705 protein-coding genes, 14 tRNA genes, 7 pseudogenes and 2 riboswitches are annotated in these 819,739 nt (G+C 68.6%); of the genes and pseudogenes, 371 read left to right on the forward strand and 355 right to left on the reverse strand.

Going from position 1 to position 819,739, the window contains the following annotated elements; all coding sequences use genetic code 11:
* Positions 1 to 797 precede the first annotated feature (797 nt).
* Complete coding sequence (locus D187_RS56000) at positions 798 to 1,523, reverse strand: hypothetical protein (RefSeq protein ID WP_155893950.1); 726 nt, start codon at positions 1,521 to 1,523, stop codon at positions 798 to 800.
* A gap of 674 nt (positions 1,524 to 2,197) precedes the next feature.
* Here D187_RS56000 and D187_RS40545 point away from each other — a divergent pair.
* Positions 2,198 to 3,499, forward strand: a complete 1,302-nt coding sequence (locus D187_RS40545; RefSeq protein WP_002627582.1) for a transposase — start codon at positions 2,198 to 2,200, stop codon at positions 3,497 to 3,499.
* Positions 3,500 to 3,509: 10 nt separating this feature from the next.
* Here D187_RS40545 and D187_RS40550 read toward each other — a convergent pair whose 3' ends face one another.
* Entirely contained in the window at positions 3,510 to 3,950 is a 441-nt protein-coding gene (locus D187_RS40550; protein WP_155893951.1) for a hypothetical protein, read from the reverse strand.
* 206 nt (positions 3,951 to 4,156) lie between these two features.
* On the opposite strand from D187_RS40550, the gene D187_RS40555 reads away from it, so the two are divergent.
* Entirely contained in the window at positions 4,157 to 5,530 is a 1,374-nt protein-coding gene (locus D187_RS40555) for an IS4 family transposase (protein WP_043434159.1), read from the forward strand.
* On the opposite strand, the gene D187_RS59465 is transcribed toward D187_RS40555, so the two are convergent.
* Together D187_RS59465 and D187_RS40560 are read right to left on the reverse strand one after the other, a co-directional pair.
* Positions 5,458 to 6,162, reverse strand: a complete 705-nt coding sequence (locus D187_RS59465; protein ID WP_155893952.1) for an AbiTii domain-containing protein — start codon at positions 6,160 to 6,162, stop codon at positions 5,458 to 5,460. The genes D187_RS40555 and D187_RS59465 overlap by 73 nt on opposite strands.
* Before the next feature lie 133 nt (positions 6,163 to 6,295).
* Positions 6,296 to 6,565, reverse strand: a complete 270-nt coding sequence (locus D187_RS40560; protein ID WP_081714057.1) for a helix-turn-helix domain-containing protein — start codon at positions 6,563 to 6,565, stop codon at positions 6,296 to 6,298.
* A gap of 98 nt (positions 6,566 to 6,663) precedes the next feature.
* Between D187_RS40560 and D187_RS51135 the strand changes: the two genes are divergently transcribed.
* A complete protein-coding gene (locus D187_RS51135; RefSeq protein ID WP_076606326.1) occupies positions 6,664 to 7,209 on the forward strand; it encodes an OB-fold protein in 546 nt (181 codons plus the stop codon).
* 154 nt (positions 7,210 to 7,363) lie between these two features.
* On the opposite strand, the gene D187_RS40570 is transcribed toward D187_RS51135, so the two are convergent.
* The 6 genes from D187_RS40570 to D187_RS40595 form a co-directional block, all read right to left on the reverse strand.
* Complete coding sequence (locus D187_RS40570; RefSeq protein ID WP_002627586.1) at positions 7,364 to 7,594, reverse strand: hypothetical protein; 231 nt, start codon at positions 7,592 to 7,594, stop codon at positions 7,364 to 7,366.
* Positions 7,595 to 7,890: 296 nt separating this feature from the next.
* Complete coding sequence (locus tag D187_RS40575) at positions 7,891 to 9,774, reverse strand: serine/threonine protein kinase (protein ID WP_002627587.1); 1,884 nt, start codon at positions 9,772 to 9,774, stop codon at positions 7,891 to 7,893.
* Between the two features lie 12 nt (positions 9,775 to 9,786).
* A complete protein-coding gene (locus tag D187_RS40580; protein WP_002627588.1) occupies positions 9,787 to 10,689 on the reverse strand; it encodes a DUF2381 family protein in 903 nt (300 codons plus the stop codon).
* 1,417 nt (positions 10,690 to 12,106) lie between these two features.
* On the reverse strand, positions 12,107 to 12,988 hold the full coding sequence (locus tag D187_RS40585) for a hypothetical protein (protein ID WP_002627589.1): 882 nt from the start codon (positions 12,986 to 12,988) through the stop codon (positions 12,107 to 12,109).
* Positions 12,989 to 13,070: 82 nt separating this feature from the next.
* Positions 13,071 to 13,883, reverse strand: coding sequence for a hypothetical protein (locus D187_RS54425; RefSeq protein ID WP_002627590.1), 813 nt, complete (start codon positions 13,881 to 13,883; stop codon positions 13,071 to 13,073).
* Entirely contained in the window at positions 13,880 to 14,134 is a 255-nt protein-coding gene (locus D187_RS40595; RefSeq protein WP_245591952.1) for a hypothetical protein, read from the reverse strand. The genes D187_RS54425 and D187_RS40595 overlap by 4 nt, the downstream gene beginning before the upstream one ends.
* A 55-nt stretch (positions 14,135 to 14,189) precedes the next feature.
* Here D187_RS40595 and D187_RS59660 point away from each other — a divergent pair.
* Positions 14,190 to 14,306, forward strand: a pseudogene (locus D187_RS59660) (IS3 family transposase); the annotation flags it as partial.
* Between the two features lie 40 nt (positions 14,307 to 14,346).
* On the opposite strand, the gene D187_RS40600 reads toward D187_RS59660, so the two are convergent.
* From D187_RS40600 to D187_RS40620, 6 genes are all read right to left on the reverse strand, one after another.
* A complete protein-coding gene (locus D187_RS40600) occupies positions 14,347 to 16,167 on the reverse strand; it encodes a hypothetical protein (protein ID WP_002627591.1) in 1,821 nt (606 codons plus the stop codon).
* Positions 16,164 to 16,865, reverse strand: coding sequence for a YebC/PmpR family DNA-binding transcriptional regulator (locus D187_RS40605; RefSeq protein WP_002627592.1), 702 nt, complete (start codon positions 16,863 to 16,865; stop codon positions 16,164 to 16,166). Before D187_RS40605 ends, D187_RS40600 begins: the two co-directional genes overlap by 4 nt.
* Before the next feature lie 87 nt (positions 16,866 to 16,952).
* Positions 16,953 to 19,106, reverse strand: a complete 2,154-nt coding sequence (gene ppk1 / locus D187_RS40610) for a polyphosphate kinase 1 (protein ID WP_002627593.1) — start codon at positions 19,104 to 19,106, stop codon at positions 16,953 to 16,955.
* A gap of 76 nt (positions 19,107 to 19,182) precedes the next feature.
* On the reverse strand, positions 19,183 to 19,770 hold the full coding sequence (locus D187_RS40615; protein WP_002627594.1) for a hypothetical protein: 588 nt from the start codon (positions 19,768 to 19,770) through the stop codon (positions 19,183 to 19,185).
* 235 nt (positions 19,771 to 20,005) lie between these two features.
* A complete protein-coding gene (locus tag D187_RS56010) occupies positions 20,006 to 20,161 on the reverse strand; it encodes a hypothetical protein (protein ID WP_162159756.1) in 156 nt (51 codons plus the stop codon).
* On the reverse strand, positions 20,154 to 20,543 hold the full coding sequence (locus D187_RS40620) for a hypothetical protein (RefSeq protein ID WP_155893953.1): 390 nt from the start codon (positions 20,541 to 20,543) through the stop codon (positions 20,154 to 20,156). Before D187_RS40620 ends, D187_RS56010 begins: the two co-directional genes overlap by 8 nt.
* A gap of 151 nt (positions 20,544 to 20,694) precedes the next feature.
* Here D187_RS40620 and D187_RS40625 point away from each other — a divergent pair, with 151 nt between their 5' ends.
* Together D187_RS40625 and D187_RS40630 are read left to right on the forward strand one after the other, a co-directional pair.
* Positions 20,695 to 22,047 (forward strand): L-type lectin family protein, encoded by a 1,353-nt coding sequence (locus D187_RS40625; RefSeq protein WP_020918616.1) that lies wholly within the window; start codon positions 20,695 to 20,697, stop codon positions 22,045 to 22,047.
* A gap of 123 nt (positions 22,048 to 22,170) precedes the next feature.
* On the forward strand, positions 22,171 to 23,055 hold the full coding sequence (locus D187_RS40630) for an NAD(P)-dependent oxidoreductase (RefSeq protein WP_002627598.1): 885 nt from the start codon (positions 22,171 to 22,173) through the stop codon (positions 23,053 to 23,055).
* Here the strand turns inward: D187_RS40630 and D187_RS40635 are convergent.
* Together D187_RS40635 and hutH are read right to left on the reverse strand one after the other, a co-directional pair.
* The gene (locus tag D187_RS40635; RefSeq protein ID WP_002627599.1) at positions 23,045 to 24,721 is read right to left on the reverse strand and encodes a hypothetical protein; all 1,677 of its coding nucleotides are present in this window, start codon (positions 24,719 to 24,721) and stop codon (positions 23,045 to 23,047) included. The genes D187_RS40630 and D187_RS40635 overlap by 11 nt on opposite strands.
* 42 nt (positions 24,722 to 24,763) lie before the next feature.
* Entirely contained in the window at positions 24,764 to 26,290 is a 1,527-nt protein-coding gene (gene hutH / locus D187_RS40640) for a histidine ammonia-lyase (protein ID WP_002627600.1), read from the reverse strand.
* Between the two features lie 162 nt (positions 26,291 to 26,452).
* On the opposite strand from hutH, the gene D187_RS40645 reads away from it, so the two are divergent.
* The 4 genes from D187_RS40645 to D187_RS40660 all read left to right on the forward strand — a co-directional run bounded on the left by D187_RS40645 (position 26,453) and on the right by D187_RS40660 (position 31,636).
* Complete coding sequence (locus tag D187_RS40645) at positions 26,453 to 27,682, forward strand: aspartate kinase (RefSeq protein ID WP_002627601.1); 1,230 nt, start codon at positions 26,453 to 26,455, stop codon at positions 27,680 to 27,682.
* Between the two features lie 3 nt (positions 27,683 to 27,685).
* Positions 27,686 to 28,069 carry a ComEA family DNA-binding protein gene (locus D187_RS40650; RefSeq protein ID WP_002627602.1) on the forward strand — a complete coding sequence of 128 codons (384 nt, stop codon included), beginning with the start codon at positions 27,686 to 27,688 and terminating at the stop codon, positions 28,067 to 28,069.
* Positions 28,070 to 28,106: 37 nt separating this feature from the next.
* Positions 28,107 to 30,275 (forward strand): zinc-ribbon domain-containing protein, encoded by a 2,169-nt coding sequence (locus D187_RS40655; protein ID WP_002627603.1) that lies wholly within the window; start codon positions 28,107 to 28,109, stop codon positions 30,273 to 30,275.
* A 179-nt stretch (positions 30,276 to 30,454) separates the two neighbouring features.
* Positions 30,455 to 31,636 carry a glycosyltransferase family 2 protein gene (locus D187_RS40660; RefSeq protein WP_020918619.1) on the forward strand — a complete coding sequence of 394 codons (1,182 nt, stop codon included), beginning with the start codon at positions 30,455 to 30,457 and terminating at the stop codon, positions 31,634 to 31,636.
* Positions 31,637 to 31,678: 42 nt separating this feature from the next.
* On the opposite strand, the gene D187_RS40665 is transcribed toward D187_RS40660, so the two are convergent.
* Positions 31,679 to 32,470: a CHAP domain-containing protein gene (locus D187_RS40665; RefSeq protein ID WP_002627605.1), complete on the reverse strand. Its 792-nt coding sequence runs from the start codon at positions 32,468 to 32,470 to the stop codon at positions 31,679 to 31,681.
* A 134-nt stretch (positions 32,471 to 32,604) separates the two neighbouring features.
* On the opposite strand from D187_RS40665, the gene D187_RS40670 reads away from it, so the two are divergent.
* The 7 genes from D187_RS40670 to D187_RS51740 all read left to right on the forward strand — a co-directional run bounded on the left by D187_RS40670 (position 32,605) and on the right by D187_RS51740 (position 37,444).
* A complete protein-coding gene (locus D187_RS40670) occupies positions 32,605 to 34,284 on the forward strand; it encodes a hypothetical protein (protein WP_002627606.1) in 1,680 nt (559 codons plus the stop codon).
* A gap of 124 nt (positions 34,285 to 34,408) precedes the next feature.
* Positions 34,409 to 36,037: an Hsp70 family protein gene (locus tag D187_RS40675; protein WP_002627607.1), complete on the forward strand. Its 1,629-nt coding sequence runs from the start codon at positions 34,409 to 34,411 to the stop codon at positions 36,035 to 36,037.
* Between the two features lie 8 nt (positions 36,038 to 36,045).
* A complete protein-coding gene (locus tag D187_RS40680) occupies positions 36,046 to 36,471 on the forward strand; it encodes an SCP2 sterol-binding domain-containing protein (protein ID WP_002627608.1) in 426 nt (141 codons plus the stop codon).
* Positions 36,472 to 36,501: 30 nt separating this feature from the next.
* Positions 36,502 to 36,780: a hypothetical protein gene (locus D187_RS40685; RefSeq protein WP_002627609.1), complete on the forward strand. Its 279-nt coding sequence runs from the start codon at positions 36,502 to 36,504 to the stop codon at positions 36,778 to 36,780.
* A gap of 53 nt (positions 36,781 to 36,833) precedes the next feature.
* Positions 36,834 to 36,905 (forward strand) — tRNA-Val (locus D187_RS40690).
* Between the two features lie 25 nt (positions 36,906 to 36,930).
* A tRNA-Val gene (locus D187_RS40695) sits at positions 36,931 to 37,002 on the forward strand.
* A 61-nt stretch (positions 37,003 to 37,063) separates the two neighbouring features.
* Positions 37,064 to 37,444: a hypothetical protein gene (locus D187_RS51740; protein ID WP_002627610.1), complete on the forward strand. Its 381-nt coding sequence runs from the start codon at positions 37,064 to 37,066 to the stop codon at positions 37,442 to 37,444.
* Between the two features lie 164 nt (positions 37,445 to 37,608).
* Here D187_RS51740 and D187_RS40705 read toward each other — a convergent pair whose 3' ends face one another.
* A complete protein-coding gene (locus tag D187_RS40705; RefSeq protein WP_002627611.1) occupies positions 37,609 to 37,938 on the reverse strand; it encodes a hypothetical protein in 330 nt (109 codons plus the stop codon).
* Between the two features lie 26 nt (positions 37,939 to 37,964).
* Between D187_RS40705 and D187_RS40710 the strand changes: the two genes are divergently transcribed.
* From D187_RS40710 to D187_RS40725, 4 genes are all read left to right on the forward strand, one after another.
* A tRNA-Pro gene (locus tag D187_RS40710) sits at positions 37,965 to 38,038 on the forward strand.
* Between the two features lie 23 nt (positions 38,039 to 38,061).
* Positions 38,062 to 38,134: transfer RNA gene (locus D187_RS40715), tRNA-Phe, on the forward strand.
* Between the two features lie 90 nt (positions 38,135 to 38,224).
* Positions 38,225 to 38,299: transfer RNA gene (locus D187_RS40720), tRNA-Leu, on the forward strand.
* Between the two features lie 28 nt (positions 38,300 to 38,327).
* Positions 38,328 to 38,867: an HNH endonuclease gene (locus tag D187_RS40725; RefSeq protein WP_002627612.1), complete on the forward strand. Its 540-nt coding sequence runs from the start codon at positions 38,328 to 38,330 to the stop codon at positions 38,865 to 38,867.
* A 294-nt stretch (positions 38,868 to 39,161) separates the two neighbouring features.
* Here D187_RS40725 and D187_RS40730 read toward each other — a convergent pair whose 3' ends face one another.
* On the reverse strand, positions 39,162 to 40,124 hold the full coding sequence (locus D187_RS40730; RefSeq protein ID WP_002627613.1) for a TerC family protein: 963 nt from the start codon (positions 40,122 to 40,124) through the stop codon (positions 39,162 to 39,164).
* A 448-nt stretch (positions 40,125 to 40,572) separates the two neighbouring features.
* On the opposite strand from D187_RS40730, the gene D187_RS40735 reads away from it, so the two are divergent.
* Together D187_RS40735 and D187_RS40740 are read left to right on the forward strand one after the other, a co-directional pair.
* Positions 40,573 to 41,967, forward strand: a complete 1,395-nt coding sequence (locus D187_RS40735) for a hypothetical protein (protein ID WP_020918620.1) — start codon at positions 40,573 to 40,575, stop codon at positions 41,965 to 41,967.
* A 115-nt stretch (positions 41,968 to 42,082) separates the two neighbouring features.
* On the forward strand, positions 42,083 to 42,877 hold the full coding sequence (locus D187_RS40740) for a 4'-phosphopantetheinyl transferase family protein (RefSeq protein ID WP_002627616.1): 795 nt from the start codon (positions 42,083 to 42,085) through the stop codon (positions 42,875 to 42,877).
* Position 42,878: 1 nt separating this feature from the next.
* Here the strand turns inward: D187_RS40740 and D187_RS40745 are convergent, their stop codons facing one another.
* Positions 42,879 to 43,634 (reverse strand): thioesterase II family protein, encoded by a 756-nt coding sequence (locus D187_RS40745; protein WP_002627617.1) that lies wholly within the window; start codon positions 43,632 to 43,634, stop codon positions 42,879 to 42,881.
* Positions 43,635 to 43,702: 68 nt separating this feature from the next.
* On the opposite strand from D187_RS40745, the gene D187_RS40750 reads away from it, so the two are divergent.
* Positions 43,703 to 45,070 (forward strand): TAXI family TRAP transporter solute-binding subunit, encoded by a 1,368-nt coding sequence (locus D187_RS40750; protein ID WP_043434395.1) that lies wholly within the window; start codon positions 43,703 to 43,705, stop codon positions 45,068 to 45,070.
* Here D187_RS40750 and D187_RS40755 read toward each other — a convergent pair.
* From D187_RS40755 to D187_RS40780, 6 genes are all read right to left on the reverse strand, one after another.
* The gene (locus D187_RS40755; protein WP_002627619.1) at positions 45,063 to 46,052 is read right to left on the reverse strand and encodes a Ppx/GppA phosphatase family protein; all 990 of its coding nucleotides are present in this window, start codon (positions 46,050 to 46,052) and stop codon (positions 45,063 to 45,065) included. The two genes, D187_RS40750 and D187_RS40755, sit on opposite strands and share 8 nt — an antisense overlap.
* Positions 46,053 to 46,231: 179 nt before the next feature.
* On the reverse strand, positions 46,232 to 47,569 hold the full coding sequence (locus tag D187_RS40760) for an SET domain-containing histone-lysine N-methyltransferase (protein ID WP_043434171.1): 1,338 nt from the start codon (positions 47,567 to 47,569) through the stop codon (positions 46,232 to 46,234).
* Positions 47,570 to 47,605: 36 nt separating this feature from the next.
* Positions 47,606 to 49,654, reverse strand: a complete 2,049-nt coding sequence (gene mdoH / locus D187_RS40765; protein ID WP_002627621.1) for a glucans biosynthesis glucosyltransferase MdoH — start codon at positions 49,652 to 49,654, stop codon at positions 47,606 to 47,608.
* Between the two features lie 16 nt (positions 49,655 to 49,670).
* Positions 49,671 to 50,180: a hypothetical protein gene (locus D187_RS40770; RefSeq protein WP_002627622.1), complete on the reverse strand. Its 510-nt coding sequence runs from the start codon at positions 50,178 to 50,180 to the stop codon at positions 49,671 to 49,673.
* Entirely contained in the window at positions 50,168 to 51,688 is a 1,521-nt protein-coding gene (locus D187_RS40775; protein ID WP_043434174.1) for an OpgD/OpgG family glucan biosynthesis protein, read from the reverse strand. The genes D187_RS40770 and D187_RS40775 overlap by 13 nt, the downstream gene beginning before the upstream one ends.
* Before the next feature lie 309 nt (positions 51,689 to 51,997).
* The gene (locus tag D187_RS40780) at positions 51,998 to 54,217 is read right to left on the reverse strand and encodes an Ig-like domain-containing protein (RefSeq protein ID WP_002627624.1); all 2,220 of its coding nucleotides are present in this window, start codon (positions 54,215 to 54,217) and stop codon (positions 51,998 to 52,000) included.
* A 317-nt stretch (positions 54,218 to 54,534) separates the two neighbouring features.
* Between D187_RS40780 and D187_RS51145 the strand changes: the two genes are divergently transcribed.
* Positions 54,535 to 55,032, forward strand: coding sequence for a response regulator (locus D187_RS51145; protein WP_002627625.1), 498 nt, complete (start codon positions 54,535 to 54,537; stop codon positions 55,030 to 55,032).
* Here D187_RS51145 and gloA2 read toward each other — a convergent pair.
* From gloA2 to D187_RS40815, 6 genes are all read right to left on the reverse strand, one after another.
* Positions 55,022 to 55,426, reverse strand: a complete 405-nt coding sequence (gene gloA2, locus D187_RS40790; protein ID WP_002627626.1) for an SMU1112c/YaeR family gloxylase I-like metalloprotein — start codon at positions 55,424 to 55,426, stop codon at positions 55,022 to 55,024. The two genes, D187_RS51145 and gloA2, sit on opposite strands and share 11 nt — an antisense overlap.
* Entirely contained in the window at positions 55,423 to 56,073 is a 651-nt protein-coding gene (locus D187_RS40795; protein WP_002627627.1) for an HAD family hydrolase, read from the reverse strand. The genes gloA2 and D187_RS40795 overlap by 4 nt, the downstream gene beginning before the upstream one ends.
* Positions 56,070 to 57,188, reverse strand: a complete 1,119-nt coding sequence (locus D187_RS56580) for a class 1 isoprenoid biosynthesis enzyme (RefSeq protein WP_002627628.1) — start codon at positions 57,186 to 57,188, stop codon at positions 56,070 to 56,072. The genes D187_RS40795 and D187_RS56580 overlap by 4 nt, the downstream gene beginning before the upstream one ends.
* The gene (locus D187_RS40805) at positions 57,185 to 57,736 is read right to left on the reverse strand and encodes an LOG family protein (protein WP_043434177.1); all 552 of its coding nucleotides are present in this window, start codon (positions 57,734 to 57,736) and stop codon (positions 57,185 to 57,187) included. Before D187_RS40805 ends, D187_RS56580 begins: the two co-directional genes overlap by 4 nt.
* Before the next feature lie 125 nt (positions 57,737 to 57,861).
* The gene (locus D187_RS40810) at positions 57,862 to 58,083 is read right to left on the reverse strand and encodes a hypothetical protein (RefSeq protein WP_002627630.1); all 222 of its coding nucleotides are present in this window, start codon (positions 58,081 to 58,083) and stop codon (positions 57,862 to 57,864) included.
* 87 nt (positions 58,084 to 58,170) lie between these two features.
* Positions 58,171 to 59,139 (reverse strand): aldo/keto reductase, encoded by a 969-nt coding sequence (locus tag D187_RS40815; RefSeq protein ID WP_002627631.1) that lies wholly within the window; start codon positions 59,137 to 59,139, stop codon positions 58,171 to 58,173.
* 96 nt (positions 59,140 to 59,235) lie between these two features.
* Here D187_RS40815 and D187_RS40820 point away from each other — a divergent pair, with 96 nt between their 5' ends.
* Complete coding sequence (locus D187_RS40820; protein ID WP_002627632.1) at positions 59,236 to 59,760, forward strand: metal-dependent hydrolase; 525 nt, start codon at positions 59,236 to 59,238, stop codon at positions 59,758 to 59,760.
* An 84-nt stretch (positions 59,761 to 59,844) separates the two neighbouring features.
* Here the strand turns inward: D187_RS40820 and D187_RS56015 are convergent, their stop codons facing one another.
* Positions 59,845 to 60,003: a hypothetical protein gene (locus D187_RS56015; RefSeq protein ID WP_002627633.1), complete on the reverse strand. Its 159-nt coding sequence runs from the start codon at positions 60,001 to 60,003 to the stop codon at positions 59,845 to 59,847.
* 24 nt (positions 60,004 to 60,027) lie between these two features.
* Positions 60,028 to 60,888 carry an AraC family transcriptional regulator gene (locus tag D187_RS40825; protein ID WP_002627634.1) on the reverse strand — a complete coding sequence of 287 codons (861 nt, stop codon included), beginning with the start codon at positions 60,886 to 60,888 and terminating at the stop codon, positions 60,028 to 60,030.
* A gap of 340 nt (positions 60,889 to 61,228) precedes the next feature.
* Here D187_RS40825 and D187_RS40830 point away from each other — a divergent pair, with 340 nt between their 5' ends.
* Entirely contained in the window at positions 61,229 to 63,019 is a 1,791-nt protein-coding gene (locus D187_RS40830) for a CotH kinase family protein (protein ID WP_155893955.1), read from the forward strand.
* A gap of 47 nt (positions 63,020 to 63,066) precedes the next feature.
* The gene (locus D187_RS51150; protein WP_162159757.1) at positions 63,067 to 64,305 is read left to right on the forward strand and encodes a dipeptidase; all 1,239 of its coding nucleotides are present in this window, start codon (positions 63,067 to 63,069) and stop codon (positions 64,303 to 64,305) included.
* Here the strand turns inward: D187_RS51150 and D187_RS40840 are convergent.
* Both D187_RS40840 and D187_RS40845 read right to left on the reverse strand, forming a co-directional pair.
* The gene (locus D187_RS40840) at positions 64,302 to 65,636 is read right to left on the reverse strand and encodes a hypothetical protein (RefSeq protein WP_002627638.1); all 1,335 of its coding nucleotides are present in this window, start codon (positions 65,634 to 65,636) and stop codon (positions 64,302 to 64,304) included. The two genes, D187_RS51150 and D187_RS40840, sit on opposite strands and share 4 nt — an antisense overlap.
* Positions 65,633 to 67,708: a hypothetical protein gene (locus D187_RS40845; protein ID WP_245591953.1), complete on the reverse strand. Its 2,076-nt coding sequence runs from the start codon at positions 67,706 to 67,708 to the stop codon at positions 65,633 to 65,635. Before D187_RS40845 ends, D187_RS40840 begins: the two co-directional genes overlap by 4 nt.
* A 138-nt stretch (positions 67,709 to 67,846) precedes the next feature.
* On the opposite strand from D187_RS40845, the gene D187_RS40850 reads away from it, so the two are divergent.
* Positions 67,847 to 69,748, forward strand: a complete 1,902-nt coding sequence (locus tag D187_RS40850; protein WP_002627641.1) for a glycoside hydrolase family 15 protein — start codon at positions 67,847 to 67,849, stop codon at positions 69,746 to 69,748.
* Positions 69,749 to 69,854: 106 nt separating this feature from the next.
* Positions 69,855 to 71,423, forward strand: a complete 1,569-nt coding sequence (locus D187_RS40855; RefSeq protein ID WP_002627642.1) for a protein adenylyltransferase SelO — start codon at positions 69,855 to 69,857, stop codon at positions 71,421 to 71,423.
* Positions 71,424 to 71,442: 19 nt separating this feature from the next.
* On the opposite strand, the gene D187_RS40860 is transcribed toward D187_RS40855, so the two are convergent.
* Positions 71,443 to 72,111, reverse strand: coding sequence for an ester cyclase (locus tag D187_RS40860; protein WP_002627643.1), 669 nt, complete (start codon positions 72,109 to 72,111; stop codon positions 71,443 to 71,445).
* Positions 72,112 to 72,274: 163 nt separating this feature from the next.
* On the opposite strand from D187_RS40860, the gene D187_RS40865 reads away from it, so the two are divergent.
* The 7 genes from D187_RS40865 to D187_RS40890 all read left to right on the forward strand — a co-directional run bounded on the left by D187_RS40865 (position 72,275) and on the right by D187_RS40890 (position 78,172).
* Complete coding sequence (locus tag D187_RS40865; RefSeq protein WP_002627645.1) at positions 72,275 to 72,766, forward strand: SgcJ/EcaC family oxidoreductase; 492 nt, start codon at positions 72,275 to 72,277, stop codon at positions 72,764 to 72,766.
* An 81-nt stretch (positions 72,767 to 72,847) separates the two neighbouring features.
* Positions 72,848 to 74,725: an NAD(P)/FAD-dependent oxidoreductase gene (locus D187_RS40870; RefSeq protein WP_002627647.1), complete on the forward strand. Its 1,878-nt coding sequence runs from the start codon at positions 72,848 to 72,850 to the stop codon at positions 74,723 to 74,725.
* Between the two features lie 44 nt (positions 74,726 to 74,769).
* Positions 74,770 to 75,507 carry an ABC transporter permease gene (locus D187_RS40875; protein WP_002627649.1) on the forward strand — a complete coding sequence of 246 codons (738 nt, stop codon included), beginning with the start codon at positions 74,770 to 74,772 and terminating at the stop codon, positions 75,505 to 75,507.
* Positions 75,504 to 76,283 carry an ABC transporter ATP-binding protein gene (locus D187_RS40880; protein ID WP_002627651.1) on the forward strand — a complete coding sequence of 260 codons (780 nt, stop codon included), beginning with the start codon at positions 75,504 to 75,506 and terminating at the stop codon, positions 76,281 to 76,283. The genes D187_RS40875 and D187_RS40880 overlap by 4 nt, the downstream gene beginning before the upstream one ends.
* 15 nt (positions 76,284 to 76,298) lie before the next feature.
* A complete protein-coding gene (locus D187_RS40885; RefSeq protein WP_002627653.1) occupies positions 76,299 to 77,072 on the forward strand; it encodes an ABC transporter permease in 774 nt (257 codons plus the stop codon).
* Positions 77,073 to 77,098: 26 nt separating this feature from the next.
* A complete protein-coding gene (locus D187_RS56880) occupies positions 77,099 to 77,254 on the forward strand; it encodes a hypothetical protein (RefSeq protein ID WP_002627655.1) in 156 nt (51 codons plus the stop codon).
* 15 nt (positions 77,255 to 77,269) lie between these two features.
* Positions 77,270 to 78,172, forward strand: coding sequence for an ABC transporter substrate-binding protein (locus D187_RS40890; protein WP_002627657.1), 903 nt, complete (start codon positions 77,270 to 77,272; stop codon positions 78,170 to 78,172).
* A 3-nt stretch (positions 78,173 to 78,175) separates the two neighbouring features.
* On the opposite strand, the gene D187_RS40895 is transcribed toward D187_RS40890, so the two are convergent.
* From D187_RS40895 to D187_RS40910, 5 genes are all read right to left on the reverse strand, one after another.
* Positions 78,176 to 79,516 carry a hypothetical protein gene (locus tag D187_RS40895; RefSeq protein WP_020918623.1) on the reverse strand — a complete coding sequence of 447 codons (1,341 nt, stop codon included), beginning with the start codon at positions 79,514 to 79,516 and terminating at the stop codon, positions 78,176 to 78,178.
* Positions 79,513 to 79,875 carry a hypothetical protein gene (locus D187_RS58495; protein WP_002627661.1) on the reverse strand — a complete coding sequence of 121 codons (363 nt, stop codon included), beginning with the start codon at positions 79,873 to 79,875 and terminating at the stop codon, positions 79,513 to 79,515. The genes D187_RS40895 and D187_RS58495 overlap by 4 nt, the downstream gene beginning before the upstream one ends.
* A 37-nt stretch (positions 79,876 to 79,912) precedes the next feature.
* Complete coding sequence (locus D187_RS58500) at positions 79,913 to 81,610, reverse strand: HNH endonuclease (RefSeq protein ID WP_245591954.1); 1,698 nt, start codon at positions 81,608 to 81,610, stop codon at positions 79,913 to 79,915.
* Positions 81,611 to 81,645: 35 nt separating this feature from the next.
* A complete protein-coding gene (locus D187_RS40905) occupies positions 81,646 to 82,020 on the reverse strand; it encodes a hypothetical protein (RefSeq protein WP_002627664.1) in 375 nt (124 codons plus the stop codon).
* Positions 82,021 to 82,162: 142 nt separating this feature from the next.
* Positions 82,163 to 82,906 (reverse strand): hypothetical protein, encoded by a 744-nt coding sequence (locus tag D187_RS40910; RefSeq protein ID WP_002627666.1) that lies wholly within the window; start codon positions 82,904 to 82,906, stop codon positions 82,163 to 82,165.
* Positions 82,907 to 83,135: 229 nt separating this feature from the next.
* Here D187_RS40910 and D187_RS40915 point away from each other — a divergent pair, with 229 nt between their 5' ends.
* Positions 83,136 to 84,113, forward strand: a complete 978-nt coding sequence (locus tag D187_RS40915) for a fatty acid desaturase family protein (protein WP_002627667.1) — start codon at positions 83,136 to 83,138, stop codon at positions 84,111 to 84,113.
* Positions 84,114 to 84,174: 61 nt separating this feature from the next.
* Here D187_RS40915 and D187_RS40920 read toward each other — a convergent pair whose 3' ends face one another.
* The 6 genes from D187_RS40920 to D187_RS40940 all read right to left on the reverse strand — a co-directional run bounded on the left by D187_RS40920 (position 84,175) and on the right by D187_RS40940 (position 89,132).
* Positions 84,175 to 84,714: a metal-dependent hydrolase gene (locus tag D187_RS40920; RefSeq protein WP_002627669.1), complete on the reverse strand. Its 540-nt coding sequence runs from the start codon at positions 84,712 to 84,714 to the stop codon at positions 84,175 to 84,177.
* 100 nt (positions 84,715 to 84,814) lie between these two features.
* Positions 84,815 to 84,949, reverse strand: coding sequence for a hypothetical protein (locus D187_RS59005; protein ID WP_002627671.1), 135 nt, complete (start codon positions 84,947 to 84,949; stop codon positions 84,815 to 84,817).
* Positions 84,950 to 84,981: 32 nt separating this feature from the next.
* Positions 84,982 to 86,265, reverse strand: a complete 1,284-nt coding sequence (locus tag D187_RS40925) for a hypothetical protein (RefSeq protein WP_002627673.1) — start codon at positions 86,263 to 86,265, stop codon at positions 84,982 to 84,984.
* Between the two features lie 131 nt (positions 86,266 to 86,396).
* Positions 86,397 to 87,572 (reverse strand): chromate efflux transporter, encoded by a 1,176-nt coding sequence (gene chrA / locus D187_RS40930; RefSeq protein ID WP_002627675.1) that lies wholly within the window; start codon positions 87,570 to 87,572, stop codon positions 86,397 to 86,399.
* Positions 87,565 to 88,023 carry a DoxX family protein gene (locus tag D187_RS40935; RefSeq protein ID WP_002627676.1) on the reverse strand — a complete coding sequence of 153 codons (459 nt, stop codon included), beginning with the start codon at positions 88,021 to 88,023 and terminating at the stop codon, positions 87,565 to 87,567. The genes chrA and D187_RS40935 overlap by 8 nt, the downstream gene beginning before the upstream one ends.
* A 20-nt stretch (positions 88,024 to 88,043) precedes the next feature.
* Positions 88,044 to 89,132 carry a Gfo/Idh/MocA family protein gene (locus D187_RS40940; protein WP_043434188.1) on the reverse strand — a complete coding sequence of 363 codons (1,089 nt, stop codon included), beginning with the start codon at positions 89,130 to 89,132 and terminating at the stop codon, positions 88,044 to 88,046.
* A 212-nt stretch (positions 89,133 to 89,344) separates the two neighbouring features.
* Between D187_RS40940 and D187_RS40945 the strand changes: the two genes are divergently transcribed.
* Both D187_RS40945 and D187_RS51165 read left to right on the forward strand, forming a co-directional pair.
* Positions 89,345 to 89,418: transfer RNA gene (locus tag D187_RS40945), tRNA-Arg, on the forward strand.
* Positions 89,419 to 89,608: 190 nt separating this feature from the next.
* On the forward strand, positions 89,609 to 91,795 hold the full coding sequence (locus tag D187_RS51165) for a sensor histidine kinase (protein WP_002627681.1): 2,187 nt from the start codon (positions 89,609 to 89,611) through the stop codon (positions 91,793 to 91,795).
* Between the two features lie 149 nt (positions 91,796 to 91,944).
* Here D187_RS51165 and D187_RS40955 read toward each other — a convergent pair whose 3' ends face one another.
* Positions 91,945 to 93,423 carry a spinster family MFS transporter gene (locus tag D187_RS40955; protein WP_002627683.1) on the reverse strand — a complete coding sequence of 493 codons (1,479 nt, stop codon included), beginning with the start codon at positions 93,421 to 93,423 and terminating at the stop codon, positions 91,945 to 91,947.
* A 215-nt stretch (positions 93,424 to 93,638) separates the two neighbouring features.
* On the reverse strand, positions 93,639 to 96,518 hold the full coding sequence (locus D187_RS40960) for a YncE family protein (protein WP_002627685.1): 2,880 nt from the start codon (positions 96,516 to 96,518) through the stop codon (positions 93,639 to 93,641).
* 297 nt (positions 96,519 to 96,815) lie between these two features.
* Here D187_RS40960 and D187_RS40965 point away from each other — a divergent pair, with 297 nt between their 5' ends.
* Positions 96,816 to 99,596 carry a winged helix-turn-helix domain-containing protein gene (locus D187_RS40965; protein WP_002627689.1) on the forward strand — a complete coding sequence of 927 codons (2,781 nt, stop codon included), beginning with the start codon at positions 96,816 to 96,818 and terminating at the stop codon, positions 99,594 to 99,596.
* A 214-nt stretch (positions 99,597 to 99,810) separates the two neighbouring features.
* A complete protein-coding gene (locus D187_RS40970) occupies positions 99,811 to 100,740 on the forward strand; it encodes a hypothetical protein (protein ID WP_002627691.1) in 930 nt (309 codons plus the stop codon).
* 279 nt (positions 100,741 to 101,019) lie between these two features.
* Here the strand turns inward: D187_RS40970 and D187_RS40975 are convergent, their stop codons facing one another.
* Complete coding sequence (locus tag D187_RS40975) at positions 101,020 to 101,391, reverse strand: hypothetical protein (RefSeq protein WP_002627693.1); 372 nt, start codon at positions 101,389 to 101,391, stop codon at positions 101,020 to 101,022.
* A gap of 2 nt (positions 101,392 to 101,393) precedes the next feature.
* Positions 101,394 to 102,083, reverse strand: coding sequence for a hypothetical protein (locus tag D187_RS40980; protein WP_002627695.1), 690 nt, complete (start codon positions 102,081 to 102,083; stop codon positions 101,394 to 101,396).
* A 214-nt stretch (positions 102,084 to 102,297) separates the two neighbouring features.
* Here D187_RS40980 and D187_RS40985 point away from each other — a divergent pair, with 214 nt between their 5' ends.
* Positions 102,298 to 102,996 carry a DUF8692 domain-containing protein gene (locus D187_RS40985; RefSeq protein ID WP_002627698.1) on the forward strand — a complete coding sequence of 233 codons (699 nt, stop codon included), beginning with the start codon at positions 102,298 to 102,300 and terminating at the stop codon, positions 102,994 to 102,996.
* A complete protein-coding gene (locus tag D187_RS40990) occupies positions 102,993 to 104,030 on the forward strand; it encodes a hypothetical protein (protein ID WP_002627700.1) in 1,038 nt (345 codons plus the stop codon). Before D187_RS40985 ends, D187_RS40990 begins: the two co-directional genes overlap by 4 nt.
* A 35-nt stretch (positions 104,031 to 104,065) precedes the next feature.
* On the opposite strand, the gene D187_RS40995 is transcribed toward D187_RS40990, so the two are convergent.
* Positions 104,066 to 105,790 (reverse strand): serine/threonine-protein kinase, encoded by a 1,725-nt coding sequence (locus tag D187_RS40995; RefSeq protein WP_002627702.1) that lies wholly within the window; start codon positions 105,788 to 105,790, stop codon positions 104,066 to 104,068.
* A gap of 150 nt (positions 105,791 to 105,940) precedes the next feature.
* On the reverse strand, positions 105,941 to 107,737 hold the full coding sequence (locus D187_RS41000; RefSeq protein WP_245591955.1) for a M20/M25/M40 family metallo-hydrolase: 1,797 nt from the start codon (positions 107,735 to 107,737) through the stop codon (positions 105,941 to 105,943).
* 997 nt (positions 107,738 to 108,734) lie between these two features.
* Here D187_RS41000 and D187_RS41005 point away from each other — a divergent pair.
* The 6 genes from D187_RS41005 to D187_RS51170 all read left to right on the forward strand — a co-directional run bounded on the left by D187_RS41005 (position 108,735) and on the right by D187_RS51170 (position 116,811).
* Positions 108,735 to 110,351 carry a chemotaxis protein CheA gene (locus D187_RS41005; RefSeq protein ID WP_002627707.1) on the forward strand — a complete coding sequence of 539 codons (1,617 nt, stop codon included), beginning with the start codon at positions 108,735 to 108,737 and terminating at the stop codon, positions 110,349 to 110,351.
* 42 nt (positions 110,352 to 110,393) lie between these two features.
* Positions 110,394 to 112,100 (forward strand): methyl-accepting chemotaxis protein, encoded by a 1,707-nt coding sequence (locus D187_RS41010; RefSeq protein ID WP_020918625.1) that lies wholly within the window; start codon positions 110,394 to 110,396, stop codon positions 112,098 to 112,100.
* Positions 112,101 to 112,109: 9 nt separating this feature from the next.
* On the forward strand, positions 112,110 to 113,768 hold the full coding sequence (locus tag D187_RS41015; RefSeq protein WP_043434191.1) for a methyl-accepting chemotaxis protein: 1,659 nt from the start codon (positions 112,110 to 112,112) through the stop codon (positions 113,766 to 113,768).
* 18 nt (positions 113,769 to 113,786) lie between these two features.
* Positions 113,787 to 114,299 carry a chemotaxis protein CheW gene (locus D187_RS41020; protein WP_002622202.1) on the forward strand — a complete coding sequence of 171 codons (513 nt, stop codon included), beginning with the start codon at positions 113,787 to 113,789 and terminating at the stop codon, positions 114,297 to 114,299.
* Positions 114,300 to 114,325: 26 nt separating this feature from the next.
* Entirely contained in the window at positions 114,326 to 115,207 is an 882-nt protein-coding gene (locus D187_RS41025) for a CheR family methyltransferase (protein WP_002622203.1), read from the forward strand.
* A 152-nt stretch (positions 115,208 to 115,359) separates the two neighbouring features.
* Positions 115,360 to 116,811, forward strand: a complete 1,452-nt coding sequence (locus tag D187_RS51170) for a patatin-like phospholipase family protein (RefSeq protein WP_002622204.1) — start codon at positions 115,360 to 115,362, stop codon at positions 116,809 to 116,811.
* Between the two features lie 7 nt (positions 116,812 to 116,818).
* Here the strand turns inward: D187_RS51170 and D187_RS41035 are convergent, their stop codons facing one another.
* Both D187_RS41035 and D187_RS41040 read right to left on the reverse strand, forming a co-directional pair.
* Entirely contained in the window at positions 116,819 to 117,589 is a 771-nt protein-coding gene (locus D187_RS41035; protein WP_245591956.1) for a spermidine synthase, read from the reverse strand.
* Between the two features lie 159 nt (positions 117,590 to 117,748).
* The gene (locus tag D187_RS41040) at positions 117,749 to 119,011 is read right to left on the reverse strand and encodes a methyltransferase (protein WP_002622207.1); all 1,263 of its coding nucleotides are present in this window, start codon (positions 119,009 to 119,011) and stop codon (positions 117,749 to 117,751) included.
* A gap of 237 nt (positions 119,012 to 119,248) precedes the next feature.
* Here D187_RS41040 and D187_RS41045 point away from each other — a divergent pair, with 237 nt between their 5' ends.
* The 5 genes from D187_RS41045 (at position 119,249) to D187_RS41065 (ending at position 127,471) form a co-directional block, all read left to right on the forward strand.
* On the forward strand, positions 119,249 to 120,292 hold the full coding sequence (locus D187_RS41045) for a methionine ABC transporter ATP-binding protein (RefSeq protein WP_002622208.1): 1,044 nt from the start codon (positions 119,249 to 119,251) through the stop codon (positions 120,290 to 120,292).
* Positions 120,273 to 120,926: a methionine ABC transporter permease gene (locus tag D187_RS41050; protein ID WP_002622209.1), complete on the forward strand. Its 654-nt coding sequence runs from the start codon at positions 120,273 to 120,275 to the stop codon at positions 120,924 to 120,926. Before D187_RS41045 ends, D187_RS41050 begins: the two co-directional genes overlap by 20 nt.
* Before the next feature lie 6 nt (positions 120,927 to 120,932).
* On the forward strand, positions 120,933 to 121,709 hold the full coding sequence (locus D187_RS41055) for a MetQ/NlpA family ABC transporter substrate-binding protein (RefSeq protein ID WP_002622210.1): 777 nt from the start codon (positions 120,933 to 120,935) through the stop codon (positions 121,707 to 121,709).
* A 180-nt stretch (positions 121,710 to 121,889) separates the two neighbouring features.
* Positions 121,890 to 124,181 (forward strand): hypothetical protein, encoded by a 2,292-nt coding sequence (locus D187_RS41060; RefSeq protein WP_002622211.1) that lies wholly within the window; start codon positions 121,890 to 121,892, stop codon positions 124,179 to 124,181.
* A gap of 197 nt (positions 124,182 to 124,378) precedes the next feature.
* Positions 124,379 to 127,471: a sensor histidine kinase gene (locus D187_RS41065; protein WP_155893957.1), complete on the forward strand. Its 3,093-nt coding sequence runs from the start codon at positions 124,379 to 124,381 to the stop codon at positions 127,469 to 127,471.
* A 58-nt stretch (positions 127,472 to 127,529) separates the two neighbouring features.
* Here D187_RS41065 and D187_RS41070 read toward each other — a convergent pair whose 3' ends face one another.
* Complete coding sequence (locus D187_RS41070; protein WP_002622214.1) at positions 127,530 to 129,101, reverse strand: CocE/NonD family hydrolase; 1,572 nt, start codon at positions 129,099 to 129,101, stop codon at positions 127,530 to 127,532.
* Positions 129,102 to 129,587: 486 nt separating this feature from the next.
* Here D187_RS41070 and D187_RS41075 point away from each other — a divergent pair, with 486 nt between their 5' ends.
* Positions 129,588 to 130,211, forward strand: coding sequence for a TetR/AcrR family transcriptional regulator (locus D187_RS41075; protein WP_076606327.1), 624 nt, complete (start codon positions 129,588 to 129,590; stop codon positions 130,209 to 130,211).
* Positions 130,212 to 130,383: 172 nt separating this feature from the next.
* Entirely contained in the window at positions 130,384 to 131,325 is a 942-nt protein-coding gene (gene abnA / locus D187_RS41080) for an arabinan endo-1,5-alpha-L-arabinosidase AbnA (protein WP_002622218.1), read from the forward strand.
* An 86-nt stretch (positions 131,326 to 131,411) separates the two neighbouring features.
* Here the strand turns inward: abnA and D187_RS41085 are convergent, their stop codons facing one another.
* Positions 131,412 to 133,025: an FG-GAP-like repeat-containing protein gene (locus D187_RS41085; RefSeq protein WP_211241638.1), complete on the reverse strand. Its 1,614-nt coding sequence runs from the start codon at positions 133,023 to 133,025 to the stop codon at positions 131,412 to 131,414.
* A 357-nt stretch (positions 133,026 to 133,382) separates the two neighbouring features.
* Here D187_RS41085 and D187_RS41090 point away from each other — a divergent pair, with 357 nt between their 5' ends.
* Entirely contained in the window at positions 133,383 to 135,086 is a 1,704-nt protein-coding gene (locus D187_RS41090; RefSeq protein ID WP_002622220.1) for a CotH kinase family protein, read from the forward strand.
* Between the two features lie 103 nt (positions 135,087 to 135,189).
* Here D187_RS41090 and D187_RS41095 read toward each other — a convergent pair whose 3' ends face one another.
* Genes D187_RS41095 through D187_RS41105 form a run of 3 tightly spaced genes read right to left on the reverse strand, consistent with a single transcriptional unit; the run spans position 135,190 to position 136,603 of the window.
* Positions 135,190 to 135,741 (reverse strand): Uma2 family endonuclease, encoded by a 552-nt coding sequence (locus D187_RS41095; protein WP_002622221.1) that lies wholly within the window; start codon positions 135,739 to 135,741, stop codon positions 135,190 to 135,192.
* Positions 135,742 to 135,785: 44 nt separating this feature from the next.
* Positions 135,786 to 136,262 carry an SRPBCC family protein gene (locus tag D187_RS41100; RefSeq protein ID WP_002622222.1) on the reverse strand — a complete coding sequence of 159 codons (477 nt, stop codon included), beginning with the start codon at positions 136,260 to 136,262 and terminating at the stop codon, positions 135,786 to 135,788.
* On the reverse strand, positions 136,259 to 136,603 hold the full coding sequence (locus D187_RS41105) for an ArsR/SmtB family transcription factor (RefSeq protein WP_002622223.1): 345 nt from the start codon (positions 136,601 to 136,603) through the stop codon (positions 136,259 to 136,261). Before D187_RS41105 ends, D187_RS41100 begins: the two co-directional genes overlap by 4 nt.
* 235 nt (positions 136,604 to 136,838) lie before the next feature.
* Between D187_RS41105 and D187_RS41110 the strand changes: the two genes are divergently transcribed.
* Positions 136,839 to 137,114 (forward strand): hypothetical protein, encoded by a 276-nt coding sequence (locus D187_RS41110; protein ID WP_002622224.1) that lies wholly within the window; start codon positions 136,839 to 136,841, stop codon positions 137,112 to 137,114.
* Positions 137,115 to 137,394: 280 nt separating this feature from the next.
* Positions 137,395 to 137,682 (forward strand): putative quinol monooxygenase, encoded by a 288-nt coding sequence (locus tag D187_RS41115; RefSeq protein ID WP_043434198.1) that lies wholly within the window; start codon positions 137,395 to 137,397, stop codon positions 137,680 to 137,682.
* A 33-nt stretch (positions 137,683 to 137,715) separates the two neighbouring features.
* On the opposite strand, the gene D187_RS41120 is transcribed toward D187_RS41115, so the two are convergent.
* The 6 genes from D187_RS41120 to D187_RS41145 form a co-directional block, all read right to left on the reverse strand.
* The gene (locus tag D187_RS41120; RefSeq protein WP_002622226.1) at positions 137,716 to 138,441 is read right to left on the reverse strand and encodes an ABC transporter ATP-binding protein; all 726 of its coding nucleotides are present in this window, start codon (positions 138,439 to 138,441) and stop codon (positions 137,716 to 137,718) included.
* 2 nt (positions 138,442 to 138,443) lie between these two features.
* Positions 138,444 to 139,211, reverse strand: coding sequence for an ABC transporter ATP-binding protein (locus tag D187_RS41125; protein WP_002622227.1), 768 nt, complete (start codon positions 139,209 to 139,211; stop codon positions 138,444 to 138,446).
* Positions 139,208 to 140,167 carry a branched-chain amino acid ABC transporter permease gene (locus D187_RS41130; protein ID WP_002622228.1) on the reverse strand — a complete coding sequence of 320 codons (960 nt, stop codon included), beginning with the start codon at positions 140,165 to 140,167 and terminating at the stop codon, positions 139,208 to 139,210. The genes D187_RS41125 and D187_RS41130 overlap by 4 nt, the downstream gene beginning before the upstream one ends.
* On the reverse strand, positions 140,164 to 141,069 hold the full coding sequence (locus tag D187_RS41135; RefSeq protein ID WP_002622229.1) for a branched-chain amino acid ABC transporter permease: 906 nt from the start codon (positions 141,067 to 141,069) through the stop codon (positions 140,164 to 140,166). The genes D187_RS41130 and D187_RS41135 overlap by 4 nt, the downstream gene beginning before the upstream one ends.
* 24 nt (positions 141,070 to 141,093) lie before the next feature.
* Positions 141,094 to 142,215 carry a branched-chain amino acid ABC transporter substrate-binding protein gene (locus D187_RS41140; RefSeq protein ID WP_002622230.1) on the reverse strand — a complete coding sequence of 374 codons (1,122 nt, stop codon included), beginning with the start codon at positions 142,213 to 142,215 and terminating at the stop codon, positions 141,094 to 141,096.
* An 81-nt stretch (positions 142,216 to 142,296) separates the two neighbouring features.
* Positions 142,297 to 143,223, reverse strand: coding sequence for a LysR family transcriptional regulator (locus D187_RS41145; protein WP_002622231.1), 927 nt, complete (start codon positions 143,221 to 143,223; stop codon positions 142,297 to 142,299).
* 318 nt (positions 143,224 to 143,541) lie between these two features.
* Between D187_RS41145 and kdgD the strand changes: the two genes are divergently transcribed.
* The 5 genes from kdgD to garD are packed head-to-tail and all read left to right on the forward strand — an operon-like array spanning position 143,542 to position 150,478.
* Positions 143,542 to 144,456: a 5-dehydro-4-deoxyglucarate dehydratase gene (gene kdgD / locus D187_RS41150; protein ID WP_002622232.1), complete on the forward strand. Its 915-nt coding sequence runs from the start codon at positions 143,542 to 143,544 to the stop codon at positions 144,454 to 144,456.
* 15 nt (positions 144,457 to 144,471) lie between these two features.
* Positions 144,472 to 146,082 (forward strand): aldehyde dehydrogenase (NADP(+)), encoded by a 1,611-nt coding sequence (locus D187_RS41155; protein ID WP_002622233.1) that lies wholly within the window; start codon positions 144,472 to 144,474, stop codon positions 146,080 to 146,082.
* Between the two features lie 56 nt (positions 146,083 to 146,138).
* Positions 146,139 to 147,476, forward strand: coding sequence for an MFS transporter (locus tag D187_RS41160; protein ID WP_002622234.1), 1,338 nt, complete (start codon positions 146,139 to 146,141; stop codon positions 147,474 to 147,476).
* Between the two features lie 49 nt (positions 147,477 to 147,525).
* Complete coding sequence (gudD, locus tag D187_RS41165) at positions 147,526 to 148,878, forward strand: glucarate dehydratase (RefSeq protein ID WP_002622235.1); 1,353 nt, start codon at positions 147,526 to 147,528, stop codon at positions 148,876 to 148,878.
* Positions 148,879 to 148,906: 28 nt separating this feature from the next.
* A complete protein-coding gene (garD, locus tag D187_RS41170; RefSeq protein WP_002622236.1) occupies positions 148,907 to 150,478 on the forward strand; it encodes a galactarate dehydratase in 1,572 nt (523 codons plus the stop codon).
* Here the strand turns inward: garD and D187_RS41175 are convergent.
* Both D187_RS41175 and D187_RS41180 read right to left on the reverse strand, forming a co-directional pair.
* Entirely contained in the window at positions 150,456 to 153,233 is a 2,778-nt protein-coding gene (locus tag D187_RS41175; protein ID WP_155893958.1) for a phosphoenolpyruvate synthase, read from the reverse strand. The genes garD and D187_RS41175 overlap by 23 nt on opposite strands.
* Before the next feature lie 23 nt (positions 153,234 to 153,256).
* Positions 153,257 to 154,243, reverse strand: a complete 987-nt coding sequence (locus D187_RS41180; protein WP_002622238.1) for an aldo/keto reductase — start codon at positions 154,241 to 154,243, stop codon at positions 153,257 to 153,259.
* Between the two features lie 297 nt (positions 154,244 to 154,540).
* Between D187_RS41180 and D187_RS41185 the strand changes: the two genes are divergently transcribed.
* Positions 154,541 to 155,458, forward strand: coding sequence for a DODA-type extradiol aromatic ring-opening family dioxygenase (locus D187_RS41185; RefSeq protein ID WP_002622239.1), 918 nt, complete (start codon positions 154,541 to 154,543; stop codon positions 155,456 to 155,458).
* Position 155,459: 1 nt separating this feature from the next.
* On the opposite strand, the gene D187_RS41190 is transcribed toward D187_RS41185, so the two are convergent.
* Positions 155,460 to 156,353 (reverse strand): LysR family transcriptional regulator, encoded by an 894-nt coding sequence (locus D187_RS41190; RefSeq protein ID WP_002622240.1) that lies wholly within the window; start codon positions 156,351 to 156,353, stop codon positions 155,460 to 155,462.
* A gap of 492 nt (positions 156,354 to 156,845) precedes the next feature.
* Here D187_RS41190 and D187_RS41195 point away from each other — a divergent pair, with 492 nt between their 5' ends.
* From D187_RS41195 to D187_RS56025, 10 genes are all read left to right on the forward strand, one after another.
* The gene (locus D187_RS41195) at positions 156,846 to 157,112 is read left to right on the forward strand and encodes a hypothetical protein (RefSeq protein ID WP_245591957.1); all 267 of its coding nucleotides are present in this window, start codon (positions 156,846 to 156,848) and stop codon (positions 157,110 to 157,112) included.
* On the forward strand, positions 157,109 to 157,486 hold the full coding sequence (locus D187_RS41200; protein WP_002622243.1) for a hypothetical protein: 378 nt from the start codon (positions 157,109 to 157,111) through the stop codon (positions 157,484 to 157,486). The genes D187_RS41195 and D187_RS41200 overlap by 4 nt, the downstream gene beginning before the upstream one ends.
* On the forward strand, positions 157,479 to 160,088 hold the full coding sequence (locus tag D187_RS57290; protein WP_002622244.1) for a hypothetical protein: 2,610 nt from the start codon (positions 157,479 to 157,481) through the stop codon (positions 160,086 to 160,088). Before D187_RS41200 ends, D187_RS57290 begins: the two co-directional genes overlap by 8 nt.
* Positions 160,085 to 160,897: a hypothetical protein gene (locus D187_RS41210; RefSeq protein ID WP_002622245.1), complete on the forward strand. Its 813-nt coding sequence runs from the start codon at positions 160,085 to 160,087 to the stop codon at positions 160,895 to 160,897. Before D187_RS57290 ends, D187_RS41210 begins: the two co-directional genes overlap by 4 nt.
* Positions 160,894 to 162,033 carry a hypothetical protein gene (locus D187_RS41215; protein WP_002622246.1) on the forward strand — a complete coding sequence of 380 codons (1,140 nt, stop codon included), beginning with the start codon at positions 160,894 to 160,896 and terminating at the stop codon, positions 162,031 to 162,033. Before D187_RS41210 ends, D187_RS41215 begins: the two co-directional genes overlap by 4 nt.
* The gene (locus tag D187_RS56885; RefSeq protein ID WP_002622247.1) at positions 162,030 to 162,197 is read left to right on the forward strand and encodes a hypothetical protein; all 168 of its coding nucleotides are present in this window, start codon (positions 162,030 to 162,032) and stop codon (positions 162,195 to 162,197) included. The genes D187_RS41215 and D187_RS56885 overlap by 4 nt, the downstream gene beginning before the upstream one ends.
* Complete coding sequence (locus D187_RS41220) at positions 162,194 to 162,607, forward strand: hypothetical protein (protein ID WP_043434200.1); 414 nt, start codon at positions 162,194 to 162,196, stop codon at positions 162,605 to 162,607. Before D187_RS56885 ends, D187_RS41220 begins: the two co-directional genes overlap by 4 nt.
* Before the next feature lie 36 nt (positions 162,608 to 162,643).
* Positions 162,644 to 163,627 (forward strand): hypothetical protein, encoded by a 984-nt coding sequence (locus D187_RS41225; RefSeq protein ID WP_002622249.1) that lies wholly within the window; start codon positions 162,644 to 162,646, stop codon positions 163,625 to 163,627.
* Between the two features lies 1 nt (position 163,628).
* Positions 163,629 to 163,913, forward strand: coding sequence for a hypothetical protein (locus D187_RS41230; RefSeq protein ID WP_002622250.1), 285 nt, complete (start codon positions 163,629 to 163,631; stop codon positions 163,911 to 163,913).
* Positions 163,914 to 164,032: 119 nt separating this feature from the next.
* The gene (locus D187_RS56025) at positions 164,033 to 165,073 is read left to right on the forward strand and encodes a hypothetical protein (protein WP_155893959.1); all 1,041 of its coding nucleotides are present in this window, start codon (positions 164,033 to 164,035) and stop codon (positions 165,071 to 165,073) included.
* A 44-nt stretch (positions 165,074 to 165,117) separates the two neighbouring features.
* Here D187_RS56025 and D187_RS58510 read toward each other — a convergent pair whose 3' ends face one another.
* The 19 genes from D187_RS58510 to D187_RS41330 all read right to left on the reverse strand — a co-directional run bounded on the left by D187_RS58510 (position 165,118) and on the right by D187_RS41330 (position 183,507).
* Positions 165,118 to 167,562, reverse strand: coding sequence for a phage tail protein (locus tag D187_RS58510; protein ID WP_020918634.1), 2,445 nt, complete (start codon positions 167,560 to 167,562; stop codon positions 165,118 to 165,120).
* Positions 167,563 to 167,582: 20 nt separating this feature from the next.
* Positions 167,583 to 168,383 (reverse strand): hypothetical protein, encoded by an 801-nt coding sequence (locus D187_RS41240; RefSeq protein WP_002631217.1) that lies wholly within the window; start codon positions 168,381 to 168,383, stop codon positions 167,583 to 167,585.
* Positions 168,383 to 171,058, reverse strand: a complete 2,676-nt coding sequence (locus tag D187_RS41245; protein ID WP_002631218.1) for a hypothetical protein — start codon at positions 171,056 to 171,058, stop codon at positions 168,383 to 168,385. Before D187_RS41245 ends, D187_RS41240 begins: the two co-directional genes overlap by 1 nt.
* 24 nt (positions 171,059 to 171,082) lie before the next feature.
* Positions 171,083 to 171,436: a hypothetical protein gene (locus tag D187_RS41250; RefSeq protein WP_002631219.1), complete on the reverse strand. Its 354-nt coding sequence runs from the start codon at positions 171,434 to 171,436 to the stop codon at positions 171,083 to 171,085.
* 285 nt (positions 171,437 to 171,721) lie between these two features.
* Positions 171,722 to 172,096 carry a hypothetical protein gene (locus D187_RS41260; RefSeq protein ID WP_002631221.1) on the reverse strand — a complete coding sequence of 125 codons (375 nt, stop codon included), beginning with the start codon at positions 172,094 to 172,096 and terminating at the stop codon, positions 171,722 to 171,724.
* A 38-nt stretch (positions 172,097 to 172,134) separates the two neighbouring features.
* Positions 172,135 to 172,569 carry a hypothetical protein gene (locus tag D187_RS41265; RefSeq protein WP_002631222.1) on the reverse strand — a complete coding sequence of 145 codons (435 nt, stop codon included), beginning with the start codon at positions 172,567 to 172,569 and terminating at the stop codon, positions 172,135 to 172,137.
* A gap of 12 nt (positions 172,570 to 172,581) precedes the next feature.
* Complete coding sequence (locus D187_RS41270; RefSeq protein WP_002631223.1) at positions 172,582 to 173,007, reverse strand: hypothetical protein; 426 nt, start codon at positions 173,005 to 173,007, stop codon at positions 172,582 to 172,584.
* 309 nt (positions 173,008 to 173,316) lie between these two features.
* Positions 173,317 to 174,144 (reverse strand): hypothetical protein, encoded by an 828-nt coding sequence (locus D187_RS41275; protein ID WP_043434203.1) that lies wholly within the window; start codon positions 174,142 to 174,144, stop codon positions 173,317 to 173,319.
* Positions 174,145 to 174,251: 107 nt separating this feature from the next.
* Positions 174,252 to 174,674 carry a hypothetical protein gene (locus D187_RS41280; protein ID WP_002631224.1) on the reverse strand — a complete coding sequence of 141 codons (423 nt, stop codon included), beginning with the start codon at positions 174,672 to 174,674 and terminating at the stop codon, positions 174,252 to 174,254.
* Positions 174,671 to 175,000, reverse strand: coding sequence for a hypothetical protein (locus tag D187_RS41285; RefSeq protein ID WP_002631225.1), 330 nt, complete (start codon positions 174,998 to 175,000; stop codon positions 174,671 to 174,673). The genes D187_RS41280 and D187_RS41285 overlap by 4 nt, the downstream gene beginning before the upstream one ends.
* Positions 174,997 to 175,662 (reverse strand): hypothetical protein, encoded by a 666-nt coding sequence (locus D187_RS41290; RefSeq protein ID WP_002631226.1) that lies wholly within the window; start codon positions 175,660 to 175,662, stop codon positions 174,997 to 174,999. The genes D187_RS41285 and D187_RS41290 overlap by 4 nt, the downstream gene beginning before the upstream one ends.
* Before the next feature lie 80 nt (positions 175,663 to 175,742).
* A complete protein-coding gene (locus D187_RS41295) occupies positions 175,743 to 176,204 on the reverse strand; it encodes a hypothetical protein (RefSeq protein ID WP_002631227.1) in 462 nt (153 codons plus the stop codon).
* Between the two features lie 70 nt (positions 176,205 to 176,274).
* Positions 176,275 to 177,513 (reverse strand): phage major capsid protein, encoded by a 1,239-nt coding sequence (locus tag D187_RS41300; RefSeq protein ID WP_020918636.1) that lies wholly within the window; start codon positions 177,511 to 177,513, stop codon positions 176,275 to 176,277.
* Positions 177,514 to 177,555: 42 nt separating this feature from the next.
* Positions 177,556 to 178,320, reverse strand: coding sequence for an HK97 family phage prohead protease (locus D187_RS41305; protein ID WP_020918637.1), 765 nt, complete (start codon positions 178,318 to 178,320; stop codon positions 177,556 to 177,558).
* 19 nt (positions 178,321 to 178,339) lie between these two features.
* Entirely contained in the window at positions 178,340 to 179,704 is a 1,365-nt protein-coding gene (locus D187_RS41310) for a phage portal protein (RefSeq protein WP_020918638.1), read from the reverse strand.
* A 23-nt stretch (positions 179,705 to 179,727) separates the two neighbouring features.
* Positions 179,728 to 181,260, reverse strand: a complete 1,533-nt coding sequence (locus tag D187_RS41315) for a DNA-packaging protein (RefSeq protein ID WP_020918639.1) — start codon at positions 181,258 to 181,260, stop codon at positions 179,728 to 179,730.
* A gap of 103 nt (positions 181,261 to 181,363) precedes the next feature.
* Positions 181,364 to 181,999, reverse strand: a complete 636-nt coding sequence (locus tag D187_RS41320; RefSeq protein WP_020918640.1) for a hypothetical protein — start codon at positions 181,997 to 181,999, stop codon at positions 181,364 to 181,366.
* Between the two features lie 238 nt (positions 182,000 to 182,237).
* Positions 182,238 to 182,594, reverse strand: coding sequence for a hypothetical protein (locus tag D187_RS41325; protein ID WP_155893961.1), 357 nt, complete (start codon positions 182,592 to 182,594; stop codon positions 182,238 to 182,240).
* Positions 182,595 to 182,961: 367 nt separating this feature from the next.
* Positions 182,962 to 183,507: a hypothetical protein gene (locus tag D187_RS41330; protein ID WP_002629895.1), complete on the reverse strand. Its 546-nt coding sequence runs from the start codon at positions 183,505 to 183,507 to the stop codon at positions 182,962 to 182,964.
* A gap of 563 nt (positions 183,508 to 184,070) precedes the next feature.
* Here D187_RS41330 and D187_RS56030 point away from each other — a divergent pair.
* The 3 genes from D187_RS56030 (at position 184,071) to D187_RS51175 (ending at position 185,739) form a co-directional block, all read left to right on the forward strand.
* Positions 184,071 to 184,778: a hypothetical protein gene (locus D187_RS56030; RefSeq protein WP_155893962.1), complete on the forward strand. Its 708-nt coding sequence runs from the start codon at positions 184,071 to 184,073 to the stop codon at positions 184,776 to 184,778.
* A gap of 80 nt (positions 184,779 to 184,858) precedes the next feature.
* The gene (locus tag D187_RS41340) at positions 184,859 to 185,122 is read left to right on the forward strand and encodes a hypothetical protein (RefSeq protein WP_002629894.1); all 264 of its coding nucleotides are present in this window, start codon (positions 184,859 to 184,861) and stop codon (positions 185,120 to 185,122) included.
* A gap of 56 nt (positions 185,123 to 185,178) precedes the next feature.
* A complete protein-coding gene (locus tag D187_RS51175; RefSeq protein WP_002629893.1) occupies positions 185,179 to 185,739 on the forward strand; it encodes a hypothetical protein in 561 nt (186 codons plus the stop codon).
* Positions 185,740 to 185,819: 80 nt separating this feature from the next.
* Here D187_RS51175 and D187_RS41350 read toward each other — a convergent pair whose 3' ends face one another.
* The 3 genes from D187_RS41350 to D187_RS53310 form a co-directional block, all read right to left on the reverse strand.
* Entirely contained in the window at positions 185,820 to 186,383 is a 564-nt protein-coding gene (locus tag D187_RS41350) for a hypothetical protein (RefSeq protein ID WP_002629892.1), read from the reverse strand.
* 67 nt (positions 186,384 to 186,450) lie between these two features.
* On the reverse strand, positions 186,451 to 186,918 hold the full coding sequence (locus D187_RS41355) for a hypothetical protein (RefSeq protein ID WP_002629891.1): 468 nt from the start codon (positions 186,916 to 186,918) through the stop codon (positions 186,451 to 186,453).
* Between the two features lie 103 nt (positions 186,919 to 187,021).
* Positions 187,022 to 187,222: a hypothetical protein gene (locus D187_RS53310; RefSeq protein WP_002629890.1), complete on the reverse strand. Its 201-nt coding sequence runs from the start codon at positions 187,220 to 187,222 to the stop codon at positions 187,022 to 187,024.
* Between the two features lie 86 nt (positions 187,223 to 187,308).
* Between D187_RS53310 and D187_RS41360 the strand changes: the two genes are divergently transcribed.
* From D187_RS41360 to D187_RS41370, 3 genes are all read left to right on the forward strand, one after another.
* The gene (locus tag D187_RS41360; RefSeq protein WP_002629889.1) at positions 187,309 to 188,112 is read left to right on the forward strand and encodes a hypothetical protein; all 804 of its coding nucleotides are present in this window, start codon (positions 187,309 to 187,311) and stop codon (positions 188,110 to 188,112) included.
* Between the two features lie 538 nt (positions 188,113 to 188,650).
* The gene (locus tag D187_RS41365; RefSeq protein WP_245591958.1) at positions 188,651 to 188,896 is read left to right on the forward strand and encodes a helix-turn-helix transcriptional regulator; all 246 of its coding nucleotides are present in this window, start codon (positions 188,651 to 188,653) and stop codon (positions 188,894 to 188,896) included.
* Positions 188,897 to 188,900: 4 nt separating this feature from the next.
* Positions 188,901 to 190,127, forward strand: a complete 1,227-nt coding sequence (locus D187_RS41370) for a tyrosine-type recombinase/integrase (RefSeq protein ID WP_002629887.1) — start codon at positions 188,901 to 188,903, stop codon at positions 190,125 to 190,127.
* A gap of 164 nt (positions 190,128 to 190,291) precedes the next feature.
* On the opposite strand, the gene D187_RS51180 is transcribed toward D187_RS41370, so the two are convergent.
* The 9 genes from D187_RS51180 to D187_RS41415 all read right to left on the reverse strand — a co-directional run bounded on the left by D187_RS51180 (position 190,292) and on the right by D187_RS41415 (position 200,475).
* Positions 190,292 to 191,665 (reverse strand): FAD-binding oxidoreductase, encoded by a 1,374-nt coding sequence (locus D187_RS51180; protein WP_002629886.1) that lies wholly within the window; start codon positions 191,663 to 191,665, stop codon positions 190,292 to 190,294.
* 55 nt (positions 191,666 to 191,720) lie between these two features.
* Entirely contained in the window at positions 191,721 to 193,073 is a 1,353-nt protein-coding gene (locus D187_RS41380; RefSeq protein WP_002629885.1) for a sensor histidine kinase, read from the reverse strand.
* Entirely contained in the window at positions 193,070 to 194,464 is a 1,395-nt protein-coding gene (locus D187_RS41385) for a sigma-54-dependent transcriptional regulator (protein ID WP_002629884.1), read from the reverse strand. The genes D187_RS41380 and D187_RS41385 overlap by 4 nt, the downstream gene beginning before the upstream one ends.
* A gap of 23 nt (positions 194,465 to 194,487) precedes the next feature.
* The gene (locus D187_RS41390; RefSeq protein WP_002629883.1) at positions 194,488 to 195,219 is read right to left on the reverse strand and encodes an ABC transporter ATP-binding protein; all 732 of its coding nucleotides are present in this window, start codon (positions 195,217 to 195,219) and stop codon (positions 194,488 to 194,490) included.
* The gene (locus tag D187_RS41395; RefSeq protein WP_002629882.1) at positions 195,216 to 196,463 is read right to left on the reverse strand and encodes an efflux RND transporter periplasmic adaptor subunit; all 1,248 of its coding nucleotides are present in this window, start codon (positions 196,461 to 196,463) and stop codon (positions 195,216 to 195,218) included. Before D187_RS41395 ends, D187_RS41390 begins: the two co-directional genes overlap by 4 nt.
* A 173-nt stretch (positions 196,464 to 196,636) precedes the next feature.
* Positions 196,637 to 197,329, reverse strand: a complete 693-nt coding sequence (locus D187_RS41400; RefSeq protein ID WP_002629881.1) for a histidine phosphatase family protein — start codon at positions 197,327 to 197,329, stop codon at positions 196,637 to 196,639.
* Positions 197,329 to 198,402, reverse strand: a complete 1,074-nt coding sequence (locus D187_RS41405; RefSeq protein WP_002629880.1) for a phosphotransferase family protein — start codon at positions 198,400 to 198,402, stop codon at positions 197,329 to 197,331. The genes D187_RS41400 and D187_RS41405 overlap by 1 nt, the downstream gene beginning before the upstream one ends.
* Positions 198,403 to 198,409: 7 nt before the next feature.
* Positions 198,410 to 199,231 (reverse strand): SDR family oxidoreductase, encoded by an 822-nt coding sequence (locus tag D187_RS41410; RefSeq protein ID WP_002629879.1) that lies wholly within the window; start codon positions 199,229 to 199,231, stop codon positions 198,410 to 198,412.
* The gene (locus D187_RS41415) at positions 199,228 to 200,475 is read right to left on the reverse strand and encodes an acyl-CoA dehydrogenase family protein (RefSeq protein ID WP_002629878.1); all 1,248 of its coding nucleotides are present in this window, start codon (positions 200,473 to 200,475) and stop codon (positions 199,228 to 199,230) included. The genes D187_RS41410 and D187_RS41415 overlap by 4 nt, the downstream gene beginning before the upstream one ends.
* A gap of 81 nt (positions 200,476 to 200,556) precedes the next feature.
* On the opposite strand from D187_RS41415, the gene D187_RS41420 reads away from it, so the two are divergent.
* Complete coding sequence (locus tag D187_RS41420) at positions 200,557 to 201,495, forward strand: LysR family transcriptional regulator (RefSeq protein WP_002629877.1); 939 nt, start codon at positions 200,557 to 200,559, stop codon at positions 201,493 to 201,495.
* Here the strand turns inward: D187_RS41420 and thiD are convergent.
* Entirely contained in the window at positions 201,486 to 202,286 is an 801-nt protein-coding gene (thiD, locus tag D187_RS41425; protein WP_043434216.1) for a bifunctional hydroxymethylpyrimidine kinase/phosphomethylpyrimidine kinase, read from the reverse strand. The genes D187_RS41420 and thiD overlap by 10 nt on opposite strands.
* 125 nt (positions 202,287 to 202,411) lie before the next feature.
* Between thiD and D187_RS41430 the strand changes: the two genes are divergently transcribed.
* On the forward strand, positions 202,412 to 203,686 hold the full coding sequence (locus tag D187_RS41430; RefSeq protein ID WP_497463189.1) for a CCA tRNA nucleotidyltransferase: 1,275 nt from the start codon (positions 202,412 to 202,414) through the stop codon (positions 203,684 to 203,686).
* 41 nt (positions 203,687 to 203,727) lie between these two features.
* On the opposite strand, the gene D187_RS41435 is transcribed toward D187_RS41430, so the two are convergent.
* On the reverse strand, positions 203,728 to 205,638 hold the full coding sequence (locus D187_RS41435) for a Hint domain-containing protein (RefSeq protein ID WP_002629873.1): 1,911 nt from the start codon (positions 205,636 to 205,638) through the stop codon (positions 203,728 to 203,730).
* 399 nt (positions 205,639 to 206,037) lie between these two features.
* On the opposite strand from D187_RS41435, the gene mnmA reads away from it, so the two are divergent.
* From mnmA to D187_RS41500, 13 genes are all read left to right on the forward strand, one after another.
* Positions 206,038 to 207,084 carry a tRNA 2-thiouridine(34) synthase MnmA gene (gene mnmA / locus D187_RS41440; RefSeq protein WP_002629872.1) on the forward strand — a complete coding sequence of 349 codons (1,047 nt, stop codon included), beginning with the start codon at positions 206,038 to 206,040 and terminating at the stop codon, positions 207,082 to 207,084.
* A 121-nt stretch (positions 207,085 to 207,205) separates the two neighbouring features.
* On the forward strand, positions 207,206 to 208,132 hold the full coding sequence (locus D187_RS41445) for an SPOR domain-containing protein (RefSeq protein ID WP_002629871.1): 927 nt from the start codon (positions 207,206 to 207,208) through the stop codon (positions 208,130 to 208,132).
* A gap of 12 nt (positions 208,133 to 208,144) precedes the next feature.
* Positions 208,145 to 209,344, forward strand: a complete 1,200-nt coding sequence (gene manA / locus D187_RS41450; RefSeq protein ID WP_002629870.1) for a mannose-6-phosphate isomerase, class I — start codon at positions 208,145 to 208,147, stop codon at positions 209,342 to 209,344.
* Between the two features lie 147 nt (positions 209,345 to 209,491).
* Positions 209,492 to 209,683, forward strand: coding sequence for a ribbon-helix-helix domain-containing protein (locus D187_RS41455; RefSeq protein WP_002629869.1), 192 nt, complete (start codon positions 209,492 to 209,494; stop codon positions 209,681 to 209,683).
* 14 nt (positions 209,684 to 209,697) lie between these two features.
* Positions 209,698 to 210,657, forward strand: a complete 960-nt coding sequence (locus D187_RS41460) for a UDP-glucuronic acid decarboxylase family protein (RefSeq protein WP_002629868.1) — start codon at positions 209,698 to 209,700, stop codon at positions 210,655 to 210,657.
* A 61-nt stretch (positions 210,658 to 210,718) separates the two neighbouring features.
* The gene (locus tag D187_RS41465; RefSeq protein ID WP_002629867.1) at positions 210,719 to 211,645 is read left to right on the forward strand and encodes an SDR family oxidoreductase; all 927 of its coding nucleotides are present in this window, start codon (positions 210,719 to 210,721) and stop codon (positions 211,643 to 211,645) included.
* Between the two features lie 105 nt (positions 211,646 to 211,750).
* The gene (locus D187_RS41470) at positions 211,751 to 212,389 is read left to right on the forward strand and encodes an SRPBCC family protein (protein ID WP_002629866.1); all 639 of its coding nucleotides are present in this window, start codon (positions 211,751 to 211,753) and stop codon (positions 212,387 to 212,389) included.
* Positions 212,390 to 212,604: 215 nt separating this feature from the next.
* Complete coding sequence (lepA, locus tag D187_RS41475; RefSeq protein ID WP_002629865.1) at positions 212,605 to 214,416, forward strand: translation elongation factor 4; 1,812 nt, start codon at positions 212,605 to 212,607, stop codon at positions 214,414 to 214,416.
* 3 nt (positions 214,417 to 214,419) lie between these two features.
* Positions 214,420 to 215,658, forward strand: coding sequence for a signal peptidase I (gene lepB, locus D187_RS41480; protein WP_002629864.1), 1,239 nt, complete (start codon positions 214,420 to 214,422; stop codon positions 215,656 to 215,658).
* A 46-nt stretch (positions 215,659 to 215,704) separates the two neighbouring features.
* Positions 215,705 to 216,598, forward strand: a complete 894-nt coding sequence (locus tag D187_RS41485; protein WP_002629863.1) for an aspartate carbamoyltransferase catalytic subunit — start codon at positions 215,705 to 215,707, stop codon at positions 216,596 to 216,598.
* Positions 216,595 to 217,905, forward strand: coding sequence for a dihydroorotase (locus D187_RS41490; RefSeq protein WP_002629862.1), 1,311 nt, complete (start codon positions 216,595 to 216,597; stop codon positions 217,903 to 217,905). The genes D187_RS41485 and D187_RS41490 overlap by 4 nt, the downstream gene beginning before the upstream one ends.
* Positions 217,902 to 219,020, forward strand: a complete 1,119-nt coding sequence (carA, locus tag D187_RS41495) for a glutamine-hydrolyzing carbamoyl-phosphate synthase small subunit (protein ID WP_002629861.1) — start codon at positions 217,902 to 217,904, stop codon at positions 219,018 to 219,020. Before D187_RS41490 ends, carA begins: the two co-directional genes overlap by 4 nt.
* A 15-nt stretch (positions 219,021 to 219,035) precedes the next feature.
* Entirely contained in the window at positions 219,036 to 219,719 is a 684-nt protein-coding gene (locus D187_RS41500) for a DUF7986 domain-containing protein (RefSeq protein WP_002629860.1), read from the forward strand.
* A gap of 7 nt (positions 219,720 to 219,726) precedes the next feature.
* On the opposite strand, the gene D187_RS41505 is transcribed toward D187_RS41500, so the two are convergent.
* Both D187_RS41505 and D187_RS41510 read right to left on the reverse strand, forming a co-directional pair.
* The gene (locus D187_RS41505) at positions 219,727 to 220,305 is read right to left on the reverse strand and encodes an imm11 family protein (RefSeq protein WP_043434221.1); all 579 of its coding nucleotides are present in this window, start codon (positions 220,303 to 220,305) and stop codon (positions 219,727 to 219,729) included.
* Positions 220,302 to 221,681, reverse strand: coding sequence for an AHH domain-containing protein (locus tag D187_RS41510; RefSeq protein ID WP_081714060.1), 1,380 nt, complete (start codon positions 221,679 to 221,681; stop codon positions 220,302 to 220,304). The genes D187_RS41505 and D187_RS41510 overlap by 4 nt, the downstream gene beginning before the upstream one ends.
* A 312-nt stretch (positions 221,682 to 221,993) precedes the next feature.
* Between D187_RS41510 and D187_RS51185 the strand changes: the two genes are divergently transcribed.
* From D187_RS51185 to D187_RS41525, 3 genes are all read left to right on the forward strand, one after another.
* Entirely contained in the window at positions 221,994 to 223,640 is a 1,647-nt protein-coding gene (locus D187_RS51185) for a Kelch repeat-containing protein (RefSeq protein ID WP_002629856.1), read from the forward strand.
* A gap of 275 nt (positions 223,641 to 223,915) precedes the next feature.
* The gene (locus D187_RS41520; RefSeq protein ID WP_002629855.1) at positions 223,916 to 224,959 is read left to right on the forward strand and encodes an aldo/keto reductase; all 1,044 of its coding nucleotides are present in this window, start codon (positions 223,916 to 223,918) and stop codon (positions 224,957 to 224,959) included.
* Positions 224,960 to 225,017: 58 nt separating this feature from the next.
* Entirely contained in the window at positions 225,018 to 226,343 is a 1,326-nt protein-coding gene (locus tag D187_RS41525; RefSeq protein WP_002629854.1) for a hypothetical protein, read from the forward strand.
* A gap of 40 nt (positions 226,344 to 226,383) precedes the next feature.
* On the opposite strand, the gene D187_RS41530 is transcribed toward D187_RS41525, so the two are convergent.
* A complete protein-coding gene (locus D187_RS41530; protein ID WP_002629853.1) occupies positions 226,384 to 228,333 on the reverse strand; it encodes a sensor histidine kinase in 1,950 nt (649 codons plus the stop codon).
* Positions 228,334 to 228,720: 387 nt separating this feature from the next.
* Positions 228,721 to 234,033, reverse strand: a complete 5,313-nt coding sequence (locus D187_RS41535) for a trifunctional serine/threonine-protein kinase/ATP-binding protein/sensor histidine kinase (RefSeq protein ID WP_002629850.1) — start codon at positions 234,031 to 234,033, stop codon at positions 228,721 to 228,723.
* Between the two features lie 201 nt (positions 234,034 to 234,234).
* Between D187_RS41535 and D187_RS41540 the strand changes: the two genes are divergently transcribed.
* Positions 234,235 to 235,572 (forward strand): hypothetical protein, encoded by a 1,338-nt coding sequence (locus D187_RS41540; protein WP_002629848.1) that lies wholly within the window; start codon positions 234,235 to 234,237, stop codon positions 235,570 to 235,572.
* Here D187_RS41540 and D187_RS41545 read toward each other — a convergent pair.
* Positions 235,569 to 236,531 carry a DMT family transporter gene (locus D187_RS41545; protein ID WP_002629847.1) on the reverse strand — a complete coding sequence of 321 codons (963 nt, stop codon included), beginning with the start codon at positions 236,529 to 236,531 and terminating at the stop codon, positions 235,569 to 235,571. The two genes, D187_RS41540 and D187_RS41545, sit on opposite strands and share 4 nt — an antisense overlap.
* Positions 236,532 to 236,706: 175 nt before the next feature.
* Here D187_RS41545 and D187_RS41550 point away from each other — a divergent pair, with 175 nt between their 5' ends.
* Both D187_RS41550 and D187_RS41555 read left to right on the forward strand, forming a co-directional pair.
* A complete protein-coding gene (locus D187_RS41550; RefSeq protein ID WP_002629846.1) occupies positions 236,707 to 237,783 on the forward strand; it encodes a fatty acid desaturase family protein in 1,077 nt (358 codons plus the stop codon).
* Between the two features lie 8 nt (positions 237,784 to 237,791).
* Positions 237,792 to 238,874 carry an alanine racemase gene (locus tag D187_RS41555; protein WP_002629845.1) on the forward strand — a complete coding sequence of 361 codons (1,083 nt, stop codon included), beginning with the start codon at positions 237,792 to 237,794 and terminating at the stop codon, positions 238,872 to 238,874.
* Positions 238,875 to 238,877: 3 nt separating this feature from the next.
* Here D187_RS41555 and D187_RS41560 read toward each other — a convergent pair whose 3' ends face one another.
* On the reverse strand, positions 238,878 to 242,072 hold the full coding sequence (locus D187_RS41560) for a bifunctional cytochrome P450/NADPH--P450 reductase (protein ID WP_002629844.1): 3,195 nt from the start codon (positions 242,070 to 242,072) through the stop codon (positions 238,878 to 238,880).
* 153 nt (positions 242,073 to 242,225) lie between these two features.
* Here D187_RS41560 and D187_RS41565 point away from each other — a divergent pair, with 153 nt between their 5' ends.
* Complete coding sequence (locus D187_RS41565) at positions 242,226 to 242,873, forward strand: TetR/AcrR family transcriptional regulator (RefSeq protein ID WP_002629843.1); 648 nt, start codon at positions 242,226 to 242,228, stop codon at positions 242,871 to 242,873.
* 48 nt (positions 242,874 to 242,921) lie between these two features.
* Here the strand turns inward: D187_RS41565 and D187_RS57295 are convergent, their stop codons facing one another.
* The 4 genes from D187_RS57295 to D187_RS41585 all read right to left on the reverse strand — a co-directional run bounded on the left by D187_RS57295 (position 242,922) and on the right by D187_RS41585 (position 246,840).
* Complete coding sequence (locus D187_RS57295; protein WP_002629842.1) at positions 242,922 to 243,236, reverse strand: hypothetical protein; 315 nt, start codon at positions 243,234 to 243,236, stop codon at positions 242,922 to 242,924.
* Between the two features lie 128 nt (positions 243,237 to 243,364).
* Positions 243,365 to 245,086: a glycoside hydrolase family 99 protein gene (locus tag D187_RS41575; RefSeq protein ID WP_002629841.1), complete on the reverse strand. Its 1,722-nt coding sequence runs from the start codon at positions 245,084 to 245,086 to the stop codon at positions 243,365 to 243,367.
* 175 nt (positions 245,087 to 245,261) lie between these two features.
* Positions 245,262 to 246,161: a hypothetical protein gene (locus tag D187_RS41580; protein WP_043434225.1), complete on the reverse strand. Its 900-nt coding sequence runs from the start codon at positions 246,159 to 246,161 to the stop codon at positions 245,262 to 245,264.
* Positions 246,162 to 246,204: 43 nt separating this feature from the next.
* Positions 246,205 to 246,840 (reverse strand): LysE family translocator, encoded by a 636-nt coding sequence (locus D187_RS41585; protein ID WP_002629839.1) that lies wholly within the window; start codon positions 246,838 to 246,840, stop codon positions 246,205 to 246,207.
* Positions 246,841 to 246,984: 144 nt separating this feature from the next.
* On the opposite strand from D187_RS41585, the gene D187_RS41590 reads away from it, so the two are divergent.
* Both D187_RS41590 and D187_RS41595 read left to right on the forward strand, forming a co-directional pair.
* Positions 246,985 to 247,356 (forward strand): hypothetical protein, encoded by a 372-nt coding sequence (locus D187_RS41590; RefSeq protein WP_002629838.1) that lies wholly within the window; start codon positions 246,985 to 246,987, stop codon positions 247,354 to 247,356.
* Positions 247,357 to 247,449: 93 nt separating this feature from the next.
* Positions 247,450 to 249,273 (forward strand): glycoside hydrolase family 3 protein, encoded by a 1,824-nt coding sequence (locus D187_RS41595; protein ID WP_002629837.1) that lies wholly within the window; start codon positions 247,450 to 247,452, stop codon positions 249,271 to 249,273.
* A gap of 43 nt (positions 249,274 to 249,316) precedes the next feature.
* Here the strand turns inward: D187_RS41595 and D187_RS41600 are convergent, their stop codons facing one another.
* The 4 genes from D187_RS41600 to D187_RS41615 form a co-directional block, all read right to left on the reverse strand.
* Complete coding sequence (locus tag D187_RS41600; protein WP_245591960.1) at positions 249,317 to 250,360, reverse strand: prenyltransferase; 1,044 nt, start codon at positions 250,358 to 250,360, stop codon at positions 249,317 to 249,319.
* A gap of 151 nt (positions 250,361 to 250,511) precedes the next feature.
* Entirely contained in the window at positions 250,512 to 250,958 is a 447-nt protein-coding gene (locus D187_RS41605) for a DUF441 domain-containing protein (RefSeq protein WP_002629835.1), read from the reverse strand.
* An 84-nt stretch (positions 250,959 to 251,042) separates the two neighbouring features.
* Positions 251,043 to 252,476, reverse strand: coding sequence for an aldehyde dehydrogenase family protein (locus D187_RS41610; protein WP_002629834.1), 1,434 nt, complete (start codon positions 252,474 to 252,476; stop codon positions 251,043 to 251,045).
* Between the two features lie 33 nt (positions 252,477 to 252,509).
* Complete coding sequence (locus tag D187_RS41615) at positions 252,510 to 254,147, reverse strand: acetolactate synthase large subunit (RefSeq protein ID WP_002629833.1); 1,638 nt, start codon at positions 254,145 to 254,147, stop codon at positions 252,510 to 252,512.
* Positions 254,148 to 254,247: 100 nt separating this feature from the next.
* Here D187_RS41615 and D187_RS41620 point away from each other — a divergent pair, with 100 nt between their 5' ends.
* The 5 genes from D187_RS41620 (at position 254,248) to D187_RS41640 (ending at position 258,969) form a co-directional block, all read left to right on the forward strand.
* The gene (locus D187_RS41620) at positions 254,248 to 255,132 is read left to right on the forward strand and encodes a LysR substrate-binding domain-containing protein (RefSeq protein ID WP_043434227.1); all 885 of its coding nucleotides are present in this window, start codon (positions 254,248 to 254,250) and stop codon (positions 255,130 to 255,132) included.
* Positions 255,133 to 255,360: 228 nt separating this feature from the next.
* Positions 255,361 to 256,392: a hypothetical protein gene (locus D187_RS41625; RefSeq protein ID WP_002629831.1), complete on the forward strand. Its 1,032-nt coding sequence runs from the start codon at positions 255,361 to 255,363 to the stop codon at positions 256,390 to 256,392.
* 104 nt (positions 256,393 to 256,496) lie between these two features.
* The gene (locus D187_RS41630) at positions 256,497 to 257,423 is read left to right on the forward strand and encodes a YopT-type cysteine protease domain-containing protein (RefSeq protein WP_002629830.1); all 927 of its coding nucleotides are present in this window, start codon (positions 256,497 to 256,499) and stop codon (positions 257,421 to 257,423) included.
* Between the two features lie 80 nt (positions 257,424 to 257,503).
* Complete coding sequence (locus tag D187_RS41635; RefSeq protein ID WP_002629829.1) at positions 257,504 to 258,382, forward strand: GNAT family N-acetyltransferase; 879 nt, start codon at positions 257,504 to 257,506, stop codon at positions 258,380 to 258,382.
* On the forward strand, positions 258,376 to 258,969 hold the full coding sequence (locus D187_RS41640) for an SMI1/KNR4 family protein (protein ID WP_043434230.1): 594 nt from the start codon (positions 258,376 to 258,378) through the stop codon (positions 258,967 to 258,969). The genes D187_RS41635 and D187_RS41640 overlap by 7 nt, the downstream gene beginning before the upstream one ends.
* 10 nt (positions 258,970 to 258,979) lie before the next feature.
* On the opposite strand, the gene D187_RS41645 is transcribed toward D187_RS41640, so the two are convergent.
* The 7 genes from D187_RS41645 to D187_RS41675 form a co-directional block, all read right to left on the reverse strand.
* Entirely contained in the window at positions 258,980 to 259,888 is a 909-nt protein-coding gene (locus D187_RS41645) for a WG repeat-containing protein (protein ID WP_002629827.1), read from the reverse strand.
* A gap of 69 nt (positions 259,889 to 259,957) precedes the next feature.
* Positions 259,958 to 260,143: a hypothetical protein gene (locus D187_RS41650; protein WP_002629826.1), complete on the reverse strand. Its 186-nt coding sequence runs from the start codon at positions 260,141 to 260,143 to the stop codon at positions 259,958 to 259,960.
* 115 nt (positions 260,144 to 260,258) lie between these two features.
* Positions 260,259 to 261,293, reverse strand: a complete 1,035-nt coding sequence (locus D187_RS41655; RefSeq protein ID WP_002629825.1) for an SGNH/GDSL hydrolase family protein — start codon at positions 261,291 to 261,293, stop codon at positions 260,259 to 260,261.
* Between the two features lie 189 nt (positions 261,294 to 261,482).
* Positions 261,483 to 262,907 carry a DcaP family trimeric outer membrane transporter gene (locus D187_RS41660; protein WP_211241639.1) on the reverse strand — a complete coding sequence of 475 codons (1,425 nt, stop codon included), beginning with the start codon at positions 262,905 to 262,907 and terminating at the stop codon, positions 261,483 to 261,485.
* A 51-nt stretch (positions 262,908 to 262,958) separates the two neighbouring features.
* Positions 262,959 to 263,729 carry an amino acid ABC transporter ATP-binding protein gene (locus D187_RS41665; protein WP_002629823.1) on the reverse strand — a complete coding sequence of 257 codons (771 nt, stop codon included), beginning with the start codon at positions 263,727 to 263,729 and terminating at the stop codon, positions 262,959 to 262,961.
* 16 nt (positions 263,730 to 263,745) lie between these two features.
* On the reverse strand, positions 263,746 to 264,531 hold the full coding sequence (locus D187_RS41670) for an amino acid ABC transporter permease (RefSeq protein ID WP_002629822.1): 786 nt from the start codon (positions 264,529 to 264,531) through the stop codon (positions 263,746 to 263,748).
* Between the two features lie 40 nt (positions 264,532 to 264,571).
* Positions 264,572 to 265,333, reverse strand: coding sequence for an ABC transporter substrate-binding protein (locus D187_RS41675; protein WP_002629821.1), 762 nt, complete (start codon positions 265,331 to 265,333; stop codon positions 264,572 to 264,574).
* A gap of 519 nt (positions 265,334 to 265,852) precedes the next feature.
* On the opposite strand from D187_RS41675, the gene D187_RS41680 reads away from it, so the two are divergent.
* The 4 genes from D187_RS41680 (at position 265,853) to D187_RS51190 (ending at position 271,064) form a co-directional block, all read left to right on the forward strand.
* The gene (locus tag D187_RS41680; protein WP_002629820.1) at positions 265,853 to 266,446 is read left to right on the forward strand and encodes a PadR family transcriptional regulator; all 594 of its coding nucleotides are present in this window, start codon (positions 265,853 to 265,855) and stop codon (positions 266,444 to 266,446) included.
* Positions 266,436 to 267,995, forward strand: coding sequence for an apolipoprotein N-acyltransferase (locus D187_RS41685; protein ID WP_002629819.1), 1,560 nt, complete (start codon positions 266,436 to 266,438; stop codon positions 267,993 to 267,995). The genes D187_RS41680 and D187_RS41685 overlap by 11 nt, the downstream gene beginning before the upstream one ends.
* A gap of 183 nt (positions 267,996 to 268,178) precedes the next feature.
* Complete coding sequence (locus tag D187_RS41690; protein WP_043434498.1) at positions 268,179 to 270,002, forward strand: pectate lyase; 1,824 nt, start codon at positions 268,179 to 268,181, stop codon at positions 270,000 to 270,002.
* A 165-nt stretch (positions 270,003 to 270,167) separates the two neighbouring features.
* A complete protein-coding gene (locus tag D187_RS51190) occupies positions 270,168 to 271,064 on the forward strand; it encodes an NAD-dependent epimerase/dehydratase family protein (RefSeq protein ID WP_002629817.1) in 897 nt (298 codons plus the stop codon).
* An 11-nt stretch (positions 271,065 to 271,075) separates the two neighbouring features.
* Here the strand turns inward: D187_RS51190 and pyk are convergent, their stop codons facing one another.
* The 10 genes from pyk to ubiE form a co-directional block, all read right to left on the reverse strand.
* Positions 271,076 to 272,476 carry a pyruvate kinase gene (gene pyk, locus D187_RS41700; protein ID WP_002629816.1) on the reverse strand — a complete coding sequence of 467 codons (1,401 nt, stop codon included), beginning with the start codon at positions 272,474 to 272,476 and terminating at the stop codon, positions 271,076 to 271,078.
* 160 nt (positions 272,477 to 272,636) lie between these two features.
* Positions 272,637 to 273,386, reverse strand: coding sequence for a bifunctional nuclease family protein (locus tag D187_RS41705; RefSeq protein WP_002625332.1), 750 nt, complete (start codon positions 273,384 to 273,386; stop codon positions 272,637 to 272,639).
* Between the two features lie 120 nt (positions 273,387 to 273,506).
* Positions 273,507 to 273,860 carry a hypothetical protein gene (locus D187_RS41710; protein ID WP_002625331.1) on the reverse strand — a complete coding sequence of 118 codons (354 nt, stop codon included), beginning with the start codon at positions 273,858 to 273,860 and terminating at the stop codon, positions 273,507 to 273,509.
* A 163-nt stretch (positions 273,861 to 274,023) separates the two neighbouring features.
* Complete coding sequence (locus D187_RS41715; protein ID WP_002625330.1) at positions 274,024 to 275,325, reverse strand: citrate synthase; 1,302 nt, start codon at positions 275,323 to 275,325, stop codon at positions 274,024 to 274,026.
* An 88-nt stretch (positions 275,326 to 275,413) separates the two neighbouring features.
* A complete protein-coding gene (locus D187_RS41720; protein WP_002625329.1) occupies positions 275,414 to 276,688 on the reverse strand; it encodes a 3-phosphoshikimate 1-carboxyvinyltransferase in 1,275 nt (424 codons plus the stop codon).
* Positions 276,685 to 277,779, reverse strand: coding sequence for a 3-dehydroquinate synthase (locus D187_RS41725; RefSeq protein ID WP_002625328.1), 1,095 nt, complete (start codon positions 277,777 to 277,779; stop codon positions 276,685 to 276,687). Before D187_RS41725 ends, D187_RS41720 begins: the two co-directional genes overlap by 4 nt.
* Positions 277,776 to 278,795, reverse strand: coding sequence for a chorismate synthase (gene aroC / locus D187_RS41730; protein WP_002625327.1), 1,020 nt, complete (start codon positions 278,793 to 278,795; stop codon positions 277,776 to 277,778). Before aroC ends, D187_RS41725 begins: the two co-directional genes overlap by 4 nt.
* Complete coding sequence (locus D187_RS41735; RefSeq protein WP_002625326.1) at positions 278,792 to 280,039, reverse strand: hypothetical protein; 1,248 nt, start codon at positions 280,037 to 280,039, stop codon at positions 278,792 to 278,794. Before D187_RS41735 ends, aroC begins: the two co-directional genes overlap by 4 nt.
* Positions 280,036 to 280,581 (reverse strand): shikimate kinase, encoded by a 546-nt coding sequence (locus D187_RS41740; protein ID WP_020918645.1) that lies wholly within the window; start codon positions 280,579 to 280,581, stop codon positions 280,036 to 280,038. The genes D187_RS41735 and D187_RS41740 overlap by 4 nt, the downstream gene beginning before the upstream one ends.
* A 37-nt stretch (positions 280,582 to 280,618) precedes the next feature.
* Positions 280,619 to 281,308, reverse strand: coding sequence for a bifunctional demethylmenaquinone methyltransferase/2-methoxy-6-polyprenyl-1,4-benzoquinol methylase UbiE (gene ubiE, locus D187_RS41745; protein WP_043434235.1), 690 nt, complete (start codon positions 281,306 to 281,308; stop codon positions 280,619 to 280,621).
* A 170-nt stretch (positions 281,309 to 281,478) separates the two neighbouring features.
* Here ubiE and D187_RS41750 point away from each other — a divergent pair, with 170 nt between their 5' ends.
* Genes D187_RS41750 through menE form a run of 6 tightly spaced genes read left to right on the forward strand, consistent with a single transcriptional unit; the run spans position 281,479 to position 288,858 of the window.
* Positions 281,479 to 282,780, forward strand: coding sequence for an isochorismate synthase (locus tag D187_RS41750; protein ID WP_002625323.1), 1,302 nt, complete (start codon positions 281,479 to 281,481; stop codon positions 282,778 to 282,780).
* Entirely contained in the window at positions 282,773 to 284,542 is a 1,770-nt protein-coding gene (gene menD, locus D187_RS41755; protein ID WP_002625322.1) for a 2-succinyl-5-enolpyruvyl-6-hydroxy-3-cyclohexene-1-carboxylic-acid synthase, read from the forward strand. The genes D187_RS41750 and menD overlap by 8 nt, the downstream gene beginning before the upstream one ends.
* Positions 284,533 to 285,432, forward strand: a complete 900-nt coding sequence (gene menH, locus D187_RS41760; RefSeq protein WP_002625321.1) for a 2-succinyl-6-hydroxy-2,4-cyclohexadiene-1-carboxylate synthase — start codon at positions 284,533 to 284,535, stop codon at positions 285,430 to 285,432. Before menD ends, menH begins: the two co-directional genes overlap by 10 nt.
* On the forward strand, positions 285,429 to 286,340 hold the full coding sequence (locus D187_RS41765) for a 1,4-dihydroxy-2-naphthoate polyprenyltransferase (RefSeq protein ID WP_002625320.1): 912 nt from the start codon (positions 285,429 to 285,431) through the stop codon (positions 286,338 to 286,340). The genes menH and D187_RS41765 overlap by 4 nt, the downstream gene beginning before the upstream one ends.
* Positions 286,341 to 286,345: 5 nt before the next feature.
* Positions 286,346 to 287,419, forward strand: coding sequence for a mandelate racemase/muconate lactonizing enzyme family protein (locus D187_RS41770; protein WP_002625319.1), 1,074 nt, complete (start codon positions 286,346 to 286,348; stop codon positions 287,417 to 287,419).
* Positions 287,416 to 288,858, forward strand: coding sequence for an o-succinylbenzoate--CoA ligase (menE, locus tag D187_RS41775; RefSeq protein ID WP_002625318.1), 1,443 nt, complete (start codon positions 287,416 to 287,418; stop codon positions 288,856 to 288,858). The genes D187_RS41770 and menE overlap by 4 nt, the downstream gene beginning before the upstream one ends.
* A gap of 1 nt (position 288,859) precedes the next feature.
* Here menE and D187_RS41780 read toward each other — a convergent pair whose 3' ends face one another.
* Positions 288,860 to 289,255: an STAS/SEC14 domain-containing protein gene (locus tag D187_RS41780; protein WP_002625317.1), complete on the reverse strand. Its 396-nt coding sequence runs from the start codon at positions 289,253 to 289,255 to the stop codon at positions 288,860 to 288,862.
* Between the two features lie 186 nt (positions 289,256 to 289,441).
* On the opposite strand from D187_RS41780, the gene D187_RS41785 reads away from it, so the two are divergent.
* The gene (locus D187_RS41785) at positions 289,442 to 290,515 is read left to right on the forward strand and encodes a type IV pilus twitching motility protein PilT (RefSeq protein ID WP_002625316.1); all 1,074 of its coding nucleotides are present in this window, start codon (positions 289,442 to 289,444) and stop codon (positions 290,513 to 290,515) included.
* A gap of 10 nt (positions 290,516 to 290,525) precedes the next feature.
* Here the strand turns inward: D187_RS41785 and D187_RS41790 are convergent, their stop codons facing one another.
* Positions 290,526 to 291,125 carry a hypothetical protein gene (locus tag D187_RS41790; protein ID WP_002625315.1) on the reverse strand — a complete coding sequence of 200 codons (600 nt, stop codon included), beginning with the start codon at positions 291,123 to 291,125 and terminating at the stop codon, positions 290,526 to 290,528.
* A 227-nt stretch (positions 291,126 to 291,352) separates the two neighbouring features.
* Between D187_RS41790 and D187_RS41795 the strand changes: the two genes are divergently transcribed.
* The 8 genes from D187_RS41795 to ndk all read left to right on the forward strand — a co-directional run bounded on the left by D187_RS41795 (position 291,353) and on the right by ndk (position 300,210).
* Positions 291,353 to 292,102, forward strand: a complete 750-nt coding sequence (locus tag D187_RS41795; protein WP_081714061.1) for a class I SAM-dependent DNA methyltransferase — start codon at positions 291,353 to 291,355, stop codon at positions 292,100 to 292,102.
* Positions 292,103 to 292,177: 75 nt separating this feature from the next.
* Complete coding sequence (icd, locus tag D187_RS41800; RefSeq protein WP_002625313.1) at positions 292,178 to 293,473, forward strand: NADP-dependent isocitrate dehydrogenase; 1,296 nt, start codon at positions 292,178 to 292,180, stop codon at positions 293,471 to 293,473.
* Positions 293,474 to 293,495: 22 nt separating this feature from the next.
* Positions 293,496 to 294,437, forward strand: a complete 942-nt coding sequence (mdh, locus tag D187_RS41805) for a malate dehydrogenase (RefSeq protein ID WP_002625312.1) — start codon at positions 293,496 to 293,498, stop codon at positions 294,435 to 294,437.
* Between the two features lie 259 nt (positions 294,438 to 294,696).
* Positions 294,697 to 296,577 (forward strand): succinate dehydrogenase flavoprotein subunit, encoded by a 1,881-nt coding sequence (gene sdhA / locus D187_RS41810; protein ID WP_002625310.1) that lies wholly within the window; start codon positions 294,697 to 294,699, stop codon positions 296,575 to 296,577.
* Positions 296,578 to 296,593: 16 nt separating this feature from the next.
* On the forward strand, positions 296,594 to 297,427 hold the full coding sequence (gene sdhB, locus D187_RS41815) for a succinate dehydrogenase iron-sulfur subunit (protein WP_002625309.1): 834 nt from the start codon (positions 296,594 to 296,596) through the stop codon (positions 297,425 to 297,427).
* A gap of 212 nt (positions 297,428 to 297,639) precedes the next feature.
* Positions 297,640 to 298,800, forward strand: a complete 1,161-nt coding sequence (gene sucC / locus D187_RS41820) for an ADP-forming succinate--CoA ligase subunit beta (protein WP_002625308.1) — start codon at positions 297,640 to 297,642, stop codon at positions 298,798 to 298,800.
* Between the two features lie 24 nt (positions 298,801 to 298,824).
* A complete protein-coding gene (gene sucD / locus D187_RS41825) occupies positions 298,825 to 299,727 on the forward strand; it encodes a succinate--CoA ligase subunit alpha (protein ID WP_002625307.1) in 903 nt (300 codons plus the stop codon).
* Between the two features lie 39 nt (positions 299,728 to 299,766).
* Positions 299,767 to 300,210: a nucleoside-diphosphate kinase gene (ndk, locus tag D187_RS41830; protein ID WP_002625306.1), complete on the forward strand. Its 444-nt coding sequence runs from the start codon at positions 299,767 to 299,769 to the stop codon at positions 300,208 to 300,210.
* An 82-nt stretch (positions 300,211 to 300,292) separates the two neighbouring features.
* Here ndk and D187_RS41835 read toward each other — a convergent pair whose 3' ends face one another.
* The 3 genes from D187_RS41835 to D187_RS53315 are packed head-to-tail and all read right to left on the reverse strand — an operon-like array spanning position 300,293 to position 301,823.
* Positions 300,293 to 301,015 (reverse strand): dienelactone hydrolase family protein, encoded by a 723-nt coding sequence (locus D187_RS41835; RefSeq protein ID WP_002625305.1) that lies wholly within the window; start codon positions 301,013 to 301,015, stop codon positions 300,293 to 300,295.
* A complete protein-coding gene (locus D187_RS41840) occupies positions 301,012 to 301,485 on the reverse strand; it encodes a DUF4265 domain-containing protein (RefSeq protein ID WP_051256771.1) in 474 nt (157 codons plus the stop codon). The genes D187_RS41835 and D187_RS41840 overlap by 4 nt, the downstream gene beginning before the upstream one ends.
* Positions 301,482 to 301,823 carry an HNH endonuclease gene (locus D187_RS53315; RefSeq protein WP_076606328.1) on the reverse strand — a complete coding sequence of 114 codons (342 nt, stop codon included), beginning with the start codon at positions 301,821 to 301,823 and terminating at the stop codon, positions 301,482 to 301,484. Before D187_RS53315 ends, D187_RS41840 begins: the two co-directional genes overlap by 4 nt.
* A gap of 333 nt (positions 301,824 to 302,156) precedes the next feature.
* Here D187_RS53315 and rlmN point away from each other — a divergent pair, with 333 nt between their 5' ends.
* The 9 genes from rlmN to rsmI all read left to right on the forward strand — a co-directional run bounded on the left by rlmN (position 302,157) and on the right by rsmI (position 309,078).
* Entirely contained in the window at positions 302,157 to 303,320 is a 1,164-nt protein-coding gene (gene rlmN, locus D187_RS41850) for a dual-specificity RNA methyltransferase RlmN (protein ID WP_002625302.1), read from the forward strand.
* Positions 303,321 to 303,408: 88 nt separating this feature from the next.
* Entirely contained in the window at positions 303,409 to 303,672 is a 264-nt protein-coding gene (rpsP, locus tag D187_RS41855; RefSeq protein WP_002625301.1) for a 30S ribosomal protein S16, read from the forward strand.
* Positions 303,673 to 303,697: 25 nt separating this feature from the next.
* Positions 303,698 to 303,979 carry a KH domain-containing protein gene (locus tag D187_RS41860; RefSeq protein ID WP_002625300.1) on the forward strand — a complete coding sequence of 94 codons (282 nt, stop codon included), beginning with the start codon at positions 303,698 to 303,700 and terminating at the stop codon, positions 303,977 to 303,979.
* A gap of 20 nt (positions 303,980 to 303,999) precedes the next feature.
* Positions 304,000 to 304,521 carry a ribosome maturation factor RimM gene (gene rimM, locus D187_RS41865; protein ID WP_043434515.1) on the forward strand — a complete coding sequence of 174 codons (522 nt, stop codon included), beginning with the start codon at positions 304,000 to 304,002 and terminating at the stop codon, positions 304,519 to 304,521.
* Positions 304,521 to 305,255 carry a tRNA (guanosine(37)-N1)-methyltransferase TrmD gene (gene trmD / locus D187_RS41870; RefSeq protein WP_002625298.1) on the forward strand — a complete coding sequence of 245 codons (735 nt, stop codon included), beginning with the start codon at positions 304,521 to 304,523 and terminating at the stop codon, positions 305,253 to 305,255. The genes rimM and trmD overlap by 1 nt, the downstream gene beginning before the upstream one ends.
* Before the next feature lie 122 nt (positions 305,256 to 305,377).
* On the forward strand, positions 305,378 to 305,770 hold the full coding sequence (rplS, locus tag D187_RS41875; RefSeq protein ID WP_002625297.1) for a 50S ribosomal protein L19: 393 nt from the start codon (positions 305,378 to 305,380) through the stop codon (positions 305,768 to 305,770).
* 98 nt (positions 305,771 to 305,868) lie between these two features.
* Complete coding sequence (locus tag D187_RS41880) at positions 305,869 to 307,815, forward strand: ATP-binding protein (protein ID WP_002625296.1); 1,947 nt, start codon at positions 305,869 to 305,871, stop codon at positions 307,813 to 307,815.
* 40 nt (positions 307,816 to 307,855) lie between these two features.
* The gene (locus D187_RS41885) at positions 307,856 to 308,239 is read left to right on the forward strand and encodes a YraN family protein (RefSeq protein ID WP_002625295.1); all 384 of its coding nucleotides are present in this window, start codon (positions 307,856 to 307,858) and stop codon (positions 308,237 to 308,239) included.
* A gap of 8 nt (positions 308,240 to 308,247) precedes the next feature.
* Positions 308,248 to 309,078, forward strand: coding sequence for a 16S rRNA (cytidine(1402)-2'-O)-methyltransferase (rsmI, locus tag D187_RS41890; RefSeq protein ID WP_002625294.1), 831 nt, complete (start codon positions 308,248 to 308,250; stop codon positions 309,076 to 309,078).
* 12 nt (positions 309,079 to 309,090) lie between these two features.
* Here the strand turns inward: rsmI and D187_RS41895 are convergent, their stop codons facing one another.
* From D187_RS41895 to D187_RS41905, 3 genes are all read right to left on the reverse strand, one after another.
* Positions 309,091 to 310,260, reverse strand: coding sequence for a hypothetical protein (locus D187_RS41895; RefSeq protein ID WP_002625293.1), 1,170 nt, complete (start codon positions 310,258 to 310,260; stop codon positions 309,091 to 309,093).
* Positions 310,261 to 310,378: 118 nt separating this feature from the next.
* Complete coding sequence (locus D187_RS41900) at positions 310,379 to 311,404, reverse strand: M23 family metallopeptidase (protein ID WP_002625292.1); 1,026 nt, start codon at positions 311,402 to 311,404, stop codon at positions 310,379 to 310,381.
* 178 nt (positions 311,405 to 311,582) lie between these two features.
* Positions 311,583 to 312,995: a sigma-54-dependent transcriptional regulator gene (locus D187_RS41905; RefSeq protein ID WP_043434239.1), complete on the reverse strand. Its 1,413-nt coding sequence runs from the start codon at positions 312,993 to 312,995 to the stop codon at positions 311,583 to 311,585.
* A 144-nt stretch (positions 312,996 to 313,139) separates the two neighbouring features.
* Here D187_RS41905 and murJ point away from each other — a divergent pair, with 144 nt between their 5' ends.
* The 4 genes from murJ to D187_RS41925 all read left to right on the forward strand — a co-directional run bounded on the left by murJ (position 313,140) and on the right by D187_RS41925 (position 317,459).
* Positions 313,140 to 314,843, forward strand: a complete 1,704-nt coding sequence (gene murJ, locus D187_RS41910; protein ID WP_002625290.1) for a murein biosynthesis integral membrane protein MurJ — start codon at positions 313,140 to 313,142, stop codon at positions 314,841 to 314,843.
* Positions 314,844 to 315,093: 250 nt separating this feature from the next.
* Complete coding sequence (locus D187_RS41915; protein ID WP_002625289.1) at positions 315,094 to 317,112, forward strand: S1 RNA-binding domain-containing protein; 2,019 nt, start codon at positions 315,094 to 315,096, stop codon at positions 317,110 to 317,112.
* 111 nt (positions 317,113 to 317,223) lie between these two features.
* A tRNA-Met gene (locus D187_RS41920) sits at positions 317,224 to 317,297 on the forward strand.
* An 88-nt stretch (positions 317,298 to 317,385) separates the two neighbouring features.
* A tRNA-Met gene (locus tag D187_RS41925) sits at positions 317,386 to 317,459 on the forward strand.
* Positions 317,460 to 317,516: 57 nt separating this feature from the next.
* Here D187_RS41925 and D187_RS41930 read toward each other — a convergent pair.
* The 3 genes from D187_RS41930 to argC form a co-directional block, all read right to left on the reverse strand.
* Positions 317,517 to 318,218: a 2OG-Fe(II) oxygenase gene (locus D187_RS41930; RefSeq protein WP_002625288.1), complete on the reverse strand. Its 702-nt coding sequence runs from the start codon at positions 318,216 to 318,218 to the stop codon at positions 317,517 to 317,519.
* A 107-nt stretch (positions 318,219 to 318,325) separates the two neighbouring features.
* A complete protein-coding gene (locus tag D187_RS41935; protein ID WP_002625287.1) occupies positions 318,326 to 318,745 on the reverse strand; it encodes a thiol-disulfide oxidoreductase DCC family protein in 420 nt (139 codons plus the stop codon).
* Positions 318,746 to 318,836: 91 nt separating this feature from the next.
* Positions 318,837 to 319,925 carry an N-acetyl-gamma-glutamyl-phosphate reductase gene (argC, locus tag D187_RS41940; RefSeq protein WP_438356977.1) on the reverse strand — a complete coding sequence of 363 codons (1,089 nt, stop codon included), beginning with the start codon at positions 319,923 to 319,925 and terminating at the stop codon, positions 318,837 to 318,839.
* Between argC and D187_RS41945 the strand changes: the two genes are divergently transcribed.
* The 8 genes from D187_RS41945 to argJ all read left to right on the forward strand — a co-directional run bounded on the left by D187_RS41945 (position 319,879) and on the right by argJ (position 328,285).
* Complete coding sequence (locus tag D187_RS41945) at positions 319,879 to 321,126, forward strand: IS3 family transposase (RefSeq protein ID WP_002625285.1); 1,248 nt, start codon at positions 319,879 to 319,881, stop codon at positions 321,124 to 321,126. The two genes, argC and D187_RS41945, sit on opposite strands and share 47 nt — an antisense overlap.
* A 108-nt stretch (positions 321,127 to 321,234) precedes the next feature.
* On the forward strand, positions 321,235 to 322,134 hold the full coding sequence (locus D187_RS41950) for an iron-containing redox enzyme family protein (protein WP_002625284.1): 900 nt from the start codon (positions 321,235 to 321,237) through the stop codon (positions 322,132 to 322,134).
* Positions 322,135 to 322,139: 5 nt separating this feature from the next.
* On the forward strand, positions 322,140 to 322,664 hold the full coding sequence (locus D187_RS41955) for a GNAT family N-acetyltransferase (RefSeq protein WP_002625283.1): 525 nt from the start codon (positions 322,140 to 322,142) through the stop codon (positions 322,662 to 322,664).
* A 5-nt stretch (positions 322,665 to 322,669) separates the two neighbouring features.
* Positions 322,670 to 323,527, forward strand: coding sequence for a class I SAM-dependent methyltransferase (locus D187_RS51200; protein ID WP_155893966.1), 858 nt, complete (start codon positions 322,670 to 322,672; stop codon positions 323,525 to 323,527).
* 5 nt (positions 323,528 to 323,532) lie between these two features.
* Positions 323,533 to 323,745, forward strand: a complete 213-nt coding sequence (locus D187_RS41965; RefSeq protein ID WP_002625281.1) for a tautomerase family protein — start codon at positions 323,533 to 323,535, stop codon at positions 323,743 to 323,745.
* Between the two features lie 10 nt (positions 323,746 to 323,755).
* Complete coding sequence (locus tag D187_RS41970) at positions 323,756 to 324,655, forward strand: DMT family transporter (protein ID WP_002625280.1); 900 nt, start codon at positions 323,756 to 323,758, stop codon at positions 324,653 to 324,655.
* Between the two features lie 50 nt (positions 324,656 to 324,705).
* Positions 324,706 to 326,271 (forward strand): HTTM domain-containing protein, encoded by a 1,566-nt coding sequence (locus D187_RS41975; RefSeq protein ID WP_155893967.1) that lies wholly within the window; start codon positions 324,706 to 324,708, stop codon positions 326,269 to 326,271.
* Positions 326,272 to 326,317: 46 nt separating this feature from the next.
* Positions 326,318 to 328,285 (forward strand): bifunctional glutamate N-acetyltransferase/amino-acid acetyltransferase ArgJ, encoded by a 1,968-nt coding sequence (argJ, locus tag D187_RS41980; RefSeq protein ID WP_002625278.1) that lies wholly within the window; start codon positions 326,318 to 326,320, stop codon positions 328,283 to 328,285.
* A gap of 55 nt (positions 328,286 to 328,340) precedes the next feature.
* Here the strand turns inward: argJ and D187_RS41985 are convergent, their stop codons facing one another.
* Both D187_RS41985 and D187_RS41990 read right to left on the reverse strand, forming a co-directional pair.
* The gene (locus D187_RS41985) at positions 328,341 to 329,414 is read right to left on the reverse strand and encodes an SGNH/GDSL hydrolase family protein (RefSeq protein WP_043434245.1); all 1,074 of its coding nucleotides are present in this window, start codon (positions 329,412 to 329,414) and stop codon (positions 328,341 to 328,343) included.
* A 363-nt stretch (positions 329,415 to 329,777) separates the two neighbouring features.
* Positions 329,778 to 330,209: a hypothetical protein gene (locus tag D187_RS41990; protein ID WP_043434246.1), complete on the reverse strand. Its 432-nt coding sequence runs from the start codon at positions 330,207 to 330,209 to the stop codon at positions 329,778 to 329,780.
* Between the two features lie 909 nt (positions 330,210 to 331,118).
* Positions 331,119 to 331,240: riboswitch (SAM-I-IV-variant riboswitch) on the forward strand.
* A 326-nt stretch (positions 331,241 to 331,566) separates the two neighbouring features.
* Between D187_RS41990 and thrA the strand changes: the two genes are divergently transcribed.
* From thrA to D187_RS42005, 3 genes are read left to right on the forward strand one after another with little or no spacing between them, the layout of a single operon-like run.
* Positions 331,567 to 334,065: a bifunctional aspartate kinase/homoserine dehydrogenase I gene (gene thrA / locus D187_RS41995; RefSeq protein ID WP_002625275.1), complete on the forward strand. Its 2,499-nt coding sequence runs from the start codon at positions 331,567 to 331,569 to the stop codon at positions 334,063 to 334,065.
* A 39-nt stretch (positions 334,066 to 334,104) separates the two neighbouring features.
* Positions 334,105 to 335,232: a trans-sulfuration enzyme family protein gene (locus D187_RS42000; protein WP_002625274.1), complete on the forward strand. Its 1,128-nt coding sequence runs from the start codon at positions 334,105 to 334,107 to the stop codon at positions 335,230 to 335,232.
* The gene (locus D187_RS42005; protein ID WP_051256776.1) at positions 335,144 to 336,301 is read left to right on the forward strand and encodes a trans-sulfuration enzyme family protein; all 1,158 of its coding nucleotides are present in this window, start codon (positions 335,144 to 335,146) and stop codon (positions 336,299 to 336,301) included. The genes D187_RS42000 and D187_RS42005 overlap by 89 nt, the downstream gene beginning before the upstream one ends.
* A 164-nt stretch (positions 336,302 to 336,465) precedes the next feature.
* On the opposite strand, the gene D187_RS57300 is transcribed toward D187_RS42005, so the two are convergent.
* Positions 336,466 to 337,113 (reverse strand): hypothetical protein, encoded by a 648-nt coding sequence (locus D187_RS57300; RefSeq protein WP_002625272.1) that lies wholly within the window; start codon positions 337,111 to 337,113, stop codon positions 336,466 to 336,468.
* Complete coding sequence (locus D187_RS51750) at positions 337,110 to 339,767, reverse strand: AHH domain-containing protein (protein WP_002625271.1); 2,658 nt, start codon at positions 339,765 to 339,767, stop codon at positions 337,110 to 337,112. The genes D187_RS57300 and D187_RS51750 overlap by 4 nt, the downstream gene beginning before the upstream one ends.
* 176 nt (positions 339,768 to 339,943) lie before the next feature.
* On the opposite strand from D187_RS51750, the gene D187_RS42025 reads away from it, so the two are divergent.
* Positions 339,944 to 340,237 carry a PLP-dependent transferase gene (locus tag D187_RS42025; RefSeq protein WP_002625270.1) on the forward strand — a complete coding sequence of 98 codons (294 nt, stop codon included), beginning with the start codon at positions 339,944 to 339,946 and terminating at the stop codon, positions 340,235 to 340,237.
* A 127-nt stretch (positions 340,238 to 340,364) separates the two neighbouring features.
* Here the strand turns inward: D187_RS42025 and D187_RS56035 are convergent, their stop codons facing one another.
* Positions 340,365 to 341,789: a hypothetical protein gene (locus tag D187_RS56035; protein WP_155893968.1), complete on the reverse strand. Its 1,425-nt coding sequence runs from the start codon at positions 341,787 to 341,789 to the stop codon at positions 340,365 to 340,367.
* 744 nt (positions 341,790 to 342,533) lie between these two features.
* Between D187_RS56035 and D187_RS42030 the strand changes: the two genes are divergently transcribed.
* Entirely contained in the window at positions 342,534 to 344,144 is a 1,611-nt protein-coding gene (locus D187_RS42030) for an anti-phage phosphoesterase (RefSeq protein ID WP_002625268.1), read from the forward strand.
* Positions 344,145 to 344,150: 6 nt separating this feature from the next.
* Positions 344,151 to 344,999: an HAD family hydrolase gene (locus tag D187_RS42035; protein WP_002625267.1), complete on the forward strand. Its 849-nt coding sequence runs from the start codon at positions 344,151 to 344,153 to the stop codon at positions 344,997 to 344,999.
* Positions 345,000 to 345,468: 469 nt separating this feature from the next.
* On the opposite strand, the gene D187_RS42040 is transcribed toward D187_RS42035, so the two are convergent.
* The gene (locus D187_RS42040; RefSeq protein ID WP_162159759.1) at positions 345,469 to 346,740 is read right to left on the reverse strand and encodes a DUF3644 domain-containing protein; all 1,272 of its coding nucleotides are present in this window, start codon (positions 346,738 to 346,740) and stop codon (positions 345,469 to 345,471) included.
* 376 nt (positions 346,741 to 347,116) lie between these two features.
* Between D187_RS42040 and D187_RS56040 the strand changes: the two genes are divergently transcribed.
* The 5 genes from D187_RS56040 (at position 347,117) to D187_RS53325 (ending at position 352,464) form a co-directional block, all read left to right on the forward strand.
* Positions 347,117 to 347,284: a hypothetical protein gene (locus D187_RS56040; protein WP_002625265.1), complete on the forward strand. Its 168-nt coding sequence runs from the start codon at positions 347,117 to 347,119 to the stop codon at positions 347,282 to 347,284.
* Positions 347,285 to 347,349: 65 nt separating this feature from the next.
* Positions 347,350 to 348,192: a DUF2381 family protein gene (locus D187_RS42045; RefSeq protein ID WP_081714066.1), complete on the forward strand. Its 843-nt coding sequence runs from the start codon at positions 347,350 to 347,352 to the stop codon at positions 348,190 to 348,192.
* Positions 348,193 to 348,208: 16 nt separating this feature from the next.
* Positions 348,209 to 350,008 carry a serine/threonine protein kinase gene (locus D187_RS42050; protein WP_002625263.1) on the forward strand — a complete coding sequence of 600 codons (1,800 nt, stop codon included), beginning with the start codon at positions 348,209 to 348,211 and terminating at the stop codon, positions 350,006 to 350,008.
* 549 nt (positions 350,009 to 350,557) lie between these two features.
* Positions 350,558 to 351,991 (forward strand): SitA5 family polymorphic toxin, encoded by a 1,434-nt coding sequence (gene sitA5 / locus D187_RS42060; protein ID WP_438356978.1) that lies wholly within the window; start codon positions 350,558 to 350,560, stop codon positions 351,989 to 351,991.
* The gene (locus D187_RS53325) at positions 351,988 to 352,464 is read left to right on the forward strand and encodes a DUF2019 domain-containing protein (protein ID WP_081714067.1); all 477 of its coding nucleotides are present in this window, start codon (positions 351,988 to 351,990) and stop codon (positions 352,462 to 352,464) included. Before sitA5 ends, D187_RS53325 begins: the two co-directional genes overlap by 4 nt.
* 233 nt (positions 352,465 to 352,697) lie before the next feature.
* Here D187_RS53325 and D187_RS42065 read toward each other — a convergent pair whose 3' ends face one another.
* Complete coding sequence (locus D187_RS42065) at positions 352,698 to 352,970, reverse strand: hypothetical protein (RefSeq protein ID WP_020918651.1); 273 nt, start codon at positions 352,968 to 352,970, stop codon at positions 352,698 to 352,700.
* A 394-nt stretch (positions 352,971 to 353,364) separates the two neighbouring features.
* Between D187_RS42065 and D187_RS59010 the strand changes: the two genes are divergently transcribed.
* Together D187_RS59010 and D187_RS42070 are read left to right on the forward strand one after the other, a co-directional pair.
* A complete protein-coding gene (locus D187_RS59010) occupies positions 353,365 to 353,712 on the forward strand; it encodes an Imm52 family immunity protein (protein ID WP_281171834.1) in 348 nt (115 codons plus the stop codon).
* 4 nt (positions 353,713 to 353,716) lie between these two features.
* The gene (locus D187_RS42070) at positions 353,717 to 354,433 is read left to right on the forward strand and encodes a hypothetical protein (protein WP_043434250.1); all 717 of its coding nucleotides are present in this window, start codon (positions 353,717 to 353,719) and stop codon (positions 354,431 to 354,433) included.
* A 115-nt stretch (positions 354,434 to 354,548) separates the two neighbouring features.
* Here the strand turns inward: D187_RS42070 and D187_RS42075 are convergent, their stop codons facing one another.
* The gene (locus D187_RS42075) at positions 354,549 to 355,202 is read right to left on the reverse strand and encodes a TetR/AcrR family transcriptional regulator (protein ID WP_002625258.1); all 654 of its coding nucleotides are present in this window, start codon (positions 355,200 to 355,202) and stop codon (positions 354,549 to 354,551) included.
* Positions 355,203 to 355,259: 57 nt separating this feature from the next.
* On the opposite strand from D187_RS42075, the gene D187_RS42080 reads away from it, so the two are divergent.
* The 5 genes from D187_RS42080 to D187_RS42100 all read left to right on the forward strand — a co-directional run bounded on the left by D187_RS42080 (position 355,260) and on the right by D187_RS42100 (position 361,297).
* A complete protein-coding gene (locus D187_RS42080) occupies positions 355,260 to 355,979 on the forward strand; it encodes a nitroreductase family protein (RefSeq protein WP_002625257.1) in 720 nt (239 codons plus the stop codon).
* A gap of 168 nt (positions 355,980 to 356,147) precedes the next feature.
* Positions 356,148 to 356,849, forward strand: coding sequence for a phytanoyl-CoA dioxygenase family protein (locus tag D187_RS42085; RefSeq protein ID WP_002625256.1), 702 nt, complete (start codon positions 356,148 to 356,150; stop codon positions 356,847 to 356,849).
* A gap of 76 nt (positions 356,850 to 356,925) precedes the next feature.
* A complete protein-coding gene (locus D187_RS42090) occupies positions 356,926 to 358,782 on the forward strand; it encodes a chondroitinase-B domain-containing protein (protein ID WP_002625255.1) in 1,857 nt (618 codons plus the stop codon).
* A gap of 204 nt (positions 358,783 to 358,986) precedes the next feature.
* On the forward strand, positions 358,987 to 360,063 hold the full coding sequence (locus D187_RS42095; protein ID WP_020918653.1) for a TrbL/VirB6 family protein: 1,077 nt from the start codon (positions 358,987 to 358,989) through the stop codon (positions 360,061 to 360,063).
* A 157-nt stretch (positions 360,064 to 360,220) separates the two neighbouring features.
* Positions 360,221 to 361,297: a trigger factor gene (locus D187_RS42100; RefSeq protein WP_081714069.1), complete on the forward strand. Its 1,077-nt coding sequence runs from the start codon at positions 360,221 to 360,223 to the stop codon at positions 361,295 to 361,297.
* Positions 361,298 to 361,331: 34 nt separating this feature from the next.
* On the opposite strand, the gene D187_RS42105 is transcribed toward D187_RS42100, so the two are convergent.
* The gene (locus D187_RS42105) at positions 361,332 to 362,042 is read right to left on the reverse strand and encodes a glutathione S-transferase family protein (protein WP_002620617.1); all 711 of its coding nucleotides are present in this window, start codon (positions 362,040 to 362,042) and stop codon (positions 361,332 to 361,334) included.
* Between the two features lie 103 nt (positions 362,043 to 362,145).
* On the opposite strand from D187_RS42105, the gene D187_RS42110 reads away from it, so the two are divergent.
* A complete protein-coding gene (locus tag D187_RS42110; RefSeq protein WP_245591961.1) occupies positions 362,146 to 363,072 on the forward strand; it encodes a LysR substrate-binding domain-containing protein in 927 nt (308 codons plus the stop codon).
* Here D187_RS42110 and D187_RS54435 read toward each other — a convergent pair.
* Entirely contained in the window at positions 363,066 to 363,428 is a 363-nt protein-coding gene (locus D187_RS54435; protein WP_081714070.1) for a DUF3565 domain-containing protein, read from the reverse strand. The two genes, D187_RS42110 and D187_RS54435, sit on opposite strands and share 7 nt — an antisense overlap.
* Before the next feature lie 187 nt (positions 363,429 to 363,615).
* Between D187_RS54435 and D187_RS42120 the strand changes: the two genes are divergently transcribed.
* The 4 genes from D187_RS42120 (at position 363,616) to D187_RS42135 (ending at position 368,622) form a co-directional block, all read left to right on the forward strand.
* Positions 363,616 to 364,446, forward strand: a complete 831-nt coding sequence (locus D187_RS42120) for a GIN domain-containing protein (RefSeq protein ID WP_002620621.1) — start codon at positions 363,616 to 363,618, stop codon at positions 364,444 to 364,446.
* A 92-nt stretch (positions 364,447 to 364,538) separates the two neighbouring features.
* Entirely contained in the window at positions 364,539 to 366,716 is a 2,178-nt protein-coding gene (locus tag D187_RS42125) for a DUF4082 domain-containing protein (RefSeq protein WP_002620622.1), read from the forward strand.
* 221 nt (positions 366,717 to 366,937) lie between these two features.
* Complete coding sequence (locus D187_RS42130; RefSeq protein WP_002620623.1) at positions 366,938 to 368,017, forward strand: DUF3616 domain-containing protein; 1,080 nt, start codon at positions 366,938 to 366,940, stop codon at positions 368,015 to 368,017.
* Between the two features lie 182 nt (positions 368,018 to 368,199).
* Positions 368,200 to 368,622: a VOC family protein gene (locus D187_RS42135; protein WP_002620624.1), complete on the forward strand. Its 423-nt coding sequence runs from the start codon at positions 368,200 to 368,202 to the stop codon at positions 368,620 to 368,622.
* Between the two features lie 65 nt (positions 368,623 to 368,687).
* On the opposite strand, the gene D187_RS42140 is transcribed toward D187_RS42135, so the two are convergent.
* A complete protein-coding gene (locus D187_RS42140) occupies positions 368,688 to 369,431 on the reverse strand; it encodes a polysaccharide lyase family 20 protein (RefSeq protein WP_245591962.1) in 744 nt (247 codons plus the stop codon).
* A 257-nt stretch (positions 369,432 to 369,688) separates the two neighbouring features.
* Here D187_RS42140 and D187_RS42145 point away from each other — a divergent pair, with 257 nt between their 5' ends.
* The 4 genes from D187_RS42145 (at position 369,689) to D187_RS42160 (ending at position 373,212) form a co-directional block, all read left to right on the forward strand.
* Positions 369,689 to 370,327 carry a LuxR C-terminal-related transcriptional regulator gene (locus D187_RS42145; RefSeq protein ID WP_002620627.1) on the forward strand — a complete coding sequence of 213 codons (639 nt, stop codon included), beginning with the start codon at positions 369,689 to 369,691 and terminating at the stop codon, positions 370,325 to 370,327.
* A gap of 107 nt (positions 370,328 to 370,434) precedes the next feature.
* Positions 370,435 to 371,331 (forward strand): S1C family serine protease, encoded by an 897-nt coding sequence (locus D187_RS42150; RefSeq protein ID WP_002620628.1) that lies wholly within the window; start codon positions 370,435 to 370,437, stop codon positions 371,329 to 371,331.
* Positions 371,332 to 371,346: 15 nt separating this feature from the next.
* Positions 371,347 to 372,261, forward strand: a complete 915-nt coding sequence (locus D187_RS42155; protein WP_002620629.1) for a S1C family serine protease — start codon at positions 371,347 to 371,349, stop codon at positions 372,259 to 372,261.
* Between the two features lie 18 nt (positions 372,262 to 372,279).
* A complete protein-coding gene (locus D187_RS42160) occupies positions 372,280 to 373,212 on the forward strand; it encodes a ketopantoate reductase family protein (protein ID WP_002620630.1) in 933 nt (310 codons plus the stop codon).
* Positions 373,213 to 373,245: 33 nt separating this feature from the next.
* Here the strand turns inward: D187_RS42160 and D187_RS59015 are convergent, their stop codons facing one another.
* On the reverse strand, positions 373,246 to 376,758 hold the full coding sequence (locus tag D187_RS59015; protein ID WP_020918655.1) for a DUF2135 domain-containing protein: 3,513 nt from the start codon (positions 376,756 to 376,758) through the stop codon (positions 373,246 to 373,248).
* A 157-nt stretch (positions 376,759 to 376,915) separates the two neighbouring features.
* Here D187_RS59015 and D187_RS42170 point away from each other — a divergent pair, with 157 nt between their 5' ends.
* Positions 376,916 to 377,431 carry a DinB family protein gene (locus D187_RS42170; RefSeq protein WP_002620632.1) on the forward strand — a complete coding sequence of 172 codons (516 nt, stop codon included), beginning with the start codon at positions 376,916 to 376,918 and terminating at the stop codon, positions 377,429 to 377,431.
* Between the two features lie 144 nt (positions 377,432 to 377,575).
* Here the strand turns inward: D187_RS42170 and D187_RS42175 are convergent, their stop codons facing one another.
* Positions 377,576 to 377,992 carry a DoxX family protein gene (locus D187_RS42175; RefSeq protein WP_002620633.1) on the reverse strand — a complete coding sequence of 139 codons (417 nt, stop codon included), beginning with the start codon at positions 377,990 to 377,992 and terminating at the stop codon, positions 377,576 to 377,578.
* Positions 377,993 to 378,052: 60 nt separating this feature from the next.
* Complete coding sequence (locus D187_RS42180; RefSeq protein WP_002620634.1) at positions 378,053 to 381,148, reverse strand: sensor histidine kinase; 3,096 nt, start codon at positions 381,146 to 381,148, stop codon at positions 378,053 to 378,055.
* 223 nt (positions 381,149 to 381,371) lie between these two features.
* Here D187_RS42180 and D187_RS42185 point away from each other — a divergent pair, with 223 nt between their 5' ends.
* Complete coding sequence (locus D187_RS42185; RefSeq protein ID WP_081714071.1) at positions 381,372 to 382,631, forward strand: phosphatidylserine decarboxylase family protein; 1,260 nt, start codon at positions 381,372 to 381,374, stop codon at positions 382,629 to 382,631.
* Positions 382,632 to 382,650: 19 nt separating this feature from the next.
* Here the strand turns inward: D187_RS42185 and D187_RS42190 are convergent, their stop codons facing one another.
* Together D187_RS42190 and D187_RS42195 are read right to left on the reverse strand one after the other, a co-directional pair.
* Positions 382,651 to 383,433 carry a hypothetical protein gene (locus D187_RS42190; protein WP_002620636.1) on the reverse strand — a complete coding sequence of 261 codons (783 nt, stop codon included), beginning with the start codon at positions 383,431 to 383,433 and terminating at the stop codon, positions 382,651 to 382,653.
* A 116-nt stretch (positions 383,434 to 383,549) separates the two neighbouring features.
* Positions 383,550 to 384,983: an amidase gene (locus tag D187_RS42195; protein ID WP_002620637.1), complete on the reverse strand. Its 1,434-nt coding sequence runs from the start codon at positions 384,981 to 384,983 to the stop codon at positions 383,550 to 383,552.
* 310 nt (positions 384,984 to 385,293) lie between these two features.
* Here D187_RS42195 and D187_RS42200 point away from each other — a divergent pair, with 310 nt between their 5' ends.
* Entirely contained in the window at positions 385,294 to 385,815 is a 522-nt protein-coding gene (locus tag D187_RS42200; protein ID WP_002620639.1) for a GNAT family N-acetyltransferase, read from the forward strand.
* A gap of 139 nt (positions 385,816 to 385,954) precedes the next feature.
* On the opposite strand, the gene D187_RS42205 is transcribed toward D187_RS42200, so the two are convergent.
* The gene (locus D187_RS42205) at positions 385,955 to 386,446 is read right to left on the reverse strand and encodes a hemerythrin domain-containing protein (RefSeq protein ID WP_002620640.1); all 492 of its coding nucleotides are present in this window, start codon (positions 386,444 to 386,446) and stop codon (positions 385,955 to 385,957) included.
* 272 nt (positions 386,447 to 386,718) lie between these two features.
* On the opposite strand from D187_RS42205, the gene D187_RS42210 reads away from it, so the two are divergent.
* Complete coding sequence (locus D187_RS42210) at positions 386,719 to 387,096, forward strand: hypothetical protein (protein WP_002620641.1); 378 nt, start codon at positions 386,719 to 386,721, stop codon at positions 387,094 to 387,096.
* 23 nt (positions 387,097 to 387,119) lie between these two features.
* Entirely contained in the window at positions 387,120 to 387,626 is a 507-nt protein-coding gene (locus D187_RS42215; RefSeq protein ID WP_002620642.1) for a MarR family winged helix-turn-helix transcriptional regulator, read from the forward strand.
* A gap of 24 nt (positions 387,627 to 387,650) precedes the next feature.
* Here D187_RS42215 and D187_RS42220 read toward each other — a convergent pair whose 3' ends face one another.
* On the reverse strand, positions 387,651 to 388,304 hold the full coding sequence (locus tag D187_RS42220; RefSeq protein WP_002620643.1) for a glutathione S-transferase family protein: 654 nt from the start codon (positions 388,302 to 388,304) through the stop codon (positions 387,651 to 387,653).
* Positions 388,305 to 388,407: 103 nt separating this feature from the next.
* Here D187_RS42220 and D187_RS42225 point away from each other — a divergent pair, with 103 nt between their 5' ends.
* The 3 genes from D187_RS42225 to D187_RS56585 all read left to right on the forward strand — a co-directional run bounded on the left by D187_RS42225 (position 388,408) and on the right by D187_RS56585 (position 391,658).
* A complete protein-coding gene (locus D187_RS42225; protein WP_020918657.1) occupies positions 388,408 to 388,935 on the forward strand; it encodes a winged helix-turn-helix transcriptional regulator in 528 nt (175 codons plus the stop codon).
* Positions 388,936 to 389,313: 378 nt separating this feature from the next.
* The gene (gene zigA, locus D187_RS42230; RefSeq protein ID WP_043434258.1) at positions 389,314 to 390,549 is read left to right on the forward strand and encodes a zinc metallochaperone GTPase ZigA; all 1,236 of its coding nucleotides are present in this window, start codon (positions 389,314 to 389,316) and stop codon (positions 390,547 to 390,549) included.
* 566 nt (positions 390,550 to 391,115) lie between these two features.
* Positions 391,116 to 391,658 carry a poly(ADP-ribose) polymerase family protein gene (locus D187_RS56585; RefSeq protein ID WP_002620646.1) on the forward strand — a complete coding sequence of 181 codons (543 nt, stop codon included), beginning with the start codon at positions 391,116 to 391,118 and terminating at the stop codon, positions 391,656 to 391,658.
* 91 nt (positions 391,659 to 391,749) lie between these two features.
* On the opposite strand, the gene D187_RS42240 is transcribed toward D187_RS56585, so the two are convergent.
* Positions 391,750 to 392,115: an Hpt domain-containing protein gene (locus D187_RS42240; RefSeq protein WP_002620647.1), complete on the reverse strand. Its 366-nt coding sequence runs from the start codon at positions 392,113 to 392,115 to the stop codon at positions 391,750 to 391,752.
* Between the two features lie 9 nt (positions 392,116 to 392,124).
* The gene (locus D187_RS42245; protein WP_002620649.1) at positions 392,125 to 393,156 is read right to left on the reverse strand and encodes a DNA topoisomerase IB; all 1,032 of its coding nucleotides are present in this window, start codon (positions 393,154 to 393,156) and stop codon (positions 392,125 to 392,127) included.
* Positions 393,157 to 393,348: 192 nt separating this feature from the next.
* Here D187_RS42245 and D187_RS42250 point away from each other — a divergent pair, with 192 nt between their 5' ends.
* The 6 genes from D187_RS42250 to D187_RS42275 all read left to right on the forward strand — a co-directional run bounded on the left by D187_RS42250 (position 393,349) and on the right by D187_RS42275 (position 404,400).
* Positions 393,349 to 394,089 (forward strand): hypothetical protein, encoded by a 741-nt coding sequence (locus tag D187_RS42250; RefSeq protein WP_002620651.1) that lies wholly within the window; start codon positions 393,349 to 393,351, stop codon positions 394,087 to 394,089.
* 116 nt (positions 394,090 to 394,205) lie between these two features.
* Entirely contained in the window at positions 394,206 to 396,410 is a 2,205-nt protein-coding gene (locus tag D187_RS42255; RefSeq protein ID WP_002620653.1) for a flotillin family protein, read from the forward strand.
* A 112-nt stretch (positions 396,411 to 396,522) separates the two neighbouring features.
* Positions 396,523 to 401,982 carry a DNA repair ATPase gene (locus D187_RS42260; protein ID WP_002620655.1) on the forward strand — a complete coding sequence of 1,820 codons (5,460 nt, stop codon included), beginning with the start codon at positions 396,523 to 396,525 and terminating at the stop codon, positions 401,980 to 401,982.
* Positions 401,983 to 402,166: 184 nt separating this feature from the next.
* Complete coding sequence (locus D187_RS42265) at positions 402,167 to 402,928, forward strand: YoaK family protein (RefSeq protein ID WP_002620657.1); 762 nt, start codon at positions 402,167 to 402,169, stop codon at positions 402,926 to 402,928.
* A 72-nt stretch (positions 402,929 to 403,000) separates the two neighbouring features.
* Positions 403,001 to 404,146, forward strand: coding sequence for a fatty acid desaturase family protein (locus D187_RS42270; protein WP_002620659.1), 1,146 nt, complete (start codon positions 403,001 to 403,003; stop codon positions 404,144 to 404,146).
* A 14-nt stretch (positions 404,147 to 404,160) separates the two neighbouring features.
* Positions 404,161 to 404,400, forward strand: coding sequence for an Lrp/AsnC family transcriptional regulator (locus tag D187_RS42275; RefSeq protein WP_002620661.1), 240 nt, complete (start codon positions 404,161 to 404,163; stop codon positions 404,398 to 404,400).
* Positions 404,401 to 404,452: 52 nt separating this feature from the next.
* Here the strand turns inward: D187_RS42275 and D187_RS42280 are convergent, their stop codons facing one another.
* Complete coding sequence (locus D187_RS42280; RefSeq protein WP_051256780.1) at positions 404,453 to 406,813, reverse strand: SulP family inorganic anion transporter; 2,361 nt, start codon at positions 406,811 to 406,813, stop codon at positions 404,453 to 404,455.
* Between the two features lie 144 nt (positions 406,814 to 406,957).
* On the reverse strand, positions 406,958 to 407,320 hold the full coding sequence (locus D187_RS42285) for a hypothetical protein (RefSeq protein ID WP_043434262.1): 363 nt from the start codon (positions 407,318 to 407,320) through the stop codon (positions 406,958 to 406,960).
* A 251-nt stretch (positions 407,321 to 407,571) separates the two neighbouring features.
* Between D187_RS42285 and D187_RS42290 the strand changes: the two genes are divergently transcribed.
* Positions 407,572 to 409,788 (forward strand): sensor histidine kinase, encoded by a 2,217-nt coding sequence (locus tag D187_RS42290; RefSeq protein WP_155894000.1) that lies wholly within the window; start codon positions 407,572 to 407,574, stop codon positions 409,786 to 409,788.
* A 17-nt stretch (positions 409,789 to 409,805) separates the two neighbouring features.
* Here D187_RS42290 and D187_RS42295 read toward each other — a convergent pair whose 3' ends face one another.
* The 13 genes from D187_RS42295 to D187_RS42355 form a co-directional block, all read right to left on the reverse strand.
* On the reverse strand, positions 409,806 to 410,426 hold the full coding sequence (locus D187_RS42295) for a TIGR02265 family protein (RefSeq protein WP_002620664.1): 621 nt from the start codon (positions 410,424 to 410,426) through the stop codon (positions 409,806 to 409,808).
* Between the two features lie 120 nt (positions 410,427 to 410,546).
* Positions 410,547 to 411,683: a hypothetical protein gene (locus D187_RS42300; protein ID WP_002620665.1), complete on the reverse strand. Its 1,137-nt coding sequence runs from the start codon at positions 411,681 to 411,683 to the stop codon at positions 410,547 to 410,549.
* A gap of 472 nt (positions 411,684 to 412,155) precedes the next feature.
* On the reverse strand, positions 412,156 to 413,229 hold the full coding sequence (locus D187_RS42305; protein ID WP_002620667.1) for a prenyltransferase/squalene oxidase repeat-containing protein: 1,074 nt from the start codon (positions 413,227 to 413,229) through the stop codon (positions 412,156 to 412,158).
* A gap of 257 nt (positions 413,230 to 413,486) precedes the next feature.
* Positions 413,487 to 413,930: an EVE domain-containing protein gene (locus tag D187_RS42310; protein ID WP_002620668.1), complete on the reverse strand. Its 444-nt coding sequence runs from the start codon at positions 413,928 to 413,930 to the stop codon at positions 413,487 to 413,489.
* Positions 413,927 to 414,298 (reverse strand): VOC family protein, encoded by a 372-nt coding sequence (locus tag D187_RS42315; protein WP_002620669.1) that lies wholly within the window; start codon positions 414,296 to 414,298, stop codon positions 413,927 to 413,929. Before D187_RS42315 ends, D187_RS42310 begins: the two co-directional genes overlap by 4 nt.
* Positions 414,299 to 414,414: 116 nt before the next feature.
* Positions 414,415 to 415,104: a helix-turn-helix transcriptional regulator gene (locus tag D187_RS42320; RefSeq protein WP_002620670.1), complete on the reverse strand. Its 690-nt coding sequence runs from the start codon at positions 415,102 to 415,104 to the stop codon at positions 414,415 to 414,417.
* An 88-nt stretch (positions 415,105 to 415,192) separates the two neighbouring features.
* The gene (gene ahcY, locus D187_RS42325) at positions 415,193 to 416,611 is read right to left on the reverse strand and encodes an adenosylhomocysteinase (protein WP_002620671.1); all 1,419 of its coding nucleotides are present in this window, start codon (positions 416,609 to 416,611) and stop codon (positions 415,193 to 415,195) included.
* Between the two features lie 76 nt (positions 416,612 to 416,687).
* Positions 416,688 to 416,758: riboswitch (S-adenosyl-L-homocysteine riboswitch) on the reverse strand.
* A 119-nt stretch (positions 416,759 to 416,877) separates the two neighbouring features.
* Positions 416,878 to 419,631, reverse strand: a complete 2,754-nt coding sequence (locus tag D187_RS42330; RefSeq protein ID WP_002620672.1) for a glycoside hydrolase family 3 protein — start codon at positions 419,629 to 419,631, stop codon at positions 416,878 to 416,880.
* Positions 419,632 to 419,851: 220 nt separating this feature from the next.
* Entirely contained in the window at positions 419,852 to 422,359 is a 2,508-nt protein-coding gene (locus D187_RS42335; RefSeq protein WP_002620673.1) for a sensor histidine kinase, read from the reverse strand.
* Positions 422,360 to 422,482: 123 nt separating this feature from the next.
* Positions 422,483 to 423,082 carry a YbhB/YbcL family Raf kinase inhibitor-like protein gene (locus D187_RS42340; RefSeq protein WP_002620674.1) on the reverse strand — a complete coding sequence of 200 codons (600 nt, stop codon included), beginning with the start codon at positions 423,080 to 423,082 and terminating at the stop codon, positions 422,483 to 422,485.
* Positions 423,083 to 423,198: 116 nt separating this feature from the next.
* Complete coding sequence (locus tag D187_RS42345) at positions 423,199 to 425,034, reverse strand: vWA domain-containing protein (RefSeq protein WP_002620675.1); 1,836 nt, start codon at positions 425,032 to 425,034, stop codon at positions 423,199 to 423,201.
* Between the two features lie 33 nt (positions 425,035 to 425,067).
* Entirely contained in the window at positions 425,068 to 426,165 is a 1,098-nt protein-coding gene (locus D187_RS42350; protein ID WP_002620676.1) for a heparan-alpha-glucosaminide N-acetyltransferase domain-containing protein, read from the reverse strand.
* Complete coding sequence (locus D187_RS42355) at positions 426,162 to 426,698, reverse strand: DUF3105 domain-containing protein (RefSeq protein WP_043434269.1); 537 nt, start codon at positions 426,696 to 426,698, stop codon at positions 426,162 to 426,164. Before D187_RS42355 ends, D187_RS42350 begins: the two co-directional genes overlap by 4 nt.
* A gap of 169 nt (positions 426,699 to 426,867) precedes the next feature.
* Between D187_RS42355 and D187_RS42360 the strand changes: the two genes are divergently transcribed.
* From D187_RS42360 to D187_RS42370, 3 genes are all read left to right on the forward strand, one after another.
* Positions 426,868 to 428,739, forward strand: a complete 1,872-nt coding sequence (locus D187_RS42360) for a M2 family metallopeptidase (RefSeq protein ID WP_002620679.1) — start codon at positions 426,868 to 426,870, stop codon at positions 428,737 to 428,739.
* Positions 428,740 to 428,867: 128 nt separating this feature from the next.
* On the forward strand, positions 428,868 to 429,071 hold the full coding sequence (locus D187_RS42365) for a cold-shock protein (protein WP_002620680.1): 204 nt from the start codon (positions 428,868 to 428,870) through the stop codon (positions 429,069 to 429,071).
* 214 nt (positions 429,072 to 429,285) lie between these two features.
* Positions 429,286 to 431,265, forward strand: coding sequence for a hypothetical protein (locus D187_RS42370; RefSeq protein WP_051256782.1), 1,980 nt, complete (start codon positions 429,286 to 429,288; stop codon positions 431,263 to 431,265).
* Between the two features lie 4 nt (positions 431,266 to 431,269).
* Here D187_RS42370 and D187_RS42375 read toward each other — a convergent pair whose 3' ends face one another.
* Positions 431,270 to 431,893 carry a TetR/AcrR family transcriptional regulator gene (locus D187_RS42375; protein WP_051256803.1) on the reverse strand — a complete coding sequence of 208 codons (624 nt, stop codon included), beginning with the start codon at positions 431,891 to 431,893 and terminating at the stop codon, positions 431,270 to 431,272.
* 119 nt (positions 431,894 to 432,012) lie between these two features.
* Here D187_RS42375 and D187_RS42380 point away from each other — a divergent pair, with 119 nt between their 5' ends.
* On the forward strand, positions 432,013 to 432,462 hold the full coding sequence (locus D187_RS42380) for a nuclear transport factor 2 family protein (protein WP_002620683.1): 450 nt from the start codon (positions 432,013 to 432,015) through the stop codon (positions 432,460 to 432,462).
* 2 nt (positions 432,463 to 432,464) lie between these two features.
* Positions 432,465 to 433,319: an ergot alkaloid biosynthesis protein gene (locus D187_RS42385; RefSeq protein WP_002620684.1), complete on the forward strand. Its 855-nt coding sequence runs from the start codon at positions 432,465 to 432,467 to the stop codon at positions 433,317 to 433,319.
* A 7-nt stretch (positions 433,320 to 433,326) separates the two neighbouring features.
* Here the strand turns inward: D187_RS42385 and D187_RS42390 are convergent, their stop codons facing one another.
* A complete protein-coding gene (locus tag D187_RS42390) occupies positions 433,327 to 434,043 on the reverse strand; it encodes an FKBP-type peptidyl-prolyl cis-trans isomerase (protein ID WP_076606331.1) in 717 nt (238 codons plus the stop codon).
* A 175-nt stretch (positions 434,044 to 434,218) separates the two neighbouring features.
* On the opposite strand from D187_RS42390, the gene D187_RS42395 reads away from it, so the two are divergent.
* The 16 genes from D187_RS42395 (at position 434,219) to D187_RS42475 (ending at position 448,443) form a co-directional block, all read left to right on the forward strand.
* Positions 434,219 to 434,557: a PilZ domain-containing protein gene (locus tag D187_RS42395; RefSeq protein ID WP_002620686.1), complete on the forward strand. Its 339-nt coding sequence runs from the start codon at positions 434,219 to 434,221 to the stop codon at positions 434,555 to 434,557.
* A gap of 107 nt (positions 434,558 to 434,664) precedes the next feature.
* Positions 434,665 to 435,462, forward strand: a complete 798-nt coding sequence (locus D187_RS42400; RefSeq protein WP_245591963.1) for a TP0624 family protein — start codon at positions 434,665 to 434,667, stop codon at positions 435,460 to 435,462.
* Between the two features lie 57 nt (positions 435,463 to 435,519).
* Positions 435,520 to 435,873: a hypothetical protein gene (locus D187_RS42405; protein WP_002620688.1), complete on the forward strand. Its 354-nt coding sequence runs from the start codon at positions 435,520 to 435,522 to the stop codon at positions 435,871 to 435,873.
* A gap of 125 nt (positions 435,874 to 435,998) precedes the next feature.
* The gene (locus D187_RS42410) at positions 435,999 to 437,159 is read left to right on the forward strand and encodes an AI-2E family transporter (protein WP_438356979.1); all 1,161 of its coding nucleotides are present in this window, start codon (positions 435,999 to 436,001) and stop codon (positions 437,157 to 437,159) included.
* Positions 437,160 to 437,262: 103 nt separating this feature from the next.
* A complete protein-coding gene (locus D187_RS42415) occupies positions 437,263 to 437,979 on the forward strand; it encodes a uracil-DNA glycosylase (protein ID WP_043434584.1) in 717 nt (238 codons plus the stop codon).
* Between the two features lie 62 nt (positions 437,980 to 438,041).
* Positions 438,042 to 438,113 (forward strand) — tRNA-Val (locus D187_RS42420).
* Positions 438,114 to 438,188: 75 nt separating this feature from the next.
* Positions 438,189 to 440,117, forward strand: coding sequence for a threonine--tRNA ligase (thrS, locus tag D187_RS42425; protein ID WP_002620691.1), 1,929 nt, complete (start codon positions 438,189 to 438,191; stop codon positions 440,115 to 440,117).
* 122 nt (positions 440,118 to 440,239) lie between these two features.
* Complete coding sequence (gene infC / locus D187_RS59020; protein ID WP_281171835.1) at positions 440,240 to 440,953, forward strand: translation initiation factor IF-3; 714 nt, start codon at positions 440,240 to 440,242, stop codon at positions 440,951 to 440,953.
* Positions 440,954 to 441,027: 74 nt separating this feature from the next.
* The gene (rpmI, locus tag D187_RS42435; protein ID WP_002620693.1) at positions 441,028 to 441,237 is read left to right on the forward strand and encodes a 50S ribosomal protein L35; all 210 of its coding nucleotides are present in this window, start codon (positions 441,028 to 441,030) and stop codon (positions 441,235 to 441,237) included.
* A 97-nt stretch (positions 441,238 to 441,334) separates the two neighbouring features.
* The gene (gene rplT / locus D187_RS42440; protein WP_002620694.1) at positions 441,335 to 441,682 is read left to right on the forward strand and encodes a 50S ribosomal protein L20; all 348 of its coding nucleotides are present in this window, start codon (positions 441,335 to 441,337) and stop codon (positions 441,680 to 441,682) included.
* A 129-nt stretch (positions 441,683 to 441,811) separates the two neighbouring features.
* Positions 441,812 to 442,861 (forward strand): phenylalanine--tRNA ligase subunit alpha, encoded by a 1,050-nt coding sequence (gene pheS, locus D187_RS42445; RefSeq protein WP_002620695.1) that lies wholly within the window; start codon positions 441,812 to 441,814, stop codon positions 442,859 to 442,861.
* On the forward strand, positions 442,861 to 445,272 hold the full coding sequence (pheT, locus tag D187_RS42450; protein WP_002620696.1) for a phenylalanine--tRNA ligase subunit beta: 2,412 nt from the start codon (positions 442,861 to 442,863) through the stop codon (positions 445,270 to 445,272). The genes pheS and pheT overlap by 1 nt, the downstream gene beginning before the upstream one ends.
* Positions 445,273 to 445,374: 102 nt before the next feature.
* The gene (locus D187_RS42455) at positions 445,375 to 445,791 is read left to right on the forward strand and encodes an integration host factor subunit alpha (protein WP_002620697.1); all 417 of its coding nucleotides are present in this window, start codon (positions 445,375 to 445,377) and stop codon (positions 445,789 to 445,791) included.
* Positions 445,792 to 445,914: 123 nt separating this feature from the next.
* Positions 445,915 to 445,991 (forward strand) — tRNA-Pro (locus D187_RS42460).
* 74 nt (positions 445,992 to 446,065) lie between these two features.
* Positions 446,066 to 446,142: transfer RNA gene (locus tag D187_RS42465), tRNA-Asp, on the forward strand.
* Positions 446,143 to 446,979: 837 nt separating this feature from the next.
* Positions 446,980 to 448,443 (forward strand): hypothetical protein, encoded by a 1,464-nt coding sequence (locus D187_RS42475; RefSeq protein ID WP_002620699.1) that lies wholly within the window; start codon positions 446,980 to 446,982, stop codon positions 448,441 to 448,443.
* 70 nt (positions 448,444 to 448,513) lie between these two features.
* On the opposite strand, the gene D187_RS42480 is transcribed toward D187_RS42475, so the two are convergent.
* Positions 448,514 to 451,711: a response regulator gene (locus D187_RS42480; protein WP_002620700.1), complete on the reverse strand. Its 3,198-nt coding sequence runs from the start codon at positions 451,709 to 451,711 to the stop codon at positions 448,514 to 448,516.
* A gap of 197 nt (positions 451,712 to 451,908) precedes the next feature.
* Here D187_RS42480 and D187_RS42485 point away from each other — a divergent pair, with 197 nt between their 5' ends.
* Positions 451,909 to 452,538: a LysE family translocator gene (locus D187_RS42485; protein ID WP_051256783.1), complete on the forward strand. Its 630-nt coding sequence runs from the start codon at positions 451,909 to 451,911 to the stop codon at positions 452,536 to 452,538.
* Positions 452,539 to 452,569: 31 nt separating this feature from the next.
* Here D187_RS42485 and D187_RS42490 read toward each other — a convergent pair whose 3' ends face one another.
* The 5 genes from D187_RS42490 to D187_RS42510 all read right to left on the reverse strand — a co-directional run bounded on the left by D187_RS42490 (position 452,570) and on the right by D187_RS42510 (position 458,503).
* Positions 452,570 to 455,575 carry an amidohydrolase family protein gene (locus D187_RS42490; RefSeq protein WP_081714073.1) on the reverse strand — a complete coding sequence of 1,002 codons (3,006 nt, stop codon included), beginning with the start codon at positions 455,573 to 455,575 and terminating at the stop codon, positions 452,570 to 452,572.
* A 91-nt stretch (positions 455,576 to 455,666) separates the two neighbouring features.
* On the reverse strand, positions 455,667 to 456,308 hold the full coding sequence (locus D187_RS42495) for a ferric reductase-like transmembrane domain-containing protein (protein ID WP_002620704.1): 642 nt from the start codon (positions 456,306 to 456,308) through the stop codon (positions 455,667 to 455,669).
* Entirely contained in the window at positions 456,305 to 457,090 is a 786-nt protein-coding gene (locus D187_RS42500; protein WP_002620705.1) for an HvfC family RiPP maturation protein, read from the reverse strand. Before D187_RS42500 ends, D187_RS42495 begins: the two co-directional genes overlap by 4 nt.
* Positions 457,087 to 457,932 carry an HvfB family MNIO-type RiPP peptide maturase gene (locus D187_RS42505; RefSeq protein WP_002620706.1) on the reverse strand — a complete coding sequence of 282 codons (846 nt, stop codon included), beginning with the start codon at positions 457,930 to 457,932 and terminating at the stop codon, positions 457,087 to 457,089. The genes D187_RS42500 and D187_RS42505 overlap by 4 nt, the downstream gene beginning before the upstream one ends.
* Positions 457,933 to 457,984: 52 nt before the next feature.
* The gene (locus tag D187_RS42510; protein WP_002620707.1) at positions 457,985 to 458,503 is read right to left on the reverse strand and encodes an EF-hand domain-containing protein; all 519 of its coding nucleotides are present in this window, start codon (positions 458,501 to 458,503) and stop codon (positions 457,985 to 457,987) included.
* Between the two features lie 364 nt (positions 458,504 to 458,867).
* On the opposite strand from D187_RS42510, the gene D187_RS42515 reads away from it, so the two are divergent.
* From D187_RS42515 to D187_RS42535, 5 genes are all read left to right on the forward strand, one after another.
* Positions 458,868 to 459,665: an alpha/beta fold hydrolase gene (locus tag D187_RS42515; RefSeq protein ID WP_002620708.1), complete on the forward strand. Its 798-nt coding sequence runs from the start codon at positions 458,868 to 458,870 to the stop codon at positions 459,663 to 459,665.
* Position 459,666: 1 nt separating this feature from the next.
* On the forward strand, positions 459,667 to 460,359 hold the full coding sequence (locus tag D187_RS42520) for a cytochrome c biogenesis CcdA family protein (RefSeq protein ID WP_002620709.1): 693 nt from the start codon (positions 459,667 to 459,669) through the stop codon (positions 460,357 to 460,359).
* Positions 460,360 to 460,361: 2 nt separating this feature from the next.
* On the forward strand, positions 460,362 to 460,901 hold the full coding sequence (locus D187_RS42525; protein WP_043434281.1) for a thioredoxin family protein: 540 nt from the start codon (positions 460,362 to 460,364) through the stop codon (positions 460,899 to 460,901).
* A gap of 64 nt (positions 460,902 to 460,965) precedes the next feature.
* Entirely contained in the window at positions 460,966 to 461,706 is a 741-nt protein-coding gene (locus D187_RS42530) for a response regulator (RefSeq protein ID WP_002620711.1), read from the forward strand.
* Positions 461,703 to 463,055 carry an ATP-binding protein gene (locus tag D187_RS42535; protein WP_043434284.1) on the forward strand — a complete coding sequence of 451 codons (1,353 nt, stop codon included), beginning with the start codon at positions 461,703 to 461,705 and terminating at the stop codon, positions 463,053 to 463,055. The genes D187_RS42530 and D187_RS42535 overlap by 4 nt, the downstream gene beginning before the upstream one ends.
* On the opposite strand, the gene D187_RS42540 is transcribed toward D187_RS42535, so the two are convergent.
* From D187_RS42540 to D187_RS42555, 4 genes are all read right to left on the reverse strand, one after another.
* Positions 463,045 to 464,013 carry a quinone oxidoreductase family protein gene (locus tag D187_RS42540; protein WP_002620713.1) on the reverse strand — a complete coding sequence of 323 codons (969 nt, stop codon included), beginning with the start codon at positions 464,011 to 464,013 and terminating at the stop codon, positions 463,045 to 463,047. The two genes, D187_RS42535 and D187_RS42540, sit on opposite strands and share 11 nt — an antisense overlap.
* A gap of 54 nt (positions 464,014 to 464,067) precedes the next feature.
* On the reverse strand, positions 464,068 to 464,634 hold the full coding sequence (locus D187_RS42545) for a TetR/AcrR family transcriptional regulator (protein ID WP_002620714.1): 567 nt from the start codon (positions 464,632 to 464,634) through the stop codon (positions 464,068 to 464,070).
* A gap of 68 nt (positions 464,635 to 464,702) precedes the next feature.
* Positions 464,703 to 465,737, reverse strand: a complete 1,035-nt coding sequence (locus D187_RS42550; protein WP_002620715.1) for an alpha/beta fold hydrolase — start codon at positions 465,735 to 465,737, stop codon at positions 464,703 to 464,705.
* A 41-nt stretch (positions 465,738 to 465,778) separates the two neighbouring features.
* Positions 465,779 to 466,195 carry an organic hydroperoxide resistance protein gene (locus D187_RS42555; protein WP_002620716.1) on the reverse strand — a complete coding sequence of 139 codons (417 nt, stop codon included), beginning with the start codon at positions 466,193 to 466,195 and terminating at the stop codon, positions 465,779 to 465,781.
* Between the two features lie 132 nt (positions 466,196 to 466,327).
* Between D187_RS42555 and D187_RS42560 the strand changes: the two genes are divergently transcribed.
* The 3 genes from D187_RS42560 to D187_RS42570 all read left to right on the forward strand — a co-directional run bounded on the left by D187_RS42560 (position 466,328) and on the right by D187_RS42570 (position 469,840).
* Positions 466,328 to 466,780, forward strand: a complete 453-nt coding sequence (locus tag D187_RS42560) for a MarR family winged helix-turn-helix transcriptional regulator (protein ID WP_002620717.1) — start codon at positions 466,328 to 466,330, stop codon at positions 466,778 to 466,780.
* A 121-nt stretch (positions 466,781 to 466,901) separates the two neighbouring features.
* The gene (locus D187_RS42565; RefSeq protein ID WP_002620718.1) at positions 466,902 to 468,446 is read left to right on the forward strand and encodes a DEAD/DEAH box helicase; all 1,545 of its coding nucleotides are present in this window, start codon (positions 466,902 to 466,904) and stop codon (positions 468,444 to 468,446) included.
* Entirely contained in the window at positions 468,386 to 469,840 is a 1,455-nt protein-coding gene (locus D187_RS42570) for a DEAD/DEAH box helicase (RefSeq protein WP_245591964.1), read from the forward strand. The genes D187_RS42565 and D187_RS42570 overlap by 61 nt, the downstream gene beginning before the upstream one ends.
* Positions 469,841 to 469,888: 48 nt before the next feature.
* Here the strand turns inward: D187_RS42570 and D187_RS42575 are convergent, their stop codons facing one another.
* Positions 469,889 to 470,068, reverse strand: coding sequence for an SDR family oxidoreductase (locus D187_RS42575; RefSeq protein WP_002620720.1), 180 nt, complete (start codon positions 470,066 to 470,068; stop codon positions 469,889 to 469,891).
* 200 nt (positions 470,069 to 470,268) lie between these two features.
* Between D187_RS42575 and D187_RS42580 the strand changes: the two genes are divergently transcribed.
* The gene (locus tag D187_RS42580; protein WP_002620721.1) at positions 470,269 to 471,186 is read left to right on the forward strand and encodes a carboxylesterase family protein; all 918 of its coding nucleotides are present in this window, start codon (positions 470,269 to 470,271) and stop codon (positions 471,184 to 471,186) included.
* Positions 471,187 to 471,245: 59 nt separating this feature from the next.
* Here the strand turns inward: D187_RS42580 and D187_RS42585 are convergent, their stop codons facing one another.
* The 3 genes from D187_RS42585 to D187_RS42595 all read right to left on the reverse strand — a co-directional run bounded on the left by D187_RS42585 (position 471,246) and on the right by D187_RS42595 (position 476,957).
* Positions 471,246 to 472,955 carry a DUF4397 domain-containing protein gene (locus tag D187_RS42585; protein WP_043434288.1) on the reverse strand — a complete coding sequence of 570 codons (1,710 nt, stop codon included), beginning with the start codon at positions 472,953 to 472,955 and terminating at the stop codon, positions 471,246 to 471,248.
* Positions 472,956 to 473,002: 47 nt separating this feature from the next.
* Complete coding sequence (locus D187_RS42590) at positions 473,003 to 475,729, reverse strand: hypothetical protein (protein WP_002620724.1); 2,727 nt, start codon at positions 475,727 to 475,729, stop codon at positions 473,003 to 473,005.
* Positions 475,730 to 475,889: 160 nt separating this feature from the next.
* Positions 475,890 to 476,957: a type 2 periplasmic-binding domain-containing protein gene (locus D187_RS42595; protein ID WP_043434290.1), complete on the reverse strand. Its 1,068-nt coding sequence runs from the start codon at positions 476,955 to 476,957 to the stop codon at positions 475,890 to 475,892.
* 352 nt (positions 476,958 to 477,309) lie between these two features.
* On the opposite strand from D187_RS42595, the gene D187_RS42600 reads away from it, so the two are divergent.
* Entirely contained in the window at positions 477,310 to 478,413 is a 1,104-nt protein-coding gene (locus tag D187_RS42600) for a Na/Pi cotransporter family protein (protein ID WP_002620728.1), read from the forward strand.
* Between the two features lie 184 nt (positions 478,414 to 478,597).
* Positions 478,598 to 479,758: a trypsin-like serine protease gene (locus tag D187_RS42605; protein WP_002620730.1), complete on the forward strand. Its 1,161-nt coding sequence runs from the start codon at positions 478,598 to 478,600 to the stop codon at positions 479,756 to 479,758.
* A gap of 98 nt (positions 479,759 to 479,856) precedes the next feature.
* Here D187_RS42605 and D187_RS42610 read toward each other — a convergent pair whose 3' ends face one another.
* From D187_RS42610 to D187_RS42630, 5 genes are all read right to left on the reverse strand, one after another.
* A complete protein-coding gene (locus tag D187_RS42610) occupies positions 479,857 to 481,050 on the reverse strand; it encodes an MFS transporter (RefSeq protein WP_002620731.1) in 1,194 nt (397 codons plus the stop codon).
* Complete coding sequence (locus D187_RS42615; RefSeq protein ID WP_002620733.1) at positions 481,044 to 481,592, reverse strand: glycine-rich domain-containing protein; 549 nt, start codon at positions 481,590 to 481,592, stop codon at positions 481,044 to 481,046. The genes D187_RS42610 and D187_RS42615 overlap by 7 nt, the downstream gene beginning before the upstream one ends.
* Positions 481,589 to 482,860: a phenylacetate--CoA ligase family protein gene (locus tag D187_RS42620; RefSeq protein ID WP_043434291.1), complete on the reverse strand. Its 1,272-nt coding sequence runs from the start codon at positions 482,858 to 482,860 to the stop codon at positions 481,589 to 481,591. Before D187_RS42620 ends, D187_RS42615 begins: the two co-directional genes overlap by 4 nt.
* Before the next feature lie 135 nt (positions 482,861 to 482,995).
* Positions 482,996 to 483,199 (reverse strand): hypothetical protein, encoded by a 204-nt coding sequence (locus tag D187_RS42625; RefSeq protein WP_043434293.1) that lies wholly within the window; start codon positions 483,197 to 483,199, stop codon positions 482,996 to 482,998.
* A gap of 212 nt (positions 483,200 to 483,411) precedes the next feature.
* Positions 483,412 to 485,109, reverse strand: a complete 1,698-nt coding sequence (locus D187_RS42630; RefSeq protein ID WP_002620739.1) for a flavin-containing monooxygenase — start codon at positions 485,107 to 485,109, stop codon at positions 483,412 to 483,414.
* 315 nt (positions 485,110 to 485,424) lie between these two features.
* Here D187_RS42630 and D187_RS42635 point away from each other — a divergent pair, with 315 nt between their 5' ends.
* The 5 genes from D187_RS42635 to D187_RS42655 all read left to right on the forward strand — a co-directional run bounded on the left by D187_RS42635 (position 485,425) and on the right by D187_RS42655 (position 489,996).
* Positions 485,425 to 485,850, forward strand: a complete 426-nt coding sequence (locus D187_RS42635) for a VOC family protein (RefSeq protein ID WP_002620740.1) — start codon at positions 485,425 to 485,427, stop codon at positions 485,848 to 485,850.
* A 187-nt stretch (positions 485,851 to 486,037) separates the two neighbouring features.
* A complete protein-coding gene (locus tag D187_RS42640) occupies positions 486,038 to 486,322 on the forward strand; it encodes a hypothetical protein (RefSeq protein ID WP_002620742.1) in 285 nt (94 codons plus the stop codon).
* 244 nt (positions 486,323 to 486,566) lie between these two features.
* Positions 486,567 to 487,046, forward strand: a complete 480-nt coding sequence (locus D187_RS42645; protein WP_002620744.1) for an RNA polymerase sigma factor — start codon at positions 486,567 to 486,569, stop codon at positions 487,044 to 487,046.
* The gene (locus tag D187_RS42650; protein WP_002620746.1) at positions 487,043 to 487,837 is read left to right on the forward strand and encodes a hypothetical protein; all 795 of its coding nucleotides are present in this window, start codon (positions 487,043 to 487,045) and stop codon (positions 487,835 to 487,837) included. Before D187_RS42645 ends, D187_RS42650 begins: the two co-directional genes overlap by 4 nt.
* Positions 487,834 to 489,996, forward strand: coding sequence for a caspase family protein (locus tag D187_RS42655; RefSeq protein WP_002620747.1), 2,163 nt, complete (start codon positions 487,834 to 487,836; stop codon positions 489,994 to 489,996). Before D187_RS42650 ends, D187_RS42655 begins: the two co-directional genes overlap by 4 nt.
* A gap of 9 nt (positions 489,997 to 490,005) precedes the next feature.
* Here the strand turns inward: D187_RS42655 and D187_RS42660 are convergent, their stop codons facing one another.
* Entirely contained in the window at positions 490,006 to 491,229 is a 1,224-nt protein-coding gene (locus tag D187_RS42660) for an LLM class flavin-dependent oxidoreductase (RefSeq protein ID WP_002620748.1), read from the reverse strand.
* A 319-nt stretch (positions 491,230 to 491,548) separates the two neighbouring features.
* Between D187_RS42660 and D187_RS42665 the strand changes: the two genes are divergently transcribed.
* From D187_RS42665 to D187_RS42675, 3 genes are all read left to right on the forward strand, one after another.
* Positions 491,549 to 493,204, forward strand: coding sequence for a carboxylesterase/lipase family protein (locus D187_RS42665; protein WP_002620749.1), 1,656 nt, complete (start codon positions 491,549 to 491,551; stop codon positions 493,202 to 493,204).
* Between the two features lie 89 nt (positions 493,205 to 493,293).
* The gene (locus tag D187_RS42670; protein WP_002620750.1) at positions 493,294 to 494,604 is read left to right on the forward strand and encodes a hydroxyacid-oxoacid transhydrogenase; all 1,311 of its coding nucleotides are present in this window, start codon (positions 493,294 to 493,296) and stop codon (positions 494,602 to 494,604) included.
* Between the two features lie 19 nt (positions 494,605 to 494,623).
* Positions 494,624 to 495,055, forward strand: a complete 432-nt coding sequence (locus tag D187_RS42675; RefSeq protein ID WP_002620751.1) for an acyl-CoA thioesterase — start codon at positions 494,624 to 494,626, stop codon at positions 495,053 to 495,055.
* Positions 495,056 to 495,087: 32 nt separating this feature from the next.
* Here the strand turns inward: D187_RS42675 and D187_RS42680 are convergent, their stop codons facing one another.
* Positions 495,088 to 496,464: an amidohydrolase family protein gene (locus tag D187_RS42680; RefSeq protein WP_002620752.1), complete on the reverse strand. Its 1,377-nt coding sequence runs from the start codon at positions 496,462 to 496,464 to the stop codon at positions 495,088 to 495,090.
* Between the two features lie 73 nt (positions 496,465 to 496,537).
* On the opposite strand from D187_RS42680, the gene D187_RS51220 reads away from it, so the two are divergent.
* The 5 genes from D187_RS51220 to tesB all read left to right on the forward strand — a co-directional run bounded on the left by D187_RS51220 (position 496,538) and on the right by tesB (position 500,495).
* Positions 496,538 to 497,170, forward strand: a complete 633-nt coding sequence (locus tag D187_RS51220; RefSeq protein WP_002620753.1) for a glutathione S-transferase family protein — start codon at positions 496,538 to 496,540, stop codon at positions 497,168 to 497,170.
* Between the two features lie 90 nt (positions 497,171 to 497,260).
* Entirely contained in the window at positions 497,261 to 497,521 is a 261-nt protein-coding gene (locus tag D187_RS53335) for a M35 family metallo-endopeptidase (RefSeq protein WP_245591965.1), read from the forward strand.
* 144 nt (positions 497,522 to 497,665) lie between these two features.
* On the forward strand, positions 497,666 to 498,766 hold the full coding sequence (locus D187_RS42690) for a M35 family metalloendopeptidase (RefSeq protein ID WP_002620755.1): 1,101 nt from the start codon (positions 497,666 to 497,668) through the stop codon (positions 498,764 to 498,766).
* A gap of 113 nt (positions 498,767 to 498,879) precedes the next feature.
* Positions 498,880 to 499,518: a hypothetical protein gene (locus tag D187_RS42695; protein ID WP_002620756.1), complete on the forward strand. Its 639-nt coding sequence runs from the start codon at positions 498,880 to 498,882 to the stop codon at positions 499,516 to 499,518.
* 110 nt (positions 499,519 to 499,628) lie between these two features.
* On the forward strand, positions 499,629 to 500,495 hold the full coding sequence (tesB, locus tag D187_RS42700; protein ID WP_002620757.1) for an acyl-CoA thioesterase II: 867 nt from the start codon (positions 499,629 to 499,631) through the stop codon (positions 500,493 to 500,495).
* A gap of 18 nt (positions 500,496 to 500,513) precedes the next feature.
* Here tesB and D187_RS42705 read toward each other — a convergent pair whose 3' ends face one another.
* From D187_RS42705 to D187_RS42745, 9 genes are all read right to left on the reverse strand, one after another.
* Positions 500,514 to 501,650, reverse strand: a complete 1,137-nt coding sequence (locus D187_RS42705; protein ID WP_020918663.1) for an SGNH/GDSL hydrolase family protein — start codon at positions 501,648 to 501,650, stop codon at positions 500,514 to 500,516.
* Between the two features lie 246 nt (positions 501,651 to 501,896).
* On the reverse strand, positions 501,897 to 502,931 hold the full coding sequence (locus D187_RS42710) for an ABC transporter substrate-binding protein (protein WP_002620759.1): 1,035 nt from the start codon (positions 502,929 to 502,931) through the stop codon (positions 501,897 to 501,899).
* A gap of 30 nt (positions 502,932 to 502,961) precedes the next feature.
* Complete coding sequence (locus D187_RS42715; RefSeq protein ID WP_002620760.1) at positions 502,962 to 503,747, reverse strand: ABC transporter permease; 786 nt, start codon at positions 503,745 to 503,747, stop codon at positions 502,962 to 502,964.
* Entirely contained in the window at positions 503,744 to 504,562 is an 819-nt protein-coding gene (locus D187_RS42720) for an ABC transporter ATP-binding protein (protein ID WP_020918664.1), read from the reverse strand. Before D187_RS42720 ends, D187_RS42715 begins: the two co-directional genes overlap by 4 nt.
* Positions 504,563 to 504,715: 153 nt before the next feature.
* Positions 504,716 to 505,750, reverse strand: coding sequence for an LLM class flavin-dependent oxidoreductase (locus D187_RS42725; RefSeq protein WP_002620762.1), 1,035 nt, complete (start codon positions 505,748 to 505,750; stop codon positions 504,716 to 504,718).
* Positions 505,747 to 506,682, reverse strand: coding sequence for an ATP-grasp domain-containing protein (locus D187_RS42730; RefSeq protein ID WP_002620763.1), 936 nt, complete (start codon positions 506,680 to 506,682; stop codon positions 505,747 to 505,749). The genes D187_RS42725 and D187_RS42730 overlap by 4 nt, the downstream gene beginning before the upstream one ends.
* A gap of 168 nt (positions 506,683 to 506,850) precedes the next feature.
* Positions 506,851 to 507,573, reverse strand: a complete 723-nt coding sequence (locus D187_RS42735; protein ID WP_002620764.1) for a hypothetical protein — start codon at positions 507,571 to 507,573, stop codon at positions 506,851 to 506,853.
* Positions 507,570 to 508,463, reverse strand: coding sequence for a hypothetical protein (locus D187_RS42740; protein WP_002620765.1), 894 nt, complete (start codon positions 508,461 to 508,463; stop codon positions 507,570 to 507,572). Before D187_RS42740 ends, D187_RS42735 begins: the two co-directional genes overlap by 4 nt.
* A gap of 57 nt (positions 508,464 to 508,520) precedes the next feature.
* Complete coding sequence (locus D187_RS42745; RefSeq protein WP_043434299.1) at positions 508,521 to 509,333, reverse strand: siderophore-interacting protein; 813 nt, start codon at positions 509,331 to 509,333, stop codon at positions 508,521 to 508,523.
* A gap of 260 nt (positions 509,334 to 509,593) precedes the next feature.
* Here D187_RS42745 and D187_RS42750 point away from each other — a divergent pair, with 260 nt between their 5' ends.
* The 4 genes from D187_RS42750 (at position 509,594) to D187_RS42765 (ending at position 513,550) form a co-directional block, all read left to right on the forward strand.
* On the forward strand, positions 509,594 to 510,040 hold the full coding sequence (locus D187_RS42750; protein ID WP_002620767.1) for a hypothetical protein: 447 nt from the start codon (positions 509,594 to 509,596) through the stop codon (positions 510,038 to 510,040).
* Positions 510,041 to 510,046: 6 nt separating this feature from the next.
* Positions 510,047 to 511,699 (forward strand): type IV pilus twitching motility protein PilT, encoded by a 1,653-nt coding sequence (locus D187_RS59025; RefSeq protein ID WP_002620768.1) that lies wholly within the window; start codon positions 510,047 to 510,049, stop codon positions 511,697 to 511,699.
* 292 nt (positions 511,700 to 511,991) lie between these two features.
* Positions 511,992 to 512,711, forward strand: coding sequence for an Imm52 family immunity protein (locus tag D187_RS59470; RefSeq protein WP_043434302.1), 720 nt, complete (start codon positions 511,992 to 511,994; stop codon positions 512,709 to 512,711).
* A 74-nt stretch (positions 512,712 to 512,785) separates the two neighbouring features.
* A complete protein-coding gene (locus D187_RS42765; RefSeq protein ID WP_002620769.1) occupies positions 512,786 to 513,550 on the forward strand; it encodes a hypothetical protein in 765 nt (254 codons plus the stop codon).
* 9 nt (positions 513,551 to 513,559) lie between these two features.
* Here the strand turns inward: D187_RS42765 and D187_RS42770 are convergent, their stop codons facing one another.
* Positions 513,560 to 515,068 (reverse strand): MFS transporter, encoded by a 1,509-nt coding sequence (locus D187_RS42770; protein ID WP_002620770.1) that lies wholly within the window; start codon positions 515,066 to 515,068, stop codon positions 513,560 to 513,562.
* Positions 515,069 to 515,248: 180 nt separating this feature from the next.
* Here D187_RS42770 and D187_RS42775 point away from each other — a divergent pair, with 180 nt between their 5' ends.
* From D187_RS42775 to D187_RS59030, 4 genes are all read left to right on the forward strand, one after another.
* Positions 515,249 to 516,253: a polyprenyl synthetase family protein gene (locus tag D187_RS42775; protein WP_002620772.1), complete on the forward strand. Its 1,005-nt coding sequence runs from the start codon at positions 515,249 to 515,251 to the stop codon at positions 516,251 to 516,253.
* Positions 516,250 to 516,822 (forward strand): GbsR/MarR family transcriptional regulator, encoded by a 573-nt coding sequence (locus D187_RS42780; protein ID WP_002620773.1) that lies wholly within the window; start codon positions 516,250 to 516,252, stop codon positions 516,820 to 516,822. The genes D187_RS42775 and D187_RS42780 overlap by 4 nt, the downstream gene beginning before the upstream one ends.
* A 24-nt stretch (positions 516,823 to 516,846) precedes the next feature.
* Positions 516,847 to 517,368, forward strand: a complete 522-nt coding sequence (locus D187_RS42785) for a gamma-glutamylcyclotransferase (RefSeq protein WP_002620774.1) — start codon at positions 516,847 to 516,849, stop codon at positions 517,366 to 517,368.
* A gap of 130 nt (positions 517,369 to 517,498) precedes the next feature.
* On the forward strand, positions 517,499 to 517,630 hold the full coding sequence (locus D187_RS59030) for a hypothetical protein (protein WP_002620775.1): 132 nt from the start codon (positions 517,499 to 517,501) through the stop codon (positions 517,628 to 517,630).
* A gap of 3 nt (positions 517,631 to 517,633) precedes the next feature.
* Here the strand turns inward: D187_RS59030 and D187_RS56890 are convergent.
* The 3 genes and pseudogenes from D187_RS56890 to D187_RS42795 form a co-directional block, all read right to left on the reverse strand.
* Positions 517,634 to 518,402 (reverse strand): annotated as a pseudogene (locus D187_RS56890) (DUF5953 family protein).
* 1 nt (position 518,403) lies between these two features.
* Positions 518,404 to 518,463: a hypothetical protein gene (locus D187_RS59790; protein WP_497463190.1), complete on the reverse strand. Its 60-nt coding sequence runs from the start codon at positions 518,461 to 518,463 to the stop codon at positions 518,404 to 518,406.
* 37 nt (positions 518,464 to 518,500) lie between these two features.
* Positions 518,501 to 519,019, reverse strand: a complete 519-nt coding sequence (locus tag D187_RS42795) for a DUF6310 domain-containing protein (RefSeq protein ID WP_002620777.1) — start codon at positions 519,017 to 519,019, stop codon at positions 518,501 to 518,503.
* A 595-nt stretch (positions 519,020 to 519,614) separates the two neighbouring features.
* Between D187_RS42795 and D187_RS42800 the strand changes: the two genes are divergently transcribed.
* Both D187_RS42800 and D187_RS42805 read left to right on the forward strand, forming a co-directional pair.
* The gene (locus D187_RS42800) at positions 519,615 to 521,579 is read left to right on the forward strand and encodes a CheR family methyltransferase (RefSeq protein ID WP_002620778.1); all 1,965 of its coding nucleotides are present in this window, start codon (positions 519,615 to 519,617) and stop codon (positions 521,577 to 521,579) included.
* Positions 521,576 to 522,847, forward strand: coding sequence for a sensor histidine kinase (locus D187_RS42805; protein ID WP_043434304.1), 1,272 nt, complete (start codon positions 521,576 to 521,578; stop codon positions 522,845 to 522,847). The genes D187_RS42800 and D187_RS42805 overlap by 4 nt, the downstream gene beginning before the upstream one ends.
* A gap of 4 nt (positions 522,848 to 522,851) precedes the next feature.
* On the opposite strand, the gene D187_RS42810 is transcribed toward D187_RS42805, so the two are convergent.
* Positions 522,852 to 523,844 (reverse strand): chemotaxis protein CheB, encoded by a 993-nt coding sequence (locus tag D187_RS42810; RefSeq protein WP_245591966.1) that lies wholly within the window; start codon positions 523,842 to 523,844, stop codon positions 522,852 to 522,854.
* A gap of 308 nt (positions 523,845 to 524,152) precedes the next feature.
* Between D187_RS42810 and D187_RS42815 the strand changes: the two genes are divergently transcribed.
* Positions 524,153 to 526,765, forward strand: coding sequence for a Kelch repeat-containing protein (locus D187_RS42815; RefSeq protein ID WP_155893977.1), 2,613 nt, complete (start codon positions 524,153 to 524,155; stop codon positions 526,763 to 526,765).
* Between the two features lie 78 nt (positions 526,766 to 526,843).
* Here D187_RS42815 and D187_RS42820 read toward each other — a convergent pair whose 3' ends face one another.
* The 11 genes from D187_RS42820 to D187_RS42865 all read right to left on the reverse strand — a co-directional run bounded on the left by D187_RS42820 (position 526,844) and on the right by D187_RS42865 (position 541,276).
* Positions 526,844 to 528,121, reverse strand: a complete 1,278-nt coding sequence (locus D187_RS42820) for a glycosyltransferase (protein WP_002620783.1) — start codon at positions 528,119 to 528,121, stop codon at positions 526,844 to 526,846.
* 5 nt (positions 528,122 to 528,126) lie between these two features.
* Complete coding sequence (locus D187_RS42825; RefSeq protein ID WP_002620784.1) at positions 528,127 to 531,381, reverse strand: type 2 lanthipeptide synthetase LanM family protein; 3,255 nt, start codon at positions 531,379 to 531,381, stop codon at positions 528,127 to 528,129.
* A gap of 144 nt (positions 531,382 to 531,525) precedes the next feature.
* Positions 531,526 to 531,720, reverse strand: coding sequence for a mersacidin/lichenicidin family type 2 lantibiotic (locus tag D187_RS53340; protein WP_076606333.1), 195 nt, complete (start codon positions 531,718 to 531,720; stop codon positions 531,526 to 531,528).
* 466 nt (positions 531,721 to 532,186) lie between these two features.
* Positions 532,187 to 533,218, reverse strand: coding sequence for a BadF/BadG/BcrA/BcrD ATPase family protein (locus D187_RS42830; protein ID WP_002620785.1), 1,032 nt, complete (start codon positions 533,216 to 533,218; stop codon positions 532,187 to 532,189).
* Complete coding sequence (locus D187_RS42835; protein ID WP_002620786.1) at positions 533,215 to 534,408, reverse strand: MFS transporter; 1,194 nt, start codon at positions 534,406 to 534,408, stop codon at positions 533,215 to 533,217. The genes D187_RS42830 and D187_RS42835 overlap by 4 nt, the downstream gene beginning before the upstream one ends.
* On the reverse strand, positions 534,405 to 535,466 hold the full coding sequence (locus D187_RS42840; RefSeq protein ID WP_051256785.1) for an MDR/zinc-dependent alcohol dehydrogenase-like family protein: 1,062 nt from the start codon (positions 535,464 to 535,466) through the stop codon (positions 534,405 to 534,407). Before D187_RS42840 ends, D187_RS42835 begins: the two co-directional genes overlap by 4 nt.
* A complete protein-coding gene (locus D187_RS42845; RefSeq protein ID WP_002620788.1) occupies positions 535,453 to 536,709 on the reverse strand; it encodes an aspartate aminotransferase family protein in 1,257 nt (418 codons plus the stop codon). Before D187_RS42845 ends, D187_RS42840 begins: the two co-directional genes overlap by 14 nt.
* Positions 536,706 to 538,151, reverse strand: coding sequence for a trehalose-6-phosphate synthase (locus D187_RS42850; RefSeq protein ID WP_002620789.1), 1,446 nt, complete (start codon positions 538,149 to 538,151; stop codon positions 536,706 to 536,708). Before D187_RS42850 ends, D187_RS42845 begins: the two co-directional genes overlap by 4 nt.
* Positions 538,148 to 539,083, reverse strand: coding sequence for an SDR family oxidoreductase (locus tag D187_RS42855; RefSeq protein WP_002620790.1), 936 nt, complete (start codon positions 539,081 to 539,083; stop codon positions 538,148 to 538,150). The genes D187_RS42850 and D187_RS42855 overlap by 4 nt, the downstream gene beginning before the upstream one ends.
* 7 nt (positions 539,084 to 539,090) lie before the next feature.
* On the reverse strand, positions 539,091 to 540,053 hold the full coding sequence (locus D187_RS42860; protein WP_002620791.1) for a sugar phosphate isomerase/epimerase family protein: 963 nt from the start codon (positions 540,051 to 540,053) through the stop codon (positions 539,091 to 539,093).
* The gene (locus tag D187_RS42865; protein ID WP_002620792.1) at positions 540,044 to 541,276 is read right to left on the reverse strand and encodes a 3-dehydroquinate synthase family protein; all 1,233 of its coding nucleotides are present in this window, start codon (positions 541,274 to 541,276) and stop codon (positions 540,044 to 540,046) included. The genes D187_RS42860 and D187_RS42865 overlap by 10 nt, the downstream gene beginning before the upstream one ends.
* A 179-nt stretch (positions 541,277 to 541,455) precedes the next feature.
* On the opposite strand from D187_RS42865, the gene D187_RS42870 reads away from it, so the two are divergent.
* From D187_RS42870 to D187_RS42875, 3 genes and pseudogenes are all read left to right on the forward strand, one after another.
* The gene (locus D187_RS42870; RefSeq protein ID WP_002620793.1) at positions 541,456 to 542,547 is read left to right on the forward strand and encodes a sugar phosphate nucleotidyltransferase; all 1,092 of its coding nucleotides are present in this window, start codon (positions 541,456 to 541,458) and stop codon (positions 542,545 to 542,547) included.
* Positions 542,548 to 542,602: 55 nt separating this feature from the next.
* Positions 542,603 to 542,797, forward strand: a pseudogene (locus tag D187_RS59475) (transcriptional regulator domain-containing protein); the annotation flags it as partial.
* Between the two features lie 22 nt (positions 542,798 to 542,819).
* Positions 542,820 to 543,398, forward strand: coding sequence for a DUF2285 domain-containing protein (locus D187_RS42875; protein ID WP_002620794.1), 579 nt, complete (start codon positions 542,820 to 542,822; stop codon positions 543,396 to 543,398).
* A 29-nt stretch (positions 543,399 to 543,427) separates the two neighbouring features.
* On the opposite strand, the gene D187_RS51225 is transcribed toward D187_RS42875, so the two are convergent.
* Entirely contained in the window at positions 543,428 to 545,479 is a 2,052-nt protein-coding gene (locus D187_RS51225; RefSeq protein WP_020918669.1) for a glycoside hydrolase family 99 protein, read from the reverse strand.
* An 85-nt stretch (positions 545,480 to 545,564) separates the two neighbouring features.
* Between D187_RS51225 and D187_RS42885 the strand changes: the two genes are divergently transcribed.
* Positions 545,565 to 547,838: a M14 family zinc carboxypeptidase gene (locus D187_RS42885; RefSeq protein ID WP_002620796.1), complete on the forward strand. Its 2,274-nt coding sequence runs from the start codon at positions 545,565 to 545,567 to the stop codon at positions 547,836 to 547,838.
* Positions 547,839 to 547,979: 141 nt separating this feature from the next.
* On the opposite strand, the gene D187_RS42890 is transcribed toward D187_RS42885, so the two are convergent.
* Complete coding sequence (locus tag D187_RS42890; protein WP_002620797.1) at positions 547,980 to 549,077, reverse strand: GTP pyrophosphokinase; 1,098 nt, start codon at positions 549,075 to 549,077, stop codon at positions 547,980 to 547,982.
* A gap of 230 nt (positions 549,078 to 549,307) precedes the next feature.
* Positions 549,308 to 549,913 carry a malonic semialdehyde reductase gene (locus D187_RS42895; RefSeq protein ID WP_002620798.1) on the reverse strand — a complete coding sequence of 202 codons (606 nt, stop codon included), beginning with the start codon at positions 549,911 to 549,913 and terminating at the stop codon, positions 549,308 to 549,310.
* A 79-nt stretch (positions 549,914 to 549,992) separates the two neighbouring features.
* On the opposite strand from D187_RS42895, the gene D187_RS42900 reads away from it, so the two are divergent.
* Positions 549,993 to 550,901: a LysR family transcriptional regulator gene (locus D187_RS42900; RefSeq protein WP_002620799.1), complete on the forward strand. Its 909-nt coding sequence runs from the start codon at positions 549,993 to 549,995 to the stop codon at positions 550,899 to 550,901.
* Positions 550,902 to 550,943: 42 nt separating this feature from the next.
* On the opposite strand, the gene D187_RS42905 is transcribed toward D187_RS42900, so the two are convergent.
* From D187_RS42905 to D187_RS42920, 4 genes are all read right to left on the reverse strand, one after another.
* Complete coding sequence (locus tag D187_RS42905) at positions 550,944 to 551,639, reverse strand: DUF1349 domain-containing protein (RefSeq protein WP_002620800.1); 696 nt, start codon at positions 551,637 to 551,639, stop codon at positions 550,944 to 550,946.
* Between the two features lie 311 nt (positions 551,640 to 551,950).
* A complete protein-coding gene (locus D187_RS42910; protein ID WP_002620801.1) occupies positions 551,951 to 552,706 on the reverse strand; it encodes a DUF5953 family protein in 756 nt (251 codons plus the stop codon).
* A gap of 1 nt (position 552,707) precedes the next feature.
* A complete protein-coding gene (locus D187_RS51230; protein ID WP_438356981.1) occupies positions 552,708 to 553,097 on the reverse strand; it encodes a DUF6310 domain-containing protein in 390 nt (129 codons plus the stop codon).
* Between the two features lie 91 nt (positions 553,098 to 553,188).
* Entirely contained in the window at positions 553,189 to 554,169 is a 981-nt protein-coding gene (locus tag D187_RS42920; protein WP_245591968.1) for an AraC family transcriptional regulator, read from the reverse strand.
* A 55-nt stretch (positions 554,170 to 554,224) separates the two neighbouring features.
* Between D187_RS42920 and D187_RS42925 the strand changes: the two genes are divergently transcribed.
* The 3 genes from D187_RS42925 (at position 554,225) to D187_RS42935 (ending at position 557,113) form a co-directional block, all read left to right on the forward strand.
* Positions 554,225 to 555,313 (forward strand): alkene reductase, encoded by a 1,089-nt coding sequence (locus D187_RS42925; RefSeq protein WP_043434631.1) that lies wholly within the window; start codon positions 554,225 to 554,227, stop codon positions 555,311 to 555,313.
* 16 nt (positions 555,314 to 555,329) lie between these two features.
* Positions 555,330 to 556,196, forward strand: coding sequence for a pirin family protein (locus tag D187_RS42930; protein WP_002620809.1), 867 nt, complete (start codon positions 555,330 to 555,332; stop codon positions 556,194 to 556,196).
* A gap of 275 nt (positions 556,197 to 556,471) precedes the next feature.
* Positions 556,472 to 557,113 (forward strand): LysM peptidoglycan-binding domain-containing protein, encoded by a 642-nt coding sequence (locus D187_RS42935; RefSeq protein WP_002620811.1) that lies wholly within the window; start codon positions 556,472 to 556,474, stop codon positions 557,111 to 557,113.
* A 79-nt stretch (positions 557,114 to 557,192) separates the two neighbouring features.
* Here the strand turns inward: D187_RS42935 and D187_RS42940 are convergent, their stop codons facing one another.
* Both D187_RS42940 and D187_RS42945 read right to left on the reverse strand, forming a co-directional pair.
* Entirely contained in the window at positions 557,193 to 558,287 is a 1,095-nt protein-coding gene (locus tag D187_RS42940) for a glycoside hydrolase family 76 protein (protein ID WP_002620813.1), read from the reverse strand.
* Positions 558,288 to 558,447: 160 nt separating this feature from the next.
* A complete protein-coding gene (locus D187_RS42945) occupies positions 558,448 to 559,500 on the reverse strand; it encodes a DNA ligase (protein ID WP_002620816.1) in 1,053 nt (350 codons plus the stop codon).
* A gap of 235 nt (positions 559,501 to 559,735) precedes the next feature.
* On the opposite strand from D187_RS42945, the gene D187_RS42950 reads away from it, so the two are divergent.
* Together D187_RS42950 and D187_RS42955 are read left to right on the forward strand one after the other, a co-directional pair.
* Positions 559,736 to 560,314, forward strand: coding sequence for a TetR/AcrR family transcriptional regulator (locus tag D187_RS42950; RefSeq protein WP_002620817.1), 579 nt, complete (start codon positions 559,736 to 559,738; stop codon positions 560,312 to 560,314).
* 115 nt (positions 560,315 to 560,429) lie between these two features.
* On the forward strand, positions 560,430 to 560,921 hold the full coding sequence (locus tag D187_RS42955; RefSeq protein ID WP_245591969.1) for a hypothetical protein: 492 nt from the start codon (positions 560,430 to 560,432) through the stop codon (positions 560,919 to 560,921).
* Positions 560,922 to 561,039: 118 nt separating this feature from the next.
* On the opposite strand, the gene D187_RS42960 is transcribed toward D187_RS42955, so the two are convergent.
* From D187_RS42960 to D187_RS42970, 4 genes are all read right to left on the reverse strand, one after another.
* Positions 561,040 to 561,609, reverse strand: coding sequence for a hypothetical protein (locus tag D187_RS42960; protein WP_043434310.1), 570 nt, complete (start codon positions 561,607 to 561,609; stop codon positions 561,040 to 561,042).
* Between the two features lie 103 nt (positions 561,610 to 561,712).
* Complete coding sequence (locus D187_RS53345; RefSeq protein WP_076606334.1) at positions 561,713 to 562,171, reverse strand: Imm26 family immunity protein; 459 nt, start codon at positions 562,169 to 562,171, stop codon at positions 561,713 to 561,715.
* Positions 562,172 to 562,413: 242 nt separating this feature from the next.
* Positions 562,414 to 565,179, reverse strand: a complete 2,766-nt coding sequence (locus D187_RS42965) for an AbfB domain-containing protein (protein WP_002620822.1) — start codon at positions 565,177 to 565,179, stop codon at positions 562,414 to 562,416.
* A 244-nt stretch (positions 565,180 to 565,423) separates the two neighbouring features.
* The gene (locus tag D187_RS42970; protein ID WP_043434311.1) at positions 565,424 to 566,419 is read right to left on the reverse strand and encodes a hypothetical protein; all 996 of its coding nucleotides are present in this window, start codon (positions 566,417 to 566,419) and stop codon (positions 565,424 to 565,426) included.
* 150 nt (positions 566,420 to 566,569) lie between these two features.
* On the opposite strand from D187_RS42970, the gene D187_RS42975 reads away from it, so the two are divergent.
* Positions 566,570 to 567,721: a TolB family protein gene (locus D187_RS42975; RefSeq protein ID WP_002620825.1), complete on the forward strand. Its 1,152-nt coding sequence runs from the start codon at positions 566,570 to 566,572 to the stop codon at positions 567,719 to 567,721.
* 67 nt (positions 567,722 to 567,788) lie between these two features.
* Here D187_RS42975 and D187_RS42980 read toward each other — a convergent pair whose 3' ends face one another.
* A complete protein-coding gene (locus tag D187_RS42980; protein WP_002620826.1) occupies positions 567,789 to 569,048 on the reverse strand; it encodes a cytochrome P450 family protein in 1,260 nt (419 codons plus the stop codon).
* A 192-nt stretch (positions 569,049 to 569,240) separates the two neighbouring features.
* Positions 569,241 to 569,867, reverse strand: a complete 627-nt coding sequence (locus D187_RS42985) for a DUF1294 domain-containing protein (RefSeq protein WP_002620828.1) — start codon at positions 569,865 to 569,867, stop codon at positions 569,241 to 569,243.
* 321 nt (positions 569,868 to 570,188) lie between these two features.
* On the opposite strand from D187_RS42985, the gene D187_RS58540 reads away from it, so the two are divergent.
* Positions 570,189 to 572,333, forward strand: coding sequence for a DUF4082 domain-containing protein (locus D187_RS58540; protein ID WP_002620829.1), 2,145 nt, complete (start codon positions 570,189 to 570,191; stop codon positions 572,331 to 572,333).
* A gap of 81 nt (positions 572,334 to 572,414) precedes the next feature.
* On the opposite strand, the gene D187_RS42995 is transcribed toward D187_RS58540, so the two are convergent.
* Positions 572,415 to 573,671 carry a hypothetical protein gene (locus D187_RS42995; RefSeq protein WP_002620830.1) on the reverse strand — a complete coding sequence of 419 codons (1,257 nt, stop codon included), beginning with the start codon at positions 573,669 to 573,671 and terminating at the stop codon, positions 572,415 to 572,417.
* Positions 573,672 to 573,805: 134 nt separating this feature from the next.
* Positions 573,806 to 574,471, reverse strand: a complete 666-nt coding sequence (locus tag D187_RS43000; protein ID WP_002620831.1) for an O-methyltransferase — start codon at positions 574,469 to 574,471, stop codon at positions 573,806 to 573,808.
* Positions 574,472 to 574,563: 92 nt separating this feature from the next.
* Between D187_RS43000 and D187_RS43005 the strand changes: the two genes are divergently transcribed.
* From D187_RS43005 to D187_RS43035, 7 genes are all read left to right on the forward strand, one after another.
* Entirely contained in the window at positions 574,564 to 575,196 is a 633-nt protein-coding gene (locus tag D187_RS43005) for a TetR/AcrR family transcriptional regulator (RefSeq protein WP_043434317.1), read from the forward strand.
* Between the two features lie 108 nt (positions 575,197 to 575,304).
* Positions 575,305 to 575,622 carry a GyrI-like domain-containing protein gene (locus tag D187_RS43010; RefSeq protein WP_051256787.1) on the forward strand — a complete coding sequence of 106 codons (318 nt, stop codon included), beginning with the start codon at positions 575,305 to 575,307 and terminating at the stop codon, positions 575,620 to 575,622.
* A gap of 78 nt (positions 575,623 to 575,700) precedes the next feature.
* The gene (locus tag D187_RS51240; protein ID WP_076606335.1) at positions 575,701 to 576,483 is read left to right on the forward strand and encodes an aldo/keto reductase; all 783 of its coding nucleotides are present in this window, start codon (positions 575,701 to 575,703) and stop codon (positions 576,481 to 576,483) included.
* A gap of 242 nt (positions 576,484 to 576,725) precedes the next feature.
* Positions 576,726 to 577,976, forward strand: a complete 1,251-nt coding sequence (locus tag D187_RS43020; protein WP_002620835.1) for an efflux RND transporter periplasmic adaptor subunit — start codon at positions 576,726 to 576,728, stop codon at positions 577,974 to 577,976.
* A complete protein-coding gene (locus D187_RS43025; protein WP_002620836.1) occupies positions 577,973 to 578,668 on the forward strand; it encodes an ABC transporter ATP-binding protein in 696 nt (231 codons plus the stop codon). Before D187_RS43020 ends, D187_RS43025 begins: the two co-directional genes overlap by 4 nt.
* Positions 578,665 to 579,822 carry an ABC transporter permease gene (locus tag D187_RS43030; protein ID WP_002620837.1) on the forward strand — a complete coding sequence of 386 codons (1,158 nt, stop codon included), beginning with the start codon at positions 578,665 to 578,667 and terminating at the stop codon, positions 579,820 to 579,822. The genes D187_RS43025 and D187_RS43030 overlap by 4 nt, the downstream gene beginning before the upstream one ends.
* A 3-nt stretch (positions 579,823 to 579,825) precedes the next feature.
* On the forward strand, positions 579,826 to 580,983 hold the full coding sequence (locus D187_RS43035; RefSeq protein WP_002620838.1) for an ABC transporter permease: 1,158 nt from the start codon (positions 579,826 to 579,828) through the stop codon (positions 580,981 to 580,983).
* A gap of 293 nt (positions 580,984 to 581,276) precedes the next feature.
* Here the strand turns inward: D187_RS43035 and D187_RS43040 are convergent, their stop codons facing one another.
* A complete protein-coding gene (locus tag D187_RS43040) occupies positions 581,277 to 581,813 on the reverse strand; it encodes a hypothetical protein (protein WP_043434320.1) in 537 nt (178 codons plus the stop codon).
* A gap of 601 nt (positions 581,814 to 582,414) precedes the next feature.
* Between D187_RS43040 and D187_RS43045 the strand changes: the two genes are divergently transcribed.
* From D187_RS43045 to D187_RS43085, 10 genes are all read left to right on the forward strand, one after another.
* Entirely contained in the window at positions 582,415 to 583,515 is a 1,101-nt protein-coding gene (locus D187_RS43045) for a citrate synthase (protein WP_002620840.1), read from the forward strand.
* 81 nt (positions 583,516 to 583,596) lie between these two features.
* Entirely contained in the window at positions 583,597 to 585,030 is a 1,434-nt protein-coding gene (locus D187_RS43050) for a hypothetical protein (RefSeq protein ID WP_002620841.1), read from the forward strand.
* Between the two features lie 155 nt (positions 585,031 to 585,185).
* Positions 585,186 to 585,770 (forward strand): hypothetical protein, encoded by a 585-nt coding sequence (locus D187_RS43055; RefSeq protein ID WP_002620842.1) that lies wholly within the window; start codon positions 585,186 to 585,188, stop codon positions 585,768 to 585,770.
* Positions 585,771 to 585,856: 86 nt separating this feature from the next.
* Positions 585,857 to 586,258 (forward strand): LytR/AlgR family response regulator transcription factor, encoded by a 402-nt coding sequence (locus tag D187_RS43060; RefSeq protein ID WP_002620843.1) that lies wholly within the window; start codon positions 585,857 to 585,859, stop codon positions 586,256 to 586,258.
* Between the two features lie 172 nt (positions 586,259 to 586,430).
* Complete coding sequence (locus D187_RS43065) at positions 586,431 to 588,596, forward strand: malate synthase G (RefSeq protein WP_002620844.1); 2,166 nt, start codon at positions 586,431 to 586,433, stop codon at positions 588,594 to 588,596.
* Positions 588,597 to 588,626: 30 nt separating this feature from the next.
* Complete coding sequence (locus D187_RS59480; RefSeq protein ID WP_002620845.1) at positions 588,627 to 589,205, forward strand: SMI1/KNR4 family protein; 579 nt, start codon at positions 588,627 to 588,629, stop codon at positions 589,203 to 589,205.
* A 15-nt stretch (positions 589,206 to 589,220) separates the two neighbouring features.
* Entirely contained in the window at positions 589,221 to 589,367 is a 147-nt protein-coding gene (locus tag D187_RS56055; protein WP_002620846.1) for a hypothetical protein, read from the forward strand.
* 188 nt (positions 589,368 to 589,555) lie between these two features.
* Complete coding sequence (locus D187_RS43075; protein WP_002620847.1) at positions 589,556 to 590,362, forward strand: peptidoglycan recognition protein family protein; 807 nt, start codon at positions 589,556 to 589,558, stop codon at positions 590,360 to 590,362.
* 87 nt (positions 590,363 to 590,449) lie between these two features.
* Complete coding sequence (locus D187_RS43080) at positions 590,450 to 590,863, forward strand: hypothetical protein (protein ID WP_002620848.1); 414 nt, start codon at positions 590,450 to 590,452, stop codon at positions 590,861 to 590,863.
* A gap of 90 nt (positions 590,864 to 590,953) precedes the next feature.
* Positions 590,954 to 592,288, forward strand: coding sequence for an exo-beta-N-acetylmuramidase NamZ family protein (locus D187_RS43085; protein ID WP_002620849.1), 1,335 nt, complete (start codon positions 590,954 to 590,956; stop codon positions 592,286 to 592,288).
* A 42-nt stretch (positions 592,289 to 592,330) separates the two neighbouring features.
* On the opposite strand, the gene D187_RS43090 is transcribed toward D187_RS43085, so the two are convergent.
* The 4 genes from D187_RS43090 to D187_RS51245 form a co-directional block, all read right to left on the reverse strand.
* A complete protein-coding gene (locus D187_RS43090) occupies positions 592,331 to 592,669 on the reverse strand; it encodes a hypothetical protein (protein WP_002620850.1) in 339 nt (112 codons plus the stop codon).
* A 32-nt stretch (positions 592,670 to 592,701) separates the two neighbouring features.
* On the reverse strand, positions 592,702 to 594,312 hold the full coding sequence (locus D187_RS54445; protein WP_020918676.1) for a glycoside hydrolase family 5 protein: 1,611 nt from the start codon (positions 594,310 to 594,312) through the stop codon (positions 592,702 to 592,704).
* Positions 594,313 to 594,605: 293 nt separating this feature from the next.
* Positions 594,606 to 595,496 (reverse strand): type VI immunity family protein, encoded by an 891-nt coding sequence (locus D187_RS43100; protein WP_002620852.1) that lies wholly within the window; start codon positions 595,494 to 595,496, stop codon positions 594,606 to 594,608.
* Positions 595,497 to 595,576: 80 nt separating this feature from the next.
* A complete protein-coding gene (locus D187_RS51245) occupies positions 595,577 to 596,323 on the reverse strand; it encodes a hypothetical protein (protein WP_245591972.1) in 747 nt (248 codons plus the stop codon).
* Between the two features lie 325 nt (positions 596,324 to 596,648).
* On the opposite strand from D187_RS51245, the gene D187_RS43110 reads away from it, so the two are divergent.
* Entirely contained in the window at positions 596,649 to 597,410 is a 762-nt protein-coding gene (locus tag D187_RS43110; RefSeq protein ID WP_002620854.1) for a hypothetical protein, read from the forward strand.
* A gap of 46 nt (positions 597,411 to 597,456) precedes the next feature.
* Here the strand turns inward: D187_RS43110 and D187_RS43115 are convergent, their stop codons facing one another.
* From D187_RS43115 to D187_RS43140, 6 genes are all read right to left on the reverse strand, one after another.
* On the reverse strand, positions 597,457 to 597,789 hold the full coding sequence (locus D187_RS43115; RefSeq protein WP_002620855.1) for a carboxymuconolactone decarboxylase family protein: 333 nt from the start codon (positions 597,787 to 597,789) through the stop codon (positions 597,457 to 597,459).
* Between the two features lie 14 nt (positions 597,790 to 597,803).
* On the reverse strand, positions 597,804 to 598,334 hold the full coding sequence (locus D187_RS43120; RefSeq protein ID WP_002620856.1) for a (R)-mandelonitrile lyase: 531 nt from the start codon (positions 598,332 to 598,334) through the stop codon (positions 597,804 to 597,806).
* Positions 598,335 to 598,401: 67 nt separating this feature from the next.
* Positions 598,402 to 599,094 carry a RibD family protein gene (locus tag D187_RS43125; RefSeq protein ID WP_043434327.1) on the reverse strand — a complete coding sequence of 231 codons (693 nt, stop codon included), beginning with the start codon at positions 599,092 to 599,094 and terminating at the stop codon, positions 598,402 to 598,404.
* Positions 599,095 to 599,260: 166 nt separating this feature from the next.
* Positions 599,261 to 599,893: an NADPH-dependent F420 reductase gene (locus tag D187_RS43130; protein WP_002620858.1), complete on the reverse strand. Its 633-nt coding sequence runs from the start codon at positions 599,891 to 599,893 to the stop codon at positions 599,261 to 599,263.
* A 198-nt stretch (positions 599,894 to 600,091) separates the two neighbouring features.
* Positions 600,092 to 600,412 carry an MFS transporter gene (locus D187_RS43135; protein ID WP_155893980.1) on the reverse strand — a complete coding sequence of 107 codons (321 nt, stop codon included), beginning with the start codon at positions 600,410 to 600,412 and terminating at the stop codon, positions 600,092 to 600,094.
* 146 nt (positions 600,413 to 600,558) lie between these two features.
* Entirely contained in the window at positions 600,559 to 601,227 is a 669-nt protein-coding gene (locus D187_RS43140; protein WP_002620860.1) for an alcohol dehydrogenase catalytic domain-containing protein, read from the reverse strand.
* A gap of 156 nt (positions 601,228 to 601,383) precedes the next feature.
* Between D187_RS43140 and D187_RS43145 the strand changes: the two genes are divergently transcribed.
* Complete coding sequence (locus D187_RS43145; RefSeq protein ID WP_002620861.1) at positions 601,384 to 602,289, forward strand: LysR family transcriptional regulator; 906 nt, start codon at positions 601,384 to 601,386, stop codon at positions 602,287 to 602,289.
* A gap of 18 nt (positions 602,290 to 602,307) precedes the next feature.
* Here the strand turns inward: D187_RS43145 and D187_RS43150 are convergent, their stop codons facing one another.
* Positions 602,308 to 603,297, reverse strand: coding sequence for an aldo/keto reductase (locus tag D187_RS43150; protein WP_002620862.1), 990 nt, complete (start codon positions 603,295 to 603,297; stop codon positions 602,308 to 602,310).
* A 124-nt stretch (positions 603,298 to 603,421) separates the two neighbouring features.
* Positions 603,422 to 605,062, reverse strand: a complete 1,641-nt coding sequence (locus tag D187_RS43155) for a Na+/H+ antiporter (RefSeq protein WP_002620863.1) — start codon at positions 605,060 to 605,062, stop codon at positions 603,422 to 603,424.
* 118 nt (positions 605,063 to 605,180) lie between these two features.
* Between D187_RS43155 and D187_RS43160 the strand changes: the two genes are divergently transcribed.
* Positions 605,181 to 605,942: a hypothetical protein gene (locus D187_RS43160; RefSeq protein ID WP_076606343.1), complete on the forward strand. Its 762-nt coding sequence runs from the start codon at positions 605,181 to 605,183 to the stop codon at positions 605,940 to 605,942.
* A 7-nt stretch (positions 605,943 to 605,949) separates the two neighbouring features.
* Here D187_RS43160 and D187_RS58550 read toward each other — a convergent pair.
* From D187_RS58550 to D187_RS43170, 4 genes and pseudogenes are all read right to left on the reverse strand, one after another.
* Positions 605,950 to 606,090: pseudogene (locus tag D187_RS58550) on the reverse strand (NUDIX hydrolase); the annotation flags it as partial.
* Between the two features lie 23 nt (positions 606,091 to 606,113).
* On the reverse strand, positions 606,114 to 606,917 hold the full coding sequence (locus tag D187_RS43165) for a hypothetical protein (protein WP_002620865.1): 804 nt from the start codon (positions 606,915 to 606,917) through the stop codon (positions 606,114 to 606,116).
* Positions 606,918 to 606,939: 22 nt separating this feature from the next.
* Positions 606,940 to 607,725, reverse strand: coding sequence for a hypothetical protein (locus D187_RS56060; protein WP_155893981.1), 786 nt, complete (start codon positions 607,723 to 607,725; stop codon positions 606,940 to 606,942).
* Between the two features lie 269 nt (positions 607,726 to 607,994).
* On the reverse strand, positions 607,995 to 608,219 hold the full coding sequence (locus D187_RS43170) for a hypothetical protein (RefSeq protein WP_211241641.1): 225 nt from the start codon (positions 608,217 to 608,219) through the stop codon (positions 607,995 to 607,997).
* Positions 608,220 to 608,373: 154 nt separating this feature from the next.
* Here D187_RS43170 and D187_RS51250 point away from each other — a divergent pair, with 154 nt between their 5' ends.
* The 3 genes from D187_RS51250 to D187_RS43190 all read left to right on the forward strand — a co-directional run bounded on the left by D187_RS51250 (position 608,374) and on the right by D187_RS43190 (position 612,843).
* Positions 608,374 to 609,135, forward strand: a complete 762-nt coding sequence (locus D187_RS51250; protein WP_002620867.1) for a hypothetical protein — start codon at positions 608,374 to 608,376, stop codon at positions 609,133 to 609,135.
* 630 nt (positions 609,136 to 609,765) lie between these two features.
* Positions 609,766 to 612,060 carry an NADP-dependent malic enzyme gene (locus D187_RS43185; RefSeq protein ID WP_002620869.1) on the forward strand — a complete coding sequence of 765 codons (2,295 nt, stop codon included), beginning with the start codon at positions 609,766 to 609,768 and terminating at the stop codon, positions 612,058 to 612,060.
* Between the two features lie 87 nt (positions 612,061 to 612,147).
* Positions 612,148 to 612,843 (forward strand): fumarylacetoacetate hydrolase family protein, encoded by a 696-nt coding sequence (locus tag D187_RS43190; protein WP_002620870.1) that lies wholly within the window; start codon positions 612,148 to 612,150, stop codon positions 612,841 to 612,843.
* Between the two features lie 18 nt (positions 612,844 to 612,861).
* Here the strand turns inward: D187_RS43190 and D187_RS43195 are convergent, their stop codons facing one another.
* The 3 genes from D187_RS43195 to D187_RS43205 form a co-directional block, all read right to left on the reverse strand.
* Positions 612,862 to 614,145: a sugar ABC transporter substrate-binding protein gene (locus tag D187_RS43195; RefSeq protein ID WP_002620871.1), complete on the reverse strand. Its 1,284-nt coding sequence runs from the start codon at positions 614,143 to 614,145 to the stop codon at positions 612,862 to 612,864.
* Positions 614,146 to 614,212: 67 nt separating this feature from the next.
* Positions 614,213 to 615,916: a sensor histidine kinase gene (locus D187_RS51255; RefSeq protein ID WP_002620872.1), complete on the reverse strand. Its 1,704-nt coding sequence runs from the start codon at positions 615,914 to 615,916 to the stop codon at positions 614,213 to 614,215.
* 64 nt (positions 615,917 to 615,980) lie between these two features.
* Positions 615,981 to 617,786, reverse strand: a complete 1,806-nt coding sequence (locus D187_RS43205; protein ID WP_063725082.1) for a serine/threonine protein kinase — start codon at positions 617,784 to 617,786, stop codon at positions 615,981 to 615,983.
* Positions 617,787 to 618,099: 313 nt separating this feature from the next.
* On the opposite strand from D187_RS43205, the gene D187_RS43210 reads away from it, so the two are divergent.
* Positions 618,100 to 619,158 (forward strand): acyltransferase domain-containing protein, encoded by a 1,059-nt coding sequence (locus D187_RS43210; RefSeq protein WP_002620875.1) that lies wholly within the window; start codon positions 618,100 to 618,102, stop codon positions 619,156 to 619,158.
* A 21-nt stretch (positions 619,159 to 619,179) separates the two neighbouring features.
* On the opposite strand, the pseudogene D187_RS58555 reads toward D187_RS43210, so the two are convergent.
* The 9 genes and pseudogenes from D187_RS58555 to D187_RS43255 all read right to left on the reverse strand — a co-directional run.
* A pseudogene (locus tag D187_RS58555) lies at positions 619,180 to 619,368 on the reverse strand (hypothetical protein); the annotation flags it as partial.
* 43 nt (positions 619,369 to 619,411) lie between these two features.
* Positions 619,412 to 619,663 (reverse strand): hypothetical protein, encoded by a 252-nt coding sequence (locus D187_RS58560; protein ID WP_002620877.1) that lies wholly within the window; start codon positions 619,661 to 619,663, stop codon positions 619,412 to 619,414.
* Positions 619,660 to 620,061: a hypothetical protein gene (locus tag D187_RS43225; protein ID WP_002620880.1), complete on the reverse strand. Its 402-nt coding sequence runs from the start codon at positions 620,059 to 620,061 to the stop codon at positions 619,660 to 619,662. Before D187_RS43225 ends, D187_RS58560 begins: the two co-directional genes overlap by 4 nt.
* 92 nt (positions 620,062 to 620,153) lie before the next feature.
* Positions 620,154 to 620,660: a DoxX family protein gene (locus D187_RS43230; protein ID WP_002620882.1), complete on the reverse strand. Its 507-nt coding sequence runs from the start codon at positions 620,658 to 620,660 to the stop codon at positions 620,154 to 620,156.
* A 112-nt stretch (positions 620,661 to 620,772) separates the two neighbouring features.
* Positions 620,773 to 622,974 (reverse strand): 1,4-alpha-glucan branching protein GlgB, encoded by a 2,202-nt coding sequence (gene glgB / locus D187_RS43235; RefSeq protein ID WP_002620884.1) that lies wholly within the window; start codon positions 622,972 to 622,974, stop codon positions 620,773 to 620,775.
* Positions 622,971 to 624,308 carry a phosphotransferase gene (locus D187_RS43240; RefSeq protein ID WP_002620886.1) on the reverse strand — a complete coding sequence of 446 codons (1,338 nt, stop codon included), beginning with the start codon at positions 624,306 to 624,308 and terminating at the stop codon, positions 622,971 to 622,973. Before D187_RS43240 ends, glgB begins: the two co-directional genes overlap by 4 nt.
* Entirely contained in the window at positions 624,305 to 625,963 is a 1,659-nt protein-coding gene (treS, locus tag D187_RS43245; protein ID WP_002620889.1) for a maltose alpha-D-glucosyltransferase, read from the reverse strand. Before treS ends, D187_RS43240 begins: the two co-directional genes overlap by 4 nt.
* An 18-nt stretch (positions 625,964 to 625,981) precedes the next feature.
* Positions 625,982 to 627,982, reverse strand: coding sequence for an alpha-1,4-glucan--maltose-1-phosphate maltosyltransferase (locus D187_RS43250; RefSeq protein WP_002620891.1), 2,001 nt, complete (start codon positions 627,980 to 627,982; stop codon positions 625,982 to 625,984).
* Positions 627,983 to 628,473: 491 nt separating this feature from the next.
* On the reverse strand, positions 628,474 to 628,683 hold the full coding sequence (locus D187_RS43255; protein WP_002620893.1) for a hypothetical protein: 210 nt from the start codon (positions 628,681 to 628,683) through the stop codon (positions 628,474 to 628,476).
* Between the two features lie 222 nt (positions 628,684 to 628,905).
* Here D187_RS43255 and D187_RS43260 point away from each other — a divergent pair, with 222 nt between their 5' ends.
* The 3 genes from D187_RS43260 to D187_RS43270 all read left to right on the forward strand — a co-directional run bounded on the left by D187_RS43260 (position 628,906) and on the right by D187_RS43270 (position 631,337).
* Positions 628,906 to 629,181 carry a hypothetical protein gene (locus D187_RS43260; RefSeq protein ID WP_002620895.1) on the forward strand — a complete coding sequence of 92 codons (276 nt, stop codon included), beginning with the start codon at positions 628,906 to 628,908 and terminating at the stop codon, positions 629,179 to 629,181.
* A 66-nt stretch (positions 629,182 to 629,247) separates the two neighbouring features.
* Positions 629,248 to 629,988 carry a PHP-associated domain-containing protein gene (locus tag D187_RS43265; protein WP_002620896.1) on the forward strand — a complete coding sequence of 247 codons (741 nt, stop codon included), beginning with the start codon at positions 629,248 to 629,250 and terminating at the stop codon, positions 629,986 to 629,988.
* A gap of 41 nt (positions 629,989 to 630,029) precedes the next feature.
* Positions 630,030 to 631,337, forward strand: a complete 1,308-nt coding sequence (locus D187_RS43270; protein WP_002620898.1) for a PQQ-dependent sugar dehydrogenase — start codon at positions 630,030 to 630,032, stop codon at positions 631,335 to 631,337.
* Between the two features lie 56 nt (positions 631,338 to 631,393).
* Here the strand turns inward: D187_RS43270 and D187_RS43275 are convergent, their stop codons facing one another.
* Positions 631,394 to 632,122, reverse strand: a complete 729-nt coding sequence (locus tag D187_RS43275; protein ID WP_002620899.1) for a hypothetical protein — start codon at positions 632,120 to 632,122, stop codon at positions 631,394 to 631,396.
* Positions 632,123 to 632,137: 15 nt separating this feature from the next.
* Positions 632,138 to 632,725, reverse strand: coding sequence for a hypothetical protein (locus tag D187_RS43280; RefSeq protein ID WP_002620901.1), 588 nt, complete (start codon positions 632,723 to 632,725; stop codon positions 632,138 to 632,140).
* Positions 632,726 to 633,029: 304 nt separating this feature from the next.
* On the opposite strand from D187_RS43280, the gene D187_RS59665 reads away from it, so the two are divergent.
* A complete protein-coding gene (locus tag D187_RS59665) occupies positions 633,030 to 633,203 on the forward strand; it encodes a hypothetical protein (protein WP_002620903.1) in 174 nt (57 codons plus the stop codon).
* A 74-nt stretch (positions 633,204 to 633,277) separates the two neighbouring features.
* Here the strand turns inward: D187_RS59665 and D187_RS59670 are convergent.
* Together D187_RS59670 and D187_RS43290 are read right to left on the reverse strand one after the other, a co-directional pair.
* A pseudogene (locus tag D187_RS59670) lies at positions 633,278 to 633,376 on the reverse strand (FmdB family zinc ribbon protein); the annotation flags it as partial.
* A gap of 14 nt (positions 633,377 to 633,390) precedes the next feature.
* Positions 633,391 to 634,605 carry a hypothetical protein gene (locus tag D187_RS43290; protein ID WP_043434339.1) on the reverse strand — a complete coding sequence of 405 codons (1,215 nt, stop codon included), beginning with the start codon at positions 634,603 to 634,605 and terminating at the stop codon, positions 633,391 to 633,393.
* Between the two features lie 225 nt (positions 634,606 to 634,830).
* Here D187_RS43290 and D187_RS43295 point away from each other — a divergent pair, with 225 nt between their 5' ends.
* A complete protein-coding gene (locus D187_RS43295; RefSeq protein WP_245591973.1) occupies positions 634,831 to 635,274 on the forward strand; it encodes a Fur family transcriptional regulator in 444 nt (147 codons plus the stop codon).
* The gene (locus tag D187_RS43300; RefSeq protein WP_155893982.1) at positions 635,271 to 635,795 is read left to right on the forward strand and encodes a peroxiredoxin family protein; all 525 of its coding nucleotides are present in this window, start codon (positions 635,271 to 635,273) and stop codon (positions 635,793 to 635,795) included. The genes D187_RS43295 and D187_RS43300 overlap by 4 nt, the downstream gene beginning before the upstream one ends.
* A gap of 12 nt (positions 635,796 to 635,807) precedes the next feature.
* On the opposite strand, the gene D187_RS43305 is transcribed toward D187_RS43300, so the two are convergent.
* On the reverse strand, positions 635,808 to 637,634 hold the full coding sequence (locus tag D187_RS43305; RefSeq protein ID WP_051256793.1) for an AsmA family protein: 1,827 nt from the start codon (positions 637,632 to 637,634) through the stop codon (positions 635,808 to 635,810).
* A 159-nt stretch (positions 637,635 to 637,793) separates the two neighbouring features.
* Between D187_RS43305 and D187_RS43310 the strand changes: the two genes are divergently transcribed.
* The 3 genes from D187_RS43310 to D187_RS43320 are packed head-to-tail and all read left to right on the forward strand — an operon-like array spanning position 637,794 to position 641,426.
* Positions 637,794 to 638,069, forward strand: a complete 276-nt coding sequence (locus D187_RS43310) for an FtsB family cell division protein (protein WP_002620911.1) — start codon at positions 637,794 to 637,796, stop codon at positions 638,067 to 638,069.
* A gap of 4 nt (positions 638,070 to 638,073) precedes the next feature.
* Positions 638,074 to 640,239 carry a sensor domain-containing diguanylate cyclase gene (locus tag D187_RS43315; protein ID WP_002620912.1) on the forward strand — a complete coding sequence of 722 codons (2,166 nt, stop codon included), beginning with the start codon at positions 638,074 to 638,076 and terminating at the stop codon, positions 640,237 to 640,239.
* A gap of 50 nt (positions 640,240 to 640,289) precedes the next feature.
* On the forward strand, positions 640,290 to 641,426 hold the full coding sequence (locus D187_RS43320) for an AAA family ATPase (protein ID WP_002620913.1): 1,137 nt from the start codon (positions 640,290 to 640,292) through the stop codon (positions 641,424 to 641,426).
* Between the two features lie 99 nt (positions 641,427 to 641,525).
* On the opposite strand, the gene D187_RS43325 is transcribed toward D187_RS43320, so the two are convergent.
* The 3 genes from D187_RS43325 to D187_RS43335 are packed head-to-tail and all read right to left on the reverse strand — an operon-like array spanning position 641,526 to position 645,231.
* A complete protein-coding gene (locus D187_RS43325; protein ID WP_002620914.1) occupies positions 641,526 to 643,709 on the reverse strand; it encodes a xanthine dehydrogenase family protein molybdopterin-binding subunit in 2,184 nt (727 codons plus the stop codon).
* A complete protein-coding gene (locus D187_RS43330) occupies positions 643,706 to 644,692 on the reverse strand; it encodes an FAD binding domain-containing protein (RefSeq protein WP_002620915.1) in 987 nt (328 codons plus the stop codon). The genes D187_RS43325 and D187_RS43330 overlap by 4 nt, the downstream gene beginning before the upstream one ends.
* Positions 644,692 to 645,231 carry a (2Fe-2S)-binding protein gene (locus tag D187_RS43335; protein ID WP_081714080.1) on the reverse strand — a complete coding sequence of 180 codons (540 nt, stop codon included), beginning with the start codon at positions 645,229 to 645,231 and terminating at the stop codon, positions 644,692 to 644,694. The genes D187_RS43330 and D187_RS43335 overlap by 1 nt, the downstream gene beginning before the upstream one ends.
* A gap of 67 nt (positions 645,232 to 645,298) precedes the next feature.
* On the opposite strand from D187_RS43335, the gene D187_RS43340 reads away from it, so the two are divergent.
* A complete protein-coding gene (locus D187_RS43340; RefSeq protein WP_002620917.1) occupies positions 645,299 to 646,111 on the forward strand; it encodes a class I SAM-dependent methyltransferase in 813 nt (270 codons plus the stop codon).
* Between the two features lie 3 nt (positions 646,112 to 646,114).
* On the opposite strand, the gene D187_RS43345 is transcribed toward D187_RS43340, so the two are convergent.
* From D187_RS43345 to D187_RS43375, 7 genes are read right to left on the reverse strand one after another with little or no spacing between them, the layout of a single operon-like run.
* Positions 646,115 to 647,827, reverse strand: a complete 1,713-nt coding sequence (locus D187_RS43345; protein WP_002620918.1) for an HAD-IG family 5'-nucleotidase — start codon at positions 647,825 to 647,827, stop codon at positions 646,115 to 646,117.
* A 52-nt stretch (positions 647,828 to 647,879) separates the two neighbouring features.
* Entirely contained in the window at positions 647,880 to 648,500 is a 621-nt protein-coding gene (locus tag D187_RS43350; RefSeq protein WP_002620919.1) for a pilus assembly FimT family protein, read from the reverse strand.
* On the reverse strand, positions 648,497 to 649,783 hold the full coding sequence (locus tag D187_RS43355) for a PilW family protein (protein ID WP_002620921.1): 1,287 nt from the start codon (positions 649,781 to 649,783) through the stop codon (positions 648,497 to 648,499). Before D187_RS43355 ends, D187_RS43350 begins: the two co-directional genes overlap by 4 nt.
* A complete protein-coding gene (locus D187_RS43360; RefSeq protein WP_002620922.1) occupies positions 649,780 to 650,316 on the reverse strand; it encodes a type IV pilus modification PilV family protein in 537 nt (178 codons plus the stop codon). Before D187_RS43360 ends, D187_RS43355 begins: the two co-directional genes overlap by 4 nt.
* Before the next feature lie 14 nt (positions 650,317 to 650,330).
* Complete coding sequence (locus D187_RS43365) at positions 650,331 to 654,614, reverse strand: DUF4114 domain-containing protein (RefSeq protein ID WP_002620924.1); 4,284 nt, start codon at positions 654,612 to 654,614, stop codon at positions 650,331 to 650,333.
* 21 nt (positions 654,615 to 654,635) lie between these two features.
* Positions 654,636 to 654,974, reverse strand: coding sequence for a c-type cytochrome (locus D187_RS43370; RefSeq protein WP_002620925.1), 339 nt, complete (start codon positions 654,972 to 654,974; stop codon positions 654,636 to 654,638).
* A gap of 32 nt (positions 654,975 to 655,006) precedes the next feature.
* Positions 655,007 to 655,831, reverse strand: coding sequence for a pilus assembly PilX family protein (locus D187_RS43375; RefSeq protein ID WP_155893983.1), 825 nt, complete (start codon positions 655,829 to 655,831; stop codon positions 655,007 to 655,009).
* Between the two features lie 363 nt (positions 655,832 to 656,194).
* Here D187_RS43375 and D187_RS43380 point away from each other — a divergent pair, with 363 nt between their 5' ends.
* Together D187_RS43380 and D187_RS43385 are read left to right on the forward strand one after the other, a co-directional pair.
* Positions 656,195 to 658,300, forward strand: coding sequence for a serine/threonine protein kinase (locus D187_RS43380; protein ID WP_002620931.1), 2,106 nt, complete (start codon positions 656,195 to 656,197; stop codon positions 658,298 to 658,300).
* A 4-nt stretch (positions 658,301 to 658,304) separates the two neighbouring features.
* Complete coding sequence (locus tag D187_RS43385; protein WP_002620933.1) at positions 658,305 to 658,967, forward strand: response regulator; 663 nt, start codon at positions 658,305 to 658,307, stop codon at positions 658,965 to 658,967.
* Positions 658,968 to 658,973: 6 nt separating this feature from the next.
* Here the strand turns inward: D187_RS43385 and D187_RS43390 are convergent, their stop codons facing one another.
* The 3 genes from D187_RS43390 to D187_RS43400 all read right to left on the reverse strand — a co-directional run bounded on the left by D187_RS43390 (position 658,974) and on the right by D187_RS43400 (position 662,534).
* Entirely contained in the window at positions 658,974 to 660,215 is a 1,242-nt protein-coding gene (locus D187_RS43390; RefSeq protein WP_002620935.1) for a cytochrome P450, read from the reverse strand.
* 281 nt (positions 660,216 to 660,496) lie between these two features.
* Positions 660,497 to 661,138 carry a hypothetical protein gene (locus D187_RS43395; RefSeq protein ID WP_002620936.1) on the reverse strand — a complete coding sequence of 214 codons (642 nt, stop codon included), beginning with the start codon at positions 661,136 to 661,138 and terminating at the stop codon, positions 660,497 to 660,499.
* Between the two features lie 142 nt (positions 661,139 to 661,280).
* Positions 661,281 to 662,534, reverse strand: a complete 1,254-nt coding sequence (locus D187_RS43400; RefSeq protein ID WP_043434342.1) for a hypothetical protein — start codon at positions 662,532 to 662,534, stop codon at positions 661,281 to 661,283.
* A 329-nt stretch (positions 662,535 to 662,863) separates the two neighbouring features.
* Between D187_RS43400 and D187_RS43405 the strand changes: the two genes are divergently transcribed.
* The 3 genes from D187_RS43405 (at position 662,864) to D187_RS51275 (ending at position 667,132) form a co-directional block, all read left to right on the forward strand.
* Entirely contained in the window at positions 662,864 to 664,732 is a 1,869-nt protein-coding gene (locus D187_RS43405) for a trehalase family glycosidase (RefSeq protein ID WP_002620939.1), read from the forward strand.
* A gap of 166 nt (positions 664,733 to 664,898) precedes the next feature.
* On the forward strand, positions 664,899 to 666,587 hold the full coding sequence (locus D187_RS51270; protein ID WP_020918684.1) for an ATP-binding protein: 1,689 nt from the start codon (positions 664,899 to 664,901) through the stop codon (positions 666,585 to 666,587).
* Positions 666,588 to 666,661: 74 nt separating this feature from the next.
* Positions 666,662 to 667,132 carry a hypothetical protein gene (locus D187_RS51275; protein ID WP_002620947.1) on the forward strand — a complete coding sequence of 157 codons (471 nt, stop codon included), beginning with the start codon at positions 666,662 to 666,664 and terminating at the stop codon, positions 667,130 to 667,132.
* Positions 667,133 to 667,152: 20 nt separating this feature from the next.
* Here D187_RS51275 and tnpC read toward each other — a convergent pair whose 3' ends face one another.
* From tnpC to tnpA, 3 genes are read right to left on the reverse strand one after another with little or no spacing between them, the layout of a single operon-like run.
* Complete coding sequence (gene tnpC / locus D187_RS43420) at positions 667,153 to 668,823, reverse strand: IS66 family transposase (RefSeq protein ID WP_002620950.1); 1,671 nt, start codon at positions 668,821 to 668,823, stop codon at positions 667,153 to 667,155.
* Positions 668,824 to 668,871: 48 nt separating this feature from the next.
* Positions 668,872 to 669,216, reverse strand: coding sequence for an IS66 family insertion sequence element accessory protein TnpB (tnpB, locus tag D187_RS43425; RefSeq protein ID WP_002620952.1), 345 nt, complete (start codon positions 669,214 to 669,216; stop codon positions 668,872 to 668,874).
* A complete protein-coding gene (tnpA, locus tag D187_RS43430) occupies positions 669,210 to 669,599 on the reverse strand; it encodes an IS66 family insertion sequence element accessory protein TnpA (RefSeq protein ID WP_043434693.1) in 390 nt (129 codons plus the stop codon). The genes tnpB and tnpA overlap by 7 nt, the downstream gene beginning before the upstream one ends.
* Positions 669,600 to 669,749: 150 nt before the next feature.
* Here tnpA and D187_RS56590 point away from each other — a divergent pair, with 150 nt between their 5' ends.
* The 3 genes from D187_RS56590 (at position 669,750) to D187_RS43445 (ending at position 671,666) form a co-directional block, all read left to right on the forward strand.
* Positions 669,750 to 670,064, forward strand: coding sequence for a hypothetical protein (locus D187_RS56590; RefSeq protein WP_162159760.1), 315 nt, complete (start codon positions 669,750 to 669,752; stop codon positions 670,062 to 670,064).
* Positions 670,065 to 670,167: 103 nt separating this feature from the next.
* Entirely contained in the window at positions 670,168 to 670,794 is a 627-nt protein-coding gene (locus D187_RS56595) for a DUF4142 domain-containing protein (protein WP_002620958.1), read from the forward strand.
* A gap of 44 nt (positions 670,795 to 670,838) precedes the next feature.
* Positions 670,839 to 671,666 carry a hypothetical protein gene (locus D187_RS43445; RefSeq protein WP_002620960.1) on the forward strand — a complete coding sequence of 276 codons (828 nt, stop codon included), beginning with the start codon at positions 670,839 to 670,841 and terminating at the stop codon, positions 671,664 to 671,666.
* Positions 671,667 to 671,708: 42 nt separating this feature from the next.
* On the opposite strand, the gene D187_RS43450 is transcribed toward D187_RS43445, so the two are convergent.
* From D187_RS43450 to bla, 4 genes are all read right to left on the reverse strand, one after another.
* Positions 671,709 to 672,923: a cytochrome P450 family protein gene (locus D187_RS43450; protein ID WP_002620961.1), complete on the reverse strand. Its 1,215-nt coding sequence runs from the start codon at positions 672,921 to 672,923 to the stop codon at positions 671,709 to 671,711.
* Positions 672,924 to 672,947: 24 nt separating this feature from the next.
* Positions 672,948 to 673,910 (reverse strand): calcium/sodium antiporter, encoded by a 963-nt coding sequence (locus tag D187_RS43455; RefSeq protein WP_002620963.1) that lies wholly within the window; start codon positions 673,908 to 673,910, stop codon positions 672,948 to 672,950.
* 74 nt (positions 673,911 to 673,984) lie between these two features.
* Entirely contained in the window at positions 673,985 to 674,899 is a 915-nt protein-coding gene (locus D187_RS43460) for a peptidoglycan-binding protein (RefSeq protein ID WP_002620965.1), read from the reverse strand.
* Positions 674,900 to 675,023: 124 nt separating this feature from the next.
* Positions 675,024 to 675,821 (reverse strand): subclass B1 metallo-beta-lactamase, encoded by a 798-nt coding sequence (gene bla / locus D187_RS43465; RefSeq protein ID WP_002620967.1) that lies wholly within the window; start codon positions 675,819 to 675,821, stop codon positions 675,024 to 675,026.
* Positions 675,822 to 676,171: 350 nt separating this feature from the next.
* Between bla and D187_RS56065 the strand changes: the two genes are divergently transcribed.
* The gene (locus tag D187_RS56065; protein ID WP_155893984.1) at positions 676,172 to 676,597 is read left to right on the forward strand and encodes a beta/gamma crystallin family protein; all 426 of its coding nucleotides are present in this window, start codon (positions 676,172 to 676,174) and stop codon (positions 676,595 to 676,597) included.
* A gap of 114 nt (positions 676,598 to 676,711) precedes the next feature.
* On the opposite strand, the gene D187_RS53375 is transcribed toward D187_RS56065, so the two are convergent.
* The 5 genes and pseudogenes from D187_RS53375 to D187_RS43480 all read right to left on the reverse strand — a co-directional run bounded on the left by D187_RS53375 (position 676,712) and on the right by D187_RS43480 (position 681,047).
* Entirely contained in the window at positions 676,712 to 677,182 is a 471-nt protein-coding gene (locus tag D187_RS53375; protein ID WP_081714092.1) for an NUDIX hydrolase, read from the reverse strand.
* A 66-nt stretch (positions 677,183 to 677,248) separates the two neighbouring features.
* Positions 677,249 to 677,581: pseudogene (locus D187_RS43470) on the reverse strand (NUDIX hydrolase); the annotation flags it as partial.
* A gap of 22 nt (positions 677,582 to 677,603) precedes the next feature.
* Positions 677,604 to 678,074 carry an NUDIX hydrolase gene (locus tag D187_RS53380; protein ID WP_076606344.1) on the reverse strand — a complete coding sequence of 157 codons (471 nt, stop codon included), beginning with the start codon at positions 678,072 to 678,074 and terminating at the stop codon, positions 677,604 to 677,606.
* A complete protein-coding gene (locus tag D187_RS43475) occupies positions 678,071 to 679,297 on the reverse strand; it encodes a hypothetical protein (RefSeq protein WP_002620971.1) in 1,227 nt (408 codons plus the stop codon). The genes D187_RS53380 and D187_RS43475 overlap by 4 nt, the downstream gene beginning before the upstream one ends.
* 526 nt (positions 679,298 to 679,823) lie before the next feature.
* Complete coding sequence (locus tag D187_RS43480; RefSeq protein ID WP_002620975.1) at positions 679,824 to 681,047, reverse strand: cytochrome P450; 1,224 nt, start codon at positions 681,045 to 681,047, stop codon at positions 679,824 to 679,826.
* 129 nt (positions 681,048 to 681,176) lie between these two features.
* Between D187_RS43480 and xopAJ the strand changes: the two genes are divergently transcribed.
* The 5 genes from xopAJ to D187_RS43505 all read left to right on the forward strand — a co-directional run bounded on the left by xopAJ (position 681,177) and on the right by D187_RS43505 (position 686,518).
* On the forward strand, positions 681,177 to 682,649 hold the full coding sequence (gene xopAJ, locus D187_RS43485) for a XopAJ/AvrRxo1 family type III secretion system effector zeta toxin (protein ID WP_155893985.1): 1,473 nt from the start codon (positions 681,177 to 681,179) through the stop codon (positions 682,647 to 682,649).
* A 38-nt stretch (positions 682,650 to 682,687) separates the two neighbouring features.
* The gene (locus D187_RS43490; protein ID WP_002620979.1) at positions 682,688 to 682,933 is read left to right on the forward strand and encodes a hypothetical protein; all 246 of its coding nucleotides are present in this window, start codon (positions 682,688 to 682,690) and stop codon (positions 682,931 to 682,933) included.
* A gap of 161 nt (positions 682,934 to 683,094) precedes the next feature.
* Entirely contained in the window at positions 683,095 to 684,450 is a 1,356-nt protein-coding gene (locus D187_RS43495) for a M16 family metallopeptidase (RefSeq protein ID WP_002620980.1), read from the forward strand.
* Entirely contained in the window at positions 684,450 to 685,814 is a 1,365-nt protein-coding gene (locus D187_RS43500) for a M16 family metallopeptidase (RefSeq protein WP_002620981.1), read from the forward strand. Before D187_RS43495 ends, D187_RS43500 begins: the two co-directional genes overlap by 1 nt.
* The gene (locus D187_RS43505; protein WP_002620982.1) at positions 685,811 to 686,518 is read left to right on the forward strand and encodes an RluA family pseudouridine synthase; all 708 of its coding nucleotides are present in this window, start codon (positions 685,811 to 685,813) and stop codon (positions 686,516 to 686,518) included. The genes D187_RS43500 and D187_RS43505 overlap by 4 nt, the downstream gene beginning before the upstream one ends.
* Here D187_RS43505 and D187_RS51280 read toward each other — a convergent pair.
* Genes D187_RS51280 through D187_RS43525 form a run of 4 tightly spaced genes read right to left on the reverse strand, consistent with a single transcriptional unit; the run spans position 686,503 to position 690,612 of the window.
* Positions 686,503 to 687,870 carry a M50 family metallopeptidase gene (locus D187_RS51280; RefSeq protein ID WP_002620983.1) on the reverse strand — a complete coding sequence of 456 codons (1,368 nt, stop codon included), beginning with the start codon at positions 687,868 to 687,870 and terminating at the stop codon, positions 686,503 to 686,505. The two genes, D187_RS43505 and D187_RS51280, sit on opposite strands and share 16 nt — an antisense overlap.
* Before the next feature lie 12 nt (positions 687,871 to 687,882).
* On the reverse strand, positions 687,883 to 688,581 hold the full coding sequence (locus tag D187_RS43515; protein ID WP_002620984.1) for a hypothetical protein: 699 nt from the start codon (positions 688,579 to 688,581) through the stop codon (positions 687,883 to 687,885).
* The gene (locus D187_RS43520) at positions 688,578 to 689,993 is read right to left on the reverse strand and encodes a hypothetical protein (RefSeq protein WP_002620985.1); all 1,416 of its coding nucleotides are present in this window, start codon (positions 689,991 to 689,993) and stop codon (positions 688,578 to 688,580) included. Before D187_RS43520 ends, D187_RS43515 begins: the two co-directional genes overlap by 4 nt.
* 40 nt (positions 689,994 to 690,033) lie before the next feature.
* Positions 690,034 to 690,612 (reverse strand): hypothetical protein, encoded by a 579-nt coding sequence (locus tag D187_RS43525; protein ID WP_002620986.1) that lies wholly within the window; start codon positions 690,610 to 690,612, stop codon positions 690,034 to 690,036.
* Positions 690,613 to 690,822: 210 nt separating this feature from the next.
* Here D187_RS43525 and D187_RS43530 point away from each other — a divergent pair, with 210 nt between their 5' ends.
* From D187_RS43530 to sitI6, 8 genes are all read left to right on the forward strand, one after another.
* Entirely contained in the window at positions 690,823 to 691,647 is an 825-nt protein-coding gene (locus D187_RS43530; protein ID WP_002620987.1) for an MlaE family ABC transporter permease, read from the forward strand.
* A gap of 26 nt (positions 691,648 to 691,673) precedes the next feature.
* Entirely contained in the window at positions 691,674 to 692,414 is a 741-nt protein-coding gene (locus D187_RS43535) for an ABC transporter ATP-binding protein (RefSeq protein ID WP_043434348.1), read from the forward strand.
* Between the two features lie 12 nt (positions 692,415 to 692,426).
* Complete coding sequence (locus D187_RS43540) at positions 692,427 to 693,950, forward strand: MlaD family protein (protein WP_002620989.1); 1,524 nt, start codon at positions 692,427 to 692,429, stop codon at positions 693,948 to 693,950.
* Positions 693,951 to 694,041: 91 nt separating this feature from the next.
* The gene (locus tag D187_RS43545) at positions 694,042 to 694,968 is read left to right on the forward strand and encodes a PfkB family carbohydrate kinase (protein WP_002620990.1); all 927 of its coding nucleotides are present in this window, start codon (positions 694,042 to 694,044) and stop codon (positions 694,966 to 694,968) included.
* A 163-nt stretch (positions 694,969 to 695,131) separates the two neighbouring features.
* The gene (locus tag D187_RS43550) at positions 695,132 to 695,482 is read left to right on the forward strand and encodes a TIGR02266 family protein (protein WP_002620991.1); all 351 of its coding nucleotides are present in this window, start codon (positions 695,132 to 695,134) and stop codon (positions 695,480 to 695,482) included.
* A 12-nt stretch (positions 695,483 to 695,494) separates the two neighbouring features.
* Positions 695,495 to 696,226 carry a metallophosphoesterase family protein gene (locus D187_RS43555; RefSeq protein ID WP_002620992.1) on the forward strand — a complete coding sequence of 244 codons (732 nt, stop codon included), beginning with the start codon at positions 695,495 to 695,497 and terminating at the stop codon, positions 696,224 to 696,226.
* Positions 696,227 to 696,273: 47 nt separating this feature from the next.
* Positions 696,274 to 696,927 (forward strand): Uma2 family endonuclease, encoded by a 654-nt coding sequence (locus D187_RS43560; protein WP_002620993.1) that lies wholly within the window; start codon positions 696,274 to 696,276, stop codon positions 696,925 to 696,927.
* Between the two features lie 22 nt (positions 696,928 to 696,949).
* Complete coding sequence (sitI6, locus tag D187_RS43565; protein WP_043434354.1) at positions 696,950 to 697,675, forward strand: SitI6 family double-CXXCG motif immunity protein; 726 nt, start codon at positions 696,950 to 696,952, stop codon at positions 697,673 to 697,675.
* Between the two features lie 21 nt (positions 697,676 to 697,696).
* On the opposite strand, the gene D187_RS43570 is transcribed toward sitI6, so the two are convergent.
* Positions 697,697 to 698,089: a winged helix-turn-helix transcriptional regulator gene (locus tag D187_RS43570; protein WP_043434355.1), complete on the reverse strand. Its 393-nt coding sequence runs from the start codon at positions 698,087 to 698,089 to the stop codon at positions 697,697 to 697,699.
* A gap of 99 nt (positions 698,090 to 698,188) precedes the next feature.
* Here D187_RS43570 and D187_RS43575 point away from each other — a divergent pair, with 99 nt between their 5' ends.
* Positions 698,189 to 699,226 (forward strand): SDR family oxidoreductase, encoded by a 1,038-nt coding sequence (locus tag D187_RS43575; RefSeq protein ID WP_002620996.1) that lies wholly within the window; start codon positions 698,189 to 698,191, stop codon positions 699,224 to 699,226.
* Positions 699,227 to 699,419: 193 nt separating this feature from the next.
* Entirely contained in the window at positions 699,420 to 700,526 is a 1,107-nt protein-coding gene (locus tag D187_RS43580; RefSeq protein ID WP_002620997.1) for an NAD(P)/FAD-dependent oxidoreductase, read from the forward strand.
* A gap of 36 nt (positions 700,527 to 700,562) precedes the next feature.
* Here the strand turns inward: D187_RS43580 and D187_RS56070 are convergent, their stop codons facing one another.
* Both D187_RS56070 and D187_RS43590 read right to left on the reverse strand, forming a co-directional pair.
* A complete protein-coding gene (locus D187_RS56070; RefSeq protein WP_051256796.1) occupies positions 700,563 to 701,825 on the reverse strand; it encodes a tetratricopeptide repeat protein in 1,263 nt (420 codons plus the stop codon).
* Between the two features lie 96 nt (positions 701,826 to 701,921).
* Positions 701,922 to 702,536, reverse strand: a complete 615-nt coding sequence (locus tag D187_RS43590; protein ID WP_002620999.1) for a PH domain-containing protein — start codon at positions 702,534 to 702,536, stop codon at positions 701,922 to 701,924.
* A gap of 232 nt (positions 702,537 to 702,768) precedes the next feature.
* Between D187_RS43590 and D187_RS43595 the strand changes: the two genes are divergently transcribed.
* Positions 702,769 to 703,620, forward strand: a complete 852-nt coding sequence (locus tag D187_RS43595; RefSeq protein WP_002621000.1) for a Uma2 family endonuclease — start codon at positions 702,769 to 702,771, stop codon at positions 703,618 to 703,620.
* Positions 703,621 to 703,689: 69 nt separating this feature from the next.
* Positions 703,690 to 704,877, forward strand: a complete 1,188-nt coding sequence (locus D187_RS43600) for a hypothetical protein (RefSeq protein ID WP_002621001.1) — start codon at positions 703,690 to 703,692, stop codon at positions 704,875 to 704,877.
* 43 nt (positions 704,878 to 704,920) lie between these two features.
* On the opposite strand, the gene D187_RS43605 is transcribed toward D187_RS43600, so the two are convergent.
* From D187_RS43605 to D187_RS43620, 4 genes are all read right to left on the reverse strand, one after another.
* A complete protein-coding gene (locus D187_RS43605) occupies positions 704,921 to 705,421 on the reverse strand; it encodes a hypothetical protein (protein WP_002621002.1) in 501 nt (166 codons plus the stop codon).
* A 10-nt stretch (positions 705,422 to 705,431) separates the two neighbouring features.
* A complete protein-coding gene (locus D187_RS43610) occupies positions 705,432 to 706,355 on the reverse strand; it encodes a DUF2381 family protein (protein ID WP_043434357.1) in 924 nt (307 codons plus the stop codon).
* Between the two features lie 65 nt (positions 706,356 to 706,420).
* Complete coding sequence (locus tag D187_RS43615; RefSeq protein WP_155893986.1) at positions 706,421 to 707,800, reverse strand: SET domain-containing histone-lysine N-methyltransferase; 1,380 nt, start codon at positions 707,798 to 707,800, stop codon at positions 706,421 to 706,423.
* A gap of 58 nt (positions 707,801 to 707,858) precedes the next feature.
* Positions 707,859 to 709,781, reverse strand: a complete 1,923-nt coding sequence (locus tag D187_RS43620) for a RecQ family ATP-dependent DNA helicase (RefSeq protein ID WP_002621006.1) — start codon at positions 709,779 to 709,781, stop codon at positions 707,859 to 707,861.
* A gap of 104 nt (positions 709,782 to 709,885) precedes the next feature.
* Here D187_RS43620 and D187_RS43625 point away from each other — a divergent pair, with 104 nt between their 5' ends.
* The 4 genes from D187_RS43625 (at position 709,886) to miaA (ending at position 713,740) form a co-directional block, all read left to right on the forward strand.
* Positions 709,886 to 710,605, forward strand: a complete 720-nt coding sequence (locus D187_RS43625) for a hypothetical protein (protein WP_002621008.1) — start codon at positions 709,886 to 709,888, stop codon at positions 710,603 to 710,605.
* Positions 710,606 to 710,667: 62 nt separating this feature from the next.
* On the forward strand, positions 710,668 to 711,510 hold the full coding sequence (gene asd, locus D187_RS43630; RefSeq protein WP_002621009.1) for an archaetidylserine decarboxylase: 843 nt from the start codon (positions 710,668 to 710,670) through the stop codon (positions 711,508 to 711,510).
* Positions 711,511 to 711,533: 23 nt separating this feature from the next.
* Positions 711,534 to 712,781, forward strand: a complete 1,248-nt coding sequence (hisS, locus tag D187_RS43635) for a histidine--tRNA ligase (protein ID WP_043434717.1) — start codon at positions 711,534 to 711,536, stop codon at positions 712,779 to 712,781.
* A gap of 50 nt (positions 712,782 to 712,831) precedes the next feature.
* Positions 712,832 to 713,740, forward strand: a complete 909-nt coding sequence (gene miaA / locus D187_RS43640) for a tRNA (adenosine(37)-N6)-dimethylallyltransferase MiaA (protein WP_002621011.1) — start codon at positions 712,832 to 712,834, stop codon at positions 713,738 to 713,740.
* Here the strand turns inward: miaA and D187_RS43645 are convergent.
* From D187_RS43645 to D187_RS43655, 3 genes are all read right to left on the reverse strand, one after another.
* Positions 713,728 to 715,452, reverse strand: a complete 1,725-nt coding sequence (locus tag D187_RS43645) for a response regulator (protein WP_002621012.1) — start codon at positions 715,450 to 715,452, stop codon at positions 713,728 to 713,730. The genes miaA and D187_RS43645 overlap by 13 nt on opposite strands.
* 55 nt (positions 715,453 to 715,507) lie before the next feature.
* Entirely contained in the window at positions 715,508 to 716,473 is a 966-nt protein-coding gene (locus D187_RS43650; RefSeq protein WP_043434719.1) for a GGDEF domain-containing response regulator, read from the reverse strand.
* 328 nt (positions 716,474 to 716,801) lie between these two features.
* Positions 716,802 to 717,548, reverse strand: coding sequence for a tetratricopeptide repeat protein (locus tag D187_RS43655; RefSeq protein WP_002621014.1), 747 nt, complete (start codon positions 717,546 to 717,548; stop codon positions 716,802 to 716,804).
* Between the two features lie 93 nt (positions 717,549 to 717,641).
* On the opposite strand from D187_RS43655, the gene D187_RS43660 reads away from it, so the two are divergent.
* The 6 genes from D187_RS43660 (at position 717,642) to D187_RS43685 (ending at position 720,594) form a co-directional block, all read left to right on the forward strand.
* Positions 717,642 to 717,727 (forward strand) — tRNA-Leu (locus tag D187_RS43660).
* A gap of 83 nt (positions 717,728 to 717,810) precedes the next feature.
* Positions 717,811 to 718,467: a response regulator gene (locus D187_RS43665; RefSeq protein WP_002621015.1), complete on the forward strand. Its 657-nt coding sequence runs from the start codon at positions 717,811 to 717,813 to the stop codon at positions 718,465 to 718,467.
* The gene (locus D187_RS43670; RefSeq protein ID WP_002621016.1) at positions 718,464 to 719,864 is read left to right on the forward strand and encodes an RsmB/NOP family class I SAM-dependent RNA methyltransferase; all 1,401 of its coding nucleotides are present in this window, start codon (positions 718,464 to 718,466) and stop codon (positions 719,862 to 719,864) included. The genes D187_RS43665 and D187_RS43670 overlap by 4 nt, the downstream gene beginning before the upstream one ends.
* A 60-nt stretch (positions 719,865 to 719,924) precedes the next feature.
* A complete protein-coding gene (locus D187_RS43675; RefSeq protein WP_002621017.1) occupies positions 719,925 to 720,323 on the forward strand; it encodes a hypothetical protein in 399 nt (132 codons plus the stop codon).
* A 51-nt stretch (positions 720,324 to 720,374) separates the two neighbouring features.
* Positions 720,375 to 720,447: transfer RNA gene (locus D187_RS43680), tRNA-Ala, on the forward strand.
* 74 nt (positions 720,448 to 720,521) lie between these two features.
* Positions 720,522 to 720,594, forward strand: a tRNA-Ala gene (locus D187_RS43685).
* A 197-nt stretch (positions 720,595 to 720,791) separates the two neighbouring features.
* Here D187_RS43685 and D187_RS43690 read toward each other — a convergent pair.
* Both D187_RS43690 and D187_RS43695 read right to left on the reverse strand, forming a co-directional pair.
* A complete protein-coding gene (locus D187_RS43690) occupies positions 720,792 to 721,901 on the reverse strand; it encodes a polyprenyl synthetase family protein (protein ID WP_155893987.1) in 1,110 nt (369 codons plus the stop codon).
* A 367-nt stretch (positions 721,902 to 722,268) separates the two neighbouring features.
* Positions 722,269 to 723,192 (reverse strand): class I fructose-bisphosphate aldolase, encoded by a 924-nt coding sequence (locus tag D187_RS43695; protein ID WP_002621019.1) that lies wholly within the window; start codon positions 723,190 to 723,192, stop codon positions 722,269 to 722,271.
* A gap of 219 nt (positions 723,193 to 723,411) precedes the next feature.
* On the opposite strand from D187_RS43695, the gene D187_RS43700 reads away from it, so the two are divergent.
* Positions 723,412 to 724,941, forward strand: a complete 1,530-nt coding sequence (locus tag D187_RS43700; RefSeq protein WP_306413599.1) for a TolC family protein — start codon at positions 723,412 to 723,414, stop codon at positions 724,939 to 724,941.
* A gap of 76 nt (positions 724,942 to 725,017) precedes the next feature.
* Positions 725,018 to 725,584 carry an MlaC/ttg2D family ABC transporter substrate-binding protein gene (locus D187_RS43705; protein ID WP_002621021.1) on the forward strand — a complete coding sequence of 189 codons (567 nt, stop codon included), beginning with the start codon at positions 725,018 to 725,020 and terminating at the stop codon, positions 725,582 to 725,584.
* 53 nt (positions 725,585 to 725,637) lie between these two features.
* On the opposite strand, the gene D187_RS43710 is transcribed toward D187_RS43705, so the two are convergent.
* Together D187_RS43710 and D187_RS43715 are read right to left on the reverse strand one after the other, a co-directional pair.
* Positions 725,638 to 726,822 (reverse strand): GNAT family N-acetyltransferase, encoded by a 1,185-nt coding sequence (locus tag D187_RS43710; protein ID WP_002621022.1) that lies wholly within the window; start codon positions 726,820 to 726,822, stop codon positions 725,638 to 725,640.
* Between the two features lie 6 nt (positions 726,823 to 726,828).
* Complete coding sequence (locus tag D187_RS43715) at positions 726,829 to 728,370, reverse strand: aminotransferase class I/II-fold pyridoxal phosphate-dependent enzyme (RefSeq protein ID WP_002621023.1); 1,542 nt, start codon at positions 728,368 to 728,370, stop codon at positions 726,829 to 726,831.
* 384 nt (positions 728,371 to 728,754) lie between these two features.
* On the opposite strand from D187_RS43715, the gene D187_RS43720 reads away from it, so the two are divergent.
* From D187_RS43720 to D187_RS43740, 5 genes are all read left to right on the forward strand, one after another.
* Positions 728,755 to 731,256, forward strand: coding sequence for an efflux RND transporter permease subunit (locus D187_RS43720; protein WP_002621026.1), 2,502 nt, complete (start codon positions 728,755 to 728,757; stop codon positions 731,254 to 731,256).
* Positions 731,253 to 732,200 carry a phosphatase PAP2 family protein gene (locus D187_RS43725; protein ID WP_002621028.1) on the forward strand — a complete coding sequence of 316 codons (948 nt, stop codon included), beginning with the start codon at positions 731,253 to 731,255 and terminating at the stop codon, positions 732,198 to 732,200. The genes D187_RS43720 and D187_RS43725 overlap by 4 nt, the downstream gene beginning before the upstream one ends.
* Before the next feature lie 17 nt (positions 732,201 to 732,217).
* A complete protein-coding gene (locus D187_RS43730) occupies positions 732,218 to 733,411 on the forward strand; it encodes an aminotransferase class I/II-fold pyridoxal phosphate-dependent enzyme (protein ID WP_043434361.1) in 1,194 nt (397 codons plus the stop codon).
* A 53-nt stretch (positions 733,412 to 733,464) separates the two neighbouring features.
* Positions 733,465 to 734,193: a class I SAM-dependent methyltransferase gene (locus D187_RS43735; protein WP_043434730.1), complete on the forward strand. Its 729-nt coding sequence runs from the start codon at positions 733,465 to 733,467 to the stop codon at positions 734,191 to 734,193.
* 153 nt (positions 734,194 to 734,346) lie between these two features.
* On the forward strand, positions 734,347 to 735,330 hold the full coding sequence (locus D187_RS43740; RefSeq protein WP_043434362.1) for a hydroxymethylglutaryl-CoA lyase: 984 nt from the start codon (positions 734,347 to 734,349) through the stop codon (positions 735,328 to 735,330).
* 20 nt (positions 735,331 to 735,350) lie between these two features.
* On the opposite strand, the gene D187_RS43745 is transcribed toward D187_RS43740, so the two are convergent.
* Together D187_RS43745 and D187_RS43750 are read right to left on the reverse strand one after the other, a co-directional pair.
* Positions 735,351 to 736,877, reverse strand: coding sequence for a LysM peptidoglycan-binding domain-containing protein (locus tag D187_RS43745; RefSeq protein ID WP_155893989.1), 1,527 nt, complete (start codon positions 736,875 to 736,877; stop codon positions 735,351 to 735,353).
* Positions 736,878 to 737,092: 215 nt separating this feature from the next.
* The gene (locus D187_RS43750) at positions 737,093 to 737,959 is read right to left on the reverse strand and encodes a DUF1206 domain-containing protein (protein WP_002621036.1); all 867 of its coding nucleotides are present in this window, start codon (positions 737,957 to 737,959) and stop codon (positions 737,093 to 737,095) included.
* Positions 737,960 to 738,261: 302 nt separating this feature from the next.
* On the opposite strand from D187_RS43750, the gene D187_RS43755 reads away from it, so the two are divergent.
* Positions 738,262 to 738,861: a hypothetical protein gene (locus D187_RS43755; RefSeq protein ID WP_002621037.1), complete on the forward strand. Its 600-nt coding sequence runs from the start codon at positions 738,262 to 738,264 to the stop codon at positions 738,859 to 738,861.
* 12 nt (positions 738,862 to 738,873) lie between these two features.
* Here D187_RS43755 and D187_RS43760 read toward each other — a convergent pair whose 3' ends face one another.
* From D187_RS43760 to D187_RS43770, 3 genes are all read right to left on the reverse strand, one after another.
* Positions 738,874 to 739,632, reverse strand: coding sequence for a hypothetical protein (locus tag D187_RS43760; RefSeq protein WP_002621038.1), 759 nt, complete (start codon positions 739,630 to 739,632; stop codon positions 738,874 to 738,876).
* A gap of 350 nt (positions 739,633 to 739,982) precedes the next feature.
* A complete protein-coding gene (locus D187_RS43765; protein WP_002621039.1) occupies positions 739,983 to 740,297 on the reverse strand; it encodes a PilZ domain-containing protein in 315 nt (104 codons plus the stop codon).
* 58 nt (positions 740,298 to 740,355) lie between these two features.
* Positions 740,356 to 740,979, reverse strand: coding sequence for a DsbA family oxidoreductase (locus tag D187_RS43770; RefSeq protein ID WP_002621040.1), 624 nt, complete (start codon positions 740,977 to 740,979; stop codon positions 740,356 to 740,358).
* Between the two features lie 129 nt (positions 740,980 to 741,108).
* On the opposite strand from D187_RS43770, the gene D187_RS43775 reads away from it, so the two are divergent.
* The 5 genes from D187_RS43775 (at position 741,109) to D187_RS51290 (ending at position 751,462) form a co-directional block, all read left to right on the forward strand.
* Positions 741,109 to 742,986, forward strand: a complete 1,878-nt coding sequence (locus D187_RS43775) for a methylmalonyl-CoA mutase family protein (RefSeq protein ID WP_002621041.1) — start codon at positions 741,109 to 741,111, stop codon at positions 742,984 to 742,986.
* Positions 742,986 to 745,175: a methylmalonyl-CoA mutase gene (scpA, locus tag D187_RS43780; protein WP_002621042.1), complete on the forward strand. Its 2,190-nt coding sequence runs from the start codon at positions 742,986 to 742,988 to the stop codon at positions 745,173 to 745,175. The genes D187_RS43775 and scpA overlap by 1 nt, the downstream gene beginning before the upstream one ends.
* Positions 745,172 to 746,155, forward strand: a complete 984-nt coding sequence (gene meaB, locus D187_RS43785; protein WP_002621043.1) for a methylmalonyl Co-A mutase-associated GTPase MeaB — start codon at positions 745,172 to 745,174, stop codon at positions 746,153 to 746,155. Before scpA ends, meaB begins: the two co-directional genes overlap by 4 nt.
* Before the next feature lie 73 nt (positions 746,156 to 746,228).
* Positions 746,229 to 749,696, forward strand: coding sequence for a methylmalonyl-CoA mutase family protein (locus D187_RS43790; RefSeq protein WP_002621044.1), 3,468 nt, complete (start codon positions 746,229 to 746,231; stop codon positions 749,694 to 749,696).
* Positions 749,697 to 749,911: 215 nt separating this feature from the next.
* Complete coding sequence (locus D187_RS51290) at positions 749,912 to 751,462, forward strand: LysM peptidoglycan-binding domain-containing protein (protein WP_245591976.1); 1,551 nt, start codon at positions 749,912 to 749,914, stop codon at positions 751,460 to 751,462.
* Positions 751,463 to 751,490: 28 nt separating this feature from the next.
* Here D187_RS51290 and D187_RS59035 read toward each other — a convergent pair whose 3' ends face one another.
* The 5 genes from D187_RS59035 to D187_RS43820 all read right to left on the reverse strand — a co-directional run bounded on the left by D187_RS59035 (position 751,491) and on the right by D187_RS43820 (position 758,259).
* The gene (locus D187_RS59035) at positions 751,491 to 751,616 is read right to left on the reverse strand and encodes a hypothetical protein (RefSeq protein ID WP_002621046.1); all 126 of its coding nucleotides are present in this window, start codon (positions 751,614 to 751,616) and stop codon (positions 751,491 to 751,493) included.
* 237 nt (positions 751,617 to 751,853) lie between these two features.
* Positions 751,854 to 752,546 (reverse strand): hypothetical protein, encoded by a 693-nt coding sequence (locus tag D187_RS43805; protein ID WP_002621047.1) that lies wholly within the window; start codon positions 752,544 to 752,546, stop codon positions 751,854 to 751,856.
* Positions 752,543 to 753,619 (reverse strand): hypothetical protein, encoded by a 1,077-nt coding sequence (locus tag D187_RS43810; protein ID WP_002621048.1) that lies wholly within the window; start codon positions 753,617 to 753,619, stop codon positions 752,543 to 752,545. The genes D187_RS43805 and D187_RS43810 overlap by 4 nt, the downstream gene beginning before the upstream one ends.
* Positions 753,616 to 757,446: a CHAT domain-containing protein gene (locus D187_RS43815; protein WP_043434364.1), complete on the reverse strand. Its 3,831-nt coding sequence runs from the start codon at positions 757,444 to 757,446 to the stop codon at positions 753,616 to 753,618. The genes D187_RS43810 and D187_RS43815 overlap by 4 nt, the downstream gene beginning before the upstream one ends.
* A gap of 195 nt (positions 757,447 to 757,641) precedes the next feature.
* A complete protein-coding gene (locus D187_RS43820) occupies positions 757,642 to 758,259 on the reverse strand; it encodes a TetR/AcrR family transcriptional regulator (RefSeq protein WP_002621050.1) in 618 nt (205 codons plus the stop codon).
* 144 nt (positions 758,260 to 758,403) lie between these two features.
* Between D187_RS43820 and fabF the strand changes: the two genes are divergently transcribed.
* Positions 758,404 to 759,645 carry a beta-ketoacyl-ACP synthase II gene (gene fabF, locus D187_RS43825; RefSeq protein WP_002621051.1) on the forward strand — a complete coding sequence of 414 codons (1,242 nt, stop codon included), beginning with the start codon at positions 758,404 to 758,406 and terminating at the stop codon, positions 759,643 to 759,645.
* Positions 759,646 to 759,672: 27 nt separating this feature from the next.
* Here fabF and D187_RS51295 read toward each other — a convergent pair whose 3' ends face one another.
* Positions 759,673 to 760,944 carry a M91 family zinc metallopeptidase gene (locus D187_RS51295; RefSeq protein ID WP_051256797.1) on the reverse strand — a complete coding sequence of 424 codons (1,272 nt, stop codon included), beginning with the start codon at positions 760,942 to 760,944 and terminating at the stop codon, positions 759,673 to 759,675.
* A 221-nt stretch (positions 760,945 to 761,165) separates the two neighbouring features.
* On the opposite strand from D187_RS51295, the gene D187_RS43835 reads away from it, so the two are divergent.
* The 16 genes from D187_RS43835 (at position 761,166) to D187_RS43910 (ending at position 778,465) form a co-directional block, all read left to right on the forward strand.
* Positions 761,166 to 761,576 carry a BlaI/MecI/CopY family transcriptional regulator gene (locus tag D187_RS43835; protein WP_043434365.1) on the forward strand — a complete coding sequence of 137 codons (411 nt, stop codon included), beginning with the start codon at positions 761,166 to 761,168 and terminating at the stop codon, positions 761,574 to 761,576.
* On the forward strand, positions 761,573 to 762,568 hold the full coding sequence (locus tag D187_RS51755) for a M56 family metallopeptidase (RefSeq protein WP_051256798.1): 996 nt from the start codon (positions 761,573 to 761,575) through the stop codon (positions 762,566 to 762,568). Before D187_RS43835 ends, D187_RS51755 begins: the two co-directional genes overlap by 4 nt.
* Before the next feature lie 78 nt (positions 762,569 to 762,646).
* The gene (locus D187_RS43845) at positions 762,647 to 763,861 is read left to right on the forward strand and encodes a TolC family protein (protein ID WP_002621055.1); all 1,215 of its coding nucleotides are present in this window, start codon (positions 762,647 to 762,649) and stop codon (positions 763,859 to 763,861) included.
* The gene (locus D187_RS43850; RefSeq protein WP_002621056.1) at positions 763,858 to 765,417 is read left to right on the forward strand and encodes an efflux RND transporter periplasmic adaptor subunit; all 1,560 of its coding nucleotides are present in this window, start codon (positions 763,858 to 763,860) and stop codon (positions 765,415 to 765,417) included. Before D187_RS43845 ends, D187_RS43850 begins: the two co-directional genes overlap by 4 nt.
* Positions 765,418 to 765,787: 370 nt before the next feature.
* Positions 765,788 to 767,497: a 30S ribosomal protein S1 gene (locus D187_RS43855; protein WP_002621058.1), complete on the forward strand. Its 1,710-nt coding sequence runs from the start codon at positions 765,788 to 765,790 to the stop codon at positions 767,495 to 767,497.
* A 226-nt stretch (positions 767,498 to 767,723) separates the two neighbouring features.
* Complete coding sequence (locus D187_RS43860; protein WP_002621059.1) at positions 767,724 to 768,902, forward strand: thiolase family protein; 1,179 nt, start codon at positions 767,724 to 767,726, stop codon at positions 768,900 to 768,902.
* A gap of 94 nt (positions 768,903 to 768,996) precedes the next feature.
* On the forward strand, positions 768,997 to 769,695 hold the full coding sequence (locus D187_RS43865; RefSeq protein WP_002621060.1) for a CoA transferase subunit A: 699 nt from the start codon (positions 768,997 to 768,999) through the stop codon (positions 769,693 to 769,695).
* A 9-nt stretch (positions 769,696 to 769,704) separates the two neighbouring features.
* Complete coding sequence (locus tag D187_RS43870) at positions 769,705 to 770,361, forward strand: CoA transferase subunit B (protein ID WP_002621061.1); 657 nt, start codon at positions 769,705 to 769,707, stop codon at positions 770,359 to 770,361.
* A gap of 17 nt (positions 770,362 to 770,378) precedes the next feature.
* Positions 770,379 to 771,668 carry a class I SAM-dependent RNA methyltransferase gene (locus D187_RS43875; protein ID WP_002621062.1) on the forward strand — a complete coding sequence of 430 codons (1,290 nt, stop codon included), beginning with the start codon at positions 770,379 to 770,381 and terminating at the stop codon, positions 771,666 to 771,668.
* Between the two features lie 57 nt (positions 771,669 to 771,725).
* On the forward strand, positions 771,726 to 772,814 hold the full coding sequence (locus D187_RS43880) for a DUF2855 family protein (RefSeq protein WP_002621063.1): 1,089 nt from the start codon (positions 771,726 to 771,728) through the stop codon (positions 772,812 to 772,814).
* Between the two features lie 103 nt (positions 772,815 to 772,917).
* Positions 772,918 to 774,315: a VWA domain-containing protein gene (locus D187_RS43885; protein ID WP_002621064.1), complete on the forward strand. Its 1,398-nt coding sequence runs from the start codon at positions 772,918 to 772,920 to the stop codon at positions 774,313 to 774,315.
* A gap of 15 nt (positions 774,316 to 774,330) precedes the next feature.
* Entirely contained in the window at positions 774,331 to 774,834 is a 504-nt protein-coding gene (locus D187_RS43890; RefSeq protein ID WP_002621065.1) for a hypothetical protein, read from the forward strand.
* 83 nt (positions 774,835 to 774,917) lie between these two features.
* Positions 774,918 to 776,300 (forward strand): tRNA (N6-isopentenyl adenosine(37)-C2)-methylthiotransferase MiaB, encoded by a 1,383-nt coding sequence (gene miaB / locus D187_RS43895; RefSeq protein ID WP_002621066.1) that lies wholly within the window; start codon positions 774,918 to 774,920, stop codon positions 776,298 to 776,300.
* A gap of 33 nt (positions 776,301 to 776,333) precedes the next feature.
* Positions 776,334 to 776,846 (forward strand): gamma carbonic anhydrase family protein, encoded by a 513-nt coding sequence (locus D187_RS43900; protein ID WP_002621067.1) that lies wholly within the window; start codon positions 776,334 to 776,336, stop codon positions 776,844 to 776,846.
* 41 nt (positions 776,847 to 776,887) lie between these two features.
* Complete coding sequence (locus D187_RS43905) at positions 776,888 to 777,343, forward strand: Crp/Fnr family transcriptional regulator (protein WP_002621068.1); 456 nt, start codon at positions 776,888 to 776,890, stop codon at positions 777,341 to 777,343.
* Positions 777,344 to 777,712: 369 nt separating this feature from the next.
* Positions 777,713 to 778,465: a DedA family protein gene (locus tag D187_RS43910; RefSeq protein WP_020918692.1), complete on the forward strand. Its 753-nt coding sequence runs from the start codon at positions 777,713 to 777,715 to the stop codon at positions 778,463 to 778,465.
* Positions 778,466 to 778,592: 127 nt separating this feature from the next.
* Here the strand turns inward: D187_RS43910 and D187_RS43915 are convergent, their stop codons facing one another.
* A complete protein-coding gene (locus D187_RS43915) occupies positions 778,593 to 779,192 on the reverse strand; it encodes a hypothetical protein (protein ID WP_002621070.1) in 600 nt (199 codons plus the stop codon).
* A 96-nt stretch (positions 779,193 to 779,288) separates the two neighbouring features.
* On the opposite strand from D187_RS43915, the gene guaA reads away from it, so the two are divergent.
* Entirely contained in the window at positions 779,289 to 780,842 is a 1,554-nt protein-coding gene (gene guaA / locus D187_RS43920) for a glutamine-hydrolyzing GMP synthase (RefSeq protein WP_002621071.1), read from the forward strand.
* Positions 780,843 to 780,947: 105 nt separating this feature from the next.
* On the opposite strand, the gene D187_RS43925 is transcribed toward guaA, so the two are convergent.
* Positions 780,948 to 783,032, reverse strand: a complete 2,085-nt coding sequence (locus D187_RS43925; protein WP_002621072.1) for a S46 family peptidase — start codon at positions 783,030 to 783,032, stop codon at positions 780,948 to 780,950.
* Between the two features lie 363 nt (positions 783,033 to 783,395).
* On the opposite strand from D187_RS43925, the gene D187_RS43930 reads away from it, so the two are divergent.
* Positions 783,396 to 783,938: a hypothetical protein gene (locus tag D187_RS43930; RefSeq protein ID WP_002621074.1), complete on the forward strand. Its 543-nt coding sequence runs from the start codon at positions 783,396 to 783,398 to the stop codon at positions 783,936 to 783,938.
* Positions 783,939 to 783,947: 9 nt separating this feature from the next.
* Here the strand turns inward: D187_RS43930 and D187_RS43935 are convergent, their stop codons facing one another.
* The 10 genes from D187_RS43935 to D187_RS43980 form a co-directional block, all read right to left on the reverse strand.
* Entirely contained in the window at positions 783,948 to 785,078 is a 1,131-nt protein-coding gene (locus tag D187_RS43935) for a serine/threonine protein kinase (RefSeq protein ID WP_002621075.1), read from the reverse strand.
* A gap of 139 nt (positions 785,079 to 785,217) precedes the next feature.
* On the reverse strand, positions 785,218 to 786,102 hold the full coding sequence (locus D187_RS43940) for a ribonuclease H-like domain-containing protein (RefSeq protein WP_002621076.1): 885 nt from the start codon (positions 786,100 to 786,102) through the stop codon (positions 785,218 to 785,220).
* Positions 786,102 to 786,533: a (deoxy)nucleoside triphosphate pyrophosphohydrolase gene (locus D187_RS43945; RefSeq protein WP_245591978.1), complete on the reverse strand. Its 432-nt coding sequence runs from the start codon at positions 786,531 to 786,533 to the stop codon at positions 786,102 to 786,104. The genes D187_RS43940 and D187_RS43945 overlap by 1 nt, the downstream gene beginning before the upstream one ends.
* Positions 786,530 to 787,660 carry an outer membrane protein assembly factor BamB family protein gene (locus D187_RS43950; RefSeq protein ID WP_002621078.1) on the reverse strand — a complete coding sequence of 377 codons (1,131 nt, stop codon included), beginning with the start codon at positions 787,658 to 787,660 and terminating at the stop codon, positions 786,530 to 786,532. The genes D187_RS43945 and D187_RS43950 overlap by 4 nt, the downstream gene beginning before the upstream one ends.
* A 40-nt stretch (positions 787,661 to 787,700) precedes the next feature.
* Positions 787,701 to 788,504, reverse strand: coding sequence for a tetratricopeptide repeat protein (locus D187_RS43955; protein WP_245591979.1), 804 nt, complete (start codon positions 788,502 to 788,504; stop codon positions 787,701 to 787,703).
* A 78-nt stretch (positions 788,505 to 788,582) separates the two neighbouring features.
* A complete protein-coding gene (der, locus tag D187_RS43960) occupies positions 788,583 to 790,133 on the reverse strand; it encodes a ribosome biogenesis GTPase Der (RefSeq protein ID WP_002621080.1) in 1,551 nt (516 codons plus the stop codon).
* An 8-nt stretch (positions 790,134 to 790,141) separates the two neighbouring features.
* Positions 790,142 to 791,083, reverse strand: a complete 942-nt coding sequence (gene era / locus D187_RS43965; RefSeq protein ID WP_020918693.1) for a GTPase Era — start codon at positions 791,081 to 791,083, stop codon at positions 790,142 to 790,144.
* 181 nt (positions 791,084 to 791,264) lie between these two features.
* The gene (gene rnc / locus D187_RS43970) at positions 791,265 to 792,032 is read right to left on the reverse strand and encodes a ribonuclease III (RefSeq protein ID WP_002621082.1); all 768 of its coding nucleotides are present in this window, start codon (positions 792,030 to 792,032) and stop codon (positions 791,265 to 791,267) included.
* Positions 792,033 to 792,043: 11 nt separating this feature from the next.
* Complete coding sequence (locus tag D187_RS43975) at positions 792,044 to 793,189, reverse strand: acyl-CoA dehydrogenase family protein (RefSeq protein ID WP_002621083.1); 1,146 nt, start codon at positions 793,187 to 793,189, stop codon at positions 792,044 to 792,046.
* 36 nt (positions 793,190 to 793,225) lie between these two features.
* The gene (locus tag D187_RS43980) at positions 793,226 to 794,755 is read right to left on the reverse strand and encodes an acyl-CoA carboxylase subunit beta (RefSeq protein ID WP_043434758.1); all 1,530 of its coding nucleotides are present in this window, start codon (positions 794,753 to 794,755) and stop codon (positions 793,226 to 793,228) included.
* A gap of 198 nt (positions 794,756 to 794,953) precedes the next feature.
* Here D187_RS43980 and D187_RS43985 point away from each other — a divergent pair, with 198 nt between their 5' ends.
* Positions 794,954 to 795,298 carry a YtxH domain-containing protein gene (locus D187_RS43985; protein WP_002621086.1) on the forward strand — a complete coding sequence of 115 codons (345 nt, stop codon included), beginning with the start codon at positions 794,954 to 794,956 and terminating at the stop codon, positions 795,296 to 795,298.
* Positions 795,299 to 795,394: 96 nt separating this feature from the next.
* Here the strand turns inward: D187_RS43985 and D187_RS43990 are convergent, their stop codons facing one another.
* The 7 genes from D187_RS43990 to D187_RS44020 form a co-directional block, all read right to left on the reverse strand.
* Complete coding sequence (locus D187_RS43990; protein WP_002621087.1) at positions 795,395 to 796,609, reverse strand: energy transducer TonB; 1,215 nt, start codon at positions 796,607 to 796,609, stop codon at positions 795,395 to 795,397.
* Positions 796,610 to 796,668: 59 nt separating this feature from the next.
* Entirely contained in the window at positions 796,669 to 797,133 is a 465-nt protein-coding gene (locus tag D187_RS43995; RefSeq protein ID WP_002621090.1) for a peroxiredoxin, read from the reverse strand.
* 90 nt (positions 797,134 to 797,223) lie between these two features.
* Positions 797,224 to 797,724: a thrombospondin type 3 repeat-containing protein gene (locus tag D187_RS44000; RefSeq protein ID WP_002621092.1), complete on the reverse strand. Its 501-nt coding sequence runs from the start codon at positions 797,722 to 797,724 to the stop codon at positions 797,224 to 797,226.
* The gene (locus tag D187_RS44005; protein WP_002621095.1) at positions 797,721 to 798,890 is read right to left on the reverse strand and encodes a hypothetical protein; all 1,170 of its coding nucleotides are present in this window, start codon (positions 798,888 to 798,890) and stop codon (positions 797,721 to 797,723) included. Before D187_RS44005 ends, D187_RS44000 begins: the two co-directional genes overlap by 4 nt.
* Before the next feature lie 13 nt (positions 798,891 to 798,903).
* Entirely contained in the window at positions 798,904 to 799,440 is a 537-nt protein-coding gene (locus D187_RS44010; RefSeq protein ID WP_020918694.1) for a YceI family protein, read from the reverse strand.
* A gap of 162 nt (positions 799,441 to 799,602) precedes the next feature.
* A complete protein-coding gene (locus tag D187_RS44015) occupies positions 799,603 to 802,401 on the reverse strand; it encodes a M28 family peptidase (protein ID WP_043434376.1) in 2,799 nt (932 codons plus the stop codon).
* A 66-nt stretch (positions 802,402 to 802,467) separates the two neighbouring features.
* Positions 802,468 to 803,490, reverse strand: a complete 1,023-nt coding sequence (locus D187_RS44020; RefSeq protein ID WP_002621098.1) for a hypothetical protein — start codon at positions 803,488 to 803,490, stop codon at positions 802,468 to 802,470.
* Positions 803,491 to 803,665: 175 nt separating this feature from the next.
* On the opposite strand from D187_RS44020, the gene D187_RS44025 reads away from it, so the two are divergent.
* Together D187_RS44025 and D187_RS44030 are read left to right on the forward strand one after the other, a co-directional pair.
* On the forward strand, positions 803,666 to 805,309 hold the full coding sequence (locus tag D187_RS44025) for a VgrG-related protein (protein WP_002621099.1): 1,644 nt from the start codon (positions 803,666 to 803,668) through the stop codon (positions 805,307 to 805,309).
* A 137-nt stretch (positions 805,310 to 805,446) separates the two neighbouring features.
* On the forward strand, positions 805,447 to 806,178 hold the full coding sequence (locus D187_RS44030; RefSeq protein WP_002621100.1) for a class I SAM-dependent methyltransferase: 732 nt from the start codon (positions 805,447 to 805,449) through the stop codon (positions 806,176 to 806,178).
* 25 nt (positions 806,179 to 806,203) lie between these two features.
* Here D187_RS44030 and D187_RS44035 read toward each other — a convergent pair whose 3' ends face one another.
* Positions 806,204 to 806,980 carry an enoyl-CoA hydratase-related protein gene (locus D187_RS44035; RefSeq protein WP_002621101.1) on the reverse strand — a complete coding sequence of 259 codons (777 nt, stop codon included), beginning with the start codon at positions 806,978 to 806,980 and terminating at the stop codon, positions 806,204 to 806,206.
* A gap of 104 nt (positions 806,981 to 807,084) precedes the next feature.
* On the opposite strand from D187_RS44035, the gene D187_RS44040 reads away from it, so the two are divergent.
* The 4 genes from D187_RS44040 to D187_RS44055 form a co-directional block, all read left to right on the forward strand.
* Positions 807,085 to 809,052: a TIM44-like domain-containing protein gene (locus D187_RS44040; protein WP_043434378.1), complete on the forward strand. Its 1,968-nt coding sequence runs from the start codon at positions 807,085 to 807,087 to the stop codon at positions 809,050 to 809,052.
* A gap of 338 nt (positions 809,053 to 809,390) precedes the next feature.
* Positions 809,391 to 810,821 (forward strand): Ig-like domain-containing protein, encoded by a 1,431-nt coding sequence (locus D187_RS44045; protein WP_002621103.1) that lies wholly within the window; start codon positions 809,391 to 809,393, stop codon positions 810,819 to 810,821.
* A gap of 142 nt (positions 810,822 to 810,963) precedes the next feature.
* Positions 810,964 to 811,830: a hypothetical protein gene (locus D187_RS44050; RefSeq protein ID WP_002621104.1), complete on the forward strand. Its 867-nt coding sequence runs from the start codon at positions 810,964 to 810,966 to the stop codon at positions 811,828 to 811,830.
* 118 nt (positions 811,831 to 811,948) lie between these two features.
* On the forward strand, positions 811,949 to 819,739 hold a 7,791-nt coding region (locus D187_RS44055; RefSeq protein ID WP_043434380.1), incomplete at its 3' end, for an RHS repeat-associated core domain-containing protein.

The raw sequence follows: 819,739 nt of genomic DNA on the forward strand, positions 1-819,739 counted from the left end.
GCCGTTCGAGTAGCGGAAGGCAGCATCCCAGGGTCGCAACAGGCCAGGTCCTGGGGTCTCGCCGGGGTCTGAGAGCGGGGCACGCACACAAGAGGGTCCTCCAGGAACCTGGGAGGTCCTGACGACTCCACGTTGAGTGGCCGGTTGGGGAAGCCGGTGAACAACCCTGGTCCGCGGAGGATGGGCGCCCGACCTCCACGGGAGCGAAAGACGGGTGGCGGTGGTACTGCGCCGACGAAGGCAACGAAGCCGGGCGGGAAGGTCGTCAGGGAGTCGGAGTGCCTCGTAGTACCGATGAAGCGGGGGAACGCAGCGAGCGGACCCCGTGGAGGGAAGGGGGCACCGGAACATGGAACCGGGGGAGGGAAAGACGGAGGGGACACCGAGCCCTACAACCGTCTCAACACAACGTCCTCGGATAGTGCTCGCGGCGAAACCATGAGCCGAGGAGCCGGATGCGGGAATTCTGCACGTCCGGATCTGTGGGGGGCCGGGGTGGGCAACTGCCCCGGCCTACCCGACAGTTCGACCTTACCCATTTTTTCGGCTGCCGAGGGAGCCCATCCCGAGTGGTGGAGGAATGATCGAGCGCCGTCTACACAACACGGCATGCGCTCCAAGCACACGAAAACACGGTAGGGCGGCGACCCTACGGCCATCGCCCTCCTGCTGACGTTCCGTCAGTTGACGCTCACTGATTGAGCGCTCACGCCATTGAACCAACGCGCGCCAAGAGACGCACGGACAAGTTCATTGCTACCGCCCACTACCTTCCTGCTAGTGCTTTGCACGCGAAATCATCGACAATCGCGCCCACGAAACTTCAAGGTTCGGTACTCCGATTTGTCTTGCAATGCAAAACTAGCATCATCAAAGGATACCGTCGCGACGTCCACACGCTTTCCGGCGTAGTATTTCTTGCTTAATATGTCATTCAAGAAGCCTTTATATAGGGATTTAAATAAATTTTTGCATTCTTGATTTCGTATTGTTCTTTCAAACTTGATTCCTGCCTTCAGCATCAACGCAAGCTCGGTCATGATCACGAACTCCGCCTTCTCTGCGGCCTCAACTGCTATCGATTGCGCGTCGTGCACCAAGACGCCTCCGGCATTTTTATGCGTTACCCGAGGCATACCAACCTCGATAATGCCAATGTCTACTACGTAAAGCGGTCCGACGTTGGGTTTTTTTTGGTACTCAATACGGTAGTCTACGATTACCGCAGACTGCCAAGTTTTTTCTTCTTGTGATACAACAAAATTAAACGCCGATGGGCAAGGAATTGCACGTACGTCGCTATCGCCCATGAGACTTCCACTGGAGAGCTTGGCGATATCGAAAGCAGAGCCTGGGTCGCACGCAGTCCACCCTGTCCTGGCGATTGTCGCCATGGACTTGGTGCGGACTTGATTGCATTGCAAGCAATTCGAAAGCATGCCGTGCTTGCATGATTTCGAGGCAGTACAAACGATGCATTCGACGCTCGGCGCGCCATGCCTACAGTGTTTTTCCATGCCCATGACAACCTCTCGCGTTAGGTGAGGTTTCATACCATGTGGAGGCTTATGGAGCACACGCCGCCTGTTGGGCGAGTAACATCTGAGTACAGGGCGGATGGCAGACGACGACTTAGAGAGTGTTCCAGCAGACACTAGCCCTGGCGGGCCGCTCTTCGAGCCGTGAGTCCTTCTAGCTGTCGAAGTCCTGCCCGCAGCTCCGAATGAACTCCAGGGCCAAGTGACGCCGAGAGGTGCACGCATGCGGAGCCCGCGCCCAGCGTGCCGAGTCGGCCGCGTCCCAGAGCCCAAGCATGTAACGCCAGGGTTACAATCACATCCATTTCTCTCGGCTTGGGCGTGAAAAGTAACCCGAGAGTTACATGTTGGACGTTGAGCAGCCCGCACACGTTTCCGCACTTGCGCCATTGCGGTTGCGGGCTCCCACCCCATTTTCGAGGACAGCCACCGCGGCATGACCGCGCGCGTCCTCATGGGGAGGTGCAGCCGAAGAAGACCAAGGGAAAAGGGAAAGGGCCGGACCCGCCAAGGTCCAGCCCTCTAACAGGAAGGAGAGCTGCGCCAACAGCTCCGCCTTCCTTCACAGCTGGAACGCGGCTTGGGGCCACGCTCCCGTCCGGCCAAGGACACGGGAAACGTAGGCACCCTCGAGGCTCGCGTCCAGTGCCGGGAGGGGTGTGCCTCGCGAGAAGTCCATCGCTGAGCGTTTCGACGCGTACGTGGAGAGGGTGGGCGGGCGGCTCTACAAGCCGTGCCGCCGCTTCCTGCGTGAGGCCCTCTTCGGGCTGGTGGAGAACCGCAGTGTTCTCATCTCCCAAATCGGCCGGGCTCTGGAGGAGCCGCGGCGCCTCATCCACACCGAGAAGCGCCTCTCGCGCAACTTGGCCAACGAGCGCTACGAGGACGCGGCCGTGGAGGAGGACTATCTACGCCTCGTGGCGCCCATTCTCCGGGACGAGCGCTACCCTCGGCCGGTTGTCGCGGTGGACATCACCGACATCGCCAAGCCGCGCGCCCGGAAAATGCCGTACCTCTCCACCGTGCATGACGGCTCCAAGGACGAGCTCGCCACCGGCTACCAGGTTGTCTCCGTGGAGGCCGTGGGCGTGCGCGGTCGGCGCCTGCCGCTCCTCTCTCGGCTTTTCTCGAAGGTTTCTCCTGAGCACAAGAGCCAGAACGCCACCGCGCTCGAGGCCATCTCCACCGTGAGCCCGCACATCCCTCGCGACGCCTTCTGGGTGTTCGACTCCGGCTTCGACGGGCACATTTTCCTCCGGCGCCTGGACGAGCTCGGCCTCTCCTACGCAGTGCGCATCAAGCTCAGCAACGACAGGTTCCTCCACCTGCCCGACGGGAAGATGAAGGTGAGCGAGGCCGTGGAGTTGCTGCCGCAGCCCCATACCCACCGCACGAAGTACCACCGCCCCGAGCGCACAGGCAGGAAACAGGAACTCCAGCTCGGCTTCGTCCGTGACGTGCGCCTGCCGGCGTACACCTCTGGAGGCCGCCCCTCCAAGAAGAAGCTGGGCGAGACGCGCTACTCCCTCGTCGTCGCCCGCGGCCTGGGGCAGAAGCCGCTCGTCATTCTCACCACCCAGGACGTGCGGACGCGGGAGGATGCCGGCAGGGTGGTGGACATCTACCTGGAGCGGTGGGGCGTCGAGGAGAGCAACCGCTTCGTCAAACAGGGCTTTGACTTGGAGGACGTGCGCGCCCTCACGTGGACGGGGCTGAAGCGGATGGTGCAACTCACGCACTTGGCCTACGGTTTCCTCTCCCTGCTGGTGCACGGGCCACGCAAACAGGTGGAGCGCGTGGCAGCCGACTTCAAGGCCTTCGGTCCGGTTCCCGAGTACCTCTACTACCGGCTGCTTGAGGGCATTGGCCGGCTTCTACGATCCACCATGGACGGAGGGCCTCGAGCAACGCCGCTTGCATGCAGACAACGCCACTCGCGGGACCCACGCCCCCAGAGATGAGGCCCAGCCTCTAACCGGCGAGATATCCGGCGATCACTGGGCCAAAAGTCTCCCAGGCTTTCGACAGGTTCACGCTAAAGGTTGTGACCTGGGCGATGCCCGACAACACGGACTTGATCACAGCCAGCGGCTGCCGCTGCTGCTTGGACTTCGCGGCTTGTTCCGCCAAGAACGTCAGTTGCTGCTCAGCCTCGGCCCGCTTCGCTGGATCCAGCGCAGCATCAGTCTTCAGGGCCTCAAGGACGTTCTTGAATGCGTTCGCTAGCTCTTGGTTGCCCTGCTGAATGTTCCCAATGTGCTGATTGATGATCGCGTTGCCACTCGCAAACGCCGCGCCCGAATTCGGCGAGTGAGCGGTCGAGGCGACGTTCGCATTGTCTCCGTAGATGTTGTTGACGATGTTAGTGGTCACTGCTGCGGCCTTGGCCCTCTCTTCATCCGTGAAACTCAAGCCCTCACCTCGGATTCCCTTTGCATCGAGTTCAAGCGCAGCTTCCAGTACGCGGTTTCGGACTGCTTCTAACACGCACCACTTTCAAGGTCATGTGGAGGGTGCTACCATAGCGGTCAGGTGGGAAGGTGAAGGCCCACTTGGGCGGAGGTGGGTCCGAGGCATCGGACGGCCAAGGCGGAATCCTCGCGCCCCAACGCGGAGGAATGAACGTGGCCTTGAATGCGATTGTGGAGCGTTTCACGCAGCGCAGTCCCGTGACGGTGATGGTGCGCCGCACGCTTGAGCATGCCCTGAGTTCGCAGTGGATTGACGAGGTATTCGAAGCACAGCGGGACAAGCAGTACACGAGAGAGCTGCTCTTCTCCTCGGTGGTGGACTTGATGGGGCTGGTGGCGATGGGATTGAGACCGTCGCTGCACGCCGCAGCACAGTCGGACCCAGACTTGAGCGTCTCGCTGGCAGCGCTCTACGACAAAGTCAATCGCACCGAACCCCAGGTGGTGCGAGCGCTGGTGCAAGGGAGCGCGGAGAGATTGTTGCCCGTGGTGCGACCGATGAAGAAGCAAGGGCCGTGGGCGGCGGGCTACCAGGTGCGAGTCTTGGATGGCAATCACTTGCCGGCCAGCGAGAAGAGGCTCAAGCCACTGAGGAACTTCCGAGGAGCAGCACTGCCCGGGCAGTCCTTGGTGGTGTACGCGCCCGAGGTGGGGTTGGTGGTGGATGTGCTGCCCGCGGAGGATGCACATGCGCAGGAGCGGGCCTTGATGGGACCTGTGTTGGAGCGAGTGCGGGAGGGAGAGCTGTGGCTGGCCGACAGGAATTTCTCCACGAGTCGGATTCTACGTGCGGTGCACGAGAAGCGAGCGGGCTTCATCATCCGAGAGCATGGAGTGTCCCCCAATCCCACGGCGTTGGGAGAGAAGCGGCAGATGGGACGAGGACAAACAGGACTCGTCTACGAGCAGGCCGTGCGCATGGAGGGGGAAGAGCCGTTGGAGTTGAGACGAGTGGAAGTGCACCTGGATGAGCCAACGGAGGATAGGGAAACAGTCATTCGGCTACTCACGAATGTGCGCGAGGAGAGACTGAGCGCCCTGGAAGTAGCGGAGTTGTACAGGAAGCGCTGGAAGATTGAAGGGATGTTTGGAGAACTGGAGGCGGTGCTCGAAAGTGAGGTGAGGAGTCTGGGGAAGCCGAGAGCGGCGCTGCTGGCCTTTGGGGTGGCGGTGCTGGCCTACAACGCGTTGTCCGTAGTGAAGTCAGCGGTGGAGGCCAGCCATGACTTGGAGGAAAGCAACATGCAAGTGTCCACCTACTACATCGCCGCCGAGGTGAAATTCACCTACGGAGGGATGATGGTCATGGTGGAGCCAGAGGAGTGGGCGGAGCAGGAAGTGCAGTCCGCCGAGCAACTGAGTGCGGCCCTTTTGGAAATGGCGAAGAAGGTGAAGCCCACGACGTTGCGCAAACATCCTCGGGCAGCCAAGAAGAAAGTGAAGAAGGGCTATGCTCCAGGGGAGGTAGCGCGCAAACATGTAGCAACAGCGCGTGTGCTTAAAGGAGAGAAGCTCTCCTGAGCTGGGAAGGAACTGAGACACCCAAAAGACCGGGACGAGCCCAAGAGTGTCCAGTGATGGGCCCTCCGTGCAATGACTATATCCTGATAGAGCGCCAAGTTGCCTTGGCTCGCCATTTCTTCCCTGATTGTCCTTCTAAAAGAAGCACCCGCCATCGACCTTGAAAGGGGTGCTTCTAACACGCCCTTGAGACTCGCTTTCCCGAACAGACGGACGACTTGGGTACGCCCAAGCTGGGGGATGATCTGCGCAAGCATTGAGTGCTCTCCAGGCGCCACGTTCGACGTGAGGTTCCCGTTTTCAGATTCGAGCAAGGTCTCGATCTCAGCCACCGACTGGTGAATGGAGACCAATCCGAAGTGCTCCGCGAACTGGTCGTTGCCCTCCAGGACCACAGGAATCCAGCCACGGACGAGGTTGAGCGCCCGCAGTTCGCATGGAATCCGCCTGTAGTCGGGAAGATCGGTGGGTTGCCCAGTGTAGCCCGAGGTTTCTTTTTTCACCCAAGCTTCCAACTCGGGGATTTTGAGCTTCGCAGCGAGCACTCGCGTACGTCGAAGCAGTTCGGGCAACGGGGTGTCTTCGTCCTGGGCGAGCTGGATCAGTTCATCAACAAGCAAGGGCTTTGGCATGAGCAGGGCATTTTAGCCCATTGCACGGAGCGTAGTCGCCTTGTTGGCAAGCAGGCGGCCAGCGTTTCGCTGCTACCGCCCTCTACGTCCAGCAACAGGTGTGACACCGGCGGCAGAGCGCGAAGGTGCCGCCTCACGGCGAGGGGAAGAGCAACGCCACGTCCACCTCGAAGCCTTCGCACAGGCGGGCGAGGGAGGTGAAGGTGAGGTTGACGTCCGCTCCTTCCACACGCTGAAAGAGGCGCGTCGTCATGCCGCAGCGGTGGGCGGCCTCCTCCTGCGTCCAGCCTCGCTCCTCGCGCAGGCGCCGCACGGCGGTGGCCAGCCGGGCCTGCAACTCACGGTAGGCCGCGCTCTCGTACTGCTCCGCCCTCTCTGGGCGGCGTGTGCGGGGCCGCGGCATCTTGCAGCGGACCCTAGGAACGCCTACAACCGCGCACCACGACGCTAGCGACGTGTCTCTAGCAACGCGCACGGACTTTCCGTCCTGGGAGAGCGGACATGGCGCTGGTGAGGTGCAAGCAGTGCGGTACTGAGGTGGCCACCGACGCGGTGGCCTGTCCGAAATGCGGGACACCACGCCCGCGCGGCATGTCCACCGGGAAGGTGCTGGCCCTCATTTTCGGGGGACTGGGATTGGTGTGCTTCGGCACATGCTTCCTCGGCGGGCTGGTGTCGGCGCTCAAGGGCGGTGGCGCCACGGCGGCGGGTGCCGCTTCGTCGGGGCCGGCGCGGACGGTGGAGATCCGCACGCTCCTCGGGGAGTACCGCGACAACGAGCTCCGCGCGGACGGCGCCTTCAAGGGGCACGTCATCCAGACGACGGGCACCGTCACCGACATCAGGAAGGACATGCTCAACGACGCATACCTGGTGCTCAGCGATGGTGCGGCGTTCGAAGCCGTCCGGGTGCAGTGCGCCCTCGGGAAAGCCCAGGCGGCGAAGGCGGCCTCTCTCTCCAAAGGCGCGCGCGTCACCATCCGCGGCCGCGTCGCGGGGCTGATGATGGATGTGCTCGTACGAGACTGCGAGCTCGTCGGCCCGTAGGCCCTTCGAGCGAGTCCCAAAAAAGATGAGGACCGCCGCGTCGCTCAACCGAGGCGGTCCTCACCGACTATTCAGGACGCCTGAGCCCCAACCCCAGGCTCAAAGAGCAGAGAAGTCGCTGAGAAACGACCCACTCATGTCCACATGGGCACAGCTACAACTGGATTTTCTCGACGACGCCGCCATTGCGCGCGTCATCCGAAGCGGATTGGGACGTCACCTGGCGAATCATGTCTCTGTAGGCCGGAACGAATGGCTGGGGCGGCTTCACCTGGTCCAGAAAGGCCCTGGAGGGCGGAACGAATGGCTGGGGGGGCCGCATCTGGCGCATCAACTCCATGTGCTCTGCGAGGGGAGAGAAGCTGAACAGGGCTTTCTTCGGCATGGCTGCTTCCTTTCGGACGCCGCCCGCATTGACGTAAGAAGGCCCTTGATTTAAAGTTCAAGAACATTGCGGCTCCTCCGCCGATACGGGGGCGCTGTGACACGAGCTTGGATGTGATGATCCTCGCTCGTGGGGGCCGGCCCTGCTCCGGCCCTTTTTTTTTGCACGGCAGGGCTTCTTTCGAATGTGCGATTCGCAGCTTTCCCAGATCTCCAGTTGCTGTCAAACAAAACAAACGCCGCCCGATTTGTTCAGGCTGAACACGGGGGAAAACCCAGTACATTTGTGTTATGGCTTTAGGGCCAACGCCAGACGGCGCTCACCGGCACGTTCCGGCTGAGGAGGAAGGCTCCTGGCTTGGAGTCCTCCCATACGGCGATACGCCCGTCCCGGTCGCCCAGCACGATGCACACCGGGTACTTCCGGCCATCCGGTAGCACGGCCTGGGTGAAGCGGCCCATGACGGCCGGCCGCTTCCTCTCCCCCCAGTCCTCGTCGATGCCGGGGCCCGTCCAGAGCTGGCCGTGGAGCAATGTCCCCTCCGGAAGGTTGCCGTCTCCCCGGGTAATGCGGCTGGTGATGGGGCCGTCCTGGTAGACGCCTTCCTCACCGAATCGCCCGGGCTGGTTGATGTCGATGATCGCCTCCAGCGGACTGGCCGTCCGGAGCTCCAACGCCTCCATCGCCTCGGTGGCCTGCTGGGGGCAGTCAGCGGGCTCCGGGGGCTTCACCTGCACGGCGGGACACCCCAACCCCGCGGTGGCGCACAACCAGGCGGCGAGGAAACTCGAGGAGGAGGAACGGGGAGCGGTGGACATGGGCGGACTTCCTTTCGCGGAGCGGCCAGGCCCGGGCGGCAGCGCCGCGGGCGGGGGCGCGAGTGTGGAGGAGAGCACCACCCCCAAGGCAAGGCCGAGCACGCCCAGGCCCACCATTCCGAAGAGGAGCCGGGAGCTCCAGGCGCGGCGCGGAGGGATGGCTGCGGCGGGAGGCTCCTGCCGTGCCGACTCCTCGGGTGAAGGCGGGGGCGCGCCCTGAGCCGCGCTCGCGGCTTGCGGCTCTCGCTCCTCGGCAAGCGGCTGTACCTCTTGCGGTCCCTCGGGCTCCGGCTCCGGCCACCCCGGCGAAGGCTCCCTTTCTTCTTCCTCCTGGGGCGGTGGCTCATCCAGGCCCTCTTCCGCCTCATCCAGGCCCTCCTCGGCGGGGAAGAGCGGCACCTTCCAGGCGGGAGAGGTGCTCCCCTTCTCGGTGGCCGCCTCCAGCGCCTGGAGCAACGCCTCGGTGCTGGGGTAGCGATCCTCGGGCCGCTTCTCCAGCAGCTTCATGGCGATGTCGCTCAAGGAGCGCGGCGCCAGGGGGTTGAGGAGGTGGGGGGCCATGGGAGGGACGGTGGCGATGGCCGCCACCAGCTCCTTGTCCGGCAACTCCGGGTTGAAGGGGTGCAAGTCCGTGAGGGCCTGGTAGAGCAGCACCCCCAGGGCGTACAGGTCCGCACTCGCGCCTCCCCGGAAGGGCTTCCCCTTTTCCCATGCCTGGCTGCGGGCGTAGGCGAGCAGCTCCGGCGGCACCAGGTGCAGCACGCCCTCGGGCAGGCCCATGGTTTGAGTGAGAGCGCCGGGCAGGCGCGCGGTGCCGAAGTCGATGAGGAAGGGGCGGCCATCCGCGCGGCGGATGAGGATGTTCTCCGCCTTCAAGTCCCGGTGGTAGACGCCGCGCGCGTGCAGCGCACCCACGGTGCGCACCACTTCGCCGAAGGTGCGCGCCAGCCGGAGGGCGTGAGGAGGCGTGCGCCAGCGCCACTCATGCCAGGTGTCCCCGTCCACGTAGTCAGTGACGAGGAAGGCGTAGCCCGTGCTGGGGCTGGGCCAGAAGTCCACCCCGTACACGCGCAAGAGGTTGGGGTGGGAGGCGTAGGTAAAAAGGGCCGCAGCCTCACGCGCCAGCCGACGGTAGGCGTTCTTGTCCTCCACGTACGCCTCTTCCGGGTACTTGTCCTCGAAGAGCTGTGCCCGGGAGTCGGAGAGGGGGTGGAGCGCCACCTTCATGGAGTAGGACTGGCCGTCGCGCTCCACCTTGAAGACGCGCGAGGAGCCGCCGCGGCCCAGCACCTGGGTGATGAGCCAGGGCCCCACCATGTCGCCGGGCTTGAGCTGGTCCGGGTGCAGAGCATGCGTCGTCATGGGTCGCCGCTCCTACTGCTTCACGTTGGGAATGGAGAGGTGCCGGTGGCCGCTCTTGTCCACCAACTCGAGGCGGAGAACGTCCTTCGCTTTCCAGAGGTGAGCCTCCGTCTCCACCGCCACGAGGCCCTCCTCGCCAGGCGCGAGTTGCGCTTTGTCCATGGCCATGGAGAGCACCTTCACCGAGGTGCCGTCCTCTCGGGCGAGGCGCGCGGTGCCGGGCACCCACGGGGGTTGCCCCGGCAGGTTGCGCACGCGGACGACGGCGAGTGCCCAGCGGGCGGCGCGGTACGCCTCTCCTCCCATGTACTCCAAGCCATTCTGAGGGGTTGTACGCTCACCCTCGAGGCGCCGGGCCCGTACGCCGTCCACGTCGAGTTGCCCCGAGAAAACGAGCCCGGCGTGCCCACCCACCCCGCACTGGGCCTTCAGCGCCGCGAGCTCCGCCTCCTTCTCCACCAGCGCGGCCTCCAGCGCCTCCAGCGTGCGCGGGCGGCGCACCACCTCCACCTCCTTGTCCACCACCCCGGGGCGCGTCACCAGCGTGAGCGTGGCCCGGGCCGGGGAGGCACCGTCCCGGTAGCGCACGCGCACCACCAACTTCTCCTCGGCGCCCAAGTCTACCGAGGGCTCCAGGCCGATGAGGGTGTCTCCCATCTCCACCCACTTGAAGCGGACGGGGCGGCCCTCCATCTCCACTGCGGCCTTGTCCACGGGCATGTCGAAGCGCAGGTACGTGGCGATGCCGGCGGCCACGCGCACCTCCGGCCCGGGCTCCTCGGGGTTGCTGGGCAGGGTGACGCGCCGCTCCTGGCGCTCGCGGGCGGGGGGCTGGGGCTGAGCTGCCGCGGTGGCGCTCATCAGGAGCGCGAGCGGCAGCCACGGGAGAAGTCGGGCCAGGGTGGATACCTCCAAGGTCCACCGTAGCAGACGTACGACGCTAGCGACGCTCACTCTACGATGTGGGCCAAAGTAGTCTTACGGATTACCCACTACACCTGATTGAGGGGGGGGGGCGGTAGCACCCCCCTAGTAGAACACTCCTGCGGCGAGTCATCAGGCGCGGCACCCTGGCGCCGATTGCAAGCAAAAGCCGCGCCACCGCCCGGCCGTAGACCCGCACTAGTAGATGAGTGAGTCATCAGGCGCGGCGCCCGGCGTCGATTGCAAGCAAAAGCCGCGCCACCGCCCGGCCGTAGACCCGCACTAGGTGAGGAAGAAGGAGAAGCTCGACCTGGGCGACAGCTCTCCATTCCAACGCCTAGGTGGCGCTTACAGCCCCACAAAGATCACTACGGAATAACCCTATATCATGACTCATAACCGAGAAACATTCAATAAAAGATCCGATCCTGCTTCCACGCCTACAGATGGAACACGGATCGTTACCGTTCAGGCTCCGCGCACTGCAACGCCGACACCTAGCCCCGGCCTATGGGGAGTAGTAGTCACACTATTAGATCCCGGTGTTTCGCGCCGCGTTATCTACTGGCTGGCTGATGTCGCTGAAGCCTTCTACCAAACCCCCATTTGCCAATTCATCAGCGACGGCAGCGAGGTAGTGCCCGTCATCCGTGGAGCGCTTGCTTGTGCCGCCCGAACACTTCGCGAAACTCCTACCGGACAGCCCGCTAGAAACACATTTGCTGCGGTGCTGGGTAGCTCACTCGCTGGTGGTGCTGTCGGATGCGCCGTAGCGTACCTGTGCCGCTTTATGCCGAACGAGTCCGTCAGCAGCATGGCGAACCTTGCGGCAACAGCCTTGGCTTTCCATGGAGACAAGACTACGTGGATGCTGTTCAATCAAGCCGCGCAGTTCCGCAAATCCGCTGAAGCAGAGACCGGCCCAGACGGCAGATGGATTATGCGATCTGGGTACATTTGCCTCGAATGGCTTGTGCACTTCCTTGTGGGAGCCGTAGGGGGCATCCAGACAGGCTTAGCTCTAAACTGGTAAGCCGTATTACGACCATTACCGTCAACTACCGAGGATGGAGCGTCGTCCCGTTTGAGGTCGGCGCTCCATCCTCAGTTTTTGGGCCTCAGCACCGCATAGCCGAAAATGCGCGTCCTTCCGCCGTCTTGAAGTGTTGAGGATTCCTCTTGTCGTGAATGTTCGTCCTCTCGTGCACACCTAGTCCTTCGCCCTTGGGCCTCCAAAAAAATGGGTAAGGTCGAAACTCGAAGCGAGGGACTCGAGCGAGAACCGAGGACTTGGAGTGGGCCCACGGGGTGCATCCGGCCCGGCGGAGTGCACGCGGGGGCGGGGGATGGGCTGGCCGTTGAGGATGTTCCAGGAGGAGGGGCTCGACAAGCGACCCGCCCGGCCTCCTCAATCGAGCGTCCGCAGGAGCGCATCCCGCTCCTCGGCGAGCTTCTTCGAGTTGATGGCCTTGCGGATGATGCGCGTGGCTTCCGGACGCACCTCGGCGTCGGTCAACCGGGAGCGCCAGTGCGCACGAAGCTCCTCCAGTTGCTGCCGCTGGGTGAGCTGCGTGGTGGCCAGCCACCGTTCGAGCTCGAGGACGACTCCCAACCGCGGGGGCGGGAGCTTCCCGGCATCGATGTCGCCGGGCTTCGGCGTGTACTTGCGTGCGACCCAGTCCTCTGGGAGGGAGCCCCACCGCTCGGCCTGGTTGCGCAGGCCCATTTGGACGTCGACGAGGAAGTCCTCGTACCTCGGCGAGGAGAGCACGCCCTGGGCCGCCAGCCGCTCGCGCACGGCCTCGCGTCCGTGCGTCTCGTCGTGGACGAGGTCCCCCAGCTCGGCCTTTCCCCACACATCGAATGGGTGGTTGTGGTTGAAGATGGCGCTCTCGACGTAGGCATCGCCGAAGACGTAGGTGCCGAGCGGCTCGTCCTCGCCGAACAGCCGCCGGACACGGAGCTCCCCGAGCACGACGAGGTAGCCACTCGTGTAGAGCGTCTGCGCCATGAGGTTGCCGCGGACGAAGACGAGTCCACCGGGATTCTCCAGCCACCCATCGACGTACAGGTCACCTTCGATGAACGTGGAGCCCTTGGGGTTCACGAGGCTGAGCGAGGGGACGCGGCCGCCCGTGAACAGCCCGGCACCGCTGTTGTTGGAGCCGAAGGAGAGGACCTGGGGGTCGACATCCATGCCAATCCGGGCGCCGACACGTCGGAACGCCGTGTAGGGGCGCAGGTAGGCGGCGGCTTCGTCAGAGGACAACCAGCGCTGCAGGGGGAGCATGGTGTCGGGTACCTCCGGCGAAAGGGTGTCAGACGATTTGTAGGAGACGAGGTGCCGGAACGAGTCCTTTCGGTATGGACAATCACCTGCTCCGCGTCTTCTCTTGCTCTGCGATTCTCTCCTGCTCCCTCCGCCAGTCTTCCAGGATGGAGATGGGGTGTAGCGAGCGGTAATCGATCTTCTTGTGATACACCGCGAAGTGGTGTTCGCCCGCGATCCGCACGAAGACCGACAAGGGTGGAGCAGGGTGACTCTTCCACCAGGCCGCTGCCTCCGCATGGGTGTCGAACGAGGCCGCGGGGGCAGGCAACCCGCGTGACGTGACAGCCTCGATGAATCGTTCCAGTGCGTAATCGCGTCGGAGGGCACGCACACCCCTCTCGCGAGAGTAGAAGACCTCCAGATATTCATTCCCCACCAGGATATATGCGCTGCTGGGCGGCTCGGGGAGTTTCCTCAACCAGGTCTCCGCCTCGTCGCGCGTGTCGAATCGGGCGATGACTGGAGGAGGATGACGGTAGAAGGTCTTCAGGTAGTCGTGGAATTCCTCGCATTGTCCTGTTGAAGCAATGAATTCGAGCTGGGCTCTGGCGACCTGGATGAAATTCTTCTTCTCCGCGGATCGCAAGGTGTCTCGAATTCGAGCGAGCGTCTGCCAGGCCTCGCTGGCCTCGTCGCCATTCTCGCCACGCCAGGAGGTTCTCACATCGACAGCACGGTCCGCTGAGGGGCGTGCGAGATAGTCCTCGAAGCGATAAAGCTGGCCTGTTCGCCAGATGAAAAAGCCCGCCTCTTTCAGGAGACGGTATGCCTTGGGGTCGCCGGGCGGCTGGATCTTCTGCCACTGGTCGGCAACCAGTGCTTCCGATGCGGAGAGCAGCTTGGAGATCGTCACGGTGTCTCCGGCGCCAGCTCGAACCCCGAAGGGTTGTCCGAGGAAGCCACCAGCACGACCGGTACGAAGACGAGCGCAATCCCACCTGAAGCGCCGACCACGGCGATGAAGGCGACGCCGGCAATGATGATGACTGTACCGGCCAGGATCTTGGTTCGATGTCGCCTGACCCAATCAACCGCGGTGTCCATGGCTTCGAATCGCACAGGACTGGCCTCCGCCTGTGCAAGGCACAAGGCGAGTTGCTTCATGCATGCCTCCGGGCAGTACCGCTTTTTCCCGATCCTCCACTGACCATACTGACTTGTAACGGACTCGGTCCTGCGCAACTGGGTGAAGCAGGTGGAAGTGGACGAGGGTAAGGGCCCCGCGGGTGCGCTCACCACGGGTGATAGGGCAAGCAACGGCCAGGACCGCGCCGAGGGCCCCCGGCGCGGTTTCCACCCTCACGCCACGCGATGACTCAGCCCTCCTCGTGGATGAGCCAGATGTTGCGCGTGGCGACGTCGGGCCGCTTGGACAAATCCACGATGCGCTGGCCCGGGGGGAAGGGCCGGTTGAAGGGATAGCCCCACTCGCCCGAGGTCTCCGTCTCCTGGCCCTCGCCGGTGACGGTCACCTGGAAGCGGAAGAGCATGCCCTCGCGCCGGCCCCGGGGCAGCAGCAGGTGCGCGGGCCAGCCCCGCTCGTTCACCACGGACGCCAGACGGGACGGACGGAAGATGACCGCGCGCTCCGAGGGCCGCAGCGTATGGACGAAGCCATCCATCTCCATCCACATCCGCCGCTCGTCCACGAAGGGCTCGGCCACCAGGTGGATGCGCACCGTCACCCGCTGCTCGCGCGGCAGCAGGTTCTCCATCCGCAGGAAGTAGGAGAAGGGCTCGTGCTCCAGCCGCGGCTTGAGCACCTCCGAGCCATCCGGCAGTCGCACCGGGCGCTGCGCCAGATGGGTGTGCAGCACGTGCGTGGTCATCGGGAAGGAGGGAGGCCGCCCGTCCCAGTGCTCTCCTCCGAACTGCTCCTCGCCCCAGCGCTGCCCGTCGAAGTCCGGTGAGCCCAGCCCGGGCACGTCCTTGTCCAGACACAGCAGCAGGTCCGGGCTCTGGTGCATGGGCGCCGGGCCCTCGGTCATCCACGCACGCATCCGCACCGGGGTGTGCTCGGACAGATCGTGCGGAGCCTCGTGCGTGCTCCGCCAGCCATCGAGGATGTCGTCCACGTGGCGGTGCCAGCGGTAGAAGAGCGGATCCCTCGCCGCCGTGGCCGGAGCGGCCAGGACGCCCGGCAGGCCACTCTTGTCCCTCGGAGGGCGCAGACAGGCGAGGAGAAGCTCTCCCAGGTGGTGGTACGCGCCGTGGGGGCCGAGCGGGTCGCGCCAGGCCTCGCCATCGAGGGACGCGGGCGTGGACTCGACCGTGTGGGCGAGCTGCTCCACGCTGTCGATGTCGATGGGCGTGTCCCCGTGCCACAGCAGTCCCGAGGAGGCCGCGGCGCAGAGCCGATCCCTCCGGGTGGCATGGTCCTCGACGCCATAGCCGGGCACGCCCTGGATGCTCAGTCCAGGAGGGCGGGGCGCGAAGCCGGGCAGGCGGGAGTCATAGGCCTCGTTGAGCGGTGCCGTGAAGTCCTGCAGGGGCGCCGTGCGGGGCATGCCGAACGACAGGCGCTCCGTGTCGTAGCGGGCGAGCAATTGCTGGTGCGTGTGCCAGAATGCCTCCGCGTGCCGGGCGGGAAGCACGCGCCGGGAGGGTTGCGCGGGGTCCGGATGGCCAGCGGCCGGGTACAGCACTCGCCAGGTCTCCACGGCCTCGTTGAGTCCGGAGTCCTCGCGGAAGTAGTCCAACCACACCTCCGCGCCCGGCACGCCCGGGGAGCCCTTGCGCGGCGGCATCGTCCGGCGCGAGGGCAGCACGAGGTGGGGGGCGCGCTCGTGCAGCGGGGGCACGGTGAGCGCGCGGCCCTCGGGGTGGTGGGCGAGGAAGAGCCGCAGCGCGTACCGCACCCACTCGGGATCGCCCAGCAGCGCGCCCCACTTCGCCGCGTCCAACACCGCCGCCAGCCCCTCCTCGCCGGGCCGGGCATTGGCCAGCGTCATGAAGTGGGCGGCCGTGGACAGCGCCTGCTCGAGGTGCGCGGGCAGCGAGGGCAGGAAGCGATGCTCGGGGGAGGGCGGCTCGAAGAGCGACAGGCCTCCCTCGGGGGCCCGGGGGATCGCGTGGGACTCCGGCTCCGGGCGCGACAGCAGCTCCCCGAGCCGGGTGTTCAGCGCCTCGCGGCTCACTTGAGACCGACGTAGATGTTCTGCACGTCGTCGTCCTCGTCCATGGCCTCCAGGAACGACTCGACCTCGGCGCGCTGCTCGCCCTCCAGGTGCACCGGATTCTTGGCGACCCAGGCGAGGCTCTGCGCGCTCACCGACCAGCCCTGGCCCGTGAGGGCGCGGCTCACCGCGTCCAGATCCGTGGGCGCGGTGAGAAAGCGCGTCGTGCCCTCGTCTCCGGGCTCCAGCTCCTGCGCGCCCGCCTCGATGGCGGCGGCCTCGGCGTCGGCGCCCCCTTCCGGGGGCGAGGCCTCGATGACGCCCAGCCGGTTGAAGTCCCACGACACCGCGCCCGTGGTGGCGATCTGCCCCTTGCGGAAGAGCATCCGGATGTTGGTGGCGGTGCGGTTCTTGTTGTCGGTGAGGCACTCGACGATCACCGGCACCTGGTGGGGCGCGAAGCCCTCGTAGGTGACGAGCTCGTAGTTCACCGGCTCATCCAACAGGCCCGCGCCCTTCTTGATGGCGCGCTCCAGCGTGTCGCGCGGCATCGAGGCCTTCTTGGCCTGCTCGACGGCCAGCCGCAGCCGGGGATTGGTGCCCACCTCCGGCCCACCGGCCTTGGCGGCGATGATGAGTTCCTTGACCAGCTTGGTGAACAGCCGGCCCTTCGCGGCCGCGTGCTCCGTGCGGCCCTTGTGCTTCCACTGAGCGCCCATGACAGGCGCTCCTACCTCCCGGGGCGCGCCGGTTCAATATGGAACCGAGCGCTTTGTCCGGGAGTCACGAGGGGGCAAGGGCGCCGCTCAGGGGAGGGGCCGGCCGGTGGAGGCCTGGGCCATGCGCACCGCGCGCTCCATCAGCTCCTGCTGGGCCCATCGCTTCTCGCCTTCCGGGGGACGGCGCAGCCAGGCGCCGTCGGCCTGGAGCACCCAGGCATGGGTGTTCTCGGCGAGGCAGCGGTCGAGGATGTCGCGCACCTGGGCGACGAGGGTGGGGTCCTCCACGGGGGTGAGGGCCTCGACGCGGTGGTCGAGGTTGCGCGGCATGAGGTCCGCCGAGCCGATGTAGCAGCGCGTGTCGCCGCCGCGCTCGAAGAGGTAGACGCGCGAGTGCTCCAGGAAGCGGCCGAGCGTGGAGATGACGCGGATGTTCTCCGAGACGCCGGGCATCTGGGGGCGCAGGCAGCAGATGCCGCGGATGTTGAGTTCCACCTTCACGCCGGCGCGCGAGGCGTCGTAGAGCGCGCGGATCATCATCGGATCCACCAGCGCGTTCATCTTCAACACGATGCGCGAGGGCGTCTCGGGAGTGTGTTGGGCGATGGTGCGGCGGACTTCCTCGAGCAGGCCCTCGCGCATGTTGACGGGGGCCACGAGCAGCTTGCGGAAGGACTTGGGGCGGGCGAAGCCGGTGAGGAAGTTGAAGAGGTCGGCCACGTCGGCGCCGATGTCCGGGTCCGTGGTGAACAGGCCCAGGTCCGTGTAGAGCCGGGCCGTCTTGGAGTTGTAGTTGCCGGTGCCCACGTGCACGTAGTGGCGCACCTTCTCGCCCTCGCGGCGCACGATGAGGATGGCCTTGGCGTGTGTCTTGAGGCCGGGAATGCCGTAGACGACGTGCACCCCGGCCTCCTCCAGCGCGAGCGCCCAGCGGATGTTGGTGCGCTCGTCGAAGCGCGCCTTGAGCTCCACCATGCACACCGCCTGCTTGCCGCGCTCGGTGGCGCGGATGAGCGCGGGCACCAGCGGCGACTTGTCCGAGGTGCGGTACACCGTCTGTTTGATGGCGAGCACGTCCGGGTCCTCCACCGCCTCGGTGACGAAGCGCTCCACCGAGGTGGTGAAGGACTCATACGGGTGGTGGACGAGCAGGGCGCCGCGGCGCATGGCCGTCATCACCGGGGTGACCTCGCCGTCGTCCTCCGACTGCAGCCGGGGCTGGGTGACGGGCGTCCACGGCGGATCCCTCAGCTCGGCGAAGCCGGGCGTGGAGACGATCGCCATCAGATCCGACAGATCCAACAGGCCCCGCTCCTCGTAGAGATGCTGAGGCTCGAGCGACAGCGCCTCCATGAGGGGCTCGAGCAGCTTGGGGTTCATCCCCGTCTGCACCTCCAGGCGGATGACGTCGCCGAAGCGGCGCTGGCGCAGCTCGGTCTGCACCGCCACGAGCAGATCCTCGGCGTCCTCGGACACGGTGTAGTCCGCGTCCCGGGTGACGCGGAACAGCCCCTGGTCCAACACCTCCATGCCCGGGAACAGGGCGCCGAGGTGGTGGGCGATGACCTCCTCGAGTGGCACGAAGGACGTGCCGCCCTTGAGGGGCACGAAGCGCGAGAGCAGCTCCTTGGGCACCTTCACCCGCGCCACGTTCTCCGTGTCCGCCACCGGATCGCGCAGCAGCACCGCCAGGCTCAACGACAGGTTGGAGATGTAGGGGAAGTGCCGCCCCAGGCCGATGGCCAGCGGGGTGAGCACGGGGAAGATCTGCTCGCGGAAGCGCTGCTCCATCTGGGCGCGCCCCTCCGCGTCCAGCTCCTTCATGGAGTAGATGCGGATGCCCTTCTCCGCCAGCGCGGGGCGCAGTTTGCTCTCAAAGCAATCCGCGTGACGATGGCCCTGTTCGAGGATGCGCTCGTGCATCTTGCCGAGCGTGTCGCCCGGGGTGGAGCCATCGGGCACGAGCCGGGCGACGCGGTTGCTCATCTGCTCGTGCAGCCGCGCCACGCGAATCATGAAGAATTCATCGAGGTTGCGCGCGTAGATGGCGCAGAACTTCACGCGCTCCAGCAGGGGAACCGAGGGGTCCTCGGCGAGCTGGAGCACGCGGTTGTTGAAGGCGAGCCAGGACAGCTCGCGGTTGAAGAACAGGCTGCCGTCCGACACGTCCGTGCCGGGGGGAATGACGTCGCGCTCGGCGGTCTTGCTGGAGGTGTTCTTGCTGGGTGCGCGCTTGGGCATGTTGCGCTCTCTAGGTCAGACCGAGCGGTCTAGCAGAGCGTCACGGCGGGATTTGTGAACTTTGAAGCGGACCCTATTAGGAGCCGACGAGCCGCGAGGCGCGCCGCGGCTGGGGGTGCACGGCCACCTCGTACTGGTTGCCCTGGGCGTCCTGGCGGATGACGGCCCAGCCCTGGCGGGGCGGCGTGCCCCGGGGCTCGACCTGGAAGGAGCGCCGGGTGGCGCGCGTGCTCAAGAGCTTGCCCAGGCACTCGGCATGGGCCTGGAGCGGGAGGATGCACAGGTCGGAGCGGTTGCCGAACTCGTCCTGACGCACCAGTGCCCAGCCATCCAGGGGCAGGGGGTGCTGCATGTCCACGCGCCAGCGCACGTGCCGCGGGGCGAGGCCCAGGTGGGCGAGCGCGTGGTCCACCTCGACATGGTCCATCCACAGCGTCGCCTCGCCCTCTTCCCCGGCGGCGTGGATGGGCAGATCGATGAACAGCTCCAGCCCACACTCACAGGTGGACTCCCACCGGTAGCGGGGCCCCAGCCCATCGCCCTCGTCCTCATGCACGAGCGGGCGTCCCAACCGCTGCTCGAGTGTGACGCGCGTCACGCTCAGGGTGCAGGCGCGCTTCTGCGTCGTCAGGGCAACGGGGCGGCGGATCGGGAGCGGCTTCATGGATTTCTCCTCTTTCGGGGTAGAGAAATCTAGTGCTCATGCACGGAGCGGCCAGGGGGGCAGGCGTGCTTCGTTCATTCAGCCACGCCCTGACGAGGGATTGTGTCCGTTGCAGGAAAGGCGTCTCGGACCCGGGGGCCAGCGGCGTGCCCGGAGTGGGGCGGGCGAGGTTTGGGAGGAGGAGGGAGTGGGTGCCCGGCGCACGAGGTGGGGGCGTCGGGCACCTGGTGGAGGCTCAGCGGGTGAAGCGCTCGGAGATGGGCGCGTCGAAGGCGCCTCCCACCCTCAACACCTGACCGGTGTGGAGCAACACCCCGAAGGTGGAGGTGTAGGGCGGGGACTGGGTCGCGGACGCCGCGGGCAGCCACGCGTTCTGGGTGGGGTCATACACCGCCGCCTGTCCGGCGTCGTTGAAGGCCAGCACCTCGCCCGAGTAGAGCAGCGTGGTGGAGGAGGCCCGAGCTCAACTGCACCATCGAGTAGACGCGGCAGAATCCCGGCGAGCAGGCGGGAGTCGTGACCCGCCAGGTATCGGTGTATGGGTTATAGCGCTGCACGAAGCCCTGATAGGACTCGAGCACCTCGCCCGTGGCGCGCAGCCGCACGGCGCTGTTGGTGGGGTAGAGCAGGGCCTTGGTGGCGGTGGGCGTCCAGGTGCCGACGCCCGTGCTCAGGGCCTCGGTTCCGCTCGCCATCGTCGCGGACGGCTCGGAGATATCGGGTTGGCAGCCCAGGGTCATGGACAGACAACCCACCATGATCAATGAACCCACCCGGAGTCGGTAGGTCCCGAGCAGGGTACGACGGGGGAGAGACAGGGCGAAGGGCCGGCGAGTGTCCTGAATAAGGCGAAGCAGGTCGCGTCGGAGCACGCACGACATGGGCCGCCCACTCGCGGGCGGCGTCGGCACGAGGGATTACGCAATGCATCGCAAGGGAAGTCATGGAGGGCTGCGTCTGCTGGGCACGGCGGTCGTGCTGGTGGCCACGCTGGTCACCGGAGAAGGCCAGGCGCAGGAGCAGGAGTTGCGACCCCGGCAGGAGCAGGAGCGGGGGAGGGAGCAGGAGTGGCAACAGTCCCCCTGGGCCTACGCCCTGAGCGAGAGCCCCCCGCTGCGCTTCAATGAGTCCTCCCGCTTCAACGTGCTCGCCACGCGCAACCCGGGCTATCCGCGCGCCGAGGGTGAGCGGATGGTGCTCGTGCCCGAGAACCGCTCGGGCGCCGCGGGCGCCATCTTCCTGAACAACCAGCCGGTGCAGGCGCCTTTCGCGGTGCAATTCGATTTCAACACCTACAATCGCAAGGGGGGCGGCCCCTGGGACACGGGAGACGGGCTGGTGCTGATGTTTGGCCGCCGGCCGCTGTCGCGCCGGGACGTGCTGCCCACGGGCAGTGGCCGCGCTTTCGTGACGGATGGCTCGGGCTATGGCGTGCACGTGACGCTCTATGGCGAGGAGCGCGGGCTGCTCCTCACGGACGGCACGGGGCGCGCGCTGGCCTCCCGGCGCAATCCCGCCGTCTACACCCATGAGCGCTGGGCGACGCTGCGCGTCGAGGTGGAGCGCGACGGCATCCGCGTCTACCTGGATGGGGCCTTGCAGATCGATTGGCGCGGCCAGGTGAACTCGTCCTTCACGGGCCTGGGCATCGGGGCCGCGACAGGGGATGCCAACGCGTTGCATGCCATCCGCGACCTGCGCCTGGCGCTCCAGCCCCGCTCCCCGCCGCGTCCTCCCGGGCCTCCTCCGGGTCCTCCGCCGCCGGACTCCTCTCCGGACGGCAACCTGCTGTTCAACGGAGACTTCGAGCAGCCCTCGCTGCGGCGGGGCAGCTTCCAGAGCCTGGGGGAGCTGCCGGGGTGGAGGCGCGCGGCCGGACGCACCATCGAGCTGCAGAACAACGTGGCGGGCAGCGCCGCCCAGGGTGCCCAGTTGGTGGAGCTGGATGGCCAGGACAACACCACGCTCCAGCAGGATGTCTCCACGCGCCCGGGGGCCGAGTACGAGCTGCGCCTGGCGTTCTCCGCCCGTCCGGGGACGGATGCGCGGGACAATGGCCTGGAGGTGCTGTGGAACGGGGAGGTGCTCACGCGCCTGGAGGCCAGCGGACAGAAGCTGTCGGACACCTCTTGGACGTACGTGGTGCTGAGGGTCCGGGCGGACGGCCCCAGCTCGCGTGTGGAGCTGCGGGACGTGGGCCGCTCCACGGGCTCGGGTACGTACGTGGATGATGTGTCGTTGCGGCAGGTGTCGGGCGGCCGCGGCCCCCGGCGCTGAGCCCTCCGGTTTCCCGGCGGCGAAGGGGCGTTCACTAGTCGCCCCTTCGCGCGGGAAGGCTCCCGGTCTCCTCGGATTCTGGCGTGGACTGGATCGCCACGTCTCATTCCAAGAGGAGACTTCATGAAGATCGGGTTCATCGGACTGGGTGCAATGGGCAGTGCCATGGCGGGCCATTTGTTGAAGGCCGGCCATGCCCTCACGGTGTGGAACCGCTCGCCGGACAAGGCGGCGCCCCTCGTCGAGGCGGGGGCTCGCCGGGTCGCGTCACCGGCGGAGGCGGCGGCGGGGGCCGAGGTGGTGATCTCCTCGCTCGCGGACGACGCGGCGGTGGAGCAGGTGGTGCTCGGGGAGGACGGGCTCGCGCGGGGGTTGGGCGCCGGGGCGGTCCACGTGGGCACCAGCACCATCTCCCCCAAGCTCTCCGAGCGGCTGGCGGACGCGCACGCGAGGAAGGGGCAGGGCTACGTGGCGGCCCCGGTGTTGGGGCGGCCTCCCGCGGCGGCCCAGGGCAAGTTGTTCGTGATGGCGGCGGGGGAGGCCGGAGCGGTGGCCACCGCGCGCCCGGTGCTGGAGGGCTTGGGGCAGCGCCTCTTCGTGGTGGGGGAGACGCCCGCCCAGGCGCACCTGCTCAAGCTGTGCTGCAACTTCCTCATCTTCTCCACCATCGAGCAGCTCGGCGAGGTCTTCGCCCTGACGGAGAAGGGTGGCCTGGACAGGGCCCGGGTATTCGAGGTGCTCACCGAGAGCTTCTTCTCGGCGCCCGTCCACAAGAACTATGGCCGGTTGATCCTCGAGCGCGCCTACGGCCCCCAGGGGGTTCCGGTGACGCTGGCGGCGAAGGACACGCGGCTGATGCTCGAGGCGGGCGAGGCGCTGTCCGTTCCGCTGCCGTTGGCCTCGCTGGTGCGCGACCGGTGGATCTCGGCCCGCGCCCGGGGCGAGCAGGACCTGGACTTCGCCGTGCTCGCCCGGCAGATCGCCCAGGAGGCGGGACTCAAGGAGTGACGGGGGCCGCGCGGGTCGGATCGAAGCGGGCCTCGCACTCGCGGATGCGCTCGTCGGTGAGGGGCTCGCGGCGGGGGAGCACCGTGAACCGGCCTTCCTGGTAGCGCAGGTTGGGCTCGAAGCACTCGAAGTAGCCCGGAGGTGGCCGGCGGTCATGGGCCATGGTCCGGTTCTCCCGTTTGGTGGCGCTCAGGGGGGTGCGCGCCACCACCCGGTCGTTGAGTCCGAGGTAGTCGAGGATGACCACCTCGGGCAGCACCCAGGAGACCACGCCGACCGTCTGGCTGACCAGCACGAGCCGCGTCATCGGATCTCCGAACTTCTGCTCCTCGCCCACCTCCCGCGGGGGAAGGGTGCGCTGTTTCACCTCGAAGAAGACCTTGTGCTCCTGATGTCTCAGGCCCACCAGGTGGCGGATGAGCCACGCCTGCTGCGCGTCGAAGAGCGCGGCATAGGCGCGCACGCCGGGGGGAAACGCGTCCGCCACGGGCTGGAAGAGCATGTGGGTGCTCGCGCGGGTCGTCAGCTCGTGCGTGCGCGCGTAGTGGACCCAGGGCAGGGGCAGGCTCAGCAGGAGGAAGAGGCCACCCACCACCGCCGCGGCGCGCGCCGACAACTCCAGCCACGCGAGGAAGCCCACGAAGGACACCCACAAGGGCAGCACGAGGTGCGCGTAGACGCGGTACTCGAAGTGGTCCCCGCCGATGATGAGGGTGTAGTAGGCGAAGTGCGCCACGAGCACCGCCACGACCGCGACCGCGCCGGGCCGTGCGCTCACCGCGCTCACGACGCGCCGCCCGCCCAGGCTCCGGAGGACGGCCCCGGTGGCGGCGATGCCCACGGCGAGCCACACCCACAGCGCGTACTCCAGGACGAACGACAGGGCATAGCGCAGCCCACTCTCGGGCCAGGCCGCCACGTGCTTGGCGAAGTACGTGTTGGGGACCCACTCGCCATAGGTGGCATGGCGCCAGAGCAGGTGCGCGACATCGAGCAACAGGGGTAGTCCCGCCAGCACCCAGCGGCCCCGAGGGGGCGTCCTCAGGAAGAAACCCAGGGCGAGCAGCCCACTGGCCAGCACCATCAACTGCCCGTCCGGCCGGGTGAGCGCGGTGAGGGCCGCGGCGGTGCACGACACCGCGAGCGCGCGAGGCCCTCCGCCCCGGTCCAGCTCGAGCGTGGCCACGAGCCAGAGCGTGGTGCAGAAGATGAAGAGGGACGTCTCCAGTCCGGAACTCATCCACGCGAGGAAGGTCCGGTTGGAGAGCACGCCCACCAGGACCGCCACCGCGAGCGCGAAGCGATGACGCTCGAGAGAGGGCGGCAGGGCCATGCGCCACACCCAGCAAGAGCCCAGCGCGAGCGTGCCGTAGGAGAGCAGCAGGGACACGGGGTTGGCGGCGTCGGGAGGCTCCACGCCCGTCAGCCGCCAGATGCCTTCCAGCAGCACCATCCAGAGGAAGTTGGAGTAGCCCTCCACGGGGCGGAACGGGGGCGGATTCCACGTATAGCCCCAGCCCCGCATGTGATTGCTGATGTAGCGGAAGGTGATGAACGCGTCGTCCGTGAGGAACCAGAACGTGCTCCACCCCACGTAGGCCACCCCGGCGATGAGGACGAGCACCGCCAGGCGCGAAGGACTCAGGTCTCGAATGGAGCGCGTCATGCCGTGGAAGGCCCGGAGCTCGTCCCGGGCCGTGAGGGGTGGCTAGGCGGTGGCGTGTCGCACGGTTTGCAGGAGCAGGCCCGAGTCGATGAGCTCGCAGACGGCCTCGATGTCGCGGTGGATCTCGCGATCCTTCTCCATGGTGGGCACGCGGCTGCGCACCAGCTCATGCGCGGCGCGCGGGCCCCGGCCGGCCTTCACGGGCAGCCGGTAGTCGAGCGCCTGGCTGGCCACGAGCAGCTCGATGGCCAGGCACGTGCGGGTGAAGTCCGCCACCTGGCGGCCCTTGAGCGCCGCGGTCATGCCCATGGACACGTGGTCCTCGCGGCCGGCGGAGGAGGGGATGGAGTCCACCGAGGCGGGGTGGCAGAGCACGCGCGACTCGGCGACGAGCGCGGCGCTCGTCACCTGGGCGATCATGAAGCCCGAGTTGAGGCCCGGGTTCTTGGCGAGGAAGGGGGGCAGGTTGGACAGGGCCGGGTTGACGAGCTGCTCCACGCGCCGCTCGCTGATGGAGGACAGCTGGGTGAGCGCCATGGCCGTCACGTCCATGGCGAGCGAGATGGGCTGGCCGTGGAAGTTGCCGCCCGAGATGATGCGGCCCGTGTCGACGAAGACGAGCGGGTTGTCGGTGGCGCTGTTGACCTCGACCTCGAGGATGCGCCGGCCGAAGGCGAGCCCCTCGCGCGCCGCGCCGTGCACCTGGGGCATGCAGCGCAGGGAGTAGGGGTCCTGCACCTTGCTACAGTTCACGTGCGTCTCCACCAGATCGCTGCCCGCGAGCAGCCGCAACAGGTGGGCGGCGACGGCCTTCTGGCCCTCGTGGGGGCGCACGTCCTGGATCTCCGGCAGGAAGGGCTTGTGGCTGCCGAGCAGGCCCTCGAGCGTCATGGAGCCGGCGATGTCGGCCACCAGGGCGAGCGACTCGGCGCGCAGTTGCAAGAGCGTGCCCACCGCGCACATGGCCTGGGTGCCATTGACGAGCGCCAGGCCCTCCTTGGCCTCGAGCACCACCGGCCTGAGGCCCGCGCGCTCCAGCGCCTGGCGGGCCGGCATCCGCTGGCCCTGGAAGAAGGCCTCGCCCTCGCCGATGAAGACGAGCGCCAGGTGCGCCAGCGGCGCCAGGTCTCCCGAGGCGCCCACGCTGCCGCGCTCGGGCACCACCGGCACCACGTCCTGGTTGAGCATGTCCAGGGCGAGCTTCAGCGTCTCCAGGCGGATGCCGGAGAAGCCCTTGGCGAGCACGTTGCAGCGCAAGAGCAGCAGGGCGCGCGCCTCGGGCAGGGACATGGGAGTGCCCACACCGGCGGCGTGCGAGAGGATGAGATTGCGCTGCAACTCCGACAAGTCCTTCTTGTCGATGCGCACCTCGGCCAGGGTGCCAAAGCCGGTGTTGATGCCGTAGGCGGGCGCGTCTCCGGCGGCCACGCGCTCCACGAGATCACGCGAGGCCCGCACGCACGTTTCCGCCTCGGGAGAGAGTTCCACGGTCGCCTCGTTGCGGGCGACCTGGAGGATTTCCTCCAGGCGGAGGGTGTCTCCATCGATCAGAAGTCGGGGACGGTACATGTGAGCAGCTCCAAGGACTGTCGGCGGCGGTGCCGCGCGAGGGGCGTTCTCTCTTATCTCAACCCGGGCGCGTGTGCAGCCCGTCCCCCTCCGGGACCTTTTGACAGCCCCGGGCCACCTCACTACGGTGGCCGCTCCTTAGGTGAGGAGGAAGCAGCCCAGGTGGCCTTGATCGTCCAGAAGTACGGCGGCACGTCCGTCGGCGACACAGAGCGAATGAAGAACGTGGCCCGTCGCTGCATCGCGGCCCAGGCGGCCGGGCACGACGTGGTGGTGGTGGTATCCGCCATGTCGGGAGAGACGAACCGGTTGCTCAAGCTCGTCTCCCAGATCACCGACCGGCCCAACGAGCGCGAGCAGGACGTGGTCGTCGCCACCGGGGAGCAGGTCTCCATCGGGCTCGTGGCGCTGGCCATCCAGGCCCAGGGCGCCAAGGCGACCAGCTTCCTGGGCCATCAGGTGCAGATCGTCACCGACAGCACCTTCGCCAAGGCGCGCATCAAGCGCATCGAGGCGGAGCGCATCGTCGAGGCGCTCAAGCAGAAGCACATCGTCGTGGTGGCCGGCTTCCAGGGCCAGGACGAGCAGGGCAACGTCACCACCCTGGGACGCGGCGGCTCGGACACCACGGCGGTGGCGCTGGCCGCGGCGCTCAAGGCGGACGCGTGTGAGATCTACACGGACGTGGATGGTGTCTACACGACGGATCCCAACGTGTGCCCCGCGGCGCGCAAGCTCGATCGCATCTCCTACGAGGAGATGCTGGAGCTGGCGAGCCTGGGCGCCAAGGTGTTGCAGATCCGCTCGGTCGAGTTCGCGATGAAGTACAAGGTGCCGCTGTGGGTGAAGTCGTCCTTCTCGGACGATCCCGGCACGCTGGTGTGTGAGGAGGACAAGTCGATGGAGAACGTGGTTGTCAGCGGCATCGCCTACGAGAAGAACGAGGCGAAGCTCGCCATCAGTGGCGTGCCGGACATGCCGGGTGTGGCGGCGAAGATCTTCGGCATCCTGGACGCGCAGAACATCGTGGTGGACCTGATCGTCCAGACGGCCTCGCGCGATGGGAAGACGGACGTGTCCTTCACCGTGGGCAAGACGGACCTGACCAAGGCCCGCGAGGCCGTGGAGCAGGTGGCCCGGGAGATCAAGGCCGGCGGCGTGGAGACGGACAGCGACGTGGCCAAGATCTCCATCGTGGGCGTGGGCATGCGCAACCACTCGGGCGTGGCGGCGAAGATGTTCCAGGTGCTCTCGCAGGAGGGCATCAACATCCAGGTCATCTCCACGTCGGAGATCAAGGTCTCCTGCCTCGTGCAGTCGAAGTACACGGAGCTGGCCGTGCGCGCGTTGCACACCGCGTTCGGTCTGGACAAGCCCACCACGGTGGGCTGAGGGGTGAACCGCACCGGCGCGCTCGCGGTGGCCGCGCTCGGGCTGTGGGGCCTGGGCGTGGTGGCGCGCGTGCGCGGGCCCTCCACCGAGCCCGCGCTGGACTGTGAGCCGGGCCAGGTGCGGGTGGTGGAGGGAATCGCCCGGTGCGGCACGGGCGAGCCGCCTTCCGCCCCGCAGCGCCTGCTGCTGGGCCAGAAGCTGGATCTGAACCGGATCTCCGAGGAGGACCTCGCCCGGGTGCCTGGCGTGGGAGCATCCCTGGCCCGAGAGCTGGTGCGGACGCGGGCGCGGCGAGGGCCGTTCGCCTCGTGGGACGAGGTGGCCTCCGTTCCCGGCGTGGGATCGGCCAGGCTGGCGACGCTCCGGGCGGCGACCGAGTTGCGGTAGGCGCCAGGGCCCCGAGGCGTGTGATAAAGCACGGAGCGTGGAGATCGCCTGTCCTCAGTGCTCGATGAAGTACGCGCTCGACCCCCGGCTGTTGCCGCCCGGGGGCGTCCCGGTGCAGTGCACTCGCTGCGGCCATGTCTTCATCGCGGGCGCCTCCGCTCCGGCTCCCACCCCGGCTCCGAAGGTGCCCGGGGTTCCGGTGCGCGCGCCCAATCCCCTGAGCTCCACCTTGCTCTACGGCACGAATGCCGGGGGCTCGGACGCTCCGGCCCCCACGACCACGCAGACCTTTGGCGCCGTTCCCTCCGTTCCCCAGGTCCCGCAGGTGGCTCCCGTGACGCCCCGGGCCCCACCTGGTGCCCCGGCGGCGCCCTCGATCCAGAAGACGCAGACCTTTGGCGCCGTCCCCCAGGTGCCACCCGCCACCAGGCCCGCCGCCCCAGCCGCCAGGCCCGCCGCTCCCACGAGGCCCGCCCCGGCCGCCGCCAGACCGCCTGTCCCGTCGCCTTCCGCGCAAGCGGCCCCCGCTCCCCACACGACGCAGGTGTTTGGTTCGGTTCCTCCCCCCACCGGCAAGCCACCCGCCGCCGCGGCGACGCCCTCCGCTCCGCCCCCTGGCTCCGCGGCCCCCCGGCCCACGTCGGCCCGTCCCGTTACCGTGTCGCTGCCGGTGTCGCCCCAGGCCGCTCCTGCAACGCGGGAAGAGGATCCCTTCGCCGCCCTGGAGGCAGTGGGCCCCGCCGCGTTCTCTCCGTTCGATGATGCGCCCTCCGGGCCACCGATCTCCCAGCCGCCCGGCATGACGCCTCGCGCCGGAGCGCCCGAGCGCCCCTCTCCGGAGCCCGCGCCAACCCCCGCGCCCCCACCCCCCGCGGCATCCGATGCTCCCCCTCCCTACGGTCATGAGCCTCGGATCGGAGTCGCGGCGACGACGCCCATCGAGCTGCCCGACGAGATCCTCGTCCAGTTGGATCGGCCCCTGTCGGAGTTGATGGGGGAGGAAGCTCCCGCCGAGCAGGCACCCCCTGCCGCGGGGCCCGCGCCCGCCTTGAACAAGCCGCTCGAGCTGCCGCCCGAGTTGATGGATGCGCCCAACCTCTCCGCCCGCGATCAGGGCCGGGGCAAGCGCCCGGCGAAGGGGGGCAAGGGCCGGGGCCTGCTCATCGCGGCGGGCGTCCTCGTGCTCGCCCTGACGGCGTTCCTCACCTCGCGGGCCTGGCTGTCCAAGTCCGACGTCCTGCCGCACGCGGTGCAGGCCGCCAGGGACGAGGCGGTGGCGAAGTTTCGCCGGGACGACGCGGCCTCGAAGGAAGAAGCCCTCGCCGAGTTGAAGTCCCTGTCGGACAGGCATCCCCAGAGCGTCGAGCTGCTGGCGGAGGTGGGCATCGCGCTCGCCCTGCACCTGGATGACACCCAGGTGCGCCTCACCACGCTCCTGGCCAAGGAGAAGCAGTTGAGCGAGCTCATCGATCGGCTCGTCTCGACCCAGACCCCCATCGACTGGCAGAGCCGCGCCAACGCCCGCAAGGAGGAGCTGGCCACGCTCCAGCGGCAGCGCTTCTCCCTGGAGGGGCGGAGCAAGGCACTGGCGGAGGAGGCCGTGCAGGTCCTCAAGAACCTGGAGCTGGAGTCCGCGAAGGAGCCGCGCGAGGTGGCCCTGGTGCGCCTGCGGGCCCGGGCCCTGATGTCCGCCACGCTGGGGGTGGGCAACACGCCCGCGCTGGCCGTGAAGCTGGCCCAGACGGAACAGTTCGAGTGGAGTTCGCTGGTCATGGCCGAGTACGTCCTCCACCGAGCCTCGGCCTCGCCCGCCGAGCTCCGGGAGGCCGCCGCCGGGATGGAGAGCCTGCGGGTCCGTAACAGCACCTACCTGCGCGCCTACGTGCTCGGGGCGCGCATCGCCCTGCTGCGCCACGAGCCGGCCGCCGCGCGGACCCTGCTGAACACCGTCATCACCCTCAACCCCAAGCACGAGCTGGCCCAGCAACTCCACGCCTACATCGAGGACGTGGAGCGCCAGGAGTCCGAGCCTCCCCCCTCCGTGAAGCCCCCGCCCGCGCCCGCGCCGGCTCCCACGCCGGCGCCCGGGCCCACGAATGAAGCGGCGCCCACCGCCCCCTCGGACTCCCCCCCCACGCAGGGGACGGCGCCCACGGAGGGGTCGGCGCCCGGGGAGCCCTCGAACGCGACATCCATCACGCCCTGAAGGGCGCCTCGTGCGCGGGGAGGGTGAAAAAAGTTCCGTCTTCGGGCCGTGCGTTGGGGGTTTTCTCGCTCGGTCCCCAGGGCAGGTGACTGGGGGCGGACGGCGGTACGTCCCTTGCTAGCCTGGTGTTTCCGAGCGGGACGCGCATGGACGCGATTCCCAGGTCGGAGGCACGGGTGATGGCGGAGCTGGTCTTCTGGTGTGCCGCGGTGCTGCTGGTTCACACCTACTTTTTCTACCCGCTGGTGTTGTTCGCGATGGATGGCGTGGCGCAGGTGGCGCACAACCTGCGCTACATGCGCTCGGGAGCCAACCAGCGCCGCGCGCAGCCGGTGGGCGTGCCGCCCCGGGTGAGCCTGGTGGTGGCGGCCTACAACGAGGCGAGCTGCATCCAGCAGAAGCTGGGCAACAGCCTGGCGTTGAACTACCCGGCCGAGCGCTTCGAGGTGCTGATCGGCTCGGATGGCTCGTCGGACGGGACGGACGAGCTGGTGATGGCGTGCACCGACGAGCGGGTGCGGCTGTCGGCCGCGGCCCGGGGCGGCAAGACGTCGGTGTTGAACCGGTGCATTCCCCTGGCCGGGGGCGACATCGTGGTGCTCTCGGACGCGAACACGATGATCGAGCCGGAGGCGATTCAACGCCTGGTGCGGCACTTCGAGGACCCCGAGGTGGGGGCGGTGTGCGGGCAGCTGCGGCTCTACAACCCGACGAAGGCCGAGTACGAGGAGAGCACGTACTGGACGTACGAGTCGCTCATCAAGTTCTACGAGGGCAAGCGCGGGGCGGTGATGGGGGCCAACGGCGGGCTGTATGCCATCCGCCGCTCGCTGTTCCAGCCCCTGCCGGCGTCGACGATCGTGGACGACTTCGTGATTCCGCTGCGCATCCTGGAGCAGGGCTACAAGGTCGTCTACGAGCCCGAGGCGGTGGCGCACGAGGAGACGACGGAGGACTACGACAAGGAGTTCGGCCGCCGGGCGCGCATCGCGGCGGGCAACTTCCAGAGCCTGCGCATGGTGCCTCGGCTGCTCTCTCCGTTGGCCGGCTTCCCGGCGTTCGCCTTCTGGTCGCACAAGCTGCTGCGCTGGTGCGCTCCCGCGCTCATGGCCCTGGCATTCGTGGCGAACCTCCTCCTGGTGAACAGTATTTTCTACCGGTTCACGCTGATGGGGCAGGTGCTGTTCTACGGGCTGGCGCTGCTGGGGAAGACGGGGGCGCTCAAGGGCACGGCGCGCCGGGTGGCCTCGGTGGCCTACTACTTCGTGACGATGAACCTGGCGATCGCGGTGGGCTTCTGGCGCTTCCTGCGCAACTCGCAGCGCGCCGCCTGGGATCGCACGGCGCGCGTCTCGTCCTGAGTGCCTGGCCTCCCGAGGGACTCGCCCTCGAGGGGGTCGGCTTCAGCGCCGGGCCACCGCCTCGGGGCGGGGCTCGGGCAGCACGGAGCCATACGCGGCGAAGAGCTGGCCGGTGAGCACCGGCGTCTTGCCGGCCCCCGGCGCGCGCAGCATGTCATTGAGCACCGCTCCGGTACGGGGGTCCTTCTTGAGGTCGGGCCGGGCGAGGTTCATCCGGTAGCGCACCACGCCCCGCTTCACCCGGTGGATGACGACGACGGTGCCATTGGGCTCGACCTTGTCCACCAGGGCCACGTGGGTGAGCCCGTCGTTGCGCCGGCCATCCCGGTTGCGATCATAGGTCTCCCGGAAGAACACCAGATCTCCCGGCCGCGGCGTACCCCGGGTGTACACCCGGCCCTTGGCGCGCGCGTAGCGGTAGAAGGCGGTGACCCCGTTGTCTCCCTTGGCGGCGGCGCCGCGCAGCGACACCCCGGCCCGCGAGTGCACGGCCTCGACGAAGCCGGTGCAGTCCGCCGGCCAGGTGCGCCCGGACAGTTGGATCTTCGTGCGGCCCAGCATCCCCCGGGCGGCGGCGAGCACCTTCTCGCGCGCATCGGGCGCGGGGGAGCGCCGCGGCTCGGGAGAGGAGGCTGCCCCGCCGGTGCTGGAGTCGCTGGATGCGGGCGCGGAGTCGACCCCATCGTTCGGAAGGGGCGGAAGGGGACGGGGCGCCGCGGGGGGCGTCAGGGGGCTGTAGCGGTAGTTCGAGGCGAAGAGCCTTCCTCCGGGAGGGCTGCCCGTGGCGCACCCCGTGCACACCAGCAGTCCCGCGAGCAGTACACCCAGCTTCATGTCGCCACCTCCCTGCATCAGGCCTCGGGGCGATGCTCGGGTGGCGGCGGGGTGTGGTCAAAAAAACCACCCAGTCGAGCGGACAGGGGCCGGTGTGTTTTTCGGGCCGGGGGCGGGGTGGTAATGCTGGGGGGATGCGTGCGTTTCGAGCCCTGTGCCTGTTGTGGTTGCTGACCGGTTGTGGACTGCCCCGGGCCTACGAGCGGGCGCGCGCCTCGGACACGGTGGAGGCGTACCGCGAGTTCCTCCGACAGTACCCCGAGGGGGACGAGGCGGAAGCGGTGGAGGTGCGCATCGCGGAGCTGGAGTTCGAGGAGGCGAAGAGGCTGCACACGGTGGTGGCCTACAAGCGCTTCATCGAGGCGCACCCGGAGGACTCGCACGTCCGGGCGGCGCGGGCGCTGCTGGAGGGCCTGCGCTTCAACGCGGCGAAGGACGAGGGCACGGCGGCGGCGCTGCGCCAGTTCCTGAGAGACCATCCGGACGGGGCCCAGCGCGAGGAGGCGCAGCGGCTGTTGAAGGCGGCGGAGCTCCAGGAGGCGTCCTCGACGAGGGATCCGGCGCGCATGCGGGAGTACCTGCAGGAGGCGCCGGAGGATCCCCGGCGGCTGGAGGTGGAGTCGCGCCTGGACGACGAGAGCTTCGCCCGGGCGGCGGGGGCGACGGAGCTGTTCGCCTACCTGCGCGACTTCCCGGCGGGGCGCTACCGGGAGCAGGCCAAGGTGAAGTTGCTGGGCCTGGAGGTGGAGGGGCTGTTGTTCTCGGGGCTGTTGGAGGAGGCCCAGGCGCGAGTGGCGGCGCATCCGCTGGGCGCGAAGCTCGAGGACTTCCCGGCGCGCCTGGCGCGGGCCCGGGCCGAGCGCGCGGTCCTACTCCAACCGGACGCCCTGGTCCGCTCGGCCCAGGTGGAGCACTACCTGCGCTCCATCGAGGATCTGCGCCGGTCGCTGGGGGCCCCGGATCCGATGGACCGCTGGCAGGCGGCGCAGGAGCTGGGACAGCACGTGTCGGTGAAGGTGTTGGATCCGCTGTTGGAGGCGCTGCGCTCGGGACGCAACCCGATCATCCGGTGGCAGGCGCTGGACAGCCTGGAGACGGTGCTGCGCGCCCTGCCACGGCCGGTGGCGCAGTACGAGGTGGCGGTGCGGCTGGAGGCGCTGCGCGAGAAGGCGGGCAGCCCGGAGCTGTACCTGCGCACGGCGGTGTTGTTGGACCTGTCGGGGCGGGTGGGCGAGGCGGCGGCGGAGTACCAGCGGGCCTTCCTCCCGGAGGATCCGGATCCGGTGGTGTTGCGGCGGTGGGTGGGTCTGCGAGAGGCGCGGCACCAGGCGTTCTCGGCGGCGGTGGCGGCGCGGCAGCTCTCGCTGTGGGCCCTGCGCGTGGCGCGTGAGGAGACGCTGTCGGCCGAGGGCGGAGTGCCGCTGGCGGCGGCGCGGCAGTTGTGCGCGGCGGTTCGCTCCGCGCGGCTCGCGTCGGAGACGCTGGGCCGGGCGCGCGCGGCGAACACCGAGTTCCCCGAGGATCTGGAGGGCTTCGGGGTGACGGCGACGGAGGCGCTCAAGCTGAGCGAGGCGCGGCTGGCGGACGCGGAGTTGCTGTTGCGCCAGCAGTCACCCGGGGCACGCACCTGCGGAGACGACGCGGTGCGTGAGCGCCTGGAGAGCGCCGTCGCCGAGCGCCGCGCGGCGCTGCGTTCGGTGGGCGCGCGGCTGCCGCGGCTGGCGCCGGTGCTGCTCGAGGCGGCGAGGGCGCGGGATCCCTCCGGGGACATCCGGGCCGAGGCCGAGCGGCTCCTGGCGCGGCCAACCCCCTGAGTCGCCCGGACGTATCGCCGGGATGTGACCGGCCGGGGTGGGTGGCCCTCTGTCGTCCAGCGGGAGCGAGCGGCCGAGAAATAAGCATGAGCGCGCCTGTCGTGATACAGAGGAAAGCTCCACCATGGCGGACAGACCTCGCATCATCGGGATAGATCTGGGCACGACCAACACCCTGGTCGCGTCCGTGAAGAACCGTGTCCCGAAGATCGTCCCCACGGACCGTGGCAACCTGGTGTTGCCCTCCGTGGTGGCGCTGTCGGCCAAGGGCGAGATGCTGGTGGGCGGGGTGGCCAAGGATCAGATGGTCACCAACCCGAAGAACACGCTCTACGGGACCAAGCGCCTCATCGGCCGCAAGTACGAGTCCAAGGTGGTGGAGGAGCTCAAGAGCTACTTCAAGTACGACATCGTCCCGGGGCCGGAGGGAGACGCGGCGGTGTCGCTGGGCGGGAAGGTGTACACGCTGCCCGAGGTCTCCAGCTTCATCCTCAAGCAGCTCAAGACGATGGCCGAGCAGTTCCTCGGAGGCCACATCGACGAGGCGGTCATCTCCGTGCCGGCGTACTACACGGACAGCCAGCGCCAGGCGGTGAAGGAGGCGGGGCGGCTGGCGGGACTCAACGTCAAGCGCATCGTCAACGAGCCCACCGCGGCGGCGCTCGCCTACGGCTTCAACCGGGGGTTGGATCAGAAGATCCTCGTCTATGACCTGGGCGGAGGCACCTTCGACGTGTCGGTGCTGCACCTCACGGGCAACGTCTTCGAGGTGCTGGCCACCGGCGGAGACACCTTCCTGGGCGGTGTCGACTTCGACAACCGGGTGGTGGACTACGTGCTGGAGAAGGCGTGGGAGGAGAGCGGGATCGATCTCTCCACGAGCCCCATCGCCATGCAGCGCATCAAGAACGCGGCCGAGGCGGCGAAGATCGATCTGACGCTCATCCCCAACGTGGTCATCGACCTGCCCTTCCTCGAGGAGCGCAAGGGCAAGCCGGTGGACGTGCGCATCCCGCTCACGCGCGAGACGCTCAACGCGCTCACCATGGATCTGGTGGACCGTACCTTCGAGCTGTGCGACCGGGTGCTCAAGGAAAAGGGCATCGACCGCTCGCAGATCGACGAGGTCATCCTGGTGGGCGGACAGAGCCGGATGCCGCTGGTGCAACAGCGGATCCACGAGCACTTCGGCAAGCCGCCGCGCAAGGGCGTGCACCCGGACGAGTGCGTGGCACTGGGCGCGGCGCTGCTGGCCGAGTCGCTGGGCAGCCTCGACTCGGTGACGCTCCTGGACGCGGTGTCCATGCCCATCGGCTACGCGCTGCCCAACGGGCGCGTGCGCCGGGTCATCGACAAGAACACCATCATTCCGTTGGTGAAGAGCTTCCGGCTGCCGTCGCCGCGGGAGCCGGGAGCGCCCTTCATCGAGATGGACATCTTCCAGGGAGACAGTGATCTGGTGGTGGACAACGAGTACCTGGGCACCCTGAAGGTTCCCGCGGAAGCGGCGGGGCGGAAGATCGACTTCCGGCTCAACGAGGAGTGTCTGTTGCAGGTGGTGGTCGACGATCCGAGCGGTCCGCGGCGCATCGAACTGGCGACGCGGGACACGCCCGAGCTGCTCAAGAAGGAGTTGGCGCGCGTGGCACAGGAGAAGGCCGAGAAGGCCGAGAAGGCCGCGGCGACACCGTCCTCGCCTCAAGAAGGCAGTGGGCTGTTGTCCAGCATCAAGAGCATCTTCCGGAGAGGGTAGCGGTCGGCATGGCCACGTTCCCATCGAAGGAGTGGTGTGAGGAAGCGGTGCGTTTGTTGAACGCGGATCCCGAGCGCTCGCTCGCCGCCCGGGGGTGGCAGGGCGACATCGGGGTCATCGTCGACGCGGAGCCGGGCCGGCTGGCGCGCGCCTTCGTGGTGCACGTGGTGCCGCGCGGCACGCTCATTGAAACCCTGCGCGTGCTCGAGGATCCGGACGATCTGGACGAGCTGGAGCCGGCCTACCTGGCGCGCGCGCCCTACACCGTGTGGAAGCAACTCTTGCAGGGCAGCCTGGATCCGGTGGAGGCGGTGCTGCGGCGGCGCATCTCGGTGAAGGGGGACCTGCAGCAGCTCATCGAGCGCCTGCGGTTCAAGGGAATCGCCGACCGGGTGCTCAGCGGGTTGAAGACCGAGTACCTGGACGAGCCGTAGACGCGCGCTCGCGCGCCGGGAGGAGAGGCCATGGGGATTCGCCAGAAACTGACGAAGCAGGCCCTGGGGGCGTCGCACAAGGCGATGGAGACGCTGCTGGCGGACGAGCAGCGGGCGCGCACGTTCGCCGCGGCGCTCGGCTCGGTGCAGCGGGGCAAGCAGGCGCTGGACCGGGGGCAGGAGGAGTTGATGCACACGTTGCACTTCGCCACCCGGAGCGACTTCAAGGCCGTGGGCAAGGCGCTCTCGGGGCTCAAACGCCGGTTGCGCGAGCTGGACGAGAAGCTGAGCGGACTGGCGGGAGAATAGGCGTTGACAGGTGGGGGTAGGGGGTGGCATCTAGCCCCCCGTCGCTTCGTCGGGGGCGCATAGCTCAGCGGTAGAGCACTGCCTTCACACGGCAGGGGTCCCAGGTTCGAATCCTGGTGCGCCCACACCCACGAAGCCGGACATGCAGTCGGGCGCATAGCTCAGCGGTAGAGCACTGCCTTCACACGGCAGGGGTCCCAGGTTCGAATCCTGGTGCGCCCACACGACAGAGGCCGTGAGTCCCCAGGGGCTCACGGCCTCTTCGCTTTTGGGGGGGAGTTCCATGCGCGGTGTGACGCTGAAGGCGTGGCGAGCGGAGCACTACGTGGGCCTCGCCGAATTGCTGCGGCTGTTGGAGCCACGCGTCGCGGACTTCACCTGGGAGCCGCGCCTCGGCGAAGTGGCACCCGGCCCTGGGGCGGAACGGCTCGAGGCCCTGGGTCCGGAGCAGCGGCTGACGACGTTCGAAGCGCGCCACCTGCTCACGCTGGACATGCAGCTCATCGATGGAGTGCTTCTGGGTTACGCCCACTCCGATCAGACATCCCCGACGGTCGTACTTCGGGCCGTTGACAGCACGTCGTGGGACATCGAGTCGGATGACGAGGAGATACTCGCTCTTGTCCGGCGAGCCTGGCCGGACGCCAGCGACATCCCCGTGTGACGCCCAGGAGGGCGAATTCAAGCTGGCCCGCGCGCTTGGACGCACCTTCATACTGCTCGTCACTTCCGCCCTCGAATGGGGAAGAGACGCAAACATCCATGACATCCTCTGGGTTGTTGGCTGCCAGTGGGAGCACTGACCGTACGCCGCTTTGGGGCCAGGCGCTACGGGATGTGTACTCGCATGGCACTGGAGTGCAGGGCCTCGCGGTACTTCGCGGAAAAATCCCGCGTCAGGATCTGGCGGGGCTGGCGTCTTTCCTCGCTGAAAGGAGCGGTGAGGATGCGAACGCTGACGATGACGCCGAACCCGTTGAAGCTGAAGTCCTCCCATCGCTTCGTCGCGAGCTCCGTCCCGGAGAGCTTGTTCGTATCGCCGGGTGCCTCGTGGTCGCGCCCCTGGTGCTCCCGCCCGAGTCCCTTCTGAGGCTTCGTCTCGAGACTCGAGGCGGTGCACCGGAGGCCGGGTCCCCCACGGGGTCCGGCCTCCCGCATGTCCAGCCCATTTTTGATTGTCTTGTCTGGGTGTAGCTCAGCCTGGTGGAGCGCACGGTTCGGGTCCGTGAGGCCGCGGGTTCAAATCCTGTCACCCAGACTTTTTCCTGTCATGTGAAGCATGCCGCCCTGGCGTAGGTGGTCCGCGCGCCCGTCTGAAGAGCGGGAGGACTCGGTTCGATTCCGAGGGACGGCACTCGTCGTAGTCCCATTGTAGGCCGCGCTCTGGGAGCAGCCTGGACTCCAAACCCGGGCATGCGGGGTTCGACTCCCCGGCGGCCTGTTCGTCCGCGTGGCCCAATTGGCAGAGGCGGCTGGCTCAAACCCAGCTCACGTGCGAGTTCGACTCTCGCCGCGGACATCCCACCGAAGTGAAGGACACCCGAGTCATGGAGACGTTGGTTCTCAATCCCTCCTACGAACCCGTGGCACGGATTTCCTGGCAGCGAGCGGTCATGCTGTTGTGGCAGGGGAAGGTCGAGGTGGTCGAGGAGTATGACCAGCTCATCCGCTCCGTCACCCTGGAGATCCGGATGCCCTCCATCATCCGCTTCTTGCGCGGCTCGCGGCGCAAGGGGCGCGGCATCAAGTTCAGCCGTGACAACGTCTACATGCGTGACCACTGCCGGTGCCAGTACTGCAACCGCAAGGTGTCTCGCCCCGAGGCCACGTATGACCACGTCGTGCCCCGGGCCCAGGGCGGCCGCACCACCTGGGAGAACATCGTGATCGCGTGCGTGCCATGCAATCAGGCCAAGGGAGGCCGCACTCCAGAGCAGGCCGGGATGAAGCTGCTCAGCATCCCCGAGAAGCCCCGGAAGATGGCGGGCACGGTGCGACTGGCCTTCACCTACGAGAAGGGCATGCCCCTGCCGTGGAGGAAATTCCTCCGTGATGTCGCGTACTGGCACACGGAGCTGGAGGAGTGAGCGGCGGGCAAGGGTGCTCCCCAGAGGGGGGTTCCCCGGCCTCTCTCCTGGAAGGGAGTGGGGGCCACCTCGGACGAGGCCAGAGGTCTCTTCCTTCGCCCGTACGCCCCGCGCGCCAGCAGGCGGGCCCTGCTGCTGGCACTTCATGCCGAGCACCTGGTGGGTATCCACCTCGACCTGGCCCTCGCGGGACCCCGGGGGGCCACTTCGCCGCCGTCGATGCGCCGGACTTGTTCCTCGAGGACGTGCGCGCGTTCTTCCGCGAGTTCCGTCCGGCGTGGTGAGCGCGGGGGCTTAGTTGGCGACGATGTTCTTGCCCTGGACCGCGCGCTCCTGCTTCCTCGACTTGAGCAGCGAGGCCACGATGGACACGCCCAGCAGCAGGGCGATGACTCCCAGGGACACCGGCGAGGGAATCTTCACCACGTCCACCAGCGCCATCTTCGCGCCCACGAACACCAGCACTCCGGCCAGGCCCACCTTCAGGTAGGAGAACTTCTCCACCGCCCCCGCCAGCACGAAGAACAGCGAGCGCAGGCCCAGGATGGCGAAGATGTTCGAGGTGAAGACCAGGAAGGGATCCGTCGTCACCGCGAAGATGGCCGGAATCGAGTCCAGCGCGAACAGCACGTCCGTCAGTTCCACCAGGATCAACGTCATGAACAGCGGCGTGGCCAGCTTCCGGCCGTTCTGAACCGTGAAGAAGCGGTCCCCGTCCAGCTCCTTCGACGAGGGGATGATGCGCCGCGCCAGCTTCATGACCGCGCCGCTCTCCGGGTGCTCCTCGTGGTTGCGCTGCACGAAGAGCTTCACCCCCGTGAAGATGAGGAACGCGCCGAAGACGTAGATGAGCCAGTGGAAGCGCTCGAGCATCGCCACGCCCGCGAAGATCATCACCGCGCGCAGCACCAGCGCGCTCAGGATGCCCCAGAACAACACCCGGTGCTGGTACAGCACCGGAATCTTCAGCGCCGAGAAGATGACGACGAAGACGAAGATGTTGTCGATGGAGAGCGACTTCTCGATGAGGTAGCCGGACAGGAAGTTGAGCGCCGGCTCGGAGCCGAACTTCCACCAGATGCCCAGGTTGAACAGCAGCGCCAGGGAGATCCACACCCCGCTCCACGTCAGCGCTTCCTTGAACTTCACCTCGTGCGTCTTGCGGTGGAAGACCCCCAGGTCCAGCGCGAGCATCGCCAGCACGAACAGGATGAATCCGCCCCAGAGGACGGGGCTGCCTACGCTGTGCGCTTCCATGTGGTCGTATCCTTCGGATGGAAAAAGGGGGCGCGCCGGACCGCGGCGCTTCCCTCTGAATTAAGGGTCCTTCAAAGGTTCGGCAAATAGGAAATCAAGGCGGGATCCTTCGAAAAAATCGAAGGATGACGGAGTCCTTCGACTCGGCCTCGGGCGGGTTCCGAGCCGTGCGACGCCCGGCCTCAACGAGTGCACGCATGAGGCCTTGCCTGGGAATCTCCCTTCCCACTCGCGCCTCGCGCCCATCCACTAGTGGGCGTTGTGTCCGGTACGGCGCTTGCTCCTGCGTCTCCGGGCCGAGGAGTCGGCGTGGAGGTGGATGACGATGCGAGCATGGGTGGGGGCGTGGGGGGCCGTTCTCTGTTTCACGGCATTGGGGGTCGCATGCGGTGGCGGGCTGACAGAGCCCGTGCCCGGGGATTCGGCGCGTCAGCCACCCACGGAGCCCGTGGCTCCCTCGGAGCCACGGACGCCACCCGGGGACGCGGGCACGCCCCTTCCCGAGGACGGTGGCACCACCCCTCCGCCCGCTGACGCGGGAAGCCCGCCCCCTGGGGACGCGGGCACGCCCGGGAATGGCGGAAGCACGCCGCCCCCCGACGCGGGCACTCCTGGGGATGGGGGCACGGACGGAGGGGGTGGAACCGGCGACGGTCCTCCGGACGAGCCCGGGGGAGGGACGGTCGACGACTTCCCCGGCGTGGACATCTGGCCCCAGGAGCCGGTGGTCAACTACACGCAGCGCTTCGGGGTGGGCCAGCCCCAGGGCGTGGCGGTGGATGACGCCTTCAACATCTGGTTGCTCCAGGGCAACCGCATCGGCGTGCTCCGGCCCGGAGACACCCAGCCGCAATGGGCGAGCAACATCGGCCAGGCGGGCAGGGGCTTCACCTCCACGGTCATCTGCGGCGGCAGCGCCGGCCGCGCCTACGTGGGCTACTACGCACGGGAGCTCGACGAGCCCAAGCGTCAGTCCCATGAGGACTCCACCTACGGCGAGGGTGATCTGGACGCGGTCCACCTCACGGCCAACGGCATCCGGCTCGAGGAGCACCTGACTCACTCCTACCGGTGGAGCCAGGAAGGCAAGCTGACGTGGAACCCGCCCGGCAACACGGGCATCCACAACTCCAATGACTGGCATTACGACGAGGATCGCGCGGTGCTCGGCTGCGTGAAGGTGGCGCGCGGCCGGGACAAGGGCGACGTGTACGTCAGCACCAATCACGGCGTCACCCGCGTGCGCGGCCTCGTCTACAACAGCCATCGCCATCCGACCTGGTTCGACGAGCATGGCGGCCAGCACATCGGTTACAGCTACGCGGTGGGCATCGCCCAGGATGGAGACGTGCTCATCGGCAATGACTGGACGTTCGGCATCGTCACGCCCACCGCGGACATCGGCTACTGGGATTGGATGGACAAATCCGTCAACAGGATGAAGGTGGAGTCCTCCTTCCTTCCCGAGGTCAACTCGCTCGCCGACTTCGATTACTGGCGGGGCTTCCAGCAGACGCGCGATGGCCGCTACTACCTGGCCAGCGCCAGCTTCGGCCTCTGGGAGATGAGCATCCTCTCCGCCGGAAGCCGGCCCCAGAAGGGCACCGCGGTGGCGGGGCTGCCGACCCAGCGGCTCACGTCGCTCGCGGCCACGGATGACGGCTCGCTCTTCATCGGCACCGATGGCGGAGGCCTGTGGCGGATGGACGCCAACAAGCAGCTCGCTCGGGTGACGGAGGTGACGGGCAACAAGGTGAAGCAGTTGCTCTACGATCCCAACGCCTCTCCGGCGATGCTCTACGTCGTCACCGACCAGGGCCTCACCGTGCTCCGGGGCTACTGAGACAGGGGAGGGGACACGGGTACACCGCGTCCCCTCGGCTTCCGAGAAAGCAAGGCGCCCGGCCATCGCTGGCGCGGGCGTCCTCGACGCGATAGGGAGAAGGCCGAGCCCACACATGAGTCTCCCTCCTTCTCCTGCTCCCTCGCCGCTGCCGCGCCCCGACGAGGTCCACCTGTGGATCGTGGAGCCGGAGCGGGTGACGGAGCCCCGGCTGCTCGCGGCCTACCTGGCCCTGCTCGGCGCCGAGGAGCGGGAGCGGCATCAACGCTTCCGCTTCGAGAAACACCGGCAGCAGTTCCTCGTGTCCCATGCCCTGGTGCGCGTCTGCCTGTCGCGCTACGCGCCGGTGGCGCCCCGGGACTGGCGCTTCTCCACCAACGCCTACGGGCGTCCGGAGATCGCGGGAGAGGGCATGCCCCGGTTGCGTTTCAATCTCTCGCACACCGATGGCATGGCGGTGTGCGCGGTGGCCCATGACATGGAGGTGGGCGCGGACGTGGAGCACTCGGGGCGCATGGGCCAGACGGTGGAGCTGGCCGAGTCCTTCTTCGCGCCCTCGGAAGTCGCGGATCTGCATTCCCTGCCCGAGGCGCTCCAGCGCGAGCGCTTCTTCGACTACTGGACGCTCAAGGAGTCCTACATCAAGGCCCGGGGCGCCGGGTTGAGCCTGCCCCTGGATCAGTTCTCCTTCCACCTGGCGCCGGGGCAACCGCCGCGCATCTCCTTCGATGCGCGCATGGTGGACGAGCCCGAGTCGTGGCAGTTCGTGCAGCTGCGGCTGTCGGCGGAGCACCCGGCGGCGGTGGCGGTGCGCCGCCCCCGGGGGCTCCCGCTCTCCGTGCGCTGCCAGCGGTGTGTCCCCCTGGCCAGCGAGGAGTCCCCCTGGAGGGTGGATTCGGGGGACCGCTGAGCTACGGGCCCACGTCGGGCGCCCAGCGCACGAGCTCCTCGCGCAGGGCGTTCAGCAAGGGCTCGCGCGCGGTGCGCAGGAAGAAGTGCTTGCCGGGGAAGCTTCGCGTCCGGAACTCCCCCGTCGTCAGCTCGCTCCAGGGCTCGAGCATCGACAGCGTCACGTAGGGATCCTCCAGTCCGCCGTAGACGGAGATCGGACAGCGCACGGGGAGGGCGGGCATGACGGCGTCGGCGATGGCGAAGTCCGCGCGCAGGGTGGGCAACACCATGTCCAGCAGTTCCTTGTGGGCGAAGATCTCCGCGGGCGTGCCCTCATACTTGCGCAGCAGCTCGATGAACTCCGCGTCGCTCAGCGCGCCCCGGGACTCGCGGGACCGGTGGGGCGCTCCCGCGGCGGCCATCACCATGCCGAGCGGCAGCGGCGCGCCCCGGGCCTGCCAGCGCTGCGCGAGCCCCAGGGCGATGCGCGTGCCCATGCTGTAGCCGAAGAAGACGAAGGGCTTGTCCAGGAGCGGCGCGAGGGCCTCTTCCAGGGCATCGAGCAGCGGCGGGAGCTGCTGGAAGGGCTTCTCCAGGATGCGGCGCTCGCGGCCCGGAAGCTGCACGGAGACCCACTCGATGCCCGCGGGCAGGGCCGTGGTCCATCCGTTGTAGATGGAGGCGCCTCCGCCAGCGTAGGGAAGACCGAAGACGCGCAGGCGCGCGTGGGGGTTGGGCTGCCGGAGGGGAAACCAGGGATGTGGAACGGGAGGCACGGGGCACTGTCGCCCTTCATCCCGGGAGCGTCAAGACGCTCCGAGCCCCTATACTCGCGTCCACCATGCTGAAGACGGACACTCTCAAGGACCAGCTCCGGCTCACCCTTCGGCGCGATTTGTGGCTCGTCCTCGGGCCCTCGATCCTGCTGGCGATCGCCGCGTTCGCCGTGGCCTTCTACTTCATCAAGCCCGCGCCCCCGAAGACGCTCGTCGTCGCGGCTGCCCAGGATGAGGGGGGCTTCAATTACTTCGCGCGCCGCTATCGGGACATCCTCGCGCGCCATGGCGTCACCCTGGAGATCCGCCCGACCCAGGGCTCGCTCACCAGTCTGGGCATGCTCACCGGCGACACGGCGGAGGCCGACGTGGCCTTCGTCCAGAGCGGCTCGGCCTCGGGGCGGCCCCAGGCGCCCAACATCGTCTCGCTCGGAGGTCTGACCTATATCCCCCTGTGGGTCTTCTACCGGGGTGAGCCCATCGAGGACGTGCGCGAGCTGCGCGGCAAGCGCGTCGCCGTGGGCTCGCCCGAGAGTGGCACCCGCGCGCTGGCCCTCACGCTGCTCAAGGCCAATGCCGCGGAGCAGTCGCCCACGGAACTGCTCACGCTCGAGCGCGACGAGGCCCTCGCGCGCCTCAAGCAGGGCGAGCTCGACGCGGTGTTCCTCGTCGCCTCCGCCGAGGCACCCTTCGTGCGCAAGCTCATCGCGGAGCCCGGCATCCGCCTGCTCAGCTTCGCTCGAGGAGAGGCCTATGTCCGCCGCTTCCCCTATCTGTCCCGGCACGTGCTGCCCCGGGGGGTGTTGAACTTCGAGGCGGATCTCCCCGCGCGGGATGTGGTGCTGCTCGCGCCCACGGCGAGCCTCGTGGCGCGCGACTCGCTCCATCCGGCGCTCGCCTACCTCCTGCTGAGCGCCGCGAGCGAGGTGCATGGCGGCGCGGGTATCCTGGATCGCTCGGGGGAGTTCCCCGCGGCGCTCGAGGGGGATTACCCGCTGAGCGGGGAGGCGCGCCGCTACTACAAGTCGGGTCCCCCGTTGCTCCAGCGCTACCTGCCCTTCTGGGCGGCGAACCTCGTGGACCGGCTCTGGCTGATGCTGGTGCCCATCATCGCCGTGGTGGTTCCGCTGGGCCGTGCCGTGCCCGCGCTGGTCCAGTGGCGCATCCGCTCGCGCATCGTCCGCTGGTACGCGCGCCTGAAGGAAATCGAGCTGCAACTGGAGGAGAACCCGGGACGCAAGATGTTGGAGGACATGCTCTCGCGGCTCGACGAGGCCGAGCGCGCGGTGAACCGCATTCCCATGCCCCTGGCGTACGCGGAGAACCTCTACTTCTTCCGCGAGCACATCGACGTCGTCCGCCGGCGCGTCACCCGGCGGCTGTCGGGCGCCCCCGATGAGAGCGAGGCCCTGACCCAGCGGGTGGTGGTCAGTTGAAGCCCACGGCGCGCGCTTCGCGGGGGAAGCCGCGCCCGTGCCCCAGGCGGGAGGCCTCGTCGCCCGCCGTGCCGTCCTGACGGGACCACAGCTCCACGAGCAGGCCATCGCGCAGGCCGCGCTTCACGGCGGTGATGCCGTCCACGCCCAGGTGGTGCACCAGCCGCTCGAGCAGCACGGCGCCGGCGACGATGATGTCGGCCCGTCGCGCGTCGAAGTGCTCGCGCCGCTGCTCCGGTTTCATCCGCGCCAGCAGGTGCGCGGCGCTCGAGAGATCCTCCCGGCTCGCGACGCAGGAGCCATCGCGCGCCGCGAAGTCCACGAGGGCCCGGATGGTGCCGGAGGAGCCGATCGCCGTGAAGGGCGGAGAGGCGAGGGCGGCGGGGATCGTCTCGAGCAGGCGCGCCTCGGCGAAGTCGCGCAGCGAGCTCAGCCGGGAGGGAGAGACCTCGCCGGAGGTGTCGAACAGTTGTGTCAGCCGCACCGCGCCCAGCGGCAGGCTCCACATGGCATCGGGCCGCTCTCCGGTGGCGAGCACCACCTCGGTGGATCCTCCGCCCAGATCCACCAGCAGCGAGCGCGTGCGCGGGGGCGTGCGGTGCAGGACGCCCAGGCAGATGAGCCGCGCTTCCTCCTCGCCGCTCACCACCTCCAGTTCCAGCCCAGCCTCCTCGCGCACCCGCTGGAGGATTTCCTGTTGGTTGCGCGCCTCGCGCAGGGCGCTGGTGGCCACCGCCCGGACCCGGGCCTCGTGTTGCCGGCACACGACCGCGTAGCGGCGCAACGTGCTCACCAGTCGCTCCGCGGCCCCCGGTGACATCGTTCCCTGGGAGAAGACGCCCTCTCCCGGGCGGATGGCGTCCCGCTCCTTGAGCACGGTCTCCAGCACGCCCGTGGCGCCGGGCCGGGCCAACTCCAGGCGGGCGGCGTTGGTGCCCACGTCGATGGCGGCGAAGACGGGTCGCGAGATCGGATCGGCCATGGGTGACGAACCTTTCGGTGTGGAGGGACCACTCCTACTCGTACTCGACCGACAAGCTAGGCGGGCTTTGTGCCAACCCCGTGACGCCCCGGCGCTATTTGCTCGAAGTTTTCACGGGCGGGCGCCCCATCCTGGTAGCCGGGCAGGCCCACCGGGCCGGGGCATGGCCGCCCGCCTGGTCACTCGCCACCGATGAGTTGCAGCAGATCCGTGCGCACGTAGGCGTCGAACCAGCCCCAGGGCGAGTCGGACAGGGCGGCGAGCCGCTCGACTTCTTCCCGGGGCGTGCGCAGCAGCTTGAGGCAGACGCGGGTCATCTCGAGGTAGTCCTCGATGAGCTGTTTCTCCGCGCGCCGCACGAGCACGCAGTTGCGCGCGTTGGGCGAGAGGGACTCGCCGCGCAGCAGTTCTTCGTCCTGCGCGAGCGAGGTGGGAAAGATGGAGAGCCGGGCCTGGCAGGTGGCGGCGAGCAGCTCGAGGACATTCTCCTCGTTTTCCACACTCAGGGGTCCGAGGGCGCGCTCGCCGGACATCACCCGGCTGGAGATGTCCTCGATGTCATTCGGGACGGCGGCGGCGATCCGCAGGAAGGAGAACGCCATGCGGGTGGTCGTATGGACGTACGGGCGCGAGATCTTGAAGGGGCGCGCGGCGGTGGGGGAGGGGAGCATGAGCAGCATCTGCTTGGTGGCCGCGAGCGGATCCCCATCGAGGATGCGCAGGCCGAGGAAGGCCTCGTCGTGCTCGTTGTCGTCCGTCACGAAGCCGAAGTGCAGCAGCATCAGATCGTTGCTCTTGGCCCCATAGCTGTCGTGGACCTCGTCGCCGGCGGCCACGGCGTTGTTCGCCTTCATCACGAAGGACTCCCCATCCTCCGTGGTCTCCCAGAGCACATCGGGCGGGCGGCGGTGGTTGAGCATGTCCGCCATCGGCACGAGCGTCTGTCCGAGGAAGCCTCCCTTCTTCAGGCTGAACAGGCGCGAGGACACCGAGAGCCGGGCCCAGACGAACTCCCCGGGGGTGAAGCGCTCGTAGCCGGGGACGTTCTGGCACAGGCTCAGGTAGTCCTCCCGGAGCGACTGGGCCTGGTGCGTCAGCAGGGTCAGCGCGAAGCAGCCCTTGAGGAGGGCGTGCTCCTCGCTCCCATAGAAGAGGGGCATCTGGGAGTAGGACTCGGGAAGGCTGTCGATGTAGGGCTTCCAGAAGGAGCCCTCGCGGTGCTTTTCCTGGAGGAGGAAGGAGGCCAGGTACAGGTCCTCGTTGTCCGGATCGAGCCCCTCGGCGATGGCGCGCCCGATGTCCGACTCCCGCGCGAGCTCCAGGGTGAGCATGTGGGTGCGAGGCACCTGGAGCACCGTCTCCCCGGCGGAGATGGGCGCCTGGGCGAGCACGGCGCGCTCCCCGTCCTCACGCCGGACGAGTTGGAGCTTGGGAAAGCGGGCTCCTCCTTCTTCCAGCCAGCGCAGCAGGTTCGACAGCTTCTGATTCGAGGAGGACGCGGCGGTGTCGGCGCTCATGGTGCCCGGCACGCTACTCCAAGTCCGCCTCGTCGATCAGGCGCTTGTCGCGGGGGCGGGCTTGCGCGAGGCCACGTACTGGCCGCGCACCTCCGCGAGGGTGTTCGCGTCCAGCATGACGGCCGCCTTCTCCTGCGTGGAGAGCCGCTCGGGTTCTCCCTCCATCAGCTTGCGGCGGGCCGAGGCGAGCGTGAGCGACGTCCCCTCCGCACCGGGCGCGGACTCCAGCAGGGCCAGGTGCAGCGCGTGCGCGCGGTCGTCCTGGAGCACCCGCTCCAGTGCGTCCTCCACCGGCTCCACTTCGTCGCGCGCGAGCTCCGTGGCCCGCACCAGCACGGGGGGAGGCGCCGACTCCTCGGGGATGAGGAACAGGCCGAGCCGCGCCGTCCACTCGCCCCAGGAGGCCCGCGACGTCCACACCGTCAGGGGGATGGACAGCAGCAGTCCCGCCACCACCGGGGCCAGCCACGCCAGCAGGCCCGGATTCACCCCGAACGCCACCGCCGCCACGCCCACGCCCACGCCCATGTGCACCGCGTGGCGCCGCGCCGCTTCCGCCCACGGCAGGGCCTCGTCGCCGCGCTGCTGGCTCGACCAGGACACCCGGTAGCCGAGGATCGTCCCGAAGACGAAGTGCGACTGGAAGAGCATCATCACCGGAGCGAGCAGCGTGGACACGACGCTCTCCACCAGCACGCCGAGCACCAGCCGGAGCCGGCCGCCCATGCGCGCGGCTTCTTCCCGATCCGCCAGGGCCAGCAGCAGGCCGAAGACCTTGGGCAGCAGCAGCATGGCGAGCGACACGGACATCAGCCGCAGCGCGCCCGGCACGTCGAAGGAGGGCGCCTCGGCGAGCAGCGTCTGGGTGTCGAGCGGGGACTCGGCCGCCACGAAGCGATCCCACAGCGCCGCCCCCAGCCCCGCCGCGAGGAAGAGCAGCCACAGGGGCGAGGCCACATAGGACATGACGCCCATGAGGAAGTGCCCCCGGCTCGACGGGTGCAGGCCTCCGGCGAGCACCAGCCCCAGGTGTTGCAGGTTGCCCTGGCACCAGCGCCGGTCGCGCTGCGCGTACGCGAGCAGGTGGGGCGGGGACTGCTCGTAGCTGCCCCCCAGCTCCGGCACCAGCCATACCGTGTAGCCCGCGCGCCGCATCAGCGCCGCCTCCACGAAGTCATGGCTGAGGATGTGGCCCCCGAAGGGCTGCTGGCCCGGCAGCACCGGCAGCCCGCAGTGCTCGGTGAAGGCCGACACGCGCAGGATGGCGTTGTGGCCCCAGTAGTTGGACTCGCCGAGCTGCCAGGCCGCCGCGCCCGCGGCCACCACGGGCCCGTACACGCGGCCGGCGAACTGCTGCAGGCGGGCGAAGAGCGTGGTGCGCCCCACGCACAGCGGCGGGGCCTGGAGGATGCCCACGCGCGGGTTGAGCTCCATGAGCCGTGCCATGCGCACCAGCGTGTCACCCGCCATGAGGCTGTCGGCGTCCAGCACCACCATGAAGTCGTAGCGGCGGCCCCAGCGCTCGCAGAAGTCCGCGAGGTTGCCCGCCTTCTTGCCCGTGTTGTCCGAGCGCCTCCGGTAGAAGATGCGGCCCTGGCCTCCCACGCGCCGGCACAGGTCCGACCACGCCAGCTCCTCGGCCACCCACGCCTCCAGGCGCGTGGAGTCGCTCAGCACGTAGAAGTCGAAGGACTCCAGCCGCCCCGTGGCCGCCACCGACTCGTAGGTGGCCTGGAGGTTGGCGAAGACCGACGTCGGATCCTCGTTGTGGATGGGCATCACCACCGCGATGCGGCTCGTCAGCGGCGCCGCTTCCTCCCGCGTGTCCGGCCAGCGCAGACCCGGCGGCCGCTTGCCGCTCAGCGTCTGGACGAAGCCCGCCACCGCCGCCCAGAAGGAAAGCGAGATCCAGGCGAAGCACAGGACGAACAGGCCCGTCATCACCCCCTCGGGGAGGGTGAAGCCCCGGACGCTCAACAACCGGACCAGCTCCCCCGTGGCCACGAGCGTGGACAGCGCGGCCGGGCCGAGGACCAGGGCCCGCCGCAGCCCGGCCGACCCGGGCGAGAAGGAATGCGCGTGCATGAGGCCTCCAGGTGCTTCAGCGGGAGACGGACACGTCCGGCTCGCCCACCCGCCACCAGCGGCGCAGCAGCTCGCCCAGGGACCAGGTGGTCAGGGTCTGCTCCGGCATCGTCGTGGGCAGCGGCCGCGGGGCGGGCACGGGCACCGACGCCCGGAGCGCACGCGTGAACTCCACCGGCAGCGCGCCCGGCGCGGACAGCAGCACCGCCGCGCCCCAGCGCGCCCCCTCACACAGCACGAACGCCGCGCGGCCGCGCGCCAGCAGCGCGCCGTGGGCCACGTGGGCCTGCCCGAGCGCCTCGGCCAGCCAGTGCTCCATGCGCTCGCGCGCCAGCGCCAGGGCGGCCTCGCGGGAGTCCACCCGCCGCGCGCCCAGGGCCCACACGGCCAGACGGGACAGATCGCTCTCCTGGCTGAAGCCGAAGGAGCGGAAGAAGGCATCGAGCGCCTCGCGCGTCCCGGCGGGAAGCGGGAAGCTGGAGGAGAGCACGGAGGCGGAGGAGATCGACGTCGTCACGGTGTCCACGGGTAACTCCAGGTCTCGGTGAGGGTTTCGGTTCCGCGTCGCAGAAAACAGCGCAATTCGATGGGAGCGGAGGTGCCCGCCGCGGGCACCAGCTCGAAGGTGGCGCGCCAGCCGCCGGTGGCGGCGTTGGGCTGCGCGATGGGCCGGAGGACCTGGCCCGAGGACGCCGTGACGACGGCTTCCACCGGGCCCTCGCCCCCCTCGGGGCCCCCGCGCGAGAACTCGAGCACGAAGCGCCGCGCGCCCGGCGTGCTGCCCGCGGCGATGCGCGTGGCGGTGCTCAGCGCCACCTGGGCGCGCTCGGGGGCCTCGCTGCCCCAGTGCAGCTTCCAGGACAGGCTCAGCGGCGCCCCGGGCCCGAAGGGCTTCTCGGGCACCCAGTAGGCCACGATGTTGTCGTTCACTTCCTCTTGGGTGGGAATCTCCACGAGCTGCACCGTGCCCGGGCCCCACTCGCCCACCGGCTCCACCCACACACTGGGGCGCTTGTCGTAGCGCGCCTCGAGATCCTCGTAGCTCGGGAAGGCCTGATCGCGCTGCAGCAGACCGAAGGCCCGCAGGCCCTTCACCTGGAAGCTGGACACGCTCAACTGGGACGGGTTCTGCAGCGGACGCCACAGGTGCTCGCCGCCCTTCATCCACAGCAGCAGCCCATCCGAGTCATGCACCTCGGGCCGGAAGTCCTCGGCGCTTCCCCGATCGTTCTCGCCAAAGAGGTACATGCTGGTCAGCGGCGCCACGCCCAGCCGCTTCACCGGCTTGCGCGCGTGCAGCACCGCCTCCACCTCCATCACCGTGCGCTCGCCCGGGATGATGACGAAGCGGTAGGCACCGGTGACGCTCGGGCTGTCCATCAGCGCGTGCACCACGGCCCGGTCCGCGCCGGGCTTGGGCTTCTCCAGCCAGAACTCGCGGAACAGGGGGAACTCCTCGCCCTCGGGCAGCGCCGTGTCGATGGCCAGCCCGCGCGCGGACAGCCCGTACACGTTGCCGCGGCCCAGCGCCCGGAAGTAGCTGGCGCCGAGGAAGACCACGATCTCGTCGAAGTAGTCCGGCCGGTTGATGGGGCCGCTGAGCCGCACGCCCGCGAAGCCCTCCACGGACGAGGGCGGCGGCTCCTTCACGAGCGGGCCGTAGGTGAAGAGCTGCGGAGAGAAGCGCACCGTCGTCACCCGTCCGCCCTCCACCTCGTGCATGGGCAGGGGCGCGGGGTAGAAGAGGCCCGGGTGGAAGAACTGCGCCTGGAAGGGCTGGCCCGCCTCGCGCCACAAGGCCCGCTCCGGGCGGTAGCGGATGTCCCGGTACTGATCGTACGTGAGCCCCGCGAAGGCCCCCTGGGGCAGGGGCGCCGGAGCCCGATAGGGCTTCTGCGCCAGCTCGCGGGCGCGCGCGCGGACCGTCTCCGCGCTGAAGGTGGGAGGCGTGGCGCGCGGCGCGGCACTGGCCACCAGCGACCCCAGCACCCCGAGCGCACAGGCTCCGCGCACCCACCTCTTTGCCCACGTCATCGGCTCCACTTCGGGTGACCTCCTCGCAAGCCTGCGAAAGTGCGAACGAGGTCGGGCCCTAGCAGCCCTCGTGCCAGCCATGCCGGGCCGCTCGGATGCCCAGCGAATTCACGAGCTTCCCGCCTTCCTCCTCGTGGGAAAGATTTCTACCCAAACGATTTCGGGGGTTTGTCGGGCTGTCGGAGCCGCCGGGACGCACCCGGAGCGGGTGCGGTGGGGAGCAGAAGAACAGGGGGGGAGGTGATCCTGTCCATTTGCTCCACAACACTTGGGGAAGGCCGTTTCTGGGGCGGTGTGGGTGCCCTGGCGTCACCGGACGCGGAACAGGCAGTCTTCCCAGATGACGTGCCAGGCCCCGTCCAGCCACATGGGATGGCCGCGTACGACTCCCGCATCTCGCGGAGGGCCCTCCGCTCGGCTCACCCACAAGTGGAAATTGTTCTGGATGGCGAGCTGTCCCTCCGGGCCGAGCACGAGCGCCTCGATGTTGCTCGACGTGCCAAAGTCGCTGACCTGTCGTGTGTCGCCGCCCGGGTTGCGCAGCCAGACCTGGGCCTGCCCCGTGTTTCCCAGGTTGGTATAGGCCACCCAGCCCGCGTGGAGCGCGAAGTCGAACTCAGGACCTGACGTGGCGTACGGCTGCGTCAGGGAGAGTTCCTGATCTCCGGCATGAAGGGCGAGCCATTGTGTCTTGTTGGGGCGGTACTTGCGGTAGACGACGAGCGTTCCATCCGTGAGCGGGCTCGAGTTCAGTACCACCTCATTCGGCTCATTCGTCAGACGCCGCGTCACGCCGTCCTGGTACGTGTGGATGTCGTACCCTTCGTCCGCGAACGCGACGAAGCCCGTCTCCGTCAGGCTCATCCCGAAGCGACCCGCGGCTTGCGCCACCCGCACCGTGCTCTGTGTGGAGAGCTGGCGCAGCATCAGGTTCACCTCCGGATAGGGCGTGCTCCAGAGGACATGGTCTCCCCTGATCTTCCACTCATGCACCCTGTCCGCGAAGGAGACGAGGACGCCCTGCTGATACGCGTACAGCCGCGGGTACACCGACTCGGTCGCGGTAACGGTGCCAAACACCACGCCCGTGGGGATGAGTTGGGCGCCGGAGACGGAGGTCCCCTGGGGGACGGGGAGCTGACTGTCCAGCCCCGAGGCACGGTCGCGCAGCACCAGTCCGGTCGCGCGATCGGTGGGGGCCCGCGCCGTGGTGTAGAGGATTCGGGTGGCGTCCACCTGCGCGATGAGTCCAGGGACTCGCGCCACCAGTTCCAGCGAGGGGTTGTCCGACACGAACACGCTGAAGGAGCGCGAGCGCTGCTGCCCCAGGGAGTCCTTCGCCTGGAGGGTCAGCTGGATGTTCTTGCCCACGAACGGGGACAGGTCCACGGTCGTGTCGATCGTTTCGCCACCGGTCACGAGGATGGTACCCGGCATCTGCTCATGGCCGACCGACAGCGTGCACGCTCCCTCCTGATCACGGCACGTGGCGCGGATTCGCGGGAAGGCGGAGAGCACGGTGGACCAGCCCGTGGGCTCGAGTACCTCCAACTCGGGGGGATGATCGATCACGAAGGTCGATGGGGTGACGAGGGTGTTCCCACGGCTGTCGGTGACTTCCACCTCCAGCGGTGGGTGACCCTGGCTGAGCGAGCGCAGGTCCAGCGTGCCGGTGAAGACCCCCTTGTCAAAGTCAAACGTGAGCGGGGTCTGCCTGTCCGTTCCGGGGATGCGCGCGAGCACGCGGACCACCTCATGGGTCGAGGAGATCCTCGCTCTGACGGGGAGGCCGTACGCGGCGGGTTGCCCCTGGCACTGCGCGCGGCCCCTCTCGACGACGCATCGTGGCGTTTCGAGCACGGTGTGGATGAGGTCCGTGGCCGGTGGTGAGTTGGTCAGGGTCAAGGTGCCCGAATGGCTCGGGTCCGCTCTGGACGTGGCCTCCACGACGGCCACGCCCGTGGCCGTGGCCTCCACCAGGTAGGTGGCGCTTCCATCCAGACTTTGGGAGAGCCGACCCGGGCCTTCGAGGAGTCTCCAGGTGACCCGGCGTTCCTCCAACTCCTGGCCCGCGACGAACGCGACGAGCAGCATGGACTTTTCCGGGGCGAGCGTGGTGGGGGTGGCCGAGATCATCACCCGGGAGACGGTTCCCGCCGAGACGGTGAGCGCGACGGTGGCCGACTGGGTGGGATCAACCCGAGAGGTGGCTCGGATGACGACCTCCGGTTCGCCCACCGCCGGGGGCGCCTTGTAGGTCACCTCGGAGCCCTCCAGACTGGAGAGTTCTCCCAGTCCACGCTCGAGAGTCCAGGACACCCCTGGATCGAAGCTTCCCGTGCCATCGACCACGGCCACCAGACGGGCCGTGCCATCCGGAGCGATCCGTGTGGGTTCGGCTACCACGCGCACGCTCGTCACCGTGGGAGGCGTGCCGCCCCCGGGAAGGCAAGCCAGCCAGAGCACCGCGGCGAGCAGCAGGTAGAGCCCTGACGGCCGATGCAGCGAGGGGAGCGACTCGAGTCTCATGTTCCGCGCATCCCTGGTGGTGAACCACCAGCGTTGAGGAACTGCCCGGCCCCGCAGTTGGCGCACTCCCTACCATGAATCTTCATGGCCGGGCCCCAGGCCGGCGCCCTCCACCTCCTCCTTCCACTTCCATGAAGAAATTACAAATATCGTGGAATACCCCACTGTCGCGTTTTTCCCTGTCCCTTCCTGGGACAAGAGATGACACAATGGGGAGCGACATTCGTGGAGTTCTGGAGATTAATCCCACTGCACTGAAAAATTTCACTTCAGCGGAACGGTACGACTCCTGCTAAAGAGGTCTTCAGGAGGACGCGATGGTGGTCAAGCGCGCCTATTCGGTGGTTGCCCAGCAGAAAGACTCATCCCCGTCGGGAGCGCGGGGAACTCGGCCTTCTCCCCCGGAGCGCCCCAGGGCCACGCCCTGGCGGGTGGTGGTGATGGAGAACCTGCGCGAGCGCGGCCATGGCCTGCGCGATCTGCTCCTCCAGGATCGTTTCGAGGTGGATGTGGTGGAGGACGCGCGCGGCGCGCTCTCGCGCCTGGCCCAGGAGCTGATGCCCGAGGGCGTCACGCCGCCGGATCTCCTCATCTGCAACGCGCGGATGCTGGGCGAGCCGGGGCTGGCGCTGCTCGAGCGCTGGTGCCATGCGCACCCGTGGGTGCCCGTCATCCTCGTGAGCGCCTTCACCAACCCGAGGCTGCGCGCGCGCATGGAGTGCCTGCCGGTGCACCTGGTGTTGGATCAGTCCTTCGCGCTGGAGGACGTGCGCTCCGCGGCGCTGGCGATGACCGAGTCCGACGTCACCTCGTAGACGGCACCTCGTAGACTTCCAGGGGCAGGCCGTCCGGGTCGGCGAAGAAGGTGAAGCGCTTGCCCGTGTACTCATCCACGCGGATGGGCTCGGTGCTCACGCCGCGCCGGTTCAACTCGGCCACCACCGACTCCACGTCGGGCACGGCGAACGCCAGGTGGCGCAGGCCCTGGGCTTCCGGCCGCGTGGGCCGCGGCGGTGGGTTCGGAAAGGAGAACAGCTCCACCTGCACGCCCGGGCTGATCTCCAGGTCCAGCTTCCAGGAGCCGCGCGCCTCCCGGTACACCTCGTGGACGATGCGCAGGCCCAGCACCTCGCTGTAGAAGGCCTTGGAGCGCGCGTAGTCCGAGCAGATGATCGCCACGTGGTGGAGCGCGGGCAGCAGGGGCTTCATGGGCTCTCCCGCGACACGTCGAACAGCTCGCCGAGGCCGCGCAGCCGGTTCTTCTCCGTGGACTTGCCCTTCCGGTCCAGCAACCACGCGCGCATGCCCACCTGGCGCGCCCCCTCGACGCACTCCGGCCGGTCATCGACGAACAGACACGTCTCGGGCGCCACGCCGAGCGCGCGCGCCATGGCCAGGTAGGCCTCGGGCCGGGGCTTGGCGGCGCCAATCACCGCCGCCGACAGGGCCGCGTCCACCAGCTCTCCCAACCCCAGCGCCGCCAGGGAGCCGGGCAGGTCGAGCAGGGTGAAGTTGGACAACACGCCCACCCGGTAGCCGTGGCGACGCGCCTGCTCGAGCGCGGGGCGCGCATCCGCGAAGGCGCGCAGCGTGCGGCGGGGCTCGAAGCGGCACAGCTGGCCGCGCACCCCTTCATCCAGGCCGTGCGCCTGGCACAGGTGCGCCCAGAAGGAGTCCCAGAAGACGCGCTCGCTCGCGGCGTCGACGATGGCCTGGGCCCGGGGCGCCCACTCACGCAGGTGGGCTCCGAGCTGCTCGAGCCCGAAGGGCAACAGCCCGCTCAGCTCCCGGTGCGCGCCCGGCAGATCGAACTCGGCGAGCACCCCATCCCGGTCGAAGATGACGGCGTCCGTCACGCGGCCTCCTGGGGCTCGTCCTCGCCGAGCGAGTGGCGGATCTCCTCCTCGGTGATGAGCTCGTTGCCCCTGCAGCGCCGCAGTCGGTCCACCCAGGTGCGGGTCATCTCCTGGATGGCCGGGCGGAACTCGGGCGGCGAACTCATCACGCAGGTGCGGTAGTCGGCCAGCACGTGCCGCACGGTGCCGCGCACGCCCACGTCGAGGATGGCCTCGTGGATGGGGCGGTAGATCTTCGCGATGGTGGGGTTGAGGTGCGCCGGTGTCTTGTGCACCGCCGACGCCGAGGCCCCCGTCATCACGCGGCACACCCGCCACAGGTTCGCCACGTCGGTGCGCAGGCTCGGCTGGTTCTCGAGCGTCACCAGCAGCGGCCGCGTCACGGCGCCCATCAACACGTCGTCGTTCTCGCCCTCGGCGCGCCGGTCCTCGATGATGTTCACCAGGTCATCCACGTCCTGGAAGATGCGCCCGAAGGCCTCCACCACGCGCGGGGGCAGGGGGGGTCGCCCGTTGAGCCGCAGCGCCGTGTCGAGCCCGAAGGACACCCCCAGCGTGTTCTCGCGGTAGCGGTTGTCGAGCCAGCGCGCGAACAGCGACTCGTTGGGGTAGAGGTGCTGGCGCTCCCAGATCTGCAGGGCGTACAGCTCGGTGAACAGGTTCATCGTGGCCCCGAGCAGGTACGGCTCGACGCGCGCGGCCTCCTGGGCCGCCAGGGCGATCAACGAGCCCACGAAGGGCGTGGTGCTGGGCTCGCCGAAGCGCAGCGCGAAGGTGCGCCGGCCCGAGCGCATGGGGGTGCGGTCCACCGTGTCATCCACGATGGCGCAGATCTCCATGGTGAGCAGCAGCACGGGCAGGAAGCGGCGGTGCACGGCCTGGATGCCCCCCGACGCCTCCGCCGTGGCCAGGAACATGAGCGGCAGCAGCATGAACGACGGCTGGGGGTTGTCGCGCACCACCGTGTCGTAGAAGGGCCGCAGCGCCTCGGGCACGGGCAGGGTGTGCAGCGAGCGCCGGGCGTCCTCCACCAGGGGCACGAAGACCTCGCGCCGGCGGGCGAACACGCCCTGGAACATCTGCGGGTACTGCAGGGTGACCAGATCCTTGTTCATTCGCCGTCTCCCAACCCGAGCGCGGGGAGGACTTCCTCCAGCCGGGACGTCACCGTGAACAGCGTCTCGACGCGCGCGTGCGCGAAGCCCTCGCGCGCCACCGCCTCGGCCAGGGCCACCAGGGGCTGGAAGAAGCCCCGGATGTCCAGCAGCACGATGGGCTTGTCCATCATCCGCATCTGTTTCCAGCTGATGACCTCGAGCGCCTCCTCCAGGGTGCCAAAGCCCCCCGGCAGCACCACGAAGGCATCCGAGCGCTCCGCCATCTGGCGCTTGCGCTCGTGGAGATCCTCCGTCCAGACGAGCTCGCTCAAGCCCCGGTGGGCCACCTCGTAGCGCTCCAGTCCCCGGGGCATCACCCCGACGACCCGCCCCCCCCGGGCCAGCGCCGCGTCCGCGACCGCGCCCATCATTCCCACGCGGGCGCCTCCGTAGACCAATTGCAATTGCCGATCCGCCAGGAGGGCACCCAGGGCGGAGGCCGTGCTCAGGTGCACTTCATGCACACCTGGCGCGGAGCCACAGAAGACACAAACGGATTTCGTCATGACTCGGCGAGACGGCGAGGGTGGGTCAAAACGGGGGAGGGGGGTTCCGAGTACCCCATTGTCTACTTGAATGGGACCGGACCACAACGGGCATGTCGGTGAGCTGACGCCACAGGTCATTTCCGCTATCGACCAGCAGACGTGTAGCGGCAGGCCACCACCGAGGGCTGCTCCACCGGACGCCCCTCCTGGAGGGACCGGGCCAGACGCACCCACCGGGCAGGTGTCCAGGAGAGAGGCGTGGCCGAGAACGTCGCCTCGCCCGCGAGGTAGCCAGGCGGCCCCATAGGGGGTCGCGGCACCCACACCTGCCCGGGCAGCATCCGCCCCTCGTTGTCGGAGAACATGCGTACCTCTTTCGAGTTGGACTCCGGCAAGGGAGGCACGAACGAGGTGGAGCGCAAGCCGTCCCGCGCGCTCTCGCGGCCCGACTGTCAGCGGTAGCGCTGGGACAGCTCGTCGATGCGTCGCAGCTCGTCCGCGGACAGGGTGAAACCCATGGTGCCCACGTTCTCCTCGGCGTGCCGCCGCTTGGTGGCCCCCGGGATGGCGACCACCGTGTCGCCGTGGAAGGCGCACAACCAGTTGAGCGCCACCTGCGAGGGGGTGGCGCCGTGCGCGGTGGCGATCTTCTTGAGTTCCTCGATCAGCGGCCGGCTCTGCTCCATCCCCTTGAGGCGGAAGTTCGGCAGGAACTTGCGTGGGCCCACGCGGCTCTTGATGAGCGAGGGATCATCGTGGAACTTGCCCGACAAGAGCCCCTGGGCCAGTGGCGAGTAGGCGATGATCGTGATGCCCAGCTCCTTGGCGGCGGCGAGCACGCCGTTGGACTCGATCCTCCGGTCCAACAGGCTGTACTGCATCTGGTTGGAGACGAGCGGCACCCCCCGGCGGGCGAGCGCGGCGTGCGTCGCGCGCATCTTCTTCTCGGAGAAATTGCTCACGCCCACCGTGCGGATCTTCCCCTCCTGCACCAGCTTCGCCATCTGCTCGGCCTGGGCGTCGACCGTGGCGAACGCGTAGGGCTGGTGGATCTGATGCAGATCAATGCCGAAGGGGCTCAACGCGGAGAGCCGCTCGCCGATCGTCGCGCCGATGCTGGAGGCCAGCCGCGCGATGGGCAGCCACTTGGTCGCGACGACGACGTCGCCCGGCTTCTTGCCCAGACGCGTCAGGGCGGCGGCGAGTGCCTGCTCCGAGCGTCCATTGCCGTAGGCCTCGGCGGTGTCGAACCAGTTGATGCCTCCCTGGAGCGAGGCGTCGATGATCTCCTCGACGAGCGGAGGGGGCAGGGCTTCCCAGAACCCACCCACCAGACCCACACCCGCGGAGAACTGCCAGCAGCCCAGGCCAATGGGGGAGATCTCGATGTCCGAACGACCCAGTCTTCGCAGCTTCTCCATGTGTTCTGCTCCTCCCGCGTGCGGCGGCCAATCTCCCCCGCTTCGTGTCCGGAGGGGTAGAAAAGTGGAGGGGCCCACCCGGGATATGTTCTCCCCATGAATCCCATCGTCCACGCGGAGTTGTCCTGGTTGATGTCACAAGCGCTGCCCGAGCGCCGTGACCGGATCCTCGTCACCCTGGCCGGCCTGTCACCCGATCTGGATGGGCTGTCGCTGCTGGGGGGAGTGGACATGTATGGGCGCTACCACCACGTGCTCTCGCATGGCTACGTGGGGGCGCTCGCCGTGGCCGCGGTGTGCACGGCCCTCGCGCGGCGGCGCGGGGCGGTGGCGCTCTTGTCCCTCGCCGCCTTCCACCTGCATCTGCTCTGCGACCTGGTGGGGAGCGGTCCCGGCTGGCCCCTCTATTACTTCTGGCCCACGTCCATGCGGGAATGGTTCTGGGCGGGGCAGTGGGATCTGGCCTCGTGGCAGAACTCCCTCATCGGCATGGCGGCCACGGCGGCGTGCCTGGCGTGCGCCCTGCGCTGGCGCCGCACCATCGTGGAAGTGTTCTCCGTGCGCTGGGACGCCGAGGTGACGCGCGCCCTGCGGGCCCGTTTCCTCGGCGAGTCCACCTGAGCCGCGCGTCGCGCCCGGAACTCTCCGCGCGGCGCTCTTCTGCACAGCCCCGTGAACCGGACTGCACACCGCGCTCCAGGAGGCTCAGAAGCGGCCGCCCAGGCCCAGCAGCGCGCCGCGCGAGGAGAACGACACCAGCGGCTGGATGCCCGGGCGCGAGGACTCCTTGGGCGGGGAGCGCTGGGACAACTCGTAACCGAGATGGGAGCCCAGGACGAGCGGCACGGGCACGACGTACCACATGTTCTGGTCATAGACGGTCCAGCCCTACCCGGGCTCGGGAGGGGAGCCGTGGCGGTAGTGCGTGCGCCAGGCGGCGGGCGTCATCCCGTGGGCCCGCCGGAAGAGCCGGATGAAGTGGGTGGCGTCCGCGTAGCCCACCCGCTCGGCGATGACGGCGACGATCTCATCGGTGTGCAGCAACCGGCGCCGCGCCTCGCTCAGGCGCCCCGCGATGATCCACTCCTGCACCGAGCGCCCCGTCGCCTCGCGCACCGCCGTGGTGAGGTGGGCCGGCGAGCGGTGCACCGCCGCCGCCACGTCCCGGAGCGACAGCGGCTCCAGGCAGTGCCGCTCGATATAGCGCAGCGCCTCGGTGACGAGGCTGTCGGACGCCCCGGAGCGCTGTCCCCAGGACGCGGCCCGTGACACCTCGGCGAGGATCAACGTGAGCAGGCTGCGCTCGATGGCGAAGGTGCCTCCGCCCTCGCGCTCCACCTCGTGCCGCAACTCTCGCAGGAGGCTCTCCAGGAAGGGCCGGCGCCCCTCGGGAATCTTCACCACCGCCGCGGCCCCCGAGCGCACGTGCTCGAAGGGCGCGAGCAGCTCCTCGGAGGCGTCGTCGCCCAGGAAACACACCGGACAGAAGCCGACGCCCATGAGGTGCGATTGCCGCGAGGCCAGATGCCGGTGCGGCGCGCCCGCGGGGATGAGCAGCACATCTCCCTCCTCGAGCGTCCACTGCCCCCGCTGCTCCACGGTGCTGCTGCCTCCGGTATGGAAGGCGAGCACGGCGTAGTCGTGGGTCACGGGGGCATGGGTGGCCTGGGATTCGGTGGGGCCCCGATGGATGACGAAGAGGGGCCGGCCGTGGCCCTGGCCGTCCTCGGCGCGGACCTTCTCAGACATCGGTGTCCTGGAGCGCGGGCAAGGTCGATCTCCTCGTGGCAATCACCGTGCGCGACCATAGCAGGTGCCCCGTTGGGCCACGGCGGTGTTGTCCGGGCGTCACCTCGGGACTCCCTCACCCGGGCGGTGTTCCCGGATGGGGAAGGGAATTGGGCGGTGCGCGCCCTGTCTGGGTACTTTATTTCCCATCCTGTCGCGGCGAGCCCCACCGTTTGCTCCCGCGAACGGTGGGATTGTCCTGGCGCGCTGTTTGCTCCTGTTCGCGGCCATGAGAATCGCGCTCTTCGCTGGACTCCTCTTGCTGGTGAGCGCATGCGGTGGCCCGAGCGAGCCTGCCGTCATGCCCGAGACACCTCCCGCTCAAGCCGACGTGGGAGGCGGCGGGGTCTCGACGCCGCCGGGCCCCGACGTGCCACGGGATGAGCCGCCTCCCCAGCCGGTTCCACCGCCGAAGGATCCACCGGGGCAGCCACCCCCCGAGCCCCAGACGCCGTCGCGGCCCTCGCCCTCCGAGCCGCGCTGGCCGGCGCTGCAGACGTCCATTCCCGTCTACGAGCTGACGTTGAGCCAGGCGGACCACGACGCGCTCCACGCGCACATCCACGATCCGCCCTCCCGGGACTTCAGCGTCATGGGCCGGTTCTCGCTCGAGGGCCGCGCGTACACGGCGGAGCTGAGCTTCCGCGGGCGCTCCTCCAAGACGGACCCGCGCATCGTGAAGAAGTCCTGGGACGTGCGCTTCGACAAGAAGGATCGCTTCGAGGGCAAGAAGAACATCGAGCTGCTCGCGGCGTGGAAGGACAGCGGCTACCTCACCGAGAAGCTCTGGTACGACTTCGCGGCGAGCATCGGGCTGCGCGCGTCGAACGCCCGCTATGCGCACGTGAAGCTGCACCTGGTGCAGCCAGACGGCTCCGTCATCACCCGCTACGAGGGCGTCTTCACCGAGCTGGAGTCCGTCAACAAGGACTTCCTCGAGGCCCACGGCTTCGACGACGACAGCGACCTGTACCGCGCCGGCATGCACGATGGCGAGCTGCGCCCGCCGCCCCAGGAGTCCTACCAGGAGCCCTGGGACAAGAAGACGAACGAGAAGGCGCCCTGGGACGAGCTGTGGAGCTTCCTGGACGGCATCAACCGCACGCCGCCGCACGCCTTCCCGGCCTTCGTGGAAGAGAACCTGGAGCTGGAGGACTACCTCACCTGGCTGGCGATGGAGACGCTCATCTCCCATGATCTCCAGGGGGACACGCGCAGCTACCTCGTCTACGACCGCAAGACGGAGAAGTGGACGCACGTGCCGTGGGATCTCAACAACGCGCTGTCGCTCTACAACCGCACCAACGCCGTCATCCAGGGCGTGAAGAAGTCGCACCCGCTCTTCAGCTTCACTCCGTACGATCCGAAGGTGTACGAGCTGCGCGCGGAGCGCCGCGTCTTCGAGGGCATGGAGGACATGAAGCCCGGGTGGAGCACGCTCTCCACGCGCATCTACGATGACCCGGGCCTGCGCGCCCGCTACGCCGCCCGGCTGCGCCAGCTGCTCGACACGTGGTTCACCGAGGAGAACCTCGGGCCGCGCATCGATGCCATGCACGCGCTGCTGGCGCCCTACATCCTGCCGGGCCCGGACGGCAAGGCGCGGGATCCCTACGTCAGCACCGAGCACGCCGCGCGCAGCAGCGAGTACCTCCACCGGTTCGTGCGCGAGCGCCGCGCCTGGCTGCTCGAGCACCTCAAGGACATCGAGTCGCATGGCCAGGGCGCGCTCGTCATCGATCGGGTGGGCCGTGACGCCTCGGGAGCGTTCTGGGTGCAGCTCTACAACCGGGGCTCGGCGCCCGTGGCGCTCGGGGGGCTCATGCTCACGGGCCACACCCGGCTGCCCGAGCAGTGGACGCTGCCCGCGTCCACCCTGGAGCCCGGACAGGTCATCACCCTGCGCCAGGGCGCCGTGGGAGCCCAGGCCCTGGGCGCGACGCTGGACCTCCAGGCTCCCGAGCTCGCGCTGTACTCGGCGGACGGGCTGATGGCGCTGGACGTGCTGTGGCTGGCGCCGCTCGAGCCCGGGGAGGCCTACGGGCGCAAGTCCCGAGGGGCGGAGAGCTTCGGTCCCCAGACGGGCCCGTAGGGAACGCGCCTGGACTCCGGCATGCTCCCATGCCGGAGGTGGACGCGATGACCTGGCGTGCGAAGGCGGTGGGGCTGGTGTGGGGGCTGGCCTTGTTGGGATGTGGTGCCCTCCGGCCCGCGTTGGAAGCGCCCGCCAGGGGAGGAGTTCCTCCCGATGGACGGGCGGATCTGCATGTGCACGTGACGATGCGCGAGGCGCTGCACCCCTTCTTCCAGGGGGAACCGGGTGGGGCCGAGTTGGCGGACGCACCCGGACAGCGCCTCGTCAACCAGATGGAGCCCGAGGCGCTGCGGCGCGCGGGGGTACGCCTGGTGCTCGCGACGGTCTGGCCACCGAATGCGTTGCGTCCGGGTCGGGGCGCCCTGGGCGAGGCGCTCCACCAACTGGCACTGCTCGAGGACTTCGCCCGGAGGAGTCCGGACTTCGTCCTGGCGTATGGTGCCGGGGAGGCCCGTCAGCGGCTCGCGAGTGGACAGCTCGTGTTGGTGCCCACGGTCGAGGGGGGCGAGGGCATCCGGCGGGTGGAGGACGTGGACCTGCTGTACGCGGCGGGGGCCCGGTCGATCACCCTGGTGCACTTCTTCGACAACTCCGTGGCGGACGCGGCGGATGACCAGTTCGGACCGCTGATGGGACGGCTGACCAACGGAGGGGATGGGGGACTGACGCCGCTGGGCGTGGAGGTGGTGCGGCGGATGATGGAGCTGGGCATCGTCATCGACGTGGCCCACGCCAGCGACCGGACCATCACCGAGGTGCTCGCCCTGACCGAGCCCGCCGGGGTGCCGGTGGTCTACTCCCATACCGGGGCGGGGTGGGCGGACACGAGATGCCTGAGTGCTCCGCTCGCGCGCCGGGTGGGAGCGGGCGGAGGGTTGATTGGCATTGGGCTCTTCCGGTCGCCGTTTCAGCAGGTGCCGGTGGAGGAGCGCTGGGAGGGATTCGAGCCGGGAACGTGTGACGACGACGTGGCCCATTGGCTTCACTACACGCGGCAGGCGGGGGCCGAGGCCGTCATGTTGGGCAGTGACTTCAACAGCGTCATCGAGCGGGCCCGCCCTGGAGGAAGCTGTGCGCGGGGGATGCGCCACACGGGAGATCTGCCGGCGCTGTTCGCAGCGCTGGAGGCGCATGGGGTGACACGGGAGCAGCTCGACGGCTCGGCGGCCCGGGTGCTTCGCGTGTTGGAGGCGGTGGAGGCCCATGCACGGCCGGAGGCCCAGCGTGTGGCGCGTGGACGGAGGCCGCCACGTGAGGATCTCTTTCCCTCGAACGTTCCCTAGAACCGCTCTGCGGAGAGGAAGAGCTGGGAGAGGGAGAAGTCGAGGAGGGACTGACGCGAGCGCAGGTAGCGGCGGGCGCGGACCATGGGCCACCAGACGCGCTGGCCCACGCGCACCTGAGCTTCGCCGAGCTTCTGGCGAGGCAGCCATTGGCCGCCCAGGTGCTCGACGAGGACCTGGCCGAGGTAGGCCCCCACGGCCGGCACCACGTGCTCATCGAGGACGTGGCGCAGGCGGGTCTCGGGGAAGTCCTCGCGCCAGAAGAAGAAGTCGAGGTCCGTGAGCGACTCCGGCGTCTGTTTGAAGATGGAGGGCACGTCGGAGTGGACCATGGCCACGAGGTGCTCGGCGAGGAGGCGGTAGGAGGCGAGGACGCGCTCGGGGTCCTCCACGTCCGGGGGAAGGGCGTCGCGGAGGGGGAGCCACTCATCGGGCTCGGGGGGCCGCCAGGCGTTGAACTCGGCGATTTTCCGCTGGCGCTCGTGAATGGCGAAGCGGTCCACCACGCGGGAGAGGAGTGGGGCGAGGTCCGGGGGGAAGCGGGGCTCCACGGGGGCGAGCGTGGCGCTGCGCTCGCGCAGGGTGCGCAGCACGGTGGGCCAGTGCAGCTCCGGCCGGAGGTGGACATGGGCGCGGGCCTGGGCCTCGCGAGCCTCCTGGCTGGCGAAGTCCGCGGCGATGGGCCAGAGCACCAGGAGGACGGAGCCGTTGGGGAGTTCCTCCACCCGCCAGGCGGGGGTGGACAGCACGCGCTCGCGGCCGACGGATTCCACCAGCTTCGGACCGAAGACGTTGAGCCAGCTGACCTCGTAGACTTTGTCGAAACCGTCCCTGCGTCGTGTTTCCTTGTCGCGGCCAAAGTCGGGGGAGTCCGTCAACTCCGTGTCCGCCATGCTGTGAGCCATGGCGTGAGAGACCGGGTAGCGAGAGGCCCACGCGCGTACCATCTCCACGAATCGATGACAGCGCGTCTCGTCCGCGAAGAAGGAAAGTGGTTTCACGTTGATCGTGATGTCCAGTTTGGATGGCTGCGACTCAAGCCAGAGCCAGAGGGACATGTCCAAGGCGGGCCATTTCGTGCGATAGAGACCGAGGGGCGCGCCGTTATCGTCGCGGCTCTCTTGTAGGGCCTTCCAGAAGGACGCGCGAGAGTATTTGCGTCGTCGCTTGCCTTCGACGACATCGGGCATCCATCCGTGGGCGTATTCCTCGAGCGCCTGGAGAAAGGGCTCCAATTCACTTTCCAGCGAGCATGGGTCCCCGAGTGTGCCATCAAAAGTAACCCAGAGGCGATCCTCTGGTCTCAAGTCGTGCAAGCCCAGTACCTTCATTGGACCAGTATCTCCACTCCCTTGACGCGAAGTTCTGCTCTGTTCCTGGCTCTCTCCAACACGTTGATATCGCGGGGCTTGAGGTCTCCACCTTCGTAGATGAGCCGGACTCTTTGAATTGGCACCTGACTGCTTCCACCAGTAAGTGGCTTGAGGGAAGGACGGCGGATGTCCACTGTTTCGCCGTAATAGCCCCGAGCTTGATTGGCGTCCTCAATCATCTGTGCCGCCAGGGCGTTGTCTTTCAGCATCGACATATCACGGCTCTTGAAGCTGATGGTCTCCACGCGAGGGGAGCGCCCGGAGAACGGACCCTCTTCGATGATGAGGACATCCACGAAGCGCAGGCCGCTCGTGGGTTTCCATACGCCCACGTACCACTCGACGCGGGGCTTGTCGAAGTCCCCGAGGAAACGGCGCTGCGCCCTGGGCAGGGCCGCGTCGGCCCGCAACACCTCCGCCATGGTGCGCTCGAACTTCAGTCCCCGCGTCACCAGCCCCCGCATCCGCTGGTAGCCCTCCCACTGGAGGGGCGGCTCGACCGTTCTCCCCTGCTTGGCCTTCGCGCCCTGCTCGAGTTCCACCAGGCGCTCCTGGCCGTAGCGCACGTACTCGCTCCAGAGCGGATGACCCTGGGCGCCGGCAGGCGGGGCTTCCCGCAGGGCCGCCAGTTGCTTTCTGAGCACCGCCACGTCCCCGGACATCCGCGGCCCCGTGGACTCCAACTCCCCCTGGAGGAGCCTGGCGTCCAGCACCTCCCGAGGGAACTCCACTGCTTCATCCGCCAGGGAGGCCGCCTTCCCGGGCAGGGAGCCCTTCGCGATGCCGCCCTTGGGTGGGGAGGCGCCTGGAGGCGAGCCCCGAGCCTGGGACAGCCAGGCACGAGCCCCGGGCACGTTCCCCCGAGACTCCGCGAGGGCCAGGGCACCGGCTTCTCCTCCTTCCGCCACGAGGAGGGCGGCTTCCGGGTCCGCCTGGAGGTAGCGAGCCACGGCCTCCAGGCCGCCTGCTCCGAGTTGCTCCCGCAGGTGCCAGGCTGTCTCCCTCAACTCCTCCAGGCGTGGCTTGAGCGCGCGCGCGCTCTTGCCCCCGGCGTACAGGGCCACCATCAAGGCCGCGGGCGTCAGCTCGCGCGTGGCCTGCTCGTATTCGCCCCGCGAGAGGGAAGACACCCCCCGGCCTGTCCCCGTCGCCAGGTAGTAGAAGCCCAGCGGCACCCCGAAGGTCAGCTCGTCCAGGACGCCTGTCGTCACGTGGCTCGCGGAGAAGGCCTGCTCCACCAGCGCGCTCTCCACCTGCGTGAGGGCCCGCTGGTAGGGCAGGGGCAACTGCCACTTGCGCGTGTCGTAGTCCTGGGACGTTCCCCACTGAAGCAGGGGGGTGGTGGACACGGCCTCCGTGAGGGACTCGCGAGCACCCCGGGCCATGTCCTCGCGGGGGCGCTCGGGCCGGTCCGGAAAGTCCGACAGGGGCAGCCCTCGTCGCCGCAACTGCTCGCGCACGACGGTCATGTCCCCCAGCGTCGAGTCCAGACGCTTGTCCCACGCCAGCGCGCGCAACACCTGCTTCAAGTCCTGGTCGGAGGAGGAATGAAGGACGAAGAGGGCGAACACTTGGGCCAGCGCGGAGCCGTCCTCATGGACGCAGGTGGAGAGGAAGGAGGCGCGCTTGCGGTTGAGGAGGACCGCTACGGGGGAGGACACGGGTCCCAGGGCGCCAAGCCGGACGGCGCTCCAGTCATCCAGCCGCTCCACCAGCCAGGCCATGTCCACCTCGTGCTGCAACCGGACGAAGTCGGAGGGCGAGGTGCTCGCGAGGAAGCGGGCGAGGAGCGCCTCGGCCTCTCGGGAGGAGTCGGGACGTTCTGGACGCGGAGGCGCACCCCCACAACCGTCCTGGAAGGCGAGGGGTTGGGCGTGCGAGTCCAGGCGGCTCGTCAGACGTTCATGGGGGCGACCCGTGGCGCACCCCGTGAGGAGCACGAGTGCGGCCAGGGCAAGAAGCGCCGGGCCGATGCTGGGTGTCGTGACAGGGCTCCTCGCGGAAGCGAGCGGTGGGGTTTTCGTCAGCATGAGGGCTGTTCTCTTCGCATACCGTCGCCGTCCCGTCACTCGGGGTCCAGCTGGGGAAGCGCTTCCCGTGCCGCATGCCTCTCCCCGGGAGCCCAGCGCCCACCTTGATGAGAGCTGGACGGACAGGAGGCAGGCCCCATGCGGCAGCGCATCGCTGATTACGCCTTGCTGGGCGACTGCCACTCGGCGGCGCTCGTGGGCCGGGATGGCTCCATCGACTGGGCCTGCTTCCCCCGGTTCGACTCGGCCTCGGTGTTCTGCCGCATCCTGGATGCGCGCCGGGGCGGCTCCTTCCGGGTAGGGCCCGAGGGCGACTTCCCCTCCAGCCGCCGCTACCTCGACGACACCAACGTGCTCGTCACCACCTTCACCACGCCCACCGGCGTGTTGGAGGTGACGGACTGCATGCCCGTGCGCACCCGCGGCGCCCAGGGCCCCCGCTTGGGTTCCAGGCACTCGCTGCTCCGGCGGCTGCGTTGCACCACGGGCGAGGTGGACGCGCGGGTGGTGGTGGCACCTCGCTTCGAATACGGGGCCTTCGTGCCACGCATTCGCCTCACCTCGCCCCAGACGGCCGAGTTGGTGGGCGGCGCGGACGCGCTGTGGGTGACGGCCACCCGGCCGCTCATCGCGCACGAGGATTCCCTGCGCGCGCGCTGGCACCTGCGCGCCGGGGACGAGGCCTGGGTGGAAGCGGCCTGGACGCCCTCGCTCATCGAGCGCACGCCGCAGGAGATGCCGGACCTGGCGGCGCTGCGGGGGCGGCTGGAGGACACGGTGGCCTTCTGGCGCGAGTGGATCTCCCACTGCGCCTACGAGGGCGATTACGCCCACGCGGTGCGCCGCTCGGCCCTGGTGCTCAAGGCGCTCTCGTATGCCCCCTCGGGCGCCATCGTGGCCGCCCCCACCACGTCCCTGCCCGAGGAGCCGGGCGGCGTGCGCAACTGGGACTACCGCTACACCTGGCTGCGGGACACGACGCTCACGCTCATCTCGCTGATGCTGCTGGGCTACCAGACGGAGACGCTCGCCTTCCAGCGTTGGTTGGCGCGCACCAGCGCGGGCCGGCCGGAGGACGTTCAAATCATGTACAGCATCCGTGGCCACCGGTTGCTGCCCGAGGTGGAGCTGCCCCACCTGGATGGGCACCAGGGCTCGCGGCCGGTGCGCATCGGCAATGGAGCGGTGAAGCAGCTCCAGCTCGACGTCTTCGGGGAGCTGCTGGAAGGCTCGTGGCTCTTCGCGAAGATGGGCGGGAGCCTGTCCCCGGGGCACTGGGACTTCCTGCGCGGGCTGGTGGAGGAGGTGTGCCAGCGCTGGCGCCAGCCGGACCAGGGGCTCTGGGAGATTCGCGACGAGTCCCGGCACTTCCTCCATTCGAAGCTGCTGTGCTGGGTGGCGTTGGACCGGGCGCTGCGCATCGCGCGGGCGCGGCGGTTTCCCGCGCCGGTGGGGCGGTGGTCGCGCGAGCGCGCGCTGCTGCGCGAGTATCTGCTGCGTGAGGGCTCGCGCCTCGGGTGGTTCTCCCAGTCGGTGGGCTCGCAGCGGGCGGACGCCTCGGTGTTGCAGCTTCCCGCGCTGGGCTTCCTGCCCTCGGGCCACCCGCTGGTGGAGCGCACGGTGCAGGTGGTGCGCGAGCAGTTGGAGAGAGGCCGACTCCTCTTCCGCTACCACGCGCCGGATGGCCTGCGTGGAGGGGAGGGCACCTTCCTGCTGTGCTCCTTCTGGATGCACGACGTGCTGGTGCACTCGGGAAGGGCGGAGGAGGCGGAGGAGCTGCTGCGCTACCTGCTGAGCCTGGCCAACGACGTGGGCCTCTACGCGGAGGAGTCCGTCCCGGACACGGGAGAGGCGAGGGGCAACTTCCCGCAGGCCTTCACGCACATGGCGCTGGTGGCCTCGTGCGCGCAGCTCTCCGCGGGGCGGCGCTTCCAATTGCCCAGGCCTGGAGCGTATGACTACGCGGACTTCGCGCTCACCTACCACCTTGGCCGCCGCTCCATGTTCATGTCCCACTTCGCGTGGGAGGCGGCGCACTGAGAGGGGTCCCTCGCGGGCCATCCGAGCGTGGGCACGGCTTTCCGTCCGCCCCTCGTTTCCGAGGGCTTGTCTTGCAACGTTCGCGCCCGCCAGGCATCCAATCCCCATGCTTCAGTTCACCTCTCGTTTCATCGACTCGACTCCTGGAGATCCGCAGACCGACCGGCAGCCGCGTCAGGTGCATGGCGCCCTGTGGTCGAAGGTGCAGCCCACGCCGGTGTCGGCCCCGCGGCTCGTGGCCTGGTCCCCCGAGGTGGCGGCCCTGCTGGGCCTGGACGAGGCCACGCTGCGCTCCGAGGAGGCCGTGCGCGTGCTCTCGGGCAATGGGTTGTGGCCGGGCATGGTGCCCTACGCGGCCAACTATGGCGGGCATCAGTTCGGTCAATGGGCGGGGCAGTTGGGTGACGGGCGCGCCATCAGCCTGGGCGAGCTGCAGGGCCCCGAGGGCACGCGCTACGAACTCCAGCTCAAGGGCGCGGGGCCCACGCCGTACTCCCGCCGGGGAGACGGGCGGGCGGTGCTGCGCTCCTCCATCCGGGAATTCCTGTGCAGTGAGGCCATGCATCAACTGGGGGTGCCCACCACGCGTGCCCTGTCGCTGGTGGCCACGGGGGACGCGGTCATCCGGGACATGTTCTACGACGGCAATCCCGAGGCCGAGCCCGGGGCCATCGTGTGCCGGGTGTCACCCACCTTCCTGCGCTTCGGCAACTTCGAGCTGTGCGCGAGCCGGGGGGACGTGGGGCTGCTGAAGGCGCTGGCGGACTACACGCTGAAGAACTTCTATCCGGAGCTCGGGGCGCCGTCGAAGGACACGTATGCCGCCTTCTTCCTGGAGGTGGCGCGCCGCACCGCGCGGCTCATCGCGCATTGGCAGGCGGTGGGGTTCGTCCACGGCGTGATGAACACCGACAACATGTCCATCCTCGGGCTCACCATCGACTACGGCCCCTATGGCTGGGTCGACGACTTCAACCCCGGGTGGACGCCCAACACCACCGACGCCCAGCAGCGCCGCTACCGCTTCGGCAACCAGCCGGGCATCGGCCTGTGGAACGTCGAGCGACTGGGGATCGCGCTCTTGCCGCTCCTCGACGAGGAGGAGGCGCTGGTGGAGGCGGGACTGCTCGAGTACGAGCGCGTCTTCCAGAGCGAGCTGGAGCGGCGCTTCGCGGCGAAGCTCGGGCTGTCCTCGCTCGTCCAGGAGGGAGACCTCGAGCTGGTGCAGGGCTGCTTCTCGTGGCTCGCCGCGCAGGAGACGGACATGACGATCTTCTTCCGGGGGCTGTCGCGGGTGGTGACGGCGCCGGAGGCACCGAGCGAGTGGCCCGCGGTGCTGCGCGAGGCCTTCTACGGGAAGGTGCCCGACGAGCATGTGGCCCGGGGCCTGGAGTGGCTGGCGGCCTGGTGGCGGCGCACGCGGCGCGAGGACGTGGCTCCCGCCGAGCTGGCGCGGCGCATGGACGCGGTGAATCCGAAGTACGTGTTGCGCAACTGGCTGGCCCAGGAGGCCATCGATGCGGCCCACGCGGGTGATGACTCGAAGGTGCACACGCTGCTGGAGGTGATGCGGCGGCCCTTCGACGAGCAGCCGGGCCGCGAGGCGTACGCGGGCCGGCGGCCGGAGTGGGCGCGTTCGAAGCCCGGGTGCTCGGCGCTCTCGTGCAGTTCTTGAGCGTGCGTCCCGGGGCGGACTACTTCGCCCCGGCGGCGTGCATCGGGCAGCCGGTGGCGATCTGCCGGAGGAACTGGCTGTTGTCGTAGTAGTGCTCGACCTCGAGGATCCGCAGATCCTCGGCCACGCGCGCCACGCTCATGCCGAAGATCTCCACCCGCTGCCCGTTGGGAGCCTGTCCCTTGTAGGGGCCCGTGAAGTTGCCCCAGTGGCGCCACTTGAAGCTCACCGACGGCGGCGCCGAGTACACCTCGAGCACCTCCCAGAAGAAGCCCTCGGGGAAGGCGGTGTGGAAGACGTCGTGCGACGACTCGAACGTCTCCTCGCTGGCCTTGTAGTACTGCGTGTCACCGAGGAAGACGTTGTAGCTGCCGCGCGCGGCGATGTCGTCGGCGCTGGCCCACGTGCCTCCGTTGACGTTGGTGCGGAACCGGTCGCGCACGACCGACACCCACTGCGCGGGATCGGCCTTGTGCGAGACCTCCATCTCGAACACGCGCACGAGGTTCTCCACCACCATTTCCAGGGAGCCCGTGGGGAATTGGCGCGTACGCTCCTTGTGCACGGTGATGTTCGTCAGGTGGTAGTCCGGGCGCCCGTGGCGCCACTTCACGTCTTCATCGTTCTCGACGACGGCGTCTCGTCCCTGCAACCAGAGCGGTTCCGTGGTCGGCTTGGTGGTGCTCATGACGTCTCCTGGGGGGGTAGGGGCTCTTCGAGCCGGGGGCTCATTGTAGCAGCGGCCCACACTCGCCGTGTTGCCCCCGCCGCGATTCCCGCCGGGTCTGACGACTGATCGCGCATGCCCGGGTGTGCCATGCTCCGCCTCCTTTTTTGGATGGGGTGGACACATGACACGTATCGTTCCGGCCACGTCGTTGCTGGCCCTGCTGTTCCTCTTGCCCACGGCGTGCTCGGACGCGAGCCATGCCCAGGACGAAATGGAGCTGCGCCAGCTCGTGGCGGTCCAGGCCGAGGCGTGGAATCGCGGGGACGCGACGGCGTGGACCCAGGATTTCACTCAGGACTCGGACTTCATCAACATCGTGGGGAGCCTCTTTGAAGGACGGGCGGAGATCGAGCAGCGCCACGCCGCCATCTTCGCCACCATCTTCAAGGGCAGTCAGGTCAAGGTGACGGTGCGCCGGATCGTGTTCCCCGAAGCGGACATCGCCGTGGTGGACACGATCCACGAGTTGACGGGACACACCGGACTGCCTCCGGGAGTGCAGAACACCCAGCCCGGGCTGCTGCGCACCCAGATGAAGTACGTGATGAAGAAGATCTCCGGGCAGTGGCGGATCCTCGCCGGGCACAACACGGATGTGAAGCCCGCTCCCTAGCCTCGGCGATGCACGGCCCGGGAGCTTCCGGTAAGGTCGAGGCTCCATCGGGACCGACCGCCACGGGCGGGGAGACGCACAATGGAGCAGGCCACTCAGGGACAGGCGCAGGTGGTCGACGCGGACGTGGCCATCATGGGCGCGGGCATCGTCGGTCTCTTCAACGCACTGCAATACGCGAAGCGGGGCTTCCGGGTCCTCCTGCTCGACAACGCGCGGGGGCAGAAGCGCAGCTTCAAGGTGGGCGAGTCGTTCCTCATCTTCACCAACCCCTTCCTGCGCACGGTGGGGGGGTTGGATGCGTTCGCCGGGGAGTGCTTTCCCAAGCACGGCGTGTGGTTCACCTACGGGCTGGAACACTCCGAGCGCTTCGAGGCGACCTCCGAGTGGGGCGTCCACGCGGATCCTCCCCACTACCTGTATGAGCAGGCCCAGGACAAACGCTACTTCCGGGCCTCGCTCATGGACGTGCAGATCGTCCGGCCGGAAGCGGAGGACGTGATGCGTGAGTCGCTCGCGTCCTTTCCCAACGTGCGCTTCCTGGACACCGTGAAGGTGCGCGACGTGGTCATCCAGGAGGAGGAGGGCCGGCCCCACGAGCTGCGCTGGGAGTGTCAGGCCACGCGCGAGCAGGGCACGGTGCGCGCCCGGTGGGTGTTGGACTGCTCGGGGCGCAACCGCCTGCTGGCCAGGAAGCAGAAGCACGCCGTCGAGCTGAAGGATGGCTTCCAGACAACGGCCGTGTGGGGCCAGTTCGAGGGCATCACCGATGACCTCTTCGGCGAGCCGTGGGTGCACACGTACGCCGATGGCGACCAGACCTCGAGGGATCTGCACACCCTGCACCTGTGGGGCGAGGGTTATTGGATCTGGGTCATCCGGCTGTCCAAGCAGCGCATCAGCGTGGGGGCGACGTTCGATCAGCGCAAGCCGCCGCCGGGGGCGACGCCCGAGGCCCAGCTCTGGGAGCTCATCGGCCGCCATCCTCCGCTGCGCAAGGCCCTGGCCCAGGAGCGGATGCTCGAGTTCCGCATGTACCGCGACGTGCAGTACATGACCGACACCTTCGTGAGCGCCAAACGCTACGGGATGATGGGAGACGCGGCCTCCATCGTGGATGCCTATTACAGCCAGGGCATCTCGCTGGCGCTGGTGAGCTCCTGGCACGTCGCCAACCTCGTCGAGCAGGATCTGCGGGGTGGGGGGATGGACCCGGAGTACCTCGAGCGGGTGAACCGGGCGACCCGGCAGGACTGGCACATCATGCGCAACATGATCCGCGAGAAGTACACGCCGGCCATCGCGGACAGCCGCTTCTTCGTGCTCTCGCACATGCTCGACCTGAGCATCTTCTGGTCCGCGGGGGCCTCCCGCTCGCGCATCTCGCGCTGGCTGGTGGAGACGGGGGGAGACACGCGTCGCGAAACGCCCGAGCTGCGTGAGCTGCGCGAGTACCTCTCGCGGCACATGTTCTACTCCCAGACGAAGCCCTGGCACTGGCTGTCGCCGGAGCGCGTCCGGGAACTCCAGGGGCGCCTGCAGGCGGGAATCGGGGAGCGCGCGCGCTGGCGTCTCGAGCACGGTATCCGCGTGCCGACGCTCAAGGCCATCGTCCGGCTCGCGGCCCCCGTGCCCCAGTTGTGGAAGCTGCCGTTCCTGCGCGGCCAGGAGCGCGCGGACCTCTCCGCGGAGGACTTCATCCATCCGGAGAAGTTCCTCGAGCGCGTCCCCGCGTGGCTGCGCCGCTGGCTGCCCGAGTCCTCGTCGGAGCGGCTCTCCCGGGCCATCGCCGTGCGCGGGCAAACCCTGCTGGTGCTCTTCCTGCTGGGCTATGCCTATGACTGGGCCGACACCGAGGTCCAGAAGCTCCTGCTCCAGCTCGGGCTCCTCGAGCCCGACTCCAGGGCGGAGCCCCAGGAGACCGAGGCGCCATCCCCCGTTCGCAAGGTCGCCTCCTAGCCCGGATGTCGAGCCAACTCCGATGGCGCGTGGGCGCCTCCTGCGTGGGATTGGTCCTGTTCGTCCTGCTCTGGGATGTCGCGCTGTATGTCTCGGGTGCGCCGCTGCTGCCCCGGCCCTGGCAGGTGGGGCTCGGGCTGCTGGAGCTGCTGCGTCGGGGCGTGCTGTTCAAGCACCTCATCGCCTCCTTGTTCCGGGTGACGTGGGGCTTCCTGCTGGCGGTGGCGGTGGCGCTGCCCCTGGGGTTCGTCCTGGGCTGGAGCCTTCACGCGGGCCGCTCCCTGGGCCCCTTCGTCCAGCTCGTGCGCCCCATCAGCCCGCTGGCGTGGATTCCCCTGGCCATCCTCTGGTTCGGACTGGGTGATGCCTCGGCCGTCTTCATCATCTTCATCGCCTCGGCGCCGCCGCTGACGCTGGCCGCCATGAACGCGGTGCGCAACGTGCCCGCGGTCTACGTGCGGGCCGGCCAGAACTTCGGGTTGGACACCCGGCGGCTCTTCCTGCGCGTCCTCCTGCCCGCGGCCCTGCCCGAGCTGCTCTCCGGCATGCGCCTGACGCTGGGCATCTCGTGGCTCGTCGTCGTGGCGGCGGAGATGATCGCCGTGAACTCCGGACTGGGCTACCTGATCGTCGACTCCCGCAACGCGGGCAACCGGTACGATCTGGTGGTCGCGGGCATGGTATTGATTGGCCTCACCGGACTGGCGCTCGATCGGGCGATGGCGCGAGTGGCCCGCTCGCTCATGCATCGCCAGGACGTGGTCGGCGAGGAGCCAGGATGAGCGTCGAGAACCCCCTGAAGTCTGGCGCCATCAAGCTGCGAGCCCGTGGCGTCTCGGTGCACTTCCCGGGAGAGGGGCAGCCGCGCCAGGCGCTCGCTCCGGTGGACTTCGAGTGCCGGGAGGGCGAGTTCCTCTGCCTGCTCGGACCGTCCGGGTGTGGCAAGACCACGCTGCTCAACGTCATTGGCGGCTTCCTGAAGCCCACCACGGGGCAGGTGCTCATCGATGGAGAGCCCGTCACCCGGCCCGATCCGCGACGCATCTTCGTCTTCCAGGAGCGCGGCGTCTTCCCCTGGCTCACGGTGGAGGAGAACATCGGCTTTGGCCTGACCGACCTGCCCGCGCCCGAGCGGCGGCGGCGGCTCTCCCACTACCTGGAGCTGGTGGGGCTCACGGGCTTCGCGCGGGCCTGGCCCTCGGAGCTGTCCGGAGGGATGAAGCAGCGGCTCGAGGTCGCGCGGGCGCTCGCCGTCAAACCCGACATGCTCTTCCTGGACGAGCCCTTCAGCGCGCTCGATGCCATCACCCGTCACACCCTGCGCCAGGAGCTGCTGCGCATCCAGGCCGCCGAGCGGCAGACGATCCTCTTCGTCACCCACGACATCGACGAGTCCGTCCAGCTCGCGGATCGCGTGCTCGTCATGTCGTCCCGGCCGGGCCGCATCCAGCGGGTGGTGGACATCGAGCTGCCACACCCCCGGGATCTCAGCTCCCCGCGCTATCTCCAGTACCGCGACGAGCTGTTGGATGAGCTGGGTCTGGCCCATCAGGTGTGAGAGGGTGACGCGGCCATGAACAGCTCGCGCAAGCTTCCAGGCCTCCTGTGGCCCTGTGCCGTGGGAGCGGTGCTGCTGGTGCTCTGGCACGCCGCCGTGAAGCTCACGGGGACGAAGGTGCTGCCCACTCCGTTCGAGGTGCTCCTGGGCGTGCGGGAGCTCGCTCTTCGCGGCCACCTGGTGCCCTACGTCCGGGACTCGCTCGTGCGCGTGCTGTCGGGCTATGCGCTCGCGGTGTTCCTGGGCCTGCCGGCGGGGTTGGTGATGGGCCTGCACCCGCTCACCGCCCGTGTGGCCGGGCCGGTCCTCCAGGTGCTGCGCCCCATCAGCCCGCTGGCCTGGAGTCCCGTGGCCATCCTCCTCTTCGGCGTGGCGAACACCGCGACCGTCTTCCTCGTCTTCCTGTCGTCCTTGTTTCCCATCGTGACGTACACGATGGAGGCCGTGCAGCGCGTCCCCGGCATCTACCTCCGGGTGGGGGACAACTTCGGCCTGGGCCGCTGGGCCCTGCTCCGCCGCGTCATCCTCCCCGCGTGCCTTCCCTACGCGCTCACCGGGCTGCGCCTCGCGCTGGGCGTGGCCTGGCTGGTGGTCGTCGCCGCGGAGATGATGGGGGTCGACTCGGGCCTGGGCTACCTCATCATCGACGCGCGCAACGCCGGCAAGCGCTATGATCTCGTCGTCGCCGGGATGCTGCTCATCGGCGTCATCGGTCTCGGCCTCGACGGACTCATGCGCCGCATCGAACGGGCCGGCGCCGTGCGCTGGGCCTTTCATCGGGAGAGCTGAGGCGCTCCCTTCACCTGAAGAGAACCATGTCCCCTCGCAAACTCGCCGCGGCGCTCACCCTCTGGGTCCTCTCGCTCACCGTGCTCCATGTCTCGCTCAACGTGCGCTGGGACGACGTCGTCAACGAGTGGCGTCCCGAGAGCGAGCGCAAGCTCAACGTCGCCTACATCCCAGTCACCTGACACCTCGCGTGCCCGGTGACCGACTACATCGCCCGTCGCTCACTCGATCAGTATGTGTTCCTCCCCCGGCTGTTCCAGGGGTTCCCGGAGATCAAGGAGGCATTGATCTCCAATCGAGTGCAGGCGGGCTTCCTGGTCGCTCCCCTGGCCGTGGCCCTGCGGTCGCAGGGCGTTCCCATCAAGATCGTCTTCCTGGGTCACCGCTATGGCAGCGCGGCGGTGGTCAAGAAGGGGGGCCCCGTGAAGACGGTGGCCGACCTGAAGGGGAAGACCGTGGCCATTCCCAGCCGCTTCTCGGACGAGCGGCTGCTCTTGCTGCGCGCCCTCGAGCAGCACGGGGTGCGCGCGGCGGACGTGCGCATCGTGGAGATGCCGCCCGCCGACGTGGCGGCGGCCCTGGCGTCCAATGCCATCGACGGGTTCGTCATGGGCGAGCCCTTTCCGTCGCAGGCGGAGATGGGGGGCTACGGCCACGTGCTCTTTCACGCGCGCGAGTACTGGCCGGACTACCTGTCCTGTGTGCTGGTCGTGCGGGAGGACGTCATCCAGCGGCGCCCCGAGGCGGTCCAGGTGCTGGTGGATGGCATCGCCCGCTCGGGACTGTGGTTGGACTCGGGCCAGAGCGAGCGCGAGTACGCCGCCGAGTTCGTCGGGCGCTACTATTACAACCAGCCGCCCTCGCTCCTGAAGTGGGCGCTGACGAGGCCATTGGACCGCGTGCGGTTCAACCCGCTGATTCCCCGAAGGGATGACTTCGAGCTCGTCACCCGGCTGATGCTCGAGAACAAGTTGATCGACAAGCCCATCGCCTTCGAGGAGTACGTGGACTCGCGCTTCGCGGAAGGCGCCGCCTACGAGACGGCGTGGGACTATCCCGTGGGGGCCGGGCGGTTGGATCCGGAGAAGGCGGACGACTGATGCTCAGGAGCGGTGGCGCTCGGCCACGCGGTAGAGTTGGGTGAGGGAAGAGTCCAACAGCGACTGGCGCGAGCGCATGTAGCGCCAGGCCCGGACGAAGGGCAACCAGACGCGCTGGCCCACGAGCACCTGGGTCTCCTCGAGCTTCTGGCGTGGAATCCACTGACCCCCCAGGTGGCGCACCAGCACCTGACCCAGGTACGCGCCAATGGTGGGCACCGCCCGCGCGTCGATGTTCTCCCGCTCGAAGACACTCGGGAAGTCCTCGTGCCAGAACTGGAAGTCCACGTCCGTGAGGGACTCGGGGGTTGCCTGGAAGACGGAGGGCACCTTCGTGTGCATCAGCGCCACCAGGAGTTCGGCGAGGTAGCTGTAGTGCTCGCGGGCACGCTCGGGGTCCGCCACGTCCGAGGGCAGGGCGGCGGTGGCCGGGCGCCACTCCTCGGGCTCGGGCGGTGGGTTCGCGTTGAACCCGGCGATCTTCCGCTGGCGCTCGTGAATGGCGACGTCATCCACCACGCGGGAGAGGAGCGGTGCCACGTCTGGGGGGAAGCGGGGCTCCACGAGGGCGAGCGTGGCGCTGCGCTCGCGCAGGGTGCGCAGCACGGTGGAGAAGTCCAGGTCCGGGCGGAGGTGGGCATGGGCACGGGCCTGGGCCAGGCGTGCCTCCTCGCTGGCGAAGTCCGTGGCGGTGGGCCACGTCACCAGGAGCACGGAGCCGTTGGGGAGTTCCTCCACCCGCCAGGCCGGCGTGGACAGCATGCGCTCGCGTCCGACGCTCTCCACCAGCTTGGGGCCGAAGACGTTGAGCCAGAACACCTCATAGATTTTGTCGAATCCGTTTCGAATGGATGTCTGCATATCGCGGCCGAAACGGGGTGCGCCAGACAACTGGTCGTCTGCCAGACTATGGGCCAAGGCATGGGAGACAGGGTAGCGAGAGGCCCAGGTGCGCATCATCTCCACGACGCGAGGGCAGCGCTCCGCCTCCATGAAGAAGGAGAGCGGGTAGACCGTGAGCAGAAGATCCAATTTAGGAGGGCAGGTCGAAAAATAGAGTCTGAGCGTCATGTCCAACACGGGCCACTTCGTCCGGTGGAGCCCGATGGTGACTCCTCTCTCGCTGCGCTCCTCCTCCAACGACTTCCAGACGGCAGCGCGGTTGTATTTACGTCGCCGTTTGCCCTCGACGACATCTGGCATCCATTCGCCCGAAAACTCCTCGAGCGTTTGGAAGAAGGGCTCCAACTCGCGCTCCAGTGCCACTCGCGAGTCGAAGGCACCATCGAAGGTGATCCGGAGCCCATCGTCCGGATTCAAATCATACATGCTCAGCACCTTCATTGAAACAGCACCTCCACTCCTGGAACTTCACCTTGGACTTTGTTCAAGGCCAGATCCATTTCTGCTACATCCTTTATCATCAGGGCACCACCTTCATAGACAAGGCGAACCCTTGAAACTGGTACCTGGCTGCTCTCGCGCAGAAGGGGCCGCAGGGAGTCCCGGCGGATGTCCACCGTCTCACCGTATTTCCGCAGGGCCTCTCTCGCGTCCTCCATCATCTGTGCTTCCAGTGCCTTTCCTTTCAACCGTGACAGATCGCGGCTCTTGAAACTCAAGGTCTCGACGCGAGGCGGACCCTTGGTGAACAGTCCCTCCTCGATGATGAGCACGTCCGCGAAGCGCAGGCCGGTATCCACCTTTCTCACTCCGACGTACCGCTCGACGCGAGGCGTGTCAAAGTCCCCGAGGAAGCGACGCTCCGCCCGAGGCAGCTTCGCGTCGGCCCGCAGCAACGTCACCATGAGGCGCTCGAAGGCGAGCCCCCGGGCGAACCACCCCCGCATCTCCTCGTAGGGCGCCCAGCGCAAAGGCCCTTCGAGTGCCGTGCCTTGTTTGATTTCCCCGAGGCGCTTCTCGTAATAGGCGACGTACTCGGGCCAACGCGGGTGACTTTCGGCTCCAGGTGGTGGAGCCTCCACGGAGGGACGTTGCTTCTCCAGTTCCGCCACGGTCGTGGGCAGGCGTGGGCCCGTGGACTCGAGTTCCACCGCCGTGAGCTTGGCCTCCAGCACCTCCCGGGTTGATGCCCGCCTGCTCGTCCAACAGCGAGAGCAGGCTTCCCGGTCGTGGTGGGACCCCGGCCGTCTTCGTGGGAGGGAGGGCAGCCTCCGCTCCCCTCCTTGGGGACGAGGAGCCTGTAGCCCCCGGTCGGGCTCTGGCCATCATCGCCTGGGCCCTGGCCACGTTTCCCCCGGACTCGTGCAGTACCAGGGCGGCGTCCACTCCTCCCTCGGCCACGAAGCGGCCCGCTTCCCGGCTGGCCTGGATGTTCCGAGCCAGCTCTCGCAGGCCCTCCACGCCCAGCCGGGCCTCCAACTGTCGTGCCTTCTCCTTGAGCGCTGTCAGGCGCGGCTCCACCAGCCCCAGCCCTCGTGCTCCTCTGCCTCCGGCATACAGGGCTCCCAACAGCATCGCGGGCGCCAACTCGCGTGTGGCCTGCTCGTACTGTCCCTGGGACAGCGAGGCGAGGCCCGCACTTGTTCCGGCGACCAGGTAGTAGAAGCCCAGTGGCACGCCGAAGGTCATCGCGTCGAAGCTGCCCACCGCCACGCTGCCCGGGGCGAAGTGCCTCCAGGCCAGGGCATGCTCCCTCTCGTGCAGCGCCTCCCGGTAGGGCGGCGGCAACTGCTCCCGTCGCGCGGACATCTCCATGAACCGCAGGCCATCCATCGTCTGGCTGGTGGCGAGGGCATCCCGGGCGGCGCGGCCCAGGCCCCGCAGCACGTCACCGGCTTGCTCGGCCCGATCCGGATAGGCCGACAGCGGCAGTCCTCGCCGCTCCAGTTCCTCGCGTACCCGGGGCATGCGCCCCAGCGTCGGCCCCAATTGCTTGTCGCGGGCCAACAGGCGCAACACCGCGTCCACCTCGTCGTCATGGGCCGAGTGCAGGACGAACAGGGCGAAGACCTCGGCGTACACGAGGCCATGGCGCTCGGTGGTGTCGAGGAGGAAGGCGGCGCGCTTGCGGTTGAGGATTCCGACCGCGTCCTCGCGCACGGGCCCCAGGGCACCGAGGCGCACGGCGCGCCAGTCATCCAATGCCTCCACCAACCGGGGCATGTCCACCCGCTGCTGCAACGCGATGTACTCAGCGGGTGAGGAACACGTCAGGAAAGGGGCCAGCAGCGCCTCGGCATCCCCGGAGGACAGGTCGGGCCAACCCGCGGGTACGGCCACTCCCCCACAGGAGAGCGCCTCCCCCTGGGGGAAAAAACCGCCGGAGCCTCCCGTGGCGTCTCCGAGGTTGGGCGAACCGACGCCGCTCTTCGAACTCCCGAGCGGGGCACTCGTGGCGCAACCCGCGAGGAGCACGAGCGTGGTGGCCACGGCCAGGAACGCCGGACCAACTCTTCGCACAGTGACAGGGCTCATTCCCATGTCGTGGGTGTGCTCGGCGGACGAGCGACTCAGAAGGAGCAGACGGAGTCGGGGCCGCAGTAGCCGATCCGCCCGTTGCACTCGCAGTCCAGATCCTCGGAGCAGAACCGCGCGGGGCAGATTGGACCGCCGCCCCCGCCCCCACCACCCGTGCCGTAGGTGTAGTGGCAGGTGTTGTCGATACACGCCGCCGTGCGCGCGCTCGAGCACGAGAACGCGCACTCCTCATCGGTCTCGCACAGGCGCGCCAGACAGATGAACCCCTGCGCGTCCTGCTCCTGGCTCAGAGAGGCGTTGGCGGGGGCGCTGTTGTCACAGAGGGCGATGGGCTCGGCGAACGCGGCGGGGGACAGGGTCACGACGAGTGCGGCGAGGAAGGACAGGCAGCGACGGACGGACATCATGGGGGCGACCTCCAGGGGGAAGGCATGTCACGCCCGGTCATGGGCGCTGGGGGAGCATACGCACCCGGAGTGTTCTCGCACCAGGAGTCCGCCTGGTTCCGCGAGAAGGCTCACGCGAGGGCAAATTGGAGAGCCCATTCCATCAAGGCTTGGCGGATTGCGGCAGCCGCTGGGGCCTGGCGACGGGCAGGTAGCACTTGCCCTGGTACTCGGCCTGATCACTGAAGCAGGGAGGCTTCTGCTCCAATGCCACCCAGCACCCGCCCTTGATTTCCACCGCGCCCTTGTTGGTCTTGCAGGGGGGCACCGCCTGATTGCGGAAGGGTTTGGCGGGCAGGGGGTAGGTGAGGGCCACCGGGTCCGATGCATCGAGGTCGACGAGGGCCGAGGCGTCCTCTTGCGTGAAGGCTTCGGGTGTCTCCTCCGCGGGAGCGGAGAGACTCGTCAGGAGCCAGAAGCCCAGACCCAGCGAGAGGCCCATCCAGTTCGTGGCGGGGTGTCCCGTGCTCCGGCGTGAGGTGGGAGGAGTCAGCGACAAGCCCGAGGCGAGATGCGCCCGGAGCCGAGGATTGTCTTCCACGCGCGTGAAGGCGGCGGTGGTGAGCACGAGCATGTCCGCCAACTCCGATACGGGGACGGACGCGGGGGCCTCGTCCACTCTCAGCGTCACCGAGGCCGGATGCGGCTCGCACAAGAGGGACACCCGCCAGGACCCCTCGGGTTGCCATTCCACGCGAGCCGTGGGCAGCAGTTGCAGGGCTGGGCTGCCTGTCTCCACGTCCCATGCGTCATGGAGTCGGCCCAGGCCGGGCCCCACCTCTTCATAGGCCGCACCCCGCTCGAACGGCCCCCACCCGCTGCGCTTCCCACTCTTGTCGTTCGCCACGTGCGCCATCTCCGAATCAGCGCTCAGCGGAACGGATTTGACCCAACAAGTCAAGATGAATGGCAGGCCCTGTAGGGTGGTGCCTGGCTCTCTTCGGACGGAGATGCACCTCGAGGCGCCGCCAGGCCGATCTGGTCGCCTCCCACCTGGGTTGACAGTGATGCGCGTGCCCCGGGACGATACCGCCAGACCGCATGGCCCCCTCTGGCCAGTGCCGCTCTGGATGGGAATGAAGATCTGGAAGCATTCGCGCCTGGACGCGGCCCTGTTGGCGCTGAGCCTCGCCCAGGCGGCGACGATGTTCGCGCTGGCGGCGGCCTGGGATGGGTCCTCCTGGCCCTGGCGGCTGGGGGGGGCGTGCCTCCTGGTGCTGATGGTGACTTACAACTTCATCGTCATCTCGCACCTCTTCATGCACGTGCCCTGGTTCGAGTCGCGGTGGCTCAACGCGCTGGCGTCGGCGCTCAACTCGCTCATCATCGGCCAGTCGTTGCAGCGCCATCAGTTGTTCCACGTGCGCAACCACCACCGCTACAACAACGATCGGAAGGACGCGGACGGGAAGACGAAGGATCTGACCTCCACCTTCCAGAAGGGCGAGCACGGAGATCACGACGGCCTCTTCCATTATGTCCTCGGCGGAGCGCTCTCCATGTTGGGCACCACCGCACGGGGGTTGCTTTCGAGCACTCGGTTGTGGCGGGTGGGCGAGCACGAGCGGGAGCTGCTCGAACTGGTGACGAAGGAGCCGTCCCGGCGCGGGCAGGAGCTGCGCCAGGTGCGGCGGGATCGCCTGGCGCACTTCGCCGGGGTGTGCGTCTTCCTGGCTCTGTCGTGGCGCTGGACGCTCTGCTGCTACCTGCCGGCCCTCTTCCTGGCACTCGTGCTGGTGAACCTGCAGAACTACTTCGAGCACTTTGGCGCGGTCCCCGAGAGCCGTTATTCGGACTCGGTGAGCTACTACGGCCGAATCTACAACCTGCTCGCCTTCAACGACGGCTATCACCAGGAGCACCACCTGCGGCCACAGGCGCACTGGAGTCTCCTGCCCGAGGTGCGGCGTGAGCTCTCCGCCCAACTGGAGGGCGCCGAGCGCGTCATCTCGCCGGTGCCCGCCTTGCTGGGCTTCCTGCACCGCGACCGGCCCCTGCTGCACCGTCGCTCGGGCGGGCGCCCCATCCCAGATTTTAGCAGCCAGATGTCCTGACGGAGGAGTACGCCACCTCGGAGCATGCCCTCCTCCAGGCGCTGGTGAAGCAGGGGCGGGTTCAGCTCTTCTCCATCGAAGTGGAGACCGCCCGGCGGCGTGGCCAGAGGGCATAGCCCCAGAAGGGGAGGAAGAGCAGCAGCTCCACCATCACCACGTAGCCGCCTCGCGAGGAGAGCATGCCCGCCCCGATGGGGGCCACGGGGATGGGCCGCATGGGCAGGAAGTAGCGGGCGGTGGTGAAGGGCCACAGGAGCGCCGCGCCCAGGCCCCCGGTGGTCATCGCGTCCAGCAGGCCATGGCTGCCCACGGCCACGAAGGCGAGCAGCCCCGCCTCGACCGCGGGCCCTCGCGCCACCCGCGTCCCCACCGCCACCCCGAGCGACACCAGCACCGCGAGCACGAGCGAGTGCGAGGCGCCGCGATGTCCCCACTCGGCCGCGTAGGGAATGCCCAGCTTGAAGGCGACGACGTCCGCGTCCGGCAGCATGGCCAGCGCGGCCAGTGCCACCATGGCGGCCGCCCGCCTCCGGGGTGATGCCGTCCTTCCGCCCAGGCGCCCGAGCGCCAGTCCCACCGCGATGTGTCCGAAGCTCGCCATGTGCTTTCCGGCGAGAGTCTAGCTTCACCGCACCGGGAGACGCACGGTTCCTGTCCGGCGGGCACGCGAGGCCTTGGGGTGGGGGCAGCCCCGTCGCCGCTCAGACCCGGGCCTGCTTCAGGCGGCGCTCGATCTCGTCCGCGGCGAGCACCTCGGCCCCCTCCTTGCTCGCGCGCGTCCCCAGCACCCGGGCCCGCTCGAGCACGTCCGCCGGGAACGAGCCGCGCGCGTCCACGGTGTTGCGGTGCAGGATGCCCCGATTGCTGCTCAGTCCACGGCGGCCTGATCCACGAAGAACACCACACGTCCGCCCGTGGCCGGGTTCGTCACGCCGCTGACGCCCTCGGTGACCGTCCACAGGTTGGTGCCGCTGCCCGTGGCGTGCATGCCCTCGGGCATCCGCGCCCACTGGGAGCTGCCGGACAGGTACGCCTTGCGCGAGGCGCTCGTGGACACCTTGAAGAGCGCGCCGCCGTAGCGCGTGGAGCTCAGCCAGTACGAGGTGGTGGCCGTCGAAGTCATCAGGGGGGCCACGCCCTGCACGTTCGGCTCGTTCATGATCCAGGCACGCTCGGGCACCACCGCGCCGCTCACCGCCACGAGCCGGTTCGTGGAGGTGTTCAGGGGCCAGCGGTAGAGCCGCCCGCCAAGCCCCGGGGTGGAGCCGTCATACGGGCACTGCGCGTCGCCGCTGTTGCAGTACTCGCCCGAGAGCACCGCGCTCGTGCCACCGCGTGTGTCCTTGCCGAGGAAGGAGAACTTGGGCCGGCAGGGGCTCGCGATGGCCGAGGGCACGGTGTACGCGCTCACCTGCGGCAGCACGTACTTGTACCCGTACGCGCACCAGACCGAGCCCACCTTGCCCACCTGGGTCTCGCACGTGGTGCTGGTGTCCACCTGGCGGAGCTGCGTGAGGTCGAACACGCGCAGGCCGTCCGAGGTGTCGGCCATGTAGAGGTAGTTGCCGAACCAGGCGAGCCCGCCGCCATGCTCGTTGACGGTGGTGAACTGGCCCGCGCCTGTGGGCCGGACGAGCAGCACGTGCCGGTAGTTGACCGTGCTGCCCGACATGTTCGAGATGTCCGCCACGGACAGGCGCACGCCCTTGTCCGGGCTGCTCGGCGCGTAGTGCCAGGAGACGATGGCGACATTCGTGTCACCGGAGACGCCCGCCGTCAGGGCCTGGGGAATCCAGTCGGTGGTGGCCATGTCGCCGTCGTTCCAGCGGAAGCCGCCCTTGTAACCCGTGGCGGGGGGATGGGTGCTCGCGGTGAGCACGGGACCCGCGCGGTTGAGATCGCCCAGGAGGGCCGGCAGCCCCAGCGCGGGGCCCACGTCCGCCATGTTCGCGACGGAGCTCGTCCAGGTGTTCTGATCCACCAGCCGCAGACAGCTCGCGTCGTGGGCCGTGAGCGGCGCGCCCTCGGTGAGGGGTCGTGCCTGCGATTCCAGGGCGGTCTCGCTTCTGGCCTCCACGTCCGGAGCGGGGCCGCACCCGCCAAGACACGTCGCGATGAACAGACTCCACGCCACCGGGTCTCGTCCGAACACAGTCACCTCCTGAAAAACAATGAGGACTCGATTTTCCGGTTTGTGTCAAGGAAAGGCAACACGCGTCTCGCTCCGAGGATTCGCACCGGGCTCATCCATTGCCAGTCGGGCCTGGGTGCCTGCCCTCCTGATCACCAGGAGAGACGCAACAGCCCCACGGCCGCGCCACCGAGGATGAGCCAGACAGAGTTGATGCGATAGCGCAAGAGGAGCAGGGCGCTGACGAGCGCGAGCCCCACCGTCACCGCATCCACCAGGGCCGCCCGGCCCAGCTCCCAGGTGACGCGGGCCATCAGCGCGAGCGAGGCCACGTTGACGCCGTCGAGCACGGCACCGGCCACCCACGAGCGGCGCAGGCGCGGAACCAGCGGGCCGCTCACCGCGACGAAGAAGAAGGCCGGCAGGAAGATGCCCACGGTCGCGACCACCGCGCCCGGCACTCCCCCCAGCACGTAGCCGATGAACGTGGCCGTGGTGAAGACGGGGCCGGGCGTCACCTGTCCCACCGCCACCGCGTCCAGCAGCTGAGCCTCGCCCAGCCACCCCCAGCGCTCCACCAGATCCGTACGCAGGAAGGCCAGCAGCACGTAGCCGCTGCCGTAGAGCACGGAGCCCACCTTGACGAAGAAGAGGAACAGGCCTCCCAGGCTGAAGGGCACGGCGCTCGTGGCCCCGGCCGCGAGGCCCAGCGGCACCAGGGGTCCTCCCACCAACCGCCCGCCGAGCCCCTTCGGCGCTCCGTCCCGAGCCGCCCCGCGCTGGCCTCCCCGCCAGAGCACCATGAGTGCTCCGGCGCCCAACAGGACGAGCAGTTCGTGCAGGCCCAGGCCGTTGGCGAGCACGGCGGCCAGGGCGACCACGGCGAGCACGCGGGTCTTCACCGCGCTCCGGCCGAGGCCCCAGAGGGCCTGGAGCACCACCGCGATGATGACGGGCTTCACTCCGTACAGCACGCCTTCCATGGAGGGCAGGGCGCCCCAGCGGACATACGCCCAGGCGGCCCCCAGGGTGAGGAGCATCGCGGGGAGGATGAAGCAGACGCCCGCCACCAGCAGGCCCGCCCATCCGCCTCGCCGGTGGCCCAGGTGGATGGCCAGCTCCGTCGAGTTCGGCCCCGGGATGAGATTCGTCGCGCCCAGCAGATCGAGGAACTCGTCGCGGCTGAGCCAGCGGCGCCGGCGCACCACCTCGTCCTCCATCAAGGCGACATGGGCCGCCGGCCCACCGAAGGCGGTGAAGCCGAGCCGCAGGAAGAGCAGCGCCACTTCCTTCAACGCGTGCGCGCGGGCCTGCCCGAGGTCAGACACGCGGGGCTCCGTGCCGCTGCCATAGCCACGCGTCCAACGAGCTGGGGCCCGCGCCCACCCACAGCAGGAAGAGGGCGCCGAGGACCATGGACACGTCCGTGCGCGACTCGTGCGCCATCTTCCAGAAGCCGCTCGCCAGCAGGATGGGCACCTTGGTGGTGGTCAGCGCCACCCCCATGACGATGAGCAGTGGAATGCTGGCCAGGCGCGTCACCAGCCCCAGGAGTACCAGGGTGCCGCACACGATCTCCACTCCACCGACGAAGGGGCCCAGCAGTTCGGGGGCGGGGAGGCCGATCTTCGCGAACCTGCCGACCCCCACCTCGGCGGGGAAGAGGAACTTCTGGAGCCCCTCGGAGAGGAAGACACCGCCGACCATCAGGCGGATGAGGAGCGTGGCGGCGGGGGCCTCGGTGGCGAGGAGGCGTGACTTGAGGGCGGGAGGACTCATAGCCGGGGCATCACGCCATATCAGAGGCGCTGTGTCTGGCCCGTGCGAGCCGCTTCGAGGATCGCCTCGATCATCTTGTGGCGCACCACGGCGTCATCGAAGCTCGGGACCGAGCCGGGGTCTTGCGCGAACTGGGCGTAGGCTTGAGCCACGTTGAAGGCGCTTCCCTGGGGGGCGCCAGGGGCCGCGAAGTAACGCTCGGGGATGGAGAGGGGGCCGAACTTCTCCTTCCCGTTGCCTCCCGAGAGCGACAGGTCCGTCATCTGCAGATGGCCCGAACTCCCAGTGAACACGAGGTCTCCCTCGGTGCCGTTGATTTCCCAGAGCAGGTTCGTGCCGCGCGAGGTTCCACCCCGGTAATGGATGGAGGCGACCGCCCCCGTGGTGAGCACCCCGGAGACGGCGACCTGATCGGGCGAGGTCTGGGGGCGGGTCTCGTTCGTTCCCATCACCGGTACCGCCGGACGGCGGGTGGCCAGCGTCGCGCTCACCTCCCGGAACTCACCCAGACACCAGCAGAGCGCGTCGACCGTGTGCCCGAAGGGGATGGTGAGGAGGGTCGCTCCGTTGCGCGCGTCGAGCAGGTAGAGACTGGAGGGGTCGATGATGCCTCCCCAGGCGAGCCCCGACCCCACGAGGCTCGTGGACAGGACCTCGCCCACGAAGCCGCTGGAGACCAGGTCACGGACATACCGCACGGCCGGTGAGGCACGGGCCTGGAGGCCCACGATGGCCCGGACGCCGCGTGCGCGGGCGAGCGCCGCCAGGGCCTCGGCTTCGGCGAGCCCGTTGCCGAGCGGCCACTCGCAGTAGACGTCCTTGCCCGCCTCGAGCGCCGTCGTCACCAGTTCGCGGTGCTGGGGCACCTTGACGGAGACGACGACCAGGTCGACCTCCGGGCGCGCCACGAGCTCTTCGGCGTTGTCGAACGCCAGCGGCACGCCGAACTGGCGCGAGGCGGCCTGCGCGGACTCCCGCCGGCTGGTGCTCAACGCCCGGATTTCATAGGCGGGGAGGGCGCGCAAGGCGGGGATATGCGCGCTCGCCGCCCAGCCGCGCTCGGGGCTCGCGCCGATGATGCCCACGCCCATTCGTCTTGTCTTCGTCATGGTTTCCGTCTCTGGTCGGGTGAGGAAGTTCGAGTGAATCATCCGGGGGAGGGGCTCGCCGGGGTTGGCCCGGACGGACCGCGACCGTCGAGAATCGGTCAGAGCGCTTCCGGGCGAGCCGGGACTCCGCCCGAGAGCGCCCTGTCCTCGCGGGGGACGACGCGACGGCGTTGCATCCGAGGTGCGGCCTGCGATAAACCCCGTCCGCCCACGGTCCCGTAGCTCAGTTGGATAGAGCGGCGGTTTCCTAAACCGCAGGCCACTGGTTCGATTCCAGTCGGGGCCACTCGCCCTGCTTCCCAAGTCCCCGGAAGCAGGGCGTTTTTCTGTCCGGCGGCGTCCAGCGGCGGTCAGGAACGTTGGGTTGTTGGCTCCATCGTTCAGAAGAGCGGGAGTTCGCCTGGCTGGCCGGCCATGAGCCCCTGACACTCTCCTCGCGGCTGGCCCCAGCCCGCCAGGAGGCTTATCCACAAGGTATGGCGCAGGAGACTCCAAACGGAACGAGTCAGGAGGCATCCCGTCAAGAGCAGGGACGCGAGCAGTCCAGCCAGGAGGAGGAGCCCGAGTGTCGCGCCTCGCGGCTCGAAGCGGAACTCCAGCGAGCCCAGGCGCAGCTCGAGCGCCGCGACCGGCAACTCCAGGTCCTGACGCTCGCCGCGAGGGACCTCAACTCGAGCCTTCATGGCCTGGACATCATGCGGCGGCTCGTCTGGAGCGCCATGGATCTGGTGGACGCGGCCGAGGGCCTCTGGGGACGGCTGAGCGAAGGCCGCATGATCATCATGGAGTCCTTGTGGCGCGAGGGGAGGGCCGTCGAAACCCGCCACGTCGTCCTCGAGCCGAATGTGGGGGTTCCCGGCCACGTGCTGGTCACCCGGAAGCCCTACATCTCGAACGATGCGGCCAACGATGAGCATGTCCTGTCGCATCTGCAGAAGGCCCGGGGTTTCTACAACCTCATCGACCTGCCCCTCTTGGCCCGCACCGGGGAACTGTTGGGTTGCTTCGAGCTCCACGACAAGAAGGACCACCAGCCCTTCACCCAGGAGGACCTGGAACTCCTCCAGGCGCTGAGCGCCCTTGCCGGAGTGGCCCTGGAGAACTCGCGCCTCTTCGACACGGTCCAATCCGAGCGCAGGACCCTGGAGACGATCGTGCAACAGATGCCAGCGGGTTTCACCCTCGCGGCGGCTTCGTCGGGAAGGATCATCTACTCCAATCAGGAGTCAGAGCGCCTCCTGGGACATCCGGCGTTGCGGCTCGAGGGCCAGGAGCCGTGCGCCCCGTGGGGAGCCGTTCATCCGGATCTCACCCCCTACAAGCCCGAGGAGTATCCGCTGGCCCGGGCCCTCCACGAAGGCGAGACCATCAAGGACGAGCAGATGTTGTACCGCCGGGGCGACGGAACGCTCGCCTACCTCTCCGTCATGGCGGCGCCGATCCGCGATGCGGAGGGCCGGATCACCGAGGCCGTCAGTGTCTTCTCCGACATTTCGGGACGTAAGCGGGCCGAGCGGAAGCTCGAGGAGAGCGAGAACAAGTTCCGCCGGCTCTTCGAGTCCAACCTGATCGGTATCGTCTTCGGCGACATCCAGGGGGGCCTCTACGACGTGAACGACTACTACGCCCGGCTCATCGGTGTTCCCCGCGAGGAGATCCTCGCGGGCAAGGTTCGCTGGGATCTCCTCACGCCGCCGGAGGACCTGGAGAAGGACAAGGCCGCGGCGCGGGAGATGCTCGAATCACCCGAGGGAGTCTGCACTCCTTACGAGAAGCGCTACATCCTCCCGGACGGCCGGGTCGTGTGGATCTTCCTGGGGTGTGCCTTCATCGATGCGGGTCGCCTCAAGAACGTCGCGTTCGTCATCGACATCACGGGGAACAAGGAGTCCGAGGAACTGCTCGCGAGGAGCCTCTCCAGTGAGCAGGTGGCCCGAGAAGAGGCGGAGACCATCCTGGCGCAGCTCCGGGTCGAGCGGGAGCTGCGCGAGCGTTTCGTGTCGGCGCTCAGCCATGATCTCCGCACGCCCCTGACCGCGGCGAAGATGAGCGCCCAGCTCATTCCCCGCCAGCCGAACCTGCCCGACAAGGTCTACTCACTGGCCGCCCGGGTGAGGCACAACATCGACCGCGCGGACCAGATGATCACCGACCTCCTGGATGCCAACCGCATCCAGGCGGGCCAGGGGCTGCCCATCGAGCTGGCTCCATGCGATCTCTGGCAGGTGGTGTCCGACACGCTGGAGGAGCTCTCGACCATTCACGGGGAGCGGTTCCTCCTTCGGGGAGAGGAGCGGCTGCTGGGCGACTGGGATGCGCGGGCCTTGCGCAGGCTCGTCGAGAACCTCTGCGGCAATGCCATCAAGTACGGGGACCCGATGGAGCAGGTGACCGTGAGCCTGAAGCAGGACGGCGACCTGGCGGAGCTGGCCGTCCACAACTGGGGAAACCCCATCCCCGCCGACGAGCGGGAGCAACTCTTCCACTACCTCACCCGGGCGAAGAGCGCGGAGAGCAGTGGAAAGAAGGGCTGGGGAATCGGGCTGACGCTCGTGAGGGGAGTTGCCGAGGCGCATGATGGAAGCGTCCACGTGGAGAGCACCCAGGAGACGGGGACGACCTTCCGCGTGCGCCTCCCCAGGAGGGCGAAGCCTCCCGAGTGAGGCGCGCATCGTGGACGTCCCTTCCCGCGACGATCCTCACGAGATGTATGGGAGGGACCGACCCCGCTTCGCGGGAGCGCGACCACGACGGAGCTGTACTCCCTGCCGTGAGTCACGCAGGGCGGCCCGTCCCCCAAGGGCCGCCCATCCTATTTCCTCGCCAGTCCAAACGAGGCCAGCAGGTAGTGGAAGGCGGCCCAGAAATAGAAGCACAGCAGGAGGATGATTCCCTGCCGCGTGGCGAGCGCCAGACTGCCCGCGCAATGGCTCACCACGTCCGCCGTCGCTCCCACCGGAGCCGCGCCGCCCGGACAGGCCGCCTGGAACGTCTGGGGAGCGGCGCTGAAGAAGCCGCCGAGCGAGGCGAAGAGGCTGTCCACCCCCGGGTGGGCATGGTTGAACGCCGCGAAGTGATCGATCACCCAGCCCGCGAAGGGCGGCCCACCTCCGAGGGAGATCAGGTTCAGGAAGAACAACAGCAGCGCCGCGGCCGTCGCGCGCCGACGCGTCTCCACCGCGTTCTGCACCACCCCGAAGGTGGGGCCCATGTAGGTGTAGTGGAAGATGCCGGGCAGCAGGAGGATGAACGCCGCGGTCTTCCACGAGTCCTGCATGTAGGCGGTGATGTAGATGGGCGCGGCGATGGCGAGACCGATGGCCGGCGTCAGGGCATACCAGCGGGGACTGCGCTGGGAGAGCCGATCGGCGACGAAGCCGCCCAGGAGCGTGCCAATACCCGAGGAAAAGCCACTCACCAGGCCGGTGATGATGCCCACCTGGGTGAAGTTCAGCCCGAAGGTGCGGATGAAGTAGGGGGGCACGAAGGTGCCCGAGCCATAGGAGCCGATGCTCGCGAGGGTGATGCCCAGCGACATGTGCAGCACCGGCCCATTGCGGAGCATGGCCCGGGCGACCACGCCCAGTTCCTTGAGCTCGGCGGCCAGGGTCGGAGCGGTCCGGGCCGGAGCGTCGGCCACGACGTGCGGCGCCGGAGCGGGCCCGGCGCTGGACTCGGAATGGCCGCGTGGCGGCTCCTGGATGAGCAGCTTGATGGCCAGCGCGATGAGCACGCCCGGCAGACCCACCGCCATGAAGGCGACACGCCAGGAGTAGTTCTGCGCCAGCCAGCCACCCATCACCGCGCCGAACATGACCCCCAGGGGAAGGCCGAAGGAGTAGACCGACAGCGCCGAGGCCCGCTTCCTCGGCTCGAAGTAGTCGCTGATCAGGCTGTGGGCGGGGGGCGTCAGGCCCGCCTCGCCCACGCCCACCCCGAACCGGAACAGCGCCAGCTGCGCGAAGTTGGCCGCCATGCCGCACAGCGCGGTGAACCCCGACCAGATGACGATGGCCCAGGAGATGATGTTCACCCGGGACGAGCGCTCGGCGATGCGCGCGATGGGAATGCCCAACAGCGTGTAGAGCAGCGCGAAATAGAGTCCACCCAGCAGGCCCAACTGGGTGTCACTGATCTTCAGGTCGACTTTGATCGCCTGCCCGATGGTAGCGATGATCGTGCGGTCGACGAAGTTGAACGTGTAGGCCAGGACGAGCAGCGCCAGGACCAGGTTCTTGTAGCGTGAGGAGTAGAGCGGCTGGGGGATTGCACCCGTGGCGGTGTCGTTCATGAGCAGAGTCCCGGAAGGCGCGGGTGGCGGTGATGTGTGGCCGCGCAAGTTAATGGGGGAAGCGGCAACGCACCTAGCGTGAACTCTCTCGGCCTCCCGGGCTCGCTCGGGGCGAGGTGTCTGACTCGGGGGAGGCCACATCAAAAAAGAAACCCCGCCGCCGGTGGGACCGGGGCGGGGCGGGATGGGGTAGGGAGGCCTGGCTCACTCGCCGGCTACTGGCCGTCGAGCTTGCCGTCCAGGTTGCGATCGAGCGCGATGCGCACGCCCGAGCCCGGCGGAACCGCGGTGAAGGTCACCTCCTGGCCCGCCTTGATCGCCAGCGTGCGCAGGGCCGTGGTGGTGATGTTCGCGGTGCCGTCGTCGGGCTTCCACGTCCCCGCGCCGCGGTCGTAGAGGAAGCCCTTCGGCTTGCCGCCCACGACCGTCTTCGCCACCAGGTCGGCCTCGTAGGTGGCGCCGCCCAGGGCCTTCGACACGAACGGCGCCTTGGCGCGCGCGATGAGCAGGTCGATGCGCGAGCCCACGGCGGCGGCGTTCGTCGACGTGAGCGTCACCTGCTGGCCCACGATGGGCGCCAGATCGGAGTCCGCCGCCAGCATGAAGGCCTCCACGTTGCGGCGGTCGGTGTCACCCGGGAAGCCCACGAGCGGCCCACCGACGCTGGTGTTGGAGAACACGATGGCGCTGAAGAAGCGGAACAGGGTGTCCACCGCGCCGTCATGCGTGAAGCCGAAGCCGCGGATCTGGTCTCCCATCGGCCCCGTCTCCGGGTGCTGGAAGAAGCTGCTGTCCGGGAAGCCGAACATGCCGACCTTCGTGTACATGTTGCGCACGTGGGGAATCTTCATGATCTGGCTGATTCCCTCGAAGCTCGACTTGCCGTCGGTGCCGTAGAAGCCCTGCGAGGCGTCGATGGTGTGGCAGCCGTTGCAGTTGAAGCCGGTGTCCGAGCCGATCGCGAGGCCGTCCACCCGGCGGCTGCCGAAGTAGAAGTCGCGGCCGGCCTGCTGGGCGGTGGTGAGCGAATTGTCCAACTTGCGGATGGGGTTGGGCGGCAGCTGCACCTGGAGCTGGAAGGCGGTGAACTTGTTCATCTCCTCCTCGCTCGGCATCGAGACGCGGCCGAGCAGCCCCTCGTACGCCACGATGAAGTTCTTGAACGACACGTCCTCCGCGTCCGAGTTGACGCCGTAGAAGCCGTTCGAGCGGTCACCCCGCCAGTGCATGGCGCCCGAGTTCGCCATGCCGCGCAGGGTCTGCGTCGTCATGGGCCCCTTCATCGGGTGGAAGGCATGCTGGTCGCCGGTGCCGTTGATGGGCGAGCCCGGGTGCCCGGTGAGCGCATTGAACGCGCCGATCGCCAGATCGCTCGCGAGGCGCTTGTCGATGGGGTTGGTGGACACCTCGTCGTCCGGGTTGCCCAGATCCCAGGCGATCTCGTCCTTGTCGCCGAAGATGTGGCAGCTGGCGCAGGACGCCTCGCCGTTGGCGGAGGAGAAGTCCGCGTCGTACAGGAAGGGACGGCCCTCCACGACGGAGGCGGGCTCCGGATTGTAGAGGGCGGCCGAGGCCACCTGCTTCCTGGTGGCGAGGTCGATGACCTTCACCCCGTTGTCGTAGCGGGTCATCACGTAGAGGCGGTTGCGTGCCTCATCCAGCACGAGGCCGCTGGGGCCGCCGCTCACCGGGATGTAGTTGGCGCTCGCGGTCTTCGGGTTGAAGGTGTCGGCCTCCAGCGCCGCGGTGTCGAAGACACCGACCTTGTTCGAGCTGAACGCGGTCACGTACAGCTTCGTGCCGTCGCTCGAGATCGCCATCTCCGTCGGGGTGGAGAGGGTGTGATTCTTGGCCGAGGGATCGAACCCGGCGGAGTTGGCCAGCTTCGAGTAGTCGATGTGCTTGTTGAGGTGGCGGGGGTAGACCGTTCCCCCGGAGATGACGCTGATGCGCATCTTCGCGATGTTGCCCTGCACCGTGCTGCCGCCGAAGACGCCGGGGCCCTCGAAGCGCGTGAGGTTGTTGGCGTCGCTGTTGGTCGCGTACACCACGCCCGTCTTCGGATTGGTGGCCAGGTTGAAGATGCTCGTGCCCACGCCCGTGTAGAAGGCCTTCTGCTGCAGGTTGTCCGCGTCGAGGGCGAAGACATCCTTGTCGGGCAGGTTCAGGCGCACACCGTTGTTCCAGTTGCGGCCGAGCATGTCCTCCCACTGCTTGGTGGTGTTGTTCCACTTGACGATCAAGCCGGTCTCGGGCGCTTTCGCGCCCGCGGCGTTCGTCCGCGGACCGGGCAGACCGCCCGGAAGGATGTTGTTGCCCCACGGCAACGAGTCGGGGAAGACGAAACAGATGCCCGTGCTCTCGAACCCGTCACACACGCTGTCCATGCTGACGGACGTCGTCTGGTTGCCGGACTGGGCAATGGCCGCATAGACCGTCTTCTTGTCCGGGCTGACGGCGAGGCCTCGCGGCGTGTCACCGAAGAGCGTCACGATGCGCACGGGCGTGCCACCCAGCGTCGTTCCCAGGGAGGCCGGGTTGAAGACCCAGACGTCCGCGCGGCCCACGCTGGGCGTGGTGAGCTGCGGGTCGCCCGCGCCGGGGACGGAGGCGATGGACGGATCCGTGCGGTGCTGGCCGCGGTGCGCGGTGGTGATGAACGCATGGCCCTTGGTGCCAGCGAACACGATGTCGCGCGGCTCATCGCCCACGAGCAGCGTGCGCACCACGCGCGGAGTGCCTTCCAGGCTCACCACGCTGATGCTGTCCGAGAGGTGATTGACCACCCACACCTCGGTGTTGCTCCGCGCGGCGACGGAGACCGGCTCGAGGCCCACCGGCACCTCGGCGATGAGCGAGAGGCCGGTGGCGGAGACCGAGAAGACCTCCAGGCGATTGTCCGGCGTGTTGACGGCGAACAGCCGCGTCCCGTCTGGCGAGAGGGCCATCGGACGGACGTGCGCGCTATCGAACTCGACGAACGATGGCGTCTGGGCGGTGGCATTGACCGAAACCAACATCGATGCGGCGGCGCACAACGAAGCGGCTCGAGCGCGCCATCGGCTCTGGCTCGCGCCCACTTGCTGGGTACCCATGGGTTGGACCTCCTCGGGGGGTAAGCGTTGCAGTTCAGACCGCAACGCACGGGGAGTACCAAGCGACGCCCTGACATCGCCCCCACCGAAGGGAGGGGGAACCCCCCCATGGGCTCGCGAAAACGTGCGTTGACGCAATGCGTCCTGGGCGGGGAGACCCCTCTCACGACGCATCACACCACAAGGGCTGTAAAACTCTATTTCCACGAAATAAGGGCAAGAACCAGAAGTACGTGTTCTAATTGACCCGGAAATCAGTCGTCGGGGGATGGGTCAATGCCGAGCCTTGGAAGCGCAATGAGGAGTCGTCGTGCGTCATCGCCTTTCCTGTCGGACGTCGCGGAGCATGTGGCACCGTGCGGCGAACATCTCTCGCATCTGCTGCCGACGAAGCTCTCTCCGCCGCAGACGACGTCCGTGCTGGTGGCGCGTGACGCGCCGCTGCGGAAGATGGACCGGGGCGTCGGCGGAAAGCTGGTGCTGGTGACCGCGCCGCTCGGCTGGGGCAAGACGACGCTGCTGGCGCAGTGGTACCGCGAAGCGTGCGCGCGGCGGCTGTTCGCGTGGCTGTCGCTCGACGAGCTGGACAACGCGCCCGAGCGCTTCTTCTCGTATCTGGTGGGGGCCATCCGCCGGGCCGCGCCGGACTTCGACGCGTACATCGCGAGCCCGCTCGACGCGCAGGTGGAGCTTCCGCTCGATCACGCCATGTCCGTCGTGCTGCGCAGCCTGTGGAACCTGGGACGCGAGCTGGTGGTGGTGCTCGACGACTTCCACGTGCTGCGCGAGCCCGCGCTGGTGCGGGCCTTTTCGTACCTGCTCGAGCACTCGCCGCCGCACGTCCACTGGGTCGTCGCGTCGCGCAGCCTGCCCGAGCTGGGCCTGGCGAAGCTGAAGCTCACCGAGCAACTGGTGATGCTCGACAGCCGCGACCTGAGCCTGGATGGCGAGGCCATCCGCGAGCTGGGACAGCGCCTGTGTGACACCGAGCTCGCGCCCGATGACGTCGAGTACCTGCGCTCCCGCACCGAGGGGTGGGTCGCCGGCGTGAAGCTGGCGCTGCTGTCGGTGGGCGAGCACGCGAACGTGGGGGACGCGCTGCGCGAGGCCATCGGCTCCAACCAGGACGTGGCGCGCTACCTCGCGGACGCGGTGCTGCGCGAGCAGAGCGAGGAGGTGCACGAGTTCCTGGTGCTGAGCTCGGTGGTGGACCAGCTCAACGGGGAGCTGTGCAACGCGCTGCTGGGCATCACCCATGGCCCGGCGTTGCTGGCGAACCTCGAGCGGGCACAGCTCTTCATCCAGCCGCTCGACGCCCAGCGTCAGTGGTACCGCTACCACGCCCTGTTCCTCGACTTCCTGAGGACCCAGCTCGCGTGCGACTTCGGCGACCGCGTCCCCTGGCTGCATCGGGCGGCGAGCGCGTGGTTCGCCGAGCACCAGCGGCCGGACGAGGCGCTCAAGCACGCGTTCGCCTCCGGAGACCGGGGCTGGTGTCTCGAGATCACGGCGCGCTGCGCCGAGGCGTGGATGCGCGAGGGGGAGATCGCCTCCGTGCTCCACTGGACGGAGAAGCTGACGACGGAGGAGGTCATCCGCTCGCCGGCGCTCTGCGTGGCGCACATCGCGTGCCTCATCCTGTCCCGGCGCTACGCGCAGGCCTCTTGCGCGCTGCGGGACGCCAGGCACCACCTCGCGACCGCGCACGCCACGTCCGAACCGGGGCGCGAGCGGCTGTCGAGGCAGCTCGAGCGCCTCACGCTGTTGCACTCCATCCTGTCCGGCGCGGCCCCGGGCTCCGGCACGGAGCTGGACGCATGGCCGGGCCATGAGGACCCGGACGTCTTCATGGCGGGCGTGCTGCTGGCGGCGAAGGCCTACCAGGCGCTCCGGATGAACAGGTTCGATGCGATGCGCCGGCTCGCGCTGAGCGCGCGAGAGACACTACGGGGACTCAACAGCCCCTTCATCGATGGCTACACGGACGTCCTCATCGCGCTGGCGGACCGGGCGCAGGGGAACATGAAGGACGCGGCGGAGCGGTGCGAGGTGGCCTTCGCGCAGGCGAACCGTGGCCGGCGCAACCCGGTCTGGGTGAACGCGGCGACGGCACTGGCCAACGCCCGCTACGATCAAAACCGGCTCGACGAGGCCGAGGCGCTCTGCACCGAGGTGCTGCCACTGCTGCCGCAGGCGCCCGCGTTCGAGACCTGCGCGATGGCCTACCTCGTGCTGGTCCGAATCAAGTCCATCCGCGGCAAGCACACGGAGGCCTGGCAGCTCCTGGACTACCTCCACAGCGTCCTCGAGTGCGGTCACCAGACGCGCTTCCTCGCCCATGTCTGCGGCGAGAAGATCCGGCTCGGCCTGATGGAGCAGGCGCCGGAGCGCATGCGGGTGGTGGCGCGGGAGTTCGGCCTGGGCGAGCGCATGCGGCGCGGAGAGTGGAGCGAGCGGCGCTTCTACGACGAGACCTGGGAGCGGCTCGGGCTCGCGCAGGCGTGGGTGCTGATGGCGCGCGGGCGGTACGGCAAGGCGCACGCGCTGCTGGAGACGCTGCGAGCCAGCGCCCATGACGTGGGCTACGTGTCCCGGGAGAGCGCGTTGCTCGCGGCGATCGCGGTGTGTCACTGGCGAGCCGGAGATCCCACGGCGGCGTTCGCCGCGCTCAACCGCGGCTTCGCGCTGGTGCAGCGCTTCGGCTTCACCCGCGGCGTGCTCGACGAGACGCCGGGGCTGCAGGAGGTCATCGTCGCGGCCGCCACCCAGCGCAAGCTGAGCCACGTCCTGCCCTCCCGCTACACCGAGCGGTTCCAGGACGTGCTCTCGGCGGGGAGGAGTGAGCCGCATGAGTTCGCGGATCCGCCCAGCACGCCGCTCGAGCCGCTCACCGAGCGCGAGCTCCAGATGCTCAAGCTGCTCGCGCAGGGGCTGAGCAATCAGGAGATCAGCGAGCGCTCCAACGTGGCGCTCTCCACCACGAAGTGGCACCTGCGCAACGTGTTCGCCAAGCTCGACGTGACCACCCGCACCGCGGCCATCGTGAAGGCCCAGGAGAGGCTCCACCGGAACCTGTGAGGTGCCGCGCCAGGGAAACCATCGACGATGCTCTCCGTCTCGCTGGCTGGATCCTCCTGAGGGATGCCTCCCGACGAATGGACCCGGGCCTCTGGAACTCCCGCGACGCGGTGGATGGCGAGCGGCCGTTCGAGGGGGTGGCCCTGGATTTGCTCCCTGGCGGTGCGAAGCCGGAACCCTTAAGGAAGGGGTGTGGCGGCCGAGGAGGGCGTTCGTGAGTTCGCGGCATGAAATCAAGCTGAAGGGTCCGGTCATTCGTCCGGAGCGCATCCCCGCGCCTCTGTTCCACGATCTGCTGCACATCTTCGTCGAGGGAGCGCAGCGGGCCCTGCGCTTGCGCGTCGAGGGACGGAGCACCGCGCGGGGCACCCAGCCCGCGTGGATGCGCTCCGCCGCGCAGTTCGATCTGCTCATCGAGCCGCCGTCCGAGCCCGGGGTCTTTCGGGTCGAGTCGCGCCCTTTGCGGCAGGTCCTCCCCGCGAACCTCCGGCCGGGTGAGGCCCCGTACGGTCTCGATCTGGCCCAGACAGCCGTGGACTTGTTCGAGGAGGGGCTCGAGGACGCGCTCGCCGGAGCCACGGACAGTGACACGTTCGATGAAGGACTGGTCGAAACGTTCAGCGCGTTCGCCCGGCTCTTCGAACAAGGCGTGGAGGCCATCGAGATCGTCAATGGCCGCACCATCCCCATCGACACCGAGGGGGTGGAGCGGGTGATCCGGCTCCGTCGCCAGATTCCCGCTCCCCAGGCCGTCCGGATCGCGGGCACGCTCGACACCATTCGTCACAGTGATCGGGTCTTCACCCTGATGCTGGAGTCCGGTGCCGTGCTCAAGGGCGTCGCGGAACGCCTGGAGCCCACACGGATGGCGTCGCTCTTCGGCAAGCAGGTGGTGGTGTCGGGGATGGCGGTGTTCCGGCCTTCCGGTTCCGTCTCGCGGATCGACGTGGAGCAGATGCAGGAGGCCAGCGCGCAGGAGAGCGCGCTGTGGTCCCGCTTGCCCAGGCCGCTGCGGGTTTCGCTGGACACCCGCTCTCTGCGGGTGGTCCAGGATGACCGGTCGGGTCTCAACGCCATCTATGGCCAGTGGCCGGGCGATGAGTCAGAGGAGGAACTCGTGGCCGCGCTCGAGGAACTCTCGTGACTCCGGTCAGTGGTCTTGTGCTGCTCGACACCAGCCTCCTCATCCACCTGCTCAGGGCCACGGCCCTGGGCGCCAGGGCCGCCAGCGAGCACTCCTTGCGGAGCCGAAGCGAGCGTCCCCTGATTTCCATCGTCACCATGGGCGAGGCCCTGGCGTTCGCGAGGAAGCGCGGCTGGGGAGCGATCCCCTTCACCAGGAAGGACTCTTGCGCCGCACCTGGTACGACCCGGCGCCGAGCCCTCGAAACCCATGAGCACCAACTCCCAGTAGAATGCGTTCTTAGCGCGTCGTCTGCTGGAAGGTCCGGATGACGTCGTTGATGCGCCGTCCGCTCGGATCCTCCTTGCGGGAATCCGCGACCACCAGCAGCACCTTCCCGGAGACGACGGACGAGCCGACGGCGCTGCCCACCAGTTCCCAGCCCGCGTCCTCCGCCTTGCGCGCCTGCTCCGCCTCCGAGAAGTCGCACACCGTGGCGTCCAGGCCGGCCACCCGGCCCGCCACGCACTTGCCCCCGGGCAGCTTCTCCCCCACGTCCTTGAACTCGCCCGGCGTGTGGCCCGCCTTCTTCCAAGCGGCGATGACATCCTCGCTGCCGCTGCTGCATGCCGCCAGCAGCAGCAATCCCAAGCACGAGAGCCCGCGTCGCATGCTCAATCCCTGTCCTTGAACTTCTTGTGCTTGTGTTTGTGCTTGTGCTTCATGTGCCTGGGTCTGTCGTGCTCATGGTAGTGGACCGGTGCCGGGTTCACGTTCACCTCGATGCCCACGGCGGGCACGTTCACGTTCACCTGCACCACCGGGCCGTGGTACCCGCGCGGCGGTGGCCTCGTCACCACCGGGCGCGCGTAGTGCCATGGCCGGTAGATGATGTTCACCTGCACCAGCCGCGGCCGGTCGCGCGTGTACGCCTCCGGGTACTCGTCCGTGTAGTAGTACACGTCCTCCTGCTCCTCGAAGTCGTGGCGCGGGGGCGGCGGGTAGTAATGGGAGTGCGGCCCGTCGTGGTAGCAATAGGCCACGTCGTCCTCCCGGGAGTCCTCCCCGAGGACGACGTTGATGACCACCGGGTGGTGCCCATAGTACGAGTGGCGCGGCCCGTCGTACCCGAAGGGCGTCGGGTCGCCGATGAAGAAGTACACGTCGCCGTGCTGCCGGTAGAGCACCGGCGCATGCACCGGTGAAGCGGCATGCACGTGCACCGCCTGGATGTGGCACAGCCCGCCGTCCGGCTGGCCGGTACGCGGGTGCGGCCCCGCGTACTTCACTGGCTTCGCCTCGCTCACCGCCGCGCCGGCGAGCGCCAGCAGGAGCGCCCAGCCCATCAAGTTCATCCGTGCCATCTCACCCTCCGTGGGGCGCGCAGACTACGATGGATGGCGTGAAGGAGAAGAGACCCCCAGTGGCCCCCGCTGCCCGGGGTTGCAGCACCACTGCACGCGTGCCCGCCTGGTTGTACGGCTCGCATGGAAGCGGACATCTCGACGGTGTTCACACGGCGCCCCCCTCGTTCCAGGATGCGGCCCGCACCGCGCATCCGCACCCACGCGCGTCTCGATGGATCTCCTCGTCTCGCACACCGCGCTCCGCCGTCTTCTGCTCTGGCTCCTCGGGCTGCTCACCGGCCTGGGGCTGGCCGTCGAGCTCGCGTACGCCCGCTGGCGTTCGCCGGGACTCAGGCCGCTGCTCGGCTTCCTGTCGCTCAGCTACGAGCAGAATCTGCCCACCTGGTACGCCTCGGGGCTGCTGCTGTGTTGCGCGCTGGTGCTGGCGGCCATCGCGCGTGACGCGGCACTCCGTGGGGCCCCCCACCGCCGCCATTGGTGGGGGCTCACCGCGGCGTTCTTCTACCTGTCCATGGACGAGGCGGTCGGCCTGCACGAGCACCTCGGCGGGTGGTTGGAACTCGATGGCGTGCTGTACTTCAGCTGGGTGGTGCCAGCGGGGGGGGCCGTCCTGCTGTTCGGGCTGCTCTACCTGCCCTTTCTCGCTCGGCTGCCCGCGAGGCCTCGCTGGCGATTCCTCACCGCGGGAGTCCTCTACGTGAGCGGCGCCCTCGGCATGGAGCTGCCGCTCGGCTACTGGACGGAGCGGCATGGCAACGACAACCTCGTCTACGCGCTCATCGATCTCGTCGAGGAGGCCCTCGAACTGCTGGGGGTGAGCCTCTTCCTCGTGGCGTTGGTGGAGTACCTGGGAGCGCGGGTGCGCGTCACGCTCTCGGCCCCCGAGCGCCAGGTGTCGTCCGAGCCATGAGCGCTTCCTCGGACAGACCGTCGCCGTACATCGTGGGGCCGGCCTACGACTGGGCCTTCTTCCTGTTGCCGCCGCTCGGGGCACTCGCGCTGGGGGTGGCCATCTCGGGCACCGCCTTCAGCGGGGAGCCGTTCGTGTTGTGGGGCCGCGAGAAGACCCTGGCCGGGCTGCTCGTGGGCTCCCTCATCCACGCGCACCTGGTGGCCGTCTTCTTCCGGAGCCATGGCAACCCGGCCATCCTGCGACGCTTCCCCCTGCGCTTCCTCCTGGTGCCGGTGCTGGCGTGGGCGCTCATCCGTGGCTCGCCCGTGGTGGCGGCCCTGGCCACCGTGCTCGCCACCTTCTGGGACGTGTGGCACTCGGGGCTCCAGACGTTCGGCTTCGCGCGCATCTACGATCGCAATGGGGGCAACCCGCCCGCCCTGGCGCGGCGGCTCGACTTCTGGCTCAACCACCTGCTCTACGCCGGGCCCATCCTCGCCGGGGCCACCATGCTGGACCACTTCCGCGGCTTCGATGCGCTCGAGGACGTAGGCCTGCCGTTCTTCACCGCCGTTCCGGCCTTCATGTCCTCCACCCACCGTGCGTGGACGCTCGGGGTCGTCTCCCTCGGGGGCGCCTTCCTCGCCTTCTACGTGCTCGCCTACTGGCGCCTGTACCGGCGGGGCTACCAGCTGTCGTTCCCGAAGGTCTTCCTGCTCGTCACCACGGGGGCCTGCTCCATCTACTCCTGGGGCTTCGACAGCTGGGGCGAGGCCTTCTTCATCATGAATCTCCTCCACGCCGTGCAGTACCTCGCCCTGGTGTGGGCCTCCGAGCAGGAGCGCATCCGGGAGCGGTTGCGGCTCGGCCGGTGGCGGGCCAGCAGTGCCGTGGCGGCCGCCGTCTTCCTGGGCTCGGTGCTCGTCTACGGCGTGGGCGCGGAGCTGCTGGACCCGGACCTGGAGAGCCTGTGGGCGCTGACCCTCGTCGTGTCGCTCATGCACTTCTGGTACGACGGCTTCATCTGGTCCGTGCGCCGCGAGCAGGTGTGAGCGTCGAGGCAGGTGACAGCCTGGTGCCCGGCCTGTCACCGGCCGCTGGTGCTCACTTTCGCTTCGTTCCCCTCTGCCTCGGGGCTCTCTGGTGAACCGTTCGCGAGCAGGTCTCCACTCGACAGCACCGTCGTGGGAACCTCGCTGCTCACCGAGGCGGAGCGCTGCTCCACCCGGGTCTCCTGCTCCGTGCTCCGCCTGGGAACCCGGCCCGCCTTGCGCGCGAGGGCATCCTGCACCAGGAGGCCCAGCTCCCGCTGTCCGTGGGGGTAGGGCGCGAACGCTCCCGTCAGGGCACACAGTTGCTCGCGCAACTGCTGGCCCCGTTGCGTGCGGTCCGCCACCTGCCAGCGCAGCAGGTCCATGATGGCGGCATCCAGCGCCGGGGGCACTTCCGGGCGGTGCGCCGAGGGCGGCACGAGGAAGGACGGCGGGGCGCCGCGCACCATGTCCGAGGCATCCTCCCCTTGGAAGACGCGCTGTCCCGTGAGCGCCTCGTGCAGCGTGAGTCCGAGCGCGAAGAGATCCGCTCTCCCATCGAAAGCCTGGCCTCGCGCCTGCTCGGGTGACAGGTAGCCCAGCTTGCCGCGCACCCGGTCCGCCTGGGTGAGCCGGACGTGAATGGCCGCGCGCGCCACCCCGAAGTCTCCCAGCTTCACCTCGCCGATGCGCGACAGCAGGATGTTGGGCGGATTCACGTCCCGGTGCACGAGGTTGAGCGGCAGGCCCTCGCTCGAGGTGCGCCGGTGCACGTAGTCGAGCGCCTGGCCCAGCTCGGCCCCGAGGTACGCCACCACCGCCGGCGGCAGCGGCCCGTGGCTCTTGAGCAGCTCGCGCAGGGACAGGCCCTCGATGTGCTCCATGGCCATGAAGTAGGTGTCCCCGAAGCGGCCCACGTCGAGCACCTGGACGATGTTGGAGTGGTTGAGCAGCGAGCCCAGCTCCGCCTCCCGGCGGAACATCGTCACGAAGTCCTCGTCCTCGGCGTAGGCCGGGAGGATGCGCTTGATGGCCACCACCTTCTCGAAGCCGCCCTCGGGGCTGTAGGTGGCGCGGAACACCTCCGCCATGCCTCCCACCCCCAGCCGCTCGTGGAGGAAGTACTTGCCCACCAGCTCCTTCTCTCGCACGGCGTGCAGCGCCTGTTCGGCCCGGTGCGTGAGGTAGCTGGCCACGAGCGCCGCCAGCCATCCGATGATGAAGTAGTAGACGGCCCGCAGGATCACCATCGGCGGTGAGAAGATCAGGGGAATGGGCTCGGACAGCCGGGGCCAGGCCAGCAGGAAGTAGAGCAGCACCATCTGCGCCGCCACGAGCCCTCCCGCGAAGAGGGCCAGGCTGCGCTTGCCTCGCAGCGCCGTGAACACGATGGTCCCGGTCCAGAGCACGGCCATGGGGTTGCCCAGCGCCTGCTCGGCGGTTCCGAAGAGGGTGTCGCAGACGAAGAGGAAGGCCCCGGTGGTGGTCTCCAGGACGACGTTGACCCAGTAGATGGCGGGGTGGAACCAGCCTCGCCGCAGCATCCGGGACAGCACCCCGTAGTAGACGGCGAAGACGGCACACAGGCCCGCCACGGACAGGGCGCGGGGCCAGCCGATGAGTGCGCTCATCCCGAGCGTGGAGACGATGAAGAGGCAGGATACCCGGCTGATGAACCGGGTCACTGCGGCTTCGCGGGCGATGGCGTCCGCCCGGAAGTGCTCGGCGAGCAATTGTGTGCCGAGCGGCGCCGCGCTACCCGGAAGGTCGGAGGGAGGCATGGGGAGCCTCATTGTCTCGCAGCCAGCCGTGGCGGCAAGGCGAATCCCGGCGCTCCGCTCGACCAGCCGCTTGCTCGGGCTCGGGCGACCCCGTCCACGGAGGAGGGGACGGGGTCGCTTGGAACGTCGTGGGAGGCTCCTCGCCGCGGACTAGTGGAGGTCCGGCGTGATGCGCATGGGCGTGAAGAGGGGCCGGACGGTGGAGGAGGCCTTCGCGGCGCCTTCCACCTCATCCTTGAACAGGTTGTAGAGGATGTCGGCGCTCTTGCGGAGATCCTCGACCGGAGCGCCCTCGTTGATGCCGTGGTAGTTGATGGGCGGCCCCATCTTCTCGGTGAACAGCGCGCCAGCGGCGATCAGGTTCGTATTGCCCTTGGCATCCGTTCCGCCACCGATGGCCCACCGCGGGCACTGCTCGCCGAGGACCTTCTCGAACGCCGAGCTGACGCGCTGGAACGCATTGCCCTCCGGGAGCCGGACATCGGGCGGGTACGAGGTCCTCGTCTGGAACCCGAGGGTGTAGCCGGTCTCGGCGGGGAACTCCTGCAGCAGCTTCGCGAAGGTGTCCTGGAAGACGCTCTTGGACGCCTTGCCTCCCACCAGGCCCTCGGTCTTCTTGTCCCACGCCACGCTGTGGTGGCCGAGGGCATAGCGGATGTCGATCAGCACCCGCGCGGCGATGTCGGGAGCGTCCGCCGGGTCGGTGTAGAAGCGGGTCACGGCATAGGTCGTCCCGTTGCCCGCCGTGAAGATGTCATCGTTGCGCTGCAGCAGCTCCGGGTGGTGCTCGCCGAAGACCTGGGTGCCCCAGCTCCAGGTGATGAACCGGGCCAGCTCGCTGACTTCATTACGGGCCAGGTGCGTGCCCACCTGGGCGCTCAAGAAGTTGCTCAGGGAGATCAGCGGGTTGGTGCCCTCCTCCCGGTTCTCATCCGGTGCCGAGCCGTGCTGCGCGCCGCTCACCTTGGTGGTGAGGACGAGGCGGTTGTCGGCCAGTCCCGATCTGTCCACGGTCAGCGTGGCCCGGCGATAGGCGGGGTCGTCGAACCCGTGGCCCTGGTACAGGGCCTCCACCTGCTGGGCGAAGCGCTCGAGGGCCTGCGACGAGTTCGAGTCCGAGCGGATGACGGCGGTGGCCAGGTCGGGAATCTGGTTCGCGGGCCCCTGGGGGGTGTTGAGCGACTCGATCCACACGCCCGTGGGCGCCGCGGTGCCGCGCTTGATGGTGAAGACGGGGCGCTCAATTCCCTTCTCGGCGCGGATGCACCACATGGCGTCGAAGATGACCCCCAGGTCCGGGTTCTCCTCCGGTTTGTCTTCCAGGTAGTAGGGCATCGCCATGTCGGTCTCCTCCGAGGTGTCGAAGAGGACCTCCAGGGTGACGCCATTGAGCTTGGAGTCGCCGTCGTACTGCCGGGCCACGGCCTTCAGGACGTTGAAGGCGATGAGGGCGGGGCCCTTGTCGTCGATGGAGCCGCGGCCGACGTAGAACTCCTGCTCCCTGCCGAAGTAGGTCCGTTGCTCCTTCACGAGCTTGAAGGGCTCCCAGCCCGGCTGCGGCGTCCCCGGCGGCACCGTGTCCAGATGGCTGCTCAGCGCGACCCGGCGCGGCCCCGAGCCCACGCGCACGCCGAAGAGCCAGTACTCCTGGCCATTGATGGTCTTCTTCCACTCGAAGGGCACCAGCTTGTGCACCTTCTGCTCCGCGTTGAACTGCTCGACCTGGAGCCGCACCTCCTCCTGGATTTTCTGGAGGTTGGCCACGGTCTCGGCCTCGCTCTGGTCCGCCCCACGGTAGGTGCGGGCCGCGACGAACTTCGAGAGGTCATCGAACAACTGTTCGTCGATGTAGCGATGGAGCTGTTCGAGCCCACCCTCCGACGGCTCCGGCGGCTCTGGCGGCTCCTCCGTCGGGGTACACGTGCAGGCGAATCCCAATAACGCCAAGAAGGCAAGTCGATTTCCAAATCCAGACATGTCATTCCTTCTGTTCATACGAAGCACACACTCCTCCTACGCGGGGCGGGAGGTAGCCACACGGGCCATGTGGACTCATAGCAGGAACAGGGGCATTGTTGCGTGTGAGACGCATGGGCGGAACGAGGCACCGTCGCGTGGGCGGGCGTGGCATGGCGCGGCGGCGGAAGGGCTGGCCATGCCCCGGGCTCGTGCGCCGGATGTGCTGATGCCGCGGTGCGCCGTCGGCACCGCGACCGCGAGTCACTCGCCGGCCTGTCGTGGGACTCGGGCCTCCGGAAGGGAGGGGGCCTTGGCTGTCCGCTCCGGTGCGCTTGAGGGCAGCTAATTCCTCACATGACCCACATTTCCGGGTGTGGGCGTGTTGTCCGGGTGGATCATTCCCAATACACGACATGGAATGTTCTCATTCCTTGAACATATTTCCCGACGGTCGTGGACCGTGAGGCAACACGGCCGCTGGTGGGCTCGTGTCCCACCGTTCGTGAGGGCAGTACATCGTCATCTGGTGGACGATGTACTCGCCTGTTCTTCCGGAGGAAATGGCAGTCATTACCCTGTGTTGGCAGGCGACTGTTCGTTAACGTCCACTGGTGAGGCTTTGAATTTGGCCCCGGTATGCGGGCCAGCCCGGTTTCCCGTATTCCCTTTCATCTCAATTTCGCGCGGTGCTCCCTGAATCCTTGCACCCGTCAAGGGATTCAGGGGAGGCGGGGGGAGCGGAGTGGGGGTTGGGTCCAAACCGTCTCGAGCATCTGGGGGGAATCACACCATGCCACTCGCCACGCATGTGCTGGTGGGCCAGGCGTCGCGCATCGGGCGTGTTGGCTGGGGAGCAAGCCCGAGGACCGCGAGCTGCTGGAGCTGCTCGTGACGGAAGGGGCGAGGGCCTCGTCCCGCGTACGCGGCATCGCCGCTGGCGCGCCGTCCTGAGCGGGCGGCGATTTCTAGAAAAGGGGGGAGTGCTTTGGATCTGGATCGCGAGCAGCTGCTCGCCACCTTCGCGGAGGAGTCGGAAGAGCTCCTCACCGGAATGGAGGAGATTCTCGTCTCGCTGGAGGAGCACCCGGACCAGGAGCGGCTGCGGTCCATCTTCCGGGCCGCGCACTCGGTGAAGGGGGCGGCGGGCGCGCTGGGCTTCTCCGGAATGACGGACGTGGCGCACGTGCTGGAGGACGTGCTGGAGACGCTGCTGGAGCGGCGTCCTCCGGTGTCCGACGAGCACGTGACGCTGCTGCTGGCGACGGTGGACCGGCTGCGAGAGCTGTTGCAGGCGGTGCTGGCGGGTCAGGAGCGGCCGGCGCAGGAGGACGCGGGGCTGGTGGCGCGGCTGAGGAACTGCTGCGAGTCCTTGCGCCAGCAGGAGTCCCGCCGGGGGGTGTTCACCAGGCCGGCCGAGGAATCGGCGGTGGAGGTGGGTGGGCGGCGCGGGCGCACGCTGCGCGTGGACGTGGAGAAGCTGGACCGCATCGCCATCCTGACGGGAGAGCTGGCCATCGCGCGCACGCGGCTGGCGCAGGTGCTGAGCACGGGCACGGCCGAGGAGGCCCAGGAGGTGCACCACGAGGCGGACCGCCTCCACGAGGAGTTGCAGGAAGAGGTGATGCGGGTGCGGATGGTGCCGGTGGGCCCGCTCTTCCGGCAGCACCTGCGCACGGTGCGCGACCTGACGCGGGTGGAGCGCAAGTGGGCGCGGCTGGTGTTGGAGGGCGAGGACGTGGAGGTGGACACGGCGCTGGTGGAGGGCTTGCGCGAGCCCCTGCTGCACCTGGTGCGCAACGCGGTGGACCACGGGCTGGAGACGCCGGAGGAGCGGCGGGCGGCGGGGAAGGAGGCGTGCGGCACGCTGGTGCTGAGGGCCTTCCATGAGCCGGGCTCGCTGGTGGTGGAGCTGTCCGATGATGGCCGGGGTCTGCGCTACGCGCGGCTGAGGGAGAAGGCGCGCGAGCTGGGGATGGAGCCCGGGCGGATGACGGTGGAGGAGTTGGAGGAGCTCATCTTCCTGCCGGGGCTGTCCACGGCGGAGGCGGTGACGGAGGTCTCCGGGCGCGGGGTGGGCATGGACGTGGTGCGCCGGAGCGTGGAGGCGCTGCGGGGCCTGGTGTCGTTGCGCAGCGAGGAGGGCAAGGGCACCACGGTGACGCTGCGGGTGCCGCTGACGCTGGCCTCCATCCAGGGCTTCTCGGTGGGCGTGGGCGAGGAGACGTACGTGTTGCCGCTGGCGGCGGTGCGCGAGTGTCTGGAGTTGCCCGCGGAGCGCCAGGGGCAGTCCGGTGCCGGCTTGTTGAGTCTGCGAGGCCGTTCGCTGCCCTACCTGCGGCTGCGCGAGGTGCTGGGGGTGGACGGCCCCGTGTCGGCCCGGGAGAGCGTCGTCGTGCTGGGCCACGGTGGGAGCCGGGCGGGCCTGGTGGTGGACGCGCTGTATGGCGAGGGCCCGTGCGTCCTCAAGCCACTGGGCCGGCTCTTCCGCCACCTGCCTGGCGTGTCTGGCTCCACCATTCTCGGCAGCGGTCGCGTGGGGCTCGTCCTGGACGTGCCCACCCTGTTGCGCACCGCCATCCGCCAGCGGGCCGCCATGGGCTGACGCCCTGATGGCCTGAATCCTCCAACCGCTCGAAGGACGACCATGCTTCTCAAGAACTTCACCATCGCCCGCAAGCTGCAGCTCGGATTTGGACTCCTCGTCGTGTTGCTCGCCGCCGTCATCTGGAGCTCCTACGTCTTCTTCCAGATATTGGTGAGCAATGATGGGTACTACCGCTCGCATGATGTGCGGCTGGAGCTGCAGGCCCTCGGCATCAGCGTGATGGACATGGAGCACCGGGCGCTGGAGTACGCCTTCACGGGCAACGAAGACATCCTCGAGCCCTTGTCCCAGCGTCAGGCCGCGTTTCTCGAGTCCCATGCCCGGCTGAATGTGCTGACGGCCAAATACCCGCGTGAGCAGGATTTGCTGCAACAGCTCGTGGACCAGTACCAGAACAAGTTCCTCCCTCACCTCGAGCGTGAGGTGGCGCTGCGCCGGGATGTGGACGCGGGCCGTGTCCCCCTGGAGCAGCTCGTCGAGTACGTGAAGGAGGACAAGGGAGGAAAAAGCATGGAGCGCATGTCCAGCACCTCGGATCTCTTCCGGCAGGAAGTGCTGGAGCAGCGCCGCCGTCTCCTGGAGGAGACCGACGCGCAGACGCTGTCTGTCTCCCGGATGCTGGTGACGGGAGGCGCGGTGGGACCGGTGCTGGCGATGCTGCTGGCGTGGCTGTTGTCGCGCAGCATCGTCCGGCCGCTGCGAGAGGCGGTGGAGCTCACCGGCAAGCTGGCCTCGGGAGACCTCACCACGGCCATCGAGGTGCGAGGGCGGGACGAGGCGGCGCGGATGATGGAGGGGATGAGGGAGATGGTGCGGCGCTTCGGCAGCGTGCTGGGGGAAGTGCGCGGAGCGGTGGGCTCGCTGTCGGGAGCCTCGGGGCAGGTGGCGGCGGCGGCGCAGGCGCTGTCGCAGGGCACCAGCACGCAGGCGGCCTCGGTGGAGGAGACGACGACGAGCCTGGAGCAGCTGAGCGCCTCCATCAGCCAGAACGCGGAGACGAGCAGGCAGTTGGAGGCGATGGCGGTGAAGGGCGCGGCGGACGCGCAGGAGAGCGGGCGGGCGGTGAACGAGACGGTGGAGGCGATGGAGGCCATCGCGGAGCGGATCTCCATCGTGGAGGAGATTGCGTACCAGACGAACCTGCTGGCGTTGAACGCGGCGGTGGAGGCGGCGAGGGCGGGGGAGCACGGGAGGGGATTCGCGGTGGTGGCCGCGGAGGTGAGGAAGCTGGCGGAGAGGAGCCAGAAGGCAGCCAAGGAGATAGGGAGTCTGGCGGGCAGCAGCGTGAAGGTGGCGGAGCGCTCGGGGAGGTTGCTCAAGGAGCTGGTGCCATCGATTCGCAAGACGGCGGACCTGGTGCAGGAGGTGGCGGCGGTGTCCAGGGAGCAGGCCAGCGGGGTGGCGCAGATGAACCGGGCGATGGTGCAGGTGGACCAGGTGACGCAGCGCAACGCCTCGGCGGCGGAGGAGTTGTCGTCGACGGCGGAGGAGCTGGCGGCCCAGGCCGAGTCCCTGCAGCAGATGATGACGTTCTTCCGGGTGGTGGAGTCGGGGTGGGCGGTGCAGGGGATGGCACAGTCGGCGCGCTCGCCGAGGCCCGCACCGGCGCACTTCCCGATGCCCCCAGCCGTGCAGGGGCTGAAGGCGGTGGCGCAGCCGCTGCCGACGCAGCTGCCAACCCCGTCATTCCCGGCGGCACCCGAGCGCGCGTCGTTCACCTCGGACCACGACTTCAAGCGCTTCTAGGGGCCCTCCATGTTCGAAAACGTCAGCATTACTCGGAAGATGCAGCTCGGGTTCGGCACGTTCGTCTCGCTGCTCGCGATGGTCGCCTGGGGAACCTTCTTTCTCTTCCAGGCGCTGGTGGAGTCGGCCGTGAACGACTACCGCTCCTACGAGGGCCTGTTGGAAGTCCGGAGCATGGGCGTTGCCCTGATAGATCATGAAGCCCGGCTCCAGGGCTTCGCGCTCACCAGCGACGAGACCTTCCTCGAGTTCGTGCCTCAACGGCAGACCGAGTTCCTCGCCAGCCACGCGAAGGTGAAGTCGCTGACGATGGACAACCCTCGCCAGCAGGAACGGCTGCAACAACTGCTGGACCAATACCAACAGAAGTTCCTCCCCTACGCCGAGCGCGAGGTGGCGCTGCGCCGGGAGGTGGACGCGGGCCGTGTCCCCCTGGAGCGGCTCGTGGCGTACGTCAAGGATGCCCAGGGGCAGAAGATCGTGGCATCCATGCGGGAGCTGGCGAACGCCATCCGCCACGAGGAGCAGATCCAGCGCGACCAGCGGAGCGAGATGTCCAGGAAGGGGGTGGACCTGGTGAAGCTCATGTTGGTGGTGGGAGGCGTGGTGGGACCGGTGCTGGCGGTGCTGCTGGCGTGGCTGTTGTCGCGCAGCATCGTCCGGCCACTGCAAGAGGCGGTGGAGCTCACCGGCAAGCTGGCCTCGGGAGACCTCACCACGGCCATCGAGGTGCGAGGGCGGGACGAAACGGCGCGGATGATGGAGGGGATGAGGGAGATGGTGCGGCGCTTCGGCAGCGTGCTGGGGGAAGTGCGCGGAGCGGTGGGCTCGCTGTCGGGAGCCTCGGGGCAGGTGGCGGCGGCGGCGCAGGCGCTGTCGCAGGGCACCAGCACGCAGGCGGCCTCGGTGGAGGAGACGACGACGAGCCTGGAGCAGCTGAGCGCCTCCATCAGCCAGAACGCGGAGACGAGCAGGCAGTTGGAGGCGATGGCGGTGAAGGGCGCGGCGGACGCGCAGGAGAGCGGGCGGGCGGTGAACGAGACGGTGGAGGCGATGGAGGCCATCGCGGAGAGGATCTCCATCGTGGAGGAGATTGCGTACCAGACGAACCTGCTGGCGTTGAACGCGGCGGTGGAGGCGGCGAGGGCGGGGGAGCACGGGAGGGGATTCGCGGTGGTGGCCGCGGAGGTGAGGAAGCTGGCGGAGAGGAGCCAGAAGGCAGCCAAGGAGATAGGGAGTCTGGCGGGCAGCAGCGTGAAGGTGGCGGAGCGCTCGGGGAGGTTGCTCAAGGAGCTGGTGCCATCGATTCGCAAGACGGCGGACCTGGTGCAGGAGGTGGCGGCGGTGTCCAGGGAGCAGGCCAGCGGGGTGGCGCAGATGAACCGGGCGATGGTGCAGGTGGATCAGGTGACGCAGCGCAACGCCTCGGCGGCGGAGGAGTTGTCGTCGACGGCGGAGGAGCTGGCGGCCCAGGCCGAGTCCCTGCAGCAGATGATGACGTTCTTCCGGGTGGTGGAGTCGGGGAGGGGGCCGCCGCCGGAACACGTGCCGGGTCCCGCCCCGACGCCCCCGCCCGTGCATTGGCCAGCGAGGGGGCTGAAGGCGGTGGCGCGGGTGCTGCCGATGCAGCTGTCGCCCACGCCGGATCATGACTTCAAGCGTTTCTAGGATGAAGGACCTCCCCCCATGAACACGAACACGAATCCCCTCTCCGAGGTCACCCGTCCCGCGCAGTACCTGGGTTTCTCCCTGGCCGGCGAGACGTACGCCATCGAGCTGTTGCGCATCCGGGAGATCATCGAGCACGTGCCCATCACGCGGGTGCCGGGGATGCCTTCCTCGGTGCTGGGAGTCATCAACCTGCGGGGCCGGGTGGTGCCCGTGGTGGACCTGGCGGTGAAGATGGGACTGGGTCCTCGACCCATCACGCGCTGGACGTGCTTCGTCGTCGTCGAGGCCATGATGGACGGCGAGCGCACCACGCTGGGGCTGCTGGCCGACTCGGTCAGCGAGGTGCTCGACCTGGCGCCGGACGACGTCGAGCCGCCGCCCGCCTTCGGCACGCGCACGCCGGTGGACTACCTGCGAGGCATGGGCCGGCAGGAGCAGCGCTTCATCCTCCTGTTGGACCTGGACCGGATGTTGTCCGCGGAGGAGCTGCTGGGACTGGTGGGCGCCGCGGCCGGTGGGGGCGTATGAGGGCGGGAAGCTCCTCGGAGGCGGTCGTGTCCGGCGTGGGTCCGCTTCCGCTGTCGGAGCGGGAGTTCTCCCTCTTCCAGACGTTGGTGGAGCGGGAGGCGGGCATCCACCTGGGCCCCTCGAAGCAGGCGCTGCTGGTGGGGCGGTTGTCCCGGCGGGTGCGGGCGCTGGGGCTGACGTCCTTCGGGGCCTACTACCGGTTCGTCTGCATCCGCGGCAACGAGGAGGAACGGGTGCGGATGTTGGACTGCCTCTGCACCAACGAGACGCACTTCTTCCGCGAGCCGGGGCAATTCGAGTTCCTACGGCAGCGCGTCTTCCCGGAGTGGACGCGGCGGGCGGCGCAGGGCCTGATGCCCAGGCGCGTGCGGGTGTGGAGCGCGGGGTGCTCGACGGGAGAGGAGCCCTACTCGCTGGCGATGACGTTGCTCTCGCACTTCCCACCGGGCTCGGGGTGGGAATTGGAGGTGCTGGCGACGGACCTGTCTACCTGGGCGCTGGAGCGAGCGAGGCAGGGGTTCTGGCCGGTGGAGCGGGCGGCGGGCATCCCCCGGCCCCTGCTGCGGACCTTCATGCTCAAGGGGGTGCGCAGCCAGGAGGGGTGGATGAAGGCGGGTCCGGAGCTGCGGGCGGTGTTGCGCTTCGCGCGCATCAACCTGAATGACGAGCACGGCTGGCCGGAGGGGCCTTTCGAGCTTGTCTTCTGCCGCAACGTGCTCATCTACTTCGGGGCCCAGGCCCGGGGGCAGGTGTTGAGTTCGCTGATGCGCCGGCTGCCTCCGACGGGCTACCTCTTCCTGGGGCACGCCGAGAGCCTCACCGGAGGTGCCGAGCCCGCTCGCTGCGTGGCTCCCAACATCTATTGCGCGAAGTCCCCGCAGCCCGTGAGTGGCGGCGGCCCTGTTTGAATGATTGAGCGCCTGCCACTCCACACGCGCTTCCCGCTCGCTCTGTTTTGCGTTGGACGAGCTGTCTCCATTGCTTGATCCAGGGCGGACGCCGGAGTTAAACTTATCGAATGGTCCAAAATCTGGAAACAGAATCGAATACCAAATCCTCCATGGGTCCGGCTCCGAGCGGAGCGGAGAAGTGGCCCTGGGAAAACCTCGTCTTCGAGGGAGGTGGCGTCAAGGGCGTCGCGTACTCTGGAGCCCTCCAGGTCCTCGAGGAGGAAGGCATCTACCCCAATCGCATCAAGCGGGTCTCGGGCGCGAGCGTCGGGAGCCTGTGCGCGACCTGGACCGCGCTGGGGTTCCCAGCGCAGGAGATGGCTAGCATCTTGAAGTCGACCGACTTCACCTGGCTCATGCAGGACGCGCGCATGGGAATGCTCGGCGGACTCTTCAATATCTTTCGTTCTTACGGGATGAACCCTGGCGCGCGCCTGCTCGAGTTCGTCGGAGAGCATCTCGCTTCGCGGACAGGCTCCAAGGACGTGACCTTCGCGCAGCTCCTCGAGCGGACCGGCCGGGAGCTGTGCGTGCCGATCACCAATGTCTCCCGGATGAACATCGAGTACTGCCATCCCAAGACGACGCCGAACATGCCGGTGCGGGTCGCCGTCACCGTCAGCATGTCACTCCCGGTGCTCATGCGGCCCTACCGGGTCTTCCGGACGCTCGGTACGGGCAGTAATTCCTGGAACGAGGAAGACCTCTACACGGACGGCGGTGTTCTCAACAACTACCCCTTGCGCGCCTTCGATGGTTGGTGGCTCTCGATGCGTCCCGAGGACACCTTCCTGCGCCGGCTGCGGCCCTTCTCGCAGATCGAGCAGCTCGCCGATCCGGCGAAGACGTTCTTTCCGCCCAACCCGGCGACGCTGGGGTTCACCGCGTTCAATGCCGATGACCAGGATCTCACGTCCGCCTGGCTCGCCGACGGCGCCAGCCCGCCGCCCCGCCCGGATACCAAGCTCTCCCGGGCGCGCAAGGCGATCGATGTCGCCATCCAGAAGCGGGACGCGAGGATCGCGGACCTGGAGAGCGCCTTCGGCAGGCTCCTGGAGGCCCTGGCCAACGTCGAGCGCAGCGGAGACGGGCGGATCAGCCGGAAGGAGTGCGAGGAGCTCTTCACGAGCGGCAAGTTCACGAACGAGGACGCCGTCCTGCTCTTTGGCTCGACCCACGTGCAGGACATCTTCACGCAGCTCGACGAGAGCAAGGATGGCTTCGTGGACATGGGGGAGTTGCAGAAGTTCATGGACGCGCGCAACGTCGACCTCACCACCCGCCTGATGGGAGGCTTTCGGACGAGGAAGACCCTCTCCGTGGGCGACTTCATGTCGGGCCTGCTCAACACCATCCTCGCCTCCAGTCAGCGCAAGGACATGGCGCCAACGGACCGCAACCGCACGGTGCCGATCTATACCGACTACATCGGCACGTCGGACTTCCGCCTCATGCCGGCCGACTACGACTTCCTGGTGGAGTCGGGTGCGCGTTACACCCGGGCCTTCCTGAATGCCTACGCGCTGTCGAACCAGGCCGCCACGGCGGGCCGGAGCGGGTAGACACCGCTCAGCCCGAGACGCGCTTGAAGGACACCACGCTCTCCGCGAGCTCCGGGAAATCCAGCTCGCGCGCGAGCCGCCAGAGTCGCTGCCGGAACAGGGGCTCGGAGGGGAGGGGCTCCAGCGTGCCCACCAGGATGAGGTTGCCGTACTGCGAGGCGCCTCGCAGCATCGCGCAGTCCTCGAAGGCGCTGGCGAAGGTCTCGATGCGCTTCGCCACGTTGCGTGGATCCTCCAGCGCGATGTTGAGCACCGCCACGCCCCCGAACGAGAGTCTGTGCCGGACATCCTCGAAGAACGCGCGCGATTCCTTCAGGTGGTCCGGAGTGCCACGGTCCGAGAAGGCATCCAGGAAGATGAGATCGTAACGAGGGCCCTGCCGCGTCATGAAGCGGGAGCCCTCATCCACATGGATGAGGAGCCGGTGGTCCTCGCGGACGCCGAAGAAGCGCCGGGCCGTATCCACCACCACCGGGTTGAGCTCCACCACGTCGATCCGTGCCCTGCGGGGCAGGAGCCGGTGCAGAAGCATGGGAAACGAGCCTCCGCCGAGGCCCACCACCAGGAGTCGAGAGCGGCCTTGGGTGAGCGCGAGCCCGGCGGTGGCCACGCGCACGTAGCTGATGGGGACCGCCAGCGGATCGCTCTTGAGAATGGCGCTCTGGAGGGTGCCCTCCGGGCTGTCGAAACGCAGCGAGCGCTGGTCGCCCACGTCCACGACGTACACGGGCCCGAAGGGCGAGTCGGCCTCGTGGACCACTGTTGTTGATTCGCTCACGAGCAAATCGGTAGCACGGACCGGCGCTCCGGGCGAGGGCTCCGAGGGACGATATGGTGGTGAACCTGCTGCCGAATCCTCATTTCAATCTGGTGATAGGTAATGGAAGCCAACTCCACATGGTGTGCAAACTCGAGCCGGACATCCACATCATTCAAATCAAATCCTGAGAGGCTGTTGGGCAGGAGCGATCCGGATGTTCGCCGAAGGCTCCGCCCTCGACGCGATGAGGGCGATGTTGCGTGGGGACAGGCGCGGTTCGAAGACCTGCAGGAGTTCGACCTGGAAGCCCATCTCCTCGAGGAGGAGCGCGCGATCGAGCAGAATCACGATCTCCAGGGCTCTCGCGAAGCGATCCCTCAGCAGATGACAGAGGAAGATGCGTCGCGTCTCGGCGCGAGCGGACGATTCGAAGGAATTCAGCTCGGCGTCCGTCATGCCGACATCGAGTCGCAGGCGCTCCAGGCGATCACGCGCATAGGCCGCGAAACTCTCGGCATAGAGCTTCTTGGGTGCATCCCCCGCCCGCACGAAGCCGAGCGCGGGAAACTTCCGCCTCAGCAGGAGATCGAGCGCGAACCGTTGCTGGTTGACGCGCTTCATCAGCGCGAACTCCGCCTCGGTCTTGTGGTGTCGTCCACGCGTCGCCAGGAACAGGGCACGTCGGGTGATGGGAAGTCCATGCGCCTTGCCGAAGCGGGAGACAGGGTAGTCCCGTGCGGCATCCATCTGGTCGTAGCAGCAACCAAAGTTCAGGAGGAGTCCTGCCTGCTGGCTCTTGCGAATCTGCGTCAGCGCGAGCGACCCGCAGGTGTGTAGACCAATGGAGACCCGATCCTGACCGGAAAAGAGCGGATCAATCTCGCGCTGTGGCCCGTCTTCGACGGAGGAGTGGATGAAACACAGCTTTTCCCGCGGCAGGGTCCGGGCCCTTCGCAGCCAGTCCCGGCCTTTCTCCTGCAAAGCGGCATCACGATCGATGCTGTGGAAGGTCCAATCGAAAGTCCTGACACAGAGACGAGCGAGATGTCCCATGCCGCCACCGATGTCGACCGCCTGACGAATCGTTTGGGTTCTCGGTCCGAGCAGGGCGAGGACCCGTTCGATCTCATGGGCCTTCTTGGCATTGAGTCCCTGCGCGTCGGCGGTCGTCAGACGTCGAACGCCTTCATGCCAGGGCAGCGCTGTCAGTTCTCGAAGCGCGAGCACGAGCGAATGCAGCGACCGGGGCGGCTCACCTGGAAGCTCCCCATCATCCAGCCTTCGTTCGCCCTCTTCGTCGAGCGATTCAGCGTAGGGCAGCCAGGATTCGAGATAAGCGGCTCCGGACTCCGGCCAATTCTGGAGGATGGAACGAGACCAGAGCTCGGACCACGGCCTGAGCAGGTCGGTGAGCGCTTCGAGCCGATCTTGATGGTTCATCCTCTTCCACTTCACCCACCACGAACGAGCACTTGAAACAGGCTGCGTATCCCGCGAGACGGAAGAAGTCCATCCTGGTCAGAGGCCATTGGCGTTGACATTGGACGAGTGTCCGTTATAACGGATGCGACCGGGGAGACGGCGGGTTCGCGGCGTTCCAACCCACTCCACGTCTGGCAGCTTGCCGCCGTGCGGTAGCGGCCAGGGCCCCATGCGGCTCGAGCCCGGAGGGCTTCAGTGATTCGGCTGCGAAATCTGGTGAAGACCTTCTCCACCGCGAAGGGAGCGGAGAGGGCGCTCGACGGAGTCTCGCTGGAGATCTCCAAGGGCGAGAGGTTCGGGATCATCGGGCGCAGCGGCGCGGGCAAGACGACGCTCTTGAGGACCATCAACCTGCTCGAACGGCCGGAGCAGGGCTCCGTGGAGATTGATGGGAGTGACCTGACGCGGCTCGACGAACCGGCGCTGGCCCTTGCGAGACGCGACATCGGAATGGTGTTCCAGAACTTCGGGTTGCTCTCGCGGCGGACCGTGGCCGGGAACGTCGCCTTGCCGCTCGAGCTGGCTGGCCACTCGCGCGCGGACATTGTTCCGCGGGTGCGCTCGCTGCTGGCGCGGGTGGGACTGAAGGACAAGGAAGAGGCGTGGCCGTCGCAGCTCAGCGGAGGCCAGAAGCAACGCGTGGGGATCGCGCGGGCGCTCGCCACGTCTCCCAAGCTGCTCTTGTGCGACGAGGCCACCTCGGCGCTCGATCCGGAGACGACGACGCAGATCCTCGAGTTGCTGCGCGAGCTCAACGAGGAGCTGGGGCTGACCATCGTCTTCGTCACGCATGAGGGAGACGTCGTCAGGCGGCTCGCGGACCAGGTCGCGGTCATGGAGGGCGGTCGAATCGTCGAGCAGGGTCGCGTCTTCGACATCTTCACGCGGCCCCTCTCGAAGACCGCGCGGAGCTTCGCCGCGGAGCTGGGTGCCTCGCCCATTCCGGAGGCGCTTCGGTTCGAAGCGAAGAGTCGATCGGGCCTCGGAGCGGCCACGTTGATCACCCTGGCGGTGCCCGACGAGTCCGCGCACGAGGCGCTGGTCAGCGAGCTGGTGCGGCGGTTCGAACTCAACGTCGACGTGGTGGCCGGGCGCATCGAGCATATCCAGGGCCGCAGATGGGGAAGCCTGTCCCTGTTGGCCTCGGGCGAGCCCGAGCGGATGGGCGCGGCGATCCACTTCCTGCGCGAACGTCGCATTGGAGTCGAGGTACTCGGCCATGTCGCCGGCGATGCTTGAGTTGCTGGGGAATTCCCTCCTGGAGACGCTGGTGATGGTGGGCGTGTCCAGCGTGCTCGCGGTCGCCGCCGGGCTGCCACTTGGAGTCGGGCTGTTGCTGACCGCTCCCGGCCACCTCTACGAGCGGCCGTGGCTCCACCGGGTCCTCGCGCTCATCGTGAACGCCACCCGCTCCACGCCGTTCATCATCCTCATGGTCAGCATCATTCCGCTGACACGGCTCCTGGTGGGCACTGCCATTGGCACTCGCGCGGCGATCGTTCCGTTGGCCTTCGCCGCGGCCCCGTTCGTGGCGCGGCTCTTCGAGACGGCGCTCCAGGCAGTGGATCGCGAGCTGATTGACGCGGCCCGCTCCCTGGGGGCGACCCGCTGGCAGATCGTCTGGAAGGTGCTGCTCCACGAAGCGCTGCCTGGCCTGATCGCCGCGGTCACCGTCATGGTCATCAGCCTGATCGGCTCCTCGGCGATGGCCGGTGCGGTGGGCGGCGGCGGGCTGGGAGATCTCGGCATCCGCTATGGGTACCAGCGCTTCCAGCCGTGGGTGATGGCCGCCGTGGTGGTGGTGTTGATGGTGCTGGTCAATGCGGTTCAACTCGCCGGCGATGTCCTCGTGCGCCGGCTCTCGCGAAAGTAGGCTCCGATGCTTCGCGGCTTGTTTCTCCTCGTCCTTTGCGTTTCCGCGGTTGCTTCTGCTCAGCCGCGTGTCTTGAAGGTGGGCGTCACCGCCGGGCCCCATGCACAGATCCTCGAGGTGGTCGCTCGCGTCGCCGCCAAGGAAGGCTTGACGGTGAAGATCATCGAGTTCAGCGACTACGTGCAGCCCAACGAGGCGCTGGCGGCCGGTGAGCTCGACGCCAACAGCTTTCAGCACCAGCCCTACCTTGACCAGCAGAACAAGGACCGCGGCTACCGGATTGTCTCCATCGCGCGCACGGTCACCTTTCCCATCGGTGTCTACTCGCGCAAGCACACCTCGCTGCGGCAACTGCCCAAGGGGGCGCGGGTGGCGCTCCCGAATGATCCCACCAACGGTGGGCGCGTCCTCAAGTTGCTCGAGCGCGAGAAGCTCATCCAGTTGCGCAAGGGGGTGGGGATCGACGCCAGCGTCGTCGATGTCGAAGCCAACCCGAAACAGCTCAAGTTCATCGAACTCGATGCCGCGCAGCTCCCTCGCGCGCTCGACGATGTGGACGCGGCGGCGATCAACACCAACTACGCGCTCGAAGCGGGACTCAGTCCCCTGAAGGACGCGCTGGTGAGAGAGGCCGCTGCCTCTCCGTATGCCAACGTGCTCGCCGTGCGCGACAGCCAGCGCTCCCGTCCCGAGTTCCAGGTCCTGGTCCGGGCGTACCACTCGTCCGAGGTCAAGCGCTTCATCGACGAGACGTTTCGCGGCGCCGTCGTGACGGCCTGGTAGGCCGGGCTTTTCCAAGGGGCCAGGTGGCCCTCGGGCCGGACCGTGGCGAGCCGGCCGAGGGGCTTCAGGATGGTGCGGACCCGGATTCGTTCGTTCAGTCAGAGCCGGGTCCGGGTTAAATCAGGGGCCAGAATGGTTCCCGCCGCATTGATGCTCCTGAACCGGCACCTCCCCCGTGGAATGGCGGCCCTGACTCTTCTCCTCGCCTGGGCCGCCGCCGCCGCACCCATCAAACAGGTCCCCGAAGGAGGACGCGCCATCCCCGTCATTCAGCAGGGGGTCGTGTGCGGCCCGGTGGGAGGAGGGTGGTCGCTGTCGGCGGATGGGCGCTCCATCCGGCCGCCTCCTCCAGGTGCCGAGGGGAGCGCGCGGACGCTCGATCTCAAGGTCGCGGAGGACACGTCTCAGTGCGCGTCGAGCCAGGACCTCGTCACCGTCATCGCCACCGGGCCCTTTCCGATCATCGACGCGGCGGGGACGAGCTTCTTTCCGGACGATGGGCGCATCGAGCTGAAGGGACAGCGCCTCCAGGACGTCGCGGTGGGCTGGTTCGTCCCGGTGAAGAATGAGCAGGAGGGCCCCCGCGAAGGCACGGAGCTCTGCCTCAATCCGTCTTCCGGAGCCAGGCAGTCCGAGTGCACCGTGCCCTTGGCGTCCGGTCTCCCCTCGGATGCGGCACTCTTCTGGATTCCGCCCCATGGCAAGCGCGGTCCCGAGGTGACGACCTACGATGCCAACGGCACCCTCGTGGCGCCCGAGTCCTTCCAGCTCCGGCCCGGCCGCATCATCCTGACCCGGCCGCTCTTCCAGTCCAGTGGCGTGGACCTGTCCAAGGGGCCAGGGCGGGTGATGGTCTCCCATCCCGAGGCGGTCGCCTCCGCGGATTGTGCTCCCGCCCGGTGCGAGCCCGCCGAGGATTTCATCGCCATCCGTAACGTCACGGGGCTGGAGGCCCAGATCACCCTGCGCCTGCGGCTCGTCCCTCGCGTCCTGTTGGCTCGCGGGGACGCCTTCGACGCGACGGTTTCCGCCACGTTGCCCGTGCTGTCCTGCCCCCTGACCGCCGTGGAGGGCACCGTGTTGCGCGATGCCGCGGAACCGGCCCTGGTGGTGCGTCTGGATCCGTCCTGTGGACATGATCCCCAGGGCCTGCTCTGGACGGTCAATGGCGAGCGCGCCATGGTGGGGCGTGTGGTGAAGGTCTCCGAGGGCACCTACGTGCTCCTGCGCACGGGGGGCACTTCGTCCCAGCAGGTCACCATCTCGGCGGCCAGTTCTCCCCTCGAGCGGACCGTGGTCGCCTCGACGACCGCGAAGACCCAGGCGCTGCCCTACCCACGCGTCAGTCTCGAGCTGCCGAACCATGGAGCCCTCGACTTCATCCCCACCAATCGTCCCGCGCTCGTGCAGGTCACCGGCAGCGGAGAGCAGGGGCGCTTCGTGTTGCTCCCCATCGAAGGGGCCTATCGCGTCATCACCCAGGGCAACACCACGCTGGTTCACGGAGACACGACCGCGGGTGGATTCGTGTCGCTGCGCTTCGGCTACCGGGTCTCCTCGCTTCCCGGCGAGCTGTCGACCGCGGACCTCGCGCAGGTCGAGGAGCGCGTCCAGCGGGCGGTGCGAGAAGCCAGCGTCCCCACGAACGTCGACAACCTCATCGAGTTCGTCTGCGCGGACAAGGACGGCGTGGATCACCCCATTGAACCGAGCCGTCCCTACCGCATCAACTACGCCATGCGGCACACCTGCCGGGTCATCGTTCATCGCGAGCGGCTCAACCCCGAGGAGGGAATCCAGGAGATCATCCTCCGGATCGATGTCACGAAGCGTGACGGTTCCTCCCGGGGAGAGAGTCACGTCGAGCAGCGGATGCTGCTGCGGCCCGGAGGAGAGGAGCGCATCATCCCCGTCCAGGGCGGCCTCGGTCAGTTCGATCGGATCCTGGTGCAGGTCGCGCATGTCGCCGACGAGTCCCGTTACGCCTTGAGCGCGACGGACCGGACGGGGCTTCCCTCGGCGCAATGGTCGGCCATCGTCGAGGGAGGCTTCCTGCGGCTCTATGCGACGGGCGCCGTTCCCGCGGGCCTCTACCGTGTGACGCAACCCAGCGGTCAGCTCACGCTCAACTTCGGGGTGCTGTCCCGTCTGGTCCTGCTGAACGAAGAAGGTCAGGAGCGGTTGCTGGGAATCGAGATCGGCCTCATGGGGCTGGGGCTCATTCCCCAGTCGAGCGACATCCACTTCCCGCCCACGTTGGCGCTCGTGGGCGGCGTGGGCCTGCGCGTGCCGATCGGCACGGGAGCGGCGGTGGGTGTCCAGGCGTGGATTGCCCACGAGTTCCGGGGCGACGTCACGCGCAACCTGAAGCCCGGCGAGGACCCGAACACCGACCTGCGGGTCCCCTCCAGCAAGTGGTCCTTCATGTTCGGGCCCAGCATTTCGATCGGCGACATCGGGTTCAATCTGTAGCGCGCCGACGCCAGTGCCTCCAGGAGCGGCCGGGCCTTCACTCGGTGAGCGGGCGCGTGGAACCCACGGGCCTCGCGAGCGGAATCGAGCGGGGAGGGGGCCGCGAGGGAGCCTGGCTGGCGCTGGCGACGCTGCTTCCGGGGAGCATACAGTCCGCGCGCCCCGTCCGTTCACCTCCGAGCCCGAACCAGTCCCCGATGAGTCGAGCCGCTACGTTCCTGCTGCGCGTTGCCCTGATGACGGCGTGCCTGTTGCCCCCCGCATCGGTCCTCGCCGCCGAGGCGCCGCCGCCCGAAGCCCACTCCCTGGCGCACATGCACCACACGGCGTGGACCGAGCGTGACGGCGCGCCGGGCAATGCCTACGGTCTCGCGCAGACGCCGGACGGCATGCTGTGGATCGGCTCGCCGCTCGGCCTGTACCGCTTCGACGGCGTGCGCTTCGAGCTCTACACCGCGCCCGACACGGGCCGCCCACTCACCGACGAAGCCTACCGCCTCTACGTCGGCCGCTCGGGCGAGCTGTGGATCGGCCTGCAACTGGGCGGCATCTGCGTGCTGCGCGAGGGGGTGCTCACGCGCTACGGCCAGGAGGATGGCCTCTCCCCGAGCACCGTGACCGACTTCGCGCAGGACCTGGAGGGCAACGTGTGGGCCTCCACCGCGGGCGGCCTGTACCGCTTCGACGGCCGGCGCTGGCAGGCCGTCGAGGAAGGCGGGCTGAAACAGGACAGCAACGTGCAGACCGTGACGGTGGACTCGCGCGGCACGGTGTGGGCGGCCACCTCGTTCCAGATTTTCGCGCGGCCGCGCGGCGCGGCGCATTTCGCGCCGGTGTCGATGCCGCGCGACGCCGCCGGCGGCGAGCGCAACCTGCTCGGCGGCATCAACGTCTGCGTGGATGGCGCGGGTGAGCCCTGGTTCGCCATCGTGACCGGGGGCCTCATGCCATTGGCCGACCGCCAGCGGTGGTTCGACGGCAAGAGCTTCGGCAGCGCGAGCGCCGAGACGCAGGGCATGTGCCTGTTCGATCGCCAAGGCGGCGTATGGATCGCGCTGGAGGAAGGCCTGGCGCGGCTGCCGTCGGCGAGCGCGCTGGCCGGGGCGCCAGGGGCCGGGCCGTTCGCGGACGTGCAGCGCACCAGCTCCGCCGTGCGTCTGAGCGGGAGCACCGTGAACGTTCTGTTCGAAGACCGAGAAGGCAACGTCTGGGTGCTCACCAACGCTGGCATGGACCGCTTCCGCCGGAACAAGGCGGTGCCCGCGCTGCCCGAAGGTCCCCAGTGGCCCAACGTCGCGCTCGCCTCCGCCGCCGACGGCGGGCTGTGGATCGGTACGAGCCGCCACGGCCTCTTTCTGCGCGACGCCTCGGGACAGGTGCGGGGTCCGCTGGACGGCCCGGCGCCGCACAAGTCGATCCTCGTGCTGCACCGCGACCGCGCGGGCGACCTGTGGATCGGCAAGGTCGGCGAGCTGTGGCGCCTGGCCGGCGGCCAGCCGGAGGGCCGTCTGGAGCGCATCGAGCCGCCCGTCGACATCGGCAATCGCGGCAGCGCCGTGCAGGCCATCGCCGAGGACAGCGAGGGCGGCTTGTGGATGTCCTTCCGCGGCCTGGGCGTGCACCGCTGGAAGGACGGCCAATGGAGCGCCAAGGGCGGCGTGGCCGACCTGCCCAATGACACGGTGGTGAGCATCGAGACGGATCCGGCCGGGCGCGTCTGGCTCGGCTACTTCGGCAACCGGCTCGCCCGTGTGGAGCACGGCCGCGCGCGGATGCTGGGTCCGTCCGAGGGACTACAGGTCGGCAATGTCGCCGCGCTGCGGCCCTGGGGCGAGCGGCTGTGGGTGGGCGGCAACGCGGGCGTGGCACTCCATGCGCAAGGCCGCTTCCACGCCCTGGTGCCCTCCAGTGGCCCCGCCTTGCTCGGCGTGTCCGGCCTCGCGCGGACGGCCGAGGGCGAACTGTGGATCCACGGCGCGGGCGGCGCGGTGCGCGTGCCGCGCGAGGAGGTGGAGGCCTTCGCGCGTGACCCCGCCCATGCCGTGCAGGTGGAGCGCTTCACGGCGGACGACGGGCTGGAGGGCTCGCCCGAACCGCTCGGTCCCATTCCCACCCTCCTGCTGGGCGAGGACGGCCAGTTGTGGCTGCCCACCTCCACCCAGCTCTTTCGCATCGACCCGCGGCGCATCGCGCGCAATCCGTTCGCGCCCAGCGTGCGCATCGGTACGGTGACGGCGGCGGGCACGGACTACGCGGCCAGCGAGGGCCTGCGGCTGCCGGCGCTCACCACCTCCTTCGAGATCGACTACACCGCGTTCAGCCTCACCCTGCCCGAGCGCGTGCGCTTCCGCTACCAGCTCGAGGGCGTGGACCCGGGCTGGCGGGAGGCTGGCAACCGGCGGCGCGCATTCTACACCAACGTGGGGCCGGGCTCGTATCGCTTCCGCGTGACGGCCGCCAACAACGACGGCGTGTGGAACGACACCGGCGCCGTCTTCACCTTCACGGTGCGGCCCGCCTTCCACCAGACCCTGTGGTTCTACGCGCTGTGCGCGCTGGCCGCCGCGGCGCTGCTGTGGGGCATCTATCAGTTGCGGCTGCGCCAGGTGGCCGCGCAGTTGCGCGCGCGGTTGGAGGCGCGCTCGCAGGAGCGTGAGCGCATCGCGCGCGAGCTGCACGACACGCTGCTGCAGGGCACGCAGGGCCTCATCCTCAGCATCCAGGGACTGGCCGCCGAGCTGCCCGAGGCGAACCCCACGCGCGGCAGGATCGAGGCGGTGCTGGACCGCGCCGACCTGGTGGTGGAGGAAGCGCGCGACCGCGTGCGCGACCTGCGCGCCGAATACACCGCCGACCAGGACCTGCCGCGAGCCTTCGCCCTGCTGGGCGAAGAGCTCGCGCGCGAGCGTTCCACGCGCTTCGGCGTGCTCGTCAAAGGCACGCCGCGCGACATGCCGGATACCGTGCGCGACGAGGCCTACCGCATCGGCCGCGAGGCGATTCTCAATGCCTTCGCGCATGCACGGGCCCAGGCCATCGAGGTGGAGTTCGTCTACGAGACAGGCGCCTTCCTGCTGCGTGTGCGCGACGACGGCACGGGCATCGACGGGGAGGTGTTGGCGCAGGGCTCGCGGCCCGGGCACTGGGGCCTCGTGGGCATGCACGAGCGCGCGCAGCGCCTGGGCGGGCAGCTGGAGCTGTGGAGCCGCGCGGGCGCGGGCACCGAGGTGCAGCTGCGCCTGCCGGCGGTGATTGCCTACGCGGCGGTGGCGAGGCGCAAGCCTGGGTAGTGGCGCTTCCGCCGCCCGCCTCCAGCACGCTGAAGGGGTGGCGGATTCGGTGCTCGCCTTATCTCAGTGGCAGAGACACATAGGAGGGGCTGTTCGCGGTCGAGGAGAACCTCACCGTGGAGAAGTCCGGCGCCTTGTCCGCGTAGAGCGCATCGACGGTGTCGATGACGAGCGAGAGGCGATGGCCGCTGGGAATGTCATAGGCCGTCGCCGGGAAGTCCACGTCCACGGCATGGGGCTGGCCGGCAATGGCGCCTCGGAGCGTGACCGCGACGTGCGTGACGAGGCTCCCCGAGCCGCCCCAGTCCGAGTCGTAGAGGTAGGCGATGACCGTTGTCTGCCCGGAGTTGCCCGGAGTGACGGTCAGGCTCAGGTGCGGGGCCCCGCGCACGCGTCGCGGGCTCGTGAACCATTCCGACTGCCAGACGGCCGCCTTCGTCCGGTTCACCCCCGGAATCCACGCCGTGGGCGGTTCACCCGTGATGGCCTCCACCCCGTTGGTCAGCAGCGCCACGCCTCCGCTGGCGACGGTGTCATCACCCGCGAGAATCGTCTTGCTCCAGCCCGGCTGCGAGCCCGTCAGGAGGTCTCCCTCATTGCTCCACCCGTACACATCACTCAGGTTGTAGCGCGTGGTGCTCGTCGAGACGGCGCTCCACGACGGGTACGACTCATAGGTGCTCTGGCCCCGGAGCTGGAGCTGCACCGGGTTCTCCGAGGAGATGCCCGTGTCCACGCCGCGCAGGTACTGGTCGAACCAACGGCGCGTGCTCGTCCAGGCGTCATTGGGAATGCCGAAGATGCCGGTCAGCTCGGCGATGGCATGGTCACCCGGGCGGAGTTCGAGCCGCTTCGGCCCCGCCAGCCGGGTGAAGAAGCTGGTGAGCTGGTTCGGCCCGAAGAAGCTGTCGCCGTAGGCGTTGGCCATGAGGATGGCGGGACGGTTCGCGTTGATGCGCTCCAGGTACGTCGCGGCGCTGCGCACCTGGGCGTAGGCGATGACGCTGTCCAGGTTCTGGTTGGCGAGGAAGTCCGAGAGGGCCTGCCGCAGCTCCGCCGAGGGCTGCCCGGTCAATTCCGCCGAGAGCCACAGCAGCCCGGCGCTCTGCAGATGGCGCGTCTGGTTCGCGAACAACGAGTACGTCAGATCCGTCCAACCGCTCATCGCGGCCACGGCGCGGATACGCGAGTCGAAGGCCGAGCCGATCAACGCCATGCCCGCGCCATAAGAGACGCCCGCCGCGCCGATGTGGGCCGGATCCGTGGGAGTATGAGCAAGCGTCCAATTGATGACTTCGCTCAGGTCGCCAATGTCCTTGGGGCCAGCCGTGTCGATGCCACCCCCCGATGAGTAGAAGCCTCGCGGGGTGTACGAGACCACGACGTACCCGGCCTCGGCGAACTGCTGCGCCTGCACGTAGTACTCCAAGGTGGGCAGTGCCCAGCTGGTGATGAAGATGATGGCCGGGTACTGCCCCGGAGCATCGGGCGTGAAGACGTTGCCCTTCAAGGTCACTCCATCACGCACGGTGATGTCGATGACGCGGAAGGACGAAGATGCGGACGCGGGACCGGCGATAACGCACAGAGACAAAACCACGGACACGGCGATTGCTCGCAACCAGGACAAGGCACACCTCCGGTAGAGGGGGACTGGGCACTGCACTCACGAATGAGTTCGACGCTGCTGCCGACCCGGGTCTTGGCCCCGGCGGCCTGTGCCGAGGGGGTTCGACGCGGCCTGCTGGTGGATGCTGCCTCGCGGCAAAAGATTACCTGGCCGTCGCGTCCCCCCTGTCCCTCATCGCCGCCGGTGCGTCGGTCACGGTGGCTGCGCCCTGCGCTCGAGAGCCACCTGCTCGCCTGAAACCTACGAGCACGTAAGTTACGAAAGCGTAATTAGATTGTCAAACCGGATGCTCCAGACAGGCGCGGATGACCGCGAATCCGTTGCGGATGGGTGGCCCTTGAGCGCCCGCTGGCGGCACGCGTGGGGCCAAATCTACTTCTGCGTAGGTTGCCGAGAGTGCCCTCGAGCCATTCCTCATGGCCGAGCCACACGACGCACCGCGAAATGCGGCGCGGGGGTGGAGTCGGGTGTACTAGGGTGTTGTCCATGGCCAGCCGCGCTCAACGCCTTCCCGCCTCTGCCCGACGAGCCCAGCTCATCGATGTCGGACGCTCTGTCTTCGCCCGACGCGGATACGAGGGGGCTTCCGTCGAGGAAATCGCCGAGATGGCGAAGGTGTCCAAGCCCGTCATCTACGAGCATTTCGGCGGCAAGGAGGGCCTGTACGCCGTCATCGTGGACCGCGAGATGGAGTACGTGGTCCGGCGCATCTCCGAGGCCATCGCGCAGGGCAGTGCCCGCGAACGCGTCGAACAGGGAACCCTCGCGTTCCTGACGTATGTGAAGGATCACCCCGACGGCTTCGCCGTCCTCGCGCACGACACACCCATCACCTCTGCTCGCGGTGGGATGTCGTCACTGCTCAACGAGTTGGCCGAGCGCGTCGGCCATATCTTCCTCACCTCGTTCAAGGCTGCGGGCTACGAGCCCAAGGTGGCGCCGATCTACGCACACGCCCTGGTCGGCATGGTCACCTTCGTCGGCCAGTGGTGGAGGGGCGTGCGCAAGCCGCCCGTCGAGGAGGTGGCCGCGCACATCTCGACCCTCGTCTGGAAGGGTCTGCGCCACCTTCCCAAACGTCCGGAGATCGTCTCGAAGCAGCGGAAATGACGCCCGGTCCAATGACAAGCGGACATTGGGATTGGGCATCATGAGTCGCCAGCGGGCGCGGTGTCGAGGATGCGGGCATTTCCACCGGGCGTGAGGTTCCGCTGCGAATTTGCCATCAGCCATCAATCATGGCAATAATCGAGGACACCACTGAAAGCAGGAATATCGCTAAATGACGTTCTCTCGCCTTGGTGTGTCCCTGGCACTCGCCTCATCCCTGGCCGTTCTGACTCCCTTCTCCGCCCAGGCCGAGTTCTGGGAACTGACAGGGGAGCGCGGCTCGCACGATCCCTCCCTGATCAACGAGGGCAGCACCTGGTACGAGTTCCATACGGGACAGGGCATCCAGGTCAAGCGCTCGGACAACGGAACCCGGTGGTACACGGTTCCTCAAATCTTCCTGAATCCGCCCTCCTGGTGGAGCGGCTATGTCCCCAACCAGACGCGCAATGACGTCTGGGCACCCGACGTGCATCTCTACAATGGACGGGTGTGGCTGTACTATTCCATCTCCAGCTTTGGCTCCAACACCTCGGCCATTGGCCTCGTTTCCGCCACCAGCGTGGGCGCGGGGAGCTGGCGGGACGACGGGCTGGTCATCCGGACCACCAGCGCCAACAACTACAACGCCATCGATCCGAACCTGGTGGTTGACGCCTCGGGCAATCCCTGGCTCGCCTTTGGCTCCTTCTGGAGCGGCATCAAGTTGACGCGGCTCGACAAGAACACCATGAAGCCCACCGGCTCGCTCTATTCCATTGCCTCCCGCGCCAATGGAATCGAAGGCCCCAGCATCACCTACCGCAACGGCTACTACTACCTGTTCGCCTCCATCGACGCCTGCTGCCGGGGGGTCGACAGCACGTACAAGATCGTCTACGGGCGCTCCACCAGCATCACCGGTCCCTACCTGGACAAGAATGGAGTGAACATGATGAATGGGGGCGGAACGGTGCTCGATGCCGGCAACACGGTCTGGAAGGGGCCGGGCGGACAGGACATCTACAACAACAACGTCATCGCCCGGCACGCCTACGATGCCACCGACAACGGCGCACCCACGCTGCTCATCAATGATCTGCGCTGGGACTCCTCGGGCTGGCCTCAATACTGAGACCTGCCCGGAGACGGGGCGAGCCGTGGGCCAGCCCCGTTCCAAGGATGCCCTGGCGGGCCCTTTGACCCGCCAGGGAGAACGCATCAGAACAGGTACGTTTGCACGCCCGCGCTGGCGAAGCCGACGATGTCCGCACGGCCATCGCCGCTGACATCCGCGACGGTGCGCGGGTGCTGCTCCACGCGCCAACCTCCGGCGTTGTAGCCGAAGGCCCCCAGCACGAACTGGGCCGGGGCGAAGCCGGTGCCGGTGGACAGCGAGACATAGACGCCCCCCTGACCGAAGCCGATGATGTCCGCACGGCGGTCACCATTGACATCCGCCAGGGTGCGCGGGTGCTGCTCCACGCGCCAACCTCCGGCGTCGTAACCGAAGTCCGCCAGCACGAACTGGGGCGGGGCGAAGCCGGTGCCGGTGGACAGCGAGACAGAGACGCCTCCCTGACCGAAGCCGACGATGTCCGCACGGCCATCGCCATTGACGTCCGCGACGGCGCGCGGGTGCTGCTCTACGCGCCAACCTCCAGCGTCGTAGCCAAAGGCCGCCAGCACGAACTGGGCCGGGGCGAAGCCGGTGCCGGTGGACAGTGAGACATAGACGCCCCCCTGACCGAAGCCGACGATGTCCGCACGGCGATCACCATTGACGTCCGCCAGGATGCGCGGGTGCAGCTCCACGCGCCAACCTCCGGTGTCGTAGCCGAAGTCCGCCAGCCAGAATTGGGCCGGGGCGAAGCCGGTGCCGGTGGACAGCGAGACAGAGACGCCCCCCTGACCGAAGCCGACGATGTCCGCACGGCCATCGCCGCTGACATCCGCGACGGTGCGCGGGTGCTGCTCCACGCGCCAACCTCCGGCGTCGTAGCCGAAGGCCGCCAGTACGAACTGGGCCGGGGCGAAGCCGGTGCCGGTGGACAGAGCGGTGTACACGCCCCCCTGACCGAAGCCGACGATGTCCGCACGGCCATCGCCGTTGACGTCCGCGACGGCGCGCGGGTGCTGCTCCACGCGCCACCCTCCGGCGTTGTAGCCGAAGTCCCGGAGCCATAGGGCGCCACCATAGAACTGGACGACGCCCGCGATGTCGGTCGCACTCAGCTTCCCGCTCCCGTTCCAGTTCGGATTGCAATAGTTCATCACCGACTGGAGGTCCCAGGCGCCAATCATCAGGTTGCCGTTGGAGCCCTGCGCGGGCTCTGTGCAGTTGGACGGCCGGTCCGGACGGTTGTGCTCGTGGGCGAAGCCGAGCGCATGGCCGAACTCGTGCACCGCGATGGCCCGGATGCAGAACTCCCGTGTGGACTGGCAGCTCGTGCTCCAGTTCGCGAAGGTGAAGTTGAGTTCCATGCCGTTGACGAAGCCGTCCAGCCGGCTGCCGAGTTGCTTCACGTGGGGCCCCGTGTCCGCGATGCGGATGCGGATGCCGCGTGAGGCCGAGGTGCACTGGCCCCAGCCGACGAACTCGACCGACGAGGCACTTCCCCACGTGCCCCTGGCCGCATCCTGCACCCAGGCCCGCGCGGTGGCGTCCGCCGCCGTCGGGTTCTCCCAGCAAACGCTGATGCTTGGAGAGCCCCAGATCGAGGTGGTGTCTACATAGAGTTCACTCTCATCGGTCGCACGGGGCTGCTGCTGCTCGACTCGCGCCAGGGTTTCCTCGCTGGCACCACATGCCGCGGTGAGGAGGGATCCCGACAACGCAAGGAGGAATGGCAGGACTGTAGAAGAGGTTATTCTCTGCAAAAGATTCTCGCTGTTCAGGGGCGGGACGGTCCGGCCCCGGCGGCAATAAAACAGAAGTCCTCGCGAGCGGGGTGATCTCATTTCGCGGGCGCGCCACCTGCCTTGCCACCCTGGCATCTGGAATTCTCAGCATTCAAGAGCGGCTCGGATGGCCCCCGGCTCCAGCGCAAGGCGCGCGCCCGTCGGACCTGGGCTCGCTTCAATGGCTCGTCATTCTCAATCATATTCCACCGCGAGGAGAGGGCGCGCGGCTGCGCGGACCGGGATCCGAAAAGCTTTTGGTCATCGAAGGAAATCGGGTGAAATCCACGTGTGATCTCCTCGCGCTCATCCCTCCTGCTCCCGCTGTTGCTCCTCTGCTCCGTGCTGGCCTCCGCCTGCGGCGGCGATGGGTCCGAAGGGGCTCCACTGCCCGGTGTCGGTGACGCGGGCGTGGGCCCCACGGAGGACGCGGGAGACTCCGGCGACGCGGGAGATTCCGGCGACGCGGGCGGCCTGGGGGACGCGGGGATTCCGGATGCCGGCCCGGTGGTGCGTCCCTCCGAGGCCCTGTTCGCCGGCACGAGCATCCCCCTCTTCGAGCTGACCCTGTCGCAGGCGTCCATCGACGCCCTCAACGCGGCTCCGGACACCTACGTGAAGGGCGACCTGCGCTTCGAGCTCGACGGGCAGATCCTCGAGCTGCCGCGGATCGGCGTGCGCCTCAAGGGGCAGCTGGGCTCCGCGCGCAATCTCAATCAGAAGGCGGCCTTCCTGCTCAAGTTCGACAAGTTCCAGAACAAGCAGACGCTGCTCGGCCTGAAGAAGCTCGCCCTCAACAACATGGTGCAGGACCCGAGCATGATCCACGAGCGGCTCGGCTACACCCTGTTCCGCGAGATGAACGTCCCGGCTCCGCGCTCGGCCTACGCCGTGGTGTACCTCAACGGCTCGATGTATGGCCTCTACTCCACCGTCGAGTCGACGGACAACTCCGACTTCCTCGAGCACTGGTTCGGCAGCGATGACGGCAACCTGTACGAGGGCCAGTACGGCAGCGACCTCAACGTCGGCCAGGAGAACACCTTCGACCAGGACAAGGGGGAGGACGTCGGGTTCGCCGACCTGACCCAGCTCGCGCAGGCGCTCGATCAGATGACCAACCCGGCCACGTTCCTCGAGGATGTCTCCCGGGTCATCGACATCGACACCTACGTGCGCTTCGCCGCCACCGAGTTGTTCCTCGGCCACTGGGATGGCTACGCGGCCTACAAGAACAACTTCTATCTCTACCGCCGCCCGTCGGATCTGCGGTGGGTCTTCATCCCCTGGGGCATCGATCAGACCTTCGTCCAGTACACGGATCCCTGGTTGGCCAACGGCCGGGTGCAACAGAAGTGCGTCGCGTCCACGCCCTGCAAGGTGAAGCTGGCGCAGGCCTACACGCAGGTGCTCGAGAGCTCCCTCCGCCTGGATCTGCGGAGCCAGGCCCTGGATCTGGGCTCGCTCATCTGGCCCGCGGTGTACGCGGATCCGCGCAAGGAGGTGAGCGTGGGGACCGTCTACACCAAGATGTCCGAGACGCTCGACTTCCTGGACAAGCGCCCGGCCGACATCCAGTCGCGCGTCGGGTGCGTGGACCCGGCCGCGTGCCCGCGCTGCACCCTCCGGCCCGCGCCCAAGGGCGGCAAGCTGGCCTTCTGCACCCAGGCGCTGAGCGTCCCGGACGCCGAGGCGGACTGCGTCACCCAGGGCGGGCACCTGGTCTCCATCCACGATCAGGCCACCCAGGACGCCGTGTTCGCCGGGGCGCGCGCCCTCTCCACCGGCCCGTGGTGGCTGGGGCTGACGGACCGCACCGTGGAGGGGGACTTCACCTGGCTCGATGGGTCGCCCCGCGACTACACCGCCTGGGCCTCGAGCGAGCCGAACAACTACGGTGGGAGCGAGGACTGCACGCAGATGTACGGCGCGAACGGCGCCTGGAACGACATCTCCTGTGGCGACAAGTCCAACTTCATCTGCGCCCTGCCCTGAGCGGGTCAGGGCGGCAGGGGCGTCATCTGGGCTCCAGGAAGGATTGGCGTCCGGCCGCGGTCCTCGTGCTCGGACCCGAAACAAGAGGCCGAAGCGGAGCGACTCACTCCGCCCACAGCAGGCGCAACGGCAGCTCCAGTGAGCTGAAGGGTTCGGCACGAACGGTCTCCGAGCCCGAGTGCAGCGCACGCAACGAGTAGCGCCGGCCATCGAGCTCGAGCTCCTCCAGGGTGCGCACCTCGGGGTCCACCAGCCACACGTGGCGGATGCCCTCGCGGGCGTAGAGGGGCAGGAGCTGGGCGCGCTCCTCGGGGTGGGTGAGCACCTCGCAGACCCAGTCAGGGGCGAGCGCGATGCCGGAGGTGCCCCGGGGCAGGCGGGGCAGGTGCTCTCGCCGCCAGCCCATCAGGTCCGGGGCGAGGAGACTCTGGCCGAGGTGGATTTCCAACCCGGAGAGCAGGAGCCAGGAGCCGGGGATGCCGCGGCCGGCACCGTAGGTGGAGATGAGCTCCGCGCCGAGCTGGGTGGTGGCATAGGCGTGGAGCGCGGCGGCGCGGGGGTTCACGGGGCGCACGGCCCTCGGGAGGGCCCCCGGCCGGCGGGAGGGATAGGCCTCGAGATGGGCGGTGACAGGGCTTCCGAGCAGGGCGGTCATGGGGCGCCACCATGCCCGGGGGGTCTGACATGGCCCCCCCCAGGCTACGACCGTCGCTCCACGAGCCGGGCGAGCTGCTCCGTGACGGTGCCCCACCCATCGTGGAAGCCCATTTTCTCATGCATGTTTCGATCGGCGTTGCTCTTGTGCATCACGTGGGCGGTGTAGTCGGTGCCCAGCGGATGCTCCCTCAGGGTGATGATCGCGGTCATGAAGGGCTCCTCCGCGGGCCTCCATCCGCCCACCAGGGAGTTCGTGAAGACGAGCCGTTCGAGTTCGTCGATGGCGAGATAGCAACCCCGCAGGTGCGGCATGAAGTCACCACCGTTCTCGCTGAGCAGGGTGACGAGTGAACCGCCGGGACGCAGTTCCATCTCCTGGACCCTGCATCGGGCGGGCGCGGGGACCCACCACTGCTCGAAGCTCGCGCGGTCCGTCCAGGCGCGCCAGATGGCCGACCGGGGCGCCTTGATGACTCGCGAGACGGTCAGGTCGAGTTCTGGATTCAGAGAGGGGCTCATTCCGATTCTTCCTTTTCCTGGAGGGTGGTGACAAACAACTCGAGCCGGTCGGTACGGCCTTCCCAGAGGGCGCGCTGTTCGGCCAGCCAGGCCTCGACATCGGCGAATGGCTTCTTTTGAAGGGCGCATGTCCGCACGCGACCTTCCTTGCGCGTCTGGATCCATCCGCTCTCCTCGAGCAGATGGATGTGTTTCATGAAGGAGGGCAAAGCCATGTCGAAAGGCTTCGCCAGTTCGCTGATGCTCGCGGGGCCCTTGCCCAACCGCCCCAACACCGCGCGGCGAGTGGGATCCGCCAGCGCCTGAAAGATACCGTTCAGCTGCTCCGGATACTGTTCCATGAAGCTAAGTATCATGGTGGGAAAACTTAGCGCAAGGGCTAAGTAATCCTCAGCTGCCCCTCCTGCTCGCGGACCGGGTGGCGGCGGCCCGCACCACGGGTCCGAGGTGCTCACCGGCATCTTCATCCAGGGTACGCTGCTCGGGCACTTGGAGCGCGAAAAGGTCAGCGGACAGCGGGCCCATGGACTTCCGTCATGAGAGCCGCGATGACTGACCAGTGGAGGAGGGAGTTTTATGAGTGAAGCGAGTGTTGTTGCGGTGCCGGGTCTGACCAAGCGTGACTGGATCGCCGTGCAGGTGCTTTCCGCGGCCATCAGCCGCGGAGATCCGCTGGAGGACACCGAGAAGATGGTTCGGTGGGCGTACCGCGTGGCCGCCGCAATGATCAGGACTCAAGAGAAGATCGACAGGGCGGAGGCAGCGCCGCTGCATGCGAGTGCCGATACACCCGAGGGACAGGCGGAGTTGGACCAGGCCAAACGGACACGGGAGGACCTCCTGGGCGATTGATGGCTTTGGTCGTTGGCGAGCAGTGGTTGGGGCAAAAGGGGCCCTTCCGCCCCCCGGACGAGCGGTAGGTCTCGAGGGACGTGGCGGTTGACCCTTTTGCCCCACTCAGTCGCTTCGGCACCAGCGCGCGCCGGGCCTCGCGTGCAACGCGTCTCGGGCTCGTGCATCCACTGAAGAGGCGGGAGCGAGCCGCGAACAGGGGCCTGCTCCTGCACGGTGATCCCGCCGATATCGGGGCCCACCTCGAGGCTTCGAGATACCTCCGCGATAGGGAGCAAACATGAGCACTCTGGTCGTTGTCGCCACCATCACCGCCACGGCTGGGCAGCAGGACCTCGTGCGGTCCGCCTTGGAGAGAGTCGTGCCACCGAGCCGCGCGGAGGCTGGGTGCCTGCGCTATGAACTCCACCGCGACAATTCGGACACGGCACGCTTCGTGATGCTGGAGGAATGGCACGGCGCCGAGGCCTTGCGGCAGCACGAAGCGACACCGCACTTCCAGGCGCTCATCGCGGCGATTGGCGGGCAGGCTCAAGTGCACGTCGCGAAGCTGACGAAGCTCGCCTGAACCCACCCCTCCTCTACGTCCGCGTCCCCGCGCTCAGACCCGGGTGCCCAGATAGGCGTTCTGCACCTTCGGATTGGACAGGAGCGCTTCGGCCGAGTCCTCCATGACGAGCCGGCCCACCTCCATCACGTAGCCCCGGTGGGCCAGCTTCAGGGCCGCGCGGGCGTTCTGCTCGACCAGGACGATGGTGACGCCCGTCGTCTGGTTGATCTCCCGAAGGGTCTGGAAGATCGCCTTCACCAGCAGCGGCGCGAGCCCCAGCGAGGGCTCGTCCAGCAGGAGGATGCGCGGGTTGGCCATGAGCGCCCGCCCGATGGCGAGCATCTGCTGCTCGCCCCCCGAGAGCGTCCCCGCCAGTTGCGTGCCTCGCTTCTCCAGGACCGGGAAGAGCCGGTGGATCCACGCCAGCGTCTCGGCGATCCCCGGCTTGTCCGTCCGGGTGAAGGCACCGAGCATCAGGTTCTCGCGGACGGTGAGGGTGGCGAAGATGCGCCGCCCCTCCGGGGCCTGGGCGATGCCTCTCTTCACCAGCTCGTGCGCCGGGAGGGCGTGGATGGGCTTTCCCTCGAACAGGATCTCCCCCGCCGAGGGGCGGATCAGACCACTGATGGCCCGCAGGGTGGTGGTCTTCCCCGCGCCATTGGCGCCGAGCAGGGTGACGATCTCCCCCCGCCGCACCGTGAGCCCGATGCCGTGGAGCGCCTCCACGTTCCCGTACTTCACCCTCAAGTCCTTCAGCTCCAGGAGCGGTTCGGCCATCGCTAGACCTCCTCCGTTCCCAGGTAGGCTTCGATCACCTTCGGATCCTTCCGGACGGCCGCGGGAGGCCCCTCGGCGATCTTCTCGCCATACTCCAACACCACGAGGTGCTCGCAGGCTCGCATGACCAGGCTCATGTCGTGCTCGATGAGCAGGAGGGTGATTCCCCGCTGCTGGATCTTCCGGATCAGCTCGACGAGCTGGTCCGTCTCCTGCTCGTTCATGCCGCCCGCGGGCTCGTCGAGGATGAGCAGCTTGGGCTCGGTCGCCAGCGCCCGGGCGATCTCCAGGCGGCGCTGGTCCCCGTAGGACAGGTTCTTCGCCTGCTCCATCGCCCGGCCGTGCAGCCCCACGAAGGCGAGTTCCTCCATCGTCCGGGCCACCGCCTCGCGCTCCTCGCGGACCTGTCCGGGCAGACGCAACAAGGCCGACAGGAGCCCGGCGTGGGTGCGGCAATGGCGTCCGGCGAGCACGTTCTCCACGGCGGAGAGCTGCTGGAAGAGGCGGATGTTCTGGAAGGTCCGGGCCACTCCCAGCGACACGATCTGATGGGGCCTCAACCCCACCAGGGAGCGCTCCTTGAACCGGACCGTTCCGCGATCCACGCGGTAGTTGCCCGTGATGAGGTTGAAGGTCGTGGTCTTCCCCGCGCCGTTCGGGCCGATGAGCCCCACCACGGAGCCCTCGGCGACCTCGAAGGAGACGTCGCGCACGGCGGTCAGTCCACCGAAGGCCTTGGTGATCCCCCGGACCTCGAGAAGGGCGCTCATGGTGCGGCCTTGGCCCGTTGGAGGTCGGACTTCTTGAAGCGCACGGTCCGCAAGGGCAACAGCCCCTGCGTGCGGAACACCATCAACACCATCATCACCAGGCCAAAGACGAGCATTCGCGCCGAGGCGAAGCCGCGAAAGAGCTCCGGCAGTCCCACCACCAGGAAGGCACCGAGGAGCACCCCGGGAATGGAGCCGGAGCCGCCGAGGATGACGATCAGGAAGAGGAGGACGGACTCCCAGAAGCTGAACGACTCCGGGGAGATGATCGTCATCTTCGCGGCGTAGAGGTTGCCAGTCATTCCCGCCCAGGCCGCCCCCAGGGCGAAGGCCAGGAGCCTGTAGCGGCCCGTGTTCACGCCACTGCCCTCGGCGGCCACCGGATCCTCCCGGAGGTAGTTCAGTGCCCGCCCGAACCGCGACTGCTCCAGCCGGTGGAAGAGGAAGACCGTGAGCGCCACGAAGGCCCAGATGAGATAGAAGAACTCATGCGGGCGGCGGATCTTCAGGCCGAAGAGGGTAGGGCGCGCGATGCCGAAGAGCCCGTTCGACCCGCCCGTCAGGCCGAACACATCGTTCACCAGGGCGATGCGCACGATCTCTCCCAGCCCGATCGTCACGATGAGCAGGTAGTCCCCCCGCAGGTGGATGACGGGGCGGGCCACCAGCGCCGCGAAGAGCGCCGCCACCAGTCCGCTCACCGGCAGGGCCCACAGCGTGGGCAGGCCCAGCCGGGTGTTGAGGATCGCCGTGGTGTACGCGCCCACGGCGTAGAAGGCGGCATGGCCCATGTTGAAGAGCCCGGCGTCGCCCAGGATGATGTTCAGGCTCAAGGCCAGCAGGGCGTAGAGGCCCACGCTGTTGAGCACGTCCACCCAGTACGCGTCCAGGACGAGCGGGGCCCCGAAGAGCACCAGGGTGAGGACCGCGTAGGACACGAGCAGGCCGCGGCTCATACCTTGTCCGCCACCCGCTCGCCCAGCAGCCCCGTGGGACGAACGATCAGGATGAAGATGAGCACGAGGAAGGAGAGCGCGTCCTTCCACGCGAGGGAGAGGTAGGCCGCGCCCAGGGCCTCGATGACGCCCAGCAGCAGGCCACCCACCATCGCACCGGGGATGTTGCCAATCCCTCCGAGGATGGCCGCGGTGAACGCCTTCATCCCGTAGAGCCAGCCCATCGTGAAGCTGACCTGCCCGTAGTAGAGGCCAACGAGCAGCCCGGCGGCGCCGCCCAGGGCGGGACCGATCAGGAACACGAGGAGGATGACCCGGTTCACGTCGATGCCCATGAGGCGGGCGGCTCCCTGGTCGATCGCCGCCGCCCGGATCGCGGTGCCAATCTTCGTCTTCTGCACGAAGAGGTAGAGGACCGCCATCATGACGACCGAGGCCAGCACGACGACGATCCGCATGAGGGGCACCTCGAGCCCGAGCACGTTCACCGTCGCTTGCGGAAGCAGATCCTCCGGGTAGACGTGGACGCGGGCGCCGTAGAGGAGCATGAGCGCGTTCTGCAGGAAGATGGACGCGCCGAGCGCCGACACCACGGCCGACAGCCGGGGCGAGTCCCGGAGGGGCCGGTACACCGCGCGCTCGAGCACGGCGCCGATGAGCGCGACGAGCCCCATGACCATCACGGCCAGGAGGACCAGCCCCGCCACCAACCCCAGCCGGTCCTGGAGGAAGAAGGAGGTGAGGAGGGTCATCCCGAGGTAGGCGCCGTACGTGAAGAGGTCGCCGTGGGCGAAGTTGATGAGCTTCATCACCCCGTAGACCATGGTGTAGCCGAGGGCGATGAGCGCGTAGATGCCCCCGACGGCCAGTCCGTTGGTGAGCTGCTGGAAGAAGTGCTCCATGTGGGTTGGCGCCGGGTGGCGTGCCTACTTGCGCAGCACGAAGTCGCCCGTCTTCTCGACCTTGTACACGCGGTACAGCTCACCGAGCCGGTCCCCCTTCGCGTTGAAGGAGATCTTCCCCGTGAGGCCCGGGAAGTCCTTGAGGCGGGTGGTGAGGTACTCGCGCAGCTTGTCCGCGTCCGTCGACTTCGTCTCCGCGATGGCCTTCGTCACCACGCGGAAGCCGTCACCCGCCAGCACGCCGTAGATGGAGCCCGGCGTCTCGTTGTACTTCTTCGTGTAGCTCGTCAGGTAGGCCTTGGCCTCGGGCGTGTCGAGATCCTTGGGCACCGGGGGCGAGAGGAACTGGAAACCCTCCGCCGCGTCCTTGCCGGCGATCTTCACGAGGTCCGGGTTGTTGATGGCGTCCCCGCCGAGCAAGGGCACGTTCCACCCCATCCGCTTCTTCTGCTTCAGCAGCAGGCCCGCCTCCGGGTAGTAGCCGGTGAAGAAGACCACGTCCGGACCGGCCGCCTTGAGCTGGGTGAGAATGGTGGAGTAGTCCTGCTCCTTGGGCGTGAGGGCGTCGAAGAAGACGACGTTGATCTTCTTCGCCTTGAGGATCCCCCGGATCTCATCGGCCAGGCCCTTGGAATACGCCGAGTTGTCGTGCAGCAGCGCCACCTTGGCCGCCTTCATCGTCTCGAGCGTCGCCGCGGCCACCCGGCCCTGCTCGTCATCGCGCGGGCAGGTGCGGAAGAAGTACTTGAGGCCCTTCTCGGTGAGCCGGACGCTCGTGGAGCCGTTGGCCACCTGGATGATGCTCGCCTCGTCGAAGATGTTCTGGGTCGCCTCGGTCACCGCCGAGCCGTAGGTGCCGACCACCGCCACCACTCCCTGGGTGCTCAGGCGCTGCGCCGCGAGCGAAGCGGTGCGCGGATCTCCGCCGTCATCCCCGATGATGACCTCGACCTGCTTGCCCAGCAGCCCGCCCTTGGCGTTCAGCTCGGAGGCGAGCAGCTCGACGTTCTTCTTCATCTCCTGGCCTTCGCTCGCCCAGGAACCGGTCATGGGCGCCAGGAGGCCGATCTTGATCGTATCCGCCGCACGGGCTGAGCCGAAGCTCAGGAGGCACAGTGCCAGGGCGAGACCCATCGCTCTCTTCATGAGGTTCTCCTCGGGGGTTCAGGAAACGGTCATTTCCATATCAGCGCGCGGCGGTGGGCAAGAGCAGATTCTCGCCAGGACTCAGTCGGCACGCGGGGCGGGGCGGGCCTCCGGCCCCGTCGTACCCGATGCGGCGAACACCGTCTCCAGGAAGGCGCCGAGTACGGGGTTGTCGTTGGTGCGGTTCCACGCGAGGAAGAGCTCGACGGGCTTCGCCGACTCCATCTCCACGGCCTTGAAGACGACCCCTTCGAAGTTGAGGGCCGCCGCGGCCTCCGGCACGAGCGCCAGGCCCATTTCCGCGCGCACCAGCGCCAGGATGGAATGGATCTGACTCATGTTCTGCACGTACCGGGGTGCCACGCCCGCCCTGCCGAACACCGACAGCACGAGGTTGTGGAGGTACTGCGCCTCGTACGGCGAGTACATGATGAAGGGCTGGCGCTCGAAGTCCCCCAGGGTCACGAACGGCTGCTCGGCGAGCCGATGGGGGCGCGGGATCGCGGCGATGAGGGGCTCGCGCAGCACGCAGCGCGACGCGAAGTCCGGGTGCTCCACCGGCACGCGCACCAGGCCGACGTCGAGCTGCTTGGACATCAGGGCATCCACCTGCGCGCTCGTCACCAACTCCTTGAGGATCAGGTCCACGCCGGGCAGGCGCGAGCGCATGGCGGAGATGAGGCCCGGCAGGTAGTTGTAGCCCGAGGCCGCGGTGAAGCCCAGGGTGAGGGTGCCCGCGTCCCCACTCGCCACACGCCGCGCGCTGAACGCGGCGCTCTCGGCCAGGCTCAGCAGCCGGCGTGCTTCCGGAAGGAAGGCGCGGCCCGCGGGCGTCAGCTTGACGGTGCGGCTCGTGCGCTCGAAGAGCTGCGTCCGCAGGTTGTGCTCCAGCAACTGCACCTGCCGGCTCAGCGGCGGCTGGGTCATGCTCAGCCGTGTGGCCGCGCGCCCGAAGTGCAGCTCCTCGGCGACGGCCACGAAGCAACGGAGTTGGCTGAACTCGAACATTGATGCATCCCCAGCATGGATGGAGCCCGTGCGAAGTCTATCTGGCATTCATCCGGCCGCGCGCCGAGCCGCCGGGTGACGCGTGGGATTGAACGATGACGCACCGCGCCTTCACGACGCGTGTGCTCCTCGCGAGCGGGCAGGGGCGTGAAGCACCGCCAGTGCCTCGCTCGAGCGTCATGGCGCGGAGCGTCGCATCCATCCACTTCGTGCATGGGTACATGCCCTCTTTGGTCTGGAGCGGCATGGAGCCGACACGTACCTTGATTCGCGTGGGACGGACCGCGAACCGAGGCCGACCCGAGGAGATAAAGGCCCATGACGCAGATGACTCCGGTGGAGATGGCAAAGCAGCTGGGTAAGGGGCTGCTGTCCTTCCCCGTCACGCACTTCGACGCGACGCTCGCCTTCGACGAGCGTGCCTATCGCACCAACCTGGCCTCGTTGAGCGAGTACGCCGTGGCGGGCCTGTTCGCGGCCGGCGGGACGGGAGAGTTCTTCTCCCTCACGGCGGACGAGGTGAACCGGGTCGTCAAGGCGGCGGTGGAGGAGACACGTGGCCGGGTCCCGGTGATCGCTCCGACCGGCTATGGCACCGCGATGGCGAAGGACCTCGCCCGCGCCGCCGAGACCGCGGGCGCGGACGGCCTGCTGCTGCTGCCTCCCTACCTCACCGAGTGCGACCGGGACGGCATCGCCGCGCACGTCGAGGCGGTGTGCGCCTCCACGAAGCTGGGCGTCATCTTCTACAGCCGCGCCAACGCCGTGCTGGATGACGTCACGCTCGCGCGCCTGTGCGAGCGCTGCCCCAACCTGGTCGGCTTCAAGGACGGGGTGGGTGACATCGAGGTGATGACGCGCATCCACCAGCGCATCGGCGACCGCCTCATGTACATCGGCGGACTGCCGACGGCGGAGACCTTCGCCCTGCCGTACCTGGAGATGGGCGTCACCACCTACTCCTCGGCGATCTTCAACTTCCTGCCGCGGTTCGCGCTCAGCTTCTACGATGCCGTCCGCGCGAGGGATCTCGCGACCGTGTCGGCGGGCTTGCGTGACTTCGTGCTCCCGTACATCGGAATTCGCAACCGCAAGAAGGGTTACGCGGTCTCCATCGTGAAGGCGGGCATGCGCGCCATGGGCCGTCCCGCCGGACCCGTGCGTCCTCCGCTGATGGACCTCACCGAGAGCGAGTTCGGTGAGCTCAAGACCCTCCTGGCCGGGCGTTCCTGAAACGAGGCTTCATCCATGGCGACCCATTCCGAGGCTCTCACGGGAGAGATGTTCATTGGCGCGGCGCGAGTGCGCGGCACGGCGGGGACGTTCCGCGGACACGACCCGGCGCGTGGCGCATGGCTCGAGCCGGCCTACGGCGGCGGCACTCCGGCCGAGGTGGAGCGGGCCTGTCAGCTCGCGTGGGAGGCGTTCGACGCGTTCCGCGACACCGACCTCGAGACGCGCGCCCGCCTGCTCGAGACGGCGGCCCAGCGCATTCTCGACCTGGGCGACGCGCTGATCGAGCGAGCCTGCGCGGAGTCGGGACTGCCGCGCGGGCGCATCGAGGGTGAGCGGGGTCGCACGGTCGGCCAGCTGCGGCTCTTCGCGGGGGTCGTGCGCGGAGGCGAGTGGCTCGAGGCGCGGATCGATCCCGCCCTGCCGCAGCGCCAACCCGCGCCCCGTGCCGACCTGCGCCAGCGTCACATCGCCGTGGGGCCGGTGGCGGTGTTCGGCGCGAGCAACTTCCCGCTGGCCTTCTCGGTGGCGGGGGGTGACACCGCGTCCGCGCTCGCGGCGGGCTGTCCCGTCGTGGTGAAGGGGCACAACGCCCACCCGGGCACCTCGGAGCTCGTCGGGCGCGCGCTGCGCCAGGCGGTGGCCGACTGTGGCCTCCCCGAGGGCGTCTTCTCGCTCCTCTTCGGCACGGGCAACGAGGTGGGCACCGCGCTCGTGGCGGACCCGCGCATCAAATCGGTGGGCTTCACCGGCTCGCGACGCGGGGGCATGGCGCTGATGAAGGTCGCCGCCGCTCGCGCCGAGCCCATCCCCGTCTTCGCCGAGATGAGCAGCATCAACCCGGTGTACCTGTTGCCATCCGCCCTGGCGGCGCGCGGAGCGGACATCGGGCGGAAGTTCGTGGCCTCACTCACGTTGGGCGCGGGGCAGTTCTGCACCAACCCGGGTCTGGTGATCGCGGCCGAGGGCCCTGGCCTCGACGCCTTCCTCGAGGCCTCCGCCGCCGCGCTGAGTGACAGTCCATGTGCGACGATGCTCACGCCCGGCATCCACGCGGCGTACGACGAGGGCGTGGAGCGCCTGACGGCTCATCCCCGGGTGAAGGGGATCGCGCGCGGAGTGGCCACGAACGGACCGAACCAGGCCCGCGCCGCCCTCTTCACGACCGATGCGGGCAGCTTGCTGAACGATCCCGTGCTGCAGGAGGAGGTGTTCGGTTCCTCCTCGCTGGTGGTGCGCTGCGAGAGCGTGGAGGCGATGCGCGCCGCGACCGAGCGCCTGGAGGGGCAGCTCACCGCGACGCTCCAGATGGACGAGGCCGACATTCCCGTGGCGCGCCAGCTCCTGCCCGTCCTCGAGCGCAAGGCGGGGCGCATCCTCGTCAACGGCTTCCCCACGGGCGTCGAGGTGTGCCACGCCATGGTGCACGGGGGCCCCTTCCCGGCCACGTCCGACCCGCGTGCCACCTCGGTCGGCTCGCTCGCCATCCGGCGCTTCCTGCGTCCCGTCTGCTACCAGGACCTGCCGCAGGCCCTGCTGCCCGAGGCGCTGCGCGATGGCAACCCGCTCGAGCTGTGGCGGCGGGTGGACGGGCAGCTCGTTCCGCCCTCCGAGCCGCGCCGCTGACCCGTCTGTCCCGACGCCTGGGCGTCATCCGCACCCCGTAGCGAGGAGGGTTTCGCATGGAAGAGGTATCCGCCGTGGACACCGCGGGAGAACGGACGCGCACCCGTGTGCGCTACTTCGTTCTGTTCATGGTGTTCATCGTCACCACGCTGAACTTCGCGGATCGCGCGACCCTCTCCATCACCAGCTCGACGATGCAGAAGGAGCTGGGGTTGGATCCGGTGCAGATGGGCTACCTGTTCTCCGCGTTCGCCTGGGCGTACGTGGCGGGACAGCTCCCGGGCGGCTGGCTGCTCGATCGCTTCGGCACCAAGCGCGTCTACGCGTGGAGCATCGCCCTCTGGTCGTTCTTCACGCTGCTGGCGGGGCTGGTGGGCGCGCTGCCCGCCGCCGCCGTGGTGGGTGCGTTCTTCCTCTGCCGGCTGATGGTCGGCCTCGCCGAGTCACCGGCGTTCCCGGGCAACAGCCGTCTCGTGGCGGCCTGGTTCCCCACCGCCGAGCGCGGCACGGCGTCCGCTATCTTCAACTCGGCGCAGTACTTCGCGGCCGTGCTCTTCACGCCCCTCATGGCGTACCTCACCCATGCCCACGGCTGGCGGAGCGTCTATTTCGTGATGGGTGGTCTGGGCCTCGCGCTGGCGGTGCTGTGGCTGTACGCCATTCACGAGCCCAGGTCCCACCCGCGCATCAGCCGCGCGGAGCTCGAGTACATCGAGCGCGGCGGTGGGCTCGTGAGTCTCGAACAGCAGGCGGCGGCCAAGGCGCCACTCCAGCGGGGGGCCATCAAACAGTTGCTCGCCAACCGCATGATGATGGGCATCTACGTGGCCCAGTACTGCATCAACACGCTGACCTATTTCTTCCTCACCTGGTTCCCGGTGTACCTGGTGCAGGAGCGCGGGATGTCCATCCTCAAGGCGGGCTTCGTCTCGTCGCTGCCGGCGGTGGCGGGGTTCATCGGTGGCGTGTTGGGTGGCGTGATCTCCGACGGACTGATTCGCCGCGGCCACTCGCTCACCTTCGCGCGCAAGACGCCCATCGTGCTCGGGATGCTGATGTCCACGAGCATGGTGGTGTGCAACTACGTGGACTCGCAGTGGCTGGTCGTCGCGATCATGTCCCTCGCCTTCTTCGGCAAGGGCGTGGGCGCGCTGGGCTGGGCGGTGATGTCGGACACCTCGCCCAAGCAGATCGCCGGCCTGAGCGGCGGCGTCTTCAACACCTTTGGCAACATGGCGGGCATCACCACGCCCATCATCATCGGTTATATCTTGAAGCAAAGCGGCTCCTTCGCCGCCGCGCTCGTGTTCGTGGGCGCCAACGCCTTGCTCGCCATCGTCTGTTACCTGCTGATCGTCGGTGAGATCCGGCGCCTGGAGTTGAAGCAGGCGTAGCGGCTCCCTGGTCGGGGAGCGAGCACCCAGGAGAGAGAGGACACGGGCCATGACGATGCAACTGATGGGGGGACGCCACGAGGCGCCCACGGTGACGAAGGTTCGTGTCGTCCCGGTGGCGGGGCACGACGGCATGCTCCTGAACCTGAGCGGGGCCCATGCTCCCTTCTTCACCCGCAACGTGGTGGTCCTCGAGGACAGCGCGGGCCACACGGGCGTGGGGGAGGTGCCCGGCGGCGAGGCCATCCGCCAGACGCTCGAGGAGGCCATTCCGCTCGTGCGCGGGCAGCGCCTGGGCAATTATCGCAACGTCCTCCACGCGGTGCGCCAGCGCTTCGCCCATCGCGACGACGGTGGGCGCGGGCTGCAGACCTTCGACCTGCGGGTGACGATCCACGCCGTGGCGGCACTCGAGTGCGCGCTGCTCGACCTGCTGGGCCAGTTCCTCGAGGTGCCCGTGGCGGCGCTGCTCGGCGATGGGCAACAGCGCGAGCGCGTCGACGTGCTCGGCTATCTCTTCTTCGTGGGCGACCGGAAGCGGACGGATCTTCCCTACCGCTCCGAGCCAGACGCGAAGGATGACTGGTTGCGGTTGCGCCACGAGGAGGCGCTGACGCCCGAGGCCGTGGTGCGGCTCGCCGAGGCCGCGTACGCGCGCTACGGCTTCCGGGACTTCAAGCTCAAGGGCGGCGTGCTGCGGGGCGAGGAGGAGATGGCGGCGGTGACGGCGCTCGCCAGGCGCTTTCCGGACGCGCGCATCACCCTGGACCCCAACGGCTGTTGGTCGCTGGAGGAGGCGGTGCGGCTGTGCCGCGGCCGCGGAGACGTGCTCGCCTATGCCGAGGATCCCTGCGGCCCGGAGCGGGGCTACTCGGGTCGCGAGGTCATGGCGGAGTTCCGCCGACAGACGCGCCTGCCGACGGCGACGAACATGATCGCCACCGACTGGCGCGAGATGGGGCACGCCATCCAGCTGGGCTCGGTGGACATCCCGTTGGCCGACCCGCACTTCTGGACGATGCAGGGGTCGGTGCGCGTCGCGCAGATGTGTAACGAGTGGGGGTTGACCTGGGGCTCGCACTCCAACAACCACTTCGACATCTCGCTGGCGATGTTCACCCACGTGGCCGCGGCGGCGCCCGGGCGCATCACCGCCATCGACACGCACTGGATCTGGCAGGACGGTCAGCGCCTGACGCGCGAGCCGCTGCGCATCTCCGGCGGGCAGTTGACGGTCCCGGATCGCCCCGGGCTGGGCGTGGAGCTGGATCCGGACCAGCTCGAGCAGGCCCACGCCCTCTACCGCGCCCAGGCGTTGGGGGCGCGCAACGACGCGGCCGCCATGCAGTACCTGGTGCCGGGGTGGAAGTTCGACCCCAAGCGCCCCTGCCTCATGCGCTGAGGCTGGAGTTCCAGACAGGAGAAGGCAGATGTCCGATCGTGCGGAGCCCCTGCAGACGCAACCCCTCACCATCCGCATGCACGCTGATGACAACGTCGCCATCGTCGCCAACGATGGCGGGTTGCCGGCGGGAGCGGTGCTGCCCAATGGGCTCGTGCTCAAGGACCGCGTGCCGCAGGGGCACAAGGTCGCGCTGGTGGATCTGCCCCGAGGCCAGCCGGTCCTGCGCTACGGGGTGCCGATCGGCTACGCCCTGGAGGACATCGCGTCCGGACGCTGGGTGAACGAGCGCCTGCTCGACATGCCGGGGGCGCGGGGGCTGGAGGACCTCCCCATCGCCACCGCGAAGGCCGCGCCCCTCCCGCCGCTGGAGGGCCACACGTTCGAGGGCTACCGCAACCCGGATGGCTCCGTGGGCACGCGCAACATCCTGGCGATCACCCAGACGGTTCAATGCGTGGCGGGCGTCACGGAGTTCGCCGTCCAGCGCATCAAGGCCGAGCTGCTGCCCCGCTTCCCGAACGTGGACGATGTCGTGGCCCTGGAGCATGGCTATGGCTGTGGCGTGGCCATCGACGTGCCCGATGCGATCGTGCCCATCCGCACCTTGCGCAACATCAGCCTCAACCCGAACTTCGGCGGCGAGGTGATGATGGTGAGCCTGGGTTGCGAGAAGCTTCAGCCCGAGCGCCTGATGCCACCCGGCTCGCTCCCGGTCGTCGGACAGGAGGGCGGGAAGCCGAGCGTGGTCTGCCTGCAGGACGACAGCCACACCGGCTTCATGTCGATGGTGGAGTCCATCATGCGGCAGGCCGAGACCCATCTGAAGCGCCTGAACGCGCGAAGACGCGAGACCGTGCCGGCCAGCGAACTGGTGGTGGGTGTGCAGTGCGGCGGTAGTGATGCGTTCTCGGGGGTGACGGCCAACCCGGCGGTCGGCTTCTGCACCGACCTGCTGGTGCGCGCTGGCGCCAGCGTGATGTTCTCGGAAGTGACCGAGGTGCGTGATGGCATCGCCCAACTGACCGCACGCGCCACCACCCCGGAGGTGGCACAGGCCATGATCCGGGAAATGGCGTGGTACGACGCCTACCTCAAGCGCGGCGGTGCCGACCGGAGCGCCAACACCACGCCGGGCAACAAGAAGGGCGGCCTGTCCAACATCGTCGAGAAGGCGATGGGCTCCATCGTCAAGTCCGGCTCGGCGCCGATCTCCGGCGTGCTGTCGCCCGGAGAGAAGCTCAAGACGAGAGGCCTCACGTACGCGGCCACTCCCGCGAGCGATTTCATCTGCGGCACGCTGCAACTGGCCGCGGGCATGAACCTGCATGTCTTCACCACCGGTCGTGGCACGCCCTACGGCCTGGCCGCGGTCCCGGTGATCAAGGTCGCCACGCGCAGCGATCTGGCGCGGCGCTGGCATGACTTGATGGACGTGAACGCCGGGACCATCGCGGATGGCTCCGCCAGCATCGAGGAGGTGGGATGGGAACTCTTCCGCTTCATGCTGGACGTGGCCAGCGGCCGCAAGAAGACGTGGGCGGAGCAGTGGAAGCTGCACAACGCCCTGGTGCTGTTCAATCCCGCTCCCGTGACGTGAGGTCCGTGGCTGGGGTGTCCAGGAACTCCACGAGGCCCCGGGTGCCGTCCACGCGGATGCGCTGACCCGTGTGGATGCGCCGCGTGGCGCCCGCCACGCTGACGACCGCCGGAATGCCGTACTCGCGCGCCACCACCGAGCCGTGCGTCATGAGCCCGCCCACCTCGGTCACCAGTCCGGACGCGTGCACGAACAGCGGCGTCCAGCCCGGATCGGTATGCGGCGCCACGAGGATCTCTCCCGCGTGAAGCACCTCGCGCGCCGGGTCGAGCACCACGCGCGCACGCCCCTCCACCACGCCCGCCGACGCCGCCGTCCCGGACAGGGCTCCCGGTGGCAGATCCTCCCGGACCGCCAGCACGGGGATCTCTCCCTCACTCGACATCACGAAGGGAGGCGCGCGTTTCGCGTCGCGCCTGAGCGTGGCCCGCCGCTCCTCGGCGAGGGGCCGCAGATCCGGCGCCCGCTCGGCCTCGAGCGCCGCGATCAGTTCCTCGAAACGGAACAGGAACACCTCGTCCGCCGTCGCGAGTGTTCCGCGCTGGACCAGGAGGGTCCCGGCCTCGAGCACCGCGTCGCGCACGAGTTCCAGCACGCGGACGATCAGGAACTTGGGGTGTTCCCGCAGTCCCATGCCCGCGCGGGCCAGGCGCACCCACCGGCGAGCCAGCCGGGCACGCAGTCCTCCGGTCAGACCGCGTCGGGAAGCGGCGATGAGGCGCTCGCCCGCGGCTTCGGCCCTGGCGGCAAGCGCCGCGTGGTGGGCCCGGTGCTCGCCCGCGGATCGGTTCGCCCCCGCCGGCCCGGCTCCTCCCACGATGGTCGCGAGCAGGAGCGAGGGTTCATCCTCGTAACGAGGCCGCGACAGGTCCACCTCTCCGGGCCCCCGCATGCCATAGCGCTCGAGGAAGGCTCGCCATGCCGCGAGGAAGGCCGGCCCGCCCTCGAGTTCCCGCGCCGCGGCCAGGGCCTCGGGGGCGGGACGGTCGCGAAGCACCGCGGTCAGGGCCGGATGGGGGCGGACGAGATCCGTCAGATCTCCCACGGCCAGGTCCATCTCGGTGGTGACGTTGCCGGGCAGGCCCCGCTCCAGCGCGGAGAGATCCTCCTGGGTCCCGCCGAGCAGTCCCCGCTGGATTGCCTGGCCCAGCAGCCCCTTGGCCACCACGCCCGCGAGTATGTTCGGGGGCAGGGCGAGGACGCGGCTCATGAGCTCCGAGAGCACACGTCGCGCCTCGCGCAACCGTGCCCCGCCCGGGGCCGCCGCCGTGAGCCGGGCCCTCATCTCGGCGAGCAGCGACTCGCTGAACGTCTCCACCCGGGAGAGGAGTGAGGCGGGATCCGCGACGAGCAACCGGTGCAGCATCCGGGCGAGCAGGGGAAGGGCAATGCGGCCAACGCCCCTCATCGTGGCCCGGCCGCTGCTCGCGCCGCGCTGGAAGGCCGGCTGGCTGGCCAACGCTTCCATGCCCCGGCCCAGGTCCTCGTAGACGTGACGGGCGATTCCCAGAACCCGCCGTCGCAGGAAGGGATGGCGCAGCATGGGCGTCGCGTCCACGAAGATCCGGCTGCCCGCGAGGGCGAGGCTCCGTGTCTCGTGGGGCGCGTCCTCCGTGCCCGACGACGTCCTGCCGAACGGAACCGTCAACCGCCACACCTGGAGCGCGAGCGGTGGCATGGGGTCCGTCATCATCTGGAAGTGGCCGAAGCTGAGGTAGATGTGAAGGCCATCCTCCTGAGTGGGCGTGGGCAGTGGGTACAGACTCGTGATGGGGCGGGCCTGCACCACGTAGATGCGCCCGGACTCGATGCACCACTCGATGTCCTGTGGCTCGCCGTAGTGCGCTTCGATGCGCGCGCCCAGCGCGGCCAGCTCCCGCGCGGTCGCGTCATCCAGGGCCCGGGCGCGGCGGGTGGCTTCCGGCAGGGGTTCCTCCCAGGTTCCGCCCTCGGGCCTGGGGCGGATGGCCAGGGCCTTGTCTCCCACCTGGACGCTCAGGAACTCTCCCGTCGCCTTGTCCACCTTGTACAGGTCGGCGTTGATGAGCCCGCTGACCAGCGCCTCGCCCAGTCCGAAGCCCGCGTCGATGGACACGGTGCCCCGCCGCCCGGTGAGGGGATCCGCGGTGAAGAGGATGCCGGACACCTCGGGCATCACCATGCGTTGCACCACCACGCTCAGCTTCACCCCGCGATGGCCAAAGCCATTCCGAGCCCGGTAGAGCACCGCGCGATCCGTGAACAGCGACACCCAGCAGCGCCGGACCGCGTCGATCAGGGCCTCGGCCCCGCGGATATTGAGGAAGGTGTCCTGCTGGCCCGCGAAGCTGGCGTCCGGCAGATCCTCCGCCGTGGCGCTGGAGCGCACCGCCCACGCGGCCTCCGTCCCCAGGGTCCGCCAGGCGGCGAGCACGGCGTCGGCCACGGCCGGGGGAAGGGGTGCCTGGCCGAGCGCCGCGCGGGTGGCCTCGGCGACGCGACGCGCCGCTTCCACCTCCCGTCCATCCAATGACTCCAGCGCCGCGTACAGCGCCTGGGTCTCCCCGACGCCGGCGAGGAACGCATCGAAGGCGGCCGTGGTGACACAGAAGCCGGGAGGCACGGGGAACCCGGCGCGGGCCAGCTCGCCCAGGTTGGCCCCCTTGCCGCCCACGTGGGGCAGGTCCACCGCGGAGATGCGCTCGAACGGGAGGATGAAGGGGTCCGGCTCCATGGCGCGGACGATGGACGGAGTGGGGAAGGGGTCCACGCTCATGAGGTTCTCCGGTTCGTCGAGGGTCAGCCCATCCACTCCGGGTGCTTCGTGGTGCCGTCGAAGTGGGTGCTGACTTTGTACTTCTCGAAGGCGCCGGCCTGGGCGGCTTTCTCGGTACGCGCCAGCAGCGCCTGGATCTCCTTCTCCGTGTAGGGCTTGAAGCCCCGCGCCACCTTGAGCGCCTGCTCCACGCGCGCCATCGAGTCCATGCCCGTGATGACCACGCTCACCGGCAAGGACAGGCTGTAGCGCAGACACTCCGGCGCGCTCACCGTCTTGCTCTCCAGGATGAAGGTGCCACCCAGCGACTTCATCCCGAGCACGCCGATCTCCTCCTTCACGAGCACGGGCAGCACGCGCTTCTCGAAGCTGTCGAAGTGTGCGTCCATCACGTTGAGCGGCAGCTGCACGGCGTCGAAGCGGAAGCCGTGCTTGCTCGCCGCCTCGAGCATGCTCAGGTGCATGGCGGGTGACTTGTGCCCGGTGAAGCCCAGGAAGCGCGCCTTGCCCACCTTGCGGGCCTCCTCCATGGCCTCGAGGGCGCCTCCGGCCGCGAACGTGCGCTGGGGATCATCCTGGTGGATGACCTCGTGCAGTTGCAGCAGATCCAGGTGGTCCGTCCGCAGGCGCTTGAGCGACTCGTCGATCTGCGCCGCGGCCGTCTTCTTGTCCCGGCCGTCGATCTTCGTCATCAGGAAGGCCTTGTTCCGATAGCCATCCTGGAGCGCCTTGCCCATGCGCACTTCGCTCTGCCCGCCGTGGTAGTCCCAGCAGTTGTCCAGGAAGTTGATCCCCGCGTCGAGCGCGCTCCGGATGATGCGAATGCTCTCGGCTTCCTCCTTCTGCCCGCCGATGTGCGCGCCCCCGAGGCCAATGCACGACACCTGCTCGCCCGTGCGGCCGAGCTTGCGGCGGGGCACGTCGCGCGACGCCGGGGCCTTGTTCGCGGCCAGGGCCTCCGAGGACAACATCAGCGCGAGCGTGGCCTCCAGGAATTCTCTGCGGTTCATGGCGAAGTCCTCATCGGGTACGGGCGCGGGCGCGCGTGGGGATCCTCGACATTGCGCGCCGGGCGCGGCCCTCACAATCCGCAGGTGTCCACCCCTGGTGCCCGCACACGGGCCGCGTTGGCGGACATACTCGCCCCGCGGAAAAACCATTCGCTGGCGGACATTGGCTCGGGCGCGGGGCCGGCCCGGGAGCGTTCCAGATTCGCAACGCAGTGATGCGTCCTGGACACCTAGCGCGGGGGGCGCGACCCCTGCATTGGATCTCCCAGTCGGACACGACGCACCGGAGGCAGGCACATGAGTGACGAGAGCGAGGATGGAGTGACGCGGCGCACGGCGCTGGTGGGAGGGCTGGCCGGAGCGGCGGGGCTCGCCACGCTGGCGGGCTCGGCCGAACGGCGGGCGGGCTCCCCGGGCGAGCGCATGCCCGTCGTCTTCATTCCGCACGGCGGGGGTCCGTGGCCATTCGTCGAGCTGGGCTTCAACGACAAGCCGGGGTTCGCCGCCCTGGCGGACTACCTGCGGTCGCTGCGGAGCGTGCCAAAGACGGCGCCCCGGGCGCTGCTGGTCATCTCCGCGCACTGGGAGGAGGCGGTGCCCACGGTGATGACCAGCGCCCGTCCTCCCATGCTCTACGACTACTACGGCTTTCCGCCCGCCTCGTATGAGATCACCTGGCCCGCGCCCGGCCACCCCCAGCTCGCCGAGCGCGTGAGGGAGCTGCTCGGGGCGGCGGGCTTCCCGACGGCCACCGACTCCCAACGGGGCTATGACCACGGCACCTTCGTCCCGCTCAAGCTGACCTACCCGGACGCGGACATGCCCACGGTCCAGTTGTCGCTCAAGCACGGGCTGGATCCCGCGGAGCACCTGGCCATGGGGCGCGCGCTCGCACCGCTGCGCGACGAGGGCGTGTTCATCATCGGCAGCGGCATGTCGTACCACAACCTGCGCGCGGGCTTCGGTCCGCGCACCCAGCCCATCGCCGAGGCCTTCGACGCGTGGCTGCGCGAGACGGCCACCCTGGAGCCCAAGGAGCGGGATGCCCGGCTGGCTCGCTGGGAGCAGGCCCCCGCCAGCCGCCAGTCCCACCCCCGCGAGGAGCACCTGTTGCCCTTGATGGTCATCGCCGGGGCGGCGGGCGCGGATCACGGCACCGTCGCCTACAACGGGACCTTCATGGGCACGCGGCTGTCGGCGATCCACTTCGCCTGAGTCAGTCGCCGCTGGCGATCAGCGGATTGGCCTCGATGAAGGCGATGAGGAAGTCGCGGAAGGCGGCGACCTTGCGCGGCACGTGCTCGGTGGGGGGGTGGACGAAGAAGAGGCTCCCCGCCTTGAGGGCCCATGTGGGGAGCACCCGGACGAGCAATCCGGCCGTCACGTCCTGCCGCGCCAGGAAGGTGGGAATCAGTCCGAGCCCCAGGCCCTCGCGGATCGCCCGGTGCACGAACAGCAGATCATCGGTGACGACGCGTGGACTCGGGGGAGACACGAGCGGCGAGGGCAACCGCTTCCACTGGGTGAAGGCCACCCAGTCGTGCGAGGCCACGTCCGTGAAGGAGCGGGGGACGCCTCGCCGCGCGAGGTAGGTGGGCGCCGCGTAGATGGCGCTCTCCAGGCCACTGAGCCTCCGGGCCACGAGCGTCGAGTCGGTGAGCTTCATGGAGACGCGCAGGGCCGCGTCGAAGCCCTCGCCCACGAGGTCCACGGTGCGGTTGGTGGGCCGGATGTCGAGCTGGATGCCCGGGTAGCGCGCGGAGAACTCCGCGGCCAGTTGGGCGAGGAAGGTGAGCCCCATGTCCATGGGCGAGGTGATGCGCAGCTCTCCGGACGGCTCCGCTTCCTGCTCGGGCAGTCCCCCGGTGATGTCGCGCAGGGTGGCGACGACGGGGCGCACCTTCTCGTAGAACGCGGTGCCCGCCGTGGTCAGCGCCACCTTGCGCGTGCTGCGGTGGAAGAGCTGCACGCCGAGCGACGCCTCGAGCGCCGCGACCCCCCGGCTCACCGAGGACTTCGGAATCCCCAGCTTCCGGGCCGCCGCGGACATGCTCCACGTCTCGGCGACCGCCACGAACAGCGGCAGGAGGTTCAGGTCGGGCGTTCCCATGACGTCACGCGGTTATGACAGCTCCCCAGGGGCGTCAATGTTCCATGGGTGCCTGGGGTCGCCTGACGCAGCTCACCCTCGACATGCGTCACGAGGCGCTCATCGCGCGGAAGATCGCGTAGAGCACCGCGGACAGGGCAATCGAGACGAGGACGGATCCCACACAACCGAGCTTGTTGGAGAAGAAAAAAAACACCGGGGGCTCCATTCAGTTGGTTGCAGATTGTTTCCCTTGTTTTTACGAGAGGTTGCGGGCGGGGGCCACTTCACGCTGTTTGTTCGCCTGCCCCCTCGGCAGTTGCCGGTGAGCACACCGCGAGCACACGGGGCCGGGCGCTACAGGGTGCTCCCGCTGAGTCCCCGGACGGCCTAAGCGCCAGCTCGCCCAGCGTCGCCTACTGGCACGGCGGGGCGCCAGGCCGGGCCGTGGGCGAGTACCTCCTTCCGCCGCTCACCACTCTCACGCACCAGATACTCCACGCCTACGAAGGCGTGGAAGACAGCCGCCGAGGCTACCGCTTCGACCGCGTCTATGTGGCCACCGAGCGGCGGTCGGCCGAGATCCACGCCGCGATGTTCCGAGGCGGGGGGTGGCTGTATCGCGTCATCCCGGAAGGACCGCTGGAGGCGGACCCCGACTCCGTCGACCCAACTCTCTCCCAGGCCTGCCCGCGAGCTCGCGTCGTCGAAGTCCTCCCGCTCCACCCGGCCGACGTGGTGCGCATCCTCGAGTCCATGCAGAACGGAGGCATGACGTGAGCGCCGCCGACTGCCCGACTCCCACGAAGGACGAGGTGCGGCAGCTCGGCGCGGCGGTGGACGCCGCCCGTGCCGTCGTCGCCATCACCGACACGCCCACCACGTACGCGGGGCAGGACGAGCACCTCGCCCGCCTGCGCGTGGCGCTCGCCGAGGCCCACTCGGCGCTCGCCGCGGTGCACCCGGCCGCGCCCGAGTCCGTCCAGGGCTGGGCGGAGCTGCAAGCCGCCGTCGCGCCCTTCCTGCAACTCGCCTGCGACAGGCTGGCGCGGCGCTCGTGGGAGCCCGTCTCGGACGAGGCCTGCCGGCGCCTCCTGCGCGCCTTCAGCCACGAGCTGCCGGCGACGCCGGAAGGAAAGGTACGCCATGGGTGAGACCACCCGCCTCACCGACGAGCAGCGCGAGCAGCACTTCCTCCGAGGCCTCGCGCTTGAGCGCGCTCTGGCCGGGTTGCCCGCCATCAGGGAGCGATTCCTCGCGGCCCTGGCGCGTCAGGAGGAAGCCCTGCGCGCGCAGCACACCCGGCACTTCGCTGCGGCCACCACGGGCGAGGATCCGGACGCCACGGCCCACCAGCAGGCCTTGCCGCTGGACGCGCCCGCCTCGGCGCAGCCCACGGCCCAGAAGCGCTCGAAGCCCGCCCCCGAGCAGGAAGAGCAGCCCGACCCCGAGCCGCCCAGGGGCCCGGGACGCCCGCAGCGGCGCCCGGCCACCGAGGCCAAGGGGGAGAAGCGCGCCGGAAAGGCAGCGTCCGCGCGGACGGCGACGGTGGCGGAGGCCACGCCGGTGGAGGACGACGCCGTGCCGGCCCCGGCGGTGCCCTGTTGTACCTGTGGTGACTCGCTGGCGGACCACACGAGCCCGCAGGGGGCGATCGGCGCCTGCCGCGCGAAGAAGTGCCCGGCGAAGCCGCGGTGCCGAGCCTTCCAGCTCGGCCGGGTGCTGGGCTGGACGCTCACGTGGCAGGGCGGGTGGAAGGAGACGAACGACAAGCCCGTCTTCTTCCTCTCGCAGCGAGAAACGGACGTCGCCAAGCACGGCCCGCTTCTGCCCCAGGAGGGCGGCCTCGTCTACGCGGACCCGGTTCGTCTCGGACGACAGACGAACGTGCTCGAGGCGGCGCGCACCAAGGGGGAGTGGTCGTGCGTGAAGGGACTGCGCGGTGTGCCCCTGCGCGTGCTCGAGGTGGTGGCGCGTGTCCTTGCCGAGTCCTCGCCGGCGGCGCCCTTCGTGCCTGTCTCCGCTCAGGAGACGTGCGTGGTTGAGGCGCGCGAGCGCAAGGCGGCGAAGCGAGAGGAGGACGACACCCCGAGCGAGTGTGACGGGTGCACCAGCGAGTTCCCAGCCTCGCAACTTCAACCGGTGGGGCCCGAGGGGGCTCGTGGTTTCTACTGCGAGAAGTGCCGGGCGGAGATCGCCCACACCAGCCCCACGTCCGCGCCCGCGGCGCCCCAGGCGACGCCTTCGGCCAGCGCCCCGCCCTCGACGGCGCCCGCCGCGCCTGCTCCAGTGGACATGTTCGGCCGACCGTGGCCGGCCGTGGACGCGGCGCTCTTCCCCGGGTGGTACGTGGACGTGACGCCCGGCTTCAACGGGAAGTCGGACAGCCTTTCGGCGGGCCGACTTCATGAGTTGTTCCTCTGGGTGGACGTGGTCGGGCCCGAGGAACAGCGGGTTGAACATCTCCAGTGGTTTCCCTCGGCACAGGGAGGACCCGACGTGCGGCGGAGCGTCATCAGCTCCGGCGGCGCCCTCGCCACTCTCCTGCCCGCAGGATTCGAGGCGGCGCTCGTCGCCTACCTCTCCACGCACTGGCTCCTGCCCGAGGAAACGAAGCACGCCAACGCGGCTCCGGTGGCCACCGCCACTAAGAAGGCCCACGCGCGGAAGACGACACGCGGCCTGCAGGAGGACGAGTCCGGCACGCCGAGCACGCCTGCGGCTCCTCCTGCGCAGCTCGAGCTCGGCGGCACGCCGGAGTCCGAGCAGGGCGTGCCGATCGACGCTGTCTCCCTGGATGAGGTGGGAGACCTGAAGCAGGTGCTGCGCCTGCTCAGAGGCACGAAGGACAGCGGCCCCGGCGGTGCCCGCCTGCGGCGTGTTGTGTCCGTGCTGGCGACGGCTGCGCGAGAGGAGAGCTGGGCCTACCTCCAGGGGCACCATGGCTGGTGTGTCCTGCCTCACCCCCACGAGAAGCGAGGGGAGGTGTGGCTTGCCTACGGGACGCGGGCACTGTGCACTCTGGGGCCGTGGCTGTGGGATGGGCAGACGCTCACCCGCGCGGCGGACTGGGCCGCTCCTCACTCGTGGCCCACGAAGGGCATGAAGGCAGACGTGGTGCTGCCCGAATTCGAGGCGGCGCTGCGGAAGACGCTCGCCTCGCTGACGGAGGCGCCCGCACCTCAAACCCAGAGCACGGGCGGAACCTGGCGCGTGGAGCTGCCGGAGCGGCTCGAGGGCCGGGACTTCATCATCCCGCTGTGGCTCGTGAATGACGCCACGGGGGAGCGGCGCGCGGCGTCGTGGTGGGGCCGCAGCGGACTCAAACCCAGTCACCACCTGTCGGGCACGCTCCGGGACGCAGCGCTCGAGGAGCACGTCGCGCTCCAGGCGTGGTGGAAGGAGCACGCCGAGACGGTGGTAAAACCGCTGGAACAGGCCTGCCGCGACGGCGCCGTTCCCGGGTTGAGTGTGGCCGGTCCAGTCGAGCCGCACGCGGTCGGCCCGTTCTTCTACGCCCTCTCCGGAGGCTGGCGACTGGAGGTGTGGGAGCCTTGGACGGGTGAGCCGCACTCCTACTTCGCGAACGGTACGGAGCGGCATGGGCCCTTCGCGTGGGAGAAGGGCTGGCTCGTGGCCTCCGACGTCGGCGCCATTTCCTGGGCCCAGGGGGCTGCTCATGTGGTGCGTGAGGCTGAGGACTTCGTCACCCGGGGCTTCGTCCTCGAGCTTCGCCGGGCGGAGGGCCGGCGGTGAGCACCACGCCGATCATCACCGAGCAGCGGCTCTTCGCCGTGACGCTCCGCCGCCCGTGGGCCGCCCTCGTGGCCCTCGGGGTGTGCCCCGTCATCAGCCTGCCGTCGGCGGACGAGTACCTCTTCGGGGAGTACGTCGCCATTCACGCGAGCGCGGAGGAAGACAGCCGCGCAGCGGAGCGGCTCGCCCTCGCCCGGGCCGAAGTGCCCGAGCACGAACTCGCCCAGGTGACGGACGCCGTGGTGGCCGTGGCCCGTGCGCGGCGGCTGGAGAGCATTTCTCCGAGCCTCGCTCCGGCGCTGTCTCCCTGGGCGCACGGCTCCGTCCTGCTGTGGGTGGACACGCCCGTGCCCATTGCCCCGGTGCCCACGCGGGGCGGCCGCTCCATGTGGACGCCCCCGGAGGAGCTGCGCGTGCGGCTCGGCCGCGCCTACCGGGACGCGCGAGCAGAGCAGAAGGCGTTGGCCCGCGCCGCCCAGTGGAATGAGGAGCTGGAGGCCCAGCTGTCCCGGGTGCTCACCGGGGACGAGCCGGGCCGGGCCCGCGGCCCCGCGCCCTTCATTCACACCGCCCTGCACAGCGTCCTCCCCGCCCAGCGGGTGCAGCGCCTGGTGCCCTGTGCTCACTGCGGTCGGCTGTGGAGCGGCGGCGGCCCGGGGAGCTTCCACTCGTACCGGCTGCCGAGTGCGAAGTGCGAGGAGCCCGGCTGGCCTCGCTGCTCCCACGGGATTCCGCACTTCGCGGACTGCCGCTGGACGGTGCCTGTGCCCCCTCCCTGCTGCCGGACACCCACAGGAGCTGCGGTATGACGTGCCACGCGGACGTCGCCACCCTGCGCGCGGAGCTGGCCGCGGCGCTGGCCCGGGCCGAGCGGGCCGAGGCTACCGCCCACTTGCAGGCCCAGGCGCTCGTCACCCTCACCGCGCGCCTCGCGGCTCCGGCCGCCGTACCTCCACCGCCCGCGTCACGCTCGGACCGCGTGACGGAGGTGCGTGACGCATCGCGCGTCACGCGTCACGCCCCCAGCGTGACGGGCGTCACGGACACGAGCGTGACGGAGGCCCAGAAGGACGAGCGCCGCAAGACTCAGGCAGCAGCAAGATCAAGGGCTTACCGACTACGCCAACGCCTCGTGACGGACGAGCGTGACGGCGTGACGCGTGACGTGATGCAGGAGAAGGAGAAGAAGAAAGAAATAACTACACCTCCTCCTCCCTCCGTCACGCAGGCGCCCGTCACGCCCGTGACGCCGCCGAGAAGCGGGCGTCTCACCGTGACGCGCGCGGCGGCAGCCCGGGAGTACCGAGCGCCCATGCCCGCGGCCCGCTTGCCTGCCGAGGTGCAGGCGCTGCGCGAGGCCTGGCAGACGCTCGTGGTGGGCTCGGGGCGCGGCTTCGCTCCGTGGCCCGAGCGCACCTCGGTGGCTCTCCTCGCGAGCGCAGAGGCTGCGTTGCAGGAGCGCCCGCTCGAGGAGTGGCGCGAGGTGTTCGCCCGAGTGCCGCGCTCCCCGCTGTGTCGGGGGGAGCTGCGCACCCGCCGGACGGCCGACCTGCTGTGGATTCTCCGGGGCACCTGCCCCGATGGGCACACGCCTGCGGACAAGCTACTGCACGGGGGATGGACGCTGGACCCGGAGCCCACCGGATCCTCGCCCGGGGAGCCGAAACCGGAACCACCGGCCCAGGCCCCACCCGGGGACAGCCCCGCGGCCACGGCGTGGCGGCAGGTGCTCGCCTCCCTGGGCGAAAAGGGGCTCAAGTACGCCGTGAGCCAGCTCGAGCTGCTGCGCCCGCGGGAGGTGGCGGGCGGGGTGCTGGTGCTCTCCGCGGGGGACAGGTTCCGCCGGAGCTTCGTCGAGGAGCACTTCGGCCCCCTCGTGCGCGAGCACGCCGAGCGGTGCGGCCTTGCCGGGGTGCGCGTGGACGTGGGGGAGGGCGGGCCATGACGCACGGCCAGCAGCGCCTCATTCTCCTCGCGCACGTGCTGCTCGCCTGCGCCCTCCTCGGCACCCCGGGCGAGGCGCCCCGGTTGCTCTCCGCGGGGTGCCTCCTGGCCTCGCTGCTCGGCCTCACCCGCGCGCTGGGCGCGGCTCGCCGGAGGCGGCCATGAGTTGCTTCCAGCGCCCTCGGCACGTCACCTGCGCGTGTGGCGCGGAGGTGGCGGTGGGACCGAAGGGCCCCGTGCCCTGGCGCTGTGCGGAGTGCGTGTACAAGCACAAGCTCGCCCGGGCGCGCGGGGAGAAGCCGCCCTCTCGGCCCGCCCACCTGGTGGAAGCGGAGCGGAGCGACGAGCTCGGCCCCGCGCGCCCGCTGCTGGGTCTCACCGCGGCGGAGCTGAGCGCCTGGCGCCACCGGCGGATTGTCGAGCTGTACCAGCGCGAGCCGGAGCTCCCGGTAGACGCGCTCTGTGAGCGCTTCGCGGTGTCGAAACAGGAGGCGCTGGACGCACTCCGGCGGGCGGGCATTCGCGTCCAGGGCAACGGCCGCACCGGCCTGCCGGCGGGGCTTCCGGTCGGGTAATGGACGGAGCCTGGAGCGGCGAGGACAAGGGCCCGCATGGCCTGTTTCGCCCGCCCCGCCCCTTCGCGCCCCTCTGCCCGCGCGTCTCCGCGCCCGGCGCTCGCCGCGGTCCCCAACCCTCCCGCGCAGCAGCCCTTCGCCTTCCTCGCCGAGGTGCCCCAGCGCGAGGTGCGGCGCCGCGAGCGCGCGCACCGGCCTCACCTGCGCGGCCGCACACCGCCACCGGCGGAGCCAGGTGCCCAGTTGGTGCTGCCCTTCCAACGGCCCTCCCGGGGCAGGGGGCTGCTCTCGGCCGAGCTGGCCGAGGCCATGGAGGGGGCGCTGCGCGACGCACGGGGCCAGCCGGAGGGCAGCCGCCGGCAGCGCGCCGCGGAGGAGAAGTTGCTGGGCCTCCTCTCGCCTTTCCTCGAGTCCGAGGCGCGCCGGGCCTGGGCGAGCCATGAGCGCACGTACCTCTCGCGGGCCGACTTGCTGCAGGAGGCGGCCCTGCGCGCGCAGAAGCTCTGGCGCGGCTTCACCCCGGGCAAGGCCGGGCCGGGCCGCACCCTGTACCCCGCGTACGTGGCCCAGGCGGTGCGCCAGCACCTGGGCAACGTGCTCGCGGAGGGCCGGCTGGTGGGGCCCACCCACTGGGGGCGCAAGCTCGCTGCGCGCGCCCGGAAGCGCGTGGAGCGCGAGGAGGTGACGTACGAGGAGGCCCTGCACACCGAGGGCGCCGACGCGGCCACGGCCCTGGCGCTGGCCCAGGGCGCCACCCGGTGCGAGGAGCGCGAGGCCTCGGACGTGGCCGACGCTGGCGGCGAGCGCCTCGAGGAACTCGCCACCCAGGGCGCCGCGGTGGTCGCTCTCGAGCACCTCCCGCGTCGGCAGCGCCTGGCCGTGGGCGTTCCCCTGGGCCTCTGCACCCCGCGCCTCAACGACGCGCAGCTCGCGCGCCACCTGGGCTGCACGCTCGCCGAGTTGCACGAGGCGCGCGCCCAGGGGTTGGCGGCGCTGCGCGAGCACCTGGAGGCGGCCTGACGTGCCGATCATCACCACGAAGAAGGCCGGCACCTGCCGGGCCTGCGGGGGCCTCGTCCGCAAGGGCGAGGAGGCGGACTTCTCCGCGGAGATGGGCCTCTCGCACGTGGAGCCCCAGTGCTCGAGCGGCCCGGTGCGATTTCGTCCCAACGCGCGAGCGGCCCGGTGCGCGTGCGACACCTGGGTGAAGGCGGGCGAGGGGCGCCTGCGCCTCGTCTCGGACGCGGGCGCCCAGGGCGGGGGCAAGCGCTGGGCGGTGGACTGCCCCGCGTGTGTCGTCCGCTGACGTCCTAGCAGTGGACGTGGATCAGGATGCTCTCTGGGTCGCCCGCCGATCACTCCACAGGCGACTCATAGACGAGCCCTCTGGCCCTTAGCAGCAAGGTCAAGTAGCATCGTGCTTTGATGCCGAACAAAGAAGAGATCGACCAACTGTTCCAGGCGCTTGTTGTTAACGGCCTTGAGTTCATTGAGCGTTCAGCGGGAGAGCTTGAAGAGGATCCGAAATTCTCTATTGCGCACTTCGCGACGGGTCTCGAACTGCTACTCAAGGCCAGGCTCTTTGCTGAGCATTGGAGTCTCACGGCCAGCGATCCCCATGCTTGTACTTGGTCAGGACTCAAGGGCGGTAGTGTAAATACGGTCCAGGCGTCGGCGTTGTGCTCAGTCATCACGAGCAAGACGGGTACGTCGCTTCAGCACTCAAAGGATGCGTTTAAGGCCGTATTCGAGCACAGGAATAAAGCGCTTCATTGGATTCCGCCAGGCGACACCAGGCAGGTCGCGGCCGAGCAGTGTCGCGCTTGGTATCTCCTTCATCAATTGCTCACTGTGACGTGGTCGGGGCATTTTGCTCGATTCGGTGAACGGATCCATAACGTCGACAGGCGCCTGCTCGTATATGCCACATATCTTGGAGCGAAATACAAGGAGCTTGAGGATGAGTTGAGAGAGCCGAGGGCAAGAGGGGCCCTGATCAAATGTCCGGCGTGTGGCTTTGTGTCGGGGGTGATTGACAATCTGGAAGTGAGAATTTCTATGTTTGCGTGCCTAGTGTGCCACGCGGAGGCGGCGGCAGGGCGGTTTTTGTGCTCGCAGTGGCATGCATTGGACGGCCCACCAAAGGAGTGTTCTTGCTTCGAGATTCACAGTCGACAGCAGCTCCTAGATGAATTGGATCCCGCCAGCCTGATGAGCCCCGAGGAGCAAGCCGATGCTGGTCAGACACTTTATAGCTGCGGGGTGTGTCTCGCCCAGCAAACCGTTGTTCCCGTGGAGGACTTGGATGGTTCGGATATGCATGCTTGTGTCGGTTGCGGCGCCCAGTTCAAGGGTGCTGTCGGTGGGCATTGCGCGCGCTGCTATGAATTGTGGATGAGTTACGACACGGAGGGTTCGGAGCTTCATGGCTGCCCTCTCTGTAGTGGGCGCTATGGCGATGACTAAGCCTGCTGAAATACCATGTGAGGAGATGGAACGGCTTGCGCTGATCAGCTGACGGGCTGGAAGCGGAAGCCGTCCAGGGACACCTCCGAGTTGGCCGCGGCATTCTCCACCGCCACCTCGCCGCTGGGGTAGACGTTGACGCTGAGCAGCCGACTCCCATCGTGGGTGCGAAAGGTCAGCACCCTGTCCGACTTGTAGCCTGGGGGGAGGATGAAGACTGTCGAGTCCGAGGACGGCCCCGAGGAGGGGGCGACCATCGCCCCGGTGAGCTCCACCTCGCCCAGGGTGTCCAGCCGGTAGCGCGCCGGCCGGCCCACCCGAGGGGCCCAGCCGTTGTAGTAGTCGGTGAGGTTGCCGCCCAGCACGGGGTGGCGCACCGTCGCCCACGCGGCCTGCACGGTGAGAGCAGGCTCCACCGTCACCGAGTCCACCCAGAGGCTCCTGCCGCTGATGCTTGAGCCGGTGCCCACCTCCACGCGTGCGTAGCGGGCCTGGACGGGCACGGTGACGTAGCCGGAGAGCGTCCGCCACGTGCCGCCGGAGAGCGCCTCGGCCCCCACGTTGGTGGTGCCCACGGAGGAGAAGGCGGCGTTGAGCCAGGTGACGTAGAGGCCCGCGCTCACGCCGCTCTCCTGGGGGTAGAAGAGAGCCTTCACGGCGAGGCGCTCCCCGGCCCGGGCCACGAAGGGCTGCAGCCCCAGGCGCGTCCCTCCCGTCCGGGCCACCAGGCGCAGCGAGCGCGCGCCGGAGTAGGTGAGCGAGGTGTCCCCGAAGGCGTCCACGCCCCAGGTGCCCTGCAGCATGGCGCACCCGTCCGGCGGCGCGGCTGCGTCCAGGTGGGCTTCGAAGTCTCCGTTGAGGGGCAGGGCGCCGTAGGTGACGCTGGGCAGGAATGTCCCCGGGTAGAGGTAGCGGGGCGACAGCGTCACCTCCGCCGAGGCCGGGCCCACGTTGCCCTTCTTGTCCCGGCTGCGCACACGCGCGTAGTAGGTGACGCCCGGGGGCAGGGCGGTCAAATCAAAGCGCGTGGAGCTGCTCACGGCCTTGAGGCTGGCGCTGGAGAGGACGAAGCCCGGCGTGGCGCCCATGTGCAGCTCGAAGCTGTCCGCGGTGGGGCCGGTGGTGCCGTCCGGGGCGGTGAAGAGCAGCACGGCACCGGTGGAGGCGTTGGTGACGGCGAGCCCCGAGGGCGCGGCCGGGCCGGTGAAGGTGGGGGCAGGGGCCACGCCGGGCCGGGCCTCGAGTCCCAACCAGGCCCGCGGGCTGAGGCTCGGCTTGCCGAGCAGCTGCATGCGCGTGGTGCCACCGCTGGCGGAGAGGGAATGGGTTACCTGCCGCACCGCGAGCGTCTGGGCGTCGACGAAGTGCACCCCGTTGGGGGCGAGGCGCGCCAGGTCGGCCAGCTCGAGCCCGGGGTGCAGCGCCACCTCCACGCTCACCCCGAGCGAGGCCGAGGACAAGTCCGCGAGGGCCGCGTCGGCCAGGCGCCCGGCGGCCGCCTGGGAGCGGATGTTCGAGGTTGCCCCCTCGGCCACGCGCATGAAGCGCGGCACCATGGAGCCATCCGGCGCGCGGTACCCGTAGCGAGCGGTGGCGGCCGCGTCCTCGCGCACCACCGTCTTGCGCTTGGGCTGGCCCGTCACGTCCAAGTCGCTCGCGTCCGAGTACACCACCTCCACGAGCGTCCGCACGTCCGCGAGGGAGGTGGAGAGCCCGCCGATCTCCTTGTAGTCCTTCGGGCCCCACTCCCACACGGGCTCGCTGGCGCTCCTGTCGGGCACCCACAACCACAGGCCCCAGTCCCCGGTGTCCGGGCGCAGCTTCCAGCGGCACTCGGCGCCGCGAGCGGTGGCGAGCTTCGCGAGGGCGTCCGCCACGGGCTCCACGGCCTGGTTGTAGGGGCCCAAGTCCCAGGCCAAGTCGGTTGGCACGTAGAGGCCGAAGGCGGACAGGTGCGAGTCATTGAGAATGGACTGGCACACCGTCTGGAGGGGCGTGCCGGCGGTGCTGCCGTACTGGCGCTCCTGGCGCAACCACACGTCCTGCAGCACGCCGGCGAAGTCCCGGCCCTTGAAGGTGAGCACCGCGTCGCCCGCGTCCACGTCGTCCACCCTCCCGTAGAAGAGGGGCAGCCAGTCCCCGGGGCCGGGCTCGCAGCCCAGCGGGGCGAGGCCCACCTCCACCCGGAAGGTGCGTCCCGCGTCCAGCAGCGGGGAGTAGGCGCCGGCGAGGTTGTTGGCGCGCGAGTCCGTCACCAGGGGCGCGAGGGAGAGGCCGTTCACCTCGCGCAGCACGCGCACCGTCGCCTGCGCCACGGGGCTGTCCAGGGACTCGTCCACGTCCACTCCCTCGAGGAAGTCCCGCTCGAAGAGGGCGGAGAGGTTGTGCCAGGTGGTGCCGTCCGGGCCGAGCACGCGGACGCGGCCCCGGACGGAGTAGCCGGCGGGGCAGGAGAGCAGGCGAAGCTGGGAAGGGGAGAGTGGGCGCATGCCCGGGAGAAGGGCCGCTCTCAGGTGCCGTGCAGGGAGAAGTCGAAGGACTCCCCCACGGTGGTGAGGAGCGCCTCGGTGCGCCCGGTGCCGGCCTTGCCCAGCATGAGCTGCCCCTGGGCGGGGAAGCGGGGCCCCTGGGCCACCACGTACGGCAGGGCGGGCCAGCCGCGCGCACTGTGCCAGGCGTACAGGTGGGGCACCCACGCCGAGGGCACCGAGTAGGGCAGGGCCACCACGTCGTCGAAGTGGGTGGCCACGCCCTGCATGCCCATGTCCCCCAGCACGAGGTAGCCGTCTTGGGCCTGGGCGAAGGGGTAGCCCCCGCTCGCGTTCGCGCGCTGGCCGTCGACGTGGAGGGACGGCCCGCCGGCGGCGTAGAGGATGTGCCGCCAGGGCCCCGCGCCCTCGCGCACCCAGCCCATGAAGGTGCCCCCCTCGCCCTCGTACCCCTGGGTGCCCACGTTCCACCCCACCACGGAGCTGGGAGCGACGCTCAGGCAGGCGCTGCCGTGCCTCGCGCCCACGGTGGAGCGGGTGGCGCCCGTGGCGCTGAGCGGCGCGAGCTCGCGCGAGGTGTACAGGTACCCCGCGGTGTCCTCGAAGGTGAGCACGTGCCCCGCGCCCTCCACGAGGCCTCGCATCGCCACCGCCTCCGGCAGGGAGAGCAGCCCGCTGGTGAAGCGGAAGTCCATCTTCTTCACCCGGCCGGTGTCACGCGGCCAGCCGTTGAAGCTGCGCGCCACCTCGCCGAGCGTCACCGGCTCCCACTCCGAGGCGGTGCACTCCACTGGCACCCCGTTGACTCGCAGGAGGGCCATTACCCGCCCTCCACCGCGTACCGGCCCGGGCCCGCGCGGGTGCCCCGGTTGCGGAAGGAGAGGTTGTTCAAGTGCTGCTCGAGCTTGGCGAGCGCGCGGCCCGTGTCCTCCCCGGAGACGTTGACCGTGCCGATGGAGATGCCCGGGGCGGCCGTCTGCGCGGGCGCGGCCTGGGCGGAGCTCGGCGCTACGCCAGCCGGCAGCAGGGGCGAAGTGCGCGCGTCCTGGGAGTCGAAGCGCCGCTGGGCCACGCGCCACGCCGCCGGCACGTTGGTGAGGCTCTCCGTCGCCTCCTGCAGCGCCTTCGTGTTCTTGATGGTGGCCGCCGTCTCCGCCGCCTTCGCGCGGGCCTGCTCGTAGGTGAGGTTGAGCAACTCCTCCTGGGAGCGCTTCAGCGCGTCCCGATCCACCTTCACGGCCTCCAACTCGTCGGCCACCTTGTTGAGCCCGTCGAGGAAAGGCAGGTGCGCGAGCCCGCGGAGCACCCACTGCACGCCCTCCACGACGCCATTCCAGAGCCAGCTGATGCCCCGGGCCACGCCCAGCACGCCCACGCCGAGGTACTTGATGCCCTCGAAGAGCATGCGCAGCCCCGTGTCCACGATGAGCTTCATGGGCATGGCGACGAGCTGGAGCGCCCCAGCGAACATCTGCAACAGGGGTTCCAGCACCTGGAGCACCTCGCCAATGACATAGAAGACGGGCACCAACGGCTCGAGCAACTGCCCGATGAACGAGAAGACCGGGCCGAGTGCGTTTGCGATGATCGGCACCAGGCGCAGCACCGACGCGACCAGGGGCTGGAGTGGCACGAGGAAGGAACCCAACGCGTCCGCCACGAGCTGGATGGTGTTGTTCACCATCTCGATGATCTGGGAGAAGCCCTCGGACTGGGTGAGCAAGTCTAGCCCCACCGCCGCCACCGCGCCCATGGGGCCGCCCATCATGGCTCCCTGCTGGGCCGACTGCACGAGGCCTTGGAGGCTGCCGGTGCGCGAGGCGAGGTTGGACACCAGGGCCTCCCGGGCCTCTTCCATGGCCTCCGCGAGGCGCAGGGCCTCGTCCCGCGAGGCACGCCAGGCCTCCACGGCCTGCTCGGCCTCGGCCGCCTGGGCGCGCCGCGCTTCCTCTGCGGCCTCCAGACTGGCTTCTGCTTGCAGTTGGGCCGCCTCGCTCGCCTCCTGCGCCTCCTCCTCCACTTGGCGCAATGTCTCCTCGAGGGCGGCCGCCTCCGCCGCGAGCGCCTTGTTCGCCGCCGCCGCGTCCTCGTAGAGCGCCTGGCGCAGGCTGGCGTCCTGCTTCTTCAGCCAGTCCTCGTACCGCGCGGCCGCCGCCTCCTGGTCGACGGGTGAGCCGACGGAGGAGGCGTCCCCCACCTTGGGCATGAAGCCCTCGACCCAGCTCGAGAGCTGGTCCTTCAGTCCGGAGAGCCCCGTGTCCCGAAGGACGTCCTTCACTCCGCCGACGCTCTCGCGCAGCCCGTATCCGATGGCCTCCCCCGTCTCCTTGCCGATGCTCTTGAGCACAGCCCCCGCACTGGCGAGCTTCTGCCGGGCTGCGTCCACCACGGGGGAGACCTGACCGACAATGGCTTTCACCATGCCCGCGCCGGACAGCTTCTGGACCTGGGCGAGGTTGTCCGCCCACGTGTCCCGTTTCGCCTTCCGAGCAACCTCCTCGGCGAACGCAGCCACGGCGCGCACCTTGGCGGCGAGCACCTCAAGGAATGCGGAGGCCAGTCCCAGGGCGAACTCCATGAAGGCGTCGAAGATCCCGGTGAAGGTGTCCTTCACCTGCAGGGCCAGTCCCCTCACGGACTCACCCACCCCCGAGAGCACCTCCTTCAGGCCCGCGCCGCCCTGGTTCCAGGCCCGGTAGAGGGAGCCCGCAAGGAGCACCAGGCCCGCGACGGCGGCGGTGATCGCCAGCACGGGGGCGCCCACCGCGAGGATGTTGGGCAGCATGGCCCGGAACGCCGTCCCAAGCCCGCCCGCTTGCCCCGGCAGCGCCCGGAGGTTGGCGGCGAACGTGCGCAGCGACGCCGTCACGGACGCGAAGACGTCGCCCATGCTCGCCTGTTTCAAGTAGACGAGCTGCCAGCCCAGACGGGTGAGTAGCGGGCCGACGCCCTTGAGTCCCGTGGCTAGGACGCCCAATCCGCCATTGAGCGACCGCAGTCCCCGCGCGAGCACCACGGTGCCCTCGAAGAGGGACTTGGTGAAGAGCAGCGCCCGCGACGTGGCGAGACCGGCCGCTCCGACGATCGCGCTATACCGGACGAAGGAGACGAGTTGCTGCTTCTGCTCGGCGCCCAGCCCGCGCCAGGTTGCGGTCAGGGTACGCACGCCCTCGGTGAGCTCGCGCACGAGTGGCACGAAGACCGCGCCCACCTCGGACGAGAGCTGGAGCATGGACGCCTTGAGGTCGTCTGCTGCCTTCTTCGCCACTTCGTTGGACTCGGCCGCGCCGGCCACCGCCGCGCCGGCCACCGCCGCGACCGAGAGCAACCCCTCCGAGAAGTCGCCCAGGGCGGCGGCGGCCTTGGACATGGCGCCCTCGATGGCGTCGGCGGCCTCCTCCACGCTCTCGAGCAACTCGTCGATGCCCTTGGTGAACTCATTCAGTGAGGCGCTGACCGCCACGAAGACGTCGCCGACCTTCAGTGCTCCGCTCATGCACCCCTAGAAGGGGTGAACGGGCTACTTCAACGCGGCGATCAGCTTCTGCCGGTCGGCATCCGCACCACCCCAGATGCTGAAGACGACGTGCCCCTTGGGCACCAACGTCTCGCCTCCCGGCATCTCGTCCATGGCCTTGCGCCACGTCTCCGCGGCTTCGGGCGTGTTGAATTGCGTAATGCCAATTTTGATCTCTCCAGACTTGTAGTCGTAGGACCGAGGGGCGACGATCTGGTCCGTGTCCTCCTTCTTGTCCGTCAGGACCACTCCACGCGCCTGGGCGAAGGACTCAGCCTCTTCGATGGTGGCGAGCCCCGGCTTGGAGCAGGCGGAGACGGACAGAAGGACGGCGACGGCGGCGAGCGTTCGGATCATCCCCCCAGCCTCGCGCACCCGCCCGTCCCCGCCAAGTCACGAGGTTGGCGGGGCGGAAGGGCTACCCCTTCATGGTGTATCGGATGATGCGCTGGCGCCCGCTCCCTGATGCTGGCGTTGAGCTGGAGGCGGGGACACTGCTTTCCTGGCGAATGGACTCACCCTCCAACTGGGCGTCGGCGGCGAGCTCGTACACGAAGGAGAGGGGCTGGCTGCGCATTTCCTCGTACGTCCACCCCGCGAGGCGGGCGACCCGGACCACGAGCCCGTGGAGCGGGTCGCCCGTCAGTTTCCCCGGGCGTTCTCCAGGGCCTTGGCGGGGTTGATGGCGGCCATGCACGCGTTGGACACCTCCGCCACACCAGGCCAGTCGAGCACCTCGTCCTCGGTGAATAGCGGGGCGACGGCGTTGGGGAGGAAGACGCAGGTGGCCACGACGCGCGCGCGGAAGTGGAGGGCGCTCTCGGGATCCTTCTCCTCGCCTCCTGCCGCGTCGAGTCCCTTCTCCTTGAGGGACCGGAGGAGCTTCTCCAGGACGGAGTCCGGGGGGCGGCGTATGACGAGCTCCACGGGGCCGTCGAGACCCTCCACCTTGAGGCGGGTGTACTCCCGCCAGGGGGCGCGGAGGAGGCTGTGCTTGATGCTGGCGACGTCGGACATGGTGTTCTCCTGGGGTGGGTGAGCGGTTGGGTGAATCGTCAGATGGGCTCGAATTCGTTGATGCCGAACTCGATGGAGACGGAGACGAGGGTGCCCGCCTCCAACGTCATGGGGTAGCTGCCAATGACGCCCTCGTAGCGCACGCCCTGGGTGCCCGCAGCACCGTCGGGGTTCTCCACGCAGACCACCCAGATGGGCTTGCGCGCGGCGTAGGCCGTCTTGATGGTGGTGAGGATGGGGCTGTCCTTCACCACGTCCAGCTCGAGCGTGCCCTTCATGGTGCGAAAGCCGGGGCTGTACTGCACGAGGCCCTTGGTGTTGTTGAGGTACTTCAGCTCCCGCAGCTCCATGGAGTCCGGGATGTCGAACTTCTTGAGCGTCTTGGGCTTGTTGGCGTCCGACAGGGCCTCCGTCTTCGTCGCGAGGACGTGAATGGAGTACAGGTGGGCTTCGATGACTTCGGGCGTGGGCATGGCGTGTCACTCCTACTGGGTGAGGCGGGCGATCTCCCGCATGAGCACTTGGCCCACCGACTTCTTGAGCTGGCGGGAGATGCCCTTGGTGGCGCGGCGCAGGAAGTCAGGAGGCGGCTTGAGCGCGTCGCCCCAGTGGAAGCCCTGGTGGATGGCTCCGGCAGCGGGGTGCGCGTACCCACAGGTCCACGTGGAGGACTTGCGCTCGGGGTTGTAGAGGGGGCCGTCGAGGAAGGCGGTGTCCGCGAGGTTGAGCGGATCGCCCGGAGCTCCACCGCGGGGGACGAGGAAGAGGGAAACGTCGAGGATGCGCCGGGTGGCGTCGCGCAGGGGGTGGTCCAGGGCCCGGAGCACCTCCTGGGCGTTGTCGCGCAGCTGGCGCAGGGCGGTGGTGTCCACCGTCACCTTCACCCGGATGCGTCTGTTGCGGCGCGCCATGCCCCAGCAGAAGGGGCGGGCGGTTGGCCTGGGACGTGCTCAGAGGCCTTCCGGCGCACGGGCAAACTCCCGTGCACCGAGGGGCGCGATAGGGAGCGCCCGGTCCGAAAGGCGGGAAGGTGGTCTATGGGCGGAAACAGACGGCAGCAATTGGCGGCGAGGCTCCTGAGGGCAGAGCGGGCACTCCAGGAGGCGCAGAGCGGGCTTGATGGAACCGACGGCTCAAGACTGCGCTACTTGGTTGCTCGGGTGGAGCATGCCGAGGCTGACCGGGCAGTCACAGAGACTCTGCTCGTCGCAGATATGGCGCTACGTCTCCGGTAGATCAGTGGTTTTCGGCCCTGCCTGAGGGGGCCCTACGCCCACAGGCAGGAGATCGGCTCGCATAGCGTCCTGGAGCATCCGAAGATGCCCCGCCGCTTCATCGAGAGCCTTCGAGTGTTTGCTGTAGTAATCGCCGACACCATCCATGCCCTTGGTCATTTCGCTGACGTTTGCTGCGACATATGCATTCCCAAGGCTGTCGCAGGCCTTGAATGCCAGATCACGGACAGTGTCCGTTATGAAAATCCCCTCCAGAAGTAGATAATTTCTGGCCTTGGCAACATCTACTCGACCGTCTTGTATCTTTCTTCGTCTGAGGTAGGCTTCAAGTCGCCTAATGCCCTCGTGGCGATCGCGCTCCAGGAGATCCAGTGTTTCCTTCTTCTCCTGTCCAGGGGCTCTCGCTTCATCAAGCACCTTGGCAAAGTCTTCAAGACTGTATTTTTCGAACGTGGGCGCATAGCCGGCACCCATGAGGCTGCCCACAGAGCCTTCGGCCTTCAAAAGCAGCTTAATCAACTTGGAGTAGACGGTGTGGGTCTTTGTTGTTGAGAGCTGCGCACGGAGCATTTGTTTCTGCATCTCGTGGCGGATGATCTCGACCTGCTGGGTTGCCTTCATCTGTATTTCGGATTTGTGGCGCTCGAGCTGGCTCTGCGACTCGAGCTGGAGCTGGGTCTTGTATGACTCAAGACTCGTCTGCGTGCTTCGGTCCAGAAGTCGCTTGAAGGATTCGACGAAGAGCCAGCTAAACAGAGCGGCCGACGGGGCGCCTGTGAGCATCGCAAGCAACCAGTCTTTGACTGAGTCCATCTTCGTCTCCTCTGAGAAAGTGCTGGGGCACGGGCGACGATAGCCAATCGCGGAATGAGACTACCGTCCAGAAATCGGGCTGCGCCGAATGGTGCAGGTGATCGCGCCTATGAGCGGGAGGAGTACGCGATGCTCACATTGATCGACCAGCGGGGCCGCCCCGCCTCGTCCTCGCCGAGGTGCGTAGGCCCGCCGTCCTCGACGTCCACGCGCACGTAGCCCGGGGGGTGAGCGTCGTACAGCACCTCCCAGGCCGCGCGGGCCCGGGCGCTCCCCTCGGAGTAGCCGTCCGGGCCGCGCGCGGCGCGCACCAGCACCGTCACCGTGCAGCGGTGGAGCGCCGTCCCCGCGTTGGCCAGGTACTTCTCCGGCTTCTCCCCGCCGGAGAACCGGCACGCGATGAAGGCGTCCGGGGCTCCTGGGGGGTAGGGCCCCGCGTAGAGTGTGGGCAGGCCGTCCGCGAGGGTGCCCAGGCCCGCCGCCTCGAGCAGGCGCGCCACGTCGAGTTCCACGTCCTTGAGCCGGCTCACACCACCACCTCGCTGTGGTCGAAGGCGCCGGTCTCCAAGTCCTTGCGCTCGTAGGAGTTGAGGGCCCGGCGGCTCGCCGTGTAGTCGGCGGGGTTGGTGCCGGGCAGCCACAGCAAGTCCCGCGGGCCGAGCTGGGCGGTGGTGAAGAGCGTCCCCTCGCACACCACCTGCTTGCCCTCGGCCGACTTCACCAGCCGGGCGCCGGGCTCCCACCGGCAGGGGTGGGGCTCGGGCGGGCCGAAGTCCTCGCGTCGGCCGTTGTCCACCATGCGCACGAAGCGGCGCAGGTGGAGGGTTTCCTTCAGATCCTCGGCAATGAGACTCACGCATGCCTCCGTCCGGGCTTCTGGTGGGGTGCGGCGAGCTGCTGGGCCAGCAGGGGCACCGCGCTCGCGTCCGCGCGCCAGGTGACGGAGGCCGAGCCCGTGGCGCGGGAGACGACATTCAAGTCCCGCCCGGCCACCCGGTGGAGCGCGGTGAGTGTGAGCAGGGCCGCCTCCTCCAGCTCCGCCGGCAGCTCACTCGCGAGGGTGCTGTCCGGGTCCGCCTCGAGCGCCAGGGCCACCTGCCCGGGCGTCCGCCAGCCCGCGTCGAAGGTGACGACAATTTCCCCGGTGTCCCAGGCGCGCAGCGGGGTGGGGACGATGCCCCGCGTGGCGCTGCCGGTGAAGGGCCAGGTGCCGCGCCGGTGCACGAGGCGCCCCGCGCGGGGGCAGTCAATGGCCACGTCCCCCGCGGGCAGCTCGGCGCCGCGCACGTGCACCGAGCGCAACTGCCGCACCGCGCCCGCGCGCAACCAAACGTACACGCCGCCCTGGCCCACCACCGTCTCCTCCACCCCCTCACGAAGGGAGGCCGGGTAGCCGAGGAAGTTGGCCACGGCGCGGGAAGCGGCGAGCACCAGGCCGGGCAGCTCGGCGCCCGTGGGGGGCACCTTCAGGCGCTCTGCGGCTCGGGCCAGGGTGGTGAAGTCTTCAGCGAAAGGCATGGCGGCACCTCGAAATGGAAAGCCGGGGAGACTGCCCGGGGCGGGCGTCCTCCCCGGCTGGTGACTGACGGGCGCCGGGGTTACCGAGGGGCGGGCAGCGTCTCGTAGCCGCCGAGCACCACGTGGGCGGCCACCGTCTGTTTAGGGGAGGTGCCATCGGTGAATCCCACCACCACCTTGACGCGCGCCTGGGTGTGCCCGGCGGGCACGCGCCCCAGGGAGAAGTCGACGCGACCGCTCTTCTCGTTCCCGGTGAGGGAGACGGAGGCGCCCTCGTAGGCCGTCCAGGTGGGGTTGTCGCCGCCCGCGCTCGTCTCCATGGTGAAGACGTGGCTCTGGGCGGTGGGGTTGCCGGTGGCGGTGCCCGTCATGGCGGTGAGGACGGCGCTGCGCGCGCCCTCGAGGGAGAAGGCGTCTCCGTCCGTGTACGTGTTGGCGGCGAGCGTGGCCGGCGAGTAGCCCTTGGGGCCGCTCGCATCCGCGAGGGTGCCCACCGCGGAGAGGTACGCGCCGAAGTCGTTGAGGGAAGGGTGCAATGCCATACGAAGTCCTGGGGTGAGAGGTGAAGAGAGGACGCACCGGGTCCGTGCCGCACCCGGCGCGGCACGGGCGTCACTGGAAGGTGAGCTCCTCGATGACGGCGAAGGTGTTGTTGTAGCGCAGCTTCACGTCCACGTAGGTGATGCCCTTGAAGGTGGCCAGATCCTGGGAGAACTTCGGCTCGCTCATTTCGACGATGATGCCGTTCTCGGGCGCCTCGCCGCCGCCAAATGCCATGCCGAAGGTGGCGGTATCCCAGAGGCCGAAGATGATGAAGTCCTTCCCGCCCTTGCCCTTGCCACTGGTGCTGTCGGTGACATGGAAGGGGTAGCCGTTGAGCATCCCCTGATCCAACTGCTGCCGGAAGACCCAGCCGGCGTTGTCGCGCAGGCTCTTGAGCGCCATCAGCGTCTTGCTCGTCATCACCCAGCCCGGCTTGGCGCCCTGGAAGGTGTGCTTGCTCTCGCGCACCAGGCGCTCGGCCTTGTCCAGGGCGGTGATGATCGCGGCGAGGTTGGCGCTGGTGATGGGAACCGTGAGCGAGAACTTGTTGGCCGCCACGATTTGCCGCACCAGCCCGAGGGGGCGCGGGCCCGTGCCGTCACCCACGAGGCATTCGAGGTCCGCCTTGAGGCCGATGGCGGCGAGCAAGTCGTCGGTGAAGGTGGCCTCGCTGCCGAGGAAGCTGGGATCGCGCAGCATGTCCTTCGTCGGCTCGATGAGGCCCATGCACTTCTTCGGCGCGAGGATGACCATGCCCGTGTCGATGTTGCTCGGCGTGGGCGACTGGCCCGGTTCGACGAACTCGGCCGTGGCGCCCGAGTTGAGCTTGCCCAGGTTCTTCTTCGAGCCGTGCACCGCCTCGACGCGCACGCCCGCTGCCTGGAGCACCATGACGTCGCGGAGCATGCCGATGATGTCGGTGCTCCACTCCTCGGACATGAGCGCGCCGCCAGTGGTGACCACCGCCCCGTTGGGCCCCTCCGCCTTGGCGGCGAAGCGCGAGCCCAGCTCCGTCGCCGCCTTGGCGGCCGCGTCGGCGAGCGTCTGATTGACGTGCCCTCCGGCCGCGGCCGCCTGGAGGTAGCTGGCCTTCGCCGACAGCCCGAAGAACTGCTTGAGCGTCTTGCGCCGCTCGCCCGGGGTGGCTCCCGCCGATGGGGCGGGGGCCGGGGCGGGAGCCGCGGGCCGCGCGGCGAGCTCGTCCGCGACGCCCTTGGAGATCAGCGCGTTGAGTTCCTTCTGCTTGGCCTTGAGCTGCTTGGCCACCTGCTCGTCGATGTACTTCTGCTGCTCGGGGGTGAGCTTCATGGTGAGACCTCGGGAGAGAGGGGAGGGGTAATGGGTGCTGGCTCAGCCGCACACGAAGGGCGAGCGGAAGCGCTTCAGGGACTTCGCCTCGGTGGGCGCCTCGGCGGGAGGCGCGGGCGGCTCGTCATCTCCCTTGCCCGCCTCCTCCTCGGTGTCGGTGGGGTCCTCGGCCGGTTCCTCGGCCTTGGCGGCCAGGGCCTGGGTGAGCTTGCCGAGGGCCTCCACGAGAGGACCCAACTTCTCGTCCAGGAGCGCGCCCAGGTCCTGCCCTTCGGCGTCCTTGCCCGACTCCTCGGGAGGCGGGGTGGGGGCGTCGCCATTCTTCTTCTGTTGTCCTTGGTTCTTCACGCGGCAGGCCTCGGGGTTGGCGGGGATGTTTGTGATTGAGACTTCGAGCAACTCGCACTCCTCGTAGTCGAGCCCGCCCTCGGCGTTCGGCTCGTACTTGGAGAAGCGGAAGAAGATGGAGCAGGTGCTCAGGGTGCCCGCCTCCACCTTGGCGCCCACCTCTTTCGACAGGTTGCCGATGCCGTCGAAGGCGGGCTCCATGAACCACTCGTCCCCCTCCTGGAAGACGCGCGCGGTACCCAGCGCCGGAACTCCGTGCTGGTGGTCCCAGAGCAGGACGGGGTTCTTCTCGAAGGACTGCGTCTTCAGCGCGCCAGTCCGTACCCTGTCGTTGTGCCGGTCCAGCACGTCCGAGGTGATGCGGAACACCGGCTTGCCGCTGGCGCCTTCGGACTTGCGCACCAGGTGGCCGAGCGACTTGAGCACGCCATCGGTGGGCGGGGTGGGAGGCAGCTTCATGCCGGAGGAGAAGGGGCGCTCAGCCCTTGGCAGGCCCGCGCGGGGGCGGCTCGTTGTGTGGCTCGGGGGGCCCGTCCTGCACGGGCTGGGCGCCTGGCAGGGGCTGGAAGCGCACGCCGTTGAGCTTCGAGTCCGGGGCCAGGCCCGCGAGTTCGCGCGCCTCATTCATGAGGACATGGGGGCCGTAGGCGCTCGTCATCGCCTTGAGGCGCCGCTCCCAGGAGTGGGGGCGCGGGTCGTCGTACTCGAGCACGGCGTCCCGGTCGACGAGCGGCACGAGGCGCAGCTGGTACTCGGTGCGCAGGAACTCCAGCCGCGGGAGGGTGGCGTACTCCGCCAACGTGTACTTCGCCTCCTCGCTCGTGCTGCGGTTGGCGCTGGTGAGATCGCCCACCAGCTCCGGGGGCACGTTGTACACCTGGCGCACGTAGTCGCGCAGGGACTTCTCGGCCTCCACGAGCTGGAGCGCGCGGAAGTCCTGCTGCACCTGGGAGAGCGTCGTCTTGCCATTCACGAACCAGACGAGCCCGGCCGAGTCCGGGCCGCTGAAGCGCTCCTCGTACTTGGCGCGCAGGTCCTCGACTTCGTCCTCGCCGTCGCCCGCAGTGCCGCCATCCACGCCGACGATGGCTGCCGGCAGGCCGCCCCGCTCGAAGGTGGACTTGAGTGTCTGTTGAATGGCCTCGGACGCGTCGAGCTCGTCCCCCAGCGCGAGGCCCCGGCCGACGCCACGCGCGTGCAGGTTGTCCGGGTCCAGGTGGCGCAGCCACACCATCTCCGAGCGGGACACCATGCCGGAGAAGTTGTTGTAGACGACGAGGTAGCCCGCGCCCGTCTGGGTGGGCGTCTGGAGGACGCACGCGGGGGGCACCACCTCGTAGCCCACCACCGAGCCATACGTGGAGCGGCGCAGCCAGAGAAAGGACTCGCCGGGCAAGTCGAGGTGCAGCTGCTGCACCTTGCGCAGGGAGCGGCCAGTGAAATCGGGGTGGGGGTGCTCGAGCAGGGTGAGCAGCTCGTGGGTGTCGAGCTCCACCAAGTCTCCCCGGGCGAGTCCCTTGGCCTGCACATGGTGGCGCTCGAGCGCGCCCGTCCGGGTGCGCGCCTCCGTGCTGAGTCTCTTGCACGTGGCGAGCAGCGCCTTGCCCTTGGGTGTGGTGGCCTTGAGCACCCGCCACCGGGGCGTGGCCACGGACTCCGCCACCGTGTCCGCCACCGCGCGCAGCCAGCCGTTGGTGCGGTAGGCCGAGCACACCGCGCGAGAGCCGCGCCGCGGGGTGAAGGGGTTGATGGGGATGCCGTGGACGAGCGGACGTCCGCTGCCCGGCAGGAGAAAGCCCGCCAGGGCCGCCTTGAAACGGGTGCCGAAAGAGGGGCGCGCCATGCCCGCCGAGAAGGGGCGCGCGGCTACTCGTCGTCCTCGTCCTCCTGGGCCTCGGCGGGACGCCCCGCCACGCCGGCGTTCTGCCGCTTCGGGCACACGTACAGGTAAATGGGCCAGGCGAAGGCGTCCGCCCGGTCGTCGCGACCGTGGCCGCCGTCCTGACCGGTGAACTTGGCGAGCTGCTCCTCGAGGCGGTGGTGTTTGCCCACCATGTGCACCAGGCGCGCCTCGGCCATGGCGGACACCGGGGCCGCGCGCTCGGCCTTGGACTGCATGGCGCGCATGCCCTTCACCTTCACCTTGCCGTCCACAGAGCGGATGACGTTCTTCACCAGCGAGCCGCCGGTGTTCGTCTCCGCGAAGATGAAGGCCTTCCTCTTCGGCGCCAGGTGCTCCCAGCGGTGCAGCGCGTCCACGGCCGCCTGGGCCCAGGTAGTGGGCTCGGGGGAGCGAAGCGAGGCGTCCTGCAGCACGTACGTGTGCAAGAGGCCATCCGCCTCCTCGCGAATCCCCTCCACGACAATCCCGTGCAGGTCGCTGTCCTTCTTCTCCCCGGTGGCCGGGTCGACGCTCACCACCAGCTTGTCGAAGAGCGGCTTGCCCTCACGCGGGGCGATGGCCTCCACGCTCTCCACGCGCGAGGCATTCCAGTCCACCTTGCCGTAGAGGCACGCGTCCTCGAGGAAGAGCAGCTCGCCGTGGAACTCCCGGCGGCCGATGGTGGTGTTCTGAAGCCGCCGCGCGTAGGCGATGTACTTCCCGTCCAGGTTGGCTGCGTTGTCGAAGGTGGACGAGCACGCGAGCACCAGCCCGTCCCGGTCCGAGAGAATCTCTCGAAAGAGCGGGTTGGGATTGGGCGTGGTGGTGATGATGAGCCGCGCCGGCAGGCCCTGGGCGCGCATCCGCGACGTCTGGATTCGGGCGACGCGGCGGCACTCCCGATAGACCTCCTCGGGCGACTTCTTCCAGGCGACAATCTCATCCGCCCAGACGAGGCTGACGTTGTACCCGCGCAGCTTGTCGGGGTTCTGGGCGGGCACATAGAAGGCCTTCGCCCCGTTCGGGAAGTCCAGCGTGCGCTTGCTGCGCCGGTGCACCGGGCGGAACCACGGCGGGGCGAGCGAGAGGATGCCGCTCGGGCCCTCCAGCTGCGTCTTGCGGATCTCCGAGTCGGTGGGGCCGACGATGAGGATGCGGGCCTCGGGGTCCGCCTGGGCCTCCTCGATGACGGCGATGCTGCCGGCGTACGTCTTGCCCGCTCCGCGCCCGCCCAACAGGAACCAGGTGCGCCACACCCCCGAGGGCGGCGTCTGCACGGGACGTCGCCACAGGGTGGGGTCGTAGTGCCAGGCGAGCACCTCCGCGGGGCTCATGCGCAGGTGCCCGTCGAGGGCGAAGTCGGCGGTGAGCTTCGCGCCCAGCTCGCGCTGGCGGCGCAACTGGTCGCGGAACTTGAGCCCCGCGCGCTCGGAGAGCGAATGGCGCCCGTGCGTCTCGGGGCGGATGATGGGCAGGCCCGCGAGCGGGTTGTCCTGCACCGCGACCATGGCGACCATCAGCCAGCCTCCGCGGGCGCGGCCTCACCAGATTCGGGTGGTGCCTCCTCGGATATGGGCAGGCCCGCGAGCGGGTTGTCCTGCACCGCGACCATGGCGACCATCAGCCAGCCTCCGCGGGCGCGGCCTCACCAGATTCGGGTGGTGCCTCCTCGGATGGTGTCGCGTCTCGCTTGTCGTCCTCCTCGAGGAAGCGCAGCAGCTTCTCGCGCACGCTCTTGGCGGCGGCCTCGGGGGACACGAGCTCGAAGGCGGGCCCGAGCGCGCCGCCCTGGACCTGGGCGGCCGGCTCGCGCGGCACGGTGAATTGCTTCGGCGCCGTCACCTGCATCAGCCAGGTGATGAAGCGGGGGTTGGCGTGCCGATCCACCACCGTCCGCTCGCCCAACTCGATGAGGAAGCCGAAGCGGTGCGCCCAGGCCTGCTCGCACGCGAAGAGCAGCTCGGTGTAGAGACTGCTCTTGCGCCGCGCCACGGCGTCGCGGCCCTTGGTGAGCCACTTGCCCAGGCAGTCCTCGGTGGTGCCCGCCTTCGCCGCGGCGATGCGTTGGACGCCCGTACGGGCGAGCGACTCGGCGATGATGGGGATCATCGCCTTGGTGAGCGTGGTGCGCGGGCCGCGAGTCCCGGCGCGCAGCTGGAAGCCCGCGAGCGGGTCGGGCAGCTCGGACGCATCCTCCCCAGGCCCGTCCGAGGGCGCGCCCAGCAGCTCCGGCGGCATTCCCTTGGGCCTGGCCATGCCCTCCGAGAAGGGGCGGGGTCTCTTGGAGTCAGTTGTGGCGGAGTGCCCTAGCGCCTTCCCTCCCAGAGGCAGGGAAGGCAGACAAGAGATACCACCGCGCTAGGCACGCAATGGCATGCGCGGGCAAAGCCCAGGGAGTCCCGTAGTCAGGGATCTCATATTGCACCCTCCAGAGGGCGCAATAGGCTTGGACTGGCTTGGACTATCGTGCTCCAAGGTGTGACACGAATGCTCGCTACAGCCGCTTCCCATATCTGTAGAGCTGGTTGTTCTTGGTCGCGACGAACCAGTTCGACGTCAGAAAGTCGACCTCGAACGTATCGGTCAATCCGCTCGTGGTGACAATGGTGACCTTCAACTTGTTCTGGTCAGGGTATGAAACCCACGCACCAACCCAGTACCCCTGAGCGCGAACCGAGCCGTCTGCCTGAAAGACCCACGGAGTTGGATGTGGCGCGTCTTTCGTCATCGCTGCGTCGCCCAACGCACCGACACTCCATGAGGTATTGTTGATCAGGGTGTGATCGACCGCATATGCGTTGGATGCCATGCACACCAACGCCAGCGCCAATGCAAAAACGATGTTTCTCATTTTGATGCTCCGATTGGAGCGCCACAGGGCTGTGACCAAAGCTATGCGCTCCTCGTCCACATTAACAACTGCATTCGCGGGAACCTCCTCGTGATCATGGAACTGCTGGGTATTACTCGGCGGGTGACCGCCCGATGCCGGACGATCGACAGTAGGCGGTCGCTCAATGCTAGGCGATAGACAGTGCAGGCCAACTGAACGATGAGCCGCCGTGTCCGTGTGCCGCGAGTTGTTGGGTGGCTCGCCATAGGTGAATTCTGGGCGTCCATCCTTGGGCGTCAGGGCTGGGCGAGAAGCGAGCTCGTCTCGTACTCCTCCGCCGAAAAGAAGAGTTCGCCACTGAAGTCGCGTCCCCTGCTCCGGGGAATCAGGGCTGAGGCGGGGTGAGCTCGCGCACCTGCGCGCTCAGGCACTTCGCCATGTCCTGCACCAGCGCGGCCACGGCCCTGGACGCGTCCGAGTCGCTGGTGCTCAGGAGGGTCGACGCCTCGGCCAGGGCGCGCGCCCCGTGGCACAGGTCGGACATGGAGACGGGCGCCGTGGTGAGCTGGTTGACCAAGCCCTCCAGCCGCTCCAGCTCCGGCTTCAGATCGGACACATCCACCTTCAGCTCGGGCACATGCACGGTGATGGTCCCCTTGGAGGGCTCCTTCGGGGGTGGGCACAGCTCACGCACGACGGCGAGCCACCCGGCACGGACGAGCGGCCGGCACACGTCGAAGTCGGGCAGCTCGGCGCCGGTGATCGCCGAGTGCCCGCCGGTGGGCCGCCCGTGGGCGACATACCCGCGGGCCGCGTCGGCGAGTTCCCCGGGAGAAGCCCCCAGGAGCATGTCGTCCGCCGCCTGCAGCAACTCGAGCGGAGGGGTGTAGCCAGTGGAGGGAGGAGGGGTACTGCTGGGCAGGACGGACATAGTGCGCTCCGGGGTGGACTGCGAGGTGACACCCCCGAGAAGGGGCGTGGAGTGCGCCGTTTTGCTCCTTTCTGCACCCCCTCCCGCCAAGGCCCCGGGAGTGATTCCGGGCGGTTAGAGGCCGGGGTAGGGCCCTCCACCTCGATTTTTCGGGGGGTCGTCTGACAGTTTCCGTCCAAAGCTTCGGTGGGGGAGCGTGGGGTAGCCGCGAGCGCGAGATTGCACCGCGCCAAGCAATCGTCCGCCGGGCCGCGCTCGCGGTTTTTGGGGGTGGGGTGGTTCACTGACCTACATGCCAGATCGGTCCGCTGACTCAATCGGGGCCACGTACCGGTCGTCTGCGCCTTCCCTGTCTGTGCTGCTCGTCTCCTCGATGAGCGCCCCCGTTGCTCACTGTTCAACCCTGGGCGTTTGAACCGCCAGAATGAGGACATGTCCTAGGATGCGCGCAGCATCTGGTGTCCCCGCAGTTGGTCCACCCGACTGCCATGCATCTAGCAGGGAGAGAGGACCGGCAATTCCGCGACATGACTGCGAGGAAGACGAGACGAGCCAAGCTTTGTGTGTTCTGCCTCACCCGACTGGCCCATGAAGTCGAACACGTACTGCCGAAGAGCTGGTATCCCGCGACCACTCCTCAGACCGTGCAGCGCGTAACCGTGCCCGCCTGTGGCATCTGTAACGATGAGTTCGAAAAGGCGGAGCGGGCGTTCGCACATCCATTGCTGATGGCGCTCAATCCTGACGTCCCACATGCAAAGAGCCTCATCGAAAAACATCAAAGCTCCTGGCAATCACGTCACGCCCCCACAGAAGAGGAGGCGAGGCGCCGCGATGATCGCCTGAGACGGATTGCCAAGGATGTTCGTTATGTCCTTACTCCAGAAGACGGCCGCGCTTATCCGCGGCTCGCCGGGCGGACCCCTGGCGGACTGCATGTGACCGTCTCGCCTGCGTTTCAGATTGAAGCCCCCGTGCGGCAATTGATCGCTGCGAAATTTGTACGCGGCTTCCATTACAAGGAGCACAAGTCGACACTGCCATTAGATGCAAGGATTGCGTTCTTCTGGTTTGATCAGTTTGAAGAACAGGTGGCCGCTGACGTTCGTGATGTTCTCATGGCGGTCCCGTATAATGAGCGCCTTGCGCCGGCGTTGCGCTACCGAGCTTGGCGCGAAGAGGAATACGCCCTCTGGGAGTTCGTGTTGTGGGAGCATTTTCCCTTTGGCGCCCTGGTGCTGATGCCTGCTAGCGACGCAACGAAGGGCTAATACGGCGCCCCTTCTCGGCTGGCATGAGTACGCCCCCACTCCCCACCTCCGCCGAGTCGCGCCCATCGCCGTGGTTCACCATGACCGTGCCCATCGTGGTCTCCCTGCTCGGGCTCGCTGTGCAGTGGGGCACGCTGGGCGCGGACGTGCGTCACCTCGAGCGCCGCTGCACCACCGCTGAGGCTGAACTCACGCGCATCTCCTCCGCCCAGTCCAGCGCCGCCACCCAGGCCGCGCGGATTGAGGCCCGCTTCGACGGCATGGAGCGCGAGCTGTCCCGGCTTGCTCGCGCCGTCGAGCGTCTCACGGATGCACCGGCCGCCTCCGCCCGCTCGGTGCCCTGAGGCGCCCCTTCCTTCCTCCTGGGTTGGCATTTCGCCCGCCCTGCCCAGGAGTCCCCATGCGTCGTCCCTCCCTGTCGTCCCTCGCCGTCCTCTCGCTGCTGTCCCTCTCCTCGCCCGCGCTCGCCCAGGCCCCCGCAGCGGACTCCACCCACGCGGGCGAGCTCACCGCCCACATGTTCGGTCAGGCCGTGTCCCAGGCTCGGGCGAACCCGCCCGCCCCCGTGGCCGCGCCCGCCGTGCAGGCCCCGCCCGAGTCCCCGCCCCCCACCGAGGTGGGCCTGGGGGAGGTGGTGAAGCTGGTGGTGCAGGCCCTCACCTCGCGCAACTGGGGCCTGCTCGCGTGCGCCCTGGTGCTCGGCGCCGTCTACGTGGTGCGCCGCTTCCTCTCCCCCCGGGTGCCGTGGCTCTCCTCGGACGTGGCCGGCGTGCTGCTGAGCATGGCCACCGCCGTGTCCCTCGCGCTGGTGGCGGCGCTCCAGGCGGGCACGCCCATCTCCCTCTCGCTGGTGCTCGGCGCGCTGCTCACCGCCGCCGGCGCCTCGGGGCTCTTCAGTTGGGGGAAGAAGCTCACCGCCGCGGCGAAGGGGAGGGTGGCGGTGAAGGCCGCCATCCACTGACGCGGCTGCCGTTATGAAGCACGAAGGGCCCGGCCTCCACCTCGGAGACCGGGCCCTTCATTCACCTCGTGGCGTTGTCGCTACGGCAGCGCCCAAACGGGGGCCGAGAAGATGATGGCCGCGCCGATGGCGGCCACTTCGGCGGGCGTGAGCGGCCGTCCCATGGCGTCGCGGGCGGCGCTCACCCCTTCGTCGACGGCCTTTTCCAAGGCGCTCCGCTCGTCCCGAAGCTTGGAGTCCTCGTCCCGAGCCCACGCCTGGTACGCCACGAGGCCGGGGTTGCCCTTCGGGCAGCGCTCACCGCCCTGCTTGCTCAGACGGTGGAGGATTTCCCCCACGGCCTCCGGGCTGTGGATGCCGCCCTTCATCCAGGGCGCCATCGCCTTCACATGGAACTCGGTCAGCTTCTGGCGGAGGCACTCTTCGGACTCGGGCGTCATCGTGCCCTTGCCGTACTTCTTCCAGATGGCGTGGATGTGGTTGGTGATCCTGTCGTAGAGATTGTGCCACATCCGGCTCCCGTCCCCCTTGTTGATGAAGTCCCGCGTCAACTTCTCCGCGGGCAGGTCCGCCGCGTACATGACGGTGGGGCCGGAGAGGACGAGGAACGCCGCGGCGCTGAGCCACTTCATGGACTGCCTCATGAGACTGCCTCCTGAGTTGCCCGGCGCGCTTCATGCGGCCTGGGCAACGACTCAGAAGGGGCGTGCCTCACGTCCGGCGGACGCTCCCGCTGCCACCGCAGCCCGCGCACAGGGGCCGCTCCAGGCCGGAGCCCTCGGGAGGACGTGGCCCCCAGCCGGAACCTCGGCAGGCCTCACAGACGACGTAGGGCGAGGCGGCGAAGTGCCGCGCCAGAAAGAGGGAGAACTCCAGGGCCTCGCGCAGGACAGCCTCGTCTACGGCGAGCGCGCGCCAGGCGCGGCGGGAGCCCGAGGCCGCCGAGGAGCGGAGAATCCACTCCTCGTAGGGGAACCGGAGCCCACCAGGCGCCACCGCCGCCAAGGCCGCCTCGTCCTCCATGAGCCTCGCGTGCACCTGGGCGCACGTCTCCTCGATGGCGCCCACCCGCGCCCGGTACCGCTCGGCCTCGGAGGGGCTGACGGACTCAAGCGCCTGCAGCAGCTCGGCGAGCGTGGGCACGGGGAGAGGGGAGGAGGAGGGCAGGGGACAGGGCATGGGGCGGATCTCCACGTGGAGGTGGGTGGGCGAAAAGACACGGGCCCCGTACGGAGGGGGGAAGTCCGCCCGGGGCCCGCGGAGGCCGGAACCGCTCGGGGCCTCAGTCGTGGGTGAGTCCGGTGCAGGGGTTGAGGCGGCGCCCGTGCACGGGGCACTTCCACCCCCGTGCCTCGCAGGTGCAGCGCTCCTCCACGGCCTTCTCGCAGCAGCGCGGAGGCAGGCCGGTGGGCACCTTCGGCTCCTCCTCGGACTCGGGCAGCCCCATGAGGCGACGGTGACGGGCGGTGAAGAAGTGCTTCATGCCCGCGGAGAAGGGGCGCGTGAATATGCCGAGCTGGACAGCGTCGGTGCGGGCCGTGGTACACCCCGGCGCGGGAGGGCCGCGCCATGTCCAACAACACCCCTCGAGGGAACCGGCTTGGGCCGTTCCAACTCGAGCGGAGATACCGGAACACCGGAGACGACCTGGGTCGCATCTATCGGGCGCACAACGTCGAGACAGGCGCAGCGGCGCTGCTGTTGCAGCACACCGAGCGTCAGGCCTTCGACGTGCCGGTGGCCGAGTGGACGATCCGCCTGTGCTCCTCAGTGTCCCCCGCGTACCTCGCGCTCGAGGTGGAGTCTGCGCCCGAGGAGACCGACGCCGGGGATGCTGCGGAGGAGCTGGACTTCATGCTCTACGACTTGCACGAGGCCGTCACACGGACCCTCAAGACTCCGGAGACGCTCAGGCACCTGCGCTCCCGCCGCCCGTCGGCCCCCAGCGTCGTGACGCCAGCGATCCCGGCTTGGCACCGCCCAGCACTCGGGGCCGCGCTCGTCGCCTGCGTGGCGCTCCTGATGCTCCACGCGGGCAACGCTACCCCGGTGGAGGACTGGCTCTCACACCCCGAGTTGGCTACTGCCCGGAGCGACGCGAGCTGGGACGACGGCGGGGATCTGACGGGATTGCTGCTCACCGACACCGTCGACTTCGGCCCGCCCGTGCTCGCCCGGCCCATGCCGAAGAAGCCCTTCGACGTCCAGAAGAAGGCGCCGTGTGACAAGACGCTGGAGGAGGAACACTTCGGGGGCTGCTGGGTGCCGCACAAGACTCGCGCTCCCTGTCCCGACAAACTCTATGAACTGGACGGCACGTGCTACCTGCCGGCCGCTAAGCCGCAGCAGAAGCCAACGTCGATCTTTCGATAGGGACTTGCGCTTCACGGGCCGTGGTAGTATCGATTTGACGTTGCTGTAGTTACTCCGTGTGTCCTCGCTGTTAGGGCGGCGAGTCCACACCACATCTCAAGACATAGGGGTCGGTGCGCGCTCTCGCGCGTGCCCGGCCCTTCTCTAGACTGCCCCTATGGACTGCCCTGGGGGTGTGTCGGCAGCGCCCCGCACGTGCCCTAACACGTTCGGGGCGTCTGTTTTTGGGGTGTGCGGTGGAGCATCTCCAGCGTCCTCTCTCCCTGCTGAACCCGGCCGCTCGCGCCTCGCGCGTTGGAGCGCCAACCCCATCACCTTCCATGCCCGCCTGTCCGGCTCGCACTGAGCGCGCGGGGGCGGACGCACATCCACGTTCTCGGACGCATGGGCGGCGGTGTCTATCTTGGAGACGGTGGCACGAAGGTTGTTAGCAGCGCGGCGGAAGCGAGCGGGGGGAGGGGAGGGATGGGGGAGTTGTCAAACAGTCAGAGAGAGCGGCACGCGCACGGAGGCGTCTCCGCGCGCACCGGGAGCGAGCGTGAAAGTGGATGAGTGCAATCAGCAGGAGCGCCGGCCAGGACTGGTGGCGGTGCCCGAAGGTGGCCTGTGGGACTGCGAGCGGGTGGCTGCCTTCCTCGGGGTAAGCAAGTCGTGGGTGTGGAAGCAGGTGCGAGAGAATCTCGGACTGCCCTACGTGACGCTCGGGGCACGCAACTACCGCTTCGACCCCGCGAAGGTGCGCGCGTGGGTGCAGGCTCAGTCGAAGTCGGGACAGGCAGGGTGAGGGCGTGACGAGCGCGTACTTCCGGCCCAACGCGAAGGGGAAGGCGGTGCTCGCGGCGGGCAAGCGCCTGCAGCGCCGTGCGCCTGACTTCGGCACCTGGTGGATCCGTTATCGGGACGCCGCGGGCCGGACCGCGCGCGAGCGCACGGCGGCGAGGATGGAGGCGGAGGCCGAGCGCATCGCCCAGGAGAAGGCGATGCAGGCGGAGCGGGTGGCGGCTGGCCTTGCCGCACCGGCCCCAGTGCCCATGACGTGCGACGAACTCTTCACGAAGTACGTGGCCAGCACGCAGCACCAGCCCTCGCAGGAGCCCAAGCGCTCTGTCATCAGGAAGTGGTTCGCGCCCCACTTCAAGAAGAAGCCCGTGGCGGCCGTCACCCCGGCCGACTGTGACGGCCTGCTCCAGCAGGCGCGAGCACAGGGCATGGCGGACACCACCGTGCGCAATCTGCACTCGCTCGGGCGCATCGTGTTCAAGTACGCCATGCGGCTCGGGGCCCGGCGGGACAATCCCTGGGCGGAGGTGCCGCGTCCGAAGGTGGCGAAGAGGAAGCCTCGGTTCCTGTCGCGGGCGCAGGTGGCGGCGCTCCTGAGCGGCGCTGGACACCACCGGCTGTTGCTACTCGTCGCCGTGCTCTCGGGGTTGCGGCGCGGAGAGATCGCCGGGCTGCGGTGGGCGGACATTCACTGGGAGGAGGGCCCATACGGCATCATCCACGTGCGGCACAGCTGGGGGCGCGACACCACGAAGGGCGGCGAGGAGCGCCTGGTGCCCGTCCACCCAGCGCTCCACCCGGAGTTGCTCGCCGCCTTCAAGGCCGCGCCTCGCAGCAAGCGCGGCGACCTCGTCGAGGAGCTCGTCTTCGCGTCGCCGGAGGGCGGCATGCGCGGCCGGGGGTGGGACACCGCGAAGCTCTTGGGCCGCGTCGCCCGCTGGGCCGGGCAGGAACTGCCCGAGGGCTTCACCTTCCACGACTTGAGGAAGACGTTCCTGACCCACCTGATCATGGACTCGGGCGGCAACATCGGCGCCGGCCAACTCCTGGCCGGCCATTCCAGCCCGACCATCACCGCCAACTACTACTTCGGGAAGGATGTGGGCTTCCTGGTGGAGGCAGTTGGCGGGTTGAAGCTCGTGCCGTCCGTAGCTGGTGCCGACAAGCACACTGCGAGCACACGGCCTGTCAAAGCAGTCCCACCCGCCACCAAGAGGCATAAAAATGTTCTGTAATTCTGAAGGCTTGGGGAGCCCGGCGCGCTGCGCGTCTCCCCGGGGCTGTTCTAGAAGAAAAAGAACATGCCGTGAAGGTGTGGGGCCCGTGGGCGGGATGCAGGCTCCGCGAAAGCCTGGATCGCGTGAAGTGTACGGCGAGCGACAGGTGGGGGCGGGGAGTCCTACTCCAGCACGAGGCCCGCCGGCAGCCCGTGGGGATTGAGCAGACCGGAGGGATCCCGGGACGCGCGCCATGTCCGCAGGAGGGAGAGGTCTTCCGCGTAGAGCCCCCGGAGGGTGGCCACGTCGAGGACGCTCCCCCCGCGCAGGGAGGGACGACCACCGGCGCGCACGCACCACTCGAGGCAGGCCTGGTGGAGCGCCTCGGCCGCCTGGAGCCCGGGCCCGTCCCCCACGTCCACGCCGTGGTAGAGGCCCAGGGCATACAGGTGTTCCGCGCGTTGGGAGGGCGGCCTGATGTCGAAGGGCCCGCGCGTGCGGCCTGGAGGGTTGGCCAGCCCTAGCAGGCAAACGCTCTCCATCCCGGACATCCACCCGGGCCGCCCCTCGAGGAAGCGCGCGAAGCCACGCAGCCCCTCCAGATCCAGGCAGTAGTCGCACCACACCCGGCGGCGCCAGGGGTGGCGCTGGCGCGTGTCGTCCTCGTCGCTCCAGGTGAGGAGTTGAGGGGGGGCGTCGATCTCCGCCCGCTCCCGCGTCATGTGCGCCAGGGGCTCGGGCAGCGGGGCCCGCGTGGCGCTGGCCTCGTCGGAGAAGTCCCGTCCGAAGACGGACCAGAAACGGCCCTCCTTCCAGAGGCCGAGGAAGTGCTCGGGGGTGGACTCCCGCCACGTCTCGGTCCACGCCACGGCCTCCACCAGGTCGCTCAGGCCGCCGTGGGGGTTGAGCTGCAAGCGGGTCAGCGGCCGCGAGGGCAGGGTGTCGAGCACCACGCGCTCGATGACACCCACCTGGCCGAAGCCCGCCAGCGCGAGGCGGAAGAGGTCCGGGTCCTCCCCGGGGCCACACCAGAGGGCGGTGCCATCCGCGAGGACGAGCCGCAGCCGCTCGACGTGGTCCACCTGCGCGCCCTGGTGGAGCGAACGCGAGCCGAAGCCGCCCTCGGACAACGTTCCGCCCACGGTGGTGCCGGACGCGGACGTGAGCACGGGCAGCGTCCTGCCCGCGGCGTTGAGCGCCTCCTCCACCTGGGCCCATCGCGTGCGGGCGGAGACCTCCACGCGGCCCCCGTCGAGCAGGCGCACCTCGCCTCCCTCCGCGCGGTTGTCGAGGATGATGCCTCCCTCGTCCAGGGTCTGGCCGCGGGTGCTGTGGCCGGAGCCGCGCACGGTGACGCGAACCCCATGGGCGCGGGCCACCCGCAGGGTGTGCACCACGTCCGCCTCGCACCGTGCCCGTACCACCATCCGGGGCACCCGGCGCACGAGTCCCCCGAAGTCATGGGCATACAGCTCGAGTTCTTCCAGGGTGGTGCGCAGGGGGCCGCTGAGTCCACCGCGCAGATCATCCAACAGGGACAGGGCAGGGGGACTCATGGAGGTGGTGACAGTCTAACACGAGCCCCCTTGGGGGCCGGGCATGCCGAGCGGCTCAGGCGCTCGTGGAGGGGCGCAGGGGCAGCCGCAGCCGGGCACGGCACCCGCGCTCGTCGGTCCGGTTCTCCAGGGAGAGGCTGCCCCGGTGGGACTCGGCGATCTGCCGCCCCAGCACCAGTCCAATGCCCGAGCCCGCGGGCTTGGTGGTGAAGAAGGGCACGAAGAGGTTGGTGGTCGCCGACAGGCCCGGCCCCTGATCCTCCACCCACACCTCCACGTGCGAGGCCGTGAGGCTCCAGGACAGGACGACCCCGCCTCCCGTCTCCATCGCCGCGTCCACGGCGTTGCGCACCAGGTTGATGAGGAGCTGATCGAGCTGATCCCCGTCCCCCTGGAGACTGACGGCGGGCCCCTCGCGCACGCTCACGGGCAGCCGGGACTCCAGCTCCGCCACGCGACGCACCCAGGCGCCCACGTCCACGGTCACCATCCGGGGTGGGGGCAGCTTCGCCAGGCGCGCATAGGCGGACATGAACCGGCCCAGCGCCTCGGAGCGGCGGTGGATGATGGACAGGCCCCGCGCCACGTCTTCCTCCCAGTCCTCCGGCGGTGGCGTCTGCTGGACCAGCTCCTGGAGGCTGCTCGCGATGGACTGGATGGGCGTGAGCGAGTTGTTGATTTCATGCCCGAGCACGCGCACCAGTCGCTGCCACGCCAGACGCTCCTCCTCGTGGAGGGTGCGCTGCAGATCCGTCAGGACGACGAGCTGGTGGGAGATGCCTCCCTGACGGAACTCGCGGCGGCGCAGCTCCCAGGGGACGCTCCTGCCGCCGAACAGCCCCGTCAACGTGCGGGGCACCTCGCCCTCGAGACACCCGGCGAGGCCCAGCTCCGACGCCGTCTTGTCCACCAACCGCGCGGCGGGCTCCCCGAGCAACTGCCGGCCAGCGCGGTTGAGCCAGCGCAGGTGGCGCGTGGAGTCGAAGGCGAAGAGGGCCATGTCCATCTCGTCCATGACCTGGCGCAGCAGGGCATCGGCCTCGAGCACGCCCAGCCGCTGTTCGCGCAGGGTGTCCGACAGGAAGTTGAACTCCAGGAGCAGGCCCGCGAGTGGATCATTCGTGAGGGTGCCCGCCGAGGGCAGCCGGCCGCGCACCGAATAGTCCCCCTCGCGCAGCGCCGCCAGCAGGTTGGACAGCGTGCGCAGGGGGCGGGCGATCCCCTCGCGCAGGGCGTGCACGAGCGCGATCCAACTGCCGAGCACGACGAGGATGAAGGCCCCCTTGAGCGTCGTATCCAGCTGCGCCCTCCACAGGAGCGCGAGCGCCACGATGATGCCGGGCAGCCCGGAGGCGAGCGCGAGCAGGGTGACTCGCGTGGTGTACGAGAGTCTGGACCCTCCTCTCATCCCGAGCCCTTCAATCCGAAGTGCTGCAGGCGCCGGTAGAGCGCGCTGCGGCTCAACCCCAGGGCCTTCGCCGCCTCGGTGACATTGCCACCCGCCCGGGACAGGGCCCGGGTGATGAGGTAGTGCTCGGCCTGCTCCATGGTCATGTCCGGCAGCGGGGCCTGGGTCGCACGGAGCGCCGGCTTGAGGGTGAGATCCTCCACCTCCACCGTGTCGCCCTGGGCCAGGAGCATGGCGCGCTCCATGGTGTGCTCCAACTCGCGCACGTTGCCGGGCCAGGCATGCTCCAGCAGCGCCTGGAGCGCCCGGGCGGAGAGCCCCGGGGCCGGGCGGCCATAGCGTGCCGCCTGCTCCGCGAGGAAGCGCGTGGCCAGCGCGGCGATGTCCTCGCGCCGCTCGCGCAGGGGGGGCAGGTGGATCTCCACGGTGTTGAGCCGGTAGAGCAGATCCTCGCGGAAGCGCCCCGCCTGGGTCTCTTCCGGCAGCGACACGTTGGTGGCGGACAGGACGCGCACGTTGGCGTGCTTCACGTGCGAGGAGCCGACGGCGTGGAACTCCCCGGTCTGCAGGGCGCGCAACAGCTTCGCCTGCTGTCCCAGGGGCATGTTCCCCACCTCGTCGAGGAAGAGCGTGCCCTCGTGGGCCAGCTCGAAGCTGCCCACCCGCGCGCTCTTCGCGTCGGTGAAGGCGCCCTTCACATGGCCGAACAGCTCGCTCTCGAAGACCCCCTCCGCGAGCCCTCCCGCGTTGACCGACACCAGCGCGTGCGAGGCCCGCTTGGACAGGCCGTGCAGCCAGCGGGCGACGACCTCCTTGCCCGTTCCATGCTCCCCGGTGATGAGGACGTTGGCCTCGGAGGGGCCCACGCGCTCGACGAGCTGCACCACGCGCTGCATGGCGCGCGACTCGTGGGCGAGCGGCGGCAGCGGCCCCTGGAGCGCTCCCTCGGACGGAGCCGCCGAACGGCGGGTGCCGCGCAGCGCCCGGCCCAGCTCGAGCTGGGTCTTCACCGTGGCCAGCAGCCGGGCATTGTCCCACGGCTTCTGGATGTAGTCGCGCGCGCCGCGATGGAGCGCCTCCACGGCCGCTTCCACGTTGCCCCAGGCGGTCATCACCAGCACCGGCACGAACGGCTCGCGCTCACGCACCCGGGAGATCAGATCCAACCCCTCGTGGCCCGAGGTGGTGTCGCGCGCGTAGTTCATGTCCAGCAGCAGCGCGTCGAACTCCTGGGCCTCCAGCGCCGTCAGCACGCCCGCGGGGGAATGGGTGGTGACCACCTGGATGCCCGCGCGCTTGAAGAGCAGCGTCAGCGCATCGAGGATGTCGGGGTGATCATCCGCGGCGAGCAGCCGCAGCGGAGGGGATGGGGACTCGGGAGCCGATGCCACGTGGACGGTTCCGGGCGCGCGCGTCAGGCGCGGGGCTGGTCCTCGACGATGCGCCCGTCGAAGAGGCTGATGGTGCGCGAGGCCTGCCGGGCTTGAGAGGTGTCGTGGGTCACCATGCAGATGGTCGAGCCGCTCTCGTGCAGTTGTCGCAGCAACTCCATGACCAGCTGGCCATTCCTCGAATCGAGGTTGCCCGTGGGCTCGTCCGCCAGGAGCAGCAAGGGATCTCCGGCCACGGCGCGGGCCACGGCCACGCGCTGCTGCTGTCCGCCGGACAGCTGTCCGGGCATGTGCCGGGCGCGGTGCGAGATGCCCACGCGCTCCAGGGCCGCCTCCACCCGCTGCTTGCGCTCGGCCGCGGGCATGCCCCGGTAGACGAGCGGCAGCTCCACGTTCTCGTGGACCGTCAGATCCCCGAGGAGGTTGAAGCTCTGGAAGATGAAGCCGATGTGGCGGTTGCGCACATGGGCCTGCTGCGAGGGCGTCAGCCCGGACACCGCCTCGTCGTTGAGCAGGTAGGTGCCCGCCGAGGGGCTGTCGAGCAGGCCGAGGATGCCCAAGAGCGTGCTCTTGCCCGAGCCCGAGGGGCCGACGATGGCCACCCACTCGCCCGTCTTGATGCTCAAGTGGATGTTGGAGAGCGCGTGGGTTTCCAGCTCGTCGGTGACGAACATCTTCGTGACGCCCTCCATGCGCAGCAGATCCTTGGGGGCTCGCACCGCCTCGCTCACCACCTCTCTCACCACCTCGCTCATTGCACCCTTACCCGAGGCGCCTCGCTCCACGCCGACATGTCCGAGAGGATGACGCGATCACCCGCCGCCAGTCCATCGAGCACCTCGATGGTATTCACGGAACTGCGTCCGAGGTGGACTTTCACCCGTTCGGCGTGCGCGCCGTCCGCCGTGAGGCGGAACAGCTCCATGGAGGAGGAGGGCTGGGCTCCCGCGGGGCGGCCCACGTTGAGCACTCCGTCCAGGCGCTCCAACTCGATGGTGCCCTCCACGCTCAAGTCCGGCCGGGCCCCCGCGGGCAGCTCTCCCTCGAGCGACACCTCCACGAGCACCGTGCCCTGGACGGCCGCCGGGGCGATGCGCGCCACCTTGCCGGGGACGAGCCCGGTGCGCGTGTCCACCTTCACCGACTGGCCCGGCTGCACGTCCTTGGCCAGCGTCTCCGGCACGCGCAGCACGGCCTTGAGCACCCCCGGCTGGATGACCTTGGCCAGCACCATGCCCGGCGTCACCCACTGACCCAGCTCCACGCTCAGCTCCTGCAAGAGGCCGTCCGTCCGGGCGCGCACCTTCATCGACTCGACCTGGCCGCGGCGGAAGTCCACCACGGCCTTGAGGCGCTGCACCTGCGCGCGCTGCGCCGCCAGCCGGTCCGCCATGCTGCGGGCAATCACCTCCAGGCGCCGCTGCTGCAGTTGGAGCTGTTGCCCCAGCTCCTCGGACTTCTCGTTCACCTCCTGCATTTCCACGGACGCGATGTACTGCTTCTCGCCCAGGGCCGTGCTGCTCTCGGCGCGCCGCCGGGTGGTGAGCTGCTCCGTGCGCAGCCGGGCCAGGCTCGACTCCTCCTGCAGCCGCTGCATCTCCAACTCCTCCTTGAGGGCCATCAACTCCCCCTCGGCCACGGCGAGCTGGCGCTCGGCCTCCAGCGCCTGGAGCGCCACGTCGGGGTTGGACAGCTCCATGAGCTGCGTGTCCGCCTCGACACTGGCGCCCGGGCGCAGCGGCAGGTGCTCGATGCGGCCGGCCGTGTCGGCGGTGATCCACCGGAAGTTCTCGGGGACCAGCGTGCCGGGGCCCACCACCTGTCGGACCATCTCCCCCTGCTTGACGCTGTCGATCCACACCGAGGCGCCATCCACCTCCGGTGCCGCCTGGCCCAAATGGCTCATGCCGAGCGTCATCAGGACGAGCACCCCGAGGATCAGCGCTCCGTAGAGCAGCGGGGTACGGCGGCGGTTCTTGGCGGGCCTTGGAATGTCCATGGGAGGGTCGCGCTCAGCCTGGGGGTCCGGTGGGGTGCCCCCTCTTCGAGGCAAATCATATGCCACCCCCCTGGGCCCGCAACCGCGCGAAATTCCTCCCCCCCACCTCCCGTGCGCGTTCGCTTCCGGGCGGTCGATCCCAAAAGCGGACACCCGGAGGCGGGAGGGGGGAGCTACCGGTAGGTGATGAGCGCCCGTCGCGCGCCCTCGAAGTGGGCGTGCTCGTTGAGCGTGGAGAGGTAGCGGCCCCGCTCGCTGTAGATGAGCTTGGTGACGCCGCAGTTGGTGAGCATCCAGTTGATGCGGAACGCGTGCTCGTCCGGGAGGTGCAGCAGTTGCTGACACACCGCGGTGATGGGTCCCCCCGAGGTGAACACCACGCCGGTGGCGGAGGGCCCCAGGGTCTTCAGGACGGCGTCCAGGGCCTGGGTGCAGCGCTGGCGGAAGGCGGACCAGGTCTCCTGGTACTCGGCGTCGTGCTGGCCGCTCACCCAGCGAGCCACCGCCTGGGTGAACAGCTCCTGGAAGGCCCGGCGCGGATCCGCGGTGGACAACACCTCCTGGCGCAGCGTGGCGGGGTCCGCGTAGCGGGGCGTGTGCAGGCGGATCAGCTCGTCCTGGTCGAACTCGTCGAAGCCCGGGAGGCTCTGGAGCGCGAGGTCCACGCCCCAGGTGGACTGGCACGCCTCGGCGGTCTCCCGGTGGCGCCGCAGGCTTCCGGTGAAGAGCGCATCCGGCCGGGGCAGGCGCGAGCGCAGATTCTCGCCGAGCACGCGCGCCTGCTCGAAGCCGGTCTCCGACAGCGCGTCGTAGTCCGACTTGCCGAAGGAGGCCTGGCCATGGCGCACCAGGTACACCGCGCCCATCAGCGGCCCTCCCGCTTGATGAGCCCGCGGCACCGCCAGTCGAGGTAGTTGACGAGCACCCAGAAGTTCTTGAACGCCGGGTTGCGCGTCTGCTTGTGGTGATAGCGGTAGTAGATCTGCTGGATGATGACGGCGAGGCGGAACAGGCCGTAGACCTCGTAGAAGGTCCAGTTGGCGGGCTTGAGGCCCATGCGCTCGAGGTAGTAGGCGACCACCTCCTCGCGCCGGAGCATGCCGGGCAGGTGGGTGGGCTGGCGGCGGGTGCTGCGCAGGATGATGTGATCGTCGGGGTGCACCCAGTAGGCGAGGGTGTTGCCCAGATCCATCAAGGGGTCGCCCAGGGTGGCCATCTCCCAGTCGAGCACGCCGATGACCTCGGTGGGCTGCTCGGGGGAGAGCACCACGTTGTCGAAGCGCCAGTCATTGTGGATGACGCACGTGGCGATGTCCTCGGGGGTGTTCGCCTTGAGCCAGTCGCGCACGCGGCGGTAGCTCGGCACGTTCCACGTGCGGGCCTTCTCGTAGCGCTCGGACCAGCCCTCGATCTGCCGCCGGGGATAGCCGGGCCCCTTGCCGAGCGACGTGAGCCCGGCGGCCTGGGGATCCACCCGGTGCAACTCGATCAGCTTGTCGATGACGTTGAGGCACAGGCGGCGCGTCTGGGCGGTGTCCAGCGTCATGCCCGCGGGCAGGCGCGAGCGCGGAATGAGGCCCGGGATGCGCTCCATGACGTAGAAGTCCGTGCCGATCACCGCCGCGTCCTGGCACAGCCCCACCATGGTGGGCACGGCGGGGTAGACGGGCTTGAGCGCCTTCTGCACGTTGAACTCGCGCGCCATGTCGTGCGCGGACTTCGCCTTGGTGCCCGCCGGAGGCCGGCGCAGGATGAGGTCGCGCTGGGGGTACTTCAGCCGGTAGGTCCAGTTGGAGGCGCCCCCCGAGTACTGCGTCACCTCGGGTGTGCCCTCCAGCGAGGGCTCCTGGCGCTTGAGCCAGGCGTCCACGGCCGCGACGTCGAGCTCCTCGCCCTTGCGCACGGCTCCGGCTTGATCAGTGGTTGGGGTCGCGGACATGGGTTCCTCAGGCCTTCGCGGTGCTGAAGCCGCTCATCCGGCGCGCCTGATTCCTGATCAGCTCGGCGTAGATCCGGCGTGGCAGGAGCCGCTTGGCCAGCCAGGCCTGACGGCCTTCGATGTGGGGCAGCACGTAGAACTCGCGCGTCTTCACCGCCTGGAAGATCTGGTCCGCGATGTCCTCCGCGGTGATCTTCGAGCGGTTGAGCAGCTTGCCCATCACGTTGCGCATGGCGGGATTGCTGGCGCGCAGGGAGTCGGCCAGGTTGGTCTTGAAGAAGGACGGGCAGACGAGCGTCACGCCGATCTTCGAGTCGGCGAGCTCGTTCTGCAGCGTCTCGGAGAGGGAGACGACGGCGGCCTTGGTGGCGTTGTAGGCGCCCATCATCGGCATGTCGAGCAGCCCCGCCATGGAGGCGACGTTGACGAAGTGGCCGTGGCCCTGGCGCTTGAACAGGGGCGTGAACACATGGCAGCCGCGCACGACGCCCATCAGGTTGATGTCCACCACCCACTGCCAGTCGGCGATCGACACCTCGTCGATGCCGCCCGCCTGGGCGACACCCGCGTTGTTGACCACGACGTCCACGCCGCCCCATTCCTCATTGAGCCGCTCGGCCGCCGCGCGCAGGTCCCCCTCGCGCGTCACGTCACAGTGCAGGGAGAGGGCCTGGGTGCCCAGCGCCTTGAGCTCCGCGAGCGTCTCCTTGCCGCGCGCCTCGTGCACGTCGCCGATGGCCACGCGCCAGCCCGCCCGCGCGTAGCGCAGCGCGATGGCCTTGCCCAACCCACTGGCACCGCCCGTGATGAAGATTCGTTGTGAGGTCATGACCGGTCACTCCGGGTGAAGCCGCGCCTGGCGAGCTCGATGCGGGCGATGACGCCCTTGTGCACTTCGTCCGGACCATCCGCCAGGCGCAGGGTGCGCGCCTGGGCGAAGAAGCCCGCGAGCGGGGTGTCGTTCGACACGCCCGCGCCACCGAAGATCTGGATGGCGTCGTCCACCACCTTCTGCAGGACGTTGGGCGCGACGACCTTGATGGCGGCGATCTCCGACATGGCCCCGAGCGCGCCCACCTCGTCCATCTTCCACGCCGCGTAGAGCGTGAGCAGCCGGGCCTGATCGATGGCGATGCGGGCCTCGGCCACGCGCTCGCGGTTGCCGCCCAGGTTGAGCAGGGGCTTGCCGAAGGCGGTGCGCTTCATGCCGCGGTCGATCATCAACTCGAGCGCGCGCTCCGCCGCGCCGAGGCAGCGCATGCAGTGGTGGATGCGGCCGGGACCCAGGCGGCCCTGGGCGATCTCGAAGCCCTTGCCCAGGCCACTGATGACGTTGGAGGCGGGCAGACGCACGTTCTCGAAGCGCACCTCGCCGTGGCCGCCGTGCGAGATGTCGTACTCACCGAACACCGGGAGCATGCGCTCGACGGTGACCCCGGGTGAGTCCAGCGGCACGAGCACCATGGAGTGCTGATGGTGCCGGTCCTGATCCGGCGCGGGGGTGCGCGCCATGAAGATGGCGACCCTGGCCTTGGGGTTGCCCAGGCCGCTCGACCACCACTTGCGGCCGTTGAGCACCACGTGGTCGCCGTCCAGCACCGCCGTGGCCTGCATGTTGGTGGCGTCCGAGGAGGCCACGTCCGGCTCCGTCATGCAGAACACCGAGCGGATCTCCCCGGCGAGCAGCGGCTCCAGCCACTGCTTCTTCTGCTCCTCGGAGCCATAGCGCCAGAGCACCTCCATGTTGCCGGTGTCCGGGGCGTTGCAGTTGAAGACCTCGGGGGCGATGAGGCTGCGGCCCATCTCCTGGGCGATGGGCGCGTACTCCAGGGTGCTCAGGCCCGCGCCGAGCTTCGCGTCGGGCAGGAAGAGGTTCCACAGGCCCTCGGCTTTCGCCTTGGCCTTCCACTCCTCCATCAGCGGGGGAATCCGCCAGCGCCGCCAGTCTCCCCCCACTTGATCCGCCTGGAGCTGCGCCGCGTAGCGCGCTTCCGCCGGCTCGATGTGCTCGCGCACGAAGCGCTTCACGCGCTCGAGGTATTCCTGGCTCCTGGCGCTTGGCTCGAAGTTCATCGTTCCTCCCGTGTCCGTTGCCCGCGGCATCCTGGAGCAGGGGGTGTTGATGAATCCAGTGAATCCTGGTCATGTGTTCGCATGAACCGGGCTCATGAATCGTCACGGCTGACGGGGCTGGATCTCAACCTCTTCCGGGTCTTCGACGTCGTGCTCCAGGAGCGCAGCCTCACGCGGGCCGCGGAGGTGCTCTTCCTGAGCCAGTCGGCCGTGAGCCATGCGCTGGCGCGGCTGCGCGAACAGCTCGGTGAGCCGCTCTTCGTGCGGGAGGGAAGGGGCGTCACCCCCACGCCGCTCGCCGAACGGCTCGCCCCGGAGATCCGCGAGGCGCTCGCGCTGCTCCAGCAGGCGGTGCACCGCACCCGGGGCTTCGAGCCCGAGCGGGACGTGACCGAGGTGACCCTCGCGATGAATGACGAGCTGGAGCCCGCGCTGCTGCCGCGCCTGGTGGAGCGCCTGCGCGCGAGCGCCCCGAAGGTCCGGGTCTCCAGCGTCCGGGTCGAGCGCTCCAAGCTGGAGAGGGATCTGGCGTCGGGGTGGTTGGACCTGGCGATCGACGTGGCGCAACTGACGGGCGCCGGACTGCTCCACACGGCGCTGATGCGCGACAGCTTTTGCGTGGTGAGCGGGCGGCGGCGCAAGAAGCTGGACGTGGCGGCGTATCTGGCCGCGCGGCATGTCACGGTGTCGTCCCGGCGCACGGGGCTGGCCATGGAGGATCTGGTGATCAACCGCCTGGGCCACCAGCGTCAGGTCGCCGTGCGCTGCCAGAACTACGAGGCGGCGTGCCGCATCGTCTCGGAGTCGGACCTGTTGCTCACCCTGCCACGGCGCCAGGCGCGGGCCATTGGGGTGCCCATGGGCAACCACCTGCTGCCGGTGCCGCTCGCGCTCCCGCCCATCGAGCTCCACCTCTACTGGCACCGGCAGACGGACCTGGATCCGAGGGGCCGGTGGTTGCGCGAGCAATTGCTCGCGCTGGCCGGAGAGCTGCTCGGCCGTGAGGCCCGTCAGGGGTAGGACTTCACGGTGTGGGTATGGTTGAGGGGTCCATTGCCGTGACCGAAGCCGGGCGCGGTGCGGATGGCGGTGCGCACGTAGGCATGGGCGCGCTCGATGGCCTGGTGCAGCTCCATCTTCTGGGCGAGCCCCGTGGCGATGGCCGACGCCAGGGTGCAGCCCGTACCGTGCGTGGAGGAGTCGGGGAGGCGCTCGCCCCGGTATTCATGGCGTCCCGCCGGACTGAGCAGCACGTCGCGCACCACGTCTCCCGGCACGTGGCCGCCCTTGAGCAGCACGGCCCGAGCGCCCATCTTCAGCAAGCGCTCGGCGGCGCGGTCCTGCTCCTCGAAGGTGGTGACGGGCAGGCCCGTGAGCGCCTCGGCCTCGGAGGCGTTGGGGGTGATGACGGCGGCGCGTGGCAGGAGCAGCTCGATGAGGGCCCGCTCGGCCCCGCTGTCCAGCAGCCGGGCGCCTCCCTTGGCGACCATGACGGGGTCCACGACGAGGGGGACGTGGGGCGCGTGGCGGTCGAGCTCCTCGCGCACGGCGGCGATGACCTCGGGCTTGCTCAACATGCCCGTCTTGAGCGCATCCGCCCCGATGTCCTCGAGCACCATCTGGATCTGCAAGCGGATGAAGGGCAGGGGGACGTCGTGGATGGCCCGCACGGTGCGCGTGTCCTGCGCGGTGAGCGCGGCGATGGCCGTGGCCGCGTACCCCTGGAGGGCCGTCACCGTCTTCACGTCCGCCTGGATGCCGGCTCCGCCCCCGGAGTCCGATCCCGCGATGATCAACACACGTCCCTTCACGGCTTGTGCTCCTTCTCCAGCGTCATTTCCCGGATGGCTCCGGGCGCCCGGGGTATACCAGTGCTTGCCCGCGTGGAAGGGGACATGTCACCTTCCCGGGCTTCTCCGCTCGCCGAGCCCGCCTCATGACGATGCCCGCCCTCCTGATCGACGCCCCGGTTCCCCCGCCCATCCGCAAGGTCATCGAGCGGCTGCGGGAAGAGGGCCATGCCGCCTACCTGGTCGGCGGGTGTGTCCGGGACACGCTCCGGGGCGTCGCGCCCAAGGACTTCGACGTCGCCAGCAGCGCGTGGCCCGAGGAGGTGCAACGCGCCTTCCCCAAGGTCATTCCCACCGGCATCCAGCACGGCACCGTCACCGTGCTCATGGGAGGCGTGCACGTCGAGGTCACCACCTTCCGCAGCGAGGGCGACTACCACGACGGCCGCCGCCCCAACACCGTCACCTTCGAGCGCGACATCGCCAAGGATCTGGCCCGGCGCGACTTCACCATCAACGCCATGGCGTGGGACCCCGCCGGAGGGCATTTCGTCGATCCCTTCGGGGGACAGGAGGACCTGGGCCGGCGGCTCATCCGCTGCGTGGGCTCGGCGCTCGAGCGCTTCTCCGAGGATGGGTTGCGCCCCCTGCGTGCCGTGCGCTTCGCCGCGGTGCTCGACTTCACGCTCGATCCCGCCACCCAGGCCGCCATCCCGCCCTCGCTTCCGGTCTTCCGGAAGGTGGCCATCGAGCGGGTGAGGGAAGAGTTCGTCAAGCTGCTGTTGTCCCGGCGCGCGGAGTTCGGGCTGGAGCTGCTCGCCGACACGGGTCTCCTGGGAGTCTTCCTGCCCGAGCTGGCCCAGGCGGAGCCCGAGGCCGCCCACCGGGCCCGGGCCGCCGCGATCGCCGCCCCCGCCGAGGCGGAGCTCCGGATGGCCGCCCTGCTCGCGGACCTCGTCGAGCCCCCGCGGGCCGAGGAGATCGGCGTCCGGCTCAAGTTCCCCACCAAATGCATCGAGCACATCCGCCTGCTGGTGACGCACGCACGCGTCGAGCACCTCGTGGGGGCACCGGATCCCGTGCTTCGCCGCCTGCTCGCCAAGGTGGGGCTCGCCCAGCTCGAGGGGCTGTGTGCCGTGGCCCGGGCCCGGCTCCAGGTGCGCGAGCCCGCCCGGATGCCGGAGTTCGAGGCCCTCCTGGAGCGTCTGCGCGCCCTGGCCGCCACGAAGCCGCCGCTGAGCCCCAAGGAACTCGCGCTCAACGGCGGGGCCATCATGTCCGCCCTGGGGGTGGGGCCCTCGCCGATGGTGGGGGAGGCCACGCGCTTCCTCATGGAGCAGGTGCTCGACGAGCCCTCGCGCAATACACCGGAGACCCTCCGGGAGTTGCTGACGGGCTGGCGACAGGCGCGTGGGGCCTGACAGGAGCGAGGGGTGGAGGGCCGGGCCCCCCGCTCCGTGACTCATTCGGCTGACCGCCTCCGCGCGTTCAGGTAGTCCTGGTGCCAGGCCTTGGGCAGGCGGGCCAGCACGTCCGCCGCCGGCTCGTTCGCGGGACGCTCCAGTTCCTCCTGCATGGCCATATCCCCCACGAGGAAGCCGCCCGCGAACATCGTCTGGCCCAGCGCATCCACTCCCGCCAGTTCCTCGGCGGTCCCCAGCTTCAGGTTGAACACGCGTTTGCCCTTCACCGGCACGCGCTTCACCGCGGTGAGCGAGGCCACGCCCTTGTCCGTGCGGACCTGATCCCTCACCTTCAAATCCCTCGCCGCCACCACCTGGCCCTTCGCGGTGACGATCGGGTGCATCTCGGTGAGCATTACCTGGTGGCCGAGGCTGTCACGCAGGTGCACGAAGGGCGCGAGCTCATTACCGCGAGCCACGTCGGTCACCGTCAACACCGCACGGCCGGCTCCCGCGAGAACCTTGTCCCCCAGCTTCACCTGCTCCACCGGCACCACGCGGCCCCCGGCGAGCTGGATGCGGGTGCCCTCGGCCATGCAGCTATTGCGGAAGAAGAGCCGCTGGGTGGTCAACTCGCGCCCGTCGATCGCCTGGGACTTGTAGAACGGCTCCAGGTAGTCGACGCCCTCCGCGCTGGTGCACCTGGCCTTTCCCATGATGGTGATGGTGAAGGTGGTGGCTCTGTTGAGGACCTTGTTCACCCCACAGTCCTCCGGGTCGTTCTGGTTGATGCTGTACGAGGTGTCGGCGAGATGGTTGAACGTCGCCGCGTAGTTGCCCACGGGAAGCAGGCTCTTGAAGTCCACCGTGTTGGAGCAGACCACGCCCGTGTCGGTGTGGAGCCGGATCCGGCCGTAGGTGTAGCTATCCACTTTGCATTGTAAGTAATTGCGAGACCCTGCCTTGATCTCCGTGCGGACTGGGATGTAGAGCCGCCGGTTGTTGAACGGCGCGGAGAACTCCCAGTAATCGGCGGGGTTGAGCACGCCCGGGGCGTCGGTCCTCGACGCCGCGACTCCGGTCGGCGTCGGGGGATAGGCCATCAGCACGCCATTGGAGTAGCCGGCCACCGCGTAGTCGCAGTCCGCGCCGCCACGGAGCTGACACAGGACGATGTCGGCCGTGTTGTTCGGGACGTTCTCGCGCGGATGGAGGAGCGTGAATCCTCCCTCTTCCCGCAGGGCGACGGACGTACGGGCCACGGTGTAGGTGGAGACGTCCCGGCCCGTCACGTCATCGACGGCCAGGGCGATGGACTCCAGCCGGAGCAGGCGTCCATCCGCCACGTGCACCGTGGCCACGGTGCCCACATCGATGAAGTTGGTTCCACCGCCGTACTCCTCGCCCGCGTTGGACGCGACCAGCCTGCTCTGGGTCTCCGTCTGATTGGTTTCATAGGCGACGATGTCCGCATAGACGTAGGTGGCCCCTCCCTGGCAGCTCACGTGGACATACGGTTCATAGCGCATGGACTTGCCATCATTGCTGGGCACCGGAGGCTTCACGATCAGGTAGTGGTCGCACCAGATCGGCTGCTCGGGCAGCGCCGCGGCCGCGGGTTGCCCATTCCCGCGGGAGAGGGCACGCCGCCTCAATCTGGCCAGCTTGTTGAAGAGCTCGGGCGAGTTCCGCTCATTCTTGCCCGCCGCATGGAGCCGATTGAGCACGAAGCCGTATTGCGTGTCATCCGACAGGTCGAGTTCGATGCTGAGCCGGTCGCCGCGCGTGCGCGATCTGGCATCATACAGCGCGCTCATCTGCTGGGATTGCCCGGTCAACACCTGGTGCGACACGTTCGTGGAAAGCGGCCGCGGCGGCGGACTCCATCCGGCACTCAACAACGCCAGACCCGACAACTGAACGGCACGGATGAAACACTTCCACGGTGACAAGGCTTTCTCGAGTCCCATTGGGCGCCCCCATGAATAGACACCGCGCCAGGCGCGATGTCTTGATAGGGATTACAGGAAAAAAAGGAAAAGGAAATGCACTGCCGGTATGGCGATACCTCCGGGCAATGAGTTATAGGCTTTCCGTCGAACCTCATTCCCAGACCTCAAGCTTTTGATAAAAGCACCCCCACGGGCGCGGGGGTCGCCAGGACAAGCGCTCGGCCCGCTGGCCGCTGACATGGTGAAGGCCTCTGCCGCCCCCACCCGGTCGCGTTCGTCCCCCCCTCCGGACGCTTGCCCGCCCGCCTGGACTCCATGAGCCCGCGGGAGGGCAGGGGGACCGGAATGACACGGGGGGCCCTCTTCGAGGTGTCGAGGGGGTCGCATGCGGCGGGGCGGACGTGTAGAGAGAGAACCATGCGAGTCGTCGTTGCCATGAGTGGAGGAGTGGACTCCTCGGCCGCCGCCGCCCTGCTCCAGGAGCAGGGGCACGAAGTCATCGGGATCACCCTCCGGGTCTGGTCCTACGAGGGCAAGGCCCAGTGCGGGAGCTGTTGCAGCCCGGATGACATCGACGATGCCCGCGCCGTGGCGCAGAAGCTCGGCATCCCGTTCTACGTCGCCGACGCCGAGGAGCTCTTCAAGGACCGGGTCATCAACCCCTTCGTCCAGTCCTACCTCGGGGGCCGCACGCCCATCCCCTGCGTGGCGTGCAACCGCGACGTGAAGTTCAACTTCCTGCTCAAGCGCGCCCGCGCCCTGGGCGCCCGGCTCGCCACCGGGCACTACGCCCGCGTCGAGCAGGAGGGGGGCCGCTACGTGCTGCGCCGCGCCGTGGACGCCGCCAAGGACCAGAGCTACTTCCTCTTCACGCTCGGGCAGGCGGAGCTGGCCGACATCCTCTTTCCCGTGGGCGGCATGACGAAGGCCGAGGTGCGCGCCGTCGCCGAGCGCCACGGGCTGCCCACCAGCCACAAGCCCGAGAGCATGGAGATCTGCTTCGTGCCGGACGGGGACTACGCCGGCTTCGTGGAGAAGGTGGCCGGGCCCCAGCCCGCGGGGGAGATCGTCGACACGGCGGGACAGGTGCTCGGCACACACGCGGGGGTGCACCGCTTCACGGTGGGGCAGCGCCGGGGGCTCAACCTCGGGGGAGGGGAGGCGCGCTACGTCCAGCGCATCGAGCCCGAGTCCAACCGCGTCGTGGTGGGCCCCGCGGACGAGTCGGCGCGCGGCACTTTTGGACTTTTGCAGCCGCACTGGGTGGATGGGCCGCCCCCGCCGGAGCGCTCCGTGATGGTCCGCATCCGCCACCGCCACCCGGGCGCGGCGGGCCGCGTGGAGGTGTCTCCTCATGGGCTCGTGTCCATCCGGCTCGACACCCCCGCGCGGGCCGTGACTCCCGGCCAGGCCGCGGTCGTCTACGAGGGGGATCGGATGCTGGGCGGTGGGTGGATCGTCTAGGCTCGCCCTGAATTTGACCGGCAGGTAGGTGGGGCGTACCTTCCGCCGCACCTCGACGCTACAGGCCGCGACACTCGTGTGGCCGGGCCGGGGCTCCGCTACAATCGAGGACCGCTACGCCATGCGCGATGCCCATCGGATGAAGGAGAAGTTCGACGTCTCGCTCGACAACCGGCAGGTCGTGAGCCTGTTGATCGCCGGGATCATCGTGCTGGGAGCCGTGTTCGTGCTCGGCGTCGTGGTGGGCAAGCAGCTCGCCGGCAACGCCCAGTCCGCCGCCGCCCCGGATCTCCTGTCGGCGCTCGATGCCAATGCCCAGGCGCTCCAGCAGGCGCGCGAGGCCGAGTCGCCGCTCACCTTCCAGGACGAGCTGACGCGCAAGAGCAGCCCGGACGCCGCGCCCTCCAAGCCCGGCACCGTCACGGTCGCCATTCCTCCGCCGGCTCCCAAGCCCAAGCCCGTGGAGGTCCCGCCCGCCGACGTGGCCGAGCCCACCGAGGACAACCCCCCCGCGCCCAGCCCCACCGACGACGACTACGCGCCCAGCGGCACCGCCAAGGCCCCCGCGCCCAAGCCGGCCGAGACCAAGGTGGCCGAAGCCAAGCCGGAGCCCAAGCCGGCCGAGCCCAAGGTGGCCGAGCCCAAGCCCGCGCCCAAGCCGGCCGAGACCAAGGTGGCCGACAGCAAGCCCGTCACCACGCCCGGCAAGGTGGAGTCCGCGCCCGTGGCGACCCGGACCACTCCGGCCGCCGGTGGGATGAAGGAGGCCATTGCCCGCGCCGCCCAGCGCCCCACCGAGGCCGTCCCCGGCGGCGCCTTCACCCTGCAGCTGTCCGCCTTCCAGAGCCGTCCGGAGGCCGACCGTTTCGCGGCGAAGCTGCGCGATCGCGGCTACGCGCCCTTCATCGTCCCCGCCGAGGTCCCCGGCAAGGGCACGTGGTACCGGGTCCGCATGGGCAGCTTCCCCTCCAAGGACGCCGCGTCGCGCTACCTCTCGGACTTCAAGCGCGAGACCCAGCTCCAGGCCTTCGTGGCCGCCGCGAACTAGCCTCCCGCCGTCATGCACCTGCTCGACAACGTCATCCAACCGTATGCGTGGGGCTCGCGAACGGCCCTCGCCGAGCTGCTCGGTCAGCCCGCGCCTTCCGCCACCCCCCAGGCCGAGCTGTGGATGGGCGCCCACCCCGGAGGCCCCTCGCGGGTGGGCCGGGAGGGGGCCTCCCGGACGTTGCTCGAGCTCATCCGCTCCGCGCCGGAGCGCGAGCTGGGCGAGGGGGTGACGCGCCGCTTCGGCGCCGAGCTGCCCTTCCTCTTCAAGGTGCTCGCGGCCGAGACGCCCCTGTCCCTGCAGACGCACCCGAGCCTCGCGCAGGCGCGTGAGGGCTTCGCGCGGGAGAACGCCCAGGCCATCCCCCTGAGCGCCCCCCACCGCAACTACAAGGACGCCAACCACAAGCCCGAGCTCACCTGCGCCCTGACGCCCTTCGAGGCCCTGTGTGGCTTCCGCCGCGCGGACGAGACGCTCGCGCTCTTCGACGCGCTCGGCGTGGCGGCGCTGGAGCCGCTGCTCGCTCCCCTGCGGGCCTCGCCGGACGCGCGCGGTGTCTCGCGCATGTTCGAGGCGCTGATGACGTTCCCGTCCGAGCGCCGTGCCTCGCTCGTGGCCGGGGTGGTCGACGCCTGCGCGGCGGGCCTCGCGCGACCCGGTCCCTTCCACGCGGAGTGGCGCCAGGCGGTGCGGCTCGGCTCGCTCTACCCGGGAGACCCCGGCGTCGTGGCCGCGCTGATGCTCAACCTCGTGCGGTTGCAACCCGGCCAGGCCATCTACCTGCCCGCGGGCAACCTCCACGCCTACCTCGGCGGGGTGGCCGTGGAGCTCATGGCCAACTCGGACAACGTGCTGCGCGGCGGCTGTACGCCCAAGCACGTGGATGTGCCGGAGCTCTTGCGCGTGCTGGACTTCCGGTGCGGCCCCGTCGACGTGCTCGTCGCGCGGCCCCGCGAGGACGGGGAGGCCGTCTACCCGACCCCCTCCGAGGAGTTCCGCCTCTCGCGCTTCCAGTTGCGGCCGGGCGCCGTCTCGCGTCCGGCGCGCCGGGGGCCGGAGATCCTCCTGTGCGCCGAGGGCTCCGCCCGGCTGAGCCTGCCGGGCGAGACGCTCGCGTTGCCGCGGGGCGCCTCGGTGTACGTGAGCGCGGCGGATGGCGCCTACTCGCTCGAGGGCGAGGGGCTCGTGTTCCGCGCCACCGCCGGGCTCTGACGCCGGGGCGCTGGCGTCGGGCCCACAACCACAACAACCTACCGGGAGTCAAGCGCTCATCCCTCGGAATTCAGAGGGATTCACGACAGAAGCGCCGAAAACAGCGCTACAAGGGCCATGTCACTCCATATATTTTCACGTATCGCCATGGCCCGAAAGAAGATCAGCACGACCATCTACATCACGCCGGAGCAGAACGAGATGCTCAAGGCGTTGAACCAGAAGACGAAGGTTCCCGTGGCCGAGTACATCCGGCAGGGGATTGATCTCGTGCTGGAGAAGTACAAGGCGCAACTGCCGGGCCAGGCGACCTTCGACGAACTGGGGACGCGGTCATGAGTGGGGCGCGGAGCATGAAGGGGCAGCGGGTGGCGGTGTTGGGTGGCGCGGGCTTCCTCGGCTCCCATCTGTGCGAGCGGCTGCTGGAGGATGGGGCGGCGCGCGTGGTGTCGGTGGACAACTGCCTCACGGGTTCCGAGCGCAACGTGGCCCACCTGAGGGCGCGCGCGGGCTTCGAGTCGCTGCGCCAGGACATCACCGAGGGCCTGTCCGTGGAGGGCCCGTTGGACTACGTCTTCAACCTGGCCTCGCCCGCCTCGCCCATCGACTACGCGAAGCTGCCGTTGGAGACGATGCGCGTGGGCTCGGTGGGCACGGAGAACGGGCTGAAGCTCGCCGAGGTCAAGGGCGCGGTGTTCCTCCAGGCCTCCACTTCGGAGATCTACGGGGATCCGCTCGTGCACCCCCAGCGCGAGGACTACTGGGGCAACGTGAACTCCATCGGCCCGCGCGCCTGCTACGACGAGGCCAAGCGCTACAGCGAGGCGCTCACCATGGTGTACGCGCGCTCGCGTGGGGTGAAGACGCGCATTGTCCGCATCTTCAATACCTACGGCCCGCGTATGCGACTCAACGACGGGCGCGTGGTGCCGGCGTTCGTGGGCCAGGCGCTGCGGGGCGAGGACTTCACCGTCTTTGGCGATGGCACCCAGACGCGCTCCTTCTGTTACGTGAAGGACCTCATCGACGGCCTGGTACGGCTGGCGCTCTCGGACGTCATCGAGCCGGTGAACATCGGCAACCCCCGGGAGATGACGATGCGGGAGTTCGCCGAGGCGGTGCGCAAGGCGGCGGGCGGAGGCGGGAAGATCGTCCACCTGCCGCTGCCCAAGGACGATCCCAAGCAGCGCCAGCCGGACATCACCCGGGCGCGGGAGTGGCTCGGGTGGGAGCCTCGCGTCAGCTTGGAAGAAGGTCTGCGGGAGACCATCTCCTGGTTCCGGAAGGTTGCCGGCCAGGGGTCGGGCTCCTAACTTCGCCGCACGTTTCGCGACGTTTTCGAACGCCACCCCCGAGGGTGGCAGGAGCCTCAGAGTGAAAGTCCTGGTGACGGGTGGAGCGGGCTTCATCGGCTCGCACGTGTGTGACGCGTTCGTCCGTTCGGGCCATGAGGTCATCGCCCTGGACAACCTGTCGAGCGGCAAGAAGGAGAACCTGGATCCGCGTGTGCGGCTGGAGGTGACGGACATCCGCAGCCCGGAGGCCGCGCAGCTCGTGCGCTCCGAGCGTCCGCAGATCCTCTGCCACCTGGCGGCGCAGATGGACGTGCGCCGCAGCGTGGAGGATCCCCGCTTCGACGCGGAGGCCAACATCCTCGGCTTCCTCAACCTGCTGGAGGCCTCGCGCGTGGCGGGCGTGCAGAAGGTGGTGTTCAGCTCGACGGGTGGGGCCATCTACGGCGAGCAGGACGTCTTCCCGGCGCCCGAGTCCCATGCCACCCGGCCGATTTCTCCCTACGGCGTGTCCAAGGCCGCGGGTGAGCTGTACCTCAACTATTACAAGGCCCAGTACGGGCTGAAGTACGTGGCGCTGCGCTACGCCAACGTGTACGGCCCGCGGCAGAACCCGCACGGCGAGGCCGGCGTGGTGTCCATCTTCAGCACGCGGCTGCTCGCCGGCCAGGACTGCACCATCTACGGTGAGGGCAAGCAGACGCGCGACTTCGTCTACGTGGAGGACGTGGCGCGCGCCAACCTGCTCGCGGCGGAGAAGGACTACTCGGGCCCCATCAACATCGGCACCGGCGTGGAGACGGACATCAACCGCCTCTTCAGCCTGCTGGCCCAGGCGGCCGGCTCCCCCAAGGCCGCGGGACATGCCCCGGGCCGGCCCGGCGAGCAGATGCGCTCGTGCGTGGACAACCGGCTCGCCCGGGAAGTGCTCGGCTGGCAGCCCACGGTGGACCTGGCCGAGGGTACCCGGCGCACCGTCGCCTTCTTCCGCGAGAAGGCCGGGCGCTGAGCTTCCCCGAGGGGCTGGGCAGTCCACACCGCCGGACTCTTGTGGGCATTGGGGTGGCTTCCCTATGACGCTCTTTCCGCCGCTCGTCGGCTGAAAGGGCTCTCCGTGCTCAAGAAGATCCTCCTGGGTCTGGCTGTCGTCATCGTCGCGCTGTGCGGCTTCATCGCCACGCGTCCGTCCACCTACTCCGTCCAGCGCTCCGCGACGTTCAAGGCGCCGCCGGACATCGCCTTCGCGCTGGTGAATGACTTCCACCAGTGGGGCGGGTGGTTGCCGTGGGGCGCGCTGGACCCGAGCCAGAAGACGACGTTCGAGGGCGCGCCCATGGGCGTGGGGGCGCGCTACGGCTGGTCCGGCAATGATGAGGTGGGCGAGGGTCGGATGCTCATCGAGGAGAGCAAGCCGAACGAGCTGGTGCGCATCCAGTTGGAGTTCATCCGCCCCTTCGCGTCCACCAGCCGCACCACCTTCACGTTCAAGCCGGCGGCCGAGGGCGTGCAGGTGACGTGGGAGATGAGTGGCGAGGACGACTTCATGGGCAAGGCCTTCTGCCTCGTCGTCGATCGGGACGCCATGCTCGGCAAGGACTTCGACAAGGGCCTGGCGGCCATGAAGACGCTGGCGGAGGCCGAGGCTGGCAAGCGCGCCGAGGCGGCGAAGCTGGCGGCCGAGAAGGCGGCGGCCCCGGTCGAGGCTCCTCCGGCCGCCGAGGGGGGGCAGGCCGTCGCGGCTCCCACGCCCTAGACTCCCTCCTGGGGAGGAGCTCCCGCCCCGGAGGGCCAGTGCTTCCGGGAGGTTGCGCGCGGCGGGTGAGGCCCTGGGGGCCTCTTCGGGCCCTGGGGGAGGGCGGTGACGCACGGGCGGATGCCCGGGTGCATGGTGCCGCCTCGTGTGCGTGGATTTCAGGGGGGTTCGGTGTTAGTCAAGCCGGCTTCCTCGTAACCCGAGGCCCCTCGACCATGTCGTCCGAAAACGCCCACATCCGCAACTTCTCGATCATCGCGCACATCGACCACGGCAAGTCCACCCTGGCCGATCGCTTGCTCGACGCCACCGGCACGGTGACGAAGCGCGAGGCGCAGGACCAGTTCCTCGACAACATGGAGCTGGAGCGCGAGCGGGGCATCACCATCAAGGCCCAGTCGGTGCGGATGAACTACACCGCCAAAGACGGCCAGAAGTATGTCCTCAACCTCATCGACACCCCGGGACACGTCGACTTCGCCTACGAGGTGAGCCGCTCGCTCGCCGCGTGCGAGGGCGCCCTCCTGGTGGTGGACGCCTCCCAGGGCGTCGAGGCCCAGACGCTCGCCAACGTCTACATGGCGTTGGACCACAACCTGGAGATCATCCCGGTCATCAACAAGATCGACTTGCCGAGCGCCGACGTGGAGCGCACGCGCACGGAGATCGAGGACGTGATCGGCATCGACGGCTCCAGCGCCGTGCCGGCCTCCGCCAAGGAGGGCATCGGCATCAAGGACATCCTCGAGGCGGTGGTGAAGACCGTGCCGCCCCCCGCGGGAGATCCGGCCGCTCCGCTGCGCGCGCTCATCTTCGACAGCTGGTACGACAACTACCGCGGCGTGGTGACGCTGGTGCGCGTGCTCGAGGGCACGCTCAAGCTCAAGCAGAAGATCAAGCTGTGGAGCAACAACAAGGTCTTCGAGGTGCAGGAGCTGGGCGTCTTCAGCCCGTTCTCCCGCCCGGTGCAGCAGCTCATCGCGGGCGAGGTGGGCGTGCTCGTGGCCAACGTGAAGGAGCTGCAGGACGCCAAGGTGGGTGACACCGTGACGGAGGAGCTGCGCCCCACGGACGCGCCCTTCCCGGGCTTCAAGGAAGTCAAGCCCATGGTGTTCTCCGGCATCTTCCCGGTGGACTCCGAGCAGTACGAGGGCCTGCGCGACGCGCTCGGCAAGCTCAAGCTCAACGACGCGGCCTTCACCTACGAGCCCGAGTCCTCCACGGCGCTCGGCTTCGGCTTCCGCTGCGGCTACCTGGGCCTGCTCCACATGGAGATCGTCCAGGAGCGTCTGGAGCGCGAGTACAACCTGTCGCTCATCACCACGGCGCCCTCGGTGGTCTACCGCATCACCGACTCGCAGGGCGCGGTGACGCACGTGGACAACCCGGCCAAGCTGCCGCCGGTGCAGAAGATCGCCAAGTTCGAGGAGCCCGTCCTCACCTGTCACATCCACGTGCCCAACGACTACCTGGGCGCGGTGCTCAAGCTGTGCCAGGACCGGCGAGGCGTGCAGAAGGACATGAAGTACCTGGGCACCAGCGGCACGCGCGTGCAGGTGACGTACGAGATGCCGCTCGCCGAGGTCGTCTTCGACTTCTTCGACAAGCTCAAGAGCGTCACGCGCGGCTACGCCAGCCTCGACTACGAGCTGGCCGGCTACGTGGAGGCGGACCTGGTGCGCCTGGACATCCTCATCAACGGGGACCCCGTGGACGCGCTCAGCGTCATCGTCCACAAGGAGCGCGCCTACCAGCGTGGCCGCGAGGTGTGCCAGAAGCTCAAGGAAGTCATTCCCAAGCAGATGTACGAGGTGGCCATCCAGGGGGCCATCGGCGCGAAGATCATCTCGCGCGAGACCATCTCCGCCATCCGCAAGAACGTGCTCGCCAAGTGCTACGGCGGTGACATCAGCCGCAAGCGCAAGCTGCTGGAGAAGCAGAAGGAGGGCAAGAAGCGCATGAAGCAGGTGGGCTCGGTGGAGATCCCGCAGGAGGCCTTCCTCGCGGTGCTCAAGACGGAGGAATAGCTCATGTCCCTCAGCGCCACCTCACCGACCGGCTTCGAGGCCACCCTGTCCGCCCGCCAGAGTCCCGAGCACCTCAGGGCGAGCCGCGCGCTCTTGTGGCGCGAGCGGCTCACCAGCCTGTGGGCGCCCCTGGTGGTGATCGGCCTGGCGTACATTCCCTACCTGGTGCTCATCGAGTTCGTGCCCGAGTCCGCCGTGTGGAGCCAGCCGCTCATGCAGGCGCTGGCGGGGGGCATGCTGCTGTACTTCCTGGGGCTCTTGCTCTGGCGCCTGACGGTGCCCCGGGCCCGGGTGCTGCGCGCGCTGCGCAGCGAGGCGCGCGAGCTGCTCGACGAGGTGGCGCGCATCCACAAGCGCGTGCCGGGGAAGATCTCCGCCGAGGCGTCCGTGCGGCTCGCCGAGCAGGCGATGCAGGTGGAGGCCGCCATCGTCTCCGGCGAGGTGCCGCGCCTGGAGCAGGAGACGCGGGCGTTCGACGCGCTCGCCACCCAGCTGCTCGGGGTCTGGCGCAAGCAGGACACCTGGGAGGTGATCTCCGGCTTCGCCAAGGCGTTCGCGGTGGCGGTCGTCATCCGCGTCTTCATCATCGAGCCCTACCGCATCCCCTCTGGCTCCATGCTGCCGACGCTGGAGATCGGCGATCAGGTCTTCATCAACAAGTACATCTACGGCGTGCGGTTGCCGTACACCAACTACGTGCCGTTCCAGATCGTCCGCGCCCCGGCGCGCGGGGACGTCATCGTCTTCAACAACCCCGTGCAGACGGACGTGGACTTCATCAAGCGCGTGGTGGGCGTGCCCGGCGACACCGTGGAGCTCGTCGACGGCGAGGTGCGCATCAACGGCGTGCCGCAGGAGCGCACGTTGGTGGACGCGGATCTCATCGTCTACAACAAGCACGACGCCCTGGGCTGGTTCCCCGAGCACCGCCGGCTCTACGAGGAGAACCTGTCGGGCAAGCGGCACGCCGTGCTCCAGGACGCTCCGGCCGCCCGCACGCCGCACGAGGGGCCCTACGTCGTCCCCGAGGGCCAGGTTTTCGTCATGGGTGACAATCGGGAAAACAGTTCCGACAGCCGCTACGGCCTGGGCACCGGCCTGGGCGTGGCGTTCGTCCCCTACGGCCACATCAAGGGCAAGGCCATGGTCATCTGGATGGCGCTCGGCCACGGGGGCTGGTTGAGCGGCTTGTTCGATGGAACCGGCTTGCGCACGGATCGCCTCTTCACGCCGGTGCGCTGAAACCCACGCTTGACGCCCCGCGCGTGCCACGGTACGCGGGGGCCTCATGCGTCATCTGTTGGGAATCGAGGGCTTGCGTCGCTCGGACATCGAGGCGCTGCTCGATCGGGCCGAGGCCCACCTGCATGGTAGTCCCGACGCCTCGCATGTGCTCCGGGGCAAGGTGGTGGCCAACCTCTTCTTCGAGGACTCCACCCGGACTCGCACCTCCTTCGAGATGGCCGCTCACGCGCTCGGGGCCGAGGTGCTCAACTGGACGATGGCGGGCTCGTCCGTGTCCAAGGGCGAGACGCTCCTGGACACCGCGCGCAACATCGAGGCCACCGGCCCCGTGGCGCTCATCATCCGCCACCGCTCCTCGGGCGCGCCCCACCTGGTGGCCCGGCACGTGCGCTGCGCCGTCGTCAACGCGGGGGACGGCACCCACGAGCACCCCTCGCAGGGCCTGCTGGACGCCTTCACGCTGCGCCGGCGCTGGGGAAAGCTCGACGGGCGCACGGTGCTCATCATCGGCGACGTCCTCCACAGCCGCGTGGCGCGCTCCAACCTGCACTGCCTCACCGCGCTGGGCGCGAAGGTGGTGCTGTGCGGCCCGCCCACGCTCCTGCCCCCGGGGCTCGAGGCGCTCGGAGCCCGCGTCACCTCGCGCCTGGACGACGTGCTGCCCGAGGCGGACGCCGTCATGTGCCTGCGCGTGCAGTCCGAGCGCCAGAGCGAGAGCTTCTTTCCCTCGGCGCGTGAGTTCTCCCGGCTGTTCGGGCTCAACGCCGCCCGCGCCGAGCGGCTCAAGCCGGAGGCGCTCGTGCTGCACCCCGGCCCCATGAATCGCGGGGTGGAGATCGCTCCCGCCGTGGCCGATGGTCCCCACAGCGTCATCCTCGATCAGGTGGCGCACGGGGTGGCCGTGCGCCGTGCCGTCCTGGAGGTGGTGTGCCGATGAAGCCGACGACAGTGCTGCTGCGCCGCGGACGCGTCATCGATCCGCGCCACGGCGTGGATGGGGTGCGGGACGTGCTGGTGCGCGACGGGGTGGTGGCCGAGGTGTCCGAGGCCCCGATTGAAGCGCCGCCGGATGCCCAGGTGGTGGACGCCCAGGGCCGGTGGGTGCTGCCGGGCTTCATCGACTTGCACGTGCACCTGCGCGAGCCGGGCGAGGAGGGCAAGGAGACGGTGCTCACCGGGAGCCGCTCGGCGGTGGCCGGTGGCTTCACCGCGGTGGTGGCGATGCCCAACACCAAGCCCGTCAACGACAGCGTGCTCGTCACCGAGTACGTGAAGGCCAAGGCGCGCGAAGCGGGGCTGTGCCGGGTGTACCTGGCGGGCGCCATCACCAAGGGCCTGCAGGGCGAGGAGATGGCGGAGATGGGGGCGCTCGTGGCCGCCGGCTGCGTGTGCATCACCGACGACGGCCGCCCGGTGATGAACGCCGGCCTCATGCGCCGCGCGCTCCAGTACGCCACCCAGTTCGACCTGCCCGTCATGGTGCACGAGGAGGACCTGACGCTGTCGGGCAAGGGGGTCATGCACGAGGGCCCCACCTCCACGCGCCTGGGGCTCATCGGCATTCCGCCCTCGGCCGAGGTGGCCATGGTGGCGAGGGATCTCGTGCTGCTGGAGGAGACGCGCGGCCGACTGCACGTGGCCCACGTGTCGTGCGAGGGGAGCGTGCGGCTCATCCGCGAGGCCAAGCGCCGGGGCCTGCGCGTCACCGCCGAGGCCACCCCGCACCACTTCACGCTGGAGGACGAGGCGGTGGGGGACTACGACACCCACGCCCGGATGAATCCGCCCCTGCGCACCCGCCAGGACGTGCTGGCCGTGCGCGAGGCTCTCGCGGATGGAACGATCGACGCCATCGCCACGGATCACGCGCCCCATGGGGTGCTGGAGAAGCAGGTGGAGTTCGACAAGGCGTGGAATGGCGTGGTGGGACTGGAGACCGCCCTGGGTCTCACCCTGGCGGCGGTGCGCGAGGGCGCGCTGAGCCTGACGCGGGCCGTGGCCCTCTTGTCGGATGGGCCGGCGAGGGCATTCGGCCTGCCGGGCGGCCATCTGGCCGTCGGGGCTCCGGCGGACATCACGGTAGTGGAGCCAGACGTGGAGTGGACGGTGGATGCGACGCGGTTCTTCTCCCGCAGCCGCAACACCCCCTTCCATGGCCGGCGTTTGACGGGCCGGGTCGCCCAGACGTGGGTGGGTGGCCGGCTGGTCTTCGAGAACGGGCAGACGAAGGAGTCCAGGTCATGAAGAGGGCCGTGCTGGCGTTGGCGGATGGCACCACCTTCGAGGGTCGCGCGCTGGGCGCGTCCGGCGAGACGGTGGGTGAAGTGGTGTTCAACACGTCGATGACCGGCTACCAGGAGATCCTCACCGACCCCTCCTATGTCGGGCAGATCGTCACCATGGCGTACCCGGAGATGGGCAACGTGGGCGCCAACCCCGGCGACGAGGAGTCACCCAAGCCGCACGCGGTGGGCATGGTGGTGCGCAACGCCTCGGCACAGCAGTCCAACTGGCGCGCCCAGGAGACGCTCGACGCCTACCTCAAGCGCCACGGGATTGTGGGCATCGAGGGGCTCGACACCCGCAGGCTCGTGCGCCACCTGCGCATCAACGGCGCGCAGATGGGCGTCGTCTCCACGGAAGGCCACTCGGCCAACGCCCTGGTGGAGCGCGCCCGCAACGCCCGGGGCATGGAGGGCATGGACCTGGCCACCGGCGTGTCCTGCGCCGAGCCCTACCTCTTCACCACCCCGTCTCCCACGCTGCTCGGCGAGGAGCCGCGCCCCGTCGTCGAGCCGCGCTTCGACGTGGTGGCCTACGACTACGGCCTCAAGCGCTCCATGCTCCACTACCTGGTGGACGTGGGGTGCCGGGTGAAGGTGGTGCCCGCGGGGACCACCGCCGAGCAGGTGCTCGCCGACAAGCCCCATGGCGTCTTCCTCGCCAACGGCCCCGGGGATCCGGCGGCGGTGAAGGGCGCGGACAAGGTGGTCGCCTCGCTGCTCGGCAAGGTGCCGGTGTTCGGCATCTGCCTGGGCCATCAGATCCTCGCCCTGGCGCTGGGCGGGCGCACCTACAAGATGAAGTTCGGCCACCGGGGCGCCAACCAGCCGGTGAAGGATCTGCTCACGGGCAAGGTGGAAATCACCAGTCAGAATCATGGTTTCGCCGTGGATGACGCCAGCGTGAAGGGCAGGGCGACGGTGAGCCACCTCAACCTCAACGACGGCACCGTGGAGGGCCTGAACGTGCCGGACGCCCGGGCGTTCAGCGTCCAGTACCACCCGGAAGCCTCTCCGGGGCCCCATGACGCCCGCTACCTCTTCACCCGCTTCGCGAAGCTGATGGCCGGAGAGTAGGATCTCGCCGCCCCCATGGAATCCCCTCTTTCGCCGTTGTCGTACCAACCCTACCTGGATCAGCTCATCGCCTTCGGGAGCCAGGAAGAGCGCAAGCCGGACCTGCTCGTCGCCAAGGCCGAGTACCTGCGCCTGACGGGCGAGGTGTTCGAGGACGACCAGCTCTTCGAGCTGCGCATGGCGTCCTTCCTGGACTACTACCTGTACGATCGCGTCTCGCCCACGTCCGGCAAGACGCCGGCGGCGGAGCTGTACGAGCTGCGGTTGCAGAGCGGACCGCCCGAGGAGGCCAACGCCTTCCGGTGCTTCACGGAGACGGTGCACGGCCTCTTCGAGGTGCGCAAGCTGGGCAAGGGCCTGGTGCGCCTGCGCGAGCTGCACTCGGGCAAGGACTTCGACGTCACCGAGCGCCGCCACATGGTGGGCCTGGAGACGGGAGACGTGCTGGAGGCCCGGCTCATCCCCTTCGCCGGCCATCTGCTCTTCTCCTCGGCCTTCTGCTTCCACCCGCGCGTGGCGGTGAAGGCCATCAAGGCCGAGGCCAAGCGCCGCAAGAAGAAGGAGCCCGAGCGCCCCCCCGTGGAGATGGTGTGGGAGTGCGCCCGGCGCGCGGTGAAGGCCGAGCGCTACAAGCAGATCGCCGTCGAGCGCATCTACGACTTCTCGCAGACGACGCCCTGGTTGGCGTCCGCGAGCTAGTTCTGCCTCAGGCGTCGGTGAAGCGGAGGCCGGTCAGGCCTTCGTGTTCCATGGCCTGCTTGAGACCTTCGGTCACGATGAGCGCGCCTGACCAGCCCCAGGGCCGCGAGATGGGGGTGTCGCCCATCTTCGCGGGGTCCACTTTCAGGCCGACGACGTTCCGATACTGGCCCACCTTCTCGGGAACCCCATGCCTGGGCTCCCAGAACCTGACCTCCTCGCATCGTGCTTCGTCGATACAACGGAGGACTCGCAGGGCGTTGAGGATGAAGTAAGGCTCCGTATGACCCTCCACTCGAGCCGGGATGAACTGGACCTCTTGCTGGAGGCTCAAGCGCTCGAAGAGCGAGACGACACGGGGGGTGACCACGGGCGTGCCGGGTCCGGTCAGACTGAAATCGAGGGGTTGCCCGGCGTGTGCGATGCCCAGAACAGGCGTCCCGTCCAAGACGACGGCGCGGCCCTTCGTGAACTGCCAGGGATCCAGTCGTTGGCCCCGATCATCCAGGTTGGTTTGACTCAAGACCCAGCGGCCAGGGACACGCATGTCGTCCCAGAGTTCGAAGTATCTGTTTCGAGAATTCATCGCTTCTTCGTGGCGAGCTTGTTGAGTCGTGAGCCGGGGGTGCAGATGTCGCCCGCGATTTCATCCAGCGTGTCCATGAGTCGCCGTCTGCACTCTTGCCTCTTCTGACATCCTTCGAGTGCCTCCCGGAGCCGCTTGTGGATTTCCGCATGGTAGGCCTCGGGGTGGGGACCTTGATGGTCACGGAGGTAGAGGATGTTCGCGGAATCATCAAGGCTCATCCCTGCTTGTTCGAACAACTCCTTGAACCGTGGTGTCCAGGGACCGCCGCTCACCTCCGACGTGTCATTCTTGTTCGTGGAGATGTGGTGGGCCTGATGGTTGTCCGCCTTGGCCTCGGCACAGTCTCCCGTCGTCCGGGCCTTGAGGGCCGCACTGGCCGCGGCAGCCGCCGTGTTGACGGTTACGCCCATGAGCACCACCGTCCCATTGGCTACGTGCACCTGCGTGCTAGAACCGGGGCCGAACGAGAACCCCCCGCGCGCGGGGCCGCCGAGGACATAGCGGGGCGCCTGGATCAACCCCCCCATTCCTCCCTTTGGGACTTCCGGAAGCGCTCTCGACAGCCGAGCTCCCGCCATGGTCACCAACACTCTCAAGCCCACTCCGCTCATGGCCTTCGCGAAGTGTCGGGCGGCTTCCTCCAACTGCCGGTTGTCCCGAGCAGCCTCCGCCTCGCGGAATAGCAGCAAGCAGGCTCTGCCCACGTTGACGACCTCCGCGATGGTGTAGGTCATCAGCAGGCTCAGGGTCACCGCCGCGGCGAACGCCTTGGAGAAAAGCGGTTCGGGAGCAGCCCACGCCAAGCCATACAGCATGAGGGAGAGGCCCACGGAGAGACTGAACGTGGGAGAGGAGAACAACTCCATGGCCGCAGCGTGTACGCCCTCGCCCATGTACCGCGGTGACAGCTTTAGGGCTTGAAACCACCTGGCGCTCTCCAGGGAGTCCGGCAATGGAAAATCTGGCGAGGGCGGGCCGTAGAACTTCAGATACTCGGCACGTACGCGCCTCTCCAGGTCCGTGGCTTTTGCACCAGATGGCGGGGTGACAGTCACGGCTGTGGTGACCGTTCCCCAGGACGCGAGGAGAGAGTGGTTTGGCCTCGGCTTCGAGGCGTTGAACTCCTTCTCCAGGGCCGCCATCAACGCCCGTACCTCTTCCACCGTCAGCGTCGCCAGCTTCGGATCTGGCCTGAGGGCGGGGAAGGTGAGTTCGAGACCGAACCGCTCGCCGCGGCCGTGGTACTCGCTCACCGCTACGGTCGCGAACTGAGAACTCAACGCGCCTTCAACGGGAGTTGCTCGGGCAAGGAACGGCAGTAGCAACAAGCACACGGCAGGGACGAGAGCATCCTTGGGCGTGGGTAGCGTCATGTACCGAGGGAGTAGGGCGGAATTCATGGATGTGAGCCAGTGGGGGCCGAGCGTACTTTCGCAGCCGACGCCCTGGTTGGCGTCCGCGAGCTAGTTCTCCTCGGGGAAGGTCGAGGCCCGGCTCCGGGCCTCCCTCTCCGAGCCGTGTGATTCCCCCCCCACATTCCCGTGTCTCGTCGCGTCCGGAGGCGCGCGGAGTTTCTTCGCGCAAATCACGATTTTCTCGCTTGTCATCTCCGACCGAGGGGCGTATAAAACGCTCATTAACGGAATTTTCCTCCCCACCTGTATTCCGGAGAGCCGATGAAAACCATGAAGTCCACGGCAAAGCGGGTCCTGAAGTCCTTCCTCGGTGGCGCGGCGCTGGCCGCGGCGGGCCTGTGCTTCGCTCCGGGCACGGCCTCGGCCGCCCAGTGCGTGGTGAAGTCGACGGGGGGCCAGATTCCGGCCGCCAAGCTCGTCTCCCTGGATCAGGCGGCCCTGGTCACCGTCACCTTCTGCGGTGGCACCGCCGGCTACAAGAGCCAGACGTTCCTGGTTCGCCCCGATGGCACCGTGCACATCGGCACCGGCAACACCACGCCCTCGGGGACGGAGTACGAGGTGGGCACGTTCCTCAAGGGCGGCGAGCTCGTCTTCGCCATCCGCGTGCCCGAGACGGGTCACACCTACTACTCGGGCCCGGGCAGCCGGAATCCGGATGGCATCGTCCATGCCGCGGTGACCGAACTCGGCAACAACAACTACCACGTCGGCTTCGAGGACCTCTACGCGAGCGGTGACGCGGACTACGACGACATCAACCTCGTCGTCACCTCCACCGCGCTCGTCGTCGTTCCCGCCGATGACACGGATACCGATGGCGACGGCATCATCGACTACGTCGACAACTGTGTCTCCATCCCCAACGCGGACCAGAGCGACATCGACGGCGACGGCGTGGGTGACGCGTGCAGCACGTACGGCACCTGGTCGCCCACGGGCCCCATGTTCCAGGTCCGCATCCTCCACACCGCCACCAAGCTGAACGATGGCCGCGTGATGGTGACCGGCGGCTACAACCCCTCCACGGAGATCTACGATCCCGCCACGGGCGCCTGGACGCGCTTCGCCGACACGCGCACCAACCACCGCTACCACACCGCCACCAAGCTGAACGACGGGCGCGTGCTGGTCGTCGGCGGTGATGGCGCCAGCGCCACCAGGTCCGCCGAGCTGTATGACGCGGCCAGCAACACCTGGACGCTCACCGGCAACCTGACGACGTTCCGCTCGCGCCACACGGCCACGCTCCTGCCCTCGGGCAAGGTGCTGGTGGTGGGCGGCATCGACAAGGCGACGGGCGCCGCGGTGGCCTCCGCCGAGCTGTATGACCCGGCCACGGGCACCTTCTCCGCCACCGGCGGCATGAACGATGCGCGCGCCAACTTCACCCTCACGCAGCTGGCCGATGGCAAGGTGCTCGCCACGGGCGGCGGCTCCGGCGAGGTGCGCTCGGCCTCCGCCGAGGTGTACAACCCGGCCACCGGCACCTGGACGCGCGTGGGCAACATGCTCCAGGGCCGCAACTCCCACGCCGCCGCCCGGCTCGGCAACGGCAAGGTGCTCGTGATGGGCGGCGCCGTCGACGGCGTGCCCTCCACCACCGCCGAGCTGTTCGACCCGGCCACCGGCTCCTTCTCCGCCACCGGCAACATGCACCAGCCGCGCCGCAACCACACCGCCACCTTGCTCCCCACGGGCCTGGTCGCCGTCGCCGGCGGGTACGACAAGTTCACCGGCACCCACGGCAAGGCGGAGATGTACAACCCGCTGACCGGCACGTGGATCCCCACCACCGAGATGATCGAGCACCGCTACTCGCACACCGCGACCCTGCTCGATGATGGCAAGGTGCTCGTGGCCGGCGGCATCAGCGTCGCCGTGGAGAACCAGGTCACCGCCGAGGTGCTGCGCTAAGCACCGGCGAGCTCCTCCCGGAGCCACCCGGGAGGAGCTTCCCGAAGAGCAGTCCCTCCACATCCCGTCGTGACCCGAGGGGCCCTGGCCATCGCGATTCATTCGCGGGCCAGGGCCCCTCTCGCGTTTCCCGCCCCTCGTGTCTCCCGGGTACCTTACCTTTTGGTGTGTACCCCACTTTTTCGTGCGTTCTTGTCATACGGGAAGCTCAACTCCTATCTTGCCGCGAGTCCAACGGAGCCCGCGCGACGCGGGCCCTGAGCAGGAGTTGCGTGATGCGCTACAAGATTTTCGGTCAGCGGACGGGTCTCAAGGTGTCGGAACTGGCGCTCGGCGCCGGCATGTTCGGCACGGCGTATGGCTATGGCGCCGAGCCGGACGAGGTGCGCCGCATCCTGCGAGGCTATGCCGAGGCGGGGGGCAACTTCATCGACACCGCCGACAACTATCAGCTCGGTGAATCCGAGACCCTGATTGGCGAGTTCCTCTCGTCCCATCGCAATGACTTCGTCATCGCCTCGAAATACAGCCGTGGCGCCGCGCGGGCCCCCTCCCTGGGAGTGCTCGGCAACAGCCGCAAGGTGATGGTGCAATCCGTCGAGGACAGCTTGAGGCGCCTCAAGACGGACCGCATCGATCTCTACTTCGCGCACATGGATGACGGCGTGACGCCCGTCGAGGAGATCGCGCGCGGCCTGGATGATCTCGTGCGCGCCGGCAAGATTGTCTATGGCGGCCTGTCCAACTTTCCGGCCTGGCGGATCGCCACCGCCGTCACCCTGGCGGACCTGCGTGGCTGGGCGCCCATCGTCGCGCTTCAAACCGAATACAGCCTGCTGCAGCGCACGACCGAGCGCGAGCTGCTGCCCATGGCGGAGGGCCTCGGGCTGGGCGTCATGGGGTGGTCGCCCATGGGCGGCGGGCTGCTCACCGGCAAGTACCGCAAGGGGGAGAAGGGCCGCGCCACCGACTTGAAGGGCAGCGTCCTCCATGACGACCCCACGCGGACGGAGCCCCTCCTCGACGCGCTCGGCGCCATCGCCGAGGAACTCGACTCCAGCCCGGGCCGGATCGCCATCGCCTGGGTGAGCGCCAGGGGCGTGCTTCCGGTCATCGGACCGCGCACCCGCGCCCAGCTCGAGGACAACCTCGCCGCCACCACCGTCAAGCTGAGCGACGAGCAGCTCCGGCGCCTGGATGAACTCACCGCCATCCCCCTCGGCTATCCCCACGAGCTGCTCGGTGCCGCCGAACAGCGCGCGATCATGACCGGCAATCGGTGGGAGCAGATCGACTTCCCCGCGCGGACGATCGCCTAGGGAGTTTCCAGCGGCCCCCTGTCAGGTTGCCGGACGCGGCTGCGTACAGTGCGACCCGATGCTCCCGATCCGACTGCTTCCGCTGCTCGCGCTGCTCCTCGTCGCCTGTCATTCCCCCGAGACCCCGGTGCCCCCCGGTGGCTCGGGAAACAAGCCCCCTCCCGAGACCCCGCCCACCTTCACCGTCCACGCGCCGGGTGACGTCACCACCATGCCGTCGCCGTACAAGAACGTCCACGTCCTGCTCGGTGATGGCGGCAGGTTCCGTGAACGCCTCGACGCCAGCGGCGTGGTGCGCTTCCATGATCCGGCCATCGTGGGACCCCAGGACGTGAGCCTGGTGATGGTGTCTTCCTCCGGAGCGGTCCAGGTGCGGACCTACCTCGCGCTCGAGGGTCCCGAGGTCCGGCTGCCCGGCTTCGCGTACTTGATCTCGGGCCCGTCCTGGACGAAGCAGGGCACGCTCACCGGCCGGGTGACGGGCGCGGTCAATCCCAAGGCCCTGTCCGTTTCCGTGGCTGGCGAGGGACTCTACGGCCTCACGACGTTGGCCGAGGATGGGACCTTCAGCATCGACATCCGCGGGGACGCGCCCGGCACGGTGGACCTCTTCGCGAAGGAGACCGGGGGCTCCGGGGAAATGGTCCTTCGGGTGGGACTCGAGCGGGGCATCGCCGTGGGTTCCGGCGCGACCGTTGGCGGGCTGGAACTCGCGCTCGATCATCCGGTGGATCAGGTGCTCAATGTGTCGGTGGAGGGCGATGGCGCGCGGGGCGGCGAGATGACCGCCTCGCTCGAATACATCCTCGGCGGCCACTACCTCTTCAGCACGAGTGCTTCCGGGATGCTGCCGCTCTCGGTTCCCGCGGTCGCGCGGACGGCCCCCTTCGATACCTTCACCCCGATGCTCAGCATCACCTCGGGTGACGCGGCGATGTTCCCGGATGGAGCGCTCCAGACGAGCCTGCCCGCGGTCACCTCCTCCGTGACGGCCACCTTCCTGGCCCCCCTGCGCATCACCTCTCCGGCCGTGGGTCCCCGGGAGGCTCCGGCCAGCGCCTCGCGCTCCGGCCTGGTCATGAGCTGGGTTCCCGATCGCACCGCGCACCTGACGGAGATGGGGCTCGAAGCGACGACGGGAGCGAGTCCCCTGGATTGGCGTGTGATGGCCCCCACCTCCATCACCTCGTTCACTCCCTTCGCGCTCCCCGCGGACCTCGTCCCGGTCACCACCTTCCCCGCGGGCTCCTACCGGGTGTGGGCGAACTCCATCTGGTCGTCCCACGCGAGCGGCTACGCGGACTTCTTCACCGGGCGTGACATCCGCGACCCGGACGAGGAGGTCCGGACCACCCGGCTCCTCGCCTACGTCGAGCTTCAGTAGCTCGGGGGGGGTCCGGCGGCCCACGCGGATGTCCAAGGGCCTACCCTGACCGGCGCGGCCCTGGCTCACGGGGCTCGTCCGGTGCCGCGCCGGGGGCCAGGAGATCCGTTGGCATGCGGATGGTGAAGCGGGCGCCCCCCTCCGGGAGATTATCGGCGGAGATGATCCCGCCATGGGCCTCGACAATCTCCCGGCTCACGTACAGTCCCAGACCCAGCCCGCCGTAGTGGCTCATGGGCGCGGCGCGCTCGAACCTGCCGAACAGCCGGGGCATGTCCTTCTCCGGCAGGCCGGGCCCCTTGTCGGTGATGACGAGGATCACCTCGGCGCCCTCCCGCGCCATCGAGATCTCGATCGGGTGGCCGGCCGCGTACTTGAAGGAGTTGGACAGCAGGTTGGTGACCACCTGTTCGATGCGGAGCCGATCCCACGTGCCCTCGATGGGCTGTGCTTCCTGGACGAGGAGCTGACAGTCGGCCGAGACGGCCGCGTCGCGCAGGCGCTCGGTGAGGTCCTTGACCGTGGCGACCAGATCGATGCGCTCCGGGTGGAGGGTGAGCCGGCCGGTGGAGATCCGGGAGACATCCAGCAACGTCTCGACGAGATGGGACAGCCGCCCGGTGCTGCGCAGCACGCGTTCGAGCCGGGCCTCGTGCTTGGGCTCGAGCGACGTCATGTCCCGTTTCAGGCCCTGGAGCTGGAGCTGGAGCGCCGTGACAGGCGTCTTCAGCTCGTGCGCGGCGATGGAGAGGAACTCGTCGCGCAGCCGGATCGCCTCCTGGCTCTGGGCGAGTTGGAGGCGCTCCTCCTGCGTGCGCTTGTGTTCGGTGAGGTCGCGCGTCACCTTCGAGAAACCCAGCAGGAGGCCTTTGGCGTCCCGCATCGCGGTGAGGGTCACGCTGGCCCAGAAGAGCGAGCCGTCCTTGCGCACGCGCCAGCTCTCGTCCTCGACGCGGCCGTCCCGCTCGGCGGCCTCGAGCTGCAGGGCGGGCTTGTTCACCGCGAGATCCTCGGGCGGGTAGAAGCGCGAGAAGTGCTCGCCGACGATCTCCCGGGCCGAGTAGCCCTTGAGGTGGGCCGCTCCGTCGTTCCAGGTCATCACGCGCCCATGGGGATCCAACATGAAGATGGCGTAGTCCTTCACGCTGGAGACCAGCAGCCGGAAGCGCTCCTCACTGCGCCGCAGCAGATCCTCGTTCTTGCGGCGCTCGGTGAGATCCCGCGTGATCTTGGCGAAGCCCCGCAGGCGGCCCTCCTCGTCGCGCACGGCGGTGATGATCACGTTCGCCCAGAAGAGCGAGCCGTCCTTGCGCACGCGCCAGCCCTCGTCCTCGACGCGGCCCTGCTCGGCGGCCTCGCGCAGCAGATCCCACGGCTTGCCCCGGGCCACCTCCTCCTCCATGTAGAAGCGGCTGATGGGTTGACCGATGATCTCCTGGGCCTGGTAGCCCTTGAGGCGCTGGGCGCCGGGGTTCCAGCTATTCACCCGTCCATCGGGCTCCAACATGAAGACGGCGTAATCCTTGATGCTCGTGACGAGCAACCGGAAGCGCTCCTCGCTCTGGCGGATCTGTTCCTCCGCCTTGCGGCGCTCGGTGAGATCCCGGGTGATCTTCGCGAACCCCACCAGCTTGCCCGTGGGGTCGCGCATGGGGGTGATGATCACGCTGGCCCAGTACTGATCGCCATTCTTGCGGATGCGCCAGCCTTCCTCCTCGAAGCGGCCCTCGGCCGTGGCGCAGCGCAGCTCGCGCTCGCACTTGCCGGCGACGATGTCCGCCGGAGGGTAGAAGAGCGAGAAGTGCCGCCCCTGGATCTCCCCCAGGGTGTAGCCGTTGATGCGCTCCGCGCCCTTGTTCCACGTCTTCACGTGCCCGGTGGGATCGAGCATGAAGACGGCATAGTCCTCGATGTTGTCGAGGATCATCCGCGCGCGCTCTTCTTGAAGGGCCGACAGTTCCACGACGACCGACGAGCCCTGGTCACGCATGGCGCCAGGCCCTGCTCGAGGCGCGGGCGGGGTGCACGCCGCGGCCATGGAGCGCGGAGAGTGGAGCGAAGCTGGTTCCGAGCACTGGGTGGGAGTCGTGCATGGGGGAGTTCTTGACGCAGGAGGCGCCCGGTACAAGGCCCAATCCGAGACGATGCCACGTGTTCAACGGCCGGCCCATGACGCGGCGCGCCCAATGAGCAACCACACGCGACGGATACGCCATCGCCAGAATGGACGGATCCGCCAGATTTTTGATGTTCCAACAGTGAACCACACGAGACCGTTCCCCGGAGGCGCCCTCGTTTCAGCGAGGGGCACGCGGGTGCTCTCCAGCTTCTTCCGGAGCCGACGGAAGGACGGCCGTGCCCGGCTGCTCGCCAACGACTAGAGGCCCGCTCGCGAGGAGAGCGGGAGTTCGAGCGTGGCCACGGCGCCCCGATGAGGCCCCTCGCTGTGCAGGGTGAGCTGGCCCTTCATCATCTTCGCGGCCAGCGCGCTCGAGTGCAGTCCGAAGCCATGGCCATCCTTGCGCGTGGTGAAGCCGTGGGTGAACAGGCTGTCCATCAGCTCCGGCGCGATGCCCACCCCGTCATCCGCCACCTGGATGCGCGCCACGCCGCCCTCCGCCGTCAGCCGCACCCAGAGGTTGCGCTTGCCCTCGGGCATCTGGCCCAGCGCGTGGTTGGCGTTGCTGATGAGGTTGATGAGGATCTGCATCACCTTGTGCTTGTCCGCGCTCACCCGGGGCAGCGCCGACAGCTCACGGTGGAGGGTGACGCCGTGGCGCTCCAACGCCGCGAGCTGGATGCGCAGCGCGTCGTCGATGAGCTGGGCCAGGTCGCACTCCTCCGTCAGCAGCGCGTTGCGCGCGTAGGTCTGCTGCACCTGGATGATGGCGCGGATGTGCTCGACGTGCCGGCTCATCGCATCCATGTCCTCCATGAGGCGCATCTGATCCTTCATCAGATCGTCACTCAGGGCGGTGAGGTAGTCCGGCAGATGGCCGCCGCGCGGGTCCTTCGTCAGGAAGTCCGCCAGCTCCTGGCGGTGCTCCACCAGCAGGGCCGAGGCCTGCTTCAGCCGACCCACGCGCAGGGCGCCCACGGCCTTGCGCATCATCTCCAGGTGGATGACGGCGCTGGTGAGCACGTTGCCCACGTTGTGCAGCACGTTGGAGGCCACCTCCGTCATGCCCACCTCGCGCGCGGTGTCCACCAGCCGGGCCTGGGCCTGCTTGAGCTCGCGCGTGCGCTCCTCCACCCGCCGCTCCAGCTCGTCGTTGGCCTGGTACAGCTCCATCCGGGCGCGCTGCACGTCCTCGTACAGCCGCGCGTTCTCGATGGAGATGGCCGCCTGGGAGGCGAGGTGCCCCAGGAGCGCCAGCCGCGCCGGGCTGAAGGCGTTGGTGGCCAGGTTGTTCTCCAGGTAGAGCGCCCCGGAGAACACCTCCTGCCGGATCAGCGGCAGGCACAACACCGAGCGCGCCGTGCCGCGCGCCAGGTACGGATCGGCCGAGAACTCATGGGGCTGAGAGGCATCTCCGATGAGCACGTGCTCGCGCGTGCGCCGGACATAGGCCAGGAGCGTCCACGGCAGCTCGTGGTGGCCCGCCTCGTCCGGCGCCAGCGTGGCGCCGTCCGGTGAGAGCCGGAAGAGAGCCGACACCGCGAGCGTGTTCTCCTGGGACAACAACAGGGCGCCCCGCTGCGCGCCCGCGTTCTCGATCGCCGCCTTCATCAGCGCCGTCACCAGGCGCTCCAGCACGATCTCGCCGGAGACGGCCTGCTGCGCCTTGACCACCGTGAGCGCGTCGATGTGGGTGGAGTCCGCGCCGCTGGTGGTCGTGGTCTGCGCGTCCCGGTGGGCCTCCGGCGCCGCGAGGTACGGCCACTGGGCCTCGAGCTGCCGCGCCTTGGCGTGGGCGCCCCATTGCTGGTAGGCCGCGTGGGCCTGGTGCGCGAAGCCCTGGGCGACGAGGGGCATGCGGCGCGCGCGCCAGAAGTACGCCGCGAGCTCACTGGCCAGTGCCAGGTACTGGGTGGCCCCGTTCTCCTGGGCCGCGCGGATGGCCTCCTCGTAGGCGTGGATCGCCTCCTCCGACCGCGCCTCGATCCGGGCCCACTCCGCGAAGACGAGCCGCTCGAGCGCGCGGAAGTTCTCGGGGCACGGCTCCGCCCATTGCGCGAGCCGCTGGTGGTGCCGCGCGATGGCCGCGAGGTCCTCCTGGCGCCGCTGGGGCGGGGCCGCCTCGAGGCACGCGGCCAGGGCCAGGGCGCGGAAGAAGTGGCCCTCGCGCGCATTGAGGCCGCCGGTGGTGGCCCAGAGCAACCCGTCCACCTGCTCCGCGGCTTCACGCGCTTCCTCGTAGGCGCCGCACATGTAGCGCGACTGCAGCTTGAAGAGCCAGTAGTGACACCGCGTGGCGCCCATGCGCTGGGGGGTCATCCGGGCCTCGTAGGCCCGCTCCTCGAAGCCGTCCCCGTCCAGGCTCTGGAACGACGGGGTGTGGCCGCGCAACTGCTGCACGTAGCGCTGCACCACGAGGAGCCATTCGTGGGGATCCACGAAGCCCATCTTGCGCACGACCTCGCCGCGCGCGAGCGACTCCTGGTAGACCTCGTCCAGGGGGTGCCCCATGGCGAGGCGCAGGGAGACGAGCGCGGAGCCACAGTAGGAGGCGGACGAGGTGCTTCCCGATTGCCGCGCATGGCTCAAGCCCTCGAGGATGAGCTCCCGTGCCCGGGCGAGGGGTTCGACCCAGACGCTGCAGAAGTGGGTGCTCAGCAGCACCCCCGCTCGGAAGGGCAGGCCGTGCCGGTCGACGAACCCGAGCGCGAGCCGCGCGAAGGCCATTCCTTCCCGGTGGCGATTGAAGAACGAGCCGGTGATGACGCCGAACCAGGCGTACCCGCTCACGGCGTCGGCCACGAAGCCGTGGCGCAGGGTGAGGGCGACCATCCGGCTCAGGATGACGATGAGCAGGTTTGGATTGCTGGAGTGCGCGGGAGGGAAGAGCTTGAAGAGGGCGGCCACGCCCATCTTCATGTCCGGGTCGGTCATGAGGGGCAGCCCGGCGAGACTCTCGATGGGGCGTGAGCCCAGCAGGTTCCACACCTCCTCATGGGCGGCCACCGCCTCTTGCCAGGTGGGCCGCGGCGACACCGGCATGCCCAGCAGCGCCAGGCACGCCATGACGCGGTCCATGCCCTGGAGGAACTCCCCCCGGGCGAAGTGGATGTCCTGGATCAGGAAGGAGACGGCCACGGTGTCCGCGCGGGTGCGTGTCCGGGGGCTCAGCTCCTCGGCCAGCCGCTGGGCCTCGGCGGTGTTGCCGCTCATGAACTCCAGGCGGGTCAGGGCGATCCTCGCCTTGAAGGCCAGCTCGGGGTCCGTCTCCCAGGGGTCCCCGGGAATGAGCGAGAAGGCCGTCGTGAAGTAGGCGCGGGCGGGGTTGAGCGCGAGCGCGATCTGCGCCTTCACCCCCGCCTCGACGTTGAGCCGCGCGAGCCGGTGGCGCTCCGCGGGCTCGCCGATCAGGGCCGCCGCGGCGTTGAGCTGGTACACCACGTCGAAGAGCGAGCCGGGCAGCTCCTCCGGGGACAGGGTCTCGAGCAGCCACCGGCCGATGCGCAGGTGCACCCGCTGGCGCTCCGCCTCGGCGCTCAGCGCGTGGGCCGCCTGTTGGATGCGGTCATGCAGGAAGCGGTACTTCTCCGGACCCACGCGTCCCAACATGCCTTCCTGGAGCGCGGGCTCGAGGCCCTGCTCCACCTGGAGCGCGTCGGGCAGCCCCAGGAGCATCCCCAACACCCGCGGAGAGAAGACATTGCCCGCGCAGGCCGCCAGCCGCAGCAGGTGCTGCGTGTCCGGAGGGAGCTGGCGCAGCTTGTCCACCATGAAGTCGACGATGTTCTCCGAGTAGTCCCGGGCCCGGACGCCTTCATCATCCCACCGCCACCCGCCCCCGGGCTGGCGCACGAGCAGACCGTCGTGGTGGAGCGTCACCAGCAAGCGCAGCAGGAAGAAGGGATTGCCTCCCGTCTTCTCGTGCAGCAGCGTCGCGAGGGGCGCGACCACGTCCGCGTGCGCCCCCGGGAGCGCATCGCCCACCAGTTGCTCCACCTGCGCCAGGCCCAGCGGCTCCAGTTGGATGTCCGTGACCCGGACCCCCGCCTCGCGCAAGGACTGCAAGGTCGACCTCAAGGCGTGGCTGGGGCCCACCTCGTTGTCCCGGTAGGCCGCCAGCCACAACACCGGTGGGCTTTCCGGCCCCGACAGCAGGTACTCGAGCATCCGCAGACTGGAGGCGCCCGCCCACTGCATGTCATCCAGGAACACCGCGGCCGGTTTCTCCCGCGTGGAGAAGGCCGACGTGAACTGGCGCACCACCCGGAAGAAGCGGCGCTGCGCCTCGCTGGAGGGCAGCTCCTGGAGCGGGGGTTGCCGGCCCACCACCACTTCCAGCCGGGGCACCAGATCCACGAGCAGTTGACCATCGCCCTCCCAGGCCCGGTTCATCCGCTCGCGCCAGCCGGCGAGTTCCTCGTCGCTTCCGGCGAGCAGTTGTTGGACCAGCTCCTGGATCGTCTGGACCAGGGCCGAGTAGGGAAGTTCCCGCCGGAACTGATCGAACTTGCCGCTCAGGAAGAACCCGCGCCGGCGCACCATCGGCTTGTACAGCTCCTGCACCACCGCGGACTTGCCGATTCCCGAATACCCGCGGATGACCAGCAGCTCCGGCCTGCCCGAGCTCGCCACGCGCTCGAGGCCCTCGAGCAGGGCGTTCACCTGGGCGTCACGCCCATAGAGCCGCCGCGGCGGTTGGAAGCCATGGGGCATGTCCCGCGTCCCCAGGGGGAAGAGCTCCGGCGTGCTCTGGCCCAGGGCGTCGCGGCACCGCTCCAGATCCACCTTCAATCCCTCGGCGCTCTGGTAGCGCTCCTCGGCCACCTTCGCCAGCAGCTTCATCACGAGCGCGGACAAGGCCAGCGGCACCTGGGGATTCAGCTCGTGGGGGGGCCGCGGTTGGTGCGCCATGTGCGCGTGAAACCACTCGAGCGCGTCCTTCGCCTGGAAGGGCCTGCGCCCCGTGAGCAGCTCGTAGAAGGTGACCCCCAGCGAATAGAAGTCCGTGCGGTGGTCCACCGGGCGGTTCATCCGTCCGGTCTGCTCGGGGGACATGTAGGCCAGGGTTCCCTCGATCTGCAGGGCCGGTGTCCCATCCGGGTGCTCCACCTGCTGCAGCGACGCCACACCGAAGTCCACCAACCGCACCTCCCCCGACGGCTCCAGGAGGATGTTCGACGGCTTGATGTCCTTGTGGATGACGTGGTGGCGGTGGACTTCTCCCAGGATGGAGACCAGCGAGATGGCCAGGGGCAGGAACCGGGAGAACTCCATCGGCTGGCTCCGGGACTCCGCCAGGGGCGCGCCCGATACCTGCTCCAGCAGCAGCACGGGCCGCCCGTGGATCCACTCACAGGAATAGGCGTGGGTCACCCCGCGCACGTTCCGGAGCCGGTGCAGGATGGTGAATTCCCGCCGGTACCGCTCCTTCTCGAGGGTGCCAGGGGCGGGAGCCAGTGGCGTCTTGAGGATGAGCGGCACGCCATCGGCCTCGCGCACCGCGCGGAACAGCACGTTCGAACTCGTCGCGCGGAGCGTGCCAATGACCCTGTATCCCGGCATGTCCAACATGAAAAAGTGTCCTCGTGGGCGGAAGCCGCTCCTCCAGCGAGGTATGGCTCCGACGGGGTGGATCGTACGCCGTCCGGGGCGTGGCGCGGCGAGTGGAAGCGTCCCGGACCCCGAGTGTTTTCCCGGTGAAGGGTGCTGCTATCTTCTCCACCCATGCACAAGACGCTGCCGTGGCGTACCGTGTTGGAATCCCATAACGCCATGGTCAAGTCGCGTCCGCTCACCCAGGGCGAGTGGACCGGCAGGTACGAGGAGCCCGCGCTTCGCGAGCGCACCCTGCAGGCGAAGCAGGAGCACGAGACGCACTTCAAGCAGGCGTTGAATGCCTACCAGTCGGACACCTGGTTCTACCCGGCCCTGCGCAGGCAGACCCGGGGGGCCTATGACGTGGTGCTGGGCTGGAATCACGCCCTGGTGCTGCGTCCGTTGGATCTGCACCTGTACGCCGTCGAGTGGATCCTCCGTTATTCCGCGGATGAGCAGCACCGGGTGCATGGCGGCATGGGCATCGACGTGTACGAGGCGGGAGTCCAGGGGCCCTGGACGGTGTATGCCGTTCGCCAGAAGGCCGTGCTGCGCCGGGTCACCACGTACAACGCCACGTCCTGCTCGGTCTCCGTGTTGTTCCCCGAGTCGGGGCAGGGGCGGATGGTCATCTCCCATATCGACGCCACCCCGCCCATTCCCTTCGGCGCCGCGCTCGCCTGGTGCGACGCCCACGACGAGAAGGTCATCCACCTGGAGCGGGCGGGGTTGAACAACACCCGGGCGCTGCGGGCCTTCTGCTCCATCTGTCCGGACACGGCGGAGGTGGCCAAGTTCAAGGACGGCGTCTGCCTGTCGGACGGGACGGGCCAGGGCTCGTCCTCCGGCTACAGCTCCGGGCGGACGATCTCCTCACTGCTGCTCACGCGCGGAAGGCTGCTCGACAACCAGGTGTGCCCGATGGAGTTCAATACCCAGGCGGGGCTGGTCTTCGAGCGGGGCAGGGCGCCCCTGTTCCGCGTCTTCCTGGGCAGCCCGCCGCACCTCTATCCAGGCCTGGTCCCGGAGTCGGTGAAGCGCGACATCGCCTCCGTGGTGGGCCAGTACCGCAAGCAGCAGCCGCTCAACGAGCTGATCCTCCGCAAGCAACGCGAGCTGGCCACGCTCAATTCGACGCTCTTCGACCTCCAGCGCAGGCGCAAGGCGGAGGCGCTCGGCCAGCAGCAGCGCGAGGCCGAGGAGACACTGGAAGAGCTTCAGTTCCTGCTCAAGGACAACGCGCCCCTGCCGCTCTTGCCGCTCCTGGACGACACCCATGGACATGCCCGGCTCCACCAGGCCATCTGCCAGCGGTTCGCCGAGCGGCCCCCCCTGGCCGAGCTCGCGCGGACGCAGCCCTCGGCCGCGCTCACGCTCGCGTTCCACCAGGCGCTGACCGAGCCCGAGTCCCTGGCCAGCGAGGTGGTGGGCGAGGAGCTGCGCAAGTACTTCCGCTGCGTCGACCTCCCACTCACGCCCCGGCTGCACCAGGCGCTCTGGGCCCTGCGGCGCTAGCCTTCCACGGGCGCCAGCCCGGCGTTCTGGCTGATGCGGCTGTAGAGCACCAGGCCCACCACGATGAGCAGGGCCCCCATGAGGCTGATCGGGGTGGGCCATGACTCGTCCAGGAAGAGCACGCCCAGCACCAGCGCGAAGAGCAGCTCGGTGGACTGGGTGGCTTCCACGGCGGCGAGTCCCACGGGGTTGTTGGCCACCATCTGGGTGGCGCGGAAGAACAGCGTGGTGCCGATGACCCCCGCCAGGAGGGCCACGCCCGCGGACTGCAGCACCTGGGTGGCGGGGGGCCACCCCACACGGGCGTAGCCATGGCTCGCCTCGACGAGCCACAGGGGAATGCTCCCCAGGGTCATTCCCAGGACGCGCTGGCCGGCATCCAGGTGGATGCGCTCGCGCTCCAGGTGCAGCATCAACCGGCGATTGCCCAGGGGGTAGGCGACGGCGGCGATGATCACCATCAGCAGCGCCAGCCAGGCGCTGGCCGGCATGGCCAGGTCGAAGTGGCCCAGTTGCAGGATCAGGACACCCACGAGGATCAACGAGCCCATGCCCACGGCCTCCAGGGGGATCCTCCGCCGCTCATCCGTGTAGATGAACGGCGAGAGCAGCGGGCACGCGATCGCCGAGACCTGGAAGGTCCCGGCGATCAGCCACGAGGGCCCATGATCCGCCGCCAGCGTCAGGAACGTATAGAAGACGCCAAAGCTCACGGTGCCCCAGATGATCCACTCCCAGGGGTGCCGCTTCATCGCGGCCCACAGCGCGGGCCACCCCCCCCGCATGGCCACGAGCACGAACAGCACGGGCAGCATGATGAAATAGCGCAGGGACGTGGTCCACGCCCAGAACCCACCTGTGGCCACCATGTTCCGGTTGAGCACATAGGTCATGGTGAAGAACAACGCCGCGCCGAGACCGAGCAGGATGGAGGGGAGGGCGGACGAGGACTTTTTCATAGGTAGACGTCAAGGTGAATACACGAAGCCGTCTGATCATCCAACCCTTATCATTTCTCAGCTTCTTACAAGTGCCTCTTCGTGTTCCAGGATTCTGGGAAGGATTCGTGTTGCTTGACGTTGGGTAATCGTTTCCCTATCTTGTCTGGCCATGGCCTCCATCGTGTTTTGCCTTGTGCTGGCGCTTGCCCTGCAAGCGGCCGACTACCTCTATCATCGCAAGGATTTGAGCAAGACGAGCTTCGCCTCGTCCAATGTCTCTCTGAAGGAATTCCGCAAGGAGTTCGCCGGGCTCGGTCACCGTCCGCTGGACAATTACTTCGCGGTATTTCCGTTCGCCTGGACGTATCTGCTCATCATCGCGGCTGTCATTGCTTTCAATACCTTCGACTCGTTCATCGTCCGGGGGCTGCTGGTCCTGTTCGTGACGGGGCGCTTCCGCTCGCTGCAGGAGATTGGCCACTTCGCCGTGCACGGCGCCCTCTGTCCGAACCTCAAGTGGGGCATGTTCCTCGCCAATGTCCTCTATCAATTCCCCGCGCTCATGCCGGAGGCCAGGGCGCGCAAGGACATCCATGTCCGGCGGCACCACAGCTCGGTGAACATGGATCATGATCCGGACCTGAAGGAGCTGCTGGACGTGGGCTTGAAGCCCGGCATCAGCAACGCCAGGTTCTGGTCGGCCCTCTTCTTCCCGCTCACCTGGAGGGGCATGTTCGCCCGGGTCAAGGAGATGAGCTCCTATCTGCTGGCGGACCGCTTCTCGCTGAATTTCTTCCTGCGCGTCGCGACGGTCGCCACCGTCGTGGGCCTGTTCGTGGCCTTCGACTCGGTCAACGCGTTGATCTTCCTCTACGTCGTCCCCGTGTTCATCACCTATCCACTCTTCTACTGGCTCGCGCACGTCGCGCTGCACCGCTGGTTCGCGCCCTGTGATCCCACGCTGGGTTATTACGAGCGGGAGCTGGAGCTGGGGCGTCCCACGGAGTTCAAGGGGCCGATTGGCTTCATCGTCCGGCACAACATCTTCCCCCTGGGTGATTCCTATCACCTGGCGCATTCGCTGTTTCCGAATGTCCGCTGGAACTACCTGCCGCAGGTGGATGCCATCATGAAACGCTACAGCCCCAAGTACAGCGAGAACATGAGCTGCAACCTGATCATCCCCGGCCGGAGCCTGCCCTCGGCGATCTCCGAGCTGCGCGAGCGCGTGGTGGCGGGCCGGATGGAAGAGCTGCCGCAGTCCCCGTGAGCCTCGTCATGCCAAACCTGATCGTCGATTTGGACAAGCTCGAGCACAACATCCAGTTCATCAAGGCGTTCTGCGCGGCCAACCAGTTGGAGTGGGTAGGCGTCGTGAAGGGCTGCGAGAGCTCCGTGCCCGTCATCGAGCTGTTCCAGCGCAGTGGGGTGACGTCCCTGGGGATCGCGAGCCTGGTCACGGCCCGGGAGCAGCAGCGCCACTTTCGTGAGAAGCCCATGCTGGTGGCCATCCCGTCCGCCCTGGAGGCCCAGGCCGTCGTCACCTCCTGCGGATCCAGCCTGAATTCAGAGCTGGAGACGATCAAGGCCCTGGCCGAGGCCGCGGAGCGGGAAGGAGTGACACATGAAGTCCTCCTCATGATCGAGGTGGGCGATCTGCGCGAGGGCGTCATGCCGGAAGACGCCGTGAGGACCGTGCGGAAGATCCTGGAGCTCGGCTCGAAGCACCTCGAGCTGAGTGGGATTGGCGCCAACCTGGCGTGTTGCAGTGGCGTCCTGCCGTCCTCGGAGAACGTCTCGCTGCTCAACGGGCTCGCCGAGGAGATCGAGAAGAGCCTGGGGCATCCGATGAAGAAGGTGTCCATCGGCGGCTCGGTGATGTTGGACTGGATGGAGACCCATTCCCTGCCTCCCCGGCTCAACCAGCTCCGGATCGGCGAGGCGATCCTCCTGGGGACGATCCCCGGCGTCGAGAAGAAGCACAAGGAGCTGCTCGACAGTGCCTTCCTGTTGTCGGGGACGGTCCTGGAGATCAAGACCAAGCCCTCCGTGCCGATGGGCGAGGTGGGGACGGATGCCTTTGGCGTGAAGCCCCAGTTCGAGGACAAGGGGCTGCGCAAGCGCGCCCTGGTGAACCTGGGCGCCATCCACACCGCGCCCAGGTCCTTGCAGCCCGTGCCGTCCAACGTGCGGTTCATCAACAGCAACTCGAACTACAGCGTGTATGACGTGACGGACTGCCCCCAGGAGTTCAGGCCGGGCGACACGATGGAGTTCCGGTTGTCGTACTCGTCGCTCATCCAGGGACTGCTCTCGCCCTACGTCAAGAAGAGCTACCGGGGCGCGAGCGCCTCCCTCTGAGCATCACGCGAAGACGTCGGAGACCAGGCGGCCCTGCTTCTCCATGGCCGCCAGCCACGCCAGGGCCTCCTCCGAGGAGCAGCCCACCTTCTCCTGGTGGATGCGCGCCAGCGTCTCACGGGCCGCGGGCGCCATGAGCCGCCCATCCCCACAGATGAAGAGCAGGGCGCCCTGATCGAGCAGTGCCTTCACCTGCTCGCGCTCCTTCCACAGCCGGTGCTGCACGAACGTCACGTCGCCGTCGGGCTGACGGAAGAAGGCGGGCAGCACCTTCACCACTCCCTCGCGCTCCCACGCCGCCAACTCCTCGCGGTAGAGGAAGTCCACCTCCGGGTGATCGCACCCGAAGAAGAACAACGCCGGCCCGGCCGCCTCCCCTCGCGCGTGGCGCAGGGCGCGCTCCTGGAGGAAGCCCCGGAAGGGCGCCAGCCCCGTGCCCGCGGCCACCAGGACGATGGGCGTCGCGTTCGACGCGGGCGGGTGGAAGGGCACGTTCGGCGTGCGCACCGCCACCGCCACCTGCTCGCCCGGACGCAGCCGCGCCAGGTAGCTCGAGCACGTGCCCCGGAAGCGGCCCTGGCCGCTCCACGCCTCCGCGTCCACCACCGCCACCGTCAGCGTGCACACCGTGGGGTCCGCCAGGGGGGACGAGGAGACCGAGTACTGCCGCACGCGCATGGTCGGCAACAGCTCGAGGAAGTCTCCGAGCGAGAGGATGCACGAGGTGTACTGCTCCAAGAGCTCCAGCACGCTCACGCGCTTGTCGAGGATCTCCTTCTTGTAGCGCTCGGCGTCCTGGGCCAGCGCGGCCAGGTGCATGGCGTGCGGAGGGCAGGGGTTCTTCTCCGCCAGTCGCTCCAGGTCCTTGCGCGTGGCGGGCGCCGACAGCTCCACGTGCCGGCCGAGCAGCTCGCGCACCAGCACGGGCCTGCCCGTGGGGAGCGAGGAGCCCTGAGCGCCCCGGGCGGAGTTGAGGATGACGGTGGCCTCCGGGCTCACCCCGAAGCGGCGCGCGGCGCGCTCCACGAGCTCCGGGTGGTTCTCCGGCAGCACCGCCAGGTAGTCACCCGCCGCGTACGTCACGCCCTCGGGCAGCTTGAACGTGAGGTGCCGCTTGGAGCGGCCGAAGGGCGACGTCATGTCGACGAGCTCACGGTTGTCCATCAGCGTGGCCAGCTCGAGCTTGTTCTGCTTCACCAGCTCCGCGCTCACCGGGGGAACCACCTCCACGGTGTAGCGCGGCCCCGAGTCCACCTCGCCGGAGACCACCCCCAGGCCCTCGCCCACCCGCGTCCAGAAGGGGGAGTACCAGTAGTCGAAGTCGCCGAAGAAGTCGGCCCGCGCATCCGCCTCGCCGCGCGTGAGCAGGGACCGGGCCCCCGCCGCGCTCAGCCGCTCGTCGATGAACTTGGGCACGGCCTGGTAGGTCTCGCCCCAGTCCCGGTTGCCGCAGCCGAACACGGCGTAGCGCACGCCCGCGAGCGCGCCCGCGGGCACACTGGACAGCCACGTGTGGAAGGCACGCGCATTGTCCGGGGGCTGGCCGTTGTAGGAGGCCGTCACGACCACGACCGCGCCCTGCTTGGGCAGCTTGCCGGCGTACTCGTCCAGCGGGGCCACCTTCGCCGTGTAGCCACGCGCGAGCCCGTCACTGGCGATGCGCCGGGCGAACGCCTCCGAGGCCCCCGAGTTGGAGCCGTAGAGCAGCAGCAGGGGCGTGTCATGCGAGGACGTCTTCTCCGTCGGCTGGGACGAGGACGCCACGGGCGCGGGGGTGGTGGCCCGCCGGGCCGCGGGCGCGCGGGAGACGGGCTTGCGCGCGCGCACGCGCAGCTTGAGCCCATCGGGCTTGAGCGTGAGCGTCTCGCGGATGCGCAGCGTGTAGGGCTCGGGCGTGGAGATGTGGAAGCGCTGCAGCATCGTGCCCAGCACGAGCGTGGCCTCCTGGAGCGCGAACGCCCGGCCGATGCACGCGCGCATCCCGTTGCCGAACGGCTTCCATGCGTGGGCCGGAATGCTGTCGCGCACCTCGGGGGCGAAGCGCTCCGGATCGAAGCGCTCCGGGTTCTTCCACACCGTGGGGTCGCGGTGCAGCATGGGGATGAGCACCATGAGCGTGTCCTTCACCCCCACCGGGTAGCGCCCCCCCAGCAGCGTGTTGTCCGCCTTGGCGTGCAGGGTGAAGGCCGGCGCGGTGGGCCACAGGCGCAGCGTCTCGCGCAGGATTTGATCGATGTACTGCAACTGGGAGATCTGCTCGAAGCGGGGCGCCTCGGAGCCCAGCACCCGGTCCACCTCCGCGTAGGCCTTCTGGAGCACCTCGGGGTGGTGCAGCAGGAAGTAGACGGCGAAGGACAACAGGCCGCTCGTCGTCTCGTGGCCCGCGATGAGGAAGGTCATCAGCTGGGCGCGCACGTTGTCGTCGTCGAGCTTCTCCCCCGAGAGGGGATCCTTCGCCTCGAGCATCAGGCCCAGCAGATCCCTCGGCGCCTCCTCGGCGGGGAGCGCGCGGCGCCGGACGATGAGCTCGCGCACCACTTCGTACATGTACTGGATGTCCGACTGGTACTGACGCTGGGTGCGCAGCATGAGCTGCGTCTGCAGGGGCACCCGGCGGGTACGGTCGCCCGCCTCGGCCAGGGCGCGCACCATGGACTCGACGAAGGGGTGCATCTCCCGCTGGTAGAAGCTGTTGAAGCGGAAGTCGAAGCCGCACAGCGCGATGGTGTCGAGCGTGAGCCGCGTCATGTTGTCGGACACGTCGATGTCGGTGTCGGGTCCGAAGCGCGCCCAGCGGGTGAGCATCTGGTCGGCCACGTCGTACATGCCGTCGTGGTAGTTGCGCATGGCCGCGGGGCTGAAGGCGGGCATCAGCAGGCGGTGGGCCTTGCCCCAGTTGGGCTCGCGCGCATCCGCGGTGAAGAGGCCGTCGCGCCCCAGGTCGCGCAGTTGCAGGAGGACCTGGCCCAGGTGCTTCTCGAAGCGCGTCTCGTCACAGGCGTCGGCCACCAACTCATAGGAGCTGATCACCCGGAGGAAGTTCTCCCCCGGGAAGGACAGCCGGAAGATGGGCCCGAACTCGCGCGCCAGCTTCATCATGTTCTGCAGGGGCGTTTCGAAGCCCACGTCGGGCACGTTGCCCACGAGGGGGCGCGAGCGGGGCTGGGGGATGGTCGTGGACAGGGAGGGCTTGCTCATGGGAAATCCAGAACGCATGCTCACGGGTGAACGCTCAGCCTCGCCGGTGCCTCGGGGTCGAGACTCCGGCTGGACGAGTCCTGTCGGCAACAGTAAGGACCGGCTCGCGGGCGCGAAATTCGCATCCGGCTCAGGTTTGGGAGACGCGGTGCCATGAGCGGACGCAACCGGGCTTCCCCTCGGAAAAGGCCCCGCCAGGAGCGCGCGAAGGCCACGGTGGAGGTGATCCTCGAGGCGGCGGCTCACGTTCTGGTCAGCTCTGGCTACGAGGGCACGACGACCAAGCAGGTGGCCGAGCGGGCCGGAGTGAGCATCGGCTCGCTCTACCAGTACTTCCCGAGCAAGGAGGCCCTGGTCGCCATGCTGGTCGAACGGCTGCACCAGCGTGTCCTGGGCATCCTCGCCGACAAGCTGGTGCCGCGCCCGATCACGGATCTGGAGCGGGAGGTGCGGGAGTTGGTGCGGTCGCTGGTGGACGTCTACGGGGTGAATCCGGAGCTGCAGCGGGTGCTCCTGGAGCAGGCGCCGCGCATCGGCCCCCTTCAGGTCGTGCAGGAGATCGAGGCGCGCGTGGAGTTCCTCGTCCAGGGGGTGCTCTCACAGAACCTGGAGTTCGAGCGTCCACGCAACCTGGGCATGGTCGTCTTCATCATCATCCGCGCCCTGCGCAGCGCCGTCTGGGCCGCGGTCGTCGAGCGGCCCGAGCTGATCGGCACCCCCGAACTCGTGGAGGAGCTGAGTGCGTTGGTGCTCGGCTACCTGCGGCCTCGCGCCCCCGGCCCGGCTCGCCCGGAGCCGTAGGCGCGCAAAGACAGGGCCCCGGGCGGGCAGCCGAGGGGCTCTGGTGTCTCAGCTCACCGAGTGGGGCGCCACCTGATGGCCGAGCTCGCTCGGCGACTTCAGGATGGAGGCGTGGCCGCCGTGCTGGACGCGCTGCTTCTCGTCGTAGGGCGGCGAGAACGTTTTGGCGATCTTGTTGTAGGTGCCCATGATGAGGATGGAGGGCGCCCACTGGCCGATGAAGTTCGCCCAGGTCCTGCGGCCCGAGATCATCAGGATGGCGCTGACGGCCATGCATCCCACGGCGACTCCGAGGAAGCCGATGGAGGGAATGCGCCGCGTCTGGAGTTCGACCTCGGTGGTGAGCGTGTCTTCGTTCTTCATGTCTGCCTCCGTGCAAGAGGAACGGTGTGCGGACACGTTGTGCATGTGACGACGCGGTGGAGACGGCGCGGCCTCCACTCGGATGCCCACCCGCCTGCTTTGCGGATGGGCGCCCAAGGGCCCGAGGGCTACTGGCGGATGAGCTGCACGTCGTCCAGGTGGACATAGCTGCTACCGCTGGTGGCCTGGGTGTGGAGGCCGAACTCCAGGTAACCCGCGGTCACGGCGAGGGTGGGCGTCTCCAATTGGGTCCAGGCGCCGTACGTGCCGAGGTTCGTGGCGGCGGGGGAGCAGGAGGCGCACGTCTTGGCCTGGAGGCGGGAGAAGCCGAAGTCACCGCCCTTGCGGACCCAGGCACGCACCCGGTAGTTGCCGTTGGGCAGGCCGTTGATCGTCTGGTACGTCCACGTCTCGAAGGCCCCCGGGCTGTAGTGGGTCAGGTGGTTGGCGCTGTTGTAGCCGCCGTTGTAGGTCTCGGTGAACGCGGCCCCGGCGGTGCCATTGGGTGACCAGGTGTTCCAACCCGTCATGCCGGACTCGAAGCCGCTGTTGGTGACCGTGGGATTCGTGGGAGGCGGCGGATTCGTGGTGCCCCCACCGAGAATGGTCGCTGCCTTGTCCGGCTGCAGGGCCACGAAGTAGTTGAAGGCCTCGTTGAGCTGGCTCTGCTTGGACGCATCGCCCGCGTACTGCTTGCGCTGCTCATACAGCTTGCCGATGAGCTCCAGCTGGCTCTGCCCGTAGGGCACGCCGAGCTTCTGTTGCAGGGTGGTCAGGAAGCCGTAGCCGTACTCGCGCGTCGGCTCGATCATCGTGCCTTCGCCATAGTCGTTCCAGGTGGCGAGCTGGATCCAGTTCACGCCACTGTTCTTGGCCATGTCCATGGTCTGGCCAAACGTGCCCGTCCCGTTGTAGGGCAGGGACCAGGTCGGGCCGCCCCAGCCACCCGCCGTGTAGAAGGTGTTGAAGCCGGGGTAGGCCACGCCGAACTTCACGCCCAGCGGACGGTTGTTATAGAAGTTCTGCAACCCGGTCGTGAAGTCCGAGTAGATCCACGGGTACTCGCCCTGGGCGTTGGCCCCGGCATCGCCGTTCTGGTACCAGAGCGTCAGGAAGGTCGGCTTGGTCGACAGCGGCGAGAAGATGTTGCTCCAGTCGCCCGGCGACTTGAACGTCTGTGGACCGAAGTCCAGGAGCAGCGGAGCGTTGTTGATCTTGATGTAGTTGCCGCGGGAGAAGTAGTTGTCCCGCATGTAGATCATGTCGTTGCGGGCCGCGGCGTACTTGTCGGGAACGGAGCAGCCGTAGCCGGGCGCCAGCGTGAGGTTGTTGTCCTCGTAGACGATGGCGAACTCCAGACCCGCCGCGGCCGTCTTGTTGATGAAGGCCTCGGCGTTCTGCTTGTTCTTGGGGTAGTCCACGCAGTTGAGCGTGCCGGGCCAGTCGATGAGCACGCCATCCACGCCCGCGTACTTCATGAGCAGCAGCTGGTACTCGATCACATCCTTGTCGCCCGACCCGTACGGTCCGATCAACGGGTAGTAGTGCGAGGCGATCTGCCGCTTGCCCGTGCCATCCACCACGTTGGGATTCTTGTTGGCCATGGTCCAGTGGACGCCCCAGGAGCCATTGCCCGAGGTGGTATTGCTCTCGAACCAGGGCATCAGGTGGACGTAGACCTTCTTGGTGAAAGTCTTGCTCACGGCCAGGGGCGCGCTCACGGCGGCCGAGGGCTGTTCCGCGCCCGGACGGCTCTCACTCCCCGTCTCCGACGGCGTGGAACCACATCCCGCCAGCACGAGCGCGGCGAACACTCCGGCTCCCTCGTTCACGAAACGATGACGCGTCATGGCTCTGCTCCTTGGCTCGCAGGGCCTCGCCACGCCCTATCGGGAAGAGGGGGGACGGGGGTGGGAGGCCGTGATGAGGCAACGCGGGCGATGGCTCGCCGCGCGGCGCTCATTAGCACGAATCCGAACAAGCAGAAGAACGGATTAATCTAGGAAATGTTGGAAAAACGGAGAATCACTCGGAGTCCGGGTGGCGGCGGGCGCTCTTGTCGGCCAGCTCGTCATGGTGGCGTCCGATGCGCGCGAGGACCACGAACGCCCCCACGAAGAACAGGGGCAGGAGCAGCCCGCGCAGGACCACCCCGAGCACGGCCCCGTCGGCATCGTCGGTGCGTGACAACAACTTCGCGCCGGGAGCGTTCTGGAGGCCCGCGGCGGAGGCGGCCTCCTCCATGAGCTGGGCGCCGTTCGCGCTTCCCAGCGCGGAGGGGACGACGGTGTCGACGACGTCCTCGGTGTTGAAGCCCCAGCGGCAGTCCTCCTCGTAGGCGGAGTCGTATTGGCGGCAGAGCAGCCACGCGGGCACGGGTTGCGCGGGGGTCCATCCCCTGGGGACGATGGGCGCGAGCTTCACGTTCCTCAGGCCGGTGCCCTCTCGCCCGAAGGCCCGCTCGAAGGCGAGGTCCGTTCGCTGCGTCGCGCCCAGCAGGTGGAAGGCCCCTCCGAGCGTGCCCGGCAGCTCACGCACCTCGACGGTGCGCACCAGCAGACCCACCTGGGTGAGCGGCCCGGAGAACACGACCAGGGAGAAGAACAGGCCCAGCGCCGCGAGCGCGCCTCCGGAGGCCGTGTAGTAGACCGGGTCGAAGCCGAAGTAGCCGGCGATCTGCCGCACCCCTCCGAAGACCAGGGGGAAGCTGAAGAAGGTCGCGCAGACACCGAGGAGCATGCTCTGCTCCATCACCCACCCGAGGGCGCAGCCGTAGAGCCCCGCGTACACCAGTCCGCACGCCACGAAGGCGCGGAAGCTGGACGGGCCCGCGCCTTCCTCCAGCCGCCAGATCCAACTCCGGGCCAGCACGAAGAGCGCCACCGCGAGCACGAAGGCGAACGCCAATGTGAGCATCGCTTGCATGTTCACCTTTCACGGGCACGACGAGGATTCGAACCGCTGGGAGTCAAGCGCTCCGCCACTCCTTGAAGACCGTCAGCACCGCGACGAGCACCATCAGCGCGCCGAGACCCCGGCCGATCGCGGCGCTGGCGCGGGGGTTGGACTCGAGCCAACCCCGTGCCCTGTCTCCCACCAGCACGACCGCACCGTACACGGCGGCCTGGGTGAGCGCGATGATCACCCCGAGCACCAGCGCCTGCATCCACGTGGGCCCGTACTCCGGCCGCAGGAACTGGGGGAACACGGCGAGCATGAAGAGGTAGGCCTTGGGGTTGAGCAGGTTCGTCACCATGCCCTGGCGGAACGTGGCCGAGGCCTCGGGCTCGCCCTCGAGGGGGGCGGCGGTGAAGGCCGCTCCGCTCCGGAACAGGGAGAGGCCGATCCACGCCACGTACAGGGCGCCGAGCCACAGCAGGAGGTTGAACGCGGCCGGGATGACCTGCAGCAGCACGGCGGCCCCCGTCGCGGCGACCACCACGTGACAGGCGCCCCCCGAGACGATCCCCGCCACCGCGGACAGCCCCGCGCTCCGCCCACCTCCCAGGGAACTGGCGAGCACGAACGCCATGTCGAGACCTGGCAACGCGACAATCCCAAACACCAGGACGAAGAAGAGCCACAGATGGGCCGTGTGTTCCATGATCGGCGGCGAGTGTATCACCCGCCCGCGCCAGGTCCTCGACCCGCCCGTCCTCCGGGGCGCGGTGATGGGATGGCGCGAGAAAAGGCGGGAACCCGTTTCCGCGCGAGTTGTCCGAGAACCGCATTCACACGAGGAGGACACATGAACGAGGCATTCGTGGCCGGTGGCTGGGGCATGTACCCGACCCTGTTGGCGGGACTCGGGCTGCTGGGGGCGAGCCTGCGCTACGCGCGGCGCCCCGAGACGCGGTACGTGCCCCTGCTGGTGACCCTGGGGCTCTTCACGCTCCTGGCCGGAGCGCTGGGCTTCTTCAGCGGGGTGATCGTCCTGCTGGGTGCCTACACGGGCCCTCTCGCGGACCAGAGCCCCCGCGTGCTCTTCCTCATCGGCCTGTACGAGGCGCTGCACAACGTGGCGCTGGCGCTCCTGCTCACCACGCTCTCGGCGCTGGTGGCGTCCGTGGGCGCCCTGCGTCTGGCCGTGGGTCCGCGCTTCCTCGCGCCCCGGGCCTGAATCGTTTCCGCACTCCACCCCATGGATGCGGGGCCCGTGTTCCCGGGTATGGTCCGCGAAACCCGACTTACCCCCCTGGAAGATGGAACGCCCATGATCAAGTTTGGTGGAAGGTGGTTCACGTCCATCGCGCTGTGCGGACTGATGCTCGGAAGCGCCGGTTGCGAGGAGGAGCCGCCTCCGGCGCCTCCCGTCACCCCGGACTGTAGTACTCCGCCCGAGGTGTCCTCGCCGGACTGGGTGCCCTGCCGTTTGAAGGAGATGACGCTCGAGGAGAAGGTGGGTCAGCTCTTCATGACCCATGCCTATGGGACGAGCGTCGCGGATGCGGATCCGAAGATGGTGGAGAGCAACCGCAAGGACCACGGGCTGGACACGGCGGAGCAGCTCGTCGAGCGCTACCACCTGGGCGGCATCATCTACTTCACCTGGGCCAACAACCTGAAGACCCCGGAGCAGATCGCCCGGCTGTCCAATGGGTTGCAGGAGGTGGCGATGCGCCAGGAGCGGGCCATCCCCCTGCTCGTCGCGACGGACCAGGAGCATGGCGTGGTGGTGCGGGTGGGCGAGCCGGCCACCCAGTTTCCCGGCAACATGGCCCTGGGCGCCACGCAGGACGTGGAGACCGCGCGCCAGGCGGCGGCCATCACCGGGCGGGAGCTGCGCGCCCTGGGCATCAACCAGAACTTCGGCACGGTCGCGGACGTCAACAGCAACCCGCTCAACCCCGTCATCGGCGTGCGCTCCTTTGGATTGGATCCCGCGCGGGTCGCGGCCTTCACGCAGGTGCAGGTGGGCGCCCAGCAGGGCGAGGGCACCGCGTCCACCGTGAAGCACTTCCCCGGCCACGGCGACACGGACGTGGACAGCCACTACGGGCTGCCCATCATCAATCACAGCCGGGCGCAGTTCGACGCGGTGGACCTGCCGCCGTTCGTGGCCGCCATCGACGCCGAGGTGGATGCCATCATGTCCGCTCACATCGTGGTGCCCGCGCTGGAGAGCTCGGGCCTGCCGGCGACGCTCAGCCACGCCATCATGACGGACCTGCTGCGGGGCCAGCTCGGCTTCAAGGGCGTGGTGGTCAGCGACTCGCTCTCCATGCAGGGCGCGAAGCCCTACGGTGACCAGAGCGACGTGCGCGTCCCCGTGGAGGCACTCAAGGCCGGTGTGGACCTGCTCCTCATGCCGCAGCGCATCGAAGTGGCCTACAACGCCGTGCGCGACGCGGTGAACAGCGGGGAGGTCAGCCAGGAGCGGCTCGATGAGGCGGTGGGACGCATCCTGACGCTCAAGCAGAAGCGCGGCGTGCTCGCCCAGCCCCTGGTGGATCTCTCCGGACTCCAGCGGGTGGGCGCCGCCGAGCACCTGGCCGCCGCCAACGCCATCACCGAGCGCGGCATCACCCTGGTGAAGAACGAGGCAGGTGTGCTGCCATTGAAGCCCGAGGCGGGCAAGGTGCTGGTGACGGGGTGGGGCGCCACGGCGACGGCCACCCTGACGCAGGAGCTGGCCCGGAGGGGCCGGTCCGTGGAGACCCTGGAGACGGGCACCTCGCCGACGCAGGCGAAGATCGACGAGGCGGTGGCCTCGGCCGCGCGCGCGGACGTCACCGTGGTGCTGGTCAACCGCGTCTGGACGTCGAAGCAGCAGCAGGCGCTGGTCCGCGCGCTCCAGGGCGCGAACAAGCCGGTGGTGGTCGTCTCGGTGCGCGAGCCGTATGACATCTCCCACCTGCCGGAGGTGTCCACCTACGTGGCCACCTATGGCTTCCAGCCCGTCTCCATGAAGGCGCTGGCGCGGGTGCTGTTGGGAGAGGTGAACCCCTCGGGCCGGCTGCCCGTGGCCATTCCCGAGGTGGGCACGGCCTCCGGGGTGCTCTACCCGGTCGGGCACGGCCTTTCTTACGGCGGGTAGGCGTTGAAGGAGGAGGCCCTCGGGATGCCGAGGGCACTCCGGCTCAAGTCGTCACACCCACGGGCGGGGGACTGGCCTGATTCCGATTGCGGCGAGCCAGTGCGCGCAGCAGGAGGAAGCCTCCCAGATAGAGATACAGCGGGAAGAGCTCGAGGGCGAAGAACGAGAAGCCAGGCTTGAGGATGATCATCCCGATCAGCGCGGCCGAGCCTCCCAATCCATTGTGGGTGGAGGCCACGTAGGGGATGATCCACATCGTCTCCTTCTTCTTCCAGGCCCCCCGCTGAAGCCGCCAGGCGTAGCCCAGCCCCATGAACGCCGTGGTGCTCAGGGCGAGGATGACGACGCCCGGTACGCCCGCCAGGTAGAGCGGAATCAGCGAGAGGTACGCCGCGATCATTCCAATGCCATGGACCTTCACGGCGTTCTCGATTCCAATGCGCACCACCAGGGTCTTCTTCCAGGTCGTCGCGTCGCTCTCCCAGTCGGCCATGTTCATGACCATCATCCGGATGTACTCGATGATGCCGAGCGGGATGAGGACCAGCAGCAGCGTATGGGGCCGCAGTCCGCCGCTCTGGAGGCAATAGCCGAGCAGCGGAACCAGGGTGTTGAGCACCAGGGTGACGGTGAACTCGCCCATGCCCACGGCCTCCAACTTGAGCGGCGGTGCACTGTACTGCCAGGAGAAGAAAATGGCGGCCAGGCCGAGGAGGCGGGCGCTGTTGGTCGGCATGAGCAGGGCGAGAGCGATGGACACCACCGTCAAGGCATACGCGATGTACAGGGAGTGCCGCGGCTCCATGATCCCTTTCACGAGGATCCGGCTACCGCCTGTCCATGGTGAGGGAGACGTGTTGGCCCGGTCTGGCTCCAGGTCATAATACTCATTGGAGTAATGCGTCATCAGGTGGGTGATCCACGTGAAGAGCACGCCATGAATGAAGCGGGAGGCATCAATGGCGCCGCCCGATACGGTGGGGATGATGGCTCCCACCGTGTAGAGAATGGGGCTGTACAGCAGGAATTTGACGCGGCCGAGTGCCAGCAGGTGTCTGAAAGTCGAGTGCGCGGTCATGGTATTCATGATGATGCCACGTCGCGTTATAAGTGGGGAGTGTGTTTTGTTTTATCGAAAATCGAGAGGGAGGACTCTCGATTTTCGAGGACTCCCATTTGCTACCACCCGAGCAAGTGCAGCCGCCTCTGTCGGGGTTTACCGCTGGCGGACGTGGCGCTCACTGCCGACCAAGCATCAACGACAGCAATCCCGCCGCAATCAGTGGCCCGACCGGCACACCCCGGAACAGGGCCACACCCAACACCGTTCCCACCAGCAGCCCCGCCACGATGGTCGGCTGGCTGCTCATCAGCATTACACCGCGCCCACCCAGCCAGGAAACAAACACCCCAACCGCGATAGCCACCAGCGATTTCCAGTGAAGAAAAGATTGAAAAAGTGTCGATGGGGGCAAGGTTCCGCTGGCGATCGGCGCCATCACGCCGATTGTAAGAATAGTGATACCGATGAGCAGCCCCTTTTTTTCCACCCAGGGGAAGAACTGATTCAGCGGCGTCATGCGGATGACGATCAGGACGAGGATGGAGACGGCGACCGGCTTGTTGTGGCTGATGAACCCCAGCGCTGCGAGCGCGAGCAGGATGAGCAGCGTCGTATCGAACATTTAAAGCTCCTTACCAAAAAAGCAGTAACCGTTCACCGACTCAGGCCGCGTTCGAGAGCTGGACCGACGTCTGAGAGGGCAGCTTCATCCCTGGCGCAGGACGAGCAGCCGCGGCTCGGTCATGTCCTCGATGGCGTACTTCACGCCCTCGCGCCCCAGCCCCGAGCCCTTCACGCCCCCATAGGGCATCGTGTCGACGCGGAAGCTCGGCACGTCCCCCACGATGACGCCCCCCACCTCCAGTTCGTCCCAGGCCCGCATCGCCTTGGACAGCTCGTTCGTGAAGAGGCCCGCCTGCAGCCCGTAGCGCCCGTCGTTCACCGCGCGCACTGCCTCGTCGAACGCACGGAAGGGCTCGAGCAGCACCACCGGTCCGAACGCCTCTTCCGCGGACAGCGGCTCGTCGGCCGGCACGCCCTCCAGCACGGTGGCCTCGAGCAGCGCGCCCCGCCGTCCTCCTCCGGCCAGCACGCGCGCTCCCCGCGCCACCGCGCGCTCGATCCACCCCTGCAGCCGCCGGGCCGCGGGCTCATCGATCATGGGTCCGAGCGTGGTGGTCTCGTCCCTGGGGTTCCCCGAGCGCAGCGCCCGCGCCCTCGCGACGAGCCGCTCGCGCAGCGCGCCGTACAGCGACTCGTGCACGAGCACGCGCTGCACCGAGATGCAGCTCTGTCCCGCCTGGTAGAAGGCGCCATGGGCCACGCGGTCCGCGACGAAGTCCAGGCGCTCGCCCTGGTCGTGGTCCACCACGCACGCCGCGTTGCCGCCCAGCTCCAACACCACCTTCTTGCGGCCGGCGCGCGCCTTGAGCTCCCACCCCACCTTCTCCGAGCCGGTGAACGACAGCAGCTTCAGCCGCTCATCCTCGATGAAGGGCCCCACGTCCGCGAGCCGGGTGGGGAGGACGGAGAAGGCGCCCTCGGGGAGCGCCGTCTCGGCGAGCACCTCGGCCATGAGCATCGCGCTCACGGGGGTGCGGTCCGACGGCTTGAGCACGAAGGGGCAGCCCGCGGCGATGGCGGGCGCCACCTTGTGCGCCACCAGGTTGAGCGGGAAGTTGAACGGCGTGATGAACGAGCACGGGCCCACGGGCACGCGCTGGGTGAAGCCCCGGTAGCCGGCCGCGCGCGGCGAGACCTCCAGGTTCAGCACTTCGCCCTCGTTGCGCACGGCCTCCTCGGCCGCCGCCTTGAACGTGTCGATGAGCCGGGTGACCTCGCCCCGCGCGTCGCGCAGGGGCTTGCCCGCCTCGATGCAGAGCGCGAGCGCGAACTCCTCGGCCCGCTCGCGGAAGCGGCGCGCGCAGTGCTCGAGCACCTCCTGCCGCGCGTAGGGCGCCAGGCGCCGCATCGGGCCGGTCGCGCGCACCGCCGCGGCGATGGCCTCCTCCACGGCGCCCGCGTCCGCGAGCGCCACGTGGGTCACGACCTCGCCCGAGTACTTGTCGGTCACGGCCAGCTCCGCGTTGGGCTGCTTGGGGCGGTTGGCCAGGTAATACGGATAGCGTTCAGCCAGCATGGTGTTCCTCGCTTTCGGTCTCGTGTTCGGGGCTCAGCGCGCGGCTTCCTCGGCACCGGCTCCGAGCGCGCGCGAGTTGTCCGAGTAGTCGATGGGCAGGTCGATGACGTGCACGCCGCCCGACTCCAGGCAGCGCGCGAGCGTGGTGCCGAACTCCGAGGCGCTCGTCGGGCGGTGTCCCCGCGCGCCGTATGCCTCCGCGTAGCGGACGAAGTCCGGGTTGCCCAGCTCCATGCCGAAATCCGGCAGCCCCATCTGGCCCTGCTTCCAGCGGATCATCCCGTAGCCGTCATCGCGCACCACGACCACCGTCAGATCCATCCGCAGGCGCACCGCCGTCTCCAGCTCCTGCGAGTTCATCATGAACCCGCCGTCACCGCAGATCGCGACCACCTTGCGCCGTGGGTACACCAGCCTGGCGGCGATGGCGGACGGGAGCCCGGCGCCCATCGTGGCGAGCGCGTTGTCGAGCAGCAGCGTGTTGGGGCGGCGGCAGCGGTAGTAGCGGGCGAACCAGAGCTTGTACATGCCGTTGTCCAGGCAGACGATGCCGTCGTCCGGCATGGCACGCCGCACCTCGGCCACGAGCCGCGCGGGGTAGATGGGGAAGCGGTCATCGTCGATGCCGCGCGTGAGCTGCGCGTCGAGCCCCATGCGGGCCCGCTCGAAGGACGAGAAGTCCCAGTGCGCGCGCGGGCCACCGACACCCTCGGCGATGCGCCACACCGCGTTGGCGATGTCGCCCGTCACCTGCACTTGGGGGAAGTACACGGGGTCCACCTCGGCCGAGGAGAAGTTCAGGTGGACGACGGTGCGGCGGTTGTCGCGCATGACGAAGGGCGGCTTCTCGATGACGTCATGGCCCACGTTGACGATGCAGTCCGAGGCCTCGATGGCCCGGTGGACGAAGTCCCCGTCGGAGAGCGCCGCCGTGCCCATCCAGAGCGGATGTGTCTCGTCCACCACGCCCTTGCCCATCTGGGTGCTGAAGAAGGGCATGCCCACGCGATCCACGAAGACGCGGAGCATCTCCGAGGTGAGTTTGCGATTGGCGCCCGCGCCGATCATCAGCAGCGGGCGGCGGGCGGACGCGATGGTCTCGACGGCCTGGGCGATGGAGGCCTCGTCGGCCACGGGCCGACGGGGGGTGTAGGGGGCGAGGGGAGGGGCGTCGGAGGTCTCACGGGCCACGTCCTCGGGCAGCTCCAGGTGCGTGGCTCCGGGGCGCTCCTCTTCCGCGCGGCGGAACGCCTCGCGCACCGCCGAGGAGACGTGATCGGCGGAGATGAGCGTGCGGGTGGACTTGGTGAGCGGCCGCATCATTCCCACGACGTCGACGATCTGGAAGTGGCCCTGCTTGCTGGCCCGGATGGGCTTCTGCCCGGTGAGCATGACCATGGGCATGCCGCCGAGCTGGGCGTAGGCCGCGGCGGTGACGAGGTTGGTCGCGCCGGGCCCGAGCGTCGCGAGGCACACGCCCGCGCGCCCGGTGAGCCGGCCCCAGGTGGCGGCCATGAAGCCCGCGGCCTGCTCGTGGCGGGTGACGACGAGGCGCAGGCCCGAGGCGCGCATCGACTCGAGCAGGTCCAGGTTCTCCTCACCCGGGAGTCCAAAGACACACCGCACGCCCTCCGCTTCGAGCGCTTTGACGAACAGATCCGATGCCTTCATGGGGTTTCTCCTTCGCGACGAGGGGAAATGTAAAGAAGACCCACGATTCGTCCATTCGTTTGTTCCCATGGAGTCGATAGGTATTGCCTATGATGGGGGGATGGAGCTGCGCCACCTCCGCTACTTCTCCGCCGTCGCCGACACCCTCCACTTCGGACGTGCCGCCCGGCACCTGCACGTCTCGCAGCCCACGCTGTCGCAGCAGATCCGCCAGCTCGAGGAGGAGCTGGGCTCGCCACTGTTCGAGCGCGCGCGCACGGGGGTGCGGCTGACGCAGGCGGGAGAGCTGTTCCGCACGTACGCCTCGCGCGCGCTGGAGGACGTGGACGCGGGCAGGGTGGCGGTGAGCGCGCTGCGGGGACTGGCCACGGGAGCGCTGCGCGTGGGCTACCCGCCGAGCATGCGCGGCGTGGTGGTGCCGGCGCTGGCCGCCGTGCTGCGCAAGCACCCGCGCCTGGCGCTGAGCGCCGAGGAGGCTCTCGTGCGGCGGGTGGAGCGGCGCCTGGCGGACGGCAAGCTGGACGTGGGGTTGGCGTATGCGCCCGCGCGCTCACCGGACCTGGACGCGGAGCCCGTGTTCGACAGCAGGCTCGCGCTCGTCGTCGCGCGGGGACATGCGCTGGCGGGAGCGGAGTCCGTGGGGGTGAAGCAGCTCGTGGACGAGCCCTTCGCGCTGCTCTCGCGCGGCTCGCGCGTGCGCGGGCGCGTGGACGCCTACTTCGACGCCATGCGGCTCGCCCCGCACATCGCGCTCGAGTCGAACGCGGTGGCCACGGTGCTCGCGATCGTGCGCGCGGGCCTCGCCGTCACCGTGCTGCCCGAGCCGCGACTCGCCGAGGCCGAGCGGCTCGTGGTGAAGCGCCTGTCTCCCGCGCCGCGCTCCGAGCTCGCGGCGTTGCTGTGGCGCAAGGGCGCGCCACGCACCCCCGCGGCGGAGTTGTTCGCCGCGGAGGTCCGCGCACGGGCCCGGGAGTCCGGGGCCTGAGTGGACTGAGAGGGGGCTGTAGGTGTGGAGGGACCGATGAGGGGTAGTGACGGGGCTTGTGCGGACTTTGCCGCCCGAGGTCATCTTCGCCTTCGGTGCGCTCGTTCCGCGATTCCGGATTTTTCTCTTTTTGATGTTATGCCAGGCTGCCCAATGCCATCCTGACAACGCGACCCAACCCGCGGTGACGCACTTGGAAGAGCTGTCAGCGAAGAAGGAGCGGAGAGCATGCCACGCACCAGGAACCACTTTGTCCACCTCTATGCGAGCAAGTCCGCGACGGACTACGAGCCCGCCGTCATCCTTCCTCCAGGCACGCACGTCGGCATGTTGCCCCATGAGCAACCCAAGGCGGGATTCACGATTGCTCGTCTCGTTCCAGTCGTTGCGCTGGTGGAGCCCACCCAACAGCGGTGGCGCGAGGGCTGGCTGCGAACCACGGATCTCGCCGACAACATCGAGGCGCCCTCCATGGTCTCCAGCTCCCTCACGGGGCGCAGCTATGGTGCTTACCCACACGCATGGAATGGTGCGCCACTCGACCTCTGGACGACTGAGGACATGTGCAAGCACTGCGATGCCGAGCGCGAGCAGCATCGCCTGCTCGAAACAACGGTGGATGGTCTCGAAGAGCAGATCAAGCGATGGTCCAAGCCCTTGCGCACCGTCAGCCCCGGAACCATCGAGAATGCCACGAGCAACACGCAGAAAGACAAGCTGCGCAAGAAGTACCAGAAAGAGGACGAGGGCAGACGAACAGCCATGATAGATGCCCCCCGGTTGGAGGGGACCATCCAGGATGCACTGAGGCTCTACCAGGCGCTGATGAACAAGGAGGGCTTGACGGTGAAGGGAGACAAGATGGCCCTCGGCTACAGCGACACCACCGCGGAGATGATCGGTGTCCTGCAAGTCGCCGACAGCGACAACGTGTATGCCAGCCATAGCGGCCAACACTCGAACGCGGGGTTCGCCAAGGTGGCCGAGTCCCTGGGTTTCATCTATGCCGGGCCGGTGACCGGTACCGTTCGCAATCGGTCCGGAGCACAGGCGGCTCGGAGCGCGCAGGATGTGAGCCAGTACAAGTGCGCGGCTCCGCGACTCATTCATGCCGCCATCCAGGCGGGAGAGTGGCCGTACAGCATGACGGAGGTCTGGTTCGAGCCCTCGAAAAGCCACGCCATCTACCCGGATCGCCACACGATCGAGTCGTGTGACAACTGCCGGAAGATCGTGCCGTTGATGCTCTGCCCAGACTAGACGGACACGCGGCCCGAGCAAGGAGTCCCGAGCGTACGGGGGCCCGTGGCTTGCTTCGCATCCCGCCATCCCTCTAGGATTTCACCCAATGTGCAGGAGGAGCCATGACCCAGAAAAATTTCGAGGAGCTGACCACCAAGTGTGGCGGAAAGTACAAGTGGTGGAACCAGAGCACCTATTGCAAGCAGGTGGCCAAAAGGCATCAAGAGGGCGTGTGTGCGGCCAGCTCCATCGTTTTCCTCTACAGCACCTTCCTGCGCGGGCATGACTTCGCTGACTCGGGGCAGGTAGAGGGTCTGGTGAAGAGCTTCAAGGAGTATCAAGACGCGCACCCGCCCCTCGAGCGCACGACTGTCCAGGAGGATGACGAAGATGAGGATGACCTGGAGATGCTCAACTTCGGTATCCACTACGACGACCCGTCCCGCCTGTTCCCCTTGATCAAGGCTCATGATGTGGGGGATTACTGGAAGTTTCGTGGACAGTGGAATGAGGAGAAGAAGAAGTACGAGAGCACGGACTCGAAAAAACATGCCAAGAAGGTGAAGAAGTTGGTGAATGGCATGTCGTCGAAGGTGATGGGCCGCCAAGAGCCGACAAATCCACCACTGAGCTTCCGGAAGCTGATTCGCTGGCGAGGCGTGGAGAATCTGGTCAACCTGCAAGACATCGAGAGCTCCTCATCTCAAGAAGAGCGCATGCCCTACGAGCGCGCTGAGTTGATGATGGATAAAGCCTCCAACAAGCAATTGAAGATCGTCCGCCGAGCCCTCCTGTTCAACTCGAAGGTGCCCTTTTCCGCCGGGCGGCTGGAACCGATCCTCTCCTATCATGGATGCTATTACGTCCATGTCACCCGGCACGCGATGGCGGCATACGTGGACCGGCGCGTGGGTAAATACAAGTACTTCGAGCCCAATGCGGGGATCGCGACATTCAATTCCGCCGAGGACCTGATGGAATTCACCTCGGCCTGGCTGAAGGATGAGTACGCGGACAGATCCTCCGTGGGGTTCTATCATTTCCTCTGAAGCGCGGTCTCTTCCGGCCGCGCACACCCGCGGCGGATTTGGACGGCCGCCTGGCCCACGCGCCACGTACAATCCCCCGCATGGATTCGCATCTGGAGTTCCTGTTCGAGGGGTTGATCGGGAAGAACACCTACTATCCGGCCCAGCTCGGCCAACCGGTGCGGGTCGAACACACCGCGAACCACGCGGTCATCGACTCCGGCCACGAGACCGACACCTTCAACCTGGTGATCAGCAAGCGACTGGGTGAAGAAGGCCCGGCGCTGGCCGAACGTATCTGCGGGGAGTTCAACGCGAGGAGGCTGCCCGCGGCGTGGTGGACCTGCGATGAACTCCGGGAAGCCCCGCTCCTGGAAGCACTCGAGCGCCACGGCTTCGTCGAGGACGAGGCCGACGTGGGGATGCTCGCGGATCTCCGTGAGCTTCCGGTGCTGAACCCGCCTGCCGGACTGGAGATCAAGCTCGTGGAGAGGCCAGAGGAGATGGAAGCCTTCGGCCGCATCATCGCCTCGCTGTTCGAGCCGCCGGACGTCTACGTCCTGCCCTTCTACGAGAAGGTGGCCCGGCTGGGACGGCTCGCGGAGCGTCCACTGAAGCTCTTCCTCGGGTTCGTCGATGGCCGCCCGGTGGCGACGAGCTCCATCTATCTGGAGGGGGAGGGCGCGCACATCTTCGACATCAGCACCCTGGCCGAGCACCGCAACCGGGGCTACGGCTCGGCCATCACCCTCTTCTCCCTGTCCTTCGCGCGCTCTCTCGGCGCGAAGCGCGGCGCCCTTCAGGCCTCGCCGGACGGGGTGGGCATCTATCGACGGATGGGGTTCCGGGAGGTGTGTATGTTCCGGATCTACTCCAACAAGCGGGTGCTCAGGGAGGGCAGGTCCCCAGCTCTCACAATCCCCCCGTGTGGATTTCGCGCACTTCCAGTGTCGGGAACCGAGGAGCCGGAAACGTGCTGAGTGCCATTGAAGCCATTGCAGCCCTGAAGGATTGTCTCGAGCGCGAGAAGGACCTTCCCCTCAGAGCGGTGCGAGTGACGCCAGTTGATGCAAAGGAGCTGAGGCGGCTGGAAAGCACGCTGGGCAAGGTGCTTCCAGAAGCGTACCTTCAATTCATCACTCGGCACGGTCTGTTCTGCGCGACGAATTGGCGTGGCATGGAGCGAGCCCGAATGCTGAGCCCCGCGGAGGTGTTGGAGCGCCACGAATGGAACAAGGAGTTCGTGGAGGAGGACTCGTTCGGCGACGGGGAAGAAGAGAAGGAAGCCGCCCGCCGCGAGTTGGAGGTGAGGAGGCGGCTCGTTCCATTCCAATACATCGCGGACTCGTACGTGAGCGACTTCTACAGCTTCGATACGCAACTGTGCCGGGCCAAAGGGGCGCTCATCATGCAGGCCTACCACGACGATTTCGACCTCGCGACGTGGCTCCTGGATGAGACACCCGATCTCTCTGGCTGCACCTTCGACTTCGACGAGCACATGCGCTGGGTGCTCCGAGAGTGTCTGGAGGAAGGGTCGTGGGGCCGGATGGACAAGGCTGGATAGCTGGACGCGCTCACTCGGCGAGCAACACGACGGCGCGCCCGTGGGAGAAGGGCTGGGCCACGGCGAAGCGGGGCGTCACCGCCCAGCTTCCGTCCGGGCGAACGTAGCCGAACAGGCCGCCTTCCTTCACGGCGGCCAGGCCCTCGGAGAACGCCCCATTCACCGCCTCGAAGCGGGGCTCGATGACCTGGGCCCCCTTCTTGTCGATGAAACCATAGCGCCCCTTCACCTTCACCCGGGCGAGCCCCTCGTTGAACCAGCACTCGGACAGCTCGCCCTCCCAGCAGGAGATCGTGGGCTCCAGCACCCACGTGCCGGCCTCGTCCACGAAGCCGAACGTCTTTCCCTTCTGCACCAGCGCGAGGCCCTCCGAGAACGAGGTGCTCATCGTCTCGAAGGGATAGGTGGCGAGGCACGCTCCCTTCGGGTCGATGAGGCGCCAGTACTCGCCCTTGGGGGGCTTCTTGAGTGCGACCAGCGCCTTGCCCTTCAGGAAGGGGCGGGCCAGTCCGCCTCCGAAGCCATCCAGCACCACCTCGCCCTGGGGATTGATGTAGCCGTCCGTGGCCTTTGCCCCGGAGCGCATCACCGGTGCGAGCCCCGAGCCGAAGCGGCCCACGTTCGAGTACGCGGCTCCCGCGATGACGTACCTGGTGAAGTTGGCCTTGAACGCCACTGGCAACACGAGCGTGCCCCGCGTATCGATGAAGCCCGTGTCCGTCAGCGCCAGCCCATCGCTGAAGCCCGAGAAGGCGCGCCTCACCTTCAGCGCCTGCTGTCCCTTCACGTCGACAAAGGCCCAGCCATCCCCCGCGGGCATGCGGGCCAGCCCTTCGTTGAAGGTGAAGGGCGTTCCATGGGGGCTGGGGATGACCAGTTCCCCTGTCGTGTCGATGAAGCCGTAGCGGGTGGCGGACATGGCGCGGACCCTAGCCACCGGTTCCACATCTCGTCCACGCTCGAGGCCGCGTGCGGGTATGGCATCACGTCACGGCAGCAGTGCTTCCTTCTTCAGCAGCTTGTTCGCGAGCGTGGTGTAGGACCACTTGCCCTCTTCATCCACGAGCCCCTTCTCGAGCAGCTCGCGCAGCTTGGGACCGATCTGGCTGGAGTGGCCGACGAGGTGGTGGTCCGCGCTCACCTTCCCGATGGCGTCCTCGCGGTCATCCGCCACGACGAGTCTGGCGGACAGCGTGTCGGCGTAGGTGGAATAGTCACTGTAGCCGTTCCTGGACGCACTCCAGCGCCAGCGGGGGCCGGAGCATGGGCACCGGTTTCCGGCCGTGCCGCTACGGCTTGAAGTCGAAGTAACAACTCTTCTGGAAGTACGACGTCAGCACCTCGGCGATTGTCGCGTAGACCCCCTCGGAGGGGTGCAGCTTGTCGGAGACGGTGCCGTAGAGGAAATCCTCATCCAGGGCCGTGTCCGTGTACGTCAGCAGGGGAGCCTTCAGGACGTTCTTACCGACCCGGTCTCCCGGCTTGAACGTGTCGGGTTGCGCGAACGGGGCAAAGCCTTGCTTGGCCAGGAATTTCGGGGTCAGGATCTGCCCGATATCGAAGAATTCGAGCGTCGATTTATTGAAGAGGTGCTGAATCTTCACCTGGGCGGTGACGAGCTGCGCCAGCCGGTTGTTGAAGTTGCTCGCGCCCGTCGAGATCTTCTTCCGATGATTGGTGTCCACCTTCCTCGCCTCGGCGTCCTTCTTCGGATCGAAGAAGCGAGGCATGAACTGCGGATCGGGCAGGCCGACGATGACCACGTGGGACCCTGATGCTTCGTTCAGGAGGTTCTGCGCTGTCTCGAAGACGTACTCCGCGACCTTTGGCATCGCCGACGGGTCCCGGTTGACGGTGACGACGTCGTTCGCGCCGATCCAGATGATGAAGAGGGTCTGGCTGTCGGCGAAAACGCGCGACGTGTCCTTCTTGCGATCCTCCATGTACTTCGCCACCTCGTCCTTGAGCGTCGACAGGACTCCCGAGGCAAACCAGCCCCCCCAGTCCTGGCCGTCGGAGGAGTGCAGGGCGGTGGCGCCCCCTTCCGCGTAATTGGCGAGCTCCATCTTGCCGCGGGGCCACGAACCGCCAGTCGCCAGGCGCAGATGCTTCTTCGATTTCTCCACCGTCTTCTTCACATCTTCGCGGTAGAAGAGCTCCCCGCCGACGGACTCCCAGAAGAAATCGACCCAGTTCTTCCCGTCCGAGAAGCGGCCGTAGTCGTTGAGCTTCACCTGGGGGAGATTCGATAGGGCCCGATTGTACATATTGCCAATATCGGAGCAGCTATCGCCGAAGATGATGACTCTGGAGATCTTGTACATACCCGGCCTTCCGATCGCCTGCGTTCGTAAGACAGTGGCGAGCTTAGCGTATAGGCGGGATGCGTGTATGCACCTCGCCCGGCCAACGGCACCTGTCTCTGGGAGAGGGTGTTCGGCGCCTGGGCGCGACGAGCCGGCGGAGGGGCTCCCCTCGCCCCTCCAGCCGCCTCCACATGCAGATGCTCGGGTTTAGTTGATGTAGTACCGGGCCATGAAGTTCAGGCGCGTCATGTAGCCCTTCTCCCCGGCGAGCGTCCGGCGTTCGGCCAGACTCGCCTCGAGCCCCAGGTCGACGTTCTTCATCGGCGTGAAGATGGGGCCGAAGTTGGCCTGCTGGACGAAGCGGTTGATGCCGAAGCGGCCACTGTCGAGCCCGGTCGACACGGCGAGCTCGGTGAAATCGTCGTCGAAGTGGCGCGCCATGCCGTAGACCACATTGAAGCGCAGCCAGTCGGTGGGCTTGAACTGGTAGCCGACGAGGAAGCCGAGGGCCTTCTCGAGCCGGATCCGATTGGCTTCCGTCTCGTAGAGGGCGCCCTCGGAGTAGTTGAGGTAGCGCCCCACGCCCTTACCCCCTGTCACGCCGAAGGTGAAGATGTCGCTGCCGCGGACCTTCACGAGCCCGCTGACCGCGGCGCCCCAACCGCGCCGGATCGCGTCCACCTCCTCGCCATCCTTGACGCGCAGCTCCTGCGTCACGGCGCGCGCGCTCAGCGCACCCCACTGGAAGCTCTTGTCCCAGCGCACGACGAAGTCGGGCATGCGCGACAGGCTCGAGGCCATCACGGCGCCCTCCTCATCGAGCACATAGCTCGACGAGTTCTCGAGCGCGGCGGTGAAGGTGCCCAACGACTGGGTGACGTAGGAGTAGCGGATCTGCGGTTGGCGGATGATGGTCGCGCCCACGGGCCCGTTGAAGTCCACGGTCTCGGGGTAGTTGTCGATGTCCATGAAGGTGGACCAGGTCTGACCGATGAGCAGTCCGCCGAACTGACCGTACGCATGACGCAGGCGGAAGCCGTAGCTGCTCGTCAGCTGCTGCGTGATGACGTTCCGGGGGGAGCCGTACTGCGCGGTGTCGCCGGTACGTGGCTCGTTGTTGAAGTCACCTTCGACCTTCACCCCGAGGACGCCAAAGCGGGTCGGCATGCCCGCCTCGAGCCCCACCCGTGACGTGCGGGCGTGGACGAAGTCGCGGTGCTTGCGGTTGCCCTCGGGCGTGCCTTCGAGCGGCACGTAGGGGGAGAACGTCGCGTAGTCGATGTCGGAGTTGTCGCCCTGGAAGTCGTGATTCCAGTTCAGCTCCGCCCAGCCGTAGAACCGCATCGAGATGTCCGTGCCGGGCACGCGGAAGGAGCCGGGGATGTCACCCGTGACGACCGCGTCCTCTTGTTTCACCTCGACGGCGTCGAGCCGCTCCTCCGTGGTGGCCCCGGAGGTGGCCTCGGGCCGTGCCGCCTTGAGGGCGTCCATCTCCTCGCGAAGTCGCTTCAGCTCCGCGCGCAGTGCCTCGACGTCCGAGGGCCGTGGTTCTTGCTGTGCCTGCTCGGCGGCTGGGGCGGCGGAGCCCAGGAGCAGGACCGCGGTGGAGAGCCCTGCGAACGTCCGACGCATCCTCATCACTTTCATCTCCTCGGAGCCCATACGACTGCGCTGTCTGGGTGGTTAGTGCGCGAGCTGTCCCAGGAAGCCCCGGATCCGCTCGTTCTGTTGTTTGTCGAAGAACTCGTCGGGAGGAGCCTCTTGAAGCAGGCGGCCCTGATCGAAGAACAGGATCCGATCACCCACGTCACGGGCGAAACGCATCTCGTGCGTGACGACGATCATCGTCATGCCCGAGCGGGCGATGTCCTTCATCACGTCCAGCACCTCGTTGATCATCTCGGGGTCGAGGGCGCTGGTCGGCTCGTCGAAGAGCAGGATTTTCGGCTGCATCGCCAACGAGCGCGCGATGGCCACACGCTGCTGCTGGCCGCCCGAGAGCTGGTGCGGGTGTTTGTTCGCGTGGTCCTTCAGGCCCACGCGGGCGAGCAGCTCGAGCGCCGCGCGCTGGGCGTCCTGGCGTGGAGTCTTGCGGACGCGGCGGGGCGCGAGCGTGATGTTCTCGAGCACGGTGAGGTGCGGGAACAGATTGAACTGCTGGAACACCATTCCGACCTCGCGGCGGATCGCATCGAGGTTCTTCACGTTGTCATTCAGCTCGATGCCTTCCACCACGATCCGTCCGGAGTCGTGCTTCTCGAGCCGGTTGAGCGTGCGCAGGAACGTCGACTTCCCGGAGCCGGAGGCACCGATGATGACCGCGACCTCGCCCTCGTGGAAGCGGGTGGAGACATCGCGCAGGACATGCGCGGCGCCGAAGTGTTTGTTCACGCCCTCCACGGTGATGAGCGGCGTTTGTTGCGAGGCGGTGGGGGGGGGCTGGGCGAGCGACATGTTCTTGCGTGGGCCCTCAGGACCGCTGCTCGACGTCGAGCCGCTGTTCGATGGCACCCGAGATCTGGGTCAGCACGGTCGTGAGGAAGAGGTAGATGCACGCCGTCGCGATGAACACCGGCACGGGCTGGAACGTGGCGGCCTGCACCCGGTTGCCGACGTTGGACAGCTCCACGACGCCGATGACATACGCCAGCGAGGAGTCCTTGAGCAGCGCCACCACGTTGTTCACCAGGGGCGGCAGCGCGATCTTGAAGCTCTGCGGGAACACGATGTGGAGGAAGGTCTGCGCGGGCGACAGGCCCAGGGACCGGGCCGCCTCGGTCTGCCCCTTGGGAACCGCGAGGATGCCGGCCCGGAGCGCCTCGGCGTTATAGGCTCCCACGTTCACCGCGAGCGCCGCGGCCGCCGAGTTGAAGTCCGAGAGCTGGATTCCGGGAATGAGCAGCGGCAGGGCGAGGAACACGAACAGCACCTGCACGAGCAGGGGTGTGCCGCGGATCACCCAGATGTAGAGCCCAGCCACCCAGCGCAGCGGAGGGAAGGGCGCCAGCTTCGCCAGGGCGGCGAGCACGCCGAGCACGACGCCGACCAGTCCCGCGACGAGCGTCAGCTCCACGGTGACGCGCGCACCTTCCGCGAATTCCTGAGCGGCGGGGCCGATGGGCTCGGGCACCAGTGCGAGGGGAATGGCGAGCAGCCACAAGAAAGCCACCAGTACGACGATCGCCAGGGCGATGGTGGCGCTGCTGCGCTGTTGGCGCGTCCAGGCCTGGGGCCAGACGGAGAGAAGACCGTTCATCGAGGCGTCCGGCGCACAGTGATGTCGTCTTGGCGAGCGCTCACCGGCAGCGGATGTCTTCGTTGAAGTACTTCTTGGAGAGCGCCTCGTACGTGCCGTCGGCCATGGTTTCCTGGAGGGCCTTGTTGAGGGCCTCCACGAGCGAGGTGTTGCCCTTCTTCACCGCGGGGGCAATGTGCTCGATGAACACGAAGTCGCCAATCGTCAGGCCCGCGGAGGGGGCCGACTCCAAGGCGGCCTTGGCGACGAACTTGTCCGTCACCCACGCATCCACGCGACCACTGACGAGCGCGGTGCGCGCGTCGGTATCCTTCGGGAAGTTCTTCACGTCCTTCACCTTCGCGAGCTTCTGGACGTTCTCCAGATAGGTGGTGCCCGTCTGCACCGCCACCACCTTGTCGGCGAGATCCTCCGCCTTCCGGATGGCCGGGTTCTTCGTGACGATGACCCCGCCCGAACAGTAGTGGGGATTGGAGAAGGAGACGGCCTTGGCGCGCACGGGGGTGACGCCGAACGACGCGATCACCATGTCCCAGCGATCCTGGCGCAGGCCGGCGAGGAGCGCATCGAACGCGAGCGAGCGCCACTCGATCTGGACACCCATCTTCTTGGCCAGCGCCTCCGCGAGCTCGACCTCGAATCCCGTGAGCGTCGGGCCCCGGAAGAAGTTGAAGGGAGGGAAGCCGCCTTCGGTGGCGACGATGATCTTACCGTCCTTCTTGATCTCCTCGAACGTCCGAGCCTCGACAAAGGTGGTTACGAGGCACAGCGTCAGGGCGACAAGCCGACTCAGCAATTTCATGTGAACAACCCCTCCACGGATGCAGGCGCGCGGAGACTATTGCACCCGCCCCTTTCGAAACAAGGCTGACGATCAGAACTTCTCTCCGTGTCCCGCTCGCTCCGGGCGCGCACCCGCGGCCAGCCCCCGCCTCCCCGGGAATCCACGTGGGCGAGGACGCGCTCCGCCCCGCGCGGTCGCGCGAGCCCCTCCACCCGTCCCTCGAGCTCAGGCCACGAGTCCCAATCCCAGACTCACCCACCACGAGATTCTCGCTGTTCTCTCGAAACTCTTTCCCGGCACGGGCCTGGTTTCACGACGCCTTCGGGCGCTGAGCCTTCTCCACGGAGCGGCGCACCCGACGTCGGTCCTGTCCGGATGGTTGGCGTTCGTGAAACCTTCACTGCGCCGCACGCCCGGGCATGGCCGCCCGGGTGCACCTCCGTGATGGACGCGCGGCCAGGGTGCCCGCCCCACGGGGCGTCATTTCTCGTGGTGCATTTGTATCAGACTGATATATAGGGTGGGCAGGAGATCACCGTGGCGAGAGAGAACACCTGTCAGTTCGCGATCCTGGGGATGCTGTGCCGGGAGCCCATGAGCGGTTACGGCCTGCGTCAGGCCATCGAGCGGACGGTGGGGCACTTCTGGCAGGAGAGCTACGGCAACCTGTACCCGACGCTGGAGCGGATGGAGGGGGAGGGGCTGGTCGCGCTCGACCGGGAGGAGCATTCGCCAGGCGGGCGGGTGCGCAAGGTGTACCGGGTGACGGCGGAAGGGCGGCGGGTGCTCGCGCAGTGGTTGTGCCGACCGGTGGTGCCCCACGTGGAGCGCAACGAGTTGCTGCTCAAGCTCTTCTTCGGCGCCCGGGTGGGACCGGAGGCCTCGCTGGCGCACGTGGAGCGCAGCCGGGCCGAGGCCGAGGCGCTGCTGGCCGCGCTGCGGCCCATCGACGAGGACGTCCGCCGCTCGCGCGAGGGCGACCCGGAGCTGCCCTATCTGCATCTGTCCATTCGCGCGGGATTGCTCGGACTGGAGGCGCACCTGCGCTGGTGCGACGAGGCCCGAGAGGCGCTCCAGCGGCTGGCGCACATGAAGGATTCGAAAACGAAGGAGGAGCGGTATGAGCGGTGAAGAAGGCCCGCGGCGCCTGCCGGTGTTCCTGCCCTGGCTCGCCCTGGCGGGTGGGGCCGGCATGTCGATGCTCTTGAACTCGCGCGGGTCGCTGCTGCCCGGCTGGTTGATGGGCGCCTTGCTGCTCTTCTTCGTCCGCCAGCAGCGGCCGTGGGTGGGCTTCGCCGGCATCCTCGGCGTGAACACGCTCGCCACGGGCCTGACGAACCTCGAGGTGTTCCCGGGGTCCGCTGCGGGCAGTTTCGGGATGGCCTTTGGCGGCGCGCTCTTCCTGGCGCTGGTGTTCCTGGCGGACCGGCTCATCGTGGGGCCGCGAGCGTCCTTCGCGGGGACGCTCTTCCTGCCGGCGGCGATGACGTGGGTGGAGTTCTTCGGCAGCCTGGGCAACCCGTTCGGCACCTGGGGCTCGCTGGCCTACACCCAGGCGGGCGCGCCCGTGCTGGTGCAGCTCGTGTCGGTGACGGGACTGTGGGGCCTGACGTTCCTCCTGGTGTGGTTCGCCTCCGTGGCCAACTGGGCCTTCGAGCACCGGGACGAGGGGCGCCGCGTGCTGCCCGGAGTCGCGGCGTTCGCGGGCGTGCTGGTGGCCATCCTCGCCTTCGGCGCGCTGCGGCTCGCGGGGGCGGGGAGCGTGGGCGAGCGCGTACAGGTCGCGGGCATCACGGTGGCGGGGGAGGTGGCCGCGGGACGCGAGGCGGGGCTGTCCCGGCTCATCCAGGGCGAGGTCTTTGGTGACGAGGACTGGCGGGCCTTCGCCGAGGCCTCGGGGGCGGCGAACGAGGAGTTGTTGCGCCTGTCGGCGCGCGAGGCCGGGCGAGGGGCGAAGCTCATCCTCTGGTCCGAGGGCAACGCGGTGGTGCTGGCCGAGCAACTGCCGGACCTGCTCGCGAGGGGGAGCGCCCTGGCGCGCGAGCGCGGCGTGTGGCTCGCCATGGCGGTGGCGAGCCTCGAGCCCTCGGCGGAGCGCATGTTGCGCAACGAGCTCATCCTGGTGGGGCCGGAGGGGAGCGTGGCCTGGCGCTACGTGAAGGCCCGGCCGGTACCGGGTTGGGAAGCGGACCACTCCATTCCTGGCAGCCCGGAGGTGCCGGTGCTGCGGGACTCGGGCGTGGGGAACGTGGGCGGCGCCATCTGCTTCGATGGAGACTTCCCGGCGCAGTTCGCCGGACCCACGGCGCGGGGCCTCGAGCTGCTCCTGCTGCCCGCGAGCGACTGGCGAAGCATCAGCTCGCTGCACATGCGGCAGGCGGTGTTCCGCGCGGTGGAGCAGGGGTTCAGCATGTTGCGGCAGGCCAACCAGGGCACGTCGGTGGCGGTGGATGGCTACGGGCGCGTGTATGGCGAGTTGGACCACTTCACGACGGAGGAGCGGGTGCTGCGCGCGGAGTTGCCGGTGGGGCGGGTGCCCACGCTCTACGCGCGCATCGGAGATGCCGTGGGGGCGCTCTCCGGTCTGGTCGCGCTGGGATGGGTGGGCTGGGCCATCGTGGGAGGGCTTGCCCGGCGGTGGCGTGCGCGTGAGCGGCTTCACGCGCAGCCGGACGCTTGAAGCCGGCTCCTGGAGCGGGTGCAACGGGTGATGCGCGGCGTCAATCCCGAGCGGTGCCCGCGTCGGCGCACGAGTTGAAACCGAATGCCCTTCGCGCGATCGTCGCGAGCAAAGCGGGAACGCTCGCGCGAATGCCGCATCTCCGACGCGTCGGCGCCGCCGTTGGACCACAGGAGCGAGATGATGAAGCGCAGGACATTCATGCTGTTGGGGGTCGCCCCGCTGGCCATGGCGGCGTGCCGCGGCGGTGACGACGACAAGCCGACTCCCACGGAGCCAATACCCACGGAGCCGACCCCCACCGACGACCGGGCGAGCCGCGCTCGCGATGCCATGAAGCGCGCCGCCGTGTACATGGACGAGCGGGTGTCCTATCGCGGCGGCTATGTCTGGGCCTATCTCGCGGACCTGTCCAAGAGCTGGGGCGAGATGGAAGCCAAGCGCACCATGTGCTGGATCCAGCCTCCCGGCACGCCGAGCGCGGCTCATTCCTTCCTCGACGCATACCACGCCACCGGGGACGAGGCGTTCTACCGGGCGGCCGAACGCAGCTGCCTGGCGCTGATCGAGGCGCAACATCCGGCCGGGGGTTGGAACTACATCTACGACTTCGCGGGCGAAGAGTCGCTGAAGCACTGGTACGAAACCGTTGGCATCAACGGCTGGCGGCTCGAGGAGTTCCAGCATTACTACGGCAACGCGACCTTCGACGATGCCGGCACCGCGGTGGCCTCGCAGGTCCTCCTGCGCATGTACCTCGAGAAGCGCGATCCACGCTTCCTCGAGCCGCTGAACAAGGCGATCTCGTTCGTCCTCGACGCGCAGTACAAGGGTGGAATCGCCGATGGCGGCTGGCCGCAGCGCTATCCGCCGGCGCCCAACGCGATCACGTCCATGCCACGGCCCAATCCGGAGCAATTGCCGCAGGGCGCGTCGCAGGGCATGGCGGACGGCGACTACACGCGGCATGTCACGTTCAACGACGATGTCGCCGGCGAGAACATCAAGTTCCTGCTGATGTGCGTGATCGGACTCGGCGAGACGCGGCTGCTCGAGCCCGTCACGCGCGCGATGGAGGCGCTGCGCCGCTTGCAGCAGCCGGCGCCGCAGGCCGGATGGGGGCTGCAACACCTGTCGGCCGACCAGGACGGCCGCCCCGCGGGGGCCCCGGCCGGCGCGCGCAGCTATGAGCCCAGGGCCCTGGCCACGCACACCACCCAGACGAACATCCAGCAGTTGTTCCACTACTTCCGGCTCACCGGCGACCGCAAGTACCTCGAGCGGGTGCCCGAGGCCATTGCCTGGCTCGAGAGCACGCGGCTGACGGAACAGATGATCGCCGAGAACCCGCTGCTCAAGGGCCGCACGCACCCGACCTTCGTCGAGCTGGGCACCAACCGGCCGCTTTTCGTGCACCGCTACGGCTCCAACATCTGGAATGGCGCCTACTACGTGGACCACGACCATCACGACACGCCATCGCACTACTCGGCGGGCCGCAGCATCAACATCGCCAATCTGCGGGCGACCTACGAACAGCTCAGCTCGATGAGCGACGCGGCGATCGCGCAGATGGTGGCGAAGTCGCCCCTGAAGACCACCCAGCCGCGGGCGCTGCCGAAGTACTTCTCGCTCCGCGAGGTGGACTTCCCCGACTTGTATGCCGACGCGGTGATGACCACGTCCGCGGTGACGGACGAGACGGTCGACACGCTGATTCAGGACCTGGGCACCAAGGATCACTGGCTGACGCCCGTGGTGCGCAGCGATCCGGCGGTCGCGGCTTCCTTCGTCACCAACCCGTACCGCGGCAACGGGCCGAGCGCGCCCTATGTCGGTGACGCGTACCGCAGCAAGCACGTCGGCGACATCTACGACACCTCCCCCTACGACTCCCAGGATCCGCCGGCCACCTATGAGAAGAAGCCGCGGTTGACCGGCATCTCCACCGCGGACTTCGTCAGCAACATGGGCAAGCTGATCGCCTACGTGGCGCCGCTGAAGTGACGTGGGCTGGCTGTCGGGGGGGACTGGCCAGGCTCATGCGATCTCCAAGGGTGGGGTGGAGCGACGTGAGGACAACGTTTGTCTTTACCACTGGATTTCACCCCACCAGGGACGTGGCATAGAACTCCCGCGCGTGCCCGAGCCTGGGCGCCACGGGAGGTTCATATGGAGCTGAAAGACAAAGTCGTCCTCGTGACGGGGGCCAGCGGATTCGTGGGGACGTACGTCGCCCGGGGCTTGCGCGAGCAGGGCGTCCGGGTTCGCGCGCTGGTGCGGCGCCCCGAGGCCCAGGCGGAGCTGGAGCGGTTCGGCGTGGAGGTGGTGCTGGGAGATCTGACGGACGCGCGCTCCGTGGAGGCCGCCGTGCGTGGCACCCAGGCCCTCGTGCACTGCGCGGTGCAGCCCACTGCGGATGTCTCCGAGGCCCGGCGGGTGAACGTGGAGGGCACGCGCACGCTCGCCCAGGCCGCGCTCGCCACCGGCTGCGAGCGCTTCGTGCACGTCTCCACCGTCGCCGTCTACCCGCTGCGCGACCGGGAGGGCGTCGTGGACGAGACCCTGCCCCTGGCGGATGACAAGGATGCCTACTCCATCACCAAGATCGAGGCGGAGCGCGAGGTGGAGGCGGTGGCGGCCCGGGGCCTGCGCACGGTCATCCTCCGCCCTCCGGTCATCCTCGGCGTGCACCCCAGCTCCTTCTGGGGGACCCAGGTGCCCAAGAACATCGCGGCCGGACAGTTCGCGCAGGTGGACGAGGGACGGCGCCCCTTGGTCTACGTGCATGTCCTCAGCCTGGTGGATGCGGTGATCCGCGCCCTGCGCGTCGACGAGGCCGTGGGCCAGACGTTCAACATCAGCGACGGGCACACGCCCTGGCATCGCTACACGGACCTCTTCAAGACCCGTCCGCTGCCCTCCGTCCCGTCGGCGCAGCTGCCCGCGTTCATGAGCTTCCGGGGGACGCTCTCGACCGAGAAGGCCCAGCGCGTGCTGGGCTGGAAGCCCCGGGATACCTTCGACCCGGTCATGGCCGAGGTGGTGCGCGCCCTGCCGAAGCCGTAGGCCGCGCGCCCTCAGATGCGGTGCACGGAGATCATGTTGGTGCTGCCCGGCTCGTTGAGGGGCACGCCGGCCACGATGACCACGGGAGCGCCCCCGGGACACAGGCCCTCCTCGCGGCACAGCCGGCGTACCTGCCGCAGCATCGCGTCCGTGGAGTGCAGGCGGCCCACCCGCAGCGGCGTCACGCCCCAGTAGAGCGCCATGCGGTTGACGGTTTCCGGGTTGGGCGTCAGCGCGACCACCCGCGCGCCCGGCCGGAACTCGGAGATGAGCTGCGCGGTGCGGCCGCGCTCGGTGTACGCCACGATGGTGCCAATGCGCATCTGCTCGGCCGCGGCCACCGCCGCCGCCGCCACGCCCGTGGAGATGTCGTCCCGAGCGTGCTCGAAGGGCACATCCCTCGCGGTCCGCTCCGAGCCCGTTTCAATCTCCTCCACGATGCTCGCCATGGTGGCCACCGCCTCCACCGGGAACTTCCCCGCCGCCGTCTCGCCCGAGAGCATCACCGCGTCCGCTCCGTCCAGGATGGCGTTGGCCACGTCCGACACCTCGGCGCGCGTGGGCCGCGCGCTGGTCACCATGCTCTCCAGCATCTCCGTGGCCACGATGGTCAGCCCGCCCAGGCGGTTGACCAGGCGCACCATCTGCTTCTGCAGGGCGGGCAGCTTCTCCAGCGGCATCTCCACGCCCAGGTCGCCGCGCGCCACCATGATGCCGTCCGCCGCGCGCGCGATGGCGTCCAGGTGGTCCACCGCCTGGGGCTTCTCGATCTTCGCGATGAGCGGCGTGTCCCGGGCCACGAGCGCGCGCGCCCGCTGGATGTCCTCCGCCGAGCGCACGAAGGACAGCGCCACGTAGTCCACGCCCAGCTCCTGTCCGAAGGCCAGATCCTCCCTGTCCTTGGCGGTGATGGTGGGCACCGACACATGCGCCCCCGGCAGGTTGAGGCCCTTGTGGTCCTTGAGCACGCCGCCCTGCTCCACGGTGCACGTCACGTCCTGGCCCGACACCGAGTCCACCCGCAGGCGCACCCGCCCATCATCCAGGAGGATGGGGTGGCCCGGCTCCACGTCCCGGGGCAGCGAGCGGATGGGCGTGGGGATGAGGTGGCCCTGTCCGAGCACCTTGCGCGTCGTCACCACCACCTGCTCGCCCGTCTTCACCTCCAGGCGGCCCCCCTCGAAGCGGCCCAGGCGGATCTTCGGACCCTGCACGTCCTGGAGGATGGCCACGGGCACGCCCAGCCGGCTCGACGCCCGCCGGATGCGCTGGACCCGGCGCCGGTGCTCCTCGGGCGTGCCATGGGAGAAGTTGAGCCGGGCCACGTTCATGCCCGCCCGGATGAGCGCCTCGATGACGACCGCCGAATCCGAGGACGGCCCCAGGGTGCAGATGATCTTCGCCTTTCGCATGGGCGAACATCCTAGGCACGGGGGGGTGCCTTGACAGTTTCACGGCCCCGGGAATAAATGTTGCTCACGCGCGGGCGTAAGCAGCGGCGTTGGCGCGGGCCGTGGTGTTCTGTTTTCGTCGTCTTGCTCCAGCCATCCGAGCCGGGTCGGCCCCGTTGTCCTAGAGGCTGATCTCGTCCGTGCGGCCCGGCTCCGGCTTCAAGCCGGGGTGCGGGGACGGCATGCTCTCACGCGGAGTGAGGCCATGGGGCGTGAAGGGCAGGGCGTCCTTCATGTCCAGGTCACCGCTGCCGCCCACGCCCGGGCCGTCGCCTCCGCGCAGGGAGTCGATCTCCTCGCGGCTGATGCCCGCCTCGTCCAGCACCTTGCGCGTCACCCGGATGCGCGCCCGGCCATCCAGCGCCATGGCGATGGAATCCGAGGGGCGGGCGTCCAGGGTCATCTTGCGCGCCCCCTGTTCGAGGAAGACCCGGCCCACGTAGATGTCGTCCTTGAGATCATCGATGCGGACCTCGGTCACCTTGGCGCCCAGCTCCACCACCATCGAGCCGAGGAGATCCTGCGACAGGGGCTGGGGCGAGCGCAGGTGGGCGAGCCGGAAGGCGATGGCCACCGCGGCCGACTCGTCCACGAAGATGGGCAGCACCATGGCGCCATCCGGGGTGGTGAGCACCACGGCGTGGGTCTTCGCCTCGACGAGCGGGATGACGTCCCGCACCTCCAGCTCCACCAGCTCCTTGCAAGCGGAAGGATTGCCCCCTTCCTTGGGTTGACAGACCGGGTTGGCCGGCGCGGCGGCCTTGGGTGAAGGCGCGGGACCAAAACCCGGCAGCAGCAGAGCGCCCAAGGTGAGCAGCGCGGCGGAGAGCGGACCCAGCAGGAACGTGGCGGCAGGAATGGGCGTTTTCACCCTTCAAACCTGCACATGTATGACGGGGCGGGGAGGGCCGGAGAACGTGCTCGCCTGCCCACCAGCCAATCGCCCCGTGCTCCCCCCTTCATCCGCCAGGGGGAGCTGGACAGGCGAGCCTCAGCGCTCGTCCTCGCCCTCGTCGTAATCCTCGTCGTCGGACTCCTCGTCCTCGTCCTCGTCGAAGTCGAGTTCTTCGTCGTCGGCTTCCTCGTCCTCGTCGGACTCCTCGTCGTCGTCGAGTTCGTCCTCGAGATCCTCGGTCTCCAGGGCGAGGGAAACGGCGAAGCGCTTGCTCAACGCGGCCACCTGGGTCCGCATCTCGGAGAGCGCCGCGACGAAGTCCTCCTGGATGTTCGTCGGGGACTTCTGGCCGCAATGGGGACACACCAGCTTCTCCGTCCCCTCGATGAGATCCTGAGCGGCCAGCTCGAAGGTGCCCTCGCACTTCTGGCAGGTGAGATCGATCGTCATGTTCGAGGCGCGGAATATCCACGGGGACGTGACCTGTCAACGCCCGTGGTACGCGCCGTATGGCTTTCCGTGACCCCGGAAACGCCGAGAGGGCCGAGGCGGAGAATCCGGAAGGACTCTCTGCTCGACCCTCTGGGGACGCGCGCGTGGCGCGGGGGCGCGGCTACTTCTGGCTGCGCTCGCTCATGGGCACGTAGTCGCGGCGCTTGGAGCCCGTGTAGATCTGACGCGGACGGGCGATCTTCTGCTCGGAATCCTTCACCATCTCCTCCCACTGGGTCACCCAACCCACGGTGCGCGGAATGGCGAAGAGCACGGGGAACATCTCCACCGGGAAGCCCATGGCCTCGTAGATGAGGCCCGAGTAGAAGTCCACGTTCGGGTAGAGCTTGCGCTTGACGAAGTACTCGTCCTGCAGGGCGATGCGCTCGAGCTCCACGGCGATCTCCAGCAGCGGGTTCTTGCCGGTGATCTCGAAGACCTCGTCCGCCACGCGCTTGATGACCTTGGCGCGCGGATCATAGGACTTGTAGACGCGGTGGCCGAAGCCCATGAGCTTGGAGCCGCCCTCGCCGCCCTTCACCGACTTGATGAACTCGGGGACCTTGGAGACGTGGCCGATCTCGCGCAGCATGCGCAGCACGGCCTCGTTGGCGCCGCCGTGCAGCGGGCCGTAGAGCGCCGCGATGCCCGAGGCCACCGCGCTGAAGGGATCCACCTCGGAGGAGCCCACGGTGCGCACGGACGTGGTGGAGCAGTTCTGCTCGTGGTCGGCGTGGAGGATGAAGAGGACGTCGAGCGCCTTCTCCAGGGTGGGGTGCACCTTGTAGGTGGTGGTGCCGATCTTGCGGACCATCGCCAGGAAGTTGCCCACGTAGGACAGATCGTTGTCCGGGTAGACGTAGGGCAGGCCCATGCTGTGGCGGTAGGAGAAGGCGGCCAGCGTCGGCATCTTGGCGATGAGCCGGGTCATCTGGATGCGGCGGCTGCGCTCGTCCTTGGTGTGCTTGGCGTCCGGGTAGAAGCCCGAGAGCGCGGCCACCGTGGAGGACAGCATGGACATGGGGTGCGCGTCGTAGCGGAACCCGTCCATGAACGTCTTGATGTTCTCGTGCACGTAGGTGTGGTGCGTGACGAGGTACTTGAACTCGTCGATCTGCTTCTCGTTGGGCAGCTCGCCGTTGAGCAGCAGGTAGGCGACTTCGAGGAAGGAGGAGCGCTCCGCGAGCTGCTCGATGGGGTAGCCCCGGTACTCCAAGATGCCCTTGTCACCGTCGATGAAGGTGATGGCGCTCTTGCAGTTGGCCGTATTCAGGAACGCTGGGTCATACCCCATCAGACCGAAGTCATCTTCAGAGACCTTGATCTGCCTGAGGCCGTTGGTCCGAATGCATCCGTTCTCGATCGGGACCTCGTACGTCTTCCCGGTCCGGTTGTCCGTGATGGTCAGCGTATCCTTTGGCATGGGAGGACTTATCACAGGCGGCGGAGAGCTTTCAACAAAAAAGAGCGGCGCCCGGAGAGGCCGCGTGTCCCTCCGGGCCCCGGTGGTCTCAGGTGAGCCGGGCTCCCGTGCGTTCCAGCTGTTGCCAGAAGCCGGGGAAGCTCTTCTCCACGCACTCGGGGCCGGTGAGCGTCAGGGCCGCTCCCGAGAGGGCGGAGAGCGTCGCGGACACCATGGCCATGCGGTGGTCTCCCCGGCTGTCCATGGCGAAGTGGCGGGGTGGGGTGGGGGGAGGATGGATCGTGAGCGTCTCGCCCTCCAGAACCGTCTTCCCGCCAACAGCCTCCACCAGCGTGAGGATGCCCTCCAGCCGATCGCTCTCCTTGACCCGGAGGATGCCCACGTCGGTGAGAGTGGAGGAACGTGGCAGCACGCACGCGAGCGCGGCCAGGGTGGGCAAGAGGTCCGGGCACTCCTTGCCCGAGGCCACGAGCCCGTCACGGGCCTCGCCCACCAGGCGCAGGGTGGCGTTGGGACCGGGCTCGGCGCGCAGTCCCGCGCGCTCCACCAGCCGCACCAGCGCCTGATCCGGGTGCGCGCTGCCCAGGTCCGCGCGCTCCACGCTCCCGCCCGTGCGCCAGGCGAGCAGCAGCAGGTAGCCGAGCGAGGACCAGTCACCCGGCATGGCCGGGGTGCGCTCGGGGGCGCGGTAGTCCGCCACCTCGAAGCGGCCGTCCCGCTCGTCCACCGTGAAGCCGAAGCGGCGCAGCCAGGACACGGTCAGCTCCAGGTAGCCCGCGCTGGTGAGCGTGCCGGTGATCTCCACCCGCCAGGGACGGCGCTCACGCAGGAACAGCGCCGCGCAGCCGAGCAGCAGGCTGGAGGCGTACTGGCTGCTCTGATCGCCGGGGACGCGGAAGACGGGCTCGCCGGTGCGCTCCGGGGCGCGGATCTCCACGGGCCACGGTTTGCCCTCGGTGAGCACGAGCCCCGAACCACCGAGCGCCTCGCGCAGGGACTCGAAGAGCGGGCCGTGGGGCCGCTCGCCCAGGCGGGGCGTGCCCGTGAGGCGCACATGGGCGCCGGGCGTCACCGCGGCCTGGGTGACGAGGATGCGGAAGGGGGCGCCGCCGTCCGCGCAGTCCACGTCCCGCACGGTGCCGGGTGGCAGGCGCAGGGCCTCGATGCCCCGGCGCAGCACGCGCACGTCCGCGGGGAGGAAGTGCTCGGGCTCGCGTTGGAGATCCGGCAGGGGCCAGGCTCCGGTGAGGTGCGCGAGCACCAGGGCCCGTTGGGCGTCCGACTTGGAGATGGGCGGCGTGAGGACGGCGGAGGTGAGCCGGCTCGGGTCGACGTGCAGCCGGGTCTGGGATGAACTCGTCATGGGCGGACTCCCTTCGTCCAGGCGGGCCAGAGCGCGCGCCACTCGGACGCGGAGACGTCGCGCACCTCGGCGACGCCAATATCGGTGAGCAACACCATGCGCAGCTCTCCCGCCGCGCCGGACTTCTTGTCCGCGGCCAGCAGCACCTCGATGTCCTCGAGCGCCGCGCGCTTGAGCAGCGCCGCCGCTCGCTTGCGGCCGAGCACCCCCGGCCCCTTCTCCAGCGCCGTCTCCACGCGCGCGGCCACCTTGTCGGGCGTCACGCCCACGGCGCGCCCCACGTCGAGCGCGCACAACATGCCCAGGCCCACCGCGTCCCCGTGCGACAGCTTGAAGTGTGACACGCTCTCGAGCACGTGGCCGAAGGTGTGACCGAAGTTGAGCACCCGCCGCAGGCCCTGCTGCTCGTACGGGTCCTGCGCGCACACGGTTTCCTTGAGGCGCCGCGCGTCCTTCACCAGGCGCTCGAGCGAGGGCGGCCGGCGCGTGTAGCCCTGGAAGAGCTGGGCGTCGAGGCTCGCCACCATCTTCCACGCCTCGAGCGCGCCCTCGCGCCGCTGCGTGTCCGAGAGGCTCTCGAAGAGCTCCGGACACAGCCACGTCTCCTCGGCGTAGTGGAAGACGCCCACGGGGTTCTTCACCACGCGCCCGTTCACGGTGACGTCCACCGCGCCCTTGCCGCCGAGGCTGCTGTCCACCGCCGCGAGCAGCGTGGTGGGCACCTGCACCAGCCGCACGCCGCGCTTGAGCAGGTGCGCGGCCATGGTGCACACGTCGCCGATGGTTCCCCCGCCGATGGCCACGAGCGTGCCCGAGCGCGGCAGCATGAGGCCCGCGGAGAGCACCTGCTCCAGGGACTCGAAGGACTTGGCCCGCTCGCCTCCAATGAGTTGGAGGATGGCGTGGGGGCGGCGCGCCTGGAGCGCGCCCAGGAGGGTGGGGTGCAGCTTCGCCACGCGCTTGTCCACGACGACGAGGCTGCCCTCGGGCAGGGTGACGCTCACGCGCGAGAAGGCGCCCCAGCGATCATTCGCGGGGCGGTAGGCGCCCGGGGGAAGATGGGTATAGGCGCCAGGAGGAAGAGAGGTCATGTCGAGTGGGGCCAGGCGTTGTACTGCAGGGCGAGATCGGCCAGGACGAGCGACACCATGGCCTCCAGGACGGGGACGGCGCGGGGCATGATGCAGGGATCATGGCGTCCGCCCTTCGCATGGTCCGCGAGCGTGGCGGGGGGCTTGAAGTAGACGCGCAGCAACAGGGGCTCGCCGTTGGTGAGGCCTCCCTGGATGCCGCCGTAGGTGTCCTTGCGCGCGTGGAACTGGAGGCCGGGCTGCGCGATGCGCTCGAGCAGATCCGGCGGCCCCCAGACGACGCCGGTGACGGCGCCCACGCTGCCCAGCGCCTGCGCGAGCAGCGCCTTGATCTTGCCGAAGATGGGCTCGCCCAGGCCCACGGGCAGGCCCTCGACGCGCACGTCGATGCTGCCGCCCAGGCTGTCTCCCGCCTCCTTGGCGACGAGGATGCGCCGCGACATCTCCTCGCGCACCACCGCATCCGGGCAGCGCGTGGGGTGCTCGTCCACCCTGGCGCGCGTGAGGCCCAGCTCCGGCACCGCGCTCACCAGGTCTCCCACCTGCGACACCCACGCCACCGTGGACACCTTCGGGAACTGCCGCTCGAGGTACGCCTCGGCGATGGTGCCACCGATGACCCGGCAGAGCGTCTCGCGGCCACTGGTGCGTCCGCCGCCGCGGTGATCCCGGTGCTTGAAGCGCTCGCGCCACACGGCATCCGCGTGGCCGGGGCGATCCTCCGCCTTGAGCTTGTCGTAGTCCCCCGAGCGCTGGTTGGTGTTGCGCACGATGGCCGCGATGGGCGTACCGAGCGTCTTGCCCTCGAAGACGCCGGAGAGGATCTCCACCTGATCCGGCTCGGAGCGGGCGGTGGTGATGGTGGATTGGCCGGGCCGGCGGCGATCGAGCGCGGCCTGGATGCGCGCCGTCTCCAGGGGCACGCCCGCGGGGCAGCCATCGATGATGGAGCCCAGGGCCGGGCCGTGGCTCTCACCGAAGGTGGTGAGGCGGAACAAGGTACCAAAGGTGTTCATGTGGCGGTCTCCCAGAGGGCTCGCTGCCGGCGGGCCTGGGCAATGAACCACGCCGCGCCGAGGAGCAGGGGAACTCCCCCGCGGCGGGTGATCTCGGTGGCGATGCGACGGGCCGGGGCGCCGTAGGCGATGACGGCGACGCGGGCTCCCTCGAAGCGCAGGGTCTCCGGGGGCGTGATGCGATCCGGCCACGTCCAGATGCCCGTGCCCTTGAGGGGCTCGGAGATGGAGGCGCGGCGCAGGAAGCGCAGGTGGTCGCGCTCGGAGGCGGCGGCGCGCAACGCGGCACCCACCCCTCCATCTCCGAGCACGAAGAGATCCCCTCCACCGAGCCGCTCGAGCACCGTGCGGGCGCCCTCGGTGTCGGTGTTGAAGGACTCCCAATGGTCCCCGCGGCGCACGAGCGTGTTGATGGCGTCGATCGACGCGCCGGTGTGCCGGGCGAGGCGCGGCTTGAAGGGACTGGTGATGGCGAAGCCCCGGTAGTGGGGCAGCAGCGCGTCCACGAGCGCCTCGACGGGCGCGTCCTCGGCCAGGTCGATGCGATCGAAGGGCTGGGGGTGGATGCGGGGCGAGCGCGAGTGGGAGATGGACGTGCCGAGGATGCCCAGCCGTCCCTCGCGAGCGGCGGCACGGGCCTCGCGCGCCGCGTCCGCGAGCAGCCGCTGTCCCGGCGCCGCCTTCCAGTCGCCCCCAATGGCCACGTATTCGAGCTGGTTGCGCCGGGAGAGCACCGCTCGCACGGGAAGCGCGACCGGTCCCATCGTGAGCACCGTCACCCGCTCCGCGCCGAAGCGCTCGCTCAGCCTCGCCTGGGTCTCGAGCAGCACGGCGATCCGCGCCGCGGAGGGCTCGCCGAGCGGCTCGACATGCTTCACCAGGGCGCCCTCCGGCAGGGGCCCTTCCCACAGGCGCAGCGCCTCGTCGGTGCTCAGGGGGCGATCGGCATGGTGCGAGGCGAGCAGCTTGCCCGCCGGAGCGTCCAGCGCGCCCGCGTGGACCACGTCGCGATCCACCCAGCGCGCGGCGGCCACCCACGCGGGCGGCAGGGGCACTCCGCGCTCGGACACGAGCAACTCCAGGATGCGCGCGAGGGCCGCGGCGTCCACCGCGTCGGCCGGGTGCAGGTCCGTGCGCACCTCCAACATGTCCGCGCCCTGGCTCCGGGCCTCGGTGGCGAAGCGCAGGGCGTCGGGGCCTCGCAGGACCGGGGGCAGGGTGACGACGAGGCGCGCGGACTTCATCGGGGATTCTCCGGGTCGGCGAAGGCTCGCAGGAACGCGGCGATGCCCACCGTGGTGACGCGGGCGTGGAGCAGCTCGCGCTGCTGGTAGATGGCGCTCAACTCCTCCTCGAGGCTCACGCCCGGGCTCAGCCGCGGCCGGCGCGTGTCCTTGAGCAGGCGCTCGCGGTAGGTCTCGAAGGTGATGGGCACCAGCAGGGTGTGGCAGTCCCGCAGGGCCTCTGGATGGTGGGACAGGAAGCCGCCCCCCACCGCCACGAGCCCTCCGGCGGGCAGGGACAGGAACAGGTCGCGCTCGGCCCGGCGGAAGCCGTCGGTGTCCGTGGCCACCCAGTCGCGCAGAGAGCGGCCCGAGCGCTTCTCCAACTCGACGTCCAGATCCATCCCGGGCCTGCCGGTCAGCGCGCTCACCAGGGGCAGCAGCCGCGTCTTGCCCGCGGCCCGGTGTCCGCCGATCACGATCGTCTTCGACGCGGGAGGCGGCGTGCCGGGCGCGAGCCGGGCGAACTCCTCGCGAATCGAGTCGGACAGCCTCGGGTCCACGGACCCGAGGATTCTTTCGATGAGGTGTTTCCGCTGCTCAGCGGACGGTACCGACATAGACGTAGGATGTCCCGAACGTCAGGGGATGGGCCACTCTTTCCTTATAGCCGCCGGACTGCTCCATAAGGCCCAGGAATCTTTCGCCCGCCGGGAAAGCGGCGGAGGTGCGCGGCAGGTACTCGTAGGCGGCCCGGTTGCCGGTGAGCAGCCCGCCCACGCGCGGCATGACGACCTTGCTGTAGAAGCGGAACAGGGCGCCGAAGAAGCCCGTGGGCTGGCCGAACTCCAGCACCACCACCCGGCCTCCGGGGCGTACCACCCGGGCCATCTCGCTCAGGCACTTCACCGGATCATCCACGTTGCGGATGCCAAAGGCGATGGAGGCCACGTCGAAGCTGTTGTCCGCGAAGGGCAGGGCCATGGCGTCGGCGACCTGGAACTCCACGCGCAGCCCCTCGCGCTCGGCCTTGGCCGGAGCGCTGTCCAGCATCTCCTTGCAGAAGTCGGTGCCCATCACACGCCCCGCCTCGCCCACCTGGCGCTTGAAGGCCAGCGCCAGGTCTCCGGTGCCGGTGGCGCAGTCGAGCACGGCATCTCCGGGCTTCGCGCCGCTCAGCCGCACCGCCTTGCGCCGCCACAGGCGGTGGATGCCGAGCGACAACACCTCGTTCGTCACGTCATAACGCGTGGCGATGGAGGAGAACATCTGACGTACTTCGGTGCTCATTCGAGCCCTCGCCTGGGGAGAGGCACCCGCGTGCACCGCCGGGTCGCCGGTGGAGTTCACGTTGTTTTGAACCCCGTATTGCTTGTATAGCCCAACGCGCGGACAGGACAACAAGAGGTTGTGGCGCGCGCGGTGGCGCGGGACGGTGGCGGGACGCATGAGGACGGCTGATGACGACACTCGGATCCACTGACGCGAGCCGTTGGGTGGCGGGGTGGATCCCCCTGCCCGCGGTGGATCCGCTCGCCGGAGCGGAAGCGTTCGGAGAGCCGTCCGTGTACTGGGAGCGGCCGCTCGTGCGCGAGGCGGCGGCGGGCTGGGGCGAGGCGGGCGCGAGGGAGGCCACGAACGCGGCGGGGGCCCAGGCGGTGTTGAAGGAGCTGTCGGCACCGGACTCGGTGCGCTGGCTGGAGGCGCCGCCCCCCGAGCTTCCCGGGCCCTGGTTCGGGGGCATGCGCTTCTCGGCGAGCGGGCAGGACGCGGGGTGGAGTCCGTTCGGCTTCGGCCGGTGGACGCTGCCCGAGACGTTGGTGTGGCGCACGGAGAAGGGGCTCGCGTTGGCGGTTTTCGCGCCCGAGGGGCCCGGAGCCGAGGATCGGGTGCGCTCGCGGCTGTCGCGCATGGGCTCGGTTTTTCCCTCCAGCTACCGGCATCCGCGGGGCACGCCCCAGACGCTGCGTGTGTCCTCGCCCCGGCCGGACTTCGAGGCGCGGGTGGAGCGCGCGGTGGAGGCCATCCGCGCGGGCAACCTGCTCAAGGTGGTGCTGGCGCGGGCGGTGGAGGTGGAGGCCGAGCACGACTTCGACCGGGTGGACACGCTGGCGCGGCTGCGCGAGCAGAACCCGCGCTGTGCCACCTTCCTCTTCCAGGCTCCGGAGGGCACGGCCTTCCTGGGCGCCACGCCGGAAACGCTCTGTCGGCTGGAGGGTCGCCAGCTGGAGACAGAGGCGCTCGCCGGCTCCGCCGCTCCCGCGCGCTCCGGAGAGCTGGAGTCGAGCGACAAGGATCAGCGGGAGCACCAGGCGGTGGTGCGCTACATCCTCGAGACGCTCCAGCCCCTGGCCGAGCGGATCGAGTCGGACCGGGAGCCCGCGTTGTTGCCCTTGAAGAACGTGGTGCACCTGCGCACGGGCATCCGCGCCACGCTGCGCGAGGGAGTGGGAGTGGCCGAGCTGGTGGCGGCCCTGCAACCCACGCCCGCGGTGGGCGGCACGCCCCAGGCGCTCGCCCTGGAGTTCATCGCCGCGCACGAGTCGCTGGACCGGGGCTGGTACACGGGGCCGGTTGGTTGGGTGGGTCCCGGGCGGGCCCACCAGGTGGTCGCGCTGCGCTCGGCCCGGGTGAAGGCCCGCCAGGCACGGCTTTTCGTGGGGGCTGGTATCGTGGCGGGCTCGCGCGCCGAGGCGGAGTGGCACGAGACGGAGATGAAGGGACTGGCGATGCTGCGGGCGCTCGGAGGCGGACATGTTTGACGCCCACGTGAATCAACTCTGGGCCCGGGCCCTCGTGGAGGAGCTGGTGCGGGGCGGGGTGAGGCACGCCGTGGTGTGTCCGGGCTCGCGCTCCTCTCCGCTGGCGCACGCGTGCGCCATGGCCGAGGGTCTGCGCACCTGGTCCGTCATCGACGAGCGCAGCGCGGGCTTCTTCGCCCTGGGCATGGCCAAGCAGTCGCGCGTGCCGGTGGTGCTGGTGGCCACGAGCGGCACGGCGGGCGCGCACTTCTATCCGGCGATCATCGAGGCCTTCATGTCGCAGGTGCCGCTGGTGGTGCTCACCGCGGACCGGCCCCTGGAGTTGCAGGGCTGGGGAGCGCCCCAGACGGTGCCCCAGGCGCGCATGTTCGGGGAGTTCTCCCGGCTGTTCGCGGACGTGGGTCTGCCGGAGTCGGAGGACGTGGCGCTCGTGCACCTGCGCGCCACGGTGGCCCGGGCGGTGGGCGTGGCCGTGCGTGCGCCCCGGGGCGCGGTGCACCTCAACGTGCCGTTTCGCGAGCCCCTGGCGCCCGTTCCCGGTGATTCCGCCGCGACGCACCTGTCCCCGCTCGCCCGGGAGGGGCGGCCGGGCGCACCGCTCACGCGCATCAGCCCGCCGGTGCGCCAGCCCGATCCACTGACGCTGGCGGCGGTGCGCGCGCGCGCGGCCGCCACCGAGCGGGGCGTCATCGTCTGCGGCCCCCGGGACGAGAACGACGGCTTCGCGGAGGCCATCGCCTCGCTGGCCGAGGCCACGGGCTATCCGGTGCTGGCCGAGGCCACGTCGCAGGCTCGCTATGGAGGGGGGCCCCTCACGCTGTCGCTCTACGACGCGATGTTGCGGCACGAGCCCTTCGCGCGCGCCCACCGGCCGGAGCTGGTGCTGCGCTTTGGCGGCGGGCTCACGCCCAAGGCGCCCCAGGCGTGGCTCGACAGCTCGGACGCGGAGGTGGTGCTCTTCAGTGACGAGGGCGCGCTGTTCGATCCCTCGCACCGCTCCGCGCGCGTGGTGGAGGGCTCGGCGGTGGCGGCGTGCGAGTCGCTCGGCAAGGGGTTGTCGCGAGGACTGGGTCCCTGGGCGCGCGGCTTCCTGTGGGCCGAGCAGTGGTGCCGGGCGGCGCTGGAGTCGGCCTTCTCGGAGGACGCGACGCTCTCGGAGATGCGGCTCGCCCATGAGGTGGTGGCGGTGTTGCCGGACGGGGCGAACCTCTTCGTGTCCAGCAGCATGCCCATCCGGGACGTGGATGCGTTCGCGCCCTCGGCGGGTCGCCGTCTCCGGGTGCTGGCCAACCGGGGCGCCAATGGCATCGACGGCATCGTCTCGAGCGCGCTCGGGATGGCGGCGGCCTCGGGGCGGCCCACGGTGTTGCTCACGGGAGACCTGGCCCTGCTGCACGACATGGGCGGCCTGCTGCTGGCGCGCCGCAACGCCGTGCCCCTGACGGTGGTGGTGGTGAACAACGATGGGGGAGGCATCTTCTCCTTCCTGCCCATCGCCCAGGCCGAGGGCGCGCGCGCGCACTACGAGGCCCTGTGGGGCACCCCCCACGGCATGGACTTCTCGCACGCCGCCGCGCTCTACCAGGCGCGCTACCGGCGGGTGGAGTCGCCCGCGGCGCTGCGCTCGGCGGTGGCCGAGGGGCTCAAGGGCGGGTTGAACCTCATCGAGGTCCAGGTGAGGGATCGCGCGAGGAACGTGGAGTCGCACCGGCAGCTGTTCGCGAGGATGGCCGCCGCACTGGGAGAGGGCCCATGGCTCTGAAGCTGGCGTATGAGACGTGGGGAGAGGGGGCGCACCCCCTTCTCCTCGTGCACGGGTTCACGGGGAACCGCACGTCGTTCGATCACCTGCGTTCCTCTTGGAGCCCGCACGTCAAGGCCATCGTGGTGGAGCTGCCGGGGCACGGGCAGACGCCGCTGCCCACGCGCCCCGGACGCGAGGGCTTCCTGGAGACGCTCGACGCGCTCTACGCGGTGCTCGACGAGCTGAACGTGGCGCGGACGAACCTGCTGGGCTACTCGCAGGGGGCGCGCTTCGCCCTGGCGGCGGTGATGCGCCGGCCCGAGCGCTTCACGCGGCTCATCATGGAGAGCGGCTCGCCGGGGCTGCACCGCCGGCAGCACCGCACGGAGCGGCGGGTGAAGGACAGTGAGCTGGCGCTCTTCCTGCGGCAGAAGGGGCTCACGGCGTTCATGGACTACTGGGAGTCGCTGCCGCTGTTCGCGGGGTTGCAGCGCCTGCCCGAGGAGATGCGCGTGGCCCTGCGGGCCCGTCGGCTGGCGAACACGGCCGAGGGGTTGGCTGGGGCGCTGGAGTGCCTGGGCCTGGGCGTGCAGCCGGACTACTGGCCGGAGCTGCAACGCCAGCGGCTGCCCACGCTGCTGCTCACGGGCGCGCTGGACGAGAAGTTCACCCTGACGGCGCGGCGGATGGCGGAGGAGCTGCCGGTGGTCTACCGCCGCGCGTTCGAGGGGTGCACCCACGCGCCGCACCTGGAAGTGCCCGAGGAGTTCGCCCAGGAGGTGCTCTCCTTCATCCGCACGCCCTGGTACGAGTCCCCCGAGTTCGAGAGCACGGGGGCCGATGCGAGCCCGGCGCCGATCGCCACCGTGGAGCCCTCCCTGTCCAAGAAGTCCCAGCCCACCCCATGAACGCGATTGCTCCCGCGGTGCAGGCGCCTCGCCCCACCTTGAAGACGTGGTTGATGGCCGCCCGGCCCAAGACGCTCACGGCGGCGCTGGTGCCGGTGATGGTGGGCACGGCGCTCGCGTATGGACTGGGTGTGGGCCGGTGGATGCCCGCGCTGGCGGCGCTCGTGGGCTCGATGTTCATCCAGGTGGGCACCAACCTGACGAACGACTACTTCGACTTCAAGAAGGGCGCGGACACGGCGGAGCGGGTGGGGCCCCAGCGGGTGACGCAGAGCGGGCTCATCGCTCCGGGCACGGTGCTGGCGAGCGCGCTCGCGTGCTTCGGGCTGGCGGTGCTCACGGGCATCTACCTGGTGGTGGTGGGCGGCTGGCCCATCGTGGCCATCGGGCTGGCGTCGGTGCTGGCGGGCTACTCGTACACGGGCGGCCCCTTTCCCCTGGCCTACCATGGGCTCGGCGACGTGTTCGTCTTCGTGTTCTTCGGGCTGGTGGCGGTGCCGGGCACCTACTACGTGCAGGCGTTGACGGTGACGCCGGCGGCGTGGTGGGCCGCCATTCCGGTGGGGGCGATCGGCACGGCCCTGCTGGTGGTCAACAACCTGCGCGATGCGGCCACGGACGTGAAGGCGGGCAAGCGCACCCTGGTGGTGCGACTGGGCCTGCGCGCGGGACGGGCCGAGTACGTGGCGCTCCTGTCGCTCGCCTTCGTCACGCCCCTGGCGATGTGGAGCCTGGGCCTGTCGAGCCCGTGGGTGATGCTCGCGTGGCTGAGCGCGCCCCTGGCGGTGCCGCTGCTCAAGCTCGTGCTCGGGCAGGAGGGCGCGCCGCTCAACTCCGCACTGGGTGGGACGGCGAGACTCCAGCTCGTGTTCGGGTTGCTGTTCTCGGTGGGGCTGCTCCTGAGGTAGGCGCGATGCGCATCGTGGAAGCGAGCCTCGAGCGGTTGCGCCTGGAGATGGTGCGGCCGCTGAGGACGGCGGCGGGCGTCTACGCAGCCCGCGAGGGCTTCGTGGTGCGGCTGGTGGACGACTCGGGGCGGGTGGGGTGGGGCGAGGCGATGCCCCTGGCGGAGTTCGGCACGGAGACACCGGAGGCGTGCGAGCGGGTGTTGACCGCGCTGCTTCCGGGGCTGCGAGACGCGGCGGGCCCGCCTCTTCCCGGGCCCTGGGCGGAAGGTGGCGAGGAGCGCTTCCCCGCGAATCACCCCGCGGCCCGGCATGCGCTGGAGCAGGCGTGTCTGGATCTCCTGGCGCAACGGCGAGGGCTTCCCCTGAGCCAGCTCCTGTCGTCGGGAGCGCGTGCGGAGGTCCACGTCAACGCGCTGCTGGGCGCCGCGTCCCCCGAGGAGCTGGTGCACGAGGCGCGGCGGGCGGTGGCCGAGGGGTATGAAACGCTGAAGCTCAAGGTGGCGGGCCGCCCGGTGGAGGAGGACGCCACGCGGTTGTTGGCGGTGCGCGGGGTGGCGGGGGCGGCGCGGGTGCGGATCGACGCGAATGGCGGGTGGACGGAGCCGGAGGCGGAGCGCGCGTTGGCGGTGTTGGGCTCGGAGGGCATCGAGCTGTGCGAGCAGCCCGTGGCGGCCGAGGCGCTCGAGGCCCTGTGCCGGCTGGCCGCGCGGGCGCCGTGTCCCCTGGCGGCGGATGAGTCCCTGACGCTGCCCGGGGCCGCCCGGAAGCTCCTGAGTTCCGCGCCCACGGTGCGCGTGCTCGTGCTCAAGCCCATGGTGCTCGGAGGACTGTTGCCCACGCTCGCTCTGGCGCGCGAGGCGGCCCGCCAGGGCGTGGACACCTATGTGACGAGCTCGCTCGATGGGGTGATCGCCCGGGCGGGCGCCGCGCATCTGGCGGCGGCGTTGCCGTCGGGGCGATATGCCTCGGGGCTCGGCGTGGGGCACCTGTTCCAGAACGAGCCGGACCTCCACCCATTCCGCCCGCTCCGGGGCCGCATCCTGCTGCCGCGGACACCGGGCCAGGGAGTGCATTCATGAAGGGCTCATGTCCCATCCGGGCCGGCGCACGGACGCGTCCGGACGCGCTGGCGCTCACGTTCGCGGGCCGGCACTGGACGTACGCGGAGATGGACACCGAGGTGGGCCGGTGGGTGGCCGCGCTCCGGGCTCGCGGCGTGGGGCCGGGAGAGCGCGTGGGGGTGCTGTCGACGAACCACGTGGCACTGGCGCACCTCTTCTTCGCGCTCGGCCGGGTGGGAGCGGTGCTGGCCCCCTTCAACGCGCGGCTCACCCCGGCGGAGTTGCGGCCCCTCGTCGAGGACGTGGCTCCCCGGCTCCTCCTGGCGCTCGAGCCCCTCCGGGCCCGCCTCCCGGACGCCGAGCCCCTGGAGTCCTTCGCGGACGCGGTGGGCGGACCCTCGCCCGAGTGCGTCGACCTGGATGACACGTCGCCCCGGGTCATCCTCTTCACCTCGGGCACCACGGGCCGGCCCAAGGGCGCGGTGATCACGGAGGGCAACTTCCGGGCGTCCGCGCGCTGCTCCGCGGCGAACCTGGGCGCGCACCCGGCGCCGCGCTGGCTGGGCACGCTGCCGCTCTTCCACGTGGGGGGCCTCGCGATGCTCACGCGCACCGCCTACGACGGGGGCTGTCTGGTGCTGCGCGAGCGCTTCGCGGTGGACGACACCAACCGGGCGCTCGACGAGGAGGGCGTCACCCACGCGAGCTTCGTGGCCACGACATTGGAGCAGGTGCTGGAGGCGCGCGGGGACAGGCCGGTGCCCGCCTCGTTCCGCCATTCGTTGATCGGCGGCGGGCCGGTGCCGGCGCCCCTGCTCGCGAGGGCGAGGGCGGCCGGACTCGGTCCCCTGCAGACCTACGGGCTGACGGAGGCCTGTTCCCAGGTGGCCACCGAGCGTCCGGACGAGGCGGATGGGCTCACGGCGGGCCGGGCGCTGCCGGGGCTGGAGGTGCGCGTCGTGGGGCCCTCGGGCGAGCCCCTCGAGGTGGGCGCGGAGGGGGACATCGAGGTGCGCGGTCCCACGGTGATGGTCGGCTACCTGAACCGGCCCGAGGCCACGCACGAGGCGCTGCGGGACGGCTGGTTGCGCACGAAGGACGTGGGGCGGCTGGACGCGCGGGGGCGGCTCACGGTGCTGTCGCGGCGCACGGATCTGATCCTCCGGGGCGGCGAGAACATCTACCCGGCCGAGGTGGAGAAGGTTCTGGCCGACCATCCGTCGGTGCGGGAGGTGGCGGTGGTGGGCGTGCCGGACACGCGCTGGGGCGAGGTGCCGGTGGCCTTCGTGGTGGTGCGCGCGGGCGCAGGGCTTCCCGAGGAGCTCGGTTCGTGGTGCCGCGGCTCGCTGGCGGGCTTCAAGGTCCCCGCGCGCTTCCTCGCCATCGACGCCCTGCCACGCAATGCGTTGGGCAAGGTGGAGCGCACGGTGCTGCGCGAGCGGGCGCGGGGGGCGTGAGTCACGCCGTGTCGTGCTGCTCTTCATCCGACATGAGCCAGCGCCGCGCCTCCTGCTCGTCCTGGAAGCGGCGCATCATGCGGTACAGGCCGCTGGCGCGCGCGATGCGGTTGAGCTGGAGCGCGGTGAGCTCGCTGTCGACGAGCTGGGCGAGCCGCCGCATGCCCGACTCGATGGCGGTCTGTTGCCCCTGACGGAGGATCTCGGCGGCCTCGGGGGAGGCGGCCTTGAGCAGGCGCATGTCGGACAGCACCCGGATGTAGCGGCCCTGGGCGGTCAGCGTCCGGGTCGCCGCGAGCGACTCGGCGATGAACTGCCGCATCTCGTCCTCGCGGATGACGCCCTCCAGCTGCAACTCCACGAGCGCTTGGGCTTCATCGACGCGAATCCGGAACAAGGATTCATCTCCTCTTGAGCAGGGGGGCGGAAGTGGACTCGTACCTGGACTCGTGCTCGCGGGCCAGGAAGAGCAAGGGGGGCGGCGGGCGCGAGGGTGGGGGGACCCAGGGCTCGTTTCGGCGGGATTTTGGCTGGTCCCTGGGGGTTGTGGCTAGACTTCGACCAACGGGAGAGCTCAACTCGCTTGGATCAGTCAACCCTCAACAAGTTGCTCACGGTGGGCGTGCAGAATGGCGCCTCGGATATCCATTTCCGGCCGGGTGACCCTCCCATCTACCGGGTCAACGGGGTCCTGCGGCCCTTGAAGATGGAGAAGCTCCACCCGGATCATACCCGTCAGGTGGCGCTCCACGTCATCTCCGACCCGCTCACCAAGACGCAGCTCGACAGCCTGCAGGAGTACGACACCTCCTACGGCCTGCCGGGCGTGGCGCGCTTTCGCGTGAACATCTACCGCCAGCGCGGCACCATCGCCTGCATCCTGCGCATCATCCCGGACGAGATCCCCACCATCGACGGACTGGGGCTGCCCCAGGTGCTCAAGACGATCGCCGGCAACGAGCAGGGGCTGGTGCTCGTCACCGGGGCCGCCGGCTCGGGCAAGAGCTCCACGCTCGCGGCGATGCTCGATCACATCAACCGCACGGAGAACCTGCACATCCTCACCATCGAGGATCCGATCGAGTTCATCCACAAGAACGTCAAGTCCTCCATCTCCCAGCGGGAGATCGGCCCGGACACGGAGAACTTCGCCATCGGGCTGCGCGCCGCGCTGAGGCAGGATCCGGACGTCATCCTCGTGGGCGAGATGCGCGACATGGAGACGGTGGACATCGCGCTCAAGGCCTCGGAGACGGGCCGGCTGGTGTTCACCTCGATGCACACGATGGACGCGCCGCGCACCATCAACCGCCTGGTGTCGGTGTTTCCCTCCGAGGAGCAGGCGATGGTGCGCATGCGTCTGGCGGACAGCCTCAAGGCGATCGTCTCGCAGCGGTTGTTGCCCCGCGCGGATGGCAAGGGGCGCACCGTGGCGCAGGAGATCCTCGTGCAGACGCCGCAGGTGGAGCAGTTCATCCGCGAGGATCGCGCCCACGAGCTCAAGGACGTCATCGAGCATGGGGGTGAGCCGTTCGGGATGCAGACCTTCGAGCAGCACCTCAGCCAGCTCTACCAGCAGACGGCCATCACCCTGGAGACGGCCATGAGCGCGGCCCCCCGGCCGGACGAGCTGCAGCGCGTGCTCGACTCCGCCTGAGCCCGGGGCCCTACGTCCAGGCCACGGAGTAGGTGCAGCGGGCGGCGCCCCGGGTGCGGCACATCCCGGGCTCGAGGTGCGTCAGCATGGCCGAGGGCTCATGGGACCGCGCGAAGGCCAGCAGCAACCCCTCGTCGAAGGCACACGGATAGGGGCCGGTGCAGTCACAGAGGATCTGCTTGTGGCGGGCGAAGGGGCGCGCCAGGTAGTGGCCGATGCCGTCCTGGAGCTGGCCCGTGTGCTCGGAGAACATCGGCTGGCCGTTGACGGCATGGTTGAGGTGGTACATCACGTCCAGGCGCTGGAAGGCGGCGCGGACGTCGATGCCGGCGGGCATGGCCCGGGCGAACCTCGGGATCGAGGCCCCCACCTGCCGCAAGGCCACTTCTCCGAAGTCCTTGCGGATCCGCTCGAGCATCCGGAGATGGCCCGCGAGCGGGTACCACGCTTCCGACTCGAACTGGACCAGCCCGTCGGGCCCCGTGGTCCCCATGCTCTCCTCCAGCATGATCCGGCTGGCGAGTCGCCAGAATGAACCCAGCCCCGAACTGACGATGCCCAGGTTGTGCCCCAGGCACTGGATGCGCTCGTAGGTGACGTTTCGGATCATGGTTCGGATCATGGCGTTGAAGGTTTTTCCGACCTGGAAGGTCCTCTCGTTCCGGCGGAAGCGCGTTCCACCGAGGACGAAGGGTATTCTAGGTGTAGATTTCCATCGAGTGGGGGTTTTCCCTTCACCGGGTGTCCGCATGAATTCACTCCTGGACGGTGGACGGGAGTCCAGGGCTCCCGCTGGGCGGTGGAAGGGGGCGGGAGGCATGCACTACAACCCGGGAAATGAGCGGCAGCCGGACGGGCAATTCATTCACGGAAGGGGCCCCGGGGCCCGAGGGCCTCGGACCCGACGCGCAGGAGCGGGGCGTGCGGCGCGCCTATGGGGAGATCGCCGAGGCCTATGAGGCCTTCTTTCCCTCGCTCCAGCGCTACGAGGGGCGGGTGGAGCGCTTCCTCGCGGAGACAGTGACTCCGGGTGCGAGGGTGCTCGACATGGGGTGTGGACCAGGGCTGCTCACGCGGGCGTTGCCGCCGGACGTGGAGGTGGTGGGCCTGGATCTCTCGCCGGAGATGCTCGAGGTGGCGCGGCGGGGCCGACCTGGGGGGACCTACCGGCCGCACAGCTACCGGGAGCCGCTCGTCGGGGAGGAGGGCCGCTTCGGGGTGGCCCTGGCGGTGGGGTGCCTGGACTTCTGCGAGGACCTGCCCCGGACCCTCGGACACCTGGCGAGGGCGCTGGCCCCGGGGGGACGGCTGCTCTTCACGGTGCTGGAGCGCCGGCCGGGGCTCGAGGCCCACGAGGAGGCGAGCTGGCGGCTGCCGGAGGCGGCTCCCCCGGTGACCCTGTATTTCTGGTCCTTCGCGTTCGTGGCCCGGGCCCTGGAGGACGTGGGACTGGTGCCCGTGCGTTATCGGCACGCACCGGGTTGGCTGCGACTCATGGACGAGCGGGTGATGCACTTCGGGTGGTGGGACGTGGTGCGGACTGGCTCCGATAAGTCAGGAAGCTCGGCGGGCAGCCAAACTCCTTGACGCCAGGGGCCAGAGGCGCAAAGCATCCGCCGCCCTTAAGTCCCCCTCATTTCCTCATCATCAGGAGCTTCGTCCATGGCGCCTCCGAGCGGCGAGAAGATCACCCTGCAGAACGGCAAGCTGACCGTGCCGAACAACCCCATCGTCCCCTACATCGAGGGAGACGGCACCGGCCGCGACATCTGGCGCGCCTCGCAGAACGTCTTCGACGCGGCGGTGGAGAAGGCCTACGGCGGCAAGAAGAAGATCTCCTGGTTCGAGGTGCTCGCCGGCGAGAAGGCCTTCAAGACGGTCAACAACTGGCTGCCCGACGAGACCGTGACGGCGTTCCGTGAGTACCTGGTGGGCATCAAGGGCCCGCTGACGACGCCGGTGGGCGGCGGCATCCGCTCGCTCAACGTGGCGCTGCGCCAGATGCTCGACCTGTACGTGTGCCTGCGCCCCGTGCGCTACTTCAAGGGCGTGCCCAGCCCCGTGAAGACCCCCGAGAAGGTCGACATGGTCATCTTCCGGGAGAACACCGAGGACATCTACGCGGGCATCGAGTTCGAGGCGGGCTCGCCCCAGGCCGCCAAGGTGCTGGAGATCCTCCAGAAGGAGTTCCCCAAGGACTTCAAGAAGATCCGCTTCCCCCAGGACGTGGGTCTCGGCATCAAGCCCGTGTCGAAGGAAGGCACCGAGCGGCTCATCCGCGCCGCCATCGACTACGCCCTGGCGGAGAAGCGCAAGAGCGTCACCTTCGTGCACAAGGGCAACATCATGAAGTTCACCGAGGGCGCCTTCCGCAAGTGGGGCTACGAGCTCGCGGCGCGCGAGTACGGTGACAAGGTCTACACGTGGGATCAGTGGGAGGCCACCAAGGCCGCCAAGAACGAGGAGGCCGCCAACGCCGAGCAGAAGGCGGCGCTCGCCTCGGGCAAGATCCTCATCAAGGACTCCATCGCGGACATCACCCTGCAGCAGGTGCTCACGCGTCCGGACGAGTTCGACGTCATCGCCACGCTCAACCTCAACGGTGACTACCTGTCCGACGCGCTCGCCGCGCAGGTGGGCGGCATCGGCATCGCGCCGGGCGGCAACATCAACTACCTCACCGGCCACGCCGTGTTCGAGGCCACCCACGGCACCGCGCCCAAGTACGCGGACCTGGACAAGGTGAACCCGGGCTCGGTCATCCTCTCGGGAGAGATGATGCTGCGCCACATGGGCTGGAACGAGGCGGCCGACCTCATCATCAAGGGCATGGACAAGGCCATCGGCAGCAAGACCGTCACCTACGACTTCGCCCGCCTGATGAACCAGGAGAAGCAGACCGGCGTGACCGAGGTGAAGTGCTCGGAGTTCGGTCAGGCCATCATCAAGAACATGTAGTCGTCACGAGGAGACAAACCACATGGCTCACTCCAAGAAGAAGATCGGCCTCATCGGCGGTGGTCAGATTGGTGGCAACCTGGCCCTGCTCGCCGTGCAGAAGCAGCTCGGCGACGTCATCCTCTACGACATCCCGGCGGCCGAGGGCCTGGTCAAGGGCAAGGCGCTGGACATCAACCAGCTCTCCGCGGTGGACGGCTACGACTGTCGCGTCACCGGCACCACGGACTGGAAGGACGTGGCGGGCGCGGACGTGGTCATCATCACCGCGGGCGTGCCGCGCAAGCCGGGCATGACGCGCGAGGACCTGCTCGACGTCAACCTGAAGATCATGCGGGACGTGGCGGCCAACATCAAGCAGCACTGTCCCGACGCCTTCGTCATCAACGTGGCCAACCCGCTGGACGCCATGGTGTACGCGCTCCAGAAGATCTCCGGCCTGCCGTCGAACAAGGTCGTGGGCATGGCGGGCGTGCTCGACACCAGCCGCTTCAAGTTCTTCATCGCCGAGGCGCTCAACACCTCCATCCGCGACGTGGAGGCGCTGGTGCTCGGCGGCCACGGCGACGACATGGTGCCGCTCGTGCGCCACAGCACCGTGGGCGGCGTGCCCCTCACCCAGCTCATCGCCAAGGACAAGCTGGACGCCATCATCGACCGCACCCGCAAGGGCGGCGCCGAGCTGGTGGGCCTGTACAAGACGGGCAGCGCCTACTTCGCGCCCGCCGCCAGCTCCATCTCCATGGCCGAGAGCTTCCTGCTCGACCGCAAGCGCGTGCTCCCGGCCGCCGCCATGCTCAATGGCGAGTACGGCATCAATGGCGTCTTCTTCGGCGTGCCGGTGCAGATCGGCGCGGGCGGCGTGGAGAAGATCCACACCGTGGAGCTCAACGAGGCGGAGAAGGCCGAGCTGGCCCGCTCCTACGACTCGGTGAAGAAGACCGTCGAGAGCGTCAAGCTGTAATCGCCGCGCGCCGCCGCTCCGCCTGGCCGCCCCCGTGGGACGAAATGCTCCACGAGGGGCCGGGCGGAGCGCGGCTGATGCCGGTGATGGAGCGCGCTTATTCTTCGTGATCCGGTAATCTTTGCGGCTTGCTGAATCCACCAGTTAACTTGCCGTAGCACTGCACCGAGAGGTCCGGTTTGCCGTGCCCGTGAAGACGGGCGGCGGCGCCGGCGCGTGACCCGGCGACGGGCTCTCGGGGACACCAAGGAGACGCAGCATGGCAGCAGCAGCGCGATTCACGGTGGTGGGCGGCGGACTCGCCGGGCTGATGACCACCATCAAGCTGGCCGAAGCGGGGCATCAGGTCGACATCCTGTCGCTCGTGCCGGTCAAGCGTTCCCACTCGGTGTGCGCCCAGGGAGGCATCAACGGCGCGGTGAACACGAAGGGGGAGGGTGACAGCCCGGACATCCACGTGAAGGACACGCTGCGCGGCGGAGACTTCCTCGCCGAGCAGGTCTCCGTGAAGGGCATGTGCTACGCGGCCCCCGGCATCATCTACCTGCTGGATCGCATGGGGGTGACGTTCAACCGCACGCCCGAGGGTCTGCTCGACTTCCGCCGCTTCGGCGGCACGCTTCACCACCGCACCGCCTTCGCGGGCGCCACCACCGGCCAGCAGTTGCTCTACGCGCTGGACGAGCAGGTGCGCCGCTGGGAGTCCGAGGGCCGCGTCACCAAGTACGAGCACTGGGAGTGGCTCGGCACGGTGAAGGACGGCACGGGCCGGTGCATCGGCAGCGTGGCCATGGACCTGCGCACCAACGAGATCCGCACCTTCCCCGCCGAGGCCGTGTGCCTGGCCACGGGTGGCCCGGGCATCGTGTTCGGCCGCTCCACCAACTCCATCATCAACACGGGCACCGCCGCGGGCCGTGCGTACATGGAGGGGGCCATCTACGCCAACGGCGAGTTCATCCAGGTGCACCCCACCTCCATCCCGGGTGAGGACAAGCTGCGCCTGATGAGCGAGTCGGTGCGTGGCGAGGGCGGCCGCGTGTGGGTGCCGCGCAAGAAGGGCGACGTGCGCGATCCCCGGCAGATCCCCGAGAGCGATCGCTTCTACTTCCTCGAGGAGAAGTACCCCAAGTACAAGAACCTCGTGCCGCGCGACGTGGCCACGCGCGAGATCTTCACCGTGTGCCGCGAGCTGGGCCTGGGCATCGGCGGCCGCGACGCCGTGTTCCTGGACGTCACGCACATCCCCGCGGCCAAGCTCACCGAGAAGCTCGGCGGCGTGATGGAGATCTACGAGAAGTTCGTGGGCGATGACCCGCGCCACGTGCCCATGCAGATCTTCCCGGGCATGCACTACTCGATGGGCGGCCTGCACGTGTCCTTCGAGGCGGACTCGAAGACGCAGACGCCGCTGGTGGGCAGCCCCATCAACCACACCACGCGCATCCCCGGCCTGTACGCCGCGGGCGAGGCCGAGTACGCCTACCACGGCGCCAACCGCCTGGGCGCCAACTCGCTCCTGTCCTGCATCTACGCCGGCATGCTCAGCGGCCCGGCCATGGCGTCGTTCGCCAAGAACAACACCAAGAGCGCCACCGACGCGGACCTGCAGAAGCACTTCGCCGAGGCGAAGAAGTTCTGGGAGGAGCGCTTCGCCTCCATCAAGAAGATGGACGGCAAGGAGAACGCGTACGGGCTCACCAAGGAGCTCGGCGACATCATGACGGAGAACGTCACCGTCGTGCGCTACAACGACCGGCTGCAGAAGACGCTGGATCGGATCCGCGAGTTCAAGGATCGCTGGAAGAACATCAACGCGCTGGACACGGGCAACGTGGCCAACCGCAGCATCTCCTACGCCAACCAGCTCTGGAACATGTTCGAGCTGGCCGAGGTCATCACCAAGAGCGCGCTGATGCGCGACGAGAGCCGCGGCGCCCACTACAAGCCGGACTTCTCGCTGCCCGAGCCCGCCTCGAAGGACCCCACGCAGGACGCCAACTGGATGGGGCTGTGGAAGAAGCGCCACGAGAAGTGGGCCAAGGCGACGCTCGCGTCCTATTCGCCCGAGTCGCCGCAGATCAGCTACGAGGACATCCCCACGCCCGTGCTCGACCCCGAGCCGCGCTGGTACGCCTGAGCAGAGAGGGAACGACATGGACCACGCGACCACGACGCAAGCGCCTGTCAGCAACACGACCAAGCACGTCACCTTCCGCATCTGGCGCCAGGACGGTCCGGATCAGCAGGGGCACTACGACGAGTTCCGCATCGCCTACCGCCCGGGAGCCAACGTCGTCTCCTGTCTCATGGAGATCCAGCGCAACCCCGTCACCACCGACGGGCGCAAGGTGGCCCCGGTCATCTGGGACGCCGCGTGCCTGGAAGAGGTGTGCGGCAGCTGCGCCATGAACATCAACGGCCGGGTGCGCATGGCGTGCTCCGCGCTCATCGATCGCGTCATCGGCAATGGGGAAGCCACCATCACCCTGGAGCCGATGAAGAAGTTCCCCGTCACGCGCGACCTGTCGGTGAACCGCGATCGCATGTTCGAGGCGCTCAAGCGCGTCAAGGGGTGGATCCCCATCGACGGCACCCACAACCTGGGCCCCGGTCCGCGCCAGTCTCCGGCGGATCACTCGGTGATGTACAAGCTGTCCACGTGCATCACGTGCGGCAGCTGCCTCGAGGCGTGCCCGCAGGTGACGATCGACAACGACTTCATGGGCGCCGCCGCCATCAGCCAGGCGCGGCTCTTCAACATGAACCCCACGGGCAAGATGAACTCCGAGGAGCGCGTGCGCGGGCTCATGGGCCCCGGCGGCATCCAGGACTGCGGCAAGGCACAGAACTGCGTGAAGGTGTGCCCCAAGGAGATCCCGCTCACCACCTCCATCGCGGTGATGAACCGCGAGGTGACCAAGCAGATCATCAAGGACATCTTCTTCAATCAGGAAGGCGACAAGAAGGCGACGGGCGGTCCGGGCTAGCGCCCACGTGTCAGCTCGCCGTACTTTTTCCGAGGCTCCGAGTCTGGCGTGAATTCGCCGGGCCGGAGCCTCGGTCTTTTCCCGTCCGCCAGGGCAGGGCCCTTGACACTCGGGCCTTGCCAAGCGGGCCATTCTGCGCGAGAGAGGCAGCCGTCCCGGGGGGCTGGCTCCCGGAGGCCAGTCTCGCGTTACCCGCATCACCCGGAGCTTCGATGAAGATCCACGAGTACCAGGGCAAGGAACTCTTCCGGAAGTATGGGGTCCCCACGCCGCGAGGCATCCTCGCGAACACTCCCGACGAGGCCGAGAAGGCCGCGAAGGAGTTGGGCACCTCGGTGGTCGTCGTGAAGGCCCAGATTCACGCGGGCGGCCGTGGCAAGGGCGGCGGCGTGAAGCTGGCCAAGAGCCCCGCCGAGGCCAAGCAGCTCGCCCAGCAGATGATCGGCATGATGCTCAAGACGATCCAGACCGGGCCCGAGGGCCAGAAGGTCAACAAGGTCTACATCGAGGAAGGTCTGGCCATCGGTCAGGAGCTCTACCTCGGCGTGACGCTGGATCGCGCCACCTCGCGCATCACCTTCATGGCCTCGCGCGAGGGCGGTGTGGAGATCGAGGAAGTGGCCGCGCACAGCCCGGAGAAGATCCTCCGCGAGGCGGTGGACCCGGTGGCGGGCTTCCAGGACTTCCAGGGCCGCAAGCTGGCCTTCGGCCTGGGCCTGTCGGGTCCCACGGTGAACAAGTTCGTGCAGTTCTGCTCCGCGCTCTACCGCATGTTCATCGAGACGGACGCGTCGCTGGTGGAGATCAACCCGCTGGTCATCACCAAGGATGGCGGCGTGGTGGCGCTCGACGCGAAGGTGGACTTCGAGGAGAACGCGCTCTACCGGCACAAGGATCTGCTCGCCTACCGTGACCTCGCGGAGGAGGAGCCGCGCGAGACCCAGGCCAAGGAGTGGGACCTGGCCTACATCGCGCTGGATGGCAACATCGGCTGCATGGTGAACGGCGCGGGTCTGGCCATGGCCACCATGGACACCATCAAGCTGGTGGGCGGCAACCCGGCCAACTTCCTCGACGTGGGCGGTGGCGCGAGCAAGGAGAAGGTGACGGCGGCCTTCAAGCTCATCCTGGCCGATCCGCAGGTCAAGGCGGTGCTCGTCAACATCTTCGGCGGCATCATGAAGTGCGACATCATCGCCGAGGGCATCATCGCCGCGGCGAAGGAAGTGCAGCTGAAGATCCCGCTCGTGGTCCGGCTCGAGGGCACCAACGTGCAGCAGGGCAAGGACTTGTTGAGCAACTCCGGCCTCGCCATCACCCCCGCCGACAACCTCCGCCAGGCCGCCGAGAAGGCCGTCGCGGCGGTGAAGTAGTTCCAGGCAGAGAAAGGTCAAGCCATGAGCATCCTCGTCAACAACGACACGAAGGTCCTCTGCCAGGGCATCACCGGCTCGGCGGGCTCGTTCCACTCCAAGCAGATGCTGGAGTACGGCACCAAGCTGGTCGGCGGCGTGACGCCGGGCAAGGGCGGCACCGACTTCGAGGGCAAGGTCCCCGTGTTCAACACGGTGGCCGACGCGGTGAAGCAGACCGGGGCGAACACCTCGGTCATCTTCGTGCCGCCCCCCTTCGCCGCGGACTCCATCATGGAGGCGGCCGACGCGGGCATCTCCCTCATCATCACCATCACCGAGGGCATCCCCGTCAACGACATGGTGAAGGCCAAGCGCTACCTGCAGGGCAAGCCGGGCGTGCGCCTCATCGGTCCCAACTGCCCCGGCGTCATCACCCCGGGCGCCAAGTGCAAGATCGGCATCATGCCGGGTCACATCCACAAGCCGGGCCGCATCGGCGTGGTGTCGCGCTCGGGCACGCTGACGTACGAGGCCGTGTACCAGCTCACCCAGCTGGGCCTGGGCCAGTCCACCGCGGTGGGCATCGGCGGCGACCCGGTCAACGGCACGGACTTCGTGGACGTGCTCAAGCTCTTCAATGACGACCCGGAGACGGACGCGGTCATCATGATCGGCGAGATCGGCGGCAACGCCGAGGAGGCCGGTGCCGAGTACGTGGCGCGCGAGTTCAAGAAGCCCATCGCGGGCTTCATCGCCGGCCAGTCGGCTCCTCCGGGCAAGCGCATGGGCCACGCGGGCGCCATCATCTCCGGCGGCAAGGGCACGGCGTCCGAGAAGATCAAGGCCATGGAGGCCGCGGGCTTCCTCATGGCCGCCAGCCCCGCCGAGCTGGGCACCACGCTGCAGGAGGCCATCAAGCGCGGTCCTCCGAAGAAGAGCCGCTAGTTCCCCATTTCTTCCACGTCACAACGAGGAGCCAAGACCATGGCCATCGAGCGTACGCTGTCCATCATCAAGCCCGACGGGCTTCAGAAGGGCGTCATCGGCAAGATCATCTCCCGCTTCGAGGAGAAGGGTCTCAAGCCGGTCGCCATCCGTCTGCAGCACCTGTCGCAGGCGCAGGCCGAGGGGTTCTACGCCGTCCACAAGGCGCGCCCCTTCTTCAAGGACCTGGTGAGCTTCATGATCTCCGGCCCCGTCGTCCTGATGGTGCTCGAGGGTGAGAACGCCGTCGCGGGCAACCGTGATCTCATGGGCGCCACCAACCCGGCCAACGCGGCCCCCGGCACCATCCGCCGCGACTTCGCCACCAGCATCGACCAGAACACGGTGCACGGCTCGGACAGCCTGGAGAACGCGAAGAACGAGATCGCGTACTTCTTCCGCGAGACCGAGATCCACGGCTACGAGTACTCCGGCAAGAAGTAGTCCCGACGGGCCTCGGTAAGAGGCCCGGTGGACTCGAGGCCCGGCTCCCGCGCGCGGTTCGCGGGGGCCGGGCCTTCGTCTTTCAGGAGAAGAAGACCTCGGCGAGGAAGGGCGCGAGCGACGTCCACGCGCGGCGCGAGGCCTTCTCACTGTACAGGATGCCCGAGGCGGGATCATTGGCGAACGGCGCCATGAAGGCGTGCATGGTCCCGCCGTACGCGTGCACCTGCCAGTCCGCCTTGCACCGGGTGAGCTCGCGGCCCAGGGCCACCACGTCCTCGGGCAGTGCCATGGGATCGTCCCACCCGTGGAAGACCATGACCTTGGCCTTGATCTCCGTCTCCGCGAGATCATCGGGGCGGCCCAGCAGGCCATGGAAGCTCGCCACGCCTCGTACGTCCGCGCCCGTGCGCGCCAGGTCCAGCACGCACAGCCCCCCGAAGCAGAACCCGATCGCGGCCACCCGGGTGGCATCCACCTCGGACAGGCTCCGGACGGTCTCGACGGTCTTCAAGATGCGGTCGCGCAGCGTTGCCCGGTCGGCAACCAGGGGCGTCATGAGCGCCCGACACTCGTCGGGTGTCGTGCCCCTCAGGCCCTTGCCGTAGAGATCACAGGCGAAGCCCGCATATCCCCAATCGGTGAGCTTCTTCGCGAAGTCGAGCTGCGCCTCGCTGCGGCCTTCCCACCCGTGGAAGACCAGCACCGCGGGCCGCTTGCCCTCGCGGCCGCTGTCGAAGGCCAGCACGCCCTCGAAGGCCTTGTCGCCGTGGGTGTATTCGACTGCTCGGGTGTCGAGGCTCATGATGGATCCCTTCTGGATTCCTCGTCCTCTCGCTTTGGTTCAATGAAGCCCAGACACGCTTCCTGGTACTCGAACTGCCCGGCACGTTCACCCTGTTCTAGGAACGCCTTGATGGCTTCGTAGGGCACGTCGGGAGGAACATCCACTGCCACCAATCGAGGCAGGTCGCTCACTTCCGAGGCGCAGCCCCGTTGACGGAGGGCCGCTCGGACCGGTTCAACATCCTCCTGCCTCGAAAACCAGAGCTGAATGGTGCTATGCCCGCCAGGGCGTACCAGCTCGGAGTACCAGAGAACTCCACTCGCGTCTGGCTGGGCCGAGACGGTATCTCCCGCGGCGAGCCCCGTGACGTAAAATGGGATGTTGTCGATTTCATACCCATCATCCCGTTGGATGACCCACATGGTCTCGGTCTCGCCCACGCCATCAGAATTCTCGAACGGGAAGCGGAGTTTCAGTCTCTCAGTCATGGCGCCTTGTTTGATTTTTCGAGATTGCACTCCCGGCACAACACCTGCCCATTTTCAGGTGTCCCTTCGCCGCCTTTGCTTTTCGGGATGACATGATCGCGCTCGCGCTGGTTGGTGGGGGGCGACACACCGCTCTGGCTCTTTTGTCCAGGCACGACCTCGATCCCACAGTTCTCGCACTTGTTGATGCCATCGTTCTTCGTGGCGTTCGCCGCGTCGATCTTCTTCTTTCCGGCGGGGGTAAAGGCTTTCCCCGTGCGGGAGTCACCTGCACCTCCTTTCGTGGCCTTGCTCGCGAAGGAGGAGGGGTCGCTGGCCGCTGACCCCAGCTGGGTCAATTGACCCCCGTGGACTGAGGGCTCCAGGTTCACCGCGGACGTGAGTGGGGCATCCAGCGGTGAACGTGGGGCCGACTGGATGCAGGAGCTTCCAGCCTGGGCGGATGACGGGACGACCAGGGACAGGAGCGTGACCGTGAGTAGCAGGCAAGCGGTGCTGAAACGGCCTTGAGGAAGGGGCATGGGACTGCTCCAGGAACCGGGGGGGGGCACAAGGGGCGCCTGGAGTACTCTCTTCCAAACCGTCCGGGGCGGGGAAGGGGACGAGCCCTCCTTTGACTCCACCGGCCTGGTTGTGGGAAGTGGCTCCTACACCTCTCCGTTGGAACCATGATGACGCCGACAGAGCCCGCCAGCGCCACCGTCGACACCGCCGCCCCGCCCGTGCCCGCGCCCACCCCGGCCGCCACGCCGCGCACGGAGGTCTCCAGCCTTACCCTGGAGGGGCTCACCCGCTTCCTCACCGAGCAGCTCGGCGAGCGCGCCTTCCGCGCCGGCCAGCTCTACCGGTGGATCCACCAGCGCGGCGCCACCTCGTTCGACGAGATGACGGACCTGTCCAAGGCCCTGCGCGAGAAGCTCAAGGCCCATGCGGAGATCGTCCCCCTGGTCAAGGACGCCGAGCAGCGCTCGGTGGACGGCACCATCAAGTACCGCTGGAAGACCCGGGACGGCCGCTACATCGAGTCCGTCTACATGCCCTCGGAGGACCGCAAGACGCTGTGCGTGTCCACCCAGGTGGGCTGCGCCATGGCGTGCACCTTCTGCATGACGGGCACGCTCGGCCTCAAGCGCAACCTCACCCCGGGGGAGATCGTCGCCCAGGTGCACGCGGTCAACCGCGAGGTGCGCAAGAACGAGGGCCTGGAGACCCTGCGCCCGCTCTCCAACCTGGTCTTCATGGGCATGGGCGAGCCCCTGCACAACTTCGAGAACCTCAAGACGTCGCTCGCCATCCTCCAGTCCCAGGACGGGCCCAACTTCAGCCACCGCCACATCACCGTGTCCACCGTGGGCCTCGTGCCGATGATCGAGCGCTTCGGGCAGGAGACGGACGTGAAGCTCGCCATCTCCCTCAACGCGAGCACCGACGAGCAGCGCTCCAAGACGATGCCCGTCAACCGCAAGTGGAACATCGCCGCGCTGCTCGACGCCTGCCGCAAGTTCCCCCTGCGCCAGGGCCGCCGCATCACCTTCGAGTACGTGCTCCTGCGCGACTTCAACGACTCGGACGAGGACGCCGCGCGCCTCATCCAGCTGCTCGACGGCATCCCCGCCAAGGTCAACCTCATCCCCTACAACGAGAACCCCGGCCTGGGCTTCCAGACGACCATGGACGAGCGCGCCGAGCGCTTCCGGGAACTGCTCTGCGCGGGGCACGTGGCGGCCTTCATCCGCCAGAATCGGGGCCGGGACATCGCCGGCGCCTGTGGCCAGCTGGCCAATCGGGGAGGGGAGAGCCCCTCGGAAACACCGCAAAGCCCCGAGCTTCCTTGACAATCCGCTCGTGGGGGCGTTAAGAGCGCCCCCCTCCAAGCTGATCACCTTCTTGTCTCACCTTCAGATTTCACCTGGAGCATCAGAAATGGCCGTTGTCCTCCGTCTCGCCCGCGCGGGCGCCAAGAAGAAGCCGTACTACCACGTGGTGGCCACCGACTCCCGCAACCCCCGGGACGGCAAGTTCATCGAGGCCGTGGGCGCCTACGATCCGAACCAGAACCCGGCCAAGGTGGAGTTCGACGCGGATCGTCTGGAGTACTGGCTCAAGAGCGGCGCGCTGCCCTCCGAGACCGTTGGCGAGCTCATCAAGCGCCACAAGCGCACCGCCGCCGCCACCCCCGCTTCCTAGTCCCTGCCGGGGCTGAGTCGACAGCGTGGAGCAACTCATCCTCTATTTGGTACGGGCCCTGGTCGATCACCCCGATCAGGTCGGCCTGCGCGCGTCCGAGGTGGACGGGGCCCAGCTCTATGAGCTGAAGGTCTCCCCCGAGGACGTGGGCAAGGTCATCGGCCGTGACGGGCGCACCGTGGGCGCCCTCCGGACGCTGCTCGGCGCCGCGGGCCAGAAGCAGGGCCAGAAGGTCCGCCTGGAAATCCAGGACGACCGGCGCCCGCCCCAGACCCCGTCCTCCGCCACCCCTCCCGAGGGACAGTGACCCTCAAGCCTCATCTCGAGATGGGCTACGTGTCCCGGGCCCATGGGCTCAAGGGCGAGGTGGCCGTGCGCCCCTTCGATCCCGCCTCCGAGTCGCTCGATTACGTCGAGCGCGTGCTCGTGCGCACCCGCGCGGGCCAGGAGCGGCTCTTGCGCATCGAGTCCGTGCGGCCCACTCCCAAGGAGACCCTCGTGGTCTTCGAGCAGGTGGAGCGACGCGAGGACGCCGAGGCCCTGGTGGGCGCCACCGTGCTCGTCTTCCGCGAGGACCTCGAGCCTCCCGAGGAGGACGAGTACTTCCAGGGCGACCTGGTGGGCCTCACCGCGGTGGACGAGGCCGGCAACGTGCTCGGCCGCGTGGAGGAGCTCTGGGACACCGGGGAAGTGCCCAACCTGGTGATCCGCGCCGAGGGCCGTGAGGAGCTCGTCGTGCCCTTCGCCGACGACTTCGTCTCCACCGTGGACATCCCGGGTGGACGGCTCGTGGTGAAGCCTCCGGAGTTCCTGGAGGTGGGTGGAGGCGGGCCGGAAGAGGAGGCGTGATGTACCCCGTGGAGGTGCTCACCCTCTTTCCCGACAGCGTCCTGGGCTACCTGGGCGCGAGCATCCTCGGCAAGGCGCGCGAGAAGGGCCTGGTGGGCGTCACCGTCACGCCCATCCGCGACTACGCCGAGGGCAAGCACCGTGTCACCGACGACGCCCCCTACGGCGGCGGCGCGGGCATGGTGATGAAGCCCGAGCCCCTGGTGGCCGCGCTCGAGGCCGCCCGGAGCCGCGCTCCCGCGGGCGCCAAGGCCCTGCTGATGAGTCCTCGGGGCCCGACGTTCACCCAGGCCCGGGCGCGCGAGCTCGCCCGAGAGCCAGGGCTGATCCTCGTGTGCGGCCGCTACGAGGGGGTGGACGAGCGCGTGATGCCCTTCCTGGATGGGGAGGTGTCGCTCGGCGACTTCATCCTCACCGGGGGCGAGGTGGCCGCCCTGGCCGTGGTGGACGCCGTGGCGCGGCTGTTGCCGGGGGTGCTCGGCAACGAGTCCTCCAGCGTCACCGAGAGCTTCGAGGAGAACCTCCTCGAGCATCCGCACTACACCCGGCCTCCCTCCTTCCGGGGCGCCGAGGTGCCCGCCGTCCTCCAGTGTGGAGATCACGCCCGAATTGCCCGGTGGCGGCGCTGGCACGCGCTGCGGCTCACCCAGGAGAGGCGGCCGGATCTGTTCGCTCGCCTGGAGCTGGGCAAGGCGGACGTGAAGCTGTTGCAGAAGAAAGAGGAGGAGTTGTAGTCCTTCCGCTGGTTTCCAGAGCCGGGTGGTGCTTTGCGGGCTTGTCCGCCCCCCGGCTCTCTGGTAGGACGGCCCGCTCTCAAGTTTTCGTACCGCCAGTCCAAGCTTTTCTGGAGTGAGTCATGCGTCGCAGCGCTATCGAGTACGTGGAGGCCAAGAACCTCCGTCAGGACGTCACCGCTTTCCAAACGGGTGACTCGGTTCGAGTTCACTGGAAGATCAAGGAAGGCGACAAGGAGCGCGTGCAGGCCTTCGAGGGTCTCGTGATCCGCAAGACGCGGGGCTACAACCGCGCCACCTTCACCGTGCGCAAGGTGTCCTTCGGCGTGGGCGTGGAGCGCATCTTCCCGGTGCACAGCCCCCGCTACGAGAAGATCGAGGTCCTCACCCGCGGTCACGTCAACCGCAACCGCCTCTTCTACATCCGCAACCTCAAGGGCAAGGCCTCCCGCGTGGAGAGCCAGGAGGACGCGGAGATGCGCCGCGCCGCCAAGGCCCACCAGGCCAAGGCCTGAGTCGACTCCGGCCTGCTCGGCCGGTCTCTTTTCGGGGAGCGTCCTTTTTCAGGGACGCTCCCTTTTTTCATATCCGCACGCGCTAGAATGGGGGGCGCATGCACTTCGTTGAGCTCGCTGTTCAAAATGTCCGGGGATTTTCCCCCGCCGGCCGTTTCGCCCTGAAGACCGGGTACTTCGTGCTCAAGCCGCCTACGGTGGAGCCGAGTCCGCTGGCCGGATTGTCGCTCGCGCTGCTCTACGCGGACGGCCGCGGCGGGGACGCGGCCTTCTCCGCCTCCGCGCAGAAACCGGGGAAGGGCGCCTTGACGTTCGTGGGGCAGGACACGCTCACCTACCGCGTGCTGCGGGAGCTGGGCGGAGGGGGCACTCTGCACCGGCTCAACCCCACCACGAAGCAGCCCGAGCTCGTGACGCAGGACACCGGCGAGGCCAATCAGTTCCTGCGCGGCCAGGCGGGGCTGCCGCCGCGTACCACCTTCGAACAGCTCTTCACCCTCCAGGCCGCGCAGCTGCCCTCGCGTCGGCCCCGCTCCGGTGGACGCACGATGTCCACCCCGGGCATGCCCGTGGCCCGGTCGCTGTCCTCTCCGGGCATGCCCGCCGTGCGGATGGGTTCCTCGCCGGGCCTCGCCGCCGCGCAGTCGGTGCTGCCCGCCTCGGACATCCCCGCCGCGGAGGCCAGGCAGCGCGAGTTGGAGAAGGAGCTCGTGCTCTGCAAGGAGGTGGACAACCTCCAGTTCGAGGTGGACGGCCTCAACTCCCAGGTCTTCACCCTGGAGTCGAAGCTGCGCGGCACCGAGCCGCTCAAGGAGAAGCTGCGCGAGGCGGAGGCACTGTGGAACGCCGAGCCCACCCCCGAGTCCATGGGCCTGCCCGCGGACATCGTCGCGCGCGCCGAGCGCTATGGCCGCGTTCTCGCCCGGCGGGACGACGCGCTCGCGCGGTTGATGTCCGAGAAGGAGGTGGCCGACGAGGAGGCCGCGCGTCTGCCCGACGTGGAGCCCCTGGTGCGCAACCGCAACTTCTGGATCGCCGTGGGCGTGGGCGTGGCGTGCCTCATCGCCAGCTTCTTCGTGCCCAAGACGGTCCGCTACGTGGCGCTGTTGGACGTGCCCGCCTTCGGCTTCGCCGCCGTGCTCGCCCTGCGCTACGTGGAGGAGTTGCAGGACAAGGATCGCGTGGGGCGCCGGGGCGAGATGTTCGCCGTGCGCGAGAAGAAGATCGCCGAGGAGTTCGAGGCCGAGGCGGGCCCCGTGCGCAAGGCCATGGAGGTGTTCGACGTGGACACCCCCCAGGACATCCCCCCGCGCCTGCAGCGCCGTGAGCAGCTCGGCGCTACCGTGGCCGAGCTGCGCACGCAGCTCATCTCCCTGGAGAAGCACCCCGACTTCATCGACGCCGCAAACCAGCTGCCCATCATCCGCCAGCAGATCGAACTGCTCAACGCGCAGATCGAGCAGAAGGGCACCTTCGTGCGCGACCTGCGCGAGGTGGAGCGCGAGCTGAGCCGGGTCAAGGACTCCATCGCGCTCGCGCGCAATCCGCACCTGGCCGCGGGCGCCGTGCCGGGCCTGGAGACGGCCGCCCACGCTACGCAGGCCCTGGAGGATCCCTCGCCCCAGTTGCTGGGGCTCACCGGGGATCTGCTCGCCACGGACATCCAGGCCGTCATGGGGCTCGTCCGGGAGCGGTGCGTGCAGTACTTCAGCGCGCTCACCGATCGCCGCTACACCGGGGTGGAGTGGGACCGGGACGGACGCACCTCCGTGATCGGCGCCTCGGGCCGGCGCCTGCCGCTGGGCGAGCTGCCTCCGCGCGAGGTGGATCTCTTCTTCCTGAGCCTCCGGCTGACGTTGGTGGAGAAGGTGTCCGCCCGCGTGAAGCTGCCGCTCATCGTCGAGGACGCCTTCATCGGCGTGGACGAGTCCCGGCTGCCGTTGCTCGGCCGGATGCTCAAGCACCTGGGCACGCTCACGCAGGTGCTCCACGTCACGCCGCTCGCGGGCTTCCCGCAGTTGTCGGACGGGACTGTCAATCTGTAGTGCACGAGGCCCCAGGACGGGGCCGCCGGGGAGGGTGGGGATGGAGCGGGACGGGACGAGGGGCGAGCGCAAGCAGTACGGCGACGAGGGCGAGGAGACGGCGGTGCGCTTCCTGGAGACGCAGGGCTACCGGGTGCGGGCGCGCAACTACGCGTGCCGCCACGGAGAGCTGGACGTGGTGGCCGAACGCGGGGATACCGTGTGCTTCGTGGAGGTGCGGATGCGCTCCACGGCGGTGTGGGGAGACCCTTCCCACACGGTGTCCTTCGCCAAGCAGCGCAGGGTCGTGAAGGCGGCCATGCACTACCTGATGGCGCACGGCGTGCGCGATCGGGAGCTGCGCTTCGATGTCATCTCGGTGGTGGGCCGCGGCGAGCGCGCGACGGTGGAGCACCTGCCGGGCGCCTTCGACGCCGGCATGTGAGGCTGTCGATGTCGGGAACGCTCTATCTGGTGGCCACGCCCATCGGGAACCTGGGGGATGTGTCCTCGCGGGCGCTCGAGACGCTGCGGCAGGTGGCCTTCGTGGCCTGCGAGGACACGCGGCACTCGCGCGTGTTGTTGGAGCACTTCGGCATCGCCGCGGACACGGTGAGCCTGCCCGCCTTCGCCGAGGGCCAGCGCGCCGGCCGCATCCTGGATCGGCTGGTAGCCGGCGAGGACTGCGCGCTGGTGACGGACGCGGGCAGCCCCGGCATCAGCGACCCGGGCGAGAAGCTGGTGGCCGAGGCGCTCGAGCGCGGCGTGAAGGTGGTGCCCGTGCCCGGCCCCACGGCGCTGGTGGCGGCCTTGAGTGCCTCGGGCCTGCCCACCGGGCGCTTCCACTTCCTGGGCTTCCTGCCGCGCAAGGGCCCCGAGCGCCAGGCCATGCTGGAAGAGGTGGCCCCCCTGTCCGCGACCATCGCCCTCTACGAGTCGCCGCGCCGGCTGGCCGAGACGCTCTCTGACTTGCGCGACGCGCTGGGCGAGCGGCGCGCGGTGGTGGCGCGCGAGCTGACCAAGGTGCACGAGGAGTTCGCCCGCGGCACGCTCGGCTCGTTGGGCGAGCGCTACGCGGCCGAGGAGCCCCGGGGCGAGGTGGTGGTGTTGGTGGAGGGGCGCACCGGCGAGCACCGCTGGAGCGAGGAGGAGCTGCTGCGCGCGCTGGAGGCGGGGCTCGGCCGGGGCGACAAGCTCAAGCCCCTGAGCACCGAGCTGGCCCGCCGCGCCGGTTGGTCCGGTCAGGACGTGTACCGGCTCGGACTCGGGCTCAAGAAGCGCTGAGGTGCTTCTCTCTCAGAAGGTGAAGTTGATCGTCGCGTTGAAGCGCAGATCCCTGCTCCCGACAGCGTAGAAGCGCCCCCCGGGCTGATCCCAGGTGGGCTCGAAGTTGGGATTCCGGTCGTCAGCGGAGTCCGCCCGGCCATCGTCGTTCGCGTCCCGGCCCTCGGGCTCGGCCGTGAGGGCGTGGTCGGTGTTGTAGAGGAACGAGGCCGTGCCGCGGAACGAGATGTACTCGTTGAGCTGGAACGTCGCGCCGAGCTGTCCTCCCAGTTGGAGGTACTCCGAAGAGGAGAGCAGCTTGCCCAGCACACCGCTCAGCTCGTTGTAGTAGCGGCCCGCGGACACGAAGTTGGTCACGACGCGCGCGTCCAGCTTGAGCATGCGCGCGGACCGGCCTCCAACCTGGAACTCCGAGCCCATCGTCACGCCCACCACGTGCGGTGCCTGGATGCCGGTCTCTCCTCGGCTCCACCCGGGCTCGCCACAATTCTCTGGGGCGCCCATGCCCACGCCTGGGTTGTCGCAGTTGGAGTAGGCGAACGGGCCGCGGACCGGGATGGTGTAGGCCACCTTGAAGTAGGGCTCGGCCAGGCCGATCTTCCGCGAGAGCGCCGTGGACAGCGTGTACTTGTGCACCCGATCCCCGACCGTCGTGCGGTTGGTCGCCGCGGTGTCGAAGCTCGGATCGAACGCCGGAGCTGTGGGTGCCTCGTAGTCGAGGCGGGCCACCCACATGGGCTTCGTGTCGTCCTTGCGCTGATTGAAGATGGCCCATCCGAGCCCGAAACGCGCGTTACCTAGGCCCCAGCGGTACGCTCTGTTTTCGGCTTCGTTGGCCGGGGTGTTCCAATGCTCGTCCTGCAGGAGCACTAGCGGCAATCCGAAGGAGAACTCCACGTCCCGGGAGATACCCACCGCCAGGTCGAGGTTCAGCCGGGCCTCGTATCGCCCGTACGTCAACGCATCGCGGAGCACGGGCGTGGCTTTGCCGTCGGAAGTGGCGACGGACGTCTCGCGAACGATCCTCGAGTTGCGCTGGGCGTACTCGATGCCCGCGTCGATGAAGAGCCCGAAGGGATCATCATCCTCGAAGGAAGAAGCGACGCGGGTGATGTCCGCCGCCGAGGCGGCGAAGGGCACCCCCAGCGTCAGGACGGCGGCAACGGCGCGAAGCCTGGACATCCGACCTCCGTTAATCACACCCCCGGCAAGCACACCCAACCGCCTAACCCCCGGGAAATGTTGAGAAATTTCGGGGACGCTAGCCGCCGGGCACGGGGGTGTCAAGAAACGGATGCGGTCAATTGCCCGCGCCGCCCGAGCCGGCCATCGCCGTGGCCCCGAGCAGCCCGTCCTGCCGGCGCATCTCGGTCTCGAAGGAGGCGCGCTGGGACGCCGGGAGCGAGCGCCGGTAGGTGCGGTGGTTCTCGTAGGGGTCCAGGATGCGCTCGTCGGCGGCCTCGAGCTGGTAGTGCAGGTGGGGCGCGAAGGAGCGGCCGCTGTTGCCGCTGCGGCCCAGCACGCTGCCCACCGCGATGCGGTCTCCCACCTTGAGCGAGCGCGGCAGCTCGTCCATGTGCAGGAAGAGGGCGTGGCGGCGCTTGCCGCCCACCTCCTCGAGGTCGATGCAGTTGCCGTTGAAGCGGAAGCCCCAGTTCTTGCGCCGGACAATGCCGGTGAAGGGCGCCTTGATGGGCGTGCCCACGGGCGTCTTGAAGTCCACGCCCTTGTGCTTGCGGCCGTCGCGCAGGAGCGACGTCACCTGCTCGTAGTCGTCCAGGGGCGAATTCACCAGGCGCAGCTCCAGCTCCTCGCCGCTCGGCAGGTAGTAGCGGGCGTTCTTGTCGCTCGCGGCCTGGAAGCGGTAGGCGCGGTGCGTCTGGCCCGTCTTGCCGCTGGTGAAGCGCACCGCGTGCACGAGGGGCTCCTCGTTGGAGCGCACCTCATAGAGCACGTCCAGGGTGTCCCCGCGGCGGATGTCTCCCGGCACGTCCACCCACCACACCAACGTGCGCGTCACCACCTGGGCGAGCGCGGGGCCCACGGCGGCGCCGGCGGCCGCGACGACGGCCGTCTCCAACGGGCCCTCCACGCGGATGGCGGCGTGTGACAGCTCGCCGGGGACGGCGGGCACCGCGCCCCGGGGGGGGGTGGTGGGCACCGGCTCCACGGCGGTGGGCGCCAGGGGAGGCACGTCGGGGTTGGTTGAAGACGGAGTGGCGGCGAGCACCCCGGCCTTCGCGGGATCCTCGGACCCGGCCTTCTCGGGGGTGTTTCCAGCCTCGGCCGAGGGCGGCGAGGCGGGCCGGTGCTTCCACCACCACACGCCTCCGGTGCACAGACCCAGAAGCAATGAGAGACCTATCACCGGCCCCAGGGGGCTTTTCTTCGGTTGAGGTCCAAGGGTGGGAAGAGGCGGCCGCATTCAGGCTCCCATAGGGTGAGGGGGGGGGTGGCGCGGGGACCGGAACCGTTGGTGTCGCGGCGATATTTCGCCACGGGTCTCAGTCGTCGGCGCCGTCATGCCCATCTTGGGCGGTCGTGTCGCGCAGGCCAAATTCCTTCATCTTCGTTTGAAGGGACTTCCGGCTGATTTGCAGCAGTCGAGCCGCCCGGGTGACGTTGCCGCCCGTCTCCTCCAGGGCCTTGGTGATGAGATCCTTCTCCAACTCGGCCGCCTTCATGCGGACGATGTCCTTGAGGCCCCCCTCGCCCGGAGACGTCTCCGCGACAGCGGCCGGGGAGGCGAGCACTGGAGTGGAGGCATGGCGCACCGGCTCGGGCAGATCCTTCGCGGTGATGAGCGGCCCATCGGCGAAGAGCAGCACGCGCTCGATGAGGTTCTCCAGCTCGCGGATGTTGCCGGGCCAGTTGTAGGCCTGCAGCAGGGTGAGCGCGTCGTCGGCGATGCCCTCGATCTTCTTGTTGAGCTTGCGGTTGTACTTCTCCACGAAGTGCCCCGCGAGCATGTGGATGTCGCCCCGGCGCTCGCGCAGGGCGGGCAGGGTGACGGGCACCACCGCGAGCCGGTAGTACAAGTCCTTGCGGAAGCGTCCGGCCTCGATCTCCGCCTGCAGGTCGCGGTTGGTGGCGGCGATGAGGCGCACGTCCACGCGCGTCGTCTTGATGCCGCCCACGCGCTCGAACTCGCCCTCCTGGAGCGCGCGCAGGAGCTTCACCTGCATCTCCACGGGGATCTCGCCGATCTCGTCGAGGAAGAGCGTGCCCCCGTCGGCCAGCTCGAAGCGGCCGGGCTTGGAGGTGACGGCGCCGGTGAAGGCCCCGCGCTCGTAGCCGAAGAGCTCGGACTCCAGGAGGTTGTGGGGGATGGCGGCGCAGTTGATCTTGATGAACGGCTTGTCCCGGCGGCTGGAGGCACCATGCAGCGCGGAGGCGATGAGCTCCTTGCCCGTGCCGCTCTCGCCGGTGATGAGGACGGTGGAGGGGGTGTCCGCCACCTTGTCGATGATCTTGAAGACCTCCTGGAGCTGGGGCGACTGGCCGATGATGGCGGCGCGGGCCTTGGCGTCGGCGCGCACCGAGCGCTGGGCGACGACGTGGGCCTTGGCGGCCTTGGCGATGGCGGCCGACAGCTCGGATTGATCGAAGGGCTTGGTGACGTAGTCGAAGGCGCCCGCCTTGATGGCCTCGACGGCGGAGTCCACGGTGCCGTGCGCGGTGATGATGATGACGGGCACGTCGGGGTTGGCGGCGTTGACGGCGCGCAGGACCTCCATGCCGCCGGCCTTGGGCATGACGAGGTCGGTCACCACGATGTCGGCGCCGTTCTTGTGGAACTCGGCGAGGCCCTGCTCACCATCGGCCGCGACGGTGACGTCGAAGCCGTCCCGGCGCAGCATGGCGGCGAGCACCTTGCGGAGGTTCGTCTCGTCGTCGATGACCAATACTTTCGGCATGGGAGGTCGCGGCGCCGGGCCGGGGGGCCGACGCGAGGCGGTCGACCATCGCGGTCCGTTGGGGTGAGCGTCAAGGGAAACCCGGGGGAGCGAGGGAGTTCGGGCTTCAAGCCCGTGAAGGCGCCGACATAGAGTGCGCTCCCCTTGACCGTTCCCACTCCTGGCCCCGAAGCCCCCGTCTCCTCTCCCCCTCCTCGTCCCGCAGTACAGGGGCGTGCCACCAAGGGCAGCGGCGCGTTGTTCGTCGCCGCGGGCATCCTGGCCTCGAGGCTGGTGGGCCTGGTGCGCGAGCGTTTCTTCGCGCACTACCTGGGCAACGGAGTAGCGGCCGACGTGTTCAAGGCCGCGATGCGCATTCCCAACTTCCTGCAGAACCTCTTTGGCGAGGGGGTGCTGTCCGGCTCGTTCATCCCCGTGTACTCGGGGCTGTTGGGCAAGGGAGACGAGAAGGAGGCGGATCGGGTGGCGGGCGCGGTGTTCGGCTTGCTCGCGCTGGTCACGGGGGTGCTGGTGGCGCTGGGCCTGCTGGCCACGCCGCTGCTCGTGGACACCATCGCCCTGGGCTTCGAGGGAGAGGCGCGGCGGGTGACCATCCGGCTGGTGCGCATCCTCTTTCCCGGCACGGGCCTGCTGGTGATGTCCGCGTGGTGCCTGGGCGTGCTCAACAGCCACCGCAAGTTCCTCCTGTCCTATCTGGCGCCCGTGGTGTGGAACCTGGCCATCATCACCACGCTGGTGGGCGCGGGGATGAGCGAGCTGCCCGAGGAGTCCCTGGTGGTGGTGCTCTCCTACGGCGTGGTGGTGGGCTGCGCCCTGCAGTTCCTCGTGCAGGTGCCCTCGGTGCTCCGGGTGCTCGGGCACTTCCGGCCCCACCTGTCCACGGCGAGTGAGTCCGTGCGCCAGGTGCTGCGCAGCTTCAGCACGGTGGTGCTCAGCCGCGGCGTGGTGCAGATCAGCGCCTACGTCGACACGTCCTACGCCTCGCTCGTGGCCCCCCGGGCACTGTCCACGCTCACCTACGCGCAGACCCTCTACCTCATCCCGGTGAGCCTCTTCGGCATGGCGATCTCCGCGGCGGAGCTGCCGGAGATGTCCCGCGCGGCCGGGGCGGGCGAGGCCGTGGCGGACAAGGTGCGTGCGCGACTGGAGGCCGGAGCGCGCCGCGTCGCCTTCTTCGTGGTGCCCTCGGCGGCGGCGCTGCTCTTCATCGGGGACGTGGTGGCGGGAGCCCTCCTGCAGACGGGCCAGCTCACCGCCGCGGACACGCGCTACCTCTGGTACGTGCTGATGGGCTCCTCGGTGGGTCTCGTCGCCTCGGCACTCGGGCGCCTGTACGCCTCGACCTTCTATGCCCTCAAGGACACGCGCACGCCCCTGCGCTTCGCCACGTTGCGCGTGGTGCTGGGCGCCGCCCTGGCCTGGCTCCTGGCGCTGCGGCTGCCGGAGCTGCTCGGCCTGCCCACCCACCTGGGCACGGCCTTCCTCCCCCTGTCCGGAGGGTTGATGGCCTGGTTCGAGGCGCAGATGTTGCGGCGCTCGCTCGGCGCGAAGATTGGCCCCGTGCCCCCGCCCGCGGGGATGGCGAAGCTATGGGGGGCGGCGATCGCGGCGGGCCTGACGGGCCTGGGCATCAAGGTGGCGCTGACCCACCTGCTGGGGCCCTCCCCTCGGGCCCTGGCGGAGTGGGGAGGGAACGTCCTGCCTCCGCCCCACCTGCACCCGGTGCTCGTCTTCCCCCTGGTGGTGCTGCCCTTCGGCCTCGTCTACTTCGCCCTCACCAGCGCCCTGGGCGTCCCCGAGGCGAAGGCGGTGCTCCAGAGGGTGTTGCGGCGCAAACGAGCCGCCTAGGCCTCGCTCGGCTCGCCTGGAGCCCGGGGACGGGTGCGGAGCAGGCGGGCGGGCCCCTCGCGGCGCGCGGGGGGATGGACGTCGTGTCCGGCCGCGTTATGGGGGGATTCAAGGCCGGAGTGCGGAAGATGACCAGATGCGTCTTCCGTCCAGACACGGCGCGTGTGTAGAGTGCGCCGCCTTTTTCCCCCAGCGGGGGGGCATGGTCCCCCCACGCTGGATTTCGATTTCGTTCAGGAAGGTCCCCGCAGTGAGCGACGAGAAGAACGGTTCCGTGGGTTCTGGTGGCGGCGATGGGGCAGGGGGCTTTGGCCCCAAGAAGCCCAAGGCCACCTTTGGTGACGTGATGCTCGGCATTCCCGCGGGTCGTGGCGGCGAGCGCGAGGAGCGCGGTGGCCGCGGCGATAAGGACCGCCGTTCGGATCGCCCGCGTGGCGAGCGCGAGGCGGCTGCCCCCAAGCCCACGGGCGAGGCGGGAGGCAAGCCCCAGGGCGCGCCCCGCGAGGAGCGCCGTCCGCGCGGTGAGCGCGGGGGAGGCCGCGGGGGTGGCGGTGGCGAGCGCCAGTCCGGCCCCATGGTGGTGGTCAAGCGCGCCTCGGGCGCGGTGGAGACGCGCGGACCGGTGACCCCGGCCCCGGCGGCGTCGTCCGAGCCCACCGCCGAGACGGCTCCCGAGGCCTCGGCCGCTCCGGCGCCGGTGCCCGTGACGCCCAAGGCGCCCGTGGTGCCCGCGCCCTCCAGCGCGCTCTACGAGGAGGTCCCCGAGGACAAGTCCTTCGCGGAGATGTTCGAGGCGCAGCAGAAGGATGGCGGCATGCCGGGCCGGCGCGCGGTGCGCGTGGGCGAGAAGGTCTCCGGCACCATCTTCCAGCTCGGCGCGGACACGGCCTTCGTGACGCTGTCCAACGCCAAGAGCGAGGCGATGATCGAGCTGCGCGAGCTCAAGGACGACGAGGGCGTCCTGCGCTACGGCGTGGGCGACACCATCGAGGCGCACGTCATCGAGGCGGGCGCTCGGGGCATCCTGCTCAGCCGCGCGCTGGCCAAGGGCAGCGCCAACATGGCGATGCTCGCCGAGGCCCGCTCCTCCGGCATGCCCGTGGAGGGCATGGTGCTCAGCGTGAACAAGGGTGGCGTGGAGGTGGCGATCGGCGACGTGCGCGCCTTCTGCCCCATCAGCCAGCTGGACATCCGCTTCGTGGAGAAGCCGGACGCGTTCATCGGCGAGAAGCTCACCTTCCGCGTCACCGAGGTGCGCGACCGCAACGTGGTGCTCTCGCGCCGCTCGCTGCTCGAGGACGAGCAGAAGCAGCTGGCCGCCAAGACGCGCCAGACGCTGGAAGTGGGCAAGGTCGTCAAGGGCAAGGTCACCGGCGTGCGTGACTTCGGCGCCTTCGTGGACCTGGGCGGCGTGGAGGGGATGATTCCCGTCTCCGAGATGTCCTACATGCGCGTGGCCCACCCGAGCGACGTGGTGAAGCAGGGCGAGGAAGTGGAGGTGGAGATCCTCCGCATGGAGCCCGGCCAGCCCAACTCGCCGGACAAGTCCAAGCAGAAGGAGCGCATCACCCTCTCCATGCGCGCCCGCCAGGAGGATCCCTTCAAGACGGCGATCGCGGAGCTCAAGGAAGGCGACCGGCTGCAGGGCAAGGTGGTGCGGTTGCAGCCCTTCGGCGCCTTCGTGGAGCTGCGCCCGGGCGTGGACGGCCTCGTGCACATCTCCGCGCTGTCCGAGCGCCGCATCGCGCACCCGCGCGACGCGGTGAAGGAGGGCGAGGTCATCTGGGTGCAGGTGGAGAAGATCGACGCGAACGACAAGCGCATCGGTCTGCGCCGCATCTCCGAGGAGGAGGCCCAGCGCCCCGCCGAGGAGCGCCCCGTCGCCGCCGCCACCGAGGAGAAGAAGCCGGCCGAGCCCGCGGCGCCGCGCCCCAAGGTGGGCCAGGTGGTGGTGGGCAAGGTGGACCGCATCGAGCCCTACGGCGTGTTCCTCGCGTTCCCGGGCGGCAAGGGGCTCATCCCCGCCGCCGAGACGGGCACCGAGCGCGGCACGGACCTGCGCAAGAAGTTCTCGCTCGGCCAGGAGCTGAAGGTGGCCCTGGTGGACATCGACGCCTCCGGGAAGATCCGCCTGTCCATCACCGCCGCCGAGCGCGCCGAGGAGCGCGCCGAGGTCGAGGCCTGGACGAAGACCCAGCAGCCCGTGGGTGGCGGCAAGAAGGGGCTCGGTACGTTCGCCGACCTCTTCAAGCAGAAGCTGGGCAAGTAGTTCGTGCCCCGAGCGCTCGGGAGACACGCGGAATCCCAGACGTGTCTCCCGGCGTTCGATTAAAAGAGTTGACGGTCCAGGGGGAGGGCGGTACTAAGCCTCTCACTTCGCCGCGGGGTGGAGCAGCCTGGTAGCTCGTCGGGCTCATAACCCGAAGGTCGCAGGTTCAAATCCTGCCCCCGCAACTTGACAGGCCAGAGACCCTGTCGAAAAAAGGTGACAGGGTCTCTGGTGTCTGACAAAGAGAAGCGCAACAAAGGCAGCAAACGGTATCGCGGGGTGGAGCAGCCTGGTAGCTCGTCGGGCTCATAACCCGAAGGTCGCAGGTTCAAATCCTGCCCCCGCAACTCTGAAGACGAAGCCCCGTGGACGATGAGTCCACGGGGTTTTTTCTTTTCCGGGCCTCACGCTCCCCGGGCGCGGTGCTCCTCCAGGTACGCGGAGAAGCCCGCCTTGGATTGGATGCGGAACGCGGGCAGCCGAGCCAGTGCCTCGGGAGCGAACGCGTATTGCTCGCACACGAGGCTCGCCCGGAGCTCGCCCTCGGGGCCGCCGGTGAAGGGCTGGACCTCGTGCGTCAGGTCGCCCCGGAAGTGCACCAGCATGCCCGGCCGCGGGCGCACCCCGCCCAGCGCGAGCTGTCCCCGGGAGAGCACCAGCGCGCCTCCCTTCGCGCCCTCGGGCACGTTCAGGTAGAGCACGCTCACGTGCTCGGGCGTCGCTCCGGGCACGCCGCTGGGCTCCTGCAGGGTCGCGTCGATGTGCCGGCCCACACCCCGGCCCGCCTCGAGCAACAGCAGGTTCAGGTAGAAGGCATTGGGGCGGCGCCGCTCGGGCCTGGGGCCGAGCAGCCGCTCGCGCCACGGAAGGAGCCCTCGCCAGCTTCGGGGTTCCATCACCTGGGCCAGGTAGTCGCGCAGGAAGGGGAAGCGCTCCTCGAGCGTGGCCCGTCCCGTCTCCGTGAAGATGACGGCGAAGCCGCGGCTGCCCTGGAAGGTGCCCATCAGGGGACTTCTCGCCACGAAGCGCGAGGAGAGCAGGGCGCCGCGCAGGGACTCCAGCGCCTGTCCTGGCAGGACGCCGCGATGGGTGACGTACTCGCTCACCCCCGCGAGTCTACGCGGTTCGACTTCCGCCGACGCCACGAGAAGCCACCCGGCCCTTCAAGCCGCGCCTCCTCCTGCCGAGGGGGCATGGCTTCTCCTGGGGAACCTCATGGCTTGCCTCGTTTCAGGTGAATGGAGCACGTGCCGTCCGTGCAGGTCTTCCCCGCGATGCGGAAGCGATGGCGGGCGATGAGGCCGTAGAGCCAATCCGCCACCTGCCGCAGTCCAGGCACGTAGTAGACGTAGAGCAGCCTGCCGAGCCGTCCGCGCCCCAGCGCCCGCACCACGGCCTCGGCCCCTTCGAAGACCCGCCCGTCTGCCTGGACGAGCTGCATCTTCTGCTCGCACCGCTCGAGCGAGATGCCCGGGAACGCGGCCAGCACCCCCTCCTCCCGGAACGAGCGCAGCTCCGAGCCACCCCCTCCCAGCAAGCGCTCGAATTGCTTCGCGGCCCCGAGGCACAGACGGCAGTGCCCGTCGAACAGGATGACGTCATGCCCTGGGGGCGTCGTCGCCAGTTCCTTCATGGGTTTCCTCTTCCCCTTCTCGTTGATGACTTCGGGTACCAGTTCAAGGTGGGTGAGCCGGGGGCGCGCGTGCTCGCCGCGCCCCGCCGGCTCAGGGAAACAGGGGGGCCGCCTCGAGGCCCAGGGTTTCGGCCCATCCGAACATGCGATTCATGTTCTGGATGGCCTGTCCGCTCGAGCCCTTCACGAGATTGTCGATGGCGACAATGACGATGGCACGGCCGGGCACGCGATCCTCGAAGACGTTGAGCACACAGTGGTTCGAGCCGCGCACCATGCGAGTGCTCGGAGCCACGCCCACCGGCAACAGGTGGACGAAGGGTTCATCGGCGTAGCGCCGTTGCAAGACGGTGCGAAGGTCCGTGGCGGTGACACCCTTCATGAGCTCGACGGTGATCGTCTCGAGTTCGCCGCGGTTCATGGGGACCAGGTGTGGCGTGAAGCTGATCCGCACGGGCCGATGGACGCGGCGCGACAGTTCCTGCTCGATCTCGGGCATGTGGCGATGTCTGCCGACAGCGTAGGCGTGGGTGGCCTCGGCGAGTTCGGCGAACAGGTGGGTGTCTTTCAGGCCGCGGCCCGCGCCTGATACGCCCGAGAGCGCATGGATGGTGATCCGCTCTGTTCCGACCACGCCCGCCTCGACCAGTGGCAGCAGCGCGAGCAGGGCCGCGGTCGGGTAACAGCCAGGACAGGAGACCAACCGCGCATCGCGGAGGGCACCGCGCGCGAACTCGGTCAGTCCGTAGACGGCTTCATCCAGCAGGGTGGGGGCTGGATGGGCATTGCCGTACCACTCCGCGTAGACCGAGGCATCGCGCAGGCGGAAATCGGCGGACAGGTCGATGATGCGTGGACCGCGCACGCCACTCAGGATTCCGGCCGAGGCCGCGTGTGGCAGGCAGCCGAACACCGCGTCGATGCCGTCCCAAGGGATCTCTTCGGCACGCACCAGGGTGGGCAGCCTGGGATGAGGGAAGAAGTGCGGCCAGATGTCCGCCATCGTCTGTCCTGCCTTCGCGTTGGCGGACAGCGCGGTGATCTCCATCCGTGGGTGGCCCAGTGCCAGACGGACGAGATCCGCTCCGGTGTAGCCTGAAGCTCCGAGCACGGCGATTCGAATACGGTTGGTCATGTCATGCCCTGGCAAGGAGTTGAGTGACGTGCACGAGGTGAACATCGAGGAGGCTGGAGACAGGAAAAAAGCCGGAAGACGGCCGAGGCGGCGCTCCTCGTACGTAGAGCGCATTCAGCGACTCGAGCGCGAATTGAAACGGACCCAGAAGAAGCTGGCCGAGGCGGAAGCGCTCTTGTTGCTGAAGCGGTCCGGCACGGAGCTGGGGCGGCGGGGGCAATGGCACGGCAGGGAGGAGCGCCAGCGGATATTGCTCCGGGTGGACGGTTTGATCCGGACAGGTGTCCCCCTGAAAAGGATTGGCTCCTTGTTGGGCGTTTCCCTCCGCACCGTGCAGCGCTGGAGGGCCTCGCGAGAGGTTGGAGACCGGCGGCGAGGCGTGCGCAGCCCCGTCAACCGTCTCTCCGACTCGGAGCGAGAGAGACTCCTGGCGATCCTGCATTCCGAGGAGCATCGCGCGCTGTCTCCCCGGCAACTCGTTCCGAAGATGGCGGACGAGGGCCTCTATCTCGCGTCCGAATCCACGATGTACCGGCTTCTTCGAGCCGGACCCCGGTGGTCCCGTTGCGCTCACGGCGGTGATTCCACGGCCCCCGGACTCACGCCGCTCCTCATCAACGCGCCCAACCGGGCCTGGAGCTGGGACATCACCTATCTCAAGTGTCCCACACGGGGAGCCTATCTCTACCTCTACCTCATCATGGACGTCTTCAGCCGCCGGATCATGGGCTGGGAGATTCATGAGGTGGAGTCCACGCAACGCGCCGCGGCCTTCATCCGGCGCACCTGTGAAGCCAATACCATCGACCCCCGTGGGTTGATCCTCCACTCGGACAACGGAGGTCCCATGCGGGGCGCCATCACCCTCTCGACCCTGCGAGAGCTCGGCATCATCCCCTCCTACAGCCGCCCGCATGTTCATGACGACAACTCCTTCTCGGAGGCGCTGTTTCGAACCCTCAAGAATCACCCGGCTTTTCCCGAGCATCCATTCCGCTCGCCGCACGAAGCGCGTGCCTGGTTGGAGTGGTTCTCCTCCTGGTATAACCACCAGCACCGGCACAGCGCTCTCTGTTTCGTGACGCCAGAGGAGCGTTACTCCGGTCAAGACCATATCATCCTTTCGCGGCGGCGCACGTTATATGAATGTGCGCGCGGACTGCACCCCACGCGGTGGTCGGGACGTATTCGCGATTGGTTTCCCGTGGGTCCCGTGCTCCTGGGGGCCAGACCGAGCCTGGGGTGACAACCCGGTTGACACCTACCGTGCACGCTTCCTCCTGGGCACGGAGCGCCAGGGTCTCCGGGGTGTCCTGTGTCAGGGTAGTTGTCACTTCCCCTGGACCTCACGCCCATGCAGATCGAATCAAGAATCGACGCGCTGGAAGGACTCTCCCTTCAGCAACGTTTGCACCGGCATTACACCTCGTTGCTCGCGGAGCCCGAGTGCTTCCTCGAGACTCCGTCGCTCTCGAGCATGCGGGAGATCCATGAACTGGAGGACGCCTGGCTCCGCCACCTCGATGCGCGCAGTGTCGGCTTCGAGCTTCCCTCGTCGAGTGCGCGGTTCAAGGACTGGTATTTCAGTCACGTCCAGCGGCACTCCGCGGCGACCGCCAGTTTCACCTCCTACCTGGCGGAACAGGCCTCCCTGTCCGAAATGGCCATGTTCTTCATCGTCGAGGAGAAGGTGGATAGCAAGTTCGATGATCTGATGGCGCTCGCCCAGCTCGGGACGTCTGGCAAGGTCAAGCTCACCATTGGTGACAATTACTGGGACGAGATGGGTCACGGCAACCCACGCTTCGTCCATACGACGATGTTCAACACCTCGGTCACCTGGATGCGGGAGCAACTCCAGGCGAAGGGCATCACCCCGAGTGATATCGAATTCCCCGAGATCTTCACCAACGCCAACCAGCTCCTCATGTACGGGTTGAGCCGGCGCCATGCCCCCCGGCTCATCGGTGCCCTCGGCGTGCTCGAACAGACCGCCTCCCAGCGCTTCCAGGCCATGGTGGATGGCTGCGTCCGCCTCGGAGTCCCGAAGGATGTGATCGCCTATCAATCCCTCCACGTCGGGGTGGACCATGATCACGGCTCGCAATGGTTCGATCACGTCCTCCTTCCCCTCACGCAGCGGAGCCCCCTGCTGATGGAGGAGATCTGCCGCGGTGTCTTGACCCGCTGTGACGTGGCGACCCGCTACTACCGCGAGGTCGAGGCGCGGCTCGTGTCCGGCAGGTACAGGTGAGCGCCATGGGCGAGGGCGCCGGCGCGGCCGGAGTGGACGTCATCATCCGCGGTGCGAGGCGTTCCGATGCCTTGGCGCTCTACGAGATCATGTCGAAGCCCAAGGTCATCTGGGGCACGACGGTGATGCCGTGCACGAGCGAACTCACCGCGGAAAAGGCCCTCGGTGAGGAGAACCGGCACTGGTTCATCGCCACCCGGGCTCGAGACGGCCACGTCCTCGGCTATCTCTATCTGGATTGGGGTCATGGACGCTGGCGTCGAATCGCCTCCCTGGTCATGGCCATCCACGACGACGCGGCGGGCCAGGGCGTCGGACGCATGTTGCTCGACAAGGCCATCCACGTCGGATTCCAGTACCTCGACCTCCAGCGCATCGAACTCGAGGTCTACGTCGACAACCCCGCGGCCATCCACCTCTATGAAAAGGTGGGGTTCGTCCATGAAGGGACCAAGCGACGCAACGCCATCCGTGACGGTGTTCATGTGGACGGCCACATGATGGCGATTCTCAAGCCACTCGATGGGTGAAGACCATGCAGCCACACACGCTCGCTTACACGGACAAGGCCCACCTGTTGACCCATAACTACGGGTCGACCGATGATTACAAGGTTCGCTCCTCCGGGTGGGACGAGTACCGGGTGAACCCCACCAGCGTCGTGGAGTGGGTGCTCGGGAAGATTCCGTTGGAGGGGCGGAGTGCCATCCTGGATGCGGGATGTGGCCTCGGACGGTTCGCGCTCGCGGCTGCCGAGCGGTCCCCCGCGGGGTCCGTGGTCACGGCCCTGGATCTCTCCGCCGCCATGGTCGACGCGGTCCGCACGGAAGCGCGCGGCCGGCAGCTCGCGATCGAGGTGAGCGTCGCGGGGATCGAGGAGCTCCCCCATCCAGCCGAGACCTTCGATGTCGTCCTCTGCAACTACGTTCTCTACCACGTGGAGTCGATCCCGAAGGCCATCGGCGAGCTCGCGCGGGTGCTCAAGCCAGGTGGCCGCCTCGTCAGCGTGGTGCCCGCCTTCCGGTGGCTTCACGAGCTCATCGACTGGCAGGACAGGGCGCTGCTGCGGCTCGGTCATGACATCGACGGCCCCCTGTTCAAGCCGACGGGAACGGACCGTTTCTGTGAGGAGAATGCCCCGCGCTACCTGCGGGAGCGATTCCGGGTGATGTCTCGGGAGCGCTACGATGGGACCATGCGCTTTCCCTCGGTGGAGGTGCTGCTCCATCACTATCGCCACACGATGAGGTTCAAGAACGCCGTGGCGGCGGGAGTCGATGCGGAGGTGCTCGCGGCGGCGGTGGGGGAGTTGATGAGCGAGACGCTCGCGCGCGAGGGACACCTCCAGGTGACGAGCCAGAACACGTGTTTCATCTGCGTCCGCGAGGAGTGAGCACCATGCCTCTCGTGCACATCTACGTGACACCGCCCCTCGAGGACGAGGGGCAGCGCAAGGAGCTCTTCCGCTCCGTGACGGAGGCGATCTCCAAGAGCCTCGAGAAGCCGCCGGAGCAGACGCGCATCCTCCTGCACGAGCTTCCCGAAACGGACTGGTCCGTGGCTGGCGAGACCGTGGACGTGCGGCGGCGGGCGTCCAAGGCGCGGAAGTGAGAAAGGCCGCATGACACTCGGGGATCGCGCGCTGGTGCTGCTCGTCATGGCGATTTGGGGGTTCAATTACGCCTTCGCGAAGTTGGGGCTTCTGGAGCTGCCGCCCTTCTCGCTGCTCGCCATCCGCTTCTTTCTGGTCGGCGTGCTGGCGGTGCCCTTCGCGAGGACGCCGCGCCGACACCTTCCACGGTTGTTCGGTCTGTCCGTGGTGTTTGGCACGTTGCACTTCGGCCTCGTCTACCTGGGACTGACTCGCGTCGATGCCGCCACCGGCGCCGTGCTGGTGCAACTCCAGGTGCCCTTCGCCGCCATCCTTTCCTTCCTGCTCCTCCGGGAGCGGCCGGGCTGGTCGTGGCTGGGGGGCGCGAGCCTCGCCTTTCTCGGGGCGTTGCTCCTGCTCGGCGAGCCACGAACCTCGGCGAACCGGGGCCATGCCTTCCTCATCGTCCTGTCCGCGGTGATGTGGGCGGTGAGCTACCTGCAACTCAAGGGCATGCAGAAGCCGGGTCCCCTCGACTCTTTCTCCATCAACGCGTGGATGAGCCTCCTGTCGGCGCCCCAGTTGCTCGCGCTGTCGCTCGTGTTCGAGCATGGGCAGCTTCGAGCGTTGCGGATGATGAGTGCGCTCGGGTGGGTCTCGCTGGCCTACCAGGTCCTGTGCGTCGGTCTCCTCGCCTACGTCATCTGGTATCGCCTCATCGTGAAATATCCGGTGAGCACGACCTCACCGTTCACGCTCACCATTCCGGTGCTCAGCAGCATGGCGGGAGCACTCCTGCTCGGGGAGCCCATCACGGGGCGTTTCGTCGTGGGAGCCGGTGTCACGCTCGCGGGGGTCGGCCTCCTCCTGCGCGGTTCGAAGGGTCCAGTGAAGCGCGTGGTGCCCACGGAACAACGGATTGGAACATGACGGGACAAGTGAGTTTTCGGGAGCGCCTCCGGGAGACGTTCACAGCGGATTTGAGGTCGCTCGCGGTGGTGCGCATCCTCACGGGGGCCGGTGTGGTCTTCGATGTCCTCTACCGGGCGCGAGACCTCGAGGCGCATTACACGCAAGCGGGAGTCATCTCCACGGAGACGGCGAGAGCCCTCGTGGAGTATTTCGGGTGGTTCTCGCTGCACACGCTCAGTGGAAGCCTGGCCTACCAGATCGGACTCAGCGCCTTGTTCCTGGTGCTCGGCCTCCTGCTCATGGTGGGGTTCGCCACCAGGCTCGTGACGCCACTGTGCTGGATGCTCTACGTGTCCGTGCAGAACCGTTTCTTCGCGGGGGACTACCCCGGCGATTATGTCCTCACCCTGTTGTTGCTCTCGGGCATCTGCCTTCCCTGGGGAGCCTGGTTCTCCGTGGATGCCTGGCGAGGGCGGGGGAGGGCGATGCCCGCTCCTCGCTACCGCGGACTCAGTGCCCATGCGTTCTTCCTGCTGTTCACCGTCTTCCTTTGCAACACGGGCATTTCGAAGTTCGCCGCTGGCGATCGGTGGCTCGACGGGAAAGCGCTCTATCTCACGCTCTCCTCCATCCGCTACACGTCCCACTGGCTCGACTGGACCCTCGAGCATCTCACGCTTCTCGAGGTCGTCACCTACGCCGTGCCTTGGATTGAGCTCGTCTCGCCGGTCGTTCTCTTCTTCCCCTGGAAGAACGGTGGGGTGCGCACGCTCGCCGTGGCCATCATCTGCGCCATGTTCACGTCCTTTGGCATTGGCCTCGACCTGCACCAACTCCCATTCCTCGCGGCGGTGGCATACCTCGGATTCCTGCCCCCCTGGTTCTGGGATCGGTTCCTGCCGGCGCTGTCCCGCGGGGCGTGGTGGCGGGCGCCCCCTTCCGAGGAGGCCGTGTCCCACGATCTCGCGCTCGCACCGGGCCGGGTCTTCGTCTCCATCAACAACGGCCTGGTCGCCGTTCTCCTCGCCCTCCACGCGACACATTACTATTACAAGATTGGAAATTACGGATACTTCTCCACGCCCCGGTCGCCGCCCGTGCTCGTGGACAAGACGTTGAGCTTCCTGAAGATGAAGAACATCTACCGGATGTTCTCCGATCCGCGTGTCTTCGAGCAGAGCGACGGTTGGGATGTCGCGCCTGGCGTGCTCGCGAGCGGTCGCGAGATCAACGTCTTCACGGGAGACGCGCTCTCGTTCGAGCAGCCGAAGGACCTCATCCAGTCGATAGGCGGGTTCCGCTGGCGCCAATACCTGACGTTGATGAACTGGTATCCCACCTGGAATCCGAAGAACATCACGAGCTACCACGTCATCGAATACGCGGCGATGCGCAGGGACCTCGCGCGCTACCTGTGCCGACAGTGGAATGCGCGGCACACGGGCGCGGACATGCTGGTGCGCATGAACCTGGCCATGGTCATTGCCCCGGTGCGCTACGCGCAACCCAAGCCTTCCTACCGGGTGGTGGAATTGCTGGAGCAGGCCCACCCGTGCGAGGACGTCGGCGCTTCGCCTGCCCGTGGCCCGGTCGCCGCACCCGAGCACCTCGAACCCGAGCGGGCGGCCCGATGACGTCCTTGGCCGCGCGATAGCCGCGGTTGCGGAGGGGTTGCAATCCGTGAAGGTACCGCTCGGCTTCTCCTTCTCCGGCATCCACGCGGGCCTCAAGCCTCAGCGCAAGGACGTGGCGCTCGTCTACAGCGACACGCCTTGCTCGGCTGCCGGCTGCTTCACCGCCAACAAGGCCCGGGCCGCCTCTGTCCAGGATGCCGAGCTCCGCCTGCCCGCCTCGGGCATCCAGGCCGTGCTCGTCAACTCGGGTAATGCCAATGCCCTCACCGGCCCCGCTGGGATGCTGGCCGTGCTCACCCTGCGCGAGGCGCTGGGCCGTACCCTCCGTGTGCCTCCGTCCGCCGTGCTCACCGCCTCCACGGGGGTGATTGGCCATCCGTTGCCCGTGTCCAAGGTGGTGACAGTGCTCGGCGCGCTCGAGGAGGCCCTGTGCTCCGAGCCCGACGCCGCCGCCGAGGCCATCATGAGCACCGACACGCGCGCCAAGCAGGCGTGGCGCCTGGTGCGCATCGGCGGCCGGGAGGTGACGCTCCGTGCCATCTTCAAGGGCTCCGGGATGATGCACCCGTCGTTGGCCACGGTGATCGCCGTCATCACCACGGACTGCGCCATCCATCCGGGAGTGCTCGCGACCGCCCTGCGCGAGGCGGTGTCCACCTCCTTCAACAGCCTGACGGTGGACGGGGACATGAGCCCCAACGACACCGTGTATGCGCTCGCCAACGGCCGGGCCGGCAACCCGTTCATCTCGGACCCAGGGCCGGAGCTGAAGGTCTTCACCGCCACGCTCTCGGACCTGTGCCAGGAGATGGCGCGGGAGATCGCCTCGGATGGCGAGGGCGCCACCAAATTGCTGCAAGTGGAGGTGACGGGCGCGCCAGTCCATTCCATCGCCCAGGATCTGGCGCGCGCCGTGGCGGGCTCCACCCTGGTGAAGGCCGCCGTCTTCGGGGCCGATCCCAACTGGGGCCGGGTGCTGGCCACCGTGGGCGCGCGCGCCGGTACGCGGGGCTACGCCGTGGATCCCTACTCGGCCCACGTCCGCATCCAGGGCATCTCCGTCTACCAGGGCGAGCCGCGGCCGTATGATCCGGTGCGGCTCAAGGCGCGCATGCGCGAGCCGGAGATCCGTGTCGAGGTCCACCTCACGGGGGGCGAGGGCTCGTCCGTGGCCTGGGGGTGCGATCTCTCGTACGACTCCGTGAGGCTCAACTCGGACCACGGCTCGCTCATCGAGTCCAGGCCGGACGGTGGTGCGGGCAAGGACGAGCGCCTGGCCAGATACGGTCCCGCCTTCAAGACGACGTTGCTCGTCGAGTCGCTCTCGTACATCTCGCGCTTCCGCGGCAAGCGCTGCGTCATCCATTGCGGCGGCGCGACCCTGGTGAAGGAGTCGCTCAAGCAGGCCTTCTGCCGCGACATCGAGCTTTTGCGCTCGGCGGGTCTGCGGCCCCTCATCGTGCACGTGGGTGGGGCGGAACTCGTCACCCTCTTCAACAACCTGGGAGACCGGGCGGTGGGCCTGTCCGGCAAGGACGGCGCGCTGCTGCGGGCGCGGCGGATTCCGAGTGACGACGAGCACTCCAAGGAGCACGTGGGCGAGGTGACGCGCGTCAACTCCGAGCTCCTGGAGATGTTGCTGGGCCAGGGGTACGTGCCCATCATCTCCCCGGTGGGGTTGGGCGAGGATGGGCAGACGTACGAGCTGGGCTCGGAGGCGGTGGCCGCCGAGGTGGCCAGTGCCATCAAGGCGCACAAGCTCATCTACCTGCACGACGCGCCGGGCATCCTCCGCGGCGAGGAGCTCCTCAGTGAGTTCACGGCCTCGCAGTTGGAGGCCCACCTCGCGGCCGGTGCGTTCGCCGGTGGCATGCGGACACGCGCGAGGATGGCCCTGAAGACGTTGTGCGGCGGCGGTGTGGAGCGCGTGCATTTCATCGACGGGCGAGTGCCGCACAGCCTCATCGCCGAGCTCTTCACCGACAAGGGCGTCGGGACGCTCGTCACCCGCTGAGGCCCCGCCGTGGCGCGGTGGGAGACCTGGCCACGGCCCGGGGGCGAGCTCGCGCTCATTTCAGCGAGCGGATGAAGTCCGTCAGCCGGGTGGCCATGGCCTCCTGGGTCGCGGCCGAGGGATGCCAGTCCTCACCATAGGGTCCTTGCTGCGGGGTATAGGCGAGGTAGTGGACGCGGGAGTCTCCCCGGGCGTTGAAGTCCTTCACCACCGAGGAGACCCAGTCCTGGATCTTGCTCCAGTGCTTCTGCCCGGAGGGGTACCAGTCGTTCATGATGGGGCCCACGGCGCAGATGATCCTCGCCTTGGGATAGTAGCCGCGGAGACGGGCGACGAAGTCCTGGTAGGCCGCGGTGAACCGGGCGGCGTCGGGTGTGCCCGGGGCGAAGTCGTTCGTGCCCAGGTTGAGCACCACGATGGAGGGCGTGTAGCGCGTGAAGTCCCAACGCGGCGTGGCCTGCCTGGGAAGGACGCGGTCGTGGAGTTGAGGGAGCGTTCCCGCCGTGTCTCCGGTGTTGTTGCGGTACATCCCCCGGCCCGAATAGCAGACCGTCATCAGCTCGGCGCCGAGGTTGCGCGCGGTGAGCCAGCCATGGGAGCGGGTGATGTTCTGGTTGATGGAGTGGAAGCCCGTCGTCGGGTTGTCGGCTTCCAGGATGGACGCCTCATTCCCGTAGCCGCAGGTGATGGAGTCCCCGATGAATTCGAGCTTCAGGGCCGGGCGGGCCGGAGGGTCCAGGAGCTCTCCGTGGACCTTGAAGCCTTGCAACTCGCTGGTGCCGACCTCGCTCTCCGTCAGCTTGACGAGCTCGAGGGTGTGCTCGCCCGGCGCCAGGCTCCAGCCCATCTCATACACCGCCTGGTCCCCGTGGACGGCGAACTTCATGGGCAGCTGGGCGTCGAGCGTGACCTGGTAGTAATTGGTCGTCCGCTTGTCACCCGCGCTCCGGTCCTTCAACAACAAGGCGATCGCGTCTCCCTTGAACCGGACCTTGGTGGTGACTCCCGGGTAGGAGAACACCGCGGACGCATCGGAGACGTCCACCCGTCCCATGTATTGGATTCGTGAGTCGGACGCGGGGACCGTCACCCACGTGAGCCCGGGGGAGGGCGCCTGGGACGGGGGCATCGCGGAGTCCGATAGCTCCTGCGGCAGGGACGTCTCCGGAAAACACCCCCCGCAAGCGAGGAGGGCCGAGAGGGCCCAGGTGATAACAGGGATTCGCCGTGTCATTCGTAACGCCTCCGCCGAGGGGTGGGGGAGCGCAACGTAGGGAGCCGATACGGGAGGGGCCAGGGAGGGGCCTGCCCGGAGGGTTGTCCATTCCACCGAGCGGGCGGCTCAGTGTCTGGTTCGCGCCGAGAGGGCCTCCAGCGGTCCTGGGAAAGGTGTCAAAGGAGTCGGTTCCCACCCGCCCCCTCTGTGAATCGTCTGACATCCGCGGACGGGCCCACTCGGCGGAATGGGCCGAGGTGAGGGGCTACCAGCGCCTCATGCTCCGACCCAGATCTGACCGTTTCGTGCCTCGGCTTTCATGAGCTGGGCGAGGGAACCATACGGTTTGGGCGCTGGGTGATTGGCGCTGTCGAAGCTGGTCCATTGGCCATGCACCTTGCGCACCGTGAAGAAATGGCCGCCGGCCGCCATGATGCCGACTCCCTTCGCTTCGAGTGCGGCCACATCACCCTGTTTCATATTGAAAGACTGGAAGACCGAGGGGTCATTGCCATCCTCGACGAGTGACTTCGCCAATTCCTTCGTGACGCCCGCGGAGGGATCGAATGCCGTCAGGTAATGGTTGGTCGCCTTCTCGAAGAACATCGTCTTGTCGACTGCTCCATTGGTGAAGTGATGCAACGCGAAGAAGGCGCAGAGACGGGAGTCGGGATGCCGAGAGTCTATCGGCTGCTTGAGGAAGGCCAACTTCGTCCCAGGGGATGAGGCATTGGAGCCCACGGCCTGGACTGGCCCGTGATGCGCGAGCCCAGCTCCTGGTGGCGGCAACTGGGAGGACGTGGGAGCAGGAGGCTTTGGAAGGGGCCTTGGAGGAAGAGGCGGCGGGTGGTGCACGGAGGCGGCCAACTCCCCGTGATTGGCTCCGAAGGAGGGGGCTGAAGAGTAGGGCGGAGGTCGAGGAGGGAGCGCCGGGGCCGGCCGTCTTGGCGGCAGAGGCGGCGGGTTGTTCGGGGCGCGACCTCCATTCCCGACGGAGGGAGCCTGCCCTTGAGGCGCAAAGGCCGCGTTTGGTGGCGGCGAAGGGGAGAGAGCTCCCTGCGGGCTGTTCAGGCCGGGTCGTCCGTACCCGACGGAGTGGGCCGACACGTTATACGAGGCGAATTGCTGTGGCGTCGGCCGTGGGAACTGGGCGTTGAGGTTCTGGTGCGCGGGCCCTGGCTTGCTGAACCCGGTGGCGTGGAACTGGGGTGGAGGGGCATGGAACGGTCGTACGACCCCTGCCTGCTGCGGGTTGAATTGCGCGGTCCATCCCGCCCCGGGCCCCTGCTTCGGCCTCAGGAATGTGCGGATGAGCGAATTCAGAGGATTCTTGGTGCGCAGCATCCAACCTCCTGGTGCATGAGGTGTTCCAGGCAGCGCTCATGCCAGACCTTGCCCCCTGACCAGGGGGCAACCCCTTGAAATCAGGACACTCCGCGCGAGGAAGAGGGCGTCCGCATGGGACCGAGCAGGGCGGGGCCCTGAACGGTGCCGCCCGGCCGGGTGGTGGCTCCAGTCACCAGGTGGTGAGTGGATCCACCCTCGCGCTGCTCGCCATGGGTGAGATGGGGCCCACGGTAAGGGATTGACAGACGCCCGCTGTGCGTTTATCTCCTGTCTCAGCATCCAGAGCGGCCTCCGCTTCACGCGGTGGCCCGACAACCTGGAGTCGGACCTCCAAGGTGTCCAAACGATGCGGCTCGAGGAGAAATACCTCCCGGGCAATCCAAGAGTCCGAAGCAGGGGCCACCCCTTCGCTTCGGTGAGAGAGGACCTCCGTGGTTCCGTCCACCCGTGCCGCATCCCTGAACGCCGCCGCTGACCGCCTCCTGCCGTGCCGTCGTCTCTCGGCCACGAGCATGCGCCAGCTCCGCTCGGGCCCCACTCGAATGCGCCAGCCCCGCGGCCAACGCTAGTCCGCGTCCGCCGGGGCCTCACCTCCTCCTCATTCCTCTCATGCCGTGGGCGCGCGTGCGCCGCGAAGGGCCTTCGTGTGCCCGGCGCGCGGGACGTGTCTGCCTTTGACTGTCTTCCCGGGCCCGCGCGGCCCTCCAGAGGTTCGCAGATGAGCAGCGCTCCCTTCCAGGTCATGAAGTTCGGAGGTTCCTCCGTGGGCTCGCCCCGGCGGCTCCGTCAGGTCATCGAGCTGATTGGTACACACGCGAAACAGGGGCCCCTCGCCGTCGTCGTCTCGGCCATGGGCGACACCACGGACTGGCTCCTCGAGGCGGCGGGGCTCGCCACCCAGGGAGACCTCGAAGGCGCGCTGAGCGTGGTGGCGCGCATCGCCCACCTCGCGAAGACGAACGCCGCCGCGTTGGACCCGGCGCGCGCCACGGCGCTCGCGGCGCGGGTGGATTCCCTGCTCGCGCCCCTGCGGCAGCTCCTCCAGGGCATCTCCCTCACCCGCGAGTGCTCGGCGCCCTCGCGCGACAGGGTGCTCTCCTTCGGCGAGCTGGTCTCCGCCACGCTGCTCGCGGAGCTGCTCACGGCCTCGGGCACCGAGGCCACCTTCCGCGACGCGCGGCAGTTGCTGGTGACGGATGACCGCTTCGGCGCGGCCCGGGTGGATGGGGCGCTCACGCGCGAGCGGCTCCAGGCGGCCGTGGCGGGCTGGCGGGCTTCCGTGCCCGTCCTCCCCGGCTTCATCGCCGCGACGCCGGACGGGCGCACCACCACGTTGGGGCGCAATGGCTCCGACTACACCGCGGCGCTGGTGGCCCAGGGCATCGGCGCGACGGAAGTCACGGTGTGGACGGACGTGCTGGGCCTGCACACCGCCGACCCGGACCTCGTGAGCGACGCCTACCCCGTGGCGCACCTCACCCACGGCGAGGGGCTGGAGCTGGCCGCCGTGGGCGTGCGCATGCTGCACCCGCGCACGATGATTCCGCTCATCGAGGCGGGCATCTCCCTGCGCATCCGCAACACGATGCACCCGGACCACCCGGGCACGCTCATCGACGCCATCGGCTCGCGCGACGGCCAGCGGCCCACGTGTATCGCCACCCGGGAGGAGCTCGCGCTGCTCGGCATCGAGGTGCGCAAGCTGTCGGACCAGTTCCAGCTCGGCGAGCGCGTGCTGGCCGCGCTGCGCGAGGCGAGCGTCACGGTGTGGCTGTCCACGCAGTCGGCCAATGGCCAGTCCATCGCCGTCGTCGTCCCCCGGCCGGACCTGCTCCGCGCCCGGGGTGCCCTGGAGAGCGAGCTGGCCCAGGAGCTGGCCCGGCACGAGGTGGAGCCCCTCGCCCTGCGCGAGCCGGTGACGCTGCTGACGCTGGTGGCCGAGGCCATGGGGCAGGGGGCCAACGTGGCGGGGCGCTTCTTCGGCGCGCTGGGTGCGGTGGGCGTCAACGTGCGGGCGAGCGCCCAGGGGGCCAGCTCGCGCTCCATCTCCTGCGTCGTGGACGCGGCGGACACCGCCATCGCCGTGCGCACCACGCACGCGGCCTTCAACCTGGCGCACCAGCAGGTGAGTCTCTTCCTGCTCGGCCGGGGCACCGTGGGCGGCCAGCTCCTGGCGCAGGTGCGCGCGCAGCAGGCGCTGCTCCAGGACAAGCACGGCATCGCCCTGCGAGTCGTGGGCCTCGCCGACAGCCGGCGCGCCCTGTTCGACGCGGCGGGCCTGCCGCTGGAGGGCCTGGAGGAGCGGCTGGCGCGCGTGGAGCCGGGCCCGGAGCCGCGCACGCTGGTGCCGCTGTTGGACGAGCTGCGCCGGCTGCCCGTGCCCATCCTCGTGGACTGTACCGCCGCGAGCGGCATCGAGGCGCTCTACACGGAGGCCTTCCGCCGGGGCATCCACGTGGTGGGGGCCAACAAGAAGCCGCTGGCACTGCCGTGGGATGACCGGGAGGCGCTGCTCGCCGAGGCCCGGCGCCACCATGTCGCCTACCACTACGAGACGACGGTGGCGTCCAGCCTGCCCGTCATCGACACGCTGGCCAACCTCGTGCGCACGGGCGACACCGTGCGCCTCATCACCGCGTCGCTGTCCGGCAGCGTGGGCTTCATCTGCAACGAGCTGACGGCGGGCGTCCCGCTGTCCGTGGCCGTGCGCACCGCGAGGGAGCGCGGCTTCACCGAGCCGGACCCGCGCGAGGACCTGAGCGGCACGGACGTGGCGCGCAAGGCGCTCATCCTCGCCCGTGAGCTGGGGCTGCCCCTGTCCCTCTCCGACGTGGCGCTGGAGCCCTTCGTCCCCGAGGACCCGCGGCCCGGCGCTTCCGTGGACACGTTCCTCCACGGGCTGAAGGCCCTGGACGCGGCCTTCGCGGACCGGGTCGCGCGCTGCCGGAGTGCTGGCACGGTGCTGCGCTACCTGGCGCGCATCGATCCGTCGAAGGTGGGCACCGGCTCGCCCGTCATCCGCGTGGGCCCCGCCCCCGTGGAGGCCGGCCAGCCCGGGGCGGACCTGCGTGGCTCCGAATCCTTCGTGTCCTTCACCACCACGCGCCACAGCGACTTCCCGCTCGTCGTGCGCGGCGCGGGCGCGGGCGGCGCGGTGACGGCCTCGGGCGTGCTGGCCGACATCCTCCGCATCTCCCAGGCGCTGCGCGGCCGCTGACCTCTTCCCCTGTCCTCGCCGAATGAAAGAGCCCCTTCCATGAAACTCGCCACCGCGCTCGTCCACGCGGGCGTGCGCCGGGACCCCACCACCGGCGCCGTCGCCGTCCCCATCTACCAATCCGCCACCTACCAGCACCCCGCGCTCGGCCAGTCCACCGGCTACGACTACTCGCGCACCAAGAACCCCACCCGCGGCGCGCTCGAGGACGCACTGGCGCGGCTGGAGGGCGGCAGCCGGGGCCTCGCCTTCAGCTCCGGCATGGCCGCGCTGCACTGCGCGCTCCAGCTCTTCGGGCCGGAGGACCACGTCATCCTCACCGAGGACCTCTACGGCGGGACGTACCGGCTGGTGGATCGCATCCTCCACGTGCCCTTCACCTTCGTGGACACCACGCGTCCGGAGGCGGTGCGGGCCGCGCTGCGTCCCAACACGCGGGCCATCGTCGTGGAGTCCCCCACCAACCCGCTGATGAAGACGGCGGACATTCCCGCCATCGCCGACATCGCGCACGAGGCCGGGGCGCTGCTCATCGTCGACAACACCTTCCTCACGCCGTGGCTGCAGCGGCCGCTGGAGCTGGGCGCGGACATCGTGGTGCACAGCGCGACGAAGTACCTCGCCGGGCACAATGACGTGGTGGCGGGCGCGCTGGTGGCGCGCGACGCGGCGCTGGGCGAGCGCCTCGCGTATCTCCAGAATGGCATCGGCGCGATCCTCGGGCCGCAGGACGCGTACCTGGTGATTCGCGGGCTGAAGACGCTGGCCCTGCGCATGGAGAAGCACCAGGCCAACGCGCGCGAGGTCGCCGCGTGGCTGGCCTCGCACCCGCTAGTGGAGCGTGTCTTCTACCCGGGCGTGGGGGGCATGCTGTCCTTCAACGTCGTCGAGGCGGCCCTGGTGCCTGGGGTGCTCGCCTCCGTCCAGGTGTGCCTCTTCGCCGAGTCGCTCGGCGGCGTCGAGACACTCATTACCTATCCAACCACCCAGACCCACGCCGACATCCCCCTCGCGCGCCGGGAGCAACTGGGCATCTCCGACAAACTGCTTCGCCTCTCCGTGGGAATCGAGGACTGTCATGACATCATCGCCGACCTGGCCCAAGCGCTCGAAGGAGCCCGCCGTGCCCACCCGCTTCGCGACGCGCCTGCTGCACACCGGGCATGAGACCGATCCCGCCACCGGCGCGGCGGCGGTGCCCATCTACCAGGTGTCCATGTTCGACCAGCCGGGGCTGGATCAGCCCGGCGAGTTCGACTACGCGCGCTCGGGAAACCCGACGCGCAAGGCGCTGGAGGGCGTGCTCGCCGAGCTGGACGAGGCCCATGCCGCCTTCGCCTTCGGCTCCGGCATGGCCGCCATCTCCACGGTGCTGATGCTGTTCAGCGCGGGGGACCACCTCGTCGTCACCGACGACTGTTACGGCGGCACCTACCGGGTGTTGACACGCGTGTTCAACCGCTTCGGGCTCAAGGCCACCTTCGTGGACACGAGCGACCCGGACGCGGTGCGCGCCGCCATCCGTCCCAACACCAAGGCGCTGCTGGTGGAGAGCGTCAGCAACCCGTTCCTCAAGCGCACGGACATCCTCGCGATGTCCATCCTCGCACGCACCTGTGGCGCGCTGCTCATCGTCGACAACACGTTCCTGTCGCCGTACGTCTCGCGGCCGCTCACCGAGGGCGCGGACATCGTGGTGCACTCGGCCACGAAGTACCTTGGCGGGCACAGCGACATCGTCGCCGGGACGGTGGCGGTGAAGACCCCGAAGCTGGCGCAGGAGGTCTACTTCCTCCAGAACGCGGTGGGCGCGGTGCTGGGCCCGCAGGACTGCTTCCTGCTCCAGCGCGGCATCAAGACGCTGGGCGTGCGCCTGGAGCGGCAGGTGAAGACGGCAGCGGGGCTGGCCCGCTGGCTCGCGGACAGGCCCGAGGTGAAGGAGGTGTTCTACCCGGGGGCGGGCGCGGTGGTGTCCTTCCGGCTCGCGCGCGACGAGTGGGCGGCCCCCTTCGTGGAGGCGCTCCAGTTGCCCCTGCTAGGCGTGTCACTGGGCGCGGTGGAGAGCATCGTCACGGTGCCGGCCCGGCACTCGCATGCATCCGTGCCCGCGCCCGAGCGGCAGCGGCGCGGCATCACCGATGGGCTCATCCGCTACTCGGTGGGGCTGGAAGACCTGGAGGATCTGCAGGAGGACCTCGCGCTCGCCTTGGGACAAGCGGTACGCGTGGCGGCGTGAGTGTTCTCCCAAGCCCCCCGGTCCACGGGGGCAGGGGAGGACCTTCTCGCATTTTCCCTGGAGTCGCGTCCCGGCCGTCCTTGAGAGGGGAGCCTGTGGCAATCTCCTCAGAGGTGGGGTGGGGGCACCGTCGACGGGACCGCGCTCGACGGCACGAGCGCCCCTCACGGCAGTGGACGCCACCACAGGCCCTTCAAGTCCGCCTGCTCACAGGCCCGCCTCGCCTCTTCCGAGAAGCAATAGAAGACCAACCCGGGGACGAAGAATACCGGAGGAAATCCTCCCTCGGGTTTTCGGAACTCGAAGTGCTGGGCATCCTCGACTCCCAGATAGGTCTCTCCACTCTTGCGGAACGACGTCCCGTTCACCAGGGTCCGATCATGATCGAGGCAGTCCAGCCGCTCCGCGAGTTGCAAGATGACGAAGTCATCGTTGCGCAGCGAAGGATCCTGCACCTGGTACGAGGTGCGCCGCCGCGGGTAACCCGCGTAGACGAGTTTCTTGACCTTGCTTGAGTAGATGACCGTCGAAATGGCACGGTGACGAAATGGTCCCACGGACTCCAGTACCCGCATCATCCTCTTGGACATGAGCAGGAGGTTCAGGGGGGAGGTGAAGACATGATCAAGCCACGCCAGGTTCTTCAGATCTCCCAGGAACTCCATGACGGGAGGGGCTCCGCACAATTGATGATAATCAATGTCCGGATCGAAGAACATCGCTCGCTCGAACCCATCGAACTCGATGATCGTGGCATCGAACACGTCTTCTTTTTCGATGTGGGATGTGTCGGCGTTCAGTGCGTAGATCATGCGATGAGTTCGGTTCCTTCGGCTCTGAATTTCAACATGGCCAGCTTGTACACGGGTTTTCCCTTGACCTCGACGTGAATGCCATCCTCTATGAGTTCTTTGACGACCTTGTCCGGCAGGCCGCCGTTCTTGATCTGATTGCGGAGTTTGTCCTCGACCTTTTTGATTGCCCGTTCGATCAATTCGAGCTTGACGTCACGCTGCAAGATTTTTCCGCCTTGCGTGAGACCGTTCAACTCCTTGGTGAGCAGGTCATCCACATGGTTGCTGTAGTTCTTGTGGTTGCCCAAATGGACGTAAATCCCATCGTCCACATGCTCGACGGCTGAGGGCATGTCGATCATGTTCGACCCGCGATCAATCGTGTAGTTGTTCAGACGCTCGTAGGCCTCGCGTATCAAGGGGTTCTTCTGGGCCACTCCGTCTGGAATCAAGTGATGCAGTTGGGATTTGCCCTGGCTGATTCGGGCCGCGGCTTCGGCGCACGCCACCTCTCCATGTTCTTTCCTGACCAGCTCCAGGAAGTTCTTCCTGTAGCGGCTATACACGCTGATGCGGGTGCCTTCGCCCGTCTTGAGGGCGATCAGCCCCTTTTCCGTCATCGTGAGCTGCGCATACTCGTTCCCCTTCGCCTTGCCTGAGAGCCTGCGCACATAGCCCAGCTGACCCTCGCTGTCCTTGACCAACTGGTAGCCCGCCTGCTTTAGCTTTCCCTCGAACCGGGTGAACTCAGACGTGCCCGGCTTGGGAACACGTCTGCCCACGAGGTCCTTGATCCCCTCCCAGTTCTGGACCTTCTCCATCAGCTGCTCCAGCTTCGCGTCGCTCAGTGGCCGATCGGTCAGCGGAACCTCCTTGGGAGGGTTCTTCGCCGGGGTCTCCTTGGAAGAAGTCGTCTTCGTCTTCGCTGCCGCCGCCTCCGACTCGGCGCCTGCTTCCGACGCGACCTGGAGCTTGGGCGCGACGGGCACCTCCCTCGTGGTGGTGATGCTGCCCCGCTTGAAGACGGGTACGGCGACGGTGCCGCCATGGCTGCCCTGCACGGCCATCCATTCGATTTGTGGCGGGGTGATCCTCACGTTCTTTGCTAGCGACAAACCCTTGGTGAGATTCCCCTTCATGCCCAGGAAACCCAGGGCGGCCATGGCGATGCTCGCCAGCATGTGAAGGAAGTACCTGCTGGCCTCCGCGAGCCTCTGCGGATTGCCCTGGGCCGTCCACGCGGTCCTGAGCCAGAGCATGGCGTATTTGGTGGCCGCGACCCCCGCCTGGACCAACCCCTCGGCCCCAAAGGCCGCCAGTCCGAGCTGGATGAGCGCCGCCGCGAGCTGCCCGACTCCCGTCGGACTCACCGCCAGGACGGCAGAGAGGCATTCCAGGGAGAGGAACAACACCACGGTGCCGATGATCACCGGCAGGTGTTCGAGGACCGCCTTCCCGTACTCGCCGATGAAGACCTCACGGACATGGTCGGGCGCCATCTGCACGGAGGCGAGGATGTCTCCCAGCGAGTGCATCATTTGCCGGACCCGGGCGAACAATCCCCCCGTGATGGAGCCGCTCTTCACCACCTTCTCCAGGCGGTTGGCGAAGTCCACGCTGACCAGCCAGATGAACTCTCCCGCGACGAGCTGCACGTCACCATCGACCCTGCGAACGCCCTTCTGGTGGTACTGCTCGTTCACGTAGAGGATGACGTTCTCGTAGAAGCGCAGATCCCGTCCCGGCTCGATGCCCTGGCGATAGCACCTCGCCGCGATCGGCTCGAGACGCTCCCCCTGCTGGACATAGTGGAGTGTCGCGGTGGGCTCGGGGAGTTCGGTGGTGACGCGGAAGTGCTGCACATACCCATGCACCAGGGTGCGCTGGACGCAGGTGGACACATGCAGCCACTCCGGCTTTTGGGGATGATGGCCGATGACGACCACGGGGGTCCCGGGGGGGAGCACGCCCTTCACCGCGAAGGGCGCATTCCTGTCCAACTCGTAGGGCACCGTTCGAAGATGGCTCCCGTCCTTGTTGATGATGAAGCCCCGTGTGCCGGGCTTGATGCGACGAAGGGTGCTCGTCTTATCGGCCATGGGGGCCGGGCTCCCCCGGCCCGACCTCAAGTCCGCTGACCGAACCAGGAGGGCATATTGGCTCGCCGAGAGGGCGACGCTGATCGACCCCGTCCCCGGGTTCTGGAGATTCGCCAGGTCCGGGACCTTTCCACTCCGGATGAGCGCGAGGGCGTCCTCGCGTTGCAGCTTGCCCACCCTCCGGGCGACTTCGAGCTGGAGCGCTTCCCCCTGGAGCCAGGTGGGGACGTTCTTGAGGGAGACGAGGACTATCTCCTCGAGTTGCTTGGTGGCGTATTTGAATTCGGACGCGAACAGCCTGCCGAACTGGAAGGAGTTGAGGAGACGATTCTTCAGTTGAGCCACGGTGGGTTGGGTGACCGGGACTGACGGGAACAGGGCCTTGGACACGGCCTCGTCAATGGCGCGAAGAATCTTCTGCTCCTGGGCGTGGGCCAACCAGTAGTCCAGCAAGGGCCTGAGTGTCGCCAGCGGAGCGGCCGGGTAGCTGGCAAGAAGGGCCCGGTCCTTCTTGAGGACGAGGATGAAGTTGGAAGAGCCGCCACGGCCGGTCAATTTCCAATGTTGCGTCATGACATGGCTCCGGAGCGTTCACGTTCGCAGAGAGAAATGCCCCGTGGAGGGAAGTGAGCCATGGAGTACGAGCTGGGGGCGGTGACGCTAGCATGGGCCTCCGCACCCTTTCGAGCCGCCCTCCTGGCTCGTGACGTGCTGGAGCCCTCAACCGCTGACTGGCGGACAGGCCCGAGGTGAAGGAGGTGTTCTACCCGGGGGCGGGCGCGGTGGTGTCCTTCCGGCTCGCGCGCGACGAGTGGGCGGCGCCCTTCGTGGAGGCGCTCCAGTTGCCCCTGCTGGGTGTGTCGCTGGGGACGGTGGAGAGCATCGTCACGGTGCCGGCCCGCCACTCGCATGCGTCCGTCCCCGTGCCCGAGCGGCAGCGGCGCGGCATCACCGATGGGCTCATCCGCTACTCGGTGGGGCTGGAGGACCTGCAGGAGGACCTCGCGCTCGCCTTGGGACAAGCGGTGCGCGTGGCGGCGTGAGTGTTCAACCCAAGCCCCCGGTCCACGGGGGCAGGGGCGAGCCTTCTCGTGTCTTCCTTGGAGTCGCATCCCGGCCGTCCTTGGGAGAAGGCCGGGATGAGCCCAAAAGGAACACGCCCATCAAACATCATGGAGCCGTCCAGCCGAAAGCCAACGCATAGTTCTTGAGCTTCGTAAGACAGTACTGAGCAGCCTCAGACCTATTGCCCGAGTCGAGAAACTCGCCCGAGCGCCAAGCATACTCAATACAAAAAACCTGCTCACCAATTTTCATTGAATTATCAGGAATTAAAGGCAGCCCTTCAATGGACTTCTCATGCTGCGCTTCTGAGATCTTGATGTTGGCAGATGCGAGAAAAATCTTAAGCGCTTCCAGCATTGCCCCATTCAATTGCTTGTCTTTTCCCACAGTCCAGATCCCCTGTTTGGCCATAGCGGCGAACGCCGCCTTGGCTTCTTCAGGGGGTCGCCCCCGCGTTTCATACGCAGTCGCAGTCGAAGAGGACATGTACTTGCCCAGGTCGGTGCGTCGCACATATTCCGCGACACGCGACTGATCTGCCCTGGGGAGTTTGCTCTTTGATTTCTTGGTAAGGGCATTAAGCTTTTTGACGACGTCTTCGGGACCGAAGCGCCGCAAAACAATCATGCTGGTTGACGGCGGCAAATGGAATGCCCGTGCATTGAGCTTGATGATAGACTGGGTCAGCAATGCTCGCCTTGCAGCCCACCACTTTCCAATGGCGCTGTCTTTTGTTGCATTGAGAAGACCATTCGCATCAAGAAGACCATATTTACTAGGCGTCGTCAGGTGCGTCAGTGCACCCGCTTCAATGCTCTCCGAAACAAACGTGATCAACAGGTGCAGTGGTTTTTGAGTCGATGCCCGCAACTCCGCAGCTTGTTTATCGAAATCAATAGAGATCTTCTTAAGAAACTCCCCTAACGTAGAGTGCTTATTGGGATCATAGTTCTTGGGGTTGATCCCCAATTCCTCGAGAGATGTAATCTCATTGCAAAGATGGAGGACATGCATCGCTGTGTCCTGCCAAGTATTTCGAGGAGGTCCCTTGGCTTCAAAAGGGAGAGAAATTATCGTTGCGCCTGCGATTTGCTGAAAGTCTTTTCCAATTTGATGGGCAATTGATTGGGATGTTTCAGGCCATACAACAATCGCCTTGTTTCCTGTCTTCGGAGATCTCAGAAAACGCTTAATTTCAGCAAGCTCCCTCTCGGACGGCGGAGCACCCTCTCGGTTATCAACATTGATTGGGAGAATTCGATGATCATCCAACGAAGTAAGTTCCCGTCCCTTGATGGCTGTCGCCTGTAGTGATTCAAACGTAATGGTGGATGACTCTGGATGTTCAAATGTCTGGCAAAAGTACTCTGGAAGAAAGGCGCTGAGGCTATTGGCCAGCGTCGTTTTCCCAGTTCCTGTAGGACCAGACAAGGGCAAGAAAAAGCCTTCTCCTCGAGTGTCCACGCTATGCGCAATGCTGCGCAACCCGAGCAGGACTTCATCAGGAGGCGCGATGAGCAGTTCGGCCACGCGGCTGCCCAACAGAGAGGACAAGCGCTCATACCGATCTGGAAACTTCAGCTGACTCAAGATGTGCCTAGGTGCTTCAGATGGCATCGCGTAAACCCTAAACTTTCTATTGAACAACTAGGAGGCTGACAGAGCAGCAGCCAAGTAGCAAGGGCAGGCCGTCCCTTCTGCCCTCCTTGTACTTCCAAGTTGATGCATGCTGCGTACGCGGTCACGCAGTTGTAGGTAATCTACGAGAAGAAGCTCTCGTCGGACGCTACTGCCCTGTGCATGGCCTCAGTAATGGTGTAAGTGTCTGTCGGACAGTGGCGCATGGGGCGAATGGGAGGCTTGTTGATGGGGAGGTCTGCTGCAGAGGGGCGGAGGAGGGCCGCTGACGGGTGCCGCCGAGCTGTGCGCTCGTCCGGTAGAGAGGCCGTGCACCCCGCAGTTGGTGCGCGCCTGCTTGGGCCGCGCTCCCCTCAGGAGCGAATCAGGGGGCTTTGGGGTCTGTGGGCAACCACGACCTAGCGTTCAACTCCACGCGAGCTGCGGTGGCCCCTGCGCTGGGGTCAACCTTGGATGTCGCGTGGGTAGTTCCATGTGCGCCCGTCCTGACGCTCTTGGTAGCGCTCGGGCCGGGGATAGATGCAGGAGGCGGGCTGCGTCTGGTCCCTAAGCCCCCAGTAGTTGCTGCCCATGCCTGTCGGGCTCGCGTATGGTGGGCGGATAGCGCGTCGCACGTGCCCATCGGAGGAATGCGCCTTGACCGAACTGAAGATCAATGCGGTGATTTTGCGCTTCAGGGATCTCGTCACGCCCCCTGGCGGCACGATCCGGCAGCACAAGCAGATCCTTGATGATCAGGGCTTCATCTGGTGGGGTTGGTGGAACAAGTCGGGCGAGGCCGTACCCGAGCGGGTCTTCGCGGAGCTGAAGGAGCGTGCCCTGAAAGACGGGTTGACGGTCTATCTCTTTGACTCAGGTCACGAGCGTGTGTACTCAGCGACCTGCAAAGACATCCAATGGGCCACCGCGCGTGCGCGAATGGCCTCGCCGGACCCCAAGCGGACACCCGAGTACTACAACGAGCAGCAATACCTCGCTTGGTTCAAGCTCAAGGATATCAATGAAACGCCGCTTGATGAGAAGGTGCTGAGAGCCCTTAGCTACGTGCGCGTCAATGAATTCTTCGAGGCAGGTACCTCCCACTACGCCCCGTTCTATGACAAGCGAATCTTCTCGTTAGAGGAACTGCGCGAACAAGATCGGACGATCTGGTTCGTACGTGCCGCGACGGACCAGGATCCGAGCCACCAAGTCTCCCTGCTCCATGCGCGAAGCTTGCAGCCCGCCCACTTCCCGATGGAGTACTTGCATGCCAGCGGGCCCAGCCTGCTGTGGCTCTCCGACACTCATTTCTCCGTCGATGGGCACCATAGGTTCCCAGACAAGTCCAACGTGCAGAAACAGAACTTGGCGCTCGCGCTCGATCAACTGCTAAAGAACCAGCAGGCCTCGCTGGGAGGAGTGCTCCTGTCGGGTGACATCACTTGGCGCGCAGCACCAGAGGAGTTCGAAAAAGCCCTTGAGAGCCTGGGCACCCTCACGCGAAAACTTAACCTTTCATCCTACCAGATCGCCATCTGCCCCGGAAACCACGACCTCGCGTTCTCCGAGAACCCGGCCGAGAAAGGGGGACCGGTGAAGGAGGTGGGCCCTGCCTCACGCAAGGCCTTCGATGATTTTTATCGCGCCCTGTATTACCTTTCGCCCAATGAGCACCTGAGTTCGGGGAGGCGATTCCTGCTCAAGGGCTCCGTTCCCGTGGAGGTGGTCTGCCTCAATTCGTCGCTGCTCCAGCAGCAATCTGGTGCATTCCAGGGGCACGGCTTCGTGGGAGAGCAGCAATTGCAGGACGCGGCACGCGCCATGGGGTGGGTTCCCGGAGAGGAAACCCGGGCGGTGCGGATCCTCATGATGCACCATCACCTGATGCCGACGACCTACCGGGAAGAAGCCTGGGTTGGTGGCCGGTACAGTGCGGTGCTTGACGCGGAGGCGGTTGCCCGGTGGGTAACCGAGCACCGGGTGAGGCTCGTGCTTCACGGGCACCAGCACCAGCCTTTCTGTACGAGAATCGCACGGCCCTTGAATGTCGAGCAGCCCTCTGGGCCCTGGCATGAATTCTACGTCTTGGGCCTGGGAAGCTCTGGTGTCGAGCTATCCCACCTGGGCGAGAGCAAGAACAACACGGTCGGGCTGCTCACGTTCCATGCCCGGGAGGTTACGGTTCGTATCCAGACTGTCGACCCGACACACCCCTCGAAAGAACTCTGGTCCTTTAAAATCCCCTACACGCCGCCAGATAGGTAGGGCCCCATGCAACTCCTCATCACCGACCTGGACAACACGCTCTACGACTGGGTGACCTTCTTCTCGAAGGCCTTCCAGGCCATGATACGCGAACTCTCGGGCCTCCTCGGTTGCTCGGAAGACGAGCTACTAGAACAGTTCAAGGCCGTGCACCAGCACTATGGCAATTCGGAGCAGCCGTATGCGGTCCTGGAGCTGCCCGCCGTCCATGCGCGATTTGGCCATCTGTCACGTCCGGAACTCCTCCAGGCTCTCGATCCGGCGTTGCACGTGTTCAATCGCGCCCGCAAGCAGCACCTCCGCCTATACGACGGAGTCGAGACGACGCTGGCTCGCGCGCATGCGGCGGGTACCGTGATCGTCGGTTACACCGAGGCCATCCTCGAAAACGCCTACTTTCGGCTAAAGTCGCTCGGAATCGACAAGTACTTCCACCACCTGTATTGCCTCGAAGGGCGCTGGAGCGGGCACCCGGATGCGGCACGAGAGGAGGTGCTCCGCCCTCCTCTGGGTTTCGTCGAGAGGATCCCGCTCTCCGAGCGCAAACCCAGTCCCCGGCTGTTGCTCGACATCTGCCAGCGCGAGGGTGTGAACCCCCGTGATGCATGGTACGTCGGAGACAGCATCACCCGGGACATTCGTATGGCGAAGGAAGCGTGCATCCATGCGGTCTGGGCCAAGTACGGCACCCGGTACGAGCGTCACCTTTGGGACCTGCTCGTGCGCATTACCCATTGGACGGATGAGGCCGTGGCACAGGATGTCCGATTGCGCGAGGACTCCGTAGGCATCCAACCCGATTTCGTCATTGACTCCTTCGCGGAACTCGAAAGGCTCCTCGGGCTCTCCCGGTAACGGAGATAGCCCAGGAGCAACTTCGTCAGGAGGGTCACATTGAGGGCTCAGACGGCCCAATTCGGTTCAGTAACTCGCGGACGCGAGCTGCAAGCGGCCCCCGTCTCTTGGGGCTCACGAGAAAACGTAGGAGGGAGCGCGAGTGGGGAGAACATGAGTGGATGTACCGGCGCAGTCTGCCGAAGGGGGCGGTGCTGTATGCGGCGTTGAGGGTCAACCTCACCACGCTGTCGGCGGAGGCAGGCACGGGAGCGCGGCTAGCCCCGGTACGTGGAGCTGAGGAGGTGTCAAAGAACTCGTTGCGCTACCTTCCGCTCCCCGAGTCGTATCTACGAGTCGTCTGACACCCATCTCGGAGCCAACCTCGCACTCGACGTGGGCAGTTCCAGGTGAGCACAAGGGCGCCTACCCACCGGGTACCATCACGTACGCCAGCACCTGCCTACGGCATTCATAGTGGGCACAACTCTCATGCTACAGCTTTCTTTTTGCCCTTCTTCTGCACGCTCGCGCTGTAACTGGTCAGCACCTTCTCCAGGTATGCAGGGTCTGACTTGAGCTTTGCCACGCAGAACTCCACTGCCTTCTTGGAATACACGTGGTATTTCATCGGGTGGATCATCTCGTGGTGGTACTCGTTGTTCGACTTGCGCCAGTTCTCAACGTGGCACACCGCGACAAAGCTGTGCATTGTAAACATTTTCCCGGTCTGCTTCGCGACCTCCACAGCGGCGCCAGTTGCCTTGTAGGGGTACTTATGCTCAATCGGCACGGCCTTTTCGATGATCGTGCCTTCGTGTGAAGCATCGTTGCCAGGAACGAGCTTGATGTCGCCCTCGCTCTCCTTCTTCGTCAGGACAAGGCTGTAGCCAATCGGGACCGCGAACGCGACGTTGTCCTGCTTCTTGATCTCCGCCGAGATGGTCTTGAGTAGGCCCGCGATTTCATCGCCCGTAGTCTGCCCGTACATCTGGCGGAGCGTGATGACGTCGGGTTCGGTGTCGAAATCCGACACGAGCGAAAGCAGTCCTGCAGAGCTGACGGGGAAGAGTGGGTGTCCGGTGGTAGCGAGGAATCGACGAGCGAAGTTCATCACGCCGGACTGGAAAACCCGAGACATTACGCCTTGGAGTTCACGCATTAGCAGATGTGTCGCCTCGTGCCGGAACTCAGCAATCAATCCTACGTTCTTGCGCACGGGATCGTTCTCCTGGAATCGCTGGTTGAGTGCTACCTCCAGGCTGATGGTTTCTCGTCGCTTTCCCTTCTCTGCCGGTGCGCGGTAGATTTTCTCTTCACCGCTTGCTTCGATGATCTCTGCCTTGAGTAACTGTTCCCAGGCCATGCAAAACAGCACGCAAAAGCCGTCGAGGCGGTTATCGAGTGAGGGCCGGTTGTAAAGTTCCAGCGCCAAGGTCATGTTGTCCTTGGCCTTATGCAGGAGAGCTCGCGCGAGCGGGTTCTTGCAGTTCGCCCCGAATTCTCGTGCTTGATGGTTCTGGCTGACTCTCCGATGAAAGGTCGGCTCGTCCAACTCAGCCGCCGCAGTGACCAAGTACTCGGTCTTGCTCTTCTCAGAGAGAAACGGAGCGTAGACACCCTTGCTCCAATGGGTCTTCCAAGTGGAGGCCTGCCACTTCGTCACTTCTAGGATCTGCTTCGAAGTGACGGTCTTTCCTCGGTTCGCCTTGATGAGTTCGAACAGGGCTTGATTCGGCGGATTTAGCTTTCCCGTGGACACCGGTTCCCCCTCCTTACAAAGCTCGTAACCTACCGATGCAGTGACGGTTGGTCTAGCACTACGGCGAGAGCACCTTATTGACCTCCAGGTCGCACCGAGGACGGCAGCGCAACTCGCCACGCTCGACGTGGCCCGCATCCTATCCTTCAGGGTTGTTTCACCTGGGGAAAGGCCAGCGCCATGGCGAATGAGTACCGAAGTCCTGGGGCGGGGGAGGGCGGCGGTATGCAGCTCGAGGCTCGGCGGAGTTCGCGGGGCAGGCCATGGGCTTCGCATGGGGTGGTGCTGGTGCTCCTCGGTCTGCAGACGGCGTGCGCGACGGGCTACCCCACGGGCGGGATGCTCGCTGGCCCGACGTGCCACTGGGGGCCCGTCCATGCGAGAGGACGGTGCACGAGGGGAGCGCGCCGGTGATGCCCGGGCCAGGCCCTATGCGGAGAAGGTGCGCCCCCTCTCTCGGCTGGTGACGGCGGTGGTGCTGACGGTGGGCACGGCCGGTGCTGGAACTGCGAAGGAGAGCCGTTCTGGTTGCGGCATCTGCTAGGTTCGTGACTTCGGAGGTGCCCAGCCCTGACCCGACTTTTCCCGTGGTTGCCGCTCACGCTTGTTTTGACTGGAGCCACAGCAGCAGCTCAGCCCCATCCCCCCGCCCGCGAGCGCCAGGAGCGGCGTGTGACTCTCTCCGGCAACCCGGAGGAGGCCGGGCCGGAGGTGAGTGTGGCCGCCGGTACCGCCACCTACATCCGCTTCGACGCTCCCATCGACAAGGCCTCGGTGGAGGTGGAGGGTCGGCCGATGCGCTTCCGCTGGGTGGATGTCGGGGAGCGTCTGGTCGCCGTGGAGCCCTCCGTCGACCTGGGCGTCGAGGAGAAGCTGGTGGTGCGGGTGCGCTACAAGGACGGAGCCTCCCCGGCGGGTGCCACGCTCGTGCTCGCCTCCCACCCCACGCGGGTGGACAAGGAGGTAGAGGTGGTGCGCCGCCCGCGCACCGTCGAGACGTTGGAGGCGGCGCTGGCGGAGAAAGAGGCGGAGCTCGCGACACTTCGGGCCTCGAGCGGGCTGGCCGGGCTCGTGTTTTCCGGGCGGCTGGACCCGTACGGGGTGCAGGCCCGACGCATCATGAGTGCACCCGAGGGCGCGTGGGGTGGGCTGAAGGTGGCGGACGGGGTGGGGTATCGCGCCAGTTCCTGGGCTCTCGCCGTCGTCCGTGTGCGCAACCTTCCGGGGCAAAGCCCCTGGAGGCCAGGCGTGGCGCGGCTCATCCGTGCGGACGGCACCGCCGTGAAGGTCCTCTCCGTGGACATGAACAAGGCACAGCTCGCGCCGGGTGAAGAGGGCATCGTCACGGTGGAGCCAGAGGCCCCCTCCTGGGAGGTGGGCGATGTCTTCCGCCTCGAGCTGCTGGACAAGAGCGGCGTCCGGCCCCTCCCCGCCCTCGACGTGGCTCTCTAGAAAGGAGGCAGACCCCATGACGATGGAATCCCTGCACCCGGACCACCTCCAACCCGGCCATGTGGTGGGCCCCTGGCTGATCGTCCAGGTGCTGGGCCGTGGAGGCTCCTCCCGCGTCTTCAAGGTGGAGCGCGACGGCCGCCCGTACTCCATGAAGATGGGGCTGCGCCCCATCACCCAATCCAAGGAGGGCTTCTCAGAAGAGAAGTACGTCGAGGAGAAGAGCGCCTACCGGCAACTGGCGCGCGAGGCGGCAGCGCTCTTCACCTACTCGTCGCACCCCAACCTGCTGCGCGTGTACGGGGTGGACTTCTGGCCCAACCCCGCCCAGGGCTATCCCTTCCTCATCACCGACTACGTGGAGGGGGACACGTGGCACGAGTGGCGCTGGCGCACGCCTCCGCACGCCATTGGGCTGGTGGACACCTTCAGTGACGTGGTGCGAACCGTGGGCGTACTCCACGCGCGCGGCGTCTACCACCGGGACTTGAAGGCGGAGAACATCCTCATCCGCCGTGCGGACGGCCGCCCCTTCCTGATCGACTTCGGCACCGCGCGGCTGCCGGGGGCGCTCACGAAGACGCTGGGCCTGCCCGAGGGCGTCCTGCACCTGGTTCCGCCCGAGCTCCTGGCCTACACCCGCACCGAGGCGTGGAAGCGAGGCGAAGCCTTCCAAGGGGGCGTGGCCGCGGATTTGTACGCCCTGGGGGTGTTGCTCTACCAGGGCCTCACGGACCTGCACCCCTTCAATCCGGAGTTGCCGGACGAGGAGCTGGTGGCCGCCATCGCCACCCGTCCTCCAAAGGCCCCGCACCTCCTCAATCCCCTGGCGCCGCGCTCCCTGAGCGACATCGCCATGAAGCTGCTGGAGAAACGGCCCGAGGACCGGTACCCGGACACCCAGGCGCTGCTCGAGGCGCTGGAGAAAGCCGCCGAGAAGGAGAGGCAGTCCCCTGCCTGGAGGCTGCCGCTCTACGCGGTTGAGGGCAGTCCAGCCGCGGAGCCAACGCCCCAGGAGGTAGCGGTCCAGCCAGCCCAGCCGCCGGATACGGCGTCCGCGGAGCCAGAGGAGGCTCAGCCGCCTGAGAAGGAAGAGTCCCAGGCGGCTCCTCAGGAGCCCCCCGCTGCACCTGCCCGCCCGAGGCGCACAACGTGGCCCAGGGTCCTACTCGCGGGTCTGATCGTGCTCGGCCTTGCCTTGTGGCTGGTGCGCTCCACACTCGCGCCCCCACCCGAGGCGCTGCTGCCTGGGTCTGGCCCCGAGAAAGGAAGCCCACCTGTGCCCACTCCTTCGCGCTCTGCCCCTTCGAGTTTCCTCGCCGCCTGGCTGTGTGCTGTCGTCGGCGCCGGCTGCCCCGCCGCCCAGGTGAAGCCCCCGGAGCCCGCTGCCTGCCCCAGGGAGGCAACCGAGGCCATGTTCAAGGAGTTGAAGATTCGGCTGGGCAGCGAACTTCGGGCTGTCGTGGATGTGAACCAGCCGAGCGGCCTGGGCGTACCGGGGGTCTACCAGGATGGACCCGTCGTCAGCCAAATCGTGGAGGGCGATGGCAATATGCCCGAGGGGACGCTGCTCCACGGCCGTCTCTGGACAGGCCCCGGTATCTACGACACGTATTCCGAGATGGATGTGGATAAGAAGCGCCCGGCTGTCATGGGCCGCTACACCCTGGCCGTGCTCCCTGATGGTCGACAGTACCCCGTGTGCATCATCCTGGGCGACCATGTCGGGCGCGTGCCCAAGCGTGAAGGCTCCAAGGAAGGAGCCGCCGTGCTGGGCCGGGAGCAGCCGGTGAGCGCTGTCTGGCGTTGGCCGTGAGGGGGCCCATGGGCGCCGCCTGCGTTGTGTGCCGAGGCGGCGCTCTGATTTGACTCTGGGGAGGTGTCAAAGAACTCGTTCCGAGTTCCCCTACGAATCGTCTGACACCTGCCTGGAGACACCTGCCTGGAGGCGCCGAGCCCTGGACAGCGGCGGGGCTGAGTTGAAGGACTCGGCGGGCGTGGAGGTGGAGCTTTCCGCGTGGCAAGATTCGGCCATTGCCCCTGGTGCCCTGGGCTTTGTAGTGGTGGGCGCCGAGAGGGAGCCGGGGCAACTCACCTGCCCCTGCACCCTCAAGCTGAGGGAAGCGCAGGGGCCCCGCACCGTCACCCTCGGGAACGTGACGTTCCCGCCTGTAGAACAAGTGAGCGAGCAAGGGAAGGCGCGTGAGTAGTGCCGCCGCTCCATCCGGCCCGAGGGAAACACAACCTGCGTGATGGGCTCCCAGTGCCTCACCAGACCCGGCGTCTTGACCGAGCTGCCTTCCGCTCTCTGTAATCGGCGGGTTTGGCCTTCCAGCTCGGGCGGCTCGCCCGGAGAGGTGCGGCAATGTCTAGGCGTTCTGTCGATACTCGCCCCGTGGACACACGGCGGCCCTTGCGCGTGGGGGCGCTGGCGCTGGCTGCGCTGATGCTGTTTACAGCGTGCGCCACGGGGGCCGCCATGGGCACGACGTACCGTTACCCCCCGAGCGCGCCGCACGACTCGCCCGAAACGTGGGCGCTGGAGTCGGAAGCCGAAGGCGGGGGCCGGGAAGAGGCTATCTTTACCAAGCTGCCAACAGACTTCGCGCCGGTGCAGGTGAGTGACGCCGAGTTTTCGGCAACCATGACAACGCTTTGGCTCAACATGCCGCTTCGGGTGGCCGCGTCCCGCCCCCCGTTGTATGTGGGCCGTAGGCTGGCGTTGGCTTCCGCGCCCTTGAGCGGCAACGCTTGGCAATCAGGCCTGGCCCGGTCCTATGGGCAGTTTTGCGAGCGGTGCGGCACTCCAGGGGATTGTCTGACGCTGTTTGAAGATGGGTCCCGCTTCCAGGATGATGACATGCGAAGCCTTGCGCTTGCCCTGGCGGTTGGGCCAGCCCTGGAAGGCGTAAACGCGGAAGTGCGGGCCATGCTCGACCCTACACGAATGTTCGCGATGATTAGCATTAGCATCACGTCTTATATGGCGCTGCTGTTGGCGCCAGTGCCCGAGCCGATAACAAAGGGCGCGGCCCTGGTGTTTAGCGCCGCCTTGTGGGGCTATCTTGGTTATGAATTCTTCGACCTGCTGCGGGCCTATGCGCAGCTTTACGAGGATGCGCCCCGGGCCTCTACCTTTGCGGAGTTGCGCGAGATTGGCGAGCGTTTCGGGCGTGTCATCGGTCCCAACAGTGTGCGGATTCTCGTCATCGTTGGGACGGCGGCGATAGGTGAAACGATGGCCCTTGCTTCCAAGGCCCCGAAGCTCCCCGGATTCACGCAAGCGTCGGAGAGAGTCGCGACTCGTACCGGGTTGGGCCTGCTGGAGACGGCAACCGGAGCCGAGCGCCTTATTGTCTCTGTGCCAGAGGGGACGATCCGCGTGGTGTTGGCGCCTCATGCCGTGGCCATGGCTGCCCGGGGCGTTGGCGCTGGGAATCCTGCGCCGAGTCGGGGTAAGCTCCTGCCGAACGGACACAGGGCGTGGGGGTCGTTTGGTGGCTTCAAGTCAGCTATGGGGAAGGCGGGCCCCGGAAAGGAGTGGCATCACATCGTGGAGCAGACTCCGGGCAACGCGAAGCGGTTCGGGGGCGAGGCCCTGCATAACACCGAGAATGTCATCGCACTAGATAAGGCGGTTCACACACGGGTTAGTGCTCTCTTTTCTAGAAAGGTGCTCAGGATTACGGGCTCAAGGATTCTGACGGTGCGGCAGTGGCTCAGCACTCAGTCCTATGAGGCGCAACGGGAATTTGGCCTGCTGGCCATTCAGAACGTCAGGAGCGGTATTTGGCCATGATTGATGTGCAAGGTCTTGTGGCGGAGTTTGCGCGGCATGTACAGGCAGAAACCGAGGCGGCTTGGCGGGGCGATTCCAGGACGGCGAACAAGCACGTTGATCAGTACTTAGCCGTGTTTGACAAACTGCGGGCTCATGGTGACACCGGACGGGATGCACTCGCGGTGCTCTTCACGCATCCACGAATGGACGTGCGTGTGTCAGCGGCGGCGCTGCTGTTGCGCCATCGCACGGCGGAAGCCAAAGCGATTTTGGAGGAAGCAGCGAAGGGCGAAGGACTGGTCCCTTTTGAAGCATCCCAGGCGTTGAAACGCTGGGAAGAGGGTACATGGGCCCTAGACCCTGCCGACGATGATGCGGGGTCGCCCGAAGCGACCGGCCCGGCAGCGCCTGGCAAGCGCAGCCGACCGCGCACGGAGCGCGCCGCGCCTGACAAACGGAGGGGGAGCAAGCGGGACAAACGCGGCGGTTGATCTTGAGAAGAGCGCGCCAGTGCCGGGCAGGCGAAGCTCGGGCCGGTGGAGGCCACCAGGGCAGCCACGGCGGTGGGGAGGTGTCAAAGAACTCGTTCCGAGTTCCCCGACGAATTGCCTGACACCTGCCTGGCGGCCTTGGGACAAGCGGTGCGCGTGGCGGCGTGAGCGGTCCACGACGAGCCAGGATTCGAGCCGAGTCCCCGTGCTTTCATTTGCCGCTCCCAGACCGCTCATTTGTTCTGGCGGTAGAGTTCCGCGATCTGCTCATCCGTCGGCGGACCGTCCAGCAGGAAGATTCCCCTCCTCGCCAGAGGGAGTTCCAACTCAATTGCCGTGCGAACCTGTGCTGCCAGAAAAGGGTCGTCGGGAAACCGAGCCGCTGCCTCGGCCACAAGTTCCGGGGATTGAGCGAGCGCCTCGAGTTTTTCTACGTCGTGTCCTGCCTCGGTACGAATCGCCTTGATCTTCGCACAGAACCACAGCGCGCTTTCCTCCGTCTTCATTTCACACCTTCGATCCTTTGAATTGCTTTTCAAGCGCGGCGATGATTTTGCTGAAAAGCAGCTCGAGCTCCGGCAAGCTTCGAAAGGGCTCACACAGCCTCATCTGCCAGAAGAACACGGCATCGATCTCACGGCGCCGTTCGCCGGTAGTTCAGGAGCGCCAGGGCCAGGAGCAACTCGTCACTGTCAGATTGAGGCGTTGTCGCGGGCCTCTTGACCGCTTTCGTCTCATCCGCGGCCCAGAGTCCAGGCTCCTTCGTCGGCGGGAGCACCCGAGTGTTCGGCGAACGCGCGATGGGCGGCACCTGCTCGCCCGGCTGGCCGACCACGGGCGCCCCTGCTCCTGCAGGGACGTACTGGGGAACAGGCACCGGGAGGGACGGAGCTGACGCCGGTGCGGGCGCTACCGCCTGGGCGTGAACCGCCGTGGCGACCAGCACCCCGAGCCCCAGCACACGGGAGGTCATTCCGAAGATGCCTACTCTCAAAGTCATGCACGTGCTTCTATCCCCGTCTCCACCACCCTGGCAAGGCCCTCTCCCGGGGGCCTCCGCCCCCCTCATCACCAGCGCTGCCTGCGCCCGTGCGCGTGGATCCCGTAGGAGACAAGGGCTCGCTCGTCATCCTGAATTCCGAGCGGCTCACCCCAAGCAATCCCGAGCACGTTGCGCTCGCCTGGCGCATTCAAAAGCTGTTGGAGGAACTCGGAGGGTCCTTTGGACAACGCCCCAGAAAGCCGTGAACGCATGAGCCTGAAGAGAGTGTGGGTGTGGACGTGCGTGCTGGGACTGCTGGGCTCCGGCTGCACCGCGGCCCGCGAGGCCGCCACCCCGGTCCCCGTGGCGGCTCCCGCGCCTTCCACCCCGGCCTGCCCGGAGTCCATTGCCGCGGACGCGCCTCTGGAGGCGGACTACGGCCCGCGGAGCCATGCCCGGCGCTGGCTGCCTGCGTTGGCGCCCTCGGAGTTCGCCTTCGTGCCCACCAACGCCGTCGAAGAGTCCTTCCGCCAGAGGCTGGAGCTGGCGGAGGGCTCCGTCGAATTGCTCGCCCTGGAGGAGCGCTCCCGCCCTGTCACCGACGGAGGCGCGGCCCTGGTGATGGCGCGTCCGGTGGCCGGCGGCTTCTGCATCATCAACACCTGGGCCACCTGGCAGTCCACGGAGGTGGATGTGTCGCTCGCGGGCTCCTGGGAGTCTCCTGACCAGCGGATGGCCATCCTGCTGCTCAAGCTGGAATTGGCTCGGGCCGCGGGCGGCGAGGAGACGCGGTGGGTGGTGCTCGGAACCGATGGCGACCGGGCGTGGATCGCTCTCGGTCAGCCTCCCGCGCACCAGCTCATCGCCCCCTCCGTGTCGCTGTCTCCCAAGAAGGATCAGCTCTACCTCGACGTGAAGATCAAGTACGTCAACCGGCTGCGCTTGGGCCCGGATGGGCACTTCGTCCAGGCCGCCAACAAGCGCTGAACCTCGCCGAGGCCGCCGAGGAGGTGTCAAAGAACTCGTTGCGCTACCTCACGCTCCCCGAGTCGTACCTACGAGTCGTCTGACACCCATCTCGGGATGTTCAACAGCGCCCAGGTCAAGAAGGCCTGACGGCGGTTGCTTCGGCGCTGCCCCCTTCAGGGGGAACCCCGTCGCGCCGGTCGAGGTAGCGCTCGAGCAACGTCACCAGCTCGGCCTTGAAGCGCGGCGAATCGAGCAGCGCCGGTCGCTCCGATGCGGCCTCGTCGATGACGGCCTGCGCCGCGGTGCGCGCGACGAAGCCGGCGAGTTCGAGATCGGGTACGTGCCGCACCAGCGACGGATCCCACGCGGATGCTGAAGGGGACGTGGCCGTGGCGAGGCCGAGTGCGCTGCTGCGCGGGAGTTCCTGCTCGAAGATGCGATGGAGCTCCCCGTTGGTCTTCCGCTGGCGAATGAGGGTTTCCACGCTCGCGGAGAGCGCCTCGTGCAACGTCTTGGGCGGCGGTCCCTCGGCATGGCAACCGCGCAACTGCTCGAGGTGGCGGCGCCGCAGCTCGGCCACGATGGCCGCCTTGTTCGGAAAGTACTGGTACAGCGAGGCGATGTTCACGCCGGCCCGCTCGGCGATGGCGTTGGTGGTGAGCTGGTCCCACCCCGAACGGGTCAGAATGTAAGTCGTCGCTTGCAATATCGCCTCGACCGTCGCACGCGAGCGCTCCTGCCGGGGCTGCTTGCGCGGGAGCAGAGCGCTTCGTCGTCGTTTCGCCATGGTACCTCGAGGGAAAGCAAGTGGCCGTAAAGTAACCAATTACTTATTTCTGGTGCCATGACCAATGACGATGTCTGGCAGGCCTTCAAGGCGGTGAACGAGCGGCGGCGCGCGGTGCGTGACTTCGATGGGCGACCGATTCCCCTCGCGACGCTGGAGGAGGTGGTCGCCGAGGCGCTCAAGGCGCCTTCCAGCGGCAACCTCCAGCCGTATCAGCTCCACGTGGTACACGAGCCGGAGCTCAAACGCGCGGTGGCCGAGTCATGCAACGGGCAGCGCGCGGCGATGACGGCGAGCGCGTTGGTGGTGGTGGTGAGCTCGCGAGCCATCGCCCTGCGCACCCTGGGACAGCTCGAGGTCGCGACGGGGCCCGGCTCGTCACTCTCCGAGCGCTCGGTCGCGTATTATGCGCGCGGGCACCTCCTGTTGCGCCGCTTCTTCCGCTTCGCACCGGCACACCTTTTCGGCGCGCTGCGCATCGCGGTGTCCTTCTTCGCTCCAGTGCTTTCGTTGCTACCTTTCGGGCCCGCTGGCGTGCGTCACTGGCTCGCGCGCAACAGTTTCTTCGCCGCGCAGACGTTGATGCTCGCCGCGGCCGCGCGCGGCCTCGACACCTGCCCCATGGAGGGCTTCGACGCGATGAAGGTGAGCCGGTTGCTCGGGCTTCCGTGCGGCAGCGTGGTGCCGTTGGTCATCGCCGTCGGCCACCGAAGCGTCGATGCGCGCGTGGAACCGCGGCTTCGCCGAAGCCTTGCCGAGGCGGTGGTGGTGCACTGAGTCCAGCGAGGAGGTGTCAAAGAACTCGTTGCGCTACCTCACGCTCCCTGAGTGGTACCTACGAGTCGTCTGACACCCATCGCGGGCCGCGGGCTGGACAAAACTCTTTTCTTCCAAAGTCGTCCTCATAATAGGGGAGTGGGGCACGGTTCATTGGGAGGCACTGTCATGCACGGGGAACTGGCCGCACGCATCGAGCGCGAGGGATTCGCCCTGCTCCCGGAGGCCGTGCCGGACGCCGGTGTCGAGGCCCTGCTCGCGAGGCTCTCCACCCTCTCTCCCGGGACGGAGCCCCGGCGGCGCGGAGGGACTCGTCAGCTCTTCGAGGCCGTGCCCGAGGCCCGGGAGTACGCCCGCTCGGGCGCGATGCGCGCGGCGGCCGAGGCCGTGCTCGGGCCCGGGTGCTTCGCCGTGCGCGCCCTCCTCTTCGACAAGACCCCCGAGGCCAACTGGAAGGTCATCTGGCACCAGGATCTCACCATCGCCGTGCGCGAGCGTCACCCGGTCGAGGGTTTCGGCCCCTGGTCCGAGAAGGCCGGCATCCCCCACGTGCAACCGCCCACCGGGCTGCTGGAGCGGATGGTGGCGGTGCGCCTGCATCTGGATGACTGCGGCGCGGAGAACGGCCCGGTGCGGGTGCTGCCCGGCTCCCACCGCGCGGGGCGGCTCGGCCCGGACGCCATCGCCGCCTGGCGCGAGCGGACCGCGCCCGTCGATTGCCTCGTCCCTCGTGGCGGGCTGCTGGTCATGCGGCCCCTGCTCCTGCACGCCTCCTCTCCCGCCACCGCTCCGGCTCATCGACGCGTGCTCCATCTGGAATACGCGGCGGAGTCCCTGCCGGAGGGGTTGGAGTGGTACGAGCGCTGGTAGGGTGCAAGTTGTTCCAGTAGAAACAGGAAATCATGTATAGCGGGCCGACACTGTGACGCACCTCCGAGGAATGCACATGGCACGTCGGCAACTTGTGATCGGCTCGAGCTTGCTCCTGGGTCTGACTCCCTTCCCGGGATTCGCGGCGGATGAGCGGTTCTCCATTCCGCCCACCTCCGTCACCGCGAGCACGGATGATGGCAACATCCCCGCCAATACCGTCGACGGAGACCTGACCACCCGCTGGTCCGCGGAGGGAGATGGACAGTGGCTCCAACTCGACCTGGGTACCCCCAAGAAGGTGGCCTTCGTGAAAATCGCCTTCCTCAACGGCGCTTCGCGGACCTCCACCTTCGACATCCAGACCTCCACGGACGGCACCACGTTTTCCACCGTGCGCTCGAAAGCGACGAGCAGCCTGACGAGCAGCCTCCAGACGTTCGACTTCCCGGATGTCGGGTCCGCGCGGTACGTGAGGCTCGTGGGGTATGGCAATTCCGCCAATGCCTGGAACAGCTACCTGGAGGTGGAGGTTCACGGGAGCGCCGCGGAAGCGCCCTCGGGCAACATCGTGAACGTCTCCACCGCTGCGCAACTCACCACGGCCCTCGCCAGCGCGACCGCGGGCACGACCATCGTCCTGGCGGACGGCACCTATACGAACAGCGGCGCCTTCGTCCTCAAGGGCAAGAACGCCACCTCCTCCAGTCCCATCACCCTCAAGGCCGCGAACCGGGGCAAGGCCATCATCTCCGGCGGCGCCTCCCTCCAGGTGACCAGCTCCGCCCACGTGGTCATCTCGGGCCTGAAGTTCACCAACACCGGCAACAGCGCCATCGTGCTCGATGGCTCCAACAACATCCGGGTCACCCGGAACACCTTCGCGCTGATCGAGGACGGCACCCAGATCAAGTGGCTGCTCATCAAGGGCTCCGGGAGCCACCACAACCGGATCGACCACAACGACTTCGGCGGAAAGAGCAACATCGATCCGGTCATCGCCCTGGATGGCAATTACTCCACGCAGATGACCCAGTATGACGTGATTGAGTACAACTACTTCCACGACGTCGGGCCACGCCTCTCCAACGGGTTGGAGACCATCCGCCTCGGCCTGTCCGCCCTGTCACTGCTCGATGCCCACGCCACCGTGCAGTACAACCTGTTCGAGAACTGCGACGGGGACCCGGAGTTCATCTCCATCAAGAGCGGCCACAACACGATCCGCTACAACACGATCCTCACGTCGCAGGGACAGCTCACCGCGCGGCACGGAAACAACAACAGCATCTACGGCAACTTCATCCTGGGTGATGGCAGCAAGTCCGGCGTGGGCGGCATCCGGCTCTACGGGACCGACCACAAGGTCTACAACAACTACCTGGCGAAGCTGACCGATGACGCGCTCCTCATCGACGGGGGCGATTTCGACGGAGGGCCGACCTCCAGCACCTATACCGCGAGCGATCTGAGCAAACACTGGAGGGTCTACCGGGCCGAGGTCGTGAACAACACGGTCGTCGACAGCACGGCGGGCCTCCTCATCGGGAGGAAATATACGTACGCACCGGTGGACTCGAAGGTCGCCAACAACCTCATCCGGAACACGACGGGCACCCTCTACAACGAGTTCAAGACGAGCAACACCCTGTTCCAGGGCAACATCGGGTACGGCTCGGCCCTGAGCAACAAGTCGCGGACGTCCAGTGAGATCCGCAACGTGAATCCGTCCCTGACCGCGGTCAACGGTCTGCAGAAGCTGAGTTCCACGAGTCAGGCCATCAACGCGGCGACGGGCGCGTACACCTACGTCGCGGAAGACATGGATGGGCAGTTGCGCGCCGCCAACGACGTCGGCGCGGATGAGTACTCCACCGACCCCATCGACCACTCGCCGTTGTCGGCGGCCGATGTCGGCCCGAATGCCCCTTGAGAGAGCCTCGTCACCGTGCCGGCCCTCCGTCCGGTTCCTCCCGGTGGGGGCGCGGACTTCCCTCTTCTCGAGAATTGGCAAAAGTCTTGCAGAAAAGATCCGCAACTTCGTGAGGCCGGGCGCGATAATGGGTAAGTTCCCCGCGATCAGGACAGCGTGGCTCCTGGTTGTTGTCGAAATCGCTCCCGCCTCCAGGGTTTCTCCATGTCCGGCTCCATTCGTTCTCAGCTCCCTGGCCTCTTCAAGACCGCCCAGAAGTCCCTGGCGCAGGTGTCCAACCCCACCCCGAAGCTCGTGGGGGAGTTGGCTTCTGGCAACGCCAGCGTGAAGCAGGCGCTCTCGCAGCTCGGACAGATGGATGGCTTCGCGAGCGTGGCCAGCGGCAAACAGAGCCTCGCGCTGGCCGCCAACAACGCCCTGGGCTTCGCCCACAACGCGGCCGGTCTGGCCCAGAGCCGTACGGGTATTGGCCAGAAGCTGATGAGCGGGGTGCTTCAGTCCGGGACCGTTCCGGGCGGCATCCTGCATGCCCTCGCGATGGCGCGGACGCCGCACCAGGCCACCACGAAGCCAACGGGCCACTCGGGGTTCACGGGACCCATGGCCCAGGGCATCGCGGGCGCGGTGAGCTCGCTGGCCCATGGCGCCGCGAGTGGACACGGGCCCATGGCCCAGGCCATCGCGAGCGCGTTGAGTTCGCTGGCCCATGGCTCCACGAGCGGGCCGAATGGGTTGCAGCATGGGGCCGCGAGCGCGTTGGGCTCGCTGGCCCACGGCGCCGCGAGTGGACACGGGGGCCTGGCCCAGGGCCTCGCGGGCGCGGTGAGCTCGCTGGCCCATGGCGCCACGGGCGGGCCGAATGGGCTGATGCATGGGACCGCGAGCGCGGTGGGCTCGCTGGCCCACGGCGTCGCGAGTGGACACGGGCCCCTGGCCCAGAGCCTCGCGAGCGCGGTGGGCTCGCTGGCCCACGGTGCCACGGGCGGACAGAATGGGCTGATGCACGGGGCCGCGAGCGCGGTGGGCTCGCTGGCCCACGGCGCCGCGAGTGGACACGGGGGCCTGGCCCAGGGCCTCGCGAGCGCGGTGAGCTCGCTCGCCCATGGCGCCACGGGCGGACAGAATGGGCTGATGCATGGGGCCGCGAGCGCGGTGGGCTCGATGGCTCATGGCGTCGCGAGTGGACACGGGCCCCTGGCCCAGGGCTTCGCGGGCGCGGCGGGTGCGCTGGCTCAAGGCCTGGTGGGCTCCATGGCCAAGAACTCCGCGAGCGGGCATTGAAGCACTGCCCGTGCTCCTGGCTCGAATGAGCCGAGGGGCGGGCCAGGCCTGTCCGGCCACTTCACGCCAAGCCTCACCCTGACGGGCGCGGACACGCCTGCGCCTCCTGCGGATCTCCGGCGGCTCGGGTAGGGTCCTTGTCTGGAAGGATGACTTCATGGACTCGAACCCGAAATCCTCGCCCCCCGCCAAGAAGCGAGCCGGTATTCCGATGTACACCTCGCCGGCCCGCAGGGCCGCGCAAGGCGGTGAGGTCCAGCTGCCCCCAGTGATCGCGCCGTCACTGGAAGGCCTCTCCGTCACCGTCCCCGCCCCGGAGCCCATCACCGCGCGGAGGGTCCAGGAACGCTTCCAGGAGCTGGCGCGCGCGCATGCCTCCGAGCGCATGCGTCCGCGCACGGAGGGCCTCGCCTGGGGTGACGAGGTGCTGGTCGATATCGCGGGTTATTCGAATGGGCGCCTCATCCCCTTCAGCGTGCGCACCGACGTCTGGCTCCCGCTGGCGCCCGACCCCCTCCTGCCGGGCCTGTACGAGCAGTGGGTGGGTCACCTGCCGGGAGAGAGCGTGCTCGTGGACATCGTCCTGGGCGAGAACTACCCCATCGAGGCGCTACGGGGTCAGCCCGCGCGCTTCGCCCTCCTCATCCAGGCCGCGCGCGAGGTGAAGTACCCCGACCCGACGAATCCGGAGTTCCTCGAGGCCCTTGGCCGCGGAGCGACCCTGGAGGAAGTGATGCGCGGTGTGGCGAGGGAGCTGCAACAGGAGGCCGCGCGAGCACGGTTCCTCGAGGGCCAGCAACGGGTGCTCGAGGAGGTGGCCGCACGCACACAGGTGGACATCCCCGAGGAGCTGGTCGACGAGGAGATCCGCCTGCGTTGGGGCGCGAGCGAGGGTCGCTCCGTGACCAAGCTCAAGTTCAGCAACAAGCATCAGGAGGAGTCGCTCCAGACGTGGCTGGCGGACGAGAGGACCCGGGCCGAGGCCAGGCAGCGGTTGCGCATCAGCCTGGCGCTGGGCGCCATCTGCAAGCGTGACGGGCTCATCCTCACCCCGGCCAAGGTGCTGGAGGTCATCCAGGCCGAGTCCACGGCCGCCGGTGTGCCGCTGGAACAGGCCACCGCCGTCTTTGCTTCCGAGCCACAACAACACGTCCGCATCACTCAAGCCGCGTGGCATCTGTTGGCGGTGGACCACGTCATGAGCAAGGCCCAGGTGCACGGCGCGGGCACCTGACACGCGGTCCGCGCGGGCTCGGCCCTTCTTCGTCCTAGGCAGCCGCGCGCCGGATGGACTCCACCGCGTCTTCGAGACGGACCTCGCCTTCGAAGCCACCCGCCGAGACGGCTGGCCGCTGCTGCTCGATCGCGTGGGCGAACTTCACCGCCGGATCGGCCTCGAGCTTCTCGACGAGCCGCCGCACGTTCGGGAATGCACGGCGGTCGACCGCGTCGTGGTACTTGGTCCAGCGGGCGATGCCGATGAAGTAGGCGTCCACCAGGGTGCGGTGCTCGCCGAGCAGCCAGGGGCGGTCGCCGAGCAGGGCCTCGAGCCTGGCGTGGGCCTTCTCGACCTTGGCTCGGCCGTAATCGGTCAGCGCCTGCTTCGCCTCCGGCTCCAACTCGTGCTCGTAGGCGTACCAGAGCGGGCTGAACGAGCCGAAGAAGGTCGTGTTGAGGAAGGCCAACATCTGGTTCCAGCGGTCGAAGTCGTGGGTGCCTTGGGCGAAGGCGAGCCGCCGCTCGATCCCGAGCGGACCGAGGTGATTGAGGAGGGCGATGGTTTCGCTGATGACCCTGCCGTCGGCCGTCATCAGGGAGGGCGTCTCCGCGACGGGGTTGATGCGCTTGTACGCGTCGCTCGTGACGACGCTCGGCATCTCGATGCGGCAAAGCCGATAGGGCCTCGCGAGCCACTCGAGCGCGACGATGGAGCCGAACGAGCAGCCCGACGGGACACCGTAGAAGAGGATGGGGGACACGAGATTCTCCGTGGTTGAAAGCCCGTGGATTCGGGTCCCATCAATCTGTCGTCGTGGACTTTGACCGGGTAGAGGCTAGAACGGCGACGCAACGTCTACCCATATGGACTTTGGGATCTCGATGCTCAACCTCAACGACCTGGCGCTCTTCGTGGCGGCGATCGAACACGGTGGCTTCGCGGCGGCGGCGCGTCGTCTCGGCGTACCGAAGGCGACCATCAGCAAGCGGGTGGCGGAGCTCGAGGCGAGCCTGGATGCCCGGCTCGTCCATCGCACCTCGCGCAGCTTCACCCTCACCGAGGTCGGGCGTGATTTCCACGAGCGCGCGCGTGCGGTGCTGATCGAGGCGGAGGCCGCCGAGCAGGTGGTGCGCGGGCGCGTCGCCGAGCCTGGCGGCACGGTTCGGCTGACCGCCAGTGTACCGACGGCACAGCTCTACCTGGCCGAGCACCTGCCGAAGCTCGCGCGCGCCTACCCCAAGCTGCGGGTGCAGCTGGACGTGACCGATCGTTTCGTGGATGTCGTGCAGGAGGGCTACGACATCGCGGTGCGCTCCCACTTCACTCCGCTTCCGGCTTCGGGTCTGGTCCAGCGGCAGCTCGTGAGCGAGCCCATCCTGCTCGTGGCCGCCCCCGACTATCTGTCGGCGCGGCAACCGCTGGAGCGGCCCGAGCAGCTCGGGCGCCATGATGGCCTCGTGGCCGCGCCGAACTCGACGGGCTGGCGCCTGCTCGGCCCCGCGGGCGAGCGCGTCGAGGTCAGTCCGCTGCCCGTCATGGTGGCCAACGAGTCGACCGTGCTGCTGGGAGCCGCCAGGGCCGGTCTCGGCGTGGCCTGCCTGCCCCAGAGCATGTGCCGTGTGGCCCTGGGAGCGGGCGAGTTGGTCCGGGTGTTGCCCGAGTGGGAGGCGGGGACCGTGACGACGACCCTCCTCATGCCCCACCGGCGCGGCCAGTTGCCCGGGGTCCGGGCGACGGTGGAGTTCCTGATCGAGTGTCTCGCACAGAAGGTGCGAGCCAGCGCTCAGTGAGGACGTGCCAGCGCGCGGTGGATCGCCGAGGTGAGCCCGGTGGAGCGGAGGGCATCCAGCGCGAGCTCCCAACGGCCCTCGGCACAAAGGCCGCTCAGGCCCGCGTCCTCATAGGCTTGCCGGGCGGCGGCCGCCAAGGCTTCGCGCACCGCCTCGGCGACCGCGTGGCCGACCTCGTCACAACGTCTGCAGTCGAGCTCGATGCCCAGACGGCTGCGCCGCCCTTCTTCCGTGAGGACCCAGGGGCGCTCCATCCACGGGGGCTCATGGCGCACGTGCTGCCGGTGGCCGCACTCGAGCTCGGCCACCCAGTGGTTCTCTCCATCGAGGTGGAATCCCGTCATCTTCTGCTTCATCGGACGTGCATCCTCCTTCTGCGAGCAGACTCCATTCCACCTCCAGAGATGCGCATGGCGGAGCGGGTGGACAGCCCCCTGTGGATCTTCGCACTCCTGGAGTGACAGTTCCCAGGGGAGGCGGTGTTCCAGTGCCACGACTCGCGAAGCAGCACGGTCGGCTGGCGTCATTTCAAGGAGAGGGAACATGCGGAAGAGCCTGGGTTTGGGGGTGGCGGCACTGATGTTCATGCCCGCCTGCGGTTTGTTCGGAGAGCAGGGCAATGGCCACAAGGTCACTCAGCCGCGTGAGCTCACCGGCTTCACCCGGGTGGAGAATCACTCCTCCCTGGATGTGGTGGTGCGCGAGGCCTCCGCCGGGTCCGTCACCCTCACGCTCGACGAGAACCTGCACCCGTTCGTCACCACCCGCGTCTCCGGGGAGACGCTCCTCATCGAGAACACCGAGAACCTGTTGTACTCGGGTGAAGGCCGCGTGGTGGCGACGCTGCCGCGCTTCCTCGGCGCGGAGAATGATGGCTCCGGCGACTTCCTCGTCGAGGGCGTGACCTGGTCGAACGCGCTCACCTTCGAGCTCGAGGGCACTGGAGACATGGATTACTGCGGGCCGGCCACCCACCTCACCGTGAACCTCTCTGGCTCTGGCGACATGACGCTCTGCACTCCGCGGGAGCAGGTGCTGGAGGAGGTGCGGTTGGGGCTGTCTGGCTCCGGCTCGCTCACCTATGACGGCTTCGCGAAGAGCCTGGACGCCGTCCTCGAGGGTTCGGGCGACATGAGCCTCACCGGTTCGGCGCCGCGCCTGGTGGCCCGGGTGAACGGCAGTGGGGACCTCGATGCCCGGGGGGTCTCCAGCTCGGAGGCGGAGCTGTACATGGCCGGTTCCGGCAATGTGAGCGCCACCGTCGCTACCACCGTGACGGTGTACCTCGATGGCTCTGGCGATGTGGATTTGTGGGGAGGCGCCACGTTGCGCGACGTGCGCCTCGAGGGTGCCGGGGACCTGCGGCGACACTGAACGCTCGACTCCAAAACCAACGGTGTGAGATTCCTCCGCCAGCCTCCACCACGAAGGAGTCCGACGTGCTTCGACATGCATCACGATGGGTCATGACGCTGGTAGTGGGTTTCACCTGGGTCCAGGCAGGCTGTGCTCCCGCGGAGCCCACGGCCCCGGAGACACCACGCACCGAAGAGGCCGCGCGGCCGCTGCTGCCGGGTGAGCGCTCCCTCTTCGACGCCTCCGCCGTGCCGGCCGTGGCGGCCGCGGACGACAGCGCCGCGGTGGAGCTGGGCGTGCGCTTCCGCAGTGACGCGCCCGGACGCGTCATGGGCGTGCGCTTCTACAAGGGCGCGGGCAACACGGGCACGCACACCGGCAGCCTGTGGTCGGCTTCGGGGGCCCTGCTGGCCACCGCCATCTTCCAGGACGAGACGGCCTCGGGCTGGCAGGAGGTGCGCTTCGCGACCCCTGTGGCCATCGCGGCGGACAAGGACTACGTCGTGTCGTACCACGCGCCCGCGGGGCACTACGCGGCGACGAGCAATGGCTTCGCCTCCGCGCTGGATGTGCCACCCCTGCACGCACCCGCGAGCGGGACGGGGGGCGGTAACGGCCTCTACCACTACGGCACGAGCGGCTTTCCCACGGACAGCTACCAGGCCAGCAACTACTGGGTGGACGTGGCCTTCCAGCCCAACGACACCACGCCTCCGCGCGCGCCCACCAACGTGGTGGCGACGCCCAACTCGTCCACCGCCATCGACCTGACCTGGTACGTCTCCGTGGACGGCTCGGGCGAGACGCAGGGCAACGCACGCGCCCACCTGGTGTACCGGGGCAGCCAGCTCATCGCGGAGCTGCCCGGCACCACCACGAGCTACCGCGATACCGGCCTGACGCCCGCCACCGAGTACCAGTACACCGTGCGCGGTCGTGACGCCGCCGGCAACCTGAGCCCCGCGTCCGCCACCGTCACCGCCACCACCCTCGCCAGCAGCGTCTGCAATCCCTGCAGCCTGTGGAACGTGGTCACGGGCGACCCCCAGTTCCAGAATGCCGACGCCACTCCCACCGAGGTGGGACTGAAGTTCCGCACGGACGTGGCGGGCACGGTGACGAAGGTGCGCTACTACAAGACCGGCGGAGACACCGGGCCGCACGTGGGCCACCTGTGGAGCGCCACCGGCGAGCTGCTGGGCACCACGGTGGAGGCGCCTGGGGAGAGCAGCTTCGGCTGGCGCGAGCTGACGTTCCCGACGCCGGTGAGCCTCGCGGCGAACACGACCTATGTCGTGTCGTACTTCGCGACCGCGGGCCACTATGCCATCACGACCAACTACTTCAGCAGCGCGGGCGTGGACGTGCCGCCCCTGCATGCACCGTCCGCCGTCGCGGCGGGCGGCAACGGGGTGCGCCACCTCAATGGCAGCGGCTTCCCCTCGGATGCGTGGATGAACACCAACTTCTGGGTGGACGTCGCCTTCGTGCCGGCCACGGGGGACGCATCCCCGGTCGACGTGTCCGTGCGGCATGCCTTCCCCTCCGGGACGGGCGTCCGGGGCGAAGCGCTCGATTATGACATCACGTTGACGAACCACGGCACCAGGGCGGCCACCAACCTCACGCTCGACGTTCCCGTTCCCGCCGGGCTCGCGCCCTTCGCCTTCATCCCAGAGGCGTCGGTGGGCACGTGCAGCTACTACACCAATGACAACATGCACTGCGACATCACGAGCCTGCCCGCCGGGCAGAGCGCCGTCGTTCGCATGACGCTGGTGCCCTTGCTCTCCGGGACGTTCCAGTTCCAGGCGACCGTCGCGGCGTCCGAGACGGACAACGTTCCGGGCAACAACACCAGCACCCTGACGATCCCCGTGGGTCCCGAGTCGAACCTGGTCACCTTCGATACCTTCGACGGTGCGAACGAGCCCATCACCGGCATCCACGGCCCCTTCTACTTCGTGTTCAACAAGTGGTACATCGCGCCGCCCTGGGGCGGGTTCACCACGAAGAGCGTCTCATTCAACGGCGCGGGGGTGAACCAGGCAGCGCTCGACATCTACGGGGAGCGGACGGTCGTCGGCCTCGATGCCTTCACCTGGGACACGGGCGCGACGCTCACCCTGAGCTGCTTCAACCAGCCCACGCGCACCTTCACCCTGACGCCGGGGGAGGTGACCCACGTCGTGACGAACTGGCAGGGCACCTGCTCGTCCGTCACCCTGGCGACGTCGAATGGCTGGGACACGAACTTCGACAACATCGAGCTATCGCCGCTGCCGTGAGACGTTGACGGACGGTGAGGCCAACCCCCGGTCCACGCAAGCGTGTCCCAAGAGGAGGGCGAAGCCCAGTGCCAGCAGGTAGCCCCAGGCGAGCCCTCCCCCGGGGGTGAAGCCCGCCGAGGCGCGGGTCCGAGGTTGGCGTCAGAACAGGAGGGGGCCGCCGCCATTGCCTCGCCCGAGCGTCATGCTTAAGCGGAAGGCTTCCAACCCGGAGGATTTCCATGCTGCATGCTCCGCTCCTCGGTCGTGTCCTGCTGCGGTTCGATTCTGGCAAGGAGGATCTCCACGAGGATCTCTCCGCCGCGGTGTTCTCCGCGGATGGCGGTCTCTGGGTGGCCTCGGACGAGCACCACTCGCTCGAGCGCTTCGCCCCGGTGAGCCCGCGCGTCTTCGGAGAGCACCGGCACTTCGCCATGGCGGATCTGCTCGGAGAGGAGGTCCACGAGGAGGTGGACCTCGAGGCGCTGGACTTCCAGGACGGGCAGCTGTGGTTCGTGGGCTCGCACAGCGCGAAGCGGAAGAAACCCAAGGGCAAGACGATGGTGAAGGACCTGGAGCGACTGGCCACCGTGGAGCACGAGCCCTGGCGCTTCCTGCTCGCCCGGGTGCCGCTGCCGGAGAAGGCGTCGGGCTCGGCCCGCCCGGCGAAGCTCATGCGCGCGGAGGGCCGACAGGACTCGGGGGTGAACGTGCTGGTGGAGCTGTTGCGCCAGGACGCCCATCTGGGGCCCTTCCTCGCGCCGGCCTCGCCGGACGATCCGGATGGGGCGCTCGCCATCCCCAGCAAGGACAATGGGTTGGACATCGAGGGGCTCGCCGTCCACGGGGACCAGGTCTTCCTCGGGCTCCGGGGCCCCGTGCTGCGAGGCTACGCCGTCCTCCTGCAAATGGAGGTGGAGGAGGTAGGCAAGGGCCTGCTCGCGCCCCGGCGGACGAAGAAGGGCGGTGCCTACCAGAAACACTTCCTGGACCTGGATGGTCTGGGCATCCGCGAGCTGTGCCGCCATGGAGAGGATCTGCTCATCCTCGCGGGGCCCACCATGCCGGTGGATGGCCCCATCCGGCTGTTCCGGCTGCACAAGGGCCTGCTGCTCTCGGGAGACACCCTCCACTCGCAGGAGAAGGGGGGACTGGAGCCTCTCTTCGACCTGAAGAACGGGAGCAGGGACGACAACGCCGAGGGGGTGGCCGTGTTCTCCTGGTTCGCGCCGAACGACTCCGTGCTCGTCGTCTACGACACGCCCTCGCCGCAGCGCCGCTATGGGCCGGATGGCGTGCTCGCGGACGTGTTCCGGCTCTGACCCACCTGGAATACGCGGTGGAGTCCCTGCCGGACGGGTTGGAGTGGCACGAGCGCTGGTGGGTCCGGGGCACACGGTCTGGCCGGAATCATCGGGAGGACCGATGATTTCGGGCGGGTACCGCCGTCCATGGGTTCGAGACTCCCCAAAGGAGCCTTTTTCTGAACCGACAAGGAGCTGTCATGACGATCAAAGCCGCCACCCCGTACTTCATCCTCAACGGCAGGACCGAGCAGGCCATCGCCTTCTACCAGCGAACCCTGGGCGCGAAAGTCGAAGCGCTGCAGCGGTTTGGAGACGGCAACCCGAACTGTCCCACGGCGCTGCAGAGCCGGGTCATGCACGCGGCGCTGCGCGTGGGCGACGCGCTCTTGATGATGAGCGACGGCCCCAACGACTCGGCGCCGCCCCAGAGCGGGAGCGTGAACATCGCCCTCCAGTTCGATGATCCCGATCAGGCGCGGCGCTGCTTCGACGCACTGGCGACGAGCGGCAAGGTCGTCCAGCCGCTCGTCGAGGCCCCCTGGGGTGAGCTGTTCGGCGCGCTGGGCGACGAGTTCGGCATCAACTGGATGTTCAACAGCGCCCAGGTCAAGAAGGCCTGACGGAGCTCACCTCCAACAGCCGCCCGGCCAGCTTCGCGGCGCGGGCGGTGCGGGAGCGCCCCTCCTCACTGATCGGGGTCGGCATCGGCGAAGGTCGTGCCCGCGCCAATCTCGTCGAACCAGATGCTGCGCGTCCCCTGGCTGCCCTGCATGTAGCCGTTGTCGTGCCAGCCGTTCGCGTAGAGGCCGACGCGGAACTGGAAGTACCGGTCATCGGACACGGTGGTGCTCAGATTGTACTGCTCGAGCACCTTCTGGCCATCGAACCAGAGCTTGTAGAAACCCGTGCCGTCGCTCGCCCACTTCGCCTGGATGACGACCTTGTGCCACACCCCGGCGGTGACGGTGGCGAGATTGCCGAACGTGACGGTTTTCTGGGAGCAGACCGAGCCCTGCTTGACGCGCGTGAAGAGTTGATTGCCCGAGAGCCAGATCATGCTGGACGGCATGTAGTCATCGCAGCCGGTATTGGAGAAATCCGCGATGAACTGGGCGATGTTGTACGACTGGGGTTGGAACTGCCAGTCCTGCTGCAGGCGGAACGCGAAACCGTAGAAGCCGGTGTCGCCGCGACGATACACGTTGTTCTTCACGACCTCCGAATGGTAGCGGCCGCTGTACGAGGAATCGTAGATCTGGGTCACCTTGATGGCGGTCGGTCCCGAATAGGTGACATTCGTCACCTCGCTGACAGACCCCTTGTGCTCCTTGTTGATGGAGTTCCAACCAGACACGGTGCCAGTGTTGTGGAAGATCTCTTCGGCCTGTGCCACCGGGGAAAGCGAGAGCAGGGCGATGCCAACAGTCATTCCAACGTTTTTGATTTTCATTGAACTCGGGGGAAGTGAGGACGGACGGGTGGCCGGGTTCCTGTCGTGGTCGGGGCATGCCCCGCGTCACGGCCAGGAACTGAAACCAAGCTAACGGATAAGCGCTCGCCCCGGTATCCCCATTTCGAGGGAGTTCCCTTGTTGTCTCGTGTCACCGTTTTGTCGACCAGGCAACTGGAGCCACGCCGTGGACCAGGCCGGGCGAAACGCACGGGTGCCCGTTAGGCAGGAGGACCGTGCGGGACTCCGACGCCACCCCTGTCCGTCTCACCCTGGTCGCCGAGGACCCGCTCGCTCGGGGTGCGCTCTCCCGGGCCCTCTCGGAGCAGGGGAGTGACGTCGTGCTCACGGCGTCCGGTACCCTGGCGGAGGTGGAGTCCTCGAGTCCCGAGGCCGCCCCCGACGTCGTGCTGTGGGACGTGGGCCTGCACCCGGCCGGGTCCGGAGGGCAGCTCGATGCCCCGGAGCTGGGGGCGCCCGTGCTCGCGCTCGTGCCCGATGAGGCCGCGGGAGAAGGCGCGCTCTCCGCGGGGGCCCGGGGGTTGCTCTTCCGGGACGTGGCTCCCGCCCCGTTGCTCGCCGCGCTGCGAGCCGTGGCGCGAGGACTCACCGTGTTCGATCCGGCCCTCACCGCGCTGCGCGCCACACCGCGCGCCTCGGCGCCCACCTCGACGCCCGAGGGCCTGACACCCCGGGAGCGCGAGGTGCTCACGCTGCTCGCCGAGGGCTTGTCCAACAAGGCCATCGCCGAACGGCTCGACATCAGCGAGCACACCGCGAAGTTCCATGTGAACGCGGTGCTCGCCAAGCTCGGCGTACAGCGGCGAACGGAGGCCGTCGTCCGGGCGGCGCGCCTGGGGCTCGTGACGATCTGACCGGATGGACAGGGAGGACTACCCATTCGGGTAGGTCGAGGCCCATCCGTCTCGCCGATGTGCCGCGCGGGCCAGGCCTTTAGCTTTAGAGCGAAAGGAATTCCTCCATGTCCGCCGATCTCAGCGCCTTCTCCGAGTCCCTCGCCTCCATCATCGAGCGCATCGCCCCCGGCCTCGTCCGGGTCGAGGCCCGTCGCCGCCACGGTGCCACCGGCATCGTCTGGGACGCGGAGGGACACATCCTCACCACCCACCATGCCATCGAGCAGGAGGGCTCCATCACCGTGGGCCTCGCCGATGGCCGCACCGTCCCGGCCGAGCTCGTCGGGAGGGATCCGTCCACGGATCTCGCCCTGCTCAAGGCGGACGCCTCCGGACTCACGCCGCTGGCGCCCGCGCCGCTCGAGGGCCTGAAGGTGGGTCACCTGGTGCTCGCCCTGGGCCGTCCCGGCCGCACCGCGCGCGCGACGCTGGGCATCGTCAGCGCGGTGGGCGAGAGCTGGCGCACCTACGCGGGAGGCCGCATCGACCGCTACCTGGAGACGGACGCGGACCTGCCTCCCGGCTTCTCCGGGGGGGCGCTGGTGGACACCCGGGGGCGCTTCCTCGGCATGCCGACGGCGGCCCTGTCGCGCACGGCGGCGGTCGTCATCCCCGGAGAGACGCTCGGCCGGGTCGCCCAGGCGTTGAGGCAGCACGGAGGCATCCGCCGGGGCTACCTCGGCGTGGGCGCGCACCCCGTGCGACTGCCCCAGGGCCTCTGGGAGCGCGCGGGTGGAGAGAGCGGGCTCATCTTCCTCTCCATCGAGCCCGGAGGCCCCGCCGACAAGGCCGGGCTGATGATGGGGGACGTGCTGGTGAGCCTCGGAGGCCAGCCGTTGCAGAGCCTCGAGGAGCTGCTCGGCTACCTCGGCGACGAGAAGGTGGGCACCCAGGTCCAGGCGAGGGTGCTGCGCGCGGGCGAGGTGCGCGAGGTGCCCGTCTCGATTGGTAAGCGTTCGTGAAGGGAGAGTGACGCCATGAAGTTCCTCCAACAGTTCTCCGACGAGCTCGAGTCGCTCGTGGCCAAGGCGATGCCCGCGGTGGTGGCGGTGCAGCACGCGCGGGGCCACGGCACGGGCCTCTTCCTGACACCGGACGGCTACGTCCTCACCAACCGGCACGTGGTGCGCAGCCAGGGCCGGCTCACGCTGGAGCTGCACGACGGCAGCGAGGTGCGCGCCGAGCTCGTGGGCGCGGACGCTCCCACGGACCTGGCGGTGGTGCGCGCCGAGGACGGCGCGAAGTTCCCCACGCTGCCGCTGGCGGATCCCCACGACGTGCGCGTGGGGCAGGTGGTGATGGCCATCGGCAACCCCTTCCGCCTGGAGCAGTCGGTGTCGATGGGCGTGGTGAGCGCCATCAACCGCACGCTGCCCCTGCCGGACGGGGTGATCCTCGAGGGCCTGTTGCAGACGGACGCGGCCATCAACCCGGGCAACTCGGGAGGACCGTTGCTCAACATGCACGGACAGGTGGTGGGCCTCAACACGCTGGTGCTGCCATACGCGCAGGGCATCGGCTTCGCGGTGAGCGCCACCACGGCGGCCTGGGTGGCCAGCCTGCTCATCCAACGCGGCAAGGTGGAACGGCGCTTCCTCGGCATCGCCGCCACGGCCATCACCCTGTCGGCCCGGAGTGCCCAGGAGGCGGGGCAGCTTCGCGCGGTGCGCGTCATGAAGGTGGGGCAGGGCACGCCCGCGGCCGACGCGGGGCTCGAGGCGGATGATCTGTTGCTGGGCATCAACGAGTGGCCCATCACGAACGTGGACGACGTCCAGCGCCTGCTGGCGCTCGCCACCGGGCCGGAGGTCCGCCTGGAGGTGTTGCGCAAGGGACAGCGCCGCACCTTGCGAGCCCGCACCACGCCTCGCGAGTACAGCAAGGCGGCGTGAGCACTATGCTCCGCGCCCATGCGATTCGCCATCGTGGGTTCCGGGGCCGTCGGCGGTTACTTCGGCGCGAAGTTGGTCCAGGCGGGCCAGGAGGTCACCTTCCTCGCGAGGGGTGAGCACCTGGAGGCGCTGAGACAGAGGGGGCTGGAGATCCGTGGCCCGGCCGGAGACGTGCGCGTCCCGGTGCGAGCGGAGTCGGACCCGGCGCGGGTGGGCCCGGTGGACGTGGTGATGTTGGCGGTGAAGACCTACGACATCGCCGGGGCCCTCCCCACGGTGAAGACGCTGCTGGCGGGCGGGGACAAGGCGGTGGTGCTCACCCTTCAGAACGGCGTGGACAGTCCCGACGAGGTGGCCTCCGCCGTGGGCCGGGAGGCGGTGCTCGGCGGCTCGGCCTACATCTCCGTGGCCATCACCGCGCCCGGAGTCCTCACCCAGACCGGGATGCACCATCGCATCACGTTCGGTGAGTTCTTCGGGGACACCCCGCGCATCTCCCCACGCGTGAGCACCCTGCGCGACACGCTCGCCGGTGCTGGCATCCACACGGACGCGGTGCCGGACGCGCGCGTAGCGCTCTGGGACAAGCTCGTCTTCCTGGCGCCCTTCGCCGGACTCACCGGCTCCACCCGCCTGCCCATCGGCCTGCTGCGGACGTATCCGCCCGCGCTCGACACCTATACGGCGGCGGCGTCGGAGATCATCCGGGTGGCCGCCACCGAGGGGGTGACCGTTCCCCGCAATCCCGAGTCACTCGTCCGCGAGTTGCAGGGCCTGCCTCCGCAGATGCGCGCGTCGCTGCTGGTGGACCTGGAGCAGGGCAAGCGGCTGGAGGTCGAGGCCCTGATGGGCTCGGTGGTGCGCCGGGGCCGGGCGGCCGGAGTGCCCACGCCGGTGATGGCCACCCTGTACGGAGTGCTCGCGCCCCACGCGGGTGGACGTGCACGATAGGAGGGCAGGGGACGTCGTTCACGAGCGCGCCCCTCATTCCCTGGCCTTCGCCGCCCGCTTTCCCGGCACCACCTCCTCGCCGCGCAGCAGCAGCGCGGCTTCGGCCTTCGGCAGGATGCGCAGCTGGAACTGCCGCTGGTACCCATCATCGCGGGAGAAGACGCCCCGGTCCGTCACCAGCAGGAGCGCCGTGGGGACCACGTAGCGTGCCGAGTTGTTGCCGAAGTAATGCACCGCCACCTGGTACGAGCCGCGGGTGGCCTTGCGTGCGTGGTACAGCTCGGGCCCCAGGCCATTCGTGATGTCCCAGTGCAGCTGTCCACCCAGCCGCGTTCGCATCCGCCGGTAGGAGCACCGCTCGCCGCTCGGCTCCACCACCCACAGGTCGATGTCCGTCGAGTCCGAGTTCCAGTGCAGGGTGAGCTGGTAGTCGATGGGCCCCGGCCCCACGAGCTTCGCCAGCTCGCGCCGTCGGGCCTCCAGTGTTTCCACCTCCGCCCCCGAGAGCCGGGCCTGCTTCGCCAGCGCCATCAGCATCCGGGCATAGTGGTACGCCGCCACCGTCCGGGTCTCCTCCTCATGCCGGGCCCAGTCTCGAGCCAGGATGATCTCCCAGTCGCGTGCCGCCTCCGCGGGCCGTCCCGCCGCGTCCAGGGCCAGGGCCTCTTCCAGGTAGGATTGCGGCTCGAAGGGGCGGTTGAGCCGCACGAGCTCGAAGAGCTCCGTGGCGGCCGTGTATTGGCCGAGCGCCAGCAGCCCATAGCCCACCATCCGCAGTGCCTCGGGGTCCTTCGGCCGCAGCTCCACGGGTGACGAGAGGGCCCGCACCGCGCCCCACGTGTCTCCCGCGAAGGCCCGCTCGCGAGCCACCGCCTCGTACACCATCACATCGTCCTTGTTCTCTCGCCGCGCCCGCCGGTACTCCAGCTCCGCCTGGAGCCGCTCCTCGCCTCCCGCGTAGGGCTCGTCCCGCAGGGGTTGGGCCTTCAGCCGCGAGCCGAACTCCGCCTGCTTCGCGCCCAGCACCCGCAGCACCTCGCGGCCCGAGTCCGGCACTCCGTCCAGCGCCAACCCCTCCAACCGTTCGCGCTCCTGGTCCTGCTCGCGCCGCCGCAGCTCCTCCAGCCCGGAGAGGTCCACCTGCTCGTCACGTACCGCGTAGCGCACGTAGTCTTCCTCCGACTCCAGCACCAGCATGGAGGCACGCGCATTGGCCAGCCGGTAGTGCTGACTGAGCGCCACCACCGTCCGGTCCACCCGCGGGTCCTCCAGCGCCACCAGCCGGGCCACCCAGCCCTCCGCCCAGGCCCGCGGAGCGAAGGCACTGTCCCGGTCGCGTGGCAGCGGCACCCGCATCGTCCGCTCCTGGCCGTCCGAGCGCACCACCACCGCCAGCTCCGCGGTGCCCTCGTCCATCAGCCGTCCGGCCACCAGCAACTCCTGTCCCGGGAAGACGAGGTGGGGCCGACCCGCCACCACCAGATCCTTCACCTCCGCGCCGCGTACCTCCACCCGTGCCAGCACCGCCGAGGGCGCCCGGTGCGCACGCGCCGCCGCCGGCACCTCCGAGCCGGAGAGCACGCTCACCACCCGGCCGCCGCTCGCCCGGGCCAGCGCGTCGAAGAGGTCCGTGTTCACCGCCGACTCGCCAAAGCGGTAGCTCACCCACCGCAAGGTGTCCGAGGCGGGGTGGTGCGAGATGAGCGCGTCCACCTGTCCGCGTCCCCAGGTGACGTTGCCGTCCGAGAGCAGGAAGGCCGTCATCCGGCCGCCGCCCGCCGCCGGCTTCAGCCAGTCGCGGCTCGCCCGGTCCAACTCGCCCAGCATCCCATCCACATGCGAAGCGCCCTCGAGGAAGACCCTCTCCAGCTCGCCCAGGGTCTCCCGGCGTGCCTCGGGCGTGTTGCGCCGGAAGCCAGGGCCATGCAGCCAGCGCGGCCGCACATCGAAGAGCAGCACCGCGTACTCGGTGAGACTGTCGTCCCGCTCCAGCAGCGCGCGCAGCAGGGCGCCCTGCAGGGCCCACGCGTTGCCGTCCTCCGCCGAGAGCGAGGTGTCCACCACCAGCACCGCCCGCCCGGTGGGCGCCGCCCCCTCTCCCGCGATGAAGCTCGAGGGCATCCGCACCCGCGCGAAGAAGGACTGCCCGGGCAGTCCCGCGGGATCCGAGCCCACCAGCACGTCCGCGTCCGGGCGCAAGGGCACGAGGGCCACCTGCAGCGCCCCATCCCCCGTCAATCGCGGCCAATCCCATACGCGCCAGGGTCCCAGGTCCCGCGGGCTCCCCGCGGCGGGCAGGACCGTCATCGCGCGGGCGTGCCTCGGGTCCACGTGGATGCGCGCCGACACCTGGAGCGAGCGGCCCGCGTCGGGCGGTAGGGGCCACGTGTAGCGCAGGTGTTGACCATCGAAGAGGAGCGTCTGCTCGTAGGCGAGCACCACGCGCTTGAGGGACTTCGGAGGCAGGGGGAAGACGCGAGCACTGAAGGTGGAGGCTCCCGCCCACTCGAGCAGCGCCGGGTCCACGTTGTGCCGCACCACGTCCTCGTACACCTCGCGAGCGCGCTTGTGCTCGACGACCCGCGCTTCCTGTGGCTGGCCCCACGAGTGCTTCGCGTCCCCGGGGCTCGGCGGGGCCGCGGCCACCAACGCCTCCGCCCTGCCCGAGTCCCCCAGCGGGGGCAACAGCTCCGCCGACTGGAAGAGCGAGGGCGAGTCCACCGCCACCGCACCCGAGTACAGCGCGAAGCCCGCCACCGTCGCCCCACCCGGCAGCGGGTAATAGAAGGTACCCTCCAGGGAGCGGGAGGTGTCGTTCTCGAAGAGGTAGTCCACGACCGTGCGTGCGCGAGCGCCCTGGATGTACGTCACCACGCGCACCGCGCGGGCCTTCAGTGGCTGGTAGTGGCCCTGCTCGTCCTGCACCAGCACCTTGGCCAGGCGGGGGGCGGACTCCACCTTGGGCAGCAACGGCCGGGGCGCCCGGGGCTCGCCGGGCTTCGTCTGTCCGGAGGGCTCCTCCTGCTTCGCGGCTTCCTCGGCCGTCTCCCACTCGGAAGCAGGAGCGGGCATCAATGGTGCTTCCTCTCGCTCGGGTCCCGCCACGCCTCCCAGCACGCCCCCCACCACGCCTCCGATGACGCCCCCCACCACGCCGCCCTCGACGCGACCCTCGCGCGTCCGGTCCCGCTCCTCCCACCGCCGGACCAACTCCTCGGGAATGGGCTTCGGGTCGGCGACGGCATCACGCAGCGCCGCGATGTCCACCTCCCCCGTGTCGGGGAGACCCGGGGCGGTGGTGGGCGCGATGAGGCCCGCCTCGGCGAAGGACGCGGGGACATTCGCGGGCACCGGGAGCGGAGGGATGTCGGTGGGGAGGGGCTCGGGTTCTGGAACGGGATGGGGTTCCGGGACGGGCCGAGGCGGCTGGGGCGCGAGCGAGGCCGTGTCCTCGGGGGCGGGTGGAGTCGTGGCGCCACGCATGCAGCTCACGGACGCGAGTGCCACCAACAGGAGACCGGAGAGGACAGCGCGCGGAAGGGGCATGGGAGCGGAAGCAAATCATTTTTATTTCCGCCCGGGTGTCATGGTTGAGTCATGCGGGCTCCCTGTTCGCGTCACGGCTCTCCGCGCACCGTCCCGAGGATCGATGGGATGGGGATGGGCTGCTGCGCGGCAGCTTCACACTGGATTCAGGACGACCATGATCGCCACGACACTCTCCGCATTGACGGATTTTCCCTCGCGGCTGGAACAATTCTATCACGCGTTTCCGCGCGAACTGACGCGCTGGGTACCCGATTCCTGGGAGGGTTGTCCTAGCGAGAACCTGACGGCCCTGGAGCAGATCTGCCACGTGCGCGACATCGAACTCGAGGGCTATCACGTGCGCTTCGGCCGGTTGTTGAACGAGACCGGGCCGGTGCTGGCCTCGCTGGATACCTATGCTCTGGTCAAGGAGCGCGACTATGCCGCCGCGGAACCCTCGGCCGTGTTCGCCGCGTTCCGCGCGGCGCGCCGGGCGACGGTGGAGATGCTCAGGCCATTGAGCGACGAGCAACTTGCCCGCGCGGGAACGTTCGAGGGCTATGGCCCGGTGACGGTGCGTGGGCTGATTCACTATCTCTGCAGCCACGACCAACAGCATCTCGCGGGGCTGCAGTGGCTCATGGGCAAGGCGGAGTCAGCGCGTCCCCGCGCGAGGTCCACGCCTGCATAGGTGGTAGGCAACACGTCCAGCACGAAGCGAAATGGGGCCCGCGCTCGTGAGGCTCACGAGCCATGTCCGCTACATCGGCCGGTGCTGCTTGCCGACCGGCAGTCGCTGACCTGCCTGCCCGCTGCCCGCCTGGGAGCGGCCTGATTACCTTGGTCGCAATGCCTTCCAGGCACCGGTGGACCACAGCGCCCACCCCATCAGCACGGGTTGGAAGAACAGCCGTAGAAACCGTTTGGTGTCCGTATCGAGACCGAACGCGGAAATGCGCTTGGCGTACTGGTGCAGATTGCCTGGAAAAATCAGCGCATAGAATGCCGCCAGACCCAGTCCCATGGGGACCTTGTGCCGTGTACCGAGAATCAAGGACAACCCGAGTCCGATCTCGACTACGCCCGAGAGCAGGACCACGGTGTCCTTGTCCATGGGCACCCAGTCGGGCACCTGCGCCTGAAAAGGCTCCCGCGAGAAGGTGAGGTGGCCCGTGCCGGCCCCTGTCATGAATGAGCCCAGAAGCCAGCGGCCCGCGTCTTGCGAAGCTGTTGTCTTGGTTTCGTTCAGCACCGGTTCCCTCCTCTTGCAGTCCGTCACCGCTCAACGGAGCAACAGGCTGTCCCTCCTTGCTTATTCTCCGCCAGACCTGGCGGCCTTGAGCCGTTTCATCCACCGCTGCAACAGACTGGAGGAACGGCTGGATGGAGTGTCCGCGTAGGCGGATGCCGCGTGGATCCGCACTTCCACTTCCGTGCCCCCCTCCGGCGCACTGAATATCCGCAGTGCTCCACCCAGGCGCCTGGCACGCTCGAACATGCCCTTGATGCCGTAGCGGCCCGGCTTGCCGTGGTGGTTGGCGTAGATGGGGTCCAGGCCCATGCCGTCATCCTTCACGTACAAGCTCAACCGGTGCTCGTCATAGGTCACCGACACGGCGATGGAGCGGGCCTTCGCGTGGCGTACCGCGTTGGCCACCGCCTCCCGGGCGAGCATGATCAGCTCGTCGCGGGCGGCGGCGCGCAGTGGTCTTTCGTCGCCGGTGACGGAGACGTGGACGAGCAGCTTTCCGTCCGCCACTTCCCGCGCCGCACAATCGAGCGCCGTGCCCAGCGGCCCGTCGGTCGCGCGCAGATCGGAGACCCGGTCGCGCGCGGCGGTGATCAGGCCCTCGGCCTTCACGATCGCTCGCTCCATGTTTTCATTGAGTTCAGGGTCGACGATGCGCCTGGCCACGCTGTCGAACTGAAGCACCAGGCCTTGCACGCCCTGGAGCAGCGTGTCGTGCAGTTCCCGGGCAATCCGCTCCCGTTCGCGGTGGCGCTCCTCCAGTCGCAACTGGACCTGTTTTTCGATGGCGCGGGCCCTCATCCGGTACGCGACCCAGACGAGGGCCAACAGCGCCACCACGCAGGCCACGGCGAACGCCTTCGTCTGGACCAGGGTGGGCTCGATGGTGAAGTCCAGCGTGGCGCCGGTTTCGTCCCACACGTCGTCACTGTTGGAGGAGACCACGCGGAAACGATAGCGGCCGTGGGTGAGATTGGCGTAGGTCGCCTCGCGCAGCGAGCCGCCGTCGTGCCACTGGCCGTCCACGCCCTCCAACCGATAGCGGAAGCGTGCCCGGTCCGCCGCCGCGAGCGTGACCGCGGTGTAGCGCAGCGTCACGCTGTGGGTTCCTTCCGGCAGACGCAGGTCGTCCCCGGCGAGATAGGTCCGGTCGCCGGCCCGCACGCTTTGGATCTCGGTCCGGGGGGGGCGCTCGTTCCTGAGCAACGCGGTGGGGTCCAGCCACGCGACGCCGCGGTTGGTCGCGAACCACAATCGACCGCGTTGATCCCGCACCGCCGTGGGGACCGAGCCCGCCTGCAGGGCGATGCCGGGCAGTCCGTCGCGCCAGTCGAGCAGGCGGTAGTTCAGCGCACCACCGGGCCGCGAGAACATGCTTTCGATGTCGCCAGCCTTCACCTGGACCACGCCCCGCCCGCCGTTCATCCACAGGTCCCCGTCCAGCGACTCGACGATGCCGGTGATGAGACCGAAGGCGGTGTCCTGGCTTTCCAGAATCGTCGCGAAGCGCTGGCCGTCGAAACGCGCGACCCCGCTTTCGCCGGCGACCAACAGGTTCTTGTCGGTCGCGTGGATCGTGGTGGCGCGGCCGATCGCCAGCCCATCGCCCGCACCGTACCGGGTCGAGTGGCCGCCGGACCACCGGACCACTTCGTCCTCGAACGCCAGCCAGACCACGTTGCCGGGACCGAGCGCCATGGCGTTGGGGGCGGGGCTGTAGCCAAACCGCCTTTCGGGGTGGAGGCCCTCGGGTGTGGCGACGAAGATCCCACGGCCGACGATGGACAGCCACATGCCGTCCTCGCCGTTGGGGATGAAGGCCACCACATGCGAATCAACGGTGCCGTCGGGGAGTGCGAACTTCCGCGTCGTGTCGCCTACGTGCCGAAACACCTCCCGTCCGTTGAACCACCACAGCGCGCCATCGGCGGCGTAGATGGCCGCGCGACTCGGCACCGGACCGACGTAGGCGCGAGGTGGGGCGGGAGGGTCCAGCACCAGCGTGGTCCGCCGGTTGCCCGCCATCACCCGGGTATCCAGAACCGCGAGCGTGAAGCCCCCTTGAGACGCTGACGCCAGTTCGGGGATGTCCTGCAAGCGCTTCTTCTGGAAGCCCGCCAGCCCGGCGTTCGTGCCCACCCACACGGTGCCCTCGGTGTCCTCGATCACCGGCACCACCACCGGAGAGGCCAGTCCATCGGGCTGCTCGAACTTCTCCAGCGGGTCCGAGGGGCTCAGGCCGCGCCCGGTCGGAATGCTGGCCGGGGAGGGCAGTCGCCAGATGCCGGCACCCCAGACGGTGATCCAGAGGCTGCCGTCGCGGGCGAACAGCATCTGCTTGGCCCGTGCGAAGGCTGGCGCGCCCGCCGTGGAAGATGACGAAGAAGCGTCGGACGTCGGCGGAGCCGCTGACACCGCGGGAGCGGTGCCCGGCGGGACGGACCGGGCATGATCCGGCAGGGGCCGCGTCCCTTGGAGATCCTCGCTCAGCCACAACCGGCCGTCGGAGTCCTCCGCGAGCACGGCATCTCGGGAGATCGTTTCTCCCGTGTCATGGAACCGCCGCTCCCCCGGACGGAGGAAGACCAGCCGGCGTGACGTGCAGACCCAGAGCACGCCGCGCCGATCGACGTAGACATAATCCGCGGAGCCGTCGTCGTAGCCCCATTCCTGGCCCACGGCACGCCATTGCCCCGCCTCGTACCTGGCCAATCCGCTCGCGGCGGCGGCCCAGAGCACACCGTCCGGGGTGCCGGCGAACCTCAGCACACGGCCAGTCGGCATCCCCTCGCGGGGGCCGAAGACGGTGGCGCGGCCATCACGCAGTCTCGCCGCGCCTCCGGCGAAGAAACCCAGCCAGATGTCGCCATTGGGCAGCACCTTCAGCGCGTTGATGTTGGAGGAGGGCAGCCGCTGCCCCTCGCGCAGCGGATAGCGGTCGAAGCGGACACCATCGAATCGATAAAGGCCCATGCCGGTGCCGAGCCAGAGGTATCCCGTGGGGGCCTGCTCCAGTGTCCAGATGTCGGCGGGCGCGCCTTCGTTGACCAGGTGCTGGGTGTAGGCGTAGGGGTCGAGGGACGTGGCCGCGGCGTCGCAGGGGCGCAGTGCAGCGGCCAGTGCGAGCAGGAGGGGGATGAGGGACGACCGGGGACGCATGGGCTCTCGGGCAGGCGGCGAAGTATGGCCCATCGCGCACGGTGCTGCCATTCAGGAGGGGCCCGGCAACGTCGTTGGGCACATGCCAGCCCCCAGCGGGCCCCCCCACGGAACGCTACACCCACTGTGAAGCCAGCAGGGTGTATTTTCTCTCCGCGTGAAGCGTGACACAGTGCTAAAACAGACACCCATCCCCATCTCTTCTCATCAAAGGTGCTTTTCCATGAAACGAGTCTCTTACTTCGAACTCCTCTCCAAGGTATCACCCGCCCAGTCGGCGTTGAGAGCCGTGGAGTCAAACCGGCTATTCGCGGAGCGCCCGCGCAAGCGTTACGAAGGGCTCGCTCCCTCCGTGCAGGCGCTGGCCAATTACGTGAAACGCCCGGAGAACGAGTTCCTCCGCATCTACATCGGGAGCATGCTGGACGAGGCCAACCAGAAGAACCCGATCAACATCAAGACGCCGGCGGATTTCTTCCAACAGCTCGACAACGCGCTCAACAGCCTTCCGCGGTACGATTCGAACTTCATGGCCGCACTGCCGTTCTACACGGTCCTGCAGCCCTTCATGGAGAACAGCTACGGCTGGGCCTTCTTCACCAACGAGGCGGTCCGGCCCTATTTCGCCGAGATCCTGAAGGCGTATCACACCAACCTGGAGACGCCCGCCTCTCTCGCCTACCTGAACGACTCCTACGGGAACTGGCTCAGCGCGGAAGCCAGCCAGTACCTGAGCCTGAACGAGTACGTCTACGACCCCGCCCAGCCGCACGGCGGATTCAAGTCCTGGAACGAGTTCTTCATTCGCCAATTCAAGGACTTCGACGCCAGCCGCCCCCTGGCGCCCGATCCCTCGGGGAAGGTGGTGATCAGCCCCGTGGACGGGCAGGTCTGGATGATCTCCAAGCAGGTGCAGCGCGAGGCCGCATTCGAGATCAAGGGCGAGCAGTACTACCTCGCGGACCTTCTCGCCGAGGACGCCAACAGCCCCCTGCTGCAGTCCTTCGTCGACGGGTTGGCGGTGCAAATCGTCCTGATGCCCTTCAACTACCATCGGTGGCACTCGCCCGTGACGGGCAAGATCAGCAAGGTGCGGACGGTCCCGGGATACTTCTTCGCGCAGCCGGCCCCGAACCAGGATTACGCGGCATCGTTCCCCTTCCTGAGCCACGTCAACACCCGGACGATCGTCTACATCGAGCCCGAAAATCCGGCCATCGGGAAGATCGCCATGATCTTCGTGGGGCTGACGGAGGTGTCCTCGTGCCTGGCGACGGTCCAGGAAGGTGACTCGGTGCAGCGAGGAGAGGAGATCGGCCACTTCGCGTTCGGCGGGTCGACCTGCTGCATGCTGTTCGACCGGTCGAAGATCGCTTCTCTCTACATCACGGACAACCCCACGTTGAGCGACGGCGCCAGCGGGTCGGGTGAGAAGCTGGCGAACGTGGTGCAGGTGAGGCAGGGCATCGCGCTCGCGCGGTAGCAAGGTGTCTAGCAAGGTGTCAGACGACTCGTAGGGGAGGCGGCGCCGAAACGGGTTCTTTGACACCTTCCGCGCCGGCGCTGGGGGCCCGCGGTGGAAAGGAGCGGCGCTCCTCGAGCACCTGGCGCTGGCGTTCCCGACATTCCAGCGCCCAGGGCGAGGGCTCGGTGAGAGAGATGAGAACGATCTCCTCCCCGGGCTCGCCCGGGTGCGCCACCTTGGGAAGCGGCTGACCACGATAGAGCAGGGGCACATAGCCCATGCGCTCCCAGAAGCGCATCGTTTTGGGCTCCATGCCGACGCCAACCGCGGTGGCGGGGGCTGCTCGCAGGACATCGTCCGCGATGAGCGCGGCCACCAGCTCACTCAACTGGGCGAAGAGCTTGCGGTTGCGGCGGTACTCCTTGCGCACTCCCCAGCTCCCCCCGTAGAGGAGGTTACGGCCCGAGCGGCGGTGCTGGAGGATGAGTTCGGAAAGCGCCTCCAGGTGCTCCGGGCTCCGGCCCCCGAAGATGCGCGGCGCGGGCAGCTCGAGCCCATAGGCATCGCACGTGGCGAGCGCGACCTGCTTGAAGGCCGCCACCGGCTCTCGCCCCGACTCCGTATGGACATAGAAGAGATGATGGCGGGCAACGAAGTCGCTCGCGTCGAAAGGCATGTAGCGTTCGCCGAAGTCCGCCCCATAAGCAGCGGCGCGGACTCGCTGCATGTCCATGAAGGCCTCCCGGGCCGCCGGATCCTCCAGGAGAAGGAACGGAACCTCCAGGGTGACGAGTTCGACCTTCTCGAGGACGTAACGCATGCGTCGCTCCTGCCACCGTACCGGGCTGGGAGATGCCGGTCCGCTCACGCGTGTGGCGGCTCCGGCTTTTAACGTGGTCCGAAGCGATCGACCAAGCAGGTGCGGAGGAGTCGTGATTACGCGGCGGCGTGGATCAACGGCCGGCGACTGGCCCACGGGCGGGCGCGTTCGAGCTGCGCCGCCAGACGGAACAGCGTGGCCTCATCACCCCAACGGCCAGCGAACTGGACTCCGATCGGCAGGCCCGCGCTCCAGTACAGCGGCACCGACATGGCCGGCTGGCCGGTGGCGTTGAACAGCGCGGTGAACGGGCACGCCGTGAAGATCCGCTTCACCCACTCCTCGGCCGTCATCCGGGCGTTGGCGTCCATCACGCCCAGCTTGAAGGGGGGCACGGCCACCGTCGGGGTCAGCAGCACGTCATGGCGGGTGAAGAAGCGACCCACCGAGCGCGAGATCTGGTTCAACTCCAGGAGCGCGCGTTGCAGCTCCGTCGCCTTCAGGGCCCGGCCGTGCCGCGCCGTCGCCCAGACGGTCGCCTCCAGGGTCTCCTCCGGCGAGCGTCCCGTCGCGGCGGCCAGCCCCTCCACCCAGACCGCGAGGTTGGAGCTCCAGATCGCCACATTGGCCTCGTCGAGCTTCGCGGGATCGTACTGGGGCGAGGCCTCGACGACCTCGTGCCCCAGCTCCAGGCAGAGCATCGCCGCGTTCTCCACCGCGGCGATGCACTCGGGGCTGACGGGCACGCCGGCCGCGAGCGTCCGGGAGAAGGCGATGCGGAGGGTGCCCGGTGGGCGCTCCAGCTCCGAAAGATAGGGCCGCTCGGGGGCCTGGATCTGGTACGGCTCGCCCACATCCGGGCCCAGCGTGGCGTCCAGCATGGCCGCGCTGTCGCGCACCGAGCGGGAGACGACGTGCTCGATTCCGAGCCCGTTCAACCCGTCCGCCGCGTCGGGTCCGATAGGGGTGCGGCCCCGCGTCGGCTTGAGGCCGAACAAGCCGCAGAACGAGGCCGGGATGCGGATGGAGCCGCCGCCATCATTGGCGTGCGCGAGCGGGACGATGCCCGCCAGGACGGCCGCCGCCGCGCCCCCGCTCGAACCACCCACGCTGTGCTCCGGATTCCACGGGTTGCGGGTGGGCCCCCGGAGGAGCGGCTCGGTGGTGACGTTGAAGGCCATCTCGGGCGTGTTGGTCCTCCCAATGGGGACGAGGCCCGCCTCGCGGTAGCGGGCCATCAGCTCGGAGTCGTGCGGCATGACCGCGCCCACGGCCAGCCGGCTCCCCAGCTCGCAGGGGATGTTGGCCGCGTGGAGGACGGCATCCTTGATGAGGAAGGGCACCCCGGTGAAGGGACCTTCCGGCACGCCTTGCTCCAGCGTGGCCCGAGCCTCCTCTTCCAGTGTACCGATGACGGCGTTGATTCTCGGGTTCACGCGCTCGATGGCCGCGAGTGCTGTCCGGACGAGTTCACCGGGTGTGACTTCCTTGCGGCGCACGAGTTGCGCCAGTCCCAGTCCGTCGTACTCCGTGTATTCGTTCAGATGCATGGGCGGAAGCTTCCTTCATTCGCGAGTGAGCGACCTTCGGTGGGGAGTATCTCGGCCTCCTCGGGAATCCGAGCGGTGGGGCCCCCTCGCGGCACGTGCGCGGGCCGAGGCGTTGGACGCATTACATTGGTACCCAGTCGACCTCCAGCACAGGGTCGGAGAGCTGGACTGCGAGGTCATCGAGGGTCCTCGCGGGTGGGCGGGGAAGGCCAGGGCCGCGCTGCTGCCGCGCGGCGAGGAAGTGGTTGCGGAGGAGCGGGCCGCGAAGGAAAGCGGCGCTGACCTCCCCGCGCATGATAGAGGCCGCCGCATGGATCTGCTGAAGCGAGTGGTCATTCGCGAGGCCCGGCTCGAGGACGACGCGGTCGTGGGCGAGCTGTTGGTGGAGGCCTTCCTCAACCAGTACGCGAAGAAGCTACCGGAGGTGGTCTACACGGAGGAGCGCAAGCGCGCGCTCCGGGACGTGGCGGGCAAGCGAGCGGTGGCGAAGGTGCTGGTGGCCGAAGTGGATGGCCGGGTGGTGGGTACGGTGGCGCTGTGGCCACCGGGGGCACCAGGGTCGGAGGCATGGCTGCCGGACGCGGCGGACCTGCGGCACCTGGCCACCAGCGTGGAATTCCACGGCCAGGGTCTGTCGACTCCCCTGCTGGAAGAGGCCGAGCGCGTGGCCCGCGAGGACTGGCGCGTCTCAGCCATCTGCCTGCACGTGCGCCGGGGCGCGCAGGGCGTGGCGCGCATGTACCAGCGCCGCGGATTCATCCGCGAGCCGTCAGCCGATCTGGACACGCCCTCCGTGTTCCTCGAGGCCTTCATCCTGCGCTTCGCGCGATGAACTCCTCGCGCGCGTCACCGAGGGTGCGCGGCCGGCCCGTGGCCGCCAGGACAGGGGGGGCGGGTGCTGTCACGATTCATGTCGTCCACCGGGGCCGACTCCAGGAGAGTGGCCCCGGTGTGACGACGGACCCGCAGTCTCAGGTCAGCGGAGCCGCCTCGTCGATCTCGCGGGGGACCTGCATGCGCGGCTCGGTCTGGATGAGCTCGGAGAACATGACCTCGAGCTGCTCGCCCATGACGCTCAGCTCCTCCTTGGTCAGCAGCTTCTTCACGCTCTTGAAGAGCTCCTTCTCCTCTTCCTCGACGTGATGCTCGACCAGATCCTTGAGCACCTTCACCTTCGCCTTGAACTGCGCGTCGGAAGGCTCCATGTCGAGCAGATCCGCGATGACGCGCTTGACCGACAGATGCTCCTCCACCGCCTCCTGGAGCTGGTCCGCCGTGGGTCCCACGTAGACGTTGGGATAGAAGAGCTTCTCCTCGATGATGGCGTGCGCCGCGAGGTTGTCCGCGATGCGCACGAACAGCTCCCTCAGCAACTCCTCCTTGCCCTCACCGGCCTTCTCGAACTTCTCGAACAGTTCCTCGACCTCCCGGTGCTGCTGCGTCAACAGTTCGATGGCGTCCATGGCTCGTTCCCGTCCTGTGTGAGTCGCGTGAAGCATTCCTGGAGCCCAATCTCGGCACGGCTCCCGGGGACGCCAACTGTGAGGTTCCTTCTCCGCCGTGCGCCCGGGGAACCTGACTCCGCGAGTCCACTCCGCCCAGGGACTTCCCTGGTGAGGCCCGAGGTTGCTGGAAGCAGGCCTGCTCACCGGCATGGCGGACACTGCTGTGGCATTCGGGGTGGACATGCGAGAGAGCATGGACGGGTGCCGCTGGCTGCGCTTCACTGCGGCCGATGACTCCTCACCAAGCAGAGAAGGCCCTGGCGGACGCGGAAGTGGTGCCGTGCGCGGAGATGCAGCTCGCGGACGCCCGGAAGCTGGTGGATGCCTGCCTGGCCGAGGGCGTGCCGGCCCTTGTCCACCGCGAGGCGTGTGGCAAGCCGAGTTGTTCCCCGAAGTTCCAGGTGCTCGTGCGCCCCGAGGACGTGTCCCGGGTCGCCGGCCTGCTCCAGCAACGATGGATGGACAGCCTCCAGCGAGAGGGGCTGCTTCCCGAGAGCCAGTCCCCCCGGGAGATACCGGAGGACGGCGAGCCGCCGTGCCCCGCGTGCGGCACGGCCGCCCCGCTGGTCCAGGGCGCGTGCAGCGACTGCGGACTTCAGCTCGAGTGAGCCGTCACCAGAGAGGAACCCAGATGCCGTACTACAACGAGAAGAACTACAGCATCGAGCGGAGCGTCGGCTATCTGCTCAACGAACTGGCCAAGCTCATCAACGATGACCTGGACGCGCGTCTCAAGGATGCGCTCTCGGTGAGCTTCGCGCAGTGGCGTGTGCTCGTGGCGATTCTGCAGTGCGACACCGAGCCCGAGCCCGCGTCCGCGTCCATCCTCTGTTCCAAGATCGACTATGACTCCGGTGCGATGACGCGTCTGCTCGACAAGCTGGAGGCACTCGGATTCGTCACGAGGGAGCGCGACGTGTGGGACCGCAGGGCCTACACGCTCAAGCTGACGAAGAAAGGACGCCTCGTGGCGACGAAGGGCCTGGTGATCGCCCGCGACAACCTCAATCACTCGATGGCGGATCTGACGGACCAAGAAGCCGAGATGCTCCTCTCGCTTCTCGTCAAGGTGAGGCAGACGAACCTGTCATTGAAGGCGACGCGGCAACCCGCCCAGAAAGCGCCGAAGAGGGCATAGCTCCCGCGGCTCCGCCCGAGGCGCTCAGTCGCGATCCGGCGCGCCGAGCGGAAAGAAGGAACGATACGGCCGCGCTTCATCCACGGCGCGCGCGTATGACGGCCGCGCCAGCAGCCGCTGGCGATACGCCCGGACGTTGGCGAACCGCGCGTCGATCGCATGCGTCCAGTCCGCGTAGAACAGGGCGGGCGCGGCGGAGCAGTCCGCGAGGCTGAAGCGCGTGCCCGCCGCCCATTCGCGATTCGCCATCACTCCGTCGAGCCATGCATACGCCGCCTCGAGCATCGCCCGCGCCTCCGCCACCCCGTAAGGGTCGCGATCCGCCTCGGGCCGGATCTGGTTGAAGACGATCCTCCCCTGCGGCGTCGACACGTAGTTGTCGAAGAAGCGGTCCATCGTCCGCACGTGCAGGGCCTCGCGCGCGTCCTCGGGAATCAACCGGACCGGTCCCGGGTGGTGCAACTGCAGGTGCTCGATGATGATGCTCGACTCCACCACCGTGTGGCCCTCGTCCACCAGCACGGGGAAGCGCTTGAGCGGCCAGCGCGCCGAGAGCTCGGCCATCACCTCGGGGTTGTCGACCCTGAGCAGCTCGAAGGGCAGGGCGTTCTCGTAGAGCGCGATCAACACCTTCTGGCAGTACGACGAGAACGGGTGCGCGTAGAGCTTCAGGGTCATCGCGGGCTCCTCGGACAGGGCGGGCAGACTGCTTGCATTTCGCAACCGGTTGCGTTGTAGCCAGTCCGCTCCTATTTTGCAAGCAGTCGCGGGAGTTCAATCGATGGAAGGCGCACCACGCTCGGGCTGTCCAATCAACCTGACACTGGAAATGCTCGGTGATCGCTGGAGCCTGATCGTCATTCGTGACGTCATGTTCGGCAATCGGCGCCACTATCGCGAGCTGCTGAACCAATCCGAGGAAGGCATCGCCTCCAACATCCTGGCGGACCGCCTCAAGCGCCTGCTCGAAGCCGGCCTGCTGTCCAAGCGTGACGATCCCACGCACCGGCAGAAATCGATCTACAGCCTCACCGAGCCCGCCATTCAGCTCGTCCCGCTGCTCGTGCAGATGGGCGCCTGGGGCGTCCGGCATACGCCCGTCTCCGAGGAGCTGTCGATCCGCGCTCGACTGCTGGAGCAGGGCGGCCCGGCCCTGTGGGAGGCCTTCATGGCGGAGCTCCGGGCGATGCATCTCGGCGCGCCCGTGCCCCAGCGCTCGGTCCTCACCGAACTCCAGGCCGCGTTCGAGGCGGTCCTCGCCCAGAAGGCGAGGCCCGCGCGTGCCCCGCGCAAGCGCTCCGCGCCTTGACCTGGCCGACGAACGGCCCGGTGACGGCGCCCGCGATGATGAGATGCTCGCGTCCGGTGGCTTTGACTGCCCCGGCGAGGTGCTCCGTCGCGCGGCTCCGGGCGCCAGCCCAATGAGGACTGTCTGTATTTGAAGGTCCGCCGGACCCTCGGCGGTCGGGCGCACGCTGCCTCCTGTCCGGGCCGTCACGGCTCCCGTGCTCCTGGCGGGCTCCGTCCCCCCCCCCAGAAAACGCAACTGAGTTGCAAGAGAAACGAGGTGGCGATAAGAAAGCGCCACCATGCCCACGGCAACCGGCACGACGACGCAGGACGAGCGTTTTCCCCAGGAGAAGCGGGAGAAGAAGAAGGACGACTTTCACTCCCGGGAGGGCAGGCCATGAGGGACGGACGCCTGCCCGTCACCGTGCTCTCGGGCTTCCTGGGCGCGGGGAAGACGACGCTGCTCAACCATGTCCTCAACAACCGGGAAGGCCGCCGGGTCGCCGTCATCGTCAATGACATGAGCGAGGTGAACATCGACGCCCGGCTGGTGAAGGGCGGGGCCTCGCTGTCGCGCGTGGACGAGAAGCTGGTGGAGATGAGCAACGGCTGCATCTGCTGCACGCTGCGCGAGGATCTGCTGGTGGAGGTGGGCCGGCTCGCGCGCGAGGGCCGCTTCGATCACCTGCTCATCGAGTCCACCGGCATCTCCGAGCCCATGCCGGTGGCGGAGACGTTCACCTTCGCGGACGAGCAGGGCCGCTGCCTGGGGGACGTGGCCCGGCTGGATACCCTGGTGACGGTGGTGGACGCCTTCAACTTCCTGAAGGACTGGGAAGACACCGAGGAGCTGCGGGCACGGGGGCTCGCCGCGGGCGAGGAGGACGAGCGCACGGTGGTGGACCTGCTGGTGGAGCAGGTGGAGTTCGCGGACGTGCTGGTGCTCAACAAGACGGACCGGGTGACGCCCGAGCAGGTGGGGGAGCTGGAGTCCATCCTCCGCCAGCTCAATCCGGGGGCGCGGCTCGTGCGTGCCAGCCAGGGCCGGGTCGCGCTATCCGACGTCCTGGAGACGGGGCTCTTCGACCTGGAGAAGGCCCAGCGCGCCCCCGGCTGGCTGCGGACGCTGCGCGGCGAGGCCGTGCCCGAGACCGAGGCATATGGAATCGAGAGCTTCGTCTTCCGCGCCCACCGTCCCTTCCACCCCGGGAGGCTGTGGGAGTTCATCCACGGGAGCTGGACGGGCCTGCTGCGCTCCAAGGGCTTCTTCTGGCTGGCCACGCGCATGGAGGTGACGGGCGTGTGGGCCCAGGCGGGTGGGGCCTGTTCCTTCGAGCCCGCGGGGCTGTGGTGGGACGCCGTGCCCCGGGAGGAGTGGCCCGAGGAGCCCGAGGTGCGCGCCGAACTCGAGCAGCACCTGCGGGAGCCCTGGGGCGACCGGCGCCAGGAGCTGGTCTTCATCACCCGCCAGGTGGACCAGATGCTGCTGCGCGGTGCTCTCGAGGAGTGCCTGCTCACCGACGACGAACTCGCCCTGGGCCCATCGGCCTGGAGCCAGTTCGAGGATCCCTTCCCGCCCTGGGTGATGGTGGGTGAGGGCGAGGATGAACCGTCCACCGACGAGGCGGCCTGAGTCTCAAGGTGTGAGAGAACCCGAGCCGCTGCCCGGGTTCTTGGTTTCACTAAATAGGAAAAATCAAATCCCATTGAAAACGTGGAAAGCTTCATTTACCGTATAGCCTCATCCACGTTGCCGCTGTGGGTCTTTGGCTCTTCCCGGAGTCTCGAAGACAGACTTGGAGTTCAACAGCCATGCCTAACGGAATTCCTCCCAGGAACTACAACGGGTACCCGGTTCACCACGCCCCTTCCGGCAGTCACCAGCATCAGGCCCAGCCTGCCCCATACGGCGGCCATCCCCAACAGGTCCAGTACGCGCAGCCGGTCCAGTACGCGCAGCCGGTCCAGTACGCGCAGCCCGCACCCCATGCGGCCCCGCCGCCCGCGGACGCGTACTCCCGCCATGGGTCTTCGAGCCCGAATCACTATGTGTCGGCCCCCAATGTCAGAGGTTCCCCGCCGACGCTCCAGGCCCGCGGGATCTATAGCCGTTCGCCCTCTCCTCGTCAGGCGCCGACGGGTGCCGACATCCTCGGGCAGGCGTACGACGGGAATTTCAAGAACTTCTCGGAGGACCAGTTGCGCGATGCGGATAAGCGGCTGCGCGACAATGGCTATGTCTTCGTTGGCTTCAAGGGCGCGCCCAAGCACAAGGCGATGGATGCCGTGAACAACGGGCTGCATGCCAGGATGGGCAAGGACTGGAGCGGGCTCTATGTCGCCGACAATCCGCAGGTCGCCGCGGGGTACACGGCGGATGATGAGACTGGCAGTGCGAAGGGCGGCCAGCTCGTGCGCGTGTACGTGCCGCGCCAGGATGCGAAGAACCTCGTGAACATGGAGACGCCGCTGAGCAAGGAAAGTACGGCGAAGAAGGAGTTCAAGGACACCTTCGGCTTCCGTATCGGCGAGGATCGTTCGTATGCGATTCGCGGCTACGAGAGAGAGGATCGAGAGTCGACGGAGACGATCCTGAGCGGCAAGGTCGCGGCGCGCGCCGTCGCCATCCCCTCGACCATCAAGGTGGACCAGCGCTTCGGTGGGGACATCACCGACTACCCCGGCGCCGAGGAGCGGCGCAGCACTCCCGCCAGCGGCACGGACTCCGCCTGGCGGAGATGAGGTGGGGTGGACGCGGCAACGCGTCCGCCAGGGTCCGTCATCCGCCGCGACCTGTCCGACGAACAACCGGACCGGCGGCGGGTGACGCCCTTCAGGGGGCGGACAGCTCGGCCATCACGAGCGGAGCGGCCTCCTCGAAGGCCCGTTGTACCGCGTCCAGCAGGGCGCCGGCCTCGTCCAGCCGCTGCTCCCGGGCGTGAGTCTCCAACGCCAGGCAGCAGTGCCGCAGCCGGGGCAGGGCGTACACGGCGCTGCTGCCCGCGAGCCCATGCGCCTCGCTCACCAGCACCGCCGTGTTGCCCGCGGCGAGCGCCTCGCGCATGCGCGTGAGCTGAGGCGGAATGCTCTCGAGGTAGCGTTGGAACATCCCCCGTAACATCTCACCCGCGTCTTCCTGTCCCAGCTCGCGCAAGCGCGAGATCTGCTCCACATCGAGCACCGAGGGAGTGTCGTCCATGGGCCCAGTCTACACGGCGGGCCGCTGGCAGCCCCCCAACATCTCCAGGAGCGCTTTTTCCGCCCCGTGCAGCCCGGGCTTGTCGTGCTGGGCCAGTTCCTCCACCGACTCGAAGTAGCGCTCCACCACGTGCCCCTTCTCGAACATCGCCAGCACCGAGGGGTAGATGTACGAGGCGCGGGCCACCGCCGGGGTATTGCCCAGGTGCTCGGAGGCCTCCTTCACCGCCGCCACCATGGACTTCTTCACTCCCCGTGCGCCCGCATCCCGGGCCACCCGTTCCTTGGCCCGCGCCAGCGCGCAGGCGCAGATGAGCGTGCCCGCCCAGGTGCGGAAGTCCTTCGCGCTGTAGCGCTCGCCCATCACCTCGCGGATGTACTCGTTGATGTGGCGTCGGCGTACGTCCACCACCAGGCCGTCGTCCAGCACGAACTTGAAGAGATCCCTCCCCGGCACCTTCATGCACTCGCGCACCACCCGCGCCACCTGGCGATCCTTCAGCTCGCGGTGCTGGTGCTGGCCGCTCTTGCCCGGGAAGTCGAAGATGACCGTGTCGCCCTTGAGCTTCACGTGCCGGGCGCGCAGCGTGGCCAGCCCGTAGCTGCGGTTCTCCTCGGCGTACTGCTGGCTGCCGGGCCGGATGAAGCACGTGCCCAATATCCGCAACAGGCACGCCATCACCCGATCCCGCCCCAGTCCCCGCTTGCGCAGGTCCTGTGACACGCGCCGCCGCAGCTTCGGCAGCGCCCGGGCGAAGTCCACGATGCGCTCGAACTTGCGCGCCTCCTGCCGCCGGGTGAAGGACTCGTGGTAGCGGTACTGCCACCGGCCCGCGCTGTCCTTGCCCATGGCCTGCAGCCGCGCCGTCCCCGAGGGGCTGATGAGCACGTCCGTCCACGCCGGAGGCAACTTCAGCGCCTCGATGCGCTCGACTTCCTTCGCGGGCACCCGCTTGCCGGCCGTCGTCCGGTAGTGGAACCCCCGCTGGGGCGTACCCACCCGGTGGATTCCCACCTGCTGCAATCGCTCGATGTGCGTCATGTCCGCGTCACGGCTCCCCGGTCACGTGCCGTGCACGCGGCCTCCTCTATGGCTGCGCAGCCGAGAGCGTCGCGTCAATGCATCCCTCTCTCCCTCGGGAGGCGGGCGGGCAGGCGGAAAATCGACCGGGGGGGTGTTCGTGGGCTCGATGTCCTGGAATAAACTCCCGCCACCTCTTTCTCGCTGGATGAGATGACCGACTTCCTGGCCGCCATCCTGGCCTTCCCCACCGTCCTGTTCACCATCCCCCTGGGCGTGGTGGTCGGCTACTGGCTGACCGTCATCGTGGGCGCCGTGGGCATCGACGTGTTGGACGGGCATATGGGCGGCGCCCTCGAGGGAGGCGCCAAGGGAGCGATCGAGGGCGGAGCCAAGGCGGCCCTGGAGGGACACGCCCATGGCTCCTTCCTGGATGTGCTCGGGTTCGGTGGGGTGCCGACCACGGTGTCGGTGAGCTTCGTCGTCTTCCTCTCCTGGCTGCTGTCGCTGGCCGTGGGCCGTCCGCTCCAGGCGCTGCTCGGCGCGCTTCCAGGGGCGCTCGTCACCGGGGGACTGGCCACGCTGTGCCTCGGGGTGGGGGCGGTGCTCGCGGGCCTCGCCGTGCGGCCCCTGCGTCCGCTCTTCGCCGTGCAGCAGGCCCCGCGCCGCGCGGATCTGATGGGCCGGGTGTGCGTCGTCGCCAGTGGCCGGGTGGATGGCCGCTTCGGTCACGCCACCGTTGAGGATGGCGGGGCCGGCCTCATCCTCAACATCGTGTGTGACAAGGCCAACGAGCTCAAGCGCGGGGAGAAGGCGCTCATCCTCGCCTACGACGCCATCCGGGACGCCTACGAGGTGGAGCCCGTGGACTGGCTGCTGCCCCAGGAAATCGAGCACCTGAAGGATCCGCTCACCGCCTCGGCCATGGCCCGGGACAAGGTCCGCACCCGCTAGTTCGCCTGTTTCTTTCTTCTTCTCTTTCTTCGTACCGCGCCGGAGTCGTTTCAGGGGGAACCGGCCGCGTCTTCCACAAGCACCCCCGGTCTACTTCGTTCGGGAAAAGCACCGACATGGAATTGCCAATCGTCGCCTCCGGAATCGCGGGAGGACTCTTCTTCCTCTTCTGCTCCGCGTTCGTCGTCTCCAGGTTCTACCGGCAGGTGGACCAGGGCCGCGCGCTCATCATCAACCCATTCAAGGGCGAGCCCGTCGTCACCTTCACCGGTTCCATCGTGTGGCCCATCATCAACCGGGCCGAGGTGATGGACATCTCCCTGAAGACGGTGGAGATCGACCGCCGGGGCAAGGAGGGCCTCATCTGCAAGGACAACATCCGCGCGGACATCAAGGTCACCTTCTTCGTCCGGGTGAACAAGACGCGCGAGGACGTGCTCAAGGTGGCCCAGTCCATCGGCTGCGCGCGCGCCAGTGACGAGAACACGCTCGAGCACCTCTTCGAGGCCAAGTTCTCCGAGGCCCTCAAGACGGTGGGCAAGAGCTTCGACTTCGAGGAGCTCTACACGCACCGTGACGCCATCAAGGATCAGGTCGTCCAGGTCATCGGCCGCGACTTGAGCGGCTACATGCTCGAGGACTGCGCCATCGACTTCCTCGAGCAGACGCCCGTGGACATGCTCGACAAGCACAACATCCTCGACGCCCAGGGCATCCGGAAGATCACCGAGCTCACCAGCGTGCAGAACGTGCACACCAACGAGTTCCGCCAGAGCGAGCGCATGGCCATCACCAAGCGCAACGTGGAGGCCGACGAGGCCATCTTCGCCCTGGAGCGCCAGCGCACCGAGGCCGCCGCCAAGCAGAAGCGCGAGATCGAGTCCATCCAGGCGCGCGAGACGGCCGAGGCCGAGCGCGTGAAGAGCGAGGAGTACGCCAAGCAGCAGCTCGCGCGCATCAAGGCCGAGGAAGAAGTCCAGATCAACGATCAGAACAAGATGCGCCAGGTCGAGGTGGCCCAGAAGAACCGCGAGCGCGTGGTGGGCGTGGAGGCCGAGCGCGTGGAGAAGGACCGCGCCCTGGAGGCCATCAACCGCGAGCGCGAGGTGGAGCTGTCGCGCATCGGCAAGGAGAAGCAGCTCGAGGGCGAGAAGAAGGCCATCGCCGACGTGGTGCGCGCGCGCATCGCCGTGGAGAAGACGGTCGCCGAGGAGGAGGAGCGCATCAAGGACCTGCGCGTGAAGGCCGAGGCCACGCGCAAGAAGGACGCGCTGCTCATCACCGCCGAGGCCCAGGCCCAGGAGAAGCTCGTCAAGGACATCAAGGCCGCCGAGGCCAGCAACGAGGTGTCCAAGTTCACCGCCAAGGAGAAGCTCACCCTGGCCGAGGCCGAGCTGCAGGCCTCCGACATGACGGCCAAGGCGAAGATGCGCCTGTCCGAGGGCATCCAGGCCGAGGAGGCCGCGCTGGGGCTCGCCGCCGCCCGGGTGAAGGAAGCCGACGCGCTCGCCCAGGAGAAGCAGGGCCTGGCCGCGGTGCGCGTGCAGGAGGCCGAGACCGCCGTCATCGAGAAGCAGGGTCTGGTGAAGGCGTCCGTCATCGAGAAGCAGGGCCTGGCCGAGGCGAACATCGCCCGCGAGAAGCTCATCGCCGAGGCGGCGGGTGAGAAGGAGAAGGGACTGGCGCGCGCGAGCATCGGCGAGGCCGAGGCCCATGCCATCCAGAAGCGCGGCGAGGCCGAGGCCATCGCCATCCGCGAGAAGCTGCTCGCCGAGGCGAAGTCCATCGAGGAGAAGCTGCTCGCCGAGGCGCGCGGTCTCGCCGAGAAGGCCGAGTCCATGAAGCTGCTCCAGGGCGCCACGCGCGAGCACGAGGAGTTCCGCCTGCGCCTGCAGAAGGAGCGCGACGTGGAGCTCGCCTCCATCCACGTGCGCAGGGACATCGCCGAGCACCAGGCCAAGGTGCTCGCCGAGACGATGGGCCACGCGAAGATCAACATCGTCGGTGGTGACGGTCAGTTCTTCGAGCGCTTCATCAAGGCCATCTCCGTGGGCCAGGCCGTGGACGGCGCGCTCGATCAGAGCGAGACGCTCAAGCAGGCCTTCGCCGGCTACCTCAACGGCCAGAAGGACCTGTCCGCCGACTTGAAGGACATCCTCTCCAAGCCGGGCCTCACCAGCGACGCGCAGAACCTGGCCATGGCCGCGCTGCTGCACCGCATGGCGCCCGCGCCCACCACCGCCGCCGCCTCCAACCTCAAGTCGCTCGTCGAGTCCGAGCCCGCCGCCCGGGCCTCCGCTCCCGAGCGGACCCAGGGCTGAGAGACAGGCCGGCCCTTTGCTCGCATGACCTGGCGCCGCGCCCCGGATGTTCCCGGGGCGCGGCGTCCGCGGTTCGACGCACCCTTCCTCCGCTTTTCCCGGTGAACTGACGATGGCAACACAAAGCCCCACCCCCGCTGGCGAGGCCACGCTGGAGGGCGGCAGCTACGAGGTCATCCGCGCGCGCCTGCTCACCCAGGCGGAGGCGCTTGGCACCCAGGCCTCGGCTCTCAACGAGCGGCGCAAGAAGCTCTTCGGTGGCACCGAGCTCACCGTCATCGGCAACGAGCGCGTGCGCACCGAGAACAACTGCGTGGCGCGCGACATCGTCGGCGTCGGCAAGTACCTGCTCTTCGGCTACAACGTCTTCATCGGCCTGAAGAAGGGCACGTCCGTGGCGGACGTCTTCTCGCTGCACAAGTTCGAGAAGACCGCCGAGGGCTTCGACTTCTCCGAGGTGCCCCCCACCGAGGCCGGCGGCTTCCTGGTGGATCCGCGCTTCGTCAAGGACTTCGGCGAACTCTACAAGTACTACAAGGACGCGCGGCTCATCCAACTGCGCCGCAACGAGTCGCGGCTCCTGGCCATCTTCCAGACGGGCCAGTCCGAGCGCGACATCAAGGTCTTCCGCTTCTCGCTCGACGTGGAGGGCAACGCCACCTACCTGGACAACCAGGGCGATCGCGACCACGTCTTCCCCGCGGCCCATGACTTCGAATGGACGGTGGCCACGCGGGACAACTACGTGTTCGGCCAGCACCCCCACGTCAACGTCCTGGATCAGGTGTTCGTGGAGACGGTGAAGGGCGATCTCACCATCAAGGTGGAGAACAACACCGCGGACGGGCAGGGCATCTACCGCGAGCCCGTGGACGATCCGGACCAGTCGCTGGACGACGCCGAGTTCGCCTACGCGAAGGTGGGCGGCCTCATCCTCCTGCGCGTGCTGCCCTTCCGCGAGCAGAAGCACCGCTACCTCGTCTTCAACACCCGCACGCAGCACGTGGTGCGCGTCGACGCCGTGGGCCAGGCATGTGTCCGCCTTCCCGAGGACCAGGGCATCATCTTCCCCGGCGGCTACTACCTCCAGACGGGCGACTACAAGGTCTTCGACGGCATTGGCGAGGGCCTGCGCTTCAAGCGCGCCATCCGCTCGCCCAACGGCGAGGACGTGCTCTACGCCTTCTTCCGTGGCGACGACGGCTCCTACGTGCTCTTTCCGTACAACCTCGTGCGCAAGGAGGTGCAGAACCCGTTGCAGTGCCACGGCTTCAGCCTCTTCGCGGACGGGCGCATGGTCGTCTTCCGCGCGACGACCAACGAGCCCACGCGCGTGCACCCCATGCAGGTGTGGCAGACGCCCTTCGTCTCCGCCGAGCACGCCGCGAAGACGCCACCCGCGCCCGGCTATCTCGGCAAGGTGGGCAACGCGGAGCTCGTGCGCGGCATCTCCGACGCGCTGACGCTCGTGCGGCTCGCCCGCTCGGACAAGCCCTCGCGCCGCACCTACGAGGACCTGGCCGCCGCCTCCTCGCGCATGCTCGATGCCTTCTACTGGCTCGGGCACGAGGAGACGCGGCTCAAGGAGGGGATTGAATCCCTGCGCCGCACCTCCGAGCTCATCATCGACGAGTTCGAGAAGGTGCTCGCCCTGCGCAAGCGCGCCGAGGACGCCATCGCCGAGGCCCTCACCGCCCAGGAGCAGATGCTCCTGCGCGTGCGCCCCGAGGAGCTGCAGAACGCCGAGGGCTTCATGATGGCGCTGTCGGACCTGCGCAAGCAGCGCGGCCACCTCATCACCCTCAAGGAGGTGCGCTACATCGACGTGGCCCGGCTGGAGACGCTGGAGCAGCAGGTCATCTCCGAGACGGACCGGGTCAGCGCCGACGCCGTGGGCTTCCTCCAGGGCGACGAGGCGCTGCGGCCCCTCGCCACCCGCCTGGATGATCTCCTGGCCCGGCTGGAGCCCGTGCGCACCACGCTGGAGCTGGCGCCACTCGGCGAGGACATCGAGCAGGTGGGCAAGGGACTGGAGGTGCTCAGCGAGACGGTGGGCGGACTCCAGGTGGGAGATCCGCTCGCGCGCGCGCGCATCCTGGAGGGCATCTCCGAGCTGTTCAGCCGCCTCAACCGCGTGCGCGCGGGCCTGGGCGCCCGGCGCAAGGAGCTGGTGGGCCGCGAGAAGAGGGCCGAGTTCGGCGCCCAGTTCAAGCTGCTCGGCCAGTCGGTGGAGAGCGCGCTGAGCGTGGCGGACTCGCCGGAGAAGTGCGACGAGGGCCTCTCGCGCCTCACCGTGCAACTGGAGGAGATGGAGGGGCGCTTCGGCGAGTTCGACGAGTTCCTCGGCCAGCTCACCCAGAAGCGCGAGGAGCTGCTGGAGGCCTTCGGGCAGAAGAAGCAGGCCCTGGTGGACGAGCGCCAGCGCCGCGCGCAGAACCTCTTCGGCGCCGCCGAGCGCATCCTCACCGGCGTCAACCGCCGGGCGAAGTCCTTCAAGGCCGAGGACGAGCTCAACACCTACTTCGCCTCGGACTCCATGGTGCTCAAGCTGCGGCAGCTCGCCCAGCAGCTCCTGGAGTTGCAGGACAGCGTGCGCGCGGACGAGGTGCTCAGCCGCGTGAAGACGGCGCGTCAGGACGCCCTGCGCGCGCTACGCGATCGCAACGACTTGTACGAGGAGGGCTCGGGCGCTCCCGTCATCAAGTTCGGCAAGCACCGCTTCAACGTCAACACCCAGACGTTGGACCTGACGCTGGTGCCGCGTGACGGCGCGCTCTACCTGCAACTGACGGGCACGGACTACGCCCAGAAGCTGGAGGACCCCGAGCTGGCGAAGTACCGCGAGCTGTGGGAGCAGCACCTCGTGTCCGAGACGCCCGAGGTGTACCGCGCCGAGTACCTCGCCGCGCAGGTGCTGCTGGACGCGGAGGAGGGCAGGGGAGGCGTGAGCCTCGCGGCGCTGCGGCAGGCGGCGCTGGAGCCGGGGGGGCTCCTGGAGAAGGTGCGCGCGTACTCGGCGGACAAGTACGACGAGGGCTACGAGCGGGGCATCCACGACGCGGACGCGGTGGCCATCCTCGAGAAGCTGCTGCCCATGCACACGGGCGCGGGGCTCTTGCGCTTCGCCCCCACGCCGCGCGCTTGGGCCGCCTTGTACTGGGCGCTGGGCGGGGAGAACGAGGAGAAGGCGCTCCTGCATCGCCGGGCGCGCAGCCTGCATCGCCTGCGCACGGCCTTCGGCGAGGGCGCGGAGTTGGTGGTGCTCGGTGACGAGGCCGGCGAGCGCATCGGCGCCTTCCTCACGGCGGTGGGCGTGACGCCCGGCCCCTCGGAGGCGCGGCTCGCCGGGCGCTACCTCGTGGAGGAGCTGGGCGGGGAGCGGCCCCGCTTCACTACCAGTGGCGAGGCGGTGGCCGTCAAGGACGCGTTGCTCTCGCACCTGGATCGCGCGGGCACGCGCTCGGCGTTCGAGGATGACCTGCGCGGGCTGGAGAAGAGCCTCCCCGAGCGGCTGCGCGTGGTGCGCGCCTGGGTGGACGCCTACCTCGCGCGGCGCGAGGGCGGACCGGGCGCGGCGGCTCATGTGGCGCTGGAGGCCGCGGTGTTGCTGCTCACCGAGCGCAAGCTGGACCGGGAGGTGGCCGGGGCCCTCACGTCCGCCGAGGTGACGGGGCTGCTGGGCCAGCACCCGCGCGTGCACGAGCGCAAGCTGGCGCTGCGGCTGGATGAGTTCCTCGCCCGCCTGAGCGCCTTCCGCCAGGTGCGCGTGCCCGCGTACCACGCCTACCGGGGGCTCCTGAGGGACCTGTTGGAGCGCGAGCGCCGCCGTCTGCGCCTGGACGAGTTCACCCCCAAGGTGCTCAGCTCCTTCGTGCGCAACCGGCTCATCGACGAGGTGTACCTGCCGCTCATCGGCGCCAACCTCGCCAAGCAGCTCGGCGCGGCGGGGGAGAACAAGCGCACGGATCGCATGGGCATGCTGCTGCTCATGTCGCCTCCGGGTTACGGCAAGACGACGCTGATGGAGTACGTGGCCAGCCGGCTCGGGCTCACCTTCGTGAAGGTGAATGGCCCGGCGCTCGGGCACTCGGTGAAGTCGTTGGATCCGGCCGAGGCCCCCAACGCCACGGCCCGCCAGGAGGTGGAGCGCATCAACCTGTCCTTCGAGATGGGCAACAACGTGATGCTCTACCTCGACGACATCCAGCACACGGACCCCGAGTTCCTGCAGAAGTTCATCTCCCTGTGCGACGGCCAGCGCCGCGTGGAGGGCGTGTGGAATGGCCAGACGCGCACCTACGATTTGCGCGGCAAGAAGTTCTGCGTGGTGATGGCGGGCAATCCCTACACGGAGACGGGGGATCGCTTCCGCATTCCGGACATGCTCGCCAACCGCGCGGACACCTACAACCTGGGTGACATCCTCGATGGCAAGCAGGAGCTGTTCGCGCTGAGCTACATCGAGAACGCGCTCACCTCCAACGCGGCCCTGGCGCCGCTCGCCACGCGCGAGCCCGCGGACATCCACAAGCTCATCCGCATGGCCCGGGGCGAGGACGTGCCCACGGGCGAGCTGTCCTATGGCTATGCCGCCGCGGAATTGCAGGAGATCGTCGCCATCTTCCAGCGGCTCTTCCGCGTCCAGGAGGTGATGCTCAAGGTGAACCTGCAGTACATCGCCTCGGCGGCGCAGGACGAGCGCTTCCGCACCGAGCCTCCCTTCAAGTTGCAGGGCTCCTACCGCAACATGGGCAAGGTCACCGAGAAGGTGGTGGCCGCCATGACGGACGAGGAGCTGGAGCGGCTGCTCGACGACCACTACCAGGGCGAGTCGCAGACGCTCACCACCGCGGCCGAGCAGAACCTGCTCAAGCTGCGCGAGCTGCGCGGGCGGCTGTCGCCGGAGCAGGCGGCGCGCTGGGAGGAGATCAAGCAGGGCTTCGCGCGCGTCAAGCGCATGGGCGGCAAGGAGGATGATCCCGTGGCGCGCGTGACGGGTCAGCTCGGCGCCATCGAGGAGCAGCTCGGCTCGGTGCGCGACGCGGTGGTGCGCGCGGCCGAGGGCGCCCGGGGCTCTCAGGGAGCCCACCCCGTGGCGGAGATGGCGCCGCGGCTGGAGGCCCTGCGCGAGGCGATGCTGGAGCTGGCGCGCAAGGAGTCTCCCGCGCCCGTGGTGCAGGTGCCCCCGGGGACGGATCTCACCCCTTATCTGCAACACCTGGCCAAGGTCCTCCGGGCGCTCGCCGAACGCTCGGTGGCGCCCGCGCCGGCGGTGGACCTGGGCCCGGTCATGGAACAGCTCACACTGGCGGTGAAGACGATGGCGGAGCGCCCGGTGCCCACCGCGGTGGTCTCCCCACCGGCACAGGCCCTGCATCGTGCGACGGTGACATCTCTGTCACCGGACTTGGGGCGGCAGCTGTCCCTGGTGGAGAATGCCCTGGCGCCCCTGGAACGCGTTGCCAAGCGGACATTGCAGAGCGGTGAGGAGAGCCTCAAGGCGATGCAGGTCTGGCAAGCCGTTACCGAGGCACTGGAATTGCTTCAGTCCCTCCAGCGCCCCATGAGCTGACGCGCCCCCGTGAGCAAACACTCCCATGGGACGGGTGGGAGTCTGGCATACTCACGAACAGTGAGCATTACTAGAATTGTTCGGAAACCTTGAAAGTTAATTGAACTTATGGGAATATTGACGCGTCCGGCCATTGTTGGCCGGGCCGCCCACTGTTTCCATCCCTCAGGTAACCGCCCGTTCTATGCCTTTCAGTGGAATCAAGTCTCGTGGACGTTTTGGTTATTTCACGCTGGCCTTGCTGCTGGCGGGGGTCGCTGGTGGAGTCAACGCCATCGGCTTCTTCGCCTTCGGGGTCCGCATCAGCCACATGACGGGTAACGTGTCCTGGTTCGGTGAATCGTTCGCCGCCGGACGGTTGGACAACGCGCTCGGCGCGGGTCAGCTCGTCATTGCCTTCATCCTGGGAGCCATCGCCTCGGAAGCGCTGCTGGAGACGTCGCGCCATCGCGCCCGAGGGCAGTACATTCCCGCGCTCGGCGTGGAGATCTTCACGCTCGGCTTCGTGGCCTTCTGGGGTCATCACCACCCGGAGACCCACGAGGAGCTGCTCACGCGCGGTCTGGCCTTCAGCATGGGCCTGCAGAACGCGCTCACCACGCGCGTGTCCGGCGCGGTGGTGCGTCCCACGCACCTGACCGGCGTGCTCACGGATCTGGGCATCCAGATCGTGCGCATGGCGGTGTGGGTGATGGACGGAGGCCGGAAGGAGGGGGCGCGTGGCTTCCTGGTGCGCCTGTTCGAGCTGCCCATCGCCCCTCAGTTCGAGCGGGCCCGGCTCCAGCTCGGCCTCGCCACTGCCTTCATCCTGGGAAGCTTCATCGGCTCGTTCCTGTTCCTCACCTTCGGCACCATCGTCCTGCTGCTGCCGTGCATGGGATTGTTGGCGGTGATCGCCATTGATCTCAGTATCATGACGACCCACTCGCCCGTGGCGAGTACCTGAGTCTCGCGCGGCCCGTTGCACTCGGACAGGGGCGCGTCGTCCCGCCCCCGTCCGAGTCCTCGAGGTTCGCGCATGTCGTCTCCCGCCGCTTCCGGCTTCGATCCCTCGTCCGTGGACGTCGAGGCCTTCCTGCGTGACGTGCGCGCGCTGCGCGCGGAGATCGACGCCAGCGTGGGTGAGGAGGATCTCACCCACCTGCGGCGCATCGAGCGCTGGGGCCGGACGGCCACGGCGGTGGGGCTGGCCACGTGCTGGCTCGCGCCCAATCCCCTGAGCGCGGTGGCGCTGAGCCTCGGCCGCTCCACGCGCTGGCTGCTCATGCACCACGTGGGCCACCGCGGCTATGACCGCGTGCCGGGTGCACCCGAGGAGCGCACCAGCAAGGGTTTCGCCAAGGGCGCGCGCCGCTTCGTCGACTGGTTCGACTGGATGCTGCCCGAGGCCTGGGTCTTCGAGCACAACGTGCTCCACCACTCGCACACCGGCGAGGACGCGGATCCGGATCTGCTCGAGCGCAACGCCGAGGGCTCCCTGCGCCGGGGGGACATCCCACTCGCGCTGCGCTACACGCAGCTCGCGCTGCTCGCCATCACCTGGCGGGCGAGCTACTACGCCCCGGAGACGCTCGCCTCGCTGCGGCGCAAGCGCCGGCCGGACGGTCCGCTCACGCGCGAGGAGTGGCTGGAGGTGCTGCGCTCGGGCTACGCGCCCTATGCCGCGTGGAACTTCGTCGTGCTGCCCGCGCTCTTCCTGCCCCTGGGGGCCTGGGCGGGCCTGAGCGCCCTGGGCAACTCGCTCATGGCCGAGGTGCTCACCAACCTGCACACCTTCCTCGTCGTGGGGCCCAACCACACCGGCGAGGATCTCTACCGCTTCGACTCGGCGCCGCAGGGGCGAGGCGAGCGCTACCTGCAGCAGGTGCTGGGCAGCGCCAACTACCGCACGGGGGGAGATCTCAACGACTACCTCCACCTGTGGCTCAACTACCAGATCGAGCACCACATCTTCCCGGATCTGTCGATGCTCCAGTACCAGCGGGTGCAGCCCAAGGTGCGCGCGCTGTGCGAGCGCCACGGCATCCCCTACGTGCAGGAGAGCGTCTGGACGCGGGCGCGCAAGATGGTGGACGTGGTGGTGGGCAAGAGCTCCATGCGGCGGCTGGCGGGCCTGGGCCGGAGCCAGGGTGGGGCGGAGGAACCGCTTCCCGACGTGGCGTGATAGGGTGCGCGCCCGTGCACACCATCTTCGTCATGATCAAGTGTGAGCTGGGGCAGACGTACAAGACCGCGGCGATGATCGCCGACCAGGTCGACGAGGCCGCGGAGGTCTACTCCACCTCGGGCGGGTACGATCTCCTGGCCAAGTTCCACCTCGACAAGGCCCAGGACATCGGCCGCTTCGTCACCGAGCGCATCCAGACGATGCCCGGCATCAAGGACACCTACACCATCACCACCTTCAGCGCCTTCTAGCGGGCGGGGGCGGGGGCCCGGCCCGGATGACCGGGCCCCCCTCCCACCGTGACTAGATGCCCGGCGCCGCCGCGTCCTCCTGGGAGGCGTGACCGTCACCCCGCGAGGACGGGCTCCCGTCGCCATCGGCGTGGGCCGAGTGGTCGCGCAGCGGGAGGCCGAGGGGGGCCCACTCGCCCGTCTTCGGCTCGAACTCCAGCACCTCCGAGTGGCCCACGTCGTAGAACCAGGCGTGCAGCCGCACCTCGCCGGCGTCGTACTTGCGGCGCAGCACGGGGTTGGTGAGCGCGTTGTCCAGCTGCACCAGGGCGTTGGCCTTGGCCGCGTCCTCGGGGGTGGCGTCGGGGGACAGCTTGCCGAGCACGGGCGTGGCCTCGGCCAGCCAGGTGACCACCCCGGGCAGCCCCTCGGGCTTGTCCTTGCTCAAGAGCGCCTTCATGGCGCCGCAGGCCGAGTGGCCGCAGACGATGACGTCCGACACGCCCAGCACCTCCAGCGCGTACTCGATGGCGCTGCTCACCGCGGGGGACAGGGGCGAGTGGTCCTGGGGCACGAGGTTGCCCACGTTGCGCACGATGAACAGCTCACCGGGATCCGTGGAGGTGATGAGGCTCGGGCTGATGCGGCTGTCGGCGCAGGTGATGAGCAGCGTGTGCGGCGTCTGGCCCTTGGCGAGCCGGCCGAACAGCTCCCCGTAGCGCGGGCGGCGCGCGCGGCGGAAGCGCTCCACGCCGTGCACCAGACGATCCCTCGGCGAGGGCTGCGTCGCGCCCTCGAGGCCCTGGAGGCGGGCCACCACGTCGGACTCGGTGAGGGCGAAGAGCTCCTCGAAGCGCGAGTCCTTTCCAGCCTGGCGCAACAGCAGGCGCTGCACCTCGGGCAGCGCGCCCTGGATGACGAGCGGGTGCTGGGCGTCCAGCAGCTCACGCATCAGCTGCGTCATCAGCTCCGCGCCCGACACGTCCATGGCCGTCACGTCCGAGAAGTCGAACACCATGCCGCGCCCGGGCTCCAGCGCGTGGGCCTCGTTGCGCAGGGCCTCGATCTTCGCGGCGCTCAGGAAGGTGATGGGGCCCGTGAGCAGGAAGCGGGAGGGCCCCGCCGAGTTCGTGTGGACGATCCCCGCCTGACCCCGGCCCAACTGCACGACGGCGATGGCCAGCGCCACGATGATGCCCGCCTGCACGCCGACGATGAAGTCCAGGAGCACGACGGACGCGAAGGTGACGATGAACACCGTCCCCTCCGTGCGCGACACCTTCCAGAGCCCCAGCAGCTCCCGAGGGCGCAGCATGCGCACCGCCAGGGCCATCAACACGCCGACGAGCGCCACGATGGGGATGTGGGCGAGCACGGGCACCAGCAGCAGCACCGCCCCCAGGACGAGCAGCGCGTGCAGCAGCGTGGCGCGCCGGGTGCGTCCCCCGGCCTTCGCGTTGAGCGCGGCGCGCGCGTAGGCGCCCGCCGCCGGGATGCCGCCGAGCAGGGACACGGCCATGTTGCTCAGTCCCAGGCCCACGAGATCCTGATCCGGATCATGCTTGGGACGCGGGGACAACTTGGCCACCACGCCGCCGGCCGTCACCGCCGTCAGGGACGACAGGGCGTAGACGATGAACGCGGTGCTCAGCAACTGGACCCAGCCCGACGTGGGCATGCTCGGCATGGCGGGCAGGGGCAGCGCGTGGGGCAGCGCGCCGAGCGTCGGCACGTCCAGGCCCAGGCCCAGGACGAGGGCGCTGGTGATGGCGACGGCGATGAGGGGCGAGGGCAGCTTGGGCGACACCCGGGGCAGGCTCAGGGTGACGGCCAGCGTGAGCGCGGTGAGGGCGAGCGCGACGGGCTGGGCCTGATGCATCAACTGGCCCAGGTGCGCCAGGACGTCGAACACGTGGTTCTGGTCCGGGGGCGGCAGGCCCAGGGCGCGCGGGAGCTGCCAGATGAGGAGGATGGCGCCGATGCCGGCGGTGAAGCCCGACACCACCGGCATGGGCACCAGGCGGATGGCGCGGCCGAGCCCCAACAGGCCGGTGAGCACCTGCAGCACACCCACCACCAGGCCGATGGTGAGCAGGCCTCGCAGGCCGTACTGCTGCACCGCCGAGGCGATGAGCACCGCCATGGCGGCGGTCGGGCCCGTCACCAGCAGGGGCGTTCCGCCAAACAAGGATCCGACGACGCCCGCGACGATGGCCGTCACCAGGGCGATTTCCGGGGACACGCCCGAGGCCAGACCGATGGCCAGGGACAGGGGGACGGCGACACTGGCCACCTGCAAGGCGGCCACGACGTCTTCCTTGAGATCCCGGGAGGAGAAGAGGGCCTTCCACTCGGGAAGCAGCTCGCGCAGGCCGAGGCCTGAACGCACGGAGGGGAGGTAGGGACGAAGCCGAGAAAGGAAGTTCACACTCATGGCGTAAAAAGTGAGCTCGATGACACGGCGGCGCCATGGCGCCCGGGCAACCGCATGCCCGGGGACCACGAGCCCCATGGAGTTGGAGAAGTTGAAGAAAGGCGGACGCTTCTGTCGGACCGAGGGGGTGGGCGCCCGAGGCACCTACCCCCTGATGCATTGCTCGTCGTCCGGCGGAACGCGGGGCGGCATCAACGCCGCACGCCAACGTGCCACGGCGGTATGCGTCCCAGCTGACCGGGGCGCCACGGCCACCCGGTTCCTGGACCGGGACTCACGCCGGGGCTCCAGCCTCCACCGTCTCGCCGCCCCGGCCGTCCAGCGCGGCTGACAGCCCGAACGCAGTCCGGGTAGCTCCGCCTTCTCGGCCAGTGTCGGACGGGGGGTATCCTCGACCTCCAGTCCCTGGGTGCACCGCTGCCAGAGCCCCGCCTGGACGAGCACGGACGGCTGCTGGAGGGACAGCAGGGCGCACAGCAGGAGCTGGAGGAACGGGATCCGACGCAAGACCGCTAATCTAACCCATCCGGGTAACGCGCTGCATCCCCAATTCGTTGGAGCCCATGCAACTTCCACGTGAATCACCGGATTCCCGGCCCATACTGACAAATTTACCAGTCAAGATAAACTGGATAAGTGTGTAAAATAGGGCAATTCCTCATGATAGTATGATGCGACGTGGAAGGTCACCCGGGAGGGCCTCGGAGGGTGTATCCGTGGACTCCACCGGCGAGCCTTCAGGAGGACCGTACAACGTGATGCCGTCGCTCAGGCCCATCCGCTTCCTGCTCTACCCCGCGCTTGGGGAGGTGCGGGAGCACGTCCGTGTCGAACTCTTCGGCCGGACCTTGTCCGAGCAACTGGGACGTCCCGTGGTGATGGAGCTGGCGCCCTCCTACGAGGTGCTGGAGGCCGAGCTGCAGCGGGGACAGGTGGACATGGTGTGGGCCACGGCCGAGCAATGTGACGCCCACGAGCCGCGGGCCCGGGCGGTGGTGCGCGCGGTGCGCTCGGGCAGCTGGCACTACCACGCCGCCCTGGTGTGCCGCGCGGACGCGCCGCTCACGCTCGAGATGCTCCGGGGCCAGCGCGCCGCCTGGGTGGCTCCCCACTCCACGGGAGGGCACCTGCTGCCCGTGCGCTTCCTCACCCGGCGGGGCCTGTCCCCGGACTCGCTCTTCCAGGAGCAGCGCTTCCTGGGCACCTACCGCCGGGCGCTCCAGGCGGTGCTCCAAGGAGAGGCGGACGTGACGTCCGTGTTCGCCAGCTATTCCAATGAGCACGCCATCCGCGCCACCCTGGCGGGCTTCGTCGGCCACGAGCAGGAGCGGCTCGTTCCGTTCCTCTACACCGAGCCCACCCTGTCCGATGGCATCATCCTCATGCCGCGGCTGTCCGAGGCGGAGGCCCAGGCGATCGTCGCCGTGCTCACGCGGATGAACGTCGATGGCTCGGGCCTGGAGATGTTGATGGGGCCCTTCCGGGTGGAGGGCTTCGTGCTGCCCTCCGAGGCGGAGCGCGCGCCCACCGCCAACCGGCCGATGCTCGGCGCCGAGTACCTCGTGGCGGAGCTGGACGGGCAGGAGCGCTGCCACCGGGTGTGGTCTCCCACGGGCCGGGCGTTTGGCCAGGAGCTCACCGGCGCCGATGGGCGCACGCTGCCGGAGTTGCTGGGACAGGAGGCGAGCGAGCCCCTGGTGTCCCTGGCCCGCACGGTGCGCGAGCGCGGCCTGGGCGGACGGTTGGACTACCAGCTGGACGTGGAGGGGGAGCCGCGCTGGTACGTGGCGGAAATCACCCCCTGTGTCCCCCAGCAGGGCGCGGCCGGGGTGCACCTGGGCCTGCTGGTGCGCGACGTGTCGGCGATGCGCGCCCTGGAGGAGCCCCTCTACCGCCTGGCCTCCTTTCCGCTGCTGCATCCCGAGCCGTTGCTGGAGCTGAGCTCGCAGGGCGAGCTGCGCTACGCCAATGGGGCCACGTACTCGGCCTTCCCGGAGTTGCTGGAGCAGGAGTCGCACCACCCGATCGTCCAGGCCGCGCTGCAGTGGGCCTGGCGTGGCGCGGCCGCGGGCGAGCCCATGCCCACGGTGCAGCTGCGCGGCCGCGACTGGGAGCTCACGGTGTTGCAGCTGAGCGATCCGCCCGGCCTGCGGTTGTTCGCGCGCGACGTGACGCTGCGCAAGCAGATGGAGGCCCGGCTGCTCCAGGCGGATCGGCTCTCGGCGCTGGGCTCGCTGGCGGCGGCGGTGGGGCACGAGATGAACAACCCGCTGGCCTTCATGCTGGCCAACCTCTCCTTCGCGCGCGAGGAGCTGGAGCGGCTCGGCCAGTTGCCCCGCCTGCGCGGCGAGGCGGGGCAGGCGCTGGACGACGTGCTGGAGGCCCTGTCCGAGACGGTGCAGGGCGCGCTGCGCCTCAAGCACATCGTGCAGGACTTGCGCACGCTCTCGCGCAAGCCGCCGGAGCACCGGGCACGCGTGGACGTGCGGCCGGTGCTGGACAACGCGCTGAAGCTGGTGCGCGGCGAGCTGGTGGCCCGGGCGCGGCTGGAGCGCGACTTCCACGAGGTGCCGCCCGTGGACGCGGACGAGGCCCGGCTCAGCCAGCTCTTCCTCAACCTGCTGCTCAACGCCGTGCAGGCCATGGACGTGGAGAACAGCGCGCGCAACGTGCTGCGCGTGGCCGTCTACACGGGCGAGGAAGGCGAGGTGGTGGTGGAGGTCCAGGACACGGGCCGGGGCCTGCCCCCCGAGGAGCTCTCGCGCATCTTCGAGCCCGTCGTCTCCGCGCACGCCCCGCACACGGGGCTGGGCCTGTCGGTGAGCCACGCCATCGTCACGAGCCTGGGCGGCACGCTGCGCGCCGAGAGCCACGAGGGCCGCGGCACGCTGCTCACCCTCACGCTGCCCGAGGCCGGGGATCAGCCCTGGCCCCGCTTAGAGCCGGACGCCTCCCCGGCGCTGCTCGCCGGGTAGAGAGGCGAGCCCGGCGCTCACTCCCAGGAGAACTCCACCTCGTTGTCCAGCGGCCCCACCTGCCGGCCCCGCACCTCGACGGCGGTGATGCCCAGCGTGCGGAACAGCCCCATCAACCCGCCCTCGTGGCTGAGGTAGAGCAGGAAGTCGCGCCGGGTGACGAGCACCCCCCGCCGGCTTCCCGTCCAGTGCACGGACAGCTCTCCGAAGCTCGCCGCCGCCCGGAAGGCCACCGGCATGTTGTTGATGAGCTGCCGGGGCCCCTCCTTCGTCAGCAGCATGAAGGCCTTGCCCACCACCGAGCTGAGGAAGCCGGGCGCGAGCCCCGAGGACATGCGGCGCACCGCGTTGTCGAACGAGCCGTACTTCTCCTGGAGCATCCACGCCGCCGTGTACTGCAGCCGGAGGTAGTCGCTCACGGGATAGGTGAAGAAGCTCTTGAAGCTCGTCTCCACGCACTGCGCCTGGCAGCGCGCCATGGCCTCGTCGCCCAATTCCAGGCGCACCGCGTCGAGCAGGTTGTGGAAGGACAATCCCCGCACGGTGTCGGTGGCCGACGCCAGTGAGAGCCGCCGTTGCAACTCCATCTCCGTCCCCAACCCCGACTCTCCCTCCATGGAGATTTGACTCGCCGTCATCCTCTGGCTCCTCCCATCGCGCCCAGAGCGGAAGACTCTAGCCGTCATGCACTCCGGAGGGCCATGCCTTGGAGGCGCGGGTGGGTGTCTGGCGGGAGGGGAAGGGAGGAGGCGAGGGCTTCACGGGGCGAGTGAGGCGCGGACTTCGTCGAGGTCTCCGAAGACATAGCGTCCCCGCCGCCGATCCTGACCCAGCCAGCGCTGGATGAGCGCGAGGTAGGCCTTGGCCTCGGGAGGGCGGCCGGGTTGGAAGACGAGCTTCACGTGGTTGATCCGCCGCAGGAAGACGGGGAGTGCGTGAGGGCCCAGTCCCGCGGACAAGGTCCTCAGGTGGGCGGGAAGGGCCTCGGGCCGCGAGCGCAGGTGGAGATGACCCACCCAGTCCACGAGCGCCCGCCGCTTGTTGGGCAGGCACAGGCCCCTCGCCTCGAGCACCTCGAGCAGCGCCGACCAGCGCGCGGTGTCCGCCTCGTGCAGGCTCTCCGCCAGATGGCACTCCACGCCCAGGCGGGGCTGGACGGTGCCGCCCACATCCAGGCTCAGCGCCAGCCGCTCCACGCGAGGCGCCACCGCCGACAGCAGCGGCTCCCACTCGGCGGAGGTTCCCGGCCAGCCGACGCGCTCGAGGTAGCCGGGCAGGGTGTCCGGCGACAGGCCATGCAGGCACAGCCGCACCCCCTCGAAGCGGCGCGAGAACATGGCCCCCACGGCCGACACCTGGCCGCCGGATGGCAAGGCCTCGAGACAGGCCACCACCCGCTCCCGGACGGCGGGAGCCAGCGGCTCGCCCCACAGCAGGGCGAGGGCTTCCTCCATGATCTCCAGATCGCGCGTCGCCCCCCGCTCGTACTCGATGAAGAAGGAGGGGATGGGTTCCTGCTCGGGCGTCCCCTCGACGTCGAACTCCAGGAAGATGTCGCCAATCTCCCGCGCGAGCCGTGAGCCCGGCTCGTCCCAGCGCGCGCCGAAGCGCCGCAGGCGCTCCCAGACGGGGTGGGTGAAACGCGAGAGCCCGAAGCGCCCTCCGGGGTCTCCCCGTCCGGCGAGCACCGCGCGGCTGCCATCCGCGGCGAGGAACCTCACGCCCAGATCCGCCAGCGCCTGGGGCTGACCCAGCCGGCACTCGAAGCCGGAGGCGGAGGCGGGCGGGAGCTGCCGGGCGATCCGCTGGAGATTCCCGAACGCCTCGGGCGAGACGAGCTCGGGGGACAGGTGCGGCGCGGCGAGTCTCAGGTACGCATCCAATGCATCGCTCATGGGCCCCCCTCCCTCAATGCCTGACAACCCTGGACGTCCAAACAAACAACGGACGGGCGCGTTCAGGGCGCCCGTCCGTGGAAACGACAGGGTGTCGGGTATGGATTACTGCCAGGCCTGCGTGTTGCTCAATTCCTGCGCCTCGCCGGAGATGAGGTCATCCAGCGCTTCATCGCTCAGCTCGGTGAGATTGACAGGCTGCTCGGAGAGGGTCTCGTTGCTCATGGCATTGCCTCACTGGGGATAGTGGTCCTGGATGGGGGGACGAGTATCTGTCCAGGTTGGCTTCCGGCGGTCAGTCATTCCGTCCGCCGAAAGTGATTAGAAGAATAAAGAGCAGCCAATGAGAAGTCAAAGTGCTCGCCTCTCTTTTTTTGTAAGTCATTGGTGACCTCCCCTGGGTCAGAAATCAACCCGTCTGGAGTACGGAAAGACGGGACAGGCGCGCTGTATTGGATTGCCTTGAGAGTCCTCATCCGGGACGAGGCCCATCGAGACAATCCGCCAGGGCCGACACCACGGTGGCGGTGGTGAAGAGCCGGTTGCGATCCGTGAGCACGGGCAGCAGGAGGCAGCCCTGGGGATCCTCCCAGGGCGCGTGTTCCCCGGGGCGTGGCATCCGCATGAGGGGGGCGCTGTCCCAGTCCCCCTCGGGCCGTTGGGTCCGCACCAACCAGTGGAGGCCGGAGCGCAGCGCGTCACGGGAGGGCCCGGGGTCGAGCCGCAGCGTGGCGAGGGCGAGCGCGGTGTCGAACGCCGTGGACGCGCCCCCGATGCCGTTGCCCCAGCCCCCATCCTCCCGCTGGGTGTCCCGCGTCCAGCGCACCGCGCGGGCCACCGCCCCGGACGTGTCCCCCTCGAGCTGGAGTAGCTCCGCCGCGTGGCGGGTGGTGTACGTCCGGCCGTGCCACCAATAGGCGTCCCAGAAGCCCTCGGGTGACTGGTGTTGCCGCACCCGGCGGGTACAGGCCTCGAGCACGGGCCGATGACGCGGCGCTTCCACGGCGTGCAGCACCCGTCCAGCCAGGGCGCTCACGCACAGGTGCACGTCACACCAGCTGCTCCCCGGATAGCTGGCCCAACCGTCCAGGGAGGGCCGCTCGGCGGGGAGGTACGTGCGAAAGCCCCCCTCGGCCTCGTCCCAGTAGCGCAAGAGCTGCGCGCAGGCCTCGGCGAGCGCCGCCTCGTCGGAGGGCTCGCCCCGGGTGTGTGAGAGGAAGTGCACCACGTTGGCGGTGGAGTCGGCGTCGGCGGGGGTGGCCAGACTGAAGCCCCAGCCCCCCTCCTTATGAGCATGCGCCTTCAACCAGTCACGCGCCCGCCGCAACACGGCCGGGTCCGCGCCCACCCGGGCCAATGCCTGTCCGACATAGGCGGTGACCCATTGCGAGCTGATGACGTCCCGGTCTCCCACCACGAACCGGAAGCGGAAATCCAACCAGCGCCCATCCGCCTTCTGCGCCTGCTCCAGGGCTCGCCGGGCTCTCGCGAGCGCCTCGTGGACCGTGCCTTCCAGCTCCGGCTCCTCTTGTCGAATGGCTTGCATCCGCGTCCTCCCCCCAGGTCGTCCGACCCTTCGGCGCTTCATGGACACTCGGGGCCCGAGGACCCGGCGGCCGATGAAGGTGCCTTCGGCTCCAGTATGGCTGGCTTCAAGGCGCGCGGCGATCTTTTCGATCGGTCAGACGCGCTCCGAAATCCGGCCCAGGCAGACAATTTTAGAGGACGCGAGGAATTCGCGAGTTCTCCCGGGCCTGGGGAGCGGGGCCCTCGGATGACGCGGGCCCCGGAGACATCCCGTGCTCAGGCGGCTTGCTCCATCGGCTGAAGCCGCACCCCCATGGCCCGCGCGATGAGCCGCAGGTCATGCTCGCTGATGGAGAACAGCCCGAAGCGAAGCTGGTAGCCCCAGTTGCGTCGCCCCGCCGAGAAGTCGAGGGACTCGAGCAGGGGCTGGATTGGCGCGGTGCGTGCTGGAAGCCAGGTCACGTCCCGGCGGAACGGACGGAAGCCCCCGCCCATGTCGAAGACATAGGGCTCTCCGGCCTTCACGAGGCCCAGGGCCGTGAAGGCCTGGAGCCTGTCCTTGCCCTGGAACGAGACGGTCGGCGAGTAGTAGATGACGCGGTCTCCCGGCTGGAGGCGGCGCAGCGGCGCGGCCTTGCCGTGACAGACCTGCATGAAGCCCGCCTCGCGACCGCGCAGGACGTGCTCGGCCGAGGCCACCGCGATCCAATCGCGGCTCATGACGCGCTCGGAGCGTAGACCCGGAGGCGGTGGCCGTCGGGATCGATGGCGACGAACGTGTGGCCGAAGTCCATGTCGGTCGGCGCCTGGAGGATGGTCAGCCCACGCCCCCGCCAATCGGCGTGCATCGCACGGACGGTGTCGGCATCGGCGACCGCGAAGGCCAACTCACCGCCGCCGCCCGTCACCGTGGCGGCGGGCTCCACCGTGTGTTTCGACCAGAGCCCCAGCTTTCCTCCCGACGACAGGATGAACAGGGCGAAGATGGGCGAGGACCCGACGGGCGGCCGTCCCAGCAGATCGGTGTAGAAGGCGGCGCTGACGGGCGGGCTGTCGACGTAGAGAAGGACGAAGTTGGGCTCGGCCATGGTGACTCTCCGGGGTGACGAAAAGGGGAACGTCTTCGCCGGAGCGGGGAGAACCCGTCCGGCGGGAACCGTCATAGGAGATGCCCCTGTCAGATTCTGTCAGCAGCGAGCGGGCGCTACTGGGGAGGGATGCGCGTGTGCTCCCGCCACTCGCGCAGCAGCGCCTGGCGCCGGCGCGGATAGCGCGTCTGTGAAGGCGTCAGCGTGGTGAGCCGATCCGCGCGGAAGTGCCGGAACCCCTGGCGCAGCTCGCACCAGGCGACGATGACGCGCACGCGGTCGAAGAAGCCGAGCGCGAAGGGCCAGATCGTCCGCGTGCTCTCGGCCTCCTTGAGATCGCGGTACGTGATGACGAGCTTGCGCTCCTCCCGGATGGCCCGCCGCACGGTCCCCAGGTCCAGGTCTCCGGCCACGAGCGGCTCACCCGGACCCACGAGCAGCGTCGAGGACTCGAGGTCATCCCGCAGGTCCTCCGGGAGCACGGCGGCGATCTTGGCCAGCGCGTCCCGCGCGGCGAGCCCAAGCCGGTCATCCGCCCGGTGCGCCACCCACCGCGAGCCGAGCACGAGCGCCTCGAGCTCCTCCTCCGAGAACATCAACGGCGGGAGCATGAAGCCCGGACGGAGGATGTACCCGAACCCGGGCTCCCCCTCGATCCCGGCCCCTTGGGCCTGGAGGCTCGCGATGTCGCGGTAGAGCGTGCGCAGGCTGATGCCGAGCTTGTCGGCGAGTACCGCGCCGCTCACCGGACCCCGCTGTCGGCGGAGGAGTTGGAGCAGCTCGAGGAGTCGTTCAGCTCGGGACACGGGGGGAATCTTCCACGAGAGAGAGCCCCGGGGGGACGGGCGGGGCGCCGGACCGTGCGCCTCCGCCCCCCCCGAGGCTCCAGCCGCTCTAGTAGCGGTAGTGGTCGCTCTTGTACGGACCCTCCTGGGTCACGCCGATGTACTTCGCCTGCTCGGGGGTGAGCTGGGTGAGCTCCGCGCCCAGCTTGGACAGCTGCAGGCGCGCCACCTTCTCATCCAGGTGCCGCGGCAGCATGTACACGCCCGGCTTGTACTGGCCCGGCTTGGTGAAGATCTCGAGCTGCGCCAGCACCTGGTTGGCGAAGGAGGAGCTCATCACGTAGCTGGGGTGGCCGGTGCCGCAGCCCAGGTTCACCAGCCGGCCCTCGGCCAGCAGGATGATGCGCTTGTTGTCCGGGAAGATGACGTGGTCCACCTGCGGCTTGATGTTGTCCCACTTGTACTGCTTGAGGCTCGCCACATCGATCTCGTTGTCGAAGTGGCCGATGTTGCACACGATGGCGTTGTTCTTCATCCGCTTCATGTGCTCGTGGGTGAGCACCTGGAAGTTGCCCGTGGCGGTGACGAAGATGTCGGCCTTGTCCGCGGCGTAGTCCATGGAGACCACGCGGTAGCCCTCCATCGCCGCCTGCAGGGCGCAGATGGGATCGATCTCGGTGACCCACACCTGGGCCTGCAGGCCGCGCAGCGCCTGCGCCGAGCCCTTGCCCACCTCGCCGTAGCCGGCCACCACGGCCACCTTGCCCGCGATCATCACGTCCGTGGCGCGCTTGATGGCGTCCACCAGCGACTCGCGGCAGCCGTAGATGTTGTCGAACTTGGACTTGGTCACCGAGTCGTTGACGTTGATGGCCGGGAACTTGAGCCGGCCCTCCTTCGCCATCTGGTAGAGCCGGTGCACGCCCGTGGTGGTCTCCTCGGTGACGCCCTGGATGTTCTTGAGCGTCTTGGAGTACCAGCCCGGCTGCTTCTCCAGGCGCTTGCGGATGGCGGCGAAGAGGATCGTCTCCTCCTCGCTGCCCGGCTTGGCCAGCACCGACGCATCCGTCTCCGCGTTGCTGCCCAGGTGGAGCAGCAGCGTGGCGTCGCCGCCATCATCGAGGATCATGTTGGGCGAGCCGCCATCGGCCCACTCGAAGATGCGGTGCGTGTAGTCCCAGTACTGCTCCAGCGTCTCGCCCTTGAAGGCGAACACGGGGGTGCCGCCCGCGGCGATGGCGGCCGCGGCGTGGTCCTGCGTGGAGAAGATGTTGCACGAGGCCCAGCGCACCTCCGCCCCGAGTGCCTCCAGCGTCTGGATGAGCACCGCGGTCTGGATGGTCATGTGCAGCGAGCCCGCGATGCGCGCGCCCTTGAGCGGCTGGCTCTTGGCGTACTCGTCGCGGATCGCCATGAGGCCGGGCATCTCGGTCTCGGCGATCGCGATCTCCTTGCGGCCCCACTCGGCCAGCTTGATGTCCGCGACCTTGTAATCCGTGAACTTGTTCAAATCGACGACAGCCCTCATGCGGTTGCTCCTGCGTGGCGGCAGGGGCCGGATGGGGCGGGGAGCTGCTCGCCACACCCGGGCCTCGGAAGCCACGAGTCAGCGAGCGCCGTTACGGGAACCTGAGCCTGGCGGGGAGTCCTCCCCGTTGCAGCGCTCCTCAGGGTGCGCGCACCCTACCTCAAGGTCGTCGTCCGTCACCAGGGGACAATAAAAGGCGGGGAGGGAAGGGGGGCCGACCCGCCCGGCTCCTTCCCACCCCGCCCGGGGAGCGCATCGAACGAGGACTACGGCTGCCCGTTCCCGGGGAATGCCACCGGGGCCGGGGTGCTCGCGCACGTGACCGTGCCCGGCTTGTTCGGCACCCAGCGGATGTTGGCGATCGTCAGCTTCATCGTGCCGGAGGTGGTGAGCAGCAGGGGCGTGTCGACCTCCTGGTAGTTCACGTTCTCATCCCTGAAGCACACGAGCGGCAGGGCGACCTCCGTCCACTCCCCGAGGGGCAGCGCCTTGAAGGCCTCGGTGACGTCGAGTTCGGCCCGCTGGGGCCACGGAGTGTCCACCCGGGCGGTCACCCCACTGGTCGGGTACTCGCTCATCTTGAGGTCGAACACCACCGAGCTGTTCGAGTTGCGGTAGGCCTGGAGGTTGCGCCGCTCTCCGGACGCCTGCATGAGGATCTGCCCCGCCTTCGTCCAGGTGGCCTCGATGCCGGCCCACTGGCTGCCCACGCGGTCACCCGTGGGGGTGGCGATGAGTTCGCCCTGGAGGGTCTGGGTGCTCTCACCCGTGGCCTGGCGCACTTCGATGTCCCACTTGGGATCCGCGCCAATGCGCATGACCCAGCTGTTCTGGTTGCCGCGCTCGAAGATGACCAGCGGCTGGTTCGTGGTGTCCGTCGGCAGGTCGCTCGCGCCGCAGCCCTTCGCCGGGCTGGCCTCCTCGAGCGCGCCCTGCTCCTGGCCCTGGGCGTAGGTCAGCCCGTAGCCATAGGGGTAGAGGGGCTCGTAGCTCGCATCCAGCCGGTTGACCGCCGTCTGGCAGGCGCTCTTGGGCCAGGAGTAGGACAGCTTGCCGGTGAAGTCGAAGTGGACCGAGCCATCCTCCTTCTTGAACAGCACGTCCGCCAGGCCGTCGCCCTCGGAGCCGGGCAGGAAGGCCGCGACGAAGGCATCCGAGCGGTTGAGCTCCCTGTTGGTGTAGAGCGGGCGGCCCGAGTACAGCACGGTGACGATCTTCTTCACGCCCTTGGCCTTCAGGCTGTTGAGGAGCTCCAGATCCCTCTTGCCCTTGAAGGGGGCGCCGCCGGAGTTGCTCAGCCGGATGTTGGAGTACTCCAGGGTGAAGTTGTCCCCGATGTCGCCGTAGCCCTCGGCGTAGGGGATTTCCCCGAGCACCACCACGGCCACGTCGTAGCTCGAGTCCGCGAGCGCTCCGTCGGCGCTGAGCACGGCGTTGGGGGCGATCTTCTGGATGGCGCCCCACAGCGTGGTGCCCCCGCCGAAGTTCTCGTTCGTGTTGTCATTGCCCTGCCAGCTCAGGGACCAGCCACCGGACTGATCCCGCAGGCTGTCGGCGCTCTCGCCCGCCACGAGGATCTTCGCCGAGCGCGTGAGCGGCAGCGTGTTGCCGTTGTTCTTGAGCAGCACGAGCGACTTGCGCACCGCCTCGCGCGCCACGGCCCGGTGCTCGGGCGTGCCGACCTGGGCGGTGGTCATGCGCTCGGAGGGCTTGGGCTTGGTGAACAGGCCCGCGCGCATCTTCACGCGCAGGATGCGGCGCACCGCGTCGTCGATGCGCTCCTGCTTGATCTCCCCCTTCTTCACCGAGGCGAGGGTGTTCGTGATGAAGGCCTTCCAGTCCGAAGGCACCATGATCATGTCCACGCCGGCGTTGATCGCCTCCGGGCAGTTCGCGGCGGTGCAGCTGATGGGCGAGTCGCTGTTGTCCGGCTTGATCTGCCCCAGGGCGTTCCAGTCGGAGATGACGTAGCCGTCGAAGCCCATCTTGTTCTTCAGCACGTCCGTCAGCAGGTACTTGCCGGCGTGCATCTTGTAGGGCTTGGCGCTCTCGCCCTTGGAGGCATCCTTCCAGCTGCTGAAGGACGCCATGACCGTCTGGGCACCCGCCTCGAGCGCGGTGATGTAGCCGCGGCCGTGGATGTTGAGCAGATCCCGCTCGGTGACGAAGGTGATGCCCTCGTTCTTGCCCTTGAGGGTGCCACCATCACCCAGGTAGTGCTTGGGCGTGGAGACGACCTTCTCGTTGGCCTTGGCGTCCTTGCCGAGCTGGCCCTGGAGCCCCTCGACGATCTTCCCCCCGTACGCCGCCACGAGGGCGGGATCCTCGGAGTAGCCCTCATAGGTGCGGCCCCAGCGGTCGTCACGCACCACGGCGAGCGTCGGACCGAAGACCCAGTCGATGCCGGTGCTGACCACCTCGCGCGCCGTCACCTCGCCAATGCGCTTGAGCAGCTCCGGATCCCGCGCGGCCCCCAGGCCGATGTTGTGCGGGAAGAACGTCGCGCCCTTCACGTTGTTGTGGCCGTGCACCGCGTCCGTTCCCCAGGTGATGGGGATCTGCTGGGGGTTGGCCGTCTTGTCCATCGAGGCCTCCCAGTACCTGTCGGCGAGCGCCGTCCAGTCCTGGATCGCCGCGGCCTTGTTCCCATTGGGCCAGGTGCCGCCTCCATTGAGCACCGAACCGATGTGGAAGTCGCGGACCTCCTCGGGCGTGATGCTCTTGATCTCCGGCTGGGTCATCTGACCCACCTTCTCCTCGAGCGTCATCGCGCTCACGATGGCGTCGATGCGCTTCTCCATCTCCTCGTCGCGAGGGAAGGTGCTCTGCACCCGGGGCCAGTCCTGCAGCGGCTCCAGGGGCTTGTCGATGGCCTGCTCGGGCGGGGGAGGGGGCGGATCCACGGGGCCGGGGTTGGTGGGATCGGGCGTCGGCTCCGGTTTCGAGGGGCACGCCGTCAATGCCAGTAGCGCCACGAGCGCGCACGCGGGAGTCTTGCGCCTTGCGAACAGCCGTTCCATGTACTCTCCAACTTGTCGGGTAGGGTGCACTGACTCGCGTGTGCTGCTCCGGGCCATGCGACATGAAAGTCCATGGAGCAGCAACCGCGTGTCGAAGCGGCGGCGACGCTAGAGGCAAAGGACTGCTCACGCAACGGCCAAGTGAAGATGTCTGCCTTTGAACAGAACACGAGCAATCGCTCGTGACGGCGGCGTGGCTTGCCGCGTCAAGGCCTTGCTGTCACGTGCCAGCGACCCGATCCGTCACGTCCTGGCCGGGGAGGAAGACGGAGAAGCGCGTGCCCTGGCCGGGGCCCTGGCTCTCCGCGTGGATGCGGCCCCCATGGCGCTCGACGATTTCGCGGCAGATGGCCAGTCCCAGTCCCAGTCCTCCCGCGTGGTGCGCGGAGGCGTTCTGGGCCCGGTAGAAGGGCTCGAAGAGGTGGGGCAGGTTCTCGGCGGGAACGCCAATGCCCTGATCCTCGACCTGCATGAGCACGCCGCCGTCCAGCAGGCGCACGCGCACGTGGATGGGTTTGTCGGGGCGCGAGTAGCGCACCGCGTTCTCCACCAGGTTGGTGAGGACTTGATCCAGGCGCTGCTCGTCCCAGACGCCCACCAGGGGGGTATCTGGCAGCTCGAGGGAGATGGGCGCGGTGGGCTCGCCACGCGCGTGCGCGATGCGGTCGACGACCTCGCGCGACAGGGCGCTCAGGTCCATGGGGGCCCGGCGCAACGAGAAGCGCCCGGCCTGCAGCCGTGACACGTCCAGCATGTCCCCGATGAGCCGGGTGAGCCGGTCCACCTGGCGGCGCAGCCGCTCGAGCGTGCCGCGCAGCCGCTCGGGGGACAGCTCCTGGCCCGTGCGGCACTGGCGCAGGAGCAGCTCGATGGTGGCCTTGAGCGGAGTCAGGGGCGTGCGCAGCTCGTGGCTCGCCATGGACATGAACTGATCTCGGCTGTCGATGGCCTCGCGCAGCTCCTTCTGGGTGCGCTCGATGCGGGCCGCCATCTCGTTGAAGCCCTCGGTGAGCTGTGCCAGCTCATCGTCACCCCGGGCGGGAACGGGCTGGTCGAGCCGCAACGTGCCGAGCGCCGCGAAGCCATCCCGGAGCGCCGTGAGGCGTTGCGCCACGTCCCGCCCCACCCAGCGCGACAGCAGGAGCGCCACCGCGCCGGCGGCCAGCGCGATGAGCACCACGATGAGGCTCAGCCGCGTCACGGCCGCGAAGGCCTGGCGCAGGGGCGCGGTCACCGACACGGTCCACGGCGTGCCCGGCACCTGGGCATGGGCGATGAGCAGCCTGCGGCCCGAGGCGTCCACCGCCTCGGTGATGCCCTCGGTGGGGGTGAGCGCGGCGCCGTCGAGGATGGACATCACGGGCGCGCGGGAGAGGACGCTGTCCTGGCTCGTGGCGCGCAGCAGCTCGCCCTCACGGCGGTCGAAGATCTCCACGCGGTAGTCGCGCGAGGCGGGCGTCTGCTCCCGTCCCATGCGCGGCAGCACCATGCCCCCCACCAGGACGTCCAGCTGGCCCTCGCCGAGCACCACGGGCGTGGAGAAGGCCACCATGGGCAGCTGATTCACCCCGCGGAACGGGCGTGACAGGTAGGCCTCGCCCGGGGTCCGTCCCCGCTGGAAGTAGTCGCGGAAGGCGAAGTTGCTTCCCGCGTCGTCGCTCGGCAGCGAGGGCGCGCGCAGCGGTCGCCCCTCGCCATCGAGCACCCAGGCCGCGTCGAAGGGACCGGGCTGGAACTCCAGCAGCCGCAGCCGCGACTGCAGCGCTTCCTCGTCCCGCGCGCGCAGCATGGCCAGCAGCACGGGATCCCGCGCCTGGCTGAGCAACAGGAAGCGCGCCATGGTCACGGTCTGCTCCAGCCGGGCGACCTCGGTCGCCACGGTCTGCCGCGCCTTGTCGCGCAGCTCGCGTTCGATCGCCCTCTGCGCGAAGACCGAGGCCAGGGCGCCCACGGCGAGGATGGGCAACACCGACACGAGCGCCACCCCGCGGAACAACCGCCAGCCCACGCTGGACGTCTCGGGCCGCCGGCGCAGGAAGAGCATCAGCGCTCCCCCCAGGGTCATGACGAAGTACAGCTGCATCCCCGTCCAGGTGCCGCGGTAGCCCGCGACGAAGGCCAGCTGGCCGAAGAGCAGGGTCAACATCCCCACGGCGCCGCGCTCGAGCCGCGTGTTCGAGCGCCACCACCCCACGCCCAGCAGGGCACCTCCCACGAGGAAGAGCACACCCAGGGGCCGGGCCACCGGACGGTAGACGGGATAGAAGCCCGGTCCGAGCCAGGAGGGATCCACGAGGATGAACGCCCCGAAGGCCACCGAGGTCGTCAGGAGGAACCCGGTGAACAGTCCCTGGGTGCGCCAGCGGGGCAGGCTCTCGACGAGGAGGAACGCCCCCATCACGGGGTAGACGATCACCCCCGTCACGACTCCTCCCAGCACCGTGGCCTTCCACCAGTACAGGGTGAGCGTCCCCATGAACAACGCGCGTCCGACGCCGCCGATCCACATGGGCCAGGCGGGGTAGAGCAGGGCGACGAGCATCGCCGCCGAGCCCACCATGAACGAGGTCCCCATCAGCCGGATGTACGGATAGATGTGGCGGAAGATGCTCGTGCCGAACTCGTAGGGCACGTAGACCATCGTGACACCGGTCAGCAGCCCGAAGGCGGCGGCGACCCATTCGACCCGAACCCGGTTCAGGCCTGCTCGAGACACCGCATCGCCCACGCTCGTCGTCTCCCGGAGAGTGGCGCCATGACGACTCCGTCACGAGCGCCCTGGATGAACCTCCGACATAGCAGCGTCGTGGATGCGGCACTCGCGGAAAACAGGTGGGGCTCACTCCGGGTGTCAGTGGAGCGAGCCGCGCTGGTAGGTGCCCACCAGTTCACCAAACCCCAGCACGTGACCCTTCATCTGGCGCAGGAGCGCGGAGCGTCCCGGACGCGAGCCGAGGTGGATCTCACGGTCCAGGGCGAAGAGCTGGAAGTGGTAGTGGTGCGCGCTGTCGCCACGGGGCGGCGAGCAGCCCACCCAGCCGGTGCGCAGCAGCGTCGTGCGGCCCGTCTCGACCCTCGCCGCCTGCTCCTTGCTCAGCAGGATGCCCAGGCTGCGCGCATCCGGGGGCATGAGGGCGATCCAATGCACGAAGGGCTGGGGCGTGGGCGCGTCGGGATCCTCGGCGATGAGGACGAGCGAGCGCGTTCCTTCGGGCACGTCCCGCCACAACAAGGGCGGGGTGAGGTTGTCTCCATCCGCGGTGTACCGGCTGGGAATGGGCCCGCCCGGGTTGAAGGCCACGGAGTCCATGGGGATGACCACCGGCAGTCCGCGCACACCGAGCCGGGAGGACACGAGCCGCTCGGCTCCCGCCCTGACCGACGAGCGGCCTCCGAGGAGGAGATGGGGAACTCCCGTCAGCAATGCCCGAACCGTATGACCGATTTCCATGGATGAAGCCTCCCGTGACAACCTTGGCTTCACCCCCGCCGTGAAGCAGCGACACGGCGGGTGGGCGAGAGCCTTCCTGGCTGGTGTTCCAGGGAGCTCTCCGGGCGCATGGGCGTTCAGCGGGCGTCGCGGGCCGTGGCGCCGAGCAGTCCACGCGCCTGGGTGACGAGCCGGGTGAATTCCACCCGGTCGGACTGCGCCTCGGTGGCGCCCTCGGCGAGCTTCTGGACCGTGGCGAGGCTCCACTCCTTCGCGCTCGGACTCCCCCGGAGCACGTCCGCGGTGGCCGCCACCGCCAGGGCGAAGCGGAAGTCGGCGGAGGCCGCGTCGAGCGAGGGGCGCATCATCTTCGGCTCGAAGGGGAAGGCCTGTTCGGCGGCCTCGGTGCCGGTGGGGGTCTTCGCGCGGATGCGCACCGTGCCGAGCGCCGCCTGGGGCTGGGTGAGCTCCACCTCGTAGAGCGCGGTGACGCTGTGGCCGGCGCCAATCTCGCCCGCGTCCACCTTGTCCTCGCGGAAGTCCTGGTCGGCGATGTTCCGGTTCTCGTAGCCTACCAGCCGGTAGCGGCGCACCACCTTGGGGTCGAACTCCACCTGCACCTTCACGTCCTTGGCGATGACCTCCAGGGTGCCGGTGAGCTGCTGCTCGAAGACCTTGCGCGCTTCCTTGTGGCTGTCGATGTAGAAGCAGTTGCCGTTGCCCTTGTCGGCGAGCTTCTCCATCAGGTCATCCCGGTAGTTGCCCATGCCGAAGCCGATGGCCGACAGGGTGACGCCTTCCTTCACGTAGCCCTCGATGCCGCGCAGCATGGTGTCCGCGGAGAGGTTGGGGCCGATGTTGGCGTCGCCATCCGTGAGCACCACCACGCGCGACACCACGCGGCCCGAGGCCTTCTTCACCGCGTGCTTGTAGGCCATCTCCATGCCCGAGCCCATGGCGGTGCCGCCCCCGGACTCCAGCGAGTCGATGGCCTGGTAGATGCGCTCCAGGTCCGTCGCCGCGGTGGGCGACAGCACGTCCCGGGTGCTCCCCGCGTAGGTGACGATCGCCACCGTGTCGTTCTCGTTGAGGTTCTTCACCGCGATCTTCATCGCCTCCTTGGCCAGCGGCAGCTTGTCCGGCTGGCTCATGGAGCCACTGGTGTCCACGAGGAAGACGAGGTGCGCGGGCTTGCGCTGCGAGCGCGAGACGACCTTGCCCTGGATGCCCACGCGCACGAAGTGCCGGCCCTGGGCGAAGGGGGAAGGCGCGCCTTCCAGGTGCACGCGGAAGGCGCCCTCCTCGGGCGGGGCGTAGCGGTACTTGAAGTAGTTGACGAACTCCTCCACCCGCACCGCCGCGCCCGGGGGCAGCGAGCCCTGGGTGAGATAGCGGCGGGCCACCGTGTACGAGGCCGTGTCCACGTCCACCGCGAAGGTGGAGAGCCTGTCCGCGGCGGTCTCGGTGAAGGCGTTGGGCGTGTGCTCGGCGAAGGTGTTGCCCGGCGACACGGGCTCGGGGGCGTGGGGCATCCCGCGAGTGGTCAGCTTCGCGGGGCCGGGTTTCGCGACGCGCTTCATCTCCATGGGGGCGGCGGAGGCGGCGGAGGACTGGGGAACGATGGCCACCCCGCCGAGCGCGCCGCTGGAGGCCCCGCTCACCCTCCCCGCGCTGTCGGCCGCGTCTGCTTCCACCTCGGCGGGTGCCGCCTCGACCTCCATCTGGGGCGCGCGGCGAGCAGGGGCGCGGACTTCGTGCTGCTCGAGCTTCTTGCTGGCGGGCGCGGGCGCCGCCGCGAACTGCGGCTCGGGCGAGGGGGGAGGAGGGCTGTCGGCGAGGACTTCCTTCCGCGCGACCTCCTTGCCCTGGATGACCGCGGCGGGGTTGGAGGACGTGCTGCATCCGGAAACGAGGCTCAGGGCGAGGGCGGCGCCTCCCCAACGGCTCAGGGGGTTGGGCTTGGAAGTGGACATGGGCCCTGCAAACGCACCAGCCTCGCGTTCGATCTACCGGGGTCGCGCGAATTCTTCCCCGCGACCCTCCCGGGTGGCTCGGGAGAGGAGCCGCCGCAGCGGGAGGTCGCGCACGACGTCCAGGCCCTGACACAGCGCGTACGTCAGCAGCATGAGCAGCCCCGTCAGCAGGGCATACTGTCCCCACCCGCAGCGGTTGCCCCACACCACCTCGAAGCTGAAGCCGAAGACGTGGAAGTAGAGCAGCCCCAGGTGGATGACGTACGCGGACAGGGACGAGGAGCCGAAGGACTCCACGAAGCGGCGGAGCCGCGAGGGGGCTCCCTCCGAGCCCCGCCATGCCTCCAGCGCCACCAAGACGAGCAGCGGGATGCACACCCACAGCCAGCGCTCGGCCGCGTTGGAGGGGTTGGTGACGTAGAAGTGGTGGTCCGGGTAGAGGGCCTTGAGGGGCCGCGCGGCGTACGAGCCGGCCAGCCCGAGCCCGATGAGCAGCAGCAGGGCCCTCACGAGTCCCGAGCGGCCCTGCTCTCCGGTGACGGCCCCCGCGTACGCGCCGAGCCAGGCGAAGCCGAGCCAGGGCAACAAGGGGAACACCGCCCCGGTGGACTTGTTGAGCAGGAAGGCCCAGGGCCCGCTCACGTCCTCGCCCAGGGGCGAGAGGAAGAAGGTGATGAACGCCAGGGCCAGGGTCACCCCGCGCAGCACGCGGGGCCGCGAGGCCAGTGCCGCGCCCACGCCCAGCAGGAGCAACAGCGACAGCCCCACGCAGTGCAGGATGTCCAGGCGCAAGAGCCACCGCGGCTCACGGAACACGGGAAACCACATCCAATTGACGAGCGTGGCCGCGCCGAGCACCTGGAGGATGCGCCGCAGGTTGCGCCCGAGCCGCTCGACGCGCTTGCCGCTCGCGGTGCTGCGCACCAGCAGCATCGCGAGCGCGAAGCCCGCGGAGAAGAGGAAGGCCGGGGCCACCACGCCGTCCGCCCGGAGCAACTCCCTCGCCGCCGGGCTCACGCGCAGGTCCGGCCGCAGCAGCACGAACGCGTGGCATTGGATCATCATCAGCACGGCGAGTCCACGCAGCCAGTCGATGGCGCGCACCCGCTCGGGGGCATGCGGAGGGCTCATGGAAGGCAGGACAGCTCGGGTTCGGGGGCGCCCTGGTCCTGCAGGCGCAGCAGGCAGCGCAGGGCCGTGGGGTCCGGCGCGTCCGCGCTCCAGGAGCGCCGCCACAGCACGGCGGCCACGCGCGTGGGGATGCGCGAGTCCGGCGCGACGAGGGCACGCACCACGCCATTGCTTCCCACGCGGGCCTCCTTCTGGAGTTGCGTCAGCGTGGCGACGATCTCGGGGCAGCCCTCGGGGCAGTTGTAGAGGAAGACGGCGTGCCCGTGCTCCAGGTTGTGCACCCACATGCACCGGTTGGGCTCGGCGTCGTACACCCGGCAGCCCAGGGTGTTCGCGCAATGCAGCCCGCTGGTGGGCGGGTTCAGGCCGTCCCCGCACTGGGTGCTCGAGCAGGACACGTGCTGGGTGCTCGCGGGGGCGGGGGAGAGCGGAAAGTCATAGGGTGCACACTCCGCGTCGTCGGAAAGACTCGGGCCGCACGCGGAGAGGGAAACCCACGACAGGAGGTGGACGAGACGGAGGGGCGACGACATCCAGGCGGTCTTATCGCATCCCGCGGGGAGATGGGGGCGTCACCTGGAGGAGCGCCGGGAAGCGCGGACGCCGAGAAGGGTTGCATCCGGATCCCGTTCCTCTAGCGTTCGCCCCCTCATGACTCCCACCCCGCTCCGTTCCTTGTTCCTGCGCGCGGCCCTCCTGGCCATGCCGCTCGCCGCCTCGGCTGGCTGCGCGTCCTCGGCCCATGGCTCCACGGCCGCTTCCTCCGAGGCCGCTCCCGGCGCGACCCCCGCGACGGTCCCTCCCCAGTCCGCCACCACGCAGGCAGACTTGGCGTCCCTCACCGCGGAGGACGCGCGCCAGTTCGCCACTCGCGTGAATGACGAGCTCAAGCGCTTGTGGGTGAAGCAGGCCACGGCCGATTGGATCAAGTCCACCTACATCACCGACGACACGGAGCGCAACTCGGCGAGCGTCAACGAGGAGGTGATGGCCTACCTCAGCCAGGCCATCCCGCAGGCCGCGCGCTTCAAGGACGTGAAGGGGGTGGATGCGGAGTCCGCGCGCGTGCTGCGGCTGCTGCGGCTGTCCTCCATGCTGCCCGCGCCGAACGAGCCGGCGCAGCGCGCGGAGCTGGCGTCCATCGCCGCGAAGCTCGAGGGCCTCTACGGCAAGGGCAAGTATTGCGGCAAGGATGGCAAGGGGGCCTGCAAGGACCTGGGCGAGCTGTCCGACGTCATGGCCACCAACCGTGACTACAACACGCTGCTGGAGGCGTGGGTGGGCTGGCACACCATCTCCCAGCCCATGCGTCCGCTCTACGAGCGCCTGGTGACGCTGTCCAACGCGGGCGCCCAGGAGATCGACTTCAAGGACACGGGGGCGCTGTGGCGCTCGAACTACGACATGCCGCCCGAGGCCTTCGAGCAGGAGGCCCAGCGGCTGTGGGGGCAGGTGAAGCCCCTCTATGACGACCTGCACTGCTACGTGCGCGCCCGCCTGGCCAAACAATACGGCGAGGACAAGGTGCCCGCGGGCAAGGCCATTCCCGCGCACCTCTTGGGCAACATGTGGGCGCAGGAGTGGAACAACATCTATGGCCTCGTGGAGCCCTACAAGGGCCAGCCCAGTCTGGACGTGGACGCGGAGCTGAAGAAGCAGAAGTACGACGCCCTGCGCATGGTGAAGCTGGGCGAGGGGTTCTTCACCTCGCTGGGCCTCAAGCCCCTGCCGGAGACGTTCTGGCAGAACTCGCAGTTCACCAAGCCGAGGGATCGCGAGGTGGTGTGCCATGCCAGCGCGTGGGACGTCACCTACAACAACGACTTGCGCATCAAGATGTGCATCAAGCCCACCGAGGAGGACCTGGTCACCATCCACCACGAGCTGGGGCACAACTACTACTACACGTATTACTACAAGCTGCCGGTGCTCTTTCAGCAGGGCGCCAATGATGGCTTTCACGAGGCCATCGGTGATGCCATCACCCTGTCCATCACCCCGAGCTATCTCAAACAGATGGGCCTGTTGAAGGACGTGCCCACGGGGGAGAAGGGCCTCATCAACCTGCAGATGAAGGACGCGATGGAGAAGGTGGCCTTCCTGCCCTTCGGCCTGCTGGTGGACCAGTGGCGCTGGGAGGTGTTCTCCGGGCGGGTGAAGCCGGCGGACTACAACGCTTCCTGGTGGGCGCTGCGCGAGAAGTACCAGGGCGTGCGCGCGCCGGTGGAGCGCTCGGAGAAGGACTTCGACGCGGGCGCCAAGTACCACGTCCCCGCCAACGTGCCCTACACGCGCTACTTCCTGGCGCGCATCCTCCAATTCCAGTTCCACCGCGCGCTCTGCCAGGCCGCCGGCCACCAGGGCCCGCTGCACGAGTGCTCCATCTATGGCAACAAGGAGGCTGGCAAACGGCTCCAGGCCATGCTGGAGCTGGGCGCGAGCAAGCCCTGGCCCGAGGCGCTCGCGGCGCTCACCGGTCAGCGCGACATGGACGCTTCGGCCATGCTGGAATACTTCACTCCGCTGCGTCGCTGGCTGCAGGAGCAGAACAAGGGACAGCAGTGCGGTTGGTAAGTCCAGGCAGACCACCCGGTAGACAGGCCTGAAGCACTGGCTTACATTGGTTGCCGCTTGGCTGGGCTTTCTCCAGCCGGGACCTGGCGGCGACGGTCCGCGCGGGTGTCGACGGAAGAAGAGTGCAAATGGCGACTGGTACCGTGAAGTGGTTCAACGATGCGAAGGGCTTTGGATTCATCACGCAGGACGGCGGTGGCGAGGACGTGTTCTGCCACCACACCGCCATCCAGGTGGATGGGTTCCGCACCCTGGCCGAGGGCCAGCAGGTGGAGTTCGAGGTGACCCGCGGCCCCAAGGGCTTGCAGGCGCAGAACGTTCGCCCGGTGTAACGCTGAAGCACTTCCTCAGCTGTTCCCCATAAAAAGGGTCCGGTCCGATGGGATCGGACCCTTTTCTTCTTTCCGGAGTCTCCGCGTGTCCTCGCGCTCGAAGTCCTGGTTCCGCGCCCCCCGCGCGTCCGTGGCCGCCCTGCTCACCTGTCTGGGTTGTGCCTCGGGTTCATCCGCCGTCTCCTCCCGTCCGTCTTCCCCGGAGGCCCCGTCCATGAAGTCCTCCCCCTCGCGTCCGGAGCTGGTGGCCCGGCTCGTCGCCCGCCATGGCGAGGCGCACCGGGCCCGCATCGAGCGCGGCGTGGCGCAGGTGGCCGCGCTGTGGCGCGAGGAGGATGGTGACCTGGAGGCCTTCGTCACCGAGTACTTCATCCCCGACGAGGCGGCGCTCGACGCCACCCTGGCCCGGTTGGAGCAGGCGTTCGAGCAGCTCGATGGGCACCTGAACGAGGTGGGCCGGGAGCTGCGGCGCCCCACGGATCTGGACCTGGGGCCGTTGCTTCCAGTGGATGCGTTGCTCGCCGCCTATGATCCGAGCGCGCACGTCACCGAGGACTTGTTCCGCGCGAAGGTGGGCTTCGTGGCGCTGCTCAACTTCCCGCTCACCACGCTCGCCGAGCGCATGGAGCAGGGCCCGGGCTACACGCGCCGCCAATGGGCGGAAGTGCGGCTCACGGGCCGCTTCAGCAGCCGCGTGCCCGCCGAGGTGCGGCAGGAGGCGACGCGCGCGAGCGCGGCCGCGGACCTCTACATCGCCGAGTACAACCTCTGGATGCACCACCTGGTGGACGCCCAGGGACGCCGGCTGTTTCCCAAGGGCATGCGGCTCATCAGCCACTGGAACCTGCGCGACGAGCTGAAGTCGCGCTACGCGGATCCGGACGGCGTGGCGAAGCAGCGGATGATCATCCAGGTGATGAGCCGCATCGTCACGCAGACGATTCCCGCGGCGGTCATCGACAATCCGCGCGTGGATTGGGATCCCTTCACCAACACGGTGAAGGCGGCGCCCGCGGAGGAGGTGGAGGCGGACGCGCCCCAGCGTCCGGTGGGGGTGGATGGAGCGCGCGAGGACGACGTGCGCTACGCGAAGCTGCTGGCGCACTTCCACGCGGCGCGCAAGCAGGACCCCTACGTGCCGGTGGCGCCCACGGCGATTGCCCGGAGCTTCGAGCTGGCACGGGAGCTGCCCGAGGCCCGGGTGAAGGCGCTGTTGGAGCAGGTGCTCACCTCGCCGCTGGTGCCCCGGGTGGCGAAGGTCATCGAGCAGCGTCTGGGCCGCAAGCTCGAGCCGCAGGAGCTGTGGTACGCCGGCTTCAAGGCGAACGCGACGCGCCCCGAGGCGGAGCTGGATGCGCTCACGCGCAAGCGCTACCCGAACGCGGAGGCCTACGCCCGGGACATGCCCCGCCTGCTCCAGGGGCTGGGGTTCTCCAAGGAGAAGGCCACCTTCCTCGCCGAGCACATCCGGGTGGACCCGGCGCGCGGCGCGGGCCATGCGATGCAGGCGGCGCGGCGCGGCGACTTCCCCCGGCTGCGCACGCGCGTGGGCCCGGGCGGCATGGACTACAAGGGCTACAACATCGCGGTGCACGAGATGGGGCACAACGTGGAGCAGGTGTTCTCGCTCTACAACGTGGACCACACGCTGCTCGCGGGCGTGCCCAACAATGCCTTCACCGAGGCGCTCGCCTTCGTCTTCCAGGCACGGGACATGGAGCTGCTCGGCATGGCGAAACCCGACGCCGCGAGCGAGCGTGAGCGGGTACTCAACGACTTCTGGCAGACGTGGGAGATCGCCGGCGTGGCGCTGGTGGACATCGCGGTCTGGCATTGGATGTACGAGCACCCGGACGCCACGCCCGCGAGCCTGCGCGAGGCGGTGGTGCGCATCGCCCAGGAGACGTGGGATCGCTACTACGCGCCCGTGCTGGGAGGGCAGGGCACGCCGCTGCTGGGCATCTACAGCCACATGATCTCCTACCCGCTGTACCTGGCGGACTACCCGCTGGGGCACCTCATCGCCTTCCAGATCGAGGAGCACCTGCAGAAGTCCGGCAAGCTGGGCGCGGAGTTCGAGCGGATGGCGAGTCAGGGTGCCCTGACTCCCGATGTGTGGATGACGAAGGCCACGGGCGCGCCGGTGAGCGCCGAGCCCCTGCTGCACGCCACGGAGAAGGCGCTCGGCCAGTGAGCGGTCAGCGCGTCCCGGTGGCGGCCTGCTCGGAGAGCGCGAGCAGGCCGCCGAGGGTCATGGCGATGAGCCGCTCGAGGTAGTCCGGCGGAGTGGCTTGCCCCGTCACGATCACCCGCCAGTAGAGCGGGGCGCCGAGCAGATCCAGGGCGAGGTCGACATCGAGTTCGGGTGACAGCTCGCCCCGGTCCATGGCCCGGCGCAGCAGCTCCTGGGCCCGGGCGCGCCGTCCCTGTTGGATTCCCGTGCGCACCGCCGAGGAGAGCGCCGGTGTGCGCCGCATCTCCGCGTGCATGTCCGGCAGGATGCGCGTGATGAGCGGCCGGCGCAGCAGGGCCCGGGTCTGCTCGAGGAGGGCCGCGACGTCGCCGCGCAGCGACCCCGTGTCCGGTATGTCGATCAGATCGGTGCCGACCTCGGCGAGCAGCTCCGACACCATCTCCAGCTTCGAGGGCCAGCGCCGGTAGATGGCCGCCTTGCCCACCCCGGCGCGCTTCGCCACCGCCTCGATGCTCAGCGCCGCATACCCCGTCTTCGCCAGCTCGCGGAACAGCGCGCGGGTGATGGCGGCGGTGACGTCGGCCTGGAGCACCGCGGCTCCGGCCACCTTCCTCTCCGTTCTTCGCATGGGCTTCTCCTTCGTCGTCTTCACGTTACGACGATACGCTTGCGTTCCATCGTTCATTGCCCTATTTATACGTCGGAACGCAGCCGTTCCAACGTGAAGTCGCGAAGGGGAGAGAAACCATGTTGATGAGTCACCAGGAAGAGGCGCACCAGAACCCCAACATCCGGCTGTTCGTGTCGGGCTACCGGGCCCTGCTCGACGGGAATGCCGAGGGCTTCGTGGACATGTGGGCCGAGGACGGCTCGATCGAGTTCCCCTATGCCCCCCCGGGGTTCCCCCAGCGGCTCGATGGCAAGGCGGCCATCCGCGAGCACCTGCGGAAGTTCCCCGAGATGCTGCACTTCGACCGCTTCAGCGAGCCGGTCTTCCATCAGTCCCAGGATCCGCGGGTGCTCGTCGCGGAGTTCTCCTGCGAGGGGCGCGCCGTGGCCACCGGCAGGCCGTACAACCAGCAGTACATCTCGGTGGTCGAGTTCCGGGATGGGCGGATCGTGAAGTACCGGGACTACTGGAACCCGGTGATCGCGCTGCGGGCCATGGCCATCCCCCTGGACACCAAGGAGGGATGACGATGAGCAAGCCTGGGATTCTCGTGACGGGTGGTACGGGCAAGACGGGTGGCCGCGTGGTCCGGCGGCTGAAGGAGCTGGGTTGGCCGGTGCGTCTGGCCAGCCGCTCGGGGAGCGCGCCCGAGGGAGTGGAAGCCGTGCGCTTCGACTGGAACCAACCGGAGAGCCACGCCCAGGCCCTCTCCGGCGTGGAGCGCGTCTACCTGGTCGCGCCGGTGGGAGACACGGATCCGCTGCCGCTCATGTCGGCGTTCGTCGAGCGGGCGCGCGCGGCGGGGGTGCGGCGGTTCGTGCTGCTCAGCGCCTCGTCGTTGCCGGAGGGCGGACCGGCCATGGGCGGCGTGCACCGGTTGCTGCGCGAGACCGCGCCGGAGTGGACCGTGCTGCGCCCCTCGTGGTTCATGCAGAACTTCTCCGAGGGACAGCACCAGGCCACCTTGAGCGATGAAGGGGCGCTGTACTCGGCGACGGGCGAGGGGCGCGTGCCCTTCATCGACGCCGACGACATCGCGGAGGTGGGGGTCCGGGCGCTCATCGACGAGAAGGCACACAACACGGCGCACCTGATCACGGGGCCTCGCGCGCTGACCTACGGGGAAGCGGCGAACATCATCGGTGCCGCGCTGGGCCGGCCCCTGCGCCACGTCAACCTGACGGAGGAGGCGCTCGCCGAGCGCTGGAGCCGCCTGGGGCTCACGCGGGACTACGCCGCGCTGCTGGCGTCCATGGATGGAGCCATCGCCCGGGGGGCGGAGGATCGGACGACCGCCACCGTCGAGCAGGTGACGGGGCGGCCTCCGAGGGACTTGGTGGACTTCGCCCGGGCCTCGGTGTCGGCCTGGCGAAAGCAGGGCTGAGCCGTGGCTACTTCTTGGGCTCGGGCGTGGCGCGCGGCACGTCCGCGCCCTGACCGCCGATGCCCAGCAGCTCCACCTCGAACACCAGGGTGGCGTTGGGCGGGATGGTGGGAGGCGAGCCCTGCTCCCCGTAGGCCTGCTTGGCGGGGCACACGAGCTGCGCCTTGCCGCCCACCTTCAGCTTCTGCACGCCCTCGGTCCAGCAGGGGATGACGCCGTTGAGGGGGAACTCGGCCGGCTCGCCGCGCTTGTAGGAGCTGTCGAACTCCGTGCCGTTGGTGAGCGTGCCGCGGTAGTTGACCTTCACGGTGTCGGTCGCCTTGGGGCTCGCGCCAGAGCCCGCCTTGAGCTCCTTGAAGACGATGCCGGAGGGCAGCTTCACGGCGCCCTTCTCCTTGGCGGCGTCCTCCAGGAACTTCTGGCCGACCTTGTCCTGCCGGCCCTTGGCGAGCGCCTGCAGCTTGGGTCCGTACGTCTCCAGATCCACCGCGGGCTTGGCGTTGGTGAGCGAGTCCGTCAGGCCCTTCTTGACGATCTCGACCTCGGCCGGGCTCAGATCGAAGATCTTGATGCTCCGGCCGATCGACAGCCCGAGCGCGTACACCGTCTTGTCATCCTCCGTCTTGAGCGAAGCCGAGGAAGCCGGAGCCTGTGCCGGAGCCTGCGCCAGGGCCTGCATTCCAGTGAAACCGATGACTGCCGCTGCCAGTACACCCAATCGCATGTGGGAATCCGCCTTTCGAAGAGCGGCGGGAAACATAGGCGCGTCCGCGTATTCCCGCTGACCGTTTTCTTGCGGCTTGTCCGGATGCTCCTACCCTCGCGGGCAGTCCGCTGCAGGCAGGAAGCGGCCTGTAGCGGTGTTGTCCCCGGAGTGGTGCCACCGGAAGGGTGTGACGATGAGCGACAAGCGGAAGAACGCGCGGGTTCCCCTCGATATCTACCTGAACAAGTACATGTCGGGTGTGCCGTACATGGTGCACGCCAGCGACATCAGTCAGGAGGGCGTGAGTCTGGGACGCCTCATCGAGCCCGAGCAGTCCGCCAGGCGGGTGGGGTTGCAGTTCCAGCTCCCCGGCTCCGAGGAAGTCATCTACGCCGAGGGCGAGGTGGTGCGCGAGTGGGTGGAGGCCAGCCCGCGTCAGCACGAGCGCTCGGGCGTGCGCTTCACGCTGCTCACCTCGCGGCACCGGCAGATGATCGACGAGTACGTGACGCGCGGCACGCGGGGCCACTGAGCCCCGTGCTCGCGAGTGCTCCTCGCGGGCTCCCTGTTTGCTCCGTTGAAGGGCGGCCGGACGAGCCGCCTTGACCGGGTGGGGAGCACGCCGTTGAATCCCGGGCCATGCGAAGCGCAGCGTGGTGGAGTCGCGGGTGGCGGGTGCTGGGGGTGCTCGGGGTGTGGGCGCCGTTGACGGTGCTGGCCGCGGGAGGGAGCGTGGATTGGCAGCGGCAGGTGCTCCGGGTGACGGGCAATGGCCCCCCGGACGTGAAGGCCAGCAATCCGGCGCAGGCGAGGTTGGGGGCGGAGCGCTCGGCGAAGGAGCACGCCCTGGAGGATCTGCTGGAGCTGGCGAAGGGGGTGCCGCTGCGCTCGGACCGGACCGTGGGGGAGGAGATGGCCCGGGAGGAGACGCGCCGCCGGGTGGAGGAGGTGCTGCGCGGCCAGCAGATCATCCGCAAGCGCTACTACTCCGATGGGGGCGTGCAGTGGGACGTGGAGGTGCCGCTGGGCGCGCTCACCCAGGTGCTCGTCACGCCGGAGCCGGAGACGAAGCCCTCCGAGCGGGACAAGGAGTCCCCGGCCAAGACGAGCAAGGCCACGGGGCTGGTGGTGGATGCGCGCAAGCTGGGGATGACCCCGGTGCTGGCGCCCCGGCTGATCGACGCGGCCTCGGGCGAGCGGCTCTATGGCCTGGCGTCACTGGACGCGGAGGCGCGCAAGAGCACGGGCGTGGCGGGGTTCTTCCAGCGCCTGGAGGACGCGCGCAAGGCGGGGAGGGTGGGCGCCAAGCCGCTCGTCCTCGAGGCGGCGCGGCTCGAGGGCTCGGATCTCCAACTCGGGCCGGACGCGGTGAAGAAGCTGGGGGAGCTCGAACCACGGCTGCTGGCCGAGGGCCGGGTGGCGATCCTCATTCAATAGGAGGGAGCGCGGATGCGGGCAGCGGGCGGGTGGTGGAGGCGCGGGTGGAGAGGGGCCGTGTGGGTGTGCGGGCTGGGGCTCGGGTGTGCGTCGGGTCCCGGGGCGGTGCAGTCCCCGACGGTGGATCGGGCCCGCGAGATGCTGCGGACCGGACGGGCGCGTGGAGGCAACCTGGTGTTGCGGTGCGAGCCCGGGGACGCGGACGTGTACCTGGATGGGGTCGCCCAGGGCTTCTGCTCCGATTTCGGGGACGCCCAGGGCGGGTTGCACGTGGGCGAGGGCATGCACCGTATCGACGTGAAGAAGGAAGGCCACTGGCCCTACACCACGTATTACGAGCCCGGCCGGGCCCGGGCGGCGCTGACCATCCAGCTGCGGGAGAAGGCGCCGGGGGGTGGACAGTCCCCGTGAGCCGCCCGGGCGCGCTTCCGGTGTAGCCTCGGGGCCACGGCTCGCCTGGAAGGGCGGGCAAGAAGAGAAGGGGTGCGGTCATCGGACGCAACAAGAGAGGCAAGGCGCAGGCGGTGAAGGCGCCCGTGCTCCCCAGGGTGGTGGAGACTCCGGCGGAACCGGCGCTGCAGGTGGTGCGGAGCGAGCCCGAGGCCCTGCTGTCGGAAGCCGAGGCCCGGCGGGTGGACTTCGTCTGGTCGGCGGTGATGGTGGGCGTGCTGGGGCTGGTGTTCGCGCTGCTCTCGGTCTTCGGCGGAGTGGCGGTGCCGGTGCTGCTGGCGCTGGGCACGGCCTACGTGCTCAACCCCGTCGTCACGGGCCTGGAGCGCCGGGGCATTGATCGGACCTGGGGGACGAGCGCGGTGTTCGCCGCGTGCACGCTGGCGACGGCCGGAGGGGTGCTCTACCTGGTGCCCGTCTTTCGGGACGAGGCCGCGAAGCTGCCGGAGTTCTTCGTGCGGGCGAGCTCCCAGGTGGTGCCCCAGGTGGAGTCCTTGTTGGGCCATCCCCTGCCGGACCTGCTCCAGCAGCGCATGACGGAGCTGGGCGGACGGGCGTCGGAGCTGTTGCAGAGCGCGGGACCCACCGCGGCGCGGCTGGTGGCGAGCTTCGCGGGCAACACGGCGCGCTTCGTGACCACGCTGCTGGGGCTGTTGGTGGTGCCGGTGCTGGCCTTCTTCTTCCTGCAGGACTTCCCCCGCATGGTGGAGCTGGTGCGGGGGCTGGTGCCCCGCCGGGCGGAGGGGTTGGTCAGCCAGCGCTTCGGCGAGGTGGATGACGTGTTGTCGGCCTTCGTGCGCGGACAGGTGACGGTGGGGGCCATCCTGTCGGTGCTCTACAGCACGGGGCTGGGGTTCGCGCGCATCGACATGGCCATCGTCATCGGGTTCATCGCGGGCTTTGGCAACATGGTGCCGTACCTGGGCACGGGCGTGGGCGTGGTGTTGGCGCTGCTGGGGGTGATGCTGTCCTGGCAGGGCGCGTGGCAGCTCGCCGTCGTGGTGGGCACGTTCGTGGTGGGGCAGATGGCCGAGGGCTTCATCATCACGCCGCGCGTCGTGGGCGACAAGGTGGGCCTGTCCTCGATGGCCGTCATCATCGCCATCCTGGCGTTTGGCGAGCTGTTCGGCTTCACCGGCATCCTGCTCGCGGTGCCCACGACGGCCATCCTCAAGGTGGTGCTGAGCGTGGTGGTGGAGCGCTACCAGAAGACGTCCGTCTATACGGGCGAGAAGCCCACCCCCTGAGTCCCGGGCCCGGTAGCGGGCAACGGAGCCGGGGGGATTGGCGCCAGGGGGGGAGGGGAGCTAGGCAAGGGGCGTGGCGAAGCGCGAAGCGGTGGAGCGGGATCTGGCGGGCCTCGGGTCCCTTCATGAGGAAATCATCGCCTGCCGGGCCTGTCCCCGGCTGGTGGAGTGGCGGGAGAAGATCGCCCGGGAGAAGCGCCGGGCCTACCGGGACTGGACGTACTGGGGCCGGGCGGTGCCGGGGTTCGGAGACCCTCGGGCGGGCATGGTCATCGTGGGACTGGCGCCCGCGGCGCATGGGGCCAACCGGACGGGCCGGTATTTCACGGGGGACCGGTCGGGGGAGTTCCTCCTGGCCGGGCTGCACCGCGCGGGGTTCGCCAATCAGCCCCGGAGCGACCACCGCGACGACGGGCTGGAGCTGACCGGGGCCTTCATCTCCGCGCCCTGCCGGTGCGCGCCCCCCGACAACAAGCCCCTGCCGGAGGAGCTGGCGCGCTGCACGCCCTTCTTCGACCGGGAGCTGGCCCTGCTGCCCGTCCGGGTGGTCCTGGCGCTGGGGAGCATCGCCTGGAGCGCGACGCTCGCCTGGATGCAGCGCACGGGGGTGGCGCTTCCCTCGCCCCGGCCCGCCTTCGGCCACGGCGCCGAGCTGGCCCTGCCCGGGGCTCCGGTGCTGCTGGGCAGCTACCACGTCAGCCAGCAGAACACCCAGACGGGGCGGCTCACCCCGGCCATGTTCGACGCGGTGACGGCCCGGGCCCGGGTGTTGTTGGAGTCGCCGCGGGAAGAGCGCGCACGCGTGTCGCTGTTTCCTTGACAGCCGAGGGCGCCCCCTGTAATTCCCCGCCCGCCTCGTGACGACGAGTCCCGCGGCGAAACGGGTCGTTAGCTCAGCGGTAGAGCACTACCTTGACACGGTAGGGGTCAGTGGTTCGATCCCACTACGACCCACAAGCATCAAGGGTTTCCACGCGCGGGCGGCAGGCTGATCAGCCTTGCCGCCCGTGTTCTTTTCCGAGGTCTCGCATGGCGGATCAAATCACGGTGACGCTCCCCGATGGCAGCCAGAAGCAGGCGGCGCGGGGCACGACCATCGCTGACTTCGTGCGTGAGGGCATTGGGGCGGGCCTGGCCAAGGCCGCGCTCTTCGCGCGGGTGAACGGCGAGGACATGGACTTGTCGCGCCGGCTCGAGTCGGACGCGAAGCTGCAGATCTTCACCTCCAAGAGCCCCGAGGGGTTGGATCTCATCCGGCACGACGCCGCGCACGTGGTGGCGGGGGTGGTGCAGCGGCTCTATCCCGGCACCCAGGTGACGATCGGCCCGTCCACGGACGAGGGCTTCTACTACGACTTCTTCCGCGACCGGCCCTTCACGCCCGAGGACCTGGAGAAGATCGAGGCGGAGGCCAACAAGGAGATCGCCCAGAACGTGCCCTTCGTGCGCAGCGAGATCTCCATGGAGGAGGCCATCCAGCTCTTCGAGGGCAAGGGCGAGAAGTTCAAGGTCGAGATCGTCAAGGACATCGCGGCCAAGGGCGCCAAGACGCTCACGCTCTACACCCACGGGGACTGGGTGGACTTCTGCCTCGGGCCCCACGCGCCGAGCACCGGGAAGATCGGCGTCATCAAGCTCATGTCCACGAGCGGTGCCTACTGGCGCGGCGATCATCGCAACCCGATGCTCCAGCGCATCTACGGCACGGCCTTCTTCGACAAGAAGGCGCTCCAGGAGCACCTCAACCGGCTGGAGGAGGCGCGCAAGCGCGACCACCGCAAGCTGGGCAAGGAGCTGGATCTCTTCCACTTCCACCAGTACTCGCCCGGCGCCGCCTTCTGGACCCCCAAGGGCACCACGCTCTACAACACCCTGTCGGCCTTCATGCGCCGGCTGACGAGCGACAACGGCTACGTGGAGATCAAGACCCCGCTGCTCTACAACAAGGGCCTGTGGGAGACGAGCGGCCACTGGGGCAAGTACAAGGAGAACATGTTCCTCGTGCTGGACAACGAGAGCGGCGAGCACGACTTCTCGCTCAAGCCGATGAACTGCCCCAGCCACCACCTGTACTACGGCTTCAAGAAGCACAGCTACCGCGACCTGCCCCTGCGCCTGCACACCCAGGACATCCTCCACCGCAACGAGGCGGCCGGCTCGCTGGGGGGTCTCACGCGCGTGCGCCAGTTCGCCCAGGACGATGCCCACATCTACTGCCGCGAGGATCAGATCCCCGACGAGGTGAAGCACTTCGTCCACATCCTGGATCGCGTCTACAAGGCCGTGGGGCTGAGCTACTCGGTGAAGCTGTCCACGCGGCCGGAGAAGCGGCTCGGAGATGACTCGCTGTGGGACAGAGCCGAGGGCGGCCTGAAGAGCGCGCTGGAGAGCCTGGGCCTCCAGTACGAGCTCAAGCCGGGCGATGGCGCCTTCTACGGCCCGAAGATCGACTTCGACGTGTCCGACAGCATCGGCCGCAAGTGGCAGCTGGGCACCATCCAGCTCGACTACCTGGCACCCGAGCGCTTCGATCTCTCCTACGTGGGCGAGGACAACGCCGCGCACCGGCCAGTCGTGCTGCACCGCGCCATCTACGGCTCCTTCGAGCGCTTCATCGCCATCCTCATCGAGCACTTCGCGGGGGCGTTCCCGACGTGGCTGGCGCCCGTGCAGGTCACGCTCGTCACCGTGGCGGACCGGCAGCTGGACTACGCCCGCCAGGTGCGCGACCGGCTGCGCTCCAAGGGCTACCGGGTCGAACTGGACGAGCGGGGGATGACGCTCAACGCGAAGATCCGCGAGGCCCAGATGCAGAAGATCCCCTTCACCCTGGTGATCGGCGACAACGAGGTGGAGGCGGGCGCGGTATCCCCCCGCCGCTATGGCGGAGAGGACCTCAAGAGCATGAAGCTGGAGCTCTTCGAGGCCCTGCTGGAGAAGGAAGCGGCCTGGCCCTGATGTCCTACCTGTCCTACCTGGAGTCCGGGACCTTCTGAGGGCCCTTGACTCCCGGAGGCTGGCAAGTATCTTGCCCCCCTTCCGAGGGGGGTACCTACTCCCCCTAGCTGGAGGACAGTCACATCGCTCGCGACCAAAGAACGAACCGCCGTATTCGCGCTCGCGAGGTCCGCGTTGTAGGACCCGCGGGAGAGCAACTCGGTGTCCTGTCGATCGAAGCCGCCCTGGAGCGCGCTCAGTCCGAGGGGATGGACCTCGTCGAGGTCAACCCCATGGCCAAGCCGCCGGTCTGCAAGATCATGGACTACGGCAAGTTCAAGTACGAGGAGAAGAAGCGAGCCTCGGAAGCAAAGAAGAAGCAGGTCGTCGTCCACCTCAAGGAAGTCAAGCTCCGCCCGAAGACGGAGGAGCATGACTACGAGTTCAAGGTCCGCAACGTGCGCCGCTTCCTCGAGGAGGGGAACAAGGCCAAGGTCACGATCATGTTCCGTGGCCGGGAGATCACGCACAAGGAGCTGGGCTCGGCCATCCTCGACGACGTCATCAAGGACCTGAAGGACGTGGCGGTGGTGGAGCAGATGCCGCGCATGGAAGGGCGGCAGATGTTCATGATCATCGCGCCCAACCCGAAGGTGGCGCAGCGGGCGCGCGAGTTGGCCCGGCAGCAGGCGGCGGCGGCGGAGAAGGCCGAGGCGGCGGGCAAGCCCGCGGCGGGCGGCTCGGTGGGTGGCAAGAAGCCTGGCGACGCTCCGGGAGAAGGCATCCCGGCAGTGGAGGCATCGGTGGCCCAGGCGGTCCCCGTGGCTCCGGCGGCTCAGTCCGGCGGCGCGAAATAGATGAACCCGGTGGAGGGTCTCTCGAGGCCCGCCACCCCCAGACGGACGTCGAGCGAGAAGGAAGGAACGGCATCATGCCCAAGTTGAAGACCCGGAGCAGCGCGAAGAAGCGCTTCCACGTGAAGAAGTCCGGCCAGGTGAAGTTCGCCAAGGCCTATGGCAAGCACCTGTTCACCCACGCCAAGAGCCAGAAGCTCAAGCGCGAGCACCGGGGCACGGGTCACCTCCGGGACATGGACGCCAAGAAGGTGCGTCTGGAGCTGTTCCCGTACGGGGCCAACTAGTCGAGAGCGCAGTGGCAGTCGCAGTGGCAGCAAGAGGGCCCTGACGGTGTGCGAGAGCACCGGGGGTTTTCAAACACCTCGAAGGTAGGAGTGAGTCATGCGCGTCAAAAAAGGATTCAAGGCCCGTCGTCGTCGTAATCGCATTCTGAAGCTGGCCAAGGGCTACCGGGGCCGCCGCAAGAATTGCTACAAGCGGGCCAACCAGGCCGTGGAGCGCGCGCTGGATTACGCCAGCCGTGATCGCGCGCAGCGCAAGCGCAACTTCCGCTCGCTGTGGATCGTCCGCATCAACGCGGCCGCTCGCCTCACGGGCCTGTCGTACTCGCGGCTGATCTCCGGTCTGGCCAAGAACAAGATCGCCCTGGATCGCAAGGTCCTCGCCGATCTGGCCGTGGCGGATCCCGCCGGTTTTGCCGCCGTCGCCAACATCGCGAAGGCGGCCTGAAGAAGCGGCAGTGGCGGCGGCTCGGGGTGTTCCCGGGCCGTCCTCCGCTCCTGGAAGTGAACCGGGCTGCCCCTGTGGGCGGCCTTTTTTTTTGCCCCGGCATGAGTCCGGGGAGGAAGGCGAAGTCCGATGCGAGACCGCTTGCAGTCGCTCGCGGATGCGGCACGGCGCGAGATCTCCGTCGCCTCGGAACCCACCGCGGTGGAGGCTCTTCGGATCCGCTACCTCGGCAAGAAGGGCGAGTTGTCCGGTGTACTCGGCGGCATGGGCAAGTTGCCCCCCGACGAGCGCCGCGCCCTGGGCGAGGTGGCCAACCAGGTCAAGGCCGAGATCGAGCAGTTGCTCACCGAGGCCATCCAGCGCGTGGAGGAGGCGGCGCTCGAGAGCGAGCTGCGCGGCCCCAGGCTGGACGTGACGCTGCCCGGGCGGAGCGTCGCCCCCGGCAGCCGCCACCCGGTGTCCCGGACGATGGAGGACATCGTCCGCACCTTCCAGCGGCTCGGCTTCGAGGTGGCCCATGGGCCGGAGATCGAGCTGGACTACTTCAACTTCGAGGCACTCAACCTCCCGAAGGATCATCCCGCGCGCGACATGCAGGACACCTTCTACGTGGACGAGGCCTCGCTCGGCCATGCGAAGAAGGCGGACAGCCCGGTGCTCTTGCGCACGCACACCTCGCCGGTGCAGGTGCGCTTCATGCTCAACCGCAAGCCGCCCATCCGCGCCATCATGCCGGGCCGCGTCTACCGGCGCGACTCGGACATCACCCACACGCCCATGTTCCACCAGGTGGAGGGGCTGCTCGTGGACAAGGACGTGAGCTTCGCCGAGCTCAAGGGCACCCTGGACGCCTTCGTGAAGGCCTTCTTCGGCTCGGACACGCGCACGCGCTTCCGGCCCTCCTTCTTCCCCTTCACCGAGCCCTCGGCCGAGGTGGACATCTCCTGCACCTCGTGCGGCGGCAAGGGCTGCCGGGTGTGCAAGCAGACCGGCTGGCTGGAGGTGCTCGGCAGCGGCATGGTGCACCCCAACGTCTTCAAGTACAGCGGCTACGACGCCACCGAGGTGACGGGCTACGCGTTCGGCATGGGCGTGGAGCGCATCGCCATGTTGCGCTACCGCATCGATGACCTGCGGATGATGTTCGAGAACGACGCGCGCTTCCTGGAGCAGTTCTGATGAAGATCTCGGTCAAGTGGCTCAAGGACTATGTGGCGCTGCCCGCGGCGGTGGAGGAGCTGGCGCGCAAGCTGACGGCGGTGGGCCTGGAGATCGAGGGCCTGGATCGCCCCGGCGAGGCCCTGCGTGGCGTCGTGGTGGCGCAGATCCAGGAGTCCGTCCAGCACCCCAACGCGGACAAGCTGTCCGTCACGAAGGTGGACCTGGGCGGCCCGGAGAAGCTCCAGGTGGTGTGCGGTGCCAAGAACTTCAAGGTCGGGGACAAGGTGCCCCTGGCCACCCTCGGCACGAAGCTGCCCAACGGCGTGGAGATCAAGCAGGCCCCGCTGCGCGGCGTGGACAGCTTCGGCATGCTCTGCTCGGCCAAGGAGCTGGGTCTGTCCGAGGAGTCCTCCGGCCTGCTCATCCTCCCGCCGGAGCTCAAGCCCGGCACCCCCATCGCCGAGGCGCTCGGGGTGGATGACGTGGTGCTGGAGGTGAACGTCACCCCCAACCGGCCCGATGCCCTGTCCCACCTGGGCGTGGCGCGCGAGGTGGCCGTGGCCACGGGCGCGCCCCTGAAGCTTCCCGAACCCCGGCTCGCGGAGTCCGGCGAGCCCGCCTTGAGCAAGGTCAAGGTGCGCGTGGAGGATCCGGTGCGCTGCCCGCGCTACACGGCCCGCGTCATCGAGAACGTGAAGATCGGCCCCTCGCCCCAGTGGCTCCAGGACCGGCTCAAGGCGTGTGGCGTGCGCCCCATCAGCAACGTGGTGGACGTGACGAACTTCGTCCTCCTGGAGTACGGCCAGCCCCTGCATGCCTTCGACCTGGACAAGGTGGCGGGCCAGGAGATCATCGTCCGCACCGCCCGGTCCGGCGAGAAGATGACCACGCTGGATGGCAAGCAACGCGCGCTGGACGCGGAGGATCTGCTCATCTGTGACCGCGACCGGGCCCAGGCCCTGGCCGGGGTGATGGGCGGCGCGGACAGCGAGGTGAGCGCGAGCACCACCCGCGTGGTGCTGGAGTCCGCCCACTTCCAGCCCTCGAGCATCCGCCGTTCCTCCAAGCGCCATGGCCTGCACACCGAGGCCTCGCACCGCTTCGAGCGTGGGGCGGACCTGGACGCCGTCCTGCCCGCGGTGGACCGAGCCGCGGCGCTCATCGCCGAGCTGTCTGGCGGCACGGTGGCGCCGGGCCGCGTGGACGTGTACCCCCAGTCCCAGCCGCTGCGCCGGGTGTCCCTGCGCTATGGCCGGGTGGAGAAGGTGCTCGGTGTGGCCATCGCCGAGGCGGACTGCCGGCGCATCCTCGGCACCCTGGGCTTCCGGGCCGTGGAGGAGGGGAGCGGTCAGACGACCTTCGAGGTGCCCCGCGCCCGCGTGGACGTGGAGCGGGAGGAGGATCTCCTCGAGGAGCTCGCCCGCGTCCACGGCTACGACAACATCCCCGCGAAGCTGCCGCGCGGTCTCGCCGAGCTGGCCCCCGAGCCGCCCGCCGCCGAGGCCGAGCGCCGCGCCCGTCAGGCACTCGCCGGAGCCGGGTTGAGCGAGGTGGTGAACTACTCCTTCGTGATGCCACGCGTGCTGGAAGCCCTCGGGGGCAAGGAGCAGCCGGTGGCGCTGCTCAACCCGCTGAGCGTCGAGCAGTCGGTGATGCGCACGAGCCTGCTGCCCGGCCTGCTGGAGAACCTCTCACGCAGCGTGCGGCACCAGGTGGACACCGTGTTCGTGTACGAGATGGGCCGGGCCTACCTGCGAGACCCAGCGGGCGGCCAGGGCCAGCAGCCCGCAGCGCGCGAGGTGCCTCGGCTGGCGGGCCTGTGCTGGGGCCTGCGCGGTGGCCGCACCTGGACCCAGAAGGACGCGAAGGCGGACTTCTACGACGCCAAGGGCGCGGTGGAGGGCGTGCTGCACGCGCTCCATGTGGACGGCGTGCGCTTCGTCCCCGCGGAGGCCCCGTCCTTCCATCCGCGCGCCTGCGCCCGGGTGGAGCTGGCCGACGGCACGGTGCTCGGTCATGTGGGCGAGCTGCACCCGCGCGTGACCAAGGCCCTGGAGCTGCCCCGGGACATCTTCGCCTTCGAGCTGGACACGACGCCGCTCTACGCCGCCGCCCGGCTCGTGCCCTCGTGGGGCGGCCTGCCTCGCTTCCCGGCCGTGCTTCGGGACCTGGCGGTGGTGGTGCCCCTGGAGCTGCCCAACGACGAGGTCCGCCGGGTCATCCTCGAGGTCGGCGGATCTCTGGTGGAGGACGCGCTCGTCTTCGACGTCTACACGGGCAAGCCCATCCCCGAGGGACGCAAGAACCTGGCGTACGCCATCCGCTACCGCTCGCCGGAGCGCACCCTCACCGACGCGGAGGTGGGCACCGCCCACCAGCGCATCATCGCCGAGGTCAACCAGCGCCTGGGCGGAGCCCTGCGCGCCTGAGAACGCGAAAAACCTGAGTGAAACCGGTGGGTTGACAGTTGTTGGGGAAGACTGTCACAGTCCGCCGGGTTCACTCCGGAAGAGGGACGCGAAGGCACGCGCATGACCAAGGCGGACATCATCGAGGGCGTCTACGAGAAGGTCGGCTTCTCCAAGAAGGAGTCGGCGGAGATCGTGGAACTCGTCTTCGACACCTTCAAGGAAACGCTCGAGCGGGGGGACAAGATCAAGATCTCGGGCTTCGGCAACTTCCAGGTGCGCCAGAAGAAGGCGCGCGTGGGCCGCAACCCGCAGACGGGCAAGGAGATCGAGATCTCGGCGCGCCGGGTGCTGACCTTCCGGCCGAGCGCGGTGCTCAAGGCGGCACTCAACGGCGAGCAGATTCCGGAGAACCACTCCGAGCTGGACGCCGCCGAGGAGGCCGCCGCCGACGCCGCCGAGGCCGCCGGGTTGGATCCGGAGGACATGGACGAGGAGTTCGAGGGGTTGGAGCCCGTGAAGGTCTCGCGGGCGGAATGAAGGCGAAAGCCGGGTGATTTTTTCGAGGGCTGCCCGATCTCTTTCTTGACCTGAGGATGGGGTAGGGGCATAAGGCAGCCCATCTCGCCGACGCCGAAAGGCACCGCGCGGGAGACAGCACAACGGGGCGTAGCGCAGCCTGGTAGCGCACTTGCTTGGGGTGCAAGTGGTCGCAGGTTCAAATCCTGTCGCCCCGACCATTGAAGGCCCTGGAGTCTGACCTCATCGTAGGCTCCAGGGTCTTCATCTTCCCCTTCGGGGGAGCAGTCGTTGTGGGGAGTTAGTTCAGTTGGTTAGAACGCCGGCCTGTCACGCCGGAGGCCACGGGTTCAAGTCCCGTACTCCTCGCCAGAATGAAGGGCCCGGAAACGAAAGTTTCCGGGCCCTTTGTTTTTTCTCTTCCCCCGTTCCTCCGCGCTTCGTTCTCGGACCTTGGCAATGCCGCGTGAGTTCCATGGCGCCTGCGCGAGCCAGCCGGAGGCGGAGTTCGTGGCCGGGGTCTTCGCGAGCCTCGACACCGGCGCGCCGGCCCGGAAGCATCAGCAGGGCAGCCCGTTCTGGTTCGGCTCGTACCGCCTGGCTTCCCGGAGCGGGGTGGCCCACCAATCAGCGCGGTGCGGCGGACCTCGCCAATGACAGCTTTGTCGTCACCCTTGTGGGTCCCCAATGGCGCGCACGAGTGGAAGACGAGCTTGTGTAGTCATCGTTCACATCAGTGACGACGGTATCAAGGGCGGACTCGAAGTCGAGCAAGTGCGGCTTTGCGCGCGACACTGCTCAACCCAACGACAAAGCCATATGAGAAAGAGCGGGGACGTATCTAATCGACATGAAGTGTGAATCACTTCACAGCGGCTCCGAATGGGATGTGGCATGGGGGTACAGACTCAGGAGCCAGCTCGCCTCGCATGTACCGACCCGGCAACACCTCCTGAAAACCAGAGATGTCAGACGAGTCATCACGACGTGGACCTCCCATGGCCCACGGCCACGCTCGTGCCCCTGTTGGTTCTCTCCTCATGCCGATGAATTTGAGATTTCGACATGAGGTGTGAAGCGATTCACAGCGACTCCGAATGAGCTGTGGCATTGAGGAACAGACTCAGAAGCCGGACCGCACGGCAAGGTGCCTGCGTATGAAGACCGGTGCCGAGTTGTGTCTTTCAATCCAAACCAGGAGTGTATTTCATGTCGAAGAAGTTTCTTGTCTCCGTGGGATTCTTGGTGAGTGCCTGTCAGGAAGCACCGCTCGCGCACGAGCCCCAGGAGAACACCCGCCTCAGCCAGGCGTTGACGTCCCAGGGGACGACCGTCCAGGGAACGTTCTATGATTTCGAGGTGATGGGCATGACTGGCAGTGGTCAGGTCCATGCGGCATCCCTTTATCCGGTCTTCACGGGTGTGCCCTCCATCAATGATCAGGGGCGTGTCGCGTTCGTGGCGGCGAAGATCAATGACGGGGACAGCATCTTCCTCGACAATGGCTCCACGCCCCTGAACACGACGGGTTCCGTGTACACCGATTTCGGGTACTACCCCCGGATCAACGCCGCGGGGCACGTGCTCTCGAGCGAGAGCAATCTCGGGGGGATGGGCGTTCGCCTCTGGACCGGGCAGGATACCGCGACGACGATTACCTACAGCGATGGGTCGTCGGGCTTCTATGGCTTCGAACCGTTCGTCGCCCTGAACGACTCGGACCAGACGGCCTTCAGTGGGGAATACCTTCAGGACGCCGCCTCTATCGTGGCCACCCGGAATGCCGCCACCGCGAATGCTCCCATCTACCGGCGGAACACGCTCTCGCGGGCGGATGCCATTGCCATGGATAACACGGGCAATGTCGTCTACGTCCACGAGACGGATAATGGGCCAGCCCTGGTGCTCTCATCCAACAACTTGTCCTCCACCACGGTCATCGCCGACACCGCTTGTTTCTGGAACATCGGCCACTACGCGGGCATCAGCCCCGATGGTCGCATCATCGTCTTCTACGGCGAGAGCAATGGCGCCTGCGCGATCCAGCCGGCGGCGGAGTCCGCGGTGGGTGTCTTCGCGAGCCTCGACATCGGCGGGTCGACCCGGAAGCTCGTGCGGCTGTCGGGCGTGAAGGTGGAAGACCTCACGTCGACCCAGGGCAACCAGGACGGGACGTGTGACGCCGGCGAGACCTGCCGGAGCGGCGAGCTGGGGTTCGACCCGCAGGGCAATCCCTTCACCTTCGCTTCGTTCAACACGAACTCGCGGATTGGCGTGGCCCACCAGCAGCTCGGCGCTTCGGGCCTGGCCGAGGACAGCTTTGTCGTCAGCATCGTGGGCAAGCCCAATGCCGCGCACCACCAGGGGCGCTTCAGCGCCCAGCCGGGCATCTGGACCGTTCGCGCCGATGTGTCCCTCACCGGCTCGGCGTTCAAGCTGAACCTGGCCACCCCGATTCCGGTCATCCAGATCGGCGACTCCATCGGCAGCGAGGTGGTTGCCCAGCTCGGTCCCTCGCCGTCGCACGAGTACATTGATCCGGATATCGCCAACGCCCGGGTGGCGTACTCCGGAACCCCCCGGCAGCAGGCCGGGGGAGACCACCGGGTCGCCTTCTACGCGAAGACGACCACCGGCCAGGAGCTCGTCGTTCGTGGCGAGCACCTCGAGTAGGCCCGCCCTCCTCGTCAGGTGAAGGGCTCGGAATCCAGAGGGAAACCTCGACGATTCCGGGCCCTTCGTCTCACGTCCTGCGATTCGAATTCCTTGACACCTTGGCCGACACCTTCGCCAGGATCGCCGCCAGGTCCTTGGGCGTGTAGGGCTTCAGCAGCACCACGGCGTTCGACAGGCCCGATTCCGCCAACCCCGCATCGTCGCCGCTGGCGAAGATCACCTTCAGGTGGGGCCAGCGGGCGACGGCCTCGCGCGCCAGCTCCGCGCCCGAGCGCCCCGGCAGCCCCACGTCGGTCAGGAGTACGTCCGCCTGGCTGGTGGACAGCGCGGTGAGCGCGCTCTCGGCGTCCTGGGCCTCCACCACCATGTGGCCCTGGTCCACCAGGTGCTCGGCCGTGTTCGAACGGATGAGCTCGTCGTCCTCGACCAGCACGACCGTGAGGCGACGTGGCACGTCCTCCGCCACCGGGCTCGGAGCGGATGCCTCTTCCCGCTGCTGCTTGACCAGCCGATGCTGCGCCTCGTTGCCCAGCACGTGCCGCACCTTCCGGGCCAGGGCCTCGCGCGTGTAGGGCTTGGAGAGCAGCTCCACCCCCGGATCCAGCCGTCCGTGGTGGACGATGGCGTTCTCGGTGTAGCCCGAGGTGAACAGCACCCCGAGGTGCGGGAGGCGCTTCTTGGCCTTGCGGGCGAGCTCCGGGCTCCGCAGCGGGCCGGGCATCACCACGTCCGTGAACAGGAGATCGATCGGGATTCCGCTCTCGATGACGTTCAGGGCACTGGCCGCATCGCGGGCCTTGAGCACCCGGTAGCCGAGCTCGGAGAGCAGGCCGACCGCGGTCTCCCGCACGTCGTCGTCGTCCTCGACCACCAGGATGGTCTCGGTCCCGCCGCGCACCGGCGCCTTGCTGATGTCGGTGAGGACGTCCTCGCTCTGGGCGACGCGCGGCAGGTACAGCTTGATGGTCGTGCCCTCGCCGACCTCGCTGTAGAGCTTGATATGGCCGCCGGACTGCTTGACCAGTCCGTGCACCATCGAGAGCCCCAGCCCGGTCCCTTTCCCTTCCGGCTTGGTGCTGAAGAAGGGCTCGAACACGCGCTCCAGGAGGTCCGGTGGGATCCCGGCGCCGGTGTCGGTGACGGCGATCATCACGTATTGCCCGGGCTTCACCTCCTCGTGCTGGAGCGCGTACTCGTCGTCCAGCAGGGCGTTGCCCGCCTCGATCGTCAGTCGGCCGCCGTCGTGCATGGCGTCCCGGGCGTTGATCGCCAGGTTGAGGATGGCGTTCTCGATCTGGTTCGGGTCGACCAGGGTGTTCCACAGCCCGCCCGACACCACGGTCTCGATCTCGATGTCCTCGCCCAGCGCCCGCCGCAGCAGATCGTCCATGTTCTTCAGCAGGCGGCCCAGGTTCACCACCTTGGGCTCCAGCGGCTGACGACGGCCGAAGGCCAGGAGCTGCGAGGCCAGCTTCGAGCCTCGCGCCACCCCGGCCAGGGCGTTCTGCACGCGGGTCTCGGCCCGGGCGTTGCCGGCGATGTCCTTGACCAGCAGCTGCAGGTTTCCGCTGATCACCTGCAGGAGGTTGTTGAAGTCGTGGGCGACGCCCCCCGTGAGCTTGCCGAGGGCCTCGATCTTCTGGGCCTGGCGGAGCGCCGCCTCCATCTTCTGCCGTTCGGCCGTCTCCCGCCGCAGGCGCTCGAGCGCGTCCGCCAGCTCGTCCGTGCGCGCCGCGACCCGCTGCTCGAGCGTCTCGTTCAGGTTCTGCAGTTGCTCTTCGGCTCGCTTCTGGTGCGTGGCGTCGTAGCCATCGACGAAGATGCCGGACACCTTGCCGTCCGGCTCCATGATCGGCTGATAGACGAGGTGGACGAAACGCTCCTCCATCGCACCGCCGCGCGCGCGCTGGATCATCACCGGCATGTTGCGGCCCACGAAGGCCTCGCCCTTGGTGTAGACCCCGTCCAGCAGCTCGAAGAAGCCCTGGCCCTCGATCTCCGGCAGGGCCTCGCGCACCGGAAGGCCGATCAGGTCTCGGTGGCCGACCAGCTGCAGGTAGGCGTCGTTGACCAGCTCGAACACGTGGTCCGGGCCGGACAGGATGCACATGAAGCTGGGAGCCTGCTGGAACAGCGTGCGGAAGCGGTCACGCTCCTGGGTGCGCAGCTCGACCTCGGAGGTCAGCCGCTCATTGGCCTGGCGCAGGACGTCGGCCGCCTTCTGGCGCATCTCCACGGCCTCCGCCAGCGCCGCGGCCCTCTGGTGCGCGGCTTCGTGCGCCTCGGCGCTGGCCAGGCTGGACGACACCTGCCCCGCCAGGAGCTTCAGGAACGGCACGTAGCTCTCGTCCACCGGGCGGTAGGGGTTCAGTCCGACGATCATCGCTCCTCGCGGACGCTCCCCGCCCTGGCCGATCAGCGCAACCACCGCGGCGGTGGTCGGTGGCCTGTCCCAGGCGCCCGTCGGCAGGGCCTCACGGTCGCGGAGGTCCACCGTCACGTTGGCCTCGCCGGCCCAGATGGCGCTCAGGTCCCAGATGTCGCCGCTCGCGGCCAGGGTCGCGGGCGCGCGGCCGTGGCCGGGCGCAATCCCGGTCGCGCAGGCCAGATGCCCCTGGCCCTCCTCGTCGAACAGGTAGGTCAGGCTGAAGGGCAGATCGTGCAGATTGCCGCCGAGCCCCTCCCGGACGGCGTTGATCACCTCGGCCCGGCTCGAGGCGGGAGCGAGCCGGGAGGCCAGCTCGCGGAGCGACGCCAGGCGCCGCTCGCTGATCACCCGGTCCGTCTCTTCCGAGACGGCGCAGAACACCCCTTCCACCTTGCCGCTGTCGCCGATCAACGGGCTATAGGAGAAGGTGTGGTAGGTCTCCTCGGGATAGCCGTTGCGGCGCAGGAGCAGCAGCAGAGCCCGGTCCCAGGTCGCCTCTCCCCGCTCGTAGACGGTCTGCAGGCGATCCTTGATGTCGTCCCAGACCTCGGCCCACAGGATTCGGGTCGGCACCCCGAGCGACTTCGGGTGCTTGACCCCCAGTGTGGGCCGGTAGGCGTCGTTGTAGAAGAAGTTGATGTCGGGGCCCCAGCCCAGCCACATCTCGAACCGCGAGGTGAGCAGCAGCCGAAGGGCCACCTTCAGCGCGTTCGGCCAGTTCTCCGGCGCGCCCAGGGAAGAGGAGGCCCAGTCGTGGGCCCGCATCAGCCTGGCCATCTCGCCGTCGCCGACGAAGATGTCACCGTGGGGTTCCTGCTGCTGCTCCTTCGACGTCAAGGGATGCGATCTCAACATGGAAGGAGACCACTAGCCGCGGAAACGGGTTCCCACCACCCCGAAATGCAGGTTGAACAAGGGCATTCCGCCGCTTGGTCGGCTGCTGAAAAAGAGACGGGCCTCCTGCCGCTCCCCCCAACATTCGCGGTTCGCTCCCAATGCCCTACCCATCTACCGGAGCGTGATACAAACTCGCCATGCTCGACTTGACGACCTCGATGTTGTTCCTGGCCGCGACGCTCGCGCTCAACGTGACGCCCGGCCCCGACATGCTCTACGTGGTGGCCCGTAGCGTGAGCGAGGGCCGCAAGGCGGGCATCGTCTCGGCGCTGGGCATCGCGGTTGGATGCCTCGTGCACACCTTCGCCATCGCCGCGGGGCTCTCGGGACTGCTCATGGCCGTGCCGCTCGCGTTCGAGGTGGTGAAGCTCACGGGCGCCGCCTATCTGCTCTACATCGGCGTGCGCGCGCTCCTCAGCCGCGACACCGGGCTGGCCGCGCCCACCGTCGAGAACGCCCGCCTGTGGGCCATCTTCCGCCAGGGCGTCGTCACCAACGTGCTCAACCCCAAGGTGGCCCTGTTCTTCCTCGCCTTCCTCCCTCAATTCGTGGACCCGAAGCGCGGCCCCGTGGCGGCGCAACTCGTCCTGCTCGGGTTCCTCTTCAATGCCTCGGGCACGCTGGTGAACACGGTGGTGGCGCTCGTGTCGAGCGGGGCCGGGCGATGGACGAAGCACCGCGTGGGCTCGTCCACCCTCTTCAAGCGCGCCACGGGGCTGGTGTTCGTGGGGCTCGGGCTGCGGCTCGCCCTGCTCGAGCGGAAGTAGCCCCCCTCGCGCTTCCGTCAGGCGATGACGCTCAGTGGCCAGCCATGCTCGGCGGATGGCACCACTCCGGATCCTTCCTGCAGGCCTTGGCGAACGCATCGAGCGCCTTCGCTCGCTGCGTCAATGCCCTGGTCGTGGTGAATCGCGCCCTGATCTCCTCTGGCGTGGTCGCCAGACCGTTCTTGACCACGTACACGATGTTCCCAACGTTCGCCACGTTCTCGAGAGGATTGCCGCGGATGGCGATCAAATCGGCGAGCTTGCCGGGCTCGATGCTTCCCAACTCGTGGCCAACGCGTGCGTTGAGTGCACCGTTGATGGTCACGGTCTTCAGCACCTCGAAAGCGCCCAGCGTCGTGGCTTCCTCCCGCAGGATCGTGTGCAGTCCGCTGCCAGCGGGCGCCAACGGGAAATCAGTACCCATCGTGACCAGACCTCCGCCGCGGACAACCGGATCGTTCTGCGAGGAGCCCGTGGTGGCAACCATATTGAACAGTCCATGGGTGCGAAGCTCGCGGACGTCCTGGTAACGAGTGGAGATCGACCAGGAATAGCCCAGCCGCTCAGTCGCGGACAGGTGCGACGTGCCCAGCAGTCCGGTCTGGATTCCCGGAGAGAGGAAGTGCGAAAAGCTCGGCAGGCCGAGTTCGTGGGCCGTACGTGCGACGATCTCCATCACTGGAATGGGAGCCCGCACGTACGCCTTGAGCAGATCGACGTCGAAGGGCTTCATCCTGCCCATTTCGAGCTCGGCGACCTGCTCGTTGCGCACGGCTCTGGCGGACGGGTAGAAGACTCGCGAGCCATCGTAGAGCGGCGGTGCGATGAACGCGCGAGGGCCCACCAGGACTCCAGCATCCAGCGCCTCGCGGACCTCGACGCTCTGATACAGATCTCCGCCCATGGAAAGCGTCGACGTCACCCCCCAGGCGAGCATCTCGGCCCAGGCGAGTCCGTAGGCCTGATTGTTGAAGACGTCGAGAGGATGGACGTGTGAATCCCAGAGGCCCGGCATGACGGTCAAGCCGGACGCATCGATGTACTTGTTCGCGGTGTCCGCGGCTCTCGTTCCGTGCGGCTCGATCGCGACGATGCGATTCTTGTCGATGATGATGTCCTTGTTGTACTGGAGGGTTGCGGTCACGCCGTCCCAGAGACTGCCCGCGTGGATGATGGTGATGCCGGCGGGCGTGGCCTGCCTGTACCGCATGTCGAGAGCGATATCGTGCGTGGCCCTGCTCGAGAGGTTGATCGTGCGCAGGTGACCGCTCGCCATGAAGAGGAGCGTATTGGAATCCGGTCCCCAGGAAGGCATGTCCGCTGCGTATGGGGTCAACTGCGCGGCGGGACCGTTCGGCGAGCCATCGGGATTGACCGGCATGACATACAGCAACGAATCCATGATGAACGCCATCTTGCGTCCATCGGGCGACCACACGGGGCCTGCTTCATTTCGCTCGGAAATGCTCGCGGGCGTTGGCCCGACCGCATGAAACACCGCTGTCTTGTTGTTGATGTCGATGATCCTGAGCTTGTTGTACCCCTCCCTGAATCGGTTGTTCACCCGCTCGGCGTCACAGACAGCGAGTAGCCGCTCATCGGGTGACCACGAAGGGCGGCTGACACCCGTTCCGAGCGAAGGATTCACGATGACGGTGCTCGTGCGTGCCGCGAGATCATGGATCTCCACCCGGCCACCTCCGGTCCAATAGGCGAGCTGCCGGCCGCTGGGCGAAAGCGAGGGATACGCCATCGAGATGCCGGTGAGGATGGCAAGCCGGCTGCGCTTGCGAGAGGACAGCTCCACTTTGTCGACGGCGAGAACGCCGCCACTTTCCCTGTCCGTGGAGAAGTAGACGAAGCTGCCGTCGGGCGACCATCCAGGACTGGCTTTGTAGTCCCTCGTGTCGGTCAGCCGGACCGGCTGGCCGTCGCCGTTGATGCTCAGCACCCAGATGTCGTTGAGCGCGACGAAGGCGACCTTCTCCCCGTTCGGAGACAGGATCGGAGCTGAAATGCCCTTCACGGTACGCCAGTCAAGATCGTCGAGGCGATGCTGCGCCTTCGGTGTGAAAACAGGCCGGCGCAGCGCGACATGGGCGCTGAAGGGAACATCGCTGACACTCTCACCCGTGGTTGTACGGATCCTGATCTTGCCGTCGCCGGTGTACAAGAAGCGGCCGTCCGGCAGAAAGCGCGCGGGGAACGGAAACAGATCCTCGCTGGCGGCATTCACGGGCATTCCGTTCACGCTCCAATAGCCGCCACCCTGCGAGATCACGTCGCCTCCATCGGGTGTCCACGCGGGCGCGCTGCCGGCCCCGCGAGAGGTGCGTGCACCCGTGACGAGGTCCACCAGGACGACGCCGCCATTCTCGACGAGCAGCAGCTTCGTGCCATCGGGGCTCAGCGCGGGATGGCTTTCGGCTCCCGCTCCCGTGGTCAGCTGCTGATACTGGCCGTCGGCAATGCCGATGCTCCAGATCTTGTATTGCATGTCGCCGCCGCGGTCAGAAGAAAAGACGAGGCGCGAGCCGTCGGCGCTCCAACTCGGCTCGCGATCATCGAACGGACCGCTCGTGACGCGAGTGGCATTTGATCCATCGGGAGCGATCGTCCAGATGTGATAATTGCCTTCGGTGTCGTAGTTCTGGAACGCGATGCGCGAGCCGTCAGGTGACCATACCGGGTGCGTGACTTCCATGCTCCAGGTGGAAATTCGTCTTGCCTCGCCTCCCGAGAATGGCACCACGTAGAGTGCTCCCTGCAGCGCCAGCGCGATCCGCGTCGCGTCTGGAGACGGCGCTGCCGCCATGTTGGTACCTTCCGTGAGGGTGAGCGTGAACTCTCTCACGGGATCGAGCAGACCATTGATCCTGCCCGCCGCTGGCGAGCCCGTCAACGATGGAGCGGCCAGCGTCGCTCCCGTGCCGCCCTGGTCCAGGCCCTTGGCGCCCGTAAGAAGGAAGAATGCCGAAATGGCCAACACACTTCGAGAAATGAAAAACATACTTCGATGGGAATGCAGAGGAGGCATGGTGATGTCCTGTTCTACTTCGCGCGCTACGGGGCGCACGTCTGAAGTCTGAATAGGGTCAGCGCGGTCCGAGCACCACGATTCAAACACGTCAGGCGGAGGTCGGAGCCAGGGGAGACCGCGTGCCGCGCCGGAGGGCCTGGGCGCGCTTGGCGATCAGCCGCACCACCACCGCGGTGAACAGCAGCGCCGAAGGCACGGCGTACCAGTAGTTCATCGGCACGCGCTTGAAGTACGAAGAGGTGAACACCGCCGCGATCACCCACATGCCGGTGACGTGCAGCCGCCGCCAGGCGGTCGGGCCCATGCGCCGGGCAAGACCGCGATGTGAGGTCACCGCCAGCAGCAGGATGGACACGTAGCCGAGTGTGCCGGGCAGGTTGGTCAGGGTGGAGCGGCCGGGCCAGAACTCGGGATTGAGCTGGCCGAAGGCGTAGATCGCGATCGCGTGCAGCAGGTGCGAGAACGCGAACGACAGGCCGACGATGCGTCGCTCGCGCAGCAACGCCTGGGTGAACGGGCCGGGCAGCAGCGCGGCGAACGAGGATGCGGTGAACGCGGCCAGGAACAGAACGAAGGAGGTACGGGCGGTGACGCGGATCGCGCGGCGGCTGCCTTCCACGGCGTCGGGGCCGAGCAGGTAGGCGGCGCCCGCGGCGCCCATCAGCAGCGCGGCCAGCATCAGGAACAATTTCCAGCCGCCGAAGCGGTGGGGTGAGGGGAGCGGGTTCATGGTGAGGACTCCATTCGGTCGGGGTGGAAGGGGTCGGCGTCGGCGGGAGCACTGGCCGTCACGAGGATGCGCGCGGACCACAGCTCGGCGAGCAGCACCTGCCCGTGCGCCAGCATGTCGGCCGCGGCCGTGCCGCTCTCGTGTGCCAGCGCGGAGAGATGCGCCCGCGCGCTGTCGGATCCGGTGGCGATGGCCTGCAACAGGCGATAGGCGAACGGAGAGAGGCGGTCGGTGCGCAGCACATGGTCCGCATCGCGCCGCAGCAACAGCAGGGTGGGCGCGGCCGGCGGTGCGTCGGTGTCGGGCGGCAGTGCCGACTCCACATGCACCGGCCAGTGATAGCCGCGCACGTGGGCCAGCGGCGACAGTGCCAGCGGCACGTCCAGAGCCGGCTCGGCCATGGGGGCGGGTGCGGCGGTGGCCTCGGCGAACAGCAGCGCATGCCGGCTCCATTCGTAGTCGGCCAGTTCCGCCGCCCACGGCGGTAGCGCCGTGTCGGACTCGGCCAGCCATGCGGCGAACTCGCCAGCGACCCGCGGGAACAGCGGCGTATCGCAGCGGTGCCGGCGGTAGAAGTCCTCGATGGCGCGACGCCACCCGGCCTCGCCCAACATCATGTACAGGCGCGGGAAGCTGCCGGTGAGCAGCGACTCGACGCCGTTCACGCACAGCGTGCGGTACAGCGCCAGCCGTGCCGGGTCTACGCCCGGCGGTGGCGGTCGCGAGGGATCGCGCACATGTGCCGCCCAGGCCAGTTGCAGCGCGCGCAGCGCGGTGGTCATGGCACGAGCTCCAGCCGTGGCAGGTGCGCGGCCTGCGTGTCGCGGATGCGTGCCACCTCGGCCATCAGCTCGGCGATCGGCGGGAAATTGAAGTCGCGTTCGAGCAGGGTCGGGCGCACACCGAAGCGTGCGTAGGCATGGTCGAGCAGGGTCCACACCAGTCCCTTCACCGTGGCGCCGTGGGTATCGATCTTGAGGCCGTCGGCCTGGTCGATGTGGCCGGCGACGTGGTACGCGGCCACGCGATCGGGCGGCAGCTGGTCGAGGAATCCGAAGGCGTCGTAGCCGTGGTTGCAGGCGTTGACGAAGACGTTGTTCACGTCCAGCAGCAGGTCGCAGTCGGCCTCGGCCAGCACCGCGTTGATGAATTCGCTCTCGCTCATCGCCGGCGTGGGCACCGCGTAGTAGGAGATGTTCTCCACCGCGATGCGCCGGCCCAGCATGTCCTGCACCTGCGAGATGCGCGCGGCGACATGGCGCACGGCTTCCTCGGTGAACGGCAGCGGCAGCAGGTCGTAGAGCTGGCCGTCGGCCGCGCAATAGCTCAGGTGCTCGCTGTAGAGCGTGACCGCGTGACGGTCGATGAATTCGCGCGTGCGCACCAGCAGCCGGCGGTCCAGCGGGTCGGTGCCGCCCAGCGACAGCGACAGGCCATGGCAGGTGATTGGAAAGCGCGTGGACAGTTCGTCCAGCACCTTGCCGAAGGAACCGCCCACGCCGATCCAGTTGTCCGGCGCGCATTCCAGGAAATCGACCGCATCTGGCGTCAGGGCGAGCAGATCGGTGAGCATGCCGCGGCGCAGGCCGAGCCCGGCCGAGGCGGTGTGCAGGGTGGGATTCATCTCGTTACTCCGCTGGGGCGCCGCCGCCCGGAGGCGGCGGCGCGGGGTGTTCTCAGTCGACGATGTGGGCGAAGCGGCCCTTCGGCAGGGTCTTGCCGTTCGCCTCGTAGGTCGCGCGCAGGAAGTCGTGCGCCTCCTTCTCGCTGATGTAGCCGTCGTGGTCGCTGTCGATGCGGTCGAAGTCGGCCGCGCGCTTGGCGGCCACGGCGAGGAACTCCGCGCGCGAGACCTTGCCGTCGTGGTTGCTATCGGTGCGGGCGAAGGAGGCATCGCCGCACTTGCCTTCGCCACACTTGCCTTCGCCACACTTGCCCTCGGCGGCTGGCGCGGCGGTGGTGCCTGTCTTGGCGGTGGTGCCCGTCTTGGCGGTGGTGCCCGTCTTGGCGGTGGTGGGGCTGGCGCCGCATCCGGCTTCGCCACACCCGCCTTCGCCGACGCTGGCCTCGGCCATCGCGCCGAGGGTCAGTGGTTGCATCGCCAGCGCCTGCGTGCTGAGCAGCACGCCGCCGGCCAGGGCGACGCCGATCGCGCCGACGAGGGGTTTGCGATTGCGGGATTCGGAATGGGACATGGTAGGCTTTCCTGCGGGACGTTGCGTTGACATGGACGGCTCCTCGCCATGGCGGCGTTGAATGGGATGGTGGGCATTTCAAGGGCGCGAGGTATCCGCACTGTGTCGGGCGGGCCGGAGTTTTGTCAGCGCCTGTGTCGCGGACGGCGGTCGATACATTTCGATACGAAATGCCCGGCGGTGGGCAACCCGCATGGGGTGAGGCCACGCGACCGCGCACCGGCGTGGCTGGCGCGGGCGTTGTGTGTCGAAACGTAGCCCCACGCCGCGCCGACACATTGTGTGACAAGAAGCCGGCCGCGCGGAAACAGCGGCGATACAGTCGTGGCTTGCAATGAGTGCTCCTTCCACAGGAGTGCTCTCAATGATTCGCAAGACGATGCTGGCCGCGCTGATGGCCATCGCCCTGGTTCCGGCCGCCGCGTGCTCGGGTCCGGTGCCTACCGATCCGGCCGCCCCCACGGTGATCCTGGTCCATGGCGCCTTCGCCGACGGTTCGAGCTGGAACAAGATCATCCCACGCCTGGAGGCCAGGGGGGTGCCCGCCTTGGCGGTGCAGAACCCGCTGACCTCGCTACAGGACGATGTGGCCGCCACCCGTCGCGCCATCGCCGCCGCGCCGGGCAAGGTGGTGTTGGTCGGCCACTCCTGGGGTGGCACGGTCATCACCGAGGCCGGCAACGACGACAAGGTGGTCGCACTGGTGTACGTGTCCGCGTTCGCGCCCGATGCCGGCGAGAACTCGGCCCAGCAGGGCGAGCCTTTCCCGACGGCGCCGGGGCTGCAGCGCCTGCAGGATCGCGACGGCTTCCTGTGGCTGCCGGCCGAGGCGGTGGCAGAGGACTTCGCGCAGGACCTCGATGCAGCCACCGCGCGCCTGATCTACAGCACCCAGGGCCCGCTGAAGGCCAGCGCGCTGTCCGAGCCGGTCGCGCGGGCGGCGTGGAAGCACAAGCCCAACTGGTACGTGCTCAGCCGCGAGGATCGCATGCTCGCCCCGCAGTTGCAGTCCGCCACCGCGCAGCGCATCGGCGCGCGGCTGCATTCGATCCAGGCCAGCCATGTCTCGATGCTGTCCCATCCAGGCGAGGTCGCCGACGTCATCCTCGAGGCCGCCGGGGTGAAGTCGGCCGATCCGTCGCCGGCCAAGGTGGGTGGCTGAGATGTGGGCCTTCGTCCTGGCCGCGCTGGCTGGCGTGGCCACCATCCTCTCGCCGTGCGTGCTGCCGATGCTGCCCATCGTGCTGGCGCGCGGGGCCGGCGACGACCGCCGCGAACCGCTGCTGATCGTCGTCGGCTTCGTCGCCTCCTTCGCCGCCGGCGGCATCGCCATCGGCGCGCTGGCGGCGTCCTCCGGCCAGTTCGAGGCGGGCGTGCGCGTGGCCGCGCTCGTGGTGCTGCTGCTGGCCGGGCTGGCCTGTGTGTGGCCGGCGCCGTTCGAACGGCTACAGCAGCGCTGGCTGGCCGGCTCGCGTCTGTTCGCCTGGCAACCGCGGGCGGCCGGCGCGGGCGGCGCGCTGCTGGTCGGAGTCTCGCTTGGCATCGCCTGGACGCCATGCGCCGGGCCGGTGCTGGCCTCGGTGCTGGCGCTGGCCGCCAGCGCCCAGGCCACCGCGCGCGCCAGCGTCCTGCTCGGCGTGTACGCGCTCGGCGCGGCCACGCCGCTGCTGGCCCTGATCTACGGCGGTCGCTGGGCCAGTGCTCGGCTGCGCCCGCTGCAACGCCACACCGCCTGGGTGCGGCGCGGCTTCGGCGTCTGCGCCGTGGCCATGGCCCTGCTCCAGTTGTGGCAGCTCGATGCCGCGCTCACCGCTCGACTGCTGCCGTGGCTCCCCTCCATCTCCACCGGATTGTGAACATGCCTACCTTCCTCCGTGCCTTTCTCATCACCGCCATCGCCACCGTGTCCACCGTGCTGGCCTGGTCCTCCTCCCGCGCCGATGAGGCGCGGCCGGCCCCGCTCACCACCGCGCCGGACTTCAGCGGCGGCGGCGAGTGGATCAACAGCCCCCCGCTGAGCATGTCGAAGCTGCGCGGCAAGGTCGTGCTGGTCGAGTTCTGGACCTACTCGTGCATCAACTGCCTGCGCGTGGCGCCTTACGTCTCGCAATGGCACGCGCGCTACGCCGACCAGGGCCTGGTCGTGGTCGGCGTGCACACGCCCGAATACGGCTACGAACGCGTGAGCGCCAACGTGCGCGAGGCGGTGCAGCGCCTGGGCATCCACCATCCGGTGGTGCAGGACAATGGCTACCGGATCTGGAACGCCTACGGCAACCAGTACTGGCCCGCGCTCTACCTGATCGACAGCGAGGGCCGGGTGGTGTACCGCCATTTCGGTGAGGGCGACTACGACCGCACCGAGGCGCGGATCCAGGCCTTGCTGGCCGCGCGCTGACGCTGGCGCGCTATCATGGCGGCGTCCGTAGCGCGGCGCCGCCATTCTTCCCACGGACGACACCATGGCTCATACAGACCACATCCTCATCGTCGACGACGACCGCGAGATCCGCCGCATGGTCGGCGAGTACCTGCAGCGCAACGGTCTGCGCACCACGCTCGCAGCCGACGGCCGCGAGATGCGCGCGGCGCTGGACACCAGCGACGTCGACCTGATCGTGCTCGACGTGATGATGCCCGGCGAGGACGGTCTGTCCCTGTGCCGCAACCTGCGCGCCGGCAAGCACCGCAACGTGCCGGTGGTGATGCTCACCGCGCGCGACGAGGAGACCGATCGCATCGTCGGCCTGGAGATGGGTGCGGACGACTACGTGGTCAAGCCGTTCTCCGCGCGCGAGCTGCTGGCGCGCATCAACGCGGTGATCCGGCGCTCGCGCATGCTGCCGCCCAACCTGCAGGTCACCGAGGCCGGCCGGCTGATCGGCTTCGGCCAGTGGCGGCTGGACACCACCGCGCGCCACCTGCTCGACGAGGACGGCACCGCCTATCCGCTCAGCGGCGCGGAGTTCCGCCTGCTGCGCGTGTTCCTCGACCACCCGCAGCGCGTGCTCAGCCGCGACCAGCTGCTCAACCTCACCCGGGGCCGCGACGCCGAGTTGTTCGACCGCTCCATCGACCTGCTCGTCAGCCGCCTGCGCCAGCGCCTGCGCGACGACGCGCGCGGGCAGGCCTACATCAAGACCGTGCGCAGCGAGGGCTACGTGTTCTGCCAGCCCGTGGTCCTGCTCGGCGAGAACGCATGAACGCCCCCCCGCGCACCGGCTGGCGACGCCTGCTGCCACGCACCCTTGGCGCGCGCCTGACCTTGATCCTGTTCACCGGCTTGCTGCTCGCGCACGCGCTGTCCTTCGCGCTGCTGTTCTCCGAGCGCTACGTGGTCGCGCGTTCGATGATGCTCACCCACCTGGACCAGGACGTGGCCGTCAGCGTGGCCCTGCTCGAACGTCTGAGCCCGGCCGAGCGCGTGCGATGGGCGCCGCGCCTGGAGCGGCGCACCTACCGCTACCTGCCTGGCCCGGCGCGGCCCGGCGTGCCGCTGACCAGCGACCGCGCGCGCGAGGTCACCGCCCTGATCGACCGCAGCCTGAACCATCACTACCGCCTGCGGGCGCGCACGGTGTCCACCTCGCCGGAGCGCTTCGAGGTGGAGCTCACCCTGGCCGATGGCCAGCCGTTGACCATCGAGGTCACACCCTCGGTGATGCCGATCGCGCGCTGGCTGCCGGTGGTGCTGGCGGCGCAACTGGCGCTGCTGCTGCTGTGCGCGTGGCTGGCGGTGCGGCTGGCGACGCGTCCGCTGGTGCAACTGGCCGACGCGGTCGAGCGGCTGGACCCGGCGCGCACGCATCCGCCGCTGCCGCAGGAAGGGCCGGTGGAAGTGGTCAAGGCCGCCACCGCGTTCAATGCGATGCAGGCGCGCATCGGTCACTATCTCGCGGAGCGGCTGCAGATCCTGGCCGCGATCTCGCACGACCTGCAAACCCCGATCACGCGCATGAAGCTGCGCCTGGAAGCGATGGAGGAGGGCGCCGACCGCGACCGCCTGATCGGCGACCTGGAGCAGTTGCAGCAGTTGGTGCGCGAGGGCATCGCCTACGCGCGCAGCACCCACGGAGCCACCGGCCCAGCGGTGCGGCTGGACCTGCACGCATTGCTCGACAGCGTGGTGTGCGACTACCAGGACGCGGGCAAGCCGGTCACGCTGGGCGAATGCGCGCGCGCTTCGTTGAGCACGCGGCCGCCGACATTGCGGCGCATCGTCGAGAACCTGATCGACAACGCGGTGAAGTACGGCGGCGCCGCCGAGGTCGGCGTGCGCCAGCTCGATGACGGGCGCGTGGCCGTGGACGTGTGCGACCGTGGCCCGGGCATCCCCGAACAGGAGATGCAGGCGGTACTGCAACCGTTCTACCGGCTGGAGAGCTCGCGCAACCGCGATACCGGCGGCACCGGACTGGGGCTGGCCATCGCTCATCAGCTGGCGGCCACGCTGGACGGCGAACTCGTGCTCGCCAACCGTAGCGGCGGTGGCCTGCGCGCGACGCTGCTTCTGCCGGTGGCACCGGCCTCCACGGGGCGCTCTACGGGATGAGCAGGAGCTTGCCGGTCGTGCGGCGGCTCTCCATGTCCGCATGGGCCCGCGCGGCTTCGGCCAGCGGATGGACGCCCCCGATCCTGACCTTCAGCGCGCCGGCGGCGATCCAGTCGAACAGGCGCGCGGCGCGGCCGCGCAGCAGCTCGCGGGTCGCGACATGGTCGGAGAAGACCGCGTAGCCGAGCTTGATGCTCTTGGGCAAGCTCATCACGTCGATGGGCCCGGGCCCGCCGAGCACCGGCCCGTACCAGCAAAAGGTCCCGCTGCGGCGCAAGGCGGCCAGGGAAGCCTGGAAGGTCTGCGGACCCGAGCCGTCGTAGACCACGTGCACTCCTTCGCCGCCGGAGAGGCGGACCGCCTCGTCGGCGAACCGGCCCTCGGCGTCGACGATCACATGGTCGGCGCCCGCCTCGAGCGCGACGGCGACCTTGTCCGCGTGCGATACGCGGCCGATGACACGGCCCCCCCTCAGCTTGATGATCTGGGTGAGGAGCAGGCCCAGGCCGCCGGCGGCCGCATGGACGAGCGCGACCTCGCCGGGCTGCACGGGGTGGAAGTCGGTGGCGAAGTGGCTCGCGGTCAGACCCTGCATCATCACCGCCGCCGCCGTGCGCTCGTCGAGGGCGTCGGGCAGCGGCACGAGCGCGTCGACCGGGATGGAGATCCGTTCGGCGTAGCTGCCAGGCGCGTAGACCCAGGCGACCCGGCGTCCCACCCACGCCGGCTCGACGCCGGCGCCAACCGACAGGACTCGCCCGGCGCCTTCGACACCCAGGATCTTCGGGTCCGGCATGTCGCTCCAGGCGAGCCCCCGCCGCACCCCCGTGTCCATGAAGTTCACGCCCGCCGCGGCGATCTCCACGAGCGCCTCGCCCGGCCCCACGACCGGCTCGGGACGCTCCACGAACGCCATGACCTCGGGCCCGCCCTGGCGGGTCATCACGACAGCTTTCATCGTTCTCTCCTCATGTTGAATGTTCATTCCAGAATCGTGCAAAAAAAAGGAAGCTCACCGCAGGGCGCGCAGCGCGAGCCGGCCCAGGCCGCGCAGCTGGTCGGCTTTGGCGCCGCCCCGGGCGGCGATGCGGATGGCGGCGAAGCTCGCGAGGAGGAAACCCGCCGCCTCTTCGGGCTTCAGATCGACGCCGACGTCGCCGTCGGCCTGGGCCGCGCGCACGCGTTCGACGATCATGCCGTGCAGCGCTCGCTCGGCGGCGTCGTGGATTTTCGCCAGATCGGCCCGCGCGCGGCCGAACTCACAGATGGACCCCACTCCGAGGCAGGCCTGCCCGGCGTCCTTGACCAGGCGCTCCACCATGGCCCGAAGGCCTTCGATGGCCCGCGGCCGACTGCGCAGGGCCGCGGCGTGGGCTTCGCCTTCCTGGGCCGCATAGCGCCGTACGGCGGCGCAATAGACGCCCCATTTGTCGCCGAAGGTGTCGTAGAGGCTCTGTCGGCCGATCCCCATGGCCTTGACCAGCATGTCGGCCGAGGTCCCCTCGAAGCCATGCTCGCGGAACACGCCGATCGCGGCATCCAGCGCCTCCTCCGTGTCGAACGCCTTGGGTCTGGCCATGGTCGTTGGATACATGATTTTGGAACGGATGGTCAAGAAAGAGCGGCGGGCCGCCGCCCTTTTCCGGCCTAGCGCAGCTCGGTCACGTCGAGCACCGCCTGGGCGAAGGCATCGGGCGCCTCCTGCGGCAGGTTGTGGCCGATCCCCCCGGTGATCAGGCGATGGGCGTAGGGCCCGGAAAACCTCGCCCTGTAGGCCGCTGGCTGCGGATGGGGCGCGCCGTTGGCGTCGCCTTCCATCGTGATCGTCGGCACGCCGATCACGGGGAACCGCGCGAGGCGGCTCTCGAGGGCGTCGTAGCGGGCCTCGCCGGCCGCCAGGCCCAGGCGCCAGCGGTAGTTGTGGACGACGATCGACACATGGTCGGGATTGTCGAAGGCCTGGGCCGAGCGGGCGAAGGTCGCCTCGCTGAATTGCCATTGCGGCGAGGCGGTCCGCCAGATGAGCCGGGTGAAGTCGCGCAGGTTGCGTTCGTAGCCGAGGCGGCCACGCTCGGTGGCGAGGTAGAACTGGTACCACCAGGAAAGCTCCGCCTCCGGCGTCAGGGGCTCCTGGTTGGCCTGCGGGCTGCCAATCAGATAGCCGCTCACCGAGACCAGCGCCGTGCAGCGCTCCGGCCAGAGCGCCGCGACGATGTCGGCGGTGCGCGCGCCCCAGTCGAAGCCGGCGATCACCGCCTGGGCGAGACCCAGCGCGTCCATGAGGTTGATCACGTCGATGGCAAGGGCCGCCTGCTGCCCGTTGCGGACGGCGTCTCCGGAGCGGAAGCGTGTCGTCCCGTAGCCACGGAGGTGGGGCACGATGACCCGGCGCCCGGCGGCCGTCAGCCGCGGGACGACGTCCACGAAGCTGTGGATGTCGTAGGGCCATCCGTGCAGCAGGATCACCGGCGGGCCGTCGGGCGGGCCGAAGTCGGCGTAGCCGATGGAGAGGTCGCCGGCGTCGATCTGTTGGATCGGCGCCCAGGGAGCGGGCGGGGCGGGCAGGGTGGGCTCGGCGAGTGCCGCACAGGCGAGCTGGTTCCAGGCGCCGACGGCGAAGGCCCCCGCGATGAGCAGGCGGCGCCGGCCTGGATTGGCGAGGTCGTCGGGTTTGAAGGTCATGGGCGGTCTCCTGGCTTGTCTCTGGTCGGTTGGACGCGAGCTCAGGCGAGGTCGAGCGTCACGGCGATGTTGCCGCGCGTGGCCTTGGAGTAGGGGCAGGTCTGGTGGGCCGCCTCGATGAGCGAGCGGGCGAGGTTCGCCTCCAGGCCCGGCAGGCTCACCTTCAGGCGCGCCTGCAGGAAGAAGGCGCCCGCCGTCGTGCCGAGATCCACCTCGGCGTCGACCGCGGCGCCGGCGGGGAGGGTCACGTTCATGCCGCGCGCGGCGAGGCTCATCGCCCCGATGAAGCAGGCCGACCAGCCGGCGGCGAACAGCTGCTCGGGGTTGGTGCCCGCTCCGGCGGACCCGGGCGGCGACAGCTTGATGTCGAGCCGGCCGTCCGAGCTGCGCGCGGTGCCGTCGCGGCCGCCGGTCGTATGCGTCTTGCCAGTGTAGAGAACGTTTTCGATGGGGGACATGGATTGCTCCTGTTGGTCGGAACCGATTTAATCGGTTCCGAGTTGATAACCCGAGCCCGTGGCATTCGTCAACCTTCCGATTCAATCGGGTCCGAGCTATATGTAGTCGGTCTCCATCACACGAAGGCCCACATGACCAAGTCCCAGAACCCGAAGCCCCCGAAGTTGGCGGACTTCATGTGCTTCGCGATCTACTCGGCCAACCTGGCGTACGGGCGGGCCTACAAGCCCATCCTCGACGAGCTGGGAGTGAGCTACACCCAGTGGATCATCATCGTCGCCCTGTGGGAGGAGGACGAGCAAACGGTCGGCGGCCTGGGCGCCAGGCTCTTCTTGGAATCCAACACGCTCACGCCGATCCTCAAGAAGCTGGAGACCCTCGGCTATCTGAAGCGCCGACGCGATCCAGCCGACGAGCGCCAGGTGATCGTCAGCCTGACCGAGGCGGGTCGCCAGCTGCGCGAGAAGGGCCTGCAAAAGACCTTGGTCAAGGCGGCCGGCCTCGAGCCGGAAGAATTCGCCACGCTGCAGCGCGCCGTCACCAGGCTTCGCGACAACCTCATCCGCCACGCCGACGGGCAATAGACGGCCGCCGACGAGAGCGCTCGCCCCCCTCCGGCTCCTGCTTGGGATTACCTCCCAAGAGGGATGGAAACGTCAGCGGGTTCCATCCAGATTCATCCTCTCACCCAGTGAAGAGGAATGAATGAAGTACATTCTCCCGGCCAACCATGGTCTGCCCGAGCGCATCCTCGGCGACCCCGATCTTCTCCCGAAAACCGAAGAGGGAACACCGTCGCTGACAGACGTCCAATACGAGGCGCTCAGCCAGGGCGTTGCTCGTGGCACCTCGATGTTGGTGGTCGCCCCCACCTCCACGGGGAAGACGCTCATTGGAATCTGGGCCTTGAGCAGCTGGCTCTTCGCTCGTCCAGGCCGGCATGCCGTGTATCTGGTCACGCATCGCGCCCTGGCCCGACAGAAGTTCGAAGAATTCGTGGGGCGCCTGAGCGACCGGTATCTGGGTGGAGACAAGAGCGGCATCGTGCTCGCCAATGGAGACGCCGTCGAGGATGGAGCGGGTGGCGTTCCGACAGACCCCCTCGGGGCCCTCATCCTGGTGGCGACGTACGAGAAATATCTCGCGATGGTCTCTGGAAGCGGCATCCGCTCCGACATGAGCCATTGCGTCATCATCTGCGATGAAATCCAGATTCTGGGTGATCAGAATCGGGGCCGGAGCGTCGAGGTTCTCCTGACGCTGCTGCGCAAGACGCGATGGGGGCAGCTCATCGGGCTGTCCGCGGTGATCGACGCGCGCGACGCCAGGGACTTGAGGGAGTGGTTCAACGCCACCCTGATTCGACTCGATGGCCGGGAGAAGCACCTCCACTACGAATGCCGGACCCCCAGCCGGGTTCTTTCCTTCCGAACGGACAAGGCGGAAGCGGGCATTCAGAGCACGGCGCCCACTCCTCAAGCGCCAAACGATACGGCCTTGATCCTCGAGCAGTTGCTCAAGAACAAGGACGCGCTCCCCGTGGTCGTCTTCTGCATGACCCGTCGAAAGGTGGAACAACTGTCTCAGGCTCACGCCCGAAAGCTGGGCCTGACCGTTTCAGCGACACAGCCCCTGCTGCCCGAACTGAGGGAGTCAACCACCGCGGCGCGGGAACTCTCCCGCTTCATTCCCAAACGGTTCGCCTTCCACTCGGCGGAACTGATCGAGGAGGAGCGGATACTCGTCGAAAGCAAGCTGGAATCGAAACAGCTGGATCTGGTCTTCGCCACGAGCACGTTGGCCGCCGGGGTCAACTTCCCTTTCAAGACAGCGGTCTTCGACGACTGGAAGCGATGGGACGATCGAAGCAAGGGTCATGTGCCCATGCCCGCGAGCGAGTTCCACAACATGGCCGGGCGGGTCGGCCGCATGGGTTCGGGACACTCGCATGGCAGCGTCATCTTCACGGCCAAGGACAACTATCAAGAGAGACAATCCGTCACCTCCTACCTGAATCCCGACCAGTCGACGCCGCTCACTCCCCGGGTGACGCCCGATGACTTCAACCAGCTCGCGCTCCAGCTCGTCTCGTCCGGGGTATGCCAGACGCAAGAAGAGGTTTCCGACTTCCTGTCGAGCACCTTCAGCGCCATGCGTGAACTCGAATCGAACAAGATGGGGCTGTCACATTGGACGAGCGCCATGAGTCAATCCATCCAGGCGCTCAGGACATGGGGGTTCATGCTGTGAGGAAACTGCATGTCACGGAGGTAGGCCGCCAGGTGGCGTTCAGCGGATTGCGGCCCGACACCGCCCACTACCTGTTGGACTATCTGGGGAGCCGGCACGCCGAACTCTGCTCCTTCGTCCCGGATGGAGCGCAGCGGCCGGGCTCACCCCAACGTCTCAACTATTGCCTGATCAACGCCTGTCTGACCTCACCCGAGTTCTGGGGAGCCCACAGGGCGAGATCCATCCCCTATGGCTTCGATGTCCTCGTCCAGAATGATCCCGTCGTGGCCTATGCCTCGAGCCTCGCCGAGACGCAGTGGCAGGGCTACCGCGACGCCGCGAACGCCGCGATGCTTCTCATGGATTGGCTCGAGGGCGTTCCCCTCAATCTGCTGGAGGGCCAGTTCCCCAATGTCCGGGCTGGAAACATCCGCAGCCTGTGCAGGGATCTGGCCTGGGCCCTCTCCGGACTCTCCAACATCCTGGCGGCCGCCACCCAGCCCAACCTGTCGACCGAGGAGCGGCCCAGCTGTCTTCGCGCGCTGTCACCCGACGCGGTGAGGAGCCTTCGCCGTCTCCTGCAACCGCTTCGGATCCTCGTCTGGCGACTCAATGTCGGTCTGCCGCCGACGGTTCTCTGGATGACCGAATTGAAAACCGACAATGGAGAACGCGCGGTCTCCAGAGCCGAAGCCCTGTCCCTGCATCAAATCGGCCTCGGTTCCTTCGAGAGCCTCCGTCGCCGGAGCAACTGGGAGCACCTCGTCGAGATACTAGGCGCCAATGGCGCGACCGACCCACATGCGCGTGCGCGCGAGTTGCAACAGCTCGCCAACGGATGGCATGGCACCACCCGTAATCGCGCGAAAGCCCAGCAACTCCGCCGTCTGGACACCACCGACCAACCCCTGCTCGAGAACTTCTACCACAGCAGGGACAAGCACTTCGAGGCCGCGTTCCAGGCGCTGCTGGAGCGCGTTGGAATTCGCTATACCCTGTTCGACACGGGCCAGAAGCCAGGGGCTTTTGATTACCTGTTGCATGTCGAGGGCCGCCCCGACATCGCCGTCGAGTGCAAGACGAAGCAGGGAGACGGTCTGGTTGATCTCACCGCCGCGCGAGTCGTCCTGAGCAGCTCGGAGCAGTATGGGCACCGGGAAACGTTCTGCGTGACACTTTGCCAGCCCGGGGTGGATCCCAATGTCCCGGAGAATCTGCAGGCCTGCCCCCGGCTGTGCATCGTGGAAACGCATGATCTGGCCGAGGCGTTTACCCGCCTCATCCGCCAATCGCTCAGCCCGCAGTCCTTTCATGACTGGCTGGCCCAACCCGGGCAAGCCAGGGCGGAGACGCTTCTGGTTCACACTCGAGCTGTCACCGAGCCCGAGGTGATTTCGCCGCAGCCCACCTGAAGCAGGGTCCAGGCCGTGGTTTCCGGCCGCTGAGGCACGGCGGCCGTGTCACACGAGCCTGTGCCCACCGTCGACGTGCAGCGTCTCGCCGGTGGTGAAGCCGTTGCCCATGAGGAAGAGGACGGCATGGCCGATGTCGGCGGGCAGCCCCACCCGCCCGACGGGGAGCCGGCGCGCGTGCTGCTCGAGGCGCTCCTGCTTCGCGGCCCCCGCGAGGACTTCCCACATTCGGCGTGTCAATCCATCGGGGAGAGATGACATTTTCGCGGCGGTGGCGAAGCACCTGAGCTTCGTGGAGGCGGCGCGCAGGCTCGGCGTCCCCACCAGCTTTTGTTGAAGAAGCGGCGATGGACATGGTTTGCTCGTTTTGATTGAAATGATGGATTTGACGAGATAGGGTTGTCGGACCTCGTTCAAGGACGACATCGATGCTCGTGCGTGGGGTTGCACTGTCGGTCGTGTTGCTGGCCGTGGCTTGCGGTGGTGGACCCGAGGAGTTCGACACCTCACCGCTGGCCACCCGCTCGAACACCTTGTCCATCACGGTCGAAGATCAGGTGGTCGCGAGGCTGCCGAGTAGCACCGGGGCCGTGTATGGCTATGGTGAATACCTGCCGCCGGGGTATCTGACGTCGACCACGCACTATCCGGTCATCATCCACCTCAATGGGGCGGGAGAGTTCGGCACGTCCACCACCGAGGCGGATCTGCTGAACATCGTGACTCGTCACGGGGCGCTGAAGAAAATCCGATACACGACGCAGGGAAAAACCTACTTCGGCGAGCAGCAGGTGATGGTCTTCACGCCGCGAGCGGCGACGGGCTGGCAGCCCGCGGAAGTGAATGCGTTCATCGACTTCATCATCGCCAACTACCGCGTGGACACGACGCGCATCTACCTGACGGGCATCAGCATGGGGGGCTATGGTAGCTGGACGTATGCCTACGCGTATGGAAACAGGTTGGCGGCGCTGGCGCCCATGGCCACCAACATCGGGGCACCTGGTCCGACGGTGACCACGCTCCTGAACGTGCCGGTCTGGGGGGTGCACTCGTTCAATGATGGCACTTCGCTCTCGGCGGAACGGTCGTGGCTGCTCGGCGTGACGAAGAACTATGGGCAAAACCAGATGGTGGGTGTGCCGACTCCCTCGGCGACGGTGACCTATCTGTTCAGCGCCTCCACCCACGCCTGGACGTCACAGCCGGGCGTGGTGGCCACCGGGGGCTCCATCGCGCGCCTCACCGTCTACCCGGGCTCGGCGCATGACTGCTGGACGCAGACGTACGACAACGATGCCTTCTGGGATTGGATGCTCTCCCAGCAGCGTGGCTCCGTTCCCTAGCTCTTCTCGAGGCGAGTCCCCCCGAGCAGGAGGGACTCGCCTCGCGGGCGGGCCAGGGCTCACCGCTCGCTGAAGGTGCCCTCCGGCGCCGTGGCGGACCAGGTGTTGATGCGGACGTTGAGCGCCCGGAATTGCAGCGAGCTGTTCCAGTCACCCATCAGCACGACGAAGTTCGGCGTGGTGAGGGCTCGGCCATTCACCGAGCGCTCGAGGGTCGTCCCACTCACGGTGGCCCGGACGCCGTAGTAGACGTAGGGACTCCCGGCCTCGGGGGTGATCACCTGGGGCTGGAAGGCAGCTCCCGCGACGGGCCCGGTGGCCGTGCCATACCCCGCGTCGGTGATGACGGGCGTGAAGGCTCCCCGGGTGACCCCGTCCGCCCCCGCCGCGAAGTGACCGAAGTCGAGCGCTGACGGCGCGTGGGTCGCGGCCTGGATGAGCCGGATCAGGGGCGCGGGCACCGCGTCCGGCGCGAACTCCTCCTTCACGACGGTCAGCCGGACCTGTGCGCCCTCCGTGCCGCTCACCACGGCCAGGTAGCGCCGGCCCGCCTCGAGCGGACCTGTCGGGGCCTCGGCCAGCACCGTCGCGGCGCCATCGCCGGAGGCCGTGATCCGAAGCGTCCCTCCCGTCGGGGAGACCGGCAGATCTCCGATGGCCGGCGCGGCCCCATACCGGAGGTTGTTGGCGATGATTCGCGAGTTCTCGAGGACCTGGAGCGGGGTGGGAGTCGCTTCGGCCGTGGCCGGATTGACCGCGTGGAAGAAGTAGAGGAGCGGATCCCGCTTCAGGCGGACGGCTCCATCCTTCCCCGAGGGAACCAGCAGCAGCGCGGGAGCACCCTCGTCCTGCAAGGTGCGCCGGTCATCCCCCGTGGTGATGGCGAACCAGGCGCTCGCCGCCGCCAACGTCCCGCTCGGGGGAGAGAAGAACAGCTTGCCGCTCTGCGAGGGCGTGAAGTTGGGTGTGCCGATGATCGCCAGCCGCTGGAACTCCGCCGGGAGGGAGACGCCACCCGTGGTCGTGTCGGCCGAGTACGGCTCCACCGCGGTGGTGTAGGGCGTCGTGCCCGTCTCGTTGGCGAGCCGGCGGTTGCGACTGGTTCCCGTCACCCGGTCCGCCGTCACGTAGCGCACCCGGACCGTGCCCGCCTCCACCGGCTCGAAGGACTCCTTCAGCACCAGCAGCCGCGGCTTGTCCATGCGGTCCGCCCCGGCGTACACGACGTTCCCGGTGCCCACGAGGGTGAGCCGCTCGCCCTCCTCGAGGGTGATGGCCTCCGAGGCCGCCACCGGAGCCGCCGAGAGCTCCGACTCCGCGTCGCGCACGACGAACCGCACGCTCTGCCCGGGGGTCACCTCGAGCTCACGGTAGGCCGTCACCGCCTCGTCTCCTGGCTCCACCGGTACCGGGAACAGCTTCGTGTCCCCGACGTAGAGATCAATCTTGTACGGCGCCCACGGTGCGTCGGCCTTGTCGCTGGGGTTGTTCTTCAGACCCAGGTAGGCGTTGACGAAGCGGACGTAGGCCTTGGGCGCGACGGTGCCAGCGTCCGTGCCGCCATCGGTGCCCGCATCCGACGGGGGCTCGATGACCGGTCCACCATCCCCACCGTCCGGAAGAGGGTCTCCGCCGTCCACCGGGGTCCCCCCCGCGTCCGTGTCACCGGGCGGGTTCTCCGGGCCGCCGTCGTCGCAGCCGGTGGTGGTCCCGGCCGACAGGGCGAGGACCGTCATCAACAACCAGACACCCAGAACGTTCCTCTTCACGCGTGCTCTCCCACAGGAATGAGAAGACAGACATCCGTGCTCGTGGCTCATCGCTTGTCGCACTCGCCGCGCAGCGGGTAGATGCGGCCCTTGGACAGCTCATCGCGCAGGTAGAAGTAGGCCATGACCCCCGCGTTGAACTGCGCGTGCTGGAGCCACTCCGAGACCGCGGCGGAGTCCGTCCCCGCCTCGATCTCCGGGGTCAGCGGATTGTCGAGCGTGCAGACCTTCTTCCACAGGGTGGCGCCGCCGATGGCGCTCGGGTTGCCGCTGGGCGGCTCGCTCGAGCCGGTGCCGAACTTGCCGACGCGCACGAGATCGCAGGCGCCGCGAGCCGCGCCGAGCATGTTGGCGCCCCACTTGCCCCAGTCCGTCTCCCGGGGCGAGAAGTCGATGTCCACCTCGCCGTATTTGATCCACGCCTGCATGAATTCCGGAGTGAAGGTCACCGTGGTGCCGCCCGCGGCCATCCACGTCATGTAGCGCGCACCGCCGTGCTCCCCGAGCACCCGCTCGAACATCGCCAGATGGGGTGTGCCGGTGGAGGAGGTGCCGAACAACCCCTTGGCGAGGTTGGCCACGCGCGCCCCGTTGAGCGCGACCAGCGTCTTGGCGGCGCCGCTCTGCCCGTCACCCGCGCGGCCGTGGCAGTTGGCGCAGATGCCCTGGAACACCGCGGCTCCGGGCGTGGTGGAGTAGAGCTCGCCCCACGGCTGCTTGGGATTGCCCAGCTTGTCCTTCATCCACGGTTCGATGGACTCCGGCGGCGGCGCGTTGGCGTCGAAGCGGCAACCCGGCTTCGGCGTCCAGAAGTTGGTGGGGATGCGCTGGTGGGCGAGCGCCTCGTGCGCCTGGGTGATGGGGTAGCGCGTCAGGTAGTCGAAGGGCGGCACGCCGATGCTGGACTCCCAGTGGGTGTTGCGCGGCTCGTAGGGAACCTTGTCGGTGAAGTCCTCGGAGACCCAGCGCACGTCGGGGGGATCCTGGCAGGTGTCCTTCACGGCGAGCTCCGCCTGGCGCAGGCGCTCCTGACGGTTGGCTTCCTTCTGTGCCGTGCTCAGCCCGCTGTCGCGAGGCCAGTCCAGCGAGGCGAGCCAGCGCGCCACCAGCAGCGGCGCGCGGCAGTCCTGGCCGGGGACGTTGGCGGGCATGTGGATGATGCGCTCGTCGGTGTCGCGGGCGACGCGCTGGAAGAGCGTGCTGGCGGGGGTCGGGCCGCGCAGATCGGCGGCGAAGTCCGTCACCCCGAGGTTGACGTAGGAGCGCAGCCCGTTGCTCTCCTTCAGCGTGGTGGGGAACTGGAACAGGCTGCCGCCCGCGGAGAAGTCGAGCGAGGCAATCGCCGGGTTGCTGATCACCGCGAAGCCGTTCGGGTTGTGGCACTGGGCGCAGTTGGCGATGAAATAGCCCTGGAGTTCCAACTCCTGCGTGTTGCGCGGGCGCTTGCTCCCGGACGTCTCCAGCCTGGGCAGGTCCGCGCTCGAGCGGATGCCCGTGAGGACGCCGTAGCTGATCAACCGGTCCACCTGCGACAGCTCGTCCTCGAGCACGTCCGCCTCGGCGTCCACACCGCCTTCGCCACCGGGCCGGCGGTTGAGTTGCAGCGGGGTGAAGCCGAGGACGAAGTTCTGCGCCTCGGAGCCGGTATGACAGTCCACGCAGCGGTGGCGACCGGGGATGGCGTAGTTGCGCGTGGCGCCGGTGGCCTCGTCCGTGCGGTAGACGATGACCCGGTCGGAGAAGCTCGAGCCGTCGCGGTAGCGCAGGTCATGCAGCTCCGCCACCGTCTCGTCCTCGTTCCAGATGTACGTGCCGAAGAGCGAGTCCCGCCACGGCTGGCGTACGACGATGAGCCGCGTCTCGATCTTCCGGTAGCCCACCTGTCCCTGGGCGTCCTTCACCGGCTTGAAGAACGTCTTGTAGAAGCGGGTATTGGGGGGGATCTCGAAGTGCTTCGTCGTGGAGTCGTACCGGATGGACGTGCCAGCCGGGACGTGCACCTGACGCAGCTTCTTGGCGTGGTCCGAGAAGAGAGGGTAGGTGGGCGCGAAGGCGACGGTCCCCGACCGGGCCAGCTTCTCCGCGTCGAAGGTCACGATGTCGGTGTCCGTCTCGGACAGGAAGCGGGGCAGGGCGGTGGCGCGGGCGAACCAGGCATCCTTTTGTGAATCACTGCCCAGCGGCGCGTTCTCGGGGATGCAATGGCCCAGATCGGTCATCGCCTCGCCCACGCCACGCGCCACGTCCACGCCGCCGTCGCTCGAGCCTTCCTCCCGCACCTCGAAGGATCCCTCCGGCGTGCCCTGCGCGAGCCAGGAGGAGAGTGCCTGTCCGAGCGCCACCGCCTGCTTGAGCTGCTCGGAGGAGGGCAGGGGAGGCATGGCGCCCTGCGTGGCCATCCGGGCCATGGCGGGGGCCGTCTCCCTCAGGCTGGCGAGGTCCGAGGTGTATTGGAAGCCACCCCGTATCTCGGGGGCCTCGTGGCACGAGCCACACTGCGCGTCCACGCGCGCCCTCAGGTTGTCGAAGGTCTCCGTGACGGCCTCACGCGTCGCCGCGCGGCGCAGGGGAATGCGCTCGTTCGAGCGGGCCGGGGTGCAGGTGATGCGAGGCGGGCCCGCGTCACCCGCGTCGGGCCCGCTCCCGTCCGTCGAGCCGGCGTCCGGGACGACAGCGGGCGTCTCCGGGGACGGGCAGCCGCCCATCGTGGCAACCACGAACATGGACACACCGAGAGCGAGGCCCGTGACGAGCCCATTCCTTGTCATCACCATGAGACGGGATCTCCTCCTGCGCTGCGCGAGCCTTATCGGAGAAAGGGGAGAGGGGTTTGAAAAAACATCGTCACGATTGTATGTCTTTGACGAAAGGGTGACGGCCGGAGGAGCGGGAGGCTCCTCCGGCCGTGGAATGGCTCAGGGGGTGGGATTCAGCTCACAGGCCCTTGCACACGCCGGCGCCGCGGCCCAGGTCCCCGCCGCAGTCGAGCGGGCTGACGGTGCTGCAGGAGATGAAGCCCTGCTGGACCAGGAGGTCCTCGAAGTCCTGGGTGTTGGTGCTGTAGACCCAGTCATACAGGGCCTGCTCCTGGGTGGCCTTGGCGTAGTTCACGTTCTCGTTGAGGAAGAGCTTGCGCGAGAGCGGGTAGACGCCCGAGGTGTTGCTGGCGATCAGCTTGCGGACGTTGGCCGCGGTGGGGGCGATGCCGTCCACCTTGAGCGCCGCGTTGCCGGTGCGCCTGGCCGAGTCACCGGCGTAGCCGATGGCGTTGGCGTTGTTGGCCGTCAGCTTGCCGATGCAGGTGGTGGCGCTGTCGGAGGTGGTGCAGGGCGAGGGGTTGGTGGAGGACTCGTCCTTGATGACGACCACGTCGGCGCAGAACGTGGTGCAGCCGAGCAGCGACTTGAAGGTGTCCGTCGTGCCGGACAGGTCGTCACGGCGGTACTTCGCGATGGTGCCGGCGGTGGGGCGGCCCAGCGCGGACCAGTTGCTGACGCAGGTGGTGGCGCTGCCGCTGCCGTCGCCACAGAAGGCCTTCTTCAGGTTGGCCGTGGAGATGCTGTTGCCGGCCAGGGCGCTATAGGTGGAGCTGCTCACGAAGGCGTTCACCGCGTCGAGCGCGACGACGTTGCTGGACTCGCCAGGGCAGCACGCGCCGCCGGAGGCGGAGCCACCCGCGCAGGTGCCCGCCTTGAAGTCGCGCGACATGGGCGCGAGCGTCTGCTGACGGCCAATACAGGACGTGCCAGAGCCGTTGCGCAGACAGCCCTCACCCACGCTCGAGCCCTTGCCCTCGATGGTCAGGCCCGCGCCCGACTGGACGTTGGCGGCGACCAGGGCCTCCTTCAGGGTGTCCGAGCCGTAGAACTCGTTGTTGGGACCCAGATTCTGCACCACCGAGCCGAGCTGCTGCTGCTCGGTGCTCATGGACTCGCCACCACAGCCCACCACGGACATCGTCACCACCACGGCGGCCGACATGGCCCACTTCATCTTGTTCATGACGAATGCTCCCAGTTGCGAGGGTTTGATTCTGGACAAAGGCAGTGCCTCTCCGCCAAGCGGGTACGGGAACGCGGGCTTCGGGGAGAGGCGTCGAGCCCGGTCGGGCCGGTTCGACGGGGCGCAAGGTGCCTCAATCCCCGGACTCTTCGCGCTCCAATTGCGTCAAATCTCCGCCAATGGCGGTTCACATGTCATAAATGTCTATCGTGTCACGGATGGCGCACGGCGCCTCCCGCTCCGACGCTCGCCGGGCGAGCAGACACGAAGTTGACGCAAATGACACATCCCACCCCATACAGACGGGGAAGGGCGGACCTATTTCTGGTCAGAACCCGCTGGAGGAATACCCTTGCGCGCCCTCGTCCCCTGGTCTGTCCGGAAGACAGCGATTCACCTCCTGCCTCTCGCGATGCTGTCGCCGGCATCCGGGTGGGCCGCCGCGCAGAAGGGCGGCGCCACGGGACCCGAGCCCCTGGAGATCGCCATGGGGTTGACCGCGGGGCTCGTCCTCTTCCTGTATGGGGTCTCTCGTCTGGCGTTGGCGTTGAAGGCGCTCGCGACGGAGCCGGCCAGGCGCCTGTTGGGGAAATTCACCCGCAACCGCTTCGCCGGCGTCCTCACCGGAGCCGCGGCCACCACGGTGCTGGACTCGTCCTCGGTGACCATCATCATGGTCATCGCCCTGGTGGACGCGGGCCTCTTGAGCGCCATCCAGTCCCTGGGGGTGGTGTTGGGCTCGAACATCGGAACCACGTTCGGCGCGCAGCTCGTCGCCTTCCAGATCAGCAAGTACGCCCCCGTGGGCCTCGCGCTGGGGGCGCTGCTGCTCGCCTTCGGCCGGAGCGAGCGGTGGAAGCACGTGGGGCGCATGGTGTTTGGAATGGGGCTCTTGTTCTTCGGGCTGGAGTTCATCGAGCAGACCATGGAGCCCTTCAAGGACCACGCGCCCTTCCTGCGGTGGATGCGGGAACTGGGTGCCAACCCGTTGATGGGCGCGGCCGTGGGAGCGCTGTTCACCCTGATCATCCAGTCCTCGTCGGCGACCATGGCCATCATCGTGACGCTGGCCAGCCAGGGGCTCATCTCGCTGCCCACGGGGGTCGCGATCATGCTCGGCGCGGAGATCGGCACGGTCGCGGACACGCTCATCGCCACGATCGGGCGCAGCCGTCAGGCCATCCGCACGGGGGTGTTCCACTTCCTCTTCAATCTCATCACCGCCGCGCTCGGCCTGCTGTGTGCGTCCCGGCTCGTGAGCCTGGCCCAATGGGTTTCAGGGGACGCGAGCGTGGGCCGGCAGATCGCCAACGCACAGATGATCTTCAACGTCCTGGGCGTCCTCCTGTTCATCGGCTTCGTGCCCCTCATCGACCGGGCGCTCCAGGTGTTGCTCCCGGAGCGACGGACGCAAGCCGCCGCTCCGCCAGTCCTCTCCCGGGAGCAGAATGCCTGAACAACCTGCTTAATCCACACCACTGCAATCGCTTTCTTTGAAAGGAAGAACCCAGATTCCAAGACATCAGAAAGGGAGGTGAGAAGGACTTTCGTGGAGGGGGTCGCTTGACAGGCTGAAAGTAAAACGTTTACCTGTTCTGGACTCCCGCGCGGCTGCTCACCCCCAAATGAAGAGAGCCCCCATGTCCCAGCATCACGTCGTCCGGAAGATGTTCCTTCTCGGCACCGCCAGCACGGCCCTGTTCATCGGCTGCGGTTCCGAGGAGGGCGTGGCCCCCCAGGAGTCCCTCGGTTCGGATCGCCAGGAGATCGTCGGCGGTAGCGACACGAGCATCTCCACCCATCCCTGGCAGATCTCCTTCCAGTCCACGTCGGGTTTCGCCTTCTGCGGCGGCTCCATCCTGAACGAGAACTGGATCCTCACGGCCCAGCACTGCGTCTATGAGGGGGCCTTCGCCGTGACCTCCCCGAGCACGGTCCGCATCGCCGCGGGCATCTCCAAGCTCAGCACCGTGGACAGCGAGGGACAGATCCGCTTCGTGGACGACGTCATCTCCTTCCCGGGCTTCGCGGGCGTGAAGAAGGGCAAGGACGTGGCGCTGCTGCACCTGTCCAAGCCGCTCACCTTCAACGGCAAGGTGGCGCCCATCGCCCTGGCGACGGCGGAGGATGAGGCGGAGGGCCTGACGGCTCCGGGTGTCATCTCCACCGTGACGGGGTGGGGCGACCTCGCCGAGAACGGCACCTCTCCGGACACCTTGCAGGCCGTCGACGTGCCCCTTCTCTCCAACGAGGATGCCGACGCCGCGTACCCGGAGGACATCACCGCGGACCAGCTCGCCGCGGGCATCATCGGCGTGGGCGGCATCGACTCGTGCCAGGGTGACAGCGGTGGCCCCCTCATCGTGAGCAAGGGCGGCGGCAAGGTGCTCGCCGGCGTGGTGAGCTGGGGCTACGGGTGCGCGGATCCCGCCTTCCCCGGCCTGTACGCGCGCGTCTCGTCCTTCCAGCCGTGGATCTCCTCCTTCCTGAAGAAGTCACCCACCATCCGCCTCAACACGACCAACCAGTCGGGCGGCGAGGGCGCCTGGAAGCACTACCGGGTGAGCATCCCGTCCGGCCTCCAGGTGTTCAACGTGCACATCTCGGGGGGCACCGGTGACGCCGACCTCTACGTCCAGCACGGCGCCCAGCCCACGGAAGGCAGCTTCACCTGCCGGCCGTACGCCAATGGCAACGGTGAGACCTGCAGCATCCCCCACCCGGCGGCGGGCACCTGGTTCATCTCGGTCCAGGGCTACTCCGCCTTCTCGGGCCTGAGGGTGCACGCGACCTCCTACTGAGCGCGACGTCCCACGGTCCTCCCAGGACTGAACGCCTCGAGCGGCGCTTCCCGCGCCTGCTCGAGGCGTTTTCCTTTTCCGGAAGGGGCTCGCCCGGGTCAGGTCGCGGTGAGAGGTCGCGGGCGGTGGATGTGCCAGGACAGGGCCATCAACCCCAGCACCAGCACCAGGCCCAGGCGCACCAGGCCATTCCACCCCAGCACCGACAGCAGGGCCCCGGACGTCAGCGATGCCAGGCCGCTGGCGGCGAACACGCACAGATCGTTGATGCCCTGGGCGCGGAAGGACTCGGCGCCCGAGCGGCTGCGCGCCACCAGCGTCGTCGCGGTCACGAACACGAAGCACCAGCCCACCCCGATCAGCGCCAGCCCGATCAGGTGCCCGCTCAACCCCTGGACCCAGCTTACCAGGAAGCCCACGAGCAGGAACAGCAGCCCCAGTCCCTGTACCCGCGCGATCGACATCCTCTTGAGCAGGGCGCCGATCGACAGCGACGGCAGGTACATGCTCAGCAGGTGCAGCTGGATGACCCAGCTCGCCTGGCGGATCATGTACTTCTCGACGCCGCACATCTGCAGGGGCGTGGGCACCATGAGCAGGCTCATCACCAGGAAGGCGCCGGCGCCCATGGCCACCATTGGCCAATACAGCTCGCGCGCCTGGGCGCTGGGCGCGGCGGATGCCGCCGCCACGAGCGTGGCCTGGGGCTGCTGGTACAGCGACAGCGCGAGCGCGCCCAGCACCTGGAGCAGCGCCAGGGTCAGCAGGGCCCAGGGCACATAGTCGGCGGTCCTTCCCTCCAGCAGACTGAAGAGCGAGATGCCGGGAATGATGCCCGCGGCGCTGGCGAGTTGTATCCGGGTCAGCAGGCCCGGGGCCCTGCTGCTCTCTTGCCCCTCGAGGATGGCGAAACGGTACTGCTGGACGAAGGCGCCTTGCAGGCCCACGCCCAGAACGGCCGCGCAGAACAGCCAGAAATCCATCCGGTGCACCGCGTGCGCGGCGAGCACCAGGCAGCCGGCGCCCAGCAACGCCGCGGTGATGAAGCATGGCTTGCGTCCGAAGCGGCGCATGAGCTGGCTGGCGGGCCAGGTGCCCAGGGACGCGGACAGCACCAGCACGGCCACCGGCAGGGTCGCCAGCCGCATGTCCAGCGCCAGCCCCTTGCCCACCAGGCCGCCCACGAACTGGATCGCGGCCACGCTGGCGATCCCCACCACCTGACACAGCAGGAGGACGCCTGTGTTGAGGGATGGAGCGGACGAGGCCCACGGAACGCGAAGGCTCAACACGCGCGCTCCGCACCGGGTGGCGCGGAGGCCGGCTCCTCCGCCTCGAGCGCCGCGATCTCCTCCAGGGACAGGCCCATGCGCTGGTGGAGGAAGCGCACCATGGTCCAGTGCGGCAGTGCCCCCTCGTCGAAGGGCCCGAACTCCTCGCGGTACAGCGGCAGCCAGCGCAGGGCCTCCTCCAGCATCCGCTCCCGGTTGGGTTGCCCCTGCTGGTAGTCCTCGTATGGCAGGCTGCGGTGGTGGATGAAGAATCGTCCCGGGAGCCGCTCCTCGCACAGCTCCCGGTACTCCCGGGTCTGGAGGATCAGATAGTGCCAGACCTCGTCGATGGCCTGCTCCACCGGCAGGAACAGCCCGACCAGCTGCTGGGGGTAGCACGAGAGCAGATACAGGTACCGCAGACACTCGAGGAGCCGACGCTCGACGTACGCGGGCTCCTCGCCGGTGGTCAGCACGAAGTGCCGGACCACGCCGGAGTAGAGCGAGTCCCCGAGCAGGGCCTTGAGCGCGGCGGGTGTCACCTTGGCGGGATGGGGCTTCACGGCTCACCTCGTCCAGTCATCTCATCCTCTCGTACCAGCCACGCATATTTCCCGGACTTGCCGATCGCGATGTGCGCGCGATGCTCGAGGACGCACTCGAGCCCGGTGGCCTCCAGGAGTCCCCGCCGCAGCGCCTGCTCCGCGGCCGGCTCGATGGGTCCGCCGTCGAAGGTGGTGTACAGCAAGCGCGCCCGCCGGGGCGCCTCCAGATGGAGCTGATAGACGAAGATGGAAGGGGTGGCGTCGGCGATCCAGTCGTCGAGATCGGCCTGGGAGATCACCCCTCCACGCTCGAGCCGCAGCAACTCCTTCTCCCTCCCGCAGAACCGGCGGATCCGCAGCGGATCAGGAGAGCCATCGCTCGTCTCGGCGCAATCGCCAGAGCGATAGCGGATCAGCGGCATATAGGGGTTGCGCAGGCTCGAGACGATGATGCTGTAGATCTTGCTGCCCTGTTCGACGGGGATCAGCTCCAGGTGCATCTTGTCGAGATAGGGCCAGTACCGCCCGTGACGATCACTGAAATACAGATAACCCAGCTCGGTGCTACCAAACAGGTCGATGATCGGGCACTCGAAGTGCCGCTGCAGGAAGCGCTGGACGTTCCTCGGCGTGTACTCGTAGGCGTGAATGATGCTGGCCGGCTTCGGGAAGTGCCGCCACAGGCCCCAGTCCAGGGCCTTCCGCACCAGTTGCGCGAGGTGGTAGCTGTCGCAGTCGAGGTGATACCTGCCCCGCGGATGCGCCTGCTGGATGACGCGCATCTCCTCGAGCATGCGCTCCACCTCGTCACGCTCCCAGAGCGCCGGATCGAGTCGCAGGTTGAGATAGAGCGTGCGCGGATCGAGCCGCCGCTCCTCGAGGCTCGGAAGGGCGGAGGGCTCGGCGCCGCGCTTCCTCGCGTTGACCCGCGCCACGTGCTCGGTCGCCAGGACCGTGGTGATCGACACGCGCTGGCAGTCCTGCTTCCAGGTGTCGGAGATGTCGGGGTGCTCGCTCCAGAGCTGGTAATACGATTTCAACAGGAAGAAGGGCGGGCGGATGATCTGCATCCGCGCGTGGTTGGTTCCCGTGGAAAGCACGAACTCCGCCGCGCCTTCCTTCAGGGCATCGGCGAGCCTCGGGGTCATCCAGTTGTCTGGGAAGCCCCTGGCGATCTCCGGCTTCTCCAGGATCGGGAAGTGCCCCTGCTCGATCGACGGGCGGTAGATGGGGATGTCCCGGACCTGATCGATCATCTCGGCGAAAGTCTGTTTATGGGCGTTCATCGGTTGAGTCTGGGAAAGACAGTCGAACGGGCCACCCGGAAGCGTTGCACCCACCCATTGAAAAGGCCGCGAGCGCGGCGGGAATCCATGAGGACGAGCATGTGCCCGCCGCGCTCGCGACCCAGGACAAGCCTCTCAGCTGATGCAGCCGGCCTTGGAGGAGATGCAGCCAGCCTTCGCGGGGCCGGAGATACAGCCAGCCTTCGCGTGTCCAGAGATACAGCCAGCCTTCGCGGGACCGGAGATGCAACCGGCGTCCACGGCCTCCGCGGGCGAGTTGGCCTCGACCCACTGGTTCCACAGCTGATCCTGGGCGAGCTGGCGAATCAAGTGCTTCATTTGAACCTCCGAGAATGGACTGGTGGATGATGCGTGATTGACCACACTTCCACTGCTCGCACCCCGCTGCGATCGGGTGCTCCACGACCGGGCGGACCGGCTCTCTGGTTTCCTGGTCGCATGTTTGTTTTAAGGACCAAGCACATGGAGGTCAAGGATTTATTTGATTGCATTGATGACGCGAATCGCCATGACTCCATGAGTTCCGGCTTTTATCGCTGACTGGGAATCCGAGAGGACGGAAGGGGAGGGGGAGTGGAAAACGCTTCTCCTGCTCGCGTCAGGGTGAAGCCCTCATAGCCCTGGGCCGCGATGGCCTCGCACTTCTTCCGGTAGGCCCCGACGCCGCCGGCATAGGGCAAGAGGACGCGTGGCTTGCCGGGGATGTTCGCCCCGATGTACCAGGAGTTGGCCAGGGGATAGAGCGTGCGGCCAGCGACCTCCTTGACGTGTGAGACCCACTCGTCCTCGGCCTGGGCGGTGGCCTCGATGCACTCGAGCCGGTGCTCCCGCAGGTAGGTGATGCAGTCGGAGATCCACTCCACGTGCTGCTCGATGGAGACGATGGCGTTGCCGAACACGGAGGGGCTGCCGGGGCCGGTGATGGTGAACAGGTTCGGAAAGCCGGCGATGGACAGGCCCAGGTACGAGCGCGGCCCGTCGGCCCATTTGCGCTTCAGTGACGCGTTGGCCCGGCCCTGGATGTCGATGTTGAACAAGGCGCCCGTGAAGGCATCGAAGCCCGTGGCGAACACGATGCAGTCCAGCGCGTACTCCGCGCTCCGGGTCCGGATCCCCGTGGGGGTGAGCTCCTCGATGGGGGAGGCCCTGACGTCGACCAGGGTGACGTTGTCCCGGTTGAAGGTCTCGTAATAGTGCGTGTCCACGCAGATGCGCTTGGTCCCCAGGGGATAGTCCCTGGGACACAAGGCCTCGGCGACGGCCGGATCGCGCACCGTTGCCCGGATCCGGGAACGGACGAACTCGGCGGCGGTCTCATTGGCGTCCCGGTTGGCCATCACGTCCGAGAACGTGGCGAGGAAGGAGGTGCCGCCCACCTCCCAGCGCGCCTGGTATGCACGCTCCCGCTCCTCGGGCGACACCTCCAGGGCGGATTTGGGATTGACCTCCATGATGACCCCGGCCCGCGTCTCGCGCGCCTTGCGCCGGTACTCGGCATAGGTCTCCTTCATCCGCGACTCGTAGGCCGGGTCCAGCGGCGCGTTGCGCGCGGGCACGCTGAAGGTCGGGGTCCGCTGGAAGACGAAGAGGTGGGAGGCCTGCTCGGCGATGATGGGAATGACCTGGATGCCGGACGAGCCCGTGCCAATGACGCCGACGCGCTGGCCGGTGAAGTCCACCCCCTCGTGCGGCCAGCGGCTCGTGTGGAGCCTGGTGCCCTGGAAGGTGTCGAGCCCCTTGAAGTCAGGCACCTTCGTGGCCGACAGGCAGCCCGTCGCCATGATCACGAACCTGGCGGACACGTGGGCGCCGCCGTCCGTCTGGACCGCCCACCGGTTCGTCGCCTCGTCGAAGACGGTCGCCGTCACCCGCGTCTCGAACTGGATGTCCTGGCGCAGTTCGAACCTGTCCGCGACGTGGTTGAGGTAGCTCAGGATTTCCGGCTGGGTGGCGTAGCGCTCGGTCCACTTCCATTCCTGCTCGAGCTCGTGCGAGAACGAGTAGGAGTAGTTCATGCTGTCGATATCGCAGCGCGCGCCCGGGTAGCGGTTCCAGTACCACGTGCCGCCCAGGTCGCCGCCCGCCTCGTAGACCCGGACCGACAGCCCGAGCCGGCGCAGGCGGTGGAGCATGTACAGGCCCGAGAATCCGGCGCCAACGATGACGGCGTCGAAGTGGCTGGCGGGCTCCGTTCCGGGCTTCACTCGATTCGACTGCGCGTCTGACATGTCGTCGTCTCCACTCGGTGGGTGGTTTCGACATGCATGCTACCGGGGCTCGTTGCTGCGCAAAGGACTCTCCGGGTAGTCGTGGATGATTTATTTCGCCGGAAGATGTCTCGTGGACTACCTGATATCCACAACAGTTGCGGAAGACAATTAATGGCAGACGCAATTGATTGGCATTCACCTGGGGGGGCGTCCGGCCCGACGACCCTCGCCAGCGGCATGACGCGTCGTGTCGGTCGATTTTCTTCCGTGCGACCGATGAGTCTGGCGCCCTTCGAGGGTCTACATCGCGAACCCCATTTCCTGGAGGCACCCATGACCGCGAACCGCTCCCCCCGGATGATCTTCGTCAACCTCTCCGTGCGTGACCTGAAGCGCTCGATGGAGTTCTTCAGCCGGCTCGGCTTCGAGTTCAATCCGCAGTTCACCGACGAGAATGCCGCCTGCATGGTCGTCAGCGAGCAGGCCTTCGTGATGCTGCTGGCCGAGCCGTTCTTCAAGACCTTCACGAAGAACAAGATCTGCGACACGAGCACCCAGACCGAGGGCCTCTTCGCGCTGTCCTGTTCCAGCCGGGCCGAGGTCGATCAGATGGTGAAGACCGCCATCGCGGCGGGCGGCAAGCCTGCGATGGACTCGAAGGACCACGGCTTCATGTACGCCTGGAGCTTCTACGATCTCGACGGCCACCACTGGGAAGTCATGTGGATGGACCCGAAGGCCGCGGCGGGGCAGCCGTAGGCGCGCCGCCCCGAGGGTGGGCTCGGTGAACACTCTCGGTAACAGGGGAACTACACCGCGAATGTCGCGGGATTAGCTCTTCTACACGGAGTGGATACTCCCTTCCATCTCACACCCACCGATTGATTTGACCCGAAAATAGGGCGTTTTTAGGTCGAGTTGGCTGTTGAGAAAAGGGAGGTCCCATATGAAGACGCTCATCCTGTGCACCGCCGTTACCACCCTGGGCTTGCTCGGTTGCTCGCATTCGCAACAGGTCGCCCGCTCGAGCGCGAACGAGTTGCCCTACCAGCAGCACTTCAAGCACGGACGGGGGACGACCCCGGCCAACTGCTCGGACTCGCAACAGGCCGCCCGCTCGAGCGCGAACGAGCTGCCCTACCAGCAGCACTTCAAGCATGGCCACGGGCCGAGGACGGCTCCGGCCGATCAGGCCGAGTGTGCGCCCGAGTCCTCGAACGCCGAACAGTGAAGTGAAGCGCCCCGGTTCCCCGCGCCGGTGAGCGGGGAGTCCCAGAGCATGTCGCTCGCGCGGCGTGGCTCCTCGTCACGTCCCCCCCTTCGTGAAGGCCCTCGGCCCGCGGGCGCTCCGCCCGGGCCTGGAGTGGCTTCGCGCCGGGGGAGGGCGTCCCCCACGAAAAAAAAAGAAGAAGGGGAGTGACGGATCCTTCCGGCGGCGGTGTTCCATGCCGCCGAAAGAGGGAGGCGTCAGTCCGTTGGCCATCGATGTCGAGGCTTATTACCGCCGTTACGGCCCCCAGGTGCTCCGGCGCTGCCGCTTCCTCCTGCGCGATGAAGAGAAGGCGGTGGATGCCATGCACGACGTATTCGTTCAGCTCCTGCGTCACCGGGAAGACTTGAAGAACAGCGCTCCCTCGAGCCTGCTCCATCAGATCGCCACGCGGGTGTGCCTCAACCGGCTGCGCGGCGCCCGCCGCCGCCCCGAAGACGCCCACGACGAGCTGGTGCTGCGCATCGCCTCGGCCGAGGACACCGGGGCACGCACCGAGGCGAGGGGCCTGCTGGACTGGCTCTTCGGCCGGGTGCCCGCCTCCAGCCGGGACATCGCCGTGCTCCACCTGGTGGATGGGATGACGCTGGAGGAGACCGCCCGCGAGGTGGGGTTGTCCGTCTCCGGGGTGCGCAAGCGCCTCCGGGCCCTCTCGAGCGTGCTCGAGGAAATGGAGGCCGCATGATGTCCCCCCACCGCACCCCGGATTGGTTGTTGGAGCGCATCGCCCTGGGCGAGTTGCCTCCGGATGAACTGGCCGCGGCCCGCGCCCGTCTGGCCCAGGAGCCCGACGGCGAGGCCCGTCTGGCCGCGCTCGAGGCGGAGAACCGCGCCCTGTTGGAGCAACTGCCCGCTTCCGTCGTGGCGCGCGAGGTGGAACGCCGCGCCCGGCGGGACGAGGCGCGCTCACTCGAGGTGAGCCCCTGGCACCGGTGGCGTCCCGCGCTCGCCCTGGTGCCCGTGTTGGCCGTGCTCCTGCTCGTGGTGGCGCGTCCGGGCTCGAGGCCGGGCGAGCTGGAAGGGGAGAGCGCCGAGGAGACCCGCACCAAGGGTCTGCCGCCTCAGCTCGGTCTGCATCGCCTGGCGGCCCAGGGCCCGGAGACGCTCGCCCAGGGCGCCCTGGCCGCGCCAGGGGACGTGGTGCAGGTCTCCTACGTGGCCGCGGGGGCCCGCTTCGGCGTCATCTTCTCCGTGGATGGCCGGGGCACCGTCACCCTCCATGCCCCAGAGAGCGGCCTGGACGCCCTGCCGCTCGAGCCCTCGGGGACGCACGCGCTGCCCCAGGCCTATGCGCTGGATGACGCCCCCGCCTTCGAGCGCTTCTTCTTCGTCACCTCGGACGCTCCCTTCTCCTTGGAGGAGGTGCTCGCCCCCGCCCGCGTGCTCGCCACGTCGGACGGGGCTCGCACCGCGCTCCTCCCGCTCGCCGAGCGCTTCCGGCAGGTGTCCTTCATCCTCGAAAAGAGTTCCCCATGAGCCGCATGATCTCCGTCCTGTTGTGGTCGGCCCTGCTGTTGGTCTCCTCCGTGGCGGATGCGGCGCCCGCCAACGCCAACGCCAACGCCAACGCCAACGCCAACGCCAACAATGGGGTGCGCAGGCTGGCGCTCCTGGTGGGCGTCAATGACGGAGGGCCCGAGCGGACGCGCCTGCGCTACGCCGCCACCGATGCCCAGTCCTTCTCCCAGGTGCTGGGGGAGCTGGGCGGGGTGGCTCCCGCGGATCGGGTGTTGTTGCTGGAGACGGGCCGGGCCGGGTTGCTCGAGGGCTTCGAGCGGATGAAGCGCCTGGTCGCGTCGTCCAAGGCCTCGGGGGTCAGCCGGGTCGAGGTGCTGCTCTATTACTCGGGGCACTCGGACGAGACGGGGCTGCTGCTCCAGGGCGAGCGCCTGACGTATGGCGAGCTGCGCCGCGCCCTGGAGGGCCTGCCCGCGGACGTGCGCATCGCGGTGCTGGACTCCTGTGCCTCGGGGGCCTTCGCGCGCCGCAAGGGCGGCTCGCCGCGGCCCGCCTTCCTGGTGGATGCCGGCAGCCGGGTGACGGGGCAGGCCATCCTCACCTCGTCCAGCGAGGACGAGGCCTCCCAGGAGTCGGACAGGCTGGGGGGCTCCTTCTTCACCCACCACCTCATCTCCGGGCTGCGGGGCGCGGCGGACATGACGCGGGATGGACGGGTGACGCTCAACGAGGCCTACCAGTTCGCCTTCCACGAGACGCTCTCGCGCACCGAGCGCACCCAGCGCGGCGCCCAGCACCCGGCCTATGACATCGAGCTGGCGGGCACGGGAGATCTGGTGATGACCGACCTCCGCGCGACCTCCGCGGCGCTGGTGCTGACGGACTCGCTGCAGGGGCGGCTCTTCGTGCGCGACGAGGCGGGGCGGCTCGTCGTGGAGGTGATGAAGGTGGCGGGGCGCTCCACGGAGCTGGGCCTGGCGCCCGGACGCTACCGGGTGCGGCGCGAGCTGGATGGCGGGCTGTCCGAGGCGTCCTTCGTGCTCTCCGAGGGCCGGAGCACGCAGCTGGTGACCGCGAGCTTCTCCTCGGTGCTGGGCGAGGCCACGGTGTCGCGGGGCGGTTCGGTGGACGAGGTGGGGGAGGCCGTCCCCGGCCGCCGGCGTCTGGCCTTCAACTTCGGCCTCGCACCGGGGGTGAGCAGCAATGACTGGTTCGCGCGGGGCGCGGAGGTGGAGAACGGGTGGGCGCTGGGCTTCATGAACCACGCCACGGCGCTCGAGGGAGGCGCGTCCCTGTCGGTGTTGTCGAACGCCTACGGCGACGAGGCGGACGGGGTGCTGGCCACGGCGGGCGTGAACGTGGTGGGCGGGGGCATGCGGGGCGCGCAGTTGTCCTCGCTCCTCAACGTCACCGGCCGGGATCAGGGGGGCGCGCAGCTCACGGCGGGGGTGAACGTGGTGGGCGGGAGCATGACGGGAGCCCAGCTCGCGGGAGTGGTGAACACCGTGGGCGGGACGATGTCGGGCTTCCAGGCGAGCGCGGCCGTCAACCAGGCGCGGAGCGTCTCGGGGTTGCAGCTCTCGCTCGTCAACGTGGGCGGGGATGTGTCCGGCGCACAGGTGGGAATCATCAACGTGGGCAGGGTGGTGCGCGGCGCGCAGGTGGGGCTCATCAACGTGGCCGACGAGGTGCACGGCGCGCCCGTGGGGCTGCTGTCCTTCGTGAAGCAGGGGCAGCTGCACCTGGAGCTGTGGTCGAGCGACATCCTGCTCACCAACGTGGGAGTGAAGCTGGGCGGCCGGAACGTGTACTCCACCTTCGTGGGGGGCTTCGATCCGACGGATCGGTTCCAGCGCTTCAGCCTGGGGGCGGGGCTGGGCGTGCACATTCCCCTGGGCACGCGCTTCTGGGTGGACGTGGACGCGGTGGGCAGCAGCGTGCACCTGCTCCGGGAGCCCTTCGCCGGAAACAACCTGCTGGCCCAGGCCCGGGCGATGGTGGGCTTCCAGATCCTCCCGCGGCTCGCGGTGTTCGCCGCGCCCACGTACAACGTCTACTTCGCCTTCTCGCCCGAGGAGCGGCGCGACATGACGCGGTTCACGCCGCGCGAGCGTCCGCTGGGCGAGGGCGGATCGATGCAGTACTGGCCCGGCATCCAGCTCGGCCTGCGCATCTGAGCCGGGTCCTCACCCGGGTGGCTTCTTGCCGGCCGCCCGGGCCCGTACCTTCTCCGCGATGTCCGGCTGGATGTTCTCCGCGCCCTTCTCCTCCATGTGCGAGGCGATGCGCTCGCCCACCGCCGCGCGCGACTGAGCGGTGAACCCCTTCTTGTTCTGGCGCGCCCAGTCCATGGACGCCTGGCGGTTCACGTTGAGCTGCTGGAAGCGCGGCATCACGTAGCGGGCGATCAGCTCGTACGAGCGCTTCGTGGCCTCCCAGTCCGCCCAGTTGTGCGCCATGAGCAGGAAGCTGCCGAAACCGCCACTCTCCTCGGTCAGTTGGTGGATGCGCGCGATCGCGTCGTCGGGCGTGCCGATCACCGCGGAGCCCGTGGCGAGATAGGCTTCCACGGGATCGCCCCCCGCGTGGTCGGGCACCAGCGGCAGGTTGGCGACCTCGCGGAAGTAATAGAGCCACTTCTCGAGCCCGAACCGCACCTGGTCGATCGCCTTGTCCCGGGTCTCGGCGATGTGCATCTGGCCCACCAGCCGCCAGGCCTCGCGCTTCACCGTCTTGCCATGGTCCCGGGCGAGCTCCTCGGCGATGCGCCAGTTGGCCGCCAGCGCGTTGAAGCCCGCGGTGGTGGTGGCGCCGAGCGACAGCAGGCCGATGCCGTGCTTGCCCGCCGCGCGCGCGCCCGTGGGCGACACCTGACTGGCCACCGCCATCTCGATCGAGGGCCGGGAGTAGGGTGTCAGTTGCAGGCGGGCGTTGACGAGCTGGAACCAGTCGCTGGTGTGAGTGACTTCCTCGCCGCGCAAGAGCCGCACGAGCACGTCGAGGGCTTCGTCCATGCGGTCGCGCTGCCGGGCGACGGGAATGCCCATCATGACGGCATCCGAGGAGAGCGAGCCCGGCCCGACCCCGAACATCACCCGGCCCCGCGTCATGTGGTCGAGCTGATTCATGCGCTCGGCGAGCATCAGCGGGTGGTGGTAGGGCAGCGAGGAGACGCCGGTCCCCAGGCGGATGGAGCGGGTGCGCTCGGCGGCCGCGGCGATGAAGAGCTCCGGGCTCGCGATGAGCTCGTAGCCCGCCGAGTGGTGCTCGCCGATCCACGCCTCCTCGTAGCCCAGGTGCTCGAGCCACTGGACGAGTTCGAGGTCGCGCTGGAGCGCCAGCGTGGGGTTCTCGTCGAGGGCGTGGAACGGGGCGATGAAGGCGCCGAAGCGCAACCTGTCTCCGAACATCCGGCTCTCCTGCGTGGGGGGCGCGCAGTGTGCCCGCCTTCGCCCGCGGAGGGTGGAAAACCGCCTCGGGTGACATCCGTGTTGTCCGCTCCGAGGGCTCCCGTTAGCGTGCGGCGCGCTTGGAACAGAGTGCACCAGAAGTACCGATCCTCGCCTTCTGGGCCAATCACAAGCTCACCCGCGGCTTCGTGAATGGCTTCTGGGCCTACTGACTCCGGCGATCGATAAGCAGAGGACAACCCGTTCGCCAACGCACCGATTTCTCCGTCAGGGGCGGGCCCGTCCTTCTGCTATGGCGCCCCGCCAGGAGGAACAATCGATGCGTTCTGCTCGTCCGTCCGTGGTGTCCGCTTCATCCGCCCTGATGGGCCTGCTCGCGTGTGTGCTGGCGAGCGGCTGTGCCCACACCCCTCGCTCCGAGAACAAGGCCCGGGAGGCCCAGGACCAGGGGCCGGTGATCGCGGACACGGCTCAAGGTCAGGTGCGCGGCGCCACCCTCGATGGCATCCGCGCCTTCAAGGGCATTGCCTACGGAGGCCCCACCTCGGGCAAGAACCGCTTCATGCCCCCCACGCGGCCCGAGTCGTGGAGCGGTGTGAAGGATGCGCTCGCGTACGGCCCGCGCTGTGCCCAGCGCAGCGCCATTGGCGCCAACGTGGCCCGCGAGGTCGTCTCGGCGCTCGTCACTCCCGACACGAAGGAGATGAGCGAGGACTGCCTGCGCCTCAACATCTGGACGCCCAACGTGGCGGATGGTGGCAAGCGCCCGGTCATGGTCTGGCTGCACGGCGGGGGCTTCGTCGAGGGCTCCGGCTCGGCCGCCATGTATGACGGGACCGCGCTCGCGCGGCGGGGCGACGTCGTGGTCGTCACGCTCAACCACCGGCTGGGCGTGCTCGGCTACCTGTACCCGGGCGCCGCGGCCGGCGAGACGTGGGCCTCCTCGGGCAACGCGGGCATGCTCGACATCGTCGCGGCGCTGCAGTGGGTGCGCGACAACATCGCCTCGTTCGGCGGCGACCCGGGCAACGTCACCCTCTTCGGCGAGTCGGGCGGCGGCATGAAGGTGACGCTGCTGCTCGCCATGCCCGCGGCGCAGGGGTTGTTCCACCGCGCCATCAGCCAGAGTGGGGCCCTGGTGAAGGCACTGGCGCCCGAGCTGGCGACCACGCAGGCCGGGGAGTTGCTCGCCGAGCTCGGCCTCAAGCCCGGCGACTTCGCCGCGCTGCGGGAGCTTCCCGTGGACAAGGTGCTGGACGCCCAGACCGCGATGCTCAAGAAGAACCGGGGCTCGTTCAGCTTCAACTCGCCCTTCACCCCCGTGGCCGATGGGAAGGTCCTGCCCGGCCACCCGTTCGATCCCGAGGCTCCGGCCATCTCGGCCAGCGTGCCGCTGCTCATCGGCACCAACAAGGACGAGATGACGCTCTTCCTCTACGGACAGACGTCGCTCATGACCGATGGCATGGCCCGCATGGGAATGGGCCGGATCGCGGGAGACGCGGCCGGTCCGCTCTTCGATCACTACCGCAAGACGCTGCCCGAGGCGTCGGCCAAGGAGGTGCTCATGACCGCGGGCAGCGACATGTTCCGCGCGTCCTCGCTCCTCGTCGCCGAGCGCAAGGCCGCCCAGCAGGCCCCGGTCTACGTGTACCAGTTCAACTGGGAGACGCCCGTGCTCGACGGCAAGCTCAAGGCCACGCACGCCCTGGAGATTCCCTTCGTGTTCGACAACGTGGACCTGATGCCGAGCCTCACCGGCCGCGCCCCCGAGCGCGCGAGCCTCGTCGACCAGATGAGCACCGCGTGGATCGCCTTCGCCCGCTCGGGCAACCCCCAGCACCCGGGCATCCCCGAGTGGCCCGCCTATGACGCGGAGCGGCGCGCCACGATGCTCTTCGACCTCCAGTCCCAGGTGCGGAATGATCCGGGCCGCGAGGAGCGCGTGCTCTGGCGGGAACTCCTCACGAAGTGAGCCCGGTGCCCGGAGGACTCCTTCCTCCGGGCGTCAGCGGCCCCTGCTTCGCGCTACAGTCCGCGAGCTTTCCCCGAGGAGGTCGACACATGGGCTGCTGTCATCACTATCAGACGGTCGCGGAGGGCTGTGACTCGGCCTTCACGGTGGACACCTCGCGCGTCACCTTCGGCCGGGGCTGCCTGGCGGAGGTGGGCGAGCGGGCCCGGGCGCTCGGGATGACGCGCGTGGCGTTGTTCTCGGACGAGCGCCTGGCCCGGCTGCCGTTCTTCCAGACGGTGCTCCAGTCGCTCAAGGCGGCGGGCCTGGACGTGGTCCCCTACACCCACGTGCACGTGGAGCCCACGGACCAATCCATCCTGGAGGCGGCGCGCTTCGCCGCCGAGGCGCGGCCGGATGGCTACGTCTCCCTGGGCGGGGGCTCGGTCATCGACACCTGCAAGGGCGCCAACCTCTACGCCACGCACCCGGCGGACTTCCTCGCCTACGTCAACGCGCCCGTGGGCGAGGGGCGCGCGGTGCCCGGTCCGCTCAAGCCGCACATCGCCTGTCCCACCACCTCGGGCACGGGCAGCGAGGTCACCGGCATCACCATCTTCGATCTGCTGTCGCTGGGGGCGAAGACGGGCATCGCCTCGCTCCGGCTGCGGCCCACCGAGGCGCTCATCGATCCGGACTGCACCGCGACCCTGCCGGGCGAGGTGACGGCCGCCAGTGGCATGGACGTGCTCTCCCACGCCCTGGAGTCCTATACGGCGCGGCCCTACGTGCGCCGCCCCGCGCCCGCGCGGCCGAGCCTGCGGCCCATGAGCCAGGGGGCCAATCCCTGGAGCGATCTGGGCTGCCGCGAGGCGCTGCGCCTGATGGGGCAGTACCTGGAGCGCGCGGTGGCGGACGCGGAGGATCGCGAGGCGCGCGAGCAACTGATGTGGGCCTCCACGCTGGCGGGCATCGCGTTCGGCAACGCCGGAGTCCACGCGCCCCATGGCATGGCCTACGCCGTGGCGGGGGCGGTGCGCGACTTCCGGCCCTCGGGCTACCCACAGGAGGAGCCCCTGGTGCCGCACGGCATGGCCGTCATCGTCAATGCCCCGGCGGTGTTCCGCTACACCGCGGAGGTGAGCCCCGAGCGACACCTGGAAGCCGCGCAGTGGCTGGGCGCGGACGTGCGCGGGGCCACACCCGAGGACGCGGGAGAGGTGCTCGCGGGCCGGGTGCTCCAACTCATGCGCGCGGTGGGCATGCCCAACGGGCTGAGCGGGGTGGGGTACACCGAGGCGGATGTCGACACGCTCACCGAAGGTGCCTTTCCCCAGCAGCGCCTGCTGCAGAACGCCCCCCGGGAGATGAGCAAGCCCGTGCTCTCCGGACTGTTCCGTCAGGCGTTGCGCTACTGGTAACCCCGCGGAGACCACGCCCGTGTCCGACGCCGAGACCGCCAAGCACTACCGTTACTTCCTGCCCATCACCACGCGGTGGATGGACAACGACGCCTACGGCCACATCAACAACGTCACCTACTACAGCTACTTCGACACGGTGGCCAATCACTACCTCATCCACGAGGGAGGGCTGGACATCCTCGCGAGCCCCGTCATCGGCCTGGTGGTGGAGTCCAAGTGCGCCTACCACGCGCCGCTCGCCTATCCGGATGCGCTCCGGGCGGGGCTGCGCGTGGACAAGCTGGGCAACCGCTCGGTGACGTATGGCATTGGCATCTTCAAGCAGGGCGAGGAGCGGGCCGCCGCCCACGGCTACTTCGTGCACGTCTTCGTGGACCGGCACACCCGCAAGGCCGTCGCCATTCCCGAGCGCCTGCGCACGGCGCTCGAGCGGCTCCTGCCGGCGTGAACGACGTGGGGGGCGGGCCGCCCCCCAATGCCTCACGGCTTGAACGTATCCACCGTCCCGGAGACCTGCTTGCCGCGGTGCCAGACGGCGTGGATCGTCTTCGTCCGGGAAATGTCGGTGCTCGGGTCGCCGTCCAACACCACGAGGTCCGCCTGCTTGCCGGGGGCCAGGACGCCCCGATCCTCCAGCCCGAGCAGGGTGGCGGCCTCCCGGGTGGCGAGCGTGAGCGCTTGCAGGGGCGTGAGCCCGGCCTCGGTCATGAGGGCCAGCTCCCGGTGCTCGCCGACGCCGGGGATGCGCAGGGGCGTCGCGCCCGAGTCCGTGCCGAACCCGATGCGCACGCCCGCGTCGTACAGGGCCTTGAGGTTGCGCTGGTTCATCGCCACCGCCTTCCGGGCCTTCTCCGCCTTCGGCTCCGCGCGCGTCTTCTCCACCCAGGCCGGATCGGCGAATTGGGCGCGCAGCGCGGGCTGCACGGCGTGTTGGAAGAAGGGCTCGGCCATCCACTCGGGACGCTCGGCGTAGATGAAGGTCGCCTCGTCCAGGCTCAGCGTCGGGACGTACCAGGCCGAGCGCTCCTTCATGAGCTGGATGAACTCGGCGTCCACGGGCTGGTCGCGCACCCCATGGGCCACGATGTCCGCGCCCGCCCGGACGATCGTCTTCGCGTCCTCGAGATCATGGATGTGGGCGGCGACGCGCACGCCCCGCTGGTGGGCCTCGTCGATCACCGCCTGGTAGATGTCTGGCTTCATCTTGACGGGCAGCGAGCCGCCGAAATCGTCCAGCCACAGCTTCACCACGTCTGTCTTGCGCGCCACCATCTCGCGCACTGCCTGGCGCGCCTGCTCCGCCGTCTCGGGGCGGGCGAGTTGATCCTCGCCCACCGGGCGTCCACCCAGGGTCGGCGGCGCGCCCTGGGGCACGCCAATGCCTCGTTCGGCCCCGAAGAGGTCGGCGCCGGGCCCGCGGCCCGCGTGCTGCTGCGTGCGGAGTTGTTGCAACAGGGGTCCATTCAGCCCGAGCGCCATCACCGTGGTGATGCCATAGGCCTCGTACTGGCGAAGCTGCCGCGAGATGTTGGCGCGGGTGTAGTGGCCGGCGCCCATGTCGGCTCCCTGGACCACGCCCACATGCGAGTGATTGGAAATCAATCCCGGGATGAGTGTCTTTCCCTGGTAGTCCACCACGCGGGCCTTGGCCGGCACCGTCGTGCTCGAGGCCGGACCCACCGCGAGGATGCGCCCGTCCTGGATGACGACCACGGAGTCCTCGAGGGGGGCTCCTCCCTGGCCGTCGATGAGCCGCGCGCCGCGCAGGGCGACGACTCCCGGAGCGGTCTTCGGGGGCGCGGCGGACGCCAGGAGCGGGGCGGTCAGGAGCGAGAAGAGCAGGGCGTGTGATTTCAAAAGGCACCTCCCAAAGGGGTCGAACGAAGCGCGCGGCACCCTATACTCCCGCGCCATGAGAATCCTCTTTCACATGGCCAACTCGCCGTTTGCTCGACGTACCCGCCTCGCCCTCGCCGCCAAGGGGTTGACCGTCGAGCTGCGCGACGTGCGCGCCCACCCCGAGTTCTTCGAGGAGTCCCGGCAACTCTCCCCCCTCATGACGGTTCCCGTGCTGGTCGAGGAGGATGGGCGGGTCCTCGGAGACTCGACGGCCATCTCCCACTACCTGGACCGGGCCTATCCCTCGACGCCACCGCTGTGGCCCACCGAGCCCGACGAGGCCCTCGCCGCCTTCGAGGTGGCCTCGCTCGTGGACGTGGTGGTGAGCACCGTGGTGGAGCTCGGGGGGCGCTACCACCCGCTTCGCTCCTCCGAGGCCTGGGAGACCGTCCGCACCGAGGCCATGGAGCGTGTGCAGCGCGCGTTGGACTCCCTGGGTCAACGGGCCGCGGCGCTCTCGCGTCCCACCTTCTGCCGGCGGGGCTGGTCCGCGCCGGACATGTGGTTGTTCACCGCGGAGCATTGGCTTGCTTCTCTGCCCGCGCGTGCGGCCACCGCCCCCATGGTCGCCCAGGTCCTCTCCCTGGGCTGGCGTCTGCCTCCGGAACTCTCCCGCTGGGCCGATCAGCACCGCGACCGGCCCGACGTGCGCGCACTCGCGTAGTCCTCGCGCTTTGGTTTCATTGCGTGAGCACCGCCAGCAACTGCTCGAGCACCCACGGCCATCAACACCCAGTTGGCCAACCAGGCCATCGTGGATGACCACGCGTACGGCCAGAGCGCCGCCAAGAGCCTCGCCAGGTCCAATCCCACCCGGGCCTCGGACAACGCGGACAACCACGAGTACATCGCCGAGAACACTCCCGCCCAGAACCGAGGCCGGGTCGGTCGAGCAGGAGAAGGAAGGAACGGGAGCGGCGACGCTCCCGTTTTTTTTGCCTGGCGGCGGACCTATTTCACCCCATGCGGAATGCTACAGGGCGTGCTCTCCGTGTCGCACGCCGTGTCGAGATGATCTCGCTTTGCCGTCAAAGCACCAGGTTCGCATTAAGAACTATTTCTACGTCCTTCAGTACCTGTACTTAATCCAGAGCTATCGTGTTACAATGGGTCCACCGGGGTAGCAGAGCTACCGGTCCTTTTGAAAGGAATTACCTGCGTGAGCCAGAACGTGCGTGGTTTCAAGTGGCTGGTGGGCGGAGTGGTCGGAATGTCCCTGCTGGGCGCGTGCGGCGCTCCGATGGAGGGGGAGAACACCTCGTCCGAGCTGAGCGAGCAGGCCCTGGGTGACGTGGCGGTGAGCCTGTCGGTGGCGAGCAGCAGCCTGAGCGCCCGCGAGGACGTGGCGGTGACGGTGACCTTCACCAACGTGTCTTCCCAGCCGGTGCAGCTCTTGCGCTGGTTCGTGCCCGGCACCGAGGGCATCAAGGCCGGCCTGTTCGAGGTCTCTCGCAACGGCGAGGAGGTGGCGTACATCGGCCCCCACATCAAGCGTCGCGCCCCCCAGGCCGAGGACTTCGTCACCCTGGCCCCCGGCGAGAGCCTGTCGGGCAGCGCGTCCCTGTCGGGCATGTATGACCTGAGCGAGAGCGGCACCTACTCGGTGCGCTTCGCCGCCCAGTCCACGAATCAGCACAACGTGGGGCTCACCCGCGCCGCCAACCTCGACTCCAACCTCGTGAGCCTGTGGATCGAGGGCCGTCCGGAGCGCGAGCCGCAGATGCAGGCCCAGGCCGTGACGGCCCAGGGCGTGACCTCCGCCAGCAACTGCTCGAGCACCCGCGCCTCGCAGATCTCCACGGCGTTCGCCTCCGCCAAGACGTACGCGAGCAGCACGTCGAGCTACCTCAACGGCATCTCGTCGGGCACCGCGCGCTACACCACGTGGTTCGGCACCTACTCGTCCACCAACGTGGGCACGGCCCGCACGCACTTCACGAAGATCAGCAGCGCCTTCGCCTCCGCGGCGGTCACGGTGGACTGCAGCTGCACGGACTCGGCCTACGCCTACGTGTACCCGTCCCAGCCGTACAAGATCTACGTGTGCAGCGCCTTCTGGAGCGCGCCGAACACGGGCACGGACTCCAAGGCGGGCACGCTGGTGCACGAGATGAGCCACTTCACCGTGGTGGCCGGCACGGATGACCACGCCTACGGCCAGAGCGCCGCCAAGAGCCTGGCCAAGTCCAGCCCCACCCAGGCCTTGGACAACGCGGACAGCCACGAGTACATCGCCGAGAACACTCCCGCCCAGAACTGAGGCGGAGCAAAACGAGCAGTTGAAGGAAGGGACGGGAGCGGCGACGCTCCCGTTTTTTTTTGCCAGGGGAGGGCCCATTCCGGGCTCCCCTACCAGAGGAGAACACCCTGTTTATGACGCGTGGACATGTGGGTTGGGTCGCGCTGTGCTGTCTGGCGCTGAGTGGTGGCGGCTGTTCGTCTCGCCGCGAGTCCGCGGAGGGCAAGCCCCCGGAGCCGGCGGCGCCCGCGCAGCCCTCGGCCCCAGCACAGCCCTCGGCGGAGAAGCCCCCCGAGACGCAGGCCCCCGAGCAGAAGGAGACTCCCGCCATGGCCACGACCCTGGAGTGCAAGTTGAGCGTGCCGCCGAGCGCGACCGTGGGCCAGCCGGTGGAGCTGCTCTTCCAGCTCACCAACCGCACCGCGGCGCCGCTGTACGTGCTCTCCTGGCGCTCGCCGCTCGAGCGCGTGGGGGGACGTGACTTCGACATCACCCGCGACGGCGCCGAAGTGGCCTACCAGGGGCCGATGAAGAAGCGCGCCGCGCCCTCCCCGGACCAGTACCTGGCGGTGGCGCCGGGGGCCACGGTGGAAGGGCGGCTCGACCTGGCCCTGGCCTATGACTTGAGCCAGCCCGGGCGCTACCGCATCGCGTTCCCCGGTCCGCTCATGGACGTCACCGACAAGCTGCCCGACACGGCGCGCTCGTTCGACGTCATGACCGCCCGGCCGGTGACGTGCGCCCCCGTCGAGACGACGCTCACCAAGCCCTGATTCGCGCGATGTCTCTGGCGCGCTCGCACCACATCCTCCATGGTGCGGATTTACGCGGCGCGGCAAGGTGCCTCGCCGCCCCATCTCCGCCCCTGCATTGAGGAAGAGGAATGAGTCGCGTCCTGGAGGATCTGCTGGAGCTCCTGAAGCTGGAGCCCATTGAGGAGAATCTGTTTCGCGGACGGAGCCAGGATCTCGGTTTCCGGCAGTTGTTCGGGGGGCAGGTGCTGGGACAGTCGTTGTCGGCGGCCAGCCAGACCGTGCCCCCGCACCGCCCCGTGCACTCGCTGCACGGCTACTTCCTGCGCCCCGGCGACGCCAGTCTGCCCGTGGTCTACACCGTGGACCGGCTGCGCGATGGCGGCAGCTTCACCACCCGCCGGGTGGTGGCCATCCAGAAGGGGGAGCCCATCTTCACGGTGATGGCGTCCTTCCAGGCCGAGGAGCCCGGCTTCGAGCACCAGGCGAAGATGCCCGAGGTGCCCGGCCCCGAGGGCTTCCCCACGGATCGCGAGCTGCTCAGCCGCAAGGCGCACCTCATCCCCGAGAAGATCCGCGACAAGCTCCTGTGCGAGAAGCCCATCGAGATCCGCCCGGTGACGCACCTGGATCCCTTCGATCCCCACGTGCTCGAGCCCGCCAAGCAGGTGTGGTTCCGCGTCGACGGCGCGCTGCCCGACGACTCGCGGGTGCACCGCTACCTGCTCGCCTATGCCTCGGACTTCAACCTCATCACCACCGCGCTCCAGCCGCACGGCACCAGCTACATGAATCCCCAGGTGCAGCTGGCGAGCCTGGACCACGCCCTGTGGATCCACGGCAACCTGCGGATGAATGACTGGCTGCTGTACTCCATCGCCAGTCCCTGGGCCGGCAACGCGCGCGGCCTGTCGTATGGGCACATCTTCACGCGGGATGGCCGCTTGGTGGCCTCCGTGGCGCAAGAGGGGCTCATGCGCATGCGCCCGCCGAAGTAGGGCCGCGTCCTTCGTGGCTCAGGCCGGCGAGGAGCGGCTCGCGGACCAGGAGCCGAACCAGCGCCCGCCCTGGGAGTCCTGGGCGTGGGCCACCCCGAGCAGTCCGCCCTCCGTGCGCACCGCGCGGAAGTGCAGCGTGGCGCCGAGGATCCTCGGGTCGTGGAGGGAGAACGCCAGCGCCTCGCCCTCCACCTGGGGTGTCACGTCTTCCTCGAGGGGGGCGTCTCGTGGAAACAGGATGCGCACCTGGCCGGTGAGCCGCGTCCCCCGGGACTCGACCGAGAGCCATAGGGGCACGGGCGCCATGTCCAGCTCCTCGGGGTAGAGCGAGAGCGTCCCCTGCCACGTGCCCGCCATCCTGGAGGCGTCCAGCGGAGCGCCGCGCGGTAGCTGGGGCAAGGCGAGGCGGGGCTCGGTGGGGGTGGGGCCTTCGGCAAGCGCGGGGGACAGTCCCACCTCGGAGCCCACCTGCTGGAGGTAGCGCGCGGTGTCCTCCGGGAGCTCCACCAGCGTCTCGGTGCGCGTGGTGTCGAAGGCCGAGCCCGTCCAGGGCGCCCCGGAGAGGGTGCTGGGCGCGCCCAGGCAAGGCTGGTGGAACAGCGAGGCGTAGAGCACGCAGGCCGCCAGGTAGGTGCCCGCGGGCCCCGGGTGGTGGCCGTCCTCCCCGTACAACTCCAGCTCGGGCCGCTCCCGCCGCACCCGCTCCCACGCCACCCCCACCGGTGCCAGCACGCCTCCTTGCTCGCGCGCGATATGGGCATAGGCGCGCGTGAGCACCTCCTGGGCGGGCAGGTCCGCCTTGCGCGACCACGTCATGTAGAAGACCGGGTTCGCGCCCACCGCCAGGCTCTCCCGCGCGAAGAGGCGGACGTAGGGGTAGAAGCTCTCCTCGGGCTCGTTCATTCGCAGCGCTCCGTCGATGCGCAGGTGGCCCAGCAGGCTCTGCTCCTGCAGCACGACGTGGCTCCAGGCTTCCCCGCGCAGCAGCTCCCTCGCCTCGCCTCGCTTCCAGTGCGACTCGAGCGTCGCTCCCCCCAGGAGCACCGCGCCCGTCTCCAACCGCGTCCCCGGAGACAGCGCCCGCACGAGCCCCTCCAGCATCCCCGGAAGATCGTTGTTGTAGGTGTAGCTGTTGCCAATGAAGAGCACGCGCACGGAGGCCTCGGGGGCGGGGCGGAAAGTCGTTTGGAGTCTAGCCCACATAGACGGACTATGTGAATGGACGTGGGCCCGCGTTTTCAATAGACAGACATGAAATGCAAATGTTTGTTTGTGTTTGCCTGGTCCGACGCTTGCATGTCCATATGTCTGTGTTTTTTGAGAAAACACAGACATATGAATTCAGGTGTTTGATATTGATTTGTAATTATTGTCAATCAATATCAAATATGTCTGTCATTGTCACGGAGTAGCGGGGGCGGGCGAACCCATGTCGACGAATTCCGGCAGCAGGAAGTCGTCCAGGGCGGGCACCTTGTCGATGAGGCCCAGGTCCACGAGCTGCCGTGCCAGGGTGTCCCAGCGCTCGCGGCTCATGGTGCCCAGGCCCTTGGCGCGCGTCTGCTCGGTTTCGATGAGGGGCTTCTGGGCGCGCGCCGCCTCGGCGAACGTCTCCGCGTCCATGGAGGTGTTGAGCTTGCCCATGACGGCGTTGGTGGCCGTGGGGTCGTCCAGGTAGGCCCGCCAGCCCTCGCGCACCGCCTCCACGAAGTCCTTCACCCGGGACGGCTGCTGCTTCCAGAGCTCCCGGCGGGTGACGACCACGGCGATGTAGGGATTGAATCCCTCGTCGGCCACCAGGAACACGGTGGGCTCCGCGCCCTGACGCCGCGCGGCGATGGGCTCCGAGGTGATGAAGCACTGCTGGCTGAAGTCCTTGTCCGCCACGAAGCGCGCCACGCCACCGTCGTAGGGCACCACCTTGACCTTGTCGAAGCCATACTTCTTCTTCAGGTACGCGGCGTAGGGCTGGCCCGGCTCCAGGGCCACCGTGCCCGAGGAGAGCAGATCCTTGATGCCCTTGGCCCCGCGCGACGCATGGGTCATCAGGGCTTGCGGCGCCGTCTGGTACACGGCGAACAGGGGAATCACATCCACGCCCCGCGCCCGGGCGGTGAGGAGTTCATCCGCGCCGAGGATGCCGAATTCCACCTGCCCCGTGGCCACCATCTGCACCACCGGCACGCCGGCGCCGCCTCCCTGGATGCTCACGTCCATTCCGCGGCGCTTGAAGTGCCCCAAGTCCCTCGCGGCGTAGAAGCCACCGAACTCGGGCTCGGCCACCCAGTTGAGGGCCAGCTTGACCTGAGCCACCTGGGGGGCGGGACTGCCCGCGTCCCCCGCCGCCTGGGGCGCGCTCTCCTTCGCGCGCGAGCACGCCCCGGCCACCACGAGCAGCACCAGTCCACCCACGACTCCAGCCAGACGTCCTTTCACGTGTGCCTTCCTCTCCGATGCAAGGGTTTCTCACGGCCCCGACGAGGCCGAGGGGTGCCAGCGCTTGAGCAGCCGGAAGCCCGTCAGGTTCACCGCGCCAAACAGTGCCAGTCCCAACACCGCCGCCGCCAGCACGGCGGCGAAGATCAGATCCGTGCGCAACTGCCGGTAGGCCGTCAGCACCAGGATGCCCAGGCCCGCGCCTTCCTCGGCGAAGCCCGCGACGAACTCGCCCACGATGGCGCCAATGACGGCCAGCCCCGAGGCGACGCGCAACCCGGTGAAGAGCTGCGGCAGCGCCGCCGGCAGCTCCAGCTTCCACAGCGTGGCGAGCCGCTTCGCCCCGTACAGGCGGAACAGGTCGCGCAGCGCCGGCTCCACCGAGCGCAGCCCGGTGAGCGTGTTGGTGATGACGGGAAAGAGCGAGACGATGAAGGAGGAGACGGCCACGGCGCGCGTGCCCGGGCCGAACCACAGCACCAGCAGCGGGGCGATGGCCACGATGGGCACCGTCTGGAGGAAGAGCGTGTAGGGGTAGAGCGCCCGCTCCAACAGCCGCGAGGAGCCGAGGAGGATGGCGGTGAGCACGCCCACCCCGGCGCTCAAGCCGAAGCCGATCAGCGCGGCGCGGCCGGTGGTGAGCATCGCGTTCCACAGGGTCTGCGCGTCGTGCACCCCGGCGAGCGCGATGGCGGATGGGGGTGGCAAGAGCCAGGGAGCGATGCCGAACACCCGCGTCACCCCCTCCCACAGCGCCAGCAGCACCACGAGCGCGACCAGGGGCGGCACCACCTGCCGTGCGAAGGAGCCGTTCATGCCGCGTCTCCTCGCTCGAGGGCTTCCTGGAGCAGGCCCAGCTCCCGGGCGAAGCCGGGCTCGGAGCGCAGGGACGCGCGGCGCTCCGCGGGCAGCTCGAGTCGCCGGTCCAGCATCACCCGCGCGGGCCGCCGTGACAGCACCACGGCGCGCTGCGCCAGGTAGGCCGCCTCCGAGAGCGAGTGGGTGACGAAGAGCACCGTCATCCCCAGCTCCTTCCACAGCGCGAGGAGCTGATCATCCAGCCGGTTGCGCGTCAGCTCGTCCAGGGCGGCGAAGGGCTCGTCGAGCAGCAGCAGCCGGGGGCGGGTGACGAGCGCCCGGGCGAGCGACACGCGCATGCGCATGCCGCCGGAGAGCTCCGCCGGGTAGCGCGCCGTGGCGTCCCCCAGGCCCACCTCGGTGAGCAGGGCCCGCGCCGCCGCGTGGCGCTCGGGGGCCGGCACTCCCGTCAACTCGAGCGGCAGCGCCACGTTGTCCAGCACCGAGCGCCAGGGCAGCAGGTGCGCGTCCTGGAAGACGTAGGCGATGGGGTTGCGCGCGCCCCGCGTGTGCTCGAGCGGGGGGGAGAAGGTGAGGGTGCCCGCGTCGGGCCGGTCCAGTCCCGCCACCAGCTTGAGCAGGGTGGACTTGCCACAGCCCGAGGGTCCCACCAGCGCCACGAAGGCGCCCGCGGCGATGTCCAGGTCCATGCCCGAGATCACGGGCACTCCGCCCGGGAAGGTACGCCGCAGGCCCGAGAGCCGCACACGCACGCCCCCCGGGCCCTCATCGGGCGCCATGGGGGCGGGGGAATCCGAGGGGGTGGAAGTCATGAAGTGCCAGGGTTCTACCCGCCCCACGCGCCGGGGGCCAACCTCATCCGACCACCCGATGGCTGGCACGGCCCGCGCAAGGCTCCCATCCCAGTTCATGGACCCCCCGGGGCCCCGCCGATCTCCCAGCGGGCCCCAGGAGGCGAGCGGCGCTCAGGCCGCCTTGCGCTCCGGCGCGATGATGACCGAGGAGAAGCGCTCCATCTCCTCGAGCTGCGGGCTCATCTGCAACAGCAGCAGATCCACCCCGGCCTTCTCGAACTCGGCGATCCGCGCGCGCACGCGCTGGGGCGTGCCCACCAGGCCCGGCCTCAGCCCGCGGTTGGAGACCGAGTACTCCTTGATCTTCAGCTCCCGCTCGAGCTGCGTGCCGGACAGCCACTGCTCGAAGTTCGCGAAGCCCGCGGCCTGGGGATCCAACGTGGTGATGCGCTCCACCTCGGCCTCCGCCTCCGCCTGGCTGTCACGCACGATGGCGTAGGCCGCCATGCCGAAGCGCATCGGGGGCAGGCCCTCGCGCTCGCGCCGCGCCCGCATGTCCTGGATCTTCCCGGCGATCACCTCCGGCTCGTCCCCGTGCATGACGTAGGCGTCGCACTGCCGCGCGATCATCTGCTTGGCCGCCTCGGACTCGCCTCCCGCGTAGAGGAGCGGACGCGGCGAGGACAGGGGCTTGGGCTCGCAGATGGCGTCCTTGAGCTGGTAGCGCTGGCCCTCGAAGCTGAAGGGCGTGCGCGACCACAGTCCGTCCACCACCTGCAACCACTCGGTGGTGCGGGCGTACCGGTCATCGTGTTGATCGAACTGGAGGCCGTACTGCTTCGCCTCGTCCGCCCACCACGACGACACCACGTTGAGCGCCAGCCGGCCCCCGGAGATGCGATCGATGTTGGCCGCCTGCTTGGCGAACAACGCCGGGTGGTGGAAGTTGGGCCGCACCGCCACCATCAGCTCCAGCCGGCGGGTGACCGCCGCGAGCGCCGCCGCGGTGGACCAGGCATCCAGGGCCGGCTCGGTCACGCCCTTGATGTCGTTGAGGTTGAGCTCGGCGATGAGCGTCAGGTCATAGCCGATCTCCTCGGCGCGCCTGCACAGCCGGCTCATGTACTCCCAGCTCGCCTCCATCCCCTCGTCCCGCACGTTGCGCAGCCAGCCGCCGAAGACGGGAGCCCAGAACCCGTATTTCATGCCGCCTCCCCACGCCGCGCCGTGGCGACGACGCCCTCGAGATAGTCCACCAACTGCTCGTGCGGATCCCACCCCAGCACCTCGAGCGGTCTGGCCACGAAGTTGGACAGTCCGTTGATGTCGTAGAAGCGGCGCACCCCGTCGCGCTCGTCGATCATGAACTCGATGCCGCACACGTCCATGTTCGCCGCGCGCGAGATGGTCTCCACCGCGCGGATGGTGTCCGCGTCCAGCGTCGTCTTCGTGAGCGTCACCTGGGGCTTGCCGACCATGCACGCATCCGCGGGGCACAAGTCGAAGGTGCCGCCCGTCGTGGTCACGGTGATGGCGTAGAGGAAGCGGCCGTTGAGCGTCTCCGCCCGGACGATGTGGCGCTCCTTCGTGGGCACGTACTCCTGCACGAGCAGCACGCTGTCGATGCTGTCGGGCGTGGAGCGCTCCTCGACGGCCTGGGCCAGCTCCTCGGCGCTCTCGTAGCGCACGACGCCCGCCCCCGAGCCGCCGATGTTGACCTTGACCACGATGGGAAAGCGCAGGCCCTCGGCGGCGCGCACCAGGTCCGCCCGGCGATGCACCACGCGCGTCGCCGGCGTCGCGTAGCCCAGGGAGTTGATCAACGAGAGCTGGCGCGCCTTGGACGTGTCCACCGCCAGCGCCGGATTGCCGTTGATGATCCGCGCGCCGGCCTGCTCCCAGTGCGAGTAGAGCGACTGGGTATAGAAGATGGCGTGCTCGCCCTGGCGCAGGAAGGAGCTCATCGCCAGGCGGCTGAAGATGACCGGCGCTGGCGGCTTGCGCTCGCTCAGGTCGAAGGAATGCTGATCGATGCGGAGCGGCACGTAGGGCACGCCCCGCCGATCGAGGACCGCGAACAACGGTTTGAACCACTCGGGGTGTTCGTAGACGACGGCGAGCTGCGGCTCGGGACTCATGGGTCACCTGCGGGTGAGTCGGTGGGGGAACAGGTCCTCACCCGGCGGAGCCGGGGTGTAGAACGACCCCGGCCGGCCTGCAACTCCCCTCGGCTCCACCCCAGAGCCCGTCTACTGACGCCATTGACTCGGAGTCCACCTCGGCTTCGTCACGAGGAGGTGACGGGCTCAAGGCTGGAGGGTGACGGAGCGGGACAGGTTGCGCAGGACCTGGTTCGTGGCCGCGCTTCCCACCACCACGGAGTTCACCCCATCCAGCCACTGGTCATAGGCCAGGTGCAGGGTGCGGCTCGCCTCCAGGGACTCGGGCGACAGGGTGAGCCCCTCCAGCGACACCTCGGCGTTGATGAGGTCGCTCGTCTCCAGGTGGAAGGGTACGGCGGGGCCTCCGTCGGCGGAGATCCGCTCCCCCTCCAACACCAATGTCTTCCCCACCATGTCGGGCCAGGCGCCCAGGCCCTCGGCATCCGCGTCCGCCGGGGCGAAGACGAGGTGGACGCGGCAATAGCTGTCCGGCGGAGGCCGCAGGGTGCCCAGCGCCAGCGCCTCGCCGTCCGCGGGCCCGAGCCCCATCACGTACGGCGTGCCCAGCTTCCGGGGGCTGCCTTCCGAGTGCGCCTCGGCCGTGCCGATGGGGGAGAGCGCGCGCAGCCACTTCCAGGCCGTGCTCTTCTGGCAGGGGAAGATCTCCACGGCGCTGAGCGTGACGTGGGCGCGGCGCAGGATGATGCGATCTCCCCGGTCGGTGAGGAACTCGCGCGTGGTGCCCTGCGTGAGCACGTCGCCCGTCGGGCGGAAGTCGAGACCGAGGTGCAGCCGGGTGCCCTCCTCGCGATAACCACACGCGCACAGGGTCAGCAGGGCGAGGAGGAGAGAGGAGGAGGTTTTCATAGATCGTGGACGAGCGCGGCCTGGAGGATGGGGGTGGGCCGGACGTTGCCGCGCAACTGGTTGAAGACGGGCACACGCACCCCGAGCTGCAACACCACGTCCGTGACGGGGCTGAAGAGCACGTCGGGCGACACGTACGCGATGGTGCCGCTGCCCACCTCGTCCCGGACGCCGGCCTGGTTGCTCTCGCCCTCCACGCGCCCATCCACCGCGAGCCGCAGTGCCCAGGCGGGGCTCGGCTGGAACTGCGCGGCCAGGGTGGAGAGCACCGAGGCGCCCGCGCGGAAGCCCTCGCGCCCGCGCGTGGGGAGGTAGCCCGTGGCGCTGGCGATGAAGGACCAGTCCCCCGCGTAGGCCGTGTAGGACAGCCCCAGGAAGGGATCCCACGAGCCCGTGCCGAGCTGGGCATCCAGCGACAGCGGCAGGCCCCGGGCCGTCTGGGTGACGGAGGTGGGCAGCCGGCTGCCGGCGAGCACGCTCACGAGGTGGTTGGCGGAGAACTCCCGGTCCCGGAAGAGGAAGAAGCGGGCGCCGACCTCCATGTCCCCGAGGCCCCAGCCCCCCTCGCGCGCGAGGCTGACGTCCTGCACGCTCCGGGCCTGCAGGGGCGCCATGACCGACAGGAAGAGCCAGGGCACGGGGGCATAGGCCACCGACAAATCCATGCGCAGCTCGCGCAGGTCGATGCCGTCCACGCGGGGCTGGCCCGACGCGAGACTCCAGGCGCGCACCTGGGTGGCCAGCCGCAGGCGCCCGGCGAAGGGCTGCTCGGTGCCCATGGACGTCAGGGTGGGGTCGCCACAGGCACAGGTGGCGCAGGCGAGTGCCTCCCGGGGCACGAGGAGCAGCAGGGAGGCCAGGGCGGCGAGGGCGAGTCGGGTCTTCCACATGGCGCTCGCACTGTAGGACCAGCCGCCCGCGCCTCCCCCTGCGGCGAGTTGTCGCGCCTACCCCTTGGAGTCGTGATGGTCGCCTATTCCACGCTTCCAGTAGCCGGTCACCTTCACCCACTCCTTGCGCAGGCCGCGCTCCTGGGTCAGGTGCTCGCGGATGGGCTTGAGCGTGTTGGCCTCGCCCGCCACCCAGGTGAAGCCGTCTCCCGGGGGCAGTTGCACCTCGCGCAGCGCCTTCTCCAGGAGGTTCGTCGTCCCGGGCTCGGCCCCGTTGCGGTGCAGCCAGGTGATGGTCGCCTGGGCCTTGGTGTCGAAGCGCTGCTCCTCGGAGGCGTCGGCCACCTCGATGAAGACGAGGGCGCGCGCGCCGGCGGGGAGCTCCTCGAGCCGACGGCCGATGGCGGGCAGGGCGCTCAAGTCTCCGGCGAGCAGGTACCAGTCGAAGTCGTCGGCGATGAAGTACGTGCCGCGGGGGCCTCCCACGCCGAGGAAGTCACCCGGCTTGGCCTGGGCGGCCCACGACGAGGCGGGTCCGGCGCCATGCAGCACGAAGTCGATGTCCAGCTCCCCCCGGGCCGCGTCATACCGGCGGGGCGTGTAGTCGCGCGAGGCGGGCTTGGGCTTGCCCTCCGGCATCGTCAGCCCCTGGGGCCCCAGCACCGGCATGGACGGCATGCGCTGCCCCGGCTCCGCGAAGAACAGCTTCACATGGTCATCCGCCCCGGGGCTCTGGAAGCCCTCCAGCTCCGGGCCTCCCAGCGTGATCCGCTTCATGTGGGGGTTGAGCTGCGTCACCCGCCGCACCTCGAGCAGTCGCAGCTTCACGGGGAGGGGTCCTCGCCGGCCGGCGCGTTCGGTTGGCTCCATCAGTCGTTCTCCTGAATCTTGATAATGATTCGCATTGTCATATTGGACGGAGCGCCAGGGGGCAACCTGAATCTGCCTCCCAGGCGGGGGGGCAGGGGAGCGCCTCGCGGGTGGCTCCGAGGTGACGGGAGGGTGAAGGGGGTGGGAAGCGGGCAAGGGGAGAGGCGGGAATGCCGGGCGCGGGCGGGAGTGTGCTAGAAAACACACGTCTTCTCCCCCTGCTCCCTATGCTGGATTCCCTCTCCGTACCGAAACGACGCGTGGCGGCCCAGTTCATCCTGCCGGGTGGCTCCTCGCGCCAGGTCGCCGTGTTCCTCGCCGAAGCCACTCCCGCGCGCGCCGGAGGCGAGCGGCTCTCGGATCTCCTCAACGACAGTGGCTCCCAGTTCATCCCCGCGCTCGACGCGGAGACGGAGACCATGACGTTCGTGCACTGCGAGAACCTCGCCATGGCGCGCGTGGCCGCCGAGCACGAGCCCAACGTCGTGGATCCATTCAACATCCCCACCGAGCACGAGGTGGAGGTGCGACTGATGGACGGGCAGCGGCTGCGCGGGCTCATCACCTACGTGCTGCCCGAGGCCCATTCGCGCCTGACGGACTACCTCAACAGCGCCCCCCCGTTCTTCCCCATCCTCGAAGAGGCGGGGCAGGTCGTTCTCGTCAACAAGAAACACGTCGCATATGTGGAAACCCTTCGCCGCTGAGTAGCCATGGCCCGGTTCGACGCCTTCATCGACAAGCTCTACAAGGAATCCGCTGTCGCCATCATGCTGGAGACCGGCAGTGGCATCACCCTGCGCACCGCCTCGGGCAACGTGCCCATGGTCAAGGCGGGACTCAACTCGCAGCAGATCATCGGCGCGCTCTCGGAGATCGTCCCCGCGGATCTGCGCGCCAACTTCCCCCCCGAGGGGGTGTCCTCCTTCCCGTACTCGGCCCCCGCGGGCTCCGTGCAGGTGAAGGTGCAGAACGTCTCGGGCCACCTGAAGGTGGCGCTGGTGCCCTACAAGGCCCCGGCCCCGGCGGCCAACACCGTCGTGGCGGCGCCCTCGGCCCCAGCCGCCCTGGAGCTGCCCCCGTCCTCCGGTGAGGAGAAGCTGGAGCTGGCCTCGCCCGCGGACATGATGGACCTGGCGGCCCGGGGCTCCGGGGGCGCCTTCACCTCGCCCCCGCCCGCCGCCGCCAAGGCCCCCGCCGCCAAGGCCCCCACTCCGGCCCCGGCCGCCCCCGAGCCGTCCAATATCAAGGTCCTGCCCGTGGAGGTGGATCCGGACGCGCACAAGACGCTGCTCGGCCTGCTCAACCGCATGCTCGACAAGAAGGCCTCGGACCTTCACATGTCCAGCCAGGTGGTGCCCATGCTGCGCATCGACGGCGACATGGTGGCCCAGGACGACTACCGCGAGCTGTCGCATGACCGGCTCAAGGCGATGCTCTGGAGCATCGCGCCGGAGAAGAACAAGAAGCAGTGGGAGGAGACGCGCGACACGGACTTCGCCTACGAGACGGACCGGGCGCGCTTCCGCGTCAACGTCTTCGAGGATCGCAAGGGCATCGGCTCGGTGATGCGGCAGATCCCCACGAAGATCATGACGGCCGAGGACATGGGCCTGTCCAAGCACATCCTCGACCTGTGCTTCCTGAGCAAGGGCCTGGTGCTCGTCACCGGCCCCACCGGCTCGGGCAAGTCCACCACGCTCGCGGCGATGATCGACTACATCAATCGCAACCGCGAGGATCACATCATCACGATCGAGGACCCGATCGAGTTCGTCCACCCGAACAAGAAGTGCCTGGTCAACCAGCGCGAGGTCCACGTCCACACGCACGGCTTCAAGAACGCGCTGCGCGCCGCGCTGCGCGAGGACCCGGACATCGTGCTCGTGGGCGAAATGCGAGACCTGGAGACGATCGCCATCGCGATTGAAACGGCCGAAACGGGCCACCTCGTCTTCGGCACCCTGCACACCAACACGGCGCCCTCGACGGTGGACCGCATCATCGACCAGTTCCCCGCGGACCGTCAGGAGCAGATCCGCATGATGCTCTCCGAGTCCCTCAAGGGCGTCATCTCGCAGATGCTCGTGAAGAAGATTGGCGGAGGCCGCGTGCCCGCGCAGGAAGTGCTCCTGTGCACCAGCTCCGTCGCCAACCTCATCCGCGAGGGCAAGACGTTCCAGATTCCGTCCATCATGCAGACCTCGCGCGGCATCGGCATGTCCACGCTCAACGACTCGCTGTTCGACCTCGTCAAGCGCAAGCTGTGCGAGCCGAATGACGCCTACATCAAGGCCGTGGCCAAGGGCGAGTTCAAGCAGATGCTCGAGCGCGCGGGCTACAAGCTCGATCTGCCCACGAGCTGACACACCCCGTCGGAGGGAGCGCCGCGCGTGTGGCGGCGCTCCCTTCAAGTTGGGAGTCAGTGAGTCGGTCATGATGGCGCTCAAGGCCATTGAGAGCCGTTCACCGGTGCGGGCGGTGGGTGTCTGCGCTTCCACGTGGTGAGCGAGCCGACGCTGCGGGCAGTGCCGGGGGGCGTACACGCTCAAGCTGAGGGGACGTGGCCGCGAGCTCGTCGTGGAGCCTGTTCGATTTCGCGCTTCCGGCGCTGTTCGAGGTCGTTGTCGGCCATAGGGCTTCAGCGGGAGGAGTGCCATGACGGAGAGGTACTACGCAGGCGTCTACTGGCCGGCCCGGCTTGAGTCCGCAGAGGAGTGCGCCCGGCGTTCGGTTGCTTTCTTTCGTCTCCTCGCGCAGTGCGACGAGATTTACGCTCGTTGGTTCGAGCAGGGGGACTCACTGGAGGAAGCGCTTCAGAGGGAGTTCACGCCGGATGTTGGGACCTTCCTTCGCTACTTTCAGTGTGAGGAGAACCAGCTCGGAAAGGACGGATTTAGCCTTGGAGCCTGGACGGGGCACGCGGAGGCTGGGCGCGGGGGCATGGTGCAACTCACTTGTGGGGATGCATCTGGCGCCTACCCCAATAGCTGCGTGCTTTATCTCCCTCGGACGGACGTTGAACCAGAGGGTGCACGCGTGCTGACAGCTCCCGTCCTGGTGAGCGTGCTGCGGGCAATGGTGCTCGCGTGGGAGCCGCTCTTCGGCGTCATCGCCACCCATGAGTTTCGTAGGGCGCTTCGACCTGCGAGAGATCCGCGGGGCTTCGCGGGTTGGCTCACCTACGTAGCGCGTGCGCGCGGGGATGTGCCTCCGCTGCCTCCGCCCGTCCGAGCGGAGCCAGTAGAGGACAAGGGGACGGTCATGGTCCTGGCACCGGAGCGTCTGAGCGCCTCCAACCCAGAGCACCTGGAGCTCGGTCGCAGGGTCCAGGAGGTGTTGGACGCGAAGGGCCTACTCCGCCCAGTGCTCTCGTAGAGGCTGCGTGCCCCCACCCCTACACCCTGAGTCCCTGACGCGGGCGCGGCTCCGGCGCTAACCTCGCCCCCCGTATGAAGGACTCCAGCGAACCGCCTCCCGTCATCTACCTGTCCGACCGGCGGCCCACTCTCAAGGATCTCCCCACCTTCAAGCCCGCCGGGGATTCCGCCTCCGAGGCTCCCTCCCCGGACGAGGGCCTGTCCGAGGCGGAGTTGTTCCAGGAGATCGAGGTGCGCCAGGCGCTCCTGCTCGAGCGGCTCATCCCCCTGGCCGCCCCGGCCATGAAGCACTTCCAGCTCGCCCCCCTGCGCGAGCGCCTCGACTTCCCGGGAGGCTCGCTGGAGGCGCGGCGGCGCGCCCTGGAAGCCCGGTTGGGCACCCATCCGGACAAGGTCCTGCGCGAGGCGTGGTTGGACTCGCCGGGCTATCCGCTCGGGATGGATGCTGGCCTGTCCGTCTCGGGGCAACCCCGCTGCGGCGCCCCGGGCGGCGTGCACCTGCGTCGCTCCCTGTTCCTGCTGCCCGACGAGACGCTGGCGTACGTCGAGGAGGTGGGCATCTGGAGCAGCGAGGGTCCGGACGGGTACGAGAGCACCTTCACCCCGATGAACGCGCGGCGCATCGTCGTGCTGGACGCGGTGTGCTTGTTTCCCCTGCACCGGTTGATTGGCGGACTGCGCGGCCTGCTGTGGTTCGACCGGGGCGCGCCCCAGCTCCCGCCCGAGCCAGGACTGGAGGCGCGGCGGGCGCGCTTCCTCTCCCTGGTGCGCGACTTCACCCAGGCCTCGGCCGTCTACAACGAGCGGCTGCGCCAGATGGCGCTCGACTCCGTCTGAGCGCGGGCGTCAGCTCTCCACGCGCATGGGCTCGCCGAGCGGGGCCAGGGACTCCACCACCGGGGCCTTGCTCCGAGACGGGCGCACCAGGGCCACCAGCGCCCCGAGCGAGTCCACGCTCCTCACCCCCGGCTCGATGATGCGCAGGGCGAGCAGTGCCGCGGCCAGCCGCGCCACCGCGGACAGGGCGAAGAGCACCTGGAGGTTGGCCCACACGTGGCCGCCCAGGGTGAACTCCGCGGGCAGCGCGCTCGCCAGCGCTCCACCGACGGACGAGGCCAGCGCGTAGGCCAGTCCCGCCGCCGTGGAGAACGCCGCCAGGTAGAAGGGCCGGCCCTGGCGCGGGGCCACCGCGAGCGGCAGCGCGAAGATGGCCAGGTTGTGTCCTCCCCACAGTACGCCCGCCATCAGCGCGTCGAGGATGAGCGGCCAGAGAAACGTGGCCGTGGGGAACAGCCACACGAGCGGCAGCAGGCCCAGGCTCAGCGAGCACATCACCACCACGGGCTGCGCCCCCAGCCTGTCGATCAGCTTGCCCCACATGGGCGCCGCCAGCATGCGCACGGCGGCCACCGCCGCGAGATGCACGGACATGAGCAGGAAGCTCATCTTCAGGTTCTGCAAACTGAAGAAGGAGTAGAAGGGCGCGGACAGGCCCACCGCCGCGTTCCAGAACGTCTGGTACACGAGCACCCGGCGCGCCCGCTCGTCGCGCAGCGGCACCAGCGCCACGCGCAAATCCAGCTTCGGCTTCTCCCGGGTGCCGGGGGGCGCCGGATCATGCTGCCGCGCCATCAGCACCGTGCACACGATGCCCGCCGCGCACGACACCGCCGCCAGGAGCGGCAGCGCCGGACCCACGCCCGTCGCCGGCCGCAGCCGGTCCATCACCACCCCCGCCACCAGCGAGGCGATGAGGTTGCTCAACGTGCACAGCGCCGTGCGCCGGCCGAAGAAACGCCCGCGGATGGACTCGGGCACCAGCTCGCCCATCCACGCCACCCAGGCGTTGTTGCCGATGACGCCCAGCACCGCCCACAACCCCGCCACCGCCAACAGCAGCCGCTGCTGGCCCACCAGCGACAGGGGCAGCCACGGCAGCGCGCACAGCGCCAGCATCATCAGCCGGGAGAAGAGCACCACCGAGAGCGCCATGCGCCGGTGGCCGAAGGTGGACGTCAACCACGCCGCCGGGAACTGCACGAACTGGGCGAAGAAGGGCAGGGCGGTCATCATCCCCACCTGGAAGGGCCCGAGCCCCAGCGCCAGCGCCCACGCGGTGAGCGCCGTGGAGCCCGCGCCCGCCGTCACCACCTCCGCCATGATGCCCTCGGCCACCGAGGCCCGGAGCGAGCGGCGCAGGCGGCGGCGCCCCTTGAGGCTCGAGGGCACGTGGGCCGTGGTGCTCGTGGAGGGGGCGCCCGCGAGGGGTGCGGAGCCGGGCCGGGCGAACGGCACGACGGAGGCGAGGGCGGCCAGACTGCGCAGGACTTGACGGTGCAGGACGGCGAGGGACACGCGCCTGTCTCTACCCGACCCATTCCTCCCACTCCACCCGACCCCCCGGGCCCGCCTGCTCCGGGGCCGAGTGTCCTCCGCCCACCCCCTGAGCCCCCCGGGCCGGCCCGGGCCCACAGGAAGCTGGTGCGGTTCATGCGGTCTTGAACTATATGAACGGCCGCGGGAGGAGAGGGGTACATGGAATTGGCGCGTGAGCTGGCGGACTTTCTGGGGAGCGTGGAGCAGCGGCTGGGCACCATGCTGGAGGACGGAGACGCGGGACCGGACACCCAGGGAGACACGTTGATGGAGGCCGCGCGCCACCTGTGCCTGGGCGCTGGCGGCAAGCGGGCCCGGCCCCTGCTGGTGCGCCTCTTCGGCGGCGTCTTCGGCGTCCCCCCCGAGAAGCTGCTCGACGTGGCCGTGGCCGCGGAGATGATCCACTCCTCCAGCCTCCTGCACGACGACGTGGTGGACGCCGGCATGTTCCGCCGCGCCCGGCCCACGGTGAACGCGCGCTGGGGCAACATCGTCGCGGTGATGAGCGGTGACCTCATCCTCTCCACGGCGCTCTTCCGCCTGAGCAATCTGGACCCGCGCCTCACCCAGAGCGCGCTCGCGGTGGTGATGGAGATGTCGCGCGCGGCCATCGCCGAGGTGGAGTCGCGCGGCAACCTGGAGCTGCCCCTGGAGCGGCTGCGCTACGTGGCCGAGGGCAAGACGGGCTCGCTCTTCGGCTGGTGCGGCCATGCCGCCGCCACGCTCGCCGGCCAGCCCGAGGCCGCCGAGCGCTTCGACGCCTTCGGCCGCCGGCTTGGCGTGGCCTTCCAGATCGCCGACGACATCCGCGACGTGCTCGGCACCGACCCCGGCAAGCCGCGCTACGCGGACATGCTCTCCGGCACGCCCTCGCTGCCCATCCTCCTGGCCGTGGCGCGCGATGGCTCCCTGCGCGGCAAGCTCAAGGACGCCTGGGCCTTCACCACCATCAACGCTGAGCGCACGCGCGCCCTCGGCGACGCCATCGAGCGCACCGACGCGGTGCCGCTGGCCGTCGAGCGGATGAACGCGGAGATCGCCTCGGCCCTGGAAGCGCTCGGGCCCTACGCGCACCAGGGCATGGGCACGGAGCTGGTGCGCTGGGCGCGTCAGCTCTCCGAGGGCATCACCGCCCAGGCCGAGGCCCGGAGCCGGGCGGCATGAAGGGCTACCTGTGGACGGGTGGCGAGACGGGCCGCGGTGGGCCGCCCGTCTCCGGGCACCTGGCTCCCTGGGAGGCCGTCGCCACGGACGCGGTGGGCAACGTCATCGAGTTCTGGGGCTTCAAACGCAACCAGGGCCGGGTGTGGGCGCTGCTCTACCTGCGCGGCGAGCCCCTCACCGCGGGCGAGCTGGAGCGCGAGCTGGAGCTGTCCAAGGGCGGCGTGTCCATGCTGCTGCGCGACCTGGAGCGCTGGGGCGTGGTGCGGCGCGTGCGCTCGCCCCAGGACAGCGCCTGGCGCTACGCGGCCGAGACGGATCTCATCCGCATGGTGTCCCACGTGGTGGAGGAGCGCGAGGCGTCCTTCATCGCCCGCATCCGCGAGGACCTGCTCGAGGCGCGCCGGCTCGCCCAGGCGCAGGGCCTGGTGCCCTCGGAGCGGCTGGCGCGGCTGGAGAAGATGGCCACGCTCGCCGAGCGCGTGGAGCGCGCGCTGCGCCTGTTCATCAAGACGGCGCGGCTGGACGTGGGCGGAATCCTCGGCGCGCTGCGCGAGGAGTCGAACCGGTAGGCCCGTCGTGAGGAGGAGCACCCCATGGACTCGCATTACGATCAGGTGATGAAGGCGCGGAACGCGGCGGACACCGGGGCCACCCGGCTGTACTTCGCCTATTCCACCATCCTGGACCGGGCCGCGTTCCTGGAGTGGAGGGATCAGCACAGCTACGGCTTCTTCGAGTTGCCCGAGGGCCGGCTGGCCGAGGCGCTGGACGTGGACCTGGTCTACGACTTCCCCTCGCGGTGGTGGGGAGGGCGGGTGGCGGGGCTGACGGACACGCCGGGGCGGAGCGTGTTCGGGCGGCTGTTCGAGATTGGGGGCAAGGACTGGCCCATCATCCAGCACAAGGAGGGGGCGGTGACGGGGATGTGCGTGGAGCGCGAGGTGCGCGTGCGCGTGGAGGGCCAGGAGGTGAAGGCCACGGCGTTCGTGACGTCGCCCCGGCGCGCGTCCACGGAGGGGCCGGTGAGCCCGCGCTTCATCGAGGCGCTGGTGCGTGGCGCGAAGAGCGCGGGCCTGCCCACCGAGTACATCGAGCGCCTGGCCCGCGGGCCCTGACACCGTGTCCTCACCACGACCCGGCTGGCCCTGGACGCGGGCCCCCCGAGTCAGAATCTCCGGGCCCATCACCCGGTCGTCGTGGACTCCCGAAGGGGGAACGGTCGAGACCGTCGAGCACCATCTCCTCGTGAGAGATGTCTTTCGCATCGTCTTCTTCCTTCCCCACGACCATTTCGACCTCGCGCCGGGGGTGTTCTCCTGCTCGGAGCAGGCGGGTGACGAGCCCGTGCTGCTCCAGTGGTGGAAGCGTTTCCTCTGAGGCTCAGCGCGCGTAAGGGGCTGCGCGCCCGCCGATCTCCGGGAAGTGCTCGTAGGCCCGCTTGAGCGCGTCCAGGTGCGCGGGGTTGTCCAGGTCGAGCGGTGCGTCCGTGAGCTGCACCACCCATCCGCCCGTCTCGGTACGCCGTGAGCGAGAGAGCAGGTCCGCGTCGCGGGTGGAGTCCGGAAACCCGATGGCTCGTGAGGCAAGCCGACCAGTAGTTGATCCAACCCAGGCGATGCGGAATCTCAGGCAAGCGCATGGCACTCGGGGACTTGATCACCGGCAGCCCTCGGGGAGGGGGCTCCAGGTCGTCGGGCCGATTCTTCGTCTGGCGCGCGATGTCCACCCCCGCGCTGAACGGCGTCACGAGCCCCCAGAACGCGCGTGCTTCCTCCGCCACGGCCTCTAGCAAGGCCGCCGCGGCCGCGATGCCGTCCGCGGACAGAGGCAGTGACACATGGAATTCAAACTGTGCCCGACCGCCAGGGGATATCCCCGCCGGTTTCCCCCATCCCATGACGATCACTCGGAAGTTGTCATCGATGCTGCGCAGAGTCGGAAATTCCCCGCGCTTGCTCTCACGGGCAACGAGTGCATCACGATCCTGTAACGGGATGAGTTGTCCCTCGTCAGAAATCAGAAACCCGATGCGCAAGCCAGGGACCGCGCGTTCCATTCCATGAACAACAGCCAATGGACGGCCATCATTGACCGCAAGCGCAGGCGCGTAGACGATCATGGACATCTGGTCTTTTCGTGTGGCGGACATTTCAGCACCAATCCATGAGGACGATAATATCCTGGAGTTGCGGTTCCTCGATTTCCAGCATGGCCTTGTGCGTTGTGCTTCGCACACCGACCCGGAAGTCAAATCCACACGCCAGCGCACTTGTTGTGCAGCCTGTTCCCACCCTTGGGCGGCACCCGTCGAGGCTTGCACTCCGGACGGCGCTCTCGCTCCAAGGGCCCGGGCGGCAATGGGGGCAGCCAGTCCTGCTCCGCTGGCTCCGGCTTGGGACTTTGTTTCGGTGAGGGCTTCTGTGGGGCTGGCGTCGTTTCAGGCACGGGCCGCGTTTCAGGCACGGGCCCCACCTCGGGGTTGCCCCAACTCAGCTCATACACCTCCAGGGCCTCTTTGATGGCGAAGCCCACCACCACCACGCCCGTGACGATCACCGCTCCCACGACGATCTCCGGTGCCGCCAGGACGCAGACCCCAAGTCCCACGGCAGCGGCACCAGCAGAGGCGAGCGCGCATCTTCCCGTGGGGTCGTGAAACTCGATCCGGTCATGGTCCAGGGCATGAAAGCACCGCTCCACCAGCACGGGCCAGGGCTCGGAAGCTTCGCGGACGGCGCACCGCCCCTCGTCCGTCCAGGGCAGCATCGCCGCTCGCTGGAGGTTGGCGCGCCTCGGGTCTCGGGCCGCTGGCTCTCCTGGGTTCGATGCCGACGTAGCGCAGGCCGAGACAAAGAGCAGAAATGCGATGCACGCTCGGAAACGCATGGCTACATCCTCCAATCAGGTCAGGAGCAAAATGTGGGGAGTGAGATCTGGTGAAGAATCTCGAGAAGTTCCGCGAAGGGGCAGGGGGTGGTTCCGTTTGGTGATTCCGAGGCCTTGAAGCGCTGGGAGGAGGGCACCTGGGCCTTGGAACCCGCTGATGATGCCGTGGAGCAGCCAGAACCGCCTCGCCCACCTCCCCAGCGCGGCAGGGCTCGCACGGCGCGCCCCGTGAGTGACAGCAGGCGGGGCAGCAAGCGGGACAAGCCGGGCGGGTGACGAGCAGGCGCTGTCCCGGTGGTGGAAGCGCTTCCTCGCTTGAGGCTCCCAGGCCCGGAGGGAGGGGTCTCTGTTCAGCACTTCAGGAGTCATCCAGGAGGGCTGTACTCCAGGAGAGTATTTCCTGACCTACTGGTGCCTGGGCAGGTGCCGCCATACTTGAAGAGCTGTAGTTTTCTCCGCTACAGCCCTGGGTCTAATGGCCATTTCCCGTTCTTCCCGAGATAACGAACTCGAAGCGATCCTCGAGCGGGTCCGGCACGTACGCAATTTCGACTTCCGCAACTACAAGCGCGCCACGCTGCAACGGCGCGTCGAGCGGCGCGTGGCCGCCACCGGGTGCCGCAACCGTGCCGCCTACCTGGCGCTGCTGGAGCGCGACCCCGACGAGGTCAATACCCTCGTCTCCTCCATGCTCATCAAGCTCACCACCTTCTTCCGGGACAAGGAGGTGTGGGGGGCGCTCGACAAGGTGCTCGAGGAGCTGGTGCGGCGACGGCGGCCGGACCAGGAGCTGCGCATCTGGAGCGCCGGGTGCGCCACAGGCGAGGAGGCCTACTCCCTGGCCATCATCGCCGCCGAGGCGCTCGGCTCGGGCGCCCCGGGCGCGGAACTCAAGGTGTTCGGCACCGACGTGGACGAGGCCGCCATCGCCTATGGCCGCCGCGGCATCTACACCCCCCAGCAGGTGGAAGGTGTCTCCAAGGAGCGCCTCGCCCGCTGGTTCGTGCCCACCGGCGAGGGCTTCACCGTGCGCAAGGAGATCCGCCGCGCGGTCGTCTTCGGGGTCAACAACCTCGTGTCCGACGCGCCCGTCTCACGCATCGATCTGCTCCTGTGCCGCAACGTCTTCATCTACCTCGACTCGGAGTTGCAGAAGCGGGTGCTGTCGCGCTTCCACTTCGCGCTGCGGCCGCAGGGAGCGTTGGTGCTGGGCCGCTCGGAGCTCATCCCCTTCGCCGCCCGTCTCTTCGAGCCCATCGACCTGGGCCGGCGCATCTACCGCAAGGACTTCCGCAAGGACCCTTCCAACCTCCTGCGGCGTCCCATCCCGGCGGACCCGGCCCCGCCGGCGCCGCCGCCCCTCGCGGAGGAACTCCCCCGGGACAAGGAGTTCCAGCGCCACCTGCGCGAGGTGCTCAACGCTCAGCCCTGCCCCCTCATCGTCACGGACCTGGACGGCACCGTCACCTTCTGGAATCACGCGGCCGCGCGGTTGTGGAAACGGCAAGACACCGAGGTGCTCGACCACAAGCTGGCCGCCGTGGGGCTGCCCGGTCTGACGCCGGAGCTGCTCGCCAAGCTGACCGCCCGGGTGCTCGCGGGCCGCTCCGAGAGGGAGACGGTGGAGGGGGTGATGGAGGTCGCCGGCCAGGACCCGGTGGTGCTGCGCACCGTGGTGGTTGCCTTCCGGGACACCCAGGGCGAGGCCCAGGGCCTGCTGTTCAGCTCGGACGACATCTCCTCCTTGCGCGCCCTGGAGCAGAGCCTCAAGCGCGCCAACGACGAGCTGAACACCGTCAGCCAGCGCATGCTGACCTTCAACGAGGAGCTGCGCGCCTCCAACGAGGAGCTGGAGACGACGAACGAGGAGCTGCAGAGCGCCAACGAGGAGTTGCAGACGACGAACGAGGAGCTGCAGAGCACCAACGAGGAGTTGGAGACGACGAACGAGGAGCTGCAGAGCGCCAACGCGGAGATGGACGCCATCAACCGCGAGCTGGCCCACCGCACCGAGGAGCTGGACGCGCTCGGCTTCTGTCAGCGCACCATCATCCGCACCCTCACGGTGGGCGTGCTGGTGCTCGATCCCCAGGGGAAGATCACCACCTGGAACCTCGCGGCCGAGCGGCTGCTGGGGCTCACCGAGCGCGAGGCGGTGGGGCAGGTGCTCTGGACCCTGCACGTCCCCGCGCTCAAGCGCTCGCTGCTCCAGCGCATCCGCCGCCACGTGGCGGAGAACCGCTCGCTGCGCCTGGAGCACGTCATCTACCAGTTGCCCCATGGGGGCCGCGGTGCCGCCACGCTGATCGTCGCCCCGCTCAACAACGAGTCCCACTCCCTCGGCGCCGTCCTCCTCTTCGAGGACACCACCCGCTCCTCCGGTCTCGCCCAGGAGAACCGCGAGCTCAAGGGCGAGCTCAAGGGGCGGCCGCGCAAATGAGTCCCCCCCGCCGGCCCGTGCATATCCCGTTCGTCTCGGAGCTGCTGGCCAAGTACCAGCAGCTGCTGCGCAAGCACGAGGCGTTGGTCCACCGGCTGGAGGCGCGCAACGCCGAGCACATCACCACCTGGAAGCTCTCCTCCTGGGCCCTGGAGACGACGGCCAGCGGGCTGGCGTTGCTGCGCGGGAACATGCTCCAGATGGCCAACCGCCGCTGGCATGCGCTGGCCCAGCAGCCAGGGCGGTGGTGCAGGCTCGGCGAGGAGCGCGAGGGGCCATCGCACGTCCTGCGCGACGTGGCCCTGACGGAAGCGCGGGCCGCGCTCGACGCGGGGGGTCCGCGTGTCGCCCGCTACCAGTTGCAAGGCGGTGAGCAGTACCTGGAGCTGCGCACGGATCTCATCACCGAGGCCCCCGGGGCGGAGTCCCGCGTGCTCGTCCTGGCGCTCGACATCACCGAGCAGGTGCTCGCCGAGCAGGAGCTGGCGCGGGCCCGCGCGGCGCTCGCCGAGCGGGAGCACCTGCGCGGGCTCGGGGAGATGGCGGCCGGGCTCGTGCATGATCTCAACAACACCCTCAACGCCATGAAGCTGCGCCTGGATCTCATCCAGCGCGACACGGTGTTCGCCGAGCGCCAGCGGGGCAACCTGGATGCCCTGGTGCGCATCGTCAGCGATGCCACCACGCGCGTGCACCACCTCCAGGACTTCGCGCGGCAGGCCCCGGAGCCGCGGCCCGGCGAACAGGTGCGGCTGACGGACGTGGTGCACGAGGCGGTGGACATCGTCCGCGACGACCTCGAGCACCGCTCGGCCCGGGAGGGCGTGCCCCTGCACCTGGAGGTGGAGGTGCCGTCGCTGCCGCTCGTGAACGGCTCGGCCACGGACCTGCGCTACGTGCTCATCAACCTCATGCTCAACGCGCGGGATGCCATGCCCCGGGGCGGCACCATTCGCGTACGCGGCCACGCGCAGTCCGCTCAGGTGGTGCTCACCGTGGCCGACGAGGGCACGGGCATTCCCCCGGAGAACCTGCACTCCATCTTCCGGCCCTTCTTCACCACCAAGGGAGACAAGGGCACCGGCCTGGGTCTGTCCATGGCCTATGGCGTCGTCTCCCGGGCCGGGGGCACCATCACCGCGTCCAACCGTCCGGAGGGTGGGGCGCTCTTCACCCTCACCTTCCCGCTCCTGTCTCCCTCCGCCCCCGTTCAGCGGGCCTCCCGCGGCAAGCGCGCGCCGGCGCGAGGCAAGCCCCGGCGGGGTTGAGGGCTCACACCTCCATCCGCTTCGGCGCGTCGAGGGCTTCCTCGGGCTCTTCCTCGGGAGGCGGCCGGGTGGTGCTGTTCATCACCATCTGGCGCATGAGCTCGGCCTGATCCTCGGTGGACCGTGCGCGCGCCTCGTAGCGCTGGGCGGCATGGTGTTGGTTGCGCTCGTTCGCGCGCGCCGCCATGCGGCGCGACAACGCGGCGCTTTCCTCCAGGGCACGCAGCGCGGCCCACAGCGCGCCATCCATCGCCGTCTGCTGATTCACCGAGAGGGCCTTGGCGGTGTAGCCGTGGCCCACGCGGCAGCGGTAGCGCAGGAGCCCTTCCTCATCCATCTCGAAGATCACCCCGCCACAGTCCGGGCAGGAGAAGAGCGAGGGTTTTCCCGTGTCCTGGGGATCCAAATGAACACCACGCACCTCGCGCATGACCTTGACCTCCTCCTGCAGGCGGCCCGAGGGCTTGGGGACCTCGTGGCGGGTGAGCGGGGTGGAGACCAGCCGCACGAGCAGCGCCCCCAGGTCGGCGAGCAGCACCGTGTGATCCACCTTCACGAATTCCAAAGCGCTGCGCGGCATGTCCGGGCAATAGGCATCGGCGGGATCCTGGACGACCGCCAGGCCCCCTTGCGCCTTGATGGCCAGCAATCCCGAGGTGCCACAGTCCAGGGCGCCCGTGAGCACCACGCCGATGACTCGCGGCCCGTAGGCCCGGGCCGCCGAGCGGAAGAGCGGATCCACCGCCGGCCGGTGGCCGTTCTCCCGGGGCCCGGCGTTCACCAGGACGCGGCCTGGCTCCACCAGGAGGTGGAGATCCGAGGGGGCCACATAGATGCGACCCGGCTCCAGCGGCGCCTCGGGCTTCGGGTGCATGGCGGGCAGGGGACCCGCGCGCATGAGGATCTCCGGCAGGAGGCTGCGGTGGCCCGCGGACAGGTGCAGCACCACGAGGACGGCCGCGGGGAAGTCCCTGGGCAGCTGCGCGACCAGCTTCATGAGTGCCTCGACCCCTCCGGCCGAGGCTCCCACGACCACGATGTCTCGGTGCATGACGGGCTTGCGTGCCATTGGAGCTGTTCCCTCGGAACTCAACGACTCATTCAAACTAGGGATGCACGGGATCCGCGCCCACCCATGGGAGCGGGCAACCGAGCGGAAGCGTTCCACTCCTCGTCCGCGGGGCATCGTCGCTAGGAGGGATCTCCTCGACGGGCTCCCGGTTGTCCCTGCCGGGGGAGCGATGGCTCGGGTAGCGTGTCCGGTGCCGCGCTCCAGTCGGCTCGCGGTTTTCCCTGGGGGAGTTCGTGCGACGTCAAGGTTCGTTCCTGTTGTCATGGTTGACCGTGGGGCTGGTGTGGATGGTCTCGGGTTGCCGTCCGGATGCGCCTGGCGCGCCCGTCACGGCGGGCGCGGCCCGGTTGGTGGCTCACCTCGAGCAGAGCCCTGCCTCGGCGAACGTGGAGCGGGTGTCCGTCACGTTCTCGGCGGCGGGCCTGGAGCCGCGCACCCTGGAGCTGGCGCGGGTGGAGGGCGAGTGGGACGGGACGATGGAGGAACTCCCCGCGGGCGACCACCGAGCCTTCCACGCGGAGGCCTTTGGCGCGGGGAACTCGAAGCTCTTCGTGGGCGAGGCCTCGGACGTCACCATCCTGGCGGGGCAGACGGCGCGGGTGGACATCACCCTGCGGCCGCTGCTGGGACCCCCGCCCCCCCGGCCGCCCGAGGTGGTGTCGGCCACGAGCTCCGCCGACACGGCGACCCCCTCGGGCACCCTCACGCTGCGCGTGGAGGCGAGGGATCCCCAGGGCAGCGCGCTCGGCTTCTCCTGGTCGGCGAGCCTGGGGACGCTGGGCACGCCGGTGAACGGCGCCTCGGCGAGCGAGGTGGCCTGGAAGGCGCCCTCGTGCGTGTCCGCCGGGCAGACGCCGTCCATCACCGCCACGGTGAGCAATGCGCTGGGGCTGTCCACGTCCCGCGCCTTCACCTTCGCCGGACTGCCCGAGTGCCCGCGGCTCGCGCCCGGCTCGTGGAGCGCCATCGCGGGGTTGAGCTGGGGCCGGGAGTCCTTCTCGGCGACGCTGCTGCCCTCGGGTGGGGTGCTGGTGATTGGCGGCGTGGCGACGCCGCTCGCCGCGCGGATGACGGAGGTGTACGAGCCGTCGCTGGGAATCTCCCGGTTGACGGGCGCATTGCGCGAGCGGCGGGTCTGGCCCACCGTCACCGTGCTGCCCTCGGGCAAGGTGCTGGTGGCGGGGGGCGGCACCGCCTCGGCCGAGCTGTACGATCCGGCGACAGGCACGAGCACCCCGACGGGCTCCATGTCCGAGCCGCGCGACTCGCACACGGCGACGCTGTTGCCATCGGGCCAGGTGCTGGTGGTGGGGGGCTGGGATGGCACCACTCTCGCGACGGCGGAGCTGTACGATCCCGCGACGGGCACGTGGAGGCGGGTGCGTTCTCCGCTCGCGAGCCACGGTGGCCATACGGCGACGCTGTTGCCCTCGGGCCAGGTGCTGGTGGCGGGGGGCGACACCACCTCGGCCGAACTGTACGAGCCGTCGACGGACACGTGGTCCTCCGTCGGCTCCCTGCATACGTCCCGGATGGGCCACGTGGCGCTGCTGCTGCCCTCGGGCAGGGTGTGGGTGACGGGGGGAGGGGACGACCCAGGGGCGAGTTCGGAGGTCTTCGATCCAGCGGCGGGCACGTGGTCTCCGGCGGGGCGGGAGCGCGACATCGCCGCGGCGGTGGTGCTGCCGTCGGGCAAGGTGTTGGTGCTGCTCGAGGGGCGGGGGGCGGAGCTGTACGATCCAACGACGGAGAGCTGGTCCCCCACCGGCCCCATGGTTCGGCCCCGCTATCGGGCCTCGATGGTGTTGCTGCCCTCGGGCGAGGCACTGGTGCTGGGAGGCGACAACGATCAGGCCGGCGCGGAGCTGTACGATCCGGCGGCGAACACCTGGCGCTCCCCGGCCTCGGCGACGCTGAACCGCACCGCGCACACGGCGACGCTGTTGCCCTCGGGCCAAGTGCTGGTGGCGGGGGGCGGCAGTCCGGCGGGCGCGGTGGCGACGGCGGAGCTGTTCGATCCGGCGACCAATGCCTGGTCCACCACGGGCGGCATGGCCACGCCCCGCCGCGAACACACGGCGACGCTGTTGCCCTCGGGCAAGGTGCTGGTGGTGGGGGGCGCGGCCACGGGCGAGCCCCTGCGCTCGGCGGAGCTGTACGATCCGGCGACGGGCACCTGGTCCCCGGCGGCGGACCTGGAGACGGGCATTTCCACGGCCCTGAAGCCCGCGGCGGTGCTGTTGCGCTCGGGCAAGGTGCTGCTGGTGGCGGGAGCGCTGGCGGCGCTGTACGACCCGGGGGCGAACACCTGGGCGCCGACGGGAGGCCTGCTCGCGGATCACCAGACGCCCACGGCGACGTTGCTGCCCTCGGGCAAGGTGCTGGTGGTGGGAGGCGCGCCGTCCGCCACGGCGGAGCTGTACGATCCAACGACGGGCACGTGGTCCCCGGCGGCGTCCCCGGGCCAGGAGCGCAGGCGGCACACGGCGACGTTGTTGCCCTCGGGCAAGGTGCTGGTGGCCGGCGGGTCTCCCGTCGACACGGCGCAGCTCTATGAGCCCGCGACGGACACCTGGTCCGCGGCGGGGAAGCTGCCCCTGGCGCCCCGCTCCAGCGCCACGGCGACGCTGTTGCGCTCGGGCAAGGTGCTGCTGGTGGGAGGGGATGACGGGGAGGGCGGGCGGTGGAGCAACCAGTACGATCCGGCCACCAACACCTGGAGCGCCTCGGAAGACATCGGCGGCCAGCGCGCGTACCACACGGCGACGCTGCTGCCCTCGGGGCAGGTGCTGGTGGTGGGCGGCTACGCCGAGGGCTGGGCCCTGGGCATGCTCTACACACCGTGAGCGAGGAGGCCGCCCGGACGCGCTCCCACGGGCGCGTCCGTGAGCGCCCCGCGCACCTGCGCCTCGATGAATCGCTGGCTAAGAGAGGAGCCCACCGCCCACTCTCGGGGCGGGGGCGTCGGGCTCCTCTCTCGGTCCTCGCCTTGGAAAGAGGGATGTCCCCTCCCTTTCATGCTCCATGCCGCGCCCGTGCCGCCCCAACTCCTCGAGGAGCGCGGCTGCCCGCGCGTGTCCACCAGCTCTCCGGAACGCGTCCTGGAGTACAGCGGCCTGTCGCTGGAGATCCTCCCGAGCCAGCAACTCCTCCACCGAAGCGCGGAGCCGCTCGGGGCTGGAACTGGCCACTGTTTCGGACAGGCGGAGTGCGACCCCGGCACGCATGCAGCGTAGCAGCACGTCCATCTGCTCGCCTCCGTCCGTCGGAATCAGCAGGAGTGGCAGGCCATGGGTGAGGGCTCCGAGCACGGAGGTGGTGGTGGCGCTGGAGATGACGGCTCGCGTATGGGGCAGGACGACCGACTGTGGCACGTGAGGCCGGACGAAGAAGTTCTCCGGCGGCTCGCCCATTTGGGCATTCATGCGTCCCACGGAAGCGGCCACACGCACGGGTGTGTTTCCGAACGCCTCTACCAGGCTGGGCCAGTACTCATATCCCGAGAAGGATCGCCCGGGCTGCGCATAGAGGATCGGCTCGCCGGAATCCCGCGCTCGTGCAATCCACTCGAGGAGCGCGGGCTCGGTCTTCTCCGGCAGCTCCCAGAGGCAGTCTCCCACGCAGTACACCTGGGGGGGCAAGCTGTCCATGTCCCCTTCGAACTCCGGCACGCTCCGCAGCAGATGCAGGTCTCCCATCATGGGATTGTCCGCGAGGCCCCGCACCCGCTGCTTCATGCCGAGCAGTTCGCGAACCGAGTCATAGGTCAGCGCGAAGCCCCGATAGCGGCGGGCCACGAACTCCCGTACCAGGGGATCGATGGGCGGCACCGCCGTCGGCCACAGGTAGACGGCCATTCCCTGCGTTGCCACGGGAAGCCCCGTGCGCTCCGCGACAAGGTACGGCCCGAAGGCAGGCGGCTGGGTCACCAACACATCCGCCGGGAAGTGCTCCAGCGCCCGCTCCACGTGGCGGACCTGGCGCAGGATCTCCAGGGGACTACCCGAGCCATCAATGACGAAACTCGGCCCATCCGGAGTCCCCCGGGGAATCCGGGGGAAGCCCGCACGAGCCAACGCGCCCGAGAGCATCGTGTCGGTCACGAAGGCGATCTCATGGCCACGCTCTTGCAGGGTCACTGCGGTCCCGATGGCCGAGAGGAGGAATCCGTAACTGTTGAGCGAGCAGAAGAGGAATCGCATGGTGCTCAGTCCTTCCTCTCTGGCCTGGAAACGATACGCCGGATGTATCCTGGCAACTCCAGCGCGAGGACCGAGGGGACACGCTCTGGTTCCGCGAGCCTGAGCAGCGCGTAGCCCACGCCAGCGAGCCCCGTCATGAAGCCCGGAGTCTCCACGCCCAACGGAACCCCGCAGAGGACCCCGGCCTCCTCGATGCTGGTGAGGATTGCAGCGGCGAGCCGTTGCCGCTCGTGGCCGAGTGCGCTCTGTCCCAGGACCTTCTCCGCGAGCATCAGGAACTCGAGGTTTCCGAGGTCGCCGTGGCACAGGGAATGGGTGCCACCGAAGCCCCGAGCCAGGGTCGTGGCCACGGCGGCCGAGAGTTCCTCGTGCGCCTGCTCAGCATCGAGGTTCGGGAGCATGAACAGCCGTGCGAGACCCACCCCGGGAGCACCGTGGCACAGGGACACCATGAATCCACCCGGCGCTGGCTCGGCACGCAGGTCCCGCCAGTTGCCAGCTTCCGGCGAGAAGTGGGCACGCTCGTACTCCAGCGCTCGTCGTGCCGTCGTCCGGAAGCGCTCCTCTCCCGTCGCCGTCGCGAGTTCGAAGAGGGCCCAGGCGATGCCGGATGCGCCGTGCAAGAGCCCGGTGAGGGGACTCGGGCCCAGCGGGGTAGGCCACCCAAGACCCTGCTCCATGGTCTGTGCCGACGCGAGGAGTTGTTCCCCGCACCGGACAGCCAGCTCGCGTGCACGGGACGAGGGACGGCAGCGATCGAGTCCCAGCAGGAGCAGGATGCACCCCGCCGCGCCGCCAAAGACATCATGTTTCTTGTCCTTGTCGATGAGTGCGGGCAGCCGCGCTAGGAGCGCTTCGGCTTCATCCCAGAGCCGTGGCTCGTTCCAAAGCGCGCCGAGGTGCGCCAACGCATGAAGGACGCCGCAATCCCCGAAGGCGCCGAAGGTGCCCGGTAGGGACTTGTCTTCCTCGAGCCGCTGTCGGATCGAGGCGAGTGTCTCCCAGGCGACCTCCGTGTAATGCCCCTTGCCGGTGAGCTCGCCGAGCCAGGCAAGGAAGAGCGCCACCCCGGACAGGCCGCTGTACAGGTCGATGCCCAGTGGGGTCGGCAACCAATACCGCTCGGCCACGGGCATGAGGCCGATCCACGAGGCGCTCCCCGCACGACGGTAGGCCAGCTCCGCGAGCCTGTCGCCGAGGGTTTCCGCACGTGCCAGAAGGCGTTCCCGGCTCGCTGGTACCGCCGCCTCCTTCAACGGACGGCTCGGCAGCAGCCCGCCGCCCATCGTTACGGAGATCGCCGTGAAAGAGGCCTCGATGAACCAGAGCTGCTGGGAGAGGTCTTCCTCCGAGAGCGTCTCGATGCGCTGCCGGGACAACTCCAGACCCGAGGCGGGGAAGAAGTCTGGCAGCCGCTGGCCGTTGCTGCTCCAGATGTCGCGGGAGCGGGGGCGGGAGGTGAAGAAGGGAATATCGTCCCGCCAGAGATCCTCCCGCTCGTAAGGAATGAGGGGGCGCGAGTAGGGCATGTGCTCCAGTGTCTTCCAGAGACGATCGAAGAAGCCATCCAGGTCCAGCGCGTCGCGCAGGTTGTCCGGATGGGCGCTCTCGCGCAGCATCAGGTGGTACAGATAGGTGGGCCGCACGATGATGCGCACCTCGTCGGTGGCGAACCGGGAGAGGGGGCCATTGGCATCGAGCAGCTCGTCCCGGTGCTCCAATAGCAGCCGGTACATCCGGGAGAAGCCCCCCTTGAAGGCGTCAGCGTAGGGGAGCACGCCAACCTCGACCCCCTCCAACATGGGGAGGTTGGAGCTGCCATCGACCGCGACCCGCTTGCGGATGATTCGCATCTCGTCCGTTCCGACCCCTTCCACGATCGGCGCGGCGCCCGGAGAGAGTTGCCCGGCTTTTGCGCCGAGGGCACTGAAGTCAATGCCTTCCGAGTCCTCATCTGCCCAGCTCCGAGTCGGCAGGAGCCCCACGCGTAGCACCGACTCCGCGAGAGCAAGGTCGGCCTGCCGGCCGGCCCTGTCGGCGCCTTCCACGGGGAAGTGCGAGTGGAAGAGCGACTCGTGGTCGATGAGCACGGGGTGCTCCCCCGCCGCGATGATGTTCTCGAGGTGCGCGTCCGTTGCCTCGAGCACATAGAGCAGCGCGAGATAGCCGCCCTGCCTCTCGTAGAAACGGCGGACCTCTTCGATGGAGCGACAGGGACTCCGCTCGATGAACTCGACCCAACCATATGAGCCCCGGTCGAGGATACGGGTGGTCCGCAGCGCTGGGGTGGCGCCCCGATCATCCAGCCACGTCAGCAACTCCTGGAAGTGGACCGCGACCGCCAGCGAGCGCGGCTTGTAGACGAGGCGCAGGCCCGACGAGAAGGTGAGGAGCACGACGGTTCGGCCCCCGCGGTGAGCATCTCCGGCACCAGGCTCGCAGCCGGTGAGCTCGCCGGGCTCCCGATTCGGGCTCAGCGCCAGGCGGATCTCCTGGAAGTCCCCGGTGAGCCGCTCCAACATCTCGAAGCTGGTGGAGACCCAGGTGTCGACGCAGGCGACGAGTCGCCGGGCCAACACGGGATACTCTGCGAGCAGGGAGCGCAGCTGTGCGGGTTGACGCATCCGTTCGATGAAGCTCTGGAAGCGCTCCTCCGCGCTCCCTCCCGTCAGGAGCCCCTCGAGACGGGCGACGTTCATTTCGAGAACCAGGGTCCGAACCTGCAGCTCGTGCAGCCGCGCGTAGAGGTACGGCAGGCAGAGCGCGGCAGCGGACGCCAGTCCAAGGGGAGCGCCCGGGTGACGGGCCACCAATCGGCGCAGCTTCTCTTCGAGGCGAGACCGGCCCTCCGAGATGAGCGGCTGAAGCAACGAGAGGAACGCGGCCGACGTCGGGGAGAAGCGACGGGTCAGTTGCTCCTGGTCCGTATCGGCCGCTGCTGGCTGGCTCAGGCTCCGCAACAGCCGTGATACCCATTCAGGGGGAGGGCCCTGGCGTGCGGCCAATATCTCCGCGGGCTCACCGAGCAAGCGCAGCAATTGCTCCTCGTTCAGTCCGTCCAGTGCGAGCCGGTGGGAGAAGTCATCGTCGCGCTCGAGTGAGGCCCGGGAGCGCCAGCGTGTGAGCCGACGCGCGGCACGGGCCAGATCGCTTCTCGCCTCGTCCGTGCATCCGAACGAGCGCTTGCGAAGCACCCGCACCCGCTCCTGCAGCGTCGTGCTGCGATGCCAGACAGGGTTGTGCAGGACGTGCTCCTCCAAAGGAGGTCCCGCGAAATCACTTTCTCCTGAGTCGTGTAGCGATTCCATTGAGAATCTGCCTTTGTTTGGTTTTTCAGCTCGAGGCGCGAGATCGATGTATGCGGCGGGGCTAGCCGCACGGCGTCCAGCCAGTCCCGCCTGGTTCTAGTTGGTTCTATTGCAGCTACTCCAGCCGCAGGAGGCGTTCACCCCCGCAGCTCCGTGGACGAGAGCATCGAGTGCCTCATCGGTCAGTTCCAGGAGACCAGCTGGGTTGTCGGGGAACCGCGCGCGTTCCTCCTCCGTCATTGACAGGCGGAAGTCTTCATCCTTCCAGACTTGGATTACCTTCTTCGACATGGTGGATCTCCTTTTCCGCAAGCCTGGGGATGATGAACCAGGCATACAGATGGAGGGGGCAGGCGGGAATTGTGACTGCTCAGCGACAATTACACCTCCCAGCAACCCCTTCGAGGAGCAGTGAGTGGGCCAGCCTGGCCGAGCGACTAAGTTTGAACCCGCGACCCCCTGATCCCAAACCAAGGGGGCTCAAGTCCTCCTCTACGCCCCGCGGCGCAGCCGCTCAATGAGAAGGAATTGGCAATTTGCTTGCGGTAGGCCGGAGAGGGTGTCGAAGAATTCGAGCGATGCGACCTGGCGGCGAAGAGAAGACCTGTGGAGGGAGAGCGCAGGTGCAGAGGGAGCGTGCGGTTGTCGCCCCCCAAGCGTCGAGGGCGCCCCGGCCTCCCAGGTCCGACGCACCTGGGAGGGACAAGGACCGCTGTCCAAGGGCCCTTGTTCCCGCGCGTGCCCTTCGAGCCTGGCCTCATCTTGCGTGGGCGGCGGCAACGCCTCCACGCGCACGCCACTCTCCCGCGGCACGAAGATCGAAGGCCAGGGGCACCTTCGCCAGGCGGCCGGGCTCGTGCGTCAGCCGGTGGGCCAGGCGGGCCACCGAGTCCAGCGGATCCCCGGGGAGCTCCAGCCACTGCCACTCCAGGGAGGACAGCATGGCCGTCAGCTCGCGGCGCAGCAGTCCCTCGCGGGCCAGCAGCAGGGAGCCGCCCAGCCCGACGCGGACGGTTCCCTTCAGGTGGCACCGGGACGCCACGGCGGTGATGCCGGCCGCCAGCTCCCGGGCCGCCTCGGCGAGGATCGTCCTGGCCACGGTGTCTCCCTGGGCCGCCGCGGCCAGCACCGCCGGAGCGAAGCTGGCCACGGTGTGCTTGGGCGAGCCCGTGGCATGTACCCGCGTGCACAGGCGCTCGGCGCGGGTGGCCTCGCGGGGGTCCTCGCCCGCCCAGGCCTCGGCCGCCTCGGCGAGGCTCGTCACCGGCCCCCGGCCATCCTGCATCCGCACCACGGCGGCCAGACCCCGGCGGCCGATGTCGAAGCCTCCTCCCTCGTCACTGAGCAGGTACTCCATGCCGGAGGCCCGGGCCCAGTGCCCCTCGGGCGACATGGCGGCGTAGCCCGTGCCCGTTCCGCAGATGGCGACCAGGTCACACGCTCCGGCCGCGACCGGGGGAACGATGTCATTCATCAGCCACAGCCGCTCGGCCCGAAGGGGCTCCAACCCGCGCTCCGCCAGGGCGCGCAGGGCGGCCCCCGTCTCCTGGAGCGCCTGGCGTGTCCCGGCATTCGACAGGGCCAGGCACGCGGTGGAAATGCGCTCCACCCCCACCGGCCGTTCGCGCCACAGCCGCTCGAGCAGCCCGGCGAGGACCTCCATGCCCCGGCCCCCACTGGTCTGCTCGTTGCAGCTCGGCCCCTCGAGCCGGGTGAGGAGCCGGCCCTCGATGGCGAGCCCCAGGCGGGTGGTGGAGCCACCTCCGTCCACGACGAGATCGCACGTCATGAGGCGACCACCCGGGGCTGGAGCCGGGGCAGGGCGAACGCCGCCACCGCCAGCACCGCCCCGGCCCCCGCGAGCATGCCCCAGGTGGCCCGCAGCCCCCAGAGATGGGCAATGGCCCCACACAGGGGCGGGCTGATCAGATAGCCGAGGTAGGCGAGCAGGGTGACCCGCGCGATGGCGGCACCATGGGCCGAGGGCTCGGTGATTTCGGTGGTCATGCTGAACACCGTGGGGACGCCGCCCGCCATGCCGAGGCCCGCCACCGCGAAGCCCACCAGGGCGACGACGGGCTGGGTGGCGGTGAGCACCAGCAACAGGCCGGCCGCGGCGCTGACGCCGGCCAGGGAGAGCTGGGTCCTCCCGTCGATCCTCGTGGCCAGTTTCTGGGCCACGAGCCGGCCGCAGAACAGGCTGCCCATGTAGACCGCGGGGCCCGTGCCTCCGAGCACCGGCGGGGCGCCGAGCACCGTCTCCAGATACAGGGCGGACCACTGCTCGACCGCGTTCTCCACCAGGTGCACCGCGGCGCCCAGCAAGCCCAGGCTCAGCAGGAGCGAGGCACCGTGTGGCCTCTCCTTGGGCGCGCTGTCCTTGTGGGCCGGCACGGGGAGCCGGGCCAGGTTGGCGGGCACGGTGAGGAACACCAGGAGCGCCATCACGGAGATGAGCAGGGGCACGGGCAGCGCGAGCTGACGGCCGAGGCCCGCGCCGGTGCTGGCGAAGACGACGGCGATGGGAAAGGCCGCGTGGGCCATGTTGAACAGCTTGTGCCCCATCGCCGCCTCCAGGGACGCGATGCGCGCGTTGAGCGCGATGTCGAGCGCTCCCGAGGTGGCGCCGACGAAGACGAGCGCGATGCCCAGCGCCCAGGGCGAGGTGACGAGTCCCAGGGGCACCACGGCCACGGCGAAGGCGGCCAGGGTCAGCGGCAGCGCCCGGTTGCGCAGCCGGTCCACCCACGGACCGAACAGGAGCATCGCCGGCATGGCGCCCACCGCCACGCCCAGCAGCGCCAGCCCCAGCTCCCGCTCGCCGGAACCCGTCGCTTCCTTCACGGCGGGCAGCAGGGCCCCCCAGGCGCCCCAGAAGACGCCCCAGGCCGCATAGGCCAGGACGATGCCAACAATGGGCCACCGCGAGGGGCTCGTCGCCGGGGGGACTCCCTCCGGACTGCTCGTTGTCTCCTTCATGGCACGACCAATACCTTTCCGGGCCGCGCTCGAGGCCCTTCCGCCCTCAATTCCACGGGCAGTTCCGTCAGGCCAATACGCCGCAGAACCAGCCGCTCCAACGCCCATGTGGTGTCCGGTGCCGCCAGCCACCGCAGGCCTCGTTCAAAACAAGATGGTTCGGTGCCATAGCTGCCCGCGACCGTCAGGTTCTTCTGCCCCCAGCGCACGTGGGCGGTGCCCTCCTGGCGGCGCAAGGAGTCCAGCTCGAGCGCGACCCCTTCCTCGGTGAAGCGATCCGTGGCCTGCGTTCCCCCATACAGGAGGATGACGCCGTCGGGCGCCACGGTGTCCAGGGCCCAGCGCAGCCAGCGGGCCTCGATGAAGGCGGTCGCCAGCACGATGGCCCGCGGAGGCGTCCGGGGCGGCTCGTCCTGGCCGAGGGCCCCGGCGGGCAGCAGCCCGGTGGCGCGCAGGAACTCCAGCTTGTCCACGCCCGCGTTGCGCAGGCTGACCGTGGCGCCCGCGGCCTGGGCCGACAGGGCGATGAGCGTACCGGCGATGCCCGCGCCCACCACGAGCACCTCGCTTCCGGAGACCTGGCCTCCCAGCGCCCGCGTCACCTGGTCCAGACAGTGCACCGCGCAGGCGAGCGGCTCCGCGAAGACCGCCCGCTCCAGACGCACGCTGCCGGGGACCCGGTGCAGGGCCTCGGTCAGCTCCTGCTCCGTGCCATCGGCCGGCATGAGGTCGGCGAAGGCCGTTCCCCGGTTGAGGGGGCGGTTGGGATCCAGGCACACCCACTCTCCCACCTCGAAGGGAGCCTTGCCCCAGCGCGCGACCACCTCTCCCACGACTTCATGGCCGAACTGGCTCGCCCCCTGGCGCTGCCGCGCGGCCTCCTTGTAGTCGGAGCGGCAGATGCCCAGCACCAGGGGCCGCACCATCACGCCCGCCGGGTGGCGGGGGGACCAGGCCAGCCCCGGGCGGAGCTGGGGGCCCTCGGGCGTCAGGGCCACGTGCCGCAGTTCCGGGCGCGCTTCACCCACTTCTGGCGTCCGCGTCTCAGGCGAGGGCATGGCACGCCTCTCCGAAGCGGGCGAGGAGCTCGTCCACTTCCTTCTCGGTGATGATGAGTGCCGGGCGCATCTCGATGACGTGGCCACGCCCATGCTCGGACACCCGGGTCATCAATCCCTGGCGCAGCAGGGCGGCCTGTAATCCCAGCGCCTGGGCTGGCGCGGGCTCTCCGCGGGGGCCCACCACCTCCAACCCCAGCATCAGGCCGACTCCCCGCACCTCTCCGATGAAGGAATGGAATTGGGCGAGCCGGGCCAGACCGTCGCGCAGGCGCGTGCCCACGTGCCGGACATGGGGAAGGAAGCCTGGACGCGAGACGATCTCCACCGTCTTCATGGCCGCCGCCGACGCCACCGCGTTGCCCCCTCCCGTGAAGCCGTGGTGGATGCGCGGCAGACCCATCAGGCGCTCCTCGGTGAGGATGGCCCCCAGCGGAAAGCCGCTCCCCGTGAGGCCCTTGGACAGGGTCATCATGTGCGGGGAGACGCCGAAGTAGTTCGCGGCGAACATCTCGCCCGTGCGGCCAAAGCCCGTCTGTATTTCATCGAAGATGAGGACGATGCCCCGCTCCTCGCAGAAGCGCTTGAGCTCGGGGAAGTAGCGCGGCGGCGGAACGATGTTCCCGCCCACCCCGAAGATGGGTTCGATCAACACGCACGCCACGCTGCCCGAGCTGGCGTAACGGATGAAGTCGTCGATGCGCGACACGCAAGGCAGCTCGCACTGCTCCGCCTTCTGGCCGTAGAAGCACCGCGAGCACGAGGGCTCCGGCACGTGCAACGCCCCCGGCATGACGTAGGGAAACGGGGCCCGGTGGAAGGCGAAGCCCGAGTACCCGATGGTGGCCATGGTCTGTCCCAGGTGGCTGCGGAACATGGTGATGACATCCCGCTTGCCGGTGACGTGCTGGGCGATGCGGATGGCGCCCTCGTTCGCGGTGGAGCCGCCCGGGCTGCGCAGGTGCACGCGGGTGAGGTTCGGTGGGGCCAGGCCCACCAGCGCCGCGCCCAGCTGCTCGACGGGCTCCGACAGGTAGGAGGAGCCCGTGTGCACCAGCCGGTCCATCTGCGCCTTCGCGGCGGCCATCACCTCGGGGTGGTTGTGGCCCAGCAGGAGGTTGAAGGTCCCCGAGATGCAGTCGAGGAACTCCCGGCCGTCCCGGGCCCGCACCCGCACTCCCGAGGCCTCGGTGAGGACGATGTCGCCGGTCTCGTAATAGAAGGGGGGAGGAGGAACCGTCATCGACGCTCCCCCTGGGCCGCGCCGAGTCCCAGGCTGGAGAGCTGCTGGCGCACCCACGTCGGCAGGTCATACCGGAGGACGACTTCCCGGCGCCGCCGCGCCGCCTCGGCCCGCTCGGCGGGGGTGGCGCGCAGGGCTTCTTTCAGAGCCTGGGCCTGCTCGACGATGTCGAACGGGTTGACGAGCCGCGAGACGTGGGCGAGCGCCTCGGCCGCGCCGCAGCGCTCCGAGAGGATGAGCACCGCGTCGCGCTGGTTGAACAGCGTTCCCTCGAAGGCCGTGAGATTCTGCCCGTCGACGGTGGAGTTGAGCAGCAGCACGTCCGCCCGCTTCAGGGCCGCGAAGGTGCCGTTGACGCTGTTGGTGCACACCATCCGGACGACTTCGCCGCCCAGGGTCCGGTTGGCCGCCTCGACGGCCCGGCCCACCCGGTCGCGGTACTGCTGGTTGGCCTCCACCGAGAGCCGGTTGGGGTTCATCTTCACGAGCAGCCGGGCATGACGCAGGCCCGGGTCCTCTTGCAGTGCCGCGGTGAAGGCGAGCACGGCCCGCTCGGCGTTCTTGATGGGGTCGGTGCGGCCCGAGTGGACGACGAGGGGGTGGTCGCCGATCCACGCGTCGAGCTCGGGGGAACCCTCGCCCTCGCGGATGTCCAGGGCCGAGGGGCTGTAGCCGAGCGCCATCGCCTCCGCCCGCACCGTGCGGCCTTCCCAGCGCACGGTGGCGGACGGGTAGTCCACGCGTGCCTCCGGCAGCAGATCCTCCACGCAGGCCAGGAAGTTGCGCACCCAGCGGTGGGCGAAGAAGGCGATGACGTCCGCGCCCAGCATTCCACGCAGGAGCCCCTCGCGCATGGGCCGTGGCAGCATCCGCCAGTAGTCCGCCGAGGGCCAGGGGATGTGGACGAAGAGCAGTTGGGGCGCGGTGGGGCGCTGGGCCCGCAGGTGCTGGGGCACTCCGCACATCTGGTAGTCGTGCAGCAGGTAGACGGGCTCCGCGCAGGACTTCGAGCGCTCCAGCAGCGTGGTGGCGAAGGTCTCCGTGAAGCGCTCGAAGTTCTTCCACGCCCGGTGGCTGCGCGCGTCGAAGGTGGGCTTCGTCCAACCATCCCAGAGGTAGTTGTTGCTGGCCCAGAGCAGGTCGGCGGTGATGATCTCCTGCATGTCCTCGAAGACGGCGGGATCATGCTGGAGCAGGTGGAGGCGGACGGGGGCGGCGGCGCTCACCTGCACCTCCATGCCCCGGGGGTGCTGGGTGGCCATGTACCGGTCCTCTTCCGTCATGGCGCAGGCAATCCAGGACACGCCCAACTGACTGGCCAGATCGGCCACCACGTTGGCGGTGCCGCCCGGGGCCAGCTCCGCGGAGAGCGCTCCGGAGGTATCGCGGTGGTACGTCACGGGGGCGCGCTTGCTGGCAAGGAAGATGCGTTCTTGGCTCATGGGATGACTTCCTCAATCGAGGCGGGGGGAGGGGGGACATCGAGAAGGGGGCCGAGACGCGCGGCCCCCGCGGCGAGGCCCGAGATGCTCAGCCCGGAGAGCTCCGGGAGCTGGTGCAGCCGCAGGCTGCGCAGACAGGCATTGGTGGGACGGCACGAGTAGCGCCCGGCGGCACGCTCCACGGGCCGCACGAGGCCGGGGTCCTGGCCCAGACTCCGGGCGATGAGCTGGCCCCATTCGAAGCGGGACGCCCGGTCGGGTCCCGCCAGGTGGAGGAGCCCCGCCTGGCGTCCCGGAATCAGGCGCGCGAGCACCGCCGCCGCGTCATCGACGAGGATCGGGGTGTTCCAGTGATCGACGGGGGCCTGCACCGGCTGGCCGGCGCGCACGGCCTCCGCCACCACCATGAAGAAGTTGCGCCAGCCCCGGCCCGGGCCCTGGGGCTCGTACCCGTAGACGAGGCTGGTGCGCACGACGAGGGCGCCCGGGTCCGCGGAGAGCAGCACGTGCTCGGCGGCCAGCTTCGCCCGGCCATAGGCGTTGGCGGGGTTGGGGCTCCGGGACTCGTCGTAGCTGGTGTCCTGGCCGTCGAAGACGTTGTCCGTGGAGATCAACACCTTGCGGACCGAGGGGGCCTCCTGGCACAGGCGCGCGGCGATGCCCGCGTGGGTGGCCATGGCGGCCTCGGGCGCGCTCTCGCACCCGGTGATGTCCGAGGGCCCGTGCACGAGCACCACGGCGTGCGCCCCGGTGGCGCCCACCGCCTCGGCGATGGCTCCGGGCCGCGTGGCATCCAGGCACCGCCAGGGCTCCTGTCCGAGCCCCGGAGGCCAGTGGCGGGAGGACAGCGTCACCTCGAGCCCCGCGTCCCGCAGGGCCCGGCCGAGCCGCTGGCCGATGAAGCCGCTGCCGATGATGAGGACGTGTCTCATGCGCGCCTCACCACCAGCGCTCCTGCCGCGGGGTGTGCAGCAGCAGGGGCCGGATGAAGTCGAGCGCCAGGCGGCTGCCTTCCCAGCGGCCGATGGTGCTGTCCTCGTTCTCCACGGCGATGTCGCCGGTGTAGCCCGCCAGGTGGAGTTCGGTGAGGATGCGGCGCCAGTCGAGCTGGCCCCAGCCGGGAATCCGGAAGCGGAAGTTGCGCTCCGCCTGCGAGTAGTACCGGTTGTGGGCCAGGAAGTGCCGCCGGGTGACGGGCCGGAGGATCTCCGCGTCCTTGGCGTGGACGTGCCAGATGCGGTCGGCGAACTGGCGGATGAAGTCCACGGCGTCCACTCCGGCCAGGGCCAGGTTGCCGGTGTCGACGTTGAAGCCCCATTCGGCGAACTCGCCCAGCACCTCCAGGCTCCGCGCGGCGCTCTCCGTCTCGTAGACGAGCTGCTTGGGGTGGAGCTCGTGCGCGAAGCGCACCCCGTACTCGCGGTACACGGGCAGCACGGCGCCCATCACCTCGGCGCACTGGGCGAACTGGGGGGCCCACCCGTCCTCCTGCCCGGGCCAGCGGAACCAGCGCGCGTAGTCCGGGCACCCGATGAAGCCCGCCACCAGGCGCACCCCCATGGCATCCGCCGCCCGGGCGCAGTCCTGCATGCGCCGGATGGCGTAGGCCCGCTTCTCCGCGGGAGTGCCCCGGTAGATGCCATCCGTCACCTCATGGAGTGGCCCCAGCAAGAGCTGCCCATCCGCGTGGTTGCTGATCGCCGAGATGCCGAGCCCCGCCTTCGCGAGCACCCGCTGCACTTCCGCGCGCCGGGCCGGATCGAGCAGATCCTCCAGCTGGAGCATGCGCGAGGAGGAGTCGACCGCCAGGTCGATGCACTCCAGGCCGAGCTCCTTCACCCGGGAGACGGCCTCCCCGAGCGGCAGGTCCATATAGGCCGTGGAAGCGAGGCTCAGTCGCATGCCTTCGCCTCCTGGTCGACGAGCTGGCACGCGGTGTCGTACTGGCTCCGGGTGATGTCATCGATGATGGTGCACTGGTCGATCGCCGTGGGCATGACGAGCAGGAGTCGGCCGTTGCGCACCAGCCGGGCGGTCTCCAGGTGGTTCCACACCACGGCCCGCAGATCATCCGGCACGGAGACGGGCAGCCGCAGCTTGCGCAGCAGGCGCAGCACCCGGCGCAGCGTGTCCACGGACGCGAGCCGCATCCCCACGGAGAGCGCCGTGACGGTGGCGATCCCGATGGCCACCGCCTCGCCGTGCCGGTAGCGCACGTAGTTCGTCGCGGCCTCCAGGCCATGGCCCACGCTGTGCCCGAGGTTGAGCAGCCGGCGCAGGTCCTGCTCGAAGGGATCCGGCGCGAGCATCTCCAGCTTCTTGCCGATGGCCGCCGGGATGATGGGGCCGAGGCCTTCGATCAAGTGCCGCGGTGCGGGCTGATCCAGCGCCCAGTCCTGCTGCATGGGCAGCCGCTCGAGCTGCTCGAAGAGCCCGGGGGTGCCGATGAGGGCCACCTTCACCACCTCGGCCAGGCCGTTGATGACCTCGGCGAGGGGGAGGGTGGCGAGATACGAGGGATCGATGACGACAAGAGCCGGGTGGTAGAAGCCACCGATGAGGTTCTTGCCCGTGCTGTGGTCCACACCAACCTTGCCCCCGATGGCCCCATCCACCTGGCCCATCAAGGACGTGGCGATGTTGACGTAGGGAATGCCCCGCAGGTAGGTCGTGGCGGCGAAGCCCACGAGATCGCACAGCACGCCTCCGCCCAGGGCCACGAGGACGGTGCGGCGGCGCACACTGCGCGAGCGCAGCTCGTCCCACAGCCGCTGGGCCTGCGCGACGGACTTCGAGGGTTCGCCCGCGGGGATGACGACACACTGGGCGCGCACGCCCGCGGCGGACAGCCGCTTCATCACCAGCTCCGCGTACAGCGGGCCCACGTGGTTGTCGGTGATGACCACGGCGGAGTTGGCGTCATTGGCCTTCATCACCGGGGCCAGCAGCTCGTCGAGCCGGGCCAGGGAGTCCCGGCCCACGAGGATGTCGTAGCGATCCTCGCGCTGGACCGTGACGCGATAGCTCTCGTGTCCTCCCTGTTTTGCTCCATCGATGAGGAGCGAGCCGCGATGAGGAGACTTCACGTCGGGGGTGGGGATGGCTGTGGATGCAGTGGATGGCATGGATCGACTCCCGGACAACTCGAAGTGTCTGCCGCAACAGGTATTGAGATTCATCCCGGCCAGGGAGTGGGAAACGGGGCGCTCCGCGGTTTTCCACTCTCCCCGTGAGACGGGATGTTGCTTACTTCCATGCATCACGGGGCCGAGGGCGCCCACGCGATGGGAGAGGAGCATCGTCCATGGAGCACTTGCGAGCGGTGTTACTTGCCGGCGGGCGTGGCGTGCGGATGGGCCGCCTGGGACAGGGCCGGCTCAAGCCGCTGGTCCCCTTTGGTGGCCAGTGCCACCTCATCGACTTCAGCCTCTCGAATTGCCGCGACTCGGGCATTGACGAGGTGTTGCTGTTGTCCCAGCACAACGAAGCCCAACTCATCCACTACCTGCTGGAGTGCTGGCACGGTCAGGGCATGAAGATTCACTTCGGCCCCTATCAGGGCATCACCCCGGAGACGTGTGAGCACGTGCTGGCCACGGTGCACCGGCCCGCCGAGTCCGGCACGGGCGAGGCCCTGCTGTTCAACGCGCCCTACATCTTCGGCAAGAACGTGCGGGATGTGCTCGTGCTCCATGCCGACCATGTCTACCGATTCGACTACCGGCCGATGCTGGCCTTGCACCGCGAGCGCCGCGCGGCGTTGACGATCGGCTATCAGCGCATCGCACTCGAGGCCGTGTCCCTGTTTGGCATGGTGGAGTTCGGCGCCGGGGACCGGCTCCTGCGTTTCGTGGAGAAGCCCGCCCACCCCACGGCCGATACGGTGTTCACCGCGGTGGCCATCTTCGACGCGGAGTCCCTGCAACGCTATCTGGACGTGCTGTCCCGGGGGCCGTGGCAGGCGGATGTCAGTCGGGATGTCATCCCCGCCATGATTCAGGCGGGGGAGCGCATCTTCGGCTACCGGTTCGACGGGTACTGGGAGGACATCGGCACCACGGCCCGCTACCTGGAAGCGCACCATCGGCTCGTCTCGCGACCGCCCACGCTGAGCCTGGCGCAACTGCCGCACACGCTCCGGCCGGAGGCCGCCCGCCGCTGGGTGTCCGAGGCGGGGGGGCTTCGCCACACGCTCACCGGGGAGGACGTGCGGTGTGAGGGCCGGGCCGAGCGCTCGGTGCTATTTCCAGGCGTCATCATCGGCCCACGCGCGGTGGTGCGCGACAGCGTCGTGCTGCCCGGGGCGCGCATCCTCGGGGACAGCCGCGTCGAGGGGAGCATCGTGCTCGATGGCGAGCACGTCCACGACGCCCACCTCTTGAACCGAACGGAATGAAGCACGGCGGCCCTGGGCCCCAACGAGGAAGAAAGAGAGATTCATGCCAAGCGACATGGTTCATGCCTCCGATGGCGGGCGACGGGCGTTGCCGTTGTCCTGGGGTGGTTGGGCATGGGAATTCCTTCGCCGCAATCCGGAGTACCAGTCCGAGTGGAAGGTCCTGCAGGCCCAGGGCCGGCTCCCCGTGCACTTCTCCAGGGGCGAGCTGGAGGTGCGACGGATCTCCGGCGGACAGGAGGAGGCAGCCCGCTGGGGACTCCTGGCGTTTCGTGGACCCCTCGCTCGATGCCTGGACGACCTCGGTGTTCTGGGCGGATGGAGCCCTGCCCCGGTTGATGGCCCGCATCCAGACGGGCCTGGAGAGCAAGCGGGGATTCCGGCTGGAGCACCTGCGCTGCCAGAAGGGGTTGCTGCTCGGCCCCGAGGGGGGAACGCTGCTGCTCACCGGCAATGGCGAGATGGTCTCCCTGGGATGCGAGGGGGATGTGGAGGCCTTGCTCCTGCCCGGGGCCGCCTTCGCCCTGGGCATCCCCGGGCCACAGAATCTCGACGGCGCCATCTCCGCCCTGAATGACTTCCGGACGTTGCTGCGGCCCGGCCCGCCGGAGCCACTGCCCCGCTCCAAGCAGCTCCAGAGCTATCTGATCGCGCTCGACGCGGCCAATGCGGGCGCCTCGTACCGGGACATCGCCATCCTGCTGTATGGCGAGGCCGCCGCGGCCAGGCGCTGGAGGGACCCCGCCCGTCACATGAAGGATGCCGTCCGTTACGCCGTGCGGCGCGGGGGAGCGCTCATGGAAGGGGGTTATCGCCGCTTGCTCCTCAAGCCACCGGCGGGGACCGAATAGGTCCCCGCGCGGAACCGACCCGGGGGGGCTCAGGGCACGGTGAAGGTCTGTGCCACGCTCCAACCGCCCGCGTTGCCCAGGGAGTTGACCGCGCGCACGCGCCAGACGTGGCGGCCGGAGGAGGTGCTCCGCGTCACCTGGGTGGAGCTACCCACGGACGTGATGACCCCATCCAGCCACAGTTCGTAGCGCGCGAGGGTGCCGCCCTGGGCGAGCGCGAGGGCGGGGGTCCACTGGTACGTCACCTGGGCGCCCGCCGGGGTGGCGCCATTCAGGGGCGCCACCGCGTCCGGAATGGTGGGCTGGGTCATCGCGGCGCAGTTCGGCGGGGTGGCGCGATAGGGAATCTCCCCGCGAATCATCTTGGTGGCCTGACCGGTGAAGCACAGGTAGGCATCCGAGGGCAGGCCCTGGTTGTCGCGGAAACGCGCCTGGGTGGGAGGCGTCGAGGACACCTTGAAGATCTGCGTGCCCTCGTCGATTTCATCGAACATGCCGAGGAACACCGAGGAGGCGCCGATGGAGGCGGCGCGCGCGACCTGGCTCCACAGGAAGGCGCCGGATTGCCGGTTGTCGGCATTGGGGTCCCAGATCTTGCCCGAGCGGTTGAAGTCGCTGCTGCCCGGGTAGAGCTGCGGCACGTACATGACGCCGCGAGCGGCCAGCGCGGCCTGATCCGCGGCCCAGTAGGAGGAGTTGGGGACATCGCCCGGATTGCTGCCGCTGTTGCCGGTGTTCCACGGCTGCCAGGCGCCCATGCGGTAGATGACCTGTTTCCACTCCTCGGGGTAGGGCTCGATGTTCCAGTACCAGGCGCCGGCGCCCTCGACGAAGGCCTGATAGGGGCCAGGGCCCTTGAAGATGTCCAGGATGGCGTGGGCGGTGGCGGGGCTGAAGCGGTCGCGGAAGAAGCCGAAGATGCCCACCACGGGCACTCCGTTGTGGTGCAGGTAGCGCGAGTCCGAGGTGAGCTTCAGGCTGTCCACCAGGTAGTGCCAGTCGCGGGTGATGGTGGAGACGAGCTCGGACTCGGGCGTGCCGGTCATGTCGTACTCGACGAAGAAGGTGCGGCCGGTGAGGTTGGCGGCGGTGCGCACGTGGCTCAGCACCCGCAGGGTGGGCAGGTCCGGGCTCGCGCCGGGGAGGAAGCGCTGCACGGCCACGCCGTCGATGCCGTGGGCCTCCATCCACTGGAAGTGCCGCAGCACGGTGCGGGCGTTGTTGGCGCTGAACAGGGTGGCCGGAGTGCCATCGGGGTTGGTGAAGCCGGTGGCGACGTGGCGTTCGGCCGGGGTGTACTCGGTCATGTCGGGCCAGTAGTCCACGGCGATCTTCGAGGGGCTCATGACGCCGCCCCAGTCGGGGATGTAGTGCTGCCAGCCCGTGTTGTCGTCGTCGCCCGGGGTGCGGAACCAGCCCTGGTAGCCGCACAGGAGCTTGCCCTTGAGCGTGGTGGCGTCCACCGGCGTGCCCCCGGCATACGTGGGCCCGGTGTAGGGCCCGAGGAAGGCCGTCAGTTGTTGATAGAGTGGGGTGGGCTGATCGCTCACGCGCACCTGGACGATATGCAATTGCAGGGGGCCGGGCTGGGTGAGGCGCAGGTCCGTGCCGCCGTTCTCGCCGTAGTGCAGGTTGGCGTTGTCCAGACGGAAGACGGCCGTCTTGTAGGCGCCGGAGCCCAGCACGCTGTTGCCGACGGTGAAGCCCGCGAACTGGAAGTCATTGCCCACGGCGTTGTACTGGGTGCCGAAGTTGCCCGTGCCCCCGATGTCCTTGAAGTCGACTTCCATGTACAGCGTGGCGCCGGGGGTGAAGTTCACGCCCGCGGGCCGCTTGAAATACATCAACCCCGTGTAGTTGCCGCCGCCGAGGTTCTGGCCCTGGTAGACGGTCTTCCCATCCAGGCTGATGGTGTTGAAGACGCCGTCGGAGCCCGACCAGGCCGTCATGACCGTGCTCACCGCCCCGGCCCGCCCGGGCAGAAGGGTGAGGCACAGGAGGCTCGCGAGCCATGACCACGACAGCAGCCGTGGCCCCCAGGTACTGCGATTCAGTCCACCGGTAACTTTTTCGTGTTTCATGGATTATTTGTATAATGCATGAAATGCTGTTTTTCCAGCAAGCGGATCTGTCAGGTTCCACTTTCTCTTCAGGAGATCCGAAAACATGAGAAACCGAGCCACGGTGCTGGCGTTTCTGCTGACGACCGCGGGGGGGTCCTCCGCCGTGTTCGCGGCCGAGCCGCTTCCCGTTTTCGTCACTGCCCACTACGACCAGGAAGCGCAGGTTCGTTCCATTGCTCCGCGCTTTCAGCACCTGATTGTCGACCGCATCAAGAAGACGGTGCAAACCGAGGCGCTGCCCGAGGAACTCGATGCACTCCGCCGCGCCGGCCTGCGGGTGGAGATCGACAAGGTGGGCACCGAGCGTCTGCAGCGACTCCAGACGGCCCTGACACAGTACGGCAGCCTGAGGAGCATTCCCGGCTACTCCTGCTACCGCACGGTGGAGGAAACCCACGGCACCATGGATTCGCTGGTGCAGCGAGCACCGGACCTGGCCTCGGTGGTGGAGATTGGCCCGAGCTGGGAGCGCAGCAGGAACGCGCAGGCGGGCTATTCGATGAGAGTGCTGCGGCTGACCAATGCCGCGACCAACGCCACCGTGCCCGACAAGGCGAACATGGTCGTGCTCAGCGCCATCCATGCCCGCGAGTACACGACCGCCGAGACCATGACCCGTTTCGCGGAATGGCTGGTCTCCGGCTACGGAAGCGACGCCGAGGCGACCTGGCTGCTCGACAACTTCCGCTTCCACTTCGTGCTGCAGGCCAACCCCGACGGCCGCAAGCGCGCCGAGGCGGGCGCGTCGTGGCGCAAGAACACCAACAACACCAACGGCACCTGTAGCAGCTCCCGCTTCGGCGTCGATCTCAACCGCAACTTCCCGTTCCACTGGAACAGCGTCTCCGGGGGGGCCAGCACGTCCCCCTGCGACGAGACCTATCGCGGGCCCACGGCCGGTTCCGAGCCGGAAACGCAGAACGTCGTCAAGTACGTCGCTGGCGTGGCCGGTAGCAACGGGGTCTATACCGGAGGCGTGTTCCCGGATCGCCGCGGAGACACGGCCAGTTCCGCGGCTCCGGACGATTACCGAGGCCTGTTCTTCGACATCCATAGCTACTCGCAGCTCGTGCTGTGGCCCTGGGGCGATACGAGCACGAAGGCACCCAACGCCACCGCGTTGCAGACTCTCGGCCGCCGGCTCGCCGGCTTCAACGGATACAAGCCCCAGCAATCGGTCGGGCTGTATCCCACCACGGGAGCCACGGACGACAACTTCTATGGTCTGCTCGGCGTGCCGGCGTACACGATCGAGCTCGGGGTCGCCTTCTTCGAGGACTGCGCCAACTTCGAGTCCAGCACGTTCCCGAAGAACCTCGCCGCGCTGCGCTATGCCGCGCGCAACCTGCACGCGCCGTACCGGTATCCCTCCGGGCCGGACACCACTGCCGTGAGCACGGGACTGTCGGTCGTCTCGCCCGGCACACCGCTGCCCGTCACCGCCACCATCGATGATCGCCGCTTCAACCAGGGCAATGGCTCCGAGCCGGTGCACACGATCGCCTCGGCCCGCGCCTACCTGGATCTGCCTCCCTGGGCCACGGGGGCGACGCCGATCACGCTCTCCGCGGCCGACGGCACGTTCAACGCATCGGTCGAAACCGTCACCGGAAGCATCCCCACGACCGGCCTGAGCGCCGGAGTGCACACCGTCTTCGTGCAGGGGACGGACGCCGACGGCAAGCCGGGGACCCCCCAGGCCGTGCGCTTCGAGGTCGGGGACAGCAGCAACGCCGCGCCCGTCGCGCTCTTCAGCTACAGCGCCAGCCGGATGACGGTGAATTTCACGGATGCCTCCACCGATGCCGACGGCACCATTGCCACGCGCGCGTGGAGCTTCGGTGATGGCGGCAGCAGCACCACCACCCATCCGAGCCATACCTACGCCACCCCGGGCAGCTACACCGTCACCCTGACCGTCACCGACAACAAGGGGGCCCGCCACGGCCTGTCCCAGCAGGTCTCCGTCTTCGACGGAGGCGTGCTCCAGAACGGAGTGCCCGTGTCCAATCTGGCCGCGCAAAAGGGGCAGCCGCTGTACTACCGGATCGACGTCCCCACTGGGGCGACGCTCCTCGGCGTGCGTGTCTCTGGCGGTTCCGGTGATGCCGATCTGTATGTGCGCTACGGCGAGCTTCCCACGTCCTCTGCCTATGACTGCCGTCCGTACGCCTCCGGCAACGACGAGAGCTGCGGTGGGTCTGGCAACACCGAGAATCCCTTGCAAACGAAGGCTGGCGGTTGGTTCGTGATGCTCAACCCGTATTCCTCCTTCTCGGGTGTGACGCTCACCGCCAGCTATACCTCCGCCCCCTGAGCCCATCCGGCGGCGCGCTTCAGCACCCGAGGCGGCGGGTTCGACTCCCGCCGCCTTGAGCCAAACCCACTCCTTACGGAGGTGGCTCGGGAGGAAGGCATCCCAACCTCCTGAGGGGTCAGCCCGCTCGCCACCGCGGGCCTACCAGTCCGCGAAGCCCTTGACGAACAGGCGGGCGATGCGGCGCGCCTCCGCCTCGTCGTGCGGGTAGTCGATTTGCTGATAGAAGCTCTTCATGTTCTCCAGCCGGAGAGACGCCTGCTCGGCTTGACCGAGGGCCTGCCAGTGCGCGAGCAGGAGCAGACTGTAGCCCCGCTGCACGCTGTGGAGCTTCTCGGCGCCAAAGCCCCAGGCTTCCGTGGTGAAGCGGAAGTATCGCTCGGCGAAGGCGAGCAGCCGCGAGCTGAATACCTCCAGTCTCTTCAGGATGCGGGACTGGTCCCCGAGCTCCACCAGGCGCAGCATGCGCGTCACGTAAGCGGGGTAGAAGGGCGTCGGGCTCAGGGGCTTGCACAACCGCTCCGCCAGCATCCGGTCCAGGTCGGCCACGGGGCCCCCCTGCGTGAGGGACTGCAACGACACAGTGTCGAGCTCGAGGGTGTCAGGCGCGAGCTGGGCCTGTTGGGCCACCTTTCGGATGTAGTCCTTCATGGAGCGCTGCAGCTCGACGAACTCGCTGTCGGCGAGCTCCAGCAGGCCCGCGAGGCGTGAGAAGCGCCGCCGGACGGGAAGCGGAACCGACTCGGCGGACTTGTAGCCCAGGTCATGCTCGATCTCGGCCCAGGCGTGCTGGAGGATGGTGCGGATCTGGATCTCGAACGGCCAGTCCCAGTCGGGGTGCTCCCGCAGCAGGTCCTCGGGGGGGTAGCAGATGCTGTGCAGGGCGACATAGCCGAAGCTATGGGGATCATGCCTCCGCCGCTTGTCCACCGAGCGCTTGGGGTCGATGCGAAAGTGCTCCTTGATGAGACTGTCCACCTGATCGACGGAGTCATCGAAGTAGGTGATGACCCGGAGCCCGATCAGGTCGGTGATGTCATCCAGGCGCTGGTAGGTTTTATCGGGTCGACCCAGCTTGTGGGCGAGGCTCTTGGGGTTCTTCACCCGGTAGCTGACGGCATGCACATCCACACCGCCGCTCTTGAGCACCTCCTTGAGGCGCGCGTGCAGGGACTGGCCCAGCGCCTCGAAGGAAGCTTGACGGCGCAGGTAGGCATCCAGCAACTCGTGGTAGATCATGCCCGGCCATCTTACGGGGCGTATAGGCGGGATGGGGGCCGTGTTGAGGGAGAGGGTTGGAGCCGAGGGGTCGAACACGCCCCAGCAATCGGTCGGGCTGTATCCCACCACGGCACACCGCTGCCCGGTGCGGCCCCATTGGGCACACGCACGGGTTCATATCCGCGCCGGGGGACAGGTGAGAGGATTGTCCTCGACTGAATGGTGCGCGGTCGGTTTCCGAGCGACACTCAAACAATCGTGCAAACTTCCTCGAAAGCCAGGCGCGGGCCCCGCGGGTAGAGCTTCGAACTGTCGCCATACCCGAGCGTGCAGATGAGGTTCGATTTGAGGGCCGTGCCCGCGAAGAAGACCTTGTCCACTTCCGCGTTGTCGAAGCCTGACATGGGGCAGGCGTCCAAGCCCAGCGCCCGGGCCGCGAAAATCAAGTAGGCTCCCTGAAGGGAGCTGTTGCGGAAGGCTGTTTCGTAGCTGAACTTGGGATCATCGACGAAGAAATGCCTCGCATCATAGCTCGGAAAGAGCCGGGGCAGATCTTCGTAGAACTTCTCGTTGTAGGCGATGATCGCCGTCACGGGGGCCGATTTCACCTGCTCGATGTTGGACCCCATCAAGGTTGGATAGAGCCTGGCCTTCTCCGCTTCACTCCGCACGAACACGATCCTCGCCGGTGCGGAGTTCACCGACGTGGGGCCCCACTTCATCAGCTCGTAGAGTTCCCGCAGGGTCTGCTCCGGGACGGGCTTGTTCTGCCAGAAATGGTGGGTGCGGGCTTCGGTGAAGAGCTGCTGGATGGATTCCTTCGCAATGGTCTTGGTCATCGGGGCCTCGTTCATTTGATACCCCCATCCTTGGCCCGGCGGACCCCCTTGAGAAGGGCGGAGAATCCCAATATATCTTCCGGATAGGCGAAAAATGGGTCCGGACTTGAATGCGGCGTTGATCTTCGTGAACGTGGTGAGGGCGGGAAGCTTCAGCAAGGCAGCTCACGGCCTTGGTCTCTCCGTCTCCACCGTGAGTGACCGGGTGGTTGCCCTGGAAAGGGCCCTGGGGGTGAGTCTCCTGACCCGAACCACCCGGAAGTTGAAACTGACGGACGAGGGCGCCGCCTTCTTCAAGGAATCCGAAGCCGCGATCCAGACCCTGCTGGGTGCCTTCGACGGAGCCACGGCGCTCCGGCGGCAACCCTCCGGCACCTTGAGGATCACCGCGCCCGCGGATTTTGCCTCCTCGGAGCTCGCCGCTGCCGTGAGCGAGTTCCGGAACAAGTATCCTCAGGTCAAGGTGGAGACCTATTTCAGCAATCGCTTCGTGGACCTCATCACCGAGGGGTTCGATATCGCCATCCGGGGAGGGCACCTGGAGGATTCCAGCCTGCGCTCCAAGCGCCTCGGGGAGGGAAACCTGGTCGTGGTGGCGAGCGCTCGCTATCTCCAGGGAGCCTCGGCCATTCAGCACCCGCGAGACTTCACGGCGCATCCGTGCATCGGCTTCGTGATCAAAGAGGGCGACAAGCGCGAGATGCCGTGGCACCTTCGCTCGGCGGGCGGAGAGTTCGTCCGGATGAAGCCGGATTTCGTGGTTTCGTCTACGTCCTTCTCCTGGATCCTCAGTCTCGTGAGGAGCGGGGCGGGATTGGCCTTGGTGCCCCAACCCCTGCTGAAGGAAGACTTCGCCAGGAAGAGGCTGGTCCGGGTACTTCCGGATTGGGCCACGGAGTATGCGCCGGTGCATCTCGTCTACCCGACCCAGCGCTTTTCCTCGCCCAAGGTGATGGAGATGATTCCCATCCTGGAGAGGCACTTGCGCGGGCTGTTCGCGTGATGACCGGCGTGGCAGCCCGCTCCCACACGGCCGCGCGGGCCGTCACGTCAGGTCGTGCAGATCCTTGCCGAGCGGAGGCGTGAGGCGGAACTCGGAGAAACGCACGCTCAGCCCGGCCCGCTCCGGCGTACAGCACATCGGGCCCACCTGATAGGACGCGGCCTCCGGGAAGGGTGCGAGCCGGACCAACGGCCACGTCTTGCCATCGGCCGACACCTGCAACCGCAGCACCCCCTTGGCCACCGTCGCGCGCATCCAGAACGAGCGGGAGTCGTGTTCATAGGGCCCCGTCGCCCAATCCGACTTGCCATTCGTCAGCACGCTGCTGAGCATCGCCCGTCCATCGGACAGCTCGATGCCCGCCTTGACCCAGCGCCGATTGTCGACGCGCACCATGATGCCGGCCTGGTCATACAACTGCTCATAGGCCGCCTCGACGCGAAGCTGCGCCGTGAAGCTGGCGCCCGTGCGCACCCCCAGGAAATGGCCGGAGTCGCGCGTGAAGCCATAGTGGGTCTCACGCCAGAAGTCGGTCGACTTGTCCGTCGTCACCTCGAGGACGCCCTCGGCTCGCTTCCAGACCTTCGGCTCGTTCAGCCAGATTCCATCTTCCATTGTCGTTCCCGCTCCCTTGCCAGCCGCTGGCGCGGCCACGGCCTTCTCGATGATCGTCGGCACCAGCAACGCACCCACTCCCGCGCCGAGGACCGTCCTTCGTCCGAATCTCTTCGAGCCCATTGAATGCCTCCAGGTCAGACACCGCCATCACGCTCGCGGTGCGTGTCTCTATACACCAGCCGGCGTGGAGGAAGGACAGGAGCCTTGTCGGGGGTAGCCACGTCGGCCAGGAGGGGGCGCCACGTCGGCGGCGGCGCCCCCGCGCTCACCGGGAGCGCTCGTTCGCGCAAGAGACGTCGCCCCCGGGAAGTTGTCCGGTCACGAGGAACGTGTTGGACACGCTTGCCTCGTGTTATTCGCCAGGGTGACCGTCAGGTTGCGGACCTCTCAGGTTCCGCTAACAGTGCGGCCAGCACGAGCCGTGCCGAGCCTCAAGGGGTGGAGCGCCCGCCGATCTCCGGGAAGCGCTCGTAGGCCCGTTTGAGCGCGTCCAAGTGGGCGGGGTTGTCCAGGTCGAGCGGCGCATCGGTGAGCTGCACGACCCACCCGCCCGTCGCGGTACGCCGTGCACGTGACAGCAGCTCCGCGTCGCGGGCCGGGTTCGGGAACCCGATGGCGCGTGCGGCAGCGGCAGACCAGTAATTGAGCCATCCCAGCCGATGCGGAATCTCAGGCGAAGGGATGTCCCACGCGAGCTTGAGTGCCGGCAATCCCTGGGGGGGAGGCTGCGGGTTGGCCGCCCAGTTCTTCGTCTGCCGTGCGATGTCCAGCCCCGCCCTGGAAGGCGTGGCATGCCCCCAGTACGCGCGCGCGGCTTCTGCCACGGCCTCCAGCACGTCTGCGGCTGCCGCGATGCCCTCTGGCGTTAGAGGCAACCTCGCATGGACTTCAAGTTGGGCCTGACCGCCTGACGAGCTGACCGCCGAGGTTTCCAATCCCGTCACCGTCACGAGGGCGCTCTCCTTGTCGTTGCTGATGAGCGGAAATCCCCCGTCCGGCCTCTCTAGAGCGACCGTCGCGTCGCGCTGTGGCAAGGGGATGAAATGCCCCTGTTCAGAAATCCTCCACCCCAGGCGCAGGCCAGGGAACGCACGCTCCATCCCATGAACCACGGCCACAGGGCGGCTGTCGTCACCCACGAGCGCGGGTGCGTAGACGATGAGGGTAATCTTTTGCTTGGCCGTCATCTCAGCACCAGTCCATGACGACGATGAGGCCATCGAAGGTCGGGTCCGCTTCTTCCAGCGCTTCCTCGTGCGCTTTGCTTCGCACACCAACCCGGAAGTCAAAGCCGCAGGCCCTTGCAAGGTCGCGCTCAATCCGCAATTTCGCCAACTGATCTCTGATCACAAACTCTCGAAGGGCCTCTGGGTACGTGTCGAAGTTGTCGGTCTTGACTTCCCAAAGTGTGCGCGTGGCCAGTTGCAGCGCGTCGAAGTTTTTCCCATTCACGAACACATCCCCGCCGGGGAAACTGCTGTTCGGAATTCTGTCGGCGCACTTGTCGTGCAGTCTATTACCGCCACGGTGGTACGGCACTGGGACGGGCTCGCACCTGCGGCGGCGCTCTCGCTCCAAAGTCTCGGGTGGCTCCAGCGGCGGGAAAAAATCCGGCCCCTTGGGCTCCGGCTTGGGCCTTTTTGAGGAGGGCTGCTGACGGGTGCCACGATCAGGAGCCGGCGGCGCTGCTCACCCCCCGGCGGTGGTCGCGCCGGTACGCGCCAGGAGCGCTCCCGCCCCAGCGCTTGAAGGCCCGGTTGAACGAGGCCTCGCTCTGGTAGCCCACGGTCGCCGCCACCTCGCTCAGCGGCAGCTCGCTCTCACGGAGGAACTGGGCCGCCTTCGTCATGCGCCACCGCGCCAGGTACTCCAAGGGGGGCTCTCCGACGAGCGCGCTGAAGCGCGCGGCGAAGCCGGACCGCGAGAGGGCCACGGCCGTCGCGAGGCTCTCGACGGTCCACGGCTCGGCGGGCCGCTCGTGGATGAGCGCGAGCGCCTTGCCAATCTGCGGATCCGCGAGCGCGCGCAGGCCGTGCTCCTGGCACTGGCCTCCCGCGATGTGCGCCCGGATGGCCTGCACGAGCAGGATGTCCGCGAGCCGGCTCATGATCACGGTCGCGCCCGGGCTGTTCGAGGCGCTCTCCGCGATGAGCAGCTGCACGGTGGACGCCAGCGAGGCCGCCGTCACCGGAGCGTCCACGGCCACGTGGATGAGGCGTGGGAGCGCGTCGAACAGCAACGTGCTCGGCGCGGCGCCGAAGCGGAAGGTGCCGGCGATCAGGGCCGTCCGGGCGCCATTGCCTCCCACCCGGATGGAGCCGATGCCACGGGCTCGCTGGCACTCGCCCTGCCCGAGGATGTGGAGCGGGCTGCCCTCCGCGTCTCGGAGCGTGTGCGCGCCACCGTGCGGCAGCAGGGCCAGGTCACCAGCCGACAGGGAGACGGCGCCCTCGACGCCCTCGACCTCCAGGCGAGCGCCCCCGCGCGCCAGGAGGACGATGTGCGCGCCCGGGCTCTGGGGAAACTGGATGCCCCAGGGGGCGTACAGCTCGAAGCGGCCGTGGACGAGGGTGGACAGGCGCATCGTGTCCAGCACGTCCGCGAGGACATCGGCGGGCTGCCCATCCTGCAGCTCTGGACGATTGGTCAATTCTTTTGGACTCGATGACATGGCACGTCCATATCGCCCCCGGTATTTCGTGACCATGACAAACACCACGAAGCTCCTCTCCTCCTATCGCCTGGGCCGCCTCGAGCTGAAGAACCGGGTGGTGATGGCTCCCATGACGCGAAGCCGGGCGCTGGTCGATGGCAACGTGCCCAACCCCCTGGCGGCGACCTATTACGAGCAGCGCGCCTCGGCGGGGCTGCTCATCACCGAGGCGACGCAGGTCAGCCCGCAGGGCGTGGGGTACATCCGCACGCCCGGCATCCACTCGCCCGAGCAGGTGGCGGGCTGGAGGCGGGTGACGGAGGCGGTGCACGCGGTGGGTGGCGTCATCTTCGCCCAGCTGTGGCACGTCGGGCGCGTCTCGCACCCGGACTTCCATGACGGCCTTCTGCCGGTGGCGCCCTCCGCCATCGGGTACGAGGGCGAGGTCTTCACGTTCCAGGGCAAGAAGCGCGTCGTGACGCCGCGAGCGCTGGAGACCGGGGAGCTCCCCGGCATCGTCGAGCAGTTCCGGCGCGCGGCCGAGAACGCCCGGGAGGCGGGCTTCGATGGCGTCGAGCTGCACGGCAGCAACGGCTACCTGCTGGATCAGTTCCTGCGGGATGGCTCCAACCAGCGCACGGATGCCTACGGGGGCAGCATCGAGAATCGGGCGCGCTTCCCGCTGGAGGTGACGCGGGCGGTGGTGGACATCTGGGGCGCGGAGCGGGTGGGCTACCGGCTCTCGCCGCAGAACTTCCCGTACGCGGGCATGTCGGACTCCACGCCGGCCGACACGTTCACCCATATGGCGCGCGAGCTGAACCGGCTGGGGCTCGGCTACCTCCACGTGACGGAGAACGTCTCCGGCAAGGCGGTGCCGAGCGCGGAGCAGCGCATCACCCCGCTGCTGCGCAAGGCGTTCCAGGGCACCCTCGTCGCCAACGGAGGCTACGACGCGCGGGCGGGTGAGGCGGCGATCGCCCGGGGAGAGGCGGAGCTCGTGGCCTACGGCGTGCCGTTCCTGGCCAATCCGGACCTGCCAGAGCGCTTCCGGCGGGAGGCGTTGCTCAACGCGCCGGACTTCGCGACCTTCTTCACGGGCGAGGAGAAGGGCTACACGGACTACCCGGCGCTGCGCTGACCAGGAGGAGGACATCATGATTGCCACGCAACGACAGCAAGGGGTTGAGCGCCGTCTGGGGCGGGTCATCGACCTTCCGGCTCCCATGCCGGGGCAGTTCGGTCCGGCGCACACGGTGGTGCCGGTCATCTCGCATGAGGACTACGCGCTGGCCGATCCGTTCATCCTGTTGATGGACGACCGGATCGACGGCCAGCCGATTGGCGGGCCGCACCCGCACGCCGGCTTCGAGACGGTGACCCTGGTGGTGAAGGGCGGGATGGTCCACGACGACGGGCGGCTGGGAGAGGGTGACGTGCAGTGGATGACCGCTGGGAGCGGGGTCATCCACGGCGAGGGCCTGGAGAAGGCGGGTCAGGCACGCATCCTCCAGCTGTGGCTGACGCTGCCCAGGGCGCAGCGCTGGGTACCCGCGGGCTACCAGGACATCGCGTACGCGCAGCTGCCGGTGCGGCGCGAGCCAGGGGTGGAGGTCCGGCTGTACAGCGGCGGTTCGGGAGCGGTGCGCTCGGTGACGAAGAACTACGTGCCGGTCACCCTCGCCGAGTTCCTGCTCGAGCCGGGCGCGGCCATCGAGCAGGACCTGCCTGCCTCGTACAACGGCTTCTTCTACGTGCTCGAGGGTGAGATCGCGGTGGGCCCGGACGCCCACGCGCTGCGGCCCGGACAGGTGGGCTGGCTGGATCGTCCGAAGGTGGACGGGGACAGCACGATCCGCATCACCGGCACCACGCGGGCGCGAGCGCTGCTGTACGCCGGCCAGCCCCAGGGGGAGCCGCTCGTCAGCTACGGCCCGTTCATCGGAGACACCCAGGCCGACATCCTGAGGGTGATGGGCGAGTACCGCTCCGGTCGCTACGGTCCCCCGCCGCGGCGGGTGTGACGCCGCGCGGAGAGCCTGGACGCGCGCTGCCCGGGGGTGCCCTGGTGGGCGCCCCGGTCCCTCGTCGGACCCGGCGGATTGAACGGTCGAGCCGCCGGGTCTCGAGGAGAGGGACGAACCCTCATGGAGAAACCCGGGCGTGGGGTCCCCTCATGTACCCGGTTTTACTCAGGATTCTCCGGGGGGCGGCGGTGGGCCCTGTTGAATTCCGAGATATTGGGAAATTCGGACGAAACTCCGCGAGGCACGTGGCGACAATGCACCCAGGAGATCTCATGTCCACCTACCGTATCCGCCGCGGCGACACCCTCTCGGCCCTCGCGTCCCGTTTCCACACCAGTGTCTCCGCGCTGGCCCGCGCGAACAAGATCGCCAACCCGAACCTCATCATCGCGGGCAAGTCCCTGCGCATCCCCGGCAAGGTCGACAGCTTCGAGCCCGCCAAGGGCGGCGGAAAGAAGGGTGCTGGCGGCGCGACGGGGGGTGGACAGGTGCAGCAGAGCGGCGGGGCCGCGGGTCCGAACGGGGCGTCGCCCGCGATGCGCAGGCTCGCGGAAGCGGGCCGTGCGGCGGCGATGGGCATGGGCGGGTACAACAGCCAGGGCCTGTGCGCCACGGGCGTGAGCCGGGCCATCCAGAAGGCGTTCGGCGTCAAGGTCTGGGGCAATGGCAACCAGATCGACAACAACCTGCCGCGCGACAAGTTCAAGCAGGTCAACATGTCGCTCGCCGACGCGCTGAAGATCCCGGGCATGGTGCTGACCTGGGAGAAGACCTCGTCGGCCGCGGGCAGCAAGTACGGCCACACCGCCATCACCACCGGCGATGGCCGCTCGTCCGTGAGCGACTTCATCGAGCGCAATACGCTCGCCGCTGGTGGCCGCAGCGGGCTGAAGATCTTCATGCCGACGGTCTGACCGTCCGCTACGCCCCTGAACACCCACGCCCCCGGAGCCGTCTCGGCCGGGGGCGTTGTCATGTCCGCGTTCCGCTCTCTCAGTACGGCGTCTGGGACACGGCGAGGCCGGGGCTCGACTCCCAGGACGTGACGTAGTTGTCCGGGGTGCGCCGCCACCACTGGCCCCACATCACGCCGGACGAGTTCCGGTACGACCACGCGGTGTTGGAGTTGTTGGCCAGCCAGCTCTTGATGGACGCGTCATTGGCCGCGCCGGCCCACTTGCCCGCCCACCGCACGAAGATGCCCTTGAACCCGGCGGTGTCGCCGCTGCCGCCGTTGGCGTCGTACTCGTCATTGAGGATGTCGGCGAGGTGCTGGCCCGTGAGGTTGCGGCGGGTCCAGTTCACCGCCAGCCCGCCCACGTCGCGGTAGCTCGTGTTGCCCGTGGCCTGGTAGAGCAGCGTCGACGCTCCCGCGAAGGTGCCCTGGTTGTAGGTGAAGGCCCACCAGACCTTGGTGCCGTTGGCCTGGATGTGATCGGCCACCTGGCCGGTCGAGGGGTTGACCAGCGTGGCGCGCAGCCAGTTGTAGATCTGATCCGCCTGCGCCCGGTAGCCCGTGTTCACCGTGTTGCGCGCGAGCAGCATCGCCGCGATGGTGGCCGGACCATTCACGCACGCGTTCTTGGTCTGCTTGTCCGTGCGCCACCACAGCCCCCCGCCCAGCTGGTTGTCCCAGGCCCGGTCCCAGATCTTGTTGAACTGCCATTGCGCCTGATCCAGGAACGGACGGTGGCCGGTGATCTCGTAGCCACGCGTCAGGGCGATGACCGCCCACATGACGTCATCGTTGTACTCGTTCCACGACGCGAAGTCCGTGGTGCCGCTGACCACGTTGTTCAGTCCGTTGAGCAGGCTGAACACCAGATCCCGGTGGGCCGGATTGCGCGTCCGATCATAGGCGTCCTCGGCCGCCTCGATCTGCTCGCAGACCCGCCAGAAGTCGAACCGGCTCGGCGCGGCCCGGTTCGTGTCGACCACGTAGTATCCGTTGCCGCCGTTCTGGACATAGAAGGCGTTGTTGTAGGAGTCGAACGCCAGGTTCTTCTCCGCCGGGCTGAGCGCGAGGGCACCTGGCGCGGACGCCACCACCACGGCCGCGACCAGGCCATTCAAGAGCCGCGAGTTCATGTAGGCTTCCTCCTTGGAAGTCGAGACCTCCTGATTCGGAGGTTAAATCCAACTAATCCATTTTTACCCGGAATAAAAGGGAAAGCGGACCGGACGGCCAGGAGGGTGCACGGATGGAGCGAATGGATCGACGGGGGCGGCAGTAGACAAGCCCTGAGACTCAGCGCCGGGCTGCGGGAGGGAAGGGCTCGGCGTCGAGGCGCACGCCCACGTACGAGGGGAAGCGGGGCACGCCGCCGTCGGTGAGCTCCTGATAGCGGAAGGTGATGAGGGTCCCCACCGCGGGCGGCTCACGGCGCTCCTGGTCCGAGAAGCCCGTACCGACGGAGAACCGGGTGCCGTCGCGCAGCTCCACCTCCAGCGCGCCCATCCGGCCCTTGTGCCGGCCGGCTCCGGCCACATGGCCCACCACGCGCGCTTCGTCGTCCTTGAAGCTCTTCACCTTGAGCAGCGTGGGCGAGCGCCCCGCTTCGTAGCGCGAGCCCGGCTGGCGGAGCATCAAGCCCTCGCCCCCGAGTGCCTCCACCCGGGCCAGCTCCGCGCGCAGGTGCGCCACGTCCCGGCACGGCTCGTGCGGCAACCACCTGGCATAGGGGGGAGCCATGTCCTCCACGTAGCGCTGGCAGCGCGCGAGCCGCTCCTCGAAGGGCGCATCCACGCCCGGCGCGTCGAAGATGACGAAGGCCAGGGACTTCCACGCGTCGCTCCGGTCCTGCCGCCGCACGACGCTCACCGTGTGCTGGAACTTGCGCTGCCCGCCGAACAGCTCGCCGTCGAGCGGGAAGTCGGGCAGCCGCGCGGTGAACCACTCGGGCGCGAGGAAGGGATTGCCCTGACGTGACAGGAATTGCTTGCCGTCCCAGTACGCGCGCACTCCATCGAGCTTCTCGCTCATCCACCAGCCCGTCAGCTCGACGTCGTTCTCCCACGGGTGCGCGAGCAGCAGGGGAGGGGCGGTGACACCGGGACCCTCCGAGTCGCCCTCCTGGGAGGGAAGGGGAGCCGAGGCCGCGAGGGTGCCCAGCCGGGTGTTCTCGGCCTCGTCGCCGCGCACCTTGCGCAGGTGTTTGCAGGTACGGCGCTCGATGCCCACCGACTGGTTGCGCCAGGCCGGGCAGGTGCACGAGTACACGCCGCCGGTGTTCTTCAAGATGTACGGCTTCTTCCCCGACCCCTTCACCTCGACCTGCTCGCCGTCCGCGATGTCCGCCACGATGTCCTCCCCACGTGAGGCGGCAATCGTAACCGCCCCGTCCGTCGTGAGCGGAGGACTTGTTCGGGCGAGGCCGGGGAGCGACCTCGGACGTCAAGGCTCGACGGAGCGGGATTCGGACGGCGCCTTCCTCGCGGAGGTCGGCACTCACCCGGTTGATGCCCACTTCGAGACTGGAGGTCTGGGGTGGATGTCTCCGCTTGCGCTTCGTCCGACTAGTTGGTAGATAGTCGGCATGAGCGCCACGACAGCGGACCGCATCCTCGACGCAGCCCAGGCGATCATGATTGAGCGCGGGTACAGCGGCTTCAGCTACGCGGACATCGCGGAGGTCGTGAAGATCAGCAAGCCCACCATCCACCACCATTTTCCGAGCAAGGCGATGTTGGCGAGGGACGTGGTGGTGAGGTACCGCGAGAACATCCGCCTGTCGTTCACCCACCTTGGTCAGATGGTGCCCGACCCGCTCGGGCAGTTGAAAGCGTATGTCTCCTATTGGGAGACCTGCATCCGGGAGAAGACGACGCCCTTTTGTGTGTGCGCATTGCTCGCCGCCGAGATGCCGACGCTCCCCGAGGAGGTGGGGGCCGAGGTCCGGGACCATTTCCGAGAACTCGCGGGGTGGTTGGCCAAGACCCTGGAGGAAGGCCGGCGCCGGGGCAGTCTCGCTTTCGGGCGCACGGCCGCACTGGAAGCCGAACTCTTCATGGCCACGGTCCATGGCGCCATGCTGGCCGCGCGAGCCTCGGGGGAGTGGATGGTCTTCAGCTCGGTGACGACCGAGGTACTTCGCCTCCTCCAAACCAGGACCTGAGTCGCCGGGGCAGGGCCGCGCCTGCTCCTTTCGTTTGTCCTGTCTGTCTATCAACTAGTCGGTAGAAGCTCGTTCATCCCCGTTGTCCCCGAAGGAAAGCGCAATGAGTTCCTCCATGTCGACCCTTGGCCTCGTGCATACCGTGATCAGCGTCGTTCCCCTCGTCTTCGGAGTGTTCGCGTTCGTGCGTGACGGGCAGATCGATCCGCGCAACCGGATCGGCAAGCTGTACACGGCCACCATGGTGGCCTCCATCGTGACGTCCTTCGGCTTGTCGAGCCGGGGCGGTTTCAATCCGGGGCACGCGCTGGGCCTGCTGGCGCTGGGATTGATGCTGGCGGGAGCCGTGGCGGGGAAGATTCGAGGACTCGGGCGAGCCCTCCCCTATGTGCGCACGCTCACGTTCTCCGCGAGCTTCCTGCTTCTGCTGGTGCCTGGAATCAATGAGACCCTGACCCGCCTGCCCGTCGGCCAACCCCTGGCCTCGGGTCCGGAGTCACCGCTCGTGCAGAGGAGCCTGCTTGGCCTGCTGCTCCTCTTCCTGTTGGGATCGAGCTACCAGGTGTTCAAGCTGCGCGGGCGCGCCGAATCCCAGGTGCTCCCGTAGCCCGAGGCCGTCCACACTGTCGATATGACGCAGGTAGCGGTTGGTGTAGCCCTCCGCCGTGGTCCTCACCCTCCAGGAGACGTCGGCCCCTGCGCCCCATGGCATTGAGCCCCGGAAGTTACGGGTCAACCGACGTTGGCGGCTTGGGTATCTCGCGCACGGGGACGTAGCACTTCCCGGCATGCTCGTAGAGCTGGCCACACGGAGGCCTACCCACCATCTCGAACCAGCACCCGCCGTTGATCTCCACCTGTCCGCCCGGAGGTGGCAAGCACGGAGGGGCCTGCTGCCGCTCCAGGCGCTTCGGGGGCATGGGTACGGCGATGGCGCCGCCGTCACGCGTCAGCCAATCGGTGGTGAGGTGCTCGGGTATGGGCCACTCCGGAGGGGGATCGCCGCGGATGGGCTCGGGGTGCGGCGCGAGCACACCCCACAGGGCAATGCTCACGGCGAGAGCCCCCAGCGCACGCGGAGGCCACGTGGCGGGCATGTGCCACACCGACCACGCCTTCCGCTCCCGAGTGGACTCGACCCGTAGCACCACTCGCAAGACCACAACGAAGGGCGCCGTGCTCCCTGTCTTCCACGCGCACGCGATGGAAAAGAGGATGAGCTCCAACCTGCTGAACCCGTGGTGCCTGGCGCCGACGAAGGCTCGGGCCCACTCCCGCCGTTTCTTGATGCTCATGTTGGCGGGGTTACTAGCGCGTACCAAGAGAACGTGTCCACGGTCCACGCCCGCGGAAGCCGACACTCAGTCTCGCAAGGGCGGGGGATTTCTCGCGCACACTCTACGGCTCCAGCTCCCTCTTGATGCGCTCTAGTACTGCGTTGGGACGTCCCATGAAAGCATCAAGCAGACGTTTTTCGACACCGTGCGATTCCCAAACAGTGGCTGGCTCGAGCCCAATGCATTCTTTTGGGGTCGCCTCTCTCGAATTGCCGATGCTATCGAAAATCCAACAGCGGCGGAGCGGTCCCACTTCCATTCTGAATTGAGTAACGGGTTGAGTCAGGCGTTCTTCGATCTCCCTCCACCCGATGGGTTCCCATGATTTCGGGTGTGGAGCGCGGACAACAATCCTGAAAAGGATGGGCTTGGATGCGATCCTGCCCAGGTCCGCGTCCGGCTCGGTGGTCCTGTAATTGTAGAAGGCATCGAACGGCAATTCGAGAACTCTTCCATAGCCGAAGGAGCCGTCTGGAAGGGGAATCCTCATGAATGAACCTGGTTTATGCGTTGGCCGCATGTCCTAGTATCCTGTGTAACGGTGAAGTTCGCTCCAGCGAAGCATGTCAGCAGAGCGACCCCTCTTGGCACCCAGCGCCTCCAGGTATGGGCTCCGCTCGCGAGGAGCCCCACGCGGGATTACAGGGAGGCCGTGCGGCCGAGTCAACCAAGGGACAGCGAACAAGAGGATGCCGGCGTAGCCCAGTCCCCGCTCGAGGGAGCCCTCGCGGTGTGGCGAGGCCTCCCTCGGGGGGAGGTCATTCAGGGGGCCCAGGGGGCGACGACGTTCCAGGTCGAGTCGGCGTTGAAGCCGCCGGCCGAATCCCAGGTGCTCCCGTAGCCCGAGGCCGTCCACACCTCGGCGGCGTAGTGGCGGATGTAGCGGCCGGGGTAGTTGAAGGACTCGAACGACACCCCCGAGCCGGTCAGACCCGGCTGGGCGCAGAAGGTGGCGTCCTGGTCGAAGAGCGCCGAGCCATCGCGGCGATCCCTCCGCACGCGGCTGCCCATGTGCCGCAGGTACTCACCCGGGAAGTTGCGCGACTCGAACGAGTAGCAGCTCGACTCGGCCAGGCCGGGCACGAGCTTGAAGGTCGCGTCCTGCTTGAGCACCGAGCTGCTGGCTCCGTCCACCACCTCGGTCCTGGCCAGGCTGTCGATGTGACGCAGGTAGCGGTTGGTGTAGCCCGCCGACGTCACCTGGAAGGACTGGAACGTGTTCGTGGGGACGTTCGCGCCGCTCTTCCACCACGGCGTCGCGATGGCCCAGGTCGCGTCCTGACGGAAGCCCGTGGTGTTCTCCAGGACGTCCACCCAGACCTCGCCCCCGCGGTGACGCAGGTAGGCGCCGGGCTTGTTCTTGGACTCCAGCGACACGTTCCCCGAGCCATCCAGCGCGCCGCGCGCGCAGAAGGTGGCGTCCTGGTCGAAGAGCGCCGAGCCGTCACGCCCGTCCCGGCGGATGCGGCTGTTGGAGTGGCGCAGGTAGCTGCCCGGGTAGTTGCGCGACTCGAACGAGTAGCAGGCGGCATCGGCCAGGCCGGCGACGATCTTGAAGGTCGAGTCCTGCTTGAGCGTGGTGGCGCTGGTGGGGGTCACCACCTCGGTGGTGCCCAGGCTCTCGATGTGCCGCACGAAGCGGTTGGTGTAGCCCGGCGTCGTCACCTGCAGGGCGCGGAACTGTCCCACGGGCAGCGGCCCCTTGTTGTTGAGCAGCTTCGAGGCGGCGATCAGATCCAGATGGGCCGCGCGAACCTGGTTGAAGTCCATCTTGAACACGGCCCGATCGTAGGTGTACAGGCCGTTCACCTCGTTCTCCACGTCGGTGATCTCCGTGTAGACGGACGCGCTCAAACCGGGGTTGTCGAGCAGCGCCCGCTGGCCGGCCATGAGCTCCAGGTAGCGCGCGGTGAGCGACGCGCTCGTGGTGTACAGCTCGCCGTACCCGAAGCCATTGCCGGGGCTCCACTCGTGGCCGGAGATGCGCATGCCCAGGCCGCCGAACTCCCCCAGCACCGCCGCGCGCGTGGCGGACGGAACCGGGGAGCCCGGGCCCTGGTAGACGTGCCAGTCCGCCAGGTCTCCGTTGCCACCGTCCACGGCACCACAGCAGTTGATGCCGCTCATGTTGTCCACCAGCCGCGAGGCATCCCAGCTCTTCACCAGGTCCGCCAGCCGGGCCTGATCGTACTGACCCCAGCCCTCGTTCTGCACCACCCAGGTGATGAGGGAGGGGGAGCTGCGGTGCTCGTCCACCATCTCGCGCAGCTCGCGCTCGAACTGGGCCTTCGCCGCCGTGGACGGCCCGGTCAGGGCCATGAGCGGCATGTCCTGCCAGACGAGCAGGCCGAGCTTGTCGGTCCAGTAGAACCAGCGCTGGGGCTCGACCTTGATGTGCTTGCGGATGAGGTTGAAGCCCAGATCCTTGTGCTTCTGGATGTCGAACTTGAGCGCCGCGTCCGTGGGCGCGGTGTAGATGCCGTCCGGCCAGTAGCCCTGATCCAACGTGCCGAGCTGGAAGACGAACTGGCCGTTGAGCACCGGACGCAGCACGCCCCCCACGAGCTTGAGCCCGACGGAGCGCATGCCGAAGTAGCTCGTCACCTGGTCCACGACGGTGGAGCCGCTCTTGAGCGACACGCGCAGGTCATAGAGGAAGGGGCTGTCGGGGGACCACAGCTTGGGGTTGGGCACGGGGATGCGGATCTCCCCGTCCACGCTGCCCGTGGCGCTGCCCACCTGCGTGGTGCCATCGAAGGCCACGGCCTCGACCGTCTGGCCGGCGATTCCCGCGCCGCGCACCGTCAGGCGCAGGGCCGAGCCCGCCACGTCCGGCGTCATGTCCAGGCGGGTGATGCTCGCGGACGGCGTGGGCTCGAGCCACACCGTCTGCCAGATGCCCGAGGCGGCCGTGTAGAAGATGCCACTGGGGTTGTTGCGCTGCTTGCCCACGGGCTGTCCGCCCGCGTCGGTGGGATCATAGACACCGACGATGATCTCGTTGGTGCCGCCATTGAGGTGGGGGGTGATGTCGAAGCTGAAGCCGTCGAAGCCGCCCTGGTGGCTGCCCACGAGCTGGCGGTTGACGTAGACGGTGGCCTCCCAGTCCACGGCGCCGAAGTGGAGCTGGACGCGCCGGCCGCTCCAGGCGGCGGGCACGGTGAAGGTGCGCCGGTACCACATCCGGTCCTGGTGCCGCTTGATGCCGGAGATGGCCGACTCGATGGGGAAGGGGACGAGAATGCTCTCGGACAGGTTCTGGCCGAAGGGAGGCGTCTGGCCCGCGGTGGCGTTGCCGAACTGCCACTCGCCATTGAGGTTCTGCCAATCGGCGCGCACCATCTGCGGCCGGGGATATTCCGGCAGGGCGTTGCTGGGAGTCGCCTGCGAGGTCCACTGCGTCGTCAGCGGCGGCGTCTTGGGCGCCCAGGCGGCCTGGGCTCCCTGGGACGAGAACAAGCCACAAAGCAGGGGCAGCAGTCGCAGCGCCGTGCCGCCAATACGTGTGCGTCGAGAGGGTTGGGTCATGGGTGTCCTCCCGGAGCCGACAGGGGGGATTCAGCTGTCTCCGGGGCTGTGCCCATTTACACGATTTCCAATGAATTCACATGAAGACAGTGATTAAAATGACTTCCGGACCTGTCCAGTGAAGCGCAACGGCGGGTTCAGCTGCGGGATGCCGCATCGCGTCGTTCCAGGAAGCACGCCGAGGAGCAGGGGAGGGCGCCTCACTCGCGAGGACGCCGCCTCCTCCGCGGACAAGGGATTACATCTAGGGACAGAGCCGCTCGACAGATTTGATCCGCACGGCTCCGTCGACATTCGCGTCGTTCGTCTGGTCGCCGATGGCGATGGTGCCGTTCGCCGCGAAGTTGTTCCGCGTGAGCTTCGCGACGCCGTCGATGCTCACCGTTGCCACCTTCGCCGCGTCCACCGAGAGTTCGTAAACATGATACGCGCCGTCGGTCACCGCGAACGCCGCGGACTGCGTGTCGTCCGCCCAGCCGATCGCCGCGCTGTCGAGGTAGATCATCTGCGCGCGATCCACGGCTTGTCCGCCCGGGGGTGTGAAGCTGCCCAGGATGGCCGCGCCGCTGTCGAGCTGGTTGTGGGTGTTCACCGACTCGACCTGCATCGTCACGCGGAGGGTGAAAGGCTTCGTGGCGTCGAGCGCGTTCGCCCGCATGATGAGCAACTGCTCGCTCGTTCGCGCGCCACTGCTCGTCGACGTCGCGAGGCGAACGTAGTCCGCGCCGTACGTGAGCGTGTTCGGTGTCTGCGAGGCCGTCGTCCATCCTTGCGCCGCGATGTCGTTACCGCCGACCAGCAGCGGAACGCTCGCCCGAGCCGTCCACCGCGTGGTCGACGTCTCCGGCACGCACGTCTCGCAGGCGTTTCCCGGGTTCGGCGCACCCGAGGCGTGGAGCACGCCGTCAATGAAGCACTTCGGGGTGCACGTGCCGGCCGAGCAAACCTGTCCCGCGTTGCATGACGTCCCGTCAGCGCGTGGCGTCCACGCGGTCGCGGACGTCAGCGGCGAGCACTGTTCGCACGGATTCGTCTCGTTCACCGCCCCGGCGGGGACCTGCTTGCCGTCGATCTGACAGGTCGCGACACAAACACCGCTCTCACAAGCCTCGCCAGTCGCGCACGCCTTGTCACAACCGTCGGGTGTGTCGACGGGGCTGGGAATGGAATGATCGCCGCAAGCCGCTACGAGGCCGAGCACGACGAGGCAGGAGAGAGTGGTGGAGCGAATGAGGAGCATGGATCACCGGGGAAATGGCTGCGTTGAGAGGCAATCCGAATAACATCGCGTCATCGATTCCCCTCGAAACATCGTCTTGACAGCCTTGGACCAAGACAATAGGTTAAAAATGGAAAACCAGCAATAACACAACTTGGTATGGGCAAAAACATGATCATGGAGAAGAACGAGGATGGATTCAGGAGCTTCCGCACGAAGGCATTCACGTCGCGCGAGCTGTCTCGTTCTGTCCCGGCGCTTTTCCTCGCGGCCGCTCTGCTCGGATGCGGAGCGGGGAGCGAGGGAGGGGAGCTGTCGGACATCGCGACGACGGCGCGCGGCGAGGACCGGCTGGAGCTGGCGACGAACCCGGCGGATGTCCTGCCCGCGCCTTCCGCCTCCGCTGTGAGCTGCACGCCGCTGTGCGGTGGGAGCTGCACGCCGGTGCAACTCGCGCAAGCTACCGGTCTCGACAAGCCCATCCTTCCCGTGGGCAACGACGTGTACTTCGCCGGGGCGATCACGTACGAGGCCAGCTACAGCTACTTCGGCCGAGTCTCCAAGCAGGGCGGCTCGAGAGTCCTGCTCGCCCAGAATCTCCTGCGCCCGCCCACGTTCTTGTCGAACGCAACCTCCGCCTACGCCGTCGTCAGATACCCGGGCAACTCGGGGCTCGGCCACCTGAACGAGATCAATCCCGACGGAAGCATCACCCCGGTGCCGGGCATCGACGGCTCCCGCTCCCTCACCCTCACCGCCGTGGACGCGACGAAACTCTACGCGTTGTCTCTCGGTGACGGGTCCGTCTGGTCGACGTCGCTCTCCTCGGGAGGCGCCTGGACCCAGACCACCCGGTCGATCGCGAACGAGGTGGGCAGGAGCGTGCGCGTGGACGGCACCAGCGTGTACATCGTGACCGACGACGTGGCGAAGGACCAGTCCACCGTGTGGAAGGCCTCGAAGCAGGGCCTGGCGACGCCCACGAGACTCGTCACCATCCCGGGCAGCATCGTGTCGCTCACCCCGGACGAGACGGACCTCTACTTCGCCGACCGCACGGGAGGCATTTTCAAGGTGTCCAAGAGCGGCGGTGCCGTCACCCGGCTCGCGAGCACCGCGACCAATTTGTCCATCACCGTCGATGCGGAGCGCTACTACTGGTTCAATGGCACGGCCCTGACGGCGACGTGCAAGAACGGCGGTGGCTCCCAGGTGCTGGCCACCGTTTCGTCCCCTCCGGAGATCATTCCCGAAGTCATCGCGGTGGATGGAGAGGGCGTCTACTGGCGCAACTCCAGCCAGGTCTGGAAGATCGCGAAGTAGGGTGCGCCCGACGGTCCCCGGACGGCGCGGAACTCAGCGCCGCTTCCGAAGGCCATATCCGCGGAGTTTACGCGGCGGACCGTCCCGCCGCCGAGCCGGCCGGCGATACGGAGAGGGGCAGTGCCTCCAGGCCGCGCAGGCCGATGTTGGGACGCCAGCGCAGCTTCTCCGCCGGCACCGCCAGGTCGAGGCGCGGGAAGCGCCGCAGCAACGCGGGGATGGCGACCCGGGCCTCCAGCCGGGCCAGCGGAGCGCCCAGGCAGTAGTGGATCCCGTACCCGAAGGACACGTGGCGGTTCGGGGTGCGGGTGATGTCGAGCGTGTCCGCGTTCGGGAACGCCGCCTCGTCCAGGTTCGCCGAGGCGATGAGCAGGGTGACCGCGCTGCCCTCGGGAATCCGCACGCCCGCGAGCTCCACATCCTCCTTGGCGAAGCGCGGCGCCACCTGCCCCACGGGGTTGGTGAAGCGCAGCATCTCCTCGATCGCGCTGTCGATGAGGTCGGGCTGCTCGCGCAGCTTCTGGAGCTGGTCGGGGTGCCGCACCAGCGCCAGCATCCCGTTGCCGATGAGATTCACCGTCGTCTCGTGCCCGGCGAAGAGCAGGAGGAAGACCATGGAGATGAGCTCGTCCTCGCCGAGCCGGTCCCCGCCCTCCTCGGCCTGCACCAGCGCCGTCACCAGATCATCCCCCGGCTGGTCGCGGCGCAGCTTCACCAGCCTGCGCAGGAACCGGTTGAGCTGGAGCATGTAGGGGTAGTTGCGGATGAACGCCAGGGGGCTCATCGCCGCGGGATCCAGGACCTTGGTGATCAGCTTGCGGAAGCTGAGGCGGTCGGGTTCGGGGACGCCGAGCATCTCCGAGATGACGGTCAGCGGCAGGGGCATCGCGAACTCCTCCATGAGGTCCACGACCGGCTTCCGGGCGGCGGCGTCCAGCAGCTCCTCGGTGATCTGCTCCACCCGCCCGTTCATCTTGTCGACCATCAGGGGGGTGAACGCCTTCTGGACGAGGTTGCGCAGGCGGCGGTGATCCGGCGGATCCTTGAGCACCATGCTGGAGACGAGCATCCGCAGGATGGCCGGCACCCACCAACGGTCCAGGGAGGTGCCGCCGGGGACGTTGCGGCGGTCGTTGGCGAAGCGTGGATCCTTGAGGACGCTGACGACCTCCTCGTACCGGGGGAGGACGAAGCCCTCGCCGTAGAGGGCGGGCGAGCGGAGGACCGGCCCCAGCTTCCGCAGCTTCGCGTAGACGGGAATGGGATTGGCCCGCGCCTCCGGGGACTCGAACTCGCGCTGAAGGTTGACGCGCACTGCCTCCACCATGTGGAACCCACCTGTCCGTGGCCCCTGCTCGGGGCGGTTTGGGGGGGGTAGTTATGCGCGAGGAGCCCGCTCCGCGCCAGGGCCACATTCACGAGGTGACGCCCGAGTAGCCGACCTGGCTGGCGATGGATTCCACGCTCGTCGTCGTCTCCAGCAGGCGGCACCACGGGTGCTGCTGCCTCCGGGGCTTCGCTACCTGCCACCCCACAGCGAGATGGCCATCAGGACCCAGAACGCCTGATGCGCCAGCACGATGAGCCAGAACGGCACCTGAAACGAAACCTTCCGGGTCTTGTGACGGAACTTCTGTTGGGCGATCAGGGCTCCCGGCCAACCGCCCAGCAGCTCAAACAAGTGCAGCATCGACTCCGACGTCCGCCAGGAGCCACGCGTGGCGCTCCGTTTGTCGTCCCAATAGAGAGCGAAGGTCAGCAGGCTCGCTACGGGGTAGATCAACAATGGCCAGACAGAGAGCCCGGCGACCAACAGTCGGAGGCTGCCGAGGGTCGGTAGCGTGCAGAGTGCCAGGAAGATCGCGAACTTCACCCTCGGGTTCCGCACGGCCTGGCCTTCCCTCCGCGGCTCGTGGTGGACGCTCGGCTCGTCGATGGTCAGGCTGTCCAGGTGAGCCTTCTCGGCACGCAAGCGGCCCTGGGTGTCCTTGCCCACGATGAAGCTCACCTGATCTCCGGTCTGCGGACGCCGGTCGCCGCGAAACGCGGAGATGTGCAGGAAGACCTCGTCTCCACCCGCCGTGGGCCGGATGAAGCCGAAACCCTTGTCGTCATTCCAGCGGCTGATCACCCCTGGGTTCTTCATGATCTCTCACTTGGAGTGCGTTCGGATACGCTCCAGAAGTTAACATGCCGTCAGGTAGCTCACCACGCCAATCGCCGTCCGCGTGCGGCAACCCCCGCGGAGCCATGAGGCGGCGCCGCATGGCAAGCCCAGCGACCGGCGCACGAGGCGCGCTCCTCACGGCTTTTTCTGCTTTGATTCGATAATCTGGTTTTCCATTGTGAGCGGCTTATGTCATGGTTAGCACATGCCGTGAAGAGGGCCTTCACCCTCCGGATGACACGCCTTTTCCGTGTGGCTTTCGGAGACCCCACATCGCAACCGAGTTGCAGAGGAAGAGAGATGAGCCGGTTTCACCATTCCGCGTCGCGTTTGTGTCTGTTCCTGTCGCTAGGCCTCCTCGTGGGCTGCACCCAGGGCACACCCGCTGTCCACGAACCCAGGTCCACCCCGAGTGGCCTCGCGAGTGAAATCAGTATTTTCGGCACGAGCGCGTCGCCCACCACGCTCGAGGATTCGGACACGGCCTCCGTCGAGCTGGGCGTGAAGTTCCGCTCCAGCGTCCCTGGCGCCGTCACCGGCATCCGCTTCTACAAGGGCAGCGCGGCCAACGCGGGCACGCATGTCGGGAGCCTCTGGACCCGTGCCGGGCAGCGGCTCGCCTCCGCGACGTTCACCCAGGAGACCGCGACCGGGTGGCAGACGGTGCGCTTCGCCTCGCCCGTGAGCATCGCGGCCCATACCACCTATGTCGCCTCCTACCTCGCTCCGCGCGGCCGGTACTCCGCGACGGGCGGCTACTTCGCCGGGCAGGACGCGACGAATGGCCCCCTCACCGCGCTGGCGTCCGGGGTGGATGGTCAGAACGGCGTCTATGTCTATGGAAGCGGCGGCTTCCCCACGCAGAGCTATCAGAACACCCATTACTTCGTGGACGTGCTCTTCCTCCCCACCCCCGACACGAGCGCCCCCTCCGCTCCGGGTTCGCTCGTCGCCACCGCCTCCGCGCCGGGGAGCATCCAGCTCACCTGGGGCGCGGCCACGGACGATGTCGGGGTGACGGCCTATCTCGTCTTCCGTGAGGGCGAGGAGGTCGCCTCGGTGCCTGGCACGACGCGCGGCTACAAGGACCTGGGCCTCGCGGCTTCCACGCTCTACCGCTACACGGTGAAGGCCCGGGACTTCGCGGGCAATCTCAGCGCCGCCTCCAACACGGCCTCGGCCACCACGTCCGCGCAACAGCCACCCGATGGGTTGAACCTGCCCCGTGTGCCCTGGGAGGGCGGGCCCGCCTTCTACGCCCGCTTCCCGGCCATGGCGGGCACGCCCTGGCTGTCCGAGGACTTCTTCCCCATCGGCTACTGGGGCGCGTACACGGACGAAGAGCGGCGCATCACCACCGACAAGGCGCACGGCATCAATACCTTCCTGGAGACCTATGCCGGCAACGGCTCGTCCGCGGGATGGATGCGCCAGCATGGCATCTGGAACCTCGCCGGCTCGGGTCTGGGCGGTGAGGCGGTGGGAACGACCTTCTACGATGAGACGGACATGTGGGCCGGACCCGGGTGGGATCCGTGGACCGGCAATGTGGCCACCTATGACGTGTGCATCCCGGATGATCCGCGCCGCTGTGGCTTCACCATCTACAACGCGCTGTACCAGGAGCTGAACAACCCGAACGCCTTCATCTACGCGAACGTGGGCAAGGGCGCGCTGATGTGGTGGTCGGACGAGCAGCGGGAGATTGGCATCAACGGCGCGGAGGGCCCGGACCCGAGGGCGAACTGGCGGTTCGGCATGGTCACCGGTGACATCTACTTCTACACGGATGGCAACATTGGTGGCGAGGCGCCCAACTGGTTCGACATTCCCGCGAACGAGGTGCGCCGGGCCGCCAACTACGGTGAAATCCTGATGACGGGCCTGCGCAGAGCGTCGGGCGCCGGCAACAATGGCGAGCCGCGCATCCCGCTGGGCGTCATCGTGGAGCTGGGCGGACAGGCCCAGGGCAGTGTCATCACCGCCAACCAGGTGGAGGGGGCGGTGTGGTCGACGCTCATCCACGAGGCGCGCATGCTCGGGTACTTCTCGCACGTCTTCTCCGACTCCACCGCGAACCCATTCTCCACCGACGTCCTCAACGACTCGCGGGCGGAGTACCAGGCGACGCGCGAGCGCGTGAAGAAGATCAACGCCGAGGTGACCGCGCTGGCCCGGGTGCTCAACACCCAGTCCTATGTGTGGCAGTTCAACCCGAGCCTGAGCACGATGCTCAAGTACCGCGACGGCGCGGCCTACGTCTTCGCCATGCAGAAGCGGCAGTTCACCAGCGGGACCTACACCTTCACCCTCCCGGCGGAGCTCCCCGCGAGCGGGACCCTCGAAGTGCTGGGCGAGAACCGCTCCATCTCCTACTCCGGCGGCAGGTTCACCGACTCCTTCACGGCCGAGTACACGCACCACTCGTACCGCATCCCGGACTGAGCAGGTGACACGGGGCGCCCCGCGACGGAACGGTCTCCGTCGCGGGGCGGCTTCTTCGGGCGCGTGGGGCCGGAAGGCGCCTCAGTGAGGCTGATACACCTGGTAGGAGAACGCGTAGATGGCGTCCGAGCCCAGGAAGGCCGCGGTATCGGTCGAATAGACGTCCACGTAACCCCAGTCCCAGTAGTGGCCGCTCACCCAGTTGTCGTAATAGTGCAGACCATAGCCATTCGGCACGAGCACGGAGGCCGTGAAGTAGCCAAAGACATCCGCGACGACGTCCTTCCGGACGATGTTCGAGATCCCCTCCGTCTGGAAAAAGACGGTGACGCGGGCGAAGCTGGCCGCCTGCTGGTTGCTGTCGAAGGCCTGCCCAGTCACGATCAGCTCACACCCCTCCTTCGCCCGGAAACGCATTCCATACCCGTAATTCACGGGATGGGCGTCATTACTCCAGCAGGGCTGGATATAGGACAGGGTCCCACTCCGGACCGGCACCGAGGGAAGCAGTGACAGCGTATAGCTTCCCGTTCCACTGGAGGAGGCGACCCGGAAGTAGTACGTGCCGGGCGACAGGGAGAGTGCGTACGTGTTTCCTTGAGCACCGCGACCCATGCTGCCCAGGTTGGAATTGAAGATGTCCAGGAAGAAGGTGCTCCCCGCGGTCTGCCCGTCCAGTCTCACGCGCAGGTTCGTCTGGGTGGTGACCTGGTAGGCGACCCAGTCCTGGTCATAAACGTTGTCGATCGTCTGCTGGAGCGTGGGCAAGCCCGATACGGCCCGGGCCTGGGTCACGTTGTCATCGGGCTCGGCCGGGTCCGGGTTGGGCGAGAACGTCGCCAGCAGGTAGAACGGGGTGGTCTCCGACGAGCCCGCGTAGGAGGTGACGCGGATGAAATAGTAGCCTCCCGCGCTGGCCGACAGGCTGAGCTGCTCGGTCGTGCCCGGCCCGTACATGGAATCCAGCTGGTTCTCCAGGTACCCCGTGGACGCATTCAGACGGAACACGCTCAAGTCATAATCAATGGTCGCGTCGTTCGGGGGCACCATGAGGGCCGTGAGCTTTCCGGCGGAGGGCGTATGGACGTAATACCAATCCTCCTGTCCCACGGCGGTGAGGTAGTCGCCGTAGACGGCCTCCAGATTGATGGGAATGGCCTGACTCGCATCGTGATTGTTGGCGGCCAGGGGCGACATCAGCGCGGCACTCGCGGAGAGCGTCTTCATCCCCTCGGGAGGCGCCACCGATACACGCGGAACTTGGGAAGGCGGCTGCTCCGAGCCACAACCCAGGACGGCCATCGAGGCACAGAGAAACGCCAGGAGCTTTCTTCGCATGTCTATTCTTTCCTTGATCATCCGGTCTTGGAGGCTGGAGGCGGGTCCCCCCCTGCCTCGACGGGATGCGTGGCTAGATAGAGCCGCGCCGCTTCATCTGTCAAATCTTATCGTGCATGGGCTCAGTCCCCTCTTCAACCGATCCGCATGGACAGCTCGACATCTTCGGCGAATGGCGTGGACAGGTAGCCCGCGGCGGGCGAGCGGACGCGCGCCAGGTAGTCGGGGCTGAAGTCGGCGTTGTCGGCGATGATGAGCGCGCCCGGCCTGAGGTGGCTCTCCACCAGGTCCAGGATCTCGGGATAGAGCGCCTTGGCGCCGTCGAGCAGGATCAGGTCGATCGTTTCCGGGAGCTCGACGGCCAGCGTCCGCAGCGCGTCTCCCTCGCGGAGCTCCACCAGGTCGATGAGACCACCGGCCGTCAGGTTTTCGCGGGCGCGCTCCACCTTGGACGGCTCGAACTCGCTGGTGATCAGGCGGCCGCCGCCATTGTCACGCAGCGCCGCGGCGAGGTGCAGGGTCGAGATGCCGAACGAGGTCCCGAACTCGACGATCGTCCGCGCGTTGCAACTCCGCGCCAGCATGTAGAGCAGGGTGCCTGTCTCTCGCGAGACCGCGAGCGGAAAATCCTTCAGGCGCCCATAGAAGTCCAGGTAGTCGGTCTTGCTACGCATCCGTCTGGCCCGTTCTTCGCTGGAAAGATTGGCGAGCGCCGGGCTCGTCGTCGGCGACGTCGAGGCGGCCTCTTCGAACAACCGATCCAACAGCGGTGCAAGCGGGGAGGTGGTGAGGGTGGTCATGTCTATCTCCGGTTCAAGGTGCGTCCGTCGTTGAGCCGGATTAGAATGCGACGAATCCGTCAGGTTTCCTATTCGCATTGCCGTGCCCACCCATGACCGACCGCCAAACCCCCAGGATTTCCTCACGAAAACAGCCCAAACAGGCTCGCTCGACCGAACTCGTCGCGGCGATCCTGGAAGCGGCGGCTCAGGTTTTGGCGAAGGAAGGCGCGCAGCGCTTCACCACGGCGCGGGTGGCCGAGCAGGCCGGCGTCAGCGTGGGTTCGGTGTACCAGTACTTCCCGAACAAGGCGGCGATCCTCTTCCGGCTGCAGAGCGACGAATGGCGGCGGACGTCCGAGTTGCTGAGCGGCATCCTCGAGGACGTCCGGAAACCGCCGCTGGAACGGCTGCGCCTCCTTGTCCACGCCTTCATCCGCTCGGAATGCGAGGAGGCCGGGATGCGCGTGGCACTCAACGACGCCGCCCCTCTTTATCGCGATGCGCCCGAGGCGCGGGAGGCGAGGGCGTCGGGTGACCGCGCCTTCCAGGCCTTCATACGGGAGGTGCTCCCCGAGGCCACGGAGGCGACGCGTGCATTGGCCGCCGAGCTGGTCACGACGACGCTCAGCGCGGTGGGAAAGGATTTTTCGGAAAGTCCCCGGACCCCCGCGGAGATCGAAGCCTTCGCCGAGGCCATGGCCGATATGTTCTGCGCCTACCTCGAAGGCCTCGGGAAGCGTTGAAGTAGCAGCAGCACTCGCCGCCTGCCTCCACACCTCTATCCCGCCTATACGCATACGCAACTCTCGGCCCTCGGAGAGGCAGGCGCCCACCCCTCCGGATCTGGAATCGTGCGGTATTTCGAGAGCGAGGGGGAGGACACCTGGGATGTGGAAGTCTGCCAGCCCTTCACGATCGATGGACCCCTACTGCTTCCAGGAGGGTTCGATGTGCTGACCCTCCCGGGAGGAACGGCGGCCTACACGGTGCATGGGGGGGAATGCGGCGGGGATTTCGGGATGCAGGGAGCCTATGAGGCGGTCTGTAACTGGATCCGGGAACACGGCCATGAAACCCAGGGGCCCCCCTATGAGGTGTACCTGTTCGAACAGGGCAACACCGACGACACCGCCGATTACCGCACCGAAGTGGCCTGGCTGATCCGCTGAGCCGGGAAACACCACACCCGCACGACGACGGAAAATCCACGCAAGAGGTTTCGCCAGAAGCGAAGCCAGGGAGCAGTCATGTCTACACGCACACTGGGAAACACAGGCATTCAGGTCAGCGCCCTCGGGCTGGGCGGATGGGCCATCGGAGGCCCTTTCCGGGGCGGCACCGAGGAATGGGGTTACGGACCGGTGGACGACCAGGAATCCATCCATGCGATCCAGAGGGCCGTCGAACTGGGCGTGACCTTCTTTGACACTGCTGCCAATTATGGGGCTGGGCACAGTGAACGGATTCTGGGAAGAGCCCTCGGCGGTCACAGGTCCAGCGTGGTGATCGCCACCAAGTTCGGCTACCGGGTGCTGGACGATCAGAAGCTGGTAGACGGTCTGGAGGTCCATCCAGAAGCCATCCGCCGCTCCTGCGAGGCCAGCCTGCGCAGGCTGGGTACGGAATACATCGACCTGTTTCAGTTCCATGTGGGCGGCCATCCCGCGGATCAGGTGGATGATGTGCTGGACACCCTCGAATCACTGGTGGCGGAGGGTCACATCCGTGCCTATGGCTGGAGCACCGATGATCCGGTGCGGGCCCGGGCTTTCGCCGCCGGAAAGCACTGTGCGGCCATCCAGCACCAGCTCAACATCTTCGAGGACAATCCTGAAATGCTCACTCCAGCGGGAGCGGAGCCGACGCCGCGAGAGGCGAGTCCGCCGCCTGAGGCAGCGACGAGGGCGGAGGCCGGCTCGTTGTCCGCGGCGGCTCACGCGCTGGGCGTCGTCACCTCCACCGTGGGCCGCCGGATGACGGCGTTGGAGCGTCGCCTGGGCTCGCTCGTGTTCCAGAGGATGTCCGTCTGACGCCCGAACCCGGGGGTTCGCATGCAGCTCCCGCGCTCACCGGAAGACCTGGCGGGGCACGTGGTGGTGGGCTTCGACGCGGCGCTCAGCGGTTCGAGGAATCACGTTCCGTCATGCTGGGCGTGCGCTGACGCTCCTGCCCGCCCCACCAGCGCTCGTACCACCTCGGCGGAGGAGGGGACGGGCGGCCATTGCCTCAAGTCACACACCGCGTCTCCCCCTATCTTTTTCACCGAGGTCTCATGAAGCACGGGGTGATGCCCATGGCGGAGGCGCAGGCCCAGAGGTTGGACGCGCTCAGGATCGACCGTTCGGCCCACTCCCGGCGGAGACACGGGCGGCGGTGGCTGCCGTGGGGAGCGCTCGCCGTCGTGCTCGCCCTCGTGGTGGCGACGCTGGTGGTGGGCGGTGCCCCCAGCGTGCGCGTGGCCGAGGTCCGTGAGGCCCGGCCCGGCGAGCAGCAGACGGAGCTCTCCGCCGCTGGATTCGTCGCCTCGCGCCGGCGCTCCGTCATCGCGCCCCAGGTGGCGGGCCGCCTCGTGGAGGTGGCGGTGGACGAGGGTGACGCGGTGAAGGAGGGGCAGGTGCTCGCCCGCCTGGATGACCGGGACGCGCGTGTGATGGCCGCTCGAGCCCGTGCGGAGATCCAAGCGGCCCGCCAGCGGCTCCTCGCCGCACGGGCCACGGCGACACGGGCGCGCAACGATCTGGCCCGGGCCGAGCGGCTGGCACGGGCGCAGGTCATCACCCGGGCCAGCCTGGAGGAGTCACAGGCCCTCGCCCAGGCCTCCTCCGCCGAGGAGCTGGCCGCGAGTGCCCAGCTCACCGCCGCCCGGCGCGCGGCGGAGGCCGCGCAGCTGCAACTGTCCCACACCGTGGTGCGGGCGCCCTTCCCGGGCACGGTGGTGCGCAAGCTGGCGGACGAGGGCGCGGTGCTCGCGCCCGCCGCGCTCGAGCAGGAGAACATCGGCGGCATCGTCGAGTTGGTGGACCTGGGGGCGCTCGAGGTGGAGGCCGAGGTCAGCGAGGAGCAGCTGCCGCGCATCGAGGTGGGCCAGCCCGCGCTCATCTTCCTGGATGCGTACCCGGACCAGGCTTTCGCCGGCAAGGTGCGCTCGGTACGCCCGGCCATCGATCGCTCCAAGGCCACCGCCGACGTGAACGTGCAGTTCGACGAGATTCCCCCGGGCGCGCTGCCGGACATGGGTTCGCGGGTGGCCTTCCTGAAGGAGGAACTGCCCCCGGAGGCGCTCACGAAGAAGGACGGGGCGCTGCGAGTCCCGGCCTCGGCGGTGGTGCGGAGCGAGGGGCAGTCCGTGGTGTGGGTGGTGCGGGACGGGCGGCTGAAGCGCCAGCCGGTGCGGGTGGCGGAGAAGGTGGGGGACGAGGTGGCGCTGGCGCAGGGGCCACGGCCGGGAACGCAGGTGGTGGTGTCGCCGGACAACCGGTTGCGCACGGGGCGCAAGGTGAAGGTGTTGACGGAGGGTGGATGAGCACCGTGCCGAGCGAGGTGACGCCTCCCCTCATCCGACTCCGAGGAGTCTCCAAGTCCTACCGGCGCGGCGACCTCGTCGTGCCCGTGTTGGAGGAGGTGAACCTGGACATCGAGACGGGGGCCTTCGAGGCCTTCATGGGCCCGTCCGGCTCGGGCAAGTCCACGCTGCTCAACCTCATCTCCGGGTTGGACCGGCCCACCACGGGCGTGGTGGAGGTGGGCGGGCAGGATCTGGCGCGCATGAGCGACAAGGAGCTGTCCGACTGGCGCGCGGGCCACGTGGGCTTCGTCTTCCAGATGTACAACCTGCTGCCCGTGCTCACGGCGGCGGAGAACGTGGAGCTGCCGCTGCTGCTCTCGCCGCTCTCGCGCTCCGAGCGCCGCGAGCACGTGGCCGCCGCGCTGGAGGTGGTGGGCCTGGGGCACCGGATGAAGCACCGCCCACCACAGATGTCCGGCGGCGAGCAGCAGCGGGTGGCGATCGCGCGGGCCATCGTCACGGACCCGGACCTGCTCATCGCGGACGAGCCCACGGGAGACCTGGACCGCCAGTCGGCCGAGCAGGTGTTGGACCTCTTCGAGGTGCTGCACCACGAGCTGCACAAGACGCTGGTGTTGGTGACGCACGACCCGCATGCCGCGCGGCGGGCGGACCTGGTGCGGCACCTGGAGAAGGGGCTGCTGCAATGACGTTCGGGCGGCTCGTCTGGAAGGATCTGCTGCGCAATCCCCTGCGGCTGGGCCTCACGGTGCTGGCGGGAGGGGTGGGGGTGATGGCCTTCATCTTCCTGCGCACCGTGGTGGACCTGTTCTACGTGGGAGCGGCGGCGGCCCAGGCGGACCGGCTCTTCACCCGCAGCAAGGTCTCCATCACGGAGGACCTGCCGCTGGCCTATCTGCCGCGCATCGCCGCGGTGCCGGGCGTGAGCGACGTCACCTTCTATGGCTTCTTCGGTGGGAGGTACGGCGAGTCCCAGAAGGACTTCTTCGGCTCGGCCTTCGTGGACCCGTCCTCCTTCATGAAGGTCTTCGACGAGGTGAGCGTCCCACCGGAGCAGGTGGCTGCCTTCACGGCGGACCCGTGCGGTGCGCTCATTGGCAAGGATCTGGCGGCGCGCTACGGCTGGAAGGCGGGAGATCGGGTGACGCTCAAGGGCACCATCTACCCGGGCGACTGGACCTTCACCGTGCGTGGCGTCTACGACGTGCTCAGCGGCGGCATGGACACGGCCTCGTTCTTCTTCGGCTTCCGCTGTCTCAACGAGAAGCTGCCGGAGAAGCGCCGGGACCGTGTGGGCGCCTTCCTGCTGCGGGTGGAGGATCCGTCGCGCTCGGCGCTGGTGTCCTCGTCGGTGGATGCCATGTTCGCCAACAGCCCGTACCCCACGCGCACCGAGAGCGAGCGCGCGGCCACGCTGGGCTTCATCTCCATGCTGTCGGCCATCATCACCGCGGTGCAGGTGGTGTCCACCGTCATCCTGCTCATCATCCTGCTGGTCATCGGCAACACGCTGGCCATGAGCGTGCGTGAGCGCACGCGCGACCTGGCGACGCTGCGGGCCATGGGCTTCAAGAGCGGACGGGTGGTGATGCTCGTGCTCTTCGAGTCGCTGGTCATCGGTCTGGCCTCGGCCGCGCTGGGGGTGCTCATCGCGCCACCGCTCATCCACGGGTTCATCTCGGCCGTGGGCTCGCAGCTGGGTGTCCCCAAGGACTTCATGCGCGAGAGCACGTTGCTGCTCGGGGCGCTGGCGGCGCTGGGGGTGTCGCTGCTGGCCGGGGCCATTCCGGCGCTGCGCGCCGTACGCATCTCCGTGGCCGAGGGGCTGAGGAAGGTGGCCTGAGCGATGATTCCCCTCTACTACAACACGCGCAGCCTCTGGGCGCGGCGGCTGTCCACGGGGCTCACCGTGGTGGGCCTGGGGCTCGTCGTCTTCGTCTTCGCCGCGGTGCTGATGCTGGCCAACGGCATCGAGTCCGCGCTCGCCTCCGGGGGAGACCCGCGCAACGTCGTCCTCCTCAACAAGGGCTCCACCAGCGAGCTGATGAGCTCCGTGGCGCGCGACGCCCTGCGCGCCCTGGGGAGCGCGACACAGGTGGCCTCCTCGGTGGAGGGAGCCCCGCTGGTGGCCGGCGAGCTGGTGGTGCCGGTGTTGCTGCCCCGCCCGGACGGCAACGAGTCCAACGTCAACGCGCGGGGCATCGGCCCCCAAAGCTTCGCCATCCGGCCCATCGTGCGGCTCATCGCCGGACGGCCTCCGAAGGCGGGGACGAATGAGATTGCCCTGGGTGAGGCGCTGGTGGGCCGCTCGCCGGGGGCGAGGCTGGGAGGCGAGCTGCGCTTCGCCGAGCAGCGTTGGCCGGTGGTGGGCGTCTTCTCGGCCGACGGCGGGGCCTACGAGTCCGAGCTCTGGGTGGACGTCAACCGGCTGGGCTCGGCCTTCGACCGGCCGGGGCTCAACTCCATCGTCGTGCGGACGGGCTCGGTGCCGGCCCGGGATGCCTTCATCCGGGACGTAGAGGGAGACCCGCGCTTCACGCTCGATGCGAAGCCGGAGCCCGAGTACTGGGCGGAGCAGGCCACGTGGCTGGCCAGCTTCATCCGGGTGCTCGGCCTCTTCGTGTCCTTCATCTTCAGCGTGGGCGCGGTGCTGGGCGCGATGATCACCATGTACGCGCAGGTGTCGGCGCGGCTCACCGAGCTGGGCATGCTGAGGGCGGTGGGCTACCGGCGCCGCAGCGTGCTCGCGAGCATCCTCATCGAGTCCGCGGTGCTGGGGGCGGCCGGAGGGGTGCTGGGCGCGCTGGGAGCGCTGGCGACGCGGTGGATGGAGATTCGCACCTTGAACTTCCAGACGTTCGCCGAGGTGCGGTTCGGCTTCACGCCGACCCTGGGCATCGTGGTGGCGGCGCTCGTCTTCGGGACGGTGATGGGCGTGCTGGGCGGGATGCTGCCCGCTCTGCGGGCCTCACGGCTGTCCATCCTGGATGCACTGAGAGCATGACCTCGCCGTGCGTCTTCCAGCGGTGTGGGGGCATGGGCGCGGCCGAGGTGCGGCACACTCATGCCACTCTGGCCATAGCCGCGCGTCGGCAGCCGGCCTCCCCGCTCCACCGCCGGAGCCGGGAGGAACTCTCCGTCCGTAAGGGGCCCCGCTCGGCATCAAGTCGGTGGGAGAGATTGGCATCACGGGCGCGTGCGGCGGAACTCCGATACGCCAGCACTCCCGGCTCTCGCCCTGACGTCAGGGCGGGGGAGGCTGCGTCCTCCCCCGAATCGTCCAAGCGAGCCTGTCCCTCAATTCTTGGCGATGTTCAGTCGAGCGGAATTACCATACTCACCCGCGTAGCCCTCGATGATGATCAGCAGGAGATCCCCTTTTTGGAGCGAGGGGAGCGTGATCCGCGACCGAAGGCTGCTTCCCACATCATCACTGCATCCCATGACTTGCGACGTGTTCCTGTAGTTGCGGATTTGCAACACGGTATCGAAGTTCGAGTTGGAGGTGCTGAACGAGTACGAGCCCGCCGAAGGCGCCTTCCACACATAAGCGATGTCTCGCGACCCCCCACCGTTGCAGCTGACCGACCACTGGTTGGTGGCCGTGCTGATGTTCGCATAGGTGGTGACAGGAGAGCCCATGGCACTGCCCAGGTCCTTCACGAGGGTCTGTGCGTACACCATTCCAGGCTCCGCGAACTCGGCCGCGCTCGAGTCGGTGGTGCCAGACTTCTTGGGCTGCTCGGACGGAGCCGAGGCAGGCTCCGTGCCGTCTCCCTGCTCATCCTCCAGCGCGGGACCGCACGCCCCCAGGGCAAGCGCACAAGCGACCATACAAAAAGTGGACGCACCCAGACTCTTCATGACTCACCGGTTTGGTTAGGGATTGAACGGCACGATGTGGATCTTGGTTCACCAGGCAGCCGCCGCGAAGCTCGGCGCCAATCCACCTGCCGATAAATAGAAAAATCAGGCATGGGTGTCAATGGCTTGTGCTGTTGTTTTGCTGCGCTGTCGTGTGTGGGGGGGGATGTTTGTGGTGAAATTGAATTGATTGTGCTGGCGAGTGAGTTTCTCGTTTCGGTGCGTGATAGTGTTTGTGGACGGATTCGTCCATGCTCATGGCCGAGACCGTCCAATGACACACAGGGGGGCGAGGTCGAGGCCTCATGAGGGAAGGCCAGGGCATGGGACTTCACCTTCTGCCAAGACGGCCGGAGTGCTTCGTCACCCGCACCACGATCCAGGCAGTTGCCCTTGGGCGCCTCGTTCCCCCAGTGCGCGCTCAGGCAGTGCTCCCTCCCATGACGGTTGGAAACGAGGGCCGTGAAAGAGGGGCTCGCGCACCAGGCTCCGGGCTCGGACATGTCGATTGTCGAATCGAGTTTCGAGCCCGGAGGGCGGAAATTAAAGCTTGCCTCGGAGGGTGACGAACATGGACGCGACGCAGGCTGCGGTGCAGGCAGGTCTCGAGGGAGTGGTGGTGGCCGAGACCCGGTTGAGCGAGGTGGATGGCGAGCGGGGGCGGTTGGTGATTGCCGGTGGGGACGTGGAGTCACTCGCCGGAGCGATTGGCTTCGAGGAGGTGTGCGCGAGGCTCTGGGCCCCGTACGCGAAGGAGGCCTTGCCTCCTTCGCTCCAGGCGGCCCTGGGCGAGGCCCGGGTGCGCGCCTTCGGGTTGCTCGAGCGGGGAGGGGATGCGTTGGAGGCGCGCGACGCGATGGACGCGCTCCGGGCCGCGGCGGCCCACGTTCCGGCGCACCCGGGCGAGGAGCTGGCCACGTTCGTTCTGCTCACGGGCGCGCTGGCGGTGTTCACCGGCGCCTTTGCGAGGCGCGCACGCGGCCTGGCCCCCGTGCGGCCGGATCCCTCGCTCTCGCACGCGGCGGATCTGCTGCGCATGGTGACGGGCGAGTTCCAGCCCGAGCGGGCGGCCGGACTCGAGGCCTACCTGGTCACCGTGTCCGACCATGGGCTGAATGCCTCCACGTTCACCGCGCGGGTGATTGCCTCGACGGGCTCGGATGCGGTGTCGGCGGTGGTGGGGGCCATCGGGGCGTTGAAGGGACCCCTCCACGGAGGCGCTCCCGGGCCGGTGCTGGACATGCTGGACGCCATTGGCGCTCCGCAGCGGGCCGCCGCGTGGCTCGAGTCGGAGCTGCGCGCCGGGCGCCGCATCATGGGCATGGGCCACCGCATCTATCGGGTGAGGGACCCTCGCGCGGCGGTGCTGGAGCGCGCGCTCGAGCGGCTCGAGCAGGGGGGCTTGAAGACCGAGCGGCTCGCGCTGGCGCGAGCGGTGGAGCGCGCGGCGGAGGAGCTGCTGCGCCAGCGCTACCCGGACCGGCCGCTGCGCGCGAACGTGGAGTTCTACACGGCGGTGTTGCTCGATGCGGTGGGGCTGGAGCGCTCGCTGTTCCCGGCCGTGTTCGCCTGTGGCCGGGTCGCCGGGTGGCTGGGCCATGTCGCCGAACAGCGCGCCACCGGCCGGCTCATTCGCCCCGCCTCCCGCTACGTGGGGCCGATGCCGGGCTGAGTGGGTCGCAAATGGGGCATGCTCACCAGAGTGCCTTCCACACGTAGCGAGGCCGTCAGCCATCTCGCCGAGAGGTGAAGCATGCGCGCAGTCCGTCTGGGCCGACGTTCGTCATCTTGGAGTCTCTTCCTGGCGCTCTCCGTCGCGAGCGTGCTCGCTGGCTGTGTTTCGCCGTCGGAGGGCTCGTCCGGCGAGACTCCTCTACCCGACAGCGGCACTCCTTCACCCGATGGGGGGACTCCGCCTTCGTTCACCTGGGGCACCGGCACGGACACCGGCACGCTCGCGGGCAACGTGTGGACACCTGGACGTGACACGGCGGGACTCGTGAACGCGGTGTCGTGGGCGCTCGTCCCCAAGGGGCGGTGGATCGAGGTCGCCGGAACGCCGCTCACCTCGCTGGACGCGGAGGTCAAGGCGGCGCTTCCTGGCTTCCGGGATCTCGGCTCCGGGGGGATCGCCGCGGTCATCAACGCCTTCTCCGGCGTGGCGGTCGACGCGCCTGGCGCCCGTTGGTGGGCCTTCGGCGGCGGGCACGCCGACAGCTCCAACAACGGCCTCTACCGCTTCGACATGGCGAAGATGCGCTGGAGCATCGAGCAGCTCCCCGACAACCCGGCGAACTGGACGGGGGTCGTCTATGGGAACACGTACAGCTACTACCCGCCCGCCGAGGAGTACTCCAAGGCCCACCCGGACAGTGACGTCTACTCGGATGAGTTCTTCGACCCGGCCCGGCCCGCCGCGTCGACGGGCCACCCGGTGGCCCGCCACACGTACAACGGGCTCGTCTACAACCCGGACCTCCAGGAGGTGGCCTTGGGCGTCCGGCGGATGTGGCGCTACAGCCTGACCACCCACACCTGGAAGCGCCACAACCCCTTCAACACCCCGGGGGCCACCTACGACGGAGTGACGGGATATGGCGGCTCGGCCGGCTGGACGTTCTGGGACGAGGTGAGCCACCGCTACCTCTTCGGCACCACGGAGAACTACAACTATTCGAAGTGGTGGTCTTTCGGCACCGACGACCAGTCCTGGCGCTGGGAGGTCGTGACGCCCCCCATCTGGCATTTCGCCCAGGTGGTCCGGGTGGGTCGCAAGCTGGTGAGCTTCCCCGCCCCGGAGGCGCCTCATGGCACCTTCCCTCCGAGGCTGATCACGTACGACCTGGACACGACGAAGTGGGAAGAGCTGCGCCTGAAGAGCAACCTCGAGCTCTCCCGCTGCTACAGCGATTACTTCGAGGGACAGATTCTCACCTACGTGCCACCGCTCAACCGCTACATCGCCGCGTTCCGGTACGACCGCGACGGGGATGGCAGCTTCGAGTACCGGACCTTCGAGATCGATCCGGTGGCCCTCGAGCTCCGCGAGGCGCCGGAGTACGAGGCCGGCGCCTTCGGCGGGTGGCACGAGCTCGTCAAGAACCGCTTCTTCTACCTGGCGACGCACGACGCCCTCGTCTACGTGCGCAAGGGAGAAGAGAACCTGCGCGTGTTCCGGCTCCCCTGAGCACGGGCACGATTCAAGTCAATTGACCTGGGCGGTTCACCGGCGCCTCCGGCCGGTTCACCGCACGGGTGGAGCGCTTCACGGAACACCGGCCGCCAGGCGGGAGCGGGCTCTGTAGGGTGGTTTTCGCAACCCACCCTTCCCAGGAGCCCTCCATGTTCCCCACCCCCAAGTCCCTCCTCCTCCCCGTGTTCGCCCTGGCCCTGAGCGCCTGTGGAGGCGACATGACGGAGGCGACGGACGCCGCCTCCTCCGCCGAGCCCACCGTGACCGCCAACCAGGGGCTCACCTCGGTGACGCTCGGCCGCTACAACATGCCCTTCTATGTGCCGCCCCGAGTGGCGGGTGACGCGGACTTCGCCGGCCACGGCCCCGACATGGACATCGATTTCGAGATGGAGCTGCGCAACGGCGACACCGAGCTGTGGGTGGGCATGTACGTCTTCGGGCAGGAGGTGGGGGGGACCACGCGCGTCGAGGGCGGCGTATGGCACAAGGTCTTCACCGCTCCCTCTCCCATCCTGTCCGTGGCCCCCCAGGGCGTGGTCCCCACGGGGCCGGAGTTCCACTACGGCTACAGGAACTATGGCCATGCCACCAAGACGTTCCAGTTCCCCCAGCTCAACCCCGCCAGCCGGCTGGTATGGCAGATCTCCTGCGTGGCGGACACGGATGGGGACGAGGCCGGCTCCAAGACGGGCTGCAGCTCGATCCTCCACGAGATGACGATCACGTTCTGACGGGCGCCCGGCGGCCGCGCCGTCACGCCCCCATCACGCTGCCCCCGTAGAAGTCCTCCACACCATTCCGATTCCAGGAGACATGCGTGGACGCTTCCTCGAGGACCCTGACACACCGCGGTATTTCCCGGGCGGAGCCCCCTCCGCCCTCGCGCCCGCTCGAGCGCCTGGTAATCCGGGAGGTCGGCCGGGTGCTCTTCGTGCCCGTGAGCGAGGTGGACTGGCTGGAGGCCCAGGACGACTACGTCCAGGTGCACGCGGGCCGGAGCACGTACCTGCTCCGGCAGTCCCTCCGGGAGCTGGAGGCCCGCCTGGACCCCCACCACTTCATGCGCATCCACCGCTCGACCATCATCAACGTCCAGCGGCTGCGGGAGATGCGCCCCCTCTTCCATGGCGAGTACCAGGTCTTCCTGTGCGATGGAACGAGCCTCAAGCTCAGCCGCGGCTATCGCGACCGGGCACGGAGCCTCATGGAGTGGGCCTGATCCGTTCGTTCACGTGACGACAGGAACTCGGGCCCGTGGGGCGTCTCCGAGCCGTTGCTCTGTGTCGTCCCGCACGGGAGCGCGCATCCGCCCGTCGACAAGCCCGGACCCATCTGCCAAGGAGGATGCACCGCGTCGCGAGCGCGGCCATTCAGCCAAAGGGGATGGATAGATGCAGCGCATTCGAGTGGGCGGCTTGCAGGTGGATTCCCGGCTCCATGCCTTCCTCATGCAGGAGGCCCTGCCCGGCACCGGCGTGGACGCCGAGGCGTTCGGCTCCGGACTGGACGCCCTCGTGCACGCGTTGGCCCCCGTCAACCGCTCCCTGCTCCAGCGCCGGGACGCCCTCCAGAAGGCCATCGACGACTGGCACCGCGCCCACCCCCGGCCGTTCGACCCCAAGGCCTATCTGGCCTTCCTGGAGGAGATTGGCTACCTGCGGCCCGAGCCCCCGCCCTTCAGCGTGGGCACCGCGAACGTGGACGAGGAGATCGCCCGGGTCGCCGGCCCGCAGCTCGTCGTGCCGGTGACCAACGCGCGCTACGCCCTCAACGCCGCCAACGCCCGCTGGGGCAGCCTCTATGACGCCTTCTATGGCACCGACGTCCTCCCCGAGGACAACGGCGCCACGCGCTCGGGGCCCTACAACCCCGTGCGCGGCGAGCGCGTCATCGCCCGCGCCCGCGCTTTCCTCGACCAGGCCTTCCCCCTGGCCCGGGGCTCGCACCGCGACGTGACGTCCTATGCCGTGGAAGGGGGCGCCGTGGTGGCCACCCTCGCGGAGGGCCAGCGCACGGGCCTCGCCCAGCCCGCGAAGTTCGCCGGCCTGCGCGGCGAGCCGTCGCGCCCCTCGGCCCTGCTGTTCGTCAACCACGGCCTGTACGTGGAGCTGACCATCGACCGCGGCCACCCCGTGGGCCGCACGGACAAGGCGGGCGTGGCGGACGTGCTCGTGGAGTCCGCGCTCACCGCCATCATGGACGGCGAGGACAGCGTGTCCGCGGTGGACGCCGAGGACAAGCTGGTGCTCTACCGCAACTGGCTCGGGCTGATGAAGGGCACGCTCTCGGCGCACTTCGACAAGGGCGGCAAGAAGGTGGAGCGCCGCATGGCCGCCGATCGCGTCTACACGACGCCGGGCGGGGGCGAGCTCACCCTGCACGGCCGCAGCCTGATGCTCGTGCGCAACGTGGGCCTGCACATGTACACCGACGCCGTGCTGGACAAGGACGGCGCGCCCATCCCCGAGAACATCCTGGATGCCGTCGTCACCTCGCTCATCGCGGTGCATGACCTGCGCGGGCCCAACGCCCGGCGCAACAGCCGCACGGGCTCGGTCTACACGGTGCGGCCCAAGATGCACGGCCCCGAGGAGGTCGCCTTCGCCGACGACTTGTTCTCGCGCGTCGAGCGGCTGCTCGGCCTGCCCGCCCACACCCTGAAGATTGGCATCATGGACGAGGAGCGCCGCACGAGCGCCAACCTCGCCGCGTGCATCCACGCGGCGCGCGATCGGGTGGTGTTCATCAACACCGGCTTCCTGGATCGCACGGGCGATGAGATCCACACCTCCATGGAGGCGGGGCCCATGGTGCGCAAGAACGAGATCAAGTCCACGGCGTGGATCAAGGCCTACGAGGATCGCAACGTGGACGTGGGGCTCGCCTGTGGGCTCAAGGGCCGCGCGCAGATTGGCAAGGGCATGTGGGCCGCCCCGGACAAGATGGCCGACATGCTGGCGCAGAAGGTGGGCCACCCGCAGGCGGGCGCCAACACCGCCTGGGTGCCGTCGCCCACGGCGGCCACCCTGCACGCGCTGCACTACCACGAGGTGGACGTGGCGGCCCGGCAGGAGGCCCTGCGCCAGCGCGCGCCCACGCCCCTGTCCACGCTGCTCACGCTCCCCCTGGCCCCCGAGGCGAAGTGGTCGCCCGAGGAAGTGCGCCAGGAGTTGGACAACAACCTCCAGGGGATTCTGGGCTACGTGGTGCGCTGGATCGATCAGGGCGTGGGCTGCTCCAAGGTGCCGGACATCCACGACGTGGGGCTGATGGAGGATCGCGCCACGCTGCGCATCTCCAGCCAGCACGTGGCCAACTGGCTGCGGCACGGCGTGGTGACGGAGGCCCAGGTGCGGGAGGGCCTCGAGCGGATGGCCGTGGTGGTGGATCGGCAGAACGCGGGAGACCCGGGCTACCGGCCCCTGGGGCCGCGGTTCGACGGGGTGGCCTTCCAGGCCGCGAGGGAGCTCATCTTCAAGGGCCGCGAGCAGCCCAACGGCTACACCGAGTGGATCCTCCACGCCCGGCGCCGCGAGGCGAAGGCCTCCCGGCGGTAGGGCGGGGGGCATGAAGCCCTGAAGTCGCCAGTGCTTGCTCAGCACCTGGCCTCGATCGGCGTTCACCCAGGATCCAACGCTTGCTCCCGGCCAGTACCCGAGACCTTCCGGATCCTCTACCGGACCTTCAACGGTTGCCACTACGACACGAATACGTCCAGCCGCTCACAGATCTATCTGGGAATCAGCCTCGTCCCGCTCGAAGACATCCTTCGTCAGTGGAACCGTCTGGAGAAGGATGCGTTTTCCCAGCGGTTCCACCCGGGCGAGTATTGGAACGCCGGATGGATTCCCTTCCTGGAAATGGAGCGCTGGGGGCTGGGAGTCATCGACACAACCGGCTGCTTCGGGGGCCCGCCAGGACAGATCATCCAATTCAACTACAAGGTAGGAGCCGAGCGAGACATCACGTATGTGTCCTTCGATGCGTGGCTCCTGTTGCTCCTCGAGCATCTCGAACGAGCACCCTTCTTCCAGAAGCGGCACGCGCTCCCCCCAAGGCATCGCCCGCCGCTGAGCGAGCTTGCCGCGCACCTCAACCCGGGTCATCCGCGGAGCGTGGTCCTCAGGCCTGTCACTCCACCGCCCACGCCTCATGACAGGCCGTGACAAGGACGTGAGCAGGTGGCCATCGGACGCGGCATGTGCGGGGGCGGCTTCCAGCTCGAGGAGGGCGTGCGCTACTCGGTGCGGCTGATCGCGGTGGACATGGCGGGCAACGAAGCCGTGGCCCCGGGAGGACCGCTGATCATCCAGGGACCCCGGCCGTAGTGGGGAGACTCAGAAGCGCGTCGTGGCCTGCGTGAGGGCCAGGTTGCCGAAGTCAGGGAGTGTGGTGGACATGACGGGGAGTGAATCCGCGGCCCCGGGGAACGTACCGCTCAGGGGGAATCGGGCAGAAGGCGCAACCGCCGCCGCCGTCTCGCGATAATCGAGAATACTCATTTCCCGAGACTCCCATGCAAATCCGCAACGCCCTCCCCACCGCCGCCACCGCCCGGACGGCCGCCGCCGCGACCGTGACCGCACCGCCCGCCGGCCTGGAGTTCGGCAACCGGGGCCCCCAGGTGAAGCAGTTGCAGGACGCGCTGGTGAAGCTCGGCTACATGACGAAGGCCCAGGTGGCCACCGGCCCCGGCATCTTCGGCGAGAAGACGAAGGCCGCGGTGACGAAGTTCCAGGCGGACCACAAGCTGCCTACCACCGGCTACTACGGAGACCTGACCCACGCGGCGCTCAAGAAGGCGCTCGGCGCGGACTCCAAGCCCCCCAAGCCCGGCACCTTCACCAAGCCGCCCGTCGTCAACGCGCCCTCGCCCAACTCCAACTCGCGCGGCGGGGCGGACATCGACACCATCGTCCTGCACCACACGGGCTCCAACAATGGGGCGGGGGACCTCGCCTGGATGCGCAATCCCCAGAGCCAGGTGTCCGCCCACTACATGCTGGACCGCGACGGGAAGATCTACCAACTGGTGGGCGACGAGAAGCGCGCCTGGCACGCGGGCAAGGGCGAGCTGCACGGGGTGCCCACCGACGTGAACGGTCGCTCCATCGGCATCGAGATCGTCAACGACGGCTCGGGCAAGACGCCCTTCACCGACGCCCAGTACAAGTCCCTCACCCAGCTCGTGGGCTACCTCAAGCAGGAGTACAAGGTGCCCGCCAACAACATCCTCGGGCACAAGGACGTGGCCGTGCCCAAGGGCCGCAAGAGCGACCCCGCCGAGAACTTCGACTGGAACCGCCTGCGCGCGGGCCTCTGACGCCCCGGGGTGGCGCCTCGCGCCTGGTTGCGACGGCCGATTCAATCGCGCTAGATGGGTGCACATCCACTCGATGGGTCACCCTCCATGACAGACAAGCAGGTCTTCCAGGACGAGTACTTCACCGTCCTCGTCGACGAGCGGAGGGGCATCGTCCGCACCATTCGCAGCAGCACACCGTTCCCCTCGCTCGAGGAGCTCGGCGGCATCTTCGCGCGGCTCGGTGACGTCCTGGATTCATTGGGGCGCTCGCGGTACGGACTGCTCGCCGACCTCCGGGCCGGCCCCGGCCGGAACGATCCCGAGTTCGAAGTCGTCATGGAGCAGCACCACCGCCCCCGTTGGGTCGGCGGCTTCCGCAAGGTCGGCGTGCTCGTGCGCAGCACCGTGGGCGTGATGCAGATCCAACGTCATGCCCGAAGTGACGGCTTCGAACGGATGATCTCCAAGGACGAGGACGAGTTGCTGGCGTACCTCACCGAGGACGTCCAGGTGATATGATTTAGCGCCCGCGCGAGTCCGCGTGGGGCAAGGGTTCCGGAGGGGCGCTCGCGGAGGCCCTCGTCAACCAAACTCCTTACGGGAGGTGTCATGGGCAGAGATCCTGTGCGGCTGAGCCGCCGACGCGTCATCGCGCTGGGTGGTGGGGCCGCCGTCAGCGCCGTCGCCTGTACGGCGGCCGGCGATCCGACCAGTCCCGAGCAGCCCCAACCCGGCGTGCGCCCCCGGTTTCCGGTGCGCACCGGCCTGGACCACCTGGTGGAGGGCGGTTTCGCGGCGCTCGCCGGTGCGCGGGTCGGCATCATCTCCAACCCGACCGGCGTGGACGGCAGGTACAGCCACCTGGCGGACCTGATGCACGCACACGCCCGGGACACCGGGGGGCTGACCATCGGCGGCGTCTTCGGCCCCGAGCACGGTTTCCGCGGCTCCGCGCAGGCCGGCGGCAGCGAGGGCACCGGGATCGACGCGCGCACCGGGCTGACCGTCTACGACGCGTACAACGCCAGCCAGGCCACCTGGGAGACCCTCTACGAGCGGGCCGGCGTACAGACCGTCGTCTTCGACATCCAGGACGTCGGCAGCCGGTTCTATACCTACATCTGGGCGCTCTACGACTCGATGGTCGCCGCCGCCCGGCGTGGACTGCGCTACGTCGTGCTCGACCGGCCCAACCCGGTGGGCGGCAAGGCGTACGGGCCGATGATGACCACCCGCTTCACCACCGCCGTCGGCAAGAAGGAGATCGTCCAGCAGCACGGGATGACCGTCGGCGAGCTGGCCCGCTTCTACAACGGCGAGTTCCTGCCGACCGACGCCGGGCGCCAGGTCGAGCTGGAGGTCATCGAGTGCAGCGGCTGGGTGCCGAACATGATGGGCGCCGATACCGACGTTCCGTGGGTCATGCCGAGCCCCAACATGCCGACCCCGGACAGCGCGCTGGTGTACCCCGGTACCGGCATGTTCGAGGGCGTGGTGAGCTTGTCCGAGGGTCGCGGCACCACGCGCCCATTCGAGCTCATCGGCGGGCCCGGGTTCGACTACCACTGGAGCGACCAGCTCAACGCCGCGAACCTGCCCGGGGTGTCCTTCCGGGAGGCCTACTTCACGCCGACGTTCAACAAGTTCGCCAACACGCTGTGTGCCGGCGTCGAGGTGAAGGTGACCGACCCGCGGGCCTTCGACCCGATCCGGACGGCCGTCGCGATGCTGGTGGAGGCGCGCAAGTTCCCCGCCTTCGCCTGGCGGACCGACTCCTGGGACGCCGGGCGACCGTACTGGATCGACAAGCTGAGCGGGTCCGAGCGGCTGCGCACGATGATCGACGCCGGGGCGTCCACGGAGGAGATCGTCGGCGCGTGGAGCGACGAGCTGGCGGAGTTCGACGCCCGGCGCCGCCCGTACCTGCTCTACCGCCGCGGGTGACGCCCGCCTCGCGCACGGCGGTACGCCAGGTCTCGAGTCAATTCAAGCGGAGTCGTCCCGGGCGCGCTGCTGCTGGATGGCGCGCAGCAGCGCTTCATCGGAGAGGGCCTTCTCCCAGTCGCCTGGCAGCTCGATGCGCACGGACTTCGCGCCGCCGCTGGGCGTGCAGGTGACATGGAAGCGGTTGCCCGAGTCCCCGACACGCGCCGCCTCGGTCTTCTCCGGATCCTTGCCCAGGCCCGCGAAGGCCTGGATGCAGCTCCACTTGATTCCGTCGCTATCCGTGACTTCCCGTGGCATGCGCACCTCGCGAGGTTTCAGGGTGCGCATCGCCTCGGGCGCGGACAACCCGTCCCGGGCACGAGCGCCCCGGAGCGCCACGGCGGCGCGTCCGGAGAGCCCACGCGGGCAGCTCAGGGGATGAGGGGCGCGAGCGCGGGGGCGATGTACGTCTGCTTCGCCTGCTGCACCGTCGTCCAGTCGTCCTGGAGCAGGCCGCCGGTGTCATCGGAGTTGGGATTGAGCGACCAGAAGGCGAAGCTCATTCCGTTGTTCGCGAGGTAGCCCGTGAGCGTCTGGATCCACTGCTTGTCCGAGTCGATGAGCAGCTTGGTGCCGAACTCGCCGAGCCACACCGGGGCGCGGTTCTCCTTCACGAGGAAGCCCCAGGTGGCGTCCCACACGCCCGGCAGGTTGGCCGGGTAGCCGGTGGAGCCCTTGTTCTGGAACCACGGCTGGCCGTAGACGCTCTCCGGGTAGTCGTGCGCCGAGTACACCACGCGCCCCGGCACGTTGAGGCGCACCGGGTAGTCGCGCGCGCCCCGCAGGTTGCCGCCCCACCAGTACCAGTTGTTCTGATAGATCTCGATGCCCTCCACGATGATGAGCAGGTCCGGGTTCACGCCGAGGATGGCGTTGCCCGCGCGCTCGGCGGCGAGCCGCCAGTCGGTGTCGAGGTTGCCATCGCCCCAGGTGGCGCGGCCGTGCGGCTCGTTGTGCAGGTCCACGCCCACCACGGTGGGATTGCCCTTGTAGCGCTGGGCGAGCATCTTCCAGTCATCGATCCACGCCTGCTCCTCGGTGGCGCGGTTGGAGCGGTACCAGAGCTCCGACTGGCTGTTGGCGTCCGGACGGTGCCGGTCGAGCACGACGCGCAGCCCGCGCGCCCCAGCCGCCGCGATGATGCGATCCATCACCTGCAGGGACGTGAGCCCGGCGAGCTCCGGATTGAGCGCGTTGTTCATGCTGAGTGGATCCGGGGACACCCCATCGCGCAGCATGGTGTTGCTGTAGGGCAGGCGCAGCGAGTTGTAGCCGAGCGACTTCACCTGATCGAGCAGGCTGTCCATCGCGCGGCGATCCAGCCCGTAGGGCACGCGCGAGGGGCCCTCGAAGCCGAACCAGTTCACGCTGGTGAGCCGCACCACCTGGCCCGTGGACGAGAGGATCTTCGCCCCCTCGGTGTGCAGGTAGCCCGCGGCGCCTGGCGGCGGCGTTCCGGCGTCGGTGCCCGCATCGGTTCCGGCGTCCGTCCCCGCGTCGGTGCCCGCATCCGAGCCCGCATCGGTTCCGGCGTCCGTCCCCGCGTCGGTACCGGCGTCGTTGCCGGCGTCGGGGCTCGGGGTGGTCCCGTACACGCCGTCCGAGGCGCACAGGGACAGCGTGGCCCCCGGCTGGAAGAGGGCCGAGCACGAGGTGGCCGAGCCCCCGGCGTTCACGGCGCGCAGGCGCACCTGGGTGCCCCGGAAGGACTGACTGCCGGTCCAGACGTTCGCGTCCCAGGCCGCCTGGCTCAACGCCGTCCACGAGCCTCCGTTCACCGACACTTCCACCCGAGCCGGGGCGGGGGAGGCCGTGATCCGGGCCTCCAGCCACCAGTCATTGCTCGACGTCTGGAGGAAGAAGGACACGGGGGCGGCGAGCCGCTGCTCCCACTCCGTGAGTGCTGACTCCTCCTCCGCGACGCCGCCTCCACACGCGGCGGTGAACAGCACCGCGCCCAGCAACATCCCCATTCTTTTCATGACACGACCTCCGGCTGTACGGGCTCGATGGCTTCCTGGATGGTTCGGGAAGAAAATTGCCATCCAGGAAAAACACGAAAAGCCCCCAAAGGTCAACGCCATATTCAAGACACGAATCCCAGTCGCAAAATCCAAGAATCCGCAACAACCCGTCGGGCCCCGAATGGGACTCCGTGACGAGCGTGTGACAATGAAGGGAGAAGGGGGAGTAATGAGCTGCCATCAACCCGATCGGTTGTTGAGGCTCCATGAACTCAGCGAGCAGCTCCAGCGCGAGTCATTGAGAACCGTACTCAGTCGAGGAAGCGGCGCCACCAGCGACGGGCCACTCCGGGAGGACAGTCCCGCCAAGTCACGTGCTCGGGGAAGGGGAAGAGCCAGGGCTCGAGCGCGCGCGCCAACTCACGGTAGGCGGGCAAGGTGTCTCCCTGGAGCAGGTCGCCCGCTTCGGGCTCCGCGCCGAGCGACACCACGGCCCGGTCGTCCCCAAAGGGTTGCACGGTGGTGGAAGGGGAGTGCAGCCGGGAGCGGAGCGCCTCGGCCCCACCTACCTGGGTCAGCACCTGCGGACCGAGGAAGTTGAGCCAGTGCACGCCGTCCACGCGCGAGCCCAGGTCGCGCTGGCCATGCGTCACGTCCAGTCCCGGGTAGCGCAGTGCTTCCTCGTGGATGTCCCTCATGGAGGGCCCCCAGAGGTTGGGGGAGAAGAAGGCCAGCCCCGCGTGGCCCGACACATAGGGCAGCAGTGCGGCCAGTTCCATGATCTCCGCTCGCATCCGCTCGGGACCATGCGCCTCCAGGTGCTCGGTGGGCCAGGAGAAGCTCACCAGACTGACCTGATCCTGGATGGGCGGGCGCCACGGCAGACGTGCCCAGTAGAAGAAGCCGTAACCCGTGACGCCGGTGGTCCCCACCGAGAGTTCCACCGTGCGATCGAACTGCTCCTTCACTTTCTGTTTGAGAAAGGACTCCTCCGCCTCCTCATCCAGGATCGCATCCGGTGGGGGTGGCGCCAGGGTGTCCCGGATGTCCGCCCAGCCGTCCTCATCGAGCGGCATGGGCTCATCTCCCAGGAAATACTCGGTGAAGGCGTCCGCCCCCAGTCCCGCGTTCCGCAAGTACACCTCGAGGGCATGACTGACGGGAATCGCGAGTTCTCGATGCCCGAAAGGCAGGTGCAGCACGAGACGGATCACCTCCCGCTGGAGGAGGCGTCCTCCTTTGTTGGGTGAGGCAGGGTGACGGATGCGAGGAAGAGGATGCTTCATCGGCTGATTCCCAGTTGGGGCGTGACGAGTGCTGGCTGCTCCGCACCGGAAAGCTCTTTGTACTTGTCCAACTTTTGACGCACGGTTTCCCCGGTGTCACCTAGGGGATTGCTCTTCTTGCTCGCCGTACAGGGAAAGTAGAAGTCATAAAGACGTTGAATGTGGTTGGCATTCCGGACGAAGTGGAGAACGAGATCGGGGACCAGCGAATCCCATCGTGTGTCGGTGATGGAGTATCCGCCGGTTGTGGGCTCCTTGCCGTAACGCGGTTCCCGAGTGAAGTGGTCTGGGAACTTTTCGCCAAGTTCTCGCTCGACACACGCGAAGGCGACCTCGTGCTTCATCGTCCCAAGTTCCATGGATCGCCGGATCTTCCTCCCCAATTTGTCGTGGCCAACGACGCGATTGCACTCCTTGTCATCCGGGAACTTGCCCTGGCCATACTCGCGCTCATTGACCTGGAAGTCTGCCTCGCGGGCGCATTGCACGAGCACCGCCTCTACCTGGGCCACTTCCGCCTCATTCAGGAAGTCCTTGAGTGTCAGCAGTCCTCTCATGGCCTGCGCTGCCCTCACCACCGCTGGTGTCGAGGGCACAAGCAATTCTCCACTGGCGGCCGGCGCCATGCACCCGGGGCTGAGTGCACAGGACTGGGTCTGGAGGGAAGGGACGTACTCCGGCAGACCGCGAAGCCCCGTGGCACAACCTGTGAACAATAACAGGCTCATCAGCGGCGACCGCATGCACTCTCCGGCAATCCGACAAGTACCCCTTCGTGTTCGAGAAATGAACCGCGCTATCGACATATGGCTCCCCTGTTTCTCGAACGAGCAATAACCTCGCTGGAAGCATCGTCCAGGCAGCACCTCTGGTGCAATAAGCACCACACCTTGTGAATTTTTTGTGAGAAGCCACGCTGGAAGACTTCCACCAGGATGTGCCGTCAGGGATGGCCGACACCAGGCAGTACCTTCGCCGACGGGAAGAACCACTCTGGAGGACCTGTGCTCGCTCTTGACTCGACAGGTCAAATCCGGTTCGCTGGGCGTCGAGCGGAGAGGAAATCACGTGGCGAACGAGACGAGCGGGAAGGGTGGGGGGAGGGGACCCTTCGAGCGGGGTGGTGCCTACGACGAAGTGGGTCCCGAGCTGGGCCGCCTCCACGAAGCCTGGGATGTGGAGACGGGCAAGGCGGTCCTGCAACTGCTGCCCACCGAGCGCGTGGACTGGCGACCCGAGGGGCCCTGGCGGGTGAGCCTGCTGTGCGAGCCGGAGCCGGTCGCGGTGACCGTGCGGGTGGAGGAGGCGCCCGCGTCGATGCCCGTGTCGGAACTGGCGGACCTGCTCGTGCTCACGAGTGCCGCGGTGACCCGCGTGGAGGACAGTGAGCGGCTCCGGGCCCACCTCGCCTCGGGGCAGCTTCCCCCACGCCCCGCTGGAGGCCAGCGCGCGGGACACGCCGCGGCGAGCCGGACGGGGCTCCTGCTCGGCCTGAGCGTCTGGCTGCTGTCGAGTCTCCCCGGGAGCCCGGCTCCCCATGCCCGGGAGGCAGCCACGGAGACCTTCTCACGCCAGGAGGCTCCGACCTTCGTCGACCTTTCGGAGTCCGAGCTGGTGGTCCCCTCCTATCCCTTGCCCAAGGAGCCCTTCCTCAATCAGATGACTGCTCCCTGCCCGCGCAGGAAGGTCGTCGTGGAGATCAACGGTGGGTGTTGGGTGACGTTGGAGCAAAAGCCTCCGTGCGACGACACGGATGCGGCCGAGTACCAGGGCAAGTGCTACATGCCGGTCGGCAAACGCAAGAAGTTGCCACAATCCGTCGGACCCTGAGCGCGAGAGGTGTCCCAGCGCGCTCGGGCTCTCGTCCGGGCGAATCTCAGGGCTGCTTGTTCCCCAACAGCTCCTTGGCGCGCGCGATGGCCGACATGGCGTTGGGCCAGCCGACGTAGAAGGCCAGGTGGGTGATGAGCTCGACGAGTTCCTCCTGCGTCACGCCGTTCTCGAGGGCGCGCGGGAAGTGGAAGTTCATCTGCTCCGTCTTTCCGGTCGCCACGAGCGCCGCGCAGGTAATCAGGCTGCGGTCGCGCCTGGACAACTGCGGCCGCTCCCAGACGTCCCCGAACAGGACATCGTCGGTCAGCTCGACCAGCTTCGGCGCGAAGTCGCCGATGGCCTTTTGTGCGGCGGTGGTGGGCTTGGGGGTGCTCATGGTGCGTTCTCCTTTCAACGTTGCGTGCCGTACTGCGCGTCGGTGACCTTCTCCATCCACTCGACCACCTTGCCGTCGAGCGCCTCCTGGATGGCCAGGTGGGTCATCGCGGTGGTCGGGGATGCGCCGTGCCAGTGCTTCTGGCCGGGGGGAATCCTCACCACGTCGCCCGGACGAATCTCCTCGACGGCGCCGCCCCAGAGCTGCACGCGGCCGGCGCCGGACGTCACGATGAGCGTCTGCCCGAGCGGGTGGGTGTGCCACGCCGTGCGGGCGCCAGGCTCGAACGTGACGGAGGCGCCCGAGGTACGCGCGGGGGCGTTCGCCGTGAAGAGCGGGTCGACGCGCACGGTGCCCGTGAAGTTCTCGGCGGGCCCCTTGGCGGAAGGTTGCGAGCCACTGCGCGTGATGCTCAGCGCCGGAGCCCCTCCGCCCGAGGTGGCCGGGGAAACGCCCGCATCGGCAGACGCGCCCTTCGGGCTGGCCTGGGCCATGGCCATACCGAGCAGCGGGAGTGAGAGCAATGTCGCGGCGAGGAGTTTCATGTTCATTCTCCGGTGGGGTGATGGGTGGTTGCTGCACCCGTGAGTTCTAGGGTCGCCGGCCGATGCGTCAGCGCTTCAGCTTGTAGCGGAGCCAGAGCAGGTCGCCCGTGCGCTTCTCGAACGAGACCAGCTTGAGGTGCCGGGCGGGCCCCTTTCCCTCGCTCGCATCGAAGAGCGACGGGGTTCCGGTGGCACCGTCCGCGATGGGAGCCACCAGCACGCTCAGCTCGTCGATGAGGTCCGCGGCCAGGAAGGAGCCATTGATCTTCCCTCCGCCCTCGAGGAGCAGCTTCTTGATGCCGAACTCCTTCCTGAGCTTCTCGAGCACCCGCTTCAGGTTCAAGTCCGTCTTGCCGCCAAACAGGTAGGAGACGCCCTTGGATTGAAGGAAGGCCAGGTAGTCGTCCGAGACCGCCTCGGTGAGGACCGTGATCACGTGCTCCTCATCGATGGAGCTCGACTTCCAGGTGAGCTTGCCAGCGGGGTCCAGCGCGATGGCATAGGACTCCGCATCGCGCCTCGCGATGAAGTCCGTCCTCGGGATCGGGTGTGGCACCTTGCGCGACGGAACCCTGGCCTTCCCGGCGTAGGGCTCCATGGAGATCCGGCCGATCATCCACGCATCGGCGTCGAAGGTCTGGGCCGTACGCTCGTACTCGGCATGGGCTCTGGGTGGGAGCTTCCAGCTCGTGGTGACGATCCGTCCATCGACGGAGGGAACCATGTGGCAAATCACGTATGGCCGCTTCGCTCCATTCATCTGTCAGGTCCTCGTGAGAAATGAGCGACATCACGTCTTCGTCATGTCGATGACGAAGCGATGACGCGCCTCCTTGTTGACCACCTTCGTCCAGGCGTCGTCGATCTTCTCCATTGGGAACTTGGTGATCTCGGGCCTGATATCGTGAAGGGCACAGAAAGGGAGGTCAGTCCGCTTTGGGCAGGCCGAGCCGGCGACGCAGTTCCGTCATCGTCGTGTTGGCGCGGAAGCCCGGGCCGCCCCGCTGGAAGCGGGTGGCCGCGGCCAGATTGCCCACCACCAATGGTTCGCAGCCGGCATCGAGCACCAGCCACGCGGCGACTTGAACGGCCTGGGTGTCGTCCCCGGCGATCGGAACGGCCAGCTTTCCACTCCGCCGGCCGGCCGACGCTTCGACCGCCGTGGCGTCGACGGCGCTGAAGGCCCGGACCAGCCGCGTGCCCGGCAGGTACTTCGCCGAGGTGGGGCCGACGCCGTTGGCCTGCGCCTCGCGCGCCAGGGCGTCGTCGCTGCCCGGAGGAGGATTGCAGGCATCGAGTACGATCTTGCCGCGAAGCGCCTCCCGCAGGTCACTCCCGAGCTGCGGAAGCGCGCCATAGGGCACGGCGATCAACACGACCGGGCCGAACTCGGCCGCCTGGAGCGGCGTGCCCACCGAAGCACGCGGGCCGAGCGGGCGGGTCATGGAGACGAGCTGTTCAGGATGGCGGGAGGAGAACAGCACCTCGTGCCCGGCTTGAACCCAGAGCCGGCCGACGGTGCCGCCCAGCCACCCCGCGCCGATGATGCCAATCCGCATGGTTTTGACTTGTCCTTTCACCTGACCGAGGACCGGGAGCGAGGCCAATGCGGCCAAGGCCCCCAGGAGGGAACGACGGGAGTGCGGCATGACGGTGAACCTTTCATGAGGCGCTTCCATGGAAGTACGCCCCGGGTCCTCGGATGACTACGTGCCAGAGCGCCAATAGGCTCTTAAGCGGTGCTTCACAGTGAGGGGTCAGTGCCCCGGTCGCGTCGCCGCATTCGACCCTGAATACGGCCCCGCCGCCTCGCTGGCGGTCGGCGCCATTTCCGGCGCGAGGCGCAGCGCGACCAGTCCGAGCAACTCACAGGCGCCCGCCACGAAGCCGAGCGAGAGTTCTCCGCCATGGGCCACCACCAGCGACCCGAGCGCCGCGCCCAGCGAGATGCCCAGGTACGTCGCCGAGGCGTTGAGCGAGAGCGTGACGGGGGCGAGCCGCGGCTCCATCCGCACCAGCCGCGTCTGTTGCACCGAGGGGAACGCGTAGTTGATCAGGCCCCACAGCAGGATGAGCACGACCACCACCGGTAACCGGACCGGCGCTGGGAGGGCACTCCCAGCCAGCGGGAGGAGCATGAAGAGCGCGGCCAGGGGGTGAAGCCCTCGGTTCCGATGGCGAAGGCACCCAGGGCGATGGAGAGCAGCGGTAGCACGGGAATCCCTCAGCGGTCGATTTGCGCCATCTGCTGCGGGCTGTAGCGCGGGCCCGCGGTCGCGCCGGGCGGGACGGCCGCGTCGAGCTCCGCGGTCTCGGCCGAGGTGAGCACCAGCTCCGTTGCGGCCACGCCGACGACGGCCACCTTCTTGCCGGGACCGGCGCCCCAATGACGCAGCGGCGCGTACGTGGTGATGCCGGCGCACAGCAGCGGCGCGGCGGCGTCGAGCCCGATGCCCTCGGGAATCTTGAGGACGAAGTCCTCGGTCACGACGATGTGGGTGGAATAGCCGCCGTGGGTGAACTGGCCATCCTTCCCGATGCCGCCGTAGGTCGGGGTCATTCCCTTGAGGCAGTGCTGCTCCTCACCCTTGCGGCAGTTCGCGCAGTCGCCGCAGGAGGCGACCATGCAGCCGACGCCGACGCGGTCGCCAACGGCGTGCCGGGTGACCTGGGAGTCGACCTGGGCGACGATCCCGGCGATCTCGTGGCCGGGGACGACGGGGTAGGTCGACGAACCCCACTCACTGCGAGCGTGGTGGATGTCGGAGTGGCAGATGCCGCAGAACTTGATCTCGATGAGGACGTCGTGCGGGCCGAGGTCACGGCGCTGGATGGTCGTCGGACCGAGGGGCTTGGTCGCGGCCGTGGCCGCGTAGGCATTGACGGTGAGCATGTTTCTCCAGGTCTCCGTGGGTTCGGGGCCGTTCGCCCCGTTCACCCAAAGAAGTACGCCCTGGATCGTCGGATGACTACGCACCAGGGAGCCAATAGGCTCTTAAGTGGTGCTTAACAGTGAGGCGTCCGCGCCTCGTCGCGTTCGAGTCTCGTCATGAATACGGCTCTCCTCCCGCAACTCCAAGTGTTCCTCGTCGTGGCGCGCCTGCGCAGCTTCAGCGGCGCGGCGCGCGAGCTGGGCGTCTCCACCCCCGCGGTGAGCCAATCGGTGCGGCAGCTCGAGGAGCAGTTGCGCGTGGTGCTGCTCACCCGCACCACGCGCAGCGTGTCGCTGACGGAGGCGGGCAGGCGGCTCGTGGAGGGCGCGGGCCCGGCGCTGGGACAGGCGCTCGCCACCCTCACCGAGGTGTCCGCTCAACCGGGAGAGACGGTGGGCCGGGTGCGGCTGTCGGTGCCGCGGGCGGCGGTGCCCTCCGTCATCACCCCGGTGGTGCCCACCTTTCGCGCGCGTCACCCTCGGGTGGAGGTGGAGGTCGTCATCGAGGAGCGCTTCGTGGACATCGTGGCGGAGGGCTACGACGCGGGCGTGCGGCTGAGCGAGGCCATCGAGCGCGACATGGTGCAGGTGCGGCTCACCGACGCCTTCCGCTTCGTGGTGGTGGGAGCCCCCAGCTACCTCGAGCGCCATGGGACGCCCGAGCGCCCCGAGGATCTACTGCGCCACGAGTGCATCACCTTCCGCATGCGGAGCACTGGGGCGCTCTATGCCTGGGAGTTGGAGCGGGGCCGCAGGAACTGGCGCGTGCCGGTGCGCGGGGGCGTGGTCACCAACGACAACCAGCTGAGCGTATCCCTGGCGGAGGAGGGCCTGGGGCTGGCGTACGCCCTCGAGCCGATGGTGAAGGAGCAGCTAGGCTCCGGACGACTCGTGCGGGTGCTCGAGTCCTACGCGCCCACGGTGCCCGGCTTCTTCCTCTACTTCCCCAGCCGTGCGCAGCGCTCCCCGGCGCTGCGCCTCTTCGTGGACGCGGCCAGGGAGCTGGCCAGGCTCGCGGCGTGAAGCCGCCTCGCTCGACTCTCAGCGACCGACTCTTGCCTGAAGGTGCGGGGGATAGCGATCCCCTTGCACCGCGCTCTGGGAGAGGGCACCCGCGATGTCGCGGAGTTCCTCGGGCGTCAGCTCGACGGCCGCCGCTCCGACGTTCTCGTCCAGACGGTTCAGCTTCGTGGTCCCCGGAATGGGAACAATCCACGGCTTCTGGACCAGCAGCCAGGCGAGCGCGAGCTGGGCACGTGTCACCTGCTTCCGGTCCGCGATCGCGCCGAGAAGATCAACCAGGGCCTGGTTTGCCTTTCGGGCCTCCGGCGTGAAGCGCGGGACGATGTTGCGGAAGTCCTTGCTGTCGAACGTCGTGCTCTCGCTGATCGCGCCCGTGAGGAAGCCCTTGCCCAGAGGGCTGAAGGGAACGAACCCGATGCCGAGCTCCTCCAGGGTCGGGAGGAGCTCCTTCTCGGGTTCTCGCCACCACAGGGAGTATTCGCTCTGGAGGGCGGTGACTGGCTGGACCGCGTGAGCGCGCCGGATCGTCTGCGCGCTTGCTTCGGACAATCCGAAGTGCTTGACCTTGCCCTCGCGGATGAGCTCCTTCACCGCGCCCGCGACCTCCTCGATCGGCACGTTCGGATCGACGCGATGCTGATAGAAGAGATCGATCCGGTCGGTCTTGAGCCGCTCGAGCGCCGCCTCGGCGACTTGCTTGATGTGCTCCGGCCGGCTGTTCATGCCGCTCTGTCCGCCATTGGAATCGAATTCGAAGCCGAACTTGGTGGCGATCACCACCTGGTTCCGGAAGGGGGCAAGGGCTTCGCCCAGGAGTTCCTCGTTCTCGTAGGGGCCGTAGGCCTCGGCGGTGTCGAAGAAGGTGACGCCGCGCGCGAAGGCCGTCTGGATCAGCTTGATGGCTTCCTGCCTGTCCGTTGCCGGGCCATAGCCATAGCTCAGTCCCATGCAGCCGAGGCCGATGGCCGAAACTTCCAGTCCGCTCTTTCCCAATTGACGCTTTTGCATGGTCCTTCCCCTGGGTTCGGGGCCGTTCGCCCCGTTCACCTGGAGAAGTAAGCCCCAGGCCCTCGGAGGACTACGCCCCCGTGGCTCAATAGGCCCTTAAGTGGTGCTTCACAGTGCCTGTGAATCACGAAGCCCCCTCGGGATGGGCGCCGGGGGCGAGCTGCTGCAAGTCCAACTCCTCCAGGTCGAGCTCCTGCTCGACTCGCTGGAAGGCCGCATCGCCGATGGTGCCGTCCGCCCGCAGCGCGAGGAGCCGATGCCGCTCGGCCGAGGTGGCCCTGCGCGCGATGGCCGCCGCGTCGACGTTGAACGCGCGGCCGTCACTTTCTGCCGCCCCGTGAGACGCGTTGCCATTGCTGGCCAGCTCCGCTTCGGCGCGCCGGAGCATGAGCTCGTAGCGGCGACGCAGCAGCCCCGACAGCTCCTCTCCGGGCAGCTCGGCCGAGGTGGCCGAGAGCGCGGCGCGCAACGTCTCGACACGGGCGAGCCGCACCTCTCGCTCCACCGAGCCGTCGTCCTCGAGTTGGAGCATGTTGAGGAGGGGGCGCAGCGTCATCCCCTGGACGACGAGGGTGCCGAGCACGACGGAGAACGCGGTGAACAGGACCAGGTCGCGGTAGGGAAACGCGGGCCCGTCGGACCCGCCAGTCGGAAGGGCGAGCGCCGCGGCGAGCGTCACGATCCCTCGCATGCCGCACCACCCGACGACCGCCGCGGCGCGCTTCGACAGGGCCACCGTGTCGTGAGGCCCCGCCGTGCCGTCCGGCGCTGGACGACACCGCCAGCGACTGAAGGCCGCGGCGCCCGACACCCAGGCGATGCGCGCGAGGATCGTCGCGACGCACACCGCGCCCGCGACGCCCGCGTACTCCAGGAGCGTGCTCGAGTCGAGCCGGCCGAGGATCGCCTTGAGCTGGAACCCGACGAGGATGAAGGCGAGCACGTTCAACACGAACACGGCGAACTCCCAGACCGCGTACGAGGGAATCCGGACGCGAGCCGGGATGATGTCCGCGGCGCGACGGGCGGTCGCCATCGCGAAGACGACCACGGTGAGGATGCCGGAGAGATGGAGCCGCTCGGCGAGCATCCAGACCGCGAACGTCCCGCAGAACTGCACGACGACCGCGATGGCGACGTCGTGTATCCGCGGGGTCACCAGGAGCATGACCCGCGACAGCACGAACCCGAGCACCACGCTGCCCACGGTGACGACGAGGAGCAGGGGAATGACGCCTGTCCCCGACAGCGTGCCCGCGAGCGTCGCGCCGACGGCGAGACGGTAGATCAACAGCGCGCTCGCGTCGTTGAAGAGGCTCTCGCCCTCGAGGATGACGAGGAGCCGATGCGGCGGACGGAGCTGCTTGAGGACGGCGGTGGCGGCCGCCGCGTCAGGGGGCGCGACGATCGCGCCGAGCGCGACCGCGACGGCCCAGGGCATGCCGGGTACGAGCAGGCGGGCCACCCCCGCGACGACGACGATGGTGAGGGCGACGGCGCCAAGGGCGAGGCCGGCGACGGTCCGCCAGTTGGCCCGGAGGTCGCGCGGGGACGCATCGAAGGCGGCATCCAGCAGCACCGGCGCGACGAAGAGCGTGAGCGCGAGTTCGGGATCCAGGACCAATGTCGGCGTGCCGGGCACGAGCGCCAGGGCGGCGCCGGCCAGTGCCACCATCGCCGGGTAGGGAGTCCCGATGCGTTGGGACAGCGCGGTGAGGCCCGCGCCGGCGAGCAACAACGCGATGATGATCTCGAAGACGTGCATGCGTCCTGTTTAACTCAACCGCCGCGAGCTGGGGATGTTTACCCATGAGGGCATGTTCTTCATCTTGACTCGAAAGGTCGAATCCAGTCCGCTGGGCATCGAGCGGGGAGGGAGTCACGTGGCGAACGAGACGAGCGGGAAGGGGGGAGGGAGGGGGCCCTTCGAGCGAGGCGGTGCCTACGACGAGGTGGGTCCCGAGCTGGGCCGCCTTCACGAGGCCTGGGATGTGGAAACAGGGAAGGCGGTGCTGCAACTGCTGCCCACCGAGCGCGTGGAGTGGCGGCCCGAGGGGCCCTGGCGGGTGAGCCTCTTGTGTGAGCCGGAGCCGGTCACGGTGACCGTGCGGGTGGAGGAGGCACCCGCGTCGATGCCCGTGGTGGAACTGGCGGACCTGCTCGTGCTCACGAGTGCCGCGGTGACCCGCGTGCAGGACAGTGAGCGGCTCCGGGCCCACCTCGCCTCGGGGCAGCTTCCCCCACGCCCCGCTGGAAACCAACGCACGGGGCACGCCGTCGCGAGCTGGAGGGGGCTGATGCTCGGCCTGGGCGTCTGGCTGCTGGCGAGTCTCTCCGAGCGCCCGGCGCCCCATGGTCGGGAGGAGGCCCCGGAAACCTCCTCACGCCAGGATGCGCCGTCCTTCGTCGATGTGGCGGAGTCGGAGCCGAAGGTTCTCGCCTATCCCATGCCCAAGGAGCCCTTCCGCAATCAGATGGCGGCTCCCTGCCCGGGCAGGAAGACCATCGTGGAGCTCAACGGGGGGTGCTGGGTGACGTTGGAGCAAAAGCCTCCGTGCGACGACACGGATGCGGCCGAGTACCAGGGCAAGTGCTACATGCCGGTCGGCAAACCCAGGAGGCTGCCACAATCCGTCGAGCCGTGAACGAGGCGCCGGGGCCATCCCCCAGCTCTACCAGCGGGAGGGTAGGGCGCGCCTCGGCGAAGGCGGTGAGTGAATCGTAGCCGCGCTCGCGGACCCGCTCATACAGGCGGACCTTCCAGTTGCCCTCCCAGGAATGTCCCTCTTTCATCACCCTCTCCAAGGAAATACTTTCTATTGCGTCTGGAGCTGCTTGTCCCATTCATACAATTTTTCGAGCAGATCCGCAGTGGAAGCACCGGACACATGCTCGAAGGACACTGGATCGAGTGTGGTGAGACGCTGGCGCTGGAATGCCGGGTCGGCTACCACGTCCCGATGTTTCAAGCCGCGCGCGAAGGTGAGGGCACGAGGCATCTGTCGAAGGATGGCCTCGATGCTGTCTTCTCGCGTTGCTCGTGCCATGCGATTCGCGGCCATCTCCACGCGCATGTGGGTCGAGGCGTCTGACGCCGGACACCATGCATCCATGGCCCAATCACAGGAGGCCTTTATCAACTCCTCCAAGGTGAGTACGGCATCGAGGGTCTTGAAGAGGTAACGCGCGGATTGGAGGGGGTCCCAGAAGCGCAGCATCGCCTGGAGGCGGAGTGCGGTTCGCTGCGCGCTCACCGGGCCAGTGGGCGAAACCACGAAGTACAGAGCACCCCAGGCGCTCTCACGGCAAAACGCCTCGTATGCGTCCCTTACGGGGAACACGTTCTGCCAATCCAGGGCTTCGTACAATCCGCCCATGACATCCGACACCATGTACAGCCGCCAGGCTGGGCGCTCGTGTTGAAAGTCGGTCACCTCGTGAACCAGCACCACTTCTCCGGGAGGCACCTCCAGCATCTGACGTGGAGGAGGGAAGGAACCGTCCTTGAGGTACTGCTCGCCACACCGTGCCCCCTCTTTCCGCGCCTTCTGGTGGACCGTGGAGCGGGTGCCATGAAAGAAGGACGGCATTCGAAGAGAAGACGGTTGTTCAGGCATCATAGGTGGGTTCTATCAAAGCGGCTTATCGCCGAGGAAGGGATACGCCCGCAGCGGCGGGTACTTGTGCTGGAGGCGCGACCGGAGGTGGTCGCGTAGGAAACGGGATGATCTGTCCTCCTCCTTGGGCAGGAGGCTGTTGGGCGCCTGTGCTCATACGGCCAAGAATCACACTTGAGAAGAAGCCCGTAGCGGCGTTGCCCATGACCTCGATAACGATGCCAACGGCCCCGCTGAATGTAGCGAGCCGTTCGCGTCGACTGACCATTTCGTCCACGGCCTGACCCACCCACCCGCCGTACTCTTGCATCTCCTGCTCGGTGAGTTCCGCCCACTGCCCTACCTCATACGCCGCCGCCTCGGATGCAAATCGTTGTTGGCTGCGAGTCCAACGGTACTGGACCACTCCTGGCTCGGTGGTGTGCCACTCCAGACGCCAGATATATTGCCCCCTTGCGAAACGGATCAGGATTTCTCCTTGAAAGTCCGCGCCAGCATTGAAGGCACTGCCGACCATGACCGCCCGATTCAATGCTGTCAGGTAGGTTTTCGCCTCTTGTCGGCCTTCTTGGAGGCCTTTGTCATTCCAAGGTTTGATCTCGAAAAGATTCCGGCTGGAGAGATCGAGGATGTCCGGGCGTAGATTCCGCTCGTGCTTGAGTAGTCGCGATGGATCTCCGGTCCCTCTCTCCGCCAGGATCTCGGAGAGGGTCCGGGTGTTGTAGAAGACTCTGTTCTGTGGGTGATTCACACCGTACATATATCCAATCAGTCGGTGTGCGGCATTGCCGAGGAAGAACTCCCAGGGCATCTGTGAACCCGGATTCCGGCCGGGCACGCTGTAGCCCGGCACAGCCGGAGCGGAAGACTCTCCACTTGGTACTGGGCCGTCGCTCATGGCCAGATGGAGCCGCCGTGGTGCCTTGGACTCAGGCCGAGAGGGTAGGGCCCGTAGAGGCCCAGCGTTTGGCTCTTGTGCGGACGCGACAGCCTCGCGTGGCCTGTGGCGCAGGTTCACGCCCTGGCCGGGCAGTGGTGTGAGCGACACACAGCCGGTGGACAGTAGGGCCAGTGCGAGGATCAGGCCCGCCCACCGTGTCCATGGAGAGTCAGCACGCAATAGAAGAAGCCGTAACCAGTGACACCCGTGGCTCCGACCGAGAGTTCCACCGTGCGGTCGAACTGCTCCTTCACCTTCTGCTTGAGAAAAGACTCCTCCGCCTGCTCATCCAGGACGGCATCCCCAGGAGGTGGCGCCAGGGTGTCCCGGATATCCGCCCAGCCCTCCTCATCGAGCGGCAACATCACCACTGGTGAAGAGTCCGGCCGCTGTGCCGCGCCGTGGCGACCAGGAGGTTGTCGTTCGCCGACGGAAAGTACCACCCTGGAGGACCTGCGCTCGAGCTTGACTCGACAGGTCAAATCCGGTCTGCTGGGCGTCGAGCGGGGAGGGAACCACGTGGCGAACGAGACGAGCGGGAAGGGGGGAGGGAGGGGGCCCTTCGAGCGGGGCGGTGCCTACGACGAGGTGGGGCCCGAACTGGGCCGCCTTCACGACGCCTGGGATGTGGAGACGGGCAAGGCGGTGCTGCAACTGCTGCCCACCGAGCGCGTGGAATGGCGGCCCGAGGGGCCCTGGCGGGTGAGTCTCTTGTGTGAGCCGGAGCCGGTCGCGGTGACCGTGCGGGTGGAGGAAGCGCCCGCGTCGATGCCTGTCGCGGAACTGGCGGACCTGCTCGTGCTCACGAGTGCCGCGGTGACCCGCGTGCAGGACAGTGAGCGGCTCCGTGCTCACCTCGCCTCGGGTCAGCTCCCCTCACGCCCCACCGGAGACCAGCGCACGGGGCACGCCGTCGCAAGCTGGAGGGGGCTGATGCTCGGCCTGGGCGTGTGGCTACTGGCGAGTCTCTCCACGAGCCCATCGCCCTACGGCCGGGCGCCGACTACGGAGACCGCCTCACGCGAGGAGACTCCGTCCCTCGTCGACCTCGCGGCGGCGGAGCCGACGGCTCCCGCCTATCCCATGCCCAAGGTGCCCTTCCCCAGTCAGATGGCGGCTCCCTGCACGGGCAGGAAGACCATCGTGGAGATCAACGGGGGGTGCTGGGTGGAGACTGCTCAAAAGCCTCCGTGTGACGACACGAATGAGGCCGAGTACCAGGGCAAGTGCTACGTGCCGGTCGCCAAACCCAGGAGGCTGCCACAATCCGTCGGGCCGTGAATGAGGCACCGGAACAATCCCAAGGACTCAAGCTAGACATCCTCGTCAGGCAGCAGCATGGGCAGCTCCCGTGCTCTATTGCGTCTGGAGCTGCTTATCCCATTCAACCAGCACCACTTCTCCGGGAGGCACCTCCAGCATCTGACGTGGAGGAAGGAAGGAACCGTTCTTGAGGTACTGCTCGCCGCAACGTTCCCCCTCTTTCCGCGCCTTCTGGTGGACCGTGGAGCGGGTGCCATGAAGGAATGACGGCATTTGAAGAGAAGACGGTTGTCTAGGCACCATGGTTGCCTCCCTCTCCGCACCTCTCGTGCGTGTTCTGGAGATTGGAAAAGCCCAGGGTCGCCGTCATCACGCGCATGCGCCCGTGTCCGTTGCTGTCCCCACGATCGCGACCCTCCACGCGATGCGCTCCCAGCGGGGTTGCTGTCGTCCTCCGTCAGGACGCACCGCGTCATCACGGCCCCACGCCGCTGTCAGCGCGGCTTATGCCCCCGTTGCGCCCGAGAGCCCTCCTGGGCGCTGTTATGCAGGGGCCGCGAGTCGCCTCACGGCTACACTGAAGGGCTTCCGCAGGCCCGGCGCCGCGAGGCGAGGGCCTTCCGACCGTAGAACCGAGGACACGAAGCGATGGCGATGGACGAGGATTTTCGCAAAGCGGCGCTCGACTACCACCGGCTGCCCCGGCCCGGAAAGCTGACGATCGAGCCGACCAAGCGCATGGCCACCCAGCGCGACCTGGCACTGGCCTACTCCCCCGGCGTGGCGGCCGCGTGCGAGGCGATCGTCGCCGACCCCGATGCCGCGCGCGACCTGACGGCCCGCGGCAACCTCGTGGGCGTCATCACCAACGGCACCGCCGTGCTGGGCCTGGGCAGCATCGGTCCGCTCGCCGGCAAGCCCGTCATGGAGGGCAAGGCCGTCCTCTTCAAGAAGTTCGCCGGCATCGACGTCTTCGACATCGAGGTGGACGCCACCGACCCCGAGCGCTTCGTGGACGTGGTCTCCTCGCTCGAGCCCACTTTCGGTGGCATCAACCTCGAGGACATCAAGGCCCCCGAGTGCTTCGTCATCGAGCGTGCCCTGCGCGCGCGCATGAAGATCCCCGTCTTCCATGACGACCAGCACGGCACCGCCATCGTGTGCGCGGCCGCCATCCGCAACGGGCTCGTGCTCCAGGGCAAGAAGCTCGAGGAGATCAAGCTCGTCACCTCCGGCGCGGGCGCCGCGGCGCTCGCGTGCGTGGACCTGCTCGTGGAGATGGGGCTGCCCGTCGCCAACGTCACCCTCACGGACATCAAGGGCGTGGTCCACGCGGACCGGGGCGACGAGATGGCGCCCAACATGGCCCGCTACGCGCACAAGACCACCGCGCGCACCCTGCCCGAGGTGCTCGGCGGGGCGGACGTGTTCCTGGGCCTGTCCGCGCCGCGCGTGCTCAAGGCCGAGTGGCTGCACCTGCTCGCCCCCAAGCCCATCATCCTCGCGCTCGCCAACCCCGAGCCGGAGATCCGCCCGGACGCCGCCATGGAGGCCCGCCCCGACGCCATCGTCGCCACGGGCCGCTCGGACTTCCCCAACCAGGTCAACAACGTCCTGTGCTTCCCCTTCGTCTTCCGCGGCGCGCTGGACGTGGGCGCCACGGAGATCAACGAGCCCATGAAGCGCGCGGCCGCCGAGGCCATCGCGGAGCTCGCCCGGGTGGAGGCCAACGAGGTGGTGGCCCAGGCCTATGGCGGCGCGGCGCACGTCTTCGGGCCCAAGTACATCATCCCCAAGCCGTTCGACCCGCGGCTCATCCTGAAGATCGCCCCGGCGGTGGCCAAGGCGGCCATGGACTCGGGCGTGGCGCGCCGGCCCATCGCGAACTTCGAGGCCTACCAGCACGACCTGGAGCTGTTCGTCTACCGCTCGGGTCAGCTCATGCGGCCGGTGTTCGAGGTGGCCCGCCGCACGCCCCGGCGCGTGGCGTACGCGGAAGGGGAGGATGATCGCGTGCTGCGCGCGGTGCAGAGCGTGGTGGACGAGCAGATCGCCCAGCCCGTGCTCATCGGCCGGCGCCGGGTCATCACCGAGCGCATCAAGGAGCTGGGGCTGCGGCTGGAGATCGGCCGGGACGTGCGCGTGGTGGATCCGAACGAGGACACCGACGTCATCCAGCCGCTCATCAAGCGCTACCAGACACTGGTGGATCGCAAGGGCGTGCCGCTCGACGCCGCCGCGCGCCGGGTGGTGCGCCGGCCCACGGTGGCCGCCGCCATGCTCCTGGAGTCGGGCCAGGTCGACGCGACGCTGTGTGGCGGCCGGGATGACTGGGGCCGGCACATGACGTACGTGCTGCCCATCATCCCCAAGCGCCAGGACGTGGGCCGCATCTACGCGCTCTCGGCCCTCATCCTGCAGAACGGCGCGCTGTTCTTCTGCGACACCCACGTCAACATCGATCCCACCGCCGAGCAGATCGCCGAGATGACGCTGCTGGCCGCCGATGCCGTGCGCCGCTTCGGCGTCACCCCCAAGGCCGCGCTGCTGTCGCACTCGAGCTTCGGCGCCGGCAACTCCCAGTCCGCCATCAAGATGCGCCAGGCGCTCAAGCTGGTGCGCCAGCGCGCCCCGGAGCTCGAGGTCGACGGCGAGATGCACGCCGACGCGGCGCTCAGTGAGACGCTGCGCCACCGGCTCGTGTCCCACAGCCCGCTGACGGGCTCGGCCAACCTGCTCGTCATGCCCACGCTGGACGCGGCCAACATCGCCATGACGCTCTTGTCCGCGGCCACCGAGGCGCTGCTGGTGGGACCGTTGCTCCTGGGCATCTCCAAGCCCATCCAGGTGCTCGTGCCGCGCGTGACGGCACGTGGCATCGTCAACATGACGGCCCTGGCCGCGGCGCAGGCCCACGTGATGGAGCAGGGCTCTCCGCGCTGAGCGGGCGCCCACCCGGGTGGTGGACTGGACACCCCGGGTGGGCATTTGCTTTCGCCGGGGGTGCTCGGCGCGTTAATCGTAGGGGCCATGAGCCAAGCCACCGACTTCGTCATCGCTCCCGCCGAGCGTCCCAGCCTGCCCATCGAGGGCACCTCGGCCCGCTTCCCCGTCCGCCGCATCTACTGCGTGGGCCAGAACTACGGCGCCCACGCCCGGGAGATGGGAGGGGATCCCACGCGCGCGCCGCCGTTCTTCTTCTCCAAGCCGGCCGACGCGGTGCGCGTACCGGGTGAGCCCATTCCCTATCCGTCCGCCACCGAGCGGCTCGACCACGAGATCGAGCTGGTGGTGGCGCTCAAGGGCGGTGGCGTCAACGTCACGCCCGAGCAGGCGCTGGGCCTGGTGTACGGCTACGCGGTGGGGGTGGATCTCACCCGGAGGGACTTGCAGGCCGCGGCGAAGAAGGAGGGGCGCCCGTGGGACGCGGCCAAGGGCTTCGATGCCTCGGCGCCCATCGGCGTGCTGCGCCGGGCCGAGGGCGGGGGACTGCCCACGGGGCGCATCTACCTCGACGTGAATGGCCAGACGAAGCAGGACGGCCAGCTCGCGGACATGATCTGGAACGTGGCGGAGATCATCGCCAAGGCGTCGCAGCTGTGGCGGCTGGAGCCGGGAGACCTGATCTTCACCGGCACGCCCCACGGTGTGGGCCCCCTGTCGCGCGGAGACCGCGTGGAGGGCGGCATCGAGGGCGTGGGCACGGTGTCCTTCACCCTGAGCTGACGCGCCGCCCGCCCGCGCTCACTTCCTCGCGGGCGCCGGAGCCTTGGCCGGAGCCGGAGCCTCGGCCGGGGCCTTGGCGCCCCGCCGCAGGGCCGTGACGCTCTTCTGGACGGTGCGCTGGGCCTCGTCCAGCGCGGCCTTGGGCGTGGCGAGCTTGTGGAGCACGGCGTTCATGGCCGAGGCCGCCGGGGACCAGACCATGGTCATCTCCGGCAGGTTGGGCATGGGCAGGGCCGTCTTGGCCTGCTCGCGGATGGCGGCGAGCACGGGGTCCGCGCCAATGGCCTTGTCCTCGTAGACGGACGCGAAGGCGGGGTTCTGCCGGCCCTGGGTGGCCATGAGGCGCGCGCCCTCGGGGCCGGTGAGGTAGCGCACGAAGTCATAGGCGGCGTCCTTGTTCGCCGAGTGCGAGGAGATGCCCACGCCCTCCACCGTCATCCACGGCTTGAGCGGCTTGCCACCCGCCTCGTCCACGGTGGGCAGCGGCGCCAGCCCGTAGTCGATGCCCTGGGCGATCTCCCCGACGAACCAGGGGCCGGAGAAGACGAGCGCCGCCTTGCCCTCGTTGAACAGGCTCGTGACGAGCGCCGTGGAGGGTTCGGCCGGCAACAGGCCTTCCTGGGACGTCCAGCGCAGGAGTTGCTCCAGGGACTTGACGTTCTCCGGCGCGTCTAGCCGCACCTGGGGGCCCGGATCGAACACGCGCCCACCAAAGGCATGCATCAGGGCCGCGTGGTAGTAGAAGTCCGTGTACGGGTAGGCGAGGCAGAAGCTCGACTTGTCCGGCGTCTTCGCGCGCAATGCCTTGCACGCGGCGAGCATCTCGCCCGTGGTGCGCGGCGGGGTGGGCAGGAGCTTCTTGTTGTAGATGAGGGTGATGGCCTTGAAGTTCAGGGGCAGGGCGTAGACGGAGCCCCGGTAGGTCATCGCCTCGAGGGTGCCCGGCACGTAGCGCTCGCGCACGGCGGGCTCCAGGAAGAAGTCGAGCGGCTCGAGCAGCGCGCCGCCCTCCACCCAGCCGCCGAGCCGGTCCTGCGGGAAGACGAAGACGTCCGGGCCCACGCCGCGCGACAGGGTGGCGGAGATCTTGTCCGTGAAGGCATCCGAGGGGATGGCGAGCAGCTTCACCCGCGTGCCGGACTCGCCCTGGGCGGCGTTGTACGCGGCGACGACCTTCTCCAGGGCGGTGCGCTCGGCGGCGCGGTAGCCGTGCCACACCACGACCTCGGCGGCACGGGCGCTCGCGCTCCACGAGGCGAGCAGCAGCAGAAGCAGGAGGGACAGCGACGAACGGCTCTTCATGCGGGGGACTCCTTGGGGCGCGGCCGGGTGGCCGGGAGGAGGACCATCGCATGCCCCGCCCGCCGGCTCACCCCGGGGGGGCGGGCACGGACACCCGGGGCAGGGTGAAGCAGAAGGTGCTGCCCCGGCCCTCCTCGCTGCGCACGTCCAGGGTGCCCCCCTGGGCCTCCACGAGCCCCCGGCTGATGGCGAGGCCCAGCCCCGTGCCCTTCTTGCCCGTGCCCTCCACGCGCCAGAAGCGCTCGAAGAGGTGGGGCAGCGCCTCGGCGGGAATGCCCGGGCCGGTGTCATGCACCAGGAAGCGCACGGCGGACGCCTCGGGCACCACCTCCACCGTCACCGTGCCCTGCTCGGGGGTGAACTTGAGCGCGTTGCCCACCAGGTTGCTCAACACCTGGAAGAAGCGATCCCGATCGCAGCGCACCTGGCAGCGCTCCGCGGGCAGCCGCGTGCGCAGCTCGATGCAGGCCTCCACGGCCAGCGGCTCGAGCAGCAGCAGGCCCTCGCGCACCAGCTCCTCCACGTCGTGGGACGCCAGGTTCAGCTTCACCTGGTCCGCCTGGAGGCTGGCCATGTCGAGCAGATCCCGGATGAGCCGATCCATCCGCTCCACCGAGCGCTCGATGGTGTGGGTGTGCTTGCGCATCCGCTCGCCGAGCTCGCCCTCGGGAAGCAGCCGGCGCAGCAGCCGGGTGCTCATGCCGATGCTGCTCAGCGGATTCTTCAAGTCATGACTCACCACGGCGAGGATGTCCTCGCGCTCACGCACGGCGCGCTGGGCGTCGCGCTCGGCGTTCTCCGCCCGGGTGCGCTCGCGCTGCTGGGCGGCGGCCTCGTCGCGCGCGGCCTGCTCCCGGGCCTGGAGGCTGATGCGTTCCTCCTCGATGCGCAGGCGCTGGGATTCGGCCCGGTCCAGCGCGAACCCGGCCGCCCACACCAGCACGGTGAAGATCATCACGTTGCCCGAGGCGATGAGTGCCAGGGCGAAGGGGAGGGGGAAGGCCGCGGAGTGGTAGGCCCAGAGCACCACGCCCCCGATGAGGATGGGCAGCACGAACGCCGGCGGCAGCAGCCAGCGCGCGAGCGCTCCCCCCAGACCCGGGCCGGAGACGACCCGCATGAACCCCCGGGTGGAGCGGGCCTCGAAAACGCCGAGCGCCAGCAGCAGGAAGCACACCGTGGTGTGCACCGCCATCTGCGTGTAGCGCGCGACGCCGGTGAACTCTTGTTGCCCATAGAGGTAGCCCGCCAGGCCCACCAGGGCGATGACGCCCACGAGCGCGGCGAGGTACTGTGAGGGCCAGCCCACCACCCGCGTCTCCACCTCGAGACACAGGAGCGCCACCCCGAGCAGCAGGAAGCACAGGGTGGTGTTGGGGGCCATGCGTCCCGGGTAGCCGAGCTCCACGTGGCGCGCGGGGTCCACCACGAGCAGCTCGTCCAGGCCCAGGTTCACGTCCAGGACGTACTGCACGAGCGTCAGGGAGCTGATGAGGACCACGAGCACCGCGCTCGCCACCGAGGCGCGCCGCAGCGCGGGCGGCGGGCGCGTGAGGCCGGCGATCAGCAGGGCCGCTCCCGAGAGGATGAAGCACAGGGCCGTGTTGGCCTTCATGGTGGGCAGGCCCGGCCGCAGCCCCTTGAGCGAGGGCAGGTCGAACACCCACGCGGTGAGGACCACGAGCCCCACCGCCATCACCACCGCGCCATGAACGCGAGACAACCGCCGCAGGTGTACGGAGACACGTTCAGCGATTCTCTCGCCCGCCATCCGCCCTCTTTACCCCGCCTCCCTGGCCTCCTGCCATGACGACGCATGGCGGAGGCCTCGCACTTCACTCCCCGGCTTCGCTCGCGACGCCCTCGCTGCCGTCGGAGGTCTTCGCGTTGAGCACGATGCGCTCACCGGGAGGGGAGCCCGGCATGACGAAGTCCCGCTCCTGGACGCTCTTGTTCGGGTTGATGACGCGCACGTGGTGCTCGCCCTCGAAGACGGGGTACTCGGCCAGGGGGGCCACGCCCAGGGGTTGGCCATCCAGGAAGACCTTGGCCCCCGACTCGGCGAGGATGAGCACGGAGCCCAGGTTCACCCGCATGTTGAACTGGACCTTCTCCTGGGTGGCGCGCACGTCGATGCTGCGCGCGGTGCGCAGGCCCCGGGTCGCATCGACCAGGGAGATGAGGTGGCGGCCGGGCGTCATGGGCACCGTCTGGGGCGAGCGGCCCACCTGGCGGCCATCGACGTAGAGCATCACCTCGGGCGTGACGAAGATCTGCACGGGCGTGAGGGGCGCGGAGGAGCCCGCCTTGGGCGGCGCGCTCGGGGCCACCGCCACGCCGGCGTCGGGCGGCGCCGCCGGCACCTCCTCGACGATCATCGGGGTGTTGACGTCGGCGGCCACGCCCGCGTCGGGGCCCAGGTACTCGGGCTCGTGCTGGACGTTCTTCCAGATGAAGCCCACGGCGCTCACGAAGAAGAGCGTGCCCGCGAAGGCGAGCGCGCCCACCGCGAGGCGCGAGCGCATGGCGGACGCGGGGGGGGGCACCCCATACCCGGGAGTCCCTGGCGGGGGCGGCGCGTAGCCGGGAGTGCCCGGCAGAGGGGCCGCGTACACGGGCGTCCCCGGAGGCGGGGCCGCGTGGACGGGAGCCCCCGGAGGCGGAGCCGCGTGGCCGGCGGCCACGGGCGCGGGAAGCGCGGGAGGGGTGTTCTGGGCCAGCTCGGCCAGGCCCCGTTCGATCAACGCCTTGCGGAAGCGCCGCGTCTCGTTGTCGTGGGGAATCTGCCGGATGAGGAACTCGGCGAGCGCGGTGGGCGAGGGCGGCTCGCCCACGAGCGCCTCCAGGGCCTCGCGGAAGGCGAGGGCCGTCGGGTAGCGCTCCTTGGAGCGCTTGGCCGTGGCGCGGCGGATGATCTCGTTGTAGGCGAGCGGCACGTCCTCCGGCAGCGGCGGCAGCGGCCGCGAGAGGATGGCCTTGTCCCGATCGATCGAGTCCTGGAAGGGTTTGCGCCCCGAGAGGCACTCGTGCAGCAGCAGGCCCAGGAGGAACACGTCGGTGGGGATGGACGAGGCCTCGCGGCCGCCGAGCAACTGCTCGGGCGCGCTGTACAGGCGGCGGTTGCGCACCCGGCGGCCATCCTTCTCGCGCGGCGCCACTCCGAGCGCGCCGTAGCCCGTCACCTTCACCTGGCCCTGGGCGGAGATCATCAGCGTCTCCGGACGCAGATCTCCATGGACGTAGGGCGTGCCGTCGTCGTTGCCCGCCACGTGGGCGTAATGGACCCCCGTGGCCGCCTCCATGGCGATGAGCGCGGCGAACAGGGGCGGCAGCCGCGGACAGCCCTCCAGCACGTGGCGCAGGGGCTCGCCGTCGGCGTACTCCGTCACCCGGGCCACGCGCCCGTCGATGGACACCAGGGCGTGCACCCGGAGGATGTTGGGGTGTTCGAAGACGACGGCGCGCTCCGTCTCCTTGCGCAGTCGCGCCAACGCCGCGGCGTCCTGGGCGACCTCGGGAGGCGCCCAGATCAACACCACGGGTCGAGGGGGCTTGCCCTCCTCGAGGGAAAGGGCGAGATGGGGCCGGTTGGCGCCTTCGCCTGGAAAGAGGGGGCCGAGCAACTGGTAGCGAACCTGCATGGGTTCGACGTTTTACGGCTCTCTCACATCCTGCGCCAGACCATGGCGGGGCGACGCACACATTCCTGCCTGCTGGGCTACAGATCGAGCAGGGGCATGAAGGGCTCGATGTCCAACGAATTCGTCGGCCCCCGGACGGAAACCCCATAAGTCGCGGATTCCGGAAAAATTTCTTCACGAGGCTGGAAAACCGGGGTAAAAATCCACGTGTACTGAATTACTTCACTGAGTCTGTCTTTACCCACCTTCACGGGCAGTCCAAGGGGCCTGCGATGCGGGAGTGGGTCTGGGATGGTCCTCCGAGGAGTCCCGGATGCGTCACGAGGATGATGCGGAACGAGAGGCGAGTCGGCTCGGTCCGGTGTTCGTGTTTTCCGGGCAGGGGTCGCAGTGGGTGGGGATGGGGAGGGAGCTGCTGGAGCGCTCGACGGTTTTCGAGATGGTGCTGAGCGCGTGTGACGTGCAGGTGCGCCGGCACCTGGGGTGGTCGTTGCTGGAGGCGGTGACGGGGCGGGAGGCGTCGCTCGGGGACATCGAGGTGAGCTGTCCGGCCATCGTGGCGATGGAGCTGGCACTGGCGGCGCTGTGGCGCTCGTGGGGCGTGGAGCCGGCGGCGGTGGTGGGGCACAGCATCGGCGAGGTGGCGGCGGCGCACGTGGCCGGGGTGCTGTCGCTGGAGGACGCCATGCGCGTCATCTGCCAGCAGGGGCGCACCATGGGGCGGCTGCGGGGCCGGGGGGCGATGGCGGTGGTGGGGCTGACGTGGGAGCGGGCGGGAGAAGCGCCGCCCGGGCTGGAGGGGCGGCTGTGGCGTGTCATCCACGCGAGCCCCGACTGGACGGTGGTGGCGGGGGAGCCGCTCGTGCTGGAGCAGGCGCTGGCGCATTGGCGGCGGCAGGGCGTGGTGGCGCGCTGGGTGGACTCGGAGGTGGCGGCGCACTGTCCCCAGGTGGAGCCCTTCGGCGAGGAACTGCGCGAGCGGCTCGAGGGCCTGTGTCCCCGGACGGAGCGCCTGCCGCTGTTCTCCACGGTGACGGGGGGCGACGTGGCGGCGCGGCGGCTTGGCGCGGAGCACTGGGTGCGCAACCTCACCGAGCCGGTGTTGTTCCGCGAGGCCACGGGCGCGCTGATCTCGCGCGGGCACCAGGTGTTCCTGGAGATCAGCCCGCACCCGCTGGTGAAGCACTGGCTGGAGTCGTGCCTGGAGTACGCGGGGCGGGCCGGGACGGTGCTCGCGTCGATGCGGCGGGGACGCGAGGCCACCCAGCACATGCTGGAGACGTTGCGGCGCCTGTCCGGGCCCCGCCCGCGCGAGAGCCGGACGGGCACCCGGTTTCGCGTGGTGGACTCGTCCGTGGAGGACGGCTGCTAGGCCGCCCCGGGTGGGTTCTGTTCAGCCGCGGTGCCGCTCGGCCGCGCGGTAGAGCTGGGTGAGCGAATAGTCGAGCAGCGCCTGTCGCGAGGTCATGGAGCGCTGGGCCCGAAGGAAGGGCAACCAGACGCGGTGGCTCACGAGCACCTGCGCCTCCTCGAGCTTCTGGCGCGGAATCCACTGGCCCCCGAGGTGGCGCACCAGCACGTCCGGGTGGAAGCGGGGCTCCACGGGAGCGAGCGTGGCACTGCGCTCATGCAAGGGTAACCGGGTAGCGGCACTCGTCACGTCGCTCTTCCAGGGCCTTCCAGATGGCAGCGCGGGCGTACTGACGTTGCCTTTTGCCTTTGATGACATCCGGCATCCATCCGTCAGCGTACTCCTCAAGCGTGCGGAAGAACGGCTCCAATTCACTCTTGAGTGCTACCCGTGAGCCGAAGACACCGTTGAAAGAAAGCCGGAGGTAGTCCTCTTCCCCCGAAGCGTAGAAGTCGAGCGCCTTCATTGGAACAGCACCTCCACGCCCGGAACCATGCTCTTGGTTTCTTCCAGGGCCGCCTTCAAGTCGGCCGCCCGAGTGGGTTTGAGTTCGCCCCCCTCGTAAACGAGGCGGACCCTCTGGACGGACACCTGGCCGCTCTCGCGAAAATGGGATTGGACCTGGAGGGCGACGTACTCCGCGGGCGAGCTGCACGTGAGGAAGGGGGCGAGGAGTGCGGCGCTGTCGTGGGAGGAGAAGTCGGGCCAGCCCGCGGGCACGCTCCGTCCTCCACAGGAGACGTCCGCGGGTGCCTCGTCCGAGCTCGCCAGGTCAGCGGCCGGGTCCAGCGTGACGCAGCCGGTGGAGAGCAGCACCGCCCCCAGCAGCGCCGCCCACCCGTGCGCCCAGGCCTCAGCGCGCATTGAGTACCCGTGACGTCATGAAGCCCCCAGGCAGAGGGCTCCTACTCTAGCAGGCGGCTTGCTCCGGGCTTCCTGCCTGCCTCACCGCCCGCTCAGGCGAGCAATTGCGTCAGGAGCTCGCGCCGGGGCGACACCGCGTGCCGCCAGGGCAGCCGGGCCAGACGCGGACGCTTCCGGGGCTGGATCGCCTCGTGGACGGACAGGCCCCCGGGGCCCCCCAGCAGCAGGCCCAGCGCCGCGGCCATGAGGGACAGGTTGTACTCGTAGCCGCCCTGCTGGATGTCGAAGCCGTTGGGGCCATGCACCTTGGCGATGGCCACCGCCTGCGTCACCAGCACGGACACGGCCGCCACGCGCGTGCCGATGCCCAGGAGAGACAGCACCCCGGCGGCGACCTCGGTCCACCCCGTCAGGAGCGCCCAGGTGCGGCCGGGCTTGATGCCCAGCTTCTCGAAGACCTGCGACGTCTGCTCCAGGCCCTCGGGCTGGAGCTTGGTGATGCCGTGGTAGAGCATCGCCGAGCCCAACGTGGCCCGCAGGGGAAGTGCCGAGTGGTGGGCCATGTGCCCTTGCAGCAGTGCTGTCGTGGTCGCCGTCATCCTGCCCTCCGGAGTCGTGTGGAGTCGTGGTCCGGATAGCGTCCGCATCCCCCCGCGCCGCGGCAATGGGGCCGGGGCGGGGGAGCGAGCAGGGGGCAGCCACGGGGGACGCCTACCCCGGGGTGAACCAGAGCACGGACAGCGGGGGCAGGGTGAGCACCGCCGACGCGTCCTGGCCGTCCCAGCCCTGGGGCTCGGTGTGGATGCGGCCCTTGTTGCCCATGCCGGAGCCGCCGTACTCGCCGGCGTCCGTGTTGAGCAGCTCCACGTAGCTGCCGTGCCGGGGGAAGCCCACGCGGTAGTTCTCCTGGGGCATGGGCGACAGGTTGGCGATGCACACCACGTGGCCTCCCGGCTGGCGCGAGCGCCGCACGAAGGCGAGCACGTTGACGGCGGCCGAGTCGGGTTGGATCCACTGGAAGCCGAGCGGCTCGTTGTCCGCGTCGTACAGGGCGGGGTGCGAGCGGTAGAGCCGGTTGATGTCCGCCACCATGGACTGGATGCCAGCGTGGCCCGGGTGGTCCAGCAGGTGCCAGTCCAGGCTCTTGTCGTTGTTCCACTCGTGGGGCTGGCCGAACTCGCCACCCATGAAGAGCAGCTTCTTGCCCGGGTGTGCCCACATCCACGCGAGCAGCGAGCGCAGGTTGGCGCGCTTCTGCCAGTCGTCTCCCGGCATCTTCCCGTAGAGCGAGCCCTTGCCGTGCACCACCTCGTCATGGCTCAAGGGCAGCATGAAGTGCTCGCTGAAGGCATACAGCAGGCCGAAGGTGAGCTGGTTGTGGTGGTGCTGGCGGTAGATGGGATCCTTGCTGAAGTACATCAGCGTGTCGTGCATCCAGCCCATGTTCCACTTGAAGTGGAAGCCGAGGCCGCCCTCCTGCGTGGGCTGGCTCACCTTGGGCCACGCCGTGGACTCCTCGGCGATCATCACCGCGCCGGGGTACTTGGCGCGCACGCGATCATTGAGCTCGCGCATGAAGGAGATGGCTTCCTCGTTCTCGCGGCCCCCCCAGCGGTTGGGGATCCACTCGCCCGCCTTGCGGCTGTAGTCGAGGTAGAGCATGGAGGCGACGGCGTCCACGCGCAGTCCGTCGATGTGGTACTCCTCGAGCCAGAAGAGCGCGTTGGCGATGAGGAAGTTGCGCACCTCGTTGCGGCCGAAGTTGAAGACGTAGGTGCCCCAGTCCGGCTGCGAGCCCTGGCGCGGGTCCGCGTGCTCGTAGAGGGCGGTGCCGTCGAACTGGCCGAGCGCGTGGGCATCCCGGGGGAAGTGGCCGGGCACCCAGTCGAGGATGACGCCGATGCCGTTCTCGTGCAGGTGGTTGACGAGGAAGCGGAAGTCATCCGGGTGGCCGAAGCGAGCGGTGGGCGCGTAGTAGTTGCCCACCTGATAGCCCCAGGAGCCGCCGAAGGGGTGCTCCGCCACGGGCATCAGCTCCACGTGGGTGAAGCCCATCCTCTTCACGTAGTCGGTGAGCGCGGTGGCCATCTCCCGGTAGGTGAGGGAGCGGTCGCCGTCCTCCATCACGCGCCGCCACGAGGCCAGGTGCAGCTCGTAGACGGCCCAGGGCTCGCGGTGCACGTCCTTGTGGGCGCGCGCCTGCATCCACTGCCCGTCCGACCACTGGTATTGATCCAGGTTGTGCACCACGGAGGCCGTGGCGGGGGGGACCTCGGTGCGGAAGGCGAAGGGGTCCGCCTTGAGGATGCGGTGGCCGCCGTGGCCGGTGCGGATCTCGAACTTGTAGCGCGTGCCCTCGCCGACCTCGGGGACGAACAGCTCCCAGATGCCCGAGGAGCCCATGCGCCGCATGAGGTGCAACCGCCCGTCCCAGCTGTTGAAGTCACCCACCACGGACACGCTCGAGGCCGTGGGCGCCCACACCGCGAAGGCCACGCCGTGGATGCCGTTGTGGTGCACGGGATGGGCCCCCATGCGCTTCCACAACTGCTCGTGACGGCCCTCGCCCGCGTAGTACAGATCCTGATCTCCCAGCGTGGGCAGGAAGCTGTAGGGGTCGCGCAGGGTGAACGTCTTCTGGCCCGGGTACTCCACCTCCACCTGGTAGTTGAAGGCGTCCGTCTTTCCGTTGACGCGCGCCTCGAACACCCCGTCCACCCGCTTCGTCATGGGGATGCGCCCGCCGAACTCCGGCAGGACGTGGATCGCCACCGCGTCCGGGCGGTACGTGCGCACCACCACCCCGTCTCCATCCGGGTGGATGCCCAGCACGCGGTGGGGCTCGGCGTGCCGCAACTCGACGATCTGCTGCAGCTCCGCGTCCACCTGTTGCCGCTCGTTTGGCTTCTTCACTTGCGGACCTCCATCCTCATGAGGGCCTCGACGGGGATACGCACCCAGTCCGGCCGGTTCTGTAGCTCGTAGCGCACCTCGTAGAGCATCTTCTCCAGCTCGAAGGCGCCCAGCATCGCGGTGAAGCTCGCCTCGCTCTGCGGCAGGAAGGCCGCCCCGGCGGTGGCCGCGCGGTAGCCCTCCAGGAAGGCCTGACGCGCGGGCTGGAGGCGCTCCCCCTCGGGCTGGCCCTCCAGCCGCACCGTGGCCTCGGCGTAGTCGAAGGAGCGCAGCATGCCCGCCACGTCCCGCAGCGCCGAGTACTTCTCGCGCCGCTGGGTGAAGCTGCGGCCCGGCTCGCCCTCGAAGTCGAACAGGAGCCAGTCGCCTCCCGAGCGCAGCACCTGACCCAGGTGCAGGTCGCCATGGATGCGGATCTTCTGCCCCGAGGGCGGCACGTGCGCGAGCTGCCGCGCATGGCCGATGAGATCCTCGCGGCGGTTCTCCAGCTCGGGCGAGTGGCGCGCCGCCTGGCTGAGCGTCACGCCCATCTCCCCCACGATGGAGGCGCTCCAGCGCTGCACGTCCTCGGCGAGCAGGGGCTCGGGGGCGAACGCCGGCTCCTCCGTGTTGGAGGCGAGCGCGTGGTGCAACTGTCCCAGGCGCTCGCCGAGCACGCGCAAGTCCTTGAGGACCGCGTCCGACAGGCGCGGGCCCTGACGGAAGCAGTCCAGGGTGTAGCGCCAGCCGTCGGTGACGTCGGGGATGAAGCGGTGCACCACGGCGAGCGTGGCCCCCGCGGGCCCCTCGGACTGCAACGCGCCGAGCAGCGTGGGCGTGGCGCGGAAGGACGTCTTCGTCGCCAGGAAGCGGCCCACCTCGTACTCGGGGTTGATGCCGGCCTCGAGCTTGCGGATGACCTTGAGGATGAGCTGCTCGCCCACCACCACCGAGGTGTTGCTCTGCTCCACCTGGAGCCGACGCACCGGCAGGGGAGAGGGCAGGGCGATGAGCCCCTCGGGCGTGTCGAGCCACTCGCCCACCAGCTTGCCGGAGGCGCTGGGCAGCTCGCGCTTCTCGCGGATGAGCTGGAAGAGGGCGCGCAGCACCTCCGCGTCCTCGAAGGCGTCCTTCACGCCCTCCTCGGAGGGGAGCACGGGCAGCAGGTAGCGCTCGGGCGAGCCCAGCTCGTAGAGGACCTCCACCACCGCGAGGGTGAAGGAGCGGTCGCCGGGCAGGTCCACGTTGACGTGGTCCACGGTGGACACGGACTTGATGGGCCAGGCCTTGCCGGCGAACCAGCGCTGGCCGCGCAGGTAGTCCGGGAGCTTCGTCAGATCGATTGGTGCCGTCATGGCATTCCCCTCCCGGGAGCGGGCTTCTCGAGGCGGAACCACAGGAACATGTAGGGTCCGAGGGTTATCTGATAGGGCAGGCTGGAGATCATGGGGAAGGGCGTCTCGCCCATGAGCTCCACGGGAATCTGTCCTTCCCAATCGCGCAGGTCCAACACGCCGGGCTGCGCGAAGCGCGACAGGTTGCAGACGATGAGGATGGACTGCCCCTCGTGCTCGCGCATGAACGCGAGCACCTTGCGGTTGTCCGGATTGAGCCAGCGCAGCTGGCCCATGGCGAAGGCGGGGTAGCGCTGGCGCACGCGGATGAGGCGCTTGACCCAGCTGAGCAGCGACGAGCGCGTGCGCTCCTGGGCCTCCACGTTGATGCTCTGATAGCCATACACCGGGTCGCCGATGACGGGGGCGAACAGGCGCGCGCCATCCGCGCGCGAGAAGCCCGCGTTGCGATCGCTCGTCCACTGCATGGGGGTGCGCACCCCGTTGCGATCGCCCAGGTAGATGTTGTCCCCCATGCCGATTTCATCCCCGTAGTACATGACGGGGGTGCCGGGCAGGGTGAACAGCAGGCTGTGCATCAGCTCGATTCGCCGCCGCCCGTTGTCCATGAGCGGCGCGAGCCGCCGCCGGATGCCCAGGTTGATGCGCATGCGCGGATCCGTGGCGTACTCCCGGTACATGTAGTCCCGGTCCTCGTCCGTCACCATCTCCAGCGTGAGCTCGTCGTGGTTGCGCAGGAAGATGGCCCACTGACAGTTCTCGGGGATGTCCGGCGTCTGCTGGAGGATCTCCACGATGGGCGTGCGGTCCTCGCGGCGCACCGCCATGAACAGGCGGGGCATCACGGGGAAGTGGAAGCCCATGTGGAACTCGTCGCCCTCGCCGAAGTAGACGCGCACGTCGGCGGGCCACTGGTTGGCCTCGGCCAGCAGCATCTTGTCCGGGTACTCCGCGTCGATCGTCTTGCGCAGCTTCTTGAGGAAGGCGTGCGTCTCCGGGAGGTTCTCGCAGTTGGTGCCCTCGCGCTCGAACAGGTAGGGCACGGCGTCGCAGCGGAAGCCGTCCACGCCCATGTTCAGCCAGAAGCGCATGACGTCCAGCATGGCCTCCTGGACCTCGGGGTTGTCGTAGTTGAGGTCCGGCTGGTGGCTGAAGAAGCGGTGCCAGAAGTACTGCTTGGCCACCGGATCCCACGTCCAGTTGGAGCGCTCGGTGTCCAGGAAGATGATGCGCGCGCCCTTGTACTTGTCGTCCGTGTCGCTCCAGACGTAGTAGTCGCGCTTGGGGCTCTTCGGATCGCGCCGGGCCTCCTGGAACCAGGCGTGCTGGTCGCTCGTGTGGTTGACGACGAGCTCGCTGATGATGCGGATGTCGCGCTTGTGCGCCTCGTCGATGAGGCGCTGGAAGTCCGCGAGCGTGCCGTAGTCCGGGTGCACCGCGTAGAAGTCCGCGATGTCGTAGCCGTCATCCCTCAGGGGCGAGGGATAGTGCGGCAGGAGCCACAGGCAGGTGATGCCCAGGTCCTGCAGGTAGGGCAGCTTCTCGATGAGCCCGGGGATGTCCCCGTGTCCGTCGCCATTGGAGTCATGGAAGGCGCGGATGTGGAGCTCGTAGATGACGGCTTTCTTAAACCAGAGCGGGTCCGTCTGGGTCATGGATGGGGAGCCTTGGCCTTATTCGTAGTAGTCGAACGCTTGCTCACTGCGGCGGAAGCGGTAGATGGCCCAGATCGACGCGGGCTGCTCGGGCGTGAGCCGCACGTGCGCCGTGGGTCCTTGCCACAAGCCGCGCGTGTCCGTCATCAACTCATGCACCTGGTACGTCTCGTCGGGGGCGATCCCCAACTCCTCCAGGGGCACGTGCAGCACGGATTCCTGCGCGTTGAAGGGATCGAAGCTCACCGCCACCAGCACCTGGCTCGTGCCGTCCGGGGTGCGCTTGAGATACGACATGACCTGCTCGTTCTCCGAGGGGAAGAAGCGCAGGTTGTCGTAGAGCTGGAAGGCGCGGTGGCGCTGGCGGATGCCATTGAGCCGGGCGATGTAGTCGCGGATGTTGCCCGGCTGCTCCGGATTCCACGCCTTGAGCTGGTACTTCTCCGAGTCGAGGTACTCCTCCTTGCCCGGCGCCACGGGGGTGCCGTCACAGAACTCGTAGCCGCAGTACATGCCCCACACGCTCGAGAGCGTGGCGGCCATGGCGGCGCGCAGCCGGAAGCCCGCGGGGCCACTGCGCTGGAGGAACTCGGGGAGGATGTCCGGCGTGTTGGGCCAGAGGTTGCCGCGCATGTAGTCGGACACGGGCGGGCTCGTGATCTCCTCCAGGTACTCCTCCATCTCCTGCTTGAAGTTGCGCCAGGTGAAGTAGGTGTACGACTGCTGGAAGCCGAGCTTGGCCAGGGCCTTCATCACCTTGGGGCGGGTGAACGCCTCGGCGAGGAAGACGACGTCGGGGCGCTCGGTCTGCACCTCGCGGATCATCCACGCCCAGAACTGCATGGGCTTGGTGTGCGGGTTGTCCACGCGGAAGATGCGCACGCCCTGGTTCACCCAGTGCATGACGACGCTCTTGAGTTCCGGCCACAGCGTGTCGCGCGCGGGGCCGAGCCAGTCGAAGTTGACGATGTCCTCGTAGCGCTTGGGCGGGTTCTCCGCCGTCTTGATGGTGCCGTCGGGCCGGTGGAGGAACCACTCGGGGTGTTCCTTCACGTAGGGGTGGTCCGGCGAGCACTGATAGGCCAGATCCATGGCGATCTCGATGCCGTGGGCGTTGGCCTCCTTCACGAAGCGCGCGAAGTCCTCGAGCGTGCCGAGCTGGGGGTGGATGGCCTTGTGGCCGCCCTCGGCGCCGCCGATGGCCCAGGGGCTGCCCACGTCGTCGGGGCCGGCGGTGAGGCTGTTGTTCTTGCCCTTGCGCGCCTTGAGGCCGATGGGGTGCACCGGCGGCAGGTAGATGACGTCGAAGCCCATGTCGCGCACGTAGGGCAGCCACTTCTCCGCGTCCTTGAACGTGCCGTGCGTGCGCCCGTCGCGCACCGCCGAGCGCGGGAAGAACTCGTACCAGGAGCCGTAGCGCGCCTTCTCCCGGTCCACGAAGACCTCGAGCACCCGCTCATAGCGCGTGGCGACCGAGCGGTCCGCGTACGCCGAGGCCGTCTGGAGCAGGGTGGGGTCCATGGCCGCGGCGATGGCGCGGTGGTTCATCCCCGCGTCGAAGAGCTTCGCCGCCTCGAGGAAGTGCCGGGCGTGCTCGGGACTGCCGGCCTTCTCGGCGCGCTCGGCGTGGCCGCGCAGCATCGCGGCGCCCTCGAGCAGCTCGCTCTTCACGTCGCGGCCCGCGTCCACCTTGCGCTTGAGCTCGGACACCCACGTCGCGAAGAAGTCCGGCCAGGCCTCCACCGTGTACTCGTAGCGGCCGTTGCTCAAGAGCGGCACCGAGGCCTCGAACAAGTCGTTGCCCTTGGCCACCATGGGGATCTCGGCCCACTCCGTCGCCTGGGGCTTGGGCGCGGATTGCCTCCAGCGCACCACCGCCACCAGGACATCGTGTCCCTCCTTGAAGATGTCCGCTTGCACGACGAGGGACTCGCCCTCGACCCGCTTCACCGCCCAGCGGCCCGCGTCCAGCTGCGGCCGCACATTCTCGATGACCGTGCTTCCGATTCTTTCGCTCATAGATGGAGGCGGCCCCTTATAGGTCTCCGCGTCGTGATGCCGACGCCGTCTTTCACCATGGGTTGATGCTGGACGCTCCAAGCGTCCGGCCCGTTTGCTGGTGAACGTTAGGAACGGCTCGGCGAGGTGCCCACCCGCGCGCGTCACTTCGTTCGCGCCTCACGCCCCGCCGCGTGAGCGGGCAGCCGAGCTCGCGGGGTTCGCGGGCCAAAGGGGGCGGGGGAGGTGCTCGCCCCGTGGACGGGACATGACCTCGAAGATGACCTCGTGCGCCAGACTTGACAGGTCAGGCGAGCGGGAGCACCATGCACGTGTCGCTCAGGCGGGGGGACGGGGAAGGAGTTCTGTGACGAAGCCCCGTGGGGGTCTCGGAACTCCACATCCATCCAGGAGAAGGGGTACGGCCCGCGTCCTCGTCGTGCCCCCGGGTTGAGCAGAGGGGAGGGGAGGAGCGCGGCGGGTCGCGCTTCAGAGGAGAAGACGGAACGGAGCTACGGCTGCTGGGGCTGCGGCTGCGGGGACTTGTGCTTGTAGAAGAGGACCAGGGTGTAGCAGTGGAACTCGTTGTCGCTGGACTGGCAGACGACCCGGTCGACGATTTCCAGATCCGAGTTGCTCTTGAGCCAGCGGGTCACGTTCTCGCCCAGCTCCTCCCGCTCCTTGGCCTTCGTCGCGGAGAACACCTTCACGCCCGTGAACATCGCCTTCCACTCCTTGCGCTGTGATTTTGTACTGAGTGTACGGAAGGTTACCGCGCGCTCTCCATAGGTGTCAAAAAAGCTTACCTCTGGGCCTACCCGTGGTGATCGGCCCCCCCGGGGGTTCCCCCCTGGACGCGCGTGCCTAGATTCCAGGAGTCGATGGCTGTGGCTCCCGAGGGAAGGGCCTTCGGGTGTGCAGGGGATGGGCGAAGGGGGCAAATCATGGATGTGAAGACCAAGAAGGACCTGGCGGTCGACTTCATCAACGAGATCCGCACGATGGATCCCGCCGCGCTCAACGCGCTGATCGTCAAGGAAGCAGGCGAGGATCTGGCCCAGTTCTTCTTGAACTACAGCGCCAATCTCATCTCCAAGGATCCCTCGCGGGTGCTGGAGAACACCTCGTCGCTGATGCTGATGGGCTACCTCATCCGCACCCACGAGGAGCGCAACACCCAGGTGAAGCAGTCGGGCATCCAGGGCTACGCGTTCGCCTGAATCGAGCGGGGCGGGGTGCGCCGAGGCTCGACAGCTCCCACGGGAGCCTGTTAGGGAGCGGCGCCCATGCTCATCGATTTGCACGCGCATTCCTACCTGTCCAAGGACTGTGACCTGGACCCGCGCGCGGTCCTGGATCGCGCCGCGATGTTCGGCCTGGATGGAGTGGCCTTCACGGAGACCAACACCCAGGACGGATGCGACGAGCTGTTCGAGATCGGCGCCAAGGCCAAGGTCAAGGTCTTCGTCGGCCTGGAGCTCATCACCGACCGTGGACAGTACCTGTGCTTCTTCCCGAAGCCGGAGAACGCCCCCGAGCCGGTGCAGCTGTGGGGCAGCAACCGCGAGAAGCCGTGGAGCGCCGCGGAGTGCCTGCCCAAGGTGCGCTCGCTCGGCGCGGCCATCGTCGCGGCGCGCCCGTATGACCGGGACTCGAGCCACCCGGCCATGGACTACGTGCGTTCGCTCGGCGGGCTGGTGTGCGCGGTGGAGGGGTACAACGCCCGCGTGAAGCAGACGGCGAACGACCTGGCGGTGGAAGCCGCCGAGGCGCTCAAGGTGCCGTGCACGGGGGGCAGTGACGCGCGCGCCACGGTGGACGAGGTGGGCTACGGCGCCACCTTCTTCAAGACGCCCATCCAGACACAGGAGCAGCTCGTGGCGGCCCTGCTGGCTGGCGACTTCCATCCCGTCATGGCCGGGGAGCTGCCCCGGCTCACGCGTCCCGGCGAGGCCCAGGCGGCCCGTGCTTCCGGCAAGCAGCAACGCCGCGGGGGCGGCGGTGGGGGTGGACGCCGCCGCCGGTAGTCACCACCTCCTTCGAGCTTTCGACTCGAGGAGGGGTGTTCATGAAGAAGTGGAAGAACGCGTGTTTTCCGGCCGTGGTGCTGCTCGCCGCCTGCTCTCACTCCCCGCAGAACCCGGATGGCACTCCGGACGGCAACCCGGGCCCCGCGCTTCCCGCCCCCGACACGAACCACGACGTGAAGAACTACAGCCGGGTCATCGGCTGGCCGGAGGGCAAGACGCCCGTGGCTCCGGAAGGGTTCGGGGTGACGAAGTACGCGGATGGCCTGCGCAATCCCCGCTGGCTCTACGTCCTGCCCAACGGCGACGTGTTGGTGGCCGAGGCCAGCACCGAGCCCAAGAGCCAGGGCGCGCTCCGCGAGGCCCAGCGCTCCGGCAAGGCCGAGTCCCAGCAACTGGGTGACAGCGCCAACCGCATCACGCTCCTGCGCGACACCGACGGCGATGGGGCCCCCGACGTGCGGGAAGTCTTCCTCCAGGGGTTGAAGCAGCCGCTGGGCATGTTGCTGCTCGGGGACCGGTTCTACGTCGCCAACACGGACGGGCTCTGGCGCTACCCGTACGAGGCGGGGCGCACCTCCATCCAGGCCCCGGGCCAGAAGCTGCTGGAGCTGCCCGCCGGGGGCTACAACAACCACTGGACGCGCAACCTGCTGGCCAACGCGGACGGCTCGAAGATCTACGTGTCGGTGGGCTCCGCCAGCAATGTCGCCGAGCACGGCATCGACGAGGAGCGGCGCCGCGCGAACATCCTCGAGGTGAACCCCGATGGCAGCGGCGAGCGCGTCTACGCGAGCGGCTTGCGCAACCCCGTGGGCATGGGGTGGGCCCCCGGCACGAGCACGCTGTGGACCGTGGTCAACGAGCGGGATTACCTCGGGGATGAGCTGGTGCCGGACTACCTGACGGGCGTCAAGGAGGGGGGCTTCTACGGCTGGCCCTACGCCTACTTCGGCATCCACGAGGATCCCCGGCTGGCCGGACAGCGGCCGGACCTGGTGAGCCAGACGCTGGTGCCGGACGTGGCGCTGGGCGCGCACACCGCCTCGCTGGGGCTCGCCTTCTACACGGGCAGCGCCTTCCCCGAGAAGTACCGGGGCGGGGCGTTCATCGGCCAGCACGGCTCGTGGAACCGCTCGGAGCTGTCCGGCTACAAGGTCGTCTTCGTGCCCTTCGAGGACGGCCGCCCGAGCGGAGCGCCCGAGGACTTCCTGACGGGCTTCATCGCCAACCCCGAGACGTCCGAGGTGTATGGTCGGCCGGTGGGGCTCGCGGTGCTGCCCGACGGAGCCCTGCTGGTGGCGGATGACTCGAGCAACACCGTCTGGCGCGTCGCGCCCCGCCGCTGAAGCCCGCTCGCGCCGCCCCCGGAGGTGACGGCGCGAGGCGGGCGGGGGAGCCGGGCCTACTTCGCCGCGTCCGGCTTCCCCTCTTCGACGCGAGACACGACGCCATCGGTGAGGAACACCCGGCGCTTGCCACCGGGGTAGATCCACTCCTGGTTCACCCGCTGGCCCTCCAACGTGCGGCGGATGCTCTCGGGATGGCCCCAGGACATCTCCACCGCCGCCTCGGGCATGTTCTCCAGCACCCGCTTCTGCTTGACGGCGTCCTGGAAGCGCGCCGAGAGCTTCGCCAGACGCGGCTCCTGCGGTGGCAGGTAGCGATCCATCTCCGCCAGCAGATCCTCCTTCTTGTCGATCCCCGGCCGGAGCACGAGGATGACGGGGGCGCCGGGCGCGCCTTCCACGTCCAGGTAGACCCAGGGCTGGGTGCGGGGCGAGTACAGCACCCGCTCCGCCATGGTCCAGGACGTGGGGAACTCCACCTTGGTCACCCGCACCGTCGTGCCCGCGGGCACCAGGGACTGCACCGGGCCGGGGTTGATGGGGTTGCCCTTGGTGTCGTTGAGCAGACGCACCTCCTCGGGAGGGTAGGGCGTCAGCAGCCGCTTGGAGGCGTCCCCGAAGAAGGGAGTGATGTAGCTGGAGGTCTTCAGGTGGCGCACCGCCGCCGGGCCCGTGGTCAGGTCATGCTGGAGCGCCGTGCGATCCTCCGCGCTGAGCTTGGTCTGGCTCACGCAGGCCGTGGCGAGCACGGGGAGGAGCAGGGACAGAGCGAGGCGTCGTGTCATGGAAGGGACCTCGCGTCAGAAGGAGAAGGCGAAGGCCCGGGTGGTGACGCGGGGCGCCTCGCGGCCACCCGTGACGTCCGCCACGAGCACCGCGCGCTTGCGCGTCTCCTCGACGATGCGGCCGCCGCCCGCCTTCTGGTAGGCGTCGATGCCCTGGATGATGTGCGAGGCGAGCAGTCCCAGGCCGCCCAGGCCCCAGAACCAGGGCACCACGAGCGCGCTCAGCACGCTGCCCACCACGATGAGGGCCACGTCGATGACCAGGAAGAGGATGAAGCCGCCGCTGTCACCGGCGATGAGGTGACCCGTGCCGAAGCCGACGAGCAGACCCAGCACGAGCGCGAGCACGGGCTCGGTGCCGGAGCTCACCGCGCCACCGGTGTCCAGGGGCAGCATGGGGCCGTCCATCAGCGCCAGCCGCTGGGCGTCCGTGAGGCGCAGGGCGGGCGTCTGGGAAGGCTTGAAGGTGGCCGCCAGCTCCACGCCCTCCAGCAGCCGGGCATGACGACCCTGGGCGCTCTGGGCGAAGGAGATCGAGGGATCCGCGGAGGACTCCACGGGGGTGACGGCCAACAGGGAAGCAACCAACAGTGAGACGAACATGAAGAGCGACCTCGGTTGGACTGCGGTGAGGACGCCCTCCTTACCTCAATGGCCGGAACTCAACGATGCATTGTCGTCTGTCCGTGAGCGCTGCTCTCCACAACCCTTCACCGGTGGACAGATGGGTCCGCGGCCGTCGGGGTCCGGCACCAGCAGGAAACGGCCCAGACCACGGGCATCGGTCAACTCGGGATGGCCACAGAGCACGCAGCGGCGGGGTGGACGCTTGGAGGGAGGAAAGGGCACGAGGCCCAGTTTCCCCCCGCTCCCGGGGGCTCGCGACTTTTCCGCCCCTCAGCTGCTCTTGGCCGCCACGGGCGTGCTGGGCGCGCTGCTGGTGCTCGAGGACGACGAGCCGCCCGACGACGTGCTCGCGGAGGAGGAGGAGCTGTCGCTCGAGGACGCGCTGCTGGACGAGGACGAGCTGCTGCTGCTGCTCGACGAGGACGAGCCGCCGTCCTTCTTCGTGGAGCCGTAGAGGTCGGCGTACCAGCCCCCGCCCTTGAGGACGAAGCTGGTGCGGCTGACGACGCGGCTGAGCGAGTTCTGGGTGCCACAGGCCGAGCACTTCTCGGGCGTCGGATCGCTGACCTTCTGCAGCACGTCGATCGTCTTTCCACAGGAACCGCAGGCGTATTCGTAGATGGGCATTGACGGGCCTCTTTCTAGGTCGTGGAGGGAGGAGTGGAATCCGGCGTCCGCTTGCGCAGCGCCTCGGCCACGCCCAGGCGCTCGAGTGCGCGGAGCACCAGCTCGGACGGGGCCCCATGCTTGCGTCCCACCGTCTCCGCGAGCGCGGTGAGCGACGGGGCCTCCGGGAGATCATCACGCACGAGGAGCTCCAGCTCCCGGCGCAGCATGTCCGTGAAGCGCTTCTTGATGCCCAGGTCGAGCAGGTACTTCTCGCGCCCGAGCAGATCCAGCTTCTGGGTGAGGTTGCGCGCGGTGAGCGCCTCGCGGCGGAAGCGCTCGCGCACCTCCTCGACTTCCTTGGCGATGCCGCCGCGGTTCTCCACGAGCTTGAGCTCGGAGGGGCTCAGCCCCAGCGCCCAGCCCACCCGGCCCGAGGCGCCCCGGTGCTCGGTGAAGGCGGACAGCAGGGACGTCTGCTCGCGGCGCTTGAGGGCCTCCAGGAGCCCGTGCGCCTTGAGCGCGCCCTCCACCTCGTCCAGCGTCAGATCTCCGCGCGCGCCGTTGTACTGCTGTTCCAGGTTGCGCAGCAGGGCGAAGCGGTGCTCGCTCGCCTCCACCAGCGCCTCCAGCGCGTCCTTGCCGGCGGGGCGCAGCAGCTCCTGGTAGCCCGTCTTGGGGGCCTCCAGGCGGGTGAAGCGGCCGCGGGGCTTGGGCAGATCCCTCTTGAGGAAGCTGGGGGCCTCCTGCTCGTCGGCCTCGGGGGGAAGGGACTCGGCGGCCGGGCGCTTGCGCGGAGCGATGCGCGACTGCACCGTCTCCCCGGCGGAGGCGGGGGCCACCTCGGGCCGGGCGGGCACGGGCGCCGGCACCGGACGCGAGGGAGGGAGGGCGAACGAGGGGACCTCGGGGGTGGGAGGGGGCGCGGGGGGCCGCTTCTCCTCGTGCACCCGGGCCAACTCGCGCACCACGTCGTAGTAGCCGCAGCCTTGCCGCGTCGCGGCGAGCTCGGGGGCGGTGCCCTGGAGGACATCGATCACGGCGAAAGGCCCGAGGGGCGTGGCCCCGGGCTCGGCATCCGTCAAGGAACGGACGCGGAAGTCGTCCGACTCGGCCAGCAAGGCGAGCGCCTCACGGACCTCGGTGGGGGTTGCAGGCGAATGGGCTCGCCGGCAGTAGTCGGAGACGGCCACCGCCACGGGGGTGGGCACGTCATCGGGTTGCCGTTGTCTCTGCCAGGGACGGTTCATGAAAATCGCGGAAAAATGCTCGTTTACGAGGCCGGGTGCCTCTATCTTCGCTGGCGGACGGGTGTCAATGAATCCGGCGGACGCCAATCTAAACAGTCCGTGGATGTTGCAAGTCGGTACTACACCTGAGCAGAAGGGAGTGCATCCCGCACATACGGGTGCACACCTTGTGACCCATGAGGGCCGCGTGGTGGCTCGGGAGGCAGGCGAGCTTTGAACCGGAATATGGACGAGGTGCTTCAGCACTACATGGCGCAGCACGGGCTGAAAAGCACCCGTCAGCGCAGCCTCATCATCGACACCTTCTTCTCGGTGGGGGGGCACCTGTCCGTCGAGGAGTTGTGGAACAAGGTCCGAGAACAGGACATCAAGGTGTCCGTGGCCACGGTCTACCGGACGATGAAACTGCTCGGGGAGTGTGGGCTGGCCCATGCGCGCAACTTCGGCGACGGGCAGACGCGCTACGAGGCGGCCGCGGGACGTCACCACCACGATCATCTCATCTGCACCCACTGCGGCACCATCGTCGAGTTCGAGGATGATCGCATCGAGCAGATGCAGGACGGCGTGGCGCGCAAGCACGGCTTCACGGTGACGTCGCACAAGATGGAGCTGTACGGGCTGTGCCGGAACTGCCAGCGCGGCGGCAAGGCCAAGAGCGAGGCATGAGGCGCATGGGCCGGGCCTTGGGAGTCGCCCTGGTGCTCGCCCTGGCCGGCTGTCACCACGCCCCCCAGGAGCCGCTGCCCGGACAGGCGGCTACTTCCCCCTACCTGCGCGCGCTGTGGCTGCCCGCGGTGGGGCCGGCGCCCTGGAACTGGCGCACCCTGCCGGGGAAGGTGGTCCTGGTGTCCTTCTTCGCCTCGTGGAGCTTCCCCTCCCTGGCCCAGTTGCCCACGTTGCAGGCGCTCCAGAAGGAGCACGGCGCCCAGGGCTTCCAGGTGGTGCTGGTGGGGTTGGATCTCGACGGGGCCCTCACCCTGGCGCCCTTCGCCGAGCAGTACGCGCTCGAGTTCCCGGTGCTGGTGTCCGACACGGCCCTGCAGCAGGGCCAGAGCGCCTTCGGGCTCATCCCCGCGCTGCCCGCCACCTTCCTCCTGGACAGGCAGGGGCAGGTGGCCGGCGCCTGGCAGGGGATGGCCGGCCATGGGGCCCTGTCCGAGGCGGTCCAGGCGCTGCTGAAGCGCTGAGGCCCCGGGACTTCACTCCACCGGCTCGCCCGTCTTCTGGGTGTACCAGCCCTGGGGATTCATCAGATGGAGCGAGGCCGTGGCGCCCACCTCCACGCCCACGGGCAGGACGCCGAGCTTCACCAACATCAGCGCGCTCGGCACGCCGCCCGTGCTCGACACCCGGCCCCGCACGTCGAGTCCCTGGCCCCGGGCGCGCAGCGCTTCCACCTTCGCGCCCGCCTCGCCGAGCGAGAGCGTGCCGGACAACTCCAGGTCCTTCGCCTCGAGCAGGGGAGACAGGAGGCGGGGCAGCACGCCCTGGTGGGTGAGCAGGGCGATGAACGGAACGGCGTTGGAGAAGCGCCCCGTGAAGCGGCCCTGGAAGGAGGGTGGGGACAGGGTGAGCGTGGCCTCGGGGAAGGCGAGGGTGCCGTCCCAGCCGCGCGCGTCGTCCCCGCCGGTGCGCACGGTGACCTCCTCGAGCCGCAACTGACTGCCGTCGAGCACCACCGCGTCGCGCTGGAAGGCCAGCTTGTAGGCATCCACGTCCAGCAGGACACGTCCGCCCAGGGTCGCGCCTCCCCAGTGGGCCCGGAGCCCCTCGGTGCTCAGCGACACGTGGGCCTCGCCTCGTCCCTTCTCGGGGCTGGCATGCGAGGTGGCCTCCAGCAGCGCCCGCCCGGACTCCACCTGGAACGACGGGCCGATCCATCCGTTGAGCAGCCTCAACTCCACGGGCTCGCTGCGCGCCGCCTGCACCTGGAGGTGCACGTCCGGCAGGGCCGAGCCCAGGCGCGGAGGCCGGGCGCTCATCAGCAGGGCCACCTCGGGGATGCCCACCGCCGGGCCCTGTCCTCCCTCCAGCCGCGCGGGCCCCAGGGTGAGCTTGAAGCCCAGCCGCTGCTCGCCGTCCTCCCGCGTGTAGATGTCCGAGGCGAAGCGCCACGGGGCCTTCAACACCAGGGGCCCCACCGGCAACTGGAGCGGCGCGCCCGCTCCTTTCAGCGAGGTGCCCGCCGCCACCCGGCCCTCCTTCACGTGCAGGTCCACCTCCACCCGGCCCGCGCCTCCGCTCATGTGCAGATCGGCCAGTCGCGGCACCAGCCGCCGGAACGCGCTCGCCGACGGCACCCGGGCGGTGAGCTGGAGCCGTCCCTCGGTCAGGCCGGTGATGATGTCGAGCCCCTCGGGCTCCTGGCGCCGCACCTCGAGTGTGGCGCCCGCCGTGCCCCCCTCCACGTGCGCCACCGTGTCCTGATCGATGGACAGCTCGCCGGGCCCGAGCGACACCCGGGCATCCTCCATGAGGATGCGCTCGCCGGGTTGGAGATCCAGGTTGCCCGACACCTCCGTGATGCCGGTGAGCCGGGCGCCGTTCCACGCGAACTCGTGCACTCCGTGCACCCGCACGTCCTTCAGGTGGATGCGCCAGGGATCCTTCTCGCGCGGGGGTGGAGGTGGGGGCGGCTCGCCCTTCTTCGGGGTGACGGTGTGGATGTGGGCGCGCAGTCCCCGGACGTCGACGGACACCGTCTCGAAGCGCCGCAGGAGCAGCCCGGTGAGCGACACGTCCACCCAGACCCGATCGATGTCGAGCCGCCAGGCGGCGTTGTTGGGTTCCTCGCGGCGCAGGGAGAAGTCACGCAGGTGGACGCGCCCGGGCACGAAGGACCAGGCCTGGCGCCAGCGCAGCTCGGTGCGGGGGATGAGGCGGTTGAGCAGTCCGGCCAGCCCACCCGTGGCGAGCAGGGCGTTGACGAGCACCTGGAAGAGCAGCAGCGCGCCCACGAGGACGAGGAGCACGCGGCGCCACCGGACCTTCTGGCGGGGGAGGGACACGGGGAGCAAGGTCGGCATCTGGCGCGTGAACGGGAAGCGTCATGCTGGCAGGACGGGGGAGCACAAGCCCGCCGCATGTGCGCGGAGTGTCCTCGGGGAGAAAGAGCGCGGGGCGCGCTACAGCCCTGGAGCGGATTTCTTGCCGGAGGGGTCGCCACTGGTACCTTCCGCGCACTCATGACGGTGCGGCGAAAGCTCCTGGCGGTGGCGGCGTGCGTGGCCGCGCTCCTGACCGTGGTCTCGGCGGCGGATGCGAAGGGTTTTCGCCGCTACCTGAGCCTGCGCCAGGACGTGGAGGCCATCCACCAGCGCAACCAGGCCATCACCGCGCAGAACGAGGCCCTTCGGCGCGAGATCAACGCGCTGCGCACCGATCCCTCCGCCCTCGAGCGCGCCGCGCGCGAGGAGCTGGGCTACATCAAACCTGGCGAGATCGTCTTTCACCTGGAGTAACACCATGACCTCGCACCCGGCACTCTCCGCTGTCCTCAAGTTGCCGCGCCTGGCGGTGCGGGCCGTGCCCATCGGGGCGGTGCTGGCCACGTTCGTCCACCTGGCGCGCGGGGGCTTCCGGAGCCTGTACTCCCTGGGCTGGGACGAGGCCGGGCTCGTGCTCTTCCTGCTGGCCGGACTCGGGGTCATCGGCTGGCGGCGCTTCACCCGCGACGCCGTGGGCGCGCCGCTCTTCCTCCAGGACGACCTGGAGCTGGGCGCGGTGTTCCTCGCCTCGGCCTACATCGTGGTGGCCATCGCCGGCGGCGAGCTCTTCCCGCTCGTCTATCTGCTCATGGCGTGCCTCGTCGCCTTCCTGCCGCACCGCGCCAGCCTCGCGCTGGTGGCCGTGGCGCTCGCGTTCGACGCGCTGCTCACCCTGGGCGGCCCCGCGCGCGGTGGCCTGTCCTCCTTCCTCACCCACACGCTCTTCCTGTCGCTCTTCGCCGTCCTCAACCACCTGGTGCTCGCCGCGCGCATCGCCGCCGCGCGCCGCGCCGAGAACGCCGCGGTGGACAAGCGCATCAAGGAAGTGGAGGAGCGCGCCCGCACCTTCCGCCTCGTCAGCTCCGGCGCCCACGACAACCCTCCCGACGAGAAGGATCAGGAGAAGTGGCTGGTCGCCTCGGTGAAGGAGATCGAGGGCGCGGTGGGCGCGGCGCTGGAGATCGCCGAGACGGCGCTCAAGACGAACACCTGCGCCGCCTTCCTGCTCACCTCGGACGACAAGGGTCTCAAGCTCTACGACTGCCGCAGCGCGAGCGATCACGTGCAGCGCGAGCGCTTCACCGCGGGCGAGGGCATGCTGGGCGGGGTGCTCAAGCGCCGGGCGCCGGTGCGGATGCACTCGGCGCACGGGCTCAAGGGCATCACCTGGTACGACGGGAGCGCGCCCACGCTGGGCGCGGTGCTGGCCGTGCCCATCATCGAGGGCGGAGGGCTGGTGCGCGGCGTGCTCGTGGCGGATCGCCTCTCGCACAACCCGTTCTCGGATGACGACGAGAAGCTCTTCACCACCATCGCCGCCGAGGTGCTGCGCTCCATCGAGGTGGAGCGGGTGATGTCGTACATCCGCAAGACGCGCGACGAGAAGGACAGGTTCTTCCGCGCCATCGAGGAGCTCAACCGCGCGGGCAGCCCCGAGCAGGTGTTCCTCGCGGTGCTGGAGAGCGCGCGGCAGCTCGCGGGGCTGGACTTCAGCGCCGTCACCATCGTGAGCGAGGTGGAGGGCAAGCGCGTGCACAAGGTTGCGCGGATGCTCGGCGTGAGCGCGGCGGGCAAGGCGCTCGAGGGCCGCATCTTCCCGGACAACAACGGCCTGGTCGCCAACGTGGTGCGCTACGGCGCGCCGCTGCCCGGACGGGACTTGAAGGCCATGGACCGCCAGGTCATCTTCGACGAGGAGAGCCAGATTCGAGGGCTCGCGGCGCTGAAGATCTTCCCGCTCACGGCGGGAGACCGGATCCTCGGCACGCTGGTGGCGGGCTCGCGGCGCAAGACGGCGTTGGACCATGACGTGCTGCGGATGTTGGAGGTCATCGCCATCCAGGCGGCGCAGGCGGTGCTGCGCGCCCAGCTCTACGAGCAGATGGAGCGCATGGCGACGACGGACGGCATGACGGGCCTGTACAACAATCGCACCTTCCAGGCGAAGGCGGACGAGATGCTGGCGCACTCGCGGCGCTACGGGCGCAAGTGCTCGCTGGTGCTCACGGACGTGGACCACTTCAAGAGCGTCAACGACACGTACGGCCACCTCACGGGAGACCAGGTGCTCAAGGGCGTGGCGCGCATCCTCAAGCAGCAGGCACGCGACACGGACATCGTGGCGCGCTACGGCGGCGAGGAGTTCGCCATCCTCATGCCGGAGACGGACGCCAAGGGCGCCAAGGTCATCGCCGAGCGCATCCGCGAGGCCATCAAGGCCGAGGTGTTCCAGACGGAGATGGGCCCGCTGAAGGTGACGTTGTCGTTGGGCATCGCGACGGCGCCGGACCACGGCGTGGACAAGCTGGTGCTGGTGGAGCAGGCGGACCAGTGCCTGTACTACGCCAAGCGCCACGGCCGGAACCAGTCCGTCACCGTGGCCGAGGCCCAGGGCGGCCGCAAGCTCCAGGCCGCCGAGGGGTAGGGCGGGGCGATTCACGGGGAGTGAGGGTTGAGGTATCCTCGGGGATACCCATGCTGACGTCCCTGAAAGTCATTGGCTTTCGCAACATCACCTCCCTGTCGATGCAGGGACTGTCTCGCGTCAATCTGCTGGTGGGAGAGAACAGCGCGGGCAAGACCTCGGTCCTGGAGGCCATCGAGATCCTGCTTCTCGCGCGGACCATGCCACATATCCTCGCGAGCGGTCCGATTCGCCGGGGAGAGGGGATTGCTCCGCTCGTGTCAGACGAGGGCGGCGGGGAGGCGGCGGTTGATCTCCGGCATCTCTTTCATGGTCACGAAGTCTCTTCGGACAGCCACTTCGAACTCAAAGGGGAGTCTTCGCGAGGCGCTCTTTCCGTGGCCTGCATGGTCGAGCCCGCCAGCACACGCGACGGTCATGTCCCCGTCTCGGGAGTCGACGCGAATCGTTCGGGCCTGGACCTCGTGCTTCTCATGGAGCCAGGTGCGGTCGATTGCCGATTGTCGATCGAGTTTCCATTGAGCCGATCAACCATTGATGTGCTGATGGAGAACAGACGCATCGCGATCGACTCGCTCCGTCGTACCTCGCGGCGAGGTAGCGTGGAGGAGCAACTCCGAGCATTCTCCCTCCAATTCGTCGAGGCGGGGGCTCCACAGTTGGAGTCCCTTGGCGCCCTCTGGGAAGGGATCGTCCTGACACCGGAAGAGAACAATCTCACCGGCGTGCTGCGAATCATCCACCCCGACGTCGAGCGGCTTGCCTGGCTCTCACGGCCGCGCCATGAGCCGGGCGGAATCTTCGTGAAGCTCGCTCATTCGGAGCAAAGAGTCCCGATCGGCAGCCTGGGGGCGGGCAGCAAGCGATTGCTGGTGCTGGCGATGAACCTCGTCAAGTCGGCGGGCGGCTATGTCCTGCTCGATGAGATCGACACGGGACTGCACTACTCGGTCATGGTGAAGATGTGGGAGTTCGTGATCGAGACCGCTCGACGGTTGAACATCCAGGTCTTCGCCACCACGCACAGCCTGGATTGCATCCAGGCCCTCGCGGGCCTCTACGCGAGAGATTCAGGACTGCGTGGGGACATCACGCTCCATCGCATCGAGAAGGGGACGTCGGCCGCCATCCGGTACTCCGCCAACGAGATCCTCAATGCCATCCGGCGTCCGGTGGAGGTGCTCTGATGCCACCTCTTCCAGGAAATGGCCCATGGGGTTGATGGAGTGGGGTGCTCGAGACCGTGCGCCGGTGCGGCGGCACTCAGCGCACGGGCTCGAGGGCACCTATTGGGCCAGCAGCTTGTCCGGCGTGATGGGCAAATCCCTCACCCGGATGCCCACCGCGTCGTAAACGGCGTTGGCGATCGCGGCGGAGACCCCGGTGGCGCCAATCTCACCCAGGCCCTTGGCGCCCAGGGGACTCACCTTGTCGTCGAACTCGTCCACGAAGATGACGTCGAGCGCCGAGGGGATGTCCGCGTTCACCGGAATGGCCACTCCCGACAGGTTCTTCGACAGCCACCGGCCGAGCTTCGGCTCGTGCTCGCTCTGCTCCATGGCCGCCATGCCCCAGCCCCAGATCATCCCGCCGATGATCTGCGAGCGCGCCGTGCGCGGATTGATGATGCGGCCCACGCTGTAGGCTCCCACCATCCGCCGCAGGCGCAGCAGCCCGAGCTCCGGATCCACCGCCACCTCGACGAACACCGCGCCGAACGTCCGCATCGCGTAGGGCGTGCCCAGGCCGCTCATGTTCGCGGCCTCTCCATTCGGCGCGAACTTTCCCTCGGCGGACAGCTCGCTCAGCCCCGCCCGCCGCAGCACCTCGCCGAGCGGCCTCCCCGCGCCTCCTCCCTTGCGGCGCACCATTCCGTCCCGGATCTCGAGTTCCTCCGGACGCACGTCGGCGGCGCGCGCCACCTGCTCGCGGATCTTCGTCGCCGCGTCGAGAATCGCCGAGCCCGTGCAGACGATCGTCGAGGAGCCATAGGTGGGCCCCGTGGTGGGCAGTCGCGAGTCGCCCGCCGTGAAGGTCACCGCTTCCACCGGGATGCCCAGGGACTCGGAGACAATCTGGGGAAGCGCGGTCAGGCCGCCGGTGCCGATGTCCGCGCTGGAGCCTTCCAGCAGCGCCGTGCCATCCGCCCGGAGTCGGAGGCGGACCGTCGAGCCGAAGCGGAACGCCCCCATCGTGCAGTCCGCCATGCCACAGCCGAGCAGCCAATCTCCCTCGCGGGTTCCTCCCTTGGCGCGCGTGCGCCAACCGAAGCGCCGCGCCCCCTCGTCATAGGCCTCGCGCAGCTTCTTCGACGACCAGGGCTTGCCATCCGCCGGATCGTTCTCCGCGTAGTTGAGCAGCCGGAAGTCGAGCGGATCGATGCCCACCTGGCGCGACAGCTCGTCCACCGCGCAGCCCATGGCGAAGGAGCCCGGACCCTCGACGGGAGCGCGCATCGGGCTGGGGATGTTGACGTGGCCCCGCCGCACCCGCTGGGACGTGCGCAGGGTAGGAGTCGCGTAGAGCGACCGGCCCGCCTCGGTGGCGTACTCGACGTAGTCGTCGGACACGCTCGTCTGGTTGATGACGTCCTGCCCGATGCCCGTCAGTCGCCCCTCGGACGTCGCCCCGAGCGTGACCGTTTGTTCCACCCGCGGCTGATAGGAAACGTTGGCGTACATCTGCGCGCGCGTCAGCACGAGCTTCACCGGCCGCCCGGCCACCTTCGCCGCCGCCGCCGCCAGGAACTCGTGCGGCCAGGTGTAGGCCTTGCAGCCAAAGCCACCCCCGGTATGGGGGCAGATGACCCGGACCTGCTCGGGCTTCAGGCCGAAGGCCTCCGCGAGCGTGCCCTGCGTGCCGGCGATGTGCTGCACGGAATCGAAGACCGTGAGCTGATCCCCGTCCCACCGCGCGAGCGTGGCGCAGGGCTCCATGGGGTTGTGGTGGCGGCTGGGCTGGGTGTAGCGCGCCTCGTGCCGCAGCGCCGCGGTGGCGAGCCCCGCGTCGAGGTCCCCCTTGGCGAAGTGAGCGGGGCCCAGGACATAGCCGCTCTCCCGAGGCTCCACCGGCTCCCCGGCGCCCTGCGGAATGAATGCGCCCGGCGCGTAGCCGACGCGCACCAGTCGCGCGCCATGCTCGGCCGCCTGCAACGTCTCGGCGAGCACCAGGGCCACGGGTTGCCCCTCGTGCCGGATTTCATCCTCCTGGAGGGGCATGAAGACACTCGCGGCGGGTGGCGCGGAGGCGGCCTTCAGCCGGGGCATGTCCCGAGCGGTGAGGACCCGGACGACGCCTGGGTGGGCGAGCGCCTCGGCCGAGTCGATCGACGTGACGCGTCCCGCGGGAATGGGCGCCGTCACATAGACGGCGTGCAGCGCGTCGGGGAGCGGCTGATCGGCCGCGTAGCGCGCCCTGCCGGTGACCTTGTCCGCTCCATCCAATCGGGTGAGAGGCTTTCCCATGCTCATGACGCACCTCGTGCCGCATCACGCACTGCCCGGGCCGCCGCGTTGCGGGCCAGGGGAATCTTGAATCCGTTGTGTTCGAGCGCGCGCGCCCCGGTGAATCCGAGCGCGAGCGCCGCCTGGGCCTCCTTGCTGTCGGGCCGGGTGCCCACCAGCGCCTGTTCCGCCTCCACCAATCGCCAGGGCTTCATCGCCACCGAGCCGAGCGCCACGCGGGCCGAGCGGATGACGCCATTCTCCAGGGTGAGGGCCGCCGCCGCGGAGACGAGCGCGTACTCGTAGGACTCGCGCTCGCGGACCTTGACGTAGGCGGAGTGGGGCGCGGGAGCCGCCAGCTCCACGGCGACGATCAACTCACCCGGCTCGAGCACGTGGTGCTTCTCGGGCGCCTGTCCGGGCAGCACGTGGAACTCACCTATCGGAATGCGACGGCCGCCCGTGGCGCGCTCGGTGACGACGACAGCGTCCAGGGCGGCGAGGGCCACCGCGGGATCCGACGGCTGGGTGGCCACGCAGGCATCGGTCCACCCGAAGATCGCGTGCCGCTCGTTGGAGCCGTGGCGCGCGGCGCATCCGCTGCCGGCGACGCGCTTGTTGCAGGGGAGGGTCTCCTCGGCCCGGAAATAGGGACAGCGGGTGCGCTGGAGCAGGTTGCCGCCGATCGTCGCCAGGTTGCGAATCTGCGGAGAGGCCGCCTTGAGGATGGCCTGGGAGAGCACCGGGTAGTCCCGCACCACGGCCTCGTGTTCACCGATGTCGGAGAGCCGGGCGAGCGCGCCCAGGCGCAGTCCTCCCCCGGTAGTGCGCTCGATGCGCTCCAGGCCCTCGATGCGGCCGATGTCGACGAGCGCCGCCGGGGTGACGATCCCCAGGCGCATCCAGTTGAGCAGCTCGGTGCCTCCGGCGAGGAACGAGGACTCGGGTTTCGACGCGGCCTCGAGGGCCTGCCGCGGGGACGTGGCGCGGGAGTAGTCGAAGGGTCGCATCAGGGCACCTCGGCCTTCTTGGCCGCCGCCCGGACGGCGTCGACGATCTGGGGATAGCAGGCGCAGCGGCACAGGTTGCCGCTCATCCACTCACGGATCTCCGCCTCGCTGCGCGTATGTCCCTCGGCGATGCAGGCCGTCGCGCTCATCACCTGGCCCGGCGTGCAGAAGCCACACTGGAGGCCGTCATGATCGATGAAGGCCCGCTGCACGGCGGAGAGCTGTCCGTCCCGAGCGAGTCCCTCGATGGTCGTCACCTCGCGCCCGTCCGCCTGCACGGCCAGCATGAGACAGCCATTCACCCGGCGGCCATCCAGATGGACCGTGCACGCGCCGCACTCGCCCTGGTTGCAGCCCTTCTTCGTTCCGCTCAGGTGCAGTTGCTCGCGAAGCAGATCCAGCAGCGTGGTCCGGACATCGACGGTCACGCTCCGGCGCTCACCATTCAGGACGAGAGTAATGTCTCGCGTCCACTTCGAGATGCTGGGATCGGGGGGACTCACGCACGCTCTCCTTGATGAACACGTCCGGGGCAACATGCGCAGAGGGGCCCTGCTGACGAAGCTTCGAAAGCAACGCGAGGGCGGCCTGGGATAGGGTTTGGACGTGACTTCGAGCGAACAGGGCCGTGTGCCCCTGGCGGTGACGACGAGCGGCAAGCCCCAAGAGGGCCTGATCCTCCAGGCCCGCGAGGCCGCTCGGAGCTGGGGCCTGCCATTTATTCCCCGGCGCAAGAAGGCGCCGCTCGGCCCGCTGCTCGCGACTGCGGCCGACGCCCTGCTCGTCTTCGAGCGCGAGGGCGAGGTGTCCCTCTGGGATTCGGAGAACTCCTTCAGCTTCAACCCGGGCATGGCGCACCTGCGCCGGTTGCGCTGGCTCGAGGGCGATCGCGGTGACGCCCTGGCGCGCGTGGCCGAATTGCGCCCGGGGGATCACGTGCTCGACTGCACATTGGGGCTCGGCCAGGACGCGCTCGTGGCGGCGGTGGTGGTGGGCCAGCAGGGGAGGGTGGTGGCGCTGGAGAAGAGCCTCGCGCTGTACGCAGTGGTCTCCGAGGGCCTGAAGATCTACGACGCCGGCCCCGAGTCCTGCCGCGTGGAGCCGGTGCACACCGACGCGCACGCGTACCTGCGCACGCTGCCCTCGGGCTCATTCGATGTCGTCTTCTTCGATCCGATGTTCGAGAAGCCCAAGAAGTCCCAGCCGGCCTTCGAGATGCTCCGGCGCTTCGCCGAGCATGCCCCCCTGACGCCCGAAGCGCTGGAGGAGGCGCGGCGCGTGGCGCGGCGGTGGGTGGTGGTGAAGGGCGCCAAACACTCGGAGGACCTGCGCAAGCTGGGGCTCGAGGCCGAGCCCGGCTCGCGCTACACCTCGGTCATCTGGGGCCGCGTTCCCGCGCTGTCCTCTGCGCGGGAGTGAGCGTCAGTTGTCACCTGGAGGAACGCCCTCGCCGCCCTCGGGGGACAGCTTCGCGCTCCACGCGCCCGCCTGCTCGTGGGGCATCAGGTTCCTCAGCGAGCGGTAGTACTGCAGCGGCGAGTCGTAGAGGAAGTTGGACACCCGGCTCGTGTACAGACACGCGTAGCGCTCCACCTGCTCGCCGAAGCGGCTGTTCTCGCTGCCCTCCTTGAAGAGCAGCCCCCAGTACGGGTTGAAGCCTTCCTCCACCTCGCGCTCGAGCGCGTCGGCGATCTCCGTGGCCTCGCGCAGGGCCCGGCGCAGCGTGTCCAGCGCCACCTTGGCCTCGCGCCGCTGCTCCTCCAGCTTCGCCTGGGCCTCGGCCGTGAGCTCCCCGCGCTCCAGCGTGCGATCCAACTGGTTGAGCAGGTTCTTGTGGTCGCCCACCTCTTCTTCCAGCCGCGCGCGCGTGCGCTCCACCTCGGCCAGCCGCTCGATGCGCTCGCGCTGGCCATACGTGTAGGTGATCTCGTCCTCGATCTCCTGGACGATCATGCACGTGCGCCACAGCGAGGTCTTCTTGGACTTGAGGATGTCGCCGTAGATGTGGTCGCCCACGTAGAGGATGCGTTCGCCCGCGCGGCGCGTGTACTGCTCGAACTGCACCAGGTTGCCGCCCTGGTACACCTTGCCGCGCTCCAGGCCCGAGGCCTCGCCCACCACGCGCGCCTCCTCACCGGGCCCGGCCACCTCCAGCTCCAGGAAGGGCCGCTGCTCGGCGAAGAAGGCCGGCTTGGAGGCGAGCGTCACCACGTAGTCGAAGTAGTTGCGCCAGTTCGGGTACTCCGCGAGCTGCCCGTCCAAGAGGTAGCGCATCACCACGTCCGTGTAGTCCCAGGCCGAGTTGGTCAAGAGGAACAACCGCTTGCCGCCCGAGCGCAGCTTGTGCAGCGCGGGACCCAGCTCGGGGTCCTGGAAGACGTAGCGCGACAAGTCCTTGCGCACCTCGCGCTTGAGCGAGTTGTCGCGGTGCACCGAGTCGATGGCCTCGCGGATGTCGTCGTACAGCCGGCCATAGTCCACGCGCTGGCCGAGCGACTCGAGCAGCTCGATGATGCCCGCGAACAGCCAGGCCTCTGGCAGGGCGAAGAGCGTGTCGATCCACGCGAAGCGCGGCTCCCTCAGCCGCACGCGCTGGTTGCGGTAGAGCGCGCGCCACACCTCGCGATCCAACGGCCGCAGCCCGTGCCAGGCCCGCCCCACGTAGCCGAAGCGGTCCATCTTCAGCAGGTTGCCGTTCTCCTTGTCCACGGCCAGCCCGCGCATCACGAAGTGGTGGTCGTACTGCAGGCGGCCGATGACGGAAGGGTAGCCCCGCTCGCTGATGAGCCGCGCGAGCGTCATGTCATAGGCGAGCTCTTCCAGCCGGCGCATGTGGTAGATGGCCAGCGTGTAGTCCATGTCGAAGCCGACCAGCTCGATGCCCGACATGCGCAGGTTGCGGTTGACGAAGATGTCGCGCGCGCGCGGGCCCTCGTGCGGCCCGTGTCGCGGGACACTCAGCAGGCGGTGGAGTTCGGCGTCGGCGAGCAGGGCCTGGGCGCGGTGCTCGGCTTGCTCGGCATGGGCCTGACTGCGCGAGGAGCGGAAGCTGCCGTGCAGCGGATCCGAGGTCGTCGGACTGCCGGGGATGGGGCCAGTCGGAGAGAGTTTGGAAGGCAAGGGACAGACAGACATACCACGCGGCCCGGGGGGTCAACCACCAACCCCGGGGTCCGTGTCCCGTCCCTCACTGGATGCTGCAGGTGGGATCCACCGGCTGCTGCGTGCAGTCCACCATGCGCGGCTTGCCCGTGAGGCCGTCCACCTGGAGCACGTGATCGAGCTTGCCGCTCTGGCTCTGGGTGATCCTCAGGACCGTCTGGGGCGGCTGTCCCGTCGCCTGGCAGGTGGGGCTGCCCGGGGCCTGGTAGCGGGGCGCTCCGCCCCGGCCCAGCCAGCACAGGCCGTTGAGGGCCGATACGTCCAGGGTGGCGGGGATGGCGATGCCCTCTCCCTGCGCCACGCACTCGCAGCCGCCCTTGCCACAGGCATTGGTCAGACAGGCCGTGGCGGGGCAGGCGTCGCCCCAGCGGTGGGCCGTGTCGCACGGCAGCTGCTCCCAGCGCAGCACGGTGGAGCCCATGACGTTGGTGGCCACGGACAGGCGCACCGGATACTGGCTCGTGCGCGCGTACGTCCGGGCCTGGTTGGCCAGGGAGGAGATCTCCCGGAGCGCGTTGCGCTCGCTCTGCCGGCGCTTGACGATGTCCATGTTCATCACGGCCATCGAGGCGAACACGCCCGCGATCGCCACCGTCACCAGAATCTCCAAGGTGGTGAGTCCCGCGCGAGCACGTCTCGTCTTCATTGCAGCACTCCCGCCAAGGCGAAGTTGCGCGGCATGATCTCCAGGGTGGAGGAGCGCCGCTTGTAGCCATCCTGCGGATGCTTGTCCGCGTCGGGGATGTACGCGCCGGTGCCGTCCTTGCGGATGAGCGACGAGTCCAGGCGCGCCGTGCGGGTGATGACCTGCACCTGCACCATGCGCACGCGGCTCATCAACGCGTCGCGCGCGGTGGGCGAGTTGATCGGATCCGCCACCCACGCCCCGCCGGGCACCAGGTCTTTACACGTCGCGTCCGTGCACTGCTCCAGATGCGGGCGCTCGGGCGTGGTTTCCGGGAACCACAGCACGGGCGACTTGGGCTGCTTGAGGTCCTCCATCACGCCCAGGCGCAGCCGGATCATCTCGACGTCGCGCGACAGGGTCACCCACTGGGGGGCCGTCCCGGGATTGACGACCGAGGAGATGTCCCTGCGCTCCAACACGGGCGTGCCGGTCTTCCAATTGACCCGGAAGGCCGAGCCGCGCATGAGGAGGATGAAGCCGCCGGAGCGGTCCGCGCCCCAGTAATCCAGCGTGCCATCATTGGGACGCTCGCCGGCGGCCAGGCTCATGCAGGGGTTGTTGACGGAGGGCTGGCTGCCGGTGAGGCCCGGGCTGACCACGATGCGCGCGTAGGGGGCCGACGCATCCTGGTTCACCGCCGTCACCCGCATGACGCACGCGATGCGCGTCTCGGGTTTGACGACCATGACCAGCCGGTTCATGAGGCCCACGGGCACCGTGCTCGCGCACAGCTCGTTGCCCGAGCGGTACAGGTCCGAGGCGTTGGCCGCGTGGGTGCACAGCGTCAGGGGCACCATGCCAATGGGATTGGCGCCGTTCATGGCCTCGGAGTCCCAGCTCCACACCTGGAGCACGTCCGAGATGCGATCGGCGTAGGAGCCCGTGGGGGGCGCGAAGTTGGTGTCCGCGGGGAAGGCCCCCGTTCCGTCGAAGCGCTCCGCGGGGCTGACGTTGATGGCGTAGCGCACGTCGTCGGCCAGGGAGGTCTGCTGCTTGCCGAACACCATGCGCGCGCTGCCCACGCCCATGCCCGCGCGTTGCAACTCCACCACGAGCATCTCGCGCACGGCGCGCAGGGTGTTCTGCGCCTCCATGAGCGATTCCTCGAACGTGCCGCGCCGCTGCAGCTCCGCGGCGCTCCACAGTGCCGCGGCGAGCACGATGAGCGACAGGGAGCTGGCCACCACGAGCTCCAGCAGCGTGAAGCCCCGGAGGGCAGGGGAGGGGACGCGCCGCTTCATGGCCCCACCCGCGTCTGCAGCGCCACGGCGTGGTAGTCGTCGCGGCTCAGCTCGTCCTGCCAGCTCACCGTCACGCGCACATTGAGCGTGTTCTTCATGACCAAGGTCGCATCCGTCCCCGGGGCCTGGCGGCCCAAGGCGGGAATCCCTTTTTCATTGCCCTCGAAGGGGGGATCCACGTCGATCGTCACCTGGTAGGGACGCGCCACTTCCTGGCTCGCTCCGGGGGGAGGCGGCGTCTCGGAGGGGATGCCGCTGGCGTTCCAGTACAGGGTGACGGGGGGATCGGAATCCATCAGCATGATGTCCGAGCAGGGGTTGGCCTCACCGGCCTTGCACCCCATGCGGGTGACGCGCTCCAGCCACCACTCGGCGATGGTGTAGGCCTGGGCCTGGGCGAGGTTGCGCCGGTTGAGCCGCACGATGGACACCACGGTGCTGGCGACCACGCCGATGCCCAGGATGAGCACCGCCGCGGTCATCAGCGTCTCCAGCAACGTGATGCCACGCCGGCGCCGCGAGGGACGCCTCATGCTCGCCGTCCTCCTCACGGCTTCACGACACCCGAGGGATCCGCGTCCCACATGTGAACGCGCACCTGACCCGCGCCGGAGCCAGTGGGCTCGTTGTTCCACTTCTTCGGGTCTCCACGCACCAGCACCTTGCCGTCCGCGGTCAGCATGATCATGTGCCCATCATGCATCACCGGGGTGGCCAGGCTGTGGCCACCCAGCTCGGTGCCGGTCGCCTGCTTGTCCGGCTCCGGCTTCGCGGCGTTGATGCTGTAGAACATGCCGCTCTCGGTCCCGCTGAGCGAGCAGGCATTGGCCGCCTTGCCCACCGCGGTGCTGGTGTTGACGAGTTCGTTGCCATTGGCGTCCCGGGCGAGCGCGATGCCGCCCCACACCAGCTGACCCGCGCCCAGCTGCTTGATCCACAGCGGAACGGCACTGCCGCAGGTGGTGCCCGTGGGGTTGCGGTCCTCGAAGGCGAGCACGTAGCCGTGGGGCGCGGGCTTGAGGAGGTCCGCGGGCTCGTCGGAGATGTCCGGGTTGTTGGCGGTGCCCACGAACAGGCGCACGCCCTTGCCCGAGGTCTCGCGGTACAGCGTCACGGCCATGGTCGAGTAGACGCCCTGGTACTTCGCCTCGTTCTGGTACTCGGTCTTCGAGCTGTTCTTCAGCTCCGTCTGGACGTCCGCGATCTTGCACACCTGGAGCACCCGGCCGAAGCCGCCCGCGGTGTCCACCTTGTTGGTGGCGATGCGGTAGATCTTGCCCTGCGTCGTGGCGGCGTAGATGAGCTCGGCGGTGCCGTCATCGTTGGCGTCCACCGCCATGGGCTCACCCGAGATGCCCTCGTTGAGGGCCAGGGGCACCACGCCCGCGGCCTTGGTGGCCGGCAGCGCGCCCGGCACCTGCACCGGCATGCCCGTCTTCACGTCCAGCAGGAAGAGCGAGCCGGCGGTGTTGGGGTTGGGGACGTAGTCGGTGCCCACCAGCGCCACCCAGCGCTGGCCGCCCTTGGGGCCGAAGTCCATGCGCGCCACGGTGGGGGCATGGCGCGAGCCGCGCGTGTCCGGCAGCAGCGTGCTCGTGTTGCCCAGGTCGTCGAAGGCGTCCTCCACGGTGAGCTTGCCGGTCTGTCCACCGAAGTCGATCTTGTCCTTGGCCATGTCGAACTCCCACATGGGCTGGGGGAAGGACTTGCTGGTGGGATCGGTGATGTCGAGCGCGAACACCACGCTGTGCGAGGGGCCGGTGGGGGCCACGAGCACCGTCTTGGCGCCCTCGGTGGAGCCCACCGTGTCCTTCGGGCCGATCGTCCACGCCTTGTCGGACACGGCGTTGGCGGAGAAGCCCTTGGTGGGATCGTAGGCGCCAAAGCCCAGGTCCACGTCCGCCACCGTCGGGGACGCGTCCACGGAGGAGCGCTTGCCATTGCCCTGACGCAGGTAGGTCTCCACGTAGTAGGGCAGCAGCTTGCGCGGCATGTAGGCGAACTTCTCCACGGCCTCGCCGTACTCGCGGGGGTAGGGCTTGGGATCGCTGGGGTTGGCGGGGCACTTCTGCGACGACTTCACCTTGAAGTAGCCATTGGCCTCGGTGGTGGGGGTGCAGCTGTCATTGCCCATCCGCAACACGCCGGCCTCCACGCCATACAGGAAGCCCTGGGTGGAGCCCACGTAGGCCATGGTGGAGCGCTCGCTCACGCGCAGATCCTTCATGAAGTTGTTCACGTAGGCGTTCTGTTCCTGGCCCTTGACGAGCGTCACCCAGGAGGGCATCGCGGAGGCGCCGATGATGGCCGCGGTGGACAGCTGCACGCCGCCCATGGCCCAGGTGCGCTTGGTGTCCTGGTTGCCGCCGGTGCGCTTCTCCCAGCCATACAGCCAGTTGCGCAGCAGCGCGCGGTCCGCGTCGTCGGGAGGGCCTCCGCTGGCATCCAGGTCGCACACCCAGTCGCCGCCGTTGTTCGTTCCGCAGTTGTTGCTGGAGAAGGCCTCGCCGCCGTCGGTGTCGGTCAGCACGCTCTTGAGCTCGGTGCGCTCACCCTGCGAATTCATGGTGATGAGCTTGCGCCAGTTGATCGGATCCGGCGTGCTCGGGGAGCGCAGATCGCTCGCGAGCTTGTTGCCGCTGTCCCACTGCACGCCGTTCACGGTCAGGGTGCTGGTGGGCAGCTCCGGATGGAAGAGCTTGCGCAGGTAGAGGTGGCCGCGCTCCGACAGGTCCGGTCGGCCATCCACCACGCGCACGGAGGGCTGCTGGGTGCCGGGCTCGAACCACTTGCGGCCGGGCGTCTCGAAGGTGCCGTAGAGGACGGTGTTGGCCACCGCGGACACGGCCGCGCGGCCGTAGTCTCCCGCCTTCACCGCCTTGTAGAAGACGTTGATGTTCTTGATGGTCGGCTGGCACTGGTCGTACTTGCTCTCCATGACGGCCTGCCAGCACAGCTGCGAGCCGGTGAGGCTGCGCTCGAGGAAGTCGCGCAGCGTCACCGTCTGATCGCGCTTGCCGTTGGCGGGCGGGGAGTCGAGCGGCACGTCCACCCAGGTGGGGTTGGGGTTGACCGTCATGACCGGGTTGGTCGAGGCGCAGTTGGACGTGCAGACCTTGCAGTCGAGCGCGACCTGGTAGCGGATGCGCGGCTGCTCCCCCGCGGGGCGCGAGCTGCAGAACGCCGCGTCGGTGCTGCTCGAGGCGTAGTAGGAGTCGTCCTGGGCCCGGAACGTCACCTCGGTGATGGTGAAGTCCTGGGCGATGTCCGGGGTGAGATCGCCCGACACCACGCCCGAGCGCACCCGGCCACCGTTGGACTTGTGGATCATGAAGCTCACGTCGTTGAAGTCGCGGTCACCGCCACCGGGCAGGTCCTCGAAGCCGAGCACCCAGCGGTACTTGTCGGTGGAGGGCGCGCCCACCAGCACGTGGGGCATCAAGTCCTTGCCACTCGTGTCCGCCTTCACGAACGCGCGCTCGTGCGGCATGATCAGCTTGTTGTAGGCCGGCACGTTCTTGAGGCGATCCAGCGTCGCCTGGTCCAGCCAGCCCGACAGCCCCAGCTCGCACTTTTTCTGATCGGTGGTGTAGGCGCAGCCGATGTCCAGCTCGGCCACGGACTTGAAGCTCTGGCCGTCCACCTGCTTGGTGGTGGAGGGCTGGGGGTTCTGATCCAGGTTGAGGAACGTCTTGGAGAAATAGACGTAGGTGGGCGTCTTCAGGTACAGCGCGCAGACGTTGCTGTTGGCCTTGAAGCTCAGGCAGGGGTAGACCTTGGCGCTGCCGGTGCTCACCGGACCGTGCCCGGCCGAGCCCCACGACACGGCGAAGAAGACGAGCTCCCGGTCGCCCTGGATCTCCCCCAGGTTCACCGTGCGATCGTTCTCCTGCTCGAGCGTGTTGTCCGGCGCGGGGGACAGGGGCCGGCCATCGGCGTCATAGGCGGAGACGTTGTAGTCGGGAATGCCGTTGGAGGTGGCGGTGACGTCCGCCACCGGACCCAGGTTGCCACCGGTGTTCTTGTCGCCGTCGTCGTCGGAGTGCAGGAAGACCAGGTGGCCGATGCCCCCGTTCTTGTTCTTCGCGTCACGGGGCTCGAGCAGGTTGGGCACGCTGCGGTAGAGGCCCCGGTCGCTGAACTGATCGGCGCTGTCCGCGTTGCCATCCACGCCCAGCAGGCCGGCCTTGATTTTGGGACGCGTGACGTTGGCGGCCACGGGCTGCCCGCTCGCGATCTCGAACGAGGCCGTGAAGTGGGCGCCGCAATCCTTCGAGGCCAGCTCCGGCACGTAGAGCTTGGTGGTAATCGGTTTCCCGGCCGCGTTGATGTACGTGTAGTCGAACTTGTTGCCGCAGCGCCGCCCCGAGCTGTCCAGGGAGGTGGCGTCGGTCATCTGGAACAGCGCTTCGTGGAAGTCCGCGATGCCGTTGCCGTCCTTGTCGGCGAGCGTGTCATCCGAGCTGTCGGCCAGGTTGGCGCCTTGGTTGATGAAGCCGCGGTCGACCAGGTCCTTGTAATAGAAGTAGCCGAGCGCCGTGGAGTTGCCGGCCTCCTCGTACAGGTAGCTGACGCGCACCTGCTGGGAGAAGGGGAAGTAGATGCGCTCGGGGTTGAGCACCTCGAGGTTGGTGTCCAGGCGCAGCGCCGGCGGGTTGTCCTTGGTGAGCGAGATGGAGCTCAGGTCCTTGAAGTCCAGGGCCTTGAAGTCCGGCTGCCGGTCCTGTTCGGTGGCGTCGTGACAGAGTTCGAGCGACCCCGGACTCGATTGGGCCCAGGACGAAGAGGCGCACAGCAGTCCCAGAAGCAGGGTAGGGCGTGAGGCGTGCATGCGTGTATCTCCTGGAGGCCGTCAGGGCGCGGGAGCGGAAGGGGCGGGGGATTGGGCTCCGCGCAGGAAGGACAACAAATCATCGACGTCCTTGGGCTGCAGTTGCCGCGGATCGCACAGCGTCTTGGGATTCACCGCCCAGGGATCCTTCACCCACTGGCGCAGCTCACTGCTCTTGTGCGAGGCCAGCCACGTGGCCAGATTGTCCGTGGCCTTGGCCCCCGGAGCGTCATTCCGGGCGGGCTGGGCCACGTGGCAGTGGCCACACGCGCTGGTGAAGACCTTCTTGCCATGGCTGGCATCTCCTGCTTTGGCAGGCAGTGCCATCAGGAGGACGAGGAGCGGGAAGGAGCGATTCATCACGGGCCTCCAGAGGGGAACCACGGGGAACTTCAGAGCTTCGTGCCTTGGGACAGATCGATGTTGTCCTTCGGCGTCGGAATCGAACTGGCGCTGCTGACCGGGCCGCAGACCTTCTGGGCGCCGCCACCACAGCCGCCATTGATCGGAGCCACCGGGTCGGCGAACACGAGCGCGCGCACCACCGAGCGCGCCAGCACCACTTCTCCCGTGCCCCGCACCTCGCCCACCGACACCACCCACACCGCGTGGTTGTTGTCGATGCGCGGATCATTCGCCACGAACGCGCCCTCGTCCTCGTCGTCGTGCACGAAGACCCGGAAGGAGACGTTGCGCTGCTCGGGGAAGGACAAATAGGGCTTGTTGTTGACGGCGCGCAGTTCCTTGCCGGCCGCGCTGAAGGTGGGATCCACCGCCCCGATCGTCCCGCCCGTCGAGGGCAGCAACGTATAGGGGGTGTAGGGGAGGACCTCGTACCAGCTGCGCCCGGTGCCCGGAAAGTTCGCCTCGTCCACCTCGCCCCGGGTGTTGAACCCCGGTTTGGAGGCCATGAGCGTGCCCAGCTTGAACATCACGTCCGTGAAGTTGGAGGCCTTGTCCTGGTAGGCGGAGGTCGCGTCACCGGACGAGCTGTGCTTGGACATCAGCAGCGTGAGCACCTCGCGCCCCTCGGCCAGTCCCGCCTCCGCCGCGAAGAACGCCTCGCGCGAGTGCCGCTCGCGCCCCTGCAGCTCGCTCTCCTGGCTCACCACGCGCAGGCTCACCAGCGTCGCCGCCGTCACCACCGAGATCACCGCGAGCGCGATGAGCAACGTCATGCCGCGTTGCGAGCGTCGGCCTGCGCGCACCTTTTTCATCTGGGGGCCTCTCCGGCAGTGGGGGGGGCGAGGGCCTCGGAAGGTGACGGGGGGCACACTCCGAGTTCCGCATTTCACACGCAAATACCAGCTCTTCCCATCCTCCCATCTCTTTACAGTCTGTCAAGAAGTGACTGTTCAGGATCGACCGGAAGTACGGCCGGGGAGGCGGAGAGGGGGAGCCGGGCAGGCGCGCGCGAGGCCGGAAAATCCGCCTTCCGCCCGGTTCAAGGAGCAAAGCATGGGGAGGCCCCGGAATGACAGCGGCCAGGCGGGGGGACGCTGCGTCCTTGCTTGCCGGTGGATGAGCCGGCGTGGCACGCTCGTGGCCCCCCGACGACCCCGCTCGCGTGAAAGGAAGGGATGAGCAGCGCCTACCGGTTGACTGGACGCATCGAGGCCGGCGAGCTCGCCGAGCTGTATGACGCCGTCCAGGAGCCCGACGGGTCCGGGGTGGTCATCAAGCTCTTCCACCCGAAGACGTCGGATCCGCGCTACGCCACCACGCTCGCCGCGACGTACAGCGTGCTCAACCCGCTGCGCTCCGAGGGCATCGTCCACGTGCTGGACATGGGCTTCGTGAAGAACCGGCTCGTCGTGGTGCGCGAGGCGGTGGACGGCTCCAACCTGGGCGTCGCGCTGCAGCGGCTCAACACCAAGGAAGTCCTCCTCCCGCCGGCCGTCGCGCTCAACCTCGTCATCCAGTTGCTCGAGTCCGTGGAGCGCGCCCACGCGGAGGGCATCGTCCATGGCGCCCTCACCCCGGGCAACGTGCTGCTGTCGCGCTCGGGCGTGCCCCACGTGTGCGACTTCGGGGCGCTCCACGCGCTCTTGGCGGTGCCGGAGCTCAAGCGCGCCTTCGTGGGCCGTGGCCGCAGCGCCTACCGGGCGCCGGAAGTGGGGCGCGGGGGCGAGCCCGACGTGCTCTCGGATGTCTACTCCATCGGCGCCATCGCCTACGAGCTGCTCACCCTGCGCGAGGCTGTCGTTCCCGAGGGGGGCATCAGCACCCGGCGCGCCGGACTGCCTCCGCCCAGCCGCCTGGATCGGCGCGTCCACGCGCGGTTGGATCCCCTCATCCTGCGCGCCCTGGAGCCCACGCCCACGCGGCGCTTCCGCTCCTGCGCCGAGTTCGCCACCGCGCTGCGCGGCTTCCTGGCCAACCAGGGCGGGCTGCCCGGCGTCGAGGAGCAGCGCCGCTTCATGACGGAGCTGCTGCCCAACCAGGTGTCCTTCGGCGCCTCCGGCCCGGTGCCCTTCACCGAGCGCTTCACCCTCACGCCCATCTCCGGCGTGACCCTGGCCCAGGTGAGCGCGGACGCCCTGGACAAGTCCGTGGTGGCGCGCCCCTCCTTCAGCCCGGCGCTCAGTGAAGCGGACACCATGGATGCGCCGCCCGCCTTCGAGGAGTACTCGGGCTCGTTCGAGGGCGCTGCCCCCGCGCCGCCGGAGCCCGTCCTTCACGACCCCCGCGTCTCCGGGCACCCCACGCTCGATCGGACGGGCTCCGCGGATACCCACATCCGCGAGAGGGCGTTGCTCCATCCCTCGGAAGCCGAGCCCGCCGAGCACGAGGACGACGCGCCCTCGAGCGTGGGCAAGAGTCCCCTCGGGGTCCCGGGGGATGAGGCGCCCACCTGGGTGGCTCCTCCCGGCGCCGCGCCGGTCAGGTCCCGCCGCGCGGCCGTGGCCCAGGGCGCGTCCCGGGAGGGGACGCGCACGGGCAGGAATCCCCGCCTGCGCGTGGTGGAGGACTTCTCCCGGCCCGTGGCCCGGCCGGACACGGATGATCTGATCGACACCGCGCCGCTGCGCTCTCGCCCCGCGCCAGCGCGCGTCGCTCCGCCGCCCCCCGAGCCCGAGCCCGAGCCGGTGCCTCCCACGGCCACCGCCCCGGAGATGCCCTCGGTGATCGCGGAGCGCCAGCGCATGTTGACCGAGGAGCGCAACCTCCTGGAGGACGCGTGGAGCCGGAGGCGGATGCTGGCCGTGGCCAGCGCCATCGCGCTGGTGGGCCTGGCGTGCTTCGCCCTCGGGGTATGGAAGTTCTCCCAACCGCCCCCGGTGGACACGGATCCCAAGGTGGACGCGGTCAGCGGCGCCGTGCAGCAGTACCTCCAGGAGCCGCCGCCCGCCGTGGAGCCCGTCTCCCCGCCGTCCGCCGTCCCGCCTCCCGAGCCCGCCCCCGAGCCTCCCGCCGCCGCCAGCCTCGAGTCCGCCCCCGCGCCCTCCAAGGCCAACCTGGCGTGGATCACCCTCGAGGCCAACCGCCCGGCGCGCGCCTACATCGATGGTGTGCGCGTCAAGCGTCCGCTGCCCCTGGTGCACTATCCGCTCAAGCCGGGCACGCGCGAGGTCACCGTGGAGACGCTGCGCGCCCCGCGCCAGCGCGAGGTGTTCAAGCTGCGCCTGGAGCGCGGCGAGCACAAGAAGGTCGAGCAGGTTTTCCCCGCCCCCCGCCGTCGCTGAGACCATGGATCGCACCCGCGTCTTCATCGTCGAGGATCAACCGACCCTCTTGCGCAACCTCCTCAAGGTGCTCGGCACCTTCTCCGAGCTGGAGCTGGTGGGCAGTGCCCAGCAGGGCGAGGAGGCGGTGGAGGCGGTGGTGCGCACGCGTCCGGAGCTGGTGCTGTTGGACCTGGAGCTGCCGGACGTGCATGGCATCGAGGTCACCCGGCGGCTCAAGCGCCGCGCGCCCGAGGTGGAGGTGCTCATCCTCACCTCCTTCGAGGACGAGCAGAAGGTGTACGAGGCCATCCAGGCGGGCGCCTCGGGCTATCTCGTCAAGCGGGTGGGGCCGGAGAAGATCCGCTCGGCCATCCGCGAGGTGATGGAGGGAGGCACGGTGCTCGAGCCCCTCATCGCCAAACGCTTCTGGAACTACTTCCACTCGCTCCAGGCGCGGCCCCCCGAGCCCGAGCGGGAATCCAACCCCTGGGGCTTGACGCCCTCGGAATTCGAGGTGCTGCGCTACGTGGCCAAGGGCCTGTCCAACGCCGAGGTGGGCCGGGTGATGACGCTGGAGCGGCGCACGGTGCGCACGCACCTGTCCCATATCTACCGGAAGATGGGAGTGCACTCGCACGTGGAGGCGGTGGTGCTCGCCCTGCGCGCGGGGTTCGTGGAGCTGTGAGACCCTTCACCAGCTCACGGGCAGCACGTCGAAGCCGCGGAAGTTGAGGCTGTGGCACTTGAGGCGCGTGGGTCGCGTCTCGTCCAGGCGCAGCCCGGGCAGGTGCTCGAGCAGCAGGGTGATGCCGGTCTCCAGCTCGCGGCGCGCCAGGCCCGCGCCCATGCAGTGGTGCGTGCCGAAGCCGAAGGACAGGTGCCGGTGCTGGGTGTGATCCCGGGTGATGTCGAAGCGATCCGGCTCGGGGAAGGCCCGGGGGTCGCGGTTGGCGGCGGCCATGCCCAGGAACACCACGTCGCCCGCGTGGATGCGCCGGCCGCGCAGCTCCACGTCCGCCACGGCCACACGGAAGACGAAGGGCACCGCCGGGTGGAAGCGCACGCTCTCCTCCACCGCGGCGCGCACCCGCTCCGGCGCCTCGCGCAGCACCTGGAGCTGCTCGGGGTGGGTGAGCAGATCATGCACGCAGTTGCTCAGCTGGTCCGTCGTGGTGGTGTGGCCGGCGAACATCAGCAGGATGGCGTTGGCCACCAGCTCGCCCGCGGTCATGTGGCCCAGCTCCTCCGCCTGCACCATCATGCCGAGCGCGTCCGGGGTGGGGTGGGCACGGCGCTGCTCGATGAGGGGCAGGAAGTACGCCTTCATCTCCATCATGGCCTGGTTGGCCCGGCGCGCCGCGCCCAGCATGTTGGCCCCCGCCGCGGGCGCGGCGAACTCCGCCAGCGTGTCCGACCAGCGCCGGAAGCGTTCACGATCCTCCGCGGGCACCCCCAGTAGCTGCGCGAGCACGCGCGTGGGCAGCGGGTAGGAGATCTCCTGGGCGAGGTTCATCCAGCGCCGCTCGCGCACGCCCGCCAACAGCTCCGCCATGGTGTGGTGGATGCAGGCGCGCATCTCCTCCAGCTTCATGGGCGTGAAGCCCGCGCCCGCCTGCCGGCGCACCCGCGTGTGCTCCGGGCCCACGCGCATGACCATCTGGGCGCGCGTGGTCTCCATGAACTCGCGGATGGTGTCCGGCTCCAGGCCCTGGATTTGATACTCGAAGAACTTCCAGCGCTCGGCGCTCAGGCGCGGATCCCGGAAGCAGGCCAGCACATCCTCGTGGCGGGTGACGAACCAGGCCTGGAGCGGCTCGGACCAGTGCACCGGCTCGTGCTCGCGCAGCTCGTGGTAGAGCGGAATGGGATTGTTCAGGTTCTGCGGACTGACCGGGTTGCGGTCCATCCCCACCACGGCGACAGTGCTCTGCATGGGCGACTCCCTCGAGGCGCGCAGCCCGGTGGAGCCGTGTGCCCGCTGAGCACGGTCACGGCCGCGGACTGCGCGTGCCGGGAGCTGTCAGCAGAGGCTGTGCCAGCGTCTGTCCGAGCGCGGGGGCGCGCAGACGGACTGGAAAGATGCGAGCCGGCTCGCGCTGGCCCGCCGCGCACTTGAACCCGGGGGCAGGGCGGCCTTCAACCCGGCAACAGTTCTGCTGGAGTAGGAAGCACCCCGAGGGTCGGACCACACCCGCCCGCCCGGCGCGCGAGGGGCTAGCAGGTGGTGTCGCGCACCAGACGCAGGTGGGACTTCTTGCCGCGCGGGGACGAGGTGGCGGAGCGTGCGCGTGCCGAGCGGCCCGGCGACGGGGGCGGGGCGTACTCCGGGGTGCTCCGCTCCGGCACGAACGGGTCCGCCGGTCCGCGCAGTCCCGAGCGCAGGAAGACCAGGAAGAGCACCGGCAGCAGCAGGGACACGAGCACCAGGGGCAGGAAGGAGCTGGTGAAGAGCTGATCGAGCGCGGGCGCGGGATCCGGCATGACGAGCAGGGCGGTGAGCAGCAGCCACCACAGGCCGCACCCCAGCAGGCCCAGGCCGCCCACCCACAGCTTCACCCGCGACCAGAACGTGCGCTGATCGGGAAAAGCGAGCAGCGTGCCCGCGTCCGGCTCGCGCCGCAGGGGCCTGGCCTCCTGGGAGCGTGCCAGCCGCCAGGTGCCTTCCGCCGCCCACGCGCTCCGGCCCGAGGGGGCCGCGTCGCGGTGGCGCCAGCGCATCACCAGCGCCGACGACAGCAGCACGTAGGCCCCGAACACCGCGGGTCCCATCCCGAACGCGTCCCCGGCGCCATGCAGCAGCGCCGCGCAGCCGAGGCCCGACAACAAACGCCCGAGGACAGGAGAGGAGGGAAACACCAGCATTCCCCAACGGTAGCAGAGATGCCGACCTTCTCCAGTTCACCGCCCCGTGGGGTGAGAGGATGGTGGGCGTTCGCGTGGAGCTTTCCGCTGGGAGTGAAGCGGGTTCGACCCCGCTCCTCTTCCCTCCGTGTGCCGCTCAGGGGAGGGGGCTCACGATGGGGTCGGGCATCACCCAGAGCGCGGCGGGATCGGTATAGGCCTGGTCGAAGGCGTAGAGGATGCCCGACCAGCGATCCCAGAAGACGGACCAGCTGTACTCGGTGGGCGGCGAGGTGAGCAGGTTGCCGTCGCGATCCGGCTGGCTGTAGGCGTAGTCGGCATAGGTCCACTCCTGGGTGCCGAAGTCCGTCTTGAGCAGGGGCGTGAGGGCCTGCAGCAGGGCGGGGCGGGACACCTCTCCCAGCAGGACTTGCGCCGGGGCGAAGACGGGCTGCGCCATGTCGTGCTGCTCGCGCCAGGCCACGTAGTTGTTGCCCACGGCGATGAGCGCGTCGCGCCAGGCGGGCGTGGACGCGTGGCGGGCCTCCTCGTAGAGCGCGAAGGCCGCCACGAGCAGGCTCTTCCAGCTCATCGCCGGCAGCACTTCCTCCAGCCGGTAGGGCCGGGGCGTGTCGTTCGCGTGGGCGACGGCGTACGTGTAGGCGAGCCGCGCCTCGGACTCCACGGCCCCCGCGAGCTGGAACTCCGCCAGCACGCGCTCCGACGTCACCTCGCCCGTGAGGCCCCGGCGCCAGTCCAGGAACAGCCGCGCCGAGCCGCCAATGTCCGTGAAGATGGCCAGGTTGCCCTCGTGGAGCACCCGCTCGAGGGTGTTGGCGAGGGCCTCCGCCTTGTCGAGCGGATGGACACCCGGGGCGCTCCAGTAGAGCGCGGCGAGGCGCGAGGAGGTGGCGAGTAGCGTGCGGGGATCCGCCAGCGCCGCGCCGTTGAGGGACGTGGTGAGCGAGGCGACGGACGTGGCCGCGTCGATGCTCAGCCCCTGGAGGACGAGCTCCAGGGAGAGCTGCTCCAGGGTGGCCAGCACGGTGCCCGTGACGCCCGCGCGGGTGAGCGACTGCAGGACGGAGAACGCGGGCTCGCCCCGGGCGGTGGTGATGATCTTCCGCGCGAGCGCGGCGGAGAGCATGCCCTGGCCTCCCGTGCGCGAGGCATGGGGCGCGAAGGCGAACCAGTGGGGCCGCACGAGGCTGCTGCCGCCGGGCTGGAGCGTGGGATCCAACAGCCCGCCCAGCTCATAGGCGATCTCGATGTAGCCCAGGGTGATGCGGCGGTTGTCGTCGAGCGGGGTGGGCGCGGCGTCGGCGTGGGCGCGCGGCGGCAGGACCAGGGAGGCCAGCACCAGGGCGGCGGGGGCCCAGGTGGACACGGTACGGCGAAGTGGGGGGTTCATGGGGATGCGCTCCAGGTGGGCGGGCGGGGTGGGGTGGCGCGCAAGATACGCATCGCCTCCCACCCGCCAAGCCGTCCCCTTCTCGGATCGTGAAAAAACTTGGAGAATCAAATATCAATTTGGAGTGCAAACATTCTTGGGAGGAATTGCGGCGCGCGCGCGTCCTCCGGCGGTGGATGGTCTGTCTGGTATTGGGGGACGTCGAGGAGTCGTGTACCTTGTCACGGCGTATTTCCTGCCGAAGGTCGAACGTGCCCCTCCCGACGCCGTCCCTCCCTGCTCCTTCCGCGCCGCTTCTCCAGACACCTCACACGCCGCCTGGCGCCGCCGTGCGCGCGCCGGAGCCGTCCCCCGCGCCCGTGGCCCCGGCGCCCCTGCCCGTCGCCACGGCCACGGCGCGTCTGGCTTTCGAGCTGTTGATGACCCTGGATCTCGACCGCGATGGGCGGCTCACGCAGCGCGACGCCGGACTGGCGCGCGAGGCGGGGCTGCGCTTCGCGGTGGACCTGGAGCTGGGCCCGGGCGTGCGGCTGGAGCTGGCCGGCGCGGAGCGGCTGGCGCACGCCGCGGACGTGCTCGCCGAGGTGGTGTTCGAGGGCCGGGGGGATGAGCCCGGACTGCCCCTGGAGCGCCTGCTGGAGTCGCGCACCACGGCGATGCGCAAGTTGCTGGACCGGGGCTGGGAGGGGCTCGTGCGCCGCTCGGACCGGGCGGTGGACTTGAAGAAGGCCCTCGCGGTGATGCCCGTGAAGGATCCCCAGGGCCGCGCGCGCGTGTACGTGCCCGCGCGCGACCGCCAGGCGCTCAAGAAGCTGCGCGCCGAGGCCCGCCGCGTGGGCGGCCTGGAGACGGTGCCGCTGCACAAGCCCCGCGGCGCCGAGGACTGGCGCACCCTCATGCGCGAGCCGGGCATGCTCTACCTGCCCAATCCCTACATCGTCCCGGGCGGCCGCTTCGTGCAGATGTTCGGCTGGGACAGCTACTTCAATGCCCGGGGCGCCCTGTCCTCCGGCCACCTCGAGCTCGCCCGGGGCATGCTCGAGAACCAGCTCTACGAGATCGAGCACTACGGGAAGATTCCCAACTCCAACCTCAGCTACCACCTGTCGCGCACCCAGCCGCCGCTCATGCCCCGGCTGGCGCTGGAGGTGAACGCGGTGCGCGCGGACCGGCGGCTGCTCAAGCGCGTGGCCCGCCTGGCCGAGCAGGAGTGGGAGGAGGTCTTCCGCACCGGTGCCCGCGCCACGCCTGGCGGCCTGTCGCGCTACCAGGACGACGCCGAGGGGCCCGACGCCGAGGACCTGTCCGCCTTCTACGACGGCGCGCGGCCGGATGACGCCGAGTTCCACCGCCATGACCGGGCCATCCGCGAGAGCGGCTGGGACATGTGCCACCGCTTCGCCACCGCCACCCACCACCACGAGCCGGTGTGCCTCAACTCGCTCCTGTTCCAGTACGAGATGGACCTGGCGGCGGTGTGGCGGCTTGTCGAGGGCGAGGACAGCACGCGCGCGGCCCGCTTCACCAAGGCGGCCCGGGCCCGGGCGCGCACCATGCGCGCGCGTTTCTGGGACGCCGAGCGGGGCCTCTTCTTCGACCATGACTTCGTGGCCGGACGGCGCTCCACCTACGAGAGCCTCGCCACCTTCTATCCGCTGTGGACGGGCTGGGCCTCGCGCGAGGAGGCCGCCAGCGTGGCCGCCGCGCTCCCGCGCTTCCTGCACGACGGTGGATTGACCTCGAGCACCCGCGCCTCGCGCGAGGCCGCCGGGGGCGAGGACTTGCAGTGGGACTGGCCCTTTGGCTGGGCGCCCCACCAGGTCATCGCCGTGGAGGGCCTGCGCCGCTACGGCTTCCACGCCGAGGCCGACGCGGTGGCCTACCGCTGGCTGTCCATGGTGTTGGACATCGCCGGGGGCCACAACGGCCTCGTCAAGGAGAAGTACGACGTGGTGCGCTGCTCGGCCGAGGTCCCCGTCGAGTACGGCAACCAGGGCGCGGACCGCGGCGCGCTGCTCGCGCCCCGGAGCGAGCGCACCCTGGGCTTCGCCTGGACGAATGCCTCGGTGCTCCTGCTGCTCGGCGGCCTGTCTCCCGGGCTGCGCGAGGCGCTCGACGCCGGCATCCCCGCCGATCGGGTGCTCGGCCCTCGGGAGCTGGTGGGCTCCGGAGGCCCCCGCAGCAAGCGCGTCGCCTGAGCCCCACCCACGTTGGGGAAAATCAGCGGTCGGATTGAACCCTGGTGGGTAGAGGTTGACCCATCCGTTGTTCTAGAGGATGGTCGAGCCCGCGAACGGACACGAGCGGGTGATCGGACGGATGGAACGGCCCGGGAATCCCGGCACTTCGAGTGAAGAAGAGCCGGTGGAGACACAGCGGGAGGGGGCGCCCACGGCGGAGCAATCGCTGCGGGCGAGCAACCTGCTGTTGCACGCGCTCACCGAGGTGCAGACGGAGTTCATCCAGGGCCACGACACGCACCAGCTCTTCGACAAGCTGTTGACGGTGCTGCTCAAGCTCACACACAGCGAGTACGGCTTCATCGGCGAGGTGCTGTTCACGCCCGAGGGCACGCCCTTCCTGCGCACGCGCGCCGTCACCCACGTGGAGTGGACGGACACGCTGCGCGAGTTCTACCGCCGCGAGCTGTCCACGGGGCTGGAGTTCCCCCACCTGCAGAAGCTCTTCGGCGCCGTCATGGTGAGTGGCCGGCCGGTGCTGGACAACGCGCCGTGCCGGGAGGAGTTCGGCACGCGGCTCGAGGGCCATCCGCCGCTGAGCAGCTTTTTGGGGCTGCCCTTCCACTCGCCCACGGAGATGGTGGGCATGGTGGGGCTGGCCAACCGGCCGGGGGGCTTCGACACCGGGGTCATCAACTTCCTGCGGCCCGTGCTGGCCACGTGCTGCGCCATCCTCCAGGGCCTGCGCAACGAGCAGCGGCGCCGGCGGGCCGAGGACGCGCAACGGCGCTCGGCGGAGAGCTTCCGCCTGCTCATCGAGCGCTCGCCGGACGCCATCTTCATCCACCGCCGCGGCACGCTGCTGTTCGCCAACTCGGCGGCGGTGCGGCTGTTGGGGTACATGAGCGGCGAGCAGTTGCGGGGCCGCGAGCTCGAGACGTTCGTGCTGTCCGGCGGCGAGGCGATGCTGCGCGAGTCCCCCGGGAGCAGTGGGCTGCTCGAGGTGCACTTCCGCCACCGCCAGGGCCACGAGGTGGTGGGCGAGGTGGTGACGTTGTCGCTCGTGTTCGACGGGCGGCCCGCGGAGGTGTGCATCGCGCGGGACATGACGGAGCGCCGCCAGGTGCAGCAGAAGCTGCGCGCCACCGAGCGCATGGTGTCGCTGGGCACGCTGGCGGCGGGCGTGGCGCATGAAATCAACAATCCCTTGTCCTATCTGCTGAGCAACCTGCACTTCGTGGAGGACGAGCTGTCGGCCATGGCCGAGGCGGGCGAGCCGCTGGGGAGCGCGCGGGGAGGGGAGTTGCGCGAGGCGCTCAAGGAGGCGCTGTCGGGCAGCCATCGGGTGCGCGACATCGTGAGGGACTTGAAGACGTTCTCGCGCGACACCGAGGATCAACGCGGCTGGGTGGACGTGCGGGGCGTGCTCGACTCGTGCGTGAACATCGCCTGGAGCGAGATCCGCCACCGGGCGCGGCTGGAGAAGGACTACGGCGAGGTGCCACCGGTGGAGGCCAACGAGTCCCGGCTGGCGCAGATCTTCCTCAACCTGCTCGTCAACGCGGCGCAGGCGATTCCGCACGGGGATCTGCGGGCGAATGAGATCCGCATCTCCACGTACCACGAGGGCGAGGAGGTGGTGGTGTCGGTGAAGGACACGGGGGCGGGCATCTCCGAGGAGAACCTCCGCCGGCTGTTCGAGCCGTTCTTCACGACCAAGCCGGTGGGCGTGGGCACGGGGCTGGGATTGTCCATCTGCCATGGCATCGTCACGGGCATGGGCGGACGCATCACCGTGGACAGCACGCTGGGTCAGGGCACCACGTTCCGGGTGTTCCTGCCCATCAAGCGCCCCGCGGGCGTGTCCGCGTAGCGGGACGGGTCTTCTTCATTGTCGGCCGCGAAACTTGATCGCGGGTGGTGCTCTCGCTACTCCAGAGCACCTGTATGGATTCAGGTCTCATCAAGCGCACCCTGCGCCTTCTCCACGATGTGGAGCGGCATGCCATCACTTCGGAGCAACACGAGGCGCTCGAGAACTCAAGGATCGCGCTTTATTTCATCCTGGAGCGGAACGAGGCAGGGGAGTTCGAGGAGTACCTCAAGAACTTCAATACGGGCCCTTTGACTCCGGTTCTCTCCTTCCCGACGAAGGAAGAGGCCGACGCCTGGCTTGAAGCCCACCCCGCACCACCTCACGGAGCGTACATTGGAGTAGGGAAGTTGCTCTATCACCTCGCATACGTGCGCGAACTCAAGCACCGGAAGTTGCTCCCTCTCCCTACTCAGGAGGAGTGGGCACGGATGGCGGAGGAGCCCGAGGAAGAAGAGGCAGAGGAGGACTCCAATCATCCCCGTAAGCCTCCGGTCCAGCCCAGGGTGTCGGCCACCGAGGAGCGTGGCACGGTGGCCGCGTGATGGACGGCGCGTCGACAAGCCTATCGCTGCTGAGCCTGCTGCTGGGCCCACGAGTCGGGGAGGAGGTCCGCGAGGCGGGAGGCGGGGAAGCGGGTGTCGCCGAGCTTGGGCAGCACGTCGCGGAAGTAGGCCCACGGGTCCATGCCCAGCCGGTGGCAGCTGAGCACGAGGGAGTAGACGCTGGCGGCCCGGTGGCCGGCCGCGTCGCTGCCCAGGAAGAGCCAGTTCTTGCGTCCGAGGACAATGAGCTTGATGAGGCGCTCCACCTCCCCGTTGTCCACCGGCAGGCGTCCGTCCTGGAGGAAGCGGCCCAGGGCGACGGAGCGGTGGCGCGCGTAGGCAATGGCCTTGCCCAGAGGCGTCTTGGCGGGCACGTGCGGGGCCCACTGCTCCAGCAAGCCGAAGAGCTCCTCGTAGACGGGCAGGCTGTGCGACAGGCGCAGGCCGAGGCGCGCCTCGGGGGAGAGCCCCGCCTCCTGGGCCTGCCGCTCCACGGCGTACACCTTCTGCACGAGCGTCAGCACCACGCCGCCGCGGGCCTCTCCAGCCACATAGGCGCGCTCGAAGCCGCGCCGGGCATGCATCCAACAGCCCACTTCTATCCGCGGGGAGGTGGGGCCGAAGAGGGCCTCGTAGCCCTTGTAGCCGTCCACCACCAGGTAGCCCCGGAAGTCGGCCAGCACCCCTTGGGGGCCCGTGCCACTCCAGTCGGGGGTGTACTCCACGAAGACGTTGCCGCCCTGGCCCACGTACGGCCAGAGGTGTCCGCGTTTAATGCCGCGGGCGTCGTCCCTGTCCAGCACGCGCACCCCGGTGTCGTCGGTGTGCAGCAAGCAGTCCGCCAGCGTGCGCTGCTTGAGCAGCGCCACCACGGGCGGCAGCAAGTCACTGGCCCCCGCCACCCAGTCTCCCAGGGTGGAGGCGGGCAGCCTCACTCCGTGGCGTTTGTCGAAAATGGCCTGCTGGCGGTGCAGGGGCAGCCCGTCGCGGTACTTGCCCACCAGCAGTTGCGCCAGCAGCCCCGGGCCGGGCAGCGCTCCCGGCAATGGCGCCTCACCGGCGGGCGCGGCGACCACCCCCTCCTTGCAGCGCTGGCACGCCAGCTTCGGGCGTTTCTCCACCCGCACGTAGAAGCGCGCCGGCTCCAACTCCAGCCGTTGGCTCACCTCCTCACCCATGGGCGTCCTCTGCTCGCCGCAACCCGGGCAGAGGCACTCCTCGGCCGCTGGCGGCACCAGCACCTCTCTCCTCTCCAGGTGCGCGGGCAGGGCCTGGGCGCCGCGCGAGGGCGGGCGCTTGGGCGGCTTCTTCGGCGCGTCGGCCGGCGGGGCCGCTGGGGCGGCGGCTGCCTGTGCGCCGTCAGCGGTGGCGGGCACGGCCTCGGGCACGGCGGACTGCTGCTGGGTGAGCAATGACAGCAGGAGTTGGAGTGGGTTGGCGGGCGTCTTCTCACTGCGCCGCCCGTACAGCTGCCGCAGCGCCTCCTGGAGTCGTACCGTCGTGCAACTGTGCTCCTCGCGCAGCCGGTCCAACAGGCCCAACAACATCTCAATGGCCTGCTCGCCGCGGCCCTCCGTCAGCAGTTGCAGCATGTAGGCGCGCACCGCCTCCAAGTCCTTCCCCTCGAAGGCGGGCGGCTGGGCTTGTTGCTCCTGGCCCCTCTCTTCTTCGACGGTGACGGCAGAAGTCATGCGCGCCTTGCCTATGCACGAAGTCAGGCCGGGCGCGCAAGCGCGGACTCAGTGCACCTCGCCTCGCCGTACCGCGCTGCTCGCCTCCACCAGCGACAGCAACTCCGCGAGCTGCCGCGCTTCCAGGTGCACCGCCGCCTGGCCCTCCACGGGTGCCGGCACCCGGAAGCGCCCCGCTTCCAGTCTCTTGCTGACGGTGCAGTACCCGTTGGCGTCCCAGAAGAGAATGCGCACCAAGTCCCTTCTCCTGGAGAAGAAGACGAACAGGTGTCCCGACTTCGGCTGCTGCCCCAGGCCACCCTGCACCAGCGCACTCAGCCCGTCGGCCTGCTTGCGCATGTCGCACGGCTGCGTCGCCACCCAGATTCTCACCCCCTCCGGTAGCTTCAGCACCCCTGCACCTCCTTCACCGCTCGCAGCACCCGCGCCACCAGCCCCTGGCTGGCCCCCGCCTCCACTCTCACTCGCACCCCGCCCACTTCCACCAGTACCGCCTCTCCCTGCACCAGCCCCGCCTCGCCGGGCCTGGCAGGCGCCACCTCCACGGGCACGAAGGACATGGCCGTCCGTGCGCCCTCCTTCCCTTCACGCCGCTTCGTCCAGAAGCGCAGCCTCTCGCGCGGCAACCCGTGCTTGCGCATGAAGGCCGACTGCGCGCCTCCTTCTGCTTCCCAGGCTCGCACCACCTGCGCTGCTACCTCCGCTGTCCACCTCGGCCGCCGCGCTGCTTCCAACCACGCCGGCTCCGTCTTCGTCGTCGCTGTGTTCGTCGTCATCGCGCCGCGCACTCTGCTGCCCCTCGAGCATCGGCACTACCTGGGCTGGACCGGAGGCTTACTCATCCCCCTCCAAAGCTCGGCACGGAGTTCCACCTCTTCGACCTCTTCAACGTGGTCTGCTTCCACCTCTACGAGATGGAGCAGCGGATGTCCTCACCCGAAGAAATCGAGGCTCTCAGAATCGCCAAGATCGCCTTCCATTTCGTGATGTGGACGGGGGAGGAGCATGGCTTCGAGGAGTACCTGGAGACCCTCCGCGCCTCCAGGACCTCTCCCCCCGCCCATTCCTTCTCGACCCGCGAGGAGGCGGAGTCCTGGCTGGCGAAGCAGTCCGAGCCTCCACCTCCAGCGGTGGTCTCCATCGGGAGCGACCTCTATTCCGTGGGGTACAATCGCAGACACCGGATGCGCTTGCTGCTGCGCATTCCCACGCCCCAGGAGCTGGACGCCAGACAGTGTTGAGGCACCGGAGGGTGGGGCGCTCGGCCGTTCCCTGTCTCCCAGAACAATGGCCTGGGGATTCCTCCGGACTCACCTTGAGCGCGGACCAGGTGGAGGGGAAACCATGCATCAGAAGAACCCGCCGCGCTCCGTCGCCCGGCTGCTCCTGCTCTCGCTTGTGGTGCTGGGGGTTGGCGCATGCGTGGAAGGCCCGACCACCACCGACGGCAGTCCCCATCTCAACACCGATGGGACGTCATGCCCGGTGGCCGCGGATATCGGCCTGCCCGCCTTGAGCGATGAGGAGATCGCCCAGGTGGTCCTCACCGTGAACATGGGCGAAATCCAACAGGGCGAGCTCGCGCGACAGCAGGCAACGAGCCCGGAGGTTCGTCGCTTCGCCGAGCAGATGGTCCAGGAGCACACGGCGGTCAACCAGGAACTCCAAACGCGCCTGCAAGCCCTGCGCATCACGCCCCGTGAGAACCCGCTCAGTCAGCAGCTCATGGCGGAGTCGAACCAGATCCTCGCGATCCTCCGCTCGAGTGCCGACACGGGGACATTCGATCTGGTCTACATGGACGTGCAGGTCTCCCTCCACGCGAAGACGCTGTTCCTGATGGACAGCGTGCTCCAGCCCCAGCTCCGGAATGCCGAGCTGCGCGACTTCGCCCTGGCGGCCCGAAGCACGGTGCAACGCCATCTCGACACCGCTGTCCCCCTCCAGAAGGACCTCTTCCCGAGCCCATGACGGGGGACCGACTCACGGACTCAACCCCGGATTAGAGTGGCCGCATGCTCTGGCTCCGGCTCCTGGGGGTGATCGTCTTCCTCGTCCCATTCGCGTGGACCTCGGAGGCGCGGGCGTGCAGTTGCGGGCGCGAGCCGGACGACCGGGTCGCCTTCCAGCAGGCACGCGCGCGGGCCTCCACCGTCTTCCGGGGGCGGGTCGAGGAGCTCCAGCGCGTGGGGGGTGAGGGGCGTCCGCTCGAGTACCGCGCCACCTTCGCCGTGACCGAGACCTTCAAGGGCAAGGCCCGCCCCCAGCGGCTCGTCACCACGAGCGTGTTCGGCACCGCGTGTGGCTACGACTTCGAGAAGGGCGTCGACTACCTCGTGTACGCCGAGGGCTCCGAGTCCAAGGGCCTGAGCACCCACAGCTGTTCGCGCACCCGCCCCGCGGACCGGGCCGCCGCCGAGCTCGACTTCCTGCGCGGCGGCGCCTCGCCCTTCCTCCAGCGCTCGAAGGTCAGCTGCACCCGGTGCGACCTGGAGGCCACGGCGCGCGTCCTGGTGTGTCCGGGCGCCGGGCCCTGTGCGCCCCTGCCCGAGGCCGAGGTGGCGGCGGCCCTGGCAGAGGCCCGCCCCTTCTGGACTCTCGTGAAGGCGCGGGCGTTCCCCCAAGGACCCGTGGTGTCGGGCGTGGCCCCGGGAGGACGGGCGTTCCAGCTCGAACTCCGACGGCCCTCCCAAGCGGACGAGGCCTGTGTGCACCGGGTGGTGCGGCGCTGGTGCGAGCGGCTCGTTCCGGGCTCGGAAACGGAGCCGGGCCTGAAGTGCGTCGGCCCGTCCGGAGAGGGGACCCTCTGCGATGAGCGGACCACGCGCCGTCCCCCGCGATGACGGTGCCTGGGCGGGGGCGTCACGGGGCCCGCTCCGGCGGGCTCAGGACAGCGAGACGGGCAGCCGCTGGGGCCCGCGCATCAGCACGCCCGTGCGCCACTTGAGCGACTGCGCCGGTGTGGCCAGGCGCAGCTTCGGAAACCGGTTCACCAGCGTCCGCAGGGCGATCTGCCCCTCGAGTCGCGCGAGCGGCGCTCCCAGGCAGTAGTGGATGCCCATCCCGAAGGACAGGTGCCGGTTGGGCTCGCGGCCCAGGTCGAGCGTGTCCGGATCCTTGAACTGACGCTCGTCGCGGTTGGCCGAGGCGATCGCCGCGAAGACGAGATGCCCTCGCGGAATCGTCACCCCGCCCACGGTGACGTCCTCCTTCGCGAAGCGCTCGGTGGAGACCTCCACCGGACTCGCGTAGCGCAGCAGCTCCTCGACCGCCGGCTCGATGAGGCCGGGCTCCTTCCTCAGCCGCTCCAACTGCTCGGGGTGTTGCAAGAGGGCGAGCGTGCCGCCGGAGATCAGGTTCACCGTGGTCTCGTGCCCGGCCACCAGCAGCAGGAAGATCATGCTGACCAGCTCGTCCGCGTTGAGTTTGTCTCCCGCCTCCTCCGCCTGGATGAGGGCCGAGAGCAGATCGTCTCCCAGCGACGAGCGCCGCCGCGCGATGAGCTGACGCAGGTAGCGGGTGAACATCACCACGCTCGGCACGGAGAGGATCACGTCCCACAGGTTCGTGTTCGAGATGAGCCGGTTGGACCAGTGCTGGAACTTCCGGTAGTCGCTCGGGGGCACCCCCAGCATCTCGGCGATGATGGTCACGGGGACGATCAGCGCGTACTCCGAGACGAGATCCATGGATCCCTTGCGCGCGGCCTCGTCCAGCAGCCGGTCCGACAGCGCCTGGACGCGCGAGCGCAGCTGCTCGATCAACCGCGGCGTGAAGGCCTTGTGCACGAGCGAGCGCAGCCGGGTGTGATCCGGCGGATCCTTGCTCAGCATGTTCTGGGAAACGGGCTCGAAGATCTTCAACAGCCAGGGCATCCGCGCCCTGCGCTCCGCGCCAGCGGCGCCGAAGACATCCTTGCTCAGGCTCGCGTGCTTCAAGACCTGGGAGACGTCCTCGTAGCGCGTCACCAGCCAGGTGGGTTCCTTCGTGAGGCTGGTGAAGTGGTAGACGGGCGCTTCCTGGCGCAGGCGCGCGTAGAACGGAAACGGGTTGGCCTTGAAGTTCTGCGAACTGAAATCAGGCGGCGAGAGGGGTTGCATGACAGGGTCCTCTTTCGGGAGTGCCTACATGAACGCGACGACCCCGAGGAACATCGCATAACTGGCGGCCAACAGCCCGCCCTCCAGGCGGCTGACGTGGCGCGCCCCCCGCATGACGAGCACGGCCGCGAGGGAAAAACCCAGGAGCGCTCCGAGCTCCATCCGCAGCTCGCCCAGCGACGCCTCGATGGGCCGCGTGAGCGCCGCGCATCCCAGGATCAACAGGATGTTGAAGATGTTGGAGCCGACGACGTTGCCGATGGCGATGGCGGAGTGGCCGCGAAGTGCCGCCACCACCGAGGCGGCCATCTCCGGAAGCGAGGTGCCCACCGCCACGATGGTGAGCCCCACGACCCGCTCGCTCATCCCGAACGCGAGAGCCAGGGCGCTCGCCCCGTCGACGAACAGCTTGCCGCCGGCCACCAGCCCCACGAGCCCCACGGTGGAGAGTCCCACCAGCGCGGCGCGAGAGCCCACCGCTGCTTCCTCCTGGATTTCCTCGCGCACTTCCTCCCGGAGCTCGGGCGCCTCGACCCGGAGCTCCCGCGCCAGGCGCAGCGTGAGGAAGGTGAAGCCCACCGTGCCCGCGAGCAGGAGCACGCCTTCCAGCCGCGAGACGCGGCCATCGAGCAGGAAGAGGGGAATGCACAACGTGCTGGCCATGAGCACGGGCAGCTCACGGCGGATGAGCGTGGCCTCGACCCGGGGCGGGTGGATGAGCGCGGTGACGCCCAGGATGGCGCCGATGTTGGCGATGTTGGAGCCCATGACGTTGCCCAGGGCGATGGCGCTCCTGCCCTCGAGCGAGGCCAGCACCGACACGACCAGCTCCGGGGCCGAGGTGCCATAGGCCACCACCGTCAGCCCCACCACCAGCGGCCGCACGCCCATCGCCCGGGCCAGGCCGGCCGCCCCCTTCACGAGCCACTCCGCTCCGAAGTAGAGCAGCACCAGGCCCAGCAGGAGCATTCCAGCATGAAGGAGCATGCGCGCATCGTAGGACAACGCGCCGTGCTTGGGCTCCCGGGCGCCGGGCCCGTGTGTTTTCCGTCAGCACCGGCTCACGGCCGGAATTCCCAGTGCCAGGGCTCGGAGGGCACGGTGCGCTTGAAGCCGAACTCGTCCGCGTGGGCGGCCATCCACCGGTAGGTGGCGCTGCTGGTGCTGCCCACGTTCACGTCCACGGCGATGCCGCCCTGGTGGTTGGAGTAGCCCGGCTTCGCGGCGAGGTTGCCGGTGCCGTTCAAGTACTTGCGGTAGAGCTCCTGCTGCTCGGCCATGGAGCGGAAGCCGCTGTTGACGTGCAGGTCGATGCCGGCGCGGGCGGCCGCGGCGTGCATGCGGTTGAAGGCGGCCGCCGCGTCCGTGCGCATCTCCTTGCCATTGGGAATGCGGCTGAGGTTGATCTGCCGGGGCACGCCGTTGACGTAGCCGGTGACGACGCGGCCACCGCCCGAGGGGGCGGAGGGGCCCGAGCCGCCGCTCACCTTGATGCCCAGCTTGTCCCACGTCTTGGGGCCCACCACGCCGTCGGCCGCGAGGCCGCGGGACTTCTGGAAGGCCTTCACCGCCGCCTCCGTCCTGGGGCCGAAGGCGCCATCCGCGCTGCCCGCGTTGAAGCCCAGGGCGTTGAGCCGGTTCTGCAGGGCGCGCACCGCCTCGCCCTTGGCGCCCTCGCGCAGCGTGGGGCCCGAGCCGCCCGAGGACGCTCCCACCTTGTTCAGGGCGCCCCACGTCTTGGGGCCCACCACGCCGTCGGCCGCGAGGCCGTGCGCCTTCTGGAAGGCCTTCACCGCCGCTTCCGTCTTGGGCCCGAAGGCGCCATCCACCGCGCCCGGGTTGAAGCCCGCCGCCTTGAGCTTGTTCTGCAGCGCGGTGACGGAGGCGCCCCGGGCCCCCTCGCGCAACACGGGGTTGGACAGGGCCGCGGTGGTGCGGAGGGCGGCGGAGGGGGCGGCGCGGGAAATGGCGACCATGGGGGCGGACTCGCTTGTTCGCAGGGGGAGCAACTGTTCCCATTTTCGTAGGGCCTGAAAAAAAGTTTCCTCCGCATGTGAGGAACAGGGGCTGGGCCGCGGCGAACCGCCTCCCGGGCGAGGGTCAACCCGGGGGCGCGTCGCGCAACAGGGCCAGGGTGTGCGTCAGGAGAGAGGGCCCCCCGGGCTCCCCGTGGCCGGGCACCACCTCGCGCACGTCGGGAAAGCGCTGACGCAGGCGCTCGAGGCTCGCGGGCCAGGCCGCCACGTCCGCGTCGGCCACGTTGCCGAGGTTCCGGGCGCCCTCGTCCTTCACGAAGCAGCCGCCGAACAGGAGACGCTGGGCGGGCAGCCACACGACGAGGTTGTCCCGCGAGTGCCCGGCGCCGGGGAAGAAGACCTCCAACGGGCCCAGCCTCCCTGTCTCCGGCAGGCGCCGGTCGGGAGCGGGCCGGCCGTGCCCGGCGGTGAGGCGCGCGGTGTCCTCGCTCGCGTGGACGGGCACCCCTCGCGCCACGAGCGCGGACATGCCGCCCGTGCGGTCGGCGTGGGAGTGCGTCACCACGGCGGCGCGCACGGGCCGGTGCAGGGTGTCCTTCGCCCAGACGAGCAGCAGCTCCGTCTGCCGCGCGTTCCAGGCCGTGTCGACGAGGAGCGTGGAGTCGCCCTCCTCGACGAGCAGCCCGTTGGAGGGGGCGCGTCCCCACTCCTCGCCCGCCAGCGTCACGTGGAGCCAGACACCGGGAGCGATGCGCCGGATGCGGACGTCCTCGGCGAGCACGGCCTCGTCGGAAGCCGGGGCCTGGCCCACCGCGGGTGGGGCCGGAGTCCCTTGGTCGGGAGCGGGTGGGGTGGAGGCGCAGGCCGTGCCCAGCAGGAGCAGCAGCCACGCGCGAGGCGGGCGGAGTCGGGAGAGGTTCATGGTGGGGGCGACTCTACTTCGCGGTCGCCCCCGTCTTACGCGAAGTTCGTGTGTGAGGCTGAGCGCGAGCCGCCGGGTGATGACGAACATCAATGGGCAAGAAAACGACTGACAGCAGGTTCGGGCAGGTGCTCGATTGTTTGCCTTTTGATGGTGGGCTTTCTTGTGCCTGTTCGCTTTTCAAAGCGGCTCTTGTTTTTCTCGTGGAGCAAAGTTTGCTCCTGAGGCATTGCACTCATCCTTTGGGGTATCAGCCTTGCTAGCAGGCTGGATAGGAGGCAGGCTTTCCCTCCGGTACAGCATCCCGGCTTTCCAATTTCCAGCTGACGGTTCTCCTTGTGAGGAACTTCATGAGTTCGAGTAAGAGTGCTCATTTGCCTGCTCTCCCCTTGCTGTTTGCGCTTTCGGTTGGATGTGGGGGGGCGTTCAACGATGCAGGTGAAGTCGAGTCCGCACAGCAGGTCGTCAATGCGGATGCTGACTCCAAATCCGCTGCTGATGTCAGTATTCAGGCCGGCGCAATCGTGATTTATGAGCACTGCGATTACGGCGGTGAGTCACAGGCCTTCTATTACCCCCGTGATATCAATTCCTTCTACAGGTCTTTGGGAGGGGACTGGAACGATAGAGTTTCGTCGATCAGGGTCTTCGGTGGTGCCGCGCGGATCTTCGAGCACGAGAATTGGCAGGGCAGTTCAATTACCGTCACTTCAGACATCGCATGCCTGTACTGGTCCGGGTGGAACGATATTGCGTCCTCGTTGGAGTGGTTGTAGCCCTGGCCACATGCGCTCCAGCGGAACGCGCCCATCTGGGTGGGGGAACGCGGCTTCCGGGATGTCCAATCTGGCAGGAGCGGCCGCGCATCCAGGCCGGCGCGCTCGGCCATTTCAGTCGCGGACGACGAAGTGTCTGGGGACTGGAGAGGTCGAGCCCAACGCGCGCGTGAGGAAGGCGGGGCGCACGTCGAGCCGCTCGAGTTCCTCGAGGGCGAACCATTGGAATCTCAGCACGGCCCCGGACTCCGAGCCGAAGTACGGACCGGGGCCGGTCAACAGAGGGCTGTCGTCTGGGAGGGTGACCTCGAAGTACATGCCGAGCTCGTGGTAGTTCCGGCCCGCGTGCGAGAAGAAGTTCTCGACCACCCACAGCAGGCGGCTCACGGCGGCCTCGAGCCCCAATTCCTCTCGCAGCTCGCGGAGCACGGTGGCCGCGGATTCCTCTCCGGGCTCCACGCGCCCGCCCGGCAGTGCCCAGATGGTGTCGGTCTCCAGGCGATGCAGCAGCACGCGCGCGCCCTGGCGGATGACTGCGGCGGCGCGCAGGTGGAAGCGATGCGTCGGCGTGTCGAAGGAGAGCATGGGCGGCGAGCATACCCAGCGGGCCAGGGGAGGGGAGGTCCCTGGCCCGGGCCGCCTCTCAAGGGCGGCAAACCACGTGCCGAGCGCCACGGCAACCTTGAGGCGGCCATCGTCGTCCAGCACGGTCGGCCAACCATTGGGGAGACGCTGAGATAGTTCGCGCACGAGCAGGCCGCGCACAAAGCGCGTGACCTGCTTGCGTCGCTCCGCTTCGGCCAGCAGTCCGCCGAACACCTGCACTCCCGCGATGTCGTCCGGACCCAGTTCCTCGGCCAGCGCCACCAGCGAAGCGGTCGGGCGCGCCTCTGCGAAGGCGGTGAGCGAGTCGTAGCCCCGCTCGCGGACCCGCTCGTACAAGCGCACCTTCCAGTTGCCCTCCCAGGAGCGTCCGTCGGTCATCGCGCTCTCCAAGGGGTGAAGCTCAGGCTTCTTCGTCGGGTAGGAGCGTGAGTAGCAACTCATCGTCGGGGCCGAGTGCTCGCCACCCGGGTGGTGGTGGAGAAGCGCGAAGTGCTGCCTTGGCCCGCTCGACATGCTCTTCATGAGTTTCTGGGGTGTAGGTCCCCCAACGGGCGAGTGCTACGGCAACCTTGAAGCGGGTCGCATCATCAATAACGCCCGGCCAGCCGTTGGGGAGTGCTTCGGCCAGTTCGCGCACTAGCTGACCGCGCACCAACCGTGTGACCCGGCGGCTACGCTCCGCCTCAGCCACCAACCCGCTGAACACCTGCACTGCTGCGATGTCATCAGGACCAAGCTCATCCGCCAGTTCCAATAGTGAGGCGGTAGGGCGCGCCTCAGCGAAGGCGGTGAGCGAATCATAACCACGCTGGCGCACCCGCTCATACAGGCGCGCTTTCACGTTGCCCTCCCAAGCACCTCCGTCGCTCATGGCCCTCTCCACCGGACAAATTTCATCGGGATTCTGTACTCCTTCATGTACCTCGCGACGATGTCCAGGACCTCGTTCCGCGTCAACGTCCGGCCGGCTTCAACCTCGGCGTAGCGCAGCACCTTCATGATCATCCGGTTCCATTCACCGGGCCATGTGCGCCCCAGCTTCCAGTCGCCCCCACCGTGAATGGCCTCGTGGTGGGCCTGCTCCAGCCTGACGCAGAACTGGTCGATCTCCATCTCGCCGGTGAAGCCGCGCTTCTCGAACCACTCTCGGAACTCTTTGGGCATGACGTGGTGCCGGGGTGGCTCGGCCATTCCGGCCCCCGTTTTGCCCGTCACGCGCATGCCCCGCACCTCGGGGCTGTCGCCCAGCGCCTCGCGTACGCCCCTGGGCAGCTCGCCGTGCGCCTCGGCCATCATCACCTGGCCCGCCTGAATCCGCACCGCCGCGCTCACGGCGGGCATGGAGAGGACACCCGCCCGCACCAACTGGCGCATCATCTCCACCCACTCGGCGGAGACGACAATCCGTGTGCCCATCATCACGCCGTTGGAGCCCACCATGAAGCCCACTCCGAGCGTGGCGGGACCGGCTCGCGGCAGCAGCCGGGGCAGGGAGTACCTCAGCCCCGACAGCGTGGTGAGTGCCTCCATGGCTTCCTTCAGTACCAGCGCCTTCTGGAGGACTTCCGCCCCCTTGCGCATGGCCTCACGGAGTGCGGCGAACTCGCCGGTGAGGTGGCCGACCAGGGCAGGGACGTTTTGCGCCGCGGCCTCCACCTGCTCCGGCTCCAACGAGGAAAGTGCCGTCATGGTGGGCTCGAGCATCTTCTGGATGCGGTCCAGATTCATGAACAGCGTTTCCACGCCATGGAGGTGCCCGGAGAGCGCGACGTCGGTGAGGTGGAGAAAGTCAACCCAGACGGCCAGGAGAATGGAGCCCATCATGGTGGCTTCCAGCCGTGGGCCGGCCATGCGCAGCAGGGCGAGCCGCATGTCCGAGTCCTCCACCTCCGAGGCGGCAATGGCCAGCCGGGTGGCGGCGGCGAGTTCGGCGTCAACCCACCGCCGTTGACGTTCGCCATATTCGAGGTAGCGGACGAAGATGCCGCTGCCTACGCCGGCAACGCCCAGGCGGCTGGCCTTGAGCCTGGAGAGTTCGCTGGAGACGCGGCGCGAGGAGGTGGAGACCTCGTCTACGGCACCGAGAAATGCCACGTGGGCCGCGAGGGCGCTCGGCCACGCATTCCCCTCCACCCGGCCAGGACCCGCCGCTGTCACGGCCTCCCGCGAGTCCCGGCGCCGGTGCAGCCGCTCCGGTGTCTCAGGCCCAGGCGGGGAGGGTGGCGGGGAGGAGCGGGCGAGCCGAGACTCCTCGCTCGGCCCTCCGGCCACTGCGGGCCCTGTGACCTCGTGCGGCGTGTAGTGCAGCCTCATCCCCCGGCCGGGCGGAGGACTCAGCGACGCACAGGCGTTGGACAGCAATGACAGGGCGAGCAACAGCCCCGTTCCCCTTGCCCCTGGCGAGTCAGCGCGCATTGTCTACCCCCAGGTACGTGAGCGAGTCGAAGACAGCATGCGGCTGTTGACGACGAGCTGGGGCGCGGCGAGTGATGGGGTGGTCATGTCGTCCTCGGTCGTTCGAGGGATGGACCGGACCCGGGCCCCTCCCTGGCCACGGTCCTTCCCCCACGCCCATGGTACGTCCACACCCGCACCGCGAGACACCTTCCTCGACGGCTTCTCAGGGGGCGGGGCGCCGCTCGGCCCTCAAGCGCAGGGCGCGGGGGCCGCGCAGTTGCAGCGAGTCACCCCAGTCCAGGCGCTGCTCCTGGCCGGGGGCGAACGAGACATGGCGCACCCGCGAGACGAGCTCCTCGAGCACCACCTTCGCCTCCAACCTCGCCAGGGGCGCGCCGAGGCAGAAATGCACGCCGTGCCCGAAGGACAGCGAGCTCGGGTTGTCGCGGGTGATGTCGAACCGGTCCGGCTCCACGAAGCGGCGGGGGTCGCGATTGGCGCACGCGAGCAGCAGCATGACGCGTGCTCCCTCGGGAATACGGTGGCCCGCGACCTGGGTGTCCTCCGCGGTCACCCGCACGAGCGCCTGCAGGGGCCCGTCATAGCGCAGTGCCTCCTCGACGACGGAGGCGATGAGTGAGGGATCTTCCAGCAGCCGCTCCAGCTCCCGGGGGTGGCGCAGCAGGGCCACCATGGTGTTACCCAACAGATTGGCCGTGGTCTCGTTGCCCGCGACGAGCAACACCCGGGTGAAGGAGATGAGATCCGGCACCTCCAGGTAGCCCTCGCTCTCCTCGAGCAGGGCACTGATGAGATCCTCGCGCGGCTCGCGCCGCCGCTGCTCGATGATCCGCTCCAGGTAGGCGTGGAACTGCTGGAGGCTCGCGAGGATGGGGGCCGGATCGTGCGTGCCCACGGCCATGGCAATCGTCTTCATGACGTCGTCGGACCAGCGCTTGAAGTCCTCGCGGCGTTCGGGCTCCACGCCGAGCAGCTCGCTGATGACGGTGACGGGCAGGGGAACGGCCAGCTCCTTCATCAGGTCGAACTCCTCCCGGGCGAGCATGCGATCGAGCAGCTCGCGCGTGAGGGAGCGCATCCACGGCTCCAGTTCGGCGACGCGGCGGGGCGTGAAGGCCCGGCCCACCAGGGCGCGCAGGCGCGTGTGCTCGGGCGGGTCCGCGGAGATGAGGTTCTTCGAGTTGCCGAAGTACCCGCGCGCCTTCTCGCCGCTCTCCGCCGTCAGCGACACCACGGGGGCCACGCGCTGGGAGGAGAAGATTCCCGGATTCTTGAGAACCGAGGTGATGTCGTCGTAGCGGGTGATGACATACGCCCCCCCGAAGGGCTCGACCTGGAGGACGGGGGCGGACTCCCGGAGCGAGGCGTAGAAGGGGTAGGGGTCGCGCAGGTGTTCGGGCGACCACGGCATGACGGCAGGGGGCATGGAGACTCCGGCGGGGGGCGAAAAAGGAAGTATGCCTGAGCGTCCCCACATCAACGGCGTGCTTGCCCCGGCGAGGAGTCCAGCAATCCTGGCATTCCGGTCCACATTGGAATACACTAGATTTCCAATATGGATAGCAATGGAATCAAGAGGGGTGGGCACGGTCATCGCTACAAGCCGACCGACAACACCCATGGTGCACATGGTGCACATCGCAAGGAGGTGAGGGGAGAGCATCCCACCGCCGCCACTACCGCCACCCCCACCGCCGCGGAGACAGACCAGGCCGCGATGGACGAGGCGAGTTCATTCACCCAGGGGTCCCCCCCCAAGGCTCCAGTGGACCTTCCGCACGCTCTGGACAACCGGGGCCAGCGGGCGCCACATCAGGGGCAGTTCCGTCCGTGGGGCGGCCCCACCGCGACGAAGCGCCTTCAGCAGATCACCCCCGAGAACGCCCGGGACGTGCTGGCCATGGTCCGCCGCCGCTCCCCCCCTCCCTACGATGATCTCTCGAAGGTGATAGCGAACAGTGGTGGCAAGCTGTCCACCACGGAAGTCTTCTCCAACCCCGCGGAGGGACACCAGGGCAGAAAGCCGAATTATGCGCAGACCGAGCGCTTCCTGCTCCAGCCGGGCAACTGGCACCCGGAGCGGGCCCAGATCCAGCAGCGGCTCGGCCAGCAGCGCAAGGACGCGGCCAATCGGCTCTCGGATGTCATGGCGGCCCACGGCCACCCCAACACCATCGTCGCCGTCATGGGCAACACCGCCGCGGGCAAGACCACGGCGCTGCGCACGCTCGACAACTTCGCCCATCTGGGCGCGCACCTCGACGGTGCCATCAACCCCGATCCCATCAAGGCCGACCTGGTGCAGCTCGCACGCAAGCCGGATGGCCAGAACACCATCAGCCATAAACAGGCACATCAGGAGGGAAACGTCATCTCCCAGCGCGTCGAGTACGACATGCTCAAAACCAAGGGCTCCTCGCTGGTGTATGACAAGCGTTTCGCCAAGCGCCATGAGTTCAGCGAGATGCTGCGGACCGCGGAGCAGCACGACAAGAAAGTTCAGATCGTCGACATCGACTCGGGTCTCACCCGCTCGGCCGTCCGCGTCCTGATGCGCCCGATCGACAGCGCCGAACCCCGGGTCCCCTTCAACGCGGTGGCCGAGGGCTTCATCGGCACCCGGGTGAACCGCGAGGAGGTGCTCCGCGGGCGTCCTGACGAAGTGGCCTCCGATGGCACGCGTGTGCGCGGCTTCAAGGGCGTCATCGACAACCCGCGAGTCACCAGTTACGACCTGTTCGTGCCCGACAACAAGGGGACCCCGGTCCGGGTGGCCTACAAGCGCGATGGCGTATGGCACGGCCCGAAGACGCAAGAGCAGGAGCAGTTGTTCGACCGCTCGGTGAAGAGCAACCCCTACAAGTCCGTGGAAGTGGCTCGTCGCATCGTGATCGACTCGAACTTCATCCACAAGCAGGTCGAGGAAGCGCCGGAGGCCTTCAAGGCCCCCATGCGAGAGGCGCTGTCGCGCTTCCAGGGCATGACGTTGGAACAGGCGCTCGATGCGCACTCCAGGAAGATCAACTGAGCCGCGCACCCTGAATGCCCGCATCCGAGGAACCACCCATGAGTGCGAGACAAGAAATCCGTGACGCGATCGCCGAGGCCCGGCGCAGTCCCGACAAGGAGCCGTTCGACATCCAGAAGTTCCGCCAGGTGTACGACGTGACGGCGGACATCGGCGAGAGTCCGCTGACGACGCGGACGGTGGAGGAATACGAGGAGCAGTATTACCTGTTGGCGACGGAGGTGAAGACGCTGCAGGAGTTCGCGGAGTACCGCCGGGAGCTCGTCGAACACGACGCGGGCTGAGCCCGTGGGCCTCGGCCCCCTCGGCGGTCGCCTTCCAGGCCGGAGCGAGGCGTGGAAGGAGCGGGGTCCTCCGCTGGGCGAGCGAAGAGGGAAGCCTGCCTGACAGTCCCAGGTGAAAGGCGTGCTTGCCCCGGCGGAGAGTCGTTATACGGTGAGCCTCTATGGCGAAGGCTCCCGCGAAACCCGCCGCGCGCACGGCGGATCCCGTCCTCCTCTCCCTGTTCGACGTCCAGGAGGCCACGCTGCCCAATGGCCTCCGGGTGCGTCTGCTGGCCAACCATCAGACCCCGGTGGTCAGTCTCTACACCTTCTTCCAGGTGGGCAGCCGCAACGAGCGGCCCGGCATCACCGGCATCAGCCACCTGTTCGAGCACATGATGTTCAACGGGGCCAAGAAGTACGGCCCCAAGAAGTTCGATCAGACGCTCGAGTCCAACGGCGGCCGTTCCAACGCCTACACGTCCACGGACATGACCGTGTACTACGAGGACTTCGCCTCGGACGCGCTGGAGACGGTGCTCGATCTGGAGTCGGACCGGATGCGCTCGTTGCGCATCAACGACGTGGCTCTCAAGAGCGAGCGCCAGGTGGTGCTGGAAGAGCGCCGCGTGCGCGTGGACAACGACATCACCGGCATCATGGACGAGGAGCTGGGCACGCTCGTGTGGAAGGCGCATGCCTACCGCTGGCCCGTCATCGGCTGGCAGAAGGACATCGAGAACATCACCCGCCAGGACTGCGAGCAGTACTTCCGCACCTACTACGCGCCCAACAACGCGGTGCTCTACATCGTCGGGGACATCGAGCCGAAGAAGACGCTGGCGCTGGTGCGCAAGTACTACGGGGACATCCCCAAGGGCCCCACGCCCGCGCCCGTGCTCGACGCCGAGCCCGAGCAGAAGGGCGAGCGCCGCGCCGAGGTGCGCCACCCCGCCCAGTCCCCGGCCCTGATGATCGCCTACCGCGGCCCGGCCGCGCGCGACGAGGACACGCTCCTGCTGGACGTCATCCAGTACGCGCTGGCCAAGGGCGAGGGCAGCCGGCTGACCAAGAAGCTCGTCTATGACACCCAGCTCGCCGTGTCGGTGGGCGTGGACTGGGGCTGGCGGCTGGATCCGGGCATCATCCTCTTCTTCCTGGAGCTCAAGCCGGACTCGGATCCGCGCAAGGTGGAGGAGGCGCTCTACGCGGAGCTCCAGCGCCTGGTGGCCGAGGGCCTCACGGAGCGCGAGTTGCAGAAGGCGAAGAACAACCTGCGCGCGGACCACCTGCGCGAGCTGGCCACCAACAGCGGCCGGGCCCACGCCATGGGTCACTACGAGGCCCTGCTGGGCTCGTGGCGCGACGGCCTGAGCCTGCCGAGCGTGTACGCGGCCGCGACGAACGAGCAGGTGCGCGCGGTGGCGGCGAAGTACTTCGCGCCCGAGCGCCGCTCGGTGGTGACGGTGCGGCCCACGGCTCCCGCGGACGGGGCCGTGCCCACGGTGGACGCGGTGGACGCGCAGGAGGTGGCGTGATGGCGACCCAGAGCGCGACGAAGAAGAAGCCGGCCGCCCCGACGACGAGCGCGCTGATGTTGCCCGCCCTGCACGAGAGCACCACCTCCAGCGGGCTGAGTGTGCTGGCGGCCGAACGGGGTCCGCTGCCGCTCGTCGCCATGCGGCTGGTGGTGCGCGCGGGCAGCGCGGTGGATCCCAAGGACAAGCACGGCCTGGCGGACTTCACCGCCCGGCTCATGCGCCGCGGCACGCAGAAGCGGAGCGCGGATGAGATCGACGAGGCCATCGAGTTCGTCGGCGCGAGCTTCTCGGTGGGCAGCAACGAGGACTTGCTGTCGTTCTTCGTCACCACGCCCGCCGAGCACTTCCCGGCGATGATCGGGCTGCTCGGGGAGATCGTCCGCGAGCCGTCCTTCCCCGAGCGCGAGGTAGAGCTGGCTCGCGAGCGCACCCTGGCGGGCTTCGCCAACGACTTGGATGATCCGTCGACGATCGTCGACCGGGCCTTCACCCGGGCGCTGTGGGGCGGGCACCCCTACGGCCATGACATCGGCGGCAGCTCGGCGCACGTGCGCACCTTCACGCGCGAGGATCTCGTGCGCTTCCACGGCGAGCGGCTGGGGCCCAAGGTGGCGCTCCTGTCGGTGGTGGGCGCGGTGGATCCGAAGCTCGTGCTGGACGAGGCGGAGAAGGCCTTCGCGGGCTGGACGGGCGGGCCGGAGGCGGCGCCGCGGATTCCCGAGCTGGGGAAGATGGCCTCGGGCCGCATCCTGCTCGTGGACAAGCCGGACCAGACGCAGACGCAGGTGCGCATCGGCGGCCCGGGCTTCCGCATGGGGCATCCGGACTACTTCCCGTCCACGGCGATGAACAACGTGCTCGGCGGTGGTTTCACCTCGCGGCTGGTGAACGAGGTGCGCGTGGAGCGCGGCCTGACGTACGGCATCAGCAGCTACTTCGACATGCTCAACGTGGGCGGCGTGTTCGCCATCTCCACCTTCACCCAGACGGAGCGCACGCGGGAGATGCTCGACGTGTCGCTGGCCGAGGTGGCCAAGGTGCGTGAGGGCGGCATCAGCGCGGCGGAGCTGAAGAAGGCGCAGCGCTACCTGGCGGGGCTCTACCCCATGCGCACCGAGACGAACGAGTCGGTGGCGTCCGTCATCGGCGACATCCGGGTGCACGCGCTCGGGGACGACTGGGTGGAGAAGTTCCGCGAGCGCCTGCACGCGGTGAAGCCCAAGCAGACGCAGGAGGTGGCGGCGAAGTACCTCTTCCCCAACCCCCCGCTCATCGTGCTGCTGGGCAAGGCGTCCGCGGTGAAGAAGCAGCTCAAGGGACTGGGGTCGGTGAAGGTGGTGCCGGCCTCGGACTACGAGTGAGCGGCGCGCGCGTCCCCGTCCTCTTCGAGGGCGGGGGAGTGCTCGCGGTGGACAAGCCCGCGGGGATGCTCGTCATCCCCGGGCGCTCCGAGGACAGCGCCCCCTCGCTGCGCGAGGTGCTGGAGGCGGAGCTCAGGCGCAAGGTGTTCGTGGTGCACCGGTTGGATCGGGACACCTCGGGCGTGGTGGTGTTCGCCCTGACGCCCGAGGTCCACCGCACGCTGTCCATGGCCTTCGAGGCGGGAGGGGTGCACAAGCGCTACCTCGCGCTGGTGGAGGGCCGGCTGGAGGCACCCGTCGTGGTGGACGCGGCGCTCGCGCCCGCGCGCAAGGGCCGCATGCGGGTGGCCCGGCCGGGCGAGGAGGGCAAGCCCTCGACGACGCGCATTCAACCCGTGGAGGTGTTCTCCTCGGCCAGCCTCGTGGAGGCCGAGCCGCTCACGGGCCGCACGCACCAGATTCGCGTGCACCTCTTGTCCCTGGGACACCCGCTGCTGGTGGATCACCAGTACGGGCGCGACACGCCGTGGACGGCGCGCGAGCTGGGCGGAGAGGGGGAGGACGTGGTGCTGGCCCGCACGCCCCTGCACGCGGCCCGGCTGGAGTGGCCCGCGCTGCCGGGCGTGGAGGCGCGCCGCCTGGAGTCCCCGCTCCCCGGGGACATGGCGCGCACCGTGGGGCTCATCCGTCAGGGCTTGCGCTGACCGAGCCGCGCGGCGATCTCCGGCGCGGAGCGCACGGGGGCGAGCGCGGGCTCCAGGCCGATGGCCTCCAGGTCGTCATACCCCGCGTCCAGCGCGCGCTTGAGCCACTCGGCGGCGCGCTCCAGTTGAGCGTCGCGCGCGTGGTTGAGGGCGGCCTGGTAGGCCTCCTCCGCGCGGCCGGTGCTCTCGAAGGTGGCCGCGAAGAGCGCCGCCGCCGCGTCGAAGTCTCCCCGGGCCACCGCGATGTCCGCGAGCAGCGCGTCGCGCCGGGCCAGGGACTTCCAGGCGAAGTCGCGAGCGGTGCGCTCGGCCTCTTCCAGCCGCCGCGCCTTCACGAGCAGACGCACCGCCAGCGCCACGACGGCCTCGGAGGGCTCCTGCTCCAGCGCGGCGAGCGCGGGCGCGAGGGCGCGATCCGGCAGGCCCGCGGCCTCGTAGGCCATGGCCCAGCTGAAGGACCGCGCGTCCTTGGGCGGCTGGACCTTCTCCAGGTGGGACAGGGCGGCGCGGGGGTTGCCCTCGGCGAGCGCCACCCAGGCGAGCAGGTCCCTCACCGCGTTGGTCTCCGCGCCCGGCTGGGCCGACGCGAGCGCCAGGTGGGCCATCCGCGCCGCCTCGGTATCCTGGCCCGAGCGCAGCGCCTGCCAGCCGCGCGCGAGCGCTTCCGGCTCGGGCTCCACGGCCTGCACGGGGGGCAGCGGCTTGACGTCCCGGGCCACCGACAGGGCCTGCCAGCAGTCGTACGCCATACGGCCGAACATGAAGGCGGCGAAGAACGCGCGGATGAAGAGGAACAGGGCCGTCGCCAGGCCCGCCACGATCACGCCCACCCACAGGGTGAGCCGCTGCCGCGTGGGGCCCAGCACGCCGCGCAGGATCTGCCCGCCGTCCAGCGGGAGCACGGGCAGCAGGTTGATGATGCCCCAGCCGAAGTTCACCCACATGAGCTGGCTGAAGATGACCTGGGCCAGTGTCGTCTGCGGGGGCACGAAGTAGTTGACGGCGATCATCAGTCCGCCGAACAGGAAGCCCGCGGACGGTCCGGCGGCGGTGACGGCCACGTCGCGCCAGCGGCTGAGCATCCGATCCGGGTACGTCAGCCCGCCGAAGGCATAGAGCCGGATGCCCGCCACGTCGCAGCCCAGGCTCATCGCCATGAGCGCGTGTCCCAGCTCATGGATCAGGATGGAGACGAAGCAGACGGCCACCCACGACAGCACGCGGCGCCAGTCGTCGATCCGGCCGAGCATGCCGAACATGGCGGTGATGAGCCAGAAGCTCGGCTCGACGACGACCGGGATGCGGCCGAGGTTGAAGTGCCAGGAGAAGGGAGAAGAAGAGTCCGTGCTCATGTGTCTCGTGAATCAGCTCTCGGAGGGAGCCACCGGGAAGGCGTTGGAGAACGCTTGCTCCCCCGTGGCGTCCTCGATCTTGGCGACGAAGTCGTCGCCGGATCGGTTGATGATGACCTCTATCGGGATCTTGCCCGCCGTGACGGGCTCCACCGAGGCGCGGAAGATCTCCTCGCCCCCGGTGTGGACCGTCAACGTGGCGGCGCCCTGGTAGGGAGGAGCGCCCTCCACCTGTCCATGGACGTTGACGGTGATGGTGACGGTGAAGGGCCGGCCCTGGACCTGGGGGTCGATGCGCGCGAAATCGTACGTCGCTCGCGCCACCGGCAGCTCCGGCTCCTCCACCGCCGTCACCACGTAGGGCGTGGCGAAGGTGGCCTCGCGCCCATCGCCCAGGTTCACCCCGACGATGTAGTTGCTCGGCGCCAGCGGCTCCACGTAGCCCTCGAACAGGCCATGGCCCAGGTAGGTGAGGGGGATGGTGCGGGGGCCAATCACCATCCGGGGCTGTCCCACCATCCGGGCCGCGGGCTCGCCGTAGTCCACGAGGAAGGCCGGATCCGTGTCGAGCTGGACCCGGACATGCTTCGACTCGTTGGTCTTCTGGGTGAGGGGCGCCACGTCGAGGATGTGGAAGGCTTGCAGGGGGGGTGAAGTGGGCTCGCACGCGCTCAGCACCGTGGCGAGCACCAGGATGAACCGCTTGCTCATAACCGGTACCTCAGGCCCACGCAGGCGGAAAGACCGCCGAGCTGGGCATCGACGAGAGAGGCGCTCGCGGCGGCACGGCCCGCGCGCACCTCGAGGAGGGTGCTCACCGCGCCCAGACGCCAGACGGCCTGTGCCGCGACAAAGCCCATGAAGGTGCGCCCTTGCTGGACGAGCGGGGTGTCGAAGAAGGAGCTCGTCGCGCGGTGATTGTAGTACGTCGGCCCGGCGCCCACGCGGCCGTGCAGGGAAAAGCGTCCGAGCTCGAACGCCCGCCCCCTCACCGAGAGCAGCAGGGGGGAGGCGAGCACCCGGGAGTCCACCGTGCCCAGGCCCTCCACGAGGGCGTGGGAGGTGGAGCGCCGCAGACCCGCCTCGGCCTCCAGGGCGAAGCGACCGTCGAGCAGGGGAAGCTGGTAGCCCACGCCCAGCGAGGCCAGCGGCCCCCGGTTGTCCCCCCCGGCGAGGAAGCCCCCGGCCAGCACCTGCACGGAAAAGGGGTGGGCCGGGGGAGGAGGAGGGCGGGGAGGCGGCGCCACCACGGGCCCGAGCACGAGCGCGGGCGTCACCCTGGCCAGGGGCACCACCAGGGCGGGAGGAGCAGGCGCGGGGGTGAAGCGGACCACGGCCGCCACGACGTGGGTCGTCAGACGCGTCGAGCCGGTGCCATCCGCCCGTTGGGCCTCCACCACGACCGCGTTCGCGCCGGGCTCCGGCTTCACACGGAAGACACTGGGCAGCTCCTCCCGGGTGCTGGCGCCCTTGACCCGCAGGCGCAGCTCCGAGCCCGGCACGGGTTGCTCCCCCATGAGGACGAGCCAGCCGTCCCCCCCCGCCGGCAGGGACTCGGGGCTCATCACCGCGAGCAGGGGCTGCTCGGGGGGGACGTCGAGGGGGATGGTGCGCAGCGAGGGCCGCTGGCGCGTGGAGGTGACGCGCACGCTGGCCTTGCTCACCCCCGGAGGCACTTGCACCGTCACCTTGGCCTTGCCCCGGCGGTCGGCGCGGGCGGGGCCGAAGCTGCGGCCGGCCACCTCCACCACCACCTGGGCACCCGCGGCCGTGTCCACGGTGAGCTCGTTGCGGCCCAGCAGCGGAATGGGGACGCGGGTGATCTCCGGCGGGCCGGCGGGCGAGTCCGTCCAGAAGGCGAGCACCGCCAGCAGCGGGTAGCGGATGTCCGGAGGCGTCCAGATGAACAGGAACTCCTCGGGCGTGGAGGAGCGCTGGGGCGTGAGCCGGCCCGTGGAGGCCGCGGCCCGGAGGGGTGGGGCGCCGGGCGGGGCCTTCACCCGCACCACCACCACCGGATCCCGGCCGAGCACCACCTCGGAGGGCAGCAGCGTCACCGGCAACGGCTCCGCCCCCGCCAGGCCCGGCAGGGCGAGCAGCAGCAGGGTCAGGAGCACGCGCATAGGCAAGGGCCCTTACCGTCCAGCCTCCCCGGCGTCCGTGTCAACCCTCGGCGGTGTCTCCCGGGGCTTCCGCGGGCTCTTCCACGGGCGCCGTCATCGGCTTGTCCGCTGGGCCTGTCATCTTCGCATTGGGCGGACTGAAACTGGGCTTCTCCGCGCTGGCGCCCCCCGTGGCGTGCACGAGCGTCTTGGTCTCGGACTTGAAGGTGATGTCCACCTTGTTGCCCCGCACGGCCGTCACCAGACCGAGGCCGAAGGTGGGGTGTTGGATGACCTGATCCACCTTGTAGGAGTCCTTGGGGCTGTAGCGCGGGGCATTGGCGATGTCCTTGCCCGCCAGCTGCTCCTCGAAGGAGATGATGACCTTGTCCTCGTCCGACGCGCGGCTGGCGCGCGGGGCACGGGGGGTGCTGGAGCCGCCGCCGCTCGAGCGCGACGAGGTGCTCGGCCGGTCCGTGGTGCCGGGCGCGGACCGGAAGGCGTGGTCGCCGTTGCAGGTGTTGCAGCGCACGCGAGCGATCTTCGTGCCCACCATCGCCAGGATGGTGTGTGCGAGCGTGAGCCTGCAGCGGGTGCAGAACGCGTCGACCTCGCCGCCGACCTTGAGTTGGGTCGCCATGGGTGTGTGCTTCTCGCTTCTCTATGTGGAGGGGGGATGAAAAGGGGGGCGCAACATAACGGCAACACCGCTCCGGAGAAACCCCCTTTGTCGGCCGGGGGGGTCGGAGCCTGGATGCCTGGGGTCCGGGAGGCCTGGGCGCGCACGGGGAGTGGGGGAGGCGGAGCCTTTGCTTGTGCCTGGAACCGGGGCACGTAGAGTAGGCCCCCGGTGGCGTCCGAGAACACAGAGCAGAAGGTGGAGCAATCCCCGCGTACCTCGTGGATCGTCCGAGGCATCGAGAGCCTGGGACGGGTGTTCGTCGAGGGAGTCGAGGAGCTCGGCCGGCTGGCGACACTCGGGGCGGACGTGGCGCGCTGGAGCGTGCGCCGGCCCTTCCGCGCGGCCAACTTCTTCTTCCAACTGGACTTCGTGGGCGTGGGCAGCGTCTTCATCGTGCTGCTCACCGGCCTGTTCACCGGCATGGTGTTCGCCAATCAGTCCGCGCGCGCCTTCGCCATGTTCGACGCCCAGAGCCTCGTGGGCCCCACGGTGGGATTGGTGCTCACACGCGAGCTGGCCCCCGTGTTCTCCGCGTTGATGATGACCATGCGCGCCGGCTCCGCCATGTGCACGGAGCTGGGCACCATGCGCGTCACCGAGCAGGTGGACGCCTTGGAGACCATGGCCGTCAACCCCGTGCAGTACCTGCTGGTGCCCCGGGTGCTGGCGGGCCTGCTCATGGTGCCCGCGCTCACGCTGCTCTTCGACACCTCGGGCATCTTCGGCGCCTACATCGTCGCGGTGTCGGTGCAGAACGTGTCGCCCGGCACCTTCATCGCCCGAACGCAGCAGTGGTTGGATCCCATCGACGTCTACGAGGGCCTCATCAAGGGCGCCGTCTTCGGCCTGTCCGTGGCGCTCATCTGCTGCTTCAAGGGGTACAACGCCACCGGCGGCGCCAAGGGCGTGGGCCAGGCCACCACCGCCGCCATGGTCAACAGCGCCCTCTCCATCTTCATCCTCGACTTCATCGTCGGGGTGCTCCTGCACTGATGGGCGACCCGACTCCCGCGCGGCCGATGATCGACATCCGCGGCCTGCACAAGTCCTTCGGCCCGAACAAGGTGCTCACGGGCATCGAGCTGGCCGTGCCCGCGGGCAGCACCTGCGTCATCCTCGGCGGCTCGGGCTCGGGCAAGACGGTGCTCATGAAGCACATGATCGGCCTGCTCAAGCCCGACGCGGGCGAGGTCCTCATCGACGGCGAGGACATCGTCCCCCTGGGCGCCGAGGGCCTCGAGCGCGTGCGCCACAAGTTCGGCATGGTGTTCCAGGCCGCGGCGCTCTTCGACTCGATGAACGTCTACGAGAACGTGGCCTTCCCCCTGCGCGAGCACCGCCGGCTCTCCGTGGACGAGGAGTCCGCGCTCGTGCGCTCCAAGCTCGAGCTCATGGGCCTGCCGCGCTCGGTGGAGACGAAGTTCCCCGCCGACCTGTCCGGCGGCATGCGCAAGCGCGTGGGCCTGGCCCGCGCCATCGTGATGAATCCGAAGATCGTCCTCTACGACGAGCCCACCACGGGGTTGGATCCCATCACCACCGACTACGTGGACGAGATGATCCTCGCGGCCCAGCGCGAGCTGGGCATCACCAGCGTCGTCATCAGCCACGACGTCGCCTCGGCCTTCAACATCGCCAACCAGATCGCCTTCCTCAGCAAGGGCGTCATCCTGGAGCAGGGCACCCCGGAACAGCTGCGCGCCTCCGAGCAGCCCGCAGTGAAGATCTTCCTCCAGACGTGGTTTGGCAAGAACGACTAGGAGTCATTCCCGGTGAAGCGCTTCGTCACACCCTTCCGCGTCGGTCTGCTGGTGCTCATCGCCGGAGGATGCCTCATGGCCTTCATCCTCTTCACCCGCAAGGGCGGCATGGGCAAGGACGAGGCCATGGAGGCCCACGCCTACTTCCGTGACGCCTCGGGCCTGGGCACCAAGAGCCGCATCCAGATCGCCGGCATCCCCGTGGGCGAGGTGACGGGTGTCACCCTGGAGGGCACGCGCGCCAAGGTGACCGTGCGCGTGCGCCGCGACGTGGTGCTCCACCAGGACGCCGCCCTCATCAAACGCTCCGAGTCGCTGCTCGGCGACTACCTGCTGGACTTGAACCCCGGCACCGAGATGACCCCGCCGCTCAAGGACGGCGAGGAGATCCGCAAGGTGGTGGACGTGCAGGGCATGGAGGCCGCCTTCGCCTCGCTGAGTCAAATCACCGAGGACATCCAGCAGGTGACGGGCGCCCTGCGCGACGTGCTCGGCGGCGAGAAGGGCGCGGGCTCGCTCGGGCGCATCGTCGACAACATGGTGCGCCTGTCGGACTCGGTGGACATGACGGTGCGCACCAGCTCCGAGCGCCTGGACTCCATCCTTCGCAACTTCGAGGGCGTGAGCAAGGACGTGCGCGGCATGACGCACTCCAACGAGGAGAGCGTCGGCCACATCGTGAAGAACATCGAGGTCATCACCCAGGACACCCGCGAGGTGCTCGTCACGGTGCGCCAGATCATCGGCAGCGGGGAAGGAGACCTCAAGGACAGCGTGTCCAGCCTCAAGAAGACGATGGAGCGGCTGGATCGCTCGCTCGCCAACATCGAGGAGGTCACCGCCAAGGTGAAGAACGGCGAGGGTGCCGTGGGCACGCTCCTGAGCGACGAGCGCCTGGGCCAGAAACTCGCCGAGACCGTGGAGGACGTGTCCAGCCTCGCCTCCACCCTCACCGGGCTGCAGACCGAGGTGGGGCTCCAGGCCACGTGGCTCACCGGACAGGAGACGTCGAAGAACAGCCTGTCGGTGCGCCTGGCCCCCCGGCCGGACAAGTACTACCTGCTGGAGGTGGTGGACGATCCGCGCGGCATCACGGAGACGATCTACACCCAGACCAACCCGCCCTCCTCGGGCGAGCCCGTGCTGCAGCAGCAGAAGATCACCCGCCAGGGCTTCACCTTCAGCGCGCAGTTCGCCAAGCGCTACTACTTCACCACGCTGCGCTTCGGCATCATCGAGTCCACGGGCGGCGTGGGCGCCGACTTCCACTTCTTCAAGGACCACCTGATGCTCAGGCTGGACGCCTTCAACTTCTCGGTGGACGAGCTGCGCTACCCGCGCATCCGCACCTCGTTGCGGGCCCAGGCCTTCGATCGCATCTTCGTCACCGTGGGCATGGACGACCTGCTCAACGCGCCCCAGCGCGACATCAACACCCGGCGCATGCTCGCCGGCCGGGACTTCTTCTTCGGTGGTGGCCTGTACTTCACCGACGATGACCTCAAGGCGCTACTGCCCGTCCTTCCCACCCCTTGACCTGACCGGCCCAAAAGTCGTACCTCGCCTCGGCACGGGCCCCTGGGAGCCCCCGTGCCGCTGTCCGCCGGCCGCTCCCCTTGGATGGCTCATGTCTCTTCTCGTCGTTGGCTCGGTCGCGCTGGATTCGGTGGAAACCCCCTTCGGGCTCAAGGAGGACGTCCTGGGCGGCTCGGCCAGCTACTTCTCCACCGCCGCCTCGTTCTTCACCCCCGTGCAGATGGTGGCCGTGGTGGGCGAGGACTTCCCAAAGGCCCACCTCGACTTCCTGCGCGCGCGGGGCGTGGACATCGATGGGGTGTCCCACGAGAAGGGCCGCACCTTCCGCTGGAAGGGCCGCTACGGCTGGCAGCTCAACGAGGCCGAGACGCTCGACACCCAGCTCAACGTCTTCCAGAGCTTCTCGCCCCAGCTGTCCGAGCGCCACCGCGACGCCCAGTACGTCATGCTCGGCAACATCCACCCCGAGCTCCAGGCGCGCGTGGTGGACCAGGTCAAGGCCCCCAAGCTCGTGGCCGCCGACACCATGAACTTCTGGATCAACGGCAGCCGGCCCGCGCTCCTCAAGACGCTCGAGCTCGTCAACCTGCTCTTCGTCAACGACGCCGAGGCGCGCCAGCTCTCCGGCGAGCACAACATCATCCGCGCCGCCCGCGCCATCCTCGGCATGGGCCCCCAGCGCGTCGTCATCAAGCGCGGTGAGTACGGCGCCATGCTCGTGGAGAAGGAGCACCTGTTCGTCTGCCCCGCCATGCCCCTGGCCGACGTGTTCGATCCCACCGGCGCCGGAGACACCTTCGCCGGCGGCTTCATGGGCACGCTCGCCACCGCCGGCGGCTCCCTGGACATCCCCGTGCTGCGCCGCGCCATGGTCATGGGCAGCGTCATGGCCTCCTTCACCGTGGAGAAGTTCAGCCTCGAGCGCCTGCGCGAAATCTCCCGCTCCGACCTCCACCAGCGCTTCTCCGACTTCAAGCGCCTCACCCACTTCGACGACCTGCCCGTCCTCGACGCCTGACCCGTCCCCCCTCCAGCCAGCCCGCCAGCTCCGTCCGGGATCGCCTCTTGACGGATTTTTACAATCCACCTAAAGTGGATTCCCGTTAATCCGGACTCCCTCGAAACCAGGGGGAGGGCCGTGACATGGTGGGTTCGAGAGAACCGGGCTGGAGGGCAGCGGGGTGCCGATCGATAACCGGAAGACCACGCGGTTCGCCTCGCGCCTGCGCTGCTGGTGCGAGTCGGAGGACATCACCCTCTATGCTCGGGTGGCCAACCTGAGCGAGGGGGGGATGTTCCTGCAGACGAGCACGCCCCTGGACGCGGGCCGCCGGGCGCGGGTGCGGCTGGGGGGCGGGGTGGTGCACGAGGTGACGGCCGAGGCCACGGTGATGTGGAATCGGTCCCGGCGTCAGGACAAGGGCCCGGCCGGGATGGGCCTGCGTTTCGAGGGGTTGGATTCTGGCGCTCAGGACTTGTTGAGGCGCATCATTTCCAATGAGCAACGGGGGCCCCCGTTCGGCCTCTCGTAGAAACTCCACCACATGCGAATCGCGATCATCTCCGACATCCATTCCAACATCGAGGCCCTCACGCAGGTCCTGCGCGTCACGGAAGAGCAGAAGGTGGACCGGATCGTGTCGCTCGGCGACATCGTGGGCTACGGCGCCTCGCCCAACGCGTGTTGCGACCTGGTGCGCTCGGTGACGGAGGTGACGCTGCTGGGCAACCACGACGCCGCGGTGGCCGGGCGCATGGACTACTCGTACTACTACGACGCCGCGCGGCACGCGCTCGACTGGAGCGCGAGCGTGCTGTCCGACGAGAACATGGAGTGGCTCAAGACGCTGCCGTACACGTACCGCATTGGGGACGTGGGCTTCTGTCACGGCTCGCCGGTGGAGCCCCGGGCGTACGAGTACATCTTCGCGCTGGAGCAGGCGCGCGAGCTCGCGCCGTACGTGGAGCACCTGCCCGAGGTGACGTTCATCGGGCACAGCCATTTGTGCAAGGCGTTCGCCATCGGCAATGGCGAGGTGCATGACGTGGTGGCGCAGAAGTTCGGCATCCGCCGGGGCTACAAGTACATCATCTCGGTGGGCAGCGTGGGGCAGCCGCGCGACTACGACAACCGGGCGTGCTTCGTCATCTGCGACACGGGCGCGCGCACGGTGGAGTACATCCGCGTGGAGTACGACATCGAGGCGGCGGCGCAGAAGATCTTCGACGCCTCGCTCGCGCTCAACTTCGGCAAGCGCCTGTTCCTCGGGGTGTAGCGGGCTCTACCTTCGACGTGGGCTGGTTGTACACGATGAGACACGTCATGGCCTTCGCGTTGCAGCGCGCGAGGGTCATGCGACACTCTTCATCCATGGCCCTCCGCCGCACTCCCGAGTCCGAGTCCACCGGGCGCAACGCCCCGTCCGTCGAGGCGGCCTTCCAGGCGGCTCCCGCAGAGCTGGTGGCGGAGATCCTCGAGGGGGAACTTCACCTCAGCCCTCGCCCGGCCCGGCCGCACGCCAACGTCTCCTACAACCTCGCGGGCCTGCTCTCGGGGCCCTTCAAGTTCGGCAAGGATGGGCCCGGTGGATGGGTCCTCCTCGCCGAGCCCGAGCTTCATCTCGGCCCACGTCCGGACAAGGTCGTGCCGGATCTCGCCGGATGGCGGCGCGAGCGTCTGCCCCGTGCCGTCGGTGGCGCGGACGCTCCCGCGCACTACGAGCTCGCTCCGGACTGGGTTTGCGAGATCCTCTCCCCGGGCACGCGGCGCGTGGACCAGGGCCCGAAGATGCGCATCTACGCTCGCGAGGGTGTGCGGCACCTGTGGCACGTGGATCCTCTCACCCGGACGCTTGAACTCTTCCGGCTCGCCGAGGGCCAGTGGCGGCGCGGCGAGTGCTTCACCGGCGAGGGCCGCGTCCGCGCCGAACCCTTCGAGGCCGTCGAGCTGGACCTGGCGCTCGTTTGGTCAGAGTGAGTCCCGGGGTTGCTCTGGCCGCATGAAATACTACGAACTGGAAAGAGACCCGTCGCCCCGATACACGGGCAATCTGAACGCCAAACATACGTGGTGGTTGCCCGGTGTGGAGTCCTGCCCTGTCTGTGATTTGCAACCAGAAGGGGGGACATTGGCCCAATATCCGTGCGTGGACCTGTCGGGTCTGTCCTCGGAGGATCAGAAGAAATTGTCCAGTGCCTGGCCCGTCCCGCGTGAGGAGTTCATCCGGAGGCGCGAGCTGGTGCGCCCCCTGGCGCCTCCCGACGCCGTACTGGAATCAGGAGCGGCGTTCGGCCCACTCCAGGGCACAGGGGTGGGCTCCTTCGGCCAGCTCGTCATGCAGAACCCCTGGTCCCTTTGTCTGCGCCGCGAGGCCCTGGAGCACTTGAGGAACGCGGCCGTGCGTGGCCTGACCGGCTGCCCCACCCAGGTGCGGTTCCGCACCAAGAACGCACCCGAGCTGCGAGACATCCAGCTCGAATCCCACGGGCGATTCCATCCGGACTGCCTGCCGCCCCCGAATCCTCCGTGTCCCACCTGTGGTGTCTCCATGGGCCACGGCGTCCCGGACCCGTATTGGCTCGACGCCTCATCGCTGCCGAGGCACGTGGACATCTTCCGGCTGGCCGATGCCTCCACGCTCATCATCGCCAACGAGCGCCTGGTGGACGCGGTGCGCCGCCTGGAGCTGGACGGGGTCGTCTTCAAGGAGCTGGAGGCCCGCTGAGTCCTGGCGCCGGGCGGAGGCTCACTCGTCCTCCGCCGGCTCCGTGCCCACCCGCTCGTCGTAGGCCTTGCGCGCGGCTTCCACGTGCTCGCGGTGAGCCAGCGCCCAATGGGCCAGCGCGTCGAGCGGGACCAGCACGTCCCGCCCCAGTTGGGTGAGCTCGTAGTCGACCCGGGGTGGAATCGTCGGGGTGACCTTCCGGGTCACATACCCGTCGCGCTCCAGACCCCGCAGGGTGGCCGTCAGCATCTTCTGCGACACGGTGCCAATGCCCCGCCTCAGCTCGTTGAAGCGCTGACTGCCATCGGCCAGCGTGACGATCACCAACACCGACCACTTGTCTCCCACCCGCCCGAGAACGTCTCCGACCGACCGGCAGACTTCCGAGGGGAGGTTGAGGTTACCCAGTTTCATTCAGGTGCCTTCTTGTGCGCTTTTCCAGTCGCCGTTACACACTGACTCTCCTTTAGATACCAACCCGTCAGGGTGGGTCAAGACGAGTCGGGGAAACCCATGAGCACAGAGACGAAGGACACCACGGTGCTGGTCACCGGAGGGTCGGGGTATGTGGGCAGTTGGGCCATCGGTGCCCTGCTGCGGCAGGGGTATCGGGTACGCACGACGGTGCGCCACCTGAAGCGCGAGGACGAGGTGCGCGCGGCCGTCGCCCGGGAGGCGGGCAGCGCCACCGAGCGTCTGTCCTTCTTCGTCGCCGATCTCCTGCGCGACGAGGGGTGGGAGCGCGCGGCGGAGGGCGCGGAGTACATCCTGCACGTCGCCTCGCCTCTGGCCACGGGGGAGTTCAAGGGGCAGGACCTCGTCCGCCCGGCCCGCGAGGGCACCCTGCGGGTGATGAAGGCGGGCGCGCGGGCGGGCGTCAAGCGCGTCGTCATGACGTCCTCGCTGCTGGCCGCCCTCCCACCCGCGGGCCACGACGACTCGCGTCCCATCGATGAGTCCGTCTGGACCGATCTCTCCGGCAAGGACATCAACAATTACACGCGCTCGAAGACCCTGGCCGAACAGGATGCCTGGGACTTCATCCGGCAGTCGGGTGGCTCGATGACGCTCGCCACCGTGCTCCCCGCCATCATCCAGGGGCCCGTGCTGGGCAAGGACTTCTCCGGCTCGGTCGCGATGGTGGCTCTGCTGCTGGGCGGGAAGATGCCGGCCCTGCCACGGTTTGGCTCCAGCATCGTGGATGTGCGCGATCTCGTGGACCTGCACCTCATGGCGATGACGGCGCCCGAGGCCGCCGGCCAGCGGTTCGCCGCCGCCAGCGATTTCCTCTGGATGACCGACATCGCGCGCACGTTGCGCGAACACCTCGGCGCTCGTGCCGCGAAGGTGCCGACGCGGGTGCTGCCCGATGTCGTGGTGCGGCTGCTGGCGCTCGTCAATTCGGATCTCCGTCTGCTCGCGCCCAACCTCGGCCTGCGGCAGGAGTTCTCCTCGGCGAAGGCCCAGCGGCTGCTGGGTTGGCACCCCCGCCCGGCGGCGCGCTCCATCCTCGATGGCGCGGAGAGCCTGCTGCGCGAAGGCCTCGTCTGAAAGCCGCACGGCTCCCGGCGGTGTTGCGCCACCCTGGCGTGGTGACGGAGTGGCACCAGCTCAGCACCGACCATCGCGCCGAGCTTTCTGCTCTCCAGTGAATAGGCGGACCGCGCCTCGGACGGACGGACCATGGACGGTCGAGCCGCCCGTTGGGTAGAGGAGAAGAACATTCCCTCCTGGAGGCCCGCCCATGTCCAAGTCCGTCCTGGAAGCCGATGTCGCCATCGTGGGAGCGGGACCCGCCGGGACGGCCGCCGCGCTGCACCTGGGTCAGCTCGGGGTGAAGCGCGTGGTGCTCGTGGACCGTGCGGACTTCCCCCGGGACAAGACCTGCGGCAGCGGGGTGAGCCCCAAGGGCATCGGTTGTCTGAAGACGCTGGGCGTCTGGGACGCGGTGGAGCCGCACGCCTACTGGATCAAGGGCCTGCGGCTGACCACCCGGGGCAACGAGACGATGTTCCTGTCGGGAGGCGAGGCCGCCGCCGCCATCATCTGCAACCGCCGCACGCTCGATGAGATCCTCCTGCGCCGCGCGCAGTCGCTCGGGGTGGAGTTCGTCCCCAATTTCCTCGTGCGCTCGCTCCTCGAGGAGGGGGGGCGCGTGGTGGGCTTCCAGGACGACGAGGGCCGCGAGGTGCGCGCGCGCTACACGGTGGTCGCCGACGGGGGACACTCCAAGCTCGTCCCCGAGCGGGGCCCCAAGTCCATCCTCCAGGCCATCATGGGCTGGTGGGAGGGCGTCGAGTTCACCCCGCACCACGTGGAGATGATCTTCGATCCGCGCGTGGCGCCCTGGTACGTCTGGCTCTTCCCGGAGAACGACACCCGGGTGAACATCGGCATCTGCTACCGGGACGACGCGCACCAGCACAACGCCCGCGCCCTGTTCCAGCAGATCCTCGACAGCCACTTCGCCCCCCGCCTGCGGGGCGCACGGCAGATCGGCGGATGGAAGGGACACCCCATCCTCTACTCGTACTCCATCGAGAGGCTGCACTCGCCCGGGCGAGTGGTGATCGGCGAGGCGGGACGCATGGTGCATCCCGCCACCGGAGAGGGCATCTACCAGGGCATGCGCTCGGGCATCCTGGCGGCCGAGGCCCTGCGCGACGTGCTCACCGGCGCGAGCACCGAGGCGCGCGCCTTCGAGCGCTACGAGTCACGCTGCCGCCTCGCGTACTCCGCGTCCTTCGCGGCGACCCGGCTGCTGCAACCCCTCATCGACTCGCCCGTGCTCGACACCGTGGCGAAGGTGCTGCCCAAATCCTTGCGCAACCGGGTGGCGGCCGCGCCGTAGGGCCGGGGCGGGTGGGGTGCCTCCCGCGGCGAGGCCTCACCGCGAACGGCACGTCAGATCCCCCGAGGCGCCGCTCAGCTCGCTCAAACCCCTGCAGCTCGCCACGTCTCCGCCCTCGCAGGCCACGTGCAGCAGCCGCTCGCCCTCGGTGCTCTCGCCCTGCCGCAGCGGTGGGCTGAGGAACAGCACGCCCAGCACTCCACACGCCGAGGCCGACCCCGAGGCGCAGCGTGGCCCGGCCGCCTGGGTCACCTCGTCGAGGAACTCGCACGCCTGGCCCGCTCCGAGCAGACACGCGCGCTTGAGCAGTCCGGGCAGCTCGAACACCGGCCGGGGCGCGAGCGGCTCGTCGCGGAGTTCATCGTAGAGGGCGAGGCAACCCAGCGCCGCGCCCCGGTCGCACGCATGGCGGAAGAGCGCCCGCCGGTCCGTGGTGTTCTTCTGACGCCCCTGGGCATCGAGCATCTCGAGCACCGTCAGCCGGCACGCCTCCGGTGAGCCGAGCTCGCACCCCCGCGAGAGCAGTTGTCCGGCGCGCGGCTCGGCCCAGGGGCCCTCGGCGCGCAGGAGCATCCCCTGGCGCGCGCACGCCTCGCCATCGCCCGCCTCGCACGCGCGGGCGAAGAATCCGGCGGCCTTGTCGGCGTCCTGCGCGACGCCGCGCCCCGAGTAGAACGCCTCCCCGAGAATCCGGCAGGACGGGCCGTCACCGGCGTCACAGCCCCGCTGCGCGAACAGGGCCATCCATTCCCACTCCGGCTCCCCGCCTTCCCGCAGGGCCTCCTCGGCGAGCCCGTCCACCGCGAGCCCACACGCGCTTCCGGGAAAGCGCTCGCAGGCGTCCTGGAGCCCCGCCCGGGCCGCCACCGCGTCCCGCGCCACCCCTTGTCCCCGCAGCGTCATCAGCGCCTTCAGGGCACACCCCTCGCCGTCTCCCAGGGTACAGGCGCGATGGAACAGCTCCGAGGCCGCGGGGAGGTCCGGGCCTTGTTCCTTCACCAGGCCCCGTATCTCCCACCGTCCCAGCTCGGTGCAGCCCGCGGCCACGTCCAGCGCGCAGGCCCTCCCGGCAAGCTCCACCCGCCGCCGCACCTCGCACTCCGACAGGGTGTCCCGTGGCGAGTCCCGGAGCGCCTCGCGGCAGCCGGCCGCATCGGCGCAGACCTCCGGGGAGGGCTCGGGCGCGAGCGTGCTCATTGGGGGCGTGGTGGCACAGCCGCCGAGGGCCAGCCCCAGGGACAGGAGCACGACGCGGAGGGAACACGGTGCCTGGGAAGCCACGGGAGCACGAGGGTTCATGCTCCCATGACACTTCCGGCTTCTTTCCGGGTCATGACGCCTTCATGAAGAATCATGAAGAGACACGGCCCGGAGCCCAGGGGGATGGTTTCCCGCTCAGGACTTGAGGTAGCGCTCGAACACGAAGCCGAAGTCCTTGACCCAGTACTTCTGCTGCGCGCCGAGGAACCAGGAGAAGGCGGCCTGGTTGAGTTCCTTGAAGGTCTCCACGAGCGGCGCGCTGCCCGCCTGGCCTCGGCCCAGGGTGGTGGAGGCCAGCTCGATGCTGGTCTTGGCCAGACCGAGCGCCACCTCGTTCTCGTGCATCAGCTCGGAGATGCGGAAGAGGGCCTTGTAGAGATCCTTCACCTGCTCGAGGTGCTTCTTGTGCACGTCGATGGAGAAGTTCTTCGCGCCGAGCTGGAACTTGATCTCCACGTCCATGTCGATGGTGCCCGCGGTCTCGAGCTTCACGTTCGACACCGGGTGGGAGCCGTAGCTGTAGCGGTGCAGCATGCGCTTCTTGCTGGCGGCGCTGGTGCCATCCAGGTGGATGAGGGCCTTGTTGGTGAAGCAGTACTCGTCGGACTTGGACTTGATCAGGAAGAAGATCTTCTCCTGGTCCTCGTGCATCACGTAGTCGTCGGCATCCACCTTGTCGTAGTCGGCCGGAGCGATGACCGAGCCGATGTCACTGAGACCGAGGGCGTCGGCGGCGAGTTTTCCGAACATGTTCCTTCTCCTGGGGCAGGGCCATGACACATGAGCGTGCGGTGGCCAGGCGAAGCATAGCCGCGCGGCCAGCGCGAACGGCCCGGCCGGTGGCGCGAGCCTGAATCGTCCCGCTCATGAGACGTGCGAGGCGTGCGAGGGAGTGGGCTTGTCGCGCCTCCCGGCAAGCCCACTCGGAGGGGCCTGACGTGTCACCTGGCCTACCGCTTGCTCACGGGCGCCGCGGGGACGATTGACCGGGCTCGCCGCGCGCCTCACCCTGACGGGCATGGCACGGGACGAACAGGAGCGCGAGGACGCCTTTCCCCGGGCACCCTCTCGGGAACAGTGGGCGAGGATGAGCGAGGAGGAGCGGGTCCGGGTGGTGGAGTCCTTGCCCGGCGAGGTGACGTGGGACGAGATGGCGATGCCGGAGGGAGACCTGCACTCCCAGGCGAAGATGGGCGCGTTGCAGGCCCTCAAGGGGTACTTCTCCCGGCAGCGGCGGCGGGTGTACCTGGGCACGGAGCTGCCGGTGTACTACCCCGCCGAGCGCCGTTTCGCGCCGGACCTGTTGGCCGTGCTGGACGCCGAGGCACACCCTCGAAACAAGTGGGTGGTGAGTCAGGAGGGCAAGGGGCTGGACTGGGTGCTGGAGGTTCACGTCGGCGGCGACCGGAAGAAGGACGCCGAATACAACGTGAAGCGCTACGCGCGGCTGGGCATCCCCGAGTACTTCATCTACGACCGGGCCCGTCAGCGGCTGGAGGGTCATCGGCTGCCGTCCAGCGAGGCGAGGGAGTACGTCCCCATCACCCCGGAGCAGGGCCGCTATGGCTCGGAGGTGTTGGGGCTGGAGTTGCAGGTGGAAGAGGGGCGGCTGCGCTTCTGGGCGGGACACGCGCTGTTGCTGGAGTACGAGGAACTCATCGCCCGGATGCAGGAGATGATGGTGGGGCTGCAGCGGCGCGCGGATGAGGAGGCCCGGCAGCTCGAGCAGGCGGAGCGGCGTCTGGCGGACGAGACACGGCGGCGGGAGGAGTTGGAGCACCGCCTCGCGGAGTCACAGGCCGAGTTGGAGCGCCTCAGGCAGCGCGGGGGGTGAGCCGCATCGGTGAACGAAATTCCTGGATTGGCTTGATTCCCGGATTTTCCCTGCCGCACGCTGGTGCCCATGATTCCGACCCCTTCGAAGGTCCATCGTGTCTCCTGGCTTCCCGCGCGCCTGATGGCGCTGGCCCTGTTCGCCGTATCGCTCTCCGCGTGCGCGCCCGACGTGCCGCCGGACCGCGGTGAGACGGTCACCCGGAACGAGGAGGCGCTCCCGAGTGGAGGCTGGCAGGTGCTGATGGCCAGTGGCGGCGCACCCATTCGTGGCATCACCCGCCGCTCGGACGGGGTGTTGCTCGGTGGGGCGAGCTCGGGCCATGGCATCACGGTCTGGGTGAGCCGCGACAATGGCGCGAGCTGGTCCGTCCACGGCTCCGTCGTGAGCAACCCGGCCGTGGAGTTCGGCGACGTGACGATGCGCGCCATCCCGGGCACGCGCACCGTCTTCTGTGCCTTCCGCGAGTTCGCCAATGGGCAGTTCCGCGTCACCGTCACCCGGAGCGACAACGATGGGGATGGCTGGGTCTACGACAGCACCGTCGTGGGTCCCGTCTCCCGCTTCGTGGGGGCGCCCTTCCTCTTCCAGCGCGCGAACGGCGATCTGCAAGTCTATTACGACTCCGAGCTGCTCGCCGAGCAGGGGGGGTATCCCGGTCACCAGTGGATCGCCATGCAGGGTCGCAGTGGGCTCACGGGGCCGTGGACCGCGTATGGAGTCGTCGCCGTGTCGCGTGACAAGCGGGCCGGGGCGCTGAGTCGCGAGGGCATGGCGACCGTCGTGCAGCTCGGGGGCGACCGCCTCATGGCCGTCGTCGAGGGGGTCGAGCCGTTCGCCACGGGGGGCGCTCGCGCCAACATCATCAACGCCGTGCAGTCGTGGGACGGTGGCAGGACGTGGGACGACTCCCTGCGCCGCACCGTCTACCAGTCGCGGATCGATCCCGCCTCGGGGCGGCGCTACAACGCCTATGTGCCCTATGCCATCCGCGTGGGCAACGGTCCGGTGGGCGTGGCCTTCTGCACCGACGAGGACAAAGCCGGAGCGCCGGACCTGTCGAGCACGCCTCCCGATCAGCGCCACTGCCATGTCGGGTTCGTGAGCACGACCACCAACTTCGAGACCTGGTCCAGCCCGAGTCCCGTCTGGACGGCAACCTCGCGCAACTACACGCCGGGCCTCTTCGAGCGGGCTCCCAACGACGTCATCGTGGTGATCGACGCGCTCGGCGGCAACCGCGTCCTGCGGCGGTAGGTCCGCGCGGGGTCCAAGCTGTCTCGGAGACCGTGGGGACGATTCAACGGAACTCGTTCACGATGTAGACGCCCGCACGAGGAGAGTCCACGATCGCCGTCCCTGGTAGGGATTCGGGCCGCTTGCGGAGTTGACCCAGCCCGAGCCGCGCCACCGCGCAGATGGGCACCTGATCGCCTCCATTCATCGGCTGGGCGGAGTAGTACCGGATGATGGCCTGGGGCCCACTCGTCCAGACCCGGCCATAGAGCCGGGCCGGCGCTTCCAGGAGTCCGAGATCCTCGTCCAGAATACTCTCGACATTGCCCTCGTAGAGGGTGACGGGGGTGGTGCTGGTCTGGTTCGCATCGAGCACGACCCAAGCGGATTCGCCGACGAACATCCTCAAGTAGTTCATTGCCTTGGGCGCGTCCGCCGGGCACGCCTCCGGTCCCGGAGTGCCGTCGGCCCGGAGGGATACGCGTCCCGTGGCGGTTCCAGGGCAACCCGAGGACATCAACAAGAGCAGGGCACAGCCCGAGAGCACGAACGTGTTGGAGGCCATGTCTTCGCTCCTAGCGCGCTACGAGATACGGATCTAGTTGGATGAGGGCCTGCCGGAGTCCATCGTACCGGTAGATTTCGAGGAACAGACTCGTCCAATGGCCTTCCTCCAAGAAGGCGCTTTTGTCCACGACCAGGGCCATGACTCCCGAAGCGCCGGGGGCGATTTCACGAAAGGTGGTGCGAATGGCGACCGCTCGCTCATCACCTCTGTCCTTGGTCACGAGTCGAGCCGACGTCATGCTCCAAGGCTGCTCGGGATCGAGGTTCTTGATGGTGAGGACGACCGCGGCCTTCCCTTTGCCTTTAAATACCTTCGCCTCCACGGTGGCCCTCTCATCCCTGCCGGAGAAGCGGTCCACGACCTTGAACGGCGTCTGCGCGAGAGCCCCCGAGGCGATCAGTGTGGCCAGGGCGTGATCCTCCGAGGTCTCCTCCTTGCGGTAACGCGCGTTCTCCTCGGTGAGGGTGCCGTTCTCCTCGAGCGCTCGCTGAAGGGCGGAGTGCATGGCCGCGTAGCTGTCGCGATCCTTGAACACATCGACCTGTTGGTCCGCCCAGTCCCACGCTTGGCGCCTCGGAGGTCTCAGGAGGAACGACACCTCGGTCCCATCCGCCAGCGTCACGAGCAAGGGAATCGCCTCGTCGGCGTTGAGGTCATGGAGCGGCTCGAGAATGACCTTGTTGCGGACCACCGACAGGGGCTCGAGTCGCCCCTCCCACCCCAGCATCTTCGTTCTGTCTGGATCGACCGGCTTCTCGAAGCGAAGCGTCGTGACGACCGCTCCCTTCACGGAGACGCGGTGGGTTTCCTCGTGCGGGTGCTCCGAGAGGAGAAGGGGACGGACGGCGGGTTGATCGCGCTCGTTCGCCAGGGTGTTCGTGGCCACGAGGACAAGAAGCAGGGTAGACCGCAGGAGTAGGGGCGCGCGCATGTCCCAGATGACTTTACAAGGCGGGTCCGGGGGTCTTCAAGCACGCGCGCTCCCCTCGGGTCAGGTCACTTCTTCTGGCGCAGCAGCCCCAGCAGATCGTTGCGCACGTAGCCGTCGAACCATCCCCACGGCGTGTCGGTGCGCGCGGCGAGTTCTTCGACTTCCGCCCGGGGCTGGCGCAGCAGGGCGCGGCCCGCGCGGGTCAGCTCCAGGTAGTCGCCTAGCAGCCGCTTCTCCTGGCGCCGCAACAGCACGCAGCTGCGCTCGTTCGGCGACAGGGGACCCTCGCGCAGCAGCCGCTCGTCCTCCTCCAGCGTGGTGGGGAAGGCCTTCAGCCGCTCCTCGCAGGCCGCGGCCAGCGTCCCCAGCACCCGTTCCTCGCACGCCACGCTCACCGGCGCGATCGTCTTCGTACCCGACAGCAGCCGGTTGGACAGGGCGAGGAACTCGTCGGGCGACGCGTGCGCCATGCGCAGGAAGGAGAACACCGACCAGGACGCGAGGTACTTGCCCTGGCGCGACACCTTGAAGGGATGTTTCGCCGTGGCCGAGGCGAGCCCGAACATCTGCTGCTTGACCGATGCCAGCGGATCCCCCGGGGGCAACCCCACGGAGAGATACACCTCGTCGTTTTCCTCGTTGCCGTCGGGCACGAACCCCGAGTGCAGCAGGAACACGTCGCTGCTCTTGGCGCCGTAGTGCGTATGGATTTCCGTTCCGGCCGGCACCGCGCGCTGCGCGATCATCCGGAACGTCTGTCCATCCTCCGAGGTCGACCAGAGCACGTCGGGCGGCTGGCGGTGGTTGAACATGTCCGACAGCGGCACGAGGCTCGGTCCCTGCAGGCCCCCCTTGAGCGAGAACAGGCGCGAGTACAGCGAAATCCGCGCCCAGACATACTCCTCGAAGCCGAAGCGCTCATACTCGGGCAGCTTCTCGCGCAGCTGCGCGTACTCCTGCTCGAAGGACTGGCGCTGCACCTCCACCAGCCGCTCCAACTGCGAGCCCTTCATCCGCGCGCGCTCCTGCTCCGAGTAGAACAGGGGCACGTGGGGGTAGGCCTCGGGCAGGCTGTCCACGAAGGGCTTCCAGAAGGAGTCCGCGCCCCGGTGCTTCTCCTCGAGCAGCCAGGAGGCCAGGTAGAGGAAGTCATTGTCCGGCTGGAGCTGGGACTGGATGCGGCGCCCGATGTCCGACGCCTTCGCGCGCTCCAGCGTGAACAGGTGCGTGGTGGGAATCTGGAGCACCACCTCGCCCTCGGCGATGTCGGTGCGCGCCAGCACCGAGCGCTCCCCATCCGCCTGCCGGACGATGTGCATCTTGGGAAACAGCGCTCCGCCTTGTTCCATCCACCGCAACAGGCTCGACAGCTTCTGCTCCGAGGACTCGGCGGAGGTCCTCAATCCAGACGTCGCGGGGGGGCTCGGGGGGGAGGCGGAGTTCATGGGTGGCTGGGGACGCTACCCCAGGCCAGGACGAGCGCGGAAGTCGCCCGCGCGGGCCCTACCGCGAGGAGTCCTCCACGAAGGCGAGCACCTGCTGGAAGGGCACGTCCGACAACAGGCCGAACAGCTCGTGGGAGGCGAGCCTCGCCCGGGACACGCTCGGCGAGGCGATGCCACAGAGAAACCTCGCCAGTTGCCGGGGCGAGGCGAGGGCCTCGTGCCGCTCGGCGCGCAACCGCTTCAACCTCTCCACTTCCCGTTCCCCCGGAGCGGGGACGGCCAGGGCGGGCAGGGGACCGGGGCGCTCGCCCGCGCACCAGTCACAGTGGCCACAGTCGGCCTCCAGGTCCTCGCCGAAGTAGGTGAGCAGGAAGCGGGTGCGGCAGCCCTCGTGGCCGGCGAAGTCCAGCACCTGGCGCAGCCGCCGCACGTCCCGGCGCTCGCGCTCGTCGAAGCGCTCGATCATCGTCCGGGTGAGCGTGGCGGCCTCGACGTCGCCGCGCGTGCGCCGGTAGCCCTGGCGCACCCCCGTCACCTGGAGCTTCAGCGCCCCCTGTTCCTCGAGGTAGTTGAGCGCGGCGATGATGCGCGCGCGCGGCTCGCCGAGCTTCCGGGAGATGTCGTCGAGCTTCAGCAGGGACCACGTCCGCTTGGCCTCGGCGAGGGCGAACACGCGGCGCAGGAAGTCGGCCCGGGGGGCATCGAAGCCGGCGAAGACCTCGTCGAGCGGCCGCAGGGCCTGGAACTTGTACTCGGTATAGAACGGGCCCGTGGACTCCAGCAGGCCGTCCAGCTCGAGGTAGGTCATCAGCGTCTCGATGACCAGCGGACGCACGTCATGGCTCTGGGACAGCTCGTGGAGCGAGACGTCGAAGGTGTCCCCCTGGCCGAGCACGTGCTCGAGCACCCCGGTCACGGCCTCGGGCGTGGGCGTGTCGCCATAGGTGAAGTTCTCCAGGACGACCACGTCCTCCCGGGCCGCGAGCAGCTCGCAGTCCGAGGGCTGGCCGTCCCGTCCCGCGCGGCCGATCTCCTGGGCGTAGTTCTCCAGGCTCTTGGGCAGGTTGCAGTGGTAGACGGCCCGGATGTCGCTCTTGTCGATGCCCATGCCGAAGGCGATCGTGGCGACCACCACCGCGTCGGCCGAGCCCATGAACCAGTCCTGCACCTCGTGCCGCACCTCGGGCGCGAGGCCCGCGTGGTACGCCCGGGCGGACAGGCCGTGGTCGGTGAGGAAGCGGGCCGTCTCCTCCGCCGTGCGCTGGAGCGTGACGTAGACGATCGTCGCCCCCCGGGGGCGCGAGCGCAGGCGCGAGAGCAGCAGCTCCCGGCGCGCGTCACCGCCGGGGGTGGGGGAGACGTGCAGCGTGAGGTTGGGCCGGTGGAAGCCCGTCTGGACGACATCCCCGGGGGCGATGCCGAACGCGCCCGCGATGTCCCGGGCCACCGAGGGCGTGGCGGTCGCGGTGAGCGCCAGCACCCGCTCCACCTTCAGCGTCCGGGCGAGCGGGGCGAGCTTCATGTAGTCGGGCCGGAAGTTGTGTCCCCACTCGCTCATGCAGTGGGCCTCGTCCACGGCGAGCATGGAAATGCGCACGCCGCGCAGCGTCTGCAGGAAGCGCTCGTTGGCCAGCCGCTCGGGCGCGATGTAGAGCAGCTTGAGCGTGCCCGCCTTCAAGTCGGCGTAGAGCTGGCGGAGCTCCTCCGGCCCCAGCGTCGAGTCGAGCCGGGCGGCGGGGATGCCCCGGCCCTGGAGGAAGTCGATCTGATCCTTCATCAACGCGATGAGCGGGGAGATGACGAGCGTGAGGCCCTCCAGCATCAGCGCGGGGAGCTGGTAGCACAGGCTCTTGCCAGCCCCGGTGGGGAAGATGGCGAGCACGGACCGGGCCTCCAGCAGGCGCGAGACGACGGGCTCCTGCCCCTCGCGGAAGCCGGAGAAGCCGAAGACGGACTGGAGCACGTGGGCGGGGGAGGGCATCGGGGGGCTCGGGAGGGGAGGAGGGTCGCGCAGCATGCGGCGGGCGAGGGCCCCGCGCGAAAAAGGGGTGCGTCCGCCCGGAAATGGCGTAGAAAACCGGACCCATGCGCACCTACAGCCCTCGTGTTGGCCGGACGTTCGCTGCCCTCCTGATCGCCTTGCTGCTCGCCGCCCCCGCCGGCTGCCGCAAGCCCGCTCAGCCCTCGGAGGCCTATGTCGAGGCGCAGACGCGCTTTGGCAAGCTGTACGCGGCCAGGGGGGACGATGCGTTCGTGGACCCCGAGCTGGCCGCCATCGAGGGGCTGCTCGCCCAGGTGCCCACCAACAGCCTGGACGCCCCGGCGGCCAACGAGCTGCGCGCGCGCATCGAGGAGGGCAAGCAGCAGGCCCGCTCCCGGCAGCGCGCGCTGGACGAGGTCCGCGGCCGGGCCAGCCAGCCGGCACAGATGCCCGCGGAAGGGTATGGCGGCACCCGGTCGTTCCCTTCCTCCCAGCCCACCGAGGCGGCCGAGGCCGAGGATGCCGGGACGGATGCCGGCACGGCGGGAGGCGCTCCGGGGGTCGGCACGCCCGCGACGGAGCTGGCGAGCGGCTTCTCTGGCTGCTTCAAGCAGGGTGAATCCTTGCAGGTCCAGGGCCGGGGGCAGCGCGACCGTTGGGATCTGTCCGACAGCCCGGCGTGCCGCCAGCAGTTCGCCGCGCTCCAGGATCAGGTGTTGATCATCGAAGAGGGCAAGGTGCTCGCCCTGGTGCCCAAACAGTCCCTCCAGGCGATTCCCACCGATGGTGGGACGCCGAGCCCCGCCGCCGACGCGGGCCGTTGAATGAAGCGCGTTTTCGCGCGGTTTCCTTTCTCCCACCCCTTTTCCCTCTCATCGCGCCCCTCATGAACGAACAGACCTTCATGAAGTTGATGCAAGTGCTCCCCAAGTCCGCGCTGTCCACGGCGGTGGGGATGGCCACGCGTCTGCCCGCGCCCGCGCCGTTGCACCGGGCCGCCATCAAGACCTTCGCCCGGCTCTACAACGTGGACGTGGCCGAGGCCGAGCACGCGCTGGAGCACTACCCCACGTTCGCGGAGTTCTTCACCCGCGGGCTCAAGGGCGGCGCGCGCCCCATCGATCCGGGGCAGAAGGTGGTGGTGTCCCCGGTGGACGGCGCGGTGTCCCAGGTGGGCTACTCCGAGCACGGCCGGGTGTTGCAGGCCAAGGGCATCCACTACACGGTGGGCGAGCTGCTCGGCAACGAGGCCGCGGCCAAGCCCTTCCACGGCGGCGCCTGGACGACCATCTACCTGTCGCCGCGCGACTACCACCGCATCCACGCCCCGCTGGGCGGCAAGGTGACCGGCTACGCCTACCTCCCGGGCGAGTTCTGGCCCGTCAATCCCGCCTCGGTGAAGAACAAGCAGTCGCTCTTCTGCGTGAACGAGCGGCTCGTCACCTATCTGGACACGGTGGCCGGGCAGTGCGCGGTGGTCAAGGTGGGCGCCACGTGCGTGTCGCGCATCAAGGCGGCCTATGAGGACATCGTCACGCACGAGGGCAAGCCCGGCAAGGTGCACCGCTATGGCGCGGGGCTGCCGGTGGACAAGGGTGGGGAGCTGGGGCGCTTCGAGATGGGCTCCACCGTCATCCTGTTGTTCGAGCCGGGCCGGGTGAAGTGGGACGACAGCCTGCAGCCCGAGGCGGTGGTGCGCATGGGCCGGCGCATCGGGGAGATTCCGTGAGCAAGATTTCCGGCGTCAAGGGCATGAACGACATCCTCCCCGGCCAGGTGGAGGTGTGGCAGCACGTGGAGCGCACGGCGCGCGAGGTGTTCTCGCGCTTCGGCTACGGCGAGGTGCGCACCCCCACGGTGGAGGACACCGCGCTCTTCGTGCGCAGCGTGGGCGAGGAGACCGACATCGTCGGCAAGGAGATGTACACCTTCGAGGACAAGGGCGGCCGCAGCCTGTCCCTGCGCCCCGAGGGCACCGCTCCCGCGGCGCGCGCGTACATCGAGCACTCGGTGCTGAACCAGGAGCCGCTCACGCGCTGGTTCTACATGGGGCCCATGTTCCGCTACGAGCGCATGAAGACGGGCCGCTACCGTCAGTTCCACCAGATCGGCGCCGAGGCGTATGGCTCGAAGGAGCCCGCCCAGGACGTGGAGATCATGGACGCGGTGGTGCAGCTGCTCCAGAAGCTCGGGCTCACCGACGTGTCGCTCAACGTCAACTCACTGGGCGACGAGGCGTGCCGGCCCGCCTACCAGGAGAAGCTGGTGGGGCACCTGCGCGCGCACGTGGACGAGCTGTGCGCGGACTGCAAGGTGCGCCTGGAGCGCAATCCCTTGCGCGTGCTCGACTGCAAGCAGGAGCGCTGCCAGCAGATCGCGCTCGCCGCGCCGAGCATCCTCGAGTCCCTGTGCGAGCCGTGCCGCGCGCACTTCGGCGACGTGCAGCGCAAGCTGGGGGCGCTGGGCATCAAGTACGAGGTCAACCACCGCATCATGCGCGGGCTGGACTACTACACGCGCACCACCTTCGAGTTCATCGCCGCGCACCCGGTGCTGGGCACGGCGAGCACGGTGGGCGGCGGGGGCCGCTACGACAAGCTGATGAAGAGCCTCGGGGGGCCGGACGTGCCCGCGGTGGGCGTTGGCATCGGCCTGGACCGGCTGTGCATCCTCCTGCAGGAGGGTGGTCAGCGCTTCTCCCAGCCCACCCAGCTCTTCATCGCCGTGGCGGACGAGGGCTCGGCGGACGAGGCGCTCGTGCTGGCCAGCCGCCTGCGCCGCGAGGGACTCCGGGTGGAGCTGGACACACGTGGTGGCAGCCTCAAGAGCCAGATGAAGCGCGCGGACAAGGTGGGCGCCACCTACACCCTGGTGCTGGGTGAGCGGGAGCGGCAGAGCGGGGAAGCCCAGCTCAAGCCCATGGCGGGTGGAGACCCCCGGCCCGTGAAGCTCGCCGAGCTGGCCCAGGAGCTGCGCGCCTCGGGCACGCCCGCCGCCTGAGAGAGTCTTCGGGGCTCCCGCGCGTCGCACCGCGCGGGGCCCGAGCGCCGATGAAGCCCTTGCTCACCGTCATCGCCGGCCCCACCGCCTCGGGGAAGACCGCGCTCGCCGTGGAGCTCGCCCTGCGGCACGGGGGAGAAATCATCGGCGCGGACTCGCAGCAGGTGTACCGCGCGTTCGACATCGGCACCGCCAAGCCCTCGGCCGAGGAGCTCGCCGCGGTGCCCCATCACCTCGTCTCCGTGGTGGAGCCGCTCGAGCCCTTCTCCGCCGCCGAGTACCAGCGCCGGGCGGACGCGGCCATCGCGGACATCGCCTCCCGGGGGCGGCGGGTGTTCGTCGTGGGCGGCACGGGCATGTACCTGCGGATTCTCCTGCATGGGCTCGTGGAGGCGCCCGGCGCGGATCCCCAGTTGCGCGCCGAGCTGGAGGCGCTCGCCGCCGCCGAGGGCCGCGAGGCCGTGCACCGCCAGCTCGCCGAGGTGGATCCGGAGACGGCCGCGAAGCTGCCTCCGCAAGATCTGGTGCGCGTCATCCGGGCGCTGGAGATCCACCGCCAGACGGGCCGGCCCGCCTCCGAGTTCCGCCGGGAGCATGCCTTCGCCCCGAGCCGCTATCCCTTCCGGATGTACGTGCTCTCACCGCCGCGCGAGGCGCTGTACGAGGCCATCGACCGGCGTACGGAGGCGCTGTTCGAGCGGGGCCTGGTGGAGGAGGTGCGTGGGCTCATCGCCCGGGGGTATGCCGAGGCGGCGCCCATGCGCAGCGTGGGCTACGCGCAGGCGAAGGCGGTGGTGGAGGGCCAGCTCTCGCTCGAGCGGGCGCGAGAGCTGGTGGCCCAGGAGACGCGCCGCTACGCCAAGCGGCAGCTCACGTGGTTCCGCAAGGAGCCCGGGGCGCTCTTCGTGGAGCCGCCCTATGACGCGGTGAGGGCCGCCGAGGCGCCTCAGGAGGCGTAGCGCCCCGTCTCCCCGGCCGCGTCGTGCGGCGCCTCGGCGGAAGCGGACGAGGTGTCGGGCACCAGGCCCATGAGCTGGCGCAGCAGGCGCTCGGGATCCACGGGCTTGGGCAGGAAGGCCTCGGCGCCGGCGTCGAGCGCGCGCTGGCGCACGTGGGGCCGGTTCATCCCGCTCATGACCACCACGCGCGTGTCCCGCGTGAGCGGGTGTTGCTTGAGCCCCTCGCACAGCCGCAGTCCGTCCACCCAGTGCAGCACCACGTCCAGGAGGATGGCGGTGGGAGGCCGCCGGGCCACCGCGCAGAACAGGGCCAGCTCGTCGGCGAAGGCCACCACGTGGGCGCCCGTGGACTCGAGCAGCTGCGTCATGGCCTCGCGCTGATCCGGATCGTCGTCCACGATGTAGTAGAGGTCCGGCTCCATGGTGGGAATCGTCGTGGGCAGGGGCTCCACGGCGGTGCGCACCCAGGAGGACATCGTCTCGCGGATGCCGGCCCAGCGCGCCACGGACAGCAGCACCTGGGGCGAGGGGGCGGGAAGGCCCAGCACGCCCGAGCCGACGGTGCCCGCCGCGGCGACGCGGTGGCGGGCGGTGAGGAAGGCCTGGGGAGCGCGGCGTCCGGCGCGGCGCAGCCAGGTCACGGCGCGCGCACCCGCGGCCGCGTCATCCAGCAGATCCCCCAGGCCGTCGCGCACGTACCGGCGCTCCAGGGCGGGGGCCTCCAGGCCCGCGTCCAGCAGGGCCACGGCGGCGCGGCTGCACGAGGCGAGGGTGTCCGACAGGCCCACCTGGAGCGGGTGGCCGAACGCGGCCGCGCCCACCACGAGCTGTCCGGGCGCCACCAGCAAGCGGCCCGGCCCGTAGGGCAGGCGCGTGGTCTCCAGGGCGAGCAGCTCGAAGCCCTCCTCCACGAGCCCGTCGCGGGCGGCCATCATCAACGCCTGGCACAGGTCCGCCGGCGTCACCGCGGGGCCATAGGCGAGCGCGTACACCGAGTGGGCGCCCGGCAGGAGGACGAGCCCATCCACGGAGGGCAGGGGAGACATCCACAGCCGGGCGAGCGGCGGGGGCCCCATGCGGGGCGAGGGCAGCCGCAGGCGCGCCTGCACGGCGGCCACGGAGGGAGCGGGCTGGAAGCCCGGGAAGAAGGAGTCGCCGAGCGACGCGCCCGCGCCCGTGGCGAGGGCCACCGCGTGGAAGCGCTCGCCACTGCCCTGGGCGCGCACCACGAGGGGACCATTCTTGCGCACCGCCGCCGGGGCATCCGGCGCCGAGGGCAGGTGCTCGACGCGCTCGACGCGCCGGGGCACGAAGCGCGCGCCCTGGGCGGTGGCCGCGCCCGCGAGCGCCTCGCGCACCAGCGTCAGCCCGCCCTGGCCCTGCGGCCACGCATCCACCACCCACAGGCCCCCGGCCGACGCGGGCATCACCTCGCGCTGGCCATGGGAGAGCAGCTCCACGCCGCGCAACTCATGGGCGCGCCACTCCTGGGGCACGCGGGCGCCGAGCGCGGCCAGGCGCGAGCGGCACTCGGGCGTGAGGATGGCGGGGGGCGCCACGGAGTCCGGGTCTCCGCTCTCGTACACGCGCACGTCGAGCGCGCACCCTCGGGCCCGTCCATTGAAGATCAGCGAAGCGGCGAGTCCCGCTCCGGCGATCCCCCCACCGACGATGGCCACCCGTGATCCACTCGCCAGCCTGCTGCCGCTCATCCGCGCCCTCGCTCCACCGTCCATCGCGACCTCTGGGGGGTAGTGAAACCGTCTGTCAGTGCCGTTGTGCTGCCTTGGGGGACGTCAGGTCCGAGCCGCCGTACACCACCACGCGATCCCGGCCCTCGCGCTTGGCTTCGTAGAGCGCCGCGTCCGCGGCCCTCAGCAACTCGTCGGTGCACGTGCGCGGCTGGGCGGGGGAGTGATCCGCGATGCCCACGCTCACGCTCAACCCGAAGGGGGCGGGCCGGCCGTCGCTGCGCGTGATCTTCACCGTGCGCAGGCCCGCGCGGATGCGCTCGGCGAGCACCGCCGCCTCGGCGGCCGTCTGGTGGGGCAGCAGCGCCACGAACTCATCGCCGCCGAAGCGCGCCGCGAAGTCCACCTCGCGCAGGTTGGTGCGCAGCAGGTTGGCGAGCGCCAGGATGGCGCGGTTGCCCACCTCATGGCCCATGCCGTCGTTGATGGCCTTGAGGTGATCCAGATCGATGACCACCACGGACATCGGGTAGTCGTAGCGGCTCGAGCGCTTGAACTCCTCGTCCAGGCGCATGGACAGCGCCCGGAAGTTGGCCAGGCCCGTGAGCGCGTCCGTCTGGGCCATGGCCTTGAGCCGCTGCTGCTGCTCGCTCTGGCGCAGCGCCCGGTTGATGCGGGCCATCAACTCGCGCGCGCTCGCCGGCTTGTGCACGAAGTCCACCGCGCCCAGCTCCAGGCAGCGCTCGAGCGTGCCCTCGTCCGAGTCCCCGGTGATGAAGATGACGGGCACGGACTCGGTGGCGCGCTCGTGCTGGAGCGACTCGAGCACGGCCAGGCCATCCTCGCCGCTCTCCAGAAAGCGATCCAGGAGGATGAGATCCGGGTGCTGCTCCCGGGCGAGCTCCACTCCGGACTGGCCGTCGCTGGCGCTCAGGACTCGGTAGCGGGCCGAGAGCAACTCCGTCAGGCTGTCGCGGGTGCCCGCATCATCCTCCACGACCAGGATCAGGGGCATTTCTCCGTGTCGGTCGCGCTGCCGCATGCTCTGCTCCGCTTCCTGCGCCTGGCCCTGGAATCCGGAGTGCGTGTCCCGAGCGAACCGCTCGGAGGCCTCGCCTGCCCGCTCTTCCTCCGCCGCCCTGCCCATGTCCTCCATCACCCAAGACCCCCGGCCGCCTGCTGATCCCCGGGGATTTTCTTCTCCGGGGATGGACAACCCAGGAGCAAGGGCCGTGCCGCTCAACCGTCCCGATTCCGGACCGTGATTCCGGGGGTTTGCGATCAGCACGTGGGCCGCCTGGCGGCGGGATAGGCAAGAGTTGCAGCATTACCTGGAATGCGGTCCGGTAGGAATTCCCGGAAGGGAGGGGTCAGCGTCGGGGATTGAACTGCACGCGCCGCCCCCCGCCACCCCCCATGATTTGAGGGGGAGGGGTCTCCAGCCCGAACTGCCACCACATGGGCTCGTAGGGTTTCATCTTCAATTTCTTGTCGTTCTGAAGGGCCGACAAGCTGCTCTTGAGCTTTTCGTCGGAGGGGTTGGCCTCGACCGCCCGCCCGAGCACCTTGAGAGCGCCGTCCTTGTCCTTGTTCTGCAGGAGGCACCAGGCGTAGACGGCCCACACCACGGACTCCTTCTTGCCGGAGACGACCGCGGCCTCGAAGGACTTCTTCATGGCGGCGCTGTCCTTCTTCTGGAAGAAGAGGGCGCCCTCCATGGCCTTGGCCAGGTAGTTGCGTGCGCTCGAGCGGGCGAAGTGCCCCTGGGCGCCTTCCAGGTCCTTCGACATGTACTTCAACATTCCAATCTGGGAGTGCACCTCCGCGCCCACGAGGAACTGCCACTTGTCGTAGACGAGACCGGACTCGAGCATCTTGACGGCCCGCTCGAGGCGCGCCTGGGCTTCCTTCTGGCTGGTGGGCTGGCCCTGGAGCTCGCGCTGCACGGCGGCCATGATGGCCTGGAGTTTCTGCCCGATGCGTCGGCCGAGCCAGATGTAGGAGCCCAGGAAGGCGAGGGTGCCCGGGACGAGGGCCGCCCAGATGTTGAAGCCGGCGAACTTGATACCCAAGGTGATGGCGAGGCCCGCACCCAGGGCGATGAGGAGGTTGTACATGGCGCCCGTTTAGCGATCAGCGCGGGGGACCGCAATCTTCGGATGCGTCCGGCGCGGAGTCGCGGTATACGTCTGCCCGTCCCACCCCCAAGGGGCCCTCTGTCGAAATTGGTAGACGAGGCGGACTCAAAATCCGCTGCGGCTGACCCCGCGTCCCGGTTCGAGTCCGGGGAGGGCCATACCTGGGACGTTGTCGCCCAACGAGCAGAAGCACGCCTCCCAGGCGCGGATGACTTCCTGACATGCCCGGCGAGAAGACCCGATGAAGGTGCTGCTGGTGGAGGATGACGCCGGGCTGCGCGAAGGCATGGCGGAACTCATCGCCGAGCAGACCCCGGTGCGCGAGGCGGGCAGTGTGGCCGAGGCCCTGCGGGCGCTGGGAGAGGAGTCCTTCTCCCTGGTCCTCACGGACCTGCGCATCGGCGACAACAGTGGAGGCGGCGGGCGCATCATCCTCGAGGCGGCGCGCAAGCGGCTGCAGCCGGTGGCCATCGTCAGCGCCTCGTCCGCCGACGAAGTGGTGCGGGTGCTGCGGCCCCACGAGCCGGACGCGGTGCTCAACAAGCCCTTCCAGATCGAGGACATGATGCTCCTGGTGGAGCGCTTCGTGCGGTTGCGGCGCGAGGTGGAGCGCCTGGCCGCGGGAGCCGTGCCGCCCGAGGACGCCTGGACGACGGAGCCCACCACGGGCCTGCGGCTGTCGCAGCGGCCGGACGGGGGCTTGTGGATGCGTCTGGCGCCGGGAGCCAACCACCGCTCGCCGGGGGGCCGGGGCCACGCGGCCCTGGTGGTGGAGGGCTCGCTCGAGGTGGATGGCGAGACGCGCGGACGCGATCACTACTTCTTCCTGGCGGCTGGACCGCGCGAGCTGCGCACCCAAGAGGGGTGCCTGGCCGTCTCACTCCCCGTGGACGCGTGAGTCTCTGGCCCGACACCTTCCTGGACGAGGCGCACCTGGGGCGGCCCTCACGGCGCGCGGCGACCGCGGCGCTCGAGGCCCACCTGTCCGTGCTCAAGGGCGAGCCCCTCAAGCTCTCGCTCGCCGAGGCCCTCAAGGACGCGGGGGGGCTGGGGGGCCAGGAGCGGCGCTTCACCGCGCTGGCGGTGCGCGAGCTGTCCCGGCACCAACGGCTGTTGGATCTGGCGGCGCGCACGCTGGGCCACGCGCCGAGCAAGATTGGGCTGCTGGAGGATCAGGCGCTGGTGCGCTACGTGCTCTGGCGGCGGCTCTTCTGTGGCGCCAACTGGGCGCGCATCGGCCCCGAGGTGAAGCTGCCCGGCCCCGTGCGCCCGCGCACCCTCAAGGATGATTTCCTCGAGCGGGTGGTGCAGTCGCCGCTCGCCGAGCCTCCCTTGCCGGAGTCCGTTCCGGAGCGTCTGGCGACGCGCTACTCCTTTCCCACCTGGCTGGTGCTGCGCCTGGCCGAGCTGCATCCGGAGCCCGTGCTGGAGGCGATGCTGGCGGCGCTGGACGAGGAGCCCTCGCTGCACCTGCGCGCGCGCCCCACGGGCAGCCGCGACGAGGTGCTCGCGCGGCTGGCGGAGGAGGGCGTGGCGGCGGAGCCGGTGGCGCTGGCGCCGGGCGCGGTGCGCATCGCCGAGGCAAGCCACAAGATCTTCGAGACGCGGGTGATGCGCGAGGGGCGCCTGCAGGTGCAGGACGTGGGCAGCCAGCTCATCGTCGAGGCGTGCCGTCCCCTCCCCATCATTGACGAGGGGGGGAAGGGGGGCTCGCTCGCGGGGTGGACGGTGGCGGACGTGTGCGCGGGGGCGGGAGGCAAGACGCTCGCGCTGGCGGACGAGGTGGGCAAGGCGGGACGGGTGGTGGCCGGAGATCGCTCGCGCCGCCGGCTGGCGCACGCGCGCGAGCGGGCCCGGGAGCTGTCCCTGCGCCACGTGTCCTTTCCGCACCCGCTGCCCCTGGAGTCGGCGGACGTGGTGCTGGTGGACGCGCCGTGCAGCGGCACGGGCTCGCTGGCGCGCGAGCCGGATCAGAAGTGGAAGCTCAGCGCCAAGGCCGTGGCGGAGTTCCACACGACGCAGCTCGAGCTGCTGTGCGAGCTGGCGCCCCAGGTGAAGCCCGGCGCGCTGGTGGTGTACGCCACGTGCTCGCTGCTGCCGGAGGAGAACGACACGGTGGTGCGCGACTTCCTCGCCCGACAGTCCGGCTTCAGCCTGGAGCCCCTGGCGCCCGTCTTCGGCCCCGAGCGGGCGGCCCTGCTGTGCGACGGTCCCTTCCTGCGTGCCCTGCCGCCGCGGGTGCCGGGGGGCGGCTTCTTCGCCGCCCGGCTGCGCAAGGGGCCGGGGCCGGGTTGACAGTCCGGTCGCGCGCACGCTACGCAGGAAAACCCCCTCTTTCCGCGAGGTTCGCGCCCGGTGGCAGCCGACCCCAAGCAGTCCGAAGCCCTGCGACAGATCCAATCGGCGTTCGAGTCCGCCCAGCAGAAGATGAGCGAGCTGCGCAAGCAGGTGGAGACGCACTCCGCGCTGGCGCAGGCGAAGACGCGGAGTGACTTGCTCCAGCAGGAGAAGGATCGGGTGCTGCGCGATCTGGGCGAGGCCGTCTTCAAGCAGGTGCAGAAGGGCCGCCTGGAGTTGCCCTCCTCGTTCGCCCCCCTGCTCAAGGCGATGGAGCAGGTGCAGCTCAAGGTCGAGGCCCAGTCGCGGGAGATCAGCGATCTGCTCCAGGAAGGGGAGGAAGCGGCCCAGCGCCTGAAGCAGAAAAACAGCGGGTCCGCGCATTCGGGAGTAGCGACCCGCACGAAGAAGTTGTAGAAGAGCGCCGCTTTCGACGGCGGCCACTCCCCAGGTGGCCACTCGCGTTGTGGGGCTATAGCTCAGCTGGGAGAGCGCTTGAATGGCATTCAAGAGGTCATCGGTTCGATCCCGATTAGCTCCACTGGAAGAAGAGACGAGGCCCGGCGGTCACCCCTTCGGGCCTCGTCTCCCTCCGTCGATGGCAACAGAAGATGAGGGGCTATAGCTCAGCTGGGAGAGCGCTTGAATGGCATTCAAGAGGTCATCGGTTCGATCCCGATTAGCTCCACAACGTGAAAGGCCCACCCGGTGAAAATCGGGTGGGCTTTTTGCTTTTCACGCCTCGTGAAGCTCGCGTGGCCCTCACGAGCGCACCGGCTCGAGCCCGGTGGGCCCCATGACGTGAAAAAGCCCACCCGATGAAAATCGGATGGGCTTTTGCTTTTCCGCCTCGTGAGAGGCCGCCCGGAAGCGGCCCGGCCCTGCTCAGGCCTCGCGGATCATCAGCATCTGCAGCAGATCACGCAGCATCTGCTTGAGACCGCCGGCCTCGGGCAGGGTCTGCAGGATGCGCGCGGCGGCGTTGGTGGAGCGCTCGATGATGCGCTCGGTGGCGGAGCGCCCGCCGTGGATCTCCACCAGCTCGCGGGCGCGCTGCAGCATCGTCTCGTCCTTGGGGCCGGGGATGCAGAGCGTCTCCATCTCCTGGCGGGCCTCGGGCGTGGCGCGCAGGTAGGCGGCCAGCAGCGGGAAGGTGCGCTTGCCCTGCGCCAGGTCCGAGTCGGTGGGCTTGCCCACCACCGAGGACTGTCCGTACAGCCCCAGCAGATCGTCCCGCAGCTGGTAGGCCGTGCCCACGTAGCGGCCGAAGCGCTCCAGCTTGTTGATGATCTCCGGCGCCGAGCCGGACAGCATGGCCCCGCAGACCAGCGGCGCGGTGAAGCCGTAGAGCGCCGTCTTCAGGTAGGCCACGCGCAGCGCGTTGTAGATGGACAGCTCGGCCAGGGGCTGGTGCGGCAGCCGGATGTCCATGTACTGCCCGGCGGCGGTGTAGCGGCACACCTTGAGGAAGTAGCGCGTGGCCACGTCCGCTTCCGGCAGGTTGCAGCCCAGCATCACTTCCAGCGAGCGCCCGTAGAGGTGATCTCCGATGACGATCGCCAGGTTCTCGCCCAGGCGCCCCTCGCCGAGCATCTTGTGCAGCGCCGCGCCTCCGCGGCGGGTGTCGGCCTGATCCGCGACGTCGTCGTGGATGAGCATGAAGGTATGGAGCAGCTCGGTGGCCGCCGCGAACCGCCACAGCCCCGAGGGGGCGCGCGTGTCACCCCGACCCAGCGCGTAGCCCACCAGCACCAGGGCCGGCCGGATGCGCTTGGAGGGCCGCAGGCTGTAGCTGCGCACCTGCTCGAGCACCTTGTTCCACGCGGGATCCAGATGGCGTTCGTCCTCCAGCTCCAGGATCTGATGCAACACGACCTGGGTCTGGTACTGGACCGTCTTCGCCCACGACGTGAAGTCAACGGGGGAGGGGGGAGCCTGCTGCTGCTGCTCCGCCGCCGGCGCCTCGGCCTGGGTAGAAGACTTCCGCTCTTTCATGACCGAGTAGGGTGCACTCGAGGTTCCGCGCGTCGGCATTGTATCTTGCACTGCGGCCACCAGCGTCAGCATGTAGAACCTCCGGGGCGGACTTCGGGGATCAAGCTCGCCCCTCGGACATTCCTCGATATTTTACTATCAGAAAAATTTTCTTCGAGCAAACAACTTCTTCCGAAGGAAGGAATACTGCTGCTGAAATCGGCAAGGAAGAGCCCCGCTGTGGAAACGTAGCTTGGGTCACGCAATACCCGTGAGGTTCTTTCAGCGGCGGACGTTTCCCCGCTCCCGGAACGAACAAGCGGCCGAGCCCTCGAGGAGCCGCGGCCGCTTGGGTGTGGGCCCGAGTGAGCCTGAGTGGGGAACTGACTCAGGGGGCGTTCTTGAAGATGGCCATCACGTCCTTGAGCAGCTTGACGGACTCGGCATGGGGGCGCTGGAAGGCGTTGCGGCCCATGATGGAGCCGAAGCCGCCGCCGGCGGCGATCTGACGGATCTCCTCGAGCAGGTCCTCGGTCTTCTTGGACTCGCCGCCGGAGAAGATGACGATGCGCTTGCCGTTGAAGGCGGACTTCACCACGTCGCGGATGCGGTCGGCCATGGTGGCGGTGGGGATCTTGTACTGCTCGTAGACCTTCTTGGCCTCGGCCTGCTCGAGGAAGTCCTGGGGCGGCTTGACCTTGATGATGTGCGCGCCGAGCTGGGCGCTGATCTGCGCCGCGTAGGAGATGACGTCGATGCCCGTCTCGCCCTGCTTGCTCATGTTGCCGCGCGCGTACGCCCACACGATCGTGGGCAGGCCGTAGTCCTTGGCCTCGGCGATGATCTCCCGGAGATCCTCGTACATGGTGTTGCGCGCCCCGGAGCCCGGGTAGATGGTGTAGCCCACCGCGGTGCAGCCCAGGCGCACGGCGTCACGCACCGAGGAGGTGATGGCGGAGATGGGGTAGTCCGTCTTGGCCAGCGTGTCCGAGTTGTTCAGCTTGAGCACGAGCGGGATCTCGCCCATGTACTTGCCGGCCACCGCCTCCAGGAAGCCCAGGGGCGCGGCGTAGGCGTTGCAGCCCGAGTCGATGGCGAGCTGGATGTGATAGTCCGGATCATAGCCGGCCGCGTTGGGTGCGAAGGAGCGCGCCGGGCCGTGCTCGAAGCCCTGATCCACGGGCAGGATGACCAGCTTGCCGGTGCCCGCGAGCGTACCGGTGTTGAGCAGGCGGGCCAGGTTGGCCAGCGTGCCGGGGTTGTCGGACGGGTACCACGAGAGGATCTGCTTGACGCGATCGGTGTACGCCATGGGGTTCCTCGATAGGGGGCTCGACGCCCCGGGACTTGAATAGGCGGCGCGGATTCTTCCCACGCGAACGGCCCGCAACCAAGCGGATCATTCATTTCTTCGTCGCTCTGGTGTCTCTCTGCGGGAACGATTCAGCCTCCCGGGAATTCCAGGCGGGAGATGCCGCGCCGCGTCGAGCCGGATCCAGGGTATTCACGGGGCAACGGAGGGAAGTCCGTGGTGGAACGCAGGACATCGCGACGTGTCATGGGGCTGGGGTGGGTGCTCACCGCGACGTTGGCGGGAGCGCAGGTAGCGCCACCGCCCACCGCGCCCCCGGCGGTGCCCGTGCCCAACGGGCAGGTGGAGTCTCCCGCGGCGCCGGAGCTCATCCCCCAGGTGGGCGAGGCGGCGGAGCAGTCCGTGCCCGACGAGGGTCCGTCCTCGGCGCCCGGCGAGGTGAAGCGCACGCCGCTCACGCTGGAGCAGCTCGTGCGGCGCGCGCGCGAGCAGGACGCGCGGGTGGAGGCCGCGCGCGCGGAGCTGCGCCGGCTGCACGCGCTGCTGAGCGAGGCGCGCTGGGCGTGGTTTCCCAAGTTCGAGACCCGGGTGGGCCTGGGCGGCCCCATTCCCGAGGCCCGCAACGACGGCCTGGGCGGCCCTCCCACCACCCAGGCCTCGCTGGAGGGGGATCTCGACTTCGGCCGCATGGGCGTGACGGCGTTCGTCGAATCCAACGCCGTGCTGCCGCTCTACACCTTCGGAAAGCTCAAGGCCCTGGAGCAGGCCGCGGAGCAGGGCCCCGTCATCGGCAAGGCGCTCCAGGCGCGCGCCGAGGACGAGGCGGGGTTCCAGGCCGCGCAGGCCTTCTTCGGCTACCAGCTGGCGCGCTCGGGGCTCGCGCAGCTCGAGGAGACCTCCCAGCGGTTGGAGGACGCGGCCGGGCGCATCCAGGAGATGCTGACGGCCCAGTCCGATCAGGTGTCGAGGATGGACCTGTACAAGGTCGGCTACTTCCGCAAGCAGCTCGACGCGCGCCGGGCCCAGGCCGAGCAGGGCCGGCAGCTGGCGCTCGCCGCCATCCGCCTGCTCGCGGGCACCCCCGCGGACGAGCCCGTGGAGGTGGCCGAGGTGGAGCTGGAGCCGGAGGAGGCCGAGGCGCCGCCCGCGCTCGAGCAGGCCCTGGCCACGGCCGAGCGGCAGCGGCCGGAGCTCGCCGGCATCGCCGCGGGCATCCTCGCGCGCGAGAAGGAAGTGTTCATCCGCGAGCGCAGCTTCTATCCGGATCTCGGCCTCGCGGGCTTCCTCACCCTGCGCTTCACGTCGAGCGCCACGCGGCAGCGAGATCCCTTCGCCTACGATCCGTACAACGATCGGGAGGCGGGGGTGGGGCTGGTGGCGCGCTACACCTTCGACATCCCCGTGAAGCAGGCGCAGTTGGATCAATCCCGGGCGGAGCTGGACAAGCTCAAGGCGCAGCAGCGGCTGTTGTTCTCGGCCATCCGCCTGGAGGTGACCCAGGTGCACGGGGCGCTGGTGGCGGCGCGCGATCGCGCCCAGGCCCTCAGCCAGGCCGAGCGGGAAGCGCGGCGCTGGGTGACGGCGGCCCTGAGCGCGTTCGAGCTCGGCACGGGGGGCACGCGGGATCTCATCGAGGCGTTCACGGCGTTCGCCCAGGCGTCGGCCGATCGGGCCCAGAGCTGGCATGACTTCCAGGTGGCCCGGGCCCAATTGGATCGGGTCCTGGGCCGGGTCCCCGGCGCGCCGTGAATAACCCGGCCGCGCGGAGTGTCCTGGCCCTCATCGTCTCACCCTGTTTCACCCCTCAATGCCGGAGCCCCCATCCATGCTCGTCCCCCTGCTCACCGCCGTGCTCCTCACCGCCTCGCCTGGTCCGCTCGAGGTCGTGAAGGAGGGCAACACCAACGTCCAGAAGGTCGCCTCCGCCAAGGCGGCCACCGCGGAGCAGGTCTACCAGGTGGTGGAGCGCTTCGTGGACTTCGGTGAGCTGTCCAAGCGCGCGCTCGGCGAGACGTGGAACAAGCTCACCGCCGCCCAGCGCAAGGACTTCTCCAGCACCATGGAGGGCCTGCTGCGCGCCTCCTACGCCCAGAAGGCGCTCGGCCAGGGCCGCACCCAGGTGCACTACGGCAAGGAGTCCATCGAGGGCAACGAGGCCAGCGTGGACACCACCGTCAACGTCAACCGGGACAAGTACCCGGTGAACTACAAGCTCTATCGCTCGGGCGACCAGGCCGGATGGCGCATCTACGACGTGGTCACCGATGACGTCTCGCTCCTGGACACCTACCAGGAGCAGTTCCGGAAGATCCTCGCCACCAAGGGCTTCGACGGGCTGCTCGCCACGCTCAAGGCCAAGCGGGCGCAGATCGAGAAGACCCTCATTCCCTGAAGCGCGGAGGAGGAGAGGGCAGGGGCCCTTCGACAGGGCCCCCACTCGAGCGATTACAGAGGCTTCTCGTAGACGCGGAAGACCTTGGAGCGCTTGCCGCCCATGGACTCGATGGCCCGGTTGACGAGGTGGTTGTCCTCGAGCGTCCAGGAGATCTCCCCGCCCTCGAAGCCCAGCTCGCGCGCGGTGCGCAGGGTGTCCAGGTAGAGGATGGCGTCCAGGCCCCGGCGCCGGTAGCCCTCGACGGTGCCGAGCAGGATGAGGCGCAGCCGGCGGATCTTGCGCGAGGCCAGCAGGAGCTTGGCGAGCCCGATGGGCAGGCCGAACGTGGTGAGCCGGCCGTTGGCGGCCTTGAGGGCCTCGTTGGCATCCGGGACGGTGAGGCTGAACGCCACCGGCTCACCCTTGACCTCGCCGATGAGCACCAGCTCCGGGCGCACCATCTGCTTGAGTTCGCGCGCCAGGTTGTCGAACTCGGCCTCGGTCATCGGCACGAAGCCCCAGTTGTTATCCCAGGCCTTGTTGTACATGGCCTTGATGCGGGCCACCTCGCCGTCGAAGTCCTTGAGGTTCACCGGGCGCACGGTGACGCCCTCGCGCTGACGGATCTTCTCCGCCACGCGCGCCACCTTCTCCGGCGGCGGGGTGGAGGAGGACAGCTCCCACGCGTACAGGTCCTTCACCTTGGCGTAGCCGTTGGCCTCGATGAGCGCGGCGTACCAGGGCGGGTTGTACGTCGTCATGATGGCCGGCGGGGTGTTGAACCCCTCGACGAGCAACCCCACCTCGTGGTTGGTCGAGTAGCTCATCGGGCCGATCACCGAGGTGAAGCCCTTGGCGCGCAGCCAGCCCGCCGCGGCCTCGAACAGCGCCCGGGCCACGCCCGCGTCGTTCACGCACTCGAAGAGCCCGAAGAAGCCGACGTTCGTCTTCTGGAACTCGTTGTAGCGCGGGTTGTTCACCGCGGCGATGCGTCCCACCACCTGTCCCTCCCGGCGGGCGAGGAAGAACTCCACCTCGCCGAACTCGAAGAAGGGGTTCTTGCGCGGGTCGATGAAGTCCCGGCGCTCCATCTCCAGGTGGGGCACCCAGTTCGGATCCCCCCGGTAGATGGTGTAGGGGAAGCGGATGAAGGCCGTGCGCTCCGCCGAGGTGCGCACGGGCGTCACCTCCACGTTGGCGGGGAGGGGAGGCAGGGGAGTGCTGCCTGCTGCGGTGGACGGTTCGGCGGCGGCCATGGGTGACTAGCTCCTGTCTTCGCGACCGTTGCGGATGAAGAGGTTGGCGCCCTTCTCCAGCAAGAGCCCGGGGATGTTCGCGCGCTTCTCCCACAGCTTCATCGGCATCTGCCCGAGCTTGCGCAGATCCTCGGACTGGAGGTTGGCGGCGCGCCAGGTGAGCGTCTCCACCGCGTCGAACAACCGGCCGGCCACCTCGCGCGAGGACATGCGCGAGAGCTGATCCAGCGAGAAGCCGTTGGGGGCGAGCTCCCCGGCGGCGGCGGCGGCCCACTTGTCCGACGCCTTGTTGTTGCGCACGAGGGTGTGGGGACGGGCGATCTGCACCGGCGTGTAGCTGGAGGGCCGCGTCTGGGGGATGACGTCCATCTTCTTGCCAATCTGCTCGAAGATGTCGAGCACCCGGTCGAGCTGCTCGTCGGTGTGCGTGGCCATGTAGCTGGTGCGGATGAGCGCGTGGCCCGGCTCCACCGCGGGCGGGATCACGGGGTTGGCGAACACGCCCGCCTCGTGCAGCGCCTTCCAGAAGCGGAAGCACTTGACCTGGTCGCCGATGAGCACCGGCACCACCGGCGTCACCGACACGCCCGTGTCGAAGCCCATGGCGCGGAAGCCGTTGTGCATCTTCTCCGCGATGTCCATCAGGCGCGCGCGCCGCTCGGGCTCGGCCTGGATGATCTCCAACGCCTTGAGCGCGCTCGCCACGGAGGCGGGCGTCATGGACGCGGAGAAGATGACCGAGCGCGACTTGTGGCGCATGTAGTTGATGACGTCCTGGGGCCCGGCGAGCACGCCACCCAGCGACGCGAAGCTCTTGGAGAACGTGCCCATGACCAGGTCCGTCTCCGCCTCCAGGCCGAAGTACTCGGAGGTGCCCCGGCCCTTCTCGCCGAGCACGCCCATGGCGTGCGCGTCATCCGTCATCACCCGCGCGTTGTACTTCTTCGACAGCTCCACGATGCGCGGCAGGTCGCAGATGTCGCCCTCCATGGAGAACACACCGTCGGTGACGATGATGCGTCCCGCCTTGGGCTCCTTCTCCACCGACTGCTGCAGCAGCTGCTCGAGGTGCTCCAGGTCGTTGTGGCGGTACTTGCGCTCGGTGGAGAAGGACAGGCGCACGCCGTCCACCAGCGAGGCGTGGTTCTGCCGGTCCGCGAAGACGATGTCGTGGCGGCCCAGGATGGAGGCCATGGCCAGGTTCGTCTGGAAGCCCGTGGAGATGACGAGCGCCGACTCCCGGTTGAGGAACTTGGCGAACTGGTGCTCCAGCTCCTCGTGCAGCGCGAGCGTGCCGTTGAGCAGCCGCGAGCCCGAGCACGTGGTGCCGTAGCGCTCCACCGCCTTGATCGCCGCTTCCTTCACCCGCGGATCCGCGCTCAGGCCCAGGTAGTTGTTCGAGCCGACCATGATGACGCGGCGGCCTTCGATCTGGACCTCGGTGGCGCCGAAGGACTCCTCGATGGCGCGGAAGTACGGGTAGAGTCCCGTGGCCTTGGCGATGCGGTAGTCGTTCCAGTTGCGGCACTTGTCGAACACGTCACTCATGGCTGTCTTCTCAATCCGGGGCGCACACCGGGGCCGTGGGGTATCCGGGCCTCGCGGCGAGGGTCCTTCTCGGGGGGGGCGGCGTGGCGTCAATATTGAGTCACTTCCCAGGTGTCAAGGCATCGGCCCCTCCCACGGGCTCCCTCCTCGGTGGCCCTCGGTGCCTTCCCACCTCGTGAGAACTCCCACCCGCGCCCCTACCGGGCGTCCGAGTGCGCAAGGGTCTGCACACCCCGACTCGATTGCCCTGGTTGCGGGGGGGCGAGCCCAGGGGTTGGCCGGAAGGTCCGGCGCGGGGAAGGGGTTGGCACGGGAATCGGGAGGCCCGTGACAGGAATCCGGAAGTTTGCTCTTTGAGGGCCTCCACTGGATTGGGGTCAAGGCTTGGCAGAGTCGCATCGACAGCGGTGGTTCGAGACCTTCCTGCGGGCGTCGCTCACGCGGCCCGGGCGGGTGCTCCTCGCGTTCACGCTCCTGGCGCTGGGAGGCGCCCTGCTGGCCGGACGCCTCGAGTTCCGCGGCTCCTTCGTGGAGCTGCTGCCCGAAGAAGCCCGCGAGGTGAAGGATCTCTCGCGCGTGTCGCAGAAGGCCGGCGGCGACGGCTACCTGGTGGTGCGCGCCCAGGGCCTGCCGCCCGAGCAGCTGCGCGCCTTCGCCGGCACGCTGGCCCGCCAGCTCGAGACGCTGCCCGAGGTGCGCTACGTGGAGCACCACTTCGACGTGGGCTTCTTCGAGGAGCGCGGCCTGTGGCTGCTGCCCATCGAGAAGCTGCGCGCGCTGCGCAAGGACGCGGAGGCGCGGTTGCGCTACGAGAAGCAGAAGGCGCTCGCGGTGGACCTGCTCGACGAGCAGGACGCGCCGCCGGACTTCGAGGAGCTCGTGAAGAAGTACAGCCCCGAGGCGCCCATGCGCGAGTACCTCTCCAGCCGGGACGGCACGGAGATGTACCTCATGGTGAAGCCGGACGGCACGGCGGCCGATCTGGTGTTCGCGCAGAAGCTCGTGGATGACGTGCGGCGTGAGTCCGAGCAGCTCGCGCGCGCAACGCCCGGTGTGAAGCTCGACTACGGGGGGGCCTTCCAGGCGCGGTTGGAGGAGGACGCGGTGATGCGCGCGGACCTCACGCGCGCGGGCGTGCTCTCGGCCCTGATGGCGGTGGGCATCATCCTGCTGGCCACGCGGCGGCTGTGGGCGCTGGCCGTGGTGGGAGTGCCCGTGGTGTTCGGCGTGGCGTTCACGTTCGCCTTCGCCGAGCTGGCGATCGGCCACCTCAACATCGTCACGGGCTTCCTGGTGGCCATCCTCATCGGCCTGGGCCTGGAGTACGGCATCCACCTGGCCATGCGCTACTGGGAGGAGCGGCGCGAACTCCCGGTCGCCGAGGCGCTCGCCGCGGCCGTGGGGGGCACCTTCTCCGGCGCGCTCACCTCGGGGCTGACGAACGCGGCGGCCTTCTTCGTGCTCGTGTTCGCCCAGTTCACCGCCTTCCAGCAGTTCGGGCTGCTCGCCGGGGTGGGCGTCCTGCTGGCGGTGCTCAGCGCCTATGCCCTGGGTCCCGCGCTGCTCGTGCTCGCCGAGCGGCTGCGCCCGGGACGCCGGGCGGCGGGGGAGCAGGCCCCCGAGCCGTCCCCGTCGGCCTTCGTGCCCTCCGGCAAGCGCTGGCCCACGTGGGGGGTGGCCAGCATCCTCGTGGCGGTGCTGAGCCTGGCGGCCGGGTCGCTCTACGTGGCGCCCCGCGTGGGCTTCGAGACCGACATGCGCAAGCTCAAGGGTGACTCGCCCACCGTGCGGCTGGACGAGCACATCATCGAGGAGACTGGCACATCGCTCAATCCCGCCATCCTCCTGGTGAAGGACCTGGAGGAGGCCCGGGTGGTGCAGGAGGTCATCCAAGAGGTGAAGCAGCGGCACGGCGCCGACTCGGCCATCAAGATGTCCGCGTCGCTCAATGATCTGCTGCCCCAGGACGTGCCGGCGCACGCCGAGCAGATCGCCGCCATGCGTGCCTCGCTCGACAAGCTGCCCGAGGACGTCCGGGCGGATGCTCGCGTGGTCACCGTGATGAAGATGCTCGAGTCCCAGCCCTACGGGCCCGGCCAGGTGCCCCTGGAGGTGCGGCGCCGCTTCGAGGCGCTCGATGGCAAGGGCTTGTTCCTCCTGCTCCTGCCGTCGGTGTCCAACCACGACACGCGCGAGCTCGCGGCGTGGTCCTCGCAGGTGGGCGAGGTGATCGACGGGGCCCAGGCCCGGGGCGTGGATCTGGCGGTGCTGGACAGCAACCTCATCGCCGCGCGCATCTTCTCCATGGTGCGTGCCGATGGGCCCTTCATCCTCTGGTCGGCCGCGGCGGTGGTGTTCCTCGCGCTGCTCGTCAGCCTGCGCAGCTTCAAGCGCGCCTGCCTGGTGGCCGGGCCACTGTTCCTGGGCATGCTCTGCCTGGCCGGGGGGATGTACCTTTTCGACGTCAAGCTCAACTTCATCAATGCCGTGGTGTTGCCCAACCTGCTCGCCATTGCCGTGGACAACTCGGTGCACCTCTTCCATCGGTACGAGGAGGAGGGGCCGGGATCGCTCGGCCATGTCGTGCGGCACACGGGGCTGGCGGCCGTGGTGGCCACCCTGTCCAACGCGGCGGGGTATGGGGCTTTGTTGATTTCCCACCACGCGGGATTGAGATCGATTGGTCAGATTGCACTTCTGGGCGTCATGTGCACCTTCCTGGGCACCACGGTGTTCTTTCCGGCCCTGCTCGCGTTGCTCGAGCGACACAAGGGCCGGAAGGGTGGTGGTGGGGTCGAGGTTGGGGCGGGTCGGGTTCAGAGCCTGGAAATCGGCGCTCCTTCACGGGAGGTGGCCGTAGAGCCAGGGGAGCGTAAATCTGCGTGAATACAGGGACATTGGAGCGCCGCGTCCTTCCGGACGCGCCTGAGGTTCGGTTCAAGCCCGTCGACGTGGTCATCATCGTCGCCTGTGCGTTTGCCGCCTTCCTGCTCGTGGGGCCCTACAGGTGGGCTCCTGGCGCGGCGACTTCCGCTGTCACCTTCTTCATCTTCGCGCTCGGCCCCCTGGTGCTGCGCACCCTGGAGTCCTACTTCCCCCGCCAGCGCGCGCTCTCCTTTCTGGCCTCCTTCTGGCTGCTGCCCGTGGTGGCCCTGGGCCATGGCGCCATGTGTCCGCTGGTGACCGCCGTCACGCCCGGGCTGCAGGACGCCCAGCTCGCCACCCTGGATCAGCGCCTGTTCGGCGCCCAGGTGTCGGTGGTGCTCGGCCAGCTCTCGCCGGCCTGGCTCACCGAGTTCCTGCTGCTCTGCTACTACGGCTATTTCCTGTGGCCGCTGGTGCTCGGGATGACGCTCTACTTCGCCGGCAAGCGCGAGGCCTTCGACGAGTACCTCCTGGCGCTCAGCCTCTTCTTCGCCTTCAACTTCGTGCTGTACTCGCTCGTGCCGGCCATCGGCCCGCGCTACTTCCTCTATGGCGCCTTTCCCGAGACGCTCCAGGGCCTGTGGCTGACGCCCTACCTGGAATCGGCCATGCGCCAGCCGGGCTTCGCCAAGGACTGCTTTCCCTCGGGCCACACCGGGGCCACGCTCGTGGTGCTGGTGTACGCCCTGCGCTTCGAGCGGCGCGTCTTCCGGGTGATGCTGGTGCCGGGCCTGGGCCTCATCGCGGCGACGCTGGTGGGCCGCTTCCACTACGCCACGGACCTGTTGTGCGCCGTGCCCCTGCTGCTCGGGGTGGTGGGCTTCGCCATGGCCTATACCCGTTCGATGGCGCGGCGCGGAACAGAAGAGCGTCCGGTGGGGATGGACGCTATCGTGCGCTCCTGAGCAAGGGAGCGTGACGCATGAGCAGGCCGGTACTCGCGGGTAGGGTGGCCCCCCTGGGCACCACCGTCTTCTCGGAATTCAGCGCGCTGGCCCTCCAGCACGGAGCGGTGAACCTGGGGCAGGGCTTCCCGGACTTCGATGGGCCCGAGGCCGTCAAGGAGGCCGCGCGCACGGCCATCACCGAGGGCCTCAACCAGTACGCCCCGGGCATTGGCCTGCGCGCGCTGCGCGTGGCCATCGCCGAGCACTCCGCGCGCTTCTACGGCCAGCAGATTGATCCGGACACCATGGTGACCGTCACCAGCGGCGCCACCGAGGCCATCCTCTGCGTGCTGCTGGGGCTGGTGGATCCAGGCGACGAGGTGGTGCTCTTCGAGCCCTTCTACGACTCGTACGACGCCAACATCGCCTTCGTCGGGGCCCGGCCGCGCTACGTGCCGCTGCGCCCCCCGGATGCCACGCATGCCACGTGGTGGTTCGATCGCGACGAGGTGCGCGCGGCGTTCGGCCCCCGCACGCGCCTGCTCATCCTCAATTCGCCCCACAATCCCACCGGCAAGGTGTTCACCCGCGAGGAACTCGAGTTCCTCGGCGGCCTGTGCGCCGAGCATGACGCGCGCGTGCTCTCGGACGAGGTGTACGAGCACATCGTCTTCGGCCCGGCGCGGCACCTGCGCGCCTCCACGCTGCCCGTGCTCGCGGACCGCACGGTGACGGTGAGCAGCGGGGGAAAGACGTTCAGCCTCACCGGCTGGAAGGTGGGGTGGTTCATCGCGCCCCCCGCGCTCAACGACGCCGTGCGGCGCGCGCACCAGTTCGTCACCTTCGCCACCGCCACGCCCCTGCAGGTCGCCATGGCGGCGGCGCTGCGGCTGCCGGACTCGTACTTCCAGGAGCTGAGCCGCGCCTACCACGCCCGGCGCGAGCGCCTGCTCGCGGGCCTCACGCGCGCGGGGCTCGAGGTCCACTCCCCCGAGGGCAGCTACTTCATCCTCGCGGACATCTCCGGACAGGGGCATGGGGACGACGTGGCCTTCTGCCGCCACCTGGTGACGCACGTGGGCGTGGCCGCCATTCCGCCGAGCGTCTTCTACGGGCCCGAGCACCGGCACCTGGGCCGGGGCTTCGCGCGCTTCGCCTTCTGCAAGACCGACGCGGTGCTCGACGAGGCGGCCCGCCGGCTCAAGGAAGGGCTCGCCTCGTCGCGCTGAGGGCTTCCCGCGCGCCGGGCGCTCGTCACCCTCCACCGAAAGGGCGGTCCGCTCTGAGCTACTTTGGCGAGTTGTACCTGCGCTCCACGCTGCCCTTCCTCTCCGCGGAGATGACCCAGAGGGAAGTGGCCTACCTCGAGCGCGCCTTCCAGGGCCTCGCGCTCCCGGGCCCCATCGTGGACCTGGGCTGTGGCCATGGCCGGCACGCCGCCCCGCTGAACACCCGGGGCGCCCTGGCGGGCCGCATCCTCGGCCTGGAGTTGGATGCCCTGTCCCTGCGCGAGCGCCTCCCGGGCTTTCCCGTGGTGCGCGCCGATCTGCGCTCGCTTCCCTTCCGCCCCGGCTCCCTGGCCGGGGCCTACGCCTGGTACTCGACCCTGTTCGTCTTCTCCGACGAGGAGCACGTGGCGCTGTTGCGCGAGGTGGCGCGGAGTCTGCGACCGGGGGGCCTGCTGGTGTTGCACACCGCGCCGCGCGAGCGCCTGGAGTCCGAGCCCCAGGCGTCCTTCTCGGGCCGCCTGCCCGACGGCAGCCACCTGGAAGAGGAGAGCCGCTTCGACGCGGTGCGTGGTCGGGACGAGGCCACCCGCCGCTTGACGCTGCCCGACGGGCGCGTGCTCTCGGGCCGCTACGGCATCCGGTATTACCGGCTCGAGGAGTTGACCCAACTGCTGGAATCCACGGGGTTTTCGGTGGAGTGGATCCACGGCGGGCTGGAGGGGGAGCCTCCCTCGGAGTCCTCCCTGGATCTCATCGTGGGCGCGCGGGTGCGGCCTGCCTGACATGAGGGACGGGAAGAGTCTCGCGATAGTCTTGCGCGACGCGGCCCGGGAGATCATCTACACAGGGGGCACCCGACGCCCCAGGTGTTTGTCGGCGCCCTCCAGGAAGACGTCGAGGCGGTCGGCGGGAAGCTCGACGCAGGACATCATCCAGTGGACTCGAACCAACAACATCGCGGCCCGCGCGTCACAGGGCTTGGCAGTCTTCCGCGGCGGGTGGACCTCTACGAGGTCGGCCCGCGCGACGGCTTGCAGAACGAATTGCGCACACTTCCCACGCGCGACAAGGCGCGGCTCATCGAGGCGCTGATCGCCGCGGGCGAGAAGCGCATCGAGGTGACGTCCTTCGTGCACCCCAAGTGGATTCCCCAGCTGTCGGACGCCGAGGAGCTGCTGCGGCTGGTGGGGCGGCGCGAGGGCGTGACGTTCTCCGCCCTGGTGCCCAACCTCAAGGGCCTGGCGCGCGCGAAGGAAGCGGGGCTGGAGGAGGCGGCGATCTTCATCTCCGCGTCCGAGGCCCACTCGCACAAGAACATCAACAAGAGCATCGCCGAGGCAGTGGCCGAGGCCCGGCAGACGAGTGAAGCGGCGCTCAAGGCCGGCCTGCGGGTGCGCGGCTACCTGTCCACGGTGTGGGGCTGCCCCTACGAGGGCGAGGTGCCCGTCTCGCGCGTGGTGGAGATCAGCCGGGCGCTCATCTCCGACGGCATCTACCAGTTGAGCCTCGGGGACACGATCGGCGTGGGCACGCCCCGGCAGACGGAGACGATCCTCTCCGCGCTGCTCGAGCACCTGCCGGTGGAGAGCCTGGCGCTGCACCTGCACGACACGCGCGGCACGGCCCTGGCCAACGCGCTGGTGGGCTTGCAGATGGGCGTGACGACGTTCGACGCCAGCATCGGCGGACTGGGCGGCTGCCCCTATGCCCCCGGCGCGGCGGGCAACCTCGCCACCGAGGACATCGTCTACATGCTGCACGGCATGGGCGTGGAGACGGGCATCAACCTGGATCGCCTCGTCGAGGCGGGCATGGTCGCCCAGGAGCTCATCGGCCGGAAGTTGGCGGGGAAGTTCCTCCAGGCCGCGCTCGGCGAGCGCGAGAAGAAGGCGAGCCGCCGGGCCCGTAGCCCGGCCTGACGCTCGGCCTTGCGCTCGGACTACTGCACGGTTCCGGCCGCGCTGCCCGCGGTCAGGGTCCCGCGCTCGGACTTCTCCACCGGGGACGTCGCGTGCGCGGGCATCTCCGAGGGGGCGGGCTCCGTCGTCTCGACGGGCTGCAGGGCCGGCACGGGCTCCGTGGCCGCCGGGGTCTCCTGCGCGCTCACGACGGCGGGCTCGCTGGGCGTGGGCTCAGCGGGAGCGGGCGTGGGCTCGGCGGTGGCCGTCTCGGTGGGGTTGGCCGAGGGCGCGGGCTCGACGGGGGCCACGGCCGTCTCGACTGGAGCGGGGGCGGGGGCGGGCGTGCTGGCCAGGGCGGGGGCCTCCGGGGCGAGTCCCGGCGGAAGCTTGCGCGGCGGGACGATGACGGGAGGCGGCACGGGGCAGCGGGTGCAGGGGCCGCGCAGGGGGACCGCGAGCACCTGGCCGATCCGCAAGAGGATGCTGCGCAGCCGGCTGGCCTTCTTGATGGCCTGCACGCCGGAGCCGTAGCGCAGCGCGATGCCGCCGAGCGTGTCACCCGAGCGCACCCGGTGCATGACCATGTTCTGATCCGGCTGGAGCGCGAGCAGCGGGGCGATGCGCCAGCCCAGCTCCTGGGCGCGCGGGTTGTAGAAGCGCACGTGGAAGTGATCGCGGTGGCCGCGCGCGTGCTTGATGAGGGCCGAGTCCCCGAAGAGCGAGGCGACCCACTTCGGATCCTCGCCCTTGCTCAGGGCGTGCTCGCGCAGGACCTTCTGCACGCGCTTGTCCACGAGGATCATCTGCACGTCGGTGTGCTGGACGAGGGACTTGATGAGTGCCCAGTTGAGCTCGGGATCGATGTACTTCTCGCGCTCGCGCGCCCGGATGGGATCCACCGTGGGGTAGTAGAAGCCGAGATCCACGTCCCGGCCGGACTGGTGGCTCTTGTGCGGGCGCAGGTAGCCGCCGTCACGGGAGCTGATCTGATTGACCCGGAGGGCGGGGGCCTTGGGGTAGGCGGCGCGGACCTCGCGGATGGCCCGGGTGGTGTAGTCGATCGTCTCCTGGGTGGCCCACGCCAGCTCGGGCGACACGACGATCCACGCATCCCCTCGGGGGAACTGGACCGAGTTCACCATCCGGCCGCTGTGCACGAAGCCCACCGAGATGGAGCCGAGCTCCTTGGGCTGCTTCTTCCACATCTCCGTGAGCGCGTCGTCCGGGTACTCGGCCGTATAGAAGGGCCCCGAGGGCATCGAGGCGTCCGCGCTCGTCTCGGTCTCCTCCTCGCCCTCCGCGCTCTCCGCCGACTCCTCGTCGTCCTCTTCCTCCGCCTCGGCGCTCGGGGCGGCGGCCGGGGAGGGCGCCACGGCGAGGGTCTCGGCCGGGGGACTGGTCGCCGGGAGCGCCTCGGGCGAGGGGGGCACCGAGGGAGCGGTGGCCTCGGCTGGCGGCGGGCCTTCCGAGGAGGCGGTCGTCACCGGGGGGGCGGGGACGGTGGACGCGACATGCGCGGTGCAACCCGCGCACAGCAACAGGACTATCCAGGATGGGGAACGCACTGAGTCACAGCATCGCCTGAAATTCCTGGTCCACCAAACAAAGGATACAACCTGGCAGTACAGCAGGCGAGCAGGCGGGAAGGACTCGGGGGGTAGGGAGGTGGCATGCCGGGCGGGCCGGACGGGTTGACGCTCGGCGGGAAGCAGGAGGGCCCAGCCGCTCCAATACAGGGCGGCTGGGCCACGCTCGTGACTCGGTCACGCGCTCACGAGCGTCACGCCCCCTGGAACCTGCGGTAGCGCGAGACGACGGCCATGTACACCGCGTAGGCCACGAGTCCCGCGGCGGCCAGGGTCAACAGCACATCCCCGTAGGGCTGGCTCGCCAGTGTCGCCAGGGTCCCATCCAGCCCCCGGGCCTCGCTCGGGTTGGAGCGCAGCGCCGCGATCAGGAAGAAGAAGCCCATCATCAGGAACACCACGCCCCGGGCGGCGATGCCTCCCTTGCACACGCGCATCGTCCAGCGCTCCTGCGAGGCATTCAAATCCCGCAGGCTCAGCTTGCGGCGGAACTTCTCCGTCCACGCCTTGTAGAGCTGCACCACGCCCATGCTCGCGATCACCAGCCCCACCACCGCCACGAGCGCCTGGCCGAACGGCTCCGACAGCAACTTCGCCGTCCACGACTGCATGCTCTGGTCCCCATGCTGTCCCCCGCCTCCGCGGCCCAGCACCATCCGGAAGGCCGCCACCGCCAGCGAGGCGTGAATCGCCGCGCTCACCCCATACGCCGCTCGGACCACGATCCCCTTGGTCCCCGTGCCCTTGCCATCCGGATCCATCCACGCCTGCACCACCCGCCACAGCACGAAGCCCAAGAGACCCAGGGCCACCACCGCCAGCAGCACCGTGCCCCACGTGCCGCGCGCCAGCGAGGCCAGCGCCCCGTGCGTGTCCGTCATCTCTCCGCCCTGCCCAAAGGCCACCTGCAGCGCCAGCACTCCAACCACGGCGTACACCACGCCCTTGGCCAGGTAGCCCATGCGCGCCAGCGGCACCAGCCAGGGGTGATGCAGCGCCTTCGCGCCGAGTCGATCCCCCTGGTTCTTCAGCTCCACGGCTTTGCGGCCCAGTTCGTTCATCCCCGTTCCCCCTCATGCCCGGAAGTCCGCGATGCCCGGAAGTACGCGGAGTCATCGTCCGGGTGTCCGTGCCGGAAGGTAGGCACCCAGCTCGAAATGTCTCGGCGAGCGCACGCCCGGCCGCGTCCAGACCAGCCGGACGAGCGCGTGAGGATGTAGAGATCCGCTCCAGCCAAACCTCGGCCATCGGGTGATCTCCAGAGGAGGGGAGGGGAGAACACCGACTCCTTGCCGCCTCTTGCTCCTCATGCTGGACTGGCGGGGCAAGCTCCCTCACCCCCTTGCCAGCCGGTGATCCGCCCATGAAGAACTACGATGCCCTCGCGCCCTTCCAGGTCCTCGGCGCCAACATCCAGAACATCCTCGATGCCTTCGGTGCCTTCTCCGTGCTCGCGGGCAAGATCATGCTCGACGAGCAACTCGGCACCCAGGCCGCGGATGGCTCCATCCTGTTCGATCCGGAGAAGTGGTATCCGCTCGCCAACAACCTGCGGGCGATCGAGCGGATCCAGAACGAGTACGGCAGCATCGTCATCCGCCAGATGAGCGCGGCCCTGCTGCGCAACGCGAAGTTCCCGCCCTCCGTGAGGGACATCGAGGGCGGACTGGCCTCCATCGACGTGGCCTACCACCTCAACCACGCCAAGAATGGCGTGGCCCTGTTCAACCCGACGACGGGACAGATGGGCGAGGGCATCGGCCACTTCACGTGCAAGCCCGTCGCGGGGAAGAAGCAGATCATCTGTGAGACGAACACGCCCTACTCGTGTGTCTTCGATCAGGGACTCGTGCTGGCCATGGCCCATCGCTTCCAGCCCACGGCCACGCTGGTGCACCAGAACCCCACGCAGTGCCGCAACAGCGGCTTCCCGTCCTGCTCCTACTCGGTGTCCTGGAAGTAGGGCGCGGGGGGCTCACATGGTGGCGGTGGACCAGGAGACCTCGGCCCACTTGCCCATGCCCGACATGTCCCGGTGGAAGTTGCCCGTCCACAGGGCGTACTCGAGCAGCTCGTCGAACATGCCCTGGAAGAGCGTGTACACCTCGTCCACCGCGTCCAGGGCCGCCGAGAGCTGCTCCTCGCTCAGCTCGTGGCGGGTCATCATCTCCTCCACCGTGTCGCTGGTGAGGGTGTGGTTGGCCTCCATCATGTCGTGCGTCTTGCCGAAGTAGTGCAGCTTCTTGCCCGTCTGCGCCTCGAAGTCCTCCGCCGCCTTGCAGAAGGCGTCGAACGCCACGTCGGCGGTGCCCTCCACCGCCTCGACGATGAGGAAGCGGATGCGCGGATCCGGGTGGCGCGTCACCAGGCTCGTCAGCTCGTACGCCAGCATCCGCGTGCGTCGGCAGTGCTTGCCCCAGAGCATCTTCAGCACGCTGGCCAGGTCCATCGTCGTGTTCATGTTCAGCGTGCGCAGGTCCTTCACGTACATCCGCCAGTGCTCATCCTCCTCGCGGCTGTGCACGTTGAGCATCTGCTGAACCGGATCCTCCGAGCCGTCATCCCGGATGACGTACTTGTTGAGATCCATGAAGGCCATCGCGAAGGGCGCCAGACACGGCACGAAGGCGAAGCGTTCGCGCGCCTCGATCGACGAGTCCTCGATGAAGCCGAGGAATGAGGACCGGGACAGCTCCTGCTTCTTCTTCTCGATGTAATCCAAGACACGCTTCATGGGCCTTCTCCTCGTAAGGAAAAAGTGGAATGCGGCTCTTGAGGGTGGGTCACTTCTCACCCCCAGCCCTCATTCGCGTGTGTGAAAAATTACCCCGGGATTTCATGGAAGTCAAAAGTCTACAAGGCAGAAAGAATGATTTTCCGCGCGTTTCCCTCCGAGGGTGCACCTGTTCGTCACGGGGAAACGTGCACGAGCCGAAGAAAAACCGGCCCCTGAGTCAGAAGAGACTCATCTGGTGGGTTTGACCCAGGCCGGGCACGCGAAAACCCGCACGTGCGCGGCGCGTCCCCCCTCTGGAAACGGAGGAGGGACGCCGGGTCCGCGGAGCGTGTGGGGAAGGGTCGCGACTACTGCCGGGACAGCCGGCTCAGGGAGGCGGCTTGCACTCCCGCGTCCTCGTCGAAGCGGGTCGCGACGGTGTACTCGCCCTCGGGGGTCGCCTGGCAGCGCAACACGTACAGCGTCGTGCGGGGAACACCCAGCAGGGGAATGCTCGCCTCGAGCACGTCTCCCATCTCCAGGGGGGTGGACATGAGCAACAGGCAGCCGCCTTCCGAGGCGTTGATGACGTGGGCCGCCAGTGGCGCGCCGTCCCGGTGCAGCGTGATGGGCAGCCTCAGGGGGTAGCGCTGATGCCGACGGCGTTCATCCTCGTGGGACACGGGTTGCGCTCCTCTCGACCATGGGCGGCCTGACCAGGAGTGAATCTAGCACGTCCCCTCATCCGGTCGCGGCGCGCTGAATCGCTTCACGGAACACGCTCTCCGGCTGGGCCCCCGACACGGCGAAGCGCTCGTTGAAGACGAAGAAGGGGACGCCGCGGATGCCCCGCTGGTGGGCCTCGTCCGACGCGCGCTGGGTGAGCTCGAACTCGCGCGGGTCCTCGAGCAGGCGCGTGGCCTCCTCGTCCGAGAAGCCGTGCGCGACGGCCAGGCGCCGCAGCTCCACCGGGTCGGCGATGTCGCGGCCCTCGAGGAAATACGCGCCGAAGAGCGCGCGGGCGAGCGCCTTCTGGGTGCCCTTGGGTCCCGCGTGCCGCAAGAGCGTGTGGGCCCACTGGGTGGGGTAGGTGAGGGGCTGCCGGGACAGCTCCAGGGGGATGCCACTCTCCCGGGCGGCGGACTCGACCCGCTCGAACATCGCCTGGGGATCCACGCCGTACTTCGCGCGCAGTTCCTCGTGGAGATTGCTCCCGGTGCGGGGCGTGTCGGACCGGAGCATGAAGGCATGGTGCTCGACCCGGGCCGTGGCGGCCATGCCGAGCGAGTCGAGCGCACGCTCGAGCCGCTCGGTGCCGATGAAGCACCACGGGCAGACGATGTCGGAGAACACGTCGATCTTCATGGGGCCATCCTGTGGGCGCCCGCGGGTTGACGCAACATGTTGTCGCGCTCCCTCGGCCGCCCCCCAGAGTCCCATTGCCCCGCCGCGAAGTTGGGCCTATGGGAGAGGTCTACCCAGCGAGGACGCCGCATGTCGCAAGTGCCTCTTCACATCGCCACGGACTTCCCAGCCCCCTCGGTGGACGACTGGCGCCGGCTCGTGGACAAGGACCTGAAGGGCAAGCCCTTCACGTCGCTCCAGTCATCGCTCGAGGGAGGCCTGTCGCTGCGGCCCCTCTACACGCCCGAGGACGCGGCCAGCACCCCTCCGCCCGAGCCTCCCGGCGTCGCCCCCTACGTGCGCGGCACCCATCCGCTCGGCCTCACCGAGGGCGGCTGGCTCGTCTGCCAGGAGTACTCCGAGCCGGACGTGGCGCTCGCCTCCGAGGCCATCCGCGTGGACCTGGAGCGCGGCGCCCTCGGCGTGTGGTTGTGCCTCGGCGAGTCGCGGGGCATCCGCGTGGCGGACCCGGCCTCCCTGGAGCGGCTGCTCGCCCACGTGCCGCTCGACAGGACGCCCGTGTTCCTCGAGCCGGAGGCGAAGCCGCTCTCCTTCGCGCACCTGCTGCTGGGGGCCGCGCAAAAGGCCCGGGTCCCGCGCGAGAAGCTTCGCGGCTGCCTCGGTCTCGATCCGCTCGGCGCCCTGGCGCGCACGAATGCGCTGGCCGCGACGCCCGGGGTGGAGTGGGACGCCGAGGCGGTGTCCCTCGTCCAGTCGCTGCGCCAGGAGGCGCCGGGCCTGCGCGCGCTGCTCGTCTCGACGCGCCCCTACGCCGACGCGGGCGCCACGTCCGTGCACGAGCTGGCGTGGGCCATCGCCACGGGCGTGGAGTACCTGCGGACGCTGGAGCGCGCGGGCGTGCCCCCCGAGGACGCGGCGCGCTCCCTCCAGTTCGCCCTGTCCGTCGGGGGCCAGTTCTTCCCGGAGATCGCCAGGCTGCGCGCGGCGCGGCTGCTGTGGTCCAAGGTCGTCGCCGCCTCGGGAGGCTCGCCCGATGCGCAGGCCATGGCGCTGCACGCGCGCACCGCGAGCGCCACCAAGACCCAGAGAGATCCCTGGGTGAACATCCTGCGCGCCACCGCCGAGTCGTTCGCCGCCGTGGTGGGCGGCGCGAACAGCGTGAGCACCTCGCCCTTCGACGAGGCGCTCGGGACGCCGGACGCGGGCGCCCGCCGCCTCGCGCGCAACACACAGCTCATCCTGCGCGACGAGTCGAGCCTCAACCGGGTGGCGGACCCCGCCGGGGGCAGCTACTACCTCGAGCAGCTCACCGGGGAGTTCGCGCGCGCGGCGTGGGCGGAGCTGCGGCGCATCGAGGCGCTGGGCGGCATGGCCCGGGCGCTCGCCACGGGAGAGGTGGAGCGGGTGCTCGCCGAGACGCGCGCCGCGCGGGACAAGGCCGTGCGCACGCGCCGCCTGCCCATCGTGGGCGTGAGCGAGTTCCCCCACCTGGGCGAGACGCCCGTGCGCCGCGAGGCCCGTCCGTCCGTCCCGGGCAACCCGTCGCCGCGCCCCACACGGGTGGCCGAGACGTTCGAGGCGCTGCGCGACGCGAGCGACCGGTACCTGCTCTCGCACGGCGTGCGGCCGCGCGCCTTCATGGCCAACCTGGGCACGGTGGCCGAGCACACCACGCGCTCGACGTGGATCGTCAACGCGCTGGCCGTCGGCGGCATCGAGGCCCAGGAGCACCACGGCTTCGCGGACGCGGCCGCCGCGGCGGAGCTCTTCGCCAGCTCTGGCGCCGCGCTCGCGGTCATCTCCGGCCCGGACGCGCTCTACCCGGACCAGGTGCCCGCGCTGTGCGCCGCGCTCAAGGCCCGAGGGGCCCGGGTGGTGGCGGTGGCGGGCCGTCCCGGTGATCACGAGGCCGCGTTCCGCGCGGCGGGCGTGGAGCTCTTCATCTACGCGGGGGCGGACCTGGTCGCGCTCCTGTCCTCACTGCACCAGCAACTCGGAGTGGCCTGATGCGCACCCACGTCCCGGACTTCTCCGGCATCGACTTCGACGCCCCTGAAACGCGCCCCTCCGCGTCCGCGCTCGAGGCCCAGCGCCAGCACGCGCGCGAGGCCAACCGCGGCGCCGCGCCCTGGCTCACGCCCGAGGGCCTGCCGCTCAAGCCCGTCTACACCCCCGAGGATCTGGAGGGAGTGGAGCACCTGGGCTCGCTGCCGGGCCTGCCGCCCTTCGTGCGCGGCCCGTACTCCACCATGTACGTGCAGCAGCCGTGGACGGTGCGCCAGTACGCCGGCTTCTCCACGGCCGAGGCCTCCAATGCCTTCTACCGCCGCAACCTCGCGGCCGGACAGAAGGGCCTGTCCATCGCGTTCGATCTGGCCACGCACCGCGGCTACGACAGCGACCATCCGCGCGTGGCGGGCGACGTGGGCATGGCGGGCGTGGCCATCGACTCCATCAAGGACATGCGCATCCTGTTCGATCGCATCCCGCTCGATCAGATGAGCGTGTCGATGACGATGAACGGGGCGGTGCTCCCGGTGCTCGCGCTCTACGTGGTGGCGGCCGAGGAGCAGGGGGTGCGCCCCGAGCAGCTCAGCGGGACCATCCAGAACGACATCCTCAAGGAGTTCATGGTCCGCAACACGTACATCTACCCGCCGGGCCCGTCGATGCGCATCATCGGCGACATCTTCCGCTTCACCGCGGAGCGGATGCCGCGCTTCAACAGCATCAGCATCAGCGGCTACCACATGCAGGAGGCGGGGGCGACGCAGGACCTGGAGCTCGGCTACACGCTGGCGGACGGCGTGGAGTACGTGCGCGCGGGGCTCGCGGCGGGCCTGAGCGTGGACGCGTTCGCGCCCCGGCTGTCGTTCTTCTGGGCCATCGGCATGAACTTCTTCATGGAGGTGGCCAAGATGCGCGCGGCCCGGATGCTCTGGGCCAAGCTCATCAAGGGCTTCTCGCCCAAGAGCGACAAGAGCCTCGCGCTGCGCACGCACTGCCAGACGTCCGGCTGGAGCCTCACCGCCCAGGACGTGTTCAACAACGTGGTGCGCACCTGCGTGGAGGCCATGGCCGCCACCCAGGGCCACACCCAGAGCCTGCACACCAACTCGCTCGACGAGGCGATTGCCCTCCCCACCGACTTCAGCGCCCGCATCGCGCGCAACACCCAGCTCTACCTCCAGCTCGAGAGCGGCACCACGCGCGTCATCGATCCGTGGGGCGGCAGCTACTACGTGGAGCGCCTCACCCATGAGCTCGCCCAGAAGGCGTGGGCGCACATCCAGGAGGTGGAGGCGCTCGGCGGCATGACCAAGGCCATCGAAGCGGGGCTGCCCAAGCTGCGCATCGAGGAGGCGGCGGCGCGCACCCAGGCGCGCATCGACTCGGGCCGGCAGGCCATCATCGGCGTGAACAAGTACCCGCCCGAGCACGAGGACAAGCTCGAGATCCTCAAGGTGGACAACTCGGCGGTGCGCGAGGCGCAGATCGCCCGGCTGCGCGAGCTGCGCGCGGAACGCAACGCGGACGAGGTGCGCCGGCGGCTCGACGCGCTCACCGTGGCCGCGGACCGGCGCGAGGGCAACCTGCTCGCGCTCGCCATCGACGCGGCGCGGGCCAAGGCCACGGTGGGGGAAATCAGTGACGCGCTCGAGAAGGTCTTCGGACGCTACGAGGCCACGGCGCGCGGTGTGACGGGGGTGTACGCGAGCGAGGCGGGCAAGGACGCCCAGGGCATCGCCGAGGCACGTGCCCGGGCCGACGCCTTCCTCGCGCACTTCGGCCGGCGTCCGCGCATCCTCATCGCGAAGATGGGACAGGACGGACATGACCGCGGCCAGAAGGTCATCGCCACGGCGTTCGCGGACCTGGGCTTCGACGTGGACATCGGGCCCCTGTTCCAGACGCCCGAGGAGTCGGCGCGCCAGGCCGTGGAGAACGACGTGCACATCGTGGGCGCCAGCTCGCTCGCCGCGGGCCACCTCACGCTCGTGCCCCAGCTCCGCCAGGCGCTCGCGGCGCTGGGCCGCGAGGACATCATGATCGTCGTGGGTGGCGTCATCCCCGTGCAGGACTACGACGCGCTGCGCGCCGCGGGGGCCTCGGCCATCTTCGGCCCCGGTACCGTCATCGCCAAGGCGGCCATCGAGCTGCTCGACAAGCTGAGCGCCTCGCTGGGGGAGGCGTGAAGCCCCTCACGGCGGACACCTACGTGGAGGGCGTGCGCTCGGGTGATCGCGCCGTGCTCGCCCGGGCCATCACCCTGGTGGAGAGCGAGCACCCGCGTCACGCGGCGCTCGCGCAGGAGGTGCTCGCGCGGCTGCTGCCCCATACGGGAGGCAGCCAGCGCGTGGGCATCAGCGGCGTGCCGGGCGTGGGCAAGAGCACGTTCATCGATGCCCTGGGCATGCACCTGGTGGGGGAGGGAAGGCGCGTCGCGGTGCTCGCCATCGACCCGTCCAGCACCGTCACCGGCGGAAGCATCCTGGGCGACAAGACGCGCATGGCCCGGCTGTCACGCGAGCCCTCGGCCTACATCCGCCCGAGTCCCTCGAGTGGCACCCTGGGCGGCGTGGCGCGCAAGACGCGCGAGACGTTGCTCCTGTGCGAGGCCGCCGGCTTCGACGTGGTACTGGTGGAGACGGTGGGGGTGGGGCAGTCGGAGACGGTCGTCACGGACCTGGTGGACTTCTACCTGGTGCTCATGCTCGCCGGCGCGGGCGACGAGCTGCAGGGCATCAAACGCGGCATCCTGGAAGTGGCGGACATGGTCGCCATCAACAAGGCGGATGGGGACAACGCGCCCCGGGCCACGCGGGCCCAGGCCCAGTACCGCGCCGCCCTGCACCTCATGCGCGCGGGCGCCGAGCCCGAGGTCCTCACGTGCAGCGCCCTGGAGGGCACGGGCATCACCGCGCTGTGGTCCTCCATCGAGAAGCAGCTCGGCACACGCTCGGCGTCCGGGGAGCTCGCGCGCCGTCGGCGGGCCCAGCAGGTGGACTGGATGTGGGCGATGATCCAGGACGGACTGCGAGCGGCCCTGCGGGCGCACCCCGAGGTGGCCGCCCTCATCCCCACCCTGGAGACCGAGGTGCGCGAGGGACTTGTCACCCCGACATCCGCCGCACTGCGCGTGTTGAATTGTTTCCTGCCGAAACCGCCCGCATGACGGGCCGCGTCGGAGCCGAGCCACCCGGTTCAATCGCTTGCTCCGGCCCTGGGCGCGCTCTAAGTGTACGAGCGTGAGAAACGTTCAACTGACTCCCGTTCCCAGCCCCTACAAGCCACGTTTCCACGTGCGGATCGTGACGGCGGCTTCGCTCTTCGACGGACACGACGCGGCCATCAACGTGATGCGCCGCCTCATGCAGTCCTCGGGCGCGGAAATCATCCACCTGGGGCACAACCGCTCGGTGGCGGAGATCGTCGACTGCGCCATCCAGGAGGATGCCCAGGGCATCGCCATCACCTCCTACCAGGGCGGGCACGTCGAGTTCTTCAAGTACATGATCGATCTGCTGCGCGAGCGCGGCGCGAACATCAAGGTGTTCGGCGGCGGGGGCGGCACCATCCTCCCGGCGGAGATCGAGGAACTCCACCGCTACGGCGTGACGCGCATCTACTCGCCGGACGACGGCCGCGCCATGGGCCTGCAGGGGATGATCGACGATCTCATCTCCCAGTGTGACTTCGAGAAGCGCTCCGCGGACTTCAAGCCCCTGCTCGAGTCGCCGCCCTCGCGCGATCCCGCGAAGCTCGCCTCGCTCATCACCATCGCGGAGAACTTCCCCACCGTGGGCGAGCAGCTTCGGGCAGCGCTCGCCCAGCTCGTCGAGAAGGGCCCCACGGTCCCCGTGCTCGGCATCACCGGCACCGGTGGAGCGGGCAAGTCGAGCCTCGTCGACGAGCTCGTCCGGCGCTTCCTCGCGGACTTCCCGGACAAGACGCTCGCGGTGCTCTCCGTGGATCCGTCCAAGCGCAAGTCCGGCGGCGCGCTGCTCGGCGATCGCATCCGCATGAACGCCATCGACCATCCGCGCGTGTACATGCGCTCGATGGCCACGCGCCAGAGCAACCTCGCCCTGTCCAAGCACGTCGGCGACTCGATTGAGATCTGCAAGGCCGCCGGGTTCGATCTCATCGTGGTGGAGACCTCGGGCATCGGCCAGTCCGACACGGAGATCACCGAGCACTCGGACGTGTCGCTCTACGTGATGACGGCCGAGTACGGCGCCGCGACGCAGCTCGAGAAGATCGACATGCTCGACTTCGCCGACGTCATCGCCATCAACAAGTTCGACAAGCGCGGCTCGCTCGACGCGCTGCGCGACGTGCGCAAGCAGTGGAAGCGCAACCACAACGCCTTCTCCACGCCCGACGAGGCCTTGCCCGTCTACGGCACCATCGCCTCGCAGTTCAACGACCCGGGCATGAACCAGCTCTACCGGGCCCTCATCGAGACCATCTCCAAGCGCACCGGGGCGCCGCTCCAGTCGGGCTTCCAGCTCACCCCGGGCATGAGCGAGAAGAAGTGGATCATCCCCCCCGAGCGCACCCGCTACCTCGCGGAGATCGTCGACACGTGCGAGTCATATGACCGGTTCGTCCGCTCCCAGGCGGCGATCGCCCGGCGGATGTACCAGCTGCACGGCACCATCGAGGCGCTGCGCACCAACGTGGGCAAGAAGCGTCTGGAGATCGTCGAGCCCAAGGACACCTCGGACGTGGTTCAGGTCACCGAGCGCGTGGAAGGGGAGCCGGCCTACCTGGGCGAGCTGGTGGAGCTCTACCGCGACCTGGAGTCGCGCCTGCACGCGGACTGCCGGCGGCTGCTCGGCGAGTGGCCCGCGACGAAGCGCCGCTACGCGGCGTCCAAGTACCAGTTCCAGGTGCGCGACAAGGTCATCGAGCTGGATCTCTACACCGAGTCGCTCTCGCACCTGCGCATCCCGAAGATCGCACTGCCGCGCTACGAGGACTGGGGTGACATCCTCACGTGGCTCCTGCGCGAGAACGCCCCGGGTGCCTTCCCGTTCACCGCGGGCGTCTTCCCCCTCAAGCGCGAGAACGAGGATCCCGCGCGCATGTTCGCCGGCGAGGGTGGCCCCGAGCGCACCAACAAGCGTTTCCACTACGTCTCGCGCGGGCTGCCCGCCAAGCGCCTGTCCACGGCGTTCGACTCCGTCACGCTCTACGGCGAGGACCCGGATCACCGGCCGGACATCTACGGCAAGGTGGGTAACTCGGGCGTGTCGATCGCCAACGTGGACGACGCCAAGAAGCTCTACTCGGGCTTCGATCTGGCGGACCCGTCCACGTCGGTGTCCATGACCATCAACGGCCCCGCGCCCATGCTGCTCGGGTTCTTCCTCAACGCCGCGGTGGACCAGCAGTGCGAGAAGTGGATCCGCGCCCAGGGCCTGGTGGGGGAGATCGACAAGAAGATCGACGCCCTCTACCAGGAGCGCGGTCTGCCCCGGCCCCGCTACCAGGGCGAGCTGCCCCAGGGCAATGACGGGCTCGGCCTGCTCCTGCTCGGCGTGTCCGGTGACGAGGTGCTGCCGCGCGACGTGTACGAGCGCATCCGCGCCTCCACGCTCCAGTCCGTGCGCGGCACCGTGCAGGCCGACATCCTCAAGGAGGACCAGGCCCAGAACACCTGCATCTTCTCGACGGAGTTCGCCCTGCGGCTCATGGGCGACATCCAGCAGTACTTCATCGACAAGAAGGTGCGGAACTTCTACTCGGTGTCCATCTCCGGCTACCACATCGCCGAGGCCGGGGCGAACCCCATCTCCCAGCTCGCCTTCACGCTGGCCAACGGCTTCACCTTCGTCGAGTACTACCTGTCGCGCGGGATGCACATCGACGACTTCGCGCCCAACCTGTCGTTCTTCTTCTCCAACGGCATGGATCCCGAGTACTCGGTGCTCGGGCGCGTGGCCCGCCGCATCTGGGCCAAGGCGATGCGCGACAAGTACGGCGGCAATGACCGCTCGCAGAAGCTCAAGTACCACATCCAGACGTCCGGCCGGAGCCTCCACGCCCAGGAGATCGCCTTCAACGACATCCGCACCACGTTGCAGGCCCTGCTCGCGCTCAACGACAACTGCAATTCCTTGCACACCAATGCCTATGACGAGGCCATCACCACGCCCACCGAGGAGAGCGTGCGGCGCGCGCTCGCCATCCAGCTCGTCATCAACAAGGAATTCGGTCTGTCCAAGAACGAGAACCCCAACCAGGGCTCCTTCATCATCGAGGAGCTGACGGACCTGGTGGAGGCCGCCGTGCTCACCGAGTTCCGCTCCATCTCCGAGCGGGGTGGGGTGCTCGGGGCGATGGAGCGCATGTACCAGCGCTCGAAGATCCAGGAGGAGTCGCTCTACTACGAGACCCTCAAGCACGACGGCACGCTGCCCATCATCGGCGTGAACACCTTCCTGGATCCCAAGGGCTCGCCCACCGTGACGCCGCCCGAGGTCATCCGCGCCAACCGCGAGGAGAAGGACTACGCCATCGCCTCGCGCGATGCCTTCCGCAAGCGCAACGAGCAGTCCGCTCCCCAGGCGCTCGAGGCCGTGCGGCGCGCCGCGCTCGACAATGGCAACATCTTCACCGCGCTGATGGACGCTTGTAAGGTCTGCACGCTCGGGCAGATCTCCCGCACGCTGTACGAGGTGGGCGGGCAGTACCGGCGCAACATGTAGTGCCCGTGAGGCGGGCGGAGCGCGGAGTCACCCCCCCGCGCCCGCCCTCGCCGCGGCGCGGCGGACTCGCCCGCTGGGAGAAAAGCTCTCGGCGGAAGAGAAAAAAGCACGTCCCCAGGCAACCCGGGCCCATCCGCTCACGAGAATCTCTTGGCGGATGGGAAATGGGGAGCCCTCCGGTCCTCGCGGCGAACCCTCCCCACGAGGGGTTGGACATGAGCAGCTACCGGATTCGCTCGGGTGACACGTTGAGCGGCATCGCCCGGCGCTACGGCACCACCGTGGACGCCCTGGCCAACGCCAACAACATCCGGGATTCGAACAAGATCACCGCGGGGAGCCGGTTGGACATTCCCAGCCAGCGGGCGCCCGCCACGAGCCCCCGGGTTCCGCCGCCGCCCTCGCGTCCGTCGACTCCTCCGGTCCCGGCCCCGGCTCCTCATCGGGCCGACTCCTTCACGCCCGGGCAGCAGCAGACGCCGAGCGCCGCCAGCGGCGAGCGCACCTGGAGGGATCCGGCCCACCCGGACAAGACCTATGCGAGCCGCGATGGCGTGCCGCGCTTCAGCCAGGGAGACACGGACTGGGCGGGCACCCGGTTGGGCGGGACGGGTGAGGTGGGCGCGCGCAGCCGCGACAGCATCCAGCAACAGGGCTGCGCCATCACCGCCAGCGCCATGGCGGTCAGCGCCCTGAGCGGCCAGACCATCACCCCGACGCAGATGGATGCCCACCTGGACCGCGCCCACGGCTACAGCGGCAACAGCGTGGACTTCACCCGCGTGGGCGGAGCCGCCAACACCCAGCCGCCCATCACCTCCACCCGCGTCCGGGGTGGCCTCACGCCCGAGGGCATCGACCAGCAGCTCGACGCCGGGCGGCCCGTGCTGGTGGGAGTGAACTACCGCACCTCGAACACGAACACCCCGGACCACTGGCTGACCGTCACCGGGCGCAACTCGGACGGCAGCTACCGGGCCATCGATCCGAACGGGGGCGGGGAGCTCACCCTGCACCGCGAGGGCAATCAACTGAGGGCCTCGCGGGCCGAGGGGGCCCGCCACGACTACCGCTTCAGCGGTCAGGGCGTGACGTTCTCCGGCGGCAACCCGGTGCGCCCCACGGGCCAGGACGCGGTCGCGCAGACCAGCCCCGAGGATCTCACGCCCACCGAGCTGGCGCCCGCGGAGGCCGCCGCCGCCACCGGGAGCAATGCCGTCCTGGGCCAGCTCCAGACGCGCGGGGCCTCGGCTCGCACGGCCTCACAGGATCGCGTGCCCGAGGGCGTCGAGGGCTCCCAGCAGATGGCGGAGAACGACCGCGCGCGCCTGGAGCGCTTCCAGGACACCTTCCAGCAGGTGGGCAACGAGTACGGCCTGCCTCCCGCGCTGCTGGCCGCGATCGCCAGCCGCGAGTCCCGTGGCGGCAATGGCCTGAACCCGGATGGCACCGCGAAGTACGATCCCAACGGCTACGGGCTGATGCAGATCGACGCCAAGCACAATCCGGGTCTCATCCGGGGTGGGCCCTACAGCCGGGAGCACGTCGCCGCCGCCGCCGGGCTGCTGCGCGACAACCTGCGGGCGATGCAGAGCGCGCATCCGGAGTGGAGCCCCGCCGAGCAGCTGCGCGGCGCGGTGGCCGCGTACAACATGGGCCCCCGCAACGTGCAGACCGTGGCGAACATGGATGTCGGCTCCACCGGGGGCGATTACTCGTCCGACGTGTGGGCCCGCGCCCAGTACCTGGCCTCGCGGGGATTCTAGGCGCCCGGACATAATCGCCAGCGCCTACTCAGCGTGGACAGAAACCATGTCCGGGGGCTTTGCCGCCATCGTCTGCGTAGAGCGTGGGGATGTTGCCGTAGTGATCCACCACGACCACCACCCGGCGCGCCTCGTTCCAGAGACCCGGAGCCACGGTCCTGGCTCGACGCACCCCCGCGAGCGAGTAGTGGTATCCGCGTTCCCCCAGGATCCACCTTCCGAACCTGAGGACGATCTCCGCGGCCTCGAGTCGAATGCCCCGTTGGGTTGCTCGGTCGCGAGCATGCTGGGTCAGGTGGAAGCCTCCCAAGTAGAGAGCCGTTTCCGCTTGCACACACACCTCCCTGAGACTGCGGCCGGTACTGGCCGACCCGTCTCAAGGGAGGCGCTCTCAGGATTGTTTCCCGCCGGGCTGAGATGGCTTCAGCGTGCGTCTCAAGGCGGAACGACCTGGCTGCTGGGGGATTGACTCCACCAGCGCCGCAAGCCACTCCGCCCCATCCCCCGTTCCGGGAGAGGGAAGCGGCGCGCTGTCATCCGAGATGATGAAGAGTTCCAGGGGACCCTCGTCCTCCGACATGAACTCAATGCTCTTCAGGGACAGCGGCGTTCCCGCCGACAGCAATCGGTCTCCCACATGGAGCGGGTGCAGTGCTCCGCTGGGTTCGAGCGCATAGACCGCCACGTAGCAGGCCGTCGCCGGGCGCACCTCGTAGTCGAGGGGCTCGCCTGGAGCCACCTCCAGGGTCTGCTCGCGAGGCGAGTCCCGGGTCGGGCTTCCCAGGGAAGCCAGCGCCATCGGGCGGCTGGAGGTCCCGATACCAATCCCCGTGGACCGGGTCGCGAGTTTGCGCCGGACCTTCGCCCAGGACCACTCGAGCCGGGCCAGGGCGGGATGGGACGTCCAGTATTCCAGCAGGGCCTCTCGCCGCTGGCGCTGCTGGAGCAGCTTCTCATAGGCCTCCAGCTCCGCTTCGTCCGCATGGACGATGAGCCAGTGACGCACGCCCTCGGTCTCTCCTGGCGTGAGCTCGCCCTGGACATAGGCCCTCAGCATCTCCGCATCAGGTTGGATGAGCTTCATGCCGAGTCCTCCGAAGTCTCAGCCCAACGGGTGAGTTCCGCCCAGTCACATTCGACCGCCATGCGCTCCCGGCTCGGGAGTAGCCGCGCCACCTCCTTGACGAGGGCCGCTCCAAAGACCTGGCCCCAAAAGGGCTCGGTGGGGTCCTCGCTCTGTATGTGGCCACTCCTCCGTGCGGTCAGTCGCAGTGTCTCACGGAATCCTTTCACCTCCTCCGCGCCCACCTTCGCGGCGGGTCTCGCGGGAGAGGCGTCAGGCTTCTCGACTGGACCGAGAAAGACCTGATGAGCGCGGCGAAGGGTGGGATGCGAGGCAGCGAGAACCTCCAGGTTGAAGCGGAAACAGGCCGCCGCGCCCCGACGTCCTCTGGCGATGCGCTCCTTCGTCTCGGACCCCTGGACGGAAGCGCCGCGCGTGAGGGCCTTCTTGTTCTGCTCCAGGAAACGCGCATCCACGCGTTGTCCCCGCAGCGCCTGGGCGAGAGCCCGACGTTCCACGCACGTTGCCCAGAGCCAGTCCACCTCCAGGCTAGGCAAGCGGGTGCTGCGCGAGATGCGGACCAGGATATCCGCCCACTCCTGGATCAGCGCCCTCAACGTGGCCACCATGTCCTGCAAGTCCATCCGATCGATCAGCGCGAGTTCGCTGGAGTGCTCGCTCCACTCGGCCTCGCACTGCTGCTCCCCGCCATCGTCTCCATCCCCCGCCGCCCTTCTTCGCACGAGCCGCTGCGAGGTTCCCTGCCGTCCCCTCAGCCACCGGTACCATGGCTCCAGGGACGTCCACGGCGGGGCCCACTTGAACTCTGGGCGCGTCCGAAGCCGCTCGATGAGGCGCTCGGCGATCCACTCGCCGGCCTCCTGCTCGTCGCGCCCATCCGCGAGCACATGCGAGACATCGAGCCACCCGGGCCTGTTGTACAGCTCGAGCTCGAACGCCTTCGTCCAGTACATGCCCAGCTGCGCTTCATGGCGAGCGAGGAAGTCCTGGCGTCCCTTCAGGGAGAGGTCCTCCAGAGGAGGGAGTCCCTTGGCGTCTCTTTGGATCCACTCCTTCGCGGGGTCGGTGCTCATGGGCGCCAGTCCTCCAGTCCGCGAACGACGAGGCGCCAGCCTGCCCAGCACATCGGGTTACGGAAGTTGCTCAGCCAGTCCCTGACGAGGCGCCCGACAGCGGCCGGGTCTGTGCGCAGCTCCGCGGCCATTCGCTCTGGTCGCGGGGCCGAGTACTTGATGAGCCGCCCCATGGCTTGGGACAACTCCGGGATGGTCCGCGGGTCCGTTGTCGGCTTGACGCGCCACCCTTGCCGGAGCAGCTGGAGCGCTTCGTTAAGGGCGGGCTCGAGCACACCCAGCAGTTGCTCGTCACTGACGGTCGCGGCCTCCGCCGCCAGGGCCGTGAGTCTGGGCCCCACCCGGGTCTCCATCGCCCGCTCGATGGGGCCGCCTGGCTCGAAGGCCGCGCGGCACTCGGAGCGGGCCCGTGCCAGCGCGGTGGCCTCGGCAAGCCCTTCGTGCACCAGCAGGGCGAAGCGCTCCATCAGCAGGGCACTCGGCAGGGCGGGGACGTGCCAGAGCGAGGCCAGCACCCGGCGGGCACCCGCCAGCAGGAAGGACCTGGAGAGATCCTCTGGCTCCTCGAGCGCGCCATGCTCTCCGATGCTGCGGCCGTGAGCGGACCCCTCGCAGGCCCACAGCTCCACGCACTCGACTCCCGCCAGCGGCAGGCCGCGCAACACGTCCGCCTGCAGGTTCACGCGCTCCTCGGGACGCTCAGCGTCGACCAGCGTGATGCGGTCCGACTCCGGGTTCAGCTGGTCATGATGGCCATGTAGGAACAGGCGCAGGCGGCTCGCGGAGAGCAGCTCCCGCTGGAATCGGCGTGCATCACGTGCTTCGTCTCCCGAGAGCGGAGGCCTGCCCGCGCCATCACGCGCGAGGGCTTCCTGGAAGAAGCGCGCCATCTTCATCTGGTTCAAGGAGACACCATCCCCATGGAGCTGGAGCACCCCGTGCCGGGCCACGTCCCCGGGCACGGACGCTGGGACCGGAGCCAGGGTGTGCAGGTAGCCAATGGAGAAGAGCTCGCCGAGTCGCGGTCCTCCCGGGGCCGTGCGCAGCTCTTCCCAGGGGATGTAGACGAACTCCCGGCCGCGCAGCAGGAAGAGCACTTCGCGCACGCCATGCCGCACCAGCAGGTCCGCCAGGTCCCGGCTCCAATTCGCGAACACGTCACTGAACTGCTGAAAGGCTCCGGCGAGCTGGGCCCAGCTCGCCTTGCTGACCTCTCGCTGGTCTTCTCCCAGAGCCTCGGTCAGCTTCATGAAGGCAGGGATTGCATAGAGCCGCTCGCGGAGTTCCTGCTCCGCGTTCGTTCCCAGCCGATGCCGGGTGACGCTTCCCCCCGCGTGGAAGAAGACGTTCAGGGGAGCGGCACACTCGGGGAAGTTGCCTGGTACCACGATGGCGCACCCGGGGTGGGCCGCGAGCCAATCCGCCACGCGCTCGGCCGTGGCCAGCGGGGCGGGCTCGCCTTGAGGAATGAGCCCCCGGGCCAGGAGCAAATCCACGGCGTGGATCAGCCAGTCGCGCGCACGCTCCAGGTGCTCGTGGCTCCTCGGCAGTTCTCGCTGAATCTCCATCCGCACGACGATGGCCTTCGCCATTTGAGTACAGTCTTCCGGACGGGCTCCCGTTCTCAAGACGATCTGCTCGAGAGAGTACGAGTGTGGAAACGCCCAGATGCGGTGGCCCGCCTCGGTCAGCCGTGGCTTGAACGCCTCACGCACGAGCGGGGACTCCTGGCTGGCCTCGAGGATCATGGTGAGCCGTCCCCAGAGATCGAGCTCATGCCGGGCGTCATGCAGATTGGAGAACAGGCTGACGATCGACACCTCGGCTTCTGGCTTGGCGCCAGCGACATCCCTCTCCACTGCGCCCACTATGTCCTCGGCGAGGTAGTTGGTGTACTCGGGGAACGTTCCGGCGTCCCCTCTGCCGTAGAGGAGCGTCTCGGCACGGAACGCCGAAGCCCCACTCACATCGAGCAAGGCCAGCGCCCGGGCGGGTTCCAGGCTGGCGAGATCGTCTGTCGACAGGCGCAGATTCAGGAGGAGGTTGGAGATCCAGCTCGAGAGCAGGAGCCGCTCGGAGGCGGAGAAATGAGGATTGGCCATCTCCCGGTTGAGCATCTGCAGACGCTTGTCAAAGTACTCACATGCCGGCTTGAGGGGGACCTTGCGGTGGGAGGCCCAGCCCAGCACCACGGGCTCGTCGGCAACGAGCTTCAGGAGGGTACGGATGGGCAGTCCCGCGGGCTCGAGACGGTCCAGGAACTCCCGCAGCTTCAGGAGTTGTTCGGTCGTGAGTTCCAGCTTGCTCTCCGCGATCAAATCCAGGAACGAGCGCAGCACCTCCAGGAAGCGAGAGGACGACACGAGCAGGGTGTCTCCAGCGAGTGGGTCCTGAACGCTCTCGAGCTGATGCTCGGCGTGCCACACGGCACTCTGCGCCTCTTCCATCACCGAGAGGAAGGAATCGACGATGTCCTGGCTCAGGACGTCTCGCACCTGCTTCCGCCATTTGTCCAGGGCGTACGTGACGGCCTTCCCCTCCTGGAACTGGCGCAGCGCTCCCTGGATGAACGAGAGCAACACGCGGAACCGCATCCACGCGGCCCACCCGAAATGGAGGGCTAACCAGGAGTCCCCGGAGGACTCCTCGCTCATGAGCTTGAGATAGACGTTCGCTTCCGTGATGAGCTGCTGGAGGCGGGGGAGCAGCCGTGACTCTTCCTGTGGGCTCTCCTTGGAGGGAGCGGACGGCTCATCGTGCTCCAGGAGGGGGTTCCAGCTCAAAGTCCGCGCCAGGGACGCCTTGAGCAGCTTCGCGAACCGGAGACGCCGGGGCTCGGGCAGTGGGCTCTTCAACACCCATGCCTGTTGATCGAAGCCGTGAACAAACAATCGAGCCAATGCCTGTTGCCACGCGTCTGGGTCGGTCGTGTACTGGACCAGCCGATCGAGACATTCCGTGGCACAGACTGCGGCCTGGGCCGCGGCTTCCCACTGCCCCAACTCCTGGAGTGCGTCGCAGGCCTGGGCGAAGGACTCGAACGCCTCCTCGATGGCGGCGGCGTGCGAACCCCGCCAGCCCTTCGCCAGAAGATGTCCGAGCAGAATGAGGTGCTCGGCTCTCATGAGGGGCAGGCTGAGATGGGCTTCGCGCTCCTTGAACTGACCGAGCTGGAAGGTGCGCCCGGACTGTCTCCGGACCGTGGCGGGGCTCCCATCCGGACAGGGCCCTGGCCCAGGTCCATCGTGGGTCACCAGGATGCGCTGCTCGATGTCACGAATCAGCTCACGCATTCGCGAGATGGAGGCACCTGGCAGCATCCATTGATCCTTCCTCAGGCCCCTCACGGCCAGCTTGGCACGGAGGGTCAGGTCCGTATGACGCACCTCCTCCTGGATGCACTGCGCCACTTCCGACAGCTTGAAGAGGATCAGCGGACGCAGGGCGTAGATGAGGCCGGTCATGCCCTGGGCAACGGCATCATCGAGCTTGTTGATGGTCAGCGTGAGCGCCGCGCAGGCAGAGGAGGACAGCGCTCCCGCCCGCGTGAGCCGGAGGATGATCTCCAGGACGAACAACAGACCCAACTCGTTGCGCGTCTTGATGGAGAACTTCTGGAGCCGCTCCCGGATGCGCCCGGCCAACTCCTCAACCGCCTCGGCGAGGGCGTCCTCCGTGATTCCGGCCTCTTCCAGCAGGAGCAACTGGGCGGCCTCTTCCACCAGCGCGTCAGCCTGTGAGCGGGAATGTCTCCCCTGCAGGCCGGACACGTAGTCCGCCAGGGCTTCCACTACGGCGGTGACCGGATTGGACCCGGGGGTCCACAAGAGCGTGCTCCTCCTACCTCGCGCCTCGCTCAGACGGGACTTCACTTGCTCTTCAAGGCTTTGCACAAGACCAGCCTCCGACGGGGTCATCCAACAATACCCAAGGGTGGGCGGGGTGATTTTGTTTCCCAAGACGGGCCCCGTTCGAATGGGGCGCGGTGGGTTGGATGTCGGGGCTGTTCTCTGTCTGGGGGCTTAGGCGCGCCGCTTGGACGGGGCAGGGGATTCGGGTGGCTCATCCCCTTGGTTCAACAAGAGGGCCCGCGCGGCCGCGAGCAGCTCGTCCGACAGCGGCTGCGAGGCCGTGGCCCGCGCCAGCGTCATGGCCCCGAAGCACACCACGATCGTCGCCAGCGCCTTCTGGCGCGCCGTCCTGCCCGGCTCGTCCTCCAGGTGCGCCTGGGCGTCGCGCGCCAGCGCGTCGAGCTCCTCGGCGAGCATGGCCTGCACCTCGGGAGAAGAGCGCGTGAGGTCCGACAAGACGGACGGCATGATGCAGGCCGTCGTCGGGTCATCCCGGAGTTGTTGGTTGAGGTAGCGGCGCACGAAGTGGCCCAGCCACTCCTGGCCCCGCAGCTCCTCGAGCCCCGCACCCCACCGCGCCCGGCGCTGCTGGAGGAAGGCCCGCAGGCTCTCCACGACCAGCACCTCCTTCGTGGCGAAGTGCGCGTAGAAGCCCCCCACCGTCAGGCCCGCGGCGCGCATCACCCGCTCCACGCTCGCCCCCTCGAAGCCGTGCTTGCGGAAGAGCGACTCCGCGGCCGCGAGGATGCGCGTGCGTGTCGACTGCTTGTGCTCGGGTCCGTATCTCATGGAATGGCGATCATCATCGAATGGAAGCCACCCTGGCAACTTCAGGACATGGACAATGAGATTATGACCATTATATCATCCTCGTTCAAGGCCGCTTGCCCGGGAGGGAGCCGGGCGGGCCCGAGCCAGAGGAGGGTGGTCCAGATGGAGAAGCGACGCGTGGTGGTGACCGGGCTGGGGCTCATCAGCCCCTGCGGCACGGGCGTGGAGAAGAGCTGGGAGGCGCTCGTGCGAGGCCAGAGCGGCGTGGGGCCCATCACGCTCTTCGACGCGAGCGGACTGGACTGCCGCATCGCCGGAGAGGTGAAGGACTTCCGCCCCGAGGACTTCATCGATCGGCGGGAGCTGCGGCGGATGGACCGCTTCTGTCAGTTCGCGGTGGGCGCCGCGGACATGGCGATGAAGGACTCGGGACTGGTCATCACCCCCCAGAACGCCGAGCGGGTGGCGGTGCTCGTCGGCTCGGGGATTGGCGGCATCGGCAGCCTGGAGGAGACGTACCGGCGGGTGCTGGAGAAGGGGGCGGACCGCATCAGCCCCTTCTTCATCCTGCAGATGATCATCAACATGGCGCCGGGCCACATCTCGCTGCGCCATGGCATCAAGGGCCCGAGCTGGTCCACCAACTCCGCGTGCGCCACCAGCGCCCATGCCCTGGGCGAGGCCCTGCGGGGCATCCAGCGCGGCGACTACGATGCGGCCGTGGTCGGTGGCGCCGAGGCGCCCATTACGGTTCTGGGCGTGGGCGGCTTCGCGGCGATGAAGGCGGTGTCCACGCGCAATGATGCCCCCGAGCGCGCCAGCCGGCCCTTCGACGTGGATCGCGACGGCTTCGTGGTGGCCGAGGGCGCGGGGATGCTGGTGTTGGAGACGTGGGAGCACGCCCGCTCACGCGGCGCGAAGGTGTACGCGGAGCTGTCCGGCTATGGCGCCAGCTCGGACGCGTACCACGTGACGCACCCCGCGCCCGGCCACGAGGGCGCCCAGCGCAGCATGCGGCTGGCCCTGGCGGACGCGCGACTCACGCCCTCGGACATCGGCTACATCAACGCCCATGGCACGTCCACGGACGTCGGCGACGCGCTGGAGATGGAGGGCATCGCGCAGGTGTTCGGCGAGGCGGCCCAGCGGGTCGCCGTGTCCTCCACCAAGTCCATGACGGGGCACATGAACGGCGCGGCCGGCGCCGCCGAGGCCGTCATCAGCGTGCTGGCGCTCCAGCGTGGGGTCCTGCCTCCCACCATCAACCTCGAGAAGCAGGATCCCCGAATCACCCTCGACTGCATCCCCCAGCGCGCGCGCGAGAAGCGGGTGGAGGCGGTGATGAGCAACTCGTTCGGCTTCGGGGGGACGAACGTGTCGCTCGTGTTCCAGCGGCCGGCATGAGGCGGGAGGGGCCCGCCCCGCCCCCGGTTACTTCTCCAGGTGGTTGACGATCTGCTGGACGTCCTGGGCCCGTTGGTCCGCTCCGGGGATGGGCTTGCCACTGACCTTCTGCCAGGCGGTGCGGGTATCGGGCGGCTGCTTCATTTCCTTCAGGTCGTACGCGGACGTCGCGGGGGTATGGCCCGAGTAGTCCGTGCGCTGCTGCATCCCGAGCTGCTGGCGGATCTTGTTCTCCGTCGGAGCATTGGGACGGCCCGGGGTCGGCTGCATGCCCACCGTCTCGAACTCCTCCTTGAGCTGGGCGTGGAAGTTGACGTCCGCCTTGAGTTGTGCGGCGCCTCCGGGTTTCGCCGCTTCGGCGTCCTGGAAGGCGGGGTGGTGTTTGAGATTGCCGTGCTCCACCGACCCCACCTGCATGCCATTGGACGCGCGATGGGCGTGCACCATCTCGTGCCCCATGTCCTTGGCGCGATTCTGGGGGGAGCTGGCTTGATTGGCGTTGTAGGTCACGGTGCTCGCCTGGCCAGGACCCGGCTGGCCACCGGCGCGGTAGGCCTGACCTTGCTTCATGAACGCCATCTGCTGGTGTTTCTCGATCACCTGGGCCTGGCCCGCCTTGTCATTCGGCCGCAGCGCACCGAGGTCATTGCCCAGGGCCACCGTGTCGAACTCGAGCCGGGGCGCATGGGTCATCTTGTTGCCGGCATGGATGTCCACGGCCGTGGCCGGATTCTGGGCCGTCCCCAGGGAGCCATTGTTGAGTTTCGCGGTGCTGCCGTTGATGTCCGTCAGCATCTTGTTGCCGACGGACTGCGTCCCATTCGGATTGTTCGCCATCAGGGTGTGGATGGAGGCCCGGGAGTCGCGCGTGTGATCGGCGAACTCATGGGCCGGCAGGTTGTCCCGGCGGGTACGGATGCCGGGCAGGTCCGGGTGCACCACGCCGTGGTCGGTCTTCTTGAGCGACTCCCGGCCCCGCTTGAGTTCATCCTCGAGCGACGCGTTCACGTTCCGGGGAGGCTGGCCGGGCGCGGCGGTCGTGGCGGACCGCGGCGGGGGAGGCGGAGCGGGGGGGGGAGCGGTGGTACCCGCCAGGTTGACGCCGCCCGCCCCGGCCGAGGGCCGCATGGTCGTGGAGAGCGAATCGGTGACCGGGGGCGGAGCGGTGGGGCCCGTGGCCTGGGTGCGCTGCGTGGGCGCCGAGGGTGAAGTGGGAGCCGTCGGCGAAGTCGGCGCGCTGCGAGCCGTCGAGGCGGTCGGAGAAGGGGGCGTGCTGACGTTCGGCCGGTTGACTTTCATTCCTGACATTATCGTCACTTCTCGACGAAAGATGCGCACCCGGCCCCATTCATTTCCAGGTTGTGCCCGAAAACCAGTTCTCGAGAATCAGACACGAAAAGTCTCGGAGGACGAGAGCGGCGGCGGGTTGTCGCTCCCGCGACGAACGGATTGTTCGTGCTCCAGCGATGGAGGGGAGCACCGATTGACGGTCGGTTTTTGTTCCCCTACCGTCGCGGACCATGGGGTCCGGTCCTGTTCGTCCGCCGCTGCTCGGTGAGCTCGAAGCCGCCGTGATGAACCACCTGTGGTCGGGCGGTGACGGCGAGGCGAAGTCCGTTCACGCGGCACTCGGCAAGCGGCGGGGGATCACGCTCAACACGATCCAGTCGACCCTCAAGCGCCTCTTCGAGAAGGGGCTGCTGGAGCGGGACAAGGTCAGCCACGCGCATGTGTACAAGGCCCGGGTGAGCCGCGAGGCGTTCCACCGCGACCTCGTGGGCGAACTCGTCGGCGGCTTGATGGATGGGCAGGCCGAGGCCGTGGTGTCGGCGTTCGTCGATGTCACCGAGCGCGCGGGACTGGAGCACCTCGAGCGCCTGGAAGCGCTCGTGGCGGAGCGGCGGCGGAGACTCGAACGGGGGTCGCGATGAGCCCCGCCCTGCACAGAGTGCAATTCTTCCTGCTGGCCGCGGTCGCGTTCCTCGCCCTCGGCTCGCTCCTGTCGGCCGTGGGGGCGCGCGCGTTCGCGGCCCGGTTGTCGCGTTGGGAGCCGAGGGCCCGCCATCGCGCCCTCGTCTTGTTGGCGGTGTTGCCCGTGCTCACGGCGCTCGCGCTCATGCTGTCCGCGAGCCTCCCGTCCCTGCTCTCGCTCGTGGTGCCAGGGCTCGACCACTGCGCCACGCATGACGACGGGCATGCGCACCTGTGCTTCGTCCACCTGCCCGGCAGCGGAATCCACCTGGCCTGGGTCCTGGGGCTCGTCTTCCTCGTGAGCTACGCCTCGCTGCGCGCGGCCCTCGGGGCCTCGGACGTGGTGCGCGCGGTGCGCGTGCTCGGTGCCCTCACGAGGACCGGCGAGCCACGCCGGGACCTGGGTGTCATCGTGCTGGAGACCTCGCGGCCCGTGTGCCTGACGGCGGGCCTCTTGCGCCCCCGGGTGCTGCTGTCGCGCGGGCTGCTCGACTCGCTCGGCGAGGAGGAGCGCGCCGTCGTCCTGGCCCACGAGCGGGCCCATGTGCGCCGCCGCGATGCCCTCGTCGCCAGCCTCGTGCGCGCGCTGGCCGTGGTGCACCTGCCCCGGGTCGCGCGCTGGCTCGTGCGCGAGCTGGAGATCGCCGCCGAGCAGGCGTGTGACGAGGACGCCGCCAGTGCCGTGGGCGATCGTGTCGCCGTGGCTTCCGCGATCTTGAGCGTCGAGCGCGCGACGCGGCACGCGGTGGCCGAGCGGCTCGCGCCCGTGGCCGTCGCGTTCGGGCAATGCGCGGTGGCGCGGCGCGTGGAGTCGTTGCTCGCCGAGCCCGTGCCCACGCGGTCGCTGCGCGGGGTGGCGCTCTGTCTCCTCGCCGCGCTCATGGGGGTTCTCGGCACGTCCGCCGGGCTGCACCACCTGACCGAGTCCCTTCTCTCCGTCGTCGCTCACTGAGCTCTCATGGCCCTCGTCCAACCGACCCGTCTTCGTCCGCGCGGAAAACCGAGGGACGCTCGGTTTTTCGCGCGCCTCTTGCTCGTCCTCGCGTCCGCCGCGAGCGCCGAGGCGCGGGAGTCCGAGCCGGGCCCGGTGCTCACCGAGAGCGAGGCCGTGGCCCACGCGCTTCGCCGGGCCCCGCTGCGCGATACCGTCGAGGGAGACGTCACCGCCGAGCAGGGACGTGGACGGGCCGCGGGCGCCTATCCCAACCCGCAGCTCGCGTTCACGCGCGAGCAGACCTTCGGCGCCTCCGGATCGCGCGAGGACTATCTCTCGCTCGCCCAGACACTCGATCTCGGCGCCCGGCGCGCGCTCCAGGGCGAGGCCGGCGAGGCGCGGGCACGTGCCGCACGGCGGGAAGGTGATGCCGCGGGGCTGTCGGTCGCCGCGGAGGCCCGTCTGCGCTTCCACGAGGTGCTCTATCGGCAAGCCCGGGTCCGCACGCTGGAAGGGTGGGGAGAGCGGATCGAGCAGGCGCTGACCTTCGTGACGCGTCGTGAGCAACGAGGCGATGCCGCGACGTACGACCGGAGGCGTGTCGAGCGGGAGCGCGCCGTGGCGACGGGCCGGTTGGAAACGGAGCAGGCCGCGCTCGAGCGCGCACGAGCCCGGCTCCAGGCACTCCTCGGCGCCGACGTGCCCGCGCCGGGTGTGACGGGAACGCTCCTGCCCGACACGGACCCCGCGGAACTCCCGGCCCTGCGCGCCTCGAGCGGCTCGCGTCCGGAGTTGCTGGCGCTCGACCTGCGCATCGAGGCCGCCACGCTCGAGCACCGCGCGGCCTCCCGCTGGTGGGCACCGGACCTGCTGCTCGAGGGCGGCTGGAAGGGCGTGGACCTCGGAGGCCAGGGGCGCACCGATGGGTTCCTGCTCGGGGCGTCCTTGTCGCTTCCGTTGTGGGATCGCTCGTCGGGGCTCGCCCATCTCGCCGCGGGCGAGGCCCGGGCCGCGCGAGGGCGTCGCGCGCTGCTCGAGTCGGAGCTCGACGGGGAGTTGGCGGGCGCCCGGGCGGAAGCCGTCCGGCTGCGCCGCGCCGCCGCGGAGTTCCACGAGCGCACCACCGAGGTGTCCAGCGAGCTCGTGCGCATCGCCTCGGCGGGGTACGCGGGCGGGGAGCTGGGGCTGCTCGAGCTGCTCGATGCCTACCGGGGTGCCACGGACGATTTCCTCACCGCGCTCGACATGGCGCACGCCGCGCGCCGGGCGCGCATCGAGCTGGATCGGCTCACGGGAGTGGGGTTGCCATGAAACGTCTGATGATCCTCCTGCCGCTCGTGCTCGCGGCGGCGTGCCGCTCGCATTCCCACGACGGTGACGCGGAGCACGGCCATGCGCACGGGCATGACGCGGCGGACGAGCGGCCCGCGCTCTCGTGGACGCACTGGACCGAGGCCAGTGAGCTCTTCATCGAACTGCCAGCGCTGGTGCGTGGAGAGGAATCGCCCTGCGCGGCCCACGTGACGAAGCTCGAGGGCTTCGCGGCGCTGGCCGAGGGGCGGGTGAGCGTGGTGCTGCGGGGTGACTCCGGTGAGGAGCGCTTCGACAGTCAGGGCCCGTCGGTTCCGGGCATCTTCCGCCCCGTGGTGAAGCCGGCCGCCCCAGGCAAGCGCCGGCTGCTCGTGGAGATCCGGGCGCCGGGCCTGTCCGCGGACCACGATCTCGGCGATGTGACGGTCTTCGAGAGCACCGCCGCCGCGCGCGCCGGGATTCCCGAGCAGCCCGAGGTCCCGGGCCGCATCCCGTTCCTCAAGGAGCAGCAGTGGCCCATCGAGTTCGCGACCGCGCTCGTCTCCGAACACGCCCTGCGTCCGACCCTGCGCGCGACCGGCGAGGTGCGTGCCCGGTCCGACGGAGAGATCCTCGTGAGGGCGCCCGCCGCGGGCCGGGTCGCGACGAGTGGAAAGGCCTTTCCACGCCTCGGCGAGCAGGTCGCCGTCGATGATCCACTCGGGGCGATCGCGCCTCGGCTCGAGGCCGCGGACGTGGCGTCCCTGGAGCTCGCCGTCACCCGTGCGGAGCTGGAGCTGCGCTTCGCGGAGCGCGAGCGCGAACGCCTCGAGAAGCTACGGGCCGAGGGAGCGGTGCCCGATCGGCGCGTCGAGGAGGCGGTCCACGCCACCCAGGACGCCCAGGCCTCGCTCGGGGCGGCGCGGCGGCGGCTCGAGCAGTTCCGCCGCGTGCAACGGACGGCAGGGAGCGGCGAGGGCACGGTCGCGCTGCGTGCTCCGCTGTCGGGCACCGTCACCGAGGTCCACGTGGCCCCGGGCGCCTTCGTCGAGGCGGGCACACCGCTGTTCCGGGTCACCGACCTCACCCAGCTCTGGCTGGAGGCGCGGGTGCCCGAGATCGACGTGGGCCGGCTCGGCACCCCCCGAGGCGCGTCGTTCTTCGTCGAGGGCAGTGACGAGGCCATCGAGCTTCCCGCCGACGCGCTCGTTGCCCGGGGACACGTCATCGATCCGCTCACGCGCACGCTTCCGCTCGTGTTCGCGGTGGACAACGCGGGGGGCCGGTGGGCCGTGGGAGTGTTCGCGCGCGTCCTCCTCGTCAACGGCGAGGAGCGCCGTGCCCTCGCCGTGCCGGAATCCTCGGTGGTCGACGACAGTGGCGTGTCCGTCGTCTTCGTGCAGGTCGAGGGGGAGTCCTTCGAGCGCCGGGTGGTGCGCCTCGGGGCGCGCGACCGGGGCCACGTCGAGGTGCTGAGCGGCGTTCGCGCCGGAGAGCACGTCGTCACGCGCGGCGCGTGGTCCGTGAAGCTCGCCGCGTCGAGTGGCGCCATTCCCGCTCACGGGCACTCGCACTGAGGGCGCCGGCATGATCGACGCGATTCTTCGCGGCAGGCGAAAACCCCGGGTCCGAGCCGCTCGGCTGATCGCCCTGGGACCAGGAGTCAATGCCCTTCATGCATGGGGACCCACCAGGACCTACAGTCCCGCAAACGACGCGAAGCATCCATTGGAAGTCACGAAGGATGCTTGGCGTCTCGACGGTATTGACAGATCCAGAAGCCTGGCCGCGTGCTCCCTTGACTGCCGGTCCAACCGGTGTCTAGGGTGCGCGGCTTCGAGTCAGCTCCACTGTGGTGCTGATCGCGGGCCACTCGTAGCTCCCCGCGAGTGGCCGACGTCCAACAACCGGGGGCAGTAGCACCGTTTCCCAAGGATTCCCTACCAAATGCAGCAGAATGTGAACCAGCAGATCGGAGAGGTCGGCGACGAGGATTTTGCCGCGATGTTCGAGGCCTCGCTCAAGGAGCGAGGGGGCGAAGGCATCCTCAAGGAAGGCGAGATCGTCAAGGGCACCGTCGTTCAGGTGACCAAGGACTATGCCATCGTCGACATCGGCTACAAGTCCGAGGGCCAGGTTCCGATCTCCGAGTTCACCAGCCCTCGTGGCGAGGTCTCCGTCAAGGCGGGCGACCCGGTCGAGGTCCTCCTGGAGAGCCGCGAGAACGACACCGGCATGGTCGTCCTCTCCAAGGAGAAGGCCGACAAGATGCGTATCTGGGACGAGATCAGCGCCGCGTGCGAGCGCGATGAGATCGTCAAGGGCACCATCGTGGGCCGCGTCAAGGGCGGCCTCTCGGTCGACATCGGCGTCAAGGCGTTCCTGCCCGGCAGCCAGGTCGATATCCGCCCCGTGCGCAACTTGGACCAGTACATCTCGAAGGAATTCGAGTTCAAGGTCATCAAGTTCAACAAGAAGCGCGGCAACATCGTCCTCTCCCGCCGCGTCCTGCTCGAGAAGCAGCGCGAGGAGATGAAGAAGGAGACCCTCAAGAACCTCAAGGAGGGTGCGGTCCTCAAGGGCGTGGTCAAGAACCTCACCGACTACGGCGCCTTCATCGACCTGGGCGGCATCGACGGCCTGCTGCACATCACCGACATGTCGTGGGGCCGCATCGGTCACCCCTCGGAGATGTTCAACGTGGGCGATGAGGTCCGCGTCGTCGTCCTCAAGTTCGACCCCGCGCAGGAGCGCGTCAGCCTGGGCCTCAAGCAGATCCAGGAGGACCCGTGGCACCGCGCCGACGAGAAGTACCCGGTCGGCACCCGCGTCAAGGGCAAGGTCGTCTCCATCACCGACTACGGCGCGTTCATCGAGATCGAGCAGGGCGTCGAGGGTCTGGTGCACGTGTCCGAGATGTCCTGGACCAAGCGCCTCAAGCACCCCAGCAAGATGCTGGAGGTCGGCCAGGAGGTCGAGGCCGTCGTCCTCGACATCGATCCCAAGGCCAAGCGGATTGCCCTGGGCATGAAGCAGATCGAGCAGAACCCCTGGACGCTGCTCGAGGACAAGTACCCGATCGGCTCGGTCATCAAGGGTCAGATCCGCAACGTCACCGACTTCGGCGTGTTCGTCGGCGTCGAGGAGGGCGTGGACGGCCTGGTGCACGTGTCCGACATCTCCTGGACCCAGCGCATCAAGCACCCGGGCGAGATGTTCAAGAAGGGCGACGAGGTCGAGGCGGTGGTGCTCAACATCGACGTCGAGAACGAGCGCTTCAGCCTGGGCATCAAGCAACTCCAGCCGGACCCCTGGGACACGCTCAGCGAGCGCACCCCGGTGGGCAGCCGCGTGAAGGGCAAGGTCACCAAGGTGACGGACTTCGGCGCCTTCGTGGAGATCGAGCCCGGCATCGAGGGCCTCGTGCACGTCTCCGAGCTGAAGGAGGAGCGTGTCGAGAACCCGCGTGACGTGGTGCAGGAGGCCCAGGATGTCGAGGTGAAGATCATCGACATCAACACCCAGGACCGGAAGGTCGCCCTGTCGATGAAGGCCCTCATCGGCGAGGGTGAGGACTACCGCGAGTACCTCCGCCGCCAGGCCGAGGGCTCCAAGGCGCGCCTCGGCGACGTCATGGCGAGCAAGCTCAAGAAGTAGTCTGGTTTCATCCCTCGCATGAGGGGTGGCACGGCGGCCGGGTTCCCCAGCGGGAGCCCGGCCGTTTGTTTTCGCGCACTCACACGAGGCTGACCTCGTGCGTCATGACGGAGAGGGGGGAAGCGGGCTTGACCCCCTCGGGAGGCACGGTGATATGGGCCATGTCCGAGGTTATTGAACCTCGTCCTTATTCAGCTTTTCTCAGCACTTTCCCCGGAGGCGGATCATGGCACGTGAAGTGGTCATCGTGGGCGCGGCGCGGACTCCCATCGGGACGTTTCAGGGCTCCCTCGCCAAGTTGACGGCGCCGCAGCTCGGCGCGATCGCCATCAAGGCCGCCCTGGAGCGCTCGGGTGTGTCGCCCGATCAGGTGAGCGAGACCATCATGGGCTGCGTGCTCCAGGCGGGCGTGGGCCAGGCTCCCGCGCGTCAGGCCGCCATCTTCGCGGGCATCCCGGAGAGCGTCCCCGCGGTCACCCTCAACAAGGTGTGCGGCTCGGGCCTCAAGGCGGTGATCGCCGGCGCCCAGGCCATCGCCCTCGGCGACGCCGAGGTGGTGGTGGCTGGCGGCATGGAGTCCATGAGCAACGCGCCCTACCTGAGCCACACCATGCGCGGCGGCGCCCGCATGGGGAACGTGGAGTTCAAGGACGCGCTCATCCATGACGGTCTGTGGGACGTGTACGGCAACGTGCACATGGGCAACTGCGCCGAGGAGTGCTCGCTCAGCCAGGGCATTCCCCGCTCGGCCCAGGACGAGTACGCGCTCGAGTCCACCCGGCGCGCCATCGAGGCCCAGAAGGCCGGCCTGTTCACCCGGGAGATCGTCCCCGTCACCGTGCCCGGTGGCAAGGGCGGCGACGTGGTGGTGAGCGAGGACGACGGCCCGAAGAGCGCCCGGCCCGAGAAGATCCCCACGCTCAAGCCCGTGTTCAAGAAGGACGGCACGGTGACGGCCGCCAACGCCTCGTCCATCAACGACGGCGCCGCGGCGCTGGTGCTCATGAGCGCCGAGCGCGCCAAGGCCGAGGGCCGCACGGTGCTCGGCCGCATCACCGGCTACGCCGGGGCCGCGCGCAAGCCGGTGGAGTTCACCATCGCCCCCGCGGACGCCATCAACGCCCTGCTCAAGCGCACCAAGCTCAAGGTGAGCGACGTGGACCTGTGGGAGATCAACGAGGCCTTCGCCGTGGTGGCCATCGCCAACAACACGCTGCTCGGCCTGAATCCCTCCAAGGTCAATCCCCGTGGCGGAGCGGTGGTGCTCGGCCACCCGATTGGCGCCTCGGGCGCGCGCGTGCTGGTGACGCTGCTGCACGAGATGAAGGACCTGGACAAGAAGCGGGGCGTGGCGTCGCTGTGTATCGGCGGCGGCGAGGGCATCGCGCTGATGGTGGAGCGCTAATCCATACGGACTCGCTCTCCCAAGGGGAGAGGAGAGCGGGGCGGGGGCCCGACGTGAGCAAGGCCCTGGCCCCGTTCTCGTGAAGGAGCGGTTCATGAACAAGATCATCCCGAGCGCGGACGAGGCCGTTCGCGACATGCCGGATGGCTGCACGCTGATGAGCGGCGGCTTCGGCCTGTGTGGCAATCCCGAGACCCTGATCGCGGCCATCAACCGCAAGGGCACCAAGGGGTTGACCATCATCTCCAACAACTGCGGCACCACCGAGCTGGGCTTGGGGATCCTCCTCAACTCCAAGCAGGTGAAGAAGATCGTCGCCAGCTACGTGGGGGAGAACAAGGAGTTCGAGCGGCAGCTCATCTCCAAGGAACTGGAGGTGGAGCTCAACCCCCAGGGCACACTCGCCGAGCGCATCCGCGCCGGGGGCAGTGGCATCGGTGGCTTCTTCACGCCGTCGGGCGCGGGCACCGAGTTGGCCAAGGGCAAGGAGACGCGGATGATCGACGGGCGCCTGCACGTGCTGGAGCTGCCGCTCAAGGCGGACTTCACCATCGTGCGTGCGTGGAAGGCGGACACCTGGGGCAACCTGGTGTTCAACAAGACCGCCCGCAACTTCTCGCCGATGATGTGCATGGCGGGAAGGACGACGATCGTCGAGGCCGAGCACATCGTGCCGGCCGGCGAGATCGGCCCGGATGAGGTGCACGTGCCCGGTATCTTCGTGCACCGCATCGTCCAGGCCAAGGACCTGCAGAAGTGGATCGAGCGCCGTACCGTGCAGAAGAAGGCTTGAGAGGACGCCATGCCCCTGACCCGTGAGCAGATCGCCCAGCGCATCGCCCAGGAGCTGCGCGACGGCTATTACGTGAACCTGGGAATCGGCATGCCGACCCTGGTGGCCAACTACGTCCCGAAGGGCATGGACATCATGCTCCACTCGGAGAATGGCCTCCTCGGCATGGGCCCCTGGCCCCTGGAGGGTGAAGAGGATCCGGACCTCATCAACGCCGGCAAGGAGACGGTGACCGCGGTCAAGGGCGCCGCCTACTTCGACTCGGCGCTCTCCTTCGGGATGATCCGCGGAGGTCACATCGACATGGCCGTGCTCGGCGCCATGGAGGTGAGCGAGCAGGGTGACCTGGCCAACTGGATGATCCCCGGCAAGATGGTGAAGGGCCCGGGCGGCGCCATGGACCTGGCGGTGGGCTCCAAGCGCGTCTTCGTGGCCATGGAGCACGCCAACAAGGAGGGCAAGTCGAAGATCCTCAAGAAGTGCACGCTGCCCCTCACCGCCCTCAAGTGCGTGAACCACATCGTCACCGAGTACGCCTTCCTGGACGTGACCCCCGAGGGGATCGTGCTGCGCGAGGTGGCCCCCGGCGTGACGGTGGAGCAGGTGCGCTCGCTCACCGAGGCCACGCTCAAAATCGCTCCGGACCTTCGCGAGATGAAGGTCTGAAAACGCTCCCCGCGCCCGTGTTGCCGGACTCTCCCATCGAGTTGACCATCGAGCGCCTCGGGCAACTGGGGGAGGGTGTGGCCTCCTACGAGGGCCGCACCGTCTTCGTGCCCGGGGCGTTTCCGGGAGACCGGGTGCGCGTGCGCCTGGAGCAGGAGGGGAAGGTGATGCGCGGGCACCTCGTGGGCGAGGTGCTGGCGCCGTCACCCGACCGCAAGCCCTCGCCCTGCGCGATCAGCGCGCGGTGCGGGGGGTGTGACTGGCTGGAGCTGAACGAGTCCGCCCAGCGCGCCGCGAAGCAGGAGATCGTCCTCTCCGCGCTCGAGCACCTGGGCCACCTCGAGCGGGACGCCTTCGCCGTGCGGCCGCTGCTCGTGGCGCCGTGGGACTTCGGCTACCGGCGGCGCGCGGTGCTGCATCCGCTCAAGGACGAGCTGACGTATTTCGGGCGGCGCAGCCATGACCGGGTGCCGGTGGAGGTGTGCCCCGCGCTGATGCCGGCGCTCGCCGAGTTGCCCGGCAAGCTCGGGCCGCTGCTCAAGCCCCTGTCCCGCGAGGCCGAGGAAGTGCACCTGCTGGCCGAGGGGAACAAGGCGGCCTTCGCGGTGCTGCTCAAGGGGCAGGTGGCGCCCCGGTACGTCGAGGCGTGCGAGGCGGCGGTGCGCGCGCTGCGGCTGGAGGGCGCGGTGCTGGTGCCGAAGGAGGGCTCGCCGCGGATCATCGGCAAGCCGGTGCTGCGCTCGCTCTCGCCGCTGGTGCCCGAGGTGCCGCTGTTCCTGCGGCCGGATGCGTTCTCCCAGGCGCATGGCGAGGCGAACGTGGGGCTCGTCACCGCGGCCGTGCACGAGCTGGCCCCGCGCGAGACGGACTCGGTGCTGGAGCTGTACTCGGGCAATGGCAACTTCACCTTCCCGCTCGCGGCGAGCGCGGCGAGCGTGCTCGGGGTGGAGTCGTCCTCGGTGTCGGTGGACCTGGCCCAGCGCAGCGCGCGCGAGGGCAGGGTGGCCAACGTGCGCTTCGTCCAGGGCGACTCCCGCAAGGTGTGCGAGGGGCTCATCCGCGAGGGCAAGCGCTTCGACCTGGCCCTGGTGGATCCTCCCCGCACCGGTGCGCCGGGGCTCGCGAAGTGGCTCACCGCACTGGGCGTGAAGCGCGTGGTGTACGTGGCGTGTGATCCCGGCGCGCTGGCGCGGGATGCGGCGGCCCTCGCGCAGGCCGGCTATGCGCCCCGGGCGCTCCAGGTGGTGGACATGTTCCCCCAGACGCACCACGTGGAATCCGTGATGTCTTTCGAGCGGGCGGCGTAGAGTCTCACCCTCCGGACTTCGTGCTCCCCACGAGCAATCCGAGAAGGGTGTGTCTTCATGTCGATGGGTTGGGACTTCCTGGTCGCGCGAGACAATCTGGAGCGGGTCTTCGTCGAGCCCTCGACGGATCCGACGGAGCAGCCCCTCGCGCCGGGAGAGGCGGTGCTCACGGTCGAGCGCTTCGCGTTGACGGCCAACAACATCACCTACGGGGTGATGGGCGAGGCACTGGGCTACTGGCGCTGCTTTCCCACCGCTCCCGACTGGCGGGGCCGGATTCCCGCCTGGGGCTACGCGCGGGTCTCGCGCTCCGCCTCCCCGGAGGCCCCCGTGGGACTGCGGTTCTTCGGCCTCGTGCCCATGTCGACGCACTTCGTGGCCCGGCTTCAGCGCACGGGCAGTGGCTACATGGATGCGGCGACGCACCGGGCGGGATTGTCACCGTTCTACAACCGCTACACGCGCGTCGAGGTGGATGAGTCCTTCGACAATCATCGCGCGCTGCTGCGGCCGCTCTTCGCGACCTCGTTCCTGCTGGATGACATGCTGTACGAGGCGGAGCATGCCGGAACGAAGACCGTCATCCTGTCGAGCGCCTCGAGCAAGACCGCCATGGGCCTGGCGTGGTTGCTCTCGCGTCACGGGATGAAGGTGGTGGGGCTCACGTCGCGCAAGAACCTGGCCCTGCTCGGCGGCCTGGGCCTGTACCAGCAGCTCGTCCCCTATGACGCGATGGCCGGGCTGTGGGTCGAGACGCCCGCGGTCTTCGTCGACTTCGCCGGGGAGCCGGCCGTGGTGCGGGGCATCCATCGTCAGCTCAAGGACGGGCTGCGCCAGAGCACCCTCGTGGGAGGCACGCACCAGCGCACGCCCCCCGCCTCGAAGAGCGAACCCCTGCCGGGGCCCACGCCCACCTTCTTCTTCGCACCGGATCGGCTGCGCAAGCGCGTGACGGACTGGGGACTGGAGACCTTCGAGGCCCGGCTGGGGGAGGCCATGAAGGCCTTCGTGGCCGCCAGCTCCTGGCTGCGGCTCGAACACCATCGGGGCCCCGAGGCACTGAAGGCCGTCTATCGCGACGTCGTGACGGGCCAGGCCCGCCCCGAGGCCGGGCACATCGTCTGGCCGGACCCCGCCTCCCGGTGAAGTCCGCCACGGACGCGCCACGCGCGAGGCCGGGTGAACGTGGGGTGAGCCCGGGTCCTCCGGGTCTCTGGAAGTGGGGCGGGGTGGAGGTTACAAAGCCTCGATGGACGCCCGCATCGTCGAGTTCGCCGAGGTCCTCCGCCAGAACGGCGTGCGGGTGAGCACGTCCGAGGTCGCGGATGCGACCCGGGCCGCCGCGGAGGTGGGGCTCCAGGACAAGGCCGTCTTCCGCGCCGTGCTGCGCACCACGTTGATCAAGCGGGAGCAGGACGGGGACGTGTTCCAGCGCGCCTTCGACTTCTTCTTCTCTGGGACGGCCAGGCCCTTCGAGGCGCTCGAGCCGTCGCTCGCCGGGCGGCTCCAGGAGCAGGGGTTGCTCGAGGGCGAGTCGTTGAGGACGGTGCTCGACGAGCTGCACCGGCGCCTTCCCGGGATGTCCCCGCTCGCCCAGGCGGCGCTCGAGGGAAACCCGGGGGCCTTGGCGCGGCTGTTCCGCACGGCCCAGCTCCAGTTGGATTTTTCCCGGATGAGGGGCCCGCTGCAGATGGGCTTCTTCTCGCGGCGGCTGATGGTGGCGGCGGGGCTGGAGCGGGCCCGCGCGGAGCTCCAGTCCTTCGAGGACGCGCTGCGCGAGCAGGGACTGGGGCAGGACAGCGTGGAGATCGTCTCGCGCCACATGGACGGAGCCCTGCGCCAGGTGGAGGACGCGGCGCGGCGCGAGGTGAAGCGTCAGGCGGGCGCGCGCATCGGCAAACCCTCGGGCGGAGTGGAGGACAAGCCGCTGCACCGGCTCAGCCAGGCCGAGGTGAAGCAGATGCAGGCGGCGGTGCGCGCCCTGGCGGAGAAGCTCAAGGCCCGGCTCGTGCGCAAGCGGCGCTCGCGGCGCGAGGGCACGCTCCACGTGAGCCGCACCCTGCGCCACAACCTGCCGTGGGGTGGGGTGCCCATGGTGCCCTGGTTCCGCACCCGCCGCCCCGAGCGCCCCGAGCTCGTCGTCCTCTGTGACGTCTCGGACTCGGTGCGCAACGCCTCGCGGATGATGTTGCTCTTCACCCACACGCTCCAGTCGCTCTTCGCTCGCGTGCGCTCGTTCGTCTTCGTGGCGGACGTGGGCGAGGTGACGCAGCACTTCAAAGAGCGGGACGTGGACCGGGCGATCGATCTGGCCACGCTGGGCGGAGCCGTCTCGCTCACCGCCAACTCCGACTATGGCCGGGCGCTGGCCACCTTCACGCGCCACCAGCTCGGCAGCATCACGCGCCGCACCACGGTGCTGGTCATCGGGGACGGCCGCAACAACCACAACGCCGCCAATGCCTGGGCGCTCGAGGAGCTCAGGCGCAAGTGCAAGCGTCTGCTCTGGGTCTGCCCCGAGGGGCGCGACAACTGGGGCCTTGGCGACAGCGAGATGCTCACCTATTCGAAGCACTGCCACCACGCCGTGGTGGTCAACTCCGTGGCCGCGCTGTCCCGCATCGCCGAGCAGCTCGTCCCCGCCTGACCCAGAAGAGGCCACATGTCCCGTTCCATGTTCGATGACCTCGACGCGACCCCCTCCGGAGCCATGGAGGCGATCGATTCGCGTACGCTGCGGCTGTCCGCCCACCCCCTCACCGAGGAGGAGCTCCAGGGGCTCATCCGCTACCAGGAAGCCTTCCTCGCCCGGATCGAGGGCCCCTCGGGGGGCCCAAGCGCCGTGGCCGATGCCCACCAAGCGGGCCTGGAGGCCTCGGGATTGGACGTGAAGCGGGTGGAGCTGGGCACGGTGTTGCTGCGCGCCTACTGTGGCCAGCGCTGGACGGCGCGCCGGCTGCGCACCCGGCTCGGGGAGCTGGAGGCCCAGGCGGACGCCGCGTCCGCGGAGAAGGCGGCCAAGGCGCGCACCGAGCTGCGCCGGATCGAGGACCTGGAGCCCCTGGCCCGGCGCCATGGCCAGGAGTCGGTGGACCTGCTCGCCCCCCACGAGGAGCGCCTCGTCGCCCTGCATGCCCGGATGCAGCGGGCACTGACCCGGGCGTGAGGCGCCCGCGTGCCCGCCCGCCCGGGTGTTGCAATCCGCCGGGCCCCGTCGGATAAGGGCCCGTTCTTCATACGGAAAGACCCATGAAGCGCTACTTCATCCACACCTTCGGCTGCCAGATGAACGTCAACGACTCGATGCGGATGGGCGAGGTGCTGAGCTCGCTCGACTACCGCCCGACGCCGGTGGCGGAGGAGGCGGACCTCATCATCCTCAACACCTGCTCCATCCGCGAGAAGGCCGAGGACAAGATGCTCTCCGCGCTGGGCCGCTACCGCACGGTGAAGCTCGCGCGCGGCACGCTCCTGGGCGTGGGCGGGTGCGTGGCGCAGCAGGAGAAGGAGAAGCTGCTCAAGAAGGTGCCCTACCTGGACTTCGTCTTCGGCCCGGACTCCATCGCCAAGCTGCCGGACATCATCGGCCGGGTGAAGGGCGAGCGCGAGCGCGTGGTGGAGACGGCCTGGGTGGACTCCGAGGAGTACGTCTTCCCGCGCGCGGACCCCGAGACGAGCCGGGGCAAGGTGACGGAGTTCGTCACGGTGATGAAGGGCTGCGACAACGTGTGCTCCTTCTGCGTGGTGCCGCACACGCGCGGCCGCGAGGTGAGCCGGCCCTTCCCGGACGTGCTCACCGAGGTGGCGAGCCTGGCCCAGGTGGGCGTGCGCGAGGTGACGCTCATCGGGCAGAACGTGAACTCATACCAGGGTGGGGTGAGCTTCGCGCAGCTGCTCCTGCGCTGCGCGGAGGTGCCGGGCATCGAGCGCGTGCGCTTCACCACGAGCCACCCGCATGACCTGTCCGACGAGCTGATCGAGGCGTTCCGCAGCCAGCCGAAGATCTGCCCGCACTTCCACCTGCCGGTGCAGAGCGGCTCCAATCCGGTGCTCAAGCGGATGCGGCGCGACTACACGGTGGCGGAGTACCTCGAGCGGCTGGGCAAGCTGCGCGCGGCGCGTCCGGGCATCGCGATGACCACGGACATCATCGTGGGCTTCCCCGGCGAGACGGAGGAGGACTTCGCCCTCACGCTCGCGCTCACCGAGCAGGTGCGCTACGACAACCAGTTCTCCTTCATCTACAGCCCCCGGCCGAAGACGGGCGCGGCGCTGCGCGAGAACGACTGGGGTCCGGTGCCGCACGAGGTGAAGATCGAGCGGCTGGAGCGGCTGCAGAAGCTCCAGCGGCGCATCAGCGGGGAGATCACCCAGGCGCTGGTGGGCCAGGAGGTGGAGGTGCTGGTGGAGGGCCCCTCGCGCTACAACCCGCTCAAGCGCTTTGGCCGCACGGCGGAGAACCGCACGGTGAACTTCGACGGGGACGCCCCGGCGGGTGCCTTCGTGAAGGTGAAGGTGGAGAGCGCCACGCCCAACCAGCTCACCGGCAAGCAGCTCGAGGTGCTCAGCCCGCCCACGGTGATGCCTCCCGCCGAGCTGCCCCAGCCCGCCGAGACCTGCGTCGTCGCCTGAAGCCCCCGTTTTCCCTCCCCGAGGTGTCCTGTCATGGCCCTGCGCCGCTTTCGTGAGCAGTCCCCGCGCATCCACCCGAGCTGCTTCATCGAGGAGTCGGCGCAGGTCATCGGCGACGTGGAGCTGGGGAAGGACAGCTCGGTGTGGTTCAACTCGGTGCTGCGCGGGGACGTGAACGGCATCCGCATTGGCCAGCGCACCAACATCCAGGATCTCACGATGATCCACGTCACCGGCCAGACCGAGACGGTCATCGGGGACGACGTGACGGTGGGGCACCGGGTGATCCTGCATGGCTGCCGGGTGGGCCACCGCGTGCTGGTGGGCATGGGCGCCATCGTCATGGACGACGTGGAGATCGGCGAGGACTGCATCATCGGCGCGGGGACACTGCTGACGCCCGGGACGAAGATTCCCCCGGGCTCGCTCGTGGTGGGCTCGCCCGGCAAGGTCAAGCGGCCGCTCACCCCCGAGGAGCGCACCTTCCTGCTCGAGTCCGCCCGGCACTACGTGGAGACCGCCGGCGAGCACCGCGCCAGCCGCTAACGAAGTGACGTGCGCTCCACCGCGTGCTAGGACCCCCTCTCATGGAGGTCGCAGCCGCACTCAGGGCGTGCCCGCTCTTCAAGGACTTTTCCGACGTCGGCATCCAGATTTTCGCCGCCATCGGGGTCTCCCGGGCCTTTCCCAAGGGCTCGGCCCTGTTTCAGGAAGGGCGTGCCGGAGAATCGCTCTTCATCGTCCACGAGGGCTCGGTGCGCTTGAGCGCCAGGAGCCCCGCGGGCGGAGAGGTGGCGCTCGCCGAGGTGGGAGAGGGCGAGCCCCTGGGCGAGCTCGCCCTCATCCAGAAGGGAGAGCGGCTGTGCACCGCCACCGCCCTCACCGATGTGCTCGCCGTGGAGATCCGCCACGCGGACTTCCAGAAGCTCACCACCCAGAAGCCCCAGGCCTGTGTGAAGCTCCTGATGGGCGTCATCCTCCACTTCAGCCAGAAGGTCCGCGACAACCAGGGCGCCATGAAGTCGCTCGTGGGCAAACCGTGATCCGCTCCTGGTCGCGCTCCGTGCTACCTTCCGCCCGCGGCGATGCCCGAATGCCGAGGGCGGAGCGGAGCGTGTGCGTGACGGGAAGTTCCTGGCGTACAGGGCGGCAAGCGGCTGCCACCTGGACCTACCTCATCGAGCCCTTTTCCCGAGAGGACGCCGCGGGAAAGATGGCGCGAGCGCCTGGTCGCTCCTACGCAGGGAAGCAGGGCGTCTCCATGGGAAGAGCGAGCGGACAGGCATAGGCGCTATCCTGGAGGCGGTCCCGGAGTTTTCGCGAAGCAGGCGTGGTTGATGCGTGGGCTTTTCAAGGGCGGCGCCGGGTAGTGTTCCCGGGCGGGGCCTTCAAGGAAGCGAAGAGAGACGAGCGTGCAAGAATTCCTCACCAACTTGCTGGGCAGTACCCACGGCGTCCTCGCCTACCTCACCGTGTTCGGCATCCTGGTGGCGTGTGGCCTGGGAGTGCCTCTGCCCGAGGACATTTCGCTCATCCTGGGTGGCTTCCTCGCCCACAAGGGCGCGGCGAGCCTGGCCGGCATGATGTTGATTGGCTTCGGCGGCATCCTGGTGGGCGACAGCCTCATCTTCCTGGCGGGCCGCCGATTGGGCTCGAAGGTGGGCCGCTCGCCCACGGGCTTCCTGGCCCGCGTCGTCACGCCCGACAAGCGCGCCCGGGTGGAGGGGCTCTTCGCCCTGCACGGGCAGAAGATCGTGATGATCGCCCGCTTCCTGCCCGGCGTGCGCGCGGTGACGTACTTCACCGCCGGCTCGGCGGGCATGTCCTATGCCCGCTTCATCTTCTGGGATGGGCTCGCGGCGCTCCTGTCCGCGCCCTTCTTCGTGTGGCTGGGCTTCCACTTCGGCGACAAGCTCGACTACGCCATCGAGCGGATGAAGGAAGGGCAGCTCGTGGTGGTGGGTGGCCTCGTGGTGGTGGGCCTGGGGGCGTTCCTGTGGCGCAAGCGGCTGGGCGCCCTGCGCGCCGAGGCGCTCAAGGCCGCGGTGAAGCCCGCGTCGCTGTCGGCCCACCTGCTGACGGGCATGGCCTCCGAGGCTCCCTCGGCCAGCGCCTCCGTTTTCGAGAAGTCCTCGGGCACCGAGGGCCTGCGCATCCGCGATTGAGCCAGGCGCGGATTGAGGCTCGTGCCCGAGGGCGATGAACATCCACCAGATGCTTGGGGGCTTGGCTCAGCAAGCGCCCAACTACCGGGTGGAGTAGAGCGCGGAGGGAAGCCGTGCGGCGCGGCGACTACTTGCCGCGTTTGCGGGGGGCGGGCTCGTCGTCACCGCCCGCAGGCGCCACCTGCTTCTCGGTGGTGAGCACCCGGGCCAGCAGCTGCTCCTTGTCCTCGGGGTTGAGCGTGTCGATGGCCTGGCGCAGGGTGTTGAAGTCCAGCCGGGCCACCGTGACGGTGTTGCCGCCCTTGATTTCCTGCACGGTGGGCACGCTCACCAGTTCGCGCACGTAGGTCTCGAACTCCACCTTCACGTCCGCGGCCTGTTGGATGCAGTTGTCCCGGGCGGCCACGAGCTTCTGACTGCCCTCGGTGTAGTTCAGGTCCGGGTTGCGCGTCATCGCCTCGTCGAAGGTGGCCTTGCGCTTGAGCAACGAGCTGTAGAGCTCGATGTAGCTCATCACCCGGTCGGTCTCGGGGCGGTTGACGTTGCGCGCCTGGTTGAGGGCATCGCCCGTGTCGTCACAGTGCACCTTGCCCAGCGCGGCGGCGTCCGGCGTGCCACGGGCCTGCAGGAACTCCGTCTCGCGATCCAGGCGCTCATCCGAGGAGATTTCCTTCACGCAACCGGCGGAGGACAGCAACAAGACGGTTGCAACGGCGGGCAGGCGCATCAAGGACCTCTTCGAGCGGGACTTAAAGGTTGATTTCCGAAAGTTTCTAGCGGTAAGGGCCGCATCCGTCAACGCGCGCATCCCAGGGAGAGTGTGGTGGACATCCACGCAGAGAAGATTCTCATCCTCGACTTCGGCAGTCAGTACACGCAGCTCATCGCGCGCCGGGTGAGAGAACTCGGTGTGTACTGTGAGATTCACCGGCCGGACCTGTCGGCCGAGGAGATCCGTCGTTTCGCTCCGCGCGGCATCATCCTGTCGGGAGGCCCGGCCTCGGTGGAGGCGGAGGGCTCGCCGCGGTGTGACGCCTTCGTCTTCGAGGCCGGGGTGCCGGTGCTCGGTATCTGCTACGGGCTCCAATTGTTGTCCAAGCTGTTGGGCGGCAGGGTGGATCGCTCGGCGCACCGCGAATACGGGGCGGCGGAGGTGGAGGTGCTCACGTCGCGCGGGCCCCTGGCGGCGTTCGGCGTGGGCGAGCGGGTGAAGGTGTGGATGAGCCACGGCGATCGGGTGGACGCGTTGCCTCCGGACTTCGAGTCCATTGGCCGCAGCGGCAACTCGCCCTTCGCGGCGGCGGCGCACCGCACCCGTCCCATCTACGGGCTGCAGTTCCACCCCGAGGTGGTGCACACCCCGGCGGGCAAGGAGATGCTGCGCGCCTTCCTGTTCACCGACTGCAAGGTGAGCGGGAGCTGGACGATGAAGGGCTTCATCGAAGAGGCGCAGGAGGCCATCCGCCGCCAGGTGGGCGAGCACGGCCGGGTCATCTGTGGACTGTCGGGCGGCGTGGACAGCTCGGTGGCGGCGCTGCTGTTGCACCGGGCCATCGGCGCGCGGCTGCAGTGCATCTTCGTGGACAACGGGCTGCTCAGGCAGGACGAGCGCGCGCAGGTGGAGGCGCTCTTCGTGGACCGCTTCCACGTGCCGCTCAAGACGGTGGACGCGCGCGAGCGCTTCCTCGGCAAGCTCGCGGGCGTCACGGATCCCGAGAAGAAGCGCAAGACGATCGGTCGCGAGTTCATCGCGGTGTTCGAGGAGGCGGCGCAGGAGGTGCGGGGCGCGGAGTTCCTCGCGCAGGGCACGCTGTACCCGGACGTGATCGAGTCCGTGTCGTACAAGGGGCCCTCCGTCACCATCAAGAGTCACCACAACGTGGGAGGCCTGCCGGAGAAGATGAACCTCAAGCTGGTGGAGCCCTTGCGCGAGCTGTTCAAGGACGAGGTGCGCGTGCTGGGCCGCGAGCTGGGGCTGCCGGACGAGATGGTGTCCCGGCAGCCGTTCCCGGGGCCGGGTCTGGCCATCCGGGTGCTGGGGGAAATCACCGAGGAGCGCCTGGCGCTGGTGCGCCGCGCGGACGCCATCGTCCAGCAGGAGATCCGGGACGCGGGGCTGTACCGGGAGCTGTGGCAGGCGTTCGCGGTGCTGCTGCCGGTGCAGAGCGTGGGCGTCATGGGCGACGAGCGCACCTACGAGTCCACGTGCGTGCTGCGCGCGGTGACGAGCGTGGACGGCATGACGGCGGACTGGGCGCGGCTGCCATACCCGGTGCTCGAGCGCATCTCCACGCGCATCACCAACGAGGTGCGTGGCATCAACCGCGTCGTCTACGACGTCTCGTCCAAGCCGCCCGCGACGATCGAGTGGGAGTAGGGCGGAAGACAAAAGACGAGGACGAAACAAAAAGGGGCTGCCCGATCATGCCGGGCAGCCCCTTTGTTTTTTGTCTTCTTTTGTCCGCGAGGGGGGGGCAGCGGACTACTGCGGACCCGAGCCACCCTTGCCGGTGGACGCGGTGCCGGGGCGCAGCTCCTGGACGATGCGATCCGCCTTGTAGACCTTCTGGAGCGCCTCGATGAGGGCGTCGCTGTGGATGGAGACGGCGCGGTTGGCGGTCTCGTCGTAGCCGTAGTCCCCGCCGAGCGACTGGATGTTGCCGTCGAAGACGAGGCCGACGATCTCCGCGTTCTGGTTGATGACGGGCGAGCCCGAGTTGCCGCCGATGATGTCGTTGGTGGTGACGAAGTTCATCGGGGTGTTGGGCGACAGCTGCTTCTGCGCGGCGAGCCAGCTCTTGGGCAGGGCGAACGGCTCCTCACCGGTGGCGTGCTCGAAGGTGCCGCTCATGAAGGTGAAGGGCGCCACCTGCTTGCCGTCCTCCGGGTAGCCCTTCACGGCGCCGAAGGACAGGCGCAGGGTGCCCGTGGCGTCCGGGTAGAGCTTGGTGCCGTAGATGTCGAAGCGGGCCTGGGCCACCAGCTCGCTGTTCTTGCGGATGACGGCCTCGACCTCGGTCTCATACCGGGTACGGATGGCGCGGGCATCGGGGTCCACCAGGAGCGCCAGTTGGATCATCGGATCCTTCGAGGCCGCGATGGCCGCCTTGCCTCCGGAGAACAGCTGCTCGCGCACCTTGAGGTCCGCCAGCTTCGAGCCCTGGACGACCCGGGTGGCCAGGGTGCGCGGAGACTCCTTGCCGAGCACCTTCTTCACGAAGGGGTGATCCGGACCGAGGTCCTCACGCATCTTGGTGAGCGAGAACGTCAGCTGGGCCACCTCCAACTCCGGATAGATGGGCGCCTTGCTCATCGTCTGGAGCTTGAGGGTGGGCAGGCTCGCGTCATTGAAGCCCCGCAGCCGCTCGGCATCCGGCTTGGGCAGCTCCTCGGCGGCCCGCACCAGGGTGCGCGCCAGGCTGAACAACTGCGAACTCGGGCCGCCTTCCTGGGCCTCGTACTCCTTGAGGATGTTGCGGTGGGTCTGCTGGGCGCGGGCGATCTCGTCCCAGGCCATGCCGTACTTGGCCTTCATCTTCGGATCCGCGTTGACCTTCGAGCGCAGCTCCTGCTCGGCGGCGAGCTTCTGGGCGAAGAAGTTCTTGTCGGCGAGCTGCTCGAGCTTGCCCTTGTTGGCCTTGAGGCTGTTCTCCACGCCGAAGAGGAGATTGTTGGAGGTGCGCTTCTGCTCGGCGCCGCGGTTCTGGTACTCGGTGACGAGTCCGCGAAGCTCCGAGAGCCGGAAGAGATGTCGGGGCAGCGACACGTCCCGGAGGAACTCGAGCTGGGAGATGGTGAGGCCGCGCGAGGTCTTGCCCGGGTGGCCCGAGATGAAGGTGAGTTCGCCTTCCTTGGCGCCGTGCTCGGACCACTTGAAGTAGTGGCTGGGCCGGGCGGGCTTGCCGTCCTTGCCATAGACGCGCACGAACGCCACGTCCAGGTCGTACCGGGGGAACTCGAAGTTGTCCGGATCGCCGCCGAAGAAGGCGATCGCGTGCTCGGGCGCGAACACGAGCCGCGCGTCCTGGAAGCGCTGGTACTTGTAGAGGTTGTAACGGCCGCCCTGGTACAGGGTCACGACATCGCAGCGGACCGCATCATTCGTGGTGCAGGCCTTCTCCAGCTTGGCCATCTCGGCCTTGAGGCTGTCGGCGTAGGCCTTGCCGGTGAGGCCCCGGGTGGCGGTGTTGAGCTGCTCGGTGACGTCGGTGATTTCCTGGAGCTGGTTGATCTCCAGGGCCGGACATTGGAGCTCCTCGGCGGGCGTCTTGGCGTAGAAGCCGTTGGCGATGAGATCCTTCTTGGCGGTGGACAGCTGCTGGATGCAGCCACGAGCACAGTGATGGTTCGTCATCACCAAGCCATCCGCGGAGACGAAGCTCGCCGAGCACCCGTAGCCAAAGCGGGCCGAGGACAACCGTACGGTGTCGAGCCAGTCCTGGGAGGGCTCGAAGCCGTACTTCGCCTTGACCGTGGCAGAGGGGAAATTGTTGTACGTCCACATGCCCTCGTCGGCGAGCGCGGGAGCGACGCCAAGCAAAGAGGCGGTGAGAAGCAGGCGCTTCATGGGTTTCCTTTCGGGGCGGCAGGGGCGCGGAGTTGTTCCGGGAATCGTGGGTCGCCGTCAAGCACCCGAAAATTCCGGGCCCGCCAACACACGAGCAGGGCGTTGATTCCACGGTCACGTCCTGATGTCCGGTACACGGGGCTTGGCGCGGTGCATCGGTCGTCCCGGTGGGCGTGGGGAGGGGCTCTGGAGGACCGGTTCCGGGGCACCAGTCCCAGCCCATTCGCTTAGTTTACATAACGCATCTTATCAGACCCCATGGGTGTGCGACCCGGGGCCAACGGGCGGCGCCCCGGTCTCCCGTACCTGGTGCATGTTCGCGCTTCTCGGGTCCTGCTTGGGGACATAGGGTCTCCCGCCTCTATGCGACTCCTCTCCTTGAGCGTCGTCGGCGCGGCCGCGCTGGGCCTGGCCGGATGTCCGAAGCCCTCCGCCCCCACCGAGGATGCCGGCACGGCCGCCATTTCCCCGCCGGACGCGGCACTCGCGCAACCAGCCCCCGCCACCTTCACGCTCCGCTACACCCTGGCGGACGCCGGGACGGAGTCCATTCCCGTGGTTGGCGAGGAAGAAGGACGTCCGATCGTGGATCCCACGTCGGCGCTCGAGCTGCGCAGCTCGCGGGTGCTGCGCAACTACCGCGTCCGTTTGTTCGACGAGTCCGATCGGGCCCTGGTGTCGGATGACACCGCCGAGGAGTCTCCCGACGGACTGCTCTACCGGATCTCCCTGCCCACGCCGCTCAAGTCCGGCCACGGCTATGTCCTGGTCATCGACGCGCAAACTGGCACCTCGATGACCGACGCCGAGGGCCGGGAGATCGCCGACATCCGGATGCCCTTCCAGGTCTCCGGGGAAAAGGAAAAACCGCCGCCGCCGCCCGCGAAGAAACGACGCTCTCGCTAAGGCCTGACGTCAGTGTTCGGTCGTCGTCCGGCGCGAGGGCTCCGGGAAGACATCCGCTTCGAGGACATCCGCGGACTCGCGCAGCAACTCCGCCTCCTTCACGGCCACCAGCACCTCGCGCGCCGCTTCCGGCCGTCCATAGGGCCGCCCCTTCACCACGAGCAAGGCCCGGAGCGCGTCACGCAGTTCCAGTCCCGACGCATAACGGGCGGACGGCTCGCGCTGGAGGGTCCGGTGCACCACGGCCCGCAGGGGCTCGGAGAGCCCTTGGGTGGCCCGCTCCACATCCGCGGGGCCAAACCGCTCGATGCGCGCGGCCATCTCCGCCACCGGCACCCAACTTGGTTCCTCACAGCGAAGCTCGTCCCGCACGTGGACGACCGCCGTCGCAGGGCCCGCCCCGCGTGCCGCCTGCTCCACGTCCTCCAGGTCGAACAGGTGCTTGCCCGTGAGCAGCTCCAGCATGACCAGGCCCAACGAGAACAAATCCGAGCGGTGGTCCACCTGCTCCATGCGCATGCGCTCGGGGGACGCGTAGGCGATGTCCCCACGCAGGACCGAGGCCGTGGTGGCATCCCGTCCTGGCAACAGCGAGTACGCGACTCCGAAATCCACCAGCTTCACCTCTCCACTGATGCCCACCCGGATGTTCTCCGGCTGGATGTCCCGGTGGACGATCCCCAGGAACCGTCCCCGCTCATCCGTCCGGGTATGCGCATAATGCAGTGCATCCGCGATCTCCGAGGCCACGTGGCAGACGAAGGCCTCGGACATGGGCCGCTGCCGCATGGCCGCGACGCTCAGCACGGTTTCGAGGGAATGCCCCTCCACGTACTCCATCACCACGTAGGGCCGCCCCCCATGCAGCATCCACTGGTACACCTTGGCGATGCCGGGATGCTCGAGCCGGTACGCCAGTTGGACCTCCTGCATCAGGCGCTGCTTCTGCTTCTCACTGACCGGCCGCGACAGCCGCTTGAGAACGACGCATCCGGCCGGTCCCATCGCATGGCGGCGCCGGGCCAACAGCAGCTCCCCCGAAGGGTGGCGACCCAGTTTCCGAACGAGTTCGTACCGGGTTCCATCCACGGAAAAGAGAAGTTTGGGAGGGGTCGAGGACTCGGGCCTGTCGATGGACATCTTCGGGCTCTCCTTTGTGCTGCACGCCAACGCCGCGCCGGGGAATGCCAGAGGTAGGGCTTGAGCGCCGAACCTCCAGCGTCAACCACCCTACCAGCCCGGACTGACACGGCCGCCCGACCTCCCCGAACGGTCGGCCTCAGTCCTGGCGCAGATCCCGATCCTGGGCGCGCACCCGCTCGAGCACCTTCAGGTCGCGTTGCGTGGGCCCGAGCTCCAGGATGAGCCGACTCACGTCGTAGAGGACCTCGCCCCGCTCGAACACGGGCAGCCGCGCGACGGTGTCCATGTTCAGATCGTCCAGGGCGCGGTTGTAGGCCGTGTCCATCAGCGCGCGCAGTTGGAAGGAGTCATAAAGGTTGTACTCCACCAGGAAGCGCAGGGCTTCCAGGTCGCCCCGGGCGAGATAGGCGCGCCACAGCAGCACCGCGTCCCACCCGTTCACGCCCTTCATGTGGGGAGGCCGCCCCAGGCCCAGCTTGTCCTCGAGCTCCTTCAGCCCGCCCCCCATGCCCAGCCGGCGGCACACGAAACGCAGATCGATGTGCGCCTCGGGCGTGGGAAAGCGCTTGCCGAAGTACTGCCGCAGCACGGGCACGTCGAAGCACGAGCCGTTGAACGTCACCCACAAGCGCCGCTGCGCCATGGCCTCGGGCAGCTCGTCCATGTTGCGTCCGAGGATGAAGACGCGCAGGCCATCCGCGTCGAACAGGGCCACCACCGTGGGCTCCTGCTCCTGGTTTCCATTCGTCTCGATGTCGAAGTACAGCGCGTCGCGAGCGAACTCGGGGTACAGCCGCCAGTGCTCGCGCGGGGGAATCATGGCCGCCAGCGCCGCCAGATCCCCGCGCTCCAGGGCCTCACGGGCCATGGCCAGACGCTGGCGGGCCAGTCCATCCACCTTCTGTCCGAGCACCACGCCACTCTCCGGGAAGTCCTCCCAGGTGTGGATGCCGCGGGCCCAGAGATCCTTCTCCTTCCAGGGACCCACGCCGGGAATGAGCTGGAAGGTGCGCCGCACCATCAGCGCAGCGGACCCAGCCTGCCCGCCACCAGCTCCTCCAGGGGCGGGAGATCCGCCTCGCAGAACGGCAGCGTCCGCATCTGCTCCGGCGTCAGGAACGCCAGCGCCTGGGCTCCCAGGGTCTTCGGCTCCCCCGACTCCAGCCGGGCCGCGTACAGCGTCAGGTCCACCGTCAGATCCGGGTACTCGTGTCTGCCCGCCCATAGCTGCCTTCCCACGTGGAGCGTCACATCCAGCTCCTCCCGGCACTCGCGCACGAGCGCTTCGGGCTCGGACTCCCCGGGCTCCACCTTGCCGCCTGGAAACTCCCAGAGCAGTCCACGGCTTCCCCCCGGCAGGCGCTGCTGGACGAGGAACCGGGAGTCATCCCCGGGCCGGTAGATGAGGGCGGCCACCACCCGGACCGCCTTCTTCACCGCCCCCGACGTCAACCACTCCTCCCATCCAGACGCAGGGCGTACAGGTAGCCGTTGTTGGACAGCACGTACGCCTTGCTCCCCACCACCCGCGGCGGGGCCGAGATCCCCTTGCCCGGGTTCCACGCGATGCGCGAGCGGCCCGTGCGAGGATCCACGAAGAGCAGCGCGCGCTGGGCGGGCACCAGGAGCATGCCCTTGACCAACACCGTCTCCTGTCCGGCCCTTTCCTCCAGGGCGCGCGACCAGATGAGCTTCCCATTGTCCGCCAGGTACGCATCCAGGCGGTCATCCCCGGTGGCGATCACCACGTCCCCGTGGATCATCAGCGAGGTGATGCCCTGCGCCACCGTGGTCCACACCACGTCGCCCGTCTCGGCATCGAGGGCGTACAGGCCTCCGGTGTACGACGCGGCGTAGACCCGGCCCGAGGCATCCAGTACGGGCGAGGTGTCCACGTCCATGAACTGCCGGGTGCCCGCCTGCGCGAGCAACTTGTCCCAGCGCACGCCACCATCGGCCAGGTCCAACGACACGAGCGAGCCGTCGGAGAAGCCCACCCAGGCCGTCTGACCCCGCACGGCCGGCGCGGACGTCCGGTGGATGGTGAAGCCCGCCGGAGGATCCCTCCGGTACAGCCACGCGAGCTCTCCCGTGGCGCGCTTCACCGCGAACAGCGTGTCGCTCTGCGAGGCCACCAGCACCAGGTCGCCGGCGATCACCGGGGCCGTCGCCAGCGCCTCCTCCGCCGCGTACCTCCACTTCAACTGACCCGTGCGCGCATCCAGGGCGTGCAGTCCGCCGTCCGTGCCCGGCACGTACACCGTGCCGTCGTCCACCGTGGCGCCCGCGTAGAAGAGCGTGCCCACCCGGTAGCTCCACGCCTCCCGGCCCCCGGCTCCGAGGCTGCGCACATACCCGTCCCGGGTGAGCGCGATCACCCGCTCGTTCTGCTCGTCATAGGCGGGCCGGGCCTGCTCCCGCGGGGCATACTCGAGCAGCGTGGGCTCGACCAGCGGCTTCCACCAGTCCACCGAGAAGTAGTGACGGGGCGGCTGCACCGGGGCGGAGGTCACCGGGTTGCCGTGCACCGGCACCGTCTGGCAGGCCCCCAACAGGCCCACCGCCCCGAGCCCACCCACCCAAGACTTCCACCAGCGCGAAATCCTCATAGGCCCGCGTCTACCCCGCGTCCTGGGCCGCGGCCGGAGCCGCCTTCGGCTCGGGAATCTTCACGCCCTCGGCCGCGAGCACCGCCAGCCGCTCGGTGGCGAGCCGTCCCGCCGCCGTGTTCGTCTGGGTCGACTTCAGGTCCGCCAGGAGCTGCGCCGCCTCGTCCTTCTTGCCCTGGGCCACGAGGATGCGCGCCTGGTGGTACTGCCCCATGCCCTGCAGGAAGCCCCCCGCGTCCAGCTTCGCCATCTCCTGGAAGGACGCGAGCGCCTGGTCGAGCTGTCCCTTGGCCTCGTGGGCATAGCCCTGGCCCTCGCGCGCCGACACCATCAGCGGCTCGTTCTTCTCGCCCTTGGCGATGTACTCGTCGAAGGCGGCGATCGCTCCGTCGTAGTTGCCCAGCCGGTACTGCGCCTTGCCCAGGGGCAGCGCCGCCGTCACCGCCGCGTCCGAGCCCCCGTGCGCCGCGCGGAAGTCGCCCAGCGCCTTGACGATCGCCTCGTCCTTCTCCTTCTCCGACTTGAAGGGCGGCTCCTGCCCCGCCTCCGCCGGCTGGAGATCCACCCCGGTCACCACCGGCCGCTCGAGCACCGTCAGCGCCTGGCCCAGCTGCTTGGAGGCCTTCTCCTCTCCGCGGCTGGAGAAGTAGTGCACCGTCGCGGCGATGAGTCCGCCCACCAGCAGCACGCCCAGTGCGGCGCCGATGAGCTGCTGTCGCTTCATCAGCCAGTTACTCGCCTCGGCGCCATAGAGCTGGAAGGCGTCCTGCGCGGTCAGTTCCTGCTTCGTCATCTTCTCGGACTTTTCGGCCACGGTGGTGCGCACCTCTGCTCGGGGGTCGAAGGGCGCGCAATCTACGGAGCGCGCACCCGGAGTGTCAACGCGGACCGGCTAACGCTTTCCGGTCTGCTTCGGCCGCTTGCGGGCCGCTCGCTTCTCTTGTCCCGGCCGCTCGCGGAAGAGCAGGCGGATGGGGACGCGCAAGTCGAACGTCTTGCGCAACTGGTTGGTGATGTAGCGCCGGTACATGTCCGGCACCCCCTCCGGCCGGTTGCAGGTGATGGCGAAGGTGGGCGGCGCCGTGCCCACCTGGGCCATGTAGTACACCCGCAGCGGCCCCCGCCCCACGATGGGCGCCGGGTGGCTCTCCTCGATGTGCTTGAGCAGCCGGTTGAGCTGGGGGGTGGGCGAGCGGTAGCGGAACTGGTCGGCCAGCTCCACCGCCAGCTCCAACACCTTCTCCACCTTGGAGCCGGTGAGCGCCGAGGTGAACACGATGGGCGCGTAGTGCACGAACTTCAGCGCGTACTTGAGCTCCTCGCGGAAGATCTCCTGCTTGCGCTGATCCGTGCTGATGAGATCCCACTTGTTCACCACGATGACCAGCGCGCGGCCCTTCTCCTCGGCCAGGCCCGCCAGCTTGGCGTCCTGATCCACCGCGGGCTCGGTGGCGTCCATCAGCAGCACCGCCACGTCGCTGCGCTCCATGGACTTGAGCGCCGCCACCACCGAGAACTTCTCCAGCCGGTGGGCAATCGTCTTCTTGCGCCGGATGCCCGCGGTGTCCGTGAGGATGACCTGCCGGTCCTTGTACTTGAGCTCCGAGTCGATGGGATCCCGCGTCGTGCCCGGCACCTCGCTGGCCACCACGCGCTTCTCCTTGAGCAGCGCGTTGACCAGGGTGCTCTTGCCCACGTTGGGCCGGCCGATGATGGCGATCCGGATGGGACGCTCCTCTTCCTCGTCCTCGTCCTCCTTCGCCCCGATGGGGGTCGCCGCCGCAGCCGCGCCCTCCTCCCCCTCGCCGTCCTCGTCCCCTTCCCCGTCCTCGCCTTCCTCCCCTTCCGGCACGTACCCGAACGCCGCCTCGTCGGCTTCCGTGGCCGGCTCGTCGAGCGCCGTCTCGGCGAAGGCCTTGGCGGCCAGCTCCTCGTCGTCCATGGGCGGCAGCTTGCCCACGACGGCCTCCATCATCGTGCCCACGCCCAGGCCATGCTCGGCGGAGATGGGGAACACCTCGCCCAGGCCCAGCCGGAAGAACTCCGAGGCGTGCGCCTGGACGAGCTGCGACTCGCTGTCGAGCTTGTTGGCGGCCACCACCACGGGCTTGCCGCTCTGACGCAGGTAGGTGGCCACCTCCTGGTCCGCCGCGGTCAGCCCCGCGCGCGCGTCCGTCACGAAGACGATGGCGTCACACTCCTCCACCGCGAGCTGTGCCTGCTCGCGCACCTGCTGCAAAAGCGAGTCCTTCTCCCCGGGCACGAAGCCGCCCGTGTCGATGATGGTAATGAACCGGCCCTCGCACTCCACGTCCCAGTAATGCCGGTCGCGGGTGACTCCGGGGATGTCCTCCACCAGGGCGATGCGACGCCGGGCGAGGCGATTGAAGAGCGTGGACTTGCCCACGTTGGGGCGTCCCACGATGGCGACCAGAGGCTTCATGTGACTTTCTACTCGTAACCCAGCTTCTTGAGGCCCTCGGGCCGCTCGCTCCACCGGGGCTCCACACGCACCCGGAGCGAGAGGTACACGTGCGCCCCCAAGAGCCGCTGGATGGCCTTGCGCGCGTCCGTACCGATCGTCTTCAACATCTGGCCCTGCTTGCCGATGATGATGGCCTTCTGACTGTCCCGCTCCACGTAGATGGAGCCCGAAATCCGGATGAGCCCCGCGAGCTTGCCCGGCGGCGTGCCCGGTGGCGGCTCGCGCTCGGACTCGTCGAAGAAGTCCACCAGCACCGCCGTGGAATACGGAATCTCCTGGCGGCAATGCCGCAACACCTGCTCGCGGATGTACTCGGCCACCAGCGTCTTCTCCGCCTGGTCCGTGAGCACGTCCTCGGGAAACAAGGGCTCGCCCTCGGGCAGGTGCCGCAGCACCGTCTGGAACAGGCCCTCCACCCCGTCGTCCTCCTTGGCGGAGATGGGTATCACCTCGGCGAAGGGAAACTCCCGGCGGTACAGGTCGATGAGCGGCAGGAGCACCGGCTTGGCAATGGTGTCGATCTTGTTGATGACGAGGAAGGTGGGCTTGCCCGTCTTCTGCAGCCGCTCGAGGATGTGGCGGTTGCCCGGACTCACCTCCTGCTTCTCCGTGCCCGTGGGCTCGATGACGAAGAGGACCAGGTCCACCTCGTCCGCGGCCTGCAGGGCCACCTCCACCATGTACCGGTTGAGCTCCCCCTTGGCCTGGTGGATGCCCGGGGTGTCGAGGAAGGCCACCTGGCCCTCCGGCCGCGTCACCACGCCGAGGATCCGGTTGCGGGTGGTCTGCGGCTTGGGCGAGACGATGGCGAGCTTCTCGCCCGTCAGTTGATTGAGCAGCGTGCTCTTGCCCACATTGGGACGGCCGATGAGCGCGGCGAAACCGCTGCGGTGGGTGGCTGGAGGCATCTGAAACGTCGAAGGTCGAAGGTGATCAGGAAAACCCCCTCTCACGAGGAGATTTCCCCAGGACAGCACGAGAACAACGGACCCGCCGCGCGCCATTGCGGGCGGCCGGGCAACCAAGCCAACGGTGGAACGTGGGCCGGCGCGCGACCTTATTCGTCCCGTCCAGTGGGACCAAGGAGTTTCAACCCGGCCTGTCCTCCTTCGGACCGGAATCCGTCGGGGAATCCGGTGGTTCCGGCTTTTCCCCCCGTGCCAACCACTTCAGGGCGGCATGGGCGGCGTTCTGCTCGGCCTCCTTCTTGCTACGGCCCGTGGCGCGCGCGTACACGTCCGGCCCCAGCGACACCTGCACCTCGAAGACCTTCTCGTGGTCGGGGCCCGCCTCCGAGATGCACTGATAGCGGGGCGTGACCTTGAGCTGCTCCTGGGCCGTCTCCTGCAGCTTCGTCTTGTAGTCCAGCCGGCTGAGCGCCTGCGCCACGCCGTCCAGGGCCTCGGCGAAGTGCCGGTCCACCAGCCCCATCACCGGCGCCAGGCCCGCCTCGAGGTAGAGCGCGGCGAAGATCGCCTCCAGCGCATTGGCCAGGAGCGAGTTCTTGTCCCGGCCCCCGCTGAGCTCCTCACCCCGTCCGAGCAGCAGCAGCTCCCCCAGCGCCAGGCGACGCGCGATGCGCGACAGGCCCTCCTCGTTGACGATGCGGGCACGCAGCGGCGTGAGCTCCCCTTCCCGCATCTGGGGAAAGCGCTCCATGAGCCGGTGGCCCACCGCCAGGTTGACCACCGCGTCCCCGAGGAACTCCAGCCGCTCGTTGTCCTGGAAGCCCTCGCCCCGGTGCTCGTTGACCCAGCTCTTGTGCGTGAGCGCGGTGAGCGCCAGCTCCGCACGGGGGAACACCACCCCCAGGCGTTCCTCCAGGAGCTTCACGCGCTCGGCGAGCGGCTGTGTCATCCCAGGCCCCTTCACGTGCCCTTGAAGACCTCGCGCGAGATGATGGTGCGCTGGATCTCGCTCGTGCCCTCGCCGATCTCACACAGCTTGGCGTCGCGCAGGTAGCGCTCGACGGGGAACTCGCGCGTGTAGCCGTAGCCGCCGTGGATCTGCACCGCCTTGTTGCAGGCGCGCGTGGCCGCCTCGGAGGCGAACAGCTTCGCCATGGACGCCTCCTGGCTGTAGGGCCGGCCCGCGTCGGCGAGCAGGGCCGCGCGGTGCACCAAGAGCCGCGCCGCGTCCAGCTCCGTCTTCATGTCCGCGAACATCCAGCGCAGGCCCTGGAACTCGGAGATGGGCTGGCCGAAGGCCGTGCGCTCGCGCGCGTAGCGCACCGACTCCTCCAGCGCCCCCCGCCCCAGGCCCACCGCCAGCGCGCCAATGGTGATGCGGCCCTTGTCGAGGATCTTCATCGTGTCGATGAAGCCCGAGTCCACCTCGCCCAGCCGCTGGCTGTCCGGCACCTCCACGCCCTCGAGCACCAGCTCCGCCGTGTCGGAGGAGCGCATGCCCAGCTTGCCGTGGATGGAGCGCTGGCTGAAGCCCTTCATCCCCTTCTCCAGGATGAAGGCGGTGATGCCCTTCTGCTTCTTCTGCGGCGTGGTGACCGCCAGCACCACGAACACGTCACCCACCGTGCCCTGGGTGATGAACATCTTCGCGCCGTTGAGCACCCACGTGTCGCCGTGGCGCACCGCCGTCGTCTTCATCCCCGCGGCGTCCGAGCCGCTGCCCGGCTCGGTCAGGCCCCACGCGCCCAGCCACTCGCCCGTGGCGAGCTTGGGCAGGTACTTGCGCCGCTGCGTGTCGTTGCCGAAGACGCGCAGGTGGCTGGTGCCCAGGCCGTTGTGCGAGGCCACCGTGAGGGCGAGCGAGCCGTCGTAGCGGGCGATCTCCTCCACCGCCACCGCCACGGCCAGCGAGTCCATGGCCGCTCCGCCGTACTCCTCGGAGACCAGCATGCCCAGCACGCCCAGCCCACCCAGCTCCCGCACCACCTCCAGCGGGAAGGTCTCGTCCTTGTCCCACTCGCGCGCGAAGGGACGGACCTTGGCCTCGCAGAAGTCACGCAGGGAAGACTGAAGAGCTCGATGGCTTTCGGGAAGTTCGAAGTCCATGGTCGGGATGTATAGCAGAGGGGGGTAAGGGGGATATCAAACCGGGTAGACGCCGTGCTTCTTGGCGGCCCGGGGTTGGAAACGGCGAGAATACAACTCGTAGCGCTGCAACAACTCATGACGCAGCCGCTCACCCGGGACGATCTCGTCCACCACCAGCTCGCTCGCCAGCTTGAGCAGGTCCACGTCTTCCTTGTACTCGTCGCGCAGCTGCTGCACGTAGGCGGCGCGCTCGGCCTCGGGCTTGTCCTGGATCTTGTTGAAGTAGACGGCGTTGACGGCCGCCTCCGGCCCCATCACCGCGATCATCGCCTGGGGCAGCGCCAGGGTGGCGTCCGGCGCGAAGCCCGGCCCGCTCATGGCGTACAGGCCCGCGCCATACGCCTTGCGCACCACCACGCAGATGCGCGGCACGCTCGCCTCGCTCACCGCGGAGATCATCTTCGCGCCCGAGCGGATGATGCCCGCGCGCTCCACCTTGGTGCCAATCATGAACCCCGGCACGTCCGCCAGGTAGAGCAGCGGGATGTTGAAGGCGTCACACAGCCAGATGAAGCGCGCCGCCTTGTCCGCCGAGTCCACGAAGAGCACGCCGCCCTTGTACTTGGGCTGGTTGGCCACGATGCCCACCGGCCGGCCCCCGATGCGCGCCAGCCCGGTAATCAATTCCTGGGCGAAGAGCTTCTTCACCTCGAACCAGCTGCCCTCGTCGATGAGCTCCGCGATGAGCGCGTGCATGTCGAAGGGCTTGTTCTGATCCGCGGGGATGATCTCCTCCACCCGCTTGCCACTCACCTTGGGCGAGCGCGCCTCCACCGCCGGGGGCGCCTGGGTGAAGTTCTCCGGGAAGAAGGCGAGGTACTTCTTCGCCGCCTCGATGGCCTCCGGCTCCGTCTTCACCAGCACGTCGCCGCAGCCGGACACCGAGCAGTGCATCTTCGCGCCGCCCATCTCCTCGAGCGTCACCTTCTCGCCGATGACCATCTCCGCCATGCGCGGGCTGCCCAGGTACATGGAGGCGTTGCCGTCCACCATGATGACCAGATCGCAGAACGCGGGGATGTACGCGCCGCCAGCCGCCGAGGGCCCGAAGAGCAGGCACACCTGAGGCACCTCTCCGGACAGGTGCACCTCGTTGTAGAAGATGCGGCCCGCGCCCCGCCGGCCGGGGAACATCTCCACCTGATCCGTGATGCGCGCTCCCGCCGAGTCCACCAGGTAGAGCAGCGGACAGCGCAGGCTCCGGGCCGTCTCCTGGATGCGGAGGATCTTCTCCACCGTGCGCGCGCCCCAACTGCCCGCCTTCACCGTGGAGTCGTTGGCCATGATCGCCACCGGACGCCCCGCCACCCGGCCCAGGCCCGTGATGACGCCGTCCGAGGGCAACTCCGGGTCCAGGTTGTTGGCGAGCTTCGCGTCCTCGACGAACGAGCCCTCGTCCACCAGGAGCCGGATGCGCTCGCGCGCGAACAGCTTGCCCGTTTCCTGGTTCTTCGCGTGGTACTTCTCGGCCCCGCCCCGCTCCACCTGGGCGCGCTTTTCCAGCAGCTTCTGGTCGGATGACATGGCGCCGGGGGGCATAGCAGAAAGGGGGTCGCCTGGCTGCTCCGACTTCCTCGCGACGTTTGGGCGTGAAGCCGAGTGGACAAGCGCACGCCGGGGGGGTGCCATCCCGGAGAACCCTGCCTACCTTTCTTCCTACCAAGGACGAACTACCGTGGGGGAGTTCTGCGCCTTGCTAGGTATGGGACAGAGGAGGACGGAATGATGTTCGCGAAAAAGGCCAAGCTGGCGGCGAAGAGTGACATGTATCGGAAGTTCCTCGCCAAGAAGATCCTGAAGGACCTGCCCAAGTACGCGCGCAACCGGTGGGAGGACTTCGATCCGGATGATGCGCTGCACTATGTGGGCCTGACCACCTACAAGCCCGCCAGCTCCTCGTTCGCGGGCATCGGCGCCTTCGTCATCGGCTGCGCCGTCGGCGGCATCGCCGCCCTGCTGCTCACGCCCAAGACCGGGCCGGAGCTGCGCACCAACGTCAAGGACAAGGCGATGGACTACCTCGGCAAGCAGGGCATCAACGTGCCGGAGAAGACCGCCAACGCCTGAGCCGCACCGCGTCAGGAATTGTCCTGGAGCCCGGAGGGTGCCGACACCCGGCATCCCCCGGGCTCTTTTGTTCGTTTTGTTTTGTTTGTTTCGACCTCAGTACACCCGCAGCAGCCAGGTCCGGATGTCGAAGTGGGGCCGGCGCAGATCGACGATCGTCACCTCGCCGCGCGTTTCCTCGAAGGAGCCGCCGAGCAGGCCCGTCGGCAGCAGCGCCGAGATATAGGCGGCGTCCGCCGCGTCGAGCGTGTGCAGCTTCGACAGCTTGATGGTGCGCGCGAAGCTCACGTGGCCCTCGACATTCCAGACGCTGCGCACCGTGGGCGCCCGGGTCCTCGCGGCGAAGTTCTCCGACGCGGGGCCCAACGCCGCCAGGGACGGAGGGACCTTGTCGAGGACATAGGCGTCGAAGAGGGGGTTGCCCGAGCCTCGCAGCAACTTCACCCCCAACAACTGTCCCGTGGGCGATTGCTCCAGCTCGAGCTCCACCGACAACGAGTTGGCGCGCGCCACGCTCCTGTCCAGCTCTCCCAACGGATCGCGGGCCCGCCGAGCCCTCGCGCCCGCGGTCCCCGAGCGTGCCACGTCCTCCAGTCGATCCGTCCCCAGGGGCCCCCCGGCGGCATCGTCCGGATTGCCCGTGGCCCCGTAACGCGCGGCCCCCTCCATCAACTCGCGCAGGTTCAGCGCGGGGAAGAAGTGCCGGAGCACGCCCTGGTAGTCGAAGAGCGAAGCGCCCGTCAGCCCCTTCTCCAGCGCATGGTCCATCTGGCCGAAGTAGGTGTCGACGAGGCCATTCTCCACTCGCGCCGTGGCCAGGCCGTCATCGAGGAAGCCCTGGACCCGGCCCCCCACCCGCTCGCGCTCCTCCGCCAGGCGCTGCTCGGGTGACGGCCCCTCCCCCGGTCTCCAGGTGTGGCCCCGGGGCGCGTCCGCGGCCGCGCTCCCCTGCTCCACCGGCAGTCCTCCCGGGCCCGGAAACAACCGCACCGCTCGCGGCACGTCGGGCACCTGGGGGATGGCCGGTGCCTCGGGACCACTCGGGGGCCCTGACGCGACGGGCTCCGGGGCCGTGGTGGGAGCCGCGGCGGAGGCCGGCTTTCGTGCAGGAGGCGGCTGGGGCGGCCGACGGGGCGTCTCCCGGGGCGGCACCGCTGGAGGCTCCGACCCGGGCGCCGCGCGAGGCGCTTCGTGCTCGGTGAACTCGAGCAGGAGGGGCTCACGAGCCTCGGCGGGAGACTCGAGCGAGGGGGGCCCCACGCGCCCCAGCAGCAGGGCCAGGGCCCCATGCAGGACCAGGGACAGCAGCAAGGCCCCCAGCAGCCAGGAGCGCCACCAGGAACGGGCCCCGCGCGATCGCCGCGTGTCCGTCAGGAGGCACTCAAGCGCTTGAGGACGTCCATCGCCTCGGAGATGTGCTTGGTGGACTGGAGCTGGGAATTGAAGACGTGCTGGACGACGCCCTGACGGTCGATCACATACGTGACCCGGCCCGGCACCAGCCCCAGGAACGAGCGCGGCACACCGTAGCGCTTGCGCAGCTCGCCGTCCGCGTCGCTGACCAACGTGAAGGGCAACCGATACCTGGCGGCGAAGGCCTCGTGCTTCGAGGCGTCGTCGGAGCTGACCCCGATGACCTCGGCGCCCGCCTGGACGAAGTCCTCGTAGGAATCACGGAAGGAGCAGGCCTGGGCCGTGCACCCCGGGGTGTCATCCTTGGGATAGAAGTAGAGGACAACGGCCTTCTGCTGACGCAGGGACTTGAGACTCGCCGGACTCCCATTCTTGTGGGTGAAGTTGAAGTCCGGGGCTTCGTCGCCAACCTTGATCGTCATGAGGAGGACTCCGCGTGAAAAAGGAGTCCCCTGTATAATCGCCCGCCCTCATGACCGAAAGGAATCCTGAGGGCGGGCCCGTTCGGGCGCCTACTGCCGGCGGCGCCTGCGCAAGAGCCACAGCCCGCCGAGCAGCAGGCCCACCGGAGCGCCCGGCGCCACCCCGCACCCGTAGGAGGGCTCGGGCAGCACATTGCCTCCGCCCGGCTCCTGGCCCGGACCACCGGTCCCGTCGCTCGAGTTGGGATTCCGGCCCGCCTTCAGCTCCTCCGTGTCGGGCGTTCCGTCCCCGTCACTGTCCACCTTCTCGGTGTCCAGCGCGGTCAGCGCCGTGCGCAACGAGGCCACGTCATAGGGCACGACCTTCCGGGCGAGCAGCGACTTGCCGAAGGGCGTGGTCACCGTGCCCATGCCAGGAGCGCCCTGGTGGCAGACAGCGCACGAGGGCTGAGTGGCGAGTCCCAGATCGGTGCGGATGACTTCCGGAAAGTTGGGGGTGGCCCTCGCGGCGGTGGCGCCGAGCAGGACGACTCCCAGGAGGCCGGCCCGCGCCAGCACGTGCGGCAAGCCGCGGTTGGATGGGTTGTTCATAGCAGGAGGTGCAGCTGGCTGAGGATGGAAAGGGTATTGGTACCGCCCGTCTCGGTCGCGAACCTCCGCATGACACCATCGACGCGCAACTCGACCTGGGGAAGGAAGGAGAAGGCCAGTCCCAAACTTCCGCCCACGTTGGTGCCCACTCCTCCCACCGTGCGCAGGGCCTCGCCCGCGAGGATGACGTGCAGACCCCGCACCGGCTCGATGTCCGCCTGGAGCAGGCCGGTGTAGCCCAGCCCCGCGCTCTGGTCTCGAGAGGAGTTGACGAGCAGATCCACCTCGCCCAGCAACACCACGGGACCGCCCACCGCCCAGCGGCCGAAGACGCCGTGCGCCTGCCGCCAGAAGTCCGGCTGCCGCGAGTCCACGTCGTACGCGGCGCGCGTGGCGAGGCTGCTCACCCCCAGCGCCAGGTTCGTCTTCGGGGACCACTCGAAGTAGCCCGAGTAGCCGCGCTCCCGGTACTCGTCGGGCTTGAGCAGGAAGTTGCCCGCGATGCCCATGAGTTCGCCGCGGAAGCCCTCGCCGTTGTAGGCGACGGCCAGGCCGTACTGCTGGTGCTCGTTGGTGTCGGTGCGCGTGCGCTCACGCACCCACGAGGTGTGCTCCACGTTGCGCAGACCGAACGGCAGGTTGATGCGGCCCGCGCGCACCAGCAGCGTCTGGTTCTCGTTGTCCCAGCCGAGCCAGTGGTCGCGCGACACGACGTTGTTGGCCTCGGTGGTGGTCAGCGCCGCCAGGCGCGCGCGGCGCAGCGCGAAGCCCAGGCTGGCATTGGCGCGGAACTGGCCGAAGGTGGCCTGGGCGCGGATGTCGCTCGCCATCTGCACCGGCCGCACGGTGGGGTCCGCCGACCCCGCCTGGTTGACGAGCGCACCGCCGCGGAAGGACAGCCCCAACAGGAGCCAGTCCGGCGTGTTCACCGCGCCGAAGAGAAAGCCCGTGCTGGGGCTGACCTCCTCCTTCACCTTGCCATAGTTGGCGGCGAGCAGCAGCTCGGACTGGGCCCGCCCGTAGGCGGTGACGAGGCCGGCGCCCGAGGGGTCCGCATGGCACGCGGCGCAACTGGAGTAGCCGTGGCGGATCATCCACGTGTAGGCCTCGGCCCGAGGCGACACGAGGAGTCCGAACAGGAACAGCACTACGAGAGACTGACGCATGGGAGAGCGATTCCTACTTCTTCTTGAACTGGAACGAGGTGAGCGTCTCGATGTCGGGCTTGACCGTCACGCCCAGGTAATTCGGCAGGATGATGTCGAAGTCCTTGAGGTTGATGGGCAGCTTGCCACTCGCCTCGTAGGCATCCCCCGTGCGCTTGAGGGTGTAGGTGACGGACACGTCCTTCGTCTTGCCGTGCAGGGTCATCTTCCCCGGCACCGTCTGGGTGGTCGTCTTCCCCTCCTCCGGCAACTGGATGGCGGTCCAGAGCACCTCCAGCACCGCGTGCGGGAACTTCTCCACCTCGAGGTACTTCTCGCGCATGTGACGGTCGCGCAGATCAATGCCTGTCTTGAGCGTCGCCAGCGGCACGGAGATGACCACCGTCTTGCCATCGTCCTTGAGGGTCACCTCCTCGGTCTTCCCCTCCAGCTTGAAGCCAGCCGGCCCCTTGCCGGAGAACGTCGCGCTCGCGGGGCCACTGCGCTCCAGATCCGCGAGCACGGGGGTCGCCACCAACACCATCAGAGTCAACAGGATCTTGGATCTCATTCAGCACACTCCCATCGGGTTGACCGGAAATTGACGCCAGACGTCATAGACGCTTCAAGGGCGATAGGGAACCCCCACCACCCTCGTGGGCAGGTCCGCGAAATCCACGGACATCATCGCGTTGCACATCACCCAGACACCGCACGACGATTTTCCAACAACTCAGCGTCGCTGGCTCTCCTGGAACGTCACGGACAGCTTCACCTCCTGGCCCTCGCGCAGCACGACGGCGGTGACGGTCTCGCCGGGCCTGGCGACGTTGAGCGCGTACATCAAATCCTCCACGCTCCCCACGTCGTGGGTGCCGAGCCGGATGAGTACATCCCCTCGCTTCATGCCGCCCTTGTCCGCTCCCCCACCCGGCCGCACGCCCGCGAGCAGCACTCCGCGTGTGCCCTCGGGGGGCGCATAGTCCGGCACCGTGCCGAGCGAGGCGTTGAACGAGCGCATGTCCCCTGCGGGCGCGGGCGCAGGCACGTTGCGATAGGTGAGGCGCGCGGGCCTCGCGCTCACCTCGGCGGCCACCTCGGACACGATGAGCCCCACCTGCGCGAGCCCCGCCGCGTTGATGCGCGACGCGCTGTCGGACGGCTTGTGATAGTCGCCATGCGCCCCCGTGAAGAAGTGCAGCACCGGGACGCCCGCCGCGTAGAACGGCGTGTGGTCCGACGGCCCATACCCATCCCCCGAGCCATCACATTGCACGCGGGCCAGGGCGCACGCGGGCGCGAGCACGTCGCGCCACTCCTGGCCGGACTCCACCCCGAGCACCGCCAGGTGGTTGCCGCGCAGCCGGCCCACCATGTCGAGGTTGATCATCCCCACCACGTCCTTCATCGCGAGCCCCGCGGGCGGCGAGCGCGTCCACGCCGTGGAGCCCAGCACGCCCAGCTCCTCGCCCGAGAAGGCCGTGAAGTAGACGTCCCGGTGCAGCCGCTCCCGCTTCGCCGCGAGCAGCCGCGCCGCCTCCAGCAGGCCCGCCACGCCCGAGGCGTTGTCATCCGCGCCCAGGTGCGGCTCGTGGCTGTCGGGCGCCAGCGAGCCCCGTCCCCCCGTGCCCAGGTGATCATAGTGCGCGCCCACCACCACCACGCCGGAGGCCGCGCGCGCCTCGGGCGCCGCCGCGGGCAGCCGGCCCACCAGGTTCCACGCGTCCTTCTGCACCTTCTCGAGCCGCACCACCACCCGGCCGCGCACCTTCTTCTTCTGCTCGAGCTGCTGGAGCACGGGCTCGAAGCCGGCGCGCTGGAGGATGACGGCGGGCAGTCCCGCGTCCTGGGCGCCCTCGGGCCGCAGCGGCGGCAGGCGGGCCTCGGTGGGCGCGCCGTGGGCCCCCTTGGCCACGCCCGCGGGCCAGTCCACCACGATGAGCGCCCGCGCCCCCGCCTCCTTCGCCACCCACGCCTTGTGGCGCAGGTCTCCATAGCGGCGCTGCGCCTCGCTCGAGGCGAACGCGGGCTGGTCGGGAACGAAGCGCCGCACGACGACGATCTTCCCCTTCACCGCGAGCCCCGCGTAGTCATCCACGCCCAGCTCCTTCGCGCGCACGCCGTACCCCGCGAGCACCACGTCGCCGCTCACGTCCCCCTCGGCGGAGAAGCCCAGGGGCAGGAACGCCTCGTCCTTCGCCCGCAGCGCGCCCAGCTCCAGCGCCGTGCCAGCAGCGGCCTTCACCTCGGTGGTGACGGAGAAGCGCTGGCGGAAGGTGCCACCGTCCCCCGCGGGCACGAGCCCGAGCGCCGTGAAGCGCTGCTCGAGGTAGCGCGCCGCCTGCTCGAGCCCCGGCGTGTCCACGCCCCGACCGCCCTGCTCGGGGGCCGCGAGGAAGCGCACGTCCTCCATCACCCGATCCGCGGGCTGGGGCTCGGCCGTGGGGGCCGGCGCGTCGTCGTTCCACTCGGCGATGAAGACGTTGGTGTCCTGGCGGCCCGGCGCCGTCTCGCGGTTGGAGGAGAAGGCGAGCTGCTTGCCGTCCGGGGAGAACAACGGGAAGCCATCGAAGCCGGGCGCGGTGGTGATGCGCTCCAGGCCCGAGCCGTCCACGTTCACCGCCCAGATGTCGAACTCCCGCCCGCGCGCGTTCGGGTAGTTGGTGGAGAAGAGGATGCGCTCGCGCGTGGGGTGCCAGGACGGAGCGAAGGAGGCCACGTTCAGGTAGGTGATCTGCGTGGGGTTGGAGCCGTCCGCGTCGGCGACATAGAGCTCCAGCTTCGTGGGCCGCACGAGCCCCTGGGCCAGCAACGACTGGTAGTCCTCCAGCTCCTTGCCCGGCGCGGGCCGCGACGCGCGCCAGACGATCTTCGTGCAGTCGCGGTTGAAGAAGGCGCCGCCGTCGTAGCCGGGCGTGGAGGTGAGCCGCTTCACGTTCCCCCCGTCCGCGTCCATGCGGTACAGCTCCAGGTCCCCGTCACGCACGGACGTGAAGACGATGGAGCCATCCTTCGGGCACACCGTGGCCTCGGCGTCGTAGCCCGGCGTGCGCGTGAGGGGCCGCCGGTCCGAGCCATCCGCCCGGGCCTTGTAGATGTCGTAGCCCGCGTACAGCGGCCACACGTAGCCCTGACTCATGTCGGGCTTGGGCGGGCAGGCGGCGCCGGACTCGTGCGTCGAGGCGTAGATGACCTCGCCATCTCCCGGCAGCGCGTAGGCACACGTGGTGACGCCCTCGCCGCTGGAGATGGGCCGCGTGGCGCCCGTCTTCGCATCCAGCCAGTAGATGCGATCGCACTGCTGCCCCTCGAGCCGCGCCTGGAAGGTGAGCGCCTCGCCCGAGAAGGCCCAATACGCCTCGGCGTTCTCCCCCCCGAAGGTGAGCTGCCGCAACGAGCCCAGGTGCCCCTCCCCTTCCCGCGCGGGAAGCGTCTTGGACGGAGTGGACGAGGGCTCGCTGGACGGCGCGGGCGCGGAAGGCGCGTGGGTACAGCCCAGGAAGAACAGGACGCCGAGGGAGAGTCTTTTCATTCGAGGTGTCCGGAGTTGATTTTGATTATCACTATCGATTCCTCCGGACATGTCGAGCGAATTCAGCTAGTCGTGCTCGCTCTCGCAGTTCTTCTCGGCCTCCACGCGGAACGCGCCCTTCTTCGCGTCGCGCACGTAGGTGTGGCTCTGGGAGAAGAGCCCGGGACTGGTGAGGGACACGATGCCCTTGGCCGCGTCCGTCACCTTCCACTCCACCTGCTCGCCCTGGCCGCCCTCGGGGGTGAGCTCCAACACGTAGGCCCCGGTGCCCGCGCCGGGCTGGAGCTTCGTCACCCGGGCGCTCGTGCTCTCCTGCCCGAGTTGGATCTCCATCCGCGCGCCGTCCGGCTGGACGGTGAAGGCTCGGGTCTCGGCCGAGCAGGGCTTGTAGATGACGTAGCCCTTGCCCTTCTTCGTGAGCTCCACCCACTTGCCGGCGAGCGGCTGGAGTTGCTCGGCCTTCACCGCGGGCGGGGCCGCGGCGGCCGGGGCGGCCGTGCACTCGAGCTGGGTGCGCTGGAGCAATCCCGCCGTCGTCTTCTTTCCCTTGAAGCGCGCGGGCACCAGGTCCGGCTCGGTGGCGGGGAGATAGGCCTCCACCGTGTCGCCTTGCACCACGTACGCCTTGCGCTGGGTGTTGCCCTCGTCCGTGGCCTGGAAGTACACGCGCGGCGCGCTCACCTTGCACGACGCGGGAGGCGTGGCCGCCTGGGCGCGCGAGAACTCCTCACGGCCCGGCCACCCGGCGCCACAGCAACCCGGGTTGGCTCCCGTCAGCACGAAGCGTCCCGGCGCGACGTCCAGGCTCAGCTTGCCGGGCGCGAGGTCCGGACCCGCCAGCGTCCAGCGCGTGGCCGTCTTGCTCTTCACCACCAGGGTGCACTCGCACGTGCCCGCGCTGTCCCCCTGGGGAAACGAGCCCTGGTAGTGCACCAGCGTCTCGTTGTCGCCCTGGACGATGGCCAGCTTCCCACCCTCCTTCTTGTACACGCCCGTCACGTCCCCCGCCGGCTGCGCCCCCGCCGTCAGAGCGCCCATCCCCACCACCCACCCCACGAGTCCCATCCAGTGACGCATCGCATTACCCATCGGTTCGTTCTCCCATTCGGACCGCTCGGCTGGTGAGCCTATCGCCTCATCCACGCTCTCCGTGGGTGGTCCCTTTGAGAAATCGAGAGGAAACTTTCTCATCCAACGTTCGATGATCCTGAAAATCATCTCCACGGCCCCGGCGGGGACGTGGCCTGCCCAGGCGGAGTGGTCCATGACGGGAGTGAGTAACTACAAGGTTCGCTCGGGTGACACGCTGTCGGCCATCGCCGCGCGCTACCACACCACGGTCGCCGAGCTCGCCAAGAGCAACGGCATCAAGAACCCGGACAAGATCGCCGCCGGCCAGACCCTCAAGGTCCCCGACAACTTCGAGAGCAAGCCCCGCGCCTCCCTGCCCAAGGACGGTGACGGCGCTCCCCAGGCTCCCTCCCGGGGCGGCAGCTACACGGTCCGCGCCGGAGACACGCTGTCGGACATCGCCAAGAACCTGCACACCACGGTGTCGGCGCTGGCCAAGGCCAACCACATCCAGAATCCGGACAGGATCTCCTCCGGGCAGAAGCTCACGGTGCCGGGCGGCTCGGGCTCGACGGGCGGAACGACCGCACCCGCCGGCAAGCCCTCCAAGCCCTCCACCCCGGCCTCCAACGAGGCGCTGGGCAGCCTGAGCCGCAAGTACGAGGCGCGCGGCCCCGGCACGGTCTCCACCGGCAAGGGCGACCACGGCGGCGTGTCCTACGGCTCGTACCAGTTCGCGTCCAAGACCGGCTCGGCGAAGGCCTTCGTCGACTCGCTGCGCACCAGCCACCCGGACTACCACGCCGCGCTGTCCGGCCACGCCCCCGGCACCAAGGAGTTCTCCGCCGCCTGGAAGCAGCTCGCGGCCAAGGATCCCAAGGGCTTCGACAAGGCCCAGCACGACTACATCAAGGCCACGCACTACGACGTGGGCGCCGCGGAGATCAAGAAGGCCACCGGCCTCGACGTCAACCAGCGCTCGCAGGCGCTGCGCGACGTGGCCTGGTCCACCTCGGTGCAGCACGGGCCCAAGGCCGCCGACGACATCTTCAAGCGCGCGCTCGCCGGGCGGGATCCCGCCAAGGTGAGTGACGAGCAGCTCATCAAGGACATCTACGCCGAGCGCGGCCGCAAGAACGGCAGCGGCGAGCTGGTGTACTTCTCGAGCAGCTCGAAGGACGTCCAGCAGGGAGTGTCCAATCGCTACAAGAGCGAGTCCAAGGACGCCCTGGCCCGGCTGGCGCGCGAGGGCAAGGGCGGAGCGGCTCCGGCCGAGTCCGAGGGGGTGAAGCCCACCGGGGACGGCAAGGCGGCGAAGGTGAAGGTGCCCTTCTTCAGCCAGTTCGAGGGCGGCCACGGCTACACGCCGAGCGACACGGCGTGCTTCAAGGCGGCCACGGCGATGGCGAAGGCGGCGGGCGCCACGGTGACGGGGCCGGATCAGCGCATCCAGCTGGGCACCAGCGAGAACAGCAAGGGCCAGCTCAAGGTGAATCCCCAGAAGGCCGCCCAGGGACGCAACTACATCGACCAGCAGCTCAACGCGAACAAGCCCGTGGTGGTGGGCGTCAGCCACAAGGACGCCAGCTACAACGCGGACGGGCTGACGGACCACTTCGTCACCATCACCGGCCGGGGCAAGGACGCCCAGGGCCGCACCTACTACACCTTCCACGATCCGGGCACCCGCCACGCCAGCAAGGGCCAGGACACCAACCCCAACAACCGCTTCTATGTGGACGAGCGCACCGGTGGCCTGTACCGGCCGGGCTCGTCCGCCACGGGTGAGATCACCGGGCGCCACTACGACGTGGCCATGGTGCGCCCCAACGCCTGAGCGGTCGGACTCGTGCGGATCGGCGGGACCGAAATCCCCGCCGATCCGCCCTGAATCCCCGCTCTCCCGCGGCTTCGGCTCCCAGCGCATCCTCCAGCCACATCGCCCGCCTCCCGCGGGCCCTCCGAGGATGCATCATGGCCCACCAGCACTCCGACCCTTCCGTCCACCACATCGTTCCGGGTTTTGGCGCCGACCGCGCCGTCCACTACGACACCCAGGCGTCCGTCACCCTCGCCGGTGTCCAGGCGATGTACGAGCTCGGCGTGAGCGCGCTGACCGCCCAGCTCGACGGCCAGGACGCGGCGTCGCTGCTCTTCGTGGGAGTGGGCACGGGCGCGGAGTTGACGCCCTACACCCGCTTCGACGTGCCGGGCTGGCGCTTCACGGGCATCGATCCCTCCGAGGCCATGCTCGCCGTCGCCCGCAAGCGGCTGGAAGCCGAGGGGTTGCTCTCCCGGACGCACCTGCACGTGGGCGAGCTGCACACCCTGCCCCCCGGGCCTCCATTCGACGGCGCGCAGATGATGGGGGTGCTGCACCACGTGGAGGGCGAGGAGGCCCGGCTCGCGCTGCTGCGTGAGGTGACCCGGCGGCTCAAGCCCGGAGCCCCCCTCGTCCTGGGCTGCCGCGTCGGCATGGACCCCGAGCTGATGAACGTGGAGCTGCGGCGGTGGCGGGCGTATGGCCTCCCCCCGGAGTCGCTGGAGCATCGGCGCCAGGCCTTCGCGAAGATGCGGCCCATCGAGTCCGATGCCGCCTTGTTCGCGATGTTCGCCAAGGTGGGACTGGTGGCGCCGAGACCGATCTTCGTCTCGATCCAGTACAAGGTCTTCCTCGCGCGCTTCGAGCCCGGGGCCACGAGCTGAACCCCGGGCGGCGCGCCCTTGTGCCTCAGCGGCCCTTATAGACGGGCTTGCGCTTCTCGGCGAAGGCCTTGAGGCCCTCGAGCCGGTCCTCGGTGGCGAGCACCGTCTCGTAGTGCCGCAGCTCCAGCGCGAGCGCCGCGTCCAGCTCCAGCGACACGCCCTCGTCGATGGCGTGCTTGGCCGTGGCCACCGCCAGCGGCGCGTTCTCCACGATGCTCTCCGCGAGCGAATACGCCGTGTCCAACAGGTGCCCCTCGGGCGCCAGCCGGCCCACGAGCCCGATGCTGAAGGCCTCCGCCGCGTTGAGCCGCCGCCCGGTGAGGATGAGATCCTTGGCCCGCCCGGGGCCCACCAGCCGCGTGAGCCGCTGCGTCCCGCCTCCGCCGGGGATGATGCCCAGCTTCACCTCGGTGAGCCCCAGCTCGGCCGCGGGCGCCGCCACCCGCAGGTCACACGCGAGCGCCAGCTCCGTACCCCCGCCGAACGCCGCCCCGTTGAGCGCCGCGATGAACACGCAATCGCTCTTCTCGATCGCCCGCAAGGTGCGCCGCAACCCGTCCAGGAAGGCGCGCACCTCGGGCTCGCTCATGGTGCTCCGCTCCTTGAGGTCCGCCCCCGCGCAGAAGGCCTTGTCCCCCGCCCCGGTGATGATCACCGCGCGCGTGTCGTGCCCCTGAGACACCCGGCCCACCAGCGCCTCCAGCTCCGCCAGCATCGCCCGGCTGATGGCGTTGCGTCGCCCCTCGCCGTCAATGGTCCAGATCTCGATGGGCCCGCGTGCGTCGACCTTGAACTCCGCCATGTACCCCTCCCTGAAGACCGGCCCTCTACCGGGCCGCCACTCGGCCGCCAGCCTGCGGCGAGTCCTCGAACCTGACAAGGCGGAAACGGTTAGTGTTGGGGGTGATGCGAACCGCGCTCCCCAGCTCCCTCGTCCGCCGGGCTCCCTGGCTCCTCGCGAGCCTCGGGTCCCTGTTGCTCCTCCCCCTCGTGGCCGATGCCCGCGGCGGCGGGGGTGAGCACTACACCGCCCCCTCCCGGGACCATGACTCGGATGGCGGGGGTGGCGGCATTCCCATCTGGCTCATCTTCGAGCTCGTCCGGTTCACCTTCCGCTACCCGCACATCATGCTGCCGCTCATCGCGCTGTGCTGGGTGGGCTGGCACTTCTACCGCAAGAACCTCCACCCCACGGGCGCCACCCAGCGCGCACTCCAGCAGCGCGAGGCCGAGCATCGCACCACCTTCTCCTCCCGCGACGTGCAGGGCTGGGTCAACGCCCTGCGCCTCAAGGATCCTCAATTCGAGCCGCAAGCCCTGCTGGACAAGACGCGCCAGCTCTTCCTCCAGGTGCAGGACGCCTGGTTCCGGCGCGACATGTCCCCCGTGCGCCCCTTCCTCTCGGACGCCACCGCCCAGCGCTTCGACGTGCAGTTGCAGCTCTTGCGCGCCCAGGGCGTGCGCGACGCCATCACCGACATCCAGGTGATGGACGTGCAGCTCATCGGGCTCGACCAGAGCGAGTGGTTCGACACCGTGCACCTGCGCGTGCGCGCCCGGATGCGCGACAGCGACGTGCCCGCCACCGCCTCGGACGAGGAGGCCATCGCCGCCGCCCGGCGCGCTCCCCCCGAGGCCTTCACCGAGGTCTGGTCCTTCGTGCGCAAGCCCGGGGTGAAGACGCGCATCGGCGAGGATCTCTTCCAGGGCAAGTGCCCCAACTGCGGCGCCCCGTACAATGGCGGCGCCTCCAACCGCTGCGGCTACTGCGACGCCATCGTCAACTCGGGCAACTACGACTGGACGCTCTCGGAGATCACCCAGGGCATGGAGTACGTGCGCCACCACGCCCACGTGGACCACCTGCGCGAGGCGCGCGAGGCCGACCCCGCCCTCAACCTGCAGATCCTCGAGGACCGCGCCTCGCTCCTGTTCTGGAAGTGGGTGGACGCCCAGAGCCGCGCCAACACCCAGGGCCTGAACAAGGTGGCCGCGCCCGGGTTCATCTCCCGGCTCAACGAGGACACGGAGCAGTTGCGGCAGCGGCGCCTGCGCCGGGTGTTCCTCGAGTGCGCCGTGGGCGGCGTCACCACCCGGGGCTTCGACGTGGTGCCGGACGGGTTCGACCAGGCCCACGTCGAGGTGCGCTGGAGCGCGCGCATGGGCCAGGGGCCCGTGGACGGCAAGCCCCCCGCCCTGCCCACCGTGCCCCAGCGCTGGGTGTTCACGCTCGTGCGCAAGCATGGCGCGCGCACCAACACGGACAACGGCATGTCCACCTCGCGCTGCCCCCAGTGCAACGCGGCCCTGACGGACTCGGCCGCCATCTCCTGCGACTACTGCGGCACGGAGCTGGGCCGCGGCGAGCGCGACTGGGTGCTGGCCTCCGCCGACCCCTACGAGTCGTGGGATGCCCGCGAGCAGCGGCGCTTCGACGCGGCGCCTCCCCGGCCGCGGCGCGCCATTGCGCTCGAGGGCGTGACGCCGGTGGAGCCCGAACCCGCGCCCGCGCCCAGGCACGGGGATGACATCATCACCGACCCCCAGGAGCGCCAGCGGCTGCTCTACATGATGGCCGCGCTCGCCAGCGCGGATGGGCAGGTGGATCGCACCGAGCGCAAGCTGCTGGAGGACTGCGCCCGCCGCTGGAGCGTGCCCTGGAGCAACGTGGAGATGGCCATCAACGCGGGGCCGTCGCTGTTCACCCGGCTGGTGCAGCGCGGCACGCCCGAGGCCGAGGTCTTCCTGAAGAACCTCGTGGACATGGCGCTCGTGGACGGACGCATCGATCGCAAGGAGCGGCGGATGCTGGAGTTCGCCGCGGGCCACCTGGGCCTGCAGGACAAGCTCGCGGCGTTGCTCAGCGACCACTAACGGGAGCGGGGGGAACTGGCGCCAAGGCCACGGCCTCTCTCGTCACGACGGGGTCCGGCGAGCAGTTCCGTTCCTTCCGGCTGCCGCGAGCCCGCGCGGTGTAAGCACAAGGTCCAATATCCACTCCCCGACATTCCAGGTAGAGAGCGGGGCGCACGCTGGATGTCTCCAGCGGAGCCCAGTGTGCGTCACGGGATGCCTGGCGACCGCTCGAACCCAGGCGGCGCCGCCATCTTTGGGCACGACTTCGCCCCCCCTGGAGCCATCTGCCACGCCGTCGGAGAACCTGGCGTTCCGCGTTTCCATCGCACATGTCAGGCGTACCACGAGGAGAGTTCATGTCATGTTTGCTTTCGAGGTGGCTCGCAGCGCCAGCCACCGCATTGCGCGCCGGACTGGTGCTTGGACTGGTGGCCAGCACCCTCGCCGCTTGTCACAACGGATCGCCGGTGGCCCAAAACGACACCCGCGAGACGGCGGAAGACACGCCCCTCGAGGTGCACCTGCCGGCCAGCGACAACGGGGCACTCACTTTCACTATCGTCGACGCGCCGGACCACGGCACGCTGGGTGAGATCAGCGCCAACGGCTTCGTCACCTACACCCCCGGTGCCGACTACAATGGCGAAGATGCCCTCACCTTCCGCGCCACCAACCGCAAGGGCCAAAGCGCGCAGGCCACGGTGACCATCACCATCACGCCAGTGAACGACACGCCCACCCTCTCCTCGGTGGCCAACCAGAGCATCACCGCTGGCAGCTCGACCGGCGACCTGGCCTTCACCGTGGGCGACGTGGAAACCGCCGCCGACAGCCTCACGGTCACCGCCACTTCCTCCAATACCGACCTGGTGCCCAACGACCCCAGCCATCTCGTCCTCGGCGGCTCCGGCTCCAGCCGCACCCTCGACGTCGTCCCCGCCGCCAGCGCCAGCGGCTCCACCACCATCACCCTCTCCGTGAGTGACGGCTCCGCCACCACCTCCACCACCTTCGCGGTCGACGTCACCGGTGTTGCGAGCCTCTACTGGATGACTGCCGCCGGCTCGCTGTGGCGGGTGGACGTGAACGGCACGAATGCCCTTGAGCTCAAGACCGGCATCAGCGGGGGCTCTTCCGTCGCCACCGACCCGGTCACCCGTACCCTCTTCTACGTCCACGACAGCGTAATCGTTCGAGTGGACAGTGATGGGGCGAACCCGGTCGATATCGTGGCGAACGGAGGCTACCCCTCTGGGCTGGCAGTCGATTCGACGAACCGCAAGCTGTACTGGTCCGATTTCACCGGGCAACGGGTCATGCGCGCCGAGCTGGACGGCAGCAATCCAACGCAGGTCGTCGGCGGCATCGATAGCCCGTCCGCCCTCGCGTTCGATGTCCCGAGCGGCAAGGTGTATGTCATTACCTACAACAACACCAAACTCGTACGCTTCAATCTCGATGGTACCAACCTGGAGACCCTCGCTTCAAACCTGGGCGGCCTGGGCGTGGGCCTGGCGGTCGACTCGAGCGGCGGGAAGGTGTACTACTCGACCCGCGGCAACAGTATCTATGTCGCCAACCTGGACGGCTCCAACGCCACCGCCCTGGTGACCAACCAGACCACGGTGCACGGGATTGCCCTCGATGTCACGGCCGGGCGGCTGTATTGGGCGGATTGGCTGGCTCAAGTGATCCGGAGCGCCCATCTGGCCGACGGCACCGATCGCCAGGACGTGAACTCGGGCAGCAGCAGGAACCTGGGTCTGGCCTGGATGCCCGCGCCGTAGCCAGGAAGCGCTTCGCCACGGCGGAGCTGTACGTGCCCTGAGCGCACAGCCTCTCTGAAGGTTGCACTGCCCTTCAGAGGCCGGATCGAAAAATCGTCATTCACCCTTCACACACGCCGCCTCGGCGGCCAGGAGCCAAGCCATGCCCATTGCCGTTCGCCATGTCCACACCCAACCCTCCAAGACCGTGACGTTCGATTTCGGCGATCACAAAGTGCTCAGCTATACGGTCGGCCTCGCGTACTGGAGGTTGAGCTTCGACAACGACAACCACGTCCGCACCCTCAAGATTTCCCTCTCCCCCAACCAGCCGAACGCAACGCAGATCACCGTCAAGGTCAACGGGGAGATCCGGGACGACAGCGGGAACACCATCCACGTGGAGGAGAGTTCGGCGGAGGTCTGCTGCATCGCGGTCGTCGACACCAAAGACAGCAACGTCCTGCTCACCTCCGTGAACGGCATCTCCGCCGGCACGCAGTACGGCCCCATCGCGCTCCCGAGCTCGTCGCTCTCGATGGGCGCCGCCTTCATCTCCGGGTTCGAGCTCGGCTACGGCAGCGATAACCACGTGCTTTCGCTCGAGCTTTCGACGGGCTTCAACGCGAACGGCACCTCGGGCTACATCAAGGCCGACGCGTCGATGTCCGACTCCTCGGGCAACATGGCCACGACGGCGAAGCTCGACGCCGGCCTCCTCGCCACCAGCCTCAACCAGGACGGGGTGTACTCGGTCGCCAAGAACAACCTGCAGGCGAGCGGCACCACCGTCCCGGTGGAGTTCAAGGTACCGCTCTCCGATGCGGTGGTGCTCCTCCAGGACTACCAGGTGCGCTTCGCCAAGGACCACCACGTCAGGTCGATTGGTGGCGGCTGCGAGAAGTGGACGGTCGAGGGGAATACCGTCCGGCTGACCGCGCCGAAGGCCTTCATCAAGGATGACAGCGGGAACACCGAGTCGAGCAGCAGCTCCGTGTCACTCCTGGTCGTCGGCATCCCGAAGACCTAGGCGGCCTCCTGGTTCCTGCTGGACCCGGCCGGTGCCCCGCTACGCCGCGGGGCACCCTCTTCCCGTCCCGTGCCATCCGCGCGGCTCCCACCCCCTTCACGCCCGCTCGAGGCCAACCATGTCGTCGTCCAATCCCCCGTCGCAAAGCCAGCCCCCCGCCATCCGCACGTTCCAGATGGACGACAGCTCCGTCGGAAACCTGTCGAGCTCCGTCAACCTGTTCCGCGGGGACGTGAACCTCACCCAGAGCCTGTTCACCCTCCCGGGGCGTTCCGAGGGCAACGGGCTCGACGTGTCGTTGTCACTCCAATACCAATCCAACGTGTTCCGCGAGGCGACGACGTGGAACCGCGAGGCGCCGACGGGGGTGGTCGGCCTCGGCTGGAGTCTTCCCCTCACGTGGATCGAGGCGGTGTCCTCGGGCTCGCCGGTGCCGGGCACGCGGCAGTACGCGCTCTACGAGAACGGAGTGCCCAACACGCTGGTTCGCCAGCCGTGGGCCCCCCGCCTCTTCTCCGCCGACGCGGCCCTCGCTGGCGGCCTGGCCGACGGCAAGCCCGTCCCCGCCGCGCTCGTCGAGGCGTTCCACGCGCACGGGCTCCTCCTGTCGGCGGACGCCATCGCGCGGGGCGGCCATGGCACCTGGGAGCTCGTCGACGACACCCACGAGCTGCTCTACTCGCTCGAGGTGGGAGAGCGGCTGCTGGCGAAGGACGGCGGCGAGGCGTACCAACTCCAGAACTACCAGTTCTGGAAGATCCAGTACTACCCCCGCTACGAGCGTTGGGTGGTCACGAGCGACTCGGCGGTGCGGCGATCGTTCGGCGGCGGTGTCACGCGGGATGCGGCCGGCGCGCGCAGCGTGAACGAGACGGTGGCGTGGTCGGTGTGGTGGAAGGGACGCAACGGTGAGCCGCTCTGGAACGGTGCCTCGATGCGGACCGAGGGGCAGATCCAGGTGGCGCACGCCTGGTACCTCGGCCGCGTCACGGACCGGTTCGGGAGCTTCGTCACCTATGCCTACAACGGCTTCGAGCGGACCGGCGACGGTCTGATCCGCGGCTGTGAGCAGCGTGTGGGCGCCGGCGGGCTGCCGTACACCAAGGCCGTGTACCTGACCCGCATCACCGACGTGTTCGGCCGCACCGTCACGCTCGACTACGGCGACAAGCTGTGGAGCGCCGGGGACACGGCCCCGCGCGAGTACGCGGACCCGCACCGCGCCGTCCCCAGCGACGCCCCCGGTGCATGGCAGGACCGCTACGAGACGCGCTTCCTCGAGGAGATCTCCATCCAGGCGGCCGACGGCTCCACCCTCTTCACCTTCCGCTTCAACTACGATCCACGGCCGGGCGCGTCTGGCCGGGAGCGCGAGGTGGCCAACGTCACCGAGGCCACGGGCCCCCTCCGGGGAGACACGTTCAAGCGCTTCCTCACCGGCATCACCCAGTTCGACCAGGACGGCGTGGCGAGCCCCGGCCTCGTGCTCGACTACTACCTCGACGCCGCGGCGGAGCGCGGCCAGCCCGGGGCCCTCGCGACCCTCACCCAACCGGAGGGCGGCACCGCCACCTATACCTATACCCGCCAGGATCTCACGCGGTGCGAACGGCGCGCGGAGGCGAAGCGGCCGGACGCCGTCGGCAGCGGCTCGCCACGCGTCTACTATGGCCCGGACTACGCGGTCGTCACGTACTACAACCAGGCGAACGGCAAGCTCTCACTCCAGGTCTGGACCTGGGCGGGGTCGTGGCTCACATGGCAGCTCGACCCGGACGACGCCCTCCTCGACACGCGCGGCCTCGATCTCGACAGCCTCCAGGCCGTCGCCAATCAGGACTTCTTCGCGCTCACCTTCACGCGCACCACCCCGTCGGAGCGCGCCGTCTACGTCTTCGACCGTGACGTGGCGCGGCCCGGCCAGTGGCGCAGCGCCACCCTCGACGGGGTCACCACCGCGAAGAACGTCCCCACCCTCACGTGGCCGACGACCGGCGCCACCACGACCTTCGTGGGCGGCACCACCTGGCTCGCCGTGGCGCAGATGAGCGGCAGGACCCTGTCCGGCAGCTACGATCTGCTCACCTGGAGATGGACCACGCGGGCGTGGACGCGCGAGACGATCACGACCCCCCGCTACACATGGATCGCGGGCGGGGGGGAGTACCTCGCCACGTTGGATCTCGACGGCAAGCTGGCGCTCCGCTGGCTGGACAGTCTGCTCGTGTGGCAATCGGGGCCCGCGACCACGCTCCCCAGGCTTTCGACGGTGGACCTGGACAGTGTCGCCCTCGTGCCGGGCGCCTCGCTCGTGGCGGTGTCCAACCTGACCGGGAGCAACGATCAGGAGAACACCTACCGCGTCTGGGTGGCGCAGTGGACGGCGGCCTACGCGCTCGAGGTCCACGAGCTCGGCGAGTTCACCGACACCTTCGGGCCGGGCAACCCGCCCACCCCGTGGATTCCGGAGGTGATCGACGACACGCTCGTCGCCATCAACGGCAACCTCGCGCGCTTCGATGGCGCGGCGTGGGCGGTGAGCACGGCGCTCAACCCGGGCATGCCCGACGCGGGTCGCGATCAGCGCTACGCGTTCGGGCCCGACTACGCCCTCCAGGTCATCGTTCCCACCACTGGCGTCGGCGAGACCGTCGGGCAGGTGATGGCCTATGACCCGACGGGGGGTTGGAGGCCGGCCCCGGCCGCGTTGGGCCAATCGCTGCCGTCCCAGGATGATCGGGCGGACAACTGGCCCACGAGCGGCGGTGCCGACTGGGCGGTCGTCGGCCCATACGTGTACTTCCGTGGCACCGCGTCGGACTGGGGTGCCGTCGTGACCGCGCCGGCGGCAGCCAACCTGGATGCCCTCGTGAGCGCGGAGGGCTACGACTTCGACTCCGAGTCGCTCGTGGACCAGGGGCCGACCTTCCTGGCGTTCACCTCCGAGAAGGGGAGCTCGTCGCAGCGGGTCGAGGCGGTCGTGCTGCGAAACGGGCAGGTGGGCAAGCTCGAGCCGTTCCTCAAGGAGAAGATGGTCCGCGGGGAGGGCCCGGGCACCTCGCCCAAGGGGCCGCAGCTCTTCGCCACCTACCCCGGGGACGCCGTCGGCTTCGATGCGGCGACGACGGTGTACCTCCACCAGTACGCCGGGGACGCCTTCGCCGGTCCCATCGAGCACTACGCGGTCACCGGCCTCGACGTCACCGACGGCTATCAGGACGAGCTCCCGACGCGCTACGTCTTCGACACGGGCACCGCGGGCTGCGACCCCTTGGGCAACATCGTGAAGTACTTCTCCGCCCGCACCTGCTCGGGAACATCGGATGCGGCGAACCCCGTGAACGGGTGGGTGGACAGCACCTACCTCAACGGCATGGCGGATCAGACCGGCAACAACTACTACGACATGCTCGACGGCCTCCTGCTGCGCACGCAGACGCGCGACCGCGACGGCGTGCTGCTCGAGAGCACCGAGGCCACCTGGGTCGTCTACCAACAGGTCGCCTCCGACGTGCTCGAACCCGAGACCCTCGTGCTCCGCGGCGGTTGGGTGGTGCAGACGGTGGACACGCAGGTCATCAACGGTGTCACCAACACGAAGACCACCGTGTACGTACCGGAGGGCGCGCCCGGCTCCGCGACGGGCCAGCCGGTGACCATCTCGCTCCGGCAATATGGGGGCGAGGGCCAGGCGCAGACGTTCGTGCGAACCACGGTCCAGGGCGTCGCGGTCGATGCCGGTCTGGCCGCGATCCACGCGCTCACCGACCCCGCGCAGGAGACCAACACGGTCACGACCGACACGGGCACGGTCCCCGTGCAGGTCATGGCGACGACCTATGCCGGCTGGCCGAACGCCGAGGGGGTGCTCGTCGCCGTGGCCGAGGCGAGCTTCGGCCTGCTCGACGCGGCGGACGTGGCGTTCCCGTTCGCCGCCTACACACCGGGAGACAACCCGGCCGGATGGGCCCTCGCGGCGCGCACCACGGAGCGCACGGCCTATGGCCAGGAGCAGGAGAGCGTGGACGGCCTCGGCGTGCCGACCGCCACGATCTACAGCACCAACTGCGAGTTCGCCGTGGCACGCTCGTCCAACGTGCCGTTCGGCGGGCTCGCCTTCCTCGGCTTCCAGCCCTACGAGGACACCTCCCGCTGGACGCTCTCCGGCGTGGAGTATGAGGCGGACGACGCGCGCACGGGCATCCGCGCGGCCCGGCTGCCCGGCGGCGCCAACGCCTCCCTCGCCGTGACGGTGACGCCCGAGGCGCCCGAGGGCACGTACCTCGTCGGGGTGTGGGTGCGGACACCAGCCGGCTTCGCCGCCGACGCCACCACCGGCATCTCCGCGACCGTCACCGTCGACGGCGTGGCCGCCACGCCGGTCTTCGTGCCGCTGCCCGCCACGGACGGCGCGTGGCGCTACGTCACCGTGCCCGTCCCGCTCGGCGGCCCCCAGGTGCTCGGGGGCGCCGTTCCCGCGCCCGATCGGCGCTCCGCGGCCCGCCGCGCCCGCCTCGCCGCCCGTCCTCGCCAGCCGAGGACCCGCGTGACCAGCAGTGCCCCACTCGCGCCCCGCTCCGCCGCCACGCAGGCGTCGGTGGCGCTCGCCTTGTCGATCACGAACACCACCGCCAGCCCGGTGACCATCGACAGCGTGCTGGTGGGCCCCCTGGCCAACAGCCTCGTGAGCCGCACCTTCGACGAGCCGAGCCAGCAGGTCACGTCCAGTCAGGACGCGAGCGGCCGCACCACGCGCACGTACTATGACCGCGCCTTCCAGCCGACCGTCTCGGTGGGTGCCTCCGGGCAGATCAAGGAACTCACCCAGAGCTTCCTCTCGCGCCGGGGCAACGACGGCGTCTTCTCGCCAACGAGCCCCAACGCCGAGGTCACCCTGCACCCCGCCATCGGCGGCGTGCTCGAGACCTTCCGTGACGGCGACTGCTGGCGCGAGCGCTGGGACGCGTCCGCCGGGTGGGCGGCCGCGGACGGAGCCCTCGTGCACACGGGAGCCACCGCGGGGCCCGTCACCTGGCGAGGCACCGCGGAGGGGACCCGCGCGGTCTACTTCGAGCTCCAGGCGCGCGACGTGGTCGCATCCGTGTCCGTGGGCAACGTGACGGTCCGCTGGGAGGGCGGCTGGACGGCGTCCCAGGCGGGCGTGGCCTGGACGGCGTTGGCCACACCGCCCCTCGAGCAGCACTGGCTCCTCGTCGTCGGCGATGGCGTCGTGCTCTTCTTCGCCGGAGGCCAGCTCCTCTACAGTCAGGCGGTCCGCCCTGTTGGGGACACCGTGTCCATCACGCTCGCCGGGGAGGGCGCCATCCGCAACCTCTCCGTCCTCGAGGGCGTCCGCGTCGGCGTGTCCTACAACGACGCCGCCGGCCGTCAGCGTCAGGTGCAGCAGCTCCATGGCGCCGATAGCATCGTGGTCGGCCTCGTCTATGACGCGCTCGACCGCCAACTCGTGACGACGAAGGGCGCCCCCGGCTCGTTCGGCTCCGGCCAGCACCAGCCCATCTTGCAATACCGGCCCGGCTTCGTGGACGTGGAGGACTTCCTCGCGAATCTCTCCACCACCTGGGAGCTCAAGGGCGACGTCGCCGACTACTACCGGGGGCAGACCGAGGACGGCATCATGCGCTCGGACGACAAGGGCTACCCCTACCAGGGCACGCGCTACGAGGCCTCGCCCCGGCAGCAGTCGATCGAGCAGGGCAACCCTGGCAAGCCCTATGCGATCGATCTCTCGGTGCCCGAGGGGCAGCGCCAGACCACTCGGCTGCGTTTCGGCGCGAACGCGGCGGCGAGCCTCCCGGCCGGCCAGTACTTCCAGGACACGCTCACGAGCCCGGTCCAGACGCGGTCCGTGCGCCTGACCGATCAGCTCAGCCAGACCGTGACGAGCACCTACGTGTCGAACGTGGGGGAGGAGGTCTCGCGCACCTCGGGCAACCGGACCTACACGGCGGGCGTGTCCGGGCCCGTGGCCACGCTCCAGACCGCGCTCCCCAACGCGCTGGTGAGCGGGCCCCAGCAGGCCTCGAGCGCCTACGCACAGCGGATGACCACGGACGCCCTCCAGCGCACCGAGTCCCTTGCCGATCCCGACGCGGGGGAGACGCGGTTCGTGTCGGACGTGGCCGGGCGGCTGCGCTTCGTGCAGCCCGCGATGGATGCGGGCGAGCAGTGGTTCGTCTACTACAAGTACGACGCGCTCGGGCGCATGGTGGAGGAAGGCACCGTCTCGGCGGCGTGGGAGCCCGCGGCGCTGCGCCTGCGCGCGAACCAGCCCGACTGGCCGACCGAGGGCTCCACGGTCGCGGTCACGATGCGCTACGACGGCGATGGGGACGAGCCCACCCTCATCGGCAGGAAATGGAGCTCGGTGGCGAACAATCCCGGGGACGACGGGGACGTCACGGTCACCGAGGTGTTCGGCTACGACGACGACGGGCACCTCTCCTCGGTGCGCATGACACTCGACGGGCCCACGGCCGCCGACGGGACGGTCGCCTACACGTACGACAACCTCTCGCAGGTGGTCCGCGTCGATTTCCCCGAGGGAGCCCCGCTCGCGGCGGTCCACTACGCCCATGACGAGCTCGGGCACCTCGTGTCCGTCGGCACCGCCGCCGGCCTCGCCGACCTCGCGGCCTACGGCTGGAGCGCGGACGGCGCGGTGCAGCGGGAGGTGCTCGGGCAAGGCGCATGGACCCGGCGCGTCGACTACACCTCGCCCGGCCAGGTGGCCGCGATGACGACCACGTCGGCGGCCGGCGACCAGTCCTTCGCGCTCGCCTACGCCTATGACGCGGATGGCGTCGTGCGCACCCGCGGCGTGCGGTGGCGCTTCGCCGGCGAGGACGCCAGCCAGGAGGAGGTCTTCGGCTATGACGGTCAGCGGCGGCTCCTCACCGCGGCCGGCGCCACGCCGATGACCATCCGCTCCTACGATCCCAGCGGCAACATCTGGGAGGCCGAGGAGAGCGGCACCGTGGTGGCCACCCCGTGCGTCGGCGGCTCGGACCGTGTCGCGTCGCTCACCGTCGGGTCGGGGCCGGCCCAGCCGCTCACCTGGAGCGCGCGCGGCCAGCTCCTGGCGGGCGCCGGCCGCACGTTCGGGTACGACCGAGCCACCAGCATGACGACGCGCATCGAGGCCGGCGGCGCGCTCCGGCTCGCCTATGGCGGGAGCCAGCAGCGCGTGCTCAAGCGCCGCCGCGACGGCGCCGACAGCGTCTACTTCTTCGGCGCGGGTCTGGTCCCCGTGGCTCGGCGGGAGGGTGGGTCCTGGACGGTGCTCGTACAGGGGCCGTCGGGGCTGCTCGCCCTGGTGGGCGCGGCCACGCGCTTCGTGCTCCCGGATCCGGACCAGTCCGTGTGGGCGGTCGTGGAGGGCGCCACGCTCGTGGCCCGCTACGCGTACGCCCCGTTCGGCGGCCTCACGCTCGCCGAGGGGGACATGGCGGCCACGCCCTACCTCTTCCAGGGGCAGGAGTGGGACGCCGAGGTCGGGCTCTACAACTTCCGCGCCCGCATGTACGACCCGGTCCTGCGCCGCTTCGTGACGCCGGATCCGCAGCGGCAGTTCGCGAGCCCCTACATCTTCGCCGCGAACAATCCGCTCGGCATCACCGACCCCACCGGAGAGCTTTCGGTCGGGGCGCAGATCGGCATCGCGTTCGCCATGGTGGCGATCACGGCCATTGGCATCGGGCTCTCGCTCTTCACCGGCGGCGCATCGAGCGCGGCGGCGGGCGCGGCGAAACGCGTGGCGAAGGGCGCGGTGAAGGGCGCGACGAAGGGCGCGGTGAAGGGCGCGACGGCCGGAGCGGAGGGCGCGGCGGCCGGAGCGGAGGGTGCGGCGGCCGGAGCGGCGGGCGCGGCGGAGGGCGCGGCGGCGGCG

Source organism: Cystobacter fuscus DSM 2262 (assembly GCF_000335475.2).
Taxonomy (GTDB): domain Bacteria; phylum Myxococcota; class Myxococcia; order Myxococcales; family Myxococcaceae; genus Cystobacter; species Cystobacter fuscus.

Bases quoted from the DNA above. Each gene is read 5' to 3' on its own strand.
- D187_RS56000 (WP_155893950.1), bottom strand. From the start codon at position 1,523: ATGGGCATGGAAAAACACTGTAGGCATGGCGCGCCGAGCGTCGAATGC.
- D187_RS40555 (WP_043434159.1), top strand. From the start codon at position 4,157: ATGAACGTGGCCTTGAATGCGATTGTGGAGCGTTTCACGCAGCGCAGT.
- D187_RS59465 (WP_155893952.1), bottom strand. From the start codon at position 6,162: ATGCCAAAGCCCTTGCTTGTTGATGAACTGATCCAGCTCGCCCAGGAC.
- D187_RS40560 (WP_081714057.1), bottom strand. From the start codon at position 6,565: ATGCCGCGGCCCCGCACACGCCGCCCAGAGAGGGCGGAGCAGTACGAG.
- D187_RS51135 (WP_076606326.1), top strand. From the start codon at position 6,664: ATGGCGCTGGTGAGGTGCAAGCAGTGCGGTACTGAGGTGGCCACCGAC.
- D187_RS40570 (WP_002627586.1), bottom strand. From the start codon at position 7,594: ATGCCGAAGAAAGCCCTGTTCAGCTTCTCTCCCCTCGCAGAGCACATG.
- D187_RS40575 (WP_002627587.1), bottom strand. From the start codon at position 9,774: ATGACGACGCATGCTCTGCACCCGGACCAGCTCAAGCCCGGCGACATG.
- D187_RS40585 (WP_002627589.1), bottom strand. From the start codon at position 12,988: ATGCTCCCCCTGCAGCGCTGGTTGTCCTCTGACGAAGCCGCCGCCTAC.
- D187_RS40595 (WP_245591952.1), bottom strand. From the start codon at position 14,134: ATGAAGCAACTCGCCTTGTGCCTTGCACAGGCGGAGGCCAGTCCTGTG.
- D187_RS40605 (WP_002627592.1), bottom strand. From the start codon at position 16,865: ATGGGCGCTCAGTGGAAGCACAAGGGCCGCACGGAGCACGCGGCCGCG.
- ppk1 (WP_002627593.1), bottom strand. From the start codon at position 19,106: ATGCCCAAGCGCGCACCCAGCAAGAACACCTCCAGCAAGACCGCCGAG.
- D187_RS40615 (WP_002627594.1), bottom strand. From the start codon at position 19,770: ATGAAGCCGCTCCCGATCCGCCGCCCCGTTGCCCTGACGACGCAGAAG.
- D187_RS40625 (WP_020918616.1), top strand. From the start codon at position 20,695: ATGCATCGCAAGGGAAGTCATGGAGGGCTGCGTCTGCTGGGCACGGCG.
- D187_RS40630 (WP_002627598.1), top strand. From the start codon at position 22,171: ATGAAGATCGGGTTCATCGGACTGGGTGCAATGGGCAGTGCCATGGCG.
- D187_RS40635 (WP_002627599.1), bottom strand. From the start codon at position 24,721: ATGACGCGCTCCATTCGAGACCTGAGTCCTTCGCGCCTGGCGGTGCTC.
- hutH (WP_002627600.1), bottom strand. From the start codon at position 26,290: ATGTACCGTCCCCGACTTCTGATCGATGGAGACACCCTCCGCCTGGAG.
- D187_RS40660 (WP_020918619.1), top strand. From the start codon at position 30,455: ATGGCGGAGCTGGTCTTCTGGTGTGCCGCGGTGCTGCTGGTTCACACC.
- D187_RS40665 (WP_002627605.1), bottom strand. From the start codon at position 32,470: ATGAAGCTGGGTGTACTGCTCGCGGGACTGCTGGTGTGCACGGGGTGC.
- D187_RS40670 (WP_002627606.1), top strand. From the start codon at position 32,605: ATGCGTGCGTTTCGAGCCCTGTGCCTGTTGTGGTTGCTGACCGGTTGT.
- D187_RS40675 (WP_002627607.1), top strand. From the start codon at position 34,409: ATGGCGGACAGACCTCGCATCATCGGGATAGATCTGGGCACGACCAAC.
- D187_RS40680 (WP_002627608.1), top strand. From the start codon at position 36,046: ATGGCCACGTTCCCATCGAAGGAGTGGTGTGAGGAAGCGGTGCGTTTG.
- D187_RS40685 (WP_002627609.1), top strand. From the start codon at position 36,502: ATGGGGATTCGCCAGAAACTGACGAAGCAGGCCCTGGGGGCGTCGCAC.
- D187_RS51740 (WP_002627610.1), top strand. From the start codon at position 37,064: ATGCGCGGTGTGACGCTGAAGGCGTGGCGAGCGGAGCACTACGTGGGC.
- D187_RS40705 (WP_002627611.1), bottom strand. From the start codon at position 37,938: ATGCGGGAGGCCGGACCCCGTGGGGGACCCGGCCTCCGGTGCACCGCC.
- D187_RS40725 (WP_002627612.1), top strand. From the start codon at position 38,328: ATGGAGACGTTGGTTCTCAATCCCTCCTACGAACCCGTGGCACGGATT.
- D187_RS40730 (WP_002627613.1), bottom strand. From the start codon at position 40,124: ATGGAAGCGCACAGCGTAGGCAGCCCCGTCCTCTGGGGCGGATTCATC.
- D187_RS40740 (WP_002627616.1), top strand. From the start codon at position 42,083: ATGAGTCTCCCTCCTTCTCCTGCTCCCTCGCCGCTGCCGCGCCCCGAC.
- D187_RS40755 (WP_002627619.1), bottom strand. From the start codon at position 46,052: ATGGCCGATCCGATCTCGCGACCCGTCTTCGCCGCCATCGACGTGGGC.
- D187_RS40760 (WP_043434171.1), bottom strand. From the start codon at position 47,569: ATGAGCGCCGACACCGCCGCGTCCTCCTCGAATCAGAAGCTGTCGAAC.
- mdoH (WP_002627621.1), bottom strand. From the start codon at position 49,654: ATGCACGCGCATTCCTTCTCGCCCGGGTCGGCCGGGCTGCGGCGGGCC.
- D187_RS40775 (WP_043434174.1), bottom strand. From the start codon at position 51,688: ATGACGTGGGCAAAGAGGTGGGTGCGCGGAGCCTGTGCGCTCGGGGTG.
- D187_RS40780 (WP_002627624.1), bottom strand. From the start codon at position 54,217: ATGAGACTCGAGTCGCTCCCCTCGCTGCATCGGCCGTCAGGGCTCTAC.
- D187_RS51145 (WP_002627625.1), top strand. From the start codon at position 54,535: ATGGTGGTCAAGCGCGCCTATTCGGTGGTTGCCCAGCAGAAAGACTCA.
- gloA2 (WP_002627626.1), bottom strand. From the start codon at position 55,426: ATGAAGCCCCTGCTGCCCGCGCTCCACCACGTGGCGATCATCTGCTCG.
- D187_RS56580 (WP_002627628.1), bottom strand. From the start codon at position 57,188: ATGAACAAGGATCTGGTCACCCTGCAGTACCCGCAGATGTTCCAGGGC.
- D187_RS40805 (WP_043434177.1), bottom strand. From the start codon at position 57,736: ATGACGAAATCCGTTTGTGTCTTCTGTGGCTCCGCGCCAGGTGTGCAT.
- D187_RS40810 (WP_002627630.1), bottom strand. From the start codon at position 58,083: ATGTTCTCCGACAACGAGGGGCGGATGCTGCCCGGGCAGGTGTGGGTG.
- D187_RS40815 (WP_002627631.1), bottom strand. From the start codon at position 59,139: ATGGAGAAGCTGCGAAGACTGGGTCGTTCGGACATCGAGATCTCCCCC.
- D187_RS40820 (WP_002627632.1), top strand. From the start codon at position 59,236: ATGAATCCCATCGTCCACGCGGAGTTGTCCTGGTTGATGTCACAAGCG.
- D187_RS56015 (WP_002627633.1), bottom strand. From the start codon at position 60,003: ATGTGGTACGTCGTGCCCGTGCCGCTCGTCCTGGGCTCCCATCTCGGT.
- D187_RS40825 (WP_002627634.1), bottom strand. From the start codon at position 60,888: ATGTCTGAGAAGGTCCGCGCCGAGGACGGCCAGGGCCACGGCCGGCCC.
- D187_RS40830 (WP_155893955.1), top strand. From the start codon at position 61,229: ATGCCCGAGACACCTCCCGCTCAAGCCGACGTGGGAGGCGGCGGGGTC.
- D187_RS51150 (WP_162159757.1), top strand. From the start codon at position 63,067: ATGACCTGGCGTGCGAAGGCGGTGGGGCTGGTGTGGGGGCTGGCCTTG.
- D187_RS40840 (WP_002627638.1), bottom strand. From the start codon at position 65,636: ATGAAGGTACTGGGCTTGCACGACTTGAGACCAGAGGATCGCCTCTGG.
- D187_RS40845 (WP_245591953.1), bottom strand. From the start codon at position 67,708: ATGCTGACGAAAACCCCACCGCTCGCTTCCGCGAGGAGCCCTGTCACG.
- D187_RS40850 (WP_002627641.1), top strand. From the start codon at position 67,847: ATGCGGCAGCGCATCGCTGATTACGCCTTGCTGGGCGACTGCCACTCG.
- D187_RS40855 (WP_002627642.1), top strand. From the start codon at position 69,855: ATGCTTCAGTTCACCTCTCGTTTCATCGACTCGACTCCTGGAGATCCG.
- D187_RS40860 (WP_002627643.1), bottom strand. From the start codon at position 72,111: ATGAGCACCACCAAGCCGACCACGGAACCGCTCTGGTTGCAGGGACGA.
- D187_RS40865 (WP_002627645.1), top strand. From the start codon at position 72,275: ATGACACGTATCGTTCCGGCCACGTCGTTGCTGGCCCTGCTGTTCCTC.
- D187_RS40870 (WP_002627647.1), top strand. From the start codon at position 72,848: ATGGAGCAGGCCACTCAGGGACAGGCGCAGGTGGTCGACGCGGACGTG.
- D187_RS40880 (WP_002627651.1), top strand. From the start codon at position 75,504: ATGAGCGTCGAGAACCCCCTGAAGTCTGGCGCCATCAAGCTGCGAGCC.
- D187_RS40885 (WP_002627653.1), top strand. From the start codon at position 76,299: ATGAACAGCTCGCGCAAGCTTCCAGGCCTCCTGTGGCCCTGTGCCGTG.
- D187_RS56880 (WP_002627655.1), top strand. From the start codon at position 77,099: ATGTCCCCTCGCAAACTCGCCGCGGCGCTCACCCTCTGGGTCCTCTCG.
- D187_RS40895 (WP_020918623.1), bottom strand. From the start codon at position 79,516: ATGAAGGTGCTGAGCATGTATGATTTGAATCCGGACGATGGGCTCCGG.
- D187_RS58500 (WP_245591954.1), bottom strand. From the start codon at position 81,610: ATGAGCCCTGTCACTGTGCGAAGAGTTGGTCCGGCGTTCCTGGCCGTG.
- D187_RS40905 (WP_002627664.1), bottom strand. From the start codon at position 82,020: ATGATGTCCGTCCGTCGCTGCCTGTCCTTCCTCGCCGCACTCGTCGTG.
- D187_RS40915 (WP_002627667.1), top strand. From the start codon at position 83,136: ATGAAGATCTGGAAGCATTCGCGCCTGGACGCGGCCCTGTTGGCGCTG.
- D187_RS40920 (WP_002627669.1), bottom strand. From the start codon at position 84,714: ATGGCGAGCTTCGGACACATCGCGGTGGGACTGGCGCTCGGGCGCCTG.
- D187_RS40935 (WP_002627676.1), bottom strand. From the start codon at position 88,023: ATGAGTCCTCCCGCCCTCAAGTCACGCCTCCTCGCCACCGAGGCCCCC.
- D187_RS40940 (WP_043434188.1), bottom strand. From the start codon at position 89,132: ATGACGAAGACAAGACGAATGGGCGTGGGCATCATCGGCGCGAGCCCC.
- D187_RS51165 (WP_002627681.1), top strand. From the start codon at position 89,609: ATGGCGCAGGAGACTCCAAACGGAACGAGTCAGGAGGCATCCCGTCAA.
- D187_RS40955 (WP_002627683.1), bottom strand. From the start codon at position 93,423: ATGAACGACACCGCCACGGGTGCAATCCCCCAGCCGCTCTACTCCTCA.
- D187_RS40960 (WP_002627685.1), bottom strand. From the start codon at position 96,518: ATGGGTACCCAGCAAGTGGGCGCGAGCCAGAGCCGATGGCGCGCTCGA.
- D187_RS40965 (WP_002627689.1), top strand. From the start codon at position 96,816: ATGAGGAGTCGTCGTGCGTCATCGCCTTTCCTGTCGGACGTCGCGGAG.
- D187_RS40975 (WP_002627693.1), bottom strand. From the start codon at position 101,391: ATGCGACGCGGGCTCTCGTGCTTGGGATTGCTGCTGCTGGCGGCATGC.
- D187_RS40980 (WP_002627695.1), bottom strand. From the start codon at position 102,083: ATGGCACGGATGAACTTGATGGGCTGGGCGCTCCTGCTGGCGCTCGCC.
- D187_RS40985 (WP_002627698.1), top strand. From the start codon at position 102,298: ATGGATCTCCTCGTCTCGCACACCGCGCTCCGCCGTCTTCTGCTCTGG.
- D187_RS40990 (WP_002627700.1), top strand. From the start codon at position 102,993: ATGAGCGCTTCCTCGGACAGACCGTCGCCGTACATCGTGGGGCCGGCC.
- D187_RS40995 (WP_002627702.1), bottom strand. From the start codon at position 105,790: ATGCCTCCCTCCGACCTTCCGGGTAGCGCGGCGCCGCTCGGCACACAA.
- D187_RS41010 (WP_020918625.1), top strand. From the start codon at position 110,394: ATGCTTCTCAAGAACTTCACCATCGCCCGCAAGCTGCAGCTCGGATTT.
- D187_RS41015 (WP_043434191.1), top strand. From the start codon at position 112,110: ATGTTCGAAAACGTCAGCATTACTCGGAAGATGCAGCTCGGGTTCGGC.
- D187_RS41020 (WP_002622202.1), top strand. From the start codon at position 113,787: ATGAACACGAACACGAATCCCCTCTCCGAGGTCACCCGTCCCGCGCAG.
- D187_RS51170 (WP_002622204.1), top strand. From the start codon at position 115,360: ATGGGTCCGGCTCCGAGCGGAGCGGAGAAGTGGCCCTGGGAAAACCTC.
- D187_RS41040 (WP_002622207.1), bottom strand. From the start codon at position 119,011: ATGAACCATCAAGATCGGCTCGAAGCGCTCACCGACCTGCTCAGGCCG.
- D187_RS41050 (WP_002622209.1), top strand. From the start codon at position 120,273: ATGTCGCCGGCGATGCTTGAGTTGCTGGGGAATTCCCTCCTGGAGACG.
- D187_RS41055 (WP_002622210.1), top strand. From the start codon at position 120,933: ATGCTTCGCGGCTTGTTTCTCCTCGTCCTTTGCGTTTCCGCGGTTGCT.
- D187_RS41060 (WP_002622211.1), top strand. From the start codon at position 121,890: ATGGCGGCCCTGACTCTTCTCCTCGCCTGGGCCGCCGCCGCCGCACCC.
- D187_RS41065 (WP_155893957.1), top strand. From the start codon at position 124,379: ATGAGTCGAGCCGCTACGTTCCTGCTGCGCGTTGCCCTGATGACGGCG.
- D187_RS41075 (WP_076606327.1), top strand. From the start codon at position 129,588: ATGGCCAGCCGCGCTCAACGCCTTCCCGCCTCTGCCCGACGAGCCCAG.
- abnA (WP_002622218.1), top strand. From the start codon at position 130,384: ATGACGTTCTCTCGCCTTGGTGTGTCCCTGGCACTCGCCTCATCCCTG.
- D187_RS41095 (WP_002622221.1), bottom strand. From the start codon at position 135,741: ATGACCGCCCTGCTCGGAAGCCCTGTCACCGCCCATCTCGAGGCCTAT.
- D187_RS41100 (WP_002622222.1), bottom strand. From the start codon at position 136,262: ATGAGCCCCTCTCTGAATCCAGAACTCGACCTGACCGTCTCGCGAGTC.
- D187_RS41105 (WP_002622223.1), bottom strand. From the start codon at position 136,603: ATGGAACAGTATCCGGAGCAGCTGAACGGTATCTTTCAGGCGCTGGCG.
- D187_RS41110 (WP_002622224.1), top strand. From the start codon at position 136,839: ATGAGTGAAGCGAGTGTTGTTGCGGTGCCGGGTCTGACCAAGCGTGAC.
- D187_RS41115 (WP_043434198.1), top strand. From the start codon at position 137,395: ATGAGCACTCTGGTCGTTGTCGCCACCATCACCGCCACGGCTGGGCAG.
- D187_RS41120 (WP_002622226.1), bottom strand. From the start codon at position 138,441: ATGGCCGAACCGCTCCTGGAGCTGAAGGACTTGAGGGTGAAGTACGGG.
- D187_RS41125 (WP_002622227.1), bottom strand. From the start codon at position 139,211: ATGAGCGCCCTTCTCGAGGTCCGGGGGATCACCAAGGCCTTCGGTGGA.
- D187_RS41130 (WP_002622228.1), bottom strand. From the start codon at position 140,167: ATGAGCCGCGGCCTGCTCGTGTCCTACGCGGTCCTCACCCTGGTGCTC.
- D187_RS41135 (WP_002622229.1), bottom strand. From the start codon at position 141,069: ATGGAGCACTTCTTCCAGCAGCTCACCAACGGACTGGCCGTCGGGGGC.
- D187_RS41140 (WP_002622230.1), bottom strand. From the start codon at position 142,215: ATGAAGAGAGCGATGGGTCTCGCCCTGGCACTGTGCCTCCTGAGCTTC.
- D187_RS41145 (WP_002622231.1), bottom strand. From the start codon at position 143,223: ATGTTCGAGTTCAGCCAACTCCGTTGCTTCGTGGCCGTCGCCGAGGAG.
- kdgD (WP_002622232.1), top strand. From the start codon at position 143,542: ATGACGCAGATGACTCCGGTGGAGATGGCAAAGCAGCTGGGTAAGGGG.
- D187_RS41155 (WP_002622233.1), top strand. From the start codon at position 144,472: ATGGCGACCCATTCCGAGGCTCTCACGGGAGAGATGTTCATTGGCGCG.
- D187_RS41160 (WP_002622234.1), top strand. From the start codon at position 146,139: ATGGAAGAGGTATCCGCCGTGGACACCGCGGGAGAACGGACGCGCACC.
- gudD (WP_002622235.1), top strand. From the start codon at position 147,526: ATGACGATGCAACTGATGGGGGGACGCCACGAGGCGCCCACGGTGACG.
- garD (WP_002622236.1), top strand. From the start codon at position 148,907: ATGTCCGATCGTGCGGAGCCCCTGCAGACGCAACCCCTCACCATCCGC.
- D187_RS41175 (WP_155893958.1), bottom strand. From the start codon at position 153,233: ATGAGCGTGGACCCCTTCCCCACTCCGTCCATCGTCCGCGCCATGGAG.
- D187_RS41180 (WP_002622238.1), bottom strand. From the start codon at position 154,243: ATGAACCGCAGAGAATTCCTGGAGGCCACGCTCGCGCTGATGTTGTCC.
- D187_RS41185 (WP_002622239.1), top strand. From the start codon at position 154,541: ATGAGTGACGAGAGCGAGGATGGAGTGACGCGGCGCACGGCGCTGGTG.
- D187_RS41190 (WP_002622240.1), bottom strand. From the start codon at position 156,353: ATGGGAACGCCCGACCTGAACCTCCTGCCGCTGTTCGTGGCGGTCGCC.
- D187_RS57290 (WP_002622244.1), top strand. From the start codon at position 157,479: ATGGGTGAGACCACCCGCCTCACCGACGAGCAGCGCGAGCAGCACTTC.
- D187_RS41215 (WP_002622246.1), top strand. From the start codon at position 160,894: ATGACGTGCCACGCGGACGTCGCCACCCTGCGCGCGGAGCTGGCCGCG.
- D187_RS56885 (WP_002622247.1), top strand. From the start codon at position 162,030: ATGACGCACGGCCAGCAGCGCCTCATTCTCCTCGCGCACGTGCTGCTC.
- D187_RS41220 (WP_043434200.1), top strand. From the start codon at position 162,194: ATGAGTTGCTTCCAGCGCCCTCGGCACGTCACCTGCGCGTGTGGCGCG.
- D187_RS41225 (WP_002622249.1), top strand. From the start codon at position 162,644: ATGGCCTGTTTCGCCCGCCCCGCCCCTTCGCGCCCCTCTGCCCGCGCG.
- D187_RS56025 (WP_155893959.1), top strand. From the start codon at position 164,033: ATGCCGAACAAAGAAGAGATCGACCAACTGTTCCAGGCGCTTGTTGTT.
- D187_RS58510 (WP_020918634.1), bottom strand. From the start codon at position 167,562: ATGCGCCCACTCTCCCCTTCCCAGCTTCGCCTGCTCTCCTGCCCCGCC.
- D187_RS41240 (WP_002631217.1), bottom strand. From the start codon at position 168,383: ATGGCCCTCCTGCGAGTCAACGGGGTGCCAGTGGAGTGCACCGCCTCG.
- D187_RS41245 (WP_002631218.1), bottom strand. From the start codon at position 171,058: ATGAGCGGAGCACTGAAGGTCGGCGACGTCTTCGTGGCGGTCAGCGCC.
- D187_RS41250 (WP_002631219.1), bottom strand. From the start codon at position 171,436: ATGATCCGAACGCTCGCCGCCGTCGCCGTCCTTCTGTCCGTCTCCGCC.
- D187_RS41260 (WP_002631221.1), bottom strand. From the start codon at position 172,096: ATGTCCGACGTCGCCAGCATCAAGCACAGCCTCCTCCGCGCCCCCTGG.
- D187_RS41265 (WP_002631222.1), bottom strand. From the start codon at position 172,569: ATGCCCACGCCCGAAGTCATCGAAGCCCACCTGTACTCCATTCACGTC.
- D187_RS41270 (WP_002631223.1), bottom strand. From the start codon at position 173,007: ATGGCGCGCCGCAACAGACGCATCCGGGTGAAGGTGACGGTGGACACC.
- D187_RS41275 (WP_043434203.1), bottom strand. From the start codon at position 174,144: ATGGACTCAGTCAAAGACTGGTTGCTTGCGATGCTCACAGGCGCCCCG.
- D187_RS41290 (WP_002631226.1), bottom strand. From the start codon at position 175,662: ATGCCTTTCGCTGAAGACTTCACCACCCTGGCCCGAGCCGCAGAGCGC.
- D187_RS41295 (WP_002631227.1), bottom strand. From the start codon at position 176,204: ATGGCATTGCACCCTTCCCTCAACGACTTCGGCGCGTACCTCTCCGCG.
- D187_RS41300 (WP_020918636.1), bottom strand. From the start codon at position 177,513: ATGAAGCTCACCCCCGAGCAGCAGAAGTACATCGACGAGCAGGTGGCC.
- D187_RS41305 (WP_020918637.1), bottom strand. From the start codon at position 178,320: ATGAAGCTGCCTCCCACCCCGCCCACCGATGGCGTGCTCAAGTCGCTC.
- D187_RS41310 (WP_020918638.1), bottom strand. From the start codon at position 179,704: ATGGCGCGCCCCTCTTTCGGCACCCGTTTCAAGGCGGCCCTGGCGGGC.
- D187_RS41315 (WP_020918639.1), bottom strand. From the start codon at position 181,260: ATGGTCGCCATGGTCGCGGTGCAGGACAACCCGCTCGCGGGCCTGCCC.
- D187_RS41320 (WP_020918640.1), bottom strand. From the start codon at position 181,999: ATGGCCAGGCCCAAGGGAATGCCGCCGGAGCTGCTGGGCGCGCCCTCG.
- D187_RS41325 (WP_155893961.1), bottom strand. From the start codon at position 182,594: ATGAGAAACATCGTTTTTGCATTGGCGCTGGCGTTGGTGTGCATGGCA.
- D187_RS41330 (WP_002629895.1), bottom strand. From the start codon at position 183,507: ATGTCCGTCCTGCCCAGCAGTACCCCTCCTCCCTCCACTGGCTACACC.
- D187_RS41340 (WP_002629894.1), top strand. From the start codon at position 184,859: ATGACCGTGCCCATCGTGGTCTCCCTGCTCGGGCTCGCTGTGCAGTGG.
- D187_RS51175 (WP_002629893.1), top strand. From the start codon at position 185,179: ATGCGTCGTCCCTCCCTGTCGTCCCTCGCCGTCCTCTCGCTGCTGTCC.
- D187_RS41350 (WP_002629892.1), bottom strand. From the start codon at position 186,383: ATGAGGCAGTCCATGAAGTGGCTCAGCGCCGCGGCGTTCCTCGTCCTC.
- D187_RS41355 (WP_002629891.1), bottom strand. From the start codon at position 186,918: ATGCCCTGTCCCCTGCCCTCCTCCTCCCCTCTCCCCGTGCCCACGCTC.
- D187_RS53310 (WP_002629890.1), bottom strand. From the start codon at position 187,222: ATGAAGCACTTCTTCACCGCCCGTCACCGTCGCCTCATGGGGCTGCCC.
- D187_RS41360 (WP_002629889.1), top strand. From the start codon at position 187,309: ATGTCCAACAACACCCCTCGAGGGAACCGGCTTGGGCCGTTCCAACTC.
- D187_RS51180 (WP_002629886.1), bottom strand. From the start codon at position 191,665: ATGAGTCCCCCTGCCCTGTCCCTGTTGGATGATCTGCGCGGTGGACTC.
- D187_RS41380 (WP_002629885.1), bottom strand. From the start codon at position 193,073: ATGAGAGGAGGGTCCAGACTCTCGTACACCACGCGAGTCACCCTGCTC.
- D187_RS41390 (WP_002629883.1), bottom strand. From the start codon at position 195,219: ATGAGCGAGGTGGTGAGAGAGGTGGTGAGCGAGGCGGTGCGAGCCCCC.
- D187_RS41395 (WP_002629882.1), bottom strand. From the start codon at position 196,463: ATGGACATTCCAAGGCCCGCCAAGAACCGCCGCCGTACCCCGCTGCTC.
- D187_RS41400 (WP_002629881.1), bottom strand. From the start codon at position 197,329: ATGGGCGCGGTGTACCTGGTGCGCCATGGCCAGGCCTCCTTCGGCAAG.
- D187_RS41405 (WP_002629880.1), bottom strand. From the start codon at position 198,402: ATGTCCGCGACCCCAACCACTGATCAAGCCGGAGCCGTGCGCAAGGGC.
- D187_RS41410 (WP_002629879.1), bottom strand. From the start codon at position 199,231: ATGACCTCACAACGAATCTTCATCACGGGCGGTGCCAGTGGGTTGGGC.
- D187_RS41415 (WP_002629878.1), bottom strand. From the start codon at position 200,475: ATGAACTTCGAGCCAAGCGCCAGGAGCCAGGAATACCTCGAGCGCGTG.
- D187_RS41420 (WP_002629877.1), top strand. From the start codon at position 200,557: ATGAACCGGGCTCATGAATCGTCACGGCTGACGGGGCTGGATCTCAAC.
- D187_RS41430 (WP_497463189.1), top strand. From the start codon at position 202,412: ATGACGATGCCCGCCCTCCTGATCGACGCCCCGGTTCCCCCGCCCATC.
- D187_RS41435 (WP_002629873.1), bottom strand. From the start codon at position 205,638: ATGGGACTCGAGAAAGCCTTGTCACCGTGGAAGTGTTTCATCCGTGCC.
- mnmA (WP_002629872.1), top strand. From the start codon at position 206,038: ATGCGAGTCGTCGTTGCCATGAGTGGAGGAGTGGACTCCTCGGCCGCC.
- D187_RS41445 (WP_002629871.1), top strand. From the start codon at position 207,206: ATGCGCGATGCCCATCGGATGAAGGAGAAGTTCGACGTCTCGCTCGAC.
- manA (WP_002629870.1), top strand. From the start codon at position 208,145: ATGCACCTGCTCGACAACGTCATCCAACCGTATGCGTGGGGCTCGCGA.
- D187_RS41455 (WP_002629869.1), top strand. From the start codon at position 209,492: ATGGCCCGAAAGAAGATCAGCACGACCATCTACATCACGCCGGAGCAG.
- D187_RS41460 (WP_002629868.1), top strand. From the start codon at position 209,698: ATGAAGGGGCAGCGGGTGGCGGTGTTGGGTGGCGCGGGCTTCCTCGGC.
- lepA (WP_002629865.1), top strand. From the start codon at position 212,605: ATGTCGTCCGAAAACGCCCACATCCGCAACTTCTCGATCATCGCGCAC.
- lepB (WP_002629864.1), top strand. From the start codon at position 214,420: ATGTCCCTCAGCGCCACCTCACCGACCGGCTTCGAGGCCACCCTGTCC.
- D187_RS41485 (WP_002629863.1), top strand. From the start codon at position 215,705: ATGCGTCATCTGTTGGGAATCGAGGGCTTGCGTCGCTCGGACATCGAG.
- D187_RS41490 (WP_002629862.1), top strand. From the start codon at position 216,595: ATGAAGCCGACGACAGTGCTGCTGCGCCGCGGACGCGTCATCGATCCG.
- carA (WP_002629861.1), top strand. From the start codon at position 217,902: ATGAAGAGGGCCGTGCTGGCGTTGGCGGATGGCACCACCTTCGAGGGT.
- D187_RS41500 (WP_002629860.1), top strand. From the start codon at position 219,036: ATGGAATCCCCTCTTTCGCCGTTGTCGTACCAACCCTACCTGGATCAG.
- D187_RS41505 (WP_043434221.1), bottom strand. From the start codon at position 220,305: ATGAATTCTCGAAACAGATACTTCGAACTCTGGGACGACATGCGTGTC.
- D187_RS41510 (WP_081714060.1), bottom strand. From the start codon at position 221,681: ATGACGCTACCCACGCCCAAGGATGCTCTCGTCCCTGCCGTGTGCTTG.
- D187_RS51185 (WP_002629856.1), top strand. From the start codon at position 221,994: ATGAAGTCCACGGCAAAGCGGGTCCTGAAGTCCTTCCTCGGTGGCGCG.
- D187_RS41520 (WP_002629855.1), top strand. From the start codon at position 223,916: ATGCGCTACAAGATTTTCGGTCAGCGGACGGGTCTCAAGGTGTCGGAA.
- D187_RS41525 (WP_002629854.1), top strand. From the start codon at position 225,018: ATGCTCCCGATCCGACTGCTTCCGCTGCTCGCGCTGCTCCTCGTCGCC.
- D187_RS41530 (WP_002629853.1), bottom strand. From the start codon at position 228,333: ATGCGTGACCAGGGCTCGTCGGTCGTCGTGGAACTGTCGGCCCTTCAA.
- D187_RS41535 (WP_002629850.1), bottom strand. From the start codon at position 234,033: ATGTTGGACATGCCGGGATACAGGGTCATTGGCACGCTCCGCGCGACG.
- D187_RS41540 (WP_002629848.1), top strand. From the start codon at position 234,235: ATGGTCAAGTCGCGTCCGCTCACCCAGGGCGAGTGGACCGGCAGGTAC.
- D187_RS41545 (WP_002629847.1), bottom strand. From the start codon at position 236,531: ATGAAAAAGTCCTCGTCCGCCCTCCCCTCCATCCTGCTCGGTCTCGGC.
- D187_RS41555 (WP_002629845.1), top strand. From the start codon at position 237,792: ATGCCAAACCTGATCGTCGATTTGGACAAGCTCGAGCACAACATCCAG.
- D187_RS41560 (WP_002629844.1), bottom strand. From the start codon at position 242,072: ATGAGCAAGCCCTCCCTGTCCACGACCATCCCCCAGCCCCGCTCGCGC.
- D187_RS41565 (WP_002629843.1), top strand. From the start codon at position 242,226: ATGAGCGGACGCAACCGGGCTTCCCCTCGGAAAAGGCCCCGCCAGGAG.
- D187_RS57295 (WP_002629842.1), bottom strand. From the start codon at position 243,236: ATGAAGAACGAAGACACGCTCACCACCGAGGTCGAACTCCAGACGCGG.
- D187_RS41575 (WP_002629841.1), bottom strand. From the start codon at position 245,086: ATGACGCGTCATCGTTTCGTGAACGAGGGAGCCGGAGTGTTCGCCGCG.
- D187_RS41580 (WP_043434225.1), bottom strand. From the start codon at position 246,161: ATGCAAGCGATGCTCACATTGGCGTTCGCCTTCGTGCTCGCGGTGGCG.
- D187_RS41585 (WP_002629839.1), bottom strand. From the start codon at position 246,840: ATGGAACACACGGCCCATCTGTGGCTCTTCTTCGTCCTGGTGTTTGGG.
- D187_RS41590 (WP_002629838.1), top strand. From the start codon at position 246,985: ATGAACGAGGCATTCGTGGCCGGTGGCTGGGGCATGTACCCGACCCTG.
- D187_RS41595 (WP_002629837.1), top strand. From the start codon at position 247,450: ATGATCAAGTTTGGTGGAAGGTGGTTCACGTCCATCGCGCTGTGCGGA.
- D187_RS41600 (WP_245591960.1), bottom strand. From the start codon at position 250,360: ATGAATACCATGACCGCGCACTCGACTTTCAGACACCTGCTGGCACTC.
- D187_RS41605 (WP_002629835.1), bottom strand. From the start codon at position 250,958: ATGTTCGATACGACGCTGCTCATCCTGCTCGCGCTCGCAGCGCTGGGG.
- D187_RS41610 (WP_002629834.1), bottom strand. From the start codon at position 252,476: ATGCTGGCTGAACGCTATCCGTATTACCTGGCCAACCGCCCCAAGCAG.
- D187_RS41615 (WP_002629833.1), bottom strand. From the start codon at position 254,147: ATGAAGGCATCGGATCTGTTCGTCAAAGCGCTCGAAGCGGAGGGCGTG.
- D187_RS41620 (WP_043434227.1), top strand. From the start codon at position 254,248: ATGGAGCTGCGCCACCTCCGCTACTTCTCCGCCGTCGCCGACACCCTC.
- D187_RS41625 (WP_002629831.1), top strand. From the start codon at position 255,361: ATGCCACGCACCAGGAACCACTTTGTCCACCTCTATGCGAGCAAGTCC.
- D187_RS41630 (WP_002629830.1), top strand. From the start codon at position 256,497: ATGACCCAGAAAAATTTCGAGGAGCTGACCACCAAGTGTGGCGGAAAG.
- D187_RS41635 (WP_002629829.1), top strand. From the start codon at position 257,504: ATGGATTCGCATCTGGAGTTCCTGTTCGAGGGGTTGATCGGGAAGAAC.
- D187_RS41645 (WP_002629827.1), bottom strand. From the start codon at position 259,888: ATGTCCGCCACCCGCTACGGCTTCATCGACACGACAGGGGAACTGGTC.
- D187_RS41655 (WP_002629825.1), bottom strand. From the start codon at position 261,293: ATGTACAAGATCTCCAGAGTCATCATCTTCGGCGATAGCTGCTCCGAT.
- D187_RS41660 (WP_211241639.1), bottom strand. From the start codon at position 262,907: ATGCGTCGGACGTTCGCAGGGCTCTCCACCGCGGTCCTGCTCCTGGGC.
- D187_RS41665 (WP_002629823.1), bottom strand. From the start codon at position 263,729: ATGTCGCTCGCCCAGCCCCCCCCCACCGCCTCGCAACAAACGCCGCTC.
- D187_RS41670 (WP_002629822.1), bottom strand. From the start codon at position 264,531: ATGAACGGTCTTCTCTCCGTCTGGCCCCAGGCCTGGACGCGCCAACAG.
- D187_RS41675 (WP_002629821.1), bottom strand. From the start codon at position 265,333: ATGAAATTGCTGAGTCGGCTTGTCGCCCTGACGCTGTGCCTCGTAACC.
- D187_RS41685 (WP_002629819.1), top strand. From the start codon at position 266,436: ATGAGCGGTGAAGAAGGCCCGCGGCGCCTGCCGGTGTTCCTGCCCTGG.
- D187_RS41690 (WP_043434498.1), top strand. From the start codon at position 268,179: ATGAAGCGCAGGACATTCATGCTGTTGGGGGTCGCCCCGCTGGCCATG.
- D187_RS51190 (WP_002629817.1), top strand. From the start codon at position 270,168: ATGGAGCTGAAAGACAAAGTCGTCCTCGTGACGGGGGCCAGCGGATTC.
- pyk (WP_002629816.1), bottom strand. From the start codon at position 272,476: ATGCGAAAGGCGAAGATCATCTGCACCCTGGGGCCGTCCTCGGATTCG.
- D187_RS41710 (WP_002625331.1), bottom strand. From the start codon at position 273,860: ATGACGATCGATCTCACCTGCCAGAAGTGCGAGGGCACCTTCGAGCTG.
- D187_RS41715 (WP_002625330.1), bottom strand. From the start codon at position 275,325: ATGCCAAAGGATACGCTGACCATCACGGACAACCGGACCGGGAAGACG.
- D187_RS41720 (WP_002625329.1), bottom strand. From the start codon at position 276,688: ATGACGAGTTCATCCCAGACCCGGCTGCACGTCGACCCGAGCCGGCTC.
- D187_RS41725 (WP_002625328.1), bottom strand. From the start codon at position 277,779: ATGACCTCTCTTCCTCCTGGCGCCTATACCCATCTTCCCCCGGGCGCC.
- aroC (WP_002625327.1), bottom strand. From the start codon at position 278,795: ATGAACACCTTTGGTACCTTGTTCCGCCTCACCACCTTCGGTGAGAGC.
- D187_RS41735 (WP_002625326.1), bottom strand. From the start codon at position 280,039: ATGAAGTCCGCGCGCCTCGTCGTCACCCTGCCCCCGGTCCTGCGAGGC.
- ubiE (WP_043434235.1), bottom strand. From the start codon at position 281,308: ATGAGCACCGAAGTACGTCAGATGTTCTCCTCCATCGCCACGCGTTAT.
- D187_RS41750 (WP_002625323.1), top strand. From the start codon at position 281,479: ATGACGACACTCGGATCCACTGACGCGAGCCGTTGGGTGGCGGGGTGG.
- menD (WP_002625322.1), top strand. From the start codon at position 282,773: ATGTTTGACGCCCACGTGAATCAACTCTGGGCCCGGGCCCTCGTGGAG.
- menH (WP_002625321.1), top strand. From the start codon at position 284,533: ATGGCTCTGAAGCTGGCGTATGAGACGTGGGGAGAGGGGGCGCACCCC.
- D187_RS41765 (WP_002625320.1), top strand. From the start codon at position 285,429: ATGAACGCGATTGCTCCCGCGGTGCAGGCGCCTCGCCCCACCTTGAAG.
- D187_RS41770 (WP_002625319.1), top strand. From the start codon at position 286,346: ATGCGCATCGTGGAAGCGAGCCTCGAGCGGTTGCGCCTGGAGATGGTG.
- menE (WP_002625318.1), top strand. From the start codon at position 287,416: ATGAAGGGCTCATGTCCCATCCGGGCCGGCGCACGGACGCGTCCGGAC.
- D187_RS41790 (WP_002625315.1), bottom strand. From the start codon at position 291,125: ATGATCCGAAACGTCACCTACGAGCGCATCCAGTGCCTGGGGCACAAC.
- D187_RS41795 (WP_081714061.1), top strand. From the start codon at position 291,353: ATGAGCGGCAGCCGGACGGGCAATTCATTCACGGAAGGGGCCCCGGGG.
- icd (WP_002625313.1), top strand. From the start codon at position 292,178: ATGGCGCCTCCGAGCGGCGAGAAGATCACCCTGCAGAACGGCAAGCTG.
- mdh (WP_002625312.1), top strand. From the start codon at position 293,496: ATGGCTCACTCCAAGAAGAAGATCGGCCTCATCGGCGGTGGTCAGATT.
- sdhA (WP_002625310.1), top strand. From the start codon at position 294,697: ATGGCAGCAGCAGCGCGATTCACGGTGGTGGGCGGCGGACTCGCCGGG.
- sdhB (WP_002625309.1), top strand. From the start codon at position 296,594: ATGGACCACGCGACCACGACGCAAGCGCCTGTCAGCAACACGACCAAG.
- sucC (WP_002625308.1), top strand. From the start codon at position 297,640: ATGAAGATCCACGAGTACCAGGGCAAGGAACTCTTCCGGAAGTATGGG.
- sucD (WP_002625307.1), top strand. From the start codon at position 298,825: ATGAGCATCCTCGTCAACAACGACACGAAGGTCCTCTGCCAGGGCATC.
- ndk (WP_002625306.1), top strand. From the start codon at position 299,767: ATGGCCATCGAGCGTACGCTGTCCATCATCAAGCCCGACGGGCTTCAG.
- D187_RS41835 (WP_002625305.1), bottom strand. From the start codon at position 301,015: ATGAGCCTCGACACCCGAGCAGTCGAATACACCCACGGCGACAAGGCC.
- D187_RS41840 (WP_051256771.1), bottom strand. From the start codon at position 301,485: ATGACTGAGAGACTGAAACTCCGCTTCCCGTTCGAGAATTCTGATGGC.
- rlmN (WP_002625302.1), top strand. From the start codon at position 302,157: ATGACGCCGACAGAGCCCGCCAGCGCCACCGTCGACACCGCCGCCCCG.
- rpsP (WP_002625301.1), top strand. From the start codon at position 303,409: ATGGCCGTTGTCCTCCGTCTCGCCCGCGCGGGCGCCAAGAAGAAGCCG.
- rimM (WP_043434515.1), top strand. From the start codon at position 304,000: ATGGGCTACGTGTCCCGGGCCCATGGGCTCAAGGGCGAGGTGGCCGTG.
- trmD (WP_002625298.1), top strand. From the start codon at position 304,521: ATGTACCCCGTGGAGGTGCTCACCCTCTTTCCCGACAGCGTCCTGGGC.
- rplS (WP_002625297.1), top strand. From the start codon at position 305,378: ATGCGTCGCAGCGCTATCGAGTACGTGGAGGCCAAGAACCTCCGTCAG.
- D187_RS41880 (WP_002625296.1), top strand. From the start codon at position 305,869: ATGCACTTCGTTGAGCTCGCTGTTCAAAATGTCCGGGGATTTTCCCCC.
- D187_RS41885 (WP_002625295.1), top strand. From the start codon at position 307,856: ATGGAGCGGGACGGGACGAGGGGCGAGCGCAAGCAGTACGGCGACGAG.
- rsmI (WP_002625294.1), top strand. From the start codon at position 308,248: ATGTCGGGAACGCTCTATCTGGTGGCCACGCCCATCGGGAACCTGGGG.
- D187_RS41895 (WP_002625293.1), bottom strand. From the start codon at position 310,260: ATGTCCAGGCTTCGCGCCGTTGCCGCCGTCCTGACGCTGGGGGTGCCC.
- D187_RS41905 (WP_043434239.1), bottom strand. From the start codon at position 312,995: ATGCCGAAAGTATTGGTCATCGACGACGAGACGAACCTCCGCAAGGTG.
- D187_RS41935 (WP_002625287.1), bottom strand. From the start codon at position 318,745: ATGAAGGAACTGGCGACGACGCCCCCAGGGCATGACGTCATCCTGTTC.
- D187_RS41945 (WP_002625285.1), top strand. From the start codon at position 319,879: ATGTCATGCCCTGGCAAGGAGTTGAGTGACGTGCACGAGGTGAACATC.
- argC (WP_438356977.1), bottom strand. From the start codon at position 319,925: ATGTTCACCTCGTGCACGTCACTCAACTCCTTGCCAGGGCATGACATG.
- D187_RS41950 (WP_002625284.1), top strand. From the start codon at position 321,235: ATGCAGATCGAATCAAGAATCGACGCGCTGGAAGGACTCTCCCTTCAG.
- D187_RS41955 (WP_002625283.1), top strand. From the start codon at position 322,140: ATGGGCGAGGGCGCCGGCGCGGCCGGAGTGGACGTCATCATCCGCGGT.
- D187_RS51200 (WP_155893966.1), top strand. From the start codon at position 322,670: ATGCAGCCACACACGCTCGCTTACACGGACAAGGCCCACCTGTTGACC.
- D187_RS41965 (WP_002625281.1), top strand. From the start codon at position 323,533: ATGCCTCTCGTGCACATCTACGTGACACCGCCCCTCGAGGACGAGGGG.
- D187_RS41970 (WP_002625280.1), top strand. From the start codon at position 323,756: ATGACACTCGGGGATCGCGCGCTGGTGCTGCTCGTCATGGCGATTTGG.
- D187_RS41985 (WP_043434245.1), bottom strand. From the start codon at position 329,414: ATGCCCCCGTCCCAGGCGCCCTCCCCCGGGCTCACGTGGGTGACGGTC.
- thrA (WP_002625275.1), top strand. From the start codon at position 331,567: ATGAGCAGCGCTCCCTTCCAGGTCATGAAGTTCGGAGGTTCCTCCGTG.
- D187_RS42000 (WP_002625274.1), top strand. From the start codon at position 334,105: ATGAAACTCGCCACCGCGCTCGTCCACGCGGGCGTGCGCCGGGACCCC.
- D187_RS42005 (WP_051256776.1), top strand. From the start codon at position 335,144: ATGACATCATCGCCGACCTGGCCCAAGCGCTCGAAGGAGCCCGCCGTG.
- D187_RS57300 (WP_002625272.1), bottom strand. From the start codon at position 337,113: ATGATCTACGCACTGAACGCCGACACATCCCACATCGAAAAAGAAGAC.
- D187_RS51750 (WP_002625271.1), bottom strand. From the start codon at position 339,767: ATGACGCAACATTGGAAATTGACCGGCCGTGGCGGCTCTTCCAACTTC.
- D187_RS42035 (WP_002625267.1), top strand. From the start codon at position 344,151: ATGCAACTCCTCATCACCGACCTGGACAACACGCTCTACGACTGGGTG.
- D187_RS56040 (WP_002625265.1), top strand. From the start codon at position 347,117: ATGCGAGAGGACGGTGCACGAGGGGAGCGCGCCGGTGATGCCCGGGCC.
- D187_RS42050 (WP_002625263.1), top strand. From the start codon at position 348,209: ATGACGATGGAATCCCTGCACCCGGACCACCTCCAACCCGGCCATGTG.
- sitA5 (WP_438356978.1), top strand. From the start codon at position 350,558: ATGTCTAGGCGTTCTGTCGATACTCGCCCCGTGGACACACGGCGGCCC.
- D187_RS53325 (WP_081714067.1), top strand. From the start codon at position 351,988: ATGATTGATGTGCAAGGTCTTGTGGCGGAGTTTGCGCGGCATGTACAG.
- D187_RS42065 (WP_020918651.1), bottom strand. From the start codon at position 352,970: ATGAAGACGGAGGAAAGCGCGCTGTGGTTCTGTGCGAAGATCAAGGCG.
- D187_RS42070 (WP_043434250.1), top strand. From the start codon at position 353,717: ATGAGCCTGAAGAGAGTGTGGGTGTGGACGTGCGTGCTGGGACTGCTG.
- D187_RS42075 (WP_002625258.1), bottom strand. From the start codon at position 355,202: ATGGCGAAACGACGACGAAGCGCTCTGCTCCCGCGCAAGCAGCCCCGG.
- D187_RS42080 (WP_002625257.1), top strand. From the start codon at position 355,260: ATGACCAATGACGATGTCTGGCAGGCCTTCAAGGCGGTGAACGAGCGG.
- D187_RS42085 (WP_002625256.1), top strand. From the start codon at position 356,148: ATGCACGGGGAACTGGCCGCACGCATCGAGCGCGAGGGATTCGCCCTG.
- D187_RS42090 (WP_002625255.1), top strand. From the start codon at position 356,926: ATGGCACGTCGGCAACTTGTGATCGGCTCGAGCTTGCTCCTGGGTCTG.
- D187_RS42095 (WP_020918653.1), top strand. From the start codon at position 358,987: ATGTCCGGCTCCATTCGTTCTCAGCTCCCTGGCCTCTTCAAGACCGCC.
- D187_RS42100 (WP_081714069.1), top strand. From the start codon at position 360,221: ATGGACTCGAACCCGAAATCCTCGCCCCCCGCCAAGAAGCGAGCCGGT.
- D187_RS42110 (WP_245591961.1), top strand. From the start codon at position 362,146: ATGGACTTTGGGATCTCGATGCTCAACCTCAACGACCTGGCGCTCTTC.
- D187_RS54435 (WP_081714070.1), bottom strand. From the start codon at position 363,428: ATGAAGCAGAAGATGACGGGATTCCACCTCGATGGAGAGAACCACTGG.
- D187_RS42120 (WP_002620621.1), top strand. From the start codon at position 363,616: ATGCGGAAGAGCCTGGGTTTGGGGGTGGCGGCACTGATGTTCATGCCC.
- D187_RS42125 (WP_002620622.1), top strand. From the start codon at position 364,539: ATGACGCTGGTAGTGGGTTTCACCTGGGTCCAGGCAGGCTGTGCTCCC.
- D187_RS42130 (WP_002620623.1), top strand. From the start codon at position 366,938: ATGCTGCATGCTCCGCTCCTCGGTCGTGTCCTGCTGCGGTTCGATTCT.
- D187_RS42135 (WP_002620624.1), top strand. From the start codon at position 368,200: ATGACGATCAAAGCCGCCACCCCGTACTTCATCCTCAACGGCAGGACC.
- D187_RS42140 (WP_245591962.1), bottom strand. From the start codon at position 369,431: ATGACTGTTGGCATCGCCCTGCTCTCGCTTTCCCCGGTGGCACAGGCC.
- D187_RS42150 (WP_002620628.1), top strand. From the start codon at position 370,435: ATGTCCGCCGATCTCAGCGCCTTCTCCGAGTCCCTCGCCTCCATCATC.
- D187_RS42155 (WP_002620629.1), top strand. From the start codon at position 371,347: ATGAAGTTCCTCCAACAGTTCTCCGACGAGCTCGAGTCGCTCGTGGCC.
- D187_RS42160 (WP_002620630.1), top strand. From the start codon at position 372,280: ATGCGATTCGCCATCGTGGGTTCCGGGGCCGTCGGCGGTTACTTCGGC.
- D187_RS59015 (WP_020918655.1), bottom strand. From the start codon at position 376,758: ATGCCCCTTCCGCGCGCTGTCCTCTCCGGTCTCCTGTTGGTGGCACTC.
- D187_RS42170 (WP_002620632.1), top strand. From the start codon at position 376,916: ATGATCGCCACGACACTCTCCGCATTGACGGATTTTCCCTCGCGGCTG.
- D187_RS42180 (WP_002620634.1), bottom strand. From the start codon at position 381,148: ATGCGTCCCCGGTCGTCCCTCATCCCCCTCCTGCTCGCACTGGCCGCT.
- D187_RS42185 (WP_081714071.1), top strand. From the start codon at position 381,372: ATGAAACGAGTCTCTTACTTCGAACTCCTCTCCAAGGTATCACCCGCC.
- D187_RS42190 (WP_002620636.1), bottom strand. From the start codon at position 383,433: ATGCGTTACGTCCTCGAGAAGGTCGAACTCGTCACCCTGGAGGTTCCG.
- D187_RS42195 (WP_002620637.1), bottom strand. From the start codon at position 384,983: ATGCATCTGAACGAATACACGGAGTACGACGGACTGGGACTGGCGCAA.
- D187_RS42200 (WP_002620639.1), top strand. From the start codon at position 385,294: ATGGATCTGCTGAAGCGAGTGGTCATTCGCGAGGCCCGGCTCGAGGAC.
- D187_RS42205 (WP_002620640.1), bottom strand. From the start codon at position 386,446: ATGGACGCCATCGAACTGTTGACGCAGCAGCACCGGGAGGTCGAGGAA.
- D187_RS42210 (WP_002620641.1), top strand. From the start codon at position 386,719: ATGACTCCTCACCAAGCAGAGAAGGCCCTGGCGGACGCGGAAGTGGTG.
- D187_RS42215 (WP_002620642.1), top strand. From the start codon at position 387,120: ATGCCGTACTACAACGAGAAGAACTACAGCATCGAGCGGAGCGTCGGC.
- D187_RS42220 (WP_002620643.1), bottom strand. From the start codon at position 388,304: ATGACCCTGAAGCTCTACGCGCACCCGTTCTCGTCGTACTGCCAGAAG.
- D187_RS42225 (WP_020918657.1), top strand. From the start codon at position 388,408: ATGGAAGGCGCACCACGCTCGGGCTGTCCAATCAACCTGACACTGGAA.
- zigA (WP_043434258.1), top strand. From the start codon at position 389,314: ATGAGGGACGGACGCCTGCCCGTCACCGTGCTCTCGGGCTTCCTGGGC.
- D187_RS42240 (WP_002620647.1), bottom strand. From the start codon at position 392,115: ATGGACGACACTCCCTCGGTGCTCGATGTGGAGCAGATCTCGCGCTTG.
- D187_RS42245 (WP_002620649.1), bottom strand. From the start codon at position 393,156: ATGACGCACATCGAGCGATTGCAGCAGGTGGGAATCCACCGGGTGGGT.
- D187_RS42250 (WP_002620651.1), top strand. From the start codon at position 393,349: ATGACCGACTTCCTGGCCGCCATCCTGGCCTTCCCCACCGTCCTGTTC.
- D187_RS42255 (WP_002620653.1), top strand. From the start codon at position 394,206: ATGGAATTGCCAATCGTCGCCTCCGGAATCGCGGGAGGACTCTTCTTC.
- D187_RS42260 (WP_002620655.1), top strand. From the start codon at position 396,523: ATGGCAACACAAAGCCCCACCCCCGCTGGCGAGGCCACGCTGGAGGGC.
- D187_RS42265 (WP_002620657.1), top strand. From the start codon at position 402,167: ATGCCTTTCAGTGGAATCAAGTCTCGTGGACGTTTTGGTTATTTCACG.
- D187_RS42270 (WP_002620659.1), top strand. From the start codon at position 403,001: ATGTCGTCTCCCGCCGCTTCCGGCTTCGATCCCTCGTCCGTGGACGTC.
- D187_RS42280 (WP_051256780.1), bottom strand. From the start codon at position 406,813: ATGAGTGTGAACTTCCTTTCTCGGCTTCGTCCCTACCTCCCCTCCGTG.
- D187_RS42290 (WP_155894000.1), top strand. From the start codon at position 407,572: ATGCCGTCGCTCAGGCCCATCCGCTTCCTGCTCTACCCCGCGCTTGGG.
- D187_RS42295 (WP_002620664.1), bottom strand. From the start codon at position 410,426: ATGACGGCGAGTCAAATCTCCATGGAGGGAGAGTCGGGGTTGGGGACG.
- D187_RS42300 (WP_002620665.1), bottom strand. From the start codon at position 411,683: ATGAGCGATGCATTGGATGCGTACCTGAGACTCGCCGCGCCGCACCTG.
- D187_RS42305 (WP_002620667.1), bottom strand. From the start codon at position 413,229: ATGCAAGCCATTCGACAAGAGGAGCCGGAGCTGGAAGGCACGGTCCAC.
- D187_RS42310 (WP_002620668.1), bottom strand. From the start codon at position 413,930: ATGAGCCGCGATTGGATCGCGGTGGCCTCGGCCGAGCACGTCCTGCGC.
- D187_RS42315 (WP_002620669.1), bottom strand. From the start codon at position 414,298: ATGGCCGAGCCCAACTTCGTCCTTCTCTACGTCGACAGCCCGCCCGTC.
- ahcY (WP_002620671.1), bottom strand. From the start codon at position 416,611: ATGAGGGCTGTCGTCGATTTGAACAAGTTCACGGATTACAAGGTCGCG.
- D187_RS42330 (WP_002620672.1), bottom strand. From the start codon at position 419,631: ATGGAACGGCTGTTCGCAAGGCGCAAGACTCCCGCGTGCGCGCTCGTG.
- D187_RS42340 (WP_002620674.1), bottom strand. From the start codon at position 423,082: ATGGAAATCGGTCATACGGTTCGGGCATTGCTGACGGGAGTTCCCCAT.
- D187_RS42345 (WP_002620675.1), bottom strand. From the start codon at position 425,034: ATGTCCACTTCCAAGCCCAACCCCCTGAGCCGTTGGGGAGGCGCCGCC.
- D187_RS42350 (WP_002620676.1), bottom strand. From the start codon at position 426,165: ATGAGCCCTCCGCATGCCCCCGAGCGGGTGCGCGCCATCGACTGGCTG.
- D187_RS42355 (WP_043434269.1), bottom strand. From the start codon at position 426,698: ATGTCGTCGCCCCTCCGTCTCGTCCACCTCCTGTCGTGGGTTTCCCTC.
- D187_RS42360 (WP_002620679.1), top strand. From the start codon at position 426,868: ATGCCGCTCGCCGCCTCGGCTGGCTGCGCGTCCTCGGCCCATGGCTCC.
- D187_RS42365 (WP_002620680.1), top strand. From the start codon at position 428,868: ATGGCGACTGGTACCGTGAAGTGGTTCAACGATGCGAAGGGCTTTGGA.
- D187_RS42370 (WP_051256782.1), top strand. From the start codon at position 429,286: ATGAAGTCCTCCCCCTCGCGTCCGGAGCTGGTGGCCCGGCTCGTCGCC.
- D187_RS42375 (WP_051256803.1), bottom strand. From the start codon at position 431,893: ATGCGAAGAACGGAGAGGAAGGTGGCCGGAGCCGCGGTGCTCCAGGCC.
- D187_RS42380 (WP_002620683.1), top strand. From the start codon at position 432,013: ATGTTGATGAGTCACCAGGAAGAGGCGCACCAGAACCCCAACATCCGG.
- D187_RS42385 (WP_002620684.1), top strand. From the start codon at position 432,465: ATGAGCAAGCCTGGGATTCTCGTGACGGGTGGTACGGGCAAGACGGGT.
- D187_RS42390 (WP_076606331.1), bottom strand. From the start codon at position 434,043: ATGCGATTGGGTGTACTGGCAGCGGCAGTCATCGGTTTCACTGGAATG.
- D187_RS42395 (WP_002620686.1), top strand. From the start codon at position 434,219: ATGAGCGACAAGCGGAAGAACGCGCGGGTTCCCCTCGATATCTACCTG.
- D187_RS42400 (WP_245591963.1), top strand. From the start codon at position 434,665: ATGCGAAGCGCAGCGTGGTGGAGTCGCGGGTGGCGGGTGCTGGGGGTG.
- thrS (WP_002620691.1), top strand. From the start codon at position 438,189: ATGGCGGATCAAATCACGGTGACGCTCCCCGATGGCAGCCAGAAGCAG.
- rpmI (WP_002620693.1), top strand. From the start codon at position 441,028: ATGCCCAAGTTGAAGACCCGGAGCAGCGCGAAGAAGCGCTTCCACGTG.
- rplT (WP_002620694.1), top strand. From the start codon at position 441,335: ATGCGCGTCAAAAAAGGATTCAAGGCCCGTCGTCGTCGTAATCGCATT.
- pheS (WP_002620695.1), top strand. From the start codon at position 441,812: ATGCGAGACCGCTTGCAGTCGCTCGCGGATGCGGCACGGCGCGAGATC.
- pheT (WP_002620696.1), top strand. From the start codon at position 442,861: ATGAAGATCTCGGTCAAGTGGCTCAAGGACTATGTGGCGCTGCCCGCG.
- D187_RS42455 (WP_002620697.1), top strand. From the start codon at position 445,375: ATGACCAAGGCGGACATCATCGAGGGCGTCTACGAGAAGGTCGGCTTC.
- D187_RS42475 (WP_002620699.1), top strand. From the start codon at position 446,980: ATGTCGAAGAAGTTTCTTGTCTCCGTGGGATTCTTGGTGAGTGCCTGT.
- D187_RS42485 (WP_051256783.1), top strand. From the start codon at position 451,909: ATGCTCGACTTGACGACCTCGATGTTGTTCCTGGCCGCGACGCTCGCG.
- D187_RS42490 (WP_081714073.1), bottom strand. From the start codon at position 455,575: ATGCCTCCTCTGCATTCCCATCGAAGTATGTTTTTCATTTCTCGAAGT.
- D187_RS42495 (WP_002620704.1), bottom strand. From the start codon at position 456,308: ATGAACCCGCTCCCCTCACCCCACCGCTTCGGCGGCTGGAAATTGTTC.
- D187_RS42500 (WP_002620705.1), bottom strand. From the start codon at position 457,090: ATGACCACCGCGCTGCGCGCGCTGCAACTGGCCTGGGCGGCACATGTG.
- D187_RS42505 (WP_002620706.1), bottom strand. From the start codon at position 457,932: ATGAATCCCACCCTGCACACCGCCTCGGCCGGGCTCGGCCTGCGCCGC.
- D187_RS42510 (WP_002620707.1), bottom strand. From the start codon at position 458,503: ATGTCCCATTCCGAATCCCGCAATCGCAAACCCCTCGTCGGCGCGATC.
- D187_RS42515 (WP_002620708.1), top strand. From the start codon at position 458,868: ATGATTCGCAAGACGATGCTGGCCGCGCTGATGGCCATCGCCCTGGTT.
- D187_RS42520 (WP_002620709.1), top strand. From the start codon at position 459,667: ATGTGGGCCTTCGTCCTGGCCGCGCTGGCTGGCGTGGCCACCATCCTC.
- D187_RS42525 (WP_043434281.1), top strand. From the start codon at position 460,362: ATGCCTACCTTCCTCCGTGCCTTTCTCATCACCGCCATCGCCACCGTG.
- D187_RS42530 (WP_002620711.1), top strand. From the start codon at position 460,966: ATGGCTCATACAGACCACATCCTCATCGTCGACGACGACCGCGAGATC.
- D187_RS42535 (WP_043434284.1), top strand. From the start codon at position 461,703: ATGAACGCCCCCCCGCGCACCGGCTGGCGACGCCTGCTGCCACGCACC.
- D187_RS42540 (WP_002620713.1), bottom strand. From the start codon at position 464,013: ATGAAAGCTGTCGTGATGACCCGCCAGGGCGGGCCCGAGGTCATGGCG.
- D187_RS42545 (WP_002620714.1), bottom strand. From the start codon at position 464,634: ATGGCCAGACCCAAGGCGTTCGACACGGAGGAGGCGCTGGATGCCGCG.
- D187_RS42550 (WP_002620715.1), bottom strand. From the start codon at position 465,737: ATGACCTTCAAACCCGACGACCTCGCCAATCCAGGCCGGCGCCGCCTG.
- D187_RS42555 (WP_002620716.1), bottom strand. From the start codon at position 466,195: ATGTCCCCCATCGAAAACGTTCTCTACACTGGCAAGACGCATACGACC.
- D187_RS42560 (WP_002620717.1), top strand. From the start codon at position 466,328: ATGACCAAGTCCCAGAACCCGAAGCCCCCGAAGTTGGCGGACTTCATG.
- D187_RS42565 (WP_002620718.1), top strand. From the start codon at position 466,902: ATGAAGTACATTCTCCCGGCCAACCATGGTCTGCCCGAGCGCATCCTC.
- D187_RS42575 (WP_002620720.1), bottom strand. From the start codon at position 470,068: ATGTGGGAAGTCCTCGCGGGGGCCGCGAAGCAGGAGCGCCTCGAGCAG.
- D187_RS42580 (WP_002620721.1), top strand. From the start codon at position 470,269: ATGCTCGTGCGTGGGGTTGCACTGTCGGTCGTGTTGCTGGCCGTGGCT.
- D187_RS42590 (WP_002620724.1), bottom strand. From the start codon at position 475,729: ATGGTGATGACAAGGAATGGGCTCGTCACGGGCCTCGCTCTCGGTGTG.
- D187_RS42595 (WP_043434290.1), bottom strand. From the start codon at position 476,957: ATGAACAAGATGAAGTGGGCCATGTCGGCCGCCGTGGTGGTGACGATG.
- D187_RS42605 (WP_002620730.1), top strand. From the start codon at position 478,598: ATGTCCCAGCATCACGTCGTCCGGAAGATGTTCCTTCTCGGCACCGCC.
- D187_RS42620 (WP_043434291.1), bottom strand. From the start codon at position 482,860: ATGAACGCCCATAAACAGACTTTCGCCGAGATGATCGATCAGGTCCGG.
- D187_RS42625 (WP_043434293.1), bottom strand. From the start codon at position 483,199: ATGAAGCACTTGATTCGCCAGCTCGCCCAGGATCAGCTGTGGAACCAG.
- D187_RS42630 (WP_002620739.1), bottom strand. From the start codon at position 485,109: ATGTCAGACGCGCAGTCGAATCGAGTGAAGCCCGGAACGGAGCCCGCC.
- D187_RS42635 (WP_002620740.1), top strand. From the start codon at position 485,425: ATGACCGCGAACCGCTCCCCCCGGATGATCTTCGTCAACCTCTCCGTG.
- D187_RS42640 (WP_002620742.1), top strand. From the start codon at position 486,038: ATGAAGACGCTCATCCTGTGCACCGCCGTTACCACCCTGGGCTTGCTC.
- D187_RS42650 (WP_002620746.1), top strand. From the start codon at position 487,043: ATGATGTCCCCCCACCGCACCCCGGATTGGTTGTTGGAGCGCATCGCC.
- D187_RS42655 (WP_002620747.1), top strand. From the start codon at position 487,834: ATGAGCCGCATGATCTCCGTCCTGTTGTGGTCGGCCCTGCTGTTGGTC.
- D187_RS42660 (WP_002620748.1), bottom strand. From the start codon at position 491,229: ATGTTCGGAGACAGGTTGCGCTTCGGCGCCTTCATCGCCCCGTTCCAC.
- D187_RS42665 (WP_002620749.1), top strand. From the start codon at position 491,549: ATGCGTTCTGCTCGTCCGTCCGTGGTGTCCGCTTCATCCGCCCTGATG.
- D187_RS42670 (WP_002620750.1), top strand. From the start codon at position 493,294: ATGGGCTGCTGTCATCACTATCAGACGGTCGCGGAGGGCTGTGACTCG.
- D187_RS51220 (WP_002620753.1), top strand. From the start codon at position 496,538: ATGGCCAACTCGCCGTTTGCTCGACGTACCCGCCTCGCCCTCGCCGCC.
- D187_RS42695 (WP_002620756.1), top strand. From the start codon at position 498,880: ATGACGCGTGGACATGTGGGTTGGGTCGCGCTGTGCTGTCTGGCGCTG.
- tesB (WP_002620757.1), top strand. From the start codon at position 499,629: ATGAGTCGCGTCCTGGAGGATCTGCTGGAGCTCCTGAAGCTGGAGCCC.
- D187_RS42715 (WP_002620760.1), bottom strand. From the start codon at position 503,747: ATGAACGGCTCCTTCGCACGGCAGGTGGTGCCGCCCCTGGTCGCGCTC.
- D187_RS42720 (WP_020918664.1), bottom strand. From the start codon at position 504,562: ATGACTTCCACCCCCTCGGATTCCCCCGCCCCCATGGCGCCCGATGAG.
- D187_RS42725 (WP_002620762.1), bottom strand. From the start codon at position 505,750: ATGAAATACGGGTTCTGGGCTCCCGTCTTCGGCGGCTGGCTGCGCAAC.
- D187_RS42730 (WP_002620763.1), bottom strand. From the start codon at position 506,682: ATGAGTCCCGAGCCGCAGCTCGCCGTCGTCTACGAACACCCCGAGTGG.
- D187_RS42735 (WP_002620764.1), bottom strand. From the start codon at position 507,573: ATGAAAACCTCCTCCTCTCTCCTCCTCGCCCTGCTGACCCTGTGCGCG.
- D187_RS42740 (WP_002620765.1), bottom strand. From the start codon at position 508,463: ATGTGGAAGACCCGACTCGCCCTCGCCGCCCTGGCCTCCCTGCTGCTC.
- D187_RS42745 (WP_043434299.1), bottom strand. From the start codon at position 509,333: ATGGAGCCAACCGAACGCGCCGGCCGGCGAGGACCCCTCCCCGTGAAG.
- D187_RS59025 (WP_002620768.1), top strand. From the start codon at position 510,047: ATGGCCCGGTTCGACGCCTTCATCGACAAGCTCTACAAGGAATCCGCT.
- D187_RS59470 (WP_043434302.1), top strand. From the start codon at position 511,992: ATGACGGAGAGGTACTACGCAGGCGTCTACTGGCCGGCCCGGCTTGAG.
- D187_RS42765 (WP_002620769.1), top strand. From the start codon at position 512,786: ATGAAGGACTCCAGCGAACCGCCTCCCGTCATCTACCTGTCCGACCGG.
- D187_RS42775 (WP_002620772.1), top strand. From the start codon at position 515,249: ATGGAATTGGCGCGTGAGCTGGCGGACTTTCTGGGGAGCGTGGAGCAG.
- D187_RS42780 (WP_002620773.1), top strand. From the start codon at position 516,250: ATGAAGGGCTACCTGTGGACGGGTGGCGAGACGGGCCGCGGTGGGCCG.
- D187_RS42785 (WP_002620774.1), top strand. From the start codon at position 516,847: ATGGACTCGCATTACGATCAGGTGATGAAGGCGCGGAACGCGGCGGAC.
- D187_RS42795 (WP_002620777.1), bottom strand. From the start codon at position 519,019: ATGCTGCCCTGGACGGACGAGGGGCGGTGCGCCGTCCGCGAAGCTTCC.
- D187_RS42800 (WP_002620778.1), top strand. From the start codon at position 519,615: ATGGCCATTTCCCGTTCTTCCCGAGATAACGAACTCGAAGCGATCCTC.
- D187_RS42805 (WP_043434304.1), top strand. From the start codon at position 521,576: ATGAGTCCCCCCCGCCGGCCCGTGCATATCCCGTTCGTCTCGGAGCTG.
- D187_RS42810 (WP_245591966.1), bottom strand. From the start codon at position 523,844: ATGAAGCTGGTCGCGCAGCTGCCCAGGGACTTCCCCGCGGCCGTCCTC.
- D187_RS42820 (WP_002620783.1), bottom strand. From the start codon at position 528,121: ATGCGATTCCTCTTCTGCTCGCTCAACAGTTACGGATTCCTCCTCTCG.
- D187_RS53340 (WP_076606333.1), bottom strand. From the start codon at position 531,720: ATGTCGAAGAAGGTAATCCAAGTCTGGAAGGATGAAGACTTCCGCCTG.
- D187_RS42830 (WP_002620785.1), bottom strand. From the start codon at position 533,218: ATGACGTGCGATCTCGTCGTGGACGGAGGTGGCTCCACCACCCGCCTG.
- D187_RS42835 (WP_002620786.1), bottom strand. From the start codon at position 534,408: ATGAAGGAGACAACGAGCAGTCCGGAGGGAGTCCCCCCGGCGACGAGC.
- D187_RS42840 (WP_051256785.1), bottom strand. From the start codon at position 535,466: ATGCCCTCGCCTGAGACGCGGACGCCAGAAGTGGGTGAAGCGCGCCCG.
- D187_RS42845 (WP_002620788.1), bottom strand. From the start codon at position 536,709: ATGACGGTTCCTCCTCCCCCCTTCTATTACGAGACCGGCGACATCGTC.
- D187_RS42850 (WP_002620789.1), bottom strand. From the start codon at position 538,151: ATGAGCCAAGAACGCATCTTCCTTGCCAGCAAGCGCGCCCCCGTGACG.
- D187_RS42855 (WP_002620790.1), bottom strand. From the start codon at position 539,083: ATGAGACACGTCCTCATCATCGGCAGCGGCTTCATCGGCCAGCGGCTC.
- D187_RS42860 (WP_002620791.1), bottom strand. From the start codon at position 540,053: ATGCGACTGAGCCTCGCTTCCACGGCCTATATGGACCTGCCGCTCGGG.
- D187_RS42865 (WP_002620792.1), bottom strand. From the start codon at position 541,276: ATGCCATCCACTGCATCCACAGCCATCCCCACCCCCGACGTGAAGTCT.
- D187_RS42870 (WP_002620793.1), top strand. From the start codon at position 541,456: ATGGAGCACTTGCGAGCGGTGTTACTTGCCGGCGGGCGTGGCGTGCGG.
- D187_RS51225 (WP_020918669.1), bottom strand. From the start codon at position 545,479: ATGAAACACGAAAAAGTTACCGGTGGACTGAATCGCAGTACCTGGGGG.
- D187_RS42885 (WP_002620796.1), top strand. From the start codon at position 545,565: ATGAGAAACCGAGCCACGGTGCTGGCGTTTCTGCTGACGACCGCGGGG.
- D187_RS42890 (WP_002620797.1), bottom strand. From the start codon at position 549,077: ATGATCTACCACGAGTTGCTGGATGCCTACCTGCGCCGTCAAGCTTCC.
- D187_RS42895 (WP_002620798.1), bottom strand. From the start codon at position 549,913: ATGAACGAGGCCCCGATGACCAAGACCATTGCGAAGGAATCCATCCAG.
- D187_RS42900 (WP_002620799.1), top strand. From the start codon at position 549,993: ATGGGTCCGGACTTGAATGCGGCGTTGATCTTCGTGAACGTGGTGAGG.
- D187_RS42905 (WP_002620800.1), bottom strand. From the start codon at position 551,639: ATGGGCTCGAAGAGATTCGGACGAAGGACGGTCCTCGGCGCGGGAGTG.
- D187_RS42910 (WP_002620801.1), bottom strand. From the start codon at position 552,706: ATGACGGCCAAGCAAAAGATTACCCTCATCGTCTACGCACCCGCGCTC.
- D187_RS42925 (WP_043434631.1), top strand. From the start codon at position 554,225: ATGACAAACACCACGAAGCTCCTCTCCTCCTATCGCCTGGGCCGCCTC.
- D187_RS42930 (WP_002620809.1), top strand. From the start codon at position 555,330: ATGATTGCCACGCAACGACAGCAAGGGGTTGAGCGCCGTCTGGGGCGG.
- D187_RS42935 (WP_002620811.1), top strand. From the start codon at position 556,472: ATGTCCACCTACCGTATCCGCCGCGGCGACACCCTCTCGGCCCTCGCG.
- D187_RS42940 (WP_002620813.1), bottom strand. From the start codon at position 558,287: ATGAACTCGCGGCTCTTGAATGGCCTGGTCGCGGCCGTGGTGGTGGCG.
- D187_RS42950 (WP_002620817.1), top strand. From the start codon at position 559,736: ATGAGCGCCACGACAGCGGACCGCATCCTCGACGCAGCCCAGGCGATC.
- D187_RS42955 (WP_245591969.1), top strand. From the start codon at position 560,430: ATGTCGACCCTTGGCCTCGTGCATACCGTGATCAGCGTCGTTCCCCTC.
- D187_RS42960 (WP_043434310.1), bottom strand. From the start codon at position 561,609: ATGAGCATCAAGAAACGGCGGGAGTGGGCCCGAGCCTTCGTCGGCGCC.
- D187_RS53345 (WP_076606334.1), bottom strand. From the start codon at position 562,171: ATGCGGCCAACGCATAAACCAGGTTCATTCATGAGGATTCCCCTTCCA.
- D187_RS42965 (WP_002620822.1), bottom strand. From the start codon at position 565,179: ATGACCCAACCCTCTCGACGCACACGTATTGGCGGCACGGCGCTGCGA.
- D187_RS42970 (WP_043434311.1), bottom strand. From the start codon at position 566,419: ATGCTCCTCATTCGCTCCACCACTCTCTCCTGCCTCGTCGTGCTCGGC.
- D187_RS42975 (WP_002620825.1), top strand. From the start codon at position 566,570: ATGATCATGGAGAAGAACGAGGATGGATTCAGGAGCTTCCGCACGAAG.
- D187_RS42980 (WP_002620826.1), bottom strand. From the start codon at position 569,048: ATGGTGGAGGCAGTGCGCGTCAACCTTCAGCGCGAGTTCGAGTCCCCG.
- D187_RS42985 (WP_002620828.1), bottom strand. From the start codon at position 569,867: ATGAAGAACCCAGGGGTGATCAGCCGCTGGAATGACGACAAGGGTTTC.
- D187_RS58540 (WP_002620829.1), top strand. From the start codon at position 570,189: ATGAGCCGGTTTCACCATTCCGCGTCGCGTTTGTGTCTGTTCCTGTCG.
- D187_RS42995 (WP_002620830.1), bottom strand. From the start codon at position 573,671: ATGCGAAGAAAGCTCCTGGCGTTTCTCTGTGCCTCGATGGCCGTCCTG.
- D187_RS43000 (WP_002620831.1), bottom strand. From the start codon at position 574,471: ATGACCACCCTCACCACCTCCCCGCTTGCACCGCTGTTGGATCGGTTG.
- D187_RS43005 (WP_043434317.1), top strand. From the start codon at position 574,564: ATGACCGACCGCCAAACCCCCAGGATTTCCTCACGAAAACAGCCCAAA.
- D187_RS51240 (WP_076606335.1), top strand. From the start codon at position 575,701: ATGTCTACACGCACACTGGGAAACACAGGCATTCAGGTCAGCGCCCTC.
- D187_RS43020 (WP_002620835.1), top strand. From the start codon at position 576,726: ATGAAGCACGGGGTGATGCCCATGGCGGAGGCGCAGGCCCAGAGGTTG.
- D187_RS43025 (WP_002620836.1), top strand. From the start codon at position 577,973: ATGAGCACCGTGCCGAGCGAGGTGACGCCTCCCCTCATCCGACTCCGA.
- D187_RS43030 (WP_002620837.1), top strand. From the start codon at position 578,665: ATGACGTTCGGGCGGCTCGTCTGGAAGGATCTGCTGCGCAATCCCCTG.
- D187_RS43035 (WP_002620838.1), top strand. From the start codon at position 579,826: ATGATTCCCCTCTACTACAACACGCGCAGCCTCTGGGCGCGGCGGCTG.
- D187_RS43040 (WP_043434320.1), bottom strand. From the start codon at position 581,813: ATGGTCGCTTGTGCGCTTGCCCTGGGGGCGTGCGGTCCCGCGCTGGAG.
- D187_RS43045 (WP_002620840.1), top strand. From the start codon at position 582,415: ATGGACGCGACGCAGGCTGCGGTGCAGGCAGGTCTCGAGGGAGTGGTG.
- D187_RS43050 (WP_002620841.1), top strand. From the start codon at position 583,597: ATGCGCGCAGTCCGTCTGGGCCGACGTTCGTCATCTTGGAGTCTCTTC.
- D187_RS43055 (WP_002620842.1), top strand. From the start codon at position 585,186: ATGTTCCCCACCCCCAAGTCCCTCCTCCTCCCCGTGTTCGCCCTGGCC.
- D187_RS43065 (WP_002620844.1), top strand. From the start codon at position 586,431: ATGCAGCGCATTCGAGTGGGCGGCTTGCAGGTGGATTCCCGGCTCCAT.
- D187_RS43075 (WP_002620847.1), top strand. From the start codon at position 589,556: ATGCAAATCCGCAACGCCCTCCCCACCGCCGCCACCGCCCGGACGGCC.
- D187_RS43080 (WP_002620848.1), top strand. From the start codon at position 590,450: ATGACAGACAAGCAGGTCTTCCAGGACGAGTACTTCACCGTCCTCGTC.
- D187_RS43085 (WP_002620849.1), top strand. From the start codon at position 590,954: ATGGGCAGAGATCCTGTGCGGCTGAGCCGCCGACGCGTCATCGCGCTG.
- D187_RS54445 (WP_020918676.1), bottom strand. From the start codon at position 594,312: ATGAAAAGAATGGGGATGTTGCTGGGCGCGGTGCTGTTCACCGCCGCG.
- D187_RS51245 (WP_245591972.1), bottom strand. From the start codon at position 596,323: ATGCGGTCGCCGCTGATGAGCCTGTTATTGTTCACAGGTTGTGCCACG.
- D187_RS43115 (WP_002620855.1), bottom strand. From the start codon at position 597,789: ATGAGCACCCCCAAGCCCACCACCGCCGCACAAAAGGCCATCGGCGAC.
- D187_RS43120 (WP_002620856.1), bottom strand. From the start codon at position 598,334: ATGAAACTCCTCGCCGCGACATTGCTCTCACTCCCGCTGCTCGGTATG.
- D187_RS43125 (WP_043434327.1), bottom strand. From the start codon at position 599,094: ATGAATGGAGCGAAGCGGCCATACGTGATTTGCCACATGGTTCCCTCC.
- D187_RS43130 (WP_002620858.1), bottom strand. From the start codon at position 599,893: ATGCGGATTGGCATCATCGGCGCGGGGTGGCTGGGCGGCACCGTCGGC.
- D187_RS43140 (WP_002620860.1), bottom strand. From the start codon at position 601,227: ATGCTCACCGTCAATGCCTACGCGGCCACGGCCGCGACCAAGCCCCTC.
- D187_RS43145 (WP_002620861.1), top strand. From the start codon at position 601,384: ATGAATACGGCTCTCCTCCCGCAACTCCAAGTGTTCCTCGTCGTGGCG.
- D187_RS43150 (WP_002620862.1), bottom strand. From the start codon at position 603,297: ATGCAAAAGCGTCAATTGGGAAAGAGCGGACTGGAAGTTTCGGCCATC.
- D187_RS43155 (WP_002620863.1), bottom strand. From the start codon at position 605,062: ATGCACGTCTTCGAGATCATCATCGCGTTGTTGCTCGCCGGCGCGGGC.
- D187_RS43165 (WP_002620865.1), bottom strand. From the start codon at position 606,917: ATGATGCCTGAACAACCGTCTTCTCTTCGAATGCCGTCCTTCTTTCAT.
- D187_RS56060 (WP_155893981.1), bottom strand. From the start codon at position 607,725: ATGCCCTGGGAGTTCTTCCTCGGCAATGCCGCACACCGACTGATTGGA.
- D187_RS43170 (WP_211241641.1), bottom strand. From the start codon at position 608,219: ATGTTGCCGCTCGATGAGGAGGGCTGGGCGGATATCCGGGACACCCTG.
- D187_RS43185 (WP_002620869.1), top strand. From the start codon at position 609,766: ATGGCGATGGACGAGGATTTTCGCAAAGCGGCGCTCGACTACCACCGG.
- D187_RS43190 (WP_002620870.1), top strand. From the start codon at position 612,148: ATGAGCCAAGCCACCGACTTCGTCATCGCTCCCGCCGAGCGTCCCAGC.
- D187_RS43195 (WP_002620871.1), bottom strand. From the start codon at position 614,145: ATGAAGAGCCGTTCGTCGCTGTCCCTCCTGCTTCTGCTGCTGCTCGCC.
- D187_RS51255 (WP_002620872.1), bottom strand. From the start codon at position 615,916: ATGGCGGGCGAGAGAATCGCTGAACGTGTCTCCGTACACCTGCGGCGG.
- D187_RS43205 (WP_063725082.1), bottom strand. From the start codon at position 617,786: ATGCAGGTTCGCTACCAGTTGCTCGGCCCCCTCTTTCCAGGCGAAGGC.
- D187_RS43210 (WP_002620875.1), top strand. From the start codon at position 618,100: ATGCGTCACGAGGATGATGCGGAACGAGAGGCGAGTCGGCTCGGTCCG.
- D187_RS58560 (WP_002620877.1), bottom strand. From the start codon at position 619,663: ATGAAGGCGCTCGACTTCTACGCTTCGGGGGAAGAGGACTACCTCCGG.
- D187_RS43225 (WP_002620880.1), bottom strand. From the start codon at position 620,061: ATGCGCGCTGAGGCCTGGGCGCACGGGTGGGCGGCGCTGCTGGGGGCG.
- D187_RS43230 (WP_002620882.1), bottom strand. From the start codon at position 620,660: ATGACGGCGACCACGACAGCACTGCTGCAAGGGCACATGGCCCACCAC.
- D187_RS43240 (WP_002620886.1), bottom strand. From the start codon at position 624,308: ATGACGGCACCAATCGATCTGACGAAGCTCCCGGACTACCTGCGCGGC.
- treS (WP_002620889.1), bottom strand. From the start codon at position 625,963: ATGACCCAGACGGACCCGCTCTGGTTTAAGAAAGCCGTCATCTACGAG.
- D187_RS43250 (WP_002620891.1), bottom strand. From the start codon at position 627,982: ATGAGCGAAAGAATCGGAAGCACGGTCATCGAGAATGTGCGGCCGCAG.
- D187_RS43255 (WP_002620893.1), bottom strand. From the start codon at position 628,683: ATGTTCACGGGCGTGAAGGTGTTCTCCGCGACGAAGGCCAAGGAGCGG.
- D187_RS43260 (WP_002620895.1), top strand. From the start codon at position 628,906: ATGGATGTGAAGACCAAGAAGGACCTGGCGGTCGACTTCATCAACGAG.
- D187_RS43265 (WP_002620896.1), top strand. From the start codon at position 629,248: ATGCTCATCGATTTGCACGCGCATTCCTACCTGTCCAAGGACTGTGAC.
- D187_RS43270 (WP_002620898.1), top strand. From the start codon at position 630,030: ATGAAGAAGTGGAAGAACGCGTGTTTTCCGGCCGTGGTGCTGCTCGCC.
- D187_RS43275 (WP_002620899.1), bottom strand. From the start codon at position 632,122: ATGACACGACGCCTCGCTCTGTCCCTGCTCCTCCCCGTGCTCGCCACG.
- D187_RS43280 (WP_002620901.1), bottom strand. From the start codon at position 632,725: ATGTTCGTCTCACTGTTGGTTGCTTCCCTGTTGGCCGTCACCCCCGTG.
- D187_RS43290 (WP_043434339.1), bottom strand. From the start codon at position 634,605: ATGAACCGTCCCTGGCAGAGACAACGGCAACCCGATGACGTGCCCACC.
- D187_RS43295 (WP_245591973.1), top strand. From the start codon at position 634,831: ATGGACGAGGTGCTTCAGCACTACATGGCGCAGCACGGGCTGAAAAGC.
- D187_RS43300 (WP_155893982.1), top strand. From the start codon at position 635,271: ATGAGGCGCATGGGCCGGGCCTTGGGAGTCGCCCTGGTGCTCGCCCTG.
- D187_RS43305 (WP_051256793.1), bottom strand. From the start codon at position 637,634: ATGCCGACCTTGCTCCCCGTGTCCCTCCCCCGCCAGAAGGTCCGGTGG.
- D187_RS43310 (WP_002620911.1), top strand. From the start codon at position 637,794: ATGACGGTGCGGCGAAAGCTCCTGGCGGTGGCGGCGTGCGTGGCCGCG.
- D187_RS43315 (WP_002620912.1), top strand. From the start codon at position 638,074: ATGACCTCGCACCCGGCACTCTCCGCTGTCCTCAAGTTGCCGCGCCTG.
- D187_RS43320 (WP_002620913.1), top strand. From the start codon at position 640,290: ATGCTGACGTCCCTGAAAGTCATTGGCTTTCGCAACATCACCTCCCTG.
- D187_RS43325 (WP_002620914.1), bottom strand. From the start codon at position 643,709: ATGAGCATGGGAAAGCCTCTCACCCGATTGGATGGAGCGGACAAGGTC.
- D187_RS43330 (WP_002620915.1), bottom strand. From the start codon at position 644,692: ATGCGACCCTTCGACTACTCCCGCGCCACGTCCCCGCGGCAGGCCCTC.
- D187_RS43335 (WP_081714080.1), bottom strand. From the start codon at position 645,231: ATGTTGCCCCGGACGTGTTCATCAAGGAGAGCGTGCGTGAGTCCCCCC.
- D187_RS43345 (WP_002620918.1), bottom strand. From the start codon at position 647,827: ATGTCTGTCTGTCCCTTGCCTTCCAAACTCTCTCCGACTGGCCCCATC.
- D187_RS43350 (WP_002620919.1), bottom strand. From the start codon at position 648,500: ATGAAGACGAGACGTGCTCGCGCGGGACTCACCACCTTGGAGATTCTG.
- D187_RS43355 (WP_002620921.1), bottom strand. From the start codon at position 649,783: ATGAAGCGGCGCGTCCCCTCCCCTGCCCTCCGGGGCTTCACGCTGCTG.
- D187_RS43360 (WP_002620922.1), bottom strand. From the start codon at position 650,316: ATGAGGCGTCCCTCGCGGCGCCGGCGTGGCATCACGTTGCTGGAGACG.
- D187_RS43365 (WP_002620924.1), bottom strand. From the start codon at position 654,614: ATGCACGCCTCACGCCCTACCCTGCTTCTGGGACTGCTGTGCGCCTCT.
- D187_RS43370 (WP_002620925.1), bottom strand. From the start codon at position 654,974: ATGAATCGCTCCTTCCCGCTCCTCGTCCTCCTGATGGCACTGCCTGCC.
- D187_RS43375 (WP_155893983.1), bottom strand. From the start codon at position 655,831: ATGAAAAAGGTGCGCGCAGGCCGACGCTCGCAACGCGGCATGACGTTG.
- D187_RS43380 (WP_002620931.1), top strand. From the start codon at position 656,195: ATGAGCAGCGCCTACCGGTTGACTGGACGCATCGAGGCCGGCGAGCTC.
- D187_RS43385 (WP_002620933.1), top strand. From the start codon at position 658,305: ATGGATCGCACCCGCGTCTTCATCGTCGAGGATCAACCGACCCTCTTG.
- D187_RS43390 (WP_002620935.1), bottom strand. From the start codon at position 660,215: ATGCAGAGCACTGTCGCCGTGGTGGGGATGGACCGCAACCCGGTCAGT.
- D187_RS43400 (WP_043434342.1), bottom strand. From the start codon at position 662,534: ATGAACCCCCCACTTCGCCGTACCGTGTCCACCTGGGCCCCCGCCGCC.
- D187_RS51275 (WP_002620947.1), top strand. From the start codon at position 666,662: ATGGATTCAGGTCTCATCAAGCGCACCCTGCGCCTTCTCCACGATGTG.
- tnpC (WP_002620950.1), bottom strand. From the start codon at position 668,823: ATGACTTCTGCCGTCACCGTCGAAGAAGAGAGGGGCCAGGAGCAACAA.
- tnpA (WP_043434693.1), bottom strand. From the start codon at position 669,599: ATGACGACGAACACAGCGACGACGAAGACGGAGCCGGCGTGGTTGGAA.
- D187_RS56590 (WP_162159760.1), top strand. From the start codon at position 669,750: ATGTCCTCACCCGAAGAAATCGAGGCTCTCAGAATCGCCAAGATCGCC.
- D187_RS56595 (WP_002620958.1), top strand. From the start codon at position 670,168: ATGCATCAGAAGAACCCGCCGCGCTCCGTCGCCCGGCTGCTCCTGCTC.
- D187_RS43445 (WP_002620960.1), top strand. From the start codon at position 670,839: ATGCTCTGGCTCCGGCTCCTGGGGGTGATCGTCTTCCTCGTCCCATTC.
- D187_RS43450 (WP_002620961.1), bottom strand. From the start codon at position 672,923: ATGCAACCCCTCTCGCCGCCTGATTTCAGTTCGCAGAACTTCAAGGCC.
- D187_RS43455 (WP_002620963.1), bottom strand. From the start codon at position 673,910: ATGCTCCTTCATGCTGGAATGCTCCTGCTGGGCCTGGTGCTGCTCTAC.
- D187_RS43460 (WP_002620965.1), bottom strand. From the start codon at position 674,899: ATGGTCGCCATTTCCCGCGCCGCCCCCTCCGCCGCCCTCCGCACCACC.
- bla (WP_002620967.1), bottom strand. From the start codon at position 675,821: ATGAACCTCTCCCGACTCCGCCCGCCTCGCGCGTGGCTGCTGCTCCTG.
- D187_RS56065 (WP_155893984.1), top strand. From the start codon at position 676,172: ATGAGTTCGAGTAAGAGTGCTCATTTGCCTGCTCTCCCCTTGCTGTTT.
- D187_RS53375 (WP_081714092.1), bottom strand. From the start codon at position 677,182: ATGCTCTCCTTCGACACGCCGACGCATCGCTTCCACCTGCGCGCCGCC.
- D187_RS53380 (WP_076606344.1), bottom strand. From the start codon at position 678,074: ATGAGCGACGGAGGTGCTTGGGAGGGCAACGTGAAAGCGCGCCTGTAT.
- D187_RS43480 (WP_002620975.1), bottom strand. From the start codon at position 681,047: ATGCCCCCTGCCGTCATGCCGTGGTCGCCCGAACACCTGCGCGACCCC.
- xopAJ (WP_155893985.1), top strand. From the start codon at position 681,177: ATGGATAGCAATGGAATCAAGAGGGGTGGGCACGGTCATCGCTACAAG.
- D187_RS43490 (WP_002620979.1), top strand. From the start codon at position 682,688: ATGAGTGCGAGACAAGAAATCCGTGACGCGATCGCCGAGGCCCGGCGC.
- D187_RS43495 (WP_002620980.1), top strand. From the start codon at position 683,095: ATGGCGAAGGCTCCCGCGAAACCCGCCGCGCGCACGGCGGATCCCGTC.
- D187_RS43500 (WP_002620981.1), top strand. From the start codon at position 684,450: ATGGCGACCCAGAGCGCGACGAAGAAGAAGCCGGCCGCCCCGACGACG.
- D187_RS51280 (WP_002620983.1), bottom strand. From the start codon at position 687,870: ATGAGCACGGACTCTTCTTCTCCCTTCTCCTGGCACTTCAACCTCGGC.
- D187_RS43515 (WP_002620984.1), bottom strand. From the start codon at position 688,581: ATGAGCAAGCGGTTCATCCTGGTGCTCGCCACGGTGCTGAGCGCGTGC.
- D187_RS43520 (WP_002620985.1), bottom strand. From the start codon at position 689,993: ATGCGCGTGCTCCTGACCCTGCTGCTGCTCGCCCTGCCGGGCCTGGCG.
- D187_RS43525 (WP_002620986.1), bottom strand. From the start codon at position 690,612: ATGGCGACCCAACTCAAGGTCGGCGGCGAGGTCGACGCGTTCTGCACC.
- D187_RS43535 (WP_043434348.1), top strand. From the start codon at position 691,674: ATGATCGACATCCGCGGCCTGCACAAGTCCTTCGGCCCGAACAAGGTG.
- D187_RS43545 (WP_002620990.1), top strand. From the start codon at position 694,042: ATGTCTCTTCTCGTCGTTGGCTCGGTCGCGCTGGATTCGGTGGAAACC.
- D187_RS43555 (WP_002620992.1), top strand. From the start codon at position 695,495: ATGCGAATCGCGATCATCTCCGACATCCATTCCAACATCGAGGCCCTC.
- D187_RS43560 (WP_002620993.1), top strand. From the start codon at position 696,274: ATGGCCTTCGCGTTGCAGCGCGCGAGGGTCATGCGACACTCTTCATCC.
- sitI6 (WP_043434354.1), top strand. From the start codon at position 696,950: ATGAAATACTACGAACTGGAAAGAGACCCGTCGCCCCGATACACGGGC.
- D187_RS43570 (WP_043434355.1), bottom strand. From the start codon at position 698,089: ATGAAACTGGGTAACCTCAACCTCCCCTCGGAAGTCTGCCGGTCGGTC.
- D187_RS43575 (WP_002620996.1), top strand. From the start codon at position 698,189: ATGAGCACAGAGACGAAGGACACCACGGTGCTGGTCACCGGAGGGTCG.
- D187_RS43580 (WP_002620997.1), top strand. From the start codon at position 699,420: ATGTCCAAGTCCGTCCTGGAAGCCGATGTCGCCATCGTGGGAGCGGGA.
- D187_RS56070 (WP_051256796.1), bottom strand. From the start codon at position 701,825: ATGAACCCTCGTGCTCCCGTGGCTTCCCAGGCACCGTGTTCCCTCCGC.
- D187_RS43590 (WP_002620999.1), bottom strand. From the start codon at position 702,536: ATGTTCGGAAAACTCGCCGCCGACGCCCTCGGTCTCAGTGACATCGGC.
- D187_RS43600 (WP_002621001.1), top strand. From the start codon at position 703,690: ATGATTCCGACCCCTTCGAAGGTCCATCGTGTCTCCTGGCTTCCCGCG.
- D187_RS43605 (WP_002621002.1), bottom strand. From the start codon at position 705,421: ATGGCCTCCAACACGTTCGTGCTCTCGGGCTGTGCCCTGCTCTTGTTG.
- D187_RS43610 (WP_043434357.1), bottom strand. From the start codon at position 706,355: ATGCGCGCGCCCCTACTCCTGCGGTCTACCCTGCTTCTTGTCCTCGTG.
- D187_RS43615 (WP_155893986.1), bottom strand. From the start codon at position 707,800: ATGAACTCCGCCTCCCCCCCGAGCCCCCCCGCGACGTCTGGATTGAGG.
- D187_RS43620 (WP_002621006.1), bottom strand. From the start codon at position 709,781: ATGCCCTCCCCCGCCCACGTGCTCCAGTCCGTCTTCGGCTTCTCCGGC.
- D187_RS43625 (WP_002621008.1), top strand. From the start codon at position 709,886: ATGCGCACCTACAGCCCTCGTGTTGGCCGGACGTTCGCTGCCCTCCTG.
- asd (WP_002621009.1), top strand. From the start codon at position 710,668: ATGAACGAACAGACCTTCATGAAGTTGATGCAAGTGCTCCCCAAGTCC.
- hisS (WP_043434717.1), top strand. From the start codon at position 711,534: ATGAACGACATCCTCCCCGGCCAGGTGGAGGTGTGGCAGCACGTGGAG.
- miaA (WP_002621011.1), top strand. From the start codon at position 712,832: ATGAAGCCCTTGCTCACCGTCATCGCCGGCCCCACCGCCTCGGGGAAG.
- D187_RS43645 (WP_002621012.1), bottom strand. From the start codon at position 715,452: ATGAGCGGCAGCAGGCTGGCGAGTGGATCACGGGTGGCCATCGTCGGT.
- D187_RS43650 (WP_043434719.1), bottom strand. From the start codon at position 716,473: ATGCGGCAGCGCGACCGACACGGAGAAATGCCCCTGATCCTGGTCGTG.
- D187_RS43655 (WP_002621014.1), bottom strand. From the start codon at position 717,548: ATGTACAACCTCCTCATCGCCCTGGGTGCGGGCCTCGCCATCACCTTG.
- D187_RS43665 (WP_002621015.1), top strand. From the start codon at position 717,811: ATGAAGGTGCTGCTGGTGGAGGATGACGCCGGGCTGCGCGAAGGCATG.
- D187_RS43690 (WP_155893987.1), bottom strand. From the start codon at position 721,901: ATGAAAGAGCGGAAGTCTTCTACCCAGGCCGAGGCGCCGGCGGCGGAG.
- D187_RS43695 (WP_002621019.1), bottom strand. From the start codon at position 723,192: ATGGCGTACACCGATCGCGTCAAGCAGATCCTCTCGTGGTACCCGTCC.
- D187_RS43705 (WP_002621021.1), top strand. From the start codon at position 725,018: ATGCTCGTCCCCCTGCTCACCGCCGTGCTCCTCACCGCCTCGCCTGGT.
- D187_RS43710 (WP_002621022.1), bottom strand. From the start codon at position 726,822: ATGGCCGCCGCCGAACCGTCCACCGCAGCAGGCAGCACTCCCCTGCCT.
- D187_RS43715 (WP_002621023.1), bottom strand. From the start codon at position 728,370: ATGAGTGACGTGTTCGACAAGTGCCGCAACTGGAACGACTACCGCATC.
- D187_RS43730 (WP_043434361.1), top strand. From the start codon at position 732,218: ATGAGCAGGCCGGTACTCGCGGGTAGGGTGGCCCCCCTGGGCACCACC.
- D187_RS43750 (WP_002621036.1), bottom strand. From the start codon at position 737,959: ATGAACGAACTGGGCCGCAAAGCCGTGGAGCTGAAGAACCAGGGGGAT.
- D187_RS43755 (WP_002621037.1), top strand. From the start codon at position 738,262: ATGAAGAACTACGATGCCCTCGCGCCCTTCCAGGTCCTCGGCGCCAAC.
- D187_RS43760 (WP_002621038.1), bottom strand. From the start codon at position 739,632: ATGAAGCGTGTCTTGGATTACATCGAGAAGAAGAAGCAGGAGCTGTCC.
- D187_RS43770 (WP_002621040.1), bottom strand. From the start codon at position 740,979: ATGAAGATCGACGTGTTCTCCGACATCGTCTGCCCGTGGTGCTTCATC.
- D187_RS43775 (WP_002621041.1), top strand. From the start codon at position 741,109: ATGTCGCAAGTGCCTCTTCACATCGCCACGGACTTCCCAGCCCCCTCG.
- scpA (WP_002621042.1), top strand. From the start codon at position 742,986: ATGCGCACCCACGTCCCGGACTTCTCCGGCATCGACTTCGACGCCCCT.
- D187_RS51290 (WP_245591976.1), top strand. From the start codon at position 749,912: ATGAGCAGCTACCGGATTCGCTCGGGTGACACGTTGAGCGGCATCGCC.
- D187_RS43805 (WP_002621047.1), bottom strand. From the start codon at position 752,546: ATGAAGCTCATCCAACCTGATGCGGAGATGCTGAGGGCCTATGTCCAG.
- D187_RS43810 (WP_002621048.1), bottom strand. From the start codon at position 753,619: ATGAGCACCGACCCCGCGAAGGAGTGGATCCAAAGAGACGCCAAGGGA.
- D187_RS43820 (WP_002621050.1), bottom strand. From the start codon at position 758,259: ATGAGATACGGACCCGAGCACAAGCAGTCGACACGCACGCGCATCCTC.
- fabF (WP_002621051.1), top strand. From the start codon at position 758,404: ATGGAGAAGCGACGCGTGGTGGTGACCGGGCTGGGGCTCATCAGCCCC.
- D187_RS51295 (WP_051256797.1), bottom strand. From the start codon at position 760,944: ATGAAAGTCAACCGGCCGAACGTCAGCACGCCCCCTTCTCCGACCGCC.
- D187_RS43835 (WP_043434365.1), top strand. From the start codon at position 761,166: ATGGGGTCCGGTCCTGTTCGTCCGCCGCTGCTCGGTGAGCTCGAAGCC.
- D187_RS51755 (WP_051256798.1), top strand. From the start codon at position 761,573: ATGAGCCCCGCCCTGCACAGAGTGCAATTCTTCCTGCTGGCCGCGGTC.
- D187_RS43850 (WP_002621056.1), top strand. From the start codon at position 763,858: ATGAAACGTCTGATGATCCTCCTGCCGCTCGTGCTCGCGGCGGCGTGC.
- D187_RS43855 (WP_002621058.1), top strand. From the start codon at position 765,788: ATGCAGCAGAATGTGAACCAGCAGATCGGAGAGGTCGGCGACGAGGAT.
- D187_RS43860 (WP_002621059.1), top strand. From the start codon at position 767,724: ATGGCACGTGAAGTGGTCATCGTGGGCGCGGCGCGGACTCCCATCGGG.
- D187_RS43865 (WP_002621060.1), top strand. From the start codon at position 768,997: ATGAACAAGATCATCCCGAGCGCGGACGAGGCCGTTCGCGACATGCCG.
- D187_RS43870 (WP_002621061.1), top strand. From the start codon at position 769,705: ATGCCCCTGACCCGTGAGCAGATCGCCCAGCGCATCGCCCAGGAGCTG.
- D187_RS43880 (WP_002621063.1), top strand. From the start codon at position 771,726: ATGTCGATGGGTTGGGACTTCCTGGTCGCGCGAGACAATCTGGAGCGG.
- D187_RS43885 (WP_002621064.1), top strand. From the start codon at position 772,918: ATGGACGCCCGCATCGTCGAGTTCGCCGAGGTCCTCCGCCAGAACGGC.
- D187_RS43890 (WP_002621065.1), top strand. From the start codon at position 774,331: ATGTCCCGTTCCATGTTCGATGACCTCGACGCGACCCCCTCCGGAGCC.
- miaB (WP_002621066.1), top strand. From the start codon at position 774,918: ATGAAGCGCTACTTCATCCACACCTTCGGCTGCCAGATGAACGTCAAC.
- D187_RS43900 (WP_002621067.1), top strand. From the start codon at position 776,334: ATGGCCCTGCGCCGCTTTCGTGAGCAGTCCCCGCGCATCCACCCGAGC.
- D187_RS43905 (WP_002621068.1), top strand. From the start codon at position 776,888: ATGGAGGTCGCAGCCGCACTCAGGGCGTGCCCGCTCTTCAAGGACTTT.
- D187_RS43915 (WP_002621070.1), bottom strand. From the start codon at position 779,192: ATGCGCCTGCCCGCCGTTGCAACCGTCTTGTTGCTGTCCTCCGCCGGT.
- D187_RS43925 (WP_002621072.1), bottom strand. From the start codon at position 783,032: ATGAAGCGCCTGCTTCTCACCGCCTCTTTGCTTGGCGTCGCTCCCGCG.
- D187_RS43930 (WP_002621074.1), top strand. From the start codon at position 783,396: ATGCGACTCCTCTCCTTGAGCGTCGTCGGCGCGGCCGCGCTGGGCCTG.
- D187_RS43935 (WP_002621075.1), bottom strand. From the start codon at position 785,078: ATGTCCATCGACAGGCCCGAGTCCTCGACCCCTCCCAAACTTCTCTTT.
- D187_RS43940 (WP_002621076.1), bottom strand. From the start codon at position 786,102: ATGGTGCGGCGCACCTTCCAGCTCATTCCCGGCGTGGGTCCCTGGAAG.
- der (WP_002621080.1), bottom strand. From the start codon at position 790,133: ATGAAGCCTCTGGTCGCCATCGTGGGACGCCCCAACGTGGGCAAGTCC.
- era (WP_020918693.1), bottom strand. From the start codon at position 791,083: ATGCCTCCAGCCACCCACCGCAGCGGTTTCGCCGCGCTCATCGGCCGT.
- rnc (WP_002621082.1), bottom strand. From the start codon at position 792,032: ATGACACAGCCGCTCGCCGAGCGCGTGAAGCTCCTGGAGGAACGCCTG.
- D187_RS43975 (WP_002621083.1), bottom strand. From the start codon at position 793,189: ATGGACTTCGAACTTCCCGAAAGCCATCGAGCTCTTCAGTCTTCCCTG.
- D187_RS43980 (WP_043434758.1), bottom strand. From the start codon at position 794,755: ATGTCATCCGACCAGAAGCTGCTGGAAAAGCGCGCCCAGGTGGAGCGG.
- D187_RS43985 (WP_002621086.1), top strand. From the start codon at position 794,954: ATGATGTTCGCGAAAAAGGCCAAGCTGGCGGCGAAGAGTGACATGTAT.
- D187_RS43995 (WP_002621090.1), bottom strand. From the start codon at position 797,133: ATGACGATCAAGGTTGGCGACGAAGCCCCGGACTTCAACTTCACCCAC.
- D187_RS44000 (WP_002621092.1), bottom strand. From the start codon at position 797,724: ATGAACAACCCATCCAACCGCGGCTTGCCGCACGTGCTGGCGCGGGCC.
- D187_RS44005 (WP_002621095.1), bottom strand. From the start codon at position 798,890: ATGCGTCAGTCTCTCGTAGTGCTGTTCCTGTTCGGACTCCTCGTGTCG.
- D187_RS44010 (WP_020918694.1), bottom strand. From the start codon at position 799,440: ATGAGATCCAAGATCCTGTTGACTCTGATGGTGTTGGTGGCGACCCCC.
- D187_RS44015 (WP_043434376.1), bottom strand. From the start codon at position 802,401: ATGAAAAGACTCTCCCTCGGCGTCCTGTTCTTCCTGGGCTGTACCCAC.
- D187_RS44020 (WP_002621098.1), bottom strand. From the start codon at position 803,490: ATGGGTAATGCGATGCGTCACTGGATGGGACTCGTGGGGTGGGTGGTG.
- D187_RS44025 (WP_002621099.1), top strand. From the start codon at position 803,666: ATGACGGGAGTGAGTAACTACAAGGTTCGCTCGGGTGACACGCTGTCG.
- D187_RS44030 (WP_002621100.1), top strand. From the start codon at position 805,447: ATGGCCCACCAGCACTCCGACCCTTCCGTCCACCACATCGTTCCGGGT.
- D187_RS44035 (WP_002621101.1), bottom strand. From the start codon at position 806,980: ATGGCGGAGTTCAAGGTCGACGCACGCGGGCCCATCGAGATCTGGACC.
- D187_RS44040 (WP_043434378.1), top strand. From the start codon at position 807,085: ATGCGAACCGCGCTCCCCAGCTCCCTCGTCCGCCGGGCTCCCTGGCTC.
- D187_RS44045 (WP_002621103.1), top strand. From the start codon at position 809,391: ATGTCATGTTTGCTTTCGAGGTGGCTCGCAGCGCCAGCCACCGCATTG.
- D187_RS44050 (WP_002621104.1), top strand. From the start codon at position 810,964: ATGCCCATTGCCGTTCGCCATGTCCACACCCAACCCTCCAAGACCGTG.